We start from the raw sequence: 922,746 nt of genomic DNA, 5'->3' as shown, positions 1-922,746 counted from the left end.
CCCGGCAGCGCGCGAAGCCGGACGCCGGCGCGCCGCCGCCGGATGGGGCCGCCGCGCCCCCGCGGCGCGCGAAGCCGGACGCCGGCGCACCGTAGCGCCGCGCTGCGGCGAGGCGGTTCCGTGTCCCGCCTGACGAGCGCGGCGCCTCCGCGCGTGATCCAGCGCGCCGCGACCGAACGGGGCGCCGCGCGCTGTCCAGAACTCCTGTACGCTGATCGTTGCATTCCGACGGGACCGGCGCTCGGCCCCTCCCGCCGCGGGTGCGCTGGGTGGGGGCACATCGCATGCAGCTTGTCGGGATCTCCGCCTCCGTGGTCGTCGCGACGCTCCTCGTGGTCGTCCTCTGGGCGCTCCGCCGGCGGCTCCGCGACCGCGAGCGCGAGCTCGAGCGGAGGGCGCAGGAGCTCGCGGTGAGCCGCGCCGCGGAGCAGCGGCTCTGCGAGGAGCTCGTCGAGGCGCGCCGCGCCGAGGAGGAGGCGCGGCGGGCGAAGGCCGAGGCGGAGGCGGCGAGCCGGGCGAAGAGCGCGTTCCTCGCCAACATGAGCCACGAGCTGAGGACGCCGCTCAACTCGGTCCTCGGCTTCGCCCAGCTCATGGAGCGCGACCGCTCGCTCGGCGACAGGCACCGCGAGAACCTCGCGGTCATCTGCAAGAGCGGCGAGCACCTGCTCGGCCTCGTCAACGACATCCTCGAGATGGCCAAGATCGAGGCCGGCCGCATGACGCTCGCCGAGGTCGACTTCGACCTCCACGAGATGCTCTCGGGCCTCTCGGAGATGTTCGCGGTCGAGGCCCAGAAGCGGGGGCTCACGCTCGGCGTGGAGCGGGAGCAGGACGTGCCGCAGCACGTGCACGGCGACGAGGGGAAGCTGCGGCAGGTGCTGATCAACCTGCTCGGCAACGCGCTGAAGTTCACGCCGAGGGGCTCGGTGACGTTGCGCGTGTGGGCGCGCCGCGCGACCGGCGTGCGTGAGGGCGGCGTGCGTGAGGGCGGCGCGCACGACGGCGCGGCGGGGGGGCGGGCGCGGCTGTCGTTCGAGGTGACGGACACCGGCCGGGGCATGGCCGACGACGAGCTCGCGGAGCTGTTCGAGGCGTTCGCGCAGACAGCGAGCGGGCGGAGGTCGCGCGAGGGCACGGGCCTCGGCCTGCACATCAGCCGGCGCATCGTGCGGATGATGGGGGGCGACATCCACGTGGAGAGCCAGCCCGGCCGCGGGACGACGCTCCGCTTCGACGTGCGCCTGACGCTGGTCGACCCGGCGGGCGCGCGCCCCGGCGCGGCGCCGCGGTCGCTGCGGGTCGTGGGCCTCTCGCCGGGCCAGCCGAGGTACCGCGTGCTCGTGGTCGACGACCGGTGGGACGTGCGCCACTGCCTGGTCAAGCTGCTCGACTCGGTGGGCGTCGAGGTGCGCAGCGCGACCAACGGGCTCGGCGCCGTGGCGCAGTGGGAGACGTGGGCGCCGCACCTCGTCCTGCTCGACCTGCGCATGCCGCTGCTCGACGGCTACGAGGCGGCGAGCCGGATCAAGTCGAGCCCGCGGGGGCGCGAGACGGTCGTCGTCGCGATGACGGCGAGCGCGTTCGAGCAGAATCGTGCGCTCGCGCTGCAATCCGGGTGCGACGATTTCGTGAGCAAGCCGCTCCGCGACGCGGACATCTTCGGCCTGCTGACGAAGCACCTCGGGGCCCGCTTCGACCAGGAGAGCCGCGCGCGCGAGGTCGACGCGGCGGGCTGGCCGGCGCCGGCGCGCGGCGTCGACCCGGCGCGGGGCGTCGACCTCGCGCGCGCGGCGGCCGAGCTGCCCCCGTCGCTGCGCAAGGACCTCCGGCGGGCGGCGACGCGGCTCGACGCGAAGGCGGTTCAGGCGGCGATCGAGCGGTTCCGGCCGGAGGACGCGGAGCTCGCGGGGGCGGTCGCCGAGCTCGCGCGGGGGTATCGCTTCGACAGCATCTTGGCGCTATCGAGCGCAGACGAGGAGGAGCCGTCATGACGGACAGCGATGCAAAGCGGGCGCCCCGCGCGCCGAACGCCGGGGCGCGGCCGGAGCGCCCGCGGGAAGAGCCCGCGAACATCCTGATCGTGGACGACATGCCGGCGAACCTGTCGCTGCTCACCTCGATGCTGACGGCGCAGGGCTACGAGGTGCGGGCGGCGATCAGCGGCGCGATGGCGCTGATGTCGGCGGCGGCGGTGCCGCCGGACCTCATCCTGCTCGACGTGAACATGCCCCACATGGACGGCTACGAGGTGTGCCGCCGGCTGAAGGCGGACCCGCGGACCGCGGACGTGCCGGTCATCTTCCTGAGCGCGATGACGGGCATCGGCGACAAGGTGGCGGCGTTCGAGGCGGGCGGCGTCGATTACGTGACGAAGCCGTTCGAGCTGCGCGAGGTGCTGGCGCGGGTGGGGACGCAGCTCCTCTTGCACCGGCAGCGCCGGGAGCTCGAGCGGCAGCGCAAGGAGCTCGAGGAGCGCTACGCGCAGGTCCGCCAGATGCAGGCGGCGCTGCGCGGCTACCTGTCCGACCGGGCGTGGGAGAGCATCGAGGAGAGCGTGTCGTCGAACAGGCCGAGTCCGCCGGCGCGCGAGGTGCTGACGGTGCTTGTCAGCGACGTCGAGGAGTTCGTGCGGCTCTCGGAGCAGGAAGATCCGGGGCCGCTGCTCGCGGATCTCAGCCTGTACATGGCCACGGTGGCGCAGGTCGTCTACGACCACCAGGGCGAGGTCGACAAGTACGTGGGCGACGGGATGCTCGCGTTCTTCCGGAGCGCGCCGGACGCGCTCGCGGCGGCGCAGCGGATCCAGCGGGCCATCGCGGACTTCAACGAACAGCAGCGCGCGCACGGGCGGCCCGCCTTCCCGACGCGGCTCGGGCTCGCGACAGGGCCCGTCCTCCTGGCGAGCATCGGATCGAGCGGCAGGCGGGAGTTCACGATCATCGGCGATCGTGTGAACACCGCGTTTCGGATCCAGGCGCAGGCCGGGGCCGGCGGCCTGCTGATGGATGAGGCGACGTTCACCGCGGCCGGGAGCCCGGCAGGCGCGGTGCCCGCGATGGTGCGGATCCGGGGCAAGCAGGGAGAGGAGAGGCTCTATGCGATGTCGCCCGGCGCGCCCCAGGGCGGCGCGGAGCGCGGCGGCGCGGGCGAGGCCTGAGGAGGAGAGGCGCGCTCCCGGCGGCGCGAAAGGCGGCTCTCCAGGGCAGTCGCCGAGGGTGCCTTCAAGGGTAATCAAGGGTAATAGACAGCACCGAACCCGCAGGGGGCATGGGAGTTCGAGCCCGTGGACCGGGTGATCCGGTCAAGCATTCGTTCTTGAACCGCGCCATGCCCTCGTGCATAGTCGCCGCGGAGGACAGAACGAACATGAAGCTTCGATATTGCATTAGCTTGATGGGCCTGCTCGCGAGCGCTGGAATGGGCGCGGCCGCGTGCTCGGATGACGACGGCGGCGGCGCGACGGCGACATCGACGTCGACCGGCTCGGGCGGCGGCAGCACCACCGGCACGGGCGGCGGCAGCACCACCGGCAGCGGCACGGGCGGCGGCAGCACCACGGGCACGGGCGGCGGCGGCGCGGGCGGCGGCGGCGACACGGCGTGTGCCGATGGCGCGCTGATCTGCGACGACTTCGAGTCGTACGAGGGCCAGGGCGCGCCCGGCGGCAAGTGGAAGGTCTACGAGGCCATGGAGGGCTCCGCCGTCACCGTCGACACGACGAAGGCGTTCAGCGGCACCAAGTCCATCAAGGTGACCACGCCCGAGAGCTCGGGAGACAACAACTACAAGTCCGCCATGATCCAGTTCGCGGACCCGGCTGCCCTGCCGGTCGAGGGCAACGTCATCCACGGACGCATGATGTTCTTCCTCGAGTCCGCGCCTGCGACGGACGTGCACTGGACCATCATCGACGGCTCGGGCACCGTTCCGGGCAAGGATTTCGAGGGGATGCCCTACACGGCCGTCTACCGCTACGGCGGCCAGCATCCGATCGATGGCGGCAGCCAGCTCATGGCGAACTACGATACGCCCGGGCAGTGGACCAGTCCGCCGACCGGGCCGGCGACGGACTGCTGGCACCACGCCGAGGGCAAGGTGGTCCCGGTCGGCAAGTGGACGTGCGTCGAGTTCAGCTTCGACGGGCCGAAGAACGAGATGCGCTTCTGGATGGACGGCACGGAGATCACCGAGCTCAAGATGTCCGGGACCGGCCAGGGCTGCGCCAACAACATCGAGAACTACGAGTGGACCGCGCCGACCTTCTCCAGCATCGGCTTCGGCTGGGAGTCCTACCAGAGCGACGAGCCCCGCACGATGTGGATCGATGACGTGGTCGTCGGCACCGCGCAGATCGGCTGCCCGGCCCAGCAGTGAGCCTGCCGCGGGGCGCGGAGCCAGACTCCGCGCCTCGCTCCCCCGGCGGCGAGGTCGGGACCCTTCACGACAGCTCATCGGCGGCGCTCGTGCCGCCGTGACCGGGGCCCCCCCGGTGGCTCGCCCTCGCCCTGGGGGGAGCTCGCGGCATCCCGCCGCGGAGCCGGTCGCCGGGCTCCGCCGAGAGCATCGATGAGCGCGCGTGGCTTCAGGAAATTCCTTCACGCCCCCGGTGCATCACCGTATCTCGTCTGCCTTATCTCATCTCCCTATCGGCCGCGCCGGTGACGTCACCTGACGATTGTCGAGCTCGCCGATTGATCGCAAGCCGGGTCCGCTCTACGAGACGGCGCAGGTCCAACGCTTCACGAACCTGGAGGTCTTGCTGTGATGAAACCGGCCCACTCTCTCTCGCTGCTCGCCTCGTTCGCCCTCGCCGTCGCCGCGTGCGGCGGGTCCCCCGAGCCGGCTCCTGCGGTCCCCGACGTCCCCGCCCAGCCGGCGCAGCCGGCGCCGGAGACGCCCGCCGCGCCCGCCGCGCCCGCGGAGCCCGCGCCCGAGGCCGCGGCCACCCCCGAGGGCGGCAGCTCGGCGCCCGCGGCCGCGGCGCCGGTGACGGTCGAGGTGCCCATCGAGGCGCGGACCAAATCAAAGCTCAAGGGCTCGGCGACGTTCGCCGAGGTCGACGGCGGCGTGAAGGTCACCGTCAACGTCTCGGGGGCCCCCAAGGGCAAGATCGCCGTGCACGTGCACGAGACGGGCGATTGCAGCGCGCCGGACGCGAAGAGCGCGGGCGCGCACTACAACCCCGACAACCACCAGCACGGCCTCCCCGACGCCTCGGCCCACCACCTCGGGGATCTCGGCAACATCGAGGTCAAGGCCGACGGCACCGGCACCCACGAGATCGTCGCGAAGGGCGCGAGCCTCAAGCAGGGCGCTCCGAACTCCTTCCTCGGCCGCGCCATCATCGTCCACGAGAAGCAGGACGACGGCAGCCAGCCCGCCGGCAACGCCGGAGGCCGCATCGGTTGCGGCGTCATCGGCCAGAGCAAGTGACGCAGCCCGCCGCTTCGGGCGGATGAGACGTCGAGTCCGCCTCATCCGCCCCCGGAGGGCGCCTCTCCCCTACCCGCAGGAGTCGCGCGCTCCGCAGCACGGGAGTCGCCCTCCGCCGCGACACGGAATCGCCGTCTCTCGAAGCACGGCCGAGGCGTCCCCTCGAACTCTGCCGAGGCGTCCCCTCGAACTCTGCCGAGGCGTCCCCTCGAACTCTGCCCAGGCATCCCCTCGAATTCTTCGAAAGATTTACAGGGAGGCGGGGAGGCGGGGAGGCGGGGAGACGAGAGAGAGAAAAATCTTCAAATACTCCCCGCCTCCCTGTTCAATTTCTCTGCTGAGAAGGGCTGCAAATCAGGGGATTCCGCAGGAAGCACGGGAGTCGCCCTCCGCCGCGTCATCGCGGAGCAGCGCTGGCCGAGATCGCCTGTCGCAGCGTCATCGCGGAGCAGCGCTGACCGAGATCGCCTGCCGCCGCGCGGAGGAACCGGGAGCCGGGACGCTCCTGCTCGCGGGGAGCTTCGGCGCGGGCGCGGAGCGCGCAGGGGTGCCGTGCTCGACGCGCCGGGCCTGATCCCGAGGCTCCTCGCGCTGGGTGCCCGCCGCCGGCCCCGACGACGACGACGCGGAGGGGGCCGCGGCCGCCGGGGAGGCCTGACCAGGGGGATCGACGACGCCCGCCGCGGTCACGGGTGCGTCCTCCGGGGATGGCCCGGAGGCGCGAGCCCCGGACCATCGCTCCGAGGGCTCGGCTCTCTCCGGCGGCTCCGATTGCCCCGCACGCCGCTCGCCGCTCACGAGCACCACGGCCACGAACGCCGCGGTCAGCGCCGCCGCCCCGAAGCCCGCCCTCGAGGGCGAGACCAGCCGCCCGAGCCGCGCCGACAGGGCGCCGCGCGGACGCCAGTCGACGAGCTCCATGTCCGCGGGGGCCGCCTCGACGCGCCACCTGCCCAGGGCCGCGGCAGGCTCGCTCGCCGCCGCAGCGCCGACCGGCGCCGCCGCGCCCGGGCCGCCGGCCCCCCTGGCGGTCTCGTCCGCCCCCGTGGCGGCCTCGCTCGGCACCCCGGCGCCGGCGGCCGCGTCGCGCGCCCTTCCCGGCGCGGCGGCCGCCTCGCCCGGCGCCCCTGCCGCAACCGCCGCCCTCGGCACCTCGGGCAGCGCGACGACAGGGAGCGGGTCCGCCCGGTGCAGCGCGATCACGACACCCGCCGTCGAGGGACCGGAGGCCGGCGGGATCGAGCCGCCGTCCGCCGCGTCCGCGCCGTCCGGGAGGACGCGCGCGCTGGCCGGCGCGTGGCCGGGCCCCTCGCGGAGGACGCGCTGGATGCGCTCGATCAGCGGCTCGGCAGCCGGCGGCGCGAACGGGCGGAGCGCCAGCACCAGCTCGGCCACGTCGGGCCAGCGTCGGTCGCGGTCGCGCTCGAGGCAACGCAGGATGATCGGATCGATCTCCGGGGTGAGCCCGCGCCGGACCTCCGACGGCGGCGGCGGGACGAACTTGCCCCCGAGCACGAGCGAGACGGTCTCGACCGAACGCGCATGCATGGGATAGCGGCCCGTGAGCAGGACGTAGAGCAGCGAGCCGATCGCCCAGATGTCCGCGCGCGCGTCGACGTCGCGCTGGCCGCGCATCTGCTCGGGCGGCATGTAGTGCGGGGTCCCGAGCATCTGGCCCGTGCTCGTCTGCGTCTCCCCGAACTCCGCCGATGCCGCGCCCGACACCGCGACCTTCGAGACGCCGAAATCGAGCACCTTGATGCACGGCGAGCCGTCGCGCGCGCGCGTCAAGAAGAGGTTGGCCGGCTTCACGTCGCGGTGCACGAGGCCGAGGGCGTGGGCCTCCGCGAGCGCGTCGCAGGCCTGGATCACGTAGAGCGTCGCCTCCTCGACGGGCAACGGGCCCCGCTTCTTGCGGATGACCCGGAGATCGCGGCCGGCGAGGAACTCCATGACCAGGAAGGGAAGGCCGCCCTCGATCCGGCCGACCTCGTGCACCTTGACCGCGTGCTCGCTCCTGAGCCGCGCCGCGATCCGCGCCTCCCGGAGGAAACGCGCGCACATCTCCGGATCGGCGGCCGTGGACGGCAACAGCAGCTTGATGGCCCGGAGCTCGCCGAGATCCACGTGCGTCGCGGCGACCACCGCGCCCATCGCGCCCCTGGCGAGCAGCCGGTTCACGCGGTACTTGCCCGCGATCAGGGTTCCGACCTCCAGCCCTTGGATCTCTTCCAGGCCGCGCATGTTCGAGACCTCCGACCGAGAGCGCCGCGCCGCGTTCTCCAGCATACCGTAGGCCCCCTGCGCGCGCGGCGCCCGCGGAGGCGCTCGCGTCGAATTCAGCGGCGTCGAAGAGCAACACCACCTAGGTCGCGCGACCGCGCGACCGCGCGACCGCTGGCCGCGCGCCGCGGGCGTTCGCTGCTCCATCAGGAGCTCGCCAGGAGCTCGTCCACCGCGCGCGGCGCTCGCCTCGATAGCGACGGAGCGGAGCCGCCACCGCTCGCTCAGCCGCCGTCCTGCACCCCGCCCGGCCTCTTGATCGCGACGGTCCGCCGCGCACCGGCCGACTCGACCGTGAGCTCGACCGCGCCGCTCTTCCGGGTGCTCTGCAGCCAATAACGCAACGCGTCAAAGTTGGCGAGCGGCCTGCCGTCGACGGCGACCACCACGTCGCCGACGCGCACGCCCGCGGACGCCGCGGGGCCGGCGTCCTCCACGGCGACCACGACGGCGTCTCCGCTCGTCTTCAGCTCGCCTTCGAGCAGCGGGAAGATGGGCGCCGCGGTGAGCCCGAGCGCGCTCACCGTCCTCCGGTAGCTCTGCACGGCGGCGTCGAAGCTGTCCTTGCGCATGCGGTAGCGCGCGACCGCCACGACGGCGCCGTCACGCTCCTGGAAGCGCGCGTCGACGCGCTCGGGGGTCGCGAACGCGCCGACCTGCTTCAGGTAGCGGTTCGCCTCGGCCTCCGCCATGCCGGCGCGCCGCTCGCCGCCGCCACGCGCCTGGAGGAAGGCGTACGCCTCCGACCCCGCGAGCGCCGGCGCCACGTGGCTCGCGAGCCGGGAGATCGCGTCGGCGCGCGCGACCGACAGCGCCGCCTCCCGGCTCTCGCCGGTGCCCTCGCCGACCACGAAGACCGCGTCGCCCTCGACGGTGAACGGGCGCTGCATCCAGGGGGGCCTCTCCTCGGCCGGCAGCGCCGCGCGCCCCGCGCTCGCCGCGGAAGCCGCTCCTGCGCTCGCCGCGGAAGCCGCTCTTGCGCTCGCCGCGGAAGCCGCTCCTGCGCTCGCCGCGGAAGCCGCTCCTGCGCTCGCCGCGGGGCGCGGGCGACCCCAGCCCCGGATCGCGAAGGCCACGCTGAGGAGCAACAGCGCCGCCGACACCCCGACCGCCGCGAATGCCCAGCGCGCGCCGGGGCCGTTCGCCGCGGACGCCTGCGCGGCCGAGCCCCGGGTCCGCGAGCGCGTCGACGGCGCCCCCCGCGCCGACGACACCGCCGGCGACGACGCCACCCCCGACGCCGACGGCGCTCCCGGCGCCGACGGCGCTCCCGACGCCGCCTCGGGGCGCCTCGCCGACGCCGCCGCCGCGCCCGCCTCCGCGGCGGGGCGCATCGCCGCCGCGGCCTCCCCGGCCGGGGCGCGCGGCGGCTCCGGGGCGGCGGCGAGCCGCTTCAGCACCGGAAGGAGCGACGCGAACGAGAGCGGCGCGTTGCACCGCTTGCACGGCATGTACGGCTCCCGGCCCTCGAGCGCGGCCTGGGCAGCCTCCTTCACGTCGAGCAGCGTCTGCCTCGGCGCGTTGCACCGCGCGCAGACGCCGTCCACGAGCGCCGTGACCACCGCCGCCCGCAGCGGGGGCCTCGCCGAGGCGAGGTGATCGAGCAGCGCGACAGGACAGCCCTCGATCCGGATCGACGTCACCTCGTCGCCCAGCGCGCGGAGCGACAGCTCGAGCGCCCTCACCCCCTCGGGCGTCGCCCCCGCCGCGCCCGCGAGATCGAGCACCAGGTCGCCCTCGATCCCGTCGAGCGCGCGCTTCCACCGGACCTGCGCGTCGAGGTTGCAACGCACGCGGATGCGCGTCCCGCGCTCGTCCACCGTCTTCTCGATCGCCTCGTGCGCGCCGGCGTCGAGCCGCGCGATCTCGTCGAGCGCCACCCGCACGTCGTGCGGGAGCTGGATCCCCGCGTGGCTGACCGCGAACGCGAAGTAGCTCTCGGCGTCGTCGTCGAACACCGCCGCCCCGCCGCAGCGCGGGCAAGGGCTCGCGGGCGGCTCGTGCGTCCTGACCACGCGCGCGTCCCGATCGCAGTCGAACAGCCGATCGAAGGCGTGGCCGCAGCGCTCGCACCGGTACGGGCCGTAGAAGGACACGACGCGCCCGTCGCCGAAGAACCGGCGGATCATGCTGACCTGGTTCACGAGCGGCTCGGTGCAGCGGGCGACGTAGATCTCGGACGCGTTCAGCGAGACCTCGGCCAGCATCGCCATCCACTCGCGCACGCCGAACGACGTGACCCGCTGCACCCCGCCGAGATCGAACAGCACGCGGCCGGTGATGCCCCGCGCGACCGCGAGCCCCTGGAGCTCCTCGGTCATCCGCCCCGACATCGAGACGATCAAGAGGTCGCCCAGCCTGCGCCGGGTCACCGTGAGCGCGCGGGGCGCGTGCCCGTGCGCGCCCTCGGGCTCCACCTCGACGAGGGTGTCCGGCGACGACGACAGCGACGGGTGCCGCCTGGAGCGCGGCGGCGGCGGGTCGGCGTCGCGCGCCGCCTCGATCCGCGACGCAGAGGAGAAGAGCGGCGCCGACCGCTTCGTCGCCGCCCCGCCGGGGCGCTCGGTCGCGCGGAGGCTCGACGGCGAGGCGGCGGCGTCGAGCTCGCCCGCGAAGGAGTCGTCGTTCTGCATCGACGCCTGCTTCTCGACGATGTGCGACAGGAGCTCCGACTCCGAGGCGAGCGCGCCCCGCCAGGCCTCCACCCGCTGGCCGAACAGCTCCGACATGAACGACGACAGCGCGAGCGCCGAGGTCGCCAGCCGCTGCTCCCGCGCGAAGGCCTCGAGGTCGATCTGCAGATCCCGCGCCGTCGCGTACCGCTTCTCCCGGTCGCGCTCGAGGCACCGGAGCACGATGCGCTCCAGCTCCGGCGGGTAGTCGGTGCTCACCTGGCTCGGCGGCATCACCGGGTCCTCGACGATCGCCCGCATCAGCTCGAACTCGGTGGCGCCGCGCCGGAACAGCCGGCTGCCCGTCGACATCTCGTAGAGCAGGATGCCCACCGAGTAGATGTCGCTCCGGCGATCGAGCTTCTCGCTCGTGCACTGCTCGGGCGACATGTACGGGACCTTGCCCTTGAGCGCGCCGTCGCGCGTCTCGTTGACCCGGTTCGCCGCCTTCGCGATCCCGAAGTCGAGGATCTTCACGGCCCCGTCGTAGGTGACGAACACGTTGTGCGGGGACACGTCGCGGTGGACGATGTCGAGCGGCTTGCCGTCGAAGCCGACCTTCTCGTGGGCGTAGTGCAGCCCGGCCGCGACGCCGGCCGCGATCGTGATCGCGTGCTCGACAGGCATCCGCCGGTTCGCCGTCCTGAGCGACTTCTTGATCGTCCGGAGATCCTCGCCGTGGAGGTACTCCATGGCGATCACCGGGACGCCGTCGACCTCCTCGATGTCGTACATCTGGACCAGGTTGGGGTGGTCCAGGGTCGCGGCGATGCGCGCCTCGTCGAGGAACATCCGCACGAACTCGGGGCTGTCGGCGAGGTGCGGGAGGATCTGCTTGACCACGCAGATCTTCCGCACGCCCGAGATGCCCGCGACGGAGGCGACCCAGATCTCGGCCATCCCGCCCATGCCGATCTTCTTGAGCAGGCGGTACCTGCCGAGCGTCGTGGGGCGGCGCGACGCGGCGCTCATCGGGCCGGCGGCGTGGCGCTCGCTCATGCGCCCGCCTCCGCCGCGCGGGCCGGCAGCGTCACTCGTCCGGGAGCACGGCTGGCGGTCATGGTGCTCATCGAGGGTCGGCGACCTGGGACTTCGCGAAGCGCACGCTGCGGCGCGCGCCGCGCGACTCGATCTGGAGCGATACCGTACCACCGGGCGCGGTGCGCGCCCACGCGTCCGCCGTGGCCTTCCCGAAGGCCTCCACGGACTGGACAGCGCGATCGTCGACCGAGAGGACGATGTCCCCCGCGGCGATCTCCGGATCCGCGCCGCGCCGGGGGCGCTCCACCGCGACGACGACGAGGTCGCCGGCGGTGCGGACGCCCGCCGCGAGCCGGGGGAAGAGGCGCGCCACGGTGAGCCCCTGGAACGTGGCCGTCCGGCGGTAGCTCTCCGCGGCCGCCTCGAAGCTCGGCCGGGGCAGCTTGTAGCGCGCGAAGGCGACGACGCCGCCGCCCTCCCGCCGGACGATGGCGTCGACGCGCTCGGGCGTCGCGAACGATCCGACCTGGGCGAGGTAGCGCCCGGCGATGCGCTCGGCGACCTCGGCGCGCTGCGCCGGGGGGGTCTCGTCCGGCGGCTGCGCCGCCAGGAGCTCGGCGACGGGAGCGCTGGAGAGCTCGCCGGCGAGGCCGGACGCGAGGCGCTCGATCGCGCTGTTGCGCGCCGCGGCGAGCGCCTCCGCCTCGCTGGCCGCGGGGCCGCCGTGACCGACGGCGAGGACGCTGTCGCCCTCGATGACGAACGGCCGCTCCACCCACGGGGGCGGGAGGTCGTCGATCGACGACCAGCCCGAGGGCGCCCGGCCGCTCGCGGGCGGCGCCGGCGCGCGCGCTGGCGTCGCGGAGGACGCGGGCGGCGGGGCGGCGGGCGCGGGGGACGCGGCGGCTCGCGCGGCCTCGGCGCCGGCGGGCGGCGCGGCGGGGCTCCGGCCGCCGCGAAAGGACGCGAAGAGGACGGCCACGAGCGCGACCGCCGCGAGCAGCGCGAGGAACGCCGCGCTCGCGCCCGCGCCGGCGGGCTGCTGCGACGGCGCGGGCGCGGCCGGCGGCTGCGGCGCGGGCGCGGCCGGCGGCTGCGGCGCCGGCGACGAGCTCGCCTGCGGGGGGGCGGGCGGCGGGGCCGAGGGCGGGCGCGCGGCGTGGGCGCCGAGCAGGTAGAGCAGCGAGCGGGAGCCGTCGAAGGCGAGCGGCGCGTTGCAGCGCTTGCACGTGGCGCTCGGGTCGTGGCCGCTGCGGAGCAGGTCGGCCTGCCGGTCGACCTCGACGAGCGCGGCCCGGATCGCGCCGCACGACGCGCAGCGGCCCTCGACGACCGCGGACTCGACGCGCGCGAGCTGCGGCCAGGTGGGGCTCGCCATGCGCTCGGCGAGCAGCCGGGGACAGCCCTCGATGCGGACCGCCTCGACCGCGCCGTCGAGCTTGCGGAGCGCCGCCTCGAAGCGCGCCGCGCCGTCGGAGGTGACGCCGGGGACGCTGCTCAGGTCGAAGACGACCTGGCCCTCGAGGCCGTCGATGATGCGGCTCCAGCGGAGCGAGGCGGTCATCCTGCTCCCGACCTTGAGCCGCGTGACGCGCCCCTCGACCGACTTCTCCACCGCGTCGCCGCCGACAGGGTCGTCGCCCTTCTCGAGCTCGAGCAGGATCGACCGCACCTCCGGCGAGATCGCGCCGGCGCCGTGCTGCGTGACGAACCCGAAGTAGGTGGGCGCGTCGTCGTCGAAGGCGCCGGCGCCGCCGCAGCGAGGGCACACGGCGTCGGGCGGCTTGCCCTCGGCGAGCGAGGCGGCGTCGTGGGCGCAGTCGACGAGCCGCTCGAACTGGGCGCCGCACGACTCGCAGCAGTAGGGCGCGTAGAACGAGACGACCTGCCCGCTGCCGGCGAACCGCCGGATCATGCTGATCTGGTGGATGACCGGCTCGGAGCAGCGCGCGAGGTAGAGGGCGCGGAGCCGGGGCTGGGCCGCCTGGATCATCTGGAGCCACTCGCGGACGCCGAACGAGGTGATGCGCTCGACGCCGGCGAGGTCGAGCAGGACCTTGCCGTCGAGCTCCCGGGCGAGCGCCGCGCCCTTGAACGACTCGGTCATGCGCCCGGCGAGCCGGACGACGAGGACGTCGCCGACCTTGCGCCGGTCGAAGACGAGGCTGTCGTGGCGGCCGGCGGCGCCGGCGGGCGGGACGCTCCGCGTCGGCGCGGCGCGCTGCGCCGGGAAGGGCGGCGACGACGACGACCGGTCCACGGCGGTGGGCAGGCGCCCCGAGGAGACAGGCCCCGAGGCGGGCCCGGAGAGCAGGGGGCGCGACGCGCGGTGGCCGTTCGCCGGCACCCGGATGGTGGGCCGCGCCTCGTCACCGTCGTGCGCGGTGCGCGGCGTCGGCGCGGCGCGTTCGGCGCGACCGGCGCCGTCGAGCCTCGGCAGCGTCGTGAGCGACTCGGAGAGGACGGTGAGGGTCATCGTCTGGTTGTGCAGGTCGCAGTGGCCGGTCGCGTAGGGCGAGATCTCGCCGTACGAGTAGAACCCCGTCACGCGCGTGCCCTTCGGCAGCACGTCCAGCACCGCCTCCACCTCCTCCTCGGCCCGGTCCCCCAGCACGATCCGCCGGCCCACGCAGCTGATCGCGATCGCCAGCGCGCTGTCGCCCGCCGCACGCCCCGCCTCGCTCGCCGAGCGCGCCGCCTGCTCCGCGCCCCCGATCAGCCGCTCGAAGTCCGCCTTCATCAGCTGCACGAGCTGACCTTCCGGCACGTCCCCCGCGAACGTCATCGACTGCGCCTCGTGGTCGACCGCAAGCACCGTACGCACCAGCGCCTTCTCGTCCTGCGCCGTCGCCCGCAGCGCCAGCGGGAACAACAGCGCCGACGCAGGCAGCTCCGCCGCCTTGTCCCCGAGGTACTCCTTGTACAGCGACAGCGCCGGCCGACCGTCGAGCTCGTACAAGACGTTCCCCGACGAGCGCGTGATCACACGCTCCGGACCGAACTTGTCCCAGCCCCCCTTCGAGCCGTGCTGGATCACCACGTGCTCGCCGTACAGCCCCACGGCCGCCACCACCCCGCTGCGCACCGTGTCCCCGAGGCACACCCACGTCCGCTGGAACCGCGTCCCATCCCCCGACAGCCCGCCCGCCACCACCACCGACTCGGGCAGCACCGAGTTCAGCCCGCGCACGAGCTGGCTGCCGTTCACCCCGAGACCCTCCGACAGCACCAGCACGCCGCGAAGCCCCCGCCGCTCCAGCTTCCGCGCCAGCGCCTGCCCTGCTGCGAACGAGTCCGACGCGCTCGACACCTCCACCTGCGCCGTCGCCAGCGTCGTGCGCTCGAACCGCGCAACCGCCACCGTCAGCGTCCCGTCGCACACCGACGTGCCCGCGATCTCCCCCGCGCTCGAGCACCCCACCATGTGCGATCTCGGGTACGCACGCCGCAGCTCACGGATCGCGCCGGGGTCGTCCAGGAACTCCGGCGCACCGAACGCCAGCACCAGCGTCCGGTCGCTGTCGAGCGCGGGCAGCACCCGCACCGACCACCGGCCCGTCTCGCGCGAGAAGGAGAACGTCTCGAGCCGCATCCCGATCGACGCGCTCGACGCGGGAGACAGCGGGTCGAAGCTGGTGTCGGACGCGATCTCGAGCTCCTCGAACTCGGCCATGCCGCCCGCAGGCTGCGCGACGACGCGCGCGGCCACCTCCGGCGGCCGCTTCGCGGCGCGCGGCCGCCGCTCGCGCGGGCCATCGCCCCGCGCGAGCAGCGTGAGCGACTCGGAGAGGACGGTGAGGGTCATCGTCTGGTTGTGCAGGTCGCAGTGGCCGGTCGCGTAGGGCGAGATCTCGCCGTACGAGTAGAACCCCGTCACGCGCGTGCCCTTCGGCAGCACGTCCAGCACCGCCTCCACCTCCTCCTCGGCCCGGTCCCCCAGCACGATCCGCCGACCCACGCAGCTGATCGCGATCGCCAGCGCGCTGTCGCCCGCCGCCCTCCCCGCCTCGCTCGCCGAGCGCGCCGCCTGCTCCGCGCCCCCGATCAGCCGCTCGAAGTCCGCCTTCATCAGCTGCACGAGCTGACCCTCCGGCACGTCCCCCGCGAACGTCATCGACTGCGCCTCGTGGTCGACCGCAAGCACCGTCCGCACCAGCGCCTTCTCGTCCTGCGCCGTCGCCCGCAGCGCCAGCGGGAACAACAGCGCCGACGCAGGCAGCTCCGCCGCCTTGTCCCCGAGGTACTCCTTGTACAGCGACAGCGCCGGCCGACCGTCGAGCTCGTACAAGACGTTCCCCGACGAGCGCGTGATCACACGCTCCGGACCGAACTTGTCCCAGCCCCCCTTCGAGCCGTGCTGGATCACCACGTGCTCGCCGTACAGCCCCACGGCCGCCACCACCCCGCTGCGCACCGTGTCCCCGAGGCACACCCACGTCCGCTGGAACCGCGTCCCGTCCCCCGACAGCCCGCCCGCCACCACCACCGACTCGGGCAGCACCGAGTTCAGCCCGCGCACGAGCTGGCTGCCGTTCACCCCGAGACCCTCCGACAGCACCAGCACGCCGCGAAGCCCCCGCCGCTCCAGCTTCCGCGCCAGCGCCTGCCCTGCTGCGAACGAGTCCGACGCGCTCGACACCTCCACCTGCGCCGTCGCCAGCGTCGTGCGCTCGAACCGCGCAACCGCCACCGTCAGCGTCCCGTCGCACACCGACGTGCCCGCGATCTCCCCCGCGCTCGAGCACCCCACCATGTGCGACCGCGGGTACGCCCGCCGCAGCTCACGGATCGCGCCGGGGTCGTCCAGGAACTCCGGCGCGCCGAACGCCAGCACCAGCGTCCGGTCGCTGTCGAGCACGGGCAGCACCCGCACCGACCACTTCCTGGTCTCCCGGTCGTAGTGGAACGTCTCGAGGATCATGGGGGCTCCTCGCCCCCAGGCTACAGCACGCGGGCGACGACGAGGGTCATGTCGTCGTCGATCGATCGCTCGCCGCGGAACCTGGACACCGCCGCGACGATCGCGTCCCGCGCCTCCTCGGGCGCGGAGCTGGCCACGCTGTGGAAGAGCGCCCGCAGCCGCCGCTCGCTGAACTGCTCGCTCGCCTCGTTCTCACACTCGGTGACGCCGTCGGTGAACCAGAGGAGGGCGTCGCCACCCTCGAGGGTGAAGGTGCTCGACGTGAACTCGGCCGAGCTCGCTGCCCCGAGCGGCGCGCCCTCCGAGGTGAGCTGGCGGACGGCGCTGTTCCTCACCAGGTAGGGGAACGGGTGGCCGGCGTTCGCGATGGTCAGCGAGCGGGCCCCGGGATCGAAGATGCACACGGCGCACGTCATCAGGTACTTCTGCTGCCCGGCCTCGAAGATCGAGCAGTTCATGACCCGGAGGATCTGCGCGGCGCTGAGCTCCTCGCCCCCGAACGTGCGCGCGATGTCGCAGGCGGCCTTCGCCGCCCCCGTGATGATGGCGGACGAGATGCCGTGCCCGGTCACGTCGCCGATGACCGTGAGCAGCCTGCCGTCCGGCAGGTCGTGGAAGGTCCACCAGTCGCCGCCGCACTCCGCCGCGGGCTGGAAGTGGCTCGCGAGCCGCAGGGAGCGGCGCTCGATGACGTCGTCGCTCGGCACGAGCATCTGCTGGACGGCGCGCGCGACCTCGAGCTGCTTCTTCAGCGAGGCGCGCTCCGCGGTGTCGTAGAGCAGCTGCACGAGCCGGTCGCCGAGCCCGACGAGCTGGACGCGGACCTCGTGGATCGCCTCGTCCGAGCCGCTCGCCCCGGCGCCGCCCTGGGCCGCGCTGCCCAGCGAGAGCAGCTCGGCGAGCTTCGCCGCGAAGCGCCGCTTGGCCGTCGAGATGGTCGAGGTGACCTCGATCGGCATCGACGGCTCGACCTGCGAGCTGGCGGCGTCGTGGAAGAGGGTGAGCGCGTCGCCGATCGCCACGACGACGCTGCGCAGGCGGTCGCGCTCGGCGAGGAGCTGGCGGTGGAGCGCGCCCATCTCGTTCGTGGAGAGGTCGAGCGAGCGCGTGAGGAGGCTCCGGTCGTCGGCGACGTGGCGGTAGTGCTCGCTGATCCGCGCGACGACCTTGTGCCAGGTCTCCCGGTCGGGCGGCTCGCTGAGGTCCTCGAGCCCGAGGCGCCGGAGCTGCCGGGCGAGGAGCGGATCGATCTCAGCCACGGCGGCCTCCCCGGACGGGCCGCGCGGCGCGCGCGTGCGTGACCGCGGGCCCGCGCGTCGGCGCGCTGCCGCGCGTCGGCGCGCTGCCGCGCGTCGGCGCGCCCCCGCGCGTCACCACGCGCTCCGCTCCAGCGTCTCCATCGCGGGCGTGGAGCGCTCGAAGTAGTGGATCGACGCGGGCAGCGAGCGGAACTCGCGCGGGTTCACGTCGAGGTCCCAGAACGACGTGACCGTTGTCGAGGCGGCGGGCGAGACGTCGACGACGAGCACCGCGCCGGCCGCGTAGATCTTGAGCATGCCGAGGCCGGCGCCGCCGCGCGAGGTGTCGAGCACGGGGGTGCGGGCAGAGTCCGCGCCGCGCGCGCTCAGGCCGCGGGTGATGCCCTCGAAGACGTGGTGCCGCCGGAGGGCGCCGAACGGGTCGTGGGCCTGGAGCGCGATGTGCGCGCCGTCGGCGCCGAGCCGCAGCGTGGGGATCTCGCTCTCCTCGAGCACGATGTCGCTCCGCCGGTCGTGCGTGTAGCGCGGGCGCCCGCCGGCATCGACGGGCGCGTCGTACATGGCGTTCATGAGCAGCTCGTGCGCGAGCGCGGCGAGCCGCTCGGCGACGCGCGCGGGGGCGCCGGCGCGCTCGGCCCAGTGCGCGACCTCGGCGACGGTGCGGTCGCGGTCCTCGCTCGTGCGGGGGCGCCACTTCACGATGGTAGCGCCCCAGGCGAGCAGGTCGGAGAGGCGCGGCGGGGGCGCGAGCGGCTTGAGGATGCGCCGGACCGCGAGCGCGATCTCCCACGGCCGCGGCATGGAGGCGAAGCTCGGCCAGCCGACGATGCTGGAGAGCCGCGGCTCCCGGAGGGCAGCCTCGAGGACCGCGTCGGTGTTGCCCGAGGTCCACACGAGCAGGTGCATGCTCGGATAGCGCTCGGCCGCCCACTCGAGCGCGAGGTCGAGGTCGGCGGCGTCGCAGCCGAGCAAGAGGGGCCGGTCGGACAGCCGCGCGCGCAGCTCGCCCGGATCGCTGGCGACGGGGACGCTCTGCATGCCGGCGGCGGCGGACATGACGCGGGCGATGCGCTGGCCGACGACGCGGTTCCGCTCGAGCACGGCGATCGTCGCTTTCGGGGCTGAATCGCTCAAGGGGTCACCGCGGGAGGGGCGCCCCGCCAGGGAGCGGGGCGCGGAGGATTACACCACGGTTCGCGGGCGGGAGGCGGCGGGAAGCGGGCCCGGGGGCGGAGCGGAGGCGGGGCACAGCAGCGGACCGCTGGGGCGCGAGCCCCGGGAACGGCGAACCAGGGACGAACTTGGGCTTCTTCCCTGATGCCGTCGAGCGAGCGGCGGAAAGTAGAACGATTTCAGATATTTTCCGTTCATCGTTGACCGGGCCCTCTTTCGATGTGGCCCGCCCGGCGCTCCTCGGCCACCACCGCGTCCACCTCGGGGAGGGCGGCCTCGTCGCCGAAGGCCAGCGCCCCTTCGGACGGCGCGGAGGCGAGGGAGACCGCGTCGCTCGTCGAGCTCGCAGCCGGCTCCTCGGACTCCTCGGACGCGCGACCGCTTCCTCCGACCGAACCGCCCTTGCCGGCCAGCTCAGGGATCGCCTCGTCCAGGGGGGCGAAGTCGCCTAGAGCGAGCTCCGCGACCTTGCGCGCGGCGCGCTTGTAGTTGTGGCTCTGGTCGCTCGAGCTATGCCCGGTGCGATCAGAGATCCACGTCTCCGTGCGGCCGTTCGCGAGCTTGACAGTGATGAAGGTCGCACGGGTGTCATGCAAGCGGATGTTCAGCCTCGCATCCGTTGTCTCGAACAGCTCTGGCCGATCGACTCCGGCGCGACGGAGTCGGGGAGACCGAGAGGAAGCCAACAGTCGACATGGCAGCCCCGCCCGCGCTTACCGCCATCGCCGAGAAAACACCAGAGTCGCTGGCGGGGGGACGATTGATCCGTGCGTCATCCACACCCTCTGCGAAGGAGAGTGCCAGTTCGCTGCCGAAGTCGAAGGAGCCGATATGTCGCCTCGGGCCACCTTGGGGGCCGAGCTTGCCAGCACCCTGACCTGCGCCGTCGCCCTCGGGGACGACATGGCAGCCCGGGTCGCTCACGAGGCGATCGGTCGGCTGCTCGGGTTGCCGGTGGCGCGAGCGAGCTCGGGCCTGTGGTCAAGCCCGCCGCTCGCGTCGACTCGCTGCCGGAACCTCGCCGCTGGCCGGCGCCCGCAGGCTCCGCTGAGGTCTCCCACGCTCGGTGTGTGCGTGCCGCAGCGCCCCTGAGGCGCTCCGCGAAAGCAGGGACATCGGCGATCGGACCCAACTGGACTTCTTGTCCTCCCCGCGGTAAGGCTGCGTAAAGGATGCTGGGGGGTGTAGCCGGATGCATGAGATGGAGAGGAACACCCGGACGCGATCGAACTTCTGCTCCTTTCTCGTCGTCGCCGCCACCCTCGCTGCGGGGGCAGGATGCTCCGCTCCCAACCGGCGTTTCTCGGACAGCGGCGCGGGTGGCGGAACGGGCGGCGGTCCGATCGACGCGCAGAACGGCGGAGGCGCCGGCGGGAGCGGCGGGGGCGCGTCCGGCGGGGGGGACGGCGAGGGCGGCGGGGGCGCGTCCGGCGGGGGGGGCGGGGGCGCGTCCGGCGGGGGGGGCGGTGGTGATCCTGGATGCCGGATCCCGCCGGACAGCCCCACGCTCGCCGACGCCATCATGGTGGCTGCGGGGGACAGCCATACGTGCGCCATCCGGCAGGACGGCGCTCTCTACTGCTGGGGGGACAACTCGTTCGGCCAGCTAGGTGTTCCGCAGGCGATGGCGATCTCCTCGAGCACGCCGGTGAGAGTGCTTTTCCCCGCGTCGCTCGGCACGGCGGCGATCACACAGATCGCGTTGACCGAGCGGACGACCTTCGCGATCGACAGCCAGCTCCGACTCTGGGCCTGGGGAAACAATGAGACCGGGCTCCTCGCGAACGGCGCCAAGGACTCGATGGCCCATGACGCCCCGGCGATCGTCAATGACGGTACGGCCCCGTTGCTCGTGCGCAAGATCGCGCCCGAGTGGTACTCGGCGTGCGCGCTCACCTCGACCAGCAGCATCTACTGCTGGGGATCCAACCTGTTCTCGAGCCTCGGGCCGGATGCGAGCGGTGAGGAGAGCCTCGTCCCGGTGAAAGCGTTCACCTTCACCGCGACGGCCAGTCCGAGGGCCATCCTCGCGCGGGGCATCGGCTCGATAGGTAGCTGCTTCTCGACTGGGGCCGCGGAGGACGGGCTGCGTTGCTGGGGCGCGATCGGCGGCGGTTATCTCCTCACGAACACCCCGGCCAGCTCCGAGGGCGGCGTGAACTACAGCGCGCACATGCCGCTCATCGAGGCGGGAGCGACGCTGCCCTTCTCCGAGGTCTCCTACGGCACGAACTTCGGCTGCGCGCGCGACGACGTGGGAGGCCTCTTCTGCTGGGGGACGAACAACAGCTCAGGCCAGCACGGCGCCGAGGCTCCCCCGGCTGGGACGGCGGCTGCGATCCCGGGTGGCTGGGGTCCGATGTCCACCGGCTACGTATTCGTCTGCGCGATCGACGACCAGAGGCGGCTCCGCTGCCGTGGCAGCAACGAGCAAGGGCAGCTCGGTCGCAGCACGCCGATGATGGGCGATAATGCGCGAATGGAACCCGTCGTGCTGGGCGACGGCACCGCGCTCGCCCAGGTCGTCGCGGTGAGCGCCGGCTTCTTCCACACGTGCGCGATTGTCGAGGGGGCGTGCGGCCCCACGGGCCCTGGCCAGGTCCTGTGCTGGGGCAAAGGCACCCTGGGGCAGCTTGGCGACGGCGTTGGGAAGAGCTCCGCGGTCCCCGTCGAGGTGAAGGCGCCCTGAGCGCTCTCTCGGACACAGGCCGCGTCGCGCCCTGAACGGCCGATGATCCGTCATCGGCGTCGTGCCCTGCGCGCGCCGGGGGCACAGGGAATGACGCTCTCACCGGAACGGCCACGGCTCGCCGACGCTCCGCGAGGCGATGCGGTAGTCGCCGGGCTCCCCCCACACCGCCGCCTCCCTGTCGGGCGCGGTGGGCCCCATCGCGAACGTGAACGACAGGACAGGCCGCTGCCCCGCGCGCGGCCGCCGCTGAGGCCCCGACCAGCGCACCTCCAGGTTCGTGGCGAGCGCCGCCTCCAGGGCGGCGACGGCCTCGTCGGTGTCGGTGGTCGTGACCCGGGTCCCAACGAAGAAGCCGGGGGTGTTCTGCTCCACGATGTGGAGGTGATCGCGCAACCACGCGGCCCCGTGCGCTCCCGACGCCGGGGCGAACGGCGGCGCGTAGAAGACCTCGGCGACCGCGGCGCCGACCAGGCCGGCGACGCTGATGTGATGCCACTGCAGGCGCTCCGGCTCGGGCGGCCATGGTTCCGTTTCCAGCTCGATGGCGAGCGCCTCGAGGTACTGCGCCGGCCCGTCGAACGCCGGCGCCACGCCCACCGCCTCGGTGTCGACCAGGTACACGTTGCCACCGTCGCCGATCCAGACCGAGGGGTACCCCTCTGCCACCACCGGCAGCAGCACCTCTCCCCCCGCGCGTGGCAGCTTCTCCGGCCCGAGCGGTCGCCCGCCTTCGAGCGCCTTCAGCGAGGCGAACACGCCGAGCCGCTTGTCCGGCGGGAGCGGCGTGCCCCCAGCGAGGCCCTCGAGCTCGAGCGCGCCCTCGTAAACGGGCAGCCCGCGCGCTTCCAGCAGAGCCCGCAGCGCGTCGGGCGACGTGGTGTGCGCCGGGTCGCGGCGGAGGTCGAGCTCCTGGAAGACCTCGACAGCGTGCCGGCTCAGCCGCCGGCGCGCGCTGTCGGCGAGCCGGATCGGACGGTCACTACCACTGCGTGCCTTGCTCATCTCCGTCGCTCCCTGCGGCGCTGCTGCCGCATTCCCTGTGCCCACCGCGGGTCGGGCGGCGTGCTGCGAAGCGAGTCTGTCCCGGTCTCGCTGCTGGCGCCTAGCTGCACCACGCGCTCCCGCGGCGCGCCCCAGCGGTCGCGCAGGTTCTGCAGGAGCTGCGAACAGTTCGGGCACGGCGCCCGCGCCGTCCCGTCGGGGTGCTGCGCCTGTATCGAGGTGATGTCGCGCAGGCAGCGCTGTATCCGCCGGCGATCGCGCGGGTTGTTCGGATCGAGCGGACGGCCGTTGTTGTTCTGGCGCTCCCAGTTGCGGATGTATTCGCTCAGCGCGCCGGGTTCCGCGCAGGTCTCCGGACTCCGTCGCTCGGCCGGATAGAAGGGCTCGCCGCGGAGGTCGACCGGCGGCGGCATCGCCGCGGCGACCACCGGGTGTAGCGCCGGGTCGCTGCTCCGGCCGGCGGCACTGGCACCGCGGCCCCTGACGCCGTGCCCCGAGACGGTGCACAGCACCGGCGTGAGCCCCTCCGGATCGACGACGCGGAAGGGCTGCCCTCGGGCGTACTCGAATGCGTTCAGTCCGCCGGCGATCCCCAGCGGATCGGGGCTCAGATATAGGCCGACAGCAGCGTCGTAGAAGCGGTAGCGGTTGTATGCGAGCCCGGTCTCGTCGTCGTGGTACTGGCCGGGGTAGCGCCAGGGGGTCGGGGCCGGCGCGAAAGGCGGGGTATCGAGCGCGCCCCACACGCGGAGCCGGAGGCGCGCGAGCACCTCGCCCGTGTCCGAGAGCAGCAGCGAGGGCGCGCCGCCTGCGCCGAGCACATAGTGCACCCACCGGCTGACCTCCGGCTCGCCCCCCGGCACCCGCTCCTGGTGCGCGAGCGGGCCCTCGCCCTGCTCGCCCCAGAGATAGTCGCGCACGCGGATAACGCGCCGCTGCCCTGCAACGACCTCTTCTGTGATTTCCTGGAGCAGGTCGTCCCCGCTCCAGACGAAGTGGGTCTCGAGCAAGGCCCCGTCCGCGCGGCTCACGCGCTTGAGCAGGCGGCGCGCAGACGCGTCATAGACGTTCTCGGCCCGGGTCCCGTCCGGCAGCACCACCGCGGCGAGCAGCCCACGGCCGCTCCACGCGTACCTGACGCGCTCACCCGTGGTCCTGTCGACGCGCGCCGTGCGGCGCGCCTCCGCGTCGTGCTCGTACGAGATGTCGCCACGCGAGAGCAGCACCCCGCCCGGGCCGTAGCGGCGGGCCGGCGCGTCGTCCCCTGCCTCCTGCAGGCGTCCGCCGCCGCCGTGCGAGAACCGCTCGGCCGGGGCGTGCGTCGACAGCTGCGCGAGGATGCGCCCCGCCGCATCGTGCTCGAAGCGCGTTCGCTCGCCGCCCGTCGCGACATGCTCCACCAGGTCACCTCCCGGCGAGTGCGCGAAGCCTTCGGCGTACGTTGTGCCCGGCGGCAGCGGGCCCACCCAGTCTGGCTCTGACCCGCGCGCATTCGACTGCCCGAGCACGCGGCGCTCCACCAGCGCGCCGACGCCATCGTAGCGACAGAGTACGCGGCCACCGCCCGGGAGCTCGCGCAGGATCTCCCGCCTGAAGGTGTCGTAGGTGCGCTCGATGGCAGCGCCGGAGGTCACAACGCGCCGGGCGCAGCCCGTTCGATCGCGCTCGTAGCGCGCCTCGTGCCCTGTCGAGGTCCGGAGCGCCGTGCGACGCCCGGCAGCGTCGTACGCGCTCTCGATCACGACCCTGAGGCCCGCGCAGACCTGCACCTCGCGCACGAGGTTGCCGCGCTGATCGTACGTGAACTCGCAGCAGGTGGCCTCGGTCTCCGCGCGGGTCAGGCGGCCCACCGGGTCGTATTCGAATGCGTCAAAGGTGTCGTCGGCGTACCCGCGCCGGACCACCCTACCGCACGGGTCGCGCTCGATCTCGGTCGTGTGCGCGGCCGCGTCCCGGATGTGCTGGACGCGGCCCGCCGCGTCCAGCCGGTAGCGGAGCTCGCGCCCATCGAAGAAACGCTCGGCCACGATCCGTCCCGCCGCATCGCGCTCGATGCGGTGCACCTCCCCGCGCTCATTCTCCACCTCGACGAGCTGGCACTCCCGGTCATACCGGAAGCGCGTGGTCTCGCCGTTCGGCTTACGGAGCTCGTGAACGAGGTTGTACCCGCCCCACGCGAGCTCGTACGCCCCGTCTGGCCCGCGGTAGCGCGTGATCCGCCCGTCCTCGTCGCGCTCGATCGCCACCTCGGCGCCGCCCGGGAAGCGCAGCCCCCAGAGGGCGCCGCGCTCGTCGTAGTGGAAGCTGGTCCTGTGCCCCTCCTCATCGGTGACGGCGAGCACCCGGCCCATATCGTCGTACTCCATGCGGCGCGGCTTGCCGTGCGGCTCCACGAGCTCGATGAGGTTCCCTTCGGCGTCATGGCGGAAGAGGGTGACGCCCCCATCGGGCAGGACGGCGCTCATACGCAATCCCCGCTCGTCGTAGGTGAAGCGCAGGAGCTCGCCGAGCGCGTCTCGGACGCCGAGCAGGTTCGCGGCGCCATCGTAGCTGTAATGGCACGCAGCGCCGAGCGCGTCGGTGGCCTCCACCACGTTCCCCTGCGGATCGTGGCGATGCTCGATGCGCGCGCCCGTCGGATCGACGATCGAGACAATCCGGCCCGCCGCGTCCCGCTCGTAGAGCGTGCGCGTGCCGGTCGGGTCGCTGTATGCGACGAGATCGCCGCGTGCGTCGTACGCGGCGCCCTCGACCCACAAGCCGGCAGCGAGGTCGATCTTGCCGAAGGCGTTGCTATCGAATCGCCGCGCCTGCCGGGAGTCGTACACCAGGGTGAAGCTGTCGGCGTACTCCAGGCGGCAGTGGAGCATGCCCCGCGCCGGCGTCTGCCCGTCGGCGAGGACCGTCGGGCTCCCTTCGGCCATGGCCGGGTCGCGTTCGCCGGGGTGTGCGCACCAGGTCTCGGTGCAGCGGCCCTTCTCGTCATAGCGGTAGAAGACGCGCAGCCCAGACGGGGAGGTTTGCTCGACAAGGCGATGCTCGTCGTAGGCGTAGCGGACGCTCCGGCCGGCGGCATCCGTGGCCGCGACGAGGTCGCCTTGGCCGTCGTAGGCGTAGGTCCGGCAGCGCACAGTGCGCCCTCTCGCTGTGACGAGCTCGAACGCCTCGATCCTTCCGTCCCGGCAGCGGCGGACGTGCACGGTGCGGCCGGCGCTGTCGCGCAGCGATTCGAGCAGATCGCCCTGGTAATCGAGGTCGATCCGGTTGCCGGCCCGGTCGATGATCGCGGCGAGCCGGTGGCGCTCGCGGGACGCGGCGAAAGGGTCGAAGAGGTAAACGAGGCCGTCGTCGCCGGTGATCAGGAATCCGCTCTCGTCGCGGCGAAGGCGGCCGCCGCTGTTGAGCGCGACCTCGTCGCCCGGCGGCGGGATATCGTGGAGAGACGCGGCGCCGCTCGGCGCGTAAACGACCATGGTGCGCCGCCGGAGCGCGATCTCCCATGCGAGCGAGTGGGTCCATCCCGCGCCCAGCCCGACGTCGCGCTCGCGGGCAAAGGACGAGTAGCTGCGGCGCAACTCGAAGACCATGGGCCCTGTCAGCACGAGGTCCGTCTGCGGGAGCGTGTAGACCCGCCCCGTCACCGGGTCGACCGGGTCGCCGGCATGCGTGCCGCCGTTGCCCCCATGTGCCGGGTTCATGCAGCCGCCGCCGCTGCCTGGCCCGCACCCGTTCGCGCCTGGCCCCCCGCCGTTGGCGCCGTTGCCGCCGTTGTTTCCGCCGGCGCCCTGGCCCGCGCCGCTGCCGCTGCCGCCTCGTCCATTGCCGCCCCCGCCGGCGCCGCCGCCGCCCAGGATGAAGACGCCTGGATTCATACCAGGGATGGCGGGAATGTTCGGGACCGGAGCGGTGCGCGCCATGGCGGGAGAGTATCGCTTGAAGCGTCCGTGGCGCACCAGCGGCAGCCCCCTCTCGGGCAGGTGCGCCGCGGCCTCGCAAATCGGCCGCCCTGCGGGTCGAGGAGGTGGTGGAGCAGCCGGCGGAGAATGTCCGAGGGCCGGTGAGGGCCGGGGCCGAGATGGGCTCGTCCGCTTCCCCCATGGATGCCGGCAGCACCTCCAGCACCTCCGGAAGCACCTCGACCTCGCCGCCCCCCGGCCGGCAGCCGGCGGGCTCTCTGGACCGAAAGACGCGGAGAGCGGGCGCGGCGCGCGGGAAGGCGCCCGTCACGAGCTCAGCGCGAGACCGCTCGCACCGCGCGCACCGCGTCCACGAAGCCGAAGCCCGAGTCGAAGTCGAAGCCGAGGGCCCCGGGCACCCTCTGGGGACCGATGTCGCCCCCGAAGTTGCGCAGCCGCACGTCGTCCGCCGTGCGCCTCAGCGCCCCGTAGATCTCGAGCGGCGAGAGCTGCTCCGAGCTGAACCTGCGGGCGATGTCGCGCGCACGTTGGTCGATCATCAAGGCGGCGACGGCCGCGACGTGCGGCGCGGACGCCGAGGTGCCGAAGAAGTTCGGGAACCCGTCCGGCTCGCCGGTGCCCGGGATCCGCATCGCGAGGTCGGCGATGAAGAACGTCGTGTTGCCGCCGTCCGGCCCCGTCACGCCTGGCTTCAGCCGCAGGTGCGGAAACGAAAGGCGCTCGCCGCGATCACCGAACAGGACGGGCGTCCCGCCCGCCGACGAGAAGAAGTTCAGGCACGCTGGCCGACACGCTAGATCGAGCGGGCTGCCCCACTCCTCCGTCTGGAACCACGCCGCCGCGCCGACCGCCTCGGCGCCAGCGGCGTTCGGGTGGCCGAAGATCGTGGAACTCCGCGTGTCGAACTCCTCGACGCTGAAGGTGCCCGCCCTCTCGAGCCACACGTATTTCACGAGCCCCGGCGCCGGGCCTGCCACCAGCTCCAGGCCGAGCTGGAGATCAAGATCCTCGACAGAGCCGTTGACGATCGCCGCGAGCTCGACCGCGTCGCCGCCGATGTTGTTGGCGACGCCCGCCATCTGACAGACCTCTTGCAGATCATCGAGGGTGCACTGTTCCAGGGGCTCGCCGTTCGTGTCATGGAAGATCAGATCCATGTCGCTCCGCGATCCGCGCACGCCGTTCGCCGAGAGCGAAGGCTGATCCCAGTTGAGCGCCACCACGGTGAACGAGCCGGCGCTCACCGAGACGCGCTGCAGATCGTTGACGCCAGGGCCCGGCTGGAAGTCGTGGCGCCGCCCGCCGAGCAGACCGCGCCGTCGAGAGTCGCGAAACTCCGACTGATACGACTGACGCTCCTGGTTACCCGCGGACGAGAAGTACGCCACGCCCTCCTTGACCACCTCGTCCACCGCGTCGGCGACGATCCCGTCCTCGAACATGGGCTCGGCGGGATAGATGATATCGTCGACGATGACGTCCGCGCCGTCGCGCGCGAGCGCGACGATCCCCTCGGCGAAGTCCTCCACGCTGACGAACGCGGTGTAGAAAGACAGGCTCGCTCCCGGCGCGACGTCGTGGATGATCTGCATCATGGCGCGCCCTTCATCGATGCACTCTGGGTCCGGACGATCGTGCAGATCCTTCAGGACGCGGATATTCAATGGCAGGTCGCCGCTCGCGATGTCTTCCTCGGCGACGGTGAACCTCTCCCCGGGCACGAGCGGCCCTGGCGCGCAGTCGAAGCTGTCCGACAGCACGCCGACGCGGACCCCGCGGCCATCGACCCCGAACCGCGCGCGCGCGACGTCGCTGCGCAGCGAGCGGTCGCCTTGCGTCGTGACCAGACCCGCGTTCGATATCGCCACGGTAGGCTGCATGGAAATCAGGCCGCGCGTCGTCGCGATGTCGTCGAGGCGCGAGATCGGCACGCGGCCCGACACGGCGCGGCCGTGGACCTCCGCGTTCAGCATGCCCTTCGCGGTGAGCTCGGCCGCGAGCGCCGCGCCGTCGTCGCCGCGGGCGCTGACATCGACGTAGCCGCGCTGCACGCGGAGCATCGGGAACTTGCGATCCAGCGCGTCCTCACCTGGATGCGGGTGCGCCGCCATGGCTCGTTGTAGCGCGAGCAGATGGGGCCCCAGCTTCGCGCCCGGTCCCGACGTCACGTCGAGCTTGAGTTGCCTCAACGCGTGCAGGGCCTGCCGCGACTCCATCGTTTCATCGTCCTCGACGAGCTCATTCACGCATCCTGCCAGCGCCATGGACAGAGCCCATGCAGAGACCCCCCGAAGCGTCATCCTCCGCCCCCTTGACCGGCGCGACACGCGAGGCGCGCAGCGACACCAGCCCTCCCTCAGAGACTCATGTTCGCCCAGGGCATCCCGGCTCCATTTGCCACAGCAACGGACTCACGGGTGCTCCTCGAGGCGGCCCATCATCCCACCTCTTGCTCTCCGCGCAACGAACATCCTAGAGTGTCAGGGCAACGTGGCCGGCGCGGATTCCGCTGATCCTCGGCGCGGTCGTCGAGGGCGCGAACATCAGGGCATGCGCGCGCCTTGAACACATGACGTCCGGAGCGATACGCAGCTCGGCCAGCCGACGATGCTGGAGAGCCGCGGCTCGTCGAGGGCGGCGTGGAGGACCGCGCCCGTGTTGCCCGAGATCCACCCGAGCAGGTGCGCGCTCGGGTGCGCTCGGCCGCCCCTCGAGCGCAAGGTCGAGGTCGGCCGCGTCGCAGCCGGGGTTGCCTGTCCTGCCGAGGTCACCCTGCGGCGATCCCTGCGCTGACCTTGCGGAATACATCAACGTAGACAAAGCGTCCGAGGTGCTCCGCCGCTCACCGCGGGCGGAGTCGATCCCATCGAATGGACGTGACCTCTCCGAAGTACGATCGCGGCGCCGCGCGGCGCGGGATAGAGCCGCAGTTCCGCCTGCTCGCCGAGAGCATCCCCCAGCTGGTATGGGCCGCCTGCTGCGACGGCTCGTTCGAGTACGTCAACCGCCGCTTCCGCGAGTACACCGGCCTCTCCGCCGAGCAGGCGAGGCGCCTCGGGCTGGCCGCCGTCCTCCACCCGGAGGACGCGACGCGCTACGCCGCGGCGTGGCGGGCGGCCGTCGCGGGGGGCGCGGCGCTCGAGCTGGAGGTCCGGCTGCGGCGGCATGATGGCGTCTACCGCCGGTTCCTCGGTCGCGCCGAGCCCAGCGAGGACGCCGGCGGCCGCGGAGAGCGCTGGATAGGCACGGCCACCGAGATCGAGGAGCGGAGGCGACGGGAAGGAGCGCCGCGCCGGCCGATCCGGCGCAGGCGGCTGGTCCTGGAGACGGCGCGCCACATCACCGTCCGCAGGCGCGCCGAGGAGGGCCTGCGCCAGAGCGAGGCGCGCCTGCGGCTGGCCCTCACGGGCGGCCAGCTCGGCGTCTGGGAATGGGAGCCGGCGAGCGGCCGCCTCTTCTGGTCGAGCGAGGCGCTCGAGTGCGCGGGCCTCAGCGCGGCGCAATTCGGCGGCACCCAGGACGATTTCGCGCGCCTCGTGCACCCGGACGACAGGGAGGCGGTCTGGGCGCAGATCGAGGGCGCGCTGCGCGGCGAGGCGGACTACTCCGGCGAGTTCCGCATTTTCCACGCCGACGGGCAGGTGCGCTGGGTCCACTCCCGCGCGATGGTGCTGCGGGCTCGCGACGGGCGGCCGCTCCGGATGGTGGGCGTGGTCGGGGACATCACCGCCCGCAAGCTCGCCGAGGTGGCGCTCCGGGAGAGCGAGGTGCGCTTCCGCAACATGGCCGATCAAGCGCCCGTGATGATCTGGGCCACGGGCCCCGACGGGCGCGCCACGTACGGGAACCGGCTGTGGTCGGAGTTCTCGGGCCAGGCCGAGGCGACCGCCGTCGGCCTCGGCTGGCTCGAGGCGCTGCACCCCGACGATCGTCTGGCGACCCTGCAGACGTTCCAGCGGGCCGAGGCGCGGCGCGAGTCCTTCCGGCTGGATTACCGCCTGCGCCGGCACGACGGCGCGTACCGCTGGTGCATCGCCTCGGGCACCCCCCGGCTCGGGCCGGACGGAGAGTTCCTCGGCTACGTCGGCTCGGTCATCGACATCACCGAGCGCAAGGAGGCGGAGCTCCTGCTGCAGCAGAGCGAGGAGCGATTCCGCCGCGCCGTGATGGCGACCCCGTTCCCCGTCATGATCCACGCCGACGACGGCCAGGTCGTCTGCGTCAACCGCGCGTGGACGGACATCGCCGGCTACGCTTCCGGGGACATCCCCACCGTCGAGGCGTGGGTCGGCAGGGCGCACGGGGCGCAGAAGGACGAGATCCTCTCCAGGATCCAGGCCCTGTACGCGCTGGAGGTGCCCTTCAACGCCGAGCTCGAGGCCGCCATCACCACGGCGACCGGCGAGCGGCGCACGTGGCTGTTCCGCGGGGCGCCGCTCGGGAAGGACGCGGCGGGCAGGCGGCTCGCCGTCAGCATCGCCCACGACATCACCGAGAGGAAGCGGGCCGACGACGCGCTCCGGGAGAGCGAGGCGAAGTTCCGGACGCTGGCCGACGCCATGCCGCAGATCGTCTGGACGTCTCGCCCCGACGGCACCACCGAGTACTACAACCGCAAGTGGTACGAGTTCACCGCGGTGCGGGAGGGCGAGGCGACCTCCGAGAGCTGGATCTCCTTCCTCCACGAGGACGATCGCGGGCGGTGCCAGGACGCGTGGCGCCGCGCCGTCGTGACCGGCGAGCCCCTGGAGATCGAGTACCGCTTCTTCAGCCCTGCTGCGCGCGAGCACCGCTGGTTCCTCGGCCGCGCGCTGCCGGTCCGCGGGCCGTCGGGCGATATCGTGCAGTGGTATGGCACCGCCACCGACATCCACGATCAGAAGTGCGCGGAGGCCGCGCTGAAGGAGGCGGATCGGCGCAAGGACGAGTTCCTGGCGATGCTCGCCCACGAGCTGCGCAACCCGCTCGGGCCCCTCCGCAACGCCGCCGAGATCCTCCGGCGGTCCGGGCTGCAGCAGCCGTGGGCGGCGCAGGCGTGCGGCGTGCTCGAGCGGCAGGTCGTGCACATGGCCCGGCTGGTGGACGACCTGCTCGACGTCTCGCGCGTCGCCCGCGGCAGGATCACGCTGCGCAAGGAGCGCTGCGATTTGACAGAGCTGCTCCGACAGACCGCCGAGGACTACCGCAGCACGCTCGAGGCGAGCGGCCTCGGGCTCGCGCTGGAGATCCCGGACGAGCCGCTGTGGGTCCACGCCGACCCGACCCGCCTGTCGCAGGCCATCAGCAACGTGCTGCACAACGCGAACAAGTTCACCGACGCCGGCGGCCGGGTGACGGTCTCGCTGTCGGTGGAGCCGGAGGGCTTCGCCGAGATCCGCGTCCGCGACACGGGCATCGGCATGGATGCGGCGATGCTGGCCCGCGCCTTCGACCTGTTCACCCAGGCCGACCGCAGCCTCGACCGCAGCCGGGGCGGGCTCGGGCTGGGCCTCTCGCTGGTGAGGGGCCTCGTCGAGCTGCACGGCGGCGCCGTCTCGGCCGAGAGCGAGGGCATCGGCCACGGGACGGCGGTGGTCGTCCGCCTCCCGCTGGAGCGCAGCGTCGCGCCGCCGGCCCCGCGCCCGGCGCCGACGTCGGACGTCGCCGCGCGGCCGCTGCGCATCCTGGTCATCGAGGACAACGAGGACGCCGCGTCGATGCTGCAGGCGCTGCTCACCATGGAGGGCTATCGGGTCGAGGTGGCCCTGTCCGGGCCCGCCGGCGTCGATGCGGCGCGCTCGTTCCTGCCGGAGGTGATCCTCTGCGACATCGGCCTCCCCGGCGGGATGGATGGGTACGGGGTGGCGCGGGCCCTGAAGGGCGGCGCGGGCGCCTCCCCCTCGCTGCTCATCGCGCTGACCGGCTACGGCCGGGAGGAAGATCGCCGCCGGGCCCAGGAAGCCGGCTTCGACATGCACTTCACCAAGCCGATCGAGCCGAGCTCTCTGGAGAGCCTCCTCGCTTCCATCGCGGCGCGGGGGTGAGGCTCCGGCGGGCGCGGCCTGCGCGCGGGCGGGCCGCTCCTGCTCGCGCTCGCCCCGGCCCGGCGATCCGGTGTTTGTATGTCATCTTGCATTTTTATTCGTAAGTGACATGTTAGTAATGAATGGTCCGCCCGCGTAGCACCACCGACGAGGAGATCCTCGAGGAGGCCCGCGCCTGCTTCCTCGAGCACGGGGCCGGCGTGTCGACGACCGCGATCGCGGCGCGGATCGGCATCTCGCACGGGGTGCTGTTCCAGCGCTTCGGCACCAAGGAGCAGCTCCTGCGCGCCGCGCTGCTCCCCCCGGCGGAGCCGCCGTGGATCGCGCGGGCGCGATCCGGCCCCGACGACCGCCCGGCGCGGGCCCAGCTCCTCGAGCTCGCGGAGGAGATCTCGGTGCACCTCGAGCGCATCGTGCCGTGCATCGCGGTGCTCCGCTCGGCCGGGTTCACCCTCGATACCGCCTACGAGCGACGGGAAGACTTCCCGCCCGTGCGCGCGCGCAGCGAGCTCGCGGCGTGGTTCGCGCGCGCGGCCGCGCGGGGCGTCGTGCGCCCGGTCCCGCCCGAGCACGCGGCCGACCTCTTCCTCGGCGCGCTGCAGTTCCGCCCGTTCCACCAGCACATCGCGCGCGACGGGTTCACCCAGGCCGAGGGCCGCCCCTACCTCGAGTTCGTGGTCGACGTGCTCTGCCGGACGCTCGATCCGGCCGGAGACCCGCGATGACGGCCGCGCACGGGTTCGACCGAGCCTCGAACGGCGAGGCGCCATGCAACGTTCGACAGGTGAACAACGCCAGAGGAGCGCCGAGGACACATGACGAAACCGATCGAATCCAGCAGCGGCTCACCCGATTCACCCGATCTCCCGGACGCGCCCGCGACGTCCGGCGGTGTGCCCGGGCCCTTCACCTTCCTCATGACCACCCCGAACGAGACGGGGCACCTGCTCCGCATCCTCGAGCTCGCGCGGGGGCTGACGGCGCGCGGCCATCGGGTGCTCGTGCACACGCAGGCCTCGGCGGAGGCCACGGTCAGGGCGGCGGGCGCCGAGCTCGTGCCCTATGCCCGTCACCACAACATCATCATGCGGCTCCGCGATCGCCCGGTGGAGGGCGCGCTGCGGTGGGTCCCGACCATCCCCCGCAACCTGATCCGGTTCCGCGAGGCCCTGATCGAGAGCAGCGTGGAGCTCGCCGAGGAGCTCACGCCCATCCTCCGGCGCGAGGGCGTGGACTGCCTCGTCCATGACACCTTCGGCTTCGGCGCGGGCTACGCGGCCGAGCGCGCCGGCATCCCCTGGGCGAGCGCGGGGAACGCCGCGACCGTGCTCGACGCGGCGGGGCTACCGCTGCTCGCGCGGTCGCTCCAGCTCCCACGGCTCGTCGCCGACCGCCCCGCGCTCCTCCACGCCCTCGCCGACAGGCTCCTGCCGCTCTCGCGGGCGCGGGCGACGCTCGGCCTGCCGCCGCGACGCCCGGGGGGCTCGGCGGAGTTCGTGCGCGCCGCGACGTCGCCGGAGCTCCACGTCGTGATGGCCCACCGCGGCTTCGTCCCCGACGTCGCGCTCCAGGAGCGGCAGCTCTTCGCCGGCCCCGTCTCGTTCAACACGCCCGGCGGGCACGGCCCCGAGGCGTCGCGCCCCGCCGCCCCCGTGGAGGTGCAGCCCGACACGGTGCTCGTGAGCACCACGACCACGGGCAAGGACGGCGGCCTGCTCCGGCGCGTGCTCCTGGCGGTCGCGCCGATGGGGATCCCCATCCTCGCCACGGCCGCCAGCGCGGAGGACGTGCCCACCGGCCTCGGAGAACACGTCCGCATCGAGCGGTATCTGCCCCACGAGGAGGTGTTCCCCAGGGTGACGGCGGTGATCACGCACGGCGGCTGGGGGACCATCGGGCGCGCGCTGGAGCACGGGGTCCCGATGCTGATCATCCCGCTCTTCGGCGACCAGCCCATCAACGCCGCGCAGGCGGAGCGCGGAGGGTTCGCCTATCGCCTGCCCCTCGCCGAGGCGACGCCGGAGGCGATCCGGGCGCGGCTCCGGGCGCTGCTCGCGGACGGGGCCTTGCGCGAGCGCGCGCAGGCCGCCGCCGCGGAGATACGACAGCTCAAGTCCGGCGCGGTCGCCCCGAGGGCGCTCGAGCGGCTGGCCGCCCGCTCCCCCCACCGCGAGCGGGCGCGCCATGCGCCGCCGCCGCCGGCGGCCCAGGCGCTGGAGCAAGGGTGACGCGACGCCACGGACCGCCCGGCGCGGCGCACGGGGCGGCGCGGTGACGGCGCCCTCGCCCGCGGGCGCGACCAGCTCGACCGGCCTTCAGCGGGTTCAGGGCGCTGTCGGGTCGTTGACGCGTCCTTCGAAGAGGATCGCCCCCGTCGGGACATCTCGGATGAAGAAGAAGAACGGGCGGTCCAGGACGATCGCCGCAGGCTCGGGGGGGTCGACCGCGCCCCCGCTCCCGGAGACGGCGAGGACGACCGCGGTCGCCGCTGCCGCCTCGGTACCGGCCTCGTCCACGTCGATGACCGCCTTGTGAATGACGTCCTGGATCTGGATCCCTCCGCCGCCGAGGATGCCCGAGAAGTCGGCGGCCGGACCGAAGGCGACCTCCATGCCGAGCCCCTCGAGCGCTTTCTTGAGCGAGGCGGACGATTCGAACGAGAACTTCGGCATCGTGATGTCGACCGACCGGTACTCCATCGAGGCGATGAGCCCCTCGAGCGCTTCGCCGTCGAGCGACGCCTCGAATGCTTCCGCGGTTCCCGCGGTGGGCATCACGAGGAACATCGAGACGGAGGCCTCGTGATAAGGGATCTCCACCGCTTCCCAGCCGTCGCTGGCGCCGTGGCGCGTCACCTGCCTGCCGTGCATCATCTGGGCGGTGACGCTCGTGTCGTCGCCGCGCTGGAACGTCCCGGGCTGCGTCGCGTCCTCCTCGAACGGCGTGCTCCACGCAGCTTCGAAGGAGATCGCATTGACGAGCACGAGCCGCGATTCCTGGGTCAACGCGCCCTTGAGGAGCTCCGGGATCTTGCCGTCGGTCTGATCGCTCACCCACGCATTGATGAGGCCCTCGGCCTCCGGCGGTCTGTCGAAGTCCGCGAGCCGCACGGGCGCACCGTAGTTCTCGCCGAGCACCTTCAGGAACGACGGCTCGATCGCGAGACCGACGTGCGACCAGAGCGCGTTGGCGGTGTGGAGCCGGAACCCGACGCCCGTCGCCTCACCGGGCTCTCTGGCCCGCGTCTTCAGCTCGAGGTCCAGGTGGTTGAACGCCGCATGCAGCCGCGCCTGGGGAAGCTCGAACCGCATCGCCTCGGCCATCGCCTGCTCCGTCGTGCTCCGCGCGCCCGCGTAGGCCATCGCGAGCGCTGTCGAGACGCTGAAGGGCGAGTAGATGACGTTGTTCGTCGCGCCGTCGAGCGCGCGGCCGAGATCGAGCGCGAAGCTCGTGTTGTTGCGCGAGAGCGACGCCTGATCCTCCTGTGGGACGTCCGGCGCCGTGATCCGCGCCGTGTCCGAGGCCAGCACGCAGCCAGGCTTCACCTCGAAGCACTCGACGGGGTCGGGGCGCGAGCCGCCTGCTCCTCCCGCTCCGCCTTGACCTCCCGCCCCGCCTTGACCGGAACCTCCCCCTCCCGCATTCCCGTCCGGGCTCGGGCCACACGCCACGAGAGCCGACACAATCATTGCCGCCAGACCAGTTGTTGTTCTCATGAATCCGGGCCTGAGCAGCCTGTATGCCAGCGCGCTCTGGCGCGGAAACCGCGAGGTTGCTCGACGTGTGTGCCATACAGAGCCAGAGGCACACCTCCATGAAGTGCGCCACGATGGCTGGGCCGCACTGCAATTTGGCTTTATTCGAGGCGCACAGGGCATCGAGCCGGGTTGTGCCATTCTGACCGAGGTCGCTCAGGAGCTCCGGCGAGCGCGCTGGAGCGATACGGCGCGGCGCTATCGCGGAGCTCGGGCCGGCGCCGCGCCGCGGCCCGGGAGGGTCAGGGCGCAGCCGATCGTCAGGAGCAGCGCCGCGCAGAAGACCGTGATGGCCGTTGTGTGCTCGCGCAGGACGGCCTCGCGGTCGCGGGTCTCGGTGAGGACGAGGCCGAGCACGGTGAGGCCGGCGATGCCGCCGAGGTAGCGCATCGTCGAGGTGATGCCCGCGGCCATGCCGCTCCTGTCGCGCGGGACGTCGCTCATGGCGGCGGCCTGGGACGGCGCGGACGTGAGGCCGAGGCCCGCGCCGAGCACGAGGAGCGCCGGGACCGCGTCGGTGATGACGGCGAGCGGCCGCGCCGCGAGCAGGACCATGCCGCCGAGGGCGAGCGAGCAGCCGATCAGGGCGACAGCGCGCGCCCCGAAGCGCTCGGAGGCGCGGCCCGCGAGCGGCGAGGCGACGACCATCATCGCCATCATCGCGACGAGCGTGTTGCCGACGTCCCGCGGGCCCACGTCGGACAGCCGCGCCGCGACCTGCGGCAGCTCGAACAGGACCGAGTACATCGCGAAGTTCTGGAGCGCGATGATCAGGCTGCCGCCCACGAAGGTGCGCCGCCGGAACAGCGAGAAGTCGATGACGGGGTCCGCGGCGCGCCGCTCCCAGAGGACGAACGGCACGAGGCTCAGCGCGCCGATCGCGGCCGCCCAGCGGAGGTGGGCGTTCTCGAGGCCGAGCACGAGGCCCATCAGCGAGGCGCCCAGCAGCGCCGAGCCGAGGAGGTCGAAGCGCGCCCGCGGCGCGGCGGGCGCTGCGACGGCGACCGGAGGCGCCGCGGCTGCGGCGGCCGCAGCCGGCGGCGCGCCCGCGGGAGGCGCGGGCGCCGGGGCCGCCGGCGGCGCCGTGCGCGCGAGCGCGGCCGAGAGGAGCAGGACCGGGACGTTCGCGAGGAAGATCGACGTCCACCCGAAGTGTCCGACGAGCAGCGCCCCGACCTTCGGGCCCGTGCCCGCCGCGATGCCCATCATCGCCCCGAACGCGCCGAACGCGCGCCCGCGCACCTCCGGCGGCAGCTCCGTGCGGAGCATGGCCGTCGCGCTCGGGGCGAGGATCGCCGCGCCAGCGGCCATCACGACGCGCGACGCCGTGAGCACCGGGAGCACCGGCCACACGTAGGCGAGCGCGGCGCCGATCGCGAAGACGAGCTGGCCGAGCGCGAGCGCGCGCCGGTGGCCGAGCCGGTCGCCGAGCTTCCCCCCGGGGCTCTGCAGGACGATGTTCGTGAGCAGGTAGCTCGTCACGAGCCCCTGGCGGAGCTCGCCCGAGCCTTCCTGGAGGTCGCGCGCCATCTCGGGCAGCGCCACCGCCACCATCGTCGAGTTGAGCGGCGCGAGCGACGCGGAGAGCACGATGGCGGCGAGCAGCCGCACCGGCACCCGGGACGAGGCCTCAGCCACGCGTGATCGCCCGCCTCTGGAGCAGGTACAGGCGGTCGCCCGCGAACGCCCACTCGATGTCCTGCGTGCCGCCGAACGCCGCCTCGCACGCCGCGGCCAGCGCCTCCAGCGCGGCGAGCCTGGTGTCGTCGAGGCACAGCGCCGCGGCCCGCTCCGGCTCGACCTCGACCTCCCGCGTGCCGCCCTCCTCGGCCCACACGACGGCGATGTCCTTGTCGCCCGCGCGCCGCTCGAGGACGCGCCCGCCGCGGGCCATGCGGTAGCCGTCCGGGGTCACGAGGCCCGCGACCACCGCCTCGCCGAGGCCCCACGTCGCCTCGACGACGCGCTCGTCGGCGCCCGTCGTCGGGTTCCGCGTGAACAGCACCCCGGCGCAGTCGGCCTGCACGAGCCGCTGCACGACGATCCCCATGCGCGGCTCCGTCGGGAGCCCGAGCCGCCGCCGGTAGGCCATCGCGGCCTCGGTGCGCGCCGAGCGGTGCACCCTGTGGACGGCCTCGATCAGGCCCTCGCGGCCCCGCACGTTGAGCTCCGTCGCGTGCTGCCCCGCGAAGCTCGCCGCGGCGCCGTCCTCGCCGACGCCGGACGACCGCACCGCCGCCGGCCCGTCGAGCGCGCGGAACGCCTCGACGAGCCGGTCCACGGCCGCGCCCTCCCCGGCGACGACGCGCTCGACGAACGCCGCCGACAGCGCCCAGCCCGGCGGCACCGGCAGGCCGCTCCGGTGCGCGCGCCCGAGCTGCGCCGCCTTGCCCCCGAACTCCCCCTCGCCGAGCGCCTCGTGCAGGCCCGCGATCACAGCGCCGCCTCGCGCGCGCCGCGCTCGGGCGCGGGCGCGGGCGCCAGGATCGTCACCTCGCCGGCCGCCCCGTCGACGCGGACGCGCGCCCCGTCCGGGATCGTCACCGTCGCCTCCCGCGTGCCGACGATGCCGGGGATGCCGTACTCGCGCGCGACGATCGCCGCGTGGCAGAGCTGGCCGCCGCGGTCGGTCACGATCGCGCCGAGCAGCGGGAGCACGACGTTGAACGACGCCGACGTCGCGCGCGTCACGAGCACGTCGCCCTGCTGGAGCCGCCCGAAGTCGTCCGGGCCGGTCACGACGCGCGCCGTGCCCTCGTAGATGCCGTCGTTGATGGAGAGGCCGCGGACGGTCGTCTCGGTGTTCCGGGCCTCGGACTCCTTGAACACGCTCTGCATGAGCGCCTCGACGGCCTGCGACGCGCGGCGCGCGGGGGCCGGGAAGACGTCGAGCGGCGGCGGCGGGCCGGGGGGCGCGTTCAGCCACGGGGGAGCGTCCGCGAGGGTCGCTGTCGCTCGCCAGCGCGCGCGCCCGGCGATCTCCGCAGCGGACGGCGCGCCCCGGCCGCGCAGCAGGCCGATCATCTCCTCGAGCGCGAGGTCGGCCGCGTGCTCGGGGTCATCGACCTTGCCGGCGGCGGCGAGGCGGCGCCCCGCCTCGAGGACGGCGCGGCGCCCGAGCCCGGTGCCCCAGCTGTCCGTGTAGAGCGCGCGCTCGTCCCGGAGCCGGCTCACGTGGCGCGCCTCGCGGAGCAGCTCGTCGAACCGCGCGCGGTGGGCCGCGGGCACGCGCTCGCGCAGCGCCTTCTCCTTCGCGTCGCGCGCGGCGAGCGCCCGGTCGCCGCGGTCGCCCTCGACCGCCGCGCGGATCGCCCGGACGAGCGTGTCGGGCAGCTCGCCGCCGGTCTTGTCGGACACGTCGTAGCCCACCGTTCGAAAGCGCACGAGGTCGAGGTAAGCGCGCGTCGCCGGGCCGACGTCGCCCTCCGTGGCCGCGAGCGCGTCGAGCGCCGCCTGCGGGTCGCCCCGCCGGGCGAGCGCCTCGCGGCCCGCCTCGCTCGCGCGCAGGGCCCTGGCGAGGACCCCGAGCTCCTCGGTCGCGACGCCCTTCGAGAGCGGCGTGGTCCCCTGCAGGAGCGCGAGCGCCTCGCCGGGGCTCGCGCCGGTCCATTCCTTGACGTGCGCGAGGTAGTCGCCGATCGGCAGGGCGGCGGCGAAGTTGTAGCGGTGGTGCAGGAAGACCATGTCTTCCATGTGCGCGTGGGCGCGCCGCAGGTGCGCGATGAGCGCCTCGGTGTCGAGCGCGGCGGGGTCGATCGCCTGGACGGCGAGGTTCTTCTCGGTGGCGCGCGGCCGGTCGACGCGATCCCACCGGTCGAGGTCCTCGCGCCACAGCTTCCCCTCGAACACGCGGCGGCTCTGCCGGATGCGCGCGCGCATCCCCGGGTGAAGGCGCAGGAGGAGCCACAGCAAGGGCCTCGGCGGCGGCCCGCTCGCGCCTTCCGGCGCGCCGTGGATCACGGGCTGCGCGTACATGAAGCCGTTGACGACCGCCGGCTTGAGGTGGCTCATCAGCAGGCCGTAGCGCGCCGAGCCCTCGGCGAACCCCCGCGGCATCCCGCGCGTCAACGGTTCGGCGGCGAACCGGGTGACGGGCCGCGTGAAGTGCGCCCTGTCGATCTCCCAGGGGCCCGGGCCGGGGGCCTCGAATTTGACGCCGGTGAAGCTCGGATCTCTCTTCATGGCTGGACCACCTCGACCGACGCGCCCCGCCCGCGCGAGCCGCCGTCTCGTCCCGGGGACGACGGCGACAACGCGATGACGTTGCGGTCACGAATTCATGTCGACAGCCGAGGGTAGGGGTCGCGATCCCGACGGTCCAGTGCTCCGACGGCCGCGGAGGAGGCGGTTCACGTGCGGATTCGCGCGTGGGCGCGTGTGCGATGAGCGCTCAGGTCGGCCCGAGCTCGCGGAGCAGGGCGCTCACCGCGTCGCTCGAGCCGTCGAGCATCCTGTCGCGGAGCGCCGCGGCCTCGGGCGCGTAGAGGTCGAGCAGGAGATGGACCAGCGACCCACGCTGACGCGTCAGCGCGGGACCAGGCGCATCGCTGGCGCGCCAGCGACGCGCCAGACCTCCGGATCGGCGCGCTCCTGGATGGAAGACCGACCATCACCGCGCTGCCACGCCGAGCCCAGCGGCTGGCCCGCCCGTTGCTGAAGCCGGGGCAAGCACCGACGTGAGCCCGATGCTCGGCCTCGATCGTCGGCGCCACGTGAGCCGATCGCCGGCGCCCCTCTGCATCGAGACCGGGCGCCGCGCCGGTCCTCGACCGGACGGCGCACGCTCGAACGTCGATGCCTCATCCATCCAAAGGACGAAACATCATGCGCATTTCCACCGTCAACTGGTCACGCTTCTCGTCTGTGTCTCTGATGCTCGCCGGCGCGCTCGCGCTCGGCGGTTGTGTGGCCTCCGCAGAAGGCTCTGACGCCGAGACGCCCGGCGACGAGGCCGACATCGGGTCCACCGAACAGGCACTCTTCTGGGGATGGACCCACTACACGTCGGAAGAGTTCGCGCCGATCCTCTGCGACAGCGGGAGCCTCCTGGCCGCTGTCCAGTGCAAGGGGGACTACTGCGACAACATCCGCGCTTACTGCGAGCCCGCGGGCGGGAACATCGGTCACACGTACGCGACGGATTACTTCTCCGAGGAGGGGACCGACTTCCGGTACTGCAACTACGGCTACTGGGTCACCGGGATCACGTGCCGAGGCGACTACTGCAACGACATCTCCCTCCAGTGCTCCCAGATCAGCAACTTCTCCCAGACCAACTGCTACTGGACCGGATGGGTGTCCGAGGAGGGCGGCGGAACCCTCTCGTTCGGCAGTGGTTACTTCATGGCCGGCGCCCAGTGCGACGGCGACTATTGCGACAGCAAGCGCTTCTACGTCTGCCAGGCGGGATAGCGCCCCCTTCCCGCCTCGCCTCCTGAGGCATCCCCTCGAATTCTTTGGAGAATTCACAGGGAGGCGGGGAGAACAATCTTCAAATACTCCCCGCCTCCCCGCCTCCCTGTTCAATCTCTCTGCTGAAAAGGGCTTCGAACAAGGGGATTCCTTGGCCTCGCCTCCCCTCCTCCGCCACGCCCCCCCCCCGGAGGACACACAGCCTCTCGTCTTCTTCTCCCCTCTGTGCCCTCTGTGCCTCTGTGGTTCCATCTCTCATGAAACCAGGGATGGCCCGTGGGCTGCTACGCTGGCGCGAGCCGGCAGCGCCGCGCTCCCGCCCGCGGGCGCGCCGCGTCACCCGACGAGCTCCCCATGGATCTCCACCTCTTCCTCGCCCACGCCGACGACCACGCGCCCGTCCTCGACGATGGCCTGCCGCAGCGCGCCGCCGAGGAGGCCCCCGAGCCGGCCCTCACGCTGCGCGGGAGCAAGCGCCTCGCGCGCCCCGAGGGGCCGCCGGACGCGCTGCCGGAGCAGCGCTGGGGCATCGTCGCGCCGAAGGGCCCGATCGGGGATCGGCTGCTCCGGTGCGTCGCGCCGCTCCGGGCCAGGCGCGAGGAGGAGCAGCGCGCCGAGGCCGTCATCTACCGCGTCGATCCCGGCATGGGCCCCGGCGCCGTGACCTCGTGGATCCAGGGCGAGTACTGGGACGCCGTCGGCCGCCGCGTCGAGGACCTCCCGCGCTACGCGCTCGTGCTCGGCGGGCCCGAGCTCGTGTCGTGGGAGCTCCAGCAGCTCCTCGGCGCCGACTCGTTCGTCGGCCGCCTCGCCTTCGAGGACGACCGCGGCTACGAGGCCTATGTCGACAAGGTGCTCCGCTGGGAGCGAGCGCCGCCCGTCGAGGGCGCGCGGGCGCTGTTCCACGCGGTGCGCGACGGCTCGCGCGCGACCTCCCTCGGCGGCGACCACCTGATGCGGCCCAGCGTGGAGACCGCCCGCAAGCACGCGCTGCGCGGCCTGTTCCGCGCGGCCGAGATCGTCGAGATCGGCGGCGACGACCAGCCCGGCGCCGGCGGCGACGCGCTCGCGCGCGCCGGCGCGGCGCTGCGCGAGGCCGAGCGGAGCCGCGCCGGCGTCCTGTTCTCGCTGAGCCACGGGGCCGGCGCGCCGCGGGCGGGCTGGAGCTCGCCCGCAGAGCAGCGCGCCCGCCAGGGGGCGATGGTGCTCGGCGAGTCCGGGGAGCTCCTCACGGCGAGCGACGTCGCGGGCCGCCCCTTCCTGCCCGGCGGCGCCTGGCTCTTCTTCGCGTGCTTCGGCGCCGGCACGCCCGCAGAGAGCGCGTACTACCCGTGGCTCGACAGGCTCCACCGGCTCGGCCGGTCGAACGCCGCGGAGCGCGTCCTCAGGGCGCTGCCGAAGGCGGGCGAGCCGCCCTTCGCCGCCGCGCTGCCGCAGGCCGCGCTCGCGAACCCCGACGGCCCGCTCGGCGTCATCGGGCACGTGGACCTCGCGTGGACGTGGAGCTTCCTCGCCGACACCCCGGGCGGGGCCCGCGCCGAGGGCGGCGGCGCCAGCGGGCGCCCCGAGCGCTTCCAGGGCCTGCTCCGGGCGCTCGTGAACGGCCACCGGCTCGGCGTGGCCCACCACCAGCTCGCCAGCTTCTTCCGGACGATCAGCACCGAGCTCGCCACGCTCTACGACGAGAGCGCGCGGCTCGGGCTCGCTGTCGACACCGAGGCCGAGGACGAGCCCCGGCGCGCGCGGCGGGCGAGCCTGTGGATGCAGCGGCAGGATCTCTGCGCCTACGTGCTCCTCGGCGACCCGGCGGCGCGGCTGCCGCTCGCCGAGCGCCCGCCCGGCATGGCGCCGCGCGGGCCCCGCCCGGGCGAGGCGTCGCCCGCCGCGGCGCTCGGCTTCACGCCGGAGCCGGCCCCGGACGCGCGGCGCGGCTTCGCCGCCGCGCGCGACCCCGCGCGCAGGGCCGAGGCGGCGCTCGCGGCGCTGCGAGGCGCCGAGGACGCGCGCGCGATCGCCGCGCGCCACGGCGTGAGCGAGGCGGAGCTGCGGCGATGGGTCGAGGTGTTCGTCGAGGCAGGGCGCGCCGCGGTGGCGAAGCTCGACTGACCGCAGCTCAGGGGCTCGCGACGGGCGGGGGAGGCGGGCGGCCCTGGGCGCGCTCGCACGCGGCGTGGCGCCGCCGGGCCTCCGCGAGGGGCTCGTCGAGGTACGCCCTGCGCAGCGCCGGAGGGAGGCAGTCGGACGTCGCCGCCCGCAAGCGCTCCTGCAGGACGGGCACCGAGATGCCCCGCCAGACGCGCACGGTGCCGTCGTGCGACGCGGTGACGATGCGCTCGCCGTCCGGGCTCCACGCCGCCGAGGTGAGGCGATCGGTGTGCCCCTCGAGCACGACCGGCTCGCCGGCGCCGTCCGCGCGCCACACCCGCGCGGCGCCGTCCTCGGACGCCGTGACGACGCGGCTGCCGTCGGGGTCCCACGCGACCGCCGTCACGGCCAGCCCGTGCCCCTCGAGGACCACCGGCTCGCCGGCGCCGTCCGCGCGCCACACCCGCGCGGTCCAGCCCGACGCGGTGACGAGGCGCTGGCCATCCGGGCTGAAGGCGGGCGGCGCGGCGCTCGCGGCGCCCTCCCCGAGGACAGCGAGGGGCTCGCCGGGGCCGTCGGCGCGAAAGAGACGCGCCTCGGCCCCGGACGACGCCGTGACGACGCGGCGGCCGTCGGGGCTCCACGCGGCCGCGGTCAGGCCCGGGAGCGCGCCCCGGTTGAGCTGGATCGGCTCCCCGGCGCCGTCCGCGCGGAAGACCCGCACGAGCCCGTCGTCGGACGCCGTCACCACGCGGCCGCCGTCAGGGCTGAACGCGGCCGAGGCGACGCGCCCCGCGTGCCCCCGGAGCGCGACCGCCTCCCCGGCGCCGTCCGCGCGCCACACCCGCGCGATCCCGTCGCTCGACGCGGTGACGAGGCGCTGGCCGTCCGGGCTCCACGCCGCGGCGGTGATCCCGCCGCCCTCGATCGAGACGGGCGCGCCGGCGCCGTCGGCGCGGAAGACCCGCGCGATCCCCGCGGACACCGCGACGAGGCGCTGGCCATCCGGGCTGAACGACGCCGACGTCACGAGCGGGCTCCTGTACTCGCTGAAGACGGTCGGATCGTCCGCGTGCTCGGGGCTCCAGAGCCGCACGGCCCCGTCGCGCGACGCGGTGACGATCCGCCGCCCGTCGGGGCTCCACGCGGCGGAGACCACCGGAGCGTCGTGCCCCCGGAGCACGAGCGGCTCGCCCGCACCGCCGTCGCGCCACACGCGCGCGGTCCCGTCCTGGGACGCGGTGACGAGGCGCTGGCCATCGGGGCTCCACGCGACGGCGCCGATCTCGCGGCCGTGCCCCTTGAGCACGAGCGGCTCCCCCGCGCCGTCGGCGCGCCGCACCTCGACGGTGCCGTCCCACAGCGCGTACGCGACGCGCCGGCCGTCGGGGCTGAAGACCCCCGCGGCGACGCTCCCCGCGTGCCCCTCGAGCACGAGCGGCGCCGCGGCGGCGTCGAGGCTCCAGATCCGCGCGGTCCGGTCGCGGGCCGTGGTGAGGAGGCCGCGGCCATCCGGGGCGAGCGCAGACGACTGGAGCGCGGGCTCGTGCCCGGGGGCGCCCCTCAGCTTGAGGACGAGCGGCTCGCCGGCGCCGCCGTCGCCCCACACGTCGGCCGCGCCGTCGTGGGACACGGCGACGATCCGGCGGCCGTCCGGGCTCCACGCGACGTTGTCGATCTGGTCGACGCCGAGCGCCGCGTCGGCCTTGAAGGCGAGCACCGCGGGCTCGCCGGCGCCGTCGGCGGCCCACACGCGCACCGTCAGGTCGTCCGCCGCGGTGGCGAGCCGGCGGCCGTCGGGGCTCCACGCGGCGGCGCGGACCCGCTTCGTGTGCCCCTTCAGCGCGAGCGGCTCGCCCGCGCCGCCGTCGCGCCACACGCGCACCGCCCCGTCCAGCGACCCGGCGGCGAGCCGGCCGCCGTCGGGGCTCCACGCGGCGCAGGTGATCGCGCCCCCGCCGAGGGGCGCGGGCGCGCCGCCGCCGTCGGCCCGGACGACGTGCGCGGCGCCGCCGCGGCGCACGAGCAGCCGCTGGCCGTCGGGGCTGAAGGCCGCCGCCACGTCGAGCGCGGCGGGGGCGCCCTCCGGCGGCCACAGCGTCACGAGCGGCATCGGCGAGGCCAGCGCCTCGCGCGCGACCTCGGCCCAGCCCCGGACCTCGTCGGGACGCTCTACCTCGAGCAGCAGCCGGCTCGCCGGCGCGCCCTGGCCGCGCGCGATGTGCTCCCGGGCGCCCGCGAGGAGCGAGGCGACGCGCGCGCGCCCGGCGGCCGCCTCCGCCGCGCGCCGCTGGACGAGCATGAGCACCGCGAGCACCCCGATCGCCGCTGCGGCCGAGAGCCCCGCGATCGCCCCGAGCCGCGCGAGGCGCGCGTAGCGCTCCTCGCGCTGCCGCTGCGCCTCGGCCTCGCGCGCCCGCCGCTCGGCGAGCGCCTCGCTCCGCGCGATGAGCTCGCGCGCGGCGCCGCCGAGGTCGTCGGGGTACCGCTTCACGAGCTCGCGCGCGTGGCCGAGCCGGTCGCCCTCGAGCACGAGGTCGGGGAACCCGGCGGCCTCCTCCACCCAGCGGTCGATCTGCTGGAGCTCCGCGAGCATCGTCCGGTCCTCGCTCACCCAGGCCCGCAGCCGGCCCCAGGCGCGGAGGAGCTGCTCGTGGGCGACCTCGACGCTGGGCGCCCGCCCTTCGTCGCCCTCGCTCAGCACGACGAGCCGCTCGCGCGCCAGCGCCTCCAGCACCTCGTCGAACACCGCCGCCTCGGCCGGCGGGCCGCGCCGCAGCTTGCCGAGGGGCGCGCGCCGGCGCCGGTCGAGGGCGCCGCCGTCGTCGGCCGTGACGAGCTGCACGAGCAGGCGGCGGGCCGCGCACCGCCGGACGTCGTCGAACCGCGCGAGCAGCGCGTCCGCCTGCCGCTCCAGCGCGCCGAAGGCGCCGCCGAGCGCGTGGTACGCGTCCCAGGTGAGCGCGCCCCCGCGGCGCCGCTGCCACATCTGGTCGAGCGCGTACTCGAGCAGCGGCAGCGCGCCGGGCTCGGCGCCCGCGTCCCGGAGCATCTGCTCGACCAGGCCCTCCTCGAGCGCGAGCCCCGCCAGCGCCGCCGGCCGCGCGATGATCTGCCGGAGGGCGTCGGCCTTCATCGCGCGGACGAAGACCCGGTGGGCCTCGTCGTACGCGACGTCCTCGAGGGTGAGGCCGCGGTCGTCCAGCGCGATCTCCGCGCAGCGGGCCAGGAAGTCGACGCGCAGCGTGACGATCACCGCCACGCCGCCGCCGGGCTCGCCGGAGAGCCGCCAGAGCTCGCGGGCGAACGCCTCCCGCGCGCGCCGGTCGGCGACGCTCGTGAAGAGCTCCTCGATCTGGTCCACCACGAGGAGCAGCGGCGCGCCCTCGGGCCGCCGCGCGAGCGCGGCGGAGAGCGCCGCGCCCCAGTCCGCCGCCGGGCGCATCACGGCGACGCTCCACGGGCGATCGCGCGCGCCGCGCGACAGGAGCGCGGGGACGACGCCGGCGAGCACCAGCGACGACTTGCCCGTGCCCGACGCGCCGGTGACGATCAGGAACCTGTGTCTCCCCGGCTCGGGCGCGTCGACGTGCGACAGGAGGTCGGCGAGCGCCTCCGCGACCTCGCGGTCGCGGCCGCAGAAGTAGCGCGCGTGCTGCGCGTGGAACGCGAGCAGGCCGCGGTAGGGCCGGGCGACGATCGGCCGGTGGTCCGGCCCGTCGGCGGCGCGGGCGAAGAGCTGGAGCGACGCCCAGCCGAGCCGGCGGTCCCGCAGCGCCGCGCGCGCTGTCAGGAACGCCTGCTCGAGCGACGCGCCCTCGGCGAGGAGCCCGCGGTAGAGCGGCTCGGCGAGCGCGACGGACGCCTCGAACGACAGCGGGTAGCGCGAGGCGACGACCGCGGGGACGCCGGCCCGGTGCAGCTCCTGCGCGACGCTGCCGAGGCGGTTGCCGAGCGCGCCGGGGTCGCCGCTGCGGCAGACGCAGAGCACCACGAGCCGCAGCGCGCCCGCGTGCTCGGCGAGCGCGTCGGCGAGGGCGCGGGCGTCGATCACGTCGGCGCCCGCGCCGCCCTCGCCGTCGAGCGCGAGCCCGTACGCCTCGGCGGCCGCGGCGACGCGGGCGCCGTGGCAGAGCAGGTGGAGCACCGCGACCGGGCGCGCGCGCAGGGCCGCCTGGAGGCGCGTGAGCGACGCGTGGGGCAGCACGTCGCGGGCCTCGTCGAAGGGGTGGTGGCCGGCGCGGCAGGCGTCGCGGATCGCGGCGAGGTGGGCCGCGGCGGGCACCTCGTCGCCGGGCGCGGACCAGGCGAAGAGGACGCGGCCGCCCTCGGGCGGGGGATCGGGCGCGGGCGCGGCCGTGGTGGTGGCGGGCCACTCGTAGCGGATCAGGCAGCCGGGCAGGCTGCCGAGCGGCCGGCCCGTGGACCGGAGCGGGACGAGCTCCCAGGGCAGCGCGTGCAGCTCGGCGGCGCCGAGGCGCAGCGTGAGGTGCACCGGCTGGCCGGCCGCGAGCGCGCGCTCGATCTCGGCCTCGTCGTGGTCCCAGCCGAGCGGGTCGAGGAACGCGCGGAGCACCTCGCCGAGCCAGGCGGCCACGGTCGGATCGGGCTGGTCCGCCTCGTGGAGGGCGGCGAGGTGACGCAGCACCTCGTCGCTCCAGGGGAACTGCGCGTCCCTGGCGGCGCCCGTGTCGAGGCGGCGCAGGTACGCCTCCGCCCGCAGGGAGAACGCGAAGGGACGGGCGGCGTGGGCCGCCCGCGCGAGCTCGAGGACCACGTCGCGGGGCGCCGGGGGCATGCCGTCGACGCGCTGGGTTGCACCGGTCATGCGAGCCCTCCCTGCCGTGCTGCGGTGCGCCCGAGGATAGGGCGCGGCCGGGCGCACCGGAAGCGGCGCGACGACGCCTCGGCGCTACTGGCAGTAGCCGCCGGGATAGCCGCAGTAGCCCTGGATGCAGCTCCCGGTCACGCCGCCCGGCGTGGGGATCGGCGACGACCAGTCCTTGCAGCACGGCAGGCCGACGACGCCGCAGCCGTAGCAACCGTAGTTGTACTCGACGAGGCCGGACTGGCAGCGCTGGCCGCTCGAGCACGCGAACTGGTTGTGGCCGCCGCAGGTGGTCGGCGGAGGCGTCGGCGCGCCGCCGCTGGTGCGCGGCTTCCAGCGCACGGCGAGGCCGACGCGGTGATTGGCGCCGGCGCCGTCGATGGTCGCGCGGCGGTACTTGCCGCCCTCGCCGAAATAGGTGCGGATCTTGCGGTTGTCGATCCACGTGTCGACCTTGCGGTCCCAGCACGTCTCCAGGTTGAGGAAGCCGCACGGCCGGCTGCGCTCGACGATGAAGCGGGCGTCGGACCACGCGTCGAACGCCTGGTTGAAGCCGGCGGCCTTCCACCAGTTCGTCCAGCGCTTCTTCGTCACGTGGACCCAGCCGGCGTTCGCGGCGCAGTAGCGCTCGTCGCCGTCGTTGCAGTAGTTGTTGAAGAACCACTGCTTGTCGCCTTCCCAGTCCCAGAGGATATCGGCCTCGCTGGCCACGGCCGACTCGGCCTCGCCGGCCGGCGGCAGCGGGCCGTCGCCGTCGAACGAGATCGCGTCGTCGCCCGCGGGCGGCGGCAGGTCGTCGGACGTGGGGACGCGCGCGGCGGCGCGCGCATCGGCGTCGACGAGCGCGGCCGGCACGGCCTGCTCCGGGGCCAGGTAGCGATACAGCCCCTCCATCGTGACGTCCGGAGCATCGTAGTCGGCGAGCTTGCGATTCGCGCTGTCGAGGTCCGCGTGCAGCTCCTCGTGCACCTCGCGCGCGCCGTCGTCGGTCTCGACGAACTCGACCTTGTGGGTGGCGCTCAGCCTCAGCGTCGCGAGGCTGGTATCCGGCCTCGCCTTGACCACGATCTCCTGCTCGGCGCTCTCGACGGAGCCCTCCGCGCCGACCTTGCCGCGCTCGCCTCCCCCGCAGGCCGCGAGCAGCAGCCCTGCCGTCACCGCGGCGAGCCGCTGCGCTCTTTCGCTCTTCGCTCGCTGCCTCACGACGCTGCGCTGCTGCCTGTTCACCACGACCTCCCCCATCCTCTCGTCGTTGCTCATCAGCATGGTCTTGTGTTCCTCTGCCGTCGCGATTCGCTGCCGGCGGCGGGTCACATAGCGAGCAACATGCCAGTCCCGCCGGACCCGTGAATCGCTCGGCGCGTTTGCTGGCGACGGGACCTCACCCGGGATTCCCCGGCTCGCGGCGGCGGCCGAGGCTCCGCCGCTCCGATGCTCGCGTGTCGATCGCCGCGTCCCCGAGCGACGACCTCAACCTGGGTCGGCTCCCCGGTCGTCGGGCTGGCGCGTCAGCCGCAGGCTGACGCATCAACGGCCGGCTGACGCGCCAGCGCGCCGGCGCGTCAGCCGCAGGCTGACGCAGGCTGATGCATCAACGGCCGGCTGACGCGCCAGCACGCCGGCGCGACAGGCCCCGTGCCGACGAGGGCGCACCCCGCGGCGCGCGGCCCGCGGGTTGCCCTCCGCGGGCGTGTGGCGTGGAACTCCCTCGCTCAGCCGGCGCCGTGCTCGCTCGCGCCTCGGATCGCTTCCTCGACCGACAGCACGTCCATCCGCTGCGACCAGCGCTCGCGCGGGATCCCCGCCGCGAGCCGATCCACCTGGTCGCGCAGGAGCGCGCGGGCCTCCGCGGACGTCCGCCCGAGGAGCCCCAGCGCCTGGAGGCCGATCCCCGGCACCGGGCACTGGAGCGCCCGCTCCGCCAGCGCGCGCGCCTCGCCGTCGCCCGGCGCCGCCCCGCTGGCGAGCGCGAGGCACCGCGCGAGCAGCGCGCCCCACGGCCGATCCAGCTCCCGCCACGCGCGCGCCGACCGCTGCGAGAGCTCCGCGGCGACGCGGGCGGACCCGGCCGAGAACGCGACGGCGGCCTCGTTCAGGCACACGAGCGCCTCCACCTCGTCGACGCCCAGCCGGCCCACGGCCTCGCAGAGCTCCAGGTCCGGCGCGCCCGCCTCGCCCCGCCGGTGGCGCGCCGCGCGGACCAGCCACTCGGCGCGCGCCTCGAACGCCGCGTGCCGGCAGCGGGACGCGAGATCGCGCGCGGCCTCCGCCCGCGCCTCCGCCTCGCGGTGGCGGAACGCCTCGAGCAGCGCCGCGGCGGAGTTCAGCGTGGCCGCGATGCGGCCCGTCAGCCACGGATCCAGCGCCGCCGCCTCGGCGTGGAGCGCCGCCGCCTCGTCGAACCTGCCCTGCAGGTACCGCAGGCGCGCCCTGCCCTCGGCGAGGCAGAGCCGCGAGAGCGGCTCGCTCGCCCGCGACGCCCACGCCTGGATGTCGTCGATCACCTCCTCCAGCAGCGACGGCGCCGCGCGCGCGGCGGCCGCGACGATCCGCACCCGCTGCCGCCAGCGCTCGAGCGCGGGGGGATCGAGCGCCTGGATGCCGTCCGCGAGCTCCAGCGCCCGGAACGCGCTCGCGCCGCGCGCCGCGATGCCCCCCCGCACCAGCGCGTCGAGGCGCGCGACCGCCGCGCGCGGCGCCCGGGCGCGCGTCAGCTCGTACAGCGCGCGATCCAGCGCGTGCGGCGTCCCCTCCGCGAACGCCACCTCCACCCACGCCCCGAGCAGCTCGACCTCCTCCTCGAGGAGCGGCTGCGGGCCGTGCTGGCGCGCCGCCCGCAGCCCTTCGGCGAGCGCCCCCACCGCAGCCCCGAGGTGCCCCTCGGCGGCGCGGCGCCGCGCGAGCGCCGCCGCCTCGCGCGCGCCCTCCCGCGCCTCGTCCGCCGCGAGCAGGTGGAAGAGGCGCCCCTCCTGCGCGGGCGCGAGCGCCTCGGCCACGGCGCGGTGGGCCGCGGTGCGGCGCGCCGGCGCCCACGCGACGTCCAGCTGCCCGCGCAGCGCCACGCGCCCGCCGTGCAGGCGCCGCGCCGCCCCGCGCGCGAGGAGCGCCTCGCACGCCCCCTCCACGCGCCAGAGCGGCTGCCCCATCACCCGCGCGAGCTGCGCGAGCTCCAGGTGGTGGCCCGCGAGCGCGAGCCAGCCGCAGAGCTCCTCCAGGTGGGGCTCCCCGAGGTGCGCCGGGGGCGACGCGCTCGCGGGCGCCGCGCCCACGAGGTCCGTCCCCAGCCGGTCGAGCGCGTCGCGATCGACCGCGAGCTTGCCGCCGTCCCAGCGGGCCAGGCCGAGCCGCGTCCACAGCGTCACCTCCGCGTCGACGCGCGCCGGCAGCCCCTCGGTCCGCTCCCACAGCGCGCGCGCGCCGTCCTCGCGCAGGTGCAGCAGCCGGTCCGGGCCCGCGAAGAGCGGGAGCAGCGCCGCCATCTCGAGCGGATCGAGGCGCGCGACGTCCTCGGGACCCGCGCCCTCGGGCGCCGCCGGGAGCGCCCGGACGACGGTCCCCCGGCCCGCGCGGCAGCGGTCGAGGATGGCGGCGGACCAGGGATCGATCGAGGGCGCGTCGTCCGCGAGCACGACGGCGCCCCCTGCGAGCACGGCGCGGAGCTGCCCCTCGGCCCAGGCGATCACCTCGGCGAGCCGCAGCCCCGCCTGGTCCTCCCGCGCGCTCACGAACGGCTGCAGGCTGGCGAGCGGCGTCCGCGCCGGCCTCGTCCACAGCACCGTCCGCCCCTGCCGCTCGAGCGCCGCGGCCGCCTCGGCGAGGCAGCGCGAGCGCCCCGAGCCGGCCGCGCCGACCACGTCGAGGGAGCGCCCGGCGCGCGCGGCCGCGATCACGGCCGCCACGGGCCCGTCGCCGCCGAGCCGCGGCAGCGACGGCGCGGCGCGGCTGGCCGCGGGCTCGCCGCGGAGCGCCGCGAGCACCTCGACCGCCGACCGGAAGCGGTCCTCGCTGCGCGTCGCGAGCAGCCGGTCGATGACCTGCGCCACGGCGTCGGGCAGCTCGGGGTCGAGCTCGCGCGCGGGCGGCGCCGGCGTCGCGAGCCGGGCGCGCAGGAGCGCCTGGACATCCTCCGCCTCGTGCGGCGCGCGCCCGACGAGCGCCTCGTGGAGCATCACGCCGACGGCGTAGAGGTCGGTGCGCGCGTCGACGGCGCGGCCGAGGATCTGCTCGGGCGCGAGGTAGAGCGGCGTGCCGAGGATCTGGCCGGCCCGGGTCAGCCGGTCGCCGCCGGGGTCGCCCCAGCGCGAGACGCCGAAGTCGAGCACGGTCGGGCGCGCGTCCGCGCCCACGAGGATGTTCTCGGGCTTGAGGTCGCGGTGGACGATCCCCGCCGCGTGGACGCGCGCCAGCACCTCCAGCAGGGCGAGCGTCGCGCCGGCGATCGCCTCCCACGCGAAGCGCCGCAGGGCGCCGTCGCGCCGCGCCGTGCAGCCGGGGAAGGGGCGCCCCTCCACGCGCTCCATCACCAGGAACGGCCGGCCGTCCTCGATGCCGTCGTCGAGCAGCCGGACCACGCCGGGCACGCGGAGCATGCGCAGCGTCGTGATCTCGCGCCGGACGCGCGCGAGGCCCGCGCCGCCCGCGGCGCGCATCCATTTCAGCGCCACCTCGCCGCCGACCACGGTGTCCTCGGCGGCCCAGACCTCGCCGTGCGCGCCCGCGCCGAGCCGCCCGACAAGCCGGTAGCGATCGGCGACGAGCCGCCCGGGCTGCGCCTCGCAGCCGGTCTCCTCCGGCGCCTGCGCCGGCTCCGAGGCGCGCGCGGTCGACCGGTGTCCGAACCGCCGCGCATCGAGCGCGGCCGGCGCGGCCCGCCCGGGCGCCCCCGCGTCGGCCGGCGCCGTGGACGCACCCGCGTCGGCCGGCGCCGTGGACGCACCCGCGTCGGCCGGCGCCGTGACGTCGGCGGTCGACCCCGCGGACGGCGGCTCCGGGCAGCCGCCCTCGCGAGGCGCCCCGCCGCGCGGCTCAGGGGGCGGCCGGCGCCCGATCCCCACGGTAGTTGGTGCAGCCCGTGATCATGAAGGCGCTGCCCGGTCCCCAGGCGCCGTTAACGACGTCGACGAACTGCTGGAGCGACGCCGCCTCCTTGGTCCCCACGGCGATCCCGAGCGGCGTGCCACTCCCGCCGGGGAGCATGTCCGCGGGCAACGACCAGTACTCGACGCTTCCCGGATCGCGCACGCCGCCGATCGAGAACGCGAGCCCGCGGAACGCCCCCTGGATCACGTCGATCACCCTCGCCCCCGTCGGATCGAGCTGGAAGTCGTCCTCGTTGCCGCCGAAGAACTTCGCCTTCGGCAGCTGCGACGCCGGCGGGATCTTGGTCCACGACACGCCGTCGTGGACCTCGCCGTGGCGGTACACGCTCGCGTGCGCCCAGACGTAGATCGAGCCGGGCTTCCAGAGCGCCGGCACCTGGGCTTGCCACTGGGCGAGCGACAAGGAGGCCATCGCGGCCGGAGGCGGCTTGATGTCGAAGGCGTTCTGCGGATCGCCGTGGAGCAGCCAGCGCTGCTGCTGCCCTCCGTTGACCGGCACCGTGTAGGCGAAGCCGAGCTGCTTGCCCGTCGCCCGAGCGACGATCTCCACCGCGCCGATCTTCAGCTGTCCCGACGTGATCATGTCTCTCTCCTTGTTCGTGTACCGCATCAGGGCGGCGGACGACGCATGAACCGACCGCGCCGCCGCCCGCTGTCGCGCGGCGACGGCTGTCGACGGAATGCGCGCCGCGCCCGTCGCGCGTGTCCGTGGTCCTCGACCAACCGCAACCAACCGAAAGCAACGCGCGCGCCACCGGCGCCGGCGCGTCGCCTTGCGCCGCCCTCGCCGCGCGGCATACGATCGCGGCGCATGGCGCGCGGGAGCTCGCAACGCGATGGGCATCCGCCGTCCTCGTCGAGCGCGGCGGACGTCGCGCGCGCGACCCTCGAGGGGAGGGACACCTCGCTCAGCCGATCGGGCGACGAGGTCGCGGCGCTCACGGTCCTCTACCACCCGCGCCTCGAACGGATCGGCGATCGCGCCGTGCTCTCGCGCCTCGTCGAGGACGGCGAGGTCCTCCTGTCGCGCGAGGCGCCCGACTTCGCGCCGCCGGGCGGGGCGCCGGGCGCGCCGCTCGGCGACGAGCACCTGAGCCGGCGGCCGCTGCGCCTCTCGCCCGGCCCGGGCGGAGGGCTCCGGCTGGACCTCGGCGACAGCAGCACGGCGGTCAGCCTCCAGGGCGAGCGCCTGAGCGGCGCGCGCTCGTTCTCCGCGACCGAGCTCCAGCAGGGGGTCGTCCTGGAGCTCGGCCGGCGCGTCGTGCTGCTGCTCCACCTCGTCGCGTCGCTCCAGCGCGTCCTCGGCCCTTCGACGGGCGCGGACGCGGGCGAGCCGCGGGAGATCACCGGCGAGAGCGACGGTGTCCGGCGGATGCTCTGGGAGATCCGCAGCGTCGCGGATCTGGAGCTGCCGGTGCTGCTGCGGGGCGAGACCGGCAGCGGCAAGGAGCTCGTGGCGAGGGCGCTGCATCGCTCCAGCCGGCGGCGCGATCGGCCGTTCGTGGCGGTCAACCTGGGCGCGATCTCCCCGTCGCTCGCCGTGGCCGAGCTGTTCGGCGCGGAGCGGGGCGCCTTCACGGGATCGGTGAAGCGCCAGCCCGGCTACTTCGAGCAGGCGCGCGGCGGCACGCTCTTCCTCGACGAGATCGGCGAGGCGCCGGTCGAGCTCCAGGTCGCGCTGCTGCGGGCGCTCGAGACGGGCGAGGTGCAGCCGGTCGGCGCGCAGGAGATCCGCAAGGCCGACGTGCGCGTCGTCGCCGCGACCGACGCGGATCTCGAGGCGAAGGTGTCGTCGGGCGCCTTCCGCGCGCCGCTGCTCAATCGCCTGAGCGCCTACGAGATCTGGATCCCGCCGCTGCGCGAGCGCCGCGACGATTTCGGCCGGCTCTTCGCGCGCTTCCTCCGCGAGGAGCTCGCGGAGGTGGGCGAGGAGCGGCGGCTCGCGCCGCCGGAGGGCGGCGGCAGGGCGTGGCTGCCCGCGTCCGTGGTGGCCCGCCTGGCGGCGTACGACTGGCCCGGCAACGTGCGCCAGCTCCGCAACGTCGTGCGCCAGCTCGTGGTGGGCAACCGCGGCCGCGACCGGGCCGAGATCACGCCCGCTGTCGAGCGGCTGCTCGCGCGCGCGGTGACGCCGCTCTCCCCTCCCCCGTCGCCCGCGGCTGCGGGCGTGCCTCCGCCGCCGCACGCCGCGGCGGGCGCGCCGGTGATCCCCGGCGCGCCGCCCCCTCACGCGACCGCGCCGCCCCCTCACGCGGCCGCGCCGCCCCCTCACGCGGCCGCGCCGCCGGTCGAGGCGCCCGCGGAGCCGCCCCCGCCGCCCCTGCTCGAGGCGCGCGCGGCGACGGCGGCGGCCCGCTCGGGCCGGCGCCGCCCCGCCGACGTGACCGAGCAGGAGCTCGGCGATGCGCTGCGCGCGAGCCGCTTCGATCTCGCGGCGGCCGCCGAGCGGCTCGGCGTGTCGAGGGCGTCGATGTACCTGCTGATCGAGCGTCACCCCCGGTTCCGGACCGCCGGCGACCTCACGCCGGAGGAGATCGCGCGCAGCCACGGCGAGTGCGGCGGCGACGTCGCGCGCATGGCCGAGCGGCTCGAGGTCTCGGAGCGCGCGCTGCTCCGCCGCGTGCGCGAGCTCGGCCTCGGGTGACCCTCGTCTCCACCCGCGCCGGCGTCGCGGCCCCGCTCAAATATGTGAACGCTCACACGATCATCCGCCTCGCTGGCCGAGCGGCGCCCCGCGCTCATCGTGCGCTCGCAGAGGCCCTGCTTCTTTCTCCGGCTCAAGGATATCCGCGGGCCGATCGATTGAAGTTGACACCCAAATTGTGAACGTTCACAATACTACCCCGTATCCTTTTGCTTCGCTCCGGACCCCATCGGCTCGTCCGGAAGTCGTCTGAGCCACGCGGGAGGCGCATCGCAAGCCGCCCGAGCGGCCGTGTTCAACTGCTCCGGCCCCCAACCGATCAGGTGACTATGCGTTCCTCACGAAAATTGACGCCGACGGCCTGTTGCCGGGGCGCGCTCCTCCTGGCCGGGCTCCTCGCGAGCCCTTCGGCGCTGGCCGATTACCCCGTCGCCTCGCACCGCTACCTCGCCGACCCGGCCTCGCTCGTGCACGACGGGCGCGTCTATCTCTACGGCTCGAACGACGACGACAACGTCAAGGCGGACGGCTCGGACGACGGCTACAAGATGGCCTCGTTCGTGGCCATCTCGAGCAGCGACATGAAGAACTGGACCGACCACGGGGAAGTGATCCGCGTGCCCCGCGACGCCTCCTGGGCGGCCAACACGTGGGCCCCCTCGCTCGTGGAGCGCAACGGCAACATCTACATGTACTTCGCCAACAACGGATCAGGCATCGGCGTCGCCAAGAGCGACAGCCCGACCGGACCGTTCAGAGACGCGAAGGGCAGCGCCCTGATCACCTCGAGCACCCCCGGCGCCTCGGGCCAGAACATCTGGCTCTTCGATCCGGGGGTCTTCATCGATGACGACGGCCAGGCGTACCTCTACTTCGGCGGCAACGGCGAGCAGAACGCGCGCGTCATCAAGCTGAACAACGACATGGTGAGCGTCTCGGGCTCGGCCTCCGCGATCACGGTCCCGTACTTCTTCGAGGCATCCTGGATGCACAAGCGGAACGGCGTTTACTATCTGTCGTACTCGACGAACCCCGCGAACGGCATGCGGATCGACTACCTCACGAGCTCGAGCCCCACCTCCGGCTTCACCCACCGCGGCACGGTGGGGCCCCAGCCGCCGAAGAACAACAACAACAACAACCACGCGGCAATCTTCGAGTTCGGCGGCTCCTGGTACCACGCCTACCACAATCGCTCCGTCGCCAACGACGCCGGCGAGCCCCCGGGCTATCGCCGGAACCTCGGGATCGAGTCGTTCACCTACAAGGAGGACGGGTCGATCGTGCCAGTGACCTACACGACCGACGGGCTCAAGCAGGTCAAGAACCTCGACCCCTACGTGCGCGTCGAAGCCGAGACCTTCAACGCGCAACGCGGCATCGAGACCGAGCCCTGCGAGGAGGGGGGGATGAACCTCTCCAACATCGAGGACGGAGACTGGGTGCGTCTCCGCGGGGTCGACTTCGGCGAAGGGGCGGAGAGCTTCAGCGCGCGCATCGCGAGCGCCGGGCAGGGGGGCAGCATCGAGCTCCACCTGGAGACACCCGACGGCACGCTCGTGGGGACCTGCGCGGTCGCGGCGACGGGCGACTGGCAGACGTGGGCCGATACGTCGTGTGCGGTCGACGGCGCCACCGGCGTGCACGACCTGTACCTGGTCTTCACCGGCGGCGATTCGTACCTCTTCAACGTGAACTCCTGGCAGTTCTCGCCCGTCGGCGGCGAGGGAGCCGGCGGGGGCAGCACGGCTGCAAGCACGAGCAGCGGTGTCGGCGGCAGCGGCGGTGGGGCCACGGTCGCCGGATCCGGCGGAGGGGCCACGGTCGGTACGGGTGGGGCTCCCCCAGGCCCCATGTCCTCCGCGCAGGCGTCGTCGGGGGGGACCTCCGACGGAGAATCGGGCGACGAGGCCGGTTGTGCCTGTCGCGCGTCGAGCCGCGCGCCGTCCGGGAATGCCCTTGTGCTGACAGCGTTGCTCGCGGCGTCCCTCGGGCTCCGGCGGCGCGGCCGAAGGTCCGTGGCCCCGGACTGACGCGCTTGGATCAGCGCCGCCCGCGGGGTCGTCACCGCGGGCCGGGCTCGCCGCCCCGCTCCGCGAGCCCCTTCTCGAGCACCGCGAGCCCCTTCACGGCGCGCGGGAACCCCGCATAGACGGCGGCCGCGAGGGCCACCGCCGCGGGCCGACGCCAGGCCGCCTCGAAGCGGCCTGGCGCGCCGCGTGAGCGCGCGCGCGTCAGCGGCATCGCTCCACCTGGGCGCCGCCGAAGATGAGCTGCTGGGCCATGGGGCGCCCCATGAACCTGCTCGGGAAGATCGGGCTCGGCGCGCTGGCCTCGTCCAGCCGTGCCCGCTGGTCCTCGGTGAGCGTCAGCGCCAGGGCGCCGAGGTTCTCCTCGGCCTGGGCCAGCGTGCGTGCGCCCATGATCGGCGCGACGACGGCGGGGTTCAGAAGCGTCCAGGCCAGGGCAACCTGCGAGGGGGTGCCTCCGGTCTCCTCGGCGACCGCGCGGACCACCTCGACGATGTTCAGCGCGTGCTCCGTCATGTTGCCAGACGAGGCGATGACCCCTTTCCGCGAGGCCGAGACGCTGGCCTCGCTCGCCTGCGACAGATCCGCCCGGCTGTACTTGCCGGTCAGGATGCCGCCGCCGAGCGGCGACCACGGCAGGACGCCGAGGCCGAGCGCCTCCGCCATCGGGATGAGCTCGTGCTCCACCGTTCGCTCGACCAGGCTGTACTCGATCTGGAGCGCCACGAACGGCGACCAGCCGCGCAGATCGGCGAGCGTCTGCATCTGCGCGACCCGCCACGCGGGCGTGTTGCAGATGCCGACATAGAGCACCTTCCCCGCGCGAACCAGGTCGTCAAGGCCGCGCATCACCTCGTCGGGCGTGGTGGTGAAGTCCCAGCCGTGGAGATAGAAGAGCTCGATCCTGTCGGTGTCGAGCTGCCTGAGGCTCGCCTCGACCGAGCGGACCATGTTCATCCGGTGGTTGCCGCCGGAGTTCGGATCGCCGGGATCGCGCGCCATGGTGAACTTGGTCGCGACGACGATCCGCTCGCGCCTGCCCTTGAGGAGCCCGCCCAGGATCCGCTCGGCGGCGCCGTTGGTGTAGTTGACCGCTGTGTCGACGAAGTTGCCGCCGCGGTCGACGTAGGTATCGAAGATCCGCCGCGCCTCGGCGTCGTCGGCGCCCCAGCCCCAGTCGGAGCCGAACGTCATGGTGCCGAGCGAGAGGCGCGACACGCGCAGGCCGGACCGGCCCAGCAGGCGATAGTGATCGAGCGCGTTGGAGATGGTCATGGCAAAGACTCCGATGGTTCGATGAGCGTGTGCGCCCCCTCGGGCGCGCCCAGGGTGAGCCGACGATTCCCACGCCGGCCCGCTTCCCCGTCAGCATGGTGGACGAGCGGGGGATACCGGTAGAATGGATCGCCGAGATGCTTGCACGATCCTCCACGAGGGGTCAGATCGCCCTTGTCCCGTGGCGACACCGGTGAGACAGAACGGTATGGCAAGGCTGGAGGAGCTCTCGGCGCTCATCGCGCGCCACACGGCCGCTGACGGGATGCACGCTTGCAAGCTCCCCCGGGTGACGCTCATCCGCTCGTCCCGCCCGACGATGCCGATGCCGGCCCTGTACACACCGTCGCTGTGCCTGGTGACGCAAGGGCGCAAGCAGGCAGTCCTGGGGGGTCGCCTCTACGACTACGACGCGGCCAGGTACCTCGTGGTCTCCGTGGACCTCCCGGTGGTGGGATCCGTGATCGAAGCGAGCGTGAGAGCGCCCTATCTCTGCCTCCAGCTCCACCTCGACATGGGCGTGCTCGGGGAGCTCGTGCTGGAGCGATTTCCCCTGGACCGCGCTGCCCCTCCCCCGGCGGGCCTCGGCATCCACGAGGTGACGCCGGCGCTCGTGGACGCCTGCACGCGGCTCGTGGCGCTGCTCGACGCCCCCGAGGACATCGCCGCGCTGGGCCCCCTCGTCGAGCGAGAGATCCTGTACCGGCTGGTGACCGGCCCGGCGGGGGAGATGATGCGGCACATCGCCAGGAGCGGCGGTGGTCTGGCGCGCGTGTCCCGCGTGATCAGCTGGATCAAGGCCCACTATGCCGAGCCGTTCACGATCGAGACGCTCGCCTCCCACGCAGGGATGAGCGAGTCCTCGCTGCACGCCCACTTCAAGTCGGCGACGATGATGAGCCCGCTCCAGTACCGGGCGCAGCTCCGGCTCCAGGAGGCGCGCCGCCTGATGGTCGCCGAGGGCGTCGAGGCGGCCCAGGCTGGCTTTCGCGTGGGCTACGACAGCCCATCGCAGTTCAGCCGCGAGTACCGGCGGCTCTTCGGCGCGCCCCCGGCGATGGATGCGTCGCGGCTCAGGGCCTCGGGCGGCGAGGCGGGCGAGCTCGCAGGGGCGAGAAGGACGATGTGAGGCTCTGGCGGCGGAGCTCCTTCCGCGCTGCCCCGCGACGGAGGGCGCGCGTGTCGCGAGATCGGAGCATCGGAGTCGTGGGCGCACCTCGCTGCGCGCGCCCCTGACGAGGACGGCGCGGGAGCTGGCACAGCTCGGCGCACGCGCGCCGCACAACGCCACGCATGCAAGCATTCGAATTTATTGATGTTTCTTCGCTGCGCCACGCACCGTCAGGGGTGGCATGCGGCATGCTGACGAAGCCGGCATGACGACGACTTCATCCCGCGCTCTCCCTACGCATCGATCGCTCCAGGCGCGCGTGGGGGTTGGCCTGCTGTCGCTCGCCATCAGCGCCGGCTGCTCGGATGGCCCGAACAACAACCCGCCCCCGCCGACCACCGGGTGCGCGTTCCCGGTTCCAGCGGACGGCGCGCCCGCGGCGCGCGGCGACCTTCGCATCAACGAGGTGATGACGGGCAACGACGGCGCCTGGGTCGATGAGATCGGCGAGACGGATGACTTCATCGAGCTGATCAACATGGGAGATCGCCCGCTCGATCTCGGGCAGTACCACGTGGGTGAGAAGGCCGGCGAGGCGACGCGGCTGCCGAGCCTGACGCTCGGACCGGGGAGGACGGTGCTGCTCTGGGCAGACGACACGCCCGAGCAGGGCCCGCTGCACCTGCCGTTCAAGCTCTCGAACTCGGGCGCGCGCGTGCTGCTCTGGTCGGCGTCGTGCGAGCTCGCCGACAGGATCGATGTGCCGGAGCTGCCGCGCTCCGAGAGCTACGCGCGCCTGCCCGACGGCACGGGCGAGCCGTCGATCTGCCGCTACGCCACGCCCGAGCGCCAGAACGGCGACACGTGCGATCCGCCGGAGCCGCCGAACCTCGACGACGGCATCCGATTCACGCCCTTCCCGTGGCCCGAGACCTTCCCGGCCGTCGCCGGGCCGCTGGTCATCTCCGAGCTCGCCCTGCGACCGGCAGGGTTCGTCGAGGTGCTGAACGCGAGCGACCAGGCCGTGAAGCTCGACGGCTTCGCGCTGCGGCTCTCGGCGCTCTCTCCGGGAGAGGCGCTGCCCGCCGCAGACACGGGCGCGCTGCTCGCGTGGCCGGAGCCGTCCGCCACGCTCGCGCCCGGAGAGCGCGTGAGCGTCCCGGTGAGCGCGGGCGACACGGCCGATCTCGAGGCCTCGCCGCATTTCGAGGGCGTGGCGACGCTGTGGCAAGCAGGCCAGCCGGCGCCGAGCGATCGCGTCGACTTCATGGCATGGCCCGAAGGCGCCTCGCTCTCGCGCGTGCCCGACGCCACCGGGGCGCCGCGCTTCTGCGAGGCGCCGAGCCCCGACACCGCGAACGACGGTTGCGTCCAGCTGGCCGGGCGCGCGCTCCCGGGCGGACGCGCGCGCCGGCTGGAGACGGCCGGCGACTTCGCCGAGCTGGCCAAGGGGGGCACCGAGGTCGGCGAGGCCGGCGTCAAGTTCGTCGTCGACATGGCGGCGAACGACACAGTGCACCTGCTGGGGACGCGCGAGTGGGCGCTCCACTACACCTTCATCCGCGAGCAGATAGAGAGGCAGCCGCACCTCGATCGTTGCGACCCCGAGCAAGACGCGGAGTTCGACGTCGGCTGGGGGCTGTTCAGCCAGTCCGAGTACTTCCGCGTCGAGGGCCGCCGGTATCTCCTCGGCACGCTGGTGGAGCACACCAACGGCACGAAGACGGTCGAGTTCTCTCCCGGCGACCAGATCATCGGCGCGCAGATGCGGCGCGCGTTCTTCGCGGCGATGCGGGCGGTGCCCGACCCGCAGGCGTGGTCGATCCGGCCCACCGCGGCGCGCCAGATCGCCGAGCTGCGCGCGATCGAGGGGACCGCGCCGATGGTCGGGCCGAACGCGCCGTACAAGGGGCTCACGTACCAGCCGCTCAACCCGGCCGAGGGCTTCGGCACGCTGATGTTCGTCCCTGCGCGCGACCTGGAGACGGCCGAGCTAGGACCGAACGTGATCGTGGTGACGGACGACGTGCCGAACGAGACGGCGTTCATGGGCGGCCTCATCACCGAGGCCTTCCAGACGCCGCTGGCGCACGTGAACGTGCTCGCGCGCGGCCGGGGGACGCCGAACATGGCCTTGCGGGGCGCGCGCGACAACGAGCGCCTGAAGGGCCTGTTCGGCAAGCTGGTGCGGCTCGAGGTGCGCGCGTCCGACTTCGACATCCGCGAGGCCACCGCGCAGGAGGCGGACGCTTACTGGGAGGCGCGCAAGCCCACCGGCGAGCGGCTGGCGCCGGCGCTCGACCTCTCCGTGCGCGGGATCGTCTCGCTCGACGCCGCCGCGTATGCGCAGAGCGACAGCATCGGATCCAAGGCAGCAGGCATGGCCGAGCTGTACCGGGTGAACACCGTGGGGCAGTATTGCCCGCCCGATCTGATGCCGCTGTTCGTGCCGCCGGCGGCGTTCGCGGTCCCGTTCTCGCACTACATGGATCATTTCCAGGCGAGCGGCGCGGCGGCTCTCCTGGCCGAGCTCGAGCAAGATCCCGAGTTCCGCGCCGATCCGCACGCGCACGCCGAGGGGCTGGCAGCGGTGCGCGCGCGGATGATGGCGCACCCGGTGGGCCCCGAGATCCTGGGGGAGATCACGAGGGCCATCCAGGAGCGGTTCGGCGGCGAGCGCGTGCGCCTGCGCAGCAGCAGCAACACCGAGGATCTGGCCACCTTCAACGGCGCGGGCCTGCACACGTCGACCAGCGGCGAGCTCGACGCGACGTCGAGCTCGATCGAGGACGCGCTGCGCACGGTGTGGTCGAGCCTCTGGAACACGCGCGCTTACGACGAGCGCGAGTTCGGTCACGTCGAGCAGGCGCGGGCGGCCATGGCGGTGCTGGTGCACCAGGCCTGGCAATCGGAGCGCGCGCAGGGCGTGGCCATCAGCCGCAACGCGCTCGACGCGATCCGCGACAGCCAGTACTACATCAACGCGCAGATCGGGGAAGCGTCGGTCACCAACCCGGCGCCCGGCGTGACCAGCGACGAGATCGTGTACACGCCGCCGCCCCGCACGATCAAGGCGGACTACCACGCGCGCTCGAGCCTGTCGCGCGGGCGCGAGGTGCTGTCGTTCCCCGAGATCCAGCGGCTCGGCTGCGTGCTCGAGGCCGTGCACGCGCACTACCGGCCGCTGGTGGACCCGGGCGGGGAGAACCGTCTGTATGCGATGCAGATCGAATGGAAGCTGATCGGCCCGCAGCGCCGGCTGCTGGTGAAGCAGGCGCGCCCCTACAGCTTCGGCGCGCTCGAGGCGCCCGGCGACTGCCGGGAGTTCTAGGGCTTCTACGCGGCCGCGCTCCTGCGGCGGGCTGCGCCGTTACCCCCTTCGGCGAGCTTCGCTTCGTGCTTCGCGATCCACTTGCGGAGCCGTTCAGAGAGCGGTGACCGTCCGTTCTCGTAGTTGGCGACCGAGCTGCGCGCGAGGCCGAGCTTTCCGCCGAGCTCGGCCTGCGAGAGCCCGAGCTTCTCGCGAAGCACCTTCAGCGACATCGAGTCCGTCGCCGGTTGCTCGCGCGCCGGCGCGCTCGCAGGGCGAGGCGGCACGACCTCGATCGAACGCACCTTCCGCTGGGCGCGCTCGGCCTCCGCCGGCGGCACCTCGGCGCGGGCGGCTTCCGGCGCGACTCGGGCGGCTTCCGGCGCGGTGCGGGCGGCTTCCGGCGCAGCGCGGCGCGCCACCGTCGCTCGGACGCTCGTCGCGCTCGCCGCGAGCCCCCCGCCGCAGAACGGGCAGAAGTCGAAAGGGAGGAGCTTGCCCGAGTCAGTGCGGAACTCGATGCCCTGGATCGAAGCCGGGAGGCCTTGCGCGCGGCGCTCCTCGCTCGACCACCCGTAAACCAGCGTGAGCCCGGGGCCGTCGTGATTGACCGGCAAACCGGCCTGACTCATCCGGAGGCAGACCGTCCTGCCGTCGCGTGTGCACTGTCGTCCGATGATGGGCATTGTCATCTCCTCTCTTCGAAGGGGCGCGAGCGCAGGCCTAGCCGGTCCAACTTTTGCGCAGTACTGTTCACCTGTCAAGGTGGAGCTGTACTGAGTGCGTCAGGCGACGCCTGGGCGAGGGCGAGAGGGCCATGGGCCATGCGCAGGCTCGAGGGGTCGAGCGCGGCGCGGGCGCGCCTCGGCCGCGAGCCGGGCGCGCGTCGCCAGCCCGAGCTCCGGGGTGAGGGGGGCGGTCGCGGGGGCGCCGTCCGCGCGGCGCCCGGCGCTCACTCCTTCGATAGATACGCGACCATGAAGCACATCTCCTGATTCGTCCCCTCTCCCCAGGGCACGTCCTGCGGCGGGAGCTGGAACTGCCCCTCACTCTCGGCCGCGTTGTCCCAGGTGCACTCGGCGACGAAGCGATCTCCCGTCCCCCAGCGCAGCGGCTCGTCGAACATGTACAGCGCCTGGTGGTGGAACTCGAACTCTCCGCGCGCCGCGCACTCCTCCTCGCCGCCGTCGCGCTCGACCCACGCCCGGTAGGAGCGGCCGAGCAGGTGCATGTGCGGCAACAGGCCGTAGACGAGCTGCGGCGGGCCGTCGTTCGGCGTGCTGCTCCGCTCGGTGTGGCCCTCGGCGCCGGCGGGGATGGTGAAGGGCACCGGGCCGAACACATCCATGTAGACCTCGGCGCGGGGCGGCTCGCGCGAGAGCTGCAGTCGATACCCCGATCGATCGCGGCTGCTCGTGCCCCCGCGCCCGAAATAATGCATCTGCAGGACGAGCTGCTCGCCAGGCTCGACGCGGACCCCGGCGCCCTCCGGGAGCCGCGTCACCCCGACGCCGGGCGCCCAGCTGTGGAGGAGCTGCCAGTCGAGCTCGATGACCGGATCGCGGCACGGAAAAGCGCGCGTCCCCGGCGGCACGCCGTATCCGATGCCCGCGTCGCCCGCGAGATCCCGATACACGGCCATGTGGTGCACCACCGCGGGATCGCCGACCACCGCCTCGAACGCCGTGATCCAGGCCGGCTCCGTGAAGGGGTTGTCGATGATCGCGCAGAAATACTCGTTGCCGTCGTCGTCGAGCGTCACGTCGTGCGCCTCGGGCATTTCGAGCGTGGCGTCGGGGACCTCGATGGTGTCCGTCGCGCGCTGCGGCGGGGGCGCGTCGGCCGGATCGCCGAGCGGCGCGCCGTCGCGCGCCCATGCCTCGAAGCGAGATCGCTCGTCGACGGTGAGGCTCATCCGCTCCGCGCCCTCGTAGCTGCGGCAGGTCGGGTCGAGCACCGGAGGCGGCATGTCCCCCGCGCTCACCCGAAGGGCCATGAGCGCGGCCAGCCGCTGCGCCGTCGCCGCGTCCGTCAGCGCCACCCGGCCGACGCCCGCGCCGTCGTGGCACGACGCGCACGAGCGCTCCACGAGCGGCTGGATGTCCCGATACCACGTCACCTTCGATCCCGACGGCGAAGGCGCTTCCCCATCGCCCCCACACCCCATCCCCCCCACGACCCCGAGCGCGAGCACCGCCGCGCTCCGCGCTCCGCGCACGGCCTTGCACCACGTCATCCCACACCTCCTCGCTTCACGGCCGACCCAGGAGCCGCGTCTCTCCGGCGAACTCCGTTCAATCAACCGTTTCAAACGAACGTTTAAACCGCGCGCGAGGACGTGTCAAGGACGGGCCGACGACCGCGCGGGGCGCGCAGCTTTCCGACGGAGCGGAAGCGTCGGTGCAGGAGCGAGCCAGTCGTCGAGGTGGCGCCGTGTCGGCGACGGTCATCGTCTGGCGGTTCAAGGGGTCGAGCCTGTGCCGATCTCGGCCAGCAGCTGCGCTGCCTGTCGATGCGTGATGTCGTCACCGAGGCCGACACCCTGAGGGGCTCTTGCTCTACGCTCCTCCCCGATGCCCAGCGACGCTCCTGTCGATCTCTACTCGCTCGCCTTCACCTCCTGCGTCGACCCGCTGCTCTTGCTCGATGACAGCGGCCGGATCCTGGCGCTGAACCCCGCCGCCGAGCGCCTCTTCTCCAGTCCCGGGGCGACGGCGCGCGGAAGGAGCATCGATGAGGCCCTGCGGCCCGAACTGCCCCTCGGCGCGCTCCTCGAGCAGGTGCTCCGCGATCGCGCCCCGCGCGCCCTGCCGCCCGACTTCGCGCTGCACCTCGCGGACGAGCGCGTCGTCCTCGCGGAGGGGCACCTCAGCCCGCTCGTCGATCCTGCGGGCGCGTGCGCCGCCGTGCTCCTCGCGCTGCGCGACGTGACCGAGCGGCGCCGGGCCGAGCAGGCGGCGCGCGATCAAGGAGCGCGCCTGCACGCGGCCCTCGAGGCGCTCGACGTCGGCTTCGTCATCTACGACGCCGAGGAGCGGCTCTGCTTCTTCAACACAGCGTACCGATCGCTCTACCCCGAATGCGCCGCCGCCATCCAGATAGGCAATACGTTCGAAGACGTCGTCCGCGAGGGCTGCCGGAACGGGATCCACCTCCACAGCGGCCTCAGCGAGGAGGAGTGGGTCGCCGGTCGAATCGCGGACCATCGCCGCTCCGGGGATGTCTACATGCGGCGGTTCGGGGACCGCTGGATCACCCTCAAGAGCTGCCGCCTCGCCGACGGCAGCTTCGTCGGCCTGCGGATCGACACCACCGAGCTCAAGGAGGTAGAGCTCGCCCTCGAGCGCGAGCGGCAGTTCATCCGCCTCGTGCTCGACACCATCCCGATCATCGTCACGGTCAAGGACCGGGACGGCAAGATGAAGCTCGTCAGCAAGGGCTACGCCGAGCTGTACAACACCACGCCGGAGGGTGCGGTGGGCAAGACCCTCGCCGATATGCCGCCCTCCCACGCCGAGCTCTCCACCATCGGCGAGATGGACCGGGAGGTGCTCGCGCGCATGCAGCGGGTCTCGAGGGTTCAACCCGTCGCGCGCCCGGACGGCGAGGTGCGGTGGATGTCCATCATCAAGGTGCCCCTCGTCGAGCAGGACGGCACGGCGCACATCCTCGCCATCGGCACGGACATCACGGCGCAGCGGGAGCACGAGGAGGACATGGCCGCCACCATCGCCGAGCTCGAGCGGCAGAAGGAGGCCATCGCCGATCAGCTCGCGGTCATCCAGCGCCAGCAGGCGCTCATCCGCGCCCTGTCCACGCCCATCCTCCAGGTCGCCGAGGGCGTGCTCGCCGTGCCCTTCATCGGCGCGCTCGACGACGCGCGCGCGACCGACGTCACCAGCAAGCTCCTCGACGAGGTCGTGCGCACGGGCGCTCGCTTCGCCATCATCGACGTCACCGGCATCGAGAGCGTCGACGCCGCGACGGCCGACCACCTCGTCCGCATCGTCCGCGCGATCCGCCTGCTCGGCGCGAGCGGCGTCCTCACCGGCATCGGGCCCGCCGTCGCCCAGTCCATGTGCGGCCTCGGGGTCGACCTCTCCGGCGTCACCACGCACGGCAACCTCCGCGCCGGCATCGAGGTCTGCCTCCGCGCGCTACGCGAGCGGCGCTGAGCGGCTCACAGCACGCGCACCGGCTGGTCGGCGCGGAACGCGGCGATGTCCTCGAGCGCCTCGCGGTAGAAGATGCGGTACGTCTCTTCGGTGACGTAGCCGAGGTGCGGGGTGAGCACGGTGTTGGGCAGGCGGCGCAAGGGGTGCTCCGCGGGCAGCGGCTCGGTGTCGAAGACGTCGAGCGCCGCGCCCGCGAGCCGGCCGCTCGTGAGCGCCTCGATCAGCGCGCGCTCGTCGACGATCGGGCCGCGTGAGGTGTTCACGAGCAGCGCGCCGGGCTTGAGCAGGTTGAGCTCGCGCGCGCCGAGCAGCCCGCGCGTCCTCTCGGAGAGCACGAGGTGGATGCTGACCACGTCGGCGCCCGCCAGGAGCTCGTCGAGCGGGAGGAGCGTCGCGCCGTGCTCGGCGGCGCGCTCGGGCGTGAGGTTCTGGCTGTACGCGGTCACGCGCATGCCGAACGCGAGCGCGACGCGGGCGACCTGCGCGCCGAGGCGGCCAAGGCCGAGCAGCCCGAGCGTCTTGCCGGACAGGCCGAGTCCCAGGCTCGTCTGCCATTCGCCGGCGCGCACCGCGCGATCTTCGCGCGGGATGTTCCGCGCCAGCGCGAGCAGCAGCCCCCAGGTGAGCTCGGCCGTGGGATAGGGCAGACCCCCGGTGCCGGACACGACCACGCCGAGCTCGCGCGCCGCGGCCACGTCGATGGCGGCATTGCGCGCGCCCGTGGTGACCAGCAAGCGCAGCCTGGGCAGCTCGGCGAGCACCGCGCGCGGGAAAGGCGTCCGCTCGCGCATCGCCACGACGGCATCGAACGGCGCCAGCCGTTGCACGAGCGCTCGCGCGTCGGCGACGTGATCGTGAAAGAACTCGACCTCGACGCCAGGGCCCAGCGTGTCCCACGCCGCGAGCGAGCGCGCCACGCGCTGATAGTCGTCGAGCACGGCCACGCGAAACGAGGCGGGCGGAGCACTGGAAGGCATCTTGTCTGGTAACCTTGCATTTTAACGGACGGCTGTCCACTATAACGGACATGGCTCCCTCGCCTCCCGTCCGGCCCAGCCTGCTCCGCGCCGCGTGGCCCGCTGTCTTCCTGTTCGCCCTGCTGGTCTTGTGCGGCGCGGCCGGCTGCTCGCGCGCCGACACGTCGCGTGGCTCCAGCGCCGGACCGGAGAGCGAGTTCGAGACGCTCGAGCTCCGCTATCAGGGCAACAACGGCACGGTGTCGCCGATCGAGCTCGCGGAAGACCTCGGCTACCTCGCGCCGATCCGCCTGAATTTCGTCGGCAGCACGGTGAGCGGCCCGCAGAGCGTGCAGGCCGTGGTCACCGGGGATACCGACTTTGGCGGCGCCTTCAACGGCGCGGTCATCAAGCTGATCGCGGCCAAGGCGCCCATCGTCGCCGTCGTGGGCTATTACGGTGTCGACGAGCAGCGCCAGAGCGGCTTCTACGTGCTGAACGACAGCCCGCTGCGCGCCGCGCGCGATCTGCTGGACAGGTCGATCTCCATGAACACGCTCGGCGCCCACAGCGAGTTCATGGTCAAGGAGTTCCTGTCGCGGAGCCAGATCACGCCGGAGGAGACCCGGCGCGTCACGCTGCTCGTCGTTCCACCCGTGAACGGCGAGCAGCTGCTCCGCGAGAAGCAGGTCGACGTGGCGTCGCTCGGCGATATCTACCGCGATCGCGCGCTCGAGCGCGGCGGCATCCGTCCGCTGTTCTCGGACTACGAGCTCTACGGCAAGTTCACCGCCGGCAGCTACGTGATGAAGACCAGCTTCATCAATGAGAACCCGAAGACCGCCCGGCGCTTCGTCGAGGCGACCGCGAAGGCGATCGAGTGGGCCCGGAGCACCCCGCGCGAGACGGTGGTGGAGCGCTGCATCGCGCTGATGAAGAAGCGCGGCCGGAACGAGGAGGACGCGGCCATCAAGTTCTGGCGCAGCTACGGCGTCGCCGGCAAGGGCGGCTTGATCGCGGAGCGCGACTTTCAGATCTGGATCGACTGGATGGTCAAGAGCGGCGAGCTCAAGCCGGGCGAGATCGCCCTGAACCGCGTTTACACGAACGAGTTCAACCCCTACGCCAGCGAGCCAGCCGCGAACTAGAGAGCGCCGAAGCGGCGCGCCTCCAGGCGTCCCCCGATTCGCTGCATCCCACGTCGATGCTCCTGCTCACGATCGTGGCGTGGAGCGCTGGACGAAGGCGTCGATCAAGCGCCGCGCGATGCTGACCCTGGGTGGGAGGTCGGGGAGCTGGTCGCGCGAGAACCAGTCGGCTTCGACGATCTCGTGGCCGTCCGGCGTGAGCGTGCCGCCGTCGTAGGTGGCCGAGAAGCCGATCATCAACGAGCGACCGAACGGCCACGGCTGGCTGTCGAAATACTTCAGATCGCGGATCTGAACGCCGACCTCCTCGCGGACCTCGCGCGCGGCCGCCTGTTCGAGCGACTCGCCGATCTCCACGAAGCCGGCCACCGCGCTGAAACGCCCCGGCGGGAAGCGCGCGCTGCGCGCCAGGAGCACGCGGTCCTCGCGCTCCACCAGCACGATGACGGCGGGCGCGATCCGCGGGTGCACGCGGAGCCCACAGCTCGGGCAGCGCCGCGTCTGCTCACCGGCGCTGGGCTCGCGGCCGTCCGGAACCAAGACGCCCGGCTCGGTGGTTGCCCCGCAGCGCCCGCAGTAGCGGTGCGTCTCGGCGAACTCGACGCCGGCGAGCGCGCACCCCACGATGTGCAGCGTGGGCTCGGGCAGCTCGGAGAACAGGGAGCGGACCGACGCGAACGCGAGCTCGGCCGGAAGCGCGACGTCGGGTCGAGCGCGCGCCGCGTACCAGCCGCGATCGTCGAACCTGCCGAGGAACACGGGCGAATCGGCGAACGCCGGGAGGGTGTCGCGCCGGCCGAGGAACAGCCCGCCGGCGCGTTCCACCACCACGTCCAGATCGCGCACGATCACCACGAGCTCGTCGTTGGCCGTCATAGCGAAGCGCCAGTGTACGAGCTTCGCCGAGCGCCGCCAGCGCCTGGCAGGTGTAGCGGGGGTCGCCCTTGGTGGAATAGATGATGCGCACCAGGCCTTGATCGCGCTGGGCGAGGAGGTCCTCAACAGCGCGAAGCGCTTGCCCTCGCGGTCGTCCGCTGTGTTCGGCGCTCTATTGCCTCGGTGGCAGCTGATCGGGGAGGCGCTGGTTGCAGGCGCACATGTATGCTTCTACCGGGTTCCTCTGGTCCGCCAGGTGCTGCGGGCGATCTCCGATGTCCGGGGTGGGCACTGCCAGTCCGTTGAACCCGAACTTGTCGCTCCACGTCCCATCCCCGTCCTGGCGATAGACGTGGTACGAGAAGGGATTGGCGTACATGTAGATCTTGGTCCGGTTGTCGGGGCACGGCTCTGTCAGCGAGGACGGGATGAGCCCGTCGCCCGCGGCATATTGCTCGAACCAGTAAGCCTGCTCTCTGGTCGGCCGAAGACCCATCGTGTAACCCGGGTCTTGACCGACCCCGCTCTCCGGATACTTGTTCTGCGCGTAGTAGTAGCAGTTGGACTGGACCGCGGTCCCGTCGCTATACGTCCATTTCTCCGGTTCATAGACGGTGGGCTCGCAGGTGTGCTCGGCGCAGGAGCGGCCGCACACGGGCTCCACGAGGTCGACGCATGTGTCGTCCCATTCGGTCGTGCAGCACGAGCCTCGTAGCTCACACACGGCGCTGACGCAGCTGTCCACCGAGCTGTCGAGCGCGGTCCCCGGGTTGCAGAGTCCATGGGTCCCAGCCTTCTTGCGCGCGACGACCGCGTACGCCGTCGTCGAGCCCGCGCTCGCGACGAACTGGTCGCGCGAGGTGACGGACACGCTGCGGCCGTCCTCGCCTGGCTGGATGGAGACGAGCGTTCGGCTTCGCTGGTCGTCCGCGTACTCGATCGACGCGCCCATCCCGATGAGCGCCCATCCCGGCTCGATCTGCAGGGAGCTGGTGCCGTATCCATGGGCCGCGTCTCCGGGGCTCCCCTGGATGGTCTTGATCTCGAGGCCGCCGAAGCCTTCGATGACCTGGTCCTTGATCTGGAGGATCCAGGCGGACGTCGTGCCCGCGGCGGGGATGGCGTAGTCGGTCGAAGCGGCCGTCCACTCGTGGAGGCCCGCCGGGTGGCTGGCGGTCAGGTAGCGCGCGGCGCCGCCGGTCACCGACGCATCCGGAGCGGTCTCGGCGCCGCCGCCGATCGTCACCCAGCCGTCGTCGCCCTGAGCCGCGGCGACGTCCGTGGGGAGCTGAACGGACTTCCGCTGGATCGAGTCCTGGAGATCCTTGGTCCTCACGCCGTCCAGGCGGACTCCGATGGCGTACACCGTCAAGTGGTGCGGATTGGGCGCTGCGCGCGCGCTCGACGAGGCGCGCCATGTCCGGGCGTCGACCGGGCGGCTCTCACGCAAGAACGCGGCGCTGCCGGTGCTGCTGTCCGTCGTGGCACCGCCGCCGACCAGCGCGTACTCCGGGTCGACCACGCACTCGACGCCCACGTGGACGTCGGACGACGCGACCGTCGTGCACTCCTTGATCTGGACGTGCACCGGAGCTGCAGAGTCGTCCCTGCGCGAGACCACGGTGACCTGTTCGCTCGATAGCGCCGACTGCGCTTGCGCGGTCAGGTCTCCGACAAGCGGTGCGTTGTTCGCGTCGTCGAGGACGCAGCCGGCCACGCCGGCCAGGATGATGCTGGAAGGCACTCCTATCGCAAGACACACCAAGGAACGTCTACTCATGATTTCACCATGCCTCTGTCGTGCGCGACACGGACGCGCGGCGAGCCCTCGTCTCAGGCAGCGTCCGAGCCCCCGTTCACGCGATGACCTCGATCCTTCAAGAACGACGAATCGCGGATCCAGCACTCGCCGTGCCACGGCTCGACGCGGACGGGGCTCGATGATCGTCGCCGCAGGTCGTGGCGCGACACGGCCCCGTCGATGCCTGGCCAGGGCGCGGGCGTGCGGCGCCCAGGGCAATGTTTGCCGCGCCCCGGCCCCTCAGCGCTGGCAAACTTTGCCAGCGCGGCAAGTCTTGCCATAGGCATGCCGGTCCCGCGGGCGGGCTCGCAGGACCCCCGCGGGCAGTCCATGCGAATGACGCGGGGCAGGCTTCGCGTCCTTGCCGCGAAGCGCGTCCGCCTCGGCGCGCACGGCGCCGGGAGGATCTGCCCGCACCGCGAATGCAGCGAGGGTAAGGACAGCCATGATGGCTCCGAAGACGACGAGCCCCATGAAGACCGCTATGCCAGCGTGGAGCGCCACGGTGGCCGCCACCCAGATCCGCCGCGTGCGCCGCGGCCAGATCATGAGAGGGTAGCCGCATTCGATGAGCAGCACCGTCCAGCCTGCGCCCACCGCGAGCCATGGAGTGTGGGCCAGCCAGGTGAAGTCGTATTGGCGATAATCGGGCATGTTGAGCGTCCGCCAGATGGCGTCGCCGTTCCACCATTGCTCGCCGAGCGCCTTTCCCAGCCCGCTCATGAGGTAGACGACGCAGAGGTGTATCTGCACCACGCGCAGGGAGAGCCGCGCCGCGCTCGTGGGCCCGGCGGGCGCGCGGCCGAGCCGCCGATCGAGCGACAGCGCCGCGCCCGCCGGCATCCACATCAGGTAAAACAGGAAGATGTTGGCGAACTGGTCTACGCCGTAGTTCGTGCTGTCCGCCGTCATCATCAGCATCAGGTGGGAGAGCCAGGCGCCTGCCGCGGCCAGCCTCGTGTGCCATCCCACGAGCAGCGCGACGAGGGCGAGCACGTACAAGGCGCCCACGGCGACGAGGACGGGCGCCTCTCCGATCCCGAGCGGGGCGAGGCGGTCTATCAGCCAGCTGAGCCGGACCGGCCCCGGTCTCCCGAGCGCGTCGAGGAGCGGTCCCTGCAGGATCCCCGACCGCCCATAGAGCTCGAACAGCGCAGGAGCGACCATCCCCGCCTGGACGAGGAGAACCGAGGCGATCCCGATCCGGAGCGCGGCGAGCGGCGCCGCGGACGCAGGAGCGAAGGCGAAGCGCTCGACGGCCGCCCACGCCCGCGCAAGGCCACGCTCGTTCGCGGCCCGGGGCGCAGCCATAGGCCGCGCGTTCACGGCCCCCTCCCGTCGCTCTGCTGCGCGCGCATGAGCCTCGCGTGATGCACGAACTTCGCTCGATAATTCAGCTCCCATCCTGCGACCTTCCCCTCGCGGTGCTCCGCCATGGAGGGGAGATCGAGCGTATCGAGCTGGACGACGACGCTGTCGGCGTCTGGATGCCTGGCGAGCACCTTGCCGGCCCAGGAAGCCACGAGCGACCGCCTCACCGCCTCATCCTCCTCCAGCCGGAACATCCCGATGATGTTCCTGACCCGGATATCTGCTTCACGGCTCACCCCCGTCTCCAGCACATCGGTGACGGTCTCCCCGTTTGCGTGGTTCAACTGAAAGCTCGCCGAGAGCGACGTTCCGACCCCCGGCGCGAAGAAGGAGTACCCGCTGTCGGCTCCGGAGAGCAGGCCGTAATACTTCACCGCCCGGCGCGCCCAGCCCCCGTCTCCGATGTGCACCTGCAGAGCGCCCAGACAGACCACCACGAGGTGCGCCGCCGCGGCGGCGAGCAGAAGGATGGCGCGTCTTCGGCCCATGGCTGTCCCGTTCATCCAGCTTCCCCCCAGGGTGCCCGCGACGCCGGCACCTCTCCCAGGCAGACGACCCTTGCTGCCGGCACGGCGCCGCTGGGGCCGAGGTGCGCTCGACCTGCCAGCGGCACCATGAACCGTCAGGCCATCAGCGCTGACCCGCCGTCAGGCTCACGACAGGAGTCGGGAGCCCTGCCGGCGTAGAAGCGTCGGCGCTGAAACCCCAGTAGCCGTGGTAGCCATGGTGGCCGTGATGCCCGTGGTGGCCGTGATGCCCGTGGTGGCCGTGGTGGCCGTGGTGGCCGTGATGCCCGTGATGGCCGTGATGGCCGTGATACCCGTGATAGCTGGACCAGCTTGCGCTCGCGTCCGCCGAGCTGGATGCACTCGTCTCCTCGACGAGCGTGAGGTCCTGAATCGGCGTCGTGCTCGCCGCACGAGCGAGCGGAGCGACAGCGACCGTCGCAGTGGCCATCAGAGCGCCAATCAATCTCAACTGGCTCATATTCATTCCTTCCCCCTCACCCGAGCATGCTGACTGCTGCTTTCCGGGTGATGCTCGGCGACCATGCACGCTGCGCGCCGGGGGTGAGTCCCAGGCATGAGTCGCCGGCAGATCCAGCTGCGCGAGGGCGAAGAGGGGCAAGACACGGCGAGACGGCCGGGCTCGCTCGGCGGATCCGGCGTCGCGCCGCCGACAGGCGGCTGCGCGAGTGCGCCAGGACTTGCTCGAATGCGCAACGGGGACTGGTGCTGCTGAGCCCACCGGGCCGGTGGGCCTCGACGCCGCCGCCATGGCCGGACAGCCCGCCTGCCGGGAAGTGCAGCCGGGGCGGGCTCGACTACCGGCCCGAGCCTGGGCCCCGGCTTTCCGAGGGGCTGCGAGCCGCCGTCACTCGGCGCCGCCCGAGCGGTTCACGACGAGCGTTCCGGTCTGGAGGTAGCGCTCGTAGACGACTCGCAGCTCCGCGTCGTTGAGCCCCCGCTCGTCGCTGCCGATGAGGTAGACCCCCCGCGCCGGGTCGCGGTAGACGTTCGCCTGGAACTCCTCCCAGCTCAACTCGGTGTCTTCGCCGGGCGCGGATCCGTCAGCCTCGGAGGACGAGGTGGGCTCCGTACCGCCGCAACCGACCAGCATGAGCGCCACCACGGGCGCGCAGAGGAGGACAGACAGCGAGCGCCCGATGCGGCTCCTGGACAGACGCCCTAACGACGATCCTTGATTCATGGGAACACCTTTCGCGGTCAGGTCACACGTTGATCGCAACCAGAGAACCTCGCCGACGGCGTTCCGGAAGCCAGCGCCGCTGGCATCTTGCATGATGACACAGGAATCGAGGAGAATGGAAGTCCCATGCGGGAGCGACAGCGCGGATCGGCCGCCGCCGGACGTGGCGAGGTCAGCTCGCGTGCGCGACGGCGCGGATCTCGATCAGCTGATGTGGGAACGCCAGACCCGAAACGCCGATGAGGGTGCCCGCCGGACGATGTTGCCCCACATACTCCTTGAACAGAGCGACGCATCGCTCGAAATGCTCGCTCGGGTTCGTGAGATAAATCACCATCTCGGCGATGTGGGCCCTCGTGACGTTGAATCCCGCCAGCACCCGATCGAGGTTCTCCAGCGTCTTCCTGGCCTGTGCCTCGAAGTCGCCCTCACCGACGAACGCGCCCTGCATGTCGTGGGAGAATTGCCCCGAGATGTAGATGGTGCCGTTGACGCTGTAACCCTGGGTGACGCCGAAGCCCTCTTCCCATGGAACGCCGTGGTTGTAGGTGGTGGCCTTCTGTGTCATGTTAGTTTCCTTACCGCCTGTGGTTCCCCGCCGCGACATGGGCGAGGCGTCGAGGACTGTAGCGAGCCGATTGGCGAACGGATGTCACCACAGACGCGAAGGACTTTCTGAGCCCTCCAGGCGCCCTGCTCGGCCGGGCGCCGGAGCAGGTGGAGCTGCACCATGCTGCGCGCGAACCTGAACGAGATCCTCGTCTTCATGGCCGTCGTCGATGAAGGGAGCTTCGTCGCCGGGGGGCAGGCGATGGGCCTGACCAGGTCGGCGGCGGGCAAGGCCGTGAATCGCCTGGAGGACAGGCTGGGCGTCCGCCTCCTGAACCGCACGACGAGGGCGCTGAGCCTCACCGATGAAGGTCGGGTGTTCTACGATCGAGGTTTGCAGATCCTCGCGGCGGTCGACGACGCGGAGGCGAGCGTGGCGGGGCGCTCCGGCACGCCGCGGGGGCTCCTGCGGCTCACGGTCCCCGATGCCTTCGGGCGGCTCGTGGTTCTGCCGCTGCTGCGGAAGTATCTCGAGGCCTGGCCCGACATCCAGGTGGAGGTGAGCTTCACCGACCGCCTGGCCGATATCGTCGAGGAGGGCTTCGATCTGGCGGTGCGGATCGGAGAAGCGCCCCCGGACACGCGGCTGGTGTCGCGATTGGTCGCCAGGTACAGGGCCGTGCTCTGCGCCGCGCCGTCCTACATCGCCGCGCGTGGAGAGCCGCGGAGCCTCGATGATCTCGCGGGCCACGACTGCTTGATCTTCAGCAGCCGCAATCGACGGCAGAGCTGGCGCTTCGTCGGCGACGATGGAGCGTGGGTCAAGGCGCAGGGCCCGGGCCGCCTGCGGCTCGATAGCGGAGAGGCCATCCGGGACGCCGCCGTCGCAGGGCTCGGCGTCGCGTTTCTCCCGGACTTTCTCGTCGCCAAGGACCTGGCCGCCGGACGCCTCCAGCAGGTGCTGCCCGACGTCGAGGCAGAGGACGTGAAGATCGTGACGATCTACCCGACCCGACGTCTCCTGGAACCCCGCGTCAGGCGCTTCATCGATCTCATGGTCGAAGAGCTCGGGAGCTGAGCTGCCGGCGCCGAGGCATCATTCGATCGAGGTCGTCGGTCGGTCGCAGCACGGACCGACGTCGCCCGCACCAACGAGGAGGCCATGGCATTTTCACTACAACGGATAATTCGTCCGTCACAATAGACACGGCGCAGGGCGGACCGGCGGCGCCCTCACGAGGCCGGCGTTCGACCGAAGCGCCGCCGATAGTCCTCCGGCGTGACGTGCAGCGTGCGCTGGAACGCGCGCCGCATTCGCTCGTCGGTGCCGAAGCCGCAGTCGCGCGCGAGCTGCTTCATGGACGCCCGGCCCCCCTCGAGGCAGGAGCGCGCCTGCTCCAGCCTCGCCGCCTCGACGAATTTCGCGGGGGTCATCTGCATGGCCCGGGTGAACGTCCGCGCGAAGTTGCGGGGGCTCATCCCGGCCTTCGCGGCCAGCGCCTCGACGCGCAGATCGGCGTCGAGGTGCCGGAGGGCCCAGTCGATCACGTCCTGCAGCGGCCCCGCGGCGACGGTCTGCGCGAGGAGCGGGCGGCTGAACTGGGACTGTCCGCCCGGGCGCTTGAGGAACACAACGAGGTCTCTCGCCACCTTGAGCGCCACGTCGTACCCGAGATCCTCTTCCACGAGCGAGAGCGCGAGATCGATGCTCGCGGTGATGCCCGCAGACGTGTAGATCTTCCCGGACCGCACGAAGATCGCGTCGGCGTCGACATCGACGCCGGGATACGCGCACGCGAGCGCGGCCGCCGTGCGCCAGTGCGTGGCCGCTCGGTGCCCCGTGAGCAGCCCGGCGGCGGCGAGGATGAAGGCGCCGGTGCAGACAGCGCCCATGCGCCGGACCTTCGGCGTCATCGCGCGCAGCCAGCCGAGCAGCCGGGCGTCACGGGTCGCTTCACGGGTCTCGCCCCCCGCGACAAGCACCGTGTCGACGCCCAGGGCGAGGTCCGCGAGCGCCCTGGAGGCGACGATCTGCGTCCCGGAGGCCGTCCGGATCACGCCGCCCGATACGGAGGCGATCTCGACGGCATAGGCCGGGGGAGCTCCGGGGCGCTGCGCCCTGGCCACCTCCGAGGCCAGGGCGAATACGTCGACGGGCGCCACCACGTCGATGGCGCCCGCGCCGTCATAGCCCACGAGCACGACCCTGCGCGTCGCCGCGCGGCGGCTCGCGCTCGGCGTGGCGCGGGGAGCGATCATCGACGATCGGGGCCGGTTCACGCGAAGACGGTACCCGTCGCGCACCTGTCCGGCAAGACGACGTACCTGCATTTCCGGCCAAGCGCCCGGCTTGAAACACGCAGGAATGAAGAGATTCGAACCACAGAGGCACAGAGGGCACAGAGGTTTTTTTGTTGTTCCTCTGTGCCCTCTGTGCCCTCTGTGCCTCTGTGGTTCGTTTTCTCAGGGCTGCCTCATCGTGGGTGTCCTAGGGAGTGTTGAGCTCGACGACGTTGCCGTCGGCGTCGACCGAGAGCTCGAACTCCACGCCGCCGATCACGATGTTCGCCTCGTAGGAGAGCTGCCCGTCGTGCAGCTCCTCGTCCAGCTCCACGATCGAGCCGCCCTGGGCTGCGCGGACGAGCGCCCGGTAAGCCCCCGGCGGGAGCATGTCCATCGTGATGTCCCGCTCGATCAGCGTGCCGCGCGCGTCGATCCTCAAGGCGTAGGTCCGCGCGGTGTTCCGGATGTCGGCCTCGTAGACGACCTCCCCGAGATCCTCCTCGATCTCCATGCGTACCTCCAGGATCGCCGCGCCGGCTGCCTCGCCCTCGATCGCCCGGCGCGCGGGCTCCGCGACCCAGGACAGGGGCACGACCCAGGCCTCGATCTCGCGGGCGAGCACGTTGCCCTGGTCGTCGAGCTCCACCTCGACATAGGTGTCGGCCAGGCGCAGATCGATCTCGTACGTCGCGACGCCAGCGTCGATGTTCTCCTCCACCTGCAGGATCTTGACCCCTTTCCCGAGGCGCATGAGCGCCGCGCCGACGGACGCAGGGAGCTCTTCGACAGCGATGATCCGCTCGATATCGTCCACCGCGCCCGCCTTCGAATCCCTCTGCTCCCTGGCCAGCGCGGAGCCGTGATCGTCGGACGTCGCGCACGGAGACGCGACCGAGACCGCGCACGGAATACAGACCAGGACGACGGACAGCGACGCACCCAGGACGGCCATACGTGGTTTCATTGGACCCCCTCCACCCACATGTCGGATGCAGTCTGACACAAGGAGCCGAGGTAGGCGCGGCTTCCTTTCAGCGTGCTCGCGCGAGGTTGCCGGCGATGAGCGTCTGTGCCGGACGCTGCCCGCGAATTTCGTCGGGCGTGTTGTCCCGTCGCTCGGCCGCGCTGGACCCGGAAAGTCGACCGTTCATGAGGACGTGGCGAGCTGCCCGCGGGAGCTCCGGGCGTCGCCGGGCGATCACGGCGACGCTCGCGCGCTCCGCGGGCCATTTGACAAGCAGCCCCCCAGATAAAATATACTCGCCCCATCAAAGAAGGGAGTTCCATGTCCTGGCCAGAACCCGTCAGCCTGCGCGGGAGCCACGCTGCGCTCGAGCCGCTGGCGCACGCTCACCATGATGAGCTCGTCGATGCCGTGCGCGATGGTGAGCTGTGGAGTCTTTGGTACACCTCCATCCCTCGGCCTGAAGGAATGCGCGACGAGATCGAGCGTCGGCTGTCCCTCCAGCGCTCGGGCTCGATGCTGCCCTTCGTCGTCGTCGACGCGCGAAGCGGACGCGCGGCCGGCATGACCACGTACATGAACATCGACGCACGCAATCGGCGCGTGGAGATCGGCTCGACGTGGTACCGCAAGAGCGTACAGCGCACCGCGCTCAACACCGAGTGCAAGCTGCTGCTGTTGCAGCACGCGTTCGAGACGCTGGAGTGCATCGCGGTGGAGCTCCGGACGCATTTCTTCAACCAGCAGAGCCGGCGCGCCATCGAGCGCCTGGGCGCGAAGCTCGATGGCGTCCTGCGCAACCACGTTCGCGCGTCCGACGGCACGCTGCGCGACACGTGCGTGTACAGCATCATCGCGTCGGAGTGGCCCACGGTGCGCAGCCACCTCACGCATCAGCTCTCGAGGACGCGCGAGCCGACGCCCGCGCGTTGACGCGTCGGCGTCGTGGGACGCCGCGCGCCCCACCGAGGTGGGTTGTCACCTGATCCCGCCGACGAGACAGCGCTTCAGCGCCCGGCGTCCCGGCGCCGGCGGCGGGTCGTCAGCAGCGCGAGGCCCATGGCGACGGCCGCAGCGATCGAGCTCCTCGGCGTCGCATGGGCGACGGGGACATGGGCGCATCCGCCGGAGTCAGACGCCGGAGCTGGGCCCGCGCCGGGGTCGGCGCTGCCGCCCGTGCCGCCTGGGGTGCTGCCGCCCGTCGCGCCGCCCGTCGCGCCGCCCGTCGCGCCGCCGCTGGCGCTCCCGCTGTCGCCCGCTGCGCCGCCGCTTCCCGCAGCAGGTCCGGCGCTGCCGGCGCTCTGATCACCCCCGGCGCCGCCGCCCGAGCCGCCCGAGCCGCCCGCGCCGCCGCTGCCGCCAGGCTCCGAACAGTCGGTCTCTGGATCGGCACCACCGGCCTCGTCGAGACCCAAGAACGCGAGGATGGCATCGCTCTCGTACGGCATGGAGTGCGCGCCGTCTCTCCCTGACCAGGCCTCGAACACCGTGTGGCCACACTCGTTCTTCCAGAACTGGCGCTCATAGCGGGTCCCGTTGGCGGCGGTCGTGCTGTCGGTCGACGTCGGGGTCTCGCTCAGACCGAGGACGTTCGTCCATTCCTTGATCGCCTCTGCCTGGTTCTTGTAATTGATGGTCGCATCCGCGGTGCCGTGGAAGATCTGGAGGCGCGGGCGGTGTCCCGTATAGCCAGGGTACATCGCGCGGACCTGGTCTCCCCATTCCTGCGCCGTCTTGCTCGTCCTGCCCCCCGCGCAGTTGCCGCTCCACTGATTGCTCGCGTCGAAGCCGTCCGCCCAGCACCCGGCCGGCACCCCCGCCCTCGCCGCGCCAGCCCTGAAGATGTCGGGGTACACCGCCAGCAGGGCTTGCGTCATCATCGCGCCGGATGAGCCGCCCACCGCGTAGACGCGCTCCGGGTCGCCGTTGTACTTCGTGAGCGTGTACTTGACCATCTGGGCGATGGCCTGCGTGTCGCCGCCGCCGTCGTGGGTCAGGGACTTCGTTGTGCCCACGTCCCAGCAGTTCCGGCCGGTGGCCTCCGGAAGGATGATGATGAATCCGTTCTGGTCGGCCCCCGCGCGGATGCCCGAGATGCTGTTGAAGAACGAGCTCACCGGCGTGCTGCACGAGTGGCTGGCCACCACGATGGGAGGCTTCTCCGCCAGCCGGTCCGGGACGTAGATGTTCATGTTGACGTAGTCCGGGACGCCGCTCGCCCCCCACGTCGCCCGGTTCACCGCCACCACGGACGCCGCGTGCACCGGCGTGGCCGCGAGCAGTCCCAACGAGATCGACGCGACCACGAGGACGCGATCCTGAAATCGACGCATGTCCGAGTACCTCTTGAGCTGGCGTCGCCGACCGTGGCGCGCGCTTGTCGCGATGGATCCTAATCGACAGAGGAACTCTGGCGCAAGCCACTTCGAGTTCTATCAATCTGGGAAAATTTCAGCGAATGGCACCATGGCGCGCCACGCCGTCCGAGCGACGTTGAGAAGCAGCCATGCTTCTGACACGAGCTCTCTCCACGTGAGCCAATTTGGATGGGATTGAATGTCGCTGCCCATCAGGAACGAAGAGGGCGCTCGCGACGACCCGAGGCGTCCCTCAAATTCTCAGAAGAATTCACAGGGAGGCGGGGAGACGGGGAGGATTTGAATGGTTTCCTCCCCGTCTCCCCGCCTCCCGGTTCAATTTCTCCTCTGAAAATGACCGCAACAAGGGAATCCTTGGCACGACGACCGAACGACGCGCCGAGGCTCGCCCCGCGGGTCCTCTCGCTCCATGCGACCGAGCACAACTGTCGTGCCCCGCGGCGGCAACCGGCCAGGCGGCATCATCTTCAGGGAGCCCGTTCCGAGCTCATCCGCGGCATCATCTCCGGAGTACGCCACCGATCAGGCCGCCATGGTTGGCAAGTTCTCGACGCAGCGAATCGGGGGCACAGCTTTTCGACATGCTAGGCTCAGCTTTGCTGTACAAAGACCTTGCCGGTGGAGCCTGCTGGTGTGTTGTGTGGATGCTCACCACGGGTGCGCTGATGGCCGCGGATGGCCGCGGATGACCGGATGCCCGATGGCGACGACAAGAGATGCAGGCGCGCACGCGGCAGATACCATTCTGAAAAGTTCTGGTGTAGGTAGACGCCCGGCGCCATGACAAGGTGCCAGCGCGTGAAGAAGGCGCTCCGCAGGAGCGACGGCGTTCGTCGCCTCGTTCGGGTCGGAGCAGCGGTACCGGTATTGTCAGGAGAAATGTCGATGAAGATTCTCAGCTTCGCAGCGATTCTGGTCACGGTGTGCGCGGCGGCGGCGTGTTCGGACGACGGCGGCTCGGGCGGTGACGGCGGGGCGGGCGGCGGGGGCGGCGCGTCCGGCTCCACCACCTCCACCACCTCCTCGGGGTCGGGCTCGAGCGTCACGACGGGCACGGGCGGCAGCGGCGAGGGCGGCAGCGGCGAGGGCGGCGGCGGCGAGGGCGGCGGCGGCCTCGACTGCACCGATCAGTGCTTCGAGGACAACCAGCAGGGAGGCCTGGAGTTCCTCCAGTTCACCCTCGACGCCTGCGGCTGTGCGGAGGGCGCCACGTGTGCCAGCACCTGCGATACGACGGATGAGGCGACCGACGTCTGCGGCGACGATGGATCCGGCGACCTCCTGTCCATCCAGGGGAACGCAGAGTGCGTGGAGTGCCTCGAGGGGCTCGCGGACGAGGACGCATGCATCAAGACGGTCGAGGACGCGTGCACCGCGAGCGAGGGGTGCAACGCCTTCGCCGAGTGCGTCGCCGCCTGCCCGTGAGGCCATAGGGCGATCTCGCCCCCGGCTGCGCCGCTCCCGCGCAGCCTCGATTCATCGACATCCCTGAACGACAGCGCGCGAGGCCGGCGACGGCCCCGGCCCGCGCGCCGCGCGACGCCCTCCCGACGATGCGCCCTTGTCGGTGCCGCTGGCACGGCATTTTCTTGATCGCTGCCTTGCCTCGATCCGTGCGTCGTTGCCGGGATCCTCCCGCGCGCGGCCCTGGCACTCTCTGGCACAGGAGCGAACCCAATGACATCCCTCCGATCCTCCTGGTCTCATCGCGGCCCCGTGGTCTCGGTCGCGCTCGCGCTCGCCCTCTCTGGCGCGCTCGGGGGTTGCGGGATCATCATCGAGAGGACCTGCGAGTACGACGGCGTCGACCACAGGCCCGGCGACACGTTTCCTGACGATGACGGGTGCAATAGCTGCACCTGCACGGAGGACGGGAGCGTCGCCTGCACCGATATGTCGTGCGTCTCCGGCTGCACGTTCGACGGGGTCACCCACGCGCCGGGCGAGAAGTTCCCCGCCGGTTGCAACACCTGCGAGTGCCAGGAAGACGGGAGCCTCCTCTGCACCTTGGTATGGTGCTCCGACGGCTGCACCCACGACGGGATCGACTACGCGCCCGGTGAGTCGTTCCCCGCGTCCGACGGGTGCAACACCTGCACGTGCGGCGAGGATGGCAGCGTCGCGTGTACGGAGGAGGGCTGTCCGGACGGCTGCACCTACGGCGGTGTGGCGTACCGGCAGGGCGACAGCTTCCGCTCCCTCGACGGCTGCAATACGTGCACCTGCAGCCCTGGAGGGGACGTGGCGTGCACCGAGCGCTATTGCGGCTGCGACCCGTCGCTCGAGTGGTGGCGCCAGTACGTGAGCACGAGCCTGGAGGAGTGCGCGGTCATCGACTTCGCCTGCACCGGAGGCCTGACCTCCGTCTCCAACGAGTGCGGCTGCGGCTGCGAGCAGGACCCGAGCTGCCCGCCGTCGTTCGACTGCAAGCCGCCTCAGGCCTGCGATCTGGACGAGCTCCAGCGGCGCTGCCCGTACTCCACGATCGAGCGCTGAGCGGAGGCGCCGCGCTCGTCCCGCGAGGACCCGCCGGCGCGTGGAGCCAGCCGCGCCGCGCGCCCGGCGCGGGGCAGGAAATGCAGGTGCCTTGTCCCTCTCCTTTCCCGCGCCGGGTGCATGGTGACGAGCGTCGCACGCGCAGCGCGCGCCCCCGCGCGTCCTCGCGTGAGACCGGAAAGGACTCCACCATGAGCGTTCACGACGATGCCTCGTTCACCTTGCCGATGAGCCTTCCCATGGAGCGCAGGCTCCAGGTGGCGCTCTTCGTCTGCCCAGGCTTCTTCTTGCCCGACAACATCGGCCTGCAGACGGTGTTCGGGGTGCTGCCCAACGTGGATCTGCACCTCGTGTGGAAGAACAGGGACGAGATCACGGGCGCCCCGCGCTTCACGACGCGGGCCACCACCGCCTTCCGCGACTGCCCGAAGGCGCTCGACATCCTGCATGTGCCGGCGATTCCCCCGCACGTCATGGAGGATGAAGAGTCGCTCGCGTTCCTCGCCGAGGCCGGCAGCCGCGCGGCGTGGTTGTCCGGCGTCTGCGCGGGCGCGCTGATGCTGGGCGCCGCGGGCCTGCTCAAGGGCTACCGGGCCACCACGAACTTTCACCTGCACGACCAGCTCGCCTGTTACGGCGCGATCCCCACCCGAGGGAACGTGGTGGAAGACCGCAACCGGCTCACCTCGGGGCCGGTCTCCGGCGGCTTCGATCTCGCGCTGCGCCTGGTCGGGCGCCTGTACGGGGACGCGATCGCCAGGGAGTGCGAGCTGGAGATGGAGTATGCGCCGGAGCCGCCCTACGGGACGGGCAGCCCCGAGCTCGCCGGGCCAGAGCTGACGGCGAGGTCGATGCAGCGGATGGCGCCGCTGATCGAGGCGACGCGCCAGGTGGGCCTCCGCGCTTCCCGGCGGCTGGGGATCGCCTGAGCCGCGCGTCCATCCACGCGCGCCCACGGCCTGCCGGGCCGTGATGCGCCGGGACGCTCTCCCGCCGGAGCTGGCCATCGGCCAGCCCGAGCGGGAGAGGATCGACTAGGGCGCGCCCGCGTGCGTCAGCGTCTCCCAGCCGATGTGGTTACCGACCCGCGTCTCGGTCCTCGTCATCGCTCTGACGCGCGTGATGAGCTCCTCGGTCTTCGGCATGCTGATACCGCGCCGGCCGTGGAACTCGTTGTACCCGATCTCCCAGCCCATGGCCGCCGAGTAGCCGCCGGCGTTCCTGGAGAAGCTGTTGCACGGCCAGTTCCGCGCCGGCACCCAGCCGGTGGGCGTCACCGCCAGGTTCACTCGATTGCGCGTGTTGTCGAGGTATTGCAGCATGTAATCGGCGTTCAGCTCGAGCGCCTCCCGCAGACGGTTCTCGTGATGCTGCGGGTCGTCGCGGTAGGCGCTGCGAGCGTCGCCTTGAATGCGGAGGGTCTCTGCCATGTTCGCGAGCGAGCCCATGCCCATCTGCATGTGCCCGAGGTCGCGGCAGGTCTCCTGCTCCAGGCCAGCGATGTAGCGCGTCGGGCTGGTCCAGAGCTTCGCGAGCTCGCCCTTCGCGTCGTTGGTCGAGCGCGGCCGGCCCTGGTACATCGGATAGAGCGGCTGGGGGCCGTCGCTCGGCATGTAGATCATGGCCTTGCTCGAGTGCTGCAGCTGGCCCACGACGTACTCGTACTTGTCGAGATCGTTCGTGAAGATCGCGATGTCGAGCGCCGTCTCGTTCATGACGGCGGTCACGTTTCCGCCGCCCGTCCAGCCATCCTTCACCAGGTCCCAGTAGACGGTCGTGAAGTGGCCCTCTTGCAACGCCGTGTCTTCGGCCGTCCAGCCGCTGTACGTATAACGCAAGATCTCCGCGGCCCGCAGGAACTTGGTGCCTGCCCAGCCCGCGGTGAGTTGACCATTGGCGTAGACCTGATGGTTGTTGCTCGGAAAGCGGGGCTGATCGAACAGGATGGCGGTCAGCGTACGCGCCCAGGCGCCGAGGATCCTCCTTGCGTTCTCGGCGTACTGAGCGTCCCCGCTGTAGTACCAGAGCAGCGCCTGCGTGTAGGCGGCGTTCGAGTCATCGATGATGCTGCCGCAGCCTGCTTGCTCGTAGCCCTGCGCGATGGCTTCGTCCGCCGTCGAAGGCGTGGAGCACTTGACGACCGGCACCGGTCTGGCTACGTAGCCCCGATCTCCGGGGTTCGAGTCTCTCGCCGTCTGGTACTCCTTGCTCCAGGGCTCTTGACCGCTGCCGATCTTCGCCTTGACGAAGTCCAGCTGCCCCCTGCTGACCAGGATGCCAGGATGCACGAAGGCGCTGGCCGCCGCCGCGCTGGCGGTGATCTGAAACTCCGTCACGCTGGCGTAGTCGTTCAGGTTGTTGCCGTCGACCGTGAGACGGACGTACCGCGCGTCGACGGCCTGGAACGCGATCGGCTGGAGCGCGGTGTTGGGCAGGCTCTTCCCCGACACGAGCGGCAAGAATTCTTTACCGTCCTTGGATGTCGAGAGCGCATAGTCGTAGATGCGCCCATCGACTCCCCCGTTGTGCCAGGCCAGAGAGATGCCGCAGATGCTCTGCGTCGCGCCCAGGTCTGCCGTCACGTAGGCGCCCTTGCCGCGGCCCGACCAGCGGGTGGCCAGGCTGCCATCCGCGGCGTTCCCTGCCGGATTCTCGGCCTGCGCGACGCTGGCGGTGAGGCTCGCCGGCGCGAGGCGTACCGTGCAGCTCGACGCCGCGAGCGACGATGGCTGCTGGTCGCTGACCTGATCGCTGCCTGTCACGGAGCTATCGCCAGCGCCTGTGTCGGCACCGCCAACGCAGCCGGTGAGAACAGCTGCCAGGGCAGCGCACATTGTGAGAGCGGCAGCACGTAGGCTCAAAGCAGCCTCCTTCAGGCGGATCACCGCACCAGCCCTGAGGCGCCAGTGTGCGCGATGATGCCACCAAGCAAGTTAGAAGTACCGAAAGCGATGAGTTAAGCTCTCCTCCGGGAATGTCAAGCCGACGCGGCGCGGCCTGCCCCGGGTTGACAGAGCATCGCGTTGGTCGCGTTCAGGGGCGCGGACGTCGCGGGTGAGGGCGTTTGTGCAGCGGAAGGGATACGGCTCGATCAGAGCTTGCGGCACATCCACACGCTGGGGATCTCGACGTCGAACCCCGCCTTCCGGTAGGCGCGTCGCGCCGGCGCGTGGCTCGGATCGCCGCCGGTCGCGACGGTGGCGACCTTCATCCCGGACTGCCTCATGCGCGCCAGCGCGAACTCGTACATCGTCGTTCCGCCCGACAGGAGACTGGCCCGGGATCCGGAGAGAGATTTCAACGCAAAGGCGCAAAGGCGCAAGACAGAACAATGGTCATGCATTGTTGCGCCTTTGCGCTCTTGGCGGCTTTGCGTCGAAATCTCTCTCCTCTCTCGAGGCAGATCCCTGGCAGGACTTCTGCTTGCGGAGCTAGGGCGCCGCGTTCGCCGCGCCCGGGGTCGGCGCGGTGACGGCGCCGTCGCCGGTCAGGTCGGGCAGCCTGCCCCACGCCTGCCCGTCCGCGGCCGCCTCGATCGGATACTCCAGCTCGGTGAGCACCTGGCCGCTCGGGGAGATGAGGAAGACCGTCTCGCCCCTGGAGGCGCTCACCTTCCAGGTCGCGTAGAAGCAGCTACTCGGGCCGTCGGTCAGGCACGTGGTGTGGGGCCCCGCGCCAGCCTCTGCCGCCTGGTCGCCGAGGACGACCAGGTACGCCCCCTCGTCGAGCGCGGTGCCCTCGGGGAACCTGAGCGCGTCCGCCGTGTTGCACAGGCCGTTCTCGTCGGAGTCGCAGAGGCGGAACCCGCTGAGATCGGCCGCCCCCGGGCCCGGGTTGCCGAGCTCGATCCAGTCGCTTCCCTTGGCCGAGATCTCGTTGATCACGACGGTCGTCGTCACGTCGCCGCCCGCGCCCGTTCCCCCTGACCCGCTGCCGCCGGAGCCGCTCGATCCCTGGGACCCGCTGCTCGCGCCCGTGCCGGGCGCGCCGCTGGCCCCCGGATCGTCGCTCGAACCGCAGCCCACCGCGCAGAGCGCAGCAGCAAAGACCATGGCGAATCGAAGATGTGCCATCACGATGTTCTCCTTGGCGCGCAGCACACGGCGGTCCCGGGCGCGCGTCAATGGGCACGTTTCGGCGCATCGCGCCCGCTCGCAGGCTCCGGGGCGCTCCGGAGGGTGTGGGCGTCGGTCTCACTTCCAGTTGACGGTGGCCCACCCGTGGGCAGGAACACTGAACTCGAGCTTCTTGTCGCCCACGCCGAGGATGGTCGTCTTCGCTGAATTGCCGGCATTGTACAGAATCGTGACGATGGTGCCGTCAGGATTCTTGAAGGCGAGCGCGTCACCGCCGTTCGTGCCGACGCGCATCGCGCCAGGATCGACGTACTGGGAGACGTGGCGAAAGACGTGGTAAACGGGGGTCACGTTCAGCGTCTTGCTCGCCGTGTCCACGGTGAGGAGCGCGTTCTGGGGCCACGGCCGCTGCGAGTCCAGGTTCTTCCCCGCCGTGTCCAGCACCATGTTCCAGGCGCTGTACGAGGTCACCCCTGCCTTGATCCAGTCGCGGATGAGCGTCCAGCTCTCCTCGGCATAGGCGTGATCGTTCGGCGGCCTGTCGGGGTTGAAGGCCGGCAGGCCCGCAGGGTTCCAGGGGTAGTTGCCGCACTTGTGCTCCGTTTGCAGGATCGGCAAGTTGCGCGATTTCAGGCCGGACACGCTGCCCAGCATGTTCCACTGGAGCCCGAAGCCCTTGACGTACCTCATCGCGGTCGAGTCGCCGGTCACGGCGCTGAGGATCGCCACGTCCGCGGCGGCCCCGTCGTTGGACATCGTGCCGAGGTAGATCTGCGCCGTGAGCCCCCGCTCGTCGAACGTCGGCCCGAGGTAGGTGCCGATGAACCTGGCCATGAGGGCCCCCGTCCACAGGCAGCTCGGGTACCTCGTCTCGTAGTTCGGCTCGTTCTGAGGGTGAATCGCCTCGATGGTGATGCCCTCCTCGGCGTACGCTTCCACGAACTTCGCGAAGTACAGGGCATACGCCTCCAGGATGCCGGCGTCGTCCTTCATGCGGCCGCCATCCATGGCGCCGCTGCTCTTCATCCAGGTGGGGGGCGTCCAGGGGCTGGCCCAGAGGTGGAGGTCGGGCCTCACGGAGAGCGCCGCCTTGATGTAGGGGATCAACTTCTCCTTGTCCCGATCGATGGAGAAGCTCGTCATCGTGAGATCGTTCGGCGTCTCATTGAGCGTATAACGGTCCATCGCGTAGTCGCTGGCCCCGATGGGGATGCGCCCGTACACGAACGCTGCCCCCTCCGCTGCGTCGAAGAGCAGCCTGATGGCCCGCGACCGCTCCGCGTCGCTGAGCATCGAGAGCACGTGCCATCCCACCTCGTTGAAGCTGCCGCCGAAGCCGTCCCAGCGCTGGTACGTCGTCGCGGCGTCGACCGTCACGTCGGCATTGCCGCTCGTCACCTCGGTCGGCGCCCCCATCATCCAGTAGTCGTTCGGACCGGAGACGACCAGCGCGGGCTCGACCACCGGGGTTCCGCCGCCCGTCGACGATCCGCCGGCGCCGCCGTCTCCCGTCGGATCGCCGCCGGCACCGCCGACACCGCCTGAACCCACGGGACCGCTCGTGCCTGTTGCGGCCGAGCCCGTGGAGACGCTCGAGCCCGTCGAGCCGGACGCCCCCGATCCGCCAGAGCCCTCGGGCTCTGGCGCGCTGGGCGAAGAACCGCAGCCCACGAAGCAAAACGCGAGCAAAACGCCGGTGGCCGAGCCTCGTGCCCTGTTCATCGCAAAAATCCTCGATCGTGGGGTGTGAAAGACCCGTGGCGGCGCCCGGAGCAGCCGTCGGAAAGGAGTCGCCCTATATGCCCGCGAGTCCCCTCGCTGATCGGAGCAGAGCGACGTTTTCTGTGGGTGTCCGCCCGCCGTGCCCAGGCCACGCGACGTGACGGTGGCATCCCCCACGCGGGTGGCGCATCCCGCCGAGGGCAGCCAGGAGGTCGGGAGCCGCCGCGCGGCTTCGAACGTCGTGGTGTGTGACCACGCACATCGGGGAAACGACGCGTCCGGTGCGATCGTGCGAAGGACGACCGAGGTTGCCGGCATCCACCGGTGACCGTCAGCTCGCCCATGCAAGCCAGTCTGCTGAGGCGGCTCGCGTCTCGCGCGCAGGGAGTACTTCATGAAGAATCTTTATCTTGCCACGGCGAAATTGTTCTGTGTCACCACCATGGCCCTCGCCGCCTCGGCGTGCGGCGGCGACGAGGGTCACGACTCCGAGCCGGAGCTCGACATCGAGCGCTCGGGGGTGGAGGCGCCGCTCCAGGAAAGCGACGGGAGCGCGGCCTGCCCGCTGCTCGACGGCCCACACTCGTTCAACGAGCTCAAAGGCTCGCTCGAGAATCTGCCGGTCGACTGCGTTCCGAGCTGGACCGAGGAGCAGCTCAGCACGGGGTTCGCGAGCATCCGCGACACACGGGTGCCGGAGCTCATCGTGGCGGAGCAACCCGGCTTCTTGCGGAGGATTCCCTGGCTCGAGCCCGAGAACGGCTGCGAGGAGCGGGCCCCGGCGGCGACCTACTTCCTCCACCAGTGGGGGTATCCGACGCCCTGGTATGCCCGGGTCCAGTCCAGGGTGAACACGGGATTGACGCTGGTGACCGAGAACGAGCCAGACGGAGAGGTGTCGTGGAGCCACCACGTCGCCCCCGTGGTGCGGGTCGGCGGGCAGCTCATGATCCTCGACCCCGCCATCGAGCCGACGGGACCCCTCCCGATCGCGGCGTGGCTCTCTCGGTTCGTCGCCAGCGAGGTCGACATGGCGGTGTGCCGCGACCGCGCCGACGAGAACGGGTGCATCGACGCGGTGCCCGCGACGCCGGCGCTGCCCAACATGATCCACAGTCAAGGGCTGCGCGGGAAGCTGATCAGCGAATGGCGCGTCCAGGAGCTCCTCGGACGCGATCCGTACCGCTCCCTCGGCGACTGCCCGCCGTGGGCCGCTTGCCCCCCCGAGCCCGCGGCCGATCCGAGCCTGCCGCCCACCATTGCGCGGTTCGCGTCGGATCGGACCGACTCGCCCGTCTGGTATCCCATCTACGTCATCGGAGACAACTTCGTCGAGGGCTTGACGACCGTGCGTATCACCGGGCCAGGTGTCGACGAGCTCGCTCCCATCTCGGCGATCAACAAGCGCAGGATCCTGATCGAAACGCTGTATCCGGCCGGCGACTATCAGGTGACGGCGTCGAACGGCGCGCATGCCAGCCAGACCGTGTCCCTGACCATCGAATGAACCGGGTGGCCTGGCACGCGCGCCGGCGCCCGGCGTGCGTGCGGCTTTCGGCCCGGAGCGGTTCCTCCCACCAGGGAGTGACCACGCCCCGGGAGCGCCTCGCCATCCGCACTGGTTGACGAGGGCGAGCGGGTAAGCCAGGTTGCTCGGATCCTGAGCATGAGGACCGAGGGACCCGAGCCGGTGTGCATGGGGGCGGCTTTCGACGAGGCGGACGCCGCGCAGCACCTCGAGCGCGAGGCCGCCGACAGCCTCGACGCCGCGCTCGCCCTGGCGAACTCGCTGCACACGCCGGGGCAGCGCGAGCGCTACCGAGGTCTGCTCGAGCGCGCGATCGAGCAGGCGGACGGCGCGCTGGCCGCCGCCGAGCAGGAGCGCGCCGCGCTGCAGGGACATGAGCTCGCCGCTGGAAGAGAGCGAATCCTCGCGACGAGGACGGGAGCCCATTCGACCCTGGCGAGGGCGCACGCGGCGCGAGCAGATGACGCGCTTCACGGAGCGGGCCAGCTCTCGTTGAGCGCGCAGCGCGCACCGACGCGCGAGGCGTGCGACGACGGCTGGCGGCGCGCGGAGGCGATCGTGACCGGCGCAGAGGCCTCGGCCCGCGCGGCGGCGATCAGCGCCACAGAGCTCGAGGGCGGCTCGCCGCGGTCAAGGGTCGCTCGCGCGGCGCGCGCGTCAGCGGACAAGGCCGAGGTCGCCGCTCGCGCGGCGCGCAGGATCATCGAGGAGCGAAACCACGCGTACACGTTCCACACGGACAACGGCTTCTCGTTCGGCGAGGGGTGGTACGTCGCCGCGGCCGCCGTCCTCGCGGGCGAGGCCATCCAGATCGAGCCAGGCAACGCCGGAACACCGCAAGCCGAGGCGTTTCTCCGCGATGCAGGCGTGAGCGAGCGCCTTCAGGCGTACCGCTCGCGCCCGCGCGCGGTGAAGCAGACGACGGAGATCGTCGCGCGCGCCTTCAAGGCCGATCCGTCCTCCGCCCAGCGGAGGCTCCGCGCGGCGTTCCTCGGGGACGAGCCGATTCCGGAGTCGGTGACCGGCTGGGTGAATCGCAGGCTCGTGGAGGCGCCGGCGGGAAGGTCATCCCGGAAGAAGGTGCTGCTCTGGATCCGCGAGGGGAGCCACCACCCGCACCGGAACACGACGCTCGCCGAGCTCCTGGAGCTGACGGACCTCGTTCAGCGCACGGAGCTCGTGCCCGTGTTGACGGGCGACGCCTTTCGAGGCGGACAGGTCCCCGAGGGCGCGGTCGACATGACCCTCTTCTGGAAGGACCCCACCTTCCGGCAGCTCGACATGCGCCGGGCACAGCTGCAGTTCTTCGAAACCCTGAGGCGAGCGCACGGGCTCGTCGGCCAGCTCGGCGTCACGACCGCAGGCATGGATGGCCCCGCGCTGATGGGGCTCCCCACGATGTACCTCACCGATGCGTCGAACGTGCGCATGCGCGCGTGGGTCGGCGCGGTGCCGGGATACCAGGAAGTCGTGCGCGAGGGTGGTTATCTCGAGCGCGTCCGCCGTGTGTTGTCCGAGTGGGCGGCCGCTTCGTAGGCGGGCCTCTCGCGAGCGCAGCAGAGAACCCATCATGCTTCGCACGATTGCGGCGAAGGCCCTCCTGGCGAGCGGACATCCACCGAGCAGCAGGCACATCGGCTGAGGGGCCGCGTCGCGTCGACGCCGCCGACGCGACCGTCCTGCCCAGGAGCCATCATGTTTCTTCGTTATCTATCCAGATCCCCGTTCATCGCGGCGGTCGTGGGCCTCGCGGCGTCGGCCTCTCTGGCCGCATGCGGCGACGCGAGCGCGCCCGGCGAGCTCTCCGGCGGCGACGCCGAGGAGCTCGCCGCGGAGGACGCGCAGGCGCTGTCGGCGCCGCTGGACATCGATGCGCAGCGCTCGCTGATCCTCACGAAGGCCACGGACCCGCTGGTCATGGCCCGCTTCCCGCTCAAGCGCGTCCTCGATCAGCTCATCATGAGGGCGGGGACCGGGGATCAACAGACCGCCCTCGATCTCTACAGGCGCTGGTGGGACTTCTACAACCATTCCGAGGGGGCTCAGTTCCCCGACGTCAGCCATTGCGACGACCAGACCGACGGCGACGGTTTCTCCACGTTCAACGGCTATCGGATCTCGTGCCCCCGGAGGGAGGGGCGCCTCGCCACGAGCGATCCGTTCGACCCGAGCTCGCCGGACTTCATGGAGCCGCTCGCCGTCGTGAACCGCTTCGATCTCGCGCCGCAAGACGGCGCGCACTGCGGCGAGTACCGGATCGTCTACGGCAAGAAGTCGGCCGGGCAGGCCGACCGCAACCTGATCATCCTCGAGGGCCAGCTCCCGAACCCCCACCCCGAATGCGGCGTCGCCGCATGCCTCCCTGTCGCCGAGCTCTGGGCGCGCCTGCCGACCCTGGACGCCGCCCAGCGCGCCCAGGAGCTCGAGGCGTTCTTCACCGTCGGCCTGCCCGACGCCGGCTTCGGTCCGGTGCTCCACCCGGACAACTACGCCGACGCGGTCCACGGCCCCGCGGGCCGGCCCGGCACGGGCCAGATCCGCACCAACCAGTTCATGGGCAACCCCGACCGTCCCACGCAAGTCCAGGCCGGCCAGGACTGGCAGCTCCACGAGTTCAAGCTCGCGAAGGCCTCCGGACCCGACGGCGAGCCGCGGCTCCACATCAAGCCGGTCCCGGTGAAGGAGAACCCCTTCGCCGACCTGTTCGGCGTGAACTTCGACCCGAACGACCCCCGCGGGGCGTCGTTCATGGACGACTTCATGGAGTCGGTGGACAAGCTGACGACGTTCAGCTCCGATATCAACGACATCCAGCTCAAGGGCTCGACGCAGGACCTCTACAACGCGGGCGAGAGCATCGTTCGAAGCGACAACGACTACGCCCTCCAGCTGGAGCCGCCGGTGAATTTCCCGTGGAACTTCGAGCTGCGCGACCGGCTCGAGGCCGAGCTCGTGCGCCTCGGGAAGGACACCACCTTCTCGCCCCTGGACGTGGCCGCGCGCGCCACGACCCAGTCGTGCGCCGGGTGCCATCAGCTGAGCGACGGCGCCTCGCTCGGCAACGGGGTGACGTGGCCCAGGAAGGAGCCCGAGAAGCCCGTGGATGAGCAGGAGTTCCGGTTCGTCCATGTCAGGGAGGACGGGGCGCTCTCGCAGGCGCTCACCCATTCGTTCCTCCCGCACCGCGACGGCGTCCTCAAGGCGTTCCTCGCGGCGCACGCGGACGGGGACACGTGCTCTCCGGCGGCGGCAGCGGCCGCGTTCGCGGGCGACGAGCCGGTCCCCACGCTCGGCGGCGCGACGACGCACTGATCCCCCGCCTCACGAAGCGCCTGCGCCTCTTCCGCGCAGGCGCCTCGCTCGCCCCGGGACGTGGCGCGGCCGGGCAGCCGCGCCACGTCCCTGGGCTGCCGAGGCTCAGTGAACGCGCCCGATGCCGCGGCGGATGAACGCCGAGCGGCCCGTGGCCGCGGCGGCACGCGCCGCGGTCGGGGGGCTCGCGAAGGCCGCGGCGGGCTCGCAGACAAGCGCCTTCAGATCCAGGTTCCGGCGCGCGAGATCGTTCAGGTTGCGCACCTGGCCGCTCACGATATCGGTGATATCGATGCCGGTCATGAACCCGGACAGCGTCCCCTCGATCCCGGGCGGCCTCACGTTCACGTGCAGGAACGGCGTCCCGGTCTCGCCCCCGCCGTGGCACCCGTTGCAGGTGTTGAGCGAGAACTTGTGCCGCGCCTCGTTGTCGAGGATGCCCGGAGCCGTCCACGCCGAGAGGTTGTTGATCGACGAGCCGGCGAGGAACGGAGCGCCCTGGAACACCTCCGGCACCGTGTGCCGCTCCGCGATGAGTTCGGCCGCGTTCTGGTTCACGAAGTCCGCGAGCCTGGCCGACCCGTCGAAGCCGAGGTCCGGCGTCAGCTTCACGGGCTCCGGGCGCAGGAAGCCCGTATCCGCCGAGAGGACGAACTCGCGCAGCTCCCACGGGTCCGTCAGCGCGATCTCGTTCGTGCGGAGCTGCGCCAGGGCGCTCCCGTTCGGCTTGCCGGGCGCGGCGTCCCGGCCCGCGAAGCGCGTGGTGAGCGCCTGGAGCGCGGCGTTGTACTGCTCGGACGGGAAAGGCAGGCTGCCGAGGGCGTGCCACGCGTTCGCCCAGTCGAGCACGTCGGCCTCGGTCGACGCAGGGAGCTTGTACTCCAGGATCAGGGTGAACTGCTGCGCGAAGCCCTGGCTGAAGACGCCGAACACGAACCTGCCCTCGCCGGCGTGACCTTCGGCCAGGTTCCGCACGTCGATGCGGTTGACGATGCCGAGCAGCATCAGCGGCGCCTGCCGGAGGTCGAGCGACCCGTCAGGGCTCCTCGGCCACTCGTCGAACAGGACCTGTTGAATGTTCGGGCGCGCCGGCACCGTGAAGCCGTTCACGACCTGATCGGTCAGCCAGGTGCTGAAGAGCTGCTCGACCAACGCCGGCGCGTCGGCCGGCGTGGGCGCCATGTCCTCCATGAGCCGCGCGAACGTCCACGCGCCCGTCCGGGGATCGCCGGCCGGCCCATTGAACGTCGTGCGAATCGGATCTTCGACCACGCTGAGGTCCTTCACGAAGATCTCGCGGCCCGTCCGGACGAAGCAGCCCGCCGGCTCGGCCAGCTCGTAGAGGAGGTCTCCCGACGCGACGAAGAAGTTATCGGGCGAGTCGGGGTTGATCACGGAGTACGGGATCCGATGGACGCCGGGGTCCACGGCCAGGGTGCCGGTCAAGGTGACGGGGAACGTCGCCGTGGTCCCGGGCCCGACGCCATGGATGGACGAGGGATCCTGGGAGAATCTGATCCCCGGCCGGCTGGTGATATTGAGGCCGTAATCCCGGGCGCTGCACTCGGCTGTATCGTTGTTGGTCACCGCGACCTGGTACGTCACAGGCGTGCCCGAGGCGACGGGGCCGCTGCTCTCCGGCGTGACGACGACCGTGGTGGGGTGCCTGAGGCAGGTGAGCTGGGCGATATCGGCGGCGGTCAGCGGGCTGGCGGAGAGCCAGACCTGGTCGATGAGGCCCGTGAAGCGCTGCCGCTGCGGGTTGTTGCCGACATGGATGGGCGCGTTGATGTCGCGGATCGCCCCCGCCGCGCTGGCCTGGCCGACCTGCTGGCCGTTGAGGAAGAGCCGCACGAGCGTGCCGTCGTGGATGCCCGCGACGTGCGTCCACACGTTGGCCTGGATCGGGGCGCGGGCGGTGACCGTCCGCCCGTTGTTCAGGGTGACGGAGAACCTCGCCTCGTTGCTCTGGACGACGAGCGAGAAGCTCGATCCGCTGTTGTTCCGCTCCTGCACGATGGTCCGCGCCGTCGACCCCGACACCGAGGTGGGGTTGACCCACGCGGCGACCGCGAGGTTCTGCCCGAACGTGAAGCGGGGATCGTCGTTGATCGTGACCGTGTCGTTGTTGTTGTCGAAGGCGATACCGAGGCCGCTGATGCCCTGCGCGCAGGCCGCGCCGGCCGAGCGGGTGGCGGTCGGGCCACCCGTCGCCTCGAACAGATCTGTCGTCGATCCGTCGCAATCGTCGAACTTCCAGAAGCCGACCGCCGGCGCGCTCGCCGCCAGCAGGGCGGCCGGGCCGGCTCCGCTGTCATCACCGGCGGCAGCGTCGATCGGCTCGGCGGCCTCGCCGAGCGAGGGCTCCGCATCACCGAGTGAGCCTTCACCGGCGCCCTGGCTTCCGCACGCGGCGGCGCCCAGGGCGAGGAGGGCGAGGACCGCAGCCGAGCTGGCTCTGGTCGCGAGGGGATGGGCGAAGCCGAAGGAGAGATTCCGCATTGACGTTCTCGTTGGGTGAGAGTTGACCGCACGAGCGCCGGCCGCGCGCTGCGCGCGCCGCGCGCGGTGACGCGAGCAGGTGTCCGTCTGACGCGATCGGTCTGTCCGGGTCTGGGCGCTCGTGCGAAGGGCGCGCGCAATACCGGCCGCGGCCGCGCTGACATCGAGCGCTTCCACCTGGCAGCTCATGCTCCAGGCGACCGACGACGGTTGATTCCTTAGCGACCCGAGATGCTCAGTTCAATACTCCAGCACCACTGAAGCAAGAACCTGACATTGTTAAGGAATCTTAACAGATCGCCAGTCCGGCGGGCCGACGTCTAATCACGGATCGGCGCCCTTCCAGCTCATCGTCATCATGTCGCGCATGCAATCAATTCATCTTGCCTGTCGCGCTCTATCGCGCCCGCGGCGCGACGCGCGCGAACGCGTCGGGATAGAGGCCCACCTCGGCCTCGCTGCGCGTCTCCAGCGTCTCGGGATCGAGCCGGAGCACCTTGCCCGGCGTCACCGTCTGGTCGCCCTCGCAGACGAGGAACAGCCCGTGCTCCTCGTCGAGCGCCGCGAGGTGCGGCCGCAGACACTCCCCGCTGAGGTTCCGGGAGATGGCGTCGCTGTCGTCCGCGGTCATGCCGATGCGCGCGATCGTGTCGGGCACCTGGGTCGGCACGTAGAGGGCGCTCCCGTCAGCGGACCACGCGCCGACGTAGGGCGCGCCGATCGTGAGGATCGTCCTGGACTCGTCGAACGTCTCCGACGCGACATCGAAGATGCGCACGTCCCTGCGCTCCGTGTTGCTCACCGCGATCGTCTTCTGATCGGGCGACATCGCGACGGCGTAGGGCCCGTAGCCCGACGCGTGATCGCCGGGCGACAGGGGCGGCCCGACGGGGACGAGCTTCACCTCGGCGCCCGGGTCCGTCAGGTCGACGATCGCGAGGGCGTCCTCGCCAAAACAGGCGACGTAGGCCCGGGCGCCGTCGGGCCGCGAGAGGGCGATCCCGTGCGCGGCCTTGCAGACAGGGATGAGCGTCGGCTCGGGCGAGCCATGAGGCGAGACAGAATCGGGATCCACGACGGCGAGCGACGAGCGCGCCGCCTCGGGGTCCTCCGCGTTATCGAGCGCGCGCCTGAGATCGAAATGAGAGACGACCACGCGCGCGCCGTCCTCCGAGATCGCGATGTCGCCCGGGTTGGCCTCGACGCGCACCTGCCCGAGGATGCGCAGGTCGTCGAGCGCGAGCTTCTGGACATAGCCGGCCACCGCGCTCCCGCCGTGCACCGCGTGCGGGCCGCTCGCTCCGTCGATGGAAGGGTACGACAGCGCGATGTAGAGCGCGCCGCCCGCGGCGTCCACGGCCACGCGGCGAGGCCCATCGATCGTCACGGGATCGCGGCCCACGGGGCGGACGCCGAAGCGCTCCCCTGTCTCGAGCGCGATGAGGGAGATCGTATCGGAGAGGCTATCGGTCACCACGCCCATGCCGCCGTCCGGAATCGCGATCTCCGGACGCCGGTCCGGATAGGCGTCGCCCTCGTAAGCACCATAGCGGGTTTCGATGATGGAATCGGGGTCGCTGCAGCTCGCCAGCGTCGCCGCCGCGAGCGCGCAACCCAGGAGCCGCGCGATGACCATGGATGACCTCGAGACGAGCGCCGCCAGCCCGGACACGCCGCATCCTACCAGCCGTCGGCGCCAGCCGTGGCTCGCCTCGACGCCGGATCGATCCTACCGCGCCGATGAACATTTCCTGTCATGGCCGCCCGGGCGGAGGCTGCGCGTGAACAGCCGGCGTGGATGGCCGCAAGGCGGTCAGCGCTGCCTGGTAGACGATCTGGAAGCGGGCCTGATCGGGCGCGAGCTCGGCGGCGCGCTTCAGCGGCTCGAGCGCCTGCGCTCGGTGGCCTTGCCGGACCAGGGCGAGGCCGAGCGCGTGGAGCAGCTCGGCCTGATCGGGAAGGCGGGTGATGCCGCGCCGGAGCAGCGCGACGCCGTCCGCGTCGCGGCCGAGCCCGCGATAGAGGTCGGCGAGGTTCACGTAGGTGGGGACGTACCCGGGCTCGACGCGAAGCGCGGCGAGGTAGGCCTGCTCGGCGTCGCGCGGCTTGCCCGTGCGGGTGAAGACGAGGCCCAGGTTGTTCTGGGCTTCGGCGCGATCGGCGTGGAGGGTTTGCGTGGCGATGTACTCGCGCAACGCGCCGTCCAGGTCCTGCGCGGCGCGCTCGGACAAGGCGCCGAGGTCGACGCCCGCGAGCACGCGCGCGGCCTCGACGCGCACGCCGCGCACGGGATCGACGAGGAGCGGCGCGGCGACGGGCGCGGTGCGACGGGGATCGTGGCTCTCCAGCGCGCCGAGCGCGGCGCGCCGGAGCAGCGGGTCGGGGTCGGCGAGCGCGGCGCGGAGGACGGCGAGCGTCGCGGCCGTCGGGGCGGCGCGCAGCGAGGCGAGCGCGGTGGCGCGCGCGATGGCGGGGATGTCGCGGTCGGCCGCGAGCTGCTGGAGCTCGGCGGCGACGGCCGGGTCGCCGGGCGCGGTACGCGCGCGAGCGAGGACCTCGGCGTACGCCTGGTAGCCCTGCGCGGGGCGGCCGAGCCAGGCCTGCACGGCGTCGGCGGCCCAGCGCGCGGGCTTCTGCGCGTGGCAGTCGGTGCACGCGTCCGGGATCCCGAGGCGGACCGAGAGATCCGGCCGAGGCACGCGGAAGCCGTGATCGTGACGGACGTCGACGCCCATGTACGTGCGCGCCGGCATGTGGCAGTCGACGCAGCGCGGAGCGGCGGGCGTGGCGGCAGCGTTGGCGACGTGGTGGTGATGCGCGGGGACATCGAAGCGCGCCGGATCATGGCAGGACGCGCACACGCCGTTGCCCTCGGCGCGAAGGCGGCCGGCGTGCGGCTCGTGGCAGTCGCTGCACGTCACGCCGGCGTGCGCCATCTTGCTCTGCTGGAACGAGCCGTAGGTGAAGACTTCGTCGCTCATCACGCCGTCGGGCGTGTAGAGGGGCGCGGTCAGCAGCTCGAGCGCGGCGCTGTCGAGCAGCGGGGCGCCGTGCCGGAGCGGCTGCGAGAGGGTCTCGCGGCGGCTGTGGCAGAACGCGCACGTGGCGCTCTCGGTGCCGCTCGAGGGGCTCTTGGCGCGCCGCGCGGTGCCGCTCGGCAGCCGTGTCCACGTGGCGCTCTGACGCTCGTCGAAGCGCACGTCGAGGCCCTTCGAGGGGTCCGGCGTCCGGGCCTCGGTCCAATCGAGGTGGCGCGCGCCGCCGCCGTGGCAGCCTTCGCACCCGACGCTGAGCTCGGACCAGGTGGTGGTGAAGCGGTCCGCGGCCGCGTCGTACCCTTTCGTGACATGCGTCGAGTGGCACTCGGCGCACATGTGGTTCCAGTTCTGGCTGGCGCCGGTCCAGTGCAGCACGTCGCCGGCGCGCACGCTGTCGCGCTCGTGCAGGTGGTACCAGCGCTGCCCGCCGCGCGCTCGCGGGCGCGCGTCCCACGCGAACGGCAGCGCCTGCAGGCGTCCGCCCGGCCCGGCAACGAGGTATTGCTGGAGCGGGTCGACGCCGAAGGTGTACAGCACCTCGTAGCGGTGCAGCTGGCCATCGGGGCCGTCCGTGGTGACCCAGTATCTGCCGTCCTGGCGATCGAAGCGGTGGACCTGTCCGGCGTACTGCAGGCGCGCCCCCTCGAAATCCCCGAGCACGGTGGCGGCGCTCGCGTGCTGCATCGCCCGGGCGTGCTGCGAGCCCTTCCAGGCGGCGTGCTCTTCGGCGTGGCACGGCGCGCAGCGGTCGCTGCCGACGAAGCCGGACGCCGCACGCGCCGGCGACGACCCCGACGGGCTCACCGGCGCTGCGGCAGCCGGCGGAGCCTCCGCGGCGTCGCCGTGCGCCGCCCCGGGCTTCGTCCCCGGAGCGCTCGCCGTGGAGGCGTCGGCCGGCGTGAGGGAGGATGCGCCGGTGGACGCGCGCCAGACCGTGAGCCCGGCGAGCGCCAGGATCAGGACGGCGAGGGGCCACCAGCGAGCGATTCGGGGACTGGCCATGGGCGGAGGCGAGGCGAGCGCCGCCGCGAGACGCGGGTCGTGCAGAGACGCCCGCGGCTCGCGCGCGGCACGGCGCGCGGTGACTCGGTTACTTGGTTACTTGGTTACTCGGTTACTCGGTTACTCGGTGAGGATGACCCTGCGGTCGGTGGCGTATTGCGCCCACGCGGCGGCGAGCTCGGCCGCCACCTCCGGATGAGCCGCGGACACGTCGTTGATCTCGCCGCGGTCGGTGGCCAGGTCGTACAGCGTCCAGGCGCGCGGCGTCGGGCCATAGGGCGCGCTGAGCCACAGCAGCTTCCAGTTGTCGCGGATCACGTAGCGGTGGTTGCCGTGCTCCCAGATCAACGTCTCACCGGGCGCGCGCACGCCGGTCGCCCGATCCTCGAGCACCGGCAGGATCGAGCGCCCGCTGATCGGCTCGACCGCCCTGCCCTTGTAGGTGCTCCCCGGGGTGGGCACGCCGGCCAGCTCGAGCACGGTCGGCAGGAAATCGATCACGTGCGTGGTCCCGTCGAACTGCGGCCTGGCGTGGTGCTGCCCCGGAAGGCGGGCGATGGCCGGAACGGCGACGCCGCCTTCGGTCGTGTAGCTCTTCCACAGCCGGAACGGCGTGGCGCTCACCTCGGCCCAGCGGGGTCCGACGCCGATGTACGAGCCCGGTCGACCCAGGTTCTCGAGCGTGTTCACCACCGGCCCGGAGCGGCTCGGGTCACTGGCGGCGAAGCCCTCGCGATTGCCACCTTCCGCGCCGTTGTCGGACTGGAAGAAGATGAAGGTGTTCTCGTACTCGCCGACCCGCTTGAGGTACTGGATCAACCTGCCGATGTTGGCGTCGAGGTTCTCGACCATGGCGGCGTAGATCTCCATGCGCCGCGCCTCGTAGATCCTCTCCTCGGGCGTGAGCTGTTCCCAGGTCTTCGGGTTGCTGCCGTCGCTCGGCAAGCGGGGATTGGGCGTGAACGACGCGGGGATGATGCCGCGGCTCTTGAGCCGCGCGAGGCGCTGCTCGCGGATGGCGTCGTAGCCCGCGTCGTAGCGGCCGCGGTACCTGTCGATGTACGCGGGCGGCGCCTGGAGCGGCCAGTGCGGCGTGGTGTACGTCGCGAAGGCGAAGAACGGCTTGCCGTCGGCGCGGTTGCTCTCGATGTACTGGATGAGCTTGTCCGTGTAGAACTCGGTCGCGTAGAAGTCGCGCGGCGGCTGCGTGTGCACGCCGTCCTCGCGATAGAGCTGCGTCTGCGCGGCCGTCGGCGGGTCGGCGTACTCGTTGAAGAACGCCGCCACGCCGCCGAGAAGGACGTACGATCTCTCGAAGCCGCGCGCCGGCGGGCTCTGATCCTCCGCGTCGCCGAGGTGCCACTTGCCGGCGATGTACGTGTGGTAGCCCGCGTCCTTCAGGAGCTCGGCGACGGACAGCGCGTTGTCGGTCAGGTGGCCCTCGTAGCCGGGCTGCCCTGCTTGCGCGCCAGTGCCACCGCCCATCCGGCCCAGCCCGACGGCGTGGCTGTCGGTGCCGGAGACCAGCATCGCGCGGGTCGGCGCGCAGAGCGATCCGGAGCGGTGCCCGGTGAGGATGCGGCCTTCGGCGGCGAGCGTATCGAGGTTCGGGGTGCTGATCTCGCCGCCGAACGCGCCGAGGTCCGAGAAGCCCAGGTCGTCGGCCACGATCGTGACGATGTTGGGCAGCTCGGCGTCCGCGCCGCCCCCACCCGCGCCGCCCGAGCCCACTGCGCCGCCAGCGCCGCCCGAGCCCGCTGCACCGGCGCCGCCTTCGCCCGCTGCACCTCCGGCGCCGCCAGCGCCGCCCGACCCCGCTGCGCCGGCGCCGCCTTCGCCCGCTGCACCGCCGGCGCCGCCAGCGCCGCCCGACCCCGCTGCGCCGGCGCCGCCTTCGCCCTCTGCACCTCCGGCGCCGCCAGCGCCGCCCGTGGCGCTGCCGGTGCCGCCGGTGGCACCGCCCGAGCCGACGGTCGAGCTGCCGGCCTGACCGGCGCTGCCGCCGCTGCCCGCGTCGTCGTCGCTCCCGCAGCCGATCGGGCCGAGCAGCGTGGCGAGCAACCAGGGCCCGCTCGCGAGCGCCGAACCAATCCATCGATGACGTTCGAAGAACCGCTTCATACCTGTCTGTCTCCTGTGGGCGTGATCGAAGCGCCGCATGACGGAGTCGAACGTCGTCGGAAGCGAGTACCCGCCGTGTTCCTGGAGGGACACCTCGGTTCGCGCGCTGGCAGACGTCTGCCGGGCGCGCCACGAGAAGGGCGGACTCTGAAGGGGATGAGCCGCCTGGCTCGGCCGTCACGACGAACGGCAGCGCGGCGCGCCGTCGCGGACGCGGGTGCGCTGCCTCGCTGTTCTCCTCGCCGCAGCTCACGCCGCGGCGCATGCAGCTAACTACAGCAAGACCGGCGAGCGCTCATTCGACGGCGCGCACCTCGGGTCCCCGGGTGAAACCCGAGCGTCCGCGTGGCGGCGGGGGAAAGAGACATGCATCCGCTATAACGGAAACCATGGCGTTATACAAGATGAATCTTCGCGCCGCGGAGCGGCGCCAGCCGCGCGTCACCGTGCCCCCTCGGTCGAGACGCTTGGATCCACGCGCGCGGTGCTGGTGCGTGGCGAGGGGGCGGCGCCTCCGCTCAGCGCTCGATCGTGGAGTACGGGCAGCGCCGCTGGAGCTCGTCCAGATCGCAGGCCTGAGGCGGCTTGCAGTCGAACGACGGCGGGCAGCTCGGGTCCTGCTCGCAGCCGCAGCCGCACTCGTTGGAGACGGAGGTCAGGACTCCGGTGCAAGCGAAGTCGATGGCCGCGCACTCCTCCGGGCTGGTGCTCACGTACTGGCGCCACCACTCGCGCGACGGGTCGCAGCCGCAATAGCGCTCGGTGCACGCCACGCCCCCTCCAGGGGTGCAGGTGCAGGTGTTGCAGCCGTCGAGGGAGCTGAAGGAGTCGCCCGGCTCGTACGCCACACCGCCGTAGGTGCAGCCGTTCCCGCAGCCCTCCTCCGTACACGCGACGCTGCCATCGGCGCCGCACGTGCAGGTGTTGCAGCCATCGAGGGCCGGGAAGCTGTCGCCCGGCCTGTACTCCACGCCTTCGTACGAGCAGCCCTCCGGGCAAGCGATGGCCGTGCACACGATGCTGCCATCCGCAGCGCACGCGCAGCCGTTGCAGCCGTCGCCCGAGGGGACCGGCTCCCCCGGGGCGTAAAGGATGCCATCTTGCTCGCAGCCGCCACACGCCATCTCGGTGCAGCCGACATCGCCTGAGCCCGAGGGATCGCAGGTGCAGGTGTTGCACCTGTCGATCGCGGGGAACGACTCGCCGGGCATGTAAGGGAACCCGTCGTAGGTGCAGGCGCCGGCGCACGCCATCTCCGTGCAGGCGACGGTCCCGTCGCTCGAGCACTCGCAGGTATTGCACCCGTCCCCGGCAGGGAACGACGCGCCCGGCGCGTGGGTGACCCCCTTCCACATGCAGTCCTGGGTGCACGCTATCAGGGTGCAGGCGACGTCCCCGTCCTCCGTGCAGGAGCAGCCGTTGCACCCGTCCCTGTCAGGAAACGTATCGCCGGGTCTGTACTCGACGCCGTCGTACTCGCACGTCCTCTCGCCGATGAGCCCGCAGCCCGCGAGCGCGCCAGAAAGGGCGATCGCGAGCGAGATCACGGGGACGCGATGAAACCAGGATGATCGGAGGGCTGTCATTGGGTTCGCTCCTGTGCCAGAGAGTGCCAGGGCCACGCGCGGGAGGATCCCGGCGCGGGCGCGCGGCTGGAGGCAGGACAGCGCTCAAGAAAATGCCGTGCCAGCCGGTGCTCCGGCCGGGCACCGGCGGGCTCGCCGCGCTTCGCGGAGGCAGGTCCGGAGATCGCGGGGCGCAGCGCGCGCGGGTGGTGTCAGGCGGGGGGCTTCCAGTCGGCGTAGTAGCGCTGCCGCATGCGCTCGCAGTAGGCGACCAGGTTCGGCTGGGCCTCGGCGTGCCGCTTCACCGGCGAGTCGGCGGGGAAGCGGAGGATGCTGACGAGAAACGCGTACACGGCGGCGTCCACCGAGCTCGGCTCGGCCCCGAGCAGGAAGGGCTGGTCGCCGAGCAGGGCGGCGAGCGCGGTGAGGTCCGCCTTGCCCATCTCGTACACTTCCTCGCGGCTGTGGAGCCCGGTGCCCTGCGTGCGGAGCGCGCGCGTCACGCTCCTGCGGATGAGCTCAGCGAGCGGGCCGCCGATGACCGGGGGCAGGAGCGACACGAAGATGGGGCGATAGGCGGCCCAGGCGTCGTTCTCGACCCAGCGCGCGTACACCAGCACCCAGTAGAACGCCTCGTCGAGCATGCGCCGGATCACGTGGCCGCGCGCGCGCGCCTCGGCCGTCAGGTGGGCGTCGAGCCGGTCGCCGTGGACGCGCTGCAGGTGCTCGATGATGAGCTGCGAGTCGCCCATCTTGCGGCCGTCGATCTCGACGTAGGGGATCTTTCCCTTCGGCGCGCCGCGCGCCTCCATGGCGCGCACCTCGTACGGGAGGCCGGCCATGCGCAGCCATGTCTCGAGCTTGACGCAGAACGGGCTGATGTTCGGGATGCCCCACGCCGGGGGGCCCTGGTAGAGGGTGATCATGGCGGTCCTTCGCGTTCCTGTGGGCCACGCGGCCCACCGGGCGCGGCAGCGTACACGAGCGCTCGGCGAGGAACGAGCCGGCAGCGCGCCGTGACCGGGCGACCCCCTTGAAACCCCTGGACACTGAACCGTTTAAGTGCTTTCCTGGCTGCACTTCCCTCGCACCTCGGACCATGACGTAGGGGTAGTTTGCGCGCGGCTTGCGCGACCGGGTGCGCGGCTTCTTGGTTTCTTGTCGATCCGCGGAACGAATGCGTTCTCTCCTCGCCGTGCGTCCCTCCCAGGCCTGGCCAGGCAGGGGGTGATCGGCGCGCCGTTCGCCATGCGACGCGGCGTGCGAGGGCGCTTGTCGCCCTGCACGAGGAGAAGGCGTCGCCGCGAGATCACGCACGACCAGGGCCGTACGTCGCCAGATGCGGTCAGGAGAGAGCTAGAGGGAGATCACGATGCGCGTTCTTCATGGGTCGGTGGCTGGTTGGGCCGGAGCAGCCCTCGTGGCGTTGGGCCTCTTCGTGGGATGCGGGGACGACTCGGACGGCCAGCAGGGCTCGGGACAGGAGACGACTGGATCGGGCGGGGACGCGTCGGGCACGGGCGGGGGCGGCACCGGAGCCACGTCCGGCACCGGCGGCGCCACCTCGGGCAGCGGCGCCACGACGGGCACCGGCGCCACGACAGGCACCGGCGCCACGACAGGCACCGGCGCCACGACGAGCACCAGCGCCACCTCGGGCACCGGCGCCGGGGGCGGCGAGCCGTCGACGGGGTTCTCGGTGCGCGGCCGCTTCCTCCACGACCGCTGCGGAGAGAAGGTGCTGCTCCGGGGCGTCAACGAGATGGTCGTCTGGCTGGCGTCAGGAAAGGACGGCCTGCCGGAGTTCGCGGAGATCGCGAAGACCGGCGCCAACGCGGTGCGGATCGTCTGGCTCGCCACCGAGTCCGCGGCGGGCCTCGATCAGGCCATCACGAACGCGCTCGCGCAGAAGCTCATCCCGATCGTCGAGCTGCACGACGCCACGGGGAAGTGGGATCTCCTGCCGACCCTGGTCGACTACTGGACGAAGGCGGACGTCGTCGCCGTGATCAAGAAGCACGAGCAGAACCTGCTCGTGAACATCGGCAACGAGGTCGGGGACCAGGTGGACGACGCGGCGTGGGAGGCGGGCTACAAGCAGGCCATCACCCGGATGCGCGAGGCCGGCATCACGGTTCCGCTCGTGATCGACGCCTCGAAATGGGGGCAGAACATCGACCAGCTCCAGGCCGTCGGGCCCGCGCTCGTCGCGCACGATCCCAATATCCTGCTCAGCGTGCACATGTGGTGGACGGACGGGAGCGGGGCCACGATCACGAGAGAGCTGGAAGAGTCCGTGGCGCTGGACCTGCCTTTGATGGTCGGCGAGTTCGCGCAGCACGCCGTGTACGAGTGCGGCAAGCACCCGTTCGATTACAAGACCCTCCTCGCCAAGAGCGTCGAGCACGAGGTGGGGTGGCTCGCCTGGTCGTGGGGCGCGGTCAAGAACAGCGATTGTCAGAACGACGGACCGTTCGACATGACGACCGACGGGACCTTCGCCGGACTCACCGGCTGGGGCCGCGAGGTCGCGGTGACCGACCCGAACAGCATCCAGAACACCTCGGTGCGCCCGCACTCCATCGAGACGGGATCGTGCAGGTAGCGCGACGGCGCGGACGAGCGGCGCTCCGGGGTGTGCAGCGCGCGCTCGCCTGACGAGCGCGCGCTGCACACCCTCGCGGATCCCGCGTCGGGCAAACCTCGCCGATCCGGGACTTCCAGATCGGTGGGGATCGTGCGTGGAGCTCAAGCTCGCTCGCACCGGCCCGTAGCGCCTCGGCTGGTCCCCGCGGGGAACTCCGGGCTCACCACGCTGCGCTATGGGCTCAAATCCTGCTACAATCCCGGCATGTCGTCCAGGAACGCCGTGCTGGCCGAGGCCCTGCAACTTCCGCCGGAGGAGCGAGCAGACGTCGCGAAGCGCTTGATCGATAGCCTCGACGGACCTGCGGACGAGGACGTCGAGGCTGCCTGGCTCGCCGAGGTGGAGCGACGTCTGCAGGACGTGGACCGCGGCACGGCGACGGTGAAGCCCTGGGACGAGGTTCGGGAGCGGCTCGCCAGGCGTCTCCGCGCGAACCGCAAATGAGGGTCGTCGTTCTCGACGAGGCAGATGCCGAGCTTACCGCCGCCGCGGAATGGTATGAGCAGGAGCGAGAGAGCCTCGGTGACGATCTGCTGGCCGAGGCCAATCGCGTACTGAATGCAATCGCGGCGAGCCCGACCACATGGCCTCTCGTTTCGCGCAGCCAGATCGTTCGCCGGTTCCTGTTCACACGGTTCCCATACGCGGCCTACTTCGTCATCCGCGACGAGCATGTCCTCGTGCTGGCATTTGGCCACACGAGTCGAAGGCCTGGCTACTGGCGGGACCGACTGAAATAGCCAGGCGACCGGGACGCACTGGCAGGTTCCAGCATGGGGATGTTCGACTGGTACACGCCGGAGCCGCCGCTCGCTTGCCCCAGGTGTCGAACGACGCTCGACGGCTGGCAAGGAAAGGACGGTCCCTGCGGCCTCTTCGAGTGGGTACAGGGGATGCCTTCGCCGCCGCGACAACACGTGGATGAGGAGTGCGCCTTGTCGACGGCCGACCGCGAGCGCTGGCGGCTGCCCGAGCGCTTCAAGATTTATACCGAGTGCGCGCAGTGCCGCGCCTGGGTCGAAGCCGAGGGCTCGTGCGAGGGCGAGGTGTGGAGCCGCGTCGAGCTCGTCGACCCTCTCGAGAGTTAGGCCGAGTGCGTTGCTGGCTAGCCCGCGCGCTCGATCTCGCTAATCGAGCGTCGCTTCATGAACGCGACCGGCGAGAGACCCGCGAGCTCGCGGAACTCCCGGACCAGGTGCGGCTGATCGCAGTACCCGCTCGCGAGGGCGACCTCCGACCACGAACCGCGGGCGACCTGCACGTTCGAGACGGCGCGCTGGAAGCGGGTGATGCGCGCGTACTGCTTCGGCGAGACGCCGACGGTCGCCACGAAGGCGCGTCGCAGGTTCCGCGGGCTGACGTGGAGCGCGCGCGCCGTCTCTTCCACGGTCATCCCCCCGAGCGAGAGCTTCCGGACCGCGGCGCGCGCGACGGCCGCCGATGCGGGCTCGAACACGTCGGGGCCGAGCACGCGGTCCTCGAGGACGCGTTCGATCGCCTCCAGGCGAGCTCGCGTGGGGTCCGGCGTGACGCCGGCTCCGACCGCCATCAGCTGCTCGAGCAGGGCGTCGGCGCGTCGGCCCCAGAGATCGCGCGCCGGGACGATGCGATTGGCGAGCTCGTCCATCGGCACACCGAAGAAGGGGTACGCGCCGCCGGGTCGAAACACCACCTGCACCGCGAGCAGGAAGCGCGGCACGCGCTTGTACACGGCCCGCGTGTGAGGCCCGAGGACGACGATGTCGCCGCGGTGCGCATCGAGGAGGCGAAAGACAAGCGTCGTCGTGCCGTCGGGCAGCAGGTCGATGCTCGTGACCGGCGGCGTGACGGCGCGAACGGCGACGATGAAATTGCGGAGCACACGCGACGCCGGCGCGCCGACCTCCAGGTGCGGGGCGCGCCGCGCGACGACCTGTTCGCTCGATCCCGGCACGACGCCATCGTGCCCCCGCCGCTGGCCGCCATCAACCCGCCCGGCCCCGTCTCGGCCGTTTCCTCCAAGATTGCACGCCGGCACGGGCGCACGGTGCGGTCCAGCACGGGCCCTTCGCCCCGAACCCCCAGGAGAACCGCGATGAACCTCGACCACTACGTCACCCTCGGCCGCTCCGGGCTGCGCGTCAGCCCCCTGTGCCTCGGCGCCATGACCTTCGGCGAAGACCTCGGCTTCGGATCCAGCGTAAAGGACTCCGAGGCGATCCTCGATCGCTTCCTCTCGCGCGGCGGCAACTTCATCGACACCGCCAACGCCTACACCAGGGGCCACTCCGAGAAGATCATCGGCGACCACCTCGGCCGCCACCCGAGCAAGCGCGACCGGGCGGTGATCGCCACCAAGTTCACCGCCAACCTCTACCCCGGCGACCCCAACGGCGGCGGCGCCGGGAGGAAGGCCATCTTCGCGCAGTGCGAGCAGTCGCTGCGCCGCTTGCAGACTGACTACATCGACCTCTACTGGATGCACATCTGGGACAAGAACACGCCCATCGAGGAGACCGTGGGAGCCCTCCACGACCTGGTGGCGGCCGGCAAGGTCCGCTACGTCGGCGTCTCCGACACGCCGGCGTGGAAGGTGGCGCAGGCGCACGGTCTGGCGGGCTTCCGCGGGTGGGCGCAGTTCATCGCGCTGCAGATCGAACACTCGCTCCTCGAGCGCACGGTGGAGGGGGAGCTCATCCCCATGGCGCGCGAGCTGGGCCTCGGCGTCACGCCCTGGTCGCCCCTCAAGAGCGGCGTGCTCTCCGGCAAGTACACGCGGGAGAACGACGGCAAACACAAGACGGATCGCGGTCCGTTCGTGCTCTCGGCGCTCAACGACAAGGCGTACGCCATCGTCGACAAGCTCGTCGAGATCGCCAGGGATCTCGAGACCACGCCGGCGCGCGTGGCGCTCGCCTGGGTGGTGGCCCGGCCGGGCGTCACCTCCACCATCATCGGCGCGCGCACGCTGGCGCAGCTCGACGACAACCTCGCCTCCCTGGAGGTCACGCTCGCGCCTGATCAGGTGGCCGCGCTCGACGCGCTCTCGGCGCCGACGCTCAACTTCCCCGCCGGCTTCCTGCGCATGGCCGGCGCGTTCATGAACGGCGGCACGACGATCAACGGCGAGAGCGCGCCGGCGTGGCCGATGGCGCCGAAGAACGACAGCGAGCGGTACTGAGCACGCAGGGTCACCGAGCAGGACGAGGGCGGCCGCTGCGGGCCTTCGCGGGCCGTCTGCGCTTCAGCGCCTGCGGCGGCGCGCGAAGGCGGCGCCCAGGGCCACGAGGGCCGCGAGGCCGCGCCCGCCGCTCTCCGCGGGTCTGCCGGCGGCGCGGCAGCCGCCGCCCGGCTCTTCGCCGCCGCCGGTGCCGCTCCCGCTACCCACGCCGCCCGGCTCTTCGCCGCCGCCGGTGCCGCTCCCGCTACCCACGCCGTCCTCACCCCCCGTGCCGCCGGTGCCGCTCGCGCCCCCCATGCCGCCCTGACCGCCGGTGCCGCTCACGCCACCCACACCGCCGGTGCCGCCGGTGCCGCTCGCGCCACCCATGCCGCCCTCACCGCCGGTGCCGCCCGCGCCGCCGACTCCGCCCGCGCCGCCGCTTCCGCCGCCGCCCTCCGGAGTGATACCGCCCTCGTAGATCTCCGCCCTTCCATGCGCCTCGGGGTCGCCGTCGCCGGACGAACACCCTGCCAGCAGCCCCCCGAAGACCAGGACGCGGTTGCCCTCGAGCAGCACGGACCACGGAGCGTCGCGTAGCCTGCTCATGCTCGGCACCGTCGACCAGCCGTTCGTCACGGGGTTGTACACCGCGGCGCTGCGGAGGGTGCACTCGCTGCCGCCCGTCCATTCCCTGCCGCCCGCGATGAGCACCATGCCGTTCCCGAGCAGCGTGGCCGTGTGACGCCGGCGCGCGACGTCCAGGGGCCCGGTCACGGTCCAGTCGTTCGTCGCCGGATCGTAGACCTGCGCGTGCGGGACGTGCGGCGCGCCCGTGACCAGCACCCGACCGTCGCCGAGCAGCACCGCCGTGAAATCGGCGGGCGGCATCAGCAGCGCCTGCGTCGGCGTCCAGGTATTCGTGGCCGGGTCATACCGATCGGCGCCGTCGCCGCTCACCACGAGCACGCTGCCGTCGAGCAGCACCGTCGCCCTGTGCCCGGCATGCGCGAAGGTCAGCGTCCCGGCCGGGGAGAACGCCCCCGTGGCCGGGTCGTAAAGCTCCGCCGTCGCCGGGCTGCCCGCGCCGCCGCTCACGAGCACCCTCCCGTCGTGCAAGAGGACCGCCGAATGCCGCGAGCGCGCGACGCCGAGCGAGCCCGTCACAGCCCAGGATCTCGTCGCCGGATCGTAGAGCTCGGCGACCGCCGTCCCGCCGCCCACGACGAGGACACGATCGTCCGGGAGCCGCAAGAGAGCGGCGCTCGCGTCGTGGTGCGCGGCCATGGCGCCGGTGAGCGTCCACGTGTCGCCCGCCGGATCGTAGGCCTCGGCCGTCGACGGAGAATCGCCGCCGACGACGAGGATCTCGCCGGTCGAGACCCGGATCGACGCCGGCTTGCGGCGCACGCGCGAGAGCGGCGCGACGTCGCTCCAGGCGTTCGTCGCCGGATCGTAGAGGTTCGCGGACAGGGTATCGCTCCAGTCGTTGTCGTACCCGCCGGCCACGAGCACGCGGCCGTCGGCGAGCTCGGCCCACGAGCCGTCGTGCCGCGGCACGGGCATGATCCCGGCCGGCGTCCACGCGGAAGCGCAGCCGACAGGCTCATCGCCGACGCAAGCGCCCGCCTGGCAGACGCCGTTCGCCGTGCAGCCGTCGGCGCTGCCGCACACGGCGCCGCTCAGCGGCGTGCAGGTGCCGTTCGCCGACGCGCCCGCGGCCGCCGCGCACGCGTCGCACGCGCCCGCGTCACACGCGGTGTCGCAGCAGACACCGTCGACGCAGAAGCCGCTCGCGCACTCGCCCGCGAAGAGGCAAGAGGCGCCCTGGGACGCGAAGGTGAGCCGCTCGACGCTCGCGCTCCCGCCGCCGGCCACGAGCACCCGCCCGTCCGCGAGCGCCGTGGCGGTGTGGCCGCTCCGGTCCGTGTTCAGGTACCTGCCGAGCGACCACCTCCCGCTCGCCGGATCGTAGACCTCCGTGGGCGCCCCGCCGCCGGCGACAAGCACCCGGCCATCGGCGAGCGGCGTGGCCGTGTGCCTGTAGTGGGTGACGTTCATCGGCGTCGCGGTCGACCAGGTGTTGCTCGCCGGGTCGTAGAGCGCCGCGCTGCGGTTCGTGGAGGTGAACCCCTCGCCGCCGTAATCGGTGTAGCCGCCGGCGACGAGCACCTTGCCATTCTCGAGGAGCGTCGCTGTGTGCCCTTCGCGGTTCTGGACCGAGCCCGCGGCGGTCCACGTGCCCGTGGCCGGATCGTAGCGCTCCGCGCTGCCGATGGGGTCGCTCGAGGAGCCCACCCCGGCCACCACGAGGACGTCGCCGTCCGGCAAGAGCGCGGCCGCGTGGGAGGAGCGCGCCTGCGCCATCGACCCCGTGGCGGTCCACGAGTCCGCGGCGGGATCGTAGATCTCGCTCGAACTCATCACCCACTCGTCGAGCTCGCCGGCGGCCACGAGGATGCGGCCATCGGGCAGGAGCGTCGCTGTGTGGCGCTCGCGCGGCCAGAGGAGCGGCGCGGCGAGCGTCCATGTGTCCGTGGCGGGGTCGTAGATCTCGACGGCCTCTGTCACACCGCCGGCCACGACGACCCTGCCGTCCGGAAGGAGCGTCGCTGTATGGCCCGTGTGCGGCGTGCTCATCGGCGCGACGAGCGTCCATGCATTCGTGGCCGGGTCGTACACCTCGGCCGTCGCGCTCGCACCGCCGGCCACGAGGACCTTCCCGTCGAGCAAGCGTGTCGCCGTGTGCCTGCTCCGGGCGACGTTCATCGGCGGCGCCACGTCCCAGCGCGGCGCCGTGAGCGCGGCGGCAGCCGCCCCGATGCCGTGCTCCTGTGCACGATGTCGTGGGGCATCGTCGCCATGGCATCCGAGCACCGCGGCGAGCGGGGCGACGAGCAGGACGGGGGCGAGGCGGCGCAAGAATGAGGCGGAACGCACGCTCGACGATAGCGGCCTCGGCGACTTGGCTGTCAAGACAAAGCGACCGCCGCCGCGGAGAGGAAACCGTGGAGTTTCCGTCCGTATTTAGCCCCGCGGGAACGGCGCCTGGCGAGCCAACTCGGGCCCATCCGGTCCCGGCGCCTTCACCCCGCACGGGGGCTCCCGCGGGCCGCGACACCGCTATGGTCTTGCGTCGATGATGCCGAGGAAGTCGCTGTAGGCGTCCACCTTGTCCGCCGTGACCACGTCGAGGCCAAGGTTGAACCGGCTGCCGTCGACCATCCGCTGCGCAAGGACTTCCCTGGTCGCCTGGAGGCCGATGTTCTTGATGGCGTGGAGGATGTAGGGCACGAAATAGCCCTGGTAATACTGTCGCTGGATGTGCGTGGCCTTGATGCGCCCCTGGCGCATGTAATCGACCGTCCTCGGATGGAAGTCGAAGGTGACGACGGGGAGGTCCGGCTTGCCCGCGGCCTCCGCGGCCATGGCGCACCGGAAGGCGATGTCGAACAGGCCGATCAGTCCCACGGCGGGCGGGTCCGCGGTCTCGATCTGCGACTTCATCCATGCCACGTCCTCGGCCTCGCCCTCCTCGCTCCAGGTGGCCTGACGCACCACGGTCGTGTACCCGGCTGCCTCGAACACCTGCCGGGCCCCCTGCGTTCGATTCACTCCGTCGACCCACGTCGGGTCGGCGTTGCCGTGGATCACCACGGTGCCCGGCGGCGGTGGCAGCAGGGCGAGCAGGGCCTGCCCTGCTTTCACTCCGGCAGGCTCGCTGAGGGTCCCGACGTAGATCGAGCGCTTCGATGCCACGAGATCGCTGTCGAGCGTCACCACGGGGACCCCCTTCGCGACGGCGACATCGAGCGCGGCGACGTTGGCGTCGCCGAACGGCGTGATGCCGATGGCCTCGGCGCCATCCATCAACGCCTGTTCGATTTGCAGGTTCTGGAGCTCCATGTCTCTCGCCTGATCGCCCGGCGGCTCGGGGGACCCGATCACGTTGCCCGTGGCGTCGAGCTCTCCCATGGCCCGGATCGCCCCCTTGGCGATCGGCTCGAAGAAGCCGTTGACGGACTTCAGCAGCACCGCCATCTGCATCGGCTCGCCAGGCTTCTTGTTGATCTCGGCGACCAGGTCGTCGAGCGTCTCCTCGAGCTCCACCGGGGTGAACTCGTTCTCGGCAGGCGGCCTTCGTGTGATGGGTGAGGCGCTCCCGTCCAAGGTGTCGCCCGATCCGCACCCCGCCGTCATCAGCGCAACCCCGGAGGCCGCCAGCCAGCGTCGTCCAATCCTCGTCATGAGGCCTGCTTGCTGCACATGATTCGTCTGCGATGAGCGCACCACACGCCGGTTCGATCTGTCAAGAGGGCAAGAGACAGATACGAGGACCACAACAGCCGCTCACGCGATGGGTGAGATACAGAATACAACGCGAGACATCTCGGGACATGGCGTATGTTTCGCGGGCGTCATCGAACGTCACGGACCGTGGTAGGGGCTGCGCCCCCTCTGCCCCCACACGGCCCTCCCCCGGGCACATGGCCCCTCCCGGGGTGGCGCCCGAGTCCGATCGTCACGCCCGAGGCCGCCTCGATCCGGTGTCTACGCCGGCTGCCCGCCCAGCCGCGTCACCGCCCTCGCTCCCGCCTCGATCCCGCGCCGCAGGCACTCCGCCTCGCCCGCGCCCTCGATCTCCGCGGCGATGAACCCGGCCGCGAACGCGTCGCCGGCGCCGGTCGTGTCCACCACCTCCACCCGCGGCGCCGGCGCGTCGAGACGCACGCCCTGCCGGCCGCCCACCGCCGCGCCCCGTGCGCCGCGCTTGATGATCACCCGCTCGAAGCAGGCCCCCAGCGCGACCATCTGCCCGGTGAGGTCACCGGCGCCCGAGAGCGCCTCCGCCTCGTCGGCATTGGCGAACAGCGTCGACATCCCTCGTGTCCACTCGAGGAAAGCCCCGACCCCCACCTCCCGCAGGAAGCCCACCGACGCGGCGTCCATGGCGATCGGGACGCGGCGCCTCCGCGCCTCCTCGGCGAGCCACAGCACGGCCCGCCGAGGCCCCTCGGCAAACAGCGAATACCCCGAGACGAGCACCAGCCGCGTCTCGTCGAGGAGCCCCACCGGCATGTCCGAAGGCTCGAGCGCGAGGTTCGCCCCCCGGTCGGTGAGGAAGCTCCGCTCCCCGTCGGCGTCGACGAGGATGACCAGCACGCCCGACGCCTCCTGCGGGTCGGCCACGAGGATCGGGTCGACATGGAAGCCCCTGAAATAGGCCTCGAGATGCGGCTTGTCCTTCGCCCCCACCCGGGCGACGAACGACACCCTCGTTCCCATCGAACCAAGCCACACCGCCTGGTTCGCCCCCGAACCTCCCGGCCGGCTCTCGATCCTGGCGCGCCGGTCCGAGCCGCGCACCAGCGGGCCCTCGGGACGGACGATCACGTCCGTCATCACGTCGCCGACCACGAGCACGCGGCCGGCCTCGCTCATGCCTTCGCCTGCGACCCTGCCCCGAGCTTGCTCATCGCCACCGCGATCTCCGCCGCCACCGCCGCGTTGTTCTCGACCAGCGCGATGTTGGCGATGAGGCTCTTGCCCCCGGTGAGCGCGACGATGCGCTTCAAGAGGAACGGCGTCAGGTCCTTGCGGCTCACGCCCTCTGCCTCCGCGCCCTTGATCGCCTCCTCGATCCACACCTCCATCGCCCCGGCGTCCAGGGCATGGCTCTCGGGAATGGGATTGGCCACCAGGATCCCGCCCATGCCGAGCTCGAACTGCAATGCGATCACCCTGGCCGCTTCCTCGGCGCTCTCGATCCTGTGGTCCACCTTCTGCCCGCTCTGCCGCGCCCAGAAGGCCGGGAAATCGTCGGTCTTGTAGCCCAGGACCGGCACGCCGCTCGTCTCGAGCGTCTCCAGCGTCTTCGGGATGTCGAGGATCGACTTGGCCCCCGCGCAGACCACCGCCACCTGCGTCTGACGCAGCTCCTCCAGGTCGGCAGAGATGTCGAAGGTCGTCTCGGCCCCGCGATGCACGCCGCCGATGCCGCCCGTGGCGAACACCTGGATACCGGCCCAGGACGCCGCCATCATCGTGGTCGCCACCGTCGTTCCGGCCATCGCGCCCGAGACCAGGAGCGCCGCCACGTCGCGCCGCGAGGCCTTCGCCGCCTTACCGCCCGCCCTCGCCAGCCGCTCGAGATCGTCCGCCGTCACGCCCACCTTGAGCTTGCCGTCCATGATCGCGATCGTCGCCGGCACGGCCCCGTTGCGGCGGATCACCGCCTCCACGCGCCGCGCCATCTCGAGGTTCTGCGGAGGAGGCATGCCGTGCGTGATGATGGTCGACTCCAGCGCCACCACCGGCAGGCCGTCGACGAGCGCTTTCCTGACCTCGGGCGAGATGGAGAGATGGTCCTTGACCGACACGCGGAGATCCTTCGGCTGTGAGGGTGTTGGGCCCCAAGGAATCCAAACGCTCCGGAGGCGTCAAGCCCCGCCGTGGGACCTGCCCTGGGTCGACAGAGCGTGTCCTGTTCGACCCGGCCGCGAGGGCGGGCGCGCCCGGCGCGCCGCCCCCGCGGCCGGCCTGGGTCAGACCGCCGGCGGCTCGGTCTGGCGTTGCCACGCGCGGTGCATGGCGATCGCCTTGATGAACGCCGGGGCCGCCTGGGCCACCGCGTCGTCGGGCAGGACGAGCAGGCCCGGGTCGGCCTCCGCGCCGGCCGCGGCGGCCTTGACGCCCGCCGCCGCGGCGAGCGACGCGGCCGACGCCGGCACGAGCAGCGGCTTGCAGTGGCGGTACTGGAGCTGGACGAACTCGACCGCGAGCCCGTCGAGCGCCAGCGCCGCCGCGCCCGCGCCGGGCGGCAGCACCGCCGCGTCGAAGAGGACGCTCGGGGCCGCCTCGATCGTGACCTCGACCGGCAGCTCGTCGCCCTCGACCGTGCGCACCACGCCGAGGCGCGCGCCGACGTAGCGGGGCACCGCGCCCGCCAGCAGCAGCGCGTCGTAGAGGGCGCTCGACGCCGCGCCGCTCACGCCGTCGGCGACGAGGATCGCGACGCGGCGGCCGAGGATGCGGCCGTCGCCGGGGCGGGCGAACAGCGACAGGGCCGGCGACACAGCGACCTCGGGGTTCTTGACGGGCGGCACCACCATCGAGAGCGGCTCGGGCAGCGGCATGCCGAGGTCGGCCGCGACGCGCGCGGCCAGCCCCTCGTCGACGTTCCGCAGCATCGCGACCATGCGCTCGCGGATGGCCTGGGTCTGCACGCGCGTCAGCTCGAAGCGGAAGGCGCGCGCGATGTGGTGGCGCTCGATGGGCGTCTGGCTCGCCCAGAAGAGGCGCGCCTGCGTGTAGTGGTCGGCGAACTTCTCGGGCTTCGCCCGCAGCTTGGTCGGCTCGGTCACGGCCTGCTGCGCGAGCAGCCGCTCGGCGACCGAGGCGAAGCCGCGCGCGCCGGCCTGGAAGGGGCAGCCGCCGGCGAGCGAGTTGGGCTCGTAGTTCACGCGGCCGCGGTTGATCGCCTGGCGGTGGAACCCGTCGCGCTGGTTGTTGTGCACCTCGGCGACCGGCGCGTTGATCGGGATCTCGTGGAAGTTGGGCCCGCCGAGGCGCGAGAGCTGCGTGTCGAGGTACGAGAAGTTGCGCCCCTGCAGCAGCGGGTCGTTCGTGAAGTCGATGCCGGGGACGATGTGCTGCGTGCAGAACGCGACCTGCTCGGTCTCGGCGAAGAAGTTGTCGGGGTTGCGGTTCAGGACGAGCCGGCCGACGGTGCGCAGGGGCGCGAGCTCCTCCGGCACGATCTTGGTCGCGTCGAGCACGTCGAAGCTCCACCGCTCGGCCTCGGCCTCCGTGAACGTCTGGATCTGCAAGAGGTACTCGGGGAACGCGCCGCCCTCGATGGCCTCCCAGAGGTCGCGGCGGTGGAAGTCGGGGTCGGCGCCCGAGATCTTCACCGCCTCGTCCCAGTCGAGCGAGTGCGTGCCGAGCACGGGAGTCCAGTGGAACTTCACGAGCGTCGCCTCGCCGGCCGCGTTGACGAGCCGGAAGGTGTGCACGCCGAAGCCCTGCATCGTGCGGAAGCTGCGCGGGATCGCCCGGTCGCTCATCTGCCACATGATGTGGTGCATCGACTCGGGCATGAGCGAGATGAAGTCCCAGAAGGTGTCGTGCGCGCTCGAGGCCTGCGGCATCTGGTGGTGCGGCTCGGGCTTGACGGCGTGCACCACGTCGGGGAACTTCATCGGGTCCTGGATGAAGAAGACAGGCATGTTGTTGCCGACAAGGTCCCAGTTGCCCTCCTCGGTGTAGAACTTCACGGCGAAGCCGCGCGTGTCGCGCACCGTGTCGGCGCTGCCGCGCTCCCCCGCCACGGTCGAGAAGCGCACGAAGACCGGTGTCCGCTTGCCGACCTTCGCGAAGGGCGCGGCCTTCGTGAGCGAGGTGATGTCCTCGGTGCACTCGAAGTAGCCGTGCGCGCCAGAGCCGCGCGCGTGCACGACGCGCTCGGGGATGCGCTCGTGATCGAAGTGCGTGATCTTCTCGCGCAGGATGAAGTCTTCGAGCAGCGTCGGTCCGCGCAGCCCCGCGCGCAGCGAGTTCTGGTTGTCCCCGACGGGCACGCCCTGATTCGTCGTCAGCGCCCGACCGAGCGAGTCGACCCGGTGCTTCTGCAGCGGCCCCTGGTTCGGGTTCTCGCCCGGCGCCGCCTTGCCGCCGTTCTTCTCGGACTCGTTGCTCTCGGTGATCGTGCTGGCGGTCGCGTCGAGGTTCTCGGGCTTGGCTGTGGCACCTTGCGGCGGCTGTGGCACTTTGCCGCGCAGCGCATACTCGGCCGGCTTGTTCACATTTTCGGGGATGGCGGCGACGAGCGCCTCGGTGGCGTCGACCTTCGCGTCGAGGCGGTCGGCGGCCGCGAGGTTGCGCACCCCGTCGTCTTCGCTGCTCGTCCCGCTGCCGAGCGCGGTCGCCGCGCGCTCGAGGAGGCTGCGCTTCGGCCGCGCCGCCCGCGGCTTCGCCGACGGGCCGCCCATCGATTGCTTCGCGCTGCCAGCGCCCTTATCGCTCGGCTCTTTGGACGACGGATTCACGGGGTTTTTGCGATCGGTCATGTGATGGCCTCCGGGAGGGGAGCCGGGCTTTCAGCAAGGAGCGCACCAACGCTCGAGCTTCAGGCAGGCGTCCGGCCGACCGACGCGCGCGCCCAGGCCCGTTGCGGCGCCCCGGCCGGCTCGCCGCGGCCTCGTAGGGCGTCGCCGTACCGCCCGGTGCAACGAGGGGCGGGCGGCCGGCCGGGGACGTGGGCTAACGTGATCGCCATGAACCTCGCCGGCATTGCCCATATCCAGCTATCGGTCACCGATTTCCCGCGCAGCCGCGCGTTCTACCGCGCGCTGTGCGAGCACTTCGAGATGCAGTGCCAGTACGACGATCCCGGCGGCGAGGGCGAGCGGCCCTCGCTCTATTACATCGGCGGCAAGACCGGCCTGCTGATTCGCCCCGTGAACCCGGAGTACGTTGGCACCCGATTCCACCAGTACAAGCCCGGCCTGCACCACCTGTGCTTCCGCGCCCGCAGCCGCGAGGACATCGACGCATTCCACGCGTTCTTCGAGGGCACGCTGGCCGCGCTCGGCGGCAAGCTCGTGCACGCGCCGGAGGAGGGCTCGTGGGCGGCCGGCTACTACTCGATCTTGTTCGAGGATCCGGACGGCATCCGGCTCGAGATCAACCACGTCCCCGGCAAGGGCAACCTGGCCGAGGACGTCAAGCTCCCGCTGTCCGCGCGCTTCACGGGGGGCGTGCCCGAGCAAGCGTGACGCCGTCGGCCCAGTCGGGTCCTCGGTGAAACAGCGGCTCGGTTCGGGAGTGGGTGGCGCGGTGGTCCGAGCGGCGAAGCAGCTCAATCCGGCCGCTCGTGCGCCGGGCGCCCACGGCGCGAGCGCCGCGGAGTCGACATGGTATCGAGATCGGGAGGGATCTGGTGATGTCACGATCGCGGGAGCATGAGGCGGAGGGCGCGGTGTCCGGCTGGCGCCGTCCGCCCGCGCCGCTCGCGTGGCCGGGGTGCCTCGGGGCGGCGCGCGGGCTCGGCAGCTCGAGCATCGCCGGCGGCCCCGACCTCCCACCGGAGCGCCGGGCGGGGCCAGCGCGTCGCGGCGCGTCGTCCCCGTGAATCTCCCCATGGAGATGCACGCGCCGTCCCCGTACACGATCACCGGCGCCCTCCACGAGGGCGGACGGACCCGCCTGCTCCGCGCGGTCCGCAGCGCCGATGGCCGCCCGGTGATCTTGAAGGTCATCGACCCGAGGAGCGGCCGCTCGCAGGACATCGAGCGCCTGCAACACGAGTACACGATAGGCAAGATGGTGAGCCACGAGGCCATCGTCACACCGATCGCCCTGGAGACGTTCGAGGGGCTGCCGGCGCTCGTCATGGAGGATTTCGGCGGCGAGTCGCTCGCTCAGCTCATCGACGGGCCGATGAGCGTCGGCCGGTTCCTGGAGCTCGCTGTCCGTACCGTGGCCTGCGTGGCGGAGCTCCACCAGCGGGACATCATCCACAGGGATCTCAAGCCCCAGAACATCCTCGTCAACACGACCACGGGCGAGGTGAAGCTCGCCGACCTCGGCCTCGCCTCCCGCGTCTCGCGCGACCAGCCGGCGGCAGGGCCTCCCCGGCTCATCGAGGGCTCCTTGCCGTACCTGTCTCCCGAGCAGACGGGGCGGATGAACCGGGCGATCGACAGCCGGGCAGACCTCTATGCGCTCGGCGTCACGTTCTACCAGATGCTCACCGGGCGCCTGCCCTTCGAGGCGCGGGATCCGCTCGAGTGGGTGCACTGCCACGTCGCTCTCGCCCCGCCGCCGCCCTCCGCGGTCGTCCCGGAGCTGCCCGAGGTGCTCTCGGCGATCGTCCTGAAGCTCCTCGCCAAGATGGCGGAGGATCGCTACCAGACCGCCCGCGGCCTCAAGCACGACCTCGAGCGGTGCCTCTCGCAGCACCGAGATCACGGCAGCATCGAGCCGTTCTCTCTCGGCGAGCGCGACATCTCCGGCCGCGTCCAGCTCCCGCAGAAGCTCTACGGCCGCGAGCGCGAGATGACCGACTTGCTGCGCGCGTTCGAGCGCGTGGGGGACACGGGAGCCACCGAGCTCGTCCTGGTCTCGGGCTATTCCGGCAGCGGAAAGTCGGCGCTCGTTCACGAGCTCTGCAAGCGGGTCGTCCGGGAACGAGCCCTGTTCCTCTCCGGGAAGTTCGATCGATACAAGCGCGAGATCCCCTATTTCACGCTCGTCCAGGCCTTCCGGGAGGCCGTGCGCGACATCCTCGCCGAGCCGGAGGACCGGATCGCGGCCTGGAGGCAGCGGCTGCTCGACGCGGTCGGGACCAACGCGCAGCTCATCGTGAATGTCATCCCGCAGGTCGAGCTCGTCATCGGCCGACAAGCGCCCGTCCCCGAGCTCCCGCTGGCCGAGGCGCAGCACCGCTTCTGCGTCGTGTTCCGGAGCTTCATCGGGGTATTCGCGCGGAAGGAGCACCCCCTCGCGCTCTTCCTCGACGATCTCCAGTGGAGCGACCCGGCGAGCCTCGGGCTCCTTCACGATCTGGTGACCCACCCCGAGGTGGGCCACCTCCTCGTCGTCGGCGCGTACCGCGACAACGAGGTGACCCCCTCGCACCCGCTCGCGGCGGCGCTCGACCAGGCGCGTGAGGACGGCGCGCGCGTCTCCGACGTCGTGCTCGGCCCGCTCTCCCGGGAGCACCTGGCCGCGCTCGTCAGCGACGCGTTCCGCTGCCGCCGCGAGGACGCCGCGCACCTCGCGGAGCTCGTCCACGACAGGACGGCCGGAAACCCCTTCTTCGCGATCCAGTTCCTCACCGCGCTGCGCGAGGAGCGGCTCATCGAGTTCGACGAGCGCGCCGAGGTCTTCCGGTGGGACGTGGCGAAGATCCGCGACAAGGGCTTCACGGACAACGTGATCGACCTGATGGTCGGCAAGCTCGCGCGGCTCCCCCCTGGCACCCAGGAGGCGATGAAGCACCTCGCCTGTCTCGGCAGCACAGCCGACGTCGCCCTCCTCGCGCTGGTCCGCGGCTGCTCGGTGGAGGAGACGCACGCGGACCTCGGGGAGGCCGTCCGCGCGGGGCTGGTCCTGCGCAAGGACGCGTCGTACAGGTTCCTGCACGATCGGGTCCAGGAGGCCGCCTATTCGCTCATGCCCGAGGGCGAGCGGGCGGCGAGGCACCTCGGGATCGGCCGGCTGCTCGCGTCGCGCGCGGCGCCGGAGGAGGTGGAAGAGAAGATCTTCGAGATCGTCAATCAGCTCGATCGCGGCGCTCCGCTGATCGCGTCGCCGGAGGAGCGCGAGCGGGTGGCGGAGCTCAACCTCGTCGCGGCCAAGCGCGCCAAGGGGTCGACGGCCTGCGCTTCGGCGCTGAGGTACCTCGCCGCCGGCAGGGCGCTTCTCCCGGAGGACTGCTGGGAGCGGCGGTACGAGCTCACGTTCCAGCTCGAGCTCCACCGGGCCGAGTGCGAGTACCTCACCGGCGACCTCTCGGCGGCCGAGGAGCGCCTCTCGGCGCTCTCGCGCCGCGCCGGGAGCCTCGTCGATCTGGCCGCCGTCACGTGCGTGCGGCTCGGCCTCTACACGACCATGGACCGCAGCGACCGCGGCGTCGACGTGGGCCTCGAGTACCTCCGCCGCGTCGGCATCACGTGGTCGCCGCACCCCACGGACGAGGAGGTACGGAAGGAGTACGCGCGGGTCTCGGAGCTGCTCGCCGGCCGCGCGGTCGAGGACCTCATCGGCTCACCCCAGATGGCCAATCCGGCGTGCCGCGCGACCCTCGAGGTCCTGACCCACGCCCAGTCGCCGGCGCTGTTCACCGACGCCAACCTGAATTGCCTCGTCGTGATGCGCATGACGAACCTCAGCCTCGAGCACGGCAACTGCGACGCATCGTGCCTGGCCTACACCTGGTTCGGCATGCTCCTCGGGCCGCGCTTCGGCGATTACCGCATGGCCTACCGGTTCGCCCGGCTCGGCCTCGACCTCCTGGAGCGCCGCGGCGCGCTGCGGTTCAGATCCCGCGTCTACCTGGGCTTCGGGCACCGGGTCAACCCGTGGGTGAGGCACATGCGCACCGGCGTCGAGCTCCTGCGACGGGGCTTCGAGGCGGGGCAGGAGACCGGCGACCTCACGTATGCTTCGTACAACAAGAACTGCCTGGTCACGATCCTCCTCGCCGCGGGAGAGCCCCTCGGCGAGGTGCAGCGAGAGGCCGAGAGCGCGCTCGACTTCGTGCAGCGGGCGCGGTTCGGCCTCGCGGTCGACATCATCACCGCGCAGCTCCGGCTCATCCGGGCCCTCCGGGGCCTCTTGCCCGATTTCCCCTCGTTCAACGACGCGGACTTCGACGAGCGCCGGTTCGAGCAGCGCCTGGAGGGCGATCCGCGCCTCGCGATCGCCGCCTGCTGGTACTGGATACGCAAGCTGCAAGCGCGCTTCCACGCGGACGACGTCGAGGCCGCGCTCGAGGCCGCGGAGAAGGCGCGGCCGCTGCTCTGGACGTCGGGCTCGTTCTTCGAGCTGGCCGAGTATCATTTCTATGGTGCGCTCGCGCGGGCGGCGCGCTGCCGCGCGGCGGATACCGGCGAGCGGCGCCGGCACCTCGACGCCCTCGCCGCCCACCAGAGGCAGATCGACACCTGGGCGGAGAGCTGCCCCGAGAATTTCGGCAACCGGTCGGCGCTGATCGGCGCCGAGCTCGCGCGCCTCCGCGGCGAATGGGACAGCGCGGCCCAGCTCTACGAGCAAGCCATCCGCTCCGCCCGCGCGAACCACTTCGTCCACAACGAGGCGCTGGCCTGCGAGCTCGCGTCGGGGTTCTACCGGGAGCGAGGGTTCGCGCTGATCGCCGATACGTACCTCCGCGAGGCCCGCGCCGGCTATGTCCGCTGGGGGGCGGACGGCAAGGCCCAGCGCATCGATCAGCAGCACCCGCACCTCTGGGACGCGAGGCCGATCGCCCCGACGGCCTCCTTCGAGGCGCGGTCCGAGCAGCTCGACCAGCTCTCGGTGATCAAGGCGTCGCAGACCATCTCGCGCGAGATCGTCCTCGACGAGCTCCTGCGGACGCTGCTCACGGTGGTCCTCGAGCAGGGCGGCGCGCAGCGAGCTTGCCTCGTCCTGCATCAGGACGAGCGCCTCTCCATCGAAGCCGAGGCCATCCTCGAGGAGAGCGGGGAAGTGACGACCGTGCTCCCGCGCGCGACGGAGGACGCGTCGCGGCGCGTCCCCCTGTCGCTCGTTCGCTACGTGCACCGGACGAAGGAGTGCGTCGTCCTGACCCACGCCGCGGCCGACGCGGGCAAGTTCTCCGGCGACGAGTACTTCGCGCGGCGCGAGCCCCGATCGCTCCTCTGCATGCCTATCCTGAGGCAGGCGGAGGTGGCGGGCCTGCTCTACCTCGAGAACGACCTCCTCGCCGGCGCGTTCCCGCCGGAGCGGCTCGCTGCCCTGTCGCTCCTCGCCGCGCAGGCGGCGATCTCCCTGGAAAACGCGCGGCTGCTCGCCAGGGAGCAGGCCGCGCGGACCGAGGCCGAGGCGGCGGAGCGGCGCGCGGCCTTCGTGGCCGCGGCCGGGGAGATCCTCTCCGGATCGCTCGATATCGGCGAGACGCTGTCGCGCGTCGCGCGGCTCTCGGTGCAGTCGCTCTGCGACTGGTGCATCATCGACGTCATCGAAGGGGAGCACCTCCAGCGAAGCCTCTGCGCGCACAGGGTCCCCTCGAAGCAACCGTTGCTCGAGCAGCTACCGCGGCGGTATCCCCCTGGCCGGAGCTCGTCTCACCCGGCGTCCAGGGTGCTGCGGAGCGGTAAGCCGCTCCTGGTCCCCTTGTATTCCGAGGAAGACTTCCGGAAATACTGCGAGGACGACGAGCACGCGAGGATCCTCCGCGAGCTCGGGACACACAGCTTCATCTCCGTGCCGCTCATGACGCGGGGACGGCCGCTCGGGGCGCTGAGCGTCGTCTCGTCCGCGCCGGAGCGCCGCTACGCGGAGGCCGACCTGGAGCTCGTCCAGCAGGTGGCGCACAGGGCCGCGCTCGCGATCGACAATGCGCGGCTGTACCTGGCCGCCCAGGAGGCCATCCGCCTGCGGGACGAGTTCCTCACCGTGGCGACGCACGAGCTCAACACGCCGATGACGTCGCTCACGCTCACGCTCGAGGCGATGGATCGGAGCCTCCAGTCGGGTCGGCCCTGCGACCCGCAGGCGATGGGCAGGCAGGTCGAGCGCGCGCTGCGGCAGGCCGCGCGCCTGGCCCGCCTGAGCAACGAGCTCCTCGAGGTCTCGCGGATCGACACCGACCGGGTCTCGCTCGACGTCGCGGAGGTCGACCTCGGCGCGGTCGTCCGCGACGTTGTCGCGCGGTTCGAGCTGGATCTGGCGCGCGCCGGGTGCGCTGTCTCGCTGCGTAACGGCGGCCGGATCGTGGGCTGCTGGGACCGCTCGCGCCTCGACCAGATCGTCACGAACCTGCTCACGAATGCGATCAAGTTCGGCGCGGGCAAGCCCATCGAGATCGTCCTCGGCGAGGAGGGCGGGACGGCGCGGCTCTCGGTGAGGGATCACGGCATCGGCATCGACCCGGCGCGCCAGGGGCGGATCTTCGACCGCTTCGAGCGCGCCGTGTCCGACCGGCACTACGGCGGGCTGGGGCTCGGCCTGTACATCAGCCGCCAGCTCGCGCAGGCGCACGGCGGCTCGATCCGCGTCCAGAGCGCGCTCGGCGCCGGCGCCACGTTCACGGTCGAGCTCCCCGGCGCCGGGCCGCCGGCGTCGCAGCGCGCGCCGGTCTGCTCGAGCGATCTGGCATGATCGCGCGCCTCGACGCATGATCGCGCGCCTCCCGCCCCGGGGGTCTATCCCCTGATCACATCGGCCGGCCACCGCTCGCGCGGACGATCTCGCCGGTGACCGCGGTGTTCGCCGCCGAGCACAGGAAGACGATGGTGGGCGCGACCTCCTCGGCCCGCAAGAGCCGCCCCACCGGATACGCCTTCCCGCGCTGCGCCGCGAACTCCGGTGATATCCGCGCGCTCAGTTTATCGGTCAGGGTCAATCCCGGGACCACCACGTTGGCCAGGATCCCGTGCGGCCCGAGCTCGCGCGCGAGCACCGCGGTGAGCCCGTGGAGCGCCGATTTGGCGGCGGCGTACGGACCGGAGCCCACCACCCCGTCGAGCGCCGCGCCCGAGGAGAGGTTGACGATACGGCCCCAGCCGCGGGCGCGCATGGAGGGCACCGCGGCCTGGATGGCGGCGAAGGCGCCGTCGACGTTGTCGTGGATCGTGCCCTGCCACTCTTCGAGCGGGATGTCCTCGAAGCGCGGCGCTTCCCAGGGCAGGCGCTCGCTCCAGCGGACCGCGTTGTTGACGAGCACATCGAGCTGCCCGAAGCGCGCCAGGGCGGCCGCGACGGCCGCCTTGACCGACTCGAGCGACCCGAGGTCGAGCTCCAGCGCGAGCGCCTCGCCGCCTCGACGCTCGATCTCCTGGACGACCTCTCGGGCCTTCTCACGCTCGCTCCGGTAGGTGAGCGCCACGCGGGCCCCCTCGGCCGCGAGCTGCAACGCCACCTCCTTGCCGATCCCCTGCGAGCCACCTGTCACCAGCGCGGCCCTCTTCTTCAGCCCCAGCTCCATGCGACACCTCGCTTTCGCCGGGTAAGGTAAACCAACTGGAAGAATCTTCCACAACAATTTGGAAGAACCCTCCAACAAGGCAGGCTGGTCAGCGGCGCGGGGCTGCGGTAGGGGAGAGGGCATGGCCGTGGCTCGACAGAGCGGCGTGGCCCGCCGGGAGGCGCTGCTGGACGCGGCGCTCCGCTGCTTCGAGCAGCGTGGCCTCTTGCGCACTGGCATCGAGGACGTCCGCAAGGAGGCGGGCGCGAGCCCTTCGAGCGTGTACCACCTCTTCGAGGACTTCCCGGCGCTGGTGGCGGCGCTGCTCGAGCGGACCTTCGAGCGGCTGGCGGGGGCCATGACCGCGCGCGTGCTCGCCGCCAGGACGCCGCGCTCGGCGGTGCGGGCGCTCGTGGAGGCGCACCTGACCTGGGTGTTCGACCACGAGGCCGAGGCGCGCTTCATGTACCAGGCGCTCGCGCTGGAGCTCGACGGGCATCACCGCGCGGCGCTCCGGGACACCAAGACGCGGCTCAAGGCGGAGATGACGGCGCACCTCGCGGAGCTCGGCGTCTTCTCCGGGGCGCGCTCGTCCGAGGTGACGCTCGACGTCGTGCTGCTCGGCCCGGCGCACCAGGCCTGCCGCGCCTACCTCTCGGCGTCCGGCGTCGTGGACCCCGCGTGGATGAGGGCGACCCTGCCCGACCTCGCGTGCGCAGCGCTGGCCAGGGTCGAGCCTGCGGGCCGGGCGGCACGGACGGGCAAGGGCGCGGACGCCGTGGAGCCGCTTCAGAAGACCGGCGGGAGAAGGAAGAGCAAACCGGCTCGCGGATGAGTGGGTGAATCGCGGCGCCTGTGCCGAGCGGACATCCGGGGCTCCGGTCGCGTTCGCCCTCCGCCCCCAGACCCATTGAGCGAGAGGTCGGGCCAGCCCGCCGCGGGGCGGGCCAGACCGCTGGCGATCCGCTACGCGAGCGCAATCCCACCGAGCTTGGCCATCCTCATCGCTCCCACCATGAAGAAAGCGTGCGCGTGATTCGCTGGCGAGCGCTCCCCGCTCGATGCTCCAATGGGCGGTATGTCGATCATCCAGCCCAGGTTCGATCAGCCGGTCGTCGTCCGAGGTTCCGATGCTGAAGTCGTCGGCGCCCCGACCGCGAGGGTCCAGCTCCTCGCGGACAGCAGCGCGACGGGCGGAGCCCTCTCCACCGTACGTGTGACGCTCGCGAAGGACGCGGACGGCGCGCGGCCGCACCGCCACAACGGCTCGGCCGAGATGTTCTACGTGCTCGACGGCGCCGTGCAGGTCCTCTCGGGGAGCGACATCGTGACGGCGGAGCGAGGCGACCTCCTCGTCGTCCCGCCCCAGGTCGCCCACGCGTTCGCGGCCGCGCGCGGCAAGAGCGCAGAGCTCTTGATCGTCATCACCCCAGGGGTCGAGCGCTTCGAGTACTTCCGCAAGCTCACGCGCATCGCGTACGGCCAGGAGCCGCCCGACACCTTGCGCGACGTGCAGGAGCTCTACGACACGTACTTCCTGCGCAGCCCCGAATGGGAGGCGGCGCGCCAATGAACAGGTCTCCCGTCAAACCGATCAACGCTCGTGGATGAACAGCGAGTACATCCCGCACCGGGCGCAGTGGATCTCATCATTCGACGTGGCGTCGCCGTTCTGGCTACACCACCACGAGTACCAGAGCTGGAGATTCCCTTCGGTGTTCCCACGCGCCCCGCACGCGAGGTGACCCTCGCGACGGTCGCCCAGCTCATCGGCGCGCATCGCGCGGGCCCGGCCTCGGACGGCGGCGGTACGCGCCGGGCGGGACGCCGGCCCAGCCCTTGAACACGCGGTTGAACGCCTCGTCGGACCCGTAGCCCACCTTCGCCGCGATGTCCTTGATGCTCAGGCCCCCCTCCTCGAGCAGCCTCGCGGCGTGGCGCATTCGCCACGCTGTCACGTGCGCGAGCGGCGGCTCGCCCACCTGACGGCGGAACTCGGCGGCGAACGCCGAGCGCGACATCCCGGCGCGCCCGGCGAGCGCGTCGACCGTCCACGGCGCGCCAGGATCCGCGTGGATCGCGGCGAGCGCGCGCGCGATCGAGGGGTGCCCGAGCCCCCTCAGCCACCCGGCGCCGGCGACGCCTCGCGCGATGGAGGCGCGCAGCGCGTGGATGAAGACGAGCTCGGCGAGCCGCGTGAGCGCGGCCCCCGAGCCCGGCTGAGGCGCCGCGACCTCGCTGGCCAGCGCGCCCAGGACGCCGAGGAGCCCGGGGCCCGCGGTCTCGGCGGGGAGGTGCAGGAAGCCCGGCAGCGCCGACCCCAGGAGGGCGCGTCCGGCCTCGTCGACCGCGAGCGACCCGCAGACCAGCGTCGTGCGAGGCCCCGAGCCGCCCCACCGGAGCGGACCAGGGCCATCGCCGGCGGCGCGGCGGAGCTCGTCGAACGAGACCACCGCGCTCCTCGGGCTGTCCCGCAGCGCGTGCGCGCGCCCCGCCGCCACGAGGACCACGTCGCCGCTCGCGATCGCGACCTGAGCCCGCGGCGCGTCGAGCAGCGCGAGGTGCGCCGCGCCCCGGACGACCACGTAGCAGACGAGCTCCGGGATCCCCGGCGTCTGCACGCCCCAGGGCGCCCCGAGCTCGCCCGCGCCGAAGACGCTCCCGCGCAGGCGGACCGCCTCGAGGACGCCGCTCAGCGGATCGGCGGCGCTCTCCCGGGACGATCCATCAACCATCATGGATTGGATATCACTGAACGTCCGCGTTCACCACGGTATCTATCAACAACCCTGGTGAGGAGAGGACCGATGAAGGAGCGGAGCGTGGAGGCGGCGAGCTTTGTCTTCGTGGGTGGGTCGGCTGGCATCGGGCTCGCGACGGCCACGGCGGTGGCGCGCCGCGGCGCCTCCGTGCTGCTCGTGGGGCGCGACCGCGCGCGAGGCGAGGAGGCCACGCGTGCCCTCCGGGAGGCGGGGGCGAGGGAGGCCGCCTGGGTGCAGGCCGACGTGTCCTCGGTCGCCGGGGTGGCGCAGGCAGCCGAACAGATCCGGGCCTCCCGGCGCGTGATCCACGGGCTCGTGCACAGCGCGATGACCGTGCGCTTCCAGCGAGCCACCACGGCCGACGGCTTCGACCTCGCGTTCGGCCTGCAGTACCTCGCCCGGTACGCGCTGAACCGCGCGCTGGTCGGGGAGCTCGCGGCCTCGGGCGACGGCCGGATCGTGCACGTCGGCGGCAAGGCGCCCTCGGGCCTTGTGCCCGATCTGGAGGATCTTCAGTTCGATCGGCGGAGGTGGTCGCTGCTCCGAGCGCTCATGTCCTCGCAGGTGCTGGGGTATCTCCACGTGCAGGAGGCGGCGAAGCGGTGGAATGGCCTGCCGGTGACGGCGAGCATCGCCTGCGTCGGGATGACGAAGACGCAGAATGCGATGAGCGGTCCGTGGTGGGTGCGAGCGATCTACAGCGTCGCCGGGGTGGCGCCGGAGCGGTCCGCGGAGAACGTCGTCCGATTGCTCACCGCGGCCGACACGAGCGACGCGCACGGCGCGGTCCTGTTCGATCCGAAGCGCTTCACCCCCACCCCGCTCTCGTACGATGCCGCCCTGGCGAGCCGCACGTGGGAGCTCTCGGAGGGGCTGGTCCGGGAGCGAGGGCTCTCGCTCGCGCCGGGCTGACTCAGGTGAGCGGCAGGGCGCCCCCCGTGTTCAGGATCTCGTGGCCGAAGCTCGTGACGTCCTCGAAGCCCATGTAGTGGAAGCAGCTCACGAGCATGTCGGCAAACGAGCGATCGCCGTCGAAGTCGATCATGCGCCCGCGCCGGAAGTAGTCGTGCGCCTTGCCCGCGAGGACGACCAGGGTGTCGTGGATGCTGTGGGTGTCGCCCTGCCCGAGCTCGTTCCAGTGCACGACGAGCGTGTGATCCCAGAGGGTGCCGTCGCCGTCGCTCGTGTTCTTCAAGATCTCGTAGAGCTTGGTGTTCTGCTCCCAGAGGTGCCTGTGGATCTTGCGCACGTCGGCGAACGCGGCGTCATCGCTGTTGTGGGAGATGTCGTGGTGACCCTCGCTGAGGCCCAGGTTCGAGTAGACGCGGCCGCTGGTGTTGCCGCTCCAGTTGAAGTTCACCACGCGCGTGAGATCGCAGGCGAACGCCAGGGCGCTGATCTTGAAGAACAGCTCGCCCATGATCATGTGGTTGTCGTCGTCATAGGGGTCGAGCCGCTCGCCGAGCGGGGTCTGCACGCACGCGGCCGCGCCGTTGCCGGTCTGGAGCGCGCGCTCGATGTCGCGCATCGAGTCGAGGTGCTGCTGGATCTTGGCGCGGTCCTCGGCGCCGAGCCTGGTGAGGAGCGAATTGCCCTCTTCGCGCACCAGATCGATGGCCGACTGCCTCTTCGCCAGGCGCCTCAGCACCTCTTTCTGCGCGGCCGCGTCGTCGGGCGTGAAGGAGAAGATGCGGGCGTAGGCCGCGTACGGGTCGGTCTCCGCCGGGATCGGGTTCTGCTCGCCCACGGGCCCCGCGTGAGCGTGCGTGTTCCAGATGTCGTTCCACTTGGTGCCGACCCGGTACACGAGGTGCCGGTGCGCGACGCGCTCGTTGCCTTCCAGCACCCGACCGCCGATCGCGTAGTCGGCGCTCGGCCCCTCCACGTATCCGATGGTGCTCTCGGTGCCGCCGATCGGGAACGACCCGGTGCCGGACCTCCACGGCGCGAGCGAGCTGCCGCCCTGCTGGTGGTTGTCGGCCCGCTCGGACTCCGGCAGATCGTAGAAGCGCTTGTGCAGGTTGTTGAGGAAGAGGAGATCCTCGCGGTAGGGCTCGAGCGGGGCGAGGAACTCGCCGAGCTGAAAGCTCGTCTCACCGCCGGCGCTGAAGCGCCTCGCCGTCTGGTCGCCGTTCGCCTGGAACACGAACATGAGGCGGCGCGGGGCGGGCGGCGCCTCCTGGGCTCGCGCGCGGCTCGGGCGCATGGCGTCGAGGAACGGGAGCGCGAGCGCAACTCCGGATGCGCCACGCAGGAAAGTACGGCGGCTCAGGGGTTTCATGGGTCCTCCGGGGTGATCACGGGCGGTAGCGGAAGGCGTCGGTCTGCGTGAGCGCGACAACGAGCTCGGACAGGCTGTAGCCGCTCTCCTTGAACGCGAGCGACAGCGCCGCCATCGAGCAGCGATCGGCGTCGGTCTTGTCGCGGCCGTAGAAGAAGCGGAAGTTCTGCAGCACGTAGCAGGCGCGCGCCTCCTCGCTCTGCGCGAGGCGCTGGCCCAGCTCGGCGGCGTTCGCCACGGGGCCGTCGAGGTCGAACGTGTGCGCGATGTTGCTCGAGGTGACGACCGGCCTGCCCTCCTCGTCCGTCGTGCGGGAGCGGCCCACGGCGTCGAACGACTCGAACACCACGCCGAGGGGGTCCATCAGGTTGTGGCACCCCGCGCAGCTCGGATCGGTGCGGTGGAGCTCGAGGCGCTCGCGCTGCGAGAGCCCGTCTCCCAGGCCCTCGAGATCGAGCTCCACGTCGTTGGGGGGCGCGGGCACGAGCTTGCACAGGAGATCGGTGCGCACCTTGAGGCCGCGCCGGACGATCGAGGTGCGCGTCGCCTTGTCGCGCGTGAGCAGCATGCCCTGGGTCAGCACGCCCGAGCGACCGGGCATGTCGACCCTGACGAAGTCGTCGCCGCTCACGCCGCCCACTCCATAGTGCTTCGCGAGGGCGCCGTTCACGAAGCTGTAATCGGCGGTGAAGAGCTCGTCGAGCGAGCCGCTCGGGTCCGCGAACAGGCTCTTCACGAACGTGCGCGTCTCCTCGTGGAGCAGGGCGGGCAGCCCGGACACGACGCCCGGATACACCGCAGGATCGCGGCTCATGCTGCTCAGGATGTCGGTGTCGAGCCACTGGTTGAAGTACTCGAACAGGCGGTCGGCCCGCGGATCGGCCAGCATGCGCCGCGCCTGGGCCTCGATCTGCTCCGGCGTGCGCAGCTCGTCGGCCGCCGCCGCGCGGGTGAGCTCCTCGTCCGGCTGCGACTGCCAGACCAGGTACGAGAGCCGCGAGGCCATCTCGTACGGCGTGGGCTCGTTGACGCCCTCCGCGCCCGCCCGGCCGACCTCGACGCGGTAGAGCACGTTCGGCGACTGCAGCATGCTGAAGACGACCCACTCGATGCCTTCGTTGAAGGTGGCCCCGTCCGAGCCCGCGGTGAAGCGCTCCTCGTAGCTCTGGACCTCGGCGTCGGTGAGCGGCCGCCGGTACGCCCTGGCGCCGAAGGTGCGGATGAAGTCGCGCGCGCACTCGAGCTCACCGAGCGCCGCCGGATCGCAGGAGACCAGGCCCGGCGCGCGCGCCGCGACGGCGGCGATCTGCTCCGCGGCGTCGAGGTACTTCTGCGCGACGAGCGAGCCGACGCTCAGGAAGCTCGCGTTGTTGCGGAAGCCGAGCGACTCGGGCTCGCTCGGGAACGTGGCGACCACCGTGTCGATGGTGGAGGCCACGCCCGAGACGCCGGAGAAGAGATCCTTCAGCGTGTTCGTATACTCGTGGTTGCTGAGGCGGCGGAGCGGCGCCGCGCCAGGCTGCGGCGTCTGGCAGAACGGCGAGGCCAGCACGTCTTCCGGGATCTGGCCGCTCGCAGGCCCGCCCCCGCCGCCCTCCCAGGGGTCCTCCGTGCCGGCCCCCGTGGACTGGCCAGGTCCGCCGATCTGGCCGTTGCAACCCGCGGCGAGCGCGAGCAAGAGCGGCGCCGCGACCCTGAGCTTCTTGCCGGGGAGCTCGAGGCGCCAACGATCCGTGTGCTGCTCGGGGTTCATCGTCTCCTCCACGCCGCGCCCGACGAAAGGCACGAGTTGGTGCGAGCGCCGACCACACAGGTCGACACCGACACGGGCTCACGATGCTGCGACTCAACAGCGCCGAAAAGAAACCATATCAGGATCCGCCCGAACAGCCACACATCATGAATCGATCGCAATCACTTTTGTGCTCCAACGACTCACGTGCTGATCCAAATTATCCACTCTCGCCGCGCTTTTTGAATCTCGGCGGTAGCGCAGCGGGGAAGGGCGATCTGCCAGATCACCCGTGCGGTGAACGGCGAGGACGCGGGCGATCGCGGAGATCACCCCCGGGGCGCTCGCGAGCGCCGCCCGCGGTCAGGCGATGCGCGCTGAACGGCGCTTCGCGCCCTCGGCGCGGAGTCTTCCTGTCGTCAGCTCGTGAAGGACGCCCGCCAGCGACGAATACGTGGACAGATCGCCGAGGTCCACGTCCACGAGGCTCCTGGCGATCTCGGGGCGCACGCCGACGAGGATGAGGCGCGCGCCGAGCAGGGCGACCGCGCGGCTCGTCTGGCCCAGCGCGTGGGCGACCTCGGCGTCCACGGCCGGCACGCCGGTGATGTCGAGCAGCACGAAGCGCGCCGCATGCCGGCCCACGCCTTCGGTCACGGCCGTGAGCACCTGGAGGGCGCGGCCCCTGTCGATCGCGCCGACCAGCGGCACGAGCAGCACGCCGGGCAGGAGCGGGATGAGCGGACAACCGAGCTCGCGCACCGTCTCGGAGAGGGCGCGCTCGATGGCATAGGCGTCCTGCAGCTCCGTGTGCTTCGCCGAGAGCGACTGGACGAGCTCGTTGCGCTCGAGGGCCGCGGCGAGCAGCGACGCCCAGACCCCGACCGTGCCCTCGTCCCGGGTCAGCTCGCGGAGGGTCGGCCCGATGAGCGCCAGGATGCCCCAGTCGCGCCGGGCGGTGCGGATCGGCAGGAGGAGCATCATGTGCGCGCCGCTCGCGGCCGAGGGCGGCAGCAACTCCGCAGGTGGGAACGCCTCCACCCGATGGCGGCCGCCGATCGCGGGCGTCGCGCTGCCATGGCGGCTGTAGGTGCCGGCGACGACGAGCGTGGTCGCGTCCTCCCGGAGCGCAAAGCAGCCCCAGATCGCGCTGGTCTTCGCGAGCCATGAGAGCGAGAGGGACTCCTGGTGGGAGCCGCTGAGCAGCGCGAGGCCCACCTCATAATTGGACCTCACGAGGAGCCCGACCTGCGCCAGGGAGTCCGTCTCCACATGGAGCCGGGACCGGGCGATCGCGAGGCGCGCGCTGTCCAGGAACGCTTCGACCCGCTGCGCGGACGCCGCATCTCCGCCCCGCCGCGCATGGGCCCGGCGGAGCAGGCGGACGAGCGCCATCAAGGTGCCCAGGTCGGGCGCGATGCCGACGGCCTGCTGGTAAGCGTGCTCCAGCTCCTTCGCCGGAGGGGGCGCGGTGCCCTCGATCGCCGCGGAGTACCCGGCGAGCACCAGGGCGACCCCTGGCCATACCGCGGCTGGCGACAGCCCGGGCGCGAGGGGCTGGGGCGCGAGGAGCAGCTCGACCAGCCGCCGGTCCAGGTCGCCGCCGGTGTCCTCCCCGAGCGCCGCGTCCTGGTCGAGCATGCTCTGGATCACGTCGCACCCGCACGAGGTCCGCTGGATCAAGGTGTTCTGCGTGAGCACGAGCTCGGGCAGGGAGGTCTCGCCGGCGAGCATCGAGAGGATGAGATCGCACGCGGCGCTCCCCATCATCTCGAACCGCTGGCGCACGGTGGTCAGCGGCGGGTCGGCGGCTTGCGCGTCCGGCACATCGTCGAACCCGACGATCGCCATGTCCTCGGGGATGCGCATGCCCGCCTCCTTCAACAAAGGCATCATCCCGAGCGCGTTCTTGTCCGTCCCGAAGACCGCCGCCGTGCACGCATGCCGCTGCGCGAGGAGCTGCGGAGCGGCGCTCTCGCCTCCTGGATACCAGCTGTCGCTGGTCCGGATGACCAGATCGGGATCGAGGGGTATCCCCGCCTCGGCGAGCGTGTCCCGGTACGCTTCAAAGCGCTCGCGCACGTCGGACTCCCCGAAGTAGCCGACGAACGCGATGCGCCGGTGCCCGTGCTCGATCAGATGGAGCACGGCGCTCCGGATCCCGCTGCGGTTGTCGGGAATCACGGACGGGCAATTGCCCTCGTGGGCATCGGTGCCGACGACGACGAGCGGGACCCGCGCGGCGGCGAGCTGCTCGATGCCGTCCACCGCGATCACCAGGATCCAGCCATCCACCTGGTCTCTCGCGAGCGAGGGGGCCTGGAGCGAGGCGGGGGTGCCGCGCATCACGAGCGTCCGACAACCGTGCTGCTGCGCTGTCTCGTGGATGCCCTTCAGGACCGGGTTCCAGAACGAGCCGTCGAGATAGGGGGTGATAACGCCCACGGTATACGGACGGGGCGTGCTATGGCCACCTGCCTCGCGGTGGGCTGGCTCCGCACGGCGGCTCGCATTGCGTACCGAGCCGCCGGCCTCTTCTCCCGTGGCCGGTTGTCCGGCCCGGCCGGCTTCCTGTACAGAGCCGCCCGCCTCGCCGCCCCGCGGCTCCGGCGACTCGACTTCCCTGCCCCGGCTGCTCCGAACCATATCACCCGGCTCTCCCTGCGCCCCGTCCCTCGGCTGCGCGACCTTGTCGACGTGTACCACGATCTGGACGGGTTCTCCTCGGCGCAATGGGCGCGTACCCCGCCGGGGACCTGGCCCACGGCGCGAGGTGCACGGCCTGACGTCCGGGTTTGATTGCATTGGATCGCACAGATTGACGGACGTTGCGCTGCAGCCACATCACGATGAATTGCAGGTCACGGCGACTCGTGGTTCACCGCGCTCGCCTCGTCGGCGCGCATCGACGACGCGAACATCGTGGTCAGGCTGAGCGGCACCGACACGAGCTGAACGCCGACGGCGAGCCTGCGGTCGCCCGCTGCCCCGGGCGGCGCACCTCCAGCGGGAGCCACCGCGGTGACGACTAGACGACCGGTCTACTGGATGCTACCGTGGCGATGTCATGAACGCGACCGCCGCCGCCACCCCCGACGTCCGCCGGCACATCCTCGAGGTCGCCCATCCGCTGCTGCTCCGGAAGGGCTTCACCGCGGTCGGCCTGGCCGAGGTGCTGGCGGCCGCGCAGGTGCCGAAGGGCTCGTTCTATCACTACTTCGGCTCCAAGGAGTCGTTCGGCGAGGCGGTGATCGAGGCCTATTTCGCCGGCTACCTCGCCCGCATGGACGCGCTCCTGGCGCAGCCGGGCACGGCCGCGCAGCGGCTGATCGGCTACTTCCGCGACTGGCTCGACTCGCAGACCGGCGACGAGGCGCAGAGCCGTTGCCTCGTGGTCAAGCTCGGCGCCGAGGTCAGCGATCTGTCCGAGAGCATGCGCGCGGCGCTGGAGCGCGGCGCCCGCGCCATCATCGAGCGCCTGGCCCGCTGCATCGAGTCGGGCAGGGCGGACGCCTCGCTGCCGGCCGTGCTCGACGCGCAGGCGGTCGCGGTGGCGCTCTACCAGAGCTGGCTCGGCGCCAGCCTGCTGGCCAAGATCACCCGCGACCGCGCGCCGCTGGACACGGCCATGGCCGGCACGCGGCTGCTGCTCGGTCTCGCCCAGCCCCTTTGAGGAGGGACGCGCATGCGGTCCCGCCGTTTCTTGCGTCCCTCTTCTAGACGACCGGTCTACTCAACGCCTACCCCAGGAGCAAGCCCATGCCTCAACGCGAAGCTGTCAATCGCCGCGTCGTCCTCGCCGCGCGTCCTCGCGGCCTGCCGACGCCGCAGGACTTCCGTCTCGACGAAGCCGCCGTCCCGACGCCGGGCGAAGGACAGGTGCTGCTGCGCACGCTGTACCTCTCGCTCGATCCATACATGCGCCAGGTGATGGACGAGATCCCGCCGGCCTATGCGCCGTCGGTGCGGCTGGGCGAGCCCATGGTGGGCGGCACGGTCCACCGCGTCGTCGCCTCCAGGCATCCGCGGTTCCGCGCCGGCGACCTGGTGCTCGGCAACGCAGGCTGGCAGGACCACGCGCTCTCGGACGGTCACGATCTCGTCCAGCTCGGCGAGATGGCGCGGCCGTCGCTGGCGCTCGGCGTGCTCGGCATGCCCGGGTTCACCGCCCACGTCGGCCTGCTCGACATCGGCCGGCCCGAGCCGGGCGAGACCGTGGTCGTGGCCGCGGCGACCGGCGCGGTCGGCGCGGTGGTCGGGCAGATCGCCAAGATCAAGGGCGCGCGCGTGGTCGGCATCGCCGGCGGCGCCGACAAGCGCCGTTACGCGGTCGAGGAGCTCGGCTTCGACGTCTGCCTCGACCGCCGCGATCCGCAGCTCGCCGAGCGCCTCGCTGCCGCCTGTCCGGACGGCGTCGACGTCTATTTCGAGAACGTCGGCGGCGCGGTGTTCGACGCGGTGCTGCCGCTGCTCAACCTCGGCGCGCGCGTGCCGGTGGTCGGGCTGATCGCCCATTACAACGACGAGGCGCCGCCGCCCGGCCCGAACCGGCTGCCGCTGCTGATGACGGCCGTGCTGCAGAAGCGCATTCGCATGCAGGGGCTGGTCATCCTCGACCATTACGGCGATCGCTTCGACGCCTTCCGCCGCGACATGGACGCGTGGGTCACCGACGGCCGGGTGAAGCTGCGCGAGGACGTGGTCGACGGGCTGGAGAACGCGCCGGCGGCGCTCATCGGCCTGCTCGAGGGGCGCAACTTCGGCAAGCTCGTGGTGCGCGTCGGCGACGGTTGAGCGCGCGGCGCCGACGCAGAGGGGTCCTGTTCGCGGTCGGAGTAGACAGACCATGAGACCCTCCGGGCGCATCGGCGTGCACGCCATCGACGGCGAGGCGCTCGAGATGTCGGCCGTCCGCAAGAAGGGCTTCCTCGGATCCGCCAGCCGGTCAAAGCCGTCGCTCAAGGTGAGCTTCGATGAATACGTCGATGGGCGCAGGCACGCGGGCCTCGCGGGGCTCACGCTCAACAACGCCCGCCAGGATCCCTCGCTCATCAAGACGTGCCTCGCGTTCAAGGTGTTCCGCGACGCAGGCTTGCCCGCCTCGCGGTGCAACTTCGCGCACGTGACCGTCAACGGGAACGACCTCGGCATCTACGCCCACGTGGAGCCGGTGGGCAAGCGCCTCATCGAGCGCCATTTCACGGACGACAGCGGCAACCTCTACGAGGGGCAGATCAGCGACTTCCGCGAGGGCTGGACCGCCACGTACGAGAAGAAGACCAACGAGGACGATCCCGACCGGAGCGATCTCGACGCCGTCACGGCCGCGCTCCTGGCGAGCGACGCGGAGCTCGACGCGAAGCTCGGCGAGGTCCTCGATATCGCCGCGTTCAGGAGGTACTGGGCCACCGAGACGCTGATCGCGGCGTGGGACGGCTATGCGGGCAACGTGAACCCCCGCCCCCCGCCGAGGGCTGTCTGACGCCGGTGGCGACGATGACCGGTACGTTCTCGACGACGCGGGGATCGCTCGCCGAGATGGACCCCTTTGCCACGGGGACGGGGACGTTCACCACGACGCTCACCGCGGGTGAACCGCAATCGAGCGACGCCATGGGCGTCGCGTCAGGCTATGAGGGCACCATGGAGGGTGGGGCTGATGCCGCCGTGAGCGGGCAAGCCCAGGTCTTGGTCGTCGGGAGCTTCCCCGACGGGAAGGTGCGCGCTCTCTCGGACGTGCGGCTCCAGTGGGACCCGGACCACGATCCATCGAGCGCGCCGGTCGCGCGGAGGGCGATCCAGCTCGGGTTGCGCGGCGCGATGCTGCGGCGGTTCGCCGACGAGTGGACGGTGGGCGTGGAGGACATCTCAAAGCTCGTCGCGGAGCAGAGGGAGGTGCTGCGCGGGCGGGGAGCTCGAGAGCTCGTGATCCCGCGGGAAGAGGTGTATTGGCCGGCGGACGCAGACGGGGCGAGGCGGGTCGGGATAGAGCGCTGGGTGGTTCACGAGGCCATCGACCCGCTGCTCGGCCTCGATCCAGCAGCGGGGGGGACGAGCAGGCTCGCGCCAGTAGCAAAGCCTGCCGCCGCCGGGGGTGGCCTTCGCGGCCCCGGATCCATCACGGGTTTCTGATCCGTGAGAAGGCTGGAGCGCTCATCGGTCCCGGGGGACCGCGGCGCTGCTCTTGCGCAGGATCAGCTCGGCCTCGACGATGACGCGCGAGCAGGAGCGGCGGCCGCTCTCGATCTGCCCGAGCAGCAGGTGGAGGCACCTCCGCCCCAGCTCGGAGAAATCCTGGCGGACGGTGGTGAGCGGAGGCGTGAAGTAGGCCGCCTCCGGGATGTCGTCGAAGCCGACGATGCTGATGTCTCGCGGCACCGCGCGTCCGATCTCGTGGAGGTAGCGGAGCACGCCCAGCGCCATCTGGTCGTTGGCCACGAACAAGGCGGTGACGCCGGGCGTGCGCGCCAGCTGCGGGGCAAACTCGTAGCCCGAGCGTGCGCTCCAGTCGCCGCGCAGGACAGGCGGCGGCTCGACGCCCGCGGCCTCCAGCGTCGAACGCCAGCCGTCGATGCGCTGCTCGGCCTCGAGCGAGTCGATCGAGCCGGCGATGTGCCACACCGTCCGGTGACCCAGGTCGAGGAGATGGCGCGTCGCGGCCGCCGCGCCGCCGTGCTGGTCGACGGCGACCACCGGGACCGAATCGTCCGGCCCACCCTCGACGGCGACCACCGGCACGTCGGAGGTGACGTGGCGGAGCGCGTCCACCGCCGACCGCAGCGGGGCGATGACCATGATGCCGTCGACGCGCTGATCGCACAGCCCCTTCACCGCATCCACCACCGGCGCGCGGCTCAGCGATTTCAGGCTGACGACGCTGACGCCGTACCCGGCGTCGTGCGCCGCCGTCTCGAGCCCGTGGAGCGTCGACGCCGGGCCGTAGTGCGTCGTGTTGAAGCTGACCACGCCGAGCGTCCGCGAGCGCCCCGTGACGAGCGCCTGCGCCACGGAGCTCGGGCGGTAGTCGAGCTGGCGGATCGCGTCGAGCACGCGCTCCCGCGTGTCCCGATGCACGTGGGGGTTGTCGTGCAGGACCCGCGAGACCGTCTGGTACGAGACGCCGGCGAGCTTGGCCACGTCGACCATGACCGCGGCCCGGCGCCCGCCTCTCTTGATGCGCCGCTCGGGAGGAGAGTTGCCGTCCATCGGGGCCCAGCTTAGTCGGGCGCGGGGGGAATGGTATCGACATCCACCACGACCGCGCCCCGGCGCCCGCCGAGCCGGACACGATCAGCCCCCGCACCCGTCGGCGACCCAACTCGCACCTGCCTTTCGCGCGCGCCGCTGCGCCACGACCGCGCCCAGCTCATGACCATGCTTCGACCCCGCTGCTCTCCCGGAGCTTCGTCAGGTGTCGCCAGACAGCTGGTCTCGTAGGTGAGCTTGTCGATGAACCGCTTCACGGTGGCGGCGGACAGGTCACCCGTGCCGTGGGCCTGGCCGCCCATGGCGTCGTTCATGTTGAGCGTGTTGCCCAGGCTGGTGAATCGGGTCGATCGCGCCGGCGCCGTCGTGCCACGCGACCTTCCGGCCGGCGTGCTGGCCGTCGGCAACCCCGCTCGAGTGATCCGCTCGCTCGACAGCGCCGAGGCGAGGGCGGCGGCGGTGCAGGGCCACACGCGAGGGTGACGGAGGCGCGATGCGCCCCTGGAGGGCGAGGCCCGCCGCGGTGGAGGACACCGGAGATCACGCGTTCGGTCGTCGGCCGTCGCCGATGTAGAGCGGCTCGTCGTCGGGCCGAAGCTCGATCTGCGGCGGCGACGCGCGATCGCCGTCCCGCTCGCCGTTCGCGTCGAGCCGGCGCGATACGGCGGCGGTGCCCGCGACGAGCACGGGCTGCCCCACCTCGACGACCGTCTCCCGATAGCGAACCGTGCCGTGGAAGCCGGCGAAGAACGACGCGCGCTCGTGGCCGTAGCGCTCGCGAGCACGCCCTGCGCAGGCGCTCTCGCTCGGCGCGCCGCAGCGCCCATCGAAGCCCGGCCCCGCCGAGTCCGAGCGTCAGCGCGACACCCAGCGCGGAGAGGAGCAGGGCTTCCATGAGGGCATGATCGCTCACATCGACTCGCCCGGCCAGGGCGACGCCCGTTCGCGCGAGGCGGCCGACGGGCGCCGCGCCGGGGTATAGTCGCCGCCCATGCTCGATCGCGAACAGGTGTTGCGCCAGACGCGGGCCCGGCTGCACCCGGAGCGCATCGCCCGGCGGGAGGACGCGCTCGCGCGAGGCGCCCAAGTCGACAGGAGTCCCGCCTTTTTGAGGCTCTGTCAGCTGAGCAGGATGGCGATCAAGAGCGCGACGCTGAGCGAGAGCGATACGACGATGGACGCGATGAACCACGGCCGCATCGCCGACGAGGTCCACCTGGACGCGAGCGATGTCGCGCTCGTCTGGTGCCCCGGAGCACCGGGGTGCATGGTAACGGTCGGCTCGATCTGCCTCGGCGCGCCCTCCATCGCCGCAACGGCCCCGTCGATGGCCGCGATCACGTTGGTAGCCGTCGGATAGCGTTGCATTGGGTCTCGCTGGACGAGCCGCATCACGATCGCCTCCACGTCGGGGCGGATACCTGATCCCGGAGCACGCTGGCGGATCGGGGGCGCATCCTCGAGGAGCCGCTGCCGGAAGGAAGATTGGCCGTCGCTCGCGTCGAACGGGCTTCTCCCGGCCAGCATTTCGTACAAGATGATGCCAAGCGCATAAAGATCTGCGCGAACATCGACGGCGTCCATGCCGCGCACGGCCTCCGGCGCGAGATAACTGAGCGTGCCGAGAACCTGGTCGGCTGCGGTGAGGTCCTGGCCTTTGCGCGCGGCCTCGCGGCTCTCGGTGGACAGGAGCTCCACGTTCACCTTGGCGAGGCCGAAATCGATGAGCTTCACCTGATCACGGGCGCCGAGAAGGATGTTCTGCGGCTTCACATCGCGGTGCACGATCCCCTTCGCGTGCACCGCCTCCAGAGCAGACGCGATCTGCCTCGCGATGTGGAGCGCGCGTCGCGCGGGGAGCGGTGCCGAGGCGATCACGTCCTGGAGCGGGGTGCCCTCGACATACTCCAGGACGAGAAAATGCGACCGATCCGCGAGCTGACCGAAGTCGTTTGCCGAGACCACGTTCGGATGCTGGATGTGCGCCCCCGCGATCGCCTCGCGCTCGAACCGCGCCACGATCTGGGGGAGGTTCCGGGCGCTCGGCTGGAGGACCTTGATCGCGACCTGCTTGCGGAGGTGCACCTGCTCGCCGCGGTACACGGCTCCCATGCCGCCCTGCCCGATGAGCTCGTGGACGCGGTACCGCTCCGAGATCAAGCTCCCGATCAGCGCTGGCGCTTTGTCGTCCGAGCGCACCAACGTGGGTGCGTCGTCCGACCACGCCCGTGCCGCCGTCTCGATTTCTTCCACAAGCGCCGAGCTTGAGAGCTCAACGACGGATACGTCGCGTTGTTTCCCGAGCATCGGCACCGTGACGTCGTCGGTGATTGAGCGCCCCTTGGGTGCGATTATCCCTGACATGCCGAGGAGTGTACACGCACAAAGGTGCTGAGAGCGGAGGAACCGCGCCGCCGTCCGAGCGGACGTCATGCTCGATCCACCCACGGAACGGAAAATCCGTGCAATTCCGCGATGGCCGTGGATCTGGCCCCGCACACCGACATCGTCCTACAAGGAGGACCGCAGCGCATCGAGCCGTAGCTCGCTGGTCGCCGCCCGCATCGCCGGAACCTCCAGCCCCGAAGGCGCGATGAAGACATCGAGGGCGGGCGATCGGGGAGCTGGGCGGCGGCGTGCTCTTCGGCATGCCGACGCGGCGCGAGGCAAGGCCGCCCCTTATCAAGCTATTCCCATTGAAACTCGGAGGGGTGGTAGGCTTTGAGGCCGTCAATCGGAATGGGCCCCTCGGGAGTGCCGCCGCACACTTTGACACCCTCATCATCCGTGCGCACTGGATAGGCTTTCTTCAATTTCGACGTGACGCAAAATGGATATTTGCCATCTTTGAGGAGAAGGCGATACTTGCCATCTGGGACGGACCGGCGCGTCGATGAGGGCTCAGCGGTCGAGGATGGCGTGCTGGTACTGGAGGATGGCGTGCTGGTACTGGAGGATGGCGTGCTGGTACTGGAAGACGTGGCCATCGTGCGAGAGCGACCGCTCGCCTTGCCCTCTTGAGATGTCTCGTCTTCCGCGCTCTCACGAGTGTCTTCGGCGGAGTCTTGTGAACGAACAACGAAGAAGACAGCGGCGAGGCAAACAGCGAGAGCAAAAGAGCCAATCACTGCAACCATCAAGAATGGCGAATTCGAGCCCACTTGCGGGCTGTTTGCAGCAGATCGAGGCGGCACGGATACGACCATGGGTGCCTGCATCGCTCGGCCGGGAGCAGGAGCGGCCATCGTCGGATCATCGACGCTGATCGCAGACGACACGTCGGCTCGGATCGACACTGGGGCGGGCGCGTGAGGGGTAGCATTGGGGCCCAGAACTCGCTCGATGTCTTCACGCATGGCGCGCGCCGATGGATAGCGGCGCGATAGATCGAAGGCGAGCGCACGATCGACGATGGCGCAAACCTCTGGGCTGACAGAGGGGGCAACGGTGCGCAGGGCCGGCGCAGGCTGCGTCGCCATCTTGATGAGGAGCTCGCTCTCCGTGGATCCCTCGTGCACACGGCGGTTTGCCAGGATTCGAAACATCGTCGCGCCAACGGCGAAGATGTCGGCCCGCCCATCGATCTGGCCACCAGCGATCTGTTCGGGCGACATGTAAGGGATAGTCCCGAGCATCGCGCCGATGCGTGTACGAACATTGGAGCCGCCCTGCTTCATTCGAGCAATCCCGAAATCGAGGACCTTGACGCCGCCTGATGAGGTCAAGAACAGATTATCGGGCTTGATGTCTCGATGAACTATGCCGAGCCCGTGCGCGACATCGAGCACTTCGAGCACGATCGAGACGATGCGGAGCAGCTCGCGCTCCTCGATGCCGCCGGAGGCGTGAGCGCGCTTGCCGAGCGATTCACCATCGAGCAACTCCATCACCAAGAACGGCGATCCATCCTCGCTCGTATCAATGTCGATGACATTGACGGCTGCGGGGTGACCGAGCTGGTTTACTGCGAGCGCCTCTTGCTCGAACCTGGCTCGAAGCTCCTTGGAGAGCGCGATTTCCGGATGGAGGATCTTGATTGCACAGCGCCGGCCGATCCTGTGTGTCGCCTCGTAAACCGCAGCCATCCCGCCGACGCCGATGAGCGAATCGATGCGCCATTTGCCCCGGAGGACGGTCCCGATTCGTGCTGTACAGTGTGCTAGCTGGGGATCATCACTCATCGATGTTCAGGCTCCAATGTATACCGGATGCGCGGATAGGCAAAACATCCCCGCTGAGCCGGGCGGGGGCTCGACGATACCATGAGACGTCGTGCACCGGCAACGGAACTTGAAGTGAACGCCATTCCCTCCCACTTCTTGCCCTTCCCCTTCCACGTGCCCTTACCCGCGGCGAGTAGCCCCGTCTTCGGATCGTGGATGAGCGGCATCGTGCCGCCCACGGCGCCGGCCTTGACGGGCTTTCGTGTAGGGGGAAGGCCGGATGCTCCGGTGGCGAACTTGCGCTCGCGATGGTACAGCGTGAGGTAGACTACATTACACGGTCGAGCGAGCTCGTTGCTTCTGTTGCCGCGCCTCGACGATCAGCCGCGTCCGGACGGGGCCGCAGCGCTCGCGAAAGGTGTCGACGTGGTCGGCGGCGTCCGCGGGCGGCTCGGCGTCCGCGAGGTCGAAGCGCACGGGGCCGCTCGGGCGGACGAGCGCCTGGCCCGTGCCGCAGGGCTTCCATGAGGGCATGATCGCTCACATCGACTCGCCCGGCCAGGGCGACGCCCGTTCGCGCGAGGCGGCCGACGGGAGCCGCGCCGGGGTATAGTCGCCGCCCATGCTCGATCGCGAACAGGTATTGCGCCAGACGCGGGCCCGGCTGCACCCGGAGCGCATCGCCCGGCGGGAGGGCACGTCCTCGACCGCCGGAAGCTCGGCATCCTGCCGGGCGACAGCTCGTACTCGCTGTCGCTCCACGGCCTCGAGCTCGGCGTCATCGGCCTCAACTCGGCCTTCCTGCAGCTCGCCGGCGGCGACTACCACGAGCGCCTCGCCGTGGACCCGCGCCAGCTCCACGTCGTCTGCGACGAGTACGCCCCCGACTGGTTGCAGCGCCACCACATCAACCTGCTGCTCACCCACCACCCGCCCGAGTGGCTCCACCCGCAGGCACGCCAGGAGTTCCGCCAGGAGGTCGACCCGGCCGGTCGCTTCGCTGCCCACTTCTTCGGCCACATGCACGAGGGCACCGCCACCTCGACCGCCCACGGCGGCGGCCACGCGCGTCACGCCCTGCAAGGCGCCTCCCTCTTCGGTCTCGAGGAGCACGACGGCCCCGGCGGCCGCGGCGTGACCCGCCTCCATGGCTTCAGCGCCGGCCGCTTCGAGCTGCTCCCCGGCGCCGCACAGGCCCGCGTCCGCGTCTTTCCCCGGCGCATGTTCACGAGCGCCGGCGGGCGGAAGATCGACCGTGACGTCACCGCCTACCACCTCGATGAGCGCGGCTCGTTCGCCTACGAGATCCCGACCGCCCGCCGCACATGACGCCCTTCACGCTGGGGCCGCCGGGCACGGGCGGCGAAAGATCACGAGGGCGCAGGCAGATGTGGAGGCTTACAGCGCACCGAAGGTCCGCGACCCCTGCGGCGCCTCACGACGTCTCCCCCGGCGCCACGCGACCAGGCCGAGGCCGAGCAGCGCGGCGAACTGCCAACGCTCCGACGAAACACGGCTGAGACTGCAGGAACAACCCGAGCTGCCCTGGTCCGCGGTGTCACCATCCGCGCCCCCCGATCCACCGGAGCTGCCCTCGGACGCGCCGCCAGTCGTTCCGCTGCCGATCGTTCCGCCGCCAGTCGTTCCGCCGCCAGTCGTTCCGCCGCCGGTCGTTCCGCTGCCAGTCGTTCCGCCGCTCTGCGAAGACGAGACGGTATCGCACAGCTTGCCAGTTCCAGGAGGGGGCGAGCATCCGCCGGCGTCTGGGATGTTTTCACCCGTCGTCCCGGTGAGACGGAAGTAGATCCCGTACCTATCCGCGTATCGCTGATAGTGCGGCGTGAACGTCAACGTGCTGTTGGAGTCTGTGTTCCGCAGCGTGAACTCCACCGTACCCGGGGTTTGAACCAGGTTGTTCTCGATGTCGGCGATCCACTCGTTGATCGTGATACCGCTGTTGATGCCGATGGTGTCCTTGATGACAACACCAGGTGGAATGGTAGCCTTCTCAGATGCCCACTGGGGCTCCGACAGCATCCTCTCCGTCCCGAGACCGGCGCTCAAGACGACCGGTCCGTAGACGAACGCCACCGCATTGGGGTTGTCGGGGAGTCTCGACACCTTCACCTCCATCGGCAGCGTGAGCTCCACCTTGTCTCCGGGCTTCCAGGTGCGACCTACCGTGAGATAGCCGTTCGCTTCCGTTGCGTCGCATGCCTCACCGTTGACCGTGATCGTCACGGGCTGACACCGAGCGACCCAGGATGGCTTTCTGAAGTTGATCGTGACCGCGTCGGCCGGTGCAGCGGTAATCTCGAAAACCGCCTTGTCGGAAAGAGGAATATTGGAGGTCTGCTTCAACGACAGGCCGCGCTCGGCCCAGGCCAACGTCGAGCTGAGGAACATGTTGACGTACAGATCCGTGTCGTCATGAAAGTACAAGCTGTCATTGAGCTTGGTATAGTTCTCCATACCAGTCCCGTTGCAGCACCAGAAAGTGTCCTCCGGCTTGCCGAACACCTTGAAATAGCCCGTTCCCATCGGCTTGAAGTAGGTCGTCATCCCGTTCGTCGGATTGACGGCAGACATGATTTCGTTGATATGAGTCTGCTCGTAGTAGTCGGCATACTTGACGTCCCCCGTGGCTTTGAAGAGCGCCCTCGAGAGCTTCAACATGTTGTACGAGTTGCACGTCTCGTTGTTCACGTTGTCCCGTTGCGCGTCCAGCTGCCTGGGTTCGTGGAAATGCTCGAGCTGGCTATTCCCACCGGTGACATAGGTGTGATCCCTCAGCACGATGGTCCAGAACTTTTCCGCCGCGGTGTAGTAGAAGCTCTCCGTCTGGCCCAGCGTCCGATAGCGGTTCATGGCGCCGATGAACTTGGGGATCTGCGTATTGGCGTGCTTGCCTGGCAGGACGTTGTTGCCTTGAGAAATGGGAGTGAAGAGCGAGTCCTCGTCGAAAGTGTGGGCTGCCGCCAGGTGATTGGCGTTGTTCGTCAGCCTGTACAGATCGTACAGGCAGTCGTTCATGCCGCCGTACTCGACGCCCAGGACCTTCCTTCGAAGGTCCGCATTCCAGGTCGAGCTGCGATTGTAGGTCCAGTCCCCCAACCTGCTCGCGATCTCGAGGGCCGTCGCGTTCCCTTCGAACTCGTAGACGTCGATGAGGCCTGCGATGATCTTGTGCATCGTGTACCACGGCGCCCAGCTGGAGCCGGTGGCCTTCCCCTCGACGACGTCGAAATGAGTCTCCGGCGACGCGAACAGGTATCCTCTGGGATTCGCGTCTTGAAATGACTTCAATTGACCGATCGTGTAGTCGATCTTCTGCGCGATGGCGGCGCTCTGCTCCGCGTCGGAGCTCTTGAGTTGCTTGTACGCTCGCGCCATGGCGGACAGGTAGTGTCCTATCGTGTGCCCGCGCAAGAGGCTCCAGCCACCCTCCCACCCGCCGTAGAGGTTGAGGCCCGGCGAATTCCCAGGGTCCTTTCCTTGCGACACCGCCTTGAAGCCCGCCAGAAGCCGGTTGGGGTCGAGGCTCATGATGTACGCGATCTCTTTCGAAGAGACGTTCTGGTAGTAGGCGTCGGTCACGCTCACCTCGTCCAGCTCGAACTCCTGCAGCTTCTCGACGGAGTCGGCGGCGGACGCCGCCCCTGGAGTGAGGGTTCCAATCAGAAGCGAAACAGTCAACGCGGCCGCGCCCGAGAGCGAGCGCCGGAACTGCAGTATTCTCTTGCTCATGATAGATCCTTTCAGATCTCGAATGCGTTGTATCCAGGTGCCCCGTCATCGCGCCGAACGAGACAGACACCGCGAGGCCGAGACAGGACGCCAGCAGCGGGTGGCAACCACCGGCTACCAGCGTGCCCACGAGGACCGTCGTGCGCGCGACGACGGAGCCGACCAAGATGTCGATACCCCCGACAGGATGACGAAGGTCATGCCCACGCGCAGAGGCCGTGGGCTGAGAGCAGCGTCTCCATCACCGTTTTTCGCTTGGTGCGCGCGAAGTCACCGCTCTGGCTCGCGATGATCTTCATGTCCGGATCTTTCGCGATGGCCTCGGCGAAGCCGGTCTTGCGCATCACCGCACGTCCGCCGCCGGCGCGCCCACGAGCTCGATGATGCGCGCGTTGCCGTTCGTCTGCTTTGCGAGCCACTCCTCACGGGATCGGCCGGCGGCGACGGACTCGGTGCCCAGGATGGCCAGGGACGTCCCTCGTGACACGTGGTTTTGAGGGTTCATGCTCCTCGACACAGGTTACGCCCGCCCCGACGGCCGTGATCCGGCCACGTCGCCAGCACCTCCGCATCTTTGAAGGAATCGTCCCCGGTGAACAGAGCTCGAGATCTCACGACAGCCGCCGAACAAGCGCGGTATGCCGTGTTCTCGGGTGGAGCCCCCTCGGCCCGATACCAATCCCCATCGTTCAGCGATCGCTTGCGCGACGACCGAGCGAGCAGAGTTGGTGCAAAAATCGATCAGACGACGAAGGCCTCGGTACGCGTGGCGGCCCGAGCAATGCGCAGCAACAAAGGCACTCCTGGGCGGAATGTGAACGATCACATGGCCACCGTCAATTCCAATCGACAGGTCCGTAAGTACCTCGATCCCGAGGGATCACGAGGCTGGCGGGCTCCTCCGCAGCGCCGCGGCAAGAGGGGCGCCTTGCCACGATCACCGCCGGCCCGATCGACGAACTCGAAGCCGATCAGCGCGTCGGCCGCTAGCCCATGACGCGTCGCGTGGCGACCGCATCGCCACGCGACGCATCGCGCCGTCGCGCGCCGGTGGTGGCGGCGCTGCAGCGCCTGTGTGACCGCTGCCCGATACCCGCCCCTCTTGACGCGACGCGCCGGGAGGAGACCTGTCTGCCATCGGGCGCGAGGGCGGTCGCCGGCGGCCGCTTCGATTTGACATTTTATTTGTGAACGTTCACATTTGGTCTCCGGGGCCGCTTCGGCGCTGCCCGGGACCAGGGTCGTCCTGCTGAGGAAGGAGCAGCGGCAGAGGCCCGGCCGCGCCCGTTTTTACGTCTTCCTCCTCGGGCAATCGAACATGGCCGGGGACTCCAAGGCCTCGAACGCGGACAAGACCGAGAATCCCCGCAGCGAGGTCGCCGTCCGATGCCAGACGACGCCCATCAAGCAGGCGTGACGCCGCGGGCAGCGCCGGCGAGGATGGGGAGCCCGGCGCACCAGTCGAGCACCTCGGAGAACCGGCGAGCGACAAGGACGCCGAAGAGCGGATCGCGCGCGAGCTTGGCCTGGCTAGTCGCCGGGCTCGACAGCCCGCAGAGGAAGCGCGCCGCCTGGCGGGGGTGACCCAGGGCGCCCCCGTGCGCCGCGCGCAGCGCCGTGAACGCGGCGACGTCGAGCCCCGCCGGCATCGGCGGCGCGCGGGGCGGCTCCGGCAGCCTCAGGGCGAGCCGGGTGCGGCAGAAGGTGCAACGCCCGCACGCGGCGTCGAGGCGCTCGCCGAAGTACTCGGCGAGCGCGGCGGCGTGACAGCGCTCCGCGGTGAACAGCTCGATCACCTGCCGCACGCGCGCGATCTCCGCGTCCTCGCGCCTCGCGAACCGCGCGAGGAGCTCGCCGACGAGGGCCGGCGCGTCGTCGGGCGGCGCGACGCGCACGAAGCGGTGCCGCAGGTCCGACGCCTTGAGCTCCGCGAGCCCCTGCCGCTCCAGGTACTCGAGCGCGCGCACCACCCGCTCGCGCGGCTGGTCCAGCGCGGCGGCGGCGGCGGCCGGATCGATCGCATACAGGACTCGCCCCCTCTTCGCATGGCCGAACAGCGCCTCGAGGAACCGCGCCGGCTCGCCCTTCACCGTCGCGACGACCTCCTCGAGCTTGCGGTGGAGCCGCACCTCGTAGCCGGCGTAGAACGGCGTGAGCTGTCGGACCGCGCCCATCAGCTCGAGGTAGGTCAGCGCGGTGCGGAGCACGAGCGGCCGGACGTCGTGGCGCGCCGACAGCGCGTGCAGGCCGAGCTCCACCTGGGGCGCGTCGAGCACGGCGCCGACCACCCCGTGGAGCGCCTCCGCGGTCGGCGTATCGCCATAGGCGAAGTTCTCGAGGACCGGCAGATCGTCGCCGCACACGAAGAGCTCGACCGCCGAGGGCGCCTGATCCCTGCCCGCGCGGCCGATCTCCTGGCTATAACTCTCGATGCTCTTCGGGAGATTGTAATGGTCGACATAACGCACGTCGGCCTTGTCGATCCCCATCCCGAACGCAATGGTGGCGACCACGACGCCGCGGTCGCTCTGCATCCACTCGTCCTGCACGCGCGCGCGCTCCGCCGCGTCCATTCCGGCGTGGTAGGCGCGCGCCGGCAGCCCCGCCGAGGCGATCTGCTGGGCCACGTGCTCGGCGGTCTTCTGGAGCGTGACGTAGACGATGGTGGAGCCGGGCGGCCGGGATCTCAGGCGCTCGATCAGGATCCGGTCGCGCGCGGGCGCGCTCACCGCCGTCGCGCGGATCTCGAGGTTCGGCCGGTAGAAGCCGGTGACGACCGCGTGCTCCTCGCGGATGCCGAACGTGGCGCAGACGTCGCGCACGACCCCGGGCGTCGCGGTGGCCGTCAGCGCGAGCACGCGCGGCACGCCGAGCGCCCGGGCGGTGTCCGCGAGCCTCAAGTAGTCGGGGCGGAAGTTGTGCCCCCACTCCGAGATGCAGTGGGCCTCGTCCACCGCGAACAGGGCGATCTTGAGCTCTTTCAGCAGCGCCATGAAGCGCTCGCTCACGAACCGCTCGGGGGCGACATAGAGCAGCTTCGTCTTGCCCGAGCGCAGGTCCCTGTGCGCCTCCGCCGCGTCGTCGGCTGACAGCGACGAGTCGAGCCGGACCGCGGCGATGCCGCGCGCCGTGAGGAAATCGATCTGATCCTTCATCAGCGCGATCAGCGGAGAGATGACGATCGTGACCCCGTCGAGGAGCAGCGCGGGGAGCTGGTAGCAGAGCGATTTCCCGCCGCCTGTCGGGAAGACAGCGAGCGCGCTGTGGCCCGAGAGCAGGGCATCCATGACCGCGCGCTGGCCTGGGCGGAGATCGCGGAACCCGAACCGCGCCTCGAGCACGTCGAGCAGGTCCGGGCGGGGGAGCGTCGGCTGGTCCAAGGGGCGCATCCTACACATCCTTCGCGCCGCGGGGGCCTGCCCCGCTTCCGTGGACACCGCCGGAGGCACCACGGGCAGGGATGGGGCGGACAAAGAGGAGCGCGCCCGAGCCCGGTCGGCGGCGGGCGGATGACCTGATCGGCGATCGGTGTAGACTGCGAGGCCGGAGCTGGGCGATGGGCGGCAAGCTGTTCAACCTACCGAGGATGCCCCGGGGCGAGTACCTGGCGCTCGAGGCCGAGGTGCGGCGCTACCTCGACGTCAAGCTGCCGGGGCAGTACCGCATCCCGCGCTACTACGGCGACAAGCCGGACTTCGGGGACATGGATGTGATCGTCGCGTCGCGGCCGGACTGGGGCGAGGTGCGCGCCGAGATCGCGCGCGACCTCGGGGTCACGCAGACAAAGGCCGTGGGGCACGTGTTCTCGACGGTGTACCGCGGCCTGCAGACCGATTTCTTCCCGGTGCCGGAGCGCTACCTCGAGAGCGCGTACAGCTTCATGTGCTTCAACGACGTGGGGAACTTCATCGGGCGGATCTGCCGGCGCTTCGACCTGAAGTACGGGGAGCGCGGGCTCGCCTACGTGTACCGGCGCGAGGGGGGCAATTACCGGGCAGACCTGGAGGTGACCCGCGATTTCGAGCGGATCTGCGGCTTCCTCGGGCTGGATCACGGGGCGTGGCAGGCGGGGTTCGCGTCGCTGCCGGCGGTGTTCGACTGGGTGATCGCGAGCCCCTATTTCTCGGTGGCGCCCTACCTCGATGAGGGCGAGAGCCCGCTGCGGGAGCGCGCCGGCGTGCGGTCGACCGTGGCGCGGTTCATCGAGCACCTGAGCGCCCGGGGGATCGACAAGCGGCCCACCCTGGGCGACCGGCGGTCGTACCTGCCCATGATCCTCGCCGCGTTCCCGGAGGCCGATCTCGGCGGGCAGATCGAGCGCGAGCGCGCGGCCGAGGCGCGGCGGGCGCAGATCGACGCGAAGTTCAGCGGCAAGCGGGTGATGCGGCTCGTGCCGGGGCTGGAGGGGAAGGCCCTCGGCGAGCTCATCACGCGGTTCAAGGGATCGTTCGACGACTTCGAGGGATGGCTGCTGGCGACGCCGGAGGAGGAGATCGACCGGCGCATCACCGAGCTCGCCGCGCTCCTCGATGCGGAGCTGCGTCCTCCCGGCTCCTGAGAAAACACGAGTTGAAAGGCCCGCCGTGGCGCAAGGCGCTGCCGTGGTTCGCGGCGGACGTCAGCGCCGTGGCGTGGAAATCGGCCGGTTTAGCCGCCTCATGCCCCGAGAAAGGCCGCCAGCTCGTCGGGTGTTCCCATGGGAAAGGCTTCCTTCAAATGGTCGAGGAAGGCGGATACACGAGCGTTCAGCAGCCGCCGGGACGGATAGAGCGTCCACAGGGCGATGTCCGGGCCGTCCACATCGCCCCAATGCACCAGAGCTCCAGCGGCCAGATCGTGACTTACAAGGGAAATGGGGAGGCGTCCGGCGCCGACGCCCGCTCGGACAGCATCGCGGACCATGACGAGCGACGACAGGCGCAGGACGGGATCCACCGCGATGCGTGTTCTTCCCGCCGGCGCCGCGACATCCCAGGCCGCAGTCCGGTCGCCTGCCCCCCGCACGACAGCCGGAACAGCGAGATTGCCCGCCGGTCGAGCGAGGCCCGGGCTCGCGACGACCACCAGCCGATCGCGCAGCAAGATCCGCCCGACGAGGCTTTCATCCGGATCCGGATTGACCCGGATCACCAGATCATAACCTTCCTCGACCATGTCGACCTTCCGGTCTTCCGTCGTGACCTCGAGCCGGACCTCCGGGTGTTTCAGCGCGAACCCGGCCGCAAGCTTGCCCATCGCGATCTGCGAGAAGAGCAAAGGCGCGCTGATTCGCAGCTTGCCTCGCGGCCGGCCCCCACCCGAGGCGATCGCCGCCGCGGTCTCGTCGAGCTCGGTGAGCAATGCCCCCGTTCGCTCGAAGAGCGCCCGTCCTTCCTCGGTGAGCTTCAGTGTGCGCCCCCCGCGCTCGAAGAGACGCAGGTCGAGGGCGGCCTCCAGCTCCGCGACCCGGCGGGACAGGGTCGCTTTCGGGCGCCCCGCGGCGCGTGCGGCTCGCCCGAAGCCCCCGTGCCGGGCGACGAGGCTGAAATCAGCGAGGGCGAGCAGATCCATGCGTTCCACCAGTGAGACGGTCTGTCTCAAGTTAACGTCTATCGGCACGCATGTGAACCACTAGTTTACCGGGTGTCTTCTGACCCGAACCGGAGCGATCCCCATGACCATCCTCGTTACTGGCGCCACCGGCACAGTCGGCCGCCAGGTCGTCGAACAGCTCGCGAAGCGCGGCGCCGACGTGCGCGCTCTCGTCCGCGATCCCGCCAGAGCCAACTTCCCGGCGGGCGTCGCCGTCGCGCAGGGCGACCTGCTCGACGTCGACTCGCTGCGGCGCGGCTTCTCGGGCGTCTCCACGCTCTTCCTGCTCAACGCCGTGGTGCCTGACGAATTCACCCAGGCCCTGATCGCGCTCAACCTCGCCCGCGAGGCCGGCGTCGAGCGGATCGTCTACCTGTCGGTGATCCACAGCGACCTCTACGTGAATGTGCCGCACTTCGCGGGCAAGTTCGCCGTCGAGCGCATGATCGAGCAGATGGGCTTGAACGCCACCATCCTGCGTCCAGCGTACTTCATGAACAACGATCTCACGATCAAGGACGTGGTGACCGGATACGGCGTCTACCCGATGCCGATCGGCGGCAAGGGGCTCGCCATGATCGACGCGCGCGACATCGGCGAGATCGCGGCGATCGAGCTGATCCGCCGCGAGCGGGCCGCCGCCCCGCTTCCCCTCGACCGGATCAACCTCGTCGGTCCCGACACGCTGACCGGCGCGGACATCGCGGCCATCTGGACGGAGGTCCTGGGGCGCCCGATCACCTATCCTGGCGATGACACCGCCGGGTTCGAGAAGAACCTCCGGCAGTTCATGCCGAGCTGGATGGCGTTCGACATGCGCCTGATGAGCGAGCGCTTCCTCACCGAGGGCATGCTCCCCGAGGCCGGCGATGTGGCACGTCTCACCGCGCTCCTGGGGCGCCCCCTGCGCTCCTACCGCGACTTCGCCGCCGAGATCGCGACCTCGGCCTGACGGCCGAGCGACCCTCAACCCGCACGACAGGGAACATCCTCATGATCTATTCGACCGCCACCGTCCCCGTGAACCCGGAAGGCGAGACCGAGCTGACCCGCGCGCAGGCGTGGGAGGGCCTGGTCCTCAAGGCCCGCGACGCCCGCCTGTTCCTCCCGCCCGGCCTCTGCACCCGTTGTGACGTGGTCGAGGAGAGCGCTTCTCACATCGTGCGTGAAGCCACGATCGCTGGCGACGACGTGCGCGAGATCATCACGTTCGAGCCGCAGAGCAAGGTCACCTTCTTCCAGGCCACCGGTCCCCGCGAGGGCGCGATCATCAACGAGCTGTTCGAGGACGCCGACGGCACGCTCCAGCTCCGCTTCTACTGCTACCTCGGCCTGCGCGGCAAAGAGCCGAACGGCCCCGAGGAGCAGGCCGAGCAGGCGTGGATGAACGGCGAGAAGGGCTACAAGGGCGCCTTGCTGTCGACGCTGAAGCGCACCCGCGAGCTGCTCGCGGAGGGCCGGCTCTGACAAGCCCCGGCGCCCTCCTGCGCGGCCTGGACCCCCTCAGTCGATACCCTCCTTCATCACGTCGTCATGGATGTGGCTCGCGAGGTGCTCGATCAGCGCCCGGACCCCAGGCGGTAAGCCGCGGCGCGAGGTGAACACGAGGTGGACGATGCCCTCGGTCACGTACCACTCGGGGAAGACGCGGACGAGCTTACCAGCCCTCAAGCCCGCCGCAGCAATGTGATCGGGCAACAACGCCACGCCGAGCCCCGCGATGGCCGCCTCTCGCAGGGCGGCGAAATCGCCGCACGAGAGGCGCGGCGCGTGATGCACGACATGCGTTTGCCCATCGGGCCCGACGAGCTCCCACACATCATCGCCGGCGTGCTCGCTCGGGCTGAGGGTCGGTACGGAGGCGAGCGCGGCGATCTCCGGCGCGCCGCCCAGGCGACGCGCGAGGGCAGGGCTCGCGACGAGGATCCGGCGGCTCTTCGCGAGCGTCTTCCGGGTGAGCGTGGCGTCGGTGTCGAGCTTCGTGCGCACCCGAAGCGCGATGTCGATTCGCTCCTCGATCAAGTCGACGCGCCGGTTGGTGGGGATGACCTGCAGGGCGACACGCGGGTAGCGCTCCATGAACGAGGGCAGGATGGGCCCGACCAGCTCCATCATGCCCGTGGGGCAGCTCAGTCGGACGAGCCCCTGTGGCTCGCCTTGCGCCTCGGCGACGACAGCCTGCGCCAGCGCCACCTCGCTCATGACGGATCGGCAGCGCTCATAGAACGCCTGGCCCACCTCGGTGACGCTGAAGCGGCGGGACGAGCGCTCGATGAGGCGAACGCCGAGGCGCGCCTCGAGCTGCGCTATCCGCCGGCTGAGCTTCGATTTCGGCTGCCGCAGCGCGCGCCCCGCCTTCGCGAACCCGCCGTTCGCCACGACCTCGGCGAAGAAGAAGAAGTCGTTCAGATCCTGCATCGGTGATCTCTTCGTTCTACTGGCGGAACGCAGCGTGCCACGATCGACGGCTGACCGCCCCCCCGCTTCGGCGCTAACTCCAGGGGGCCGGCGACGTTGAGCGCCGCGATCGAGGGACGGACACCATGAGCAACAAACTCCAGGGGAAGGTAGCGATCGTCACAGGCGGCACCACGGGGATCGGCCTCGCGACGGCGAAGCGGTTCGCGGCGGAGGGCGCGCGCGTCTTCATCACCGGGCGGCGGCAGGCGGAGCTCGACGCGGCCGTGAAGGAGATCGGCGAGAGGGCCACCGGCGTCCGGAGCGACGTCTCCAACCTCGCCGATCTCGATCGTCTCTTCGAGGTGGTGAAGCAGCAAGGCGCCCCCATCGACGTCCTGTTCGCCAACGCCGGCGGCGGTGAGCTCGCCCCGCTCGGCGCGATCACCGAGGAGCATTTCGACAGGACCTTCGCCACCAACGTCAAGGGGATGCTGTTCACGGTCCAGAAGGCGCTGCCGCTGCTGCGCGACGGGGCGTCGATCCTCCTCACCGGCTCGACGGCGGCCTCCACCGGGAGCCCCGCGTTCAGCGTCTACAGCGCGACCAAGGCCGCGGTGCGGAGCTTCGCGCGCACCTGGGCGCTCGACCTGAAGGACCGCGGCATCCGCGTCAACGTGATCAGCCCGGGGCCGATCGACACCCCAGGGCTGCACGGGCTCGGCGCGACCGAGGAGCAGGCGCAGCAGATCAAGGCGAATTTCGTCGCCAGCATCCCCCTCGGGCGGATCGGCTTGCCGGACGAGGTGGCCAAGGCCGCCGTCTTCCTCGCCTCCGATGACAGCAGCTTCACCAACGGAACCGAGCTCTTCGTCGACGGCGGCGCGGCGCAGGTCTGAGCGCTCGGCGCCTGGTTCATGCCGGCGCGCCACGCCCAGAAGTGAGACGCTGCGGTTCCCTGAACAGGGCGGCCGAGGGGCATGAGTGGCGGCCGCTCGACTCTCCTGCTCCCTCGAGCGCGAGCAGATGCTCTCACGCCGCGCGCTTCGAGCCCACGCGGCCGAGGTGCGTGTCGCCGAACGCCGTCCCGTACTTGAGCCCATAGCCCAGCATCCGATCGAAGCCGATGTGCCCGACCCAGATCGCCGCGCCGAGCAGCAGCGCCGGCGAGCCGAGCGCGACCGACGCGGCCGCGAGCAGCGCCGGAGCCAGATGGCTGTGCCCCGCGTTGTAGGCCACCGCGCCCACGCGCGGACCCGCAAGGTAGCCGAGCATCGACAGGTCGGGCAGGAGGAACAGCGCCGCGAACCATCCCCAGCTCCCGCCCAGGTGCCCGTAGGCGAGCAGCGCGGCTCCGAGCACGAGCGCGCCCTCGAGGCGCAGGAGCGCGCGCGGCATGCCCTTGGCCCCGCCCGTCGAGACCTCGCAGGTGGGCTGCGGCGCGGGGCGGCGGGTAGAGGGAGCAAGGTCGAGCGCAGGGAGCGTCGCGGCGGTGGTCATGGTCGTTCTCCTCGTCGTGCGTACCGGCGCGGATGCCGGCGACGTGGAGAGCATGGCCGCTGCGGGTGCTCATGAACATTGTACAAATGCGTCCATCCGCTCATCATCTTTTGATGAGCCCAGCCGAGCCCTCGTGGGACCTCTACGGTGCCTTCCTTGCCGTCATGCGCACCGGCAGCCTCTCCGCCGCCGCCCGCGCCCTCGACGTCGCGCAGCCCACCGTGCGCCGCCAGATCGAGCAGCTCGAGTCGCAGCTCGGCGTCGTGCTCTTCACCCGCGCGCCGAACGGCCTGGTGCCGACCGAGCTCGCGCTTGCCACGCTGCCCTACGCCGAGTCGATCGCCGCGAGCGCGCGCGCCCTCGTGCGCGCCGTGTCGAGCCCCGCCGACGCCGAGCGCGGCACCGTGCGCGTCACGTGCAGCGAGGTCGTTGGCGCCGAGGTGCTTCCCCCGATGCTCGCCGCGCTCCGCGTTGCTCATCCGCGCCTTCAGATCGAGCTCGTCGCCACGAATCGCACCGAGGATCTCCTGCGCCGCGACGCCGACGTCGCCGTGCGCATGGCGGAGCCGACGCAGGCCGGCCTGGTGAGGCGCTGCGCCGGGCGCGTCGAGCTCGGCCTCTTCGCCACCGAGGCGTACCTCGCCGCGCACGCTGCCCCGACGTCGCTCGCGGGGCTCGTGCCGGGGCACGCCCTCATCGGCGCCGACGGCTCCCGCGCCATCATCGACGCGCTCGCCGCCGCCGGGCTCGCCACCACGCCGCGCGATTATGCGTTCCGCAGCGACAGCGACATCGCGAAGCTCGCCGCGGTGCGGGCCGGCCTCGGCATCGGGGTGTGCCAGCTCCCGCTCAGCCGGCGGCCGGTGCCGCTCGTGCGCGTGCTGCCCGCGCTCGCCTTCCACCTGGACGTCTGGGTCGTCATGCACGAGGATCTGCGCGCCGTCCGCCGCGTCCGCCTCGTCTTCGAACACCTCGTCGCGCAGCTCGGTATCTATGCGACCCAGGCACGCGAGACACGGCCGGCGGCGGCGAAGGCCCGGCCGCCGGGCACGCGGCGAAGGCCCAGCTCGGCTTGATCCGAGGGCAAGATCACCGAACACTGGGGCGCTCGGCGGATCGTCACGGCCCCGTCACGAGACCCCAGATGTGGATCTGTACGACCGGACCATTCTCCTCGTCGTATACCACCACACTGCCCCGCTACCGTGGTCCGTGGCGAGCGCGACGCGGAACGAGTCCGGCGCAGCTGTGCACCCACGATCCCCCGGGCCCCACCTTGATGTCCTCGATCCGATCGTTGGGGACGCATGGTGCCGTCGGCAGGACGAGGTCGTTCGCGTCCGAGCCGTTGAGGGACGTGCCCACGTAGGGACATACGTCGCACACGAACTCGCGAATCGATCCTCTGAGCACGTAGAGCAGCTTGCTCCGCCGTCGCTCCCCCTCCCGCAAGCGTCAGGTTGCTTTCGGGGCCAAGATGTGGCCCCGCTCAAGAAACGCTCTCCGCACGCTGGTCATCCAGGAAGCGACGATCTCGTCCGACCCGTTCCACTCGTCCTCCTTGAGAAGCTGCTGGATGCGGGCGTCGCGCCGAATATCTGACGCCCAGCGCTCGAGACTACGGATCGATGCTGATGCCGCGAGTATACTGGCCAGCATCTTGGCTCTGCGGCCGAGCATGCCATCCGGCCCCGTCGCGCTGTGACGCTCTGCGGGCGTCAGGCCAGCGGGGACGAGCACCGGACACTGCTCGTCGACTCTGACCCGCGCTTTCTCCGGGAAGCTCGGATCGGCGAACACAGCGGTGACGATGAGCTGCGGAGTGACCCAGCTCCCCGAATCGATCGCGCACCACAGCAAATTGCGGTCCAACGTCTCGCTCCGGTCCAGCAGGAGCGCGATTGCTCCAACGAGGTGCGGGCGCCAGTTCGCATCGCGGAACAGAGCGGCGACCCAGCGGGCGGGGTCGCCCGCGGAGAGCGCACGCTCAACGCGATCGATGACGATCTGGGCCCCCGGGGTGTGGAGGTGAAGCAGTTCGAGGTATCCGGGGACATCCAGCTCCCCCTTCTCGAACACCACCGCGAATGGACCGAATTCAGTCAGTGCCATGTCAATCCTGACGTCGCAATCCGCTGTGCTGCGCGACATGGCTTCGCGTTTTCGCACGCAGGCTGCGAGCCGTGGTGCCTTGAGCTCCGATCCCACCCCCTCGTGCCGCCCCCACGCATCGCCGGCGCCGCCGGCCAGGGCATCGGACGCATCAGGAGAGCACTTCGGTGGCCGTCTTCGCCCCGAGGACGTTCTCGATCCAGCGGTCGAGGGTCGCGACGTCCGTGCATGCCTGGATGCGCGCGCTCTCGTCCTCGGTGAGCGCGATCCCTGCGCGCGCAAGCAGCCGCAGCAGCGTGTCCCTCTTGCCCTCGAGCTTGCCCTCACGCATGCCCTCGAGCTTGCCCTCACGCACACCCTCGAGCTTGCCCTCACGCATGCCCTCGAGCTTGCCGCGATCGATGAGCTTCTGCACGAACGGGGGAAAGGTCGCCTCGCCTTCGATCTGCCGTTCCATGACCAATGCCTCCAGAGCCTGCCTCATCGGCTCACGCAACCCGTTCCAGATGAGCTGAAAATAGACCATCGCGTGCGCCTGGTCGAGCCGGCCGAGGGCAGCGAGCGCCGCCTCGACCACGGTGAGGCCGCTCGGCCCGTTGCCGTGCGCTACCGCCGAGAGCACGGCGAGCTCCGTCTCCTTCTCCGCGTCGGCCGGGTCGGCGATCTCGGGGACGACCGCCGGACCGAGCACCAGCGGCTCCACGTTGCCGCGGCCCAGGCCGAGGTCGATGCTCTCCGCGGCCCAGGCAGCCACGCCGGCGTCCGGCGCGACCACCAGGACGATCGTGCCGCAGCGCTTCCTGGCGCGCACGACCGCGACGTACGCCGGCCACGAGAACTTCTTGTCCGGATCCACGTCGCGCTGCACCTCGATGACGATCGCCAGCACCAGCGCGTCGCGCGAGTCTCGAAGCTCGAGCACCAGATCGGCGCGGAACTCCACCGGGATGAGCTGGTCGAGCGACGACTCGACCACCGCGACCGCCGCGTGCGGCGGCACCTCGACGTGGAGGAGCGTCGCGAGCAAGCGGGGCGCGAGCTCCGGGTGCTCGCGGAACGAATCTGCGGTGCCGAACCGTCGCGATCCGTCGCTTTACCCGGGATTTGGGGGGCACCAGGTCACCGATCGCACCCGTTCAGAAGGCATGGCCCCAACCCGGGCCCAGCCGCCGAGTCTGGCGCCGGACGAGCTCGCGATGATCGAGACGTCGCCTCGGGCCGCCGTGGTCGCCTCGCTCGCCGGCACCCTGAGCCGCGCCGTCGCGCTCGGGGACGACGCGGCGGCCCAGGTCATTCACGAGGCCATCGGTCGGCTGCTCGGGCTGCCGGAAGTACGCGAGGGGAGAGCAAAATGCGGCCGATAGTCGGGCCGAACGCCCGCCCTGGTCGCCCAGTAAGTCCGGCAACTGCTCGACGGGCCGCCTGAACGCGGGAGGGCTGGTCGAGCAAGCAGCGGAGGAGGGCCAACCTCCCGCCCGCCGGCCCGACACAACCGCCGCCGACACACATCTGCCGGAGACGCTCCTCGCCGAGAGCCGACTGCTGCGCTCTGGCCAGGTGCGGCGTGCCCGTGCGCGATCGCGACGACGTGCTCCAGGCGTGCCTCATCGGCGCCGTCGTGGCCCTGCGCGACGACGTGCTCCAGGCGTGCCTCATCGGCGCCGTCGTGGCCCTGCGCGACGACGTGCTCCAGGCGTGCCTCATCGGCGCCGTCGTGGCCCTGCGCGAGGGCAGGTGCGGACGCCAGAGCGAGACCAGAAAGGCCGAACGACGGCGACCGTCAAGTGCAATGCCATGTTAGCCCCGTGCATCATCCATTTCGCATTTGGTCGACCACAATTGCCGGGTCATCTCTGCCCAGAACGATAGGAGGTCGTGCGCCAAGACCATCGTTTCACCGACGACCAGAACGTTGATGTGGCTGGTCTCAGCTAGGTGGTGGTTGGCGTCCTTGTCTTCGGGGAAACGAAACGCTTCGCCCCTCGCGTCGAGCTCGACGAAGTCCTTCAGAATTTTTTCGAAAGTGGGCACGGTCTCGCTCGACGAGAAGGCCTCGTCGCGCTCCAAAAGCGGCCGGACAAGTCTCCAGTTGTCCAGGAGCTTGTGGGTCAACTTCGGCGACGGCTCTTCGTCCCAGAGCGGTGGCAAGCGAGTGGCCAGGTACTTGATTCCCAATTCCAACGCGTGCCGGTAGGTGAAGACGAGCGGATACACCAGAAGATCGATGTAGAGCGTGTCGGCGATGATGCTCTGCACGAGCCGGTGCCCAGCACGGAAGTATCCCTGCGCATAATCGTCGAGATCGTACGGACCACCGTTCGACCCAACGCATGCGTTGAGGTGAGCGTACTCGCCCGGGCGGAAGAGGTCGTTGTGCTTGCGATTTCGAGCCCACTCGAACTTGTTGGACCACTGTTCATCCGCTGATTTCATGCATTCCCATTGACGCGGCAAGCTGGCCAATCCGAAAGACTAACGACCTGTGGCTGTGCCGCGGGTGGGTACGCGCAGCGCACCCACCTGTCGGTCACCAGCCCCTTGTTGGGCGGTCCGGGGTGGTCTTGCGGTCGCCGCCTCGTGCCCTCGCGCGACGGTCTCCACCTATATTATATTCAGCAGGCTCTTGCCTCGCTCCAGACTCGCTCCAGCAGGTCACTGATGAACACTGAGGCTCGCGCGTATATGCCGTTTGCCTCGGACTCTCTCGGTCCCGCGAAATTCAAGCGAAACTCGTTGATGGGAAATGCTTCGATCTGATTCGTGAGCCAGTGAAGAGCAGTCGCGAGTGAGTTTTCGCCATCCAAGCCGACCACGTGACACGGTCGCATGAAAATGAGGTCGGCGCAGATTTTCGTAAACAGCGTCCCTTCGGAGAATTCGAAGCGGTCGTTCAAGCGCGCGGCATCGACGATAATCAACGTGGCGTTACTGTCGCGAACGTTCCATGCAGTCCGTTGTTCGGCGGCTTGAGCTGGCGTTTGATGGAGATTGACGTATTTCTCGGTGAGCCCTGACGGATGTGGAAAATCCTCGGCACGGCCACCGAGCGGGCACCAGCCGGAATACGGAATTCTGTGTGCGATCGCCACATCCAACGCGGCTCGATCGACCCCAGTCTGTCCTCCGCTGACGATTGAAATTCGAGGCAAGGTGGGCTCCTTTCCTTCGGAACACTGCTGCTACTTCTTCGTGCCGGGATCAGTAATAAAGTACTCGCCAGAAGACTCGTGACGAGCGGCGCCACTGGCGCCACCCTCACCACTGGCGCGGTCTGCGTACAATTTCGAAATCTTTCCCGCAATAAATTTGCCTGGATTCTCATACGATGACGATCTGCCATCGAAGAATGAGCTAATGTCGAACCATACGTCCTTCTCTCGTCCACCTGACAGCCTGATCCGAATGGCATCAAAGAAAATTCGCTTCTTGGCATTGTTATCAACAGTCAGCTCGCGCGACACGAGCGTCTGCGTGACCATTGTACTGTCTGGATAGTTGTGACGGATCCATGCGTGCTCAGCTGCCACTCCAACCGGATGGGTATGCGCATGGACCTTAACCACATCAAGCATGAGACTCCTCATCATTTCGGTATATGTAGCAGTCTCTTCGCGCACCCTGAACTCAAATGGGTGGTTGTTCCCTGCCCAAATTGGCGACGTGTCTGTAGAAAATTGTACCATTGGTGGTTCGCGATTTGCAGCAGCTGCACTCGTCGGCTGCGTGGTCTCCGCTTCATCCCCGCTTACCATGCGCCCCAGCACCGCTCGCGTATACGCCGCGGCCACGACTGCTGCGTACATGTGCCAATCGTCGTTCTTGTTCTTGTCGCAATAGTCGCAGATGCCCCGCACCACCAGGTACCCTACCCCGTGCTCCCACGTCGCGTCCGCAATCCCGGACCCCTCCATCTCCACGGCCTTCGCGCCATGTTGCGTGCGCAGCCGATCCCGCCAGACCGGCTCCTTCAGCAGCACGTTCCCGGACGCGATCGGTCCCTTGAAGATGCGCGGCTGCCCGTCGGTGCGCTTCCTGTCCACCGGGTGCTCCACCCGCTCGAAAGGCTTCTGCGAGGCCAGCAGAACGTCCCGCGCCGCCTCCGGCCGGGCCGCCCCTTCGAGGTGCTTCGCACGCTCCACGTGCCCCTCCCAGGGCCTTGCTCCCGCCAGCGCGTCCGACTCCAGCAACCGCACTGCCTCCAGGAGCCGAGCATGTGGCGGCCGGGGCGAGGCGCGCACCTCCGTGACCCTGCGCGTCTTCTTCACGAAGTCGTACTGGATCACCCCCCGCTCACCCGAGACCACCACGTCGCCGAGCCGCACATGGTCGTCGGCGTGGCTGGGGCTCGGTACCCCGCCGGCGATCCCCGTCATAAGGATCGCCTCGACCTCGGGAAAGTGCGTCAGCAGCAACGTGCCGCGGGCCGCGGCGACGTTGTTGCCCATGCCAGCGAGCGCGAGGGCGACGACGTGGCATCCGCCGCCGTGCGCGGGTAGTACTCCGAGGTCGTAGACGAGCCCGGCGCCCTGGCCCGCGAATGACCAATGGTACGTGCGCTCGAACATCGCGAGCATCGCGGCGCGCTCCTCTGGCAGCGCGGTCACGATGCCCACCCTCACGCGCTTCGCCAGCGCCTCCGCCTGCTCCCGCTCCTCGCCGACCGTCATCGCGGCCGGAGGATACTCGCCCCAACCGCGGCTGGGAAGCATGCTCGCCCGTCACGCCGACGAAGACACCGTCTTTCCCCTTCCGCGTCCACGTGGGCTCAGGGGAGGCGTGCGTTCGGATGACGCCCGGCACGGCGCGCTGCCGCGCTGCCCACGGGGGCGTGTTCGTGTCGGTGGAGCCATCCCGCATGCCCACTTCGGCACGACCTCCGCCCGCCCAACGTGACCGCAATCAGCCGCGGGGCGCGCTGCCGCGCTTCGCGCGGCAGCGCGCCCCGCCGGCTGCATTGCGCAGTTGGGCGGCAGGTTGTCGCGCGTCGGAAGCCGCTCGGACTTTAAGGACACCGTCACCCAAATCGGTCGTCCGCGGAAACCGGCTCGGTCCCAAACAGTCTCTCCTCAGGCGACACAAAATAGTCATTGGTAAATGCAACAATCTCGATCCTGTCGTCATAGATGAGGTGAAGGTGGTTGAGATAGTTCAGCGAGCGAGGAAACACTCGCCAGTTGACCGGCTCCCCCTGAAACTTGAGGACCTCACCCGAGTTCAAGAGCACGATCACTCGATCATCGAATTCAAGAACGCTCCCGAAAGGAGCGACCCTGACCGCGACAAAGTCATCAAGGTCAAAGTCCTCCCGCACACGTCTTCTTTCCAAACGCTCGAAGGATGCATGTCCGTTGGAAGAGTTCCGTACCGCCTCGACCTCGCCAGATCGATATCGATAGATTTTGTCTTTTGCCCCCCACTGGATAGCGGCAGGCGAGTCGTCCGCATCAGAAGTCCCGAACAGTTCCTCGTCGGTAACCAGGCGCTCAAAGCGACGAACATATCGACGGCTACGATTCGGACCGTGCCCCCGCTCTTCACGCACTTTCCCGAAGGCTGCCACGAAGAGGGAATGCGACTGGTCGGAGCACACGATGCTTGCATAAGACCACTCGCATGTGTTACATGACCTTGCCGCGATCGAGCGAAGACCTCCACGACGCTCCTCCGAGAGGTCTAACTCGAGTAGGCCATCACTGCCCGCCGCAAAAGCGACCGTCGAATACTTGGTTGCAATATCCAGAGCGGGAGCGTCGGCAAGGCGTTGCCGTGCGCGTTGACGCGAGCGCTCGGAATTTCCGATCAACTGGTAGACACCCGAGCGTGCACCAACATAGAGGGAACCATAGTAATAGTCGGAATCGTTATGAGGAAATGGCAGCGGATTGTCTGAGCGATGCCCGATGTGCGTTCCGTCGAAAATCCAAGTCGCCGAGGCACGCTGGAGACGGCGAAACTTGTCAAGAACAATCGGCTTAACTTCGCGATCCTGAATCAGTCGACGCATGTCAGTACTGTAGAACCGATCGCTTCCGAGAAGCGCCGCTTCGGCGACCAGTTGGAGTTCCTCCTCCAGCGGTAGGGACGTCACGAACTGATTCCAGTTCAACCGAGTGATCGTGCCGTCAAGCCCGAAAAGCACGAGCGTGCCAGAATAGATTTGCGAATCCCAGTATTTGCCATGCAGGACAACGCGGACGGGCGGGAGAGTTTCGCTCACAGGCGACATGGCTGCTGCCTCCCAATCTTACGGATCTTTGCAGCCGAAAGCAGGTCCGCGCCAAGCCACATATTCAGGACGTCTTCGTGTGGAATGTCTTGCACGTTCTTTTCGGGATCCGCCGGATAACCGTGCCAAACGACTGGCGAGTTATTAACGACAAACTTGGCCACAAACAGGCGGCGGCTCCGATCGACGGCTACTCCCAGGTAGTCAATCACGTCGTTCGAAAAATGGAGCCCCCATCCTACTGCACCAAGGAGCCAGCCGTATTCGTATGATGCGCCGAAGCACTGTTGCTCTTCGGTTGGCGTAATCGTCCACTGCGAGCCTTGTGAACTATTGTTGCGATGCTTGGGGTTTACTACGTATGGCGGCGGTGGCACAGGACGCTCCTTCTCTCGAAGCCGACACTACCTAGGTGCGACTCTACGGGAAGCTCGTTCGAGCGGATCACAAGATCACGCCGCTGTCAACGCCGATGCTGAGGCGTGCGCCGGTTCGCCCCGTCTCGCCGCCGGCCCGGACCAGGAAGGCCGCCCAACGTCGCAATCAGTTGCGTCGCAGGACCTAGCGGCCGATTATAGCATATAGGCGGCGAGGCGCGGCGACAATCTCCGTATTCCCGCGAATACGGCCGCGACGCTCTGCGGCATATCTGCGTATTCCCGTGAATAGTCAGCGACTTCCACGACCTATCTGCGCATCTCCGAAGATAGGCCGCCGCTGCGGAGACCCGGCAGGGGCGTGGCATCGGCAACCCCGCGGATCCTGCTACCTCAAGGACTCGATGCGCCTTCAGGACGGGCCCCCCCGCCCGTTTGCTGTCCGTTCCGCAGACCAGCCCGCCGGCCGCATCATCTGGCTTGCCATCCGGGGGACGACCCGCTCGAGATCATGCAGCGCGCCGGTTACGCCGGGTGTCCAGGCGACGCAGGGCTACATCCGCGAGGCCGAGGGGACCACGCGGGACTTGGCGACGTCTTCCCGCCGGTGCCGCTCTCGCTCTGGGAGGGCGGTGTCTCGTCTGGGAGTCGTCCGCACGGCGCGCAAGCGCGCGAAATCATGGTGAAGGCGCGGGGAATCGAACCCGATGCAAGACGCGCCGGACGCCGGAGCTGCGAAGATCGCCCTCGGCGCTGGGTCCGGGGCTCCGCGGGTCAGGATGCGAGATCTGGGCCGAGCCGGCGACCTATGCGTTCCCGCAGTCAACGGAACGGGCGGCCTTCAGCCCAGCCGCTCCCGCTCCCAGCGCACCTGGTCCGCGATGGCGGCGTCCGCGGTACGCACGCCCTCGACGAAGAGCTCTGCGTGGGCGGGGTTGTCCAGGTTGAGGCCGAGCCGGAGCAGCAGGGTGCGGTCGCGCTGCGGGACGGAACAGAGGATCTCGGCAGCTGAGCAGGGATAGCGAGCGGGACGCACGCTGCGAGTGTACCAGAGGAGCGGTCGGATGGTGCGACCGAGCGGCTGGCTCTCGCATGAGCCGCGAACTTGGTGCGGCCGGCGTCGGGGCGAACATCGATCTCCACCCGGTGCCCTTCCTCAGGCACCGACGTCGCTGTGAAGGCGACCCCGACGGCGGGCTCACCGCTGCCTCCGCCACCGGTGCCGCCCGGGCTGCGGCCGTGCCGTGGTGCCGCGGAGGGCTGGTGCCGCGGAGGGCCAGAGCCGCCGTGTGGTGCACGGAGCTCGGCGGGCGCGCTGAGGGGTCGCAAAGGTGAGAGATGCTGCGCGTGATGCCCGAGGATGCGCCTTCTCGGGCGTCAGCGGCTCCGCAGGGTAGCCGAGCCTACTGTTTGAGGCGCTTCGACCTGGAGGAGGTGATCCGCGACGCGGTCCACCCGACCGAGCTCACGTTGCCAGCGAATCGACGCCGCCGTCTGCCTGGTTGAGTACGCGGGGGGCGGGGCTGCGGAGATCAAGGGCACGCCGGGCGCTCCGCGGGAGCGGCTGCGGCCACACATGATGGACTCACGCGAGCTCGGGATCGCGCCGGCGTCGCGCTGCTTGGCGCCGAAGCAGACGGCGGTTGCGGGGTCGAGGTAGGCGCCGGCGCGCGCGGAGCCGTCGCCAGCGTCGGGGTTCATCCGGATGACCTCGCGCGCGAAGTCGGCACGGCGCGCATCGGCCAGCTGGCGCCCGTTCTGGGCGGCGTATATGCCGCTCGAGCAGACAGGCCGCAGGATCGAGATCCGCGACCGCTCCGCGCGCGCGGGTCGAGGTGGACGCCGACGAGATCGGGGCCGTGGATGTCCGTGTGCTCAAGCGCGTCGGGCCAGGTCGTCACTCGTTGCGAGCGCTGGCGCCCAAGCCGCGCGTGGTCGCGGCACTGCAGAATCGTGAGGCACGCGGCCCGCCCTTGTCGCGCGGGCGACGATGGTCGAAGACCCGCGGCTGCGCAGCGGCGTGGTCGAGCTCTTGATCCCTCAGTTCTCCCGCTCCGCTCGCCGGCGTATGGCGCGGTGTAATCGAGGTGATGGCGCTCCTGGGCGATCTGCAACGCATGCGCGAGGTGATCGGCTTAGGCGCGGCTCAGCAGCTCGACGACCCCGAGAGGCCGCCGGGGCAACGGTACACCTGGACCGCGCGAAGCGCGGCCCGGCGCCCCGCAGCATACCCGCAGACGTTGGACCGCAACCAGACGCGTCCCGTCTCCGTTTCACTTGGCCGGAGGCGAATCCTCAACCTGCTGGCTGGATTTCTGATACACATATCCGATCGCGGCAGCGAGCGTTGTTCTCCACGTTGTGCAGCGCAATCTACAACAACACACTTCGGAGCGAACGAGCTTGTGACAACTCTCTTCCGGTACCCCCACGAGGTAGTTCTCGACTTTGTGCGCGCATGGGAGCGTTCGACGCGGGGCGTTGCTGTTCCGACTGAGGGCATGTTGCGGAACTTGCTCGAGACCCTCTACCACGCTTCCTTGGCGACCGACGAAGGACGTCCAGTACGCCTCGCGGTTTGCTTCAGCCGTCCACAGTTGCGACCTACGGAGCTTTCGTTTGTTCGACGGCGACAATTCGATGTCGCAGAGCTTGCGCGCCTCGCGCCCATCCTGCATGAACGAGATGTAGCGGTGGGCATCGCCCAGTATGCTGGCCAATGGGAGATCTGGGGGATCGACTTTGCTGCGTGCTTTGGTCCGGTATTCCGATCGAGTGAGCCAGGGTCAATTGCCTTCTATAGCGACGGTAAACCCGTCCTTCAGTTCGTTCGTGGTCAATTTCTGGAAGCCGCGGTTAACATTGAATCTATAGGCCAAATGTTCGAGTCGGCGGTGGAGAACTTAATTGGCGATGTGGACCTGGGGAAGTACCATGGTGTCATAGATCCCAAGTTTTACTACGCGGAACCCATGTATGATCTGCTGACGAGGCTGGCGGCCGGCGGGCATGGGGCCGCACTCATTGTCGTTCCTGGTCCGACGGATGCTTCTGAGCATGCGCCATGGTGCGACCTTGTGAATATTAAGTACCCGCTCGTCCACCATAGTCTTTGGCCCTGGCTGAGGATGTCCACGAGAGAGCTCACGGTGCTGAGCCCAAGTATCGAAGTCGCCGACGCGAGACGAGTCGTCAAGGCATGGCCGGCGCACGTCTCTTCCCTCGCAGAGGTGGATGGCGCTCTCTTGATGGATGACCACTATGGTCTAATTGGCTTCGGCGTCGAGATTGTTGCGCGTTCTGAGGTCACTCAAGTTCGGCTAGCAGATGGTAGAAAAGCCCAGATTGACGGCTACGGCACGCGACACAGGTCAGCGATCCGTCTCTGTGATGCCTACCCCGGAGCTGTTTCCTTTGTTTGCTCGCAGGATGGTGGCGTGAAGGCGATCCGGCGCGTCGGTCGCGATGTGGAACTCACGGTATGAATCCGGGCACACGCGCATTCGGCCCTTCACCGCCACACGCGGGCGGCGAGGCTGTCGCTGGTCCTCCCTCGCTTCCGCGGACACCCCCGATGGCACCAGGAGGCAGGGATGGGACGGAGAAAGAGGAGGGAGTTCACGCCCGAGTTCAAGGCGGAGGCGGTACGGCTGGCGAAGGCAGGCGACCGGAGCATCGGCCAGGTAGCGAAGGACCTCGACCTGACCGAGACGGCGCTGCGCGACTGGATCAAGCGCGCAGACATCGACGCGAGCCACGGTCCGCCGGGAGCGCTGACGACGCCGGAGCGTGAGGAACTGCAGCGGCTGCGCCGCGATGTGAAGCGCTGGAGATGGAGCGCGACATCTTAAAAAAACGCGGCGGCCTTCTTGGCGAAGGAGAGCGAGTGAGGTTTGAGTTCATCGACGCGGAGAAGGCGCACTACCCGGTGCTGGTGCTGTGCGCGGTGTTGCAGGTCACGCGCAGCGGCTATTACGCATGGGCCAGTCGCTCGGTGTCCGCGCGGGCCAACGCCGATGCCCAGCTCAGCGCCCAGATTCGGGCCGTGCACAACAAGAGCCGGGGCAGATACGGCAGCCCGCGCATCCACGCCGAACTGCGGGCTCGCGGCATCCGTGTCGGAAAAAAGCGGGTCGCACGGCTGATGCGCGCGGAGCGGCTAGCGGCACGCAGCAAGCGGCGCTTCCGCCGCACCACCAACTCGCGACACAACGGCCCGATCGCGCCGAACGTGATCGCGCGGCAGTTCGAGGCCCAAGCCCCCAACCAGGACTGGGTGACCGACGTGACATACATCCCCACCGGCGAAGGCTGGCTGTACCTGGCCGTGTTTTCGCGCCGCGTGGTCGGCTGGTCCGCGAGCTCGACCAACGATCGCGCCCTGGCGCTCGCCGCGCTGACGCCCGCCTTGAGAGCGCGCCGTCCAGCGCCTGGGCTGGTGCACCACTCGGACCGCGGTGGCCCCTACGCCAGCGACGACTACCGCGGGGTGCTCGGGGCGCATGGGCTCATCGCGAGCATGAGCCGCGCCGGCGACTGCTGGGACAACGCCGTGGCCGAGAGCTTCTTTGCGACGCTGAATGCGGAGCTGGTCGAGCACGAGCGCTACCCGACGCGAGCGACGCCGTCGCCGCGATCGGCGACTACATTGAGAACTTGTAAAACCTGAAACGACGGCATTCACGGCTCGCCTACATGAGCCCGATCGAGTTCGAATTGAAGACCTACGTGACCGCGTCCGCGGCATAGTGAAGCTGTCCGCGGAAGCGGGGGAGGACCACTCTCGCTTGACGCGCTGGCGGTGCCTGCTCCGATAGGCGACACCTTGGTGCCCCCTTTGAGCCTAATAAGAGCGCCAATCAGTTGCTCTGCCTCATGGTCGTCCAACTCGCGCCGGAAGTGCACGGCCAGGCCTTCGACGCTCATTAGACCGTCACTCCGTACGTGGATATTTCTCTGGCTTCCCGAAGCCTAATCGCGTCACGTAGCGCATCGATGGCCTTTGCACGTCGCTTGTAGAGCGTCGAGAGAGGGAGCCCTGCGTCTTCGGCTATCTTGGCCATAGAGACTCCGTTCAGATCGTGCGCTACGAGCACAAAGCGCAGCTCCGGATCGAGCTCATTCACTGCGTCGATGGTGCTGCTCCTGATGCCGTCGCACTCCATCACAGCGGCAGCGTCCGGCGCTGGATCGAGCACTTCGATCAAATCGACCAACTCTTCCGTGCGGTGCTGCGCCCGCTCGTGGTAGTGCGAGGCAACGTGTACGGTGATCGCGTTCAACCAGCGTTCCGGCCTGCCGCGCTTCGGATCGAACCTGGGCCAGCTCTCCCAGGCGTTGAGCCAGACTTGACCTGCGACGTCGCCACGATGGCACAGCGGGACCCCCAGCCTCCCCAGCCAGCGCAGCACGGCACGAACCAGCGTCGGGGAAAACAGGCGCGCGTGCGCGGCAACGCAGTCGTCTTCGCACTCGTTTTCATTCGGCGGACGACACATGGATTCACCCCCCCCGGGTAATCTCCCGTCCTATGATGATGGCTCGCCAGCGCACGTGGGCGGCACCGGTCAGCGGTCTTCCCCGCAGATGGTCCGCTACCAAACGGAGGCGTCAGCTGTAGCTGTTCAGCGGCCGGATTGGTGCCATCCTCGCCAGCATGCTCCTGAGGGCGAGCAGCGTCGGAGCCTCCTTCAAGCGGAGCGCTCTTCGCAGTTGCTTTCTTCCACGCTGCAAGCGATTCTGGATTGTGTTGGGATTCTGGGCATGCTCGGCCGCTATTTCCGCAGCAGTGTACCCCAAAGCGGAATCCGCCACGGCGTCTCGCAGAGGCGGCTCGATCCGTTCCAAACCGCGGAGGCTGAGCCGCGCCTCCACCTGTTCGGATGGCGGCGGCATGTAGCCATCCATCGCCGGATGCGTGTACGATGCGCGGCCTTTTTCCCACTGGTGCTGGTGTTCCCTGTAGTGCGTTGTGTGGTGCCATGTGACCACGAACAGCCAGCGCCTCACCGCCGTCTTTACCGGCAGGCACTCGCTCGCATGGAACCCGCCTGCCTCGACGGTTCGCCAAGCAGAGAGAAGAATCTCCTGCATTACGTCCGAACGGTCGCACTCTGGAACGTTGAGTCGGCGCAGGTTGTCCCTGATCATGGAACTGTTTCGCACGATGTCTTCGAATGGAACGCGTGTCCCCGATCGCATGCCCATTTCCTCTGAACGCGAGGGGCAGCCGCGCTCACCCATGGCTCCCTACTCCTGGAAGTGTCGTGTTCAGCGACGAGCGCTCGACGTCCTCGCAATCCGATCCGCGTACCGGGCTGGACCCTCCTTCGTCGCGCCGTAGCGGGAAGCTCGTCAGCGTGGCCGCGCGACGGGCGAGCTCGGCGCCCGGCTCGGCGCGAGCAGGCAGCGGCGACCGCAGCCGCGGCTGTGGAGGCGGCGGGAGCTTCGCCCGCGGGCTCCTGGCCGCAAGCTCGGGAGACGTGACCACGAGCGGAGGAACGTCGAGCGCGCGAGGAGGTATCGTGGGCGGAGTCGGCGGCACCGGGCTCGGCGCCGGTAACGACGCTGGACGCGCCGAGCTCTCGCGCTTGGTGACGGGCTCGCCGAGCTGGATCACCACGGCCTCCTCTGCGTCCGACCGGTAGTCGTCGTGCAACCGCCACAGGCGCTCCCAGTACCGCGCCGGCGCGCCCGTGAAGGCTTCCAGCTGCCGCGCGAGGCCGGGCGTTATCGACAGGTCGCTCCGCAGCAGCCGCTCCACCTCCCTCGGCTCGAGCCCCGTGCTCTCGGCCAGTTTTCTCTTCCACGAAGGGATCGTCGCGCAGAACGATTCGAGGACCCTGCCTGGCCAGGGGACCGGGCGCGTGCGGGCGTCTGTCAGCTCTGCGAGCGCGGCGTCGACATGACAATCCAGAAGGCGCCGGTATCGGTCCCGCTCCTCCGCTGCCTGCTCCTTCGCATCGGTGAGGGCCGACGTCTCGTCATCATGCGCGTGCTCGCGTGCCTCGCGAAGCCCGCGTTCGCGTCCCAGCGCTTCACGCGCCGTGATCGCGAAACCGATTGCGACGCAGGATATCATCGCGAGCCCGAGCGGCGAGACGAGCCACATCGCAGTCAGCATGTCCTCCATGAGTATCTCCTCCTTGACGTGAGCATTCCTGTCCGACGCAAGGCGGATCTCGGCCTTGTGCCGCCCGATGACAGCACCGTCCTCCCCGCTTGCGTAGCTGTCGCTGGACAGCCGACGGGTCAGCGAATTTGTATCAGGAGCGCTTCACGCTCCGCAGCGAGCGGCCCTTGCGGGAACTCCCGTGCATGCGTCTCGAGCAATCGTCGCGCCTCGGCATCTGCGACTGCGCTATGGACCTCGATGGCCCTTCGGGCCTCGTCGATGAGGCCCTGCTCGCGCTCGGTGACGGCTGGGACCACGGCGCGGACGGGGAGCGAGGTACGACGAACCGGCGCGCCTGACGGAGCAGGCACTCGTGCGCCTCGGTCCTGCGCCTGCTGCGCGGTATCCTGCGCGGCCGTCGCGGCCGCCGCGCGCATCGGGAGTTGGGCCGGTGGCTGCGCGATCTCCTCCTCGGCCGGTGCGGGCGCAGGAGCGCGCTCCACCGCCGCCCGCAACCACGACTCCGGGCTGAACGAGTCCGGCAACGTCGCGATGACGGCGCCGGTCAGCACGACGACCGCCCCCTGCACCAGGATCTTGATGCCCAGGCGGCCGAGCTTGATCAGCCACCCCTCGCGGTCGCGCAGATCGAAGGCGAACGGGACGCATGGAGCGTCGTCCCATCCGCGCGAGCGTTGCCGCGCCTTCCAGCGCTCTACGGCCGCGGCGAGGTCCTCGAGCGCTCGGCGGTATTGTGTCCTCACCGTCTTCGGGTTGAGCCCCAGCTCGGAGGCGATCTCGACGAGCGGCACCTCCTCGATCCCGTGCTTGATCAAGACGTCGCGGTACTTGGGGTCGACCTGGTTGATCAGGTAGCGGATGAGCTCTTCCCGCTGCTGCCTGCGGAGCATCTCTTCCGGAGTCGGGCACTCCGCCCGAAAGTCGTGGTCGTCGAACGAGGTCAGGACCTCCCCCCGACGGCGTTCGTTCCGGACGTGGTTCCGCGCCTGGTTCAGGACGATGGTGGCACCGTAGGACGCTCGGGCCTCCCCGAGCTCGACCCGCAGATCCGCTTCGAGTCCACGCAGCAAGGCGTCCTGCGCGAGGTCCTCCGCGTGTCGCGCAGGGACCCCGCAACGCCGCGCGAGGCGCCGGAAGAACTCGAAGGCGGTAGGGGTGCTGCCTGGCTCGCCCATCACCGGTAGAACACCTGAACCGTCTGCAGGGCTTCAAGAAAATGCAGGGCGGCTCCAGGGCCGGTCGGAGAAAGTGCGACATGTGGGTCCGCGCTACGCGGCAGCACGAGCAGCGATGGCCGCATTCCCTGTTCGGGCGGAGTTTTTCTCCTCCGATCGGCCCGGTCATGCCAGTTTCAGCGCCGTTGACGCGCCACGGCTGGCGTAAGTACTGTCTCTGCGTGCGTTTCGTTGCGCAATCGCTCTGGATATGCCTGACGCTCGGCGTCGCGATCGGCACTACGCATCCGGTTCGTGCGGAGGAACGCAATCCGGTCCCCGCACGAAATGACGGCTCGATCGTAAAGGACCATCTTCGCCACGCCCGACGAGCTCGGGCATCGGGAAAGTGGACCGAGGCACACGCCGCCTACAAGGCGGCTTTCGAGGCGATCGACGCGACATCTGTTACAGAGAGAGAATCCGCTGAGGTCGCTGGAGAGCTGGGCCTCTGCGAGCTCAAGTTACGCAAGTTCCGTGACGCAGCGGAGCACCTGGCTTGGAGCCTTGAGCGGCGCAAGGCCCTTTCTCCTGACCAGCAAAAAGGATTCGCGGACGGACTGGCCAAGGCCGTTCAGTTCGTCGCGACGCTCTATCTGTCGGTAGATCCGCCGGATGCCGAGGTGCTCGTCGACGGCAAGCCCATCGGTCGACCCAGGCGGACCTACACCCTGTTCTTCGAGCCTGGCAAGCACATGGTGCGGGCCCGAGCACCGGGCCGTGAGGAAGGATCCCAGACGCTGGACGCGCAGGCGGCGACGGAGCCGACCATGACGATACAGTTGCCGCGCGCGGCCGTGAGCAGCGCCAAGGAGGGCGCACCCGCAGCACCGAAAACCGCGAGCGCACCGCCCGCTCTGCGCCCGCCCGGTCCCGGGCAGCCGGCATCGTGGCCGACGACGCTGCGAATCGCCGGGATCGCCGTCACGACGGCCACCTTGTCCGCGGGCAGCCTGCTCATGATCCGGGCCACCAGTCTTGACGGCGATCTGAGCGAACGGCGCGACGGGCTCAACGGCGGTGCGACGGCGAGCGGGTCCAGGTGCTGGCAAGCAGCGGACCGCCCGGCGTGCGCTGACCTGCTCCGCCTCCGAGACGAGCGCAACCTGTCCGCGGGCGTGGGCACGGCCATGCTCATTGCCGGCGGTGTGATCGGGGCAGCGACCGCCGCCTCGTTCTTCACGGACTTCTCCTTCCTGGGGCTCACGCCGGCTGAGGATCGGATCCACGCCTCGCCCGTGGCGACCGGGCGAGAGATCGGCGTGATGGTCGAGGGGCTGTGGTGAGGACATCGGGGGCCGAGCCGATGCGTTCGAAGGAAGGCCGGCGCGTGGCGACATCCGTCGTCGCCGTCGCGATCTTCATGTGCGGCGCGAGCATGCTCACGGGGTGCCCGTACTCCGACCCTTGCTGGGAGGTCGAGGCGTGCGAACCCGATCCGGTGCCTCCGCCCGGTCCGTGCGAGGGAGAGCCCGGCACGGCGCCGGCGCTGGATGAGTGCGGGGTGTTCGTCAGCCCGTTGTCGGGTGATGACAGGAGCCCTGGCACGAAGGACGCGCCGGTGAAGACCTTGCAACACGCGATCGGGCTCGCCGCGCACGGGCGAAGCCGCGGCGAGGAGCCGACCCGGCGCGTGTACGCGTGCGGCGGGGCGTTCAAGGAGACGATCACGCTGCCGTCGGGGGTCGAGCTCTGGGGTGGCCGTCGGTGCGACGGCGGGGATTGGTCGTACGAGGGGTCATTCGGCGGGCCGGATCACCCGACGACCATCGCTCCGCCGAGAGGGATCCCGCTGCGGGTGATCGCGGGAGAAGAAGAGGCCGCGACGTCAACGGTCTTCGGCATGCGCGTCGTGGCGGCGGACGCATCGGCGCCTGATGGCAAGTCGTCGATCGCGGTGATTCTGAGCACGGGAGCCAGGGCGATGCTGCAGGACAGCGAGATCGTCGCGGGCGACGGCAAGGACGGGGAGCCGGGCGAGGACGCGGACACCGAGCGGGCGAAGGACGGTGTCGTAGGGAACAACGGCGCGAACGCGTGTACTGCAGACGCCGCCGTGGGCGCCCTGCCGGTGGTCACCGTGTGCGACGACGGCATCGAGTCGACGGGCGGTTACGGCGGCGACGGCGGACTCGACGCCGGCGGCGATGGCGCACCGGGACAGCCGGCGCTCGCGGAGCATCCCGAGCGCGACAGCGACGCGGGGCTCGGTGCGGATCAAACGCGATGCGAGGACGGGGGCGATGGCGCAGACGGCGCAGACGGTGGCCGTGCGGATGGCGCTTTGGGTCCAGGCTTCCTCAGCGACGACGGATGGCGCGGTGTCCGTGGTGAGGACGGGACGAAGGGCGGCGTCGGCTACGGCGGCGGCGGCGGTGGCGGCAGCAAGTCGCGCGGGGAAATGTTCGCGTGCCCCGCACGTCTCCCCCAGAGTGGTGCGGCCGGCGGCTCGGGGGGAAGCGGGGGCTGCGGCGGCAAGGGAGGTAAGGGCGGCGGCTATGGCGGCGCGAGCATCGGTATCATAGCGCTGGAGGGCGCTGCCCTGACCGTCGCCAATACCAACGTGTTGACCGGCAAGGGCGGCCAGGGCGGGGTCGGCGGCACGGGCCAACCAGGCGGCGCTGGGCAGCCCGGCGCCCACGGGGGCTTGGGTTATGGTCATAACGGTATGTGGGACGCGTGCAAGGGCGGCAGGGGAGGCAACGGCGGTCGCGGCGGCGACGCCGGCGGCGGGCTGGGCGGCGCGTCCGTCGGCATCGCCTACGTGGTGCCCAACTTCGCCATTCGACCCGGGACCACCATGGTTATCGGGGACCCCGGTACTGGCGGCCCCGCCGGGAACGCCGGCACGGAGGACGAGGTGGGCAAAGGGGAAAACGGCCCACAAGGTCAACTGGTCGCCTTCCCCGCGGCAGGCGAGCCGAGCCATTGAATCGCGCCGCGCGACACGCGGCCATCGAGGGATGCCCATGAACCTGAATTCCGCGATCCTCCTCGTCGTTGCTCTGCCGCTCGCCTCGGCCGGCTGCGGGACTGCACCGGGGGTGGACGACCCGAACGGTGTGCCGCCGTGCGACGGACCCTCGGCGTGTGGAGGCGATCCGGTCCCCGAGTCCGTCTGCCTGGAGCAGCTCGCGAAGGATCAGCTGGTCGACGGCTGCGGCGTCTTCGTCAACCATCCGTTTTTCGGCGGTGACGACGCGAACCCCGGCACGAAGGACAGGCCGGTCCAGTCCCTCCAGCGCGGCATCGAGCTTGCGCGCACCGGGCGCGGTCGCGTGTTCGTCGCGAGCGACGGCTACGAGGAGTCCATCACGCTCCCCTCCGGGGTGGATATCTACGGAGGCTTCAATGTCGTCGATTGGAAACCGCTGAGGGAGACTCCACGCCCGTCGCAGGGCATGAGCAAAGTCCTTCCCTCGGTCGGGCAGATCGCGCTGATCGTCGAGCCGGCCCGCGCCGGCGACACGGGGGCGGCGGACGGGGTCTCGATCATCGATCACATGTCCCTCCGCAGCCAAATGCATGTCGGGATCATCGTTCGATCGGGCACCGCGGTGGAGATCGTCGGAAGCTGGATCGAAGCCGACTACGGATTGGGGGGCCACGATGGGGACAAATGGCAGAGCCGGGCAGCGTCGGGGCCGGACGGGCAGTATGGGGGAGACGCGTGCTCCGCAGCGACGGTCCCGGGTGGGGCTCGGGCGGTGAACTCCTGCGAGGGAGGGATCCCGAGCGTCGGTGGCAAGGGGGGCGACGGGCTCGCCGACGGCGCCGGAGATGGGGAGGACGGCGAGCCCGTACCCGAGCCGAACCCACACATCGAGGGGGATGGAGGACCTGGCGACCGGGCAGACGGTGGTTGTTACAGCGGCACCACCGGGAAAAGCGGCATGTGGGGCGCCGCCGGCGCACCGGGCAAGGGCCGCGGGCGGCTCGATGAGACCGGATGGTACGGCGATTGGGCCGGCGACGGCGCCCGGGGGATGCCGGGCCAAGGCGGCGGCGGTGGCGGCGGGCGTCGCGGTGGGCTCGCGGTGTGCGGCGTGGCCACGAAGGGCGGCGCCGGCGGCGGCTCCGGAGGCGCGGGCGGTTGCGGGGGGCGGGGCGGCCGAGGGGGCGGGAACGCCCAGCCGAGCATCGGCATCCTGGCGCTCCACGCGAAGGTGACGGTGCGCGACAGCTTCATCATCAGCAACGACGGGGGCCAAGGCGGCGACGGCGGGGAGCCGGAGGAAGGCGGCAAAGCCGGCCGAGGCGCTCCAGGAGGGGCCTTGGGGGACGGCATGTGGTCCTGCCACGGTGGCAGCGGCGGCCCCGGAGGCGACGGCGGCTACGGCGGCCCCGGGCGCGGCGGCGACTCGATCGGCATCGCCTACCTCGATGAGGACCAGCTCACGCTGGAGGGGGTCACCTTCGAGATCGGGCTGCCGGGCCCAGGCGGAACGAGCTGGGATTGGTCTGGCGAGGAGATCACGGGGGAGGACGGCATCGCTGTCGAGACGCTGCGCTTCCCTGAGTAGGGTCGACGGGGAGGCTCTGTGAACCGGTACCGATAGCGCGTTAGCGGCGACGCGCCCGGGCCCACGCGACAGCGCACGTGAGCCTGATGTCAGCAAGGTGGACGGTCGCGCCGAGCTCCAGGAATCTCACGCCAGGCCGCGGCGCCGAGCCCATGGCTTTCAAGCGGCGCACGTCGACGAGAGCCTGCTGAGCGCGTTCCCGCGCAGCGTCATTCCAGAGGAGCGGCGGCGGCGAGTCTACTGGAACGGCGCGCTCGCGCGCGCGGAGGTGAGCTCCAGCTACAAGCCGGCGCGCAAGCTATGGCGTCGCGAGCGACAAGGCCACTACATGCCCAGCACGGTCGGCGTGCGAGTCGCCGGCGAAGCGGGCAAGCCGGACACCTACGTGCCGCTCGATCGCCTGCTAGGTTGCGACATCCTCGAAGAACAGGGCGCGCCAGACGCAGCCAGCCGGGCTCATGTCACGAGCCCGTCCTGAAACGTGATGCTGCCGAGCACGAACGTCTGCTCGGTGTACCGCCTGTCACTCGTTCCAGTTCTTCCACTCGTCCCAATTCTTGGACTGAGTCTGCCACACGCCCGTGTTGTTGTAGTCGCCACCGTCTTTGAGGAACGCGTCCTTGCGGGAGTTCTCCCCGCCGAGGTGCCAACGCATCCACGCAACGTTCGCTCCGGCGCCGTCCCAAGGCCCCGAGCCGTGACCACCGCCCTTCATCTTGCCGAGCCAGACTGGCCCCTTGTTGCCGGCGTTGTTGAAGTCACCCTCGGCGTTGGGCGCCTCTTGACCCGTTTCACCGTAGATGATGCCGACAGGGATCTTGAGATTGACGAGGGCGTTGTGCTCGAAGGAGCCGCTGTTGTCGAGCAACGCGGTGGAGACGCGCTCATCGGTTTGAGCAGCCGCTTCCGACGACAGCCCGCCCATCGAGTGCCCGAACACACCAACGCGGTCGAGGATCAAGCGGCCGTACATGGGGCTGTTCTCATCGGCGTCCTGAGCCTCCAGCCAATCGATCGCCGCCGACATGAGCACGGCGTCGCCCGTCGACTCTCGAATACCGACGAGGACGAAGCCGTGCGAGGCCATGCGCGTCAGCAGCTGTAGGTAGTCGCGAGGAGGGGTACCTCCGCCCGGACCCCAAATGGCCACCGGGTGCTTCTTGTTGGGCTCGGTGGTGAGCGTCGTCGGCCTGACGAGAATGTGGCCACCGCCGCTGAACGAGAGGTCCTGAACCGTCGTCTCGAGCGGTCCGTTAGCGTTCACATTGTCACCCGCCAGCACCACTTCGGGCCGATTGACCTGGCCGCCGCTACCGCCCGCGCCCGAGTCGCTGCCTCCGGAGCTCGTGCCGGTGCCTGCGGACCCCGCAGTGGTACCACCCGAGCTGTTGCCAGCGGCCTCGCCCGTGCCGCCCGCTCCGGCGGGGTCAGCGCCGCCGCCAGAGCTGGTATCGGTTCCGCCCAAGCCCGCGGCACCCGAGCTCGAACCGCTCGCCCCTGGGCTGTAGCCGTCGCCGGGAGCGGACTCGCTCGAGCAAGCAAGAACTAGAATGAGAACAGAAGGAGCTAGTTGCCTCATGGGATACCTCCGAGCTCCGAGCGCGCTTTCTTGACGACGGCCCTCAGGCCAACCTGCTACCGGAGCGGAAAAATCCGAACGACTCGCTGCTGTGCGGCGGCTGCGATGTGAACGCACACATGACCCGATTCCGCTACGAAGTCCACCTATTCCGCTGCCGCGCGATTGTTCAAACCGCGCTAAACTCGAGGACTTCGGCCGGACGGCTCTAGCGCCCGACGGCGGGAGTATCGTCACCTCGTGAGCCTGACCGAGCCGACGCCGGCTGGGAAGCGGACCCCTGTGCGGCAGGCGAAGAAACCTCGCCAAGCCTTGTCTTTGCCTGACGATTTGCCAATCTGCTGCAGACGCCCGCCCGAAGCGAGGAAGGGCGCACGTCAGCAGCATTGGCGGTGGGCATCGCTTCAGTTCGGGACCGGCACGAACTCCGTGCATGCATCCCGGATCGCCGTGAGGGCGTTCGCGAGGCCGTCCTCGAGGCGTCCTTCGCACAGGTCCCAGAAGAAGCCGCGCTCGTCGGCGGTGAACGTGTCTGCGATCGCCTGCAGGGTGTTGGCCTGCTCCGCGCTCCCGTAGGCCCCCTCGCAGGCGCTCCGCCCGCCGATGCCGAGGAACACGACGTTCCTGGCGTCACCCTTCGCCGCGACGATCCGATCGTGCAGCGCTTGCGGCGGCTGCGACGGCACGGGCTGCTCGTCCTCGTCGGTGATCGCCACCACCACCAGCAAGGCGTCCTGGCGGAGGAAGCCCGCGTTGTCGCCGGTCGAGAACGGCGCCTCCAGCGAGGCGGCGATCGCGGACGCCGGCTGTTCGTCGTCGTCCTCGCCGCTGCACTGGGCGTCGCCCGAGTAGATATCTGCGGCGCACCCGAACTCGCCCGTGATGTTGGAGCTCGAGCTATCCATCCACGGCTCTCCGCTCTGGAACGAGCAGTCTTCGGTGGAGGCGCCGCGTGTATGGAAATTCGCGGGAAGGGGGCAGGCGTCCAGCACGGCCGCGCGGAAGTCCGTGAGGCCCTCGATGTCGAGCAGCGCCTGCGCGAAGGCCGGGAACACGATTTCACTCAGCGACTCCTTCTCTTCGTGCATGCTCCTGGAGTTGTCGACCGCGAACACGACATCGATGTGCTCGCACCCCGTGCTGCCCTCGCCGTGGCTTCCTGTCCCGCCGTTCGCTCCGCCGACGTCGGCGCCGAGGATGCCGCCTCCCTGCCCACCGAAGGTATCCCCGCCCTGCCCCGAGGCTCCCCCGCCGGTGAATCCGCCGCCCGAGGCGCCAGGCAAGCCGATGTCCTGGCCGGTCCCCGAGTCCCCGCCGCACCCGGCGAGACCCATCATCCCTGCGCAGAGCGCCGCGCACCATGCTCTGAGATCCATGCTGTACTCCTTCTCCTTCGGGCACCGTGCCAATCCCGTTCGTAGCACGGCTCGATAAGCATCGATTCTCGAATACTCATGACAGAACGCGCGGCGCACCGGCTCCGGCGGCTCGCAAGGCCTGCCAGGTCGGCGGGCGCGCACCGAACTGCGCAGCGCTGGGGTGGGGGGAAAGCTGCGTGACCCCGCGCTCACTTGAGCTGTTGCTGTAGCTCCGGGAGGCGCTTTTGCCACCAGGCGCTCAGGGTGGAAACCGCGTCGGCGGCGCCGTCGGCGAGGGCGGGGTCGGCGTCGATGGCCGCAGCGGCGACGCTGAGGACGCGGTCGAGCTCGGCCTCCACGAAGGACGCTGTGATCTTCTCGTCGAGGATTTGCTGGACGATGGCGAGGTAGTCCGCCTCCCAGTGGCTGAAGAACGCATCGGTGAAGGCGGTGGTGCCGCCGGGCACGCTGTCGTTGATGATGTCCACCGAAGCCGACATGGTGGTGTCGAGATCCCAGGGTATGTAGGTGCGCTTCCCGTCGATGGAATCGTAATGGTAGTAGTTGTTGTCCTTGTAGAGCAGGCCGTCCGTGTTGCCGATGATGGCGTTGACGGCGCCCAGGCGATGCATCTGCGGGATGTCGGCGCGCGTCGGTAGCAGCTCGGCCAGCGTGGCGTCGTCAGGGCTGGCACAGCCGCCCTTCTGCAGGAAGCAGTACCAGGCCTCGTGCGGATTCTCGACGCCGTCGTTTTCGTGCGTCTTCAAGCCGTCGCCGTCGCCGCCGGACTTCTTGTAGAGCCAGCCGCCGTTTTCGCCCAGCCGATCCTGAAGGAAACGTTTGTCGACCTGTTCGACATGCACGTACACCATCGCCGGGCCGCCGTTGATGCTGATCTTGGCCAGCGCGCTGCGGCTGGCCATGACGCCCGCTGCGCGCATGAAGCGCCAGCCGAGATACTCCGCGATCACGTCGCGCGGCGTGGCATCGTCCTGATTGGAGCCGGAGCTCGTGCCGTTGTCGAACCCCAGCTTCTTCAAGCCGTGGAAGGATTGTCCGGCGACCATCGAATCCAGCTCGACCTTGAGGCCCACCTTCGTGGCGCCTCCCGAGCGCTTGCGCTCGATGGCGACTTGCATGGGCGCACCGCCGTTGCAGCTGAATTCCCCGGGGAGGGAGAGCGAGAACGTGGTGTCGGCGAGGATGGCGGCGTAATCGTCGGGCGCCATCGTGATGGCGTACTCCAGCACCTGATCGGGGTTGAACACGCCGGAGCAGCCGGTGTCCGTGTCCAGCGAGGATGTGCCGCCGCCACCGACGCCCGTGCCGCCACCGACGCCCGTGCCGGCGCCGTCGCCCGTACCGGCGCCGTCGCCCGTGCCGGCGCCGTCGCCCGTGCCGGCGCCGTCGCCGCCGCTGCCGGCACCGCTGTCGCCGCCGCCACCGATGCTCGTGCCGGCACCGCTGCCGCCGCTGTCGGCATCACTGCCGCTGCTGCCGCAACCGACCATGGCGAGGCTCGACGCCGCCATCATGATGAAGCCAAGGAATCGATCCATTCCATATCTCCTTCGAATACACTTCCCGATGTTGCTGTGGCGGGCGTCGGTCATCGTCACACCGCGGATGCTGCTGGTGCATGGCTGGGGAGGGGCGGCGCGTCCCGGTCGACCCCAAGGGACCGCCTCCGCCCCGGGACGGCTCACAGGAGCGAACCGAGACCATCCGTGAGCCGTCTCGGACCTCTGCCGGTCCTTTGTTTGACGGAGAGCTGTGCCCACCCGCATCGAAGCCGCCCCGCAGCGCCGCGCCGCGGCCCGGGGCGGCCGCTCGTCGCGAATGAGGTGGGAGTGTGAAGCGCGGCGTCGAGGCGCTGATGGCGGGGTCCAAGGAGGCTGTAACGATGTCGGACAGAAGCCATCGCAAACCGTCGGATGAGGATCCAGCGTGGCGTAGACAACATTACACAGCCGAGTGAGCTCATGTGCGGGGCATCAGTCCAGGTCTCTTGATCGTGGCCTTGGGCGTACCTGTACAATTCGCGTGGAGGGCGATAGCGAGGGGTGGGCGCTACGCGAATTTTTGAGCGTCATTGGGATCATCCGTGGGCATCAGATACTCGATTGGCATCGCTACACATTCCAGTCTGCCCGTGCTAGCGACTGTTCTGCCGATGCCTGGATTGAACCGGGTCGGCGTTGATAAACTTGAGAGGAAAGTAGCCATGATCATCAAAGAGACGATCCAAGGAATGCTGGACGGCTTGCCGGCCCCCATTCCGAGCTTGCTTAACCATGACCAAGCGGCGCTCGTGCAGAGCTGCCTGATCTCGCTCAAGGACTTGGCCCAGCAACGGCGTTGGAGAATGATAATGAGACTGACGTCGGCGACCACGACCGCTGGCCACAGGACCATGCTGGAGTACATCGAATCCAGCGATGACCTTGACTGCATGGCCTCCGCGGCACATGATCTGCAGGTGTACAAGGACGCGCTCATGATCGGCTGATCGCTCGCCGCGAGCCGCCCCTCCGTCGCCACACGAGGATGCTCAATCCGAGCAGCGTCATGGCTTCGCACGGGGATTCGAGCTCGTCCCGGCTCGGCGAAACCGCCAATGTGCCGGCGGATGCGCGGGGAGCGACGACGCCGCGAATCGGTTGCCGTCGGGCGCCGCGATCGACGGGCCCCCGCCGCCCATCAGCGGCGGCACGCTGCTGATCGCGCAGGGCCGTGCTCTAGCTCCAAGCGGCAGCATGTGGAGCGCACCCGCCGGGGACCGGCGGCAAAGAAACGAGGGCTGTCATGAGGTGCCGTGCACAGGTGCTGTTTCAGGTGGGCGCGTGGGCGTGGGTCCGCCCTCGCCGCGCTCCCTGCTGTCGTGGCGCTCACTCGCTCGCCTTGCGGACGCGGGCGAGCTCCTCGAGGATCGAGAACCCCTCCACGCGAAAGGCGGCGCAGGCCGGATCGGTGACCGGACGAGCCACGTCCCCCACCACGCATCGAAACTCGTCGCAGGCGCCGCCCGTGCACGCGAAACGACCGTCTCTTGCCTGCGCGAAGGCGCCGTCGTCGGGCGTGCCCAGGGTGACCACCAGGGTGCCATCGGGGGCGAAGACATCGATCGTGTCGTGATCGCGCCCGAACATGAAAAAGCGACCCTCGGGATCGGCGCCGAAGTCCGGGTACCACCCCAGGGCGGCGAAGGAGTCGTAGCGCGGTGAGGCGCCGCCTTCGGGGATGGTCACCATGGTGACGGAGGCCCGCTTGGTCAGCGGCAGCTTTCCCTCGATCCAGAACCGGCGCTCTTTCTCCACCCAGCCCATGGGCAAGTCCAGGGGGGCCGCCGTATCCCAGTCCGGCGCTGGGAAGCTTCGCAGGATCTTTCCCGTGGAGAGCTCGATCTCGTCGAAGGAATTGTTGTACCTGATGCTCTGCAGGCCCAGGTGCATCGTGAAGGCCGTCTTGCGATCGCTCGACATCACCAGCCCGCGGTAGTCCGTCTCGCCCTTGTCGCTGCAGCGGCCCGGCGGCTCGGCGCCGCGCCCGCAGCTCCGCAGGAGCATTTGGCCCGTCCGCGCGTCGATCCACTGCAGCCCCGCCTTCCCGCCGGCGATCAGGACCCGCGGGCGCCCCGCGTCCTCGAACGAGACGAAGTCAGGCGTGAACTGTGAGACGGCGGAGATCCGTTGCCAGGTGATTCCCTTGTCCGGCTGGCGCTTGCCCAGCACGAGGCGGTACTTGCTACCGTCGAGCCCCTCGTAGTGAAACCCCAGGATGGCATCTTCTCGGTGGCTCAGGACATAGGGCGGCGCCGGTGGCGTCGAATCGAGCACGAAGCCGGTCTCCTCCAGACGAAAGAGGCGCTTGTCCGCTTGCGCATACAGATCCGAGCCCGATCCGGAGAGCAGCACGCGCTCTCTCTCCATGCCGGGCGGCGCGGGCAGCGGCCCGGGGAGACCCACGCGGTCGACATCCAGGACGTGCGCCCTGGGCAGCTCGTCCCACTCCAGGCCGCGCTGGGTCAAAGAGCTCCAGACGATCCGGCGTCCCCCGCCGAGCCACCTGAACCCGCTATGCCGCAGGCTCCGGCTGTTCAGGTGCGCCTCCGCTTCCTTCGAATCCTGCTGCAACTGGCAGGCGCTCGCGTGCTTGATCAGGTTGAAACGGCCGTAGAGGGAGGCGTTTTTCTCGAGGGAGCTCTGCTCGTCGATCAGGATCGTGGGCCTCTCCTCCGAGCCGCCCTCTGCGAAGCGAGCGCACGACGCATTCACCCACCCGGCGCGGCGCCCCCGGTCATCGAAGATCAGGAAATAGGGAGAGCTGTTCGAATGGGCAGCGACGAGGGCGAAGCGCCGCCCTGCCGACACCTGTTGAAATTCACCTCTCCACGAGAATGAGAAGTCGGTATACGAGAGCGTCTCCGTGGGCCCGAGCGCTCCCGTGCGCTCGTCGAGCGCGGCGACGTAGCATCGGGTGTCCCAGGAGGGAGCGCCCACCTTGATGCAGCGGGTCGCGTACAGGCCGTGTGGCCCCAGCACCACCACATCGCTGTCCCCATAGGTACCGATCATCGGCAGGGCCGGGAGCGTGCGCGACCAGCGCCGGGTGCGCGTGGCCAGGTTCCACCGCTCCACGACCTGGGTGTACGGAGGGTGCTCGATGCGCCCTTCCCAGGTGGAGGTGGCGACCGAGAAGATCGCAATGGCGTCGGCGCCGTCGGGGGTGAGAACGATGCTCCGCGGGAGGAGGTTGTTGATGGGGAGCGAGGCGATGGCCGAAAAGCGCCCTTGATCGGCGGACTCCGCCGACTCCTGGCGGCCGAAGAGGGTCAGGTAGTTTTCGTCGCTCCACCACACCTTCCGCTCCGGCAACGCCAGCAGGAATACTACGGTCCCCCTCGGTTGAAACACGACGCTCACCGGGGGCGCGGCCGGTGGGGCCGGAGCGGTCACGGGAGCGCTGGGCCTCGCCGGCGGGCGGACGCTGCTGCAGCCGATGGCAAGAGCGCCGGCGAAGAGGCCAACCCACGGCCGAGCGCCGCGAGCAAGAGAGGATCTCATGCGACTCTAAACCATGGGGCCGCCGCGCCGGTCAAGCGTGCCCCCCAGCCTGATCCCTGCTGAAACGCGGCCCGTCGCCGACCGGCACGGGTACCTGGCGGCGAGCAGCGACCCGAACGCGAACACCGCGAGCCCGAGGCCGCCGACGAGGCAGAGCAGCCACAGCAGACCGGAGCGGCCGCTCATCGCGCTGAAACAGTGGTTGGTTCGAGTAGAACCGGGCTCCGATTGGCTTGACCTATCGATTCCCACCGGGATGCTCGAGGCCGCATATGGGGTTTCGTACCCTCTCGATGCGCAGACGGATCCCTGGCTCGTGCGAATGCAGCGTCTCCTCGCGACGATTGGTGCGCGCATCTTCGAGGTGGAGCCCTTCCAGCCAGGTCTCCTGAGGGAAGGCGTGCTTCGCGACGCCCTGACCCGCGGGCGCTCTTCAATCCGCGCCTCCATCGCTGGAGCGATCACGTCACGTGGAGCGTCGAGCCACCAGGGTAGAGGGCGTGACGCCGGCGGGTAGAGCAACGGTCATCGCGCTGAGCAAGGTCCGGCCAACCTCCAGCATGAGGTACCGCAACGGCGCAGCACACGGCCCTCGCGCTCGAGAACGAGCGGCACCGACCGCGAACCACGCACTGGCGTGCCGTCCGGCCGAGCCGGCTCACGTCATGAAACGCATGACACGCTAATGGTTCCGTGCGGACAGCGAGGCGTCCGCCGGGGCCTCGGGCGGGTCGCGCGGGGCGCTCGACGCGCCCGCCGCGGCCTCGTTGCGGGCGGGCTGGTCCCGATCGGCCGCTTGCGGCTCGGCCCCTCGCGGCGGCGCCTGCGCGTCGCCCGCCGGCGGCGCCACCCCGGGCTCCGCGCCGCGGGACGACCACGTCTCGCCCCGGCCGACGAAGCGCTCGACCGCGCCGTGGCGCACGGCGACCCGCCCCTCCACCACCGAGACGCGGGTCTCTGCAGGCTCGCCCGCCGGGCCGACCAGCCGCTCGACCGAGAAGCGCGTGCCGTGGACCGTGATGGTGGTGTCCGGGGTGCGGACCGACAGCGTCATGCCCGCCGCGAGCGGCGGCACCGCGACCGAGACCCGGCCGCGCTCCAGGGCGACGACGTCGTCGGAGCGGTCCTGCCCTGCGCCCGTCGACGTGAACCTCACGCGGGTCGAAGGCCCGACCTCGATCGTCGCGCCCGTCGCCAGCGACGCGCTCGCCGTCGCCTGCTCGCCGGTCCGCAGCTCGTCCTCGCTCGCGAGCGGCACCAAGGCGAGCGACGGCGGCGAGCGCGTCGCGCCGCCGGAGGCAATCTCGACCGAGCCCTGGAGGGCGGTCACCCGCGCGGCCGCGGGGGCCGGAGGGCGCGCCCGAAGCACGACAACCTCGCTGAGGACGACCGCGGCCAGCACCGCGGCGAGCGCGGTCGCGGGGCCTCGGAGAGGCGGCCGTCGGGCGGCGCGGGCACCCCGCTCCGCGGCCTCGGCGGCGCGCTGATCGATGCGGGAGGCGACGCGCCGCTGGAGGTGCATCTCCTGCGCCCAGGACAGGGGCGGCACCGGCTGCGCCAGCAGCGCCTGCAGGAGCGCCGCCACCTCGAGTGTCGGGGCCGTGCTCGCCGCGGCGGGGTGAACGCCGCCGTGCTTCATCGCAGCTCCTGCGGTCGAGCGGCGTCGGGAGGATCTCCTCGTCGGTAGCCGGCGCGGGTTGTTCGGCGCCGGGGGCGGAGAGGAGCCGGAGCCGGGGGCTCGCTGGTCGAGGCACGCTCGACGGTGTCCATGCACCCTCCTGTAGCCGGTCGGCCTGAAACCAGGCCGGCCGGCGTGTCATTCGGGCGCTTCTTCGTCGAGCGCCGCGAAGCCACCCGCGGAGGAAGGTCTTCCTGGCGTTCAGCGCTCGCTTCCACCAAGCAAAGCGGCCACGGCTGCCCGAAGACGCGTGATCTCGCCTTGGAGCACCTCGTTTTCCCGCCGCAGGCGCGCCTCCGCCTCCCGTGAACGCGAGAGCTCGGATCTCTGCGCCTGAAGGACGTGGAGCAAATGGCGCCTCTCGACGAGCTGCGGGCGGTTGAGGTGCAGTCGCTGGATGTGAAACCAGCCACGAGGCGTGAGCCCGATCAGCCGACCGTGGACCGTCTCCTCGACGTGCGCGCCGAGATCGTCACGCTGAGGGCGAAGGAGCCGCAAGCTCTCAGGTGCATCGTGTGCGGGCGCATAGTCGCCCTTGAACCGGTTGCATGCGGTGCAAGCGTAGACGAGGTTCTCGATGTCATCGGACCCACCCGCTGCCAGCGGGTGGAAGTGATCAATCTCCAGCTCGCCCCCCACGGACGTTTCGGAAACGCCGCAGTAACCACATTGGCCACCGAAGGCGACCCGGACGATGGCGCGCGCTTCCGTCGAAACGGCCATTCACGCAGCGTGCAGCGGGCCGCCGGCGATGCGGGCAAATCCGTCGAGGATGGAGGCGCGGCGCCGGTCGAACTCCTCGAGGAACCTGCGCGTGTCGGCCACGAGGGCCTGTTGCTGGGCCATGAGCTGGGCGAGCTGTTCGTTCTCGCTCTCGACCCGAGCCAGCTCGGCCGCCACGTCTTCGGCCTCGGCACGCAGCCGAGCCATTTCCGGGGCAAGCAGCGCCGCCTCCTCCGCCTCGATCCGCGCCATGAGCGCCGCTAGCTCCGCCTGCTCGGGTTCCGTCAGCGTGCCGGAGAGCTCCTTGCCACGGAGACGGTCGAGCTTGCTCTGGTCATCCTTGGTCCAGCTCATGACAGCCACCCTAGCCATACCAGGCTGGGAGCACCGGGGCAACGGCCGGCCTCTCCTACCTTGTATGAGAGCATCGTCAAAGCCCTGAAGCTGCCCGTCGCAGAGCGCGCACGTCTCGCAGAGACGCTTCTGGCAAGCCTGGATGGGCGGGAGGCTGCTCATCCAGCCGTGAATCCGCCCGCCTCCGGGAGCGGGCCGCGGGCCATGGGCAGGGCGCGGCGACCCGAAGGCTCCTCCTCCATACCGCTCGAGGTGCCCTTCAGCTCCGCGAAGTAGCGCTTGCGGAAGATCAGCGTGGGGGCGTCGGTGCGGACCGAGCGCTCCTCGCCAGCCGGGGGGATCTCGACCGGGAAAGAGGACTCGACGATGGCGCGATCCTCGCCGGCGATGCGCGCGTTCATGCGGTGGAAGAAGAAGTCGAAGAGAGGGCTCGTCAGGAAATCGCGGGCCATCGTCATGAGCATGCGGGTGCGCTGACCATCGATGGGGACGCAGGCGACGAGCATCATCAGGCGCTTGTTCGGGATCGGGATGTGCAGGTTCATCTGGTTGGGCCAGCGGAAATCGAGCGAGCCGGCCTCGGGCTTGCCGTCGATGCGAACGTGGGTGCGCGCGCCCCAGGGGCGCTCTTCCCATGCGATGTCCATTCGCGCGTTGCTGCGGCCTGCCATGCTCTTGCCGATGGTCCTGCGGTGGACGAAGGGCAGGTGGGGCCAGTCGAGCATGTTCTCCATGGCGCGGGTCCAGTGGGTGGCCCACTCGATCTGGAAGCCGGAGATGCGGACGCCCGGACTCAAGAGCGCCTCGTGCGCTTCGGGCTCGGTCGCGGGACGGTCGACCGGCGCGGTGTAGACCCAGATCTGGCCGGCGAGCTCGCGCGCCGGGAAGGCGACGCCGCGGAGGGTCGAGAGCTTCGCGTCGGGGTTCCACGGGACGTGGCAGACCTGGCCGGATGCCTCGATCTGCCAGCCGTGGAAGGGGCACTCGAGGCACCCGTCCTTCACGCGGCCGAGCGAGAGGGCGACGCCGCGGTGAGGGCAGCGGTCGAGGAGCGCCGACGGCTTGCCCTCCCTGTCGCGCAGGAGGACGAGCGGGGTGCCGGCCACCCGCACGGCGAGGGGCCGGTCCGCACGGAGGTCGGCCGCCAGCGCAACCGGGGTCCAGACGTTCGCGAAGTCCTCGAACATGGGGCACCTCGTTTATTATCACGACTATGATATTATATTTTTCGAAGTCAAGCGGGCAGAATGGAGGGCGATGGGCAGGCGGGCCGGGGCGCGGAACCAGGACTACGAGGCGACGCGGGAGGTGATCGCGCGCAAGGTGCTCGGGGCGGTGGTGCGGCGCGGGGCGCAGGCGAGCCTGCACGAGCTCGCGCGCGAGGCGGAGGTCTCGATCCCGACGATCAAGCACTACTTCGGCGATCGATCGGGCGCGGTGGCCGAGGCGCTGCGGACGGTGCGCACGAGCGCGGCGCAGTACATCGCGACGGTGGCGGAGCCCGGCGAGCTCGGCCTGCGGGAGTCGCTGATCGGGCTCGGGTCGAGCCTCGCGGCGGCGTGGGTGCCGACGGGGGTCGGGCAGCTCTTCTCGTCCGGGATGGCGGCGGGGCTCTTCGACGCGGTCGCCGGCCCCGGCTACCTGGACGGGGTGCTCGAGCCGACGGTGCGCGCGATGGAGGAGCGCCTGCGCGTGCACGCGCGCCGCGGCGAGGCGCGCCTCGATCCCGAGGACGAGCTCTCGGTGCGCACGGCCGCGCTCGCGTTCCTGTCGCCGCTCCTCGTGGCGCTCATCCACCAGCACGGGCTCTCGGGCACCACCTGCCGGCCGCTGCCGATGCAGCCGTTCCTCGAGAAGCTGGTGGACGGCTTCGTGGCGGCCTACGGGCAGAGCGAGGGGCGGCCTCAGGCCTCGACTCTCGATAAATCGAAGTTCGATCGTCGACGGAAACAATGACGAAACCCAGCCTCGTCTACATTCCACGGCACGTCGTGAGAGCTCGATCGCTCCGGCACACGCCGATGCGATCCGTTCGCGCTGCCGCCCAGGCCGCGCCGGTCAGCGCGGCGCGGCCTGCAGGGGCGGGCGCGCCAAGATCGAGTCCTCTCGCCGGTCACGTCTTCACGGAGGAATGCGAAGCTTATGTCCTATCTGGCGCCGACAGAATTTGTCACCAAGATGGTCGACGCGGGCGAGTCCAAGGTCCTCATGTCGACCCGGGACACGTTGATCCGAGCCTACATGGCCGGCGCGCTGCTCGCGCTCGCGGCCGTCTTCGCGGTGATGGTCACCCAGCAGACGGGCTACCCGATCATCGGCGCGATGCTGTTCCCGGTCGGCTTCTGCATGCTGTACCTGCTGGGCTTCGATCTGCTCACGGGTGTGTTCGTGCTGTCGCCGCTGGCGCTGATCGATCGCCGCAAGGGCGTCACCCTGGGCGGCGTCCTGCGCAACTGGGGCCTTGTCTTCGCGGGCAACTTCGCCGGCGCCGTCACCGTCGCCGTGATGATGGCGATCGTCTTCACCTTCGGCTTCTCCACGGAGCCGAACGCCATCGGCAAGGCCATCTCCGGCATCGGCGAGGCGCGCACGCTCGGCTACAAGGAGTATGGCGCCGCCGGCATGCTGACGCTCTTCGTGCGCGGCGTGCTCTGCAACTGGATGGTCTCGACCGGCGTGGTCGGCGCGATGATCTCCAACACCGTCGGCGGCAAGGTGACGGCGATGTGGATGCCCATCATGCTGTTCTTCGCGATGACGTTCGAGCACTCCGTGGTGAACATGTTCCTGTTCCCCTCGGCCATGCTCATGGGCGGCAACTTCTCGGTCATGGACTACATCGTGTGGAACGAGATCCCGACCGTCGTCGGCAACATGCTCGGCGGCATCACCTTCACGGGCCTCACCCTGTACGCCACCCACCTCAAGACCGCCCCCAAGCTCGTCCCCGCCGCCAGGGAGCGCGAGCTCCCCGCCAAGCCGCTCCGCGCCACCACCACCTCCGCCGCCTGACGCGCCCGCAAGTAAGCGGCACGCCCCGTCAGCAGCCCGTGCTCAGCGGGACCGTGAGCGTCTCGCTGTAGGCGTCGGGCGAGCCGCCCTGGAACACCACCACCTGCGTGGTGGCCGCCCCGGTGAACGCGCTGGTCGGCACCTCCCAGACAACCACATCGTCCGTCGTCGAGAGCAGCGGCGAGACCCCGCTCACCAGGACCCACGCCCAGCCGGGCCCTGTGTGCCGGTAAAGCCAGCCGTTCTCGATCATGTAATCGACACCGGCGGGCTGCCCCGGCGGGAGGTCGTACCCGGTGGACGTGTCGTTGTCGCTGTTGATGAACACGCGACGATAAGCGAACGGATCCACGTACGTGGCCTGGTATCTCGCCACCGAGTCGCTCAGGCACGAGGACGGGCTCAGGATCGGCGCCGCGGCCGCCGCAGGCGTGGCCACGGACAGCGGGCAGCTGAGGTCGCTCGCGTTGCCCGCCGCGTCCCAGGCCTTGACCTGGAATGTGTAGCTCGTGGACGGCAGCAGGCCGGCCACCGTCATCTCGTTGTCGTACGTCGTCCCGATCGAGACACCGTCCTGGAACACCTCATAGCCGGCCGTCGCGACGTCATCCCAGGGGTTGTTCCAGGTCACTGTCACGCGCGCCGTCGAGGTGCCTGACGCGGCCGTCGCGTCGAGGCCGTCCGGCGGATCGGGCGCCAGGGTGTCGTCGACGCCGGCCGCCTCGACCAGCTCGGCGTCCCAGTACGGCGGGAGGGTATCCCAGGGAACGCCGACCACGGCGCCGGCAGCGTCGACGACGATCCGGTCGTCGGTGGCGTACACGAAGCCGGCGTTCTGCTGCTTGCTGCGGGCGACGACCGCGGCCATCGCCGCCTCGTCCGGCACGTCGTAGATGAGGTGCCAGAACTTGTCGGGGCTCGTGCTCTCGAGCTGCCACCCAGCCGTCGGGAAGTCGTCGCGCATGTACGCGGCGTAGCTGCCCTCGAACGTGACGATGGTGTCGGCGATATCCTCGTAACACGACGCCACCGGGATGCCGGGATTGAGGATGAGGTACGCCCCGGGGTAGTTGTTGCTGATGTAGTCGCTGACGGCCGCGTACAGGTCCACGTAGAGGTCCGGGGCGCCCTCGGTGCCGCACGCAGCGACGACCTGGTCCAGGAAGATGCCGTCGACGCCGTACGCGCCGTAGAGCGCGTACCAGTCGTCGATGTCCTGCTGGATCTGCGCCGTCCAGTCGGCGACCGAGCTGCCGCCGCCGCCCGGGCCGTCCGGCCTGGTGGCGTGCGGCGCCACCGGCGGGAAGCCGAAGCCGTAATAGCCGCTGTCCACGTACACGAGGGCCAGGGCGCCCGCGTCGTGGATCTCTTCGATCGCCGCGGCCCATGCCTGGTTGAACGGCGCCTCTGGCTTCGACGCGCTCCCGTTGATGACGACGATGTCGCTCGTCGGGACATTCTGCGCGAGCCGCGCGAACATCTCGGCTCCACCTGCGGTGTCCGGCCCCCAGTAGGCCGGTATCGCCGTGCGCTGGTGAGTCGCCTCGTTCGGCGCGGCCGCTGCTGGCGCCGGCGCCAGCAGCGCCGCTCCGGCGAGCCCGGCCACGGCCGCGCCCAGGGGCGTCCTGTACTTCCAGGTCATATCAACCCTCTCGAATAGAAGAAAGCGGACGGAGGATCATCACAGAGCTCCCGGAGCTTCGCCAGGGAGTGATCCAGCGATACGTATGCCTGGAGGCTAACGGCGAAACCCGCTGGGTCAAGCGCTCGACGAGGGAGACCCTTGCTCGCGCCGCGATCGCGAGCGGCCGAGAGCCGTGTTTTCGCCCGAGAAGAGGGCGCCCGCAGGTTGTATTTTGAAATAGTGTAAAGCCGCGATCAGGGACGAGCAGGAGCGACCCCTCCGGCCAATCGAGCACGAGACGTTCAGCCGTCGGCGATCGCGAGCCCGTCGCGCTCCGGGCATCGCGTCGACGGCATGTGGGGCAGGATGGTACTGGACCGCCGGAAGGGCGCTTGGACGCGCTCCCCTCCTACCCTCTACCTTCTATCCGCGACAGCGTTCGGCGCGCGCTCGAGGGCCGACCGGCGCTAAGGTCGCGATCATGACGTCCACCGTGACCCGCAACACTGGCTCTACCATCAAGTACGTCGTCATCATGGCGGTGCTCGCCGGCCTCTCGGTCCTCTGTTTCTACGCGATGATCGACCGCTCCGGTCTGCTGTGGCTGCTCTGCCTCGCCGGCGGCCTCGGGTTCGCGGTGTTCGCGTTCGGGGCGCTCCTTGTCGCGAGGGACCAGGCCGGCACCGCGACGTGCCCGCGCTGCCAGGCGACGCTCGCGGAGATCGAGCTCAACCACACCGAAGACCCGGCGTTCTGCGACAAGTGCCAGGCCGCGTACCTCGTCGACAAGCGCGTCCTCACCTTGCTCGCCGACGACTACGTCCACCCGAAGCCGGGCTTTCCGGCGCCGGTGACGAGCGAGGCGATCAACTGGCCGCAAGGCTGCTGCGTGTGTGCGAGGCCGGCGACTCGCGGCATCGAGGCGAAGGCGCACGACGGCCAGACCGGGACCAACGTGGCCGTCGCCGCGGCCGGGCTCGCGCTCGGGGGCATCGCGGTGCGCACCGGCGGCGGCACGAGCTACACGCTGCGCATCCCGCACTGCGCCGAGCACGACGACGGCGCGACGCTCGAGATCAAGAGCGGCAACGAGCCGCCGCTGCAGATCCTCTTTCGCTCGTACGCCTACCAGCGCCGCTTCCTTCAGCTGAACCCGAAGCCGACGAAGGCCGCGTAGATCCGCTTCAGCCCTTCACCTTCGCGCACGTACGCCCGAGCGGCTGGGCCCGTGGCCGCCGGCCGGGCGCGGCCGGGCCCGCTACATCACCGCTCCCGGGGGGTGGCCGCCTTGCGCGCTGCGACGATCCGGTAGGACAGGCGGCCGAGCGCATACTCGAGCCCGCGCTCGAGGCTGCCGCGCGTCGTGATGCGGCCGAGGTCGACGTCGAGCCCGACCAGGGTCTGCGCCGCGGCGGGCCCCATGCCGACGAGCACGCTCTCGCAGCCGAGCAATGCCGCGGCTTGCACGGTGCGCAGCAGGGCCTCGGCGGCCATGGTGTCGATGAGCGGGACGCCCGTCACGTCGATGATCACGAAGCGCGCGGAGGCGGCGCTTATCGCGGCGAGGACGCTCTCGGTGACCTGCGCGGCCCGCTCCTGGTTCAGCGCGCCGACGAGCGGCAGGAGCAAGACGCCCTGCCAGATGCGCACGACCGGCACCGCGAGCTTTTCGAGCAGCGAGCGCTGCGCCTCGATGATCCCGAGCTGCGCGCGATTCTCCGCCTCGAGCCGCTCGGCCGCGACGAGCTTGCCCTTCATGTTCGTGATGTCCGTGATGACGCCGCAGAGCCCGACCACCTGCCCGGCGTCGTCGCGCATCGGGTACTTGCGTGTCCACATCGTCCGCTCGACGCGGTCGCCGCCGGTGACCACCTCCTGGTTCTCGTCGGGCTCGCCCGTGTTCACGACGAGATCGTCGTGCTCCCAGAAGACATCGACCTGCTCGGCGGGCCAGAACCCCCTGTCGTCCTTGCCGACGAGCGCCTCCCGCGGGTGCCCGATGAGCTTGCAATACCCCTCGTTGACGGCGAGCCAGCGATGCTCCCGGTTCTTGACAAAGATGGGATCGGGCAGGGTGTCAATGATGCGCTGGAGCAGCTCGACGCGGTGCCAGGTGAAGGGATCGACGGGGAGACTGGTCATTGCAACTCGCATACCCACACAGAAAACTTATGCTCCGATCGTATCAAGGAACGCCCTCCGGCTCAAGGGCAGCTCCAGCCGCCAGGCAACTTCGGCTTCGCGCTCACCGGGCTCGTCAGGGCGCTGACGCCGAGCGGGTCTCGCGCGCGGACCACGTGGGTGATAGGCCCTACGTTATTGCGCGGCGTCGTCGGCGTGACCCTCCATCACGATTGCGGTCGCCACCGTCCCGGTGACGTCGTTGCAGCCCTCGGCCGAGCAGCCACATCGAACGCCCGTGAGCGACGCGCCGGCCATGAACACGTCCGGGGACACACGCAGATATCTGGAGCGCCAGCTTCCGAGATCCCCTACGACCCGTGGCGCCGATAGGCGAGGAGGCAACGCGCCAAGGCGCGCGGGAACCTTTGCCCCCACTCGGCAGTGTCGGGCGCGACGCGGTGAAGCGGACGTTCGCGCGGCTCTGGAAACTTCTGTCCGATGCGGCAACCCGGCGACGAGCCCTCCTTCCAGCGGTTCGCCTCGCTTGATCAAGACGAGCATGCTCTGGCATGCTCCAACCATGATGGTTCTCGTTCCGTCTCGTTGGTCGCTGGGTCCCCTCGCCGCTTGCCTGGCTGCCGCGGCCTTCACGGGCTGTGCCGACTCCGGGGAGGCGAAGGACGCAAGCGGGAGCGGCGGCTCGATCGCAGGATCGACCGGCGAGAGCGGAAGCGGTGGTCAACCGGGCGTCGGGGGCGCGGGCGCTGCCCCCGCCACCGGAAGCGTCACGGGGAGCGGCAGCGCGAGCAGCGGCGGTGGGTCCCCTGACGAGGGCGGAGCGACGGGTGGAGGTGGCTCGACCGGCGACGGCGGCGGGGGCGGGGGCGCGGGCGGCGCCGCGAACACCTGCCCGCCAGCGACACCCCTGACCGGAGGCAGGGAGTATTGCTCGAACAGCCGAGGCAATGCGGGCAACGGTTACGGGTATGAGCTCTGGGCGGAAGGAAGCGGGTCGGGCTGCATGACGGTGCACGGCGTCGGCGCCACCTTCAGCGCGGAGTGGAACAACGTCGAGGATTTCCTTGCGCGCGTCGGGCTCGACTTCAACCAGACCCGGAAGCACGCCCAGATTGGCACCTTCTCGGCGGAGTTCGCGCATACCAAGACGGAGGAGGGCGGCGGCTTGACGTACATCGGCATCTACGGCTGGACCGTCAACCCGCTGCGCGAGTTCTACATCCTCGACGACTGGGGGAGCGCAAAGCCGGGAGGTTTCTCTTCCGACGGGACGCCGCGCGACGAGGTGGGCACGCTCACCGCCGACGGCGAGACCTATGACGTGTGGAAGAAAACCCGCGTGAACAAGCCGGCCATCACGGGTCCGAGTGAGACGTTCGATCAGTATTTCAGCATCCGGCGGACAGCTCGCACGTGCGGCACCATCTCCGTCTCCGAACACTTCACCAAGTGGGAAGGGCTCGGCCTCAGCCTGGGGAACCTGCACGAGGTCAAGCTGTTGATCGAGGCGCAGTCCAACAGCGGGACAATCAAGTTCACGACGGCGAACGTCGTCGTGAAGTGAGCGAAGGCGCGCAGGCACCTCCAGCTCGGAATGGCCAGAGCGAGCCTGCGCCCATGCCGTGATGGCCTCTGGCCTCGCGCGCGCGAGGGGTGATTCCATATCTCTCGGACCAGCGCATCGCCGCGAAGCAGCGCAGGAGTCCGGCCACGCACATCCTCGATCGCTTCCTCGCCGGCGACCGGGCCGCAGGTTCTCGCGTTTCCTGCTCCTCCAGCCGATGCGAGCACCGGCGCCGTGCGAATGCCGCCGAGAGCTTGACCCAAGGAATCCCCTTATTTCGTGGCGCTTTTCAGCAGAGAAATTGAACAGGGAGGCGGGGAGACGGGGAGAATTTGAAGATTCTCCTCCCCGCCTCCCCGCCTCCCTGTGAATTTTTCAGGGTGTTTGAGGGGGGGGTGCCTCGAGAGCTTGACGGCGTGTCGGCCAGCTCAAGAAGTGATCAGATGGTCGCGCGCGCTCGATCCAGCGCGCATGACCGCGATTCCCCCCCGGAGAGCAGACAGCGGGAGCGAGGGAGAGCAGTCCATCATGAGAAATAAAACGCTCGTTGCCGGTCTATTTGCGGTCGCTGGCGGGGTGTTCCTTCTCGGTACGGCCATGGCGTTCGACGTCGGCGCCGGTCCGATCTGGAACAACGCCGATGCGCAGAGCAAATGCCCGGCGGTCTGTGGCAGCCTGAGGTGGAACGGTCAGTGGACGACCACCGTGCCCGGCCAGATGTCGGTCTGCGGCACCGTCCAGGGGCTGGACGTTCCGGTCGGGCCCATCTGGAACAACGACGACGCACAGACGAAGTGTCCAGAACAGCTCCGCCGCGTGACCTGGAGCGGCCAGTGGACGACCACCGTGCCCGGCCGCATGTCGGTCTGCGGCTGCAACCCGCCGCCCCCGGCGAACTGACCGCGATCGCGCGCCAGGCCGCCGAGCAGGGCGTGGAGCGTCCGGAGGCCCCTCGACATCGACGCCGGCCGCCGCGACCCTCGCCACGAGCGCCCGGCCGGGGGCGTTGCCACCACGAGCCCGACGCGGAGGCCGCTCCGCGCGAGCGCGACCGCGGCGTTCACCGCGCCGCCGCCCGGCCGGAACCGCAGCGAGGTCCCGCCAGGAGGCGCGAGATCCCAGAGGGCCTCCCCGGCGCAGATGACGTTCAAGGTGGACACCCCCGGCGCCATGACCCGCGACGCCGTGGCCTGCCTTGCGCTCGCGAACGTGGATGCCATGGGCCCCATCGTACACCCCTTCTTCGGGGGCGAGCTGCTCACGGGCCGGGAGCGCGCCCCGCAGCCCCGCAAACGACGTCCACGATCGACGTGGCATCGACGCGCATGGGCGGCTCAACCCGCAGGCTGCTCCAGGCGGTGCAGGTGGTGCTCCTCGCCGTTCAAGGTCAGCACCGCCATGAACCCGCCGCGCGCGAGCTCCTTCGCGAGCTTGAACTCGTGCGTTCCCGGGGTGACGGAGGTGTCGACGACGCGCGCGACCTCCGGCTCCAGGGCGGAGCCGGGGTAGCTGTAGATGTCGAGTCGCAGCGTACAGGCGCGCTCGATCGTCGCGCGCGCGACGAACGCCTCATCGCCCTCCGTCACCGAGAAGGCGCTCCCGAGCTCTCCGTCGACGGAAGATCTCCTGAGCGCCCAGGCGATCTGCTGGCCCGCGATCGGGGCGTAGACGTCCAGCACCATCACCTCCTTGTTCTGCTCCTTGAAGCGCGCGTGGAGGCGCTTCCGGGTGGCGGCGTCCACGCCGCCGCCGAGCGTGATGAGGTCGAAGTCGCCGGCGTGGAACTCCGCGTCCGGCGACGCGCTCACCGTGCCGACCGCCGCGTGCCCCTGCTGGTTCAGCGCTGCCACGCTCCGCTCGAGGATATCCGCCCTCCTGCCGATGACCAGGATCCTCTTCGCTCTCGATGCCATGCTCTCTCCTCTCCTCGGTGATTCACCGCCCTCGCCTCGCCGGTGAGGGGGCGTCCGCAGAGCAAGGTGCAGCAGCGCCTCCCGTCCGCTGGATTTCACGCCAATCTATTGGAAGAATTCTGCTCGTTTGGGGAGTCTCGTCATGGGTCGATGAGCAGGCGCCTGGCGATGGCCTCGTCCACGGCGTAGGGCGTCTCGCGCGGCAACAACTTCGCCGCGCTGTCCGCGTGGCCTGCCTGGATCTGCTGGTACATTTTCCGGACCAGGGGGGTTCGATCCTCGATGGCGACGACCCAGCTCTCCGCGTACTCGCGGATGAGATCGCGGCCGATGCCGACCTGGATGCTGTAGCAAGGCAGCGGGCCACCTCGGAGGTTGCGCTCGGTGTCCCACTGGATGTGCACCCTGGCCTCGGCGAAAGCCTTGCTCCACTCGTCCGGCGAGCGAAACACCGCCGCTTCCGGCGAGGTGAGGACGGCGAGGGAGAGCGCCCGCTCCCAGCCTGTACGCCGGATGCGGACGGCGAGGATCCGCTCCTGCCCCGCCTTTCGCCCCCAGTTGCTGCGGTGCATGAGCCAGAGGAACGACGGCTTGATCCACGTCATCCGGCCGAACGAGAACGGGGCGACGAAGCGCTGAGCAGCGAGCGCGGGCTCGGCGATCGCCGGCGCGTAGGCCTGGTACATGACAATGGTCTCCGCGTCGTGGTCCGCGCGGATCTCGTGAAGCTTCGGCATGAGGTCCACCCTTCGCGATCGCTGTGGTCCGACGGGGAGACTACCGGAGTCGACCGCCCGCGCGTCCCGCGAACCGATCCCGGCGGCGAGGCGGCCGCTCAGCCTGGGAGGGAACGCCCTCGGCGCTCCCTGGTCCGCAGCGCGTGATCGATGCCGCCGCGCAGCGTGGCCTCTGTCACCAGGCCCTGCAGCTCCACGCCGAGGTCGACGAGCGTCCGCGCGATGGCGGGCTGGATGCCCGTGAGCACGACCCTCGCCCCGAGCAGCCTCACGGCGCGAGCGGCTTGCAGGAGCACCCCCGCCACATGGGCGTCGACCGATCTCACCCCCGTGATGTCGATGATGGCGATCGCCGCCTGGTGCGCACCGACAGCGGCGAGCAACGCCTCGATGATCCGGCTCGCCCGCTCGGGATCGAGCGTGCCGATGAGCGGCATGACGATCACCCCGTCGGCGATCGGCAAGAGCGGCGTCGCGAGCTCCCGGATCGTCGCCTGTTGCGCCTCGATGACCGCAAGCTGCGCCTCCTGGCGTTCGGCCTCCGCCCGCTTGATGGCCGTGATGTCGATGGCCGCCCCCCCGACCGTCCCGTCCGGGATGCCAGGACCCCGGACGGGAAACTTGACCGAATGGAACTGCTTCATCCCTTCTGTAGGGTGAGGGACGCTCTCCTCGAACGACGTCGCAACACCGGTATTCCTCACCTCGTCGTCGGCGGCCCTCACCTGCGCGACGACGTCCTCCGGGAGCATGTCGAGGTCCCGCAGGCCAGCGCAGCCGTGCGGCGCGATCCCCATGAACCGCTCGAACTGAGCGTTCGCCAGGACATACCTGCTGTCGGCGTCCTTGGCGAACATCATGGCAGGCATGTGCTCGAGGAACGCCTGGAACAGCGCCTCGCTCTTCTGCAGCTCCACCTCACGGCGCCTCTGCTCGGTGACATCCTCCGCCGAGACGAGGACCTGATGCGCCGCCCCGTCCTCGCCGCGCGTGACGACCACGCAGCGCAGGGCAAGGACGCGCTCGGCGCCTCCGGCGCACCGCGCGCGCAGCGCGAGCTCGAGGGGCTCGCCGTCCTGAGACGCCCCGAGCTGCTCCGCGTGAACCGCTGAAGCGTCGAGGTCCTCGGGGTGGACGCGAGACACAAGGGTCTCCCAGGCGCGCTCCGGAGTCTCCTTGTCGCCGAACCCGAGCGCGCGGACGAATGCGCGGTTGCAGGCGACGATCCGCCTGTCCCTGACGTCGAGGACACAGAGGATATTCGGCGCCACGTCAAATATCCGCTCGACCAGCGCGCCCTCCAGCCCTTTTGCCCGCGCGGCCGTCGAGCCGCTCGAGGCAGGCGAGTCCTTCATGTGCCTGTTCCCTCCTCGTCCACATCTAGCCGATTTTTCCTCCTCCGTGGCACGAGGATCCGGTGCCGCACGGCGGGTCGGGCGGGCGTGCGAGCCCGTGGTCGGCATCGCGCGGCGCGTCGCCCCCACGGGGTCGTGAATCGCTACCGCGCCGCCGCGCCGTCGACCACCGCCGGCACGGACGCGCGCATCGCCTCGATGAAGCGACGCAGCCGGGCCGGGTAGAAGCGGGCATGGGGATAGACCAGGTGGAGCGGCAGCGGATCGGCCTGCCACGACGGCGCGAGGTGCAGCAGCCGCCCCTGCGCCAGGTCGTCGGCGACCAGCCAGGAGGAGGCCACGCACACGCCAAGGCCCATCAGCGCGGCGCTGCGCAGGGCATACAGGCTGTCGGTGCTCATGCGCGGGCGGATCGCGAGCTCGATCCGTTCACCATCCGATGAACGGGTCAGCGTGATCGTGTCACGGTAGTAGGTGCGGAGCGCGAGCCAGGGCATGCCGGCCAGGTCCGAGGGATGGGCCGGCAGCGCGGCCCGGCCCAGCACCGAGGGCGCGGCGGCCACGATGCGCGGCACCTCCGTCAGGCGGATCGCCACCACCGCCGGATCGGCCACGGCGCCGACAAGGAGCGCGCAGTCGATGCCGTCGGCGATGAAGTTCGGCGGCCCGTCGTGCAGCAGCCACTCGACCGAGACACGCGGGTAGCGACGCAGGTAGTCGGCCAGCGGCTCGACGAGCTGGTGCTGGCCGAAGGCGTGCGGCACGACAACGCGCAGCGTGCCGTCGGGCTGGTCGCGGTCGCCTCGCATGTCCGAATCGAACGCCTCCAGGTTGGCCAGCAGCGCCTTGGCCCGCTCGAAGCAGCGTTCGCCGTCCTCGGTCAGCTTCATCGTGTGCGTGGAGCGCTGCAGCAACGGCAGGCCCAGCGAGCGCTCCAGCGCCTGCAGGCGGCGGCTCACGGTGGGCTGCGTCGTCCCCAGCAGGGTGGCCGCGGCCGACAGGCTACCGGCCTCGACGATCCTCACGAAGGTCTGCAGCAAGGCGATGCGGTCCAGCGACGAGGAGGAGGGCGGCGCCGGCGTTGTCATACGCCAACCGTATAACCGTCGTACGTCCCACGCTACTACAGCGCTGGAACGACGCGCCTCAACCTGGCTGCACCATGCACGCCATTCCGTTGACGCATACACCCTCCGCGACCCAGCCGCCGCCCGCCGCGTCCGCGCCGCCCCTGCCCGCCGCCCTGGTGCTGCTGCTGGCCACCGGCGCGGGCCTGGCCGTGGCCTCGCTCTACACCAGCCAGCCCATGCTCGGCGTGATGGGGGGCGACCTCGGCGCGTCCGACCGCGCGCTCGGGCTCGTGCCCACGCTGACCCAGCTGGGCTATGCGCTGGGCATCCTGCTGCTCGCGCCGCTGGGCGACCGCTACGACCGGCGACGCATCATCCTGGCCAAGGCTGCCGTCCTGGCGGCCGCGATGCTGCTCGGCGGCGCCGCCCGCGGGATCGGGACGCTGCTGATCGCCAGCCTGGTCACCGGCCTCTCCGCGACCCTGGCGCAGGACATCGTGCCCGCCGCCGCGACGCTGGCCCCCGAGGCGCACCGCGGCAAGGTGGTCGGCACCGTGATGACCGGCCTGCTGCTGGGCATCCTGCTGTCCCGCGTGGTGAGCGGCTTCGTCGCGGAGCACCTCGGCTGGCGCGCGGTGTTCGTCGCGGCCGCGGGCAGCATCGCCCTGCTCGGCGCGGCGATGTGGCGCCGCCTGCCGCGCTTCAGGCCGACCACGGAGCTCAGCTACGCCGCGCTGCTCGGCTCGCTGGCCGCGCTGTGGAAGCGCCACGGCGCCCTGCGCCGCGCGACGCTCGCCCAGGGGCTGCTGTCGGTGGGGTTCAGCGCGTTCTGGTCGACCCTCGCCGTGATGCTGCACGGCGCGCCGTTCCACCTCGGCAGCTCGGCGGCGGGCGCCTTCGGCCTGGCAGGAGCGGCCGGCGCCGTGGCGGCGCCCCTGGCCGGCCGCATCGCCGACCGCCACGGGCCCGAACGGGTGACGCGCATGGGCGCCGGACTCGCGGTCATGGCCTTCGCCTCCATGGCGCTGTCGCCCTGGCTGTCGGCGAGCGGACGGCTGTGGCTGCTCGGCGCCAGCGCCGTCGCCTTCGACCTCGGCATCCAGGCCGCGCTGGTGGCGCACCAGACCCTCGTCTACGGCATCGAGCCCGGCGCGCGCAGCCGCCTCAACGCCGTGCTCTTCGTCGGCATGTTCGTCGGCATGGCCCTCGGCGCCGCGCTGGGCAGCGTGCTCTTCGCCCAGTGGGGCTGGATGGCGGTGACGGCGCTCGCCGCGTCGACGTCGGCCGGCGCGCTCCTCGTCCGACGCTGGCGGGCGACAGGCCCGTCTCCGCGCGCGTGACCGCCCGCGTCCGCCGTGAGCCAGCGGCCATGGGGTCGATCAGGGACCGACAAGATAGTTCGAAGGATCGATCCCCGTCACGGCATCAAGAGAACCGAACAGAAGCTCTCGTCGCCATGCAGCCGATGTCGGGCGCGCGGCGTCGTCGCTCCTCGTCGCGTCTGGCGCTGCACCCAGCGCGGGCCCCCTGCCCCGTCCGGTCTTGTTCGGCGCCCCAGTTCGACGGAGTTTACCATGAAAGTTCAGCTTGTTCTTGCTTCGGCGATCCTCCTTTCGGCGTGCGCGGGAGAGGTGGACGACACCTCCACCGATCTGATGGACGGCAATCCCGCCGCCATCATCGGGGGCACCGTCGACGAGGGCGATCCGGCGGTGGCGTACCTGCAGGTGGCCCAACCAGCAGAAGATGGCTTCACCGAGTTCTCCACCTGCACCGCTTCGCTCATCGCTCCGAAGGTGCTTCTGATGGCGGCCCACTGCGTGGAGCCCTGGCTGGTGGAGAACGCGACCATCACGGCCTTCTTCGGCACGGACGTTTTCACCGGGGAAGGCACCTGGGTGAACGTGACAGAGGTGCACGCCGAGCCCCGGTACACGAGCTCGAATATCCGCGCGGGGTATGACATCGCCGTGGGCATCCTCGAGGAGCCCGTCTCCATCGCGCCGCTGCCCTACAACCGCACGCCGATGACCGCGGCCGACGTCGGCGAGCCGGTCCGGCTGATCGGCTTCGGCCGCGATGAGGACTGGGCGGACGGCATCAAGCGCCATGTGTCCACCACCCTCAACACCGTCACCCCGACGCTGCTCGGCCTCGGCGACGCGACCCACCACACGTGCACGGGAGACTCGGGCGGGCCTGCGCTGATGAACGTGAACGGCGTTCCCACCATCGTCGGCGTCACATCGTTCAGCACGACGGGCGACTTCACCATCTGCACGGACGGCTGGGATGCACGGGTCGACCTCTCCGTCGACTTCATCGACCAGTTCGTCAACGCGAACTAGCAGCGTTCCCCCAGCTTCTGGAGATGTCTTGCGGCGCGATCCCGTCCTTCGAGGAGGCAGCGGCGTGGACGCGCCCGCCGCTCAGAGCCCGGTCTCGGCCTGGATGCGCCCGCTCTTCACCGCGGCCGCCAGCGCCTGGTGGTCGCGCTCCGTCTGATCGGCGTAGGCGATCGCGAACGCGGCGATCGCCTCGTCGAAGGCGTCCGATTTCCCGAGGTAGGCCGCCATCGCGATCCGATCGCCCGAGCGCGCGTGAGCGCGTGCGAGGGTCCAACCGCAGAGACGGCCGTACGTCGCCAAGACGACCCGATCCAGCGCGGCGATGTCCACCGAGTACTTCCAGTCGCGCAGCTGGCGCACGTAGAAGTCGCGCTCGACCCCGTCGAGGCCCTCCACCCGCTGCCAGCCGAGAAAGATATCGCTCGCAGCCTGCATCAGCCGCTGGCCGGCCACCACGCGCTGGCCGCTGTTGCGGTACTCGCTCTTTCCGAGGAACGGCTCGAGGACCGACGCTTGCGCCTCCTTCGCCTGCAGGAAGAGCGGGTCCTGGTCGTCGCGCCCGAGAAGCAGGATGATCCAGGCGCGCGAGCCGACGCTCCCGACCCCGACCACCTTGTGGGCCATGTCCGCGAAGTCGTACCCCTCCAGCAGGTGCCGCCGATCGGTCTGGAGGGTGCGGCGGTAACCGCGCAGGATCTCGCGCACCTGCTGCTCGATCTGCTCGCGGGCCAGCCCCTTCAAGAACTCATCCATCGGGACGATCAGAGGAGGATCGCTGATGATCCGCCGCCGGCCGCCGACCTCGCGGGTCAGCATCTCGTAGGCCTGAATGCTGTCCTTCGTCCGAGCCTTCGCGACGTTGCGCTCGGTGACGCGCAGGCGCTTGCGACCCACCGACGAGCGGAACCGGTCGAAGATCTGCTCGACGTCGAGGCTCGCGTACCAGACGTCGAGGTCGCGGAGCGCCGCGAAGCTCCGCATCGCCTCGCGGTACTCGCGGACCGTCGTCAGGACGAAGTCGGCGCGCGCCGACTTCGAGAAGCCGTTGTCGCGCCCGGCCAGCTCCATGCTGGCGGCCAGCCGCTTCACGTCCCAGTCCCACGGTCCTGGGAGCGTCTCGTCGAAGTCGTTGATGTCGAACATCAGGCGCCGCTCGGCGGATCCGAACACCCCGAAGTTCGAGAGGTGTGCGTCGCCGCAGAGCTGCACCCTCAGGCCCGAGCGCGTCGTGACGGCCAGATCGGAGGCCATCACGCACGCGGCGCCCCGGTAGAACGAGAACGGGGAGACCAGCATCCGGCCGTAGCGGATCGGCACGAGCTCGGGCACGCGGGTCGTCGCTTGCTCCTCCAGCAGCGCGATCGGATCGCGCCGATCGGGCGGCGCCTTCCAGGTCGCGTGGGCAGCGCGCGGGATCTCCGCGCGCTCCGCCTTGCCGCGCGCCGCGCGCTCCTCGACGGAGAGGCGCGGGGTCGCCCGCTCCCCCGTGACCGTCGATGTTCCGTCTACGGTGGTCATCTCCATCCCTCCCTCGGCGCTCATCAATCCAGGCCGGGCTGGGCGCGCCGTTCCGATTGTCGCCGGTCCGCCCGACGCACGGGCGACGCTCAATCCCCGATCATGCGACGCAGATCGATCATCGCCTGCTGGCTCACCGTCAGAGCCCCTTCCTGCGGGCGGTCGAGGTCGGCGGTCAACATCAGGACGATCGAGAGGCTCATGACCACCGTCGCGATCGTGGGGGACCGGCGCGATCTGACCAGGCCGGCGTGATAACCGACGGCCGCCAGGTTCAGGATCGCGACCGTGAAGAGCGCCGCCCACATGACCCCTGGAATACCGCCCCGAACGGCGACCTTCACGCGCATTGCGTGGAGCTCGATCGTCCTGTTCAGCGACTCGATGAAGAGCGCCACGACGTTCGAGATGGGCTGGTCTCGCCCGGCGGCCTCCGCTTCTTTCCATAGCTCCCGGTGCAGCTCCTCCGCGCGCCGCAACGCCTCCTCGACGTTGCCGAGCCTCACCACCGCCAGACGCGACTCCACGTAGTCACGGAGCAACTCGCGGACCTTCGCGCCGCGGTCGCCGGGGAGCAGGCCGGCGCGCAGGTAGGTCGTCTCGATGGCGTTGGCCTCGTCGATGACCATCTGTTTCCTGGCCTCGAAGCGGGTCGCCGCGAGGCCGAACGTGAAGGCCAGGACGAGCGCCAGCAAGCCCATCGTGGTCGTGACCAGCGCGAGCACGTGGGCCCCGTGCTCCTGCTCGGAGCGACGCAGCCGATACGCTCCCAGCCGGTAGCCCCCCTCGAAGGCGAGCAGCAGGACCACGATGGTGACCCCCAGGAGCAACCAGAGCGGAAATCGATCGAGCGGTCCAGCCACGGGCATCGGCGCACCTCGCATCAATCACGGCGCTCCGCCGTCGTGATAACGGAGCATGTTGTCGCGGCGCCGACGTGGGCGGTCGCTTTCAGTACGACTGCCCTGCTGGCGCTGGCTTCCTGGTCGCGATCCAGGACGGGATGTCAACCAAGCCATCCTCGATCCGTCAAGCCCTTTCAGCGCGAAGAACCGAAAGGTCTCGGCGCGCTCCGTTCATGGGCCAGCCACGGGTCTCCGCCCGCGCCGCCGTCCCCGCGCATGGCGCCTCTCGGCGCGCAGGCCCGATGTCACCGATGGCTCACACGTCGGCGTACTGGACGCATCCGCCGGGACCGTCCTGAGCGGCGCTTCGCGCTGTCTTCCGGAGATTGCCGATCTTTGCTGATTGACGCCTCTTCCGGACCATATCAATCCTCACCGCGATCCGAGACGCAGCGGCAACGGAGCTGTCCGGCCCGGGCATCGGGAGCTGCTGTCCTCGACATCCCGAGGGGAAGGGAGCCTCATGAAGCGCATATTCCAGATGCGGCCCGCGCTCGCGGTCGCCGCTGTTTCCTTGATGCTTTTCGCCGTCCAGAGCCGCGCGAACACGGGCGTCGGCGCCGGGCGCTGGACCGTCTTTGGCAGAGATCTCGCCAACACGCACAACGCGGACGACGAGCGCGAACTCGGCCCGGCGAACGTCGCGTCGCTCTCCGTCCGATGGAGCTTCACGACGAGCGGCAGCGTCTCGGCGACACCCGCCGTCGATCACCACGCGGTCTATTTCCCGGACTGGGGCGGCAGCCTGTACAAGCTCGACGCCGAGACAGGGCTCCCGCTCTGGACGCGCACGATCCCCGGCCTCACGGGCACGGCGGACGCCATCTCGCGCACGAGCCCGGCGCTCCACGGCCACATGCTGTATCTCGGCACGCAGGCCGGGGCGTACCTGCTCGCCGTCGATCACCGCACCGGCGATCTGCTCTGGAAGACGCAGGTCGATCCGCACCCCGCGGCCATCGTCACGCAGTCTCCCGTCGTGCACGGAGGCCGCGTGTACGTGGGCGTGTCCTCGCGCGAGGAGCTCTTCGCGGTGGACGACGGATACCCGTGCTGCACGTTCCGCGGCAGCGTTGCCGCGCTCGACGCGGTGACAGGAGAGCTCCTGTGGCAGACCTACCTCGTCCCGGCCGGCTACAGCGGCGGCGCGGTGTGGGCCGGCGCGCCCGCCATCGACGTCGGCCGGCGCGCGCTCTACGTGACGACCGGAAACAACTACTCCGTGCCGCCGTCCGTCGCGGGGTGCGCCGAGACCGCCGGCGACGATCCCCTCGCCGCCGAGGCGTGCCTCGCGCCAGACGACCATATCGACGCCATCGTCGCGCTCGACCTCGACACCGGCGCGACGAAGTGGGCGCGCCGGCTGCAAGGCTTCGACGCCTGGACGGGGGCGTGCTTCTACGGATACGACTGGTGTCCTTCCCCGATGGGGCCGGATTACGACTTTGGCACGGGCGCCGCGCTGTTCACGGCCGGCACCGGGGCGCACCGCCGCGCGCTGGTCGGCGCCGGCCAGAAGAGCGGAATCTTCTGGGCGCTCGACAGGGACGACGGGAGCGTGGTGTGGAGCACGCTGGTGGGCCCCGGCGGGATCCTGGGCGGGATCATGTGGGGCGTCGCCCTGGACGAGAGCAGGATCTATGTGCCGGTTGGCAACAGCGATCAGACCGCTCACACGTTGCACCCGTCGGGCGAGATCATCACGTGGGGGTCGTGGAGCGCGCTCGACCCCGCCACGGGCGAACTCCTGTGGCAGACGGCGGATCCCACGGCGGGCGCGCAGGACAGGGGGCCGCTGACGGTCGCGAACGGGGTGGTGTACGCCGGCTCGATGAGCGGCGACGTACACGCGCTGAGCGCCGCGACGGGCGCCGTCCTGTGGAGCCACCCGGCCGACGGCTCCGTCAACGCGGGGCCGGCGGTGTCGCGCGGTACCGTGTACTGGGGAAGCGGATACCAGAGCTTCGGCGTCGGCACGCCGGGGCACACGCTCTTCGCGTTCGGCCTGCCGTAGTCCGACCGGCCCCCGGCCGAGCCGACCCGGGCCGCCGGGGGGATCGGCTCACCTCGCCTCGCGCGGCGCGGTGACCCTCGCCCACACCGCGAGGATCATGGCCTGTTCCATCGTGCTCGGCGGGGGATGGCCCCTCGGGGGCTCGGCCGGCAGGGGCACGGGGGGCTTTCCCCGGCGCCACGGCGCGTCGTGGCGCGCCGAGGCCGCGGCCGCGGGGCCGCGGCGCGCGACCTCGTAATCGACTGCGGCGACGGCCTCCTCGAGGGTGGAGAAGCGCTCGACAAGCTTGCCGTCCAGCAGGACGTGCCACCGCTTCCCGCGACCCCCGCGGGCGAGGACGACGACCTCGGTGAGCGCTCCAGGCTTCCTCTCGAAATGGAGCGAGAGGCCGAAGCGGCCGAGAGAGGCCCACGCATTGCGCGAGATGGCGAGCACCTCGGGGTCGACGCGCAGGCTCAGGGGATCGAAGTGCGCGGCGCGCTCCTGGATCTCGCGCAGCGTGATGCGGCCCGCCTCGACCTCGAACCCGGGGTAGTCGAAGGCCACCTGCCGGTAAAAGCGGCTCGCCTCCGCGGCGTCCCTGCCCTCGAGATCGAGGTCGCGGGGCATACCGAAGAGCGAGGGGAGCGTGCAGAGCTGGAGCGAGGAGAGATCGACGAAATCGAGGATGAGGCAATCCTTCTTGCCTGGATGGAGGCGGGTGCCGCGCCCGACGCACTGGGCATAGAGCCCTTCCGAGCGCGTGGGGCGGGCCATCGCGACGCAGGAGACGCCAGGGTCGTCGAAACCTTCGGTGAGGACAGCGACGTTGGTGAGGACCTGGACGCGCTCTTCCCGGAAATCGGCGAGGATCCGGCCGCGGAGGTCGGAAGGCATGTCGCCGTGGACATAGGCGGCGCGGACGCCGAGGTGGTTGAGCGCCTTCGAGAGGTTCCTTGCGTGCGCGACCGTGACGCAGAAGGCGATGGTGCGGCGGTCGCGGGCGAGCTCTTGAATGGATCGGGCGACGAGCGCGTTGCGCTCCTCGAGGTCGACGGCCTCCTCGAGCTCGTCGGTGGCGAAGTCGAGGCCGCCGGCGTCGAGGCGGGAGAGGTCGGTGGCGGTGGCGACGCGGTAGCCGGTGAGGGGCGCGAGATAGCCGTCCGCGATCATCTCGGGGAGGGTGCGGCTGTAGACGATCGCCTCGAAGACGTCGTCGAGGCCTTTGCCGTCGCCACGGGCGGTCGTGGCGGTGAACCCGAGGAGGGTGCCGGTCCACGCGGGGTCGAAGGCGCCGAGCTGGCGGAGGACGCGGCGGTTGTCCTCGGCGGGGGCGTGGTGGCACTCGTCGTAGATCACGAGGCCGATATCGCGGCCGCTCATGACCTGCTCCAGCCGCTTCTCGTGGAGGGAGCGGATGGAACAGACGATGACGCGCGCGTCCGACGAGGCGCGGAGCTCGCCCTGCTCGACGGCGACGGCGGCCTGTCCGGCGAGGGCGCGCTCGATCTTGTCCTTGGCCTGGAAGAGGAGCTCTTCGCGGTGGGCGAGGACGAGGACCTGCCGCCTGGCGAGGCGGGCGAGATGGGAGAAGATGACCGTCTTGCCAGCACCGGTGGGGAGGCACACGACCATGCGCCGGACGCCGCGCCTGCGGGCCGCGAGGACGGCGTCGACGGCGGCGCGCTGGTAAGGGCGCAGGGCGGGCGCGCCGGGGCCCATGGGCGCTGAGGCTGTCGTGGGGCTGGTCATGAGCTCTCGTGCTGGCGGCGCGCCAGCATAGCCCGGGGCCCCTGTCCGCGCTGCTCGCGGCGCAGGTCCGCTCCGTGCCGGCGCTGAAGGCTGTCTTCAGCCTCCGTTCGCGTAGTCGGGGAGCTCGATCTTGTCGGCCGGCGAGGAGCCGAGCCGGCCCTGGAGCCGCCGCGCCAGGGGGCTGGACGCGAGCCGGACGACCCTGTGGAGGACCGAAATGCCGCGCCTCGACCTCGGATACGCGATCCAGGGGACGCCTGGTGGGAGCTTCTGGGCCATGTCGACGAGGGGGCGCAGGAGCTTCTCGTAGGCCGCGAAGGCGTCTCGAGGGTCGGCGTGCCGCGAGAGCTCTCCCGCGAGCACGTAAGCGCCGACGAGCGCGAGGCTCGCGCCCATTCCGCTGAGCGGCGACGGACAGTACGCAGCGTCCCCCACGAGCGCGGCGCGGCCGCGTGACCAGCGAGGCGCCATGACCTGGCTGATCGACTCGAAATAGGCGTCCTCGGCGTCAGCCAGCCCGGCGATCACCCGCGGCGCTTCCCAGCCAGCGTCGGCGAAGACGCTCGCGATGAGCGCCTTTTGCTCGGCGACGCTCGATCTCTCGTGGCCTCGCGGGGGCGACAGGAACCACAGCGACGCCCGGGTGGTACCCACGTTGTCTGGACGCAGGAGTATCGCGCGCCTGCCGGGCGCGTTGTACCAGCGAGCCCAGGCGCCGTCGGACGCGCCGCGGGGGATCGTGAAGTAGCCGCCGTAGAGGCCGAACTGGCGGATCCTGGGCTCATCGCCGACGATGAGCGTACGGGTCCGCGAGCGGATGCCGTCGGCGGCGACCACGAGATCGACATCGCGCTCGGCGCCGTGCTCGAAGGAGACCGTCACCCGGTCGCCGTGGTCTCGGAGGCCCGTGATCTGGTCCCCGAAGATATACTCCGTCGTGTCACGCGTGCGGTCGTGGAGGATCCTGGCGAGGTCACCGCGCAGGATCTCGAGCTCCGCGGTAAACCCGCCGGCGTCGGCGTTCTCCGCGGGGAACTCGGCCTGGGTCGCGCCGTGCTCGTCGACGAAGCGGAGCCCCTGCTCGCCCGTCGTGGCGGCCCGGATGTCGTCCTCGATCCCCATGCGGCGCGCGACCTTCCGCGCCGCGCCCCGGACGTCGATGTTCTGCCCGCCGAGCCGGAGCGCGCCGGCGCGCTCCACGACGACGGGTCGGAATCCGTAGCGCGCAAGCCAGAAGGCGAGCGCGGGGCCGGCGATGCTCGCCCCCGAGATCAAAACAGTCCGATGTCCCACGGATGATCAGCTCCTGTCTCTCACGCTCCGCGCGGAGCGTCGGCTAACGTACGTCGACGTCCGCGGCCGTGCCGCCTTTCCCGGATCAGCGCTCCCCGGACAAACCCGTAAGGACCAGCCTGACGAAAGGATCCTCCCGTGATCCGGAGGTGGTCGACCGCGAGCGCGCGGGGAGCACGCAGCGGATGGCCGCCTCGGGCCGTCGCCGGAGCTGGGGAGAGCGCTCATCGAAGCACATGAATCAACTACATGATTTTTTACATTACTTCACGCGATCATCTCCGAATTTGCATTCATGAAGCAGCCCGACGTTCAAACGCTTCATCACCAACCTGGGTACTATCCATGCACAACTTCCAGAGCAGATGGGATATGAGGGTGGCCGCTGCAGCGCTGGCGCTGCTGCCGGCGTGCAGCGGCGGCTCGACGGAGCCGATCAGCACATCGCAGGCCGCGCTCCAGGGCGCGAACGGGATCAGCGCCGATCTCGTGATCGACTCGCAGTGGGGTCAGGGTTACTGCGCGAGCATCACCGTGAGCAACCAGCACCCGACCGCCACGACGGGGACGTGGAGCGTCGAGCTCAACGCCGGCCCAGGCACCATCTTCTCGTCCTGGAACGGCACGTTCAGCGGGACCACGGGTCAGATCTCGGTCACTCCGCAAGGCGGCAACGGGGTGATCCCGCCGTCGGGAAGCGCCCAGCTCGGCTTCTGCGCCAGCATCCCGAGCCCGGGGATCCAGCCCGTCCTGCTGTCGGTGAGCAGCGACCTGCCGCCGATGGGCGGCGGCGTGGCGATCGCGGAGTACAAGTTCCCGGCGGCGGTCGACGCGATGGTCAGCCCTGATTACGCGACCGAGCTCTGGGCGTCCTTCTACCGCCCGGCGAGCCTCGAGGCCGGCCGGCAGTATCCGCTGCTCGTGTTCCTGCACGGGAACCACCCGACATGCGGCACGGGCGAGAATCCGCGCAGGGACAACAACAACCAGTATGCCACGACGGGCACGTGCCCGGAGGACTACGTCGTCGTCCCCAACCACCGCGGCTACGACTACATGGCCGTGGACCTCGCCGCGCGCGGCTACTTCGTGGTGTCCATCAACGCGAACCGGGGTATCCATGCCGCGCCGAGCACGCCCGCCGACGAGTTCGCCATCGGGCCGCGCGGGCGCCTGCTGCTCCGCCACCTGGAGCGGCTGAGCCGCTGGGACAGCGGGACCGAGCCGACGCCCTCGGAGCTCGGCGTCGACCTGGTCGATCGCATCGACTTCGACCAGGTGGGCTTGATGGGTCACTCGCGCGGCGGCGAGGCCGTGCGGTTCGCCTACAACGAGTACCGCCGGAGCGGCAGCCCCTGGCCTGCGCTGATCGAGAGCCCGGTGAGCATCCGCGGGATCTTCGAGATCGGCCCGACCGACAAGGGCCAGAACGGCCAGTTCCTCAACGCTGACCAGACGGCCTGGAACGTGATCCTGCCGGCCTGCGACTGGGACCTGAGCGATCTGCCCGGGCTGCGCCCGTTCGATCGCATGATGAGCATCCCCGAGCCGGCGCCCTTCTTCAAGTCCTTCTATCATGTGTGGGGCGCCAATCACAATTACTACAACAGCGAGTGGCAGCTCGCGGACGGGAACAGCGGCGGTGTCACGGGCTGCATCGACCACGAGGAGCTCTTCGACCCTGCGGAGTACGGCTCGCCGGCGCAGCGCGAGACGGGTCGCTTCGCGGCCGTCGAGTTCTTCACCGCCAACGTTGGCGCGGACCGCGACGAGGCCGCGAACGCCTTGTTCGACCCTGCCTTCCCCTTCCCGAACGTGCCGTACCGCGTCCGCCGCGGCTATCATCCGGGCGGCGACTCCACCTACAGCCTGCTGCTCGAGGATTTCATCAATCCGACCGGCACGAGCTCCTACGGCCTGCCGATCACCACCGGGGGCACGATCTCGGTGGACCACATCAACGTGAACGGACACGATCCTTCGCACAAGGCGGCGTGGATCCACGACGTGGTCGCGGGCAGCTCGACGTTCTTCCAGTCGAACTGGTCCCCCGTCGGCACGGGCTTCGATCTCACGGAGTACGACTATCTCGATCTTCGCGCCGACCGCGGCTGGACCTCCGACGCGACGTTCGAGGCATCGTTCCAGGTGGAGCTCGTGAACGCCGACGATAGCCGATCGAGCGCCGTCGCCATCGACGACTTCCTGGCGCTCGGTCAGACGCCGCGCGGCGCCACCACGCTGCCGACCGCGCGCATTCCGCTGTCCTTGTTCAGCGGCGCCACGCTCTCGTCGGTGCGCGGGGTTCGCCTGACCTTCCCCACCCCGTTCGACGGGATCAGCCTGTACGTGGCGAACATCCGCGCCACCCGCGCCACCACCGAGGCCCCGGCGGCGCTGGCTCGGCTCGCCCCCGTCGCGTCGAGCGCGACGCCGCCGAGCGCCACCCCGCGCGCGGCCGGCGCGGCCCTCCCCGCGCCGCGGCGGATCACCGCCGGCAACGCCATCCAGAGCGTGAAGAGCAGCGGCCCTGACGCTGTCGAGATCACGCTCACCACCGGCGAGTTCTTCGACCTCCGCGCCACGAACCTGGTGCTCACCGTCGGGGGCGAGCGGAGCACCCGGGCGCGCCATCCGAACGGTGATCTCCACACCGTTCAGTTCCTGCTCCCGCGCGCCGCCTTCGACCGCCTCGCCGCGCAGGAGCCGGTGACGGTCGACTACGGCGCAGGCTCCTCCGTGGTCTGGGACTTCGGTCGCCTCGACAAGACGGCGCTCGCTCGGTGAGCCGACGACGGCGACCTGTCACCTCGACCACTGGGAGAACAGGTAGTCGTAGAACTGCTGGAGATCCACCTGGTCGAGCGCCCGCACCGGGCGCCCGCCGGGCACGACCCTCGTGCGGCCTTGCGAGGGGCCCTCGGTGACGATCTCCGTCTCCCAGGCGCGAAGGGTGAATATCTCCGGCCTGCCGAGGTACGATGTCGTCAGCACGTCCCACGCGAAGTAGTCCTGGTGGCCGGCGAGCGCGTAGCAGGTGCCCGCGAGGTCGGAGAGGGGATAGCGGCGCTGTCGGCACAGGCGGCGGATGAACGCCTGGGTGATCGGGACGAGGTTCGTGATGTCCAGCGGACACAGGGTGATCGGGACGGAGGTCTGCCAGATGCGGTCGGCGGCGATCGGATCCCAGTAGACGTTCCACTCGGCGGAGCCGTCCTGCCCGCTCTCGAGGGCCCTCTCCACGTTGCCGCGCACGTTCAGCGCGCCGCCCATCCAGATGATCTCGCGGATGTTCCCCTCGACGCGAGGATCGATGTCGAGCGCCGCGGCGACCGTGGTGAGCGGCCCGGTCACGAGGAGCGTCACGGGCTCGGGGGCGGCGCGCAGGGCGCTCGCCATGAAGGCTTGCCCGCTCTCGGGGACACGCCGGGTGAGGATCTCCTCGCGCTCGTTCAGGACGGGAAAGTTGTCGACGCAGAAGGCGTCTCGCCGGAACGTGGGCGGAAAGGGGTTGAGCCCGCGGACGGTGCTCTCGGCGACGGGAACGTCGTGGCGGACCACCAGATCGAGGATCTTGCGCGTCGCGCTGACGGCGGGCTGGATGTAGCAATCGGCCGGGGTGACGACGACGCCGAGGACATCGACGTGGTCCATCGTCATCAGGAGGAGCATCGCGAGGTAGTCGTCGATGCCGCCGTCGTGATCCATGAGGACGGGCGTTCGAGTCATGAACAGCTCCTTGCGAGCGCGGAGGGTGGGTGCCGCGTACCAGGGATCCCGCCGGGGATCTGCCTGGCGGCGAGGAGGAGAATGTCAACGCAACGACGCGAGGCTGCAAGGCGTCGTGCGTTCCACGTCGTCAACGTGCCGAGGACGGAGCGGGGCCGAGCGCGGCTCGGGCGCTCCCCCGCAGCTCGCGGGGAGCGCAGCCGAACCATCGCTGGCACGCGTGGCTCAACGCGGTCGCGTCCGAGAAGCCGAGCTGGAGCGCGACGTCGGTCACGCTGACCGTCGCCCTCTGGAGCAAGCTGCCGGCGCGCTCGCGGCGCACGTCGTCGACGAGGCGCCGGAAGCTCGTCCCCTCGGCTTCGAGGTGCCGGCGCAAGGTCCGCTCCGTCGTGCCGAGCGCGCGGGCCACGCGCGGGAGCGACGGGATACCGCCGTCGGCGCTCGACAGCTCGCGCACGATCGCGTGCCGGACGGCGTCCTCGCGCGACCGCGGAGCGAGCTGGTCCGAGAGCGCCTCCGCAGACCTGCACAGGTACTCCCAGAGCGTCCGGTTCGCAGAGGGAGGCACCGCGTCGAGGATCTCGCGACGGAAGGAGAGCCCGTCGTGCGGAGCGTCGAAGCTCACCGGGCAATCGAAGAACGCGCCGTGCCCTGCCCGGCGGGGCGGCGCGGGATGGCGGAAGGTCACCTCGATGGGCGTGAGATCGGCGCCTGCGATCCGCCGCAGGCTCCCGAGGCCCTGCGCGACGGCCGTCTCGTTGGACAACCGGTGCCCGAGGGTGAGAGGCCGCACGCGGTACCACCGGAGGTGGACGCGTCGCCCGGTCTCCGTCACCTCCCAGCGACCCGAGTCGGTGAGCAGCGCGCCGTGGCGAGCGACGGTGTCGAGCGCATCGCGCACCGACGGCGCTGTCAGCATCGCGAAGCCGAGCACGTGCAGGTCCTCGATGGCCGCCGCTTGCGCGACCCGGAGCGGCAACGAGGGGTCGTCGAGCGTCCGCCCCAGGTACGTCCACAGGTCGATGAGGTGATCGAACTCGATGCGTCGCCCCGGATCCTCGGCGAGCGCCTGCGGCAGGCGCGCCGCGCGGCGGATGGCGTCCGGCCGCACGCCGTCCCGCAGCGCATGGTCGACGACACGCTGGACCACCTTCGCCACGACGGTCGGTTGAGGTCGTACCCTGCGCGCGGCGCCAGCATGCAGCATGCCAGAGACGCCAGCATGCAGCATGCCAGAGACGGGGGCTCCTCGTGCATGGCGCGCGGCGCGGCGGCAGGCTTCGCGGGCGCGTCGGGCATGGCGCTGCGATCAGGGCGTGCGCCGTTCGTGCGGGCTCAGGGGCTCGTGAAGCCCAGGATCCCGTGCCCCGCCACGACGTGGACGGTGTTCCGGGGCGCTGGCGCGGGGTTCGTGGCGCTCGCCACGCCCTCGCGCATGAACGCCGTCCGGATGCGCGTGATCGGCGACGCCCGATGCGCGTCGCGGATCAGCTTCATCGCCTCGGCCGGCACCGTGACCGAGCCGTCTCCTCCGAGCGCGATGCACTGGATCTCGACCTGCTTGTCGGCGGGAGGCGGCATCGCGAACAGCGACGCTCCCTCGACGCTGCCGTCGGTGGTGGTGATGCGCACGAGCGTGCCCTGCGCGGCCCCGCAGCTTCCGCCTTCCCCGCCGCAGCTCAGGGTCATCGACGTGCCGTCGAGCGGCACCGCGCCGAGGATGGACTGCGACGCGTCGTCGAGCTGGAACTCACCCCCTGCCGCGATGGGTCCCACATCGGGGAATTCGAAGGCCATCACGCCGCCGGGCTCGATGCCGACGACGACCTCATCGCCGCTCGCGATGGGATCGCTCGGGTTGCCCGGGACGGGCCCGGCGCCGGCGAGCACGACGTGATCGGCAACGAACGCTTCCTCGGTCGCGCGCGGGTTGACCACCACCGCGGCCTCGCTCGACTCGACGGCCACGATGGGGAACGCGCCGTTGTTCTCGCCCATCGCTGCGCCGCCCACGCGCAGGTATCGACCCACGTCGGCCGCGGAGAACATCGCGCCGCCGATCACGTACGCTGCGGTGCCCATCGATCCGGGGGTCACGCTCGTCTCGCCCCTCCCGCTGTGCACCGGGCAGGCGTAGCCGTTGCCCTGGAAGCGGCAATCGATCGAGCCGCCCGCGAGCCCTGAAATCGTGACGACGCCCTGATCGGTGAGCGGCGGCGGCGCATCGTCTTGCACGTCGTGCACCCATCCCTTGCACCCGACGAGCTGGCCCGGCATCTCCTCGTAGCTCGGGGGCTTCGCTGCGGTGAACAAGACCTGCACCGTGAGGCCGTGACCCGCCTCGGGCGCCCCGAGGATGGAGACATCCTGGATGGAGACGATGCCGCTGTGGGTCGGGGCGGGGCTGCCGCCTGCGCCGCCGTCTCCCCCCGAGCCTCCGGTGCCGCCCGACGCGCCGCTGCCGCTCGAGGCGCCGCTGCCGCCCGAGCCTGCGCTGGCCGGCGTGCCGCCGCTCCCGTCGTCGCCGTCGTCGGTCGGGTTTGCGCAGCATCCCGCGAAGGCGAAGGCCGCGGCGATGACCACGGCGGTGCGGCGGCGTTTCGGGCTCTGCGAGGGTCGCGTTCGATCGATCATGAGTGACCTCCAAGCATCGTGATGAAGCGCGTCGACCGCTACCGGGTGGACGCGTGCAAGGAGGTAATCGTGCCGCCGCGGATACGCCTGCTCGCGCCGGCCACGAACGTGGTCGAAGCGGCCGCACCGCGCGCCGACGTTCGGCGCGTCGCTGAAGCGCTCCCCGGCGGCCTCCCGGATCCGTGAACGGTCTGATACGCCGCCTGCGTCGGCCAACACGCACCTCGGCGCGGCGCACACCATTCCAGCCTGGTTCCTTGTTGTGCTGGTCAGTTATCCGGGAGGATGAAAGATTTCCAGGGACATGCGAGCCCGCGTGCTTTTCATGTTAAATCTTGTCAACAACGGCCGAAGGCCGGGAATGCATGATTCGCCTCCGGCGCTTGGTGCCTCCGCAGTACCTGCCCAAGGGTGGGCAGGAGGAGGAGACCCCATGCACTTGCTCGATAACGTTCAGAAACTCCGTCGTTTCACTCCGTCCCGCTCCCTGGGCTTGCGCGCCCTGGTGGGCGTCGGCCTCCTCGCGGGGGCAGGCCTGCTGCTCCCCGAGGTGGCCTCGGCGCAGGAGGAGGACTCCAATCCGTGCCCGTTCGACGGCGTCCTCTGCCTCTTCGAGGAGGAGGGTTACGGCGGGGAGATCTTCAACGTCCGTGCGCTGAACCCGCAGGTGGGCACGTGCGTCAACCTTCCGGAGCACGGCTGGGAGGGGAGGGCACACTCTGCCTACAACACGAACGGCGCCGCCGCCGCGATCTTCACGAACGAGAACTGCATCGGCTACCCGTACCCCGTCTTCGGGGAGAGCGGTTTGAGCCCGCTGCCGTTCGTCCCCAAGAGCGTCTACGTCTTCTGACGCGATGACCGAGCGGAAGGCGATGGGCATCGCGGCCATCGCCTGCCGCGCCCGGGGGGCGGTGCGCGGGCTGCTTGACGCGCACGATGTCGCGCGTCGCCTGCCCGTCGAACACCTCGATCCAGGTCGCGCGGATGCGCGCCGGGTCAGCAAGCGCTATACCAGGAGCAGGCGCGCTGCCAGGTGCAGGCGCCGGCCCCCGGGTCGCCGGGTGGCACCGCAATTGCTCCTGTGAACCCCATGGAGATGAACGTGCCTGTCCTCGATCACCCGTCCCCCGGAGCCACCGCGCATGCCCCGCAGCGCAGCAGGCTCGCCGTGCTGGCCGCGCTCGTCGCGATCGCGCTCCTCGGCGCGACCGGGTGCGCGGCCGAAGTCCACACCAGGGCCGCCGCGCCTGCGACCGTCACGTACGAGGAGGTCACGGTGTACGAGGAGCCGGTTGTTCACGTCGCGGCGGCGCCGGTCCAGATCGAGACCTACCCGCGCGTGTACTACCGCGGGACCTACGTCTACTACGTCGATGGCCGCTGGTACTATCCGTCGCGCCGCGGCTGGGTCTACTACCGCGACGAGCCGCGCGCGCTGGTCCACTACCGCGTCGACTTCGACCGGCACCGACCCCATCACCACCACCATGCCCACGTGCAGCGCGGCCACGCGCACCACGACCACGTGCAGCGCGGCCGCGTGCACCACGACCACGTGCAGCGCGGCCGCGTGCACCGCGCGCCCGCGGCCCGGCCGGCGACCCCGGCTCGGCCTGCGGTCACGGTCCGGGCGGGGGCGACGGTGAAGGCGGGCGCGACGGTCAGGGCGGGGGCGGCGGCGAGGCCGGCGACCCCGGCCAGGCCGACGAAGAAGCCTCGTGCGGAGCGCCGGCGGCACCACGTCGAGGAGAGGCGCCACGAGCGCTGACCACGGCCTGCCATCCGCCCCGGGTCGGTAACAACCCCGGGGCAAACTCCTCCAAGCTCGACGTGTAATTGAGATGCATGAGGACCGCCCACGCGGCCTCTTGCATCCGCAGGGGCGGAGCTTCGGTCCGGCCGCTTCGGCCTGAACGGATGATCCGTTGGAGGGGCGTCCTCGCCTCGCCTCCCGTTCCAGCATGTATATCAGAACTCGGGCGTTGATACGCTGAAAAAACGCGTCCGCAATGGCATCGTCGCCTCCGTCATCCACGCAATGCGCGTGCTGGAAGGGAGAAAAACGATGCGGGTATTGCTGACGGGAGTGGGGACGCGCGGTGACGTGCAACCCGTGGTGGCCCTGGCCGCCGAGATGCGGCGTCGGGGGCACGACGTGAGGCTGTGCGTCCCGCCGAACTTCATCGACTGGGTGGGCGGCCTGGGCTTCACGGCGACCCCGATCGGAATCGCGATGCGTCAGCCGAGCGGGGCCGCCGCCGCGCAGGCCTCCGCACCGACGCCGGAGCAGATCCGCGCGCTGGTCGCGCACCTCGTGAGAGACCAGTTCGACGCGACAGCGTCGGCCGCCGAGGGATGCGACGTGATCGTGGCCGGCGGAGCGCACCAGTACGCCGCACGGTCCGTCGCGGAACGGCTGGGCATCCCGTCCGTGGTCGCCGTGTACGCGCCGGTGGCCCTGCCGTCACCGGATCATGCGCCCGACGGGGAGCCCGGCGGCGACCCGGAGTCCAACCTCCGACGCTGGCAGGACGGATCGCGGAGCTGGAACGAGCGCCTCCTCGAGCGGCTCAACGACAACCGGGAGCGGCTGGGCCTGGGTCCGCTGAGCGATGTCCTCGGCCACGTCCTGGGCGAGGCTCCGTGGCTCGCGGCGGACGCGGTCCTCGGGCCGCCGCCGGCGACACAGGGCCTGCGGGTCACGCAGACGGGAGCCTGGCTCCTCCCCGACCCGACGCCGCTCGCACCCGAGCTGGAAGCGTTCCTCGCCGCCGGCGAGCCGCCCGTCTACGTCGGCTTCGGCAGCATGCCTGCGGACCCGCAGACCGGCCGCACCGTCATCGAGGCCGCGCGGGCGGCGGGGCGCCGCGTCGTCCTGTCGCAGGGGTGGGCCGAGCTCGGTCGGGTCGACGACGCCCCCGATTGCATCGCGATCGGCGACGTCAACCACCAGGCGCTGTTCCCGAGGGTCGCCGCGGTGGTGCACCACGGCGGGGCGGGGACGACCACGACCGCGGCGCGCGCGGGCGTCCCGCAGGTGATCGTCCCGATGTTCTCCGATCAGCCCTACTGGGCCTCGCGCGTCCGGGCGCTCGGGATCGGGACGTCCGTGGCGCGTGGAGCGCTGAGCGCGGAGTCCCTCCTGGCTGCGCTGAGGGGCGCCCTCGATCACGGGGTCGCAGCTCGCGCGGCCGCGATCGCCGGCGCCGTGGCGGTGGATGGCGCGGCCGTCGCCGCCGGCCTCATCGAGCGGGCCTCCGCGTGAACCTCGGTTGCCGAGCGTCGCCGGAATCGTCTCGATGAACCAGCGGGGTCAGGGGCCCTCCGCCGCGCGCGGAGGGGGATCGGCGCCGAAGCTCATGCTCCAGAGGTGCTCCCCGCGGCGCAGGAGGCGTTCACGCCGTTGCAGTCCTCATCCGCCGACGTGTGGCAGTCGTCCGGGGTCGGGAGCACTTCACCGATGCAGGGCCCGTAAGCAGTCCCATGAGCGTCGCAGATCTTCGTGCCTGTCTTGCAGGTTCCGACGCCCGCGGTTCCGGGGGGCCCCGTATAACACGACGCAACGTTGCCGGGGACACACACGCAGCCGGCGCCCTCCTCGTTGGCCTGACCATCGCAGTCTTCGTCCGCCGGATCGGTGCAGGTCTCAGGCGCTGGAGTGACCTCACCGAGGCAGGGGCCGAGCTCCGAGCCGTCGGCGCTGCAGGTCGCGACGCCCCGCCTGCAGATCCCGACGTCGGCGGTGGTCGGCGGCCCCGTGTAACACGGGACTTGAGCCCCAGGCTCGCACACGGAGCTTCCCCCTCCGTCGCCTCCCCCGTCTCCGGCGCCACCGCCTCCCCCATCTCCGGCGCCCCGGCTTCCCCCATCTCCGGCGCCCCCGCTTCCCCCGTCTCCTGCGCCCCCGCTCCCCCCGTCTCCCGCGCCCCCGCCGGATCCCGTCGTGGCGCCGTTTTCGCCGGCTCCGCTCGCGGCGCCGGCGCCTCCCCCGCTCCCGCTGGGGGCACCGCCTGCGGCGCCGTGACCGCCGCCGCCCTCGCCGTTGTCACAGGCGGCGGACAGGCAGCTCACCAGCCAGAGCAATGCGACCCTGGCCACTGGACGATACATGTGCATCCGGATTCCTCCCCGGCCGACGGCCTCCTGGGGACCGACGCTCGAACGTTTGCCGCCTGGATGCGGCCCGCCGCGCCCCGTTCACCGCGCCTTGCAGGACCTACCAGGGTACCCCTGCGTCAGGCTCGATCGTGCTGCGGCGTCATTCCCCGGTTTCGCACGCGACGGCGATGGGGGCGAGATCGACGAAGGTGTCACCGTCGATCGTCCACTCCTGCACGAAGTGATGCTGGCTCGCCCCGTAGCTGTCGAATTCGTATTCGGCGGCCGCCCCGACGTACCGGAGAGGGATCCCCGCGCGGAGCTTGGTCATCGCCGTCTCCAGATCCCGCCACGAGGCCGCTTCGTTGTCGGGGCTGCTCAGCTCGCGGAGGATCGCTTGCAGCTCGTGTCCCGAGGCAGGGATCGTCCCGCTCGTCGCCTGGGCGTACACGAGACCCATCGCGATGAGGACGACGCCGTCGTAGTAGAAGTGCGCCGCGGGCCGCGGGGCCTCGCCGTTCCACCGGCCGGAGAACTGCTCGATGAAGGCGGCGGCGTTGCCGGCCGTGCAGTCGACCGTCCCCTGGGCTTCGTCCACGGGCTGGCACTCGCTCCGCAGGCTGAGCGAGGGCGAGACCCCGTGGTGTCCGTCGAGAGAGCCCGCCGGGATCCTGGCCAGGAGCGGGTCGGCACGCAACGCAGGACCGAGAAGCCAGGTGCCCCCGCTTCCGGAGTCGGCCCATTCGGTCACGATGGCCGCGGCGGCGGCGGGATCCGTGCTCAAGAGCGTGCGGCCGGGGTTCGGTGCCAGGGCGGACGCTATCTGCTCTGTGTACGTCGGTTCGTCGGACGTGAACGTCACCGACGGGAGAATCCTGCCCCCGAGCGCCGCGAAGCGGGTCATGAACTCGCTGCTGATGCTGGCGTGGTAGTCTTTCCTGTCCGCGAGGCTGTTCACGGTCTCGATGTCCTCGCGGACTGCGATCTTCGCCAGCGCGCAGCCGAAGGCGGACGTCGAGGGGGCGAGCCGCAACCAGCCTCCCCTCGCCTCGGTGCGCGCCACAGAGGGCGCGGCTTGACCCGGGAGCATGTGGAACACATCGAGCGACCTCACATCGGGCGCGATCTCGCGGGCGAGCTCGTTCTCCTCGGGGCCTACCAGGTAGGCGACCTGATCGGTGTAAAGCAGCTCGAGCAGCTGCTCGCGCCCACGCTCCGAGCTCGAGTGGCTGTCTCGTCCCACGATGTGGAGCGGCCTCCCGTCGATCCCGCCCGCAGCGTTCACGTGCTCGACCGCGAGCGACATCGCCTGACCGAGGTTGCGGCCGACGTCCGCCCCGCTACCGGAGAGGGGCAGGAGGCTGCCCAGGACAACCGCATTCTCGGGAGGCTCGGGCGCTGTCTCCTCGGGTTGATCGGGCGCTGCCGGCGAGCATGACGCCGAGAACAGGGACGCGAGCCCCACGAGCAGCCCGGCTTGCACATCGCGCGTGCGCCATCTGCCACGAGCGAACCACGCGCCGGCGAGACGGGAGCAGCGCAGAGCGGCAGGCGTTCTCGGATCGGTGTTCAAGATACATGATACGGCACCACATCGAGGACCGGACTGTCAAGGCGAGAAACGTCTTGGCGTTGATGGAGGCTCACGCCGGTCCGACGTGCAATCCAAGGTACGGAGACCTCGATCTCTGTGCGTGAATCACGGGTTTGATACCAGGAGGTGAGCACGAGCGCGCGGTGGAGGTACGCTCGAGCACGGAGATGATGAACGCACCGCGTCGAGCGAGCAGCGCGCGCCCTGCCGCCGCGCCGCTGCGCCTCTTCACCGCGCCGACGTCTCGCTCTCTCCGTCGTCGAAGAACTCCATCCCTTCGTAGGGCTGCTCACGGCAAGAGGCGAGGCGCGTCCGGAGGTCGCCGACGTGAATCTCGAGCTTGTGGCCGTCCGGGTCTTCGAAATACAGCGACGCCCCTTCGGAGCGGTTCTCTTTCCAGATCCGGGCTCCGCTCAGGCGAATGGCCTCTCCGAGGGAGGCGAAGCCCTGTGCATCGACCGAGAACGCGAGGTGCGCGTCGTCGACCTGCCGAGCAGCGCGCGCGTCCAGCTCCAGGCAGAGCCAGAGCGTCCCCAGCTCGAGATACGCGCCCCTCTGCCACTGCGCTCGCCGCCTTCCGCCGAGCACCTGGACATAGAAATGCACAGCGCGGTCGAGGTCTCGAACCGCGAGGGTCACGTGGTTGACGCCGCCGATCGCCATGGATCGGCAGCATAGGCGATAACGGGCTCGCGCGGGTGTGCCTGCTGGACGACGAGGGCGACGGCGACGGGAGCGGCTCCCTTCGACGGGGCGCCGCGTTCGACCGAGCGGGACCCTCCGGATGCCCGTGAACCTCGGGGCGTGGTGACGCCTCCTCAGCGGGTGTCCACGATCGCCTCCACCCTCATCGAACCGGCGATCTGCCGCGTGGTGGCGTTGATGCGATTGAAGCAGTTGACCAGCGCGATGTGCAGGATCAGCGCCGCGAGCGCCGGCTCGTCGTAGTGCTTCGCGGCCTCGTCCCAGACGTCGTCGGGCACCGGATCCGCGCGATCGCTGAGCCTCGTCGCGGCCTCGGCGAGCGCCAGCGCGGCGCGCTCCGCGTCGGTGAAATAGGGCGCCTCGCGCCAGGCCGCCACGGCGAACAGGCGCTCGTCGCTCTCGCCCGCCTTCCTGAGCTCGCGCGCGCCGATGTCGACGCAGAAGCCGCACCCGTTGATCTGGCTCGTCCGCAGGTGGACGAGCTCGAGCGTCCGCGCCGGCACGCCGCTCTTCTTCACCGCGCCGAGCAGGGCTTGGATGGGCTGTATGACGCCGGGGATGAGCATCGCGGGGTTCTTCATCCGTGCTTTCAGCATGGTCGTGATCCTCTCGAGGGTAGGGGTGTGCTCGCCAACCGTGACGGGGCGCTGAACGTCCGTTCGCGTCGTCACATCGGCTACGGTTCGTTCGTCACAGCCATGACGAAGCGCGACGAAGGAGTGTGACCGATGGATGAAAATTGTTGGCTGGCGGAGCGGTTCGAGGCCCACCGGGCCCACCTGCGGGCGGTGGCGTACCGGATGCTCGGCTCCGTGGGCGAGGCGGAGGACGCCGTGCAGGAGTCCTGGCTCCACCTGAGCCGCGCCGACACGAGCGGCGTCGAGAACCTGGGCGGGTGGCTGACGACGGTCGTGGCGCGGGTGTGCCTCGACATGCTGCGCTCGCGCAAGGCGCGGCGCGAGGAGCCGATGGCCGCGCCCGACGCCGCCGCGGACCGCGAGGCCGGGACCGACCCCGAGCGCGAGGCGGTGCTGGCCGACTCCATCGGCGTCGCGCTGCTCGTGGTGCTCGACACGCTGACCCCCGCCGAGCGGCTCGCGTTCGTGCTGCACGACCTGTTCGCGGTCCCCTTCGAGGAGATCGCCGCCATCGTGGGCCGCTCCCCGGCCGCGGCGAGGCAGCTCGCGAGCCGCGCCCGCCGCCGCGTGCAGGGAGCGCCCCCGTCTCCGGACGCCGACGTCGGCCGCCAGCGCGAGGTCGTCGACGCCTTCCTCGCGGCGATGCGCGGCGGCGACTTCGACGCGCTCGTGGCGATCCTCGATCCGGACGTCGTGATCCGCACCGACGCCACGGCCGCGCCCCCGGCCGGGACCGAGGTTCGCGGCGCGCGCGCCTGGGCCAAGCAGGCGATCTCCGGCGCGCGCGGCGCCAGGTTCGCCCGCCCTGCCCTCGTGGACGGCACGGTGGGCGTCGTCGTGGCCCCGAACGGGCGGCTCTTCCGGGTGCTCCGCTTCACGCTCGAGCAGGGCAAGATCGCCCGGATCGACGTCATGGGCGACCCCGAGCAGCTCCGCGATCTCGACCTGTCGGTCCTCGACGACGGACCGCCCCCGGAACCCTGGACACGCGCTGTATGAAGCGGTGAAGCGCGCTCCTCGGAGGCGCGCTCACCCGCAACCGGCTCCTGCTCGGCGCGCCCGCGCTCCTCGCGAGGGCTGGTGTTTCATCATCTCAAGAAGAGATGGTAGGCCGCATTCTTCGTCTCTTCGATGAATGGATAACCGAGGTCGGTGAGAAAACGGTCGAACTCGTCGTATTCCGGCTCCGGGACCTGCAAGGCGGCGAGGACTCGCCCGAACGCGGCGCCGTGGTTGCGGTAGTGGAACAGGCTGATGTTCCAGCGCCCGCCGATGTGCGTGAGGAATTGCATCAGCGCCCCGGGGCGCTCCGGGAACTCGAAACGCAGGAGCCGCTCGTTCGCTGTCGGGGCGCGCCCGCCGACCATGTAGCGCACGTGCAACTTGGCCATCTCGTCCATGCTGAGGTCGATGACCGGCAGCCTGGCGTCGTGGAGGCGCTCCAGAATGTCGTCGCGCTGCTTGCGCCCGTGGGACAGGCCCACGCCGACGAAGATCTGCGCCTCGTCCGCACGCCCAAAACGATAATTGAACTCCGTGATGTTCACGCGCCCGATAAGCTGGCAGAACTCGCGGAACGCGCCCGGTCGCTCCGGAATGGTGACCGCGAACAGCGCCTCGCGCTGTTCGCCGAGCTCTGCCCGCTCGACCACGTGCCGCAGGCGGTCGAAGTTCATGTTCGCGCCGCTGAGGATCGCCACCAGCGTCTTTCCGCCCAGGCCCTCGCGTTCGACGTACGCTTTGAGGCCCGCGACCGCCAGCGCGCCTGACGGCTCGGCGATCGAGCGCGTGTCGTCGAAGATATCCTTGATGGCGGCACAGATGGCGTCGGTGTCCACCACGATCACGTCATCCACGCACCGCTGGGCGATGCGAAACGGCTCCTCGCCCACCTGACGGACCGCCACGCCGTCGGCGAACAGCCCGACCTGACTCAGCCGTACGCGCTCGCCCGCGTCGAGCGCCGCGCGCAGACACGCGGCGTCGTCCGGCTCCACGCCGATGAGCTTGATCTCGGGGTACAGATGCTTGATATACGCGCCGATACCGGCGATCAGCCCGCCGCCGCCCACCGGCACGAAGATGGCGTCCAGCGATCCGCGATGCTGGCGCATGATCTCCAGGGCGATGGTGCCCTGACCCGCGATCACGTCCGGGTCGTCGTACGGGTGCACGAAGGTCAGCCCCTCGCTCGCTTCGAGCGTCTTGGCGTGGGCGTAGGCTTCGTCGTAAGAATCCCCGATCAGCTCGATCTCCGCGCCGAGCGCGCGCACGGCGTCGACCTTGATCCGGGGAGTCGTGGTCGGCATCACGATGCAGGCGCGGATGCCGAGCCGCTGGGCGGCGAGGGCCACCCCCTGCGCGTGGTTGCCCGCCGAGGCGGCGATCACGCCGCGCGCCTTCTCGGCCGCGCTCAGCGAGGAGATCTTGTTGTAGGCGCCGCGCAGCTTGAAGGAGAAGACGGGCTGCAGGTCCTCACGCTTGATCAGCACGCGGTTGCCCAGGCGCGCGGAGAGCCGCGGCGCATCCTCCAGGGGGCTTTCCTGGGCCACGTCGTAGACGCGGGCGCGCAGGATTCGCTCGAGATAACCGTTTGGGGCCATTTGGGCGGCGAAAGCTACGGTCCCCGGCGCGCATCGTCAACTCGTTCGTGGAACGCCCTTCAGGGCATCTCTCCGGCGACCGCGCGCTCTGCTCATTCGGGCGCTGCGGCCTGGAGGCCGTGGATGTCGGCCCTTGATCCATGTCGCGCTTCCTGCGGCCGAGCCGCGCCCGCGCGCGTCGCACGAGGATGACCCACCTCCGACCATCCAGCAGCGCTCTATTGATTCCTGGCTCTCGCCTCGATAACACAGGTACGAGCATGAGGAAGCGATCTGCGCGGTGGTCCTGGGTGGCGCTGTGCCTGGCGGGCGTCGGGTGCACGACGGTCGTCGGGCTGGACAAGCCCTATCATCCGGTAGCGGAGCACGGCGGCAGCGGTGGCGCCGGCGGCGGCAGCGGTGGGGGCAGCGCCGATGGCGGCGGCTCCGAGGGTGGCGGCGGCGGCGTGGAAACCGGCCCTCGATGCGCCGGGCTGCCTCTGACGTGCGGGCCGGCGGAAGACGAGAGCTGCTGCGCGAGCGAGCTGGTGACCGGCGGCACCTTCAACCGGAGCAACGACCCGGCTTTCCCGGCCACGGTGAGCGACTTCGTGCTGGATCGGTTCGAGGTCACGCTGGGGCGGTTCCGCGCGTTCGTTGACGCGTATCCCGGGAGCCGGCCCGCAGTGAACGCGGGCGCTCACCCGAAGATCGCGGGCAGCGGGTGGTACGCGGCGTGGGACGACCAGCTGCCGAAGGACAGGGCGCAGCTCCTGGAAGGGCTGCGCTGCGACTCGGAGGGCTCGGCGTGGGTGTGGACGGATGAGCCCGGCGCGAACGAGCGCCTGGCGATGAACTGCGTGAGCTGGTACCTGTCATTTGCGTTCTGCGCGTGGGATGGCGGCCGCCTGCCGACCGACGCGGAGCTGGGTTACGCGGCGGCCGGCGGCGCCGAGCAGCGCCCGTATCCGTGGTCCACCTCGCCGGACGATGTGGCCATCGATCCGGACCACGCTGTGTATGCCTGCAATGGCAGCGATGTCGCGGGGTGCGTGATCGAGGACGTCCTTCCGGTCGGATCGAGGTCACCGCAAGGGGACGGGCTGTTCAAGCAAGCGGATCTGGCAGGGGGCGTGTGGGAGTGGACGCTGGACTGGCGCGCGGACTATGGGCCCGACTGCGTGGACTGCGCCGTCACGACCGGCGGCACGGATCGGGTGATGCGCGGCGGCGGCTGGCGCAGCGTCCCGGAGGCGCTGCTCCTCTCCACCCTCGACCAGCGGGTTCCGACGACCCGCGCGGCCGGCATCGGGCTCCGGTGCGCGCGGGATCCGTGAGCGACGTCTTCTACCTTCACGGCGTTCACCAGCTGCCTTCTTCGCGCCGCGCCGAGGAGTGCCTGCGATTTGCGGGGCGGGGGCCCGCCGGCTCGGGGCGCAGATAACCGACGACGAGCGAGCACAGCTCCGACACGAAGGCATCGCCCTGGAGGTACTCGGGGCGCTCGGTCGTCACGGCATACGCAAGCGCGTTGACAGAGTGGACAAGGATGAACACGGCCATGTCGAGGTCGCGCGGGCGGATGTCCGTCGCGCGAGGCGCGAGGAAGGCGCGCACCGCACGGAAGAGCTTCACCTCGTGGGAGTCCACGTAGCCGAGCTGGCGCATGCGCGGCAAGAGCTCGTGCAGCGCCTGGTGCAGCCGGGGATCGGCCGCCTTGTCCGCGAGCACGTCGCCGATGAGCGCCCCGAGCGCAACGCGCAGGGGCGCGCCCGCGAGCTCCGCCACCCGGGCCTCGAACCTCGCGAGCGACCGCGCGCGGTGGTGATCCATGACCGCCATCACCAGCCCCTCCTTGCTCGAGAAGTACTGGTACAGCGAGCCGACGCTGACCCCCGCCTCCTGCGCGATGCGGTTGGTGCTGGCGGCCTCGTAGCCATCCTTGACGAGAACGCGAGCGGTCGCCGTGAGGAGGGCGTCGTAGGTCACCTGGGACCGCGTCTGCCGGGGCTTTCTCCGGCGGGAAAGCGATGCACTCGTCGGCATGAAGGCTCCTTGCGGAAATGTGAGCACAAGGCGAGTTGAGAACGTGAGCGCGAGCTCACATTCTTAGCACATGCGAACTCCTTCCCCGCCGCGTGAACCCCGTTTCTCTTCGCCTCGCGCCGCCCGGGCCTCGGGCCCGTTCCCCTACCGGGGCCGCCGCGCGCTCGTCACCGGCGCCTCCTCGGGCATCGGCGAGTCGTTTGCCCGCGAGCTCGCCGCGCGCGGCATGGACCTCGTCCTCGTGGCGCGCTCCGAGGGCAAGCTCCGCGCGCTCGCCTCGGAGCTGGCGAAGCGCCACGGCGTCGGGGTCGAGGTGGTGGGCCTGGACCTCAGCCGGGACGGGGCGGCGCACGCGCTCCACGCGCAGTGCGAGGAGAAGGGCCTGCGCGTGGACCTGCTCGTCAACAACGCCGCGTTTGGCACGCACGGGCCGTTCCACGAGGCCCCTTTCGCCAGGCAGCACGAGCAGGTCACGCTCAACGTCACCGCCGTGGTGGACCTGAGCCGCCTGTTCCTTCCGGGCATGGTCGAGCGCGGCGAGGGAGGGATCATCAACGTGGCCTCGATCGCCGCTTACCAGCCCTTGCCGTACATGGCGATCTACGGAGCGACCAAGGCCTTCGTGCTCTCCTTCACGGAGGCGCTGTGGGCGGAGAACCGCGAGCGCGGGGTGCGCGTCCTCGCCCTGTGCCCGGGCCCGGTGGAGACGGGATTCTTCGACGTGGTGGGCACACGCGAGGTGGCAGTCGGGCCGATGGCCACGCCGGAGCAGGTGGTCCTCGCGGGCCTGCGCGGCCTGGAGAAGGGGAGCCCCTCGCTGATCGTGGGCTTGCGGAACTGGGTGCAGTCCAATCTGCCGCGCTTGTTCCCGCGCGAGCTCGCGTTGCGCGTCACCTCGGGGATCTTGAAGCCGCGCGCCCCGGTAGTCCCAGGCCTGCACCGCGCATAACCCTCGAGCCACGTCCTCGGGCCGCTCGCGCAGGCGCCCCACGAGGCGCTCATTGTGGAGCCGCTGGCGGGTGATATCGAGGTTGTCCACGGTACGCAGGCAGAGTACCCGCCGGCGCGAAGAAGGGAACCGCCCCGAGCGAGGTCGGCGGTGCTACGGTGCCCCCACCATGCGGCCGCGCGCCCCGCCCTCCATCACGCGTCGAACGCTCCTGCGCAGCGCCGCCGCGGGCGCGTTCGGGCTCGGGGCCGCCGACGGCTTCCTCATCGAGCCCCGCTGGCTGGAGATCACCCGCCACGACATCCACGTCGCCGGCCTCCCGCGCTCGCTCGATGGCTTCACCATCGCTCAGCTCACCGACGTTCACCTCACGTCGATCGGCGGTCTGCACGAGTCCCTCTTCGCCGCGGTGCAGAAGGTCGCTCCGCAGCTCGTCGTCCTGACCGGCGACGTCATCGACGCAGAGGCCTCGCTGGGCGCGCTCACGGACCTCTGCAAGGGCCTGGAGGGCTCCGGGCGGATGGTCCTCGCGACGCTCGGCAACTGGGAGCACTGGGGCAACGTCCCGGTCGAGCGGCTCCACGACGCCTATACGCGCGGCGGCGCGAGGCTGCTCGGCAACGAGCACACCCGACTGCCGGAGGGCGTCGTCGTGGCCGCGACCGACGATTTCTGCAGCGGCCATCACGACGTCGTCCCGGCGCTCCGGCACCTCCCGCAGGGCCCCGCGCGCCTCTTTCTGACGCACGCGCCCGGTCTCCTCGACGAGGTGCCGCCCGGCGCGCCTCGCTTCGACCTCGCCCTCAGCGGCCATACCCACGGCGGCCAGGTGCGCCCGCTCGGCTTCTCGGTCGCGGTGCCGCCCGGCTCGGGGCGCTTCGTCGCCGGCCTTTACGAGACGCGCGTGGGCCCCGCCTACGTGAGCCGTGGCATCGGCACCAGCGTCGTCCCGGCGCGCTTCCTTTGCCGGCCGGAGCTGCCGGTCTTCCGCCTCGTGCAGGGCTGAGGAGCGCCGGAGTGCCCCTCCCGCTCCCACCCGCGGCAGGAAAGGAGTTCGTGGGGCCGCGCCGGCCTGGGACGATCCGCAGGGGGTGAGCCGGTGCGAGCCGTCGCTGGGCGGCCCCGCCGCTACTGGCTCGCGCCGATCTTGTCGAGGAAGGCGTAGTATTCGTCGACCTTGTCTCCCGGGACCACGTCCACGCCGATGTTCACCCGGCTCGGGTCGCCCATCATGAGGGGAGAGAGGATCTGCCTGGTCGCGTCGAGCCCGATGATCTTGATGCCGTAGATGATGTAGGGAGCGATGTAGCCCTCGTAGTACTGCCGCTGGGTGTGGGTGGCCTTGATGCGCCCCTCACGCATGAACTCGACCGTCTTCGGGTCGAAGTCGAACGCGACGACGGGGAGATCCGGCCTGCCCACGAGCTCGGTGAGCATCGCGCACCTGTACGAGATGTTGAACAGGCCGAGCATGCCCACGACGGGCGGGTTTGCGGTCTGGAACGGGTATTTCATCCAGTCGAGATCAAACTGGTCATCGTAGGTGAACATGGCTTGAGACACCAGGACCTTGTAACCGGCGCTCTCGAGCACCTGCTGGGCCTCCGCCGTCCGTTCGAGCCCGTCGGCCCACCCCTCGACGACCTGGCCGTGGATCATCACCGTGCCTGGCGGCGGGGGCAGATGCTCGAGCAGGGTATTGGCCGCCGTGGCTCCGGCAGCCCGGTTGAGGGTCCCGACATAGAGCGAGCGCTTGTCGAGCGCCACGTCCGTATCGAGCGTCACCACGTGGACCCCGCTCGCGACGGCCTCCTCGATGGCCTCTTTCTGGGCGTCGCCGAAGGGCGCGACGCCGATCCCTTCGGCGCCGCTCGCCACCATATCCTTGATTTGCTCGGTCTGGATGGCCTGCGATTCACCGTCGCCGGCCGACTCTCCAGAGGGCGCGAACACGTTCCCCGTGACCCCGAGCTCACCCATCGCCCGATTGGCACCCGTGGCGACCGGCGCAAAGAAGCCGGTCATGGTCTTCAGCAGGATCGCCATGTGCATCGGCTCGATCGGGTTCTCGTTCATCTCGGCGACGAGGTTGTCGATCGTGGCCTCGAGCTCCACCGGAGTGAACTCGTTCGCCGGAGTCGGCGCGCGTGTGAGGAGCGCGACCTTCTCGCCTTCGCCGACGCTCTCGCTCGATCCGCACGCCGCCGTCATCAGCGTGAGCCCGCAGAACGCCATCCGACATCGCCCCATCACCCTCATGACGCCCTCCTCGCCCGTCGCTCGCTCATGGCGCACAACGGTCCACGGCTGATCATTTGAGATACGACGCCGCGGATCGAGCCGTCAACAAGCATCGGATCAATTCATCGGATCTGTAAGGGAGGGCGCTGATCCACGATGTGGACGTGGGAGCGCCGGAATCAACCGGCATGGGGCTGGGTGTGCGAGAGCCCCACACCGGGGCAGAGCGGGTCGACAGACCGCGTGGATCCGACCTACGAGGGCTGGCCGGTCGGCATGATCGTGACCTGCTGGAGGTTGACCCGCTTCGGCAGGCTCACGGTGAACGCGATGGCCTCGGCCACGTCCTCGGGGGTGAGCCACTCCATCTGCGACTTCGACCCCTCGAGCCAGTCGCGCGCGCCGTGGAAGTCGACGTGGCTCTGCAGCTCCGTGCCGACGATGCCTGGCTCGATGGCCGTCACGCGCACCCCCTTGGAGCCCAGCTCGGCGCGGAGGTGGATCGACAGATGGCTCACGAACGCCTTCGTCCCGCTGTACACCGCGAAGGCCGGGAAGATGTTCTTGCCGGCGATCGACGAGATGTTCACGAGATCCGCCGGCCCCGGGCCGGAGCCGGCCTGCACGAGCGCGGATGTGAACGCGCCGATGACGTTCATGAGGCCCGTGATGTTGAGGTCGATCTGCTGCTGCCACTGCTCGACACGCCTGGCCTCGATCGGGTTCGGCAGCATGACGCCGGCGTTGTTCACGACGATATCCACGCGCCCGAGCTTCTCGATGACCTCGGAGGCGACGCGCTCGACGGCCCCTCGATCGGTCACGTCGACCTGCCATGCGGCGGCCTCGCCGCCGGCCTCCCGGATGGCGCCGCTGAGCGCATCGAGCTTCTCCTTCCGGCGGGCGAGCAACGCCACGCGCGCGCCGCGGGCGGCGAGCGCCTTCGCTGTCGCTTCACCGATGCCGCTCGACGCTCCTGTGATGACGGCGACGCGCCCCGCGAGCGCGCCCTGGGCCTGCTGAACCATGTCTCACTCCTCTCGATAGGCCGTGCCTGCCTGCGCGGCCAGTTGACGCGACCATAGATAGCCGCGACGCCTGGAAGCGGAAGACACGGAACTATCGAAGGCATGCTCGATCCTATGAGCGAGGCGACAAACCCATGGCGCCGTCTCGATCAGGGGGCGTAGGATAGGCGTATGTCGAGCGCGACTCGATCGAGCAACTCGCTGGCCGCTGGCATCGCCGCGCTGGCGCGCCGTGAGGGTTGCAACAGCACGCGTCATTCAGGCGTCGTCGTCTACCGCGTGACCGTCGCGGAGCCGCCCACGCCCACCCTCTATCCTTCCAGCTTGATCCTCGTCGGCGCCGGAGAGAAGCAGGCGATCCTGGGCGACAAGACGTTCGCGTACAACGCCGGCCACTACCTCGTGGTCACCTCGCCGCTGCCGATGCTCTGCAAGACCATCGCGTCGGTCGATGAGCCCGTGCTCACCATGGTGGTCGAGATCGAGCTCGCCCTCCTGCGCGAGCTGCTCCTCGAGCTGAACGCGCCGCCGGCGCCCCAGGCGGCGCGCTCGACGCGCAGCGTGTTTCGCGCGCCGCTCCCGCGCGACCTCGAGGACGCCGGGGCCCGCTTGCTCGCTTGCCTGACGGATGAGCGACGTACGAGAGTGCTCGCGCGGCAGACCCTTCGCGAGATGCTCTTTCTCGTGCTCGAGGGCCCGTATGGCGATCCGCTCCGGGCGCTCGCGGAGGGCCCGGTGAGCCAGCTCGCCCACGTCCTCCGCCACATGAATACGAGATTCGCAGAGCGAATGAGCGTCGGCGAGCTCGCGCAACTGGCGCACATGAGCGTCCCGACGTTCCATCAACACTTCAAGACGATGACCGGTTCCTCGCCGCTGCAGTACACGAAGGCGCTCCGCTTGACGCGCGCACGCCAGATGCTCCACGCGGGGAGCCTGGTGAAGGCCGTCGCGCACGACGTGGGCTACGAGAGCGAGTCGCAGTTCAGCCGGGAATACCGTCGGTTCTTCGGCTGGCCGCCGTCGGCGGACTCGCACGTGGCGCCGCGCGCACGCCCGTGACGAGCCGCGTCGGCCAGCGAAGCCGGACACCGCGGCGCTTCGCTCAGATGTCGCCGCCGGCCTCGCCCCCGAGGCGCTTCGCGGCTTCCTCCCAGGTCGCCTCCCGCTCGCTCCCCTCCCACGAGATCACGTTGCTCGTCCCGCGGCTGATGGAGGAAGCATGGCCCATGGCTCTGGCATGCGCCGGGCTGCCGACGAACGCGTACATGTCCTGTTCGCTCTCCCAGACGGTGAGCGTACGGACCGCCGCGCACGAGGAAGAGCTCGTGGCCGCCACCGCGACGAAGCCCTTCATCGTGGACAGGCTTTCCATGACAGGACCGGAGAGCTCTATCATCTTCTGCGCCATCTCGGGCTTCATGGCGAGGTAGGTCGTCGAGACGAGGTAGCTTCCCGGCTTCAACGCGCCGGTGCCGGCGTCGACGCCGGGGCCCGCGAGCTCGAGGCCGCCCTCGCGGTCCGGCTCGAGCTCCGCCTTGGAGCACCCGTCGAACGACGCGCCCGGCGGCGCGCCTCCATCGCCGTTCGGTCCGCCCGCGGTCCCATCGCCCGCGGAGGACGCTCCGTCGTCAGCGCAGCCGCCCGCCGCCATGGCGGCGAGCATCCCCAGACCGACAGCGACGCGCTTCAACAACAATCCATTCATCATGTGAGCTCTCCTCTCCTCATCATCTCGTCGTGACGTCACAAGGGCTGTACGACAGCGAAATACAGGCCGTCGAACGAGCGCCCGAGCCGCTTCGATGCGAATCGCTCCGCGAAGCCCATGGCGATGACCCGCACCTCGTCGGCCCGGGAGCGCGCGCCTCGCGACGACGACAGGGTGACCACCCAGCGGCGCTCCCCTTCCGCCCTCTCGACCTCCAGGTACGTGTACGACCCGGCGTCGAGCCGCTGCACGACGCGCCCCTCGAAGCGCGCTCCCTCTCCGGCCGGCAGCAAGAAGGCCGACAGGGGCCCGAGCGGGCCCGCATCGGCGCCCTCGGGAGCCGGGAGCCAGCCCGCGCTGGCGCACAGCCCGACCGCGCCGGCGCCGAGGAGCGCGAGGGACACCACCGTCACTGCTGCGAGGCGCGTCCGCCGGCGCCCGACCTGTCTCGTCGCGATCATCGCTCTCTCCCTTGCTTGCGCGCCATCGGCACGCCGCGATCTCACCCTGCCTCCCGCGAGCGGCCCCGGCTCGCGCCGGCCGACGAGGGCACGCCAGCGCGCGACCGGCGGCACCAGCGCGCGAGCGGATGGCGCGGATCGCGGCCGGCGCGCAGCGCCTCGCGCCCGCGCGCCGCTCGTCACGCGGCGGGCGCGCGGCGCTGCCGCTCGTCGCGAGGCGCCGCCGCTCGTCGCGCGCAGACGACCGTTCGTCGCGTTCATCTCTCGGCGCGGCGGCCGTCTGCTATCCTGTCGACATCGTGGCCGCCGCCCGCAGTGAGACCAGGCCGTCGCGACCCGTCCTCATCCCGCGCGCAGCGATGTGGTTCGGCGCGGTCGCGCCGCCCTTCATCACCCTGCTGCTCGACGATGACGCGATGGACGTGCTCCGATGGGATCACCCCGGCGGGCGCTGGGCGGCCGCGCTGCGCGGTCTGGCTGCGATCACGCTGTACACCAACGTGATGGTGCTCGCGCATGCGGCTGCCTACAACGCCGGTCTGGCACGATTGCCTCTCCAGAGGCTCGCCCGCGCCGTCCGGTTCGCCGTCTATGGCCTGACCACTGCCGTCGTCGTGACCGCGGGCACGCTGCTGTCCATCCCGGTGTTGCGCGTGGTGTCACCGGGCATGGTGAAGGACCCGCTCGGCCTGGTCGTGAAGGGCATCCTCATCACCGTTCTGTGGCTCGGCGCGATCTACATGTACGCGCAGTTCATGGCCCGCATCCGGACGGAGAAGCTGCTGGCGCACCGGGAGCAGCTCGCCGCGCTCGATGCCCGCGTGCGGCTGCTCCAGGTGCGAACGAACCCTCATTTCCTGTACAACAGCCTGAACAGCGTCATGAGCCTCATCGCCACCGACCCCGAGCTCGCCGAGGAGACTCTGGGGCGGCTCGCCAAGCTCTTTCGCTACTCGCTCGAGGGCTCGGAGCGGCACGTCGTTCCGCTCGGCGACGAGATCGCCAACGTGACCGACTACCTCGAGGTCGAGACGATCCGCTTCCGGGAGCGGCTCCGGGTTGCGATCCTCGTGGATCCGGCGCTCCACTCCATCAAGGTGCCGCCGATGCTGCTCCAGCCGCTTGTCGAGAACGCCGTCAAGCACGGCGCCAGCCGCCGCGTGGAGGGCGGCACGGTGACCCTCCGCGCCGAGCTCGCCGGCGACGATCTGCTGCTCTACGTGCTCGACGACGGCCCAGGCCCGGACGGCTCGAGTCACCGTGGCACCGGCACCAGCCTGATCGATCTGCGGGAACGGCTGCGGCTCCTCTATGGAGACGAAGGGCGCCTGTTCGCGGGGGTCGGTCCAGAGGGAGGGTTCATGGCCCGGCTGCGCTTGCCGGCGCGGTGGAACCGATGACCGTGCGCGTGCTCGTGGTCGACGACGAAGCGCTCGCGCGCGCGCGGCTCGTGCGCATGCTCGCCCGCGTCGAGGACGTCGAGGTGGTCGGAGAGGCGGCGACGGGCGCGCACGCGCTCGAGCGCACGCGCGAGCTCCAGCCCGATCTGCTCCTGCTCGACGTGGACATGCCGGGGCTGGACGGGTTCGGCGTTGCCGAGGCGGTCGGCATGCCGCTCGTGGTCTTCACCACGGCGCACGCTCAATACGCGGCGCTCGCCTTCGAGGCCGATGCGGTGGACTACCTGCTCAAGCCGGTGGTGCAGGAGCGCCTCGAGCGGGCCCTGGAGAAGGTCAGGCAACGCCTGCTCGCGCGGTCGGTCATGGCCACCTCGGCGCGTCCACCTGAGCCACCGGCTCCGGCGCCTGGAGAGCGCGCCGCCGAGTCGGCCGCCGGGGTGAGCGCGGCCGCGCTCCTGACGGTTCACGACGGGGGCAAGGTCCGCTTCTTCGATCCGCTCCTCGTCACGCGGTTTCGCGCCGAGGACAAGTACACGGCTTTCCTCTTCGACGGCGAAGAGCACCTGTTGCGGGAGAGCCTGAGCACGCTGGAGGAGCGCCTCGCGCCCTTCGGCTTCGTCCGCGTGCACCGGGCCGAGCTCGTTCGTGCGAGCGCCGTGCGGGCGCTGACGCCGGACGCTGGTGGCGCGCTGCTCCACCTCTCCGATGGTCAGACCGTCTCGGTGAGCCGTCGCTCCTTGCCAGCGCTGAAGCAGCTGCTCGGGCTGCGGTAGCGCCGCGGTTCACTCGCACAGCGGCGGGTAGTCCGCGGACCCTTCCGCCAGGGCTCTCCGCCATGGCGGGCTGAGGCATCCCCTCGACTTCTTCAGAAAATTCACAGGGAGACGGGGAGGAGAATCTTCAAGATACTCCCCGTCTCCCCGCCTCCCTGTTCAATATCTCCCCTGAAAAGGGTCGCTATAGGAGGGCTCCCTCAGCACGGCGGGAGGGATCTCGGCAGGTTCAGAACTCGAGGTCGAGGACGTACTGGACCGAGTCGCCCAGCTTGAGCCTGTCGTTCGGATCGGGGGAGACGTCATCCGGCTGACCATGGTCGTGGAAGACGACCACGTACGACTCCCCCTCGGGGAGGGGATAGGTCGTCGCGCGATCGGCGCAACGCGCCGGCACCGAGGCGGTCCACCTGGGCGCCACGTCGGGCTCGTTCTCCACCGGGGGGCCGTTGGGATCGACATAGGGTCCCACGCAGAGCACCGGCTGCAGGGTGCTCCCGCCAACCGTCCTGACGGAGACCGCCCTCGCCCCCGTCGTCGCCTTGCTGATGCGATAGACGTCCTTCTCGCCGCGCCCGAGGTAGCCCGTGACGCCGCTCTGCGTCAGCCAGAAGTCCGGTCCGGACTCGTACGCGGCCTGCAGCGACAGGACGTCGTCCGCGCCGACGTCGTCCGTGGGGCCCAGCGGGTCCCAGGTGACGGTGTTCGTCGTCGTGCCGCGAGGCTTGTACCCCGAGAGCACGAACACCGCCTTGCCGTACTGCGCCTGCGGCGCGATCCCCTCCGAGTAGCGCTCCCAGAGGAACTGATACGGGACGCTGCCGGAGCCGTCGGGGTTCGTGGCGTCGAAGACGTACCAGGGACCTGTGTCGCTGTCCGGGGCCGAGCTGCTGTTCGACTGCTTGCCGCCGTGGTGGGGCACGGTGGGGATGTACGCCTCCGTGAAGAAGTGGTTCCCCCAGCCGCCGAGGTTGCCGTCGCTGGACACGACCCGGGAGAGGACACCCGCGCTGCGGGCGATGGCCGCCAGGACCGGAGCGTAGTCGTAGCACTGGACGCCCCCGATGCCGTCCTCCCAGCTGAGCTGCGAGTTGGGCTTTCCGTACTGGAGCGACTCGGCCGGATCCAGTCCATCGCTCAGGAAGATGGACGACACATCGCCCAGGTTGGTCGGCTGGCTGTACCGGTAACGCTGCGTGACGAGCCGGTACAGTCGGCGCATGGTCTCGAACTCGCTCGTGGTCCCCTGCGCCGCCGCCACCGCGTGATCCAGGAACGAGAACTTCGACTCGTCCGTGGTCCGGCGGAACGCCCCGGTGAGCTTCGTGTGCACTTCGTACGGCGGCGACCACTCGTAGAGCACCGTGAAGTGGTCGCGGATGTTGTCCTGATCGGCGCCGTACGCGCCGTGCACGTTGACGCCGTCCTCGTCCTCGTCGTAGCCGTACGTCTCGAGCTCTGCCTTGGAGATGGCGCCGCTGGCGACGAGCGGATAGGGGTTGTGGATCGCGTAGAACACGACGTCCTGACCGATCCGGGCGCCCGAGGGGGCGAACGCGCGCACGAAGTAGCGTCCGACGGGCGCGTCGCCCGGCACGGTGATCCGCCAGTGCTCGCGGTTCCGGCTGGAGAGCGCGCCGTTCACGAAGATCCCTCCCCTGTAGTCGCCCTCGGCGGGCAGAGACTTCGTCCAGGGGACCTCCGCGCCCGTGGCGTCCGAGATGATGCGCAGCGTCGCGTTCTGGGTCCCGTTCAGGCTCGAGTCCTCGACGGCCACCGAGAACGTCGTGCCGCGGCGGACGGGCGGCGGGCGGACCCCGTTCGTGACCGTGGCGCCCTGCGCGAAGGCCACGCCCTCGCTCCAGGCGTCGTAGTCGCCCGTGCGCATCGCGCCCTGGTAGAGGAACTGGACCCGGTCCCAGCTCGTCTTGGCCCCGGTCGGCGCGAAGCTCTTCTCGCTGACGCCGAACCAGAACTTGGCAGGATTGTAGTTGCTGGCGCTGAGCGAGAACTCGAGCGTGTGCTCCGCGACGTTGAGTTGCCCCAGCGGGAAGTTGTAACGGCCCTGATCGAACCCGCGGCGATAGAGCAGGTTGCCGTTCAGCTTCACGTTGTCGGCGTAGGCGGACTGGCTGGGATCGGCGTTCCGGTAGGCGCCCCCCTTGAGGAACACCGGGGACGCCGAGCCGTCCACGGCGACCCTGGCCTTGACCTGCACGGCGGCGCTCGCGGGGTCGACCCAGCCGATCTTCAGGGAGCTCCCGGAGACGTCGGTCGCCTTGAAGCTCAGGGTGCGGCCCGCGTTCGGGGCGACGTAGCTGAACTCGAAGCGGTACCAGCCCTGGCGTGAGCTGGAGAGCTCGTACGTCTGCTGGCCGCTGGTGTTCCACAGCGTCTGTTCGGTCTGGTCCGCCGCTCCAGGGCGCGAGGTGACCTTCACCGACTCGAACCTGTGGTTCCAGTCCACCTGCCCCGTCGACGTCTTCGCGGCGACCTCGAACCGGATCCGCTCTCCGTTCGTATCGGGCTGATAGACGTGAACGATCTCGGTGAAGGTCCCCGAGCCGGAGAGCGTCTGCTCGACGGACTTCAGGTAGACCCTGCCAGGGACCTCGAGGGCCCGGAGGGGCGCAAGGGTCTTCTGGAGAGCCTCATCGGAGATGTTGGGGATGCTCGCGAGCTCCTGAGCGGAGGTCTCGACCGGGGCCTCGAGCGCGAGCTCGTCGTCGGCGCATCCGACGATCGGGCCGAGGGCGCCGAGGAACAAGAGGGCCAGAGCGTCGCCGTGACGGGCGGCGCGCCGGGCGTGACGAGACGTGACCTGCGTCGACGAGATGCTGGTGTCGATCATGATGCCTTCCTCGGAGACGCTGGGCCCCGCGCGTTCGGGCGGGCGTACGGCGTGATATGCCCATCGCGGCGAGCCGGCTCGCCCGCGGGCGCGCGGTGCCCAGCATGGAGTCGATCCGACGGAGTTCTGGGGCATTGTAAACACATTTTCCAAATCGGAAACTGCATGTCCGTCATGCATCCTCTGCATGCCATCGCCGTCGCCCCGCGCGGGCGTGAACGCCGCGGCGCAGGCGTGCGGTCCGCCGCGCCGGCGCGCGCCACGGCGCGAGCGCGGCGTCCGCCGGGACGCTCCGGCGCGTCGCGCGGCCAACGAGCGGCGCCGGGCAGGCGCGACGATCCCGGCCGAGGGGCCATGCGTTCCCAGGCAGCGCGGCGCGTCGTTGCGCGTCGTACAACGGAGTAGTGCCTTGTCGGGAGCGGGACCGGGCGTTAGAGCACATCGAAGATGAACTCGAACGGCCCTGATGATCCAGCCCGCTCGGGCGGTCAGGAGCTGAGCTTCCGGGAGAACCACGGCGCGGAGCGCCTCCTCTGCGCCGTGCAGGAGCTATGGCGCGCGCGCGATCTCCAGAGCATCCTGCAATTCACGGCCCGAGCCGCCCGGGAGCTCACCGGCGCCGACGGCGCGTCCTTCGTCCTCCGCGACGGTGAGCTCTGCCATTATGCCCAGGAAGATGCGATCTCCTCGCTCTGGCAAGGCAGACGGTTCCCGATGTCGAGCTGCGTCAGCGGGTGGGTGATGCAGCATCGATCACCGGCGGTCATCGACGACATCGCGCTCGATCCCCGGGTCCCCCTCGACGTCTACAGGCCGACGTTCGTGCGGAGCATGGCGATGGTGCCGATCCACGCCCGCGTGCCCCTCGGGGCGCTCGGGATCTACTGGCGCTCTGCGCGCGTGATCGCGACGCAGGAGCTGACGATGCTGCAGGCGCTCGCCGACGGCGCCGCGCTGGCGATGGAAAACATCTTGCTCCGCGAGGGTGCGGACAGAGCCGCGGCGCGGATGAGCGAGCTCGAGGCGGCGACGCGCGACCTCGCGGAGCAGTGTCAGGCGCTCGCGGACGGCCAGCGGCAGAACGACGCGCTGAACGAGCTCCTCGCGCACGACCTCCGGAGCCCCGCCGCGGGCATCATGCTGGTCGCCAGGAGCCGGCTGCGCGATCCGGACATCCCGGAGCGGGAACAGCACCGCTGGAGCAAGGTGCTCTGCTCGGCCGAGCTCATCCAGCGCACAGCGATGAACCTGCTCGACACCTCGAGCCGCCAGATGGGGGCGCTCGTCCCTCGGCTGGAGGAGATCGATCTCGCGGCGTTGTTCCGGGAGATGGCCGGGATCCTGGAGCCGCACGCGGCCTCGCGCGAACAGCGCATCGAGGTCCGCCCGGGCGCGCCCGGCGGCTGCCGCGTCCGGGCCGACGGCGACCTCCTGCGCCGGGTGCTGCAGAACCTCCTCGACAACGCCCTCCGCCATGGCCCCGCGCGCAGCGCGGTGCGCGTGGAGGCGCGGCGGCTCGACGCGCGCTGGGTGGAGGTCGCCGTGCGCGACGAGGGCCCCGGGATCCCTGTCCATCTGCGCGACCACATCTTCGACAGGTACGCCCGGCTCGACGGGCGGAGCTCCTGTCTCTCCGCCGGCCGAGGCCTGGGGCTGACGTTCTGCAAGCTGGCCGTCGAGGCGCACGGCGGCACGATCGAGGTGAGGGACAACGAGGGCGGGGGGAGCTGCTTCTGCGTGCTGCTGCCGGCGTGACGGCCTGTAGCCCCGCGCGGCGCGTGGCGGATTGTCCGTCACGTCCGGCGGCCGGGAGCCGCGCGCGAATGAAGAGGCCGCAGGCTCGCAAGGAGGGCGTCCCTGGCCCCCGGAGCGGCCCGTGATGGTAGGCCTGGACCATGCACGAGGCGAGCGTGAGCCAGGTGGTCGCCGAGCTGCGCGCGCTCGGCGTGAGGCCGGGCGGCGTCCTCCTCGTCCACACGTCGTTCAGGGCGGCGCGGCCGATCGAGGGCGGGCCGCTCGGGCTGATCCGCGCCCTGCGCGCGGCGATCGGGGACGACGGCACGCTCGTGATGCCGACGATGACCGACGGACAGAGCGTGTTCGATCCCCGGTCCACGCCGACCGCCGGCATGGGGATCACCGCCGAGACGTTCTGGCGTCAGCCCGGCGTGCTGCGCAGCGGCCATCCGGGCGGCTCGTTCGCCGCCGCCGGCCCCCACGCCGCGCGCATCTGCGCGCCGCAGCCGCTGTCACCCCCGCACGGGCCGGACAGCCCCCCGGGCCGCGTCCACGCGCTCGGAGGCCAGGTGCTGCTGCTCGGCGTCACGCACGCCGAGAACACGACGCTGCACGTCGCGGAGGCCATCGCGCACGTCCCCTACGCGGTCGCGCACCCGTGCGTGATCGAGGTCGACGGCGCGGCCCGGACCGAGATGATCCACGAGACGGACCACTGCTGCCGTCGCTTCGGGCTCGCCGATGGCTGGCTGCGCGCGCGGGGGCTGCAGCGAGAAGGCAGGGTGGGCAACGCCCACGCGCGCGTGTGCGCTTCACGCGATCTCGTCGCGGTGGCGGTCGAGCACCTCGCGAGGAGCCCGCTGGCGTTCCTCTGCCCGCCCGACGAGGGCTGCGAAGAGTGCGACGTGGCGCGCGCCAGCGTGCCGGCGGGCCGCGTCCGCGGAGATGTTGAATCAAGCGGGGGGTAGAGCCGTCAGCGCGAGGATGCCTTGATGACGGCGAGAGCAGACGTGTACTCAGCCATCGCCCTGGCGATGGTTGCGGCTTGCTGCTCGAGTGCCGCTGCAAGGTGGAGGGACTCGCGCTTCCGGCAGAGCGCTTCGCGGGCGAGGACATCGTCCCCCGCTCGGACCGCGAGCTTCGCATTTCGCTCCCATTCCGCCGCGTTCGCGGCCTGATGCGCGGCCTCTCGCGCCAGCGCCGCGCCGTACCTCTCGAGTGCTTCCAGCCGGCGTTGGACTTCCTCGAATCCACGGGCTCTCTCTTCCCCGGCGCTCGGCCGGGAATACAAGCGGCGTCGCAGCCTCGCAAAGGCGCGCGCGAGCCAATGAGGTGCCGCCTCCCGTGCCCGCGCGCGCTCGAGCTGGGCAATGCCACGTGCGATGTCATCGATGCGCTTCAGATCGCGTTCGATGCGGCCGGCGAGCTCAGCGAGCTTCTCGTGCTGCGATTCCATCCCGATTGTCCCGTCTGCCTCACGACGACGTGGGCTCCACCCGCCGTACGCTCGGCTCACCCGCGAGCTGAGCTTCGCGTCGCGTGGAAAGATGACGATTCACTTGCGCGCGACCCGACGAAGCTCCCGTAGACGAGCCCGCAGGTCGGTCCAGTGTCGTCCTTCTCATGGGATCTCCTCCCTTCGATATCTCGCCGGCGCGACCGGCGTATCACAACGCCGCGCGGAGGGGGTAGCGTCGAGCCCGGGCGCGGCGCGCGGCGACGGCGGAGGCGCGCGCTGCTCACGGCCATCCCGACCTCTGCTCGGGCCGACGCGGCTCCGGCGAGCGGAGCCTCCCATGGCCTGCGGCGGCATGGCCAGCGCTCGAGGTGCGCCCGGACGGATCGACGGCCGCGGCGATGCGCTGCGCTGATTGAGCAAGCGCTTGCGCATCCTGCGCGGCGCTGCGCACCCCCACTCGCCACCATCGCCGCGGAGAGAGACCGCCGGCGCCGCGGTATGCGGCATTTCGCGCGGCAAGACGGCGTGAGGCGCCGTGGACACCGCCCCGAGACGAACCCCGGAGCGCGGTGGAACGGGGCATGCAACTACCCGGCGCACAACGACCTGAACTCGTTTGCGCTCGGCGCTCCCGACGCTCCGCGCCCGCGACCCCTTCCCAGGAGCGGGCGGCGTGCGTCGCGCGCCGCACACGCCGAGAGGCGAGACCGGCGTCGAGGACGCACGCACGCCGCGCCTTTCACGCCGATATCCATCGTTTGACATGCAGAGCCCCGCCATCGCGGGTCTTCAACCATCCCCCGTTCTCTCCGGCCCCAGCGCCGGAAGAGGTGAATCGACATGAGCCTTCGCGTTAACCGTGTTTCCCCGATCCCCCACCCCCCGTTCCCCTCCTGCAGCCCGCCGGTGCGCCGCTTCACGTCGCTCGCGGCGCTCCTCGTCGCGGCCGGCGTGTCGTGCGCCCCGCCCCACGACGCGGGCGATCCCAACGCCCCCGACCCGAGCGACGCCGTCGCGTCGCAGGCGGCCGACGCCGACGGCCTCGGCGGCACCGGCCGGGCGCGGTCGGCCCTCGTGACGACCGCCGCGGTCCTCCCCGCGGCGGAGCTCGATCGGGTCGCGTACGCGGCCGCCGCCGCGAAGGTCAACGACCCCAGGCTCGACCTCCTCGCCGACGCGACGAGCCGGCTCGCGGCGCGCCACCCGGGGCTGACGGCGGCGGAGTACCAGGGCGCCATCGCGGAGATGTGGACGCGCATCGAGGCGAGCCAGCCGAACGCGCTGCACGACCTGAGCGGCCAGGAGATGCGCTTCATCAACCGGACGCTCGCGCGCATGGTGCCCGGCCTCGGCAGCGGCGCGGCCGCGGACGCGCTGCGCGACGCCGCGCGGAGCTACCTGTCCGCCCTGCGCAGCGATCTCGACGAGATCCGCAAGGTGTCGCCCCTCGACTCGCTCCACGACCAGCACGGCGCGGCCCAGCAGTTCCGCGAGGCGTGCTGGGAGCGCCTCCACGCCGCGGCGCGGGCGAGCGGCGCCCTGGCCGCCGCCGTCGACGGCGGCGTCCTCCAGGCGCGCCTCGCCGTGAGCACCAGCGACACGGCCAGCCACATCCTCGGCGTCCACCCGGTCGAGCCGCTGCGGAGCTTCGTGCTCGCCAACGTCCAGGCGGACGGCAGCCTCTCCGCCAGCCAGAGCGCGGTGGACACCCTCATCGAGGCGGCCGGCAGCGCGGCGCTCGCGCAGACAAGGGCCTACGCCGACAGCCTGTTCGCCCTCGACGCCGCCGAGCAGGAGTTCCTGAGCTCCAGGTCCACCGTCGTCGCGGCGAGCGCCGGCGCGCCCGCGCTCGTCGCCGCCGCGAGCGGCGCGAGCGACGCGGAGGCCAAGCTGAAGAAGGCCATCGAGGACGCCACGAAGAAGCAAAAGCAGCTCGCCGACAAGCTCGACAGCGTGAAGTCGGGCGCGACAGGCGCCCTGCGGGTCGCCGCCAAGCTGGCGTCGCTCTCGAACGACCCCGGCTTCGCGGACGACATCGAGATCCTGAGCAAGACGACCTCGATCCTCCTCGACACCTTCTCCAAGCACTCGAAGGGCGCGCTCGAGACGGCGTCGAAGCTCGCCGGCATCCTGAAGCTGGGCGATACGGGCTTCAAGGTCCTCGGCGCCGCCGTGTTCACCGGCGACCTTGTCGGGGCGGTGTTCCAGATCATCTCGCTGTTCAACAGGGACGACAAGCCGTCGATCAACCAGAAGATCCTGCAGAACCTGCGCGACATCCGCGAGCTCGTCGGCGACGTCCGCACCGAGATGCACGCGCGCTTCGATCGACTCGACCAGAAGCTCAACGACATCCACGACGCGGTGATGGAGCAGTTCGAGCACGTCAACTTCGAGCTCGGCGAGCTCGAGGTGGACCTCGAGGAGGTGCAGCTCGCCCTGTACACCGTGCAGGCCGACCTCAACCGGCTGGATCGCAACATGTATGCGTTCCTCGACGCGGCGGAGCGGCAGCCGCTCGTGGAGGGCATCGCCGGCTTCCTGAATTACGAGCAGCGTACAGGGCTCGAGATGGCGTACAGCCCGACCTTCCTCGACGGCGAGAACCGCTTCTACACCTGGAGCTATTTCACCTCGAAGGACGCCATCCAGGCGGGGCCGACCAGCCGGAGCTTCGACGACGCGCAGATCGCGACCGAGCTCGGCAACTACCCGCTCGCGACCAACATCAATTACCTGAGCGAGCTCTCTGCCGTCCGGTTCGGGCTCTCGAAGCTGTCGACGGAGCGGCTGGCGAACCCGCTCACCTGGATGACGGCGGCGGAGAGCTATGCGCAGCTCGGCGAGGAGTGGCCCGAGCACGCGGGCGAGGTCAACCCGGCCCGGCTGGACCGCGTCATCGACGCGGGCGAGGACCTGGCGGCGGGCCTCGACCGGATCGCCTCACCCGCGCTGATGCGGCGGCTGTCGGAGCACTACCGCGGCAAGGTGACCGCGCTGAGCGACGCCATCTCGCAGTTCGAGGCGACGTTCGAGGGCGCCCCGAGCCGCAAGCTCCACGGCGTCGACCTGTGGAGCGGCGCCGACCAGATCCCGGCCGCGCACGACCTCAAGGGGAGGCAGCCGCTGCGGTCGTGCCGGAACAAGGCCTTCAGCGGCGGCCGGGAGTCGTTCGAGCTCGATCTCGGCCCCTTCGCCGCCGACTATGCGCCGCTCGCGCCGCTCATGATCGCGGACAACCTCGGCGGGCTCTCCGACCTGAAGCCGTGCATTCACGCGGCGTGGACCTGGGAGAAGGCGACGGAGCTCCCCTGGGGGTGGAACTGGACCTTCCGGCTCGATTTCGCGGTCCGGGTGACCTACGGCGCGACGACGGTCCATGACATCTGGTTCACGACGAACACGCGGCAGACGCGGCTCATCCGGACCTACGACCCGCCGTTCGACCCCGACACCTTCTGGTCGCCCGAGGGCCGGCTCACCGAGGCGGTCTGGAACGAGCGCGCGCTGTCGTGGCGCCAGCTCCTGGCCACCTCGGCCCTCCTGAACCAGGCGCGCGCCGCGGTGCACGGCAAGCTGGACGACCTGCAGCGGCAGTTCTACGGGCAGGTGGCGACAAAGCTCGGGCAGCTCGGCGATCCGATCCAGGTCGCCGGCAGCCAGCTCACCGGCTCGAAGGCGCTCTGGGAGTCGTACGTGGCCCTCGGATTCCCGCTCTCCCTCGAGCAGAACGACACGCTGCGCGCGCTCCTCTACGGCGGCGAGTCGCTGCTCACGGGCGCCGGCGGCGACGCTGGCGCCATGAACAGCGTCCGCGACATCTACCTCGCCATGAGCGGGTCCGACGATCTCCCGGAGGACAACCTCCTTCCGGCGGTCGTGTCGCTCTCGCAGGAGCGCTCGGATCGGCTGCTGACCACGGTGAACGACATCAACGCGGAGATCCGCGCGGCCGAGGAGCTCGAGGGCAGCGCGCTCGTCCAGGGGACGCTCACCCGCCTGTACCTGCTCAAGGCACAGACGCCGGACGGCTGAGCGGACACGGCGCGCCGCTGTCGGGCTGCATCGCGCGCGTCGACGTCGAGCGCACGAGATTCCCACGCTCGGAGGAGGCGACGCTGTCCGCCGCGGCGCGCCCTGCTTGACCCCCGGCACGGCCGCGCCGACAGTCGAGCGATGCTCCGCCACGTCCTGTTCGCCGCATCGGCGCTCCTGCTCGGCGCCTGCGGGCCGTCGCGAGCGCCGTCGCATGCCGCGGCGCCCCGCCCCACGGCGTCCGCCACCGCGGCGCCGGGCACCGCAGCGCCGGCTACCGCGGCGCCGGCGGCGACCGTGGCCGCCGCGCAGATCACCGTGCGCGTGGAGACGGGCCACGTCCTCCCCGAGGTGCGCCGCGCCCTCGACAAGGAGGCCGCGCGCGCGGGGGCTCCGGGGGAATGCGTGCTCGCCTGGGGAGCGGTGCCGCCCGCCGGGCCATCGACGTGGACCGCGCGCGTCGCGTGGCCCGGCGGCTCGCTGGACGGTCAGGTGCGGTGCGGCGCGGACGTCGATGTGATGTTCATCGGCGAGCGCATGCGGGACGCAGGCATGTTCGCCTTCCGTCGCGGCGTGCTGCACGCCGCCCATCCCTCGGATCCGGAAGACTCGAGGCCGATCGAGCGCGTCCCGACGTGCGCGGCCCCGCCCTCGAATCAGACGCTCGCGATGGTCGTGTCGACAGACGAGGCGGATCGCGATCAGCCGGCTGTGCCCGCGCTCGAGGCGATGCGTGACCTGCGCTGCGTCGTCGCGGCCGCGATCTGGCCGTTCCGGTGAGCGCGACATCTCTCCCTGGGTCGGCTCGCGCCCTCATCGCGCGCCGTTCACGCCACAGGCAGCCTGCGGTGACCTGACCCGGGCCAGCGCTGGCGCCTCCGCACGCCGCTGCTGCGGCCCGTCTAGGCCGGCGGCGCGCCGCGGCCGCGGATCAGCGGCAGGTAGACCTCGTCGACGATCTCGACGAGCACGCCGTCGGGCACGTTCGGCGCGCCGCGGGTGATGAACTCGTTGCGCAGCAGGACGACGGCCACCGTCGCGACGCGGGGGTGCAGGGCCTCCGGCGCCACCTCGCCGCGCGCGACGGCGCGGCCGAGGATCGTCAGCCACAGCGCGCTGCCGCCGTCGTTCGACGCCTCCTGGACCTGCCTCAGCAGCTCGGGATCGTCGCCGATCCCCGCCAGGAGGCCGCGGAGCACGTCCCCCAGCGGCGAGGACCACTGCCGGTTCGCCCCCCGCAGCAGCTCGAGCACGTCGGCGCGCAGCGAACCGGTGTCGGGCAACGCCACGCTGCTGGCGGCGAACTCCCGGTAGGCGGCGACCGCGAGCGCCGCCCGGCTCGGCCACCGGCGGTAAATCGCGTTCTTGTTCGTCCCCGCGCGCTTCGCGACCCCATCCATGGTCAGCCCGGGGAAGCCGACCTCGGCGAGCTCCTCGGCCGCTGCGCGCAAGATCGCCTGCTCCAGGACCACGCCACGCCGCCGCTCGGCCACCACGCCGTTACCCGCCTCCGAAAAAACGTGATTTAGATTACGTTGCGCACGCGCCGAAGCGATTTAAGGTACGATCAGTACCTTAACCGGAGCGCCACCGACCATGCGAGCCCACGGCATTTGCTACGACACCGGCTTTCTCAACAAGGGCAACAGCACCCACGAGCCGTTCGACCCTGACCGCGTGCGGCGGGACATGCGGGTCATCCGCGACGATCTGCGCTGCACGGCGGTCCGCATCACCGGCGGCGCCCTGGACCGGCTGACGATCGCCGCCACCCACGCCGCGGCGGCGGGCCTGGAGACGTGGATCTGCCCGTTCACCACCGACCTGACCGGCGACGAGCTGCTCGCGCTGCTGGCCGCGTGCGCCGACCACGGCGAGCGGCTCCGCCGCGAGGGGACCGAGGTCGTGATCGTCACCGGCTCGGAGCTCAGCCTGATGAACAAGGGCTTCCTGCCCGGCGAGACGTTCGTCGACCGGAGCAAGGTGCTCGCCGAGCCGGGGCCTCGGCTCCGCGAGCTGCTCGCCGCGATCCCGGCCCGCATGAACGAGCTCCTCGCCCGCGCCGTCGCGGTGGTCCGCGCGCGGTTCGGCGGCAAGATCAGCTACGCCTCGCTCCCGTTCGAGGGCGTCGACTGGGCGCCGTTCGACATCATCAGCACGGACACCGGCTACCGGTACGCGCAGATCGCCGGCCGGTTCCCCGAGCTCATCCGCGCCTTCGTCGCCCAGGGCAAGGCCCAGGGAAAGCCCGTCGCGATCACCGAGTTCGGCTGCGCGACGTACAAGGGCGCGGCCGACGCCGGCCCGCGCGGCGGCGACATCGTCGTGTGGGACGAGGCGACCGCCACGCCGCTCGGGCTGAACGGCGAGTACGCGCGCGACGAGGCCGAGCAGGCGACGACCCTGCGCGAGCTGCTCGAGATCTTCGAGGCCGAGGGCGTCGACGCCGCGTTCGTGCACGTCTTCGCTACCTACGCCCTGCCGCACGACCCGGACGACCCGCGCAAGGACCTCGACCTGGCCAGCACCGGCGTCGTGCGGGTGCTCGAGGACGGCACCTGGGAGCCCAAGCAGGCGTTCTCGATGCTCGCCGACCACCACGGACGGCGGAGATGCGCTTGACGCGGGCGGCCGTCCTGGCGTCCCGTGGGCTCACCAGCGCGGAGCGCGGGTCCGGCGCCCTGCTCGCGCTGTCGCAGGAGGTCACATGATCAGACGGATCTGGCACGGCTGGACGAGCCCCGAGAACGCAGACACCTACGAGGCCCTGCTCAAGACGGAGATCTTCCCGGGGATCCTCGCGAAGCAGGTGCAAGGCTTCGAGCGCATCGAGCTGCTCCGGCGCCCGCTCGGGGAAGAGGTCGAGTTCATCACCATCATGTGGTTCGACTCGATCGAGGCGGTGAAGGCGTTCGCCGGCGAGGATCACGAGACCGCGTACGTGCCAGCGAGGGCGCGCGATGTCCTCGCGCGTTACGATGCCCGATCGCAGCACTACGAGGTCCGCGAGGTCCGGGAGAGCGCGAGCCTCGCCGGGTAACCCTCGGAATGAGAGAGCTCGTGCGCGAAGCGTCGAAGCCTGGTTCTCGCTTTCACGCCCGGCCTCACCGGCATCCAAGGAAGGTGCATGGATAACCCTCACAGCTCGCCGTCGTGCACGCCCTGGCGTCGCAAGAGGGCGCCCCGCTGGTCGGGCGCGTGCTGGTGGGCAGCGAGCACCAGGCGCAGCTTGTCGTCGGCAGTCTTCGGCTGTCCGCTGGGCACCGGTCGCTCCAGCGCGTTCGTGTTGGTGGCCATCGCTGCACGACGGGTCTCGCGCAGCCACTTCGACGGATGGGCCGCGGGACGCCGGCCTGCTTGGCCAGTTGCGTGGCGGTCAGGGCGCCCGGCCGCACCATCCGCTGGACCATCTCTTCTCGAAATGCCTCCGCATACGGCGGTCTCGATCGGCTCCTCCGACGTCGCCCTGGTCACGATCTCCTCGACGCCTCGGGCCAGACTGCCGGCCTGAGGAGGCGACAAACCACCTGACGTGAAGGGCCGGCGCCGCCTGAGCGGTGTACAGTCCTTTGCGCGCAACGCGTGGCGTCTCCGCGCAAGATCTGGAAGGAACCGGCCGAACGCGAGGCGGACACCTCGCTTCGGAGCGGGACCTCTCCGCGGCATGGCGGTTGCTGAAGTAGCTGCTGAAGGAGCTGCTGAAGGACACGACGCGAACCGCGCCGATGCCGTATCGGGATGCGAATCGCCGAGCGGCCCCTGGGTGCGTCCCGGCAGGGGCGGGCACCCGGGGACGCGAAGGGGGACGAGCTCCTTGGCGGCTTTCCCCGCGGCGTCAGTGGAAACGCTCTGGGAGTCGAATCATGTGCGGAATCCTCGCCTATCATGGCGACCACGTTGCAGAAGCAGCGGTCGAGCTCTTGCGCCCTTTCGCACGCATGAGCCACCGCGGTCCCGACCATTCGAGCTGGGAGACCGTCGGACCGAAGGCTCTCTTCGGCTTTCACCGGCTCGCCGTCCGGGGGCTCGGCCCCGCAGGCAATCAACCGCTCTGGTCGAGCGACGGAGGGGCCGCGATCGTGTGCAACGGGGAGGTCTACAACGACGCTGCGCTGCGCGCGGAGCTCGGGCATTACCCCTGGCGCTCGCGCTCGGACTGCGAGGTCATCCTGCCGCTCGTCCGCAGGCACGGCCTGCGCGGCGCCTGCGAGCGGCTGGACGCGGAGTTCGCCTTCGCCTATTTCGACGGCGCCTCGGGGAACGTGTTCGCGGCGCGCGACCCGATCGGGATCCGGCCGCTGTTCTATGGTCATTGCCGGCGCGGCGGCGGCATCGTCTTCGCCTCCGAGGCGAAGGCGCTCCACGACGTTTGCGGCCAGGTCCGCGTCTTTCCGCCCGGGCATTGCTACGACGGGGAGACGTTCGTCCAGTACCGCGACCCGAGCGCGGTCGCCCGGGTCGTCGCCGATGACGAGGGCACGATCGCCGAGACGCTGGAGCGCCGCCTCGTCGAGGGGGTGCGAAAACGCCTCGCTTCCGACGCGAAGATCGGCTTTCTGCTGAGCGGCGGCCTCGACTCCAGCCTGGTATGCGCCATCGCCTCGCGCCTCCAGGCCGAGCCGATCGAGACCTTCGCCATCGGCATGGCCAGGGATGCGATCGACGTGAAATACGCGCGGCTCGCGGCCAGGCACATCGGCGCCCGGCACCACGACGTCTACGTGACCGAGCAGCAGGCGCTCGACGCGATCCGGGACGTCATCTACCACCTGGAGACGTGGGACATCACCACCGTCCGCGCCTCGGTGGGCATGTACCTCGTCTGCAAGTACATCCGCGAGCACACGGATATCAAGGTACTGCTCACCGGCGAGGTCAGCGACGAGCTGTTCGGCTACAAATACACCGACTACGCTCCGTCGGCCGCGGCTTTCCAGGAGGAGGCCGCCAAGCGCGTCCGGGAGCTGCACTGCTATGACGTCCTGCGCGCGGACCGGTGCATCAGCGCCCACGCCATGGAGGCGCGGGTACCGTTCGGGGACATCGATTTCGCGAGCTACGTCATGGCCCTCGATCCGTCGGGGAAGCTGAACAGGACCGGGATGGGCAAGCGCCTCCTGCGGCAAGCGTTCGCGGGGAAGGGCTACCTGCCCGACGAGATCCTCTACCGAGAGAAGGCGGCCTTCTCGGACGCGGTAGGGCACAGCATGGTCGACGCGATCAAGGCGTTCTCCGAGCTCCGCTACACGGAGGCGGATCTCGCGGTCGCCCAGGTGGAATACCGCTACGCGGCGCCGTTCACCAAGGAGTCACTCCTTTACCGGGAGATCTTCGAGGGCTTCTTCCCGGGCCGCGCGGAGCTCGTCCCTGCTTACTGGATGCCGAACAGGGACTGGGAGAACTGCGACGTGTCCGATCCGAGCGCGCGCGCTCTGCCGAACTACGGCGCGAGCGGCGCGTGATGCGGGCGCGCTGCGATCGTCGCCGCCGGGCCAGGAGGCCCGCGCGGAGGGGCGCGGTCTGCCCGCTGCGACGGGCCAGCACCAAAAAAAAGGATTCACCATGATGTTCGTTCAATCGTACGATGCACCTGTCACGAGCAATCAAGTGCCCGCGCGGAGGGGCCGGGAGGAAGCGCTCTGCGGCCTCCTCGCGTACCTGTCCCCGCAGCACATCGACGGCGCCGCGCGGTGCGCGGCCAGGCTGCACGCGCGCCTGCCGGACAAGCAAACGCTTCACCGAAGCCAGGTGCTGGTCGCCTACGGCGGGGGCAAGGACAGCACGTACACCATCGCCTTCGTCCGGCTGATGCAGCTCCTCCTGCACCGTGCTCACGGCGATACGTTCCGGCTCCGGGTCGCGACCAACCGCCACGCGGGGATGCCTCGAGCCGTCATGGAGAATATCGGGCGCGCCTACCGCGCCCTGAGGATGCTGGACGATCCGCTCTGCGAGCCATTGCTCATCGACGGAAACGAGGTCAAGCCCTTTCGAGAGGGCGAGCCGCTGCCACCTTGGCTGGTCCAGCGGAACCGGGACGACATCCTGATGACCGGTCATCGCACCTCCGCGAACGGGAGGCCGACCTTCTGCAACGCGTGCAATTTCAGCATGGTGAATGCCTTCGGCCTCGCCGCCGCTCACGAGGGAGGGGTCGACGTCATCGTGACGGGCGACGCGCGGCGGGAGCAGCGCGCCTATTACGTCTGGGTCCGGCGCCTCGCGCAAAAGCTCGGGATCGACGGCATGGAGGGCAAGGGGACCTTCGGCGGGTTCCTGGAGACGATGCGGAGCATCTCGGCCATGTATTTCCGCGATATTCACGGCGAGCAGGCCACGAGCGCGGTCGAGCAGCGTCTCGTCGCGTCGGAGCTCCGGAAGGAGCTGCACTTCTTCTCCATCTACGGAGATACCGATTACGCGTCGGGGGCTCACTGGGACCTGCTCGCCGGGCACCTCGGCTTCACGTTCGACGACATCGCGTTCAGCTTCAGCGAGTCGGACTGCGCCAACCCAGGGATCATGGCCCACCTGCGGGGCCTCCGGTGCGAGCGGGACCACGGGCGCAGCTATGCGGAGGGCATCGACGAGTACGTCCGGTTCGCCGTGGGGCTGATGCGCCAGAAGGACTTCCCCGAGGCGCTGGTCAACATGATGCTCGCCCGGTACGAAGGGAGGGCCGGGGTCATGCGCATGCGGTCCCGCATGAACGACGTGGCGCGCGAGCTGTACGGGCTCGAGGAGGAGCAGCTCGTTTGCATGGTGTACTCGCCCTTCGCGGGGCGAGGCGAGCGCTTGCAGCCTTATCTGGAGCGCGAGCACCCGCGCCTCGCGCACCTCGGCGACTCCATCCACGCGCTCCTGCGGGGCGACCCGCGCGTGGAGGGACGGGAATCGACGCGCGTTTTCCTCGAAAGGACGAGCGGGCTCACCGTGCCTCAGCTCCAGGTCGTCTATGCCGCCCCGCGGCATGATCTCGTGCCGGGGAGCGCTGACGGGCACCTCATCGCCCATATCCTCGCGCGGGATCCGCACAAGCAGGTCATCCAGACACGGCACGCCAAGGGCGGCCCCACCGTGGACGAGATCATCTCGGGCAGGTGAATGACGATGAGACGTGCAGAGCCTGCCTTCGTCCAGCTCGGCGCCACGCGCGACGGGCTGGATCCCTACCTCGACACAGACGAGGCGCGCGCGCATCCGCGGGTCTGCCTCGCCGCGCGCCTCGGAGCCTGACCATGTGCCGGTTGATCCTCGCCCACGGTCGTTTTTCCACCGTCGCCCTGCTCGACGCCGCGATCGCGATGAGCACGGGGCGCACAGCCGAGCACGAGGGGCCGACACGGCACCACCCCAACGGCTGGGGCGCGGTGTTTCGGGATCCGCGCGCACCGCATGGCCTCGCCGTTCACCGGGATGTGCGGCCCATCGAGCACAGCGTCGGTGAATCGATCGTGCCGCGGGTCGACACCGATTTCCTGGTGGTCCATGTCCGGCACGCGACGCTGGCCAGGAATCAGGGGATCGGATGCACGCATCCCATCGCGCGGCATGGCGCGCGAGGCCCCTTCTATTTCCTGCACAACGGGTTCATGCCGACGGTGTACCAGCGGCTCGGGCGCGAGCGCTCCGAGTTCGACTCGGCCGAGTACCTCGACTACCTCCTCCCGGAAGGCGAGGAGGCGCTGGACGTCGACGCGGCGGCGGCCAGGCTGCGCGACATCCCGCACGGCGGGACCTCGGCCAACGCGATCCTGGTGAGTCCGCGCCGCGCCCACGTGATCCACTGGACGCCGGAGGATACGCCGTACCCGCGCTATTTCGCCATGCATCGCCTCGCCCTGCGGGACTGCACCGTGATCGCGTCGGAGATCATCCCCGCGCTCGCGCCGCGCGAGCGGTGGGAGCCCCTCCCGCCGCGAGAGATCGTGCAAATCGAGATTCACAGGGGGTAAGCCCGAGATGAACGATATGAGTGATTGGGATTGTGTTACCTGCTCCGTCGAGCACCGCGCGCTGGGTCCGGAGATGCTCCGCGCGCTGGTACGGAACGAGTGCGCCGTTCTCGTGCTGCGGGACCTCATGTCCCCCGCGCTCGTCGAGGAGACCCGGCGCCTCGTGCGCGCCCATTACGAGAGGGCGCTCGCCACCCGGTACGCGAACGGCACGTTGACGACCATCGGCCCGTACCTGGCCAAGCACCTCGCGCAGCCGGACCGCTACTTCGAGGACGCGCGCGTGACGGACGAGGTCTTCTCGGGCGCAGGGCGCGATCCACGTCTGCTCGCGCGTGAGGGGCTACGAACGTTCCTCGGGCTCCGGAGCTGCACGGTCGCGCGCGAGGCGGACGGGCGCATGTACGCCGATTCGGTCGTGCGTATTCATGCGGACGGCGTGCGAAACCCGCTGCACAACGACAACATCATGCGCGACGCCGCCGACACGAGCCTCGTCGTCCGCGGGCTGCGACACCAGTTGAGCTGCATCGTCTGCATCCAGGAGTGCGACGAGGGAGGCGAGCTGATTCATTACCGCAAGGCGTGGGACCTGGACGACGAGGCGTACAAGATCAAGGATGGACTCGGCTACGAGCGGGGCGTGGTCCACGGCGTGGCCCGCCAGGTCTTCAAGCCGCGGACGGGCGACGTGTACCTGATCAACCCCACCAATTACCACGAGATCGAGCGGGTCCGTGGCCGCGACCGCGTCACGATGGGCTTCTTCCTCGGATTCCTGGCGGACGGCCTCCTGGACGCCATCGTCTGGAGCTGACATGAAGCCGCGCGACGTCCTGCTCGGTGTGTTCACCGCACTCCTCTGGGGTTTCAACTTCGTCGTGATCAAGCTGGGGCTCGCGACGTTCCCGCCGCTCCTGTTCTCGGCGCTCCGGTTCCTCGTGGCGGCCGTTCCGGCGGTGTTCTTCGTCGGGCGGAAGGGCATCCCGTGGCGCGTCATCGTCCAGGTGGGGCTCGTGCTGGGCGTCGTCAAATACTCGCTGCTCTACCTCGGCGTGAAGGTCGGGATGCCGGCCGGGCTGTCCTCGCTGGCCATTCAGGCGCAGGTGCCGTTCACCATCCTGCTTTCGTCCGTCGTGCTCCACGACTCGCCCTCGCGCATGCAAAGGCGCGGCGTGGCCATCGCGCTGGGCGGGATCGTCCTTCTGGCCTCCACGCATGAGGGAAACGTCGATCCGGTGGGGTTGGCTCTCGTCCTTGCAGCGGCGGTCGCCTGGGCCGTCACCAACGTCCTCTTGAAGGGCGCCGGCGGGGTCGACCCGTTCCGACTCATGATATGGATGAGCCTGGTTCCGCCGCTGCCGCTGCTCGTGCTCTCGTATCTCTTCGAGGACGGGCAGGTGAACGCTGTGTCCCACATGGGCGCGGCAGGGCTCGGCGCGGTGCTCTACACGGGGCTCGTCGCCACCGTCCTGGCCTTCGGCGTCTGGGGGCGCTTGCTCCGGCGATATTCGGCGAACCTCATCTCGCCCTTCGGGCTGCTCGTGCCCGTGTTCGGCATGGCCTTCTCGACCCTCTTGCTGCACGAGCGATTGAGCGGCGCCGGAATCCTGGCGGCGGCCCTGATCTTCCTGGGGCTTCTCACCGTCGTCCTCGGCCCTCGTATCGAGCGCAAGCTCGCGTCGCCGGCCATCGACCCGACCAAGGTGCGCACATGATCGCAGACGTCCACCAGCGACTGATTGCCCTGTTCGAGGGGAGCGGCGCCGCTTTCCGCGTGGTCGAGCATCCGGCCGAGGGCCGGACCGAGGTCGTCACGCAGATGCGCGGCAATCGCCTCGGCCAGGCGGCCAAGGCCATGGTGGTCATGGTGAAGCTGGGCAAGAAGGATCGGCGCTACCTGCTCTGCGTGGTGCCCGGGGATTGCCGCATCGATCTGGCTGTCGTGAAGGGTCTCGGCGGCGGCACGCACGCGATGTTCGCGCCGCCCGCCGTGGCCGAGCAGCTCACGGGCTGCGTCATGGGCGCCGTCCCGCCCGTCTCGTTCGACGCCGAGCTGGCCCTCGTCGTGGACCCGAGGCTCCTGGAGAACGCGGAGCTCGTCTTCAACGCCGGGCGCCTCGACCGCTCGATCTTCATCGAGCGGGACGCGTACGTGGCCGCCGCCAGGCCTACGCTCGCGGCCATCGCGGTTTTGTAGCGACCGGCCATCGCCGCGCGCGGGCCGATGTCTCCGGGCAAAGGCAGCCGGAGGTGGTCGTGGTGTGGGAGCGGTGACGTCCCCCGCGCTTCGGCGCGTCAGCGCGTGACGGCGCCGAGATCCACGACCGCCTGGTCGTTCATGATCACGAAGGGCCGCTCCTCGAACGTCAGGCCGCCCTTGCCGTCGTGGTCGACGATCTGCAGCTTGCCCATGCCGTAGCCCATCGGCCCGCGCGCATAGTAGTGCGCCTGCAGGGTGTACCGGCGGGCCCGCTGCTCGCGCGGCGCGCGGATGGTGAAGCACTCGGGCCCGTAGCCGGTGGTGACGTCGGCGTAGAGGCGCCCGCCGCTCGGCAGCGTCGGCTCTCCGTAGTAGGCGTGGCCGCCGCGGTCGTCCCGGATGTGGAAGTCCACGTCGTTGGCGTCGGTCTCCCAGCTCAGCACGAAGCGGAGCGAGGGCGCCCCCTCGAGCTTCGCGCCGGCCTTCGCGAGCCGGGCCAGGACGTCGGCCCGGCGCGCGGGCTCGGCCTTGATCCACGCCGCGGCGACGAGGCCGAGGTCCTCGCGCAGGACGGTCTCCACGCCGGCGAAGCGCCCCGGCGGGTAGCGGCGCGCGAGGCCCGCCGCGAGCGCGTCGAAGGCGGCGGCGGGCTCGCCCCGCTTGAGGCGCGCGAACGCGAGCTGGCGGTGGCTGGAGGGGTGGTCGGGGCGCTGCTCGCGCGCCTTCTCGTAGGTGTCGACCGCCAGATCGAGGCCCGCGCCGGCCGCGAGGCGCTCGAGGCGCGCGCCGGCGAAGCGACGGAGGTCCGCGCGCGCCGGGAACAGGTCGATGATCGAGCCGTACGCGCGGGCGGCGCCCGGCGCGTCGCCCGTGGCCTCGAGCGCCTCGCCGAGCGCGACGAGCGCGAGCACGTCGCCGGGGGCGTCGGCGCGCCAGCCAGAGGCCTCGCGCGCGGCGGCCTGCGCGTCGCCCCGGGCGAGGGTGTCCTGGATCTGCTTGAAGCGGCCGGTGTACGGCTCGACCGGCGCCGGCTCCGGCGGCGGCGCGGCGGCGGCGCCGCCGGCGGGCCCGGCCGCGGCGCTCGGCGGCGCGAAGTGGAGCGGGTACACGACATCGACGCTGCCGCCCTCGGGCGCGGGGAAGCTCAGCGCGGGGAAGGCGCGGACAACGCAGGAAACCACGGCCGCGTCGGGCAGATCGAAGCTGCCGTGGCGCGCGTTCACGACAGCACCGCTCGGGTCGATGGTGAAGTGCACGGTGACACGGCCCTGCAAGAGGGGATACCGCCCGAGCCCCTCCTCGTAGCAGAGGCGGAAGCGGCCGAAGCTCTGGCGGACGATGCGCTGGACGACCTCCGGCGGAAGGCGGCCGCTCACCTGCGTGGCGCCCATGCGGATCGAGGCCGCCGCGCCCCTGTGGTGGCCGCCGAGGCGGCCGTGGCCGCTGCCGAAGCCCTGGCCGCTGCCCGCGTCCGGCGTGGCGCTCGGCGCCGGCGCGGCGCTCGCCCCAGGCGCGGAGGCCGCGCTGCCGTGGCCGATGGTCCCGATCGAGCCGAGGCCGATGCCCTCGCCGCGGCCGCCGCCGCCCTCGCCGACGCCCGAGAGCCCGAGCCCGCCCGCGCTGAGCCGCGTGACCGTGGTGCCCGCGCCGGCAGGCGGCTCCGGCGGCGCAGGCGGCGGCCGCAGGGCCGCGCCCGCGCCGGCCGACGCTCCGTCGCCCGCACCCGCCGGGCCGCCGTCGCCCCGGGTGACGGGCGGCCTCGCCTCCCGCAGCTTCTCTGCCGGCGGCCGCGAGCGCTTCTGCACGGCCACGCGGCCGCCGTCCACGGTGAGGATGTCGGAGAGGCCGCGCCGGGCGATGTCGAAGCGCGCGTAGTCGCCCTCGGTCTCCAGCACGAGCAGCGCGGTGTACGGGCTCAGCACCCGGTGCGTGATCGACAGGTCGACGATCTGCCGGCGGAGGGCGTCCTGCTCGGCGCCCGGGGCCTCCCGGGCGAGGAGGCCGTCGATCTTCGCCCGCGCCCAGGCGCGCTCGAGCAGCGGGCGCTCCACGCCGCGCAGATCGGGCGCGGCGGTGCGGCCATCGACCGTGATCCGGACCGGCAGCTCGGCCGGCACCTCGGCGTAGACGAGCGCCTCGTCGCCGGGCTGCATCCCGTGCAGCGCGCGCGGCCAGACCCAGCGCGCGCCCTCGACGCTCACCGCGATCCCCGAGCGGGTGGCCGACGCGAGGCGCCGCTCGACCTCGGCGGCGCCGCGCGCGCCGTCGATCACCGCGCCGTCGCGCGGCAGGCCCGCCGTGACGAGCTGCCGCAGCGCGGCCTCGTCGCGGATGCCGCCGAGCGCGACGGCGTCGAGCCGCTCGACCCCCGCGTCCCGCAGCGCCGCCGCGGCGCCGCGCAGCGCGCCGGGCGCGACCTCGCCCGCGGTGGCGATGCCGTCCGAGAGGAGCACCACGCGCCGCTGCCCGCGGGCGCGCGCGCGCTCGCCGGCCCAGCGGAGGGCGCGCCCGAGATCCGAGGCGCCGAGCGCCTGCCGCTCGCGGATGCGCCGGATCTCCGCGTCGCCGAACGCCGAGGCCGCGCCGTCGAACACGGGGGCGACGGTCTGGTCGTAGCAGGCGACGGTGAGCGGCGCGCCCGGCCCGCCCGCGCGCGCGACCGCCTGCGCGACGGCCGCGAGCGCCCCGAGCTGCTCCTCGATCCCGAGCGCGCGCGAGGCGCTCGTGTCCACGAGGATCACCGCCGAGGCGAGCGGATCGGGCCGGGCATCCACGGGCGCGGCCACACGGGCGAGCACGAGCTCGCCGCTGCGCAGGCCGCCCCGCGCCGCCGTCGCCCCGAGCCGCGCGGGATCCACCACGAAGTCGGCGTCGGGCGCGGCGTCCCTCCGGTGGAGCGCGAGGAAGGGCGCGGCGGCGCCCGCGACGGTGGCCTCGAGGTCGAGGCGGCTCACCGCGGGCAGGCCGCGCAGGGGGACGGCGAAGGGCGCGTCCGGGCCGAGCTCCTGGGAGTACGCGACGACGATCTCCTTCACGCCGCGCGCCGGGATGGGGAACACGCGCGCGCTCACCTGGTTGCCCGCGGCCTGCTCGAGCAGCGCCGGGTCCTGCTTGCGGTGGAGGAAGTCCTCGTACGCCGCGCGCGCGCGCTCGCGCTCGACGACCTCGCCCTCCTGCCAGCGATCGCCGATCCTCATGGCGAGGCGGCCGACGCTCGCGCGGGGCGGCAGGGTGACGCTGAAGGTGCCCTCGAGCACGCGGTCCTCGGGGTTCTCGAAGGTGAGGCGCAGCTCGGTGAACGCGAGCGGCGCCTCGATCACCGCGCGGCCGGTGAGCGCGACGAGGCGCAGCCCCGTGCCGTCCGCGGCGGTGAGCCGGATCGGCGCCTCGGCGCGGCGCGCTGCGAGCGCCGGCTCTGCGGGCGGGGCGGGCAGCGCGGCGGGCATCGGCGCGCCCGGGGGCGAGCCGGGGGCGGTGGGCGGCAGCGGGCTGTCGGCGCAGCTCGAGAGCGCGGGGACCAAGGCGGCGAGCGCGGCGAGCGCGGCGCGGAGGAGGGCTCTTCGCACGGGGGGCTCCGGTCGTGGTGCGGCGGGGCGAGCCTGAACGACGCAGGCCCGCCGGCGCTGGGGTTGGTCGATCGACACCCGATCGGGCGGGAGGTTCCCGCGGCGAGGTGCGGTGTCGCTGGCGCTCAGGGAGGGAGCCTCTCCAGGAAGCGCGTGACGTGCTGAGCGATCGCGACGGCCTGCTCCTCGACGGCGAAGTGTCCCGCGTCCAGCAGGTGGAGCTCTGCTCGGGGGACATCGCGGAGGTACGCGGTCGCGCCCGCGCGGATGAAGTCCGCGTCGTTGCGCCCCCAGACGATGAGGGTCGGCGGCTGGCGGGAGCGCAAGAACGCCTGCCATGACGGATAGGCGTCGATGTTCGTCTGGTAGTCCTGGAGGAGCTGGACCTGGATCTCGCGGTCCTCGGGGGTGGCGAGGAACGCGAGGTCGTGGGTCCAGGTGTCCGGGCTCAGCCGCTCCCGCCGGTCGCCGGGCACATCCCGGAGGTATTGCTGTTCCCTGATCGCCGCGGCGCTGACGATCTCGGCGACCGCAGCGGCGCCCTCCCGGGATCTGTCCTCGTGGGCGCGCCGGAGGAACGCCCGCAGCGCCTCGGGCAGACCGTCGAGGTACGCGTTGCCGTTCTGCACGACGAGCCCGCGCAGCCGCTCGGGATGGGCCATGGCGACGCGGAACCCGACCGGGGCGCCGAAGTCCTGCATGTAGAGCACGTACCGCGTGAGCCCGAGCGCCTCGGTGAACCCGGTGATGTGGTCCGCGAGCAGGTCGAACGTGTACGTGACCTCGTGAGGGCTCGGGTGATCGCTGTAGCCCGACCCCAGGTTGTCCGGCGCCACGACGCGGTAGCGGCCTGAAAGGAGAGGGATCAGCTCTCTGTAGCTGTGGGACGACGACGGATAGCCGTGGAGCAGGAGCAACACGGGGCGATCGCGGCGCCCCGCCTCGCGGTAGAAGATCCGACGCCCGCGGACATCGACGGAGCGGTAAGACGTCTTCTCCGGCCAGACAGCGTCGGGCACCGCGGCTCGCCCCGCTGTCGACACGCCGCGATCGCCGCTCGGCGCGGGCGGCCTGCCGGCGCAGCCCGCGGCGAGGGCGACGAAAGCCAGGATGGCCAGCGCCGCGCCCGCCTCATTCCTTCGTCTCATGATAACCTCCGTATTCCTTGTTTGACGGTTATACGGCAGACATGCTAACCAGTCAATACCAAGATCGATGGTTACAACCACGTCGCGCTTCCTCTGGCTCGGCAATCACCGGGCGCTCGATTTCCTCAACACCGAGCATGTGCAGCGCGGCGACCGCGTGGACTTGCTCCCCGACCTGCGCGCGCTCGTCGCCTGGTCCGAGGAGGCGGGCTTCCTCGAGGGGGCGACCGCGGGCTGCGTCCTCGATCGCTGGGAGGGGTCGAGGGAGGCCGAGTGCGCTCTCGACCGAGCGCGGCAGCTCCGGAGCGCGCTGCGCGCGCTGATCGAGCGGCCGCGCGCGCAGAAGGCGCAAGGCCAGGGCGCCATCGATGTGATCAACAGGGCCCTCCGGCTCGATGCGGGGTACACCGAGGTCGTGCGCGCGGGCGCCGGGTTCACGCGGCGCGTTCACATGCAGATCGATGCGCCGGACCAGCTCCTCCGCCCCATCGCCGAGGCTGCCGCCAGCCTTCTCTGCGACGTGGACCCGGCGCTCGTGAAGCGCTGCGCGAACCCCGACTGCGTCCTCTACTTCCACGACGGTTCGAGGAACCACGCGCGGCGCTGGTGCAGCATGGATCTGTGCGGCAACCGAATGAAGGTGGCCGCCCATTACCTCCGTAACCGGAGTGGCTAGGACAAGCCCCGCGCCGCGGGCACACACGAGTCAAAGGAGGCCAGCCGTGTCAAGGAACGATCAAAGAGACGATCCGCAGGAGATCCGCAGGCCGATCGCCGTCGAGAGCGTCCCCTGGGAAGAGTGGTCGGAGGGCTCGCGCTTCGGCAGCCGATTCCGGCACCTGACCAGGGCGGTCATGGGCAAAGGCCATCATGTCGGCGTGCTGATTGAAGAGCTCTTGCCGGGAAAGCAATCCTCTCCCGCGCACTACCACCTGCTGGAGGAAGAGCACATCCTCATTCTGGAGGGTCGCGCCACGCTGCGGCTCGCCGAGGAGACGATCGAGATGTCGGCCGGGGACTATGTCTGCTTCCCGGCGCGCCAGAAGGCCGGCCACTGCCTCGTCAACACGAGCGACGCGCCGTGCCGCTTCCTCGTGATCGGCGAGAAGAAGCCGGATGATGTCTGCGTCTACACCGACTCGAACAAGATCCTCGTGGGCTCGGTCGACGAGGTCTATGACAAAACGCAGGTCAGAGACTACTGGCACGGCGAAGAGACCGGCGGAGATCCCACGCCCTCTCCGTCGTCCTCCTCGTGAGGCTCGCCGCGGCCCTCCGCGGTCACGAGGCGGGGACCTTGGCCGAGCCCCGGCGAGGTGATACCAGAATCTAGAAGCCCATGGACGGTCGGCCACAGCCCGAAAATCCGGCGCGCACGGCGCTGCTGATCATCGACATGCAGAACGACTTCCTCGCGGAGGGGGGCGCGTTCTCGAAGCGGCACTGCGACCCGCACCAGCTCGCGCAGAGCGTGGCCTGGCTGGTGCGCGCCGCGCGCGCGCAGGGGCGTGTCGTGGTGTGGGTGACATCGGCCTACGGCGAGATCGACGCCTCCCCGGACGCGCTCCGCGGACAGACGCACACAGGCAGCGCGTGCTGCGCGCGCGGCACGTGGGGCGCCGAGCCGTTCCCCGCGCTCGCCCCAGTGCGCGCCGAGCGCGCCGCAGGGACGGCGGAATGGGACGTCGAGAAGCGGTGGTATTCGGCCTTCCGCGACACCGATCTGCACGCTCGCCTCGAGGAGGCGGGCGTGACCGCCGTGGTCCTGTGCGGCGTCGCGACCAACGTGTGTGTCCTCGCCGCGGCCCGCGACGCGCGCCGGCTCGGCTATGACGTCGAGGTCCTCGAGGACGCGACCGCGGCGAGCACCGCGGGCAAGCACGCCGCGGCGCTGCGCGAGATCGAGGGCCTGGGCGCCCGGCGCCGCCGCTGGGCCGACCTGCTCGCCGACGGATCCGGGCCGGTGCGCGTCGACGGCATCGGCGCGGGCGGCACATCGCTGTGGTGCGGCGCCCTCGACGAGAGCGTCGCCGAGGGCGCCGGAGCCTTCGAGTCGGTCGAGCGCGAGGTGGCGTGGACAACGATGCGCCACCGCGGCGGGGAGGTGCCGCGCCTCGTCGCGATCCAGGGCGAGCGCGCGCCCGACGGCGCGGTGCCGCTCTATCGCCACCCGGCCGACGAGCAGCCCGAGCTCCGCGACTTCACCCCCGCCGTCGACCGCATTCGCAAGGAGGTCGAGCGCCGCGTCGGGCATCCGCTGAATCACTGCCTGCTTCAGCTCTACCGCACCGGGCGCGACTGGATCAGCGAGCACTCCGACAAGACGCTCGACCTCGTGCGCCCCTCCTTCATCGTGAACGTCTCGCTCGGACGACAGCGCACCATGGTGCTCCGGCCCAAGCGTCCCGCGGACGGGGACGCTGTCCAGAAGGTCCCTTTACCGCACGGCTCGCTGCTCGTCATGGACCTGGAGACGAACCGCCGGCTCTATCACGCCGTCCGACAGGAGGGCGACGGGGACGGCGGGAGCGACGGCCGCGCATCGCGGATCTCGCTCACCTTCCGGCACATCGGCACGTTCCACGATCCGGCCACCGGGGCTGTCTGGGGCGCCGGCGCGCCCGCCGCGGGCCGCGCCGAGGCCGAGGCGCGCGCCCGGGCCCGGTCCGCGCTCCCCGGGCCGTCGCGCGACGAGGCAGAGCGCGACGAGGCAGAGCGGATGTTGCAGCTCTTCCGCGCCGAGAACATCGACCCCACCTTCGACGCCGCCGCCTACCGGCCGGGCTTCGAGGTGCTCAATTTCCGCACGCTGCAGGGCCCCGGAGGCGACCGATGAGCGCCGCGCGCGCTGTGTACTTCGTGAACGGCTCGATCTCGAGCTGGCGCGTGCTGATCGCCGCGCGCGAGAAGGGCCTCGCCTTCGAGCCGCGCCGGCTGCGCGTGATGCGCGAGCCCCGCGAGACGCGCACCCCGGAGTTCCTGGCCCTCAACCCGCGCGGCCAGGCCCCGGTGCTCGTGGAGCCCGACGGCACCGCCATGAACGAGTCGCTGGCGATCCTCACGTACCTGGAGATGCGGTATCCCGACCCGCCGCTCCTCCCGCCGCTCGCCGAGCCCGGCGCGCTCGCCCTCGCGCTCGCCCTCGCGCAGGAGTCCGAGGCCACGGCGTGCGTCTACGACCCGCTGGAGAGCCTGTTCGAGGCCGGCGCAGGGCCTCTGTCGCCGGACCGGCGGGCGGCGGTCCTCGGCGCCCTCTCGGGCGTGGAGCGCGAGCTCGCGCTCTGGGAGGCGCGCGCGCAGAAGGCACGGTTCATCGCCTCGGACGCCTTCACGCTCGCCGACTGCTCGTTCTACCCCGTGCTCGCCTACATGCAGCGGCGCGGGCTGTCGCTCGCCGGCCACCCCGCGCTCGACGCCTACGAGCGCCGCGTGCGCAGCCGCCCCTCGGCCGTCGCCTCGTACCCCGAGGGCTGGTCCCACGGCCAGGCGCGCCCCGATCTCTTCGCCCAGGCGCGGGCGCTCGCCGCGCCGACCGACGGCGAGCGCCTCGGGTGAGGCCGAGCGCGTCCGACGACGCGACACTCACGGGCTGAGCTCGTCGACAGCGCACCGCAGGGCGCCGGACCGATCGCACGCAACCGGAGAGCCGTGTACCATGAGCGGCCGTGATCCTTGATCAGCTCGAGATTCGCGTCGATTCCGCGCACTACATCCGCTGGCCTGGAGGTGGCGGCTTCCAGCCGATCGAGCTGCGGGTCAACGGGCGCGGGCTCATCGACCTGGTGCGCGAGGTGGAGTTACCCCATGCCCAGAGCGAGTACGACCGCCGGATCGCCGCAGGCGAGACCGCAGAGGAGCTCGGTCCGAGGGGCGCATTGGCCGGCAGCTACCTCTATCTATCAGGCTGCGACGTCTTCCTCCCGTCGAGGAACCTGCTTGGCGAGCCGTACCGGCACGGTTTTGGCACGGAGCCGGATGATCCCCGGAACCGGAAGTCGCTCCTGCTCCAATGCACGTGCGGGATCACGGATTGCTGGTTCTTGCTCGCCACGATCACAGTGACCGAGGATACCGTCGCCTGGTCGGACTTTTGTCAGTTCCACCGGAACGGGAGTTACGACGTGCGACCGTCCGTGTTCGACCGTCGCCAGTACGAGGCGCAGCTCGCCAAGACGTGAAAGGCGCTGCCGCTGACCGTGCATGCGATGCGCCTGGGGCGTTCAGATCAACTCGGAACCGAACGCGGGCATCTGGGAGGTCCGCAGGTAATTGAGCGGTGAGTGATCCCCCCAGGACACATGTGTACGTATCAGCCTGAGGAATGGAACGCGTGGCAATTGCTTCTGAGCCATCGTCACGACGCCGACCGCCACGCTCCCCAATGCGGTGCGGACCGGCCTTACGCCGCGGCGCCTGTACATCCAGCCGGTATCGCTGGATGCGTACTCCTTGCCGATGTGCGTGAACTTGCCGGTGGTCCAGGGAGGTAAGCGCGGGACGATATCACTGCCGTAGATATGTCGGAAGAGCCTGGAGTCGAGCTTCGGCCTGAAGTACGCCCTGAAACCCGCGTCGCCAACCATGGGCTGTCCATAGGTGTAGATACTGCGCAGCTTCTTGCGAAGAGGCTTGAGCTCAGGGTCGACCTGAATGAGCGCCGCGGCGAGGACGGCGAGCGCGCCGCCGAGGCTATGCCCGGTGATGTAAAGCGCCTCCAGCCCTCGCCATCGATCGTTCGTGGACTGCGAAAAACTGGTGCCCGGGGTCTCCGCCGCATCCCCGCACTCGCCGCCCGGCTCATCCCCACCACGGTGGCGCCAGGTCCCCTCGTCACGCTCCCGAGCTGCGGCCGCCGGCGAGGATGTGGCATCGCAGATGGACTGACCTTGGAGCGCTCTATCCAGCAGCAGTCCGAGCATGGGCCAGATCGTCAGGAGGCCGCGAAGAAACCCACCATGCACTCTCCCCATGGCCAGGAAAGGGTCAGGATGCACGCTCACGTCGGCCAGCCAGTTGACGACGTTCTGCAGCCCGGTACCACGAAAACACAGGATCGCGACCCTGCGGTCTTCACTCTGGATGACATGAGCGGTCGTGTCCACGAACAGAGCTGGATTCCTGTTGACGATACCGACGATCTCAAGCCTCGGCATCAAACCGCGGCAGTGCATCACCCGGGCCAGCGTGTCGACATCAGAGTATGCCCACGCCGATGCGGTGCAGAGAACGTTGGCGATGTGGTGGTCATGCTGGGTGGGATCCAGCGCCAGCATGCGATCCGTGCTCACCTCTCCCAGGGGCGCCCCCCAGGATCCAATGCCGCAGATATCTTCGCTGTAAATGCGCTTCACCCCACGTATGAGCTCGCCGGTCACCGGCATGCCCGGGTTTTCCGCGCGCGTGATCACTCGGACACATTCGATGTCCATCGTCAACCTCCCGCCGGTCGCGGCTCACCGCGAACGCACCTGGCAGCGCCGCGACCGACGGCCGGGGTCCTCGCGCCGCGCTGCCCGCCTTCGTGAGGATTGCACAGGAGCTGGAGATCCCGGCCCGGCAAGCAGCAGCCCAACGTCAGGCTCACAGGAGCTCACTCCCCGGAACCACCGTTCGAGACATGCGCAGATACCTTATTGGCGAGTTGTTTCGTAAGAACCGCCGCGGCAACGGATCTCGCTGAACTTTTGGAGCCCATGGATTCATCTGATTGAGAAACTTCAAAAAAGGATACTCGTCCAGGATTCGAGGCGCCGTGTAGACACCGACACTCGCACCGAGATTCCATCCGCGGACCATCATTTCGACCACGAATCTGAACGACAACGACAGCGTGGCCGAGGATGTCCAGCCCGCCTCGGACGGGACGAGCATCTGTCCGAGGTGGACGTAGAAATGTTTGAATTGGCGCACCGTGCGCCGTATCCTCCAGAACTCCCCCGTCCAGGCAAGAGGCATGTAGATGACATTGTCGTCGAGGCTAACATGACGGAAGAGCTTGGACCCGAACCTCGGTTGGAACGTGTTGGCAAAATCCGTGTCGCCTACCTTGGGCTGCCCGTACGTGTAGATGCCGCGCAGCGTCTTCCTCACCGATTGAAGTGATGGGGTCATATCGATCAGCGCCGCCGCGATAACGGCGAGGGCTCCGCCGATGCCATGGCCGGTGATGTACAGTGCTTCCAGCTTGTCACCGCCCTCGTCCGTGGGCGGCGGGGAGGACCGGCTCGAGCCGTCGTTCATCATGGTCTCACCAGCAATTTGCCCTGGCGCTCGGTCATGCCGTGAGTCCTCCTCGACACAGTTGCGCGCTCTGGCCCTCGCCCGCATGGCAGCATCGCAGATCGACCGCCCCTTGCACGCATACTTGAGCAGCATCTCGATGGTCGGCCACAGCGCCAGGAGGCTGCGGCTGAACCCGCCGTGCACGCGACCGGCTGACAGGAGCGGCTCCAGCGAATCCGGTTCGACCAGCGCATCGATGGCGTTCTTCATCTCCGTTCCACGGAAGCACAAGATCGCCAATCGCCGGTTTTTGCTCTGGACGAGGTACGCGGTCGTGCGCTCGAACATCGCAGGATTCTTATCGGTAACGCCGACCGTCTCGCTTCCACGCATGAATCCACGACAATGCATCACCCTCGCAAAGGTGTCGATATCGGAGTATGCCCAGGCCGACGCAACGCACAGGACGTTGGCGAGGTAGCGATCGTGCTCTCCCTCGTCCGTATCCAGGAACCGGTCATACCCCATCTTCTCTCGTATGGCGCCCCAGGGACCGCGGCCACAGATGTCGTCATCGCGCCTATCTATCCTGGTTCCGTCCTGGCCTGCGATGTCTGCGCTCGGCTCTTCTGCATCATCAACCATGCGAACGCCCTCGATGATCATGCTTCGCCCCCCGGCGTCATATCGCACGCCCCCGCTGTCGTGGATGAAAGCGGCACGTCCGCGAACATGCCACCAGTTTCTGCGTCCGCTCCGGCCAAGACAGGCACTCTCCGTGCCCCGGCCAGCGTTCCTGCACGGTACCACCGGCTCTCCACGGTGCAATTCGTACGGAGGACGGATGTGGCGGCGATCGGCTGATGGCGGCGCGCCCCGCGGTCCAAGGTGGCTCTGCGGCCGTGGAGTGACGAGAGCCCTCTCTCCGGAGCCGGGCGTCTCGGTGCGCCTGGGGCGTTCAGATCAGCTCGGAACCGTACGCGGGCATCTGGGAGGTCCGCAGATGATTGAGCGGTGAGTGGTCTCCCCAGGAGACACGTGTACGTGTCAGCCTGAGGAATGGAGGCGCGATGCGGCGTCTGCCGAGTACCCGGGCGGCCGCGAACCACCCGCCCACCTGCTCCCACAGGTGCAGCCGCGACGCGGGTGCTCGCGCTCCGCGGCGCCAGCGCGCTGCCGGAGATCGTGGAGCACCGCCGGACGGCGTTCCTGTCTCGATGTTCCGGGGCGCGGTGACTGGATGTGTTCGGCCGCTCGGGTTCGCGCGGAGGAAGCAGCGCTCGCGGGCGTGGGCGTGTGGGCGACCCGATGAGGCGCCCTCGAGCTTTTTCCGGACGGCGATGTGGACATCCGTTCCATGAGGCGTACCCTCGTCCGGAAGATCGTGGAAAGCAAAACCAAGAATATAAAAACACGCACGCAGATCGCAGCCATGGCCGCCAGGGCCTTCGGTGGCACGGCGCTCGCAGATGGCGAGGACGCTGTGCGTGAGCTGAAAGACGGCTGGTTCAATGCGGCCTACAAGATCCGGCTCGCCGATGGCCGCGAGGTCGTCCTCAAGATCGCGCCGCCAAGAGATGCCGAGGTCATGCTGTACGAGAAGAACATCATGGCCACCGAGGTCGCCGCGATGCGCCTGGTCCGGCGAAACCCGGCCATCCCCGTGCCACAGATCTACCATTTCGACGACGCCCACGACCTGTGCGACTCGGACTACTTCTTCATGGAGAAGATCGCCGCGGACAACCTCGAGCACGTGAGAGCGAGCCTCCCCCCCGAAGCGCAGGCGTCCATCGACCTGCATATCGGCGAGATCATTCGGGAGATCAACAGCTTCACGGGCACCTATTTCGGTTACGAGGGGAACCCGGCCCTGCGCGCGAACACCTGGAGAGAGGCGTTCACCAGGATCATGGAGTCGGTGCTGGAAGACGGCGTCCGAAAAGGCGTGGTGTACGACCACGGCTACGACGAGATCCGCGCCGCCGTCCTCAGGCACGCCCCCGCGCTGGAAGAGGTCACCACACCCTGCCTGGTCCACTGGGACGTCTGGGACCCCAATGTCTTCGTCAAGGAAGGCAGGGTCGCCGGCATCATCGACTTCGAGAGGGTGCTCTGGGCCGATCCCTTGATGGAGGCCCAGTTCAGGCCGCTCTCCTCCGAGGGCATCACCAGCAGCATGCGCGGCTATGGCAAGACCTCCTTCACCCCTGAAGAAGAACGGAGGTGCCGCCTGTACTCGCTGCACCTCGCCCTGGTCATGCACACAGAATGCTATTACCGCAATTACGACACCGACTCCATCTACAACCTCTCCAGGCAGTGGATAAACGAACACATGGGCTGGCTGAAAGCAACCTGACCCCTCATGGGCGGCAACTCCAGGGTTGATCGTCTGGGGACCGAGAGGGTCGGGAAGCTTCTGCTGGAGATGTCTTCCCAGACCACGATCTCGCTGCTGGTCTATGCCATCTACAGCCTCACGGACATCTACTTTCTCTCCGTGGGCATCAACTCGCTGGCCGCCGCCGGGGCCTCGATCGTCTCGCCGGTCCTGATCGCCCTGGGCGCCGTCGCCACGACCGTCGGCGCCGGCGGCGCCTCGATGGTCTCCAGGGCGCTCGGCGAGCAGAACGTGGAGAAGGCCTCCCGGACGGTGGCGAACACCTTCCTGATCTTCTGGGCGGCGGCGATCGTCATCACGGTCCTGGGCTCGGTCTTCATCGAGCCGATCGTCTATCTGCTCGGGGCCACCGACAGCATCGCCCCCTACGCCATCGAGTACGGGCGGATCATCTTCCTCGGCGCCATCGCCGGCACCGGCTACTCGGCCATCGTCAGGGCGGATGGTAACGCCAGGTACTCGACCGCGATGTGGATCATCCCCATCGGCGTCAACATCGTCCTGTGCTGGCTATTCATCATCATCTTGCAGATGGGCGCCTCGGGAGCCGCCCTGGCCACGGTCTGTTGCCAGGCCACCTCGGCCGGCATGAGCGTCCACTTCTTCTTTTTCAGAAAGAACCGCTCCTATCGCATCAAGGCGTCGTATTTCAAGCCGGACTGGCCCATCATCATCGAGGTGCTGACGATCGGGGCCCCGTCGCTCATCAAGAGCGCCAGCGTCAGCCTGATCGCCATCGTCACCAACAACCTGCTCAGGCTGATCGGCGGCGACGGCGCCCTGAGCGTGTTCGCGATCGTGAGCCGGCTCTACGCCGGGCTGATCGCGCCGCAGACCGGCATCGTGCAGGGGATGCAGCCGCTCGTGGGGTACAACTTCGGCCAGAAGAAGCTCGAGCGGGTACGGGAGGCCATCCGGCTCTCCCTTGGCGCCGCCGTCGTCTATGGATCGCTCGTCTGCGGCATCTGCCTGTTGATGCCGGCTGCGCTGATCGCCCTGCTCTCCAGGGAGAGCGCGATCATCGCTGAAGGGCAGACCGCCTTGCGGCTGCTGGCGCTCTCCTACCCGCTGACCGGCGTGGCCATGGTCACGGCGGCCTCGTTTCAGTCGATCGGCCGGGCCCGGGAGGCGCTGCTGCTCACCCTCGGGGGCATCCTCCTGGTCAAGCTGCCGGTGCTCCTGCTGGCCTCCCGCCTGTTCTCCCTGACCGGTATCTGGGCCTCCGAGGCGATCTCGGAGCTGATTCTTTGCATTGTCTCCCTTGTGATGCTGAAGAATGCGCGCGCTCGCACCGATCACGGCATGGTCAGAGCGCCTGGCGCCGGCTGAGCCTGCCTCCGGGGACCGGACCCGGGCGTCTCGGCCCTACCGGCGGCTCACCGGCGCCCGACGACCTCACGCAGCTCGTCGAGCGACGCCCGGAGCGCGACGTCGCTCACGGCAATACCCGTCGCCGCAGGCAAGATCTCGGCGAACATAAGCCCCGCCTCCTCGATGTCGCACACCCTGTGTGGGAATCGCTGGCGGGCGACGAGCGAGAGCCCTGTCACGACGCTGCGCACGGCCGCCGCGCGGAACCCCGATCCTTCGAGGACGACGGCAGAGCACCGGATGAACGCGCTCGCCTCCGCGAGGAACCTCGCGAGCGCCCTGCGCGCGGCTGCCTGTGGCAACGGGGCCTCGCCCTCGACGATGGTGAGCAGCCCTATGCCGCGCGGGTGTTGCTTTGCGAACTCCGCGCACGCCTCGCTCACGCGGCGCACGTCGTCCTCGGCCGTTTCCTGGAGCCAGATGGTGCAGAAGATCTGGCGCCAGCTGGCGAGGACGTAGTTCGGCTGTCTCGCGATCAGGCGCCAGGGCTCGAGAGACGAGCTCGTGCTGGAGCCGGAGGTGGGTGCTTCCATGTCCATGGTCTCGTCCCCGATCCCATCCTGCGAGCCGATGCGCGCGAGCCGTTCGTGCGCGGCGTCCTCGGCGTCCAGCGTCGCGAGCTTCTCCGCCCTGGTGGCGCGGGTCGCCTCGCTGACGGGGACCAGGAGCTCCTCTCGCAGGCCGAAGCCGCCGGGCAGCAGCGGTCGAATCGCGTCGAGCATCGCCGCCGCGCTGGCGAATCTCTCGGAGGGGTCGAGCCGGAGCGCGCCGTGCACCACGGCCGCCGCCTCCGGCTCCACCCAGGGGGCGAGCGCCTGGACCGAGATCGGCGCCTGCGAGCAGACTGCGATGATGAGATCGCCGAAGCCGGTGAGGTGCTCGTGCGGGAGCTTCCCCGCGAGGGCGCGGTAGAGCACCATGCCGAGCGACCAGAGGTCGGCACGGTAGTCGATGTCGGCGCGGCCTCGAGCCTGCTCCGGTGCCATGTAGAGCGGTGAGCCGAGGACCCCTCCGGAACGGCTGAGGCCCGTTGTCGAGCCGACCTGATCCGGCTCCGGCTTGATCTTGGCGATCCCGAGATCGAGGATCTTGACGATGATCTCGCCCTCCCCGCGCCGCGCGAGGAAGAGGTTGGCCGGCTTGATGTCCCGGTGGACGATGCGCGCCTGGTGGGCCTTCTGCAGGCCGCGGCAGACCTGCGCCGCGATGCGGAGGGCGGTGTCGGGCTCGAGGCTCCCGACCCTGTCGAGCAGGAGCTGGAGGTCTTCTCCTTGCAGGAGCTCCATCACGATGTAGGGCGCGTCCGTCTCCGGCTCCGTCCCTGCATCGAGCACCCGGACCATGTGATCGGTGTCGATCGCGCTCATGGCCTTCGCCTCGCGGTGGAAGCGCGCCAGGCTGCTCTTGAAGGGGAACTGGAGGGCTCCGTCCATGCATTTCAGCGCGACGTGCTCGCCGGTCTTGACGTGCTCGGCCTCGTAGACCGCGCCCATGCCGCCCCGCCCGAGCAAGCGGATGACCCGATATTTCCCGTCGTAGAGCTGACCGATCAAAGCATGGATATCGTAGAGGACGCCGGCGTGCGGAGGCAACCGCCCCAGATCCGTCTACATTTTCCTTCGTGCTTCAGCCGTGCTCCGTGGCCGCGCCCGGCTCGGCGTAGGCGGCCCGCCACGCGTCCCGGAGCTGCCGGAGGATGCTCGGGTACACGATGAAGCGGCGGAACGGCTCGATCAGCGCCATGTACGCGGACGTCCACCGGGATACCGGCTTGACGTAAACAGCCCAGTAGAGGCGCTGCCCCTCGGCCGTCGGCCTGATCGCCATGCAGGAGAACGCGTGGACGGTCGCGTTGACGATCTCGCTGACGGCCTCGCCCGGAAGCACGTACAGCACGCGGAACGGCCCCTCGCGCGTGCCGGGCTGCACGGACGACCGACTCGCCACCTCGGGCGGAACCTGGTGCACGTAGGACTCGGCGGGCAGGCCCTCCTCCACGGGATCCCAGCCAAAGAGCTTGCCGAGCGCGCCGCGGAGCCAGAACAGCGCGCGCACCGGCGCGCTCGAGGAGCCGCTCCCCGGGAGGCGCATGAGCGCGCGGACATCCTCGATCGTCCGCGCCGCGCCGCCGCCGGGCAGGTCGAGCACGGACACATCGTTCAGCGGCACGCCGCGGAGGACCTGATGCACCGCGAGGTCGAGCTCGGTGAACTCCTGGGGCGAGATACGCATGGAAGCCTCCGTTGAGCGGCGCCTCGCGCCGCCGGTCATCACCAGGCGGCGTCACCCGGCGGCGCCGCGGTGGTGACGGAGCGAAGCCTAGGGTCGGGGTGCACGCGAATCCAGGGCCGCGCCGCCCAGCGCGGCGGCCTCGGCCCCATGAAGAACCCGGCTATCCGCCGTTCGTGCTGGCGGCGGCCCTGAGAATGGCGTCCCAGCTCCGGCCGCCGTTCGGTCTCGGATCGATGGTGACGCCGAGCGACTCGACGGTGGCTCCTTGATTCCGTCGCCCGAGCGACGCGAACCTCCTCGCGACGCGCCACGTCCGCTCGATCCAGCGCAACGGGCCGGAGGTCGCGCGGGCCATCCTCTCCCTGGCCTGACTCGGGTTGCGCCGAGGCCGCGCCTCCGTCGACAGCTGCGGCTGCGCTTGCGTCGATGACGCGCCGACCTCGGTCGTGCGATCCATCGCAGCGTCCGGCCTGTTCATGGGCCAGTTCGTGGATTCGGTGCCGTGCTTGAGCTCGAAGACCGCGTGCTGGATGTAGTTCTGGAGCCACCGCTTCAGGAAGGAGCCCACTTTGCTGGACCCGCGGGGCGCTTGCCTGGGCTTGCTCAAGGTCTGGCGCCGCGCCACCGCCGAGGAGCCCGCCGGCGAGCTCGTCGCGAGGCCCGACTCGTCGATGAAGCTCAGGGGATCGTGCGCCGCGTAGGCGTACACGTGGCACTCGAGCAAGCGCGTCACGCAGAGCTCGGGCTCCACGAGCACATACGGGTCCGGCGTCGCGAAGCTCGCGAGCGACGGGACGTACTCGCGCGCCCCCATGTGCACGAGCCCCGTGTCGGGATCGCGCAGCTGCCCCGTGAACCCGAGCACCATCTCGGTGCTGTGGAGCCCGGGCGACCTGTCCTCGACGCCCTGGGCGAGCGTGCCGAACGGCGTCGGATCGGCCGAGAGGACCGCCTCGCCGCGCTCGTCGACCACGCGCCGCACCACCCCGAGCTGGTCGTCGACGAGCCCGAAGACGCGGGCCTCGTTGACGAGGAGCGCGACGCGCCGATCCCCGAGACGCACGAGGCTCTGGCGCTCCACCCCGTCGTCGCGCGTGGTCCGCGTGGGATACACGACGAGCGACACGGGGACCTCGCGGCCCGCCTCGCGACGGAGCGCGCGCCTGGAGATGCGCTCGCCGAACGCGTCGTACCCGTAAACGATGGCCCCGCCGTCGATCTCGACGCGCCGGAGCCGCCCCCAGGGGTCGTACGCGGCGCGGCGGAGCGGCCCGAAGGAGACGAGCCGCCCGAGCTCGTCCAGCTCGCCGTGGCCCCCGTCCGGCAGCGGCAGCACGTCGCGCCCTGCCTCACCGACGAAGGGGCGCGCCTCCGTCCCCTCGCCGAACGCGTCGACCTGGCCGGACGGCGTGTACGCGTACGCGTGGGCGACGCCCGACGCAGCCGCCCCGAGGAGCTCGCCGCGCGCGCTGTACGTGTACGAGACGACGCGGGGAGCCTGGCCGCCGATGTCGCCCGCGCCGAGGGCGGCATCCCGCGCCGCGACGATGCGCCCGTCCGCGCGGCGGTCGAAGGTCACGTCCTGCAGGGCCCCACGATCGCACGGAGCCGGGCCGTCGCCCGCGCACGCGCGGAGATGGGCGAGGTGCCCGGTGCTCGGGTCATGGTCGATGTGACGATGGAGGCGGGCGGGCGGGACGCGGTAGCCCGCGAGCTCGCCGCGGGCGTCATAGGCGATGTCCGCGAGGAGCGCGACGGCCGCGCGCCCGCCGGCCGACCACGCGACCGACGAGGGGGCGCCGCCCGGCGTTCGCGCGAGCTCGAGCGTGTTGCCGAACGGATCGCGGTACGAGGCGAGCGTGCCGTCGAGGCCGTACGAGAGCCGCTCGTCATAGTCGCGGCGCGCGTCGTCGGCCTCGAGGGTCGTGCGCCGGCCCGTGACGCGGCCGTCGCGACCGTACTCGAACGCCGTGTCCAGGCGGTGCCCGGCCACATGATCGATGACCGTCGCGCCGACGAGGCGCCCCACGAGCGCGGGCTCGTGCGGTTCGCCGTCGCGCCCGTCGTAGGCGAGCGTGATCTCGTCCCAGCCCTCCGGGCGCGAGGAGGACGACGCGAACAGGGTGCTCGTGCGGTCGAGCGCGTCGTAGGTCGCCTCGACGCTCTCCGAGGCCGTGAACCCGCGATCCCAGGTGCGCTGCTCGATCACGCGCCCGCGCGCGTCGCGGATCCACATCCGCGTGATGCCGCCCGGCAGCGACGTCATCGCGATGTCGCCCGCCGAGTCATGGGCCACGCGGCGCGGCGCCGCGGCCCCCGCGAGCGCGATAGCGCGCAGGCCCCCGCGCTCGTCCCGCTCGTAGCGATGCACCTGCCCGAGCTCGTCGACGATCGCGTGGACCTCGTCCCCGTCGCGCGCGATCGTCAGGCGCGTCTCGACGCCAGCTCCCCTTCCTGCGCCCAGGTCCCTCTCGACGCGCTGGCCCCAGGGCTCGTGGGCGATGCGCGTCACGAGGCCCGCCGCGTCGGTGCTGGCCACGACGCGCCCGAGCCCGTCGACCACGGTGCTCGTCCCGCGCGCCGCGCCCTCGGGCGGCGAGGGAAAGCGCCCCTCGTCGAAGGCCGCGCCGATGCCCACGTCGCTGGAATACGGGAGCGCTTCGAAGACGCGGTCGCCGCGGCGCCCGTGGCGGGCGAACGAGGCGATGCGCGCGCCCCCCTCCTCGTGCGCCACCGCCTCGCCGAGGAGGAGGCCGTCGGCGCGGAAGGCGACGAGGCGCTCGACGAGCGCGCCGTCGGCATCCGCCGCGCGCCGCTCCGTGAGGCGAAGGAGCGCGGGGCCCTGGGCGCGCGCATCCCGGTACGCAACCCGGACCTCCGCGCCGCTGGAGCGCGCCACGCGTACAGGGCGATGGAGGCCGTCGCGCTCGGTGAGCTCGACATCGCCCTGCGGCGTCCGGACATGCGTGGGCAAGAAGCTCCGCGCCGGGACGACCGACTCGGCCTTCGGCGCGAGCGCCGTCAGCGGGCAGCCCGCCGCGCCGTAGCAGTACTGCGTGGCGTGGCCGAGGGCGTTCAGCGTCTCGAGCAGGAAGATGCCAGTCGGATCATAGATGTTCGTGCTCAGGAGCCCGAGCGCGTCCGAGGTCTCCACCACATTGCCGAAGACGTCGTACCGGGCGACCTGCACGCGCGCGCGCGGCGCCTCCAGCGGGGCACGCACCGCCGCGGGCAACGCGGCGAGCGCCTCTGCGTCGATGAAAATGGGCTGGGTCACGCGCACCGGCAGCGGAACGTCGGGCCCGTAGTCATACGATGTCTTCTCCAGCACCCGCCCCGACAGCGCCGCAAGCAGCGACCGCTCCCGCACCGCCGTGAGCACGCCGCGCGCCTCCCAGCCCGGGTCGTACGTCAAGGTGCTCACGTAGCTCCGCGCCGGCAGCTCCGTCCCGCTCGGCCCGGCGATCGCGGGCGCCGACTCCTCCTGGCGGACGAGCCGGTTGTAGACCGTGTCGTACGCGAAGGTCCGCGTCACGGTCGACGCCTCCGCGCACGGCGCCGTGGCGCACGCGGACGAGCAGCCCTTCCCGCTGCACTGCGTGTCGCGGGCGCTCGTCTGCCGCAAGAATGCCGGCGTCTTCGGCCCGGGCGCCGGCGGCACCAGGGCCCACGTCTCCTCGTGTACGGCGAGCAAGGCCTCCACCTCGTAGGGCTCCTCATTCCAGGTCTCCGCCGTCTGCGACGCGCCCTCGATGCCGCTCGGCCACGCGCCCGCGCCCGCCGCGATCCGCGCCGCCTGCGCGCCCGAGAGCCGCGGGTGGAACGACTCCTCGGTGCGCAGCCTGCCGGCGAAGAACCGCCTCACCGGCGCGGCCGCCGACGATACGTGATAAGCGCGGCGGCGAACGACGCTCGCCGCGCTGTCGTCGCCCAACTCGAGCTCCTCGCTCTGCCCGAAGCCCGCGAAGTCGCGCTCTCGCTCGTTGAAGTACGGCGCGTGGTACTGAAGCTCCCCCACCCGCGGCGGCTCCGCCCCCGCCGCCGTCATGTGCCGCTTCACCACCGTCACCGGATACGGTAGCGCCCGCGCCCGCGCGTCGTCCGGGCCGAAGCGCCGCGCATCACGGATCATCTCGTCCGTGCTCGTCGCGTACTGCACTGCGTGCTTCAGACCCGGGCCCTCCTCCGCCTCGGACAGGAGGTCAGGGCCGATCAGGTTCTTCACCCCGTCTCGGTTGAAGTCGATGATCTTGATCCGGCCTCCGCCCGCGTTCGGCTCGTAGACGAGGATCTCCTCCGCGCCGTCGGCGTCGATGTCCAGGACCCGGGTATTCCACTTGTTGTCCGGGTCGACCGACACCCCTTCGTCGAGCGGTATACGCCGCTCGGCGGCGAAGCCCTTCTCCCCCTGTCCGAGCCACACGCCGAGCTCGTTGGCCGCCGCCGTCACGTTGACAAGGTCCATGTCCCCGTCCCCGTTGACGTCGATCAGCCACATCGCATTGACGTTCTGGCTCGCCGCGATCCCTGGCACCGACACGAACCGGCCCTGCGCGCACACAGAATCGTTCGCGCTCGGGTTCCCGAACAAGAGCGCTCCCGTCGCGAGCTTCGCCACGGACGACGAGCCTGCCGGGTACGCAGCCACCTTGCCCTGGTTCTCGTAGACGCAGATGCCCTTCTCTCCGGCGCCGCTCGACCGGATCACCGCAAAGTCGGTCAGTCCGTCGCCGTTCGCGTCCAGGAACCGATACGCCGGGCTGTCGAGCTCCGTCCCCGCCCCCTGCCGGAACGGGAAGGTCAACCCAACGAGCGGCTTGAACGACAGCGCGCTGGCGCCCGGCTCCGTCACGTTGATGAACGCCGTCCACGTGCTGTCCGTCGACCCCGCCACCGTCGTCAAGAGATCCGCCTTGCCGTCGGCGTTCAGGTCCACCGCCTGCGTCCGGCCGCGCGCGAACCGGGACAGCTCCACGCCCACCATCGTCGAGCTCGACGCCGCCGCAAACGGCCGCTTCCGGTCCGCACGGCCCGCATGGTGAAAGAGCTCCGTCTGGGTCCCTGACGTCACCGCCTGCACGAGGTCCGTTCGACCGTCGCCGTCGAAGTCGCCCGGGAGAAACACGCTCGTGGACTGCGCGGCCGCGTCGAACCGGGGCACGTCGCTCCGCGACACCCCGCCTGTGGTCCGCTCCACCGTCAGCGGCGCGCCTGCGCTGAACAGGCTCGCCTCCGCGAGATCACCGCTGTTGTACGACGGCACGCTCGTCCCCTCGCGCGCCGAATACCGCACGATGTCCGCGAGACCATCCGAGTTGATGTCCATCAGCTCCGATCCGCCGCTCGGACCGAAGCCGGAGACGTCCGGCACGTCCATGTCATAGACAAGCTCGTGGCCGGCGAGGTCGTCGGCCCCCCACGCCGTGTACCGGAACCGGATCAGCGGCTCGGCCGGCGTCGACTCGTTGAAGGGCGCCTGGCTGCGCCCAAACCGATATACCCCCAGCAGCTTGCTCTCGCTGCTCAGCGAGGCCGCCACGCGCTGCCGCTCGGGCTCGAAGTCTTCGCTCGCCAGCGCCTGACAATCCGGGTGCGTCACGAGCCCCGGGCCGCCCTCGCCGTGCACCGCGTGCACGAAGCACCACGTGTACATCGGCTCGCCGTCGAAGCTCGCCACGAGCTTCGTGTAGAGCTGCCCCGGCCCCTGCGGATAGCCCATCAGATGGCTCACCCGCCCTTCGCTCCGCGGCACCGACTCCAGCGTGTACGCCGAGCGCCCCCCGGCGAACCGCACGCTCCTGAGATACGAGCGATCTCCCGCCTTCGAGTACTCGTACGACACCGCGTCGCCGGTCGGCCCGATGGCGTACACCAGCGGCCAGCGCGTCGGGGAGAAGCTCGATGAGCCCGCCACCCCCTCCGCGACGGTGGCCTCCTCGCTGTAGATCTCCCGCCGGCCGTCCGGGTACACCACCTCGAAGCCGGTGAACGCCACGCTCTCCAGCGCGCCCGACGCGTCGCGCATCGCCACGGTCCCGCCCTGCGGATACCGATAGAGCCGAACGGCCGACTCCGAGGCGTCGAGCCGGTACTCGACCCTCGTCTTGCCGCTCACCGTCTCCTTCTTCACCCAGACCAGACGCTCGGCGCCCAGCGACAGGCGGGCCGTCACATCCTGCGTGTCCGCCAGGCGAGCACGGTACGGCACGCCCCAGTCCGTCGTCATCTGGATTGACGGCACGCTCAGGCTGAAGCCCACGCCGAACCCTTCCGAGAGGTCGACGGGCGCCTGCCCATACGACAGCGCCACCCCCGCATCGGAGGATACGCGCGTCGGCAGCTCCGGAAACGACAGGCTCACCGAGAGCTCACCGCGATCCGGCGAGACCGTCACCTCGAGCCCAGGCTGCGGCGCAAGCGCCGACAAATCCCTGGGCGACGCGCCCGCTGACGACGCCGCACGCGAGAGCTCCTCTTCGGAGCTCGTGACGTCGTCCCCGGGAACATCTTCCCCGCATGCGGCCAGCGCGAAGGCGAGCCCGAAAGACCACAAGGTTCTTCGCTTCATCGTGCGTCATCCGTCGAGGTATGCCCCCGCACGCGCTCGGCGTGAGGGGCGGGAAAGCACGAGGCGGGCTCGAGTCATCGGACTCACCCACGCGGACATTCGCCTCCGAGTGACCCGATCCGCCGTCGTGCTCATGCTGGCATCACCGCTCGCAATCAGGACTCGCGAGCGGCATTGACGTCGCCAGTGCCAGTACACTGGCCCCCGTCATACGAACCGCGCGACGCGGCGTGCCGGACCCAGGGCCGGGGGAGCCCCTCGGCCCCCCTGGCGACACGACCCCGGCACGCGACGCGCTCACTCGAACGGATTGGTCGAGTCGACGTCCGGCTCGGGGAGACGCTGCGCAAACGCGTAGGACAGATAACCTCGGATATTGGGATCGATACCCGCTATGGCTCGAGACAGCGCATCAAATTGATTTATCTCTCGCTGAAATATCTCAACCTCTGCGTGCTGCGCTTGAACGTGCCCGCCCAACGTGAACGTGTTCGACAGACGATTCCTGAAATTGCTATTGTCTCGAATTTCGCGCCTGAGTAGCGTGGCCGGACGATCGCCGAGCCCGAAACCGGTCAGCGTGTCGAGCAATTGATTAACCTGCCTCACGGCCTGGGCATAGTTCCCGTCCTGCGCCAGAGGCGCCAGCTCCGCATCGAGCCTCTCTCGTTCGTGGGAGCTCCACCCGGACGATGACTCGTTCGAGCGCCGGCTGCTTGAACCATGACCCCCCGAGCGATTGTTCGAGCTGCTCGAATGGTGGTTGGAACGCGACGAGCTCGAGCCGTGGTGACCCGACGACGACGAGCTCTTCTTGTTGCTGCTGCTGTTATTGCCCATGAGACCCGCTTCGTCGGTGAAGTTGACCGGATCGTGCCCCACGTACGTGTACGGATGGCACTCCATCAGGCGGTCCACGCAGAACTCCGGCCGCATGAGCGCGTACGGATCCGGCGTCGCGAAGCTCGCCAGCGTCGAGACATACTCGCGCGCGCCCATGTGCACGAGCCCCGTGTCAGGGTCACGCAGCTGCCCGGTGAAGCCAAGGACGATCTCCGTGCTGGCGAGGCCCGCGGACGCGTCCCCGACGCCCCCCGCCAGCGTCCCGAACGGCGTCGGGTCGACCGAGAAGACCACCTCGCCGCGCTCGTCGATCACGCGCCGCACGGCCCCGAGCTGATCGTCCACGAGCGCGAGCACGCGCGCCTCGTTGACGATGAGCGCGACGCGCCGCTTGTCGAGGCGCACGAGGCTCTGGCGCTCCACGCCGTCGTCGCTGGTCGTCTGCGTGGGATAGACGACCAGCGACTCCGGGACCTCGCGCTCTCCCTCGCGGCGGAGCGAGCGCTTCGAGACCCGATCGCCGGCGACTTCATAGCCGTAAACGATGGCCTTGCCGTCGACCTCGACGCGCCGGAGGCGCCCCCAGGGGTCGTACTCGGCGTGGCGGAACGGCCCGAACGCGACGAGGCGCCCGAACTCATCCACTTCGCCAGCGCTTCCCTCCGGAAGCGGCAGCCCGCCGCCCGCGGCTTCGACGCCGAACGGGCGCGCCTCCGCCCCCTCGCCCAGGGCGGCGACCTGGCCGGCCGGCGTGTACTTGTAGCTGTGGGTCACGCCTGCCACGACAGCCCCGGTCAGCTCGCCTCGGGCGCTGTACTCATACGACGCGACACCCGACGCCTCTCGCGCGGCGATGATGCGCCCGTCCGCGCGACGATCGTAGGTGACGTCCTGGAAGGCTCCGCCCGCGCACGACGCGTCGCCCGCGCACGCCTTGAGCTGCACGAGCTCCCCCGTGCTCGCGTCATAGGCGAGCTGCCGGTGAAGCTGCGTTTGCGGGATACGGTAGCTCGCGAGATCGCCGCGCGCGTTGTACGTGATGTCCGCGAGGAGCGGAGCGGCCGCGCGCCCGCCAGCGGACCACGCGATCGACGAAGGAGCCCCCGAGGGCGTGCGCGTGAAGGTGAAATCACTGCCGAACGGATCGCGGTAGGAGGCAAGCGTCCCGTCGAGGTCGTACGTGAACCGCTCTTCATACTCGCGGCGAGCGTCCTCGGCCTCGAACGTCACCCGCCGGCCCGTGACCCGACCATCGCGGTCGTACGCGAAGGCCTCATGCACGCGGTGCCCGCCCACGCGGTCCAGGATCGTCGCCTCACCGAGGCGCCCGATGAGCTCGGGGCGCTCCTCATCCCCGTCGCGACCGTCGTAGGTGAGCTCGATCTCGTCCCAGCCGTCCGGGCGCGACGACGACGACGTGAAGATGGAGATCGGGCGGTCGAGCGCGTCATGGGTCGTCGCGACGCTCTCCGAGGCCCGGAACGCCCGGTCCCAGGTGCGCTGATCGGTCACGCGCCCGCGCGCGTCACGGATCCACAGCCGCGTGAGGCCACCGGGGAGCGATGTCATCACAACGCTGCCCGTCGAGTCGTAGGCCACGCGGCGCGGCGCCTCGGAGCCCGCGAGCGCGATGGCGCGCAGACGCCCGCTCTCGTCCCGCTCGTGACGATGCACCTGCCCGAGCTCGTCGACGATCGCGTAGATCTCGTTGTCGCGCGCGACCTCGCGCCGCGTCTCGCGGCCCGCTCCCTGCCCTGCGCCGAGGTCCCGCTCGATCATCCGGCCCCAGGGTTCGATGGTGACGCGCGTCACCAGGCCCGTCGCGTCCGTGCGGATCGTCCGGCGCCCGAGCCCGTTATAGACCGAGGTCTCCCCGCGCGCCGCGCCCTGCGGCGAAGGGAAGCGCCCCGCATCGAACGCCTCGCCAACGGACATGTCGCTGGAGTACGGGAGCGCGTCGAAGATCGGATCGCCGCGGCGCCCGTGGCGGGTGAACGAGACGACGCGCGCGCCCCCCGCCTCGTGCGCCACCGCCTCGCCGGAGGCGAGGCCATCAGCGCGGAAGGCGGCCAGGCGCTCGACGCGGGTGCGCCCCGCCGCCGCGCGGTCCACGACGATGTGAACCAGCGCGGGGGATTGCGCGCCTGCGTCGCGGTAAGCATAGCGGCTCTCTGCGCCGCTGGAGTTCGCCACGCGCACGAGACGATGGCGGGCGTCGACCTCGCTCAGCACCACGTCGCCCTGCGGCGTCCGGAGGTGCGTGGGCCACATGCTCCGCGCCGGGACGACGCCCTCGGCCGCCGGGGCGAGCGCCGTCAGCGCGCAGCCCGTCGTGCCGTAGCAGTACTGCGTCGCGTGACCGAGCGCGTTCCGCGTCTCGACCACGAAGACGCCGGTCGGCTCATAGATGCTCGTGCCCAGGAGCCCCTGCGCATCCGAGCTCTCCACCACGTTGCCGAACACGTCGTAGCGGAACGCCTTCACCTCCGTGCGCGGCGCCTCCAGCGGAGCCCGCACCGCCGCGGGCAATGCGGCGAGCGCCTCCGGCTCGATGAGGACGGGCCGGGTCGCGCGGACCGGCAGTGGAAGGTCGGATCCATATTCGTAGGACGTCCTGTCCAGCACCCGCCCCGACGACCCCGAGAGCCGCGATACCTCCCGCCGCGCCGTGAGCACGCCGCGCGCCTCCCAGCCCGGGTCGTACGTGAACGTGTTCACGTGGCGCCGCGCCGGCACCTGCGTCCCGCTCGGCCCGGCGACCGCGGACGCCGACTCCTCCTGGCGGACGAGCCGGTTGTAGGTCGTGTCGTACGCGAAGGTCTGCGTCACGGTCGCCGCCTCCGCGCATGGCGCCGTGACGCACGCGGGCGGGCAGCCCGCGTCGCCGCAATGCGCGTCCCGGATGCTCGCCTGCTGCAGGAACGCCGGCGTCTTCGGCCCGGGCGCCGCCGGCACAAGGGTCCATTTCTCCTCGTGCACCGTGAGCAGCGCCTCGACCTCGTACGGCTCCTCGCTCCAGGTCTCCGCCGTCTGCGACGCCCCCTCGATGCCGCTCGGCCACGCGCCCGCGCCCGCCGCGATCCGCGCCGCCTGCGCGCCCGAGAGCCGCGGGTGGAACGACTCCTCGGTGCGCAGCTTGCCGGCGAAGAACCGCCTCACCGGCGCGGCCGCCGACGATACGTGATAAGCGCGGCGGCGAACGACGCTCGCCGAGCTGTCGTCTCCAGCGTCGAGCTCCTCGCTCTGCCCGAAGCCCGCGAAGTCGCGCTCTCGCTCGTTGAAGTACGGCGCGTGGTACTGAAGCTCGCGCGCCCGCGGCGCCTCGGCCCCCACCGCGGTCAGGTGCCGCTTCACGACCGTCACCGGATACGGAAGCGCCCGCACCCGCGCGTCGCCCCGGCCGAAGCGGCGCACGTCGCGGATCATCTCATCCGTGCTCGTCGCGTACTGCACCGCGTGCCTGAGCCCCGGGCCCTCCTCCGCCTCCGACAAGAGGTCAGGGCCGATCAGGTTCTTCACCCCATCTCGGTTGAAGTCGATGACCTTGATCCGGCCTCCGCCCGCGTTCGGCTCGTAGACGAGGATCTCCTCCGCGCCGTCGGCGTCGATGTCCAGGACCCGGGTGTTCCACTTGTTCTCCGGATCGACGGAAACCCCTTCGTCCAGCGGCATCCGCCGCTCGGCGGCGAAGCCCTTCTCCCCCTGTCCGAGCCAGACGCCGAGCTCGTTGGCCGCCGCCGTCACGTTGACCAGGTCCATGTCCCCGTCGCCGTTGACGTCGATCAGCCACATCGCGTTGATGTTCTGGCTCGCCGCGAGCCCGGGCACCGACACGAACCGGCCCTGCGCGCACACGGTATCGTTCGCGCTCGCGTCCCCGAACAGGAGCGCTCCCGCCTGGAGCTTCGCCACGGACGTCGAGCCTGAGGAATACGCCGTCACCTTGCCCTGGTTCTCGTAGACGCAGATGCCCTTCTCTCCGGCTCCGCTCGACCGGATCACCGCAAAGTCGGTCAGCCCGTCGCCGTTCGCGTCCAGGAAGCGATATGCCGGGTTGTCGAGCTCCGTCCCCGCGCCCTGACGGTACGGGAAGGTCATCCCCACCAGCGGCTTGAACGACAGCGCGCTGGCCCCCGGCTGCGTCACGTTGATGAACGCCGTCCACGTGCTGTCCGTCGACCCCGCCACCGTCGTCAAGAGATCCGCCTTGCCGTCGGCGTTCAGGTCCACCGCCTGCGTCCGGCCGCGCGCGAACCGAGGCAGCTCGACATCCACCACCGTCGAGCTCGACGCCGCCGCAAACGGCCGCGTCCGGTCCGCGCGGCCCGCGTAGTGCGCGAGCTCCGTTCGCGTCCCCGACGCGGTCGCCTGTACGAGGTCCGTTCGACCGTCGCCATCGAAGTCGCCCGAGAGAAACACGCTCGTCGCCTGCGCCGCCGCGTCGAACCGCGGAACGTCGCTCCGCGACACTCCGCCGATGGTCCGCTCCACCGTGAGCGGCGTGCCGCTGGGCGCGAACAGGCTCGCCTCCGCGAGATCGCCGCCGTTGTACGACGGCACGCTCGTCCCCTCGCGCGCCGAATACCGCACGATGTCCGCGAGGCCGTCCGAGTTGATGTCCATCAGCTCCGAGCCGCCGCTCGGACCGAAGCCGGAGACGTCCGGCACGTCCATGTCATAGACCAGCTCGTGGCCGGACAGGTCGTCGGCTCCCCACGCCGTGTACCGGAACCGGATCAGCGGCTCGGCCGGCGTCGACCGGTCGAACGGCGGTTGACTTCGTCCGAACCGAACCACGCCGAGCAGCTTGCTCTCGCTGCTGAGCGCCGCCGCCACGCGCTGCCGGTCCGGCTCGAATTCCTCGCTCGCCAGCGCCTGACAATCCGGGTGCGTCACGATCTCCGGGCCCCGCTCGCCGCGCACCGCGTGCACGAAGCACCATGTGTACATCGGCTCGCCGTCGAAGCTCGCCACGAGCTTCGTGTAGAGCTGCCCCGGCCCCTGCGGGTAGCCCATCCGATGGCTCACTCGCCCTTCGCTCCGCGGCACCGACTCCAGCGTGTACACCGAGCGTCCCCCGGCGAACCGCACGCTCCTGAGATACGAGCGCTCGCCCGCCTTCGTGTACTCGTACGACACCGCGTCGCCCGTCGGCGAGATCGCGTGCACGAGCGGCCACCGCGTCGGGAAGAACCCCGACGCCACCGGCACCCCCTCCGCGACGCTCGCGTCCTCGCTGTAGATCTCCCGTCGGCCGTCCGGATACACCACCTCGAACCCGGTGAACGCCACGCTCTCCAGCGCGCCCGACGCGCCGCGCATCGCCACGGTCCCGCCCTGCGGATACCGATAGAGCCGAACGGTCGTCTCCGCGGCGTCGAGCCGGTATTCGATCCTCGTCTTGCCGCTCACCGTCTCCTTCTTCACCCAGACCAGACGCTCGGCGCCCAGCGACAGGCGGGCCGTCACGTCCTGCGTGTCCGCCTCGCGGGCCCGATACGGCACCCCCAGGTCCGTCGTCATCTCGATCGAGGGCACGCTCAGGCTGAACCCCACGCCGAACCCTTCCGAGAGGTCGGTGGCCACCGAGCCATACGACAACGCTACACCCACCTGGGACGACGCGCGCGACGGCAAGGTGGGAAACGGCAGGGTCGTCGAGAGCTCACCGCGATCCGGGGAGACCGCGACGCCGAGCACCGGCCGCGCTCCCAGCGCGGATAGATCGCTGGGCGATGGGACCGTCGACGACGCCTGGCTCGAGAGCTCCTCCCCGGAGCTCGTCACGTCGTCCTCTGGAATGTTACCTCCGCACGCGATCAGCACGAAAGCTAATCCGCCAGACCATAGACTTCTTCGCTTCATTGCTCGTTCACTCCTTCTGATGAGTCAATCGCCAAGACCGTCTCGACGAGCGCGCGCGCGGCCCCTTCCGCGCCGATGCGCCCGTCTGCAAACTCCACCCAGAGCGGCGCGAGGGCCGCCTCCATGGCGCGCACGCTCGCCCAGGCCGCCGAGACCGCCGGCGCGCGCAGCGCGCGCTCCTGCTCCATCTGCGCGGGCGCCGGCGCCTCCACGGCGCCATCGGCCGCGCCCGGCGGCTCCGCGAGCGGCAGCTTCCCGAGCGCCGCGAAGACGCGCTTCTGCCCCTCGCCGCGGAGGTAGGCGACAACGCCGTCCGCGGCGCTCGCCTCGCGATCCTTCAGCGCCGGCGCGCGCTCCACGCCGTACGTGCGCCCCACGCTCCTGAGCGGCGGCCCCCCGCGCGAGAGCGACGGCAGCGGCGCCAGCCCGAGGCGCTCGCCGAGCGCGCGCCGGAGCTCGGGGATCCGCCACTCGCCGAGGACCGCGAACGGGACCTGCCCCTCCGCGAGCAGGCGCGCCGCGCAGTCCGACGTGCACGCGTGAGGCGAAAGGCCGTACGTGAAGCGCAGATCGCCGAGGAGCGAGAAGACCTCCTTCGCGGTCGCCTTCGCCTCTCGCGTCGGCGCAGCGGGCCAGAAGACGTCCGAGAAGAACGGGAGGAGAGGATGCGTCTCCTCGGGGAGCGCGAGGCCATACCCCACGTCCCCCTTCGCCTTCAGCGCGAGCGCCTGCGTCACGAGATCCGGAAAGCTCGCCGGCGGCTCGGCGACGCGGCTGCGGTCATACGCGAGCACCGCGTAGTCCGCGGCGAAGAGCGGCGCGACCTTGTCCGCCTCCGCCGGCTCGAAGGGGCGCAGGACGAGGTGCGCGCCCCGGGCCCCCGAGAGGCCCTCCTCGGCCGCGCGGGGCCTGTAGGTCACGCGCACGCGCACGCCCGGCTGCGCCTTCAGGTAAGGCTTCAAGAGCTCCTCGACCCGCGCCCCGAAGTCGGCGCTCACCGACTGCGCGAGCTCGAGATCGACCCCCCGGTCCACCTCGGCGCGGCGCAGCACGACGTACGCGAGCGACAGCGCAAGACACACGATCCCCACCGCCGCGGCCGCGGCGCCGATTCTCTCTCTCTTGGTCATGGTCCTTCTCGCCTTATTCGCCCGTGGGGTCCCACAGCGTCGCTGACTCGACGGTGCAGGCACCCTGCCGCAGGCCATAGGTGATCTCGTCGAACTCCGGCCTGTCGAAGATGATCTTCGCCGTCCCTCCCGACAGCCGTGAGGGGCAGCGGAGCACGTGTCCGAAGTTGACGACCGTGGAGCTCACGAAGTTGAGCTGGCCCCTGCCCGCCACCGAGAGCATGACCGACTCGCGATCGAAGTAGCCGGGAGCGCTCGTGAACGTGCTGTCGACCGCGAGGAGCCCGTCCTCGGTCCACGTCGGGCGGTCATCGTTCCACGACACCGCCATCGGGCCTGACACGCGCATCCCGACGACGAACGCCTGCACGTCGGCGCTGAGCGTCAGCGCGCGGAAGTTGGCGACCGAGCCCCCGATCCACGCCCCCCGGAGATCCACGAGGTCGTCCGCCGTGAGCCCGGGCTGGGCGAGCGACTCGATGCTATGGCCCCCGGCGACCGGCCACGAGACGATGGACACGCGCGCCCGGTCGGCCGACACCCCTTCGGTGAAGGCGCGCACGGTCGAGCTGTGGAGCGCGAGCGTGCCTCCCGAGAACACGATGCCTTTGTAGAACACCGGCGCTGTGTCGCCGCCGATGACCACGTCGCGGACCCGCAGGACGAGCCCTCGCGCAGCGCTGCCCGCCGCCTGCACGCCCACGCGCGCCAGCGGCGCCGGCGGGCCCGCGGTGCTCCCCGTGGGGGCGCGCGACACGAGCCGGAGGTGCTCGAGATCGACCGTCATATCCCCCTGCACCAGGAGGGCCGGCTGCGCGTCGGTGCACGCGGTGCTCGTGCCGAAGCCGCAGGTCGGTTGCGCCACGGTGATGGTCGAGCCCTCCGGCTCGCCGATCATGCGCACCTTGCGCATCCTCGCGGGGAGCGTCGCCGCGTCCAGGGTGAACGGCGGCCGGCTCACCGCGGCGCGCTTGCCCACGCGGACCTCCAGGGCCTCGGCGTCCACCGCGCAGTTCCGCGTCAGGGTGGCGACGGTCGTCGTCGACAGGTCCGTGCCCTCGCGGAGCGTGACCGAGCACGTGCGGTCCGGCACGAGGCACGGAAGCGAGACCAGAGGCGGCGCCGCGGCCTCGCTCTTGCCGGCGTTGTAGGCCGCGATGAGCCGCGTCAGCCACGTCCCGCCGCCGTCGGGGCCCGAGGAGAGGCCGAAGCGGCGCTCCCACGTCTCGCCCGCTGTGCAGAGGGGCAGATCCAGGACGACGCCGCCGAGCGGCGCGCGCCGGCTCGTCGTCCCGTTGAGCTCGAGGCGGTCCGTATAGCTCCTCCGCTCCGCGTCCAGGCACCCGCCGGTGCTCGGATCGAGCGCGCCGCTCTCGCACTCGAGGTAGCCGTCCCTCAGGACCTTGTGCGCCGGGATCCAGCCCGCCGCGCCGCACCGCGACACGCACACGTCGAAGAACGGCATGTCGTGCTGGATCTCTTCGTCTTCCGGGACGACGTTCGTCGACTCCCACGAGCTCGGCACGGCAAGGAGCTTCCTGAGGTCGCTGAGCGCCCTGGCGCGCCCCTCGTCGGTGAGATCGTTGTAAGGCTGCCCGTCGAGCGACTCGACGAAGAACGACGTATCCCCCTTCTTCACGAGCACCATCCACCGGAACTCCACGCTCGGCAACCAGGCCGAGTGGACCTCCCAGCCGTCGTAGGGCTCTGTCGCGCGCTCGTTCGCGCACGAGAGCTGGATCGGCGTGGCGCCCGGCTCGGGCGTCCAGCCGGGGCTCCCCAGGGGAGGGGCCGGCGCGCGCCGCGCGCGCTCGGCGATCCCGAGGTGCTTCATCAGCCCGCCGCAGCGGTTGGGGATGACGAGATAGCGCCCGGGCCCGGCCTCGTGGGGCTCGCCATCCAGCCGGTACTCGAGGCGCGACAGGCCCTGCGTCCTCGGCTCTGCATAGACGTTCGCGTCCGCGGCGATCCGGTCCGGACACGCGATCATCGGCGCCGTCGCGTCGATGACGACGTCGGTCCTCTCGGCGATCGCGCTCCGCCTCACGCCGAAGAGCTCGCGCACGGCGCGCTCGTCGAGGCACCCCTCCAGGCGGAGCAGGATCGTCGTCCCGTCCTCCTGCGGCAGCTCGGCGGCATACCGCATCTCCGAGCCCGCCGCGCCGAGCGCGCGGTAGCGGAACAGCGTCGGCCTGGCGGCGGCCGCCAGGGCGTGCTCGCTCGCCGTCACCAGCTCGCCCGCATCTCCGCACGCGCTCGCAAGGACCGGCGCGAGCGCCCACAACCACCTTCGCGTCATCATCTTGGCCTCGCCGCGTCCAGTCACGGGTGGAACTCGCTCATGCAGGTATCGACCGCCCTCGCGGTCATCGCCGTGTTGGACACGTACGACGCCGGGAGCCCCACGCCGCTGCACAGCGCGGCGGCCGTCTGCGCGCCGGAGACGACGGTCCCGGCGACGTCCGCCGCGCAGAGCGCGTTCACGTCCTTCACCGGGCGGCCGGTGGTCGCGTCGATCTGGTTGCACGCGTTCGTGAAGAACGTCCGGTTGCGATTCCGGATCTCGCAGAAGTAGATGCTGCACTGCCGCTTCATCGTGTCGTTCTCCACCGTGCTCCGGTCGGCGAGGAGCGCCATGTCGCGCTTCACGAGATCGAGCTTCTGCAGGAGGGTCATCTCGTTCGGGACCGCCGGCAGCTCGGCGCGCGCGAGCGTGTCGCGGAGCCCCTCATGGCTCCTCTGCAGCTCGACGCGGACGTCCCTGCCCTGGTACTCGTAGAGACCGCCGACCCAGCGATCGACGAAGTCGAGGATCGTCTGGCTCCGCAGCACCGCGCGCTCGTACCCCTCGTGAAGGCGCGTCACGGCCGTGGGGAGCGGCCCCGAGCAGAGCCCCGTCGTCTCGCTCCCCGGGAGGCAGAACATCGACGCCAGTCCCTGGTAGGAGCTGACGAGGAGGTCTTTCTTCTGCACGAGGCCGCCGAGCAGCGCCGCCGAGTCCCGGAGCGAGCTGTCGGCCATCTCGATCTTGCGGGCCAGCATCGCCTTGAGCGGCGGAACCGCCCTGTCGCCGGGCGGGGCGTCCTCCGTCGCGGCGCCGAAATAATCCGCGAGGATGTCGCTGGAGACGACCTCGGCCGCCGCGTCGATGGCCGCCGGCGAGGGCGACGACACGACGCCGCACGTGGCGTCGTACCCCCCGTGCAGGTAGTCCGCATAGCATTGCGCCATGCTCTCCGCGTGCCCCGTCAGGCTGAAGTCCGGGGTGTCGTAGCTCATCTCGAGCCCCTCCCACCGCACGCGCGTGAAGCTCGCCTTGGCCATGCCCCGGTGCATGCAGAACGCCTCGCGGGGAGCGAGCTTCGTGGTGAGCTCGCCCTGATACCGCTCGTCGAGCTGCGCGAGCTTGCGGCAGTGGAGCAGCCCCTCGAACAGCGCCGCCGCGTTCCTCTGCGACGGGAGCAGGCCCACGGTCGCGGCCTTCTCGAGCTCGTGGAGGCCGTGGTCGACGTCGCCGTCAGGACGGTGCGCCTCGCACACCCCGTTCAGGAAATGCACCGGCGCGCGCGGCCCCACCTTGACCTTCGGACGCCCATCCACCGTATCGATGGGATAACCCTGCCGCGGGAGCGCGTCCCACTGCGACGGATCGCATCGACCGGACCAGATCTGCGCCCGGAGGTGCGTCTTCCGCTCCTGGAGGTCGCACGACGCGAGGTCGCGCGAGCACTCGTCGCCCACCTGGGCCGCCGCCATCTTCATCCCCGGGACCGTCGCGAACACCCCCGCGACGATCAGCGGGATGTAGGACGCCCAATCCTGTCGAACCATCGCAAGACTCCTTCTGTCTTCGAAACTAGAGCTTCAGATCGCCGGCCCGCGCGCGGACGTCAGCGCACCGGCTTGCGCACGAAGATGAACCCGAGCTTCAATGACGGAGCCCCCTGGCTCAGGCAGCGCACCAGGTTCTCGTCGGCGGTGATCTCGTACGTCCCCACGAGCGGATGCCCCACGAACGGATACGCGTTCTGGATCAGGCCGTCGGTCAGGCGCCGCTCGAGCCCCTCTGCGGTGTACGGGCCGCGGCGGAAGCGGAGGTACTCGTCGTTCATGAGATCCATGTCCGAGCCCCCGTACACCGGGATCAGCGCCGTGACAGGCCGCTTGACCGTGAGGCTCGGCACGATCTCGCTGCTGTCCTTCGACACGCGCGAGAAGACGGTCCCGAACCCGAGGTGGGTCATCTGCATCTGCTGAGAGCGGCACGACGAGCTCGAGACGCCGGCCATCACGTGCACGAGGCGCATCGGCTCGCTCTCGTTCATCGTCATCTCGTCCCAGAGGACGAAGTTGCCGAGGTTCCGGCTATCCGCCTGCGAGACGGCGGAGGGCGAGATCTCGAAGCGCGCGCGTCCGTTCTCGAGGAGCTCGGACATGAGCCCGCTCGTCTTCTCCACCGTGAACTCGGCCACGCTGCCGGCCATCGTCTCGGTGCTCCAGGCGAGCGACGAAGGCCGGCAGACCTCGCTCGTACCGACCGTCCCGCAGTCGCTCAGGAACGAATCCAGCTCGGCCGCCGTCCCGATGAACGTCCTGTCGGCAGACAGGCGCCCGACGTCGCCGGCGAAGTCGCTCAGCACGTTGTAGCGGTTCCGGTACAGGTTGTAGGTGAAGTTGACGTTCTCGACGACACGGCGCTTGGCCTCGAGGAACTCGCTCGCTCCCCGCGTGAGCTCCGCCTGCATGTCCTCGAAGTCCCAGAAGAGGACCTCGGCGGCGTCGTTCACCGGCGCCATCTCGACCAGCCCCATGATGCGCGTGCGGCTCGCCAGCACCGCGTCGCGCATCTCCCGCTCGATGGCCAGGAGCTCGTGCTCGAGGTCCCTGGCCTCTTCCACCATCCGGATCTGCCGGCGGAGGTCCTCGATCTGGGTGAAGGTCGCCGCCCTCTCGTCCTCGATGACCGACGCGAGGAACGCCATCTGCCCCTCCGAGATGTTGATGGTGTTCTGCCGGATCTTCTCCCGGATGTCGTTCAGCACCTCGCGCTTCGCGTCGTAGTGCCCCTCGAGATCGTGCACCTTCCCCTGGTAATCGCTGATCCGGCTGATCTGCGCCTCGATCGACGACCTCATGGCGAGGAGGTTCTGCTTGTCCTGCTGGATCTTGCTCGCCTCGATGTCGAGCTCTCCGAGCACGAGGGTGAGCCGCTGGATCTCGATCTGCGCCTGCTCGCGCACGTTCTCCTGCTCGTCGATGTCGAAGTCGACGAGCGCCGACTCGTCCGACTTGGTCTGGAGATCGGCCACGAGCGCCGCGCGGTCGGCCCGCAGCTTCGCGACCGTCGCCGCGATCTCCCCCCGGTCGAGCCGGCACTGGATCGCGTGGATCTTCTCCTCCCCGGAGATCTCCACGACCTCCTTGTCGAGCTCCGCGAGCTGGACCGAGATCTCGGCGAGCGCCCGCTTCTTCGTCCACTCCTCGATGAGCTTGTGGATGTCGAGGGCGTTGATCTCCCTCCTGAGCTCCTCGACCCGAACGTTGAGCTCGTGCCTCTCCTGCGCGATCATCTGCTCGAACTGCAGCTCTCCGAACTGCCACTCGTAGACGTTCGCGGCCGTGTCGGCCGCGACCTTCGCCGCCGCCGCCGCCGCCTCGACGAAGCGGAACGTCTTGACGGGGAATATACCCATGATGCCGGTGTCGCCGTCCGGGATGGCCGCGAGGACGCCCGCCGTGGCCGCGAGCGCGATCGCGGTCCCCTTCAGCGCGTCGAGGCCGTTCTGCTCGGCCATCGCGCGGTCGAGCGCCCGCATGCGATCGTTGATCTGATCGATCGTCGTCTGCCACATGGCGCGCTGGTGATCGAAGATCCTGAGGTTCTGATTGTAGAGCTCCTCCGCGACCCGCTTCAGGTTCTCGTCCTTCGTGGAGCAGGTCGTGCCAGAGCCGTCGATGCACGCCCTGATCTTGTCGATCTCCTCCTTGGTCTTGGTGGAGAGCTCCTTCCGCGCCAAGCAGATCTCATCCATGAGCTCCGGCTTCGGCGTCTCGACGGGCGGCGGAGTCGCGCACGAGGCCCCGGAGATCGGGTCGGTGAACCCTTGCGCCGCCCCGCTGTAGAACGCGAGCTCGGCGTCGATCGAGCAGATCTGGTGCACGACGGGGACGCGCATCGATTGAAACACCGTCTCCTGCGAGGTCCGGAGCCGGCTCGTGATGATCTCGGAGCCCTCGATGCGCTTCTGCTCGAGCGCGATCTGCCGCCCGATCTGCGCCTTGCGGCTGCCGACGAGCTCGAGCTCCTTGTCGTCGGACGCGATACGATTCGAGATCTCATCGATCTGCAGCTCGAGGCCGTCGCGCTGCATCTCGAAGTTGAAGGCGGCGAGCGTCATGTCGATGTTGAACTGGATCTCGGCGATCTGCTCGCGCACGGCGTCCTGGTCGAGCGCGAGCAGGTCCTGCTCGCGCTGGCCCCGGAGGAGCACGATCTGATTCTCCAGCTCCTTCGTCTCGCGCTTCAAGGCCAGCTCGAGCACGCGGATCCTCTGCTCGAGCTCGAACGTCGAGATGCCGCTCTGGAGCGCGCTCAGCTTCTGCTGCACGTCGTTCTTGAGCTGCTCGGCCATGTCCTGGATCTGCGCCATCTTGTACACCTCGAGCTCGATGGCCCGAGAGTGCTTCATGTTGGCCATGTCGAACTTCTGGTTCTGGAGGTCGGTGTATTTCCGTGCCCAGACATCGAGCATGTTCTGGAGGTTCAGGTCCTGCTGCTCGATCGCCGCCTCCTGCATCCGGAGCTGCTGGCCGAGCCGCTCCACGCTGACGAGCGGAAAATCCTCGGGATCGATGTTGATGTACAGATAGCCTTTGCGGACCGAGTCGAGGCGGAGCGTCACGTCCTTCTCGATCGTGGCGAGCGTCGCGAGCTCGGCCGTGAAGAGCTCCCGATCGGGGAGCGAGCCCTTGGCCTCGAGGACAAGCCAGAACGCCTGATCGTAGTACGTGGCCGCCTTGTAGTGCTCGCTCCCCTTGTCCCCGTCCGCCGCGGCCGCGCCGCCGAGCGCCTCGCCGACCAGGTAGCTCATGTGGTCGAGCCGCGCGACGGACGCCTCGCGGTACCAGACGTCGCCGGCCGCCACGAGCAGCTTCGCCTTGAGCCCCTGGAGCTGCGCCATCGCCTTGAGGTACCGGTTGAAGGCGATGTTCTTCTGCTCCTCGCCCGTCCCCGAGCTCGCCTGCCGCGGGAGGCGCGCGATCCCTTGCTCCACGATCTCGAGCCCCCTCGTGGCCTGCGCCAGGAGCTCTGCGGGGCTCGTCAGCGTGTCGCCGGGCGCCGTGGCCCCCTTCGCGTTGAGGAGCGGCAGCCCCGTGGCGCGGAAGCGATAGACGTTCGCGCGCTGGTAAAAGCACTCGGCGTCGCACACGCGCGCCGTCATGGACTCGGGGCACGTCCCCCGCTCGCCCACGAGCGCCTCGAGCTCGCCGAAGCTGTCCTCGAGGAGCGCCATGTTCGCGCGGTACTGCGCGATCTTGAGCTCCGAGACGAGGCGGCCCACCTCCGCGCGGATCGCGATCTCGTTCGAAGGGATGCACTCGATCTCCTGCGCGCGGGCAGGCGAAGGCAGCAGGAAGAGACCAAGGGCAAATGAAGACAGCAGCCGTTTCATGGATTGCTCCAGCAAGCTTTGCCGTGGAACTAAAGGCTATTGATGTAACCGATGTACGCCTTCGAGAGCCCCGAGACCCTCTCGACGAAGGCCACCCGGGCCGGATCGCTCGCGCCCGCCGCGTCCTTGAGCGCGCCGTACGCGCGCGCCGCCTCGGTCAGACAGGCATCGACGCGTCCGGCGTACTCCGCGAAGTTCTCCGGCGTGAGCGCGTCGGGGATCGTCGCGCACACGCCCAGCTTCTCCTGGGTCGCCCAGTCGAGCCCGGGCGTCCGCGCGATCTCGCGGAGGGTCTCCGCCACGGCGCCGAGGAGCGCCGCGTGACGCTCGAGCGTGGCGCGCGCCGCCGCCACGTCGGCGTTGACCCCGGCGGCGCTGGCGTTGCTCCGGATGCGGTCGATCTCGCCGCGCTTCGCGCGGAGGCGCGAGAGGAGCGGCTGCCCCGTGGCGGGCGCCCGCTCGAGGCCGAGCGTGTCCCGCTCCACGAACTCGTAGAGCGTCGCCGTGTCCTCGACGGTCTTCTTGAGCAGGAAGATCTCGCGCGTCGGGAGCTCCACGGCCGAATCCCGGAGGGCCGCCGCGTACTGCCGCTCTTTCTCGGCGAGGCTCTGCGACGTCGCGTCGATCTCCGCCTCCACGCGCGAGCGTATCCGCTGGTCGATGCCGGCGCGGAGCATCGATTCGACCTCGGTTTTGCGCACCGCCTTGCGCATCGCGCAGAGGTTCGCCGGGATCTGCTCGGCGAAGGGCCCGTTATAGAATGTCCGGGCCTCCTCGAGGAGGTTCTCCCAGCCGGCGCGGACCGGCACGGGGAGGCCGAAGTCGGCGCCGAACCCGACGTACCGCGCGTGCTCGGTCGCGCGCTGGTACGACAGGCACTTCTCCTCGCGCGACTGCCCTTCGAGGTACGCGAGGCTATGGGCCACGAAGAGCTCCAGGTGCGCGGTGTTCGCCATCTGCAGGACCTCGTCGCTCCGGCCCGCCGGGGCGCCTTCGGGCTCGCGGTAGCTCCGGAGCGCCCCGAGGAGGAGCTCGTGGAGCGCGACGCGGCGGTGGAGCTCGCGCGCCGTGGCCGGCTCGACGCCGGCGATGGGCAGGAGACGCACGGTCGTCACGGCTCCAGTGACGTCCTCTATCGGAAGGACATCTTCCTCGATGAGGCCGCCGCCCGAGTTGCCGCCGCCCGACGCCGCCGGGCGCATCTCGCTCGAGGCGAAGGACAGGAGCGCCGTGTCGAGCGGCCGCCCTCCGGTCGCCCGGCGAAACGCCTCGTCCACGTCGACGAACGACGGCACCTCGATCGCGGGGCCGCTCGGCGTCGGGAGCGAGGCCGCGTGGGAAGCGAGCGACGCGAGCGACGCGATGGGCACGATGGCCAGGGCGACACGCCAAGAGCGCTTCTTCACGGCGTCCTCCTGCAGTACCAGGCCGGCCTCGACGCGTTGCAGTACCTCGCCATCCCTTCCTGCCAGAGCGTCTCGACGTGCGCGGCCGTCCGCGCGAGCTCGTTCCGGTTCGGCTTCGAGAGGGCGTCGTCCAGCGCGGCCCTGCCAGCGCGCTCGGGCGCCTCCATGGCTGTCCAGAAGTTCGTGCCCAGGATCAGCGATGTCGAGAGATCCCTCAGCTCGATCACCGTTCGCTCCTTGCGGCTCACGTAGTCATCCATCGACATGCCGCCGATCGCGGCGAGGATCTCCGCCTCGATGACCGCGATCTCTCCGCGCTTCTCCGGCAACAGGAGATCCGTGAAGCGGGTCGCCTTGGCGCCGATCGTGCCGAGGATCTGCGACTTCCACGTCGCGTCGTACACGAAGCTGGGGAACGACTCGTCACCTCCGACGGGCTGCGCTGCGGCCTTCACCGCATCGGCCCCGAAGAGGCCGTTGATGCGGTCGCGGATCCCGAAGAGGTATTGCCGCCCCACGTCGATCTCGGCCAGGTTGAGGCCGTAGCGCGTCTCCACGCTCGACGCCGTCGCCACGAACGCCTTCATCTGGTCGCCGAGCTGCGTCATCTTCTCGCCGAAGCGGTCGCGGAGCGCGTCTGGCCCCGACGTCGCGTAGAAGAGCCCCCGCAGGCGCTCCACCGCGTACCGCCGGCCGTAGCGCTCCAGGCTGGCCGGCGTGTGCGACGACTCCTCGCACCCCTTCACCGTGTCGAGGGCCGCCATCATCTTGGTGGCGTGGTACGTGTACTTCATGTCGTCGGACGTGCCGAACGAGTGCTGCTCGCGGTAGAGCCCCTGCTGCTCGGTCAGGAACGCCTCGAGGAGCGCGCTGGCGCGGACCGCGGCGTGGCAGCGGAGGCTGTCCGCGCCCGTCCGGTTCGACAGCCCGAAGTAGGCCGTCCCGAGGAAGTAACGCTCTTGCGGCGTGAGCCCGAGGCTCTCCACCTCGATGAGGTCGACGATCTCCTGGTAGCTCCCGCGCGCGGCGAGCGTCTCGTAACAGAGGCGCTTGTTCTGCGTGAACGCAGGCCCTTCCGACGCCGCCGCCCTGCACGCGGGGGGCGGCGCCACGTCCGCGTGCGCGGCGCCGGCCGCGCCGACGACGCAGGCGGCGCTGGCGACGATGCTCAGATAACGGATCTTCATGGTGTCACTCCCGTCGGCGCGGCCGCTCAGCGCCCCTTGCGGCAGGCCGCGGTATTCGGCGAGGAACTGCCGTATTGCTCTATGACGCAGATGATGGAGAGGTAGTTCCCGGGGATATGGCTGCCTCGGAGCAACTCCCCGATGTAGTCCCTCCAGGCGGCGCTCCCCACGCACGGTTTGCCGGCCCTGTGGCAGGCGCGATCGGTCACGTTCTCGATCTCGTAGAAGCAGCCGTTCGCCTTGTCAGAGCACCTCTTGAGGTAGCTCGCGTGCTCCGCTTCGAGCGAGCGTTGCGTGTAGTTCTTGTCCTTGTTCGCGGGGGTGTAGAACTCGCCGGTCCACCACGCGACCCCCTCGGGCGCGGGGCACGGGCCGACCTCCACGGGCGTCTGCCAGCACCCGTAGGCCCAATCGTAGCTCGCCAGGAGCTCGTCGCGCGACGCGGGCGTCGCGTTCGTCACGCGCTCGTTCATCCACCTGTAGAGGCCATACCGGCCCGCCTGCTCGATGTTCGCGTTGATCTCGTTCGTGAAGTACGTCCGCTCCTCGTCGAAGACACGCCCGCCGTCCAGGTTCGTGCGGCGCGGGTTGCTCCTCTTGCCGTTTCCGACGGCGCGACCGAGGATGTCGTTGAGCGGGTCGGCGAGCCCGAGGTAGACGGCGTAGGCGCGCGACATCATCGTATTGGCCTCGGCCTCGCTCGTGTCGCCCGTTTTGCTGTACTCCGCATAGGCCGCCATCGTGTCCTGGAGCTCGCGGTCGTTCGGCTCCCGCCCGAACACCCAGAAGAACAGCTGCGCCATCCTGGCGCGCCCGGGGCCCCAGCACCCGACCTCCAGCATCCGCGTCGTGCTGGCCGGAGCGTTCGGATCGACGAAGAGGTACGGCACGGCCGCCCTCGGCACCGACATCGCCGACGGCGCCCCTTCGGCGAAGAAATTCGCGGCCGTCGGGCACGTGAAGCGAACCAGCGATTTGCCGCCGTCGAGCTGGAAATAGCGCGCCGAGGGCGACTGATCGGCGGTCTGGAAGACCTTCACGCTCCTGTCGCACGCGAGGTGCGGCTGCCGGTCGGGATCGGAGGCGGTGAAGCGCGGATCGCTCGTCGAGAGCTCCTCCAACGTCGCGGCGGGGTCGAAGCCGAAGGCCCGCTTCATCATGTCGGCGTTCGAGCCGCAGTCGATCGCGTAGCCCTTCCCGCCGGCGATCAGGTAGGGCGTCACGCGCGTCCTGATCCCGGTGAAGGGGTAACGAACCAGGTAGAGCTCCGCCTCGGCGGTGTAGCTCTTCTCGCCCGGCTGCTGCGGGAGATCGCGGCGGGCCCGCGGGAGCGCTCGCCCGGTGCTCGAGTGGCAGTTGATCTCCCGCTCGGCGATCTCCTGCGCCTTCCAGCCATCGAGGACGGCGCGGTTGATGGGGATGCTCACCTGCTCGAGGTTGCTGACGTCCGCCTTCGTCCACGAGAGCGCCGAGAGCAGGTTGCTGCAGCCGACGCTGTAGATCGTGCCGGGGTCGTCGCGGAGCCGGAGGTAGTACTCGGCCTCCCCCTTGCCCAGATCGGCGTCGACGCGCCGGTAGACCTGGAAAATTTGCTCGCGCGTGACGCTGGGATCGGCGTCGCAGCGCAGCGTATGGATGGGGATTGGCCCGCCCGCGTCGCGCTCGAGCTGCATCTGCATCGCATCGAACGAGTCGTAGAAATCGGCCTGGTTGAGGTCGAGGGTCCGCGGGTACCCGAAGCCCTCCAGGAGCGGCCCGTAGTTGGAGCCGCAGCCGATCTGGAACACCACGTTCGGCTTGTTGTCCTTGAAGCTCACGACGACCGGCACCTCGCGCGGCAGGTCGTCCACGAGGTCCGGATTGTCGTAAACGAGGACCTCGGTCACGTTCGCGGCGATGCCCACCGGCGCTGACGTGTCCGCCAACGCCTCGTTCGACTCCGGCTGCACATCGCTGGCGCAGCCAGACACCCAGCCCAGCGCCCAGCACGTCAGCAGCACGCCCCCTCGGCCCAGCAACCTGTGTGTTCTGTGGTGGATCGTTCCTGTCATGTTCATCCCCGTCCGCGCATCGAGGGCGCGCCCGCGCGGCGCAGAATCGATCGATCCGCGCGCTTGCCATGAGCACCAGCGGGCGGGCTCTTCGCGACGACGCCCGCTTGCTCGCTCCATGAATGCGGCCGGGCACGGGGTCCTTCACGAAATCGTCGCCGGCCGCCGCCCTGCGGCGCGCGGAGCCGGACACGGGCCTGTCCCCCTCCTCCGCCGCCCGAGCATCAAGGAGGAGCGGCGGGACCATGAGTCCAGTGATGCCGGACAAAAGCATCTAACCCGCGCAGCGGCGACCCGGCTCCCGGGCTCCTCCCGCTGTCCCCTCACACGGCAACGCGTAGCTGCCCAGGCGGACGGCAACGAGCTCGGTGTCCGCTCCAGGGGCGAAGCCATTCGCCCTCCACCTCGCCGCCTACGGCGGCGCCCGCTTCCGCTGCGGACGATCTCAGCAGCGCGGCCGCCCTCCCGCCGTCGCTGCGCCGCAGGGTGGAGCCGAGCAAAGGCGCCATCCGAAAATCGTCCACATCGAAAGACACTTCCACATCGACTTCAGCACCGCGCCTCTTTCCAATGACGCGTCATCTCGAGTGCCCCGCCGACCGCCGACAGCGGAACGATACCCGCAATCGGATGCGTAGTTGCGCAAGGGGCCCGCCGCGCGGTTGTGTTCTATCCGTATCAGCTCATCGATTGATACGACTCCGACGCGCGTCTCCGCGCTCCGGGCGGAGCCCGCAAGCAGCAGCTCCCTCCGCAAAATAGCGGAGATCTGCGCCTCTCACGACGGTGCCCCCCGGCAGGGCAGCTCCGGACCGCTCGGCGCGCTCCCCAGAGGCCTCGAGATCGGCGGATGGCACAAGCCCTGCTTTGCAGGTGGCCGGCTGTCGCTGAGCATCGAGAGAGGCGCGAAGTCTTGCGTCGCTCCGGCCGGACGGCCTTTTCACCGCGCGAGAGAGGTCACCCTGCCGGTCCGAGGCGGTGAACAGCCGAGCGCCCCGGGAAGGATCGGCGCGCGGAGATTGTCGAGCAAATCACGTGAACCGTGGCATCACCCTCGGTGATGCACCCCTTGGGAGGTTTGTATGAAGAGCTATCGTTTCGTTGGATTGGCGTGCATCCTGCTGGGCGCCTTCGGGTGCGGCGCAGCAGAGCGGCCGGGCGATCGGGAGGTGATGGACGGCGCGCGGCTGGCCCTGCACGACACGACCGCGGTGTTTGCGTACGTCGACATGATGTCGTACGAGCTCAAGTTCTACGAGCCCAGCCTCGACATGGAGGCGAGCGTGGATCTGCGCGCGTTGCCGGGGTACGGCAGCGGTGTTCCGCTGCACGCGTACATCACCGAAGGCGGCCACAAGGTGTACGTGGGGTTCAACGGCGACGCGAACAGCCCTACCGGCCTGGCGGTGATTCGCGTCAATGACATCTTCTGGCACGAGCACGCCGCCGACGTGGAGCTCATCACGAAGCTCATCGTCGACGACCCGGCTCACCCGAACGAGTTTCCCGCGGTCGCGCAGGTCGACGCGCGGCAACCCTTCCAGCCCTGGACGGCGCAGCCGTTCACGCAGCTGCACGGGCCCGCTGAGCTGTTCGGCAAGCAGCGCTTGTTCTGGACCGTCCTCACCGACGATCGCGTGATCACCGTGGACACGAGCAACGACACCCTGCTGCCGACGCAGGAGCTCGGCGACGCCAGCCGCGCGCTCCACGGCATCAGCTTCAACGCCGCGGAGACGCGCGGGCTCGGCGCCGGTTACTTCTACGACAGGGGGTACTTGCCTGTCTTCCGTGTACAGGCCGACGGGACGCTCGCGAGCGATGGTGAGATCTGGCTGGGCACCCCCAAGTCTCACGCCGCCTTCGTGCACAACGTCGAGTGGGTGACGAACCGTTACGCGTTCGTGGGCACCATGCAGTTCGCTCGCACGTCCCTCACCCCGAGCCGCACGGAGATCCTGGGGCCGAGCGTCTGGTTCGTCGACACCAAGGTGAGGGTCGCCAAGCGCATCATCAAGCCGACCACGGACGTGAATGGGGCGGGCATCTTCCGCTCGGCCTCCTGGGTGGAGGTCGTCGGTGACAAGCTGTTCGTGGGAGAAGAGGACTCGCTCGACGACTCGTTCGGAGACGACGGCTACGTGTCGGTCTTCGACGTCAAGGATCCGTGGCGTCCTCGCTTCATCAAGCGGCTCAGGCCGGGGGTGGAGCTGCCCGCCGACTTCGCGGTGGGACACGCGCTGGCCCCGACGCCCGACGGCAAGAGCGTGATCCTGGAGAGCTACCCGTCTGGCTACGTGCTCCGCATCGGCACGGAGAGCCTGCAGGTAGAGCACGTCATCCACCACGAGACCATGCATTCGATGCCTCACGGCGGCTCGATCGTCGCCACGGAGGAAGGTCACGAATCGGCGGTCCTCGAGGCTTCCGCGTTCGGGCTCGACGAGTAGCGATCAACGCAGCGCAGGCGGGCGCGAGCGCTCGTGCCCGCCTGCGCTCCCTTGCAGCAAGGCACCAGAGGATATCTGTCATGCACCAGGCAAACGCCACGTTGGCACCCTATAGAAAGCCTCTCTCCGGGTGGGATGCCGCGAGCTGGATCCGCAGCAAGCCGATCCGCAGCGCCAGCTGCGAGGGCCTCGCGTTCCCGCCCGAGCTGGTCCCGCTGTCGCGCCATCCGCGCTTCGTCGACGACCGCGCATCGATGGAAAGGCTGCTCGCGTACCGTCTGCTCACTCACCTCCAGTTCACGACGATGCTGGAGCTCGAGCACGTGAACGCGGTGTGCTCCAGGCTCGCGCGCGACTGCTACGCGCTCGAGCTGAGCCGCGAGCAGAAGAACGATGCGCTCCGCATCTACTGCGACGAGGGCGCCCACGCGCTCTTCGTCGAGCTGCTCAGCGTCACGATCGAGAACCGTCATGGCGTCGAGCGCGCCGCGCTGCCGCAGCCTCGCTTCCACGCCGTGCTCGAGCGGATCTTCGAGCGGCACGGCGGCGAGGTCGCCCCGGAGCTCCTGCACCTGTTCTTCGTGTCCGTCTCCGAGACCCTGGTCAGCAAGATCCTCCGCGAGATCCCGCGCCACCCAGCGGTCGCGCCGCTGGTCCGCGAGGTGATCGGCGACCATGCTCAGGACGAAGGGACGCACAGCGTCTACTTTCACTGGCTCTTTCCCCGAGCGTGGAGCCGCCTCGATCGGCCGAAACAGGAGCTCGTCGGGCGGATCTTGCCCAGGTTCCTGGACGCCTTCCTGGCCCCCGACCTGGGCTGCGATGCGCGCGTCCTCGAGGCGCTCTCGTTCGACGAGCCGACGCGGGAGGAGATGCTCGAGGAGACCTATCAGCCCGGGCCCGTGCGGGGCGCCGTGCGGTCCGCCGCTCAGCCGACGCTGCGCATGTTCGAGGCGGCTGGTGTGTTCGAGACGGCAGCCGCCGCAGACGCCTTCGCCGAGTACGACCTTTACCTGGAGAATGCCCAGTGAAAACCGCAGTGGTGATCCGCCACGTCCATTTCGAGCACCTCGGCGCGCTCGAGCCGGCGCTGCGCGAGGCAGGCTATGGTGTCCGGTACCTCGAGGCGCCGACCGCGACCTTCGAGCTGCAGTCGCTGCCCGATTTGCTGGTCGTCCTCGGCGGCCCCATCTCGGTCAACGATACAGAAGATTACCCCTTCCTGGCGCGCGAGCTATCGCTCGTGCAGCGCCAGCTCGAGCAGAAGCTGCCCCTGCTCGGGATCTGCCTGGGAGCGCAGCTGATCGCGCGTGCTCTCGGAGCTCGGGTTTTCCCGATGCGGGGCAAGGAGGTGGGGTGGTCGCCGCTCGAGTTGACCGAGGCGGGAGCGCGCCACCCGATCCGGCACCTGGCAGCGCCGGGCCTCGATGTCCTGCACTGGCACGGCGAGACGTTCGACCTGCCCGCAGGCGCGGCGCGCCTCGCCAGCACGCCGCTCTGCGAGAACCAGGCGTTCAGCGTGGGCGACCACGCGCTCGGCCTGCAGTTTCACCCGGAGGTCACGGCCGAGCAGCTCGAGAGCTGGTTCGTGGGCCACGTCTGCGAGCTGGCCAGCATCCCCGTCCAGGTCACCCGGCTACGCGGCCAGGGCGAGTCGAGGGCCAAGCGTCTGGAAGAGCCGCTGCGCCGCTTCCTCAACGAATGGCTGGGGGCTTCGCAGGAACCACGGGCAAGCGGCGCTTCGGATCTCCGGCCGCCGTCATGAAGTTCGCCCGGTTCTCGGCCTGGAGCTCGGCGCTGCCGGGCGCGTGATCGGCACATTGCGCGCGCAGCTCGGGGTCGCCGATCGCCGCGTCCAGCAGCTGGCAGTGGTGGGCCTTGGGCTCGCCCGGATGTGCGTTCGCGCGGAAGTTCGTGCAGCTCACGCACATCTGGGCGACGGGGATGTACCCGCGCCCCTGGAGCGACGAGATGATGGTGAGCACGCCGCGCAGCATGGCGGTCTGATCCTCGTCGGAGAGCTCGTCCACCGCATCCAGCAGGAACGACGGCCATTGAGCGACCGCCAGCGCCTCACCCTCGCCTTGCTTCGTGAGGGAGATCTTGATGGCTCGCCCGTCGCTCAATGCCTGCGTCTTCTTGACCAGCCCCTTGGCCACCAGGGCGCGCACGGTCTCACTGGCGGTGGCGGGCGTCACGCTGAGCGCCTCGGCGATGTCCAGGAGGCGCAGCCCTTCACCCCTGTGGGTGCGCAGCGTCGTGAGCACCTGTCCCTGCGTCGGGGTGAGGCCTCGAGCGAACGCTTCGCTCCAGGCCTGCGCTCGCAGCGCGGATCCGAGTCGTTCGAGCCCGGCGATCAACTGGCTGTTCAGGCCCGCACTGGCGGGTTTGCTGCGGCTGGTCAACGTCGCTTCATAGTCGACCAGTTCGACGTTTAGTCAAGCGGCCGAGCTTCGCGCGCGCGGCCTGGCCGCAGCGTGAGTATACAAATGTAGGTTCATGTGCCACGCACACTCACCTAGACCGAATGGTTCGGCGCAGCGACGCAGAGAGCCCGGAGGGCGCGTCGCGTGATCGATCCGGTCGTCTGAATCGGCAATCCCACGTGATTGCTCGTAATTTCGAGCGAGCATGGACCACCTGATTTTATTGTTGACTTTGTTCGTTCCGTGAATCTAATTAGGAGTACTGAGCATCGCCTCAGCGAAGGAGAGAGTCATGAGCAAGGCAGTTTTCTTTCATGCAGGGTGCCCGGTCTGCGTGTCCGCCGAACAGAATCTGGCCAACGCCATCGATCCGAAGCGCTATCAGATCGAGAGCGTTCACCTCGGCGAGGACAAGTCGCGGATCGAGGAGGCGCGCGCGGCGGGCGTGAAGTCCGTTCCTGCGCTCGTGCTCGATGGCTCGGCGTACCACATCAATTTCGGGGCGGCCCTCAGCGACCTCGGCTGAGGACGACCCGGCCGGCGGGGGCGATCCTCGCCCCCGCCGGTCCTCCCCTTTTCAATGCTGGGAGTCCGTCATGTCGATCACGTCGACCTCTGCCGTTCCGGATGCTCAGGCGCCGATCTCGCGTCGGGTCGCCGTCCGACAGAAACGCTGGCGTTGCATCATCTGCGGCTTCGTCTACGACGAGAGGCTCGGCTTGCCTCACGAAGGCATCGCGCCAGGCACGGCGTGGGCTGATATCCCCGAGTCCTGGACCTGCCCGGATTGCGGAGTCCGCAAGGTGGACTTCTCGATGGTGGCGCTGCCGGAGTCCGACTGATGTCGCCGGCCGCCCCTGAGGGTGTGGTGATCGTCGGCGCAGGTCTCGCCGGCTATTCGGCGGCGCGCGCGCTCCGCGCGCTGGCTCCGGAGCTGTCCATCACGATCGTCACCGCGGATGACGGCGACTTTTATAGCAAGCCCGCGCTGTCGGTCTCGGCCAGCCAGCGTGCCGGAGCGCCGGACCTGGTCTCGCGCAGCGCCGAGCAGATGAGGAAAGAGCTGGGTTGTCGCCTCATCACCCGCACGCGGGTGCACAGCCTGGATTGCAGCAAGCGCGTCCTCGTCGCCGGGGACGAGGCCGTCCCGTATTCGAAGCTGGTGCTGGCGGTCGGAGCCGTGCCGTGGCTGCCGCCGGTGCCCGGGCTGTCGAGCAGCTCGCGCGTGCTGAGCGTCAACCACCTGGACGACTACCGCCGGCTCATTCAGCGGCTCTCCCGGAGCACGCGTGTCGCGATCCTGGGCGCCGGCTTCGTCGGGTGCGAGCTCGCCAACGATCTACAGCGGGGCGGGCACGCCGTGACGTTGATCGACCGCGCGCCGGAGCCGCTGCCGAACCTGGTGTCGCCGCAGCTCGGGAAGCGGCTCCGCGCGAAGCTGGCAGAGGCGGGGATCGTCTGCCGCTTCGGCGTGTCTCCCCTCGGCGTCGAGCCGCTCGGCGACGGCGTGCGGGTCGAGCTCGACGGTGAGCGTCCGCTCGAGGCCGACCTGGTGATCTGCGCCACCGGTCTGCGCGCCTGCGAGCTCGCGGAGAGCGCCGGGCTGAGGACGCAACGGGGCGTGGTCGTCGACCGCTCTCTCCGCACGAGCGACGAGCATGTGTACGCGCTGGGCGACTGCGCCAGCCTCGCGCCCTACAACCTTCAATTCGTCGCGCCGATCGCGCACGCCGCCGCCGCGCTTGCGCGTTCGCTGCTCGGCGCGAGCGCCTCGCTGACGCTTCCGCCGCTGGCGATCAGCGTCAAGACGCCGTGCTTCCCTGTCGTCAGCTCGGCCGGTCCGCGTGAGGCTGGGTTCACGTGGGAGGTCTCGGCGGACGCCGAGGGCACGACGGAGCTGGCCTTCGACGCGGCCGGAGCGCTGCGGGCTTTCGCGCTGGGGGGCAGTCACGTCAAGGCCCGCAGCCAGTATCTCAGCAGGTTGCCGCCGCTCCTGGGGGCGACGGCCTCGGAGGGAACGTCATGACGCGATTGGCCGAATGGAGCGTGAGCCGTTGGTTCAACAGCCGTGCCGAGGTCGGCGCGTCCAGCGCGGCCACGGCCGGCGCCGCGCAGGGGAGCTGCGCTGTCGGCGGCGACTGCCGTCCGACCGTCGGCGCGTGATCTCCCATGTCGCACGTCTACCCGCTCCACGGGCTCCTCGTCGGCAAGAAGGTCCCGCTAGCCCCTTCGGGACACCTCAGCGCGATCGCGAAATCGCTCGTCGTCGAGCCGCTTCGATTGAGCGAGCGAGGGCTGGAGGGGGACGAACAGGGCGACATGGCGCGCCACGGCGGCGTGGAGAAGGCGCTGCACCACGTTCCGCTGGAGCACTACGGCTGGTGGGAGCAGCGGCTCGGCCTTCCTGCCAGGAGCCTCGCGGTGGGAGCGTTCGGCGAGAACCTCTCCACGCGCGGCCTCGACGAGAGCAGCGTGTGCGTCGGTGACACATGGGCGCTCGGCAGCGCGGTGATCCAGGTCTCGCAGGGGCGCCAGCCCTGCTGGAAGCTGAACCTCCGCTTCTCTCGGGCCGACATGGCTCTCTTGCTGCAAGAGAGCGGGAGGAGCGGCTGGTACTACCGAGTGCTTCGGCCTGGCGTCGTCGCGCCGCAGGATGGGCTCGCGCTCTTGCACCGCCCGCAGCCGAGCTGGCCCATCGCGAGGCTCTTGCGGGCCCTGCACCGCGACGGGCTGAACCATGCAGAGCTCGAGCGCATGGAGGCGCTCCCGGAGCTTGCGCCCTCATGGCGCGCCATCGCTCGTCGCCGCCTGGATCTTCGCGCGATCGAGGACTTCGCTCCGCGCTTGACGACGCCGAGCGGGCGCTAGTTCCGCCCGCCAGAAGTCCGGCCAGGGATCCGGAGGGAGATTTCAACGCAAAGACGCAAAGGCGCAAAGGCGCAAGAAGAAGCAATTACAGTCGATTTTTGCTTTTTTTGCGTCTTTGCGCTCTTGGCGCCTTTGCGTTGAAATCTCTCTCCTCTCTCGAGGCAGATCCCTGGCAGGATTTCTGCCCCGCGGAACTAGTTCCCCGCGCTCTCTTCCTTCTTCACCGGCGGCAGCGTCGGCATCCCCGGCCGCGGCCGATATCCCGGCTTCCGGTACGACAGGATCGGGATCGCCTCGTTCTTGTACGGCGCGTCCTCCCCCGGCCTGGGGCACTGGTCCCGCACCCAGTAGACGTCGAACGCGAGGATCTCGTCCTCCGGCCGCCCGGTGCGCTCAGGGTACCTGAGCAGGTACTCCTGGAGCCCGGGCCTGCGAAACGCCTTGTTCCGGTCGAGCCGGATCCTGTTGAAGTAGTCCTGCCGGATCTGCCCGAGCCCGAGCCCCCGCGCGTCGGACAGATCGAGATCCGGCGGCTGCCCCGTGAACGGGTCCACGTGGCGCCCGTCGATGGTGATCGCGTCGACGGTGATCGACCCGTCCTCGGTGATCGGGTTCGGGGCGAACATCCCCCACCCCTGGAGGAGGCGCGGATAGACGATCGTCGCCTGTACGAACTTCGGCTGGGTGTGCTTGAAGATCGCGGGCACGCTCTTGTTCTCGTTGATCGCCTGGCTCACCGCGCACAGCCCGAGGTACGCGACCAGCGCCTCCCGCGCGATCACCCGCCCGCGGGCGAGCTTCTCCGAGAGCGGCGACGGGCTCTCCGCCGCCCCCGCCCGCGCGCGCGCCCGCCGCGTCAGCCCGAAGAACCGGGCGATCGCGTCGCGCCGCCGCGACGCGAACCCGATCAGCGCGCCGGGCGCGCCGAGGGTCGCCGCCCAGAAGAGCGGCCGCGCGAAGCGGCCCCCCGGCAGCGCCTGCAGGATCTCGCGCAGCGCCTCGGCGCCCTGGAACACCCGGCCCTCCGCCGGATCGCGCACCACGAAGAGCTCCGGCCGCGGCTCCCCGCCCCCGGCCTCGTCCGCCGCGCCGGCCGCCTCCGCGCGCGCCTCCTCGAACCGGAGCAGATCGAGGCCGTCGAGCCGGACGAGGAAGCGCATGAGGGCGAACGCGAGCGGCGAGCTGCCGTCATAGACGACGACCCTGGGCGCCGCGCGGCGGCGGTACCACTGCTCGAGCGCGTCCCAGTGCTGCGCCGTCGGGAGCAGGAACGACCAGCCGATCATGAACCACGAGAAGGGGCCGAGGCGCATCATCACCCCGAACGAGCCGTGCAGGGCCCACATCCCGCCCATGGCGAGCGCGCGCGTGAAGCGGCGGCCATAGGGCGAGAGGATCCACGGCACGAGCATCGCCTCGAGCGCGAGCACTCCCCAGGTCATCCCCTTCTTCGCCCAGAAAGGGATGTACTCCCGCGCGACGACCGCCAGCCCCGTCACCATGCGGTCGAGGTGCAGCACGTAGTGCACCGTGTCGCCGCGGCGCCAGATCTGGCCTGATTTGTTGACGACGTTGAAATAATAGATGGTCGCCAGGTTCACGATCGCGAGGAGCACGATCCCAGAGACGTACGGGTCCGTCGCCCACGCGGGGCGGCTCCGGTCCGCGAGGTCGGCGGCCGTCCGCTCCTTTCGCTCGCGGTACGAGCGGATCAGGGCGTCCACGGAGAAGCGCCTGCCGGTCGGCATGAACATCGCCCAGCAGGTGATGAGGTTCACGACGACATAGCCGCCGTTCTCGATCATGACGATCCGGTTGTCCCTGCTCGTCACGAGGACGAAGGAGAGGATCGAGAACAGCCGCGTGTGCCAGCCGATGAAGAAGCAGAAGAAGCAGAAGAGGGAGAGCGCGAACGCGACGTGGACCTCTCCGATCGACGAGAACGCGTGATAGAGGCTGAAGTTGAATCCGCTGCTCGGGTGGAAGAGGTGATAGTGGTTGGTGAGCACCCCGTCGTTGCTGTAGATCCAGCTCGCCTCGGCCCAGTGACGCAGGCAGTCGCCCACGAGGAGAGCGCCGAGCACGAGCCGGAACAGCCCGAGCGTGCGGACGTCGATCGTGCAGTAATGATCCCGGATCCAGCGCCCCAGGCGCCGTGAGCGGCTCTCGGCCGGCGGCTTCGGGGCTGCGGCCTTGGCCGGCGCCGGCGCGCTCTCCTCCGGCGCGTCCTCCCCGCCCGGCGCGCTCTCCTCGGGCGCGCCGTCTCCGCGCGACGCGCCCTCTTCCGGCGCGCCGGCAGCCGCGGCGCTCGGGTCCTCGTCAGCCGCACGCATGCGAGCGCCTCAGTTCGGTTTGTTCGGTCGGAGGAGGCCTGGCGAGAGGGGCGGGACGCGGTCGCCGAGCCTCCCCGCGCCGCCGCGCGAGTGCGAGAACAGCTTCTCCCGCTCGACGCCGCTCGGCGCGGGCTCGCCCGGCGCGGGGATCGGCGCGGAGACCCAGTACGCGTCGAAGCCCGAGAGCGACATCTCGCGCCCCCCCTCCTCCGCGAGCGGCCCGCCCTTCGCGAGGTAGTCGCGGAACGCCCGCTGGAAGTCGATCCACTCCGGCCGCCGGATGCGGTCGAGGTAGTCGGACCAGAGCTGGCCGAGCCTCGTCCCGGGCTGCCCCGCGGGCTGGAGCCGGGGCTCCTCCCCGGTCAGCGGATCGATCGGCTGCGACGCGCGGTTCTGGCCGTCGATCACCAGGATCTCGTTGCTCCGCGGCGGCTCGGGCGCCATCACGTCCCACCGCGCCAGCATGCGCGGCCACGACGCGACGCCCGCGAGCACCGCCCCCTGCGGGATGGCGCCCGCCCCGGGCAGCGGGTTCTGCTTCGCCGTCTGCGCGAGCATCGCGGCGAGCACCACGAGCACCGCCGCCTCCCGCAGCGACCCGAGCGCGAGCCGCGCCGCGCGCACCGCGGGCGCGGGCCGGTCCGGCGCGGCCCCCTCGTCGTCGCCGTCCGCGTGGCTCTCGTCGAACAGCGGGATCCCGCACGCCTGCTTGCCGAGCAGCGTGCTGATGTGGTGCCGGCGGGTCGCGACCACCTCGTAGAGCATGTCGAGCACGTGCGAGATCCCGGGCAGCTTGAGCGGCAACGCCAGCCAGCCGAACGGCAGCGCCAGCAGCCCCTCGGTCACCGCGCCGCCCTGCCGGTAGACGCGCCCGTTCCTGTCGATCGCCAGCACCGTCCGCTCGACCAGCTCCGCCGTGACCTCCTTCGGCATCGGCACGCGCTCCGTCGCGCCGGTCTGGTTGCGCACGTAGAGCTCGTCGAGCGCGCCGTTGCCCTGGAAGGCCACGTGCCCGCGCAGGTCGAGCCGCTTGATCAGCCGGCACAGCGTGAGACAGAGCCCGCAGTCGGCGTCGTACACGAGCGTCCGCGCCCGCCGCTCGTTCCACGAGCGCTCGTACACGTCCCACAGCTCGCCCGGCAGCACGAGCGGCGCCGCCGCGGCGAGCGCCCAGCCGAACAGCCCGAAATCAAAGAAGATCCCGATGACGAGGCCGTGCACCACCATCAGCGCGGCGGCGAGCCCGCGCGTCCAGCGGAAGAGCGCGGGCACGAAGAGGAGCGCCGGGATCGCGAGCTGCATCGCCCAGGTCCCGTACGTGAGCCCGCGCAGCGTGCCGAGCGGCAGGGCGTCGCGGAGCCACGCGCCCGCGTCGCTCGCCCAGCGATCGACGTGGAGCGCATAGTAGAACGCCGACCCGTCGCGCCACGCCGCGCCGCGCTGCTGGAGCGCCGTGCACAGGTAGATGAGCGCGAGCTGCAGCAGCACGGCCAGCGCGGCGAGCGAGGCCGGCGACCAGCCGGGCAGGCGCTCGGCCGCGATCTCGGACTCCGCGGCCCTCGACCTGTCGTTCAGCTCGGTGTCGCGCTTCTCGTCCCGGAGCGCCAGCGAGGCGCGCAGGCTGTCGATCGAGAGGCGGCTCCCGCACGGCAGGAAGGCGGTGAACGCGAGGATCGCGATCGCCGCGTAGTTGCCGGCGTTCTCGAGCAGGATGTTCCTCGACGTCAGGCTCACGAGCACCAGCAGCGCGAGGACGTGGAACACGCGCGTCCGGTAGCCGACGACGAACAGGGCGTAGACGAGCAGCGCCAGCGCGAAGGCGAAGTGGGCCTCTCCCACCGTCGAGACGGCGTGGAACAGGCTGAAGACCTGCTGCTTGCCGCGGAGGTTGAAGAGGTGGTTGTGGTTCGGGAGGACGCCCTCGTTCGAGTAGAAGTCCCGCACCCATCGCCACCGCGCGAAGAGGTCGGCGATGAGGACGAGCCCGAAGGTGATACGAAAAAGCCCGAGCGAACGGGCGTCGATCCGCAAGAAGTGATCGCGAAGTGATTTCACGGAGAGTCCTCGACCCGGAATCCGTAGTCCGATGCGTGCTCGAGCGCGGGGACGCTCGGCTGGCGCAGGAGCAGGGAGCGCACTGTCCAGAGATCGCCGAACACGCGGTAGCGCAGCGCGGTCTGGTCGAGGTAATCGACGCCCGCGGAGCCGCCGGTGCCGGTGCGGCGGCCGATCACCCGCTCGACCATCCGCGCGTGGCGCTGCCGCCAGATGAGCATGGCCTGCTCCATCTCCAGGATGCGGTCGAGCACCTCGCGCGGCCACGCGAGCCTGGGCAGCTCGCGGTAGCTCTCGATGAACACGATCGCCGCGCGGATCGCCCGGCGCTTCTCGCGCGTGGCCGCGTCGGCGTCGGGGTCGTCCTCGGCGAGCAGGAACGCCTCGGCGTTCGCGTTGTCCGCCTCGTAGCGCGCGCGGAGCCGCTCGACGTCCGCCGGGGTGAGCGCCTTGTCGATGGCGATCTGCACCCGGCGCTCGTTCTCCTCGCGCATCGAGCGCATGTAGTTGCGCAGGAAGCGCAGGACGGCGCCCGGATCGCTCGAGCCGTCGATCGGCGTCCGCGAGAGCCACTCGTAGAGGTAGTGCTTGAGGCTCGGCCCGCTCGCGAGCCGCGCCTCGAGCCGCCGCGTCGCCGACGACGGCGCGCCGTCCGCTGTCTTGAGCGCCTCCTTGTAGCTCCCCTCGCGGCCGAGCGGGATCCGCACCGCGTCGTCGAGGCCGAGGAGGACCTCGATCTCGCGCAGCTGCGCCGACTGGAAGCCGCTCGCGGGGATCAGGCGATCCCGAAAATCCAGGTAATCACGGGTGGTTAGCGTCTCCATCACCCGGAAGTGCTGGATCGCCTGCTCGAAGATGGTGACGACCCGCCGGAACGAGCGCGCGGCCGAGGCGAGCTTCTGATCGGGCACCGGGTTCTGGCGGAAGAGCTCCCGCGCCGAGGTGAGCTCGCGGAGGATGAGCTTGAACCAGAGCTCGTAGATCTGGTGGACGACGATGAACAGGGCCTCGTCGTTGCCGACCTTCTGCTCGTCGTCGTCGAATCCGCCCTGGAGCGCGAGCAGCTCCTCGACGTGGATGTAATCCCAGTAGTTCATGTCGTTGACGATCGCGGGACCTCTGCCCGGGGGTGGCCCGCGCCGCTTGCCTGCTGCGAGCGCTGCGCCGGCTCCCGCGAGCAGCGCGGGGAGTCTACTTCCCGCCCCCCCGGAAACGGAAGCGCGCCGGCGCCGTTCGCAAGGAAAGCGCGCCCGGTCCGGAAAGCGGTTTCATTCGACCGGCGCGCCTTCCAGAGCCCGCGGCGCGCGAAGGGCAGCGCGGGGCGCGCCGCACCGCGGAACGCGCGCGCACGGCGGAACGCGCGCGCACGACGGAACGCGCGCTCACGGCGGGCTCGCCGCGCCGGGCGGCGGCTCGACCGGCGTGCGCCGCACGCCGTCGGGGCCCATGTCGAAGGGCGGCGCGTAGCTCTTGAGCTCGGCCTTCTCGTGGCTCGCGCCGCTTTCGGCCTCGATCGCCACAACGCCGACGTCGGGGCAGAACGTCGACACGTAGCGCGCGGGCGTGTCGCCGAGGCGCTCCTCCACGGTCTGCACGCACCCCGTGAACCGGCCCGCGGGCACCTCGACGGCGGCGTCGACGGCGGTGATGCGGGCGCGGCCGCCGTGCTCACCGGTCCACGTCGTGCCGGGCGCGATCGGCTCCTTCAGCACGAAGACGCCCGTGTCGCTGCGGAGCACGCCCTCGCCCGTGAACTCGAAGCGCTTCACGCCCGAGGGGAACCTGAGCTCCCCCCGGCGCGCGTCGGCGCGGTGCACGCGCGCGACGAGCATGCCCTCCCCGCCGCCTTCGCTCAGGGTCACGTAGTGGTAGACGCGCCCGTCGACGAGCGGGAAGTAACGCTCGGCCTGCGTGCCCGAGGAGGCGCCCTCCTGACCGTCGGGCGCCGCGTTCCACGCCGTGGGCTGCGCCGCGCCGGGGGCGCTGCCGCAGCCGAGCAGCGCGAGCGCAAGCGCGGCGAGCGGCCGCGCGAGGGAGCCGCGCGCGGCGGGGCGGCCCGGGGCACGCTGGACGTCGGTGCTCACCGCGCTGCCTCCTCGGTCGTCGCGGGCGGGGTCGTCACGGAGACACGTGGCTGTGGGACCAGTAATAGAACGACAGGAACGCGAGCAGCGCCACGGCGGCGACGAGCAGGGCGACGGCGAGCGGGTCGGGCTCGATCCGGCGCAGCAGCGCCCGCGCGGCGCGGCGGTCCTCGTCGCGCTCGGCCTCCCTGGCGAGCCGCCCCGCGCCGGCCCGGACGAGCGCGTAGTCGCCGCGCTCGAACGCCTGCTCGAGCCGCACGAGCTCGGGATCGCGCGGCAGCCCCGGCGCGCCGTCGCCCGGGACCGACGCGGCCTCCCCCTCGCGCCGCTTCGCGCGCTTCTTCGTGCGGCGCGGCGCCTCGGCGTCTCCCTGCGCCCTGTCCGTCACGTGCAGCTCCCGGTGGTGAAGAAGGCCATGGCGCGAACCCCTGCGGCGGATCCTCGAGACGGCGCAGGCTACCTCGATCCAGGGCCCACGTGCCCCCAAAAAGCCCCGGGAAACCCGGGATCGGCGGCGCGCCGGGGCGCCGGCCTACGGCAGCCGGTCCCGCTGCAGGTCGACCTCGGCCGGCTCGGGGCGGTCTCGCCAGGGCACGGCCGCCTCGCCCTCGCCGCTCACCACGCAGCGGAGCGCCTCGCAGGCGGCCCGGTAGTACGCCTTGCGGCCGCAGCCCACGGCCTTGAACTGGCCGCCGATCTGCTCCTCGACGCGGACGTCCTTGTCCGGGCAGTCGAGATCGGAGGTCGCGCGCGACCGGACCATCGGCATCGCGTTCGACGGCACGTTGGCGATGCTGCACGCCGGCGAGAGCGCGCCGGCGACGAGGGCGGCCAGGGGTACGAGGGCGGCGAGAGGAGGTGGGCGCACGGCGTGAGCGTAGTGCACGGATCCGCTCGAAAGCGCGAGAAACGCACCGGCGGTGGAGCCGAGGGGAGCCTGTGCGGCAGAGCACGCCGCCCCGACCCTGGCCCCGCCGCCGCGCCTCCCCGCGCGTCGCTGCCCTGCCGGCGCCGGCTCAGAACTGGAAGTACACGAACGGCACGGCGGTCGCGCTCGCCGCCTCGTGGAGCCCGACGGCGACGAGGAACAGCAGCGCGCCCTGCATCGGCGCCGGCGCCGCGATGAACGCGGCGCGGGCGCGCTCGTAGAGGCGCTCCGGCACGTAGTGGGACAGGAGCGCGACCCCGAGGAGCGCGACGAGCACGGGCGGGAGGTTCGGGTGGAACGTCGTCAGCGTGCCGATCTGCCGCAGGATGAGCACGGCCTGCGAGAAGGTCGGCACGCGGAAGAAGATCCACGCGAAGCAGACGTAGTGGAACGTCAGCAGCACGCAGAGCGCGTGGAGGGGGAACCGTAGAAGAGAGGGGGAGGCCGACGCGCGCGCCGCCGCCTCGCCCTCGGCGCCCGAGCGGCGGCGCCTGACCGCGCGCTGGAAGGCGCGCGTCACGGCGAGGCCGAGGCCGTGGAGGAAGCCCCAGAAGACGAAGTTCCACGACGCCCCGTGCCAGAGGCCGCCGAGCAGCATCGTGATCATCAGGTTGCGGTACGTCGCCAGCTCGGAGCCGCGGTTGCCGCCGAGCGGGATGTACAGGTAGTCGCGGAGCCAGGTGGACAGCGAGATGTGCCAGCGGCGCCAGAAGTCGGCGAGGTTCCGGGCCTTGTACGGCGCGTCGAAGTTCTTCGGGAACCGCACGCCGAGCAGGAGCGCCGAGCCGATCGCGATGTCGGTGTAGCCCGAGAAGTCGCAGTAGATCTGCGCGGCGTAGCCGTAGACGCCCGCGAGCACCTCCAGGGCCGAGTAGTTCTCCGGGCGCTCGAAGACGCGGTCGACGAGGTTGAGCGCGAGCTGATCGGAGAGGACGACCTTCTTCACGAGGCCGATCGCGACGAGGAACATCCCCTCGCCGCCCTGCTCGCGGGTGAGGCTCGGGGCGCGCTCGAACTGCGGGAGCAGGTCGCGCGGGCGGACGATGGGGCCGGCGACGAGGTGCGGGAAGAAGGCGACGAAGAGCAGGTAGCGGAGGTAGCTCTTGTGGGGCCGCAGCTCGCCCCGGTAGACGTCGATGACGTAGCTCATCGACTCGAACGTGAAGAACGAGATGCCGACCGGCGGCAGCAGCACCCGGAACGCGGTGCCCACGGTCGTCGGCTCGCCCGTGAGCAGGGCGCGGAGCGCCGCGGCGTTCTCGATCGCGAAGTTCCAGTACTTGAAGAACCCCAGGAACCCGAGGTTCAGCGCCACGGTGGCGATGAGCATCGCGCGCCGCGCCCGCGGCCTCGCCTCGCGGGCGATCGCGCGCGCGAGCAGGAAGTCGACGGTGGACGAGGCGAAGATGAGCGGCAGGTAGCGCCAGTCCCAGGCCGCGTAGAACCCGTAGCTCACGAGCAGCAGGAACACGAGGCGCGCGCGGATGCCGGCGAACCGCGCGAGCGCCCACGATCCGACGAAGACGGCGGCGAAGAACTCGGCGTAGCGAAGGGTGTTGAAGAGCACGACCGGTCGGAGCCCGGGCCAGGCTGCCGCGAGGGGCGCGGCGCGCCGCAGGGCCGGGCGCTGGGGCGCCGTGGGACCGCGGATCCGTGGGACCGCGGCGCCGCGGGGCGTTGATACGGTGGACGGGCCCCCCGGGGCGGCGGGCGCCACCCGGGCGGTGGGCGCCCTCTACCACGGCGCGCGCCGCGCGGTGGCGCTTGCGGCGCGGCGCCCTGTTGAACAGCGCCCGGCGTCGTGCCAAGGATGGAATCTGATGCTGGGTCGCCTGATCCTCGGGATTGTGAAGGGGCTCATCGTGGGGGGCTTGCTGGGGTTCGGGCTGGCGAAGCTCGGCTACGGGGCGCCCATCGCGATCGTCGCCTACCTGGCCGCGGCGCTCGCCGGGGTGCTGGTCGGGCTCATCGCGGGAAAGCCCATCTGGGCGAAGGACGCGAAGATCGAGGCGGGCATGAAGGCCTTCGTCGGGGCGCTGCTCGGCGTCGGCCTGATGTACGCCGCGCGCCGGTGGCTGACCGTGCCGGTGCCGGTGCCGCTCGGCGAGCTCGGCGGCGCGAACCTGTCGCTCGGCGAGGCCACGGGGACCGCCGGGACGTTCGGCGGCCTCGCGATCACGTCGCTCGCCGCGGTGGCCGCCCTGCTGGGCGGCTTCTACGAGGCCGACAACGACCCGTCGGACGAGGCGACGCCGGGCGCGAAGCCGGAAGCGAAGGCCGCGGCGGGGGGCAACAAGCGCATCGCCGCCTCGCCCGCGGCCGACGATCTCGAGGACGACCTCGAGATCGAGCCCGAGAAGAAGCGCTCCAAGAAGTAGCCCGTGCCGGTCGCGCGGGCGCTCCTCTACGTGGCATCGGCCGGCGCGCTCGCGCTGGTCGCGCGCTCGCTGCTCGTCGCGCCGGTGCCCTTCGGCGTGGCCGGCGCGGCGATCGTCGGGTACGTCACGCTCGTCCTCTGCGGGGTCTTCTTCCTCGGGCTCGGCATGTTCGTGGACGTGGTGAAGCGCGGCCCGCCCGGCGCGCGCGGCGTCGCGCTGACGTTCGACGACGGGCCGAGCCCGGAGCACACGCCGCGCGTGCTCGCGCTCCTCGACGAGGCGGGCGTGAAGGCGACGTTCTTCGTCATCGGCCGCAAGGCCGAGGCGCACCCCGAGCTCGTCCGCGAGATCGCGGCGCGGGGCCACGCGATCGGGCTGCACAGCCACGAGCACGACCGGCTGTTCTCGCTCCGGTCGGCCCGCCGCGTCGAGCGCGACCTCCGGCGCAACCTCGACGTCATCGAGCGGATCACCGGCGACCGCCCTGCCCTGTTCAGGCCGCCTGTCGGCCACACCAGCCCGCGCATCGGCCGCGTGGTCGACGCGCTCGACCTCGACGTAATCGGCTGGTCGGCGCGGGGGTTCGACGGGCTGGCCGGGGCGAGCCCCGAGCGGGTGGCGGCCCGGATCATCCCGGGGCTCCGCGATGGGGCCATCGTGCTGCTCCACGATGCGGCCGAGCGCGACGACCACGCGCCCGCTGGGGTGGCGGCGCTCCCGCGCGTCCTCGCGGCGATGAGCCAGCGCAACCTGGTCGGGGTGCGCGTCGACGCGTGGCTCGACGAAGGCGCGCGGGACGACGCCCTGGCCTAGACCATTTCTCTCAGGTGGCGCTACGCTCCGTCCGATGGCTGCGCCGGTGAGTCTGACGATGTTCGCGCATATCGCAGCGAGGCCGGAGGACGAGCTCGACCTCGCCGAGGCGGCGCTCCTCATCGACGACGCCGCGTACCCGGGCCTCGACATCCCGCATTACCTCGGCGTGCTCGACCGCCTCGGCGGCGAGGCGCGCCGCGCGATCGAGCGGCCGCAGCGCGCGCCCGAGGCGACGCCGGGCAGCGGCCCGATCGAGGCGCTGCTGCGCTGGTTCTACGGCGACCTCGGGTTCCACGGGAACACGGGGGACTACTACGACCCGAAGAACAGCTACCTGCACGAGGTGCTCGATCGCCGGACGGGCATCCCCATCACGCTGGCGGTGGTGCTCCTCGAGGTGTGCTGGCGGGCCGGCATGGACGCGCAGGGCGTGTCGTTCCCGGGTCATTTCCTGGTGAGGACGCCGGTCCGCGGCGGCGTGCTGCTCATCGATCCGTTCGAAGGCCGCCTGCTCGGCCGGGACGATCTGCGCGCGCTGCACACCCGCGCCACCGGGGCCACGCGCGATCCGGACCCGCGGCTGCTGGTGCCGGCGCAGAAGCGGCAGATCCTGGTGCGCATGCTGAACAACCTGCGCTCGATCTACTCGAGCCGCTCGGACGCGGCGAAGCTGCGCAGCGTGCTCGAGCGGATGCAGGTGCTCGCGCCGACCGACGAGCTGCGCAAGGAGCTCGACCAGCTCGGCGGCGAGCGTCCGTGGCCGTCGTCGGGTCGCGTGGTGAACTGACGCTGGGCTGACGTGGGCTGACGGCGGCTCGCGCTCTGCGCGCGATCGGATGCCCTCGTGGAGCATGGGTGAACCCGCCGCGACCTCGCCGACGTTCGAGGAGCTCTCCCAGCGTATCCGCGCCTTGCCCGAGCGCCTGACCGAGCGTGGCGTGTGCGACGTGCCGCTCATGGTACGTTGCACGACGTGGGCGCGGTGACCATCGACGGCAGCGACGGGGACCTCGATCGGTTCGCGGAGCGCGTCCTGAACGGGTCCACGGCGGTGGAAGCGCTGAGCCCCGTCGAGCGTCAGATGCGCTGGGACATCCTGGACCGCTCGGGGTTCACCCGGTCCACCGCGCTGCGCTCGGGCATCGGGCTGACCGTCACGAAGCTCCGATGGGAGCGCTCGTGGTCCATGGCGTTCGATCATGGGATCTCGCGGCTCAAGTTCGTCGTGGCGCGAGGACCCGGGCCTCTCCTCGTGACCAGCGAGGGGGGACGCCATCACCTCCAGGGTGGCTCCTTTCACGTCAGCCAGATCAAGCGGCCGGTGCGCCTGCAGTTCGATTTCGACGAACGCGGGGCCGCCAGGGATCACGAGCAGCTATCGCTCGAGATCGATCGCGCGCGGCTGAGCGAGCTGCTCGGTACGCAGGTCTTGCCCGCCGCGGTGGAGCGCGTGCTGTCCAGTCCGCGCGCCTATCCGAGCGACGCCCACCCCGTCGCGCCGGCGTTGTTCCGGCTGATCGACGAGATCGTTCATTGCGATGCCCGGGGCCCCTCGCGCCAGCTCTACCTCGAAGCGAAGGGGCTCGAGGTGCTGGCCGTGATGGTGGACGGCCTCGAGGAGGGCGAGCGCGCGGCGTCGTCGGCGCTCTCGGCGCACGACGTCGACCGCCTGGAGCGGGCCCGCCAGATCGTGCTCGGCCGCATCGACGACCCGCCGCGCTTGCCCGATCTGGCCCGCCTGGCGGGGCTGAACGAGGCCAAGCTCAAGGCCGGGTTCCGCGCGCTCTTCGGGGACACCGTGTACGGGTACCTTCGCCACCGGCGTCTGGACGAGGCCTACCGCCTCCTGCAGCAGCGACGCTACAGCGTGAGCGAGGTGGCCGCGCGGGTGGGCTACGCCAACCCGAGCAAGTTCGCCGCCGCGTTCCGGGAGCGGTTCGGCATCCCTCCTTCGCACGTCAGCTAGTTCCACGCACCAGGAGTCCGGCCACCGATCCGTGGAGAGATTTCAACGCCAAGGCGCAACGGCGCAACGGCGCAAAAGAGACCGGAACCCGCGGTACCAGAGCTGCCCGGGGGTCCGTCGCGTGCGATCCCGCCGGTCGCGTCGCATCGAGCCCGCCGTCCCGGAGCCGAGAGGCTCCGTCCTGGAGCGGCCGCATGCGCCAGCCGGCGTTACAGCAGGGAGAAATGGCGCACCGGCGCGGCGCACGGCGGCTCCACCGCGGCGCCCCGTGCCCGGCCGCGCCCCTCGACCGAGAGACTACCCCATGAAAGCTGTCGTGTTCACCGCGTACGGTCCCCCCGAGGTCCTCCGACTCGCGGAGGTGGACAAGCCTGTTCCCGGGAATCGTGAGGTACTCGTCCGCATCCGCGCGACCACCGTGAGCGCCGAAGATCCGAAGATGAGGGCATTCAAGCATCCGCCCTTGCTGTGGCTTCCCATCGGATTGCTCTTCGGGTTTCGACGACCAAGAAAGACGATCCTGGGCATGGAGTTCGCGGGAGAGGTCGAGGCCGTGGGCAGAGACGTCACCCGCTATCGCGCTGGCGATCCCGTCTTTGGGTATACCGGGACGGGCCTCGGGGCCCACGCCGAGTACAGGTGCCTCCCCGAGGATGCGATCATGGCCGCCAGGCCGGGCAACATGAGCTGCGAACAGGCGGCCTGCATCCCCAACGGGGCTTTGACCGCCCTCGTGTATCTGAGGAACATGGCGAGGCTGAGGCCTCAGGAGGACGTGCTCGTCTATGGCGCTTCGGGGGCGGTCGGCACGGCGGCCGTACAGCTCGCCAAGGTCCTTGGCGCTCGGGTCACCGGGGTCTGCAGCGGGCGAAACGTGGCCCTGGTCGAGTCGCTGGGCGCCGACGAGGTCATCGATTACACGAAGGAGGATTTCACGAGGAGCGGCCGGACCTACGACATCGTCTTCGATACGATCGGCAAGACGTCCCTGGCCCGGGTCGAGGGCTCCCTTCGTCCCGGGGGCCGTTATCTGGTGACCGTGTTCGGGGTCAGGGAGCTTCTGCAGATGCTCTGGACGTGGTCGAGGGGAGGCAAGCGCATCGTCGGCGGAGCCTCCAACTTCCACTGGACGCGCGACGACCTCGCCTACCTTCGAGACCTCGTCGAGCTCGGAAAGCTGACCGCGGTGATCGATCGATCCTATCCGCTGGCCGACGCCGCCGAGGCGCATCGGTACGTGGAGAACGGTCACAAGCGGGGGAACGTCGTGCTCACGATGGCTGGCGGATGAACGAGGGGTGACGCCGGCAGCCTCACCACGAACCGCGCCCCGCCCCCGTCCCCCCGATCGACCCCGATCGAGCCGCCCGCCGCCTCGACGAGCCCCCGGCACACCGCGAGCCCGAGCCCCGTCCCCTCGCCGACCTCCTTGGTCGTGATGAACGGCTCGAACAGCGTCTCGCGGACCGCCTCCGCGATCCCCGGCCCGTTGTCCTCGACCTCGATCCGCGCGCCCCCGTCCGCGCCCCGCGACGCGCGCACCCACACGCGCCCGCCGGCGCGCGGCACCGCGTCGGCCGCGTTCAGGAGCAGGTTCAGCAGCACCTGCACCAGCCGCCCGTGCGACAGCGGCACGGGCGGCACGTCGGGCGCGATGTCCCGCGCGAGCTCGACGCCGCGGAACTCCTTCTGCGGCGCCACCAGCGACAGCACGTCCTCGAGCGCGTCCGCCACGGAGCCGGAGGGCGCGTCCCCCGCGCCCCCCGGGTCACCCGCGCCGGGCGCCGCCGGCCGCGCGAAGTCGAGCAGGTCGCGCAGGATCTTGTGGATGCGCTCCGTCTCCCGCTTCATCCGCTCGACGAAGTCGCGCTCCTCCGCCGGCGTGAGGCCCCCCGCGAGCAGCAGCTCCTGGAGGCCGAGGATCGCCGCGATCGGGTTGCCGATCTCGTGCGCCAGCCCCGCCGCGAGCCGCCCCACCGACGCGAGCCGCTCCGAGCGGACCAGCCGCTCCTGCGCGCTCTTCAGGTCCGCCGCGTAGCGCTCGACCTCCGCGATCTTCGCCCGCAGCGACTCCTCGTCGGCGCGGAGGCGGCTCGTCATGTGCGCGAGGCTCGCCCCGAGCTCGGCGAGCTCCCGCGCGCCCGCCTGCGGCGCCTCGAGGTCGCGCGCGCCGCCGGCCACGCGCCCCGCGGCCCGCGACAGCGCGTCGATCGGCCGCACCACGAGGCGCGTCATCGCGATGTACGCGAACACGAGCAGCCCGAGCGCCACCACCCCCGTGTAGAGCGCGACGATCCGGACGAGCGGCGCGGCGGGCACGGTCGACGGGTCCGTCGGCACCAGCACCGCGACCGAGCCCGCCGGCGCCGCGCCCGCGGCCTCGCGCCCGCCGCCCGCGCGCGTGCCCCCCTCGCGCGCGTGCTCCGGCACGACCACCAGGATCGCGCCCCCCCGCGCCGTGCGCACCGCCCGCAGCACCTCCGCGCCCGCCTCCACCGCGGCCGGCAGCGCGGCCGCGATCTCCGGCTCCCCGGCGCGGTCCGCGAGCGCGCCCGCCGCGTCGTAGACCCCGATCGCCGACGCCCCGTCCGGCCCGAGCTGCGCCTCGAGCAGCTGCGACAGCTCCGGCGCGGACCGGCTCGCCCGCGCCGCGGCGACGTGCCCGGCGATGGCCCGGCCGATCGCGCGGGCGCTCGACGCGCGCACCCCGCCCATCGTGGCCTGCGTGAGGCTCGCGACCGCGAAGAAGAGCGGCACGAACGCCAGCACGAGCAGCGCGCCGAGCGCGAGCAAGAGCTGAAGCCGGATTCCGAGCCGCACGGTGTCGTTGCCCCTCCGCGCCATCCTCGCCCAGGTCGCGCCCGATCGCACCGGCGGGCGCGACGCGCGCTCGCGCTCAGCCATCGTGCCGCCGGGCGCCGGGTAGGCCCGGGGGCGCGCCGCGGTGAACATGCTAGCCTGGCACGTGGGTTGTCCGGCGGGTGACCTCCAGGGCCGATTGATCGACGCGCATCGGGAGCCGTCGGACGCAGGCCGGCAGAGCCTGGCCCCCTCCGAGGACGAGCGGGGCGCGCCGGCGGTTCCGGAGGATGAGGGCGCGCGGGCGCTCCTCGGCGCGGTGGACGCGCTGCTCTGGGAGATGCGGGGCGACGCGCTCGAGCTGTCGTCGGTGCGCGCGCCGGCGAGGGAGCTGTTCGGGCACGCCGCGGAGCGCTGGGCGGCGGACGACGGGCTGTTCTGGAGGCAGCAGCACCCGGAGGACTGGCCGCGGCTGCTCGCGCTCGTGCGCAAGGTCCTCGCGGAAGGGGCGACCGAGCGGATCGAGCACCGCTTCCTCGCCGCGGATGGCCGCTCGGTGTGGCTGAGCAGCGAGCTCGCGCGCCGCAGGGACCACGCTGGCGGGGCGCCCGTGGTCCGCGGCGTCTCCACGGACGTGACGCGGGCGAGGGTCGCCGAGGACGCGCTCCGCGAGGCAGAGGAGCGGACGCAGGCGCTGCTCGAGTCGACCGAGCAGGGCATCTACGGCCTCGATCGCGCGGGGCGGTGCACGTTCGCCAACCCGGCCTGCGTGCGGCTGCTCGGCTACCGGGACGAGGCGGAGCTCGTCGGGCGCACCATGCACCAGCTCGTCCACCACACGCACCCGAGCGGCGCGCCGCTGCCCGAGTCCGAGTGCCGGATCTGCCGCACGCTCCGGAGCGGCGAGCCCGCGCACCTCGACGGCGGGCTGCTCTTCCGCGCGGACAGGACGCGCCTCGCCGTCGAGTACTGGTCCCGCCCCATCCGCCGGCAAGGTGAGGTCGTCGGCGCCGTCGTCACGTTCGTCGACATCACCGAGCGCAAGCGGAGCGAAGAGCTCCTCGCGGTGCAGGCGCTCATGAGCGCGCTCCGGGCGGAGGTGAGCGCGGCGCTGGCCCGCTCCGGGACGATGCTGGAGCTCTTGCAGGGCTGCGCCGAGGCGATCCGGGGGCACCTCGACGCCGCGTTCGCGCGCATCTGGCTGCTCGACGACCTCCATCAGGTGCTCGAGCTCCACGCCAGCGCGGGGATGTACACGCACCTGGACGGGCCTCACAGCCGCGTCCCCGTCGGCAGCTACAAGATCGGCCGCATCGCGAAGGAGCGCCGGCCGCACCTGACGAACGACGTCCTGAACGATCTGCAGGTGAGCGAGAAGGCGTGGGCGCGGCGCGAGGGCATGGTGTCCTTCGCCGGATACCCCCTGCTCGTCGAGGACCGGCTCATCGGCGTCGTCGCGATGTTCGCGCGGAGGCCCCTGCACGAGCACGTGCTCGACGCGCTGGGGACGATCGCCGACACGGTCGCGCAGGGGATCGAGCGCAAGCGCGCCGAGGACGCGCTCCAGCGGAGCGAGGGCAGGCGCGCGGCCGAGCACGCGGTGCTGCGGCGCCTCGTCGGGCAGAGCGGCGACGGGATCGTCATGGTGGACGAGCGCGGCGTCATCCGCCTGATGAACCCGGAGGCCGAGCGGCAGCTCGGGCCGGCCGCGGAGCGCACGATCGACGAGTGGGCCAGCACGGCGGGCTTCTTCACGCCGGAGGGCGCCCCGATGCCGGCCGAGCAGACGCCGCTCCACCGCGCCCTGCACGGGGAGAAGGTGGAGAGCGCCCGCTGGCAGGTCCGGCGTCCGGACGGCTCGCTGCGCGTCCTGTCGGCGAGCGCCTCGCCCCTGCGCCGCGCGGACGGCGCGCCCGCCGGCGCGGTGATGAACACGCGCGACGAGACCGAGCGGCTCCGGCTGGAGCAGGAGCGCGAGCGGCTGCTCCGCAGCCTCCAGGAGGCGGTCCAGGTGCGCGACGAGTTCCTCTCCATCGCGTCGCACGAGCTCAAGACGCCGCTCACGGCGCTCGTGCTGCAGGTGGATAGCCTGCGCCGGGCGATCCGGCGCGGGCAGGCCCCCCAGGGCGTGCCGCGGCTCGACGCCAAGCTCTCGACCATCCACCGGAGCGTCTTCCGGCTGAGCGATCTCGTGAACGATCTGCTCGACGTCTCGCGGATCTCCGCGCAGGGCCTGTCGCTGCACGTCGAGGACTTCGACCTCGTCGCGCTGCTCCGCGAGGGCGTCGAGCGGTTCCAGGAAGCGCAGGCGCAGGGCTCGCCGATCCGGCTGCTCGGGAGCCCGGAGGTCCTCGTGCGCTGGGATCGCTCCCGCATGGAGCAGGTGATCACGAACCTCCTGTCGAACGCCGTGAAGTACGGCGCCGGCGCCCCGATCGACGTGCGCGTCGAGGCCGACGCGGAGCGGGTCCGGTTCGCCGTGCAGGACCGCGGCATCGGCATCGCGCCCGGCGACCAGGCGCGCATCTTCGAGCGGTTCCAGCGCGCGGCGTCGGTGATGCACTACGGCGGGTTCGGCCTGGGCCTCTGGATCGTGCGGCTCATCGTGGAGCAGCACGGCGGCGCCGTGCGGGTGGAGAGCGCGCCCGGGAGCGGCGCGACCTTCTCGGTCGATCTGCCCCGCGTCGTCGCTGGATCCTGCGCCCCGGCGGAGGGCGAGCCGCCGCGAGGGCCCGCGCCGCCGGGGTAGGCCGATCCCGGTGGCGCCGCGACGCGCGCCGCGGCGTCACGGGCTCGCCGTCAGCGTGCTGTGCTTGCGGCTGTAGCCGAAGTAGACCGCGAGCCCGAGGAGGAGCCAGGCCGCGAGGCGCAGCCAGTTCTCGGTGGGCAGCGAGAACATGAGGAGGAGGCAGATCGCGATCCCGAGGATCGGGGTGAGCGGATAGAGCGGCACCCGGAACGGGCGCGGCGCGTCCGGCGCCGTCCGGCGCATGACCAGGACCGCGGCGCAGACGAACAGGAACGCAAGGAGCGTCCCGATGTTGACGAGCTCTGCCAGGATGCGCAGCGGGAGGAGCGCCGAGAGGGCGGCGACCACGAACCCGGTGAGGAAGGTGGACTTCCAGGGCGTCCTGAACACCGGGTGCACCGATCCGAAGAAGCCCCTCGGCAGGAGCCCGTCGCGGGCGATGGCGAGCAGCACGCGCGGCTGGCTGAGCATGAGCACGAGCAGCACGGAGGTGATCCCGGCGATCGCCCCGAGAGAGATGATGAACTGGGCCCACGGGAGGCCGACGCGCGCGAAGGCGTCGGAGACCGGCGCGTCGATGCTCAGCTCGGTGTAGGGCACCATGCCCGTCAGGACCGCCGCGACGGCGACGTAGAGGACGGTGCAGATGACGAGCGAGGCCACGATGCCGATGGGCAGATCGCGCTGCGGGCGCCTCGCCTCCTCGGCGTGGTTGGAGACCGCATCGAACCCGATGTACGCGAAGAAGATGGTCGCGGCGCCGGCGAGCATCCCGAGCGGCTCTCCCCCCTTGCCGACCTCGCCGTAGATCGTGTGACCGAAGAAGCTGAGCCCCCCATACCCGAACGGCGCGAACGGCCGCCAGTTGTCCGGGTCGACGTGAAACGCGCCGACGACGAGGACGAAGAGCACGACAGCGAGCTTGAGCACGACCATCGCGGCGTTGAACGCCGCGCTCTCGCGGATCCCCTTGAGCAGGATCATCGTGACCGCGGTCGTCACGAGGACGGCGGGGAGATCGAAGATCGCCCCCGTGGACACGAGCTCGCCGAGCGCTGGATCGTAGTCGAACGGCGCGCTCCTGAGCTGTCTTGGCAGCTGTACCCCGAAGATCCCGATGAAATCCTGGAAGTAGTGGGACCACCCGTGCGCGACGGCGGCGGCGCCGACGGCGTACTCGAGGACGAGATCCCACCCGATGATCCACGCTGGCAGCTCGCCGAGCGTCGCGTACGCGTAGGTGTACGCCGAGCCCGCGACCGGCACCATCGCCGCGAACTCCGCGTAACAGAGGGCCGCGAACACGCAGGCGAGCCCCGCGACCACGAAGGACAGCATCAGCGAGGGACCGGCCTTGTCGTGCGCGGCCTGGCCGGTGAGCACGAAGATGCCTGTCCCGACGATGGCGCCGATCCCGAGGCTCGTGAGCTGCAGCGGCCCGAGGGCGCGCCGGAGGCGGTGCTCCCCCTCCAGCTCCTTTTTCAGCACGGACAGCGGTTTGCGGACGAGCAGCCGGCTCCCCATGGTCGTTGGTGTGCTGGCTCTGCGGCCCGGCCCCGGGCACGTCAAGCCAGCGGCGGCCGGAGGCGCCGCCGGGCGTCCGGGCGGGGCAGGATCAGCTCGCCCGTGCCTCGGCCGCGACGGCTGCCTCGTGCGCCGCGGCGAGCTCTGCGTCCTTCGCCGCGATCCGCGCGAACGACGGCCGACTGCACACCCGCGCGACGTAGGCCTTCACCTCCGGCAGCTCGGGCACGAGCTTGAACTTCAGCATCCAGTCGAGCGCCCCGCCCCAGAGGACGTCGGCCGCGGAGAGCCGGTCGCCGAGCAGATACGGCCCCTTCCGGAGCGCCTCCGCCACCACGCCGAACATCGCATCGAAGTCTCCGTACGGCGACGTCGAGGGGGGAGCCGGGTCGCGCTTCATCGCCCGATCGACGACGGCCGGCTCGAAGCACGACCCGTAGTACGCGATCCACCGGAGATACGGCCCACGCCGCGGATCCCCGATCGCCGGGGCCAGGCCCGCCTCCGGGAACAGATCGGCGAGGTAGATGACGATCGCGACCTGCTCGGTGACGAGCGCGCCGTCGTGCAGAATCGCGGGCACCTTCCCGAGCGGGTTCACGGCGAGGTAAGGGGACTTGCGTTGCTCCCCGGCCTTCATGTTGAGGACGCGCAGCTCGTACGGCGCGCCCAGCTCCTCGAGCAGGACGCGCGTGCCCATCGAGCGCGAGTTCGGTGAATGGAACAAGACGAGGTTGCCCCGCGGGGGCGTGGTCGAATCAGCCATGTTGCTGCCTCCGGGGACCGACGCTAAAGCCACGGCCAGGCGTGGTATTGTAAAAGAGCGCCACGCGCGATCATGAGCCCGAGCATCACCCCGGAGGACCCTACCCGCGGCATCCTGAACCCCGCCGCGGGCCTCCAGCGCTTCGAGCTGCGCCGCCACGCGCCCGCGCCCGACCTGGCCAGCCTCGTCGACTGGCACTGGGTCGTCCGCTGGTCGCTCGCCGCGCCGTTCGAGCAGGAGATCCTGCCGCACCCCTGCGTCAACCTGGCCATCGAGGCGCCGGGCTCGGCGCTGCACGGTATCGGGACCCGGCGCGAGGTCGCCCGGCTCGAGGGGACGGGGCGCGTCGTCGCGACGAAGTTCAAGCCGGGCGGCTTCTTCCCCTTCTCGCCGCTCCCCATGCGCCGGCTGGTCGACAGCGTCGTCCCCCTCGTCGAGATCTTCGGCAGCGTGGCCGAGCCGCTCGAGCGCGCCGTGCTCGAGCAGCCGGACGACGCCACCGCGATCCGCGCCGTCGAGGAAGCCCTGCGCACGCGCAAGGGCCCGGAGGACGCCGGGCTCGACGAGGCCATGGCGCTCGCCTCCCGCGCGCAGGGCGATCGCGACATGCACCGCGCCGAGCATCTCGCCCGGGTCGCGAGCGTCTCGGTCCGCACGCTGCACCGCGCGTTCGAGCGGTACATCGGCGTCGGGCCCAAGTGGATCATCCGGCGGTCACGCGTGCAGGAGGCCGCGGAGCGCGTGGCCTCGGGCGCGCCCGTCGCGTGGGCGGCGCTCGCGCAGGAGCTCGGGTATCACGATCAGGCGCACCTGATCCGCGACTTCAAGGCTCAGGTCGGCTTCACGCCCGCTGCCTACGCGGAGCGGTGCGCGGCGGCGCGGTCGAGATGAGGTGGGGGAGCCGCGGTCAGCGGCGGGGCGAATAGCGGTCAGCGGCGGGGCGAATAGCGGTCAGCGGCGGGGCGAATAGCGGTCAGCGGCGGGGCGCCGCGATCAGCGGCGGGTGGAGCAGGCGCCGGCGAGCCCGTAGGCGACGACGTTCGGGGCGTAGATCTGGGTCAGGTTCGCCTCCACCTCGGTGCCACTGCCGCCCTGGAGGTAGTGATCGAGGGGGATCGTCGAATAGACGACCGCGCCCGCGCCGTACGGATAGCACATCGTCACGAGCTCCTCGGGGCTGGTCCGGCTCAGGATCCGGGCGCTCCCACCGGGGAGCGTGCCCGAGACGACGAACCCGTGGCTCGACGAGCTGCCATTGTCGAGCGAGGCGTTGTTGATGACGCCGCCGGGGCCGTTCGTGACGAGCGTCGTGGGGTCGACGATCTCGATGTTGCGGTCGTCCGCGAAGTCGCGAAGGATCGTGAAGTCGCTCCCGCCCGGCAGGATGGTGTTCGCGGTATCGACGAAGCGGTCATGGATGATGAGGACGAGCCCGGAGGCGACCGCCTCCTCGATCGCGCCGAGCTGGCCGAGGTACTCGCTGCCGAAGGACGCGTTGTCCGGGTTCTGCACGAAGAGCACATCGAGCGCGGTGAGCTCCCTGGCCGACAGATCAAAGACGTTCACGGGGGTGCCGCCCGCCGTGACGATGGGCCGCTCCTGGGTCGGGTTTCCCTGGGAGAACGCCATGTCGTAGTAACCGACGTTGCCCTCCTGGACGACGGGGCCGCAGCTGTACGTCACGGTGACGCGCGCGAACGAGCCGCCGAGCGACCCGCTCTGGCTCAGCCCTTCGCAGCTGTCGGCGGGGATCGTGACGGTGTTCACGCCGCCCGGAATGTAGCTGCCGGTGCCCACGCCCTGGAGCGAGACGAGGCCGCTCGGCGATTCGCACTCGCACAGGCCGACCGTGTCGAAGCTCCCGATCGGCGCGCCGTTCAGCCACGCAGTCCTGTTGCCCCCGGAGCAGGTGATGCCCGTCTCGAACTCGACGTCGACCCGGGCCACGGAGAGCCCAGCGCCGGCGTCGGTCCACTGGAACCCGTACGGCTCGCCGTTGCAGCCGTTGTACCGGTCCTCGCCCGTGAAGTCGCAGCTGTCGTTCTGGTTGACGAGGAGGCTCGCGTCGATGTCGTAGGCCCTCGCGCAGCCGCCGTCGGGGAGCGCCGTGAAGCCGTCGGGACACGCGCAGGCGCCGCACTCCTCGGCCGACACGTGGACCGGGAAGATCAGGGAGCTCGCGGCGGCGTACACGTCCGAGACCACGACCTGCAGCTGGTAGTCGCCCGGCGTGTCGGTCGAGAAGTCAGCCACGGCGTCGGTGGCGTTGAGGACGGGTGCGGCGCCGGGAGGGGCCGAGAGGACGGCCCAGGAATAGGTGACTGGGTCGCCGTCGGGATCCTCCGCGGCGACCGCGATCGTGGCCGTCTCGCACTGCGTGATGAACTTGCTCGGCGTGATGTCGAGGTCATTGAGCCTCGGCGGATCGTTCAGCGCGACGATCACGTCGAGCCCGCCGTTCGCGGCTGCGCCGCACTGCGACACGAGGAGGACCTCCGTCGTCACGGCCGAGAAGACGGAGGCCGTCCCCTCGGTGGGAGCGCACTCGCGCGACGGCCCCTCGGCGCCGAGCGGCGACACGCAGACGCGGTAGTCGCCGGGCGGCAGCACGAACAGCCCGTCAGCGCCGGCGTGGTTCGCCGCGCCGGCGGGCACGACGCTCCCGGGGAGCGCCTCTTCTTCGAGCGAGCTGGTGGTCTCCGCGATGGCCGCGTCGCTGCAGGACGCGTAGAGGTCGACGACCTTGAAGTGGACCGCCGTGACGTCGTGCCGCTCGCCTCCGACGGTGAGCGCCGCCCGGATGGACCCGTTGTCCTCCGAGTCGCTCGTCACAGGCCCTTCGTCGCCCGCGGTGCACGCGGAGACCGCAATCGTCAGTGCAATGACCATCGATCCACAGGCGCCCGCCTGTGCATTGAACCGCTGTGCCATGTTCTTTTCCTTGTTTGAGTGACCGTCGCTGCCATCAATTCACGCACCACAGCCCCCGTCTCGATGACGGCGGACTGGCGGTCTCGTCACGGCCGGACGGCTGGGCGGCAGTAACGAGAGACACGCAAGACACAGGAGCCGAAACAGAGCCCCGCTCTCGAGTCCTGAACCCGATCGCGGCCAGCAAAACGCACTACGATGACGAGAGGCGAACCCACGCGTCCGTCCACCACCCCCGCGCAGCCATCGGATAGACCGGGGCTTCTCGAGCGCAAAAACACCGCGCAGACGAGAGCGCTCCCCCGAAGCTCGGCAGGGGATCACCGGTGAGCACAGGAGTGGCGACTCCGTGGCTCACATGGATCCTACCCCCTTGCCAGAAACCATTCTAATACAATCGCGTAACGCAAGCAACCCTATTCCATGAGCTACAACTGTCCATCGGTCGTCGTCACGATGCCGTGATCGGGGTATCCATGCGAGTGCCCGAGATGGACGCCAGCAACGACGTCGAAGGCGCCGTGACGCCGCCCCAGAGCGCGGTTCAAGGCCGAGCTCCGTCGCATGCGCCTCGTCGCGGACGAGCCATGAATACCACGTACCAAGCGCTGCCCACCGGGCTTGAGTCGGAGCAGCACATATCCCACGACCACAGCACCCCGGCAGGTCGCGCAGAGAAGGAGCCCGCCACCAGCGCGGCGAAGATGGCTCGAGGATGTGTCCGCTGCATGCGGGTTCCGATACGTGCCCTTGCCGTTCGCAGGGCGGAGCGATCGTGAACCAGACCAGAATCGACTTGCTCTCGTCAAGACAAATTGAGACGCGATCATCGCGTCGTTTATGCACCCAATGACGCACTCAATGACGCACCGAATGACGCACCGAACAACGCATTGAATGATGGATCGGACGACACACCGGCGCGCCGCGGTTGGCGACCGTCCTGAGCGCATGGGAGGACGACCGCTTTCACGAGGCGCGCAGTGCGCGGGGCGGCGGGGCTTGAGCCGGCCGGCGTGCTGCCCTTGCACGAGTCGCGCCTGGAGCTCGGAGGCGATGAAGGCACGACGGGGAGGCGCTCCCGTGTCCATCTGGCGGAGGCGAGCGCGGCGAGCGGCGAAGTCTCTCTTCGCCACCATCTCCCCCGGCCGAGCGGGGCTCCCGCGCGACCTGGCCGCGCCGCCCTCTCGCCGCAGACGCTGAAGACCTCGAAAGAGGCACGTCAGGCCACAGCGGAGCGTGGCGCGGCTCAGCCTCGACTGGAACCCATCGAGACGATTGATCTTTCCGTCGCTCGCCCGCCGCTACCGGGCAAGCGCCCCGGGTGGATGACGGGGTGAGCCGGCGGTCGTCTCGGGGGTCCGGCGGTGACGACCGAACGCACCCACTCGGGCGTCATGAACTTCATGGTCGGCCGGCCAGCCGGCCAGTTGGCCGGCCAACTGGCCAGGTTGGCCGGCGACCGGCGACCCGCCCCAGGTGGCCGGCGACCGGCGAGCCAGCCCCAGTCCGGTCACGATGCCGGCGAGCTGAACGCCAGAGTTTGCGCTCTCCGAGATCCACAGTCGCTCGTTCGCCAGAGGAATCCTTCGAGCCGCTCTTGCCGCGCCATCATCTCCGGAGCTCGGCCACGAGGACGAGCCGCCCGTCCTCGTGGCGGGCGCATACCTGGTAGCCGGGGTCGGCCCCGGGGCCTCGATCGAGCGCGCTCGCGATCACGCCGAGCAGGTTCGGCCATGTGCCGGCGGCGGCGATCACGTAGGCAGACCAGCCTGCCTCCCTGAACGCGTTGACCACCTTCTTCGGGTCGTCGAAGCCCCTCCCCGGATCGCCGAACGCCGCGCGGAGCGCGGGCAAGAGCTCCCTGGTCGTCGCATCGCCGACAGCGCATCGCTCGGCGGCGAACGCCCGCTCGACGCCGGCGCGCGAGGCGTCCGTCAGGGCCCACGACCCGACGAGGCGGCTCCGCTTGCCCTGCACCGTGAGCCCGAGGGTGCCGTCGCTGGCGAGCCTGCGCGCCGGCGCCGCGAGCCAGAGGTTCTGCCGGGACTCGGCGAGGCCCAGGGCAGCGATCGCCGGCATCACCTTCGGGTCGACGGAGTGAGAGAGCGCTCTCGCGATCTTGCCGTAGCCGTCCGTCGCGCCCAGCTCGCCCATCCGGTCGGGGTCGAGGCACACCGACACTGCGGGGCTCGCGTCGAACCTGGAGCACCGGCCCTCCGGACCCCCGCGCTCTCCGCTGAACGCGACGAGCTCCTTCAGGGCGGCCGGATCGGCGCCGGCCCCGAAGAGCGGCATCACGATGTCGAGCCGGAGATGATCCGTGCCGTCCGCGTGGACCGCGACGGCGGCGAGCCCTCCCTGCGCCACGCCGAGCGGCGCACGGGCGCCGAAGCCGGCGCAGCGCGCGGCGCCCGGACACGCGTCCAGCGGGGCGTCGCCCGTCAGCACACCGATCGCGGGCGCCAGGGCGCGCCGCGGGTCCGCCCCGCTCGCGAGCGGGACGACGAGCCGCAGCCGCGTCGCGTCCTGCGCGTGCCCGCGAATGACCTTCGCGAGCGCGTCGCCCGAGGCCCCCTTGGCCATCGCGTCGACGACCGCGCGCGCGCTCTTCTCGGGCGCGGGCACCACGGCGCCCAGGATCGGCCTGCGCGGATCGACGCCGGCCTTCGCGAGCGTCACGTCCAGCGGGTCCTGGCTGCCGAGCGCGCGGTTCGCCTCGACCAGGAGCTCGGCGAGCTCGGGCAGAACCTGGACGGCAGCGTCGAGGTCGCCGCTGCGAAGCGCGAAGTAAAGCGCGGCGTCCGGCGGGAGGCTCGCGATCTGCTCGGCCGACGCGGGCGGCAGCTCGGGTCGAGCGGCCCCGGGTGCAGCCGGGTCGCCCGCCGCCGCTCGCGCCGGCGCTGCTGCAGAGGTGCTCGGCCGCGCCGGCGCCGCGGCGGCGCTCGGCGAGCTCGCGCCGGTCGAGCCGGGTGGTGCGGCGCAGGCCGCGAGCCCCGCGCCGAGCGCGATGGCTGCGCCGCGGAGGACGATGGGGAGGAGCTCTCGGAGGGGCATGAGCGGGCTCCATGCCCGCGCCGTGGCCGCGCCACAAGCCACGCGCCCTCGCTCGCGCCGTGATCCGAGGCGATAGGGAAGGAGGCGTCGACTTGGTCGATGCGCTCGACCGCAGCGCCGGGCGCTGCGGCTGTCATCGAGCGCGACGGGGCCGGTCTAGGCCGGGTTCACGGCGATCTGCATCTGGGCGACCACGACGTCGCCCTCCATCCATGCCTTGGCACGAAGGCCGCTGTTGCCCCGCTCGTCGGCCTTGATGGCGCCCTGGTACGCCATCGCCAGGTTGCCCGTGGTGCGCGCCTTGTACGGCTCGTACTTGGTATGAACGGAATCGGTGAAGGCGGGATCGAAGTAGAACTGCGTCGTGAAGATGTGGGCTCCACCGCTGTAGTTCACGCGCCCCATCGACATCGACCCCTTCTTGAAGCAGACGAAGTGGATGTGAACGTCGCGGCCGTTGTACCAGCCGGGGAAGATGCTCCGGAACGAGACGACGCCGTCCGCGTTCGTGGTTTGCACGCCGCGACAGAAACGCTCGCTGGTGTCCAGGTCGTTCTGGCTCGGCCTGCCCGCGTACGGCGAGTCGGGCTTCTGTTCATTGGCAGTGCCCCTGGCCCCGAAACCGCTGTAGAACCCCTGCCCGTCCGTGTGCCAGATGTAGACGTCCACGTCGGCCAGGCCCACGCCCGTGCCATTGCAGTCGGGCTTGCTCAGGTCGAGCACGCGCAGGTGGAGCTGCATCTCCACGCCTTCCGGCGCGCTTTCATTGTAGCGACCACGAATGTCCTGTCGGAACAGCGAGACGTCGTCGTTCTTCTCGAGCTCGTGAATGAAGAACGGACCCTGACCGGCGCCGTCCGTCTTGTTGAACGCCATGCACATCGGCACGGCATCGAACGGCGGCGCAATGAGGTCGCCGCCGTTGCCACCACCTCCCCCGCCTCCCTCGCCCGGGTCGGTGCCTCCCGTGCCTGAGCCACCCGAGCCTGCCGTGGTGCCAGGTCCCGCGCCGCCCGAGCCGGAGGCCGATGAGGTGGCGGGCTCGGGTCCCCCGCCTCCCGTGCCCGAGCCCGTGGTCCCGCTGGCCCCGGAGCTCGCAGTGCTTCCGCTGCCGTCGGGGTTCGGCTCCGATTCTCCGCCATCTCCGCACGACACGGTGATGGCGATCGCCCCCAGCCCCAGGAGGGCCTGCCGCCGGTCAACGCCCCTGCTCGACGGGTCCTGCGTCTCGGTATCTCGTTCCTTGCTCATAAGCAGCTCTCCTCAGGTGGCCGATGACCTGTCCGTCCGGCCTGACAAGGCGCCGAACAGGCAGCATCTTCCCAAGAACGGCGGCATTAAAGCATGACGGCGTGGAGCGCGGAAGATGAGACCCGAGCCGATCCCATCTTCCCGCCCTCATGTAGTTATCCTCCGCTGTTTCACGCGGTTCGGCGCGTCATGAGTCCAGGGAGATGGGGGTCTCCGGTCGAGGCCGCCGTCGCGTGGCGCAGCGCCCGCCTCGCGGCGCAATGCATCAGACCGGTGACACCCCGCGCCGCCCGAGGAGCTCGAGCGTCCGCGGATCGGGCTCGGCGCCGCAATACTTGTCGAGCGCCGCGCGGAACGTCTCGTTGTCGGGAGCCACGCAGGAAAACAGGGTCATCGACGAGCAGAACTTCACGTCATCGGGGCTGTCGAAGATATCGTACAGCGAACACCCCTCGATCTGGTTCACGATGCGAGCGCACTCGAGCAACCTCGGGCCGAGCGTCGGGTGATGCAGATAGGCTTCGGCTTCCGCCTTCGAAGCGATGCCATACCTTCGCGCCATGGCGCTGTGGCCCAGGCCCTGCAGCTGCGGGAAGATGAACCACATCCAGTGGCTGGTCTTGTGCCCTCGGCGCAGCTCGGCCAGGACGCGGTCATAGACCGGCGCCTGCGCGTCCACGAATCGTTGCAAGTCGTACGGATCCGACATGGGCCCTCCTCGGGCGCCAGATTAGCATTTCACCTTGGCGGAGCGGTTGGACCAGCGACGACCGCCAGCGCACGGCCGTGCTCACCAGATCGGATAACGCATCTTCCATCGCGCCGACCGGCCCGTGAACGAGGCGCGCCACCTCCTCCCTTCCGGCGGTCGGCTTGCGCGCGCGCCGGCGTCGTCATGCCGCCTCCGCACGTCCCCGAGCCGGCGGCGCACCTCCGGCGACACGCGCCTGCAGAGACCCCCCGCGCCCCCGCTCTCGCCCGTCCCCCCACCTGCCGGTCGCCCTGCGGCAGAGAACTGGGCCCGGAGGATCGACCTCTGGTACCGGCATGCGAGCCCATGGCCAACCTGGTGCTCGCCGTGCTCACCGCCCGCCGTATCGCGCGCAATGCGGCGCCGCTCGCCTGCGCGCTGGCACTCGCGGGGCTCGTCGTCCTCGACGCGGCCGAGCGCCTCCCGCCGGTCGCGGCCGCGGCGGCGCTGGCCGTGCTGGTCGGGGTGCTCGTCCAGCGAGCGCGGCGGCGCGCCGCCGCCATCGAGGCGAGCGCGCTGCTCGACCTCGAGGTCGGCGCCCTGCTGGTCGTCGCGACGTTCGCCGCGGTCCTCCGCCTCGACGGCTCGCTCGACGGCGACGCCCACGCCGCCCTCTACGTCGTCATCGCCCTCGTGAGCGCCTTCGCCCGCCCCGGCGCGTCGCTCCTCGTCGCGCTGGCCTCCGCCGCCCTCGAGATCGCCGTGCGCTCCGTGGCCGCGCGCGGGGCGCCGAGCTTGCTGGACGCCGCGCGCGCCGCCGCGCCGCACATCGGCTTCATGGCCGTGTTCTCGGTGCTGAACGCCGCCGTCCTCCGCGCCGAGATCGGCCGCGTCAGGAAGGCCTCGCGCACCCACCTCCAGGCCGAGATCGACCGGCTCCGCGACGACGCGCGCAGCTACCGCCTGCTCTCCGCCCCGGCCCAGGCGCGCGGCGTCGCCCAGAAGGGCGACGACGAGCGGCTCGCCCGCTCCGGCGTCGAGGAGATCCACCAGTCGGTGCTCTTCGCGCTCCGCCTGCTGCGCGAGTCGCTGGAGCTCTACACCGCGATGCTCCTCTGGCAAAACGACACCGGCACGCACCTGCGCATCAGCGAGCTCGCGAGCGACGCCCCGAACCTCTCCGAGGGCCCGTTCCTCTCGGGCGACGGCGTCTTCGGCGCCGCGCTCACGCAGCGCGCGCCGGTCGTCATCGGGGGCCTCAAGCCCGGCTACAAGCTCCCCTACTACGTCGGCCCCTCCCCGGTGCGCGCCGTCTGCGCGCTGCCGGTGCTCGAGCACGGCCAGCTCCGCGGCGTGCTCGTCGTCGATCGCGTCGAGGACCGCCCGTTCTCGCCCCGGGAGCTCGAGCTCATCGACGAGGCGTGCCGCTACGCCGTCCGCGCCATCCAGAACGAGCGCGTCTTCGTCCAGCTCGAGCGCGCCAAGGTCGAGCAGGGCAAGCTCTACCGCGCCGCCGAGGCGCTCGGCGCCGCCACCACGGAGGCCGGCGTCATCGAGGCAGGCGTCACCAGCGCCCGCGAGATCACGTCCGTTGATTTCGCGGCCGTCACGCTCTACGACGAGGCGCAGAAGGTCCACGAGATCCGCGCCGTGAGCGGCGACGGCGGCGCCGAGCTGACCGGCCAGCGGTTCCGGCACAACGCCGGGCTCGTCTCGATGGTGCTGCAGAACCGGCACCCGCTCCCGTACCGCGGCGAGTACGACGAGAAGCGGCAGGTCGTCTTCACCCGCCGGGTCGCGCCGCCGTCGATGCCGTCGATCATCGTGCTCCCGCTGGTCGTGCACGACCGCCCGCTCGGCACGCTGGTGCTCGGCTCGCGCCGGCGCGCGGCGTTCAACGACTCGGTTCGCAGCACGCTCGAGGTGCTCGCCAGCCACATGGCCGTGTCGCTCTCGAACGCGCGCATGATGCGGCGCCTCGAGGAGCTCGCGACGATGGACGGGCTGACGGGCCTCCTGAACAAGCGCGCGATGCTCGAGGTGGCCGACCAGAAGATCACGGCGGCGCGCCGGTTCTCGCGGCGGCTGTCGGTGCTGGTGACCGACATCGACCACTTCAAGAAGGTGAACGACACGTACGGCCACGACGTGGGCGACGTGATCATCAAGGGGCTCGGCGACGTCCTGCGGCGGGCGAAGCGGACGACCGACGCTGTCGCGCGCTTCGGCGGCGAGGAGTTCGTCGTGATCTGCGAGGAGACCGACGCGCGCGGCGCGATGCTGCTCGCCGAGCGCGTGCGCGAGGAGCTCGCCCGGACGACGTTCCACGCGGCCGGGAGCAACGGCCCGGTGCAGTGCGAGGTGACGTGCTCGATCGGCATCGCGACGTACCCCGAGGCCGGCAGCACGTGGGAGGAGCTCTTCAAGGCCGCGGACGAGTCGCTCTACGTCTCGAAGCGGTCGGGCCGGAACCGCTCCACGGCGTGGTCGCCGTCGATGCGGTCCAGCAGCTCGCACCCGCCCGCGGCGGAGGCGCCGGCGCCGGCGAAGGCAGGCTCGGAGCCGCCTGCGCCGGCGAGGGCCGCGGCGGAGGCGGGCGCCCCGGCGAGGACGGCGGCCGCGAGGACCGCGGCGGAGCCGGGGGCGGCGGCGAGGGCGACGGCGAGGACGGCGGCCGAGGCGGGCGCGGCGGCGAGGGCCGCGGCGGCGAGGACCGCGGCGGCGGCGCCCGCGCCGCAGCGCAGGGCGCCCGTGGGCAGCGGCGCCCCGGCGCTTGCGGGGCCGGACAGCGCGCCGGCGGCCGGGAGGCGCGGGGCGGCCTCGGGGCCGCCGCCGGCGAAGGCGCCCGGCGCGCCCGGCGAGGCCGAGCCCCGGAGCAAGCCGCGGCGTCCGTCGGAGGTCGATCCCTCGAGCAAGCCGAAGACCGCGGCCTGAGCGCCCGCGCGCCGCTTGCGGCGCCGGCGCGGCGGGAACATAAGCCTGTTCGAGCCAAGGAGGAGCGATGAGCTCGGACCCCGATCGCGACGACCCCAGGGAGGATCTCAAGCAGGGGCTGAGCCTGCTCTGGCGCGCGGCGCGCAAGACGGCCGGGGACCTGCGCAGGGACCTCGACCGCACAAGCGTGGGCAGGGCGGTCGACGACGCCGGGCGCGAGCTCGTGCGGGCGGCGACGAACGTGGTCGGCCGGCTCGGCGCCGAGCTGAGCAAGCGTCCGCCGGCGCCGCCGCGGGACGAGCGTCCCCAGGAGGGCGCGGAGCCCGAGGTCCCGCCGACGCGGCCCGCCGGGCCGACGCCGGACGATCCTGGGTTCCGCATCGCGGTCGACCCGGAGGACAAGGGCGACAAGCCCCGCTGAGCGGCGGCGGCGCGGCGCCGGTCACGGATGGCAAGCCGCCGCTGAGCGGCGGCAGCGCGGCGCCGGTCACGGATGGCAAGCCGCCGCTGAGCGGCGGCAGCGCGGCGCCGATCACGGCGCGGTCGCCGCGGCCTTACCGCCCTGGGGTTCACCCCCTACCGCCGCCCCATCGGCGCGCCCTGCCGCCCCGCCAGCAGCCCCTGCCGTCCCGCCGGCGCGCGCAGCCGCCCCGCCGGCGACCTTCGCGGCGGTGAGCCCGTCGGCCTGCACCACGCACGCCTGGACCGGCCGGCCGAGCGACGCGCGCCCGATCACGGCGCCGCCCTGCGCGTCGAGGAACGTGATCCCGCCGCGCGCGTCGCACAGCGCGAAGCCGCCGGTGTACGCCGCGCCGCCGAGGAAGTCGGCCTCGCCGGCGTGGGCCCACGCGAGCGCGCCCGTGCGCGCGTGGATGCCGACAGCGGCCCGGTAGTACGTCGCCACGAAGCGATTCGCGTGGAAGCCGGGCCGGCCGGAGGCGCGCGGGCGCGCGTAGAGCCGCGCCTTGTCCCCGGCCGAGGCGGTCGCCGCGAGCACCTCGGTCCCCGGGGTCATCCACACGGGCGCTCCGGGCAGCTCGCGCGCCGGCAGCGTCGCGGTCGAGGCGCGCCCGGCCGAGCCGAGGCCGATCGTCTCGTCGAGCCGCGTCGCCGCGCCGCCGCCGCCGAAGAAGACCGCGCCGCCGAGCAGGAAGGCGCGGCTCACCTCGTGGCGCAGCGCCGCCCGCGCCACCTCGCCGCCGGTCTGCAGGTCGAAGACCGTGACGTACTGCCCCTGCCACGGCAGGAACGCGTGGCGCCCCACGACCGCGGGCACGCCGATGGCGGCGTCGTCCTCGATCTGGCGCTGCACCATCCCGTCGTGGCCGATGGCGAGCACCACGCTCGTGGTGCCCGTGGTCGACACGAGCGACACCACGGTGGTCTCGCCGTCGTCGCCCGCGCCGCGGAGCCTCCCGCCGGCGTTCCGCTGCCAGAGCAGCCGGCCGGTGCGCGCGTCGAGGGCGAACAGCTCGCCCTCGCCGAGCCCCACGACGACGCTCCCCGCGACGGCCGGGCGCGCATCGAGCGGGTGCGCGAAGGTCCACGCCGGGCCGCCGTCGAGCGGCACGCCCACCAGCCGGTGCGGCCCTGGGCCCGCGACGACCCCGACCGCCACGTCCGCGCCGACCGGAATGGGCCTGCCCGCGAACCGCTGCTGGAAGGCCGCGATGCCGGCGCCGCCGTCGTCCTTCCAGGCCGGGTCGAACGCCTCGCCCTGCGTCTGCCCGCCGCCGCAGGCGCCCGCGAGGGCCGCGAGCGCGGCGCCCGTCGCGAGGAGCAGCGCGCGGGCGTGGGCGGCGGCGCGGGGCGGGCGCGGGGGTCGCATGCGAGGAGTCCGGCGGCGGTCGTAGCGCGGCTCCTCCTGGCCGGCCAAGCGGGCGTCGGAGAGAGACAGCCGGCCGGCGCCGGCGACTCGGGGAACGGTCGCGCGGGGAGCGGCGGTGCGCGGCGTCGCAGGACGGCGCGAGCCGCCGTGCAATGACGGAGGGTGCCGCACAAGCTGGAGTGGTATGCTGACGCGAGCCAGGGCACGGGCGATCGATACGAGATCAATCGCGACCCTCTGGATCTGACAGGGATGCGATGAACGCCCGCGGATCCTGCACATACCTCCAGGCCTTGGACATCTTCAATGCATGCAACACCGCCGGCAGTGTGGGCTCGTGCAGCTGCTTCATCTCGTCGACCAGGAGAACTCGAGCCCGCCGGAGCCCGTCAAGCAATCGCGCCAGCTCTGCTCTCTGCACGCTCCGCAAGTCGACACGAAGGAGGACCTCGACGACACGGCCTCCCTCTCGAATCATTGTCAGGCAAGTTGCATCGTCGTGTCCCCAGATGTCCACCTCGGGCGACCAGCTTGGGCTCCTTCCCAGGATATCGCTCGCCGCCCGTTCGATCGCGTCATCCGGTTGAGCGTGCGCCCAGAGGTCGCCACTCGCGATTTTCTCGAGCAAGGCTCCGGCATCTTTGCCGAGCTCCGTGGAGGGCACAAGAACAAACGAGCACTGCCAGATAGCCATATTTCCTCAACCGACGAGCATGCATCACCGAGCTGCCTGGATGACGACTCCGGCCCACTTCCTATGACGCCTCGGAACAAACCCAGCTTTCCAGATCAACACCGTCGCCATCAGCGAATGGCGCGTCGAACGTTACCGCGCCGCTCACCGTCATCCCGACTGACCCTCAGCTCGGCTTTCTCGTTCTGAGCAAACGTCGCACGGCAGGTGTCCTGGGCTCAACTTGCCCAAATCATTCGGCCCGAGTTGCCACGAAGAGCCGCAAAAGATCGTACTCCCGCAGCGAGCTGCGGAGCTTCCGTGGAGGCCAAATCTTTCCTTTCGCGCTAGCTGTCCTGCGCTTGGGAACTCAATTTTGACACCCGCGGCTCCGACCGAACGGTAGACCTGTGCTCCCCTTGTGGCCAAGGCTTCCGCCTCCACGGCAACCTTCCGCGCGGCGACCTTGGCGAGCGTCTTGACCCCAACCTTCGCCAGCGTCACAACCGTGCCCCCAAGGCCCACCAGATCGATTCAACACAAGCCGGTTGTCCTCGTCCCAGCCCAGGGTGCGCTGCAGGTTCCTCCGGAATCTTCACTCCTTCACCCGGCGCCCCGTGATGTTCCGAAGGACTGCCGCTACGACACGCGAATTTGAAGTCAAAGCATACGCAGCACAAGCGTCGAGGCGCGAACCACGATCTGCAGCGTGATTGAAGGATGGCCAACAACGCCAAATTCGATCTGCAGTCCATCAAGCCTGCCTTGATTATTGATCATTGCCCACGCCCATAGAATGGGGTGCCCGATTGCCGATGTCCACTCAGCAGAAGCCGACACCTTACGAACGCACCCATCCGAAAGAGAAACAGGAAAATCTTCGGAAACACAGATAGAATCATCCGTTCCTTCTGCATACACAAATAGAATATTCTCAGAGAACGCGAGACACACGCCGACGCATTGCCCGCCAAGCTCTTCATCTATATACAACTCGACCATAGTCAACGATTCACCTTCGTCGACAACTGGCCGTATCGCAGCAAGCACGCTCATTTTTTTGTTCTCATTTACTGGCCGTGATTCTTACCGCCGAGCCGAACGGCATCATTCAACAATTTTATTGCTTTGACGGCTGACCCATCTCCTTGGGCTGCAGCGTTCTCGAGTTCGCCGATTGTCCTGTCTGCCAGATCTCCAGCTTTTCTCACCACCCCTCCTCCGCCTCCTCGCGCCAGGATTCCTTCGCGGAGCGTCTTGTCCTTCATTTGGCGAAGCGCGGGGTCCTGAAGCACTTTCCGGCCGCCACCTGTCAGCCTCACTCCATCATTTGCCCCATCGCGCGCTCCGTCGCCTCTGCCTCCAGGCGTCCTCGGCTCTCCCGGTGGCTGCGCCTCAGGAGGCGCAGGGGGCTTCGGTGGCTCCTTCGCCCCACCACCTCCCGCTTCCGATGGCGGAGGTGTTCCAGGCGTCGCAGGCACCGGTAAGTCTGCCGGCACGTCGCAGCTAGGCCCGATCGCGGACTCATCGGGATCAGCAGTGGCGATGGTGTCGGACGACGCTGAACCGGCGGTCCCGCCTGAAATCCAAGAAAGCCAAGGCAGACGCGCTCCCGGAGCAGGCTGCGGTGATCTGAGAGCGCCTCCCGCGCGCCTCTATCGCTCCGCCACGCGCCTCTATCGCTCCCGCGTCCATCCCTATCGCTCCCGCGTCCATCCCTATCGCTCCCGCGCCCATCCCTATCGCTCCCGCGCCCATCCCTATCGCTCCCGCGCCCGCCCTTGCGCTAGAAGGCCCCGTGCACTTCACCATCTCTCACGACCTCGACGCGCCCCTCGACGCCGTCGAGCTCGCCGTGCTCTCGCCCGAGCTCGGGCCACGGCTGGCCACCAGGGTGGCCTCGCTCGAGAGCGTCGTGACCGTCGAGCACGCGCTCCGCGATGGCGAGCTCCTCCGCGTCCTGCGCTTCCAGGCGAGCGCGCCGCTGCCGATCTTCGCGAGCTATCCCGTCGCGAAGGACGCCATGTCCTGGGAGGAGCGCTCGACCTACCGGCTCTCCGATCACGCGGCCACGTGGCAGGTCAGCCCGAAGGAGCAGTGGCGCAGCTACTTCCGCTCCGCGGGCACCTACCGGCTCGAGCGCCTGCCCGAGGGCCGCACCCGCCGCCGCGTCCAGGGCGACATCGAGATCCGGCTGCGCCTGCTCGGCCCCCTCGTCGAGCGCCTCGCCCTCGCCGAGGTCCAGCGGACGTACGACGCCGAAGCAGATACGCTCCGGGAGCTCGTCAGCGCATGAACGACCTACTCCACCCCGCCCACGCCGCCCGCCGTGCCCCCTTCGCCCGCGCCGCCGCAGCCCTCCTCGGCCTGTGCGCGCTCGCCGGCGCGACCGCCGCGCGCGCCGCGCCGACCGACGGGCCCTCGCAGCCGGTCCCCGACCCGGGCAAGGCCGTCGCCAGCAGCGACGATACCTCCGCGATCGCGGTGAACCCCGCAAACCTCTCCTTCCTCCCAGGCACCGAGCTCCGGTGGACCTGGGTCTCCACAGGCTCGACCTCGCCGCTGCCCGCCCGCGGCCACTCGATCGCGCTCGGCGTACCGCTCTGGTTCGTGTCGACCGGCCTGCGCTTCGACTTCCTCGACCCGCCCGACGCCGCCGCCGCGCCGCTCGACAGCCCGTCGCGCTGGATCCGCTGGGGCCTCGCGCTCGACACCGGCCCCGGCTTCGCGTTCGGGACGACCCTCGGCTGGGGCAGCTCCGACGCGCCGGCGCTCGACGGCTACTTCTCGCTCACCAGCGGCGTCACCCTCCGGCCCACCACCTGGCTCTCGCTCTCCGCCGTCGCCCGCGACTGGAACCGCCCCGAGAGCCGCCTGCGCCAGGCCCTCGAGCGCAGCTACGACTTCGGCGTCGCCGTGCGCCCCGTCGACGGCAGGCGCGCGCTCGAGATCGGCCTCGAGACCGCCTACGTCGAGGACAGCGACCCCGACGAGAGCGGCGCCTGGGTGCCGCGGGCGACCCTCGGCCTGCGCGTGCCCTATGTGGGCACGCTCCGCGGCGACCTCACGCTGCGCGACCTCGCGGCGGACGGGGGCCCCAGGATCGCCGCCATGGCCGGCCTCGACGTCAACGTCGACGAGCTGCAGCTCTCGGCCGGCGGCGTCTTCGGCGACGCCGTCACGAAGAACGGCACCGGCTACTACGTCGGCGCCGCGCTCCGCAGCTTCTCCGAGCCGGGCGTCCGGCTGCCGGCCCGCGTCGTCCGGGTCCGCCTCGACTCGACCCCGGGCGTCCGCAGGCACACGCGCTTCCTGCAGCAGCTCTGGCGCCTCGCCGAGGACCCGGAGGTCTCCGGGGTCGCGCTCGTGCTCCGCGCGGAGCCGGCCAGCTCGCTCGCCCACGCCGAGGAGGTCAGCGACGCGATCCGCAACCTGAAGCGCCACGGCAAGAAGGTCCTCTGCCACCTCGAGGACGCCGGCGGGCGCTCGCTGCACGTGTGCTCGCACGCCGACGCCATCGCCATGAACCCCGCGGGCGGGCTGCGCTTCTCCGGCATCTCGTCGAGCTACTTCTACTTCGGCGGGCTCCTGAAGAAGCTCGGCGTCCAGGCGGACATCGTCCGCATCGGCGCGCACAAGCTCGCCGCCGAGCAGTTCGCGCGCGAGAACAGCACCCAGGTCGGCAAAGACGACCACCAGGAGCTGCTCGATCAGTTCAACGACGCCTTCGTCGGCGAGGTGAGCGCCGGGCGCCGCATCCCCGTCGACGAGCTCGAGCGGCGGCTCGCGCGCGGCCCGTTCCTCGCGCAGGAGGCGCGGCAGCTCGGCCTCGTCGACATGCTCGCGTACGACGACGAGATCGGCCGCGTCATCGACGAGGTGATGGGGCGCCCGTCGCGCGTCGTCGACGACAATCCGGGCGACGAGGCGCCGGAGCGCTGGGGCTACTCGCCCAAGATCGCCCTCGTCTACCTCGACGGCGACATGATCGACGGCGAGAGCCGGTCGATCCCGTTCCTCGGCGTCAAGCTCGCCGGCTCGTACACGGTCGCGGGCGCGCTGCGCCGCGCGCGCGAGGACAGCACCGTCCGCGCCGTCGTGCTCCGCGTCGAGACCGGCGGCGGCTCGACGCTCGCGGCGGACGTCATCCTCCGCGAGGCGATCCTCACCGCGCGCGTGAAGCCGCTCATCGTCTCGATGGGCTCGTCGGCGGCGAGCGGCGGCTACTACGCGTCCGTCGCCGGCGGCCAGATCTTCGCGAACCGCTCCACGGTCACCGGATCGATCGGCATCTTCTACGGCAAGGTCGACGTCACCGGCCTGCTCCAGAAGCTCGGCGTCAGCATCGAGACGTTCCGGACGACGCCCCGCGCCGACGCCGAGTCGCTCTACCGGCCGTTCACCGACGACGAGCGCGAGCAGCTCGGCGTCAAGGTGAAGCAGCTCTACGACCGCTTCATCGCCCGCGTCGTCGAGGGCCGGCACATGCGGGCCGAGGAGGTCGACGCCCTCGCGCGCGGCCGCGTGTGGACCGGCGCCCAGGCCCTGGAGCGCCGGCTCGTCGACCGCCTCGGCGGCCTCCGCGAGGCGCTCGAGGAGGCGCGCAGGCTCGGCCGGCTCCCCGACGACGCGCCGGTCCTGGCGCTCCCCGAGGAGGACACCTCGCTCCTCGGCTACGCCCTCAGCCTGGTCGGCTTCTCGGCGCAGGCGCAGGGGGAGCTCGCGAAGGCGACGATCCCGCCCGTGATGCTCGACGCCGCGCGCGCCCTCACGCCGTTCCTCGTGTTCGGCGCGGAGCGGCCGCTCGCGCGCAGCGAGTTCGCCGGCGAGATATCGTTCGGCGTGCCCCTCACGGCCCGCGAGGACGAGCCCTCGGCGCCCTCCGCGCGCGAGGAGCGCTGAGCCCGTGCGCCCGATCGAGGCCGCGGCGGCGCCGCCCGACGCCCCCGCCGCGGCGCCGCCGCCGCTCGACGCCCCCGCCGCGGCGCCGCCGCTCGACGCCCCCGCCGCGGCGCCGCCGCTCGACGCCCCCGCCGCGAAGCCGCCGCTGCTCGACGCCCGCGCCGCGCGCATCGCCGTGGACGACGTCGTCGCGATCGACGCGCTCACCGTGGCGTCGCGCGGCGACCGCGTGCTCTGCGCCGGCGACACCGGCGCGCTCTTCGCGGCGCTCTCGGGCGTCCCGTTCTCGGCCGTCCGCCGGCACCCGCCGGGCGCCGCGGCGGACGACGCCGCGGACGCGGCCCCCGGCGAGGCGCGCGTCGTCGCCGGGCGCCTCGCGGTCGCCGGCCGCGACGTCGCGCGCTCCGCGCACCGCGCCGCGAGCGGGGCGGCGCCGCTCGATCCGCCGCTGCCGCTCGCCTGGACCGTGGACGCGTACGTCGCCTGGGGCGCGCGGCTCGCGGGGGCCTCGCCGCGCGCGGCCGCCGACATGGCGCGCGCCGCGCTGGCCCGGGTGGGCCTCGCGGCCGCCGGCAAGCGCGCCCTCCAGACGCTCGCGCTGCCCGAGCGCCGCGCGCTCGTCGTCGCCCAGGCGATCGCGACCGCGCCCGCCGTGCTGATCGCCGAGGATCCGCTCGCCGGCCTCGACGACGGCGCCGCCGGCTTCGTCCTCGCCGCGCTCGCGGGCGCCACCGAGGGCCGCGGCGCGCTGCTCACGACGGCGCGCCTCGACGTCGAGGGCCCGCGGGGCGTCCTCGCGCGCGGCGCCACCGACGTGCTCCTGCTCACGGGCGGCGAGCTCGCCTTCTCGGGCACGCTCGCGGAGGTCGCCGCCGGCGGCCGCGCCTACGCCCTGACCGTGCGCAGCAACGCCGAGCTGCTCCGCGAGGAGCTCGGCGCCCGGGGCATCGCCCTGCGCGGCGGGCCGGCGCGCTTCACCGCCGCGCTGCCCGAGGGCGCGACCACCCGCGACATCGTCCTGGCCGCGACGCGCTGCCGCGCCGCGATCGTCGAGCTCATCCCCCTCTTCTGAGGGCCGCCGCGCCGCCTCCGCGCCCGCGCGCCGCTCCCGCACCGCGCGCCGCTCCCGCACCGCGCGCCGCTCCCGCACCGCGCGCCGCTCCGGTGCCGCGCGCCGCACGCCGCCCCCGCGCCGCACGCCGCTCCCGCGCCGCACGCCGCTCCCGCGCCGCGCGCCGCCCCCGCGCCGCCCTCGCCACTGTTCGCCACCCGCCGGGCGCCGTAGTACCGTGCGCGCGATGTCATCCGAACCCGCCGCGAACAAGCCGTCCGCCGCTCAGGTCACCCCGGGCGGCCCGCCCTCCGGAGGCCGACTCGCCGTGCTCACCGCGTTCGCGGTGGGCGCCTCCTGGATCCCGGTGCCGGTGCTCCCCGATCGGATGCTGCTGCGCATCCGCGGCGCCATCGCGCAGGACACGGTCGCCCGCCACGGCCTCAGCCTCACCACCGACGCGCGCACCCTCCTCGCCCAGCCCGGCGCGGAGCAGACCCCGATCCGCAAGGCCGCGCAGCTCGTCACGAAGGAGGTCCTCCGGCGGCTCAACCCGGCCCTGGCGCTCGCCGCCGCCGCGCGGGGCCTGGAGGTCTACGCCCTCGGCCACCTCCTGAACCGCTACATCACGCGCTTCCGCCGGACCAGCGCCGTGCGCATCCACGCCGACGAGGCGCGCTGGATCCGCGACGCCGTCGACCGCGCCGTGCGGCGCTCGCTCTCCCCCTCGCTCCGCCCGGACGTCACCGTCCTGCCGAGCGGCGCCGAGGACCTGCGCGACGAGTTCACGCGCTGGATCGACGCCTTCCTGCTCGCGGGCGCCGCCGTCCCCGAGTACATCGAGCGCCGCCTCGACGCGGCCTTCGACGAGATCGCCGCCGCCGGCCTCCCCCATGATTGACCCCGAGGAACGCACCGCCACGAAGGACACGGCCGACGGCCGCGACGCCGCGCCCGACGCCGACGCCGACGTCGACGCGCAGAGCGCGCGCGCCGCGCTCAAGCGCTGCCGCCGGATCATCGTGAAGATCGGATCGAAGAGCCTCTCCGGCGACGCCTGGGACCGGCTCGCCGCCGAGGTCGCCGCGCTCCGCGGCCGCTCCGGCCGGAGCCTCGTCATCGTGTCGAGCGGCGCCATCGCCCTCGGCGTGGCGAAGCTCGGGCTCAAGGCGCGCCCGAAGGACATGGCGTGGCTCCAGGCCGCGGCCGCGGCCGGCCAGAGCGTGCTGATGCAGCGCTACGAAGAGGCCTTCGGCAAGGTCGGCCTGCTCGTCGCGCAGGTCCTCCTCACGCACGCCGACCTCGCCGACCGCACCCGCACCAACAACGCGAGGAACGCCCTCGCCGCGCTGCTCGAGGCCGGCGCCATCCCGATCATCAACGAGAACGACGCCGTGGCGGTCGAGGAGATCAAGTTCGGCGACAACGACCAGCTCGCGGCGATGGTGACCCCGCTCTGCGAGGCCGACCTCCTGATCCTCCTCTCGGACGTCGAGGGCCTGCTCGACGGCGACGGGCGCCGCGTGCCGTTCGTGCGCAGCGTCGCCCGCGAGGCGCGGCACCTCGCCGGCGGGTCGACCTCCGGCGTCGGCACGGGGGGCATGGCCAGCAAGGTGGAGGCCGCGCGCCGCGCCACGCTCGCGGGCTCGCACGTGGTCATCGGCGCCGCGCGCGAGCCGGGCATCATCACGCGCATCGTCTCGGGCGAGGACGTCGGCACCCTCTTCGCGGCCGTCCCGCAGCGGCTCAGCGCGCGCAAGCACTGGATCGCGTACACGCTCCGCCCGCGCGGCGCGATCCTCGTCGACCGCGGCGCCGCCGAGGCGATCGGCTCGAAGAACCGCAGCATCCTCGCGGTCGGCGTCCTCGGCGTGCGCGGCACCTTCCTCCCCGGCGACGCCGTGGCCGTCTTCGACCCCGACGGCGCCGAGATCGCCCGCGGCCTCGCGCGCATGTCCGCCGGCGACGCGGCGCGAATCGCGCGGAAGAAGCGCGACGACGACGCCGGCGACGACGTCGTCGTCCACCGCGACGACCTCGTCGTGCTCCCGAGCGAGTAGCCCCCCGCCTGCACGCGCCCTGGGTGACCTCGCCCCCGGCCTCCCTGTAGGTGCGCCGACCACCCGTTTGCGCGCCTGCCCGACGATCGCGGGAACCTCCGCGCCGACCGGCTGTCGTTCCCTCCTGTCGGCTCTGACAGCTTCCGGGAGGACGGGTGATGCGCTTCGGGTTGTTCGTCGCCAACGGCTTGGTGCTCGCTGGGGTCGCGTGGACTGTCGGGCTCGGACCGAGCGTGAAGGCCTCGCGGCTGCTGCCGCCGCCCGCCGCGGCCGGGCTCGGCGAGCTCGCCGAGCTCGAGGCCCGCTACGCCGAGCGCCGGACGCCGGAGAGCGTCACCGCGCTCGCCGTGGCCTACCTGGAGCGCGATCAGCCCGGGCTCGCCTCCTCCGCCCTCGACGCCGCGCCCCGCGAGGTCCGCGCGCTCCCGGAATCAGCGCACCTCGCCGCGCGCGCGCTGCTCCGCCGCGGCCGCGTCCGCGACGCGCTCGCCGCGGCCGAGCAGGCCTCGGCGGCCTGCGCGACCGGCGCCTGCCCCGCGTGGCTCGAGGCGAAGTCCGCGCGCCAGCGCGCCTTCCTCGAGCAGCTCGTCGCCGCCGGCGTCGAGGACCCGCAGGTCGAGCCGGCGGCCGCGCGCGCCGCCTACGAGCGCAGCGCGGGCGAGGTGCGCGTCGTCGCGATGCGGTGAGCGGAGACGATGGATGCGGCGGAATCGTGCGGGGCACGCGGAGCACGCGCGGCACGTGAAGCGTTCTGCCCTGGGCCAATCTATCTGGTCTGGATGGACAGGGTGGCAGTCCGCCGGGAGCCCTCCGTGACGACGGAGCGGCGCGACCTCGAGGCCTCGGCGGGCGTGACGATCGTCGAGGTCATATCCAAGCTTGGAAAACCTGTCGTTGTCGAATGACGGTTACCGCCTTCTGTCGTAGCCTTGGGACTTGCTCGGCGCGTCCGCACCGGGGGCGCTGTCCGATAGAACAACCGGTTGCGCTTGGGAGGGTCTCCCTCAGGTGGAACAGCCGCAAGCTCGCACGCGGGGCGTCCTCGCGACCGCATTGAGAGGGTTTTACCGATGCGGCGCCGCGGCGGTGACCGCGCTCGCGCTCGCCGCCGGCGCGGGCTGCGCGCCGCCGATCACGAACGCCGGGCTGCCGATCCCCGCGGCGAAGCCGGGCCAGGAGGAGCGCGCTGTCCAGTTCCGGCCGCCGTTCGAGCTGGCGACGAACGAGGACGCCATCGTCCGCATCGTCACCGACGTGACGTGCACGGGGACGCTCATCACCGAGGACCTGGTGCTCACCGCGCACCACTGCGTCGCGGCGCGCGACGAGAGCGGCAGGACGCTGCGCCGCGATCAGGAGCCCGAGGCGATCACGATCGAGCTCGGGGGCGACCACCTGCCCTGGGGCGACGCCGCGGTGCGCGCGGTGGTGTCGCCGGACTGCGGGTACACCTCGGGCGAGGGCGACATCGCGATCCTCGTGCTGTCGCGCCGGCTGATCGGGATCCCGACCCTCATGCCGCGCCTCGAGGCCGAGCCGGAGTCGAAGGAGACGGTGACGCCGTACGGCTTCGGCCGCTGCGCGCTCTCGCGCGATCCGGTCCACCTCGTGCCGCGGCCGGGCGGCACGATCGACAGGCTGAGCCCGGGGCACTTCGTCGCGACCGCCTCGATCTGCCCGGGCGACTCGGGGGGCCCGGCGCGCAGCGACCGGGGAGGCGACGTCGTCGGCGTGATCTCGTCGAGCGTGATGGACGGCGACGAGCGCACGACCGGCACCTCGTACTTCACCCGCCTCGACATCTGGCCCGAGCTCTTCTCCGCGGCCCGCGAGATCGCGGCGGGCGCGAGCCCGAGCGAGCTGCCGCCGTACCGGAGCTGCCTGCAGTGACGGCGCCGCGGCGTCCGGGCGGCGCCCTTCCCCGCCGCCCCCGGCCGCCGCTGCGCTAGGCTGCGGGGTCGCATGCGGAAGCTGCTCAACGGCCTGCTCTGGATCCTCGGAACCCTGCTCTTGCTCGGCGTCGTGCTCCGCGCGCTGGTCCTCGACGTCTGGACGGTGCCGGACGACCCGATGCTCGGCGCCTCGATCGCGCCGAGCCTCGCCGCGGGCGACACGGTCGTCGTGCTGACGCGCGGCACGCCCGGCTTCGGCGAGCTGGTCCGGTGCCCGGACCCCGAGACCCCCGGCGGCCACATCGTCGGCCGCATCGCGGGCGTGCCGGGCGACACGGTCGAGGTCGATCACAGCAACCTGGTCGTGAACGGGCACCGCTACGACGCCGAGGTCGCGTGCACCGAGCCCAAGCTGAGCATCATCGACCCGGCCACGGGCAACGAGGTCCAGCTCTCGTGCGACATGGTGATGATGGGCCCGGGCCTCCACCTCCGGGCGACCGGGCGCAAGCCCCCGCTCGAGCGCCGCCACCGCGTCGAGGTGCGGCCCGACACGGTCTTCCTGCTGAGCGACAACCGGAGCTACCACGACGACTCGCGCGATTTCGGCCTGCAGCCGCGCGCCGCGTGCAACCAGCGGATCGTGTTCCGCCTCTGGGGCGCCGGGGGCTGGGCCGACGACCAGCGCCGCTTCACCTTCGTGCGCTGATCGCTTGACCCCTCCGCTCTTCGACGTCTAGAACCGTGGTTCTCTCCACCCGGGTCGGGAATCCAGCGCGAGTTTCGGGCCGGGTCCTCCGTCCGGGCTAGCCCATCGGTCGGAGGTCCGCTGCGGCGGCCTTCCACTGGCGCGGGTCGGGGAACCGCGATCCCGCGGTCCCCCAATGCACCGAGGCGACGTTTGCACACCGAGCAGCACGAGATTGGCATCGTCTGTGGCCAGTGCGATCTGTGGAGCCCGATGGGCACCGCGCGTTGCCCTGAGTGCGCGAACGACCTGGCCCTGTTCACGCCGCGCCGGGCGAGCTCTCCGGGGACGCCGGCGCGGCGCTCCCCGACGCCCGCGGCCGGCAGCAGCGCGGGCATCAGGGCGGAGGCTCGGCTCGACCCGACGAGCTCGCGCGGCCCGGCGCGAAGCCCCAAGACCACCTCGTCCAAGAGCGAATTTGCCGAACTCTCCCAGGAGGAGCTGATGGAGCAAGCCCGTAACTACGTCTGCCGTTCCTGCTCGAGCGGTGTCCCCTCGGGCCACAAGTTCTGCGGAAGGTGCGGGACCGCGGTCCCGCCCGAGATCCTGAGCGCGCAGACGCTGTTCTTCGGGGACATGCAGAACCCGGCGAAGGCGAAGCTGATCCTCATCCGCGGCGAGGGCATGGACGGCCTCTCCTTCCACCTGAAGGCCGAGCAGCACATCGTCGGCCGCAACGGGCAGCTCGTCTTCCCGGACGATCCGTTCGTGTCGCCGAAGCACGCGAACTTCTTCTACCGCGACGGCAAGCTGGTGGTGCGCGACGAGGGCTCGCTGAACGGCGTCTACATCCGCGTGCGCGGCACGATCGACATCACGCCGGGCGACACCTTCCTCGCCGGCGAGCAGCTCTTCCGGCTCGATCCGACGCCGCGCGCCTCCGACGGCCAGGATCCGGACGGCACCTTCTTCTACTCCTCGCCGAAGCACCCGAGCCCGTTCCGCCTGACGCAGGTGCTCCAGGGCGGCGCGGTCGGCATGACCGTCTGCGCGCGCGGCAGCTCGCTGCAGATCGGGCGCGAGGGCGGCGACCTGAACTTCCCCGTCGACCTGTACATGTCGGGCTCGCACTGCCGCCTCGAGGAGCACAACGGCAAGTTCACGCTCACCGATCTCAACAGCCGCAACGGCACCTACGTGCGCATCAAGAGCGAGCGCGAGCTCGCCCACGGCGACTACCTCTTCATCGGCCGCAAGCTCCTGCGCGTCGAGCTCAACACCAACTAGCGCTTTCGCCCGGCGCGGCCGCTGAGGCGGCTGATCGCGTCGCCTGCGGCCCAGGCGACGCGGGCGGCGGCGTTCAGGGAGCGGACCACCGCCTCGGGCACCTGCGAGATCAGCCGCTCGAGATCGACGGGGCCGTCGATCGACGGCAGGAGCTGCTCCATGAGCTCGGCGAACAGGTCGTACTTGCGCGACAGGTCGTCGAGCCGCGCGCGCATCGCGTCGGCCTCGGGGCCCTGCGCGTCGCCGAGCAGCGAGAGCGCGCGCCGCGCGAGCGTGCGCTTGTCCTGCACCACGCGGCGCAGGCGGCCGAGGTAGGCGCCGACGATCACGTCGGGGTACTTGCCGCGCAGCGCGAACGAGTCGTGCCGCGCGCCCGACTCCCGCCGGCGCTCGATGATCCCGGCCGCCTCGAGCCCGCGCAGGTTCGCGAAGATGTTGCTCTTGGAGCGGCCGAGCTCCTGGCTGAGCTCATCCATCGAGCGCGGTACGTCCGCCAGGTAGAGCGCCGCGACGACCTGCCCGCCCAGCCGGGTGATCCCGGGGAACGAGGCGGCGATCTCGGCGCCCACCCCCTCGAGCAGCGCCTGCCGCGCGGCCGCGACGCGCTCGTCCGAGGAGCGGCCGTCGCCCCCTTCTCCCGCTCCGGGCGGCTGCGGCGGCTGCGCTGTCGGCGACGTCGGCCTGCGGGCGGTCATGATGGGTGACTCACATAACGATCTTTCGCGAGAGCGCCAAGCAGCGAGCGCGCCGCGCGCGCCCGGTCCCGGGCGCCTCCGCGCCGGGCGTCCCCGCGCCGGGCGTCCCCGCGCCGGGCGTCCCCGCGCCGGCGTCCGCTCAGGAGTCGTCGGTGCAGAGGCCGGCGAAGCCGCCGCGCGGCTGCCCCTTGAAGATGTCGACAGGGCACCCGCCCCAGCGCGACACCATCTCACCCACGTCGATCGCCAGGCTGCTCGACCAGTCCCGCGCCCCGTCGAAGCGGGCCCGGATGATCCCGTTCGGGTCGATGATCCACGTCTCCGGGTAGAGCTGCGTGCCGTACTTGTCCAGCACGACCTTGGACTCGGGGTCGAAGAGGACCGGGAACGGCGGATCCCCGTTCAAGGCCACCTTGAGCGCGTCCCGCACGTCGTCGGGCCCCTCGTCGGTCGAGATCGTGAGGACGACGAAGTCCTTCCGCGACTGGGCGATCCGACCGAGCTCCGCGAGCGCCGGCATCTCCTGCAGGCACGGAGCGCAGGTCTTCGTCCAGAAGTTCAAGAACACCGTCTTGCCCCGGAACGACGAGAGCCGGACCGGCTTGCCGTTCATGTCCGGCAGCTCGAAGTCCGGCGCGAGACGGTTGCGGCCGGCGTAAGCAGGGCGCAGCGCGCACATGGCCTTGCAGGCCGTGGAGCGCTGGTCGTTCTGCGCCGCGTGCACGAAGCCGTAGACGGCGACGGCCGCGACGAGGATGAAGAGGATCTGTGCGGTCGTCGTCCACTTCACGGGGATGGCCATAGCCTAGCGCGGCGCCGGACGAAAGCGCGCGGAAGCGCCCTGACGCCGTCCCGGGTTATTCCGGGCTGGAGAGCAGCCGCTCGAGCCGCTGCTCGTCCACGCGGTACTTCATGATCTTCCGCCCCTCCAGCTCGACGACGGGGACCTCCCAGTCGTACAGCGCCCGCTTCTCCGGGCCGGCCTCGCGGTCCAGGTCGACGACGGCGAGCTCGAACGGGAGCCGCGCGCGGACGCGCTCGAGCGCGGCGTGGGCGTCCTCGCAGAGGTGGCAGCGCTCGCGCGTGAAGAGGGTCAGCTTCTTCATCGGATTCGTCTCGGATCCTCGCGGGCGACTACCCCGATCACCCGGCCGCGAGGAGCGGCAGGCTCTGGCGGCGCGGCGGCTCCGGCCGCTTGATCTTCTCGAACGCGCGCTCGTAGTCGCGGAACGAGCCGCCCGCGTGCACGGCCTGCATCACCGCGCGGCCCTCGGCCTCGCCCCCGGCGGCGAGCACCGCCTCGACCCACGCCCAGCGCGCGCTCGTGGCCCGCACGTCGGCGCGGCCGCGCAGCCCGCGGCGGAGCCGGTCGAGGCGCTTGTTCACGACGTCGATGCCCGCGAAGCGCGCGCCGTGCAGCGGCGTGTTGCGCTTCGGGCAAAACGGCGCGATCCCGAGCGCGACCGGCACGATGCGGGAGAGCTCCGTGACGAACGACACGCACTCGTCGACGTCCTCGTCGGTCTCGCCGGGGACGCCGACCATGAGGTACAGCTTGAGCCGGTTCATGCCGTGCTGCCGCGCGAGCTCGGCCGCCCGCTGGAGGTGCCGGGGCCGCGCGCGCCGCTCGAGCGTCTCGCGGACGCGCTCGCTCGTGCCGTCCATCGCCGTCGTGAGCGTCTTGTAGCCCGCGAGCCGCAGCGCGCCGACGAACTCGTCGGTCAGCCGGTCCGGCCGGAGGCTGCTCAGCCCGACCTCGCACCCCCGCTCGGCGAGCGTGCGGACCACCTCGACGATCTTCGGGTGGTCGCTGACCGCGGCGCCGACAAGGCCGACGCGCCGCGCGTCCTCGGGGATGAGCTCGAGGAGGCGCTCCTTCGGGACGATGCGCATGCCGCCGTTGGTCGAGCGGCGCATCACGCAGTAGGTACACCCGCGCGAGCAGCCCCGCTCCGCCTCGATGAGGAACATGTTCGAGAGCTCGGTCTCCTCGGCGCGGATCGGCGACCACGCGGGCAGCAGCGCGCTGTCGCACTGGGCGACCGGGGGCATCTCGGCGCCGTGGCGCGCGGGCACGAAGACGTGGGGGACGCGCGCCAGCTCGTCGAGCGCGGCCTCGCGCGAGGGGGCGTCCCGCAGCAGGCGCAGCACCTCGACGGCCAGCGTGTCGGCCTCGCCCATGAGGATCGCGTCGGCGAACACCGCGAGCGGCAGCGGGTTGGAGAAGGTGAGCGGACCGCCCGCGAGGACGAACGGGTGGCGGCCGTCGCGCTCCTCCCGGAGGGCGGGCAGCCCCGCGAGCTCGAGCAGGCGGACGACGCCGGCGAGCTCGAGCTCGTAGGCCACGGAGAGCGCGATGACCGGAAAGTCGGAGAGGGGGCGGAGCCCCTCGTACGTGACCGGAGCGCCCTCGGCGCCCTGACCCTCGTCGTCCGGCAGGAAGGCGCGCTCGCACGCCATCCCGGGCTCGGCCTGGATCATCTTGTAGATCTGGAGGAAGCCGAGCGAGCTCATGCCAGCCCGGTACGGGGACGGGTAAGACAGCGCGACGCGGAAGGGCGCCTGCTTGTCGATACGACCGATCTCGCTCGCGAGCCGGCGGCGGATCGTGGTCGTCATCGCGCTACGAGACATCGACGGAGCGTCCCTCAGGGGACGTCCAGGCGCAAGGACACGGGGCGGACGGGCGGCGTCCGGAGCGCGGGTTTCTGCCGGTTCCTTCCGCCTCACCGCCTCCGGCTCACCTCCCCGGGCCGGAGGTCCCGCCGGCCGCGCCGGGCCGGTCGGGGGCCGGGCTCGGCGGCTGGCCGGGGCGGGACCAGAGGACGCGCTCGCCGTCGGTCTCCCAGATCAGGGCGCCGCCGCGGTCCATCCGCGCGATCGCGACGCCGCGGGCCGAGAGCCGGGAGAGGACCTCGGGGCTCGGGTGCCCGAAGCGGTTGCGGACGCCGCAGGACACGGCGGCGACCGAGGGGTCGACGGCCGCGAGGAGCGCCGCGCCGGTCGACGTCCTGCTGCCGTGATGGCCGACCTTGAGCAGGTCGGCGCGGAGCGCGGCGCCGTACCGCGCGACGAGCGCGTCCTCGGCCTCGTGCTCCGCGTCGCCCACGAGCAGCGCGGAGCGCGCCCCGTAGGAGATGCGCAGGACGAACGAGTTGTCGTTGGCGCCCCGGTCCGGGTGGAGCTCGGGGCACGGCGCGAGCACCTCGATCGTCGCCCCCGAGAGCACCCGCGGCCTGCCGCACAGCGAGGCGGGCCGCACGACGGGCACGCCGCGCCGGCGCAGGTCGGACAGCAGCCTCGCGTAGACCGGGCCGGCGCCCTCGGCCTCGCCCTGGCCAGTGTCCCAGAGCTCGCCGACCTCGACGCCCGCGACGACGGCGGGGAGGCCGCCGAAGTGATCCGGGTGCGGGTGCGAGAGGACGACCGCGTCGAGGCGCGCGCGGCGGCGCGATCGCAAGAGCGGCCGGATCACGCGCGCCCCCGGATCGACCGGGCTGCCCACGAAGCCGCCGGCGTCCACGAGCATCGCGCCGCCCTCGGGGAGGTCGATCAGGATCGCATCGCCCTGCCCCACGTCGAGGACGCTGACGCGCAGCGCGCCGCGGGGCGCCCCGGCGCGCACGGCGACCCCCTCGAGCAGCAGCCACGCGGCGGCGCCGGCGGCGAGCGCCGCGAGGCGCCTGGCGCGGCGCTCCGCGGCCCACGCGAGCGCGATCGCGGCGGCGAGCGCGGCGAGCTGGGCGGGCGACGGCTCCGGCAGGCGCAGCACCACGCCGGTGTCCGCCGAGGCGCGGGCGACGGCGCGCACGGCGAGCAGCGCGCCGGAGCCGACGAGCGCGCACCCGCGCTCGACGGGCGGCCACCACGAGAGCGCCGCGTGCGCGAGGCAGAACGGGAGCGCCGCCAGCTCGCCGATCGGCGCGGCGACCACGTTCGCGGCCACGCCGAGCAGCGGGAACGTCTCGCTGTTCAGGAGCAGCAGCGGCGCGCACCCGAACATGGCGGCGAGCGTTGTCGCGAGCGGCGCGAGGAGCTTGCGCGCGAGCGCGCGCGGCGACGAGGCGGGCAGCGCGTGGTCCGCGCGGTCGCCGGGGTCGCCGCCGTCCGCGCGGTCGTCGGCGCCGCCGGGCGAGCGATCGCGGGGGACGAGCAGCGCGGCGAGCGGCCGCTGCAGCCAGAGCAGCCCGGCGGTCGCGGCGGCCGAGAGGCCGAACGAGAGATCGCACGCGACCAGCGGATCGACCGCCGCGGCGCCCGCGAGCGACAGGGCGAAGTTGCGGACGCCGACCGATCGGAGGCCGAGGAGCCGGGCGCTCATCGCGCAGGTGAGCATCGCGGCGGCGCGCATCGCCGAGCCGCCGCCGCCGGCGAAGTCGGCGTAGAGCCACGCGGCCGGCACGCACAGGGCCGCGGTGATGCGGCCCGCGTCCCACCGCGCCGCGATCGGGTCGACGCGGACGAGGATCGCCCGGAGCGCCGCCGCGAAGCCCGCCACCGCGAGGATGAGGTGCGTCCCCGAGACCGCGAGCAGGTGCGCGAGGCCGCTCTCGCGGAAGGCGTCCTGGTCCTCGGGCGCGAGGTCGGTCTCGCCGAGCACGAGCGCGCGCCCGAGCGCGGTCGCCTCGGGGTGGAACGTGGCCTCGATGCGGCCGCGCACGAAGGCCCGCGCGCGATCGACGGCCGCGCCGATCGATCGACCCTCCGAGATCCGCCGCGCGTCGACGATCGTGCCGCTCGCGACGATCCCGCTCCGCGCGACAGCGGCGGTCGCGTCGCGGAGGCCCTCGTTCCGGAACAGGTGGATCGGCGCGAGGTCGACGAGCACCTCGAGCCGGTCGCCCCGCGCGAGGTCGCGCGGCGCGCCGTAGAGGCGCGCCCGGAGCGGGTGCGCCAGCGCTCGCCCGCCGCAGGTCCCGCCGGCGATCTCCACGTCGATGCGCGCGTCCGGCGCCTCGCCGTCCGCTCGCTGCGCCGCCTCGTCTGCCGCGTGCGCCGCCTCGTCTGCCGCATGCGCCGCCCCGCCCGGGGCGTGCGCGGCCCCGTCCGTCCGCCGCGTCGCCCCGTCCGCTCGCTGCGCCGCTCCGATCGCGACCGGCGAGCCGACGACGGCGCAGGTCACCTCGCAGCGGGCCGGCGGCTGCAGCAGCGCGGCAGCGCCTTCGTAGACGCCGCCCGCGTCGTCGAGCAGCGCGCGAGCGCGGAGCCCGCCGGCGACGAGCGCCGCCGCGGCGGCGGCGAGCGCGACGGGGCCGGCCCTGCGGCGGAGCGCCGCCGCGGCGAGCGCCGCCGCGAGCGCGGTGGGCAGCGGAGAGAGGGCGAGCGGCGCGCCCGCGGCGAGCGCGAGCCCGAAGAGCAGGACGGGATCGATCACGGCCGCGCCGCCCCGCAACACCCGGGCCGCGCACGTTTCCACGGCTTTTCGTCGCGGCGCCGGTCGCCCTGGCCCTGGCGCCGCCATGGCGGAGCTGGGCAACGTCCGTTACGCGAGTACCCTGCAAGAGCTCTCGGGCAGTCAATTTATGTGGTGCATGCAACGAGCCGAGTCGTTCATCGCGCGCGGCGCGCGTGCATGACCGCACATTCCCCTCTAGACTCTTTCGCTCGATGCGACGCCTCGGAGCTCGTCGCACCTACATTGCAGTACTTGGAGGCTCTCGATGTCGTATTGCTCGCCCAGAGTCATCTTGATTCTTGCCCTGGGACTCACTGCAACAGCGTGCAGCTCGGCCCTGGAGCCGCCTGATGAGACCGGTGAGACGCGAGATGCCATCCAGGACGGTTACCTGGACAACGGCGACAGGGCCGTCGTGGGCATCTACAACGCCGAGATCGGCGCCATCTGCACGGGGAGCCTGATCGCGCCGAACGTGGTGCTGACAGCCCGGCATTGCGTGTCGGACATGGCCAATGAGACGGACGGCCAGATCACCTGCCGCTCCACGAAGTTCACGGACACGCACCTCGCCCGGAAGATCTACGTCACGACCGACGCGGAGATCGGCGAGTCCTCATATTTCTACGGCGGCAGCGAGATCGTCCTGCTCCCCGGCGACGACGTCGACAGCTTCTGCGGCAACGACCAGGCGATCCTGATCCTCGACGAGCTGATCCCGGAGAGCGACGCCGCGCCGCTCGTGCCGCGCGTCGACGTGCCCCTGAAGCAGGGCGAGGAGTACTACGCGGTCGGCTTCGGCGCGACGAACGACAGGAGCACCGGCGCGGGCCTGCGGCGTCGCCGCGACAACCTCTTCATCGATTGCGTGGCCGACGGCTGCCCGGCGTCCGTGGTGAAGTCCACGGAGTGGGTCGGGGACACCGGCATCTGCGAGGGGGACTCGGGCGGGCCCAGCCTCGATCTGATGCACCGCGTGATCGGCGTGACCTCGCGCGGCGCCGAGGGCTGCGAGTACCCGATCTACGGCTATGTGTACGGCTGGGCGGAATGGATTAAGGAGACGACCGTGCGCGCCGCGAGCCTTGGAGGGTACGAGCCGCCCGTCTGGGCGACCGGCTTCCCCACCGACCCCGTCTACTCGGCCGAGATCGGCGGCGCCTGCGAGCAGGCGGAGCAGTGCGCGACGAACGCGTGCCTCGACGGCTACTGCACCCGCCCCTGCACCGAGACGGCGACCTGCCCGAGCGGGTACGGGTGCGACGCGGAGCTCGGCTTCTGCGCGAAGCGCCCCGAGCCGCCCCCGTCCGAGGACGGCGAAGGCGAGGACGACGTCGTCAAGGACGGGGACGCCGACGGGTCGAGCGGCTCCTGCAGCATCGGCAACCCGCGGCCCGATCCGACGAAGCCCGTCCCCTGGCTGCTCGGCGCGGCGGGCCTGGGCGCCGTCGCGGGCCTGCGGCGTCGGCGGCGCGACCGGGACCGGCTTGGCTGAAGGTCGTCGCCCCTCCACGCCGTGCGTCGCGCCGGACGCGGAAGCGCCGGGCGCCGCGCTCGTGCCTTTCGCCCTCGGCCGCGCGCTCCCGAGGCGGGCCGCGCTCACGGCGCTCGCCGCGGTCGCGCTCGCGGCGTGCGGGCGCCGCGCCCCGGCCGCCGCCGGCGGGGCGCGCGTCGTCTCGCTGTCGCCGAGCACGACGGAGGCGGTCTGCGCGATCGGGGCCGGCGTGGCGCTCGTCGGCCGCTCCCGCCACTGCGACCACCCGCCCGAGGTGCTCCGCCTGCCCAGCGTCGGCGGCTACGCCGACCCGAGCATCGAGGCGATCGTCGCGCTCTCGCCGACCCTCGTGGCCGGCGCCCGCGGGCCCGCCGGGCCGGCGCTGGAGGAGGCGCTGCGCGGCCAGGGGATCGCGACCTTCTTCCCCGAGACCGAGTCGCTCGCGCAGATCGAGGACATGCTCGCGGAGCTCGGGCGGCGGCTCGACGCGGCCCCCGGCGCGGAGCAGGCGATCGGCCGGATCCGCGCGCGCCGCGCCGCGGTCGAGCAGGCCGTGAAGGGCGCGCCGCGCGTCCGGGTCGCCCTGCTGTTCGACACCTCGCCCATCTTCGCCGCGGGCCCCGGCAGCTTCGCCGATGAGCTCATCCGGCTCGCCGGCGGCGAGAACGCGATCGCCCGCGGCGGCCCCTACCCGTCGATCAGCGTCGAGCACCTGCTCGCGCTCGACCCCGACGTGCTGCTCGACGGCACGGCCGGCGACGCCGAGACGCACGAGGGCTCCTCGCGGCTGGCGCAGCTCAGGGACGCGCCCGGCTGGCGCTCGCTGCGCGCGGTGCGCGAGGGGCGCCTGCGCCCGCTCCATACCGACGTCGCGCTGCGCCCCGGGCCGCGCATCGGCGACGGGCTCGCCGCCGTCGCGCGGGCGCTCCACGGCGACGCGCTGGCGCTCTCGGACGCGGCGGCCGTTCCCCTCTCCCCCGGCGGCGGCGCGGGCCTCGTGCGCCCGCCGGCCTCGAGGGCGCCGTGACCCGCGTGCGCGCGGACGCGCTGCTCGTCGCCCGCAAGCTCGTCGGCTCGCGGACCGAGGCGCAGGCGCTGATCATGGCCGGCAAGGTCACCTCCGGGCCGCGCCGCATCGACAAGCCGGGGACGCTGCTCCCGGAGGACGCGGAGCTCCACGTCGCCGCGGGCCCCCGGTTCGTCTCGCGGGGCGGCGACAAGCTCGAGCACGCGCTCGCGGCCTTCGAGGCGCACGGCCTCGACGTGGCGGGGAAGACGTGCGTCGACGTGGGCGCCTCGACCGGCGGCTTCACCGACTGCCTGCTCCAGCGCGGCGCGGCGCGGGTCTTCGCGGTCGACGTCGGCTACGGCCAGCTCGCCAGCAAGCTGCGCGCCGATCCGCGCGTCGTGGTCCGCGACCGGGTCAACGCCCGCGAGCTCCAGCGGGAGGACTTCGACGCCCCGATCGACCTCGTCGTCGTCGACGCGTCGTTCATCAGCATCGCGCGGCTCATCGACGCGATCGCCCGCCTGCTCCGCCCGTCGGGCGACCTCGTCGCGCTGGTCAAGCCGCAGTTCGAGGCGGGCCGCGAGGCCGCCGCCCGCGGCCGCGGCGTCATCCGGGACGAGTCGACCCGCCTCGCGGCGATCGCGGAGGCGCGCCAGGCCATCGAGGCCGCGGGCTTCTCGGTCGTCGGTGAGGTCGACAGCGCCGTGCGCGGCCCGAAGGGGAACGTCGAGCACTTCGTCCACGCGCGGCGCGCCGGCTAGCGCGCTCTCCGCGCCGCGCGCGTCAGCCTCTCTCCGCGGCGCGGACCCGCGTCCCGCTGCGCAGCGCGCCGTGACGCGCGCGCGGCCCCGTGCGGCCCCACGCGGATCGACGGCGGGCTCGGCCGGCGGAATCCGTGGAGAATCGCACACTTAAGGCCATCCTCGTGGAGCGCGCCGCGGCCCGACAGGGCTGACGTGCCGCGTGGACAATGGTAGACGCGACGAGTACACGCGCTCTCGGCCATGGGTTGAGCGCGCGGCCATGGCCACCGGCGGGCGACCCACACGCGGCGCGGCCCGGCGACAGGGAGGACGACGACATGCTCGGACGACGGGGTTTGGTGAGGATGATCGCCGGGGCGCTCGCGCTGAGCGCGATGACGCTCGGCTGCGGCAAGAAGAGCGAGGGCTCGGGCGGCGACCCGGCGAAGCACGCGAAGGACGACCCCGAGTGGAAGGTCGGCGCCTACTTCAGCCTGTCGGGCGAGGAGACGGCGTTCGGCGTCGACTCCAAGGAGGGTATCGACCTCGCCATCGACGAGATCAACAAGGCCGGCGGGGTCAAGGGCAAGCCGATCAACGTCCTCTATGAGGACAACAAGTCGAAGCCGGAGGAGGCGACCAACAAGGTCCTCCAGCTCATCGATCGGGACCACGTGCTCGCGCTCCTCGGCGAGGTCGCCTCGTCCCGGTCGCGCGCCGGCGGCATCGTCGCCAACAAGAAGAAGGTGCCGATGATCTCGCCGGCGTCCACGAACCCGGACGTGACGAAGGTCGGCCCGTTCGTGTTCCGCGCCTGCTTCACGGACGACGTGCAGGGCCAGATGGGCGCGCAGTTCATCGTGAACACGCTGGGCAAGAAGAAGGTCGGGCTCTTCTTCGCCTCCGACGACCTCTACTCGTCCGGCCTCGCCAACGAGTTCCGCGCCGAGGTGAAGCGCCTTGGCGGAGAGATCGTGATGGAGAAGAGCTTCCTCAAGAAGGAGACCAACTTCACGACGTACATCAACGAGCTCAAGTCGGCGAACCCCGAGATGATCTACGCGCCGATCTACTACACCTCGATGGGCCCCATCGCGCGGCAGGCCAAGGCCGCGGGCGTGCCGGGCAACATCTTCGTCGGCAGCGACGGGTGGGACGCGAACGAGCTATTGCGCGACGCCGCCGAGGAGCTCGACGGCGCGTACTTCACGAACCACTATGCGCCCGACGTCCCCTGGCCCAACTCGCAGGCGTTCGTGAAGAAGTACACGGAGCGGTACAAGCGCACGCCGTCGAGCATGGCTGCTCAGGGCTACGACGCGGCCAAGCTGCTCGCCGACGCGATGGGCCGCGCCAAGGAGATGACGCCGGAAGGCATCCGGCAGGCCATCCAGGACACCAAGGGTTTCCAGGGCGCGACGGGGGTCATCACCATCGATGAGAACCGCAACGCCGACAAGCCGGTGGTGATCGTCCAGATCAAGGACAAGCAGTTCAAGTATTACGCGACGGTCAACGAGAAGCCCGCGAAGCAGTAGTCGTCGCGCCCGCGCGCCCGCTCGGGCGCGGCGGACGCGCGGTGAAGAGGTCTCCATGGAGAAGATCGTGAATGCCCTGATCACGGGGCTCGCCCAGGGGTCGATGATCGCCCTCGTCGCCCTCGGCTACACGATGGTTTACGGCATCCTCAAGCTCATCAACTTCGCTCATAGCGAGGTGTTCATGATGGGCGCGTTCGCCGGGCTCTTCGGGATAACGGCGCTCGGCGCCCAGGACGCGCCGCTCGTCGCGGGCGTGGGCGGCACCCTCTGCGCGATGGCCTTCGCGGGCGTCCTCGGGGTGCTCGTCGAGAGGGTGGCTTACGCGCCGCTGCGCTCCCGGGGCCGGGGCCTCGCGAACACCCGGATCACGCCGCTCGTGACGGCGCTCGGGATGAGCGTGCTCCTCCAGAACCTGGCGCAGCTCCTCTTCACCGCCCGCTACCGCGCCTATCCGCAGCTCCTGCCGATCGAGCACACGCGCAAGGTGATCTTCGTCTCGTCGATCCTGGTGATGATCGGGCTGGAGCTCCTGGTGCGGCGCACCTGGACGGGCAAGGCGATGCGCGCGCTCAGCGTGAACATCGAGGCCGCGCGGCTGATGGGCATCCGCACGGGCCGCATCATCGCGCTCACCTTCCTCACGGGCTCGATGCTCGCGGCGGTGGGCGCGGTGCTCTACTGCCTCGACCAGTCGCAGGTGTACCCCACGATGGGCGTGGTGATCGGCAACCGCGCCTTCGTGGCGGCGGTCATCGGCGGCATCGGCAACATCACGGGCGCGATGCTCGGGGGCATGCTGATCGGGATCATCGGCGAGATGACGAAGCTCACGCCGTACTCCGGCCTGCAGGACGTCCTCGTGTTCGCGGTGCTGATCGGGGTGCTCCTCGTCAAGCCGACGGGCCTGCTCGGCACGACGGGGACCGAGAAGGTGTAGCGCCGGCCGAACGTCGGCCGACGCGCCGGCCGACGCGCCGGCGGCGCCTGCGGTATGCTCGGCGCATGCGACGCCTCGCTCTCGTCGTGCCGCTCTCGCTCCTGGCGGCGTGCGCCGCGACGCCCCCGGCCAACTGGGCTCGCGGCGGCGCGCTGCTCGACATCCCCCGCGCCCGCTGGGTCTACGCCGACGTGGCGATCGACGTCATGCCGGACGGCAAGGTCCTCCTGAACGGCGATCACCAGCTCAACGTGGACCGCGGCGGGCGGGTGTTCGGCCTGGAGGCCGAACCGGTGGCCTTGTTGGAACAGGACGGCCGGGTCACCGGCCCGAACGACGACGCGATGGGCACGATCGGCGTGCTGCACGCCTCGCTGCCCGGCGAGGCGAACGCCTGGCTCACGGTCGCCCAGAGCGGCGCGGTGATCCGCTACGCCGACGACGGCGAGCGCCAGCCGTTCGGCGTCTGGATGGGGTGCGACGTGACGCCGCGCGCGCACCAGACATGCACGCTGCTCACGCACGTGCTCGGGATGCGCTTCCGGAAGCTGGAGCGGCAGACCACGACGGAGCCGGTCCGGCTGGGGTTCGGGAGCGGCTTCGGCTTCGGCATGGGGGGGCCGTTTCCGTATCCGTAGTATCGGGATCGGCGGTGACGACCCGTCATCGGGCTTCGCGTGGAGAGCGCTTGCGCAGGAGCCGCTGCGCGCACGGCTGACGAGCCTCGCCGCTTCCTCGTGCGGCACAACGACGCCTGGTGAGCCTAGCGTGGTTTTGACCGCCGCCTTTTCTTCGCGCCGCCCCGGCCTGTCGGTGCCCGCTGTGCCACCTCCCCGGCACCGTGGACGCGCTCCAAGGCGCCGGAGAGCTCCGAAAGCAGGTCGTTGCGATCGAGCGCCTCCTCGAGCATGCGCAGCGTGCTCCGGGCGAGATCGAGCTTCAGATCTCTGCGAGCTGCGATGATCGCGACCACATCCTCGATGTCCTTTGGCCGTCCGGCGAGGATCTTCATCACGATCAAATCCTCGGCACAGGCGACGGGAACCTGGATGCCGTCGAGGTCGTGCAGTTGTGCGCGTTGCAGGAACAGCTCTTCGAGCCCCGGTCCAGCGAGGACCACATCCGCGGCGATCCCCGTCGCGAGGTGAAGCACGGGGAGCACTCGTGTCCGATGCGTGAACGCGATGTCCTCGACGCGCATCTGGAAACCGGCCGCCGTGAGCCCCCTGACCAGCACCTCAGGATCCTTGCCCTGGAGGTCCACGGTGACATCGACGTCCGCAGTGAGCCGCGCAGCCCCATGGAGCAGCGCCGCTTGCGCCCCGAAAAGGTACCACCCGGCGCCGAGCCGAGAGAACACATCCGCGAGCGCCCCAAGGAGCTCAACGAACGGCGAACGCACGTGCCGCTCGTTCAAGCAGACGCTTCAACTCGATATGATGCGCCAGATCCTCGGCGCGCTCCCGCTCCGTGGGGAAATCCGGGCGCACGCGTCGCGCGTGGTCGTACAGCGCATGGCCGGCCTGGAGCGTCGCCCGGAAGCCCTGCTCGCGGTACGTGCGACCCCAGTGGTCGAGCTTGCGCTGCTCAACCTCTGCTCGACTCCGCTCGGCGAACGCTCGGATATGCGCGGGATCCATCCAGAGCCCAGTATACCTTGAACGCCTGCCCGGGGCTCCCTCGTCGCCCATGGGGCCGCGCGTGCGCCATCGAGACCGTCCCGGGCGCCCGGCGCCGGTCCATTGACGCGCAACCGGTGCCTACTTCAGCAGCCACCCGAACAGCATGCGCTTCGTCGTGTCGCGGGCGACCTGCGCGAGCGAGTCGACGAGGGGGATCTCCTTCGGGCACACCTCGACGCAGTTCTGTGACTTGCCGCAATCGGTGATACCCCCCTCGCCCATCACCGACTCGAGGCGCTCGTTCTCGTGCATCGCCCCGGAAGGGTGCATGTTGTAGAGCCGCACCAGGTTGATCGCGAAGGCGCCGACGAACTTCGTCCCGTCGTTGTATTGCGGGCACGCCTCGACGCAGCAGCCGCACGTCATGCAGCGGGAGAGCGGATATCGCTCCTCCTGACGCTCCGGCGACTCGCGCGGACCGGGGCCGAGCTCGTGCGTGCCGTCGATGTCGATCCACGCGCGCACGCGCTTCATGTCCTCGAACATCCGGCTCCGGTCGACGAGCAGGTCGCGCACCAGCGGGAACTTGGACATCGGCTCCAGCGTGATCACCTCGCCCTTCGGCGCGATCTGGTCGATCAGCGCCGAGCAGGCCTGACGGACCCGGCCGTTGATCACCATCGTGCACGAGCCGCACACCTCCTCCAGACAGACCGCCTCCCAGACGACCGGAGCCACCTCCTTGCCGTCCACGGTCCGCGGATCCTTCTGGATCTGCTGGAGCGCGCTGATCACGTTCATCTGCGGCAGGTAGGGGACCTTGAACTCCTCCCAGCGCCGCGACTCCGGTCGATCCGCGGTGTCCTGCCGCCGCACGCGCAGGTGCACCAGCCGGCCCTCGCCCCGCGCCTGCGCCTGCGTCGGCGCCGCCGCCCCGTTCGCCTTGTCTTCGCTCGCCTTGGCCATGCTACACGCTCTTCTGCGACAGCTTGCCAGTCGCCTGCGCGCTCGCCGCGCCCGCCTGCTCGTACTTGCGCTCCCGCGGCGCCACCAGCGACGTGTCCACGGCGTCGGTCACGTGGACCGACTGGCCGGCGCACACGTAGTCGAACTCGCGGACGAACCTCACGGCGCCCTTCTCCTCGTGCCGCGCCAGCGTCGTGCGCTGCCACTCGGCGTCGTTCCGCACCGGGAACTCCGGCTTGTAATGCGCCCCGCGCGACTCGTCGCGGCGCCTCGCGCCCTCGGCGATCACCCGCGCGAGCACCAGCATGTTCTCGAAATGCCGCACGAACTGCGCCCCCTGGTTCACCCGCGGGGCCGTGTCCGTGCACCGGATCCGGCCGGCCCGCTCCTCGAGCTCGCCGAGCTTCTCGAGCACCCGGTCGAGCGTCGCGTTGTCGCGCTCGATCGTGCAGTCGCGCAGCATCATGTCGCCGAGCTCCTGGTGCAGCCGATAGGCGTTCTCCGGCTGCTTCGCGTCCTGGTTCTGCGTCAGGATGCGCTGGTAATCGGCCTCGGCGCGCTTCTCGGCCTTGTCGAAGATCGAGCGCGGCAAGTCCAGGGCGCTCCGCCGGATGCTCTTCTGATAGCTCGCCACCGCAGGGCCGCACACGAGGCCGCCATAGATGCACGAGAGCAGCGAGTTGGCGCCGAGCCGGTTCGCACCGTGGTACTGATAGTCCACCTCGCCGACCGCGTAGAGGCCCGGGATGCTCGTCGCGTGGTTGCGCGGCGACCCGGCCTTGAGCGAGCCCCGCGCGTCCGCCTCGTAGTCGACCCACAGGCCGCCCATCGAGTAATGGACCGCCGGGAACACCTTCATCGGGTTCCGGTACGGGTCGGTGCCGGCGAACTTCTCGTAGATCTCGAGGATGCCCGCGAGCTTCGCCCGGAGGAACTTCTCGTCCTTGTGCGTGAGATCGAGGTAGACCTCGTTCTCGTTCCTGCCCGTCGCGGCATTCCAGATGCCGCGCCCCTCGTGGAAGCACGTCTTGAAGATCGCGCGCGCCGCGATGTCCCGGGGGACGAGGTTGCCGTAGCCGGGGTACATCCGCTCGAGCAGGTAGTCGCGCTCCTTCTCGGGGATGTCCCGCGGGCTCCGCGCGTCGGTCCTGTCCTTCGGCACCCAGACGCGGCCGCCCTCGCCGCGCGCGCTCTCCGAGATGAGCCGCAGCTTGTCGGCGCCCGGGATCGCCGTCGGGTGCACCTGGATGAACTCGCCGTTCGCGTACACCGCGCCCTGCTGGTAGACCGCCGACGCCGCCGTCCCGGTGCAGATGACGCTCAGCGTGGAGCGGCCGAACACGATGCCGCAGCCGCCGGTCGCGAGCACGACCGCGTCGCCGGTAAAGGCGCGGATCTGCATCGATTTCAGGTCCTGCGCGACGCAGCCGACGCACGTGCCGGAGTCGTCGAGGATCGCCCCGAGGAAGTCCCAGAACTCGTGCTTCCGGACCATCTTCTCGCCCGGGATCGACACGCCGTGCTCATCGGTCACGTCGGCGAGCTCGTACCGGCGCACCTGCTCGTCGAGCGCGTAGAGGAGCTGCTGGCCCGTCGTCGCGCCGGCGAACGCGGTGCGGTGGTACAGCGTGCCGCCGAAGCGGCGGAAATCGAGCAGGCCCTCGGGCGTCCGGTTGAACGGCACGCCCATGCGATCGAGCATGTACACGATGCCCGGCGCGGCCTCCGCCATCCCCTTGACCGGCGGCTGGTTCGCGAGGAAGTCGCCGCCGTAGGCCGTCTCCTCGAGGTGCACCTGGGGGCTGTCGCCCTCGCCCTTCGTGTTGACCGAGGCGTTGATGCCGCCCTGCGCGCACACCGAGTGCGAGCGCTTCACCGGCACGAGCGAGATGAGGTCGACCGGGACCTTCGCCTCGCACAGCTTGATCACCGTCATCAGGCCGGCGAGGCCGCCACCGACGACGACAACGCGCCGAACCTTCCCCCCTTCGCTCCTCGTCGTGCTCTTCGCGGCCATGTTCGATTCCAGTGCTCCCGCGCCGCTCCCACCCGGGCGCGGCCGCTACGATGATCAGTGCGTGGCCGGGGCCGCCGGCTCGCGCGGGTCGTTCGCCGCGCCGGCGCCGCGCGCGGCGGTCGGAGACGCGATGTCCGCGCAGGTGCGGGCGCCGTCGGCGGCCGGGCTCGGGGTGCCGGGGAACGGCGCGCCGGTCGCGAAGTACACCACGGTGTTGGCGCCGAGCACGAAGACGAGGAGGCCGACGAGGCCGAAGACCACCGCGGCCGTCCGCTGCGCCCGGCGCGACACGGTGACGCCCCACGAGAAGCAGAAGCCCCAGAGGCCGTTGGCGAAGTGGAACACGCTCGCCGCGATGCCGAAGATGTAGACCAGCGCCATCACCGGCACGCCGCCCATCGTCGACGACATGCTGGCGCACAGCCGCGGGTAGAACTCCTCGGGCGCCATCCGGCCCAGCCACTTCTGCGCCCAGTACTGCCAGAGGTGGAGCGCGATGAACGCGAAGGCGAGCAGCCCCGTGACCCGCTGCATCGTGTACATCCAGTTGCGCGAGTACGCGTAGCGGCCCACGTTCGGCCTGCCCTCGAGCGCCAGCTTGACGCCGTAGAGGGCGTGGAACGCGAGGGGCAGCACGACGAGCCCGATCTCGAGCACCGGCAGGTACGGCATGTGCGAGATCTCCGCGACCGCCGCGTCGAACCGCTCCTGCCCCTGGAGCGCCTTCGCGTTCGTCCAGAAATGAAACAGCAGGAAACCGCCCACAGGGAGGGCGCCGGTGAGAGAATGCAGCTTGCGCAGGAGAAAGGACCGGCGGCTCTCGGAAGAGAGCGATCTCGCGGGGGTTGCCTCGGACACGCTGACCTCGATGGAAGGCGGGCGGGGCGGGTGTATGGGATGGCCCGGGTGACGTCAAGGTGAACCCAGTCAACACTTTCGGCCGAATTTCCGCGGCCTTCAGCGCGGCCGCCGCCCTCCTCGCGCTCGGCGCCGCCACGGCGGGCGCGGGCTGCGGCGGGACGGGCGGCGGCGCGGCGGTGAGCCAGACCCTCAGCCGCTCGCCCGCGGCCCAGGCGGAGCTGCACCGCATCCTCACGCGGTTCGCGAGCGGCGCGCGCGCCGAGCGCATCGCGCTCGAGCCGGAGCTCGTCGCCTTCCGGGAGCGCTACCCGGACGACGACCTCATCCGCGTCGCGGACGCCCACCTCGCCTGGATCGCGCTGGAGCAGGGGGACGTCCGCCGCGCCGAGGCGCTCTCGGCGGAGATCGAGGCGCGGGGGCGGGGCGCGACGGGCGCGACGGAGGACATCGCGCGCGTGCTCCGCGGCGCGGCGCTCCGGCGCGCCGGCAAGCCGAAGCCCGCGTTCGGGGTGCTGCGCCCGCTGGTGAGCAAGGTGATCGACGCGTACGTGCGCTCGCTCCTCAACGAGGAGGTCACCTCCGCCGCGATGGAGGCGGGCGCGTGGACGCAGGCGCTCGAGCTGATGGGCGTGTGGCTGCGCGAGGCGGGCGACGACGAGCGCGCCGCGGTCCGGGCGCAGATCGGGGTGCTGCTGCGCAAGGTCCCGATCGAGCACCTCGTGAGCGCGCTGCGCGCCGGGCAGGCGGCGGGCGACGTCGTGGATCCGGAGGTCGACCTGCGCTCGCTGGTCGCCGAGCGCCTCGCGATCGTCGCCCGCGAGCGCCGGGACGTCGCGCTCGCGAAGGAGCTGCTCGACCGGGCGGGCCCGCTGCTCGGCCGCCAGGGCGACGCGGTCTTCGAGATCGCGGCCGGCGCGGGGACCGCCCGCGTCGAGCCGCCCACGGTCGGCCTGCTGCTCTCGACGCGCACGCCCGAGTCGCGGCGCCGCAGCGTCGAGGTCGCCGCGGGCGTGGCGCACGGGCTCGGGCTGCTGAGGCCTGGGTCGGACGCGCGGCTCGTGAGCCGCGACGTCGGCGGGGAGGGCGGCGTCGAGGAGGCGCTGAGCAGCCTCACCGCCGAGGGCGCCGCGGTGCTCATCGCCGGCTCCAACCGGGAGCAGGCGACGGCGGCGGCGAAGTTCGCGCGGACGCACGAGATCCCGGTGCTGCTCGTCCACCCGCCGGAGCCGGCGGCGCTCGACGGCGCGTTCGTCTTCGTGGTGGGCGAGGAGCCCGCGAGGAGCGTCGAGGTGCTCGCGGCGGCCCTCGCCGAGCGGGGCGCGAAGCCGGTGGCGGTCGTTGGCGCCGGCGACGCCGACGGCGGCGTCGCGCTCGCGCTGCCCTGCGACGGGACCTTCGACCCGCGCGCGCTCCGGCCCCTGGGCATCCGGGGGCTCATCCTGGCCGGCGACGCGCCCTGCGCGGAGCAGGCGATCCGCGCCGCCCCGCGCGCGGTGACGATCGCGCTCGGCTTCGAGGCGGCCAGCGCGCCGCCGCCGGGGTCGCTCGTCGCGACGGCCGGGCCCTTCCCGTTCGCCGCGGCGCCCGCCGGCGCGCCGCGCCCGCCCGCCGCGGGCGCTCCGGACGCGCCGGGCGCGGCGACCGCGCTCGGCGCGTGGCTCGCCACCCACCCGGCGCCGCCGAGCTTCTGGGCGGCGCTCGGGCGCGACGCCGGCGTCCTCGCCTGGGCCGGCGTGCAGAAGCTGCCGAAGACGGGCACGGAGGACCCGGCCGAGGTGAAGGCGCGGCGCCTCGCGGCGGCGAGCTCCCTGAGCGGCGCGCGGGCCGAGCTGTGGACGACGTCGGCGACCGGCTTCGGCGGAAAGCGCGTGCTCCCCAGGGAAGTCGGGTACCGCGAGATCGGGAAAGCGCGATGAGCGAAGCGAGCCGCCTGGCGGGCGCGCTCCTCCGCGCGCAACCCGCGCACCGAGAAGGGCGCCGAGCGGCGCGCCGAGAAGCGCGCGAAGAGCACGTTGGCGCGTCGTCCTGGGGCTGCTCCGGCCTCCCGGGGCGCGTAGCATGGCGCCCCATGATCCGCCGAGCCCTCTCCTGTGCCGCCGCCGCCGCGCTCACCGCGCTCGCCCCGGCCGCGCTCGCCGACCGCGTGGCGGTGCTCCCCGCGCGCGGCGGCACCGACGCGGCCGCCCGGAGCGCCGCGGAGGCCGAGGTCGCGCGCGGGCTCGCCGCCCTCGGCCACACCCCGGTGCCCGACGGCGCGATCGCGGCCGCGCTCAAGGGCGTCGCCGACGGCGTCGCCGACACCGCGGACGAGCTCCGCGCCGTCGGCGCGCAGACCGGCGCGGACTGGGTCCTCACCGGCACCGTCGAGCCCGCGGTCACGACCACCCGCGTCGAGCTCACCGCGTACCTCGCCTCGACGGGCCGGGTCGAGTCGGTCGCGCGGGAGGTCGACAAGGACCAGGCGACCCGGCAGACGCAGGAGATGCTGGCCGTGCTCCTCCGCCCCGAGGGCATCGGCATCGGCGAGCTCCCCTGGGAGCGCGCCGCGCGCCCCCCGTCGGCGGGCGCGCCGCCTCCGTCGGAGGGCGGCACGGTGGTGCTGCCCCCCGTGCCCCCGGCGCCGGCCGCCCCGCCGGCCAACGAGGTGCTGATGGCCTACCCCCTCGGGCCGGAGCGCGTCTGGCCCGCGTACTCGGGCGGGCGCCGGTTCGCCGTCTCCGCGGCGCTCGGGGCCGCCGTCGCGGCGGCGCGCCTGCCGGGCGCGAGCGGCAGCGCGGCCTCGCTGGTCGGGACGGCGCGCGTCGCCTACGCGCTCGGCGACCGCGGGTTCGAGCTGTTCGCGGGCGGCGGCGGCAACCTGGTCGGGCCGTTCGCCGGCTGGATCGAGGGCGGCGCGCGCCTGATGCTGACGCCCGGCCTCACGCCGCACGAGGGCGCGTGGCGCGCGTTCCCGCTGCACGTCGGCCCGGCGCTCCACCTCGGCGCGTTCTTCAGGTCGGGCGCCGGCGTCGTCGGGCCCGGCGGCGCGACGTACCGCGGCGATATCGAGGTCCACCCGGTGCTCGGCGCCTCGATCGACGTCGCGCTCGCGCTGGGCCCCTCGGTACAGCTCGAGGCCCAGCTCGGCAACCTCCGGTGGGTCCCCACGGGGGACGGCTCCCTGTTCCTTGTCGGCGCGACGCTCGGCGCCGGGGCCCGGTTCTGACGCATGCGCATCGAGCTCCCGAGCCGCCGCAGCACCATCCGCCTCGCCCGCGCGCTCGCCGGCCTGCTCGCGGGCGGCGACCTCGTGGTCCTCGCCGGCGACCTGGGCGCTGGCAAGACGTTCTTCGCCCGCGCCCTCTGCCGGGCGCTCGGCGTGCCGCCGGCGCTCCCGATCACCAGCCCCACCTTCACGCTGGTCCACGAGCACGAGGGCCGCGTCCCGATCGCGCACGCCGACGCCTACCGCCTCGGCGGCGCGTCCTTTGCGGACGGCGCGCGCGACGCGCGCGGCGCCGCGACCGAAGAGCTCGCCCAGCTCGGCCTGCGGGAGCGCCGCGGCGAGGGGGCGCTCGTCGTGGTGGAGTGGGGCGAGCCGTTCGTGGAGGCGCTCGGCGGCGACGCGCTCCTCATCGACCTCGCCGCGCCTGCGGACCCTGCCGCGCCCGGCCGCGCCGCCGAGATCCGGGCGACGGGCGAGCGCAGCCGCACGGTGCTGGCGGCGCTCGAGGGCGATCTTGCGGGCCGGGCAGGTCTTCGCGCGCCTCTGCCCGTGCGCGGCGGCGTTGCGTGATACAAGAGCGGCATCGTGACCGGAGGCGCTGAGCCCAGCCGCAGCGAGCTGCTCGACAAGTTGCTGGGGCCGATCCTCGGGTTCTTCGACAACATCGGCAACATCGTCACGCTCACCTTCCAGACGATCGTCTGGCTCGTGCGCCCCCCGTTCCGCCCTGCGCAGTTCCTGGCGGCGATGGACTTCATGGGCGCGCAGTCGATCTTCATCGTCGGCCTGACGGGCATCTTCAGCGGCATGGTCGTGACGCTGCAGACGTCCTATGCGTTGCGCGCGTTCAGCGCCGAGGGTCGGGTCGGCGGGCTCGTCGCGGTCTCGCTGGCGCGCGAGCTCGCGCCGGTGTTCTCGGCGATCATGGTCACCGCGCGCGCCGGCAGCGCGATGGCCGCGGAGCTCGGCAACATGCGCGTCACCGAGCAGATCGACGCGATCGCGACGATGGGCGTGAGCCCGGTGCAGTACCTGCTTTCGCCCCGGCTCTTCGCCGCGACGGTGATGCTGCCGCTCCTTTGCATCCTCTACACGAGCGTCGGCATGTGCGGCTCGTACCTCGTCGCCGTGCTCTGGCTCGGCGGCGACGCTGGCGCGTTTTTCCAGAGCGTCCGCGACTTCGCCCTCCCCAGCGACATCTCGATGGGGCTCATCAAGGCGTGTGTCTTCGGCTTCATCGTCTCGGCGGTCTCGTGCCGCCACGGCTTCTTCGCCTCCGGCGGCGCGCGCGGCGTCGGCGTCGCGACGACGCGCGCCGTCGTCGAGAGCTGCGTCACCGTGCTCGTCACGAACTACATCCTGACGCAGCTCCTGCTCGACATGTGAGCCGGCGACATGTGACCCGCGACGGCGGCCCGCGGGCTTCCTGATCCACAGCCGTCGGCCCCGGAGCGGCACCCCTCGCCTTCTCGGTGTCGGATCCCCTCCGAGGACGGCTCCGAGAGAGCGGATGCCCATCCCCGGCCCGTGCTCGGCGCTCCGCGCCTGCGCGCGGTCCGCCCCTCCCAAATCGCGCGCTCCGCGCGCTCAGGGAGGGGTGCGCCATCGGGGACCTGCGGCCGGCGTGTGAGGTTCGGAGATGGTAAAGCGTGCACGGTGCGATAGCCCCGGTGAAGAGGAGCTCACTTCCAGAGTTCCCACCATCGCTTGGTGTCTGCCCCGCTTCGATCCGACTCCGCGAAGATGACAGGGGGAACTCGCTCGACCTCGCGCCCCTCCTCGAAGACCAGCTTCTCCTCGTCCATGCGGTAAACCTGGAATACGTTGTACGACTCCCCCGACGCGAATTCGGCCACGACTTGAATGGCGTCAACATCCTCCGATGCGCCTTGGGGGCGAACCCGCACATCTCGATAAACAGCAGCCGCTCTGATCTGCTTTGCAGATGCCTTCTGCTTCAGCGCCATGATGAGCAGGTTCGAACCTTGGGTGCCGCCCTGCGCTGCCACCCCGATGTCATACTTCCCGTTCGGCTGGACTGCGATGAACCCGGGAAGGAACGATCCCTGTTGCAGCAGCGCGTGCCTGGCCACGTCGAGCGAGCGCTCGACGAGCCGCTGAATCTCGAATCGCTTCGCGTGAGGGTCTTTGCTCATGGATCGCGTCTCCTGTCTCCAATGACGGGTCCACCTGCCCGCGAGGCCCAATGAGCCGCGAGCGAGACCGACACACCGTTACATCATGACGTGATGCCCGGCAAGGAGAGGCCGGACGGACGACGGCGGCGGACACAGGCTCTGAGCCGGGCGAGCATCCCATCGCTTTCACTTACGGCATAATGCCGAGGACGAAGAGCGCATCCGCCCAGAGCGGCCAGAGTGTGCGGTACGGGTGGGTCGTCAGCACCGCGCCGCCGCTCGGCAGGCGTCGCACGTGAAAGGGGGCGTGGCGCTTGATGAACTGGACGTGCTTGCGCGAGGCAACGTCCGCTTGGTAGGTGGCGGCTCCCTCCTTCGTCGCTGCGATGGTCTCGCGGGCGGTCGACTCGACGCTGCGCCAATCGTCGTCGGGCACTGCAGAGGCTTCGAGCGCGTCGAGGAGTAGGCTCGGATGCGTATCCAGCGCCTTGAGGACGGTTTCGCGCGTGAGCTCGGCGTCACCCTCGATGGGGGCGCGTGCTCCGCGACGAACAGCATCGACGCGCGTAGGTCGCGTGTCTCTCGACGCCGCCGCGGCCCAGTCCATCCGCGTATGCTGGCGCAAAAGATCGACGTCGCCTGCAATGCCGACGCATGCCCCATGCGGAGCGGCGTCGATGCGCGCGCGCAGCAACTCGAGTGACATCCCCGCGGTGAGCGCTGTCTTGTCACCCTCGTGCAGGTGGACCCATGAGAGGGCGAGGTCGCGCGCAACCGACGCGGCGTCCGCGTGGTAGGTCGCACATGTCTCGACGGGGGCGCCCCAATGCCCAACGTCCACGCACGCGCCGGTCTTCACGTGTCCATGAGCTTCCGGGGCGCAGAGGCGGATCAGGAGATCCTCGATGTCCTGCTGGACTTGAATTGACGAGATCACCGCCTCGGTCTCCACATCGCGCATCGTGCCGCCGGGGGCGATTTCGAGACTCGACGAGAGCAGATCCCTCCGGTCGAAAGGCGACCCGCGCACCGGGCCGGAGGGATGCCGGCGCTCGTACTCCTCACCGAAGCACTCGATGCCGAAGCAGGGCCAGCGTCCGGATCTCAGCTGCGCCCCGAAGTCTACGGAGACGTGCGTACCCGGAGCAAAGGCGGCACGTATCACTGTAACGACCTCGTCGATGAGAATCGAGCGGCGCCATATCTCCGTGGGAGTATCGAGCGAGGTGACGGCGACATCGCAGCGCGCCTTCGGATGTACAAGGGCGCCCAAGGCCGCCTCGAACGCGTCGATCCTGGTCGCCTCGTCACACCACGCATAGAACCAAGGGCCTGAATCGCTCATAGCTGGATGACCATGACCAAATTCTTGAAGCCCTTGATGGTGATGCGCTCGCCCGTGCTTACTCTGACCAAGTAGCCGTTTACTATCTCCAGATCCTCATTGTTGAGCGGCGCGCCCTTGGGCATGATGAGCTCGACCCTCTGAACGTCTCCAGCGAGTCCCTTATTCTTGAGAGCCTCCATCCCGTTCGTCAACTGCTTGAGCGCCTTGTTGACGTCGACGCTCCCGTTCTCAATCGATTTCACCTCGCTGAGGGCGAGAGCGTTCCCCCTAGTGACCGACAAGAAGTCGGGAGCTTTGGCAAGGTCGGTGCCGGGGGGCGACTCTGTCGGGATGCGCAGCACGTCGCGCACGCCGTCGTCGCCGACGCCGATCAGCGCCCGCCCGTCGTCCAGCATGAACTTGGACGCCTTCTTTTCGAATGCGTCGAGCGGCTTGCTCGTGACCGCTCCACGCAGCGTTTTGTACCATGTGCGCCGATTCCCGCGCAGCGCGGCCATGACGGGGTCTTCGATCTCCTCGATCTTCCTGGCGACCCGGATCGCCCCCGCCCGCAGCCCGCCGGCAACGGCGACTCCGTGCCAGACGTGCCCGACCGCCCCGAGCCCGAACCCCACCCCCGAGAAGATCCGCTCCTCGGTGCTCAGCTCCTGCCCCGACGGCAGGCAGAACGCCTTGCCCGTCACCGCCTCGCACAGGTCGAGCGCCGGCCCCACCACCGGCACGAACCCCACCCCGATGCGCGTCGTCGCGTGCACCAGCGTCTGCATCACCCCCGCGTACGCCTCGACGCCTTCGCCGACCGTCGACATCGCCCCCGCGAACGCGCTGATCGTCTGGTAGAGCTGCGTCTGCTCCAGGTCGAGCGCCTCCCCCGTCCACTGGTTCAGGCTGTCCTTCATCTGGTCGGCGAGCGCGTCGAACCGCGGCTTCAGCAGCGTGTCCACCACCGCCCGCAGGTCCGCCGGCACCGGCGAGTCCACGAACCAGTCCGACGCATCCATGTACCGCCGCACCACACCGGCGATCCGGTTCTGCGCCTTCAGGAACGCGTTCGTCTCCGCAAGCGACACCCCCGTCCGGTCGCGCAGCGCGATCTCCAGCGCCGCGCTGTTCTCTCGCCACGCCCGCACGTTCGCCACAAAATCCGCCCGCGCGACCACGACCCCGCCGCTCACCGCTGCTTCCAGCGCCGCGATCACCGCGTCCGCGTACGCCGCGTACGGGTCCCGCCCCTCCTCGAATGCGCCGTCCGCCTCCGCGATGTCCGGCACCTCCACCCACGGCACCTCGCTCTCCCCGAGCGCGTAGCTCCACGGGTCGTCCGGATCCCACCCCTCGGCGCGGGCGTCCTGCGTCGCGAGGTCCGCCACCTCGTCCGCCTGCGCGCCGAACTCGTCGACCAGCCGCGCGAGCTCGCTCTCCAGCTCGCTGACGCTCTTCTTCAGGTCGTCGACGAGCTGCTGCATCGCTGCCCGCGTCTCCGCGTCGACAACGTCCTTGTACCGGTCCAGGATCGCGTCGAGGTCGGTCCGCGAGATCTCCTCCAGCGGCCGGCTCACCAGGTCGTGCAGGTCCGTGTCGAGCTGCCGCAAGAGGTCCATCCGCGCCCGGAGGTCGGCGACCCTGGCGGCGTCGCGGAGGAGCTCCGTCATCAGCCGGGCGATCCTGACCTCCAGCTCCGCGATGGCGCGCGCGAGGTCCGGGTTGATCTCCGCGAGGCTCAGGTCGACCGCGGTGTTGCCCTCGAAGCCGGCCCCGTCGCGGCGGATGTTGAAGAGCGGCTTGTTCAGCCCGAGCGGCTCCGAGACGAGGTGCACCACGTCGCGCGCGTGAGTACACCAGTTGCCGCCGTTGACGGTGTGGACCCGGAAGTGGAAGTCGTTGCTGCCCATGCGGAGCAGCACCGAATCGAACTCCGCCTCGAACGTGTTGCTCTGGGAACCATCGGCTTCGATCTGCAGCGCGTCCGGAACCGAGTACGTGGGCAGCGGCGTCTGGTTCACCTCGAAGAAGGCGTCGCCCTCCCTGTCCAGCTCGGCAATCCCACACGAGCCGACGTCCTGGTGGCCGCTCCAGAGAAGGGTGTACGGCGTGCCGGCCCGCGCGAACGACGGCGTCACCACCGCCGCCACGGTGACCAGCGCGACGATCTTCTGCAGCGCCGCGGCGCGAAAGCCACGCCGCGCCATCTCCTTCGAGCCCCTCATGTCCCCTCCGCGCCGCGCACGGCGGCGTCATACGCGATCGCGGCGCCCTTCACGTCGCCCGCGTCGAGCCGCGCCTGCGCCGCGTCGAGCGCCGCCGCGGCCATCCCCTTCTCCCGCAGCGCCGAAAGACCCGCCGCGATCTTCCGCGGCAGCTCCGTCCTGAGCTCCGCCTCCGCGGCGTCGAACCGCGCTCGCAGCTCCGCGCACCCGGCCTCGCGCCATGACGCCCCTGCCGCCTCGCAGAGCGGCCGCATCTGCACAAGCGCCAGGAGCTCCCCGTACCGCGCTGCCAACAGCGGCAGCCCGAGCTTCTCGCTCACCGGCGGCGCCGCCGACAGCGCCGCCGCCCGCGCGCGCGCCACCTCGCGGAACCTCTCCGACGCCCGCTCGCTCCGCGACCGCGCGATCGCCTCGCGCGCGCCCTCATCGCCCTGCAGCACGCGGAGCGCCTGCCGGCGCAGCGCGATGCCGCCGAGCAGCGCCGTCGCGGTCGCGTCGCTCCGCGCGACGCGCCGCTGCGCATAGCCAAGCATCGCGCCCAGCGAGCGCAGCGCCCCCGACGTCATGTCCGGCACCACCGCGCCGTGCGTCGCCAGCACCTCCCTGTGCGGCGCCAGCGCCTCCGCGAACGAGACCGCGAGCGCCTGGAGCTCGGCCGACAGCGTCATGATCTCCGCCGCGAGCTCGCTCGGCGCCCGGCTCGCCTCGCGCGCCGCGGCGAGCACGGCCTGCTCCGCGCCGTCGAGGCCCTCGACGCCCGACCGCGACGCCTCCGCCGAGAGCGCCGCATACGCCGCCGTCTCCGCCGCCTCGGTCGCGCGGTAGTCCGCGAACCGCGCCGCGGCGGCCGCGTACCTGGACACGAGCGGCGCGGCGTCGCGCCGGGCCTCGTCGAAGACCGCCTGCACGGCCGCCATCGCCTGCTTGTCCGCGGCGAGCGCGGCCGCGAGCGGCTCCTCCTGGGCGCTCGCCTTGTCGATCATCGCCCGCGTGAAGCTGTCGGCCGCGCGGACCGGCTCCTCGTCGACGATCTCCTGCTGATGACGCCTGTGCGTCAGGAGCAGCCCGAGGAGCTCGCCGTGCAGGGTCGCCCGGAGCGACTCGGCGTGCTTCTCCTCGTCGCGCACGTACGCCACGACCCGATCGAGGTTGTCGAACCAGGCCCCGAGCTCCGCCTCGCTCGCGACGAACGCGTCGGACGCGCTGAACGGCGGCAACGCCCACATCTGGATCGGCTGCTCGCCGTCCGCCTCGGCCTCGTTCCACGCGCTGCCGGGGCCCTCGCTCGCGTCCACGCAGTGCTCGACAACGCTGGTGTTCGATTGCGCGCAGAACCTGCCTGGCGCGTGTTCCTCGCGCGGCCACAAGCACCCTGTGGCCATCGCGCCCAGCGCCAGGGCGGTCGCGGCCGCCACAAGGGGCGTCCCCGGTCGCCGCGTTCTCCTTCTCATGAGCATTACCTCCACCCCGCGATTCTTCTCGCCCGCGGACGCTCGCCCGCTCATTGCCCAGGTGCAAGGGTCCACACGGGAGCGGTAGGACATTGCTTGGCCGAAGAACACGCCCCCGAGTTTCCCGTCGCTCCGTCCTTGGTGAAGAGGCACCGGGGGCCACGGCACGCGAGCATGGGAACGCGCACGCGCACGCGGACAACGAGACGGAAGACGGGAGGCGGGAGGCGGGAGGCGGGAGGCGGGAGGCGGAAGACGGGAGACGGGTGGCCCGATGGCAGCCCCGAACATGGGACTCACGCTGGTCGAGGCAGCAAAAACCCGACGGTAGCTCAGGCGAGAAAGCCCTTTTCAACCGCGCCGACATCCATTGTACCTTCCCTCCTCATTGCCGCCGTCCGGCTTTGCCGGCCGGCAGGGAGGAAACCAGCCATGGAGTATTCAGACCGGGTCCTCGAGGCCACGCCGGAGCGCGCCACAAAGCTCCTGATGGGGATAGGCGCAGTCGCCGCGCTTCGCACGTTGATGGCCGGAGCGGGCATGACCGACGACGATATCGTGGAGGGCCGCGCGCTCCTCCTCGACGTCCTCGCCGCCCCGCGCAGGACCGCCGGCGCGCCGGCCGATACCGACGACGCCAGGGCGCAGCGCGCCGCGACAGGGGAGCTCGACCAGTGGGACGAGCCCAACTACGCCCGTCATGGCGCCGCGCTCCGCCGGCGCTTCCCCGACGTGCACGATTACGTGTTCAAGGACCTCTCGCCCTCCACCGGCACCGCCGCGGTCCGCGGAGTGGCCACCTTCCTCGCGCGGCTCGACGCCCTCGAGAATGGCACCGATCCGGACCGCGCCGCGACGAAGCAGGTCGACAAGAAGGCCGTCGCATTCCTCGCCACCCGCGGCCTCGACAAGGCAGAGCGCAGGCGCCTCAAGGGCCTCGTCGACGTGGCGCTCGGGCCGACATCGCCTCTGCCCGAGACAACCGATGTCCCCGAAGCCGCGCGGCGGCACGAGGCGCTCGTCAAGCTGCGCGGCTGGTTCGACGAGTGGGCGACAACGGCCCGCGCCGTCGTCAAGCAGCGCAGCTACCTCATCCGCCTCGGCCTCGCGAGCCGCAAGGCGCCCCAGCGCAAGCCCGCGACAGCGCCGGCCACGCCAGGCAAGCCCGCCGCCACGCCGCCCCAGCCGGCAGCGCCGATCGAAGAGACCGCCGGCGCCGACTTCGAGTAACCCGACACATAAGTCCTGGCTTCCCGGCGCTCCGGGAGGCTTCCCGCGCGCGCCCGAGACCTTCGCGCGCGGCCCGGAAGCTTCCCGCGCGCTCCGGAAGCTTCCCGCGCGCCCCGGGGCATGAGATTTCGCGTAGTTAGCGGCGTCCCCGGCGCCCCCGGCGCCTTCCGGCGCGGGCCGGGGGACGTATTTCCCGGGAAATTCGACCCTCCGGCCCGCGCGCGAAGCCTCAGGAGCGCGCGCGAAGCTTCAGGACCTCGCGCGAAGCCTCAGGACCTCGGGCGCGAAGCTTCCCGCGCCGCGGGAAGCCCTCCCCCGCGCGCGGGAAGCCTTCGTACCGGCGACGCCCCCCTTCGCGCGTGACGGGATGCCCCCGGCACGCGCCCCGCCCTCACCGCCACGAGCTCGGCGGCTCCGGCTCGCGCAGCGCGATCAGCGCCGGCGAGAGCTGCACCGGGTAGCGCGCCGGGGCGCGCAGGTGCGCGACAGCGTGCGGGAGCAGCTCGCGCGCCGCGACCGAGCGCTCGCGACCGACGCCCGGCGGCTCCGGCGACTCGAGGGCGTGGCCGCCGCGCATCACCGCGCGCGCCAGCGGCGCGAGCCGCGCGACCCCGAGCGCCCGCGGCGTCAGCATCCGCTCGTGCGCGAGGTGGATCACGTCGACGACCGCGCGCCCGGCCTCGTCGTGGTAGCGCGCCACCATCTTGCGCCCCGCGATCACGTCGCCGCGCCCGCTCGCGCCCTGCCGGAGCGACCACGCGCCCGACTCCTCGAGCGCCACGAGCTCGTAGCGCGCCGCGGGCAGCCCCTCCGAGAGCTCCGCGAGCCCCGAGGCGACCCAGCCGCCGGCGGTCGTGCCCACGCGCCGCGCCTCGAGGAGCAGCGCCTCCTCGTCGTGACCCCCGAGGTCGATCACCCGGTCGGCGTACCAGGGCCAGCTCCCCTCGAGCGGCGACGGCGGCGGCGCGAGCTCGCCGAGGTCGATCCCCGCCTCGCCGCGGAACGGGATGCCGAGCGCCGCGGCCGCGAGCGCGCTCGTCGTCGCCGCCGCGCCGCCCACGTGCATCGCGCGCGCGAGCGCCAGCGCCTCGTCGGCGAACGGCACGCGCGCCGACGACCCGTCGACGACGGCGCCGCCGTCCGAGGCGATGAGGAGCCGCGCCACCCGCGTCGCCGCGGCCGTGCCCCGGCGGAGCGCCGGCACGAGCAGCGCGCCCACGAGGAGCGCCTCGACGAACGGCCCCTCCACCGAGACGACCGGCGTGCCCGGGAACGCGATCGTCCCGTCGGGCATCGCGTCGATGTCGACCGAGAGCACCGCGCCGGCGAGCCGCTCCACCAGCGCGTCGCTCAGGCCGCACGCCGCGCGCGCCGCGAAGACCTCCCCCGGGTCGAGCCGCCCGCCGTCCAGCGCGAGCGCCTCGAGCGCCGCCTCGACGCCGGCGACCACGAGGAACCCCGTGTGCGGCGGCGCCGCCGTGAACCCGAGCTCGAAGCTCGCGCGCCGATCGGCGACCCCCGCGTGGAGGAGGCGATCGGCGTCGAGCAGCGCACGTCCGTCGCAGAGCAGCGGGCTCGCTCGCACCATCGCCGCCGGCATCGGCCCGCTCAGAGGCGCTCGGCCAGCGTCCGCGTGCCGGCGACCGTCGAGGCCTCGTCGAAGAGGAACGGCAGGATCACGGTCGGCAGGTCGAGCTCGCGGCGCAGGCGCGCCAGGCTCTCGTGCTGCACCGACTCGCGCATCGAGCGCCGCGCGCCCGCCACGACGGCGCTCTCGACGGTGTGCGCGGCGCGCAGCGGCGCCTCGATGTCGAGGCGCCCCGGATCCACGAGCAGCGCCCGGCGCTCCTCGGGCGAGAACAGCGGCGGCAGCACGCCGTTGATGATCAGCCGGTGGACCGGCAGGCCGAGCTCGCCCCGGACCTCCGCGACGAGCTCGACGGTCTCGGTCGCCGGCATCTCCTCCGGGAGGGTCACGACGACGACCCCGCTCCGCGCCGGGTCCCGGAACATCGCCCACGCCGCCTCGGCGTCCCGGCGCAGGATGCCCGGCGGCGCCACGTCGAGGATCACCTTGGGCACGCGCAGCATGTCCACCCCGTGCCCCGTCGCGGGCGCGTCGAGCAGCACCACGTCGAAGCGGTTCGACCCGTCCGCGAGCAGCTCGGTCGTGTGGAACCAGGCCTTGCCGAGCATCGCCCACTCGTAGAGCCCGGGCACCGCGCGGAAGAAGGTGCGCGTGTACTTGTTGTCGAAGACGAGATCGGCCGCGGCGCGCACCTTGAGGACCATCTCGCCGTACTCACGGAGCGCCTTGTCGGGCGAGATGTTCACCGCCCACACCCGCTCGGCCACGTGGGTGACCTCCTGGCCGATCGGCTTCGTGCCGAGGATGGCCGAGAGCCGCTCCTTCGTGTTGCACATCGCGACGAGGACGCGCTTGCCGCGGGCGGCGAACGCGAGGGCGAGCGCGCCGGAGATCGTCGTCTTCCCGACGCCTCCCTTGCCGGTCACGAACAGGAAGCGCCGGCGCTCGAGCTCCGGGAGCTCCTGGCCGGGTCCGCCGGCTTGCGAGGCTTGGTGGGCGCTGGTCATTCCGCGAAAGCGGAGTTAGGCGCAAGCTCCGGCGAACGCAACCCGGATCAAGGAAACGGGCTCTGCTATGCATCCCGTATGCGCATCACCGAGCGACACCTCGAACCGCTGAACCGACGCTTCCAGGGCGCGTCGCCCACCGAGCTCCTCCGCTTCGTCCGCGAGTCCTTCGGCCCCCGCGCGGCCATCCTGAGCAGCATGCAGCGGGCCGGGACCGCGCTCTGCCACGTCGCCGACCGCGCCGGCCTCTCCTTCGACGTTGTCTTCGTCGACACCGGCGTGCTCCACGCCGAGACGCTCGCCACGCGCGACGAGCTCGCGCGGACCCACCCGAACCTGCGCGTCGTCACGCTCTCGCCCGAGCGCAGCTTCATGCAGCAGACGCGCGACGAGGGGCTGCTCTACCTCTCGAAGGAGGGCCAGGAGCGGTGCTGCGAGCTCCGCAAGTCCGTCCCGCTGCACGCCATCCGCGGCCGCTACGACGCGCTCGTCGCGGCGCTGCGGCGCGGCGAGGGCGGCGCCCGCGCGAAGGTCGCGCCGTTCGGCCTCGACCCCGCGAACAACGCCATCCGCGTCCACCCCTTCGCGTCGCTCAGCGGCGAGGAGCTCGACGCCTACTTCGCGGCACATCCGGACGCCGTCGAGAACCCCCTGCACGCGATGGGCTTCCGCACCATCGGCTGCTTCCCCTGCACGACCCCGGTGCTGCCCGACGAGCCGGAGCGCGCCGGGCGCTGGCGCCACCTGGCGAGCGTCGAGTACTGCGGGATCAACCCGGTCGACCGGGGCGACACCGACGGCGGCGTGGAGCTCGACGACCGCTACGAGCGCCTCTTCGCGGCGTGACGATTCGCCTGCGAATCCCGGTTCGCGCCAGCTCGATCTTGACTCAAAGGGCATGAAGGGAGATTTGCCCCACATGCCGGCGAGCTACTTCGACGTAGACGGCACCCTGGTCACGACCAACCTCGTGCACCCGACGGTGTTCTACATGCTGAACCAGCCAACGCCGATGCACAGCCTCGCGAAGCTCGGCCGCGCCCTCGTCAAGGCGCCGTGGATGGCGATGGCGGAGCTGCAGGATCGGCGCCTCTTCAACGAGCTGCTCTTCAGCTCCTTCGCGGGCGTCTCCGAGGACCGCCTGGTGGCCCTCGCCGAGGAGGCGTTCGCGAAGGTGCTCAAGCCGGCCATCTACGGCAAGGCGCGGGACCTCGTGAAGTGCAGCCTCGACAAGGGGCACGACGTCGTCCTCATCTCCGGCGCGCTGGATTTCCTGATGCAGATCCTCGCCGAGCACCTCGGCGCCACGGGCATCATCGCGAACCGGCTCGAGGTGAAGGACGGGTTCGCGACGGGCAAGCTCCTGCGCCCCGTCGTGGCCGGCCCCGAGAAGGCGCGCCTCATCCGCGAGCACGCCCACGCGCACGGGCACAACCTCGACGAGTGCTTCGCCTACTCGGACAGCTACTCGGACGTCCCGATGCTCTCGGTCGTCGGCTACCCGGCGGCGGTGAACCCGGACCGCAAGCTCAAGCTGCTCGCGCAGGCCTACCACTGGCCGATCCTCGATCTCGCCGCATGACCCTGGCCTCTGCCGGACGACGGCGGGGAGCCACGCCACAGCCCAACTCGTCGCACCACCTGCTCTGAAAGCCCCATGAGCCATCCTTGCGTCGTCACGCTAGACAGCCGCAGCGCCCCCCGGGTGCTCTTCTCAGGCGACCAGCTCGTCGAGGTCGACCTGCCCACCGGCTCGCGGGTGATCTACCCGAAGCCGCCGCTCGAGCCGCTGAAGGACGTCGACGCCGCGATCCGCTACGCGATCAACCACCCGCACAACTCGGAGCCGCTCTACGCGAAGCTCCGCCCGGGGATGAAGGTCACGATCGCGGTGGACGACATCTCGCTGCCGCTGCCGCCGATGCGGCGCCCTGACATCCGCGAGCGCGTCCTCACCATCGTGCTCGACCTGCTCTCCGACTACGGCGTCGACGACGTCGAGATCATCATCGCGACGAGCGTCCACCGGCGGATGAAGGACTGGGAGGTCCGCCACATCGTCGGCGACAGGATCTTCAACGCCTACTGGCCGAAGAAGCTCTACAACCACGACGCCGAGAACCTCGCCAACATGAAGTACATCGGCACGACCGACGTCGGCGAGGAGGTCGAGCTGAACAAGCGCGCGGTCGACAGCGACCTCGTGATCTACGTGAACCTGAACCTCGTGCCGATGGACGGCGGGCACAAGTCGGTCTCGGTCGGCCTGTGCGGGTACAGGAGCCTGCGCGCGCACCACAACCCGCGGGTGATGCGCGACTGCTACTCGTACATGGACCCGAAGAGCTCCGCGCTGCACACGAGCGTCGAGCGGATGGGCCGGCTGGCCAACAAGAAGCTCAACGTCTTCACGATCGAGACGACGATCAACAACCGCATGTTCGATCGCCCGCTCGAGTTCCTCGCGAAGAACGAGGACGACCTGAGCGCGGGCGAGAAGAGCGCGCTGCGCGCCCTCCGCTTCACGCTGTCGAAGGTGCCGCAGCCCGCGCGCCAGGCGATCTTCCAGCGCGTCCCCTCGCCGTACGGGGTGACCGGGGTGTTCGCCGGCGAGACCGAGGCCGTCCACGAGCACACGCTGAAGCGCAGCTTCGACCAGTACCTCGTCCCGGTCACGGGCCAGGCCGACATCCTGGTCACGGGCATCCCGTACATCAGCCCCTACAACGTGAACTCGTTCCTGAACCCGCTGCTCGTGCAGGTGATGGCGAACGGCTACATGTTCAACCTCTACCGGGGCGCGCCGATGCTCAAGAAGGGGGGGACGATGATCATCCTCCACCCCTGCACCGATCTGTTCGACAACGAGCACCACGCCCCGTACATCGAGTTCGTGCACCGGCTGCTGCCCGAGACGCGCGACGCGATGGAGCTGCACAAGCGGTACGAGAAGAAGTTCTCGGAGAACCCGGCGTACATCGAGATGTACCGCTTCGGGCACGCGTACCACCCGACCCACCCGTTCTTCATGTGGTACTGGGGCGAGGCGGGCCGGCAGCACATCGGCCGGATGATCGTGGTCGGCGCCGACAACGAGTACATCCCGCAGCTCCTCGGCTGGGAGACGGCGCGCACGATGGACGAGGCGCTCCGGATGGCGAAGCAGTCGGCCCCGCCGACGCCGGAGATCATGGCCCTGCACTCGCCGCCGATCTTCATGGCCGACATGACGGCGTAGCGGGCGGGCGGCCCGCGGGAGGGGACACCCATGCGGCTGCACCTCATCGACGGCACCTACGAGCTCTTCCGCGCGCACTTCTCCAAGCGGCCCGACCACCGCGCGCCGGGGGGCTGGGACGCGAAGGCGACGGTGGGGGTCGTCGCCTCGCTGCTCGCGCTGCTGCACCACCCGGACGAGGAGGTCACGCACCTCGCGGTCGCGTTCGACAACCCGATCCGCTCGTTCCGGAACGATCTGTTCGCCGGCTACAAGAGCGACGAGGGCATGGATCCGGCGCTGCGCGGGCAGTTCGATCCGGTCGAGGAGGCGGTGCGCGCGCTCGGGGTCGTCGTCTGGTCGATGGACGCGTTCGAGGCGGACGACGCGCTCGCGACGGCGGCGGCGCGGTTCCGGGGCGAGGTCGAGCAGGTGCGCATCCTCAGCCCGGACAAGGACTTCGGGCAGTGCCTCGCGGGCGAGCGCGTCGTGCAGGTCGACCGCCGGAAGGAGCGCGTCGTCGACGAGGCCGCGCTGCGCGCCGCGCGCGGCGTGGCCCCGGCGAGCATCCCGGACTACCTCGCGCTGACCGGCGACGACGCCGACGGCATCCCGGGGCTGGCGGGCATCGGCGACCGGACGGCGGCCGCGCTGCTCGGCGCCTACGGGCACCTCGAGCAGATCCCGGACGACCCGTCCGCGTGGACGGTGCCGGTGCGCGGCGCCGACAGGATCGCGCGCGCGCTTTCCGAGCAGCGCGAGGAGGCGCTGCTCTACCGGACGCTGGCGACGCTCCGCACCGACGTGCCGCTCGCCGAGCGCCTCGACGACCTGCGCTTCCGCGGCGTGCCGCGCGGCCGTTTCGAGGCGTGGTGCGACGCGCTCGGCGCGCGCGCGCTGAAGGCGCGGCCGACGCGCTGGGCCCCGGAGGGGTGAGCCGCACGCGAGGCGCGCGGCCGGGGGCCTTCGTGAAGGCTATTTCTTTTCCGGCGCCCTGAGCTCGGCGAGCACGCGCTCGCGCAGGAGCGGCACCGGCGGCGACCCGTGCGAGAGGAGCGCGTCGTGGAAGCGGCGCAGCGAGAACGCGGCGCCCAGCGTCGCCTTCGCCTCCTCGCGGAGCTTCAGGATCTGGAGCTTGCCGAGCGTGTAGGCGAAGTAGCCGGGGTCGAACGTGGCGCGCACCGCCTGCTGCCGCGCCGTCGCGCGGTCCTGGAAGCAGTCGTCGACGAAGCGGCGCTCCGCCGCCTCGAGGCTCATGCCCTCGGCGTGCACCCCGAGCGACACGACCACCCTGCAGTTGCGCAGCAGCGCGTCCGCGAGCTGGCCGAGCCGGCTCTGGGGGTCCTCCTTGCCGAACCCCTGCTCGATCATCATCTGCTCGGCGTAGTGGGCCCAGCCCTCGACGAACGAGTAGCTGCCGAACATCTTCTGCACGTCCGTCGGCGCGCGGTTCTCCCACAGGTGCTGGGCGAAGTGCCCCGGGTAGACCTCGTGCACGGTCGTCGAGAGCAGCGTCCCGCGCAGCATCACGTACTCCTCCTGCTCCTTGCGGGGCCAGGAGGGGTTGGGCTTCGTGATGTAGTAGAACGACACGAGCCCCTGCCGCTCGAACGGCCCCGGCGCGTCGAGGAAGGCGGAGTTCCAGCGCATGTACGGCGGCGTCTCCTTCACGACCGCCCGCTCGTCGGACGGGAGGCTCATGATCTCCCTGTCGACGATGAACCTGCGCGACGCGTCCATCACCCGCGTCGCCTCGGCGAGCAGCTGCTCCGCCTTCGGCCGGGAGGTCTTCACCTTGCTCGCGAGCGCCTGGTAGGCCGCCTTGTTCGCCGCGAGGTCGTCCTCGCCCATCTTCTTGAGCTCGGCGAGCGGGATCGAGAGCCCCTCCTGCGCGAGCAGGAGCTTTTTGTACCGCGCCTCCCCGAGCACGTGGCTCCCGTCGCCCTTCGGCAGCTCGACGGTGGCCAGGTGCTCGGCGAGCTTGTCGGCCGCGGCGGCGAGCGCGGCGTTCGTCTCCTGGAACTCCGCCTGGAACGCGGCGTCGCCGACGCCCTGGAGCAGCTTGACGACGTCGCCGCGCAGGTACTCGGCGTAGCCGCGGAAGATCTTCACGGCGACCTCGATCACCGGCCTCGGCATCGGGCTCGCGAGGTTCTCGAGAACGCGCGGCACCTGGGCCAGCGCCGCCTTCTCGTGCTCCAGCAGGCGCCGCGCGCGCTCGGGCAGCGGCGCGTAATCGCGGTCGAGGTACTGGTTCACGCCGAACAGCTCGTCGTAGAACTGCGGCCTCCGGCGCCAGTCCTCGATGTCCCTGCCGTTGAAGAGCTTGAGGTCGATCTGCTGGAGGAGGATCTCGCGGTCGAGCGCCTCGTCCGGGGAGAGCGCCGCGGGGTCGACGGCGGCGAGGGCCGCGCGGCCCTGCTCGAGGCGCGCGAGCCGCCGCTCGATCGCCGCGGCGGAGTAGTCGGCGACCTTGCCGTCGTGCTCGTGGAGCCCGCGCGAGCGCGCGAACGACGGATCGTCCGCGACCCACGCGCGCACGATCCGGTCGCGCAGCGCGGCGAACGGCTCCCGCGGCGCCTCCGCGGGCGCGAGGCTCGACGCGACGGCCGCGGGCGGCGGGGCCGCGGCCGCGGGCGGCGGTGGCGCCGGGGCGCTCCCGCTGCAGGCGGCGAGCGCCGCGAGCGGCGTGAGCGCCGCGAGGAGGCGCGGGAGCGAGCGGCAGAGGCGGCGGAGTGAGGGGCGACGGGCGGCGGCCATGGCGGGCCGGAGCCTCTCAGAGCGCCCTGTGCAGATCAACGGCCTCGGCCAGCACCTCGGGTCAGCGATCCTGCCAGGGCCCTGCCTCGCGAGCGGCGAGAGAATTCAACGCAAAGACGCCAAGGCGCAAAGACGCAAAAATGCCTGAATTTATTATCTTCTTTGCGCCTTTGCGCCTTTGCGCCTTTGCGCCTTGGCGTTGAATTCTCTCTCTGGATCCCTGGTGCGCGAAGCTAATCGCGGAGCGCGCGATCGATGATCGCGTCGACGTGCGAGAGCGCGTGATCGAGGTCGAAGCACCGCGCGATCTCGTCCGGGGTGAGCAGCGCCGCGACGTCCGCGTCGGCCGCGAGGTTGTCGCGGAAGCGGCCCTCGCCCGCGATGGCGCGCATCGCGCAGCGCTGCACCAGCTCGTAGGCCGCCTGGCGCGGCCTGCCCTTCTGGACGAGCGACAGCAGCACCGCCTCGCTGAAGAAGAGCTCGCCCGTGCGGTCGAGGTTCTGCCGCAGCCGCTCGGGGTAGACGACCAGCCCGTCGACGAGCCCCGCGGCGCGGTCGAGCATGAAGCCGAGCGTCGAGGTCGCGTCGGGCGCGATCATCCGCTCGACCGACGAGTGCGAGATGTCGCGCTCGTGCCAGAGCGGCACGTTCTCGAGCGCGGGGATCACGGCGGCGCGCACGATGCGCGCGAGGCCGCACAGGTTCTCGCTGAGGATCGGGTTGCGCTTGTGGGGCATCGCGCTCGAGCCCTTCTGGCCCACGGAGAAGCGCTCCTCCGCCTCGCCGACCTCGGTGCGCTGCCAGTGCCGCACGTTGGTCGCGAGCCGCTCGATGCCCGCGGCGATGAGCGAGAGCGCGGCGAAGAACTCGGCGTGGCGATCGCGCGCGACGATCTGCGTCGAGACCGTCTCGGGGCGCAGGCCGAGGGCGGTGAGCGCGCGCTCCTCGATGCGCGGCGACAGGTGCGCGTACGTCCCGACCGCGCCGGCGATCTTGCCGACGGCGATCGCCTGGCGGGCGGCGGAGAGGCGCGCCCTGCCGCGCTTCATCTCGGCGAGGTGGCCCGCGAGCGCCAGGCCGAACGTGATCGGCTCGGCGGCGATGCCGTGGCTCCGGCCGATCATCGGGGTGCGCCGGTGCTCGTCCGCGCGCCGCGCGAGCGCGTCGCAGAGCTTGTCGAGCCGCGTCGAGAGCATGTCGGCCGCGCGGACGAGCAGCATCGCGAGGCTCGTGTCGAGCACGTCGCTCGAGGTCATCCCGCGGTGCAGCCACCGCGCCCCCTCGCCCGCCAGCTCCTCGACGTGGGTGAGGAAGGCGATGACGTCGTGCTTGACCGTGCGCTCGATCGCCTCGATCCGCGCCGCGTCGAGCGAGAGCTGCTTCCCCCGGATCCCCTCCGCGATGCCGGCGGGCACGAGCCCCTCGGCCTCCATCGCCTCGCAGGCGGCGAGCTCCACCTCTAGCCATGTCTTGAACCGGGTGGCGGGCGACCAGAGCTCTTCGAATTCGGGCGGGGTGTAGCGGGGGATCATGGGCGGGACGCTGCGAAGGTCTGGAGGGTGCGTCAAGGCTGGAGTGGCCCGGGGCGGCCCCGGGCGGCTCGCGCTGTTCGCCTGCGCGCGCCGCGCGGCGTGCGCGGCGGCGGCTTGCGGGCGTGCGGCGCGTTGCGAACGTTGCGCCCGATGCCGACCGAAGCAACGGCGCCCGCGCGCGCCGATCAGGGCGGGGCGCTCGCCCGGCCGCCGCACGCGGCGGGCGCCGCCGCGGGAGGGGGGATGCCCGACGAGACGAGCGAGACGACCGAGCGGGTCCCCGCCACCGAGCCGGCTCCAGCGACGGAGCGGGTCCCCGCGGTCGAGCCGGCTCCCGCGCGGGAGCGCGCTCCCGCGGGCGAGCGCGCGCCCGTGGTCGAGCCGGCTCCCGTGAGCGAGCGCGCCCGTGGGAAGGAGCCCGCCCCGGCGAGCGAGGCGGCCCGCTCGAGCCTGCGCGGCGGGCGCCGGGTGAAGTCGTACATCGTGGTGGTCGCGATGGACCTGTCCGAGCCGGGCGGGCGGGCCTGGCGCTTCGCGTTCGAGCTGGCGGCGCTCCGGGGCGAGACGGAGATCCACGCGGTGGTCGTCGGCCCGCGGCAGGTCGCCCCCGCGGTGCGCGACGTGACGACGCCCGGCGCGTCGTCGCCGCCCTCGCTCCGGGTGCTCCAGCACCGCTTCGCGGACGGCCAGCCGCGGCTCATGGCGATGCACTTCCGCACCGGCCGGCCCGACCGGGCCATCGTCTCGCTCGCCCGCGAGCTCAGCGCCGATCTCATCGTCGTGGCCACGCACCCGCAGTCGCCCTTCCAGCGGCTCTTCGGCGGCTCCACCGCCGACCGGATCGCGCGGAACGCGCCGTGCCCGGTCGTGGTCGTGCGCCCCAAGGAGGACGACGACGCCGACGCGGCCGAGTACGATCCCCGGCTGCGATGACGCCGCCCGCGCGGCCTACGGCGCGCTCGACGCCTCCGGCGCGCCGGCCTGCGCCGCCGCGGCGGGCTTCCCGGGCGCGCTGACGCCCTCCGCCGTCCCCCCCTCGCGCGTGTCGGCGTAGCCCCACGCCACGCCGGCGGCGTCGACGAGGAGGTTGTTCGCGTCGCCGATCGGCATCGGATCCAGCGCGACGGCGTGCCCGCGCCGCGCGAGGTCGTCGAGGGCGGCCTGCGGCGGGGGCGTCAGCCGCTCGACGCGCACCCGGTCCGGCATCCACTGGTGGTGGACGCGCGCGTGCCGGACCGCCTCGTCGATCGTCATCCCGTGGTCGATCAGGTTGCGGAGGACCTGCGCGACGGTGTTCGGGATCGTGTCGCCGCCGGGAGAGCCGAGGACGAGCGCGACCTTGTCGTCGCGGCTCACGAGGGTCGGCGTCATCGAGCTCGCCATGCGCTTGCCCGGCGCGACCGCGTTGATGCCCGTCTCCGAGAACGCGCCCATCGCGTTGCCGAGCAGGATGCCCGTGCCGGGGATCACGATCTTCGACCCGAAGCTCGCCGACTGCGTGGTCGTGCACGAGACCGCGTTGCCCTGCGCGTCGATCACCGAGAAGTGCGTCGTCTCCGGGGACTCCGGCGCGACAGCGCCCGCGACCGGCGCGATGTCGCCCGCCGGCGTGGCGCGCTCCCGATCGATGGCCGGCGCGCGGCGCATCAGGTAGCCGCCGTCGAGCAGCCTCGCGAGGAGCTGCGACGTCTCCGGCCCGACGAAATCCGGGTCCGCGCTCACCTGGCGCCGATCGGCGTACGCCCGCTTCGCCGCCTCGACGAACAAGTGCAGCGACAGCCCGGAGTCGACCGGGGCCTCGTGCGCCTTGACGCGCTCGAGCGTGAGCAGGATCTCCGCCAGCGCGACGCCGCCCATCGACGGGGGCGGCATCGTGTCGACGGTGAAGCCGCGGTAGGAGAACCGCAGCGGCGCGCGCCACTTCGCCTGGTAGGCGCGCAGGTCGCTCTCGGCGATGTGCCCGCCGCGCTCGCGCATCGCGGCGGCGATCTTCCTGGCGATCGCGCCCTCGTAGAAGGCGCGCGGCCCCTCCGCGGCGAGCGTCTCCAGGGTGCGGGCGAGATCGAGCTGGCGCACCAGCTCGCCCTGCGCGAGCGGCGCCTTGCCGCGCCCCCAGATCGCGCTCGCGGCCCGATCGGCCCGCAGCCGGGGCCACGACCAGCGCAGCGTGAGCGCCTGCCGCGCGCCGAGGCGGTGCCCCTTGCGCGCGAGGTCGATCGCCGGGGCGAGGAGCTCGGCGAACGGCCGGCTGCCGAACCGCTCGTGCGCGAGGGCGAGGCCGGCGACCGAGCCCGGGACGCCGGCGGACGCGTAGCCGTACGCGCCGGCGCGCACCATCGCCATGTTCGACGCGGTGGTCACCGACGCGGGCGCGGCCTCGCGGAAGTCGACGGCCTGCGTCTCGCCGTTCGCGAGGCGGATCATCATGAAGCCGCCGCCGCCGATGTTGCCCGCGCTCGGGTGGGTCACCGCCAGCGCGAACGCCACCGCGACCGCGGCGTCGACCGCGTTGCCGCCGCGCCGCAGCACGTCCGCGCCCGCGCGCGTCGCGTGCTCCTCGACCGAGGTCACGAGCCCGGCATCCCCGCGCACCGCGCGCGCGCCGCCGGAGGCGAGCGCGATCGGCGGCTCCGGCGGCAGCGGCTCCGGCGGCGCGGCGGCCTTCGCGGGCGGCGACGCCGCCGCGCTCGCGGCCATGGGCGCGGCCGCCGCGCTGGAGAGCGCCGGCGCGCCGGCGATCGCGGGGGCTGCTACGGGCGGGGCGGGCGGCGTGCGCGCCTCGCAGCCGGCGAGCAACGCGAGGGCGAGCGCCCAGCGCGGCCTCGAACGACGATGCAGGGTCATCAGGGTGGTCGCGAATCTACTACGGCGCCGGCCCAGGCCAGACGGCGCCGCCACGGTGCCGGAAAACACCAGGCCGGGCCGCGCGAGGCGACCCGGCCCGGGGATCGTTCACGAAGCGCCGCGCGCGCGTCAGGCGCGCCGGCCGCGGCTCAGGACCGCTTGCGGCGGCGCGCGGCGGCCACGCCCACGCCGGCGACGAGCGCCGCGAGCCCGGTGCCCGTGAACGGCGCGGTCGACCCCGGCGCAGCCGAGCAGGAGACGCTGGCCTCGGCCTCGGCGTGAGCCTCGACCTCGATGTTCTGCGAGAGCAGCCAGTTCTTGCACTCCTCCATGGTCCCGGCGATATCGACGTACTGCCCGTCGCAGAACAGCGCGCCATCCGGCGTCGAGCACTGCACCTCGCACCCGCCCCGGAGATCGGTGGTGCAGGTGGCGTTGCAATCGATGTTCGCCTCGACGTTGCACTGCCCCTCGCAGCTCGCCTCGCACTTCGCCTCGCACGAGGCGCTCGGCGGGGTCCCCTGGCAGCTCACGTCGCACTCGGCGTCGCAGTCCGCCGAGCACGCCGCCTCGCAGTCCGCCTGCGCCCCGCCGCCGTTGGCCTGGGCCGAGCAGTTGGCGCTGCAGTCCGCCTTGCAGCTCGCCGAGCAGCTCCCTTCGCAGCTCAGGCTGCCTGGGTCGACGTCGCAATCTGCCTGGCAATCCGCTTCGCAGCTCCCCGTACACGACGCCGAGGCGCTGCCAGTGCACCGCGCGTCGCACTCCGCCGTGAACTGGACCGGCTCACAGTACCCCTCGCAGCCGCCCGAGGTGCGGATCTCGCACCGTCCAGCCGCCGCGGCCTGGAGGGATCCACAGGGATTTCCCTGAGCTGATGCGGAAGAAGCAACGAGAACGGGGACAGCAAACGTAAAGGCACTCACAAAAAGCTGAGCAATGGTCCGTCGCATTCGAATTCTCCTGGGTTTAGGTGCGCGGGGTCCGCGTGTGGTCACTGCGGCTGTTGCAATCGGACGACCAGCGCCACCCTTTGAAGCATTTTGCGAAAAAAAAGTCTCTGCGGCCGTGCCCGCTTCATCACGGCGTGTAGCTGTGTTCACGGCGCGATGATGCGACATGCCACACTGCGCGCATGTCCGGCCAGGTAATACACGTACGGCCATCTGCCGCGCGGTGATCAGCGGCTCACAGTGTCGGCGATCCGCCCTTTTCCGTGGCGCGCCACCACACCCTTTCGCGCTCTGCCCGGGGTCGGCTGGCTGAGGAAGTCGCCGCCGACCGCCCAGAAGGCCCCCTCCCCGTCGGCCCAGACGGCGTGGAGGTCGGCGTACGGCTCTTCCGTGAACTCGTCGATCCAGGCCCCGTCGACGAGTCGCTGCTTGAGGCCACCATAGCCGACGATCGCGACCTCGCCCGGCCGTCCGCAGGCGACGCCATTGACGTCGTTGGTGAGCTCGACGTCGATCCGACGCCACGCCTCGCCGTCCGAGCGGAGAACGTCTCTGCCGCCGACCGCGTACACCTCTTCACGGCTGCAGCCGGCGGCGGTGAAGAGGGTCCCCTGCGCGATCGGCGGATCGGATTGCAGCTCCCAGGTCGAGCCCGCGCGGTGCCAGATCACGCCGAACTCACCGACGGCATAGAGGTCCTCCGAGGACTCTCCCCACACCTTGTAGAGCGCGCGGCCCGTCTCCTGGGGCAGCGCCTCTCTGGACCAGGCGCTGCCGTCCCAGTGAAGGACGATGTCCTTCTCCGCGTCCTCGCCGACGCCGGGCGTGCCGCCGACCGCCCAGGCGTCGTCGGGTGCGAACGCGATGACGCCCCACAGGGTAGCCTCCGTCCCGGTGTCGTGCTCGCGGAAGGCATTTCCGTCCCAGTGCGCGGCGCGGCCGCGCTCGCCGACCATCCACACGTCGTTCGGCCCCGAGCCCGCCACCCACCAGAACGTCTCCTCCCCGCCGGCCGGGAGCTCGCGCCACGTCGCCCCGTCGTGGTGCAGCACGAGCGACTCGAGGCCCGTATTGCCGAGCGGCCCCCCCACGGCGAACACGTCGTCGGGCCCCGTCCCCCAGATCGACAGCACCGCCCGGTCGAGGTCGTCCTCGTCGAGCAGCACGCGCCACGCGGGCGGCCCCTCGTCGGGCGGCGTCACAGGATCGTCGGGGCAGCCGGCGAGGACGATCGCGCCGAGCGCCATGGCGGCAATCCGCGCCATCGGAGCCATCAGAGCGATTGACGCAGCCGGAGCCATGGTGGCAGTCGACTTCATCGCCCCGAGCGGAGCAGCCGCATGCAAGCAGGTGCGCATGGGATAGAAGACCAGGCTGGGGAGCTCCTGTCGAGGCGCGCGCCGGGCGACCGGCGCCGCGCGCGCCTGCGCGGGAGGCTCAGTTGCAGAACACGTCGTCCTGCTTCGGATAGTAGTAGACGAAGATGTTGCAGTGCTCGTTCTTCTCGACGATCGGACCGAACGTGTAGCAGCAATCGAGCTGCTCCTCGGGCGTCAGGTTCTTCGTCACGTCGTACTCGTCGAGGCCGCTGCAGCCCACCGACGGATCCGGCGGCTGCCACTCGTAGGTGCAGCCGTACCAGACGCCGCCGTTCTTCGGGAGCTCCAGGTCGAGCTGCGGCGAGGTGAGCATCGGCGGGTCGTCCCACGCCGTCGATGTATAGAAGCGCTCCGACTCCGCGGGCGTGCCGATCGAGGTGCCGTCCCACGCGTACATGTCGAACTTCGTGCCCCGGCTGTGGAAATGGCCGTTGGCGCCGATGATCCTCACGGGAGAGGGGCTGTTGATCTGGCACGAGCCCTCGAACGTGGGCCGCGGGTTCGACTGGCAGACACGGATGGACTGCTTGGTCGCGAAGACGGTGCCCATCTCGGCCGTCACCTCCTCCGTCGGCAGCGACCAGAAGTTCACCCGGACGCGGCCGACGGCCTCGGGGGTCTTCTGCGACGACGCATTCACGTAGTGCGTCTGCAGCATGAGCCACTCGTCGGGCTGGAGGACGTTCGCGACCCCGTCGGGGAACGTCCAGTCGAGCTGGCCGTCCTGCTGCGAGTTCGCGATGAGCGGCCAGTCAGCCCAGTTGGGGCTCTTGAAGCACTCGCCAACGCCGTTCTGGTTCTTCTGGATGAGCCCGCCTTCGGGCCCGAGCCCCTTGATCGTCCGCACGCGGAAGATGTTCATGTGATGCGAGCCGTCGCGCTGCGCGATCTGCACGCGGTGGAGGTTCACGGGCGCGTCCGGGTCCATCCCGTTCGTCGCGGCGAGGTCGCGGACCTTGAAGAAGTAGCAGTCCTGCTGCTCGATCCCCGGCGGCACCACGATGTCCTCCGTCTCTATCTGGAAGCCATCGCCCTCCGGCGGTCGGGCGAGCAGCGACTGATCGACCCCCGGGCCTGGTACCGGATCCGGGCGCTCGTCAATGCAACCGACGAGGCCCAGCGAAAGCGGAAGCGCACCGAACATCAGCCATCGAGAAGCCATGGGTCCCTCCAGCAATGCAGCAGCGATGATGGAGATATACACGGTTTTGCAATTTCGGGACCATCATGTCAGGAAGACGGCAGCCTTCCGTCGCGGCCGGGGCGTCTTGGCCGAACGGGGGCAGAAACTGCTAGGATGTGGGAGAGGTTCAACGATGGCGGCGACCAAGAAATGCGGTCCACACACGGAGATTGCGGCGAATGACGCGACGCGCGTCACCCGGTGCGCGTGCGGTACCGTTCACGTGACGCTCCTCGGCCCCGGCGTGACACTGCGCATGCCCGCGGAAGCGTTCCGCGGCGTCGCCGCCGGGCTCAAGGCGGCGGCCGAGCGGCTCGACGACGACGCCCGTTTCGGGACGACCTCCATCAATTAGCTTGCGCGCCTGCCGCGGTGCGGCCTACCAGTTGCTTCGCCGCTGAGCTTCTCTCTCCCTCCGGATGGCGGCGGCTCGAACGAGGGCGCCTGGCGTGTACGACGACGACGCGGAGCACTGGGTCGGCAGGACGTTCGCTGGAATCTGGCGGATCGAGCGCGTGCTCGGCACCGGCGGCATGGGGAGCGTGCTGCTCGGGCGCGCCGGGGACGGATCGCAGGTCGCGCTGAAGGTGCTGCACCCGGAGCTCAACGCGATCGCCGAGGTGCGGAAGCGCTTCCTGCGAGAGGGGTTCATCGGCAACTCGCTCGGCGGGGCGGACGCGGTGCCCGGCGTGGTCCGCGTGCTCGGCTCCGGCGAGTCGCCCGAGGGCCTCGCGTACCTGACGATGGAGGTGCTCCAGGGCGAGACGCTCTTCGATCGGATGGCGCGCGCCGGGACGATGCCGCCGGGCGAGGTGCTCGCGCTCGCGGATCAGGTGCTCGAGACGCTCGCGATCGCGCACGCGCGCGGCGTCGTGCACCGCGATCTCAAGCCCGAGAACATCCACCTCGGCAACGACGGGCGCGTGCGCATGCTCGACTTCGGCATCGCGCGCGTCGTCGACGGGCTCACGGGCCTGCCCGAGAAGACGGCGACGAAGACCGGCATGATCATGGGCACGGCGACATACATGGCGCCGGAGCAGGCGACGGGGCTCATCCACGACATCGACGGGCGCACCGATCTGTTCGGGCTCGGTGCAACGATGTTCCGGCTGCTCTCGGGCCGGCAGGTGCACGGCGACGTCACGGAGGCCATGGAGGTCATCGCCGCCGCGACCGAGCCGGCGCCGCCGCTCGCCTCGGTGGCGCCCGGGATCCCGCCGGCCGTCGCGGCCGTTGTCGATCGCTCGCTCGCGTTCATCAAGTTCCACCGCTACCCGGACGCCGAGACGATGCGGGCGGACGTACGCGCGGTGCGCGCAGGCACCCTGCCGCCCTATGCGCAGGCCGTCCTCGACGGGAGGATCCGCGCCGGCCAGCCGCTGTCGCAGCCGGCGCCGCCGATGCAACCGTCGATGCAGCCGCCGCCGGCCGCTGTGTCGCCGAGCGCGCGCCCGCAGCCGACGGTGACGGAGCCTCCTGCGGTCGCCGGCGCGTCGATGGGCCGGCCGGAGCGCACGCTCGACGACAGCCTGGCGGCGCCCTCCGCGCCCGGCGCGACGCGCGTGCAGCTGTCGACGGGCAAGCTGGTGCTGCTCGTCGGCGGCGCCTCGCTCGCCACGGGCGTGATCGTGGCGCTGGCCGTCGTTCTGCTGCTCGTGAACTGCTGACGTTCGATGGCGCCGCCGCGCTCGATCGCGGCCGCCGAGCGGCGCGCGACGGCGTCGCGTGAGCTGCCGACGGGGCCGCGGGGGCCCCGTCGGTCAGGCGCGCCGTCGAAGGCGTGCAGCGGTGCTGGTGGGCTGCCGACGGGGCCGCGCGGGCCCCGTCGCGGTCAGGCGCGATCGTCGAGCGGCGTGTAGTCGGTCGCGTTCTCGCCGGTGTAGATCTGCCGCGGGCGGCCGATCTTGCCGTTCGGGTCGTCGTTCATCTCCTTCCAGTGGGCGATCCAGCCGGGGAGACGACCGAGCGCGAACATGACGGTGAACATGTTCGTGGGGAAGCCGAGCGCGCGGTAGATGATGCCGCTGTAGAAGTCGACGTTCGGGTAGAGCTTGCGCTCGACGAAGTACGGATCCTTCAGCGCGGTCTCCTCGAGCCGCTGCGCGATGTCGAGGAGCGGATCCTTGATGCCGAGCTTCGACAGGATCTTGTCGGCGGCCGCCTTGATGAGCACCGCGCGCGGGTCGTAGTTCTTGTAGACGCGGTGGCCGAAGCCCATCAGGCGGAAGCCCGAGGTCTTGTCCTTCGCGAGCTTGACGAACTTCGAGACGTCGCCGCCGTCGGCGCGGATCGCCTCGAGCATCGTCACGACCTCCTGGTTGGCGCCGCCGTGCAGCGGGCCCCACAGCGCGCAGATGCCCGCGGCGATCGAGGCGAAGAGGTTCGTCTTCGCGCTCCCGACGAGGCGCACCGTGGAGGTCGAGCAGTTCTGCTCGTGGTCGGCGTGCAGGATGAGGAGCAGGTTGAGGACCTTCACGATGTCCTCGTCGATCTCGTACGGCTCCGCCGGGACCGAGAACATCATGTTCAGGAAGTTCGCGCAGTACGAGAGCGAGTTGTGCGGGTAGACGAACGGCTGGCCGATCGACTTCTTGTACGAGAACGCGGCGATCGTGCGCACCTTCGAGAGCAGCCGCGCGATGGTGATGTCGAGGAGATCGGTGTTCTTCACGTCGATCGCCTCGGGGTAGTAGCTCGACAGAGAGAGCACCATCGCGGACAGGATCGCCATCGGGTGCGCCGTCGACGGGTAGCCGTCGAAGAAGCGCTTCATGTCCTCGTGGATGAGCGAGTGCCGGGTGAGCAGCGTGGAGAACCGGGACAGCTCGCTCTTGTTCGGCAGCTTGCCGTAGATCAGGAGGTACGAGGTCTCCACGAAGGTCGACTTCTCGCCGAGCTGCTCGATCGGGATGCCGCGGTAGCGGAGGATGCCCTTCTCCCCATCGAGGAACGTGATGGAGCTCGTGGTCGAGGCCGTGTTGACGAACGCCGGGTCAATGCACACGTACCCGGTCTTCGAGCGTAGGGATGCGACATCGATCGCCTTCTCCCCTTCGGTGCCCGTGATCACCGGCAGCTCGATCGTCTGCTCCGTACCGTTCTTGTTCAGCGTTAACTTCGCGGTCTCCTGCACGCCTCCTCCTTCCGCCGCAGCGCGGCGTAAGCTATCACGAGCTGAGGGAAGATTGCTTCCCCAAGAATTCGAGGTGATGCGTTTGAGCGAGCCGGTCGTGCGGGGGGAGCTGTCCCACCACCAGGAGGCGCTTCGGCTGGCGGCCGAGGTGCGCCGGGTCCACGGGCGTTACGCAGACGAGGTCGTCGCTCGATATCGCCTCTGCCCGTTCATGCGCGACGCTGCAACCGGTTTCGGACGCTTCTACGTCCTGCTCGACCGGGAGCCCGTCCTCGAGACGGCGCTGGCGGCCGTCGAGGAGGCGGAGTCCGCCGTCGTGCACCTGGTTTTCCCGTGCATCCAGGCTCCGTCGCCCCAGTTCGAGCGGTTCGCGTCGCGCCTCGGCGAGCAGCTCCGGCGGGTCCGCAGCCCCGCGCCGGTCCTGGCCGCGTTCCACCCCGAGATGGCCGGGGACGAGACGAGCTCTCACCGGCTCGTCGGTCTCCTCCGGCACGCGCCGGACCCGTTCATTCAAACGATTCCAGAGGGGTTGAACCATTCGGGGACTGTCCTCGCGGGGGCGGGCGTCGAGCCCGTCGCCGATCCGGCCGAGGACAATTACCGGCGCCTTCAAGGGGCCGGGATCGCCGAGGTCAAGGCCAAGCTGGCGGAGATCATGGCAGATCGCGACGCGAGCTACGCGCCCTCGCTCGCCCGACTCGGTCTGAGCCGCCCCGGCCCGCGCTTCGCACCCGTCCCCTCGCGGTAGCGACCGCGCGACGAACCAGGGTCCCTCGGGCCGGGCCGTTCGACACGAAACCTCCCGGAAACAACGATGCTCGCGGCGACATGGCGCTAGCGCTCGGGCGAGCGGCGAGACGACGGGCTCGCTCCGCCGGATCCGGCCCTGGCCTCGCGCTCCGCCATCAGCGGCATCAGGTACGGAAAGCCGACCGTCATCGTGTCGAGGTTGGGATCGATCTGGGCGGCCAGCCAGAACAGCAGCACACAGGCGCGCTCGACGTAGAACCAGTCCTCGGGGTACTCGAAGGAGCGCATCAGCTCCTGGAGCTCGCCGCGCTCCAGCTCGGGGTCGGCCAGCTTCTCTAGCTGCTCGGGGCGGGCGCGCATCAGCGCCGCCGGCGTGCGATCCCGGATCTTGAGCAGCTTCGCGAAATAGCTCTTCACCGTCCGCTCGAGGAGCGCGTCGTTGCCCCCGGGCGCGACGAAGCCCATCCGCCGGAAGCCGCGCACGACCGCCGCGTCGTCCTCCGCGAAGATGCCCTTCAGGATGTCGAGCAGCCCGTCGATGAGCTCGTCCCTGGCCTCGCAGATCGCGCCGAAATCGAGGACGACGAGGCGAAAGCCGCCGCCCTCCTCCGCGCTCCGCGGGGCGACGAGGAAGTTCCCCGGGTGCGGATCGGCGTGGAAGAAGCGATCCGCGAAGAGCATCTTGTAGAACGCCTGCACGAGCCGGAGCGCCACGTCCGACGGCTCGACGCCCGCGCTCCTCAGCGCGTCGAGGCGGGTGATCTTGATGCCCTCCATGAAGGTCATCGTGAGCACGTCGCGCGTCGTGAGCTCGTGGACGACCTCGGGGAACGCGACGCCCGCGTCGCCCTCGAAGTTCTGCGCCATCCGCTCCATGCACGCGGCCTCGTGCAGGTAGTCGGTCTCGCGGCGGAGCAGGTCGACCAGCGACTCGTGCACCCGCTCGATGTGCCCGACCGGGACGAACCGCTTGTAGACGAGGATCGCGAGGCGCAGGACGCGCAGGTCGACGGCGATGATCCCGCGGATGCCCGGGTAGAGGAACTTCACGGCGACCTTGCGGCCGTCGCGGAGGCGCGCGACGTGGACCTGCCCGAGCGACGCGGCCGCGAGCGGCGCGCGCTCGATCGAGGCGAACAGCTCGCTCGCCGAGCGGCCGAAGCTCGCGCGCAGCGCGGCCTCGAGATCGCTGAAGGGGTGGGGCGGCACCTGGTCCTGGAGCTGCTCGAGCTCCTTGCCGTAGGCCTTCGGCAGGAAGCCGCCCATGATCGACAGCACCTGGCCGAGCTTGATGAAGACGCCCCGCAGCTTGAGCATCACGCGCAGCAGGCGCCGGGCGTTCTTCTGATCGACGCGGGCGCGGCGCTCGACGAGCCAGCCGGGCAGCTCCTGCGCGGCGGCGCCGCGCCCGAGGCGCCTCGCGAACACCCGCCCGAGCCCTAGCTGGATCAGGTAGCTCGTCAGGATGACCGAGAACGCAAACAGCGCGCGGAGGAGTCGGACGGCGAGCGTCATGTGCGGCAAAGCAGCCGCACCATGCTACCGCAGGGGCCGCGCAGGGCCAGCCATGCTCGCTCTCCAGGGGTGAATCCGCCCCGGAGAGGGGGCCGCCGCGGGCCTTCGCCGCGCCCAGGAGCCCTCCGGCGCGCCGGACGGGCTCAGGACAGCGAGTCCTTGATCGCCTTGATGGGGCGAGCGCGGACCGACTTGCTGGCCGGCTTGGCCGCGAACGTCATCGGCTGCTTGGTGAACGGGTTGATCCCCTCGCGCGCCTTGGTGGCCGGCTTCTTGACGACACGGAACTTCGCGAAGCCGGGCATCGTGAAGATGCCGTTCTTCTTGAGCTCCTTGTACGCGATGTCGGTCAGCGCCTCGAGGATCGCCTTCACCTGCTTGCGCGACACCTCGTTCTCGTTGGCCTCGACGACCGCGTTGATCAGCGCGCTCTTGCTGAGCGACGTGCTCTTCTTCCCTTCAGATTTCTTTCCCGCCATGTTCATTCCTCCTGAGGTTTGTGCCCTCTTGCGCGCCAAAGGAAACACAACGGCCGCCACAGATCCAGTGTCGAATCGTCGATCCGAGCGACAAAAGAAGGGGTTTCACGCCCCGGTAGGCGCGTCGCTCCGCCGGAACGACGGCCGGGGGGCCCCTCCGCGAGCCCCCCAAACCCCTGGAAAACGGCCGAAATCGACCGATTTTCAGGCCTCACGCGCCCGCCTCGAGGGCGGGCCGTACGCCGGGAGGTCGGGGTAGGAAATCGCCCGATCCCCTTCCGTTGAAGGCGATCCCGGCCGCGCGGGGCCCTCCTCGGGCCGAGCCTCCTCGGCCGACGCCCCTCCATCGCGGCCGCCCCCGCGCGCGATCGCTCCGCGAAGGCCGCGCGGATCGAGGCCCACGCGCGCGACGCGCCTCGCCTCGGCGCCCGCGCGACGGGCGAGCGTCGCCGTCCGCGCGCCGCGCAGCGGTGGCTAGCGGCGGCTGACCGCCGAGCCCGCGCCCCACTTCCGCTTGGCGGAGAGGCCCAGGATCGTGAGCGATTGAGGCGCCTGCGTGAACTCCATCACGTCGCCGAAGCCGACGCTCACCGCGTGGATCGGCCCGTCGAAGAAGAGCTTCGCGTCGTGCGTCTTGCTCCGCACGACCAGCGAGGAGCCCGGCGGGATCAGCGCGTGGCGGAAGCGGTACTCCTCGCCGTGCGGGGTGTAGGGCTCGCGCACCACGAGCTGGAGGCGCTTCGAGGTGAGGGGCAGGACGCGCCCGCCGGCGGAGCGCTGCGCGGCCGTGGAGCCGGCCGCCGGGCCGATCCAGAAGCCGCTCGACTTCTGCTCCTCCTCGGCGCGGCCGAGGCGGATGACGTAACGCGACGTGGCCGCGGGCGAGATGTGACAGAAGAGCGCGTCGTTCAGCACGCGCGCGGAGGCGATCTTGTCGTTCACCGTGACCTGCATGCGGGTGAGCACGGTGCGGCGGAGCGAGCCGCGCAGCGCCTTCGCGATCGCGTCGGCCGCGTCGGCGCTCGTCGCGCCGCAGAAGAAGCCGACCGAGTGGCCCGGCGCGCTGTTGATGCCGAGGATGGGGACGTCGCCGACGTTGTGGGACGCGCTGAGGAGCGTCCCGTCGCCGCCGACCGTGATCACGAGGTCGAGATCGGCCGTGTCGAAGCAATCCGAGGTGCCGGCGGTGACGTCGACCTGCACGCCGAGGTCGTCGAGGGCCGCCGTGACCGCGCGCACGGTCTGCTCGTGCGCCTCGTGCGACGCCTTGAGCCGCGCGATGGCGGCGTCGCCGGTCTCGATGAGCCGCGTGATGCGCGGGTCCTTCCGCTCCTCGCGGTAAATCCTCCAGGCAGAGCGCTTCACGACGAGCGCGACGCGGGGCGGCCGCCGCTGCGCGGGCGCGAGGGGTTGTTCCGGCATCAGAGCTCCGCGAGGCGCCGGAGCGCCACCTCGGTCTTCCCGTCCTCGATCACGCCGCGCCGGGTGAGCTCGATCGCCTCGTCGAGCGGGATGGCCGCGATCACGGCGAGCCGCTCGAGCGGGGACCCGTCCTCGGTCGGCGTCCCCTGGCGCGCGGGGTCGACCTCGACGTGGAAGTAGAAGTGCCGCTCGCCGACCATGCCCGGCGACGGGAACGTCGGGGGGCCGAGCGGCTCGAGCGCCGACGGGCTCATGTCGAAGCCGACCTCCTCGAGCAGCTCGCGCGCGGCCGAGCGCTTGAGGCCCTCGGGGCTCCGCTCGTCGAGCTCGACGAGCCCGGCGGGCAGCTCCCACAGCGCGCCGAGCGTCGGCGCTTCCGGGAAGGGGCACACCTCGGGCGCGCGCGTCGCGGCCGGCGGCCGGAGCGCCGAGCGGAGGTAGACGTGACGGCGGCCGTCCGCGCCGCGGTAGTGCGGCGCGATCACCACGGCGTCGAGGCGCGAGCGATCGACGCTGTCGTAGGTGAACGGGTCGCTCAGCGTGCCGTCCGGGAACTCGACGCGGAACACCTGGCGTCGCACGTTGAGGAAACCTGGACCGTCCAGCGAGGGGATCGTCTGGACCAGCTTGAGCGCGAGCTTCGGGAAGGGAGGTAGCGGCATGCGTCGAGGCGCGAAGCATAGCGCCAAACGGGCGCGGCACGGAGGCGCCCGGAGCGCTTCAGCCAAGCAGGCCGCGCGCCCGCGCGATCGCCTCGATCTCCGGGCGGCGCCGCTCGAGCTCCGGGACGTCCTTGACCGGGAGGAAGCGGGAGGCGAGCCCCTCGCGCGGCACGCGCAGGAACCGGGGCTCCAGCGCCGCCGTGATCTCGCCGAGGAGGCGCTCGAACTGGATGGCCTTGCGGTCCCCGATCTTCTTCTCGACCTCGACGTAGGTCCACTCCATCGCGAGCGCGTCGAGGGCGGCGGCGCTGACAAGGAACGTGTTCGTGTTGAAGACCGGCACGGCGCCCGGATCGAAGCCGTGGGGGAGGCGGAACTCCTCGGTGATGATGCGCTTGCCGTTCCACCGGACGGGCCCGCCGCCCCGATCCGCGCCCACCTTGTCGACGACCTCGACCGTGAGGGGGTCGCCGTGGTCGAGGTGCCACCCGAGGATGGCCGGGTCGACGGTGGCGCCGAGGTTGTCGAGGTTGGCGATCCAGACGGTCTTGCCGCCGCGCTCCAGGAAGCGGGCGAGCAGGCCGCTCCGGCGGAGCGCGTCGGGCAGGTCGCCGTGACCGGTGGCGTAGACGCTCGGCTCGCCCTGCTCGTCGAGGAACAGCGCCCCCTCGGGGGTCAGGCGGAGCGAGACGTTCTGCTCGAAGGTGGCGCACCGCGCGCCGTCGAGGCGCGGGCCGAGGGCGTCGCGGATCGGCCGCTCGGTGGCCTCGCTGGTCATGAGCCAGAGCGGCACGTGGGCGCCCGGGCGGCTCGCCAGCGCCTCGAGGTGCGCGTTCTCGCCCAGCCGGAGGTCGAGGAAGGTCCGGCCGGGGAGCGCCTCCACGAGCGCCTTGACCACGCTGCCCATCCGGGTCGCCATGCCGCCGGCGAGCACGCAGAGGGCGACCTCGCCCGCCGAGAGCGCCGCGAGCCCGCGCTCGCGATGGCGCCCGTGCTCGGCCGTGCCCTCGACCGGCGCCGCCGCGATGTCGTCGGGGGCGGGGGGCTCGACGCGGCCGGGCAGCCGGTTGCGCGCGTCCCGCTCCACGCCGAGGGTCGCCGCCCACCGCGCCAGGCGGGGCGCCTCGAACCCCCGGTCGTGCAGGCGCTTCAGGAGAGGAGCAGGGAGCGCGGAGATCTGCTGTGCGAGGGACACGAAGATCCAAGAGCACGGGCAGAACGGCCCGGCAATACGGCACGTGGCCTCACGCGCGCGGGGGCGCTCCGCGAGGCGCGCGGTCAGCGGAGCACGAGGACCCAGACGTCGTAGAGCGCGTGGGTCCAGACCGCCGGCGCGAAGCCGCGGAAGACGTAGATCCCCGTGAGCACGAGCCCGCACACCATCCGGAACACGAAGGAGGGGAGGTTCCAGGGGTCGCCCAGCGGGCCGACGTAGTGCCAGCCGGAGAAGACGGCGGCGGACACGATGGCCCACCCGACCAGCAGCACCACCCCCTGGGCTCCCCGGCCGAAGACGAGCTTGATCGCGAGCGCGCCGAGGCCGTAGAGGCCGGCCCGGAAGGCGATCTCCTCGTAGAAGCCCGCGCCGAGCGACATCACGACGCCGGTGAAGATGTCGTTCGACGCCACGGGCGGGCCGAGCCGGAGGGAGCCGACCACATAGGAGCCGGCGAAGCGCATCAGGATGGCGTAGAGCGCGCCCTCGGTGGCGAGAAGCGCGAAGCGCCGCTTCTGGAGGGCATGGCCCCGGCCGAGGACGGAGAGGACGATCACGAACACGGCGCCGATGGCGACCGTGAGGCCCGCGTACATCGGCAGGCTGTGCTTGGCGAGCGCCCGGAGCTCGGCGGTGACCGGATCCGCCGCGTTGCGGATGGGGAGGAAGGCGACGCCGAGGTGGTAGAGGACGAAGATCGGCATCGTCAGCGCCAGATCCGTCAGCGCGTCGCTCTTCGAGGTGGGCTTGTCGCCGGCAGGCGCTGCCCCCGGCCGGGCGAGCTCCGGGCCGGCGCCGGGCATCAGGACGGCCTCAGCCGATACACGATCACCAGCACCTCGGCGGACCACATGACGAGGTTCAGCACGAAGGGGGTGTCCCGGAGGATCTCCTGGGTGGGGCTCTCGGCCTTGGCGCTGCCCGCCACGAGCTGGAGGAACCGGATCACCCCGAAGAGCGGGTGGATCGTCGTGAGCCAGAGGTAGGGGTTCTGGAAGAAGCGCTGCGTGTCGTGATCGAGCGTGTACGCCAGGTACGTGGCGATGGTGGCGACGCCGGTGACGGCGAGCGCCGCCGTGAGGGCGCCCGGCGTGTAGGCGTCCAGCGCCGCGCGCTGCTTCGAGGCGTTCACCGAGGCGAGCTCGTGGCGCCGCTTGCCGAAGCCGAGGAAGAGCGCGAGCAGGGCGGTGCAGGCGATCATGAAGCCGGAGAGCGGCGTCCTCGTGGCGAAGCCGCCGGCGAGCACGCGCAGCACGAAGAAGACCGCGATACAGCCGACGTCGAGGTACGCGATCTTCTTGAGCCGGAAGGAGTAGGCGACGTTGAGGACGTAGTAGCTGGCGGCGACGACCGCGAAGAGGGGCGGGCCGAGCAGGCTGGCGCCGAGCGCGATGACCGCCAGGCCGACCGCCATCGCCTTGGCGACCGGGATCGGCACGCGACCGGACGCGATCGGCCGGTACCGCTTGACCGGGTGGACCCGGTCGGCCTCCGCATCGACGATGTCGTTGAGGACGTAGACCGCGCCCGCGAGCAGGCAGAAGATCGCGAACGCCCCGACCGCGCTCATGATGATCGAGGGGTGGGTCAGGTGCTTGGCGAACACCACCGGGGCGAGGACGAAGAGGTTCTTCACCCACTGGTGGGGGCGCATCGCGCGGATCATCCCGCGCACGCGCCAGAGCAGCGTCCCCTTCGGGGAGTCGGGCAGGATGGGCGGCTGCGCGATCAGGCTGCCCGAGGGGGGCCCGCTCTCCGGCGGTCGGGAGCTCGGCACGCCGCCGCTCCGCGGAGGCGACGATGTAGGTTTGCCGGCAGGGGCGGAGCTCAGCGAGACGATCGGGCCGGCCTGCTCGGCAGGCGCGGGTACGTCCTGCGCGGCTGCGTCCGGGCGAGCATCGGCGCCGGGCGCCTCCTCGGAAGAGGGAAAGCCTGCGGCGCTGTGGCGAAAAAGGGGACCCGAGGCGGTCACGGCGGGCGGAGCATACTCGGGAGCACCGTCCCCGGCCATTCCGCGGCAGGCAAAAGCGCCGGGCGCGCGGGCACCCGAAAGCGGGCGGCGGGACGGCGCAACCACGGACGACGAGCCCGCAGAGAAGGTGACGCAGCGTACGCCGCGCCGGACCGCGCCACGGGGTCTGGGGTCGAGGTCGCGAATCCGCGTTCGCACTGGCCGGCCCGGCTCGTGGAACGCAAAATGCGCATCCCCGCAGGTTGGCCGTGACCTCGTGCTACCATCGCCCGTGATGACATCAGCGCTCTCGGTCGCGCGTGAAGCTTCGCCCCTGCTTTTGAAGCTTCGCTCTGCCGTGGAGCAGGCCCTCGAAGGCAAGCCAGAGGCGGTCGAGCTGGCGCTCATCGCGCTGCTCGCCCGGGGCCACGTCCTCATCGAGGACGTGCCGGGCGTCGGCAAGACGACGCTGGCCCGGGCGCTGGCGAAGGCCGTGGGGGGCGAGCTCCGTCGCGTTCAGTTCACCAGCGATCTGCTGCCGAGCGACGTCCTCGGGGTGAGCGTGTTCGACCAGCGGCTCGGGCAGTTCGTCTTCCGCCAGGGGCCGATCTTCGCGAACGTCCTGCTCGCCGACGAGATCAACCGGGCCAGCCCGCGGACGCAGTCGGCGCTGCTCGAGGCGATGAACGAGGGGCAGGTGTCGATCGAGGGGACGGCGACGCCGCTGCCGGAGCCGTTCTTCGTGCTCGCGACCCAGAACCCCCAGGATTTCGCCGGCACATTTCCGCTGCCGGAGTCGCAGCTCGACCGGTTCATGGTCCGGATCCGGATCGGGTACCCGCCGCCGCAGGTGGAAATGCGCCTGCTGCTCCAGGGCGGGGAGCCGGATCGCGCGCGGAACGTGCCGCAGATCATCGATCCCGCCCAGCTCGTCGCGCTCCAGCGCGAGGTCGACCGCGTCGAGCTCGACTCGTCGCTCGCGACCTACCTGCAGGCGGTGCTGGCGGCGACGCGATCGAGCCCGACCCTCTCGCTGGGCGCGTCGCCGCGCGCCGGCATGAACCTGGCGCGCGCGGCCCGGGGGCGCGCGGTGCTCCATGGGCGTTCGTACTGTATCGCGGACGACATCCACGACCTCGCGGTCGCCGTGCTGGCGCACCGCGTCCGGCTCTCGGCCCACGCGGAGGGCTACATGCCGACCCGCGACGAGTGCGAGGCGGCCGTGCGCGACCTCGTGGCGCGGGTGCCGGTCCCGCTCTGAACGGCAGGCCGATGGGCGCAGAGGACCGGGAGCGGGGATCTCTCAGCGGCAGCTCCCGCGGGGCCGAGCGCGCCGATGCCGCGTCGCGCAGCGCCGTCCGGCCGAGCCGGCCGCGGCGCGAGCGACCCCCGATCGAGCAGCGCCCGCTCCTGCCGCCGCGCGGGGACAAGACGCCGTCGTGGGCGAGGTTCCTGCTCGCCCTGAGGCCGCCCCGGAAGCTCAAGTTCACCCGGGAGGGGAAGTACTACCTCGGCATCACGCTGGGCGTCGGCTTCGCGGCGATCAACACAGGCAACAACCTCCTCTACCTGCTGCTCGGGATGCTGCTGTCGCTGATCGTCGTCTCCGGCGTGATGAGCGACCTGTCGCTGCGGCACCTCACCGTGACCCGTCGGCTCCCGGCCCGCGCCCAGGTGGGCCGGGCGCACCTCGTCGAGATCGAGGTCTACAACCACAAGAAGCGCGTGCCGTCGTACGCGATCGAGGTCGAGGACCTGCGCGCGGGCCAGCCGGCCGACAAGCGCTGCTTCTTCCTGAAGATCAGCCCGTCGAGCGCGCAGGTGGCCGCCTACCGGCGGACGCCGGCGAAGCGCGGCCGCGACCGGCACACAGGGTTCCGCATCGCGACCCGCTTCCCGTTCGGGCTGTTCGAGAAGTCGCGCGAGGTCGAGGCCGAGGGCGATCTCATCATCTACCCCGCGGTCGACCCGGTCCGGCTCCCCGTCGAGGACGCCGGGCGGCGCGAGGGCGGCGCGAGCCTCAGCGGGCGCGGGGGCGGCGACGAGACCTTCGGGCTGCGGCCGATGCGCGAGGGGGACGATCCGCGCGACATCTACTGGAGGAAGAGCACGATGCGCGACCAGATGGTGCTGCGCGAGCGGACCCGCGAGACGCGGCCCGACGTGCAGATCGTCGTCGACGCGGTGCGCCCCGCCGGCGAGGGCGACGGGTTCGCGCAGCTCTTCGAGCGCAGGATCCGGGAGGCGGCCTCGCGCGCCGTCGCCCACATCAAGCGCGGCGACGCGGTGGTCGTCGCGACGACGCTGGGCGAGCGGGTGCGCGGCGACCGCAACATCGGCTCCGACGCGATCCTCAGGTTCCTCGCGCTGCTCGAGGCGGTGGACGAGGCCCGCGTGGCGGAGGCGAAGGCCGAGCGCGCCGCCCGGGCGTCCGTGCGCCAGGCGTCGAGCCCGGGCCCGACCAGCGGCGAGCGCCGCACCAGCACGCCGAGGACCGCATCATGAGATTCGGGGTGGTGCATCGGATCATGACCGACGCGCTCGCGGCGCTCGGCGTCATCGCGCTCGTCGCGAGCGGGCAGTTCAACCGGTACGTGAGCTGGGCCATCCTCATCGGCCTCGCGCTCGCGCTCGCGGTCGGCGTGCGCGAGTCGTGGCAGCGGCACCCGGCGCTGCGCTACCTCGACACCGGCGTCCTGCTGGCCGTCATCGCCGTCCAGGTGGTGCGCATCGTCTTCACCGACGCGAGCGTGCTCGACGTGCTCGTCGAGTTCGCCGCCGCGCTGCAGATCATCCGGCTCGCGACGCGCAAGGGGGCGGCGCACGACCAGCAGGTCATCGTGCTCGCGCTGCTGCACCTCATCGCCGGGACGGTCCTCGGCGGCGGCCTCGGCTACGGGCTGTGCTTCCTCGGCGTGCTCGTCGTCGCGCCGGGCGCGCTCGTGCTCAGCCACCTGCGCCGCGAGGTCGAGGGCAACTACCGGCAGGGGGCGCGCGACCGGACGGGGCTGCCCGTCGACGTGCCGCGCATCCTGCGCTCGCGGCGCGTCGTGGGGCGCTCGTTCCTGGCCGTCACCTGCCTGCTCTCGATCCCGATCTTCGTCTTCACCGCGGCCCTGTTCGTCATCTTCCCGCGCGTCGGCCTCTCGCTGCTGCTGCTGAACCGCGGCCACACGGGGCGGATGATCGGCTTCTCGGGCAAGGTCGACCTCGGCGCCGTCGGCGTGCTGCGCAGCGACCCGAAGCTGGCGATGCGGGTCGAGATCCCCGATCTGCCCGAGCCGCCGCCGCCGCGCCTCACCATGCACCTGCGCGGGACGGCGCTCGACGCGTACGACGGCCGCACCTGGACCCAGAGCGAGAGCTTCAAGCGCCCGACCGAGAGCGACGCGGGGCTCGTGCCGATCGAGCGGTACCCGGACCCGGCGATCGATCCGGTGATGCGGATCGACCTGGAGCCGATCGATCCGCCGGTGATCTTCCTCCCGCCGAACGCGACGGGGCTCCGGTTCAAGCACCGCGGGCAGCTCGGGCTCGAGGCGAACACGCTGGCCCACCGCGGGCCGGAGGGGGAGTTCAGGTACCAGCCGCTGGACGACCGCGGGCTGGTCTACGACGTCTTCCTGTCGCGGAAGCGGTCGCCGACGTTCCAGCGGCTCTCGGCGGCCGACCGGCGGCGCTACCTGGACCTCCCGAAGGATCTGCCGTCGCGCGTCGTCGATCTCGCGCGGGTGTGGACGATCGGCGTCGATCGCCCGGCCGACAAGGCGCGGGCCATCCAGGAGCGCCTGCGCACGGAGTACCGGTACGACCTCGCGTCGCCCTCGGGGGCGGACCCGCACCCGCTCGACCACTTCCTGTTCGAGTCGAAGCGCGGGCACTGCGAGTTCTACTCGACGGCGATGGCGATCCTGCTGCGCGCGGTGGACGTCCCGACGCGCAACGTCACCGGCTTCGTCGGCGGCACGTACAACCGCTTCGGCCGGTTCTATGCGGTGCGCCAGGGCGACGCCCACTCGTGGGTCGAGGTCTACCTCGACGGCGAGGGGTGGATGACGTTCGACCCGACGCCGCCGGCGGACGCGGCGCCGAAGAGCGAGCTCGTCGGCGTCTGGGCGTACCTCCGCGATTTCATCGAGGCGACGAGCCAGCGCTGGGACAGGCACATCGTCGGCTACGACCTGAACCAGCAGGTGAGCCTGCTCCAGACGCTCACGTCGCGCTACCGGCGGTCCGGATCGAGCGGCGACGTCGCGCTGTCGCGCCCGTGGACCCTCGCGGCGGCGGCCGTCGCGCTCGCGCTGGGCGGCGGCCTGCTCTACTGGCGCTTCCGCCGCGCGCGCCGCGGGCGCGAGGAGGGCCGCGCGGACGGCGGGCGGACGCCGAGCGCGATCCTGGCGACGGCGCTGTACGAGAGCCTGGAGTCCGCCATGCTCGCGCAGGGCGTGCCGCGCCCGCCCAGCATGCCGCCGCTGCGCCACGCCGAGGCGCTGGAGCTCGCGGCGCACCCGCTCGGGCGCGAGATCCTGACGCTCACGCAGGTCTACCTGCGCGCCCGCTTCGGCGGGGCGAAGCTCACCGAGGACGACAGCCGCGACTTCGAGCGGCGGGTCAAGGCGCTGCGCTCGGCCGACCTCCGGGCGCTCGCGGCGGGCGAGATCGGGCTCCACGCCTCGCCGTGAGCGCGATCCGGCCGCCGGAGGGCGCGGATCTCAGCGGCGCCGGACGGGTCGCCGCGCGATGAACGCCTGACGGATGCCGGTGACGGCGCGGCGGCTCGGGCCGCCGGAGACGAACGGATCCTGCGCGGCGAGCTCGCCCAGGCGGTCCACGAACGACTGCGCCACGACGCGCTCGCCGAGGAGGCTGACGATGTTCGACTGGCCCCGCATCGTCGACGCGAGGACCGCCGCCGTCGACGTGTCCGGCACCGCGGCGGCCGACAGCGACTCCAGCACGCGCCGGATCGGCGCGATCGACTGCGCCGTCGCCAGCTTGCGATCGGAGGCGCCGAGCGGCTGCGGCGCGTACTCGAGCCAGATGCCGGCGACGTTCAGGTGGCCGAGGAGCCGCTTCGACCAGCGCGGGTCGAGCTCCACGTAGAGGGGCCGGACGTCGGCCAGCGTGGAGAGCGCGAACTCGCTGGGCTCGCCCGCGAGCGCGAAATCGCGCAGGAGCGGCATGAGCTTGCGCTCCTCGGCGAGCAGGCTCGCCGCGACGTGGCCGCGGTCGAGCAGCGGGATCGGGATCACGAGGACGTCGGGCCGCTCGCCGCGCGTGATCCGCGCCGCCCAGACCCGCCACGCGATCGCCGGGGACCGCACGAGGAGCGCGGATCTCGGGTCGAGGCTGCCGTAGGCCTCGTCCGTCCAGACCTCGGCCGCGGTCTGCTCGCTCCGATCGGCGGCGAAGCCGGCCTCCTCGCTCGTGAGCGCGACCAGCGTGAGCTGGAAGACGACGAGCAGCACCGCGCCGCTGCGCGAGAACGGCACGCGCGTGTCGAGCAGCGCCCGCACCGCGGCGTGCGCGCCGAGCGCCGAGCCGACGGCGATCGCCGCGACCGCGAGCGAGCGCAGCGGGGTGAGCGGATCCGCGGAGAGCACGCCGGCCGCCCGCGCGGGCAGGAGGGTGTCGAGCGCGAGCAGCGCGAGGAAGGGCGCGACGAGCCACCGCGCGCGCGGGCGCAGGAGCGCGAGCCCGAGCCCGGCGGCGGCGATGAGCAGCGAGACGACCCCGATCTCGCGGCTCCACGCGGCGAGCGCGGTGGTGCGCGCGCTCGCGACGTCGAGCGCGGCGAGGCTGCCGGCCGTGAGCGCGCGGCCGATGTCGGCCCACGCGCGCGGGGCGAGCGGCCGCAGCGCGAGCGGCGCGAGCAGGAGCGCGGCCGTGAGCGCGCCCGCGCCGGCCGCGGCGGCCAGGATGCGCCGGGGCGGTCCGGCGGCCGGGACGCCGGCGGAGCGGTCGCCGAGGCCGCGGCGGGCGAGGAACATCGCGTACGACGCCGCCAGCGCGGCGAGGCCGGCGGGGGGGCTCTCGGCGAACGTGGCCCCGAGGAGCGCGCCGAGCCCGATCCACGCGCGCCCCGCGTGCCGCGCCTGCTCGGCGCAGATCGACGCGAGCGCGAGGGTCACGAGCGCGCAGCAGGTCGCGAGCATGGCGCCGCCGCCGACCGTCGCCTCCCGCTGCCACGTCGGCGACAGCGCCGCCGTGAGGACGGCGATCGCCGCGAGCACCGAGGCGAGCCGCGGGCTGCCGGCGCCCGGCGCGGCCGTCGTGGAGCCCGGCGCGCCCGGCGCGGAGCCCGCCGTCGCGGCGAGCGGCGCTGCCGCTTCGCCGCGGAGCCGCCGCCAGAGCGCGAGCCCGGGCAGGGGCGCCGGGCGCTCCGCCTCCAGGAGGAGCCGGCGGACCATCTCGTAGAGCAGGCGCGACGCGAGCGCGAGCGCGAGCGCCGAGCCGAGGGCGGTGCGGAAGGTGCGCGGGCCGAGCGGGAGCAGGCTCAGCGCCTGCGAGAGCGCCGTCGAGAGGCCGCCGCCCACCCCGACCGCGACGAGGCCGAGGTCCCGGACGGCGGTGAGATCCTCGCGCCACTGCCCCGAGGAGGCGGCGCGGGCCAGCGAGAGCCCGAAGGGCAGCGCGGCCGACAGGAAGGCGAGCGACCGATCGAGCCAGCAGCGTTTCTCTCCGGAGCTCACCCGGCGGCCATGCCAGATCGGCCGCGGGAGGGCCAAGTTCCGGCGCGTCGACCCGAGCGAGCCGCGGCGCGGCGGCGCGCAGGCCGACGCGCACGCGCGACCATGCGCATACGAAGAGGCGGGCAACGGCGACCTGGGTTAGAGTCGCCCCTCCCACGGAAACTCGGAGGTCGGCTCGTGTCCCGTTTCATCGATGAGCTCAAGAGGACGCACCGCTGCGGCGATCTGCGCACGGCGGACATCGGCAAGGAGGTCATCCTCTTCGGCTGGGTGGCGCATCGCCGCGATTTCGGCGGCTGCGTGTTCATCGACCTGCGCGATCGCGAAGGGATCACGCAGGTCGTCTTCGACGCCGGCTACGACGCGGGGTCGGTGAAGCGCGCGCCGGCCCTCGAGGGGTCGGGCGAGCCCTACTCGACGCCCGAGCAGCTCGCCGCGTCGCTGAAGCTCGCCGAGACGGTGCGCCGCGAGTGGGTCATCGGCATCCGCGGCGTCGTCGTGCACCGGGGCGAGCAGAACGTGAACCCGAAGCTCGCGACCGGCGAGGTCGAGGTGCGCGTGGCCGAGGCCGTGGCGTTCAACCGCGCCGACAACCCTCCGTTCTCCATCGAGGACGACATCCGCACCGACGAGGAGATCCGCCTCCAGTACCGGTACCTGGACCTGCGCCGGACGCCGCTCCAGCGGGCGCTGCGCATGCGCCACGAGGTCAACCGGGCGACGCGGAACTACCTGTCGGACCAGGGGTGCCTCGAGCTCGAGACGCCGTTCCTCGTGAAGTACACGCCGGGCGGCGCGCGCAACTTCCTCGTCCCGTCGCGCATCTCGTCCGGCAAGTTCTACGCGCTCGCCGAGAGCCCGCAGCTCTACAAGCAGCTCTTCATGGTCGCGGGCTTCGACCGGTACTTCCAGATCGTGAAGTGCTTCCGGGACGAGGATCTGCGCATCGACCGGCAGCCGGAGTTCACCCAGATCGACGTCGAGCTGTCGTTCGTGAACCAGGACGACGTCTTCCGGCTGATCGAGGGGCTCGTCTTCGCGGTGTTCAAGGCCGCCGTCGGCAAGGACCTCACGGAGCTCTACCCGACGGGCCGCTTCCCGCAGATGCCGTTCGCCGAGTCGATGGCCCGCTTCGGCAACGACAAGCCCGACCTCCGCTTCGGGATCGAGCACACCGACCTCACGGAGCTCATCATCGAGCACAACGGCGGCGGGGTGCCGTTCTGGGTGGAGCTCGCGGAGAAGTACCGGTCGGGCAAGCTGCGCCGCGACCTGCCGGCGGAGATCGTGAAGGGGCTCGTGATCCCGGCGAGCGCCAACCTGTCCCGCCAGCAGACCGAGGAGCTCGAGCGCGGGCTCCGCGACGTGAAGGGCTTCCGGGGGCTCGCGCGCGCCAAGCTCGCCGAGGACGGCTCGTGGACGCAGTCGCCCCTCACGAAGTCGATCACGCCGGAGCTCCGGCAGAAGCTGAACGAGGCGCTCGGCGCCAAGCCGGGCGACATCCTCTGCTTCCAGTTCGGCAAGGCCGCCGTCGTGCACACCGTGATGGCGAAGCTCCGCGTCGACATCGCCAAGAAGATCGGGCTCATCCCGGAGTACGGGCATGGAGACCAGTGGCGGTTCCTCTGGGTGACGAACCCACCCCTGTTCGAGCACGACGAGGACACGGGGCGCTGGGCGGCCGCGCACCACGCGTTCACGAGGCCGATCGACGAGCACGTGCCGCTCCTCGAGAGCGATCCGGGGCGCGTCGAGTGTTACCGTTACGACCTCGTGCTGAACGGGTTCGAGGTCGGCGGCGGCTCGATCCGGCTGCACGACCCCGACGTGCAGGCGCGCGTCTTCAAGACGCTGGGCATCGACGAGGGCGACGCGCGCGACAAGTTCGGCTTCCTCCTGGACGCGCTCCGGAGCGGCGCGCCGCCGCACGGCGGCATCGCGCTCGGCATGGATCGGCTCTCGATGCTGCTCAGCGGCGCGCCGACGCTGAGGGACGTCATCCCGTTCCCGAAGACCAACCAGGGCACGGACCAGATGACCGGCGCGCCCGTGGTCGTCGACGCCGCGCAGCTCGCCGAGGTGCACGTGAAGGCGGTCACCGCAGACGCGCGACCGGGCGCGACCGGCGCCGGCAGCGCCGGCGCTTGATGCCGGCGCCGGCGCCGGTCCGAGGAGCGCGAGCGATCTCCGGCGGCGGCGGGGCGTGCGAGACGTGCGAGACGTGGACCGACGGCGCGCCGCCGCGCCCCGCGCTCTGCCCGGCCGCGCGCGGCCGCGCCCCTCGGCCTTTATGTTTGCAGGCCGCGCACTTCTGATAGGGTAGGACCTGCAATCATCGCCATGGCCTCCCCGGCGCGCGTCCTCGTTGTCGATGACAGCCCGACCATCTTGAAGGTCGTCAGCGCGATCCTGGCGCGCAACGGGTTCGAGCCGACCGTGGCGCGCGACGGGCTCGCCGGGATCGAGCTGATCAAGAAGGGGCCGAAGTACGACGTCGTCCTCCTCGACTTCGTGATGCCGAGGATGAACGGCTACGCCTTCTGCCGGGAGCTCCGGTCGAACCCGTCACACCGCAACGTCCCCGTGGTCCTGATGAGCGCCAAGGGCGACAAGATCCGGGGCCAGTTCGTCCAGCAGACCGGCGCCGTCGACGCGATCACGAAGCCGTTCGACGCGCGCGCGCTGGTCGCGGTGATCGAGGGCGCGCTCTCGAAGGCGGCGGAGGGGCGCGCGCGGCCCGTGCCCGAGGGCGCGAAGATGCCGGACGAGGACACGATCGCCGAGAGCGTTCGGCCGAGCCTCCTCGCCCGGAACATGCGCCAGCGCGCCGGGGTCGACCTCGCCCAGCAGCTCGCGACGGTGATGACCCCCGCGATCATGAGCCTCTCGCCCGAGGCGCGGACGAACGAGGCGGCCGTGATGCAGGCGGTCGCCCGCGTGATGACGAGCGAGGTGGTCTCGAAGCTGACCCTGTCGCTCCGCGACATCGACGCGCCGCCGGAGGCGAAGGAGGTGATGAGCGGCGACGTCTCCGCGATCCCGCTCGCCGAGATCCTCCAGCTCCTCCAGATGCAGCGGCAGACGGGCGTGCTCCGGGTGACGACGAACCGGTCGTCGGTCACGATCTCGATCCGGCAGGGGCTCATCGATCTCGTGCAGGCGCGCAACTCGTCGGACGAGTTCAAGCTCGGGCGCTACTTCATCGAGCGCGGCGTGGTGACGCGCGAGCGGCTCGAGGCGCTGCTCCGCGAGAAGATGCCGAACACCCTGCTCGGCCAGGTGCTCGTGGAGGCGGGCGTCGCGACGAACGACGACCTCGTCGCCGTGCTGGAGCGCCAGTCGAGCGAGCTGATCTACGAGGTGCTGCGCTGGCCTTACGGGCGCTTCTCGTTCACGCGCGAGCCGTTCCGCCCCGAGGTGGAGCAAGCGCGCCTCGGCCTCGCCGTGTCCGCGCTGGTGCTCGAGGGGTTCCGGCGCGTCGACGAGTGGCGGCTCATGGAGGGGACGATCAACTTCGACCAGGTGGTGGTCGTCGACCAGGTCGCGCTCGACGGCGTGGGCTGGGGCAAGCTGACGCGCATCGAGGAGCTCGTGCTCGGGGCGGTCAACGGCTCGCGCACCGTGAACGAGGTGATCAAGGAGAGCGCGGTCGGCTCGTTCGACGCGATCAAGACGATCTACCAGTTCCTGCAGTCGCGCGTGCTGAGGACCAGGGCGGCCTGAGCGCCGCGGCATCGGGACGGTGCGCCGCTGCGCCAGGGCCGGCGCGTCGCGCCGCGGCGGCAGGAGCGGGATGTCGCGCGTCGCCCGCGCGCAGGTGGGGCGGCGCCGCCGCCGGGCTGCGCGCTCGCGGCATGGCGCGCGCGGGTCGCAGCGCCGCGCGCAGGCGCGATGCGCGCCGCCCGCGTGGTCGTGTCGTCTGTGCGCCGCGTTCAGGCCGCCGCACGGTGCGGCGTCGCGCTGAGCGCTGTACTTGCGGAGAGGGCGGGATTCGAACCCGCGGATCAGTTTCCCGATCGCACGCTTAGCAAGCGTGTGCCTTCAGCCACTCGGCCACCTCTCCTGGTCTCCAGGAGGGTCCACCCGACCCATGCCCAGGGCTGGGCCAGCGCGGACCTCGAAGCGTAACGATAGAAAGAGCGTCGACTCGACGACACGCGCCGCGGCCGTCGAGGGAGCGGCAACATACCAAAGAGCCTGCCGCCGTGCACAAAAGAATCGTCGGTGACGCGCCGGCGGCGGCGGAAATCATCCGAGGGCGGAAGCGGCGGGCCGACGAGAAGCAGACCGGCAGGCTCTACCGCACGCCGTTCGGGTCGGCCGCGGCGGCGCAGGGGGCCTCCGTGGCGGCGGCGCCACCCCTGATGTGCGGGTCTCACTGCGGGACCGCGTAGGCCAAGGCGAACAGCACGGCGCTGAGCGCCGCGCACATCCCCCACGCGCGCGCCGCGCTGCGGGCCAGGAACGCGACGCACATCGCCGCGACCCACAGCGGAACCACGAGCGAGAAGCCGAGGGCGCCCCGCGCGCCCTCGGAGAGCGGGGCGAACCGCGCAAGGCACACGCTCGACAGGACGGCGACCGGCAAGGTCCCGACCAGCGCCGCGACGACGCGCAGCGGGGCCTCGAGGCGGGCGAGCCGGGGACCAGCACCTCGGATCAGAAATCCTGCCAGGGCTCCGCCTCGCGAGCGGAGAGAGAGCTCAACGCAAAGGCGCAAAGGCGCAAAGGCGCAAAACACAAGTAAATTCGAGCATTTTTGCGTTCTTTGCGCCTTTGCGCCTTTGCGTTGAAATCTCTCTCCGGATCCCCGGCAGGGCTCGTGGTGCGTGGACCTAGCCATGGCGCGCTCCGAGGAGCGAGAGCGCGGCGATCGCCGGCGGACACAGGGCGGCGAGGCCCCAGACGGCGCGCGGCCAGATCGGCGCGAGCACGACGAAGAGGCTGGCCGCGACCAGCAGCGCCGCGAGGGCGGCGAGGAACGCCGCCGCGCCCGCCTCGGCCCGGCCCCAGAGCGCGACCGACAGCGAGAAGAAGCCGACGGCCAGGACCCGGGCCGCGACGGGCCACGCGCGCCTGCCGCGCACCCGCGACGCGACGCCGAACGGGATGCGCTCGGGCCGCGCCGCGTGCAGAAGGGCGAACGCGAAATACGCCGCCAGGATCGACGCGGTCTCAACCATGAGAGGCCGTCTGGCGCCTGGCCATGAGCCCCGCCCCGCCGTGCGCCAGCGGCGCCGGCGCCTCGCCCGCCAGCGGCGCCGGCGCCTCGCCCTGCGCCACCTGCGGCGGCGCCGCGTGTCGCCGGGCTGCCCGGCGGAGCGCCCAGGCCGAGGCGCAGAGCGCCGCGGCCGTCACCAGGAGCGCGACGTCGACGGCGACCACGGCGCCGAGCTTCTGACCCGCGCCGAAGAGCCCCGCGCCGGACCAGCGCGCCGCGAGCGCGGGGACGGGCAGCAGCAAGAGCCCCGCGAGCCCGATCTGCCGCCACCAGAGGCTCGCGCCGTCGCGCGCGGCGAGCGCCCACGCGACCGAGAGCCCGAGCGCCGCGAGGAACGTGAGCTCCTCGGCCGCCACGCGGCCGGGCCAGTCGAGAGGCAGCGCCCGGCTCGCCAGGAAGAGCGCCGCGATCGCCACGAGCGTCCCCGCGCCGAAGCCGACGGTGAGCCGCGCGAGGACGCGGTTGCCGAGGCCCTCGCGCCGCGCCTCGCGCCGAGCGAGCCAGATCCAGTTGCCGGTGAGGATCGTGGCGCACGTGCCCAGGGCGAGCGCGAGGAACAGGACGCGGAGGACGACGCCGCCGAACTCGGCGAAGTGGAGGCCGTAGATCCAGCGGAGCGCGCCGCTGCGCGCGCCCGCCGCGCCCGGCGCGTCGACGGAGACGACAGCGCCGTCCGTCGCCCGCAGGCGCACGAAGGCGCGCCCGAACAGGGCCCCCTCGACAGGGCCCTGGATATCGACGGTCGCGCTGTCGAGGCCTGGATGCCGGACGCGGATCGTCTCGGGCGCGAGCCCGGGCACCGCCGCCCTCGCGCGCGCCGTGAGCGCGTCCAGCGCGAGGCCGCGCGCAGGCGCCCCGCGCGCCGGCTCCTCTGCGTACGACGCCCCCCAGGCCGCCAGGTCCGCCCGCGCGGCGTCACCCCCGAACACGGGGCCCGTGAACGCCGGCACGAGCACCCCCAGGAACACGATGAACGCGCCGGTGTAGGCGTACATGGCCTGAAACGGCAGGCCCATCACGCCGAGCACCTTGTGCATGTCCGACCAGAGGACACGCCGCTTCTTGTCCGGCCGGAACTGATGAAACTGCCGGACGATGTCCTTCAGGTGAATGAGCACGCCGGTCGCCAGCGCGAGCAGGAGCGCGACGCACAGGAGGCCGGCCACGTAGTACAGCCACACCCCGGTCGCCTCGTGCCAGAGGTAGTGCAGCTCGAAGAGGAAGCGGGAGAGGCCCTCGCGCTGGGGCACGAGCCCCTCGTGGATCCACGACGAGACCTCCTCGCCCGCCGCGTAGTACTGGATGCGCGCGACGCCCAGATCACCCGGCGGCAGGCGGAGCCAGAGCTGCTCGGGCGCCTCGCCGGCGGCCGCGAGCCCCTGATCGAGCGTGGCCTGGAGCCCCACCCGCTCGACGGGCGAGCGCTGCTGGGCCACGGGCTCCTCCCACACCGCGAGCTGGTCCCGGAAGAGCGCGATCCCCCCCGTCAGGAACATCACGTGGAGCAGGAGCCCGCCGATCACGCCGGTCCAGGCGTGCACGTCCCAGAAGGTCGTGAAGGCATGCCGGGAGAGCTTCTTGGCCATCGACGTTCACCTGTCTCCTCGCGCGGAGCGCCGCGCGCCTTCAGCGCACCTTCGCCACCCCGTGCAGGAAGCCCGGCACCGTCAGCCCGCGCTTCGGACCGCCCTCGGCCGTGAGCTCGATCAGCGTGCTCTCGGCGTAGTCATCCGTCGTCTCGGTCCCGAAGACCCGGCCGTCGACCTGGAACCAGAGGACGTCCGACGTCATGGGGCTCAGCGCGTCGATCGGCGCCGCTTCGCCCGTGGCGGTGTCCCAGCGCCACCACTGCCACACCTTCTGGCTCGTGAGATCCCAGGTCACGCTGTTGGCTTCGACCGTGGCGGCGCGCTCGTCGAACACCCGGAGAAAGATGGCGTCGCCGCCGCCCGGGATGGGCTCGCCCGCGAGCGCGCCGTCGGTCAGCTCGGCCAGGGCCTGGAGGTAGTCCTTGTCGAAGGCGTCCGCGTCCTTCTGCACGCGCAGCGCGCACGGCTCGGTCGGCAGCCGCTCGAGCAGATGGGCCGCCCCCGCGAGCGCCGAGCTCACGAAGTACGCGTCCCCCGAGGCCGTCTCGATGGGCTGCGTGATGCCGCCGCAGCGCTCGTCGACCTCGACCCGCACGAGCGTGTCCGTCGTGGTGTCGATCACGACGAGCCCCGTCTCCTCGAGGATCGTGTCGTTCTGATCCCAGTCAAACCAACCGACCGAGAAGAGGAGGCTGTCGCCGCGCAGGATCGACCCGTAGCTGTACAGCGCCCGATAGCCCTGGCGGGCGGTCTCCGGCAGCTCGATCCGCCCCTCGACCTCCATCGTCGTGGGGTTCAAGATGATGAGCTGTTCGTTGTCGCGGTCCGGATAATACGCCTTCGTCGGAGAGACGAAGTACAGCGTGGGCCAGAGCTCCTGCACGCCGAGGGGCTGCAGGCTGACGCTCGTCCCCTTCGCGAGCGCGCCTCGGCCGTCGAGCGTGTAGCGCGCGATCGTCGGCGCATCGCCGCGGCCGATGGCGAGCCATCCGAGGTCCTCGAAGCCGTACAGCTTGGCCGAGCCCGGGACCTCGAGCGCCTGGGAGAGGTCGACCTCGGTGCCTTGATCGAGCGACGGGACCACGTGGAAATACGCTGTCGTCGAGGTGTCGTCCCAGATCCGTGTCCCCACCACGAACGCTGGCCCGCTCACGCCGTCGCCGCCGCCACCACCGCCGCTCGGGTTCGGCTCTCCGCTGCCGCTGCCGTTCGGGTTCGGCGGATCGTCCCCGCACCCCCCGCTCCCGAGCGCCACCGTCAAGAGCCCGAGCGCGCCGAGCGCGGCGCTCGCGCGCCTGGATGCCAGCATGTTGTTCCAGATCGTTCTCATGGGTTCTCCTGGCTCTCCCATCACATCTCCAGCATCGCCTTGGAAAAGAGAGCCCGTCCGGGCCGCTGGACACCGTAGAAATCGAAGGCGCGCTCGTCGGTGAGGTTGTGGGCCTCCACGGTGAAGCTCAGGGTGCGCGGCGCGAGGCGCGCGATGTAGGTGAGCGCGAGCGAGTGCAGGAGCTGCGCGCGCACGCGCTCCTTGTCCTCGCGCCGCCCGTTGCTCTCCCAGCCGAGGAAGAAGCCGTGCACGTAACGCGTGTTCCAGGTGAGCGAGAGCTCGTCGCGCGGCGCGGCGACCTCGCGGAGCTGCACGCGCGCCGACCCGTTGGCGAAGAGCCACGGCCGGTTCGGCATCCGCTGCCCCACCTGAGGAGCGAAGGTCCCCTCCCTGGACGTGTTGCGGAAGTCCTCGTACGTGAGGTTGCCGTCGAGGGCGACGTGCTCGCCAGGCGACGTCCAGCGAGCGGAGGCCTCGACCCCCATCGCCCGCGCCGAGAAGACGTTATCGTACCTGGATATCTGCCCGTTGCCGAACAGCACGATGAGGTCCTCGGCCTCGCGGAGATAGCCGTTCGCCTCGATCCGCCACGCGCCCGCCGCGGTGTCGCGGGCGTCCACCGTGACACCGACGTTGCCGTTGTGGCTCGTCTCGGGCGAGAGCTCGAGGTTGCCGCGGATCAGCGCCCCGTCGCCGAACACCTCGTCGGGGCGCGGGAGCCGCCTCGCCCACTCGTAGGAAGCCTTGGCATAGAGCCACCCGTTGAAGCGGTAACGCAGGCCGTCGCCGACGCCGAAGCGATGGGTGTCGCGATCCCGCCGGATGAAGCGATCGGCGAGCCCCTGGAGGGGCTCCTCCGAGCGCACGAGCTGCACGTACTGCTTCGCGAAGAGGAGGTTCTCCAGGCGGTCGTCGAACAGGTTGAGCTGGTGCTCGACGCCGTGGACCCAGGTGACGAGATCGCGGTCGGTCGTGAGCGGGTCGCGGCCCTCGGGGTTCGCCTGCCTGCGCTCGTCTCCCGTGCGCGTGACGAACATCGGAGAGACGGAGATCTGCAGCGCGTGCTCGGGGTGGGGCCGGTAGCGGAGGTTCAACCGTCCATAGCCGCTGTGCTCCCAGAACACCTGGTCCCGCGGCCTGATGTCATCCTCTCCCGGCTTGCCTGGCTCGCAGCGTTCATACCAGTCGTAGGTGCACTCGCTGACATCGAGGAAGGTGGCGCGCCCGTACGCGTAACCGGCGATCGCGTCGAGGGCGACGCCGCGGCCGAGCGGCTGCTCGTACCGGAGCGAGACGCCCGTCGTGGCCTCGCCGCTCGTGACCTCGCCGTAAGGCACCTTCATGACGCCGAGCTTGTGCTGGTGCTCCTTGTCATACGCCGTCAGAAAGGCGCGCAGGAGCAGCCGCCGCGCCCAGGGCCGGTTCACGAAGCCGAGCTCGACGCCGCCGCCCGCCGCGCGGTAGGCGTCGTGGAACCGGTAGACGCGGGCGGGGTGCTCGACGTACTTGTCGTCCGGCACCTCGACGTCCACCGCATAGTCGTTCTTCGCGTAGTCGAAGAAGCCGTTCACGCGGGTGAAGAAGCCGCTCGGCTCGTGCAGGTGCCGCGCCGTGAGCGCGAGCCGGTGGGTGTCGAAGGAGCCGACCTCGTACGACGCCGCGCCGTGGGTGCCGCGGACGTCGCGATCGGTGACCAGGTTGACGGCCCCGCCCAGCGCGTCGGCGCCGAGGCGCACCGGGACCACGCCGCGGTAGATCTCGACGCGCTCGACCAGGTTCACGGGCACGTTGGAGATGCCGAACGGGTACCCCGCGAACTCGAGCGGCACGCCGTCGAGGAAGAAGCGGATCTGATCGTCGGCGAGGCCGTTCAGCGAGAAGCGCGTCCACGATCCGAGCCCCGCGCTCCGCCGCACGCCGACGCCCTCGGTGCGGGCGAGCACCTCGCCCATGTCGGCGGTCCGCCGCTGCGCCTCCTCGGTCTCGATGACCTTGATCGCCTGCGCGGATTGCCGGAGCCGCTCGGCCTCGGCGCCGCGCACGGTCACCGCGATCGGCGCGGCGCCGGTCGCGGGGCCGGGCCCCTGGGCAGGCTGCGGCACCGCCTCGGCCGCGCGCCCGGGCTCTGCCAGGTGCGCGGACGCTGCGACGCGCGCGGCAGCGACCACGGCCTGATCGCGCGCCGCGGAGGCAGGCGCGGGCGGGGGCTCCTCGGGGAGCCGGAACTCGTAGCCGTACAGGATGCGTGACGCGACGGGCGCGCCGCCCCGGCGCGCCGGCGTGAAGCGGAACCGGAGCGCCGCCGCCCGGGCCGCCTCGTCGAAGCCGTCGCCCGCGGGGCTCGCGATCTCGACCTCGGTCACGCGCCCCGTTGCGTCGATGAGCAGCTTCAGCACGACGTCGCCCTCCCGCCGCGCCGCTCGCGCCTCCGGCGGGTACTCGGCCTCGACGCGCTCGACGAGCCGCGGCGGCTCGATCCGCGCGTCCCCCGCCCCGGGCGGAGAAGGCGCGCCTTCCGGCGGGACGGCAGGCGCCGCCGCGGCAGCAGCAGGCGCGCTCGCGCCACGGTCGCCCTCCGCGCGCCCGCGAGCGCCAAGCGCGCCGCCGTCCTGAGCGTGCGCCGGCGCCTGCACGCCGGGCAGCAGGAACCCCAGCGCGCCCGCAAGCAGGCCCCGAAGCGCGAGAGGGCGTCGCGTCACCGCATCAGCCCTCGGCCTGGAGCGCGCCTCGACGCGCGAGGAGTCGGGAAAAACGGGCGGGCGTCCATGTCCGGATGACTCCGGTACCCGAACTGAAAACCCAAATCAATTTCATCTTCACATCCCGGAACCGGCGTTCAGGTCGATTTTTTCTCTTGACGCGACTCTGACCTGTGATCCATACAACCGCCTCTGCGAACTTGATCATCATTTTCATTTTCAACAAGTGGCCGTAGCGAACGCGGCGGCGCGGAGGGCACCAGCGGCCTCGCGTCTCGACGCATTGCGTCATGAACACGGACCGTGGGGCCTGGCGAGCGGGCCGCGTCCGCCGACGGGCCTTCGTTTTCGACCTGAGGCTGAGGTGGCGATGGAGTCGAACCGATCAGATGCGCGCGCGATCAGCGACAGCGGCGCGGCCGAGCCCGCGACGCTGGTCGCGCTGCTCCGCCGCCGCGCGGAGCAGCGCCCGTCCGCGCACGCCTACACCTTCCTGCTCGACGGGGAGACGGACGCGCGCTCGGTGACCTACGGCGAGCTGGATCGGCGGGCGCGCGCGCTCGCCGCGGAGCTCCAGCCCGGCGCGCGGGCCGGAGAGCGCGCGCTGCTCCTGGTGCCGCCGGGGCTCGACTTCATCGCGGCGTTCTTCGGCTGCCTCTACGCGGGGCTCGTCGCGGTGCCCGTCCCGCTGCCGCAGCGCAAGAGCGGGATGCTCCGCGTGCTGGCCATCGTGCGCGACTGCCGGCCGAGCGTCGTGCTCACCACCGAGGCGCTCCTGGGCGCGGTGGCGATGCTCCGCGACGATCCCGGCCTCGCCGAGCTGAGCCACCTGCGCTTCATGGCCGTCGACACGATCCAGGACGGCCAGGGAGACGCGTGGCGAGCGCCGCGCGTGACGGCCGAGACCGTGGCGTTCCTCCAGTACACCTCGGGCTCGACCGGGACGCCCAAGGGCGTGGTGCTCACGCACGGCAACCTGCTGCGCAACGAGCTCGTGATCCAGCGCGCGTTCGCGCACACCGAGGAGAGCGTGATCGTCGGGTGGCTGCCGCCGCACCACGACATGGGGCTCATCGGCAACATCCTGCAGCCGCTCTACGTGGGCGTGCCGTGCGTCCAGCTCTCGCCCGAGCAGTTCCTCATGAAGCCGCGGCGCTGGCTGGACGCGATCTCGCGCTACCGGGCGACGACGAGCGGCGGGCCGAACTTCGCCTACGAGCTGTGCATCCGCAAGATCCCCCCGGAGCAGCGGGAAGGGCTCGACCTCAGCGCATGGCGGGTGGCCTTCAACGGGGCCGAGCCGATCCGGGCGGCGACGCTCGACCGCTTCGCCGAGGCGTTCGCGCCGGCGGGGTTCCGGCGCGACGCGTTCTATCCCTGCTACGGCCTGGCCGAGGCGACGCTGCTCGTGACCGGAGGCGCGGCCGACGCGCCGCCGATCGTGCGCGCCGCCGACCGGGCCGCGCTGGCAGAGGGGCGCGCCGCGTTCGATCCGCGCGATCCAGAGGCCGGCGTCTCGCTCGTGGGCTGCGGGGGATCGCCGGCCGGCGACGCGGTGCGGATCGTCGATCCCGAGACGCTCCGGGCCTGCGAGGACGAGCGCGTCGGGGAGATCTGGGTGGCCGGCGCGAGCGTGGCCCAGGGCTACTGGGAGCGGCCGGAGGACACGGCAGCGACGTTCGAGGCGCGGCTGTCGACGGGAGAGGGGCCGTTCCTACGGACCGGCGATCTCGGGTTCTTCTCGCGCGGCGAGCTGTACGTGACGGGCCGGCTCAAGGACCTGATCATCGTCCGCGGGCGCAACATCTACCCGCAGGACATCGAGCTCACCGCGGAGGAGAGCCACCCGGGCCTCCGCGCCGGCGGCGGCGCGGCGTTCTCGGTGGATGTCGACGGCGAGGAGCGCGTCGTCGTCGTCCAGGAGCTCGGTCGGCGCGCGCCGGCGTCGACGGATCCGGCGGAGCTCGGCGCGGCGATCGAGCGCGCCGTGGCCGACCGGCACGAGATCGCGGTCCACGCGGTCGTGCTCATCAAGCCGGGCAGCCTGCCGCGGACCACGAGCGGCAAGGTGCAGCGGAGGGCGTGCCGCGCGCGGTTCCTGGACGGGTCGCTGGGCGCGGTGTGGCAGTCGACGAGCATCGACAACGCGGCGCGCGCGGGCGCCCGGGCCGAGATCGTGGAGCCGCCGCGGACGGCGCTGGAGAGCACGCTGGCGGGCATCTGGGCCGAGGTGCTGGGGCGCGCGCCGATCGGCCGGGACGAGGAGTTCCTGAGCCTGGGCGGCGATTCGCTGCGGGCCATGCAGGTGAGCGGCCGGGTGAGCGAGGCCCTCGGCATCGACGTGGGGCCGGCGCAGCTCTTCGAGTCGACGACGGTCGCGGCGCTCGCGGCCTGGATCGAGGCGAAGCAGGCCGGCGCGCCCGCGGGCGGCGCGGCGGCCGGGGTCGCGCCGATGACGCCGATGACGCGGCCGGAGCGATTGCCGCTGTCCTTGGTCCAGGAGCGGCTGTGGTTCCTCGAACAGCTCGTCGCCGGGGCCCCGGTCTACCACATCTCCGTGGCCGTGCGGCTCTCCGGGGCGCTCGACAGGAGCGCTCTCGAGCAGGCCGTGACGGCGATCTCGGCGCGCCACGAAGGCCTCCGCACCAGCTTTCCCTCGGTCGCGGGGCAGCCGATCCAGCGGATCGCGCCGCCAGCGCAGGTCAGGCTGCCGCTCCACGATCTGCTCGACCTTCCTGCGGAGGACCGAGCGCCCGCGCTGCGGGAGCGCCTTCGCGAGGAGGCGCAGCGCGCGTTCGATCTCGCAGCGGCGCCGCCCGTGCGCTGGATGCTCCTCCGCGTGAGCGAGCGTGAACACGTGCTCTCGTTCACCTGCCATCACCTCATCACCGACGGCTGGTCGCAGCACGTGATCTTGCGCGAGCTCGCGCTGTTCTATGGCGCGTTCGCCGCGGGGCGCTCCCCTGCCCTCGCGCCGCTGCCGCTCCAGTACGCCGATCACGCGCTCTCGCAGCGCGCTCAGGCCGAGACAGAGGGGCAGCGGAAGGAGCTGGCCTACTGGCGCGAGCGGCTCGCGCGCGCCGTGCCGCCGCTGGAGCTCCCGACCGACCGGCAGAGGCCCCACGTCCAGACCTACGCCGGCGCGCGCGAGGAGCTCGAGCTCCCTCCGGATCTGCTGGAGAGGCTGGCCGCGCTCGGGCGGCAAGAGGGAGCCACGCTGTTCACGGCGGTGGCGACCGGGTTGTTCGCCCTCCTGCACCGCTATTCGGGGCAGACCGATCTGTGCGTCGGGACGCCCGTCGCGGCGCGGTCGCGGGTGGCGTTCGAGGGCGTCTTCGGATGTTTCCTCAACACGCTCGCGCTGCGCGTCGACGTGTCCGGGAACCCCTCGGTCAAGGAGCTCCTCGCGCGCGTCCGCTCGGCGGTGACGGAGGCGCAGGCGCACCAGGGCGTGCCGTTCGAGCGCGTGCTGCAGGAGCTGCCGCTCTCCCGCGACCTCAGCCGCTCGCCGGTGTTCCAGGTCATGCTCTCCATGCAGCCGTCGCAGGCGCCCGCGCCGGAGATACCGGACCTCGAGTTCACCGTCTCGCAGGTGGATACGGGGACGGCCCAGTTCGACCTCGCGATCGACCTCGTTCCTCACAGCCAGGGTGTGCGGACGGTCTGGGAGTACAACACGGACCTGTTCGAGGCCGCGACCATCCGCCGGCTCTCGGAGCACCTGCTCCTGGTCCTGGAAGGGATGGTGGCCGCCCGCCCGCAGACCCGCCTCGGCGAGCTCCCGTTGCTGGCCGAGAGCGAGCGGCTCCTTTCGCTGGGGGAGTCGGAGCGCGTCGGCGTGCCGCCGATGTGCGTGCACGAGCTCTTCGAGGCGCAGGTCGCCCGTCAGCCCGAGGCGGTGGCCCTGATCCACGAGGAGGAACGGCTCACCTATGCGATGGTCGACGAGCGGGCGCGCCGGCTCTCGCGCCGCCTCGTTCGGCTCGGCGTCGGCCCGGAGACGCGGGTGGGTATCTGCCTCGATCGCTCGGCGGAGCTCGTGGTCGCCGTGCTGGCCGTGCTCAAGGCCTCCGGCGCCTACGTGCCGCTCGACCCCACGCACCCGGCGGACCGGATCGCCTTCATGCTCGCGGACGCCTCCCCCGCGGTCCTCATCACGCGAACGGAGCTGAGCGGGCGCCTGCCCGCGACGCAAACCGTGCTCTGCCTCGATCGCGAGGGAGACTGGGCCGCGGATACCGACTCGACAGCTCCCGACGCGCCACGGCCGACAGGGAACCTCGACCACCTCGCGTACATCATCTACACGTCAGGCTCGACGGGCCGGCCGAAGGGCGTGATGGTGACGCACCGGACGCTCGCGAGCACCTTCGCGGCATGGCAGCGGCTCTACCAGCTGCCGGCGGCGGATCTGCGCGTGCTCCAGATCGCGAATCCCGCGTTCGACGTCTGGACAGCCGACTGGGTGCGCGCGCTGTGCGCGGGCGGCACGCTCGTGATCGCGTCCACCGACGTGTTCCTCGACCCCGCGGCGCTCTCGGCGGTGATACGCCGCGAGCAGGTGACCCTGGTCGACGTGGTCCCCGCGGTGATCAAGCCGCTCATGGCGCACTGGGATCGCGAAGGGCAGGGCGTCGAGTGCCTTCGATTGCTCATCGTGGGGTCGGATGCGTGGTCGGTGCGGGATTACCGGGAGCTCTGCCGGCGGTGCGCCCCCCATACCCGCCTCCTGAGCTGCTATGGCGTCACCGAGGCGACGATCGATAACGCCTGGTTCGAGGGCGGCGTGGAGGTGGAGCCGTCTCCCGAGCGGAGCGTCCCGCTGGGCCGCCCCACCGCCAATACGCGGCTCTACGTGCTGGATCGATACGGCCAGCGGCTGCCGGTCGGCGTCCCCGGGGAGCTGGCGATCGGGGGATCGGGCGTGGCGCGCGGGTACCTGGGGCAGCCGGGCCTGACCGCCGAGCGGTTCGTCCCCGACCCGTGGAGCGGCGAGCCGGGCGCCCGGCTGTACCGCACAGGCGATCGCGCGCGCTGGCTCCCGGACGGGACGCTGGAGTTCCTCGGGCGCGTCGATCATCAGATCAAGCTGCGCGGGCTCCGCATCGATACCGCCGAGATCGAGGGGTGCTTGCGGATGCATCCGGACCTCCGAGATGCGGTGGTCGTCCTCGGGGAAGGTCCGGGCGGTGACAGGCGGCTCCTGGCCTACCTGGTCTCGGCGCGAGAGCCCGCCCCCGAGAGCGCCGCGATAAAGCAGTTCCTTCGCTCGCACCTCCCCGAGGCGATGATCCCGTCCGCCTTCACGTGGCTCGACGCTCTGCCGCTCTCGCCGAACGGCAAGGTGGACCGGCGCGCGCTGCCCGCGCCGACGGAGCGGCCCGAGGCGGCGATGAGCGCCGCCGCGCCGCCTCGATCCCCGCTCGAGCTCGCGATCGCGGAGGCCTGGCAGGAAGTCCTCCCGACCTCGCAGGTGGGCATCCACGACAACTTCTTCGACCTCGGCGGGCATTCGCTCCTGCTCGCGCAGGTCCGAGCCCGCCTGCGCGAGAGGCTGAATCGCGAGATCCCGATGATGGAGCTGTTTCAGCACCCCACCGTCGCCTCGCTGGCGGCGGCCTTGAGCCGCGATCCCGGCGCTCCGCTCGCGCGAAAGGCGGACGAGGGCGCGCAGGATCCCGCGCGGGCGCGGGCCGCTCAGCAGCGGCGCGGAGAGATGTTCGCGCGGCGGCGCGGCAGCCAGGAGAACAAGCGATGAGCACTGTGAGCAGCGAAGAGCCCCGTCCGGGCCTGGACATCGCGATCATCGGGATGGCCGGCCGGTTCCCGGGCGCGCGCGACGTGGAGGCGTTCTGGCGCAACCTCTCCGCCGGCGTCGAGTCGATCTCCGTCCTGAGCGACGACGAGCTGTTGAAGGAGGGCGTCGACCCGGCGCTGCTCGCGCGGCCAGACTACGTACGGACCCGCGCGGTGCTCGACGATATCGATCGTTTCGACGCCGAGTTCTTCGGGTTCACGCCGCTCGAAGCCGCCGCGCTCGACCCGCAACACCGGCTCTTCCTGGAGTGCGCCTGGGAGGCCTTCGAGAACGCTGGATACGATCCCGAGCGCGCGGGCGGCACCGTCGGGGTCTACGCCGGATCGAGCCTGAACGGGTACCTGGAGCACGTGCTCCCGCGCGGTACGCGCCTGGAGTCGGCGGCCGACATGGCGGCGTTCCTCGCGATCGACAAGGACTTCCTGACCACCCGCGTCTCCTACAAGCTGAACCTCGAGGGGCCCAGCATCGCCGTGCAGACGGCCTGCTCGACCTCGCTCGTGGCCGCGCACCTCGCCTGCCAGGCGCTCCTCAACGGCGAGTGCGATCTGGCCCTCGCGGGCGGCGTCTCGATCAGCGTTCCACAGAAGGCCGGTTATCTGTACCAGGAAGGCGCGATCGCCTCGCCCGACGGCCACTGCCGGGCGTTCGACGCAGAGGCCCGAGGCACGGTCGCCGGCAGCGGCGTCGGCGTCGTCCTCTTGAAGCGGCTCGAGGACGCCCTGGCCGATCGGGACGCGATCGTCGCGGTCATCAAGGGCTCGGCGGTGAACAACGACGGTCGCGCCAAGATCGGTTACACCGCGCCGCGCATCGACGGTCAGGCCAGCGTGATCCGGGCCGCCCACAGGGCTGCCGGGGTCGACGCGGGCTCGATCACCTACGTGGAGGCGCACGGCACGGGCACGCCCCTCGGCGATCCCATCGAGATCGCCGCCCTGACGCGGGCGTTCCGTGAGAGCAGCGACAAGAAGGGGTTCTGCGCGATCGGCTCGGTGAAGACCAACATCGGGCACCTGGACGCGGCCGCGGGCGTCGCGGGGCTCATCAAGGCGGCGCTCTGCCTCTCGCGCGGCCGCATCCCGCCCAGCTTGCACTTCCGCGAGCCCAACCGGGCGATCGACTTCGCCGCGAGCCCCTTCTACGTGGCCACCGAGCTCGCGGAGTGGGCGCCCTCCGCCGCGCCCCGCCGCGCCGGCGTGAGCTCCTTCGGCCTGGGCGGCACCAACGCCCACGTCGTGCTCGAGGAGGCGCCGCCGCCGCTGCCGGCCGGAGAGCGGGCCTCGCAGGGCGAGGTGCTCGTGCTGTCGGCCCGGTCGCGCGGCGGGCTCGACGCGCTGACGGACGCCCTCGCGACGCGCCTCGAGACGGACGCCGATCTCGATCTGGCCGACGTCGCGTTCACGCTGCAGCTCGGCCGCCGCGCGTTCGCGTACCGCCGCTCGGTCGTGTGCCGCACGCGGGAGGAGGCCGCGCGCGCGCTCCGGGATCGCAGCGCTTCGCGGAGCTCGGGCGAGCCGGTGGCCGGAGCGCGGTCGGTCGCGTTCCTGTTCCCCGGCCAAGGCAGCCAGCACATCGACATGGGCCGCGCGCTGTACGAGGCCGAGCCCACGTTCCGGGCCGAGGTGGACCGCTGCGCCGACGCGCTCGCGCCGCACCTCGGCGCCGACGTCCGGACGCTGCTCTTCCCCGCGCCCGCGGATCGGGAGGCGGCCGCGGCGCGCCTCGATCGCACGTCGATCACGCAGCCGGCCCTCTTCGTCGTCCAGTACGCCCTCGCCCGCCTCTGGATGTCCTGGGGCCTGACCCCCGACGCGATGATCGGGCACAGCGTGGGCGAGCTCGTGGCCGCCTGCGTGGCCGGGTGCCTGTCGCTCGAGGATGCGCTGGCGCTGGTCGCGGCGCGCGGGCGGCTGATGGAAGCGACGCCGGACGGCGCGATGCTCGCCGTGTTCGCGCCGGAAGACGAGGTCGCGGGGTGGCTCGGCGACGAGGTCGCGCTGGCCGCGACCAACTCGTCGCGCCAGTGCGTGCTGTCTGGATCGCGAGCGGCCATCGAGCGGGTGGAGCGCGAGGTCGCGGCGCGAGGGATCGAGGCCCGCCGCCTGCGCACGTCGCGCGCCTTCCACTCCCCGCTGATGGATGCGGCGCTGGCCGGCTTCCGCGAGGCGGTGGCCAGGGTGACGCTCCGGGCGCCGCGCATCCCGTGGATCTCGAACGTCACCGGGACCTGGATCACCGCGGCCGAGGCCCAGGACCCCGGCTACTGGGTCCGGCACCTCCGGAGCACGGTCCGGTTCGCGGACGGCGTGAAGACGCTGGCGGCGCAGCCGGAGCGGATCCTCCTGGAGGTCGGGCCGGGACAGACGCTCACCGCGCTGTGCCGGGAGCTCGCCGCGGGATCGCTCGCGCTCCCGTCGCTGTCCGCGGCCCGCGATCCCGGAGGCGCGGGAGCGCCGCTGCTCGACGCGGTCGGGCAGCTCTGGGTGGCCGGCGCGCCCGTGGACTGGAGCGGCGTGCAAGCCGGGCGACAGCGCCGGCGGGTCGCGCTGCCGGCGACCCCGTTCGAGCGGAAGCGGCACTGGATAGAGCGCCGCGGCGCCGCGGCCGCGCCGGAGCGGGCCGAGCCCGAGGTGGAGCGGGCGAGCACCGCGGCGGATCTCGACGGGTTCTTCTACATCCCGTCCTGGAAGCGCTCCCCGCTCCAGCCGGTCGCGCACCGGACCGACGACGCGCGCTGGCTCGTGTTCGCGGACGAGGAGGCGATCGGCCGCCGGATCCTGGCGCGGATCGAGGGCGCGGGCGGGCGGGTCACCCGGGTCAGGAGCGGTCGCCGCTTCGAGCGCGTGGCGGAGCGCGAGTTCACGCTCCGCCCGGATCACGCCGAGGACTACGCCGCGCTGGCCCGGGAGCTCGGCGCCGGCGCAGGGCAGCCCGAGCGGATCGTGCACGCGTTCGGGCTCGGCCGCGCGGCCGAGGCGAAGCTCGACCCCGGCACGTTCCAGGAGGCGCAGCGCCGGGGCTCGACGAGCCTGCTGTGGCTCGCGCGGATGCTGGCGGGGCAGCCGGGAGGGTGCCGCCTCGTCGCGCTCGCCAGCGGCCTGCACGACCTGACCGGGCGCGAGGCGCTGCGCCCCGAGCACGCGCCGCTGCTCGGGGTGTGCCGGAGCATCGCGCTGGAGTACCCGCGCGTGCGCTGCCGCGTGCTCGACCTCGAGGCCGACGGCCCGGACACGGAGGCAGAGCGGCTCGTCGAGCGGATCCTCGATGAGGTGCGGTCCGAGGCCGACGAGCCCGTCGTCGCGTACCGCGGGCTCCACCGCTGGGTGCCCGCCGTCGAGCCGGTCGCGCTGAAGGCGGCGGACGGCTCGCCGTCGCTCCTGCGAGAGCGGGGCGTCTACCTCATCACCGGCGGGCTGGGAGGCGTCGGGCTGCAGGTGGCGGACTACCTCGCGCGCACGGCGCGCGCGCGGTTGATCCTCACCGGCCGCTCGGCGCCGAGCGAGGAGCAGCGCCGGCAGCTCGTGGCGCTCGAGCAGGCCGGCGCCGAGGTGCTGACGGTGCGCGCCGACGTCGCCGATGCCGCGGCGATGCGCGCCGCGGTGGGCGAGGCGCTTGCGCGGTTCGGCGCCTTGCACGGCGTGATCCACGCCGCCGGGGTCGCGACCGGAGGGCTCATCGAGCGGCTGACGGCGGATGCGCTCTCCGCGGAGCTCGCCGCCAAGGCGCTCGGCGCGCTGGTGGTGGACGAGATCGCCCGCGAGCACCGGGCCGACTTCGTCCTGCTCTGCTCCTCGGTCACCGCGCTGAGCGGCGGCCTCGCGCGGGCCGGGTACGCGGCCGCCAACGCGTTCCTCGACGCCCTCGCGCACGCCTCCGCGCGCCGGGGAGGACCGTACACCGTGTCCGTGAACCTCGACCGCTGGCGCGACGTGGGCATGGCGGCCCGCGCCGAGGCGCGCCTCCTGGCCCTCGGGATCGAGGGGGTGATCCTCGGCGGCATGAGCCCGGCGCAGGGGCAAGAGGTCGTTCACCGCGTCCTGAGCCAGGCGGCGCTGCCGCAGGTGGTCGTCTCGGTCCGCCCGCTCCGCGGCCTGCCCAGGGACGACGAGGGCGCCGCCCTGGCCCGGCGGTTCGGCATCGGCGAGACCCCGGCCTGCGGCGGCGACGGCGCGCGCCGGGGCTCGGAGGCCCCGATCGCCGCGCCAGGCGAGCGCCTCTCCCCCGAGGCGGTGACGGCGCAGGTGGCGGCGATCTGGGCCCGGGCGTTCGGCATCGAGCACCTCGATCCGCAGAAGGACTTCTTCACGCTCGGCGGAGAGTCGCTGCTCGCCCTGCAGATCCTCAACCGCATCCGGGACACGTTCGCGGTGGAGCTGTCGCTCCGCGAGTTCTTCGAGCGGCCGACCCAGGCGGCGCTCGCGGAGCGCGTCCTCATGGCGCGAGGACAGCAGCCCGCGGGTCCGGAGCCGGCGCTGATCGCGCTGCCCCGGAAGGCGCGGCAGCTCCCCGGCGCGGAGGGCTCGCAAGCGCAGGCGCGCCCGGAGGGCGGGCGCGGCGAGCAGGGCGGGCGCGGCGAGCAGGGCGTCGCGAAGGGAGAGGGAGAATGAGCGCCCTCGGCTTCCTGCTGCGCCACGCCTCCCGGCTCCTCTCGCTCGCGATCGCGGCCGGCGTCGTCAGCGGGCTCGCGGGCGCCGGCCTGATCGCGCTCGTCCAGCAGGCGCTCTCGGCGGACGGCCGCCCCACCGCGCGGCTCGCATGGGCCTTCGTGGGGCTCGGCCTCCTCGGCGTGCTGACCAGGGTCGTCTCCCAGGTGGTCCTGACCCGGCTGGGACAGGCCATGATCGCCGATCTGCGCATGCAGCTCAGCCGGCGCATCCTGGGCGCTCCGCTGCGCCAGATCGAGCAGCTCGGCGCCCACCGGCTGCTGGCGGCGCTGAACGACGATCCGGCCGTGATCACGCAGGCCTACGTCTACCTGCCGCTCCTGTGCGTCAACGGCGCCACCGTCGTCGGTTGCCTCGTGTACATCGGGTGGATCTCGTGGCCGGCGCTCCTCGTCGTGCTGGGCGCGATGGCGGTCGGGGCCGCGCTCTTCCAGGCGCACGAGCGCCGCGCGCTCCGCTCGTTCACGCGCGCCCGCGAGACGAGCGACGCCCTGTTCCAGCACTTCCGCGCGCTGACCGGGGGAATCAAGGAGCTCAAGATGCACCGCGACCGCGGGCAGGCGTTCCTGTCGCACGCGGGCCGCAGCGTCACGGCCTACCAGCGCGATCACGTGGCGGGCACGACCGAGTACGCCATCGCGCTGGGCTGGGGCGCGCTGCTCTTCCACGCGGTCCTCGGGCTCACGCTGTTCGCCCTGCCGGCCTGGACGGGGCTGACGACCACGGCCGCGGCCGGCGTGACGCTGGCGATGCTCTACCTGATGGCGCCGTTCGCGGAGAGCATCGAGTTTCTGCCGTTGATCGGCCGGGCCGGCGTCGCGCTCGCGAAGGTGAATGATCTCGGGCTCGCCCTGGCGCCCGGCGCCGAGACGCCGAGCGCCGGAGCGCAGCCGACGACGCCGCTGGGCGCGCGGCGCGCCGATGGACTCGATGACGCGCGCGCGTGGACCCGCCTCGAGCTGGTCGGCGTCACGCACCGTTATTACCGGGAGCAGGAAGACGGGAGCTTCCGTCTCGGGCCCATCGACCTGAGCTTCCAGCCCGGAGAGCTCGTGTTCCTCGTGGGCGGCAACGGGAGCGGCAAGACGACGCTGGCGCTCCTGCTGCTCGGGCTCCATGCGCCGGAGTCCGGCGAGATCCGGCTCGACGGCGTGCCTATCGACGATGGGAACCGGGAACAGTATCGACAGCTCTTCTCGGTCGTCTTCGCGGATTACCACCTCTTCGAGCACCTGCTCGGGCTCCCCGATACCGACCTGGACGAGCGCGCCCGGCGCTACCTCGCGCGGCTGCGGCTCGATCATCGCGTGCGCGTCGAGGCGGGCGCCTTCCGCACGAGCGGGCTGTCCCAGGGACAGCGCAAGCGCCTCGCCCTGGTCACCGCCTGCCTCGAGGACCGGCCGTTCTACGTCTTCGACGAGTGGGCGTCCGACCAGGACCCCGAGTTCCGGAGGGTCTTTTATACCGAGCTCCTGCCCGAGCTCCGCGCGATGGGCAAGACGGTGCTCGTCATCACGCACGATGATCAGTACTTCGCGCTCGCGGACCGCTGCCTGCGCCTCGACTTCGGCGTCCTGGAGCAACGCGCATGAACCGATCTGCGCGCTCATTCCTCGCCTCGGCGCTCGTCTCGCTCGCGGCCGCCGGCTGCGCCCCGGGCGCGCTCCGGTCGCCGTCGCCGCGGACCGACGGCGCGACGACCCTGGCTGGCCTGGATCAGGCGGTGACGGTGACGTCGGACCGCCTCGGGATCCCCACGATCCACGCCGCCTCGCGGCAGGACGCCATCCGGGCGCTCGGGTACCTGACGGCGCGCGACCGGCTGTTCCAGATGGATCTGCTCCGCCGGAGCAGCGGCGGACGGCTCGCCGAGATCCTCGGGCGCGAGCTCCTGGAAGCCGATACCCAGCAGCGGCGCTACGGCGTCGAGCGCGCCGCGAAGGCGATCCTCGCGCGCCTGCCGCAGGGGCAGCGCGCCGCGCTCGACGCGTACGCCGAGGGGGTCAACGCCTATCTCCGGAGCGCGGAGGCGCTGCCGCTGGAGTTCCGCGAGCTCGGCTACAGGCCCGAGCCGTGGCGGCCGGAGGACAGCGTCCTGATCGAGCTGAGCATGTTCCAGGCCCTCGGCGGGAGCGAGGACGTGGAGCGGTCCCGCACGGTCCTCTCCCACAGCCTGCCGCCGAACGTGACCGCCTTCCTGTTCGAGGGCACCGACCCTTACACGAAGGCGCTGCTCGGCGCGCAGGCGGCCGCGTCCCCGCCGCTGCCACGAGAGGAGCTGCGAGCGCTCGTCTCGCGGGGCCGCGGCGCGCGCACCGCGGTGCTCAGCGCCGCCGCCGGCGAGGCGCCGCCCGGCTCGAACGGCTGGGCGGTGGCCGGCTCCCGCACCCGCGACGGGCGCGCCATCCTCGCGAACGACATGCACCTCGATCTCGGGGTGCCCAACGTCTGGTATCGCGCGGAGCTCCGTTATGGCGACACCGAGCTCGCTGGTGTCGTGCTGCCCGGGATGCCCGTCCTGGTCGTGGGGACGAACGGCCATGTCGCCTGGGGGCTGACCAACCTCGACGCCGATGTGATGGATCTCGTGCAGATCGAGGTCAATCCCGAGCGCCCGGACGAGTACCGGACGCCGTCCGGGTGGAGGCGGTTCGACGTCGCGCAGGAGGCGATCAAGGTCCGCGGCGAGCCCGACGTCGCCGCCCCGGTCCGCGCCACGATCTGGGGCCCTGTCGCGTCGCGGCCGCTGCTCGGGCGACAGGTCGCCGTCCGCTGGACAGCGCTCGATCCCGAGGCGGTCGACTTCGGGTTGCTGGAGATGGACCGCGTCCGGAGCCTCGAGGAGGCCGCTCGGGCGCTGAACGCCGCCGGCGGGCCGCCGTGCAATGCCCTGCTGGCGGATCGCAGCGGCCGCGTCGCGTGGACGATCACCGGGCGCATCCCGCGGCGCCGCGGCTTCGACGGCGCCCTCAGCCTGCCGTGGGCGGACGGGCGCGCGGGCTGGGACGGCTTCGTGCCTCCTCCGCAGCTGCCGCGCGTGGTCGATCCGCCGTCGGGGTTCGTCGTCAACGCCAACCACCGCATGCCGCTCGGTGAGGGCGCGCCGGCGCTCGGTGGGGAGTACGCGAACGGCTACCGCGCCTACCGCATCACCGAGCGCCTGCGCGCCGCGCGCCCGGTCACCGAGGCGGACATGTTCCAGCTGCAGCTCGATACGCGGACCGAGTTCTTCGACTTCTACCGCGACCTCGCGCTGCGCGTGCTCACCGAGGCGGCCGTGTCGCCGCGGCCGGCGCTCGCGGAGGCGCGGGCGGCGCTCGAGGCGTGGGACGGGCGCGCGGAGGCGTCCGGCATCGGCCTTCCCTTGCTCACGCGCTTCCGGCGCGTCCTGGCCGACGAGGTGTTCGCCGCCTGGCTGGACACGTCCCGCGCCGCGGACCCGACCCTCGAGCTCTCGCTGACCGACATCGATACGCCGCTGCAGCGCGCGCTGAGCGAGCGGTCGCCCGATCTCGTGCCGGCGCCGGAGGGCGGCTGGGACGCGTTCGTCCTCTCCGCGCTGGAGAAGGCCGCGGCGGAGGTGAAGCGACAGCACGGCGGGCGGCCGCTCGATCGGCTCGCGTGGGGCGCGGTGAGCCAGGTGAAGATCGCGCACCCGCTCGGCGTGACGCCGGAGCTCGGCGCGCTCCTCAACATGCCTGTCGAGCCGCTCCCCGGGTGCGGCTTCTGTGTGCGCCTCGCGGCCGGCACGCTCGGCGCCAGCGAGCGGCTCGTCGTCTCGCCGGGGCGCGAATCGGACGGCATCCTGCACATGCCAGGCGGGCAGTCCGGCGACCCGAGCTCACCGCACTACCGCGATCAGCAGCGCGCCTGGGTCGACGGCCGCCCGCTGCCCTTCTCGGCAGGTCCGGCCGAAAGCACGCTCACGCTCTCGCCCGATCGGGCGGAGCGCCGCGCGCCGCGCGGGGATCAGCCGGCGCGCCCTTGATACCGCTCATCCCATCTCGAACGGAGGAAGACATGGCGAACGAGGAACAGGAAGACAGCACCATTTACAAAGTCGTCGTGAACCACGAGGAGCAGTATTCGATCTGGCCCGAGTACCGGGAGAACCCGCTCGGATGGCGGGACGCTGGCAAATCCGGCACCAGGGCGGAGTGCCTCGAGCACATCAAGGAGATCTGGACCGATATGCGGCCGCTGAGCCTGCGCAAGCAGATGGCGGCGCAGGGGGGCCGGTCGTCGTGACGGAGCTCGGCGCCGTGTCGCCCGCGGGGGCGCGAGGCGAGGCGGATGGGCTCGCGCGGTCCAGCTTCCCCGGCGCCGCACTGCCGCTCGTCGTGAGCCCGCTCCGGCGCGGCGACGTCGGCGACGTCGCCGCGTCTGCGGCGGCCATCCGGGCGTGCGCGGAGGCGGAGCTGACCTCGCGCGGAGCGGTGCTGTTCCGCGGGTTCCCGGTCCGCGGGGTCGCCGACTTCGAGGCCTTCGTCAAGCTCGTCACGCCGGATCTGCTGGATTACACGTTCGGGTCGACGCCGCGATCTCATCTGCAGAGTCGCATCTACACGTCGACGGAGTACCCGGCACACCAGCACATCCCGCTGCACAACGAGCAGTCGTACACGCGCGAGTGGCCCCTGAAGATCTGGTTCCACTGCGCGGAGGCCGCGCCCGAGGGGGGCAGCACGCCGCTCGCGGACAGCCGCGAGGTGCTCCGGCGCATCCCTGCCCGGATCCGCGAGCGGTTCACGGCCAAGAAGGTGATGTACGTCCGCAACTATGGCGGCGGGCTCGACGTGCCCTGGCAGAAGGTCTTCGGCACGACCGACCGGGGCGAGGTCGAGCGCATCTGCCGCCAGCGCGGGATAACGTGCGAGTGGAAGGCCGACGGCGAGCTGCGCACACGCGAGGTGTGCCAGGCGGTGGCCATGCACCCGCGCACCGGCGATGAGGTGTGGTTCAACCAGGCTCACCTCTTCCACGTGTCCAGCCTGGAGCCCTCGGTGCGAGAGGCGCTCCTCGCGGTCTTCTCCGAGGACCAGCTGCCCCGCAACGCGTTCTACGGCGACGGCTCGCCCATCGAGGGCGCGGTCCTGGACGAGATCCGCGACGTCCACAGGCAGCTCGCCGTGGAGTTCCCCTGGCGGGAAGGGGACGTGTTGCTCGTCGACAACATGCGAGTCGCCCACGGGCGAGCGCCCTTCCGGGGCCCGCGCAAGGTCCTTGTCGCGATGGCCGAGCCCTACCGGGCCGAGGCCCTCTGAGGTTCTTTCATGAGCGATGACGTCTTCGTTTTCCCGATGAGCTTCGCGCAGGAGCGGCTCTGGTTCCTGGCCCAGCTCGATCCCGACAGCGCGTCGTACAACCTCGCCGCCGCCGTGCGGCTCACCGGATCGCTCGACGCCGGCCTGGTGGATCGGTGCGTGGCGGAGATCGTGCGCCGTCACGAGGTCCTGCGCACGACGTTCGACGTCATCGACGGCCAGCCGTCGCAGGTGATCCGGCCGGAGGGCGCGGCGAGGGTGCCGCGCGTGGACCTCACCGGGCTCCCCGAGCCGCAGCGCGACGCGGAGGGCCGGCGCCTGATCGAGCGCGAGGCGCGGCGCCCGTTCGACCTCGCGAGCGGACCGCTGCTCCGGCTCCTGCTCCTCAGGATGAGGGAGGACGAGCACGTCCTGGTCTGGGTCGTCCATCACATCGTCTTCGACGGGTGGTCCACGGGCCTGGTCCTGCAGGAGTTCGCCGCGCTGTACGCGGCGTTCGCGGGGGGCCGGCCCTCCCCGCTGCCGGAGCTGCCGCTGCAGTACGCGGACTTCGCCCACTGGCAGCGCCAGCGCCTGGAGTCGGGCGCGCTGCGATCCCAGCTCGCCTACTGGACCCGGCGGCTGGCCGGCCAGGAAGCGCTGCTGGAGCTGCCGACCGATCGGCCCCGGCCGGCGATCCAGCGCTACCGCGGGGCGCGGCACTTCTTCCGGCTGCCCGCCGCGCTCGTCGACGCGCTGCGCGCGCTGGCGCGGCGGGAGGAGACGACGCTCTACGCGGTGCTGGTGGCGGGGTTCAAGGCCCTCCTCGCGCGCATCACGGGGGCGCTCGACCTCAGCGTGGGCACGCCGGTGACCAACCGGAGCCGGGCCGAGCTGGAAGGGCTCGTGGGCTGCTTCGCCAACACCGTCGTGCTGCGCACCGATCTCCGCGGCGATCCGCGGTTCGTGACGCTGCTCTCGCGCGTGAACGAGGCCGTGCGGGAGGCGCAGGCGCACCAGGAGGCGCCGTTCGATCAGGTCGTGGAGGCCCTGCGCCCGGCGCGGGACCTGAGCCACGCGCCGCTCTGCCAGGTGCTCTTCGCGCTCCAGCCCGCGCTCCGGGGGGCCCCCGAGATCCCGGGGTTCGGGGTGCGCCTCCTCGACCTGGACGCGGGCGGCGCCCAGCTCGATCTGTCCCTGGAGATGGCCGTCGACGAAGGCGGCATCGCCGGGGCGGTCGAGTACGACACGGACCTCTTCGATCAAGGCACGATCGAGCGCCTGACCGCGCACCTCGAGCGATTGCTCGCGGGCGCCGCGGCGGCCCCGGAGGCGCGCCTGTCCGAGCTGCCCCTGCTCGCGCCGGAAGACCAACGGCGCGTGCTCGGCTGGGGCATGGCCGCGGCGCCGGACCGCGCGCCGCGCGCCGTACACAGGGGCTTCGAGGCGCGGGCGGCGCTCGCGCCCTCGGCCCTGGCCGTCGTCCAGGAGGGGCGGTCGATCACGTACGGAGAGCTCGATCGGCGAGCGAACCAGCTCGCGCAGCGCCTGCAGCGGCTCGGCGTGGGGCCCGAGGTCCGCGTGGGCATCTGCCTGCCGCGCTCGATCGAGATGGTCGCCGCCGTGCTCGGCGTGCTCAAGGCCGGTGGGGCCTACATCCCGATCGATCCCTCGACGCCGCGGGAGCGGATCGCCGCGATGATCGCGGACGCCGGCATCCGCGCGGTGGTGACCGGGGAGGGCGCGGTGGAGGGCGTTGTCGAGCGCCGCGATCTCGCGCTGATCCGCCTCGATCCCGGCTGGGCTTGCGTGGACGGCGAGCCGGAGGTGCCGCCTGCGCGGGAGCCGGCGCCGGAGCAGGCCGCGTACATCCTGTACACGTCCGGATCGACGGGCGTACCCAAGGGCGTCGTCGTCCCGCACCGGGCGATCGCGGGCTTCGTCGACACCGCGGCGGGGCTCTACGAGATCGCGCCGTCGGACCGGGTGCTGCAGTTCGCGTCGCTGAGCTTCGACGCCAGCGCCGAGGAGATCTTCCCCTGCCTCACGCGGGGCGCCGCGCTGGTGCTGCGCACCGAGGAGATGCTGGCGTCCGTCGCGTCGTTCCTCGAGGCGTGCGCGGCGTGGGGCGTGACGGTGCTGGACCTGCCGACCATGTACTGGCACCGCGTGGCCGCGGAGGTCGCGCGCGACGGGGGCCTGGCGCTGCCGCCCGGCCTCCGGCTGGTCATCGTCGGCGGCGAGGCGGCCCTGCCCGAGCGCGTGAGCGCCTGGCGGGCGTCGGTGCCGACCCGCGTGCGCCTGGTCAACACCTACGGGCCGACCGAGGCCACGGTGGTCGCGACCGCCTGCGACCTGACGGCGGCAGGCGCCGATGCTGACGCCGCGGGGCGTGAGACGGCCGTCCCCATCGGCCGGCCCATCGCGGGCGCGCGGGCCTACGTGCTGGATGTCGCGGGGCTGCCGGCGCCGGTGGGCGTCGTGGGCGAGCTGTACCTCGGAGGCCAGGGGCTCGCGCGCGGCTACTGGGCGCGACCCGGGTTGACCGCGGAGCGCTTCGTGCCCGACCCGTTCTCGGAGCGGCCGGGCGAGCGGATGTACCGGACCGGCGACCGGGCGCGGTGGCGAGCGGATGGACAGCTCGAGTTCGCGGGGCGCGTGGACCACCAGGTGAAGCTCCGCGGCTTCCGGATCGAGCTCGGCGAGATCGAGGCGCGGCTCGCCGAGCAGCCCGGCGTGCGTGGGGTGGTCGTGGTCGTGCGGGAGGATCGGCAGGAGGATCGCCGGCTGGTCGCCTACGTCGCCGCCGGAGAGGGCGTGGCCCCGGAGCAGCTCCGGCGGGCGCTGAGGGAGCAGGTGCCCGACTACATGGTGCCGTCGGCCTTCGTCCTGCTGGACGAGCTGCCGCGCACGCCGCACGGCAAGATCGACCGGCGCGCGCTGCCAGCGCCCGCCGTGGAGGGCGCCGGCGACGCCGCGACCCCGCGGACGCAGGCCGAGGCGGCCCTCGCGGGGATCTGGGCGGAGCTCCTCGGCCGGGCCGCGGTCGGCGTCCGCGAGAACTTCTTCGAGCTGGGCGGCGACTCGATCCTGGCGCTCCAGGTGGTGGCGCGCGCGCGCGCGGCGGGCCTGTCGCTCGCGCCGCGGCAGATCTTCCAGCACCAGACCGTCGCCGAGCTGGCCGCGGTGGCCGAGGCGGCGTCCGCCACGGACGCGGCCGCGGAGCCGCTCGACGGCGACGTGCCGCTCACGCCCATCCAGCGCTGGTTCTTCGAACACCTCGGGGACGAGCCGCACCACTGGAACCAGTCCGTGCTGCTGGAGCTGCGAGCGCCTTTGGCGCCGGAGGCGCTCGAGGCCGCGGTCGCGGCGGTCGCGGAGCACCACGAGGCGCTGCGGCTGCGGTTCACGCGCGACGGCGGCGCGTGGCGGCAGCGCCACGGGCGCGCGGCGGGCGCGGCGGTCGCGCGGGTGGACCTCTCCGCGGTCCAGGATGCGGAGCAGGCGGCGGCGCTCTCGCGCGCGGCAGGGCAGTGGCAAGCGCGGCTCCACCTGACCGAGGGGCCGCTCCTCTGCGCGGTGCTCTTCGACCTGGGTGCTGCGCGCGGCGGCCGGCTGCTGCTCGCCGCCCATCACCTCGTCGTGGACGCGGTCTCGTGGCGGATCCTGCTCGAGGATCTCCAGACGGCGTACCAGCAGCGGGCGGCCGGCGAGGAGATCCGGCTCCCCGAGAGGACGACCGGCTTCGCGTCCTGGGCCCGGCGCCTGCGGGCGCACGCCCAGTCCGACGAGGTGGCGCGGCAGGCGGACGCGTGGATCGCCGCCGCGCGGCCGACGGCGCCGCTCACGACAGACGACCCGGACGGCGCCGGGCTCGAGGGCGACACGGTCCGCCGCACGGATCGCCTGGACGAGGGCGAGACCCGCGCGCTGCTCGCGGCGACGTCCGCGTACCGGACACGCGTCGACGAGCTGCTGCTCACCGCCCTCGGCGGAGCGCTCGCGCGGTGGACGGGGGACGCCGCGGTGCTCGTCGACGTGGAAGGCCACGGGCGCGACGCGCTCGGCGACGTGGACGTCTCTCGAACGGTGGGGTGGTTCACGAGCCTCTACCCCGTGCGGCTGGAGGTTCAGCCCGACGCCGCGTGCGATCAGGCGCTCAAGGCGGTGAAGGAGCAGCTCCGCGGCGCGTCGCGCCGCGGGGCCACCTACGGCCTGCTCCGCTACCTGAGCGAGGACGCGCGCGGCGCGCAGCTCTCGGGGCAGCCAGCGCCCGCGGTGAGCTTCAACTACCTCGGGCAGTGGGACGATCGGCTCGCGGCGAGCCCGCTCTTCGCCCTCGCCGAGGACGACCTCGTCGGGGCAGAGCGCGATCCGTGGGCGCCGCGGGGCTACGAGCTGGAGGTCGACGCCGCCGTCGTGGGCGGGCGCCTCCGGGTCACGTGGAGCTACAGCGGCGCTCGCCATCGGCCGGAGACGATCCAGCGGCTGAGCGAGGACTTCGCGGCGCGGCTGCGCGCCCTGGTCGCCCGCTGCCTCGAGCCCGACGCGGGAGGGTGCACGCCGTCGGACTTCCCCCTGGCTCGGCTCGATCAGCCCACGCTCGACCGCCTGCTCGGGCCGGGCCGCGACGTGGAGGACGTGATGCCGCTCAGCGCGCTCCAGCAGGGGTTGCTGTTCCACAGCCTGTGGGAGCCCGGCACCGGCGTCTACGTCGAGCAGGTGACCTGCCGGCTCCTCGGCGCGCTCGACGCCGACGCCTTCCGTCGGGCCTGGGAGGCCGTGGCGCAGCACCACGGCGTCCTGCGCACGACCTTCGTCTGGCAGGGGGCCGACGAGCCGCTCCAGGTCGTGCGGCGCGCGGGCGCGGCGGCGGCGGTGGAGATCGAGGTCGAGGACTGGCGCGGCGGGGACGCGGAGGAGGCGGATGAGCACCGCGCGCGGGTGGCCGCTCGCCTCGAGTCGGACCGCGCGCGGGGCTTCGATCTGGCCCGGGGTCCGCTGATGCGCCTGTCGCTCCTGCGCGTGGAGGACGACGTCCACCTCGTGCTCTGGAGCCATCACCACCTCCTCCTCGACGGGTGGTCTGCGGCCCTGGTGCTGCAGGACGCCTTCTCCGCCTACGACGCCCTGCGCGCCGGCCGCGCGGTCGCGTTGCCGGCCCGCAGGCGTTACCGCGAGTACATCGCCTGGCTGCGCGAGCGGGACGCGGGCGCCGAGGAGCCGTTCTGGCGGGGCGCGCTGGCGGGGTTCGGCGCGGCGACGCCGCTGCCGCTGGAGCGGGCGGCGCCGGCGCCGGCCGACGCGGCGAGCGGACAGGGGACGAGGACCGTCTCGCTGCCGGAGCCGGTCACGGCGCGCCTCTCGCGCTTCGCGCAGCAGCACCACGTGACGGCGAGCACGCTCGTCCAGGCCGCCTGGGCGCTGCTGCTCAGCCGGACCGCGCGGACCGACGACGTGCTCTTCGGCGTCACGGTGGCCGGGCGGTCGGCGCCGCTGGCCGGGATCGAGTCCATGGTGGGGCTCTTCATCAACACGCTGCCGCTGCGCGTGGCCGTGCCGCCGGCCGCCACCGTCGCAGACTGGCTGCGCGATCTCCTGCGCACGACGACCGAGCTGGGCCAGCACGAGCACACGCCGCTCGCGCAGGCGCGGGCCTTCAGCGTGGTCCCGGCGGGACAGCCGCTGTTCGAGAGCCTCCTGGTCTTCGAGAACTATCCGACCGACCCCCGCGCGCAGCAAGGGTTGCCCGGGCTCGGCGTCCGCGACGTCGCGTTCGCGGACCAGACCAACTACCCGCTCACCCTGACCATCCTGCCGGGGCAAAGGCTGGAGCTGCGCCTCGCGTACGACCGGCGGCGCTTCGACGAGGAAGGCGCCTCCCGCCTGCTCGGCCTCGTGGAGGGGACGCTCCGGCAGATCATCGGCCGCCCCGAGGCCCGGGTCGGCGACCTGTCGCTCCTCGGTGATCTGGAGTCCCGACGCGTGGTGGCCGGGTGGAATGCGACGGAGCGCGCGTATCCGGGAGACCTGCGCGTGCACGAGCTCTTCGAGGCGCAGGCCGAGCGGACGCCGGACGCCGTGGCGGTGATCTTCGACGAGAAGCAGCTGAGCTATCGAGCGCTGAACGAGCGTGCCAATCAGGTGGCGCACGCGCTCAGGAAGCGCGGCGTGGGGCCGGACGGGCTCGTGGCCATCGCGGCGGAGCGCTCCGTCGAGATGGTCGTCGGGCTGCTCGGCATCCTGAAGGCGGGCGGGGCGTACGTGCCGATCGACCCGGAGTATCCGGCCGATCGCATCGCCTTCATGCTCGAGGACGCGGGGGCGCCGGTGCTCCTGAGCCAGTGGCCCGTCGCGTCGCGCCTGCCCGCCCACCGCGCCGAGGTGCTGTGCCTGGACGCCGATCGCGCCGAGATCGACAGGGAGCCGACAGGCAACCTCGCTGTGCCGGTGTCGCCGGACAACCTCGCTTACACCATCTACACCTCGGGCTCGACCGGGCGGCCCAAGGGCGCCGGCAACAGCCACCGCGGCCTGCTCAACCGGCTGCAGTGGATGCAGGAGCGCTACGGGCTCACCGCGCGAGACCGGGTGCTCCAGAAGACGCCCTTCAGCTTCGATGTCTCGGTCTGGGAGTTCTTCTGGCCGTTGATGACCGGCGCCGGCCTCGTCGTCGCCAGGCCCGGCGATCACCGCGACGGTGAGCGGCTGGTGGAGCTGATCACACGGCACGACGTGACCACGCTGCACTTCGTCCCGCCCATGCTCCAGGCGTTCCTGGAGGCGCCCGGGGCGTCGTCGTGCCTCTCGCTGCGGCGGGTGATCTGCAGCGGCGAGGCGCTGCCTTCAGAGCTCGCGCGGCGGTTCTTCGAGCGGCTGGACGCCGAGCTCCACAACCTCTATGGCCCGACCGAGGCATCCATCGATGTGACCTCCTGGGCGTGCCGGCGAGAGGACGCCTCGGCCTCGGTGCCCATCGGGCACCCGATCGCCAATACGCAGATCTACCTGCTCGATCGCCACGGCCAGCCGGTGCCGGCGGGCGTCGCCGGGGAGCTCCACATCGGCGGCGTCGGGCTCGCGCGCGGCTATCACGAGCGGCCCGCGCTGACCGCCGAGCGCTTCGTGCCCGATCCGTTCGGGTCCGCGCCCGGCGGACGGCTGTACCGGACAGGGGATCTCGCGCGCCACAGGCCCGACGGAGCCATCGAGTTCCTCGGCCGCCTCGATCATCAGGTGAAGATCCGCGGCCTGCGCGTGGAGCTCGGCGAGATCGAGGCGCGCCTGCTCCAGCACCCCGGCGTCGGCGAGGCCGTCGTGGTCGCGCGCGACGAGGCCCACGGCGGCAAGCGCCTCGTCGCCTATGTCGCCGGCCGCGACGGGTCGGCGCCCGAGCCGGAGGCGCTGCGCGCGTGGGTGGGCGAGGCGCTCCCGGCGTACATGGTGCCTTCGCCGATCGCCCTGCTGGAGCGACTGCCGCTCTCCCCGAACGGCAAGGTCGACCGCCGCGCCCTGCCAGCGCCCGAGGCGGCGGCGGTCGGCCATCGCCCCTACGTCGCGCCCCGGACCGAGGCGGAGCGGATCCTCGCGGAGGTCTGGGCGGAGGTGCTGCACCGCCCGCAGATCGGCGTCGAGGACAACTTCTTCGAGCTGGGCGGCGATTCGATCGTCACGTTGCAGGTCATCGCGCGCGCCGCCCGGCGGGGGCTGCGCCTCTCGCCCAAGCTGCTGTTCGAGCACCCGACCGTGGCCGCGGCCGCGGCGCAGCTGACCGTGGAGGCCGCGCCGATCGAGGCGCCGCCCGCGCCGCCGCCCGCCCCCGAGCCCCCTGATGCCGGCCTCTCCGCGGAAGAGTGGAGCGATCTCCTGGACGAGCTCCAGAGGTGAACCGTGTCTACCAAGCCTGATCCGTCTGCCAACATCGAAAGCGTCTATCCCCTCTCGCCCATGCAGGAGGGGATGCTGTTCCACACGCTCCTCCGCCCGTCCTCGGGCGTCTACCTCATGCAGAACCGCTATCGCATCGAGGGCGATCTGCAGCTCGACGCGTTCGAGCGGGGCTGGCGAGAGGTGGTGGCGCGGCACGCGATCCTGCGCACCTCCTTCGTCTGGAGGAGCCAGAAGCGCCCGCTCCAGGTCGTCCACAAGACCGTGGAGCTGCCGTTCGAGCTGCTCGATGTCCGGGGCCTCACCGGGGAAGCCCAGGAGGCGCGCATCTCCAGGGAGCTCCGCGACGAGCTCGACCGAGGGCTCGACTTCGGCAAGGCGCCGGTGATGCGCATCCGCCTGATCCGGCTGGGCGACAGGACGTACGAGCTCGTTCACAGCTTCCATCACATCCTCCTCGACGAGTGGTGCACCTCGCTCCTGGTGATGGACTTCCTCGCTCACTACGAGGCGCTGGTCCGGGGCGACGCGTCGCGCCCTCCGCCCGCGCGCCCCTACCGCGATTACATCGACTGGCTCGGGCGGCGGGACGCCCAGGCCGCAGAGGCGTTCTGGCGGGGCGCCCTCGAGGGCTTCGGGGCCCCGACGCCGCTCGGGGTCGAGGAGCGCTCCGAAGGCGCGGCGGCCGCGGATCATGGCGAGATCGACGACGTCACGGTCCGGCTCGGCGCGGCGCCCTCGGCCGCGCTGCGCGCGCTCGTCCAGCGCCATCGCCTCACGCTCAACACGATCGTACAAGGCGCCTGGGCCCTGCTGCTCAGCCATTACAGCGGCGAGCCCGAGGTGCTCTTCGGCGTCACCGTCGCCGGGCGTCCACCGGAGCTGCCAGGGGTCGAGTCCATCCTGGGGCTCTTCATCAACACGCTGCCGCTGCGCGTGCCGGTCCCCGCGGACAAGCCGCTCTTGCCGTGGCTCGCCGCGCTGCTCGATCAGAACCTCGGGCTGCGGCAGCACGAGCACACGCCGCTCGTGGACATCCAGCGCTGGAGCGAGATCGAGCGCGGACAGCCGCTGTTCCAGAGCCTCTTCGTGTTCGAGAACGCGCCGGTCGACCCCGCGCTCCGCGAGGGGCGGATCGTCTTCCGGGTCGAGGACGTCCGCGACCGCGTCCACACGAACTACCCGCTCACCATCATGTCGTGGCCCGACGCCGAGCTGCCCCTCAAGCTCTCCTATGACCGGTCGCGCGTCCGGCCCGAGCTCGCCGCGCGGCTGCTCGGGCACCTCCGCGCGCTCCTCGAGGGCATGGCCGCGCGCCCCGACGCGCGCCTCGGCGAGCTGCCGCTCCTCACGCCGGCCGAGCGAGAGCAGGCGCTCGTCGCGTGGAACACGACGCCCCCGGCCCCGGAGGATCTCTCGTCCTACGCCGCGCGCTTCCACGCCCAGGTCGCGCGGACCCCCGAGGCCGTCGCCGTGTCCTGCGCGGATCGGCGGCTGACCTACGCCGCGCTGAACCGCGACGCCAACCGCGCGGCGCACGCGCTCCGCGCGCGCGGGATCAGCCCCGAGGAGCGGGTGGCGCTGCTCGACGACCGGGGCATCCCGCTGCTCACCATGATCCTCGCCGTGTTCAAGGCCGGCGGGGCGTACGTGCCGATCGATCCCGCCTACCCGGCCGAGCGCGTGGCGCAGATCCTCGCGTCGAGCGAGCCCCGCGTCGTCATGACGCGCGAGCGGCACCGCGGGGCTTTGGAAAGAGCCGTTGCTTTGCTGCCCGAGGCGCGCCGGCCGGCGATCGCGACCATCGAGCGCGCGCTCGACAAGGCCATTTCCGACGAGAACCCGGAGGAGCGCGGCGGGCCGGGGCACCTCGCCTACGTCATCTACACGAGCGGCTCCACCGGGGTGCCCAAGGGCGCGATGGTCGAGCGGCGCGGGATGCTCAACAACATGCTGAGCAAGATCCCGCGGCTCGGCCTCGCGGCGGGCGACGTCATCGCCCAGACGGCCTCGCCGTGCTTCGACATCTCGGTCTGGCAGTTCCTCACCGCCCTGCTCTTCGGCGGCACGGTCGACATCGTGCCCGACGAGATCACGCGCGATCCGGCCCGCCTGCTCGAGCACGTCGAGCGCCGGGGGATCGCGGTCGCCGAGCTCGTCCCCGCCGTGCTCCAGGGCATGCTGGACGCGGCCCTGGAGCACCCCGCGCCGGCGCCCACGCTCGCGCGGCTGCGCTGGATCCTGCCGACCGGCGAGGCGCTCCCCGCGGCGCTCGCCCGGGCGTGGCTCGACCGCTACCCGGCGGTGCCCCTCATGAACGCCTACGGGCCCGCGGAGTGCTCGGACGACGTGGCGCTGCACGCGATCACCGCGCCGCCCGCGGCGCACGAGGCGCAGGTCCCGATCGGGCGGCCGGTGGACGGCTTCAGGCTCTACGTGCTGGACCACCTGCTCGTCCCGTCGCCGGTCGGCGTGACCGGCGAGCTCTACGTGGGCGGCATCGGCGTCGGGCGCGGCTACCTGGGCGAGCCGGGCCGCACCGCCGCCGCGTTCCTCCCCGACCCGTTCAGCCAGGCGCCGGGGCGCCGGCTCTACCGGACCGGGGATCTCGGTCGCTACCGCGACGACGGCACGATCGAGTTCGTCGGCCGGCGGGACCACCAGGTCAAGCTGCGGGGCTACCGCATCGAGCTCGGCGAGATCGATGCGCGGCTCGCCGAGCACCCCGCCGTGCGGGAGGCCGCGGTGCTCGTGCGCGAGGACCGGCCGGGGGCGCGGCGGCTCGTCGCCTACGCGGCCGCCCCGGAGCCGGCGCCTGCAGCGGAGGCGCTGCGCGCGTGGCTCGCGGAGCGCCTGCCCGAGTACATGGTGCCGCAGGCCTTCGTGTTCCTGCCGGCGCTGCCCCGCACGGCGAACGGCAAGGTGGACCGGCGCGAGCTGCCCGCCCCCGAGACCGGCGACGCGCGCAGCCACGTCGCGCCGCGCACCGCGACCGAGGAGCTGCTCGCCGGGATCTGGGCCGAGGTGCTGGGCGTCGAGCGGGTGTCCGTGGAGGACTCGTTCTTCGACCTCGGCGGCCACTCGCTGCTGCTGACGCAGGTCCTGTCGCGCGTGCGCCGCGTGCTCGACGTCGAGCTCCCGCTCCGCGCGCTCTTCGAGACGCCGACGGTGGCCGCCCAGGCGCGCGCCGCCCTGGAGGCGCGGCGCGGCCCGCTGGCCCCGCCGGCGCCGCCGCTCCTCGCCGGGCCGCGGAGCGGCCCGCAGCCGCTGTCGTTCGCGCAGGAGCGGCTGTGGTTCCTCGCGCAGCTCGAGGAGACCGCGGCGTCGTACAACATCCCGGCGGCGGTGCGCCTGCTCGGGCCGCTCGACGTGGCCCGCCTCGAGCGCAGCTTCGCCGCGGTGGTCCGCCGCCACGAGTCCCTGCGCGCCACGTTCGAGGAGCGCGACGGCCGGGCGGTCGCGATCATCCACGACGAGCAGCCGGTGGCGCTCTCGATCGTGGACCTCGGCGCCGCGCCCGAGGAGGCGCGCGAGGCCGAGGCGCTACGCCGGCTCGAGGAGCAGGCCAGCCGGCCGTTCGACCTCCGCCGCGGGCCGCTGCTCCGGCTCTCGCTCCTGCGGCTCGGCGAGCGCGAGCACCTCCTGCTCGTCGTCCTCCACCACATCGTGTCGGACGGGTGGTCGATGAACGTCCTCGTCCGCGAGGTGGCGGAGCTCTACGCCGCCGACGCGGAGGGGCGCGCCGCGGCGCTCCCGTCGCTCCCGATCCAGTACGGCGACTACGCCGGCTGGCAGCGCGCGTGGCTCACGGGGGCGGCGCTCGACAGGCAGCTCGCGCACTTCCGGCAGCGGCTCTCCGCGGAGCCGCCGGTCCTGCGGCTGCCCACCGACAAGCCGCGCCCCGCCGCGCGGTCGTACCGGGGCGCCCGCCACGACTTCGAGCTCCCGCGCGAGCTCTCCGCCGCGCTCGGCGCGCTCGCCCGCGGCCAGGGCGTCACCACGTACATGCTGCTCCTCACCGCGTTCGAGGCGCTTGTCGCGCGGCGGAGCGGCCAGACGGACCTGTGCATCGGGACGCCGATCGCGGGCCGCACGCGCGTCGAGGTCGAGGGGCTCATCGGGCTCTTCGTCAACACGCTCGTGCTGCGGGCCGACCTCGCGGGGGATCCGCGCTTCACGGACCTGCTCTCGCGGACGCGGGAAGAGGTGCTGGCCGCGCAGGCGCACCAGGACCTGCCGTTCGAGCAGCTCGTGAAGGCGCTCCGGCCGGCGCGGGATCTCGGGAGCACGCCGCTGTTCCAGGTGATGTTCTCGCTCCAGGAGGCCTCGCGGCGCGCGCTCCCGCTCGCCGACCTGGAGCTCCGACCCGTCGAGGTGGATCCGGGCACCGCCCAGTTCGACCTCTCGCTCCACATGGCGACCGGGCCGGAGGGGCTGAGCGGCTCGTTCGAGTACAGCACGGAGCTCTTCGAGGAGCGCACGATCCGCCGCATGGCGGACGACCTCCGCGCCCTGCTGGAGGCGATCGTGGCGCGGCCGACCGCGCGGCTCGGCGAGCTGCCGCTGCCCGAGGCGCCGGCCCCGGCGCCGCCCGAGCCGCCCGAGGCGGCGGCGCCGGCCATCGCGGCGGCGCCGGCCGACGCGGCCATCGCGGCGGCGCCGCCGATCGGCGCGGGAGGAGCGCCCCTGGACGCCGCGCAGGACGCCGCCGCGGACACGGACGTCGAGGCGGAGCTCGCGCAGATCTGGGGCGCGGTGCTGGGCCGCGAGCGCGTCGGCCGCGACGACAACTTCTTCGAGCTGGGCGGCGACTCGATCCTGAGCCTGCAGGTCGTGTCCCGCGCGAAGCAGGCGGGCCTCCGCCTGACGGCGCGCCAGATGTTCCAGCACCAGACCCTCGCGGAGCTCGCGGCCGCCGCGAGCGTCGCCTCGGCCGCGGCGCCGGCCGGGGAGGAGCCGGCGACGGGCGATGTCCCCCTGATCCCGATCCAGCGGCGGTTCTTCGCGCGCGATCTGCCGAACCCCCATCACTGGAACCAGGCGCTCTTGCTCACGGTCGCCGAGCCCCTCGACTGGCCGGCCCTGCAGGCGGCGGCGCAGGCGCTCCTCGGCCACCACGACGCCCTGCGGCTGCGCTACGTGCCGGAGGGAGGCGGCTTTCGCCAGACGCACGCGCCCGGCGAGCCCGAGGCGGTGGCGCACCGGGCAGACCTCTCCAGGGTGCCCGAGGCCGACCTGCCGCGGGCGATCGAGGCGCACGCGTCCCGGTGGCAGGCGAGCCTCGACCTGACGGCCGGGCCGGTGCTCCGCGTGGTCGGCTTCGACCTCGGCGCCGGCCGGCCGGGGCGGCTCTTGCTGGCCGCGCACCACCTCGTCGTCGACGGCGTGTCGTGGCGGATCCTCCTCGACGATCTCCAGGCCGCCTACGATCAGGCCCGCCGCGGGGCGCCGGTGCAGCTGCCCGACAGGACCACCTCGTTCAAGCGGTGGGCGGAGCGCCTCGAGGCCGCGGCGCAGGGCGCCGCCTTCCAGGAAGAAGCGGCCTTCTGGCTCGGGCTTCCCTGGGACCGGGCGGCGCCGCTGCCGGTCGACACGCCGGCGGGAGATCGCGCGGAGACGGCCATGGCCACGGTCAAGGCGGGCCTGAGCGGGGCCGAGACGCGGTCGCTGCTCGAGGACGTGTCGGACGCGTACCGGACGCGCGTCGACGAGGTCTTGCTGGCCGGGCTGGCCCTCGCGCTCGCGCGGTGGACCGGACAGAGCGTGGCGGCGATCGAGGTCGAAGGCCACGGGCGCGAGGCGCTCGACGGCGAGGACCTGGACCTGTCGCGCACCGTCGGCTGGTTCACGAGCGCCTACCCGGTGCTGCTCGAGGTCGCGAAGGACGCGGCGCCGGGCGACGTGCTCAAGGCGGTGAAGGAGCAGCTCCGCCGCGTCCCGCGGCGCGGCCTCCCCTACGGCGCGGTGCGGGAGCTGGGCACGGGGGCGATCGCCGACCGGCTGCGCCGCCTGCCGACGCCGGGCGTCGCGTTCAACTACCTGGGCCAGTGGGATCAGGTGGTCGGCGCCGGCGCGCGGTTCTCCCTGGCCACGGAGTCGCCCGGCGCCGAGCACGACCCGCGCAGCCCGCTCCCCTACGAGATCGAGATCGACGCGGCCGTGTACGACGGTCGGCTCGAAGCGACCTTCCGTTACAGCGCCGCGCGGTACCGGCAGGAGACGGTCGCGGCGGTCAGCGCGCTGTGGCGCGACGCGCTGAGAGAGCTGATCGCGCACTGCCTGTCTCCCGAGGCCGGCGGCTACACGCCGTCCGACTTCACCGACGTCGCGCTCGCGCCGGACGAGCTGGACTCCATCCTGGGAGCCTTGGACTGAGGCCATGACGAACAAGAAAAAAGACGTTGAGTCGATTCATTACCTCTCCCCGCTCCAGCAGGGATTGCTCTTTCATGCGGTCTCGGACCGGTCCGCCGACCCGTACTTCGTCCAGACGGCCTTCCTGCTGGAGGGGCGGCTCGATCTGGACGCCTTCGAGCGCGCCTGGCAGGCGCTCGCGGAGCGGCACCCCATCCTGCGCACCGCCTTCGTCTGGGAGGGCGTCGCGAAGCCCGTGCAGGTCGTCCGACCGCGGGTGACGATCCCGGTGGCGCGCCACGACCTCCGCGGGCTCGCGGCCGGCGCGCGCGAGGAGGCCCTGTCCGCGATCATGGCCGCGGACCGGCGCGCCGGCTTCGACCTGCTGAGAGCCCCCCTCATGCGGCTCACGGTGGTCCAGGCCGAGGACGATGCCTTTTATTTCATCAACAGCCATCACCACCTCTTGCTGGACGGGTGGAGCTTCGCCCTCCTGCTGAGAGAGGCGCTGCTCGTCTATCGAGCGCTCGCGCGGGGCACGACGCCCGAGCTGCCGCGGCCGCGCCCGTACCGGGAGTACCTGAGCTGGGTGCAGGCCCAGGACGAAGGCGCGGCCGAGCGGTTCTTCCGCGACGCGCTGGCCGGGTTCCGGGCGCCCACGCCGCTCCCGATGGAGGCCGTCCCGGCGGCGGGCGCGGCGGGCGGCGACGCGTTCCCCTGCGCCGAGCAGGCGCTGCGCTTCTCGCGGGCCGAGACGGAGGCGCTCGCGGCCTGCGCGCGCCGCCTGCGCATCACGCTGAACACCCTCGTGCAGGGCGCGTGGGCCCTCCTGCTCTCCCGGCACAGCGGAGAGCCCGATGTGGTCTTCGGCGCCACGGTCTCGGGCCGCCCCCCGGAGCTCCCCGGCGCCGAGGCGATCGTCGGCGTGCTGATCAACACGCTGCCGGTGCGGGTCCGCGTGGACGAGCACGAGCCGCTCGCCGCCTGGCTCTCGCGGCTGCAGGACAGGAACAGCGAGCTGCGCCAGCACGAGTGGACCCCTCTTTCCAACGTCCAGCGCTGGAGCGAGGTGCCGGGCGGGCGGTCGCTCTTCGACACCATCGTGGTGTTCGACAGCTACCCCGAGGAGGAGGTGCCCGACGCGCACTCCGACGTTCGCGACGTGCGCGTCAGCGCCCTCCCCCGCCCCGGCGGCGGGCGCGTCGGCGACGCCCTGCTCACCGACGGGCGCAACAACTACCCGGTGTCGCTCATCGTCGAGCCGTCGCGCGAGCTCGGGCTCATCCTCTCGTACGAGCGCCGCCGCCTCACGCACGAGGCCGCGGCCAGCCTGCTCGGCCAGTGCCGCGCGCTGCTCGAGGCGATGGCGGCGCGGCCGCGCGCCCGCCTGGCCGAGCTGCCCCTCGTGGGCGCGGCCGAGCGGCGGCGCCTGCTCACCGACCTGAACGCGACGGCCACGGCCTCCGCGCCGTCGGCCTGCGTCCACGAGCTCTTCGAGGCGCACGCCGCCGCGCGGCCCGACGCGCTCGCGGTCGTCTGCGAGGAGACGGCGCTCACCTACGGGGAGCTCGACCGGAGGACGAACCAGCTCGCGCGGAGGCTGCGGGCGCTCGGCGTGAGGCCCGAGGACCGGGTCGTCCTGTGCATCGAGCGCTCGGCGGAGATGGTCGTCGCGCTGCTCGGCGCGCTCAAGGCCGGCGCCGCGTACGTGCCCGTCGATCCGAAGTTCCCGCGCGAGCGGCTCCGCGCGGTGGTCGAGGACAGCGGCGCGCGCGCCGTGATCACGCAGGAGCGATGGGGCGGCGCGTTCGACGGGCCGGGGCCGGCGCTGCTCTTCCTCGACCGCGACGCCGGCGCCCTCGCGGCCGAGCCCGACGCGCCGCTGCTTGGACAAACGGCCCGGAGCGACAACCTCGCCTACCTCATCTACACCTCGGGCTCGACAGGGCGCCCGAAGGGCGTGGCCGTCGAGCACCGCCACCTCGTGAACTACGTGCACGGCGTGCTCGCGCGGCTGCCCCTCGCCGAGGGCGGCGGCATGGCGCTCGTCTCGACCGTGGCCGCGGACCTCGGACACACGTCGCTCTTCGGCGCGCTCTGCTCGGGCCGCACGCTGCACGTCCTGTCCGAGGCGCGGATCTTCGATCCCGACGCGACCGCCGAGTACATGAGCCGCCACGGGGTCGACGCGCTCAAGATCGTCCCCAGCCACCTCGGCGCGCTCCTCGAGGCGGCGCAGCCCGAGCGCGTGCTGCCGACGCGCTGCCTCGTGGTCGGCGGAGAGGCCTCGAGCTGGGAGCTCATCGAGCGGATCCGGACGCTCGCGCCGGGCTGCACCGTGGTGAACCACTACGGCCCCACCGAGACGACCGTTGGCTCGCTCACATGGCAGATCGACCCTGCGGGCGACCGCTCCGGGGCGACCGTACCCATCGGTCGGCCGCTCCCCAACACCCAGGCGTATGTCCTTGGTGCAAATTTCGAGGCGGTACCGGTGGGTGTACCCGGGGAGCTCTACCTGGGCGGGGCCGGCGTGACGCGCGGCTACCACGCTCGCCCCGAGCTGACGGCGGAGCGGTTCGTCCCGGATCCGTTCGGGGGCGTCCCCGGGGGTCGGCTGTACCGCACCGGGGATCGGGCGCGCGTCCTTGCGAACGGCGCGATCGAGTTTCTCGGGCGCACCGACCACCAGGTCAAGCTGCGCGGCCACCGCGTCGAGCTGGGCGAGATCGAGGCCCTCCTGCGCGAGCAACCCGAGGTGCAGCAGGCCGTCGTCGTGGCGCGGGACCACGACGGGACGAAGCGCCTCGTGGCCTACGTGGTGGGCCGGGAAGCGGCGGCCGTCGACGCGGCCGCGCTGCTCGCGCGGCTCGCGCAGCGCTTGCCGGACTACATGGTGCCCAGCGCGATCGTGCCGCTGCAGGCGCTGCCGCTGACCGCGAACGGCAAGCTCGACCGCACGGCGCTGCCGGATCCCGACGCGGCCCGTGCGCCGCGCAGCGGCGGGTACGTCGCGCCGCGCACCGACGTGGAGGCGACGCTCGCCCGGATCTGGGCCGACGTCCTGCGCCGCGGGCCGGTGGGCGTCCACGACGACTTCTTCGCGATGGGCGGCGACTCCATCATGAGCCTGCAGATCATCGCCCGCGCCAACCGGGAAGGGCTGCGCCTCTCGCCCAAGCAGATGTTCGCGCACCGGACGATCGCCGCACTCGCGGGCGATGTGGCCGATGCGCCGGCCGCGCAGGAGCCGCCGACCCCGCCGCCGCCCGCGATCGAGCCCTTCCAGCTCGCCCGACTCGATCGGGCGCAGCTCGACGCCCTGCTGCAGGCCGACGACGGCATCGAGGACGTGCTCCCCGCGTCCCCGGTGCAGCAGGGCATGCTCTTCCACTCGCTCCTCACGCCGGAGGCGAGCCCGTACTTCAACCAGATCGTCTGCACGTTCGCGCGGGGCCTGGACGTCGAGGCGTTCGCGCGGACCTTCGAGGTCCTGAGCGCGCGCCACGCGATCTTGCGGACAGGCTTCCTCACCGGCGTCGCGGAGCCCCACCAGGTCGTGCGGCGGGCCGTGCGCCTGCCGCTCGAGGTCCTCGACTGGCGGGCGCTCTCGGGCGCCGAGCAGGAAGCGGCGCTCGAGCGCTATCTCCGGGACGATCGCCTGCGGGGCTTCCGGTTCGAGGAGCCGCCGCTCATGCGGGTGGCGGCGATGCGCCTCTCGGAGCGCGTCGACCAGGTCGTCTGGAGCGTTCACCACGCGCTGCTCGACGGCTGGTGTCAGGGGCTCGTCCTCAAGGAGTGGCTGACGCTCTACGAGGAGGCGCGGCGCGGCGCGCTCGGCGAGCGCGAAGCGGCGCCCCCCTACCGGAGCTACATCGCGTGGCTCGCGCGGCAGGACATGGCGGCCGCCGAGGCCTTCTTCCGGGCTCACCTGAAGGGGCTGACAGCGCCGACCCGGCTGCCGGAGCGCACCGAGGCCCCGCAGGCGCAGGGCCTCGCCGGCTTCCGCGAGCACCGGGCGCTGCTCTCGCCGGACGCGACGAGGGCGCTCCAGGGGTTCGCGCGGGCGCAGGGCGTCACGCTCAACACCGTCGTGCAGGCCGCGTGGGCGCTGCTCCTCGCCCGCTATAGCGGCGAGTCGGACGTGCTCTTCGGCATCACCGTGGCCGGCCGCCCCGCCGATCTGCCGGACGCCGGCTCCATCATGGGCGCGTTCATCAACTCGCTCCCCCTGCGCCTGCGCGTCCCCCCGGCCTCGCGGCTCGCGGACTGGCTGCAGCAGATCCAGGCGCTCAACCTGGAGCTGCGGCAGTACGAGTACAGCCCGCTGGTGCAGGTGCAGCGATGGAGCGAGGTGGAGCCGGGCACGCCGCTCTTCGACTCGCTCCTCGTGTTTCAGAACTACCCCGTGGACCAGGCCGTCGACGAGCACCGGCGGGCCCTCGGGATCGAGGTGAGCACGGCGGAGGCCTGGACGAGCTACCCGCTCACGGTCTACGTGGTCCCCGGCAGCGAGCTCGCGCTGACGCTCTCGTTTGACGCGCAGCGCCTCGATGAGGGCACCGTCGCCCGCATGGCGGCCGCGATGTGCGCGCTGCTCGAGCGCATGGCGGGCCAGCCCGAGGCGCGGCTCGGGGGGCTCGCGCCCCTCGGCGATCCGGAGCAGGAGCGGCTCGCCGCGGAGCAGGGCTCGACCCGGAGGGACTATCGATCGCAGCCCTGCCTGCCCGAGATGCTCGCGGCGCAGGCGGCGCGGACGCCCGACGCCGTCGCGGTGACGTGCGGGCGAGAGCGCCTGACCTACGGAGAGCTGAACGCCCGCGCCAACCGGCTCGCGCACGCCCTGCGGCGGCGCGGGGTCGGCTCGGAGACGCTGGTGGGGCTCTGCGTCGAGCGCTCGCTGGAGATGATGGTCGGCTTGCTGGGCATCCTGAAGTCGGGCGGCGCCTACGTCCCGCTGGATCCCGCTTATCCGCGCGAGCGGCTCCGCGCCATGCTGGAGGACTCGCGGCTGCCGCTGCTCCTCACGCAGGAGAGCCTGCTGCACGCCTTGCCCGACACAGGCGCGCGCGCGCTCTGCCTGGATCGGGACTGGCCCTCGATCGCCGGTGAGCCCGATCGGGCGCCGACGCCGCTCCACCACGAGGAGAGCCTGGCCTACGTCATCTACACGTCCGGGTCCACGGGCCGGCCCAAGGGCGTCATGGTCCGCCACGGGGGCGTGACGAACTTCCTGCTCTCCATGCAGGAGCACCTCTCGCCCCCGCGGGACGTCGCGGTGCTCGCGACAACGTCCATCTCCTTCGATATCGCCGTGCTGGAGCTGTTCCTGCCGCTGCTCACGGGCGGGCGGGTGGAGCTCGCCCGCCGCGAGGACGCGGCCGACGGCGAGCGCCTGGCAGCGCTGCTCCGCGCGTCCGGCGCGACGCTGGTGCAGGCGACGCCGACGGGCTGGAAGATGCTGCTGGAGAACGGTCGGCCCCGGCTCGACGGCCTGGCCGTGTTGTGCGGCGGCGAGGCCTTCCCGCGGGAGCTGGCGCGCAAATTCCTCGAGGCGGGCGTGGCTCCCTGGAACCTCTACGGGCCGACCGAGACCACCGTCTGGTCGAGCATCCACCGCGTGACAGTGGACGGGCCGATCCCGCTGGGGACCCCGATCGCCAACACAGAGCTCCACGTGCTCGATCGGCAGCTCTACCCGGCGCCCCTCGGCGTGGCCGGCGAGCTGTGCATCGGAGGCGCGGGCCTCGCGCGCGGCTACCTCGATCATCCCGATCTGACGGCCGATCGCTTCATCCCGGATCCGTTCAGCCAGGAGCCGGGCCGCCGTCTCTACAGGACCGGCGACATGGCGCGCTTCCGGCGCGACGGCACCCTCGAATTCCTCGGGCGGCGCGACCACCAGATCAAGATCCGCGGCTTCCGGATCGAGCTGGGCGAGATCGAGGCGCAGCTGCGGGCCTGCCCGGACGTGCGCGACGCGGTCGTCGTGGCCCGCGAGGGCGAGGGGACGCCGCGCCTCGCCGCGTACGTCATCCCGGAGCGGGGCGCCGCGCTCACCGCGGATGGGCTGCGCGCGGCGCTGAAGGAGCGGCTGCCCGACCACATGGTGCCGTCGGCCTACGTGTGGCTCGACGAGCTGCCGCTGACCCCGAACGGCAAGGTGAACCGGAAGGCCCTGCCTGCGCCCGGGCTCGTCGCGCGCGAGCAGCATGCGCGGCCCCGCACCGCGACGGAGGAGATCGTGGCGGCGATCTGGGCCGAGGTGCTCGGCCTCGAGGCCGTCGGCGTGCACGAGAGCTTCTTCGAGCTCGGAGGGCACTCGCTCCTGGCCACCCGCGCGATCTCCCACATCCGCGGCTCGTTCCAGGTGGAGCTGCCGCTCCGCTCGCTCTTCGATCACCCGACCGTGGCGCAGCTCGCCGGCGCCGTGGACGACGCCGCCAAGCAGCAGCGCGGCGCGGTGCTGCCGCCGATCACCAGGCAGCCGAGGGACGGCGGGCTCCCGCTCTCGTTCGCGCAGCAGCGCCTGTGGTTCTTGGCCCAGCTCGAGCCCGACAGCGCCGGGTACAACATGACCGCGGCCGTGCGCGTCGAGGGGGAGCTCGACGTCGCGCTGCTCCGGGAGAGCCTCATCGCGCTCGTCCAGCGCCACGAGTCGCTGCGGACCACGTTCGGCGTGGCCTCCGGCGAGCCGGTGCAGGTGATCGCCCCCGAGGGCGCGCCGGAGTTCGAGGTCGTGGACCTGTCGAAGGCGCCCACAGAGGAGCACGGCGCGCAGATCCAGCGCCTGGCCGCGGACCGCGCGGAGCGGCCGTTCGACCTCGCTCGCGGGCCGCTCCTGCGGGTGACGGCGATCAAGCTCCGCGACGACGAGCTCGTGCTGGTCGTCGTCGTCCACCACATCGTGGCGGACGGCTGGACCATGAACGTGCTGGTCGCGGACCTGGCCGAGCTCTACGCCGCGGCGAGGGCCGGGCGGCCGTCGGCGCTGAAGCCGCTGCCGGTCCAGTACGCGGACTTCGCCGTCTGGCAGCGGCAGTGGATCCAGGGCGCGACCCGCGAGGCGCTGCTCGGCGCGTGGCGCGAGCGGCTCTCCGGGCCCCCGCCCGCGCTCGATCTGCGCCCGGATCACCCGCGGTCCGCCTCGTCGACCTACCGCGGCGGGCGCCACACGATCGCGGTGGACCGCGCGCTCGCCGAGGCGCTGCGCGCGCTGGGCCGGCGCGAGGGCGCCACGCTCTTCATGACGCTGCTCGCGGCGTTCAAGGTCGTGCTGCTCGGTCGCACGGGCCAGAGCGACGTCCTCGTCGGCACCGACGTCGCGGGCAGGAGCCGCGCCGAGACCGAGGGGCTGATCGGGTTCTTCGTCAACCTGCTCGTCCTGCGCACGGATCTCGGCGGTTTGCCCACGTTCCGCGAGCTCCTCCAGCGGGTCCGCGAGGTCACGCTCGACGCGTACGCGCACCAGGATCTGCCGTTCGAGCAGGTCGTCGACGCCGTGCGGCCCGCGCGCGAGCCCGGCCGCCACCCGCTGGTGCAGACCCTGTTCGTGCTGCAGAACGTGCCGGCGTCCGAGATCTCGCTGCCCGGGGTGCGCTTCAGCGCCGTGGATCTCGACCGGGAGGTGTCGCGGTTCGACCTCGGCGTGTTCGTCGAGGAGGACGACGAGGGGCTCACGTGCGCGTGGAAGTACCGCGCCGATCTGTTCGAGCCGCCGACCATCGCGGCGATGGCGGCCCATTTCATGGCCGTGCTGCGGGCCATCGTGGACGACCCCGACCGCCGCGTGACGGCGCTCGCGGCGCTCACGGCAGCGACGAGGAAGGAACGCACCATGGAAGGACGCGCGCGCGACGAGGGCCGGCTCCGGAGCCTCAAGCGCATCACCCCCCGCAAGGTGGACGTGGGTCCCCGCGCGCTTGTCGCGACGGGCACGCTGGGCGACGGGCCGCTGCCGCTGGTCGTGAGGCCGGCGGTCGACGACGTGGACCTCGCCGCATGGGCCCGCGAGGAGCGGGCGTTCGTCGAGGCGCAGCTCCTGCGGCACGGGGCCGTCCTGTTCCGCGGCTTCGCGGTCCAGTCGGTCGCGGAGTTCGAGCAGGTCGCGAAGGCCGTCTGCGGCGAGCTGTTCGGCGAGTACGGCGATCTGCCGCGGGAGAAGGCCGGGCAGAACATCTACGGCTCGACGCCCTACCCCGCCGACAAGGCCATCCTGTTCCACAACGAGAGCTCGCACCTCCCGCGCTGGCCGCTCAAGCAGTGGTTCTTCTGCGTGCAGGCCGCGCCGGAGGGCGGCGCGACGCCGATCGTGGACTGCAGGAGGCTCTGCGAGGCGCTCGCGCCCGACGTCCGCGAGCGCTTCCGGCGGTCGGGGCTGCTCTACGTGCGGAACTTCACGCCGGGCTTCGACGTGGGCTGGCAGGACTTCTTCCACACCACGGATCCCGCGGTCGTGGAGGAGCGCTGCCGCGCGGGCGGCATGCGGTGCGAGTGGCTCGCGGGCGGCCGGCTGCGGATCAGCCAGCGCGGACCGGCCGTGCTCTCGCACCCGAAGACGGGAGAGCAGGTGTTCTTCAACCAGATCCAGCTCCACCACCCGGCGTACCTGGAGGCGCCGGTGCGCGAGTCGCTCCTGGCCATGGTCGGCGAGGAGTGGCTGCCCCGCAACGTCACCTACGGCGACGGCGCGCCGATCGAGGTCGAGACGACCCGCGCGCTCGGCGAGGCCTACGAGCGCTGCGCCGTGCGGTTCCCGTGGCAGGAGGGCGACATCATCCTGCTCGACAACATGCTCGTGGCCCATGGCCGCGATCCGTTCTCGGGCCCGCGGAAGATCGTGGTCGCCATGGGCGAGATGATGACGGCCGAGCAGGCGATGCAGGCGTCGCAGGCGTCGGACGGCGCGGTGGCGTCATGACGACGCAGGCCGCCGAGCTCGGGCCGAGCGTCGAGGGCGTGCGCCTGTCGCCGCAGCAGCGGCGCCTGTGGGCGCTCCACCGGGGCGGAACCACGGTGTTCGCGCGCGCGCTGATGCGCCTGGAGGGAGACCTCGACGCCGCGCGGCTGGCCTTCGCCCTCGACCAGGTCGTCGCGCGCCACGAGATCCTCAGGACGACGTTCCACCAGGATCCGCGCCTCAAGTTCCCGCTGCAGGCCGCCGGCGGGGCGGCACCCGCGTGGCACCGAGTGGATCTGGGCGGCCGCGCGGCCGGCGACCAGCAGGCGCACGTCGAGGCGCTCTGGCGCGAGGCCGCGCGGCTCAGGGTCGACCTCGAGCGCGGGCCGCTGCTCCACGTGTGGCTCGTGCGCCGCGCCGAGCGGCTGCACGACCTCCTCGTCGCCGCGCCCGCGCTCTCGGCCGACGCGTGGACGCTCGACCTCCTGTTCGGCGAGCTGGCCGAGGCCTACGCCGCCGCCGGCGATCGGCGGGAGATCGCGGCGGAGCCGGTGCAGTACGCCCAGTTCGCCGAGTGGCAGAACGATCTCGTCAGCTCGGCGGAGAGCGCCCCGGCCCCCTCGGAGATGCCCGTGGTCCTCCCGTTCGAGGGCGCCGCCGACGAGGGCGGCGCTCCCGGCGAGGTCGTCGAGATCGAGGTCGACGCGGCGCTGCTCGACCGGCTGGAGTCGCTCGCCCGCGGCGAGGGGGCCTCGCTCTCGTCGGCGCTGCTCGCGGCCTTCCAGGTCCACCTCGCGCGCCTCACCGGCGCGCGGGAGCTCGTCGTCGCCGTGGCCTCGGCCGTGCGGAGGCTCGAGGACGTCCAGGAGGTCATGGGCCCGGTGGCCAAGTGGCTCCCGGTGCCGTGCCGCGTGGACGAGGCGCAGCGATTCGCCGAGCTGGTGCGCCGGGCGCAGGCCGGCGTCGAGGAGGCGACCGAGGACGAGGAGCACTGGAACCCCGACCTGCCCGCGGACGGCGGGGGGCCCGGAAACGCCGTCGGCTTCGAGTTCTCCTCGCTCCCCGAGCCAAGGGTGGCGGGCGGCCTCGCATGGCACGTCGAGCGCCGGTGCACGGGCGCGGGCGGCCTCAAGCTCGCGCTCTCGGCGCAGCGCGGGCGAGGCCGCGTGCGCCTCTCGCTCTGGCACGACGCGCGCCGCTGCGGGGCGGAGGGCGTCCTGGCGATGGCCGAGCAGTACCGGGCGCTGCTCGGCAGCGCGGCCGAGGCCTGGTCGGCGCCGGCCGCGCGCCTCGGCCTGCTCGGCCCCGCGGAGCGGGCGCGGCGGCTCTCGGCGGGCCGGGGGGCGGGCGGGGCGTTGAACGACGCCGCGCCGCCGCGGTGCCTGCACGAGGCATTCGAGGAGCACGCGGCGCGGCAGCCCGACGCGCTGGCCGTGGTCGCGGGCGACCGGCGGCTGACCTACGGCGAGCTGAACCGGCAAGCCAACAAGCTGGCCCACCACCTCCGCCGGCGCGGCGTCGGCGGCGGCAGCCCCGTCGGCCTCTGCGGCGAGCGATCCGTGGACATGATCGCGGGCCTCATCGGCATCCTGAAGGCCGGGGGCGCCTACGTGCCGCTCGACCCGCACGCCCCGGTCCAGCGGCTCGCCCAGCAGATCCGGCGCGCGGGCTTCTCCGTCCTGCTCACGAACGCGCCCGTCCGGGCCCGGCTGCCCGACCTGTCGGAGACCGATTGCGCCGTCCTCTCCCTGGACGACGCGGCGCTGCTCGACGGCGAGCCCGAAGGCGACCTGGCCGTGCCGGTGCTGCTCGACGATCTCGCGTCCGTCGTCTTCACGTCGGGCTCGACCGGCGAGCCCAAGGGCGTCGGCGTCACGCACCGGGGCGTCGCCAGCTATGCCCGCTCGGTGTGCGAGGCGCTCGGCATCATCGAGGCCGGGCTGCACTTCGCGACCGTCTCGACGCTGAGCGCGGATCTCGGCAACACGAGCATCTTCGGCGCGCTCGCCTCGGGCGGGTGCCTCCACGTGATCGGCTACGAGACGGCGACCGACGGCCGGCTCTTCTCGGAGTACCACCGGCGCTGGCCGATCGACGTGCTGAAGATCGTGCCCTCGCACCTGAGCGCGCTGCTCGACACGGGCGAGGGCTCGGCGGTGCTGCCGCGGCGGCTCCTGGTGCTCGGCGGAGAGGCGCTGCCGTTCTCCCTCGTCGATCGGATCGCGGCGCTCTCGGGCGGCTGCGCCGTGGCGAACCACTACGGGCCGACCGAGACGACGGTGGGCGCGCTGGTGTTGCCGCTGCGCGATCTGCGCGACCGGCGCGGGTGCGCCTCGGTGCCGATCGGCCGCCCGCTCGCCAGCGCAGAGGCGTACGTGCTCGACGAGCGCCTGGAGCCGGCGCCGGCGGGCACGGTGGGCGAGCTGTACCTGGGCGGCGCCGGCCTGTCGCGCGGGTACCTGGGCCAGCCGGATCTGACCGCGGAGCGGTTCGTGCCGCACCCGTTCGGCGTGGGCGCGCGCCTCTACCGGACGGGCGATCGGGCGCGGTACCGGCCCGACGGCGCCATCGAGTTCATGGGCCGGCGCGATCACCAGGTGAAGATCCGTGGCTTCCGCGTGGAGCTCGGAGAGATCGAGGCGCGGGTCCGGGAGCACCCCGCGGTCGGGCAGGCGGTCGTCGTCGCACGGGAGGACGGCGCGGGCGGGCGCGCGATCGTCGCGTACGTCGTCCCCCGGGAACGAGCGCTCGACGAGGCCGCGCTGCGCGCGTTCCTCAAGGACCGGCTCCCCGAGTACATGCACCCGGGCGACCTCGTGCTGCTGCACGCGCTGCCGCTGACCGCGAACGGGAAGGTGGATCGCAAGGCGTTGCCCAGCCCTGCCGCGCGCCGGCGGCGCGAGTACGTCGCGCCGCGGACGCCGGTCGAGGAGGCGCTCGCGGCGATCTGGGCCGACGTCCTGGGGCGCCCGCAGGTGGGCGTCGAGGACGACTTCTTCGACCTCGGCGGGCACTCGCTGATGGCGATCCCGCTGATGCACCGGATCCAGCAGGCGCTCGGCGGCTCGCTGTCATTGATGGCGATCTTCGAGGCGCCGACCGTGGCGGGGCTGGCCCGTCTCCTCGACGCCGGGCGTCCTGCGTCGAGCGTCGTCGAGCTCCGCGCGGGCGGATCGCGCCCGCCGCTCTTCTGCGTGGACCCCACGGGCCAGCACGTCGCCGCGTACCAGGGCCTCGCCGACGCGCTCGGCGAGGGCCGGCCCGTGCTCGGGCTCGAGCTGGGCCCGGCGCTGGCGCGCGAGGCCGGCGCCGGTTCGATCCGACGGATCGCCGAGCACCTGTCGCGCGAGATCCGGGAGCGGCAGGCGCGCGGGCCGTATTGGCTCCTCGGGTGGTCTCTGGGCGGCGTGCTGGCGCTCGCGATCGCTCGGGCGCTGGAGGAGCAGGGCGAGCCGGTCGCGTTCCTCGGCATCCTGGACACGCAGCCGCGCACGCGCGTCTACGCGGCGGGGGGCGAGCCGGACGCGGTGGAGGAGCTCGCGGAGTACCTCTCCTCGGACCGCAGGGCGGCGCTGCTCGCGCTCTCGCCGGCGGAGCTCGACGGCTTGCGCGAGCGGCTGCGGGGCCTCCGCGAGCTCGATCGCGTGAACGAGGCGGTGCGGTGGGCGCAGGCCCACGGCCTCTTGCCGGGCGACGTGCCGCCCGCGGCCTTCCACCACCGGTACGCGCTGCTCCGGGACGCGGCGCTGTTCCTGAACGATCTGCCGCCGCGGAGCCTCTGTGCGCCCGTCCACGTGTGGTGGAGCGCCGAGACGATCGAGCACCACGGCGGCCCGCCCGTGGACTGGCAGCAGTACACGGCGGGAGCCGTGCGCACGGCGATGGTCTCCGGCGATCACGTCGCCGCGGTGCAGGGGGCCGAGTCGCACGTGCGCATACGCGAGACCCTCGAGGTCCTGGACCCCGCGCAGCGCGCCCTGGAGCGCCCGGAATCGAACAACCCTTCTGACTAGGGAGTACCCCCATGCGTCTGTCTGCAGCTTCCAGTTCGCCTGTGTCGGACCATGTGCCGGCAGCCTCCAGATCACCCCTTCACGCGGGCCTCGCCGCTGAGCTGGGCGACCGCCACCGGCAGCGCACGCTGTACGAGCTGGGCGATCACCCCTTGCTCGAGCGGCAGCGGCAGCGCGAGTCGAACGCCCGCTCGTATCCACGTCGCCTGCCGCTGGCGCTGTCCCGGGCGCAGGGCGTCTATGTGGAGGACGTCGAGGGTCGCGTGTTCCTCGACTGCCTGGCCGGCGCCGGCACGCTGGCGCTCGGGCACAACCACCCGGCGGTCACCGATGCCCTGATGCGGACGCTGCACTCCGGCTTACCGCTGCACACGCTCGATATCACGACGCCGGTGAAGGACCGCTTCATGCAGGATGTGCTCGGCACGCTGCCGGCGACCTTCGCCCGCCACGCGCGCATCCAGTTCTGCGGCCCGACCGGCGCCGACGCCGTGGAAGCCGCGCTGAAGCTGGTCAGGCTCGCGACCGGGCGCAGCACCGTGCTCGCCTTCCAGGGTGCCTATCACGGCATGACGCAGGGCGCGCTCACGCTGATGGGCAACCTCGGGCCGAAGGCGGCGCTCGGCGGCAATCTGAGCGGAGTCCAGTTCCTGCCGTACCCATATTCGTACCGTTGCCCGTTCGGGCTCGGCGGCGACGCCGGCGTCGCGGCCTCGCTCGCGTACATGGATAACCTGCTGTCCGACCCGGAGAGCGGCGTGCCGAGGCCCGCTGCCATCATCGTCGAGCCGGTGCAGGGCGAGGGGGGCATGATCCCGGCGCCGGTGGCGTGGCTCCAGGGGCTGCGCGGGCTGGCGACGCGCCACGAGGTCCCGCTGATCCTCGACGAGGTGCAGACGGGCTTTGGCCGCACGGGGCGCATGTTCGCGTTCGAGCACGCCGGCATCGAGCCGGACGTGGTGGTGCTGTCGAAGGCGGTGGGCGGCGGGCTGCCGATGTCGCTGGTGGTGTATCACGAGCGGTTCGACACCTGGCGTCCCGGCGCGCACGCGGGCACGTTCCGCGGCAATCAGCTCGCGATGGCGGCGGGCTCGGCCACGCTGGCGGTCCTCCGCGCCGAGCGCCTGGACGTGGCGGCCGCGGAGCTCGGCGCGCGGCTCCAGCAGCAGCTCGCCGCCTACGCCGAGCGGTTCGCGTGCATCGGCGAGGTGCGCGGGCGCGGCCTGATGCTCGGCGTCGAGCTCGTGGACGCCGCGGCCGTGCCCGACGCGGTCGGGGCGCGCCCGGCCCACCCCGCGCTCGCCGCGCGCGTGCAGCGCGAGTGCCTGCGCCGGGGGCTCATCGTGGAGCTCGGCGGGCGCCACGGCTGCGTGGTGCGGTTCCTGCCGCCGCTCACCATCACGGCGGCGCAGGTCGACGAGGTGGCGAGGATCTTCGGTCAGGCGCTCGCGGCGGCCTCCGCGTAGCCGAGGGCTCGCTCCGCCGCTGCTTCGTGCAGAGTTGCGGGAAGAAGCAGCCCGTGCTGGCGCCGCCGGCGTCGGATGTCCCGACCTCGACGTTTCCCGCGCAGAAATCGGCCGTCCCGACCCGGTACTACCCGCCGCTCCCGCGCAGGAGCGCGCCCCGCACGGCGCGCAGGCCCTCGGGCAAGCTCGCATAACGCGGAATGGCATACCGCTCGCACACCACATCCACGTTGCCTTTCCGCCAGAACCCCTCTGGACAGACGACTTGCATCTTCCCGGAGCGCCCGAACAGGCCGAGCTCGAGCAAGCTGATCGGCGACCGTGATCCGGCCGCGAAGTACATCAGGATGACGTCGGCCTCTTCGAGCCCGCGGAGCTCCCACTCGACCTGCTCCACGAAGCCCGGATTGTCGAGGCTCTGCGCCCAGTCGGGCTCCCAGCGCTCGCGGCGCGGATTGAGGATCACGACGTCGAGATCGGCGAGTTCCTGCGCGACGCTCGCCTGCCAGGGCTCGGCCTGACCGTTGTCGATGGTCCCGGCAAGGAAGAGCTTTGGACCTCTCGATCCGTCGAACGGCCGTGGCGCTAGCACCTCGATCATGGGGAAATCCTCGCTGGTGAGAACACGTTCACCTCGCCCCCCGACCCTCCCCCCCGACCCTCGCTCCGTCACCCGCCCGCCCCGCGCAGCCCCGCCTCCGTGACCGCCCGCTCCACCCGGTCGGGCGACCACGCGCCGGCGTGCCGCGTGAACAGCGTCCTCCCCTTGAACGCGCGCCCCGCGAGCTCCGCGGGCATGTCGGGCCAGCGCGCCACGAAGCTCCCCTTCTCTGCCCCCTTGCGCGCGGCGACCCACGAGGGGGCCCCGCCCTCGTTCGTGAACCAGTCGATCACGCGGTCCACGTCCTGGGCCGCCTCCAGCCGCCCGATGAGCTTCGTGCTCGTGTTGCCGAAGACGTTGTAATCCACCGAGCGGGGGCTCTGGGTGCAGAGCAGGCAGCCCACGCCGTACTTCCTGCCCTGCGTGAAGAGCCGTATCAGCGGCTGCTTGGCGGGCGGCTTGCCGCCGCCGGCAGGGATCCAGTCGCGCGCCTCGTCGATGTAGAAGAGCAGGTTCACCCCGCCGCCGGTGCTCGCGTCGACCGTGGTGATCATCCAGCGGTAGAGCTCCGTCGCGAGCGCCGCGAGGAAGAAGTGCTTCTCGTCATCGTTGCTGAGCGCGTTCAGGTAAACGATGTTGAGCGGGACGCGCCCGGGCCTCGACGGCCGCAGCAGCTCGGTGAAGTCGAGGCGCGTCCCCCCGGTGAACAGCCGCGCCGACGGGCCCTGCACGAACGTGTTGAGCCGGCGCGCGAGCCGCTCGCGCTCGGACTTGCGGATCAGGCTGTCCACCTCGTCGATGCCGAGGTCCTCCGGGGCGCTGACGGCGGCCACGATGTCCCGGAGCCGCACCGGCGCCGCGCGCGGCAGGTGCCGCAGCACCTGGTAGAGGAACGTGCGCTGCGACTCCTCCTCGCCGCCGCACGCGCACAGGCTGACGAGGTTCGCCGCCACGGCCACGAGCAGGCCCTCCTCCTCCTCGGCGCGCAGCGCGGGGTTCGCGATGTGCGAGAGCTCGCTCGCGCTCGGGAGCCGCAGCGGGTCGAGGCAGAGCCGCAGGCCGTGCGAGGAGCCGGGCGTGAGGATGCGCGGCTCCATGCGCTCCTGGAGCTCCTCCCACGCGCGGCGCAGCGCCGGCGGCACGTCGTCGCGCGGGCGCGCCTCCATCATCTGGACGAGATCGCCCTGGGGATCGATCGCCAGCACGGGGACGCCGGCGCGCAGCGCCTCCTCGGCGATGATCTTGGCCATCCACGTCTTGCCGCTGCCCGCGGCCCCGACGACCGAGACGTGCGTCCGCAGCACCGCGGGATCCAGGCAGACCGGCGCGCCGCCGTCGTCGAAGCCGAGGAGCATGCCGGTGACGCCCGCGGTCCGGGCCTCCGGCGGCCGCGCGCCCGGCGGCGCCTCGGACCCGCGGCCCGGCGGCGCCTCGGGCCCGCGGCCCGACGGTGCCTCCGCGGGCGCCTTCTTCCCGCGGCCCGGCGCCGGCTCCGGGCGCTCGGCCGGCTTCACGACCGCCAGGGCCGCTTCGAGCTCGGGATCGTCGTCCACCATCGGCGCGTCGGCTGTCGTCTCGCCGGCCGCCGGCGCGCGGGCAGCGGCTGGCGCGCTCTCGTCCAGGCCGTCGCCGCGGGTGGCCTCGAGCGCCGTCCAGCGCCGATCCCACGAGCCCCTGTCCTTGTGGCCGAGCGCTGCGACGCAGGCCCCGGAGCGCTCGTGCTTGCAGCCATCGCAGTACGTGCGGTCGCCCGGCGGCGGCAGCCCCCCGGCGCCCAGCGCGTGGTCGGACCACGCCACCATGCTGGCGATGAGCTCGTACACCTTGGCGCGCTTCGCCTCGACCTCCTCCCAGCGCGCCTCCCGAACGCTCCGCGTCGGGTGGAGATAGAACACCGCCACGTCCGGCCTCGTGCCGTGCTGGTGGTGGTGCATCAGCGCGTAGGTGAAGACCTGGAACAGATCGCTGTTGGGAGAGGTCGCCGGCGTGAGCTTGTAGTCCACGATGCGGTGCTTCCCGAGCCGCGGATCGAAGTACACGTAGTCGATCGCCCCGGTCACGTGGACGTGGACGTCGTCCCCGACGTGGAACGTCACGTCGACCCGCTTGCGCGAGTCGGCGAAGAGCTGGTCCCTGAGCTCCGCGGCGGGCAGGCCGGCCGCCCTGGCGTGCACAGCGAGGCGCGCGAGCTCCTCCATGTAGAGCTGCACTGCAGAAATGAAGCCCAGCCGCAGCGGCACGGGGCGCGCCGCGAGCGCGTCGAGGTCGAGGCACGCGCCGTTGAACCAGCGCATCAGCGCCCGCTGGAGGCCCTCGGCGTCGCGGGCGCCCTCGAGCGCGCCGAGCACCTCGTCCGAGCTCCGCGCGGCGGCGTTGAAGCGCTCCACCGCGGTGTGGAACAGCGCGCCGCAGCCGGGCGCCTCGCCGCCCTTGCGCCAGATGCGGCTCACGACCTTCCGCCCGTCCTGCCGCTCGGCCGTGGCGCGCGTGTCGAACCAGTGGAGCCTCGGGCACGTCGCCGCGACGCGGAGCTGGGTCACGTTGACGTGGACGAGCCTCATTTCTTGCCCCGGAGCTGGACGAAGAGGTCGTCGTCCGTCGCCGTCGCGTGCACGTGGCCCTCGTCGTGGAGCGCCTGCGCCGTCTTCTTGATGTGCGACCAGGCCTCCGGGAAGCGCCTGTCCGACAGCTTCTTCCGGGACGCGAAGATCTGCGCGAGCTCCTTCGCCATCAGGCCGAGGCGCCACGATAGCTCGGCCATGATGTGCTCCCGCGTCTGCTGCGGATCCCACGGCTCGGGCGCCACCGAGTCCGTGCCGCCCTTCACGATCTCCTCGGTGAGCAGCTCGCGCAGCAGCGGGTGCGCGAGCAGCAGGCTCTGGCGCTGGAAGGACGCCATCACCTCGGCCTCGGTCACCTTGCGGTACTGCCCGCGCGGGTGCTCGATCTCGAGGTCCTGGCTCCTCGCGGCGCCGAGCAGCCCCACCAGCGAGTCGAGCTCCGCGTGCCCGGCGAAGTCGAGGTGGAGGTGGAGGAAGCGCTGCCGGCCCAGCTTGCAGAGCGCGTCGTACGCGGCCTTGCCGGCGCCGCCGAGCCGCAGCGGCCGGCGCTCCTCGTCGGTGACGAGGATGCGCTTGTCCGTGTGCTTCGTGTCGTCGGCCATGCGCTGGAGCGGCGTCCGCGCGCCGTGCCCGCTCGGCGCGCAGAGGAACGTCACGCCCGTGGTCACGGTCACCCCGTCGGCGCGCTTCTCCCTGGCCAGCAGGTGATACGCCGGGGCCTTGCCCCGCTTCTTCGCGGTGAGGTGCTCGATGCTCACGAGCGTCGAGGCGTTCTGGCCGGCGCACCTCGCGAGCAGGTGGTGCGTGAGGCTCGCGAGGTTGTCCTCGTCGGGCGGCAGCGACGCCTGCTGTAGCCGGCGGCGCATCTTGCCTTCCTCGAGCTTCTTCTTCACCTCGGCGTCGATGACGTCCTCGAGCTTCGCTGTCGGCGCCGGCGCTCGGCCGCCGTCGGGGCCGGGGCCGGGCCACTCCTTGAGCCAGCGCTTGCCGCCGACGGCGGCGAGCCGGTCCTGCTGCGCCTCCCAGCGGTCGCGCGCCCAGAGGATCGCGTCCCGCGGCCTTAGCTCCTCCACGCCGTCGAGGCGCTGCTCGAGCCACGCGCTGCCGAGCGGGAACAGCCGATCGCGCTTGCGCGCGGCGATGACCTCCTCGATCTCCTTCTCCTCGAAGCCGGAGAGCGCGGCGTCGAGCCGCCCCTCGAGGATGGCGCGGGCTTCCTCGGGCGAGATCATGTGCAGCTCGAGGATCCGCTCGGCGATCCGGTCCCACGCGGCCGCCGGGATCACCTCGCCGGTGCGCAGCGAGAGCATGGACTGCTTCACCCCGGAGACGATCACGACGAGGTGCTTCGCCCGGTCGAGCAGCGCGTGCGCGTACGACATGAGCGCGCGCACGGCGTCCCGATCGAGGTTGTCGACCTGGTCGAGGCAGAGCACGAGCGGGAGCTCGGCGAGGGCGCACAGGTGCGCGAGGACGTGGAGGACGCGCTCCACCGCGGCGTCGTCCGGGAGGGCGAGGCCGTCGTCTGCGGCGCCGGCGGCCTGGTCGAGCAGGCGCGCGCCGTCGAGCAGGCGCGCCTCGTCGGGCCCGAGCGTCTCGCCGGAGAGCCAGAGCACCGCCGCGTGCGCGCGCCGCTCGGCGGCGGCGTCGCCGAGGCTCCCGTGCGACGTCCCGGTGAGGAACGCGTTGAGCACGGGGATGACAGCGTTCTGCGGGTCGATCCTGGCGCCGAGCCGGGCCAGCGCCTCCTTGCGCGCCTCGATTTCCCTGGGCCCCATCATCATCTTGCGGCCCTTGAGCGCGCCCGACCTGATGAGGGCTCGGTTGAGGATGGTGTAGAGGCGCGACTGCGTGTAGTCGCTCCCGCGGTGCCCCGCGAGGTCGCTGACGGTCGCGTTGAGCACGTACCGGAGCATCCGCTCGGGCGAGGCGAGGATGTTGTGCAGGTAGACGACCGTGGCCTTGTCTTCCCCGGCCCACTGGAACAGCCGCGCGAGCAGGTGGCTCTTGCCGACGCCGGGCGCGCCGATGAGCAGCGCGCCGATGCTGATCGGCTCCTTCGCGGCGTCCTGCACGACGCGCGTGAGCTTGCCGAAGGCGTTCTTGTGGATCGACTCGACCGTGGCCTCGCCGCTCCCGACGTCGGTGATGCGGTGGCTGCGGAACGGGTTGGTGCCCCGGACGGCCGCGAGGAAGCGCTCGAATGTGGGCTCCTCGCTGCTCATGCGCTCGCTGGTCATGCGTCGTGCCTCCGGGCGACGTAGACGAGCAGGTTGCCGGCTTCGAGAATGCCGGCCTCGCGCTCGGCGTCGGCCATCTGGTGGTGGCGGCCGTCGGAGGGGTCGAGCGAGTAGCGGCGCTGGCGCCGGAGGGCGGCGAGCTCGGCGTCGAAGGCGGCGCGCGGGACGTCGGGAAGGGCCGCGCGGAGGGCGCGGAGGGTGACGTAGTTGAGGCCGCCGGCGTCGCGGTCGAGGGCGGTGAAGGCGGCGTCGAAGCGGGCGGCGAAGGGGGCGGCGGGGGCGCCGTTGGAGGGGGCCTCGCGGAGGGCGTCGGTGGGCGCCTTGCCGGCGCCGGCGGAGGCCGCGGGGTGGGCGCCGTTGGAGGCCGTGAGGCGCGGAGCGGCGTCGGGCGCGGAGGCGGACGTGGCCGCGGCGGGGAGCGCGGGCGTGGCGGCGGCCGGGAGGACGGCGTCGGCGAGGAAGAAGAACAGCGGTTTCTTTCCGGTCACGGCGCCGACGGTCCGGGGAAGCCGGCGCTCGGCGATGCGCTGCTCGAGCGCCGCCTCGAACGCGCGGCCCAGGGCAGGCAGGAGGCCCTTGGGGAGCTGCGCCAGATCGACAGCGGGGGCGTCGGGCGTGCGCGCCGACTGGAGCTGCAGCTCCAGGAGCCGATCGGACTGCGCGACGGCCTCCAGGTCGTCCGCGAGCAGCACGAGCGTTGTAGCGGGCCCTGGCTTCTTCTTGCCTCCCGCGGCGCGGGAGAGCAGCACGCGTCCTTCCGCGTCCCTGGCGCTCAGCGCCTTGAGGATCACCGCGGGCGTGTCACCGGTCAGCTCCGCGAGCCGATCGAGCGTCGGCGGGTACGACGCGCCGCCGAGCTGCTTCTGCGACTCGAGGACGCCGAGGAGCCTCGGCACCGGCGAGGGCGGCGGAACCTTCTTGCGCGCCGGAGCCTTCTGCCTCGCGGGAGCCTTCTCCTTCGGCGCGGCGGACTTGCGGGGCGCGGAAGCCTTCTTCGGCTCCTCGGCGCTGCTCTTCCTGGCTCGCGTCGTCTTCGTGGTCGTCGCCCGCGCGCGCGGGCTCGATGCGGCGTTCTTGTTCGTGACCCACCTCCCGAGCGTCCGAGATTACCCATGCGTCCTGTCCTGGGAAGAGGCTCCGTCCATCGCCCCATCGCAAAGGTCGAGGGTCTCGCGTATGACTGGCGCCGGACGATCAGATCGGGTGTAAGGCCCTGGCGCACTCCGCGGCCGAAGCGGGCTCGTGCGGAGAACGGTCACGGCTCTGGAGCGATGCGGGGTTCTCCCGTCGCTCGGCCGGGGCGCGACCGTTATCCGCAGCGCGCCCCGCGATGGCTCACCGTGCCTCCCGCTCGGCCGCTCAGCCCTCGCCCGGGAGTCAGCCCTGGCTCGCGCTCTGGTGTTGGTGCAGAAGCTCTGTCCAAGGGTCGCGGGGTTGGAGGGAGACATCTGCAGCGCGGAGATGGGGATCCGTCGACCACGTGCATGCGTATCCGTTCTGTAGACCCCATCCTCGCGAGGTGCAGGCCGTCGCCGGCGCGAGCCGGCCGAGCGGTGCGCGCGGCATCGGACCGGTGATCGCCTCAGGGCTGCGCGCGGTCGCGGGGCCGGTGCTCGGGGACCGCTCGGACGCAGCGCTGCCCGGCGTGGACGTCGCCATGGCCGGGCCGACGTCCACGAGCGCCGCATGGCAGCACTCGCCGACGTACCAGAGGGCGAGCTCGTAGCGATAGCCGTCGAAGACCAGCGCGCCGGAGCTGTCGAGCGTGGCGGAGCGCAGGACGGCCCACGTGTTGCGCCTGAACAAGAGCGGCCCCACGCCGAGCGGCATGGGCTCGACCTCAGCGAAGGGGCCGCCAGCGTGTGCGCGTGCTCGCTCAACAATGGCCCGGCGTACGGGGATAGGCTCTAACGTCCACTCGGCAGGACCTCGCCGGATCTCTCAGCCTGCCGGAGGTAGGGTGCTCATCTGGGAGCACTTCACGTAATTGAGAGGGGAATGATCCGTCCATGAGAGAATAAAAAGTCTCGTAAACGGGAGGTTTTTTGCCACGAACGAGAGCGCCGGGGGGACCCATCTCGTGAACGAAAAGACCTTGAGTGCGAAGTGGGAAAGACCGAGAACGTTTGCCGCGATCGCGGTGTAGGTCTGGGTGATGGGCTTTCCTCGCACCCACCCATCGGGCGCGCTGTGGTACACGTTTCCGAAGTGTTGGAATTTCCCCATCGAACGCGACGGCATGTGCGGTACGATATCGTTCTCGTAGACATGCATGAACGTGATGTCCGCGAGGTTGCGCGGGCACTGGTCCACGAAGATGGCGTCGCCGACCGCCGGTGCGCCGAACGTGTATAAACCGCAGAACCTTTTCCGGAACTCGTCGGAGTATGTCCCATCGGTGCGATCGGTCCAGAGTACCATCGTCATAAGGGCGGCCATGGCGCCTCCGAGGCTATGCCCGGTGACGAAGACCGCATCGAGGTGAGGCGACCCGGTGATGTTGAGTTTGTCGCGAATCTCATTTCCAAGCCACAATACGTTTCGTAGAAAACCTCCGTGAACGTGACCATAGTCCCCGAACTGCATCGTTTCGACGCTCGCGTTGACCATCCAGTCGAGAGCCTTCTGCCAGGATGTCCCCCGGAAGATGAGGACGCCGATCCTCTTGACTTCGTCTTCAAATATGACGTCGAATTTGACGATGTATGCGTGCGCATTTACGACGAGCGCATCGTTGGTCAGGCGAATTGCGGTGCATTTGCTGGTGACTCGGGAAGGATCGAACATCCGCTTCAGTACGAGCTCAAAATCGTCCAACTCAGCATACGACCACGCTGAAAGCTGCGCGAGTAAGTACGATGCGTCGGCAAAATGTTCTAACCTGCGGGGCTTGTCCGGCGACCCGGCATCGCCGAGTATTAGCGCAAGCGACTTGACTAGATCGGTGAACGCCGCCGGCCTTTGTATCGATTGCAGAGCCATACGCGCCGCTCCTCATGGTTTCCAAATTTTGCCGACCTATCGGATCCTCTCCCGTGGGATGAGGTAGGCGATGTGGGCTCAAGCCCCACCCACGCGATCTCGTGGTGCTCCGAATGACCGGCTGCAAGGCGGGCGAGGTCTTCGAGGACCCCCCAACGGCTGCGGTCGATGGTCATCGCCAGCCGGATTCCTGTCGGAAAGTGGCACGAACACCTCGGAGATCCGACGATCGCCGACGCCGTGCTCGACCGCGTCGTCCACAACGCGCATCGCATCACGCTGAAGGGCCCCTCGCGCCGCAAGGGCAACGAGACCACCGCCCTCGACGCCCACCACGGCGTGCGCGCCGTCCGCATGCTGTCGCGCGGCGGGCTCATCGGCACCGTCGTCCACCAGACCGACGTGCTGCGCGCCGCCCTCGAGATGGCCGCCACGTCGTTCGTGCGCTGCCACAACCATCCGAGCGGCGACCCCACACCCCACCGACGAGGACGTCGACCTGACCGACGCCGTCGAGCACGCCGCGCACCTCATCGGCATTCCCCTCGTCGATCACGTCATCGTCACACCCTCAGGGCGCTTCTCCTCCGTGTTCCACCGCTGAGGCCGGCCCGCCTGACGCCGGGCCCGCACGACGCCGGCCAGGTCGGAAGATGGTGAAGCGACGCGCATCCTCCCCGCAGATGGACGGCGCGGTCGACGGGCCCCCGGCTACCGAAGCTGAGGACGCCACGGAAGCATGTGCTCGCCACCCACACCTCAGCCCGGCGTCCGCTCCGTTCCGCCAGCTCGAGAATGCGAGCCATGCTTGCCACTCTGCCATCGAGCCAGCCTTCGCAACCGGCTTGACCCCTTGCAGCACCCGGCCATCATGGCGCCATGGCGCGCACGGCACCTGTCCCGAACATCCCCGCCATCCCCGGAATGAACCCGGGAGTCTTCATCCTCGGCGGCGGCGGTGGTGGCGGGGGCTCCGACGGCGCCGGAGGCCGCGGCGGCAAGGGCAGACAGGGCGCGGGAGGGAGCAACGGCGGAAAGAGCGCCTCCGGCGGCGGCAAGGGAGCGCTCGATCCGCAGCGTTATCCGCTATGCGGCACCAAATCCCATCCCGTCGACGTCGCCACCGGCCGCGCCTTCACTCATCCGAGCGTGATCGTCGAGCTGCCAGGCCCCTTGCCCCTGCGGCTCACGCGCTCCTACAGCTCCACGGCATGCGAGCGCGACGTCGGCCTCGGCTGGGGCTGGGCGCATGCTCTCGGGTGGCATATCGAAGAGCGCCGCCGCACGCTCGTCGTCAACCCCATGACGGACCACAATTTTCACACGTTGTGTCGATTCGATTCGCCGGTTGGATACGCCAACGGCGAACCGACCCGCTGGCTGAGAGCAGAGTACGCATCTGGAAGCATCCACGGGCACCCGCGGCCTCTATCGGAGGTCCGCAAATTCATCCCCGACGCCGAACCATGAGAGCTTTCCGAATCGCCCCCCTCCAGTCGTTACGCATCCCGACCGGGTGGAGTATCGTGGTCAACAACCTGTGCGAGATCGACCCGCCGCAACTCGAGGCGCGGGACGATCCACGGTGGGAGTACCTCGAAGAGGATCTGCTGGCACTGAGGCATGAGCTGCTCGGCGCCACGCTGGACGCAGGCTGGTATCCGTCGATGGATCCCGACGGCGCCTTCAAGGCGGAGCTCTTGGTGGGCGATGATTGGCAGTCGCCGCTCTCCACCCTGGAGACGCGCAGCCTCCCCGAGCTTGCTGCTTGGATCGAGGCGCGGCTTCAGGACACACACGCGATTGAGGTGGAGGTGGCTCGCAGGCGCAAACTCGAATCGAAGGGTGGCTCGCGGCAATAGCGCCGCCTCTTCGCCCGCTCCCTCACCCGCCGTCGGAGGTGGCCGCGATGAGCCGCGCCGCGCAGGGCGCCTCCGCGACGGGAGGATCCCTTGTTGAACGCGATCTCCGTGTATCTGGGGGGCGGTAGGCGCACGCTGATACGCGACGGGGCCACGCGGTACACCAGCACGGGAGGATGGTGTTTATTCTCATCCAGCCGCTGGCGCCGGTGTCCCTCGAACACCGTCAAGATCCGGATGTCCTCATCAGCGGCGCGGTAGATGATTCGATAGGACCGCAGGAATACGTCCCCCCCCGGCTCCCGCCTGCCGCGAGGCACGCCTGCCGCAAGGCAAGGCATCACGCTTCCCCGATCCCGACCACCGCTGCCATGACCCGGCCCGCCAGGTCGCGGCGAACAGTCCGCAGCTGTCGTAGGCGAGCTCCACACGAAGGCCGGGGGAGGATCCGAGCGTGACGCTCGAGGACCGTGATGTCAGGCCCGCCCGCCCAGCGCCCCGGCGGCCGCGCCGAGGAGCGCGCCGGCCGCGATCGGCAGGCCGTGCGCGAAGGTGACGTGGAGGAGGTCGTCGTACGCGCAATGCGCCTGGATGCCGATCACCGCCCCGAGCGCGCACAGGGCGCCGATCGCGGCGCCGCGCCATGCCGGAGCCGAGAGGAACGAGCGGCGCAGCACGAACGCCGCCAGCGCGAGCGGCAGCAGCGCCATGCCGAGGCCGATCGCGCTGCACCGGAGGTGCGACCTCGGGGACAGCGGTCCGTCGGCGAGGCCCGACGTCGCGACGGCCGCGGCAAGGAACCCGACCGGCACCGCGGCGACGAGCGCCTGGAGCGCCCTCACGCCGGCCGGCAGACCCCGGTCACGCGGCGCCAGCGCGAGCCGCAGGCCGAGGCCGGAGAGCAACGCCCAGAGGGCGAGCGGGATCGCGACGCGGGGCGCGCCGAGATCGGCGCGGAACCCCGCGATCCAGGTCAGGAGCAGGACCCAGGTGAGCCCCGCGAGCACCGCGCTCACGACGCGGCGCTCGCGCGCGGGCCGCGTGAGCGACGGCTCGGCCGGCGCCGCCATCACGGGCGGCGGGCGGTCGGCGAGGTGGCCCGCGGGATCGGGGATGTCCTCGAGCCCTTCCAGCAAATCGCGCTCATCCGCCATCGGCACCTCCCCGGACGCGTCCCGGAGCCCCCTTCCCGGCCTCGGGCCGCCGCTTGATCTCTTCGAGCTCGGCCCGCAGCGCCTCGTAGGCGCGGAACGCGCGGAGCTTCACCGCGGTCGGGGTCGCGCCCAGGATGGCCGCGGCGTCCTGAACGCTCAGCCCCTCGTAGCGGAGCAGGATGAACGCCTCGCGTTGCGCCGCCGGGAGGCTCGCGAGCACCCGCTCGACGGCCCGCGCTGTCTGCGAGGCCATCGCGAGGGCCTCGGCGTCAGCGCCGCGCGTGTCCGGCGGCTCGGCGCCCGGGTCGCTCGGGAGGCGCTCGGCGCTGCGGTGCCGCTCGGCGCGCGTGTGATCGAGGTAGACGTTGCGCGCGATGGCGTAGGCCCACGGGGTGACGGCGCCGCCGCGGGCGAAGGTCGAGCGGGCGCGGTGCATCCGCAGGAACGTCTCCTGCGTCAGATCGCCCGCGAGCGTCGTGGAGCTGCACATGCGGGTGAGGTACGCGAGCAGGCGCGCGTGGAGGGCGCGATGCACCTCGGGGAAGGCGCGGGCGTCGCCGCACGCGTACCGATCCATCGCGGTGTTCAGAGCGAGCTCGTCCATCGTGAGCCAGCGGCATCACCCGACCCTGGCTCGCCGGTCCATCTCAGACCCGCCACGGCGCCGCAACGGCTCATCGCGCGGCGAGGCGCGGCGCGGGCGCCCTCACCTCGCGACGTCCTTCGCGGGGGCCGCGGCGCTGGCCGGCGCCATGGCCCCCGCGGTCGCGGTGAACTCCAGGGACACCATCGCCTCCTTGGCGACCTTGGGCGACAGCACCTCCAGCGTCTTCTGGGCGAGCTTGCCGAACGCCTCGCGCGGGCGGACGTCGTGCTCGGCGAGCCCGACGGCGAACGGCTTCACGGTCTTCACGGCGACGGCGGCGGGCCTGTCGCCCTCGTACCTGAACGTGGCCACGAGCTCGACGGTCTTCGGGGTCTGCCGCTGGTGGAGGAGGAGATCGCCGGACGCCGTGACGGTGATGCTCCGCTCCGGGCCGGACAGCTTCGAGAGGTCCTTCTCGCCGGAGGTCGAGATCGACTTGATCGCGAACTGGGCCTTTGCGTTCTTCTCGCGGACGTCCGGCGGCGTGTCGGTCGAGATCTCGAGCCACGTGCGCGCGTGCTCGTTCTGGAGATCGCTCTTCTTCTCCTCGCCCGGCTTGCCGTCGTCGCCCACGCCGGTCTGGAGCAGCTCGAGGGGGGAGATATCGACCGTGATCAGGCCCGTCGTCCTCGTGATGTCGGAGGGATCGACCTGCAAGGTCCCCTCGGCGGAGCCCTCGATCCGCCCGCGGATCTTCTCCTTCGGCGCGTCCATCATGAGCTCGACCTTGCTCCCCGCCCTGTCGATCGCGAAGGTCGCCGCGGCGGGCGCCTTCGCCTCCGGCGCCTTGAGCTCGGTCGCGGCGGGCGCGAGGGGCGCCTTCTCTTCCTGGCACGCAGCCGCGCTCGCGCCCGCGATCGCGAGCACCGCGAGGAGCAGGGTCCTTGTCGAGATCGTCTTCAAGCTCGCCTCCTGGATTGCTGTGGTCGAGGCGCGCCGCCCGTGGCCGCCGCGATGACTCCGTCGAGTTGAGCAGGAAGGAGGGACGGCGGGGAGCCGGAAGAGCGGCGCCCATCGGTACAGACCCGCATTGGCACGAGGAGGGCGCCCGACGCGATCGGCCCACGCGCCCGAGGCGACTACCGGCCGCGCTAGAAATTTCCTCCCGAGCGCGATCGTGCAGGCGCGTGTGAGGGCCGCGAAACCGACCTGCTCCCAGCGCGTAGCACCATCGAACGACGCGCCACGGGCCATCGCGGGCCGAGGCGGGCGCCATGCGGGCGCCCGCGGCCGCTCCGGTCTCCGGGGCGCGTCGGAGGAACGATCGCTGCCACGCGGCTCGCCGCGGCGGGGGCGATCCATATCGCGTCATCTCATTCACCCCTTCTGGAGAAACGTCATGAAGATTCGGAGTCGCGCGCTGTCGGCCCTGCCCCTCGTCCTCACCCTCGCCGCTGCGTGCAGCGATGGCGGAGGCGGCGATACCGCCGGCGCCGGCGGCATGGGCGGGGGAGGCGCCGGCGGGTCCGCTGGCGGGGATGCGGCCGCGAGCTTCGATGTGACCATCGAGAACGTGACGCCCGCGCGGGATTACCGGGTGGCCGGCGTGTTCAACACGCCCGTGGGCGAGAGCATGCCCGGGCCGCTCTTCCCCGGGAAGAGCTTCGAGTTCCGCGTCGGCGCGCTGCCGGGCGACAGGCTGTCGTTCACGACGATGTTCGGGCAATCGAATGATCTGTTCTACGCGCCCGATGGCGCCGGGATCGCGCTGCACGACGAGGCGGGCAACCCGGTGAGCGGGGACGTGACCGACCAGGTCGCGCTGTGGGACGCGGGCAGCGAGGCCAACGAGGAGCCGGGCGCAGGGCCGAACCAGGCGCCCCGGCAGGGCGCCGCGAACACGGGCGCTGCGGACCCGGACAACACGGTGCGGCTGGTGAAGGATGGCTATACCTACCCCGCTGTCGAGGAGGTCATCCAGGTGACGGTGACCCCGGAGCCGGGCAACGAGTTCACGATCCGGATCACCAACATGTCGGAGGTCGGGACGCTGATGCCCGAGGGCGGGGAGCCGGCCGCCGTGCCGCTGTCGCCGGGGCTCTTCGTGGTGCACACGACGGACGACCCGCTGTTCGTGGTCGGGCAGGCGTACCCCGGCAACGGGCTGGAGGCGCAGGCCGAGGACGGCAACCCGATGATGCTGCACGAGGGGGCCATGCCGCGCGCGGGGCTGACCTCGCCGGCGGCGCCGGGCATCGCGGTGGTGCATGGGGCCGTAGCGCCCCTGTTCAGGTCGGGCGAGGCGGACCGGGGCGAGGGCCTCGAGATGCTGGCCGAGGACGGGAACCCGGCCACGCTCGCGGCGTCGCTCGAGGCCGAGGTCGGGGGCGAGCGCGGGATCTCGTCGGTTCTGGTCTACAACACGCCCGTGGGCGCCTCGATGCCGGGGCCGCTGCTGCCCGGCGCGAAGTTCAGCTTCACGGTGACCGCGCGGCCCGGCGAGCGGCTGACCTTCGCGTCGATGCTGGGGCAATCGAACGATCTGTTCTTCGCGCCGAGCGCGGAGGGGATCGCGCTGTTCGACGCGAGCGGCGAGCCGGTGAGCGGCGATGTCTCCGACCAGGTCTCGATCTGGGACGCGGGCACCGAGGTCAACCAGTGGCCCGGCGTGGGCCCCGACCAGGCGCCGCGCCAGGCAGGGCCGCAGATGGGCGCCGACGATCCCACGGACCAGGTGCGCCCCGTCGATGACGGCTATCTGTATCCTGCGGCGAACCAGATGCTGAAGGTGACCATCACCCCGGCGCGGTAGCGGCAGCGCGAGCGACGGCAAAACCATCGCATCACGACGATTGACGCTCACACCGGCGGCAGGGCGCACATACCCCGCCGTCCTGATGCCTGGCTCCGGTCCGGCATGGCGCTCATTGCCTCCGGACCACCGGGATGCCGCGCAATCAGCAACGATTTCCGCACGACTCACAGCACCTGCAGGCAAGTGCTTGCTAAGCAATGAGGCATTACGGACATGACTCGTTGCTGGTGACATCTTTTCGCGGATCATTCAATTCGTATCCCCCTATCGATCTGCGGTGGACACGCTGCGATGATGGATTAGAGTCGCACGCCGATGCACAACAGCTCTGACCAGTTCGCGAAGAACTTGTTGCGCGACGGGCTGAGCCTCGTCTCGGCGGCGCAGACCGAGGTCGAGGTGCTGGCGGCGACCCAGAAGATCGATGTCTTCAGCGTGCCTGATCCAGCGCGGGACGCCGAGCGCGCCAGCATGGGCCTGCTCGGCGAGCTCTCGGCGGAGCCGAGCCTGTTCGAGCCGTTCCACGGCACGCCGAGCCTCCGGCAGGTCCGGCGATGCCTGCGCAAGCAGCTCACGTGGCACCACGAGCTCGAACGCCGCGCCCGCGCTGCAGCCGGCTCCGCTGCACCAGACGACGACGCCGACGCGCCGCAGCAGCCGGCGGTGGACTTCCCTGCGCTGGTCGTCATCGGCCGGGGGCGTCCGGAGACGGTGCTCGACGCCTACCGGTGCGAGCCGGTGCAACCAGGCGTCTACCACGCCGTCCCGGGCCTGGTGATGCGTGTCATCGTGCTCGCCGAGCTGCCCCGGACGCGCGCGACGCTGCTGCTCCGGCTGCTCGGCTCACGCCGCGTCCTGCGCGAGGCGCTGGCCGATCTGGCCGCACTGCCCGACGACGCCTGGGAGAAGAGCGTCGCCAAGCCGCTGCTGGTACACTTCCGGCTCGGAACCAACGAGCCGACGACCGACAAGGAGGACGACGTGAGCGCAGAGATCCGGGCGTGGTTCGAGGAGTACGAGAAGAACCTTCGGGCCGAGGCGCGAACGGAGGGGCGCGCCGAGGAGGCGGCGCGGGCCGTGCTGACCGCGCTTCGAATTCGCGGCATCGCCGTGCCGGACGCCGCGCGGGAGCGCATCCTGGCCGAGAAGGACCCGGAGACGCTGGAACGGTGGCTCGAGCGGGCCGTCGTCGCCGCGTCGCTCGCCGAGGTGCTCGACGGCTTGAGCTGAGCGACGCTGGCAACGACGGGCGGCGGTAGGGTCCACCCAGCCTCGTCGACGCCAGCGCAAGCCGCAAAGGTCGGGCCCATGGCGAGGGTCGCGCGCTCACGTCCGGCATGACGCGCTAGAGTCCGCGCCCGATGAAGGACACCCTCACCGCCGCCGCGGCGCGGCGCATCGCGCTGGCGGCGCAAGGCTTCGGTGGACCGCGGCCGGGACCCGACACGACGCGACGCCAGCTGACGGGGCTGATCGAGCGGCTCGGGGTCGTGCAGCTCGACTCCGTGAACGTGGTCTCGCGTACCCACTACCTGCCGGCCTTCTCGCGGCTGGGCGCCTATCCGCGCCCGATGCTCGAGGAGCTGGCCTGGGCCCGCAAGCGGCCGCTGTTCGAGTACTGGGCCCACGAGGCCTCGCTGCTGCCGCTCAGCATGCAGCCCCTGCTGCGCTGGCGGATGGCCGACGCCCGCGAGGGGGTCGGCGTGTGGAAGGGCGTCGCCCGCTTCCTGCGCGAGCACCGGCCGGTGGTCGACCGCGCCCTGGAGCAGATCCGCGAGCGGGGTCCCCTCGCCGCTTCCGAGCTGGAGAGCAGCAAGAAGGGCCAGGGCGGCTGGTGGGGCTGGAGCGACGCGAAGCGCGCCGCAGAGTGCCTGTTCTGGACCGGCGAGCTGACCACCGCCACCCGGCGCGGCGCCTTCGAGCGGGTCTACGGCCTGCCGGACAAGGTGCTGCCCGGCGCCGTCCTCGAGGCGCCGACGCCGGCGCGCGAGGACGCCCAGCGCGCGCTGCTCCGCATCGCCGCCCGGGCCATGGGGATCGCCACCGAGCGCGACCTGCGCGACTACTTCCGCATGGGCGTGGCCGAGACCAGGGCCCGGGTGAGCGAGCTGGTGGAAGCCGGGGAGCTGCTGCCGGTGAGCGTGAAGGGCTGGCGCGAGGCCGCCTTCCTCGATCCTGCCGCGCGCCGGCCGCGCCGGGTCGAGGGCGACGCGCTGCTCTCGCCGTTCGACAACGTGATCTGGTTCCGCGAGCGGACGGAGCGGATGTTCGGCGTGCGGGTGCGGCTGGAGATCTACACCCCTGCGCCGAAGCGCACCCACGGCTACTACGTCCTGCCCTTCCTGCAGGGCGAGGCGATCACCGCCCGCGTCGACCTGAAGGCCGACCGCAAGGCCGGCGTGCTGCTCGTCCAGGCCAGCCACGCCGAACCCTGGGCAGACGACGAGACGCCGGCGCGGCTGGCGGCGGAGCTCGAGCGAATGGCGGGCTGGCTCGGCCTGGAGGCGGTGCGGGTCGAGCCAAAGGGGGATCTGGCCGCGAGCCTTGCAGGCGCCCTATGATTTACGCTGCCTGACGACGCCTGGGAGAAGAGCGTCGCCAGGCCGCCGCTGGCGCCGGCCTCACGCGCTCTTCTTGAGCTTGTGCAAGATGATGGTGTTGCCTTCGGTGTCTTGCATGACCGCCATGCGGCACACCGGCGATTGCACGTCGTCGGCCATGAACGTCACGCCTTCGCCCTTGAGCCGCGCGACGAGCGCATCCAGGTCTTCGACCTCGAACGCGATGCTCGCGCCGCCCGGCTCGGCGGCCGATTTCGGATCGGGATGATTGAACAGCGCCAGGCAGCCGCCGCCCGGCAGGTCATATTCGGTCCACACGCCGTTGCTCGAGTGGCTGCCGACGCGCAGGCCGAGCGTGCCTTCGTAAAATGCGCGAGCGCGCTGCGTGTCCTTCACCGGAAACATCGTGAACGCCACCTTCTTCAGCATGCAGACCTCCAGTGCGTCGCGGACCGGCAGCGTACCCACAGCCAGGCCACCGCATCCAAGCCGCAGAATATTTCAGATGGTAACTCGACAGAGATCCCGGGCGCGGCCCTCGTGACGTCCGCACGATGGAGGGGTCAGGCCACATTCTTGACCATGCCCGCGAACCGCTCGAGGCGAGTGACGACAGGGACCGTGATGTCTGGAGCGCGACGCTTGCCATCCTCGTTGAACCAGACCGCCTGGACGCCGAACGATCGAGGCGCCATACAGTCGTGCTCGAGAGAGTCGCCGATCATGGCGATATGGTGCAACGGAAACCCGAGCCGAGCTGCGACCGCCTGCCAGAACTCTGGCTGGTTCTTCTTGTATCCCAGCTCCGTGTAGCAAAAGATCTCGCGGAAGAACCTCCCGAATCCGACCCGCCCGAGCGCGGCCTCGATCATCGGCTTGCGAGAGACGCTCGCGTTGGTGGCGATGCACAAGGGCACATGCCCCTCCAGCGAAGTCAAGCACTCCGCTGCACCAGGGATCGCTCGCACGGTCGGCCACAAGCTCATCGGCAGGTCGTCGGGGCCATCCTCCGACATGAGCGTGCCGCCCCAATCGAAGCAGACCGCGCGGACGTCAGACAGTCGATCCATGCGGGCTGACGTGACGTTCACCATCCGGCGCCGCAGCCGGCCGTCTGTCGACCGGCCGGCCTTGCTCCCCGCTCGAGCACGCGACGAGCTGCACGCCCGGCTCGACGCCGTGGCGCGGCGACACGTCGGGGCCCACCCGCTCGAGGCGGCCACCGACATCCAGGCGATTCAGACGCTGCTCGGCCACGGGCGCGTAGCGTACCTGGCGGCCACCCCGTCCTGTCAAGACGACCAGCGCGGCAGCGTCGGGCTCGACGCCGGACGGAGGCGCGAGCGGGCCCTCGTCAGAAACGGCGGGCCTGCCACCGGCGCGTGATGCCCTCCGGTCGGCGTCAGCCGCCCGGAGGAGCGCCCGTCAGTTCTTGACGAACCCGTTGAAGAGCCCGATGCACATCTCGTCGAGCGAGCTCTCGCCGAGGACGATATCCCTCGGCGCGTTGAGGTTCTCCTCGAGGAGCGCCCTCTTCACGAACGGGTTGTCCATCGTGTTGTCGTAGCGGCAACGCAACGTCATGACATCGCCGGACTTCAGGACGGGCAGCTCCTCGATCGGCGCGTCGATGGTGTACGTCTGCTGCCAGTTGAAGTCCCACCTCGGCGTCTGGACCACGCACTCCTCGGCCGGATCGGCGCCCTGCGGGCTCGGGCGCTCGACGTCGACCTTCATGTCGGTCCCGACATAGTGCATGTGCGTCATCGCGCTGTAGAGCCGGATCCCGTCCACCAGCGATTCTCCCATGAACTCCTCGGGGAGCGTGACCTTCATGACCTCGGTGTGGTCCTTGGCCCCCGCCGGGACGAAGAACTCGACCCCTTCCCTGTCGTTGGGCCCCGGCTGGAGCCCTTCGCCGTTCGGCCATTGCGAGGGGAAGTTGCCGAACGCCACGAAGACGACCCTGTACTCCGGCGGCTCCGGGAGGAGCCGGAGCTGGATCTTGGTCGCGTCGGGCTCGGCCATCGCGCCCGCCGGGTGGTAATGGACCTGCATCACCAGCCTCGACCCCGCGGGGACGAGGAAGCCGGCGTTCGGAGGGAACTCGGTCGGTCGCCCGCCCGGCACCCACACGCCGAGGACCTGGGTGTCCTGGACGCCGGAGCTGCCAAAACACTCGTAGCCGCCGTCGGCGTCGGCCAGGGCGTCGCTCTCCGCGTGCGGGTCGGTGAAGACCACCACGTGGTGGACGACCTTCGAGTTCCCCGGGACCACGTTCATGCCGTTCACGAACGTGTCCTGCGTGAGCTTCGGATCCATGACGAAGCAGCGGAACTGGTCCTCGTCGCCGCCCGTCACGTACGGCTTCGCGGGCTCGATCGTGGCGCTGACGCCCTCGAGGCCATGGAGCCCCGACGGGTCGATCGCGGCGGGCGCGTCCGCGGGGTCGCCCTCGGGGGCGCCGGCTTCGTGCCAGGCCTCGAGGGTCGCGAGCTCCGCGTCGGAGAGCCTGCTGTCGTCCTTCCAGCCGAAGCGCGGCGTGCACTCGTCCGTCTCGATGGCGCCCCAGGGCGGCATCGTCCGGTCCTGTGTCACCGCCGCGATCCGGCTCGAGACCTGCTTCGCGTCGGCGTACTCGGTCAGGCTGAAAGGCGCGATCTCGCCGGGCGAGTGGCAGCCCTGGCAGCGCTTCTGCAGGATCGGCGCCACGTCCTTGTGGAACGTCGGGCCCGCGGTCGGGCCTTCCACCGGAGGATTCGTGCCCTCCGGCTCGCTGCTGCAGCCCATGACGGGGATGAGCGAGGCGAGAACGATGGTCCAAGCCCTGTTGATCATGGTCATTATCTCCTCTTCTTCCACGCTCCCACGCGTGCTGAAGACCCGAAGGAACACGGTCGCTGGGCGAGGGGTGTGCGCGCCATGTCCTTGCGGCTCATCGCCGCGGCGCGATCCGGAATGAGCTCTCGCGGATCCGGCGTCAACAAGGGAGGCCTTGATCGGCCCGTACGGTACTGCCTGGCCTTCCGCCGGCCCCGCGCCATGAGCGACGCGGCTCGCACCCCAGCCGCCACGCTCGTCGACGTTGCTACCGCGCCAGAGGCCGCGCCCGTCACCCTGGGGCTCGGCATCCTTGGCGCGGCCTCGCGCCTGCTCGTCCTGCACCGCGGTCCGGTGTCCGCCGGGTCTGCGCGACGCCGTACCAGGTCGGCCACCGCTGCTGGTGCGGATATTTCCTTACAGACGGCAACGCCATCGCATCACGGTAGTTGATGCACGCGAGAGGCGGAGCGCACGCACCCCCAGGCCGTCGCGTTGCCTGCCCCCCACCTGGCATGGCGCCCATTTCCCGGACCGCCGAAAACATCATGCGACTGACAACGATCTCCACACGACTTGCTCTGCCTGTCGGTAAGCGATTGCTGTCAATGACGCATTACGGACATGAATCGTTGCTCGTGACGCTTTTCGCGGACGATACAATTCGTCTCCGCGCACCAATCCGCGGTGGACACGCTGCGATGATGGATTAGAGTCGCACGCCGATGCACAACAGCTCTGACCAGTTCGCGAAGAGCTTGCTGCGCGACGGGCTGAGCCTCGTCTCGGCGGCGCAGACCGAGGTCGAGGTGCTGGCGGCGACCCAGAAGATCGATGTCTTCAGCGTGCCTGATCCAGCTCGGGACGCCGAGCGCGCCAGGATGGGCCTCCTCGGCGAGCTCTCGGCAGAGCCCAGCCTGTTCGAGCCGTTCCACGGCACACCGAGCCTCCGTCAGGTCCGGCGATGCCTGCGCAAGCAGCTCACATGGCACCACGAGCTCGAACGCCGCGCCCGCGCCGCAGCCGGCTCCGCTGCACCAGACGACGACGCCGACGCGCCGCAGCAGCCGGCGGTGGACTTCCCTGCGCTGGTCGTCATCGGCCGGGGGCGTCCTGAGACGGTGCTCGACGCCTACCGCTGCGAGCCGATGCAACCAGGCGTCTACCACGCCGTGCCGGGCCTGGTGATGCGTGTCATCGTGCTCGCCGAGCTGCCCCGGACGCGCGCGACGCTGCTGCTCCGGCTGCTCGGCTCTGGCCGCGTCCTGCGCGAGGCGCTGGCCGACCTGGCCGCGCTGCCCGACGACGCCTGGGAGAAGAGCGTCGCCAAGCCGCTGCTGGTACACTTCCGGCTCGGAGCCAACGAGCCGACGACCGACAAGGAGGACGAGGTGAGCGCAGAGATCCGGGCGTGGTTCGAGGAGTACGAGAAGAACCTTCGGGCCGAGGCGCGAACGGAGGGCCGCCGGGAAGGCCTCAACGAAGGCCGCAAGGAAGGCCGCACCGAGGGGCGCGCCGAGGAGGCGGCGCGGGCCGTGCTGACCGCGCTCCGGGTTCGCGGCATCGCCGTGCCGGATACCTCCCGGGAGCGCATCCTGGCCGAGAAGGATCCGGAGACGCTGGAACGGTGGCATGAGCGGGCCGTCGTCGCCGCATCGCTCGCCGAGGTGCTCGACGGGCTGAGCTGAGTCCTACCGGCCAGCAACCGGCTGCCCGGCTCGCCACGCCGGCGCAGCAGAGCGAGCTCGCGCTCCACGACGCCCAGCGGCTGCTCGCCGCCCGCGAGCTCGGCCGGCGCGTCCACGCCGCGCGCCCCCGCCACCTCGTATCGGCCCGGAACTCCACCGCACCCCAAGGCGATCCCCCAGATCGCCCGGGGGTGATCTGCCGGATCGCCCAGGCGCGCGCGCTCGACCCCGCTCCCGCCATGATTCGACCTCGGTCCTTGTCGCGAGTGAATTTGTTCACCCTCACGGACGGGCACGGACGCTGCAAGTCGCAGCCACACGAGCGAAGCACTCAGGTCGCCGTGGAAACGAGAGGAGGACGCATGGATCGGAGAGAGGGTTGCACAGCGCTGCTGACCGTGGCTTGCCTCGGCGCTGTCGCGGGGTGCATCACCGCGGCCGACGCGCCGGAAGGCGCGGAGGACACGACGAGCCAGGGGTACGCCGAGGTGTCCTACGGACCCGGTCCGGGGTGGAACCTCGCGTGGTCGGACGAGTTCGACGGATCGAGCCTGAACACGGCCAACTGGAACGTGCTCACGAGCAACTACGATCCGGTCACCAACAACTGCAACTTCGGCACCGGAGAGCTCGAGTATCCGCGCGCCGCGAACGTCGCCGTCCGCGATGGCAAGCTGATCATCTCCGCGCAGCGCACGAGCGACAACCCGGCCGCGCCCCAGTGTACCGGGTACGGCGGGCGCTCCTTCTATTCGGGGCGTATCCACACGAAGGGCAAGGTCGAGCGACGGTACGGCAAGATCGCCGCGAGCATCAAGGTGCCCTCCGGCTACGGGATGTGGCCGGCGTTCTGGACCCTGGGCGCCAACATCGACTCCGGCGCCAACGCGTGGCCTCGCTCGGGCGAGATCGACATCCTCGAATGGAGATCCACCGAGCCCACCTGGATGCAGTCCGCCGCCCACTGGTGGAACGGCGGAGAGGCGCACTGGGGGACCGGAGCGAACCGGGGATCGAGCCTCGCCGATTCCTTCCACGTCTACGAGGTCGAGTGGTCGTCGAGCAGCATGATCTTCAGGCTCGACGGCAACGTCGTGGCCAACAACACGTACTACCACGGCGAGACGGAGTTCCAGCAGAACCACTACATCCTCTTGAACCTCGCCATCGGAGGCAACTGGTACGGCAACCCGAGCCCCGCGAGCATCGATCTGCCGTCGGGTACCACGAAGACCATGGAGGTCGAGTGGGTGCGCTGGTACCAGCAGGGCGGCGGCTCGAGCGGCATCTCCCTCACCAACCCGAGCTTCGAGTCCGGGTTGACCGGCTGGACCAACTGGAGCCCGAACGGCACCGGGGCAGCGAGCTTCAGCGAGACGTACAACGGCGCACAATCCGGCGCTTACCACCTCACCCACTGGACCAACGGAGCTCCGTTCGAGGTGTGGACGTACCAGACGCGCTCGGGGCTCGCGACGGGCGACTACAAGGTCCGAGCGTGGGTGAAGAAGGGCGGCGGCTACGACTTCAGCCGGCTCCAGGCCAAGACGTGCGGCTCGTGCTCGCCCACCTACACGACGATCGGGACCCATGGAAGCTGGACGCAGATCGAGACGCCGGCCATCCATGTCACGGGCGGCTATCTGGAGTTCGGCTTCCACACGAAGGCCACCTCCGGTAACCCCGCCAGCTTCATCCACATGGACAGCGTCGAGCTGATCCGCCTCTGACGCCGCTGGGGGCACCTCCACCGCGGAGAATACGAACAACAGAGGCACAGAGGGCACAGAGGTTTTTTGTTGTTCCTCTATGCCCTCTGCGCCTCTGTGGTTCAAATTACTTCATTCCTGGGTGTTTCAAGCGGATCGGCGCTCTAGAGGTGCCGGGTCTCGGCCGGCGGTCTCCCCCAGTCGTTCGCTCGACCATCGGCGTATCGAACGGGAGCCTCGACGAGCTCGCGAGGATCGACGTCATCGAGCGCCCCGAGCTGGACAGCGACGTAATCGCCCCCGATCTCCGCGACATGGCCGCGGCCGAACGAGCGCACGCCGCAGTGCTTGCAGAACAGGTGATGACCGACCTTGTGGTTGAACTGATAGTCGCTCAGGTCCTGCTCACCCGAGAGCAGACGAAACGCGTCCGGGCGGATGATCGCATTCCAGTTCCTCGTCTTCGTGCAGATGGAACAGTTGCACTTGTTCGTGCCCAGGCTCAGATCGATGTCCGCCTCGAATCGAACCGCGCCGCAGTGGCAGCTTCCTCGATAGGTCTTCAGCATGGGACGGGCCTCCACAGGTGGTCGTGTGACAGTTCACGGCTTGCAGCAACCGCCTCGACGAGCGGCAGGAATCCCCGGCCGCCGAGGGCGTCGCGGAGATAAGCCTGCTCGTCTCCCCGATGCAAGCCGGCGCTTCGGGCCGATGCGCGCGTCGGGAGGCGACGCGCGCCCTGCGGACCGCGCTCCGGGTTGACGCTCGGCGGATCGCCGGCCCGGGGCGACCACGTGGTACGCTGTGGCATACGCCGCGCCCCCGCGGGCCCAGCCGCGCCGGCGCGAGCGCCTCGCGAGCTCAGCCGCGGGGCGATCGCGCCCGCCGAGCGGCCCAGGAACCGCGCCGCGGCGCACACGGCCCCCGAGGCGCCGTCCCGCCTTCGTCAGGGCTGCATGATTGGGCCGCCACCGGAGCGACTCCGCACCTCATAAAGGGATGGCCAGCGCGACCGGCCGGGTCACAATGTCCCCATCACAGGAGGCAGACGTGAAGCTTCAGAGGGTGCTCGTCCTGTTCAGCATGGGACTCGTTTCGGCCTGCTCGGGCGCGGATTCAGAGAATCCAGCGGCCCCTCCGGCGCTGACCTGCCAGGCCTCACCGGAATGCGCGGCCGCGCCCGAGACGCCGCTGTGCGACCAGGCGATCGGCGAATGCGTCGCGCTCCCGGCCGGACACCCCATCGGCGTGAAGGACGGCAGCCCGTCCTCGGTCACGCTCGTGCCGGTGTTCGAACCGGACAGAATGCGTGAGCCGACGGATCTCGACTTCAACCCGGAGCGGCCGGACGAGCTCTGGGTGGTGAACCGCAAGGACGACAGCGTGACCATCATCTCGAAGCCGGGCGCGCCGGACAGCCAGGCGGTCCGCCTCCGCGACCCCGCCGCCTCGCACTTCATGGACCGGCCGCCGGCGATCGAGTTTGGCCACGCGGGCACGTTCGGCGTCTGCGGGGACAGCGACAACGGCGGCAACTACTTCATGGGTCCGACGCTCTTCTCCTCGGACCTCGCCATCTTCGCGGAGGAGACGCCCGACGGCCTCGGGTCGCACCTCGACATGCTCCACTCCAGCCCCTTCTGCAAGGGCCTCGCGCACGAGCACGGCAACGTGTACTGGGTCTTCAACGGATACGACCTCTCGATCGACAGGTACAATTTCGCCGTCGACCACGGCCCCGGGAACGACGACCACGCCGACGGGGAGATCTACCGCTATGTGCCGGGCGAGGTGCTCGGCATCGACGAGGCGCCGAGCCACATCTTCTACCGCGCCGAGGACCGCCACCTCTACATCGCCGATACCGGTCACAAGCGGCTGCTGAAGCTCGATACAGCGAGCGGCACGCCCGGGAGCGGCTTCGACGGGAGCGAGCCCGTCGTGGCGCGCCAGCACATCGACGGGGCCACGCTGACCGAGCTCGTCCCCCCGGGGACGCTCGAGACGCCGAGCGGGATCGAGGTCCACGACGGCATCGTCTACGTCACGGATCACGCGACGAGCCGGTTCCACGCCTTCGACCTGGAGGGGCGGCCCGTCCGCACCCTGGATACAGGGCTGCCCGCGGGCTCGCTCGCCGGGTTCACCTTCGGGCCGGACGGCAAGATCTACCTCGTCGACCTGCTGTCGAGCCGGGTCTACCGGATCGATCCCATCCTGTGAGGCGGACCGGCGGCGACGGCGCAACCCGGGTGCGCCATCGTTCCTGACCGGATCAGAAACAGGATGTGAGCCTCCTCTGTGCGTGGATACACCGGCCAAGGATGGCCTCGATGGCTCGTCCTCCCCTCCCCTGCCGGCCACAAGGAGCTGTCAATTTCCGTCCGTTCCGTGATACGAGGAGCAAGCAGCGAGAGGAGAATGTCTTCTCCTACAGCGCCGTCCTCTCACCGTGTGCGCGCCTGCGCGCTCCACGCCGGTCGGGTATGCCATCGGACGGGGGGACGGTCGCCGGAGGTACCGGGACCGTGAACATCCATGCAAGAGCGAGAAACTCTGCATCCTGGGCTCGTCCTCATCGCAGATGACAGCTCGGACAACCTGGAGGTGCTCTCGAGCGCGCTCATCTGCGACGGGCTGGAGGTCGCCGTCGCGAGCGACGGCGAGGAGGCCGTCGAGCTGGCCAGCCGGGCGCAGCCAGACCTCATCTTGCTCGACGCGCTGATGCCTGGCCTCAGCGGGTTCGAGGCGTGCCGGCAGATCAAGGCCAATCCGGCGACGCAGAGCATCCCTGTCATCTTCATGACGGCGCTCGCGGAAGCGAAGTTCAGGATCCGCGGCTTCCGCGTGGGCGCGGTGGACTACGTGACCAAGCCGTTCGAGGAGACCGAGCTGCTCGCGCGGGTTCACACCCAGATCTCGCTCCGGCGCGCGACGCGGGCCCTCGAGGAAAAGAACAGCCAGCTCTCGGAGGAGATCCGGGAGCGCGGCAGGGCCGAGGAGGCGCTGGCCGAGGCCGTGCGGCAGCTGCGCGACGCGAACGCGCAGCTCTCGGAGCAGCTCCTGGAGCGCGAGCGCGCCGAGGCGGCGAGGGCGGCGCTGCAGGAGCAGATCATCGCGGTGCAGCGGGAGAGGCTCCTCGAGCTCTCCGCGCCGCTCATCCCGATCGTCGACGGCGTCCTCGTCATGCCGCTCGTCGGCACGGTGGACGCCGAGCGCGCGAGCCAGGCGATCGAGACAGCGCTGTCCGAGGCGGCCAGGCGCGGGGCGGATCACCTCATCATCGACATCACCGGGGTCAAGGCGGTCGACGCCACCGTCGCGTGCATGCTGCTGCGCGCGGCGAGGGGGCTCTCGCTGCTCGGCACGCGGGCGATCGTCACCGGCGTCCGCGCCGAGGTGGCGCAGACGCTCGTGGGGCTCGACCTGCACCTCGACGGCATCGTGACGAAGGCCACCCTGCAGTCGGGCGTGGAGCACGCGCTGCGGACGCGCGGCCGCAGACAGCGCTGAAGCGAGCTTCGAGGAGCGGGCGGAGCGGCAGCTCGCCCGGCACCTCCGCGGGGACCGAGAGAGGGGGAGGACGCAGGATGGAGCTGAGAGACTACGCGGTGGGGGAGGTGATGCACGTGGGGAGCGAGACGCGGGTGTGCCGCGCGGTCCATCGCCCCTCGGGCGACAGGGTGGTGCTCAAGCTCCCGGCGACGGCCGCGCCGAGCTCCCGCGTGGCGGGGCGCATGATCCATGAGCACCGCATCCTGACGCAGCTCGGGGCGGTGTCGGGGATCGCGCGGGCGCGGGAGCTCCTGCAGCAGGGCGGCGCGGTCGGGCTGGTGCTCGAGGACCCCGGGCTCCAGTCGCTGGATCGCGTGCTGGCCGAGCGCGGGCGCCTGCCGGTCGAGGCCGGGCTGAGGGTGGGCGCGCTCCTCGCGCGGGCGCTCGAGGCGGTGCACGCGGCGGGCGTCACGCACAAGGACATCAAGCCGCAGAACGTGCTCGTCGACGCGGCGTACACGCAGGTCAAGCTGCTCGACTTCGGCATCGCCTCGTCGCTGCCGCTGGAGGCGACGGCGGCGAGCGTCCCCGAGGGCATCGAGGGGACGCTGGCGTACGTGTCGCCGGAGCAGACGGGCCGCACCGCGCGCGCGATCGACGCGCGCACCGATCTCTACTCGCTCGGCGTGACGCTCTTCGAGGCGCTGTCCGGGCGGCTGCCGTTCACCGAGCGCGACCCGCTCGCCCTGGTGCACGCCCACCTGGCCAAGGAGCCGCCTGCCCTCGACGAGGTCGCCCCGGACCTGCCCCCCGGCATCGCGGCGATCATCGCCCGGCTCCTGGCGAAGGACGTGGACCGGCGCTACCAGACGGCCCGGGGGACGGCGGAGGACCTGGAGCGAGCGCTCCGCGCGTGGCGCGAGCGCGGCACGGTCGAGCGCTTCCCGCTCGGGGACAAGGATTTCTCGCGCAGGCTCCGGCTGCCGGACGTCCTCGTCGGGCGAGAGCACGAGCGCGAGCGGCTGGGCGCCGCCTTCGCCCGCGCCGCGGAGGGCGCGGTGGAGCTCGTGCTCATCGGCGGCCCGTCCGGCATCGGCAAGACGGCGCTGGTGCGCACCGTCTACCGCGACATCGCGCGGGCCGGGCGCGGGCTCCTCATCTCGGGCAAGCACGACCAGCTCGCGCGGTCGACGCCCTACGCGGCCATGGCGCAGGCGTTCGGGGCGCTCATGCAGCAGTGGCTGGCGAGCCCGAAGCCGGTGCTCCGGGCGTGGCAGGCGCGGATCAAGGCCGAGGTCGGCGACAACGCGCGGCTCATCGCCGACGTGGTGCCGGAGCTCGATCGGGTCATGGGCAAGCTCGCGCCGGTGCCGCCGGTGCAGGGCGATCAGGTGCTCGCCCGCCAGCGGCTGACCTGGCTGAACTTCGTGCGGGCGGTCGCGACGCCGAACGCGCCGCTCGTGATGTTCCTCGACGACATGCAGTGGGCCGACAGCGCCACGCTGGAGATCCTGAGGACGCTGCTCACGGACGCGGAGCGGAGAGATCTCCTGCTGATCGCGGCGTACCGCGACAACGAGGCGCCCCCCGAGCACCCGCTGTGGAAGCTCGTGGCGTCGGTGGGCGAGAGCGGGGCGAAGGTGACAAGGATGTCGGTGGGGCCCTTGTCCGAAGAGCACGCGCGAGCGTGGGTCGGGCGCGCGCTGAGCGGCGAGGCGGCGCGCGTCACGCCGCTGTCGCGGACGCTGTGGCAGAAGACGCGTGGAAACCCGTTCTTCATGGAGCAGCTCCTGCTCTCCTGGCACCGGCAGGGCAAGGTGGTCAGAGACCCGGACAGCGGCGCGTGGCGCTGGGACCAGAAGGAGCTGGAGCAGGCGCAGGTCACCGACAACGTCGTTGCCCTCCTGACGGACAAGGTGCTCGAGATGCCCGACGCGACCCAGCAGCTCCTGGGGCTCGCCGCGTGCGCGGGGCACACGTTCCACCTCCACGACCTGGAGCGGCTCAGCGGGTGGGATCGCGCCCGGGTGACCGGGGCGCTGTGGCCCGCCATGCAGGAAGAGCTGGTGGTGCCGACCGACGGAGCCTACCGGTCGGCGCAGGCGCTGGGGCAGACCGGCGGCGGGACCGTGGAGGGCGCGCTGGACGCCGAATACCGCTTCTTGCACGACCGCGTGCAACAGGCGGGCTACGAGCGGATCGCGCCGGAGCAGCGCGCCCTCGCGCACCTGGAGATCGGCCGGCGCCTCTGGGCCGAGCGCCGGACCCAGGGCGGCACACCGCAGCAGCTGCTGGAGCTCGTGCGGCACCTGAACCTGGGCTCGGCGGGGATCGACGCCGCGGAGGAGCGGGAGGCGCTGGCGCGGCTGAACCTCGAGGCCGCGCGCGCCGCGAAGGCGGCGAGCTCGCACCGGCTCATGGCGAGCCTCGCGGAGACGGCGCAGGCGCTGCTGGACGTGGACGCGGGCGTGGACGACGGCGCGCGGCGCGAGGACCCGGAGCTGGCCGCGCAGCTCGCGCTGGAGCGGCTCGAGGCGGCCTTTCTGCTGCGCGAGTTCGACGACGTCGAGGCGCGGTCCGCGCGGCTGCTCGCGACGCCGCTGCCGGCGCTCGCCAGGCTCTCGGCGCAGGAGCTCCGCGTCCGGAGCTGCCAGGCAGCGGGCCAGTTCGCGCGCGGGGTGGAGCTGGGGCTCGCGGTGCTCGCGGAGCACGACATCGTGTTTCCGGCCACGGACGAGGAGCGCCGCGCCGCGCTCCTCGAGGAGTCCGCCGCGCTGGATCGATGGTTCGAGGACGACCCGGGCGCGTTCGACCGGATGCCCCCCGACCCTTCCGTGGAGCACGTGCTCGTCGACGCGCTGACGATGCACCTGATGGTGTGCGCGGCGATCGGCGGCCAGCCGCTGCTGTCCACGCTCGTGATCACCCGCGCCGTCCAGCGGGTGCGGCGACACGGCGTGCTCACGCCGGTTTCCCCCTTCATCATCGCCTGCTTCGCCAACGTGTGGTCGCTCACCACGGGGATGTACCGCCGGTCGGCGTGCTGGGTCGGCCCCGGCGTGCGCGCGGCCGAGCGCGTGGCGTCACCGTTCCTGGCAGAGTGCCTGTCGTTCCTGGGGCAGTACACGGTCTATTCCCGCCCCGCGGACGAGATGGGCCCCATCTTCGAGCGGACCTGCGCGACGGGCCTGAAGATCGGCTCGTTCCAGGGGACGAGCTGGGGGCTGGAAGGTGACCTGTTCTATCACCGGGTGTGGCGCGGCCAGCCGCTCGGCGAGCTGGAGGCGCACCGGGCGGCCCGCTGGGGGCTGATGCAGCGCGCGGGGACGGCGCTCGGACACCACTTCTTCGAGGCGATCGCCTCGTGGTGCGGCCGCCTGATGACCACGGGCGAGGCGGAGATGGTCCTGCCCGAGGAGCCGTTCGCGCGCGGGTCGCGCTCGCTCCTGGCCGACGGAGACGGGATGGCGGCCGAGCTGGCGCGCATCCTCGAAGCGCACCTGTTCCTCGTCGTCGGCGCGTATCCGATGGCGCTCTCGCGGGCCCGGGAGGCCGAGCAGCACCGCGTGTCGATCTTCGGCTTTCCCCCGGTGACCGACGTGCCGCTCTGGCTCGCGCTCGCGGCCGCGAGGTGCTGGCGGCAGGACGCGGGCGCGGAGGAGCAGGCCAGGCTGCGCGAGCACCTCGAGCACGGCCTCGAGCGCCTCTCGTACTTCGCCGAGGGGTGCCCGGAGAACTTCCTGCACAAGCTGCGCCTCCTCGAGGCCGAGGCCGCCCGCGTGCAGGGCAAGACCGACGAGGCCATGGCCAGGTACGACGAGGCCATCGCGCTGGCGCGCGGGCAGCGGTTCCTGCACATCGAGGCGCTCGCGGCGCAGCTCTGCGCCGAGTTCCACCTCGAGGCGGGCAGGAGCCGCATCGCGGCGCTGTACCTGCGCGAGGCCAGGGACGCCTATGCCCGCTGGGACGCGCACGCCGTCGTGGCCCACCTGGAGGCGAGGTGGCCCGCCCTGCTCGGCGCGCCTGCCCAGCCCGCGGCGCCCGCGACGCCCGCGACGACGGAGCGCCGCCCCGCGATGAGCCTCACGACGCTCACCACCACGAACGCCACCGGCAACGCGCAGCTCGACGTGAACACCGCGGTGCGCGCGGCGCGGGCGCTGTCGAGCGAGCTCGACCCGGAGCGGGTCGTCGGCCGGCTGATGGAGCTCGTGCTGGAGAGCGCGGGGGCGCAGCGCGGCGTCCTGCTGCTGGTCGAGGGAGAAGAGCTCTCGGTCGTGGCGCGGCTCTCGGTGGAGGGAGGCCGGATCGAGACCGGCCTGTCCGAGCCGCTGTCGCAGAGCGCCGAGGTGGCGAGGGCGGTCGCGCACTACGTGGAGCGCACGGGCGAGCCGGTCGTGGTGGACGACGCCAGGGCCGACGCGCGCTTCGCGGCCGATCCGTACCTGGCCTCGCACGGCGTCCTCTCGCTCCTGGCGATCCCCCTGTCGCACCGGGGGCGCCTGCTCGGCGTGCTCTACCTCGAGCACCGCGAGGCGCCCGGGGCGTTCCACGAGAAGCGGGTGGAGCTGCTGTCGGTGCTCGCCTCGCAGGCCGCGATCGCCGTGGAGAACGCCCTCCTCTATCGAGATCTGGAGGCCAAGATCAAGGAGCGCACCGCCGAGCTCCACGTCGCCAAGGAGGCGGCCGAGCGGGCCAACCAGGCCAAGAGCGACTTCCTCTCCAGCATGAGCCACGAGCTGCGAACGCCGCTCAACGGGATCATGGGGTATTCGCAGATCCTCGTGCGATCGCCCGAGCTCCCGCCGAGGGGGCGGGAAGTGCTGCACCTCATCCAGAAATCGAGCGACCACCTGCTCGCGCTCATCAATGACGTGCTGGACCTGGCCAAGATCGAGGCGGGCAAGATCGAGCCGGTCCTGAGGGAGTTCCAGTTCCCTCCCTTCGTGAAGACGGTGGTCGACCTGTGCCGGGTGCGCGCCCAGGAGAAGGGGATCGCGCTCACCCACGCGCTGCGCGGCGCCGCGCTGAAGGCCGTCCACGCCGACGAGAAGCGGCTGACGCAGGTGCTCTTGAACCTCCTCGGCAACGCCATCAAGTTCACCGAGCGGGGCGGCGTCTCCCTCGACGTCGAGGTGCTGGAGGAGCGCGTCCCTGCGGGGCGGATGGTGCGCTTCCGTGTCGAGGACACCGGCCCTGGGATCGCGCCGGAGCACCTGTCGCGGATCTTCGAGCCGTTCGAGCAGGTGGGAGACCAGCGCGCGAAGGCCGAGGGCACGGGGCTCGGGCTCGCCATCACGAAGAAGCTCGTGGAGCAGATGGGCGGAGCGATCCAGGTGCAGAGCCAGATCGGTGTGGGCAGCGTCTTCACCGTGACGCTCCCGCTCGCCGAGGCGCGATCGTCGGCGAGCCCGATCGTCGACGATGGGTGGGAGGCGATCGTCGGCTATCGAGGCGAGCGCCGCGCGATCCTCGTCGTGGACGACAACGCCGACAACCGCGCCGTGGTGCGCGAGCTGCTGGCCCCCCTCGGCTTCGATCTCCGCGAGGCGGACGGCGGAGAGGCGGCGCTGCGCGTGGCCGCCCAGCACCCGCCGGCGCTCATCCTGATGGACCTGGCCATGCCGGGCATGGATGGCCACGAGGCCACGCGCCGCCTCCGGCAGATGCCCGAGCTCGGGCGGGTCGTCATCGTGGCCTCGTCGGCGAGCAACTCCGAGGCCGAGCGGCGGGAGAGCGCCCGTTCCGGGTGTGATGACTTCCTGCCCAAGCCCATCAAGGCGAGCGCGCTCCTGGACAGGATATCGGGCCTGCTCGGCGTCGAGTGGCTCCGCCGCGAGGAGGCGCCCGTTCGGGGCGCGCCGGCGGAGGGGCCCGCGGGCGCCGGGCAGCTCGTGCGGCCTCCGGCCGAGGAGCTGGCCCTCCTGTCGGACCTCGCGGACAAGGGGCTCGTCCGCAAGGTCCTGGAGGAGGCGGAGCGGATAAGGCAGCTCGACCCGCGGCTCGGCCCCTGGGTCGACGAGCTCGTGGCGCTCGCGCGCGGCTACCAGACGCGGAAGCTGCGGGAGTTCGTCCGCCCGTCCCTCGTCAGCGGGGCCGTCGCTGGCGCGCGCGTGGAGGGGCGATGAGGGACGACGGCGCGCGGAGGAGCTCGGCGAAGCGCGCGAGCGGAAAGCGCGCGGCCGCGTCGGCCCGGTAGACGGCCGTCCACCGCTCGGGGAGGCCGTCGCGGGTGAAGCGGCGCGCGACGACCTCGCCGCGCGCGACGCTCGGCGCGACGGCCCAGCGGGAGACGAGCCCGACGCCGAGGCCGGCCTTGACCAGGTCCACGAGCGCGTCGGTGAGCGGCACGCTCGTGGCGAGCGGCATCGGCGCGCGCTCGCTGGCGATGAGCTCGCGGAGGCGCTCGACGTCGCTCCGCGGGGCGTCGTGGGTGAGGAGCTTCTCGCGGCCGAGCTCGACCACGGTGACGTACGGGCGCGCGGCGAGCGGGTGCGAGGGCGGGACGATGACCGTCCACTCGTCGTCGAAGAGCGGCTCGACGACGAGCGCGCGATCGCGCACCGGCGAGCTCACGACGGCGAGCTCGATCTCGCCGCGGAGGAGCGCGGCGACCGGCTCGCGCCGCGCCTCGAGCGCGATGCGGACGTCGACGTCGGGGTGGTCCTTCGCGAGCGCCGAGAGCACCGGCGGGAGCCAGTGGTAGGTGGTGAAGCACTCGACGGCGATGCGGAAGACCTCGCGCCTGCGCGACCCGGCGTGCTGCAGGTCCCGCTCGACGCGCGCCAGGTCGGCGAGCATCGCGCGCGCGGCGTCGAGCAGCCGCGCGCCGGCCGGGGTGAGCTTGAGCTGGCGCCGGACGCGCGTGAAGAGCGCGACACCGAGGCGACCTTCGAGCTCGGCGAGCTGGTGGCTCACGGCCGACTGCGTGAGGTGGAGGCGCGCCGCGGCGCGCGTGGGGCCGCCCTCTTCGGCGATCGCGCGGACGAGGCGGAGGTGGCGGATCTCGAGCATCTGGGACATGAGCTGCCCTCATGAAGTCATGGGAAACATGAGTTTCTCACATGCCGAGACGACGTTCATAGTGGCTTCATGAACATGACGACCTTCCGCCCCCAGCAAGATCAGCCGTTCGAGACCGTCGCGCCCGGCGTCCACTTCAGCTTCCTGCGCCGCCACGGCGGCGGCGGCGGGATGACGGTGCTCGTTCGTATGGAGAAGGGTGCGCGCGCGCGGCGCCACGACCACCCCGGCGGCGAGGAGACGTACCTCGTCTCGGGGAAGCTCCGGGTCGGCGAGCGCGTGCTCTCGCCGGGCGACTACCTCTGGACGGCACCGGGCGAGAGTCATGACGGGTATGCAGAGGAGGAGAGCGTGTTCTTCGTCGTCCTCCCGGGGGGCCTCGATGTCACCGAAGCGCGCTGAGAGAGAGAGAGAGAGACGGGTGCCTGGCCACGGACAGCCAGACGTCTGGTGATGTCCGGAACCACATCGGCACCACCCGCATTCCGGACACTCGCGCGGGCATCCCGTACACCCCGTTCTACTGAAGCGATGATGAGAGAGACGCCCGGCGGTAGCCCCAAGATGGGCTACCGCCGGGCGCCGGATGCGATGCCGTTGGCTCAGTCTCGGTATCGCCGCTGTGCGCCGACCCAGGCGTCCGAGAGCTCGCTGCTGCCGCCAATCGGGACAGAGTCCTCGTCGTCCTCGTCCCAGACCTTAGGCACCCGATTTGACGGGATGCCGAGACCTTCCGCGATCTGCCTCGCCGTGGCTTCGCTCAGCATCCCCCTGTTGGCCTTCCGGTGCTGCTGGCACCGGCTGTAGAAGCGGTCGATAGCGTCGCCCATGGTTGTTCCTTCGTGGGTCATGTTTGAATCTCCGTGGGTCATTGTTGTCGGCTAGCGCCTGGGAACGCTTCCCCACGCAGCTGGGCCCTGTTGACCAGCGATCGGTCCTGAGGTACGCAACGGCAGTTCGGGTCCAGTCGAACGTACCGAGGCCACCTCGGACAAAAGGGCGGATCGTGGGGCGAGTCCCTGCGGTTCGCCTTTCCTTTCCCGCTCTCATTTGGAGCGATGGCCTATCGCCTCACCCATCTGAGCGGGATTGTCCAGTCAAATGTGAACCCGTTTTTACCACGCGATTTGAGGGAGGACCGTGGGCCAAGTCGGCATGCGCCAGCTGTCAAGGCCGCCGTCTGGCGGGACCGTCAATTTTCGGCGGCTGGCCCGTCCTCGTCCTGCCGACCGATCCGGCGCATGAGCCACCCGTGCAGCGCGGCCTCTTCATCGAGCCGTACTCGCACGCTGCGAGGCCACAACGGGCTCCGCGCGCGCGGCCCTCGCTCGCGACCTACCGCACGGAAACGCCACCAACCAGGCTGTAAACACGCACACGGGCTATAACATCGACTGTCCGACCGGACCCACCAAGAGCGATCGTAAGCGCTGCATGAAGCGCCGTCGGCCCCAACCTCGCTCAGCTGTTGCAGAATCGGGGCGATGGAACCGGCTCGGTCAGCTCGTCGCGCGCTGCTCTTCCGCGGGAAGCGGAGGCGGGACGGTGATCGGCCCGAGGTCGAGGTTCAGCTCGTCGGCGACGAGCCGGGCGCGGGTGCGCGCCCAGTACCTGGGGGCGAGATCGAGGTAGCGCTCTCGCGACCAGTAGGGCATCACGCGGAGGACGTCGGCCCGGTAGGCTTCGGGGTCGAGACCGTGGAGCTTGCAGCTCGCCACGAGCGAGAAGAGGTTGGCCGCGGCCGAGGCGTGGTCGTCGCTGCCGAAAAAAGCCAGGACTTTCTCGCGACAGCGACGACCCGATCATTCTGCCCATGTCGACCTGCGCTGCGTGGTGCACTACCGGTGGCACCCGGCCTATGGCGAGCAGGTTCAGGTGGCCTACCGCCGCGATCGAGGCGCTTGGAAAACAGGCAAAGCCCCCTGCCATCGAAGGAGAGGATCATGATGCTGGTCCGCCGCTTGCCGATGAACGCGAACAGCGCTCAGCAGAGCGGCTCATACCCCACACGCTCGCGAAGCAGCCCCGAGAGCCGCTCGAAGCCGTAGCGCATGTCCACCGGCTCCAGCGCCACGAATACCTGCACGCCGGCCGAGACCATCGCGCGCCTCCGCCGAGGGCGCGGACCACGTCGGCCAGCAGCGCGGCGTCGAACCCTGCGGCGACGCGCAGCCGCGCGCCGCCGACCTCGACAACGAGCTCCGGAGCGCTGCTCGTCACGGCGGGCGCCTTCGGTACCAGCCGCAGAAAGCGCGGCCGCTCGATCCGAGACAGCCGGCTCGACCAGCCGTGCAGCGTCGAGGCCGCGAATCCGCGGCCCCGAGCGAACTACTCCGCCGTTTCACCACTCTCCCGTCATGCCCGAACGCGCTCGGACCACATCACTTCGGTCGCCTTCGTGCTTGTCATGCTCGCCATCATGAACTGGACAGCGCGGCCGGGGTGAGACGTCGCTTCGCGCAGCGCTTACAGTTGCTTGCTGACCGGAATACCAAAGAGAAACTCTGCAAGCATTGTTACAACGCACTCAATGCGAACCCGTGCCCGAAGTGTCACCAACCTGCGTCATCAAAGCATAATCTCAACGACTCAATCGTTGTTGCAGCTACCGAGCAAACGGACGACGTAGATATTCTGTACTGCTACGATAGTGGCGTGAGCGGCTTTGCCAAGCACATGGACGCCGGCAAGTGTAAACTGAGAGATCCCCCTCACCCGATTGGTCCGCTGTTCGAGAAGCGAACCTAGGGGTCCAACCTGATCGATGTCGAGGTGCGGCTGTAGTAGCTAGAGCGGGGAGCGCGTCCGAGGGATACGGGCTTATCCGTACGATTCGGCTCACTGCGATGCTATCTTCGGCCGGTCGGCTCCGTTCGTGCCCCACGGACCTGCTCCCCGCTCTAGCAGACACGACAGATCAATCGCCGAACAGGATTAACTACACCATCCTGTACGGCTCCGGTAGAGGCGGCGGCTCTGACTCGGGTTTCGCCGTTTATGCGGCGAGTCTCCTCCCACGCGAGCAGTGCTCAATTCTAAGCAGCCGGTCCGGAACGACCTTGACCCCGGAGCCTCTGGCGAAGCGACGCCCGGACTCGGTCGCCGCGTTAGCCTGAGTTGCGCACACCAGACGCATGGGTACGCCTAAAGCGGACGACGCTAATTTCTTGACGTAGAACGCGCGTCAGGTTGACGCTCTGTGGCCATGGTGGACAACAAGGTCGAGGGCATGCGGGCGGCGATAGTTGCGGTTGCGTTGGTGGTCTCCGCGGCAACAGGCTGCGCGCAGATCCTCGGCGTGGATTGGGACGACTACAATAGTGATGGGAGACGCGCCCATGCCTGTGATGATCGCATCAGGAACGGCGACGAGACAAGTGTGGACTGTGGCGGGAGTTGCTCGCCTTGCAAGGTGGGGAATCCATGTGTTGTTGGCTCGGACTGCTACACCGGGAACTGTGTAGATGGCGTTTGTTGCAACGACGCGTGCGACGCGGCCTGTGATTCTTGCGCGGCGGAGCACAAGCAGTCGAGCGACGGTGACGGCATGTGTGGCCCATCCAGGGCCGGCGGCGCCTGCGGCGAGCAGATCTGCACCGACGGCGTCCAGATGGGACTTGGTGTCTGCGACGGGACAGGCGTGACTTGCAACCCAGGCGAGCCGAAGTCCTGTGAGGCGTTCGTCTGCGATTCGGAGAGCACGACGTGCATCACCGAGTGCGCGAAGGACGCGGATTGTGTGCAGTGCCACACCTGCAAGACGGACACGAAGAAGTGCGAGCCGGCCGCGCCCGGCACGCCGGGGCTACGCTGCGGGCGGCTCCAAGCGTGTGACGCCGCAAGCGAATGTAAGTCCGCCAACGGACAGACGTGCGTGGCACCGGAGGACTGCGGGAGCGGCAACTGCGTTGACGGCGTCTGCTGCGATGTCGGTTGTGATTTGGCCTGCCAGGCATGCAACCTCGATGGCTGGGTGGGCACGTGCGCAAATGTAACCCCCGGCGACTACGACGGGGCGGACTGCAGCGGCGCTAACGTTTGCGACGGCGATGGCGCTTGTAAGCTGGCGCCTACCGAGGATTGTACCCTCGACGAGCAGTGCGCGAGCGGCAACTGCCTCAACTCTCCTGGTGGCGCGTTCGTCTGCTCCGATTTCCCGGAGCCATGAGTCCCCGAGGTCGAGTGGAGCCAAGTATCGCCGCTAGCCTGGTAGGCAACGGGAGATGCCGATGCACTCCCAGACACCATCGCCCGATGGCGGGTAGCGTCGAGAAGACGTCGGTCGTTAAGGCCTGCCTCGCTCGGTTGGTCGAAATTGACCACTACTAGACGTCTGGCCACGCCCAGCCAGACGTCTGGCCACGATGTCGACGGCCGTGAACCCCTGCAGTCGATCGGTCGCGCAAAGGACCTTCTATCACCCGAGTTGGGCGCGGCGATTCCCCCTCGAACGCCTCGGTTCGTTTTGCTTTACCTGCCCTGCCCCCTGCCCCCTGCCCCGTGCCGCCGCGCTCACCGCGGCTGGGGCATCCGCTGCAGGTGGGGCACGCCGGCGACGGAGCCGGCCAGCACGCGGGCGTGCCGCCGCACCTCGGCGGCGCCGAGCGGCCCTCCGTGGCCCAGGTAGAAGGTCTGCACCCCCTCGTCGACCAGCCGCTCCAGCTCGACGCCGACGGCGCGCGGGTCCAGCTCGAAGGGGGGCCGGATCGCGTGGCCCATGCGCGCCAGCCCGCCCAGCATCAGCCCCGAGGCCACCAGATCGCCGACCAGCGCCTCGCGCGACTCGAGGACGACCGAGAGCGACCCCCGGGTGTGTCCCGGCGTGTGGCGCACGCGACCCGCGACCCCGTAGGGCGCCAGGTCGAGCGTCTCGTTGCCGGCCAGCACGAGATCGGGCGCGACGGGGGCGTAGCGCTCGTGCACGAGAGGGGCCCGGACGAACACGCGGCCGAACCACCCGGTCGGGCAGAAGGTCATCGGGGCACGCCCGTTGAGGTGCTCGACCTCGGCCTCGTGGGCGACGACGAGCGCTCCGGACCGCTCGCGCAGCGCGGCGGCGCCCCCGGCGTGGTCGACGTGGGCGTGAGTGACCACGATCAACTTCAGGTCGGACCAGCCGCGGCCCGCGCGGGTCAGCGCCTCACCCACCCTGGGCGCCGCGCCCGGCACGCCGGCGTCGATCAGCACGCACCCCGCGGCGCCGACGAGCAGGTGGGCGTTGAGCATGCGAAAGGGTAGAATGGGCACGCGAATGATCTGGACGTCAGACATGATGTTCCTCCGGGGCCGAAAGCCTGGTCCCAGCGTGGGGCGCCGCGGCGGGCAGCGCCTGGCCCGATTCGACGCGGCGGATGGTCCACGATGGAACTGACCCACGTGGCGGCGCCCCCGGACTCGATGCTCGAGCGCGCGGTGCGGGCCGGCCCGGGCGAGCTGCTCTGGCTCGGCGACGCGCCGTTCGAGGTCCGCTGCGAGCCCCAGCACGCCACGGGGCTGCTCAAGATCGTCGCCGTGGCCGAGGGCGAGGGGGTGGTCGCGCAGGGGGGCCGCCGGGCAATCCTGCGCGAGGGGACGTTCGCCTGGATCCAGTCGGACGCCCCCTTCGAGCTCTCGATGAGCCGGGGGCGGCGGCTGCTGCTGCGGCTGCCGCTCTCGGTGGTGCAGCAGCGGCACCCGGGGGTCGACCTCCGGACGGCCGTCGGGCGCGGCGAAGAGCACGCAGGCGAGCGGGTCGTGGCGGGGCTCCTGCGCCAGATCCTGCGCGAGAGCGCGTCGCTGTCGGAGCGCGACTGCGTGGCGGCCGTCGGCGTGGTGCTCGAGGCGATCGGGATGTGCGGCCGCGCGCCCGAGCTTCCGCGGGCCCGGGTCGAGCGGGCGCTGGCCGAGATCGAGCTGCGCCTCGGCGACCCGGCGCTCCAGCCGGCGGACATCGCGCGGGCGCAGGGGGTGAGCCGCCGCTATCTCGACGGCGTGATGGCAGAGCAGCTCGGCAGCTCGCTGGCCGCGCACATCCGGCGACGTCGCCTCGAGCGGGCGGCGAGCGAGCTCTCGACCCGCCCGGACGACACGGTGTTCGAGATCGCCGCGCGCTGGGGTTTCCGCGACACGAGCCACTTCACGCGCCTGTTCCGGGGCCACTTCGCCACGACGCCGGCGGCCTACCGGCGGGCAGCGCTCGACGGTCTCTCCATCGATTGATCATCTAGAGCCTCGGCAAGGCGGACCGCGCGAGCTCGAGGATCTTGCCGCGCACGAACCGGCACGCCTCGTCGTCGTCGGTGCCTGAAGGCCACAGGAGCTCTGTCGGCGTGCCCTCGATCTCGAACGGCAGCGGGCGCGTGGCGAGGTGGCTCCGGGTCTCGCGAATGTTCGCCGCGACGAGGGCGGGGACGGTGGCGACAAGGGAGCTGCCGTCGAGCAGCGCGCCGAGCATCGCGAACGACGAGACCGAGCAGCGGACGTTGCGCGGGCGCTGCACCACGTCCTCGACGATGCCGCGCAGGTCGCCGTTGTAACTGACGATCACGTGCTCGAGCGCAAAGTACTCGTCCGCGGTCGGCTTGCGCCGGAGGCGCGTGTGGCGCGGATCGAACAGGCACACGAAGCCACTACAGAACAGCGGCTGTCGGCGCACGGTCACGGGGAGCTCATCGGCGACGGTGACGGCGGCGTCGAGGCCGCTCGCGAGCGCCGCCGCGACCGTGCGGAACTGCACCGGCACGGCGATCACGCGCATCCGCGGCGCCTCGCGCGCGAGGGCGCGGAGCAGCGCGGGCAGGAGCCAGAGCTCGCACGTATCCGACAGACCGATGCGCAGCGTGCGCTCGCTGGTCGCCGGGCTCCAGTGCGGCTCGCTGAGCGCGGCGTCGACGATCGCCTGGAGGTGGGGCGAGAGCGCCGCGTGCAGCCGCGCGCCCCGCCCGGTGAGCGCGAGCCCTCGCCCCCGCCGCACGAACAGCGGAGCGCCGATGGTCGTTGTCAGCCGGCGCAGCGCCGCGCTGACCGCCGGCTGGGTCAGGTACAGCCGGCTGGCCGCCGCGGTGACGCTGCCCGTGTCTGCGACCACCACGAACACGCGCAGGAGGTTGAGGTCGAGGTCTCTCCCATAACCGGCGTTCATGTGACGTATGTACCCTATTCCTTGGTGGGGTGGGATGCGCGGGGGCATGGTCGCTTTGCGAGGAGATCACCATGCGCGACAAGACAACTCCCTCCGTGCCTGATCCTGGAGCGCCATCCAGGGAGACCGCCGATGAGCCGAGCGCCGGCGCCAGGCTGCTGGCGGCCTCCCTCCTCACGCGACGTCAGTTCACCGCGGGCTCGATCGCGGCGACGACGGCCGCGGCCAGCGGGCTGTCGCTGCACGGGATCGGCTGCGGCCCCGCCGACAGCCCGGTGACGAACGCGGACGCGACCCTCGGGTTCATCGTCAACGGCGCGAGGGTCGAGGTCGGCATCGACCTGCGATCGTCTCTCCTCGATGTGCTCCGCGAGCAGCTCCAGTTGACCGGCGCCAAGAAGGGCTGCGACCACGGCCAGTGCGGCGCGTGCACCGTGCACCTCGACGGCCGTCGCGTCGCGTCCTGCCTCACCGCCGCCGTGCAGGCCGACGGCCGGGAGATCACGACGATCGAGGGGCTGTCGACGAGCGACGGGCGGCTGCACCCGATGCAGCAGGCCTTCATCGATCACGATGCATTGCAGTGCGGGTATTGCACGCCCGGCCAGATCATGGCGGCGGTGGCCTGCGTCCGCGAGGGCAACGCCGGGTCCGCGGAGCAGATACGCGAGTACATGAGCGGCAACCTGTGCCGGTGCGGCGCCTACACGGCCATCGTCGCCGCGATCCAGCAAGCGGCGCCCGAGATCGAGGGGACCTGAGCCATGCGAAGCTTCACGTACGCGCGCCCCGCGACGCCGGCCGAGGCCGTCGAGGCCATGGCCGACTTCGGCCCCGGAGCCCGGTTCCTGGCGGGAGGGACCACGCTCTACGATCTCATGAAGCTCGGCGTGGAGGCCCCCCTCCGGATCATCGACGTCACCCACCTCGACGCGCTCGCGCAATTCGACACCTCCGGTCCGGACGAGCTGGTCTTCGGGGCGATGGCGCGGATGAGCGATGTGGCCGCAGATCGCCGGCTGCGGGAGGACTACCCCGCGCTGTCGGAGGCGCTGTGGAAGGCCGCCTCGCAGCAGCTCCGCAACATGGCCCGGCTGGGTGCAAACCTGCTTCAGCGGACCCGCTGCGCCTATTTCCGCGGAGGCGAGGCGTTCCCCTGCAACAAGCGGGCGCCCGGCAGCGGGTGCGCGGCGCGGGACGGCGTGGATCGCGGCAACGCGCTCTTCGGCGCGAGCGACGCGTGCGCCGCTGTGTATCCGGGGGACTGGGGCGTGGCCCTGGCGGCGTTCGACGCGGTGGTAGACACGCTGAGCCCGCGGGGCGAGCGCTCGATTCCCCTCCTGGAGCTGCACCGGGAGCCGGGCGAGACGCCGGACGCCGAGACGAACCTGGCCGCTGACGAGCTGATCGTCCGCGTCCGCGTCCCGAGGTCCCAGGCGGGCCGGGCGTCGACCTATCACAAGATACGCGACCGCGAGTCCTACGCGTTCGCGCTCGCGTCGGCGGCCGTCGCCGTCCGGCTCAGCGGCGGCGTGATCGAGGAAGCGCGGGTCGCCCTCGGCGGCGTCGCGACCCGGCCCTGGCGGTCGCGGGAGGCCGAGGGCGCGTTGCTCGGCCAGCCCCTCACCGTGGAAGTCGCAGAGCGCGCTGGCCAGGCGGCGTTCGCGGCCGCGAGGCCAGGCACCCACAACGCGTTCAAGGTCGAGCTCGGGGCGCGGACGGTCACGGACGCCTTGATGATCGCACGAGAGAGGGCAGGAGAGCCATGAGCAACCCGGATATCCCCAGGGTCGACGCGCGCGAGAAGGTCCGCGGCGCGACCCAGTATGCCGCCGACCATGTCGTCCCGGGGCTCGCCCACGCGATGCTCGCGGTGGCGACGATCGGCCGCGGTCGCCTCGTGAGCATCGATGTGCACGACGCCCGCGCCGTCTCCGGCGTTCGGCTGGTCCTGACCCACAGCGACACGGCAGGCATGAAGTCGCCCGGGTATGTGCTCGGCGGCGGCTACGGCGTCCAGAGCCTGCTGCCGATGCTGCAGTCCGCGATCGCCTACCGCGGCCAGCCGATCGCGATCGTGGTGGCCGACACCCTCGAGGCGGCCAGAGAGGGCGCGGCGCTCGTCCGCGCCACGTACGAGCAGGAGGCCCCCAGCGTGCGGCTCGACGCGGAAGGCGCGGAGATCCTCGCGCAGGCCGACTCCCCGCTTCCGAAGCCGGCCTTCGCGGATCGGGTCGCCGGCGACGCGGACGGGGCGCTGTCGGCGGCCGCGGTGCGCGTGGACACGACGTTTGATGGTCCTCCCCAGCACCAGAACCCGATGGAGCTCCTGGCCACCGTGGCGGAGTGGTCCGGCGGGACGCTCACGGTCCGCGAATCGACGCAGAACGCCGAGGCGCTCAGGCACGGGTTGGCCCAGGTGTTCGGCCTGTCGCCGGCCAGGGTCAGGGTGCTCTCGCCCACGGCGGGCGGGGGTTTCGGCCAGAAGAACTCGTTGCAGTCCCATACAGCGCTTGTCGCGCTGGCCGCGCGCGAGCTCGGCCGACCGGTCAAGCTGGTGGTGCCCAGGGCGCAGGTCTTCAATGGCGCCAGCTTCCGCCCTGCCAGCCGCCATACGGTGAGTCTGGGGGCCGACGCGTCGGGGACCCTGGTGGCCGCCGTGCACGAGGTCGATCACCAGACCTCGCGTCACGACCTCTTCCCGGCGATCTACGCGGATCTGACCGCGCGCCTCTACGGCATCCCGAACTTCCGTGGCCGCGAGCGCCTGGTCCGCAACGACATCCAGACGCCGGGCTTCGCGCGCGCCCCCTTCGAGCACATCGCCGCGTGCGCGTTCGAGACAGCGGTCGACGAGCTGGCGTACGCGCTCGGGCGCGACCCTGTCGCGCTCCGCGTCGCCAACGACGCGTCGGCGGACCCGCTGACCGGACTACCTTTCTCGTCCCGGCACGTCGTGGCGTGCCTGGAGCGGGGCGCCGAGAGGTTTGGCTGGGAGCGGCGAACGCCGGAGCCGGGCTCGATGCGCCTGGACGACGGCACGCTCGTCGGGTGGGGCGTCGCGATCGGGGCGTACAAGGCGGCGACCGCGCCGGCCGTCGCGATGCTGCGCCTGACCGACGCGGGCGAGATCTTCGTGAGCGTCGGCGGACACGAGATGGGCCAGGGCATCCGCACGGCCATCGCGGCCACGGTGGCGATGGAGCTCGGCGTCCCGGCCGAGGCGGTGAACGTGCTTGTCGGGAGCACGGGTGTCGTGCCCCAGCACCTCACCGCGGGCTCCTGGGGGGCCGCCACGACCCTGCCCGCGGTGCGCCAGGCGGCCTTGAACCTGCTGCAAGAGCTGCAGCGGCTCGCGGGGAACGGGCCCGCCAACCGCACGTTCCAGCAGATCCTGCGCGACGCCGGCGAGCCGCACGTCGACGTCGAGGCGCGCCACCGCGCGCCCGGCCAGCCCGAAGCGATCTTCGACCGCGTCGCCCTGGGGCACGTCTCGGCCGTCGGCCCGGCCTACCCCGAGTTCGTCTCGATGAGCTACTGCGCCCAGTTCGTCGAGGTGCATATCGAGCCGCGCACCCGGCGGATCCGCGTGCCGCGCGTGGTGAGCGTGGTCGACTGTGGCCGGGTCATCAGCCCCCGCACCGCGCGCAGCCAGATCCTCGGCGGCGTGGTCTGGGGGATCGGCGCGGCGCTGCGCGAGGTGAGCGAGGTGGATCCTCGGTACGGCGGGTTCCTCAACGCCGATCTCGCGGAGTACGTGATACCGGTCAACGCGGACATCGGGTCGATCGAGGCGGAGTTCATCGACGAGCCGGATCCGGTCATCAACAGCTTGGGCGTCAAGGGTCTCGGCGAGGTGGTGATGGTCGGCGTGGCGCCCGCGATCGTGAATGCCATCCATCACGCGACCGGGCGCCGCATCCGCCATTTGCCGGTCCGGATCGAGGACGTGCTGTGACGCGAGGAGGGGACCGGTGAACGAAGCACGTGCGGTGATCTCGCTGTGGTCCGAGGCCGTCCGCGACCGAAAGGACGCGGTGCTGGCGACGGTGGTGAGCGTGGAGGGGTCGGCGTATCGACGGCCCGGCGCGCGCATGCTGCTCGTCGAGGACGGGCGCCGCGTGGGCTCGGTGAGCGGCGGCTGCCTGGAAGGCGAGGTGGCGCGCAAGGCGTGGTGGTTGACCCGCACCGGCAGCCCCGCCCTCGCCCGGTACAGCACGCGCGAGGAGGAAGACGGTGAGCGCCCCTATGACCTCGGCTGCGAGGGGGTCGTTCACGTGCTGCTCGAGCGATTGCGCCACGAAGAGGAGCCGGTCGAGCCGATCCGCTTCCTGGCGTCGTGCTTGGCGCAGCGGCGCGCGGGGGTGCTCGCGACCGTGATCGGCTCGGTCGACCCCTCGCGGGCTCGCGTCGGCGACCGCGTGACCCTCGACGCGGACGGCCGCGCCGGCGGCCGGCTGCCGGACGCCGCGCTGGCGCGGAGCATCGCCGCGCGCGCCGCGAGCACGCTGCAGCGCGGCGCCTCCGAGCAGGTCGCGTTCGGGGGCGCCCACGCGCGGGTCGACGTCTTCCTCGAGGTGATACGCCCGCCGCGCTCGCTCGTGGTGTTCGGCGGCGGCCACGACGCGGTCCCGCTCGTGCGCCTCGCCAGGGAGCTCGGGTGGCACGTGACCGTGGCGGACGCCCGGGCCGACCGCGCCCGCCGGGACCGCTTCCCCGCCGCCGACGAGGTCGTGGTGACGGACCGCGCGTCCCCGCTCGCCAGCCTCGCCATCCCGCCCGGAGCGGCCTGCGTGCTCATGACCCACAGCGTGGAGCAGGACCGGGCGCTCCTGCGGGCGCTCTCCACGGTGCCCGTCGCCTACCTCGGCCTGCTGGGGCCGCGCCGCCGCACGCAGCGCCTGCTGGCCGAGAGCGGCAATCCCACGTTCGCGTGCGCCGGCGGCCTGCACAGCCCGATCGGCCTCGATCTCGGGGGCGACACGCCGGAGGAGATCGCGCTCGCCATCCTCGCGGAGGCGCAAGCGTGCCTGTCTCGCCGCGAGGGCGGCAGCCTGCGCGACCGCCCTGGAGGCTCGATCCACAAGCCCACCGAGCGCGCCGGCGAGCTGCTGGCGGCGGGGGCCGCCCGGTGAGCCGACACGGCCCCTTCACCGCGCGCGCTCGCCCTCGGCGAGGCGGCGCAGCGCCTCGTCGATCCCGTCCAGGCCCGAGAGGTCGAGCCCGAACTCCCCCTCGAGCGCGCCGCGCAGCGCGTCCGCGCTCGCGAGCGTGCGCTGCTCGACAGCTCCGTCGCGGTGCCGGACCGTGAGCTCGCGGTCGAACAGCGTGATGCGACCGGTCGCTGTCGGTCTCGCCACGACAAGGCTCCGCACGAAGAGCGACTCGGGGTGCGTCGAGACCCACCAGTTGAACAGGTTGTAATCGGCGGCGAGCTGCTCGGTCCCATCGAACCAGTACAGCGCGCGCCAGGCCTCACCCGACTTCACCTCGAGCACCTGACCGCCATTCTCACCGCGCAACCGGAAGGTCTCGAGCGGGGTCTCCTGCTCGACGTCGTGCACCAGCCTGAGCGGCGCGACCGGCGCGATCACCCCGAACCCGACGTCCGCGAGATAAGGCCCCTCCGCCAGCTCCACGCGGAGCAGCATGTGGCTGCGCGGCCTGGTCTCGCCCTCGGGCACGCCCCACCGCACGCGCGCCGCGAGCCCGCGCACCTCGAACCCGAGCGCGTGCAGCGCGCGCGCGAGCAGCCCGTTCTGCTCGTAGCAGTACCCGCCGCGGCGGCCGTGCACGAGCTTGCGCTCGAGCGCCGCAGGGGAGAGGTCGACGCGCCGCCCCGACCACGGGTCGAGGTTCTCGAACGCGATCGCACGCGGATGCAGGGCGTGGATGGCGCGCAGCGTATCGAGCGTCGGCGCGCGCGGGCCGTCGTATCCGATGCGCGCGAGATAGGCGTCGAGCGCGGTCATGCCGCCTCCTTTCGAGCCGGGCGAGCCCGAAGGCTCCCGGAACCACCGATCCCTCGGGGCAAGGGTTGATTGTCCATGCGATCATCCTGCTACATGAACGATCGACCCGGTAGTGGGGTCTATTTGGACGCATCGTCCACCAGGTGGTACGATGATCGGTCGGATGGACGAATGGAACGACCTCGCGCTATTCGCGCGCATCGCGGAGCACGGCGGGCTGTCGGCGGCGGGGCGCGCGCTCGGGGTGCCCAAGTCCAGCCTGAGCCGGCGTCTCCAGCTCCTCGAGGAACGGCTGGGGGTGCGGCTCGTCCAGCGCACCTCGCGCAAGTTCATCATCACCGCCGTGGGCGAAGAGGTGCTCGAGCACGCGCGCGCGATGCGCGTCGCCGCGGACGCCGTCGAGAGCGTGGCGCGCGATCGCGTCGCGGAGCCCAGCGGGATGATCCGGATCACCTGCTCGATCGGCATGAGCAAGCACCTCGTCGCGCCGCTCTTGCCGCGCTTCATGGCGCGTCATCCGAAGGTCGACGTGTTCCTCCACGCGACCAATCGCTTCGTGGATCTGGTCGAGGAGCGCTTCGACCTCGCGCTCCGCGGCTATGGCGGCCCGCTGCCGGACACCGGGCTGGTGCAGCGGCTGCTCTCGCCGACGCCCTGGGTGCTCATGGCCGCGCCGCGCTACCTCGATGCGCGCGGCGTGCCCGCGACGCCGGACGAGCTCCGCACCCATACAGGGCTGTTGCTCGGGGGCCCGAGCTCGCGCGCGGTCTGGAGGTTGCATTCTCGCGAGGCGACCGAGGAGATCCCGTTCGTGCCGCGCCTGCGCACCGACGATTCCGTGACGTTCCTGGGCGCGGCCGTGGCGGGCCTCGGCGTCGCCGCGCTGCCCGAGTACGCGTGCGGTGACGAGCGCGCGCGCGGGGAGCTGCGGCGCCTGCTGCCCGGGTGGCAGGTCGGCGATCACCGCGTGACGATGCTGGTGCCGTCGCGCCGTGGGCAGCTCCCGGCGGTGCGCGCGCTCGCGGACTTCCTTGCGGCCGAGGTGCCGCGGCTCGTGAGGCGCGGCACCTCTCGCGGCGGCTCGAGCGTCAATCGCTCCCGCGCACGAGCCCGGGCCCGATCTCCTGCTGGCGAGCGCGGAGAGGAGAGGTAAGCGCTCACGGATCCTCCGGTGCCGAGGATGTGTGAGACAGGGCTCCTCTCGAGATCTGGCCGAGCGCGGGGGCGCCATCGTCGGCACCGAGCTCTGCCAGGACGGGATCAGCGGGAGACGAGATCGTTCATCCAGGGCACGTCGCCGGGCGTCGCACTCTTGATCTCGCCGGCCCACTCCTCGTCGGTCATGCGCTCGAAGTTCCCGGTGATCGTCTCGGAGTACGACGAGGCGAGCCCCACGAACGCGCGCGGCGCGCCGCCGCACGGATCGGCCGTCACGACCATGAGCCGCGGCAGGCCGGTGCCCACGTGCAACACGCGACCGACCGGCGCGCCGCCGGCGTCCGTCGGCTGGGTGTGCACGTCGGCGATCGTCGGATCCTGCGTCACGCTCTTGAGCGGGTCGAAGAAGAGCTGCGCGTACCACCCGCTGGAGCCGAACGGAACGCCGCAACCCCGCTGGACCTTGACGGCCTGGTTGATGAAATCGAGGTGTTCCTGCGTGAGGGGCAGGCCGGCACGCTGGTTCGCGGCCATCTCGCCGAGCGTCCGCGCGACGTCGCGGAGCTGCGAGAAGTACGCCGGCAGGCGCTGGTCGAGCAGCGGCTCGAGCGGCACCGCGTTCAGCAGCTCGAGCGTGCCGACGATCTCGCCGCCGTGCTCGGCCAGCTCGGCGATGCGCGCGAAGAACTCCGGGTACGGGTCGACGTACGCGTCCGGGAACTCGCACGTGGCCCCGCCCGTGTACGACTGCTTGGCGTAAAGCAGGGTGTCGTGGCGGAGCTCGGCCCAGGAGGCGAGCTGGGTGTTCAGGAGGCGCCGGCCCCACGCCTCGGTCTTCGTCACGCCGGGCAGCTCCCCGCCGTCGCCGAGCGCCCGCGCCGGTGAGAGCTCCCGCAGCGCGCCGAGCCAGCGATTGTAAAGGTTCTTTCCCCAGAAGTCCCCGGGGTGCGCGTCGACGAGCACGCGCATCATGTGCAGATCGGGCGCGTAGTCGAACTGCCTGAGCTCCGGCGCGAGCAGCTGGCCCGCCTGGTCGTTGCCGAGCGCGGCGAAGGCCACGTCGAGCGGGCTCGGCATCATGCGCTTGACCGCGCCGCCCTTCACCCGGTCGTAAACAACGTTCGAGAACACGTGCGCGTCGACGACGTACCGCTGGCCGAGCAGCGCGAAGCTCGACGAGAGGGGGAGCGTGCCCTTGTCGAGCCCGTTGATCATGATGTGGCTCGAGATCCGCTGCGTCCCGTGGCCCTTCTCGACAACGACCTTGGCGATCTGCTCGTCGGGGACGCCGGCGAGCCCGGCGGCGTCCCCGAGGCCGAGGTCCTCGAGCAGGGCGTCGAGCTCGGGCAACGTCATATAGTCGCTCTCGCCGACGAAGGCCTGGATCGCGTCGTCGATGCGCTTGTAGCGGTCGAGGGTCTTCGCCTCGGCGAGCGCGCGCAGCACGTACGCGCCCTCGAGCTGCCGCCTGTCGAAGCGCTGGGTGCCGTCCGGCTGGGTCTCGAGGAAGCGGAAGTCGACGCGGCCGAGCCACATCATGCTGCGGAAGTAGCGCGCGAGCAGGGGGCGCACGGGGTCGGCGTAGTGGCCGCGCGGCTCGAACTGCGAGAAGTCCATGAGCCGGTCGGCGCCGAAGAGGCGCACCTCGCCCATGCCCTGGTGGGCCTCGGCGCCCGCGACGAGCTCGTCGATCGTGGCGGCGTCAGCGCCCGCGACGGGGGCGACCGGCGCGCCGTCGAGCAGCGCGAGCGCGACGGCCGTGAAGAGGTCCGCGTCGGCGCGCGCCTCGGCGCCGAACTCTCCTCCAGCGCCCGCGGCGAGCCGCGCGCGCATCTCCTTCAGCATCGTCCCGAGCTCGGGCGCGAGCGAGGCGTACTCCAGGGCCGTCAGGATCGACTCGTACGAGCGGTGGACCGCGTACAGGATCGAGTCCGCGGACACGTAGAGCGGCAGATCGAGCGCGTAGATGCTCTCGTAGCCGTAGACGAACGTCGGAAAGGACTTCTTGCTCGAGATGACGAATCCGTTCTCGGAGAGCTTCGCGAGCTCGTCGTCGTCGAGCGCGAGCGCGGTGCTCTGGAGGAGCGACATGCCCTCGGCGTCCGCCGGCGCGTAGGAAAGGCCCGACGCGAAGGAGACGGGGTGCTCCGCGGCGAAGCCGTCGGCGGTCATGCCCGCCGAGGCCTCCCGCTCGGCGAGCAGCGCGTCGAGCTCCGCCTGCTGCTCGGGCCCCAGCGGCTGATCCGGCAGCGCGTCGATCGGCGGGTCGATCGGCGGATCGATCGGCGGATCGCCCGGCTTGTCGATCGGCTTATCCGTCGGCTGATCCGGTGGGCGCTGGGCGCCGTCGACGCCGGGCATGGGCCGGCTCACCTCGCCCGAGCAGCCGGCGGCGAGGGCGACCAGGATCGGTACGACGTGAAGGCGAAGAAGCATGCTGCGCATCGTGTTTCCTCTTCCAGGGTGCGCCCCAGCGCCCGGGGCACGGCGGCCCCGCCGAGAGCGAGGAAGGTGCTGTGGGCGAGGGATACGGGCCGCGCTCGTGTGACACGATAACACAGCACCGCTCCGGCCACGCAGCGCTCAATGGACCGTCTCGACCACGGCGCGCGATCATGAGGCTGGCCGCCATCGATATGCCCGAGCAATAGAATTACGCTGAAGCCGCGGGGGGCCGATTGGAGTTCAAACCGGCAATACGGCCGCTCCGTTCAGCAGCTCCTCGCCTTGATTCCGTGCGGCAAGGTGAACGCGACGTGCAAGGCGGAATTCCTGCGCGCGGCGGTCAAGCGGCGCGCTCACGCCTGACCTCGATGTTCGCATCACGTTTTCCCTGGAGCTCCGCCGTGCTCACCCCGGTGAGGCGGCGGGGTCTCGTGACGCTTCCGGGTGAACGGCGGCGCCCTCTGCCCGCTTCAGGCCGAGGCGCGAGAGCCGGGCCGGCGCGTCCCCGGGCGCGGGGTGCCGGATCGTCCCTCGCGGCTCGAGCGGCGGCGCGGCGGGCTCGTTGCCGGTGACCTGCTTCAGGCCGTAGAAGCCGTTCATCGTCGCCGACAGCATCATGGCGCCGCGGCTCAACGACCGCGCGCCGCGCGCGAGGCGCTCGAGCACCGCCGCGGGGCCGAAGGCGCGATTCCACATCTGCCGGTGCGCGGCGAGGAGCTGCTCGGGGGACATGCGCGCCGGCCGGAAGGCGACCCCGTAGCCGCTGTAATGGGGCCAGTCGCGCTCTTCGAGGATACGCCCGTCTCGCCGGTGCTCGTCGTACAGCGGCGTGCCCCGGAACGGCGTGAGGATGCTCAGGAACGGGACGTCGACGCCGATCTCGTTCAGCCGATCGGCCGTGGAGGCGATGACCTCCGGCGTCTGATCGTCGAAGCCCGAGATGAAGCCTGCCATCACGCAGATCCCACGATCGTGCAGCTTGCGGATGGCCTCGCGGTACTCGCGCACGCGGTTCTGGCGCTTGTCGACGCTCTTCAGATCGGCCTCGTCGAGGCTCTCGATGCCGAGGAAGATGCCGATACAGCCGGACCGCTCCATCGCGTCGAGGAGCTCCCGGTCCTTGACGATATCGATGGAGGCCTGCGTGAGCCACCAGCGGTCGAGCCCGGCGAGCTCGCGCAGGAGCTCCTTGGCCCAGCGGCGCTGGACGAGCAGGTTGTCGTCCCAGAACCAGGCGACCTTCTCCTGCCAGAAGCGGGGGAAATGCGTGGTGGCGATGTCGCGGATCACCTCGTCGACGGGGCGCACGCGGAAGCCGGGGTTGAGGTCGGGCACCGTGCAGAAGCTGCAGGTGAACGGGCAGCCGCGCGTCGCCTGGAGCACGCGGGGGACGAGGAAGCGGTTCTCGAGCAGATCGTAACGAGGGGTCGGCAGCCCGGCGAGCGAGGCCGGTTCGCCGTGATAGACGCGTCGCTGCGTGCCCCGCGCGAGATCGCGCAGGACTTCGGGCCAGACCGCCTCGGCCTCCCCGGTGACCACCACGTCCACGTGCTGGAGCGCCTCCTCGATCCAGTACGAGACGTGCGGCCCGCCGGCGACGACGCGCACGCCGAGGGCGCGGTAGCGATCGGCGAGCGTGTAGGCGCGGCGCGCGAAGCCGGAGAAGAACGAGAGCGCGACGACGTCCGGCGCGGCGTCGACGGGGACGGGGCGCACCTGCTCGTGAAAGAGCTCGACCTCGTGCTCCGGCGGGGTGATCGCCGCGAGGTGGATCCCGGTGACCGGCGGGACAAAGTGGAAGCGGTGTCCCCTGCGGTAGCGGGGGACGTAACTCACGACGATCCTCACCTTCATGGGCGCCTCCTCGGGAGCATGCGCCTCATCGGACCGGACTTGCGGTGACGACAGGGATCCGCGGACGGGCGGAGATCCGATGAGGCGTGCTCAGACTAACGGAAGGCGGCGCGGGGCGATTCCAGAAGCGGGAGGAGCTACCGTGGAGCGACGGTGGTGGGCTCGTGCGGGAGTCGAGGAAGCGAGCGTAGCGGAGACCGGAGGTTCGCCATCGTGGTAGGTTCCTGGCGACACTCGAGCACCATGAGGATGGAGGGCGAGCTCTCGATGCGCGTAGGTAAGATGAATCCGTCCGGCGTCCATGAGACTCCCGGCTATCACCACGTCACGATCGTCGAGGCGGGCCGGCTGGCCTTCCTCGCCGGCCAGTGCCCACTCGACCTCGCGGGCAACCTGGTCGGCGCGGGCGACCACCTCGCGCAGACCGACCAGGTGGCGGCGAACGCCCTGACCGTCCTGGCCGCGGTCGGGGCGCAGCCCGCCGACGTGGTGCGCTCGGTGATCTACGTTGTCAGCGACGACCACCAGGTGCTGGACGCGGTGTGGCGGCGACTGAACGCCTCGGCGCTCGGCCCGGCCTTCGGTTCGGCCAGCACCCTGCTCGGAGTCGCCTCGCTCGGCTTCGCCGGTCAGCTCGTCGAGCTGGACCTGACCGCCGCCCTGCCCGGTTGATCCAGCGGCGCCCCGCAACTCCGCAGGACCCTGGCGTCCGGCGACGAGACGTCGTGACGCCCGCGCTCCGGATGGGATGAGCCTCAGCGCGAAAGCGCGCGGGCGAGGAGCTCGCGCACCCGGCGCGGAGGGCGCCCCAGGAGCTGCTCCAGCGCAGGATCGACGCGCGCGAACTCCCCCTTTCGGCTGGCGACGAACATGCCCAGGGTCAGCTCCTGGATGCGCTCCGGCACGCCCCGCGCGGCGAGGCTCGCGCGGTACGCGTCGTCAGGCACGGTGACGCGCTTGATCGCGCGGCCCGTGAGGTCGGACGCGATCGCCGCCAGGTCGGCGAGATCGAGCGCCTCCGAGCCGGTGAGGGCCGGCGTCGGCCCCTCGAAGCGGGTCGCCGCCGAGGCGAGGACGATCGCGTCGGCCTCGGCGAGGTCCTCGCGCGCCGTCCACGAGACCTTGCCGTCCTCGGGCGCGACGAGCTCTCCGCTCGCGAGCGCGCGGCGCACGAGCTCGACCGCGGTCGCGGCGTAGAAGCCGTGGCGTAGCGACGTGAACGGCATCCCCGCGGCCTCGAGCAAGGGCTCGGTCGCCGCGTGGTCGTGCATCGGCGGGAACGCCGACGTCGCGCTCACGCCCATGTGGCTTGTGTAGAAGACCCGCCGGGCGCCGGCCTCGCGGGCGGCCGCGAGCGCCGCGCGGTGCTGGGCGATGGGATCGCCGCCGGACCCGCGGGCGTTCGACGACACGATCAGCACCCGCGACGCGCCCTCGAACGCGCCGCGGAGGCTCGCGGCGTCGTCGAAGTCGCCGCGCCGCACGCGCACCCCGCGCGAGGCGAGGTCCTCGGCCTTCCTCGGATCGCGCACGCTGACCCCGATCTGGCCCGCGCCGACGCGCTCGAGCAGGCGCTCCACGATGCCCTGGCCAAGCTGGCCCGTCGCTCCGGTGACGATGATCATGAGACCTCTTCCCTGGTCGCGGGCCGCCGCATCGCGGCCCTGTTATCGATGATACCAGCATCACGTTAGCACTGATTCTACCCGCTAACAAGAATCTGCTATCGGCGCTAACAACGCCGCGGTAGGCAGGGACATGGGTCGGCCGCTGCCCCCCGTCGCCGACGAGGTCGGCGGCCACGACGTCGTGCGCGCGCGGATCATCGCGGCGGGCGCCGAGCTCCTCGCCGAGGGCGGCCGCGACGCGCTGACGACGCGCGCCGTCGCCGCCGCCGCGGGCGTGCAGGCGCCCACGATCTACCGGCTCTTCGGCGACAAGCGGGGCCTGCTCGACGCCGTGGCCGAGCACGGCCTCGCGAGGTACATCGCGCAGAAGAAGGCGCACGTGCCGCTCGCCGATCCGCTCGAGGATCTGCGGGCGGGCTGGGACTTCAACGTCGCGTTCGGCCTCGCGCACCCCGCGATCTTCGCGCTCATGAACGGCGATCCGCGCCCGGGTCACCGCTCGCCGGTCGTCGCCTCGGGCCTCGCGATCCTCGAGCGACGGATCCAGCGGCTGGCCCAGGCCGGGCGCTTGCGGGTCCCCGAGGAGCGCGCCGTGAACCTGGTGCGCGCCTCGGGGGTCGGGACGGTCCTTGTCCTGCTCGGCATGCCGGAGGACCGCCGCGATCTCGGCCTCTCGGTTGCCGCGCGCGAGAGCGTCATCGCGGCGATCACGACCGCCGCGCCGGTCACGGGTCGTCCGGGCGCCGCGGAGGCGGCGATCGCGCTGCGGGCCTCGCTCGACGACGCCGCGGTCCTCACCCCGGGCGAGCGACACCTCCTCACCGAGCTCCTCGATCGCCTCGCGCGCTCGCGCGCCTGAGCTACGGGACCCAGCCGGGCAGCGCGGCGGCCTGCTTCACCCACCTCGCCATATGCGCCTCGTGATGCCCAACGGCCGCGGGAGATCCGCGAGCCCCGGCAGGCGCTCGTCAGCCCCGGCCGCCTGTCAGGCGCGCTGACCGCTAATACTGCGACCCATCTTTGTGCTGGAACTGCCACTTGCCGTCAGCCCCCATGACGGCCTTCAGGTCATCGTCCGGGTACGACCCGGAATCGCCCGGCAGGCGATCTCCGACCTCGAGGTACACGACATCCTCCGTCGACCGGTTCACCAGATGATGCCCGTCGGGCTCTCCCCCCTTGAACCCCATGCACATGCCGGGGTGGAGCGTCGTTTCTCCTGCATCGGTGATGAGCGTGGGGTGGCCCGAGAGAATGTAGATGAACTCATCCTGGACCGAGTGCCAGTGACGCAGGGCTGACGCTGCGCCGGGCTTCAACGTCGTGCGGTTCACGCCGAAGTTCTTGAGCCCGAAGACGTCGCCCAGCACCTGCTTCTGCCGGCCGGCGACGCGTGAGGCGAACGGCTCCGGGTAGTTCGACGGTTTGGCGCGGGGCGGAACATCCGAAGCGATCACTGGACCTGGCTTGGTCACCTGTCTTCTCCTTCGTTCTCGAGAGCCTCGGCGGTCTCGTCGGCGGCTGCGCGCAGGAGCGAGGGTCGACTGGCTCCGACGTCGTGCTCGCCAGGCCTGGAGACGGCGTGCACCTTCGTGCTTGCTCTCCGTCCCGCTCCTGTGGGAAGCCCTGTCGTTGACCGCGCCATTGTGCCACGTCGAAGGTGGGATCGGAACCTGGTCTGCTGCTGCGGCCGTTCACGCCCGCTTCCGCGCTCCGCCCGACGACCGGAAGACGTGGGGAGGCCCACGGGGCTGGCTGCGCTGCTGCCACGCCGCGTCCCAGGCGACGGCCACGCGGCCGTTGTCGTAGACTTCGGGACGTGTCCAGCGGCTCGCTCCTGGTGACCGATCGCGTCGAACGGCCTCCGGGCTCCCACACGCGCTCGCCGGCGCCCGGGGATGGCGTGGAGCCCGCGTGAGGGACAGGGGGCACGCGTGAGCCAGGACCCCGAGCTGCTGCGGCGCCTGCTGCGCGCGAAGGACCGGATGGACGCCGCCTCACACGAGGAGTGGCCCGTCCGGCGGCTGGCGCGCGTGAGCGGCGTCTCCGAAGCCCACTTCGCGCGGTCCTTCAAGGAGGCCTTCGGCGTCCCGCCGCATCGGTACCTGCTCACGCGGCGCATCGAGCGGGCCACGGCGCTGCTCCGCGACACCGACCTGTCCATCACGGAGATCGCGTTTCAGACGGGGTGGAAGAGCCTGGGCACGTTCGGGCGCACCTTTCGCGACGTCACCGGGGAGAGCCCGGGCGTGATCCGGGCCCGCGAGAGGGCCGCTCCGCACGACCTGGAGAGCGTGCCCGCCTGCTTCCTGCGCGCCGCCCACCGGCCGGATCTCACGATCGCAGTTTCGGAGAAGCGACGGCAGGAGGCGGATGGTACCAAGGGATCCGACGAAACGGAGGTTTCATGAGCCAGGGTGTCGAGGTGGTCGGTCTGTACGTTCGAGATCAGGATGAAGCGCTCGCGTTCTACGTCGAGAAGCTCGGATTCCGCGTCCACACCGACGCGCGGGCCGGCGACTACCGCTGGCTCACCGTGCAGCACCCGGACCAGCCGTCCTTCCAGCTCGGCCTCTTCGCGCCGGGGCCGCCGACGCTCGACGCGGGGACCGCGCAGACGCTGCGCGAGATCGTGGCGAAGGGCGCGATGCCGCCGCTCGTGCTGATGGTCGACGACTGCCGCGCCGCCTACGACCGGATGCGCGCCCGAGGCGTGGAGTTCACGCAGGAGCCCGTGGAGCGCTTCGGCACCGTGGACGCCGGCTTCCGGGATCCTTCGGGCAACGGGTGGAAGATGATCCAGTCGCGCCGCTGAGCGAGGTCGCGGCTACGCGCGCAGACCACTCCCGCAGCAGGTCACTTCCCCGGTCATTCCGGGCTTGTCTTCAGAGGAGATCCCCTTGAACTGGAACCAATGGGTTCGGCAGGTCCATCGCTGGTTGTCCATCGTCTTCACGGCGGCCGTCATCGTCAACATCGCCGCCATGGGACAGGAGAAGACGCCCGTCTGGGTGGGCCTCCTGGCGCTTTTCCCGCTCGTCATACTCCTGTTCAGCGGTCTGTACCTGTTCGTGCTGCCGTATGCCACGAAACGCCGCAGCGGGCGACACACCGCTTGAACGGGCGGCCGGGCGCGCGACCAAGGGCCACGTCGCCCACCCACGAACGGCGAGGCCGGCTCCCCGTGCTGGTCTGACGAACGGTCAGGATCACCACCGGCCTGTACCATTCGATCCGCCGTGGCGCTTCGCGCCGCCGGCCGCACTTGTTGGGTGGCTACGTTTCAGACCCAGTTGTCGATTCGCAATCCGTCGACCCGGCTAAAATGCTTGGTGTTGTTCGTCACGAGGGTCAGGTCGAGCGCGAGCGCATGCGCCGCGATCAGGGCATCGAACTCACCGATCGGCGTGCCCTGGCGGACGAGAGCTGCGGCAACCGTACCGAACCGCGCCGCCGCTGCCTCGTCGAACGAGACAACCGTCACACCTGCGGCGAACGCGTCGATGATGGCGTGCAACTTGCGAGAGCTGCGACGATCAGCACCATATCGCAGCTCCGCGAGCGTGATCACGCTCATGCAAATTTCCGAAGGCTTGTGCTCGAGCAGCCGCGTAGAAACACCGCCGAGACCGCGGAGGGCGAAGCTGACGGTGTCAGTGTCGAGCATGTATCGGAGCATCACGCGAACGGATCCTCGATGTCGTCGACGGAACCCTGCTCGGGTCGGTCGATCTCGTCCGACCACGCCCCCAGGCAGGCGCGGAAGCTCGCAGGCCATTCGTCCAGCGGCTCCAGGATCACGCGGCGCCCTTCACGTCGTATGAGCACCTCACCCTCGGGGAACCGATACTCCTTGGGAAGCCTAACCGCCTGACTTCCTCCGTTCTGAAAAATTTTTGCCCGGATCGCTCCCATGGCCTCAAAGTATATACATGCGTATATACATGTCAAGCGGGTCTGGTGAGGATGCCCCGCACCCGGCGGATGTCGCGGCCACCTGCCCGCGCCTGCCTCGCGCCGGTATTGAGCTCGCTCGCTCGTCGGTCCGTCTGGCGGTCCGTCCAACGACGGCGTGACCCGCGACGCGAAGCGTCGTCGGGTTCATTCGAGATTTCGGCAGCCCAGCGCGCGTCAACGCTCTGCCACGAACCGCCAGGTCACATCGCCGCTCTCGTGCCGTGTTTCAAGCTCTCTCACTCCAAGGAGCGGCAGCGTCCTGGTCCAGAACCGGATCGCCCGAGCGTTGTCATGGATGGCACTGAGGTGCCACCGCCCTGGATACCGATGGAGCAGCAACTGGAGCGCTTGACGGCCCGCGCCGGTGCCACGGCTCCCGTGGATCAAGAAGAACTCCGCGATGCAGAGATCGACGTCGTCCGGCATGTACCTGAACGGTCGCAGGCCAACACACACGAACCCGATCGGTCGGTTGTCGCTCGTGATGACGTGCGTCCGCTGGAACGGCTGCATCGGGTCCTGCTCCGACCGCGAAGCTCGCAGGTTGCCGGGCGGCGTCACGCTGGAGACCCAATCGTCGACGATGTCCGGTTGCCATCGACCGGCATCGTCCAGAACATAGAAGTTCGAATCGAATCCGGAGAGCTCGTGGACGTACATCGGCCAGACGTTCCGGAAGAACTCACGCGCTTCCCGCGTGCGCCATGCGTCAATGATGGAGATGTTCATCCCTTCCTCGTTATGTGGCGACGACCCCAGCCTGCCGGGCGGTCTGCGGGTCTCACCGTTCCTCACCGAGACGGCCCCGGAGGTACGCTGAGCGCGAGCCGTCCCATCCGCAGCGTGAGCAGCGGTGCTCGACGAACGCGTGAACGCACTCCGGGTACCCGTACAGGTGGTGAGCACACTCGGCGCAAAGGCCGGCCATCTGCGACGAATCGGGGAAGTAGGTGCTGCCGCATTCGTCGCAGAGAGCGCAGGCGCTCGTGTCAGCGGCGCGCACGGCGAGCCCTCATGCGCTGCCTGATGCCTTCCTTGAGATCCTCGAAGCTTCGCGGCTGGGGTTCCGGCGAGAACAGCGCCCGGTGAAGGTCCTCGAAGCTGTGCCGACCAACGCGCCGCACGGTGATTCGATCACCTTCGGCATCCCATTCCAGGATGGATCCCGGAACCAGGTCGAGGCGCTTGCGCACCTCGGCGGGAACCGAGATCTGCCCGTGAGCCGTAATCCTGGACTGCGCGAGCTTCATGCTGGCACAGTACCACGGCAGTGATTCCCGAGCAGCACCGGTCGCTCGGCCCGTCGAGGAGCCCGGCCGAGGATCACCTCGAATGCGACGGAGAACATTCGACAGGGTGCGGCGCCGCGCACGGCCGCGCACGGCCGCGCACGCCGCTCCGGCGGCTGTGCCTGCGTGAGCCACCCTCATGACATGAACGTCCCGCCGCGCCGCGCGCAGGCGCCCTCGATATAACGGTGGCACGTTCGTTGTACCGAGCAGTTAACCATGAGGTTTCAACGAACCGGTCGATGGACCTGTCTGGCGCTCGCGCTGCTGAGCGCAGGGACCCTCGCCGCTTGCGGCGACGACCCCGGGGGAGGCTCCGGGGGCGCAGGGGCCGCGGGCGGCGGCGGCGCCACCGGCGGAGCTGGCGGTACGGGCGGCGAAGGCGGGGGAAGCGGGGGCGAAGGTGGTGGGAACGGGGGCGCAGGAGGAGGCGTCGGCTTCACGTGGCCCGTCGACACCTATCCGATCGAGATCACCCCGTCCAAAGACTGGAAGAACCAGATCAGCCTCTCCGACGACCCCTTCGTGTCCACCGCCAGCGAAGACGCGCCGCGCTGGGTGAAGTTCACCGTCCTGATGCACGACCCCACCAGGGTCTATTACCAGGATAGCAACAAGTACCAGTTCCACGGCGAGTTCGCCACGGCGCGCCTCGACCCGTTCTTCGGGATGACCCAGGCCGAGTACGACCAGGTCTCGCTCCACGAGGAGGGACAGCAGGCGATCCTCGGCGCCGTGCTCTTCCCGCCGTCGTCGGTGAGCGCGGCAGAGTACGGCATCCAGCTCGTCCGGCAGGACGCCTACCACCCCGAGATGGCGCGCATCGTCCTCGAGCTCGTGAAGGCCAGCGTGGTCGAGGCGGACGGCGCGCAGCCCTTCTATTTCCCGACGCACGAGCAGGCCGCGTCGGCCGCGGAGAACAGCGACCTCTTCGCGGAGAGCGGCTTTCCCGTGAGCTCGGTCGAGCGGTGGCTGAAGGGCGACGCGTGCTATGCGGCGGGCTGGGCCGTGGGCCGGCTCCGCTACGTGTCCCCGGACGCGATCGACGCCGCCTACGCGAGCGGCGAGCTCCGGGCCGAGGATATCCTCCTCACGGACTCGGTGCCCGCAGAGGTGCCCCATGTGGCAGGCATCGTCTCGCTGTCTCCCTCCACCCCGAACGCGCACACCGCGATCCTCGCCACCTCGTTCGGCATCCCGTTCGTGTACATCGGCGATCCGGAGCGGGCCGAGCAGGCCAAGGCCCTCGACGGCAAGGAGATCGCGCTGCGCGCCTCGCCGAACTGGCGCGGATGCCAGGTCGTGCTCCTCGACGCCGAGGGGAAGATCGCGCCGGCGGACAGGGAGCAGCTCCTCTCGCTGAAGCGGCCCGGCGACCTCGCGCTGAAGCCCAAGGAGCCCCTCGGCGCGTATTCCGGGTCGACCGAGGATCTCGGCCCCGCGGACATCGTCCACTTCGGGGGCAAGGCGGCGAACTACGGGCTCTTGCGGGACGCGATCCCGGAGGCCTCCGACACGGCGATCGCGCTGTCGTTCGACCTCTGGGACGACTTCCTCGATCAGGCCATGCCCGGCGGCAGCACCCTGCGCGCCGAGATCGCGGCGCGGCTCGGCGGCTACACCTATCCGCCCGACATGGCGGCGCTCAGGTCCGATCTCGCGGCGATCCGGGCGCGGATCACCAGGGATGCGACGTTCTCCGCCGGTCAGCGGCAGGCGGTCGAGGCGGCGCTCGCCGATTTCTCGCCCACGCGGAAGATCCGTTTCCGGAGCTCGACGAACGTGGAGGACAGCGCCGCCTTCACGGGCGCAGGCCTGTATGACAGCTACAGCGGCTGCCTGGCGGACGACCAGGACGCCGACGAGGTGGGGCCGAGCCGCTGCGACCCGGGCGAGGACGAGGAGCGGGGCGTCTTTCGCGCGATGCGCAAGGTGTACGCGAGCTTCTACAACGACAACGCCTTCCTCGCGCGGCTCCTCTACGGCGTGAACGAGGACGATGTCGGGATGGGCCTCCTGGTCCACCACTCCTATCCTGACGAGGACGAGATGGCGAACGGCGTCGCGACGCTCTCGCGAGGCGGCGCGCCCTTGCGGGACATCAAGCTGGTGACGCAGCTCGGGGCGACGTCGGTCACCAACCCGGAGGGGGACGCGCTGCCGGAGGTCGTGACCGTGAGCGACTATGGTGACCAGGTCTACGTCCATCGCACGTCCGGCTCGACGCTCGTCCCGCTCGGCGGCCACGTCATGCAATGGGAGGACGACTACCGCGCGCTCGCCGCCCTGCTCGGCCGGGTCGACGAGAGGTTCCGCGAGGTGTACCCGGACAAAACGTCGTACCTGCTCGATTACGAGTTCAAGAAGATGAAGCCCGGTGAGCTCGTCGTGAAGCAGGTGCGCGAGGTCGCGCTGCCGGCGAAGACCCCGACGCTCACGCCGTTCCTGCTCGACGAGCCGCAGGAGGTCTGCACGTCCCAGGCCGAGTACGGCGACGTGTTCGCGAACCACCGGCTCAAGGTGCGCGCGAGCCTCTCGACGAAAAATGCGTTCCTCACGCCGGAGGCCCTCGCGAGCACGCTCTTCGAGGACGCGACCCTCGCCTACCCGTCCGGGGGATCGGTGGCGACGCTCTCGGGCAGCCCGGCGGCGTGGCCGGCCGCGTCGCACACCTATGCCGACGAGGTGGCCACGGACTCGTTCGTGGTCGGCGACGGGCCGTCGGAGATCACCTACAGACTCTCCGCCTCGCCCGTGCCCTCGCTGCTGCCGCCGTCCGTGGGCCCGCTGCTCACGCTCCGCGACCTCCCGCTGATGTTCTCTGCGGACCACGCGACGCCCGTGCCGGCGCTCGACTTCGACGGCACCCCGACCACCGTGTCGTCGGAGACGGTATGGCTCACGCCCTGCCCTGCGGACGGCCCGCCCCCGGAGGGCGCGCTGCTCCAGGAGCGCTCGTTCTCGTCGGACTCCGGCGTCACGGTGGCGACGTCCTTCTACTGGCCGCCACGCCCCAGAGACGGCCTCGTGGTCATTTACACAGCGCCGCTCGAGAGGTGGGTGGAGACGCGCATCGAGGGGCTGACGAGCAGCCCGATCGTGCTGAAGGGCTACCACGCGCAGACGTACCGCCCGCAGCACCACAACGCCGAGGAGGACTTCGTCTTCGAACCCCGCCTCGAGCCCGGCCTGGATCCGGCGCTCGTCGCCGAGCTGGAGGCGAAGGACATCCGGTTGATCTACATCCGGATGTCCCCCGACACCGCGTCATCCATGTGGACCCTCGACGCGGCCGGCGTGTTCCACCCGGTGGATTGAGCCCGATCCAGGCGCCCCCCGCGAATTCGAAGCCGTGCGCCCCTGGGCTTCCTCGACGCGACCAGCATCGGCCGACGCTGCGCCGGGAAGCCGCGGCGGGCCGGGCGCTCAGCGCTCCAGGAGCTCGGCCACGGCGTCGAGCACCCGCCGGTCCGAGAGCATCCAGCGGTGCAGCGCGACCGGCACGGCGCGCGTCGTGCGGGCGCCGGGGAGCTCGCTGGAACGGGCGGGGACGATCATCACGTCGAAAGGCGTGTAGAGCACGTGCACCTCGACCGGACCCCAGGGATCCGGATCCGCGGCGAGGTCGCGCAGGAGGGGGCTGTCCGGGCGCATCTGCCGCACGCCCTCGTGGGGGAGCCACAGGGCGTTGAGCGTGCCGCGGTGCGGGCCCGAGATGGAGACGAAGCGCCGGACGCGCGCGCGGCCGCGGCCGCGCTGGATGTAATAGCGCGTCACCAGGGCGCCCATGCTGAAGCCGACCACGTCCACCGCGCCGCCGGGCGCCCCGGCGAGCGCGGCCTCCACGGCGGCGTCGACCTGGCCGGCGAGCCGCTCGATGGACGCGCGACCGTCATTGGGGACCAGATCGAAGGCGCGGGCGCGGTCGACGCCGCGGGCCGCGAGCCCGGCGCGCAGGCAGTCGATGCGCGCCGCCGAATCCCAGATGCCGTGCACCAGCAGGATGGGCGGCTTGCTCACGGCGTCGAAGCATAAGGCGCGGGCGGGCGCCATCAAGGGGGATAGCTGGCCCGCCCTACCGCTGTCGCGGGCCGCTCCCCGTACAGCCCGCGAGCGTCCCGCACAACGCCCCGATGCACAGGCCGATGAAGCGGATGATTCGATGCTCGATCATGGGTGTCGCTCCAGAGGGAGATTCAAGGCATCGGGATGACGAACGTGGTGATGGAAAAGGCCGGGACCGTGACCACCAGGCGATAGTCCTCGATCGCCATGTCGGGGAGCCGCTCGAGGTCCTCGGTGCGCGAGGTGCGGTGCGCCTCCGCCGCGGGGCCGACCGTGGGGAGACGGGTGAGATCGAGCGTGTAGCCGCGGCTCGCGTCGCGGTCGCCGTTGCGGACAACGAGCGTGAGAGAGCCCCCGTCGGCGCTGACCGCCGCCACCATGTCCTCGCTGTCGACCTCGACGAAGGTCGCGCCGGGCCGGATATAGCGGCTGAAGCCGGCGTGCATGTAAAAGCGCTTGATGGGCGTGTGGGACTGCTCCCTGTCGTTCAGCGTGAAGCTCGCCCAGCTGCGCGACGGATCGCCCGACTGCCAGTCCACCCACGCCTCCGGCTTCAGGTCACGCAGATCCCGGATGATGCGCTCCGCCATGAACAGCGCCGCGTCCGTGTCGTCGCTCAGGTTCTGTCCGAGCGGCCCCGACTCCGATTGCCACAGCCGCTTGCCGAGCGCGGTCGCGAGCTGCCGGAGCTCCTTGCGCTGGCTGCCCGCGTACGAGTGGACGTTGATCTGCTGGAAGGCGGCGAGCGTCTCCGCGCCGAACGCGTTGAGGTTCCGGACGGCATCATCCATGCTGTTCTCGTCCGACGCGCTGACCGCCGTGTCGACGAGGCCCTTGCTGGCGAGCTGCTCGGCCACCTCCTGGATGATCTTCTCCTGGCTCGCCCGGTCGAAGTGGCAACCTTCCTGGGAGCCGTTCGATTTCCACCAGTTCGCCTGAGGTTCGTTCAGCGGCTCCAGCGTGCGGAAGGTGATCGCGTGCTCGTCCCTGTAATGACGCACGACCTCCGTGAGGTAGTGGGCGAAGTCGTCGTAATGGTCGGCCTTGAGGTTGTCTCCACCGTTCCCGCTGCCCGAGGCGCAGCCGCTGTTCGTCATCCAGTACGGGGGAGAGTTGGAGAACGCCTCGAAGATCAGGTCCTTCCCGCGCGCTGCGATGCGCAGGAGGATGGCGCGCTGATTGCCGTCGTTCTCCCACGTGAAGGTCCCGTCGGCGCCCTGGAACCCCGGCATCTCGCGATGCTTCTCCATGTGCTCGTGCGACGGGTTCTCCCCTCCACCGATGTTGTAGCGGAAGATGTTGTAGCCGAGGCCGCTCACCGGATCGACCACCGCGTCGACCACGGCATTGCGCCTGGCTTCGTCCCATCCGCCCACGTGATGGGCCCACCAGCACAGGCTCGTGCCCCAGCCCTCGAACGACTGGTGGAGCACGTCCGTGTCGATCCTGACGAGATCCGTGCCCGGAGCGGCGGTCACCGTGGGGCGCGGCTCGCTCGGGGAGCCCCCGGTCCCGCCCGACGCGCCGCCGCTCGCGCCCGACGCGCCGCCGCTCGGCGATCCGCCGCCCGAGCCCGCGGTCGCGCTGCCTCCCGCGCTGCCCCCGCTTCCCCCCTGGCCGCCGCTACCCGCTGCCGCGGCGTCCACGGAAGGCCCCGGATCGCTCGGGGAGCACGACACGCCCACGGCGAGCGCAGCGAGCGACGCGACGAGGGCTCGAATGCTCAGGCAGGTGCGTGCGGCTTCGGGGGGTGCTGTCTGGCGCATGACGACGTCATGCTACCTCAGGGACGCACGCGCGGGATCCCTCGAATTCCTCGGAAAAATTACAGGGAGGCGGGGAGGGAAATCTTCAATATCCTCCCCGCCTCCCTGTTCAATTTCCCCGACGAAACGAGCTGCACAACCAGGGAACTCCTCGGCTCCTGACGACGAGGGCGCCGCAGGGCCCGCTCAGCGCGCCGGCGACCGGGACCTGTCTTTTTTTATCCTCTCGATGATCCGATCCGCGTTATTCTTGTCCTGCCTCAGCAATCGAATCTCCTCTTCCGACAGCGAGACTTCGGTGATGTACATGGCCGATGAGCCGTTCAGGATGATGGCTTTCACCTCATCACCCCGAGATTCGATGCAATAGTCCCAGGGCTTCTCCGCAATCACGCTCATGTGCTCGACCTGATGAAGACCAGCTCCTGTATAGCTCCCCCCTGCAGCTCGCTCCACCACGGCTTCGCGCGATCCAGGGCGGCCCGGTGAGGATCAGCCGCCGCTCGCAGGTGCCGCCGTTCGCGGTCATGGAGGTGCTCGCCGCCGCCAACGCGCGGCGCGCGGCGGGGGAGCCGGTCATCAGCCTGTGCGCGGGCCAGCCGGGCTCGGGGGCGCCCGCCGTCGTGCGCGAGCGGGCGGCCGCGCTCCTGGCGGGCGGCGACCTCGGGTACACCGAGGCGCTCGGCATCCCGGCGCTGCGCCTCGCGCTCGCGGAGCACTACGGCCGCTGGTACGGCGTGGACCTCGACCCGTCGCGCATCGCCCTCACCACCGGGTCGTCGGGCGGGTTCCTGCTCGCCTTCCTCACGGCGTTCGAGACGGGCGACCGCGTGGCGCTCGCTCGCCCGGGCTACCCGGCGTACCGGAACATCCTCCGCTCCCTCGGGGTGGAGGCGGTCGAGCTGCCGTGCGGCCCGGAGAGCCGCTTCCAGCCGACCACGTCGCAGCTCAGGGCCGCGCACGACCGCGGAAAGCTCGACGGCCTCATCCTGGCGAGCCCGGCGAACCCGACCGGCACGATGATCGACGCCGCGGAGCTCGACGCGATCGCGCGCTGGTGCGCGGCGCACGACGTCCGGCTGGTGAGCGACGAGATCTACCACGGCCTCACGTACGGCGCGTGGGCCGGGCGCCAGGCGACGGCCGCGCGCCACGCCGACGCGGGCGCCATCGTCGTCTCGAGCTTCTCGAAGTACTGGGCCATGACGGGCTGGCGCCTGGGGTGGCTCGTGCTGCCGCCGGAGCTCGTCCCGCCGGTCGACGCGCTGGCGGGGAACCTCGCGCTGTGCCCGCCCGCCCTGGCGCAGCACGCGGCCCTCGCGGCCCTGACGCCGGAGGCGTACGCCGAGGCGGACCGGCTGGTGGAGGGCTACGCGGCCGCGCGCGACCTGCTGCTGCGCCGGCTCCCCGAGCTCGGCTGGGTGGTCGCCCCGCCCGACGGCGCCTTCTACCTCTATGCCGACGTCGGTACCGACGACTCGGTCGCGTGGTGCGAGCGGCTGCTCGCCGACACGGGCGTTGCGCTCACGCCGGGCACGGACTTCGACGGCATCGGCGGCGCGCGCTACGTCCGGCTGTCCTTCGCGGCCCCGGTCGAGCAGGTCGACGAGGCGGTGACGCGGATCGTCGCCTGGCAGCGCGCGCGGTGACGCGGATCGTCGCCTGGCAGCGCGGGCGGTGACGCGGTTCGTCGTCTGGCAGCGCGCGCGGTAACCGACGAGCGGTCACCTCCGCTGCCTCCCATGCGGGCGCGTCAGCCGACGTCGACCCCGCGCCCGGGCGCGCCGCGGACACGGCGGGTGCGGCACCTCCAGCATGTAAACTTGCAATGACACGGTCACCGCCGGCAGGCGCGGGAGCCCGCAGACCGACGTCGCGGACGCCGCGTTCCCCTGACGCGAGCCCCCGTTTCGCCCGGGGCGGCGCCGGAAACGGCGGCGCCGCGATTTCCACTTGATCCGCCGTCATGGACGGAAGAGTGAGCCGGCGCTCGCTCCGGCCGGGGGCGGGCGAGAGGACCATCACCCGTGGATGCATTGTCGTATCAGTCGCTCGTGACGGGCGCCGTCGCGCTCATGGTCGCACGTACCTTCTACGTGCGTGTCAAGAAGGCCCCTGAAGGCAACGAGACGATGGCGCGCATCGCGCGCTACGTCCGCGAGGGGGCGATGGCCTTCCTCGCGCGCGAGTACAAGGTGCTCGCCGTCTACGCCGTCGTCGTCTTCGCGCTCCTCGCCGCGACGCTCGGCCTCCTCGCCGCGGGCGCCTTCGCCGCCGGCGCGTTCCTGTCGCTCGTCGCCGGCTTCTTCGGCATGAAGGCCGCGACCTACGCCAACGTCCGCACGGCCGAGGCGGCTCGCGCGCACGGCAAGGCGACCGCGCTCGTCACGGCGCTCGACGGCGGCGCCGTCATGGGCCTCTGCGTCGCGGGGCTCGGCCTCATCGGCCTCGGCGGCATCTACGCCCTGTTCCGCAACCACGAGCACCTCGCGACGATCGTCCACTCGTTCGCCGTCGGGGCGAGCTCGATCGCGCTCTTCGCCCGCATCGGCGGCGGCATCTACACGAAGGCCGCCGACGTCGGCGCCGACATCGTCGGCAAGGTCGAGGCGAACATCCCCGAGGACGACCCGCGCAACCCGGGCGTCATCGCCGACAACGTCGGCGACAATGTCGGCGACATCGCGGGCATGGGCGCCGACATCTACGAGAGCTACGTGGCCGCGGTCGTCGCCGCGATCGCGCTCGGCCTCACGCTGCCGATCGCCAAGCTCCAGCAGCTCGCTCCCTCGATGGGCGAGCAGGAGCTCCGCGCGATGGCCGTGTCGCTGCCGCTGCTCCTCGCGACGATCGGCCTCGCGGTCTCGGTCGTCGGCATCTTCATCACGCGGGCGCTCAAGAACCTGCCGCCGGCCCGGGTGCTGCGCCTCGCGCTCATCGTCCCGCCGTTCCTCGTCGTGTTCGCGGCGGCCGGCGTCCTCCCGGGGCTCGGCTTCAGCTCCGGCGCCGTCGTCACCCTCGCGGCCGGCGCGGCGGGCGGCGCCATCGTCGGCCTCGTGACCGACTACTACACGTCGATGGGCCCCATCCACAAGGTGGCCCAGAGCTCGCTCACCGGCCCCGGCACCAACGTCATCCGCGGCATCGCGGTCGGCCTCGAGAGCGTCGCGATCCCCCTCATGACCCTCGTCGCCGTGGGCTGGATCTCGAACCACTACCTCGGCCTCTACGGCATCGCGCTCGCCGCGGTCGGCATGCTCGCGGGCACCGCGATCGTCATGACCGTCGACGCGTACGGCCCGATCGCCGACAACGGCGGCGGCATCTCCGAGATGGCCGGCCTCGGCAAGGAGGTCCGCGAGATCACCGACGAGCTCGACGCGGTCGGCAACACCACCGCGGCCGTCGGCAAGGGCTTCGCGATCGGCTCGGCGGTGCTCACCGTCGTCGCGCTGTTCGCCGCCTTCAACATGGAGGTCGACGCGGTCCGCCGCGCGAAGGGCCTGCCGGAGCTCGTGCTCTACCTGACGGACGCCAAGGTCCTCATGGGGCTCCTCTTCGGCGCCCTGCTCCCCTGCCTCGTCGGCGCGCTCACGATGACCGCCGTCGGCCGCGCGGCCGGCGCGATCGTCGAGGAGATCCGCCGTCAGTTCCGCGAGATCCCCGGCCTGCTCGAGGGCAAGCCGGGCGTCGACCCGCAGCCGAAGGTCATCGTCGACATCGCCACGTCGGCCGCCATCCGCGAGATGATCGCGCCCGGCGCCATCGCGGTGCTCGCGCCGGTCGTCGTCGGCTTCGCGGCCGGCCCCGAGGTGCTCGCGGGCACGCTGGCCGGCGCGCTCGTCGTCGGCGCGGTGCTCTCGCTGATGATGGCGAACGGCGGCGGCGCCTGGGACAACGCCAAGAAGCACATCGAGAAGGGCGGCCTCGACGGCCACGCGAAGGGCTCCGACGCCCACAAGGCCGCCGTCGTCGGCGACACCGTCGGCGACCCCTTCAAGGACACGTCGGGCCCCGGCATCTCGATCCTCATCAAGGTGATGGGCGTCGTGTCGCTCCTCATCGCCCCGCTCATCGCCTGAGCCAACGCGTCGTCGCGACGACCGAGAACGCGGCCCTCACCGGCCGCGTTCTCGTTTTGTGGGCCCCGCGCGCGACGACGGCGCGGGGCGGCGCCGGCCGCCGCTCGGTCTTCGCTGGCGCCGATCAGGGGTCGACGGCATCCATGACGGCCTGCCATTCCGCGGAGAACGAGCCGTCCGTGCGCTTGATCTCGGACCCGGTGTCCCACAGGACGGGGACGATGCCGCGCGACCGGGCCGCCTCCACCACCGACCGCATCCACAGCGTCCGCGACGCCGGCTCACGGGGGTAGTTCTCGCCCAGCGTGACGGCGAACTCGCCGAGGATGACCGGGATGCTCCGCTGGGCGCTGAACGCGCCGAGCTTGTCGAAGAGGCTCTTCAGCTCCGCCTTCTCGGGCTCCGTGCCCCACGTCGTCTTGGGCGAGCCCCAGCTCTCGACCGTGTCGAGGCCGCAGAAGGTGTAGGGCGTGTAGTAGTGGATCGAGAGGAACAGGCTCTTCGTGCCGGCCGGATCGGTCGGCACCTTGAACTCGCTCACGCAGGTCCTGTCGATGTCCGTCACGAAGCCGGAGATGAGCAGCGCGCGGCTCGCGTTGTAGCCGCCCTGCTCGCGCACGGTGGTGACGAAGAGCTGGTTCATCTCGTTGAGGGCGGCGTAGTCCGGCGTCCCCCCGTCGCGAACGCCGTTGACCCAGTAGTTCCCCTCCTCGTTCATCCCCTCGAGGATCAGCTGGTGACCGACGCCGCTGAAGGCGGTGGCGATCTGGGTCCAGTAGGACGCGAACCTGGCTTTGACGTCGTCGGTGGCCTTGTACTCGTCGGCGTTGCCCTCGTTGTAGATCCAGCCCCCGTCCCAGTGGATGTTCACGATCGAGTACATGCCGGCGGCCTCGATCCAGCCCACCACCTCCTTGACCCGGGCCATCTTGGCGGCGTCGATCGTGCCGCTTTCGGCGTAGGTGTCCCAGGCGACGGGCACGCGCACCGTCTTGATGCCATGGCTGGCCATGCCGTTGATGAACGCCTGCGTGATCAGCGGCTGGCCCCAGCCCGTCTCCCACGCGGTGGTGTTCTCCAGCGTGTTGCCGATGTTGGCTCCGATGCCCATGTCGGCGACCATGGCCGCGGCGTCCGCCGGCGTCGCGGCTCCGCCGGCCCCGCCGGAGCCCCCGGCGTCACCCGCGCCGGAGCCGCCCGTGCCGGCGTCACCCGCGCCGGCGCCGCCCGTCCCGGCGTCGCCCGCGCCGGCGCCGCCCGTCCCGGCGTCACCCGTGCCGGCGCCGCCCGTCCCGGCGCCGCCGGAGGTCGCGCCTCCGCCGCTGCCTCCGGCGTTCCCGCTCGGGTTGCTCTCCGAGGAGCACCCCAGTGCGACGAGCACCAACAGGGGTGCCGTGAGGTTGAGCCACGATGTGGACGCAGAGCGGCAGGCTTGAAGAGAAGGCATGAATGTCACGGTATCCCAGCCCGCCGCGCGCTCCAAGCTCGAACGATCTCCGCCGTGAGCGGCCCCCGCTGCCTCGCTTGAAGCCTGGCGCGGTCAGGGCGGTATCGGCAGCGCGCCGGGGTTCACCCTTGACAGTCCACGCACGCTGAGGCGATCACAGGCGAGAGGAGATAGATCATGTCGCACAAAGAGGCCGTGTCCATCCTTGGTCTGGGTCAGATGGGCGCCGCGCTGGCGCGCGCCTACATCAACGCCGGTCATCGGGTGACCGTGTGGAACCGGACCCACAGCAAGGCAGAGCCGTTTCAGGGCCAGGCGAAGGTGGCGGCGACGCCCGAGCAGGCATGCAGCGAGAGCGATGTGACGATCATCTCGCTGCTCGACTACGAAGCGAGCGACCAGGTCCTCCGCGCTCCCCTCGTGGCCGAGGCCGCGAAGGGCCGGACGCTGGTACAGCTGACCAGCGGCACGCCCAACGATGCTCGCAGCGGGGCGGCATGGGCGTCGGGCGCCGGGATCAACTACCTGGATGGATGCATCCTGGCTTACCCGAGCTACATCGGTGGTGAGCATACGCCGGTGTTCTACTCGGGTCCCAGGGAGCTCTACGATCGCCACGAGGCGACGCTGCGCGTCATCGGCGGGGCCACCTCCCACGTCGGCGAGCCGATCGGGGCCGCGGCGACGCTCGACTGCGCTCTCCTGGAGAGCTTCTACGGCGCCACGCTGTCGTTCCTGCACGGGGCGGCGATCTGCGCGTCGGAGAAGTTCCCGCTCGACGCGTACTTCGCCAGGTTTCAGGCGATCATGCCGCTCATCTCGGTCACCGCCGACATGTGCAACAAGATGCTGGCCACAGGCGATTTCAAGGGGACCGACTGCACGCTGGACATCCACGCCGGCGCCCTCGCGCACATCGTTCGTCTCAGCCACGAGAACAACGTCGACCCGCGCATCCCGGAGCTCATCCAGTCCTACTTCAAGCGGGCATTGCAGCTCGGCCACGGCGCCGACGAGATGGCCGCCGTGTTCAACGCCATCCAGGATCAGGCCCGCCGCTGACGAGCGGTGGAGGGTCCGCTCCTCCGCCCCGGTGAGCCGGGCGATCGAAGGTGGCGGTCACAGCCAACCGCAGCCGCCGTCGAAGTCGAAGGGGGGCGTGGGCTCCGTGGACGACTGCGATTCACGACAGGCATTCTCGATGTTCTGTCGCAACGTCAACATCAGGTTGTTGTCGTCCTGGATGTCGGAGTCCGCGTACCTGCCGAGCCACGCCCCGACCGACGGCCTCATCATCTCGATGACCCCGAGAGAGCGCCGGCAGTCGCCCGCCTGGTAGAAGTCGAGCGCGCCGCGCAGCGCCAGGTACATGTTCAGCATCATGTACGGCTTGCCCGAGCCGCCGTCGGAGATGTTCCACCACATCGAGTCGGGGTTCTGCCCGGGAGGCAGCGCGTTGAGCAGCGTTGTGTCGACCTTCTGCGCGGCGCCGTCCTTCGCCGAGGTCCAGCCCGCCTTCACCTGGAAGGCCGCCTCGTCCGGCCCGATGTCGTCGCCGAGGGACGGGTCGGCGAGGAGCTCCACGAACAGGCCCCCACCGCCGCCGCGGCGGCTGCCGCCCACGTCGGTCGCGCCGTCGCGCTGGCCGATGAACAGCGCCGGCATCTCCAGGTCCGCCCCCGTTGTGTCAGCGGTCGCCCGCTTCGTCCCGTAGATGCGCCCCACCTTGTAGCCGGCGGACGGGGTCACCTCCAGGCTGAAGTCCGTTGCCAGCGGGAAGAGCGTTGTCTTTCCCTCCTCCGAGAGCAGACCGCCGAGGTCGCCCGCGCTCAGCGCGTAGGCGTACGTGCCCGCGCCCATCGAGCCCAGCGCCGACGGGATCCTCACGAGGAAGCGCTCGCCCACGCCGATCACGCCGAACGCCGTGCCGTTCTCCACCAGCGCCTCGCCGAGACCGAGGATGTGGTCGGGGTCCGTGATACCGCTGGTCGCGTGCCCGCTCGTGAGCAGGAGGACGCGGTGCGCGCCCTCGAAGCCGGCTGCGTCGCCCTCCTCGAACGCCCTCTCGGCGGCGGCGATCCCCTCGTAGAGGGCGACGAGCTCGCCGGCGCCGCCGACGAGGCGCTCGTCCGCGATGAGGCTCGTGAGCTCCGCCGACCCCGGCGCTGCGAGGAAGGCGCGGCGCACGGCCTTCTCGCCGTAGCGGATGACGCTGACGCGGTCCTCGGGACGGAGGCTGGCGAGCAGCCCTCGCATTCCCACGTCCAGCGCGGCCTCGTCGATGGCGGCGAAGCTGCTGCTCTCGACGGCGATCGCCAGGTGGACCGGCGGCCGCTCCAGGGTCGAGGGGTCGACCCCGGTGTTCATCGCGACGAAGGCCATGGTCCAGTTCCCCCCGTTGAAGCGCGGCGCCACCGCGAGGAACGGGTGAATGCAGACGTCCTTGCCGCAGTCGGCGTCGGGCAGGTCGATCGCGTGCTCGGCGAAGAACCCGACCGGATCCAGGGTGTCGAGCGAGGGAACCTCCCCCGCGTTCACGATCGCGCGGAACTGCGAGATGTCCTGCGCCCCGCCCTGGGCCACGTTGACCGAGCCTGTGGGGACGAAGCTGCCGTCGCCGCCGCTGCTCTGGGTGGAGCAACCGGCGGCGGCGGCGCAGAGACCTAGTGAGACCAGCTTCCTCTTCGACGACATGTGGGTTCTCCTCATTCGTAAGCGATCAACAGGTCCGCGGACGCGCTGGGTGTCTGGTAGCCCGCGTCGCACGCGTCACGTCCGGCGAGCACGCGCTCGGCGCGGCCCACCCGCACGCGGAAGTTCGGCCCTTCGAGGGCGTCTCCAGGGCCCAGCAGGGTCCTCTTGCCGCCGACCTGCACAGCGACCGCCGCGTCGGTGACGTAGGCGCCGCAGCCCAGCCGGTCGCCCTCGCACCCGGACGCCTCGATCGAGGCGGTGAGGACCGCGAGCTGTAGATCGACGACGTTGCGATAGACGTCGAGCCGCTTCTCCGAGTCGAAGGCGGAGATCTCGACGTGGTCGCCGCGGCTGTCGATGCCCTGGCGCCATTGCACCTTTTCGCCCACCGAGAACGGGAAGTCTTCGATCGCGATGCACAGATAGTGGGTCTGAGCGGGGTAGCTCGGGTCCGGCTCGCCGCCGCCCGCGCCGCCGGTGCCCGTTCCACCTTCGCCGCCGGTGCCGCCGGTGCCGCCGGCAGCCGCGCCGCCCGCGCCCGTTCCACCTTCGCCGCCGGTGCCGCCGACAGCCTCGCCGCCTGCCCCGCCGCCATCGGCCACGCCAGCACCTGCGCCGCCTGCGCCCATGCCGCCTGCGCCCGTGCCCACGCCGCCTGGGCCGCCCGAGCCACCGCCGTCGTCGATCGACGGATAGCTCATGGTCAATTCGATGCAGCCGTCCGACAGAGCGTCGATGTTCGTGATCTCGCCGATCGCCAGCAGATTCGGCCAGGGGGCGGCCCACTGGAAGGACGATTGCGGCGCGCCAGCACACACCGAGGGCCCGACGTTCGTCTGCAGATCGCCCTTCTTCACCTGTCCGGACACCACCACGGTGTCCGGCTCCAGCACGACGCGGCCCGCCGCCGCCTCCGTGTCGCCCCAGAAATCGCGGTTGTCTTTCACGTTCTGCGGGATCTCGATGCTTGGCAGGTTGGACCACCATACCATCACGGGCCGCATCCCATCCGTCTCGAGCAGCGCCACGTCGCAAGGCCCGTCCGAGGTCGGCACCGTCTCCTCGAAGTCGCCTGCGGCGCTGCGGGCCACAGCGCGGTTGAGCGGGAGCGTGTCCTGCGGGTCCAGCCGGTACGTGATCCCGAGGTTGAACGCGCTCGGCCCGAACATGCGTGTCGGATCGCCGGAGGTGACGGCAGAGCAATCGAGCGACGCGTCCACCCAGCGCACGCGGACGTCCACGACCCCGGGCGTAGCATTGACGAGATAGGCGTCCGTGAAATAGCCGTCGGGTCGTGGGGTGCCGGTCGCGACGCAGGCGACGGCCGACGCCCCCAGGATCGCGCGCTCGAGCGCCCAGGCTGCGCGCGAGCCTTCATCGGCGCGCCGGGACGAGTGCTGCCGGCTGGAAGCAGCGCGCGCCGAGAGGCGCCACGCCGGGACGAGGACGACGAGCGCGGCCAGGTCCGTCGGATCTTGCCAGAGTTGCCACTCGATCCCCGCGAGGCCCACGAGCCCCACGAGGAGCTGCGCGGCAGCGGCCGAGAGCTTGATCGCCGCGAACGGCGCGACGACCGCCGCAAACGCCAGCGCTCGCGCGCGCGCCGAGCGCGCGTTCACGAGCGCCGCCGCGAGGACGGGGGCGACCACGAGGCCGGCGAGGTCGCTGAGCTTGCCAGTGATGGCGCCTGGCAAGAGCCCGGCGCCTTTCAGGAGGTGGTCGTTGACCACGAGGAGCGCCAGGGCGCCAAGGAAGAGGGGGTGGCGGAGGACCGCGATTCGCGATGGCCCAGATCGCTGCGACCGTGACACCGACGTCAGAGCATCCGCGGGGCCCCCGGCGTTTCGCCGCGATGAGTTCAGCATCGCGGCGAGCCTGTAGCAGCGCGCGTGCCACTCGCCGCAGGCGCCGGAGCGGCGCGCCATCGCGTCGCGGCCGGCCAGTGCCCCCGCCCCTGATGCCCTGGCACGGCTGTCGCTGAGGCGGCGAGCGATGCTGCACCAAGGCTGCTCGAAGAACCGGTGTCGCGAGGCGGCGGACACGCGTTGCTCGCCGGAGGCGCATGGCTCGCCGGACACGGCTGGCCCGGCGGATACGCCTTGTTCGCCGAGGTTGCTCGGGACCCGGCGTGCTACAGCCGCCCCTCGCCCTCGCGCCTCTGCGAGCCGGCGTCTCTCCTACCCGGCTCGTCCCGGCCTTCTTCGGAGCTCTGCGCGCGCGATGCGATCCTGCCTGGTACTGACCGCCTTCTCTTTCGTCGCCTCCCTCTCCGGGTGTGGCCCTGTCGACAGTGAGCCGTCGATCCCGGCGGAAGCCAGCGGTTGTCCCACGCAGTTCGGCGAGGACCTCACCGAGAGCCGCGCCATCGACATCGGCGACGCGTCGTCCGGGACGTTCGTGCCCTACGCCGATGGCGCCAGCGCGCGCCTGATCCTCGGCAATCAGGGCTCGATGATGATTACGCCCTGGGTCCAGGTGGAGGCTCTGCCCGGCGACGCGGAGGAGACGTGCCATGTGGTACGCCTCGCGAACGAGTTCGAGGGCCCGCTCGCCGACGATCCCGACGGGCTCGCGTCCGCGCAGTTCAACGTCCAGTTCATCAAGGCCGGTTCTTTCCTTGTCTCGGACGGAGCGCTCTACCAACCTTTCGCGTGGGACCGCGAGACCCTCGAAGGTCAGAAGCTGGACCTCACGGTGACCGTGCGCGGCGATGGATACGAGGGCACGAAGAGGGTGAGTATCGTGCTGGAGTAGCGCCGGAGCGCCGTGGTGCCCCGGCCAGAGCGGACTCTCGGTCCGACGCGCGCACGCCGCGCGGCCCGTCGCCGCGCTCTCAGCGAGCAGGCGCCATGGCCAGGACGATCTTGCCGCGCGGGCGGGGGCGGGTGCCGTCGAGCATCTCATGCGCGCCGCGGACCTCGGCGAGCGGCAGCACGGCGCCGATGTCGACCGAGAGCCCGCCCGCGTCGAGCAGGGCGGCGATGCGGTCGAGGTGGGTTGTCGTGACGTCCACGAGGAAGAAGCTTGCCCGCACGCCGCGACGGGCGGCCTCCTCCTGATCGGGGGTCGACACCGCCGAGACCAGGATGCCACGTTGCTTGAGCACGGCGAAGGACCGCGCCTGGGTGTCGCCACCGACGAGGTCGATGACGACATCGACGTCCTTCGCGGCATCCTCGAAGCGCTCGCTCCGGTAGTCCACGACGACGTCCGCGCCGAGGCTGCGGACGAAGTCGCGATCCCTGGCCGAGGCCGTCGCGATCACCCGGGCGCGGGCCCGGCGCGCGAGCTGCACCGCGTACGCGCCGACGCTGCCGGCCGCGCCGTGCACCAGCACGGTCTGTCCGGCTTCGAGCTGGGCGTGATCGAACAGCGCCTGCCACGCCGTGACCGCGATGACCGGCACGGAGGCGGCCTGCACGTCGTCGAGCCGGAGAGGCTTGCGCCTCACCCTGCACGCCTGCGCCACGGCATGGTCCGCGTGGGCGCCGGTGAAGCGCCTGTTGGTGACGCCAAAGACCGCTGCGCCCGGCGCGAGGCCAGTCACCTCGGGGCCGACCGCCGCCACGGTACCAGCGAGATCCGAGCCGAGCGTCAGCGGCAACGGCTGGGGTAGCACGCTCTTGCCGGCACGAATCCAGGCGTCCCACGGTCCGACCCCGGCCGCCGCGACGCGGACCAGCACCTCGCCCGGGCCGGGCAGCGAGACCGGCACCTTGTCGATGGTGATGACCTCGGGGCCGCCGAACCGGTGGACTCGGGCGGCGTCGGTCGAGCTGGGGAGCATCGCCGTGAACATGGTGTGGATCTTGTGCGCGTCGAGGGAGCGCGGCGGCGGAAGGACATCGACGACCGTCGCGGCACAGGCCGCCGTCGTCAGCTTCAGCGTGGTGGTCTGGTCGATCCTCACCCAGGCCGAGCAGCGCGACCGCCGCGCCGAGCCTACGAGGGGAGGTGAAACGCGTCATGACTCTTCTCCTTTGGACGGGACGCGCGGTGGAGCTCCGCGGGTCGCCCGCCGCGCGCTGCACCTTGCGTTGGCCCGTCCGAGGTCGCGACCTGGATCGTGATCCAGCTTTCTGAGGTCCAGGCTATCGTGGTAACGTGAAGGTCCGCCGGCGACCTGCTCCAGCGAGCCCGCCGTTGCCTGGAACAGGGAGGTTGCTCGGATGACACGCAGGGTTCACCTTCGGATCCTTCTCATCGCTTCTTTCTCTCTCTTGCTCTCGTTCGCCGGGAGCCGCCCGGGAGCCGCCCAGTCGAGCTTGCCCTACTGGACCGAGATTCCGCAGGGCGGCGCCGTCCCCGACGCCATCTGGGACGGCGCGAGCGCCTATCACGAGGGCCTCTTCTATATCTTCGGCGGGTTGAACGGGACCTACCCGGATGACGAGCCCGTGGCCGCTTTCAGCGCCTTCGACGTCGACACGCTGACCTGGTACGACCTCGGCCAGTACCCGGGCGGGCCGTCTGCCAGGGCCGAGTCGATGATGTGGTGCGTCGCGGAGGACGACGCGCTGATCGTCTCCGGCGGGAGAGGTCCTTTCCGGCGCGGGCTCGACCTCACGCACCAGGACACGTTCCGGTTCGATCCGGCGCACGGGTGGACGCAGATCGCGCAGAGCGCGGCCGAGATCGGGCGCGCCAACCGCTCCACGGAGGCGGTCGCCGTGCGCAAGAAGGGGAAGCACAAGACCGTCGCGTACGCCTTCTCGGGCTCTTCGTCGACGCTGCCGGCCTTCATCAACCGCCCTGACGGCCTCCAGCACGACCTGGTCCGCTACAAGAACGGCTGGAAGCAGGTCGCGACCGGCTCGCCCGCCCCGCGCGCTCGAGCCCATCATCCGCTCGTGTACGCCGAGGGCTGGAACGCCCTCCTCGTCTACGGCGGATACACGAATGACGTCGTGAACGGGACCGGCCTGTTCACGCCGGAGAACTACCTCGGCGACCTCTGGATGTTCGACGTCGACACGGAGACCTGGGATCAGCTCGTCTTCGACGAGGCAGGCGGACCGGGCCACCGCGACAACGCGAAGCTGATCGCCGATGAGCACAACGACCGCATCTGGCTCTTCGGGGGCAGCCAGTTCGACGGTGCCACCCTGTCCGATCTCTGGTACTTCGATCTCCACACAGGGACCTGGACGCGCGTGGACACCGCGATGACGGGGCCGGCGCCGGCGCCGAGGTTCGGCCAGTTCTACTTCACTCGCAAGACCGCCACGGCCTACGAGTTCTACATCTTCGGGGGAGCGACCGCGGAGTTCGCGCCGGTGCTGCTCAACGACATGTGGAGATTGACGATCCCCCTCGGCTGCAGCGGCTGATCGCGAGCGATCCAGGTGGGCTCACGCCTGGACGATCCGCGCTGGAAGGACGTCAGGGGGCTCCACGCAGAAGAATGCGGCCGTGGCGACCCCGCGGCCGTCGGGCCTCCGCGGCGGCGGCCTATCTTCGGAGATGCGCAGATAGGTCGCGGAAGTCGCTGCCTATTCACGGGAATACTCAGATATGCCGCGGAGCGTCGCGACCTATTCGCGGGAATACGCAGATATGCCGCGGCGCTTCGCCGCCTACATGCTATAACCCGCCGCTAGGCCCTGCGACGCAACTGATTGCGACGTTCGGCGGACCACGGTTACGCACACGGAGACCTAAAGATATGGCCACGACAGCCGGACGCGGACTCCGACGGGCGGCCGCTCTCGCCTGGCTCGCTGTCGCCGCGGTCGCCGGACTTGGCTGCCGCGACCGAGAACGGCCTGTCGCAGAAGACGCAGCGCCAACACCGGCCCAAACTGCAGAAGCTGCGGATGGCCGGCAGCCCACCGGCAGCCCACCAAGTGCGGATCCGCGCATCCCGGCGTGCCGCCGCGCCTTCCGAGAGGAGGAGCCTTTGCTCCTCCCTCACTCCTTCGCCGAGTTCACGCTGTGCGACGTGCTCGTAGCGATTTTTCCGGACTTTGACACATCGGTTGAGCGTTCGGCGGCAGCAGGAGGTGCTGTACGTGTCGATCGCGTTCGGCAGTGGGTCACTTCGGCGCGGACGCTACTGGTAGTTGCGCACTACATTGGCGAAGATGCGGACGCGGAGTTCGTCTGCGGAGGTTGCCGGGTGAACCCGCGGCTCGCCGTGCTAGAGCGTTCGGGAACTGCGCTTACGTTGGTAGCGCGGGGCACAGTGCCAGGCTGGGATCCCGACGGTTTGCTTTATGGGCGTACCGAGTTCGATTCCCGTTCGTACTCTTTTCAAGGTGACGAAACTCTGCTTGGGATGCGAACGCCGTGGTCCTACGGCATGATGGGCGGGACGACGCGCTTGAGCCTTTTTCGTCTTGAGGGCACTCAGCTGTCACTCGTCTTCGACGATAGGCTCGAGTGGGTGGCGTCCGGCATGGGTCTCGAGGACGATGACGTTGTCAGTGTAGCAGTGTCGCAGCAAAGGCGCGCGTCCGGCCCCGACGACATCGTGCTCACGGTCCATCAGGCCCGGTGCCGCTGGGAGGAGGACAAGCGGGTTTGCGGTCCCAAGAAGCTGGCCGCACAGCAGCGGTGGCGGTTCGACTCTAAGCAGTATCGGCAGATCAGTGGGAAGCCAATGCCGATGCCCCAGCTCTTTCGTACTCGTTGGGGCTGGTGAGAGATCCCGCTCGTGCCGCGCCAAGCCGCCCAACGGCGGCATGCTGCCGACGGGCGCTCCGCGCCCGCGGCAGATGCCGCAGGCGTTAGGCGCCGTGGACGAGTGGGTCACAACTTGTCGCAGGGTATCACCACATACCACGGGCTGCTGCCGGACCTCTGAATGAACAACTTTCGGAGAGGAACGCGTGACCTACCTTATTGATGACACCATCCAGCGCGAGATCGCGGAACACATCGATCAGGCAGTCGCGGAAGTCCTCTCCGAGATTCCAAACCACGGCAGCGAAGAGGGAGTGACTCCGGTCCTCGGTCATGCTCTGATGCGGCAGTCCTTTCGTTCCAAGACAGTCAGCGTCGAGTTCAATTACCGCCAGCTCAACAAGCAGACAGAGGAACCGTACGCCGGCGCGGACGGCGGGGTCCTTGTTCGAGTGACGAACGCAGACGGTGCGACCAAGAAGGCAGCACTGTTTCAGGCGAAACTATTGAAGGGTGACGGTCCGGTTCGCCAGCTCACGATGAGGACGCAGGACGCGCAGCGCTTGAAGAGCCAGGCCCGAGATATGCTTGGGCACACCGAAGAAGCTGTCGCTATCTTTTATACGGAGCGCCAGATCTATGTTGTCGACGCTGAGCACTATCGGACGTCGACGGTTCAAGACGCGCGGACACCACTCTCCCCAAAACAGCGATTGGTAACACTGGTGTAGAGCGTCAGTAAAAAGTTACTGTCGCTTGACAAGCGGGGGCGATCGGGGTTCACGCCCTTCAGAAATCCCGAAGAATGCGACGGTTGAGCACCGTGAAATCGACCCGACGGATCGCGACGGTTCGGCACCACAAGATCGTTGCCAAGTTCATCCCTCATCCCGCGCCCCCCTCAGGTCGCCTCATCCCCCCCGCCGCATCCCGTCCGAGCGCAGCCCTCACCCCGCCTGCCGGAACCGCCGCAGCCGCAGCGAGCTGACCAGCACCGACACGCTCGACAGGCTCATCGCCGCGCTCGCGAGGACCGGCGACAGCAACCAGCCCGTCACCGGATAGAGCGCCCCGGCAGCGATCGGAATGCCGATCACGTTGTAGATGAACGCCCAGAACAGGTTCTGCCGGATGGTCCGCAGCGTCGCGCGCGCGAGCCCGAGCGCCGCCGGCAGCGCCCCGACGCCGCCGCGGAGCAGCGCCACGTCGGCCGCGGCGACCGCGATGTCGGTGCCGCTCGCGACCGCGATCCCCACGTGCGCGCCGGCGAGGGCGGGCGCGTCGTTGATGCCGTCGCCAACCATCGCGACGACGCGGCCGCGCTCGCGCTCCTCGCGCACGATGCGCGCCTTGTCCTCGGGGCGCACCTCGGCGAACACCTCGTCGATCCCGAGCTGCCGCGCCACGGCGCGCGCGGTCGCCTCGCGGTCGCCGGTCACCATCGCGACGCGCACGCCGAGCCCGTGCAGCGCCGCGACGGCCTCCCTGGCCTCGGGGGTCGGCAGGTCGGCCACCGCGACAAGGCCGGCGAGCTGGCCGTCGACGGCGACGAACGACGGCGTGTTCCCCTGCCCGGCGAGCCCCTGGGCGAGCTCCTCGAGCGGCGCGGCGTCGATCCCGCGCTCGGCAAGGTACCGGGCCGTGCCGATGCGCACCTCGCGCCCCTCGACGCGGGCGACAACGCCGCGGCCAGCGTCGGCGCGGAAGTCCTCGGGCGCGGCGAGCGGGACGCCGCCGGCGCGCGCGCGCGCGCCCTCGACAAGCGCCTTCGCGACGGGGTGCTCGCTGCCGAGCTCCGCCGACCCGACCAGGCGCAGGAGCTCGTCCTCCGAGGCCTCCCCGAGCGCCTTCACCGCCGCGAGCTGCGGGCGGCCCGCGGTGAGCGTGCCCGTCTTGTCGACGAGGACGGTATCGACGCGGCTCGCGGCCTCGAGCGCCGCGCCGCCCTTCACCAGCACGCCGAGCTCGGCGCCGCGGCCGGTGCCCACGGCCACGGCGGCGGGCGTCGCGAGGCCCAGGGCGCAGGGGCAGGCGATCACCAGGACGGCGACGAACCGCTCGACCGCGGCGGCGAGCCCCGCCGCGCTCGGATCCACCGCGACCCACGCGACGAACGCGAGCGCGGCGATGCCGAGGACCACCGGGACGAAGACGCCGCTCACCGTGTCGGCGAGGCGCGCGATCGGCGCCTTCGAGCCCTGCGCCTGCTCGACGGCCTCGACGATGCGGGCGAGCGCGGTGTCGGCGCCGGTCTTCGTGATCCGCACGGTGAGCTGCCCGCTCTGGTTGAGCGTGCCGCCGAACACGGCCGCTCCGGCGCCCTTGTCGACGGGGAGGCTCTCGCCCGTGAGCATCGACTCGTCGACCGCCGAGGCGCCGGCGACGACCTCGCCGTCGCTCGGCATCCGCTCTCCCGGGCGGACGCGGACGAGATCGCCGGGCGAGAGGGCGGCGGCCGGGATCTCCTCTTCGAGGTCGCCTTCGAGATCGCCTTCGAGGTCGCCGCGCAACCGCCGCGCCGTCCTGGGCTGGAGCGCGACGAGCCCGCGCACGGCGTCGGTGAGCCGCTTGCGGGCGCGGGTCTCCAGGAGCTTGCCGAGCAGGACGAAGCTGATGATGGCCCCGGCGGCCTCGAAGTAGACGTGCGGCCGCACGCCGTGCTCGGCGTGGGGGAAGAGCTGCGGCGCCACGACGGCGACCGCGGAGTAGACCCACGCGGCGCCCGTCCCGAGGGCGACGAGCGTGTTCATGTCGGCCGCCCGGTGCCGGAGCGCGGCCCAGGCGAGCCGGAAGAAGCGGCGGCCGGGGCCGAAGACCACGGCGGTCGCGAGGGCGAGCTGGACGAAACGGCCGATCGTGCCGTCCGCGCCCGGGATGCGGCCGTGCGACATGCCGAGCACGAGCAGCGGGACCGACAGGGCGAGCGAGACGCCGAAGTCCCGCCAGAGGGCGCGCCGCTCGCCGTCGAGGCTCTCCTCGGCGGCGGCCGCCCGGTCGGCAGGGGCGACGGCAGCGCCCCCGAGCGCGGCGCTGCCCTCCGGGACGCTGTAGCCCGCGCGCTCGACGGCGGCGACGAGGCCCGTCGTGGACGCGGCGGCCGGGTCGAACATGATTGTGGCCGAGCGGGTCACAAGGTTGACCTTCGCGTCGCGGACGCCGCCTGTCGCGAGCAGCGCGCGCTCGACGCGCCGGACGCAGGCGGCGCAGGTCATGCCCTCGATGGGCAGATCGATACGGCGGACGGCGCCCTCGTCGGTGTCCCGGGGGGCTGCAATGGAGACGGATGCGGTCGACATGATCACCTCGTTGTCGACCGGTGCAGACGCAGGGCCCCCCGGCGGATTACGGCGAGATCGCTGAAGACCACCTCGGACTCACGCGAAACCAGGAGCTCACCTGGCCGGGGGCTGCAGCGCCCCCGGCGGCTGCCGGGCTGCAGCGCCCCCGGCCGCTGTAATGCCGGTCCGGTGGCTGCGTCTGCTCCGAGGGCCGGCTTCCGGAGACGGCGTACCGGCCATCGAGGCGCGCGTCGGCGCGCTCCCTCCGACCCTCCAGACCCAGGGGACCCCATGAACCAGCTCGATCCCGACAAGGCACGCACCGCCGTCACGTACTCCGCCGCCGCGGATCACTTCGACGCCCCGCCGCTCGCCTTCTGGGCCCGCATCGGGAAGCGCACCGTCGAGCGCGCCCGCCTCGAGCCCGGCCACCGCGTCCTCGACGTCTGCTCCGGCACCGGCGCGTCCGCCATCCCCGCCGCGCGCGCCGTCGGGCCCACCGGCTCCGTGCTCGCCGTGGATCTCGCCGATGCCTTGCTCGACCGCGGGCGCGCCAAGGCCCGCGCCCTGGGGCTCACGAACCTCGACTTCCGCTGCGCCGACGTCGAGGCCCTCGACCTGCCGCCCGGGAGCTTCGACGCCGTCGTCTGCGTCTTCGGCATCTTCTTCATGCCGGACATGCCCGCCGCCGTGCGCAGGCTCTGGCGATGGCTGAAGCCCGGCGGCACGCTCGCCATCACCACCTGGGGAAAGGACGTGCTCGAGCCCGGCAACACCGCCTTCTGGGCCGCGATCCAGGCCCACCGCCCCGATGTCTACAAGACCTTCCGGCCGTGGGAGCGCATCGACACCCCGGACGCCCTCCGCTCCATGCTCGCAGAGGCCGGCGTCGCGGACTGCGCCATCGAGGCCGAGCACTCCAGTCAGCCCCTCACCTCGCCGGACGACTGGTGGGTCATCGCCCTCGGGTCGGGCTATCGCGGCACCATCGACAAGCTCGATCCCGGCGCGCAGGAGGCCGTCCAGCGCGACACGCTCGCCCCGCTCCGCGCGCGCAACGCGCTCAGCGCCGAGACCAACGCGCTATATGCGATCGCCAGGAAGCCTCCCGGGCGCGACGCGGAGCGCTGAGGGGCGCGCCTCCGCCCCGGCGGCCTCGGGGCGGCTCAGCGCATCGGGCGCAACCCCGCCAGCGTGACCGCGACGAGCCGGCGGACGGCGGCCTTGGACGGCAGGCCGCCGGCTGCGGTCAGGGCGTGGAGGCAGTACCGCGCGAGCTCGTCCGGCGCGATGTCGTCCCGGAAGGCGCCGGCCCCCGCGCCGTCCGCGATCAGGTCGCGGATGAAGCCGCGGAGGTGCTGCTGCGCGCGGGCGACGTGCTCCCCGCGGTGCAAGAGCGCCGAGAGCTCGGTGGTGGGGTGCTCGTGGGCGATGAGCGCGAACGCCTCGAGCACGGCCTCGAGCCGCGCGCCCGGGTCACCCGCCCGGTCCCGGACGGCCGCGAGGTGCTCGAGGTGGCCGGCGATCTGCCGCTCGTGCCAGGCCACCAGGATCGCCTCGACGTCGGCGAAGTACTTGTACAGCGTCGCGCGCCCGATGCGGGTCGCCTCGGCGATCTGCGACATCGTCACCGACGAAAGCCCGTGCTTGGCGACCAGCGCCGCGGTGGTGTTCAGGATCGCGTCGTGCACCGCGCGGCGGTGCGCCTCGATCGTCTCGGTCCACAGCTTCGGCACCCCCGAAGTGTACACGACGACGTGGTCGAATACACAGTGATTTGACAGATACAAACTGTATCGATAAAGTCGACCCCGTGCCCCTGGAAGGAGACCACGGATGACGATGACACCCCCGCTCCGGAAGCTCGCGCTCACCGCGCATGTCGCGTCCTCGGTCGGCTGGCTCGGCTCGGTCGCGGCCTTCCTCGCGCTCGCGATCGCCGGTGTGACCCGCGGGGATGCTCCGACGGTGCGCGGAGCCTATGTCGCGATGGATCTGATCACATGGTCCGTCATCGTCCCGCTCAGCCTCGCCTCGCTGGTCACCGGGCTCATCCAATCGCTGGGCACGCCGTGGGGCCTGCTCCGGCACTACTGGGTCGCGTTCAAGCTCCTGCTGACCGTCGTCGCCACGGGCGTCCTGCTGCTGCACACGCGGCCGATCCAGGTCGTGGCGAGCGCCGCGGCCGAGGCGGCGCTCGCCGGCGGCGATCTTCGCCGGCTGCGGATCCAGCTCGTGGCCGACGCGGCTGCCGCCCTGGCTGTGTTGCTCGTGGCCACGGCGCTCTCGGTGTACAAGCCGCGGGGCGTGACCCCTCATGGGCGGCGTGAGGTTCAGAGGCCGCGGGCGGCGCTCGCGCCGTAGCCCTCACCCGGCGCCGTGCCGGCGAGGTCGGCCCGGCCGCCGCCCGCGCTCCCCGGAGCCCGCGCCAGCCGCTCGGCCGAGGCACGGCCGAACTTCAGGAACACCGCCGGCGTGACCACGATGTCGAGCAGCGTCGACGACAGCAGCCCGCCGAGGATCACCACCGCCACCGGCTGCAGGATCTCCTTGCCCGGCTCCCCCCTCGACAGCGCGATCGGCACGAGCGCCAGCGCGGCCGTGAGCGCCGTCATCAGCACCGGCACGAGGCGCTCCAGCGAGCCGCGGACGATCATCGCCTCGCCGAACGACTCCCCCTCTTCCTTCATGAGGTGGATGTAGTGCGAGATCATCATGATCCCGTTGCGCGCGGCGATGCCGCAGAGCGTGATGAACCCGACGAGGGTCGCGACCGACAGCACCCCGCCTGTCAGGATCACGGCAACCACCGAGCCGACCAGCGCGAGCGGGATGTTCAGGAGGATCTGCAGCGCCACCGTCCATGAGCGGAACTGCGAATAAAGGACGACGAGCATCCCGGCGAGGCTCGCGATCGAGAGCAGCCCGATGAGCCGCGACGCCGACCGCTGGCTCTCGAACTGCCCTCCGTACGTCGCGTAGTAGCCCGACGGCTTCGGGATCGCGTCCACGGCGCGCTGGATGTTGCTCACGACCTGCTCCAGATCGCGCCCGGCCACGTTCGCCGAGACCACGATGCGCCGCTGCGTGTCGTCGCGGCTGATCTGGTTCGGCCCCATGCTCTCCGTCACGTCGGCGAGCTGGGAGAGCGGGACCTTCGCGCCGCTCGGCGTGTCGACGAGCGTGCGCCGCAGGGCGTCGATGTCCTCGCGGAGCTCCGGCGGGTACCGCAAGACCACATCGATGGTCCGCTGGCCCTCCAGGATCTGCGTGACCGTTCCGCCCGCGAGCGCGAGCTCGAGCAGCTCGGAGAGCTGGCCCGCGTTGACGCCGAGCTGCGCCGCGCGCTCCCGGTTCACCTGGATGGCGATCTGCGGGATCAGCACCTGCTGCTCGACCTGCAGGTCCTTCACCCCCTCGATGCCCTGCATCGCGCCCTGCGCCGCCTTCCCGAGGCGCCGCAGCTCGCCGAGATCCTCACCGAAGATCTTCACCGCGACCTGCGCGCGGACGCCCGAGAGCAGGTGGTCGAGCCGGTGCGAGATCGGCTGACCCACGTTGACCGCCACGCCCGGGATCTTGTCGAGCTGGCCGCGGATGTCGCCGAGGATCTCCTCGCGCGCCCGGCCGGACGCCCCGAGGTCGACGTCGATCTCCGAGTAGTGGACCCCCTCCGCGTGCTCGTCGAGCTCGGCCCTGCCCGTCCGCCGCCCTGTCGAGACGACCTCGGGGACCTCGTGGATCAGCTCCTCGGCCAGGGTGCCGAGGCGGCTCGACTCCGCGAGCGACGTGCCCGGCCTGGCGATGACGTTGACCGTGAGCGTCCCCTCGTTGAACGGCGGGAGGAACTCGCCCCCGAGGAACGGCACCGCCGCCGCCGCGGCGAGGACCAGCGCGCCCGCGGCCGCCATGACCGCCCCGGGGTGACGCAGCGCCACCCCGAGCACGCGCCGGTCCGCGGCCTTGAGCTTTCGAACGAGCCAGCCGTCCTCGTGGCTCATCCGCTTCATGGACGGCAAGAGATACGAGCAGAGCGCTGGAGTGACCGTCAGGGATACAACCAGCGACGCAAGGATCGACACGATGTAGGCGATCCCGAGCGGGGCGAAGAGCCGCCCCTCGATGCCGCTCATGGCGAACAGGGGGACGAACACCAGGACCACGAGGATCGTCGCGAAGACGATGGAGCTGCGGACCTCGCTCGACGCGTCGCGGATGACGTCGATCGCCGGCCGCGGGGACGCGAGCGCCCGGTTCTCGCGCAGGCGCCGGAAGACGTTCTCCACGTCGACGATGGCGTCGTCGACGAGCTCGCCGATCGCCACGGCGAGCCCGCCCAGCGTCATCGTGTTGACCGACAGGTCGAACGCCCGGAACACGAGCGCGCTCACGATGAGCGAGAGCGGGATGGCGGTCAGCGTGATCGCGGTCGTCCGGAAGTTGAGGAGGAACAGGAACAGGACGATCGCGACGAGGATCGCGCCGTCGCGCAGCGCCTCGACCACGTTGTGGACCGCGCTCTCGATGAAGGTCGCCTGCCGGAACAGGCGCGGGTTGACGGTGACGCCCGCGGGCATCGACCGCTGCAGCTCGGCCACGGCCCTGTCGATGCTCGCGGTGAGCGCGACGGTGTCGGCGCCCGGCTGCTTCTGCACCGAGAGGATCACGGCGGGCCTGCCGTCGATCGACCCGTCGCCGCGCTTCACGCGCGCGGCCTCCTGCACCGTCGCGACCTGCGCCAGGGTCACCGGCGTCCCGCTCCGCACGGCGATCACGGTGGCGGCGATGTCCGCCTCGGTCCGGGCGCGGCCGAGCGTGCGCACGAGGAACTCCAGGCCCCGCCGGTCGACGTACCCGCCGGTCGCGTTGGCGTTCGCGCCCGCGAGGGCGCGCGAGATCTCCTCGAGCGACACCGCGGCCGCCGCGAGCCTGGCCGGATCGACGGTGACCTGGATCTGCCGGACCTCGCCGCCGATCGGGATCACCTGCGCGACCCCCGGGATCGTGAGCAGCCTCGGCCGGATCACCCAGTCGGCCTGGGTCCGGAGCGTCATGGGCGAGACCCCCTCGCCCTGCACGCCGATCAGCAGGATCTCCCCCATGATGGAGGCGACCGGCCCCATCTGCGGCGTGGTGCCCTCCGGGAGCTGCTCCGTCACCGTGGCGAGGCGCTCGGCCACGAGCTGCCGGTCGCGGTAGATGTCCGTGGACCAGTCGAACTCGACGTACACGACGCTCAGGCCGACGCCCGAGGTGGAGCGCACGCGCTCGACGCCGGGGGCGCCGTTCATCACCCGCTCGAGGGGCACCGTGACGAGCGTCTCCACCTCCTCGGGCGCGAGGCCGGGGGCCTCGGTCATGAGGGTGACCGTCGGGCGGTTCAGGTCGGGAAAGACGTCGATCGGCAGCTTCAGGAGCGAGTACGTCCCGTAGACGAGCACCAGCGCCGCCGCGGCGACGACGAAGAGGCGGTTCCTGAGCGAGAAGCGGATCAGGGCGTCGAACATCGTCGCTGCTAGCCCCCGGCGGCGAGGAGGACGGCCATCGCGCCGTCGATGACGACGCGCTCTCCGGCGGCCACGCCCCCCGTGATCCCGACCGCGCCGGCCGACTTCGGCCCGACCGCGGCCGCGCGCAGCTCGAACGTCTCGGGGCCGGTCTTCACGACGATCGTGGGCGTGCCGCTGCGGTCGAGCAGCGCCGACGCCGGGACGACGACGCTCTCGACGGGGGCGCTCCCCGCCAGGCTGATGTGGACGAGCGCGCCGACCCGCGCGCGCCGGTCCTCGTTGTCGAACTCGAAGAGCGCCTGGACGGTGCGGGTCGCCGGGTCGACAAGCGACGCGACGGCGAGGCGCCGGGCCTCGAAGCGCGCCGCGGGATCCGTGACGAGCGCCACCTCGGCGCGATCGCCCGCGAGGCGCGCCGCGTCCGCCTCCGGGATGCGCACGTCGACCCAGAGCGCCGCGAGATCGACGATGCGCCAGAGCTCGGTCCCCTCCGCGACCTGGGCGCCCGGGCTCACCCGGCCGGAGACCACCGTCCCGTCGATCGTCGCGCTGAGCCGCTGCGCGCCCGCCCCGCCCGCGAGCACCCCGACGTCCGCGCGGGCGCGCGCGACCTCGGCCCGGACGACCTCCACCTCGGCCTCGGCGGCCTCGACGTCCTTTACCGCGACGATCCCGACGAGCGCGCGCCGCCGCGCGAGCTCACGCTCGGCCAGGGCGAGCCGCGCCTCGGCCGCGGCGACCCGGGAGGCGGCGTCGCTGCGCGACAGCCCGAGCTGCGCGCTCTCCGCGCCGCCCAGGCTCGGCCGGAGCGTCCCGAGGAGCTGGCCCTTCTTCACCTCGTCGCCGAGCCGGAGGAACCCGCCCTCGGGCGGGAAGAGGCGGCCGGACGTCGGCGCCACGACGGCGAGCTCGCCCGCGGGCCGCGCGACAACCGTGCCGATCTGCCCGAGGCTCGCGGCGAGCGCGCCGCGGCGCGCGCGCTCGGTGCGCAACCCGAGGAGGAACTGCGTCTCGATCGGCACGCGGGCCACGTTCGGGTCCGCCGCGGCGCTGGCCGCGGGCCTCGCGGGCGCGCCGTGGTCCTCGCCGCCGTGCGCGCCGGCGCGCTCCTCGAGGCCCGTGACCGCGACGGCCGAGGCGACGGCGAGCGCGGTGACGGCGAGGGGTCGGGCGCGGCTCACGAGGCCACCTGCGGGAGCGCGGAGCGGTCCTCGGGGGGCCGGGTGGGCGCGGGCGGCTTCCGCCGCGAGCGCCGCCCGAGCGCATACCCGATCCCGCCGCTGAGCACGGCCAGCGCCCCCGCCGCGACCGCCAGACCGCCGAGCGGCATCTCCCGCTCCGGCGTCATCCCGGGCGGCGGCGCCGCGGGCGCGACGGCGCCGAAGCGGAGGTCCCCGACGAGCACGAGGTCGAAGTCGCCCCCGGCCTCGACCGAGACGACGCCGTTGGCCGTCGCTCCTTCCGGGGCCGCGGGGAGCGCGAGGTCATAGACGCCGGCGGCCGCCGTCTTCCCCGCGTCCGCGGCGAAGGTCAGCCCCCCCTTCAGCTCGATCCGCACGCGCGCGTCCGCGACCGGCGCGGTGGAGTCGGCCCGGGCGACGTAGACGCGCGCGGGCAGCGGCCCCTCCGCCTTCCTCGCCGGGTACTTGATCACCACCGAGAACATCGCGGTCTCCCCGGACACGACGTGCTCTGTCGCCGTGCTCGCGGCGCTCGGCGCGGCGGGCGCGGCGTGGTCCTCGCCGCCGTGCGCGCCGGCGCGCGGGGCCGCCGCGAGGATCGCGAGCGCCGCGGCCCAGGCGAGGTGACTCCTGTGCGTCATCAGTGCCCGTGCCCGTCGTGCCCGTGCCCGTCGTGTCCCGTGTGGCCGTCGTGCCCCGCCGCGTTGCCCTCGAGGTGGAACGCGAAGCGGATCGACGTCGCGGCCCCGCCGGCCGGCGTGATGCGGAGCACCCCGTCCACGTGGTCCTGCTTGAGCGGGTCGATCTTGCCCCGCAGGACGTCGGCCTTCGCGTCGTAGGCGAGCTCGACCTCCTTCGACCCCGCGACGACGGGGCGCAGGCTCGCGGTGACGCCCTTCGCGGAGCGAGGCTTCTCGGCCGCGTCCAGCATCCAGACCGTGATGTCGCCGGTCTTCTCGAGCTTCACCTCGACGTGGCCGTCCGCGAGCGACTGGACGACGCCGCCGTGGGGCGAGCCGTGGGCGTGCTCTCCGGCCGGGTGCGCGGCCGGCGCGTCGACGAGGGACGCCGTCCCCCCGGCCGGCACCGTGAGCGTCATCTTCATCGGCGCGCCGCGGACCTTCAGATCCCACGTGTAATCCGCCTTGTCCGGCGCCGGGCCCTTCGCCGAGAGCGAGCCCTTCGCCTCGTTCGGGGCGAGCGTCAGGGTCTGCTTCTGGCCCTTGCCCTTCGGCTCGATCGTGATGGTGCCGGTGACGTCCTTCGGCGGGATCGGCATCCGGACCGCGTCGCTCGCGTAAAGGTCGATGGCGCCGTCGGCCCCGACAACGACCTCGACGTGGTTGTCGCCCTCCATCGTGACCAGGCCCCCGTGGCGCGGGTCGTGATCCGCGTGGGGGCGCGTGCCCGCCGTGCTCGCGGCGTGGTCGTGGGCCGCGGCGTGGTCGTGGGCCTGCGGCGCGGGCGCCGGCGCCGCCGCCGGGGCCTGCGTCGGCGCGGCCGCGGCGTGGTCGTGGCGAGGCGCCTCCTTGGTGGAGCAGGCCACAAGCGGGATCGAGACGAGCAGAGAGAGAAGGAGTTGGCGCATCGTGCTTTCCTGGAACCGAGGTTCTTGCCCTGGAGAGCAGGGTCCCGAGCAACGAGCGCGCCAGGCTGCCGCGCGCGCGGATCCCGGGGTTCTGCGCGGCGCCTGGTCCTCGCGGTGACCTCGGGGGTCACGCTCGTGTGACCGCCTCGGTCACAAGTCGCCCCTCCCCCGGGTCGAGGATCACGACGCCCGCGCCTGTTCGGCGGCTCGCCGGCCCCTTTGCGGCCCCGGTACGCGGCTTGCGAGGATGCCCCCGTCCATGGCTCCGCCTCCCGCCCCGCAGCGCCTTTATCGGCTCCGCCGCCGGCTGCTCCTGGTCATCAGCCTCCTCGTCGCCCTGGTCGTCGCGAGCGGCATCGCCACGGTGCTCACGGGGCTCGCGTCCCGCCGCGCCATCCTGGAGGCGCACGGCCTCGAGGTGGCCTCGCGCCAGGCGGCGCTGCTCAGCGTCACCGCGCGCGAGCAGTACATTCACGAGGCGCACACGATCATCCTGCGCGACCGCTCGCACGTCGAGCACCACGACGCCTGGGTGAGCGAGCTCGGCGCGAAGCTCGCCGAGCTGCGGCCCGGCCTCGACGCCGAGGCGGCCACGAAGCTCGACGACATCGGCGAGGCGAGCCGCGAGCTCAGCCACCTCTTCTCCACGGCGATCCTGCCCGCGATCGATCGGCAGGACTGGCACGAGGTCCACCACGCGCACGACCGCGCCAACGCGCTCGTCGACCGGATGACGGAGCACGCCGACACCCTGGCGCGCCACTTCGACGAGCGGGCCCTCAGCGCCGAGCGCCGGGCCGAGCGGTTCATCCAGTTCGCGCTGATCCTCGCGACGGCCGTGTGCGCCCTCGCCGCGGCGCTCGCGCTGATCGCCGGGCGCAAGCTCTGGAGCTCCTTCTCCACCCCGCTCTCCTCGCTCGAGCGCGTCGCCGAGCGCGTCACCGCGGGCGATCGCAGCGCCCGCGTCGAGCCGGTCGCGGCCGTGGAGCTCGCGGCGGTCGCCGACGCGTTCAACCGCATGCTGGACGCGCTGTCGCGCACCGAGGCCGACCTGGTCGCCTCGGAGCGGCTGGCGGCGATCGGCCGCGTCGCCTCGGGCGTGGCGCACGAGATCAACAACCCCATCGCCGTGATCCGCGGCTACGTGAAGACGATGGCCAAGGAGGCGGAGAAGCCCGAGCTCCGCGAGGAGCTCTCGATCCTCGACGAGGAGGCGGCGGCCTGCCAGCGGATCGCGGAGGAGCTGCTCATGTACGCGCGCTCGCCGGTCCTGTCGCCGCGCCCCGTGCAGGCCGAGGAGCTGCTCCGGGACGCGGCCTCGCACTGCGACGGCGGGCCGGGGCGGCGCGACCAGCTCCTGCTCGTGGACGCCGAGCCGGCGTTCATCACGGTGGATCCGCTCCGGATCCGGCAGGTCATCGTCAACCTCGTGACCAACGCGCGCGAGGCGACCAGCGCGATGTCGGGAGGTGACGAGATCGTCGTGCGCGGAAGGCAGCAGGACGACGGCTATCGGATCGAGATCCTCGACCGGGGCGCCGGCATCCCCGAGGAGGCGCGCGAGCGCCTCTTCGAGCCGTTCTTCACGACCCGCCGCGACGGCACCGGCCTCGGACTCGCGGTCTGCTATGGTCTCGTGACCGCGCACGGCGGGAGCATCCGGGCGGAGCCCAGGCCGGGGGGCGGGTCCCGGTTCGTGATCGATTTGCCGGGCGTCCTCATCGAAGGAGCAAGGGAGAGCCAGGAGCGCGCATGAAGCCGACAGTGCTCGTCGTGGACGACAAGGCGAACATGCTGGCGCTCCTGTCCAAGGTGCTCGGCAAGAGCGCCCGGGTGCTGACGGCGCGGGGCGTGCGGACGGCGCTCCAGGTGCTTGAGACCGAGCCGGTCACAACGGTCGTCTGCGATCTGCGCATGAACGACGGGGACGGGCTCGAGGTGCTCCGCGCTGTGCGCGCGCGCTGGCCCGGGGTGCCGTTCATCCTGATGACCGCGTATGCGTCGGTCCCGACCGCCGTCCAGGCGATGCGCGAGGGCGCCTATGACTACGTGACGAAGCCGTTCGATCCGGACGAGCTGCGCGCGCTGGTCGAGCGGGCCATGGCGCAGGCCGCGGTGCTGCAGGGCGAGCACGACGCGCCGGAAGCGCAGGGCTTCGCGGGCATGACGGGGCGCTCGCCCGCGATGCGGGCGCTCTACCAGCTCATCGAGCGCGTGGCGCCGACGGACGCGACAGTGCTCATCCTGGGCGAGACGGGCACCGGGAAAGAGCTCGTGGCGCGCGCCATCCATGAGCACTCGTCCCGCGCCTCGCACCGCCCCATCGCGGTGAACTGCGCGGCTATCCCCCGCTCGCTCATCGAGAGCGAGCTCTTCGGCCACGCGCGCGGCTCGTTCACGGGCGCGGCCGCCGATCGCGCCGGGCTCTTCGAGGAGGCGCACGCGAGCACCCTGTTCCTCGACGAGATCGGCGAGCTCCGGCCGACGGTGCAGGCGAAGCTCACGCGCGTGCTCGAGGAGCGGGCGGTGCGGCGGATCGGCGAGTCGCGCGAGCGCAAGGTCGACGTGCGGCTCATCAGCGCGACGCACCGCGACCTCCGGGCCCTGGTCAAGGCGGGCGCCTTCCGCGAGGACCTCTGGTTCCGGCTCAACGTGTGCGTTGTCGAGCTGCCCCCGCTGCGCGAGCGACAGGAGGACATCCCGCTCCTGGCGCAGCGGTTCCTCGCCGAGCGGGCGCCGCAGTCGCGCTCGTCCGCGGCCGGGTTCTCGGCGGCGGCGATGAACGCGCTCCAGGTGTACCGGTGGCCTGGCAACGTGCGCGAGCTGAAGAGCGCCGTCGAGCGGGCGCTCGTCATCGAGACGACGCGCGAGATCCGCCTCGAGTCGCTGCCGTCCGAGGTGCAGGGGGCGAGCCCGCTGCGGCTGACGAGCTCGAGCGACGTGGACCTCGCCCAGCTCTCGTACCGCGAGGCGGTCGACGCCTCGCGCGAGGAGATGAACCGGCGCTACCTCGAGGCCGTGATGCGCCGCTTCCGCGGCGACGTGCTGAAGGCCGCGGCGCACGCCGGCGTCGAGCGGGAGAGCTTCTACCGCCTCCTCCGCCGCTGCGGCCTGTCCGCCGACGACTTCCGCGAGGAGCGGCGAAGCACGGACGGATCGAAGAACTGAGCGGGCATTCACCGCCGGGCGCGGCGAGCGTCGCGAGCGTCGAAAGATCCGTCCGCGCGTCACGGGGCGGCCCGCTGGTGCCTAGAGGCATACGGCGGCGTCCCGCGCCCCATCGCCGTTGTGACCAGACAGGTTACATTCGGGGTATACCAGGGACCAACGAGGATACTCAGCCATGACCTTCTCTCGACTCATCTGCCTCGCCGTCTTGGGCCTCACCGTCGCCGCCTGCGGAGACTCGGAGCCGGGAGGCTCCCCTGGCGGTGGCGCGGGAGGGAGCGGCGAGGGCGGCAGCGCCGAAGCCAGCGGCGGGGGCGGCGGCGCGGAAGCCGGCGGCGGGGGCGGCGGCGGGACCGCGGCGGCGGCGCCCGAGGCGCCGGTGCTCGCGTTCGTGATGCCGATGACGGGCGTTCTCCACGTCGAGTGGACGCCCCAGGAGGGCTGCGATGCGTTCGAAGGCGAGCGCAAGGACCCGATGGACGACTACGCCGTCGCCTTCACCGTCGCGGGCACGAAGAAGGCCTACATGGATCCCGAGGCGACCGAGGACATGGAGTACACGTACCGGCTTCGCTGCAAGGTCGGCGAGGTCTACTCGGCGTACTCGAACGAGATGTCCGGCAACCCCACGGACGAAGAGTAGGCCATGAGCGCGCGTTCACGGGTCCTCCTCGGCGTGGTCTCGCTGGCGCTGCTCTCGAGCGGGTGCGCGGCCGATCGGGCCGAGGAGCCGCCCGCCCCCGACGCCTGGGGCGAGCCCGCCGCCGCGCCCGACAGCAACCCTGACCCCAGGATCGTCGAGGTCGAGCTCGAGGCCAGGGAGGCAGAGAAGAGCTTTCTCGAGGGCAAGACCACCACGGTCCTGGCCTACAACGGCGCGGTCCCCGGACCGCTGATCGAGGCGAACGTCGGCGACACGCTGATCGTCCACCTCAAGAACGGCTTGCCGGAGGAGACGACGATCCACTGGCACGGCATCCGGCTGCCCAACGCGATGGACGGCGCGCCGGCCGTGCAGGAGCCGATCGCGCCCGGAGGCACCTTCACCTACCAGTTCACGCTGCGGGACGCGGGATTCTACTGGTTTCACCCGCACGTGATGGAGGAGGAGCAGATCCGGAGGGGCCTCTTCGGCGTGATCCGGGTGCGCGGCGAGGGCGAGCCGCAGGCCGACGTCGAGAAGATCGTCGTGCTGAGCGACGCGCTGCTCAAGGAAGACGGGAGCTTCGACGACGACATCGACGACGAGCTCATCATGATGGGCCGTGAGGGCAACGTCGTGCTCGTCAACGGCAAGGTGATGCCCGCGCTCGACGTGCAGCCGGGCGCGCTCACGCGGCTCCGGATCGTCAACGTGGCGAACGGCCGGTTCTTCCACCTCGCGCTCCCCGGTCACACCTTCCGGGTCATCGGCACCGACGGCGGGCTGATCCCGAGGCCGTATGACGTCGAGAAGCTCCTTGTCGCGCCTGGCGAGCGCTACGATGCCCTGCTGATCGCCCGGGGCGCGCCGGGGACGGAGCTCACGCTGACGAACGAGCCCTACGAGCGCGGGCACCACACCGGCCAGGCCGATCCGGTGCCGCTCGCCACGGTGCGCATCGGCGAGGGGCCCGCGCTCTCCGGTCGCGCGCTGCCGGACGCGGGCCCTGCCATCGAGCGGCTGCCCGGGGGGGCGGCGGACACGACGATCACGTTCGACGAGGCGTACGTCGAGCGAGAGCTCAAGTTCCTTGTCGACGGCAAGACCCACCCGGATGTGCCGCCGATCCACGTGGAGCGCGGCGCGACGCGCGTCTTCGATCTGAAGAACGACGCAGAGATGGACCACCCGTTCCATCTCCACGGCTTCTTCTTCCAGGTCCTGGCCCGGGACGGCGTCGCCGTGGCCGACGAGGCGCTCGCCAACAAGGACACGCTGATCCTGCCCCAGCGGTCGACGACCACGGTCGTGGCGCGCTTCGACGAGCCCGGCCACTGGATGTATCACTGCCACATCCTCGAGCACGCCGAGCGAGGGATGATGGGCGAGATCATCGTCAGCCACTGAGCTCGGCTGCCGGTGTCAGGCGCCCGGCGCAGCCCGGGGTGTAAGAAGTGTGAGCGCTGGTCGTCGGCGGACAGGGAGCCGAACCATGAACCATGATCACCACCACGCGCATGGCCACCGTCACCCCGCCGGCCTGGAGCGGACGAAGAAGGACCCGGTCTGCGGGATGACCGTCTCGCCTGAGACGGCGAAGGGGCGTCACGAGCACGGCGGTGAGACGTACTTCTTCTGTAGCGAGCGCTGCCTCGCGAGGTTCCAGGCGGAGCCGGACAAGTACGCGCCCGCCCGACCGACCACCGAGGGGGCGAAGCCCCCGGCGAAGCCGGTCGAGCCGGTCCAGCCGACGACGAGCGCCGAGTACGTCTGCCCGATGCACCCCGAGGTCGTCCGCGCGGAGCCGGGCTCCTGCCCGATCTGCGGGATGGCCCTCGAGCCGCGCACGGTGACGCTCGAGGACGCGCAGAGCCCGGAGCTCGCGGACATGTCCCGGCGCTTCTGGGTGAGCGTCCCGCTGAGCCTCGTTGTCCTCGTGCTGGGGATGTCCGAGATGATCCCGGGCCAGCCGGTGCAACACCTCCTCGGCCGCTGGCTGCTCTGGATCGAGCTCGCCCTCGCGACGCCCGTGGTGCTCTGGTGCGGCGCCCCGTTCTTCGAGCGCGGCTGGGCCTCGATCAAGAGCCGACACCTCAACATGTTCACCCTGATCGCCATCGGCACGGGCGCCGCGTACGCGTACAGCGTCGTGGCGACGCTGGCGCCGGGGCTCCTCCCCCACGCGCTGCGCCACGGCGGCGTGGTCCCTGTCTATTTCGAGGCGGCCAGCGTCATCGTCTCGCTCGTGCTGCTCGGTCAGGTCCTCGAGCTCCGCGCGCGCAGCCGGACGAGCAGCGCGCTCAAGGCGCTCCTCGGCCTCGCCCCGAAGACGGCAAGGCGCGTCGGCGAGGACGGCCGCGAAGAGGACGTCCCTCTCGAGCTCGTGCAGCCAGGCGACCGGCTGCGCGTGCGGCCAGGGGAGAAGGTGCCTGTCGACGGCGAGGTCCTCGAGGGGAGCAGCTCAATCGACGAGTCGATGGTCACGGGAGAGCCCATCCCAGTGGAGAAGACGCCCGGCGCCCGCGTCGTCGGCGGCACCGTCAACGGCACGGGCGGCTTCGTGATGCGGGCCGATCGGGTCGGGCGCGACACCCTGCTCGCCCGGATCGTCCAGATGGTGGGCGAAGCCCAGCGCAGCCGCGCTCCCATCCAGCGCCTCGCGGACGCCGTCGCGGCGTACTTCGTGCCCGCCGTGATCGCGATCGCGGCGCTCACGTTCGTTGTCTGGCTGCTCGTCGGGCCGGAGCCGCGGTTCTCGCACGCGCTCGTCAACGCGGTGGCGGTGCTCATCATCGCGTGCCCGTGCGCGCTCGGCCTCGCCACCCCGATCTCGATCATGGTCGGGACGGGGCGCGGCGCGACGGCCGGGATCCTGATCAAGAACGCGGAGGCGCTCGAGACGTTCGAGAAGGTCGACACCCTCGTCGTCGACAAGACAGGCACCCTCACCGAGGGCAAGCCGAAGCTCGCCTCCGTGGCGACGCTGGGCGACCTCCCGGCGAACGAGATCCTCAGGCTCGCGGCGAGCGTGGAGCGCGGCAGCGAGCACCCGCTCGCGAGCGCGATCGTCGGCGGGGCGCTCGAGCGCGGGCTCGAGCTCCTGCCCGCGGAGGGCTTCCGGTCGATCACGGGCAAGGGCGTGGTGGGCACGATGGCCGGACGTTCGGTCGCGCTCGGCAACCTCAAGCTGTTCGAGGAGCTCGGCATATCACCGGACGATCTCCCGCGGCGCGCCGAGGAGCGCCGACAGGAAGGCCAGACGGCGATGCTCGTGGCCGTGGACGGCAAGGCCGCGGGCATCGTCGGCGTGGCCGACCCCGTGCGCGCCTCGACCGCCGAGGCCGTGCGCCTCCTCCGCGAGGAGGGCATCCGCCTGATCATGCTCACCGGCGACAGCCGCACGACGGCGGAGGCGGTCGCCAGGAAGCTCGGCATCGAGGAGGTCGAGGCCGAGGTGCTGCCCGACCAGAAGGCCGCTGTCGTGAAGCGCCTCCAGGCCGAAGGCCGCATCGTGGCGATGACGGGCGACGGCATCAACGACGCGCCCGCGCTCGCCCAGGCGCACGTCGGGGTCGCCATGGGCACCGGGACCGACGTCGCCATCGAGAGCGCCGGGATCACGCTGGTGCGCGGCGATCTCCGCGGGCTCCTGCGGGCCCGGCGGCTCAGCCGGGCGACGATGCGCAACATCCGGCAGAACCTCTTCTTCGCGTTCGTCTACAACGCGCTCGGCGTGCCGGTCGCGGCGGGCGTCCTCTATCCCTTCCTCGGGCTGCTCCTCAGCCCCATGATCGCCAGCGCCGCGATGAGCCTGAGCTCGGTGTCGGTCATCGGCAATGCCCTCCGGCTGCGCCGGATCGAGCTCTGATCGAACCGCCGGCGGCGCGAACAGGTCAGCGTCGGAACGGCAGGGCCAGCACCCGCCAGAACTGCTGCGACGACGGATAGCCCGCGGAGCTGTCGACGCCCAGGCGGCGCGGGGCCGCGTCCGGCCGGTACACGAACGTCCCGAAGACCAGATCCCACAGCGGAAGTACGGTCCCGAAGTTCCGGGCCTCGTCGACGTCGGCGCTGTGATGATACCGGTGCAGCTCGGTGCCGATGAACACGTAGTTGAGGAATCCGGCGCGGATGTCGACGTTGAAATGCGACATCATCGTCTGCAGATCGATGAGCAATATCGCCGCGAAGACGGCCTCCGGCGACAGCCCCAGGAACAGCAGGGTCGACTGGATCAGCACCGCCGAGATGAGCGCGTTGAGGGGGTGAAACACGCCGTGCATCACCACGTACACGCGATCCGGAAGGTGATGCGCCAGGTGGATCTTCCACAAGAAGCGCCCCAGGGCTCCGCTGCCTTCGTGGCTGAGGCGATGGAACCAGTACTGCAGCAGCTCGAAGACCACGAGGAAGACGCCCACGCTGAGGAGCACGGGGGCGCTGGCGAGCGGGCCTTGATGCCGCTCGCTGAGCCACAGGGCCAGGCTGCCAAAGCCGGTCCGCACCACGGCGATGGTGGCGCCCGAGGCCAGCAGGTACTTGAGGTCGCGCCAGAAGCTCTGGCGGGTCATGCCCCAGTCCGGCGACAGCGGCAGCAGGCGCTCGACGGTGATGAGCAAGACGATCAGGCCGAAGAGGTAGCCCCACAGGGTGCGCCTCAGGTCCCAGCCCTGCGTCACGGCGGCGTGGATGATGTACAACGTCACCGCCAGCAGCAGCGGGTACAGCAGGCGGCTCGTCAACCAGATCAGCGTTCCTCGCATGCGATGGAAGCTACGGTCGGGCGCCTCTTCCACCCAGCGACACGGACCGCGGATTGAACGTTAATGAACAAGAGCGCGAAAAAGTCCGGAAACGAGGACAGGGACAGTGGCGGCGACAGGACGCGGACCGCCGGCAAGGTCGCGGATCGGCGCGTGCAGGATCGGCGCGTGCAGAAGACCCGGAAGCTGCTCTCGGACGCCCTGGCCTCGCTGATCCTGGAGAAGGGCTATGACGAGGTGTCCATCCAGGACATCATCGATCGAGCCAACGTCGGGCGGTCCACGTTCTACTCGCATTACGAGAACAAGGAGCAGCTGCTGCTGTTCGGACACGAGCACCTGCGGGCGCTGGTCCTGCGGGACGCGGGACGTCCGCTCGACTTCCTGCCGTTTTACCGCCACCTCGCCGAGATGCACGAGCTGGTGAGCAAGCTCCTGTCCGCGGAGAAGAGCGAGCGGGTGCTGACGCGCTCCCTGGAGGACATCCTGCAGGGCAGCATCTGCCGCCTGTACGCTCCGCGGCTGGCGCCGGAGGAGGGGGCCCTGTTCATGCTCCGCTCCGAGGCGGCGGCGGCGGCGCTGGTGCGGCTGATGACGAGCTGGGTCCACAGGGGAATGCCGTGCTCACCGGAGCGGATGGCGGAGGAGAGCACGGCGCTGCTGCAGCGGGTCCTCGCGGACGAGCGGGCCGCGGCGAGCTGACGGACGCGGGACGAGTGAGGCGCAACCGATTCTCAGGTTGGCATCTCGAGGTCGACCCGGTTACCAGGCGCGAGCTCGAACCCCGCGGGGCTCCGGCACTCCATAGAATCCGGCGTCGGCCGAGCAAGCCCGCCCAGGAGCTCGGCCTCACCCTCCGGGAACCCAGAGAGCTGTTGAAGCTGCGCGGCGTCGGGCCTCTCAGCGCCCTGTAATGTCCGGCGACCGGCGACGTCTCCACGTACGAGATGGGGCAGCGAGCGACTCGATAAAAGAACAACGATGTCGACTGTCCCCCAGGGGATGCTCGCCCTGAGCTCGCAACCTCCATGGGGTTGCCTACACAACCGGACTGACGAAGGAGTGATGACCATGTGCAGCGGTGCATGCAATTGCGATCATGGAACGGAAATGAACGTCCAGAGCGGCGGCCAGCGAGTTCAGGCGCTCCTCGACGCCGTCGAGGGTCAGGCCGGGGCGCAGCCCGACGCCCCTCCGGTCGAGGCGGGGTTGCATGTGGACTGGCGCCTCAGGGGAGAATGGTTTGACATCTGCAGCTGCTCGTTGCCCTGCCCCTGCACGTTCGCGCAGACCCCCACGCACGGGGATTGCCTCTTCACGCTGGTCTGGCAGATCCACGAGGGCCACCACGCGGACGTCGACCTCTCGGGGCTCGCGGTCGTCAGCATCGGCGAGTTCAAGGGGAACATGTGGGTCGGCGACCCGAACGCCACGATGAAGCTGATGTTCTACATCGACGCCAAGGCCGACTCCGACCAGCGGCGCGCGCTGGAACGCATCTTCATGGGCAAGGAGGGCGGCTGGCCCGGCAAGTTCGGCGCCCTGATCAGCGAGGTGCGCAGCGTCGAGTACGCGCCCATCATGTTCGAGGCCGCCGCCGACCTGGCGCACTGGAGGGCCGAGATCCCGGGGCGGGTCAAGGTGGGGGCGCGAGCGCTCACCGGACCGACCGCGGACCCTGGCCGCCGGGTGCAGCTCATCAATGCTCCCGGCGCCGAGGTCGGCCCCGGCCAGGTGGCCACCTGGGGCGTGGTCGAGGACGACCTCGCCGTCGGATTCGACTTCTCCCACCCCTACAAGGGCGGTTCCAGCAAGCACTTCCCCTTCGACTGGCGTCCGGAGTGACGCCTGGGAGCGTCGCGTGGAGCGGCGCTCCACTGGAGCCGGCGCGGCCGGAAATCCCCGGGCAGAGCGGCAGCGGCTGGCGACCGTGCTGGTCGCATCCGGGGAGGTGCTGTCGTCGTTCGGCGGCTTCCTCGGCGCGGTCGTGGGCGCGGCGGTCTTCCTCCGTCGTCACCGCGCCCGGCTCGGGGGCCGCGCGTGGCGCTACGTGGACGCCATCGCCCATGCCCACCCGTTCGGCTGGACCGTGGGTCGGTTCGGCTGTTTCCTGGCCTACGATCATCCCGGCAAGGTCACGACCTTCTTCCTCGGCCAGCAGTCCACGGATGGGTTGATCCGGCGCAACCTCCCGTCCCGGTGACTCGTACGGCCACCATGCCGTGACCACACCGGCCACAACTCAGGGGCACCGAGCCGCGCTTCGATAGACGTGAACCGACGCTGCATTAGGATCGTCTGTGACCATGAAAGTCATAACGAGGCGGCCGCTTCGCTCCGCCGCCGGGGCGATCGAACCTGGCACGGGGGTTCTTCGTCCTCCCGGTGGCCTTGGAGCCATGGCACGGCGCTTGCGCGGTCATGGGTCGTTGCCTCGGATTGACCATGGGCAAGGAGCTCACCATGTCCATCCCTCCATCTATTCACGGTTTCATCCTCCTGTTGTCCGCCGCCTCGGTCCTCGCGGTGGCGGGCTGCATCGCCGACCCGTCGTCCGATGCGGGCGAGCCCGTCGGTGATAGTCACCAGAGCTTCGATGAATGGAAGGCCAGCCTCCCGCGCGATCCGAACGACGGCGCTTATCTCGTCGACGGCGACATCGGCGTTCACGACGACGCGACCCTGAAGGAGCTCTCCGCCGAGCGCGGGCAACCGGGGGCGCTCATCGTCAACAGGCGCGCCGACGGGAGCGATGACCGCTGGAGCGACGAGCAGAAGATGAACCTGACGTATTGCGTCTCTCCGCGCTTCGGCGACGATCACGACGCGGTGGTCGCCGCGACGCTGTCGGCCGGGTCCACCTGGGCGGGCGCCGCCGCCGTGCGCTTCGTCTACCAGCCCGACGAGGACGAGGCCTGCGAGTCCGAGGAGCCCCTCGTGCTGTTCGAGGTGGTCCCCGCCAACGGCACCACGTACAACGGGCGAGCTTTCCTTCCGAGCATGGTCGCGCGGGGGTATCACCAGGTCTTCATCGATCTGGAGAACATCGCTCGGGCCCGCTCGAAGACCCTGACCGGGGTCCTCCGGCACGAGCTCGGGCACGTCCTCGGCTTCCGGCACGAGCACGCCCGGCCGGAGGGCAACGGCGCCTGCCCCGAGCGCCCCGCCTGGCGGGCGCTCACGCCTTATGATCCGGCGTCCGTGATGCACTACAACGCGGCGAGCCGGTGCCAGGGCACCAACGCGGGCGACTACGTGCTGACCTCGCTCGACGAGGCAGGGGCGGCGGAGCTGTATGGCGAGCCTGGATGAGCTCCTCCGCGATGGGCCCCTGCCGCTCCGGGCAGCGGATCAGTGGTTGTCAGGGATACCTGAACACGCCTTCTGTAACCGGTGCAGTTACTCCGTGAGTATACGGGCGCGCGAGCAAAGGCGCCACACCTGCGGCGTCTTGACCGGTCGAGGACGCTCTCCGCGGGCGATGCGCTGGCCGATGGGACGCCGTGCCCGAGGGGACAGCGGCGGCACCGCGTTCGCATGGGCGGTCTGGTCCCCTGACACTGGAGGATACCATGGTTCCGAGTCCGCATTCACGACCGATCTCTACCGATGGGCGGCGCGCCACGCCCCGTGAGCGCCGCGCTCCTTCGTTGCGTCCGCTGCGCCGAGGCGAGGTCGATGGGCGAGGGCACAGCTCACGTCCAGGCCGTCTGCTCGCCGCCCTCGTCCTCGCGGGGGCCTCTGTGCTCGTGAGCGCGTGCAGCAAGTCGTCCCCGGACGCTCACGACGGCCACACGGCGGGCGGCGGAGAGACGGCCTCGGCGCCGTTCGACCGGCAGTTCATCGACATGATGACGCCTCACCACGAGGGCGCCGTGATGATGGCCATGACCGCCCAGGAGCGGGCCGAGCACGCCGAGCTCAGGGCGATGGCCGACGAGATCATCTCGGCCCAGAACGAGGAGATCAGCCAGCTCAAGAGCTGGCGCGAGCAGTGGTACGGGAGCGCAGAGACGCCGCCCATGGACGAGATGCCCATGCTCGAGGGCGTAGAGCACGGCGCGATGATGGACATGGCGAGGCAGAACGAGGAGCTGAAGACGGCGGAGCCGTTCGACAAGGCCTTCATCGACGCCATGATCCCGCACCACGAGATGGCGATCGACGCCGCCGAGGTGGCCCTGCAGAAGGCCGAGCACGCCGAGATCAAGACGCTCGCCTCCGGCATCATCGAGGCGCAGCAGCGGGAGATCGAGCAGATGCAGGCGTGGCGAGCGGCGTGGTACCCGGAGGAGTAGCGGCCGCGCCGGCAGGCCGAGCGACCGGCGCCGGCGTCGCCCTCGACAGCGCGGGGGCGACGTCGAGCCGGGGCGAGCCTCGACGAGGAGGAGCAGGTACGGCCACATCCGGCGGGGCGGCGTGACCGAGACGGTCACATCCGCCCGCTGAGGCCGGGGGCGACGGCCGGGCGAGGCGCGCGGTTGGCGCGGGTCGCGCAACCGCTGCGCCGGCCCCGGCGGGCGTCACCGGCGGCGAGCGCCAGCGACCGGACGGCACACCGCGTGCTCTGGCCGGGGGCATGAAGTCGCGACTGTTCGCCGCCGTGCTCGCGCTGGCGTCGCTCGGCGGCGCGCAGTCCGCGCAGGATGAGGAGCCCGGGCTCGACGCCATCGTCGCCGACGTGCTCGCCCGGAACCCCTCGCTGCGCGCGGGCGCGCTGCGGCGGCGCGCGTTCCAGGACGAGGCCGCGGCGGCCGGCGCGTGGCCCGATCCCGCGGCCAGCGTGATGGTCGATCGCCTCCCGATGGGCGCGGAGATGCCCATGATCCGGTACGAGCTCTCGCAGATGGTCCCCTGGCCCGGGAAGCTCGAGCTGATGCGCCGGGCGGTGGAGCAGCAGGAGAGCAACGCGGCCGCGGAGCTCGCGGTCCGCCGGCTCGACCTGCGCCTCGAGGCGAAGCGCGCGTATTTCATGCTGCTGCGGAGCGCGAAGCGCCGCGAGGTCACCCGCGCCGGACGCGGCCTCGCGGTCCAGATCGCCGGCGCGGCGGTCGGGCGTTACGCCGCGGGCCAGGCCGGTCACCACGACGTGGCGCGCGCGCAGGTGGAGGTCGCGGCGATCGACGTGGAGCTCGTCGACCTGGAAGGCGAGCGCGCCGCCATGGTGGCCATGCTGAACGCGCTCAGGGACCGGCCCGTCGACACGCCGATCGCCGATCCGACCGGCGCGATCTCCCCGATGCCCTCGGCCGGGCTCGCGGCGCTCGTCGGCCGGGCCGGCGCGGCGCGGCCCGAGCTCGCGGGGATGGCGGCGATGCGGGCCGAGGCGCAGGCGATGGCGGATATGGCGCGCAAGGAGCCGTACCCGGACCTCATGACGGGCGTGTGGCTCAACCAGAACATCGGCGCCGCGCCGTCGTTCGGCGCGATGATCGGCGGCACGATCCCGATCTTCGGCGCCGCCAAGCAGGGGCACCTCGCCCGCGCCTTCGACGCGCGCGCGGACGGCGCCGCGGAGGACCGGGCGGCGATGCGCGCGATGATCGCGTCCGAGGTCGCCGGCGCCTGGCACCGGGCGCAGGCCGCGGCCCGGCAGATGGAGCTCCTGCGCGCGGTGGCGCTGCCGAAGGCGCGCGAGAGCTTCGAGGCCGCGATCGCGGGCTACGGCACGGCGGCGGCGGACCTGGTCGCCGTGCTCGACGCGCGGCGCGCCCTGCAAAGCGCGGAGCTCGCCGTGGCCGAGGCCGTGGTGCGCCGCGAGATCGCCCTCGCAGAGCTCGAGCGGGCCGTGGGTGGGCCGCTCGGTGGAGATGGACAATGAAGCGGACCCGTTCGATCGCGCTCGCCGCCGCGGTGGCGCTGCTCGGCTGCAAGGCCCCCTCGCCCGCGACCGACGACGGGCACGCCGCGCACGCGGCCCCGACCGCCGCGCCGGCGCCGGTCGATCCCCACGCCGGTCACGGGGCGCAGCGGGCCGAGCCCGCCGCCGGCGACCCGCACGCCGGCCACCGGGCGCCCGCGGCCCAGCCAGCCGCTGGCGACCCCCACGCCGGCCACCGGGCGCCCGCGGCCCCGCCAGCCGCCGGCGACCCCCACGCCGGTCACGGGGCGCCCGCGGCCCAGCACGCCGCCGCTCGCGCCGGGGAAGGCTCCGCGACGCCGATGAGCCCGGCGGGCTACGCCCCGGTCTCGCTGGACCCGGCGCGCCTCGGCGGCCTGGCGCTCAGCACGGCCGTGGTCGAGTCGCGGGAGCTCAAGCGGCCGCTCCGCACCGTGGGCGTCGTCGCGCTGGACGAGACGCGATCGGCGCACGTGCACGCCAAGGTCCGCGGCTTCGTCGAGCGGGTCGCCGTCGACTTCGTCGGCCGCAAGGTCTCCGCGGGGCAGGCGCTCTGCTCGCTGTACAGCCAGGAGGTCTTCGCGGCGGAGCTGGAGTTCGTGGCGCTGCTCGAGCGCGCCGCGGGAGGGCCGATGCCCGCGGGAGAGTTCGGGGCGGCCGAGCGGCGCGCCCAGGAGCAGCTCCTCGCCGCCGCGCGCCGGCGCCTCGCGCTCTGGGACGTTCCGAAGGCGGAGATCGCGCGGCTGGAGGCGACCCGGCAGCCGCAGCGCACCTTCGCCCTCACCGCGCCGCGCGCCGGCGTGGTCGTGGCGAAGCAGGCCGTGGACGGCATGTTCGTCGAGCCCTCGCTGGAGCTCTACACCATCTCGGACCTGTCCCGCGTCTGGGTGCTGGCCGACGTGTACGAGCGCGACGTGCCCCACGTCCGCGCCGGGGATCACGCGCACCTCCACGTCGAAGGGCGCGAGGGCGCGCTCCACGCGCCCGTCGCGTTCGTCCCGCCGACCGTGGACGAGGCCACCCGCACGATGAAGATCCGGTTCGAGCTCGACAACGCCGACGGCTCGCTCCGGCCCGGCGCGTTCGTCTCCGTGACCATGGATCTGGCGCTCGGCGAGGGGCTCTCGGTCCCGGAGAGCGCGGTGATCCGGACCGGCACGCGCGCCGTCGCCTTCGTTGTCCAGGGTGACAGGGCCGAGCCGCGCGAGGTGAAGCTCGGCCCGCTCGTCGGCGATCGCTACCGGATCGACGCGGGCCTCTCCGCGGGAGAGCGGGTCGCGACAGGGGCGCAGTTCCTCCTCGACTCCGAGAGCCGGCTCCAGGCCTCCAGCGCGCCGAAGGGCGGCCATGTCCACTGAGCCGCCGCGCCGCGACGACGCGCCGGCGGCGCCGCTCGGCGTCATCGCGCGCCTGATCGACTTCTCCGCCCGCAAGCGGCTCTTCATCTTCCTCATCGCCGCGGCGCTCACCGCCCTCGGGCTGTTCAGCGCGCGGCGCTCCCAGCTCGACGCGCTGCCGGATCTCTCGGACACCCAGGTCATCGTGGCGACCGAGTGGATGGGCCGCAGCCCGACGCTCATCGAGGATCAGGTCACCTATCCCGTCGTCACGTCGTTCCTGGGCGCGCCCAGCGTGAAGACCGTCCGCGGCTTCACGATGTTCGGGATGAGCTTCGTCTATGTCGTCTTCAAGGACGGGACGGACATCTACTGGGCGCGATCGCGCGTCGTCGAGCAGCTCGCCAAGGTGAAGGACAGCCTGCCCGAGGGCGTCACGCCGCAGATCGGCCCGGACGCGACAAGCGTGGGATGGGTCTATCAATATGCCCTCGTCGACGAGAGCGGGGAGCACAACCTCCAGGAGCTGCGCTCGTTCCAGGACTGGCACCTTCGCTACTGGCTCCAGGGGCTGGAGGGCGTCGCCGAGGTCGCGAGCGTGGGCGGCTTCGAGAAGGAGTACCAGATCCAGGTCGACCCGGCGCGGATGAAGGCGCGGGGCGTGTCCGTGGGGCAGGTCGCCGCGGCCGTCCGCGGGGCCAACACCGAGGTGGGCGGGCGCGTGATCGAGATGGCCCAGCACGAGTACGTGCTCCGCGGCCGGGGCTACGTGCGCGGCAGGGAGGATCTCGAGGACGCGGTGGTCGCGACCGACGCGCGCGGCACGCCGATCCGCGTCCGCGACGTCGCCGACGTCACCGTGGGCGGCAACCTCCGCCGCGGCGTGGCCGAGCTCGACGGCCGCGGCGAGGTCGTGGGCGGCATCGTGGTGATGCGCCACGGCGAGAACGCGCTCGACGTCATCGAGCGGGTGAAGCGCAAGATCGAGGAGGTGAAGGGCTCCCTGCCGCCCGGCGTGGAGGTCGTGCCGGTCTACGACCGGAGCGAGCTCATCGTCGGCTCGGTGAAGACGCTCTCGACCAACCTGGTCCAGATCCTGGGCGTGGTCATCCTTGTCATCTTCGTCTTCCTCTTCCACCTGCGCTCCGCGCTGGTGGCCGCCATCGCGCTCCCGGTCGCGACGGCCGCGACGTTCATCGCTTTCTATGCGCTGGATCTCTCGATCAACATCATGTCGCTCGCCGGGATCATCCTGGCGCTGGGCGACATGGTCGACTCCGCCTGTGTGCTGGTCGAGAACGCGCACCGGAAGATCGAGGCGGCGGAGCGCGAAGGGCGCGAGATCCCGCGCGCGGAGATCGTCATCGGCGCCGCGCGCGAGCTCGGGCCCTCGATGTTCGGGGCGCTGCTCGTGCTCACCATCGCGTTCTTGCCCGTCTTCACCCTCGAGGGCGAGGAGGGCCGGCTCTTCCGGCCGCTCGCCCTGGCCAAGACCTTCTCGATGGCGTTCGCGTCGCTGTTCGCTGTCACGCTGGTGCCCGCGCTGATGGTGACGTTCCTGAGGGGCCGGATCACGCCGGAGGCGCAGAATCCGATCAACCGCCTCTGCATCGCGGCCTATCGCCCCGTGCTGCGGGCGTGCCTGCGCCGCCGCGGCCTCGTCATCGCGGCCGCCATCGGGCTGATGGGGGCCACGGTGTACCCGATGTCGCGCCTGGGCTCGGAGTTCATGCCGCCGCTCGACGAGGGCGACCTGCTGTTCATGCCCGTCACGGTGCCGGGCATCCCCATCGCCGAGGCCCGGCGCCTCCTGGCCTGGCAGGACGCGCAGATCCGGAGCGTGCCCGAGGTCGAGCGCGTGTTCGGCAAGGCGGGGCGCGCCGAGACCGCGCTCGACCCGGCCCCGCTCTCGATGTTCGAGACCGTCGTCCGGCTGAAGCCGAGGAGCGCGTGGCGGCCGGGGATGACGCGGGAGAAGCTCGTGGCCGAGCTCGAGCAGAAGACGGCGACCCCCGGCGTGCAGGGCGCGTGGACCATGCCGATCAAGGCGCGGATCGACATGCTCGCGACCGGGATCCGGACGCCGATCGGGCTCAAGGTCTTCGGGCCGGATCTCGAGGTGATCAGCAAGATCGACGACGACCTGGAGCGCGCGCTCAGGGACGTGCCCGGGACGCGGAGCGTCTATGCGGAGCGCGAGCTCGGCGGCTTCTTCCTCGACATCACGCCCGACCGGCAGGCCATCGCCCGGTACGGCCTCAGCGTGCGCGACGTGCTCGACGTGGTGGAGAGCACGATCGGCGGCATGGATGTCGACACCACCTTCGAGGGGCGCGAGCGCTACCGGGTGAGCGTGCGTTATCCGCGCGAGCTCCGGGACAACATCGAGGCGCTGCGCGACGTGCCGGTCCCTGTCGCCCCGCTGTCGCCGCGCCCGCTGCCGGTCGGGAGCGCCCCGGCGGCGATGGGCGGCGCGACGTCCGCGGCCTTCGGCGGGGGCATGGCCGCGAGCGGCATGGGCGGCGATCCGATGGGAGGCGCCCCCTCCCCGGCCGAGATCGCGCGCCTCGCCGGCGGCGGCGGCGGCGCGATGGGCGGCGGCGCGATGGGCGGGAGCGCCGCCATGGCGAGAGGCCCCGCCGAGGGGCCGGCGCGCGCGGCGTTCGTCCCGCTCGGGCAGCTCGCCAGGATCGAGACGGTCATGGGGCCGCCGATGATCAAGAGCGAGATGGGCTCGCTCACGGGCTGGATCTACATCGACACCTCGACGAGCGACGTCGGCGGCTACGTGGAGGCGGCGAAGGTGGCCGTCGCGCGCGAGGTCGAGCTGCCCCCGGGCTATTACCTCAAGTGGACGGGGCAATACGAGCTGCTCGAGCGCGTGCGCGAGCGACTCGCGTACATCCTGCCGCTCACGCTCGGCATCGTGTTCGTGATTCTTTATCTGAACTTCGGCGGAGCGGCGCAGACGCTCCTCGTGATCACCGGGGTGCCGTTCGCCGCGGTGGGCGCGATCTGGACGCTCCACGCCGCCGGCTTCAACACCTCGATCGCCGTGTGGGTCGGGATGATCGCGCTCCTCGGCGTCGCCGCCGAGACAGCGAGCGTCATGATCGTGTATCTCGACGAGGCGTGGGCCAGGGGGCGTGAAGCCGGCACGCTGGCGAGCGTCGACGACCTCATCCAGGCCTCGCTCGAGGCGGGCGCGAAGCGCGTGCGGCCGCTCCTGATGACGGTGCTCACCAACGTGTTCGGCCTGCTCCCGGTGCTGCTCGACGACGGCGTCGGGTCCGACGTGGCCAAGCGCATCGCCGCGCCCATGTGGGGAGGGCTGGTCTCGCTCACGCTGCTGACGTTGCTGGTGATCCCCGCGATGTACGTTGTGTGGAGGAGCCCTCAGCTCCGCGGGGCCGCGCGCGCGGCGCCGCCGGCTGTCGCTCCGGGGGCGGCGGCGGAGCACGCCGCGCAGGGCTGACGGCGCCGCGCGGCGGCGCGGCGGCTGGCTCAGGGCACGCTGTGGTGTCCCGCGCCGGCCGCCCCGCCCGGCCGCATCTGCGCGACCTGCTGGCACGCGGCGGCGCAGTGGCGGCAGGCGTCGGCGCAGGCCTTCATCTGCGCGTCGCCCGCGAACCTCTCACAGCTCCGGGCGCAGCGCTCGCAGATGTCCGCGCACGCGGCCGTGACCTGGTTGTGCTGCGGCGAGGCGCGCAGCAGCATCGTCCCGGTCGTCTCGCAGATCTCGGCGCAATCCTGCAGGAGCTGCATGTGGGAAGGCTCCACGTGGGGGCCTCCCATCTGGAGACAGTGCTGGATCGACTGGACGCAGATCGACTGGCAATTCTGGGCCTCGGTGGCGGTGTCCTGGAAAGCCTTGCTCAGGGTCGTCCCCTTGTGCGCCATATGTTCCTCCCTGATTTCAATGACACTTCTCGGTTTTCTTCGAGCTCATGTCCTGCATGCTCGCCTGACATGACGCCGGCCGGCGAGTCGACAGGTTTGCCGAGTTCACCAGGTTCGTCATGTCGGAGCGCTCCGTAACCGCGGCTCGGACGAAGGACGAACGAGCTCCGATGTCGCGGATGCGTTCGCGCCATACCGCCCACCGGTGCGTCTGCGGTGCTCGCCGAGCGCCCGGGCGAGATCGGATGCGGGTCGTCATGAACCAGGAGACGAACGCCGGGGCGCTTGTGACCTGCACGGTCACATCGACGCGCCTGCTGGAACCGGCGGAGCCGGTGTCACGGGGAGCGCGCTGGAGCGCATCGCACGGACCGCGGCGCAGGCGGCCTCTGCGGGGCGGGCACAGCGCGCGCGGCCGGACGGACGCGGCCGCATCGGCGGGGTGTAATGAAGCGGGACGGCTGCGTCTTCGGGGGTGAGCGGCCAGCGGGTCGCCGGAAGGAAGACACCATGAAAGAGACCATCCTCCACGTCGACGGGATGAGCTGCCCGTCCTGCATTCGCCACATCGACAGCGCGCTCCGCGCCCTCGACGGCATCGCCAACGTCGAGGTGCGCCTGCGCGAGGGCACCGTCGTCGTGCGGCACGACCCGGCGAGCGCGCCCGTGGACGCGCTCGCCGAGGCCGTGCGCGGGGCCGGCTACGACGTGCGCCCCCGCGCCGCCTGAGGGCGCGCGGCGCCCGGGCGCTCGTGGCCCGGGATCTGCGGAATTGCCCAGGACGTCGGGGAGGCCGGACGGAGATCGGGCATGCAGGGAACGACGGTATAACGTGTATATCCTGGAGCTCTGATGAGCTCTGCTCCTCCGGATCCTCCCACGTTTTCCAGCCCTGAGCCGTTACCACCGTGAGACGTGAGCGCTAGGATGAGCTCATCCTGTATGCCCGTTCACGCGATTCGAATCGAAGAGCGCCTCTGGTCGAGCGCGTCGCCGCTCCGAAAGCAGGAGTGGCGCACGATCACGACCGACATGGTCTCCGACGAGCCGCCCTGGCCCTCGCGCGAGCCGTGCACCCTGATCGCCGGCTACGACGACAGACACCTCCACTTCGTCTTCACCGGGACCTCCAGCTCGGATGACGCCCTCGCCGTCGCGCGGGCGGACATCGCGCCGCTCGTGAGCGAGTACGCGGACCTCATCAGGAAGCTCTCCGGGGGCGATCTCCACGCCGCGCACATCGAGGCCCTCGATATGGCCAAGCGCGTCGTCCACGACGCGGGCGCAAGGCGGATCGGCGCGCTCCTCCCCGACCTGAGCCCGAGCTTCGCGACGCGCCGCCGCTTCTTCTCGCTCGTCGTCTCGCTCACCGTCGACACGACGCGGCTCGGCCCGCTCCCACCGCATCTGCACGACTCGAGGCGCGCGCGGTAGACCGCCGAGCAGCGCGAACGCGCACGATCTCGAGAGCGGCACGACCGTCGTGCTCGCGCTCGGCCAGCACTTCGCCTGGCGCATCGTCGCCCCGGAAGGCCAGGACGTGTTCTGGACCAACGGCGGTGATTACCGCTTCGAAGGCCAGATCGCGGCGTACCGCGCTCCCTGAGCGCGACGCACGCGGCCGGCGCCTCACGACTCCCGCCGTGCGCGGGAGCGGGCGCGCCGATCTCGCCGGGACGTGACGGGCCGCGCGGCGGTGCGGCGGCGCGGCCGCGCGAGAGGACGGATGAAGGCCTCGGCGCCCGATGTATCCTGCGGCCATGAGCGCCACGCCCCGCCAGAGCCTGATCCGCCGGATCACAGAGACGCGAGCCCCCGCGGCGGCCGTGTTGATCCGCATCGCCGTGGGCAGCGTCTTTCTGTCCGAGGGGATCCAGAAGTTCCTCTTCCCGGCCGAGATCGGCGCCGGCCGCTTCGCGAAGATCGGCCTCCCCTCGCCGGAGATCCTCGGCCCCTTCGTCGGCGCCGTCGAGATCGCCTGCGGGTCGCTCGTCCTCCTCGGCCTCGCGACGCGCCTCGCCGCCGTGCCGCTCATCACCATCATGCTGGTCGCGATCGCGTCGACGAAGGTCCCCATCCTCGTGAAGCGCGGGTTCTGGGCGATGGCGCACGAGTCGCGCACGGACTGGGCGATGCTGCTCGGGGCGCTGTTCCTGCTGATCGTCGGCGCGGGCCCCCTCTCGCTCGACGCGCGGCTCGCCCGGCGGGGCGCCTCGCGGCCCCCCCGGTAGGACCCCGGCCGCGCCGCACAGCCGCGCGCGGCCCCGTCACGATCACCCCCGGCGGGCGCGCGTCGCCCCGCGCCCGGCCCGCGCCGCCCGGGCGCGCCTCACTCGCCGCCCGCCGGCGCGCTGGCCTCCGGCCGGCCGAGCAGCGCGTCCAGCTCGGCCTCGCCGCGGTCCTCCGCCGCCTTGCTCCGGCGGCGGCGCAGCCACTCGGCCGCGTCGTCGAAGAGCGAGTAGGCCACCGGCACCGCGAGCAGCGTGAGGACGAGCGAGAGCGACTGCCCGCCGAGCACGATCGCCCCCGTCGTCCGGTTCTGGCCCGAGCCGACGCCGTGCGAGAGCACGAGCGGGATCATGCCGGCGACGAAGGCGATCGTCGTCATCAGGATCGGCCGGAGCCGGTCCTTGTTCGCCTGGAGGATCGCCTGGAGCCGCGGCATGCCCTCGGCCCGCAGGTGGTTCGTGTGATCGATCTGGAGGATCGCGTTCTTCTTCACCACGCCGAAGAGGACGAGGAGGCCGAGCCCCGAGAACAGGTTCAGCGACTGGCCGAACAGCTTCAGCGAGATCAGCGCGAACGGGACCGTGAGCGGCAGCGAGAGCAGGATCGTCACCGGGTGCAGCCACGACTCGAACTGCGCCGCGAGGATCAGGTACATGAACACGAACGCGAGGCCGATGACGACGACGAAGCTCGTCGCCGTGCTCGCCGTGTTCTTCGAGCTCCCCACCGCCTGCGTGGAGTAGCCCGCCGGCATCCGCTGCTCGGCGATGATCCTGTCGAGCGCCGCCTGCACCGCCGTGTCGCCGACGCCGGGGGCGGAGTTCGCGCTGATCGTGATCTGCCGGCGCCGGCCGAGGCGGCCGATCGAGGAAGGCCCGCTGTCGGGCTCCATCGCGACGACGCTGTGGAGCGGGACGGCGCCGTACTTGGACGACGGCACGGTGAGGAACGAGAGGCTCTCCGCGTCGGCGCGGTACCTCGCGTCGGCGCGCATGCGGACGTCGTACTGCTCGCCCGCCTCCGAGTACGTCGAGACCTTGAGCCCGCCGACGAAGAGCTGGAGCGCGCCGGCCACGTCGGCCACCTGGACGCCGAGATCCGCGGCGCGGTCGCGATCGATCGTCGCGCGGAGCTCGGGCTTGCCGACGACCAGGCTGTTGTCGACGTCCACGGCGCCGGGGACCTTCCGGAGCTCCTCGGTGATGCGCGCCGCGTACTCCGCCAGGCGGTCGAGATCCGGGCCCTGGAGCGCCACCTGGATCCGCCCCGTCGACTGGCCGCCGGACGAGATCGCCTGCACCTCGCCGGCCGTGACGCGCAGCTCGGGCGGCAGCTTCGCGAGGACCTCCTCGCGCGCCTTCTGCATGATCTGGAGCTGCCCGAGCGCGCGCTGCTCCGGGTCGACGAGCATCACGTAGATCTTGGCGACGTTCGAGGCCTGCTGCTCCCCCTCGCCCACCGTCATCAGCGTGCTGGTGACGCCCGGGAGCCGGCGCACGTCGTCTGCGATCCGCTCGGCGATGAGGCGGGTCGAGGTGAGGCTCGTGCCCTCGGGCGCGCGCATCGTGATCTCGAACTGCGCCTGGTCGTCCTCCGGGAGGAAGCCGGCGGGCAGCGTTTTGGCGACGGGGAGGCACGAGCCGAGCGCGGCCGCGGAGGCGACGACGACCACCCAGCGGCGCCGCATCACCCACGCGAGCGCGGCCATGTAGGCGCGCTCGACCGGCCGGTAGAAGACGTCGACGGCGCGCTCGAGGACCGAGGGCGCCGCGCGCTCGCCGTGGCGCCGGTGCCCCGAGAGCCACCGCGCGGCGAGCGAGGGGGTGAGGGAGAAGCTGACGATCAGCGAGACGCCGATGGCGAAGGCCATCGTGAGGCCGAAGCTCTTGAGGAAGCGCCCCACCATGCCGGGCATGAACGCGACAGGGATGAAGACCGCCATGAGCGAGAGCGTCGTCGCGAGCACCGCCATGCCGATCTCCCGGGTCGCCAGGACGGCGGCCGGGAACGGCTTCATCCCCTTCTCGTCGATGTAACGGACGATGTTCTCGAGCACGACGATGGCGTCGTCGATCACGATGCCGACGGCGAGCGCCAGCGCGAGGAGCGTGAGGAAGTTGAGCGTGAAGCCGGCGAGCCACATCACCGCGAACGTGCCGACGACCGAGATCGGGATCGCGAGCGCGGCGATGAGCGTGCTGCGGGCGTTGCCGAGGAAGAGGAGCACCACCACGGCGGCGAGGAGGGCGCCGAGCACGAGGTGCTCCTTCACGGCGGCGATGCCCGTGCGGATGACCCGCGAACCGTCGCGCACGACCTCGATCTTCGTCCCCTCGGGCAGCGAGCGCTGCACCTCGGCGAGGCGCGACCTCACCTCGTCGACGACGGCGACGGTGTTCTGGCCCGACTGCTTGACGACCGAGAGGAGGACGGTGCGCCGGCGGTCGAGCTGGGCCCACGTCTTCTCCTCCGCGCGATCGTCCTCGACGCGGGCGACGTCCGAGAGGCGCACGGCGCGCCCGTCCTTCTCCCGCAGCACGACGCGGCCGAGGGCCTCGGGCGAGTCGACGCGCCCCATCACGCGCAGCGTGAGGTCCTCGGGGCCGGTCTCGACGCTGCCGCCCGGGGTCATCAGGTTCTGCGCCGCGATCGCGCGCTGGACCTCGGCCGCGGTGATCCCCTGCGCCCGCAGGGCGATCGGGTCGAGCCAGACGTTGAGCTGCCGGCTCTGCGCGCCGATCAGGGTGACCTGGCCGACGCCGGAGATGCCCTCGATCTGCCGGCGCACCTGCTTGTCGGCGATCTCGCTGAGGTCGCGGATCGGCAGGTCCGACTCGACGGACACGAGCAGGACCGGGGCCGCGCCGAGGTCGATCCGGCTCACGATCGGCGGGTCGATGCCCTTGGGCAGGCTGGGCAGGACGGCGTTGATCTTGTCGCGCACCTCCTGGGCGGCGACGTCGGCGTCCTTCTCGAGCTCGAAGCCGACGACGACCTGGCTGACGCCCTGGGTCGACGTCGAGCGGAGCTCCTCGATGCCGCTGATGGTGTTCACGGCGCCCTCGATCCGGTCGGAGATCTCGGCCTCGACCTCCTCGGGCGCGGCGCCGTCGAGGCGCGTCGTGACGACGACGTACGGGACGTCGATGTCGGGGAACTGGTCGAGGCCGAGCCGGGTGTACCCGGCCGCGCCGACGACCACGATGATCAGCATGAGGACCGACGCGAAGACCGGCCTCTTGACGCAGACGCGAGCGAGCCACTGCATGACGACCTCACTCCACGGCTTGGCCGTTCTGGAGCGCCTCGGACGGTTGGATCACGATCGCCTCGCCGGCGCGGACGCCGCGGAGGACGGCCACGGCGTCGCCCTTCTCCGCGCCGAGCTGCACGACGCGCTCCTCGAGCCGGCGATCGACGACGGCGAACAGGTGCGCGCGCCCGTCCCGCGGGACGACGGCGGACCTCGGCACGACAAGGCTGGGGGCCTCGCCGGTCGCGAGCGCGATGGAGGCGAACATGCCCGGCCGCAGCGCGCCGTCCGGGTCCTGCACCTCGGCCTCGGCGACGAGGTCGCGCGTTGTCTCGCGGACCGCCCCGCCGATCCAGCGCACCGTGCCCGCGAACGACCGCCCGGGGTACGCCGGCACCGTGAAGGTCAGCGCGCCGCCGGGCCTGACGGCCGCGAGGTTCGCCTCCGGCACGCTGAACGAGAGGCGCAGCGCGCCCTTGGAGACGAGCGCGACGACCCGTGAGTCGTGGCGGACGTACTCGCCGACGTCGACGAAGCGCTCGGTGATCGTGCCGTCGAACGGCGCGCGGATCTGGCCGTCGCCGACGCTCTGCGAGGCGGCGCGGGCGCGAGCGGCGGCGGCCGCGACCGAGAGCGGGGCGCTCCGGCACTGGTCGGCGATCCGGTCGTGCTCGGCCCGGGAGATCGCGCCGCTCTCGAGCAGCGCCCTGGTGCGATCGCACTCGCGCCGCGCCGTCTCTTCCTGGGCGCGGGTCAGCGCGGCGTTCGCCTGCGCCTCGGCGGCGGTGAGCGCCGCGGCGCGGACGTCGAGGCGCGCGAGCAGGTCGCCCTTCTTCACCTCCGCGCCGCGCTCGACGAAGGTCTCGAGCACGCGGCCGGCCGCGTTGGCGGCCAGGTCGGTCTGCTGATCCCCGCGCAGCGTGCCGGTGAGCGCGAGGCTGCGCGGCATGGGCGCCTCGCGCGCCGGCGCCGTCTCGACGCGGACGGGCGGCGCGGCCGCCTCGGTCGCGCCCGGGGCGTCGGAGGCGCTGGCCTTTGTCGCGCAGCCCGACGGGGCGGCGGCGAGCGCGGCGAGGAGGAGGAGGCTTCCGGCGCGGCTGGACGTCGTGGTGGTGCTCAAGGGTCCCTCGGGGCGGTGTCGGTCACGGGCGCGCGGGCTCGCCCGCGGGGCGCGCCCGCGCCTGGGCCATCGCAACCGATAGTTGCAATCGGATATAACACGGCCGAGGACGATCGCAACGATCGGTTGCGGTGATCGCAACAAAGAGGTGCGATAAGCGACCCCGTCGCGAGATTGCGCTGGCGTGTGCGGCGTGACCGAACTTCAATGACGGCCGATGCAGGCGACGGCGAAGCGGACGGCGAAGCGGGGCTCCGCGAAGAAGCGCGCGCTCGTGCGGGGCGAGCCGGTCGTGCGCGGCATCCTGGCCGCGACGCTGGAGGAGCTCGCGAGCGCGGGCTACCGCGCGCTGCGGATCGAGGACGTGGCGACGCGCGCGGGGGTCAACAAGACCACCGTCTACCGGCGCTGGCCGACGAAGGAGGACCTGGTGCGCGCCGCGCTGCTGTCGATCACGGACGAGAAGATCATCCCGCCGGACACGGGCTCTCTCCGCGGGGATCTCCTGGCGTTCGGGCGCGCGATCGTCGAGATCCAGACGTCGCCGGTGGGGCAGAGCCTCTTTCACGTGTTCCTCGCGGAGGGACCCGACTCGGAGCTGATGGCCATCGCGCGCTCGCTGCGGGCCGTCCAGGAGGCCGGGGTGCGGGCCCTCGTCGAGAGCGCCGTCGCGCGCGGCGAGCTCGCGCCGGGCGCCGATCCGATGCTCCCGTGCGAGCTCCTCGCCGCCTACCTCCAGCACAAGATGATCGCGGATCGCGCGAGCGTCGACGACGCCCAGCTCGCCCGCGTCGTCGACGCGATCCTCCTCGGGGTGCTGCGCCCGGAGCGGCGGGGCGCGATCTGAGCCGCCGCGGCGCGGGGCCGCGCGCGCGGGCGGCTCAGACGGCGACGCTCCTCCAGCGGCCGCGCGCGTAGGCGACGGCGAGGAGCGCGCTGCGGCAGATCCAGTCGGCGGTGCTGCCCATCCAGACGCCGACGAGCCCGTGGCCGAGGGTCACCGCGAACAGCCAGGTCCCCCCGAGCCGCACGAGGAGCGAGGAGACGAGCGTCACGGCGAGCACGGTCCGGGTGTCGCCGGCGCCGCGGAGCCCCATGCCCATGACGGTCGCGAACGCCATGAACGGCTGCGCCACGGCGGCCACGGGGAGCGCCCGGGCGCCGAGGGCGAGGAGCTCGGGGTCGCTCGAGAACGCGCGCAGGAGCGGGCGCGGGGCGAGCGCGAACAGGGCGCCGAAGGCGGAGAGGGCGAGGATCGCCATGAGGGCCGCGATGAGCGCGACCCGCGCGGCGTCGCGGGGGCTGCGCGCGCCGAGGCGCTGCGCCATGAGCGACCCGGCGGCGATGCCGAACCCCTCGGCGGAGAGGAAGCAGACCGACTCGATGGCGATGAGGGCCTGGTTGGCGGCCATGGCCGTGGCGCCGAGCAGCCCGATGATGGCGACGAAGCCCATGTAGCCGGCGTGGTAGGCCGAGCGCTCGGCGAAGGCGGGCGCGGCGACGCGCAGGACGCGCGCGAGCGCGGCGGCGTTGGCCTGGCGGGGGGTGAGCGGGTCGGGGGCGGCGGAGGCGGCCAGCGGGGCGGCGGAGGGCGCCGGCGGGGCCGCGGAGGGCGCCGGCGGGGCCCGGAGGGGCAGCGGGCCCGAGCGGGACAGCAGCGCCGCGGTGAGCAGCAGCGCCTCGGTCGCCATGGTGCACGCCACGCCGACGGCCGCGCCGCGCACGCCGAGCGCGGGCAGCCCGAGGTGGCCGAAGATCAGGACGGCGCTATCCGTGAGGCGGTCGCGGCGCTGCCCCTATGGCGGCGCCGCAGGATCAGCGCGCGCCCGTCACGGCCTCACGGCGGCATCGCACGCGGACCGTGAGGACCGCCGCGCATCGCGGCGGCGGCGGCACAGCCGGCCCAGCGCGGCGGCAGCGCCGAGCAGGACGGAGACAGGCGCGGCGTCGCGCTCGCCGGAACCGCCGACGACGCTGCAGGAGCACGACGGGGCCTGCGGCGCGTCGATGGGCGGGACGCACTCGCCGGCGAGGTTGCACACGTTGCCGTCGACGCAGTCGCTCACCGACGTGCACGGCCTCGCGCAGGCCTTCCCGCCCGGCGGGCAGGCGTACGGGGCGCAGCCCTCGTCGCCGTCGCCGACGACCAGGAGCGTCCTGTCGCCGTCGCAGCTCGGCCCTACCTCCTCGAGGTCGGCGCACACACCGTCGAGGCAGACGAAGTCCTCGATGCAGTCGGCGCTGGAGTCGCACGACGTCTCGCAGGAGCTCTCGTCCTTGCACCGGAACCCGCCGTTCTCGCCGCCGCAGCGCTCGACCTCGGCGTCCTGCTCCTGGCCGTTCCCATCACAGAAGAAGCGCGTGAGCATCGCGGGGCCGACATCGCAGTTCCCGTCCGGGCAGGTGCACGTGGAGGTCCTCGCGCTCGCGCCCTCCACAGGGAACATGCACAGGGCGTCGGTGGCGCCGCCGCAGTAGCCGGCGCACGCGCCCTCGCCGGGGCAAGCCTCGCGGCGGAAGGAGCCTCCGGTGTTGGGGTGCGGGGCCTCGCGCTGCTCGTCCGTGCCGACGGGCGTGCACCGGCCGACGTTGTTCACCACGTCGCAGGCCTGACACGGGCCGTCACACCGGTAATCGCAGCAGAAGCCGTCGACGCAGTTGCCCGAGACGCACTGGCGATCGCGGGTGCACTCGGCGCCGTTGGCGAGCCGATCGAGGCACAGGCCCGACCCGGGCCGAGCGCCGCCCTCACCACCGCCGGCGGAAGCGGCCGAGCCGCCGCCGCCAGCTCCGCCCGAGCCGGCGTCGGCGCTTGTCGAGCCGCCGCCGGATCCGGCCAGGCCGCCGCCACTTCCGGCCAGGTCCCCGCCAGTCCCGGCCGCACCGCCGCCGCCGGCCGCACCGCCGCCGCCGCCACTCGCGGCCGCGCCGCCGCTCGCGTCGCCGGTCCCGGTGGACACGCCGCCAGCGCCGGCCGTGCCGCCGCCGCCCGCGCCACCACCCCCCGCGCCAGCCGTCGCGCCGCCCGCGCCGTCGGACCGAGAGCAGGCGTCCGGATCGCCCACGCCGACCTCGCACCAGCCGCTCTCGTCGCAGTCGCAGTCGTCCAGGCACTCGAAGACGCACCTGTCGTCCTCGCCGCAGCGCCCCGGCTTGCAGTCCCTCGTGGACGCGTGCGCCACCGCGCGTCCCAGGCCGTCGCAGCGGTTGTGCACCTCGATCTGCTGGACGCAGACGATCGGGAGCTCCGTGTCCAGCCTGGCGGGACCGCAGGCGCCGTCGCTCCCCGTCCCCTTGCCCGCCGCCGTGCACGAGAAGCACTCCTGGTCGCACGCCTCGTTGCAGCAGACGTGCTCCCGATCGGAGCAGTGCCCCGAGGCGCATTCCTGGTCGCCCGCGCAGGCATCCCCGTTCGGCTTCACGAGGAGCTGGGCGCTCGCCAGCACTGCGCTCGACGCGCCGAGGCCCCCCGCGACGAGCACCGCCCGCCCCGCGTCGATGTCGTTGCCCGCGTTGACCAGGACCGCCGTGTGCTCCCGCCGGGCGTCCTGGGCAGCGGAGCCGCCCGCGAGGGCGAGTCGGCTGAAGAGCCTGGCCGCCGGATCGTAGGTCTCGGCGGTGGAGAGCGCGGTCGTGCCGTCGTAGCCGCCAGCGACGAGGATGTTGCCGCTGGGCAGGAGGCTCGCTGTGTGATGGGCGCGCACGTCGTGCAGGGAGATCGGCGTGCGCTGGACCTCGAAGCCTCGCCTCGTCGGGTCCGTCACGCCGTCGTGGTAGATGTCGATGGTGCCGACGTAGGCGCCCGCCGTGACCCGCGTGGTGCCGCCGATGAGGACCACCTCGCCCGAGTCCTGCGATGTGGCCTCATGGCCGATCAGCGCCACCGCGCGATCGATCAGCGTCGCCGTGTGGAAGCCGCGGAGGGAGCTCATCTGCGCCGACATGGACCTCCCGGGCGGGGACACCGCGGAGATCGCCTGGAAGGTGCGCGTGCCCTCGTCGAAGATCTCGGCCGAGCCGAGCGCGGCGCCCGAGAGGACGAAGCCGCCTGCGACCAGCACGTTCCCGGACCTCAGTCGGACGGCCGTGTGGGCATGGCGCGACGTCGCCATGCCGCCGACGGCCACGAGCGCGCTCGTGACGGGCGCGCCGCCGCCCGGTCCGAAGGAGCTGAAGGTGTAGAGCGACGCGGTGCTCGTGGGCTGGTTGAGCGGATCTGCGAGGCCGCCCGCCAGCAGGACCGCGCCCGGGTCGAGGAGGGTGGCCGTATGGTTGAACCGGGCCAGCGATGACTCCGAGTCCCTCACGAACTGGCCTGTGGCCGGGTTGTAGACCTCGATGGCCGCGATCGGCGTACCGCTGGCGCGGTTGCTGCTGCCGCCCACGACGACGACGGCCGGCGGCGGGGACGCCGGGGCCGGGGACGGCGGCGGGAGCTGCGTGAGCGCCGTGGCGGTGTGGGCGCCGCGCGCCACGTCCATGGCGTCGGTGCTCGCGAAGGTGCGGTCGAGCGGGAAGTACAGCTCGGCCGTCGCCAGCGCCGCGCCGGAGGCGTTGAAGCCGCCGGCGATGAGCACCGGGCTCGCCGGGTTGGTCGGGTCGATCACGGTGGCGGTGTGCCGCGTGCGCGGCTCGATCATCTGGTTCTTCGTCGAGATCCACTGCGGATCGACGAGCGCCGGATACGCGACGCCGGCGGGCTGCCACGCGACGACCACGGTGCACGCCGGCGCGCCGGGCGGCGTGACGGGCCGGCCCCACGGGGCGCGGGGGCTCGCGTCGAACGCGCAGCCCTCGACCGAGAGCGAGGCCGGGACGCGCGCGCCCGTCGCGTCGACGACGTAGGGGGGCGCGACGCGCAGCCGGGGTGAGCCGGCGGCGTCGAGGAACTCGAGCGTTCGCTCCACGAGGCGGAGGCCTGAAACGGCCGTGACGTCGACGCGGTAACGGAGCTCCTTGTGCTCGGGCTCCTCGTCGAAAACGACGAAGTCCTCGGTGCCATTCGGGAGGACGCGGTGCAGGACGTCGCGGGCACGACCGCCCTCGGCCCGGAGCGCGCCCGTGTAGAGGACCAGGTCGCCATCGACGGCAGCGGGCACGTCGGCGGCGCTGGCGAGGGAGAAGCTGATCGAGACGGTAGAGGCGCTGTCGGCGAGGCGCACGGGGCCGGCGGCGCGCGGGGGGAGCTCGACGGACGCCGCGGCGTCCGGCGCGGCGGCGCGCAGCGCGCCGGCCGCTGTCGGCGCGAGGGCCACGGCGGCGCGGGGGCCGAAGGCGCCGGCGAAGCGCGCGCGGATCGCGGCGATGCGGGCGCGCGCGGCGGGCAGCGCCGCCTGAGGCGACGCGGCGCCGGGCGGGGGAGAGCGGCGCGGGGCGCTCTCGTCGGAACAGCCGAGCGCCTGGGGGAGGACGGCGCACGCCGAGAGCAGCACAGCCGTTCGCAGCCTGGAGCCGAGTCGCAGCACGCGGTGGTCTTGCAAGGGGGGCGTTCCGTGGTCGGCGCGGCGCGCGCGACGTGAGGGGGTCGACTCGAGCCATCCTAACAGAAGGCGGCCGGCGGCCGAACAGGGGGTGGCGCCGAGGAAAAACGTCCCAGGCCGAGGGGGAACCCGGATACGCTCACGGGGGGCGCTGTCGTGTACGGCGCGATCTGTCTGGAGGAGCCGCGATGAGTTTCCCCGCTTCGCCTTCGATGCCCCGGCAACACGCGCACGCCGGCGCCCTGAGACGCGGCCTCTTGCCGCTGCTCGCCGGCCTGCTCGCGCTCGTGGCGCTCGCGCCGACGCCGGCGCGGGCGGCGTTGTGGGACACCGACAACGACCAGGTCGCGAACGGCGTCGACAACTGCCCTGGGGTCAGCAACCCGGGCCAGTACGACGGCGACGGGGATGGACTCGGCGACGCCTGCGACGACAACGACGACAACGACGACACCCCGGACGACGCCGATCTCGACGACGACAACGACGGGATCGAGGACGCCACCGACAGGTGTCCGACGATAGCGACGCCCATGGGGGCGATGCCGAACTTCGACGGCGACGGCGACGGCGTGCCCGACGTCTGCGACAACTGCCCAGCGGACCGGAACGAGGACCAGCTCGACAGCAACAGCGACGGGGAAGGGAACATCTGCTCGCCCGACAACGACGGCGACGGGATCAATGACACTCCGGACAACTGCAACGACGTCGCCAACCCCGGTCAGGCCAATGCCGATGGCGACCAGTTCGGCGACGCCTGCGACAATTGCCCCACCGCGTACAACAACGACCAGCGGGACAGCGACAACGACGGCATCGGCAACGCCTGCGACAACTGCGCAAACATTCACAACACCGATCAAACCAACGTAGACCGAGACGCCTTCGGCGACGCCTGCGACAACTGCCCTGGCAGCCCCAACACCGCCCAGACGGACACGGACAGAGATGGCGTCGGCGACGCCTGCGACAACTGCCCGAGCCGCGCGAACCAGAGCCAGAGCAACGGAGACGGGGATACGGTAGGCGACGCCTGCGACAACTGCCCCGGCACCTCGAACAGCGGCCAAGAGGACGCAGACGGCGACACCTTCGGCGACGCCTGCGACAACTGCCCGAGCCGCGCGAACGATCAGGAGAACGCGGACGGCGACGGCTTCGGCAACGTGTGCGACAACTGTCCTTACATCGCCACGCTGACCCAGGTCGACACCGACGGCGACGGCGTCGGCGACGCGTGCGACACCTGCCCGCTCCTCATCACCGGCACTCAGGCTGACGGCGACGGCGATGGTGTCGGCAATGCATGCGACAATTGCCCCGAAGCCTCCAATTCAACCCAGGTGGATGGCGACGGCGACGGCTTCGGAAACGCGTGCGACAACTGCGCCAGCATCGCCAACGCAGGCCAGGCCGACGACGACGGCGATGGAGTCGGCAACGTCTGCGACAATTGCCCGGCGCTGCAGAACGCGCCCGTCGCCGGCGGCGTTCAGGCCGACCGCGATCTGGATGGGATAGGCGACGCCTGCGACAATTGCCCGGCGGTCGCCAACGCGAGCCAGATCAACACCGACGCGGCGACAGGTGATCTGGACGGGGACGACTGCGACGACGACGACGACGACGACCGCGTGCCCGACGTCAACGACAACTGCCCGCTCGTCTCGAATACGAACCAGAGGAACACGGACCGGACTTTCCCTGGCGGCGATGACAGGGGCGACGCGTGCGACAACGACGACGATGCGGACGGCGTGCCTGACGCGACCGACAATTGCCCGCTCACGCCGAATCCGGATCAGACGAACACGGACGAGCACCTGACCGACGGCGACGGCTTCGGCGACGCGTGCGACGATGACGACGACGCCGACCGCGTGCCCGACGTCAACGACAACTGCGTCACGACGCCGAACCCTGCCCAGGCCAACACCGATCTCAGCCTCCCCGGCGGCGACGTCCTCGGCGACGACTGCGACGAGGACGACGACGCGGACGGCGCGCTCGACGGGGTCGACAACTGCCCCTTCGCGCCGAACAGCACCCAGATCAACACCGACGAGGGCCTCCCCGGCGGCGACGGCGACGGCGACGCGTGCGACAACGACGACGACGCGGACGGGGTGCCGGACGGCTCTGACAACTGCATCACCACCCCGAACCCCGACCAGGCGAACAACACAAAGAACGGGCCTGACGATCCGTACGGCGACCTCTGCGACGAGGACGACGACCAGGATCGCGTCCTCGACGTGGACGACAACTGCTCGTACGACGTCAACACCAACCAGCTCGATACGGACCGCGACGGCGACGGCGACGTATGTGATGGCGACGACGACGACGACGGCCTCACCGACGCCGAGGAGGCGGCGCTCGGGACCGACCCGACCAGCGTCGACTCCGATGGCGACACCATCGGCGACATCGAGGAGGTGGCGAACCGCGGCAACCCTGCCGATCCTGCCAACAACACCGACGGGGACGCGGCCATCGACGCGGTGGACCCGGACAGCGACAACGACGGGCTGCTCGACGCCGAGGAGGCCGGAGATGCATTGCTGAGCACGCCTGCATTCGACACCGACGACGCGGACGACATCCCGAACTACCGGGACACCGACTCGGACGACGACGGCGTGCTCGACGGCGACGACAACTGCCCGCTCCTCGCGAACGCGCCGCCGAACCCGGGCGAACCGCAGACCGACACCGACGGCGACGGCAAGGGCGACGTCTGCGACGGCGACTCGGACAACGATGGCGTGCTCGACGGCGACGACAACTGCGCGCTCCTGCCGAACGCCGGACAGGAGGACGCCGACGGCGACGGCGACGGCGACGTGTGCGATCCGGACGCCGATCCGGACGGCGACGGGGTGATCAACGCGGACGACAACTGCGACTTCGACGCGAACCCGCCGTCAGCGCCGGGCGAGCCGCAGGCCGACCTCGACGGCGACGGCGACGGCGACGCCTGCGATGACGACACCGACGGCGACGACATCCCGGACGCCCGCGACAACTGCCGGATGATCGTGAATGCCGGGCAGGAAGACGCCGACAGCGACGGCCACGGGGACGCCTGCGACAACTGCCCGCGCCTGGCGAACGCCGGGCAGGAAGACGAGAACGGCGACGACCTCGGCGATGCCTGCGATCCCGACGGCGACGGGGTGACGACCGATATGGACAACTGCCCGAGCGTGGCGAACGCCGGGCAGGAAGACACCGACGAGGACGGTCTCGGTGACGCCTGTGATGAGATCGCGCCGACCGGCGGCGGCGGGATGGGCGGCGAGGGAGGCCAGGGCGGCGCGGGCGGCGCCGGTGGCGAGGCCGAGGCGACCACGACGACCAGCGGCGGCGGGACGGCGTCAGGGTTCCAGGGCGGCTGCGACTGCCGCGCGGGGCGCGCGCCGGCGTCCCGGGAGGCGTGGGGCCTGCTGCTGGTCCTCTCCGCCGTGCTCCGGCGGTTCGGGCGACGGCGCCCGCCGCGGGCGGCCTGACCCGTACGGCAGCGGTTGCGCCATGGCGATCACCCGAGGCACATGTCCGGCGAGCGCGACGGCTTCTCCTCGAAGGAGCCGTCCGGTTCGTCGACCTTTTCACGTAGCTTCAAGGAGGACCCTCATGCAGGCATCTCGGTGGATCGCGGTGTGGATGGCGGTGGGCGCACTCGGCATCACCGGCACGGGCGCGGGGTGTGGCGGTGACGAGTCAGGGGACGAGCCGCCCGCGAGCTCGGCGTCGACCACCAGCACAGGCGAGGGCAGCACGGGGACGGGCGGCCACGGAGGCTCGGGGACAGGCGGCCACGGAGGCACAGGAACGGGCGGCGACGGAGGCTCGGGAACAGGCGGCGACGGAGGCTCGGGAACAGGCGGCGACGGAGGCTCGGGGACAGGTGGCGACGGAGGCTCGGGGACGGGCGGCGACGGCGGCTCAATGGGCCAGAGCTTCAATCTCACCCTGCGTGGTGCCGGGTACGCCCCCGCCTACGACGTCGGAACCGACGTCTACGTGGAGGTCATCGCCGTGGGCGAGACCGTGGCGACCCTGAGCGCATCGGACACGATCGATGATGAGGGGGCGTTCTCGGTGATGGGGCAGGTGCCCGGCGGCAAAGCCTACAAGATGCACTGGTACGTGGATCTCGTGGCCGACGGAGAGTGCAAAGAAGCCGAGGATCACGTCTGGACGCAGGACGTCCCCACCGTGACCGCGGATATCACGCGCAGCGTCGCCCCCAACACGGACTTCGGCACCTGCCCATAGGGCATCGCGCAAGGTCATCGCATGGGCCCAGGGAGGAAACCCGGATATTGCCCCCCGCCGCACGCCCCCGCTATCGTGGCCCCTTGATGAGGTCGTCCTCCATCGCAGCGGCAGCGTCCGCGTCCTTCCTGCTGACGCTCGCCAGCGCTTCGAGGGGTCAATCGACCGGCGGCTTCGCGCTCGACCGATTCGAGCCGGCGCCCGCCGGCGACGTGTTCTTCGGCGTCCCCTCCCCCGCCGCGCCCGGCCAGCTCACGCCGCGCGTCCACGCGATGTTCGATTACTCCCATCGGCCGGTCCGCACCGCGCCCCCCGAGGGCGCCGTCGATCTGCGCGAGGTCGCCATCGTCTCCTCGCAGGCGTTCCTGCGCCTCGACGCCTCGCTGGCGCTCTGGGACCGCGTGCTGCTCTCCGTCGGCGCGCCGCTCGCCGTCGTGCAGGGCGGCGACGATCCCGGCTTCTCTGACGCGCAGTTCACCGAGCTGAACGCGCCCGTCGTCGGCGATCTCCGCCTCGGCGCCCGGGTCCGGTTGCTCGGGCAGGACGCGGGGCCCATCCAGCTCGGGATCGGCAGTTACCTTTTCCTGCCCACCGGGTCACCGGCGCAGTACACCGGCGATTCATCCGCCCGCGGCAATTTCCACGCGAGCCTCGGCGGCCGCGTCGGCGCGCCGCTCGCGTTCCTCTGGAATGCGAGCGGCGGCGTCGAGGTCGGCGGCGGCGCGAACAGCCCGCCGCTGTTCACGTTCGGCGGCGCCGCGGGGCTCCTCCTCGCCGGGGATCTGCTCCAGCTCGGCGCCGAGCTGTACGGCGCGGCGCCGCTCGGAAACGATCTCCAGCTCTCGAGCACACCGCCCACCCGAGCGGACGCCGGCGTGAACGCCGAGCTGCTCTTCGGTGCCAAGCTGCGCGTCCTCGGCGGCCTCACCTTCGGCGCAGCGGCCGGGCCGGGCCTCTTCGACGCTGTCGGCACGCCGAACGTCCGCGCCGTCGGCATGATCGGCTGGGCGCCGCTCCCGCAGCCCGCGCCCCCCGAGCGCGCGCCGGCCGCCGCCGCGGCGGGCGACAAGGACGACGACGGCATCAACGACGACATCGACGCCTGCCCCGACGTGAAGGGCGAGCCGTCGCCCGATCCCGCGAGGGACGGCTGCCCTCCGGCGGATCGCGACGGCGACACGGTGCTCGACGTCGACGACGCGTGCCCGACCACGCCGGGCGTCCGGCGCGCCGACGCGACGAAGAGCGGCTGCCCGGACGACGCGGACGAGGACGGCTTCCACGACGGGATCGACGCCTGCCCGACGGTGGCCGGCGCCGCGAGCGACGACCCGAAGAAGGTCGGTTGCCCCGGCGACACGGACGGCGACGGCATCGCCGACGCCTCCGACGCCTGTCCAGCGGCCAAGGGGCCCGCCAACCGCGATCCGAAGCAGAACGGCTGCCCCGACGATCCGGACGGCGACGGCGTGCGCGGCGCCGCGGACGCCTGCCCGAGGGAGCGCGGGCTGCCCGACCAGGATCCGAGGCAGAACGGCTGCCCGAAGTTCGTGCGGGTGCACGCCGACGAGATCACCACCTCGAAGCCGGTGCAGTTCATCCCGTATGGCAAGACGCGCACGCAGACGGTCGACCCCATCTCCGACGAGGTCCTCTACGAGGTGCGCGACGCCATCCTGCAGAACCCGGACATCGAGCTCGTCGAGGTGCAAGGGCACACGGACGACAACGGGACCGAGGAGTTCAATCTGACCTTGTCCCAGGAGCGCGCCGATGCCGTCCTCTCGTGGCTCGTGGCCGCCGGCGTGCCGCGGGAGAAGCTCGTGGCCAAGGGGTACGGGTTCGAGCAGCCGCTCGGGGACAACCGCGTCAAGACAGGGCGCCAGAAGAACCGGCGCGTCCAGTTCATGATCATCAAGCGCAAAGGGCAGCAGCCCTAGCGTTCAGAAGTCGTAACGGAGGCTCACGCCGGGCGCGACCATGAACACGAGGTCGCCCATCACGGGCTCGGGCCGGTAGGTGCCGATCCCGTCGGTCGACGCCGGGATCTCGATCGTCGGATCCCACCTCGGCGGCTCGGGGGCGATGAGCACCAGCAGCTTGGCCCCGGCCGAAACCTCGAAATGCTCGGCGAAGCGGGCGCCGATCCGCACCTCGGGATCCAGATAGAGGTACGTGGCCGACGAGAACGATGCGGCCGGCGCGGCGAGGATCACGCTGCCGTCCCGCGCCGTGAAATCGCCGCTGCGCTCGTCGCGGACCTGACCGAGCAACACCCCGGCGCCGAGGCGGAACTGCAGGGGGAAGCGCTGCTCCACGTGGTAGCCGATGGTCGCGCCGACGAGCACGCCGCTCAGCCGCAGATCGTCGTCCGCGTGGCCTCGATCCGGCTCGGCCACGCCCACCGGGTAGAGCTCGGCGTCGCGGCCCTCGACGCCCTGGAACGCCATCAGGCCTCCGACCTCGACGCCGAAGCCGAGCCCCGAGCCGAGCTCGTAGGCGCCGTGGAGGAAGGCGGCGCCGCCGAGCCCGGGCGAGCTCGAGCAGCCCCCGGAGCAACCCGCGACATCGCCCCCGAGCGTCGGCACGAGCAGGAACGAGGCGCTCGCGTCGAGCGCGATCTTCGGCGGCTTGCGCCAGATCGGCGCCTCCTCGTCGCGCTCGAGCTGCAGCGTGAGCACCTCGCGCTCCCCGCGGTCGAGCGTCACGGTCCGCGACCCGGTGACGAACCCGTCGGCCTTCACCTCGACGCGGTGCTGGCCTTCCTTCAGCCGGCCGAGCCACACGCCGTTGCCGACGTTGACCGAGTTGATCCACACGCTCGCGCCGGGCGGCGTGGGGTTGACGCGCAGCGAGGCGTCGAGCTCCTCGGCGAGCAGCGACAGCGTGGTGAGCTCCTGGGGCCGCACGGGCGCGGCGGTCGGCTGGGAGCCGAGCTTCCCCTCCCCGCGCAGCGTCACCATGTGGTTGCCGACCGACAGCGCGCCGAGCCAGGGCGTGCGCCCGACGACGACGTTGTCGACGAGCACGTCGACCGTCTTGCCGGTGCGCTCGACGACGCGCAGCCTGCCGGATCGCGTGAGCCTGCGGAGCCTGGCCTGCACCGGGACCGTCTGGCCGCCGGCGACGTCGACGCGCCGCTCGAACGACTCGAATCCCTCCTTGAACACGCGGATCACGTGCGGCCCTGCGGGCACGCGGATCGGCTTGAAGGGCGGATACTGGCCGCGGTCCTCGCCGCTCACGACGATGGACGCGCCGGGCTCGGCGCCGGTGATGTCGATCGTCCCGACGCGCGCCCTGAGCTCGGCGATGTCGCGCTGGACGGCCGTGCGCTCGGCGGCCGACGCGTTGAAATCGCGGAGGAACGCCTCGAACATGTCGAGCGCCTCGTCGTAACGGTGCAGCTCCCGCAGCGCGATCGCCGCGTTCCTCGTCGCGGCGCGCGTCGGGAACAGCTTGCGCGACAGCATGAACTCCGCGAGCGCTGGCCCGAGCGCTCCCTGACCGAGGAGCGCGATCCCCTTCTCGAAGTGCTGGAGCGCCTCCTGGCGGACGGCCTCGGACACCGGGACCTCGTCTCCCAGCGAGCGGGGCGCCGCCGGGTCCTGCGCCGGCGCGGCCTCGCCGGAGCCCGCCGGGGCCGGCGCTGCCTCGCCCGGCGGGGGCGCGGGCGGAGCGCCGGGCTGCGCGCCGGCGGTCAGCGGCGCGAGCGCGGTCACGAGCCCCGCCGCCATCGCCGTCACGGAGGACGCGCGTCGGCGGGGCGCGCCCCTCGAGCCCGGGAGATCGGCTGTCTCGGATCCCTGCGTCGACCTGCTGCGCCCGGCCGACGGCCGCTCAAGCTCGCCCATCACGTTCGTCTGTCCCGCCCTGCTCCAAGGAGGCTCACTGCTTGAATTCGTCGGTGTCGCGCGTGAACCCCGGAGGGACCGCGGGGCGCGTCGTGCTCGGCGGCGGCGCGGCGCTCGCCTTCGTCGTCGGCGCGGGCCCGGGTCGTCCATGCACGGTAGGGAGCTCGACCTTCGCCGGGTACGCCCCGCCCTCCGTGATCGCGATCTCGGTGGTCACCTGGGCCGAGCCCTTGAACACGCGGACCTTGTACGTGCTGCCGAGTCGCCCGTTGATCTCGAGCACGCCGTCGCTGGTGGTCGTGCGCTCGCCCTCGAGCTCGACGAGCGCGTCTTCTGGCCAGATCACGACGCGCACGCGCCGCTTCGGGGCCTCCTCGGGCGGCGCGGTGGCGCTGGGCGGCGCCTCCACGACCGCGACCGGCGGTGGCGGCGTGACCTGGCTGGCCGGGATGACGGGCGCCGGCGCCGTGATCTGCGGCGCCTCGGCGGCCTCGGGTGTCGCGGAGAAGCGCCGCGCCGCCATCACCCCGAGCCCCACCACGGCGCCGAGCGCAGCGACGCCGGCGACGAGCGCGACGCCCTTGGCGGACCGGCCGAGCCGCGCGGCGCTGCCCGAGCGCGACGCCGTGAGCCCGCCCTCGGTGCCTGACGGCACGGCGGGATACGCCCCGCTGCGCAGCGCCGAGCCGTCGGAGGCCGGGTACCCGCCGCTCGCGTTCGCGTTCGGCGCGGCCGGGTGCCCGCCGCTCGCGTTCGCGTTCGGCGCGGCCGGGTACCCGCCGCTCGGCAGCCCCAGGGCGCTGACGGCCGGGTACCCGCCGCTCGCGTTCGCGGGGGGTATCGACGGCGACACGTGCGGGTTGCTCTGCCGCACCTCGGGGGCGCTTGCGCCGAGGCGCGGGGCCACATGGTGGCGGTGGGCCTCGGTCAGGGGGACGAGCATGTCCTCCTGGATGGCCCACCCGTAAGGCAGCATGGGCCGGAGCGTGGCGAGCATGTCCTGCGCGCTCTGGAACCGGCGCGCCGGGTCTTGCTGGAGGCAGCGGTGCACGACGGCCGCGATCTCGGCCGGGACCCAGGGCGCGTGGTCCTGGAGCGGCGGTACGGGCCCGGAGCAGATGGAGAGGATGAGCTGCCCGAGCGCCTTGATGTCGTGGAAGGGCGTGCGCCCGGAGAGCGCCTGATAGAGGACGGCGCCGAGCGACCAGATGTCGGTGCGGTGGTCGATCTCGCGCTGCCCGACGGCCTGCTCCGGCGACATGTAGAGCGGCGAGCCCACGAGGCTGCCGGTCTTGGTGAGATCGGCCCCCTCGGTGTCGTTCGCCTGGTCCATCTTGACCTTGGCGATCCCGAAATCGAGCAGCTTGATGATGATCTCGCCCGCGTCGCGCCGCGCGAGGAACAGGTTGTGCGGCTTGATGTCGCGGTGGACCACGCCCGCGTCGTGCGCCTTCTGCAGCCCGAGGCAGCAGTGCACCGCGATGCGCAGGGCGACGTGCGGCGCGAGCGGGCCGGTGCGGAGCAGCAGGTGCTGGAGGTCCTCGCCGGAGAGGTACTCCATCGCGAGGAACGGCAGCTTGGTCTCGCGATCGACCCCGGCGTCGAGCACCTGGGTGATGTGCTGCGTGTCGATGGCTCCGGCGGCGCGCGCCTCGCGCTGGAACCGCTGAACGATCCTCGGATCGCGCGTCAGGTCGAGCGAGCTGATCACCTTGATGGCGCAGCGCCGGCCCGTCGCGGTGTGCTCGGCTTCATACACCGAGCCCATCGCTCCCTCCCCGAGGAGCTTGGCTATCCGGTACTTGCCGTCGATGACCGCGCCGATCACAAGGCTACGATCGACTGTAGGCGGTTCCTCTGGGGAGCGCAACGCTCACCCGCGGCGCGGTGCGTCGCGGGACATGGATGCGACCGGCGCGACCGGCGCGACCGGAGCCACCGGATTTCCAGTGCGGCCACCTCGATGGCTGGCCGGCGACGCGTCGCTCCGTCGCTCACTTCCCGCGGAGGGTCTTCATCGCGCCTGCCCAGGCGATGAGCTGGTCGAGCATGTTGCCAACAGACTTCTCGTGGCGAGGATTGGGCTTGAACACGCTGAAGTTCTCGAAGTCGTCAAACAGGGAGAGCATGACCTGCGCGCGGACGTCCGCGATCTGAAGCTCGGCCATCACGAGCCGGAGTTGCTCGACGGCGCGGGCGCCTCCCGCGCTGCCGTAGCTCACGAATGAAGCGGCCTTGTTGTTCCATTCCTTGTACAGGTAATCGAGCGCGTTCTTGAGCGCGCCCGAGGTGCCGTGGTTGTACTCCGGCGTGACGAACACGAAGGCGTCGAAAGGGTCGATCTTCGCCGCCCACGCCTTGGTGTGAGGCTTTGTGTACTGTCCCATGGCCGGCGACACCGGCTCGTCGAGCAGCGGCAGGTCGAAGTCCTTGATATCGACGAGCTCGTATTCGGCGCCACCCTTCTTCGTCGCCACGCCATGGACCCACTTCGCGACGGCCTCACCGTTCCGTCCCGGCCGCGTGCTCCCCAGAATGATCGCCACCTTCAGCATGTCTGCGCTCCAGTCGATGGCCCCTCTTCGATCGGGCGAACGGGCGGCAGGATGCAACTTCCCATGACATCCCGGTGGTAGGAGGAGCCGTTCGAGGTTGTTACGAGCTGCGTTTCAGGCGCGTTTTCATCCCGCACCGTCCATGCGTCAAGTGGGCCCAGCCGGAGCGTTGAGGCCGTCAGGCGACGTCGGCGAGCTCGACCGCGTCACGGCGCGTGAGGCGATGAGGCCGTGGCCCTGGCTCTGCGGGCGAGGGTCACATACCGGATGATCAGGCTGATCGCGGACCAGAGCGCGAGCACCGCGAGCGGCCAGGCGAGCAGACGAGGAAAGTACAGGGCGATCGCCGCGCTGCCGAGGAGCCAGAGCGCTCCGCCGAGGAGGATCCCGCCCTCGGCCGCGCCGAGGACGCGGCGGTTCGTGATCGCCGCGCCCACGGTGTTCGCGAGGCGCAAGGCGCCCGCCGCGGAGCGCCCGGTCCCGGCCGCCTGCGGGGGGCGCGGTCTGCCGGGGAGGGCGCGGCGTCGCGCGCGGAGGACGATCTCGGTCGCGCCGCGGAGGTCTTCCTCGAACTGCGCCTGCATGCGCCCGGCGAACTCCTCGTCCTCGATCGCCACGTCGATCTCGCAGTTCTCGAGCCAGCTTACGATGTTGAGGTTGCTCGATCCCACGCGCGCCCAGCGACCGTCGGCCACCGCGGTCTTCGCGTGGAGCATCGATCCATTCCACTCGTAGACGCGGACGCCGGCCTCGAGCAGCGGGCGATAGCCGGCCCGCGACAGCGCACCGATGGCCGGAACATCGCTCGTGCCGGGGACGAGCAGGCGCACGTCGACTCCATCGCGCGCCGCCGCCTCGAGCGCCTGGACGTACGGCGCGATGCCGACGAAGTACGCGTCCGTCAACCAGAGGGATCGCTGCGCCAGCGCCGCGATCATCTGATCGAGCCGGTAGAGCCCGGTGGTGCTCGGCAGCTTCGCCACGACGCGCAGGTCCACGTGGCCCACCGCTGCGGGAACGTCGGTGAGGACGGGCAGGTCGGCGGGCAGGCTGTCGCCGAGGCTCGCCCAGTTGTCGGCGAAGGCGACGGCGAGCGCGTGCACCGCCGGCCCCCGCACGGCGATGCCGGTGTCGCGCCACGGCGACACGCGGCGCGCTGGATTGCCGAGCCATTTGCCGCTGACGCAGATGCCGGAGACGAAGCCGACCTCGGCGTCGACGACGAGCAGCTTGCGATGATCGCGCGTTACCCAGCCGAACGGGCTGGTGAAGCCGAACGGATTGTAGGTGCGGACCTCTCCGCCCGCCGCGCGCAGCTTGCTCCAGAAGCGGTCCGTCGACGAGCCCAGGCACCCGAACCAGTCGCGAACCACGCTGACGTGGACGCCCGCCGCGGCGCGCTCGCTGAGCGCCTCGCGGAACTCGCGCCCCAGCGCGTCGTCGTCGAAGATGTAGTTCTCGAACAGGATCGAGGTGCGCGCCGCCCGTATCGCGGCCAGCCAGGCGTCGAAGTTGGCTCGGCCGTCAATCAAGAGATCGACCGCGTTGCCGGCGATGAGCGGCGCGCCGGCGACGCGGCTGAAGGTCTGCTGAGCGAGGGGGCGCAGCGGTGCGTTCGTCGGGGCGATGCGTGCGGGGGCGCGGGCGGCGGCCATGGGATGCTCTAGGTGCCAGAATTTTCGGGTCCCGTCGCGCACGTGCACCTCGTCCGGTCAGGAGGAAACGAGCGATGAGCTCCGCAGCGCCCTTGGTAGCCTCTGGGACGACGCGCGCGCCGACGGAGGCGACTGCCGACCGCCCCGATGCCAACCGCATCGCCCTGCGCGCGCTGCGATCTCTCCTCGACGCCGCCGCGCCAATGGATCTCACCGTCGAGGGAGCGCCCGTCCACGTTGCGGTCGAACGCCTCCCCTCGGCGCCGTGGCCAGCGCGAGGGCTGGAGGGGCTCGACCAGGCCGCGGACGGGCCCTTGCCACGCGCCGTGCGCCTGCGGTGCACCTGGCCGGGCGGCAGCACCGAGCTGCTCTTCAGCGTGGCCTGGTGGCAGACGAAAGGCGCTTACCGGCACCTCGTGGGCATCAAGATCAACGTCGTGTCGACCAACCGCGAGATCGTGTGGACCACGGTGGCGCTCCGGCTGCGCGATCGGCTGGATGGCGAGGTCGTCCCCGTTCCGGTCGCGTGCTGGACGTGGCGACGACGGGACGAGGATGCCGAGGAGAAGTTCCGCCAGAGGAGCATGCCCTTGAAGCTCGCCGTCGAGCGCGCGGGATTGCCCCTCGTAACGCCCTGGAACATGGAAGCCTTCTCCATCCGCTTGCCCGACGGAGAGGTCCTCCCCTCGCCCGAGGAGGGCTTCCGACGGCTCGCGCACCTCGCCCTGCTCAAGCTGCCCTTCTTCCTTCGCGGCCACGGAGCGTCAGGGGGACGGCGACGCGCTGACGGATCTCGGCCGCCAGATCCTCGCTGATCACCCGGCAGAGGAAGCCCAGATCCGGAGTCGGCTGGACGAGCTGCTCGCCGATCGCAGCATCCTCGGCGACAGCGTCGTGACCGGAGGCGACATGGACGAAGACCTGGTGCCGTCACCGGCGTCTTCCCGGAAAAGGTCCTCGTCAGCGCCTACACAAACGACAGCGGCAAAGTCGTCGTCGTCGCCATCAACGAGACAACCTCCGCCCAGACCGTTCCCCTCGCCTTCGCAGGCGGCACCGCGCCAAGCGCGATGGTCCCCTTCGTGACGCCGCTTCGAAGAACTGGGCCGAAGGAACTCCCGTCACCGTAACGGACGCCACGCTCCCGATGGCCCTCGAAGCCATGAGCGTGACGACGTTCGTGAGTCAGTGAAGCCTAGCCAGATCGGCCCCGTCGCTCAGGGGCCCTCCATCAGGGCGTTCTGCTCTGCTTGCACGCGGCCATCGGTGCAGAACTTGCAGTTGTCGCCGTAGAAGAAGTTCCTGTTCGCTGTGTCATCCATCAGATGAACGCGGAACCAGGCCGCGGCCGACGACAGGGACACGCCATTTGCGCCCTGATAGACCCAGCTACCGTGATCCGCGTTGAGCTCGTTGAGGAAAAACGCGGGCTGATCGGTGACCGTCTTGAAGACATCGTGGACCCTGCTGCATTGCACCGTGGAGTCCTTCCCCCCGCAGAAGAAGAACATGGGGGTATGCACTCCCTCGAGGGCACTGGTGCCGCAAATCGTGCCGAGGGCCGAGAAACGGGGATCGGAGGCCGTCTTGCAAGTCGACATGCCCCCATAGGAATGGCCAAGCTGGCCGATCTTCGTGGTGTCGAGGGCGTGATAGTACGGGCTGCTCGCATCCTCGGCTTGTTCCAAGATCCAATCGAGGCCCGCGGTCGTGGGAAGAGGATCGCCTTCGGCGGTCGCGGTGCTGAGAGAAGCCACCACGACGAAACCGTGGGACGCGAGATGGTTGACGATCGGTCCGTATTGTCCGCACCACTGATTGTTGCCGGCGTTGACGACGCATTTCGGCGGTTTCTGCTCCGGATTGTCCCGGTAGCCATTGGCCCAGATCAGGATCGGATGGCAGTGGCCGCTGGTTGCGATATTGCTCGGGCGGTACACGTTGAAGCGCTGTTGCTCGTCCCCATAGATCGGATCGGGAACGACGCCGGCGAGGGGGCCGACGTTCTTGTCTGCGGTGACCGAGAAGGGGCCCGTCTTGGTAGGATCGGCCGTGGGGAACGGGTCGCCGACGCAACTACCGGTCGTGCCGCCGCTACCGGTCGTGCCGCCGCTGCCGGTCGTGCCGCCGCTGCCCGATGGCCCGCCCGAAGCCGCGCCACCCGTGGCCCCACTCGAGCCGCCCGACGCCGAGCCGCCAGCCCCACCACTGGATGCGCCGCCGCTTTCGGCCGTTCCCCCAGAGCCCGTCGCACCACCGGAGGCCGTGCCCCCGCTGCCCGTCCCACCGCTGTCCGTGCCAACCGCGCCCCCGCTCGCGGCAGCGTCCCCATTCGATCCGTTACCACACGCCGCGGTGGAAACGCACACGCCCAAAGCCAGTAGCCAACGCCTCATGGTGACTCTGTCCTCGCCCAGCCGCTCAGCGTCGTCAAGCGCTTTGGCGGATGGGACAAGCAAACGCGTTCCGCAAAGTCACAATTCTCGGAGCCGTTCCTGGCTCGTGCAGTCCGACTGTACGAGCTTATCGACAGAACGGGCCTTATGCGATCAGACAGGCCTTCCACTCGTGAAACGCCTGCGATTACCGCGACGTCGCACCAAGCGGAAGGCATCCTACCGTATAGCTGTACACTACTGGCACCAAGCGGAAGGCATCCTACCGTATAGCTGTACACTACTGAGCTCGTCCAAACGGCCGCCGTCCACGCGACATGGTGGAGGTCGCGCGACATGGCGTGTCGCGCCGGACGATGATCGGCTCAATGAGGCCGATTTCCCGGATGGACTCGATGATCGACGTGATGCCGCCGCGCTGGCGCATTCACCCCTCGGGAACAACCACGTCATGGGAACAACCACGTCTTCGGTGGGCACCAGCCGGACCTCGCCGGACAGGGTTCGGTTGCCCTTTTGACAAGGGGGCAGATCCGATCTGCCTCGCGCTCCATCTCGATCACGTTTTCGTCCGAAACCCGCGCACCCCTGAGCCCTCCGTCCAAGTTGGACGGATCGTTCTCCTCAAAGCGCTCTCACTTCGCAAAGCGGTGGTCTCGCACGCCCGCCACAACGTCGCCGTGGTGCCCTGCCCGTTAGCGATGGCCGGCGCCAAGCCTCTCGCTAGGCGCTGGGCTGGATGTGCGTGCTCCGGCAGTAGCAGCGAGGTCGCCAAAGTTCGGGGAGACCCGTGCCCCAAGCACGACGCATCCGGTCGATGCGTCACCAGGCCCACGGGCTCTCGAGAGAGCTCGTCGCAGGGCGACCGTGAATCCGGGCCGCCCGCATCGTGAGCCGACTCACACAGCTAGGCCCGGAATCAGGGACCTGCCGTGCCAGAAATTTGCCAGAACCTGCGTCCAGACCTGTCCACGCCTGTCTGCTCCCGTCCACATCCCGGACCGCGCGAACTACTCGACATCCTTGCAGAAACCAGCGGAGGAGAAGGGATTCGAACCCCTGGTTGAGTTGCCCCAACGGCGGTTTTCAAAACCGCTGCCTTCGACCGCTCGGCCACTCCTCCAAATGCCCTAAACTGCTCCCTTTTGTGCCCTTTCCGGCCACCCCTGTCAACGGACGATCAACATCCCCGCCCCCGGTCGACGCCCCTCCTGCGCAGGTCCGCGATCTCCCTGGCCCGCAGACCCGCGTCCGCCGCGACGATGGGCGCAGCCGCGCCGCCGGGCTGGCGCACCGACGAGCACGGCTCGCTCTCCTCGGGGCGATTGGGGGAGAGCGCGGACAGGGCCGCGCAAACGTCGTCTTCGACGCGAGGCACGCAGGTTGCACGCTCTCATGACGTATCGCGAGGGCCGGCGGCGCCGCAGCCCGGGCGGGCCGGGCGCACGAAGGCGCGGCGAGCGCAAGCTTCGAGGGGGCGACGTCATGAGGCAGGCCACGACGCGTGGGGCGATCCTCGGCGGGCGAGATGACCGCGGGCGTCACGGTCTTCCCGGCGCAGGTGCGCTTCGCGCTGCCGTTCTCGCGCTCTCGCTCCCGGAAGGGTGGACGGCGCTGGGGAAGGCGCGAGCGCGCTCGTGACAGGACCGCGCGGACAGCGTCGATCGCCTGGCGCTCGGCGAGCTGATCTCCGCGGCGGGCGGCGTGATCGTCGCCCCCATGACTCACGTCCGCACGCCGTGGAAGCGATACCAGCACGAGCCGGTCGATCAGCGCGCGCAGCCCGATCACCGGCACCATGCGCAGGACAACGGATGCATTGACCCATGAACGGCATTCCCGCCGAGAGAGAGCGGGTCACGGCGGTGTGTGGAGACGTCGCCGGGGATCAAGGAGGATGGCGCGGCGCCCGGTGAGAAGCGGGAGACGCGGGACATCGCCCCCGCGCCCCGCGCCCGGACGAGCGGCGTGAGACACTTCTCGACGGCCGAGCGGGCGTTACGCTTCCTTCATGAGGCTCGGCGCACGGCTCACCACGCACGCATTCTCGGCTGGCGCCGCTGGCATCAGCTTCATCGTCCAGCCTCTCCCGGCCTCGGACCAGCTGTTCGTCATTCCGATCCAGTACATGCTCGCGGCGTCGCTCGCGAAGGAGCGAGGCGCGCCCCTCGCGAAGGCGGCGTGGTCTCAGATCCACCAGATCATCTGGGGCGGCGGCGCCCTTCGCCTCATGCTCGGCTTGACCCTGGGGCTGCTCCCGCTGGCCGGCGCGGTCACGAACGCGCTCACGGCGCTCGTCACGACCGAGTACCTCGGGCACTACGTGGATAGAGCCCTCGACACCCCGGACGACCCGCCTCCTGCCCTGTCGATCCAGGACATCCTGGACGCCATCACCTCTCGCTTCACCCCGCGAGCGCGGTAGGCAAGCGGTACCCGGGTCGAGCTCACCCTGGGTCGAGCTCACCTTGCGGCTCCTGGCGCCGAAAGACGAGATCCGCGGGAGCGATCCCCCGTCACCACCAGAGTCGCCAGCGCTTGCGGCGGGAGCGTATCGCCGCCGCCGCCACGGCCCCCACGACGGCGATCAGAGCGGCCGCCGCGATGGCGACGTGCCGGGCCGTGCGCTCTGCCCCGCCCTCGACGGCGCCCCACCTCGCCCTGGCCGCGACCATGTCGCGCGCGAGCCGCTCCTTGCTGTGCTCGATCTGATCGGCAGGCCCCGCGGGCGCCGCGGAACCCGCGCCGGCGCTGAGGTGAGCTCGCTCGCTGAGGGGACGGGCGACCCTCTCCGTGTCGAACCGGATTGCGCTGGAGCGTTCCATGTGGCCCGCGCTGCAACCGCTGTTCCCCACCAGCGCATCGGCGCGCTCGCCGGCGCCCGCGCCCGGGATGCGCTGCGGCATCCGCGATCTCACCCCGGCCTGGCGGCTCCCCGGACGCACCGGCGCGCAGGGGCTGCACATCGCGCCGCGTCCGGCCGGCCGACCCCGAGCGAGCCGTCCGCGCCACGATACCGATGGGCCCGCAGTCGATGGACCGGGCGTTGCAGCCCTCGATCCCAACGAGCTGTGCAGTCGTCGCGGCTCAGAGCCTGCCCATGCGGACCTCCGGAAGAACGGCGCTGATCGCGCTCCTCGGCATCTCGCTCCCGACCGACGCCGCGGCGAGGGCGACGGCGCCTTCCGGCGCGGCGCCTGGGTCCTCGTCCTCGGGGAGCTGGTCCCACGGTTCCAAGGACTTCTTCGGCGCCGCGTACGAGAGCTACGACGCGGACCTGACGTATTCGGCGCGCTCCGACACGGCCCCGATCAGCAGGGTGTGGTTCACCGGGGCGAGCGGCATCCTGACCGAGGTCTACTGGCCGACGAACGACACCCCGCAGACGCGGGATAGCCAGCTCCTGGTCACGGGCGGCCGCGGAGGCCTCTTCGAGGAGCGGCGCGACGCGCGGCGGAGCGTCTCGTGGATCGAGGAGGGCGTGCCGGCCTTCCGGGTGATCACGGACGATCCGGGCGGCAGGTTCAGGATCGAGAAGACGATCTTCGCCGATCCCGATCGCGATGTGGTCCTGCAGCGGCTGAAGATCACCCGGAACGTCGGAGGGCTCAGGTTCTTCGTGCTTCATAACCCCGGCGTGGGGAACACGCCGCTCGGCGACAGCGCCATGGCCAGCACCGGAGATGCGCCGGGGGCCGGGCTGTTCGCCTGGCAAGGCCCCTTTGCCCAGGCTTTCGTGGCCTCCGTCGCATTCCGCGACGCCACGGCCGGCTTCTCCGGGATGGCGAGCGACGGCTATCGGGACCTGCAGAAGCACCGCACGCTGACGACGCATTACCGCGAGGCGAGGGACGGCGATGTCGCGCTCACCGGGGAGCTCGACCTCCCGCTCGCGCCCGGGACCGACGAGCTCACGCTGGCGCTCGGGTTCGGACGCGACATCGGCGAGGCCTACCGCGCCGCCCAGGCGTCGCTCCGCGACGACCCCGGCGCCCTCCTCGACAGGTATTGCGCCGAGTGGCGCGCCTATCAGGCGTCCCTCCGCCCGCTCGGGAGCGCCTCGCCCGAGCTCGCGCGCCTTTACCGCAGCTCCGTGGCGGTCATGAAGTCGCTGGAGGACAGGACGCACGCAGGGGCCTTCATCGCGTCGCCCTCCGTGCCCTGGGGCGACGTCAGGGTCGACCGGGCGAGCGCGATCTCGCCGAGGGCGTCGGACAGGATCACGGGCGGCTACCACCTCGTGTGGCCGCGCGACCTCGTCCAGATGGCGCTCGCGCTGCTCGCCGCCGGCGATACGCGCTCACCCCTGGCGGCAATGCGCTTCATGAAGAGCGTCCAGCTCTCCGCTTCCGACGGAACATGGGATTTCGGCTCGCTCCATGTCTCGAAGGAAGGCTCGTTTTACCAGAACACCTGGTCCGACGGAGAGCCGTACTGGAGAGGCCTGGAGCTCGATCAGGTCGCGCAGCCGATCGACCTCTGTTACCACGTGCACAAGGAGCAGATCGTCGCGCCCGACGCGTGCTGGGATCTCGTGCGCCGCACCGCCGACTTTCTCGTGGCGTTCGGCCCCTGGACCCCGCTCGACCGATGGGAGGAGGTCTCGGGCATCTCGCCGTCGACCGTGGCCTTCCTCTGCGCCGGGCTGGTCCACGCGGCGGAGATCGCCGGCACGATGGGGGACCGCGATCGCCAGGCCCGGTACAGGGAGACCGCCGAGCGCTGGGCCAGGCAGGTCGACGACTGGACGTTCACGACCCGGGGGAGCATCGGCAACGGGCGGTACTACGAGCGCGTCGACGGGGCCGGCGGCCCGGACGCCCCGAGGGACCCGAACGACGATCGAGGCTACGTCGTGCAAGGGCGCTTCTGGCGGGAGCGCGACGTCGTCGACTGCGGCTTCCTCCGGCTCGCCGTGCTCGGCGTGCGCCCGGCGCTCGCGGCGAACATGGCCGATTCGGTGGCGGCGTGCGACGCCGCGCTGCGGGTCGACGTCCCGGGGTTCGGCCCGGGGTTCCACCGCTATGTCGGCGACAGGTATGGCTTCGATCCGCGCACGGGGGAGCGGACACGAGGCATGTTATGGCCGACGCTGACGGGCGAGAGGGCCCAGTACGAGCTCGCGAGGGCGCTCGAGGAGTCCAGCTCGCCCGCGACGGCGCGGAAGAGGATGCGGCCGTACCTCGACGCGATGGCGCGCTTCGCGACCGCGTCCCGGATGCTGCCGGAGCAGGTCTTCGATCGTGGGCCCCGCGCCGGCCAGCCGACCGGCGCGGCGGCGCCCCTCGGGTGGGCTCACGCCGAGTTCGTCACGACCCTGCGCGAGCACGACGACGCGAGGCTCTTCCGCCTGCCGAGCCGCCCTCGATCCGGTCGCAGCGCGCCATAGCGACGCGCCCGAGCAGGCCGGCCGCCGCGAGCGCCGCCGCGGCCGCGCCCGCCGCCGGGAGCCACCGCGCGCGCCGTGCCCGCCGCCGCTCGGTCGCGAGCCACCGGCCGGCCGCCCAGAGGAGCGCCGCGCCGGCCGGCGCCGCGGCGAGCGCCGCCGCCTTCGCGGGCGGCAGCACGTAGACCTCCTCGGGCGCCGGCAGGTACGCACGCTCGGGGTAGTCGCCCGCCGGCCCCTCGGGGCCGTGCAGCGTCGCCATGCGCACGACCTCGGCCAGGTGCAGCGCCCGCCGGTCGGTGGTCTGCTGGATCTGCTCGCGGCAGCTGAAACCGTCGGCCACGACGAGCGCGTCCTTCGGCGCCGACCGGACCGCGGGCAGCAGCACGCGCTCGCCGCACTGGATCGAGACCTCGTACTTGTCGCCCTCCTCGAAGCCGAAGGCGCCCGCCATGCCGCAGCAGCCCGAGTCGAGGATCCCGGCGTCGAGGCCCATGCCGCGCAGCACGTCGCGCTCGCCGTCCATCCCCAGGATCGCCTTGTGGTGGCAGTGGCCGTGCACCACGGCGCGCCGGTCGAGCCGCGGCAGCTCGCGCCCGCGCGGACCGAGCAAGGGCCGGCCCGGATCGCCGTCCGGCGCCCCCTTCAGGAAGTCGCCGAACATCTGCGTCAGCTCCCGCAGCTTCGACGCCACCGGGTCGTCGGGGAACAGCCCGCGCAGCTCGTCGCGGAAGACCGAGACGCAGCTCGGCTCGAGGCCCACCACCGGCACGCCGCGCTCGATCGGGTCGCGCAGCGCGCTCATCACCTCGCGGAGCAGGCGCCTCGCCGCCTTCAGGAAGCCGAAGTCGTAGAGCGGCCGGCCGCAGCAGAGCTGCTGCTCCGGGACGATCACCTCGTAGCCCGCCCACTCGAGCACCTCGGTCGCGGCGATCGCCGTGCCCGGGAAGAAGTGGTCGTTGAACGTGTCCGGCCAGAGCAGGACCTGCGGCGCGCCGGCGTTGCGCCGCGGCCGGCCCTGGAACCACTGCCGGAACGACTGCCTGGCGAACGGCGGGATGCTCCGCTCGGGCGCGATGCCGGCGATCCGCTTGGCGATCGCGGCGAGCGCCGGCGTCTGCGTCACGAGGTTGGCGAGCCCGGGCACGCGCTGCCCGAGGCGCGCCCACCAGGTGATGAGCCCCATCGTATAGGCGGCGCGCGGCCTGAGCCGCCCCGCGTAGTAGTGCGACAGGAACTCCGCCTTGTAGGTGGCCATGTCGACGTGGACCGGGCACTCGCCCTTGCACCCCTTGCAGGCCAGGCACAGGTCGAGCGACTCCTTCACCGCGTCGTCGCGGAAGCCCCGGAGCTCGCTCCCCTCCAGCATCTCGAAGAGCAGGCGCGCCCGCCCGCGCGTCGCGTGCTCCTCCTCGTGCGTCACCATGTAGCTCGGGCACATCGTGCCGCCGCCCTGGCGCCGGCACTTGCCGACGCCCACGCAGCGCAGGGCCGCGCGCGTGAAGTCGCCGTCGTCGTCCGGGAAGCGGAAGTGCGTCTCCACGGCCGCGGAGCGGAAGCCGGCGCCGAGGCGCAGGTTCTCGTCGACGCGGTACGGGTCGACGACCTTGCCGGGGTTCATGCGCCCATCGGGGTCCCAGGCGGCCTTGAACTGGCGGAACGCCTCGATGAGCTCCTCGCCGTACATCTTCGGCAGGAACTGCGCGCGCGCCTGGCCGTCGCCGTGCTCCCCGGAAAACGAGCCGCCGTAGCGGACCACGAGGTCCGTCGCCTCGTCGAGGAAGCGCTTCCAGTTGCGGATGCCCTCGGCCGTCACCACGTCGAAGTCCACGCGGCAGTGCACGCACGCCTGCCCGAAGTGACCGTAGAGCGCGGGGTGGTAGCCGTGGCGATCGAACAGCGCGCGCAGGTCGCGGAGGTAACCGCCCAGGTTGTCCGGATGCACGGCCGAGTCCTCCCAGCCGGGCCACGTGTCGGGCTCGCCCGGGACGCGCGAGGTCGCGCCGAGCCCTGATCGGCGCACCTCCCAGAGCGCCAGCTCCTGCTCGGGGTCGTCGTACAGCTTCATCGACGGCGGGTTCGGCCCGCGCGCGAGGGCATCCATGGCGGCGCGCGCCCGCGCGTCGGACTCCTCCGGCGTGTCGCCCCCGAACTCGACCAGGAGGAAGCCGCGGCCGTCCGGGAGGTAGCGCAGGTAGCGCTCGTTCAACCCCTTCTTGTGCATGTCCTCGATGAGCCGGTGGTCGATCCCCTCGAGCGCGATCGGCCCGGCGCGCAGCACCTCGGGCACGTGATCGCCCGCGGAGAACACGTCCGGGTAGCCCAGCACGACGAGCGACCGGAACCTGGGCCAGTCGACGAGGCGCAGCGTGGCCTCGAGCACCGTGACGCACGTGCACTCGGTGCCGACCAGGGCGCGCGCCACGTGGAAGCCGTTCTCCGGCAGCAGCTCGTCGAGGTTGTAGCCCGACACGCGGCGCGGGATGCGCGGGTAGCGGGCGCGGATGAGATCCGCGTACCGGTCGCGGATGGCGCGCAGCGCGGCGTAGATGCGCCCCCGCCGCCCGCCCTCGGCGACGATGGCGTCGAGCTCGTCCTCGCTCGTCGGCCCCACGCGCAGCCGCAGGCCGTCGTAGGTCAGCACCTCGAGCTCGTGCACGTTGTCGACGGTGCGCCCGCCGAGGACCGAGTGCACGCCGCAGGAGTTGTTGCCGATCATCCCGCCGAGCGTGCAGTACTCGTGGGTCGAGGGGTCGGGCGCGAACGTCAGGTCGAGCTCGTTCGCGGCGTTGCGCAGCGTGTCGAGCACCGTGCCCGGCAGGACCCGGGCGCGCTTGTTCGCGCGGTCGAGCTCCAGGACGCCGCGCATGTACTTGGAGAAGTCGAGCACGACCGCCACGTTGCACGTCTGCCCGGCGAGGCTCGTGCCGCCCCCGCGCGCGAGGATGGGCGCGCCGTGGCGGCGGCACGCGGCCACGGCGGCGATCACGTCCTGCTTGTGGCGCGGCACGACGACGCCGATGGGGAGCTGCCGGTAGTTCGACCCGTCGGTCGCGTAAAGCGCGCGGTCGCCCGCGGTGAAGCGGACCTCCCCCTCGATGGAGCGCGACAGCTCGGCGGCGAGCGCCTCCACCTCGGGCCCGGCCGCGGCGGCGAGCCGCACGCGTTGCTCGCCCGGCAAGCGGATGACGCCGCGATCGATCTCGCGCTGCACGGGCTCGGAGGGCGCGCCCTCCGCCGCGGATGTCCCTGTCTCCTGCTCGACGTACTGCATGATTTCCCCCTCACACCGCGGACTCACACCGCGAAGCGCTCGGCGTCCGCGCGCCGGAGCGAGAGGCCCATCCCGGGGCGCGAGAGGTCCGGGGTGAGCGCGCCGCCCGCGGGCGCCGCCGCGCCGTCGAAGAGCATCCGCTCGATGCGGACGTGGTCGTGGAAGAACTCGAGGTGCGCGAGCCGCTGCACCGCGCACGCGGGGTGCAGGTGCAGCGACGGCGCGCAGTGGCCCGACAGGTCGAGCGAGCGCGCCTCGCACAGCGCCGCGGCGGCGAGGAAGCCGGTGATCCCGCAGCGGCTCGCGTCCGCCTGCAGGACGTCGACGGCGCCGGCGTCGAGCATGCGGCGGAAATAGACGAGATCGTAGCCGTACTCGCCCGCCGCGACGTCCATGCCGGCGGGCGCCCTGTCGCGCACGAGGCGCAGCCCGTCGAGGTCGTCCGAGGTGACGGGCTCCTCGAACCAGCGGACGCCCTCGCCGGCGAACCTCTCGGCGAAGGCGAGCGCCTGCTTGCGCGCGTAGGCCCCGTTCGCGTCGACGAACAGCGCGGCTTCCGGGCCGATCGCGCGCCGCGCCGCGCGGACGCGCGCGAGGTCCATCCCGGGGTCGCGCCCCACCTTCATCTTCACGCGCGGGATGCCCGCGGCCACCCAGCCGCCGAGCTGCTCCGCGAGCTCGGCCTCCGTGTACGAGGTGAACCCGCCGCTGCCGTAGATGGGGACGCGGTCGCGCGCCGCGCCGAGCAGCACCGCGAGCGGCACCCCGAGCAGGCGGGCCTTCAGGTCCCACAGCGCCGCGTCGACCGCCGCGACCGCCGTCTGGGTGATGCCGGGCCGGCCGAGGTTGCGGATGCTCCGCACCATGGCGGCCCACGCGCCCGGGACCGCCATCGCGTCGCGCCCGCGCACGACGCCGGCGAGCTTGTCGGCCACGAGCCGCGCCGCCGCGACGTCGGCGTACGTGTAGCCGAGCCCGCGCTCGCTGCCGGCCGACGCGTGCACGACGACCAGCGTCGTCTCGCGCCACTCGAGCGTGCCGTCCGACTCCGGCCGGTCGGTCGGGATGATGTACGCGGCCACCTCGATCCGATCGACCGGGACCGCTGCGCGCTGCATCGGCTCGGCCATCATCAACCCCGGTGCGGGATCCAGCTCTCGATCATGTCCCGGTACGCCTGGCGGATGATCCCGCGCCCTCCCGGGTCCCCCCGGAGCAGCGCCGTCGTGAGCATCCTCGCCTGCTTCACCGTGATGTGCGGCGGCAGCGGCGGGACCTCCGGGTCGGTGACCGCCTCGACCACCACCGGCCGGTCGACCCGGAAGGCCTCGTCCCAGGTGCGCGCGACCTGGTCCGGGCGGTCGATCCGCACGCCCGAGAGCCCGAGCGCCTCGGCGTAGGCCGCGTACGGGAAGTCCGGCAACGTCTGGGACGCCTCGAGCTTGGGGTCGCCGTTCATCACGCGGAGCTCCCAGGTGACCTGGTTGAGGTCGCGGTTGTTGAGCACCAGCACGACGAGGCGCGGGTCCTTCCACTCGCGCCAGTACTTCGCCACGGTGACGAGCACGTTGATGCCGTTCATCTGCATCGCGCCGTCGCCGACCAGCGCGACGACCGGGCGGTCGGGGTAGGCGAACTTGGCCGCGACCGCGTACGGCATCCCGGGGCCCATCGTCGCCAGCGTCCCCGAGAGCGAGGCCATCATGCCCTCGCGGATCTTGATGTCGCGCGCGTACCAGTTCGCCGACGAGCCGGAGTCGGCGGTCAGGATGCACCGGTCGGGCAGCCGCGGCGACAGCTCCCAGTAGACCCGCTGCGGGTTCAGCGGATTGGCGTCGTTCATCGCCCGCGCCTCGAGCACCTTCCACCAGTCGGCGACGCTCTCCTCGATCCTGCGCCGCCACGAGCGGTCGGTCTTGAGCTTGAGGTAGGGGATGAGCGCCCGCAGCGTCTCGGCGCTGTCGCCGATCAGGTTGACCTCCATCGGGTAGCGCAGGCCGAGCATGCGGCCGTCGATGTCGATCTGGACGCCGCGCGCCTGGCCCTCCTCCGGCAGGAACTCCGGGTAGGGGAAGTTCGAGCCGACCATGAAGAGCGTGTCGCAGGTCATCATCATGTCCCAGCTCGGCTTGGTGCCGAGCAGGCCGATCGCGCCGGTGACCCAGGGCACGTCGTCGGGGAGCGCCGCCTTGCCGAGCAGCGCCTTGGCCACGCCGCACCCGAGGATCTCGGCGACGCGCGCGACCTCGGGCGCGGCGCCGAGGGCGCCCTGGCCGATGAGCATCGCGACCCGCTTGCCGGCGTTGAGCGCGTCGGCCGCATGCCTCAGATCCTGCTCCTTCGGCACCACGCGCGGCGAGCAGTAGCCGAGGCCGCTGTGCACGGTGCCGTGCTTGTGCGGGGGCTCCTCGACGGCGTCCATCTCCTGGACGTCCTTCGGGACGATCACGCACGTGACCGTGCGCTCGGCCCGCGCGATGCGCATCGCGCGGTCGATGAGGTGCCGGATCTGCGCGGGAGAAGACGCCATCTGCACGTACTCGTGCGCGACGTCCTTGAAGAGCGTGACGAGATCGACCTCCTGCTGATAGTGCCCGCCGAGCGCGGCGCGGTCCTGCTGGCCGACGATGGCCACGACCGGCTGGTGGTCCAGCTTCGCGTCGTAGAGCCCGTTCAGGAGGTGGATCGCGCCGGGCCCCGAGGTCGCCAGGCACACGCCGACCTGGCCGGTGAACTTCGCGTGGGCGCACGCCATGAACGCGCCCATCTCCTCGTGCCGCACCTGGATGAACCGGAGGTCCGGAACGCGGTGAAACGCGCCCACGATGCCGTTGATGCCGTCGCCCGGATAGGCGTAGACGCGCCGGACGCCCCACGCGACGAGGCGCCTCAGCAGGAACTCGCCGACGGTCTGGGCCATGAGTCTCCCTCCCCGCGAGCTCGAACGTGAGCCCGACCCGGCGAGGCGTGCGACATCCGTGCCGCCTCGCCGCGCCGCGCGCTGCGTGCGCGGTACGTGCCACGGTTGCGCGTGCGAGCGGCCGCTGCGCGCGCGGGCGCGGGTGATGCATTCCGGGGCGCGCCGGGCGCGCGCGCGCCGGCAGGTCGAGCGGCGCGAGCGGCTACAGCCCGATCATGTCTCGATGGCTCACCGCCCCGCCGCAGGCCCCCGAGGCGGCCGGGCGAGAGGCATGACCTGCTACTTGCGGCTCGCCCCCACCCCGCCCTTCATCACCTCCGCCAGCCACGCCTTCGCGCCGGCGCACGTCCCCACCGCGCTCACCTCCCCGCCCCCGCGCCGCTCGTACGGCCCCGCGACGATCGCCACGTCGCTCCCGCGCGCCGTCCACGCGATCGGCCCGAGCCCCGCGCGCCGCTGGCACGCTTTCCCGAAGCGGCGCTCGATCACCTTCCCCGCCTCCGCCGCGTCGACCGCGCTGTCGAACCGCAGCCGCCACGCCAGCGCGAACTCCCTCCGCGTCGGGTCCTGCGCGTCGTCCCGCCGCGCCACCGCGAACCTGTCACCGCCCCACCCCGCCGCGGCCCCGATGGCCGCGTCGCGGTGCGCGTACGCCGCGAACGCGATGCGCAGCGCCTGCTCGCCCATCACGTCGTCGAACACGACGCGGAACCCTGGGCCGAGCGCGGCGGCCGTCGGGACCGCGACCTCCACGGCGGGCTCGCGCGCCGCGAGCTTCTCCGGGTGCAGCAGCTGCTCGGTGGTCTCCGGCAGCGCGCGCCACACCGCGTCCACGGAGGCCCAGCCGCCGTCCCGGCGCAGCGCCTGGACGAACTCGAAGCCGTCCGTGTACGGCGCGCCCAGCGACTCCTGCAGCACGAGCGGCGTGTCGCCCACGGACGACAGCGCCGTCGACATCGCCACGAGCTTCCGGAGCATCGACCCGTCGACCTGGAACGCCGAGCCGACCAGCACGTCGAACATCGCGCTCATCGCCTCGCCCTCGACGAGCGCGTGCGAGGCCGCCAGCCGGTCGCTGTCGCCGGCCTTGAACTCGAGCAGCTTCCCCAGCGAGAAGCTCTGGTCCTGCAGCGCGTGGACGAGCTCGTGCGCCAGCGTCTCCTCGGCCTCGCTCTCGCTGAGATCGTCGACCAGGTACATCGTCTGGTCGTCCGGCTCGTAGAAGCCCGCGATGCGGCCCTCGAGCAGGCGGTACATCCCGGCGGTGAAGTCGTAGTCGGCCGGGATGAGCTCGAGCGCCGCGAGCACCTCGCGCTGGTGGTCGAGCACGCCCTCGGGGATCTCTCGCTCCACGTGCGCGCGGACCCGCTCGAGGATCTCGCCGCGGGCGAGCACGCGGCTCCGCACCTCGCGGAGCACCGGCAGCCCGCGCGCCTTCGCGACGAGCGCGAGCACCCGCGCGACCTCTTCCTTGGTCAGGCGAGCCTCTTCCTCGTCGATCTCGCCCTCCACCGGACCTGCGCCCTCCGCCGGAGGGCGCGCCGCCGGCGCCGCGGGGCGCGCCGCGGCCTGCGCCCGCGCCGGCGCCGCGGGCGCGCTCGTCGGCGTGCAGCCGGCCAGCGCGCCCGTCCCGACGAGCGCGGCCCCGACCACCGCGGCGACCGCCGCCGCGCGCCCCGCGCTCGCTCCTCCGCGTTCACCCATCACCCCGCCGCGCTCGCTCACGACGGCGCCCCGGCGGGCGCGCGGATCGCGCGGATCGCCTCCGCGTACCGCGCCACGCGCGCGTCGAACGGCAGCTCCTCCCCCGGCTTCACCGTGCCGAACACGGCCGCGCCGGCGACGAGCGCCCTCGCGCCGGCGGCGATCACCTGCCCGGACGTCGACGGCGCGATCCCGCCGTCGACCTCGAGCGTGATGTCCAGGCCCGCCTCATCGATCGTCTGGCGCAGGCTCCGCAGCTTGGTGAGCGCCCCCGGGATGAACCGCTGCCCGCCGAACCCCGGGTTGACGCTCATCACGAGCACCAGATCGAGATCCGGCAGGACGTGCCGGATCGACTCCTCCGACGTGTGCGGGTTCAGCACGACGCCGGGCCGCGCGCCCGCGTCCCTGATCTGCTGCAGCGTCCGGTGCAGGTGCGGCGACGCCTCGACGTGGACCGAGATCCGATCGGCGCCGGCGGCCGCGAACTCGGCGACGTAGCGCTCCGGCTCCACGATCATCAGGTGCACGTCGAGCGGAAGACGCGTCGCGGCACGGACCGCGCGAACGATGAGGGGGCCGATCGTGATATTCGGTACAAAACGGCCATCCATCACGTCGACGTGGATCCAGTCGGCGCCGGCGGCCTCGGCGGCGCGCACGTCCTCGGCGAGGCGGCCGAAGTCAGCGGACAAAATCGACGGAGCGACGATGATTCCTTCGTGACGCACATGCTAGCGCTAGCAGGCGTGACGCGCGGCGGCTAGCGAGGCAGCCACGAGCGCGCTTACGGGGAGGCCGTCGCGGCTGCTAGGCTGCGGTGGTCTGCGCGAGGCGCTCGTGTCCTGTGCGCCGCCGCAGCAGATCCGAGGCACGATCCCGAACCGCTCGAGTGAGGTGATGCATGGAGACACGGCCGCTGACGAAGCCCGACTACGACCGGATCGTGGGCGAGATCGATCGGTGGTGGGCGGGCCCGACCAGCGCCCTCGCGCACCCCATCTTCTTCTACGAGCTCGGCCGTCTCGCCCGCGTCGTCGAGGATCACGGCCTGCTTGTCGGCTTCCTCCTCGGCTTCAAGTGCCCTGACGCGGCGGTCGGCTACGTGCACCTCGTGGGCATTCACCCCGACTACCGCCGTCGCGGGGTCGGTCGGATGCTCTATGCGGCGTTCGAGGAGGACTGCCGCCGCGAGGCGTGCCGGCAGCTCAAGGCGATCACGACCCTTGGCAACGAGGGCTCGGTGCGCTTCCACGCGGCGGTCGGCTGGTCGGCGGCCGAGGTCGAGGACTACGCCGGACCTGGGCGTCCGCGGATCGTGTTCACCAAGGATCTCTAGGGGTGATCGCACGCGGCGCGATCAGCGGTGCGACGGCCACGGCGCGGTCGCGGTGCGCGCGCCGATCGCCCGATCACGCTGTGCGCGCGCCGCGCGCGTCGGGTCGCGCGGCGCGGGTCGGACATCGGGCGGGGCGCCGCGCGCATCTCACGAGGGCGAGCGTTGACGTCCTCGTGTCGCGGCGTACGCTCTCGGCGGGAACCATCGGCTCGAGGCCGCGAGGTGGAGCGATGCGAGAAGGCGAGCATGTTGGCGCGGTGTTGGTGGGCGGCGTCGGGTCGCCGTCAGGCGGCGTGGGATCGGCCGACGGGACGGTCGCCGCGGGCGCCCTCGGAGCATCCCAGTGAGCCGGAGACCTGAGCTGGTCGCGCAGCTCCGCGAGATCGGCCTGTTCGGCGGCCTGGGCGACCACGTCCTCGAGGGCCTCGCCGACACGCTGGAGCTGGTCGAGCTGCAGCCCGGGGCGGTCGCCTTCCGCGAGGGCGACAGCGGCCGCGAGATGTTCGTGCTGCTCGCGGGCGAGATGGAGGTGCTCAAGCGCTCCAAGCGCGACGTCGAGGCCCGGGTCGCGGTCCTGGGGCCGAGCGACTGGTTCGGCGAGATGTCGATCCTCGACGTCATGCCCCGCTCGGCGACGGTCCGAGCCATCGCCCCGTCGCGCCTGATGCGCGTCACCGCGCACGACCTCGACGCGCTCTACCGGCGCGATCTCAAGTCGTACACCCTCCTCGTGCTGAACATCGCGCGCGAGATGTCGCGCCGTCTCCGCGTGGCGGACAGCCTGCTCGCCGAGCTCGTCGCCAACATGCTCGACGAGTACACGCGGCCGCGGCGCCCGGGGATCTGAGCCGGCGCGAGCGCCAGGGTGCTCAGCGCACCCGTCGCGTCACCCGCCGCCTTCTCCGATCACACCACCGGCACCACCGCCGGCGCCGCCCGCACCGCCGGCGCCGCCCGCACCGCCGGCGCCGCCAGCGCCTCCCTCGCCGCCGGCACCGCCCTCGCCGCCGGCGCCGCCCTCGCCACCGGCACCGCCCTCGCCGTTGTCACCTGCGCCGCCAGCGCCGCCCTCGCCCCCCGGGCTGGTCTCGCCGGAGGTGCCCGTGCTGCCGGCTCCCGTGGAGGTGGCGCCGGTCGGGCCCGCCTCGCTGCCGAGGCCGGGGTCGTCTCCGTCGGTGCCGCCAGCGGCATCTCCACCGCCTGCCCCGGTCGCGCCGACGCTCCCCTCGCAATCGACGCAGCCGATATCCGTGATCGGAGGCTCGGGCTGTGGGTTGAAGCCACAGCCCGCGAGCACCATCCCGAATCCAAGGACGACAAGCTTACGCATAAGCCCTCTCCTCATAGCACCCTGCGCATTTCCTGCCGCTGCGCAGCGCTCTCGTCCGCCGGGAGGGCGGCGTCCAGCGCGATCATTCTCTGCCCTGGCTCGCCTTACCATGCGCCGCGATCGGCGCCGACGTCAGGGTCGCCCGGCGTGCCTGCTCAGCCGCAGACCACGCCGCCGGCGCCTCCCCCGCCGCACGGCTCGCCGTCCCCGCCACCCGCGCCGCCGGCACCACCCTCGCCGCCGGCACCACCCTCGCCGCCGGCACCACCCTCGCCGCCGGCGCCGCCCTCGCCGCTGGCGCCGGCCTCGCCGCCTTGCCCTCCCGCGCCCGTCCCGCCGCTGCCCGTGGCATCGCCCCCGGTGCTGTTGCCCCCGGAACCGGAGCTGCTCGATCCGACCGGACCGCCGCCCCCGGCGCCCGTCGCGGCGCCCGCACCCGTCGAGCTAGCGCCCCCTGTGCCGGTCACCGCCGGCGGCGTCGGGTCGTTGTCCCCACCGTCCCGGAACGGCGGTTCAGGTTGCGGGTTGAACGTGCATCCAACCGCGAGCAGCAGGGTCAGGCTAAGGAACAGCAGGCTTCGCATGGCAGGTGCGTGCAACCTCGCAATCCACATGCCACGCGATACCACACGAAAATCTCCGGAAGCAGCGCGATCCCCCCGCTGCCGAGGGGGCCCTCAGGCACACTCTGGCACGCCGGCCGGGCGGATGGATCCGACACCCCGCGCTGGCCTCGGGTCGCGAGCGCGCTGCCGGGTCCGCTGCAGGGAATGCACTTGCGTGTCCACGGCGGCCGCCCGCGGTATCGTGCGCCGTGATGTCGGAAGACCTGGGGAACATCGCGTCGCGGCTCGAAGAGGTGCGGCGCCGGATCGCCAGCGCCGCGGCGCGGGCGGGGCGCAGGCCGGAGGACGTCCGGCTCATCGCCGTGTCCAAGGAGAAGCCCGCCGAGGCGATCCGCGCCGCCTACGCCGCCGGGCAGCGCGATTTCGGCGAGAGCTACGCGCAGGAGCTCGTCGAGAAGGCCGAGGCGCTCGCCGACCTGGACGGGATCGTGTGGCACGCCATCGGCCGGCTCCAGCGCAACAAGGCGAAGCTCGTCGCGCGGGTCGCGCAGGTCGTGCACGCGGTCGACCGCGACGAGCTCGCCGTCGAGCTCGACCGGCGCGCGGCCGCGACCAACCGCACGCTCGACGTGCTGCTCGAGGTCAATGTCGGCGGCGAGGCCTCGAAGGGCGGCTGCACGCCCGCCGAGCTCGCGTCGCTCCTCGGCGCGGTGGCCCGGTGCGCGCACCTCCGCCCGGTCGGCCTGATGACCATCGCCCCCTTCCTCGAGGACCCGACCGACGTCCTCCCGTTCTTCGCGCAGCTCCGCGCCCTGCGCGACGCGCACGGCGGCCAGGGGGCGCTGCCCGAGCTCTCGATGGGCATGTCGCACGATTTCGAGGCCGCCATCGCCGAGGGCGCGACCCTCGTCCGCGTCGGCACCGCGATCTTCGGGGCTCGCGGGTGAGGTCCGCCGCGTCGCGCCTCGGCTCGGCCATCGCCGCCGCGACGGCCGCGGCGTGCGCGCTCCTCGCGCTCGGCTGCGGGCCGGGCGCGATGCCTGCGTCCGTGCGCCACCCGCTCGTGGGCAGCGCCGCGCCGGAGTTCCGCGCGGAGTCGACGGCGGCGCTCACCGTCGGCGTGCCCGGCACGCGCAGGACGCGGGTCACCGTGATCGACTTCTGGGCGTCCTGGTGCGCGTCGTGCAGCCGGACGATGCCGGCGCTCGACCGGCTGTGGCGCGACCGCAAGGCGGACGGGGTGGCCGTCATCGGCGTGAACGTCGACGACTCGGAGGCCGCCGCGGAGGCGGCCGCCCACGAGCTCGGCGCGACGTTCCCCATCGTCGCGGACCTCGATCAGCGGCTCACCGGGACCTACGGCGTCGCGCAGGTCCCCCTGACGTTCGTCGTCGACGGCGCGGGCACGGTGCGCTGGGTCGGGCGCGATCCGGAGGGCGCGCGCCGCGCCGTGGACGTCCTGCTCTCGGAACGGTCCTCTGACGCGCGCGCGCGGTCGGTCTTCGAATGAGCGCGGCGCGCGGCGGCGGCGGAGCGCGGCGGCGGCCCGCGGGCGACGAGCCGACCCTCTTCGACGCCGCCCGGCAGCGCGATCCCGAGCTCAGGGCCGCGGTGCCCCTCGCCGAGCGCATGCGCCCCCGCACGCTCGCGGATATGATCGGCCAGGGCCACCTCCTCGGCGAGGGCAAGCTGCTCGCGCGCGCGATCGCGGCCGACCGCATCCCCTCCATGATCCTGTGGGGCCCCCCGGGCGCCGGGAAGACAACGCTCGCGCGCGTCGTCGCGCACACGACGAACGCCCGCTTCGTCCCCTTCAACGCCGTGCTCGGCGGCGTGCCGGAGCTCCGCGAGATCCTCGCCCAGGCGCGCGCCGCGCGCTCGTACGAGGGCAAGCGGACGATCCTGTTCGTCGACGAGATCCACCGCTTCAACAAGGCCCAGCAGGACGCGTTCCTCCCGCACGTCGAGGACGGCACCATCACGCTGATCGGCGCGACCACCGAGAACCCGTCGTTCGCCGTGAACGCGCCGCTGCTCTCCCGGTGCAAGGTCTTCCGGCTCCAGGGCCTCGACGCCCCGGAGCTCGTCGAGCTCCTGCGCCGCGCGCTCGAGTCGCCCACGGGGCTCGCCGGCGCGGTGACCGCCGACGACGACGCGCTCTCGGCGATCGCCGCGCTCGCGCAGGGCGACGCGCGCAGGGCGCTCACCACGCTCGAGATCGCCGCGGACGAGGCGGCGCGCGCGGGCGCCGCCACGATCACGCGCGAGCTCATCGCCGGCGCGAGCGAGCACAAGACGCTGCTCTACGACAAGGCCGGCGAGGAGCACTACAACGTCATCAGCGCCTTCATCAAGTCGATGCGCGGCTCCGATCCCGACGCCGCCGTCTACTGGCTGATGCGCATGATCGAGTCGGGCGACGACCCGCTCTTCTTGCTGCGCCGGATGATGATCTTCGCCTCCGAGGACATCGGCAACGCCGACCCACGCGCCCTGGAGGTCGCGGTCGCGGCGGACGCCGCGTTCCGGCGCATGGGGATGCCGGAGGGGCTCTACCCGCTCACGCAGGCGGCGCTGTACCTCGCCACGGCCCCGAAATCGAACGCGTGCAAGGCGGCGTGGCAGACGGCGCAGGCCGCCGTGCGCGAGCACGGCGCGCTCCCGGTCCCGCTCACGCTGCGCAACGCCGTCACCCGGCTGATGCGCGACGAGGGCTACGGCGAGGGGTACCGCTACGCGCACGACGAGCCGGGCGGCGTCGCTGTCGGCGAGACCTACCTGCCCGAGCCGCTCGCCGGCAGCCGGTTCTATGAGCCGACCGATCGCGGCTACGAGCGGACCATCGGCGAGCGCCTCCGCCGCATCCGCGGCGAGGGCGGGGGAGAGGGCGGCTGAGGGGGCGAGGGCGGCCGAGGCGCAGCGCCCGGCTTCACCCGGCGCGGCCCGCGCGGCCGCCCTCGCGCCGTCAGTCCTCGCCGCCGCCCGCGCCGGCGAGCGCCTGCTGGAGCTCGCTCAGCGCGTGCTGATCTCCCTTGCTGCGCGCCGCGCCGATGCCGTCGCTCAGCCAGGCGCGCCCCTCGTCGGCGCGGCCTGCCTTCACCAGCATCGTCCCGCACATCAGGTACATCGGCACGTAGCTCGGGTCCATCGCCCGCAGCGCGTTGAACGTCGCGAGCGCCTCGTCGTGCCGGTCCAGCCCCGCGTACTCCAGCGCCAGCGCGTACCAGTGGAACGGATCCTTCGACCCGCCCTGGGTCATCTTCTCGAGCATCAAGAGCCGCTTGCTCACGTCGCCTCCACAACGCCGATGTACGGCAGGTTCCGGTAACGCTCGGCCCAGTCGAGCCCGTAGCCCACGACGAACTTGTCCTCGATCGTGAAGCCCAGGTAGTCGATGGGCACCTCGACCCGCGCGCGCGCCGGCTTGTGCAGGAGCGCGCAGACCTTCACGCTGCTCGGCATCCTCGTGCGGAAGAGCTGGAGCAGGTGCGAGATCGTGAGGCCCGTATCGACGATGTCCTCGACGAGGAGGATGTCCTCGCCCTCGATCGGGCGGGTGAGGTCCTGCGTGATCTGGACGACGCCCGTCGAGTCGGTGCCCTCGCCGTAGCTGCGCACGCCGAGGAACTCGATGCGCACCGGGAGGTCGATGTGCCGCGCGATGTCGGCGGTGAACACGAAGCTCCCCTTGAGCACGGAGACGAGCACGAGCCGCCGCTCCGCGTAGTCCCTTGTGATCTGCGCGCCGAGCTCGCGCACGCGGGCGCCGATCTGCTCGGCGGACAGGAGCGTCCGGACGTTCGCCATGGCGGCCGCGCTAACACCGCGGCGCGCCCGCGGCCAGCGCCGACGCGGCTCCCTCGCCGTGGGCGCTGCGCCCCCCGGGTCGAGCGGCCGCTCCGTCGCCGCCCGGGCCGGAACTGGGCTAGTCTCCGCGCCCCCGTCATGCCGCCCCTTCCGCCCGACGCACCGCCGCACCTCACCTCGCGCATGCCGCTGGCCGTCCGCTTCTGCGAGACGGATCTGATGGGCATCGTCCACCACTCCAACTACGTCGTGTACCTGGAGGCGGGCCGCATCGACTGGCTGCAGCGCCGCGGGATCTCCTACGAGGAGATGGTGCGGCGCGACCTTCACCTCGCGGTAGCGGAGCTGCGGCTCAAGTACCGGCTGCCCGCGCGGTTCGGGGACACCCTCGTGGTCGAGACGACCTGCCGCGAGATCCAGCGGGTCACCGCGCGCTTCAGCTACCGTATCCTCCGGGGCGAGGACGTGATCTGCGACGGCGACATCCTCCTCGCGTGCCTCGGCTCGAGCCTCACGCTGACGAGGATCCCGGACGACATCGCCCAGCTCCTGTCGAGCCCCGAGGTCGCGGCCGCCGGTTAGTTCCCTCGGGGCTCCGCCCCGAACCCCGACCGCGGCCGTGCCCGCTCAGCCGCCGTCCGCCGCGTCCTCCTCGGCCGCGCTGCGCACGAGGCGCGCCGGCATCTCGATCGTCTGCGGCGGCTCGATGCTCTCGCCGAGGAACGTGCGCCACTGGACGACGTAGAGCCCGCGCTGGGGGCCGCTGACGTAGCGCTCGCTCATCGGGGGCACCGCGACCGCGGGGATGCCGTCGACGAGCAGGTAGAGCAGCGCGTCGGTCTGGTTCACCGCGACGAAGCCCTCGCCGGGCGCGCCGGGGTCGACGCTCGCCGGCAGCGGGAGCGGCTCCGTCCGGATCGCCGCGAGCTCGTCGCGCGACAGGAAGACGCCGCCCTGCGCCGACGGCAGCCCCGAGGCCGCGTACGCGGCGCTCGGGGGTGGCATCAGCAAGTCGGTCGAGACAAGGTCGCTGCGCCGGGCGACCGACGTGACCTCGAAGCCGACGCCGCCGCCGCCCTGCCACGCGTAGCTCGCGTGGAGCGGCACCTCGCCGGCCACGCACTCGGGCGACTTCGGATCGACGCCGAGGATCTCCAGCAGCGCCCGGCAGAGCAGGGGACCGCCCTCGCCCGCCTCGGGCATCTTGCCGAGCTCCAGGTACAGCGTGCCGAGGCTCGCGTGCATCTCGACCTTGCGGACGTCGATCTCGCGCCGCTTGCCCTCGCCGACCGGGCGCGCCGAGCCCGTCGACAGCGGCGTCACGTCGATGCGGCGCTCGCCGAGCAGCGTGCGGAGCGCTCCCGGCGGCAGGACCCGGTACTGGGTCAAGCCCGGCCACAGCAGGACCTCGCCGTGGACGTCGTGGCGGGCGCGCAGCTCCGAGCCGGAGGGCAGCGGCAGCGCCCGCGACGTGAACTGGACGCGCATGCGGCCCGCCTCCGCGAGATCGATCTTCCACGTCAGGCCGGTGACCGCCTGCGCCGCCTCGAGCCCGGCGGCGGCCACCTGGGGCGCCTTGGGCGGCTGCGGCACGTCGCGCCAGCGGAAGGCCGCCTCGAGCGTGACGCCGGGGAGCTCGCGGGGCGAGAGCGTGTCCTCGGGCAGCGGCGTCGCCGGCGGCAGCGGGAGCGGCGAATGCTGGCTCGCCTCGGACATGATGGGCCGGCCGTAATCGTCGGACACGAGCTTCGCGCTCGCCTCGGCGGCCGACGCGTCGAGCAGGTCCGGTGTCTCGCTCGCGAGCGGCGCGGGGAGGATCCTCGCGTTCGGGCTCGCGCCCGCCTCCACGGGGTCGACCGGCGGGTGGCGCGACGGCTCGCACCCGGCGCCGGCGGCGAGCAGCAGCCCTGCGGCCGCGACGCGCGCGCGGATCACGGCGCCCGCTCGAAGGTGTGGATCACCTTCACCCGCGGATCGAGCGGCGGCGGGTCGGGCGCGTACTGCGTGTCGAGGAAGACCGCGGTGCAGCGGGGGTGGCACTCCACCATCAGGTTGCAGTTCGCCGCCTCGTTGTCGAACGCCGCGATGACCCGCCCGAGCCGGGAGAGCTCCGGGGCGACGCTCCGCTTGAACTCGGTGTCGGGCATCTCGAACCGCGGCTTCACGACGAGCTCGGTGCCGATGACCCCGATCGGGAAGCCGAGATCGCGCAGGCTCGCGAACGATCCGAGCGCCATGTTCGGGAGGTCGCGCCCGGTGAGGTACACGAGGGTCGCCCCCGCCGCGTGGCACGCCCGCGCGTACTGGCTCGCGCCCGGCACCTCGACGTCGTGCCGGATGTGCGGATCGTTGAAGAAGCGGGCCTTCCAGAACTCGAACGCGTGCAGGTGGAGCGCCTCGTCGTCGACGCCGAGCCGGCGCAGGTTGTCCTGGAACCCGTACACGATGCCGTCGGGCGCCGCGCGCTCGAGGAGGGCGGCGGCGTGCGGGTGCTTGCGTCGCCATTCCTCGGCGAGCTCGTGGAGGATCGCGACCACCCGCGGCCGGTTGTCCATGAGGGTGCCGTCGAGATCGAAGACGATCACGGGCGGCCCCGCCGACCGGTCGCCCGCGCGCTCGACGATGGAGTTCAGGAGCCGCGTCCGCTCGAGGGGGACGAGGCGCTTCTCGTGGAACAGCGTGCTCAAGGTGGTCGCGCCGTGAAGGAGCGCGCCCGCCGCGCGCTCATCGGGCGGAACCCTAGCGCGAACTCGCCCTCCTCAGAAGCCGCGGCGGCCAACTCCGTCGACCAGCCCGATCGGGTCGGCAAGTGTGCCGAAATATCCTACATTGTTGGCCCAAACGTTCCGTTCTTCTTAGGATTTTCCACATCCGGGACCCCTCGACGTCCCGAAGGAAGGCCCATGCAGAACCGCATCAAGACCGCTCTGGCCCTGGCGATGGCGCTGACCGCTGTGGCGGGCTGCTCGAAGACCCCTCGCGATCGCCTGCAGGGGCGCTGGTATGGCGAGTCCATCGAGAACGCCCCGGTGGAGCAGCTCACGAAGGCGACCGGGTGGGTGAAGGGGACCGCGATCGAGTTCAACGGCAGCAAGGTCACGGTGACGGTGCCGGCGGAGACGCCGCGCAGCGGGACCTTCAAGGTGACCAAGGCGGAGGGCGATCAGGTGACCGTCGCGTTCCTCCGGCCCGAGGGCGGGCTCGATCAGGCGGAGTTCCGCTTCGCCACGGATCACTCGCTGCGCTGGGAGCTCGGCGACGGCCGCGCGATCGTGATGGCCAAGGCGAAGAACTGACGTCGGCCGGCGCGCGCCCGCGCGCCCGCGCGACGCCCGCGCCGCCGCCGGGCGCCTCGGCCGCCTACCGCCGCACCTTCTCCCGCCGCACCCGCGTGAGCCACCGCGCCTCGCCGCGCTCGCCGTCGCGCGCGAGCAGCACCACGACGTCCTCCGAGAGCGGCCCCGTGAGCCGCCGCCGCGCCTCCTCGAGGGAGCGCACCTCGACCCCGTTCACGGACAGCAGCCGATCGCCGGGCTCGATGCCCGCCTCCTCCGCCTCGCTCCCCGGCGGCACCGACACCACGGTCACGGTCCGGCGCTCCTCGCCGAGCGTCACCGCCAGGCTCCCCGCGCCCTTCGGGTCCTGCCGCGCGCCGTCCCCCGGCAGCGCGATCCTGACCCGATCGGTCGTCCTGCCGGCCCGCACCTGCACCGGCTGCGACTCGGCGCGCCCGAGGTCCGCGCTGTACGCCTCGATCACCGCCGTCCCCTCGGGCAGCCCGCCGAGCTGGAACCGCCCGTCCCTGTCGGTGGTCACGACGCCCGGCGGCAGCGGGCCGAGCGGCAGGTATGTCGGCACCCGGTCGCGCGCCACGCGGGCCCCCGCGACCGGATCGCCGCGCTGATCGACGACCTCGCCGGCGACCTCTCCCGCCTCGAACAGATCGATGCGCCCGAGATCCGTCGGGCGATCCGGATCGCCGGCGATCACGACCCGCAGCGTCGCCGGCGCGAACCCGTCGCGGCTCACCGTGACGCGGAACCGGCCCGGCGCGAGGTCTCCGAGCGTGAAGGCGCCCTCCGCGTCGCTCGTGGCGCGGCGCGGTCCGGTCGGCGAGAACAGCGTGATCCGCGCGCCCTCGAGCCGCTCCCGCCCGCCGCGCCCGGTCACGGTGCCCGTCGCCTTCAGGGCGCCGCTCATCTCGAGCCGCAGCTCCTTCGGCGCGGCGTCGACCTGCTCGACGCGCGGCGCCCTGCCGGAGCGCACGAGGCTGATCCGCAGCGGCAGCCCGGCGGCGTCGGCCAGCAGCGCGTCGCCGCCGTCGTCCGTGAAGAGCGTCTTGCGGAGCGGGACCGCGACGTCGAGCGAGAGGACGCGCACCTCCACGCGGTCGAGCGGGTAGCCGCGATCGTCGGTCACGCGGATGGCGACCGCCTCGCGCGCCTTCGGGAGGACGACCTCGATCTCCTTGCGGTCGCGCTCCGGGACCTCGACGACGAGGCGCGCCACGACGTCCCCGGGCGACTCGGGCCGCGACACCGAGACGAGCACCTCGTCGGGGACCGCCGCGAAGGCGAATGTGCCGTCGTCCGCGGAGTACGTCACCCGCTCGAGCGAGCCGGTCGTCGCGGCCAGCTCGACGCGCGCGCCGGCGACCGGCTTGCGGTCCTCCTCGAGGACGCGGCCCTCGAGCAGGCCGCCCTGGCGCATCACCACGCGCACGTGGGCCTCGCCGCCCGGCGGCAGCGTCACGACCTCGCTGAGCGTCTCGACGTACTCCGGGTGCCGCACGATGGCGTGGACGCGCCCCGGGGTGACCGGCTCGGCCCGGAAGGTGCCGTCGGCGCGCGTCACCCACGGGTCGCCCGACCGCACCGACGCGGCCGGGATGAACACGTCCCCCCGCGGCAGGTCGGGGATCGGCCCCGGCATCACCCCGAGCTCGCCCGCCGGGATCAGCGGCGCCGGGCCGGGCAGGGCGCGCTCGAACTGCTCGTCCCTGAACGCGGTCATCGCGGTGGTCTCGTCGATGGGCATCCCCTCGGCGTCCGCGCCGACGACCTCGATCGTCGCGCCCGGCACCGGGTAGCCGCGGTCGTCGACGACCTCGCCCACGATCGCGCCGCCGCGGAGCAGCGGGATGCGGGCCTCGGTCGCGCCCGCGTCGACCTCCACGGCGTTGCGCGGCACGAACCCGGCCGCCAGGGCGGACGCGCTCGCGTACCCCGGCGCGATCGGCCCGAGCGTCACCGAGCCGTCGTCGCCCGTGCGGCCGTGCAGCGGGAACGCCGACAGGCCGTGCTCGACGAGCACGACGTTCGCGCCCTTCACGGGCGGCGCGCCCTCGCCGTCGCCGTCGGTGACGAGGAGCCGCACGTGGCGGCCGGGCCCGAGGACGAGCTTCACCTCCTTGCCCTCGCCGCGCCGCACGGGCACGGCGAGCGCCGTCGCGCTCACGGCGCCGCCGCGCCGCGCCTTCAGGTCGTACACCCCGTCGCGGAGCCCGGAGATCCGCGCGGCGCCGGTCGCGTCCGTTGTCGTGCTGCGCGCCGGCCAGAGGCCGGTGCCGGCGGCGAGCACGGTCGCGCCGTCGGCGGGCTGCCCCTCGGCGTCCACCACCCGCACGGTGAGGGCGCCGAGCCGGTCCATGCGCAGCCGGAGCGGCACCGGCCCGGGCACGATGCCCGTCCGCACCGTGTCCTCGAACCCCGCGGCCGACGCGCGCACGACGTAGGGCGTCGCGCCGAGCCGATCGAACCGGGCGCGGCCGCCGCCTTCGGTCGTCGCCACGAAGGGGAGGGGATCGGCGGTCGCGACCGCGACCTCCGCGCCGTCGATCGGGCGCTCCGCGTCGTCGACGACAAGCACCTCGAGCACCTTCGCGGGCCGCAGCACGAGGTCCACGGCGCGCGGCCCCGGCTCGAGCGCGAGGCGCGTCGAGGCGCGCGCCCGCTCCGCGCCGTACGCCATGACCCACGCCTCGCCGGACGGCAGCCCGGCGAAGCGCGCCTCGCCCGCCGCGTCGGTCCTCTGCTCGCCGGCGAAGTAGGCGCGGTCCTCGCGCACCGCGAAGACGCGCACGGTGGCGTCCTGGAGCGGGCGCCCCTGCTCGTCGCGCACGGTCGCGGTGAGCCCGGCCGCGCGCCCCTCCACCGACGCGGGCACCGGCGGCGCCGGGATCGGCGCCTGCGGTAGGTACCGCGGGCCGAGATCGCGCAGCGTCGTCGCGGCGAAGAAGCACACGAGCGCCGCGATCGCGGCCAGGACGGTATCGAGCCGCGACCGGCGCCCGGGCCGGTCGGCTTCCGCTGCGGGTTGCTTGTCCTGCTCGGCCACGGCCTGGATCTCTACTCCGGATCCGCAGAAACGCCGAACGTCCCGGGGCCGTTCCCGCGGCGGGCCAGGCCGGGGACGAGGCCGCGCCGGGTCAGGCCTGACGGCCGCGGTGCTGCTCGATCACGGCCTGGATCTCCTCCTCGCCGAGGATGTGATCCGTGGCCTTGGCCCTGGCCAGGATGGCGTCGACGAGCTCCTTCGAGGGCTCGATCTTCCGCTGCCTGAGCCAGTAGTTCACGTTGGAGGCGCCGGACATGTAGCCCACGCAGATCTCCTGCTTCCGCCCGAACATCCCGGCGGGGACGCCCGAGTAGATCCGGTCGGCCATCCAGGCGTCGCCCTTCGACTCGGCCTTGATGATGGCCGCCGCGTGCACGCCGGTCGCCGTGCGGAACGCGTCCCGTCCGACCAGGGGATAATTGATGGGCACCTCCCAGCCGACCGCCTGCGCCGCGGTCGTGCAGTACTCGAGCAGGTGGGTGAGGTCCTGGTGCTCGAGGAGGCCGAGGAGCTTCATGTTGAGCAGGATGAGCTCCATGGCGGCGTTGCCGACCCGCTCGCCGATGCCGAGGGCGGTGCCGTGCACCCGGTCCGCGCCGAACTGGAGCGCCCAGATCGCGTTCTCGAGCGCGAGCCCGCGGTCGTTGTGGCCGTGCCAGTCGATGCCGACCGACGCCCCGGCGCCCGCGACGATGGCCCGCGTGAAGTTGATGACGTTGCGCACCCCATCGGGCGTCGCGTGCCCGACGGTATCGCACAGGCACAGCCGGGACGCGCCGTGGTCGATCGCGACCTTGAACAGCGTCGCCAGCACCTCGGGGCGCGATCGCGTCGTGTCTTCCGTGACATAGGCCACCGGCAGCCCGGCCTTCACGCCCGCGTCGATCGCGGCGGCGCTGCGCTGCGCGATGAGGTCGACGTCCCACGCCTCCGCGAGCTGCCGGATCGGGCTGGATCCAATGAAGGCGTAGATCTCGACCGGGATCCCCGCGCGCTGGGAGATCTCGATCATGGGGGTGATGTCCGAGACGACCGTGCGGCCTGCGCAGGCGATGCGGAGCGGCAGGTTGTTGTCCGCGACCTCCTTGCACATCCGGAGCACGTCCTCGAACGCCCGCTGCGAGCTGCCGGGCAGGCCGACATCGGCGACGTGGATACCGATCTTGGCCATCAGGTGGAGCAGCTTGAGCTTGCTCTCGATGTTCGGATCGGCGACGGACGGGTTCTGCAGACCGTCGCGCAGGGTCTCGTCGAAGAACCCGATGTCCTTCGGGATGACCCGCCCGACGCGGCCGACCTCGTTCCAGTCGTAGATGAGATCGGTCGGGCGGGTACCGGCGGGATCGATCGCCATGCTCCGAGTATAGTGCGCCGCGGTCAACGCCGAGCCTGAAACGAGCTTCTCCGGGGAGCTCGACATGACGCACAGCGCTGGCGAGAAGGGCGAATCGTAACGGCGACGACGTCGCAATGCGCTCTCCGTCACCCTGCACGCAGGCGCGGCGCGCGGGCTGCGGTGCGTGCGCGCCGCGTGCAGTTCCGTCAGAAAAAGCGCCGGGGCCCGGACGGAGCGGACACGCGTGCGCCAGCGCGCGGCTGGCGACCGCGGCGAACGCTCGTTTGCGCGCCGCGGTGCGCTGGCCCTGCGCGCCTGGCAAGCCTAAGCTTGGCCCCACAACGATGTGGCAATCCCTTCCTGAGTTCGGGACCGGCGTCCTCTACGCCATTCTGGTCACCGCGGCGTACACGTTCGCGGTGGGGCTCGCGTCGGCGCGCGGGCGGCCGCGGCTGCTCCAGGCGGCGCGGCTCGGCGCGTACGGCACGATCGCGCTCGTCGGTCTCGCCGTGCTCGTGCTGGCGTACGCCTTCGTCAGCCACGATTTCCGCATCGCCTACGTGGCCCAGTACAGCGACAGGTCCATGACCACGCCGTACCTCATCGCGGCGCTCTGGGGCGGGCAGGACGGCTCGCTGCTCTGGTGGATGTTCCTGACCGCGCTGTTCTCGGGAGGCTGCGTCTACTGGCTCCGGCGCAAGTACCTGGAGCTCCAGCCCTACGTCATCGCGACGCTGATGAGCATCATGATGTTCTTCGCGATCCTGATGGTGTTCTCGACGAACCCGTTCCAGACGAGCGTCGCCGGCGCGCCCGTGGACGGCAACGGGCTGAACTACCAGCTCCGCAACTTCTACATGATCATCCACCCGCCGAGCCTGTACGTCGGGTTCACGAGCTCGGCGGTGCCGTTCGCGTTCGCCATCGCCGCGCTCGCCACGGGCCGCCTCGACAGCGAGTGGATCATCGCCACGCGCAAGTGGATGCTCTTCAGCTGGCTGTTCCTGTCGATCGGCAACGTGCTCGGGATGCTCTGGGCCTACGAGGAGCTCGGCTGGGGCGGTCCGTGGGCGTGGGACCCGGTCGAGAACGCGGCGTTCCTGCCGTGGCTCACGGCGAGCGCGTACGTGCACTCGACGATGATCCAGGAGCGGCGCGGCATGCTGAAGGTGTGGAACGTCTCGCTGATCTGCATGACGTTCTTCCTGACGATCTTCGGCACGTTCCTCACGCGCTCCGGCCTCATCGCGAGCGTCCACTCCTTCGCGCGCTCGGGCATCGGCATCTTCTTCCTCTACTTCATGGGCGTGATCTTCGCGACGTGCGCGTCGCTCATCATCTACCGCCTGCCGCGCCTGCGCGGCGACGACCAGTTCGAGGCCGCGCTCGCCCGCCAGGCGAAGCCGCCGTTCAACAGCTGGGGCTTCACCAGCTTGCTGGTGTTCCTGGTGATCATCTCGGTCCCGGTCGTCCACATCACGGCGAGCTTCCTGAGCCAGGACCCGGACGCGGCCACGCTGTGGTTCGTCACGTGGCTCGGGCTCCCCGCGGCGCTCGCGGTGACGGGGCTCCTCCTCTACCGCCTGCGGAGCCTCCGCAGCGACGGGCACTTCGAGTCGCTGCTGTCGCGCGAGGCCGCGTTCCTCTTCAACAACTGGGGCCTCTTCAGCATCATGATCTTCATCGCGGTCGCGACGGTGTGGCCGCGCATCAGCGAGTGGCTGCTCGATCAGAAGTCGACGCTCGGGCCGACGTTCTACAACATGTGGCTCCCGCCGGTCGCGCTGGTGGTCTTCCTGCTCATGGGCGTCGCGCCGCTGCTCGGGTGGCGGAAGACGTCGCCGGAGCTCTTCCGGAAGAGCTTCCGCTGGCCGGTGCTGGCCACGGTGGTCGCGGCGACGCTCCACCTCACGCTCGGGAAGAAGGTGGGCTTCGCCCCGTTCGTCGCCGTCGACCCGATCTACCCCGGCCAGCTCGGCGACGGGCTCGCCAAGCTCGCGTCGACCTACCCCTTCTTCACGGTGGCGTTCGCCGCCTTCAACGTCGCCGTGGTCATCCAGGAGTTCGCCCGCGGCATCGCCGCGCGGCAGAAGCGCGGGGGCGAGTCGTTCTTCGCCTCGTTCTACAACCTGGTCGCGAGGTCGCGGCGCCGCTACGGCGGCTACATCGTGCACGTCGGCATCGCCGTGATGTTCCTCGGGTTCGCCGGCCGCGCGTGGGGCGTCGACAAGGAGATCAGCCTCCACCCGGGCGAGTCGGTGGAGATCGAGGAGTATCGCCTCGTCTACGCCGGCCCGCGCATGGAGGTCGACAGCGAGAAGCGGATGGTCTTCGCCGACCTCGACGTCGAGCGGCACGGCGCGCCGGTCGGCCGGATCAGCCCGGCGAAGTTCATCTACAAGGCGACCCCCGAGGCGCCGTCGACCGAGGTCGCCCGGCACATCACGCTCAAGAACGACCTCTACGTGATCATCGGCATGGCGAACCCCCAGACGAAGGTCGCCTCGTTCCAGCTGCACGTGAACAACCTGATCTCGTTCATGTGGTTCGGCGCCGGGATCCTCGTCCTCGGGGCGCTCATCGCGATGTGGCCCGACATCGCGCTCGAGGAGGCCGGGGCGTTCGGCTATGTACGAGCGGCAGGGTCGGTCACGGCCTCCGTCGTGTTCGCCTTCCTGCTCGCCGGCGGTCCGTCGCAGGCCTACGGACACCCGATCCAGGAAGGGTTCGGTCGCCCGACCCTTGTCGCGCCCGGCGGCGCCGGCGTCGAGGGCCATGCCCCGGCGGCCGGCGAGACCGTTCATGCCGGGCAGGCGCCCGCGATCGATGCCATCCTCCCGACCGCTGCCCAGCCGGCGCAGCCAGCCTTCGAATGAGCCGCACCCGAAAACTCATCCACGGCATTACCCTCCTCGTCGCGGGCGTCATCGCCCTCGTCGTCATGCTGCGCTCGCCGGAGTTCGCCCACGGCCAGCAGCTCGGCGAGGGGATGGTGCGCACGGGCACCGTCGGCATCCAGAACGACACCGAGCGCCAGCTCTTCTGGAGCCTGATCTGCACGTGCGGCTGCCCGCGCGAGACCCTCGGGACGTGCACCTGCGGCACCGCGCATGAGCGCCGGGACGCGCTCCGCGTCGCGCTCGCGGAGGGGCGCACGATCGAGCAGATCCAGGCCGCCTACGCCGAGCTCTATGGCGCTGAGGCGCTGGCGGTGCCGCCGAACAAGGGGAGCCAGCGCCTGCTCTACCTGTTCCCGCTGACCGCCATCGTGCTCGGCGCCGGCCTCGTCATCGTGACGCTCCGCCGCTGGAAGCGGCGCAGCGACGAGGTGGGCGCCGCCGCGGCGCAGCGCTCCCCGAAGGCTGCTGGCCCCGCCGCGCGCGACGATTACGACGACAAGCTCGACGACGAGCTCAAGAGCCTCGACCGCGAATGAGCGCCGAAAACCCTGCCAAGAGCGCCGCCTCGGCCGCGGTCCACGAGACCGTGAGCCGCGGCTCTGACTCGCCGCTGGAGCGGCAGATCGTGCATTACGCCCGCTTCGGGGTGCCGCTCGCGGCGCTCGTGGGCGCCGGGGTCGCGGGGCTCGTCGCGGGGCCGCCCGCGGCGATCCTCGTGCTCGCGGGCGGCGCCCTCGTCGCGGTCATCGCCATCTTCTGGGCGAGCCTCCGCGTGCTGCTCGGGGAGACGCCGCTGAGCGGCGCCGACGCGTACGCGATCGGCGCGCCGCGCACGGAAGAGGAGCAGAAGCAGGCCGTGCTGCGGGCGCTCAAGGATCTGGAGTTCGAGCGCGGCGTCGGGAAGATCAGCGAGGAGGACTACGCCGAGCTGGTCGCGAAGTACCGCGCCGAGGCGAAGCGGCTGCTCCGCTTGCTGGACGCCGACGCGCAGCCGCGGCGCGAGCAGGTCGCCGCGCTCGTCGCGAGGCACCTCCGGCGCGCCGGCCTCCAGGACGACGGCGGCGCGCCCGAGGCGCCGGAGCAGGACGAGGACGCCGCCGCGAGCGAGGCGGACGGCGCCGCCGCGGAGCCGAAGCCGGCGAAGCGGAAGCGCGTCAAGGCCGGGCGGTCGGAGCAGCCGGAGCGCGACCAGGAGCCGGCGTCCGGCGCGGAGCGCGACCAGGAGCCGGCGTCCGGCGCGGAGCGCGACGACGCCGTGGCGACGGACGACAGCGGGGCGACGCGCACGACCGTGTGCGCCGTCTGCGCCACGCTGAACGACGAAGACGCTGTGTTTTGCAAGAAGTGCGGGACGAGGTGCGCGCTCGACGCGCCTCTCTCGGAGCAGGCCGCGACCGACGAGGCCGCGGTCGCTGGTGACCAGAACGAGAGCAGGAGGGCGCCGTGATGCGCTGGACCAGGTGCACCGCGCTGGCGGCGATCGCCTCGCTGGGCGTGACCGCCACGGAGGCCACGCAGGCGCAGCCGGCCGCTCCGGCGCAGACCGCAGCGGCGACGGCCGCTCCGGCGCAACCCGCCGCCCCCGGGTCGGCCGCGGCTCCGGCGCAGCCCCGAGCGGCGACGGCCGCTCCGGCGCAGCCCGCAGCCGGCGGGCACGGCACGAACGCGGCGAAGCCGGGCGCGACCACGCCATCCGGCGGGGCCGCTGCCGGCGCCGCGAGCCCCGCTGCGGCCCCGCCGGCTGGCGCGGCCGACGCGGGCGCGCCCGACGCCGCCGGCGCGCTGCCGCCGGGCCACCCTGAGGTGGGGCAGGAGCTGCCGTCCGGCCATCCGCCGGTAGGAGGCTCTGCCGCGGGAGGGGCCGCATCGCGGCGCGCTTCGGAGCAGCTGACAGGCCTGTTCGACGCGCCCGAAGACGCGGTCCAGGACGACACGGGGCTTCCGCCCGGCGTCGTGGTGCTCACGATCGAGGACGCGGACGGGAAGCCCGTCCCTCGCATCACGGTCGACATCGACGTCCTTCAGAGCTCGGTGACGAAGGGCGACTCGCGCGAGCGCGTGACGAGGGAGACGGACGACGCGGGCGTCGTCCGCCTCGAGAACCTCACGATCGGCGCCGGCACGAGCTACGGCATCTCGGTCACGCGCGAGGGCGCCACGTTCTCGCTGCCGCATTTCGGGATCGGCGCCGAGGCCGGAAAGCGCGCCGTGCTCCACGTCTACGAGGCCACGCCGGACGTGAACAACCTGCTCGTCGGGACGCAGGGCATCATCTACCTCCAGCTCCGGCAGGACTCGATCTCGGTCGAGCAGCTCTTCCAGGTCTACAACCTCGGCCGCGTCGCCTGGCTGCCCAACGAGACGTTCGCCCTGCCGCCCGACTACAAGGCGTTCAGCAAGACCGACACCATGGACGACATGCGCGTCGAGGAGGCCAAGGGCACCGGCGTGGCGCTGCGCGGCACGGTGAGCCCTGGCCGGCACGAAGGGCAATTCCGCTGGCAGGTCCCGTTCAACCGGGAGGAGCGCCAGACGATCCGCCTCGAGCTGCCGCCGCGCATGGCCCAGCTCCGGATCATGGCCGAGGCGTCGAAATCGATGACGCTGAACGTCGCTGGCTTCCCGGCGGCGCAGCGCACCCAGAACCGGGACGGCAAGAAGATCCTGATCACGGAAAAGCAGAGCTCCCGCGTCGAAGGCGGGCTGAGGACCGTCGAGATCACGCTCGCCGGGCTGCCGACGCCGGGCTGGGGCCGGTGGATCGCGCTGTTCCTGGCCGGCGCCACCGTGATCGGCGGGGCCGCGGTGAACCTGATCCGACGTCGCGACGACGACCGCGGGGCCGACGACGAGGAGCGGCGGGAGCTGCTCGAGGCGCGGGACGCGTTGCTCGACGAGTTCGTCGAGCTCGAGCGCGCCCGGAAGCGGGGCGACGTCGGTCCGAAGACCTACGAGCGCGTCCGGGGGGCGCTCCTCGACGCGCTCGCGCGCATCGTCGCCATGATCGAGGCGAAGCCGGCGCGCGGGAAGGCCGCTGGCTCCCGCAAGGCAGCCGGCGCCTCGCTCAAGGCGAACGCCGACGCGCCGCCGCCCCCCTGAGGTGGGCGCAGCACCGATCCTCGGATCGATGCCTGTCTGGAAGCTCGCCCTCTCCGCGGCCGCAGCCCTCCTGATGATCGCCGGAATCGCCGTGCTCGCCGGCCAGCGCGGCGGTCCGCCGGCGCGCTGCGCGCCGGGGATGGTCGCGCTCGGCCCGCGATGTTGCGGTGACGGCCAGCGCCTCGAGGCTGGCCGCTGCGCCGGCGTCCCGAGCCGCTGCGGCGCCGGCCTCACGCTCACCCCCGGCGGGTGCGTCGCGCCGAGCGCGCGCGTGCGCATCGCCGCCGGGACGCTGCGCCTCGGGCCGAGCGACTGGGAGGCGCAGGGCATCGTCGACGCGCACACGCGCGAGGTGTTCGTCCCGGCGTTCTCGCTCGACGCGTTCGAGGTCACCGAGCAGCGTTACGCCACCTGCGTGGACGCCGGCGCGTGCGTCCCGCTGCCGCTGCGCGGCGAGCCGGGCCTGCCCGTGACGGGGATCACCGTGGAAGAAGCCGCCCGGTTCTGCGCCTTCGCGGGCGGGGCGCTCCCCTCGCGGGATCAGCTCGCCTTCGCCGCGGCGGGGCCCTCGAGCCGGCGGTACCCGTGGGGAGACACCGGCGCGGTCTGCCGGCGCGTCGCCTTCGGCTTGCGAGCGGGCCCGTGCGGATGGGACGCGACCGGCCCGGAGCTCGCCGGTGCGCGCCCCGACGGCGCCGCCGTCCACGCGGCCGGGCACCTGTTCGACCTGGCGGGCAACGTCGCCGAGTGGGCGGCCCCCGACCGGCCGGGAGCGGAGATCTCGGGAACTCACGGCGGATCGTGGGCCGACGGCGCCGCGGCGGCGCTCCGCACCTGGAACCGTCGGCTCCTCCCGGTGTCCACCCGAGCGCCGGATATCGGCTTCCGGTGCGCCTACGACCCTTGAGCCGGCAGCGCGCGGCGGGGCTCGGGTGGGGCGGGGGAGGGGACGCGACCCCACCGCAAAACACTCCGGAAACGCGCTCCGTCTGCTCCGGATTGGGTTACAGTCGTCCGTCCCAATGACTGTCGCGCTTCTCTCGATCGGGACCGAGCTCACCCGCGGCGAGATCATCAACACCAACGCGACCTGGCTCGCTGCTGAGCTCACCGCAGCGGGCTTCACGGTCAGCGAGTCCGTCACGGTCGACGACGACGTCGATCGCATCGCCGCCGCGGTCCGCCAGCTCGCGGGCGCTCACCGGCTGGTGATCGCCACCGGCGGCCTTGGCCCCACGACGGATGACCTCACGGTGCAGGCCGCCGCGCGCGCCACGGGCACCGACCTCGTGCGCGACGAGAGCACGCTCCTCGCGATCCGCCGCCGCGTCGAGAGCCGCGGCAAGACGATGAACGCCGGCCACGAGAAGCAGGCGGACGTCCCGGCCGGGTCGGAGATCCTTCCGAACTCGTCCGGCACCGCGCCCGGGTTCGGGGTCCAGCTCGGGGAGTCGACGGCCTTCTTCCTCCCGGGGGTGCCGCGCGAGATGAAGAGCATGTTCGCGGATCAGGTCCTGCCGCGCGTGCGCCCGGCCGCGCCGAACAACACCTTCCAGGTGCGTCTCCGCACCTACGGTCTCCCCGAGTCCGCGCTGGGCGAGCTCCTGAAGGGCGTCGAGGAGGCCTATCCCGGCGTCACGCTCGGTTACCGCGTGCATTACCCGGAGGTCGACGTGAAGGTCCACGCCCGCGCCGCCACGCAGTCGATGGCGCACGAGCTGGCCTTGAGGGCGACGGCCGACGTCCGCGAGCGGCTCGGCACGGCCGTGTACGGGGAAGGGGACGACGCCTTCCCGGAGATGGTCGGGCGCTCCGTGCGCGCTCGTGGCTGGCGGCTCGCCGTATCGGAGTCGTGCACTGGCGGGTTGATCTCTCACCTGCTCACCAGCTACCCGGCGAGCGACTACCTGGTCGGCGCCGCGGTCACCTACGCGAACAGCGCCAAGACCCGGCTCCTCGGCGTCGCCGAGGACACCCTGCGCGGCCACGGCGCGGTGTCCGCCGAGGTCGCCGCCGAGATGGCGCAGGGGGTTCGCCGCCTCTGCGAGGTCGACGTCGCCATCTCCGTCACGGGGATCGCCGGCCCGACGGGCGGCACGGCGACCAAGCCGGTCGGCCTTTGCTACTGGGCCGTCTCGCACCCCGGCGGCCTCGTCGTGCGCGATCGCGTCTTCTCGGGCGATCGCGAGGAGGTCCAGCTCGGCGCTGCCTACGCCGTCCTGGACCTCCTCCGCCGCATCGCCGGCAACCTCCCCGAGCGCTGACGCGGGCGCGGGCGCGGGCCGACCCGCGTCAGTTCGGCGCCGAGCGCGTGAACGTCAGCGCCTCTCCCCCGCGGTCGATCTGCACCGTGTCTCCCTGCTTGAACTCGCCGCCGAGGATCCGCTTCGCGAGCTCGTCCTCGATGCTCCGCTGAATGGCGCGCTTCAGCGGCCTGGCGCCGTACTGCGGATCCCACCCCTGCTCGATGAGGTAGCCCTTCGCCTCGGGCGAGATGGTGAACAGCAGCCCGCGCCGATCCAGTCGCTTTCGCAGCAGATCGAGCTGGATATCGACGATCTTCTCCATCTGCTCGCGCCCGAGCCGCCGGAACACGATGAGATCGTCGAGCCGATTCAAGAACTCCGGGCGGAAGTGCTTCCGCACCTCCTCGACGACGGCCCTCCTCACGAGCTCGGCCTTCTCGTCCGCCGGCAGGTTGGCGCGCTCCTCGATCGCCGCGGCCGCCGGCGTCCCGAGGTTCGATGTCAGGATGATGATCGTGTTCTTGAAATCGACCGTGTGCCCCTGCCCGTCGGTCAGGCGTCCATCGTCGAGCACCTGGAGCAGCGTATTCCAGATGTCCGGGTGGGCCTTCTCGATCTCATCGAACAGCACCACGCTGTACGGCCGCCGCCGCACCGGCTCCGTGAGCTGGCCGCCCTCCTCGTAGCCGACGTACCCGGGCGGCGCGCCGATCAGGCGGGCCACCGCGTGGCGCTCCCCGTACTCGCTCATATCGAGCCGCACCATGGCCCGCTCGTCGTCGAAGAGGATCTCGGCGAGCGCGCGCGCGAGCTCGGTCTTGCCGACGCCGGTCGGCCCGAGGAACAGGAACGATCCGATCGGCCGCCGCTCGTCGCCGAGGCCTGCGCGTGAGCGCCGGATGGCGTTCGACACCGCGCGGAGCGCGTCCTCCTGCCCGACCACGCGCCGTCGCAGCTCCTCCTCGAGGCGCAGGAGCTTCTGCATCTCGCTCTCGAGCATCTTGGACACGGGGATCCCGGTCCACTTCGACACGACCGCCGCGATGTCCTCGTCGGTGACCTCTTCCTTCAGGTAGCTCTGCTTCGTCTGCACCTGCGCGAGGGTGGCGCGGATCGACTCGAGCTTCTTCTCGATCTCCGGGATCCTACCGTAATGGATCTCCGCCGCGCGCCCGAGATCGCCGGCGCGCTTCAGGCGCTCTTCCTCGAGCTTGAGCTCCTCGATCTGCGGCTTGAGCTGCCGCAGCTCGGAGATGAGCTCCTTCTCGCGCATCCACTGCGCCCGCATCGCGTCGCGCTGCCCCTGGAGCTCGGCGATCTCGCGCCGCACCTCGTCGAGGCGCGCCTTGCTCGCCTTGTCGCTCTCGCGCTTGAGCGCCTGCTCTTCCATCTGCAGCTTGAGCAGGTCGCGCTCGACCTGATCGATCGGCGTGGGCAGGCTGTCGATCTCCATGCGGATCTTCGACGCCGCCTCATCGACGAGATCGATCGCCTTGTCGGGCAGGAACCGCTCGGTGATGTACCGGTTCGACAGCACCGCTGACGCCACGAGCGCCGCGTCCTGGATGCGGATCCCGTGGTGGACCTCGTACTTCTCCTTGAGGCCCCGGAGGATGGCGATGGTGTCCTCGACGCTCGGCTGCGACACGAGCACCTGCTGGAACCGCCGCTCCAGCGCCGCGTCCTTCTCGATGCGCTTGCGGTACTCGTCCAGCGTGGTCGCGCCGATGCACCGCAGCTCGCCGCGCGCCAGCGCGGGCTTCAGCATGTTGGCCGCGTCCATCGCGCCCTCGGCCGCGCCCGCGCCCACGAGGGTGTGGAGCTCGTCGATGAACAGGATGATGCGCCCGTTCGAGCCCTCGATCTCCTTGAGGACGGCCTTGAGCCGGTCCTCGAACTCGCCGCGGAACTTCGAGCCTGCGACCATGGCGGCGAGGTCGAGCGCCGCGATCGTCTTGTCCTTGAGCGACTCGGGCACATCGCCCGCGACGATCCGGTGGGCGATGCCCTCGACGATGGCTGTCTTGCCGACGCCGGGCTCGCCGATGAGCACCGGGTTGTTCTTGGTGCGGCGCGAGAGCACCTGGATCACGCGCCGGATCTCCTCGTCTCGGCCGATCACCGGATCGATCTTGCCCTGTCGAGCGAGCTTCGTGAGATCGCGCGTGTACTTCTCGAGCGCCTGGAACTTCCCCTCCGGGTCCCGATCGGTCACGCGCTGGTTCCCGCGCACGGCCGCGAGCGAGGCGAGGAGCTTGTCGTACGAGAGCCCCGCTCGTTCGAAGATCGACTGGATGTCCTTGTCGACCTTCGTCGCGGCGAGCAGGACATGCTCTGTCGAGATGTAGTCGTCCTTGAGCGACTTCGCCTCATCCTCGGCCTTTTGCAGGACCGCGAGCGCGCGCCGCGACAGGTTCGGCTCGGCGCCGCCGCTCACGCGAGGATAGGTATCGATCTTCGCCTCGAGGAGGCGCACCAACCCCGCCGGGTCGGCGCCTGCTTTCTGCACCAGGGGAGCGCCGACGCCGCCGTCCTGGCCGACGATCGCCCGCACGAGGTGCTCGGGATAGAGTTCGGGGTTGCCCCGGCGGCTGCCGGAGTCGACAGCCTCTCGTATGGCCTCTTGGGCCTTCGTCGTCATTCGGTCGATTCTCATGGCACCCCGAAGCTAAGGCGCGTGCCCGCGCTAGCAAGGGCCCGGCCAGGCAAGGGGCTTGCCAGAGACGCCGAACGGACGCTGAAGAGATGCCGACCGAACTCGACGGCTGATCGATGCAGCCTGGACGCCGCGTCAACCCCCCCACCGCGCATCGCGTGCGAGGCGCGGTGGACGGACCCGCGAGCGCGGCGCTCGGTTGGACGCGCGCGGCGCGCGCCGCCGCGCGCCGCGAGCGCAGGTCAGATGTCGAGGTTCTTCACGTTGAGCGCGTTCTGCTCGATGAAGTTGCGCCGCGGCTCGACCTGATCCCCCATGAGGATCGTGAAGAGCTCGTCCGTCTTCACCGCATCATCGATACGGACCTGGAGGAGGGTCCGCGCGTCCGGGTTCATCGTCGTTTCCCAGAGCTCGTCGGCGTTCATCTCGCCGAGGCCCTTGTAACGGCTGATCGCGATACCCTTCTTGCCCCGCTCTTCGATGAAGTCGACGAGCGCCTCGCCGTTCTCGATCGTCTCCTCGCCGCTCGACGTGCGCGCCCGGTACGGCGGCGCGCCGATGGATCGGAGATCCTGCTCGATCGACCAGGCCTCCTGGTACTCCGGCGAGTTCACGAGATCCCAGTCGATGACGCTCCTGCGCGCGCTGGCGCCGGGCCGCGGCACGACCTCGATGCGGCTCGTCCCGTGCTCGGTGTCCCGGGGCGTCGCCAGCGTGAGCGGGAACAGGTCCGGATACCGCTGCTTCAGGTACGCCCGGAGCTCGTCGGCGGCCGCCGCGACCTTCTTCGTCTCGCGCAGATCGTCGCGACCGAGCCCGCTCGACCGCAGCACCGCCGCCACGATCCGCGCGTCACAGCGCTTGTCGATGTTGGACAGCACCGCGCGGAAGCGCTTCAGCCGCTGCGCGAGCCGGTAGAGCGGCTGCCCCGCGATGCCCGGCCCGCCGCCGACGGCGACGATCTCGAGCCCGTCCACGGCGTTGCCCACGAGGAACTCGTCCAGCGCGGCCTGGTCCTTGAGGTACAGGTCCCGCTTGCCCTTGCGCACGCGGTAGAGCGGCGGCTGCGCGATGAACAGATACCCCTTCTCCATGATCTCCGGCATCTGCCGGAAGAAGAAGGTCAGGAGCAGCGTCCGGATGTGGGACCCGTCGACGTCGGCGTCCGTCATCAGGATGATCTTGTGGTAGCGGAGCTTGTCGATCTCGAACCCGCCCGCGTCGTTGATCCCGCAGCCGAGGGCGGTGATCAGCGTGCCGACCTCGGCGGAGCTCAGCATCCGGTCGAGCCGCGCCCGCTCGACGTTCAGGATCTTCCCCTTGAGCGGCAGGATCGCCTGGAAGTGCCGGTCGCGCCCCATCTTGGCGCTGCCGCCGGCGCTCTCGCCCTCGACGATGTAGATCTCGCTCTTCTCCGGGTCCTTGGACTGGCAGTCCGCGAGCTTGCCCGAGAGCGACGTCACGTCGAGCGAGCCCTTGCGGATCACCTCGCGCGCCTTGCGGGCCGCCTCGCGCGCCTTGGCCGCGACGACCGCCTTCTCGATGATCTTCTTCGCGCTCTGCGGGTTCTCCTCGAAGTACTGCCCGAGCTTGTCGCTGACGACCGCCTCGACGATGCCCTTGACCTCGCTGGAGACGAGCTTCGATTTCGTCTGCGAGTCGAACGACGGGTCCGGGTGCTTGATGCTGAGCACGCACGTCAGGCCCTCGCGCGCGTCCTCGCCCTGGAGGCCCTGCTTCAGCTCCTTGAAGAGGTTGTGCGCGCTCCCGTAGTTGTTGATCGTCTTCGTGAGCGCGGCGCGGAGACCGGTGAGGTGCGTGCCGCCGTCCTTGTTGTGGACGTTGTTCGTGTAACAGAAGATCGCCTCGGTGTACGAGCCGTTCCACTGCAGCGCGACCTCCACGCCGACAGGCGGCGCCGCGCTGCCGCGGCCGTTCGCGCCCTCGCCCGACGCGCCGATCTCGTGCTGCGTGACGAAGCTGATCACGTCGTCGTGAATCGGCTCCTTGGTCTTGTTGAGGAGCGCGACGAACTCCGAGATGCCCCCCTTGTACTCGTACGCTTCCGCCCTCCCGTCCGGGCGCTGGTCGTCGAGGTGGATGACGAGCCCGGCGTTCAGGAAGGCGAGCTCGCGCAGGCGGCTCGCGAGGACGTCGAAGCTGAACTCGACCGTGCTGAAGATGACCGGATCGGGCTTGAAGGTGAGCTTCGTCCCCGTCTTGTCCGTCACCCCGATCGCCTTGAGCGGCGCCTTCGGCACGCCCCGGCCGTACTCCTGGAACCAGAGCTTCCCCTCGCGCTTGATCTCGAGCTTCAGCCACTCGGAGACGGCGTTCACGGCGCTCACGCCGACGCCGTGCAGGCCCGCAGAGACCTTGTAGCTGGAGTTGTCGAACTTGCCGCCGGCGTGGAGGACGGTCATGACGACCTCCGCGGCGCTCACGCCCTTCGCGTGCATCCCGACCGGGATCCCGCGGCCGTTGTCCTCGATGGAGACCGAGCCGTCGAAGTGGACGGTGATCCTGATCTCCGTGCAGGCGCCGGCGAGGTGCTCGTCGACGGCGTTGTCCACGGCCTCCCAGACGAGGTGATGCAGCCCCGATCCGTCGTGCACATCGCCGATGTACATGCCGGGGCGCTTTCGCACCGCTTCAAGGCCTTCGAGCGCCGTGATGCTATGGGCGTCGTACGACGGCTTGGTCAGGTCGGTCGGCTGGCTCAGGGTGGGTTCCGTCATCTCGGTCCTGGTGGCGCGCCCGCCGCCTCTCACCGGGGGGCGCAGAGCGGCGGAGGCCGCTCGGATTGCCGGAGTTCTTGCAGTGGGAGGGGCCGGCTCGATGGCAGCTCGTCGGGTGGGACCCGGGGCCGCGGCCGCGGCGCCGGATCGCGTCAGAGGCCGCGAGCGATCATGCGCGGATCGCTCGTCGAGGCCCCGTAAAGACTGCGGAAATGTAGCTGAAATCAGGGGCTCGGGCAAGCGTTTCGCCGGGTCCGGAGGCCTTGTAACACCGTATTTTCAGCGCCTCGCGCGGGCGCGTCCGGAGCATTCCAACTCGCGCCCTGAGGGGGGTGGATCAACGCCTCTGGCCGGGGTCGCGGTGCCCTGTCGGCGCCCGCTCCGCCGACGCGCATCACCCCCGCGTGCCCGCCGCGCCCGCTAGCTGAGCGCGCCGCCCTCGACGTGGAAATCGCGGCGTTCCGAGGAAGGCACCCCCGGCGTGACGATGAGATCGCGCCGCGTCGTCGTCAGGAACACCTGTCCGCGCGCCATCCCTAGAAACAGGAACAGCGCGGCCGTGCGGTCGGGGTCGAGCTCGCTGGATACATCGTCGAGCAACAGAATGGGTTCTACGCCCCGGACGGATGCAATGGCGGCGGTCTCGGCCGCCTTGAGCGACAGCGTGAGGGCTCTGTGCTGACCCTGGGAGGCGACAACGCGGGCAGGGTGCCCGTCGAGCTCGAGCAGCAGGTCGTCGCGGTGCGGACCGAACCCGGCGCTCGGCCGGTGGGCGTCCCGGCGCCGCTGCTCGCGCAGCGCCTCTCGCGCCTGCTCGGCGTCCCCGGAGCCGCCCGGCGCGTACCGCGCGGCCAGCCTCAGGTCCGGCGCCGCGATGCGGGCGAAGGCGTGCGTGAGCTCCGGCGCGAGCGCCTGGACGGCGGCCTCGCGGGCGCGGGTGAGCGCCGCCCCGTGCAGGGCGCAGAGCTCCTCGAACGCGTCGAGCTCCGAGCTCGCCTGCGCCGCCGCGCCCGCGCCGCGGTGGAGCAGCTCGTGCCGCGCGCGCAGCGCCTGCGCGTAGCGGGCCCGGTGGTCGGCGCTCTGCGGGTCCATGAACAGCGCCAGCCGATCGAGCAGCGTGCGCCGCGCGCTCGCGGGCCCGGTCGACAGCGCGAGCTCCTCCGCGTGGAAGGCGACGACGGGCGATCGCGTCGCGAAGCTCGCGAGGCTCGGCGGCCGGTTCCCGTCGATCTTCACGACGCACCGCTTGTTCTCCACGGCGGCGGTCTGCTCGCGGGCGAGCGGCACCAGCGCGTCCCGGCGCTCGACGAACCGCGCCCGCGCGCTCGCGACCGAGGCCCCGTGGCGCACGAGCTCCGCGGCCTTGTGCGTGCGAAAGCTCCTGGAGGTCGCGGCGAAGTAGATCGCCTCGAGCAGGCTCGTCTTGCCCTGCCCGTTGTTGCCGGCGATCACGTTGAGGCGCGGCGCCGGCTCGATGTCCACGCGCCCGAGGTTGCGGAACTCGCGGATGTGGAGCCGCTCGAGGAGCAAGCTCGGGGTTCGTCCCGGGAGCTCGTCGTGGGGCGCGCTCAAATCCGCATCGGCATGATGACGGCGACGTAGCTCTGCTGGTTCGACTCGCTGCCGGGCCGGAGCACGGCGGGATCGAGCTCGCCGGAGATGCCGAGGACGACCTCCTCGTCGTCGATGGCCGCGAGCACGTCGAGGAAGTACTTGGCGTTGAAGCCGATCGTGACCTCGGGCCCGCCGTAGTCGACCGACAGCTCGTCGAACCCGGCGCCGGTGTCCGGGCTCTCGCTGGTGATGCGGAGCGTCCCGGGCGCGATCGACAGCTTCACGCCGCCGGTGCGGTCGTTCGCGGCGAGCGCGATGGCCTTGAGCGCCTCGGCGAACTGCACGCGGGGCGCGCGGACCGAGCGCTCGGTGACGGACGGGATGACCTGCTGGTAGGGCGGGAACTGCGCGTCGACGAGCTTCACCGAGAACTGCATCCCGGCGATGTTGAAGAACGCGTTCGGGCCGCTCTGGGTGATGGCGACCATCGGCGTCTCCTTCTCGGCGCGCGCCTCCTCGGCGAGCCGGCGGAGCTCCGTGATCGCCTTGAGCGGGATGAGCATGGTCGCGGTGGCGGAGCTGCCGGAGACGGTCGCCTCCATCTTGGACAGGCGGTGGCCGTCGGTGGTCACCATCCGGACGCGATCGCCGGCCCACTCGAACAGGGCGCTGTTGACGTGTGCGCGCGTCTCGTCGGTGGAGATCGAGAAGTGGGTCCGGGTGATCAGGAGCGCGAGCTGCTCGACGGGCAGCTCCAGCGAGGGCGCGTCGTGGGCCGGGGCGGGGAGCTGCGGGAACTCCGAGCCGGGGAGCCCGGGGAGCGTGTAGCGCCGGGGCGATCCGACCGCCTTGAGCGACGTGTGCGCGCCCTCGGTGGTGGTGATCTGGACCGGGCCGTCGGGCATCGCTTTCACGCGCTCGAGCAGGTCCCTGGCCGGGACGGCGACCGAGCCGCCGGTCTTGATGTCCGCCTGCGTCTGGCCAGTGACCCCGAGGTACAGGTCGGTCGCGGCGACGCGGACGGCGTTGCCGTCGGCGGCGAGCAGGACGTTGGCGAGCGCCGGCATGGCGCTTTTCTTGTCCGCCACGCCTTGGCAGCGCGCGACGAGGCGAAGCAGATCTTTCTTGGGGATCACAAGGTCCATGGCCGACTCCGGAGCGCACCCTTTAGCAGGGTTATCGCCCGGGTGTGGGCGCGAAATGACCGCTCCGATGACCTTGCGCGACGCCTCTTCTTTCCATGAAATAGATAGATAAAGACAACGTCTTCGTCGTAGGCGCTGTGGAGGGCGGGGATAACTCGGAATGAGCAACGATTCCCATGGGTTAGAAGCGGACGCCCTGGGGTAAATGGACCGTCCTCAGGGGTAGGAGGAAAGGGGACAGCCGGAGGGAGGCTCGTCTCCCCCGCTTTGTCCCCAGGGTTCTCGAAGGGGTTATCCCCAAGATCCCCCGGGAGGAATGCGGGAATGTAGAGCGAGCACAGCGATCGCGCCCTGGCCCACGTGCGCTGTGCGGTTCCGGCCGGCACCCGGATGGAGTATTGCAGAATGTACGGACTTGAGTTCGGTGCGGTGCATCCACTGCGGTAACCACCACGACGTGGCGGCGGTCGTGTGTCCGGCGACCGGGCTCGTCATCGATCCGAGCGGAGCTCCATCGTGGCGTGGACGAGCGCGGGCTGGCGCCGCGGTTGTGGACGCCGTGCCCCGACCGGCCGCGCTGCTGCCCGGGTCGGCGTCCCCCTCCCGGAGGGACGTTCCCGCCGCGATGCCCCGCCTGGCGACCCGCAGCGGCACGCGCCCTGAGCCGGGCGCCGGGGTGTCGCGATCGCCGTCCCCCTCCGGCGCGGACCTGGGGATGGCCGCGTGGTCCAGGGGTGACGGCGCGGGCGCGACCTCGCTCGGCCGCTCGCTGCTCGGCCACGTGATCGGTGACAAGTACGGGGTCACCGCGATCATCGGGGAGGGCGGCATGGGCGCCGTCTACGAGGCCGAGCACCTCCAGATCGGCCGGCTGGTCGCTGTCAAGGTGATGCATGCGCGGGAGACGCAGCAGCGCGAGGCCATATCGAGGTTGGAGCACGAGGCGCGCGTCGCGGGGCGCATCGGCCACCCGAACATCTGTGAGGTGTACGACATCGGGCGACTCCCTGACGGCAGCCCCTACCTCGTGATGGAGCGCCTGCACGGCGAGACGCTGGCGCAGCGGATCGAGCGCTGCGGTGTGGTGCCGCCGGGAGAGCTCATCGACATCATGCTTCAGGTCCTCTCGGCCCTGGTGACCGCGCATGAGCGGGGGATCGTCCACCGCGACCTGAAGCCGGAGAACATCTTCCTCTCGGAGCGCGCCGGGATGCTGCCGGTCGCCAAGCTGCTGGATTTCGGCATATCCCAGGCCTCTGGCGTGGACGGGGCGGTGATGGATCTGACCCGCACCGGCATGGTGATGGGCACGCCGTACTACATGGCGCCCGAGCAGGCCCGGGGCGACGTGGAGCTTGACCATCGGCTCGACCTGTGGGCTGTCGGCGTGATCCTGTACGAAGCGCTGACCGGCCAGCGTCCATTCGTCGCGCGCAACTACAATGCGTTGCTCGTCCAGATCCTCACCCTCTGGCACCGCCCGGTGACGGAGCTCGACCCGTCGATTTCGCCTGCCTTGTCGAGGCTCGTGGATCGTGCCCTGGCGAAGGCGCGGGAAGAGCGGTTCCAGAGTGCCCGCGAGTTCCAGGAGGCGCTGCGGCGGTTCAGGAGCCAGGCGCCGGCGCCGCAGCGGCGCCGGCCGGAGCGCCTCTCGGTGCAGAACATCGTCGAGGAGCGGAACGACGACGGGACCATGATGTTTGCTCGGGTCGCCGGCGACAGGGGTGCTGGCGATCCTGGACAGATCCTCGTCGCGAGCGGTCGCGTGCCGCCGGAGCCAGCGAGGCAAGGATCTCGGCCGTCGGAGCCGGCGAAGCAGGGAGCTCGGACGTCGGCGGGCAAGGGGGTCCAGCTACGCCACAGCGTGTGGTCGTCGCGGGCTCTCGAGGCCGCGACCGGCGGGGTCCCGGGGCGCCGGCGGAGCGAACCGGCGCCGGAGCTGGCGGGCGGCCAGGCACGGGACGATGAGACCGAGGACCGGCCGACGATCCCGTCGCTGCCTCCGCTCGCGCGGGGTGACGATCTGTCCGACGACACGGAGGCGACCATCGTGGATCCCACGCCGTTCCCGGAGGACATGACCACGCTCATGCGGGGTGAAGACTGGGCGCGAGACGGGGACCAGAGCTGAACCGGACGTGAGCGGAGGAGCGAGGTGAGCGCTGTGGGGACGGTCGAGCGCGTTGTGGCGCGGGGCATCGTGAAGACGTACGGGACGACGGCGGCGCTGCGCGGAGTGAACGCGACGATCGAGGCGGGGCAGTTGACGCTCATCGAGGGCGCGAACGGGTCCGGCAAGTCGACCTTGCTCGGGATCCTCGGCACGGTGGTTCGTCCCACCTCGGGCACGATCGTCTACGAGCCGTTCGGCGAGGACGCCGGGCTGGCCCGCGGCAGCATCGGCTGGCTCTCGCACGAGTCGCTGGCGTATCCGGATCTCTCGGGCCGGCAGAATGTGGAGCTGGCGGCCCGCTTCCACGGACTCGATGCTCACGAGGCGTGGCGCTATGCGGAGGAGCGCTTCGAGCTGGGGAGCTTCGCGACGAGGCCGCTCCGCACGTGCTCGCGCGGCCAGCGACAGCGCATCGCGCTGGCGCGAGCGCTGGTGCACGATCCGTCGCTGGTGCTTCTGGACGAGCCCACGACCGGCCTGGATCGCTCCGGGGTGGCGCGGCTCCTCACCGTGGTCGAGGCGGAGGTGGCACGAGGTGCGGCCGTGGTTGTCGTCTCGCATGAGCCGGAAGTGTTCCGGGGTCGAGCCGCTGCCCGTCTGATGCTCGAGCGGGGGCGCGTCGTCCCCGCGGCGTCCTGAGGCCCGACCTGGGAGGAGCGGGCAGCTCCGGAATGGATGAGCGGAGAGCGGGCTCTTTCCGCCGGGCGCCGCGTTTCTTCCCCGCACGAGCTGCTGCCTTTCGGACGCTCGAGCGGGGTCGCATCGTCTTCGAGGCGCACCGGAGCGAGCTGCGCTGCGGCGACGGGAGCCGGTGCCCTGGGCTCTTCTTGGCGCTTTTGGCGTCCTCGGCGGTTCGTTTCGGGGCTGCGTCATCGTCGGTGTTCGAGTGCCTCGAAATGCCCTTGAACGGGCCCGTGTACATCGTGCCGATCGTCGCATCGCCGGGTGAGCTGCGGAGCATGAGCGACTCGGCCCAGGCGGCGTTCACGACACCGTTCGTCACCGCCTGCTCGGCGACATCGGTCTGCTGGGGCGCGAGACCTGCGGCCGCGGCGCCGCGGTAACGCCCGCGAAGGGAAGGAGGGCCGAGGCGACAAGGGCGCCAGACCCGGGGGTCACCGAGGGTCCGAGGCGACAAGGGCACCAGACCGGGGGGGCCACCGAGGGTCCGAGGCGAGAAGGGCAACCGTGAAGCGGCTTGGGGCAGCCGTGAAGTGGTTCATCGCGACCGTGAAGCGGCTTGGGGCAGCCGTGGAGCGGTTCATCGCGACCGTGAAGCGGTTCGTCGCGACCGTGAAGCGGATCGCGGCATCACGGCCGGCTTGGCCCTCAGCGTCGCTTCGCGCACGCCGGGGCAGGCGATGCGGCCCTGCGTGCTCCCCGCGCACGCCTCGCAGACAGGCGCATCGGACCGTCGCAGGCCGCCGGCTTCGCCATCGCCGCGCTGCACGCCTCGAACGTGAGCCGGTCCAGGCTCGACGCGTCGCGAGGCCGGGGGTGCGGGGGCCCTGGAACCGGGCGTTTTGACGCGGTTCATCCCGCTCGGTGCTCTGGCCTGGCGAGCAACATCAGGCGCGAGCAGGCCGGGACCAGCGAGCGGGCGGACGTGCAGCAGGCGACCTCGTGGAAGATGCCGCGCTGGTCGAGTTCAGCCATCACGAGCGCATCCGCGGCAAGGGCGCATGCGAGGTCTGCGTTCGTCAGTCGAGGTCAACACTGGGGTCGCGCCCAGAGCGAGCCGCTGCTGCTGGTACCGCCGCGGTCGCATCCTCGTCGACTCCTCATGAGCTCAGCGGGAAGACCCGGATAGTTTCACGTGAAACAGGGAGCGTCGGCCTGGCCGTCTTCGAGTTGTCCCCCGGCCGCTTCGTGCTCGAGCCCGCGTCCGCTGCTTGCGCAGCGCATCCTGGACCAGCCCATCGCGCGTCCGTCGAGAGCTCCCCGAGACTGCCGACAGCTCTCCGGTCGCCCGCCGGACGGGTGTCGTCCCGACGGCCGACGGCATCGAGGAACGCGCCAGGTACCGCGCTTCGCCCCTCGCGAGACCTCCGAGACCGGCTCTCAGAGTCCGAGGCGCGCCAGGGCGAGCTGCGCTGAGGCGAGCGAAGCCGGCGCCGTGGGAGCAGCGCGCGGCATCACCACGGTGTTCGACGTGATGCCGAGCGACTCGAGCTCCCCAGCATTGGTGCCGGTCGACGCATCGACGGCCGCGGGCGGATTCAGCACCACCAGCGCCGGTGGCAGGCCGGGGGCGAGCGCACGCAGCACCAGAAGACAGGAGGCGACCTCGTGGAGGATGCCGAGTCGGTCGAGACCCACCAGCACGAGCGCATCCGGGGCGAGCGCGCGCACGAGATCGGCGTTCGCGAGGCCAGGTCCGAGCGGGGACAGGAGCGCCCCGGCGCTCTCGACGATCACCACGGGAGCCGGTTGCCTGGCGACCCACGCGGTCGCGACGTCCAGCGAGATGGCGACCCCACACCGGCGCGCGGCCAGGTGAGGGGAGACGGGCTCGGCGAAGCGGTAAGGCGCGGCTTCCGGTTCGATCGAGCTGACGAGGGCGAGCTGATCAGCATCGGTCGTCGATGCGCCGTCCACGCCCGACTCGATGGGCTTCAGGCCGGAGACCTGGGCGCCGCGCGCTGCCAGCGCCGCGACAAGGGCGACCGAGACATGCGTCTTGCCCACGCCGGTCCCCGTGCCCACCACCGCGACCCGGAACTGCCCTGTTTCACGTGAAACAGCACGGCCCCTCACCGCATCGCCTCACGGAACCCAGCGAGGGCGCGCTCGACATCCGTTTCGGAGAGGGACGCGCTCGACGTGATGCGGAGGCGCGACGTGCCTGCCGGAACCGTCGGCGGGCGGATCGCCTGGACCAGGATGCCCTGCCGCGCGAGCCGCTGCGACATCTCGACCGCAACGCCGGGCGACTCTAGGACCCAGGGGAGGATCGGACCCGAGGACCCCGGCAGCAGCCGGGCTCCCAGCTCTCGCAGGCCAGAACGGAGCCGGTCGGTGACCATCACGAGGCGCGCCCGACCTGCGTCGTCCGCAGCGGCGCGGCGCACGCGATCGACGGTGGCGAGCGCCACCATGGGGCTGATGCCGGTGGAAAACACGAAGCTCCTGGCGCGATTCCACAGGTAGGTCCGCAGCGTCGAGGACCCCGCCACGAACGCGCCGTGAAGACCAAGGGACTTCCCGAGCGTGCCAACGAGGACGTCCGGGCGAACGCCCTCCTCGGCGCACAGGCCAGTGCCGCTGGGACCGTAGACGCCAAGGGCGTGCGCCTCGTCCACGATCAGGGCGGCGTCATGACGGTCGCAGAGCTCCCGAAGGCCGCGGAGATCCGGCGTATCCCCATCCATGCTGAAGAGCGACTCCGTCACGACCCACCGGCGACGAGCGCCCCCGGCGCGGGCGAGGGCGGCCTCGAACGACGGCAGATCGCCGTGGCGTACCACCTCGACCGCCGCCCTCGACAGACGGCAACCGTCGATGATCGACGCGTGGTTCAGCGCGTCCGAAACGATGACATCCCCGGGCCTGGCCAGCGCGGCCAGGGTACCCACGTTGGCCGCGTACCCCGACGAGAACAGGAGTGCCGCCTCCGCTCCGAGCCAGGCAGCCAGCTCGCGCTCGGCGACCAGATGGGCCTCCTGCGTCCCGCTCACCAGCCGCGATGCCCCGGCGCCGCTCGCCGCCTCGTCCGCCGATGAGCACGGGAGACCGGCATACCCGAGGTAATCGTTGGAGCACAGCACCAGCATTCCGGCGGGAGCCGCGGCGACCGGCGGGGTGCGCAGCAGCCCAGCGCGGTCCAGCTCGGAGAGCTCGTCCTGGAGGTGGCGAAGGGCGCTCATGCCCTCGGGGCCTGGGCTGGGGATACGAACAACGTCGTCCACGGGGGCAGGCATGGCATCTCCAGTCGGCAGCAAGGCGGGTCAGCGGGGGGTCGCCCAGGACCGGCGGCGACTCCAGCTCAGGGCGTGCTGTCGCTCGCTTCGCCGGACGACGATGTCTCGGCGCCGGCGCCGAGCACCGCGTCCACCCGCTGGAGGATACGTCCAAACGCGTCCCGCGCCCGTCCGGCGATCACAGACGCCCGGGTTCGCTCCTGCTCCAGATCGTGCGCGAGCGCGATGGCCGCCAGCAACATCGCTTGAGGCGTGACAGCGCGGCCGGCGGGTACGACGGTGGCGAGCTTCTGGTCGACGACAGCAGCGAGCCGCTGGAGCTCCTCATCGCTCGCGGAGGTCACCACGCGGTAGGTCTGACCACCTACCCGTAGCTGTACTGTGCGGCGCGCCATGGCCCCCGGACGCTACCATGAACCCCACGCGACGCGCAGGGCGGGCTGCACCGCACGAACGCGCGACGCGCCGTGATGCACCTCGACCGCAGGCCCGGAAAGCTCGTGTCCAGTGCATCAACGGCGGTTTGAAGCGCGCTCTCCAGCAGCGCCCTGTAGCATCGCACCACCATGGCCACGGCGGTTCGCCCAGCACTCTCGGTTGCCGCGCTCCTGGGGATCGTCCTTACGCACGGCACAGCCCGCGCCGAACCCCAGGCGAGCGTCGGTGTCACCCTGGGCGCCGCCGGCGCCGGCCTGGATCGGCACCTCTGGGACACCACCCTCTTCCACGCCGGCTTGAGGGGAGACGTCCTGTTCGGCCGCGCCGCCAACGACGAGTTCGGCGTGGGGCCCTATGCCGAGGTGCTCACCCACGCCTTCGACGAGATCCAGCTCGGCGCCGGCATCTCCGCGCTCGCCCCGGTTCTCGACCTGTTTCCGCTGGTCGTCTCGACGGGGCTGTACGGCCGATGGAGCGGGGATGCCGAGGGCGCGGAGCCGGGCGTCGCCGCGGCGCTCTTCTGGGGCGGACGCAGCTACAACTTCCACTCCAGTTACTCGGTGAGCGCAGGGCTGCTCGCCCAGATGCGGATCGGGCTCGGCGCCTCGAAGGAGACCTCGGTCGTCCTCGCGGCCCAGCTCGACGTCGCGCTGCTGGGCCTCCCGTTCGTCTATGCGATCAACGCCATCAGGGGGCCGTCACCCGAAGCGGCGCCGGTGCGCCGAGCTGAACCGGCGCCGTGACGGCGCCCCGTTCGAGCCCCCTTCGGACGCCTCAGAGCCCGAAGCCCGCGATGTGCTCGGCGCAGGTCTGGCCCAGGTTACGGCAGTCCTCGACGCCCCGGCTGCCGGCGCAGGTCTCCTCGAGCTCCTCGAGGTCCTCACACTCCTCGATCGAGGCGCCCTCGCAGCACTCCGGAGGGATGGTGTCGACACACCGGCTGCAGTTGAAGCACACCTTGACGGGGTAGGACCACTCGGGGGTCTCGACCTCCTGGCCGCCCAGCGTCCTGCCCCGGATGACGATCGTCGCCAGCACCTCGACGTCGCGCCGGAGCTCCGCCGCCTGGACGCGCAGGTCGTCCATCGTGGCGCCGTCGATGAGAAGGACCTCGGTGCAGTTGTAGCCGGCGTTGCTGGACGTGCCGGGGTCGACCACGCCGCTGATCGGGACCACGTACCCCTCGTTCACCGGGTTCCCCTCCATGTCGGAGAGACGGACCTCGGCCTCGTAGAGCTCGACGCGCGAGGTCTCGGTGCGGAGCACATCCGAGTCGCCGCGCTGCACGATCTGGTTGCCGACGAGGAGGAACGCGCTGTGGCTGCCCACATAGGCGGAGTCGATCGCGTCATGGAACCAGGCCGGCTCGCTCGGGCTGCAGCCCACGAAGCATTCCCCCGTCCTCTCCATGGCCAAGCGCTGGCGGATGAACAGGCTGCTCTCGTTGTCCGCGCAGGCGGACGCGAGCAGGCCACCCGACGCCGTGAGCAGCGCGAGCGCACACAACCTCGTCAAGAGGCCGGGCGATGCGTTCACGGACCCTTCTCCTTCATCAGTCATGGCAAACGCCTCCACCGCGGAAATGAGCATCAGCGGCGAACATTGAAAACCGCTGGCGCGAGTCGCCCCGCCCGTCGCGGCTGCGCGAGCCGGCCCACGACCCGGTGATAAAGAGTAGCGGGTCCGCCCGCCGGGCGGCAAATTCGCGGTGTCCGCCCGGCGAGCGGCGTCACAGCGCCTCGCGGGAATCACGCGTGAGCTCCCAGATACGCTACGATGCCGGCGGCGAGATGAGCAAACCCGAGGAGAGCGGCGCCGCCCACGACTGGAGTCGCCTCGCGATCACCGTGCGCGGCGACGACGTCCGCATCTCGGTCCAGGTGCGCCCGAGGTCGTCGCGCTCGGCCATCGTCGGGGTGCGCGAGGGCGCGCTCGACGTGGCGCTGGCCGCGCCGCCCGTCGATGGCGCCGCCAACGCGGAGCTCGTCAAGCTGCTCGCGCGCGCGCTCGACGTGCGCCAGAGCGATGTCCAGATCGCCCTCGGCGCGAGCGGCAGGAGCAAGGTCGTCGCCGTCCGCGGGCTCAACGAGACCGAGGCGCGAGAGCGGCTCGCCGGGGCGAAGCGATGAAGGAACACGTCGTCCATTTCGAGAAGTGGGAAGGCCTTGGCAACGACTTCATCCTCGTCGAGGCGGTCCCGATGACCGCCGAGGCGGCGCGGCGCCTCTGCGATCGCCGGTTCGGCGTCGGCGCCGACGGCGTGCTGGTCATCGACCGCGAGCGGCCGCGCATGCAGGTCTGGAACGCCGACGGGAGCCGCCCCGAGATGTGCGGCAACGGCATCCGCTGCGTCGCGGCCTACCTCGTCTCCCGGGGGACCCCCCAGAAGGCGCTCTCCATCGCGACCGACGCCGGCGACAAGCGCTGCGAGGTCACCCGGGTCGGCGACCGCTTCGACGTGCTCGTCGGCATGGGACGCGCCCGCATGGGCGAGCCGCTCGTCGTCGCAGCGCTCGGCGCGGAGCACCGGTTCGCGACCGTGGACGTCGGCAACCCGCACGCGGTGACGTTCGATCCCACCACGGAGGACACGATCGACGAGCTCGGGCCGATCGTCGCGACGACGCCTGCAGGGGGCATCAACGTCGAGTTCTGCCGCGTTCGACCGGCCGAGCAGGGCGAGGCGGCGTGCATCGACGTCACCGTCTGGGAGCGCGGGGTCGGCCGCACGCTGGCGTGCGGCACCGGCGCCTGCGCCGTGGCCGCGGCGGCCTGCGCGCAGGGGCGAGCGCCTTACGGAGCGCCCCTCCGCGTGGTGCTGCCGGGCGGCGCGCTGCGCATCACCGTCGCCGCCGGGTCGCTGGAGCTGCTCATGCAGGGCCCGGCGCGTCGGGCGTTCTCGGGCGAGGTGGTGATCGCGTGACCGCCTCGGTCGAGGGGGTCTGGAGTCCGAGCCGGGCGCCGGTGCACGATATCTCGCTCAAGGTGCTCGCCGTCATCGCCGACGAGCCGACGCACACGCTGTTCTCGCGGGTCATCACGTCGGACGAGCTGATGCTCGCCAGCGACCTCGCGGAGGGGATCGCGCTGGCCGAGGCCGCCGCGCCGGACGTCGCGTTCATCGACGTCGGGCTCGGGGACGGGGCCGGGCTCGCCATGGTCCACCACCTGAAGGCGCTCGCGCCCGACGCGACGGTGTTCGCGCTGGCGACGAGGGGCGAGCTAGAGGCAGGGGCGCACGCCGTCGCGCTCGGCGGCGCCGGGCTCTTCCTGCTGCCGCTCGGCGGCGACGAGGTGCTGAACGCGGTCGGCTCGGTGCGGCTGCGCTTCGCCGAGCGGGCGCTCCGGATCCAGCTCGAGCAGGAGTCGGCGCGCAGCGCCCGGGCGGCCGGGTGGATCGCCCGCGTCGCGGAGCTCGCCGACGCGCGGGACCGCAACGCCGCGGCCCAGCAGGTCGCCGAGGTGTTCGTCGAGGCGACCGGCGCGGCGGCGGCGGCCGTGTACCTGACCGTGGGGGAGCGATCCAGCGAGCTGACCCGCGCCGCCATGACCGGGCCGCTCGACCGCGCGCCCGCCTACGGGACGGAGGCCGACATCCTCGACTTCGCCCGGCGCGAGCAGCTCGTGGTCGTCCCGCTCGCCCTCCGCAAGATGACCGCAGGGCACCTCCTGCTGCAGAAGGAGCCTGGCCGCAGCTCCGCGTTCCCGTCGGTCAGGCGCCCGGACAGCAGCAGCGCCTCGGCGTCGCGGCGCGCCCCGCTCCTCGACGGCCTCGTCAAGCTGCTCGCCACGCAGGCGACGACGGCGCTCGCCCTGCTCGGCGAGCGCGAGCGCTCCACCGGCGGCGCCGCGATGAAGGACCCGGCGACGAGCGCCTACTCGTTCGCCTACTACGTCGACGTCGCCGGCCGCGAGATCGACAAGGCGCGGCGGTACGGCCGCCGGTTCACCATCGCGACGATCGTGATCGAGCCCGACGCGGCCGCGGCCCCCGAGCGCCCCGGCGATCTCGCGTTCTGGAGGACCACGCCGCCGCCCCCGCCGAGCACGCTCAACCCCGGTCAGGTCGCCGAGCACCTGCTCCGCGCCGTGCGCGACACCGACATCCTGGCCCGCGTCGACGAGAACGAGTTCCACCTCCTCATGCCCGAGACGGCCGGGCTGGAGGCTCACGCCTGCCACCGCCGGATGCTCGCCCGCGTGGCCGGCAGCGAGAAGCGCGCGGGGTACCTGCCGAAGGGGCTGCTCGTCGGCCTCGCCACCTTCCCGCACGACGGGCAGAGCCTCGCGCAGCTCCTCCGCATCGCCCGCCAGCGCGCCGACGCCACCAGGTCGTCGATCGTCCACCGCATCTCCCAGGATCGGCGGAGCATCGGCGAGATCTTCAGCCTGCTCGTGCGCGAAGCCCCGACCGCCGACGGGCCGTTCGCGATCTCGGCGCCCCGCGCGCTCGACCTGTCGGTGTCCGACGCGGCGCTGCTCGCGACGTCGGTGGTCAGGAACGCGCTCCGCGGCGGCGCCGTGTTCATCCTGGTCGCGCACCACGACGGGCTCAGCCTCGGGGCGCAGGTGCGGACGCTCCTCGGCGCGCCGCGCGAGGACGTGGTGGTGCACGCCCTCGATCTCCGGTCGTCGCCGGGCTGCGACGACATGGAGGCGCTCTGCGTCCTGGCAGAGCACGGCGCGTATGCCCTGGTCGGTCGAAACCAGGGCGGGTTCGTGAGGGGTATTCACGCGGCTGATCCGCTGCTAGCGGACTTTCTCGCCGAGCGGCTCGGTCGCGCCGTCGGGCTGCGGGTCTTCGGCTGATCGGAGGCGTGGGTCCAGTGTCTCGCAGGGTGCTGCTGGTTGATTCGGACGTGGACGCGCTCGGCGCGCTCGCGTCGGCGCTGCGGGCGCGCGGGCTCACCGTGGCGAACGCGAACGGCGCCTTCGAGGCCGTGGAGCAGGCGTTCAAGCGGCGACCGGACGTCGTGCTCGCCGCCAGGGCGATCGACGAGGACAGCGCGCTCGCGGACGCGTTCGCCGCCGTCCCCGACCTCGCCGACACGCCGATCCTGTTCCTCGTCGACGGCGCGGAGGGCGAGCTCGGCCCCGACGACGTGCTGCGCGGGGACGTCGATCACATCGTCTCGCGCATCACCGAGGCCTCGCCGCGCGGCTCCAAGCCGACGGTGCTCCAGGAGACCCGCGGCGACCTGGAGCAGGTGCCGCTCGTCGACCTGCTCCAGCTCCTCGCGATGAACCGGCGGAGCGGCGTCCTCGGGATCACCACGCCGGCCGGCGCAGGCGAGCTGCGGCTCTCGGCAGGGGAGGTGATCGACGCCGTCTACCGTCGCCTCGAAGGGGAGAAGGCGCTGTACCGGCTGCTCGGCGAGCGCGACGGGCAGTTCGCGTTCTCGCCCGGCGAGCCGACGAGCGTGCGCCGCATCATCGCGCCGACGTCGCGCCTCCTCATGGAGGCGCTCCGCCAGGTCGACGAGGTCCAGCGCCGGCGGAGCGAGCTCGCGCCGGCCGGCGAGGCCTACCTGGTGACCGAGCCGTCCAGCGACGAGCTCGACCTGTCCCCGCTCCAGGGCCACGAGGCGTTCGGCCCGGCGGGCGGCGACGTCGCCGCGGCGGACGACGCCGGCGCCCCGACGTCGGTGCCCGACGTGACAGCCGCGCTGCTGCCCACCGGCGCGGCCAGGGGATCGATGCCGCCGCCGCCGACGCTCCGGGCGGCGGAGCCAGCCGCGAGCATGCTCGCGGTGACGCGCCACCCGACGACGCCGCCCCCCGCGTCCCTCGGGGAGCCGGCGGAGCGCGCGCTCGTGGCCGAGAAGATCACGGCGCTGCTCCAGATGCCGCACAGCCTCGATGAGCTGCTCGACGAGATCGGCGCGCCGGATCTCCTGATCCTCGAGGTCCTGATCGAGCTCACGGTGGCCGGGAAGGTCCGCCGCATCTCGCTCGCCGACCTGACGACGCCGTTCGCGCCGCCGGAGCACTTCCCGGTGCTCCGGTCGCTGGTGACGCGCCTGGCCCGGCCGGGCTTCGCGCCGCCCCCGCACGTCGTCGTCGCCGGCAGCGCGCGCCGCATGGCGACGCTCTCCCACGCGGTCCGCCGCATCGCGGACGCCGTCGTCCCGGCCGAGCCCCCGCCGCGCGCGCCGCTGCCGAGGCCGCTCGGGGTGATCCGGCTCGGCGACGGCGTCGAGCTCGCCCTGGTCGGCCTCCCGACGGACGAGGGCTTCGCCCCCACCTGGCCGCTCGCCCTGCACGGCGCGGCCGCGGTCGTCCGGCTCGGCGACGCCGGGAAGGAAGCGCTGGCGGCGCACTGCGAGGCGCTGGAGCTCCTGCTGATCGACGCGGAGGCGATGATGGGTCCGCTCGATCTCGCGTCGCCCGGACAGATCACGCTGCTGGTGCGCGCTGCGCTCGAGGCCGCCGCGGGCGTGTGACCCGCCGTCGCGTGCGCCCAGATTGGAGCGAATTTTCCGGGTTTCTCGCACGAAAACCGGCGTTCTCGACCGCCGCTTGCAGCGTTGCAGCGGCAGCTTTCTGCTATCGTCGGCACGCCTCGCCTCGAGCAGTCCGGCGAGGAGAGGAGCGCGCGTCGTGCTGATCGGAGTCCCCAAGGAGATCAAGACACGTGAGTACCGCGTCGGCATGACGCCGGCGGGCGTCCGGGCCCTGGTCGGGCACGGGCACAAGGTCCTCGTGGAGTCCGGCGCCGGCGAAGGCAGCGGGATCTCCGACGAGGCCTACGGGCGCGCGGGCGCCCTCATCGTCCGGTCGGCCGCGGAAGCGTGGAGCGCCGACATGGTCGTGAAGGTGAAGGAGCCGCTGCCCTCCGAGTACGGGCACTTCCGCCAGGGGCTCCTCCTCTATACCTACCTGCACCTGGCCGCCGAGCCCGATCTCACCAAGGAGCTCGCCAGGCGCGGCGTGACCGGCATCGCGTACGAGACGATCCAGCACGAGGACGGCTCGCTGCCGCTGCTCCGGCCGATGAGCGAGGTGGCCGGCAGGATGGCGGTGCAGGTCGGCGCGTCGTGCCTCGAGAAGGAGCGCGGCGGCAAGGGCGTGCTCCTCGGCGGCGTGCCCGGGACGCGGCGCGGCCGCGTGGCGATCCTCGGCGGCGGCGTGGTCGGGCGGAACGCGGCGACCATCGCGGTCGGGATGGGCGCGCAGGTCACCGTGCTCGACGTCCGCGCCGAGACGATGAGCTACCTCGAGGACGTGTTCGGGGGCGCGATCGAGACGCTCTACTCCAACGCGGAGAACATCGAGACGATGTGCGAGCGCGCGGATCTCGTGATCGGCGCGGTGCTCGTGCCGGGCGCCAAGGCGCCGCTGCTCGTGACCGAGGAGCTGATCCGCCGCATGGAGAAGGGGACGGTCGTGGTCGACGTCGCCGTGGACCAGGGGGGCTGCATCGCGACGTGCCGGCCGACGACCCACGACCACCCGACCTACGAGGTGCACGGGGTCGTGCACTACTGCGTCACCAACATGCCCGGCGCGGTCTCGCACACGAGCACGTGGGCGCTCACGAACACGACGATCGGCTACGCGGTGGCGATCGCCAACCAGGGCATCGTCGCCGCGGCGAAGGCCGACCGGGCGGTGGCCCTCGGCATCAACACCCACGGCGGGCACGTGACCTACGGCCCCGTCGCGGCGGCCCACCGGCTGGAGTACGTGCCGGTAGAGCGCGCGCTCGGCTGAGCCCGGAGCGCGACGACGTGGCAGCCGGAAAAAGGAAGAAGATCGCGATCATCGGCGGCGACGGGATCGGTCCGTCCGTCACCGCGGAGGCGAAGCTCCTGCTCGAGCTCTACCAGACGCGAGCAGGGCTGCCGATCGATCTCTGGGAGCTCGACCTCGGCGCGGACCGGTACCTGCGCGACGGGACGACGTTCCCGAACCAGATCCAGGTGGCGATCCAGCGCGAGTGCTCGGCGGTGCTCCTCGGCGCGCTGGGCGATCCGCGGGTGCCGAACCTCGAGCACGCGCGCGACATCCTGTTCGGGATGCGCTTCGGTTACGACCTCTACGCCAACGTGAGGCCGGTCCGGGTGCTGTCGGACCGGCTCGTCCCGCTCAAGGGCCGGACGGCGAAGGACATCGACTTCGTGGTCTTCCGCGAGAACACCGAGGGCATCTACGTCGGGGTCGGCGGGCAGTTCAAGCGGGGCACGGCCGACGAGGTCGCGATCAACGAGGACATCAACACGAGGAAGGGCGTCGAGCGGATCATCCGCGCGGCGTTCGACTACGCGCGCGCGAACGGGCGGACGCGGGTCACGATGGCCGACAAGTCGAACGCGATGCGGCACGCGCACGAGCTGTGGCTGCGCGTCTTCCACGAGGTGCGGGCGCAGTACCCGGAGATCCAGTCGAACCACGTCTACGTGGACGCGCTGTGCCTGTACCTGATCCAGGATCCGTCGCAGTTCCAGGTGATCGTGACGAACAACCTGTTCGGCGACATCGTGACCGACCTCGGGGCGGCGCTGCAGGGCGGGCTCGGCATGGCCGCGAGCGCGAACGTGCACGCGTCCGATCCGGCGCGGGTCGCGCTGTTCGAGCCGGTGCACGGGTCGGCGCCGCCGCTCACCGGCAAGGACGTGGCGAACCCGTTCGCGGCGATGCTCACGGCGGGGCTGCTGCTCGCCCACCTCGGGTGGCCCGAGGAAGAGCGGCGCATCGAGCGCTGGGTCTCGCAGGCGCTCGATCAGGGGATGTGCACGGTCGACGTTGGCGGCACGCTCGGGACGCGGGCTGCGGGGGCATGGGTCCGGGAGCAGATCGCCGCGGAGCTGGGGCCGGGGCCGGGGTGACCGACCGAGGTTGAGGTGACCGACCGAGGTTGAGGTGACCGACCGAGGTTGAGGTGACCGACCGAGGTCGAGGCCGACCGAGGTTGAGGTGACCGACCGAGGTTGAGGTGACCGACCGAGGTTGAGGTGACCCGGGGTGGGCGCCGTGGGCGGGGGACCGATCGCCGAGAAGTTCGGGTGTCCGATCCTCCTGTGATACGGGACCGCCAATGGGCGTAGGATCGAGGGCGGTGGAGCACGCGGGACCGCGTAGCAATGCAGCGGGCGACGCTCGGCACGAGCGGCTGGGCGGGGCGCGGGCCGAGTTCGTGGCGAACCTGGGTCGCCACGTGGCCGAGCTCCGCGCGATGGTCCGGCGGATCGAGGCAGACGACGATGCGCCGCGGCTCGTCGCGGAGCTGAAGCGGCGCCTGCACTCCCTCGGCGCCGGGGCGCGCCTCCTGCGCTTCGTTCGGGTGTCCGAGCGGCTCGCCGAAGGGGAGTCGCAGCTCGTCGCCGCCAACGGGGCGCGGCTGACCAGCGAGGCAGCAGCGGCGCTGCGGAAGGTGCTCGAAGAGCTGCCCGCCCTCGCCTGGGGGCAGTCGGCGGTCGGCGAGCAGGCGCCGGCCCCGCGCGAGCAGGCGCCGGCCCCGCGCGAGCAGGCGTCCGCGAGCCAGCCGGTCGCCCGGAGCACCCGCGCCCGGCAGGACGCCGCGGAGCCAGGCGGCGCGAAGACCCAGGGCACGACCTGGATCGCAGGCGTGAGCAACGGGCGCGCGCTCGCGCCCGAGCCGCTCACGATCGACGAGGACGAGGAGGCGAGCCCGCGCTCGTCCGGCCTGCGCAGCGCCGAGCCGGCGGCTCCCGCCGAGGCGCCGGCGACCGCGGCGCTCGAGGCGCCGATCACGGCGCTCGTCGTGGGCGGCGCGCCGCTCGCCGAGGCGCTCGATCCCGGCGACGCCGACGCGGGGCCGTCGTTCGAGGTGGAGCGGACCGACGAGGTGGACACGGCCATCGACCTCGCGCGCGCGTTCGCGCCGGACGTGGTCCTGCTCGACGCGGACCTGCCGGGAGCGCGCGGGCTCGCGGAGGCGCTCGCCGGCGATCCGCTGACGGAGCTGGTCCCGGTGGTCGCCGTCGGCCGCTTCGCGCGGCCGGAGGACGCGGCCCCCTACGTGGCGCTCGGCGCCGCGCGCGCGCTCGCGAAGCCGGTGTCGCCCGACGCGCTGCGCCGCGCCGCCGCAGAGGCCGCCGCGGCCTGCGTGCGCTCCGACGACTCGCGCGCCGCGCGCGGGCCGCTCGGGCCGGTGAGCCTCGACGAGCTCGGCGCGCGCCTCGCGGAGGAGCTGCGCCGGGGCCTCTGCGACGCCGCGGAGCCGAGGAGCCGCGGGGCGCACGTGGATCTGGGCGACGGGGCCGAGGTGCTCGCGGCGCTCTGGGGCGCTGTGGCGCGCATCCGCGACCTCGTGACGATCCGCTCGCAGGGCGGCGTGCGGTTCTCGCCGAACGGGCCGGAGGGCGCGCTGCCGCTCGCGCCGTGGATGAGCGCGCCGAGCGCCGCCGAGGGCGAGCGCCCGCGGCAGCACAGCGAGGTCCGCGCGAAGGCACCGGCGCGCGGCGCCGGCGCGTCCGCCGCGGCGCCCGGCGTCACGGCGCTCGGCGCGATGGACATCGTGGTCGCGGACGACGATCCGGCGGTGACGTGGTTCCTCGCCGGCGTGCTCCGGGCCGCGGGGGCGACCGTGCACGAGGCGCACGACGGCGCGCGGGCGCTCGACCTCGCGTACCAGACGACCCCCGACCTGGTCGTGAGCGACGTGCTCATGCCGCGCCTCGACGGCTTCGCGCTCTGCCGCGCCCTCAAGCGCGACGTGGCGCTGCGCGACGTGCCGGTCATCCTGCTGTCCTGGAAGGAGGACCTGCTCCAGCGGCTCCGCGACCTCGGCGCCCAGGCCGACGGCTACCTCCGCAAGGAGGCGAGCGCCGCGGCGTTCGTGCAGCGGGTGCACGAGGTCCTGCGGGGCCGGAGGCGCGTGGCCGAGCGCATCGCGACGGGCGGCGAGGTGCGCGGGCGCCTCGACGGCATGACCACGCGGACGCTGCTGTCGCTCTCCTGCGCGCACCGGCCCGACGCGCTGGTGTCGGTGCGCGACGCCGCGTTCCTGTACGAGGTGCTGATCAAGGACGGCCGCCCCGCGGGGGCGACGCGGACGGCGCAGGACGGGACGTTCCACCGCGGCCCCTCGGTGCTCGCGGCGCTGCTCGGCGTCGGCTCCGGCCGCTTCGCCGTGGCGCCGGCGCCGGAGAGCGAGCTCGCGGCGCCGCCGCGACCCGGGTTCGAGGGGACGCTCGCCGAGCAGCTCGTGCCCTCGATCGCCGCGGCCCGGGCTGCCCAGCGGCTGCTCCACGGGCCGCCGTTGATGCAGGTCGAGCGCGTCATCCTGGATCTGGAGGGGATGGGCGCGACCGCGGACGCGACGCCCGAGCCGGCGCGGTCGCTCCTGCGGGCGCTCGCGCGGGGGGTCTCGCCGCGGTCGGTCATCACCGCGGGCGAGTTCGCCGCGAGCCTGGTCGAGGACGTGCTGAACGACGTCGCGGCGCGCGGCGGCGTGCGGCGCGTGATCGGCCGCGACGGGGACGACCTGCTCGCCCCCGCCGTGACGTACGAGGAGGAGACGCTCCGCGGCGCGCGGCGCGCGCCGGAGCGGGCTGCTCCGGCGATCGCGCTGCCGCCGGAGCTCGGCGGGGATGCGGCGGTCGTGTCGTCGCGCGCGCCCTTCGAGCTCGCCGACGACCAGGTCACGGTGGTGCCCGGGTCGGTGGCGCCGATCTCGGCGATGCCGGCGCCCGGCTCGGCGGCGCCCATCTCGGTGGCGCCCGGGTCGGCGGCGCCGATCTCCGTGATGTCCGCGCCCGGGTCGGCGGCGCCGATCTCCATGATGTCCGCGCCCGGGTCGGCGGCGCCGATCTCCGTGATGTCCGCGCCCGGGTCGGCAGTGTCCATCCCCGTGGTGTCGGTCGATGGGGAAGACGAGACGCTCGCGCTCGAGAGCGCGCGCAAGGCCGAGGCGAAGCCGCTGGCCAGCGCCCGTGTCCCGCGGGAGTTCGCGGAGCTCCAGGGCGATGTGCTGAGCGCGCGGGCGACGTGGACCACGCCGGCCGAGGCCGCGGCCCTGGCGAGCGTGACGCCGGCGGTGCCAGGCGTCGCGCCGGCGCCGCGCCGGCCGGGAGCCACGCTGCCGGCGCTGGAGTACCCGAAGCCCGAGCGGCTGGTGACGCTGGGCTCGCTCCAGCCGCCGCCCGTCGTCGAGGCGCCGCCTCCGGCGCCCGCGGCGCTCAAGGCGCCCGCCCCGCCCGCTGCGCGGGTCGCAGCGCCCGCGCCGGCGCCCGCGATCGACGAGTCGCCCACGCCACGCCGGGTGCGCCGGCCGTCCGCCTATGTGCCCACCCAGCTCCCGCCGGCCCGCGACAACCGCATGACCATGTGGGTCCTCTTCGCGGTGGCGGCGTTCGTCTTCGCGGTGGGCGCGCGGCTGTCGCGCGATCACGAGCTGCAGGGCGCCCCGCCCGTCGCCCCCCCGCCAGGCCCGCCCGCCGCCGAGCCCGCTGCGGACGTCGCGCCCGGCGCCGCTGTCACGCCGGCCGTCGCCGTCGCGCCGGGCGCCGCCGCCGTACCGGCCGTCGACGCCGCGCCGACCGGGGTTGCCGCCGGGCCTGTCGGCGAGACCACGGCCAACCCCGTCCTCCCCGACGACTTGCCGCTCACCGCCGAGCACAAGGTCCCCGAGGGGCACGGCATGCTCGAGGTGACCGCCGGATCGGGCGACACGCTCTTCGTGGACGGGCGGAAGGTGGGCACCGGCAGCGTCAAGCTCCCGCTCGCCCCGAAGGCCGGCGTCTACGAGATCCGGGCGAAGCTCCGCGACGAGGAGCGCGTGCGCTTCGCGCTCGTCAAGGCCGGCCGCCTCACCCGGCTCCGCATCGCGCCGCCGTGGCGCCGCTGACCCTCGCCCGACGCGCCGCGCAGGCGGCCGGACTGCCCGCGCCCCCCTGCGCGTCCAGCCACGGGCAGGGAACGCCGCTCGTGATAGAGCACGCCCCGTGCGCGCCCGCGTGACCCGAACTCCCCACCCCTCTCCCGCGCTCGCGCTCCTCTCCGCCGCGGCCGCGCTCCTGTCCGGCTGCACCGGGTGCGAGTCGTCCACCCGCGACCTCCCGGCCGGCGCCGTCGTGGCGTCGGCGACCCCCGCGGCGGCGCCGCTGCCCCCGGCGCGCGACCTCGTGCACCTCGTCGACGAGCTGCCGATCTGCGACCTCGAGCACCGAGGCCTGCTGTTCGATACCGGCGCGGGCGCGCTCCTGGGCCGCTTCGCCTGGCAGGGGAGCGCGCCCACCGGCATCCACGCCGTCGAGCACGCCGGCTCCACCTGGGCGCGCATCTCGGAGCGGCAGATCAAGCTCACGTTCGTCCTGCCGTCCGCGAGCCCCATCTTCGTGTCCGCCCGCGCGGTCGGGCTCGCCTCCCGGTACGCCACCGTTTCCCTGGACGACCAGGTCCTCGGGACGCTGCGCTTCCAGCGCGACCAGATCCGCATCGCCTCGACCTCGATCACCTCGCTCCCCGCCGACCCCGGCCTGCACACGCTCACCGTGCGGTTCTCCGGACGGCTGCGCGAGGGGGAGTCGTTCGCCGACGTCGACTGGATCCGCGTCGGCATCCCCGACGAGGACCCGTCCACCTACGGCCCCCCGACCCTGCGCGACGTCGTCGCGCCCGCCGCCGCGCTGTCGGGCGTCCCGCACCGATCGATCGCGCTGCGCGCCCCGGGCGCCGTCCGCTGCGCCTTCCGTCCCTCCAGGGCGAGCCGCCTCCGCACCGCCGTCGGCGTGCTGGGCTCCGGCGAAGGGGACGCCGAGATCCGCGTCCTGCGCGACGGCCAGGAGCCCATGGTGCTCCACCGCGTCCACGTCGAGGGCGGCGACAAGGCAACCTGGACCGACGTCGAGCTGCCGCTCGCGCCGTTCGCGGGCTCGCTCATCTCCCTCGAGCTCCGCGCCGCCGCCGCGACCCGCGGCGCGCGCGTCCTCTTCGGCGACCCCGTCCTCGCCGGATCGCCGGAGCCGCCGCCGTCCGTGCCCCCGGCGCGCGCCGTGGTGATCGTCGCCCTGAACGGGGTCGAGCGGCCCGATCTGCCCCCCTGGAGCGCTCGCCCGGAGCCGAGCCTCGCGACGCTCTCCGACCTCGCCACGTCCGCCACGACGTTCGACCACCACCGGGCGCCGAGCACGGTCGTGTCCTCCGTGATCGCGTCGCTGCTCACCGGCTTGCCGCCGTCGGCGCACACCGTCACCGACACCGGGGCCCGCCTCCCCGCCCGCACGACCACCATCGGCGCCATCGCGAGCGACAGCAGCGTCCGGACGGGGTTCTTCACCGGCGTCCCCACCACCTTCCGGGCGTTCGGCTTCGGGCCCGGCTGGTCCCGCGTCCTCGAGCACCCGCCGACGAGCGGCGAGCCCGCGACCACCCCGATCGACGCCGCCGCCGCCTGGATCAGCGAGACCGTCCGCCAGGACTCCGCGAACCGCCTGCTCGCGTTCGTCCACGCGCGCGGCGGCCACCCGCCCTGGGAGGTCAGCCCGAAGGAGCTGAACGCCCTCAAGCCCGCCGACTACGCCGGCCCGATCGAGCCGCGACGCGCCGGCCAGGTGCTGGCCAGGCTGCGGAACCGGCGCCGCGATGTCCTCAGCCCCGACGACCGGGACCGCATCCGCGACCTCTTCACCATCGCGCTCGCCGGCCAGGACCGCGCCCTCGGCAACCTCATCGGAACCCTCAAGACCGCCGGCCTGTGGGACGAGACCCTCTTCATCGTGACCGGCGACCTCGCCAGCGGCCGCTCCGACGGCACGCTCTACGCCGAGGGCCTGGACCTCCAGGAGCCGGTCCTGGCGCTCCCGCTTTATGTCCACTTTCCCGGTGACCTTTTCGCCGGCCAGCGCGTCTCTGCCCCGACCGAGATCATCGACATCGCGCGCACCGCGATCGCCTCCCTCGGCCTCTCGTTCGCCCGCAAACCGCTCGGGAAGGATCTGGCGGCCGTCGCCTCGGGCCTCGAGGGCGTCGAGCGCGAGCCCCAGATCGCCGCGCTCGGCGATCGTTACTCCACGCGTTGGGGCAACCTCGTGCTTTCGGGGCGACTCGGCGTTCCCCCCTTTCTCTGCGACCTCGACGTGGACCCGACCTGCGCCTTCAACCGCCGCGACGTGATGCCGCTCGCCACCATGGCCCTCTTCCGGCGCACCGTCACGTTCGACCTGTCCGTGCGCGCGCCCGTGGCGCAGCGGGAACCCGCCACGATCGACGCGGAGACGGCGGCCGTGCTCAACGTCTGGGGCGCGCAATGAGGGCCCGGGACGCGCAATGAGGCCCGGGCGACGCGCGCCCGCGGCCGACGCCCAGCGCTCGCGGAGCAGAGCCCGCTGACGGCGCCCGGCGGCGCGCCGGCGCAAGCGAGGGCGTCCGCGACATCGCGCAGGCCGCGCGAGAGCGCGATCCCGCGACGTCATGATGCCCCGCTGCGAGGCATCGTGCCCCGCTCCGCGCGCGTCGCGCGACGTACGCCCGCGCGCCGAGCGGCGTAAGCCCCGCGTCGAGCGACGTACGCCCGCGCCCGCGCGTGCGCGTGATGCGCTCGCCCCGCGCGCGCCGGCGTGCGCGTGATGCGCGCGCTCCGCGCGCGCCGGGCGGCTGGCATGCTTCGCGCAAACGCCGAGACCCGCACAGGGCAAAGCGCCTCGACGGCGCTTCATCTTTCCGTGAGAGGAGTCCCCGCATGAAGGCGACCGACCTATTGAAGGAGCAGCACCAGGAAGTCGACGAGCTCTTCGAGCGCATGTCGCAGGCCAGCGGCAACGAGATCAACGCGCTGCGCGACGAGCTGGTGGCGAACCTCGTGGGCCACACGGCCATCGAGGAGGAGATCTTCTACCCCGAGTCCCGGGCGGCGCTCGGCGCCTCCCCCCTGATCCCGACCTCGTACGAGGAGCACTCCCTCGTCGACATCATGTTGCAGAAATTGCTCAGCACCGACCCGGGTGACGAAAGCTTTCACGCCAGGCTGAAGGTGCTCAAGGAGCTCGTGCAGCACCACGTCCAGGAGGAGGAGCAGGAGCTCTTCCCCCAGCTCGAGAGCGCCATGGGCGCCGAGCGCCTCGAGGAGCTCGGCGACCGCCTGGAGTCGCGCTTCGTCCAGGTGCGCGAGAGCAACGTCAAGGCGCTCCTGAGCCAGAACGTCGCGAAGAGCATGCCCGCCACCACCAGCCGCCGCGGCCGGGCGGCGAAGCCGGCGGCCCGCAAGGCCGCGGCGGCCAAGCGTCCGCCCGCGAAGCGCGCGTCGACGCAGCGCGCCGAGCCGGCGCGGGGCGCCCAGAAGGGCCGCCGCGGCGCCGCGGCCGCGTCCACGACCGGGCGGAAGAAGGCAGCCGAGACGGCGCCGGCGAAGTCCGGCCGGGCCGCGCCCGCGCGCAAGCCGAGCCGGCCGGCGAAGACGACCCGCACGGGCCGCAAGGGCGGTCGCTCGAGCAGCGCCTCCGCGCGTTGACGCCGGCGCTCGTCAGCGCACGTCAGCGGCGCGAGGTCCGTCCGGAGGGGACGGCGGGCCCCGCGCCATCCAGATCGAACAGCGGAAGCGTGCCGCCGGCCTTCGGGGCGGCGGTCTTCGGGGCAGCGGCCTTCGGGGCAGGAGCCCTGGGCGCGGCGGCCTCCGCCGCGACCTCCTCCAGCAGGGCAGGGTCGTCGTGGCCGACCGAGTTGACCCGCGGCGAGACGGGGCGCGCGGCGAGCGTGCCGGGACGCGCCGGCCGGAGCAGCACCTCGGCCCGGTCCGCGTCCGCGCCGTCGGCGACGCCGAGCCAGAGGTCCACGTCCCCGGGGTCCAGGAGGACCGGCATGCGGTCGTGGACCGGCGCGACGTCGGCGCTCGCCTCGGTGGTCAGGATCGTGAAGCGGACGTCGACGTCCCCCGTGTCGGGGTCCTTCGCCGGCTGACACAGCCCCGCCATGCGGAGCAGGCCGCCGCCCGCGGGGTGGAACCACGTCGGACGCCGCGCGCCCTTCGGCCCGGTCCACTCGTAGAAGCCGTCCGCCGGCACGACGCAGCGGCGCGCCGCGAACGCCTCCCGGAACGTCGGCTTCGTCCGCGCGCCGTCGGCCCGCGCGTTCGCGAGGAGCGTCTGCCCCGCGCTCCCCCTGGCGAAGCGCCCCACGAAGCCCCAGGTCGCGGGCACGAGCGCGCGGCGGCCGTCCTGCGCGCGCAGCACGGGGTGGACGGTCGAAGGGGCGATGTTGTAGCGGGGCCGGTAGCGGGCGGCCGCTTTCGGGTCGGCGTCGATCGCGCGGGCGGGGCCGGCGCCCGCGCCGAGGGACGCCTCGAGCATCGCTACCAGGGCGGCAAAGTCCGGAACGGCGAGGGTAAAGCGCGCGCACATAACACTAGATTAGCGCCTTCGGCGCGCCTACAAGGGCGCTCCGGACGTTGGAGGAGGCCGCATGGTGGACAGCTTTGGCACGAAGAGCACGCTGACGATTCAAGCCGATACATACACCTACTACAAGCTCACCTCGCTGGCGCAGGGCGGCGCTTCGCTCGACAAGCTCCCGTTCTCGCTCCGCATCCTCCTGGAGAACCTCCTCCGCCACGAGGACGGCCGGGTCGTGCGCAAGGACCACGTGGAAGCCGTCCTCAACTGGGACCCGAAGGCCCGCCCGTCGCAGGAGATCGCCTTCCACCCCGCGCGCGTGCTGCTCCAGGACTTCACGGGCGTCCCGGCCGTCGTCGACCTGGCGGCCATGCGCGAGGCGCTCGCGAAGCTCGGCGGCGACTCGCTCAAGATCAACCCGCTCCAGCCCGTCGACCTCGTGATCGACCACTCGGTCCAGGTCGATCGGTTCGCGTCCTCGACGGCCTTGAAGGTGAACGCGGCGCTCGAGTTCGAGCGGAACGAGGAGCGCTATGCCTTCCTCCGCTGGGGAGCGCAGGCGTTCACGAACTTCCGCGTGGTGCCGCCCGACCAGGGCATCTGCCACCAGATCAACCTGGAGTACCTCGCCGGCGCCGTCATGCGGCAGGGCACGCTGGTCTACCCGGACACGCTCGTCGGGACCGACTCGCACACCACGATGATCAACGGGCTCGGGGTCGTCGGCTGGGGCGTCGGCGGCATCGAGGCCGAGGCGGCGATGCTCGGCCAGCCGCTCTCGATGCTCATCCCCGAGGTCGTGGGCTTCAAGCTCCATGGCACCCTGCCCGAGGGCGCCACCGCGACCGATCTCGTCCTCACGGTCACCCAGATGCTGCGGCAGAAGAAGGTGGTCGGGAAGTTCGTGGAGTTCTACGGCCCCGGCCTGAGCGCGCTCTCGCTCCCGGACCGCGCCACGATCGCCAACATGGCGCCCGAGTACGGCGCCACCATCGGCTTCTTCCCGGTCGACGACGAGACGATCGCTTACCTGCGCTTCACCGGCCGGCCCGCCCCGCTCGTCGCGCTCGTCGAGGCCTACTACAAGGAGCAGGGGCTGTTCCGCACGGACAACACCCCGGACCCCGTCTTCAGCGACACGCTCTCGCTCGACCTCGGCGAGGTCGAGCCGTCGATCGCCGGCCCGAAGCGGCCGCAGGACCGCGTCCGCCTGCGCGACGCGAAGCGCGCCTACCGCGCCTCGCTCCAGGGCATGCTCGAGAAGGAGTTCACCGCCGCCGACCCGGCCGCGGTGAAGGCGTTCCTCGACGAGGAGACCGGCACCACCGCGGCGCGCGCCCCCGCGCTGGAGAAGGTCATGCGCCCGGCGGACGTCACCGAGGGCGACACGCGGTACACCCTGCGCCACGGCTCGGTCGTGATCGCCGCGATCACGTCCTGCACGAACACGTCGAACCCGGCGGTCATGCTCGGCGCGGGCCTCCTCGCCAAGAAGGCGGTCGAGCGCGGGCTCACGGTGAAGCCGTGGGTGAAGACGTCGCTCGCCCCCGGGTCCAAGGTCGTCTCCGACTACCTGCGCCAGGCCGGGCTCCTGCCGTACCTCGAGGCGCTCGGCTTCCACCTGGTCGGCTACGGATGCACGACGTGCATCGGCAACTCCGGGCCGCTGCCGGACGTGATCGGCGACACGGTGCGCCACAACGACCTCGTCGTGGCGAGCGTCCTGTCGGGCAACCGCAACTTCGAGGGCCGCATCAACCAGCACGTGCGGATGAACTTCCTCGCCTCGCCGCCGCTCGTCGTCGCCTACGCGCTGCGCGGCGACGTCGACGCCGACCTCTTCAAGGAGCCGATCGGCGCGGACCGCAACGGCGAGCCGGTGTACCTCAAGGACATCTGGCCGAGCTCGGCCGAGGTCAACGAGGCCATCCGGACGGCGGTGCGGCCCGAGCAGTTCCAGGCGCAGTACGAGAACGTCTTCGCCGGCGACGAGGAGTGGCAGAAGCTGTCGGTCCCCGGCGGCCAGACGTTCGTGTGGGACGAGGCCTCGACGTACGTGCGCAGGCCGCCGTTCTTCGAGGGGCTGTCGAAGGACCCGGCGCCGCTCAGCGACATCCGGGGCGCGCGCGTGCTCGCGCTGCTCGGGGACTCGGTGACGACCGACCACATCTCCCCGGCCGGCAACATCGCCAAGAACAGCCCCGCCGCGAAGTACCTGGTCGAGCACGGCGTCGCGCCCGCCGACTTCAACTCGTACGGCGCCCGCCGCGGCAACCACGAGGTGATGATGCGCGGGACGTTCGCGAACATCCGCCTGAAGAACCTCCTGCGCCCTGGCGAGGAGGGCGGCATCACGGTGCACCTGCCCGACGGCGAGAAGACGACGATCTACGACGCGGCCATGCGGTACAAGTCGGAGAGCGTGCCGCTGCTCGTGATCGCGGGCGCCGAGTACGGCACCGGGTCGTCGCGCGACTGGGCGGCCAAGGGGACGAAGCTGCTCGGCGTGCGCGCGGTCATCGCGAAGAGCTTCGAGCGCATCCACCGGTCGAACCTGGTCGGCATGGGCGTGCTCCCGCTCGAGTTCGCGCCGGGCGAGGACGCGTCCACGCTCGGGCTCACCGGCCGCGAGGTGTTCGAGATCGGCGGCATCTCGGACAACCTCACGCCGGGCAAGAAGCTGAACGTCGTCGCGACCGGCGAGGGCGGGAAGACGACGACGTTCACCGTCACCGCGCGCATCGATACGCCGAACGAGGTCGACTACTACCAGCACGGCGGCATCCTCCAGTTCGTGCTGCGCAGCCTGGGCGCCTCGGCCTAGCCTCGCTCGACGCCCCGCTCCCCGCGCGCTGGAGTGCAAGCTCGGCGGGGAGCGGACCCCTCCGTAATCAGGGCGCGCCGCGTCGCGGCTGCTGACGCCCGTGCGCGCTTCGGCTAAACCCTGGCGCATGCTCGATCCCCGCCACGTCGCAGATCACCTCGAAGAGGTGCGCGCGGCGCTCGCTCGTCGCTCGCCCGCCGCCGCCGCCACCCTCGGAGACGACTTCGCCTCCACGGTCAGCGCGCGGAGGTCGCGGATCCAGGAGCTCGAGGGGTGGCAGGCGCAGCGCAACGCGGCGAACGACGCGATGGCGCGCCTCGACAAGAAATCGCCCGAGTTCGCGCAGAAGCGCGACGAGCTGAAGGCCCTGTCCGCGAGGATCAAGGAGGCCGAGCAGGTCGTCTCCGAGCTGGAGAAGCGCATGACCGAGCTGCTCTCCGGCGTCCCGAACCTGCCGGATCCCTCGGTGCCCGACGGCGCGGGCGACCAGGACAACGTGGTCCTCAGGACGTGGGGCGACAAGCCGAGCTTCTCGTTCACGCCGAAGAACCACTGGGACATCGGCACGGCCCTCGGCATCCTCGACTTCGAGCGCGCGGCGAAGCTCTCGGGCGCGCGGTTCACGGTCCTGATGGGCGCCGCCGCCCGCCTCGAGCGGGCGCTCATCTCGTTCATGCTGGACCTGCACACGCGCGAGCAGGGCTACCTCGAGGTGCTGCCGCCGTTCCTGGTGAAGGACTCGGCGCTGTTCGGCACGGGCCAGCTCCCCAAGTTCGCCGAGGACCTGTTCAAGACGCAGAAGAGCGACCCCGACAGGGCCTACGACCTCTACCTCATCCCGACGGCCGAGGTCCCGGTGACGAACCTCCACGCCGACGAGATCCTCGACGGCGCGTCGCTGCCGATCGCGTACACGGCGTACACGCCGTGCTTCCGCAGCGAGGCGGGCAGCCACGGGCGCGACGTGCGGGGGCTCATCCGGCAGCACCAGTTCGACAAGGTCGAGCTCGTGCGGTTCTCAGCGCCCGAGGACTCGGCGCGCCAGCACGAGCTGCTCACCGCGCACGCGGAGGAGGTCCTGAAGCGCCTCGGCCTGCACTACCGCGTCTCCGCGCTCTGCACCGGCGATCTCGGCTTCGGCTCGCAGAAGACCTACGACCTCGAGGTGTGGCTGCCGGGCCAGGGGGTCTACCGCGAGATCTCGAGCTGCTCGAACTTCGGCGACTTTCAGGCGCGGCGCGCGCAGATCCGCTACCGGCCGGAGCCGAAGGCGAAGCCGCGGCTGGTCCACACGATGAACGGGTCGGCGCTCGCGGTCGGGCGGACGGTCATCGCGATCCTCGAGCAGTACCAGCAGGCGGACGGGACGGTGGTCGTCCCCGAGCCGCTCCGGGCGTTCATGGGCTGCGAGGTCCTCCGCGGCAGGTAGCATCATGGCAGCGGACGAGGAGGCCAGGCGCGAGCTTCCGGAGGCGAGGAGCGCGCGCGACGCGGGAGGAGAGGGCGAGCGCCGGTCGCAGCTCCCCGAGCCGAGGAGCTCGCGTGAAGGAGGGGAGGGCGAGCGCCGGTCGCAGCTGCCCGAGCCGAGGAGCTCGCGCGAGGGAGGGCACGGTGAACGCCGGTCGCAGCTCCCGGGGCCGAGGAGCTCGCGCGACGGAGGGGACGGCGAGCGCCGCTCGCACGCGCCGCCGGTCCACGCGCCGAGCCACGCGGAGACGTCCATGGCGCTCGCGCGCCGGCGGCTGCTCGAGCTCTGCAAGCGGCACAAGGACGAGCTGATCGACGACTGGATCGAGAACGTGCTGGCGCTGCCGCCGGAGCGGGGCCGGTACACCGATCGGCCCGTAGGCGAGGTGACGGAGAACGTCCGCTCCTGGCTCGCCGCGTTCACCAGGATCCTCGAGGACGGCAGCGCCGAGCTGCTCGACCAGTTCATCACGCACCTCGTCGAGCAGCGCTACGCGACCGGCTACTCGATCAGCGGCCCGCTCATCGCCGCCTCCGAGTTCCGCACCGCGGTCGCGGGCGTGCTCGACACGACGCACGACGAGGGCGTCACGGACGGCTCGTCGTCGATCGACGTGCTCCGCGCCGTCGACGCGCTGCTGCTCCAGTTCGAGCACCGCTTCGCCGAGGCGTACGCCCAGCGCTCGCTGTTCGCCTCCGAGGAGCGCTACCGCGAGATCGTCGAGCTCTCGTCGGACGTCCTCGCGACGATCGATCAGGAGGGCATGCTGACGCGGCTGAACGTGCGGTTCGAGGTGCTCTTCGGGCACTCGCGGCAGGCCTGGATCGGCCGGCCGATCACCGCGCTGGCCGTCGCGGCGGACGTGCCGGTCCTGCGCGCGCTCGTGATGAGCGCGTCCCGGGCCGAGGCGCCGCGGGAGGCCACCGTCCGCTGCGCGACGCGCGCCGGCCTGACCAAGGTCATGACGGTCCGGATCACGCGGCTCTACGGCGAGGACGCCTCGCTCGCGCTGATGCGCGACGTCACCGAGGAGGTCGCGCGCCGCGCGCAGATCCTCCACAGCGAGAAGCTCGCCTCGATCGGCCAGGTCGCCGCGAGCGTCGCGCACGAGCTCAACAACCCCATGGCCTGGGTGATGGCGAACCTCGAGCAGATCCGGAGCGGGGCGCACAAGCTCGTCTCCGCGGCGCGCCCCGTCGCCTCGGGCTCCTACGAGGACCTGCTCCGCGCCATCGACCTCATCGACCGGTCCTGCCACGAGGCGCTCGCGGGCGTCGAGCGGATGCGGGACATCGTGACGGACCTCAACCTCTTCTCGAGCAGCAGCGAGCGCAAGCCCGAGCGGGTCGACCTCGTCGACGTGATCGAGCTCGCGCTGCGCATGACCGGCCCGCAGCTCAGCCAGCTCTGCCGCATCGAGCGCCGGTACGGCGAGATGCCCCCGCTCGTCGGCTACCCGGGCAAGCTCTCGCAGGTGTTCGTGAACCTGTTCATCAACGCGGCGCAGGCGATGCCGAACCGCCCGCGCGACGAGAACATGGTGCGCGTGACGACGCGCTTCGACGCCGGGGTCCACCACGTCGAGGTGGAGGACAACGCGCGCGGCATGACCCCCGAGGTCGTCGAGCGGATCTTCGACCCGTTCTTCACGACGAAGGAAGAGAGCGCCCGCCCGGGGATCGGGCTCTGGGTGTCGCGCAACATCGTCGAGGAGCAGCACGGCACGATGACGGTGTCGAGCCAGCCCGGCGTCGGAACCGTCTTCACGATCCGCCTGACGGGGCTCGACCCCGCGGATCTGCCCGCGCTGCGGCCGCCGCCCGAGCCGCCGCGCCCCTCGTCGCGCGGGACGATCCTCTTCGTCGACGACGAGCCGATGCTCCTCAACGCGTTCGCGCGCGCGTTCGAGGAGCGGCACGAGGTGCTCGTGGCGAAGAGCGGCCACGAGGCGCTCGACCTCCTGCGGGACCGCGGCGGCCAGATCGACGCGATCGTCTGCGACCTGCTGATGCCGCAGATGAGCGGGATGGCCCTGTACGACGAGATCGGCGAGCGGTTCCCGCAGCTCCAGCCGAAGATGGCCTTCATGTCCGGCGGCGCCTTCACGCCGAGCGCGCGCGAGTTCGTCGAGCGGGTGGACAACCCGAAGATCGCCAAGCCGATCTCGCTCGACGACCTGGAGCGGGTCATCGCCGACCTCCTCAGCGGCGGGCAGAAGCGGGGCGCCAGGTGACGGACGCGGGGGCGCTCCGCGAGCGGGCGAACCACGCGCGCTACCGGCCGGGGCAGCGCGAGGGCTTCTACGAGAGCTTCTTCCAGCGCGCGAACCACCCGACCCGCCCGCTCGCGTTCTGGATCCGGTACACGCTCTTCAGCCCGGCCGGTCGGCCCGAGGCCGCCGAGGGCGAGCTCTGGGCCGTCTACTTCGACGGCGAGTCGGGGCGCCACGCGGTCGCCAAGCGCGAGGTCCCGTTCGCCGGGCGTTGCTCGTTCGCCCGCGACGCTTTCTCGGTCGACGTCGACGCCGCCCGCCTGCGCCCCGGCAAGCTCGCCGGCGCGGTCGGCGAGGGGGAGGACGCCATCGCCTGGGACCTCGCGTACGAGGGCGGCGGGGAGCCGCTCCTGCTGCTGCCGGGGGCGCTCTACGACGCCCCGCTGCCGAAGGCGAAGGCGCTGGTCGGCGCGCCGCTCTGCGCCTACAGCGGCGTCCTCCGCGTCTCCGGGCGCGACGTGGACGTGTCGGGCTGGGTGGGCAGCCAGAACCACAACTGGGGGACGAAGCACACGGACCTGTACGCCTGGGGGCAGGTCGCGGGCTTCGACAGCCACCCGGACAGCTTCCTGGAGGTCGCGACGGCGCGCCTGAAGGTCGGGCCGCTCTGGACGCCGAGCATGACGCCGCTGGTCCTGCGCCACCGGGGCGAGGAGATCGCGCTGAGCTCCCTGGTCCGGGCCGTCCGCGCCGAGGCCTCGTTCGATTACTTCACCTGGCGCTTCCGGACGGAGACCGCCGCGCTGAGCGTCGAAGGGCAGATCTCCGCGCAGCCGGGCGACTTCGTCGGCCTCGCCTACAGGAACCCGCCCGGCGGCGTGAAGCACTGCCTCAACACGAAGATCGCGGCCTGCACCCTCACGCTGCGGCGGAAGCGCCTGGGCCGCGAGGTCGAGGTCGAGACCCTGACGACGGCGCGGCGCGCGGCGTTCGAGATCCTCACGGACGACCGCGGCCACGGCGTGACGATCCGCGCCTGATCCGCACCGGACGCAGCGGACGAGACCGCCTGGAACGAGCAGTAAAGCGGCCTTCCTCGGTCTCTGGTACATGCGTCCCAGAGCGGCGGTCACCCGCACAGGAGACGGGCCCAGATCGGCGTTTTCGGCGCGCAGGCGCACTCTCGTGCGCCGAGCACCGAAAACGTCGAGATGGGCCCGTATCCGAAGCGGGTGGCCGCCGCTCGAGAAAGGCGGATGCCATGAGCCTCAAGCACCCCCGGACCATCCTCGTTGCCCTGGACAGCTCTCCCAGGGCGCCTCTCATCCTCGCGGAGGGCGTGGACCTCGCGCAGAAGCTCGGCGGCCGCCTCGTGCTCGTCCGCGGCATCGGCCTGCACCACAGCCTGCCGGCCGAGGCGCTGAACGAGTCCCCGACCCGCGTCCCCGAGATCCTGGAGCGGAGCGACCGCGAGGAGCTCGAGCAGCTCGCGCGCGGCGTGCCGCCCGAGCTCCTCGCGAAGATCGTGGTCCACGTCGGCGTCGCCTGGGAGGTCATCTGCCGGACGGCCGATGAGGAGAACGCCGATCTCATCGTGATCGGGTCGCACGGGTACTCCGGCATCGACAAGGTGCTCGGGACGACCGCGGCGAAGGTCGTGAACCACACGAGCCGGTCGGTGCTCGTGGTGCGCGACAAGCCGTCGGACTGACGAGGATCGCCGCCGTCAGGGGAGCTTGGCGATGAGCTCGTCCCCGAGCTGCGGCTGGTCGATCTTGCCGAACCAGATCCGCCAGGTGGCCTTCATGAAGTCGAGGCCGCCGACCGTCGCGGTCCTGCCGCCCGGGACCGTGACCGTGGTCGTCTTCGCGCGCGCGTCGTACTCGATGGTGACCTCCGATCCCGCCTTCAGGTCACCCTCGAACGCCGCCACGAACCTCCCGATCTTCACCGTGTCGGTATAGTCGTTCATCGCATAGGCGTCTCTCAGCGCCTTGACGATGCTCGCGCGGTCGACGTCGCGCAGCATCGTCCAGACGAACTTCTTCCCTGTATCCATGTCGATGACAGCCTGTCTGGACCTCGTTTGCGGGAGCTGGTCCATGTAATGGCTGATCCGGTAGACCTCGATCCTGGCCACACCGACCGTCCTCACGCGGACTCCGGTGCCCGTGAGCGTGTAGCCCGGTAAAGCGAAGAGGCTCGCGACGGCCAGGAAGATCGCCGCGAACGCGGCGAGAAACGCTGGAGATTTGCTTCGAGCGAGTTTCATCGGATCGACCTCCTCCTGTATCGCCGGCTTCTGCGGCGCACCGCGCCCGGGCGCCGCGCGCCGGGGATCACCCGTCCACGGTCAGCCTTCGGCCTTCAGCCTTCGGCCTTCGGCCCTCAGCGTTCGCAAGACCTGGACCACGGACGGAGGGACGTGGGGAGTCGCCGTTCTTGCGAGATCGCGAGTTGTGCCCTGGAGTCAGGCAGGGACGACCCACGGACGTGTGCTCGGAGGGGGCTCTGGACGTGAGGCGGTGGCGCGCCGCCGGGCGAGGGCCGGCGGCGGGGCGAGGGCGCCGTCAGATCTTTTTCCAGACCGGTCCGTAGAAGCCGCGCGCTGCGGGGGCCGAGAGAATGCGGCGGAGGACGCGAGGTCCTCCGGTGGCCGCGTCATGGCTCGCGGCGGAAGGAGCTCCTCGATGCGGACGATGCTCGCTGGATTGCTGATGGGATGGGCGGCGCTGGGCTGCGCGGCGGGCGCGGCGGCGCCGCCGGGCACGGGCGCCGCGGCCGCGCCGGCGGCGCCGGGCGCCGGGGCGCTGGAAGGGCGCGCGGCGGCGGCCGGCGCGGATCGGGGCGTCTGGATCGGCGCCGCGGGCGCGAGCGACTTCATGCTGCCGGGGACGCGCGAGACGCAGCTCGGCGTGTGGGTCGACGTCCCGGCGGCCCGCGCGTCGTCGACGCGGGCGCCGGCCGCGGTCGCGCTCCTCGTGGACGCCTCCGGCTCGATGCAGGGCGCGAAGATGGAGCACGCCCGCGCGGCGGCGCAGGCGTTCGTCGACGGGCTGCCGGACGGCGACGTGGTGTCGCTCGCGTCGTTCGCCGACGCGGCGCAGGAGCGCGTGGCGCCCACCGTGCTCGGCCCCGCCACGCGGCCGGCGGTGGCGCGCGCCATCGCCGCGATCGCCCCCGACGGCAGCACCAACCTCTTCGACGGCCTCCGGCTCGCGGAGAGGCACGCGGTGATGGCGCCGTCCACGCACGCGGTCCGGCGCGTGGTGCTCATCTCGGACGGCCAGGCGAACGTCGGGCCCTCCTCGCCGGACGTCCTCGGCGCGCTCGCCCAGCGCGGCGCTGCCCGCGGGATGCAGATCACCTCGCTCGGGGTCGGGGCCGACTACGACGAGCGCACGCTCAACGCGCTCGCCGTCGGCTCCAGCGGCCGGCTGTACCACCTCACCGAGGCGCGCCAGATGTCCTCCGTGCTCGAGCGCGAGCTCGCCCTGCTCCAGACGACGGCGGCGACGGGGGCGTTCGTCGAGATCGTCCCGGCGCCCGGCGTGGAGCTGATCGACGTGCCCAACGAGCGCATCGACAGGTCCGGCGACGCGATCCGGGTGCTCCTCGGCACGATGTTCGGCGGGCAGCGCCGCGAGATGCTCGTGCGGGCGCGCGTCACCGCGCCGGCCGCCGGCTCGCACCCGCTCGCGAGCGTGCGGCTCCACTTCCGCGACCCCGAGAACGGCAACGTCCCCCGCGTGCAGGAGGTGGTGGCTCGCTACGATGTGACGAGCGACCCGGCCGTGGTCGCCGCGCACCCGAACGAGAAGACCCAGACCCTCGCGGCCGTGATCGAGACGGGCATGGCGCAGCTCGACGCCGCCCAGGACGTGAACTCGGGCAACTTCGGCGCGGCCGAGGCGAAGCTCGCCGCGGCCGAGGAGCGGCTGCGGCAGCAGGCGGCGCGCGCCCTGTCGGCCCCGGAGAAGGAGCGCGCCGCCCACGCGGCCGCGGCCGTGGCGAGCGCGCGGAAGACGGCGCGCGCCGCCGCGGCGGCCCCGCCCGCGGCGCGGCGCATGGAGGCGCTCCAGATGAACAGCGCTTCTCCGGTCTGGTCGGGTCGTTGAGCTGATCCGCGAAGCGCCGACAGCGCATCTGCTCCGGCAAGCGCCGATAACGCATCTGCCCCGGCAAGCGCCGACAGCGCATCTGCTCCGGCCAAGCACCGACAGCGCATCTGCCAGTCCATGATGGACCGACGAGGCGTCCATCATGGACAGGTTGACCCGACCCTCTGGAGCTCGAGCAACCTGGCCATGGTTGATCAATGAATCAACGTGGACTGACATGTCCAACGTGGATCAACATTGGTGCCGCTCGGGTGTCCCTCGACACGGAGCGGGCCCCGCGCGACATTGCTCCGGTCGCTCCGACATCTCGCCACGCCTGCCACGCCCGCCTCCCGACCCCCACCATGAGCCCGAACGCCTTCCCCGACCCGCGCGCCGGCGCCGCGCGCGCGCTCTGGCCGCTCGACCCGGCGGTCACCTTCCTGAACCACGGCTCGTTCGGCGCCTGCCCGCGCGCGGTGCTCGAGGCGCAGCAGCGCTACCGCGACCAGGTGGAGCGCCAGCCGGTCCGCTTCTTCCTCCGCGAGCTCGAGCCGCTGCTCGACGCGGCCCGGGGGGAGCTCGCCTCCTTCGTGGGCGCCGACCCGGAGGACCTCGTGTTCGTGGGAAACGCGACCGCCGGGGTGAACACGGTGCTGCGGTCGCTCCCGCTCGGGGCGGACGACGAGATCTGCGTCACCGATCACGGGTACAACGCCTGCCGCAACGCGGCCGAGGCCGCCGCGGCCCGCGCCGGGGCGCGGGTCGTTGTCGCGGCGGTGCCGTTCCCCATCGAGGCGCCCGAGCAGGTGATCGAGGCGGTGCTCGCGGCCGTCGGGCCCCGGACGCGGCTCGTCCTCGTCGATCACGTGACCAGCACGACAGGGCTCGTGTTCCCCGTCGCCGCGCTGGCCGCCGAGCTCGCGGGGCGCGGCGTCGACCTGCTCGTCGACGGGGCGCACGCGCCCGGCATGGTGCCGCTCGACCTCCGCGCCCTCGGGGCCGCCTATTACACAGGCAACTGCCACAAGTGGCTGTGCGCGCCGAAGGGCGCGGGGTTCCTCCACGTGCGGCGGGACAGGCAGGGCGCGATCCGCCCGCTCGTCATCAGCCACGGCGCCAACTCGCCGCGCGCCGACCGGTCGCGCTTCCTGCTCGAGTTCGACTGGACGGGCACGTCCGATCCCAGCGCGGCCCTCTGCGTCGCGGACGCGCTTCGCTTCCTCGGCGCGCTCCTGCCCGGCGGCTGGCCCGCGCTCCGGGCGCACAACCGGGCGACGGCGCTGGCCGCGCGCGACCTCCTGTGCGAGGCGCTCGGCTGCCGGCCGCCGGCCCCCGACGCGATGATCGGCGCGCTCGCGACGGTGCCGCTCCCCGACGCGCCGTCGTCGCCGCCGCGCCTCGATCCGCTCCAGGACGCGCTCCTCGAGCGCTGGGGCATCGAGGTGCCGGTGTTCGCGTGGCCCGCGTCGCCCCGGCGGTGGCTCCGGATCTCGGGCCAGATCTACAACGAGCGGTCGGACTACGAGCGGCTCGCGGCGGCGCTCGCGGCGCTGCTGTAGCGCCTTGGCGCCGCGCGCGGCGGGGCCTGCCGGGCTGACCGCCTCCGCGCGACGCGTCGCTCGCGGGCGCCGATCGCGCCGCGCGGCCAGCGCCCGCGGGAGCAGGCGGCTCGACGAGCGGCCAGCCGGGCGGGAGCAGAGCGCGCGCGCCTCCCGAGCAGATAGGATGCGCGTCCCAAGGAGACCCGATGCCACGTCGAATCCTGGTCTTGTCCTCGCTTGCCTGCCTGGCCGCATCGACCCTCGCCGCGTCGCCGTCCGTCGCGCAGCCCGTGACGCCTCGCCCGGCGGCGAGCCCTGCTCCCGCCGCGTCCTCGTCGGCAGGAACGCCGCCCGCCCCCCCTGCTCCGGCGGCGACGGCTCCGGCGCCCGGCGCGCCGCAGCCGCCGGCGATCGCGCCCCCCGTCCCGCCGGACGCGGGCGCGCCCGCGCCAGGAGCGCCGTACGGGCCAGGAGGACCGCCGCCGGCCGGAGCGCCGCCCGGGCCGGCAGGAGCGCCGCCTGCCGGGGCCGCGTTGCCTGCCGAGGGCGCACCGCCTGCCGGGGCCGCGTCGCCTGCCGAGGGCGCACGGCCTGCTGACGCCGCCGCGCCGTCCGCCGAGGCCGCGCCGCCCGCCGGTCCCCCGCCCCCTGCTGCATCGCGGGGCGCGTCCGACGCAGGCCGTGGGCGCCCCGCGTCCGATCCCTGGGTGGCCCTCCCGGACGACGCGCTCGGGCCCCCGCCGCCGCCCGTGCCCGCGCCGGGCGAGGGGACGCTCAACCGGGCGAACATCCCGCTCGGCCGGCGCGGCGCGATCGGCGTGGAGACGTCGTCGTTCACCGGCGGCGACAGCGACGTCTCCGGGCTCGCGATCGCCCTCTTCGCCCGCATGCCGTTCTCCGGGCACACCTTCCTCGACGTCCGCGTCCCGTTCGGGCTCGCGATCGACGAGGGCACCGACGCCGTGCTCGGCAACGTCACGCTCGGCGCCCACCACATCGTCCGCGCCGGCCAGAGGCTCTGGCTCACGGTGGGCGGCGCCGTCGGGCTGGCGACGCTCTCCGGGCAGACCCACGACCACGCCAGCTACGAGCCGGTCGGCGCGAGCCGGGCCTACTGGGACCTCCACGAGTTCTTCCCGAGCATCCTGCCGATCCACGCGCGTCTCGGGGCCGAGGCCCATTTCGGCCCGGTGATCGCGCGCGCCCAGCTCGAGCCCGCGCTCTACATCCCGCTCGGCCGCAACGAGGAGTACGAGGTCGCAATCCAGCACGCCGTCGAGCTCCAGCTCGGCCACGGGATCGGCGGCGGCCTGCGCGTGCAGGGCATGGCGCTGCCCACGTTCGACAACGTCGACGTCCGGCACGCCGTCGCGCGCAACGTCTACGTCCTCGCCCTCGAGCCGTTCCTCACGATGGAGCGCAGGCTCACGTTCATCCGGACGGGGCTGCTGCTGCCCTTCGACGAGGAGCTCGGCCCGCCGCTCGACCACACCTGGGGCTTCCGGTTCAGCGCGGGTATCCACGTCGACTGAGGCCCCGGCGGCCGGTTCAGCGCGGGTGAGCCCGACGGCGCTCGCGTCTGCAGCGGGCTCGCCCGCCGCGACCGAGCCTGCCGCCGAGCCCGCTGCGGTCCGCCGCGGCGGCTGGCCCGAGCGGCGCTAGGCGCCCCGGGCGCGGCTCGCCTCGCCGATCGCGTGGGTGATGTGCCCTTCGAGCTCGCCAGCAGGCAGCTGCTCGGACTCCACGACGACGAGGCGTGCGCCCGCGTCCTCCGCGAGGAGCTCGAATGTCCGCGGCGCGCGGTCGTGCAGGTGGCTCGGCAAGACGATCGCCAGCGGGCGGAGGCGAACAGCCACCGCCCACGCCGAGGCCGCCTCGCAGGAGCGGACAAGGAAGCGTGCCCGCGCTGCAACCCTGCGGCAACGAGCCAGAAAACTGGGGCTGCAGTCGAGCGCCAGCACGATGGGAATCCGGATCAACTGACTGCTACTGCTACTAGGCGGCTCCGACATAGAAAGATGCTACTCCAGCGAAGCGCGATTGCGCGTCCTCTTATTCCGCATAACCGATACAGAGCTTTCCCGAAATAGAAAACAACAAGCTCGCCAGCTCATGTAAGCAGTCACGCGTTGGTTTGGTGTATTGGGCAACGTTCTGTGAACACAGGATGTTTGAAATCAACGCTGCGAGGAGGGGAACCAGCGCACTACAGCCCACGAGGGGCAGCGCGCAAATTCTCCGAGAAACAAGGCCTCCTCGGCGCAGCAGGGGCGCGTAGGACCGTGACGGATCGCGCCTCGATGAAATGATTTGCCATGGACGGAGACCAGCCCTGCCCGGTGAGGTCAGCGTCTCGCGGAGATCCGGCGTCCGGTACGCGCGCACGGAGGCGCGCCGCGCGCGAGGGACCGACGGTCGGGACGTAGGGTGTGAGGCCGGCGTCGACGAGAGCGTCACACACGATGGCTCCATTTCACGCATGAACCCGGCGAGAACGCCGCGGCGGCGCGATGGCATCTCCAGCCCGTCGACGCTGGCGTACCGCAAGGGAGTTGGCGCGCACACGGAAAGGAGATCGTGTGTCATCGCGACGAGCGGGGGCGCGGCGGTCACGCCGCCGCGTTCCGGAGCCTCCCTCCGGTCACAGCGACCCTCCCGCGCCGAGCGCCCGGAGGTCGCGACCGCCCGGGCAGCGCGCAGGAGATGCTGTTTCTCACCAACCACCCTGCGCACGGAGATCTCATCGGTGGTGGTGAGCGGGTCATGTGCCTCACAGATGCTCATGCGCGCGACCACCTCGTCCCCCTCCCGGATGTTTCCGGCAGGTTGCGCGCCTCGCGGACCGCCGCGATACCGGTCCCCGGCGGGCTCGCCGCCTCGTGCCGGGATCGAAGCCGTCTCCCAGACCGGCGGCTGCAGGGCAGGGGCACCGGGAGAGGCCGAGAGAGATGGCGGTGTCGAGCTGGCAGCCGCAATAAGGAGCCAACTATATCATGTGTTCGCCCGGTGAGAACAGGGCGAGCCGGGGGAAGATGCGAAAGGCGCCGGCCGCCGATGGGACGATCTCGCCGGCAGGGAGACGTCCATCCTGTAGTGTAGCTGGAATTTTACAGTGCTGCCCGGACGAAGGGAGGTATCCCCCTCGGGCGCGGCATAGGCGACCTCTTCCTGCGATAGCGTGGTTCAAGCCCAGCGAGGCGGCGCGCGGTCGGCGGGTGCGCTGACCCCGAAGATCCTGCCCCTCCAGATTAAAGAGCTCTCACGTGACGTGTTGGTTAGGAAGGACACTAAACTTTCTCTTCAACTCACCGTCATCTCTCCTGCGACGGTGATGGTGCCCGCCAGCCAGGCGTCGCTGCGGCGGTGGCGCCGTGGCGCGTCGTGGCCCGCGCGACGTCCGGGGGGTCGACCGGGGAGGCCGTCACCGGGAGCCGAGGGCGCGGGGTGGGTAAGGCGGCTTGCCTCCGCCCGGGCGCGGCGGCTCGCGGACGGGCCGCTCGCCGGGAGGACGCTGGGGCGCTCGTGGTATATGCCGGCCCCATGGCGCAGGTGCACGGCGGCAGGCTCGTCTCGAAGGCCCTCGCGAGACACGGGGTGACGCACCTCTTCACCCTCTGCGGCGGGCACATCCAGGCGATCTACGACGGGTGCCTGGACGACGGCATCCGCGTCGTCGACGTGCGACACGAGCAGACAGCCGGACACGCCGCCGACGGGTACGCGCGGGTGACCGGAAGGCCGGGGGTGTGCGCCGTCACCGCGGGGCCGGGTGTCACCGACGTGGTGACCGCGGTCGCCAACGCGCAGCGCGCCGGGATCCCGATGGTGGTGATCGGCGGCGCCGGGCCGCGGGCCCTCGCCGACATGGGCTCGCTCCAGGACATGAACCACGTCGAGCTGATGCGGCCCATCTCGAAGTGGAGCGCCGCCGTCCCGTCGACCGATCGCATCCAGGAGTACGTGGACTCGGCCTTCCGCGTCGCCCAGGCGAACGTGCCGGGCCCGGTGTTCCTCGAGATGCCGCTCGACCTGCTGATGGGCTACGCGGGCGACGACGCGCCGGCCACCGCGCCCATGGCCCCGCCCCGGCCCGGGGGAGACCCGGCCGACATCGCGCGCGCGGCGGCGATGCTGCGGGAAGCGGAGCGGCCGATGTTCATCGTCGGCAGCCAGCTCCGCTGGTCGCCGCGGCGGGACGCGCTGCGCCGCTTCGCCGACGCGGTGAAGGCGCCCTTCTACCTGAACGGCATGGCCCGCGGCGCGCTGCCCCACGCGCACCCGGGGCTGATGAGCCGCTCGCGCCGCTTCGCGCTGTCGCAGGCCGACCTCTGCGTCGTGCTCGGGACGCCCTTCGACTTCCGCCTCGAGTACGGCCGCGCGATCAGCCCGGCCGCGAAGGTCGTCCAGATCGATCTCGACGGCGGCGAGCTCGGCAGAAACCGCCGCGTCGACCTCGGGATCCACGCGGACAGCGGCGTGGCGCTGGAGCAGCTGCTCGCGGAGGTGCCCGGCAAGGCGACCGACGCGTGGCTCGCGGCCGTGCGCGAGGCCGAGGAGCGGTCGCGCGCGAAGATGCTCGCCGAGATCGAGAGCGACAGCGATCCGCCGAACCCGCTGCGCGTCTGCGCGGAGATCGGCAAGCGGCTCGGCAAGGACGACATCGTGATCGGCGACGGCGGGGACTTCGTGGCCACGGCCGCGAACGTGCTGAAGCTCGAGTGGCCGCAGCTCTGGATGGACCCGGGCCCGCTCGGGACACTCGGGGTCGGGCCGGGCTACGCGATGGCGGCCAAGCTCGCGCGGCCCGAGGCCAACGTGGTGCTCGTGTACGGAGACGGCTCGTTCGGGTTCCACGCGCTCGAGTTCGAGGCGATGGCGCGGCAGGGCATCCCCGTCGTGAGCGTGATCGGGAACGACGCGGCGTGGACGCAGATCCGGCGGGGGCAGGTGGAGCTCTACGGCGAGGGCCGCGCGCCCGCGACGTCGCTCGACTTCACCCGGTACGACCGCGTGGTCGAGGCGCTCGGCGGCTTCGGGGCCTGCGTGGAGCGGCTGGAGGAGCTCGGGCCCGCGCTGGACGAGGCGTTCCGGTGCGGGAGGCCCGCGTGCGTCAACGTGAAGATCGCGAAGAGCGACTTCCGCAAGGGGGCGATCAGCGTCTGACCCCGTGGAGCTCCGGTTCATCTCCCCCGACCTGCAGAGCCTCGACGAGCTCGACTCCGAGGTGCTCGCGTGCGCCCCCTTCAGCGACGCGCTGCCCGCCCACGGCGTGGCCGGCCTCTGCGACTGGCGCCTCGGCGGCCGGATCTCGGACCTCCGGCGGCAGGGCCTGATCACCTGCGAGCTCGGCGAGGTCGTCATGATCCCGTGCAAGCCGCGCATGGCGTTCGACAAGCTCGTCCTGTTCGGCGCCGGCCGGCGCGACGCGTTCGACGAGGCGGTCTTCCGCGAGGTCGTGCGCCGGATGCTCGCGACCATGGGCGGGCTCTGCACGCGCGTCGCCGTGGTGGAGCTCCCGGGCCGGCACGACGGGCTCATCCCCGCCGAGCAGGCGGCCGACGCGCTCCTCGACTGCGCGGGCCGGGAGCGCGGCGACAACGTGTGGACCCTGGTGGAGCGCGCCGAGGGCAGGCAGCAGATCACGCAGCACATGATCGAGCAGCGCCGCAGGGTGCGGCGGGCGCTGTAGCCTCCGTCAGCCAGGCTGCTTCGGCAGGTCGACGGTGAAGGCCGCGCCCTCGCCGGGGCGGCTCTCGACCTGGATCGTCGCCCCGAGCGCGTCGGCGATCTGCCGCACGATCCACAGGCCCATGCCGAAGCCGCTGTAGTTCTCGCTGGAGACGGCGCGCTCAAAGCGCTCGAAGATGCGGGCCTGCTGGTCCGGGGCGATGCCGATGCCGCGATCGCGCACGGTCAGGCGGGCGCGGTCCCCGAGGTCGGCGAGCTCGACGTCGATCGGCTTGCCGGCGCCGTACTTGATCGCGTTCGAGAGGAGGTTCGTGACGATCTGGTCGAGCCGGAGGCGATCCCACCGGCCGTGGAGCGACGCGGGGATCGACAGGTTGACCGGGCAGCCCGCGGCGGCGAGCTCCTCGCGGAAGCGCTCCAGCACCTCGTTCAGCGTGGCCGCGAGGTCGACGTCCTCGAGCTCGAGCTGCAGGCGCCCCGCGGAGATGCGCGAGATGTCGAGCAGGTTCGTGATGAGCCGGGCGAGCCGCTCGACCTGGCGCTTGATCATCTCCAGCCGCGGCGTCGCGCGCTCGGGGGTGAGGCCGCCGCGCTTTCCGGCGCGCAGGAGGCCGTCGACCTGGAGCTGCATGGGCGTGAGCGGCGTGCGGAGCTCGTGCGAGGCGATCGTGAGGAAGTCGTCGCGCGCGCGCACCGCGAGCTGCGCCTCCCGGTAAAGACGGGCGTTGTCGACGGCCAGCGCCGCGCGCCGCGCGAGATCCTGCGCGAGGTCGAGATCGACGGCGTCGTAGCGCCGGTGCGTGGACGCGAACGAGAGCGTGCCCAGCGTCCGGCCGCGCGCGGTCAGCGGGACGGTGAGGTGCGAGGCCAGGGAGAGCGAGCGCAGCGCCTCGTAGTGCGCCTGATCGAAGGAGATCGCCCGGACGAACGAGTCGGTCACCCTCGGGATGAGCTCCGGCTGCGCCGTGCGGAGGACCTTGCCGATGCCGCGCGCGGCCGAGTCGGCCGTGATCTTGCCGAGGAGCTCGGTCGCCGCCGCCATGGACGGGTCCGCGTGGGCGGTCACCTGCCGCTCGATCGCGCCGGACTCGTCCTGGAGGAGCAGCACGCAGATCGACGCGAAATCAGGGAGCGCGACGCGGACCACGCGGCGCAGCGTCTCCTCGAAGTCGAGCGACTCGCCGAGGATCTGCCCGGCCGAGACGAGGATGCGCTGCGCCTCGTGGACCCGGCGGCGCTCGGTGGCGTCCCGGGTGACCTTCGCGAAGCCGCGCAGGCGCCCGGCCTCGTCGAAGAGGACGCTGATGACCTCGTTGGCCCAGTAGCGCATGCCGTCCTTGCGGACGCGGTAGCCCTCCTGAACGGAGCGGCCGGTCTCCACCGTGGCGTCGAGCTCCGCGCCGGGCCTGCCGAGCTCGACGTCCTCCGACGGGTAGAGGACCGAGCAGTGGCGGCCGATGATCTCGTCGGCGCGGTACCCGTTGATGCGCTCGGCGCCCGGGTTCCAGCTCGCGATGCGGCCCGCGGGGTCGAGCATGAAGATGGCGTAGTCCTGGACGCCCTCCACGAGCAGGCGGAACCGCTCCTCGCTCTGCTTGAGGCGCCGATCGGCGCGCGCCTCGGCCGCCTCCATCTCCCGGCGCAGGAGGAGCTCGCGCATCCTGCGGTTCTCGTCTTCGTAGTGCTTGCGGCGGAGCTGGGCGCGCACGCGGGCCTTGAGCACCGTGAACTCGCCCGACTTCGTGACGAAGTCGTCGGCGCCGGCCGAGAGGGCGTCGAGGATCGCCTTGTGGTCGTCGCGGCCGGTGAGCATCAGGAGCGGGATCGGACGCCACGCGGCGTTGGCCTTGATGCGGAGACACGTGGCCGGACCCGAGAGGCCCGGCATCACCATGTCGAGCACGATGCCGTCGACGCGCGCCGACGTGAGCCGCGCGAGCGCCTCTTCCCCGGAATGGGCGAGCACCGGGACGTAGCCCTCCTCGCGCATGGCCGCCGCGACCTGGTGCAGGTACGTGGGGCTGTCGTCCACGACCAGGATGCGCGGAGGCGCGGTGTCTGATGGACGGTTCACGGGAGCCCCCCGCGCGGGCTCCGGTGAGCGAGGACTGCCGCCCTGAGGGGGCGCGTGGGCCTGGCCAGATCGGTACAGCACTCGCCGATAACCCTCCGTGGCGCCCCCGCGCTCATTGGCCACCCGTGCAGGTTGGCATGCGTTCTCCCCCGGCCGACGCGAAAAGCCTACCTGGCCCGTTGCACTTTGCGTACAGCATCCTTTGTCGAACAGACGCCGCCCGCCCGCAACGTTGCGCTCCCCACCGTCCACCGGAATCCCAGCAGGCGCACGCCGGGTGCGGTCCGTTGGCCCGAACCGCCCCGAACGGGAGTCAGGAGGATCCCAGATGCCAGATCAGGGAAATGATGATTGACAGGGAGCATGTGGGCACCGTTCACGCTCGATTCGAGCGCTGGGCCGGAGCGCTGTCGCGCACGGGCGGCGCGCCTGCCTCGGCGACGAGGACGTGAGTGCGCGCAGCGCGGAGCTCAGTGCCTGTCTGGAGAGCTGCTGAGCGTCAATAGAGCGGCGAACCGGAAGACCGGCGGCAGCCGTGGACAGCGCGGAAGGCGCGAGTCGATCACCCCTCGTCGATGAGCTCGATCATGGTGGCGCGCGCCGGCCCGCCGGCGGGGATCCAGCGGCAGAGCTCGTCGACGCCGACATCGTCGACCACCCGGCGGAGCTCCGCGCGCGCGGCGGCGAGGTCGCCCTGCGCGGCGAGCGCGTGCGCCCGGGTGATGCGGTAGCGCTGGCGCACCTCGGGCGGCTCGTCGCGCTCGCCGTCGCGGCGGCCGACAAGGGAGAGCGCCCCCTCGGGGTCGCCCGCGCGCACGAGCACCGCGGCGCGCGCCCCGCGCACGAGCGGCCGCACCGACGGCGGCGCGCGACCCTCGTCCAGGTCGTCGAGGAGCCGCCGGGCCGCGTCGATGTCGCCGGCGCAGAGCTGCCACTGGGCGAGGTTGCTCAGGAGGAGCAGCCGCACCTGCGGAGGTATCCAGTCCCGCGGGACGTCGCGCAGCGAGGCGGCCGCCGCCTTGTAGTTCCCCTCCCACGCGAGCGACTGGCCGACGACGTGCGCGGCGTAGGCGTAGATGACGCGGGGATCGCCGGGGTGGGTCGGCGGCGCAGCGGCGGGATCCGCGGCGGGGCGCGCGGGCGGCGGTCCGGCGCGCGGGGCCTGGGCCGGCCGCGGGGGCGCGGGGAGGCGGGGCGCGCGCGGGATCACCCGGCGGGCTCCTCGGGCGGCCCGGCGGCGCGCGCGACCTGGTCGGGGCGGACCGCGGCCGGGTCGAAGCGCTGGGCGGCGGCCAGCATCTTGTTGAGCGTGGGCTCGAACGGCGCGTCCGGAGATCGCTGGAAGCGGAGCGGGTTGATGCGGGCGACGACGAACGCCTTCAGGTAGGGGCTCTCGAAGCCGCGCGCCCGGAGGCCGTCGACGGCCTGCGCGACAGCGTCGTCGAGCGCGAGCAGGAGGTCGGCGCGCGCGCTGCGGGTCTCGAGCGCCTCCGGGAGCGGCTCGTCGAGGAAGCGATCGATGTGCCGGAGGACCGACTGGTAGGCGCCGCCCGAGAAGCGCGGGCGCCGCTCGTAGCAGAGGCCGAGCGTGAGCAGGCTCGGCTCCTCGAACTCGAGGCGGAACTCCTGCTCCGGCCGCGGATCGAGCTCCGCGAGGGAGCGCGCCATCCGCGTCACCTCGAGCGCCTTCTCGCGGACGTTGTGCGCCTTCTCGGTGTTGAGGGCGAGGATGCGGTAGGCGATCCGCTCGTCCGGCAGCACGAGCGCGACGGCGCTCTTCGCGCCGAGGCGCGTGAGCGCGGCGCGCCGGTGGTTGCCGTTCGGCGTCCAGTACCGGCCCTCGCCGGGCGCGGCCGGCGGGGCCCGGCCCGGCCCGGACGAGAGCGGGGCCCGCACCGCGATGATGGGGTCGAGGAAGCAGTCGAGCTTGTCGATGACCTCGCCGAGGCGCGCGACGTGCGCCTCCGAGAGGTCGCGCTGGAACGGCGTGGGCTCCACCCGGTCGAGCGGCAGGCCGGCGAGGATCGCCCACGCGCCGCCGACCGGCTCGCGGTAGATCGCGAGCACGCTGCCGCCGTCGCTCTGGATCGCGTCGCCGAGGGCGGCGACCTCCCGCGGGGGCGCGCCGGCGGCGAGCTCGACGGCGGCGAGGCCGCGCGTGCCAGCGGCCGGCGCGGCCTTCTTCCGCCGCGCCCGGGGGGCAGGCGCGGCCTTCGGCTCCTTCGGCGCCCGTGCTTTGGCTGTGCGCTTCGCGGCCATCGATCGTCCTTGGCGACCCCGGAGCATGCTCCGGGGATCGACCTTCCTCGGCGACCCCGGAGCATGCTCCGGGGATCGACCCTCCTCAGCGACCCCTGAGCATGCTCCGAGGATCCGCGCCCGTCCCCCCTCTCATCGTGTCGGCGATCGCCTGGTAAAAGCGATCGAGCCGCTGGTCCGCCGCGTGGAATACGGTCCCTTCCGGATACCTGCCGTCCGCGTCCGCGACGCCCGCCGGGACGCCGGTGATGATCTCGATGCCCTCTTCCACCGAGCTCACCTCGAAGACGTGGAAGCGGCCGGCCTCGATCGCGGTGACCACATCGCCCCGCAGCATGAGCGCGTCGCGGTTGGCGCTCGGGATCAGCACCCCCTGCTCGCCCGTCAGGCCCTTGGCGGCGCACAGGTCGAAGAAGGCCTCGATCTTCTCGTTGATGCCGCCCACGGGCTGGATGCTCCCCTGCTGATCGATGCTGCCCGTCGCGGCGAGCTCCTGCCGGATCGGGACGCCGGAGAGCGCCGACAGGAGGGCGTAGAGCTCGCTGGAGGAGGCGCTGTCGCCCTCGATGGGCTCGTAGGTCTGCTCGAAGACGAGCGAGGCGCCGAACGAGAGCGGGCGGCGCTGGGCGAAGCGGGCGGCGAGGAAGCCCGTGAGGACGAGCACGCCCTTGCTGTGGAGCGGGCCGGACATCTCGACCTCGCGCGCGATGTTCACCGGGCCCTCGAGGCCCGGGTAGACGACCGCCGTCACCCGGCAGGGGCGGCCGAACGTCTGAGGGCCGTCGGACAGGACCGAGATCGCGTTGACCTGCCCGACGTGGCGGCCGGTCACGTCGATGCGGATCGTCCCGTCGGAGAGCATCTCGTGGACGTGGTCGCGGAAATGGCTGCCGCGGCGGCGCGCCGACTCGAGCGCCTCGTTGACCTCGGCGCCGTCGACGACCTTGCGGCCGCGGCGCTGGGCGCGGTAGCCGGCCTCGGTCGCGACCTCGGCGATGAGCCCGACCTGGGCGCTCACCTTGGTCTGGCTCTCGGCGAGGCGCCCGCCGTGGAAGAGGAGCGCGGTCACGCCGTCGGCCGTGATCGGCGGCAGGCCGCGATCGTGCGCGAAGCCGGCGAGGAACGCCGGGTACGTGAGGAACGCCTGATCGAGCGAGATCGTCGTCTCGAAGCGCGCCTGCACCTTGAAGAGCTGCGAGAACTCCGGATCGGCGTCGTGCAGGTCCTGGTAGAGCTGCGGGTTCGTGACGAGGACGACCTTCACGTCGATCGGGATCGGCGGGAAGAGCAGCTCCTCGGCGGTGCCGCGGAAGTACGACGGGTTGTGCTCGGGCACGATGAACTTGCCAGCGAGCAGGCAGGCCTTGAGCTGCTCGTAGAGCGCCTCGTTCTTGAGGAGCGCGCCCGCGGGCAGGATGAGGAAGCCGCCGGCCGCCTCGTGCAGCGCGCCCGCGACGGCGAAGCCGGGCTCCGGGGGGAAGCCGGAGTCGGGCGGCGCGTGCGTGCGGCCGAACAGGGCGCTCAGCGTGGGGTAGGGGACCTCGACGACGGGGGCGCCGGAGTCGGGCGTGTGCTCGGTGAGCAGCGTCGGGACGACGACGCCGCGCGGGAGCGTGGCGCCGCCCTCCTCGCCGCGCGCCTCGTCGACGAGCAGGCGGAACTCCTTCGAGACGACGGTCTCGACGTCCGCGAGGAAGGCGCTGATGTCGTCGCGCCCCTCGAAGCGCGCGAGGACGGGCTGGAAGCAGCCCTTCACGCCGTCGCTGAGGAGCTGCTTCACGACGCTGCGCAGCTCGACGTCGGCCTCGTCCTGCACCGTGGCGAGCCGCATCTCGAACTCCTCGATGGACCCGGCGACGGCGAGCAGGGCCTCGCCGTCCGGCGCGCTCGAGGAGTCTTCGAGCGAGGTGATCTGCACCTCGTCCTCGCCGCGGACGAGGTCGAGGCCGAGCTCGCGCGCGGCGGCCTTGAGCTGCTCCTCGAGCCGCCGCTCCTCGGCGTTGACGCGGCGCTGGATCTTGCCGCGCGCCTGCTTGAAGCGCTCGCCCTCGGTGGCGCCTCGCAGCGCGTCGACGAGCTTCTCGTGGAGCTCCTCCATCGCCTCGACGAAGGGGCGTCCCTCGCCCGGGGGGAGCGAGAGGACCGTCGGCTCGCTCGGGCGGTGGGGGTTCGGCAGGAGGAGGATGTCGTCGGGCGTGGGGCGGCTCGCGGCGATGCGCTTCGCGACGGCGCGCGCGCAGAACGTGCGGCCCGTGCCCGGCGCGCCGACGACGACGACGTGAAAGCGGGGCTGGCGGATGTCGAGGCCGAAGGCGAGCGCGGCGAGGGCGCGCTCCTGCGAGCCGATGCCCGCGGACAGCGGGGCGACCTCGTCCGTCGTGGAGAAGCGGAAGCTCTCGGGCTCGACGATCTTGCGGCACTCGCTGGCGGGCAGCTTCCGGGCGACCATATGGCGGCGCACGATAGCGCCTTTCGCCGCCCGTTGGCGTGGAGCGCGCCGGGCACCGCGCCGCGGCGCCGATCCGCGCCGGCGAGCGCGGTCTACCGCCGCAGGACCATGACCGGGCACGGGGCGCCGCAGAGCACGTCCCGGAAGACGCCGCCGTGCCGGTCGGCGACCTGGCCGTGCCAGACCAGCACCACGAGATCGCTCGCCAGCTCGCCGGCGAGGCGCAGGATCTCCGCCGCCGGCGCGCCCTTGCCGAGGAAGAACCGCGTGGAGACGTCGTGGGGGCAGTGGCCGATCGCGCTCAGGAACCGGCCCAGGAACTCCTCGGTGAACGCCGGCCACTCGTGCTGGGGCTGGTCGACGTAGAGGGGCGCCACCATCGCGCCCGGCTCGGAGGGCGCCGGCGTCGAGACGGGCGGCGCGTCCTCCGCGTCGTCGCGCGGCGAGGCGCCGCCGACCATCACGATGTCGAGCTCGGCGCCGAGGGTGCGGGCGAGCTCCCCGACGGGGGTGATCGCGGCGGCCGTGCTGGGGGTGCCGTCGAGCGGCAGCAGGATGCGCCGGAGCCGGGTCGCCGGCCGGTGCGCGGGGCCGATCACGACGACGCCGCACGCGGCGGCCTCGAGGGCGCGCGCGGCGAGGCAGCCGACGCCGAGGGGGTTGTCCGTGAGCTCCTCCGGCTCGGAGGCCACGACGACGAAGGCGGCGTCGCGGCGCTCCGTCGCGGAGGCGAGCGCGCCGGGGAGATCGTCGCTCGCGTCGACGTGCAGCACCACGCCGTGCAGCGCCTCCGGGTCGACCCCGAGGTGGGCGGGCACGTCGATCGGCTCGATCGGCTCCGAGGACACGACGAGCCCGTGCAGCGGCGCTCGCAGCGCGCCGGCGATGAGCCGCCCGAGCTCGACGGCGCCGAGGTGGACGCGGCGCCCGTGGAGGGCGACGAGCACGTTCCTGTTCCGCACGCCGCTCATCGGCGAGGGCTCGTCGTCCTCGTGCGCCGGATGGGGCGGCTCGAGCTCGGAGACCGATCCGGACAGCGCTCCCCGTCCGCCGGGAGACCCGTTGCGCGCGGCGCTCACCATGTCGTCACCTCCTCCCAGGGGTGGAACCGTCCGCCGGCCCGCCGCGCCACGTAGCGGCGGCCCGGCTCGGCCACCAGGGCGCAGGCGGGCGCGCCCGCGTCGAGCGCGCAGATCGTCAGGGGCGCGCTGCCCTCGAGCGCGACCTCCACCGCGCCGTCTTCCACGTGGATCTCGAGCGCGCGGCCCCGCCAGGAGATCGGGATCTTGAGGTGCCGCCACCCTGGCAAGAGGTGCGGCTCGATCCCGATCGCCTCGTCGTCGGTCGGGGGAAGCGGCGCGCGCCCCGGCCCGTCCGGGCGCTCGCTGCGCGGCACGCGCGTGATGCCGGCGACGCCGAACGCGACGGCCTGCCAGAGGCTGCCCATCGCGGCGATGTGGACGCCGCCCGCGGCGTTGCCCATCGTGTTGCCGAGGTCGATCTCGGCGGTCTGGTCGAAGTAGCGCTCGGCGAGGGCGTGGAGGTCGAGCCGGGCGGCGACGAGCGCGTGGGCGCCCGGGCTCAGCGAGCTGCCGTGCGCGGTGCGCGGCTCGTAGTAGAGGAAGTTGTCGCGCCGCGCGCGCGCGGGCACCGCGCTCCAGAGGAGCGCGACGAGCTGCACGACGTCGGCCTGCTTCACGACCTGGCAGCCCTGCGTCCGCTCGCGCCCGAGCAGCGCGTCGATCGGCGCGCTGCGCACGGCGTGGTCGGCGATCGAGAACGGCGCGAGGCGGAAGTAGCCCGCGAACTGCTCGATGAGGCCCGTCTCCGGATCGATCCCGAGGGCGATGCGGTCCGCGACGTCGCACCAGCGGTCGGCCTCCTCGGGGCGGAGGTCGAGCCGCGCGAGCACGTCGCCCCGCGCCTCGCCGCGCCGGACCGTCGCCGCGGCGGCGCGGAGGTTGTACCGCGCCATCCAGTTCGTGAAGGCGTTGTCGTCCACGCCCTCGTGGTACTCGTCCGGCCCGATCACCCGCCGGATGTGGGCGCGGCCGTCCGGCCCGAGCTCGACGCGGCTCGCCCAGAAGCGCGCCGTCTCGATCAGGACCTCGGCGCCCTCGCCGCGCGCGAAGTCGAGGTCGCCGGTCGCGCGGCCGTAGGCGTGCGCCGCGTAGGCGACGTCGGCGCTGATGTGGTGCTCCTGCTCGCCGGAGAGCACCCGGGTCACCTCGCCGAACGGCGTGATCACGAGCGGCGGCGTCGTCTCGTCGCCCGTGTCCGCCGACTCCCACGCGTAGAGCGCGCCCTCGTAGCCGAGCGCCCGCGCCTTGCGGCGCGCGCCCGGCAGCGTGCGGTGCCGGTACAGGAGGAGCGCGCGCGCGGCCTCGGGGTAGCAGTGCGCGTAGAAGGGGACGAGGAAGATGTCGGTGTCCCAGAAGACGTGGCCGCGGTACGCCTCGCCGCTGAGCCCGCGCGCGCCGACGGAGCAGCGCGGATCCTCGGGGTTCGCGGAGCCGATGAGGTGGTACAGGGCGAAGCGGAGCGCCCGCTCGATCTTCGGGGCGCCGTCGATCTCGACGTCCGCGCGGCGCCAGCGCTCCGCCCACGCCCTTGCGTGCTCGCCGAGCAGGTCGTCCATGGTGCGGGCCGAGAGCTCCGCCTGGAGCGCCTCCCCCGCCTGGCGCGGCGCGGGGGTGTCGCGCGAGGTGTGCAGCGTCGTCGTGCGGAAGAGGCGGCGCCGCTCGGCGACGCGGACGCTCACCTCGCAGCGCTCGGCGATCGAGCGCGCGTCGGACGTGCGCGCGCACCGCGCGCCCTCCGCGGCCTCGGGCGGGGGCGCGCCCTCCGCGGCCTCGGGCGGGGGCGCGCCCTCCGCGGCCTGATCCGGGAGCACCCGCAGGTGCGACGTCATCGCGGTGACGAGCCCGCCGTGCGTGCGCCCGACGAGGATCAGGCTCCGCGCGCTCGCGTCCGCCGCGAAGCGCTTCCAGTGCGCCGCGCCGCTCGCGCTCTTCACGTCGCCGCTCAGGATCGCGTCGACGCGGATCGTCCCGGTGAAGTTCAGCGGGGCGACGCTGACCGCCTCCATCAGGACGTGGCGGTCCGCGAGCGAGGCGGCGTGGAGCGTGTGCAGGCGCGCGAGGTGTCCTCCCTCGCCGCACCGCAGGCAGTCGCGCAGCAGCACGCCGCGCCGCATGTCGAGCTCGCGCCGGTGGTGGAGCACGCCGCTCGTCTCCGCGGAGAACGGCTCGCCCTCGATGACGACGCTGAGCCGGCCCCAGTCGGGGGCGATGACGAGCTCCGGGACGCGGCTCACGTCGGCCGAGGGCTCGAACGCGCCCGCGATGAACGTCGCCGGCCGCGACACGCTCGATCCCTCCGCGAGCGACGCGCGCGACCCGAGGTAGCCGTTGGCGATCGCGAGCAGCGACTCGATCTCGTGCTCGCGCGCGACGTCGAACCCCGGCTCGTCGATGACCCACGCGGCGTCGCGCGGCGCCGCGTGGGGGCCGAGCTCCAGGTCGAGCTCGCGCTGGAGCGCGAGGATGTCGCAGAGCCGCTGCGCGCTGGCGGCCGCGTGGACCGCGCCCGCGAGCTCCGGCGCGTCGCGGAGCCCGCCCGCGTACGCCGCCGGCGCGCCGCCGCCCGGGTCGGCCGAGATCGCGAGCCGATCGCGCGGCTCGATGCGGAGCGGCGCGACGACGCGCGCGAGCAGCTCCGCGAGCGCGGAGCGGCCGTCCGGCGCCGCGCGGGCGACGAGCGGGACCGCGTCGCCGCGGCGATCGAAGCCGTGGAGCTCCGCCGCCCCGAGCGCGCCGACGAAGAGCCGCCTGCGCCCCTCGGCTCGCCCGCGGCGCCCGAGCCGCCGCGCGAGGTCGGGCACGGCCTCGGCGGCGGCGAGGACGGCGACGCGCGCGCCCATCGCGAGCAGCGCGTCGATCAGCGGCGCGGCGCGGTCGCCCGCCTGCGCGACGAGCCCCCCGTCGATCGCGACGAAGCGGAAGCGGTGGTGCAGCTCGGCGGGCAGCCTGATCGCGGCCGGCGCGCTCGCGGCGGCGGGGCTGCTCGACCCGCCTCGCATCAGGAAAGGCGCGGTGTCTGGCATGGGCGCGCTGTCTGGGAGCGACGACATCCTCGGCTTCCCCCCTTCCTCAGCTTCCGCCCATCCTGGGCTTCCGCCCGGGCGGTTTACGCGAGGACCGTGCCGCCGCGCCTGTGCAGGTCGGGATCAGCGCGGGCGGCGGCGCGCTCGCGATGCACGGCGCGCTCGTGCTGCACGACGCGGATCAGCGCACGGCGCGGATCAGCCGGTCGAGCACCACGAGGAGCCTGTCGACGTCGAACGGCTTCGCGAGCACGCCGGCCACGGGACCTCGGATGCTGGGCTCGCTCACGCCGGAGAGCAGGAGGACGGGCACGTCGACGCCCGCGGCGGCGAGCGCCGTCAGGAACTCCTCGCCGGTCATCTCGGGCATCACATAGTCGAGCAGCACCGCCCGGGGCCTGGCCCCGCGGGCGAGGCGGTCGAGCGCCTCCTGCGGGCGCGTGAATCCCTGGACGCGGTACCCTTCATCGGAGAGCAGGTCGATCAGCGAGTCGACCAGCGCCGGATCGTCATCGACGACGAAGATCTCCGCGCCCCCGAGCGGGGAGGCGCCGGTCAGGCTCGGGGAAAAGCCCGGCGAGCTCATCCAACTTCCCTCGATCGCGGGCCTTTTCGGCGCATCAAGCGTGCGAAGGATACCAGACGGCCGCCGTGGCGGCATCGGTGGAGGCTCGCGCGGAGGCGGAGCGAAGCGTCATACCTCCCACGCCGCAGATCTCCACCGAGCCCCGAAACTCGCTCAGGACGGAGTTTTCCTTATCAATTGGGCTTGCCGCCGCGCCGCTGCTTGCAGATCGTTGAGCACCTGATACCCCTGTAAGGTTCCTCCCAGGACGACCTGAGCAGCTTGACTTGTACTGCTCATGGGTATCGAATTGTGGTCCGAAGGACATCCCAATCCCCCTGTGGTCATCATGGCGGAAACCCCTGCTAGCAAGCTGCACATCTACCTCATCGACGATCATCCGGTCGTTCGCGAAGGCTTCGCTCGAGCGCTCTCGGATGAGCCCGACATGGTCGTCGTGGGCCAGGCTGGGACGGCGGCCGATGCCTTGCGCGAGACGGCGAGCTGCAAGCCCGACGTCGTGCTCGTCGATCTCAACATCCCCGACCGGGACGGCATCGAGCTCCTCGGAGCCCTGAGAGCGCAGCTACCGCAGGCGAAGCTCCTCGTGCTGAGCGGCTATGACGACGAGTTCCGCGTCGCCGAGGCGCTGCGCGCGGGCGCGCAGGGCTACCTCGTGAAGACGTCGAAGCTCGAGGAGGTCATCGAGGGCATCCGTCGAATCGCGACGGGCGGCGCGCCGCTGTCCTCGAGCATCGCGGGCGCCGTCGTGCGCGCGATGCGCAAGCCGGCGAGCGAGGGCTCTGGCGGCCTCGACGCGCTGACGCCGCGCGAGCGTCAGGTCCTGCGGCTGCTCGCGGCCGGCGTGTCGACGCGCGAGACGGCCGCGCGGCTCACGATCAGCCCGAAGACGGTGGAGACCCACCGCGTGCGTATCTACGCGAAGCTCGGGTGCAAGAGCGCGGTCGAGCTGACCCGCATCGCGGTGCGAACCGGGCTGATCGAGGCGTAATCCGGCCCCGATCGCGCGCGAGGCGCTGCCCTCTCATTTCCCGGGAGCGGGGCGCCTCGACTTCTTCTTCTTCGGCTGCGATCGCTCCGGCGTCGTCTCCGGCGACGGACGCGCGCTCGATCGTCCCTTCGCCTCTGCGAGCAGGCGATCGACGCGCACGCCGTCGATGGTGAGCCCATCGATCGTGCAGCCGACGATCTCGACGTCACGCAGGTCCGATCCTTCGATGCGGGCCCCGCGCAGGCTCACGTCGGACCAGCGGGTCGACGCGGCGTCGGCGTCGTCGATGCGGGCGCGGGCGAGCGACGTGTCGTCGATCGACGCGCCGGCGAGGGTCGCGTTGTGGAGGCGGGCGCCGCGCAGGTCGACGTCATCGAGCTCGGCCTCGGTGAGCGCGACGTTGTGGAGACGGGCGCCGCGCAGGTCGACGTCATCGAAGCCGGCCTCGGCGAGCGTGACGTTGTGGAGGCGGGCGCCGCGCAGGTCGACGTCATCGAAGTCGGCCCGGGCGAGGGCGACGTTGTGGAAGCGGGCGCCGCGCAGGTCGGCGTCATCGAAGTCGGCCCCGGCGAGCGTCGCGCCGTGGAAGCGCTCGGGCTTCGCCGGCCGGGTGACCTGGTCCTCCGCGGTGTCGGCGCGCGACGGCGTGATCGGGGGCTTCTTGGCCATGGGTCCATGCTAGCGCTAGGCGCAGGTCGCGCGCTCGCGCGGCCCGGAGAGCCATGAACGCACACGACGGCTTCGTGCCCCACCACGCCCTCGTCTCCGCGCCCTCGACGCCGCCCACCCGCTGGATGCTCGTGCTGCACGGCATCTTCGGCTCGGGCGCCAACTGGCGCACCTTCGTCCGGCGCCTCGTCGAGGCGCAGACCGCCGGCGCTGCGGCGCGGCCGTGGGGCTTCATCCTGGTCGACCTGCGAGCCCACGGCATGTCGCAGGGCCCGCCCGCGCCGCACACCATCGCGGCGGCGGCCGACGACCTGCTCCGGCTCGGCGACCGCCTCGGCCTCGACGTTCGCGGCGTCATGGGCCACTCGTTCGGCGGCAAGGTCGCGCTCGCGTACCTCGAGCGCCGTCCCGAGGGGCTCGAGCGCGGCTTCATCCTCGACGCCGATCCGAGCGCCAGCTCCGCCGGCGAGAGCGGCTCGGAGAGCCCCGGCGTCCTCGATCTGCTCCGCGCGATCCCGCAGCCGATCGCGTCGCGCGAGGCGTTCCTGGAGGCGGTGCAGGCCGCCGGCTTCAGCCGCGGCATCGCGGAGTGGCTGGCGATGAACGTCCGCCGCGAGGGCGACGGCTTCCGCATCCGCCTCGACCTGGACGCCCTGAACGCGCTGCTCACCGACTACTTCGCCCGCGATCTCTGGCACGTCCTGGAGGACCCGCCGGTGTCGACCGGCGCCGGCGCCGAGGAGCGACACGTCCACGTGGTGCTCGGCGGCAGGTCGGCGTCGATCTCGCCAGCGTCGCGCGCCCGCTTCGAGGCGCTCGCGGCGCGCGCGCCCTGGGTCTCGGTCCACGTGCTGAAGGCCGCCGGGCACTGGCTGCACGTCGACGACCCGGAGGGCCTCTTCGAGGTGATCCGGTCCGCCCTGTAGGGGAATCTCCGGCAGGGGGCGCGCGGCCGCGATCCAGGCTTTTCGCCCTGGGCTCCCTCCACTATCGGTGAGCGGACCTATGCGCATCGCGTCCTGGAACGTGAACTCCATCCGCACGCGGCTCGAGCAGCTCACGAGCTGGCTGGTCCGCGCCGCGCCCGATGTCGTCTGCCTGCAGGAGACCAAGGTCGAGGACGGGAGCTTCCCCGAGGCCGCGCTCTCCGAGGTGGGCTATCGCTCGATCGTCTTCGGCCAGAAGACCTACAACGGCGTCGCGATCGCCGCGCGCTTCGGCCTCTCGATCGACGACGTGAAGAAGGGCCTCGACGGCGACGAGGAGGACGTCGCCCGGCGCATGCTGGCGGCCACGGTCGAGGGGGTCCGGATCATCAACGTCTACGTGCCGAACGGCCAGGCGGTGGGCACGCCGGCCTTCGCGTACAAGCTCGCGTGGCTCGGGCGGCTGCGGAGCGAGCTCGAGGCGCGCTACAGCCCCGATCAACAGCTCCTGATCTGCGGCGACTTCAACGTCGCGCCCGAGCCGATCGACGTCGCCGAGCCGAAGAAGTGGGAAGGGCAGGTGCTCTTCCATCCGGACGAGCGGGCCGCGCTGGGGCGCCTGATGGAGTGGGGGCTCGTGGACGCGTTTCGCGCCTGCCACCCGGGCAAGGCCGCCTATAGCTGGTGGGACTACCGGATGGGCGCGTTCCGGCGGAACAAGGGCCTCCGCATCGACCTCGCGCTGGTGACGCGCCCGCTCGCGGCGCGCTGCACGGACGTCGCGATCGACACGCGCCCGCGGGAGCTCCAGCGCCCGTCGGATCACGCGCCGGTCGTGGTGGAGCTCGCGGACGGCGCGGCGCCGCCCGGGGCCGCGCCGGCGGCCTGAGCGCGGCCGGACCTCAGCGGGGGGCGTCTGCCTGCGCGGCCGCGCCCGCCGCGGGCGAGCTGGCCGGGGTCGCCGGCGCGGCCGCGTCCTCCGCGTAGACGTCCTCCGAAGACGCGAGCGCCGCGGCGCCGCGCGCCTTCTTCGGCTCGCCTGTGGCGCACCCGGGTCGGGCCACCGACTCCTCGACGCAGGCGCCGCGCATCGACGCGGGGCACGCCACGCGGATGTGGAAGTGATCGTTGTGCAGGTCGGCGTCCCTGGGGCTCATCATCGCGGCCGCGGCCCGGGCTCGCATCTCCGCCGGCACGCGCTTCTTCGCGGCGTAGGCGAGCAGCCGCGCCCTCAGCGCGTCGGTCACGAACAGGTACTTGACCCCGGCCTGCCGGTCCTGGAGCAGCGCCTCGACGAGCGCCCAGTTGCGCATGTCGTCGAACCGCGCCCCGGGGAGGCCGATGGCGTTGCCCCTGTCGTCGAACGCCACGAACCGCTCCGTGCGCAGCGTCTTGCCCTTCGAGTTCACGACGTAGAAGCCGACGTCGGCGTCGCGCCCCGTCTGGTGGGAGTTGTGCCCGTCGAGCGCGCCGCCCGCTCTGGCCGAGAGATCTCCGACGAGCAGCGCGGAGTCGCCGTGCTTCTTGGCGACCTGGAAGGCGGCGCGCCGGAGGGCCTTCACGAGCACGGGCAGCCCCCAGGTCCTGGCGCCCTCGCGCACCTTGAGGTGCCGCGACGACCGGAGCCGCACGGCGCCCGTCAGCCGCCCCCGGTTGGGAGCGCCCTTCGACAGGAGCCTGGGCTCGTCGGCCTCGGCGGCGGTGCCGCCGCGCTTCGCGCGGAAGGCCTCGTCCCGCTTCGCGGCGCGCTTCTTGGCCGCGCGCTCCGGGGCCTTCGCGCCCTCGCGCCGCGCCGCCCGCGCTTCGCTCTCGGCGCCGGCCGAGCTCCGCGCCGCGCGGCGCTTGCCGTGCGCGCTCTTGCCGGCGGCCGGCTGCTGCTCCGCCCCGACCGGCTCCGCGCTCGCCGGGGCGCCGACGGCCGGCGCTGCGACCGAGAGCGCGAGCAGGAGCGCGGCGACCGGGCCGCGCGAGGCGAAGAGGCGGCGAGAGAGCGGACGAAGCAGCGGCATGGCGGGGCGGACCCTACCCTGCGGCACCGCGCGCAGAGAAATTCTTTCGCAATCCGGCCACCGGCCAGGCGCGGCCGCCAGGCACGGCCGCAGGTACCGCGCGGAAGGGGCGCCCGGCCCGCGGCGCGGGTGGCGGCGGGTGACGGCGCGCGACGCCGGCGATGCCGTGCGGGCGGTCCTGAAACGCGTCCGTCCGAGCTCAACGGAGGGGGGCGGCCTGAGAATTGCGCGCCGTATGTCTTCAACGCCTTGACACAACCGGTCCCGTGCGGTTAGAAGCGTTCCGCGTGCCCCGCCGAGGGGACCGCAGGAGCGCCCGTAGCTCAGCTGGATAGAGCGTCGGACTTCGAATCCGAAAGTCGCCTGTTCGAATCAGGCCGGGCGTGCCGGGCTCAACGGGCGACTCAAGCGATCCGGCGAGACTCCGGGGATCTGTTCCAGATTCGGTTGATTGACAATCCATCCGGGCCATTAGCTCAATTGGTAGAGCAGTGGACTCTTAATCCATTGGCTGAAGGTTCAAGTCCTTCATGGCCCACCAAGGATACGCTGAGGATCTCGCGATCCTCATCGAGACCGAGCTGCTCCGCCCGACGATTCGTGGACGGATCGTCGAGCGGACTGACCAGCTCGGTCGGTAATCTGGCGTGACACGTCGCCCGGCCAGGACTCTGCGGGCCTCCCGCACGGAGCTCCCGGCTCCGCCGCGGATCGTCGCTCTCGGTCCGTGCAGGCGATCGTGCTGATCAGCGCGTTCTTCGCCTGATGCGCGTCGAGCCGGGCGTGCTGCGCACCGGCTGGATCGGGAAGCACGCGACCGGGCCTGTGGTGCCGGCGCGTCCGGCGCGTCGAGGCCGCCCCGCGCCTGATCCCGATGGTGACATCACGACGTCAACCGAGGCCGCGGCAGGCCGGAGTGCAGGCCGCGCGTCGTGCATGTCCTCGTGGCACCGCCACCCGATGATCCATATCCCACCCCGGCACGATGCTTGCCGGAACACGACGACGTGACCGAGCAGCCGCGGTGCCGCCCAGCCCGGATTCGATGCCCGAGAGCGGCGGCGGGGCCGCCGTGAAGCAGGATGGCGATCGAGGTGGCGATATGAAGCTGGTGGACACGGGACGACGGGTCGGCTGCCGGATAGGGCTCACGCTCGGCCTTCTCGCGAGCGCGGCGCTCGCCGGCTGCGGCGGCCCGAGCGCGCAAACCGTTCATGGCACGCAGCTCGCGCCCGGCGCCGACGCGCGCATCACCGCCGATATCGACGCCGACGCCGCGACCACACGGCTGGCGGTCGACGTCGTTCACCTCCCGCCGCCCGCGCGGATCGAGGCTGGCAGAGAGCGCTTCGTCGTCTGGCAGCGCCCGGGCTCCGAGACCCCGTGGCGACGGGTCGGAGTGCTCGACTACGATCCCGACAGGCGAAACGGCGCGCTGGTCGAGACGACCGTGCCGCATGCCAGCTTCGAGCTGCTCATCACCGCCGAGACGCAGAGCAGCCCCCCATCCCCGTCGTCTGCCGCCGTCATCGGTCCGACGTCGGTCGGGTAGCGGCGCGCTCGCGTGGTTTCTCGGTCTCATGCGAGCTCCCACGGCACAGCAAGGCGATGGACGCGGTGAGGAGCACGTCTCCACCGCGCGGATCGCCCTCATCGCGTCCGTCGCCGCGCTGGGCGGCTTCCTGTTCGGCTTCGACACCGCCGTGATCAACGGCGCTGTCGGCGCGCTGGAGAGGATGTTCGCCGCGCAGGCGGTCACGGTGGGCCTGTCCGTGTCCTCCGCGCTGCTCGGCGCGGCCGCCGGCGCGGTGTTCGCAGGCAGGCTGGCCGACCGCCACGGCCGGACGCGCACGATGCTCGTGACGTCCCTGCTCTTCGTCGTCAGCGCGGCGGGCTCGGGGGCGGCGGTCTCGCCCTGGGACTTCAGCGCGTGGAGGGTGCTCGGCGGCGTGGCCATCGGCGCGGCGAGCGTCGTCGCTCCAGCGTACATCGCGGAGATCGCGCCGGCTCACCTCCGCGGCCGCCTCGGATCGCTCCAGCAGCTCGCGATCGTCGTCGGCATCTTCGTCGCCCTGCTCAGCGATTACGCCATCGCGACGTCCGCGGGCTCGGCGGCGAGCCCGTTCTGGCTCGGAGCCCGCGCCTGGCGATGGATGTTCTGGAGCGCCATCCCGCCGGCGCTCCTCTACGGGCTCGGCGCGCTGCTGATCCCCGAGTCTCCGCGCCACCTCGCGGCGAGGGGGCGCGTGACCGAGGCGCTCGTCGTGCTCCGCGGCGTCGTCGGCGCGGCCGCCGAGGCGAAGCTCGCCGACATCCAGAGGACGCTCTCGTCCGAGCGACGGCCGAGGCTCGCGGACCTGCGGGGTCGCTCCGGGCTGCTCCGCATCGTCTGGATCGGCATCGGCCTCTCGGTGTTTCAGCAGCTCGTGGGCATCAACGTCATCTTCTATTACTCGAGCGTCCTCTGGCAGGCGGTCGGGTTCTCCGAGCGAAGCTCCCTCGCCATCACGGTCATCACCGGCGTCACGAACATCGCGACCACCTTCGTCGCCATCGCGACCGTCGACCGCCTCGGGCGCAGGCCGCTGCTCATCGCGGGTTCCATCGGCATGGCGCTGACGCTCGGCACCATGGCGGCCGTGTTCGGCGCCGCGGGCGAGGACGCCGCGGGCAACCCCGTCCTGAGGGGCGCTGCCGGCCCCGTCGCGCTGCTCGCGGCCAACCTCTATGTCTTCTGCTTCGGGGCGTCCTGGGGCCCGGTGACCTGGGTGCTGCTCGGCGAGATGTTCGAGAACCGCATCCGCGCCCTCGCCCTCTCGATCGCGGCCGCCGCGCAATGGCTGGCGAACTTCCTCGTGAGCGCGACCTTCCCCCTGCTCAAGGTGGCCGGCCTGGGCATCGCCTATGGGCTCTACGCCGCCGCGGCGGCGGCCTCGCTGGTGTTCGTCGTCGCCTTCATCCCCGAGACGAAGGGCAAGGAGCTCGAGGAGATGTGATCCCGGGAGCTCTCGCTCCTCAGGGACGCTCCAGGACCATCCGCACGCCGAGCGCCACGAGGACCACGCCGGAGAGCGCCTCGAGCGTCCGGCGCGCGCGACCGCCGGTCATGGCGGCCTGGAGCCGGCCGAGGAGCAAGACGAGCGCCAGGTACCAGGCGGTGTCCACGGCGACCCACACCAGCGAGAGGACGAGCAGCGCCGACATCATCGGCGCACCGGTCGGCACGAACTGCGGCAGGAACGAGGCCGCGAACACGGCCGCCTTGGGGTTCGCCAGGATGGTGAGCAGGCCGATGCGGAAGGCGCTCCAGCCGCCGGCAGCGGGTTCCTGGGCCGCCGACCCCGCGTCGCCGTTGCCGGCGCGACGCCGCCCGAGGATGGACTGAACGCCGAGCACGATGAGGACGGCCGCGCCGGCGAGGCGGAGCGCGTGGTAGGCGACCTCGGAGGCCTCGACGAGCGCAGAGGCCCCGAGCGCCGCGACGAGGGCCCAGAAGAGGAGCCCCACCTCGTTCGCGGCGATGGTCGCGAGCGCGGAGCGGGGCCCGCCGCGCAGGGCCTGCCGCACGATGACGGCGGTGCTCGGCCCCGGGATCATGGCCAGCACCAGCGCGGCGCCGCAGAAGGCAAGGAGGGTCGAGGTCACGAGGACCCTTGTTTAGCCGCTGAACGCTCCGCCGGCCAGGCCCGGCCGCGTTGCCCTCGGGGCCGGAGAGTCGAGCGGGCGAGTCCGCCCTCCAGGCTCCCGTTCGCCGGAGCGCCCTGGCCACCGGCCTTCGCCGCCCGACGCGGCGGCGAGCGAGCGTTAAAATCGCAATTGTGTTGCAATTGATTTTTGATTGCCATAGTGTGGCACGCTCGCGCTGCGGACGCGCGCCGAGAGAGGCCTCTTTGTGACTACAAAGCTCCCTGTGACCGTGCTGTCCGGCTTTCTGGGCGCCGGCAAGACCACGCTGCTCAACCACGTCCTCGCGAACCGCGACGCGCTGCGCGTCGCCGTGATCGTCAACGACATGAGCGAGGTCAACGTCGACGCGGCGCTCGTCCGGGGTGGGGGCGCGGCGCTCCGCCGCGTCGAGGAGAAGCTCGTCGAGATGTCGAACGGGTGCATCTGCTGCACCCTCCGGGAAGACCTGCTGGTCGAGGTGGCCCGCCTGGCCGGGGAGGGGCGATTCGACTACCTGCTCATCGAGTCGACGGGCATCTCGGAGCCGCTCCCCGTGGCCGAGACGTTCACCTTCGCCGACCCAGCGACGGGCAAGAGCCTCTCGGAGCTCGCCCGGCTCGACACGCTCGTCACCGTGGTCGACGCGCAGCGGTTCCTCGCGGACTGGACGAGCGCCGACGAGCTCCGGGCGCGCCGGGCCGCGCTGGACGACGACGACGAGCGCACGGTCGCCGATCTGCTCGTCGAGCAGGTCGAGTTCGCGAACGTGCTCGTGCTCAACAAGACGGATCTCGTCGGCGAGGACGAGGTCGAGCGGCTCACCGCGATGCTCCAGCACCTGAACCCCGGCGCCCGGGTGATCAGGGCCTGTCGCGGCCAGGTCGATCCGCGCGAGATCCTCGGCACGGGGCTCTTCGATTTCGAAGAGGCGGCGCGCTCGCCCGGCTGGATGAGGGAGCTGCGCGGCGAGCACGTGCCCGAGACCGAGGAGTACGGGATCGAGAGCTTCGTCTACCGCGCAGACCGCCCGATGCACCCGGAGCGGCTCTGGGCCTTCCTCCACGGCGCGACCGCGTGGGATGGAGTGCTCCGCTCCAAGGGGTTCTTCTGGCTCGCGACCCGCATGGACACCACCGGCGCCTGGTCGCAGGCGGGCGGCGCGGCGTCGTTCGAGGCGGCGGGACGCTGGTACGCGGCCCTGCCCGAGGAGCAGTGGCCGGAGGACGAGGAGGAGCGCGGCGCGCTCGACGCCGCGTGGCATCCGACCTGGGGCGACCGGCGGCAGGAGATCGTCTTCATCGGCGTCGACATGGCCCGAGACGAGCTCACGCGCGGCCTCGACGCCTGCTTGCTGACCCAGGACGAGATGGCCGCGGGGCCCTCCGGCTGGAGCCGACTCGACGACCCTTTCCCGGCGTGGGAGCAGGCAGAAGAGGTGGAGAGCGAGGCCGAGACCGAGCAGCCACTCAGCCCTGCGTGAGGCCGGCGTGAGGCCCGCCGCAGCACGACGGGCCCACCCTCCGTGTCGCGCCTACTTGCCGCCCGCCTTCGATATCTTCCCTTCCGTGAAGACCACGTGTTTGCGGGCGATCGGATCGTATTTCTTCATCTGCATTTTCTCCGCCATCGTCCGCTTGTTCTTCGTCGTGTGATAGCAGTAACCAGTTCCAGCAGACGAGACGAGCTTGATGATATCGCGCACGAGGTGCTCTCCTTGTCGGCGCGCGTCGACGCTTGCCGACGCTTGATGTCAGGCCGTGCTCCGCGCAGCGGAGCGCCGTGCGGGCCGGACACCGCACCATTACATCGGCGTGGCCGTTCATGCAACTTGATTGCATCAACGGCGCGCCCTGTGGCATCATGGCCCGTGAGGTTTCGTCGCGGCATGGCGGCTCAGGCCGCGGCGCACACGGAGACGAACACGATATGATGACGACAACGAACGCTGAGGATCCCGGAGATCTCGCATCTCCGCGCGCGGAGCCGGGCAGCTCGACGCGCATCGTGACGGAGCTCGCCGATCTGGCCGAGCTCGCGTCACCCGAGGTGAGCGTGTGCGTGCTGCGGCGACGCATCGACGCCGACGTCGAGGGCTTCGTCCGCGAGCGGCTCCTGCCGCAGCCGCTCTCCGAGGCGCTGCTCGTCGATCCCGCCGCGCCCGACCTCGCGGCGCTGGCCGCGGGAGCGCCCCCTTCGCCCGGCCGTGACGCCTTCCTTCACGACGTGCGCGGGCTGAGTTCGCTCTTCGCGGATCTCACCGGCTGCCCGCGGGTCGGCGTGCGGCTCGCGCGGCTCACGACGCCCATGTGTCCCCGTCTCCACGCGGACATGGTCACCGTCCGCCTGGTGACGACCTATGTCGGGCCCGGGACGGAGTGGGCCGAGCACGCGGCCGTCCGCCGGGACCGGCTCGGACACCGCGCGAACGGCGTCCCCGACGAGCGCTCGGGCGTGCTGCGCGCCGGCGCGCGCCTCCGCCGGATGGCGCCGTTCGACGTCGGGCTGCTCAAGGGCGAGGCCTGGCCAGGCAACCGGGACCGCGGCGCAGTCCACCGGTCGCCGCCCGGGACCTCGCCGCGCGTCGTCCTGACGCTCGACGCCCTGGCCTGAACGCTACGCCATCACCTGCACGTCGCCGTGATGGTCGCAGTGCCCGCTGTGCGGGTGGTGCAGGTGGCCGTCGACGAGGAAGTCCACGTGGTCTCCGTGGGGGACGGCGGGGTGCCCGCAGCCCTGTCCGTGCTTGTGCTTCACGTCATGTCCCGAGCACGCGTGGCTCGGGGTGCACTGCGCGGGATTCGCGTCGTCCACCGAGAGGACGTGCTCGTCAAAATGGCCCTCATGCTCATGATGCAAGTGGCCATCATGCAGGTAGTCGACGTGGTCGCCGTGGCGGATCGCCTGGTGTCCGCACGTCTTGCCGTGGTCGTGCGCATGATCCTCGTGCGTCGCGTGGTTCTTCATCCTGATCTCCTTGGTCGAGCGGGAGGGAACGCACTGCTCTGGAAGAGCAGAGGCTGCCTGCCTCAGCCTCCGAGGCCCCGATCCCTCGGCTGCCATTCACGAGGACGCGGGCCTCAGGTGAGTTAACCTACCGCAGGGCACGCGCGCGTCATTCAATTTCTCGGGCAGCGATCGGCGCCGCCAGAGCTCGTCTCCCGGCCAGCGTGCCGCTCGACTCCGTGCGGTCGCGCGCCGAGGGCGCGCAACTCACCACCCATTCAAGGGATTCCCGTTCTCCCGTACCGGTGACTCGCTGAAGCCGGCCCGCTCGGCCCCACGCTCCTCGGGGACATTCGCTTTCGTGAACAACTGGCCCGCTTCGGCCCCGAGCGGATCCCGGAGCGCGTCGTGCACGCGCGGATCCGACGCTCACGGACATCCCCGCGTGACGCCGGTCGGCGCCGCGTGACGCGACGGCGGTGTCGGTGAATGGCGGCGGATGTCGGCAGGTTCCGCCGAACGTCGCCGCGCCCATGGGACGCCGACGGGCCTGCGTGACGCCCACGGGCGCTGCGCGACGCGGCCGGCGGGCACCGCGCGCCGCAGGCGGGCGCGGCCGATCCGTCTCCCTCGGACCCGCATCTCGTCCTAGACTCGCCGTCGATGGTCGAGCTAGCCAGGCACGCCGACCCGGACCAGGCGCGGCAGGCACCCCCGGAGAGACCCACCCGACGCTGCCCCGCGTGCGGGGTCCGGTACCCGCTCGACTTCCTCGTCTGCCCGATCGACGCGACGGCGCTGGAGCTCCAGGGCGTCACCGCGACCGACCCGATGGTCGGCGAGCTGCTCGCGGGCAGCTTCTGCATCACCGGCGTGATCGGCGCGGGCGGCATGGGCCGCGTCTACGTCGCCGAGCACATCCGCCTGCCGAAGCGCTTCGCCGTCAAGGTGCCCCACGAGCACTTCGCCAGCCACCGGGAGGCGATGGCGCGCTTCGAGCGCGAGGCCCAGACGATCGCGCGCGTCGGCAACGAGCACGTGATCGACGTCGTGGACGTCGTGCGCCTCAAGGACGGCCGCCCGTGCATGGTGACCGAGCTGCTCAAGGGCGAGGACCTCGGCAGCCTCCTCGACCAGGTCGGCAAGCTGCCGCTCCCGACCGCCATCACCATCTCGCGCCAGGTGTGCCGAGGCCTGGCCGCGGCCCACGCGACCGGCGTCGTCCACCGCGACCTCAAGCCGTCGAACCTGTTCCTCGTGCGGCGCGAGGGCGGCAGCATCCACGTGAAGATCCTCGATTTCGGTGTCGCCAAGGTGCTCGACGGCGCCGACCTCACCCGCACGGGCTCGGTGGTCGGCACGCCGCAGTACATGGCGCCGGAGCAGGCGCGCGGCTCCGCCGAGGTCGACTCGCGCGCGGACATCTACGCGGTGGGCGCGGTGCTGTACCGCATGCTGACGGGCGATCGGCCGTTCCCCGACGAGGAGCCGACCCGGGTCATGATCCGCCTGCTCACCGAGGATCCGCGGCGCCCGCGCGACATCGACAGGACCATCCCGGAAGGGCTCGAGGCGCTCATCCAGCGCGCCATGGCCCGCGCGCGCGAGGACCGGCCGCCGTCCGCCCAGGAGCTCGATCGCCTGCTCGCGGACTTCGACATGCAGGACCCGCTCAACCCTGCGCGCGCGCTCGCGCTGCCCACGGCGGTGACCGAGGGCGCGCCGAACGACGAGGTGGCCACCGTCGTCATCCCCAACGCCCAGGGGCAGACCGCGGACGACGTGACGCGCAGGGCGCGGCGCGCGCGGCCGGTCGCGGTGCTGTTGTCGATCGCGGTGAGCCTCGCGGCGGGCGCGGCCGTCTTCACCAGCGCCGCGATGGTCCTGCGGATGATCTACGGCATCACCGAGCGGCGGGCGCTCGACGAGACCGAGCTCCTCATCGCCGGGGCGGCCGCGGGGGCGCTCTCGCTCTTCGCCTTCATCGGCACGATCCGGGTGCTCGTCGGCCGCTGGCGGAGCGCGCCGGCCATGGAGCGCCTCGGCAAGGGCCTGCTGGCCACGCTGGTGTGGCTGTTCATCTCGTGCGGCGTGCTCGCGCTCTGCGCCGCCGCCTACAACGCGTTCGCGCTGCCGATCCCCGCGGCGTGGCTCGCACCGAACGACTGGCTCGGCTGGATCAACGTGGGCGTCGTGGGGCTGCCGACCCTGATCGCGCTGGTGGCGCTCATCGTGGCGCTGCGGCGGGTGACGCGCGTTTCCTAGCCCGGCCCCCGTGGAGGGGGCTCGTCGCGCGGGGCAGCGACGGGCTGAACTCGCGTGGGACGTCGTGTGCCCGTCGTGCTGCGCACGCCGGACACACGACGTCATTTGCGCTCAGACAACAGCCCGTCGCCACCCCGCGCGACGAGCCCCCTCCACGGGGGCCTACGGTGGGGGTGGATTGGGCGAAATCCGCTCATCCCGCGAGCCCGTCAGTATTTTCTCATGCATTCGACAGCTTGTAAATAGGTGGTTGAATCGGCGAGAACTCCGGGCCCGCGAAGCACCCATGAGGAGGCGAGAGCATGTCCGCACGATTCAGGCCTGAGATGTATGCCGTCGATTTCGGTACCTCCAACTCGCTGCTCTCGGCGGCCAGCGCGGAGGCGACCTGCCCGCCCATCCCGCTCGACGGCGCGGCGGCAGACCCGACCGTCCTCCGGAGCCTGCTCTTCTTCGGGCAACAGCGGTTCTCGTGCGGCGCAGCGGCGATCACCGATTTCGTCGCGAACGGGATGCAAGGGCGCTTCATCCGCTCGATCAAGAAATACCTCCCGGACCGGAGCTTCTCCGGCACCCAGATCGGGCACCGGGTCGTGACCATCGAGGACCTGATCGGCCGGTTCCTCAAGGAGATGCGCGATCAGGCGAACCGATATTTCGAGGCGGACGTCGCGCGCGTCGTGCTGGGCAGGCCGGCGAAGTTCTCGACCGACCCGGCGGACGATCGGCTGGCCGAGGAGCGGCTCGAGCGGGCGGCGCGCATCGCCGGGTTTCGCGAGATCTTCTTTTGCCCCGAGCCGGTCGCCGCCGCGCACGATTTCCAGCTGGAGCTCGACCGCGGGGGCGTCGTCCTCGTGGCCGATTTCGGGGGCGGGACGTCCGATTACACGATCGTGCGGATGCGCCGGGAAGGGTTCGCGCCGTCCGACGTGCTCTCGCTCGGCGGCGTGTCGATCGCCGGGGACGCGCTCGACGGGAGCCTCATGCGGCACAAGATCGCGCGCCACTTCGGCGCAGAGGTCACCTACCGCGTCCCGCTCGGCTCGAACCTGCTGACCATGCCCCGGCCCATCGCCGAGAAGCTCTGCTCGCCGGCCGACATGACCGTGCTCCAGCACCGCGACGTGCTCGCCTTCCTCCGCGACGTGAAGGCGTGGTCCCTCGGGCCCGAGGACCGACAGCGCATGGATAACCTGCTCTGCCTCGTCGAGGACTCGCTCGCCTTCCGGGTGTTCGAGGAGATCGAGCGCAGCAAGTGCGCGCTGTCCGGCGAGGCAGCGACGGAGTTCCGCTTCGACTACCCGTCAATGCACATCCGCGAGCCCATCGCGCGGGAGGACTTCGAGACCGCGAGCGAGCGGCAGGTCGACGCCATCCTCCGCGCCCTCGACCACACCGTGCAGGACGCGGGGATGTCGTTCGACGACGTCGACGTCGTGTGCTGCACCGGCGGCACCGCCAGGGTGCCGGCCCTCCGGCGCGCGATCGAGCGCCGCTTCGGCCCGGGCAAGGTGAGGCAGCTCCGGAGCTTCCACTCGGTCGTGCAGGGGCTCGCCGAGCGCGCGCGCAGCATCGCCGCCGCGTCCGCCTGATCGGCCGCCGTCGGCGCCCGGGGCCGAGCGCGCGCCGTCGGCGCCCGGGGAGGGCACGGCCGCGGCCGCCGCCGCCCCGCCGCCGCCGCCGAGCCACCGGGGATCGCCCTCGACGATCCACGGGTACGCCTCGTGGAGCGCGCGCTCCATCCGACCGCCGTAGGTGTGGCCCGCGCCCTCGGCGTGGAGGACGCGCGCGGTCAAGCCGCCGCGCTCGAGCACCGCCTGTGTCTCGCGCGCCTTGGCCGCGCAGTCGGCCCGGCCGCACGCGAGCAGCACCCGCGCCCCCCCGGCGCCGCGAAAGCGCCGGGCGGTGCCCAGCGTCCACTCGCCGAAGCCGCCATAACCACCCTCGATCAGCGCCGCGCGCGCGAAGCGCGCGGGGTGCCCGGGCAAGAGCAGCGCGCCCATGATCGCCCCCTGCGAGAACCCCGCATAGACGGGCTCGCGGAGATCCACCCGATCCCCGAAGCGCCGCGACAGGGCCGAGACGGCCGCGGCGACCTCGCGGCTCAGCGCGCGATGATCCGGGTAGTAGAAGATCCCGTCCGGCACCCGCGCGTCGATGGGCTTGCCGCGCGGGCAGAGGATGAACCCGGCGCCCCGCACCATCGCGCGCCAGACGTCGCAGTGCCACTCGGGCCGATCGCCGGCGCCGTGCGCCACCACGATCACGGGCCGCGGCCCGTCGCCGCTCGGCGGCACGACCACCGCGGGCCCGAAGCCGGGGACCTCGAGGTCGACGAACGCTCCCTGCTCGGCCGGCGCTGGCGGCGGAGGCGCGGGCGCGGGGCGATCCTCCGGCGCGTCCAGCGACGCGTCGCTGCGGCCCACCGGCGCGGCGAGCGGCGCGGGCGCGCACCCACCGGCGCCGATCGCGAGCGCGACCCCGAGGAGGAGCGCCCCTCGCGGGCCGCAGATCGGCAGTGCTCGTCGGCTCGTCACGCTCATCGCGACTCGGAACCTGAACACCAGGAGCGCGAGAATCAAGAAGCGGAGCAGAGGCCCTATCCTGAAATACAGGGAGAACCTTCGCGAGCGCGAGCGCTCGTGGGAGCTTGATGGAGGGGAAGGGGGATGTTCCCCCCACCCGTCGTGCCGAGCGCCACGCTGGCGCCAGGCAGCGCCTAGGCCGCCACGAGCACGATGCGGCTCACCTCGGGGGGCGCGCCGATGCGCGCGGGCGGGCCGGCAGTGCCGAAGCCGCGGTTGATGTAGAGATGCGCGCTGCCGCGCTGGTAGAGCCCGGCGACGTAGCCGTGAGGGAGCACCACGTCGGCGGGCCGGACGACCAGGTTGACCTGGCCGCCGTGCGTATGGCCGCTGATCTGCAAGGCCACCTCGCCGGCCGCCTCCGGGAAGAACACGGGGTTGTGACAGAGCAGCACGCGCGGCAGGTCGCGCGGCACATCGGCGAGCGCCCGGCCGAGGTCGGGGCCGCCGGCGGGCACCCGACGCCGCGCCCACACGTCGTCGACGCCGAGCAGCGCGAACGCGCCGCCGGCCCCCCCGATGACGCGCCCCCGGTTCTGCAGCACGTGGGCGCCGCCGCGCTCGAGCGCGTCGAGCGTCGCGTCGATGCCGGCGAAATGGTCGTGGTTGCCGGGGATCGCCGCGACCCCCTCGCGGGCCAGCGGGCCGAGCCGCCGCGTGAGCCGCCCGAGGTGCTCGGCGTACCTCGGATCGAAATCGATGAGATCGCCCGTCATCACGATCAGATCGCCGCGCGCCTTGCGCACGAGATCCTCGGCGGCGCGCATCTCGGGCTCACCCACGAACAGCCCGAGGTGGATGTCCGAGAGCTGCACGATCGAGAAGCCGTCCAGGCTGCGCGGCAGCCCCGGTATCGGAATGGCGATCTCCTCGATGACGTAGTCGTGCCGCCCGACCAGCGCGCCGTACACCGCGCTGCCGCCGCCGATGAGGAACGCCGAGCCCGCGGCCCCATTCGCGAGAAACGCGCGGCGGGGGAGCGCGGGCGGCGCGCTCGGCGGCGCGCTCGGCGGCGCAGCGGGCCGGGCGGTCGGCGCGAGGGGCTCGGCCGGCGCGAGGGGCTCGGCCGGCGCGACGGGCTCTCCCGCGGCGCCGCCCTCCGCGCGTGCCGCTGCGTCCGCGGGGCGGCCGGCCAGGTCGGCGGCGCGCGGGGCCGCGGTGGCGCGCGCGAGCGCGGCGCGCCCGAGCCGCGCGATCAGCCGCCCGAGATCGACGACGGCGAGCAGGACCGCGGAGATCAGGACGGCGAGCGAGATGGTGCTGCCCCCGAGCCCCATCGCGCGGAGCACGCCGTCGGGCAGCGCGCCGCGCCCGAGCCGCGAGAGGGTCATGGCGATGAGCCCGGCCGCGAGCAGAAAGGAGAGCGCGCGCCGGGCGCGAGGCCCCAGGCCGAGCAGCCGGGAGGCGCGCCGGTGCACGTACACGCCCATGGGGCCGACGACGAGGAGGATGATCACCGAGATGATGAGAAAACGCATGGCGGGCTCTGCGGAGGGCGAGGGGACCGAAGCGTAACCGATCCGGCACGCCCGGCCAGAAGCCGCTCCAGAGCGGCCCGAGCGATGCATTCGATGCGCGCCTCGTCGCCGCTGGACGCGGCCGGCGCGCTCACCCCGTGTCACATCATGAGCGCTGACCGGGCCGCGAGGCCACGAGGACAGGACGTGAGCGAGCGTCTCTCCCACGCCGAGCACGTCGTGACGCACCCCATGGCGCCACGCGTCGCACGGCGCTTCGCCGCGACACCTGCGCCCAGCTCGTCGGGCTCTCGTCGGCGCGCCGACGCGCGCAATGGGTGAGCTCACCACCACGGAGAGGGTTGGAAATAAACCCGAAACGATTCTGGTGGTTTGCCACGTCACCGAGCGTCGGGCCGCGCTGTCCAGTCGTGATGATCACGCGCTGCGTTGAGCGATCACGAGGCAGCGCGCGCGATGCGCGTCGGCGCGTTCTCCACAGGAGGAGCATCCCTGCGGCGCCGTGGTTTGACGCGCCCGTGACGCGCGCGTGAAGCGAGATGTGGACGGACGTGTTTTATTCGCCGTGAAAAAATAACCGCACGGCAGATGATGAAGCCACGGTGAGATCGCGCAGTCGTCGTTTGTTCTTGCTCCAGCGAAACCGTTGGTCTAGATTCGGCGCGCTAATCTTGACGTGCTGAGTTTGCCTGGTTCCTTTGGCGAAGTAGATGAAAGGCTTAGTATGCTGAGAAGGAATTCGCATCTGGGGTTGAGCAACTGGTGTGCGGTCCTCATCGCCGCATCTCTCGCGGCGTGCTCGGGTGCAGGCGAGAACGGGGGGGACGAGGGAGCGGGCGGCGCGAGCGGCCCGGGGGGCACCGGCGCGGGCGCGCCGACGGGCGGCACCGGCACGGGCACCCCGACGGGCGGCACCGGCACGGTCGACCCGACGGGCGGCACCGGCACCGGCACGGGCACCCCGACGGGCGGCACCGGCACGGGCACCCCGACGGGCAGCACCGGCGCGGGCACGGGCTCCTGCCCCGGGGGCGTCAACATCGCGACCACGGGCAACCCGTTCGACGGCGCGGAGCTGTTCGTGGACCCGGAGTACGTCGCGAAGGTCCAGTCGTCGATCGACATGACGACGGACGCGGCCCTCATCGAGAAGATGAAGAAGGTCCAGTCGATCCCGACCGCGTTCTGGCTCGACAGGATCGCGGCGGTCGACCGCCTCGCGGGGCACCTCGACAAGGCGATCGAGCTCCAGAACCAGCTCTGCAAGCCGGTCGTGCCGGTCATCGTCGTGTACGACCTGCCGAACCGCGACTGCTTCGCCGAGGCGTCGAACGGCGAGCTCCGGCTCGAGAACGGTGGAGCCGCGCGGTACAAGGCCGAGTTCATCGACAAGATCGCCGAGATCTTCGCCGCCCGGCCGAGCCTGCGCATCGTCACGGTCATCGAGCCCGACTCGCTCCCGAACCTCGCGACGAACATGGGCCAGAAGGACTGCTCCGAGGAGACGGCGGCTGGCTACAAGGACGGCGTCGCGTACGCGCTCAAGAAGCTCAACATGTCGAACGTCCATCACTACATCGACGCCGCCCACTCGGGGTGGCTCGGATGGCCGGACAACCAGGAGAAGGGCGCCGCGATCTTCAAGGAGGTCCTCGACCTCGCCGGCAATCCGCCCAACGTCCGCGGCTTCGCGACCAACGTCGCCAACTACACCCAGCTCAAGTACGCCGACGGCGCGGAGAGCTACGATCAGCAGTTCAACCCCTGCTTCGGCGAGTACGACTACGTCAACCAGTTCGGCCAGGCGCTGGGCGCCGTGGGCCTCGGCGACAAGCACTTCATCATCGACACGAGCCGCAACGGCCGGGGCAACATCCGGGCGGACTGGGGCTACTGGTGCAACAACATCGGCGCCGGCATGGGCGAGCGGCCCAGGGCGAACCCGGGCGGCGCGACGCGCCTCGACGCCTTCTACTGGGTCAAGCCGCCGGGTGACTCCGACGGCACCGCGGACAAGAGCGCGGAGCGCTACGACCTGTTCTGCGGCTACGAGGACGCGGATCAGCGCGCGCCGGAGGCGGGTTACTGGTTCCACGAGTACTTCGTGGAGTGCGTGAAGAACGCCAACCCGCCGCTCTGATCGGCGTCGGCGGCTGTCCCAGGCCGTGACGAGCGCGCTCCGTCGAGCGCGCGCCGGCGGCCGGGGCAGGCGAGGAGCGTAAAAAAAGGGGTCTACCCGCCCGCGGGCCGCGCGGCCGGCTGGAGGGTAGACCCCTTGGGAAAACGCTCCTCGCCTGTCCCGGCCGCCGCGCTGTTTTTGTCGACCTCACCCGCGTGGAAGGCCCGCCGCCGGCGGGCGGACGCCGGGCCGCGGCGCCGCGGTAACGGGCCGCCGCGCCGCGGCGAGCCGTGGCATGGTGGTGCCCGGTGCACGACTCCATCACGCTCGATCAGCTCCGCACGTTCATCGCGGTCGCCGACGAGGGGAGCTTCTCGGCGGCGGCCAGGAAGCTCCGCCGCGTCCAGTCGGCCGTGAGCCACGCGATGGCCAACCTGGAGGGCCAGCTCGGGGTCGTGCTCTGGGACCGATCGACGAGGATCCCGGCGCTCACGGAGCACGGCCGCGTCCTGCTCGACGCCGCGCGGCGGGTGTGCGCCGACGCGGACGCGCTCAGCAGCGCGGCGCAGCGGCTCGCCGGCGGCCTCGACCCGCTCGTCTCGCTGTGCGTCGACGCGGTGTTCCCGCTGTCCGCGCTGGTCGATCTCTGCGTCGAGTTCGCGCGCGTCTACCCGACCGTGGAGCTCGTCGTCCACACCGAGAGCATGGCCGCCGTCGCCGACAGGGTCCTCGACGGGACGTGCCAGCTCGGCGTCGTCGGGCCGGCCGCGGCGGCCCAGGGGCTCGAGCGCCGGCACCTCACGTCGGTGCGCATGGTGCCTGTCGCCGCCAGGTCCCACCCGCTCGCCGCCGCCCAGCAGGGCGCCGCGCGCCTCGCGACCGAGCAGCTCCGCGAGCACGTGCAGATCGTGCTGAGCGAGCGCGGCGCGGCGCGCTCGCCGGAGCAGGCCGTCCTGTCCCCCCGCACGTGGCGCGTCGTGGATCTCCAGACCAAGCGAGAGCTCCTGTGCGCCGGGCTCGGCTGGGGAAACCTGCCAGAGCACATGATCCGCGACGACCTCGGGACGGGGCGCCTGGTGCGCCTGCGGCCGGACGCGTGGGGCGACGACGAGCACCTCCTGGCGCTCGCCGTTGTCCACCGGCCGGGGCTCGTGATGGGCCCCGCGGGGCAATGGGTGCTGAGGCGCCTCGTCGAGCTCTGCTGCCAGCACGTGGGGTGCCCGGAAGCGCCGCGGTGACAGGGCGCTCGAGCGAGCGCTCGTCTGCCGTGGGCCTCGGCTGTTCTGATCAGAGCGAGAGCCGCGAGAAGAGCTCGTTCACGCGGATCGCGGCCGCGACGCTCCCCGTGTCATGCGCGTAGTCCATCGCCGCGAACAGGTGTGTCTGCTCGAGGTCGAGCCGCTCCGGAGCGCGCTCGAGGAGCGCCACGTAATGCTCGAAGAAGCGCCGTTGATCGAACTGCGTGCGCTTCAGCACGGCGTGGCGCACCGTCGCGTGCAGCGCGAAGCGGCCCGCGAACGGCTCCTGCACCAGCCGGAAGCGGCGCAGCGAGGCGAGCGCGTCGCCGGCGCTCCGCCCCGCCCGGGCGAGCTCGGCGAGCGACGCCTCGTCGATGTGGTCGCCGTTCGAGTGCGCCAGCACCGCGAGCATCCGGCGCGCCGCCGGCGTGAGCCCGCGGAAGGCCCACGCGACGAGCAGGCCGACCTCGGGGAGGTCGTCCTCGTGATCGATGACCTGCACGCGGTCGACGCCGCCCGCCACGAGCCAGCCGCGGAGCTCGTCGACGTCGGCGGCGCCGCTCGTGACGATCGCGTCGGCGAGCTCCAGGGAGACGGGGTTCCAGCGGAGCAGGCGCGTCAGCGATGCGACCGCGGGGAAGGGGCTCTGCCCCGAGGTCACGAGCGGCGCGATGACCGGGAAGATCGAGACGCCGGCGACGAGGCAGCGGCGCGCCGTGATGACCCAGGTCACCGCCTCGTCGCGCAGGTCGTCGAGCAGCTCGGCGACGGCGCGGTCGTGCTCGTGGTTGTCGAGCACGATGAGCATCTCCCCGAGCGCCCGCAGGCGGCGCCGCAGCGCCGGCAGCGAGGGCGACGGCCCTGCCCCGAACCGGAGCGACAGCATGCCGAGCAACGTGCGCGCGTCCCAGGCGCCGACCCGGAACCAGTGGATCCCGCCGGGGAGCTCGCGCGCGAGCTTGTGCCCGAGCGCGCACGCGAGCGTCGACTTGCCGCTGCCGCCCGTGCCGACGAGCGCGATGCGCGTCGGGCGCGACGCGCGCAGGGCGGCCGTGAGCGTCGCGAGCTCGCGGCGCCGGCCGCGCAGCGAGGGGGGCGGGGGAGGGAACACATACGGCGAGGCGGTCATCCCCGCGCGAGCCTAGCAAAAGGCGCGGGGGACGGCGCCTCTTCGCCTTCGTCGCCGCCTCGTCGGGGTCACATGGGCGGGGGCGGCGCGCGCAGGAGCAGCTCGATCGCGCGGGAGATCGGCTCCGGCGACATCGAGGTGAGGCGGAGCCGGCGGAGCTCCTGCCCCTGCCGGCTCAGGAACACCGCCGGCACGCCGCGGATCCCGAGGCGCCCTGCCTCGGCCTGCGCCTCCGCGAGCTGCCGCGCGACCTCGGCGCCGTCGCGCTGGGCCATCGCCTGCGCCGCGTCCACGCCCGGCAGCTCGGCGGCGACGCGCAGCAGGAGATCGTCCGTGATCGCCGGTCGCTCGCGCGCCTGGATCCGGAAGAAGTGGTCGACGAAGTCCCAGAGCCGGTCCTGCATCCCGACCGCCGCGGCCATGCGCGCGGCCTGCACGGAGCCTGGGCCGAGGAACGTGAGGTTCCGGAACACGAGCTTCACCTGTCCGGTCCTCACGTGGCGCTCGAGGATCGCGGGCAGCACCTCGAGCGCATAATCCCGGCAATGCGAGCAGCGGAGATCGGAGAACTCGACCAGCGTGATGGGCGCGCTCGGATCCCCGAGGACGATGCCGTCCTGGGGAATGCCGGAATAGAGGCCGACACCCGCGCTGACCGCGCCGGTGGCCTCCGGTTCGGGCTCCTCGCCGGCGCCCTGGCAGGCCGAGATCCCGAGCAGGAGCGCGGCGAGCAGGGCGCCGCGGCGCGGCGCGGAGCGAGGGTGTGAATTGCGCGGATGGGCGAGTGCGTATCGTTCGATCAGCTCAGGCTTCATCCCGGGACACACGGCACGATCCATACCCCCTCACGGGCGCGCCGGAGACCCGCTCACGAGCATTCAGGTAAACGGCGCTGCGCGAGGATCTCCGGGCGAGCAAGGACTCCTGTCCAGCGCGCCGGCGGCGTCGAGCGGCGAGATCGCCGGGGTCGAGCGCGCAGAGATCCGAGATGCCCTGTTCTTCTCCCGGCGTCGCCGCGCGGCGGCGGTCCGCGCTGCCCGGCGCCCGCCCGTCGCTCGTGGCGGCCCGCGGCCGGGCCCCCGCCGCGGCCGCGCGCGACCCGGCGACGGGGCGCTTGCCTGCGCCCCGTTCCTTCCGCAATGCTCGCGCGGCCCCGCGTGTCCTCGGAATCCCCTCAGCTCAGCGCCGCCCCGCGCCGCGACCGTGAACGGGTCGGCGCCTTCGCTCCGCCCGACGGCGCGGGGGAGGTCGCCGCGCCGCCCGGCGGCGCAAGGGAGGCAGGCGCGCCGCGCGGCGAGGCCGGGCCGCCCGCCGACGGCGTGGCCAGGCAGCTCCGCGAGCAGGCGCAGCGCGCGCTGGGCGAGCTCCTCCGCGGCCTCCAGGCAGCCGATCTGCAGGGCCCGGACGTCGCGCGCGGCGGCACCGCTGCGGGGCGGCGGCACCTCCATGCCGGGCTCGTCGCCGCGCTGATGCGGATCATCTTCCTCCTCTACGCGGAGTCGCGCGGGCTGCTGGCCGGCGCGCCCGGCGACGGCGCGCCGGTCGCGCGGCTGTTCGAGGAGCTCGAGGAGCACCTGCGGTGCGGCGGCGACCTCGAGCGCCGCCACGGCGCGTGGGCGCGCGTCGCGGCGCTCTTCCGCGCCCTCGCCGACCGCGGCCCGCGGGGCGCGCGCGGCGGCCTCTGCGACCCGGACGCGTTCCCCTTCCTGGAGAGCGCGCCCTGGCTCAGCGACGGCGTGCTCCGCCGCGCGCTCTCGGCGCTGCTCGTCCACGACGGCGCGAGGGTCCGCTACGGCGATCTCGAGGTCGAGCACATCGGCACGCTCTACGAAGGCGTGATCGCGCTCGATCTCGAGATCGCCGACGGCGAGTCGATGGCGCTCCTGCCGTCCCACGTGGTCGTCGACCTGGAGGCGCTGCTCGCCCTCCCCGGCGGCGAGCGGCGCGCGCGGCTCGAGGAGGCGGCGGACCTGAAGCTCGGCGCGCGCCACGCCGCCGCCGTCGCCGCGGCCGGCACCGTGGCCGATCTGGCGCAGGCGCTCGCGCGTCGCGCGTCCCCGCGGCAGCCGGGCCGGATCGCGCGCGGCATGCTCTACCTTCAGCCGGGGCAGGTCAGACGACGCGCTGGTTCTTATTATACACCGCGTGACATCACGTGTCACGTCGTGCAACGTACATTCACGCCGCTGCTCCAGGCGGCGGGGCGGCCGCTGGCGCCCGCCGACATCCTCGCGCTCGCCGTGTGCGACCCCGCGATGGGATCCGGCGCGTTCCTGGTGGAGGCGTGCCGCCAGCTCGCCGCGCACCTGGCCGCGGCCTGGCAGCGCGCCGGCGAGGGGCCGTACCTCGCGCCCGGGGAGCCGCCGCTCCGCCGCGCCATGGCGCTCGTGGCGGCGCGCTGCCTGTACGGCGTCGACCTCGACCCGCTCGCGGTCGACCTCGCCAGGCTCTCGCTCTGGCTCGTCGTGGCGCAGGCGGACGTGCCGCTGAGCTTTCTCGACGGCAAGCTCCGCTGCGGCGACAGCCTCATCGGCGCCTCGCGCGCGGAGATCGGCGCCTTCCCGGTCGACGCCTGGTCGCGCGGCGGCGCCGCGGACGTCGCCGTGGAGCGGCGAGCGCGGCGGGCGCTGACGCGGCGGGCGCCCGCGCGGGCGGAGCACGCGCCGACCGGCGCGCCCGGCGACGCGGCGGAGCGCGCCACGGTCGCGGATCAGGCGGAGCGCGCCGCGGTCGCGGATCAGGCGGCGCTCGACGCCTGGATGGCCCTGTGGTTCTGGCCCCTGGAGGGCGATCCAGCGGCCGCGGCGCCGACCGCGGAGACGTTCGACCGCCACATGGCCGCGGCGCGCGAGCCGGCCGACCCGCGCGCCGCGCTCTCGCGCCGCATCGCCGAGGAGCGCCGGTTCCTGCACTGGGAGCTCGCGTTCCCCGGGGTCTTCGATCGCCCGGAGCCGGGCTTCGACGCCGTGATCGGCAACCCGCCCTGGGTCGCGTACGTCGGCCGCGCCGCGCAGCCGATCGCGCCCGAGGTCTTCAACCTCCACCTCCGCAGGAACCCGGCCTTTCACGGCTACCGCTCGCTGCACGGCCTGTTCGTGCGCCGGGCGGCGTCGCTGCTCCGGCCGGGCGGCCGGCTCGGCCTCGTCATCCCGACGTCCGTCTCGGATCTCGACGGCTACCGCCCGACGCGGCGCGCGCACGACGCCCTCTGCGCCGTGGACCCGGACCTCCCGAGCTTCGGCAGCGACGCCTTCGAGGGCGTGTTCCAGCCGTGCATGGGCCTCCTCTCGACCCGCGTCGGCCGCGTCGGCCCCGCGTCCCCCCGGGCGGCGGCCGGCGCCCCGTGGCCCCTCGCGCGCTCGGACCTCGACGTCGTGGCCAGCCGGCTCCTCGATCGGCTGAGCGCGCTCGCCCCGCTCCCCGCCGCCCTGTTCGGGGAGCGCGGCTTCCAGACCACGGCCGAGGATGCCGAGCGCATCCGGCGCGCGGACGTCCCCGTGCCGCCGTACACCTGCCCCATCCGGGAGGGCTCCGACGTGGGCGAGCTCATCGCGCGCGCGCCGCGCCACCACGTCGACCGCGCCGCCGTGAAGGGCCGCTTCCGCAAGGACGACGACTGGAGGGCGGTGCGGCTGCTCATCCGGCAGACCGCCCGGTACCCGATCGCCGCGCTGAGCGACGGCCTCCCGTTCCGCAACTCGATCCTCGCCGGCTTCTGCGACGCCACCTGGAGCGAGTATGCGCTGCTCTGCTACCTCAACTCCTCGCCTGTCCGGTGGTGGCACTACACCCGACACCGGGACGCGCGCGAGGGCATGCCGCAGGTGAAGATCGCGCACCTGCGCGCGATCCCCGCGCCCCCGCCGGGCCGGGCCGATCTGATCGCCGCGCTGGACGCGCTCGGGCGGGAGCTCGGCCCGGCGAACGCGGGTCTGCCCGGCGAGGCCCGGCGTCACCTGGACACCGTGGTGGCGACCATGCTGGAGATGACCGAGGAGGAGCGTCGCTGCGTGGCGGCCTGGGCGGCGGCGACGCCGCTCCCGCGGCCGGACGGCTGAGCGCTGGCCAGCGGCCCCCGGCGGAGCGCTCTGCCCTGCTGGGCGCGCCGTCCGCGCCGCGTCAGAACCCGCCGTCGAAGCCGGGCGCGTCCTTCGCGCTGTCCTTCGCGCTGTCCTTCAGGTTGAACAGCGCGCTGCGGAGATCATCGAGGTCGAACGGCTTCTCGAACACCGCCGAGGCGCCCAGGCTGCGCGCGGCCGCGTGAAGGTGGGGGTCGCCGAACGCGGTGATCAGGATGACCGGCGGCCGGCGCCGCAGCTCGGACAGGCCCTCCAGGATCTCCATCCCCGAGAAGCAGGGCAGCTGGATATCGCTGACGATCGCGTCGATCGGCTCCGGCGGTTCCTGCCCACCGAGCCAGGGCGCCACCTTGTCGAGCAGCTCGAGGCCGTTGCGCGCCTCCGAGACCTCGAACCCGTCGCGCCGGAGCGCGAGGGCGAGCGTGGCTCGCATATCGTCGTCGTCCTCCGCGAGGAGGATACGCTGACCTTTGCCGAACAAGCCGCAAGGCGGGACCAAGGGCTTGTCGCCAATCCAGCTTTCCGTCAGGTTCATGGCCGCTTCTCCTTAACTACAGGCCCGCCAACACCGCGCCCTCGGACCGTCCACCGCGGTCCTCGGCGATCGAACCCGCAGGATTTGCAGCGCCCGTGCCACCCTGTCCTCCCTGTGCAGTGGAGCGGGCTCGACGAGAATGTTGCGCTCGCGGGACCGTGGTGTCCGCGGCGTAGCGCGCGCCGGCAGGAGTCCCCTTCCGCCTCGTAGGGGCAATTTGTCGCGCGGAGGGGCAGATCACGCGCACGCGTGGGGCACTTCCGTCTCCCGGCCTCGCGGGGTCGCGCCTCACGGCCCGCGCGCAGATCGCCTCCCGCGCAGGGCCGTTCCACTCCGAGCGGGAGCCGCGTGCCTCGAGGGCGGCGGCGCAACGGCGTCCGTGGCGTCATGGCCGAAGAGGTCGGTGACCTTGGAACAGCCGGAACGGCCGCGGAGGTCGGGGCGAGCGAGCAGCTATGCAGCTGCCTCTCTTGACGAGATCGCTCGGCGAGGAGCGGCGGAGAGGGAAGGGGTGAGGAGGGCAGAGGGGGACGGGCCAGCGCCGCGCGCTCGGAGCGATAGCTCGGGGCGGCGCTGGCCCGGGGGGCGTTTATCGCTCAGCGGCAACCACGGTCGTGGTCGCGCTCGTCATCGCAGTCCAGGTCATCGCGGTGCGGCGCGCAGAGGCGCCCGTTGTTGTACTTGTCGAGCTTCTCGGCGAGGGGCTCGCCGGTCCCCCACGGCGAGTTCTTGCCGCTCTCCTTCACGTTGCTGCCGAGCGGGTACTTCTTCAGCCACGCGTCGGCTTGGGCGATGGTGTCCTCGATGCAGCTCGACTGGTTGCCGATACCAACGTTGAGCTTGGCGACGATGAGGTGCTTCGCGATGATGTACGTGACGTCGCCCTTGGTCGGGCGGCTGATGATGTCGAGGAGCTGGGACTTCGTGTAGGTCTTGTTGCCGATGGTCAGCTTCGAGACCTTCCACGCGCTCTCGTGGTTCTTCCAGTAACCGGGGCTGCCGGTGCCGGGGGACGCGCACCGGCAGGAGCCGCAGTCGGCCGCGCAGCTAGAGCAGTTCTCGAAGCCCGCCTTGCAGACCCCGTCGCCGCAGACCGGCGGGCAAGCGCCGCAGTCGGCCGCGCAGTTCGAACAGGTCTCACCGGCCTCGCAGACGCCGCTGCCACAGACCGGCGGGCAGATCCCGCAGTCGCTCGGGCACTCGAGGCAGTTCTCGCCGGCCTCGCAGGTGTTGTTGCCGCAGACCGCGGGGCAAGCGCCGCAGTCGCCGGCGCAGTTCGAGCAGTCCTCGCCGTTCTCGCAGGTGTTGTTGCCGCAGACCGCGGGGCAAGTGCCGCAGTCGTCCGAGCAGGTGCCGCAGTCCTCGCCGGCCTCGCAGGTGCCGTTGCCGCAGACCGGCGGGCAGGTGCCGCAGTCGGCGCTGCAGCTCCCGCAGTCCTCGCCGGCCTCGCAGGTGCCGTTGCCGCACACGGCCGGACAGACGTCGCAGTCGGCACTGCAGCTCCCGCAGTCCTCGCCCACCTCGCAGGTGCCGTTGCCGCAGACTGGCGGGCAGGTGCCGCAGTCGACAGCGCAGGTGGAGCAGCTCTCGTCGCCGCCGCAGACGCCGTTGCCGCAGGAGAGCTGGTAACCGAAGTCCGCGTCGAGCAGGTCCTGGGCCCAGCCGAGCGAGACGTTGCCCGTGTTGTCGAGCCCGCCGTCGGGATCGGCCGTCGGCTCCTGTCCGGCGAGCGGACCGCTCTCCATGAAGTTGTCGGCGGTGATGACCACCGAGTAGGCGCCCGCGGGGAGGGTGTCGAAGAGGTAGAAGCCGGGCTGGCCGGTGTAGGGGCTGTTGGCCGTGACCGTGAAGTCGACGAGCTGGCCCCCCTGGAACAGCTCGACCTGGACGCCGTTGACGCCGAGCTCGCCGGTCTCCGGCTCGTAGAGCCCGTCGGCGTCGCTGTCGAGCCACACCGTGTCGCCGATCGACGAGTACGTCACATAGCCGAAGTCGGCGTCCGTCACGTGCTCGCCCGCGTCGATGGACACGGCGAGCGGCTCGTCATCGGTGGTGAGGAGGTGCCCGAGCGGGAGCGTCGCGTCATCGACGCTGACGACGTAACAGCCCGCCTCGAGCTCGCTGAAGCGGTAGGCGCCGTTCGCGTCGGTCACGGTCGTCCTGGGGTCGCCGGAGTCCGCGGAGCCATCGCAGTTCGCGTCGTTGAAGAGGTCGACGACGACGTTGGAGATGCCGAGCTCGGAGGCGTCCTCGATGCCGTCCGCGTTCGCGTCGAACCACACCTTGTCGCCGATCGAGCCCTTCGGGGCCGTGTAACAGACCTCGAGGAGCGGGCGGTACGAGAGGTCGGTGTGGGCGCTGCCTTTGTAAGACGTCTTTCCGGTGGTGCCCTCCTCGAGGAGGACGCCGTAGCTCGGTGAAACCCCGCTCACCCACTCTTGTACGAGCCCGGTGAGATCGACGCTGCTCCACCCGGTAACGTTGGGCACGAACGAGGTGAACGCGGCGGGCTCGATGGCGCCGAGGTTGTTCCAGGTGACCAGGTTCTCGGCCCAGGGGGCGAGCACCTGGTGCACGTACACGGTCTGGGCCGTGCTGGTGTAGGTCAGGGCGTAGAACTTGGCGGACGTGACGAGAGAGCCGGCAGGGATGGGGCTCAGATCGAAGCGGAACAGGGCGCGCTTCTCGCCGACCGTGCTGGAGTACCCCGTGTTCACCTCGTGGGGCGACGGGACGTGGTAGCTCGGAGCAAGGCTCCAGATCTCGGCGTTGAAGATGTCGCCCAGGGTGCCCCGCTTGATGACGGTGCACGTCGGCGAAGGCGCGGTGGTGTTGGCGAAGCTCGTGGCGGTGATGAACAGGGTGGCGAGCGCGGCGGATGAGGCGATTGCGAACTGCTTCATTGGTAGCTCCTTGAGGTCCTCACGGGTGAACCACTGCTGGAGCGTCATCCGAATAGCAGGCACCATGACACACGGGTCAGGCGAGGTCGGTTTCGCGGGCTCCGGTCGGGCTGCGCCCCGCGGGGCTGATCAGGATCAGATCAGGTACGCGGGCGCCTTGGCTCGGATCGGAGAGCGGATGCGCAAAGAGACAGTGTTTAACTTAGCCACTCGGTGTCGAAAGTGTCCAGATCTTTCTGGCAGCGATACGCGAAAAAATCATCGCTGGCGGCGACTTGCACAGTGACGCTTTTGGCCTGTGCGGTGACGCTTTTGGGCACCCCCATGCCCAGCCCGCGCTCGTCAGCCCGCATCCACACTCCGTGTGTTGGAGCGCAGGGACAAGGGCGGCCCGCGGCGTCAATCGACGCTGTCGACGCTGTCGACGCGCGCGACGCGTGCGGCAGCGCACTGGCGCGTTCCGCACCCCTCTCCGCCCCTCTGCAGGGCTCGAGGGACGAACAGGATCGGATCAGGCACGCGGGGTCTCCGAGCGGGATTTGATGCAGAGTGCGCACAGGACCATTTTTCAAGATACCGAGTTTCCGCTTCGCCTGTCTAGATCCTTTTTGGGGCGCGCGTGCTTTTGTGCGGTGCCACGTCGTGCCACGTCTCCCCATGCCGACGCGTGATCCCTCCTCTCGTCGTTGTCGTCCTCGTCCTTGTCGGCTTCGTCGCCGTCGTGCCGGTCTGTCCCGAGAGGCGCGAGCGCGACCGACACCGCGGGCGGGCGCTGCCGGGTGCCGTCCGCGGGCGGGCGCTGCTAGGGTTCCGCCGTGGGACGCCCGCTGCTCGCCTCGCCGGCCCTGCTCCTCGCGCTCCTCGCCTCGTCGCTCGTCGCTGCCCCGCGCACCGGCGCCGCGCAGGACCTGCCCACGCTGAGCGGGTCGTGGACGGCGAGCCCGCTCACCGAGCAGTGGTCGGTCGCCGCGTGGGGCGAGGCGTGCGGGCCGAGGCCGCGACCGCAGGGCGCGCCGGGGGGCGCCGTGCAGATCCAGCAGCAGGGCTCGGAGCTCTCGATCTCGGGCGCCGGCCGGCCGTGGAGCACCGCCGAGTGCTGGGAGCAGATGCCCGGGCTCGCGCGGAGCAAGCACTCGGCGTCCGGCAACGCGCGCTCCTGGCAGACGCGCTGCACGACGCCCCCCAACGACCCCCGCCGCGCCGTCGTCACCACGACCACCCAGGCGACCGACACCAGCATCCAGATGGTCGAGACGGGGCAGTACCAGTTCATCATCCAGGACACGACCTGCAACGCCTCCGTGACGAGGACGCGGACGTACACGCTCGTCCGGCGCGCGGGCGACGCGCCGCCCGCGGCGAGCGCGCCGGCCACCGCGAGCGCGCCGCCGGCCGCCGCGAGCGCGCCGCCCGCCGCCTCCGTGAAGAAGCCCGCGGCGTCGCGCACCTGCGACGCCCCCGGCGAGCCGGCGCGCCTCGAGGTCACGCCGTCGCGCAAGCTCATGCGCCCGGGCGAGCGCTTCCAGTTCCGCGCGCTCGTCATGGATGCGGAGGGGTGCGCGCTCCCGACGCGGCCCACGTGGTCGATCGCGCCCGGGCCGGTCGCGTCCGCGGCGACGGTCGACGCGACCGGCGCGCTCTCGATCGGCGCCGACGCGGACGAGGGGAAGCTCGGCCTCGTCGCGTCCGTGGCCGGCAAGGGCGTGACCGTCTCGATCGAGGTGACGAGCCCCGATCGGTACGAGGCGCTCCTCGCGACGAGCGGGCTCAATGAGGCGGGCGAGAGCGACGAGGCCGCCTCCGTGACGATCGCGACCGGCACCATCGGCGGGCGCACCACCGCGGGGGAGGACCTGGGGCGCCAGCGCAAGAACCTGTTCGTCGCGATCGTGGGCGGCGTCGCCGCTTGCCTCGGGTTCGCGGGCCTGATCCTGTTGCGCCGGGGCCGCCGGCGGGCAGGGGGCGACCTGGAGGGCCCGGCATCGACGGGCAGCGCCTTCGGGGAGCGCGGCGCCGGGGCGGAGGAGGCGCCGGCGTCCGCCGGGGCCCCGCTCGCCGAGGCGCCGGTCCAGCCGGCGCCGCCGCCGCGCGGCAAGATCTGCCCGACGTGCGGCGAGCGTTATCCAGCTGAGGCGATGTTCTGCGGTAAAGACGGCACGCAGCTCGTCCTCGTCAACTGAGGCGCACCGCTCGGCGGCGATCGCGCGCAGCATCGAAGCGCGCTGCGTCATCCCGCCGCGCCGCGCCGGAAGCGCGTTGCGAGATGACGCGATGCCGGCGGTCCCGTCCCCGGTTCACAAAAAAAGTCGCCGCCTTGATCGGCCTCGCGGCATCCCGCTATCCTGCCATCAACACGACCGGGACGCGTGTACGTGCGCGTGTGTGGTCGTTGAACCCATGCCCGCAAGCCGGAACGGGAAGGGCGACAGTCGCATGAAGATTACGTGTGAGTCTTGCCAGGCGAAGTACACGATTGCCGACGAGAAAGTCGTCGGCAAGACGGTCAAGATCAAATGCAAGAAGTGCAACCACGCGATGGTCGTCACCGGCGCGAATGACCCTTCCGCGGCGGCAGCCGCGTCGCAGGACGCGACCGTGGGGCAGCAGGGCGATCTCTCGGACGACGCCGAGTCGAAGCCCGACGCGGGCGGTGCGGCCTCGCCCGACGCGTGGACCGTCAACGTCGCCGAGGGCGACGAGCGCACCATGACGACGGCCGAGCTCGTGGAGGCGTACGCCCGCGGAGCGCTCAGCAACGACACGTACGTCTGGAAAGAGGGCATGGGTGACTGGCTGCCGATCGCCAGCGTTCCCGAGCTCCGGCAGCAGTTCGCGCCGCAGGCGGATGCGGCGCCGGCAGAGGCCGCGGTCGCTGCGGCTGCGGCGACGCCCGCGGCGACGGCGGTGCCTGCGCCCGCGGCGGTGCCCGCGGCGACGGCGGTGCCTGCGCCCGCGGCGGTGCCTGCGCCCGCGGCGGTGCCTGCGCCCGCGGCGGTGCCTGCGCCCGCGGCGGTGCCTGCGCCCGCGGCGGTGCCTGCGCCTGCGGCGGTGCCCGTGGCTCCGGCCCCGGCCGGGCTCAAGTTCGGGCCCGAGGGCACCGTGGTCATGAAGGACCAGCGGCGCGGGCTGAACCAGCCGGGCGCCGCAGCCGCGCTCTCTGCCCCTGCGGCGGCGTCGCCCGCCGCACCGGCGCCTGCGGCGGCCGCCGCACCGGCGCCTGCGGCGGCCGCCACGGTGGCATCCGCGCCGGCTCCGGACGCCGCGGCCCCGGCGGCCACCCCGGCCCCGGCGGCCGCGCGCCGCGCAGGTCGGGCGGCCGCTGTCGATGTCTTCAGCGCGGCCGAGCGCGCCGCGGAGCCGGCTGCGGCGCCCGCGCCGCAACCCGGCGCCGACCGCCAGGTGGGTGAGCGCAACGAGAACTCGGTCCTCTTCTCGCTCTCGGCGCTCACCGCGACCGAGAACGCCGCGGCCAAGCAGGCGCCGGAGGAGGCCCCGTCGGGCCGGCGTCCCTCGACCCGCCCCGCGAAGAACAACGGGCGAGCCGGCTATGACGACCTGCTGAACCTCGGCGGCGGCGCCATCGCCTCCGCGCCGCTGCTCGCGCCGCCGCCGCTGCTCGCGCCGGTGACGGACTCGCGGCCGCCCCCGTCGATGTCGGGATCGGCGAAGTCGTCCGTCCCGCCGGCGCCGCTCTCGTCGCTCCCGTCGCTCTCCCCGTTCACGGCGCCGGAGGCGCCCGCAAAGCGGAGCCGCACGGGCCTGATCGCCGCCGCGGCCGTCGCGGTCGCGCTGATCGGCGGCGTCGCCTTCTTCTTCATGCAGTCGCCGAAGGAGGAGACGGTCACGCCGGAGCAGACGAACACAGCGCCCGTCGAGGCGACGCCCCCGGTGGAGACGACGACCCCGCCGCCGGCGCCCACGCCCTCCGAGACGGCGGCGGCCGACACGCCTCCCCCGGCGGAGACGGCGGCGCCCGCCGCTTCGGAGGAGACCGCTGCCGCCGCGGCGACGCCGGCCCCGGCGCAGGCCTCGCCCGCGGCCGAGAAGCCGGCGGCGGCGGAGCGGGACAAGCCTGCCGCGGCGGCGCCCGCCGCGGCGAAGCCGGCGTCGAAGCCCGCCGCGGAGGCGGCTCCGTCGGGCGGCGGCGAGTTCAACCGCGGCGCCGCGAGCTCGGCGCTCGGCGCCGCCGCTGGATCCGCCAAGAGCTGCAAGAAGGCCGGCGGCCCGACCGGGACCGGCAAGGTCAGGGTCACCTTCGCGCCGAGCGGCAACGTCACGTCGGCCGAGGTCCAGGGCGCGCCGTTCGCCGGCACGAGCGTCGGCGGCTGCGTCGCCAGGGTGTTCCGCGGCGCGCGGGTGCCCGCTTTCGGCGGCGCGCCGGTCGCGGTCAGCAAGTCCTTCACCATCAACTGAGCGCAGGCGCGCCGCCCGGCCGTCGCCCGGCGCTTGCGCCCCTCGAGGGGACGCGGGCGCGCTGGCGCTCGGGCGCGCTCACGACCGCCGCCAGCGCCACCCGCCCGTCCTGTCGAAGCGCTACGCTCTGCGCCGCCGGCAGAGCAGACCCGCCAGCGCGAGCCCGGCGAGCCACCCGGCGCCGCCATCCCGGCCTCGCGGGCTCGTCGCGCAGGCGCCGACCATGCCGCTCCCGGCAGCGTAGAAGCCCTCCGGCTCCAGCGCGACCTCGGTCGGCGGCGCGCCGGGGGCGTCGCCGTTGCCGTCGGTCGGGTCGTCGCTGACCGGCGCGCCCATCGCGCCGCCGGCCGCGATCTTCGCCTGGTTCTTGATGACGTCCGGCGCCTCCACGTCGACCGTGACCTCGAAGCGCACGGTCACGCTCCCGTCCACAGGGATGCCCCCGCCCCGCGCGCCGTCCGCCCCTTCGCCGAGCCGGAACGTGACGGTCCGCGTCTGCGGATCGTACTCGCCGAGGTCGTCGCCCGCCCTGTCCGTCTGCGGCCCGGCGCTCGGCCCGTCGACGATCTCCAGCGAGCCGGGGACGAACGTCACGCCGGCGGGCAGCGCGTCGGTCAGCACCACGTCGACCGCGTCGTCGTTGCCGGTGTTCGTCGCCGTGATGCGGTATTCGATCGTGTCGCCGCGGTAGGTCGGCAGCCCGCCGAGATCCTTCGCCACCTTGCTCGACTTGCTGAAGTCGGGGCCGAAGTTGGAGATCGACGTCACCCACCCCCCGAGGAAAAAGAGCTCCTGGCTGCTCGTGGCGACCAGGGTGGCCCGATCGTTCCCCGGCTTGAGCTTGGCGCTGACATCGACGATATCGATGTCGACGCCCGACATGCTCTGAGGCGTCCCCGCGATCCTCGGGAGATCGCCCTCGATCGACACCGGCTTTCCGAGCGTCGATCGGGTGCTGTTGAAGAAGTTGTCCGCGGGGTTCAGCTCGTTGCTCAGCGCCTCGGCCGCGTCGGGCTTCCCCGGGTTCTGCGGGTTGAAGAACACGCTGTCGCCCGAGTTCGTGTTGTCGCCCTCGAACGCGATGATGCCGAGCTTGGCGGTGAAGCCGGCGTCGGGCACCTTGAAGCCCGAGAGCTCGACCTGCTGCGAGTTCCCCTCCGAGACCCGATCGAGCCCGTCGAACAGCGCGAGGTTGCGCATCGGCGACTTCGGCGCCTCGTAGAACACCACCATCCACCACGCCACGAACACCACGTCGTCGTCGCTGTTCCTGACGTCGACAACATCCACGCCGCCCACCCGGTAGGCGCCCGCGCCGCTCTCCTTCACGATCGCCGTGATGTCGGCGACCGACTGGTAGTTGTGCGACTCGTTGGGCTTGCCCTGGTTGATCACCGTCTCGACCGAGTCGATCGACGTGACCTTGCCGTCGAAGCCGCCCTCGTGGTGGAGCTCGACCTCGGTGTCTGCGCCGGCCGTGTTGCGCGCCGCCCAGTAGAGGTACGCGTGCGTCACCGTCGCTCCCTCGGGGAGCTCCAGCACCGCGGTGGTGCGCGCCGTCTCCGGGGTGATATCGAGGTTCGCCTCCGCCTTGCCGTCCTCGGGCGAGTCGGAGCGCCAGAGGAGATCAGGCCCCGACTCGACCGTCGACGCGCCGCAGTCGCCGACCGTGCCCTCCGCGGGCCGCGGCGTCGACGAGCGGCACTCCTGCCCGATCGAGCTCCCGATGAGGGCGAAGTCGCCCTGCTGATCGACCTGCACCCGGAGCTTGGGCTCGGCCGTCGCGCTGGCGGTCGTGAGGCCCATCAGCGTGAGTAGCGCGAGACCGGTGACGCTCAACTGCTTTCTCATCGATCTTCTCCGGTTTCGACCTGCGGCTTGTACGCGGCCTTCTTGATGATGTTGAACTGGACTCGCCTGTTCCTCTGGCGCCCCGCTTCCGTCTTGTTGTCGTCGATGGGCTGGTCCCGGCCATAGCCCTGCGCCGTGAGCCTCGTCGAGTCGATGTCGCGCCGCACGAGCGCCGCCATGACCGAGTTGGCGCGGTTCTGCGACAGGGTCCGGTTGTGCTCGTCGGTGCCGCGGTCGTCCGTGTGACCCTGGATCTCGATGAGGACGATCTCCGGGTGCTCCTTCAGCACCTGGGCGACCTCGTCGAGCAGCGGATCGCTCACCGGCTTGATGGTGGCCTTGTCCGTGTCGAACTGCACCTGCTGGAGGATGACGACGTTCTTCTCGGTCACCCGCACCGCCTTCGGGCAGCCGTGCTTCTCGGGATCCGGATCCGCGAAGCCCTTCTCCCTCGGGCAGGCGTCCTGGTCGTCGCGGAACGTGTCGCCGTCCGTGTCGCGCGGGCAGCCGTTCTTCGCCGGGTCCTTCGAGCGGAACCCCTTGACGTCGGGGCACGCGTCCTCGCCGTCGGGCACGCCGTCCTCGTCCCGGTCCGCCGGGCACCCGTTCTTGCGCGGGTCGTCGCTCCGGACGCCGGCCACGAGCGGGCACGCGTCCTCGCCGTCGGGGATGCCGTCCTTGTCCCGGTCGAGCGGCGGCGGGCAGCCGTGCTTGCGGGGGTCGTCGCTGGCGACGCCGGCCACGAACGGGCACGCGTCGTCGGCGTCGGCGATGCCGTCCCTGTCCCGATCCGGCGGCGGCGGGCAGCCGTGCTTGCGCGGGTCGTCGCTGCGCACGCCGGGCACCTTCGGGCAGGCGTCTTCCGGGTCGCCGATGCCGTCCCCGTCCTGGTCCGTGGGCTGCTCCGGCGTGAAGGCGGCCATCGCGACGACGCGCAGGTCGGGCGTGCCGATCCCCGAGGTGAGCCCCGGCCCGACGCCGATGCCCGCCTCCATGAAGGGGAGGAATCGATACCTCGCGTCGAGGAGGAGCTCCGCGTTCAAGGTGCGACCGTTGATGTCCTCGAGCACCATCGCGGTGGTGAGCTCCGGCCCCACCTGGAGCCGGCCGTCGGCGGCGAGGATGCCGACGCCGCCGCCGAGGGTGAGCATCGTCCCCTGCGCCACGCCGCCGAACGACTGCGAGCGCCGCAGCTCGGTGCCCAGCGCGGTCGACCACACGAGCCGCTCCATGCGGCCGCCGACGGCGACGTAGGGCATCGCGCGGACGCTGCCGTCGCTCACGAACCCGTCGTCCGCGCCGGTGGGCAGCCAGAGGTACGCGCCCAGGGCGACCTGGAGCGGGTCGTGGTACGCGCCGAAGAGCTGCACGCGCGCGCCGAACCGCAGGTCGCCGATGTCCGCGCCGCTCGGGGAGGTGAACTGCTGGCCGCCGCCGTTCGGGCTCTCTCCCGACTGGACCGCGGTGACCGGCGCGTCGAGGCTGACGCTCACCCTGTTCCAGAGCGGCAGCGACGCGTTGAGCCGGAACGTGAGCTGATCGCTGACGACCGCGCCGATCTCCGCGTCATCGCGCTCGCGCCGCAGGACGAGCGGATTGCTCGCATAGTCGGCCATCAGCATCACGTGCGGCGTCAGGTGGCCCGCGGCGAACGGGGAGGGCACGCTGAACATGCGGTCCCCGGCGGGCGCCGGGACGAAGCGGCTCAGGGCCATGCCTTCGGGCTTGACGGGCGCGTCCTGCGCCCGCGCGGGCGCAGGCGTGACGGCGAGAGCGGCCAGCGCGGCGGCCAGCGAGAGGAAAGAGCAAGGTCTCATGAGGTGGCACCCTGCGTCGGCGGGTTTCGCATGACGATATAAGACGCTGTCGCGGATGAGTATACAGGTCGGCAACTGCGGAGTCTTGGGCAACGAGCGACGCCGGCCGCATCTTCGTAGGACCTGCGCGCACCTCCCCGGACCATCTGAACGAACGACGGGCTATCGAGCGCGCGATCCGAGGGCGCAGCCCCCCGCCGGGCCGCCCGGGTGCTCTCGGCTCGGCCCGCCCCGGCGCCGCGGTGAGCCGCGGGCGGGCCGAGCCGCGAGCACCCGGGCGGCGGGCTTGCTGGGCGAGGCCGGTCGCCATCGCGCCTGCGTTCTCGACGACGAGCGGCTATGGTGGGCCGGACACGCGATGGGCATCCTCCTCAAGCGCGCGCTCGACCAGGCGGCGGTCTGGCACCGGGCACAGAAGCGCAAGTATCCGAACGCCGACGTCCCCTACATCAGCCACCTCGCCGGCGTGGCGGTGCTGCTCGCCCGTCACGGCTTCGACGACGAGGTGGTCGCGGCCGGCGCCCTGCACGACGCCATGGAGGACCAGGGCGTCACGTTCGACGAGCTGCTCGAGCACTTCGGCGAGCGCGTCGCCACGCTCGTCCGCCACGTGACCGAGCAGGACAGGTCGCTGCCCTGGGAGGACCGCAAGCGGCTCTATCTCGAGGCGTTCCCGAAGAAGCCCTGGGACGCGCAGGCGATCACGCTGGCGGACAAGATAGACAACTTCCAGTCGATCATCGTCTGCTCGCGCGAGCACGGCGACCCGTGGTCGATGTTCAAGCGCGGCAGGGAGATCCAGGTCGCCAGGTTCGAGGAGCTGCGCGCGATGTCCCGCGCGCTGCCGCCGCATCCGTTGCGCGACGAGTACGAGGCCGTGCTCGACGAGCTCCTGTCGACGGGCTGAGCGCCGGCCCCGCGCGACGGAGCGCCGGCCGCTGCGCGCCGCGGCCGCAGCGGAGGTGGAGAGGGAGCCATCCTGCCTCGGTGGTGACGTAAGTGGCCGATATTAAACGATATTTTTGATATCTGGCGCGCCGCCGCGCGCTCCGGAGCTCCCGGAGGCGCCGGCCGCCTCCGGCAGGGAGCGGGGGATCGATCGGGGGAAGCGGAACACCTCGCGCGGGTCGTACCTGGCCTTGATGGCCGCGAGCCGCGCGAGGTTCGCGCCGTAATAGGCTGTCGGCCAGTCCTCGAGCTCCGCGTCGATGTAGTTGATGTAGGCGCCTCGCGTGTGGGGCAGCATCGCGCGGCGGACCCGCCCGACCCAGGCGACGTTCTCCTTCTCTTCCGCGGCTGCATTCCAGTAGGCCTGGTATTGCAGGCTCCACAGCGCGCGCCGGTGCGGGAACGCCGTCGCGTCGGGCGCGATCCGGCCGACGGCGCCTCCATACGCGTCGAGCTGGACAAGGCACCTCGCGCTCGGCGCGCGCGAGAGCTCGGCGGTGAGCGCCGCGATGGCCTCGGCGCCGAAGCGCTCGTACGCATAGGCCGACGCGTTCTTGAAGCTCGCCTGCGCCTGGCGCTGGTGCACGGTCCATCGGTCGGGATCGCCGCCGATCCCGCCGAGCTGGCCGACCGCGTTGAGATGAGGCACGGTCTCGATCGACACGCTGGTGGGCACGGCTGCCCGCGCCGAGAGGAGCGGCTGGATCGTTCGATAGAGATCCTCGCCTGTCCCGAGCATCTGGCCCACACACGAGATCTCGCCGGAGGACCTGGCCGTGAGCTTGAGGATGCACGTCAGTCGCTCGTCGGTGAACGGGGCGAACGCCTGCCACGCCTCGAGCACGCTCGGAAGCTCGCCCCAGGGCCAGGAGATCCTGAAGATCGAGACCTCGGAGACAGGGTGCGTCTTGAACGTGAACGACGTGACGACACCGAAGTTGCCGCCCCCGCCGCCCTGGCAGGCCCACAGCAGATCCTGGTGTTCGCGCTCATCGGCCCGGATCACCTCGCCGTCCGCGGTGACCATCTCGACGGCGAGCAGGCTGTCGCACGTGAGGCCGAGCGCGCGGGAGAGGAGGCCGAACCCGCCGCCGAGCGTGAGCCCCGCGATGCCGACCGTGGGGCACGAGCCCGCAGGGAGGGTGACGCCGACCTGCCCGAGCGCGTCGTAGACGGTGATCAGGTCGGCGCCGGCGCCGACGACGGCGACGCCGCGCTCGCGGTCGACGCGGACGCCGCGGAGGTCGCTCACATCGATGACGAGCCCCGCGTCGACGACGGAGAACCCCTCGTAACAGTGCCTGCCGCTCCTCGCCCGGAACTCCTTGTCTCGCGCGGTCGCCCACCGGACGGCGTTCGCGACATCCTGCGCGTCCTGGCAGAACACGATGGCAGAAGGACGACGCGAGAAGCGCGCGTTGTACACCTCGCGCGCGTCGTCGTACCCGGAGTCCCCGGGAAGGACGACACGACCGGTGAGCCGCGGCTCCGCCCTCATGACAGGAGCCTCGCCCACGGGCAGCCGCCGGCCACGCGGCGCGCCGTTCGCGCGCCCCGCACGATGAACGACGCGAGATCTGCCCGGCATGCGCCGGAACCTGCGCCCCCCGCCGGACGCGTCAAGCCGGGCCGGCGGGCGGGTCGTGACCGCCCTCGCCGGGAGGGAGCTCGCATGAAGGCGGGGAGAGCATTGCTATCCTGTCTTCTCGTCTTCTCGTCTTCTCGTCTTCTCGTCTTCTCGTCTTCTCGTGTCGTCGTCTCTCCGTCTCGCCTTCTTCCCGCCCTCCTGCTCGATTCCAGCCACCACCGGCGATCGCCCCGCTCGTTGTGAGCACGATGAGCACCCTCGCGCCCGTCCTGGACGCGGTGTGGTCGCGCGGCTCCCCGGCGAGCGCGACATTCCGGGGCGGCCTGCGCGCGGTGAGCCGCTCTCCCCGGCGCATCTCCTCGGCACATGCGATGCACCTCCGTGGAGAGAGCTCCTCCAAGGAGGGACCGATGACGCTCCTGTCTCCGCGCCACCATGGGTTCATCGATTACGCGGCCGTCGTCCTGCTCGCCCTCGCGCCGCTCGCGCTCCGCTTCGGGCCGGTGCCGACGTTGGTCTGCTATGTCACCGCCCTGGCGCACCTCGCCGTGACGCTGCTGTCCGATCACCCGCTCGGCGCCGCGCGGAAGATCCCGTTTGCGGTGCACGGAGCGGTCGAGTTCTCCTTCGGCGTCGGGCTCCTCGCATCGCCCTGGCTGTTCGGGTTCTCCGACGAGGTCCCGGCCCGCGCCTTCTTCGTTGTCGCCGGGATCGGGCTCCTGCTCGTCGTCCTCGCGACGCGGTACACGGCCGGCGTGATCTCCCGGCCGGAGCCCTACGACCGCTACGATCGCTGAGCCGCGCGGGCGGCGCTCAGCAGGCCGCCACCGCGGCCTGCGCCTCGCGCATCACCTCGGACCAGGACGGATCCGGGCGCGACACCTCCAGCGCGATCGACAGCGGATCCTCGTCGGCCTCGATGGCGAGGCGCGCGGCGGCGGAGCCGGTGAGCAGATCGAAGGCCGGGATCGTGTCGACGTACTCGTAACGCTCGGTGCGGAAGCGGAACTGCTCGGGCTGCTGCCGGCGCGCGAACGCGGTGAGCGCGACGTACGTCGCCACCGGGCGGAAGGTGCGCGGGTCGGTGACGTGGATCTGCACGCCGCCGCAGATCTTGCCCGCGTGCTTCTGGAACGTGGGCCGGAAGGTGAGCGGCCGCGCGACGAAGCCGAGCAGCCCCGTGGACGCGAGCCGCGCGGCGAGATCGCGGCCGTCGAGCCAGGGGGCGCCGACGATCTCGAACGGCCGCGTCGTGCCGCGGCCCTCCGACAGGTTCGTCCCCTCCAGCAGGCAGCCGCCCGGGTAGACGAGCGCGGTGTCCGCCGTCGGCATGTTGGGCGAGGGGAGGACGAACGGCCGATCCCACTCGGCCGCGAGCCCCTCGCGGCGGTGGTCCGCGACGGCCACGACCTGCAGCCCGCACGCGACGTCGCCGAGCGGGATGCCCTCGCGCCGCGCGAAGAGCGCGACCAGCTCGCCCACCGTGAGCGAGTGGCGGATGGGCACGGGCTCGAGGCCGACGAACGAGAGGAACCCCGGCGCCTGCGTCGCGCCCTCGACGCTCTCCGTCGCGCCGCCGATCGGGTTCGGCCGGTCGAGCAGCACGACGTGCACGCCCGCCGCGTGGGCCGCGCGCAGCGCGAGCAGCGCCGTCCAGACGAACGTGTAGTAGCGCGCGCCGACGTCGGCGAGATCGATGAGGAGCAGGTCGATCTCCGCGAGATCTGCCGCGGAAGGCGAGAGATCCTCGAAGCGGTCGCCGTACAGGCTGACGATGCGCGCGCCCGAGCGCGCGTCGACGTCGCTCGTCACCGCCGCCATGTCCTGCGCCTCGCCGCCGTAGCCGTGCTCCGGCCCGAAGAAGAGGCGCGGGCGCACCCCGAGCTCCTCGAGGACGAAGGCGATGTGGGTGAGCTCGCGATCGACGCTCGCCGGGTGCGCGAGGACGCCCAGGCGAGCCGACCGGATGCGCTTGAGCTGCGGGAGATCGGGGAGGCGATCGAGACCGACGTGCACGGTACCGTGACTACCAAGGCGAGCGCGGGCAGTCCATTCGTCCGCGTCGGATTTTCCGGGGACGGCCGCGCGGGGCGGGTCAGCGCGTGAGCGCCGCGTAGAACGCCGCGCCGCGGCGCTGGACCCGGACGAGGAGCTCGCCGTCGCGCGCGGCCTCCTCGACCTCGGCGGCTGTCGGCGCGCGGTTCCGGTCTGCCTCCAGAATGACGTCGCCCGGCCGGAGGCCGGCGCGCTCGGCGGGCGAGTCGCTCGCGACGGCGACGACGCGCGCGATCGAGCCGCCCTCGCGGCCCGGGCCGCGCGGGGCGGGCGCGTCGCGCAGCGTGAGGCCGAGGCCCGGGTGCCGGGCGGGCGCGCGCTGCACCGGGAGCGCCGGCGGCGGCGGCTCGCTCCGCGGGGCGAGCGTGACGCGGGCCTGGTACCGCTGGCCGCCGCGCACGACCTCGAGCGCCAGCGTCTCGCCGACGTTGTGGTTGAAGAGCTCGCGGATGACGTCCTGCGCGTCGCGCACGGGCCGGGCCGCGACGGACGTGATCACGTCGCCCGGCTGGAGATTCGAGCTGGCCGCGGGGCCGCCCGGCGTGACGGCGTTGACGAGCGCGCCGGCCCGAGGCGGGCTCTGCATCGCCGCCGCGAGCTGGGGCGTGAGGTCCTGCAGCCCGACGCCGATGAAGGCGCGCTCGACGCGGCCGCTCCGGAGGAGCTGCTCCGCCACGCGGCGGGCCATGTTCGCCGGCACGGCCAGGCCGATGCCCTGCCCGCGGCTCACCACCATGGTGTTGATGCCGAGCACGCGGCCGTCGAGGTCGACGAGCGGGCCGCCCGAGTTGCCGGGGTTGATGCTCGCGTCGGTCTGGAGGTAGTCCTCCACGTCGTTCACGCCGACGCCGCCGCGCCCCTTGGCGCTGAGCACGCCGGTGGTGACCGTGTGGCCCAGGCCGAACGGGGAGCCGATCGCGACGACCCAGGCGCCGACCCGCGCGGCGTCGCTGTCGCCGAACGTCGCGACGGGGAGGTCCTTCGCGTCGACGCGGATCACGGCGAGATCGGTCGCGGGGTCGCGGCCCGCGACGCGGCCGGCGAACATGCGGCCGTCGCGGAGCCGGACGGTGATCGCGCGGGCGCCGTCGATGACGTGGTTGTTCGTGAGGATGCCGCCGTCCGGGGAGAAGATGACCCCCGAGCCGAGCCCGCGGCGCTGGCCGCCGTCGCGGAACCAGCGCAGCGGCGAGGAGACGTCCTCGCCGACGGTGACCTCGATCTGGACGACGGCGGGGCCGACCTTGTCGGCGACGTCGGCGAAGGCCTCGCCGAGGCGACGCAGGTCGGCGGCGCCGGCGGCCGCGGCGCCGCTGGACGCGGCGGCGCGGGTCGGCGGCGCGGGGGGCGCCTTCGCGGCGGGCGACGGGGGCGCCTTCGGGGCGGGCAAGGCTGTCGCCTTCGTGGCGGGCGCCGGGTCCGCGGCCGGCTGGGCGCCCGCGAGCGACGAGAGCGAGAGGGCAGGGACGAGCAGGGCGAGGGATACAGCGAGCCGACGCGAGTTCATGCTTCCTCCAGCGCGTGGGAGAGATCCTGTCCGCGGTCCGCGGCGCGGTGCCCGGCAGCGAGGCGACAGGTAAGACGGGAAGCGCGCGCGAACGCAACCTCCTGGCGCGCGGAAACCGCGCGGGTCACCGAGCGGGCAGAAGGTGCGCGCCCGCGCCAGGGCCAGCTTCGGGCGGAAGCGACGCGCCCGCGTCGGCGCCGGACGGGGGCACGAGCGACGCGCCCGCGTCGGCGCCGGACGGGGGCACGAGCGACGCGTCCGCCTCCGGCTCGGCCCACGCGGGCGAGGCCTCGTCCGCCGGAGCTCCCGTCGAGGGCCCGGCCGGCCACGCGTCCTGGCCGTCGTCGCGCAGGTGGATCTGCTCCAGGTAGAGCCCGTCCGGCGGCGCCGTGATCCCGGCGTCGCGCCGGTCCCGCGACGCGAGCGCGCGCGCGATCGCGCCGGGCTCCAGGTGCCCGCGCGCCACGTCCATCAGGGTGCCGACCAGGATGCGCACCATGTTGTGCAGGAACGCGTTCCCGTCGACGTCGATCCGGACGAGGCGCGGATCCGCAGGATCGAGCGACAGCTCGACGCCGTACAGTGTACGGATCGTGGTCGTCCGCTCGTCCGCGCTCGTCCGGAACGCGGCGAAGTCGTGCGTGCCGGTCGCGGTGGCGGCCTCGGCGCGCGCCCGCGCGATCGCCTCGTCCGTGAGGCCCTCGACGCGCCAGGCGCGCCGGCTGAGGAACGGATCGCGGACCAGATCCCGGAGGATCAGGTAGCGGTAGCGCTTGCGGAGGCTCTCGAAGCGCGGCGAGAACCCGACGCGCACGACGGCGGCGCGCCGGATCACGATCTCGTCCGGCAGGTGGCGCGCCGTCGCGAGGACCCAGCCGCGCGTGGGCAGCGGCGCCGCCGTGTCGAAGGCGACGCGCTGGTCGCGCGCGTGGACGCCCGCATCGGTGCGGCTCGCGCCGCGGATCTCGCGGATGGCCGGGTCGATGGCGCGCAGCGCGCCGAGCAGCTCCCCCGCGACCGTGCGCTGGTCGCGCTGGCGGGCGTAGCCGGCGAACGGGCGCCCATCGTAGGCGACCGAGAGCAGGATCCCCCGGCTGGACGCGGCGACTAGCCTCGGCACGGCACGATGGGCGCGCGGCCTAGCCGCTGCTCCCCCCGGCGCCGCCCGCGCCCCCGGCAGCTCCGGCGCCGCCCGCGCCACCGGCAGCCCCGGCGCCGCCGTTGCCCCCGTCGCCGCCCGCGCCGCCGCTGCCGCCCGTGCCGCTCGCCGACGTCGTGCTGCTCGCCGACGTCGTGCTGGCCGAGGAGGTGAGGGGCGCATAGCCCCTGACGCACTCCTGGTTGACGAGGCCCTCCGCGTTCTTGCAGCACTCCTCGGGGGCCGCCGCGGCGCCGTTCACCAGGCAGTACGGGAACTGGTGGCAGCCGTCCGGATCCTTCACGATCCCCTGCTCGGGATCGATGTTGTCGTTGCAGACCGGCGTGGTGCCTTCTTCCGCGCGGCACGCGGCGCTCTGCAGCGCGAGCGGCGCGAGCGCGAGGAGGAGCAGGCTGGCCATCCGGAGGGGGAGCGTACGCATCGGCTGCTTCCTATTGCTTGATGGTGAAGTTGATCGGAACGTTCACCACGACGCATCCGCTCTGCGGCGGAGGCAGTGATTTGCCGCGGAAACGTCCCAGGACGCAAGACGCAATCTCGCCCGATCCCACCGTGTCGTTGAGGATCGAGGCGCTGCACACCGCGCCTGTCGAGGCGACCTGCACGCTCACCGTCAGCTTGCCGGAGACCTCCGAGGTGCGCAGCGCGCGGTTATAACAACCCTGCGCCGAGCGAGCGAGCCCGAGGACGGCGGAGTCGAGCGCGGCCGAGCTCGCGCCGTCGCCGCACTTGCCGGAGCAGGGCGACTTGCCCGTCGTGGCCGGGCCCTGGCCCGACGCGACCTTGCCGGCGTCCGCGCCGGCGTCCTCGACCTCGTCGACGGGCGGCGGCGGCGGCGGCGCGAACAGCGGCGGAGGATCCGCCGGCTTGCTCGCGACGGGCACGGCCGCGGTGGGCGCCGGGGTCGGCGCGTCCGGCTCCGGGCTCATCTTCCAGTAGAGCAGGCCGGCCATGAGCGCGGCGAGGACGACCATGCCTGCGATGTAGAGACCTGAGTTGCCGGATTTTCCGGGGATCTGCTGAGATGACGGGGGCATCGATGCGGACACGTGAGAAGTCCTCCCGGAGAGGCGCGCGAGGCCCGTCCGTTTCGGCGGGGCCTTCGGGCGCCGGAGCCGAGACGCACGTGCGTCCGGCGGGGGGCGAGTCTACAAGGGCCGACCGGGAAGCGCGTCAGGAAACTGGATGCGCCGGGGATGAACACGGCGGGGCCGCGCGGGCGGCTCAGCGCGCGTAGAACGACACCGCGGTGTCCCCGTAGGTGCGGACGGCGGCGCAGGTGAGCCCGGCGATCTCCGGGGAGGGGTCGCGCCGCGCGTGCTCGAGGACGAGGCGCCCGGCCGGCGCGAGCAGGTCGAGCGGCCCGGCGAGGCGCGCGGCCGCGGCGGCGGCTCTGGCCAGGGCGGCGTAGGGCGGGTCGAGCAGGGCGAGGTCGAAGGGGCCCTCGTCGCGGAGCAGCTCGAGCGCGCGTTCGACCGGGAGGGGGACGACCCGCGCTGCCTCCCCGAGGCCGAGCGCGGCGAGGTTCTCGCGGAGCGTGGCGAGCGCGGGCCGGCCGTTCTCCACGAAGACCGCGCGGCGCGCCCCGCGCGAGAGCGCCTCGATGCCGAGCGCGCCGGTGCCGGCGTAGAGGTCGCAGACGAGCGCGCCGGTCACGTCGCCGAGCGAGGAGAAGAGCGCCTCGCGCACGCGGTCCGCGGTCGGCCGCGTGCCCTCGCCGCGCGGCGCGGCGAGCCGCCGCCCGCCGAGGCGGCCGGCGATCACCCGCATGGTCGTCGCCCGCTCGCCGCGGGCCGCGCGGCGCGGCTCACCAGCGGTACGTCAGGTCGAGGGCGCCCGCGCCGAGGCCGACGCTGGGCTGCACGGTCCAGCCGGTGCGCTCCCCCGCCCGGCCGTCGCTTGTCACGAGCAGGTAGGCGCCGAGGCCCGCGGAGATCACCGCCAGCGGGTAGAAGACGTACTGGAGCGCCATGAACGTGTCCGCCCGCTCGCAGAGCTTGACGCCGGCGTCTGCCGTCCGGCCCTCGCTGCCGGCCAGGCCCCGGACGGACTCGCGCTGGTCGGGGGCGCAGACGTCCTTGACCTCGGTGCCGAACAGGTTCCGGTAGGCGTCGTAGCGCGCGTCGCCCTGGATGCTCGCGACCTGGACCGAGCTGATGACGCCCACGGTCCCGAACACCGCCCCTGCGCCGAGGCCGATGAACCCGCCCACGCGCTTCCAGTTGGTCTGCGAGGCGTCGGCGGGCATCTGGCTGAGCGCGATGTCCGTGGTGGCGATGGGCCGGACGAGGACCGACGCCTCGGAGTCGAGGAAGCCGGTCGACTTCACGAGCACCTTGTGGGGCCCGGCCGTCACCGTGAACACCCCCTCGCCGTTCTGCACCTTGCCGACCGGCTTGCCGTCGATGAGCACGCTCGCCTCCGCGGCGCCCGTCCTCACGCGGAGCGACCCCTGCGGCGGCCCGCCGGTCAGCGTCGCGAGCGCGTCGGCCGCGATCTTGCGGAGCGGCTCGTCGTTGGCCTCGGTGAGGTTGGCGCTGTACTTCACCGGCACGCTCGCGGACGGCTTTCCGCGGGTCCAGAGGTGCACGTCGCCCTCGACGTTGGCGTCGCTCTTGCGGAGCACGCCCCAGAGGTAGCGGTCGCTCTTGATGTGATCGGCGATGCGGGTCTCACAGGCCGCGTCGGGCCGATCCTCGCACTGCAGGGACAGCGTCAGCACCTCGAGCGAGAAATCCCCCTCGCCGACCGACCACCCCGCGCTGTTCTTGATGGCGTACCGCAGCGCCCTGGTCAGCGCCTCCGCCTGGTCGTAGGCATCGTCGGTCCGGACGGCGATGACGGTGATCGGCAGGGCGGCGGGCGACGGCTCCGCCGCCCGCGCGGCGTCGGCTGGGGCGAGGCAGGAGAGGGCCACCAGGGCCGCAAGACCGGTTCTCTGTGCACGCGTCATCATGCCGTCCTGGGCTCCACGCGCCAAAGTTACCTGGCCGACGGCCGGGAACGCAATGTGTGAGCCGTGAGCCGCAGCCGTGAGGCGCGCGCCGCGCGAGCCGCGCGCGCGGCGTTTTTCGTTTCACCCACGATTGCGCCGTGTCAGAGCATCCTCGCTTGGCGCCGCCGGCCCGCGCCGCAGCGTGGATGGCCGAGCGCTCAACCGCTGGTCCATGAAGCTCCCCCGACACATCTTTCGCGAGTACGACATCCGCGGCGACGCCGAGCGCGACCTCAGCAGCGAGCTCGCCCGCGAGCTCGGCGCTGCCTTCGCCCTGCTCCTCCGCCGCGAGCTCGCCGATGGGGCGCACGCCGGCGCGCCCCGGCCGCGCGTCGCGGTCTGCCGGGACGGCCGCCGCTCGAGCGACCGGCTGTTCGCCGCCCTCACGGACGGCCTGCTCGCGGCCGGCGCCGACGTGATCTCGGCCGGCGTCGGGCCGACGCCGCAGCTCTACTTCGCCGCGCACCACCTCCAGACCGACGGCGCGATCATGATCACGGCCAGCCACAACCCGGCGCCGGACAACGGGTTCAAGCTGATGCGCGGCAAGGCCTCGTTCTTCGGCAAGGACATCCAGGCGCTCGCCGACCTCATCGAGGAGGGCGCCGCCGGAGGCGGCCGCGGCGCGCCGGCGGCGAGGGGCGCGCTCACCGAGGTCGACCTCGCGGCCGACTACATCGCGGCGGTGCGCGCCGCGTCGCGCCTGTCGGGCACCGACGTCCGCTTCGTGATCGACGCCGGCAACGGCGCGGCCGGCCCGCTCGGCGTCCGCACGCTCGAGGCGCTCGGCTTCGCGCCGGACGCGCTCTTCTGCGACATCGACGGGCTCTTCCCGAACCACCACCCGGACCCGACCGTGCCCGAGAACCTCGAGGCGCTCCGCGCCCGCGTGCTCGCGACCGGCGCCTCGCTCGGCGTCGCGTGGGACGGCGACGGCGACCGGATCGGCGTCGTCGACGAGCGCGGCGAGGTGCTCTGGGGGGACAAGCTGCTGATCCTGTTCGCGCGGTCGCTCCTCGCCGAGCGCCCCGGCGCGGCGGTGCTCGGGGAGGTGAAGTGCTCCGAGACCCTCTACGCGGACATTGCCTCGCGCGGCGGGCGCCCCATCCTCTGGAAGACGGGCCATTCGCTCATCAAGACCAAGATGAAAGAGGAGGGCGCCTTGCTCGCCGGTGAGATGAGCGGGCACATGTTCTTCGCCGATCGGTGGTTCGGGTTCGACGACGCCGTCTACGCGACCGTCCGCCTGCTCGAGATCGTGGGCCGCGCGCGGCGGCCGCTCGGCGAGCTGCTCGCGGACGTCCCGGAGACCTTCGCCACCCCCGAGATCCGGGTCGACTGCCCCGACGCCGTGAAGTTCGAGGTCGTCCGCCGCGTGACCGAGCACTTCCGCCGCGCCCGTCCGGTCGTGGACATCGACGGCGCGCGCATCGACTTCGGCGGCGGGGCGTGGGGGCTCTGCCGCGCCTCGAACACCGGTCCGATCCTCGTGCTGCGGTTCGAGGCCCGGTCGGTCGCGGACCGCGACGCGGCCCGCGCCGAGGTGGAGGCCGTCGTCTCCGACGCAGTCCGCGCGTCCCTCGCCGCCCCTCTGCCGTGAACAAGCCCGACGTCGAGCCGCAGAACGAAGCCTGGACGATCCGCCGCGTGATCACGTGGGCCTCGGGCGACCTGAAGAAGCGCGGCGCGTCCTCGGCGCGCCTCGACGCCGAGCTCCTGCTCGGCAAGGTGCTGGGCCTCGACCGCGTCGGGCTGCTGATCGACGCCGAGCGGCCGCTCGACAAGGCCGAGCTCGCCGCCTACCGGGAGCTGCACCAGCGCCGCCGCGCCGGCGAGCCGGTCGCGTACCTGCTCGGTGTGCGGGAGTTCTACGGCCGCCCGTTCCGCGTCGATCCGCGCGTGCTCATCCCGCGCCCCGACACCGAGATCCTCGTGGAGGTCGGCCTCGCCCGGACGCGGCGCGTCGCGCTCTCCGCGCGCGTGCTCGATCTGTGCACCGGGTCCGGCTGCGTCGCGGTGAGCCTCGCGTGCGAGCGGCCCACCGGCCGCGTGCTCGGCGTCGACCTCTCGGACGCCGCGCTCGCGGTCGCCCGCGAGAACGCGCTGCGGCTCGGCGCGGTCAACGCGGGGTTCCTGCGCTCGGATCTCTTCGCCGGCGTGCCGCCGGGCCTCCGCTTCGACCTGATCACCGCGAACCCGCCGTACATCCCGGACGAGGACGTGGGCGCGCTGCAGATCGACATCCGCGGCTACGAGCCGCACCTCGCGCTCGCGGGCGGCGCCGACGGGCTCGACGTCACGCGCCGGATCGTCGCCGAGGCCCCGGCCTGGCTGGCCCCTGGCGGCGTGCTGGCGATGGAGGTCGAGGCCGGCAAGGCGGCCGCGGTCGCCGGGCTCTTCGCCGCGGCGGGGTTCGCCGAGGTCGCGAGGAACCTCGACTACGGCGGGCACGAGCGGGTCGTCTCCGGCGTCCTGCCCTGATCGCCCGCGGCGCGCGGCGTGCGCAGAGGTCGTCCGGGGGCCGCGCAGCGCGCGCGCGCCTTCGCGAGGATGGGGCTGGCGTGCCGTATGCACCGCGTGGCGCGGTCGGCGGCGGGGGCTCCGCGGCGATCCGGGTGCGCCGGAGGTTGCCTGCTCCGCTGCCCGAGCGCGTTCCCTGAGGCGGAGAGGTGTTCCATGAGGCAGGTGGATCCCAGGCCCGAGAGCTCGACGGCGGACCTCGTGAAGGAGGCGATCGTCGAGGCCCGTGAGCTGATCGAGGTCGAGGTCGCGCTGGCGCGCGACGAGATCAACCAGGAGATCGCGCGGGCGAAGACGTCGGGCGTCGCGCTCGGCGCGGCGGCCGCGGCGGCGCTGCTCGGCGTCGCGCTGGTGCTCGTCGCGATCGCGCTGGCGATCGCGCCGGCGCCGCTCCCGGCGCTCGTGATCGGGCTCGGGCTCATCGCCGTGGCCGTGGCGGTGGGGCTCGTCGGCTACGGGCGCGCGCCGAAGAGGCCGCTGGAGCGGACGCGGGGCCGCCTCGGGTCGGACGTGCGGCTGGTCCGGGAGCACATCGTATGAGGGGGCTGAACGGCCAGCGCGAGGAGTTCGAGCGGAAGGCGGACGAGCTGCGCGATCGGCTGCTGCACACGATCGAGGCGATCGATCAGCGGCGCCACGCGATCCTCGACGTGAAGACCCAGGTGCGCCGGCACGGCGCCGGGGTGGTCACGGGGGGGCTCATGCTCGTGCTGATGGGGGGCGCGGCGGTGATCTCGGTGATCCAGGAGGCGCGCGCGCACGACGCGCGGCTGCGGCGGGAGCGCGTGCGGGCGCTCGTCCGCTTCTGGCGGCACCCCGACTGGGTGGCGCCGCGGGGGAAGCCGAGCGTGCCGCGCGAGATCGGGAGGAAGATCCTGGTGGGCGCGGTGTCCTTCCTGGCGATACAGCTCATCCGCCGCGGCATCCGGCTCACGATGGCGACGCCGCGGCGAGAGGTCTTGCCGCGGAGGCGGGTGCCGGAGCTGCAGGCCTGAGGGCGGCTTGCCGAGATGCCCGGCCCCCGGAGAGGGTGTTCTCCGCGCGGGGTGGGGGCCCCGCCGAACTCGCCTTCGACATGAGTCATCCGGCAAGCCGGATGACTCATGTCGAAGGCTCAGACATCGGCCCATCCCCCACCCCGCGCGGAGAACACCCTCTCCGGGGGCCTACGGTGGATTGGGGGGCACGTGGCTCAGGGGGCGGTGTAAAGGGCGGTGCGCCAGCCGAGGTAGAACCCTGGCTGGCGTACGGACGTGCTCCAGGTGTAATCGGCGTAGAGCCAGGGGCCCATCGACACCTTCCAGAGGCGGAACCCCTCGTAGAACAGGCCGCCTCCGATGCGGGCGGGGAGGGCGCCGTCGATGGCGTCGGTGTCGGCGGCGTCCGCGGTCGTGTAGGCCACGCCGGTGCCGGCGTCGAGGATGACGCCCACGTCCGTCCAGCGCTCCCCGAGCGAGAAGAGCGGGAAGATCTCGGTGTGGAACATGAAGCCGCCGGCCAGGATGGAGTGGTCCGCGGCAGCCAGGGCGTGCCCGCCAACCCCGGCGCCGAACGTCAGCCAGTCCGCGAGCACGCCGCCGAGCCAGACGTAGCCTCCCCCGCCGAGGCCGACGCCTGTCTCTGTGTAGTGACGCTGGAATCCTATCTTCTGGACGTCATTCGGGTAGCCGGCGGCGGTCCCGAGCGCGAGGCCGCCGGAGATCCCCGCCGCGAAGCCGCCGCGCCGCGTCGCTCGCCTCGGCGAGAACAGCGGATCGATCGCGGGCGCCTCGACGGCAGGCTGCGGGGCCGCGGCGGCGGGGTCGTCCGCTGCGGCCACCGGCGGCGGCTGCGCGTCGGTGGGGGCGGCGGGCGCGGCCGGCGCGGTCTGCTGCGCGGCCGCGGTGGACTGGAGCAGGCAGATGCCGAGGAGCGCCGGCAGCGCGGTCGCACGTCCAGGGGGGAGGGGCGTCGCCATGGGCTTCCTTCCTATACGATGGCCGGGGCACCCCGCATCGCAATCCGGCGGTCTCTCGTCGGCGCGCCCGGTCCTCGCCGCGCGCGTCGGCCTTGCACGATGAGCGGTCCGGGTTGGCGGCGCAGGCCGCGAGAGGAGGCGTCTGTCTCATGAGGCAGCTCGTCAGCGGGCAGCCGGGGCACAGCGCACCCGGATGCGCACCACGGCGTCCTTCCGCTCTGCAACAAGCACGAACGGCGGATCCACATCGCCGGCGCTGGATTCGATCGCTGCGATCATCTCGAGCACGAAGATCGGGGAGATGCGCCCCGGCTTCAGGTGGATGATGCCAACAAACGGCTCGCCGCCGTGATAAGCCAGCATCCCGAAGTCCCCATCATGGGTCAGGACGACTCGGCCCTGACGATGTGCGTGGCGGAGCAAGTCGACATCGTCTCTGCCGCCCATCCTTCATCGAGCACCGAGCGCACGTCCTTGCCGCGTGCGAGGAGCGCGCGGACGACATCTCGATGGATGTTCTCGTCCGCGAGGAGCGGATAGTCGAGCGGCTTCACGCGGGGATCTTCACGTCCCAGACGACCTCGTTCTTCAGCGAGCGCGCGGCATACCGCAGCGCCGCCGAGAGTCCTTCCCACGTGATCTGCGGGTGAGCCTCCAGGATCTGCTCGGGCGTCGCGCCGCTCGCCAGGAGCTCCAGGATGAACTCCACGCTGATGCGGGTGCCCTTGATGCAGGGCTTGCCCCCGAGCAAGCCCGGGCGTGCGACGATCCAGTCTTCCATGGGCTCTCCTCCTGCCGCCATCCAGTCTGCCGGATGATAGCAGCGCGAGCGTCGGGTCTGCACCCGCGCGTGGGCGCTCGTTCGCCCTGCCTGCACGCCGGCGCCGCGCTGCGCGGGCGGGCGCGGTGCGGAGCGCCGCGCCGGGGAGAGCTGGGCCCGGCCTCCACGTGCTGAGCGGAGACGCGCGCGCCTCCTCCGCGCGGAGCAGGCCCGCGAGCCCAGGTGCGCGGGCAACGCGGGGCGCGCTATGCTGCTCGTCCCATGAAGGCTTCTCCCGGCCTGCTCCTCGCGGCGTTTCTCGCTGGCGCCTGTGGAGGTGCCGACGCACACCGAACGGGTCCCACCATGACTGCAAGCTCCTCGTTGCCCCCCGGCGCGGCCAGCGCTGCGCCCGTCCCCGCTCCCCCTGGCCACCCCGCGTACCCGCCCACCCGCACCGTTCCGGTGAAATACACCCTGCATGGGGTCGAGATCACCGATCCGTACCGCTGGCTCGAGGACGGCGACTCGCCGGAAGTGAAGGAGTGGATGAAGTCTCAGGACGCGTTCACGCGCGCCGAGCTCTCCCGGCTCCCCGAGCGGGACGCGATCGCGTCACGGCTCAAGCAGCTCTTCTACATCGACGCGGTCTCCGCGCCGCGCCACCGGCGTGGCCGGTACTTCCTGAGCCGGAGGCACGCGACGAAGGAGAAGTCGATCGTCTACTGGAAGGAAGGGAAGGGCGGCGAGGAGCGCGCGCTGCTCGACCCGAACCGCTGGTCCGACGACGGCAGCGTCTCGCTGGGCGGCTGGGAGGTGTCGTGGGACGGCAAGAACGTCGCCTACAAGGTCCAGAAGAACAACTCCGATGAGGCGACCCTCCATGTGATGGATGTCGCGTCCGGCAAGCGCTCCGACGTGGACGTCATCGAAGGGGGCAAGTACGCGTACGCGTCATGGACGCCCTCGGGCGACGGCTTTTACTACGTCTGGCTCCCCACCGACCCGTCGATCCCGGTGGCCGACAGGCCCGGCTACGCGGAGGTGCGCTTCCACCGGCTCGGCCAGGATCCGAAGCACGATCGCGTGGTCCGCGGCAAGACGGGCGACCCGAAGACGTTCCTCAACGCGTCCCTCTCCAAGGACGGCCGCTTCCTCGTGCTCACGGTGTCCCACGGGTGGACCTCGACAGACGTCTACTTCCGCGATCTCCGCAAACCGGGCGGGCAAACGGTGGACAAGACGCTCGCCGTCGGGCGCGACGCTCATTATACCGTCGAGGTCTACAAGGACCGGTTCTACGTCCATACCGACGAGGGCGCGCCGCATTACCGCCTCTTCGAGGTCGACCCGGACAGGCCGGAGCGCGCCGCGTGGAAGGAGATCGTCCCGGAGCGCCCCGACGCCACGCTGGACAGCGTCTCCGTCGTGGGGGGGCACCTCGCGCTGAGCTATCTCAAGGACGCCTCGAGCCGGGTCGAGGTGCGCTCGCTCGACGGCAAGCTGGTCCGCGAGGTCCCGCTGCCCGGCATCGGCACCGTGGGCGGCCCGTCCGGGCTGCCCGACGAGGACGAGGCGTATTTCTCGTTCGAGTCCTTCACCTCGCCTCAGGAGATCTACGCGACCTCCATCAAGACCGGTGAGACGGCGCTCTATGCGCGCATCGACGTGCCAGTCGACCCGTCGCCCTTCACCGTCGAGCAGACGTTCTTCCCGTCCAAGGACGGCACGAAGATCTCGATGTTCATCGTCCGTCGCAAGGACATGAAGAAGGACGGTAACTCCCGCGCGCTCCTCTATGGTTACGGAGGGTTCCAGATCTCGCAGACCCCCTCGTTCACGGCGTCGATGTACCCCTGGCTGGAGCGGGGCGGCGTGTACGCCGTGGCGAACCTGCGCGGCGGCGGCGAGTACGGCGAGGCGTGGCACCGGGACGGGATGCTGCTCAAGAAGCAGAACGTCTTCGACGACTTCATCGCCGCCGCGGAGCACCTGGTCCGCGAGGGGTACACGCGGCCCGAGCGGCTCGTCATCCAGGGCGGCTCGAACGGCGGGCTGCTCGTCGGCGCCGCGCTCACGCAAAGGCCCGAGCTGTTCGGGGCCGTCGTCTGCGGCGTCCCCCTGCTCGACATGGTGCGATATCACCTGTTCGGCTCCGGCAAGACGTGGATCAGCGAATATGGGTCCGCCGACGATCCGGAGCAGTTCAAGGCGCTGTACGCCTACTCGCCCTATCACCACGTCAGGCCGGGGACGAAGTACCCGGCCGTCCTCCTGCTGTCGGCCGACAGCGACGATCGGGTCGATCCCCTGCACGCGCGCAAGTTCGCCGCCGCCCTCCAGGCGTCGAGCGCGGGCGGCCCGGTCCTGCTCCGCATCGAGCGCAACGCCGGGCACGGGGGCGCGGATCTCATCAAGGCGGCCGTCGAGAAGGGCGCCGACCAGATCTCCTTCGCGCTGTCGGCCACGAGCGCGTCGGCCACGAGCGCGAAGGCGCCCGCAATCCGGTAAGGCGCGGGGCGCGGGGCGCGGGCGGCGCGACGGACAGGCTTGCGGCTCAGCGCCGCGACGGGTAACAACGCGCCGCTGTGCGAATGCTTCACCCCGGAGCCGGGTCCTCGCGGCGCGGGCCTTTGACCTCGCGCCCCCTCGCGACCGCCGTCTCGGCGCTCGCGGAGGAGCCGCGCGCGCCGCTCGCGGAGCTCTCCGACCCCGCGGCGGTCCTGGCCGGGCTCATGGACCTGCACGGGAGCGTCTCGCTCGCGCGCGAGCTCTCGCTGCTCGACCGCGCCGCCCCGTCCCCGGCGCCGCCGCCGGCGGAGGGCGCGCGCGCCGAGGTCCGGGCGCTCGCCGCCGATCGCCTCGGCGAGCTCGCCGAGGCGCTCGACCACGTGTTCGCCGCGCCGTTTCACCGGCGGAACAAGCTGCCCGACGCCGGGGCGGTGCTCGCGACGCTGGAGCAGACCGGGGTGCTGCCCGCGCGCTCGCGCGCCGGGCGCGCGCTCGCGTACGCGGCGGGCCAGCTCTGGGAGCCGTTCGGCGAGCTCGCCGGCCGCGCCCTCGGGCGCGTCCGGCTCGAGACGCGCGCGCTGCGCGAGGAGCTCGCGCCGTCGCTGCGGGCCCTCGGCCCGGGCGCGGCGCGGCTCGAGCGGCTCGACGCGGCGATCTCCGCCGCGACCCAGAAGCGGCGCGAGCGCGCGCTCGCCGAGCTCGTCCCCGGCCTCGCGCGCGCCTTCGCGCGCGGCCTCCGCGGGGCGGTGGCCGCGCTGCCGGAGGAGGCCGGCCTCGAGGAGATCGCGGGCTGGTTCGGGCAGGAACAGTGGCTCGGGCGGGAGCTCCAGCGCATGGAGCTCGTGGTGCAGGCGGCGCTCGCGCACGAGGCGGGCCGGCTGCTCGCGCTGGTCGACGGGGCCGCGGCGGCGGGCGAGCCCGCGTAGCCCGCGGGGGGCTTGACGATGCGGCTCGCGACGGCGCGGCAGTGGACGACGCGGCTCCTGGTGCTCCTCGCCGGGGGGGGCGGCCTCGCGCTCGTGGGGCGGGCGGCGCTCGTCTACCGCGGGACGGATCCGCTCGCGTACCGCCTGGTGCAGCTCATCGCGCTGGGGCTCGCGCTCGGCACGCTCGAGCTGTTCGTGCGCGCGGGGCGGGCCGCGCGGCTCGGGCGCGAGATCGCCGCGCTGCCGCGGCCGGCGACGCGGGCGGCGATCGAGCAGAGCAGCGCGCCGCTCCGGCCGCTGCTCGAGGCGCGGATCGCCGGGGTGGCGTCGCCCATGGCCGGCGCGTCGTTCGCGTCGTACCTCGTCGGCCTGCTCGTGACGCTCGGGCTGCTCGGCACGTTCCTCGGCCTGTTCGAGACGCTGCGGGGGGCGCGCGAGGCGCTGACCCTGAGCGGTGATGTGGATGCGCTGCGGGAGAGCCTGGCCGCGCCGATGCAGGGCCTGTCGCGCGCGTTCGGCACCTCGGCGGCTGGTGTCGCGGCGTCGGCGATGCTCGGGCTCGCCGCCGTGCTCGTGCGCCGGGCGGAGGCCGGGGCCGCGGCCGCGCTCCAGGCCTACGCGGCGGGTCCGCTCGCGGCGCTCACGGTGGCGGGCCGGCAGCTCGCCGCGCTGGAGGCGCTCGCGCGGCAGGGCGACGCGCTGCCCGCGGCGGCGGCGTCGCTGCGTGAGGCCACGACCCGCCTCGAGCGCCTCGAGGAGCGGCTCCTCTCCGTCCAGGTCGAGGGCGCGCGCCAGACCGCCGCCTCGTTCGCGGAGGCCGCGGCCGGGATCCGCGGCGACATCGCGGCGGGCCTCCGGCAGACGGCCGACGTGGCGGCCGGCGTGGTGAGGCCGATCCTAGCGGAGGCGGTGGAGCGCGCCGGCGCGACCGCGGGCGAGGCGCTGCAGGCGGTCGAGCGGCGCCTCGACGACGAGGCGCGCGCGCGGCGGGAGGCGGACGTCGCGTCGGCGGCGCGGCTGGAGGGCCAGGCGGAGCGGCTCGCGGCGGTGGTGGGGGAGGCGATCGAGCGGCTGGAGCGGGCGCAGGCGGCGCGGCTGGCCGAGGCGGCGGAGCGGCAAGCGGAGCTGGACGCGGCGCGCGCGGCGCACCTGACGGCGCTGGGGGAGGCGCTGGCGGCGCCGCTGACGGAGGCGGCGCGGGCGGCGCAGGCGGCGCCGGAGGCGGCGTCGCGGCTGATCGCGGAGGCGTCGGAGCGGCTGTCGGCGCGTGCGGAGGCGGACGCGGCGCGGGACGCGCGGCTGGACGCGCTGCTGGAGAAGCTGTCGGAGGCGACGGCGGGGATGTCCGGGAGCGCGCGGGAGCAGGCGGAGCGGGTGGCGGCGCTGGCGGAGCAGGTGGCGCAGGGCGCGGCGGAGCGGGACGCGCGGGCGGAGGCGCGCGTGGCGGCGCTTGGGGAGGCGGCGAGGGCGCTGCTGGCAGAGCAGGCGGCGCGGCTCGCGGCGTTCGAGGAGCGGCTGGACGGGGCGCGGCGGGAGGCGGCCGAGGGGCTGGCGGAGCGGCTCAGCGCGCACGCGCGCGGCCTCGGCGAGAGCCTGGAGCGGCTCGAGGGGGGCGTGGCGTCGCGGCTGGAGCGGATGGAGGGGGGCGTGGCATCGCGGCTGGAGCGGATGGAGGAGGGCGCAGCGAAGCGGTTCGAGCGGCTGGATCGGGAGGCTGTCGCGCGGCGGCAGGCGCTCGAGACCGAGTCGGCGGCGCGGCTGGAGGGCCAGGCGGAGCGGCTTGCGGCGGTGGTGGGGGAGGCGATCGAGCGGCTGGAGAGTGCGCAGGCGGCGCGGCTGGCCGAGGCGGCGGAGCGGCAGGCGGAGCTGGACGCGGCGCGTGCGGCGCACCTGACGGCGCTGGGGGAGGCGCTGGCGGCGCCGCTGACGGAGGCGGCGCGTGCGGCGCAGGCGGCGCCGGAGGCGGCGTCGCGGCTGATCGCGGAGGCGTCGGAGCGGCTGTCGGCGCGGGCAGAGGCGGACGCGGCGCGGGACGCGCGGCTGGACGCGCTGCTGGAGAAGCTGTCGGAGGCGACGGCGGGGATGTCCGGGAGCGCGCGGGAGCAGGCGGAGCGGGTAGCGGCGCTGGCGGAGCAGGTGGCGCAGGGCGCGGCGGAGCGGGACGCGCGGGCGGAGGCGCGCGTGGCGGCGCTTGGGGAGGCGGCGAGGGCGCTGCTGGCAGAGCAGGCGGCGCGGCTCGCGGCGTTCGAGGAGCGGCTGGACGGGGCGCGGCGGGAGGCGGCCGAGGGGCTGGCCGAGCGGCTCAGCGCGCACGCGCGCGGCCTCGGCGAGAGCCTGGAGCGGCTCGAGGGGGGCGTGGCGTCGCGGCTGGAGCGGATGGAGGGGGGCGTGGCGTCGCGGCTGGAGCGGATGGAGGAGGGCGCGGCGAAGCGGCTCGAGCGGCTGGATCGGGAAGCGGTCGCGCGGCGGCAGGCGCTCGAGACCGAGTCGGCGGTGCGGCTGGAGGGCCAGGCGGAGCGGCTTGCGGCGGTGGTGGGGGAGGCGATCGAGCGGCTGGAGAGTGCGCAGGCGGCGCGGCTGGCCGAGGCGGCGGAGCGGCAGGCGGAGCTGGACGCGGCGCGTGCGGCGCACCTGACGGCGCTGGGGGAGGCGCTGGCGGCGCCGCTGACGGAGGCGGCGCGTGCGGCGCAGGCGGCGCCGGAGGCGGCGTCGCGGCTGATCGCGGAGGCGTCGGAGCGGCTGTCGGCGCGGGCAGAGGCGGACGCGGCGCGGGACGCGCGGCTGGACGCGCTGCTGGAGAAGCTGTCGGAGGCGACGGCGGGGGTGTCCGGGAGCGCGCGGGAGCAGGCGGAGCGGGTGGCGGCGCTGGCGGAGCAGGTGGCGCAGGGCGCGGCGGAGCGGGACGCGCGGGCGGAGGCGCGCGTGGCGGCGCTGGGGGAGGCGGCGAGGGCGCTGCTGGCGGAGCAGGCGGCGCGGCTCGCGGCGTTCGAGGAGCGGCTGGACGGGGCGCGGCGGGAGGCGGCCGAGGGGCTGGCCGAGCGGCTCAGCGCGCACGCGCGCGGCCTCGGCGAGAGCCTCGACGCGACGGCGGCGGTGGTGCGTGAGGCCTCGGAGCTCGTGCGGGCCGGCGGCGCCGAGATGACGGCGGTGGCCGAGATGTTCACCGTCGCGGTCGACCGTTACCGCGACGCCAGCGATCGCTGGTTGAACAGCCTGGGCGCGATCGAGGACGCGATCGAGCGCCGCGAGCACGGGGAGGCGGCGGACCTGCTCGGCGCCTACCTCGACCAGACCCGCGAGGTGTTCGACCATTCGTTGCAGTTCCAGCGCGAGCTCTTCTCCGAGCTGCGGGCGCTGAGGACCAGGACGAGCTGATGCGCCGCCCCGCGCTGCCGCCTTCTCCCGGCTCCTCGTGCCCGCAGGTCGTCAGGTCCACGGCCTGCGGGGAGAGCTCATCGATGGTCCTGGTGCCCGCCGTGAGAGCTCGCCGATGTCCCTGATGCCCGCCGAGGACGACGCGCCCGAGCAGGCGGCGGTCTGGCCGGTCTTCGGCGACCTGATGGCCTGTCTCTTCGGGCTCTTCGTGCTCTTCTTCGTCTGGGCCATCTCGTTCCAGGTCGACCTGACCCGCGATCTCGCCGTCGAGCGCGCCACCCGAGCCGCGGAGCGCGCGCGCCTGGAGTCGCTCGAGCGCGCCCTGGCCGGACCGCTCGCCGAGGGGAGGATCACGCTGACCGAGGGGCGCATCGGGATCCGCGGCAGCATCCTGTTCGAGCTCAACTCCGCCGACCTCCAGCCGGAGGGCGTGGCGCTGCTGCGCGCCCTGGCGGACCCGCTCAAGGCCTACCTCGAGCATCATGACGAGCTCATCATGGTGAGCGGGTTCACGGACGACCGCCCGCTCACGAGCTCTTCCCGTGGGTATGCCGACAACTGGGAGCTCTCGGCGCAGCGCGCGCTCACGGTGACGCGCGCGCTCGCCGCGGCCGGCGTCCCCGACAAGGCGCTGTTCGCGGCCGGCTTCGGCGAGCGGCACCCGGTGGCGTCCAACGATACGAGCGAGAACCGAGCGAAGAACCGCCGCGTCGAGATCTCGCCCATCCCGCGGCGGGGCGCGCCCTGATGCCGTCGACGCTGGATTTGTCGCCGCTGGTTGTCGACCCGGAGGAGCGCCAGCGGCGTCCAGCTCAACCTCGGTCGGGGCGCCCGCCGCAACCTCGGTCGGCGGCCGTGGACCCCCAACCCGGGTCGGTTGCAGCCGCCGCTCAACCCGGGTCGGGGCGCCCGCCTCAACCTGGGTCGGCGGCCCCGGGCCCCCAACCTGGGTCGGTTGTGGCCGCTCAACCACGGTCGGGACGCCCGCCGCAACCTGGGTCGGCGGCCGCGGACCCCCAACCTGGGTCGGCCGCGGACCTCCGAACCGGGTCATCCGCTACCCCCCATCCCGGGTCGTCCATCGCTACAAAACCCGGGTCGCTTCCTCGCACCGTAGACCCCGGATCGTCCACCGCCCCCCACCCCGGGTCATCTTCTACCCCCCACTCCGCCCACTCCCCCCACCCGCTCCCCGCCCGCCTCGCCGCCCTCCAGGCAGCTGGCGCCCATCGCTTCGACCCGGCCAGCTACCGCCTCATCGAGGCGCTCCTCGAGCGCGCCGGCTCCCTCGACGGCGGCGCCCGCGCGCGCCTCGCTGCCCGCGCCGCCGACCGGCTCGCGGCGCTCGAGGCCTCCTTCCACCGCGCGCGCGCCGACGCCGAGGCCCAGCTCCGCGCCCTCGCCGACGCCGGCATCCCCGACGACGGCTCGCTCGCCGCCGCCCTCGCCCTCGGCGACCTCCCCGCCGTCGGGCGGGCCGCTCGCCGCCGCCTGCGCGCGCTCGCCCAGGGCCGGCAGAAGACCGCCGTCCCCTCGCTCGCGCGCCTGCGCGGCGAGATCGCGGCGCGCGACGTGCGCCTCCCCGAGCCGCTCGCGCGCGACCTCGCGCGGCTCCCGTGCGACGGCGACGTCGTCGAGCGCCGGGTCAAGCGGCAAGCCCAGGCGCTCAGCAACGCGCTCTCCACCGCGCTCTTCCACGAGTCGCTCGTGAGCGCCCGCGCCACGCTCGCGGTCGCGCGCGCGGCCGACAACGTCCCCGAGGACGCCGGCCCCTACAACGCCCAGGTGCTCGCCGCCCGCGCGCTCTGCGCCGCCGAGCGCCTCTCCGAGCCCTACCTCCGCGCGCTCGTCGCCAGCCTCCAGGACCTCGGCGCCCTGGCCGCCGCGCTCGAGCCGCCGCCGGAAAAGCCCACCCGGAAGAAGGCCGCCCCGCGGAGCACGCGCGACGCCCGGAACACCGGAGACGCCGGCGCCCGCCGCCAGCCCGCCCGAAAAAAAGAATCCCTTTTTCGCGGATCGCGTTAGGTAAGTAGTCCCCATGCCTCGCTCGCCAGGCCGACGCCTCGCCGCCCTCGCGCTGTCCGTGCTCGCCGCCGCCTGCTCCTCCCCCCCCAAGGTGCAGAGCGGGCCGGCGACGCCGCCGCTCAAGCAGTGCGGCACCGAGGTCGTCCGGCGCGGCGACGGCTACAACGGCGCGGCGCGCGAGTGCATCTGGCAGGCGTACAGGAACCGCGAGCCGTCCGAGTTCACGACGACCCGGTACACCATCGAGGGCGACCCCGTCACCTACCACCTCGAGGTCACGGCCACGGGCGTCGTGGTCGTCGTGGACAGCAAGGACCGCTACGCCATGCAGGGCGTCTTCCGCCACGCCTGCCGCAACCTCGAGCGCATCACGCAGGAGGGCACCGAGGACCGCTTCGGCTTCGCGCTGAGCGCCTGCTCCGGCGGCGGCGCCGAGCGGCTCGCGGTCCCGTGACGGGCCCGCGGCGCGCCGGGGCGTTCCGGTCGGTCCAGCGGCCCACCGGCCCCGCCGCAGGCCCCTGCGCGGCCACGGCCCAGGCGGACGGCGGAAGCGGCGGAAACGAAGCGGCACCCCGCGCGCTGCGCGCGCAGCAGGCGCTGCACAGGGGCCGCCCGACCTCCGCGTGGACGGCCGCGACCAGGCGCGGCCCGAGGCCTGATCTGGTGGACGCGACCGATCCTTGGCGCGTAGGCTCACCAGGCCACCGGAGCGGGCAGCACGATGACCAGACGGACCGTCCTGTACTGCACGATCGGGCCGAGCCAGGCGCCGGAAGGGCGCGGATGACGCACGATGAGCGCCCGTCGTCCGGCAGTTCGGCAGAGCGTGCCCGCGAGCAAGCTGGGGGGAAGCGCCGTGCAGCCTCACCTCGTCTTTGAAGCCGCCGGGATCAGCCACCCCGGCATGGTCCGGGACACGAACGAGGACAGCTTCGCGATCCTCGAGTCGCGGGGGCTGTTCCTCGTGGCCGACGGCATGGGCGGGCGCGCCGCCGGGGAGGTCGCGTCGCGGATGGCGATCGACACCGTGCGCGACTTCTTCAACGATCCGGAGTCCACCTGGCCTGTCGCCGTCAGCGTCGGCCCGGCCACGGTCCGCGGCTCCGAGGCCCGCTACGTCGATCAGGGCCTGCCGCTGCTCGTCGCGGGCATCCAGCTCGCGAACGGCCGCATCTTCTCCGCGGCGCGGCGCGACCGGGAGAAGCGCGGGATGGGCACCACGTTCGCCGCCGCGCTCGCGCGCGACGGCTTCGTCGCCATCGCGCACGTGGGCGACAGCCGCGTATACCGCCTCCGCGATCAGCGCCTCGAGCAGCTCACCCGCGATCACTCGCTGGTCAACGAGTGCATCCGCCTCGGCCACCTCCTGCCCGAGCAGGCCAGCTCGTTCCCGCTCCAGCACGTGATCACCCGCGCCCTCGGCACCGACGAGGCCGTCGAGGTGGAGACGCGGATCGACGCCATCGAGGCCGGCGACGTCATGCTCCTCTGCTCGGACGGCCTGTCCGGCGTGGTGCCGGCGCAAGATATCGCAAGTATCCTGGGAGAGCGCGTCGACCTCGGCGAGATCACCGCGCGGCTCGTCAAGCGCGCCAACGAGAACGGCGGCCCCGATAACGTCACCTGCGTTGTCGTGCGCTGGCGCGCCTCTCCCGACGGCCAGCCCAGGCGCTGAGCCGCGCATCGCACGGGCGGTGTGCGTGCGCGCATTGCGCGCGGCTTGTCCCCTTTTCCATGAAACGTCAACTGCCGGAGAGCGCGCCACCATGTTAATGCCGGTCGGGAATCCCGATGGGCGCGCGAACGAACGGATCGGCACAGCCGCAGTTGACGAACTCCACGACATCCACCCCCCGGAGCGCGGCGGCGACCAGCGCGGGGAAGCTCCGCGGCGCGCGGCGCGCGGAGCCGGCCGCGCCGGCGCTCGATCCGGCGGAGCACCGGGCGCCGCTCAAGCTCCTCGAGGCGGCGCGCGAGCCTGATTTCATCGAGGTGCTCGGCTCGCGCGAGCACAACCTCCACATCGATCGGCTCGAGGTGCCGAAGCGCAAGCTCGTCGTGTTCACGGGGGTGAGCGGCTCGGGCAAATCGAGCCTCGCGTTCGACACGCTCTACGCCGAGGGGCAGCGGCGATACGTCGAGACGCTGAGCTCCTACGCCCGCCAGTTCCTCGGTCAGCTCGAGCGCCCGCAGGTCGAGCACCTGCGCGGGCTGTCGCCGACGATTGCCATCGAGCAGAAGAGCGCGTCGAGCAATCCGCGCTCCACGGTCGGCACGATCACGGAGGTCTACGATTACCTGCGCGTGCTCTATGCGCGCGCCGGCGAGCAGCATTGCCATCTCTGCGGCAAGCCGGTGAAGGCGCAGAGCTCGGAGCAGATCGTCGACGAGCTCCTCGCGATGCCCGAGGGGACGAAGTTCGTGCTGCTCGCGCCGCTCGTGACGCACCGGAAGGGGGAGTTCAAGGACCTCTTCGAGGAGCTCCGGGGCCGCGGCTTCGTGCGGGTCGAGATCGACGGGGCGCAGCACCGGCTCGACGAGGCGCCGCGGCTCGACAAGAAGCTCAAGCACACCATCGCGCTCGTCGTGGACCGGCTGGTCGTGCGCGCGGACGAGCGCCAGCGCATCACCGAGGGCGTCGAGCTCGCGCTCCAGGAGGGCCGCGGCGAGCTCCGGGTCGAGCTCCAGGCCGACGACGGGGCCGCCGCGCGCAAGCGCCGCCCGGCGGCCCCGCTGCTGTTCAGCGCCGCGCGCTCCTGCTGCGGCCAGAGCTTCCCCGAGCTCTCGCCGCAGAGCTTCTCGTTCAACAGCCCGCTCGGCATGTGCGGCGCCTGCAACGGCCTCGGCACCCGCCTCGAGATCGACCCCGACCTCGTGATCCCGGACCCGTCGCTGTCGATCCGCGAGGGCGCCATCGCCCCCTGGGCGACGGCCATGGCGCGCGGCGAGGGCTGGACGTTCCGCATCATCGACGCCGTGGCCAAGGCGTGCTCGGTCGACCTCGACGCGCCCTGGCGCAAGCTCGGGGCGAAGAAGCAGGAGATGGTGCTCCATGGCCTCTCGGGCAAGCGCATCGCGGTGACGTGGGGCAAGGAGGGGACCGAGACGCACGGCACCTGGGGCATGCGCTTCGAGGGCGTGATCCCCAGCCTGATGCGCCGGTTCCAGCAGTCGTCGTCCGAGTCGGCGCGGGAGGCCTACCGCAAGTTCATGAGCGAGCGCGCGTGCGACGCGTGCGGCGCCCGGCGCATGCGCCCGGAGTCGCTCGCCGTGCGCGTCGCCGACAAGGGGATCGCCGACGTCACCGCGATGACGGTGCGGGACGCATTCGATCATTTCTCCCGGCTGGAGCTCCCGGGCAACCGGCAGAAGATCACGGAGGGGGTGCGGCGGGAGATCACGAGCCGGCTCAGCTTCCTCCTGAACGTGGGCCTCGATTACCTGACGCTCGATCGCTCCGGCCCGACGCTGAGCGGCGGCGAGGCGCAGCGCATCCGGCTGGCGAGCCAGCTCGGCAGCGAGCTCTCCGGGGTGATGTACGTGCTCGACGAGCCGAGCATCGGCCTGCACCAGCGGGACAACCAGCGCCTCATCGAGACGCTGCGGCGCCTCCGGGACCTGGGCAACACGGTGCTCGTGGTCGAGCACGACGAGGAGACGATCCGGGCCGCCGATTACGTGGTGGATTTCGGCCCCGGCGCGGGGCACCTCGGCGGCCGGGTGATGGCCGCGGGGACGCCCGAGGAGGTCGAGCGCCACCCCGACAGCCTGACCGGCGCGTACCTGTCCGGGCGCGCGCGCATCGAGGTGCCCGCGGCGCGGCGCGCGCCGCGCGGGTGGCTGGAGATCCTGGGCGCGGCCGAGCACAACCTGCGGAACATCGATGTCCGGTTCCCGCTCGGGGTGCTGCTCGCGGTGACCGGGGTGAGCGGCGCCGGCAAGAGCTCGCTCGTGAACGGCATCCTCCTCCCGGCGCTCGGCCGGGCGCTCCACAACAGCACCGAGCCGGTCGGCGCGCACCGCGCGATCAAGGGGCTCAAGGCGCTCGACAAGGTGATCGCGATCGACCAGAAGCCGATCGGCCGCACGCCGCGCTCGAACCCGGGGACGTACACGAAGGCGTTCGACCAGATCCGCGAGATCTTCGCCGAGCTGCCGGAGTCGCGCGCGCGCGGCTATGGCCCGGGGCGGTTCAGCTTCAACGTGAAGGGCGGGCGCTGCGAGGCGTGCAGCGGCGACGGCATGGTGAAGGTCGAGATGCACTTCCTCGCCGACGTCTACGTCCCTTGCGACGTGTGCGCCGGCAAGCGGTACAGCGCGCAGACGCTCGCGGTGCGGTACAAGGGCAAGAGCATCGCCGACATCCTCGACACGAGCATCGAGGACTGCCGGCAGCTCTTCGAGCACCACGTCGCCCTCCGGCGCGTCCTCGACACGCTGGTCGAGGTCGGCCTCGGGTACATGAAGATCGGCCAGAGCGCGCCGACGATGAGCGGCGGCGAGGCGCAGCGCGTGAAGCTGAGCCGTGAGCTCGGCAAGAGCCAGACGGGGCGCACGCTCTACGTGCTCGACGAGCCGACGACGGGCCTGCATTTCGAGGACATCCGCAAGCTCCTCGGCGTGCTCCACCGGCTGGTCGAGGCGGGCAACACCGTGGTGGTCATCGAGCACAGCCTCGATGTCATCAAGTGCGCCGACTGGGTGATCGACCTCGGCCCCGAGGGCGGCGCCGGCGGCGGCCGCGTCATCGCCGAGGGGACGCCGGAGGACGTCGCGAAGGTGCCGGCCTCGTACACCGGGCAGTTCCTTGGCCCGCTGCTGGGCGCCGGCTAGCGCTCCCCGCGCCTCCCGGCGCAGCGCTGCGATGTAATGATCAATTCATTAAATCCGACGATCCTGCCTGTCCATTGATTACAGAAATGGCGCCAGGGGCGGATTTGTTCGGCATGCTTGCCTCGCGGCACAAAAGCGCGTAGCCGGGATCGATGGACACCAGCGTGTCCTCGAGTGCGAAAGCACCCCACCAGCTGCTTCAGCAAACCACTCTGATTTCCCAAGCGAGCCGGGCTGTCGCACACGCCCCTGTGCTCGAAGTCCGTCGACGGGAGGGCCCATGCAGATCTCGAAGCACTCTCTGTTTCTCGGCCTAGGACTGTGGCTGGGCGCCGTCTCCGCGGTCGCTTGCTCCGCCAGCGGTACATCGGCGCCTGCGTCCTCCAGATCGGGATCCTCCGGTCCTGGGAGCACGAGCGGCGCTGGCGGCGCCGGCGCCGCCGGCGGCTCGGGCGACGGCGGCTCGACGGCGACGGGCGGGAGCCCAGACGATCTCGGCAGCGGCGCCACCACCACCGGGGTCGGCGGCGGCGGCGATGTCCTGGTGCCGGCGGAGGATCCGAAGACGTGCGCGGAGGCCGCCGCGAACAAGTCCTATGTCGGCTGCGACTTCTGGCCCACGGTCACCGCCAATGTCGTCTGGTCGATCTTCGACTATGCGGTCGTCGTCGCGAACGCGGGAGACGAGGTCGCCGAGGTCGAGGTGACGCGCGCCGGCGAGGCCGTCGCGCAGGCCGAGATCCCGGCCAACAGCCTCTCCAAGATCTATCTCCCCTGGGTCCCCGAGCTGAAGGGACCCGACGCGAATGCGTGCGCCTCCGGCCGGTCGATCGACCGGTCGGTCCGCGTGGACGGCGGCGCGTACCACCTCGTCTCGACCAGGCCGGTGACCGTCTATCAGTTCAACGCGCTCGAGTACAAGGGCGCGGGGGGCCCCGCCGGCAAGGACTGGGCCTCCTGCCCGGGCAACGAGGTGTGCAATGGCAGCACCGCTGGCTGCTTCTCGTTCACCAACGACGCCTCGCTGCTCCTGCCGAGCACGGCGATGACAGGCAATTACCGCATCACCGGCCAGCAGGGCTGGTCCCAGGTCTCGATGGGCGGATACATGGTCATCACCGGCACCAAGGACGGCACCAGCGTCACGGTGAGCGTGGCCCAGGACGGCGCGGTGGTCGCCGGGGGCGGCATCCCCGCGACGCGCGGCGGCGGGCGCTTCACGGTCGAGCTCGACGAGGGCGACGTCGTCGAGGTCCTCGGCGACCCGGCCGCGGACCTCAGCGGCAGCCTCGTCACCGCCACGAACCCCGTCCAGGTGCTGACGGGCATGCCGTGCGTGCAGTCGCCGATCGGCCGCGACGCGTGCGACCACATCGAGGAGTCCGTGTTCCCCGCCGAGACGCTGGGCAAGCGTTACTTCGTCACGGTCCCGACGTCGCCGGGCGGCAAGGTCGTCGGGCACATCGTGCGTCTTTACGGCAATGTCGACGGCACGGCGCTCACCTATCCGTCCGGCCGGCCGGACGGCGCGCCGACCAGGATCAACGCCGGCCAGGTCGTCGACCTCAGCATGGTGCGGAGGGACTTCGAGGTCGTGGGAGATCACGAGTTCGCGGTCAGCTCGTTCATGCTGGGCGCCGAGGCCGTCGAGAGCTCCACCGGCCAGGCCAACGAGAAGGGCGACCCGTCGCAGAGCCACCCCACGGCCGTCGAGCAATACCGCACCAAGTACGTCTTCCTCGCGCCGAGCGACTACGACGAGAGCTACGTCGACATCATCCAGCCGATGGACGCCTCGGTCACGCTCGACGGCGCCGCCGTCGACGCCGCGCCGACCCCGATCGGCAACGGCTCGGGCTTCGGCGTCGCGCGCGTCAAGCTCGGCCCGGGCAACGGCGGCGCGCACGTGCTGATCGCCTCGGCGCCCGTCGGCGTCCAGGTGATCGGCTACGGCTCCTACACGAGCTATCAGTACCCGGGCGGCCTCAACCTCCTCACCATCGCGCCGCCGCCGCCCCCGCCCCGTTGACCGCGCCGGCAGGGCGTCACCGCCGCCGCTGGATTGTCTTTCCCCGTCGCATGACCTAGCACCACCGCATGGCGGCCAAGCAGCGCGTCACGGCCCGGGGCGCGGCGCTCTTCGTCGTCCTGGCCAGCCTCGCCTTCGCCACGAGCGGCCCTCTCGCCCGGTACGCGCGCCCGGTCCATCCGCTCTTCATCGCCTTTGGCAGGGTCGCCCTCGCCGCCGCGGCGCTCTCGCTCGTCGACCTGCGCGGGATCGCCCGCTCGGCCGCCGCCCTCTCGCTGCGCCAGCGCGCCGCCGTCCTGGCCGCGGGCCTCCTGCTCGCCGTCCACTTCGCGCTCTTCCTCTGGGGGCTCGACCGCACCTCCCTCGCCGCGGCGCTCTCGCTCATCTCGCTCGAGCCGCTCGCCGTCGTGCTCTGCGCGTGGGTGTTCTTCCGCGTCCGCCCCACGCGCTCCGAGCAGGCCGGCGTGCTCCTCGCCACCGCCGGCGCCGCCCTGGTCGCGCGCGCGGCCGGCTCCGGCGATCACCGGCTCTCGGGCGACCTCATGGTCGTCGGCGCCACCCTCCTGTACGGCCTCTACGTCTCCTTCGCCCGCGCCCTCCGGGACGCCTTGCCGGCGCGGAGCTACGCCGCGCTCGTCTACGCGAGCGCCGCCGTCTTCCTCGCGGCGGCGCTCCCCGCCGCGCCCGGCGCGCTCGAGGGCGTCTCCCCGCCGCCCGCCCACGCCGCCGTCGTCATCGTCGCGCTCGCGCTCGTCCCCACGCTGGTCGGCCACACCGCGGTGCAGGCCGCGGCGCGGCGCATGTCCCCGGCGATCGTCGCGCTCGTGTCCCCCGGCGAGACGCTGGGCGGGATCGTCATCGGCGCCCTGTGGCTCGACGCCGTCCCGACGGCCACCGAGGTCGCCGGCGCCGCGATCATCCTCGTCGGCGCCACCGTCGCCATCCTGGGGTCGAGCTCGCCCGCGGCCCAGGGCGCCGGTTGACGCGCTCTTCCAGGCGCCGCCCGCGCCGGTCGGACTGGATGTCCGGATCGCGACACCCGGGTCGCGATGGAAGCATGCCTGTGCAGCGAGGGATCCGAGCGCTCATGATCTCCGGCAGGACGGAAGTCGTCGGCGCGCGCCGCTTCGGTCGAACTCCGCACCACGATGATGGGGAATCGCAGGAGAACCGCCCTCGCGCGCTTGACTGCCGATGATTCGAAGCGACGCTCTCCGCCATGTACGGTGGGCTGTTTCGAAACATCCTGTTTCCGCTCTACGAGACCCGGTTGAGGGGCAGGGACACCCTCAGAGCCCTGGAGGAGCTCGAGCGCTCCCAGTGGCGCTCGGAAGCAGAGATCCGCGATCTCGGCTTCCGGCGGATGCTCGCGGCGCTCCATTTCGCCGAGCAGAACGTCCCCTTCTACAGGGCCCGGTTCGCGGAGCACGGCGTGCGCGTCGCCTCGGTGAAATCGCCGGAGGACCTCCTGCGGATCCCGGTCCTCACGCGGGCCGATCTCCGCGCCCACGGGCGCGATCTCCTCGCCGAGGGCTTCGTCGGGCGGCTCTACGCGAGCGGCACGGGGGGCTCCACGGGAGAGCCGGTGCAGTTCCGGTTCGACCACCGCACGTACGAGCGCCGCATCGCGGCGGCCATGCGGTCCGACCGGTGGGCGGGCGCCCGGCTCGGCGACAGGGAGCTCCACCTGTGGAGCACCCAGCTGCTCCCCGAGACCCTCGCGAAGAAGGCGAAGCGCTCCCTGCACGAGGCCATCCTCCGCAAGAAGATGATCTCCGCCTTCGATATGTCGGAGCGGCGGCTCGCCGCGCTGCTCGACGAGATCGCGCGGTACCGTCCCCAGCTCATCGTCGGGTACGCGGGCGCCCTCTACCAGGCGGCGCGCTACGCGCTCGCGGAGGGGCGCGCGCTCCCCGCGCCGCGCGGGGTCGTCACCAGCGCGGAGCGGCTCTTCGCGCACCAGCGCGAGGCGATCGAGCGCGCCTTCGGCGCCCCGGTGTTCGACCGGTACGGGTGCCGCGAGCTCATGCTCATCGCCGCCGAGTGCGAGCGGCACGCCGGCAAGCACATCAACATGGAGGGCGTGTACGTCGAGCTGCTCCGCGACGGGCGGCACGCGCTCCCGGGCGAGGCGGGGGAGGTCGTCGTGACGGACCTCGTCTGCCGATCGATGCCGCTCATCCGCTACAAGAACCAGGACGTCGCGATCGCCGCCGGCGCGGCGTGCGGGTGCGGCCGCGGCCTGCCGATGCTCGCCTCGGTGGAGGGGCGCGTCCTCGACCTGCTCGTCGGCCCCGACGGCGAGCTGCTCGCGGGCGAGTTCTTCCCCCACCTCATCAAGGACCATCCCACGATCGCCCGCTACCAGGTCCACCAGGACCGGCGCCGCGCGATCACGGTGAGGCTCGTGCCCGGCGAGGGCTTCCAGCCCGAGACCGCGCGGCTCATCGAGCGCACCGTCCGGCAGCACCTGGGCGAGCGCGCCGAGGTCTGCGTCCAGCTCGTCGATGACATCCCCCTCACGAGCGGCGGCAAGCACCGCGTCACCCTCTCGGAGGTCCCCATCGAGCTGAGCCGGCGCTCCGCGGCGTGACCTGACCCCCCGCCGCCGCGGCGCGCGCGCGCCGCCGGCCGTCCTGCCCGCGCACCTCGGCGCCGGGAGCGCGGGGCGCGCGCGTACAGCGATCTTTCTACAGACCTGCTGGAGTCGCCTGGCGGCTGGCGCGCCGCGGCCCGCTCGCGGCGCGCCGCCCGGCTCTCCAGGGCCCGAAGCGCTGGCGGAGCCGCGCGGTCCGGGGTATTGGGCAGAGCAGTACGATGTCCGACGTGCAGAGACCGCTTCCGCCGAAAAAGGACGTCGCGCTGGCCCTCCTCGAGCGAGAGCCGAGCGTGTTCATCCACCTCGACCCGCGCCGGCCCGGTGTCTTCGTTCCCAAGTGGTTCACGGGGCAGCCGCAGCTCATCCTGCAGGTCGGGATGAACATGGCGATCCCCATCCCCGACCTCAAGGTCGACGACGAGGGGATCAGCTGCACGCTCTCGTTCAACCGCGCGCCGTTCCTGTGCCGCCTGCCGTGGCACGCGATCTGGGCGCTCGTGAGCGAGGACCAGCGCGGCATGGTGTGGCCCGAGGACATCCCGGCCGATCTCGCCGCGCAGAAGCAGCAGCGGCCCCAGGCGGGCCCGCCGCAGAAGCCCGGCAAGCGCCCGCGCCCCCGGCTCGCCGCCGTCGCGACCCCCAGCGACGACGAGCGCAGCGCCGAGGCGTCGGGCGAGGCGCGCGACCGCGGGCGCCGCCCCGAGGTGGAGCCGGTGGAGACCGGCGAGCGCCGCAGCGCCGGCGAGGCTCCGGCGCGCGACGCCGGCGCGCCCGTGAGGCCGCTCGCGCCGGTGCCCGCCCCGGCCCTCGCGCCGGTGCGGCCCGCCGCGGAGGAAGGCGAAGACGACGAATCCGGGAGCTCCGGTGAGGCGGATCCCAGGCAGCGCCCCGGATCGGGCAAGCCAAAGCGCGAGCTGCCCCCCTATTTGCGCGTCATCAAATAAAGCTACCGCTTGACGGTACGGCTCGGCCCAATCAACTGTGGCCCGGCCATGCCTCGACCGTTGCAGCGCGTCCTCCAGGCGCTCGGGCTCCTCGGCGTCGTCGTCGCCTTGGAGTTCGGCTTCGAGACCCTCTTGCCGGACGCCGCATGGCGGCAGCTCGCCCTGTTCGCGATGGTCAACGTCATCGCGGCGCTCTCGCTCAACGTCATCAACGGCATGGCGGGCCAGTTCTCGATCGGCCACGCCGGCTTCGTCGGCATCGGCGCGTACACCGGCGCGATCGTCGCCGGCAACCTGCACCAGCAGCTCGGCGGCGGCGATCCGCTGTTCGGCAACTCGTTCCTCGTGATGCCCGCCGCGCTGCTCGCGTCCGGGCTCGTCGCGGCGCTCTTCGGCCTCATCGTCGGCCTGCCGAGCCTCCGATTGCGCGGCGACTACCTCGCCATCGTGACCCTCGGGTTCGCCGAGATCTTCCGCCTCACGATCGCCACGGCGACCACCGGCGTCGCCGACCAGGGGACGGTCGGCAGGCTGCTCGGCGCGCTCGGCGGCCCGATCGGCTACGCCGGCCCCGACGACACCGGCATCCCGCAGTACGCCGGACCGTTCTGGATCTTCGGCGCCGTCGTGGTCGCGACCGTCATCGCGTGGCGGCTCAAGTTCTCCGGCTGGGGCCGCGCCCTGCGCGCGCTCCGCGAGGACGAGATCGCCTCCGCCGCGGTGGGCGTCGACCCCACCCGCTACAAGGTCACGTCCTTCGTCATCGCCGCCGCCGGCGGCGGCGTCGCCGGCGCGCTGCTCTCCTCGATGCGCGACGGCAACCCCACGGTCCAGCCCGACCAGTTCACGTTCAACTACTCGTTCGACGCCATCACGATGGTGATCCTCGGCGGCTCGGGCAGCGTCACCGGGTCGATCGTGGGCGGCGTGCTCGTGACCTTCACGGTGAAGCTCATCGAGCAGCTCCAGGGCCTCGACAGCGTGCTCGCGCTGAAGGCCGCCTACCCCGCGCTCGACCTGAACGCGCTCCGGATGGTGCTCTACGCCGCCATCCTCATCGGGCTGATGATCCTCCGCCCCGAGGGGCTCTTCGGCGAGCGCGAGCTCTTCGACCGGCGCTGGGCGCGCAAGAAGCGCCCCCCCGTGGGCCCGGCCGAGCCCGTGCCCGCCACGACGGGCGCCGAGGCCGCCGCCGAGCGCGCTGGCGGCGCGCCCCCTGCGGAGGAGCGGCCCGGCACCGCCCTCGAGCGCGAGGTCAAGCCGACCGGGAGGGAGTTCGAGTGAACCTCGATCTGAAGCATGTCACGAAGCGGTTCGGCGGCCTGCGGGCCGTCGGCGACGTCTCCTTCTCCGTGCCCGAGCGCTCGATCTTCGGGCTCATCGGCCCGAACGGCGCCGGCAAGACGACGGTGTTCAACCTGATCACCGGCGTCTACAAGCACGACGAGGGCTCGATCCACTTCGGCGGCACCGACCTCGCGCCGCTCAAGCCGAGCCAGATCGCCCGGCTCGGCGTCGCCCGCACGTTCCAGAACATCCGCCTCTTCGGCCAGCTCACGGTGCTCGAGAACGTGCTCGTCGCCTGCGAGAACCTGCGCCGCTCGACGCTCGCCTCCGCCCTGCTCCGCTCGCCGTTCTTCTACAAGGACGAGCAGGAGATGACCGAGCGCGCGCTCTCGCTGCTCTCCGTGTTCAAGCTCGAGGACATGGCGGACGAGATCTCGACGTCGCTCTCGTACGGCAACCAGCGCCGCCTCGAGATCGCCCGGGCGATGATGCTCAAGCCGAAGCTCTTGCTGCTCGACGAGCCGGCGGCGGGCATGAACTACGGCGAGGCCGAGGGGCTCAAGCAGCAGATCCGCTGGCTGCGCGACACGTTCGAGATCACGGTCGTGCTGGTCGAGCACAACATGCAGGTGGTGATGGGGGTGTGCGAGGAGATCCACGTCCTCGATCACGGCGAGACCATCTCGCACGGCGCCCCGGAGGCCGTGCGCAAGGACCCGAAGGTCCTCGCCGCCTACCTCGGCGAGGAGGTCGAAGGCGAGGCGGCCGAGGCCCGCCCCGCGGCCTCCGCGGCGGCGCAGGAGCCCGCATGAAGACGACGCACCCGACGCGGCAGCCCCCCTCGGTGGCCCCCGGCGAGCCCCTGCTCGTCGTCGAGGATCTCGCGGTCAGCTACGGCGGCATCAAGGCGCTGAAGGGCGTCAGCCTCGAGGTGCGGCGCGGCGAGATCGTCGCGATGATCGGCGCCAACGGCGCCGGCAAGACGACCACGCTGAAGACGGTCGTCCGCCTCCTGCCGATCGCCGCCGGCCGCATCCGCTACGACGGCAGGGATCTCGCGTCCGTGACGGCCGAGGAGCTCGTCGCGTCCGGCGTCTCGCTCGTCCCGGAGGGGCGCGCGATCTTCTCGAACCTGACCGTCCGCGAGAACCTCGAGCTCGGCGCGTGGTGCCACAAGCACGGCCCCACCATGGCCGAGACCCTCGACGACGTGGTGAAGCTCTTCCCCCGCCTCGGCGAGCGCATGCACCAGCAGGGCGGCACCCTCTCCGGCGGCGAGCAGCAGATGCTCGCGATCGGCCGCGCCATGATGGCGCGCCCCGCCATGCTGCTCCTCGACGAGCCCTCGCTCGGCATCGCCCCGCGGCTCGTCGCCGACATCTTCGAGTCGATCGCCACGATCGCGGCGTCAGGGACGACCGTACTCCTCGTTGAGCAGAACACCCGACTCGCCCTCAAGTACTCCACCCGAGCCTACGTGCTCCGTACAGGGCAGATCGCCATGAGCGGCGACTCGAAGGATCTCGCGGCGAACGAGGAGATCCGAGCAGCCTACCTCGGCGGCTGAAACCGCGCTGAGCCCGGGTACATCCGGCGCGGACCGCGGGCAAGTCACGGAAGAGACAGGCGGAAAGCGCTGGTGTTTCAAGCGCGTATCAACGCGTCGCGTGATGCGATGAGGCGCGTTTGACATCGCGCTTTGCCTCCGATGGAGTATGGTTTCCGTGCGCCAGGCGATGAAGATCTGGTCTTAACCATCGCGGTCCGTGGTGGCCGCCGACGGGGGATACCCATGGAGATCGAGAGCACGACCCGCGTTCTGGTGATCGACGACGACGCCAGCAACTCCCAGCCGCTCGTCCACTTCCTCTCGTCCCGGGACTACACGGTGGAGACGTGCTGCGGGCTCGGCCATGCGCGTGACGTGCTTGCCCGGTGGCGTCCTCACGTGATGGTGCTCGTGCCGCGGGACGAGGCGGAGGTGCACAGCGAGATGGAGGAGCTCCGCCGCATGTCCCCGCGCGTGCCCGTCGTCGTGCTCACGCTCGCGGCCGGCCCGCAGATGATGCTCGACATGGAGGCGTTCGCGCCCACGGTGCCCGCGTGCCCGTCGCGCGGCCTCGCGTACATCGAGTCGGCGGTCGCGGACGCGTCGGCCATGGGCTGAGCGGCCGCCCGCGCCCCGGCGTGGGCGCGCCCCGGCGCAGGGAGCGCGGGGGCGCGCCCACGCCGGGCGCCGGCGCCGCCGGTCCGGGCTGGCCCCTCACGTGGTCACGCGGGCGGGGCGATCCCGTCCGGCAGCCCGTCGAAGAACTCCTCCACCACGGACGCGATCCAGGCGCGCACCGGCTCTGTCGCGCAGAGGCTCCGCACGACGGGCCAGAGCGCGGCCGCGAGCGCGTCGAAGTCGAGCGCGGGCCTGATCCCGAAGCGCCCCAGCACCTCGCCGAGCGGCTCGTTCGCGTGCGCGGCCACGAACGCCGCGGTCGCCTCGTGGAGCCGCTGCCGCACGGGCCGGTCCCGGAGCACCTGGGCGGCGACGTCGGCCCCGAGCTCCTCGGCGAGCGCCGAGCTCTTCGCGTCGAGCTGACCGATGAGCTCGCTGACTTGCTGTTCCAGCACCCACGTCGCGACGTGCTTGCGCAGGCCGACGAACTCGGGCGTGTCGCCCTTCGCGACGACGATGTCCTGCACCTGGCGCATCGCCGTGCGCGAGAAGCCCTGCAGGAACCGGCGGATCTCCGGCTCGAGCCGCCGCTCGAACTCGCCCCGCATCGTGCCCATGGTCTTGCCGACCCCGCCGAGGCCGAACGGGGCGACCCGCTTGAGCAGCGCGGGCAGGCCCCACTCGGCGAAGAACGGGTTCACCTTCTCGGAGAACTCCTTCAGCGCGTCGTAGAGGACGTCGCGCATCACCGCGTCGAGCGCCGCGCTCTCCAGCACCTCGCGCACGAGCCGCTCCGGGACGAGCTTCGGCTGCTCCAGGATGCGGTCGATCTTGGCGCGCGCCCCCTCCGGCATGAGCTCCTTCGCCCGCCGCCGCTCGGCCCTCGCCGCCTCGATCAGCGCCGCGAGCGCCGCGGCCGCCGCGGGCCGGACCGCCCGCCGGAGCGACTCCTCCGCCGCCAGCGCGTCGAGCGCGCGCGCGATCGCCGCGGCGTCCGCGAGCGCGCCGAGGGGCGTCGCGAGCAGCGCCGCGAAGCCGGCGGGCAGCCGCTCCCGGAAGTCCCGCGCGGCCTCCTCGGAGACGAGCCGCGCCTCGAGGAACGCGATCTGTCGAGCCTTCAGTTCATTAAGTAGCGCGCGACTCATCCGGGAACGGATAGCCCCGGCCTCCCGCCGGCGCCAGGCGCAGATGACCCCGGTCCTCGGTCCGTACCGGGTGCGCATGATCCCTGGACAGGCCTCAAAAATCTCGCGGGACTGTGGAACACTGTGAATCCGAGCGTCAGGTGAACCCTGTAGTTATGTAACCAGACACCAGAGACTCCCTTACGAAAAGCACCTTACTTTGGCGACCGGTATCGGGAGATCACCTTACCCGGTGTGTCGCTTGCGCACGCGCTTTGGCGCGGCAACCCGCGGCGAACGCCGCGCCGACGGGCGGAGAGGGATTGTCGGTGATTGTCATTTTCCCGGGGGGAGGACTCGGCCCCGGAGTCAACTTTCCAGGACTCGTGACAGAGAGTTGCAACGAATTACAAGTGCATGACAACTTCGGATCCGGCGGATGGTACGCGTTCGTCACCCGCCAGCATTTGCAGGCGTGGAGACCGGCGCTCTCGCCCGGGCCCACGGCTGGAAGGCACCCGCTGGCGGAAGGTGCTCCCGATGCTCTCCATGCTGCTCTGTGTGCTCTACTTCGGCGTGCTGCTCGGCCTCAGCGCCTACGGCCTGCACCGACTGCACCTCGTGGTCCTCTGCCGGTTCAACCGCGCGAAGATCGCCCGCGCGCAGGAGGTCGCTGCCCTGACCGATCGCGACCTCCCGCCGGTGACGATCCAGCTCCCGCTGTTCAACGAGTCGACGGTCGCGGCGCGGCTGCTCGATGCGGTCGCGCGGATGGATTACCCGCGCGACAAGCTCGAGATCCAGGTGCTCGACGACTCGACGGACGAGACGCAGGGCCTCGTCCGGGCGCACGTCGAGCGGCTGCGCGCCCAGGGTATCGACGCGGTGTACCTGCACCGCACGGACCGGGTCGGCTACAAGGCGGGCGCGCTCGACGCGGGCCTCAAGGTCGCGAAGGGCGAGCTCGTCGCGATCTTCGACGCCGACTTCATCCCGCAGCCGGGCTTCGTCCGCTCGATCGTCGGCCACTTCGAGGATCCCACGGTCGGCATGGTCCAGACGCGGTGGGGCCACCTGAACCGCGACGTCTCCATCCTGACGCAGGTGCAGGCCCTGATGCTCGACGGCCACCACCTGGTCGAGAACCGCGCGCGCTTCGGCGCCGGCCTGCTGTTCAACTTCTCCGGCACCGGCGGGATGTGGCGCAAGGACGCGATCCTCGAGGCCGGCGGCTGGCAGCACGACACGCTGACCGAGGACCTCGACCTGTCGTACCGGGCGCAGCTCGCGGGCTACCGCTTCATCTACCGCGAGGATGTCGTCTCGCCGGCGGAGCTCCCGGAGGACATCTCGGCGCTGCGCGCGCAGCAGTACCGCTGGGCCAAGGGCACGGTGCAGACCGCGCGCAAGCTCATGGCGACGGTGCTCAGCGCGAAGCTCTCGGTCGGACAGCGGATCGAGGCGTTCTTCCACCTCACCCCGCACTTCGCCTACCCGCTCCTCGTGCTCCTGAGCGTGCTCCTCTTGCCGGCGCTCGTCCTGTTCCCCGCCGCCGACACGCTGACGATGGTCGCCATCGACCTGCCGCTCTGCACGGCGACCACGGGCTCGCTCGCGGCGTTCTACATGCAGGCCGAGACGGCGCAGGGCCGCTCGCGGTGGGGCGCGGTCGTGCGCCTGCCGATGTTGATCGCGCTCGGTACGGGGCTCGCGCCGCACCTCTCGAAGGCCGTGATCGAGGGGCTCCGCAGCATGGCCGGCGAGTTCGTGCGGACGCCCAAGCAGGGCGACAACAAGGGCCGGTACCGGGTGCGCACCGACCTGCCGCTTACGGAGGCGATGCTCGCCGTGCTCTCGTGCGGCGCGGTGGTCGCGTCGGTCCAGACGGGGCACTACTTCGCCACGCCGTTCGCGGTGCTGTTCGCGATCGGCTACCTCTACGTCGCGTTCATGGTCGCCCAGGAGCAGTTCGCGCGCCGTCGCGACGCGACCTCGAGCGCGCCGGCCGTCTGGAGCGACGCGCCGTCGAGCGACGCGGCCGTGGTCGGCGCCTGGTCGAGGCAGGCGTCGAAAGAGCGGCCCCTCGGCGACCTCGCTGCCTGAGCGGCACCCCCGCCACGGCGCGAGCGCGTCCAGCGCCCGCGCCCTCCCGCCCCCCCACACCAGCATCCTGCCGCCGGGCCTCCTGGCCGCCGACGCCGCGGCGGGCGGCGGGCGGCGCCGGTCTCGACGTCCCCCAGGCCTGCTTCGAGCTCCGCTGATCCGCTGGAACTGTGCATGAAGTGCGCCCACCGCTATCGGGCGGAGCCTGCGTGACCCCCCTAGACCTCCCCGACGCAGGCTGGCATCCTGCCCCAAGCCGGTCGGAGGACCGTACGCGGCTTCCTGAACGGTCTTCAGGGGTTGCGGCGCGTCCCCCGCTCTGCAAGGGCGTTGGGGGTGTCATGACGAAAGCCGAAATCGTTCAGGCGGTCTACTCCCGCCTTGGCGGGTTCTCGAAGAAGGAGTCCGCCGATCTGGTGGACCTCGTGTTCGAGACCATGAAGGAAACCCTGGGTCGCGGGGAGAAGATCAAGATCTCCGGATTCGGTAACTTCGTGCTGCGCGACAAGCGCCAGCGGCAGGGCCGTAACCCCCAGACCGGCGATCCGATCCTGATCACGGAGCGGCGGGTCCTGAACTTCAAGGCGAGCCAGATCCTGAAGCAGGCCCTCAACCCGCGCGAGACGGCCTCGGCGGCCGAGGAGTAGACCGCTTGGCGGTGCGCCAGCAGCTTCCGGCGAAGCTGTACTACCGGATCGGCGAGGTGGCCGGCATCGTGGGGGTCGAGCCGCACGTGCTCCGGTACTGGGAGACGGAGTTCCGCTCCATCCGCCCGCAGAAGTCGGCGAAGGGGCAGCGGGTCTACAGCCGGCGCGACGTCGAGACGCTCCTCAAGGTGAAGGAGCTCCTCTACTCGCACCGCTTCACGATCGCGGGGGCGCGGCGCAAGCTGCGCGAGGGCGGCATCGAGCCGCCGCCCCCCGACGCGGGCGCGAGCAGCGAGGAGGTGCAGCGCATGCGCGCGGCGCTGGTCGAGATCCGCAGCGAGCTGCTCGCGTTGATGGATGAGCTCGATCGCGCCTGAGGTGCACGGCGTCGCGCCGGGCGTCGCGCTGCGGCTCTCGCTGCCCGCCGGGGCGCTCGACACGCCGGCGGAGGCGCTGCCCGCGATCGACGTGTCGGCGATCGCGGGCGCGAAGGTGACGCTCCGCCGAGGCGTCGACGCGGACGGGCTGTCGCTGCGCGCGGTCTGCGCGACGGCCCCGTCGCGGCAGTGGGTCACGGGGCTGGAGGAGCTCGTGCTCGACCGGGCCACGGGGCTCGTGCGCGGGGCGCTCGGGGTGGCGATCGACCGGTGGGAGGCGGGGCAGATCCGCGCGGACTCGCGCCGGTTCGAGCAGGCGTTCGAGGGGGCGGGCAAGGCGGGCGAGCGAGCGATGGCGTTCCGCGGGCGGCACGTGCTCGGCTTCGCCGGGAGCGAGCGCGACGTGGCGCTCTGCAGCGTGGTCTGCCTGGAGCCGGCGCAGGCGGCGGGGGCGCGCTGCGGCGAGCTGCTCGGGGCGACCGGGGTCGAGGGCGCGCTCGTGGAGGCGCCGGAGCCGGGGGCGCTCGTGCGGGCGATCTTCGTCGCTGCCGAGCACCCCGCGGCCGCGGCTGCGGCGATGGGGGTGCTCGCGGGGGCGGGCGTGGCTGTCCTGCTGGCGCGGCGGCCTCGGCCGAGGCCTCTGTGAGCGCTGCGGGGTGACGAGCTGCCCGCCGCGACCCGAGGGGCAGGGGCTCCTCGGGCCTACCATCTCCGCGAGCAAGGAGAACGGCGCGGACCCGAGGAGAGCTACTGTCTCGGTGAGATCGACGAGAAGGAGAGTCGTCTCAGGGGAATGCCCGCGCCTGACGCAGCGGAGCGATCAGAACGGGATGTCGTCGTCGTTGCCGCCGCCGTAGCCGCCGCCGAAGTCGTCCGCAGGGGGGCCGGGATCCTGCGCCGCCGGGGCCGGGCGGCCGCCGCCGCCGCCACCGCGGTTGTTGTAACCGCCGCCGGCCGGACGCCCGCCACCGCCACCACCACCGTAACCGCCGCCACCACCGCCGCCGCCACCGTAACCGCCGCCACCACCGCCGCCGTAACCGCCGCCGCCGCCGGGGTCGGCGCCGAACGCGCCCGCATCATCGCCGACCGCGCCGCGGCCGCGGCCGCCGCCCGTCAGCAGGACGTTGTTGGCGATCACCTCGGTCTTGTAGCGCTTGTTGCCGTCCCGATCGTCGTAGCTCGACGTGCGGAGCGAACCCTCGACGAAGATCGAGGAGCCTTTGCTGAGGATCTTGCCCAGGGCTTCGGCGCGCTTGCCCCAGATCACGACATTGTGCCAGTCCGTCCGTTCTTTCCGGACCTTGTCGCGATCGAGGTACGATTCGGTCGTGGCGAGCCGCAGGTTCAAGACGGCCTGCCCTCCCTGGGTGAACCGGAGCTCGGGGTCGGCGCCCAGGTTGCCGAGCAGCATCACGCGATTCAAGCCTTCGGCCATCTTGACTCCTTCCCTAGGAGGGGCTCAGCGCGACTCGCGCCGAGCGGAAGACGCCTGTTTCACTCCCCCATGGGGGCCGACGCGTCAAGGGTCGCGGCGCGCCGGGAAGCACGTGGCGCGCCCCGCGCGGCGTCGGCGGCGCCGCCTCGGCGCCGGCGCGCGGCGCCGCACGAGGCGGCTCACCCGCCGGCGCCGGCCGCCGCGAGGAGATCGGACAGGAAGATGCGGGCGATCGTGAAGTAGAGCAGGATCCCGAGGACGTCCACGAGGCTCGCGATGAACGGCGTGGAGCTGGTCGCCGGATCGAGGCCGAGGCGCCGGAGCAGGAGGGGGAGCATCGCGCCCACGGTGCAGCCCATGAGGACGATCGCCATCAGCGTCACGCCGATCGTCAGGACGAAGCCGGTGCCGTCGCCCCAGAGCCAGACGCGGAGCATGCCGATGACCGAGAGGATGAGGCCGAGCACGACGGCCTGGCCGAGCTCGCGGACGAGGACGCTCGCCCAGTCGCCGACGCGCAGGTCGCCGACGGCGAGGCCGCGGATGATGAGCGACGACGACTGCGAGCCGGAGTTGCCGCCGGTCGAGATGAGCAGCGGGACGTAGTAGGCGAGCGTCGCGACGGCCTCGAGGTCGTGCTCGAAGCGACGGAGCACCTCGCCGGTCATGAACTCGCCGACGAACAGCACGGCGAGCCAGGGGGCGCGCTTCTGGATGAACGTCCAGAAGCTCGTCTTGAAGTAGCTGTCCTCGATGGGGCCGACGGCGCCGAGCCGCTGCACGTCCTCGGTCTGCTCCTGGGTGAGGACGTCCATCACGTCGTCGACGGTGATGACGCCGAGCAGCTTCCGGTCCGCGGAGAGCACGGGCAGCGCGCTGAAGTCGTACTTCGCCATCGTTCGCGCGACCTCTTCCTGGTCGGTCTCGGGGCTGACGGTGAAGACGTTCTCGGTCATCACGTTCGAGAGCCTCTCGGACGGCGAGGCGAGCAGGAGATCGCGCAGCGAGACGACGCCGATGAGGTGCCCCCGCTCGGAGACGACGTACACGTAGTAGATGGTCTCGGCGTCCTCGCCGACGGCGCGGATCCGCTCGATCACGTCGGCGACCGTGAGGTTGATGTTCACCGACACGTAGTCGGTGGTCATGAGCCCGCCGGCGCTGTCCTCGGGCCACTTGGCGAGCTCCTCGACCTCGGCGGCGGCCTCGGGGTCGACCTTCTCCAGGGTGGAGAGCAGCGTGTCGCTGACCTGATCCGGGAGCGCCTCGATGAGATCGGTGCGGTCGTCGGCCGCCATCTCGGAGACGATCGGGGCGATGCTCTCGACGCCCATCTTCTCGACGAGCGCTTCCTGGATCTCGCCGTCGAGGCGCTCGAAGATCGGCGCGGCCTCCTCGGCCTTGAGGGCCATGAGGACCTTGGCCGCCTCGGCGTCGTCCAGCAGGCCGATGAGGTCGGCCAGGTCCTCGTCGTGGATTTCCTCCAGCAATTCGGAGAGCTGCGCTGGATCCTCGGCGAGGAGCTGCCGTACCTCCGGGACCATGGCGAGGGCGACGCGCAACATGCTGGTCGGGCACTGACCACAACTCGGCCCTGCTGGGAAGCGTCATTCCCCCCCGCCGACGCCGGTCGCTTGAGCAAGCCGGCGGCCCCCGGCCGCCGCCCTGTGATCGAGGTTGAGGTCGCGATCGAGGCGCCGACCGACCCAGGTTGAGATCGCGAAGCCCGACCCGGGTTGAGGTCGCGAAGCCCGCGAAGCCCGACCCGGGTTGAGGTCGCGAAGTTCGCGAAGCCCGACCCGGGTTGAGGTCGCGAAGCCCGCGAAGCCCGACCCGGGTTGAGGTCGCGAAGCCCGCGAAGCCCGACCCGGGTTGAGGTCGCGAAGCCCGCGAAGCCCGACCCGGGTTGAGGTCGCGGCGGCCGACCCGGGTTGAGGTCGCGGCAACCGACCCAGGTTGAGGTCACGAGGCCCGACCCAGGTTGAGATCGCCTTGGTTGTCCTACCAACATCTCGTGTCGAGGCGCCGCCTACTGAGTTGTCTACAGCGCAATCCAGTTGACGGCGCCGCCCGGCTCGGCGAGGACGACCGCCGCGGCGCCGCGGCGGCACCCACCTTGCTTGAGCGCCCTCGGGTCTACCCGGGCGGGCTCGAGCGGGCGGCCAGGTCGAATTGACAGCGTTCCGCTCGGGTCCCTAGCATCGGGCTCCGTCGAGCCGCGGATCGCCTGCGGAAGTCGGTCATGGCCCGCGAATGGCGGGTCTTTCTGTGGCTTGACCGCCGCGCAAACCGGATCGGTGGTCGAAAGGAAAGTCGAATGATGACGCGGATTGAGCGTGAGAGGAGGCGCCCATGGACGGGCGCGGTGAGGTTCGCCCTGGCGGGCCTCCTGATCGCCGGCACAGGCACCGCCTTCGGATGCCTGAGCCGCCCCATCGCGAGGAACAATCCCCGCACGACGGCCACGATCGTCGAGCGGCTCACGCAGAGCTCGGTCGACAAGATCGACCTCCTGCTGGCCATCGACAACTCGGGCTCGATGGCCGACAAGCAGGACATCCTCGCCTTCGCGATCCCTGACCTCGTCGAGGGACTCGTCAACCCGCGCTGCATCCCCGCGTCGGGCATGGGCGACGCCCAGACGGTCAACTCGCCGAACGCCGACTGCCCGACGGGCTACAAGCGCGAGTTCGAGCCGGTCAAGGACATCCATATCGGCATCATCAGCTCGAGCCTCGGCGGCCACGGCTCGGGCGCCTGCCCGTCGACCACGAGCCCCTCGAACGTGGACATGGCGCACCTCCTCGCGCGCACCAACGAGAGCTCCGCGACCAACGACATCCCGACCTACCTCGACAAGGGCTTCCTGGCCTGGGACCCCGATCAGAAGCTCGCCGGCGAGCCCGAGGTGCCGGACCCGGAGGACGGCGAGGCCGACATCAACACGGACTCGGGTAACGACCTCAACGACACCTCGCTGGTCGGACAGCTCACCGCGATGGTGAAGGGTACGGGGCAGGCCGGCTGTGGCTTCGAGGCGCAGCTCGAGAGCGTCTACCGCTTCCTCGTCGACCCGGAGCCCTACGCGAGCATCGAGCTCCAGGGCGACATCGCGGTGCCGACCGGCCTGGATGCGGCCGTCCTGCAGCAGCGCGCCGAGTTCCTCCGGCCGAGCTCCCTCCTCGCGATCATCATGCTCAGCGACGAGAACGACTGCTCGATCCGCGAGGAGGGCCGCAACTACCTCGTGGCCGAGACCCGGAACGGCTTCCGCCTGTGGCGGCCGCGCCCCGAGTGCGCAACCAACCCGGGCGACAAGTGCTGCCGGTCGTGCAGCCAGAACCAGGACGGCTGCCCCGCCGCCGCGGAGTGCACGGGCGACGACGGCTTCCCCGCCCGCCTGAGCGCGGCGGAGGATCCCGTCAACTCCCGCTGCTGGGATCAGAAGCGCCGGTTCGGCTTCGACTTCCTCTACCCGATCGAGCGCTACCGGCGCGCCTTCACCGAGGCGCAGATCGAGAACCGCAAGGGCGAGCTGGTCCCGAACCCGATCTTCAGCGATGCGAACCCGGACGACGACGACAACAACATCCGCGACCCGGCGCTCGTCTTCTTCGCCGGCATCGTCGGCGTGCCGTGGCAGGACATCGCGCGCGTGAACGAGGCGGGCGAGCCCGACCTCCTGCGCGGCCTCAACCAGGACGGCGAGCCCGTCGGCGGGTTCAAGAACGCCGACGAGCTCAGCGCCCCGCTGCTCGGCGGCGCGTTCAGCAGCACCTGGGAGCTCATCCTCGGCGATCCCGCGAACTACGAGCGGCCGAAGGATCCGTTCATGATCGAGTCGACGGCGCCGCGCTCGGGCGTGAACCCGATCACCAACGATGCGATCGTCCCGCCGACGGAGGCGGGCTGGAACGGCATCAACGGCCGCGAGTACACGATCCCGACGGGGAGCACGGGCGACCTCCAGTACGCGTGCGTCTTCGACCTCATCGACTCGAAGACCTGCGAGGGCAACTCCCAGAGCTGCGACTGCAGGGAGGTGGGCGGTCAGCCGAACGACAACCCGCTGTGCGAGCCGGAAGCCGGCAACGACGAGGCCGACCCGCAGCCCAGGACGACGACGCAGATCAAGGCGAAGGCCTACCCGGGCCTGCGCGAGCTGCAGCTCATCCGGGAGCTCGGACCCCAGGGCATCGTCGGCTCGGTGTGCCCGAGGCAGCTCACGAACGACAACGCGGCCGACTACGGCTACCGGCCGGCGATCGGCGCCATCATCGATCGGCTGAAGACGGTGCTCGGCGGCCAGTGCCTGCCCCGCACCCTGACGCCCGAGCCCGGGGATCCCGCAACGAATCCGACTGCCGGCCAGGTTCAGTGCTTGATCCTCGAGGCGCGCAACACGCAGGGCGCGTGCGACTGCGAGGACACGCCGGCACGCGCCAACGTCACCGAGGACCACAAGGCGGCGATGGACAAGGTGCTCGCCGATCCGATCGCGCAGGCCGCCGGCTGGGACTGCGTGTGCGAGATCGAGCAGCTCGCGGGCGCCGAGGCGAACGCGTGCAGGAACGACCCGAGCGACAACGTCAGGGTCGACGGCAACGAGGTCAACGGGTGGTGCTACATCGATCCGTCGATCCGCGTCGGCAACCCGGAGATCGTCGCGACCTGCCCGCCCACCGAGCAGCGCATCATCCGGTTCACGAACAAGGGCGAGGCCCAGCAAGGGGCCACGCTGTTCATCACCTGCTCCGGCGAGTAGCCGGCGGCTGATATCGCCCGGCGCGCGGGGCCCGATCGCGAGATCGCGCCCCGCGGCGCTTTTTGTGGCCCTGAAGCCGGCCGCGCGGGCTGCCCGGCGGCGCTCTGGCCGGTCCCGGCGGGTTTTGTGCTAGAACCGGGCCCGGTCGTGGCCGCACGCAAGAAGATTCTCATCATCGAGGACGAGCCCCACATCGTGCTGGGGCTGACGGACGCCCTCGAGTTCGAGGGCTTCTCGGTGGCGTCGGCCTCGAAGGGGAAGGACGGCGTGCTGCTCGCGCGGCAGGAGAAGCCGGACGCGATCCTCCTCGACCTCATGCTCCCCGACACGAACGGCTTCAAGGTCTGCGAGGACCTGCGGCGCTGGGACGCGTTCGTGCCGATCATCATGCTGACGGCGCGCGGCCAGGAGATCGACAAGATCCGCGGCCTCGACGCCGGCGCCGACGACTACGTGACCAAGCCGTTCAGCGTGGGCGAGCTCATCGCCCGCCTGCGCGCCCTCTTCCGCCGCGCCGCCCGGCCCGCCGAGGCGCCCGTCGAGGTGTTCACGATCGGCAACGCGCAGGTCAACATGACCGCCCACACGGTCTCGCGGGGCTCGCGGTCGGACCAGCTCTCGTTCTACGAGGTCGAGCTCCTGCGCCTCCTGCACGAGCGCCTGGGCCAGCCGGTCTCGCGCGAGGAGATCCTCCAGAAGATCTGGGGCATCGAGGCCGGGCCGTCGAACCGCACGGTCGACAACTTCATCGTCAAGCTGCGCAAGAAGATCGAGCGCTCGCCCGACAAGCCGGAGCACATCCTCACGGTCTACGGCTTCGGCTACAAGCTCGCTCCCTGACGGAGCGGCAGCACGTTGCGCAGGTCGCACGGCACCGTCACCGCGGCGTCGGTGATGCGCTTCGGGTCGAGATCCGAGAGGCGCGCGCCCTCGCGGAGCTGCCGGGCCTCGAGGTGCAGCCGGACGAGGCCCTGGCTGCCTGTCTCGCCCGCATACCCGACGATGTCGCCCGCGTCGAGGCGCGCGCCCGCCACGACGCCCGGGCCAGGGCGATCGAGGTGCCCGTGGAGCAGGATGTACCGGCGCACCCGGTCGCCCTCGCGCACGTCGTGCGCCGTGGCGACCGTGATCCCGGACAGCTCGCCGACGAAGACGACCTCCGCCTTCCCCTCCTGGCCGTCGAGCCTCAGCGCCGCCACCCGATCGCCCCGCGCCGCGGCGATCTCGACCCCGCCCGTCCACGACGGCGGCTCGGGCCGCGCGGCGCCGACCGCGGCCACGGGGCCCGCCGGCGGCGGCGCGCCTGCCTGCGCCGCGGTGCCCTCGACGAGCAGGAACGCCGGCGGCTGATCCGGCGCGCCGATCGGGAAGGCGTACGCGCCGGCGCTCGCTGGACGCTCCGGGCGGCGGGGGATGTGCTCGTAGGCCTGGCTGCGCGCGCCCGCCCCGGCAGGGCGCGCCCCGCCGGGGCCGTAGAGCGCCGCCGCGCCGCCCTCGACGAGCGGCGCGCCCGGAGCGGGCAGCGGGATGCACGCGGCGCCCTCCGGCACGGTGCGGGGACCGCAAAGCGCCCCCGCGCCCGCGGCGCCGCGCGCCGCCGCCGCCGGCGGCACGACCGCGGGCGGCGGCGGCGCCGGGTCGTCGAGGCCGCCGAGCGCAAGGACGAGGGCGGACGCCGCGGCGCCGCGCACGAGCGGGGAAGGGGAGAGCGCCGCCCTCGTCGGGCGGGCCTGCGGTGAGCCGGACGCGCGCATGCCATGAACGGTCTACCGCATCGGGCGCGGCTGGCGAGCGCAGCGCAGCGGCGCCGCGGTCGACCGCGCCGCGCGCGCGCTCGACCGCGCCGAGCCCGCGCGCGGCGGCGTCGGCCTGGCGGCGCGCGGCGGCGTCGGCCTGGCGGCGCGCGGCGGCGTCGGCCTGGCGGCGCGCGCGTGTCGGCCTGGCGGCGCGCGTGGCCGCGCCCGCCGTGGACGGGAGAGGGACGCGAAGAAATGGAGAGGAATTCGCGGGGAAGAGGCCCCTGCTGCCTGCCGGCTTGCGGAGGCGACGCGCTGTTGATAGCTCCTCTTCGTGCAAAATCGCCAAGCCATCGAGACGACCCTGAACAAGCTGTTCGACGCGGAGCGCACGGCTCGCCGGCTCCACGACGACCTCGCGGCCATGCCCGGCGATGCGCTGCTCGACGTCCTCACCGACGCGATCGCGAGCGCGGCGCGCGAGGAGGACGAGGACGAGGCGGCGCTCCGGCTGGTCCGCGTCGCGTCGCTGCTCGGCGAGCACGAGGGCCCGCGCGCGCTCGACGCGCTCATCGACGTGCTCGCCTCGGAGCACCCCGAGGCGCGGCAGGCCGCGGGCGAGGAGATCGAGTCGCTCGCCTACGACCGGTTCAAGGAGGTCGCCCAGGCGATCGAGCGGGCGCTGAAGCGGCTGCCGGTCGGGTCCTCGGCGCTCCCGGAGCTGCCGTACCTCATCGCCGAGGTGCCGGAGCCGGGCGTGCCGAAGCTGCTCGGCCAGTTCCTGAGCCACAAGGATCCGGACGCGGTGGCGGCGGCGATCGAGACGCTGGTCGAGATCGGCGACCCCGCGCACGCGCCGCTGATCCAGCCGCTGCTCGGCGACACGCGCACGGTCGAGCTGGCGGACGACGGCGGCGGCGATGAGGCGACGTCGGAGGTCACGATCGGCGAGCTCGCCGAAGAGGCGCTCGGCCTCCTCGCGCCTTACGACGACGAGGAGGGGGACGGGGCCGCCTGATGAACGGCCCGCCGCTGAGCGCGGCGGACGCCGTGTTGTTCGAGCACGCGGTCGTCCCGCGCTACATCTCGTTCTTCGCCTCGCTGGCGGTGAACATGCTGCTGCCCTCCGAGGCAGCGCGGATCGTCCATTTCGGCTGCAGGAGCGGCTTCCCCGATCCGATCGTGGCCGACAAGCTGCCCGGCGCGGCCCTCGTGGGCGTCGACGGCTCCGCCGCGGCGCTCGATCTCGCGCGCGCCAAGGCGGCGCTGTTCTCCGGGATGAACGCGAGCTACGTGCTCGCCGACACCCTGCCGACGCCGCTGCCGAGCGAGAGCTTCTCCCACGCGTTCACGCTGCACCCGGTCTGCCGACCGAGCGAGCGGGCGCAGCTCCTCGCCGAGCTGCGCCGGGTCCTGGTCCCGGGCGGCCAGGCGCTCATCGCGCTGCCGCTGCGCGGCTCGTTCCCGGAGGTCGCCGACATCGCGCGGGAGTGCGCGCTCAAGCAGGACCTCTCCGAGCTCGGCGCGGCGGTCGACGCGGCCGCCGTCAGCCGCCCGACGATCGAGACGATCGCCGAGGAGCTCGAGGGCGCGGGGTTCGACGAGGTCGAGGTCGACGTCCAGCTCATCGCGGTGTCGTTCGACAGCGGGCGCGAGTTCCTCGAGGACCCCATCTCCCGATTGATGGTGATCCCCGAGACGACGGCGATGCTCGACGTGGAGCCGCAGATCATCGACTCGATGCTCAAGTACCTGCACCACGCGGTGTCGAAGTACTGGTCCGAGGGGGTGTTCGAGCTGACCGTGAACGTCGGGTGCGCGAGCGCCCGGCGCCCGCTCGGCTGACGTCGGGGCGCGCGGGGGCGGGCGAGCGTCGGCGCTGGTCGCGCGTGCGGCCAGCGTCAGCGCTCGTGCCCGCCGCCGCGGAGGCCGAGCTCGTCGAGCCCGGCGAGCGCCGCGAGCGAGACCGGGTGGTACGGGGGCCGCGGCGTGATCGGCTTCTGCACGTCGCCCCCGCGCTCCTCGATGAGGCGCGCGCAGAGCGCGAGGCACCACTTGCCCTGGCACCAGCCGGTGCCGAAGCCCGTGTAGCGCTTGACCGACTCGATGTCCTTGTAGCCGCGGTCCATCGCGGCCTCGAGCTCGTGCAAGGTGACGTCCTCGCAGCGGCAGACCAGCGTCTTCATCGCGCTAGTCGCCCTCGTACTCGCAGCGGGCGTCGCAGGTCTCGAAGATGGTGACCCGGTTGAGCGACGGCAGCGACGGCGCGAGGCGGCTCCAGATCCACCGGGCGAGCACCTCGCTGGTCGGGTTCTCCAGCCCGGGGACCTCGTTCAGGTAGTTGTGATCGAGCAGGTCGTGGAGGGGCGCCCAGGCCTCGTAGAGGTGGCCGTAGTCGATGAACCACCCCGTCTCCTCGTTCACGGGGCCGCGGATCGCGACCTCGACCTTGAAGCTGTGGCCGTGGAGGCGCGCGCACTTGTGCCCCTGCGGCACCTTGGGGAGGCGGTGGGCGGCCTCGAAGCGGAACTCATGCACGAGACGGACGTTCATTGGAGCAGCGGTCATGGGGCGGGCGCCGTGAGGCGTCAACGCCCGGAGGCCTCATCCGGGGCTCTCGTCCGGAGCCCCCGTGCGGGACCTCACGCGGCGCGGGCGGCGTGTAGCCAGCGGGCGCGGCGTGGAACGAACGCGGTCGCGCGCCGGACGGGGTTCCCTCGAGGAGCTCGAGCGGCTATACCCCCGGCCATGCCGCAGAAGCCCGCAGTGAGAGCCAAGAAGAAGCGTCGCGACACCAAGCGCCTGGCGAACTGGCGCGCCAAGAAGGAGCTGCAGAACGCCCAGGGGACGCCGCCGGCCGACCCGACCGCCGCGCAGCCCAGCAGCTAGGCCGCGAGCACCGGCCGAGGCCGGTGCTCAGCTCGCAGGCTCGTCTTCGCCGTCGTCGTCCGGTTCCGACCCCGGCTCCACCGACGGCCGCTCCTTGCGCCGCGCCGCGCGGACCGTCGCGACCTCGGCACGGGACGGGTTGATCACCAGGAAGCCGTGGTCCGCGTCGAGGAGCGCGACGTCGCCCGGCGACGCCCAGCGGAACGCGCCCGCCACGTCCACGATCGAGGGCACGCCGAGGAGCTGGAGGAGCACGAGCGAGCGCGGCCCGGACCGATCGCTGAGCGCGACGCCCACCGGGTTGGCCCGGGCGGAGATCAGGAGATCGAAGACCGTGAGCTGGTCTCCGACGAGGACCGCCTTCGACGGGAGCTGGGCCCGTGCGTCGGGGGTCGCCAGCATCAGGATCGCGTCGCAGAGGTCCTCGATGTCGCGGGCGCGGTCCTGCAGGAACGGGTCGCCGACGATGCCGTTGGCGGCCCGCGCCACCTCGCGGGCGACCGTGCCGAGCGCCTGCGCGACGCTGCGCCCGCCGGCCGCGAGCTCGAAGGCGCGCGCGCGCAGGCGCCCGTCTCCGATCATCAGGAGGTACGCCGAGAGGAACGCCGCGTCCTGGGCGATCCCTCGCTCCGCCGCGCGGGCGTGCAGGTCGACGAGCGCCTTCTCCGCGGTGTCGAAGGCGAACCGCAGGAGCTTCGGATCGCCGCGGCCCTGCTGCGAGCCGAGGGACGAGCTGGCCGGACGCCGCAGGGCCGCGATCGCGCCGAGCGCGCGCCCCGGGACGACGGGCAGCCCCGGCAGCGTGACCTTGCGCGTGCCCCCGCCGGTGCGCCGCCGCCGCTCGCGCAGCTCGTCGAGCACCTGCGCGTGGCGCGCGCCGGCCGCGATCGGCGCCGTGAGGGCCATGACGAGCTCGACGTCGCGCGCGGTGAAGGCGCGATCGCCCGCCCGCTGCACGACCAGGGCGCCGAGCGGGCGGCCGCTGCCCAGGATGGGGGCAGCGAGGAAGACCGGGAACCGCTCCTCGCGGAGCTCGGGGAACGCCCGGTAGCGCTCGTGCTCCGTCGCCTGGACGACCGAGATCGGGCGCAGGCACTCGACCGCCATGCCGGTGATGCCCTGCCCGACCGGAAGCCGCACCGTGCCCCGCGCCTCGCGCGGGAAGCCCACGTTGCCGCGCAGCACCAGCTCGTCCCCGTCGCCCTCGAGGAGGTACAGCGAGGCCACGTCGGCGCCGAGGATCGCGGCGATCCGCTGCGGCGCCTCGTCGAGGAGGAGCGACAGCGGCATCGGCTTCGCGACGAAGGCCAGGTACTCCAGGACGAGATCCAGGCGCTCCTCGCGGCGCACCTGGATCCTGGCGGAGGCGACCGAGGGCGGCGCGCCCTCGTCCTCGGCGTCTGCCCCGTCGGTCGAGCTGCCGGACGGCTCGCTCGGCGCGGACGCGTCCCGGTCGGCCTCGAGCCCGCCCGACGCGCCGTCCAGCGGCCTGTCCCGTGAGCCCTCCACGCCGAGCGGCGGCGCGGGCGGGCTCGCGATCGCCTCGAGCTCCGCGGGCGTGTGGGTCGCCTTCGGATCGGTGCGCGACGACATACGATGATCGCTATCACACACCGTCGCTCGAGCGCACCTCGCACGCGCGAGCGCCCTGGCGGCTCGGCGCGCCGGCCGCGTGTGTGGCAGCGCGATCCGCGCGCTCCGGCGCGCCCTCGGCGCGGGCCGGCGATCCAGTTGAGGCCGTCAGCGCGCCCGCAGGTCGACGGGGCCGTCGAGGGGCGGGCGCTGCATCCGTCCCAGCGCCGAGACCCGGGCGCGCGGGGCCGCCGCGGACGCCGCGCGCGCGAGCTCTCCGCCGCCGCCCGCGCCGATGGCGGTGATCGCGCCGCGGATCGGCGCGAGCAGCGCCGGCGCCGCCGCCGCGCTGCTCGCCGCCACGTGGACGACGCGCGCCGCGGGCGGCAGCAGCAGCGATCGCGGCGCCGCGTCGAGGCCGACCCCGTGCCCCTCGCCTTCCCAGAACGAGCCCACCGCCTCGAGCGTCGCCCGGTACATGGCGATCTCGGCGCGCGCGGCGCCGTCGATCGGCCCGCGCGGGACGCGCGCCCCCGCCCGCCCGAGCGCCTCGTGCAGGGCGCGCGCGAGCGCCTCCGCGCGCTCGGCCGGCCCCTCCACCAGCACGAAGCGCGGCGACAGGCAGCCGCGCTGATCGAACGGCACGACGTCGTCCGCGATATCCCGCGCCGCCTCGGCGATGTCCGCGGCGGGGCCGACCACGGCGAGCCCGAGGCCGGCGCCGTGCCCGCGCACGAGCACGCCCCGGCCGGCCCGGGCCCGCAGCGCCGCCACGGTCTCGTCCGAGCCGTAGATGTGCAGCTCGGCGCGCGGTTCCTCGCCGGCGGCGCCCTCGTCGGCGTCCTCGAGCGCGAGATCGCCGACCAGCGCGACGGCGCCGCCGGCGCGGGCGAACGCCTCGTCGGCCTGCAGCGCGCGCACGAGGAGCTCCGCGACGACGGGATCGCGGCGGGACGGGCGCACGAGGACGTCCGGCGCCGTCGCCGCCGCGACGGCGATGGCCCGCAGCGGCGCCGTGCACACGTTGGCGGCCAGGATCACCTGGCAGCGGCGCGCGCGCCCCGCGGTCGCCACGAGGGCGTCGAGCTCGCCGCCGCTCGGCGCGACCTCGAGGTGGCGCTCGAGCGCGAGCTCCACGCCCTCGGGGGAGAGGCCGCTCGTCGAGGGCAACCGCCGGCGCGCCTCCTCGCCCAGCGGATCGCGCGGGTCCGCGATCCGCGCCGCCGCGGCGACCGCGCGCTCGACCCGGGTGCGCCGCGCCGCGCCGGCGTCCATCACGGGCCGCCGCCGAGCATCTGGTCGAGCGCGATCGAGCAGCCCCGCGGCGGCGCCCCGGCCGCGCGGCCGAGGAGCTCGACGCCCTCCTCGGTGACGCGCACGCGGTCGGCGGTCTGGATGGCGACGGCCGAGTCGACGTTCGCGAGATCGACGATCCGCGCGAGCCCGATCTCGCCGGCCGGCAGCGGCGCGAGCGTCTCGGGGTCCACCGCGGTGACGCGCGTCCAGGGCGGCGCGTGGTAGAGCCCCGGCGCGGCGCGCGCCGCGACCGCGGGGCCGCCGAGCGCCGCCGCGAGCGTGCCCTCGTAGAGCTGGCTGGAGAGCTCCGTCATGCCGTACTCGCCCACGACGTGCGCGGGCGGCACCCCCAGCGCCCGCGCGATCGCGGCCCGCAGCTCGTCCGCGGGCACCTCGCGCGAGCGGCCCTTGTAGCCGCCGGTCTGCATGACCCGGCTCCCCGCGGGCAGCAGCGTCGCGCCGCCGGGCAGCGGCGCCTCGAGCAGGTGCACGAACGCGAACGAGGTGCCGAGCACGATGGCCGGTTCGCCCGCGGCGCGCGCCTCGCCGCACGCGCGGGCGAAGCCGTCGGCGTCGAGCTCGCCGCCGCGCACGTGCCACGTCGCCGGCCCCGAGAGGCGCGCCGCGAAGCGATCGATCATGAAGCCGAGCGACGAGTCCGGCGCCTCGTCGAGCGGCGGCGCGAGGACGATGGCCCGGAGCCGCGCGCCGTCGGGCCACAGCAGGCGCTCGCCCCAGGCGAGCGCGGCGAGCTCGTACGTCGCGGTCGTGCGGAACGGGTGCTCGCCGCGGGACGCCGCGCCGAGGGAGGTCCCGCTCGTGCGGAAGACGCGCTCGTCCGCCGCCGGCGGGTGGGCCGCGACGCGCGCGAACCGGAAGACGTCGCACGGCACCGCGGGGATCTGGTCGGCGCGCTCGATCGCGGCGACGTCCGCGCCGCGCGCCCTGAAGAGGCGGGCGACCGGCGCGCAGCGCGCGGCCTGGTGCCGGGCGAGCGCGCTCGCGAGCGCGTCGAAGGTCTCCGGGAGCGCCGCGCCGCCCGGGAGGAGCGACGCCTCGATGAACGCCCGCGCGCGGCGGTGCAGCGCCTCGCTCTGGTCGAGTGATTCCACGGGGACGGGGATAGCACGCGCCGCCGCGCGCGCGTGCTCCGCCGCGAGCGGCGCGCGGGCCAGGCCGCGCGGCGCGCGCGGCGTTCGACCTAGCCCGCGAGCACGCGGGCGAGCGCGCCGGCCGCCGCCGACAGCAGCGCCTCGGGGATGGTGAGCGCCGGCGTCAGCGTCAGCGTCTCGCCGCGCACCCCGCCCGTGAGGATCAGGTAGCCCTCGGCCAGCATCCCGCGCATGGCCCGGAGCCCCAGCTCGGCGCTCTCGAGCTCGACCCCGACCATGAGCCCGGCGCCCCGCACGTCGACGACACCCGGCGCCCGCGCGAGCGCCTCCCGGAGCGCCTGCTGGAAGCGCGCGCCGACGTCCCGCGAGCGCGCGGCGAGCTGGCCTGCGGAGAGGGCGTCGAGCGTCGCGAGCGCGGCGCTCGACGCGAGCGGCGATCCGGAGTGCGTCGAGGTGTGCACCACCTCGGCCTCGCGCGCCCACGCCCGCATGATCGGCTCGGGCGCCACGCACGCGGAGATCGGCAGCCCGCCGCCGAGCCCCTTGCCGAAGCAAACGATGTCCACGGGCGCGCCGATCTCGCCCGTGCGCGTCATGGCCCCCGACCGACCGAGGCCGGTCCAGATCTCGTCCGCGATCACGAGCGCCCCGCGCCGGCGCGCCGCCTCGCAGACCGCGCGCAGGAACCCGTCCGGCGGCACGACGCAGCCGCCCCGCCCGAGGATCGGCTCGAGGAGCACCGCGCCCGCCTCGCCGCCGCGCAGCGCCGCCTCGATCGCGTCGAGCGAGCGCGCGGCGCTCGCCTGGTCGCGCGGGTACGGCGCGAACGTCACGCGCGGGTTGAGCTGCTCGGCGAACGGCGCCCGGTAGCTCTCGCGCAGCCCGCACGCCGCGAGCGGCGCGTACCCGAGGCCGTGGTAGGCGCCCTCGAACGCGACGAGGCCCGGCCGCCCGGTCGCGAGCGCCGCCGTCTTGATGGCCGCCGTGATTGCGTCGCTGCCGCTCTGGCCGAGCAGCGCCATGGGCGAGGGCCCGGGGTGCAGCGCCGCGAGGCGCTCCAGCAGCGCGATCTTCACGTCGGCCGAGTACACGTCGCCCAGCGCGAGCGTCAGCCGCGCCATCTGCGCCTCCGTCGCGCGCCGCACCGGCTCCGCCGCGTGGCCGAGCAGCAGCGCGCCGAAGCCCGCGCACAGGTCGACGTAGCGGTTGCCGTCGACGTCGCAGACGTTCGCGCCGCGCCCGTGCGACAGCACGATCGGCAGCATGTCGGCGCCGCTCTTCTGCGCCCGCGCCTCGCGCCGCCGGCCGAACGCGGGGCACTCGACGCGCTCGAGCCGCTCGAGGGCGCTCCGCGACAGGGGGCCAGGCGGCGGCACCCGCACCTCGGGCAGCTCGCCGCCGTCGCCCGTACCCAGCGCCGCCGAGCGCGGCAGCTCGCTGTTCGGCATCGTCGTTCCTCCGCCGGACCCTTAGCGCAACCGAGGCCCAGAGCTCAGGCGCACACCCGGTTTCTTCCGCTGTTCTTCGCGTGGTAGAGGCGCTCGTCGGCGCGCTTGATGAGGTCGTTCGCGGTGCGATCGCCCTCCTGGAGCAGCGCCACGCCGACGCTGATCGTCACGCGGATGCTGTCGGCCTGGAAGACGAAGAGGTGCTCCGCGACCTTCTGTCGCAGGGTCTCTCCGAGCGCCGCGGCGCCCTCGATGGACGTCTCGGGCAGGATGATCGCGAACTCCTCGCCGCCATACCGCGCAAACACCTCATCGCGGCGGATGCGGCTCTGCACGATGCGCGCGACCTCCTTCAGCACGAAGTCGCCGGCCAGGTGGCCGTGGACGTCGTTGATGCGCTTGAAGTGGTCGATGTCGAACAGGAGGATCGCGAGGTCGCGCTCGTGGCGGCGCCCGCGGATGATCTCGCGCTCGAGCGCCTCGTAGAGGTAGCGCTTGTTGTGGATCTGCGTGAGACCATCGATGATGGTCATCCGGTAGATCTCTTCGTGGTATTGCGCCTCGACGTCGGCGCCGGACAGGAACTTGAAGATCGTGGGGCCGATCTTCACCCGGTCTCCGTTCTTCAGCACCACCTCGCGGGAGATCTGCTCATCGTTGCAGTACGTCCCGTTGGTGCTCCCGTCGTCGACGACCATCCAGGCGCTCGGCCGCTGCTCGAAATGGGCGTGGCGTCGTGACACCGAGTCGCCGTCGAGCACGATGTGGTTGTCGGCGCCGCGGCCGACCCGCGTCGGGTTGTGCTCCAGCACGAACCGCTTGCCGAGCAGCGTGGGCTCCTTCGTGTAGATCACGACCAGGCAGTCGGTCGTGTTCTTGCTGCCACCGCCCGGTGGGGGCTGGACCACCTGCGTTACACGAGTCTTTTCGTCGAAGTCGCTCACGCGCGCTCAGCCCAACCCGTCGTGCGACCTAGCTTCGACACGTCTCGAGCTCCTCCGGAGACGGAACCTACCCGGGCGCGGCGCTTCGGTCGCGATCCGACGGCTCGATATGCCTTAGCTCGCCCGAGATCAAAGCGTAGTGACATGTCCCGACTCCCGTCAAGACGCCCATCCGGGCGGCGCTGTCTTCGGTGCTTCCTCCGCCCTCCTGACCTGACAGCGGCGTACGTCGCCCTCTGCGGTCCGTCGCACCCTTCCACGTTCTCGGCTTGTTCCCCGCACGCCGTTCGCCCCCTGCCGCTCACTCCGCACCACATCCCTGTGCTCGCTCACGTGCATTGTGGGGCATTGTGCGTGTCCATCGCAGTTGACACGCTGCCCGTCTCCTCGTGTACAGCCCGCGCTCTCGACGATGCGGCTCTCTCTATGCGTTTCCCGGGCGCGCCGCCACCCGTCCGGCGAGCAGTTGGGCCTGCAGGGCAGAGAATGGTTCGCTGGAGCACGATGTGTCTGTTCGGTCGGCATGTCCGCTGCGGGACGAGGCTGCGCGAGTTCTGCCTCAAAACCTGGGTGCATCACAACGCTGAACTGACAGCTGCGCACGCCGTCGCTGCGCGCCGCGCGCGGGTCTGCTGCTGAGGAGCGCCGGTTGGTTGACTTGGCATACGGGGTGCGTAGGATAGACCTGCGTCGCGGCGGAGACCTTCCCCCCCCAGGTCCGTCGCGACGTTTTTCATTTCCGGCCGCCCGTTCCCGTCTCCAGACCGGCATGGCCGCGTGCTTCCTCCTGGGATGATCCTCGGAGCACAACGTTTCACGCCCTCTGAGGGTTAGCCACGCTCCGTCTTTGCTGGAACCGTCCGTCCCGAGGCTGTATCGAATGTTCGAGCTCAGCCGAGACGCGCGAGGTGACCAGAGGCGGCAGAGGCGGCAAAGCCAGCAGAGACTGCGGCGGCGAGGGGCGCGACAGATGTGACGCCGGGTCAGCGGCGAAGAGGCCTCGAGAAACCGAGCTCGACCGCAACGAGCGTGTTGACGGCCGGTGCCCGGGTCGGCGCGAGCGGTCGGGAGCGAGCGCGAGAGCCCGGAGCGGGGCTCGGTCACGCGCGCGGCGCGCGGGAGGAGAGCGACGCGCGCGCCGCGCGGGAGGGAGGCGCTGCGCGCGAAGGGAGCGTCGCGCGCAGCTCGCCGCCGTCGAACACCCAGAGCTCACCGGGCTGCCCCGGGGTCCAGGTCTCGTTCGCGGTGAGCGGGGCGGTCGCGACGACCGCGACGCGATCCTTCGGGGTCGTCACGGTGGAGAAGTCGACGCGGACGTCGTCGTCGACGAGCGCCGCGACGCCGAACGGGGCCTTGCGCACGATGTAACAGAGCCGGGTCGCGCAGCGGGCGAAGAGGTGGCGGCCGTCGCCGAGCAGGAAGTTGAACGTCCCATCCTGGCCGAGCTCGCCGCCGAGCGCCGCGATCGCCTCCCAGAGCTCGCTGGTGCGGCGCGGATAGCCGGGGAACGCGCTGCGGAGGCCCTCCAGCAGGTAACAGAAGGCGTGCTCGCTGTCGGTCGTGCCGATGGGGTTGAAGCGGCCCAGCGCGCGGCGCCGCACGCGGGGCAGCGTGCCGTTGTGCGCGAAGACCCAGTGCCGGCCCCAGAGCTCCCGCACGAACGGGTGCGTGTTGGCGAGCAGGACGTCGCCGCGGGTGCGGCGCCGGATGTGGCCGATCGCGAGCAGCGTCTTGATCGGGGTCTCGCTGAGGAACCGCGCCAGCGGGCTCTCCGCGGCGGGGCTCGGATCGAGGAAGACGCGCGCGGCGCGCCCCTCGAAGAACGCGAGACCCCAGCCGTCGGCGTGCGGGCCGGTGCGGCCGCCCCGGTGCCGCAGGCCGTTGAACGAAAAGACGACGTCCGTCGGGACGTTGCACTCCATGCCGAGGAGCTCGCACATGCTCGCGGCTGCACGATACCACCGCAGGAGGGGACTGAGACCGGCGAGTCGATGCGCCGGAGAGGTCTGCGACCGTCTGAGCGAGCGACACGTCGATGGGCCGGCTCGCCCCGGTCTGGCCGCGCGCTCCTGGACGGCCGCGCGGCGCTCGGGGCGCCGCGTCAGCGGTTCGCGTCGGACTGCAAGGACGAGCGCGGGATGGAGTGGACGAGGTCGATGACCGCCTTCACCGTGTCGACCGGCGTCTCGGGGATGATGCCGTGGCCGAGGTTGAAGATGTGCCCCGCGCGCCCGCCGGCCTCGGTGAGCACCGCCCGCGCCCGGCGCTCGGCGACCTCCCGGGGCGCGCAGAGCAGCAGCGGGTCGAGGTTGCCCTGCACGGCGCGATCATGGCCGATGCGCTGCCAGGCCTTGTCGAGCGGCGTGCGCCAGTCGACGCCGATCACCGTGCCGCCGGCGTCGCGCTGGGCCTCGAGCAGCGCCCCGGTGTTCGTGCCGAAGTGGATGACCGGGACCCCGGTCGCCTCGAGGTCCCGGAGGATGTACCGCACGTGCGGCTGCACGTGCTCGCGGTAGTCGTCGATCGAGAGCGAGCCGACCCACGAGTCGAAGAGCTGCACCGCCTGCGCGCCCGCGGCGACCTGCGCGCGGAGGAGGCGGCGGACGACCTCGGAGATCTTGCCCATCAGCGCCGACCACGCCTCGGGATCGCTCCACATGATCTGCTTCGTGAGCCGGTAGTCGCTCGATTTGCCGCCCTCGACGAGGTAGCTCGCGATGGTGAACGGCGCGCCGGCGAAGCCGATGAGCGGCGTCTTGCCGTCGAGCTCCTTGCGGATGAGCCGCACGGCGTCGAGCACGTAGCCGAGGCCCTCCTCGGGCTCGAACACGCGCAGCCGCTCGATGCCCGCCCGGTCGCGCACGGGCTCGTGGATGACCGGGCCCTCGCCCTTCGCGAACTCGAACGGCGCGCCCATCGGCTCGAGCGGCAGCAGGATGTCGGCGAAGAGGATCGCCGCGTCCATGCCGAGCCGCAGCGGCTGGAGCGTCACCTCGAGCGCGAGCTCGGGCGTCTTGCAGATATCGAGGAGCGTGTGCTTCTTCCGGAGCTCCCGGTACTCGGCCATGTACCGGCCGGCCTGGCGCATGAACCACACGGGCGTGACATCGGTCGGCTCACGCCGGCAGGCGCGCAGGAAGCGATCGTGCATGGCTGGCTCCAGGATGGGTCGAGGGACGTCCTCGGGGCGTTCCTTCATGTCCGTTCAGCCATCCCCCGGCAATCAGTTTCTGGACGCTTCTCCGCGCCACGGGGAGCGCGGCGGTCGGCCTCCGCGGCGCGCGGCGCGAAGGGGGGACCCAAGCGCCGGCTCGGTCGCCGTGTAGACTGGGGACATGGCGCGTCCTTCCAGACCTCCCGGCTTTGACATGACGTACAGGCCCGAGAAGCGCATCGCGTTCGGGCCGCCGCTGAAGGAGCGCATCCCGGCGCTGCTTTACTTCGCCTTCGCCATCGCCGTGACGGCGGTGATCCTCTATGGCCAGAACGCCCCGTCGAGCTCTCGGATCTTCCAGTACGTGGTCGAGGGGGACCGGCACCGGCTCGTGTCGTCGAGCGTCTGCGCCATCATCCTGTGCGTGAGCGCGCTCGCGGCGGTGCTGCGCGAGCAGATGCGCGGCGTTGTCGTGCACCCGGACGGGATCGAGCTGCGCGAGCTGCTCGGGTTCGGGCTGCCGCGCGTGCGGCGCTTCGCCTGGTCGCAGATCGACAGGATGTCGGTGCCCCCCGCGCGGGCGGGCGCCGGCGGCGCGGGGGCGGACAGGGAGGAGGGCAAGCTGTCGGGCAACATCCGGCTGGATCTCTGGGACGGGTCGCGCACGTGGCTGCCGGACGTGGGCGACAAGATCGCGCTGTCGGTGGTGCTGGAGCGCGTGGCCCTGGCGCGGGCGATCCCGATCGAGGGGGGGACCGGGCTGATGGACGACCTCGGGAACCCGCTGCAGGACGACGGCTGAGCCGGCTCAGGCCGCTGTCGCGCCGGCCTTGCGCTGCGCGAACTCCTCGCGCACGGCCTTCCGCAGCTCGGGATCGAGCAGGAGATCCGCGCACGTCATCGCCATCGCCTTGGCGGCGATCAGCATCGAGTCCTGACCGGCGGGGCTCGCGGCGCGCGCGGCGAACGCATGCTGGTGGCAGGTCGTCTCGCCCTTGCCGCAGATCGCGATCCACGGGTGGATGGCGGGGAGCGCGTGGGAGACGTCGCCCATGTCGGTCGAGCCGGTGCCGACGGCGGGGTCCATCTCCATGGGAGAGCGGCCGAGGGCGCGCAGGTGCTCGCCGAAGCGGCGCGCCATCTTCCGGTTGTTGACCATGTTCTTGTAGCCGCCCTGGTCGACGAGCGTGAGCTCGACGCCGCTCGCCATGGCCGCGCCGCGGGCGCAGCGCTCGACGATGGCGCGCACGCGGGCGAGCTCCTCGGTGTCGAGGGCGCGGACCGAGAACTCGGCGACCGCGAGCTCAGGGATGATGTTGACCGCCTGGCCGCCGTTCTTGATGAACCCGTGCACCCGGACGCCGTCGCGGAAGTGGACGCGCTGGCCGTCGATGAGGCGGAAGGTGTCGAGGCAGGCGGTGAGCGCGCTGTTTCCGTCCCACGGCGCGAGCGCGGCGTGCGACGGCTTGCCGCGGAACTGGAGCTCGAGCCAGGTGCTGGCCAGCGTGTCGTGGGCGAGCAGGTCGCGGTCGAACGGGTGGAACATCATCGCGGCGTCGACGCCCTCGAACGCGCCGGCCTCGAGCAGCCTGATCTTGCCGCCGCCGCCCTCCTCGGCGGGCGTCCCGACGAGGTCGATGGTGCCGGCCACGGCGTCCTTCTGCCGCGCGAGGGCGAGGAAGGCGCCGAGCGCCCCGGCCGCGATGAGGTTGTGCCCGCAGGCGTGGCCGATCTCCGGGAGCGCGTCGTACTCGGCGAGGATGGCGAGGTGCGGGCCCTCGCCCTGGCCGATGCGCGCGCGCAGCGAGGTGGGCATGCCGCCGAGCCCGCGCTCGACCTGGACGCCGTGCTTCTCGACGGCCTCGGCGATCCACGCCGCGGCCTTGTGCTCCGCGAACCGGAGCTCGGGGTTCGCGTGGATGCGCCCGGCGATGTCGCGGAGCTCGGGGGAGAGGTCGTCGATGTCGCGCTGGATGCGGCTCGGGTCGAGGCTCATGGCGGGGCGATACTACTCTGGATCTGCGCGCTGCGCCTGGGCCATGGTGGCGCTCACGGAGTCAGGATCCTCGAATGCACCGACCGCGCTGTCCCTCGCGCTTCTTCGTCTGCTCCCTCTGCCTCGGGGCGACGCTCGCGCTCGCCGCGTGCGACGTGCCGGCGTGCGCGCGTGCGCGTGCGCGTCAGGAGAGCGCGCCGGCTGCGTCGACCGACGCCGGTCTGCCTGAGCCGTCCCAGGCGGCGCAGGCGCAGGCAGCGCCCGCCCGTGTCGTGGTCGAGGCGAGGGCGATGGGCACGAGCCTGGTCCTCGCCGCCTACACGAGCGACGTGATGGATGAGGCGGCGATCAGGGGCCGGCTGGAGACGGCGATCGCCGAGATCCGCAGGCTCGAGGGGCTGATGACGACGTGGCGGCCGGAGAGCGAGCTGTCGCGGGTCAACGCGGCGGCCGGCAAGGGCGCGGTGGAGGTGAGCCCGGAGTCGCTCGCCGTGATCGAGAAGAGCCTCTGGATCAGCGAGCGATCCGGGGGGGTCTTCGACATCACGTTCGAGGCGATGCACGGGCTCTGGAAGTTCGACGAGGACATCGACGACAACGTGCCGCCGAGGGAGGAGGTCGAGAGGGCGCGCGCGCTCATCGATTACCGGCAGATCGCGATCGACCGCGCGCGGCGCACGGTGATGCTCGCGAGGCCGGGGATGCGGCTGAGCCTCGGCGGGATCGCGAAGGGGTACGCCGTCGACGCGGCGGCGCGGGTGCTGCGGGCGGAGGGGCTGACGTCGTTCTTCGTGCAGGCGGGCGGCGACCTGTACATCGCGGGGAAGAAGCCGGACGGCTCGCGGTGGCGGGCGGGGGTGCGGGATCCGCGCGGCAAGGACGCGAACGACTACTTCGCGATGATCGAGGTGGAGGACCACGCCTTCTCGACGGCGGGCGACTACGAGCGGAGCTTCATCAAGGACGGCAGGCGCTACCACCACATCCTCGATCCGCGGACCGGGTTCCCGGCGACCGAGAGCCGGAGCGTGACCATCTGGGCGAGGGACGCGCTGACGGCGGACGCCATCGATGACGCGGTGTTCATCCTGGGAGCGGAGAAGGGGCTCGCGCTGGTCGAGGAGATCGAGGACTGCGGGGCGGTGATCGTCGACCGGAACAACAAGGTGTGGGTGTCGAAGCGGCTGGAGGGGAAGGTCGAGGTGCTCCGGCAGCCGACGGAGGGGCTGTAGAGGGCGCCGGCGCCGGGGGGGCAGGCGCAGGGCGACTCGCCGCGATGCGCGGCGCTTCAGCCCGCGAAGAGCTCGTCCAGCGTCCCGGCGACCAGGATCCGCTCGGCCCACACCGCGAGCCGCTCGCCGGACGCAGCAAGGACTTGCTCCCGTGCCGCCTCGGGCACCTCCCCGAACCGCGCCCGGAGCTGGCGCAGCAGCATGGCGCGCTGGCCCTCGTCGAGCGCCGCCTGGCGCTCGCGGGCCTTGATGGCCTCGATCTCCGGGTTGCCCTTGCGCTCCAGCGCGCGGACGACCTCGCGCTCCGCCGCCGCCCCGTCGAGCAACGCGCGGACAGGGACCGGACGGACGAGGCACGGATCCTCGATCGTCGCGTCGGGCGCGAGCGGGACGAACCGCCCCTCGGCCACGGACCACTCGGCGACCTCGTCGCGCTTCACGAAGAGGGCGAAGACGCGGCGCACGCCACGGGCGACGAGATCCTCGGCCTTCTCGCGCACGTCCCGCATCGATTGCTCGTTGACGATCTCGAACGAGAGCTCCTCCAGGTAGCGGCGCCCCGTCGCCGGGTCGGTGCCCGCCTTGCGGATGGAGAGGTCGGTGGCGAAATCCGAGCCGCCGGCGACCCGGGTGATGAGATCGGCCGCCCCGACGTAGCCGGGCTGGAGGTGCGGCGCGATCAGGAAATCCAGCCGCACCTGCTGCTCGGCGTGCGGCTCGAGCGACGGCGCCGCCACGACCTTGCGCCCGCGGATCACCTCGTCGCGCGTCACCTCGGGCCTCACGAGGTGCTCGTCCACGGGCGGGAAATGCGCGCGCCGCGAATCCGAAGGCGGGAGCCTCGCCGCCGCGCCGCCCCGGGCGGCCGGAGCGAGCAGGAGCGTGGCGCCGGTCGGCTTGGGATCCATGAGGGGTGAGACTAGCACGACGGCCGTGTCACGGCGGTTCGGTGGCCCCCAGCGCGCTTCGCAGGGCCTCTCCGGAGGGGAGCAGCTTCGCCCGCCGCTGGCGGCCCTCACCGCCTCTCGCAGCCCTCACCGCCCCTTGTACACCGGCTTCCGCTTCTCCGCGAACGCGCGCAGCGCCTCCAGGCGATCCTCGCTGCGCAGCGTCTCGTCGTAATGCACCCGCTCGATCTCCAGGCCGAGCTCCAGCGGCACGTCGTAGCCGTCCTCGATCGCGCGGAGCGCCGCGGCCTGCGCGATCGGCGCGCCGGCCGCGATCGGCTCGATCCACGCGATGGCGTCGTCGACCACCGGCGTCCCCTCGGGCGACACCCGGTTCACGAGGCCCCAGGCGAGCGCCTCGGTCGCCGTGAGCCTCCGGCCGAGCAGGATCATTTCCTTCGCCCGCGCCTCGCCGACCACCCGCGGCAGCCGCTGCGTGCCGCCGGCGCCCGGGATGATGCCGAGCGACGTCTCCGGGAGCGCGAGCTCGGCGTGCGGCGCCGCCACCCGCAGATCGCAGATCAGCGCGAGCTCCAGGCCCCCGCCGAAGGCGACCCCGTTGATCGCCGCGACCACCGGCTTCGGGCTCCGCGCGAGCACGCCGAGCTCGGTCCGGTACAGGCCGACCTGACGGCGGACGTCGTCCGGGCTCATGCCCTGACGCTCCTTCAGGTCGGCGCCGGCGCAGAACGCCTTGTCCCCGGCGCCCGTGATCACGATCGCCCGCACCTCGGGGTCGTCCGCGAGCTCGCGGCCGAGGCGCCCGAACGCGAGCAGCGCGTCGCGGGAGAGCGCGTTGCGGCGATCCGCGCGATCGATGGTGAGCACCGCGACCGCGCCGCGGCGGTCGAGCTTCACGGGAGGGGCCTCCGACATGACGGTTCCCTAGCCGACCGCGGCGGCGCGGCAAAGGGGCGCGCTCACCTCGCGTCGGTCGCCTTCTTGGCCTTGCTCCCCGCCGCCTCGAGCTTGCCCAGCCGCGCCCGGATCTCCGCGTTGTCGCGGCGCACCGCCTCGAGCTCGTCCCGCAGCCGGTCGAGCTCGCGCTTGCCCGCCCCGCCGAGATCGCGGAGCACCTCGCGGATCCGCCGCCGCACCCGGCCGTCGAGATCGCGGTCGAGCTGCCGCTGCAGCGCGCCGCGCGACCGGCCGTCACCGAGATCGCCCAGCGCGCGCGCGACGTCGACCCGGAGGTACGGGTCCGGCTGATCGAGCAGCTCCTCGAGGAGCTCGCGCGTCCGCCGATCGCTGGAGAGCTTCGGCAACGCCACGATCGCCGCCCGGCGCCCCCGCGTCGGGATGCCGTAGCGCGTGCGCGCCGTCAGGTGCGGCACGGCGCGCTCGTCGCGCAGGTTCGCCAGCCCGTCGATCACGCCGCAGCGGACGACCTCGCCCCACGAGGGGCGGTCGAGCAGATCGATCAGCGTGTCGAACCCGGCGCTCTGCCGCGTGGCCCCGAGCGCCCGCGCCGCCTCGGCCTGCACCAGGTAGCTCGCGTCGCGCAGGGCCAGCCTGGAGAGGGCCTCCGCGGCCTTCGCCGACCTGAAGTTGCCGAGCGCGGCCGCGACCGCGCGGCGCACCTTCGGGTGCTCCACGCCCACGCTCCCCTCGAGCAGCGCGAACGCCGCGCTCGACTGGAGCGCGCCGAGCGCGCCCGCGGCCGCGGCGCGCACCGCCCAGAACTCGTTCGCGTCGGCGAGCGCCTGCCCGAGCGCCCGCGCCGTCGGCGGGTCGTCGCGCCGCGAGAGCGGCTTCGCGGCGAGCAGGCGGCCGCGCGCCGTCGGCGCCTGCGCGAGCTGCGCCCGCAGCAGATCGGCGGGCGCGTCGACCTTGACCTCGCCCAGGATCCTGAAGTCCGGATCCACCACCACGAAGCGAGGGCGCCGCGGGAGCGGGATGACGAAGGTGTGCGCCTGCTGATCCACGCGCCGCACCTCGCGGCGCACGCTCGAGCCCTTGCCCTCCGTGAAGCCGAAATCGAGCACCAGGTCGAACGCGAACACCGGCGGCGTCGAGGCCTCGGGCTGGAGCGCGTGCTCCCGGCTCGGGTGCTGCCCGGGCGCCTGCGTCTGCTTCACGGTCACCGTGCACTGGTCGCCCTCGAGCTCGATCTTCACGTCGAGCTCGGGGTGGCCGGCGCGGAAGACCCACTGCTCGAAGAAGCGCTCCAGCGACTTGCCGCTCACGTCCTCGAGCGCGCGGGCGAGATCCCGCGTCTCCGCGACCCCGCGCGCGTGGCGCGTGAGGTAGGTGTTCACCCCGCGCCAGAAGAGCTCGTCCCCGAGCTCCCGGCGGAGCAGGTGGAGCACGAGGCCGCCCTTCTCGTAGAGGTGCCGATCGAAGACGTCGAGCGGCGCGTCGTAGTCCTGACAGACGATCGGCCGCCGGTAACGCCCGCGCGCCTCGCCGAGGTAGGAGTCGAGATCGGCCTTGAGGCTGTGATCGTACTCGTCGGCGCCGAGGTGGTGCTCGCGATAGACGTGCTCCATGAACGTCGCGAAGCCCTCGTTGAGCCAGCCGTGCGACCAGTCACGGCAGGTCACGAGATCGCCGAACCACTGGTGCGCGAGCTCGTGGGCGATGAGATCGTCCGACGAGATGTCGAGCGCCGCCCGGTCGTCGAGCAGGATGTGCTCGTACATCGTGGTGGCGGTCGTGTTCTCCATCCCGCCGAAGATGAAGTCGCTCACCACCACCTGCGCGTAGCGGCGGAAAGGGTATTTGACGCCGAGCTTCTCGCTGAAGTGACGGATCATGTCCGGCGTGCGCGCGAACGTGCGGCGGCCGTCCTCCTCGCGCCCCTTCGGCACGAAGTACGCGAGCGGGACGTCGAGCGCCGCGTCGTCGATGCGCGCGAACTCGCCCGCCACCAGCGTGAACAGGTAGCTCGGGTGAGGCTCGTCGAGCCGGTAATGGTAGACGCCCGCCTTCTGCGACTTCGCGTCGCTCTCGAGCTCGCCGTTCGAAAGGCAGTACCAGCCCGGCGGCACCTCGGCGCGGAGCTCGGTGGTCTGCTTGATGTGCGGCTTGTCGATGCACGGGAAGATGTGGCGCGCGTCCTCGTCCTGGCACTGCGTCCAGACCTGGCGCGGGCGGTCGGGGACGTGCTCGTCGGGCTGGAGGAAGTAGAGCCCCCGCCGCGGCGTCGCGCGGTACCGGACCAGGATCGACGCCTCGGCCGCGTCGAGCGGCACGGCCACGCGGAGCGTCTCGCCGTCGTACGTGTGCTCGGCCGGCTGGAACGCGCCGCCCGCCGCCTTGCCGCCGCCGCGCCGGGGCTTCGCGGCGCGCGCGGCGCCGGCGCCGGCGCTGATCTCGACCGCCTCCAGGTCGAAGCCGATCGCGTCGAGCGCGATCTCGCGCGCCCCGGGGTCGACGCGGACCGCCTCGAGCCGCGCGGTGCCGCGGATCGAGCGCTCCGCGACGTCGAGCGCGAGATCGAGGGCGATGTGCCGGATCGTGAAGGGGCGGGCGCGCTCGTAGACGCGCTTCGTCCCGGCGAGCGTGAAGGGACGCGAGGCCAGCGCGAACTCGGACGACGACAGGACGGAGCCGCAGGCGCAGCGCGAATGAAGCCGGTACTCTAGGGACATCGCGGCCGAGTTTCCCCGCGCGACGCCCGGCCCTGCAAGGGAGAACTGGCGCGCTCTGGCGGGCGGCCGGGCGGCTCAGCCCGTCTTGAGGCCGTCGAGGACCTCCAGCGCGAGCTCGTACTTGCCGAGCGGCGGCATCAGGTACGCCCCCTGGACCCGCTCGCGCACCGAGAAGAGCATCTCGCGGGCGATCTTCACCCCCTCCTTGCGCGCCTCGGGGCCGGCCGGCACCTTGCGCATGCGCTCGCGGATCTCGTCCGGGATCTGCATGCCAGGCACCTCGTTGTGGAGGAACTCGGCGTTCTTGTAGCTGACCAGCGGCAGCACGCCGACGAGGACCGGCATGCCCAGGTGCTCGATGCGCTTCAGCACCTTCTCGAGCAGATCCTGGTGGAAGACGGGCTGCGTCATGATGATGTCGGCCCCGGCGGCGCGCTTGCGCTCCAGGCGCGCGATCTCCTTGTCGAGGTCCGGGGCGCCCGGCTCGAGCCCGGTGGCGAGCAGGAACGACGTCTTGCCGCCCGGGATCGGCTTGCCGGCCGGGTCGAGGCCGCGGTTCATCGTGCTCGCCATGTGGAGCAGCCCGATCGAGTCGAGGTCGTAGACGGCGGTCGCCTCCGGGTAGTCGCCGACCTTCGGCGGATCGCCCGTGATGACGACGAGGTTCTGGATGCCGATCGCGTGGGCGCCGAGCAGGTGCGCCATCTGGCCGATGAGGTTCCGGTCGCGGCCGCAGACGTGCAAGATCGGCTCGATGCCGTAGCGCTGGAGCAGGAGCGCGCAGAAGGCGAGGTTCGTCATGCGCGCGGTGGCGCGCGGGCCGTCGGCGACGTTCACGACGTCGACGCCGCTGTCGATCAGCATCTTCGCCGCGCTGAGCGCGCTGTCGGGGTTGAGGCCGGGGGCCGGGTTCACCTCGACGGAGACGACGAACTTGCCGGCGGCGATCTTCGCCGCGAGGGGGCTGCGCTCGCCGAGCGGCGTGGGCTCGCTCCCGGTGGGCGCGTCCATCGCGATGTGCGGGCGCGCGGCGACCTCGGGGGCGGCGCCGCCCCGGAGCATGCGCGCCGACTTGGCCATCCACTTGACGTGCTCCGGGGTGGTGCCGCAGCAGCCGCCGATCATCGCGGCGCCCGCCTGGATCATCCGGCGGGCGAAGACGTCGAAGTACTCGGGCGTCGCCATGTAGAGCAGGCGGCCGTCGACGGTGCGGGGCAGGCCCGCGTTCGGCTGCACGCAGAGCGGGAGCCCGGCGGTCGCCATCCGCTCGGCCATCGCGAGCGAGAGCTGCGGGCCGTCGCCGCAGTTGACCCCGAGCAGGTCGACGCCCCAGTCGCGCAGCGTGCGGGCCACGCGCTCCGGCTCGCTGCCGTCGGCCACGACGCCGCTCGTGTCGAACGTCATCGACGCGAGGACGGGCAGCCCCGGCGCCGCCTTGCGCGCCGCCTCGATGGCGAGCTTGATCTCGTCAAGATGGCGAAATGTTTCGAGAACCAGGACATCGACGCCGCCCTCGGCGAGCGCGCCCGCCTGCTCGGCGAAGGTCTGGGCCGCGGCGGCGAGGTCGTCGCGGGTGGCCACGCCGGGCACGAGGCCGGTCGGGCCGATCGAGCCGGCGACGTACGCGTCGCCGCCCGCGATCTCGCGCGCGATGCGCGCGCCCGCGAGGTTGAAGTTGCGCACCTCGTTGACGAGCCCGTAGCGCTCGAGGCGGAACCGGTTCGCGCCGAAGGTGTTCGTCTCGATGATGTTCGCGCCCGCCGCGACGTAGTCGGCGTGGACCTTCTTCACGAGGTCGGGCCGCGTGACGTTGAGCTGCTCGAAGTTCTGGGTGACGAACACCCCGCGTTCGTAGAGCAGCGAGCCCATCGCGCCGTCGAACACGAGGATCGAGCGCTGGAGCGCCTCGAGGAGAGGGGCTTCTGGTCTCGTGCGGGACATGGGGCGCATCGTAGGGGCGCGCCGGCTTCTCAGGAAGGGGGGGCGCGACGCGGTTGACGGCGCGGTCAGGATCTCGGTAGGCAGATCTCGAGATGAGCACGCCCCGATGGCTCCGCGCATTCGCCCTGGCGGCCTCCGCCGCTGCCTCGTTCCTCGCCGCCCCCGAGGCGCGTGCCTGGCATCCGCCGGTGCACCGGTCGGACGCGGGCGTGGACCTCTACATGTGGAGCGCTCGCTACTACGGCACGTCGCTCGCCACGGTGCCGTTCGTGCAGTTCGAGCCGACGCCCGACCTGTTCATCAACCTGCAGTTCCCTGTCGCGCTCTCGATCGACAGCCGCCGCGGCGGCGTCGACCTCAGGAGCGAGTCGCGCGCGGGCCTCGGCAACCCCACGTTCGCGCTCTACTACTCGGACATCGACGGCAAGCTCACGTGGTACGCGGGCGGCCGCATCTCGCTGCCGCTCAACGCCGTCGATGACGTCGACTGGCGCTGGGCCACCGCGTCCGCCGGGTGGGCGATGGCCCTGTACGACGCGCACCTCTGGGCGACGGACACGCTGCCGATCGGCGGGTTCGGCGGCATCGAGTACCGGTTCGGGCGCCCGTTCGTGCTCAGGGCGGGCGGCGATCTCACGTTCATGCCCCCGCTGAGCGACCGGGTGCGCAACATCGGATACCTGGGCTCGAACGATCTCGACGTCGTGTTCCAGACGAAGGTCGAGCCCGAGTTCCAGAGCCGCGCCGGCTTCGGCGGCGGCGTCTCGCTGAGGATGGTGTGGGTCCCGACGGCGCCGGACGTCGTCGACGACGCGCAGGTCTCGCTGATGCCGTACTTCGTGTACGACAGCCAGAAGACCTTCTTCATGCGGGCCGGCCTGCTCCTCGCGCTGGACGAGCCGGCGGGGCCGGCCTTCGACAGGGGGCAGGTCGCGTCGCTCTACCTGCAGTTCGGCGGTCACCTCTAGGCCCCGGCCCGGCGCCTCGGGCGCGAGCGCCACGCGCGGAGGCCAGCGCCGGGGCGCCGCCCTCGCACGCATGGAGGCTCGAACATGACCCGTCGCCGCGCCATCGCCTGGGGCGCCGCCGCCGTCGCCGTGGTGGCCCTCTTGCTCTTCCTGATCAAGCTCAACCAGTTTCCGCCGGACACGACGCCCGAGGGCGCGTATCTCCGCATCGCCTACAACATCGGCGCGAGCGATCCGCGCGCGTGCTTCCCGTACCTCGAGGACCGGGCGCAGCACGCAGCCTACACGGTCCGGGACTACCGGCGGAAGGCGTTCGAGCGGATCGAGGCGAGCTATCCGGAGCCGGAGCGCACGCGCTTGCTCGAGCAGTACCGGGCGCACGCGATGGCCGAGGACGGGGCGGACGTGTGGGTCGACCTTGCAGCGAAGCAGGGCTTCATCACGCGGCTCCGGCGCGACCTGTCCGGCATCGGGAAGGTGGAGGTGACGGGCGAGCGCGCGACGGTCGAGACGGCGCGCGGGACGCGGTATCCGTTCCGCCGGAGGGATAACGGGATCTGGGGGCTGACGCTGTTCACGGCGGAGCTCGTGGCGGAGGCCGAGCGGGCCGCGAGAGACTGGGATGTCGTGGAGAAGGCGGCGCTCGATTACGAGCGGGGGCGGTGAGGGGGACGCGAGTACCGGGTCGTCGGGCTCATCTCTGGCTCATGAGAGTTTGAACCACAGAGGCACAGAGGGCACAGAGGAAGAGAAGAGATAGAGAGATAAAGAGATAGAGAGGCCAAGATTTATTCTCTTCCTCTGTGCCCTCTGTGCCCTCTGTGCCCTCTGTGGTTCGAATTCTTCCGAACACGAAACAGAGACGAAGCTCCGGACGCAGCCCTGACGCGGGCTGCTGTCCTATCTGGTCAGAACACGGCGGTGCTCGGACGAGCAGAAGATTTGCCCCGAGACTCCCCTTCTCGGCGACTCACGCTCTCGCGACCCGCGAGAGCGCCTCATCCGTCGAGAGCAGAACCTGCTCCCACTCGTCCAGCGCGTTCGGCCAGTGCGGCGAGAAGCGCAGCACGCCGTCAGGGATCGCGCAGGCGATGCCGAGGTGCGTGAGCTCGCGGTGGAGCTCCACCACCGAGGCGCCGCCCGGCGGCCTCACCCCGAGCGCGCACCCCCGCATGGCCGGGTCCTCCGCGCGCAGGCTCTCCCAGCCGCGCTCACGGAGCGCCTCCTCGAGCGGATCCAGGAAGCGATTCGCGTGCTCGTGGATCCGCTCGACCCCGATCTGCAGGATCAGATCCACCGCCGCCTCGAGCCCGGCGTAGCCCGCCGCGTTGAGGTTGCCCCCCTCCACGAAGTCGGCCCGCTGCCGGATCGGCCGGTCGTACCGGAGGTGCCCCGGACCCTGCAGCAGGAAGCTCACGCCGTCCTCGTGGCTCAGCCAGCCCGCCACCGCGGGCCGCAGCGCCGGCAGGCGCTCGCGGCGGATGTACAGGAAACCCGTGCCCTCCAGCCCCATCAGCCACTTGTGGCCGCCGCACGCCAGGTAGTCGATCCTCGCCGCCTCGACGTCCACCGGCGTCGCGCCGACCGCCTGGACGCCATCGACGCAGAGCTCCGCCCCGTGCGCGCGGCAGAGCGCGCCGATCGCGGCGAGCGGCATCCGGAGGCCCGTCTGGAACTGCACCGCGCTCACCGCGACGAGCCGCGCGCCCCGCCGGAGCTCGTCCTCGAGCCGGGCGAGGCCCGCGCCGCTGCCGTCGGCGAAGCCGCCGAGCGGCAGGAACACGACCTCGAGATCGAAGAGCGCGGCCGCGCGCTGCCACGGGGTGACGTTGGCCGGGAACTCCCCCTCGAACAGGATCACCCGGTCGCGCGGACGCCAGGGGTAGCAGAGGGCGATGTCGCTCAGCCCCCGCGTCGTGCTCTGCACCAGCGCGACGTCCTCGGCCGCGGCCCCGATCAGCCGGCCGAGCTTCTCGCGCAGCCGCGCGCGCTGCGCGAACCACGCCGGGAACGCGGCCGCCCCCCGCGCGGCGTAGTCGTCGAGCAGCGCGATCATCGCGAGGCGCACCGGCCGCGACGGGGGCGAGATCCCCGCGTGGTTCACGTAGACGAGCGGCGCGAGGTGCGGGAACAGGCCGCGGTCGCCGAGCTTCGCGGCGAAGGTCCGGTCCTTATCGGGTTCGGCGGTGTGTCGCATCGGCTGGCTTCCCACGGCGCTCGCCGCGGACCTTGGCGAGGTAGCGCGGCGGCGCCCCCTTGCCGGCCGCAGGCGGCACGAGGCAGTGCGGCTTCGTGCCGATGAGATCACCGCGGCCCGCCTTGATCAAGGCCTCCCGCGCCTCGTCGTGGTGCGCCGGATCCCAGTAGAGCAAGAGCGCCTTCTGGAGCTTCTTCTCCCGCAGATCCTTCGCCGTGTAGACCGGCTCGCGCGTGAGCGGGTCGATCCCCGTGTGGTACATGCACGCGGCCATCGACATCGGCGTCGGGATGAAATCCTGCACCTGGCGCGGCCGCATGCCGTTCTTCTTCAGGTACACGGCGAGGTCGACCATGTCCCGGAGCGTCGAGCCCGGGTGCCCCGAGATGAAGTAGGGCACGAGGAACTGGTTCTTGCCGGCCTCCTCGCTCGCGCACCGGAACTGCTCGGCGAAGCGCTCGTAGCTCTCGATGCCCGGCTTCTTCATCTTGTCGAGCACGTCCTTCTTGTTGTGCTCGGGGGCGACCGACAGCTGGCCGCCCGTGTGGTGCGCGGCGAGCTCCTCGATGAACTCGGGCGACCGCTCGGCGAGGTCGTAGCGCACGCCGGAGGCGATGAAGACCTTCTTGATCCCCTGCTCCTCGCGCACCGCCTTCATCAGCTTGAGCAGCGGGCCGTGGTCGGTGTTCAGGTTCTCGCAGACCTCCGGGAAGACGCACGAGAGCCGCCGGCACGCGTTCTCGATCGCCTCTTCCTTGCACCGCATCTGGTACATGTTCGCCGTCGGCCCGCCGAGGTCGCTGAGCACGCCGCGGAAGCCGTCCATGCGCCGGAGCGCCCGCACCTCGCGCAGGATGCTGTCGGCCGAGCGCGACTGGATGACCCGGCCCTCGTGCTCGGTGATCGAGCAGAAGGTGCAGCCGCCGAAGCAGCCGCGCATCGTGACGACCGAGTGCTTCACCGTCTCGTAGGCGGGGATCGGCGCGTCGTACGACCAGTGCGGCACCCGCGTGAACGGCAGGTCGTAGAGCGCGTCCATCTGGGAGGTCTCCAGCGGGAACGCGGGCGGGTTGAAGTAGACCGCCTCGGCGCCGTGCGCCTGGAGGAGCGGGCGCGCGTTGCCGGGGTTCGTCTCGAACTGGAAGGCGCGCGACATCTCGGCGAAGGCGCGCCTGTCCGCGGCGACCTCCTCGTAGCTCGGGAGGATCACCGGCTTGCCGTCGGCGACGTAGCGCGAGCCCTCGATCTGCTCCCACTCGCCCTTGCGCAGGGGGAAGGCCGTCCCCCGGACGTCGCGGATCGAGCGGACGGGCTCGCCCCGGCGGAGGCGGTCGGCGACCTCCCAGACGGCCTTCTCGCCCATGCCGAAGATGAGCAGGTCGGCCTTGGCGTCGAGCAGGACCGAGCGGCGGACCTGGTCGGACCAGTAGTCGTAGTGGGCGATGCGCCGGAGCGACGCCTCGATGCCGCCGAGGACGATGGGGACGCCGGGGAACGCCTGCCGGCAGAGGTTCGAGTAGACGATCGAGGCCCGGTTGGGGCGGAGGCCCACCTGCCCGCCCGGCGAGTACTGGTCCTCGCTGCGGACCTTCTTCTGGGCGGTGAGCTTGTTGAGCATCGAGTCGAGGTTGCCGGCGGTGACCCCGACCATGAGCCGGGGCACCCCCATCCGGAGCAGGTCGCTCGTGTCCTGGTAGCGGGGCTGGGAGATGATTCCGACACGGAACCCGCGCCCCTCGAGGAAGCGGCCGATGATGGCGGCGCCGAAGGCGGGGTGGTCGACGTAGGCGTCGCCGTTGACGAGCAGGATGTCGAGCGCGTCCCACCCCCGCGCGCGCATCTCCTCCCGGGTCGTCGGCAGGAACGCGGTGAGGTCGCGGGCGGCGGCGCCGGCGCTGCGGCGGAGCTGGAGGAGGGGCACGGCGCCGTCACCCTACGGGCCGGGGGGGCGGTCGGCAAGGGGGCGGCCCGGGCGGGCCCCGGGCGGGCCCCGGGCGGGCCCCGGGCGGGCCCCGGGCGGGCCCCGGGCGGCGCCCGCGGGCGCGAGCGCGCGGTCGCGGGCGGGCCGGGGGCCCGGAGGCGCCGTCGAGCTCGGTGAGGCCGGCGGCGAGCGCCGGAAAGAGCGCGGTCGAGGCCGGCGTGGGGCGGGCGGACCGGGGTGCATCACACGCGTTTTCGCGGCGGAAATGCGCAAGTTACTCGACACCCGACGACCTGGTCACGGCTTCTGGTGACCGGGTATCGAATCCAGGGCGCGACATGAGGGCTGGCGAGGCGCGGGCGAGTCGCGCGCCGGTCACAAAAAAACTGCGACAAAAACCGGTGTTTCTGGCGAGAGGAGGCGGGTTCCCAAATGACTCGGAATGACGGCTCGTAAAAATTATATGTGGAATCTCGATCAGATAACGCCGTCCGCGAGAAACATCGCAGCTTCGCTGTGGTGCACGAGGTGGGCGCTCCCTTCCTCCGGAGGATGCTCCGCGGGTATGGAGTCGCACCGCACGATCGCGAGGACGTGCTGCACGACATCCTCCTCGTCGCCTACCGCCGCCTGGAGAGCTTCAATGCGAGCCGCCTGCTCCGCGCCGCGCTGGGGGTGCGCGACGACGAGGAGGAGGACGCCGCCGACGAGTTCGTGCCGCTGAGCACGGTGCTCCCCTACCTCGCCGGGCTGCGGGCGCGGCGGGCGTGGGACCCCGTGTACCGGTGGCTCTTCGGGATCGCGTGGCGGCAGCTCACACACTACCGCGAGCGGGCCTTCCGGCGCCGCGAGGTCCCGGTGGGCCTGCAGAGCAGCGCGATCTTCGCCGACGTCGACCGGCGCCCCCGCCTGGAGCAGCAGGTGGAAGCGACGGAGCGGGCCGAGGTGATCGACGCGCTGCTCGCCGGCCTGCCCCCCGAGCGGCGCGTGATGCTGGTGATGCACGACATGCTCGACATCCCGGTCGTGGAGATCGCCCGCGAGCTGGAGATCAACGAGAACACGGCCCAGAACCGGCTCAGGCTGGGCCGGGAGGACTTCCGGGCGGCGGTGAAGCGGCTCGACGCGGAGCAACGCAGCGCGCTGCGCCCCGGCGACAGGCCGTTCGCGGCGGAGGCGACGACGCGGCGCCGGCCGGCGCCCCGCCGGCGGGGGGCGGAGGGGTGAGCGACACGACGACTTCTGGCGTCATGACGGAGCCGGAGACGCCGCTGTGATCGGCTCGGGTCAAGGCTGCATCGGCGGTATCTGGCTGATCTCCGTGGGGGCGTGCGGCTCGACGCCGATGAGCGGGCGCCGCTCCTCGGGGATCATCCAGAGGATCTGCTCGAGCATCACCCGCGGGTTCGAGAGGCAGGGGCAGCCAGCCCACTGCTCCTGGGCGACGTTGCCGTACAGGACCACGCCGACATGCGACGAACGGTCGGCGTCGACGTCCGGGTCGGGGTCGACGAAGCCGAACCTCCGTCGTACGAGCTCGAGGTCGGCCGGCCTCCCCGTCAGGAAGAGCCAGCCAGGGCCGACGTCGTGGGCCTCGGCGTACGCGCGCAGCGCCTCGGGCGTGTCCTCCACCGGCTTGAGCGTGAACGAGTACATGAACACGTCCCGTCCGACGGCGTCGCCGAGCTCACGCTGGACCTTGCGCAGGTTGGCCGTGGTGCCAGGGCAGGTGCCCTCGCACCGCGTATACATGAAATTGATGACGACCGCCTTGTCCTTCAGGAGGTCGTCGTAGAGGCGGACCTCTCTGCCTTCGTGGGTGCGCAGCGGCACGTTCGGGAAGTAACTCGCGCCGAACCCCCCGCGGGTAGGCGCGAAGCGGGCGGTGGTCCGCGGCTTCGACAGAACCCCCTCGCTCGCCAGGACGTACGTCGCGGGGGCGATCGCGCAGAGCGCATAAAGCCCCCACCGCAAGAGCCGAGTCGACATGAGCATGGTGGTGCCCTCTCTCTCCGTCAGGGGGGGACGACGTCCCAGCGGAGCATCATGGCGTGGTCTTCGTGAACCGTGTTGTGGCAGTGCATCGGGTAGCGCCCGACGAAGTCGCGAAAGCGCATGAAGAGCTGCACCTCGCTCCCGTTGGCGCGGCCGATCTCGATGACGTCCTTGCGCCCGGCGAGCCGCGCGGGCGGCGGCTCGCCGTCGATGCTGAGGATCCGGAACTCCTCGAGGTGGATGTGCACCGGGTGCGACCAGCCGCCCGAGTCGTTGCGCAGGATCCAGATCTCGGCCGTGTTCCGGCGCGGGCTCGCCCTGACCACGTTGACGTCGAAGAACCGGTCGTTGATGGCCCACGCGCCGCGCCGGCGTTCGAACTCCCACACGCGCACCGCGGCCGCCTCGGCGACGTTGATCGCGGGCAGCGGCCGGAGCACCTCGGGCACGCGGCTCGGGTCCGGCGCGTCTCGATCGACGTCGAAGCGCAGGACGGCGTTGCCCCGCCCGGCACGCAAGATGTCCCCCGTCGGCCCGCGGCCGTCGTCCTGCTCCAGGCGGTTCTCGAGGATGATCCTGTCGCCGATGTTCGTGTCGCTGAAGTCGACGATCACGTCCACGCGCTCGGCGACCGCGACGCGCACGCTCCTCGATGTGACAGGGCTGGGCAGGAGGTTGCCGTCGCTCGAGATGATCGTGAAGGGGAGCCTGTTGCTGAGGAAGAACTCGTAGAAGCGCGATGGCCCAGCGTTGAGGATGCGAAAGCGGTACTTGCGCCGCGCCACCTTGAAGAACGGCTGAATCCTGCCGTTGACGGTGAACTTGTCGCCGAGGATGCCGTCGAGGTTGAACAGGTCGAAGAAGAGCTGGCCGTCCTCGTCGAAGACACGGTCCGCGATCATGAGCGGCACGTCGAACTCGCCGCTCGGCAGGCGCAGCGCCCGCGGGTTCCTGTCCTGCTCGTCGCCCGAGTCGAGCTCGTCGAAGACGAGATAGAAGCCGGCGAGGCCGCGGTAAACGTTCTGCGACGTGAAGTCGACCCGGTGATCGTGGTACCAGAGCGTGCCGAGCGCCTCGCGCGGATCGCCGAGCGGCGCGAACTCGGGCGTGTCGAAGCCGGCAAATGCGTTGACGTAGTGGTGATCCTTGAACAGGCCCGTCGGGTAGAAGTCGGTCGGGAAGCCGTCGCTCTCGGTCGCCGTGTGCATGTTGTGCAGGTGGGTCGTGAGCTCGGGCCGGCCGAACCCTCGGTGGGCGGCGACCGTCGGCAGCCGGTTGCGGAAACGCACGATGATCGGCTCGCCGTAGCGCGCCATGATCGTCCTCCCCGGCACCGTTCCGCCCCAGCCCCAGGCCGTGCTCGCCGGCAGGTCGGGGTGGAAGCGGTGCTGGAGCTCCCTGGCGTCCAGCTCGTAGGTCCTCCGGGGCCGGAACCGGCTCCAGAACTGGTGAGCCGCCCGCGGCGCTTCGCCCGCCACCCGGAGCTCTCCCGGCGCAGGCGTCAAGGCGACCGGCTGCGCCACGGGCGGGATGAGCAGCGGCTGCACGAACGGCTCGGTGGGCGGGCTACTCGACGCGCTCAGGGCGGCGCGCGCGCTCAGCCCGCTCTTGGTGACAAGAAAGCCGCTCCCCGCGATGAGCCCCATCTTGATGAGGTCGCGCCGTGTGAGGCCGGCCTGGATGATCTCCTGGCGGTTGTTCCGGGAAATGACGGCGAGCTTGCTCGGTCTGAACTTGAGCAGATGCACTGCGTACCTCCTGCGGGGACGACGACGTCCCCGCCGCCGGTTCAGGGCGCTCCGGAGACCGATCTCAGGAAGGTGTCGAGCGACACTGGCCGTCCGGCAGCACGGCTGTTGGCCCGGACGGTCCAGGTGCGCGCCAGGCGCTCCACGATGAGGCAGGTCCAGGTGCGCCTCATCGTGGAGCGACCGCACGGAGCGAGTCGAACGCCTCGCTCCGTGCCCGCGAGTCTACGTCGGGAAAACGGTTAGTAAACGCCGAAAAGTCGATTTCCTGTTGTGCCGCTCCGGCCGAACTGGCGCCTGCCTCGCCGCGCCGTCCACGCGGGGATCCGTCGGATCATTCGTTCGCGCGGCTGTGTGGCGCGTGCACACGCGCTCGCGTGCGCGTCGCTCCTCGTGAAGTCCAAGGCATCCTTCGTCTGCGTCTCCGCCGCGAGCGGCGTGTTTCATCGGACTCTCCTGTACACCATGTGCCACGCGAGCATGCGTGTGAACGCATGAGCGCGAGTTCGACGCAAACTCTCCGTGCGGCACTCGGCTTGCCAGCAGCCTCTCCCCGGCTCGCACAGGACACCGCGAGCAGAGGCGCACGCGCGGCGCACCGCGACGAGCGCCCTGCGCGCCACGCGGCGGGCTACATGGGGAGGAGACATCGATGTCAAAGATCGCCAGCCACACAGGGTCTGGCCGCGGGCGCGCCGCCTCGACGCGCCCAGCGTCACGCAGGCGGCGCGCCGCCGTTCGCGGTGCACGTGCGGAGAAGCGATGGCTCACGGTGCTCGTGCTCGCCGGGCTCATCTCGATCGCCGGCAGCCTCGCGGTCGCGCGGACGGCCAGAGCCCAGGCTCCGGTCGGAGCGGGTTTCAACCTCGACGCCGGCGACCTGCGGTTCATCTTCCGGCAGATCGAGATCGCCCAGGCGCACGCGGCCGGGGGAGAGCTGCTGGGGCCCGGGCCGAACCAGGTCAACGAGCCGCGGCTGCCGTTCGGCCTGCGGACGGTCGACGGGTCGTTCAACCATCTCCTGCCCGATCAGACGAGGTTCGGCGCCGCGGATCAGCGCTTCCCGCGCATGACGACGCCGAGCTTCCGCGCCGCGGAGGCCGGGACGTCGTACGCCCAGAGGACGGGACAGGTCGTCGACTCCGGGCCGCGCGTGATCAGCAACCTCATCGTCGATCAGACGGACGGCAACCCGGCCGCGCGCGCGGCCGCCGGTCCGGACGCCGAGCCCGACCCGTCCGGCACGCTGTTCATTGCCAACGTGGCGCCCGACGCCGGCCTGTCCGCGCCGTTCAACACGATCTTCCCCTTCTTCGGCCAGTTCTTCGATCACGGCCTCGACCTCCTGGCGAAGGGCTCCGAGACGGTCTTCGTGCCGCTACAGCCGGACGACCCGCTGTTCGTACCGGGCAGCCCGACCAACTTCATGATCCTGAACCGAGGCACGAACGATCCCGGTCCAGACGGCATCCTGGGCGACGACCCCGCGACCCCAGGCGTGGACGAGGGGGCTGACGACCTGCAGGAAGGGCGAAACAAGACGACGCCGTTCGTCGACCAGAACCAGACCTATACCTCGCACCCGTCTCACCAGGTGTTCCTGCGCGAGTACGAGATGATCGACGGCAGACCGGTGGCGACCGGCAGGGTGCTGGACGGCGCCGGCGGCCACATCGGCAACTGGGGCGAGGTCAAGCAGCAGGCCGCCGCGATGCTCGGGATCGAGCTCGTCGACACGGACGCGCTCGACGTGCCGCTGCTGGCGACCGACCCTTACGGCCGCTTCCTGCGCGGGCCGAACGGCTTCCCGCTGCTCGTCATGGCGGACGGCGTGACGATGGTGGAGGGCGATCCGTCGGCTCCCCTCTCCACCGCGGGCTCGAGCAAGACCGGCCACCAGTTCCTCGACGACATCGCGCGCGCGGCCGATCCCACGAGCCCCGGGTACGACGCCGCGCTCCTCGACGCGCACTTCGTCACCGGCGACGGACGCGGCAACGAGAACATCGCGCTGACCGCCGTACACACCGTGTTCCACTCGGAGCACAACCGGCTGCGCGACGAGATCGATCGGCTGATCAACGGCCCTGGCAGCCTGCTCACCCCGGCGGAGATCACGGCGTGGAACGCCACGGATCCGGCGTCCGGCTGGGATTACCGCGAGCGGCTGTTCCAGGCGGCGCGGTTCGTCACCGAGATGGAGTACCAGCACCTCGTCTTCGAGGAGTTCGCGCGCAAGGTGCAGCCGCTGATCAACGTGTTCATCGTGGATGGCATCAACTTCCAGAGCGACATCAACCCGGCCATCGTGGCCGAGTTCGCGCACGCGGTGTATCGCTTCGGTCACTCGATGCTGACCGAGACGGTGTCCCGCACCGTCATCAACCCCGACGGGACGGCGACGGACCACGACATCCCGCTCCTCGACGCGTTCCTCAACCCCCTGGCGTTCACGAACGTCGGCGGCCAGGTGCTGACCGCCCGCGAGGCGGCCGGGATCATCTTCCAGGGCGGGACGCGTCAGGTCGCGAACGAGATCGATGAGTTCAAGACAGAGGCCCTGCGCAATCGCCTCCTCGGGCTGCCGCTCGATCTGGCCGCGATCAACCTGGCGCGCGGCCGGAGCGAGGGCATCCCGCCGCTGAACGAGGTGCGCCGCCAGCTCTACGAGGCCAGCGCCAACTCGAGCTTGCTCCCCTACGCGAGCTGGAAGGACTTCGAGCTCGGGCTCAGGCACCGGGAGTCGGTGATCAACTTCATCGCCGCGTATGGCGAGCACCCGACGCTCGCAGCGGCGACCACGCTGGCCGACAAGCGCGCCGCGGCGGAGGCCCTCACCGCCGATGCGGGCTTCATGTTCGGCGACGCCGGGGAGACCGGCGTCGAGAACATCGACCTCTGGGTCGGCGGCCTCGCCGAGAAGCAGGCCCCGTTCGGCGGCCTGCTGGGCTCCACGTTCAATTTCGTGTTCGAGACGCAGCTGGAGAACCTGCAGAACTCCGACCGGTTCTACTACCTGGAGCGCCTCGACGGGCTGAACCTCCTCGTGCAGCTCGAAGGCAACTCGTTCGCGGAGCTGATCTCGCGCAACACGACGGCGGCAGGCATGCCGGCCGACGTCTTCGCGCGGCCGGACTTCGTGCTCAACGTGCCGCGCATCGCCGGGCCGGGCGGCTCGATCGAGGACGACCCGTCGACGCCGGACGACGAGTCGGCGATGCCGGATCTCCTCCGGATGCCCGACGGGACGTTCCGATATACCGGGACGGCTCACGTCATCTGGAACGGCGGGGACGACACGGATGACAGCATTCGATCCAGCGAAGGCGACGACACCCTCCGCGGCGACGGCGGCGACGACCGCCTGGAAGGCGGCGACGGCAACGATCAGTGCATCGGCGGCCTCGGCGACGACATCATCACGGACACGTTCGGGGACGATGTCCTCAAGGGCGGCGACGGCAACGACGCCATCAGCTCGGGACCGGGCTTCGACCTGAACCAGGGCGGGCGCGGGAAGGACTACATCGTCGCCGGTTCCGACGGCACGGAGACCTTCGGTGGCCCCGGCGACGACTTCATCTTCGCCGGTGACGCGGAGGATACGGTGTTCGGTGACGACGGCGACGACTGGATCGAGGGCGGCCCGCAGCTCGACCTGCTGCAGGGCGACGCGGGCAACCAGTTCCAGGACGATCCCAACGGTGGGCACGATGTCATCATCGGCGGCCTCGGAGACGACGACTACGACTCCGAGGGGGGCGACGACATCATGGTCAACGACTCGATGGGGACCGAGCGAAGCGAAGGCATGCTCGGCTTCGACTGGAGCACGTACCGAGGAGACCCGCTGCCGGTGGACGCCGACATGGCGATCCCCGTCTTCGCGGGGCCGACCCTCGACGAGCTCCGTGACCGGTTCGACCGCGTCGAGGGCCTGTCGGGATGGAGCAACGACGACATCCTGCGCGGCGACAGCCGCGTCGCGGCCGACATGGTCCAGCACGAGCTGACCGAGGAGGGGAGCGCGCGGATCGCCGGGCTGCGGACCGTGCTCGGCGGCGCGACCACGTTCACGGGCGGCAACATCCTCCTTGGCGGCGCGGGCAGCGACCTCCTCGAAGGCCGCGGCGGCGACGACATCCTCGATGGTGACGCGTGGCTGAACGTGCAGATCGAAGGGCCGGACGTCGAGAACGGCGGCACGAAGCGGGTCGACAGCATGCTCGCGTTCCGGGCAGACGTGTTCGCGGGCAGGGTCAACCCGGGTGATCTCCATATCCGCCGCACGATCGAGCTGGCGGACGCCAGCGCGGAGGACGTGGACACGGCGGTGTTCTCGGGCCCTCAATCCGAATACGTCATCTCCACGAACCCGGACGGCAGCTTGACGGTGAGCCACCAGGACGGCGCGGGCGTCGACGGCACGGACACCGTGCGAAACATCGAGCTGCTCGCGTTCGCGGACGGGACCATCGAGACCGAGAGCGCCCGCCTGGTATCGGTTCCCAGCGTCGTCGGTCAGACGCAGGAGGAGGCGGCGGCGGCGATCGAGAGCGGAAGGCTGCTGGTGGGCGACGTGACGTTCGAGAGCAGCGACACGGTCGCGGCGGGCAGCGTCGTCCGCCAGACGCCGGCCCCGGGCGAGACCGCGGCGCCGGGCACCCCGGTGGATCTGGTCGTCTCGCGCGGCGCCGCCGGGCCGGTGCTCGCCGGGACGTTCGTCGGGAGCACCCTCTGGGGTGGCGCCGTGACCAGCCCGTCCATCACGCCCGGCGCGGACACGCTGCTCGTCGCGTACGTGGCGGCGGGGGGCCCGAGGGGCGCGGGCGCGACCATCACCGGCGTCACGAACACGGGCGCACCCCTGACCTGGACGAAGGCAGCCGGATGGAGCGGCCGGCTCGGGACGGCGGAGATCTGGTGGGCCCACACGACGGCCGCACACGCTCGGATGACGGTCACGGCGACCCTGAGCAGACGCCAGCCCGCCTCGCTGGTCGTCATGGCGTTCACCAACGCCGACCCATCGCTTGTCGAGGAGATCCTCGCCGGCGGCGCGCACGCCCCGCCGACCCGCCTCCGGTAACGCCCGCCGCAGGCGTACCTGGCGCCCCCACCCCTATTCGTACTGCACCGACTCCGCCGCGTTGCTCCGCCCCGCGCTCCGCGCCGGATAGAACGACGCCCCGAGCGCCACCGCCGTCGCCCCCAGCGCCGTGAGCAGCCCGTACTCCGGCGGGATGCTGAACTCGACCTCGAAGGTCGACACCGTGCGCAGCGCCCCGAGCGCCGCGGACCCCAGCGGGACGCCGAGCAGCACGGCCAGCACGCCGCCCAGCGCGCCCACCAGCGCGCCCTCCATCAGCACCATCCGCCGGACCTGCCCGGCCGTCATCCCGAGCACCCGCTGCAGCGCGAGCTCCCGCCGCCGCGCGTGCAGCGCCAGCACCATCTGGTTCGCCACGCCGATCGCCGCGAGCACCGTGGTGAAGCCGAGGATCATGTCGAAGATCACGAAATCGCGCCCGGTCGCCTTCCGCCGGATCGCCTCGATCTCGACCCCCGTCTGCATCCGGACGTCCCGCGCCTGCGGCACGCCGGCGAGCAGCTCGCCCCACGGCGGCGTCTCGGATCCGCCCCGCGCCGCCGCGGCGCCCGTCTCCGGATCGGCGACCGCCACCGTGTGGCCGATCGCGGTCGCGTACGGCGAGATGATCGGGAAGTCCGCCGCCTCGATGACCGCATAGGTCCGCAGGTTGCGGTAAGCCCCGGGCGCGTGCACGTAGCCGAGATCGTCGGTCACGCCGACGACCTCGAAGCGGCGCACGCCGGCGCGCCCGCCCACCTCGAGCTGATCGCCGGGGCCCACGTCGTAGCGGCGGGCCATCATCGTGGAGACGATCGCCTTGCCAGGGCCGAAGCGGCGGCTCAGCGCGATCGACTCGGGTCGGCCCGTGGCCTCGGCGAGCGCGCGGAGCTCGTCGGCCGGGGCGGCATAGACGACGTTCGGCCACGGCGTGCGGCCCGAGAAGCGCGCGGCGACCAGGCGCGGCGGCAGGGCCGGCAGCATGCGCTCGGCGTGGCCGAGCGGCTCGTCCGGGTAGAAGAACGTGTAGGGCGCGAGCGCGCGGCCGGCCCACGCGGAGACCTCCTGCTTGAGCGCCGCGGTGGCGATGTGCAGCGCGAGCAGCAGGGCGAAGACCATCATCACGCCGCCGACGCTCCAGGCGAGCTCGTGCCCGCTGTGCTGCACGCGGCGCTGGAGCAGGAGGCGCTCGGCCGCCCAGCGGCGCGGCGCGAGGCGCACGGCGACCGCGCCGAGGCGGGCGACGAGGTCGGGGACGAAGACGATCGCCGCGAGGAACGCCGCGCAGACGAGCCCCGCCTCGAGGACGAAGAAGGCGAACAGCGGGACCGACTCCTGGAAGAAGGGGCGGAGCAGGCCGTAGACGAGCACCATGAACGGCAACGCGAGCAGCGTGACGCCCCGCATGCGGCGCCGCTGCTCGGCCCCGCCCTCGAGGAAGCGCGGGCGCAGGGCGCGGGCGATGTCGACGCGGAGCGCCTCGCGCACCGGGCGGAGCACGCCGAGCAGCGCGGTGAGGGCGCCGGTCCCGCAGACGAGCAGCATCGCGCTCCACGGCAGGCGGATGGCGTGGAGCGGGATGCGCGCGCGGCCGGTCGTCGTGATGCCCGCCTTCGCGGCCAGGTACGCGAGCGGGATCGACGCGAGCAGGCCGAGCGCCGCGCCGCCGACGCCGAGCACGAGCGCCTCGAGGACGAAGACCGCCGCGACCTGCGGGGGCAGCGCGCCGGCGCTGCGCAGGAGCGCGATCTCGCGGCGCCGGCGCTCGACGGCGACGTTGAAGGTGAAGAAGACGATGAGCGCGCCGACGAGGAACGCGGAGAGCGAGCCGAGGCGGATCGCGGACCGCATGATCTCGTAGTCCTCGTGCGTCTCCTCCTGGGCGTCGGCCTCGGAGGTGGGCTGGCCGTCAGGGCGGAGGCCCCGCAAGGTGACGGTCTGCTCGGTGAAGACGGGGAGGTCGGGGTTGGTGACGAAGCTCTTCGCCTCGACGGCGCGCGTGCCGACGTCGAGGATGAGGACGACGTTGACCGTCGCCGCGCCGAGGGCGACGCCGAGCAGGGCGGCCATCGCGCCGAAGCGGTCGGCGCGCAGGTTGCGCAGGGCGAGCATCCGGACGAGCGGCTGGAAGAGGGCGCGGAGGAGGAGCATTCAGATCCCGAGCTCCTTCAGGCGGTCGTGGACGGCGGCCGACGTGACCGCGGGGCCCGCGAGGTCGGCGTCGTGCAGGAGCAGGCCGTCGCGCATGAAGACGACGCGGTGGGCGCGGGCGGCGTCCTCGGCGTTGTGCGTGACGAGGAGCATCGCGCTGCCCGCCTCCTGCAGGGCGTCGGCGAGCAGCGCCATGATACGGCGGCCGGTCGCGACGTTGACGTTGCCGGTCGGCTCGTCGGCGAGCACGAGCGCGGGGCGGCGGACGAGGGCGCGGGCGATGGAGATGAGCTGCATCTCGCCGCCGGACATCTGCGAGGGCAGGTGCTCGGCGCGGGCGCGCATGCCGACCCGATCGAGCATGCGGGAGGCGGCGTCGTGGTCCGGCGCGGCGCCGTCGATGAGGTACGGCAGCACGATGTTCTCGTAGCCGGTGAGCGTCGGGACGAGGTTGAAGAACTGGTAGACGATGCCGATGCGGCGGCGGCGCAGGAGCGTGCGGCCGTGCTCGTCGAGGGCGGCCATGTCCTCGCCGAGCACGCGCACCTCGCCGCGGTCGGGGGACTCGAGGCCCGCGACGCACGAGAGCAGCGTGCTCTTGCCGACGCCGGAAGGGCCCATGATCGCGCACATCTCGCCGGCGTGGATGTCGAGGTCGACGCCGCGGAGCACCTCGATCGGCGTGGCGCCGAGCGCGTGCGCCTTGTGGAGGTTGCGGACGCGGAGGACGGGCTCGTCGGAGGTCGCGGGGGCGACGCGCACCCCGCCAGCAGGGGAGACCATCCGGCTACTCTAATCTCACCTTCTGGCGCCGCGTAAGCTCCGGCGGTCGGGAGCAATGTCCCGCGGTTCCGTCGCCGTGCGAGCGCCTACGCCTCGATCTCGAGCGCGCCCGCGAGCGCCGGTCCTCGGCTCACGGGCGCCAGGAACGCGCGCACGTGCTCGATGACCATCTTGATCTTGGGGATCTCCGAGAGCATCTCCGGGACGCTGAGCCGCACCGGCCGCTCCTGCCCGACGATGTCGGGGAGGACGGGGACGAGCGCGTCCGGGCCCACGCCCGGATCGGGCAGGAGCGCGTCGGGGATCAGGCCGATTCCCAGGCCGGAGAGGCAACAGTGGCGGATGAAGTGGATGTCCGTCGCGATGAGGGACGGCTCGACCGTGAAGGACGCGCCCCGCCACGTCCGCCAGATGCGCGCGTCCTCGCCGGGGGCCTGCCACGCGAACAGCTCGTGGTGCTTCAGGTCGTCGATCGACTGAGGTGTGCCGCGCCATTCCAGGTACGCGCGGCCGGCGACCAGCCACTCGCGGGCGCGCAGGACGACGTGCGATAGCCAGTGCCCCCGCGGCGCGTCCTCGCCGAAGTGGACGGCGATGTCGAACTCCGTCAGGGCCTCGCCCAGCGGGTCATTGCTGAAGCGGCAATGAAAGTGGAGCCTCGGATACGCGCGGCGCACGGCGGCGAAGAGCGGCGTGAGCACGTGCGGCGGCAAGCCCACGGGCAGGACGACCCGCAGCGTGCCCGAGGGCGCGTCGCCGATCTCGCGGATCGAGGCCAGCAGCGCGGCGGCCTCCTGCATCATGCCGCGCCCCCTGCCGGCGAGCACCTGTCCGGCCTCGGTCGGCAGGACGCCGTGCCGCACGCTCTCGAGCAGCGGGACGCCGGCGCGCGCCTCCAGCGCCGCGACCTGGCGCCGGAGCGTCGTGCGCGACGTGCCGAGCGCGCGCGCGGCGCCCAGGTACGAGCCTGCCTCGACGACAGCGAGGAAGGCGCGCAGCTCTTCGAGATCCATACACCCTGCCACTGTCCGGATTCTAACCAGGGGTGACCGTCTTCGGCCATCGCGCTCGGGCGCGGCTCGATAGCGTGGCTCCTGGAGGAGAAAGGCCGATGGTACGAGACGCTTCGCCTGCGCTCGCGCGCGCAGGATCGCTCGGTGCGCTGGTCCTGTTGACGGCGGTGATCGCGGGCTGCGGGGGAGGGGAAGAGGCCGGCGCGACGCCGGAGACGACGACGATATACGAGGATCCCCCCGAGCTGCAGCCGGGGGAAGACGGGGCGTTCGAGCTGCGCTTCGGCCCGAGCGCTGTCGAGATCGGCGGGCGGCGGTTCTGCCTCCGCGCCTACAACGGCATGACGAGCGGGCCCACGATCCGCGTCCCCCGGGGCGAGGATCGCCGGGTCCACGTGACCCTCCACAACGAGTTCACGCGGAGCGACTTCCGCGAGATCGCGAGCATGATGGGGCACGGGGCGAGGTCGTGTCACGACTTCAACCTGACGAACCTCCACGGGCACGGGCTGCACGTGCAGCCGAACTTCGCGACCGACGATCCGGCGGACCCGTGCGAGGGCGACGGCTGCGCCCCGGGAGGACGGTACTTCGGGGATCACGTGCTCCACGAGGTGGGGCCGGGGGAGAGCGCCCGGTACCGCTGGGACCTCGACGAGGACGGGATCCATCACGAGGGGACCGACTGGTACCACCCGCACATCCACGGCTCGACGGCCATCCAGGTCATGGACGGCGCCGCCGGGGCGCTCATCATCGAGGGGGCGCTCGACGAGCTTCCCGGCATCGCCAGGGCCAGAGAGCGGGTCATGGTCATGACGCAGGTGCCCATCGATCACGAGAACACGGTGCCGTTGAGCGAGGGAGAGGAGTGCACCGAGGACAACCTGTCGGTGACCGACTTCCTCGCTGTCGAGACGCTCCGGGCCACGCTGATCAACGGCAAGCTCAGGCCGCGGATCGTGACGCCGCCCGGGCAGGTGGAGCGCTGGCGCATGGTGTACGCCGGCAGCCCGGACGAGATGGGGATGAAGCTGCACGTCGCGAAGGACGCGGCGTGCTCCGACTTCGACAAGGCGCCCATCGAGACGACCCAGATCGCGCGCGACGGCGTGACGCTGCCGCAGTTCTACCGGAGCGACACGGTGTGGGTGTCACCGGGGTACCGCGCCGACGTGATGGTGAAGATGCCGGAGCAGGAGCAGACGCTCTGCCTTGTCGGGCGCCGGCCGAACGATCTCCTGGGGAGCGTCATCGCGATCGTCGACGTGAGCAGGAGCGCGGGTGAGCCGACCGAGGTGAACCTGCCCAGCGAGGCGGACGTGGCCGCGCTCGCGCCGCCGACCTCGTGGACCGGGATGGTCGACGGGCAGGAGACCGAGGTGAGCTGCGATTCGGTCAAGACCGTGCATCAGAAGGTGGTGCTGCTGGTGCCCACGCCGGGGTCACAGCCGCCCGATCTCGGCTCGGACGTGGCGCTCATGTCGTGCGATCCCGAGCCCACCCGCACGAGATCGATCCGGACGCGCCGGTGTGCCTCTGTCCGGATCCGAACATCAGCTGTCGCAAGTTCGACGACCGGCGGCTCCGGGGCTACCGGAGCGACCGTGTCATGACGGCGGGCAGCGCGGAGCGGTGGGAGATCCGCGCGTTCGACGGCCACCCGTTCCACATCCACATCAACCCTTTCCTTGTGTGCCCCAACAAATCGAACAAGGAGCCCAACTTCCCCCACTGGCGGGACACGATGTGGGTCCAGCTCGAGGACGGGCCGCGCGACGTGCTCATGAATCCGCGGAAGTTCACGGGGCAGTTCGTGCTGCACTGCCACAAGCTGAACCACGAGGACGAGGGGATGATGGAGCTCGTGGAGATCTGCGATCCGGGCGATGAAGAGTGCCTGTGTCTGGGGACGGACGCGGACGGCGCGTGCATCTCGCAGGCGGGGTGCAAGCCGGACGATCTCCAGTGCCAGTTCGCGAAGGCGGCGACGGACGCGTACCCGGCGCCGCCGGCGCCGGATCTCGAGTTGTGCGGGCCGTGATCTCCCGGCGCTGGAACCCTGCTCAGAAACCGACCTTGAGGTGCCCGCCCACGGTCGTGAGCAGCAGCGTATACTCCCCGTTGCCGAGGTCGTAGTCCGACGCGGTCACCGTCCGCGGCAAGATGCCCTGTACGCGGACGTCGGCCGAGAGCGACACGCGATCGCTCACCGTGTAGACGCCGCCGACGTCGCCGATCAGCCGGTGATTGTCGGGCGACGCCACGTCGATCGTGCTGTCCGGCGAGGCGGGCGACTGATACCCGACCGACGCTGTCGCGAGCAGCGCCTCGCTCAGCTTGTACTTGGCGCCGGCCTCCACCCACACGGTATCATTCCACTTGCGCGGCAACGTCACGGCCACGCGGTCGCCGATCCCGAGCTTCGGCTGGGCGAGGTCCGGTGAGGAGGCCTCGACGACGAACGCCTCGATGTCCGAATAGAGCACGTACGACAGGAGGCCATCGATGCTGAGCTTGTCGTTCACGCGGTAGCCGACGCCCGCGGTGAGGCGCTTCGGGAGCGTGAACGAGAGCTCCGCGTCGCCCTCGACCAGGGGCTTGTACCGCAGGCCCTGCTCGGCCAGGTCCTGCGTGAAGAACGGGTGGTTCATGTCGATGGCGAACTTGCCCTTGTACCGCATCGCGGCGCTGTGCTGGTACGTGAGGCCGAAGCGGAGATCCTTGTTCGGGTTGAAGGCGAGCCCGACGTGGAACGAGGCGCCGTGCGATATCGCCTGCTTGAGCGAGATGGGGCGCGCCAGGACGTCGAGCTCGCGCAGCTCGGACGGCGTGGTCGGGCCGAAGTCGTTGTCCTGCTTGAGGTAGGCGAGGCCGTCGCGGAACTCCTTCATGCTGGCGAAGTCCTGCACCTTCGACAGCTCCGCGATGCCGCCGACGTACGAGACGCCGGCGCCGAGCGAGAGCTGCTCGGTCAGCTTGAGCCCGGCGGCCAGCGTGAGCGAGGTCGAGACGATGAACGCCTGCTGGAGCTGCCAGCGCTGCGGGCCGTCCGGGAAGCTGAGCGCCGCGGCGTAGGGGACGTACAGGCCGACGCCCAAGGTGAGGCGGTTCGGGATCGTCGGGAAGGCGAAGAAGGCGTTGCCTGTCGGCGCGATCGGCGTGGTCGCGACCTCCTCGGCAGGGCCGGTCCTGGTGGCGTCGACGTTCGCTGGATCGAGCGGGAGCTTGAACTGCAGGGTGTCCGGCGTCTGGTACGTGCCGCGCCGCTCGCGCGTGTAGGTCGCGCGGCCGACGATGAGCCCCGCGCCGAGCAGGAGCTCCGGCCGCTCGACCCCGGCGAGCTCGGCCGGGTTCCAGAACACGGCGGCGGCGTCGGCCGTCGTGGGGCCCGAGAGGCCGCTCGTCACCCACGGCGCGTCGATGCCCGAGGCGCGCGCGTCGCCCGCCGTCCAGCAGACGAGGCCTGTCGCGAGCGCGAGCGCGGCGAGCTCACGTCCTCTCGGTCGACACGCACGGGCACGGGCACGGGGCCGCGGGGCGGGCAGGGCTCCTGACATGAGAAGGGTCCTCACAGGGGGTGATCCGGCTAGTTCAGCCGGGTGAGGGTGAGCGAGAGGCGATGGGCGCTCGGCTTGTCGCCGATCCTGATCTCGTAGCGGCGCCCCTCGTCGTCCTCGAAGTACAGCGCGTCTCCCGGCGCGACCTCCACCTTCTCGTGGAGCGCGTCGCCGTCGATCTCCTCGGTCGTCGACACCTTCTTCGTGAGCTCGGGGTCGGCGAAGAAGCCCGGATGCGCGTACGCGTACTCGCGCACGCGCGCGCCCTCGGCGTCCTTGCGGATGTCGTCGGGCGCGACGAAGTAGAGGTAATCCCGCTGGCCGGCGACGCCGCTCTCGGTGCTCGGCTGGTACAGGTAGAAGTCCGCGTCGCCGGCGGAGTTGTCGTTGAGCTCGATCGCCATGTCCTTGAGGACCGCGGGATCGCTCGAGAGGTTCTCCTTGATGCTCGCGACGAGATCGTCGGTCTTCACGCCGACCGGGACGTCGCGGAGGGTCACCTCGATGTCGGCCTCCCCCTCGGCGAGGCCGCCGTCGTGGAGCCGCGCCTGGGCCACCTCGAGGAGGATGTCCCAGAAATACGACGCCGGCGGCGGCGGCTCCTCGAGGACGACGCTCTCATCGACGCTGATCTCGGTCCAGGCGGCGCCGTCGACGCAGACCTTCACGGGCTGGTAGTCGCTCGTGGAGGTGCCCTGGGGCCCGTAGCTGGAGCAGTGGTCCTCGAGCTGCGCTGCCCTGAGCTCGCCGGCGCGCGCCAGGATGTGCTCGAACTCCCAGAGCGGCTGTTCCCACACGGGCGAGTCGCCGCGCGGCGCGGGCTCCTTGTTCGTGCCGCCGGGCAGGTGCATCGGGCTCTCGGGGATGGCGAGGGTCAGCTCGCCGATGCTGAGATTCCTCGACAGGTTGTCCAGCACGAGCCAGTCCGGCTCGCTGAAGTCGAAGAGGGTGTCTATCTGGCCGGGCGTGCTGTTGACGCTCGCGACGTCGGCCGCCGTCGCGTCGACGCCCTTGTACGGAAGGGCGTTGACGTCGACCTTGACCGTCATCGTGAAGTCGTCGAGCGCCGCCTTCACCCCCGAGGCAGCCTTGATGAAGCCGGGGTGCTTCGCGCCGTCCGGGTCGTCCGGATCGAGCGGCGCCGGGCCGAACTGCCCGGCGAGGCCGGCGAAGTCGGTGACGACGTCGTGCAGGGTGACGGGGATGGAGTGGGGCGCGACCGGGTACACGCCGTCCGGGTGCTCGTCGGTCGGCGGCCCTCGCCGCGTCTTCGTGTTCGGGTGCGTGCTGACGAGGTTTTCCAGGACGGCCTGCGCGGTGAGCTCGACGGGGATGATCCGCTCGTTGCCGGCCGCGCCCACGAGGTCGGAGAGGATCTTCGAGGTCGGGATCCCGACGGCGTTGCCGACGCCGAGCAGGCCCTCGAGGCTCGTGCCGCGGAGGTCGGCGTTCTCCGGCGTCATGTTGAGGAGGCCGACGAGGTTCTGCGCCGCCGGAGGGAGCGCGGCGATCTCCGCGGGGGGCATGTACATGACCTTGAGCAGCGCGTTCTCGATGAGCGTCGAGATGTCGAGATCGAGCAGCCAGATCCCCTCGAGCGTGGGCCGCGGGAGCGCCCTGAGCTCCTCGAGCGTGAGCGTCTTGGCGAAGCCCCGCGCGTCGAACCGCAGGAACTCGAGCGTGAGGGTGCGGCTCTCGTTCACGCCGAGCGCCGCCGGGGGCGGCGGCTGCTCCACCGTGACGGCGTCGACGCAGGCGGGCAGCGCAGAGCAGAGCGCGGCGGCGGCCAGGAGGCCGAGCCGGGAGAGCCGGCGGCCGGCGGGGGCGGCGGGGCGGGTACGGTCTCGCGCGTCCATGATCAGAGCCTCTTCACGTCGGCGGTGATCTCCACCGGATCGCTTGTGTCAGGCACGTGGAAGCGGACCTCGTAGACGGCGGCCTCGTCGTCCTGCATGTACAGCGTGGTGTCGCCCGGCGGCAGCCGGTATTTCTCGTGCGTCGTGTCGGCGAGGCCGTCGAGGTCCGTCTTCGAGACCTTGCTCCCCTCGTCGAGATCGGGGCTCGTGAAGAACCCGGGCTTGTCGTAGGTGTACGCGCGCGGGGCGTCCGCGCCTTGATCCGGGGGCCGGAGATCGCCCTCGGCGACGAAATACAGGTAGGGAGCGCCGCCCGGCTCGCTGCGGCTGTAGAAGAAGTCGAGCACGTCGTTGTTGACCCAGTACCGGCCCAGGATGATCTCGGCGATCTGCTTGGCCTGGCCCTGCAGCGTCTCGCGGAGCCCGGCGATGACCTGCTCGCCGGTGAGGCCGATGCTGACGCCCTGGAGCGCGAAGACCGGCTGGGCGTCGCCCTCCATGATGTCCGGCATGCCCTCGCCGGTCGGGTCGTGGATGGCCGCCTGCCCGACCTCGGTGAGCAGCTCCCAGAGGAACTGCGGCGCGGGGACCTTCGGCGGCGTACTGCCGATGTTGGCGCTGAAGACGGACCAACCGGGTGGGTCGCCGTCCTGACCGATGTTCACGCCTACCTGGCACCCGTCGAGCTGGAAGTAACACCCCACGAAGGGCACGCGTTCGCCGTACGTGAGGTAGGCCGCGGTGCCCACGATGCTCTCGAGCAGGAACGGAGGGACGGTCCACACGGTATCCGTGCCGACCGACATGTCGGGATGATTGGCCTTGCAGGCAGGCGTCTCGATGCACGCTGGCACGCGGCTGGGCAGCTCGCGCAGCTCGATTCGCATGTCCACGGTCGGGTTCTGCGCGATGCCGGTGATCTGGAGCTTCTCCTCATCGTTGAAGTCGAACCGGAGAGGCGCATCGCCCTCGCGAAGGAACATGTCGCCGCCCCCCCTCGACAGATCGAGCCCGGAGACCCTGCGCAGGCCGGACTCGGCGACGACGCGCATCGAGAAGTCGGGCTGGATCACGTCGCTCTTCGTCGTGAACGACTCATCGTCACGGCGGAGCACGCCGGGATGAGCGCCGGCCGGGCCGAGCTTCTCGTCGAGCGACTCGAGGTCGTGCATGGCCTCGTAGAGTGTGATTGGCATCCTCACGCCCCCCGGATCGGAGATGGCCGGATGCGTGGCGAGCAGTTGCTGCTGAAGCGCGAGGATGAGCTTGTCGATCGGCACGAACGGCGCCGTCCGGTTGGTGCGCGTGGCCGTCGGAGCCGGCTGGACCGCCAGATCGAGGGTGATGCTGTCGGCGAGGACGTCGGCGAAATCGAACTGGAAGGTGTCGGGGTTCTGCTTGAAGATCCGCTGCAAGCCTTCGAGAGACGTCCCGGTCACATTGGCATTGGCGGGCGTCATGCTGAGCAAGCGGACCAGCGCGAACTCCGGCGAGGTCTGCCACGGCTCCGGGAATGTCCTGCCGAGATCGGTGAGCATGCAGTTGTGCTGAGGATCCGTGCGGTCATCCCGCCACGAGGGCCCGCACGCGTCCTGGATCTTCTCGAGCGCGCTCCGGAGCAGCCCGGTCGTGTCGACGTCGAGGACGGTGATCTGCTTCGCGCCGTCCTCGCCGAAGACCTGCAGCGCCTTCTGCCTGTCGAGCTGGAGCACGACCGCCGGCGTCTCGGCGTCGTCGATGCGCATGCGGAACCGGTTCGGCTCCTCGATGACGGGGCTGCCGCCGGCGCCGTCCTCGCCGCCGCCCCCGCCGCCGGCGGCCCCGCTGCCGCCCCCACCGCCGCCGTCGCCGCACGCGGCGAGCGTGGCGAGCGCGGCGAGGAGCAGGAGGGGAACACGGCCGCGGCGCGAGGCGCCGCGCCGGGAGGAGAGTGCGAGCGGGGAGTGCGTCATGCGAGGGCTCCTCATCGAGGGACCTTCTCGAGATCCACGGGAAGAGACGCCCGATGCTACCGAACTTCGACGCGCGGGCGCGACAAAGAGTGCGCGCCGCGACGCCGCGGAGCGCTCGATCCCGCGCCGCCGTCAAAGAAGGCCAGGACAATTGTCGGTGAAGCCAGGTGTCCTGGCGTGTTTTCCGTCGCCGGTGCGCGAAGCGCGCTAGACGTCCTCGCGATCGCTCCGGGCGTCCGTTGCTGTCGCGGACGGCTCGTGCGGCGCGGCCGCCTGCGCGTCGACGACGGCCGCGGAAGGCGCGTGCGGGGCGGCCGCCTGGGTGTCGGCTGGCGCTGCGGACGGCTCGTGCGGCGCGGCCGCGGGCGGCGGCCGGGTGGACGGCGCGGCCGCGGGCGGCGGCCGGGTGGACGGCGCGCCCGCGGACGGCGGCGCGCCCGCGAGCTCGCGCGTCCGGTCGAACAGCGCGCGCAGCAGCGAGAGGCTCGGCTTGCGCTGGCGCGCCGCGATCGCGAGCACCTCCTCGCGGACCGCGGCGTTGATGGGCGTGGCGATGTCGAGCGCCGCGCCGCGCGTGACGACCTCGCCGTTCAGGAAGTCGACGGCGGGCGGGCGGCCGCGCTCGATGGCCGCGAGCATCGACGAGCGCATGCGGCGGTAGCGCGCGCCGACCGCGAGGATCAGCGCGTGCTTCGCGAAGAGCCCGGGCGAGCCCACGGCGGAGCGCTCGGCGTCCGTGAGCGCGACCCAGTCGAGGTCGAGCGTCCCCGCCACCTTCTCGAGGCGCACGCCGGCCGCGCGCGAGACCTGGACGGTCTCGGTCATGACCTCCAGCGCGAGGCGGCGGACGAAGCGATGCCGGAGGAGCGCGCCGAGGCGGTCGCCCCCGACGGTGCCGAGCGACGAGATGGCGCAGTTGATGGCGAGCTTCGACCAGCGCGCGCCGGCGAGGTTGTCCGTCACGGTCGTCGGGCCGATCGCCTCGAGGATGCGCGCGAGCTCGTGGAGGCGCGGGTCGCTCGCGCCGTCGAGCCGGCCGAGGACGAAGCCGCCGCTCGAGGTGCGGTCGTACACGCCGGGCTCCACCATGGAGGCGCCCCACGCGATGACGCCGCCGAAGGTGCGCTCCGGGCCCGCGATGCGGGCGACGCGCTCCTCGCAGAGGCCGTTCTGGAGGCAGATCATCGCGCCCGTCGGGGCGAGGTGCGCGACCACGCTGCGCGCCGCCTCCTCGACCTGCGGCGGCTGCGTGGCGAGCAGGACGTAGTCGAACGGCCGGGTGTCCGGGCCGAGCTCGCGCACCGCGCGGCCGCGCACCGTGCCGGGGCTCGCCTCGCCGCGCACCCGGAAGCCGACGGCGTTGATGGCGTCTGCGATGATCGGGTTCGTCGTGAACGCGGTGACGTCGTGCCCCTGCTCGACCAGGTGCGCGGCGATGATGCCGCCGATCCCGCCGCACCCGACGACCAGCAGCCGCGGGGCCGATGCGCCGCGCGCCCCGGAGGAGCTCGGGGCAGCCTCGCCCGCTGAAGAATCGATGAAGCTCATGCGAGATCCCTTACCACCGCTACGGCGCGGGCTCGACGGGCTCGAGGGGCGCGCCAGCACGGGGCAGGGGGGTCGGACACAACGATCGGGGAGATGGCGCCGCCGAGCGTGATGACGGGGCGCGTCGAACCGCGCCACCGCTGCCGGCGCTCGCGCTGGTGATGTCCCGCCGACCGGCGTACATACTACGCCATGTCGACGGAGCGATCAGCGCCCGGCCTGCGGCTCACGAGGCTGGACGTCCGTAACTTTCGCGGCATCGACGAGATCAGCCTCGATCTGCGCGACGCGCGGGGGACGGCGCTCGACCTCATCGTGCTCGCAGGGGCCAACGGCTCTGGCAAGACGGCGCTGATGGAAGCGATCCTCCTGCTGCTGCACCGGCCGGACCTGCTGCCGCGGGATGCCGCGCCCCTCCGAGAGCAGATCCGTTTCGGGGCCGAGGCCCTGGAGCTCCGGGGAGAGTTTCGCTTCCCGGACCGCAACGATGCCGTGGACTTCTATACCGTGCTGCGCGTCGACCACGATACACCTGCCCGGTCGGGAAACTTTCTCAGCGCTCGCGGCCTCGAGCCGCAGGAGACCCTCCCGGGCTACGGCTGGAGCGAGCATGCTCGGCTCGACGTGAACGTGGAGTACTTCTCCGCCCGGCGTGAGCCCGAGGCGCTCGGCGAGGTGGTCAGTCCGGGCGCCGCGCGCTCGGACGTCGAGGCGCACCGGCTACGCGAGCTGAAGAGGCGCTTGATCAGCGCCTACTACCGCGATCTGCGCGCTCAGGCGAGGCGCGGCAAGCCTGTCACAGAACCGCCCGCCAACGGGGGCGCGCGAGCCGCACCGGGCGATGGCCCCTTCGCCCGCTTGCAGCGCCTGTGGGAGCGCTTCAACGGTGCCGGGCAGACGCTCGACGTGATCCCGGTGAGCAACGATCCCGGCTCGGGCGACGAGGTGATACTCCGGGACGACCGTCCCGTCCCCGAGGACGTGACCAGCATCGAGATGGCGCGCCGGCTCGCCTCGGTCCGCCCCGATATTCCGCGCATGGTGCCGCTGGATCGCCTGAGCTCCGGCCAGGTGGCCTTGTTCGCGTTCGCCGGCCCGCTCGTCTTCCGGGACGCGCCGACGGACGTGCTGCTGATCGATGAGCCCGAGCAGCACCTGCACGTCCAGTGGCAGCGCCTGCTGCTACCCGCCTTGCGCGAGCTCTCCCCGACGACGCAGATCATCGTCGCGACGCACTCGGAGGCCATCTTGGACTCGGCTTTGAGCTTCGAGCGCTTCATCCTCGTCGAGGACGAGGATCCGCGGGCGCAGCTCGATGACGGCGGGGACGATGACGACATGCCCGCGGCGGTACCGCCCTCATGAAGACCACGCTGCGCGACCTGTATCGGGGTCCGCTCACCGTCTGGGTCGAGGATCCGGTCACGCACGCTGTCCTCACAGATGTGTGGAGTGATCCGCAGATCAACGTGCTCGTCGGCAATGGCAAACCGGGCGTGACGCATATGGTCACCTCGAGCCCGCGCGGGCCGCATGTCTACGGGGTGGTGGACCGTGACTTCGACGATGACAACATATCTGGCTGGGCCTCGCCGGGCTGCCGTGTTCTCCGGCTTCCGGCGCACGAGATCGAGAACCTGCTCCTCGACTTCGACATCCTGGCTGCGCTTTCCGGCAGCGAGTCAGCCGCTCGTATCTTGAAGGTCGCTCATGATCATGCGCAGAAGATGCATTTCTGGATGGTCTGCTGCCGCGTGCTCTGGAATATGCAGCGAGACCTGGGCAAAGGCTTCCCCGAGCGTCCCAGAGACCCCACGGGGATGCAGAGCCTCGAAGAGGTGAAGCGACACCTCGATACGAGCGACTACTGGTCTGAGCACGGCGCTGCGTGGCAGCGCTGGAGCCATGGCGGCGTGCGCTCCCAGATGCTCGAGGCCGCTCGCAGCGACTTCCAGAACCACCTCGATGGCGACGAGTGGATCCGCTCGTTCTCGGGTAAGGAGATATTCCGCTTCCTCCGGTCGAAGGTCCCCGGTCTCGATCGCACCCCGGCGCGACCTCCGCAGCCGAAATCATCCGACCGAGACCTGAACCTGGCCAAGGAGGTCGCTCGCAAGATGCGGGAGCTAGGCAGTATCCCCCCTGCGTTCGTCGAGCTTCGGCAGGTGCTGCGGAACAAGGCGGGCCTCGCCTGAGGACATTTCTGGACGGATGCCGTGGCGGCGCGTTGCGCGACCAGAACGCATCGTGGTCGACGGCGAGCCGGCTCGTCCGCAACCACAATGCGTTCTGGTGCGGTCCGACGGAAGTCCTCGGAAGCTCAAGAACTTTTCGAACGACGTGAGGTGGTTCACGGGAGTGCGTGCGCTCAGCTCACGCCGGGTCGGCGAGGAACCCCTCGCCGTCGAGCTTCTCGAGGGTGTCACCGGGGCGCTTCAGCGCGAGGCGCAGCGCCGCGCCCCGGCGCTCCGCGGCAGCGGCGCGCGGTGAGATCGCGGCGCCACCGGCTCGGCCAACCGGTCCTCCTTCCGCGCCGCCTCCACCCGCCGCGCCCTCAGTCGGCCGGCGCCAGCACCTCGATCGCCTTCGGCTCCATCGTCACCGTGATCGGCAGCCGCCCGAGCGGCTCGCCGTCGACGTCGAGCAGGAACGCGTCCTCGACGTCGCGGTTCAGGAGCGTGAGCTCGATGCGATCGCACTGGAAGTGGCGGACGTCCGGGTGGCGGATGTGCGCGCCCGTGTACATGCCGGTCGACACGGCGGCGAAGCGGACGTGGGGCGCGCCGCCCAGGTCGATGACGTCGAACACGCCGTCGTCGGCCCGCGCCATCGGCGCGACCTGCATGCCGGCGCCGAAGAAGCGGCCGTTGCAGATCGCCACCGTGCGCGTCGCGAGCTCCTCCTCGCGCCGCTCGCCGCGCAGCGTCGCCACGCAGCGCACCCGGCCGACGCGGCTGCGGACGAGGCCCCGGAGCGAGGCCATCGTGTACGCCAGCGAGTTGCCGAGCACCCTCGTCGTCTCGCTGACGATCTGATCCACGAGGCCGCTCATCCCCGCGGAGAGCACGTTGACGAAGAACGCCTCGGCCTGCCGCCCGTCGTGCGTCTCGTACGAGAAGCGGCCCACGTCCATCGGGCGCGCGCTGCCGCTCGCGATCGCCGTGCAGTACCGGTCGAGCCGGTGGCTCAGCTTCAGCGTCCTGCAGAGATCGCCGCCGGTCCCCGCGCCGATGATCCCGAGCCGGGTGCCTGTCGCCCCCCGGTCCCGCGCCTGCATCAGGCCGTTCACCACCTCGTTCACGCTGCCGTCGCCGCCCACCGCGACGACCGTCTCGCGCCCGCCGAGCGCCGCCTCGCGCGCGAGGTCCACCGCGTGCCGCGGACGCTCGGTGTGCACGACGTCGAACTCGCCGAGGACGCGCCGGATGGGCGTCTGCATCCCGTCGAAGAGCTTGCCCGTCTTTCCGCCGCTGGAGCGGGGATTCACGATGAGGAGGGGGCGCATGCGGGCTCCGATGCTAGATGCCGCAGGCCGCCCAGGGCGAGGTGTTTTTGTGGCGCTGCCCGCGCCGCCGCCGTCAACGCCGCCCGGCGCGCCGATCCGCGCCGCCGCCCTCGGTCACGGCTGCTTCGTGCAACCGCAGCCGCAGTCGTCGCTGAAGTAGCTCCACCCCGGCTCGCACACGAAGCGGATCCGCGCGCACGCGTCCTGGCTCTGCCCGACGTACTTCATGAGCGGCCCGTCGACGCAGCCCGGCGCGCCGCCCGTGCCCGGCGCGCCGCCGGCCCCGGTCGGCTCGCCGGCGCCTCCTGCGTCCTCCTGGCGCTGCACGTCCACCGCCTCCGCGCCCTTGCCGGTGTCGATCGGCGGAGGCGCCATGGGCGCGCCGCTCTGGGAGCCCTGGCAGCCCGCGGCGAGCGAGCCGCACAGCACGAGCAGCGATGTGGACAGGGTGAGTCTGTGCGGCATGGAGGCGTCCTCGCGATCAGGTTCAACGGAGCTCCGGGGACAGGCAGCGTCGGCTACGCCCTCCCGCCATGGAGCCCCGAGTGGTTCGAGCGGATCGGGTGGGGCAGCGCGATTTCGCCGCCCGCGCTCTTCTCGCCGCCGCCGCCGCCGCGCGCAGGGCGCGGGGCGCCGGCCGGGAGCGCGGCGCCCTCGATCTGCTCCTTCTCGGTCTTCGGCACATCCGCGCCGGTGTCGTCGGCGTCCTTGGCGCCGGTGCGCTTCCCGTCGGGCGAGCGGTGCTCGATGATGGCGTTGATCTCGGCCCCGAGGAGCACCGCCATCGAGGAGATCCACATCCAGAGGAGCAGGATGATGACGCCGCCCAGCGCGCCGTAGCTCACCTCGTAGCTGCCGAAGCGGCCGACGTAGAACGAGAATCCCAGGGACGCGATGGCCCAGATCACGACCGCCACGATCGAGCCGGGGGTGATGAACCTGAACTTCTGCTCGACGTCGGGGAGCACGTAATAGAGCGTCGCCAGGACGCCCATCACGATGAACGCCGAGACAGGCACGCGCAGCCAGAGGATCAGCGTCCCCAGCGGGCCGAGGTGCTCGGCGATGGCCGGCGTGGCGACCGCGAGCGCCGAGGCGATCGTCAGCAGGACGGCGCCGCCGAGGGTGACCAGGAGGGCGATCCCGCGGCGCTTGAGGAACGACCGGCTGTCCTCGACGCCGTAGGCCGAGTTGAGCGCGTCCATCAGCGCGATGACGCCGCCCGAGGCGGCCCAGACCGCGCCGAGCGCGCCGACGGTCAGGAGCGCCGGGCTCTGGCCCTCGGTCAGCGCGTGGAGCCGCTCGCCGAGGATGTTCGCCACCGCCGGCGGGGCGACCCGGTAGAGCTCGCCGACCATCCGCGCCGCTTCCACCGGATCGATGACCAGGCCGGCGAGGGCGATCGCGAAGAGCAGGAAAGGGAATATCGCGAGGACGCCGAAGAAGGTCAGCGCAGCAGCGACGGTGTCGACCTTGTCCTTGACCCATTCCTGCTTGATGTCGTTCAGAAAGTCCTTCCAGGGGATCTCTTTTCCGGGCAGGTGCATAGCGGACCTTCACTGCAGGGGCGCGCGCGGCGCGGGGATGTACTTCCTGGGCGGCTCAAGCCGGGGCGGCTGCCCGTCACCGGTCACCCGCAAACCAGCAACGCGGATGCCAGGCCGAGCGCGGCGGCAGCTCGACCCACGCGGTGACGATCTCCCGCCTCGCAGCCCGTCCGGGCGCTGCGCGGCTCCGCCCGCCGGCGTGGCGCGAATTGCCCCACGCGGCACAAAGGCCACATCGAGGCGCGGGCGGACGCAAGCCACCTTTCCTCGGCGCGCCGCGTCCGCTCCGGCGGCTCGTTGCAGGCGCCCTCCCGCGCGCGGTCGCGACGCTCAGGCGGGCGATCGCGGCCTGGTAGCCGAGGCGGGCGCGCCCGGAACGGACGCTGCGCGCCGGCCGCTGCGCGGCGCGAGGGCGTGGGCGATTCCGCTCTGGAGGGTGCTGCGGGTGGTGATGCCGGTGAGGTCGACGCCGAGGTCGACGAGGGTCTGCGCGGTGTCGGGGCCGATGCCGGTGAGGACGAGCTGGGCGCCGAGCAGGCGCGCGGCGCGGGCGATGCGGAGCAGGGCGTCGGCGGACTCTGCGTCGACGTCCTTGACGCCCGTGACGTCGAGGATGGCGGTGTGGAACTGGTGCAGGACGTCGGGGGCGCTGTTCACGAGCGCCTGGAAGTCGCGCAGCTCGGCCTGGGCATACGCCAGTCGCCGCTGCGCCGTGATGTCATGCGCGACCCAGAGCACCGTGTCGTCCGTGAACGGCTTGCAATAGGCCTGACACCACACGTCGTCCTGGCCGAAGCGGACAGGGTACTCCAGGCTCGCGATCGTCCGTGTGGCGAGCGACTCCCGGATGGTCCCGATGCAGCGCTCGATGTAGTCCTCGCGGACCACCGCGGCCATCGATATGGCCTGACACCCGCTCTCCACCCTCCCGGAGCGGCTGAGGAGCGTCGCGAACGTCTCCTGGACGACCCCGTCGCGGTTGATGAGGGCGATGAACGCCCGGCTCACCGAGCAGAGCGCTTCCAGCTTCGCCTCGGCTGCTTCGAGCTCGGCCACCCGCCGGCGCAGCGCTGCATTCTCGCGTTCGATCGCACTCGAGCCCTGTTCGTCGCTCATCGTCGCCGAACGCTATACCATCTTGATTCCACCGTCAGCCACGCCGGCCCGCGCTGCGCCCCGGGCGACGCCGCGTCAGCAGCGCGCGCCGAGGGGACTTACCTGCGTGACGCGAGCTAGCTCATCGCCTTGCCGATGAACTCGTGCAACGCCGGATCCACCCCGGGCCGGTTCCTCATCGACGGCTCCTCCTGGTACATCCGGTTCAACGAGCTCTCGATCCCGGGGTTCTTCCCCGTGAACGCGTCGATGAGCTCCCGCATGCGCCGCACGATCTGCTGCACCGGCTCGCTCTTCGGATCGGAGCCCTTCTGCATCTCCGCCCGCATGTCATCGTAGATCGTCTTCCACGCGTTCTCTGCCTCGCGCATCTTCTCCGGGCCGAGCGCGTCCGCGCGCTGCTTGAGCTCCGCGAGCTGCTCTGGGGTATAGTACTTCTCGATCATGGTCATCACCTCGACGGTTTGAAGGAGCTGCTCCACAGAGACGTCCTCCCCCGCCCGCAGGACGTGGGCCAGGCCCTCGAGCCGCGCGCAGAGCTTCTGCTCCAGCGCGATCTGGTCGCGCAGCCGCGACAGGTGCAGCTCGATGGTCTGGAGCGGAGAGAAACCCTCCTTGTCCAGACACCCGCTGATCTGCTCCAGGCTGAAGCCGAGCTCTCGCAGCGACTTGATCTGCTGGAGCCGGGCGACGTCGCCTGCCGAATACATCCGGTGCCCCGACGCGGTGCGATGCGACGGAGACAGCAGCCCGACCTCCTCGTAATAGTGGAGCGTGCGTACGGAGAGGCCGGTCTGCCTGGCGAGATCGCCGACTTTCAACGGTGCTGAACGCATGGTGCTTCCCCTGGTTCCAGGGCGGGGGAGGACGTCCATGCCCCGGAGGCTAGGTCCTCACGTAGCGTGAGGATCAAGGCCCCGCCTCCACTTTTTTTCTCTGCTCTCGCGCGCCCCGTCACGCCCCGTCGCCAGCGGCGGGCGCCGCCACGACGCTCGCGCGGAGGAGCACGCCGGCGAGCGCCGCCGCTGCCGCCGCAGCCCAGAACGGCGCGCCCATGCCGACCTGCGCGTAAAGCTGGGTGGCGACGAGCGGCACGATCACACAGGCCAGCTCCTGGAGCGCCTGATGGCCGCCCTGCGCCTGCCCCTGCGCGGCCGGCCCCGCGGCCCGCGACAGGAGGGCGGAGAAGGACGCGGCGAGCAGCCCCTCGCCGCCCGCGAACGCCACGATGGCCGCGACGAACGCCGGCGCCGAGGCGTGGCAGGCGACGACCGCCATCGTCGCGAGGGCGAGGACGACGAGGACAAGGCCCAGCCCGAGGACGCGCGCATCCCCGAGGACCCTGGCCAGGCGCTCCAGCAAGATCCCCTGTACGCACACGTCCGTGACGCCGACCGCGATGACGGCGAAGCTCACCGCGTCGGCGCCCCACCCGAGCCGGTCCTTGGCGAGCAGCGCGAACGTCGCCTGAAGGGAGACGACGGCCGCCGTGACGAGCACGCCGACGGTCAGGAGCGGGCGGAGGTGGCTCAGGCGGAGCAGCCCTGAGAGCTGCGAGAGCGGGTTGAGCTTTCTCCACGACATCGCCCGGGCCCGGCGCGCGGGGTCGAGGCTCTCCTCGAGGAACAGATAGCTCCCTGCGGCGTTCAGCGCGGTGAGGAGGGCCGCCAGGAAGAACGGCGCCTTCAGGCCGAGCTTCAAGGCGACACCGCCGAGCGCGGGGCCGGCGATCAGCCCCGCCCCGAACATCGCGCCGATCCGACCGAAATACCGGGCGCGCTGCTCGGCAGGCGTCGTGTCGCCCAGGTACGCGAACACAGTGCCCACGTTGCCCGCCGTGAGGCCGTCGATCGCGCGCCCGAGGAGCAGGAGCGGAAGGGCTTCGGCGAAGCCGAACAGCGCGTACCCGGCCGCCGAGCCCACCAGGCTGAGCAGGAGCACCGGGCGGCGCCCGACCGCGTCGCTCAGCGCCCCGAGCGCCGGCGCGGAGAGGAAGGCGCAGAGCGAGTAGGACGCGCTCAGCAGGCCGACCGCCGAGGCCACGTGGGCAGGTTCGCCGTCGAACCGCGCGGCCAGGAAGGGAGTCACCGGGGCGACAAGCCCGGTGCCGGCCGCGCTCAGGAAGGCCGTGGCCTGGAGGAACAAGAGCGCCCCGGGGCGTACGCCCGCGCCGGGACGGCGCTGGACGGCGCTCGTCATGCGGAGAACGTGACGACCGCCGCGCCGCCTCGATTGAACAAACGCGACGCGGCGCGCGCTCCCGGGCCGATCAGGTCAAGCGCGCGCGCCGCCGGCTCGGGGGGCGCCCCGCGCGCCGTCGCCGCGCGCCGAGAGGCGCCGCACCTCGTCGGCGTACCTGCCGGGGCTCATGCCCGCGAAGGCGCGGAACTCCCGGGTGAAGTGCGCCTGATCCGCGTAGCCGAGCTCGAAGGCGAGCGCGGTGAGGCGCGCGCCCGGGTCGAGCTCGAGGCGCTCGGTGGCCCGGGAGAAGCGGATGAGCCGCGCGAGCGCCTTGGGGGACATCCCGGCAGATCGCTTGAACTGCCGCTCGAGCTGCCGGACCGACAGCCCGAGCCGCCCGGCGAGCGCGCCGACGCGCGCGCCCCCGTGGCTCGCGTGGAGCGCGACGCCCGCCGCCTCCACCGGGCCGGCGGGCCGGCGGGCCACGCGGCGCCGCGCGAGCAGCCACCCCTCGATCAGCCCGAGCGCCGCGCCGCTCTCGCCCGCCTCGAGGAGCGGGCCGACCCGCGCGGAGAGCGCGCGCAGGCCCGGGCCCACCATCGTGCCGTAGCCGCGCAGATCGGCCTCGTCCTCGAGAAACGAGGCCGCGTGCCACGGATGAAAGCGGACGCCGAGCACGCGCGACAGGCCGCGAGACACCATCCGGGCAGGCTCGTCCCGCACGCCGATCACGAAGACCGGCGGCAAGGGGCGCAGGCGGCCATCGCGCCCCTCGATGCGCGCGTCGCCGCAGTGGAACACGAGATCGATGCTGGCCTCGGGCAGGAGGCGATGCTCCTCCGTGCTCGCCGTGTGGCGCTCCTCGTAGGAAGAGCAGCTCTGCACCGCGCCGCGCAAGAGGGGGTGGGGCGCATGCTCGCGGTAGCGCACGTCCTCTGACGCCATCGGGTCCTGCGACTCTGAAAGACGCGCGCGCCGAGCGCAAGCGCCGCGCCGGTCCCTGAAGGGCGCCGGCCCTCTGGCCATCCACGCGCGCTCCGATCCCTCGGCGCGGCGTCGCCGCCGGGTCACCGCATCCGCAGCGTGTACCTCTCGACCGACCTGTACTGAGGCGGCCACTCCATCTCGAACCCCTGCTCCGCGGCGGCGTGCCGCGTCCAGTACGGGTCGTAGAGGTGCGCCCGCGCGAGCGCGCACAGGTCCGCCCTGCCGGCCGCGATGATGCTGTTCACGTCCGCGTAGCTCTGGATGTTGCCCACCGCGATCGTCGGCACCTTCGCCTCGAGCCGCACGAGCTCGGAGAGCGGCGTCTGGAACAGCCTCCCGTACTCGGGCTTGCTCACCGGGTCCGTCTGCCCCGCCGAGACATGGATGATGTCGGCGCCGTGCTCCCGGAGCATCACCGAGAGCGCGACGAGATCGTCCGTCGTGAGCCCGCCCGGCGCCCAGTCGGTCGCGGAGATGCGCACGCTCATCGGCTTCTCCTTGGGCCACGCGGCCCGCACCGCGTCGAACACCTCGAGCGGGTAGCGCATCCGGCGCTCGATCGGGCCGCCGTAGGCGTCCGTGCGCCGGTTCGTGAGCGGCGAGATGAAGCTCGAGAGCAGGTACCCGTGCGCGCAGTGCAGCTCGATCAGGTCGAACCCGGCCTCGTCCGCGCGCCTCGCCGCCTGCACGAAATCCTCGGTCACCTGGTCCATGTCCCCGCGATCCATCGCCTTCGGGACCTGGCTCTCGGCGAGGTACGGCACCGCGGACGCGCTGAGCAGCGGCCAGGCGCCGGCCTCGAGCGGCTCGTCCATCCCCTCCCACATCCGCTTCGTCGCGCCCTTGCGCCCCGCGTGCGCGAGCTGAACGCCCATCCGGGCCCGGGAGTGCGCGTGGACGAAATCGACGACGCGCCGCCAGCGCCCGGCGTGGTCGGGCCGGTAGAGCCCCGCGCAGCCGGGCGTGATGCGCGCCTCGGCGCTCACGTCGGTCATCTCGGTGATCACGAGCCCCGCCCCGCCGAGCGCCCGGCTCCCGAGGTGCACGAGGTGCCAGTCGTCGATCCGCCCGTCGTCCGCGGAGTACTGGCACATCGGCGACACAACGACGCGGTTCTCGAGCACGAGCGACCGCAGCCGGAACGGCGTGAACATCGGCGGCGGCGGGCCGCCGCGCGCGTCGCCCGCGTCGACGACGCGCGCCCCCGACTGCTCCTCGGCCTTGCTCGCGACGTGCGCGTCGACCTCGCGCACGAACGCCGGATCGCGCGCCTTCAGCCCCTCGTGCGTCACCCGCAGGCTGCGCGTCAGCAGGCTGAACATGAACTCCACGGGGTCGAGCGCCATGTAGCGCTCGGTGTTCTCGAACCACTGGAGGCTCACCTGCGCCGCCCGCTGGAACGCGGCCACCTTGGGCTTGCGCTCCGCCTCGTAGGCCGCGAGCGCCTCGGGCACGCGCGCGTGCCGCCCCAGGCTCTCGACGAGCGCCATCGCGTCCTCGAGCGCGAGCTTCGTCCCCGAGCCGATCGAGAAGTGCGCCGTGTGCGCGGCGTCCCCGAGCAGCACCACGTTGCCCGCGCTCCAGCGCTCGTTGTGCACCGTGGGGAAGCTCCGCCACACGCTCCGGTTCTTCAGCAGCCGGTGCCCCCGGAGCTTGTCGGCGAAGAGCTCCTCGAAGTACGCGATCGTCCCGTCCTCGCCCGCCTGCTCGAGGCCCGCCCGCCGGAAGGTCTCCTCCCGGCACTCGACGATGAACGTCGAGCGATCCGGCTCGTAGCGGTACGCGTGCACCCGGAAGAGCCCGTGGCGGTTCTCCTCGAAGTAGAAGGTGAACGCGTCGAACGGGAACGTCGTGCCGAGCCACACGAAGCGGTTCGGCCGGACGTCGATGCGCGGCTGGAACCTGTCGGCGAAGCGCTCGCGGATCCGGCTGTTCACCCCGTCGGCCGCGACGACGAGGTCGCTCCCGGACACGATCTCGTCCGGGTCGAGGACCTCCTCCTCGAAGCGCAGGACGACGCCGAGCTCCCGCGCCCGCCCCTGCAGGATCTCGAGCAGCCTCCGGCGCGACAGGCCGCTGAAGCCGTGCCCCTTCGAGACGAGGACGCGCCCGCGGAAGTGCGCGTGGAGCTCGTCCCAGTGGGCGAGGCTGCCCCGGATCGCGTCGTAGGTCGGGCGGTCGGCGCCCTCGAGGTTGTCGAGCGTCGCGTCCGAGAACACGACGCCGAAGCCGAACGTGTCGTCGGGCCGGTTCCGCTCCACCACGACGACCTCGCGCCGCGGGTCGCGCTGCTTCGCGAGCAGCGCGAGGTAGAGGCCCGCCGGCCCGCCGCCCACGCATGTGATCCTCACCGCCCTGCTCCCCTGCTGCCGCGCCTGCGCCCGCGCCTGCGCCCGCGCCGGAGCCTACACGAGAACGTCGGGTGCAGCGCCGCCCGCGCGGATTATAACGGTGGCATGAGCGACGAGCGGAACTTCCCTGACTGGCAAGAGCTGTATCGAAGCACCCCGGCGGAGAGCATGCCCTGGTACCACGCGCGCCTGGATCCCGACCTCGAGCGGGCGCTCGAGCAGCGGCAGATCGCGCGGGGACGGGCGCTCGACCTCGGCACGGGCCCGGCCACGCAGGCGTTCGCGCTGGCCGAGCGCGGGTTCGACGTCACCGGCACCGATCTCTCCCACGCCGCCATCGAGCAGGCGGCGGCGCAGGCGGCGCAGGCGGCGCGGCGAGGAGCCTCCGCGCGCTTCCTGCAGGACGACATCCTGGACAGCAAGCTCGACGACCGCTTCGACGTCGTCTTCGACCGCGGCTGCTTCCACTGCCTCCCGCCGGCGCGCAGGGCCGATTACGTCCGCACGCTGAAGCGGCTCGTCGCGCCCGGAGGGCACCTGTTTCTCAAGTGCTTCAGCGTGCTGGAGCCGTACGACCAGGGGCCGTACCGGTTCACGCCCGAGGCGCTGCGCGAGATCTTCGGGGCGGACTTCGAGGTCCTCTCCGCCGAGGAGACCGTCTACCACGGCCCCATGGAGCCGCCCCCGCGCGCGCTGTTCGCCGTGCTGAAGCCGCGGTGAGCGCGGCGCTCCGGAGCGCCCGCGGCGTTCGCGGTATAGTCGTGCCGTGACGCACGAGGCTTCCCTTGACCAGGCGCCGGCGGGCGGGATCGTCCTCCGCTGGCTCATCGGCTTGCGCTGGGCGCTGTTCGCCGTGCTCGCGGCGACGCTCGTCCTCGACGAGGCGCTGTTCGGCTACCACGTCCGGTACGCGATCGCCGTCCCCATCCTGGCGCTGGCCGCCGGGCTCAACGTCGTCCTCGCGCGGCGGCTGAGGTCCGAGCAGGGGGCGCAGAGCGCGCTCGTCGCCGGCGTCGTGGCGCTCGACCTCGTCGCGATCGCCGGCGTCCTCGCCGCGTCGGGCGGCGCGGGCAACCCGTTCAGCGCGCTCTTCTTCGTGCACGTCGCGCTCGCCGCGGCGCTCTTGCCGGCGCGGACGACCTTCGCGCTCGCGGCGCTCGCGGCCTGCCTGTTCGCGGCGCTCTTCGCGCTCCCCTCCGGCGCGTGCTGCCCGAGCCACCCCGAGCACGGCGCCTTCTCGGCCCACCTCTACGGGATGCTCCTCGCCTTCGTGCTGAGCTCGGCGCTCGTCGCCCACGTGCTCCTCAAGGTCCGCCGCGCGCTCGACGAGAGCGCCGCCGAGAACGCGGCGCTGCGCCGGCGCGCGGAGGAGGCCTCGCGGTTCCAGGCGCTCGGCGCGCTCGCGGCCGGCACCGCCCACGAGCTCGGCACCCCGCTCGGGACGATCGCGGTGCTCGCCGAGGAGAGCCTCCACGACGCCGCGTCGAGCGACGCCGCGCGGCGCCGCGCCCGCACGATCGCGGAGCAGGTCGAGCGCTGCCGCGTGGTCATCGCGCGCATGCGGGCGGACGTCCGGGCGGACGGGCTGCGCGCCGGCGTCGACGTCGGCCAGGCGACGCGGCGCGGCGTGGCGGCGTGGCAGGCGGCGCACCCCGGGGTCGCGGTCGAGGTGCGCGGCGACCTCGCGCCGCGCCGCACGGTGCCGCTCGACGCGGCCGACATCGAGGCGGCGCTGTTCGCCCTGCTCGACAACGCGCTCGAGGCGCTCGGGCCGAGCCCGGCGGCCGCGGGGCCGATCGTTGTCACGGTCGGGGACGAGGGCGGCGCGCCGGTGATCAGCGTCGAGGACGGCGGGGTGGGCGTCCCGCAGGGCCTCGAGGGGCGGCTCGGCGAGCCGTTCGTGACGACCAAGGCGCCCGGCGAGGGGATGGGCCTCGGGCTCTACCTCGTGCGGACGCTCATCGAGCAGGTCGGAGGGCGCCTCACGGTGTCGTCGAGGCAGGGTCCGGACGCAGGCACCGCGCGCGGCACGCGGGTCGCCCTGCGCCTCGCGCCGGTGGACTCATGAGCGCGGAGCCCGCTTCCGAGCCGACGCTGCTCATCGTCGACGACGACGCGACCTTCCGGTCCGCGCTCGGCCAGGCGCTCGGCCGGAACGGCTTCGCCGTGTTCCTCGCCGGCAGCGCGGAGGAGGCCACGGCGATGGCGCGCGAGCACGTGTTCGAGTACGCGCTCGTCGACGTCCGGATGCCCGGGCAGAGCGGGATCGAGCTCGTCGGGACGCTGCGGGGCATGGATGACGGCATCCGCATCGTGGTGTTCACCGGCTACGGCACGATCGCGAACGCGGTGGCGGCGATCCGCGCGGGGGCCGTGGATTACCTGACCAAGCCGGTCGACGCGGCCCAGTGCGCGCGGTCGCTGCTCGGCTTCGCCCCGGCCTCGGGCGGCGACGAGGGCCTGCCGTCGCTCGAGCGGGTCGAGTGGGAGTACCTCCAGCGCGTGCTCGCGGACTGCGAGGGGAACATCTCCGAGGCCGCGCGCAAGCTCCGGATGCACCGCCGCTCGCTCCAGCGGAAGCTCTCGCGGCTGCCGCCGCGCTCGTGAGCAATTTAATATTCCAGATTTGCCGGGGGGCGGTTCCTATCGGCCGGGCGGGCGCTATGGAGAGGTGATGCCCTACAAGCCCATCGAGTCCTACGGCATCATCGGCGATATGCACTCCGTCGCGCTGGTCGGGATGGATGGCTCGATCGACTGGTGCTGCCTCCCCCACTTCGACTCGCCGAGCGTGTTCGCGGCCATCCTCGACGACAAACAGGGGGGCAGCTTCGAGCTCGCCGCGGCGCACAGCGCGTCGCGCAAGCAGATGTACCTGCCGGACACCAACGTGCTCCTCACGCGGTTCCTCGACGCGGAGGGCGTCGGCGAGGTCTGCGACTTCATGCCGATCCACCGGGACACGTACGGCGCCTACCGCCGCGGCATGCACCAGATCGTCCGCGTCGCGCGCGCCGTCCGCGGGGCGGTGCGCTTCCGGCTCTCCTGCCGCCCCGCGATCGACTTTGCCCGCCGTCCCCACCGCGTCCTCCTCGACGACCCGCGCGGCGCCGTCTTCGACTCCGATGGCCTCGACCTCGCCCTGATCAGCCCGATCCCCCTGCTCCCCGACGGCGCCGGCGGGGTGACCGCGGACTTCGTCCTGCAGGAGGGCGAGTCGGCCACGTTCTCGCTGCGCCAGGTCGAGGACTGGACCGCGAACGCCGACCTGCTCTCGACCCCGATCGACGGCGACGAGGCCCTCCGGCGCACGGTCACCTTCTGGCGGCAGTGGGTCGGCAAGTCGCGCTACAAGGGGCGCTGGCGCGAGATGGTCGACCGGTCGGCGCTCGTCCTCAAGCTGCTCACGTTCGAGCCGACCGGCGCGATCGTCGCCGCGGCGACCACCAGCCTGCCCGAGGAGATCGGCGGCGTCCGCAACTGGGACTACCGCTACGTCTGGGTGCGCGACGCCGCGTTCACCCTCTACGCGTTCCTCCGGCTCGGCTACACCGAGGAGGCCGCGCGGTTCATGGAATGGCTGATGGCCCGCGTCTCCGAGGAGGACGGCCCCACCGGCCCGCTCCAGCTCATGTACGGAATCGACGGCCGCCACGAATTGCCCGAGGTCGCGCTGACCCACCTCGACGGCTACCGCGGGTCGCGGCCGGTCCGGATCGGGAACGGCGCGACAGAGCAGCTCCAGCTCGACATCTACGGCGAGCTCATCGACTCGGTGTACCTGTTCGACAAGTATGGATCTCCCATCTCCTACGATTTCTGGCGCGAGCACCGGCGCATGGCCTACTGGGTCTGCGAGCACTGGGACAAGGAGGACGAGAGCATCTGGGAGGTGCGGGGCGGGAAGCGGCAGTTCGTCTACTCCAAGCTCCAGTGCTGGGTCGCGCTCGACCGCACCTTGCGGCTCGCGGACAAGCGCTCGCTGCCGCTCGACCGGCAGCGCGTCGCCCGCGCGCGCGACGAGGTCTACGAGACGATCATGACCCGCGGCTGGGACGCGGAGCGGCGGACGTTCGTGCAGTCGTTCGGCTCGGCGGCGCTCGACGCGAGCAACCTGCTCATGTCGCTCATGCGCTTCATCTCCCCCACCGATCCGCGCATGGTCGGCACGATCGATCGCACGCTCGCCGAGCTCGCGAGCGACACGCTCGTCCACCGCTACGAGCTCGGCAAGGGCGCCGGCGACGGCCTCGACGGCAAGGAGGGCACGTTCAGCATCTGCAGCTTCTGGCTCGTCGAGGCCCAGGCGCGCGCTGGCCGCCTCGACGACGCGCGGTTCCTCTTCGAGAAGATGCTCACGTACGCCAACCACCTCGGCCTGTACTCCGAGCAGATCGGGGCGAGCGGAGAGCTGCTCGGCAACTTCCCCCAGGCGTTCACCCACCTCGGGCTGGTGAGCGCGGCGTTCTACCTGGATCGCGCGCTCGGTCAGGGCGGCTGACGATGGAGTGCTGGCGGGTGGAGTGACGGCGGGTGGATGGAGGGCGGGGGGGGATTGACGGCGGGTGGATGGAGGGCTCGCGCGATCCCCACCGGCGTCGGTGGGGCGGCTTCCGCGCGAGCGGAGGAGGGGAGAGGGGAGCCGCCGGCAGCCCGGGATATCCAACCCCGGGCTACCGGCGCTCGGGAGCCCATCGAAGAGGAGGGCCGGAGCGGCGCCGTGGGATCCTGGGACGCGGAGCCTGTGGCGCCGTCCGGCGCGGTGCGGTCAGATCAAGCTCACCAGAAGCCGCCGCCGAAGCCGCCGAAGCCGCCGAAGCCGCACGGGCTGAAGCAGGGGTTGATGAACGTCGGGACGAGGCTGGTGATCGACGTCGTGACCGCCGTCAGACCGCAGCCGAAGCCGCCGCCGAAGCCGCCGAAGCCGCCGAAGCAGCGCGCGCCGTCACGCTGGCTGGCGTCCTGCCCCACGAGGCCCGTCTGCCCGACGCCGACCTGGCTGATGCCGGCCGTCTGGCCCGTCTGCGCCCAGCCGAGCTGCCCCTTCGAGGCGATCTGCGCCTGCGAGCCGATCTGCGCCTGCGAGCCGATCTGCGCCGGCCCGACCTGCGCCTGCGAGGGGCCCATCTGCCCGACGGCGGACTGGCCGATCTGCGCCGGGCCTTGCTGCCCGTACTCGCCCTTCGTCGGGTAGCCCTTGGTCGGGAGACCCTTGGTCGGGAGGCTGCCCTTGCTCGGGAACGAGGCCTTGCTGGGGCCGAGCTCGCCCTTGCTGGGGCCGAGCTCGCCCTTGCTGGGCAGCATCTGGCCGACCTTCGAGGGCAGACCCTTGCTCGGGGGCAGGCCGAGCTTGCTGGGCCCCATCTGGCCGACCTGGGCCTGCGACTGAGCCGCGTACCCGCCGCGCTCGGCCTCTTCCAGCGCCGCCGCCGTGGAGTCGACGCTCTCCTCGTCGAGCTCCATCGCGTCCGTGTCGACCTCCTCGTCCGCGCTCGCCGCGCACCCGGCCCCGAGCGCCAGCACCATCGCGAGACCCATCATCTTGCCGTGAATCGAGATCATTGGTCCTCCCCGGTGTCCATGCCTGGCCTTGCGGCCCCGAACACCTTGGCTCACCCATGAGCAGGGTGTGTGCCTCGCTCTGCTGTGCAGGTGCTGCCGCTCCGAGCCCGCGTGGATTCGCGCGATGCGTCCGCGAAATAGGCGCTCCTCGGATCTGCGCGCCCTTGGGACTTCTCCGCGATTCGAGCAAATTGGACCCTGGTGACGCGCGTCGCGCGCGCGCCTCGACGCGTGTTTTCGCGCCGGATCGGCGGCTCATCATCCTCGCCGCGCCCCTGCGCGCGGCAAAAAACGATACGAGACATGGCCCACGCGCTCTCTGCCGCGCGGAGCTCCCGCCGCGGCGCGGTCCTGCGCTGCGGCGGTGGCGAGCGCAGGTGTTCTCAAAATGTGGAGCTCTCCTCCGCGGGCAGAAAAACGCGGGCCGCGCGCAGGGCCGACGCAATCGACCGCGCCGTCCCGGGGAGACGACCGCGCTGCGCCCTGCCTGCTCAGCGCCGTACGGGTCGTCACGTTTGTGCATCCGCGCGCTCGCAGGAGCGGAATGCTCGCTTCGGGCCGGAATGCTCCGCCGTGGCCGTGATCGAACCCTCCACGACATAACCGCTCCGGGCCGTGTCGCCGCCATGTCGCGACGTTACGCACCGTTCATGCGTGCTCGCATCCGGCTGGGTCGCGTGTCCGCAGCTTTCCGCGTTGGGCGCAGCGAGGACGTAAAATAACAGGATCACAGGACCCCTGGAGAGGCGAAGACGCGGCGAGTCGGGGCGCGAAGAGGCGTTTGCCGCCCGGCGCTCGGATCTCCTGTCGAGCGCATCGGGCATCGATCTCCAGCGGCCTTCCGGGCTCCAGCGGCCTTCCGGGGGCTCCAGCGGGGCAACTCGGTAGTAATGAAGTTTTACGCTGAGATTGCAGCCATTACCCGCGGGGTGGGACTGAGCTAGATTTCGTGCTGCGCTCCTCGAGCTCCTCCCTGGAGACGAAGCCCGTTGCCCCGGCGGCACCGCGCCGGCTTCCGCGGTGGACCCGGGAGGCAGCGAGGGCACGGAGGAGAAAGAACGAGCGTCTCTGTGTCCTCTGCGCCTCTCGGGCCCGTCTCATGAATCAGGGGCGAGCCGGGAAGCGCGGTACCAACGCGAGGTCTTCACATGAGTTCGAAACGTTCCTTGGTGATACTGGGCTTCTTGGCTTGCGGATGGATGGCCTGCTCGTCGTCGGACGGGGAGGAAGGCACGGGCGGCGCGGCGGCGTCCGGGGGCGGCGACCCCGGCGTCACCAGCGCCGGCAGTGGGACGACGAGCGGCGCCGGGGCCGGCAGCGCGAGCAGCGCCTCGGCCGGCAGCGCGAGCAGCTCCTCGGCCGGCAGCGCGAGCAGCACCTCGGCCAGCAGCACCGGGGCGAGCAGCGCGAGCAGCACCTCGGCCAGCGGCGCGAGCAGCACCTCGGCCAGCAGCACGACGGGCGCGGGGGGCAGCGACCCGGGCACCGGGTCGGATTCTCCGGCGTGCGCCGGGCTCAACAACGGCTCGGGAACGACCATCCCGTGCGCGACAACGGCCGACGGCAAGGCGGTGTGCTTCGCGTCGACCACGCCGACGACGCTCACGTACGAGGGGGGCGGGGAGGTCACCGGCGTCGTCCAGGTCACGGGCAAGGGCTTCACCGAGGAGGCGTGCGTCCTGCTCGACACGGGCGCGGTGCACTGCGGCCGTCACACCACGATCTCCAGGACGCCCACCGTCGCCGCGGGCGCGACGATGGTCTCCGGCGGCCTCAACCACGCGTGCGCGATCGTCGGCAGCGCCGTCAAGTGCTGGGGCGGGGACGTCCCCGCGGACGTGACGTTCAGCGGCGAAGCGCCCGTCCAGGTCGCTTGTTACTACCATGGCTGCTGCGCGGTGACCGACGCCGCGAAGCTGGTTTGTTGGGGGGAGAACAACGGCGGAATGCACGGCATCGGCACCTCGTCAGGCACGGGCGGCCCCGTCTCGCCCACGACCGTTCCGGGCAGGGCGCTCTACGTAGGTCCAGGTCAGGATCACATGTGTGCGGTCTTCGAGGGTGGCAAGGTCCAGTGCTGGGGTCAGGACTGGAACAAGCAGCTCGGCGGCCTCGGCGCCTCGTCCGACCCGGGCGTCACCCTGGTCGAATCGGGGGCGATCGCCGTGGTCGGCGGGCAATTCCACACCTGCGTGCTCCTGGCGACGGGGCAGGTCCAGTGCTCGAGCGGCGGGCAGTCCGAGGGCGCAGGGCTCGACATGGGCCGGCTCACGCCCGTCGCGGGCATCTCGACCGCCGTCGCGCTCTCGGCGGGGAAGCACTATAGCTGCGCCCGGCTCGCGGACGCCTCGGTGCAGTGCTGGGGCGCGATCAGCCACAGCGCCACCCCGGCGACGATCAACGGCCTGAGGACGCGCGACTGCGACTGACGGGCGCAGACCCCCACGCGCGGCCGGCCCCGCGGACCTGCGACGCGCCGCGGCGCGCGCATCGCAGGCGGGCGGATCGCCCCCGATGCGACGCGCAGCGCCGCCGCGCGTCGCTCCTCCGGGAACGGACGGGGGCGCAGCGGTGTCATTCCCCCTTGCGCAGGACGTTCAGTAAATGGTCCAGTGGATGACGTCGGAGACGGGGAGGGAGCATCCGAGTTGTTGGCTGTCGCACGGTGCTTGTCGTGTCGACGGCGGATTGTCTCGTGCTGTCCGGGACACCGGCTCGACGCGGTACCCGGCGCTGGCCGATCGGCGCCGGTGGGGCTCCGGATCGAGCCTTCCCGGCGGAGGATTGCATCGTCGGCGCGCGCCGGGGGCGGGCGCTGGAGCAGAGCGGGAACATGCTTGAAGGGCGCATCACGGCCGTCGCAACGTATCTTCCTGAGCGCGTCGTCACGAACCAGGAGCTCGTCACGAGCTACGGTCTCCCTTGCTCCGCCGACTGGCTCCAGCGGGCGACGGGGGTCCTGGAGCGGCGCTTCGCCGGCGCGGCGGAGACCACGCTGTCGATGGCCGCTGCGGTGCTGCGGCAGCTCATCGAGGCGGGGCGGCTCCGTGACCCGTTCGTCGACGTCCTCATCATGACCAGCGGCGACGGCGTGCGGGGCGACGGCGGCGCGGCGGCGTTCGCCGCGTGCATGGCCGGCCTCTCGCCCGAGCTGGTGCTCGACCTCTCGTCCGCGCAGGGCGGCCTCGCCGCGGCGCTCCACGTGGCGAACCGGCACCTCGACAGGGGCTTCCGGCGCGCGCTCGTCGTCGCGAGCGAGGTGCGGTCGTCGCGCCTGCGCGCGGGGCAGCCGTGGGCCGGCCACGACCTCGAGGCGGTCCTCGGCGACGGCGCCGTGGGCGTGCTGCTCGAGCGGGGCGACGGCGTCGTGCCCGACGCGCGCGGCGCGGCGCTGCTCGGGTCCCGCGCGGCGGCGCCGCTGCTCGGGTCCCGCGTGGCGGCGCCGCTGCTCGCCGCGCCTCACGCGAGCCGCGAATAGACCTCCTCCTCGAACAGCGCCTTCACCTCGTCCGTGGGGGCCTCGGCCACGAAGTCCTCGTGATCCTCCGCCGCCGGCACGCGGTATCCGCCCCTCCAGGGCGCGACCGCGTTGAGCCACGCCATGTGCTGGGTGAGCCCCGGCCGGAACGACGGGTGCCCGAGCTTGCAGAGCGGCCCGCGCGCCAGGTTCGTCGCGTCGAACACCCAGATCTCGGCCCTGTGCGCCGTCGCGACGAGCGCGACCACGTACCCGTCGGTGTCCGCCCCGCTGCCGCCGCGCCGCGGCACGAACTGCAGCGAGCTGATCCAGCACCCCACGGCGCGGCGCGGGAGCTCGTGGCGATCCTCGATGCGCATCGCGCGGTGGTTGAACCGGAACAGGCTGTCGGGGTGCCCGCCCTCGGCGCGCATCTGCCGGAGCGCGGCCAGGGGGAGCGACCGGTGCGGGTGCGCCGCGTAGAGCCGGTCGATGAACTCGGTCGAGAGCTCGTCCCAGACCCCGACGCCGCGCCAGTAGACGTTCTCGAGGCGATCGGGCGGCATCCACGACGCGCCTGTCTCCCGGTACGCGTAGAGCCCGACGCCGAGCGCCCGCGCCGGGTCGGCGAACACCGTTTGATCCACGACGCGCTCGGCGGCCGCGTCGAGCGTGTACCGGCCGATCCGGTGCACGTCCGCCTGCCCGGGCGGGGACATCCCGCGGAGCCGCGGCGGCGCCGGGGCCTTGCTGGCCGCGTGCCGGTCGAAGGACCGCAGCCACTCCCCGTGATCGGTCGCGCAGCTGTGCGCCGCGTGCACGGTGATGCGGTCCCCAGCGTCCTCGTAATCGACGAGGAAATGGAGCGTCTCCAGGGGGACGACGACCCTCTTCACGACGGCCTGCCCGCCGCCTGGCCGCAGCGCGTCCCGCCGGACCAGGTAGAACGTCGTGCTCGGCTCCTGGGGCATGGTGAGCAGCGCCCGGAGGAGGCGCTCGACGCCGGGGCTCTCCGGCGCGCTCTGGCTGACCACGCTCTCCAGGCCGATCTTGGGCGCCGTGTCCGCGAGCACGACCCAGCGCCGCGTCAGCCCGAGCTGGTGCACGCTCTGCTCGATCCGCACCGGCCGCACCGCCGCGCCGCCCGGCGCCGGCAGGACGAGCTGGTGCCGCTCCGGCTCGTTGTTGCCGTCCCACCGCAGCAGGAACACGAAATCGCCCCCGGCCTCGGCGAGCGGGGTGCCGCCGAGGCGCGCCGCCTGCCGCGCCAGGAGGTCGCCCGGGCCCGGCGGCGCGCCCGGGCGCAGGCGCGCGGGCAGGAGATCGAGCGCGCGCTTCGCGAACAGATCGAGCCGCTCCGCGCTCGGCCGGAGCATCTGCTTCTCGATCATCGACGCGGCCGCCGACGCGAGCCGGTCCCAGGAGCGCGGGAGCGCGCCGAGCTCGTCCAGCCACGGGAGCGACGCGAGGAAGCGGGGGAGGAGCGAGCGGCCGTGGTTGACGGTGAAGAGCTCGCCCCGCGCGGCGTCGAAGCACGGGTGCGCGGTCGCCAGCGTCACCGGAAACGGGTGATCGACGGGCACCGCCGGGTACCACGTGCTGTTGCGTCCGACCGGCGTGACGAGCTCCAGCGTCGCCGGGTCGATTTCATAGGGTCTGCCGGCGTCGCCGGTGACGAGGAGGCGCGCCGGCGCGCGCGGCGCGTGCATGGGAACGAGCGCGTGGTTGAGGTGGTTGCGCAGGCCGAGGTGGGGTGAGAAGCGGAGCAGCCCGGCGTCGCGGAAGCCGAGCGCCTCGAAGCGCGTGCCGGGCCGCGAGGCCGCGTCCGCGTGGTAGCAGGGGGTGCGCGCGAGCCGCGACGTCAGCCGGACCGGGCCGCCCGTGTCGAAGTCGAGCCGGTAGATCATCCCATTGCCGTTCAGGATCGGCGCGCTGTCCGCCCCGGGCAGGCCGCTATCGATCGAGCCCGCCGGCCCGATCGCGAATACATGGCCCGTGAGGTCCCTCGGCACGCCGCTCGAGAGCGATGATTCGAGCACGGTGAGCTCGACGCCCGTGAGCTCTTCCGCGCTCGCTGCCATCAATGCATCGGGGACCCGCTGGCGCATGGGCGACCTCGGTCACACCACGCTACGCCAATTCGCGCGCCGCGGGGAGCGCACCGCGCTGCGCTGGGCGATTTCGAGCGACGATTCCCGCCTGGGACGGAAACATGAGTGAACGCGAACGTCACGGCGTGGGAGCAGAAGCGTCACCGCACGGCGAGCGCTGGAATCGAGTCGGCGCGGCGCTCGCCGCCGATTTCGTGTCCATTCCACCTCGGCTTCCACCTCCGCCTGGGTGCGCTTGCGCATTGCGGGGCAGATTGGCGCGAATGGTCCTGTTTTCCATGCGCCGGCGCGCCCTCGGCGGCTTGCGAAGGCGCTTGTCGGCCCCATCTGTGCGAGTGCACCAGGAGGCACATGCTCGACCACGGGTTGACTGTCCTGAGGATCCGGGGAATCCCGATCAAGCTGCACATCACGTTGCTGATATTCCTGCCGTACGTCGCGTATGTGGCGGCGTCGCAGTTCTCGCTGATCGCGTCGTCGCTCGAGATCCCGCTCGAGTCGCTGCGGCTGCCGCCGCTCGCCTGGGGAGCGATCCTGGCGGTGGGGCTGTTCGTCGCGGTCCTGGCGCATGAGCTGGCGCACTCGTTCGTCGCGCTCAGGAATGGAGTCCGGGTGCGCTCGATCACGCTGATGATGCTGGGCGGCGTCTCGCTGATGGAGCGCGACGATCCCGAGCACGAGGCGTGGATGGCGTTCGCGGGGCCGCTGATGAGCTTTGGCATCGCGCTCGGCAGCTACGGCGCCTATCGCCTGCTCCCTGGGCCGGCGGAGGTCCGCGCGGCGCTCCTGGCGTTCGCGCTCACGAACGCGATCATCGGCGCGTTCAACCTGCTCCCCGCGTTCCCGATGGATGGCGGCCGGGTGCTGCGCGGGCTGCTCCGCCGCCGCCTCGGGCCGGTCCGCGCGACGCGCGTCGCCACCGCGGTCGGCAGGGGCATGGCGGTGGTCTTCGGGCTGTTCGGCCTGCTCTCGTGGAACTTCATCCTCGTGCTGATCGCCGTGTTCGTCTACATGGGCGCCTCGTCCGAGCAGGCGCGCTCCAGCACGCGCGAGCTGCTCCGCGGCGTCCCTGTCGCGCGGTTCATGACCGATCGGCTCGGCGACGCCTATGCGGACGAGAGCCCTCGCGCGGTGGCCGAGCGGCTGCTGCGCGACAACCTGGTCGGCGCGCGGGTGATCGACGAGCCCGCGGGCGGCGAGGGGCGCCGGGAGATCGGCGTCGTCACGGTCTGGGACCTCGCGCGCCAGCTCGGGCGCGGCGTCGCCCCGGCGACGGTGGGCGCGGTGATGCCCGTCGACGTGCCCAGGGCGCGCGCCGACGACGACGCGTCCCGCTCGATCGACGTGCTGGCGAGCGGCGAGGCGAGCGCGGTCGCGGTGCTCGACGGGGGAGAGCACGTGATCGGGCTGGTGACGACGGCGGAGATCCAGCGCGCGCTCGCGCTCGCCGGCGCGCTCGGCGCGCCGCGCGCGGGCGGCTGAGCGCTCCGTCACCGGAGATCCCGAGTCGCGCCGCCCCGCGCTGGCACTCGCATTGCTGAGCTGCCCGGCGAGGAGCACGAATGTGAACCATGACATGAAGCGTGACGTGAAGCGTGACGTGAAGCGTGACGTGAAAGTGAGCAACACGGTGACTTCGCTCGTGCGAAGACGGCCCACGTCTCTCTCCGTGACGAGGTCCGTGCTCACGGCGGCTGCGCTCGGGCTCGGCGCCTCGCTGCTCACGGGGTGCCTCGCGACGGTCGGGACGGAGGGCTATGTCGTGTCCGGCTATCCGGCGGTGCGCGCGCAGGCCGTTCCGGTGGAGATCGCGGCCTATCCGCGCGTCTATTTCCGCGGGACCTACGCGTACCTGGTCGACGGCCAGTGGTATTACCCGACGAACCGGGGCTGGGTGATCTTCGAGGAGGAGCCGGTGGAGCTCAGGCGCTACCGGCAGACATACCAGGCGTCGCCGCGGTACGTGCCGGAGCGCGAGCTGAGCTATCCGCGCGAGCGGGGGCGCCGTTTCTACACGCCGCATGGACGGTGAGGCAGCAGCGAAAGGACGGGTTCGAGGATGAATCAGGAGAAGAGCGTCTTTCCCCTCTGCGGTCTCGCTTTATCGGGCTTCCTGGCTGCGGGCTGCATCGTCGACGTGCGCGACGAGTTCCGCCCCCGGCCAGCCGTCGGGAGCCTCACCGTCGAGTGGACGGTGAACCGCCGGAGCGACCCGCGGGCCTGCGACCGTTACGGCGGCCGCCGGGGCGCCGATTTCGAGCTGATCGTCTACCGGGGCAGCCGCGAGGTGGCGCGGGAGTACGCGAGCTGCGAGGACTTCCGCATCACGGTGGATCTCCCGCCCGACGAGTACAGGGCCATTGCCACGCTCGTGGAGCGTGGCGACGAGCGCCCTGTCACCACGACGCTGCCGCTCGAGGACCTCCGCATCGTGCGGGGCGCTCAGCTCAACATCGACGTCGACTTCCCGTCGACATCGTTCCTTTGAATGACGATCCGCTCGTCTCTGATGCCGCGAAGACGGTAGGCCCCCGGAGAGGGTGTTCGTCGCGCGGGGTGGGGGATGGGCCGATGTCTGAGCCTGAGACATGAGTCATCCGGCAAGGCCGGATGGCTCATGTCTCAGGCGAGTTCGGCGGGGCCCCCACCCCGCGCGACGAACACCCTCTCCGGGGGCCGGTCAGCTCGGCGCTACCCCGATCGAGGAATGGTGAGCCGCACCCGCGTCTCGCCCCGCGGCCCGTCCTCGATGGTGAGCCCGTAGTTCGTGTGGGCCGCGATCGCGTGCGCCGCGATGAGCGGCACCGCCGGAGGCCGCCCCTGCGCGACCGCCTCGAAGTCGCGGCTCAGCACCACGCTCCGCGCCGCGGCAGGGAGCGCCGGGCCCGCGTCGTCGAAGGTGATCTCGACCCCGCTCGGGTTGTCGACGAGCGTGACCACCACCTCGCTGCCCGGCGGCGACGCGCTGATGGCGTGGTCGAGCAGCGCGTGCAGCAGCACCGTCAGCGCGCCCTGCGGCACCACCTCCTGCGTCGCCTCCGGCGACTCGAGCACCACGCGCACGTCGTGGCGGGCGGCGCGCGCGACGTCGTCCTTCACGACGTCGCGCAGCAGGTCGGCCACGTCGCAGTGGCGCGGGAACTCGTGGAGCGGGCACGCGCCCAACCTCGCGAGATCACTCACGGTTTCCGACGCCGCGGTCACGTGGCGCCCGACCGACGAGGCCGTCTCGCCCACGTCGCCGCCGTGGCTCCGGAGCGGCGCGATGTCGCGGCCGATCGCCGACAGGATGCCGCGGAGCTGCGTCCCGAGCACGCGCGCCGCGGCGACGAGCACGGCGAGGCTGTCGCCGCTCGGCGGCAGGTGCGACACCGGATCGCTGCCGAGCCGCGACACGACGCCCGCCAGCGACCCGCGCTCGCGCTCGCCCTCGACCCGCGAGAACACCGCGGCGAGCTCGCGCGCGTAGGCCTCGCCCTGCGCCTGCGCCGCGGCCAGCTCCTTCTTGAGGCTCTCGACCTCGAGGCGCTGCTGGTCGACCTCCGCGGGCAGCGTCAGCGTCTGCATCAGGCCGTCGAGCTCGAGCCGGCCGCCATAGCGGAGCGCCATCCGCGACAGCCACACCCGCTCCGTCTCGAAGTTCACGGGCGTCTCCGGGCCGAGGTTGACGCGGACGCTCACCTCCTCGCCGACGCGGCGGATGCTCACCTCGGGCGCGCCGGCCTGGCTGGTCGGATCGCCGCCCTGGGCGATGAGCACCTGGAGCATCCGCCGGAGCTCGGTCTCGTCGCCGAACACGGTGGTGCCCTCGCCCATCTCGATCTGCACGCGCGCCTCGGGCGCGACCTCCCAGAGCAGCGCCGTGAGGTCGACGCGGCCGCGCCGCCCGCGCGCCATGGGCCGGCCGTGGAGCGACGCGAGCATGCTCACCGCCTCGTCGAGCCGGTTGAGCGTGCTCTCGACGCCGCCCGCGCCGTCGTCCTGCGACGGCAGCGGCGGCGGCGTGGCCTCGGTCGCGATCATCCCCACGCCTTGGCGGAGCTTCTGGGCGGCGCTGCGCGCCTCCTGCGCCAGCAGCCACGTCAGCTCGGGTCGGGTCAATCTGTCGCTGGTCACCCTGTTGTCCCTCTGTCCGCCGCGCTCCGCGGATTCGCGCGCCATGATGCCAGACGTGGCGGTGCCCTGCTACGCTCATTGCCGCTCACCTCGCTCGATGCCGATCCCCTCGACCTCCTCTGCCTCTTCTTCCTCCTCGATGCGTATCGCGCTTCTCGGCGCCGTCTGGTGCGCGGCCGCGACGGCGGCCCTGACGGGCGCTGCCTGCAGCTCGAGCGCCCCGAGCCCCTTCCCGTCGACCGGCGGAGCGGGCGGGGCCGGAGGCGAGGGCGGCGCCGGCGGTGAAGGGGGCGAGCTGGCTCCCGCGGACCCGACGCTCGGCGGCCCGTGCGTCGACGACGATCAGTGCGAGGACGGATTTCCCTGCACCTTCGACGCGTGCGACACCGCCGCAGGGCGGTGCCGCTTCACGCCGGACGACAGCGCGTGTCAGAACGACGTCTACTGCGACGGGGTCGAGCGCTGCAACCCGCAGCTCGGCTGCGTGCGCGGCGAGCCGATCGGGTGCAGCGACGGGAGCTCGTGCACGATCGACGCGTGTGACGAGCGGACGAGGACGTGCTCGAGCGCGCCGCGCGACGCCGATCTCGACGGCGATCCCGACGCGCACTGCGGCGGGGGCGACTGCGACGACGCCGATCCGGCGACGTCCTCGTCGCAGCCCGAGGTCTGCGGGAACGAGCGCGACGACGACTGCGACGGCGATACGGACGAGGACGGCTGCGTGTCCCCGGAGCACGACACCTGCGCCGACGCGCTCGAGATCTCCGTGCCGGGCACGTACGCGATGAATACGGCGGGCGCGGGCTTCCACTACGCCAGCGCGTGCGGCTTGCCCCGCCCGGCGAGCACGCGCGACGTCGTGGCCGCGGTGCTCTTGCCGCCGGGGCCGCCGGTCGACGTGCAGGTGACGGCGCGGACCGAGGGCACGGACGTCGCGGTGACGCTCGCGGGCCAGTGCGGCGACGCCGCCACGGAGCTCGCGTGCGGCCGCCCGTTCGCGACGGCGGAGGGCGGCAAGCTCGCGAAGCTCCGCGCCCGCGGCCTCGGCGACCCGGAGCGGACGACGGCGCTGCCGGTCTACGTGACGACCGCGGAGGGCGCGCCGGTGCTCGTCGACGTCGCGTTCCTCCCGCCCTCGCCGGCGCCCGAGAACGAGACGTGCGGCACGGCGGCGCCGCTCGCGCCGGGCGAGCCGGTGCTGGCGACGATCCTCGACGCCGCCCGGGACCTCGGGGGCGCGTGCGAGACCGAGCTCGGGGAGCTCGTCTACGCGTTCGAGCTCACCGAGCCCCGGGACGTCGACCTCTACGCGGTCTCGACCGACGGCGACGGCGCGCCCTCGCTCTCGCTGCGGACCGCCGCGTGCGCGCTGCCGGAGGACGAGCTCACCTGCCAGACCGCCGTGGCGCCGCACCTCTTCCGGCGCGCGCTGCCCGCGGGGAGCTACGCGGTCGCGGTCTCCGCGACGGCGCCGACGTCGGCGCTCGTGACGCTGGAGCTCTCGCCGCCGACCGAGCCGCCGCCCGACGAGGGCTGCGCGTCGGAGGCGGCGCTCGAGCCGAACCGGACGGCCGTCGTGTCGCTTGTCGGCCACCAGGACGACGTGGATCTCGGCTGCGGCCCGGCCGCGGTCGACGCCGTGTACGCGCTCGATCTGCCGGTCGCGTCCGACGTGCTCCTCGTCGAGGAGCTGTCGTCCGGCGACGCCGGCGCGATCGCCCTGTCCGCGCCGGCGTGCGGCGGCCCGGGCGACCGGCTCGCGTGCGGCGAGGGCGACGTCTCCCCGCTCCGCAGCGCGCGGCGCGGGCTCGCGGCGGGCTCGTACCGCGTCGTGGCGGAGTCGCAGCTCGGCCAGCCGGTGAGCGTGACGGCGTTCGTGCGGCCCGCGGCGCCGCCCACGCTGGTCCCGTTCTCCGACGCGTGCGAGGGCGCCCTGGAGATCCCCGAGTCCGGCGGCTTCTTCCAGGGCAACACGACCAACGCCGCCGCCGACTTCGACGCGGGCTGCGACAGCGCCGGCATCGAGGATCGCGGCGCGCGGGACCAGCTCCTGAAGCTCACGCTCACCGCGCGCCGGCGCGTCGTGCTCGACATGGCCGGGTCGAGCTACGAGACGCTGCTCTCGGTCCGCCGCGGCCCGACCTGCCCCGGCACCGAAATGCCGCTTTCCTGCACGATCGGTGTGGGCCCCCAGCGGAGCTTCCTCGATCTCGCGCTCGATCCGGGCGTCTATTACCTCCAGATCGACGGGCACGCGATGGCGCACGGCCTGTGGTTCCTCGACGTGCGGGTCGTGGCGCCCGGCGACGCGGCCGACCCGTGACCCCCGGCCCTTTGCAAGCTCCCCCTGTCCCTTGCTAACGTCGCCCTGATGTTCGGCCGGATCTCCGCGATCGCGCTCAACACCTACCGGGAGTCGCTCCGGGCGCGCATCCTGATCGGCCTCGCGGGGGTCGCGTTCGCGGTCGCCTTCTACGCGATCATCGTCGGCGCCTACACGCTCCGCAACGCGCCGCGCGTCGTCAGCGATCTCGGCGTCGCGTCGCTGTCGGTGTTCAGCATCGCGGTCGCGGTCATCATCGGCGCGACGTCGCTCTACCGGGAGCTCGAGCAGAAGACGATCTTCCCGATCCTCGCCCGCCCGGTGCGGCGGGGCGAGTACCTCGTCGGCAAGTACCTCGGCACGCTGCTCACGCTCGCGGTGTTCATCCTGGCGGACGCGGGGCTCGTGCTGCAGATCAGCGCCGTGCTGGCCGGCCGTCCTGCGGCGCTCGTGGCGGGCGCCGGGGCCGCCTCGCTCGCGGTGCTCGGCGTCGCGGCGTGGCGCTCCCCCGCGGCGCGCACGTACGGGTTCATCCCGTGGTCGGTGGTCTTCCTCGCGCTCGGCGTGCTCTTCTCGGCCGCCGCCCCCACGGAGCGGCGCGTCGTGCTCGCCGGCAGCGCGCTCGTGTTCCTCGAGGTGGGCATCGTCGCGGCGATCGCCACGCTGTTCTCGTCGTTCTCGACGCCGTTCCTGTCGTCGCTGCTCACGCTGGGCCTCTTCCTTGTCGGGCGCAACGCCGACTCGCTCGCGCGGCTGCCGGTGAAGTACTTCGGCCCCCAGATCAGCGCCGCGGGGCGCGCGCTGTCCCGGGTCGTGCCGAACCTGCAGATCTACGTGCCGCCCCGCCCGCTGCTCGCGGGCGAGGTCGCCGACGCGAACCTCCTCGTGTACCTCGGCTGGGCGGCGGTCACGTGCGCCGGCTGGGCGCTCGGCCTCCTCGCTGTCGCGACGTTCGTCTTCAAGAAGCGCGACTTTCTGTGAAGCTCTCGGTCGTGCTCGGCGTCCTGCGCGGCCTCGCGCTCGTCGGTTTCCTCCTCGGCGCGGCGTCCGTGCGCGTGGTGGTCGCGGGCGAGCGGGAGATCGCCGAGAGCACGGAGGCCCTGCGCGCCGGCGATCCGCACGCCGCGGCGCTCCATGCCCGGCGCGCGGCGGGCTGGTATGCGCCCGGCGCCCCGCACGTCCGGGTGGCCTACGAGCGGCTGATCGCGCTCGCGACGGCGGCGGAGGGCCTCGGCCAGGCCGACCTCGCGCTCTTCGCCTGGCGCGGGGTGCGCACGGCCGCGCTGGAGACGCGGTGGCTCACGACGCCGCACGCCGAGGACCTGGAGCAGGCCAACGCCGCGATCGCCCGGCTCTCGGCGGCGGCGCCTCGCCCGCCGGGGACCCGGACCGAGCCTGCTGCCGCGGTGGCGCGGGAGCACCTCGAGGCGCTCGCGCGCGACGACGCGCCGCGGGTCGGCTGGGTGGCGGCGCTCGTCGCGGCGTTCGTGGCGTGGGTGGCCGGGGCGATCTGGGTGGTGCGGCGCGCGGTCACGGTGACGGGCCAGTGGGTCTGGCCGCGGGCCGCCCCGGGGCTCGCGATCTGCGCGGCCGGCGTCGCGGTGTGGCTGCTGGCGATCTGGCAGGCCTGACGCCGGGCGAGGCGGGCGGAGCCGGCGGGTCGGGGCGAAACGGGGCGACGGGGCAAAATGGGGCGGAGCGAGGCGGGCCGTCAGGGCCGCCACGCCGGGAATCCGCCGGATGGGACGACTGCTGATCGTGGCACGCGGCATTGCAATGCTGCGGAGCGCGACACATCGATCTCCGGGAGCGGCGTTTGCGGCGCCCTGTTCCGCGGTTTCCGCCGGTTCCACGGGTTCGTGGGAGCGGCGCGCGCGGCGTTCCGCTTCGTGGAGCGGTGTTTGCAGCGCTCCATTTCAGGGTTCCGAGGAGGTAACGAAGTTCATGAAGAATCAGATCAAGACGATCCTGTTGCTCGGCGTGATGTCGGCAATCCTGGTGTCCATCGGTGGGGCGCTCGGGCCGGGGTACCTCGTCTTGTTCGGCGTGCTCGCGCTCGCGATGAATCTGGGCGCCTATTTCATGTCGGATCGCATCGTGCTCGCGATGCACCGGGCCGCCGAGGTCTCGCCGGACGAGGCGCCGGGCCTGCACCGGATGGTGGAGGAGCTCTCGCGTCGCGCGGAGATCCCGAAGCCGCGCGTCTACGTCATTCCGGACGCGCAGCCGAACGCCTTTGCCACCGGGCGCAACCCGGAGCACGGCGTGGTCGCGGTGACCGAGGGCATCCTGCAGCTCCTGAGCGAGCGCGAGCTGCGCGGCGTGCTGGCGCACGAGATCGCGCACATCAAGAACCGCGACATCCTGGTGTCGACCATCGCCGCGGCGTTCGCCTCGGGCATCACGTCGATCGCCCACGCGGTGAGCTTCGCGGGGCTGTTCGGCGGTGGGCAGTCCGACGAGGAGGAGGGCGGGGGGCTGCTCGGGGGCCTGGCCCTCGCGATCGTCGCCCCGATCGCGGCCACGCTCGTGCAGCTCGGCATCTCGCGCTCGCGCGAGTACCTGGCGGACGAGGTGGGGGCGAGGCTGTGCGGCGATCCGGAGGCGCTCGCCAGCGCGCTCTCCCGGCTGGAGCGCGGGGTCGAGCTCGTGCCCTCCGAGGCCGCGCGCCCGGCGACGGCGAGCCTGTTCATCGTGAGCCCGCTCGCCGGGGCGAGCTCCCTGCTGAAGTGGTTCTCGACGCACCCGACGACCGAGGAGCGCGTGAGCCGGCTCCTGTCGATGGCCGCGAGCGGCAGCGGCGCGGCCAACGGCTGGGCGAGGTCGATGGCGTGACGGCGGGCGCGTCGAGGTCGAGAGGGCAGGGCGCGGAGGAGCGCGGCGATACCGGCGGCGTGAAGGCAGGGCGGAGGAGCGGGGGAGCTCAGGAGGCCACACCGAGCAGCCGGTCCCGGTGGAGCGCATAGGCTCGCCGCCACGCCTCCCCCGCCGTGGCCTCCGCCGCGATCCGCGCTCGCCAGTGCTCATCCGCCTGCGCTCGCGTCGCCTCGGTGAGCCCGTAACGCGCGAGGATCTCGGGCGTTTTGCCAGGAGTGAGCGCGATCTCGGCGCACATCGACGCGTGTTGCTCCAGCGACAGCACCGCAGCGCTGGTCGTGCTGGCTGGCCAGGACGTGATCGCCCGTGGCGCCCCGCGGAGGTCCCCGGAGAACGCCGATCCGGCGGTGGCCGGCGCAGCACGCGCCGCGCCGCTCTCCGAGGCGGGCCTCGATGGAGCCGGCGGTGGCCCGGGGCGCGTGTCGGCCGGGGGCACGCTTGCAGGCGCTGCGTTGAAGGGCAGCGGATTGCGCTGGCCGACCACCGAGGCCACGGCGGTCGAGAGGTCGGCGGTGTCGCCCCCGGGCGGGAACGCCGGTCGCGCCAGGGGTGTCTCCGCTCGCGCGCTGTCTGCGAAGGACGCGGCGCGGGCGATGACCTCGCCCGGTCCTGGGAGCGCGCGGGGGGCGAACGGGAGCGCCGATGCGCGCGACGCTGTCGGCGATGCCTCGACCGTCTCCCGCAGGCTCGTGAAGTGCCGCATTCCCGCCGGGACCACTGCCAGCGCCGGGACCGCTTGTGGCGAGGCCATGGGAGCCGTCGCTGTGGGCAAAGGGCCGAGCGACGCGAGCGTGGGCTGCTCGCGCTTGAGGCGCGCCTCGGCGGCGGCGAATGCCTGACAGAAGCGGTTCGAGAGCGCCTCGCCGCCATCGGCGCTCTCCTCGGCGAGCGCATCGGTCCACCCACACACCGCCGCATCCCAGTCCGCGTCCGCGATCTGCAGGCGGGCGAGGACCTCCGCCCTGGCCGACCGCGGGAAGCGGCGCAGGTGTGCGGAGATCTCGCCGTATCGCTCGATCGTCAGACGGCCATGCGTCGACTCGGACAGATCGGCCGGCGTCGTTCCGGGCGGCTGCGATGCATCCCTCGCCATCTTCCTGGTTCCTCCGGCGCGCGCCGTCCCGCTGCGCGTGCCCGTTCCGCTCGACCCGTCAGCTATTGAGGTTCACGACCGCGCCCTTGATGGTCACGGTCCCGTCCCCGGTGACGTTGACCGTGCCGCCGGAGACGTTGATCGTTCCGCCCTTGATCGAGATCGAGCTGCCCCCGTTGATCAGGACCGTCGCTGCGCCGTTGACCTCGACGAGCGCGGCGCCGGCTCGGAGCTTCGGACCTCCCTTGATGTCGATCCAGGGTGCGTCCACGTTGATGTTCCCTTCCCCGGTGATCTCGACGACCGGCGCGCCCAGCGACAGATGGGATCCGGCCGTGATGGTGCTGTTGTCGCCTGCGCCGAGCGACATGTTGCCTCCGGCCGATCCCGTGAACACCGTGCCGGCCGAGAGCGTCATCTCGGCGCCTGAGCGGACGGCGACCGTGGTCCCGGCGCTCTGCGAGATCGCTCCCGCGCTCGTCGACTGCGAGCCGGCGACCTGCGTGCTCTGGTCGCCGCCGACCTGGGTCGCGTCATCGACGCCGACGGTCCTGCTCGCGTTGCGCGTGACCTCCGTCGTGAGATCGCGCGCCGCGCGCAGGTGGATCTCCTCCTCGCCCTGGGCGTCCTCGAACGACAGCAGGTTGTAGTTGCCGTTGAACGGGCTCGTGAAGCTCTTGATCGCGCTGTAGGTAGGCCGCTTCGTCGCGTTTTCCGGCGAGAGGTTGACCCCGTTGTAGACGCGCCCGGTGACCAGCGGCCGATCGGGGTCGCCGTCGAGGAAGTCGACGACCACCTCGTCGCCCACGCGCGGATGCCAGATGGCGCCGTGCCCGCGGCCGCCGGCGAACATCTGGCTCACGCGCACCCAGCACGAGGTCGCCTCGCTCTCATGACGGCCGACGTCGATGTCCCAGTGGAAGCGCACACGCACGCAGCCGATGGCCGAGGGCCCGCCGACGTTGATCTCGGCCCCCTGATCGGACGGCTCCGCGGTGACGATCGCGGTCTGGCTGCCGTGGATCCGCGGCCGCGGCGTGGTGCGGGCCGGGACGAAGTGTGATGGCGTTTCTTCACCGCTCCGGCCGCACCGGATGGCCTCGAAGCGGCATCTGTAGGGCTCCTGCCCGGCGGGAGCCGCGAAGTAGCCCGGCTCGTGCGCCAGGTGCTCGATCGTGGTGACGAGGTAGGACCCGTTCCACTTCGATGTGGGGTGCTCGAGCGTGAACAGCGTCGCTGCACCGAGCAGCCGGCACGCCCCGCTCGCCGCTGCCCACGCTCGGTCGGCGTCGAGGCGCTGGGTTCGCTGCTCCGCGAGGCGCTCTCCTGTCTCCTTCGACTCCTCGTAGCGGCCGGGGTGCTCGTACACCGCGGCGTCCGTGGCGCCGGCCGGCGCGGACGCGAGCAGATCGAGCTTCGGTTTGCGCCAGTTGTAGTCGTTGAGCACGACCGACGTCGGCCGGACGCGGCTCCCCATCCGGACGTCGCCCACCTCCCGCCCGAGGATGCCGGGGCCGAGCGGCCGTGCTGGATCGAGGCGCGAGCGGCCGCCGTCGTTGTCGGTGAGCACGAGCACACACTCACCCTTCGTGTGCTCGAAATGGTACGAGATGCCCTCCTCTTCCAGGAGGCGAGACACGAAGTCGAAGTCGCTCTCCTGGTACTGCACGCAGTACGGTCGTGCCGTCACGTCGGCGATCCTGCCCATGTCGATGACGCGCCACGCGAAGGTCGCCTTCGCCGGCCTGAACGCGCTCTCGTCGCCGTCGTCCTCGGCTGGCTGGTCGGAGGAGGCGACGAGCCCGGCGCCCCACGAGGTGCGGGTGAGCACCTGCTCGACGATCTGTTGGATCGTCTTCTCGAGATAAATGATGCTCTTTTTCAGCATCGTCGCGCGCCAGAACGGCGGCGCGAGCGTGACGCGGTAGCGGGTGCCCAGCTGGACCTCCCCCAGCTCCTCGGCGGCCGAGATCTGCCCGTGGATGAGCCGGAAAGGGGGGTTGTCCTTCGTCGCGATCCGCAGCGAGGCGGGCTTTCCCACGAGGTCCGTCACATCGACGTCCGGCGTGTGGCGCGGGCGCACGAGATCGATCTCGAACGCATACAGCCCGCTGATCGACTCGCGACCGCGGAACTCCAGCACCTGGAGGTGGTGCCACGGACCGTCGTCGGAGCGGTTCGCCCCTTCCCATGCGAAGGTGAAGTCGCTGGCCATGCTGGTCGTTCTCCCTGCGGTTACGGCATCAGTTCAGGTGGATGTTCTCGCCTTGCACGACCACGTCGTCGGTCGCGTTCACCCGCACCTCGCCTTGCCGGGCGACGAGATCGATGCTCCTGGCGCTGATGCGCAGGGCGCCTTTCAGCTCGAGGTCGACCTCTTCGGTCATGAGGCGGATCACGGGCCCGGTCTCGGAGGCGAACACCTCGACGAGCGGCTCGCCGTCGGCGGTGGTGACGCGCAGCGCCTCGTCGTTGTGGAGCGCGAGGCGCGCGGCCTCGGCGCGCGAGGGCTCGGGCCGCAGGGCGAAGCCGTCGACGACGCCGGTCACGACGGGCTCGGGCCAGTTCGACGGCAGCGCGACGAGCACGCGGTCGTGCGGGCGCACGGCGAGGCCGTGGAGCGACGGCAGCCAGCGCTCCTGCGGGCCGCGCGGCGTCGCCCAGCGGACGAGGAGGCGGCCGATCAACGTCGGGTGCCGCGCGTCGACGCACTCGCCGACGATCACCTCGCCGGGGCGCAGGCCCGCGAGCGGCTCGGGCGGCGCCTCGTCGGGGCGCGCGGGGGCGGCGTCGACGAGCTCGTCGACGGGGGAGCGCTCTTCGCAGAGCACGGCGGATCCGGGGTCGGAGATGCGCTGCATGGTCACACTGCCTCTCAGGCCGCTCCCGGGCGTGGGGCGCCGTGGGGGTGGGCCGATGATGTGTCCAGGGGCTCCGCGCTCAGTACTCTTCCCGTGCTCTTGGCCAGATACAGCCGGTACAGCAGCTTGGGTACCACGGCGCGAAAGGGCGACTCTAGCACAGGAATTTTATACCCACCAACAAGAAGGGAACGATAGTACTTGTCAGAGTCGCTGATCGCCATCCTCTCCATCACGTTCGCCGGAACGTACCGTTCCACGACGCCCTCCACGGCTTCCACACGTCGTGTGAAGACGTCGCGACGGAGCCGGAGGCAGATGAGAGCGGCGAGGAGCATAGGTGCGCCCAACAGTAAGCGGGAAGAGCCATCGCTGAGGACGATCGGCGCCGTGACCCCGAGCCCGAGCGAGCTGATGAACATGAAGGGAACCACAGCCGAGGCGAGTCGCCGCCGCACCTGGCGCGGGGACATGATGCCTCGACGGTTGTATCCGAGATCCTCCGCCTTGAATGCGAGCGCTTGCGCGAGGGCGCGGAACAGCTCGGCGCGATCACCGATGTGCGGCGCAGCGGGGAACGGCTGCGCAAGCGCGGCGCCGAGGCCCGGGCCAGAGTCATTGTAGAGCCCGACTTCCTTGGGATTGGCGAGCGAGACGGACCAGACGCCTCCCGGGACGACCGTTGATTCGGCGGCGACGACGACCCGGGAGCGCGGGAGGACGTAGATGCGGTAGGGCCCAGGAGGGAGCGGCGCCCACCTGGCATGGACGGCGGACGATCCGTCCATCGGCTCGAGGACGTAGTTGTCAACGAAGAAGCGCGTACTCCAGACCACGCGCCCGGCATATGCCACCACATTGGCGTCGGTGATATCGCTGCGGAGTGCGGCGCAGCGCTGCGCCCCGCGCACGAGGATCCATACCAGCCCGAGACTGCACGCCAGGAGAAATCCCCCACCGATCAGCGCGGCCTTCATGTCCGGGGCTCCGTGCCCCGACTCCGACGCCATGGCCATGATAGCCACGACGAGAGTCGTGAGGGTGAGGAGCAAGCCGAGCCACACCGCTCCCGTGTTGAACCGCACCGGCGCCGCGTTCGCGAGCACAGCTCGCTGTGCTGAGGAGAGGTGCCCCGTCCGGTTCCGCGTGAGGTCCTCGGCGAGCGAAGGCGTGGCGGCTCCGTGGCTCACGTTCGCTCCTGCCGACCGCTCGTCGAGCTCGTTCGATCGCGCAGCGTGGGCGGAGCCTCGTAGTGGATGGGTCGATCGCCGTCGACCGTCACCGCGATAGGGATGTACTTGTGGATGCCCGGCACGAACGTGCGCGGTAGACCCACCGTGGCGCCGTAGACGAGAGAGACGCGCTCCACAGCAGGCTCGACAAGGATCGTGTGGGTGCGAGGCACGACGGGCACGCGGCGACCCTCGAGCGTGAACTCGATCGACGGCGCACGGGGCAATGTGAACTCGATCGAGGGTCGCTCGGCGTGCATGCCCTCGATGTGAACCACCTCGTCGCCGCGCACCGAGTCGAGCACGAAGCCCGGCGGAGCCTCCTGAAAGAAGCGCGGCGACAGCCCCGGCGCGCGCGCCGCGCGGTACCCTGCCGGGAGCACGCCTAGCCGCACCTCGGGCAACTGCTCGTCATCCGGCGCAGGAAACCACGGTTCAACCGAGGATCCGAACCCAAGGTGACGCGGAAACGCGAGCGGAGGCACGAAGTCGAAACACGCAGGAAGCGGCTGCCGGTACCAGAGCGCTGGATCCCTGGTGACGAGCCGTTCGGCCGTGAGCCGGTCACGTGGATCCTCGAGGTTCGGCAGCTCGGCGCCGTGGAGCGGGGCGAGCTCAACGAGGTAGCCTTTGCCCAGCGGGTTCCGCGGGTAGGTGCCAGGGTGGTCGATACCCGTCGACGCCATCGCCAGCTGTGTCAACGACACCTCCCCCTGGAGCTCAACGCGCGGGTCGGTGCCGCCGTAAGCGAGCTCCCAGATCACGGGCATGACGGTGAACGGCTCCGGATCATCGACGACCGGCCTGCCTCCCGCGGTCCATCTGATCTCTCGCCGGCCGAAGATCGCGATGCGCTTCGACGCCGCTCCGATGGAGGCTTCGACGAGCATTTGCGTTGTCGGCCGGCCACCGGGCGCGTACGCGGCGCCACGGACAACGAAGTCGGTCGCCGCCTTGCCCGGCCAGAAATCGACTCCAGCAGGGAGTCGCGGAGCGAGCGTCTCGTCACGAGGATCGTTGAGAAGAGGCAGCGGCGGTGCAAGCTCGCAGCTCCTCCCCGCGGTCGTGAACGTCTTTTTAACCAGCACGTACGCTGTCGGGCGCACACCCTCCCAGGGGCCGAGCTCGAGGACGGCGTCATAGGTATCGCGTACGGGGGTACGTTCGGCGGTCACAGCGGAGGACCCCAGGTGTTGGACCCGGCGGTGTCAGCAGCACCAGACGGGCCAGCACTGCTGCCATTCTTCTCCGGAAGCGGCGTGGATCCACCAGGATACTTGCGAGTCTTCACTGTGACTCTGTTGTCCCTGTTCTCGACGACCGTGACGGTCGTGCTGCCATCGGGATTGGCCATCGTCGTCGTTCGTTGGTCGCCGCTCTGGCCCTTTACCAACCTTTCGGTCTTACTCGACCACCCCTGGCCATCGGGGGTTCCGGGATTGTAGTCAATCTGCTTCGACTCTGATCCGAATGGCGTCGCCTCTTCTTTCTTGAGCGTCCACTTCGTACGCTGCTCTTCGGAGGCGCCGGGGTGGTGCTCGCCCGCGGCAGCTCCCTTGATGCTGAGGCCAGGAGCCGCCCCCCCGGCGCTGAGCTGGCCCTTGAACCCCTCCTTGGTCGCGTCGCCGCCAGCGTCCCAGGTATACTCGCCAGAAGCACCGATGCTCGCGGCGTGACTCTTGTACTTGTCCTCGACCTTCTTCTCAATGCTGATGGAGATCTTCTGAGGATTGTTGATGGTATCCGTGGACAGCGCAGAGGCGACGATTTTGATCTCGATTCCATCAGGAATCTTCACCTTCGTGTCCACGCGGATCGGATAGCCTGGATCAATCGCGTGCTGGACGGCGCTCGCGACCCCGCTCGCGGCGGCCCCAGCGAAGCCCTTGGCGAGCTCCTGCCAAGGACTTAGCTTCACGTCAGGCAACCTGAAGAAGTAATAATCAATGGCCATCGTGGCGAGCGTCAAGAGGAGCCCGCCGAGCAGGTCGACTCCGGACATGCCTACATGCACGTTCACGCACATGTTGGTGAACGTGAGCGTCGTGGGCCAAGAGACCGGATCGCCGCACGCGAGCAGCGGGAGCGGCGGCCACAGGCCCGTGCACGCCGTCGTCTTGCCGTTCATCCGGACGGAGAAGCAGGTCATGGTCACGGCGCGCTTCGACTTGAAGAGCTGGAGCGGGAAGAGGGAGTTCAGCGGCGGAATCGTGATCTGCGGGATGACAGGTCCGCAGTCGTGCAGATCGAGCATCACGTTCTTGCCGTTGACGAAGACGGTGGTCGTCTTCTGGACCTTCCCCGCGCTCTCGCCCGGCGGCCACGCGTGCGGGATCGGGATCTCGATCGCCGCGTTGATCGTCGGCGGCGGCGCGGGCGGGATCGCCAGGAACAGGTGGCTCGAGGAGCCCGCGCTGAAATCGTTCGACCGGGTGACGGGGACCGGGACGCGCATCGCTCATCCTCCTCGGCCGGGCGGCTCGTACCAGCCGCCCCGCTCGACGCGCAGGCGCATCGAGCGCTCCGCGCTGGGGTATTCGTAGGTGAAGGCGTGTCGGAACACGAGGTAGAAGCGCCTCTCCTCGGGGAGCAGGACGAGCGCGTGGGGCTGCAGCTCGCGCGTTCCGGTGCGGAGCCCGGAGATGTAATCGACGAAGACCCGCACCGCTGGGAGGGCGAAGGTGAGCGGCTCCGGCCCCGGCGTCAGGCCCGTCAGGGTCACCTGGCTCCTCGCCGCTGGCAGCGCGATGACCCATTGCGGATGCGCCCGGTGATAGGCCCCGTCGCCGAACTCGGGCAGCGCCGGCCCGGCTGCGGGAGGCGGTGGCGTCACGGTGCGCGCCGCCTGGATGCCGGAGTCCACCGGCACTGCGCCCCAGTACACGGGATCGGGCGCGTCCTCCGGAAGGCTGATCCTGGCCACGGGATCCTCGATGTTGGGCAGCCGCCGGACCTCGTCGTACCGCGGGTAGCCCGGCGGCGGCTTCAGCATCTCCGCGAGCGACGCCACGGCCGGCGCGGGATCGAAGCCGCGGCCGCCGCGGTTGCGGGCGTCCGTGGCCTCGACGAACGCCTCGCGGTCGACCTCGACCTCCACGCTTCCCCCGAAGGCGCGCTCGTGGGTCAGGGGCATCCGCGTGAAGGGCACCGGCGCGCCGATCCGCGGGCGGTCGCCGCCCTCCCAGACGCGATCGCCGGAGATGAGCAGCTCGCGCCGCTCGCCGCCGACCGTGAGCGACACGGTCATCCGCTCGACCGGCCTGCCATGGGGCGCGTGCGCCGCGCCGAGCAGGACGACCTCGAAGGCGTCGTCGCGCCTCGGCAGGTCGTCGCGCGGCACGATGCCGAGATCCGTCGCGCGATCTTCGTCGAGGAGCGGCCAGGGATCCTGCGTATCGAGCTCCGTCCCCCTCGGCCCGATACGGAACGTCGCCTTCGCCACCACCATGCCGATGCGGTGGGTCGCGCCGAAGAGGCGCGCCGTCATCAGCTTGGCAGGGACGGCCGTGGCGTTGACCAGGTGCATGACAGGACCGGCGAGCAAACCGGAACGCGACGCACGGTGTCAAGCGGTCCGCGAGCGGGATTTCTGCTGTCGCCGCCACGGGGCGAGGTGCAGCTTCGTCGCTCGACGTGCGGCGGGAATACCGTCGCCCGAGCCACGTCTCACGGGCCGAGCACGCGGTCCCGTGGGGGGCTCGGCTCGCTGGCCGCGACCCCGGTCTCGTACCGCATCGCGTTATCTCGAGAGGCAGGATCCATGAACAAGCTCGTTCGCATCACCTCGGCGCTCGCCGCGCTCGTCGCCCTCGGCGCCACCGCTGCCCCGGCTGCGGCTGCGGCCAAGGAGACCCCGGCGGCAGCCGCGAAGGCGCCGCATCACGGCCGTGGCAAGGACCGGCCCCAGTTCCCGCAGGACGCCGCCAGCTTCAGCAAGCGGGTCGACGCGAAGATCGCGAAGCAGCGCGCGAAGGTGGAAGCGAAGATGCAGAAGGGTGGCGTCCCCGACGCGCGCCGCGCCGAGATCCGGAAGGCGCTCGACGACGCCCAGGCCAAGGTGCGCGCGGCGGTCGACAGGGCCGCCAAGGACGGCGTGATCACCCAGGAGGAGGCGAAGCAGGTCCGCAAGCTCGCGCGCGAGGCGCGCAAGGCGATCGCGGAGCAGCTCGGGCTCGGGAAGAAGCACGAGAAGAAGGCGAAGCGCGAGAAGGTGAAGGGGCGTCGGATCGTGGTTCCGGTCACCTAGACGACAAACGGGTTGAAACCGCTCGAAAGAGCAGAAATTCGAACCGCCAAGCCGCCAAGGACACCAAGATCTTGTTCTCTGGTCTGCTGGCGCGCGAGAAATGCGGCCGCGGCGCCGCGGTGACGCCCGCGAAGGGAGGACCACTGGGAGGCCGAGGCGACAAGGGCGCCAGACCGGGGGGCCACCGGGGGTTCGAGGCGACAAGGGCACCAGACCGGGGGGCCACCGGGGGTCCGAGGCGAGAAGGGCAGCCGCGAAGCGGTTCATCGCGACCGCGAAGCGGTTCATCGCGGCCGCGAAGCGGTTCATCGCGGCCGCGAAGCGGTTCATCGCGACCGCGAAGCGGTTCATCGCGACCGCGAAGCGGTTCGGGGCATCACCGCCGGCTTGACCCTCTGCGTCGCTTCGCGCACGCCGGGCATGCGGCGCCGGCGCCGGCTTCCTGGCCGCTCCTCAGTGCAGCTTGTTCTTGGCCTCGGCGAGCTCCTCGTTGATCCGGTTCACGAACGCGTCGAGGGTCATCGGGCCCTTGCCCGCCTTGGCCGCGGCTTGAACGGCGTCCGTCGTGATCGCGGCGAGGCGTTCGACGTAAGCGAGCTCGGCTTCGAGCTTCTCGTAGTCGCCGCCGGCGAAGTACCCGCTGTCGTCCTTGACCTCGAGATCGGGCGCATAGCGCTCCTTCACGTAACGCAGGATGGTGCACACGGCGACGTGCACCTTGGGACCGGCGAACTGCGTCTTGGTCCAGTTGTAGCGGCTCCCCTGCTTGAAGAACTCGACTCCTGGCGCCTCCGGCAGGGCGGGGACGGCGATGCGCGGCCCGCCGCTGCCTGGCGCGTTTTGTGAGCTCCGGGCCAGATTGCGGGTGAGCGCCGCGGACTCGGCCAGCGCTTGACGCATCATGTCCGCCATCTCCGTGTTGCTGAGGAGGGCATGATAGTAGTGGTTGATGAAGGTGCCTTCCTCATCGAAATGGAAGTGCAGCGGCTCGCATTCGCGATGGGGGTAGAGCGTGATCCCCTCGAGACCGGAGCAGGTGACGCGCTTCTCCGCGACGAGCTCTTTCATGGTCTTGCTGAGCCAGCCGGCGGACTCGGCCTTCGCAGCGAGATCGCCGACGAGCTCCGGGACGAGGGCCGGGTCACGGAGCTTGCCGCTGTACGCGATGGAGATGCCCATGGTGCCTCCTGGTCAATCCCCTTTACTCCACCGGGGCTGTCGCGGCCAGCGCGCTCCCGCGCGCGACCTCGCACAGCGGTGACCCTCGCGGGCCGGCGATCGCGACGCCCGTCCCGCTTACGTGCTGTAACGCTTGTTCATCACGCCTCTCCGGAGAGAACCGCCAGGAGGCCGCCGGCCCCGACCTCCACGAAAGCTTGTTTCCTCGGCTGATCGAGGCGTCCGCCCGCCGAATCCTCGGCAGGCCACAGGGCACCTCACGGGTCGGCTGGCGCGGTGTCCAAGGCGACCAGCGCCTCGAACGTGGTCATTGCCGGAGCGTTGCCGAAATTGTCACCGATTGCGTCACGTCCGTAGACACGAGTACGTGACCGACGGAATTCCGCGGCCCGATTCCAGCCTCTCCGAGACCCGCTCTCTCCCGTGGTCCGCCCCCGATCCCACATTCACGGTAGGCCCCCGGAGAGGGTGTTCTCCGCGCGGGGTGGGGGAGGGGCCGATGTCTGAGCCTTCGACATGAGTCATCCGGCTTGCCGGATGATTCATGTCGAAGGCGAGTTCGGCGGGGCCCCCACCCCGCGCGGAGAACACCCTCTCCGGGGGCCGGGCGCCTCGGCAAGGCCCCCCACCGCGAGAACCCCGGCAACGCGATACCAGCGCGCCCGCCCCCCGGGCCGGCGTCGCGCCCGTCCCGTCAGGACGCCGCGCGCGGCGCCTCGCCGAGGAGCTCGAGCCTCGCCAGGCTCGCGCAGGTCTCGGAGATCGCGCGCATCAGCCGCAGGCGGTTGTCCCGCACGGCCGCGTCGTCCGTCATCACGAACACGTCGATGAAGTACTGGTGGAGAAGCGGCGCGAAATCCGCCACCGCCCTGAACGCAGCGTCGTACGCGCCGCTCTTCACGTCCGACGCGATCTGCTCTCGCAGCTTGAGGTACCCCGCGAAGAGCGCTGTCTCGCTCGCGTGCACCTCCTGCCCGAACGGCGCGACCGGCTCGCCCGGAGGCGCCTTGTCCGCGATGTTCGTCGCCCGCTTGAACACCTCGCCGACCCGCGCGCGCACGTCGGGGCTGAGCGCGTCGATCGCGCGCACGCGCGCCCGGAGGTCGAGCGGGCGGTCCGCGGCCACGCGCAGGCACGCGAGGACCGCGTCCTGCGGGAGCCGGTCCGACAAGAGGCCCCGCAGCCTCTCGGCGAAGAACTCGCCGAGGCGCGCCGTGAGCTCCTCGCGCGAGGCGCTGAGCTCCACGCCCGCGTAGCCGTCGTACGCGGCGCTGAACGCGGCGCCGAGGCGCAGATCGAGCTCGCGATCCAGCAGCGTGCGCAGCACGCCGAGGCAGGCGCGGCGCAGGCCGTACGGGTCGGCGGTGCTCGTGGGGATGAGCCCGATCGAGAAGCAGCCGACGAGCGTGTCCAGGCGGTCGGCGATCGCGACCAGCGCGCCAGCGTGCGTCGGCGCGGTCGCGTCCGCGGCGCCCCTGGGCAGGTAGTGATCGCGGATCACGTCGGCGACGTCGGGGCTGACCCCCTGGGCCAGCGCGTAGGCGCGGCCCATCTCCCCCTGGAGCTCGGGGAACTCGCCCACCATCAGCGCGACGAGATCGCTCTTCGCGAGGTGCGCCCCCGACGCGGCCGCCATCAGCGTCGGCTCGGGCAGCATCAGGAGCAGGCCGAGCTCGCGGGCGAGCCGCTCGACGCGCTCGGCCTTGGCGAGCACGCTGCCGAGCCGCTTCTGGAACACGATGCCGCCGAGCTTCTCGCGGCGGTTCGCGAGCGGGATCTTGACGTCCTCCCGGTAGAAGAACTGCGCGTCCGACAGGCGCGCGCGCATCGTCTTGTCGTTGCCGCGCTGGATCGTCTCGGGCGCCTCCGCGGTGTTCACGACCGCCAGGTACCTCGGGAGCAGCGCGCCCGTCTTCGCGTCGCGCACGCCGAAGTAGCGCTGGTGCCCGCGCGCGACCTCGAGGATCACCCGCTCCGGCAGCTCGAGGAACCGCTCCTCGAAGCTGCCGACGATGACGTGCGGCTCCTCCACGAGGGAGAGGTTCTCGCCGATCAGGAAGTCGTCCTCGATCAGCGCCCCGCCGGCGTCGCGGGCCGCGGCGAGCAGGCGCTCGCGCATGAGGCGCGCGCGCTCCTCGGTGTCGACGATCACGTGCGCCGCGCGCATCGCCTCGACGTAGTCCTTCGCCGCGCCGATCGCGATCTCGCCCGGCGCGAGGAAGCGGTGGCCGCGGCTCGCGCGGCCGCTGCGCACGCCGGCGATCTCGACGGGGATGACGTCGCCGCCGGAGAGCGCGACCAGCCACTGGATGGGGCGGCCGAAGGCGAACTCGCCCGTCCCCCAGCGCATCGACTTCCGGAAGGGGATGGCCGCGACGAGCGCCGCGAGGACCTCCGGCAGGAGCTCGGTCGCGGGCTTGCCGGCCTCGCGCCGGGTGCCGGCGAGGTACTCGCCCTTGGGCCCCTCGACGCGGCGCAGATCGGACACGGCGCAGCCGAGCTTCTGCGCGAACGCCTCGGCCGCCTTCGTGGGCGCGCCGTCCTTGAAGGCCGCCTTGACGGGCGGGCCGGTGACCTCCTCCTCGAGGTCCGGCTGGCGCGCCGCGACCGCGGAGACGAGCAGCGCGAGCCGCCGCGGGGTGCCGAGCGCGCGCATCGCGCCGTGGCGGAGCCTGAGCTCCGCGAGGCGCTTCGTGGCGAGTTCCGGGAGCGCGCGGAGCGCGGCCTCGACAAACGACGAGGGGAGCTCCTCGACGCCGATTTCGAGCAGGAGATCGCTCGCTTCGTTGGACATGGGACCGCGGACGCTACCCCAGAACCGCCCGTCCGGCGAGGCGGTCGATCGATCCACGCTGGGCCACGCTGGGCTACCTCGAGCTGCGGCTCGCCGCGCCACCGCCGCGCCGCTCCCCACGCCGGGCCGCGCCGGACCGAGCGCCCGGCCGCGCGGCTCAGCGGCGTGGCGCCGCGTCCTGGAGGGCGCGCGCGAGCACCTTCTTGAGGGCGCGAGCCTCTCCTCCGTTCGGGTTGTTCTTGCGCCCGTAGTGGCTCGCCGCGCCGACGCGCACGATGCACTGGACCGTCCGCGTGTACCGCCGGGCTGCCTTCGCGACCGCCCGATCGTCCGGCGCGGACGCCGACGAGACGGCCGCGCCGAGGTCGTTCAGCGCCGCGTCGAGCGGCGGGCAGCCCTCCGGCGTGCCGGGCAGCTCGAGGGGGGGCGGGGCGCGGCAGCAACGGGCGCGCAGGGCGGCGAGGGCCGCCATGTCGTACCAGCGGAGCACGCCCCATTCCTTCGTCGCGTCCGAGATCCCCGTGGGCCCGGCGGCCTGGGCGAGGTGGCTCTTCAGCGCGGCGACGCCCTTCATCGGGTCGACCTCGGCGCAGACGAACGCCATCTGCCCCGCGGTCGCGGCGTCGACGCTCTTGCCGGGGAAGAGCGGGGTCATGCACGCGGCGAACTCCGCCGAGGCCGCTTCTGTCGCCGCTGCGCTCGCCGCGCCGGCGTCCACCGGCTCAGGCGCTGCCGCGGCGGCGTCTTGCGTGGCCGCGGAGGCCGCGTCGTGCGCCGCCGCGGAAGCGGCCGGCGGCGCGCCTGGCTCCGCGGGGGTGGCGCAGGCGGCGGGCGCGGCAGGCAGCGCCGGGACGGGCGGCGGGGACGTCGCGGCATCGCGGTGGCGCAGCCAGAGCCAGGCCGCCGCGGCGGCGCCGGCGAGGACCACGACACAGAGGACCAGCGCCGCGATCCGGCGGGCGCCGGACGGCCTCCCGCGGCGCGGGCGCGGCCTCGGCGCCGCGGCCGGGGCGCGCGGCGCATGGGGACCGGGCGCGCGGATGTGCGCGACGCCGCTGCTGGGCGCGAGCGCGAACGGCTGCGAGGGCGTCGGCGGCACCTCGTCGCCCGCGAACAGCGGCACACCGACAGCGCGCAGCGGTGGCGGGCTCTCCGGCTCGTCGTCATCATCGTCCGCGGCGGAAAACAACAGTGCGGGCGAGATGGACGGCGGTTCCGCTGCGGGCCAGACGGCCGGCGGCTCAACCTGCGCCGGCGAGCCTGCCGGTGCGGGCGGGCTGCTGGAGGCACCTGCCGGCGAGGCGCCGGCGAGCTCCGATGGTCCGGGAGGCGAGGCCGGGGGCGCGTTCACGGGGCGATCCGGCGCCTCGGGCACCGGGGTGGTCGGCGTGCCCGCCGTCCGTCGAAGGCCCAGCGCCGCGAGCCCGTGGAGCGGGAGCGGCGTCCGGCGCGCCGTGGAGCCCCCGCCGTGTGGCGGCAGCGAGCTCGTGTGCCCACGAGGCGGCGGGCTCCAGCGAGGCGGCTGCGACCCGCCGGAGCTCTCTGCCGGCGGGGCGCTCCTGCGCGGCGGCTGCGAGCCGCCGGAGCTCTCTCCCGGCGGGGCGCTCCTTCGCGGCGGCTGCGAGCCGCCGGGGCTCTCTCCGGGCGGGGCGCTCCTTCGCGGCGGCTGGGAGCCGCCGGGGCTCTCGCCGGGCGGGGCGCTCCTTCGCGGCGGCTGCGAGCCTCCGGAGCTCTCTCTCGGCGGGGCGCTCCTGCGCGGCGGCGGCTGCGAGCTCGACGCGCCCCGCAGGCCGCTGCTCGAGGGGCGCGGCGCCGGCACGGTCCTCGGCGACTCCGCGAGCGGGTGCTCGTCGAGCGGCGGCAGCTCCTCCAGGCCGTCGCCTGGCCGCGCCGCCTCCAGCGCGCGGCGGAGCGCGGCGACCTCGACGATCCGCTGCCTGGCGTCGCGCGCGAGCGCCTGCTCCAGGACGCGCCACAGCGCGTCGCCCTCCTCGCCCGCCGGCGTCACCCGCGGCGCGGCGCCGGCGCCCTGCAGACGGCGCACCTCCCTGTCGCTCTCGGCCGGGAAGGGGAGCTTCCCCGAGAGCGCCACGTACAGGGTCACCGCGAGCGCCCAGGTGTCATCCCCGCGGGACGGCCCCTCGCCGGCGGCCCGCTCCGGCGAGCGGTAGCCCACGAACGCCGGCGTCGCGAGCGGATCCGAGAGCCATCCGCTCGACGCGCACGGCTCGCCCTCCATGACGACGCACGCGGCCGACAGCCGGCCGTGCACGGTCCCGCGCCCGTGCAGGCGCTCGACGCGCTTCGCCAGGCGGATCACCCAGCCCACCGCGTCCCGGGCCGGCAAGGGTCCCGCGCGTGCGATCCGCGCAGCGAGCGTCTCCATACGAGCGGGGCAGCCTAGTGCGGCGCCACGCCGCGGACCACATTGTGGCGCCCCGCGCGACCCGCCGGAGCGCGGGTCGCCGCCCCGTCATCTCGCCGTCGCGCCGCCTCCTCGTCCGGCTGCCCGGCGGCGTCGCCGTCAGCCCTCGATCACGTCCGCCATCGTGTAGCGGCCCGGCGGCTTGCCGTGCAGGTGCCACGCCGCGCGCAGCGCCCCGCGCGCGAAGAGATCCCGGCTCGTGGCGCGGTGCGTGAGCTCCAGGCGCTCGCCGGGGCCGAGCAGGTGGACGGTGTGGTCGCCGATGACGTCTCCGCCGCGCACGGCGAAGATCCCGAGCTCGTTCGCCTTGCGGGGGCCGACGTTGCCCTCCCGGCCGTGCACGTCCGAGAGCGCCGCCGCCGCCTCCTCGCCGGCCTCGCCGCGGGCCGCGCGCACGGCGTCCGCGAGCCGCACGGCCGTGCCGCTCGGGGCGTCCACCTTGGCGCGGTGGTGCACCTCGACGATCTCGACGTCGTAGCCGGGCCCGAGCCGCCGCGCCGCGCTCGCCGCGATCTCCGCGAGCACGTGGATGCCGATGCTCGTGTTCGGCGACCAGAGCACGGGCACGTGCCGCGCCGCCTCGTCGAGCAGCCGCTCGCACGTGGCGTCGAGGCGCGTCGTGCCGCTGACCACCGCGACCTTGGCCCGCATCGCGAGGTGCAGGAGCCGCGGGAGCGCCTCCGGCCGCGAGAAGTCGATGACCACGTCCGCGCCGAGCAGCCCGGCGCTGACGTCGTCGCTCATCGCGACGCCGATGGTGCCCGTCCCCGCCAGCTCGCCGACGTCGCGGCCGATGCGCGACGAGCCGCGCGACACGATCGCGCCCACGACCTGCGCGCGCTCGTTCGCGGCGAGCCGGACGATCGCCTGCCCCATCTTCCCGCTCGCGCCGTGGATCGCGACCTTCAGCGAGTGGGCCTCCTCGGTCGCGGCGGCCCCCAGCAGCACGCCCATCGGTACGCCTCGATGATCGCCGTTCGATTTCACGTCGCCTCGCGCCTCGCCTCGAGCCGCCGCACCGCCTCGGCGATCTGCTGCCTGGTCGCGTCGCCGGCCGGCGCCAGCGGCAGCCGCACGGCGGGGCTCATGCGGCCCAGCGCGGCGAGCGCGGCCTTCGCCGGCGCGGGGTTCGGCTCGACGAACATGAGCCCGTGCAGCTCGAGCAGCGCGAGGTGCGCCGCCCGCGCGCCCGCGAGGTCGCCGGCCAGGAACCGCCGGGTCACCGCGCTCGTCTCGCGCGGCAGCACGTTCGACGTGACGCTGATGACGCCCTTCGCGCCGAGCGCCATCGTCGCGACCGTCAGCGAGTCGTCGCCGCACAGCACGGTGAGCCGGTCGCCGAGGCGCCGCACGAGCTCCTGGCAGCGGAGCACATTGCCCGTGGCGTCCTTGATGGCGACGACGTTCGGCGCGGCCGCGCAGATGCGCTCGGTCGCCTCGGCGGACAGGTCGACCCCGGTCCGGCCCGGGATGTTGTAGAGCACGATGGGCGCCGAGATCGCCTTCGCGATGGCCAGCGTGTGCTCGCGGAGCCCGTCCTGCGACGGCTTGCTGTAGTACGGCATCACGATCATCACGCCCTCGGCGCCCGCCGAGATCGCGGCGCGCGAGGCCTCGATCGTCTTCTTCGTCGAGAACGAGCCCGTCCCCGCGATCACCGGCACGCGCCCGCGCGCCGCCTCGACGACGCGCCGGATGACCGCTGTCGTCTCCGATTCGCTCAGGGTCGGCGACTCGCCCGTGGTGCCGCACGGCACGAGCCCGCTGACGCCCCCCGCGATCTGCGCCTCGACCAGCGCGTCCAGCGCCTGGAAGTCGACGGCCTCGCCGTCGGGCGTGAACGGCGTGACCAGGGCGGTGAGGGTTCCCGACAAGGGGAGCTGCGTCATGAAGGGACCATGATCGCCACCCGGGGTGCGCGTCAACAGGAGAGGACAGGTTCACCACGACCTCCGCGCACTCCGCGGGTTCCCGCCGCGCCGCGCGCCGCGCCGCGCCGCGCGCGCCGCGCTGGTCGGGCGCGGCCGCGCGGCGCCTCGGGCGCGGCCGCGCGGCGCCGGACGGGCGGCGCGCGCCGCGTGGTCGCGCGCGGCGCGGCGGGAACCCGCGCCGGTCGGGCGCGGCCATGCACGCCCTGCGGCGCGGGTCGGCGGACGCGCCGCGGGGCTGACGGATCGCGCCCCGGACGCCTCGAGGAAGGCCGGCATTCTGCTAGCCTGCTTGGTGTGGCACCTCGCTCGTCAGGGCCGTATACCCGCGCGCGTCAGGTCCCGGAGAAGCCCCCCGCCATGGATCTCGCCCAGTACATCAAGAGCATCTCCAGCGCGGCCACTACCATCCTGGAAGGGATGGCGGTCACGTTCTCCCATCTGTTCCGGGAGCCCATCACCGTCCAGTATCCCGACAAGACGGACCGCCCTGTCAGCGAGATGCTCCCCCCGCGCTACCGCGGCTTCCTCGAGGTGCAGATGGACATCTGCACCGGGTGCAAGCGCTGCGAGCGCGCGTGCCCCATCGAGTGCATCGCGATCGACCTGGAGAAGGACCCGGCGACGAAGAAGCAGGCGATGAGCCGCTTCGACATCGACATGGGCAAGTGCATGTACTGCGGCCTCTGCGTCGAGGCGTGCAAGACCGAGTCGACCGGCGCGATCCGCCACACCCGCGAGTTCGAGGGCGCGGCGCCGACGCTCGATCACCTCACCTTCCGCTTCATCCCCGAGGGGCTGGTGCCGCTGTACAAGGCGCCGAAGGACCTCGGCGAGGTGCCAGTCGGCGAGTACGGGCCCCATGCCCGCGAGGCCCGCGAGCGCGCCATGCGCGACAACCCCGCCGCGCTGGAGGAGCTGCGCGCCATCTGGCGCAAGGAGCGCGGCAAGTAGAAGGGCGCCGAGGGCGGGGCCGAGGACGCCGGCGCCGCGGGCGCGTGAGCCGGGGCGTCGCGCTTGATGGCTTGATGGGCGGTGAGCCGCGATCTAACGTCGCGGGCCTCACCACATGCCCCCCCTGAGCACACTCGCCTTCCTGGGGCTCGCCGCGCTGACGCTCGGCTCCGCCGGGCTCGTGGCGTTCTCCAGGAACATCATCCACTCGGCGCTGGCCCTGCTCGGCACGTTCCTCGGCGTCGCCGGGCTGTACGTCACGCTGTCGGCCGATTTCCTCGCGGCCACGCAGGTGCTCGTCTACGTCGGCGGCACGCTCATCCTCATCCTGTTCGCCGTGATGCTCACGAGCCGCATCCAGGAAATGAAGATCTCGAACCCGCGCGGCGGGCTCGCCGTGGCCTTCGTCCTGGTCACGGCGGTGCTCCTCGTGCTCGGCAGGGTGGCGACCCGGACCCCCTGGCCCGCCGAGGCCCGGCCGGCGATGCCGTCCACGGCCAAGCTCGGACACGCGTTCCTCGGCGAGTACCTGCTCCCGTTCGAGCTCGGCTCCATCGTCCTGCTCGCCGCCATGATCGGCGCTGTCGTCCTTGCGCGCCGCGCCGTCAAGCGCGCCTGGGAACGGGAGTAGGCGATGGAGATCGGGCTCATCCATTACCTCACGGTGGCCGCCGTGCTCTTCGGTCTCGGGCTGTTCACGGTGATGACCCGGAAGAACGCGGTGGGCATCCTCCTCGGCGTCGAGCTCATCCTCAACGCGGCCGCGCTCAACTTCGTCGCGTTCGAGCACTTCGTCGCGGGCGGCGTGGCCGGCCAGGTATTCACGGTCTTCATCATCGTCCTCGCCGCGAGCGAGGCGGCGATCGCGCTGGCCATCGTGCTCCAGGTCTATCGCAGCCACCGCAGCATCATGGCCGACCAGCTCACGTCGCTGAAGCACTGACGCGAGCGCGGCCATCCGTGCGGAAGCGTGGGATGGGCGACGCGGCGCGCGCCGCGCGCGGCGAAGAAGCGGACGACGCCGCGCGACGATGGTCGGCGGGCGATCGCGATCGACGACGCGGCGAGCGCGACGCCCGGACCGGCGCGTCGCGCGCCCTGGGGACCGCGTGTGCTGGGCTGCGCTGTCGTGGGGGAACGGGCTTGACGTGCGCGCAATCTGCCTGTTCCGGTGGAGCTCAATCCCACCGACAAGCAGGAAAAACCTGACCTTGCTAAGCCCCTGCGGGCGACCCACGTTCGAAGCATGCAGAACCTATCCAAGTCGGAGCTGGTGGGGTTCGTGGAGCTCGAGGTCGGCTCGCTTGCTGTGCAGGTGCCGATCCGCGCTGCAGCGGCGGCGACGGAGCTCCCCCTCGCCTCGTTCGAGGCCGAAGGGGACAATTGCGCCATCCTCGTGCGCGGCGACACGTCCTCCAAGGCGGTCGAGGTCGCGCTGCGTCAGGCGGCGCAGGAGGCGGTCAAGCACCTCTCGAAGAAGCTGCTGAACTAGCGCGGAGCGATCGTCCGCGGTCCCGGCGCGCGGGGCTGCGGGCCGTCGCCTCCGACGCACGGCGCCCCGGCGCCGGAGCTCCGCGGAGGAGCGACGCGGACATGTGCAGGCGGGCCGCGATGTGATCCGAGGTGAATCCCTCGACGCACATCGTGCTACGCTGCGCCGCGACATCCCCCGTGAAGCTCATCATCCAGATCCCTTGCTTGAACGAGCGCGAGACGCTCGCGCAGACATTCTCCGACCTGCCGAGGTCGATCGACGGCGTGGACGAGATCGAGGTCCTGATCATCGACGACGGCAGCACGGACGGGACGAGCGAGCTGGCCGAGCAGCTCGGGATCCACCACATCGTCCGCTTCGCCATGAACCGCGGCCTCGCCGCCGGCTTCATGGCCGGCGTCGACGCGTGCCTGCGGCTCGGCGCCGACATCATCGTGAACACCGACGCCGACAACCAGTATCGCGGCGCGGAGATCCCGAGGCTCGTCGCTCCGATCCTCGAGGGCCGCGCCGACCTGGTGATCGGCGACCGGCAGACGGACAGGATCGAGCACTTCTCGCCGCTCAAGAAGGTCTTGCAGCGGTGGGGCTCGCGGCTCATCCGACGCCTGTCGGCCACCGACGTCGCCGACTCGCCGAGCGGCTTCCGCGCGGTGAGCCGGAAGGCCGCGCTGCAGCTCTTCGTGCACAACCGCTTCACCTACACGCTGGAGACCGTGATCCAGGCAGGCCGCCGCGGCCTCGCCGTGCAGAACGTGAAGATCACGACCAACCCGAAGACGCGCGAGTCGCGGCTCTTCCGGTCGATCCCCGACTACCTGCGGCGCGCCGGTCCGGTGATGTTCCGGGCCTATGCGATGTACCGCCCCGTGCAGCTCGTGGGCTGGGTCGCGGCGATCTTGCTCGTGTTCGGCCTCGCGCTCGGCGTCCGGTTTCTCTATTTCTACCTCCAGAACCCGGATTACAGCGGTTATATCCAGTCGCTGATCGTCGCCACCGGCGCCGTCGTCGTGGCGTGCATCCTGGTGGCCGTGGCGCTGCTCGCCGAGCTCATCGCGGCGAACCGCCGCCTCGTCGAGGAGGTGCTGATGCGCGTGCGCCGGATCGAGACCGAGCTCGCGCAGCGGGCGCCGGCCCTCAGGCCGGAGGGCATCCACACGACGGGCGCGAAGCCGTGGCGCAACCAGCAGGTGCACAAGGCGCGGGCGAGCGCGGGGTGATGGTCATGTCGGGGAACATCGTCGGCAATCATTACGACAAGTACGGCACGAAGAACCCTGTCGCCCGGATGCTGATGGGCGGGTTCCTCGGCGCCGTCACGGACCTCTACCGCCGCGTCGCGCCGCGCTCCGTGCTGGAGGTCGGGTGCGGAGAAGGCCGGCTGGCCCACCACATCGTGACGAGCGCGCCGCGGCCCGAGCGGTTCGTGGCCACCGACGTCTCGCTGGAGCGCGTCGCGCCCGACGTGGACCCGCTCATCCAGTTCCGGGAGGCGTCGGTCTACGAGCTACCGTTCGAGGATCGCGAGTTCGACCTCGTCGTGTGCTGCGAGGTGCTCGAGCACCTGGAGGACCCGGCGCGCGCGCTGCGCGAGCTGCGGCGCGTGGCCGGCCGCTGGGTGATCGCGAGCACGCCGCGCGAGCCGCTGTGGCGCGCGCTGAACGTGCTGCGCGGCCGGTACCTCGCCGATCTCGGCAACACGCCGGGCCACATCCAGCACTTCGGCCGCCGCGATCTCGTGGCGCTCGTGGGGAGCGAGCTCGCCGTCCGCGAGGTGAAGAGCCCGGTCCCCTGGACGGTGCTGCTCGCCGAGCAGCGACCGTAGCCCTGCTGGGCCCGGGCGCTCAGCCGCCCGGGTCCTCCATGTCGTCGTCCTGCGAGGGATCTGCCGGGTCCGAAGGCTCCGGCGCTGACGGCGCGTCGGCCGGCTCGGGCGCGGACGGCGCGTCCGCCGGCGGCGGCGCCTCTGCCGGGGCGGGGCTGCGCTTGTCCCGCAGGTACACCGTGTAGTTCTTGAAGCGCTCCGCCGAGAAGAACGCGCTGTCCAGCTTCAGCGCCCGGCCGCGCCGCGCCGCGTCCTTTCCGACCACCACCGCCTCCGCGGCCTCGACGAGCGCGGCCTGCGCCCCGCTGTCCCTGGGCCACGCCTGGGCGGGCTTGGGCCCCTCGCCCTTGGGCGGCTGGAGCTTGGGGAGGATGTGGAGCGCCTCGACCGGATAGAGCCCGTCCTCGTAGCCCGGCGCGCCGAGCGCCAGCACCTCGTAGGGCAGCTCGTCGGGCGGCGGCGGCTCCTCCGGCATGGTCACGAGCTGGAGGCTGCCGAAGCGGCGCTTCTCGGTGGCGTGGCGGTGAACGAGCTCGTTGAACAGCACGGCCGCCTGGAGCGTGTCCGGCGGGCGCTGGTTCGGCGGGTACAGGATGTGGGTGATACCGACGCTCCGGTAATGCTCGTAGAGCTCGCGCGGCCCTCGCACGGGCTCGTAGAAGATGAGCGACTGCCAGGCCTGGATATCGAAGACGATGTCGCGCTCGATGCCGAGCGTCGTGCGGTAGTTGCGCGCGAGGATGCGCGCGTCCGGCGGGGTCGCCTGGGTGATCGCGCGATGGTTCTCGCGGAACTTGAACCGCTGCGCGTCGCTCCATTTCTTCTCGTACGTGGAGCGGATCAGCGAGAGCGCGCGCTCCAGCCGGTCGGGACCGGAGTAGAAGGGCACGTCGCCGCTCCACACGATCTGGAACACCACGAGCGGCACGAGGCCGAGCCGCGCGACCGTCCCGAGCTGCCAGGTGCGGACGAGCATCGCGGCCGTGGCGGCGATCGGCACCGCGAGCAGGCCCTGCAGGTAACGGTCCGCGGTGTACGTGTTGCCCCACACCCAGATGCCGGCGAACGCCGCCCAGGCCGCGAGCGCCGTCCGGCGCCGGCCCCGGATGACCAGCAAGGTCGGCAGGAGCAGCGTGAAGAGCGAGCCCATCGACGGGACGTAGCGAGTGAACGAGTAGTGCGGGGAGAACGAGAACGAGAAGAAGTTCCCGACCGCGATGAGCTGCCGCTCCAGCCCCTTCCCCTTCGGCAGATAAGGCTTGTTGGGGTACGCCTTCTCCATGAACTCCGCGGAGCGCGCGTGTTGCGGGTACGACCGCGTGAACACGCGCTGCGCCATCGGATAAACGGGGTTGTTGTAATAGATGGTGTTCTTGACGAAATGCGGCGCGGCCGTGCCGAGCGCCACGCCCGAGGCGATGAGCCCCGCGACGAGGACGCGGCGCGGGGAGAGGAGCGGCCGCCGGCGCTTCTTCGCGGCGCGGAAGGCCGCGCGACCGAGCAGGTACGCGGCGCGGGGCACGACGATCGCCGCCGCCATGCCGAGGTGGTAGACGGCCTGGTACTTCACCAGCATCGCGCCCCCGAGGGACGCGCCGAGCAGGACGGCATACCGCCTGTCGAAGCGCTCGGCGAAGCGCATCGACGCGAGCAGGACGGGCGCCGCGAAGAAGCCCAGGAAATGGTCCGCCGAGCCGCCGGGGTTCTGGTCGTGGACGAACAGCGACGGGAACAGGAAGAACGCCGCCCAGAGGCCGGGGACGCGCTCGCCTTGCAGCAGGTACCGCGCCAGCGCCGCGACGCCGACCACCTTCCACGCGACGAACACGAGCTCCAGGTGGAGCGCCATCATCCACCGCTGCTCCACGATCATCCCGGGGACGCTGAAGCCCCAGGCGTAGAGCATGCTCGCAAAATGGGGGAAGGCGCGGTTCACGTCCCCGTAGAACGGCACGATGCGGCCGGCGCGCGCGTAGTCCTGCCCGATCGGCAGGTGATACCAGGTCGCGTCGAAGCCGATGGACTCCGGGGTCAGCGACATCAGGTAGAGGAGGACGAAGCCCACGGCGCCGACGCCCGTCGCCGCGAGCCACAGCCAGCGCATTGCCCCTCTCGGCGTGATCGAGGCGTCGAGATCTCCCTTCAACCGCGACAGCCAGCGCGGCAGTTCGAGGAGCCCGCCCGCGAGGAGCGCCGCCGGCAGCGCGAGACCGAACCAGGGCCGGATCCAGCCGACAGCGCCGGCGAGGTACATGCCGAACACGAAGGCGATGGTGCCGAGCGCCATGCCGAACAGGCCCTCTTCGACCGGCGGCAGGTGCGCGAGGCGGAGCGCCCGGCGCAGCAGAGCGAGGCCGATACCGAGGCTGGAGAGCAGGAACAGCAGCGAATAACCCCAGAGCGGCGCGAGCCGCCACAGGAGCCAGTGCTGCACCGGGATGTGCTTGTGGACCGCGAACGCGTAGTAGGCGAGCCCCGCGATGCACGCGACGGCCGCGAAGGCGCCGCGCAGGAGCCTCGGCCGGGGTGAGTCGGAGGTCAGGGCGGCGCGCAGGCGAGCCAGGGGCGAGTCGGGGGTGAGGGCAGCACGCAAGCGAGCCAGCATGGCGGGCGCGCATCCTAGTACCGGGTGTCAGAAATCCAGGCAGGTTTTATGGCCGAAGCACCGCGGCGACGCGCGCGGTGCAACGGGCTGGTTTCGCGCGTCAGCAATCCCGCCAGCGGATGGCTGAGGCGTGAAACCAGCGGCGGCCGCGAAGCGGACGCCGGGGTTCGGGGCGGAGCCGAGAGAACTAGTGCGGTCGGGATTCCGCCCCGCGCCGCCCGCTGAGCAGGCGCGCTGCGAGCCAGCCGCCCACGTCGACGGCGAGCGAGGTGGCGCGCGAGATCACCGCGGCGCCCAGCGCGGCGGCGGGACCCACGGCCGGGGCGAGGCCCACGGAGAGCAGCGCCTCGCGCACGCCGATGCCGCCCGGCGTGGCCAGCGCGAGGAAGCCGACGATCGGCGCGAGCACGAAGAGGCCTGAGCCGCCGAGCGCCGCGCCCGGCGTCGCGCCGACGGCGAGCGCCGCGCAGGCGCCGTGCGCGGCCCAGGTCAGCCAGTACGCCGCGTGGGCGAGCGGCAGCCGCGCCGGCATGAGCGGCCCGCGCCCCTCGGCCGCGAGGAGCTTGCGCACGCGCGCGGGCGCGCGGGCCCGATCCACGGTCATGAGCGCGACGAGCACCACGCCCACGGCGAGGAGCAACGGCAGGCTCCACCGCCCGATGAGCGCGCTCACGCCCGCGACCTGCTCGCCGCCCGCCGCGAGCAGGCCGAGCCCCACGATGGCGCCGACCGCGACGAAGCTGATCAGCTCGACGGCGAAGGACGACCCCACCACCGCGCTGGTCGTGCCGATGCGCGGCGCGCCGAGCATGCGGATCAGCGGCACGCCGACCTTGCCGGGGATGTACCTCGCCGCCTGCGACTCGATGTGCAGGGCGATCGCCGGCCAGCGGGGGATGGGCCGGCCGGTCAGCTCCTCGAGGAGCCAGGCCCACGCGAGCCCGAGCACGACCGCGCCGAGCGCGAGGGGCAGCACCGACAGGGCCACGAACGCCGGGCGGACCTCGATGGGCTCGCCGCTCTCCCACCGGCGCGCGAGATCCCGCCCGGCGAGCGCGATGAACAGCGCCGCGGCGACCAGCATGACCGGGCGCAGCGCGGCGCGCACCCTGGCGAGCGGGCCCCCGATCCCTTGCGGCGGGCCGGGGGCGCCGGGCGCCGGCTCGGGCGGAGCGGCCGGGATCCTCGAGGGGGCGGGCGGGGCGTCTGGGGGCGGTGCGGCTGGGAGATCGACGAGCGGCGCGGGCCTGTCCTTCACGTCGGCCGGCGCCTCGCCACGCAGAAGACCGACAGCCCGAAGCGAGGCCGGTAACCGCGCGCGATGAGGTCGACCTCGGCGCCGAGGACGGCCTCGAGCGCGGTGGAGGCGAGGCCCGACTTCGGCGAGGGCTGCTTCATGCTGCCCTTGCCCGGGCGCAGCTTGCGCGCGGCGCTCCAGACGGCGCGCGAGCCGACCGCGGCGGGAAAGAGGAGCTGGTTGAAGTACGCGCAGGCCTCCACCTGGAAGTCGGCCGGCAGCGCGGCGCGGAAGCTGCCCGCGGTGTACCGGCGAAAGTGCTGGAGTGCGCGGTCGTGATCGCTGAACAGCCACGGATACGCCGGCACCGTGGCGACGAAGATCCCGCCGGGGCTCAGGTGATCGTGGATCCACCGGAGCGCGGCGCCGTCATCCTCGATGTGCTCGATGACGTCGAGCGCGCAGATCACGTCATAGCGCCGGTCGAGCTCGAACGGGAGCGGCGCGCTGTAGAGCGTCCTCGCCGCGCCGGCCCTCGCGATGGCCTCCTGTCCGAGGGGGCTCACCTCGTTCGCGTCGACGGCGCCGAACTCCGCGAGGACGCTCAGGTTCTGGCCGACCCCGGCGCCGACCTCCAGCAGCTCGAGCGGCCGCCGCGAGGGGGCGAACCCGCGCACCAGATGGGCCAGCAGCCGAGCTCTCCCCTTCCTCAACCAGTCGCCGGATTCCTCGGAGTACTGCTGGTATGCCGTCGTTTCCATCCGCTCTTTTATTCTGCGTGCGTCGGTGCTTCGGGGGGAAGCGGCTCGCTCGGGGGAGGCAGATCCGGGGGTGAGGTCGGCTCTGCCTCGGCCGGCTCCGGGACCGGGTCCGGGATCTCGATCGTCAGGTCATCCACCTTGGTGGCCGGCTGCTTCCGCGGCCTCTTCGGCGGTGGCGGCGGCGGCGTGCGCCGCTTGCGCGGCGCGGTCGACGTCGCGGTCGCGGCGGCGCTCGCCGAAGGCTGCGCGGCCGGCGCCGCCGACGCGGCCGGCGCCGTGTCGCTGGGCGGAGGCGCAGGCTCCTGCGGAGGCGCCGGCTCGGTCGCGACGGCCGGCGGCGCGGGCTCGACCTCGGCCGCCGGCGCGCCCAGCGGCGGGAGCCGCAAGCGAACGACCTGCCAGACCGCGACGCCGGCGAGGACCACCAGCGCGAGCGCTCCCCAGCGGGCGAGCCGGCGCCGGCGCGAGCCGGGGTCGAACTCCGGGAGCTCGCCCTCGTGCGCCATCCCGTTCACGGTGGAGCCCCTCATCCAGTGCTCCGGCGTCTGGCCGGCGCGGGCGGTGCGCTCCTGCGGGACCGGAGCGTGCTCCGGCGGGACCGGCGCACGCGCGATCGGCGGCTCGAGGGGCTGCGGCGCGCGCAGCGCGGCGGGAGGCGTGGCGCTCAGGGCCGCGACCGCCCCGACGGCGGCTGGCTCGACGCCGTCGCGACGCTCTTCGGGCAGCGCCTGGCCCGGCGGCGCGCCGCGCACGCTCGGCGCCTCGGTCGGATCGCCCGCATGCAGCGCGGGCGCCTGCGGCGGAGGCGGCGCTGCGGCCGCCGACGCTGCCGGCACGACGAGCGCGAACGCCTCGCCGCTCTGGGGCGCCGCGTCCGCGGGCTCCGCCGTGTCCGTGGCGGCCTGCGGCGCGAGCGCCGCGGGCTCCGGGGAGGCGAGCGCCGTGGCGGCCTGCGGCGCGAGCGCCGCGGGCTCCGGGGAGGCGAGCGCCGTGGCGGCCTGCGGCGCGAGCGCCGCGGGCGCGGGCGGCTCCACCCAGGGCTCGTCCACGTCGGTGTCGATCGCGTCCTCTTCGAAATCCTCGATGTCGACGTCGACGAGCGAGGGCGCGCTGTCGGCCGGCGGCCGGGGTGCTCCGCTGCGCGGAAGCGGCGTCGATCCTTGCGGGACCTCGTGGCTGCCTTCCGCGGTCGCGGGTCGCGCGCCGCTCGGTGGCGCCTTCGCGGAGAGCGGCGGCGCGTCGCCCGGCAGCGCGGTTGCGGGCCGCGCGCCGCTCGGTGGCGCGTCGCCCGGTGGCGCGGTCGCGGGTCGCGCGCCGCTCGGCGGCGCGGTCGCGGGTCGCGCGCCGCTCGGCGGCGCCTTCGCGGAGAGCGGCGGCGCGTCGCCCGGCTGCGCGTCGCTCGGGGGCGCGGTGAGCGGTGCCCGCGCGGAGGGCGGCGGCGTCCGGGCGAGCGGCGCCCCCGTGGAGATCGGCGTCGCCGTCTGCGAGGCGGCATCGCCGCGCCGCGGTGGCAGCGGGGGCCGCTCGCCGCGCCGCGAGGACAGCGGCGGGGCCTCGCCGAGCGGGGGCCGCTCGGCAAGCGGGGACGAGGTGGGCGGCTGCTCGCCGCGCTGCGCCTGCACCGCAGGTCGCTCGGTGAGCCGCGGCGGCGCTGCAGGTCGCTCCGTGGGCCGCGGCGGCGCCGGGGGCCTGTCGGTGAGCCGCGGCGGCGCCGGCGGCCGTTCGCCGAGCCGGGACGACAGCGGCGCGCGCTCGCTGAGCGGTGAGCGCTCGCCGAGCGCGGGCGGCGCCGGGGGCCTGTCGGTGAGCCGCGGCGGCGCCGGGGGCCTGTCGGTGAGCCGCGGCGGCGCCGGCGGCCGCTCGCTGGGCCGCGCGGGGATCTTGGCGCTCGGCAGCGTCGACAGCGGAGCAGCGGCCGCGGACCGATCGCCCGGCCGTCGATCGGACGATCCTGCCGCGTCGTCGCCGCCAGGGTCGGCCATCCGCGGCAGCGGCGGCGCCTTCGGGATCGTCGAGCCCGTCGCCGGCCGCGGCGGGGCCGCGGGCGGGCGCGTCGGCGCGGACCGAGGCGGCAGCGGCGGCGGCCGCGGCGAGCTCAGGCTGGCCGGGGCCTCGGTCGCCAGGTCGGCGATGCGGGCGAGCGCCTCCGCCAGATCGCGCGCGCTGCTGAAGCGCCCCTCCGGATCGCGATCGCACGCGCGGGCGAACCACGCGTCGAACGTCGGCGGCAGCTCCGGGTTCACCCGCGAGGGGACCGGGATCTCGCCGACCGAGATCTTGATCAGCAGGTCGCCGACGCCCTCGCTGTCGAACGGGAGCTCGCCCGTCACGCACTGGTAGACGATCACGCCGAGCGCCCAGAGGTCGGCGCGGTAGTCGACCTCCCGGAGCCCCTTCACCTGCTCCGGGCTCATGTAGTGCGGCGTGCCCATGAGCGTGCCGACCGTGGTGCGCTGGGCGGCGCGCTTGCCGTGGCCCACCTTGGCGATGCCGAAGTCGAGGATCTTGACGACCTCGTCGTCCTCGTTCGCGCAGAGGAAGAAATTCTCAGGCTTGAGGTCGCGGTGCACGATGCCGGCCCCGTGCGCGCGGGTGAGCGCGCGCGCGACCTGCGTCACGATCCTCGACGTCTCCTGGAGCGAGAGGCGGCGCCGGCGCGCGAGCCGCTCGAAGAGGTCCTCGCCCTCCAGCAGCTCCATCACGATGAACGGCTGCTCGCCCTCGATGCCGTGGTCGAGGATCTGCACGACGTGCGCGCTGCGGAGCTGCGCCGCCGCCGTGGCCTCGCGGCGGAACCGCTCGCGCGCGTCCTCCTGCTTCGCCAGGTCGGGATCGATGAGCTTGACGGCGACGTGCGTGCTGAGGGCCAGGTGCTCGGCGACCCACACCGAGGCTTGCGCGCCCTGCCCCACGGGTCGGATGAGGCGGTAGCGCTCGCTCAGCACCTGACCTGCTGCGATAGACACGGCGGCAAAAGCCTACGTCGAGGGGAACATCCGTGTCGAGTTCCTGCGCACCGTCTCAGATCTCCTGACGAGCCGTTTCCTTCATCAGCGCGCGCCACTCGTCATCGGTGAGCTCTGGATAAATGTAGTCGCCCTCGAAATTTGTATGGTGCAGGAGCAGCCTCGCGACGTGCGCGATGACCCCGGCGACGTCGCTGCCCTGCGCGGCGCGCGCGAGCGCCTCGGTCGCGTCGCGCACCGCGGCGTGCTGCTTCAGCGCGACCTGGACCTCCTCGGCGAGCCCGCGCGCCTGGAAATGCGGGAAGATCGCGGCCTCTTCGTAGCGCATGTGCCGCTCCATGGGCCCGCGGAGGAAGGCGAGCAGGCTCTCGCGTTCAGCGCTCGCCTCGTCCGCGGAGCGCTGCGCCATCGCGAGGAGCTTCCTCGCCATGTCGCGAGCGAGCTCCTCCTCCTGGAAGAGGTCGCTCACCATCCGGTCCAGTTCCATGACGCGCCGACCCTCGTAGTTCAGATCCCGCGGAGGGTCGAGCGCGTCCCGACGCGATCGGGCAACCCGCGGCCGTCCGGCTCAGTCGCGCGCGGCCTCCCGGGACCGGACGATGGCGGCGAGCCTGCCGACCACGCCGTTGGCGACCATCGTGAGGACCTGCTTCTCCAGCGCCTCTCGCTCGCTCGGCCTGCCGCCGAACGAGATGCGCGAGCGGGCGGTGGGGCCGCCGACGACGCGGCCGACCACGGTGCAGCTCACGCGGTGGACGTCGCCCCGCGTGGACGAGGTGAACTCGACGACGCGGGCGCTGAGCACGACCGATTTCGCCTTGCCGAAGTCCGCCTTCTTCGCGGCGCTCGCGAGCAGGCCGCGCAGCGCGCGCGCCCGCCGGGCCTGCCCCTCGCCCGCGGGGACGTCGACGCTCTTCCAGTCGACCTTGGTCTCGCGGGCGGAGGCCATCGCTGGCAAGGCCATGAGCGTGGTCAGGGCCATCACCGCCAAGAACACCCATCGTGACGCGTGCCGCATGCGACCCACGCTAGTGGGCCGCGCGCTGGCCGGCCAAGTTCGCGCACGGCGCGGCGATCGCCGGAACGCGCGCGCGCGGCGGCCGCGTCCGTGCGATCCGGCGCGGCGATCGCCGCGCTCGCGCCGCGATCGGGCTCGCGCTATGCCGTGGCCTGGAAGCGAGGATCGATGGAGCGGAGCTCGCCGGGGGAAGATCGACGCGGTCGACGAGGGCGGCGCGATCGGCTGGATCAACACGATCGACGAGCGGGGCGCGCGCGCGCCCGCGCGGCGCGTCGCGGCGCATGGATCGCGGCGCTGCTCGCCGTCGCGGTCGCGCCCGCCGCGGGCAACGCGCAGGCGCCGCGCCCGGGCGGCGCGCCGGCGGACGCGAGCGCGCCGGCGGACGCGAGCGCGCCGGCGGCGGACAAGGCGCAGGCGCCGCGCCCCGGCAGGATCGTGGCGCCGCGCCTGCCGGCGCCGGGCGGCGCGCCGGCGCCGCGCCCGGGCGGCGCGAAGGTGGAGGCGCGCGCGCCCGCGGTGGGCGGCGCGCAGGCGGCCGAGAAGCGCGCGCCGATCGCGACGGCGCCGCGGTGGACCGCCGCGACGCCCGACGAGATGCTCGGCGCCGCGCTGGCCCGCGCGCGGCGGGGCGGCGACGACGCGATCGCGGGGCTCGTGATCGCGGCGGCGCTGTCCGACCGCGCGGCGCAGGGCCGCGCGCGCGAGGGCCTCGCGCAGATCGCCGCGTCGTCGTCGCCGCTCGCCGACGAGGCGCGCTGGCTCGCGGCCTCGCTCGCCCCCGAGCCCCCGGCCGCGACGTGGCCCGGCGCGCGCGCCGTCTCGTACGACGCGCCGCCGGATCCCTCGGGGCTCGTGAAGGCGTTCGCCGTCCTCGGGCCGTTCCAGGACAGCTCGGGCGGCGGGCTCGCGCGCCGCGAGGGGCCCGAGGCCGAAGGCCAGCGCTTCTCGGACATGAGCGCCCGCTACGCGTGGGGCGTGTACGACGTCGCGTGGCGCCGGGCGCTGCCCGCCGCGTCGACGGCGCGCGGCGTGCCGCTCGACCTCTACATCCACCCGCGCGCCGAGAGCTGCACGTACCTCGCCTCCCGCGTCACCGTGCCCGCCGCGCTCGATCGCAAGCCGCTCGTCGCGCACGTCGCCGCGACCGGCGCCGTGCGGCTCCTGTGGGACGGCGTCGACGTCGCCGCGAGCGACGCGGAGCACGAGCGCCTCGTGCTCGACCGCATCGCCGCGCGCGTCGAGGCGCCCGCGGGCGATCACCTGCTCGCGCTCAAGGTGTGCACCGGCGCGATCGGCGACGAGGGGCGCGTGCGCGTGCGCTTCACCGACGAGCAGCGCCGGGCCGTCGCGCTCGCGACCTCGTCGGACCTCACGCCGCTCACGCTGCCCCCGGCCGCGCCCTCGGCCGTGACCCCGGCCAGGACGGCGCTCGACCGGGCGCTCGACGCGGGCGCGTCGCAGGCCCTCGATCAGACGCTCACGGCCGTCGTGGCGCGCACGCTCGGGGGCGCGGACGACCAGCGGTCTCCCCGCGCGCCCGGGCTGCTCGACCGCCTGACGCGCGCGGCGGGCGTCTCCGCGGACGCGATCGCCATGGCGGGGTGGGTCTCCCCGTTCGGCGCGAACCGCAGCGGCTGGCTCGAGGCCGCGCGCGCCCGCGGCCTCGCCGACAAGGACCGGGCCACCGCCTCGTTCGCGCAGCGCCGGCTCGTCGCCGCCCACCTCGCCTCGGACCGCGTCGACTGGGCGGCCTCCGCGCTGCGCGAGGATCCGCTGCGCTCGGCGCGCGATCCCGAGGCGCGCGTCCTCAGGGCGCTCGTGAAGAAGAAGCTCGCGGCCTCGGGGCTCACGCGGGCGGCGCTCGACGATCTGCTCGCGATCGAGCGAGAGCAGAAGGACCGCACCCCGGTGGTCGTGTGGCAGGAGATCGCGGCCGCGGCCCGGTTCGACCCGGCGCTCGAGCTGCGGGCCGCGCGCCGGCTCGCGGAGATCTCGCCCGAGTCGCGGGGCGCGGGCTACGTGCGCGCGTTCGAGCACGAGGGCGGCGCCGCGCTGGAGGTGGCCGCCGCCGGGGCGCTCGCGCAGCAGACGTCGGCCGAGGACGTCATCCTCATCGGCCGCGCGCTCCACGACGCGGGCCGCGCCGCGTGGGCGCGCGAGGTGCTGGCCTACGCCGCGCACGTCGCGCCGAACCAGCCCGCCGCGTTCCAGGCGCTCGCCGCCGCCCGGCAGGGCGCCGGCGCCGCGCCCTGGCCAGCCCTCTCGACCGCCGCGCTCGCGCGGGCGCGCGACCTCACGCCCGGCGACCCGTTCCTCAAGGCCGAGCTCGCGCTCCGCATGGGCGAGGGCTCGGCCGGCGCGCCGGGCCGGCGGCGCATGCGCGACGAGCAGCACCTCGTCGCGCCCGACGTCTTCCTCGCGCGGGCGCGGAAGGACCCGGCGAAGAAGGGGGAGATCGCCGACCGCCAGCTCCACTGGGTGCGCGTGGTGACGTACCACCCGGACAAGCGCGTCTCGCAGCTCATGCACTACGCGCGCGAGATCGTGATCGAGCCGCGGACCGATCAGGATCTCTACGAGCGCGACATCCCCGCCGAGGCGGCGGACACCGAGCTGCTCTTCGCGCGCGTGCACCGCAAGGACGGGACCGTGGCGCAGCCGGACGAGCAGGGCGCGGGCGGGCAGAGGCCGTTCGTGCGCTGGCCCAAGCTCAAGACGGGCGACGTGGTGGAGGTCGCGGTGCGCGCGTGGACCCCGGGCCCGGTCGGCCGCCGGGGCGACGCGCCGTTCTACTTCATCGATTACGTCGGCTCGACCGACACGCGGCCGATCCTCTACAACGAGGTCGTCGTCGACTCGCCGAAGAGCGATCCCTTGGCGATCGACGTGCTCAACGGCAAGGCGGAGCGGGTGCTCACGTCGGAGAAGGACGGCCGCCAGGTGACGCGGTTCATCTGGGACGACCCGCCCGAGGTGCCCGAGGAGCCGCTCGCGCCGCACCTGTCGGAGGTGCTGCCGGTCGTCGTGGGCTCCACGTTCCACGGCTGGCATGACTTCCGGGAGTGGTACCGGGGCGCTGTCGCGGGCTTCATGGAGCCCGACGACCAGGTCCGCCGGCTCGCCGCCGAGCTCACGAAGGGCAAGACGACGCGCGAGGAGAAGCTGCGGGCGCTCTTCGACTTCGTGGCGGACGACATCCGTTACGTGAACTTCGTCTCGGGCGAGTGGTGGCTGCCGAACCGGCCGCAGGAGCTCCTGGCGCGGCGGCAGGGCGACTGCGACGACAAGGCGATGCTGCTGATCACGCTGCTCAAGTCGATCGGCATCGAGGCGACGGAGGTGCTCGTGCAGACGCGCTACACGAGCCAGCCGTCGCTGCTCCGGAGCGAGGTCGCGGCGATCCCGGTGTTCGATCACGGCATCGCGTACCTGCCGGGCGCGGGCGGCGCGCCGGGCATGTGGCTCGACGCGACGAGCCCGCAGAGCCGGCTCGGTCCGCTGCCGGCGATGGATGCGCGCACGCTGGCGCTGTTCGTCGACGAGGGGCCGCCGAAGATCGTGGAGACGCCGGCGAGCTCGCCGGCCGATCACGGCGTCGACGCCGAGTGGACGATCGCGCTGCAGCCGTCGGGCGCGGGCGACCTCACCGCGAAGGAGCGGCACATCGGCGACGCGGCGTTCGAGCTCCGGTCGAACCTGGCCGAGGCCGACGCGCGCGCGCAGTGGGTCGAGCAGTACCTCGCGTACGGCTGGTTCCCGACCGTGGACGTGAAGCCGAAGGTGGCGTTCCAGGCCGATCTCCCGCACGGCGCGGCGTCGCTCGCGTACGAGGCGCGCTCCGAGGGGCTCGCCCGCCGCGAGGGCGCGGAGCTCTCGGTGCCGCTCTCGGGCACGTCCACGATGACGTCGCAGCTCGCGCCGCTCGTGAAGCGCACGCTGCCGGTGGTCCTGCCGCCGAGCCTCGCGCCGCGGCACCATCACCGGACGATCACGATCGTCGCCCCCGCGGGGTACGCGTTCGCCGAGCTGCCGCCCGGCGGCGACGAGAACGGCGGCGAGTTCGGCCGCGCGACGCTCTCGTTCGCGAGGGTGCCGGGCAGGAACGCCGTGGTGGTGAAGGAGCGCGTGGTCCTCGATCGCTCGACCATCCCCGTGGCCCAGTACGCCGCCTGGCGAAGCTGGCTGCAGCGCGTCGACGGCCTCCAGCACCGGATGGTGCGGCTCGTGCCCGTCGCGCCGGCGAACAAGCAGGCGCCGTAAGAGCACCGCTGTCTGGAGGTGTCCTCGGGCGGCTCGGCCGGGTCGGTTTCCCTGCCCCGAGGCCGCCCGTCGGCGCCCGTTGGTACCGTTCTGGCTAGCCGCGCTGCAACGCATCCACGCGCCAGCGCTACCCAGGGGAGGGATCTCGCCATGCCGCTAGAACAGTACCGACGCCCGCGCATGATCGTTCTGAGCCCGCGCTCGACCGCTTACGACGCGGTGAGGGCGATGGTCGACAACCACGTCGGCGCGATCCTGGTCCACGATGGCCAGCGGATCGCCGGCATCGTGACCGACCGCGACGTCGCGCTCGAGATCGTGGCGGGCGACCTCGACGCGCGCAGCACCATGCTGCGCGACATCATGTCGGACGAGGTCGCGACGCTCGAGATCGACGCGTCGATCGACGACGCCGTGCGCATCATGCGCGATCAGGCGTGTCGACGCGTGCCGCTGACCGAGCAAGGGCGGCCCGTCGGCCTCGTGACCCTGGACGACCTGCTCGCCGACGGCGCCGTCGACGCCGAGGCCGCCGGCTCCGTCGTGCGCGCGCAGCTCGAGGTCGCCGCCCGGTTCAAGCCGGGAGGCGCGCTGCACCCGGAGGGGATCGCCCGCCCCGAGCGCTCGCGCGGCCCCGTGCGCGCCCTCACCCGGCGCAAGGCGCGCGCGGACAGCGCCTATGGCCGGCTGCTCCACGCCGTGGAGCGCCACAGCGGCCTCCAGCAGCGCGACCGCGCGGAGCTCGCGCTCCAGATCGTCCTCGGCAACCTCTGCCGCAGGGTGACCCCGCAGGAGGCGCGGCACCTCATCGCGCAGCTCCCCTCCAAGCTCCACCCGTCGCTCGATCCGTTCCTCGACGGGCCCGACAAGCGCATCACGACGGCGACCATCGAGGACGACGTCGCCCGCGAGCTGCGCATGGACCGCGAGGCCGCCGGCTTCGTGCTGCAGGCGATCTGCGAGGCGGTCGCAGACAGCGTGTCCGCCGGGGAGATCGAGGGGTTCCGCGGTCAGCTCCCGCTCGACATGAAGGACCTGTTCCCGCCGACCCCGCTGCGCCGGGCGGTCTGATCCGCGGCGGCGCCTCAGGGGGCCGTCGCGGACGCGGGCGCCGCGAGCAGCTTGCGGACCGTGCCGAGGAGCTTGTCGGCCGTGAACGGCTTCTTGAGGACGGCGTGCACCCGGTCGCCGAGCTTCTGGAGCAGCTCCTGGCGCTGCTCGACCGCGCTCATGATGACGATCGGCATGCCGTCGAGCCGCTGCTCGTCCTTCACCGCCCTGACCAGGTCGAACCCGCTCATGATGGGCATCATCAGGTCCACGAGGGCGAGGTCCGGGCGGGCCTCTCGCAGGTAGTCGAGCGCCTGCTTGCCGTCGGAGCACGTCACGACAGAGTACCCCTCGTCCTCGAGCAGCCCCTCGATGCACGCGAGGAGGTCCGACTCGTCATCTACCACGAGCACCGTTGTCACAGCTCCCCTTCTTTCTCCTGGAATCCGGCGAGGTGCCGCGCCTGCCCCGAGAGGATCTGCTCCGCCGAGCCGAACGAGCTCGCCACCTCGATGCCGCGCTCGGAGATGACGAACTCGCGGATCGACCTGTCATAGGCGCTCTCTCGCATCTTCATGATCGAGAGGAGCCGGTGGATCTGCGACCTGAGCTCGACGTAGCGGAGCAGGACGACGGTCTCGACCACGTTCCCGAGCTCCGGGTTCGGCATCCTGATGAGCGGCGTGAACAGATCGAGCTCCTCGGTCACCACCGTGGTCACGTCGAGCATCCTGAGCTGGTTGGTGAAGGCCGAGAGGAACCGCGGCATCCGGTCCGGGTAGACGGACGCCGCCCGGAAGCCCTCGATACCGTCGATGAACAGCCGTCGTCGCGGCTTCGGGTCCTGGCGGAGCAGCTCGATGAGCTGCTCCGCGAGCGAGTCCATCATGTGCTCCAGCGGCGGCTGCCAGATGAGCCGGATCGTGCCCTTGTCGATGTGCGTATCGAGGTCGATCCCCACCATCCGGGCCTTCTCGCGGAGCCGCGGCGGAGGCTCGTAGAAGCCGAAGTAGATCCCCTCCTCGCCGCGCCTCGCTCCCTCGACCAGGAACGAGAGCCCGAGGAGCGTCTTGCCGGTGCCGGGCGCGCCCAGGAGGGCCGCCGACGATCCTGACGGCAATCCGCCCTCGATCATCGCGTCGAAGCTCTCGATCCCGAAGCCCATCCGCTCTCGCTCCTCGGTCGCGCTGGCGCGCGGGCTGTCGAACTGGATCTCGGTGCGAGGGTGGATGACCATCCCGGACGTGTCGATCTCGACCTCGTGCTTCCCGCGCAGGTAATCGCTGCCGCGGAACTTGTGGACCGTGAGCTCCCGGACGGCCCTCGGCCCGATGAGCTGATCGGTGAGCTCGATGATGCCGTCGACGAGCGCGTTCTCGGCGTGCGACCGCTCTCGCATGCTCGAGAGGAGGAACGTCGTGCAGTCGCTGAACGTCGAGAGCCCCTGGATCTCGTGCACGAACTCCCGGTAAGCGAGCGCGGTGGGCGCGCGCTGCTCGACGCTCTCGAGCCCGTCGATCACGAGCACGTCGGTGCCGCGGCGCTCGCGCAGCGTGCGGCGCAGGAGATCGAGCAGCCCGTCGAGCCCTTGATCGCGGAGCGCCGGGTAACCGCTGATGTAATACATGCGGTCCGGGATCATGCTCGGGTCGAAGAACTTCATGCCGCTCAGGTGGCGGATCATCTTGCTGTGCGACTCGACGAGGAGCGTCACGTAGACGCACCGCGCGCTCGCGCTCCTCCGCACGTGCTCGAAGCAGAGCTGGTTGCCGAAGATCGTCTTCCCGCTCCCGGGCGGGCCCATCAGGGCGTACGTCCCGTTCCGGAGGAAGCCGCCCTTCAGGATGTAGTCGAGCCTCGGAATGCTCGTCTGCAGCCGGGGGACGGCCGCGCTGGAGCCGCCGCCCTCTGCGCCTTCCGCGGAGGACCCCTGTGTGCCTGTCTGGTCTTCTCGTTCTCGCGTCATGCCTGTTCCGCTGATGCTGCTGCTGTCGACTGCTCCACGGGCAGGCGCACGACGAACGCCGCCCCGCCGCTGTCGGGCGACTCGATCGCGATGCTGCCGCCGTGCGCCTGGACGATCTCCCGCACGATGTAGAGGCCGAGCCCGAGGCTCTGTGACTTGTAGGTGGACGCGATCCGCTGGAAGGGCTGGAAGACCCGGTCGCGGTCGTCCGCGGCGATGCCGGGCCCGTGGTCGCGGACCGTGAGCCTGGCGGTCGCCCCCTCGCGCGCGACGGAGACCTCGATCGGGCTGCCTCCGCCGTACTTCAGCGCGTTCGTGAGGAGGTTCTGGACGACCTGCTCGATGCGCGCGCCGTCCCAGAGGCCGTGGATCGGCTCGCCGGCCACGACGCGGACCGGCGTCCCGGCCGCGCGGGCGTGCTCGGCGACCGCCTCCGTCGCGTCGCGCACGATCTGGAGCAGATCCTTCGGCTCCAGATCGAGCTCGAGCCGGCGGGCGCGGATCCGCGTCACGTCGAGGAGGTTCTGGACCAGGCTGGTCAGGCGGTCGACCTGGCGCTGCGACATGTCGACGAGGCGATCGAGCTCGGAGGGCGCCTCGTCCGACGGGACGCGCAGCTTGACCCGGTGGATCGTGAGGAGCAGGGCGTTGAGGGGCGATCTGAGCTCGTGCGCCGCGATGGACAGGAACTCGTCGCGCGCGGCGAGCGCGGCGCGCGTGTCGTCCGTCCACCGCTGGAAGGCGGTCACGTCGACGAAGGTCAGCGCGGCGAGCTTGTGATCGAGGTCGACGGGGTCGCACCGGACGATGAGCGCGACGTCACCGTCGCCGGTCTTCCAGTGCGTCATCAGGGGGCCGAACGCCTCGCCCCGCAGGGCGCGGGACCGGGGCCGCTCGTGCGGCGCGATCGGCGCTCCGTCGGCGTCCGTGACGTGCGGGGTCTGCCCGTCCAGGTCCTCGTAGGCGAAGAAGACCTCGCGCGCCGACGCGTTGGCGAAGACCACCCGGCCACGCCGCTCGATGTCCAGCAACACGAGTCCCACCTGAATCGAGCCCACGGTCGGTGCATCGGTGGATAGAGACGGTCTCACCAGGCTTGCTCCCTCGCTGCTGCGAAGTCCCTCTGGCAGGCTCATCCTGCAAGCGGCGGACCGCGCTGCGACGCCGGCGGCACCGTCGCCGTCGCCGGACGCGGCTGTGGCGTAACGCCATCACGCGGGGCAACTTGGCGCGTGCGGGGGTGGTGACGGGACCACCCTGGGAGCTGGATTGGCGTGCTGATATCGCCGCGCCACCGCCTCTCGGCGGCCGCGAGCTCCGCGCTCGGGTTACGGCTGCGGCCAGACCACGCCGCGCGCGCGCAGGTCCGCGACCGTGTCCGCGAGCGTCTCGACAGGGTCGCGGGGCGTCCACCCGAGCTCGCGCCGGGCCTTCGTCGAGTCGAGGTACCAGAAGTGCTGCGCCATCTCCGCCGACACCGGGTCGACCGGCAGATCGAACGGGAGCCGCTTGCGCGCCCGCTCGATGAGGTGCGCGCCCGCCTTCGCGAGCGCGATGCTCCGGGGCAGCCGCAGGGCGGGGGCGGGGACGCCGGAGACGCGCGAGAGGCGGTGGAAGAAGACGTCCAGGCTCATGTTCGCGGCGCCGAGCAGGTAGCGCTCGCCCGGGCGGCCCTTCTCCATGGCCAGCGCCATGCCCTGCGCCGCGTCGCGGGCGTCGACGAAGGACAGGCCGCCCGCGGGGATGAACGGCAGCCGGCGCTCGAGGAAGCTCACGACGTCCCCTGTCGACGCGCCGTGGACGTCCCCCGGCCCGAGCAGGATGCTCGGGTTGACGGCGACGACCTCGAAGCCCGGCCCGCTGCGATCGAAGGCCGCGCGCTCGGCGTACAGCTTCGAGCGGTAGTAGGGCCAGCCGGCGATCACGTCGATCGGCGGCGGCGCCGTCTCGTCGCGGACGTCGCTCGGCTCCCGGCTCACGGCGACGACGCCGCTCGTGCTCGCGATCACCGCGCGCCTCACCCCCGCGTCGCGGCAGGCGTCGAGGGTGATCTTGGTCCCCTCGACGTGGGTCCGGTAGAGCGCCTCGGCGTCCTCGCGGCGCCGCGACACGCGCCCGGCGCAGTGGAAGAGCCCCTCGCAGCCCTCGGCGGCGGAGCGGACCGACGCCGCGTCGAGGATGTCGCCGCGGCGGAGCGCCACGCCCTGCTCGACGAGCGCGGGCGCCTCCGACCGGCAGAGCGCCACGACGTCGTGGCCCGCCCCGCGGAGGGCCGTGACGAGGTGCGCGCCAAGGAAACCGGTCGCGCCGGTGACGAGGTAGCGGCTCATGCGAGGTCGAAAACCTTCTGGAAGGTCTGGAGGAGGGAGATGTCGTTCGATTTCACGAGGCCCGTCATGAACTCCATCGGGCTCGGCGTGTAGGCCTCGCGGACGATCTTGGTGAAGATCTCCGGCGTCGTCTTGAGGACGCAGTCGGCTTGCTGGCTCGGCTTGCCGATCCGCGCCTCGCAGCCGGCCGGGTCGATCCGCAGTGTCCACTTCGCCTCCTCCTCCGCGCCGAGCGTGACGTAGTACGTGATCGGCTGGGCGACCCGCCCGGCCACGTACTTCGCCTCGAGCTCGCGGAACAGGAGCGTGAGCGGGTGCTCCTTCGTGGTGGCCGCCTGGTCGATGCTCTCGACCCGGCGCAGGTCGAGCGCGCCGCCCTCCCGCAGCTTGATCACGGCGAGCTGCGTGAGCTCCGCGACCTTGCGGCAGGCCACCGCGTACTTCATCCCGGCGGTGAGCCGCTTGAGGTCGGCGATCTCGAGCGGCGGCCCGATGCGCGCGACGAGATCGCGGCGGATCGGGACGCTGCGCCCCTTGGGGAGCGCCTCGAAGGTGCCGCCCAGGTAGAGGGGCAGGATGTCGACGTTGTGCGTGAGCGCGAGGTGCCCGATCGCCGGCTTGAACTCGAGGATGCTGCCGTCGGGGCTGCGCGTGCCCTCGGGGAAGAGCAGCACGGTCCGCCCCCGGTCCAGGATCTCGCCGGTCTGGCGCAGCGCCGTGCGCAGGCCGCCC

Annotated in this window: 682 protein-coding genes, 4 tRNA genes and 4 pseudogenes (2 of these 690 cut by a window edge); 335 read left to right on the top strand and 355 right to left on the bottom strand. The window is 71.8% G+C overall.

What is annotated here, in order from left to right; genetic code table 11:
* From WME96_RS44570 to WME96_RS44550, 5 genes are all read left to right on the top strand, one after another.
* Positions 1-95, top strand: the 3' end of a protein-coding gene (locus tag WME96_RS44570) for a hypothetical protein (protein WP_437287619.1). 1,099 nt of this gene lie to the left of the window's left edge; the window shows 95 of its 1,194 coding nt (coding positions 1,100-1,194); the start codon falls outside the window, past its left edge; its stop codon occupies positions 93-95.
* Between the two features lie 189 nt (positions 96-284).
* Positions 285-1,994, top strand: coding sequence for an ATP-binding protein (locus WME96_RS44565; protein ID WP_437287618.1), 1,710 nt, complete (start codon positions 285-287; stop codon positions 1,992-1,994).
* A complete protein-coding gene (locus tag WME96_RS44560; RefSeq protein WP_433931710.1) occupies positions 1,991-3,160 on the top strand; it encodes a response regulator in 1,170 nt (389 codons plus the stop codon). Before WME96_RS44565 ends, WME96_RS44560 begins: the two co-directional genes overlap by 4 nt.
* A 209-nt stretch (positions 3,161-3,369) precedes the next feature.
* The gene (locus tag WME96_RS44555; protein WP_437287617.1) at positions 3,370-4,377 is read left to right on the top strand and encodes a hypothetical protein; all 1,008 of its coding nucleotides are present in this window, start codon (positions 3,370-3,372) and stop codon (positions 4,375-4,377) included.
* A 390-nt stretch (positions 4,378-4,767) separates the two neighbouring features.
* Positions 4,768-5,436, top strand: coding sequence for a superoxide dismutase family protein (locus WME96_RS44550; RefSeq protein ID WP_437287616.1), 669 nt, complete (start codon positions 4,768-4,770; stop codon positions 5,434-5,436).
* 438 nt (positions 5,437-5,874) lie between these two features.
* Here WME96_RS44550 and WME96_RS44545 read toward each other — a convergent pair whose 3' ends face one another.
* From WME96_RS44545 to WME96_RS44520, 6 genes are all read right to left on the bottom strand, one after another.
* On the bottom strand, positions 5,875-7,680 hold the full coding sequence (locus WME96_RS44545) for a serine/threonine-protein kinase (protein WP_437287615.1): 1,806 nt from the start codon (positions 7,678-7,680) through the stop codon (positions 5,875-5,877).
* A 263-nt stretch (positions 7,681-7,943) separates the two neighbouring features.
* Positions 7,944-11,390, bottom strand: coding sequence for a protein kinase domain-containing protein (locus WME96_RS44540; RefSeq protein ID WP_437287614.1), 3,447 nt, complete (start codon positions 11,388-11,390; stop codon positions 7,944-7,946).
* Between the two features lie 67 nt (positions 11,391-11,457).
* Entirely contained in the window at positions 11,458-16,293 is a 4,836-nt protein-coding gene (locus WME96_RS44535) for an FIST N-terminal domain-containing protein (protein WP_437287613.1), read from the bottom strand.
* A 20-nt stretch (positions 16,294-16,313) separates the two neighbouring features.
* A complete protein-coding gene (locus tag WME96_RS44530) occupies positions 16,314-17,552 on the bottom strand; it encodes a PP2C family protein-serine/threonine phosphatase (RefSeq protein WP_437287612.1) in 1,239 nt (412 codons plus the stop codon).
* Between the two features lie 111 nt (positions 17,553-17,663).
* Entirely contained in the window at positions 17,664-18,686 is a 1,023-nt protein-coding gene (locus tag WME96_RS44525; RefSeq protein ID WP_437287611.1) for a hypothetical protein, read from the bottom strand.
* Positions 18,687-18,919: 233 nt separating this feature from the next.
* Positions 18,920-19,321: a hypothetical protein gene (locus tag WME96_RS44520; protein ID WP_437287610.1), complete on the bottom strand. Its 402-nt coding sequence runs from the start codon at positions 19,319-19,321 to the stop codon at positions 18,920-18,922.
* 605 nt (positions 19,322-19,926) lie between these two features.
* Here WME96_RS44520 and WME96_RS44515 point away from each other — a divergent pair.
* Positions 19,927-21,414, top strand: coding sequence for an RCC1 domain-containing protein (locus WME96_RS44515; protein ID WP_437287609.1), 1,488 nt, complete (start codon positions 19,927-19,929; stop codon positions 21,412-21,414).
* A gap of 99 nt (positions 21,415-21,513) precedes the next feature.
* Here WME96_RS44515 and WME96_RS44510 read toward each other — a convergent pair whose 3' ends face one another.
* The 3 genes from WME96_RS44510 to WME96_RS44500 form a co-directional block, all read right to left on the bottom strand.
* Complete coding sequence (locus WME96_RS44510; protein WP_437287608.1) at positions 21,514-22,419, bottom strand: hypothetical protein; 906 nt, start codon at positions 22,417-22,419, stop codon at positions 21,514-21,516.
* Positions 22,416-26,336, bottom strand: a complete 3,921-nt coding sequence (locus WME96_RS44505) for an RHS repeat-associated core domain-containing protein (protein ID WP_437287607.1) — start codon at positions 26,334-26,336, stop codon at positions 22,416-22,418. Before WME96_RS44505 ends, WME96_RS44510 begins: the two co-directional genes overlap by 4 nt.
* A gap of 314 nt (positions 26,337-26,650) precedes the next feature.
* Positions 26,651-28,582 carry a S8 family peptidase gene (locus tag WME96_RS44500; RefSeq protein WP_437287606.1) on the bottom strand — a complete coding sequence of 644 codons (1,932 nt, stop codon included), beginning with the start codon at positions 28,580-28,582 and terminating at the stop codon, positions 26,651-26,653.
* Between the two features lie 630 nt (positions 28,583-29,212).
* On the opposite strand from WME96_RS44500, the gene WME96_RS44495 reads away from it, so the two are divergent.
* The 3 genes from WME96_RS44495 (at position 29,213) to WME96_RS44485 (ending at position 34,587) form a co-directional block, all read left to right on the top strand.
* Positions 29,213-32,359, top strand: coding sequence for a PAS domain S-box protein (locus WME96_RS44495; RefSeq protein ID WP_437287605.1), 3,147 nt, complete (start codon positions 29,213-29,215; stop codon positions 32,357-32,359).
* Positions 32,360-32,481: 122 nt separating this feature from the next.
* Positions 32,482-33,084 (top strand): TetR/AcrR family transcriptional regulator, encoded by a 603-nt coding sequence (locus WME96_RS44490; protein ID WP_437287604.1) that lies wholly within the window; start codon positions 32,482-32,484, stop codon positions 33,082-33,084.
* Positions 33,085-33,174: 90 nt separating this feature from the next.
* Entirely contained in the window at positions 33,175-34,587 is a 1,413-nt protein-coding gene (locus WME96_RS44485) for a glycosyltransferase (protein WP_437287603.1), read from the top strand.
* Between the two features lie 96 nt (positions 34,588-34,683).
* On the opposite strand, the gene WME96_RS44480 is transcribed toward WME96_RS44485, so the two are convergent.
* The 4 genes from WME96_RS44480 to WME96_RS44465 form a co-directional block, all read right to left on the bottom strand.
* Positions 34,684-35,904, bottom strand: coding sequence for a serpin family protein (locus WME96_RS44480; protein WP_437287602.1), 1,221 nt, complete (start codon positions 35,902-35,904; stop codon positions 34,684-34,686).
* A gap of 408 nt (positions 35,905-36,312) precedes the next feature.
* On the bottom strand, positions 36,313-37,752 hold the full coding sequence (locus WME96_RS44475; RefSeq protein ID WP_437287601.1) for an MFS transporter: 1,440 nt from the start codon (positions 37,750-37,752) through the stop codon (positions 36,313-36,315).
* Entirely contained in the window at positions 37,745-38,551 is an 807-nt protein-coding gene (locus tag WME96_RS44470) for a PEP/pyruvate-binding domain-containing protein (RefSeq protein ID WP_437287600.1), read from the bottom strand. Before WME96_RS44470 ends, WME96_RS44475 begins: the two co-directional genes overlap by 8 nt.
* The gene (locus WME96_RS44465) at positions 38,548-40,296 is read right to left on the bottom strand and encodes a PEP-utilizing enzyme (RefSeq protein ID WP_437287599.1); all 1,749 of its coding nucleotides are present in this window, start codon (positions 40,294-40,296) and stop codon (positions 38,548-38,550) included. The genes WME96_RS44470 and WME96_RS44465 overlap by 4 nt, the downstream gene beginning before the upstream one ends.
* 642 nt (positions 40,297-40,938) lie before the next feature.
* Between WME96_RS44465 and WME96_RS44460 the strand changes: the two genes are divergently transcribed.
* Both WME96_RS44460 and WME96_RS44455 read left to right on the top strand, forming a co-directional pair.
* Positions 40,939-41,526, top strand: a complete 588-nt coding sequence (locus tag WME96_RS44460; RefSeq protein ID WP_437287598.1) for a hypothetical protein — start codon at positions 40,939-40,941, stop codon at positions 41,524-41,526.
* Positions 41,527-41,880: 354 nt separating this feature from the next.
* Entirely contained in the window at positions 41,881-43,632 is a 1,752-nt protein-coding gene (locus WME96_RS44455) for a hypothetical protein (RefSeq protein ID WP_437287597.1), read from the top strand.
* Positions 43,633-43,639: 7 nt separating this feature from the next.
* Here the strand turns inward: WME96_RS44455 and WME96_RS44450 are convergent, their stop codons facing one another.
* The 4 genes from WME96_RS44450 to WME96_RS44435 all read right to left on the bottom strand — a co-directional run bounded on the left by WME96_RS44450 (position 43,640) and on the right by WME96_RS44435 (position 54,121).
* Entirely contained in the window at positions 43,640-48,439 is a 4,800-nt protein-coding gene (locus WME96_RS44450; protein WP_437287596.1) for an nSTAND1 domain-containing NTPase, read from the bottom strand.
* 84 nt (positions 48,440-48,523) lie between these two features.
* Positions 48,524-49,699 (bottom strand): hypothetical protein, encoded by a 1,176-nt coding sequence (locus WME96_RS44445; protein WP_437287595.1) that lies wholly within the window; start codon positions 49,697-49,699, stop codon positions 48,524-48,526.
* Positions 49,700-50,151: 452 nt separating this feature from the next.
* Positions 50,152-53,493 carry a protein kinase domain-containing protein gene (locus tag WME96_RS44440; RefSeq protein ID WP_437287594.1) on the bottom strand — a complete coding sequence of 1,114 codons (3,342 nt, stop codon included), beginning with the start codon at positions 53,491-53,493 and terminating at the stop codon, positions 50,152-50,154.
* On the bottom strand, positions 53,465-54,121 hold the full coding sequence (locus tag WME96_RS44435) for a hypothetical protein (protein ID WP_437287593.1): 657 nt from the start codon (positions 54,119-54,121) through the stop codon (positions 53,465-53,467). The genes WME96_RS44440 and WME96_RS44435 overlap by 29 nt, the downstream gene beginning before the upstream one ends.
* A gap of 228 nt (positions 54,122-54,349) precedes the next feature.
* On the opposite strand from WME96_RS44435, the gene WME96_RS44430 reads away from it, so the two are divergent.
* Together WME96_RS44430 and WME96_RS44425 are read left to right on the top strand one after the other, a co-directional pair.
* Positions 54,350-56,182 carry a sigma 54-interacting transcriptional regulator gene (locus WME96_RS44430; RefSeq protein ID WP_437287592.1) on the top strand — a complete coding sequence of 611 codons (1,833 nt, stop codon included), beginning with the start codon at positions 54,350-54,352 and terminating at the stop codon, positions 56,180-56,182.
* Positions 56,183-56,511: 329 nt separating this feature from the next.
* Positions 56,512-58,215: a glycoside hydrolase family 43 protein gene (locus WME96_RS44425; RefSeq protein WP_437287591.1), complete on the top strand. Its 1,704-nt coding sequence runs from the start codon at positions 56,512-56,514 to the stop codon at positions 58,213-58,215.
* A gap of 31 nt (positions 58,216-58,246) precedes the next feature.
* Here WME96_RS44425 and WME96_RS44420 read toward each other — a convergent pair whose 3' ends face one another.
* Both WME96_RS44420 and WME96_RS44415 read right to left on the bottom strand, forming a co-directional pair.
* Positions 58,247-58,426: a hypothetical protein gene (locus WME96_RS44420; RefSeq protein ID WP_437287590.1), complete on the bottom strand. Its 180-nt coding sequence runs from the start codon at positions 58,424-58,426 to the stop codon at positions 58,247-58,249.
* Positions 58,417-59,487, bottom strand: coding sequence for an aldo/keto reductase (locus WME96_RS44415; protein ID WP_437287589.1), 1,071 nt, complete (start codon positions 59,485-59,487; stop codon positions 58,417-58,419). Before WME96_RS44415 ends, WME96_RS44420 begins: the two co-directional genes overlap by 10 nt.
* Positions 59,488-59,695: 208 nt before the next feature.
* Between WME96_RS44415 and WME96_RS44410 the strand changes: the two genes are divergently transcribed.
* The gene (locus WME96_RS44410; protein ID WP_437287588.1) at positions 59,696-60,616 is read left to right on the top strand and encodes an AraC family transcriptional regulator; all 921 of its coding nucleotides are present in this window, start codon (positions 59,696-59,698) and stop codon (positions 60,614-60,616) included.
* 247 nt (positions 60,617-60,863) lie between these two features.
* On the top strand, positions 60,864-63,929 hold the full coding sequence (locus tag WME96_RS44405; RefSeq protein WP_437287587.1) for a PEP/pyruvate-binding domain-containing protein: 3,066 nt from the start codon (positions 60,864-60,866) through the stop codon (positions 63,927-63,929).
* 5 nt (positions 63,930-63,934) lie between these two features.
* Here WME96_RS44405 and WME96_RS44400 read toward each other — a convergent pair whose 3' ends face one another.
* Together WME96_RS44400 and WME96_RS44395 are read right to left on the bottom strand one after the other, a co-directional pair.
* Positions 63,935-64,594, bottom strand: a complete 660-nt coding sequence (locus WME96_RS44400; protein WP_437287586.1) for a helix-turn-helix domain-containing protein — start codon at positions 64,592-64,594, stop codon at positions 63,935-63,937.
* Positions 64,595-64,860: 266 nt separating this feature from the next.
* The gene (locus WME96_RS44395) at positions 64,861-66,144 is read right to left on the bottom strand and encodes a hypothetical protein (RefSeq protein WP_437287585.1); all 1,284 of its coding nucleotides are present in this window, start codon (positions 66,142-66,144) and stop codon (positions 64,861-64,863) included.
* Between the two features lie 337 nt (positions 66,145-66,481).
* Here WME96_RS44395 and WME96_RS44390 point away from each other — a divergent pair, with 337 nt between their 5' ends.
* Positions 66,482-68,083: a PAS domain-containing protein gene (locus WME96_RS44390; RefSeq protein WP_437287584.1), complete on the top strand. Its 1,602-nt coding sequence runs from the start codon at positions 66,482-66,484 to the stop codon at positions 68,081-68,083.
* 5 nt (positions 68,084-68,088) lie between these two features.
* On the opposite strand, the gene WME96_RS44385 is transcribed toward WME96_RS44390, so the two are convergent.
* Positions 68,089-69,060, bottom strand: coding sequence for a D-2-hydroxyacid dehydrogenase family protein (locus tag WME96_RS44385; protein WP_437287583.1), 972 nt, complete (start codon positions 69,058-69,060; stop codon positions 68,089-68,091).
* A 50-nt stretch (positions 69,061-69,110) separates the two neighbouring features.
* Between WME96_RS44385 and WME96_RS44380 the strand changes: the two genes are divergently transcribed.
* The gene (locus WME96_RS44380) at positions 69,111-70,187 is read left to right on the top strand and encodes an ABC transporter substrate-binding protein (RefSeq protein WP_437287582.1); all 1,077 of its coding nucleotides are present in this window, start codon (positions 69,111-69,113) and stop codon (positions 70,185-70,187) included.
* A 66-nt stretch (positions 70,188-70,253) separates the two neighbouring features.
* Here the strand turns inward: WME96_RS44380 and nudC are convergent, their stop codons facing one another.
* The 7 genes from nudC to WME96_RS44345 form a co-directional block, all read right to left on the bottom strand.
* Entirely contained in the window at positions 70,254-71,063 is an 810-nt protein-coding gene (nudC, locus tag WME96_RS44375) for an NAD(+) diphosphatase (protein WP_437287581.1), read from the bottom strand.
* Positions 71,064-71,235: 172 nt separating this feature from the next.
* Positions 71,236-72,807 carry a hypothetical protein gene (locus WME96_RS44370; protein ID WP_437287580.1) on the bottom strand — a complete coding sequence of 524 codons (1,572 nt, stop codon included), beginning with the start codon at positions 72,805-72,807 and terminating at the stop codon, positions 71,236-71,238.
* 297 nt (positions 72,808-73,104) lie between these two features.
* Entirely contained in the window at positions 73,105-74,175 is a 1,071-nt protein-coding gene (locus WME96_RS44365; RefSeq protein ID WP_437287579.1) for an HTTM domain-containing protein, read from the bottom strand.
* A gap of 11 nt (positions 74,176-74,186) precedes the next feature.
* Positions 74,187-74,723, bottom strand: coding sequence for a hypothetical protein (locus tag WME96_RS44360; protein ID WP_437287578.1), 537 nt, complete (start codon positions 74,721-74,723; stop codon positions 74,187-74,189).
* A gap of 142 nt (positions 74,724-74,865) precedes the next feature.
* Positions 74,866-75,228, bottom strand: coding sequence for a hypothetical protein (locus tag WME96_RS44355; RefSeq protein WP_437287577.1), 363 nt, complete (start codon positions 75,226-75,228; stop codon positions 74,866-74,868).
* Positions 75,229-75,609: 381 nt separating this feature from the next.
* Positions 75,610-75,855, bottom strand: a complete 246-nt coding sequence (locus WME96_RS44350) for a hypothetical protein (RefSeq protein ID WP_437287576.1) — start codon at positions 75,853-75,855, stop codon at positions 75,610-75,612.
* Positions 75,856-76,117: 262 nt separating this feature from the next.
* Positions 76,118-76,513: a RidA family protein gene (locus WME96_RS44345; RefSeq protein ID WP_437287575.1), complete on the bottom strand. Its 396-nt coding sequence runs from the start codon at positions 76,511-76,513 to the stop codon at positions 76,118-76,120.
* Positions 76,514-76,675: 162 nt separating this feature from the next.
* Here WME96_RS44345 and WME96_RS44340 point away from each other — a divergent pair, with 162 nt between their 5' ends.
* Complete coding sequence (locus WME96_RS44340; protein WP_437287574.1) at positions 76,676-77,572, top strand: LysR family transcriptional regulator; 897 nt, start codon at positions 76,676-76,678, stop codon at positions 77,570-77,572.
* 155 nt (positions 77,573-77,727) lie between these two features.
* On the opposite strand, the gene WME96_RS44335 is transcribed toward WME96_RS44340, so the two are convergent.
* Together WME96_RS44335 and WME96_RS44330 are read right to left on the bottom strand one after the other, a co-directional pair.
* Complete coding sequence (locus WME96_RS44335; RefSeq protein ID WP_437292424.1) at positions 77,728-78,753, bottom strand: GlxA family transcriptional regulator; 1,026 nt, start codon at positions 78,751-78,753, stop codon at positions 77,728-77,730.
* 229 nt (positions 78,754-78,982) lie between these two features.
* Positions 78,983-79,729 carry a PepSY domain-containing protein gene (locus WME96_RS44330; RefSeq protein ID WP_437287573.1) on the bottom strand — a complete coding sequence of 249 codons (747 nt, stop codon included), beginning with the start codon at positions 79,727-79,729 and terminating at the stop codon, positions 78,983-78,985.
* A gap of 333 nt (positions 79,730-80,062) precedes the next feature.
* Between WME96_RS44330 and WME96_RS44325 the strand changes: the two genes are divergently transcribed.
* Positions 80,063-80,674, top strand: coding sequence for a GNAT family N-acetyltransferase (locus WME96_RS44325; protein WP_437287572.1), 612 nt, complete (start codon positions 80,063-80,065; stop codon positions 80,672-80,674).
* A 74-nt stretch (positions 80,675-80,748) separates the two neighbouring features.
* Here WME96_RS44325 and WME96_RS44320 read toward each other — a convergent pair whose 3' ends face one another.
* Positions 80,749-82,074 (bottom strand): extracellular catalytic domain type 1 short-chain-length polyhydroxyalkanoate depolymerase, encoded by a 1,326-nt coding sequence (locus tag WME96_RS44320; protein ID WP_437287571.1) that lies wholly within the window; start codon positions 82,072-82,074, stop codon positions 80,749-80,751.
* A gap of 930 nt (positions 82,075-83,004) precedes the next feature.
* Between WME96_RS44320 and WME96_RS44315 the strand changes: the two genes are divergently transcribed.
* Entirely contained in the window at positions 83,005-83,544 is a 540-nt protein-coding gene (locus WME96_RS44315) for a hypothetical protein (protein WP_437287570.1), read from the top strand.
* Positions 83,545-83,822: 278 nt separating this feature from the next.
* On the opposite strand, the gene WME96_RS44310 is transcribed toward WME96_RS44315, so the two are convergent.
* Entirely contained in the window at positions 83,823-84,086 is a 264-nt protein-coding gene (locus WME96_RS44310) for a hypothetical protein (RefSeq protein ID WP_437287569.1), read from the bottom strand.
* A gap of 40 nt (positions 84,087-84,126) precedes the next feature.
* On the opposite strand from WME96_RS44310, the gene WME96_RS44305 reads away from it, so the two are divergent.
* Together WME96_RS44305 and WME96_RS44300 are read left to right on the top strand one after the other, a co-directional pair.
* The gene (locus WME96_RS44305; protein ID WP_437287568.1) at positions 84,127-84,615 is read left to right on the top strand and encodes a hypothetical protein; all 489 of its coding nucleotides are present in this window, start codon (positions 84,127-84,129) and stop codon (positions 84,613-84,615) included.
* Positions 84,616-84,806: 191 nt separating this feature from the next.
* Positions 84,807-85,544: a DJ-1/PfpI family protein gene (locus WME96_RS44300; RefSeq protein WP_437287567.1), complete on the top strand. Its 738-nt coding sequence runs from the start codon at positions 84,807-84,809 to the stop codon at positions 85,542-85,544.
* A 105-nt stretch (positions 85,545-85,649) separates the two neighbouring features.
* Here the strand turns inward: WME96_RS44300 and WME96_RS44295 are convergent, their stop codons facing one another.
* The 4 genes from WME96_RS44295 to WME96_RS44280 form a co-directional block, all read right to left on the bottom strand.
* Positions 85,650-87,500: a discoidin domain-containing protein gene (locus WME96_RS44295; protein ID WP_437287566.1), complete on the bottom strand. Its 1,851-nt coding sequence runs from the start codon at positions 87,498-87,500 to the stop codon at positions 85,650-85,652.
* A 206-nt stretch (positions 87,501-87,706) separates the two neighbouring features.
* On the bottom strand, positions 87,707-87,865 hold the full coding sequence (locus tag WME96_RS44290; protein ID WP_437287565.1) for a hypothetical protein: 159 nt from the start codon (positions 87,863-87,865) through the stop codon (positions 87,707-87,709).
* A 181-nt stretch (positions 87,866-88,046) separates the two neighbouring features.
* Positions 88,047-88,688, bottom strand: a complete 642-nt coding sequence (locus WME96_RS44285; RefSeq protein ID WP_437287564.1) for a lamin tail domain-containing protein — start codon at positions 88,686-88,688, stop codon at positions 88,047-88,049.
* A 120-nt stretch (positions 88,689-88,808) separates the two neighbouring features.
* The gene (locus tag WME96_RS44280) at positions 88,809-90,242 is read right to left on the bottom strand and encodes a glycoside hydrolase family 30 protein (protein ID WP_437287563.1); all 1,434 of its coding nucleotides are present in this window, start codon (positions 90,240-90,242) and stop codon (positions 88,809-88,811) included.
* 31 nt (positions 90,243-90,273) lie between these two features.
* Between WME96_RS44280 and WME96_RS44275 the strand changes: the two genes are divergently transcribed.
* From WME96_RS44275 to WME96_RS44260, 4 genes are all read left to right on the top strand, one after another.
* On the top strand, positions 90,274-90,441 hold the full coding sequence (locus WME96_RS44275; protein WP_437287562.1) for a hypothetical protein: 168 nt from the start codon (positions 90,274-90,276) through the stop codon (positions 90,439-90,441).
* Between the two features lie 366 nt (positions 90,442-90,807).
* Positions 90,808-91,920 (top strand): protein-glutamine glutaminase family protein, encoded by a 1,113-nt coding sequence (locus WME96_RS44270; protein WP_437287561.1) that lies wholly within the window; start codon positions 90,808-90,810, stop codon positions 91,918-91,920.
* 159 nt (positions 91,921-92,079) lie between these two features.
* Positions 92,080-93,477 (top strand): hypothetical protein, encoded by a 1,398-nt coding sequence (locus tag WME96_RS44265; RefSeq protein ID WP_437287560.1) that lies wholly within the window; start codon positions 92,080-92,082, stop codon positions 93,475-93,477.
* Positions 93,478-93,636: 159 nt separating this feature from the next.
* Positions 93,637-95,253, top strand: a complete 1,617-nt coding sequence (locus WME96_RS44260; protein WP_437287559.1) for a hypothetical protein — start codon at positions 93,637-93,639, stop codon at positions 95,251-95,253.
* A 105-nt stretch (positions 95,254-95,358) separates the two neighbouring features.
* On the opposite strand, the gene WME96_RS44255 is transcribed toward WME96_RS44260, so the two are convergent.
* The 6 genes from WME96_RS44255 to WME96_RS44230 all read right to left on the bottom strand — a co-directional run bounded on the left by WME96_RS44255 (position 95,359) and on the right by WME96_RS44230 (position 106,407).
* Positions 95,359-97,755, bottom strand: a complete 2,397-nt coding sequence (locus WME96_RS44255; protein WP_437287558.1) for a LamG-like jellyroll fold domain-containing protein — start codon at positions 97,753-97,755, stop codon at positions 95,359-95,361.
* A 397-nt stretch (positions 97,756-98,152) separates the two neighbouring features.
* Complete coding sequence (locus WME96_RS44250; RefSeq protein ID WP_437287557.1) at positions 98,153-99,427, bottom strand: YncE family protein; 1,275 nt, start codon at positions 99,425-99,427, stop codon at positions 98,153-98,155.
* An 82-nt stretch (positions 99,428-99,509) separates the two neighbouring features.
* The gene (locus WME96_RS44245; protein ID WP_437287556.1) at positions 99,510-101,795 is read right to left on the bottom strand and encodes a multiheme c-type cytochrome; all 2,286 of its coding nucleotides are present in this window, start codon (positions 101,793-101,795) and stop codon (positions 99,510-99,512) included.
* Positions 101,796-101,915: 120 nt separating this feature from the next.
* Positions 101,916-103,916, bottom strand: coding sequence for an arylsulfatase (locus tag WME96_RS44240; protein ID WP_437287555.1), 2,001 nt, complete (start codon positions 103,914-103,916; stop codon positions 101,916-101,918).
* Positions 103,917-104,434: 518 nt separating this feature from the next.
* On the bottom strand, positions 104,435-105,502 hold the full coding sequence (locus WME96_RS44235) for a hypothetical protein (protein WP_437287554.1): 1,068 nt from the start codon (positions 105,500-105,502) through the stop codon (positions 104,435-104,437).
* 191 nt (positions 105,503-105,693) lie between these two features.
* Positions 105,694-106,407: a glutathione S-transferase family protein gene (locus WME96_RS44230; RefSeq protein ID WP_437287553.1), complete on the bottom strand. Its 714-nt coding sequence runs from the start codon at positions 106,405-106,407 to the stop codon at positions 105,694-105,696.
* 446 nt (positions 106,408-106,853) lie between these two features.
* On the opposite strand from WME96_RS44230, the gene WME96_RS44225 reads away from it, so the two are divergent.
* The 4 genes from WME96_RS44225 to WME96_RS44210 all read left to right on the top strand — a co-directional run bounded on the left by WME96_RS44225 (position 106,854) and on the right by WME96_RS44210 (position 109,216).
* Positions 106,854-108,086: a cellulase family glycosylhydrolase gene (locus WME96_RS44225; protein WP_437287552.1), complete on the top strand. Its 1,233-nt coding sequence runs from the start codon at positions 106,854-106,856 to the stop codon at positions 108,084-108,086.
* Positions 108,087-108,350: 264 nt separating this feature from the next.
* The gene (locus WME96_RS44220; protein ID WP_437287551.1) at positions 108,351-108,572 is read left to right on the top strand and encodes an addiction module protein; all 222 of its coding nucleotides are present in this window, start codon (positions 108,351-108,353) and stop codon (positions 108,570-108,572) included.
* Positions 108,569-108,868 carry a type II toxin-antitoxin system RelE/ParE family toxin gene (locus tag WME96_RS44215; RefSeq protein WP_437287550.1) on the top strand — a complete coding sequence of 100 codons (300 nt, stop codon included), beginning with the start codon at positions 108,569-108,571 and terminating at the stop codon, positions 108,866-108,868. Before WME96_RS44220 ends, WME96_RS44215 begins: the two co-directional genes overlap by 4 nt.
* Positions 108,869-109,063: 195 nt before the next feature.
* Positions 109,064-109,216, top strand: coding sequence for a hypothetical protein (locus WME96_RS44210; protein ID WP_437287549.1), 153 nt, complete (start codon positions 109,064-109,066; stop codon positions 109,214-109,216).
* A gap of 17 nt (positions 109,217-109,233) precedes the next feature.
* On the opposite strand, the gene WME96_RS44205 is transcribed toward WME96_RS44210, so the two are convergent.
* A complete protein-coding gene (locus WME96_RS44205; protein WP_437287548.1) occupies positions 109,234-110,061 on the bottom strand; it encodes a helix-turn-helix domain-containing protein in 828 nt (275 codons plus the stop codon).
* Positions 110,062-110,202: 141 nt separating this feature from the next.
* Here WME96_RS44205 and WME96_RS44200 point away from each other — a divergent pair, with 141 nt between their 5' ends.
* Positions 110,203-111,288: an aldo/keto reductase gene (locus WME96_RS44200; RefSeq protein WP_437287547.1), complete on the top strand. Its 1,086-nt coding sequence runs from the start codon at positions 110,203-110,205 to the stop codon at positions 111,286-111,288.
* Positions 111,289-111,351: 63 nt separating this feature from the next.
* Here the strand turns inward: WME96_RS44200 and WME96_RS44195 are convergent, their stop codons facing one another.
* The 5 genes from WME96_RS44195 to WME96_RS44175 all read right to left on the bottom strand — a co-directional run bounded on the left by WME96_RS44195 (position 111,352) and on the right by WME96_RS44175 (position 120,335).
* Complete coding sequence (locus WME96_RS44195) at positions 111,352-114,207, bottom strand: Kelch repeat-containing protein (protein ID WP_437287546.1); 2,856 nt, start codon at positions 114,205-114,207, stop codon at positions 111,352-111,354.
* Between the two features lie 183 nt (positions 114,208-114,390).
* Positions 114,391-115,515, bottom strand: a complete 1,125-nt coding sequence (locus tag WME96_RS44190) for a substrate-binding domain-containing protein (RefSeq protein ID WP_437287545.1) — start codon at positions 115,513-115,515, stop codon at positions 114,391-114,393.
* Positions 115,516-115,818: 303 nt separating this feature from the next.
* Positions 115,819-116,709 carry a carbohydrate kinase family protein gene (locus WME96_RS44185; protein ID WP_437287544.1) on the bottom strand — a complete coding sequence of 297 codons (891 nt, stop codon included), beginning with the start codon at positions 116,707-116,709 and terminating at the stop codon, positions 115,819-115,821.
* Positions 116,706-117,647, bottom strand: coding sequence for a pseudouridine-5'-phosphate glycosidase (locus tag WME96_RS44180; protein WP_437287543.1), 942 nt, complete (start codon positions 117,645-117,647; stop codon positions 116,706-116,708). Before WME96_RS44180 ends, WME96_RS44185 begins: the two co-directional genes overlap by 4 nt.
* Positions 117,648-117,812: 165 nt before the next feature.
* Positions 117,813-120,335 (bottom strand): catalase, encoded by a 2,523-nt coding sequence (locus WME96_RS44175; RefSeq protein ID WP_437287542.1) that lies wholly within the window; start codon positions 120,333-120,335, stop codon positions 117,813-117,815.
* A gap of 207 nt (positions 120,336-120,542) precedes the next feature.
* Here WME96_RS44175 and WME96_RS44170 point away from each other — a divergent pair, with 207 nt between their 5' ends.
* Together WME96_RS44170 and WME96_RS44165 are read left to right on the top strand one after the other, a co-directional pair.
* Positions 120,543-121,043, top strand: a complete 501-nt coding sequence (locus WME96_RS44170; RefSeq protein ID WP_437287541.1) for a VOC family protein — start codon at positions 120,543-120,545, stop codon at positions 121,041-121,043.
* Between the two features lie 364 nt (positions 121,044-121,407).
* Positions 121,408-127,113 (top strand): AAA family ATPase, encoded by a 5,706-nt coding sequence (locus WME96_RS44165; protein WP_437287540.1) that lies wholly within the window; start codon positions 121,408-121,410, stop codon positions 127,111-127,113.
* 55 nt (positions 127,114-127,168) lie between these two features.
* Here the strand turns inward: WME96_RS44165 and WME96_RS44160 are convergent, their stop codons facing one another.
* Positions 127,169-127,939, bottom strand: coding sequence for an SDR family NAD(P)-dependent oxidoreductase (locus WME96_RS44160; protein ID WP_437287539.1), 771 nt, complete (start codon positions 127,937-127,939; stop codon positions 127,169-127,171).
* 121 nt (positions 127,940-128,060) lie between these two features.
* Between WME96_RS44160 and WME96_RS44155 the strand changes: the two genes are divergently transcribed.
* The gene (locus WME96_RS44155) at positions 128,061-128,753 is read left to right on the top strand and encodes a TetR/AcrR family transcriptional regulator (protein ID WP_437287538.1); all 693 of its coding nucleotides are present in this window, start codon (positions 128,061-128,063) and stop codon (positions 128,751-128,753) included.
* A gap of 243 nt (positions 128,754-128,996) precedes the next feature.
* Positions 128,997-129,491 (top strand): cupin domain-containing protein, encoded by a 495-nt coding sequence (locus WME96_RS44150; protein ID WP_437287537.1) that lies wholly within the window; start codon positions 128,997-128,999, stop codon positions 129,489-129,491.
* Positions 129,492-129,684: 193 nt separating this feature from the next.
* Here WME96_RS44150 and WME96_RS44145 read toward each other — a convergent pair whose 3' ends face one another.
* Positions 129,685-130,656 carry an AraC family transcriptional regulator gene (locus WME96_RS44145; protein ID WP_437287536.1) on the bottom strand — a complete coding sequence of 324 codons (972 nt, stop codon included), beginning with the start codon at positions 130,654-130,656 and terminating at the stop codon, positions 129,685-129,687.
* A 69-nt stretch (positions 130,657-130,725) separates the two neighbouring features.
* Here WME96_RS44145 and WME96_RS44140 point away from each other — a divergent pair, with 69 nt between their 5' ends.
* Positions 130,726-131,592 carry an SDR family NAD(P)-dependent oxidoreductase gene (locus WME96_RS44140; RefSeq protein WP_437287535.1) on the top strand — a complete coding sequence of 289 codons (867 nt, stop codon included), beginning with the start codon at positions 130,726-130,728 and terminating at the stop codon, positions 131,590-131,592.
* A 1-nt stretch (position 131,593) separates the two neighbouring features.
* Here the strand turns inward: WME96_RS44140 and WME96_RS44135 are convergent, their stop codons facing one another.
* The 4 genes from WME96_RS44135 to WME96_RS44120 all read right to left on the bottom strand — a co-directional run bounded on the left by WME96_RS44135 (position 131,594) and on the right by WME96_RS44120 (position 137,710).
* A complete protein-coding gene (locus tag WME96_RS44135; protein WP_437287534.1) occupies positions 131,594-132,961 on the bottom strand; it encodes a DUF1552 domain-containing protein in 1,368 nt (455 codons plus the stop codon).
* 16 nt (positions 132,962-132,977) lie between these two features.
* Positions 132,978-134,714 (bottom strand): DUF1592 domain-containing protein, encoded by a 1,737-nt coding sequence (locus tag WME96_RS44130; RefSeq protein WP_437287533.1) that lies wholly within the window; start codon positions 134,712-134,714, stop codon positions 132,978-132,980.
* 342 nt (positions 134,715-135,056) lie between these two features.
* Positions 135,057-137,138: a substrate-binding domain-containing protein gene (locus WME96_RS44125; protein ID WP_437287532.1), complete on the bottom strand. Its 2,082-nt coding sequence runs from the start codon at positions 137,136-137,138 to the stop codon at positions 135,057-135,059.
* 416 nt (positions 137,139-137,554) lie between these two features.
* On the bottom strand, positions 137,555-137,710 hold the full coding sequence (locus WME96_RS44120) for a hypothetical protein (protein ID WP_437287531.1): 156 nt from the start codon (positions 137,708-137,710) through the stop codon (positions 137,555-137,557).
* Between the two features lie 50 nt (positions 137,711-137,760).
* Between WME96_RS44120 and WME96_RS44115 the strand changes: the two genes are divergently transcribed.
* The 4 genes from WME96_RS44115 (at position 137,761) to WME96_RS44100 (ending at position 140,825) form a co-directional block, all read left to right on the top strand.
* Positions 137,761-138,366 (top strand): TetR/AcrR family transcriptional regulator, encoded by a 606-nt coding sequence (locus WME96_RS44115; RefSeq protein WP_437287530.1) that lies wholly within the window; start codon positions 137,761-137,763, stop codon positions 138,364-138,366.
* Positions 138,367-138,452: 86 nt separating this feature from the next.
* On the top strand, positions 138,453-139,487 hold the full coding sequence (locus WME96_RS44110) for an NADP-dependent oxidoreductase (RefSeq protein ID WP_437287529.1): 1,035 nt from the start codon (positions 138,453-138,455) through the stop codon (positions 139,485-139,487).
* A gap of 52 nt (positions 139,488-139,539) precedes the next feature.
* A complete protein-coding gene (locus tag WME96_RS44105; RefSeq protein WP_437287528.1) occupies positions 139,540-140,175 on the top strand; it encodes a CotH kinase family protein in 636 nt (211 codons plus the stop codon).
* A 14-nt stretch (positions 140,176-140,189) separates the two neighbouring features.
* Positions 140,190-140,825 (top strand): DUF4291 family protein, encoded by a 636-nt coding sequence (locus WME96_RS44100; protein WP_437287527.1) that lies wholly within the window; start codon positions 140,190-140,192, stop codon positions 140,823-140,825.
* Positions 140,826-140,846: 21 nt separating this feature from the next.
* Here the strand turns inward: WME96_RS44100 and WME96_RS44095 are convergent, their stop codons facing one another.
* Positions 140,847-141,899, bottom strand: a complete 1,053-nt coding sequence (locus WME96_RS44095; protein WP_437287526.1) for a LacI family DNA-binding transcriptional regulator — start codon at positions 141,897-141,899, stop codon at positions 140,847-140,849.
* A 339-nt stretch (positions 141,900-142,238) separates the two neighbouring features.
* Here WME96_RS44095 and WME96_RS44090 point away from each other — a divergent pair.
* Positions 142,239-142,382: pseudogene (locus WME96_RS44090) on the top strand (sugar O-acetyltransferase); the annotation flags it as partial.
* A gap of 57 nt (positions 142,383-142,439) precedes the next feature.
* Here the strand turns inward: WME96_RS44090 and WME96_RS44085 are convergent.
* From WME96_RS44085 to WME96_RS44070, 4 genes are all read right to left on the bottom strand, one after another.
* Positions 142,440-142,598 carry a hypothetical protein gene (locus tag WME96_RS44085; RefSeq protein ID WP_437287525.1) on the bottom strand — a complete coding sequence of 53 codons (159 nt, stop codon included), beginning with the start codon at positions 142,596-142,598 and terminating at the stop codon, positions 142,440-142,442.
* A 420-nt stretch (positions 142,599-143,018) separates the two neighbouring features.
* Complete coding sequence (locus tag WME96_RS44080) at positions 143,019-144,206, bottom strand: serine/threonine-protein kinase (protein ID WP_437292423.1); 1,188 nt, start codon at positions 144,204-144,206, stop codon at positions 143,019-143,021.
* Between the two features lie 380 nt (positions 144,207-144,586).
* The gene (locus WME96_RS44075) at positions 144,587-146,080 is read right to left on the bottom strand and encodes a serine/threonine protein kinase (protein WP_437287524.1); all 1,494 of its coding nucleotides are present in this window, start codon (positions 146,078-146,080) and stop codon (positions 144,587-144,589) included.
* 315 nt (positions 146,081-146,395) lie between these two features.
* Complete coding sequence (locus WME96_RS44070; protein WP_437287523.1) at positions 146,396-146,596, bottom strand: hypothetical protein; 201 nt, start codon at positions 146,594-146,596, stop codon at positions 146,396-146,398.
* A gap of 306 nt (positions 146,597-146,902) precedes the next feature.
* On the opposite strand from WME96_RS44070, the gene WME96_RS44065 reads away from it, so the two are divergent.
* Positions 146,903-147,391, top strand: a complete 489-nt coding sequence (locus tag WME96_RS44065; protein WP_437287522.1) for a hypothetical protein — start codon at positions 146,903-146,905, stop codon at positions 147,389-147,391.
* Between the two features lie 69 nt (positions 147,392-147,460).
* Here WME96_RS44065 and WME96_RS44060 read toward each other — a convergent pair whose 3' ends face one another.
* From WME96_RS44060 to WME96_RS44050, 3 genes are all read right to left on the bottom strand, one after another.
* The gene (locus tag WME96_RS44060) at positions 147,461-149,809 is read right to left on the bottom strand and encodes a beta-L-arabinofuranosidase domain-containing protein (protein WP_437287521.1); all 2,349 of its coding nucleotides are present in this window, start codon (positions 149,807-149,809) and stop codon (positions 147,461-147,463) included.
* Between the two features lie 197 nt (positions 149,810-150,006).
* Complete coding sequence (locus WME96_RS44055; protein WP_437287520.1) at positions 150,007-150,153, bottom strand: hypothetical protein; 147 nt, start codon at positions 150,151-150,153, stop codon at positions 150,007-150,009.
* Positions 150,153-150,314: a hypothetical protein gene (locus WME96_RS44050; protein ID WP_437287519.1), complete on the bottom strand. Its 162-nt coding sequence runs from the start codon at positions 150,312-150,314 to the stop codon at positions 150,153-150,155. Before WME96_RS44050 ends, WME96_RS44055 begins: the two co-directional genes overlap by 1 nt.
* A 696-nt stretch (positions 150,315-151,010) precedes the next feature.
* Between WME96_RS44050 and WME96_RS44045 the strand changes: the two genes are divergently transcribed.
* Complete coding sequence (locus WME96_RS44045; protein ID WP_437287518.1) at positions 151,011-151,226, top strand: hypothetical protein; 216 nt, start codon at positions 151,011-151,013, stop codon at positions 151,224-151,226.
* Here the strand turns inward: WME96_RS44045 and WME96_RS44040 are convergent.
* Positions 151,213-153,189 carry a RecQ family ATP-dependent DNA helicase gene (locus WME96_RS44040; RefSeq protein ID WP_437287517.1) on the bottom strand — a complete coding sequence of 659 codons (1,977 nt, stop codon included), beginning with the start codon at positions 153,187-153,189 and terminating at the stop codon, positions 151,213-151,215. The two genes, WME96_RS44045 and WME96_RS44040, sit on opposite strands and share 14 nt — an antisense overlap.
* Positions 153,190-153,365: 176 nt before the next feature.
* On the opposite strand from WME96_RS44040, the gene WME96_RS44035 reads away from it, so the two are divergent.
* On the top strand, positions 153,366-154,367 hold the full coding sequence (locus WME96_RS44035; protein ID WP_437287516.1) for a hypothetical protein: 1,002 nt from the start codon (positions 153,366-153,368) through the stop codon (positions 154,365-154,367).
* 98 nt (positions 154,368-154,465) lie between these two features.
* On the opposite strand, the gene WME96_RS44030 is transcribed toward WME96_RS44035, so the two are convergent.
* Entirely contained in the window at positions 154,466-155,359 is an 894-nt protein-coding gene (locus WME96_RS44030) for a LysR family transcriptional regulator (RefSeq protein ID WP_437287515.1), read from the bottom strand.
* A gap of 103 nt (positions 155,360-155,462) precedes the next feature.
* Here WME96_RS44030 and WME96_RS44025 point away from each other — a divergent pair, with 103 nt between their 5' ends.
* Both WME96_RS44025 and WME96_RS44020 read left to right on the top strand, forming a co-directional pair.
* Positions 155,463-156,332, top strand: coding sequence for an SDR family oxidoreductase (locus tag WME96_RS44025; protein ID WP_437287514.1), 870 nt, complete (start codon positions 155,463-155,465; stop codon positions 156,330-156,332).
* 41 nt (positions 156,333-156,373) lie between these two features.
* Positions 156,374-156,847, top strand: coding sequence for an SRPBCC family protein (locus WME96_RS44020; protein ID WP_437287513.1), 474 nt, complete (start codon positions 156,374-156,376; stop codon positions 156,845-156,847).
* 36 nt (positions 156,848-156,883) lie between these two features.
* Here the strand turns inward: WME96_RS44020 and WME96_RS44015 are convergent, their stop codons facing one another.
* Positions 156,884-157,798, bottom strand: coding sequence for a LysR substrate-binding domain-containing protein (locus WME96_RS44015; protein ID WP_437287512.1), 915 nt, complete (start codon positions 157,796-157,798; stop codon positions 156,884-156,886).
* 125 nt (positions 157,799-157,923) lie between these two features.
* On the opposite strand from WME96_RS44015, the gene WME96_RS44010 reads away from it, so the two are divergent.
* Positions 157,924-158,676 (top strand): glucose 1-dehydrogenase, encoded by a 753-nt coding sequence (locus WME96_RS44010; protein WP_437287511.1) that lies wholly within the window; start codon positions 157,924-157,926, stop codon positions 158,674-158,676.
* A 133-nt stretch (positions 158,677-158,809) separates the two neighbouring features.
* Here WME96_RS44010 and WME96_RS44005 read toward each other — a convergent pair whose 3' ends face one another.
* Positions 158,810-159,277 carry a DUF4260 domain-containing protein gene (locus WME96_RS44005; protein ID WP_437287510.1) on the bottom strand — a complete coding sequence of 156 codons (468 nt, stop codon included), beginning with the start codon at positions 159,275-159,277 and terminating at the stop codon, positions 158,810-158,812.
* A gap of 113 nt (positions 159,278-159,390) precedes the next feature.
* Between WME96_RS44005 and WME96_RS44000 the strand changes: the two genes are divergently transcribed.
* Positions 159,391-160,353, top strand: coding sequence for a LysR family transcriptional regulator (locus tag WME96_RS44000; protein ID WP_437287509.1), 963 nt, complete (start codon positions 159,391-159,393; stop codon positions 160,351-160,353).
* A 379-nt stretch (positions 160,354-160,732) separates the two neighbouring features.
* On the opposite strand, the gene WME96_RS43995 is transcribed toward WME96_RS44000, so the two are convergent.
* Both WME96_RS43995 and WME96_RS43990 read right to left on the bottom strand, forming a co-directional pair.
* Positions 160,733-161,389, bottom strand: a complete 657-nt coding sequence (locus WME96_RS43995; protein ID WP_437287508.1) for a hypothetical protein — start codon at positions 161,387-161,389, stop codon at positions 160,733-160,735.
* A gap of 151 nt (positions 161,390-161,540) precedes the next feature.
* Positions 161,541-162,416: a hypothetical protein gene (locus tag WME96_RS43990; RefSeq protein WP_437287507.1), complete on the bottom strand. Its 876-nt coding sequence runs from the start codon at positions 162,414-162,416 to the stop codon at positions 161,541-161,543.
* Between the two features lie 169 nt (positions 162,417-162,585).
* Here WME96_RS43990 and WME96_RS43985 point away from each other — a divergent pair, with 169 nt between their 5' ends.
* The gene (locus tag WME96_RS43985) at positions 162,586-162,753 is read left to right on the top strand and encodes a hypothetical protein (protein ID WP_437287506.1); all 168 of its coding nucleotides are present in this window, start codon (positions 162,586-162,588) and stop codon (positions 162,751-162,753) included.
* Between the two features lie 200 nt (positions 162,754-162,953).
* Positions 162,954-163,190 carry a hypothetical protein gene (locus tag WME96_RS43980; protein WP_437287505.1) on the top strand — a complete coding sequence of 79 codons (237 nt, stop codon included), beginning with the start codon at positions 162,954-162,956 and terminating at the stop codon, positions 163,188-163,190.
* Here the strand turns inward: WME96_RS43980 and WME96_RS43975 are convergent.
* The 5 genes from WME96_RS43975 to WME96_RS43955 all read right to left on the bottom strand — a co-directional run bounded on the left by WME96_RS43975 (position 163,187) and on the right by WME96_RS43955 (position 169,028).
* Complete coding sequence (locus tag WME96_RS43975) at positions 163,187-163,822, bottom strand: hypothetical protein (protein WP_437287504.1); 636 nt, start codon at positions 163,820-163,822, stop codon at positions 163,187-163,189. The two genes, WME96_RS43980 and WME96_RS43975, sit on opposite strands and share 4 nt — an antisense overlap.
* Positions 163,823-164,001: 179 nt before the next feature.
* Positions 164,002-164,538, bottom strand: a complete 537-nt coding sequence (locus WME96_RS43970; protein WP_437287503.1) for a YpsA SLOG family protein — start codon at positions 164,536-164,538, stop codon at positions 164,002-164,004.
* Between the two features lie 30 nt (positions 164,539-164,568).
* Positions 164,569-166,056, bottom strand: coding sequence for a phosphorylase family protein (locus WME96_RS43965; protein WP_437287502.1), 1,488 nt, complete (start codon positions 166,054-166,056; stop codon positions 164,569-164,571).
* Positions 166,057-166,403: 347 nt separating this feature from the next.
* On the bottom strand, positions 166,404-167,615 hold the full coding sequence (locus WME96_RS43960; RefSeq protein WP_437287501.1) for a hypothetical protein: 1,212 nt from the start codon (positions 167,613-167,615) through the stop codon (positions 166,404-166,406).
* Between the two features lie 1,218 nt (positions 167,616-168,833).
* The gene (locus tag WME96_RS43955) at positions 168,834-169,028 is read right to left on the bottom strand and encodes a hypothetical protein (protein WP_437287500.1); all 195 of its coding nucleotides are present in this window, start codon (positions 169,026-169,028) and stop codon (positions 168,834-168,836) included.
* A gap of 1,054 nt (positions 169,029-170,082) precedes the next feature.
* Between WME96_RS43955 and WME96_RS43950 the strand changes: the two genes are divergently transcribed.
* Both WME96_RS43950 and WME96_RS43945 read left to right on the top strand, forming a co-directional pair.
* Positions 170,083-171,477: a putative sensor domain DACNV-containing protein gene (locus WME96_RS43950; RefSeq protein WP_437287499.1), complete on the top strand. Its 1,395-nt coding sequence runs from the start codon at positions 170,083-170,085 to the stop codon at positions 171,475-171,477.
* 108 nt (positions 171,478-171,585) lie between these two features.
* Positions 171,586-172,741: pseudogene (locus WME96_RS43945) on the top strand (IS3 family transposase).
* A gap of 176 nt (positions 172,742-172,917) precedes the next feature.
* On the opposite strand, the gene WME96_RS43940 reads toward WME96_RS43945, so the two are convergent.
* From WME96_RS43940 to WME96_RS43925, 4 genes are all read right to left on the bottom strand, one after another.
* On the bottom strand, positions 172,918-173,490 hold the full coding sequence (locus WME96_RS43940; RefSeq protein WP_437287498.1) for a sigma-70 family RNA polymerase sigma factor: 573 nt from the start codon (positions 173,488-173,490) through the stop codon (positions 172,918-172,920).
* A gap of 112 nt (positions 173,491-173,602) precedes the next feature.
* Positions 173,603-174,142: an RNA polymerase sigma factor gene (locus WME96_RS43935; RefSeq protein WP_437287497.1), complete on the bottom strand. Its 540-nt coding sequence runs from the start codon at positions 174,140-174,142 to the stop codon at positions 173,603-173,605.
* Positions 174,143-174,227: 85 nt separating this feature from the next.
* On the bottom strand, positions 174,228-175,124 hold the full coding sequence (locus WME96_RS43930) for a helix-turn-helix transcriptional regulator (protein WP_437287496.1): 897 nt from the start codon (positions 175,122-175,124) through the stop codon (positions 174,228-174,230).
* Between the two features lie 119 nt (positions 175,125-175,243).
* Positions 175,244-176,302, bottom strand: a complete 1,059-nt coding sequence (locus tag WME96_RS43925; protein ID WP_437287495.1) for an RNA polymerase sigma factor — start codon at positions 176,300-176,302, stop codon at positions 175,244-175,246.
* Positions 176,303-176,523: 221 nt separating this feature from the next.
* Here WME96_RS43925 and WME96_RS43920 point away from each other — a divergent pair, with 221 nt between their 5' ends.
* The 4 genes from WME96_RS43920 (at position 176,524) to WME96_RS43905 (ending at position 181,342) form a co-directional block, all read left to right on the top strand.
* The gene (locus WME96_RS43920; RefSeq protein WP_437287494.1) at positions 176,524-177,627 is read left to right on the top strand and encodes a hypothetical protein; all 1,104 of its coding nucleotides are present in this window, start codon (positions 176,524-176,526) and stop codon (positions 177,625-177,627) included.
* 20 nt (positions 177,628-177,647) lie between these two features.
* Positions 177,648-179,273, top strand: coding sequence for a hypothetical protein (locus WME96_RS43915; RefSeq protein WP_437287493.1), 1,626 nt, complete (start codon positions 177,648-177,650; stop codon positions 179,271-179,273).
* 37 nt (positions 179,274-179,310) lie between these two features.
* Entirely contained in the window at positions 179,311-180,864 is a 1,554-nt protein-coding gene (locus tag WME96_RS43910; protein WP_437287492.1) for a hypothetical protein, read from the top strand.
* Between the two features lie 97 nt (positions 180,865-180,961).
* Positions 180,962-181,342 carry a hypothetical protein gene (locus WME96_RS43905; RefSeq protein ID WP_437287491.1) on the top strand — a complete coding sequence of 127 codons (381 nt, stop codon included), beginning with the start codon at positions 180,962-180,964 and terminating at the stop codon, positions 181,340-181,342.
* A 45-nt stretch (positions 181,343-181,387) separates the two neighbouring features.
* Here WME96_RS43905 and WME96_RS43900 read toward each other — a convergent pair whose 3' ends face one another.
* From WME96_RS43900 to WME96_RS43890, 3 genes are all read right to left on the bottom strand, one after another.
* The gene (locus WME96_RS43900) at positions 181,388-182,329 is read right to left on the bottom strand and encodes a poly(ethylene terephthalate) hydrolase family protein (RefSeq protein ID WP_433934254.1); all 942 of its coding nucleotides are present in this window, start codon (positions 182,327-182,329) and stop codon (positions 181,388-181,390) included.
* A 518-nt stretch (positions 182,330-182,847) separates the two neighbouring features.
* Positions 182,848-183,819, bottom strand: a complete 972-nt coding sequence (locus tag WME96_RS43895) for a hypothetical protein (protein ID WP_437287490.1) — start codon at positions 183,817-183,819, stop codon at positions 182,848-182,850.
* Positions 183,820-184,010: 191 nt separating this feature from the next.
* Entirely contained in the window at positions 184,011-185,360 is a 1,350-nt protein-coding gene (locus WME96_RS43890) for a CotH kinase family protein (RefSeq protein ID WP_437287489.1), read from the bottom strand.
* 665 nt (positions 185,361-186,025) lie between these two features.
* On the opposite strand from WME96_RS43890, the gene WME96_RS43885 reads away from it, so the two are divergent.
* Entirely contained in the window at positions 186,026-186,310 is a 285-nt protein-coding gene (locus tag WME96_RS43885) for a hypothetical protein (RefSeq protein ID WP_437287488.1), read from the top strand.
* A gap of 379 nt (positions 186,311-186,689) precedes the next feature.
* Here the strand turns inward: WME96_RS43885 and WME96_RS43880 are convergent, their stop codons facing one another.
* From WME96_RS43880 to WME96_RS43860, 5 genes are all read right to left on the bottom strand, one after another.
* Entirely contained in the window at positions 186,690-188,723 is a 2,034-nt protein-coding gene (locus WME96_RS43880) for a hypothetical protein (RefSeq protein ID WP_437287487.1), read from the bottom strand.
* Between the two features lie 823 nt (positions 188,724-189,546).
* On the bottom strand, positions 189,547-190,503 hold the full coding sequence (locus WME96_RS43875; protein WP_437287486.1) for a FecR domain-containing protein: 957 nt from the start codon (positions 190,501-190,503) through the stop codon (positions 189,547-189,549).
* A gap of 240 nt (positions 190,504-190,743) precedes the next feature.
* Complete coding sequence (locus tag WME96_RS43870) at positions 190,744-191,265, bottom strand: HNH endonuclease (RefSeq protein WP_437287485.1); 522 nt, start codon at positions 191,263-191,265, stop codon at positions 190,744-190,746.
* Complete coding sequence (locus WME96_RS43865; protein WP_437287484.1) at positions 191,266-191,619, bottom strand: hypothetical protein; 354 nt, start codon at positions 191,617-191,619, stop codon at positions 191,266-191,268.
* A 158-nt stretch (positions 191,620-191,777) separates the two neighbouring features.
* Complete coding sequence (locus tag WME96_RS43860; RefSeq protein ID WP_437287483.1) at positions 191,778-192,806, bottom strand: Rieske 2Fe-2S domain-containing protein; 1,029 nt, start codon at positions 192,804-192,806, stop codon at positions 191,778-191,780.
* Between the two features lie 70 nt (positions 192,807-192,876).
* Between WME96_RS43860 and WME96_RS43855 the strand changes: the two genes are divergently transcribed.
* Positions 192,877-193,575, top strand: coding sequence for a hypothetical protein (locus WME96_RS43855; RefSeq protein ID WP_437287482.1), 699 nt, complete (start codon positions 192,877-192,879; stop codon positions 193,573-193,575).
* Positions 193,576-193,761: 186 nt separating this feature from the next.
* Positions 193,762-194,631, top strand: coding sequence for a formate/nitrite transporter family protein (locus WME96_RS43850; protein WP_437287481.1), 870 nt, complete (start codon positions 193,762-193,764; stop codon positions 194,629-194,631).
* A 28-nt stretch (positions 194,632-194,659) separates the two neighbouring features.
* Here the strand turns inward: WME96_RS43850 and WME96_RS43845 are convergent, their stop codons facing one another.
* Positions 194,660-196,273 (bottom strand): spherulation-specific family 4 protein, encoded by a 1,614-nt coding sequence (locus tag WME96_RS43845; protein WP_437287480.1) that lies wholly within the window; start codon positions 196,271-196,273, stop codon positions 194,660-194,662.
* Between the two features lie 463 nt (positions 196,274-196,736).
* Here WME96_RS43845 and WME96_RS43840 point away from each other — a divergent pair, with 463 nt between their 5' ends.
* Positions 196,737-197,432 (top strand): hypothetical protein, encoded by a 696-nt coding sequence (locus WME96_RS43840; RefSeq protein WP_437287479.1) that lies wholly within the window; start codon positions 196,737-196,739, stop codon positions 197,430-197,432.
* Between the two features lie 86 nt (positions 197,433-197,518).
* Here the strand turns inward: WME96_RS43840 and WME96_RS43835 are convergent, their stop codons facing one another.
* Positions 197,519-198,397 (bottom strand): PAS domain-containing protein, encoded by an 879-nt coding sequence (locus tag WME96_RS43835; protein ID WP_437287478.1) that lies wholly within the window; start codon positions 198,395-198,397, stop codon positions 197,519-197,521.
* Between the two features lie 295 nt (positions 198,398-198,692).
* Here WME96_RS43835 and WME96_RS43830 point away from each other — a divergent pair, with 295 nt between their 5' ends.
* Positions 198,693-199,961, top strand: a complete 1,269-nt coding sequence (locus tag WME96_RS43830) for a glycoside hydrolase family 11 protein (protein WP_437292422.1) — start codon at positions 198,693-198,695, stop codon at positions 199,959-199,961.
* 471 nt (positions 199,962-200,432) lie between these two features.
* On the top strand, positions 200,433-200,861 hold the full coding sequence (locus WME96_RS43825) for a mannan-binding protein (RefSeq protein WP_437287477.1): 429 nt from the start codon (positions 200,433-200,435) through the stop codon (positions 200,859-200,861).
* Positions 200,862-201,295: 434 nt separating this feature from the next.
* Here the strand turns inward: WME96_RS43825 and WME96_RS43820 are convergent, their stop codons facing one another.
* The 4 genes from WME96_RS43820 to WME96_RS43805 all read right to left on the bottom strand — a co-directional run bounded on the left by WME96_RS43820 (position 201,296) and on the right by WME96_RS43805 (position 205,054).
* Positions 201,296-201,874, bottom strand: a complete 579-nt coding sequence (locus tag WME96_RS43820) for a hypothetical protein (RefSeq protein ID WP_437287476.1) — start codon at positions 201,872-201,874, stop codon at positions 201,296-201,298.
* A 140-nt stretch (positions 201,875-202,014) separates the two neighbouring features.
* Positions 202,015-202,611 carry a DUF4291 domain-containing protein gene (locus tag WME96_RS43815; protein ID WP_437287475.1) on the bottom strand — a complete coding sequence of 199 codons (597 nt, stop codon included), beginning with the start codon at positions 202,609-202,611 and terminating at the stop codon, positions 202,015-202,017.
* A gap of 98 nt (positions 202,612-202,709) precedes the next feature.
* A complete protein-coding gene (locus WME96_RS43810) occupies positions 202,710-204,074 on the bottom strand; it encodes a PAS domain-containing protein (protein ID WP_437287474.1) in 1,365 nt (454 codons plus the stop codon).
* 35 nt (positions 204,075-204,109) lie between these two features.
* Positions 204,110-205,054, bottom strand: coding sequence for a LysR family transcriptional regulator (locus WME96_RS43805; RefSeq protein ID WP_437287473.1), 945 nt, complete (start codon positions 205,052-205,054; stop codon positions 204,110-204,112).
* A gap of 74 nt (positions 205,055-205,128) precedes the next feature.
* On the opposite strand from WME96_RS43805, the gene WME96_RS43800 reads away from it, so the two are divergent.
* A complete protein-coding gene (locus WME96_RS43800) occupies positions 205,129-206,376 on the top strand; it encodes an MFS transporter (protein ID WP_437292421.1) in 1,248 nt (415 codons plus the stop codon).
* A 291-nt stretch (positions 206,377-206,667) separates the two neighbouring features.
* Entirely contained in the window at positions 206,668-207,384 is a 717-nt protein-coding gene (locus WME96_RS43795) for a S1 family peptidase (protein WP_437287472.1), read from the top strand.
* A gap of 81 nt (positions 207,385-207,465) precedes the next feature.
* Here the strand turns inward: WME96_RS43795 and WME96_RS43790 are convergent, their stop codons facing one another.
* A complete protein-coding gene (locus tag WME96_RS43790; RefSeq protein WP_437292420.1) occupies positions 207,466-208,908 on the bottom strand; it encodes a DUF2252 domain-containing protein in 1,443 nt (480 codons plus the stop codon).
* Positions 208,909-208,991: 83 nt separating this feature from the next.
* The gene (locus tag WME96_RS43785) at positions 208,992-209,771 is read right to left on the bottom strand and encodes a hypothetical protein (RefSeq protein ID WP_437287471.1); all 780 of its coding nucleotides are present in this window, start codon (positions 209,769-209,771) and stop codon (positions 208,992-208,994) included.
* Between the two features lie 499 nt (positions 209,772-210,270).
* Between WME96_RS43785 and WME96_RS43780 the strand changes: the two genes are divergently transcribed.
* Positions 210,271-211,821 (top strand): outer membrane protein assembly factor BamB family protein, encoded by a 1,551-nt coding sequence (locus tag WME96_RS43780; RefSeq protein WP_437287470.1) that lies wholly within the window; start codon positions 210,271-210,273, stop codon positions 211,819-211,821.
* Between the two features lie 48 nt (positions 211,822-211,869).
* Here WME96_RS43780 and WME96_RS43775 read toward each other — a convergent pair whose 3' ends face one another.
* Both WME96_RS43775 and WME96_RS43770 read right to left on the bottom strand, forming a co-directional pair.
* On the bottom strand, positions 211,870-213,552 hold the full coding sequence (locus tag WME96_RS43775; RefSeq protein ID WP_437287469.1) for a DEAD/DEAH box helicase: 1,683 nt from the start codon (positions 213,550-213,552) through the stop codon (positions 211,870-211,872).
* Between the two features lie 96 nt (positions 213,553-213,648).
* Positions 213,649-214,845, bottom strand: coding sequence for an FAD-dependent monooxygenase (locus WME96_RS43770; protein ID WP_437287468.1), 1,197 nt, complete (start codon positions 214,843-214,845; stop codon positions 213,649-213,651).
* Positions 214,846-215,217: 372 nt separating this feature from the next.
* Between WME96_RS43770 and WME96_RS43765 the strand changes: the two genes are divergently transcribed.
* Complete coding sequence (locus WME96_RS43765; RefSeq protein ID WP_437287467.1) at positions 215,218-217,632, top strand: cellulose binding domain-containing protein; 2,415 nt, start codon at positions 215,218-215,220, stop codon at positions 217,630-217,632.
* 18 nt (positions 217,633-217,650) lie between these two features.
* Here the strand turns inward: WME96_RS43765 and WME96_RS43760 are convergent, their stop codons facing one another.
* The 3 genes from WME96_RS43760 to WME96_RS43750 all read right to left on the bottom strand — a co-directional run bounded on the left by WME96_RS43760 (position 217,651) and on the right by WME96_RS43750 (position 221,208).
* Complete coding sequence (locus WME96_RS43760) at positions 217,651-218,574, bottom strand: nucleoside hydrolase (protein WP_437287466.1); 924 nt, start codon at positions 218,572-218,574, stop codon at positions 217,651-217,653.
* A gap of 130 nt (positions 218,575-218,704) precedes the next feature.
* The gene (locus WME96_RS43755; RefSeq protein ID WP_437287465.1) at positions 218,705-219,733 is read right to left on the bottom strand and encodes an AraC family transcriptional regulator; all 1,029 of its coding nucleotides are present in this window, start codon (positions 219,731-219,733) and stop codon (positions 218,705-218,707) included.
* A 176-nt stretch (positions 219,734-219,909) separates the two neighbouring features.
* On the bottom strand, positions 219,910-221,208 hold the full coding sequence (locus tag WME96_RS43750) for a hypothetical protein (RefSeq protein ID WP_437287464.1): 1,299 nt from the start codon (positions 221,206-221,208) through the stop codon (positions 219,910-219,912).
* Between the two features lie 21 nt (positions 221,209-221,229).
* Between WME96_RS43750 and WME96_RS43745 the strand changes: the two genes are divergently transcribed.
* The 4 genes from WME96_RS43745 to WME96_RS43730 all read left to right on the top strand — a co-directional run bounded on the left by WME96_RS43745 (position 221,230) and on the right by WME96_RS43730 (position 224,476).
* Positions 221,230-221,394 (top strand): hypothetical protein, encoded by a 165-nt coding sequence (locus WME96_RS43745; protein WP_437287463.1) that lies wholly within the window; start codon positions 221,230-221,232, stop codon positions 221,392-221,394.
* 247 nt (positions 221,395-221,641) lie between these two features.
* The gene (locus WME96_RS43740; RefSeq protein WP_437287462.1) at positions 221,642-222,061 is read left to right on the top strand and encodes a peptidase inhibitor family I36 protein; all 420 of its coding nucleotides are present in this window, start codon (positions 221,642-221,644) and stop codon (positions 222,059-222,061) included.
* Positions 222,062-222,313: 252 nt separating this feature from the next.
* Complete coding sequence (locus tag WME96_RS43735; RefSeq protein ID WP_437287461.1) at positions 222,314-222,979, top strand: hypothetical protein; 666 nt, start codon at positions 222,314-222,316, stop codon at positions 222,977-222,979.
* Positions 222,980-223,276: 297 nt separating this feature from the next.
* Positions 223,277-224,476: a glycosyltransferase gene (locus WME96_RS43730; protein ID WP_437287460.1), complete on the top strand. Its 1,200-nt coding sequence runs from the start codon at positions 223,277-223,279 to the stop codon at positions 224,474-224,476.
* Between the two features lie 993 nt (positions 224,477-225,469).
* On the opposite strand, the gene WME96_RS43725 is transcribed toward WME96_RS43730, so the two are convergent.
* The 3 genes from WME96_RS43725 to WME96_RS43715 all read right to left on the bottom strand — a co-directional run bounded on the left by WME96_RS43725 (position 225,470) and on the right by WME96_RS43715 (position 228,201).
* The gene (locus WME96_RS43725; RefSeq protein ID WP_437287459.1) at positions 225,470-226,792 is read right to left on the bottom strand and encodes an ABC transporter substrate-binding protein; all 1,323 of its coding nucleotides are present in this window, start codon (positions 226,790-226,792) and stop codon (positions 225,470-225,472) included.
* 339 nt (positions 226,793-227,131) lie between these two features.
* Positions 227,132-227,566, bottom strand: coding sequence for a fosfomycin resistance glutathione transferase (locus WME96_RS43720; protein WP_437287458.1), 435 nt, complete (start codon positions 227,564-227,566; stop codon positions 227,132-227,134).
* Between the two features lie 155 nt (positions 227,567-227,721).
* A complete protein-coding gene (locus tag WME96_RS43715; protein WP_437292419.1) occupies positions 227,722-228,201 on the bottom strand; it encodes a carboxymuconolactone decarboxylase family protein in 480 nt (159 codons plus the stop codon).
* 135 nt (positions 228,202-228,336) lie between these two features.
* On the opposite strand from WME96_RS43715, the gene WME96_RS43710 reads away from it, so the two are divergent.
* Positions 228,337-229,245, top strand: coding sequence for a sigma-70 family RNA polymerase sigma factor (locus WME96_RS43710; protein ID WP_437287457.1), 909 nt, complete (start codon positions 228,337-228,339; stop codon positions 229,243-229,245).
* Positions 229,246-229,334: 89 nt separating this feature from the next.
* Here the strand turns inward: WME96_RS43710 and ilvA are convergent, their stop codons facing one another.
* A complete protein-coding gene (gene ilvA, locus WME96_RS43705) occupies positions 229,335-230,849 on the bottom strand; it encodes a threonine ammonia-lyase, biosynthetic (protein WP_437287456.1) in 1,515 nt (504 codons plus the stop codon).
* 260 nt (positions 230,850-231,109) lie between these two features.
* Here ilvA and WME96_RS43700 point away from each other — a divergent pair, with 260 nt between their 5' ends.
* Positions 231,110-232,165, top strand: a complete 1,056-nt coding sequence (locus WME96_RS43700; protein ID WP_437287455.1) for a formylglycine-generating enzyme family protein — start codon at positions 231,110-231,112, stop codon at positions 232,163-232,165.
* A gap of 25 nt (positions 232,166-232,190) precedes the next feature.
* On the opposite strand, the gene WME96_RS43695 is transcribed toward WME96_RS43700, so the two are convergent.
* On the bottom strand, positions 232,191-232,817 hold the full coding sequence (locus tag WME96_RS43695; RefSeq protein ID WP_437287454.1) for a TetR/AcrR family transcriptional regulator: 627 nt from the start codon (positions 232,815-232,817) through the stop codon (positions 232,191-232,193).
* A 127-nt stretch (positions 232,818-232,944) separates the two neighbouring features.
* Here WME96_RS43695 and WME96_RS43690 point away from each other — a divergent pair, with 127 nt between their 5' ends.
* Together WME96_RS43690 and WME96_RS43685 are read left to right on the top strand one after the other, a co-directional pair.
* A complete protein-coding gene (locus WME96_RS43690) occupies positions 232,945-233,823 on the top strand; it encodes an SDR family NAD(P)-dependent oxidoreductase (RefSeq protein ID WP_437287453.1) in 879 nt (292 codons plus the stop codon).
* A 169-nt stretch (positions 233,824-233,992) separates the two neighbouring features.
* Complete coding sequence (locus WME96_RS43685) at positions 233,993-234,829, top strand: metallophosphoesterase (RefSeq protein ID WP_437287452.1); 837 nt, start codon at positions 233,993-233,995, stop codon at positions 234,827-234,829.
* 122 nt (positions 234,830-234,951) lie between these two features.
* On the opposite strand, the gene WME96_RS43680 is transcribed toward WME96_RS43685, so the two are convergent.
* Positions 234,952-236,082, bottom strand: a complete 1,131-nt coding sequence (locus WME96_RS43680) for a sugar ABC transporter substrate-binding protein (RefSeq protein WP_437287451.1) — start codon at positions 236,080-236,082, stop codon at positions 234,952-234,954.
* A 236-nt stretch (positions 236,083-236,318) separates the two neighbouring features.
* Positions 236,319-237,092, bottom strand: a complete 774-nt coding sequence (locus WME96_RS43675) for an SDR family oxidoreductase (RefSeq protein ID WP_437287450.1) — start codon at positions 237,090-237,092, stop codon at positions 236,319-236,321.
* Positions 237,093-237,263: 171 nt separating this feature from the next.
* Between WME96_RS43675 and WME96_RS43670 the strand changes: the two genes are divergently transcribed.
* Positions 237,264-238,154 (top strand): AraC family transcriptional regulator N-terminal domain-containing protein, encoded by an 891-nt coding sequence (locus tag WME96_RS43670; RefSeq protein ID WP_437287449.1) that lies wholly within the window; start codon positions 237,264-237,266, stop codon positions 238,152-238,154.
* A gap of 43 nt (positions 238,155-238,197) precedes the next feature.
* Here WME96_RS43670 and WME96_RS43665 read toward each other — a convergent pair whose 3' ends face one another.
* Together WME96_RS43665 and WME96_RS43660 are read right to left on the bottom strand one after the other, a co-directional pair.
* Entirely contained in the window at positions 238,198-238,803 is a 606-nt protein-coding gene (locus WME96_RS43665; protein ID WP_437287448.1) for an antibiotic biosynthesis monooxygenase family protein, read from the bottom strand.
* Between the two features lie 35 nt (positions 238,804-238,838).
* Positions 238,839-239,264, bottom strand: coding sequence for a hypothetical protein (locus tag WME96_RS43660; protein WP_437287447.1), 426 nt, complete (start codon positions 239,262-239,264; stop codon positions 238,839-238,841).
* Positions 239,265-239,563: 299 nt separating this feature from the next.
* On the opposite strand from WME96_RS43660, the gene WME96_RS43655 reads away from it, so the two are divergent.
* A complete protein-coding gene (locus WME96_RS43655; protein ID WP_437287446.1) occupies positions 239,564-240,664 on the top strand; it encodes a sensor histidine kinase in 1,101 nt (366 codons plus the stop codon).
* A complete protein-coding gene (locus tag WME96_RS43650; protein ID WP_437292418.1) occupies positions 240,661-241,437 on the top strand; it encodes a LytR/AlgR family response regulator transcription factor in 777 nt (258 codons plus the stop codon). The genes WME96_RS43655 and WME96_RS43650 overlap by 4 nt, the downstream gene beginning before the upstream one ends.
* Before the next feature lie 229 nt (positions 241,438-241,666).
* On the opposite strand, the gene WME96_RS43645 is transcribed toward WME96_RS43650, so the two are convergent.
* Positions 241,667-243,325: a transglutaminase-like domain-containing protein gene (locus WME96_RS43645; protein ID WP_437292417.1), complete on the bottom strand. Its 1,659-nt coding sequence runs from the start codon at positions 243,323-243,325 to the stop codon at positions 241,667-241,669.
* A 1,410-nt stretch (positions 243,326-244,735) separates the two neighbouring features.
* Here WME96_RS43645 and WME96_RS43640 point away from each other — a divergent pair.
* Entirely contained in the window at positions 244,736-246,043 is a 1,308-nt protein-coding gene (locus WME96_RS43640; RefSeq protein ID WP_437287445.1) for a sensor histidine kinase, read from the top strand.
* A 140-nt stretch (positions 246,044-246,183) separates the two neighbouring features.
* Positions 246,184-246,993, top strand: coding sequence for an AAC(3) family N-acetyltransferase (locus tag WME96_RS43635; RefSeq protein WP_437287444.1), 810 nt, complete (start codon positions 246,184-246,186; stop codon positions 246,991-246,993).
* Positions 246,994-246,998: 5 nt separating this feature from the next.
* Here the strand turns inward: WME96_RS43635 and WME96_RS43630 are convergent, their stop codons facing one another.
* Entirely contained in the window at positions 246,999-247,481 is a 483-nt protein-coding gene (locus WME96_RS43630) for a hypothetical protein (RefSeq protein ID WP_437287443.1), read from the bottom strand.
* 843 nt (positions 247,482-248,324) lie between these two features.
* Between WME96_RS43630 and WME96_RS43625 the strand changes: the two genes are divergently transcribed.
* Both WME96_RS43625 and WME96_RS43620 read left to right on the top strand, forming a co-directional pair.
* Positions 248,325-251,519, top strand: coding sequence for a hypothetical protein (locus WME96_RS43625; RefSeq protein ID WP_437287442.1), 3,195 nt, complete (start codon positions 248,325-248,327; stop codon positions 251,517-251,519).
* A 141-nt stretch (positions 251,520-251,660) separates the two neighbouring features.
* Positions 251,661-252,299, top strand: coding sequence for a hypothetical protein (locus tag WME96_RS43620; RefSeq protein ID WP_437287441.1), 639 nt, complete (start codon positions 251,661-251,663; stop codon positions 252,297-252,299).
* Between the two features lie 122 nt (positions 252,300-252,421).
* Here the strand turns inward: WME96_RS43620 and WME96_RS43615 are convergent, their stop codons facing one another.
* A complete protein-coding gene (locus WME96_RS43615) occupies positions 252,422-253,015 on the bottom strand; it encodes a TetR/AcrR family transcriptional regulator (protein ID WP_437287440.1) in 594 nt (197 codons plus the stop codon).
* Positions 253,016-253,115: 100 nt separating this feature from the next.
* Here WME96_RS43615 and WME96_RS43610 point away from each other — a divergent pair, with 100 nt between their 5' ends.
* Together WME96_RS43610 and WME96_RS43605 are read left to right on the top strand one after the other, a co-directional pair.
* Positions 253,116-254,141 carry a hypothetical protein gene (locus tag WME96_RS43610; RefSeq protein WP_437287439.1) on the top strand — a complete coding sequence of 342 codons (1,026 nt, stop codon included), beginning with the start codon at positions 253,116-253,118 and terminating at the stop codon, positions 254,139-254,141.
* A gap of 85 nt (positions 254,142-254,226) precedes the next feature.
* Positions 254,227-254,559 (top strand): antibiotic biosynthesis monooxygenase family protein, encoded by a 333-nt coding sequence (locus tag WME96_RS43605; RefSeq protein ID WP_437287438.1) that lies wholly within the window; start codon positions 254,227-254,229, stop codon positions 254,557-254,559.
* A 98-nt stretch (positions 254,560-254,657) separates the two neighbouring features.
* On the opposite strand, the gene WME96_RS43600 is transcribed toward WME96_RS43605, so the two are convergent.
* Positions 254,658-254,816, bottom strand: a complete 159-nt coding sequence (locus tag WME96_RS43600; RefSeq protein WP_437287437.1) for a hypothetical protein — start codon at positions 254,814-254,816, stop codon at positions 254,658-254,660.
* Positions 254,817-255,382: 566 nt separating this feature from the next.
* Between WME96_RS43600 and asnB the strand changes: the two genes are divergently transcribed.
* From asnB to WME96_RS43565, 7 genes are all read left to right on the top strand, one after another.
* Complete coding sequence (gene asnB / locus WME96_RS43595; protein ID WP_437287436.1) at positions 255,383-256,981, top strand: asparagine synthase B; 1,599 nt, start codon at positions 255,383-255,385, stop codon at positions 256,979-256,981.
* A 100-nt stretch (positions 256,982-257,081) separates the two neighbouring features.
* The gene (locus WME96_RS43590) at positions 257,082-258,623 is read left to right on the top strand and encodes a PqqD family protein (protein ID WP_437287435.1); all 1,542 of its coding nucleotides are present in this window, start codon (positions 257,082-257,084) and stop codon (positions 258,621-258,623) included.
* Positions 258,624-258,629: 6 nt separating this feature from the next.
* Positions 258,630-258,755: a hypothetical protein gene (locus tag WME96_RS43585; protein WP_437287434.1), complete on the top strand. Its 126-nt coding sequence runs from the start codon at positions 258,630-258,632 to the stop codon at positions 258,753-258,755.
* Positions 258,756-258,757: 2 nt separating this feature from the next.
* Complete coding sequence (locus WME96_RS43580; RefSeq protein WP_437287433.1) at positions 258,758-259,474, top strand: class II glutamine amidotransferase; 717 nt, start codon at positions 258,758-258,760, stop codon at positions 259,472-259,474.
* Positions 259,475-259,490: 16 nt separating this feature from the next.
* Complete coding sequence (locus tag WME96_RS43575; RefSeq protein WP_437287432.1) at positions 259,491-260,291, top strand: 2OG-Fe(II)-dependent halogenase WelO5 family protein; 801 nt, start codon at positions 259,491-259,493, stop codon at positions 260,289-260,291.
* Between the two features lies 1 nt (position 260,292).
* On the top strand, positions 260,293-261,192 hold the full coding sequence (locus tag WME96_RS43570) for an EamA family transporter (RefSeq protein WP_437287431.1): 900 nt from the start codon (positions 260,293-260,295) through the stop codon (positions 261,190-261,192).
* Positions 261,189-261,674 (top strand): YbaK/EbsC family protein, encoded by a 486-nt coding sequence (locus tag WME96_RS43565; RefSeq protein ID WP_437287430.1) that lies wholly within the window; start codon positions 261,189-261,191, stop codon positions 261,672-261,674. The genes WME96_RS43570 and WME96_RS43565 overlap by 4 nt, the downstream gene beginning before the upstream one ends.
* A 98-nt stretch (positions 261,675-261,772) precedes the next feature.
* Here the strand turns inward: WME96_RS43565 and WME96_RS43560 are convergent, their stop codons facing one another.
* Both WME96_RS43560 and WME96_RS43555 read right to left on the bottom strand, forming a co-directional pair.
* Positions 261,773-265,243, bottom strand: a complete 3,471-nt coding sequence (locus WME96_RS43560) for an AgmX/PglI C-terminal domain-containing protein (protein ID WP_437287429.1) — start codon at positions 265,241-265,243, stop codon at positions 261,773-261,775.
* 125 nt (positions 265,244-265,368) lie between these two features.
* On the bottom strand, positions 265,369-266,391 hold the full coding sequence (locus WME96_RS43555; RefSeq protein ID WP_437287428.1) for an alpha/beta fold hydrolase: 1,023 nt from the start codon (positions 266,389-266,391) through the stop codon (positions 265,369-265,371).
* A gap of 67 nt (positions 266,392-266,458) precedes the next feature.
* On the opposite strand from WME96_RS43555, the gene WME96_RS43550 reads away from it, so the two are divergent.
* The 5 genes from WME96_RS43550 to WME96_RS43530 all read left to right on the top strand — a co-directional run bounded on the left by WME96_RS43550 (position 266,459) and on the right by WME96_RS43530 (position 270,569).
* Positions 266,459-267,067 (top strand): CGNR zinc finger domain-containing protein, encoded by a 609-nt coding sequence (locus tag WME96_RS43550; RefSeq protein ID WP_437287427.1) that lies wholly within the window; start codon positions 266,459-266,461, stop codon positions 267,065-267,067.
* A 46-nt stretch (positions 267,068-267,113) separates the two neighbouring features.
* A complete protein-coding gene (locus WME96_RS43545; RefSeq protein WP_437287426.1) occupies positions 267,114-267,650 on the top strand; it encodes a cupin domain-containing protein in 537 nt (178 codons plus the stop codon).
* 80 nt (positions 267,651-267,730) lie between these two features.
* Positions 267,731-269,227 (top strand): isochorismatase family protein, encoded by a 1,497-nt coding sequence (locus tag WME96_RS43540; protein ID WP_437287425.1) that lies wholly within the window; start codon positions 267,731-267,733, stop codon positions 269,225-269,227.
* Positions 269,224-269,946 (top strand): glutathione S-transferase family protein, encoded by a 723-nt coding sequence (locus WME96_RS43535; RefSeq protein WP_437287424.1) that lies wholly within the window; start codon positions 269,224-269,226, stop codon positions 269,944-269,946. Before WME96_RS43540 ends, WME96_RS43535 begins: the two co-directional genes overlap by 4 nt.
* Before the next feature lie 110 nt (positions 269,947-270,056).
* Positions 270,057-270,569, top strand: a complete 513-nt coding sequence (locus WME96_RS43530) for a hypothetical protein (protein WP_437287423.1) — start codon at positions 270,057-270,059, stop codon at positions 270,567-270,569.
* 42 nt (positions 270,570-270,611) lie between these two features.
* Here WME96_RS43530 and WME96_RS43525 read toward each other — a convergent pair whose 3' ends face one another.
* Both WME96_RS43525 and WME96_RS43520 read right to left on the bottom strand, forming a co-directional pair.
* Positions 270,612-271,820 (bottom strand): lipase family protein, encoded by a 1,209-nt coding sequence (locus WME96_RS43525; RefSeq protein WP_437287422.1) that lies wholly within the window; start codon positions 271,818-271,820, stop codon positions 270,612-270,614.
* Between the two features lie 151 nt (positions 271,821-271,971).
* Positions 271,972-273,279 carry a lipase family protein gene (locus WME96_RS43520; protein WP_437287421.1) on the bottom strand — a complete coding sequence of 436 codons (1,308 nt, stop codon included), beginning with the start codon at positions 273,277-273,279 and terminating at the stop codon, positions 271,972-271,974.
* Between the two features lie 691 nt (positions 273,280-273,970).
* Between WME96_RS43520 and WME96_RS43515 the strand changes: the two genes are divergently transcribed.
* Both WME96_RS43515 and WME96_RS43510 read left to right on the top strand, forming a co-directional pair.
* Positions 273,971-274,975 carry a phosphotransferase family protein gene (locus WME96_RS43515; RefSeq protein ID WP_437287420.1) on the top strand — a complete coding sequence of 335 codons (1,005 nt, stop codon included), beginning with the start codon at positions 273,971-273,973 and terminating at the stop codon, positions 274,973-274,975.
* Between the two features lie 69 nt (positions 274,976-275,044).
* Positions 275,045-276,346: an MATE family efflux transporter gene (locus tag WME96_RS43510; protein WP_437287419.1), complete on the top strand. Its 1,302-nt coding sequence runs from the start codon at positions 275,045-275,047 to the stop codon at positions 276,344-276,346.
* A 47-nt stretch (positions 276,347-276,393) separates the two neighbouring features.
* On the opposite strand, the gene WME96_RS43505 is transcribed toward WME96_RS43510, so the two are convergent.
* From WME96_RS43505 to WME96_RS43455, 11 genes are all read right to left on the bottom strand, one after another.
* The gene (locus WME96_RS43505) at positions 276,394-277,980 is read right to left on the bottom strand and encodes a serine/threonine-protein kinase (RefSeq protein ID WP_437287418.1); all 1,587 of its coding nucleotides are present in this window, start codon (positions 277,978-277,980) and stop codon (positions 276,394-276,396) included.
* 34 nt (positions 277,981-278,014) lie between these two features.
* Complete coding sequence (locus WME96_RS43500; protein WP_437287417.1) at positions 278,015-278,620, bottom strand: DUF2867 domain-containing protein; 606 nt, start codon at positions 278,618-278,620, stop codon at positions 278,015-278,017.
* Positions 278,621-278,780: 160 nt separating this feature from the next.
* Positions 278,781-285,188: a toxin TcdB middle/N-terminal domain-containing protein gene (locus tag WME96_RS43495; RefSeq protein ID WP_437287416.1), complete on the bottom strand. Its 6,408-nt coding sequence runs from the start codon at positions 285,186-285,188 to the stop codon at positions 278,781-278,783.
* A 297-nt stretch (positions 285,189-285,485) separates the two neighbouring features.
* On the bottom strand, positions 285,486-291,857 hold the full coding sequence (locus WME96_RS43490) for a toxin TcdB middle/N-terminal domain-containing protein (protein WP_437287415.1): 6,372 nt from the start codon (positions 291,855-291,857) through the stop codon (positions 285,486-285,488).
* Positions 291,858-291,892: 35 nt separating this feature from the next.
* On the bottom strand, positions 291,893-293,026 hold the full coding sequence (locus tag WME96_RS43485) for a hypothetical protein (RefSeq protein ID WP_437287414.1): 1,134 nt from the start codon (positions 293,024-293,026) through the stop codon (positions 291,893-291,895).
* A gap of 13 nt (positions 293,027-293,039) precedes the next feature.
* Positions 293,040-295,328: a hypothetical protein gene (locus WME96_RS43480; RefSeq protein WP_437287413.1), complete on the bottom strand. Its 2,289-nt coding sequence runs from the start codon at positions 295,326-295,328 to the stop codon at positions 293,040-293,042.
* Between the two features lie 20 nt (positions 295,329-295,348).
* Positions 295,349-296,857, bottom strand: coding sequence for a hypothetical protein (locus tag WME96_RS43475; RefSeq protein ID WP_437287412.1), 1,509 nt, complete (start codon positions 296,855-296,857; stop codon positions 295,349-295,351).
* A gap of 59 nt (positions 296,858-296,916) precedes the next feature.
* Positions 296,917-300,699 carry a hypothetical protein gene (locus WME96_RS43470; protein ID WP_437287411.1) on the bottom strand — a complete coding sequence of 1,261 codons (3,783 nt, stop codon included), beginning with the start codon at positions 300,697-300,699 and terminating at the stop codon, positions 296,917-296,919.
* Between the two features lie 29 nt (positions 300,700-300,728).
* Positions 300,729-302,105, bottom strand: coding sequence for a hypothetical protein (locus WME96_RS43465; RefSeq protein ID WP_437287410.1), 1,377 nt, complete (start codon positions 302,103-302,105; stop codon positions 300,729-300,731).
* Complete coding sequence (locus WME96_RS43460) at positions 302,102-303,292, bottom strand: hypothetical protein (protein ID WP_437287409.1); 1,191 nt, start codon at positions 303,290-303,292, stop codon at positions 302,102-302,104. Before WME96_RS43460 ends, WME96_RS43465 begins: the two co-directional genes overlap by 4 nt.
* A 26-nt stretch (positions 303,293-303,318) precedes the next feature.
* Positions 303,319-305,343, bottom strand: a complete 2,025-nt coding sequence (locus WME96_RS43455) for a hypothetical protein (protein WP_437287408.1) — start codon at positions 305,341-305,343, stop codon at positions 303,319-303,321.
* A 1,082-nt stretch (positions 305,344-306,425) separates the two neighbouring features.
* Here WME96_RS43455 and WME96_RS43450 point away from each other — a divergent pair.
* From WME96_RS43450 to WME96_RS43440, 3 genes are all read left to right on the top strand, one after another.
* A complete protein-coding gene (locus tag WME96_RS43450; protein WP_437287407.1) occupies positions 306,426-307,793 on the top strand; it encodes a hypothetical protein in 1,368 nt (455 codons plus the stop codon).
* Between the two features lie 80 nt (positions 307,794-307,873).
* Entirely contained in the window at positions 307,874-308,824 is a 951-nt protein-coding gene (locus tag WME96_RS43445; RefSeq protein WP_437287406.1) for a diiron oxygenase, read from the top strand.
* A complete protein-coding gene (locus WME96_RS43440) occupies positions 308,821-309,558 on the top strand; it encodes a glutamine amidotransferase (protein WP_437287405.1) in 738 nt (245 codons plus the stop codon). Before WME96_RS43445 ends, WME96_RS43440 begins: the two co-directional genes overlap by 4 nt.
* Here the strand turns inward: WME96_RS43440 and WME96_RS43435 are convergent.
* Complete coding sequence (locus tag WME96_RS43435) at positions 309,488-310,198, bottom strand: MarR family winged helix-turn-helix transcriptional regulator (RefSeq protein WP_437287404.1); 711 nt, start codon at positions 310,196-310,198, stop codon at positions 309,488-309,490. The genes WME96_RS43440 and WME96_RS43435 overlap by 71 nt on opposite strands.
* A gap of 313 nt (positions 310,199-310,511) precedes the next feature.
* Between WME96_RS43435 and WME96_RS43430 the strand changes: the two genes are divergently transcribed.
* The 5 genes from WME96_RS43430 (at position 310,512) to WME96_RS43410 (ending at position 313,087) form a co-directional block, all read left to right on the top strand.
* Positions 310,512-310,745, top strand: coding sequence for a thioredoxin family protein (locus WME96_RS43430; RefSeq protein ID WP_437287403.1), 234 nt, complete (start codon positions 310,512-310,514; stop codon positions 310,743-310,745).
* 115 nt (positions 310,746-310,860) lie between these two features.
* Positions 310,861-311,061, top strand: a complete 201-nt coding sequence (locus WME96_RS43425) for a rubredoxin (RefSeq protein ID WP_437292416.1) — start codon at positions 310,861-310,863, stop codon at positions 311,059-311,061.
* Positions 311,061-312,245, top strand: a complete 1,185-nt coding sequence (locus WME96_RS43420; RefSeq protein WP_437287402.1) for an FAD-dependent oxidoreductase — start codon at positions 311,061-311,063, stop codon at positions 312,243-312,245. The genes WME96_RS43425 and WME96_RS43420 overlap by 1 nt, the downstream gene beginning before the upstream one ends.
* Positions 312,242-312,382: a hypothetical protein gene (locus WME96_RS43415; protein WP_437287401.1), complete on the top strand. Its 141-nt coding sequence runs from the start codon at positions 312,242-312,244 to the stop codon at positions 312,380-312,382. Before WME96_RS43420 ends, WME96_RS43415 begins: the two co-directional genes overlap by 4 nt.
* Positions 312,383-312,388: 6 nt before the next feature.
* Complete coding sequence (locus WME96_RS43410) at positions 312,389-313,087, top strand: MOSC domain-containing protein (protein WP_437287400.1); 699 nt, start codon at positions 312,389-312,391, stop codon at positions 313,085-313,087.
* A 194-nt stretch (positions 313,088-313,281) separates the two neighbouring features.
* Here WME96_RS43410 and WME96_RS43405 read toward each other — a convergent pair whose 3' ends face one another.
* The 7 genes from WME96_RS43405 to WME96_RS43375 all read right to left on the bottom strand — a co-directional run bounded on the left by WME96_RS43405 (position 313,282) and on the right by WME96_RS43375 (position 322,054).
* The gene (locus tag WME96_RS43405; protein ID WP_437287399.1) at positions 313,282-315,420 is read right to left on the bottom strand and encodes a hypothetical protein; all 2,139 of its coding nucleotides are present in this window, start codon (positions 315,418-315,420) and stop codon (positions 313,282-313,284) included.
* 9 nt (positions 315,421-315,429) lie between these two features.
* Positions 315,430-317,475: a DCC1-like thiol-disulfide oxidoreductase family protein gene (locus WME96_RS43400; protein WP_437287398.1), complete on the bottom strand. Its 2,046-nt coding sequence runs from the start codon at positions 317,473-317,475 to the stop codon at positions 315,430-315,432.
* Complete coding sequence (locus WME96_RS43395; RefSeq protein ID WP_437287397.1) at positions 317,472-318,572, bottom strand: tryptophan 2,3-dioxygenase family protein; 1,101 nt, start codon at positions 318,570-318,572, stop codon at positions 317,472-317,474. Before WME96_RS43395 ends, WME96_RS43400 begins: the two co-directional genes overlap by 4 nt.
* 285 nt (positions 318,573-318,857) lie before the next feature.
* The gene (locus WME96_RS43390) at positions 318,858-319,559 is read right to left on the bottom strand and encodes a hypothetical protein (protein WP_437287396.1); all 702 of its coding nucleotides are present in this window, start codon (positions 319,557-319,559) and stop codon (positions 318,858-318,860) included.
* A 34-nt stretch (positions 319,560-319,593) separates the two neighbouring features.
* Positions 319,594-319,947 (bottom strand): hypothetical protein, encoded by a 354-nt coding sequence (locus WME96_RS43385; RefSeq protein WP_437287395.1) that lies wholly within the window; start codon positions 319,945-319,947, stop codon positions 319,594-319,596.
* Positions 319,948-320,091: 144 nt separating this feature from the next.
* Positions 320,092-320,427, bottom strand: a complete 336-nt coding sequence (locus WME96_RS43380) for a hypothetical protein (RefSeq protein WP_437287394.1) — start codon at positions 320,425-320,427, stop codon at positions 320,092-320,094.
* A 148-nt stretch (positions 320,428-320,575) separates the two neighbouring features.
* The gene (locus WME96_RS43375) at positions 320,576-322,054 is read right to left on the bottom strand and encodes an MBOAT family O-acyltransferase (RefSeq protein ID WP_437287393.1); all 1,479 of its coding nucleotides are present in this window, start codon (positions 322,052-322,054) and stop codon (positions 320,576-320,578) included.
* 253 nt (positions 322,055-322,307) lie between these two features.
* On the opposite strand from WME96_RS43375, the gene WME96_RS43370 reads away from it, so the two are divergent.
* The 6 genes from WME96_RS43370 (at position 322,308) to WME96_RS43345 (ending at position 326,938) form a co-directional block, all read left to right on the top strand.
* Positions 322,308-322,865, top strand: coding sequence for a hypothetical protein (locus tag WME96_RS43370; RefSeq protein WP_437287392.1), 558 nt, complete (start codon positions 322,308-322,310; stop codon positions 322,863-322,865).
* Positions 322,866-322,868: 3 nt separating this feature from the next.
* Positions 322,869-323,678, top strand: coding sequence for a polysaccharide deacetylase family protein (locus tag WME96_RS43365; protein WP_437287391.1), 810 nt, complete (start codon positions 322,869-322,871; stop codon positions 323,676-323,678).
* Between the two features lie 58 nt (positions 323,679-323,736).
* A complete protein-coding gene (locus WME96_RS43360) occupies positions 323,737-324,468 on the top strand; it encodes a SirB1 family protein (protein ID WP_433931379.1) in 732 nt (243 codons plus the stop codon).
* Between the two features lie 64 nt (positions 324,469-324,532).
* On the top strand, positions 324,533-324,667 hold the full coding sequence (locus WME96_RS43355) for a hypothetical protein (protein ID WP_437287390.1): 135 nt from the start codon (positions 324,533-324,535) through the stop codon (positions 324,665-324,667).
* Positions 324,655-325,647, top strand: a complete 993-nt coding sequence (locus WME96_RS43350; protein WP_437287389.1) for a helix-turn-helix transcriptional regulator — start codon at positions 324,655-324,657, stop codon at positions 325,645-325,647. Before WME96_RS43355 ends, WME96_RS43350 begins: the two co-directional genes overlap by 13 nt.
* A gap of 304 nt (positions 325,648-325,951) precedes the next feature.
* Positions 325,952-326,938, top strand: coding sequence for an NAD(P)-dependent alcohol dehydrogenase (locus WME96_RS43345; protein ID WP_437287388.1), 987 nt, complete (start codon positions 325,952-325,954; stop codon positions 326,936-326,938).
* Here the strand turns inward: WME96_RS43345 and WME96_RS43340 are convergent.
* Entirely contained in the window at positions 326,896-328,551 is a 1,656-nt protein-coding gene (locus tag WME96_RS43340) for an ATP-binding protein (RefSeq protein WP_437287387.1), read from the bottom strand. The two genes, WME96_RS43345 and WME96_RS43340, sit on opposite strands and share 43 nt — an antisense overlap.
* A 94-nt stretch (positions 328,552-328,645) precedes the next feature.
* Between WME96_RS43340 and WME96_RS43335 the strand changes: the two genes are divergently transcribed.
* Positions 328,646-331,195, top strand: coding sequence for a PAS domain S-box protein (locus WME96_RS43335; RefSeq protein WP_437287386.1), 2,550 nt, complete (start codon positions 328,646-328,648; stop codon positions 331,193-331,195).
* 36 nt (positions 331,196-331,231) lie between these two features.
* Here WME96_RS43335 and WME96_RS43330 read toward each other — a convergent pair whose 3' ends face one another.
* Positions 331,232-332,719, bottom strand: coding sequence for an amino acid permease (locus WME96_RS43330; RefSeq protein WP_437287385.1), 1,488 nt, complete (start codon positions 332,717-332,719; stop codon positions 331,232-331,234).
* A 91-nt stretch (positions 332,720-332,810) separates the two neighbouring features.
* A complete protein-coding gene (locus WME96_RS43325) occupies positions 332,811-333,485 on the bottom strand; it encodes a glutathione S-transferase family protein (RefSeq protein WP_437287384.1) in 675 nt (224 codons plus the stop codon).
* Positions 333,486-333,557: 72 nt separating this feature from the next.
* Between WME96_RS43325 and WME96_RS43320 the strand changes: the two genes are divergently transcribed.
* The gene (locus tag WME96_RS43320; RefSeq protein WP_437287383.1) at positions 333,558-334,376 is read left to right on the top strand and encodes an AraC family transcriptional regulator; all 819 of its coding nucleotides are present in this window, start codon (positions 333,558-333,560) and stop codon (positions 334,374-334,376) included.
* A gap of 102 nt (positions 334,377-334,478) precedes the next feature.
* Here WME96_RS43320 and WME96_RS43315 read toward each other — a convergent pair whose 3' ends face one another.
* The 4 genes from WME96_RS43315 to WME96_RS43300 form a co-directional block, all read right to left on the bottom strand.
* Positions 334,479-336,317 (bottom strand): hypothetical protein, encoded by a 1,839-nt coding sequence (locus WME96_RS43315; protein ID WP_437287382.1) that lies wholly within the window; start codon positions 336,315-336,317, stop codon positions 334,479-334,481.
* A gap of 1,710 nt (positions 336,318-338,027) precedes the next feature.
* On the bottom strand, positions 338,028-339,473 hold the full coding sequence (locus WME96_RS43310; protein WP_437287381.1) for a hypothetical protein: 1,446 nt from the start codon (positions 339,471-339,473) through the stop codon (positions 338,028-338,030).
* A 156-nt stretch (positions 339,474-339,629) separates the two neighbouring features.
* Complete coding sequence (locus WME96_RS43305; protein WP_437287380.1) at positions 339,630-340,724, bottom strand: hypothetical protein; 1,095 nt, start codon at positions 340,722-340,724, stop codon at positions 339,630-339,632.
* A gap of 265 nt (positions 340,725-340,989) precedes the next feature.
* Positions 340,990-341,433: a DUF1810 domain-containing protein gene (locus tag WME96_RS43300; protein WP_437287379.1), complete on the bottom strand. Its 444-nt coding sequence runs from the start codon at positions 341,431-341,433 to the stop codon at positions 340,990-340,992.
* Between the two features lie 348 nt (positions 341,434-341,781).
* Between WME96_RS43300 and WME96_RS43295 the strand changes: the two genes are divergently transcribed.
* Complete coding sequence (locus WME96_RS43295; RefSeq protein WP_437287378.1) at positions 341,782-344,349, top strand: sensor domain-containing diguanylate cyclase; 2,568 nt, start codon at positions 341,782-341,784, stop codon at positions 344,347-344,349.
* Positions 344,350-344,416: 67 nt separating this feature from the next.
* A complete protein-coding gene (locus WME96_RS43290; protein WP_437287377.1) occupies positions 344,417-344,770 on the top strand; it encodes a hypothetical protein in 354 nt (117 codons plus the stop codon).
* Between the two features lie 111 nt (positions 344,771-344,881).
* Here WME96_RS43290 and WME96_RS43285 read toward each other — a convergent pair whose 3' ends face one another.
* From WME96_RS43285 to WME96_RS43275, 3 genes are all read right to left on the bottom strand, one after another.
* Positions 344,882-346,177 carry an outer membrane protein assembly factor BamB family protein gene (locus tag WME96_RS43285; protein ID WP_437287376.1) on the bottom strand — a complete coding sequence of 432 codons (1,296 nt, stop codon included), beginning with the start codon at positions 346,175-346,177 and terminating at the stop codon, positions 344,882-344,884.
* A gap of 223 nt (positions 346,178-346,400) precedes the next feature.
* Positions 346,401-346,871, bottom strand: coding sequence for a hypothetical protein (locus WME96_RS43280; protein ID WP_437287375.1), 471 nt, complete (start codon positions 346,869-346,871; stop codon positions 346,401-346,403).
* 639 nt (positions 346,872-347,510) lie between these two features.
* Positions 347,511-347,906, bottom strand: a complete 396-nt coding sequence (locus WME96_RS43275) for a DUF6334 family protein (protein ID WP_437287374.1) — start codon at positions 347,904-347,906, stop codon at positions 347,511-347,513.
* Between the two features lie 742 nt (positions 347,907-348,648).
* Between WME96_RS43275 and WME96_RS43270 the strand changes: the two genes are divergently transcribed.
* From WME96_RS43270 to WME96_RS43225, 10 genes are all read left to right on the top strand, one after another.
* Positions 348,649-349,146, top strand: a complete 498-nt coding sequence (locus tag WME96_RS43270) for a DUF2505 domain-containing protein (protein ID WP_437287373.1) — start codon at positions 348,649-348,651, stop codon at positions 349,144-349,146.
* A complete protein-coding gene (gene sppA, locus WME96_RS43265) occupies positions 349,143-351,752 on the top strand; it encodes a signal peptide peptidase SppA (protein WP_437287372.1) in 2,610 nt (869 codons plus the stop codon). The genes WME96_RS43270 and sppA overlap by 4 nt, the downstream gene beginning before the upstream one ends.
* A gap of 4 nt (positions 351,753-351,756) precedes the next feature.
* On the top strand, positions 351,757-352,824 hold the full coding sequence (locus WME96_RS43260) for an ABC transporter ATP-binding protein (protein WP_437287371.1): 1,068 nt from the start codon (positions 351,757-351,759) through the stop codon (positions 352,822-352,824).
* Positions 352,825-353,050: 226 nt separating this feature from the next.
* Positions 353,051-353,704 (top strand): hypothetical protein, encoded by a 654-nt coding sequence (locus tag WME96_RS43255; protein WP_437287370.1) that lies wholly within the window; start codon positions 353,051-353,053, stop codon positions 353,702-353,704.
* A complete protein-coding gene (proB, locus tag WME96_RS43250; protein WP_437287369.1) occupies positions 353,697-354,863 on the top strand; it encodes a glutamate 5-kinase in 1,167 nt (388 codons plus the stop codon). The genes WME96_RS43255 and proB overlap by 8 nt, the downstream gene beginning before the upstream one ends.
* 158 nt (positions 354,864-355,021) lie before the next feature.
* Positions 355,022-355,549 (top strand): hypothetical protein, encoded by a 528-nt coding sequence (locus tag WME96_RS43245; protein ID WP_437287368.1) that lies wholly within the window; start codon positions 355,022-355,024, stop codon positions 355,547-355,549.
* A 93-nt stretch (positions 355,550-355,642) separates the two neighbouring features.
* Entirely contained in the window at positions 355,643-355,768 is a 126-nt protein-coding gene (locus tag WME96_RS43240; protein WP_437287367.1) for a hypothetical protein, read from the top strand.
* Positions 355,769-355,916: 148 nt separating this feature from the next.
* A complete protein-coding gene (locus WME96_RS43235) occupies positions 355,917-356,753 on the top strand; it encodes a trypsin-like serine peptidase (RefSeq protein ID WP_437287366.1) in 837 nt (278 codons plus the stop codon).
* A gap of 72 nt (positions 356,754-356,825) precedes the next feature.
* Positions 356,826-357,464 (top strand): signal peptidase I, encoded by a 639-nt coding sequence (lepB, locus tag WME96_RS43230; protein WP_437287365.1) that lies wholly within the window; start codon positions 356,826-356,828, stop codon positions 357,462-357,464.
* Between the two features lie 483 nt (positions 357,465-357,947).
* The gene (locus WME96_RS43225; protein WP_155798338.1) at positions 357,948-358,730 is read left to right on the top strand and encodes an FHA domain-containing protein; all 783 of its coding nucleotides are present in this window, start codon (positions 357,948-357,950) and stop codon (positions 358,728-358,730) included.
* On the opposite strand, the gene WME96_RS43220 is transcribed toward WME96_RS43225, so the two are convergent.
* The 5 genes from WME96_RS43220 to WME96_RS43200 form a co-directional block, all read right to left on the bottom strand.
* Positions 358,727-359,425, bottom strand: coding sequence for a GbsR/MarR family transcriptional regulator (locus tag WME96_RS43220; protein ID WP_437287364.1), 699 nt, complete (start codon positions 359,423-359,425; stop codon positions 358,727-358,729). The two genes, WME96_RS43225 and WME96_RS43220, sit on opposite strands and share 4 nt — an antisense overlap.
* A 139-nt stretch (positions 359,426-359,564) precedes the next feature.
* A complete protein-coding gene (locus WME96_RS43215; RefSeq protein WP_233561965.1) occupies positions 359,565-360,215 on the bottom strand; it encodes a TlpA family protein disulfide reductase in 651 nt (216 codons plus the stop codon).
* Positions 360,216-360,282: 67 nt separating this feature from the next.
* Positions 360,283-360,531 (bottom strand): glutaredoxin family protein, encoded by a 249-nt coding sequence (locus WME96_RS43210; protein ID WP_061613901.1) that lies wholly within the window; start codon positions 360,529-360,531, stop codon positions 360,283-360,285.
* A 37-nt stretch (positions 360,532-360,568) separates the two neighbouring features.
* Positions 360,569-362,044: a B12-binding domain-containing radical SAM protein gene (locus WME96_RS43205; RefSeq protein WP_433931324.1), complete on the bottom strand. Its 1,476-nt coding sequence runs from the start codon at positions 362,042-362,044 to the stop codon at positions 360,569-360,571.
* Between the two features lie 121 nt (positions 362,045-362,165).
* The gene (locus tag WME96_RS43200) at positions 362,166-364,841 is read right to left on the bottom strand and encodes a DNA internalization-related competence protein ComEC/Rec2 (RefSeq protein WP_437287363.1); all 2,676 of its coding nucleotides are present in this window, start codon (positions 364,839-364,841) and stop codon (positions 362,166-362,168) included.
* A 271-nt stretch (positions 364,842-365,112) separates the two neighbouring features.
* Here WME96_RS43200 and WME96_RS43195 point away from each other — a divergent pair, with 271 nt between their 5' ends.
* From WME96_RS43195 to WME96_RS43170, 6 genes are all read left to right on the top strand, one after another.
* Entirely contained in the window at positions 365,113-366,315 is a 1,203-nt protein-coding gene (locus WME96_RS43195; RefSeq protein WP_437287362.1) for a trypsin-like serine peptidase, read from the top strand.
* On the top strand, positions 366,308-367,342 hold the full coding sequence (locus WME96_RS43190) for an ABC transporter substrate-binding protein (RefSeq protein ID WP_437287361.1): 1,035 nt from the start codon (positions 366,308-366,310) through the stop codon (positions 367,340-367,342). Before WME96_RS43195 ends, WME96_RS43190 begins: the two co-directional genes overlap by 8 nt.
* Positions 367,339-368,085: a TlyA family RNA methyltransferase gene (locus WME96_RS43185; protein ID WP_437287360.1), complete on the top strand. Its 747-nt coding sequence runs from the start codon at positions 367,339-367,341 to the stop codon at positions 368,083-368,085. The genes WME96_RS43190 and WME96_RS43185 overlap by 4 nt, the downstream gene beginning before the upstream one ends.
* Before the next feature lie 320 nt (positions 368,086-368,405).
* Positions 368,406-369,605: an ABC transporter substrate-binding protein gene (locus tag WME96_RS43180; protein WP_433931315.1), complete on the top strand. Its 1,200-nt coding sequence runs from the start codon at positions 368,406-368,408 to the stop codon at positions 369,603-369,605.
* 55 nt (positions 369,606-369,660) lie between these two features.
* Positions 369,661-370,545 (top strand): branched-chain amino acid ABC transporter permease, encoded by an 885-nt coding sequence (locus tag WME96_RS43175; RefSeq protein ID WP_433931313.1) that lies wholly within the window; start codon positions 369,661-369,663, stop codon positions 370,543-370,545.
* A 65-nt stretch (positions 370,546-370,610) separates the two neighbouring features.
* On the top strand, positions 370,611-371,183 hold the full coding sequence (locus tag WME96_RS43170) for a hypothetical protein (RefSeq protein ID WP_437287359.1): 573 nt from the start codon (positions 370,611-370,613) through the stop codon (positions 371,181-371,183).
* Between the two features lie 125 nt (positions 371,184-371,308).
* Here the strand turns inward: WME96_RS43170 and WME96_RS43165 are convergent, their stop codons facing one another.
* The 5 genes from WME96_RS43165 to WME96_RS43145 form a co-directional block, all read right to left on the bottom strand.
* The gene (locus WME96_RS43165; RefSeq protein ID WP_437287358.1) at positions 371,309-371,947 is read right to left on the bottom strand and encodes a DUF6036 family nucleotidyltransferase; all 639 of its coding nucleotides are present in this window, start codon (positions 371,945-371,947) and stop codon (positions 371,309-371,311) included.
* Complete coding sequence (locus WME96_RS43160) at positions 371,928-372,185, bottom strand: hypothetical protein (RefSeq protein WP_437287357.1); 258 nt, start codon at positions 372,183-372,185, stop codon at positions 371,928-371,930. The genes WME96_RS43165 and WME96_RS43160 overlap by 20 nt, the downstream gene beginning before the upstream one ends.
* 120 nt (positions 372,186-372,305) lie before the next feature.
* A complete protein-coding gene (sdhB, locus tag WME96_RS43155; protein WP_437287356.1) occupies positions 372,306-373,133 on the bottom strand; it encodes a succinate dehydrogenase iron-sulfur subunit in 828 nt (275 codons plus the stop codon).
* Position 373,134: 1 nt separating this feature from the next.
* Complete coding sequence (sdhA, locus tag WME96_RS43150) at positions 373,135-375,150, bottom strand: succinate dehydrogenase flavoprotein subunit (protein WP_437287355.1); 2,016 nt, start codon at positions 375,148-375,150, stop codon at positions 373,135-373,137.
* A 54-nt stretch (positions 375,151-375,204) separates the two neighbouring features.
* Complete coding sequence (locus tag WME96_RS43145) at positions 375,205-376,008, bottom strand: succinate dehydrogenase cytochrome b558 subunit (protein WP_437287354.1); 804 nt, start codon at positions 376,006-376,008, stop codon at positions 375,205-375,207.
* A gap of 59 nt (positions 376,009-376,067) precedes the next feature.
* On the opposite strand from WME96_RS43145, the gene WME96_RS43140 reads away from it, so the two are divergent.
* From WME96_RS43140 to WME96_RS43125, 4 genes are all read left to right on the top strand, one after another.
* Positions 376,068-377,927, top strand: a complete 1,860-nt coding sequence (locus WME96_RS43140; RefSeq protein ID WP_437287353.1) for a hypothetical protein — start codon at positions 376,068-376,070, stop codon at positions 377,925-377,927.
* A gap of 152 nt (positions 377,928-378,079) precedes the next feature.
* The gene (locus tag WME96_RS43135; protein WP_437287352.1) at positions 378,080-379,216 is read left to right on the top strand and encodes a hypothetical protein; all 1,137 of its coding nucleotides are present in this window, start codon (positions 378,080-378,082) and stop codon (positions 379,214-379,216) included.
* Between the two features lie 3 nt (positions 379,217-379,219).
* Entirely contained in the window at positions 379,220-379,786 is a 567-nt protein-coding gene (tsaE, locus tag WME96_RS43130; protein WP_437287351.1) for a tRNA (adenosine(37)-N6)-threonylcarbamoyltransferase complex ATPase subunit type 1 TsaE, read from the top strand.
* 15 nt (positions 379,787-379,801) lie between these two features.
* A complete protein-coding gene (locus WME96_RS43125) occupies positions 379,802-380,602 on the top strand; it encodes an MlaE family ABC transporter permease (RefSeq protein ID WP_437287350.1) in 801 nt (266 codons plus the stop codon).
* Positions 380,603-380,898: 296 nt separating this feature from the next.
* On the opposite strand, the gene WME96_RS43120 is transcribed toward WME96_RS43125, so the two are convergent.
* From WME96_RS43120 to WME96_RS43105, 4 genes are all read right to left on the bottom strand, one after another.
* Positions 380,899-381,372, bottom strand: a complete 474-nt coding sequence (locus tag WME96_RS43120) for a hypothetical protein (protein ID WP_437287349.1) — start codon at positions 381,370-381,372, stop codon at positions 380,899-380,901.
* Between the two features lie 172 nt (positions 381,373-381,544).
* Positions 381,545-382,699: a hypothetical protein gene (locus WME96_RS43115; RefSeq protein ID WP_437287348.1), complete on the bottom strand. Its 1,155-nt coding sequence runs from the start codon at positions 382,697-382,699 to the stop codon at positions 381,545-381,547.
* Positions 382,696-384,909 carry a hypothetical protein gene (locus WME96_RS43110; protein ID WP_437287347.1) on the bottom strand — a complete coding sequence of 738 codons (2,214 nt, stop codon included), beginning with the start codon at positions 384,907-384,909 and terminating at the stop codon, positions 382,696-382,698. Before WME96_RS43110 ends, WME96_RS43115 begins: the two co-directional genes overlap by 4 nt.
* Entirely contained in the window at positions 384,906-386,204 is a 1,299-nt protein-coding gene (locus tag WME96_RS43105) for a hypothetical protein (RefSeq protein ID WP_437287346.1), read from the bottom strand. The genes WME96_RS43110 and WME96_RS43105 overlap by 4 nt, the downstream gene beginning before the upstream one ends.
* A gap of 588 nt (positions 386,205-386,792) precedes the next feature.
* On the opposite strand from WME96_RS43105, the gene WME96_RS43100 reads away from it, so the two are divergent.
* Positions 386,793-387,590 (top strand): hypothetical protein, encoded by a 798-nt coding sequence (locus WME96_RS43100; RefSeq protein ID WP_437287345.1) that lies wholly within the window; start codon positions 386,793-386,795, stop codon positions 387,588-387,590.
* Positions 387,591-387,981: 391 nt separating this feature from the next.
* On the opposite strand, the gene WME96_RS43095 is transcribed toward WME96_RS43100, so the two are convergent.
* Together WME96_RS43095 and WME96_RS43090 are read right to left on the bottom strand one after the other, a co-directional pair.
* Positions 387,982-389,178, bottom strand: a complete 1,197-nt coding sequence (locus WME96_RS43095; RefSeq protein WP_437287344.1) for a hypothetical protein — start codon at positions 389,176-389,178, stop codon at positions 387,982-387,984.
* 20 nt (positions 389,179-389,198) lie between these two features.
* A complete protein-coding gene (locus tag WME96_RS43090) occupies positions 389,199-390,185 on the bottom strand; it encodes an ArsA family ATPase (RefSeq protein WP_437287343.1) in 987 nt (328 codons plus the stop codon).
* A 78-nt stretch (positions 390,186-390,263) separates the two neighbouring features.
* On the opposite strand from WME96_RS43090, the gene WME96_RS43085 reads away from it, so the two are divergent.
* From WME96_RS43085 to WME96_RS43070, 4 genes are all read left to right on the top strand, one after another.
* On the top strand, positions 390,264-391,031 hold the full coding sequence (locus WME96_RS43085) for a phosphoadenylyl-sulfate reductase (RefSeq protein WP_437287342.1): 768 nt from the start codon (positions 390,264-390,266) through the stop codon (positions 391,029-391,031).
* A gap of 52 nt (positions 391,032-391,083) precedes the next feature.
* Positions 391,084-391,767: an HAD family hydrolase gene (locus WME96_RS43080; RefSeq protein WP_437287341.1), complete on the top strand. Its 684-nt coding sequence runs from the start codon at positions 391,084-391,086 to the stop codon at positions 391,765-391,767.
* Between the two features lie 75 nt (positions 391,768-391,842).
* Positions 391,843-393,423, top strand: a complete 1,581-nt coding sequence (locus WME96_RS43075) for a lactate racemase domain-containing protein (RefSeq protein WP_437287340.1) — start codon at positions 391,843-391,845, stop codon at positions 393,421-393,423.
* 30 nt (positions 393,424-393,453) lie between these two features.
* On the top strand, positions 393,454-394,338 hold the full coding sequence (locus WME96_RS43070; protein ID WP_437287339.1) for a 5'-3' exonuclease: 885 nt from the start codon (positions 393,454-393,456) through the stop codon (positions 394,336-394,338).
* Positions 394,339-394,377: 39 nt separating this feature from the next.
* Here the strand turns inward: WME96_RS43070 and WME96_RS43065 are convergent, their stop codons facing one another.
* Positions 394,378-396,162, bottom strand: coding sequence for a DUF885 domain-containing protein (locus WME96_RS43065; RefSeq protein WP_437287338.1), 1,785 nt, complete (start codon positions 396,160-396,162; stop codon positions 394,378-394,380).
* Between the two features lie 233 nt (positions 396,163-396,395).
* A complete protein-coding gene (gene purB / locus WME96_RS43060; protein WP_437287337.1) occupies positions 396,396-397,694 on the bottom strand; it encodes an adenylosuccinate lyase in 1,299 nt (432 codons plus the stop codon).
* A 150-nt stretch (positions 397,695-397,844) separates the two neighbouring features.
* On the opposite strand from purB, the gene WME96_RS43055 reads away from it, so the two are divergent.
* Positions 397,845-398,627 (top strand): universal stress protein, encoded by a 783-nt coding sequence (locus tag WME96_RS43055; RefSeq protein WP_437287336.1) that lies wholly within the window; start codon positions 397,845-397,847, stop codon positions 398,625-398,627.
* A gap of 15 nt (positions 398,628-398,642) precedes the next feature.
* On the opposite strand, the gene ggt is transcribed toward WME96_RS43055, so the two are convergent.
* The 4 genes from ggt to WME96_RS43035 all read right to left on the bottom strand — a co-directional run bounded on the left by ggt (position 398,643) and on the right by WME96_RS43035 (position 404,029).
* Positions 398,643-400,538: a gamma-glutamyltransferase gene (ggt, locus tag WME96_RS43050; protein WP_437287335.1), complete on the bottom strand. Its 1,896-nt coding sequence runs from the start codon at positions 400,536-400,538 to the stop codon at positions 398,643-398,645.
* A 149-nt stretch (positions 400,539-400,687) separates the two neighbouring features.
* A complete protein-coding gene (locus WME96_RS43045; protein ID WP_437287334.1) occupies positions 400,688-401,461 on the bottom strand; it encodes an MYXO-CTERM sorting domain-containing protein in 774 nt (257 codons plus the stop codon).
* A 254-nt stretch (positions 401,462-401,715) separates the two neighbouring features.
* The gene (locus tag WME96_RS43040; protein ID WP_437287333.1) at positions 401,716-402,753 is read right to left on the bottom strand and encodes a WD40/YVTN/BNR-like repeat-containing protein; all 1,038 of its coding nucleotides are present in this window, start codon (positions 402,751-402,753) and stop codon (positions 401,716-401,718) included.
* Between the two features lie 172 nt (positions 402,754-402,925).
* Positions 402,926-404,029, bottom strand: coding sequence for a hypothetical protein (locus tag WME96_RS43035; protein WP_437287332.1), 1,104 nt, complete (start codon positions 404,027-404,029; stop codon positions 402,926-402,928).
* Positions 404,030-404,183: 154 nt separating this feature from the next.
* On the opposite strand from WME96_RS43035, the gene WME96_RS43030 reads away from it, so the two are divergent.
* Together WME96_RS43030 and WME96_RS43025 are read left to right on the top strand one after the other, a co-directional pair.
* Positions 404,184-404,405 (top strand): hypothetical protein, encoded by a 222-nt coding sequence (locus WME96_RS43030; protein WP_437287331.1) that lies wholly within the window; start codon positions 404,184-404,186, stop codon positions 404,403-404,405.
* Between the two features lie 94 nt (positions 404,406-404,499).
* A complete protein-coding gene (locus WME96_RS43025) occupies positions 404,500-405,720 on the top strand; it encodes a serine/threonine-protein kinase (protein ID WP_437287330.1) in 1,221 nt (406 codons plus the stop codon).
* A 164-nt stretch (positions 405,721-405,884) separates the two neighbouring features.
* On the opposite strand, the gene WME96_RS43020 is transcribed toward WME96_RS43025, so the two are convergent.
* The gene (locus tag WME96_RS43020) at positions 405,885-407,162 is read right to left on the bottom strand and encodes a citrate synthase (protein WP_437292415.1); all 1,278 of its coding nucleotides are present in this window, start codon (positions 407,160-407,162) and stop codon (positions 405,885-405,887) included.
* Between the two features lie 100 nt (positions 407,163-407,262).
* On the opposite strand from WME96_RS43020, the gene WME96_RS43015 reads away from it, so the two are divergent.
* The gene (locus tag WME96_RS43015) at positions 407,263-407,934 is read left to right on the top strand and encodes a hypothetical protein (RefSeq protein ID WP_437287329.1); all 672 of its coding nucleotides are present in this window, start codon (positions 407,263-407,265) and stop codon (positions 407,932-407,934) included.
* Positions 407,935-408,020: 86 nt separating this feature from the next.
* Here WME96_RS43015 and WME96_RS43010 read toward each other — a convergent pair whose 3' ends face one another.
* The 7 genes from WME96_RS43010 to WME96_RS42980 form a co-directional block, all read right to left on the bottom strand.
* Entirely contained in the window at positions 408,021-409,451 is a 1,431-nt protein-coding gene (locus WME96_RS43010; RefSeq protein WP_437287328.1) for an ABC1 kinase family protein, read from the bottom strand.
* A 143-nt stretch (positions 409,452-409,594) separates the two neighbouring features.
* Positions 409,595-409,930 carry an HU family DNA-binding protein gene (locus WME96_RS43005; RefSeq protein WP_437287327.1) on the bottom strand — a complete coding sequence of 112 codons (336 nt, stop codon included), beginning with the start codon at positions 409,928-409,930 and terminating at the stop codon, positions 409,595-409,597.
* A gap of 474 nt (positions 409,931-410,404) precedes the next feature.
* Positions 410,405-411,352: an NAD(+)/NADH kinase gene (locus tag WME96_RS43000; protein WP_437287326.1), complete on the bottom strand. Its 948-nt coding sequence runs from the start codon at positions 411,350-411,352 to the stop codon at positions 410,405-410,407.
* The gene (locus tag WME96_RS42995; RefSeq protein WP_433931263.1) at positions 411,352-412,014 is read right to left on the bottom strand and encodes an NUDIX hydrolase; all 663 of its coding nucleotides are present in this window, start codon (positions 412,012-412,014) and stop codon (positions 411,352-411,354) included. Before WME96_RS42995 ends, WME96_RS43000 begins: the two co-directional genes overlap by 1 nt.
* Positions 412,015-412,072: 58 nt before the next feature.
* The gene (locus WME96_RS42990; RefSeq protein ID WP_437287325.1) at positions 412,073-413,209 is read right to left on the bottom strand and encodes a UTP--glucose-1-phosphate uridylyltransferase; all 1,137 of its coding nucleotides are present in this window, start codon (positions 413,207-413,209) and stop codon (positions 412,073-412,075) included.
* Positions 413,210-413,292: 83 nt separating this feature from the next.
* Complete coding sequence (locus tag WME96_RS42985) at positions 413,293-414,033, bottom strand: CPBP family intramembrane glutamic endopeptidase (RefSeq protein ID WP_437287324.1); 741 nt, start codon at positions 414,031-414,033, stop codon at positions 413,293-413,295.
* Positions 414,033-415,007 carry a decaprenyl-phosphate phosphoribosyltransferase gene (locus tag WME96_RS42980; RefSeq protein ID WP_437287323.1) on the bottom strand — a complete coding sequence of 325 codons (975 nt, stop codon included), beginning with the start codon at positions 415,005-415,007 and terminating at the stop codon, positions 414,033-414,035. Before WME96_RS42980 ends, WME96_RS42985 begins: the two co-directional genes overlap by 1 nt.
* A gap of 469 nt (positions 415,008-415,476) precedes the next feature.
* Here WME96_RS42980 and WME96_RS42975 point away from each other — a divergent pair, with 469 nt between their 5' ends.
* Genes WME96_RS42975 through WME96_RS42965 form a run of 3 tightly spaced genes read left to right on the top strand, consistent with a single transcriptional unit; the run spans position 415,477 to position 419,863 of the window.
* Positions 415,477-416,442, top strand: coding sequence for an AAA family ATPase (locus tag WME96_RS42975; RefSeq protein WP_433931256.1), 966 nt, complete (start codon positions 415,477-415,479; stop codon positions 416,440-416,442).
* Between the two features lie 11 nt (positions 416,443-416,453).
* Entirely contained in the window at positions 416,454-417,686 is a 1,233-nt protein-coding gene (locus WME96_RS42970) for a DUF58 domain-containing protein (protein WP_437287322.1), read from the top strand.
* On the top strand, positions 417,683-419,863 hold the full coding sequence (locus tag WME96_RS42965) for a transglutaminase TgpA family protein (RefSeq protein ID WP_437287321.1): 2,181 nt from the start codon (positions 417,683-417,685) through the stop codon (positions 419,861-419,863). The genes WME96_RS42970 and WME96_RS42965 overlap by 4 nt, the downstream gene beginning before the upstream one ends.
* A 30-nt stretch (positions 419,864-419,893) precedes the next feature.
* Here the strand turns inward: WME96_RS42965 and WME96_RS42960 are convergent, their stop codons facing one another.
* Entirely contained in the window at positions 419,894-421,873 is a 1,980-nt protein-coding gene (locus tag WME96_RS42960; protein WP_437287320.1) for a hypothetical protein, read from the bottom strand.
* Between the two features lie 177 nt (positions 421,874-422,050).
* On the opposite strand from WME96_RS42960, the gene aspS reads away from it, so the two are divergent.
* Together aspS and WME96_RS42950 are read left to right on the top strand one after the other, a co-directional pair.
* The gene (aspS, locus tag WME96_RS42955) at positions 422,051-424,021 is read left to right on the top strand and encodes an aspartate--tRNA ligase (protein WP_437287319.1); all 1,971 of its coding nucleotides are present in this window, start codon (positions 422,051-422,053) and stop codon (positions 424,019-424,021) included.
* 192 nt (positions 424,022-424,213) lie between these two features.
* Positions 424,214-425,596: a DUF4388 domain-containing protein gene (locus WME96_RS42950; RefSeq protein WP_437287318.1), complete on the top strand. Its 1,383-nt coding sequence runs from the start codon at positions 424,214-424,216 to the stop codon at positions 425,594-425,596.
* Positions 425,597-425,849: 253 nt separating this feature from the next.
* On the opposite strand, the gene WME96_RS42945 is transcribed toward WME96_RS42950, so the two are convergent.
* The 6 genes from WME96_RS42945 to mxcH form a co-directional block, all read right to left on the bottom strand.
* A tRNA-Ser gene (locus WME96_RS42945) sits at positions 425,850-425,936 on the bottom strand.
* A 312-nt stretch (positions 425,937-426,248) separates the two neighbouring features.
* A complete protein-coding gene (locus tag WME96_RS42940) occupies positions 426,249-426,461 on the bottom strand; it encodes a hypothetical protein (protein WP_437287317.1) in 213 nt (70 codons plus the stop codon).
* Positions 426,462-426,708: 247 nt separating this feature from the next.
* Complete coding sequence (locus WME96_RS42935; protein WP_437287316.1) at positions 426,709-427,056, bottom strand: hypothetical protein; 348 nt, start codon at positions 427,054-427,056, stop codon at positions 426,709-426,711.
* Positions 427,049-428,680, bottom strand: a complete 1,632-nt coding sequence (locus WME96_RS42930) for a PepSY-associated TM helix domain-containing protein (protein ID WP_437287315.1) — start codon at positions 428,678-428,680, stop codon at positions 427,049-427,051. The genes WME96_RS42935 and WME96_RS42930 overlap by 8 nt, the downstream gene beginning before the upstream one ends.
* Positions 428,681-428,720: 40 nt before the next feature.
* Complete coding sequence (locus WME96_RS42925; RefSeq protein WP_437287314.1) at positions 428,721-430,013, bottom strand: hypothetical protein; 1,293 nt, start codon at positions 430,011-430,013, stop codon at positions 428,721-428,723.
* 20 nt (positions 430,014-430,033) lie between these two features.
* Positions 430,034-432,712 (bottom strand): TonB-dependent siderophore myxochelin receptor MxcH, encoded by a 2,679-nt coding sequence (gene mxcH / locus WME96_RS42920; RefSeq protein ID WP_437287313.1) that lies wholly within the window; start codon positions 432,710-432,712, stop codon positions 430,034-430,036.
* A 370-nt stretch (positions 432,713-433,082) separates the two neighbouring features.
* Here mxcH and WME96_RS42915 point away from each other — a divergent pair, with 370 nt between their 5' ends.
* Genes WME96_RS42915 through WME96_RS42865 form a run of 11 tightly spaced genes read left to right on the top strand, consistent with a single transcriptional unit; the run spans position 433,083 to position 477,059 of the window.
* Complete coding sequence (locus WME96_RS42915; protein WP_437287312.1) at positions 433,083-438,470, top strand: amino acid adenylation domain-containing protein; 5,388 nt, start codon at positions 433,083-433,085, stop codon at positions 438,468-438,470.
* Positions 438,467-443,140, top strand: a complete 4,674-nt coding sequence (locus tag WME96_RS42910; protein ID WP_437287311.1) for a type I polyketide synthase — start codon at positions 438,467-438,469, stop codon at positions 443,138-443,140. Before WME96_RS42915 ends, WME96_RS42910 begins: the two co-directional genes overlap by 4 nt.
* Positions 443,137-444,789: a cyclic peptide export ABC transporter gene (locus WME96_RS42905; protein ID WP_437287310.1), complete on the top strand. Its 1,653-nt coding sequence runs from the start codon at positions 443,137-443,139 to the stop codon at positions 444,787-444,789. The genes WME96_RS42910 and WME96_RS42905 overlap by 4 nt, the downstream gene beginning before the upstream one ends.
* Positions 444,786-447,185, top strand: coding sequence for a penicillin acylase family protein (locus tag WME96_RS42900; protein ID WP_437287309.1), 2,400 nt, complete (start codon positions 444,786-444,788; stop codon positions 447,183-447,185). The genes WME96_RS42905 and WME96_RS42900 overlap by 4 nt, the downstream gene beginning before the upstream one ends.
* 32 nt (positions 447,186-447,217) lie before the next feature.
* On the top strand, positions 447,218-447,445 hold the full coding sequence (locus WME96_RS42895) for an MbtH family protein (protein ID WP_437287308.1): 228 nt from the start codon (positions 447,218-447,220) through the stop codon (positions 447,443-447,445).
* Positions 447,442-448,461 (top strand): TauD/TfdA family dioxygenase, encoded by a 1,020-nt coding sequence (locus tag WME96_RS42890; RefSeq protein WP_437287307.1) that lies wholly within the window; start codon positions 447,442-447,444, stop codon positions 448,459-448,461. Before WME96_RS42895 ends, WME96_RS42890 begins: the two co-directional genes overlap by 4 nt.
* 9 nt (positions 448,462-448,470) lie before the next feature.
* A complete protein-coding gene (locus WME96_RS42885; RefSeq protein WP_437287306.1) occupies positions 448,471-456,327 on the top strand; it encodes an amino acid adenylation domain-containing protein in 7,857 nt (2,618 codons plus the stop codon).
* Between the two features lie 3 nt (positions 456,328-456,330).
* Positions 456,331-462,702 carry an amino acid adenylation domain-containing protein gene (locus WME96_RS42880; protein ID WP_437287305.1) on the top strand — a complete coding sequence of 2,124 codons (6,372 nt, stop codon included), beginning with the start codon at positions 456,331-456,333 and terminating at the stop codon, positions 462,700-462,702.
* A 4-nt stretch (positions 462,703-462,706) separates the two neighbouring features.
* A complete protein-coding gene (locus WME96_RS42875) occupies positions 462,707-471,601 on the top strand; it encodes an amino acid adenylation domain-containing protein (RefSeq protein WP_437287304.1) in 8,895 nt (2,964 codons plus the stop codon).
* A complete protein-coding gene (locus tag WME96_RS42870) occupies positions 471,598-475,593 on the top strand; it encodes a non-ribosomal peptide synthetase (protein ID WP_437287303.1) in 3,996 nt (1,331 codons plus the stop codon). The genes WME96_RS42875 and WME96_RS42870 overlap by 4 nt, the downstream gene beginning before the upstream one ends.
* Before the next feature lie 11 nt (positions 475,594-475,604).
* The gene (locus WME96_RS42865) at positions 475,605-477,059 is read left to right on the top strand and encodes a diaminobutyrate--2-oxoglutarate transaminase (protein WP_437287302.1); all 1,455 of its coding nucleotides are present in this window, start codon (positions 475,605-475,607) and stop codon (positions 477,057-477,059) included.
* A 127-nt stretch (positions 477,060-477,186) separates the two neighbouring features.
* Here WME96_RS42865 and WME96_RS42860 read toward each other — a convergent pair whose 3' ends face one another.
* The 4 genes from WME96_RS42860 to WME96_RS42845 form a co-directional block, all read right to left on the bottom strand.
* Positions 477,187-477,660 (bottom strand): nucleoside 2-deoxyribosyltransferase domain-containing protein, encoded by a 474-nt coding sequence (locus tag WME96_RS42860; RefSeq protein ID WP_437287301.1) that lies wholly within the window; start codon positions 477,658-477,660, stop codon positions 477,187-477,189.
* Between the two features lie 68 nt (positions 477,661-477,728).
* Positions 477,729-480,221 carry a helicase HerA-like domain-containing protein gene (locus tag WME96_RS42855; RefSeq protein WP_437287300.1) on the bottom strand — a complete coding sequence of 831 codons (2,493 nt, stop codon included), beginning with the start codon at positions 480,219-480,221 and terminating at the stop codon, positions 477,729-477,731.
* On the bottom strand, positions 480,218-482,461 hold the full coding sequence (locus tag WME96_RS42850) for an ATP-binding protein (protein ID WP_437287299.1): 2,244 nt from the start codon (positions 482,459-482,461) through the stop codon (positions 480,218-480,220). Before WME96_RS42850 ends, WME96_RS42855 begins: the two co-directional genes overlap by 4 nt.
* Positions 482,458-483,357: a hypothetical protein gene (locus WME96_RS42845; protein WP_437287298.1), complete on the bottom strand. Its 900-nt coding sequence runs from the start codon at positions 483,355-483,357 to the stop codon at positions 482,458-482,460. Before WME96_RS42845 ends, WME96_RS42850 begins: the two co-directional genes overlap by 4 nt.
* Positions 483,358-483,980: 623 nt before the next feature.
* Here WME96_RS42845 and WME96_RS42840 point away from each other — a divergent pair.
* The gene (locus tag WME96_RS42840; protein WP_437287297.1) at positions 483,981-484,187 is read left to right on the top strand and encodes a hypothetical protein; all 207 of its coding nucleotides are present in this window, start codon (positions 483,981-483,983) and stop codon (positions 484,185-484,187) included.
* A gap of 215 nt (positions 484,188-484,402) precedes the next feature.
* Here WME96_RS42840 and WME96_RS42835 read toward each other — a convergent pair whose 3' ends face one another.
* A complete protein-coding gene (locus tag WME96_RS42835) occupies positions 484,403-485,443 on the bottom strand; it encodes a lipase family protein (RefSeq protein WP_437287296.1) in 1,041 nt (346 codons plus the stop codon).
* Positions 485,444-485,611: 168 nt separating this feature from the next.
* On the opposite strand from WME96_RS42835, the gene WME96_RS42830 reads away from it, so the two are divergent.
* The 3 genes from WME96_RS42830 (at position 485,612) to WME96_RS42820 (ending at position 487,305) form a co-directional block, all read left to right on the top strand.
* On the top strand, positions 485,612-486,103 hold the full coding sequence (locus tag WME96_RS42830) for a JAB domain-containing protein (RefSeq protein ID WP_437287295.1): 492 nt from the start codon (positions 485,612-485,614) through the stop codon (positions 486,101-486,103).
* Positions 486,104-486,322: 219 nt separating this feature from the next.
* Entirely contained in the window at positions 486,323-486,913 is a 591-nt protein-coding gene (locus WME96_RS42825) for a DUF6531 domain-containing protein (RefSeq protein WP_437287294.1), read from the top strand.
* A gap of 56 nt (positions 486,914-486,969) precedes the next feature.
* Positions 486,970-487,305 carry a hypothetical protein gene (locus tag WME96_RS42820; protein WP_437287293.1) on the top strand — a complete coding sequence of 112 codons (336 nt, stop codon included), beginning with the start codon at positions 486,970-486,972 and terminating at the stop codon, positions 487,303-487,305.
* A gap of 476 nt (positions 487,306-487,781) precedes the next feature.
* On the opposite strand, the gene WME96_RS42815 is transcribed toward WME96_RS42820, so the two are convergent.
* The 3 genes from WME96_RS42815 to WME96_RS42805 all read right to left on the bottom strand — a co-directional run bounded on the left by WME96_RS42815 (position 487,782) and on the right by WME96_RS42805 (position 490,008).
* On the bottom strand, positions 487,782-488,441 hold the full coding sequence (locus WME96_RS42815; protein ID WP_437287292.1) for an NrsF family protein: 660 nt from the start codon (positions 488,439-488,441) through the stop codon (positions 487,782-487,784).
* 7 nt (positions 488,442-488,448) lie between these two features.
* Complete coding sequence (locus tag WME96_RS42810; RefSeq protein WP_437287291.1) at positions 488,449-489,063, bottom strand: RNA polymerase sigma factor; 615 nt, start codon at positions 489,061-489,063, stop codon at positions 488,449-488,451.
* Positions 489,064-489,165: 102 nt separating this feature from the next.
* Entirely contained in the window at positions 489,166-490,008 is an 843-nt protein-coding gene (locus WME96_RS42805) for a hypothetical protein (RefSeq protein ID WP_437287290.1), read from the bottom strand.
* 436 nt (positions 490,009-490,444) lie between these two features.
* Here WME96_RS42805 and WME96_RS42800 point away from each other — a divergent pair, with 436 nt between their 5' ends.
* The 3 genes from WME96_RS42800 to WME96_RS42790 all read left to right on the top strand — a co-directional run bounded on the left by WME96_RS42800 (position 490,445) and on the right by WME96_RS42790 (position 494,421).
* The gene (locus WME96_RS42800) at positions 490,445-491,857 is read left to right on the top strand and encodes a spondin domain-containing protein (protein WP_437287289.1); all 1,413 of its coding nucleotides are present in this window, start codon (positions 490,445-490,447) and stop codon (positions 491,855-491,857) included.
* Between the two features lie 318 nt (positions 491,858-492,175).
* Positions 492,176-493,090, top strand: a complete 915-nt coding sequence (locus WME96_RS42795) for a hypothetical protein (RefSeq protein WP_437287288.1) — start codon at positions 492,176-492,178, stop codon at positions 493,088-493,090.
* 131 nt (positions 493,091-493,221) lie between these two features.
* Entirely contained in the window at positions 493,222-494,421 is a 1,200-nt protein-coding gene (locus WME96_RS42790) for a winged helix-turn-helix domain-containing protein (protein WP_437287287.1), read from the top strand.
* Between the two features lie 60 nt (positions 494,422-494,481).
* Here the strand turns inward: WME96_RS42790 and WME96_RS42785 are convergent, their stop codons facing one another.
* Both WME96_RS42785 and WME96_RS42780 read right to left on the bottom strand, forming a co-directional pair.
* Positions 494,482-494,850, bottom strand: a complete 369-nt coding sequence (locus WME96_RS42785; protein WP_437287286.1) for a VOC family protein — start codon at positions 494,848-494,850, stop codon at positions 494,482-494,484.
* A 134-nt stretch (positions 494,851-494,984) separates the two neighbouring features.
* Positions 494,985-495,491 carry an HAD family hydrolase gene (locus tag WME96_RS42780; protein ID WP_437287285.1) on the bottom strand — a complete coding sequence of 169 codons (507 nt, stop codon included), beginning with the start codon at positions 495,489-495,491 and terminating at the stop codon, positions 494,985-494,987.
* A 10-nt stretch (positions 495,492-495,501) separates the two neighbouring features.
* Between WME96_RS42780 and WME96_RS42775 the strand changes: the two genes are divergently transcribed.
* Positions 495,502-495,807, top strand: a complete 306-nt coding sequence (locus tag WME96_RS42775; protein WP_437287284.1) for a hypothetical protein — start codon at positions 495,502-495,504, stop codon at positions 495,805-495,807.
* A 39-nt stretch (positions 495,808-495,846) separates the two neighbouring features.
* Here WME96_RS42775 and WME96_RS42770 read toward each other — a convergent pair whose 3' ends face one another.
* A complete protein-coding gene (locus WME96_RS42770; protein ID WP_437287283.1) occupies positions 495,847-497,259 on the bottom strand; it encodes a hypothetical protein in 1,413 nt (470 codons plus the stop codon).
* 707 nt (positions 497,260-497,966) lie between these two features.
* Here WME96_RS42770 and WME96_RS42765 point away from each other — a divergent pair.
* Both WME96_RS42765 and WME96_RS42760 read left to right on the top strand, forming a co-directional pair.
* On the top strand, positions 497,967-498,929 hold the full coding sequence (locus WME96_RS42765) for a hypothetical protein (protein WP_437287282.1): 963 nt from the start codon (positions 497,967-497,969) through the stop codon (positions 498,927-498,929).
* 362 nt (positions 498,930-499,291) lie between these two features.
* Complete coding sequence (locus tag WME96_RS42760; RefSeq protein ID WP_437287281.1) at positions 499,292-500,659, top strand: glycoside hydrolase family 16 protein; 1,368 nt, start codon at positions 499,292-499,294, stop codon at positions 500,657-500,659.
* Between the two features lie 143 nt (positions 500,660-500,802).
* Here WME96_RS42760 and WME96_RS42755 read toward each other — a convergent pair whose 3' ends face one another.
* A complete protein-coding gene (locus WME96_RS42755; RefSeq protein ID WP_437287280.1) occupies positions 500,803-501,207 on the bottom strand; it encodes a GFA family protein in 405 nt (134 codons plus the stop codon).
* Positions 501,208-501,688: 481 nt separating this feature from the next.
* On the opposite strand from WME96_RS42755, the gene WME96_RS42750 reads away from it, so the two are divergent.
* The 3 genes from WME96_RS42750 (at position 501,689) to WME96_RS42740 (ending at position 510,261) form a co-directional block, all read left to right on the top strand.
* Positions 501,689-502,861 (top strand): hypothetical protein, encoded by a 1,173-nt coding sequence (locus tag WME96_RS42750; protein ID WP_437287279.1) that lies wholly within the window; start codon positions 501,689-501,691, stop codon positions 502,859-502,861.
* 315 nt (positions 502,862-503,176) lie between these two features.
* On the top strand, positions 503,177-504,151 hold the full coding sequence (locus tag WME96_RS42745) for a response regulator (RefSeq protein WP_437287278.1): 975 nt from the start codon (positions 503,177-503,179) through the stop codon (positions 504,149-504,151).
* A 77-nt stretch (positions 504,152-504,228) separates the two neighbouring features.
* Entirely contained in the window at positions 504,229-510,261 is a 6,033-nt protein-coding gene (locus WME96_RS42740; protein ID WP_437287277.1) for an AAA family ATPase, read from the top strand.
* Here WME96_RS42740 and WME96_RS42735 read toward each other — a convergent pair.
* Positions 510,221-511,156 (bottom strand): LysR family transcriptional regulator, encoded by a 936-nt coding sequence (locus WME96_RS42735; protein ID WP_437287276.1) that lies wholly within the window; start codon positions 511,154-511,156, stop codon positions 510,221-510,223. The two genes, WME96_RS42740 and WME96_RS42735, sit on opposite strands and share 41 nt — an antisense overlap.
* Before the next feature lie 69 nt (positions 511,157-511,225).
* On the opposite strand from WME96_RS42735, the gene WME96_RS42730 reads away from it, so the two are divergent.
* Positions 511,226-511,558 (top strand): cupin domain-containing protein, encoded by a 333-nt coding sequence (locus WME96_RS42730; RefSeq protein ID WP_437287275.1) that lies wholly within the window; start codon positions 511,226-511,228, stop codon positions 511,556-511,558.
* A gap of 200 nt (positions 511,559-511,758) precedes the next feature.
* Here WME96_RS42730 and WME96_RS42725 read toward each other — a convergent pair whose 3' ends face one another.
* The 4 genes from WME96_RS42725 to WME96_RS42710 all read right to left on the bottom strand — a co-directional run bounded on the left by WME96_RS42725 (position 511,759) and on the right by WME96_RS42710 (position 516,427).
* Positions 511,759-511,986, bottom strand: coding sequence for a hypothetical protein (locus WME96_RS42725; RefSeq protein ID WP_437287274.1), 228 nt, complete (start codon positions 511,984-511,986; stop codon positions 511,759-511,761).
* A 669-nt stretch (positions 511,987-512,655) separates the two neighbouring features.
* Entirely contained in the window at positions 512,656-512,874 is a 219-nt protein-coding gene (locus tag WME96_RS42720; RefSeq protein ID WP_437287273.1) for a transposase domain-containing protein, read from the bottom strand.
* Entirely contained in the window at positions 512,811-513,125 is a 315-nt protein-coding gene (locus tag WME96_RS42715) for a hypothetical protein (RefSeq protein WP_437292414.1), read from the bottom strand. Before WME96_RS42715 ends, WME96_RS42720 begins: the two co-directional genes overlap by 64 nt.
* Before the next feature lie 2,543 nt (positions 513,126-515,668).
* On the bottom strand, positions 515,669-516,427 hold the full coding sequence (locus tag WME96_RS42710) for an MBL fold metallo-hydrolase (RefSeq protein WP_437287272.1): 759 nt from the start codon (positions 516,425-516,427) through the stop codon (positions 515,669-515,671).
* Positions 516,428-516,517: 90 nt separating this feature from the next.
* Here WME96_RS42710 and WME96_RS42705 point away from each other — a divergent pair, with 90 nt between their 5' ends.
* Positions 516,518-517,354 carry a helix-turn-helix transcriptional regulator gene (locus WME96_RS42705; RefSeq protein WP_437287271.1) on the top strand — a complete coding sequence of 279 codons (837 nt, stop codon included), beginning with the start codon at positions 516,518-516,520 and terminating at the stop codon, positions 517,352-517,354.
* Positions 517,355-517,358: 4 nt separating this feature from the next.
* Here WME96_RS42705 and WME96_RS42700 read toward each other — a convergent pair whose 3' ends face one another.
* The gene (locus tag WME96_RS42700) at positions 517,359-518,276 is read right to left on the bottom strand and encodes a LysR family transcriptional regulator (RefSeq protein ID WP_437287270.1); all 918 of its coding nucleotides are present in this window, start codon (positions 518,274-518,276) and stop codon (positions 517,359-517,361) included.
* Between the two features lie 71 nt (positions 518,277-518,347).
* Here WME96_RS42700 and WME96_RS42695 point away from each other — a divergent pair, with 71 nt between their 5' ends.
* The 4 genes from WME96_RS42695 to WME96_RS42680 are packed head-to-tail and all read left to right on the top strand — an operon-like array spanning position 518,348 to position 523,411.
* Entirely contained in the window at positions 518,348-519,037 is a 690-nt protein-coding gene (locus tag WME96_RS42695; protein WP_437287269.1) for a (2Fe-2S)-binding protein, read from the top strand.
* A gap of 3 nt (positions 519,038-519,040) precedes the next feature.
* Entirely contained in the window at positions 519,041-520,045 is a 1,005-nt protein-coding gene (locus WME96_RS42690) for an FAD binding domain-containing protein (RefSeq protein WP_437287268.1), read from the top strand.
* Positions 520,042-522,234 (top strand): xanthine dehydrogenase family protein molybdopterin-binding subunit, encoded by a 2,193-nt coding sequence (locus tag WME96_RS42685; RefSeq protein WP_437287267.1) that lies wholly within the window; start codon positions 520,042-520,044, stop codon positions 522,232-522,234. Before WME96_RS42690 ends, WME96_RS42685 begins: the two co-directional genes overlap by 4 nt.
* Before the next feature lie 16 nt (positions 522,235-522,250).
* On the top strand, positions 522,251-523,411 hold the full coding sequence (locus WME96_RS42680; protein ID WP_437287266.1) for an XdhC family protein: 1,161 nt from the start codon (positions 522,251-522,253) through the stop codon (positions 523,409-523,411).
* Positions 523,412-523,426: 15 nt separating this feature from the next.
* On the opposite strand, the gene WME96_RS42675 is transcribed toward WME96_RS42680, so the two are convergent.
* Positions 523,427-524,248, bottom strand: a complete 822-nt coding sequence (locus tag WME96_RS42675; RefSeq protein ID WP_437287265.1) for an arylamine N-acetyltransferase family protein — start codon at positions 524,246-524,248, stop codon at positions 523,427-523,429.
* A 163-nt stretch (positions 524,249-524,411) separates the two neighbouring features.
* On the opposite strand from WME96_RS42675, the gene WME96_RS42670 reads away from it, so the two are divergent.
* Positions 524,412-525,401, top strand: coding sequence for a LysR substrate-binding domain-containing protein (locus WME96_RS42670; protein ID WP_437287264.1), 990 nt, complete (start codon positions 524,412-524,414; stop codon positions 525,399-525,401).
* Positions 525,402-525,508: 107 nt separating this feature from the next.
* Here WME96_RS42670 and WME96_RS42665 read toward each other — a convergent pair whose 3' ends face one another.
* Positions 525,509-527,851, bottom strand: a complete 2,343-nt coding sequence (locus WME96_RS42665; protein WP_437287263.1) for a DUF3160 domain-containing protein — start codon at positions 527,849-527,851, stop codon at positions 525,509-525,511.
* A gap of 405 nt (positions 527,852-528,256) precedes the next feature.
* Positions 528,257-529,705, bottom strand: coding sequence for a B12-binding domain-containing radical SAM protein (locus WME96_RS42660; protein WP_437287262.1), 1,449 nt, complete (start codon positions 529,703-529,705; stop codon positions 528,257-528,259).
* A 267-nt stretch (positions 529,706-529,972) separates the two neighbouring features.
* On the opposite strand from WME96_RS42660, the gene WME96_RS42655 reads away from it, so the two are divergent.
* Positions 529,973-530,377: a RidA family protein gene (locus WME96_RS42655; RefSeq protein WP_437292413.1), complete on the top strand. Its 405-nt coding sequence runs from the start codon at positions 529,973-529,975 to the stop codon at positions 530,375-530,377.
* Between the two features lie 83 nt (positions 530,378-530,460).
* Here the strand turns inward: WME96_RS42655 and WME96_RS42650 are convergent, their stop codons facing one another.
* Positions 530,461-531,330, bottom strand: a complete 870-nt coding sequence (locus tag WME96_RS42650) for an NmrA family NAD(P)-binding protein (RefSeq protein WP_437287261.1) — start codon at positions 531,328-531,330, stop codon at positions 530,461-530,463.
* A 133-nt stretch (positions 531,331-531,463) separates the two neighbouring features.
* Here WME96_RS42650 and WME96_RS42645 point away from each other — a divergent pair, with 133 nt between their 5' ends.
* On the top strand, positions 531,464-532,192 hold the full coding sequence (locus WME96_RS42645) for a TetR/AcrR family transcriptional regulator (protein ID WP_437287260.1): 729 nt from the start codon (positions 531,464-531,466) through the stop codon (positions 532,190-532,192).
* A 142-nt stretch (positions 532,193-532,334) separates the two neighbouring features.
* Here WME96_RS42645 and WME96_RS42640 read toward each other — a convergent pair whose 3' ends face one another.
* Positions 532,335-532,808 (bottom strand): cupin domain-containing protein, encoded by a 474-nt coding sequence (locus WME96_RS42640; RefSeq protein ID WP_437287259.1) that lies wholly within the window; start codon positions 532,806-532,808, stop codon positions 532,335-532,337.
* A gap of 423 nt (positions 532,809-533,231) precedes the next feature.
* Between WME96_RS42640 and WME96_RS42635 the strand changes: the two genes are divergently transcribed.
* The 3 genes from WME96_RS42635 to WME96_RS42625 all read left to right on the top strand — a co-directional run bounded on the left by WME96_RS42635 (position 533,232) and on the right by WME96_RS42625 (position 534,452).
* Entirely contained in the window at positions 533,232-533,744 is a 513-nt protein-coding gene (locus WME96_RS42635) for a helix-turn-helix domain-containing protein (RefSeq protein ID WP_437287258.1), read from the top strand.
* The gene (locus tag WME96_RS42630) at positions 533,741-534,148 is read left to right on the top strand and encodes a VOC family protein (protein WP_437287257.1); all 408 of its coding nucleotides are present in this window, start codon (positions 533,741-533,743) and stop codon (positions 534,146-534,148) included. The genes WME96_RS42635 and WME96_RS42630 overlap by 4 nt, the downstream gene beginning before the upstream one ends.
* Positions 534,149-534,233: 85 nt before the next feature.
* Positions 534,234-534,452: a hypothetical protein gene (locus tag WME96_RS42625; protein ID WP_437287256.1), complete on the top strand. Its 219-nt coding sequence runs from the start codon at positions 534,234-534,236 to the stop codon at positions 534,450-534,452.
* Between the two features lie 164 nt (positions 534,453-534,616).
* Here the strand turns inward: WME96_RS42625 and WME96_RS42620 are convergent, their stop codons facing one another.
* The 4 genes from WME96_RS42620 to WME96_RS42605 form a co-directional block, all read right to left on the bottom strand.
* Complete coding sequence (locus WME96_RS42620; RefSeq protein WP_437287255.1) at positions 534,617-535,000, bottom strand: PIN domain-containing protein; 384 nt, start codon at positions 534,998-535,000, stop codon at positions 534,617-534,619.
* 11 nt (positions 535,001-535,011) lie between these two features.
* A complete protein-coding gene (locus WME96_RS42615; RefSeq protein ID WP_437287254.1) occupies positions 535,012-535,248 on the bottom strand; it encodes an antitoxin in 237 nt (78 codons plus the stop codon).
* Between the two features lie 216 nt (positions 535,249-535,464).
* Entirely contained in the window at positions 535,465-536,019 is a 555-nt protein-coding gene (locus tag WME96_RS42610; RefSeq protein WP_437287253.1) for a GNAT family N-acetyltransferase, read from the bottom strand.
* A gap of 260 nt (positions 536,020-536,279) precedes the next feature.
* Positions 536,280-536,540, bottom strand: a complete 261-nt coding sequence (locus tag WME96_RS42605; RefSeq protein ID WP_437287252.1) for an AbrB/MazE/SpoVT family DNA-binding domain-containing protein — start codon at positions 536,538-536,540, stop codon at positions 536,280-536,282.
* 258 nt (positions 536,541-536,798) lie between these two features.
* Between WME96_RS42605 and WME96_RS42600 the strand changes: the two genes are divergently transcribed.
* Complete coding sequence (locus WME96_RS42600) at positions 536,799-539,897, top strand: PEP/pyruvate-binding domain-containing protein (RefSeq protein ID WP_437287251.1); 3,099 nt, start codon at positions 536,799-536,801, stop codon at positions 539,895-539,897.
* Between the two features lie 108 nt (positions 539,898-540,005).
* Here the strand turns inward: WME96_RS42600 and WME96_RS42595 are convergent, their stop codons facing one another.
* The 3 genes from WME96_RS42595 to WME96_RS42585 form a co-directional block, all read right to left on the bottom strand.
* On the bottom strand, positions 540,006-540,599 hold the full coding sequence (locus tag WME96_RS42595; protein ID WP_433931107.1) for a lipase family alpha/beta hydrolase: 594 nt from the start codon (positions 540,597-540,599) through the stop codon (positions 540,006-540,008).
* 176 nt (positions 540,600-540,775) lie between these two features.
* Entirely contained in the window at positions 540,776-542,410 is a 1,635-nt protein-coding gene (locus WME96_RS42590; RefSeq protein ID WP_437287250.1) for a glycoside hydrolase family 30 protein, read from the bottom strand.
* A gap of 186 nt (positions 542,411-542,596) precedes the next feature.
* On the bottom strand, positions 542,597-542,809 hold the full coding sequence (locus WME96_RS42585) for a hypothetical protein (RefSeq protein ID WP_437287249.1): 213 nt from the start codon (positions 542,807-542,809) through the stop codon (positions 542,597-542,599).
* 86 nt (positions 542,810-542,895) lie between these two features.
* Here WME96_RS42585 and WME96_RS42580 point away from each other — a divergent pair, with 86 nt between their 5' ends.
* Complete coding sequence (locus tag WME96_RS42580) at positions 542,896-544,059, top strand: pyridoxal phosphate-dependent aminotransferase (RefSeq protein ID WP_437287248.1); 1,164 nt, start codon at positions 542,896-542,898, stop codon at positions 544,057-544,059.
* A 378-nt stretch (positions 544,060-544,437) separates the two neighbouring features.
* A complete protein-coding gene (locus WME96_RS42575; RefSeq protein ID WP_437287247.1) occupies positions 544,438-546,492 on the top strand; it encodes a sodium-translocating pyrophosphatase in 2,055 nt (684 codons plus the stop codon).
* A gap of 124 nt (positions 546,493-546,616) precedes the next feature.
* Here the strand turns inward: WME96_RS42575 and WME96_RS42570 are convergent, their stop codons facing one another.
* A complete protein-coding gene (locus tag WME96_RS42570; protein WP_437292412.1) occupies positions 546,617-547,873 on the bottom strand; it encodes a glycoside hydrolase family 5 protein in 1,257 nt (418 codons plus the stop codon).
* Positions 547,874-548,116: 243 nt separating this feature from the next.
* Between WME96_RS42570 and WME96_RS42565 the strand changes: the two genes are divergently transcribed.
* Entirely contained in the window at positions 548,117-549,001 is an 885-nt protein-coding gene (locus WME96_RS42565; RefSeq protein ID WP_437287246.1) for an NAD(P)-dependent oxidoreductase, read from the top strand.
* Positions 549,002-549,058: 57 nt separating this feature from the next.
* Here WME96_RS42565 and WME96_RS42560 read toward each other — a convergent pair whose 3' ends face one another.
* On the bottom strand, positions 549,059-550,522 hold the full coding sequence (locus WME96_RS42560; RefSeq protein ID WP_437287245.1) for a hypothetical protein: 1,464 nt from the start codon (positions 550,520-550,522) through the stop codon (positions 549,059-549,061).
* Between the two features lie 122 nt (positions 550,523-550,644).
* Positions 550,645-552,363, bottom strand: a complete 1,719-nt coding sequence (locus WME96_RS42555) for a hypothetical protein (RefSeq protein WP_437287244.1) — start codon at positions 552,361-552,363, stop codon at positions 550,645-550,647.
* Positions 552,364-552,853: 490 nt separating this feature from the next.
* Here WME96_RS42555 and WME96_RS42550 point away from each other — a divergent pair, with 490 nt between their 5' ends.
* On the top strand, positions 552,854-553,387 hold the full coding sequence (locus WME96_RS42550) for a hypothetical protein (RefSeq protein ID WP_437287243.1): 534 nt from the start codon (positions 552,854-552,856) through the stop codon (positions 553,385-553,387).
* Between the two features lie 79 nt (positions 553,388-553,466).
* Here WME96_RS42550 and WME96_RS42545 read toward each other — a convergent pair whose 3' ends face one another.
* The gene (locus WME96_RS42545; protein WP_437292411.1) at positions 553,467-554,432 is read right to left on the bottom strand and encodes an NADP-dependent oxidoreductase; all 966 of its coding nucleotides are present in this window, start codon (positions 554,430-554,432) and stop codon (positions 553,467-553,469) included.
* Positions 554,433-554,802: 370 nt separating this feature from the next.
* Here WME96_RS42545 and WME96_RS42540 point away from each other — a divergent pair, with 370 nt between their 5' ends.
* The 3 genes from WME96_RS42540 to WME96_RS42530 all read left to right on the top strand — a co-directional run bounded on the left by WME96_RS42540 (position 554,803) and on the right by WME96_RS42530 (position 557,988).
* Positions 554,803-555,963: a Kelch repeat-containing protein gene (locus WME96_RS42540; protein WP_437287242.1), complete on the top strand. Its 1,161-nt coding sequence runs from the start codon at positions 554,803-554,805 to the stop codon at positions 555,961-555,963.
* A gap of 569 nt (positions 555,964-556,532) precedes the next feature.
* Positions 556,533-557,276, top strand: coding sequence for a hypothetical protein (locus tag WME96_RS42535; protein ID WP_437287241.1), 744 nt, complete (start codon positions 556,533-556,535; stop codon positions 557,274-557,276).
* Between the two features lie 187 nt (positions 557,277-557,463).
* Complete coding sequence (locus WME96_RS42530; RefSeq protein WP_437287240.1) at positions 557,464-557,988, top strand: hypothetical protein; 525 nt, start codon at positions 557,464-557,466, stop codon at positions 557,986-557,988.
* Between the two features lie 216 nt (positions 557,989-558,204).
* Here the strand turns inward: WME96_RS42530 and WME96_RS42525 are convergent, their stop codons facing one another.
* On the bottom strand, positions 558,205-560,553 hold the full coding sequence (locus tag WME96_RS42525; RefSeq protein WP_437287239.1) for a heavy metal translocating P-type ATPase: 2,349 nt from the start codon (positions 560,551-560,553) through the stop codon (positions 558,205-558,207).
* 273 nt (positions 560,554-560,826) lie between these two features.
* On the opposite strand from WME96_RS42525, the gene WME96_RS42520 reads away from it, so the two are divergent.
* Complete coding sequence (locus WME96_RS42520; protein ID WP_437287238.1) at positions 560,827-561,666, top strand: class I SAM-dependent methyltransferase; 840 nt, start codon at positions 560,827-560,829, stop codon at positions 561,664-561,666.
* 35 nt (positions 561,667-561,701) lie between these two features.
* Here the strand turns inward: WME96_RS42520 and WME96_RS42515 are convergent, their stop codons facing one another.
* Positions 561,702-562,271: a TetR/AcrR family transcriptional regulator gene (locus tag WME96_RS42515; RefSeq protein WP_437287237.1), complete on the bottom strand. Its 570-nt coding sequence runs from the start codon at positions 562,269-562,271 to the stop codon at positions 561,702-561,704.
* A gap of 100 nt (positions 562,272-562,371) precedes the next feature.
* Between WME96_RS42515 and WME96_RS42510 the strand changes: the two genes are divergently transcribed.
* Positions 562,372-562,899 (top strand): hypothetical protein, encoded by a 528-nt coding sequence (locus WME96_RS42510; protein WP_437287236.1) that lies wholly within the window; start codon positions 562,372-562,374, stop codon positions 562,897-562,899.
* On the opposite strand, the gene WME96_RS42505 is transcribed toward WME96_RS42510, so the two are convergent.
* Genes WME96_RS42505 through WME96_RS42490 form a run of 4 tightly spaced genes read right to left on the bottom strand, consistent with a single transcriptional unit; the run spans position 562,869 to position 568,814 of the window.
* Positions 562,869-566,042 carry an efflux RND transporter permease subunit gene (locus tag WME96_RS42505; RefSeq protein ID WP_437287235.1) on the bottom strand — a complete coding sequence of 1,058 codons (3,174 nt, stop codon included), beginning with the start codon at positions 566,040-566,042 and terminating at the stop codon, positions 562,869-562,871. The genes WME96_RS42510 and WME96_RS42505 overlap by 31 nt on opposite strands.
* Before the next feature lie 8 nt (positions 566,043-566,050).
* Positions 566,051-567,226 carry an efflux RND transporter periplasmic adaptor subunit gene (locus WME96_RS42500; protein WP_437287234.1) on the bottom strand — a complete coding sequence of 392 codons (1,176 nt, stop codon included), beginning with the start codon at positions 567,224-567,226 and terminating at the stop codon, positions 566,051-566,053.
* Positions 567,223-567,867: a hypothetical protein gene (locus WME96_RS42495; protein ID WP_437287233.1), complete on the bottom strand. Its 645-nt coding sequence runs from the start codon at positions 567,865-567,867 to the stop codon at positions 567,223-567,225. The genes WME96_RS42500 and WME96_RS42495 overlap by 4 nt, the downstream gene beginning before the upstream one ends.
* Entirely contained in the window at positions 567,867-568,814 is a 948-nt protein-coding gene (locus WME96_RS42490; RefSeq protein WP_437287232.1) for a hypothetical protein, read from the bottom strand. Before WME96_RS42490 ends, WME96_RS42495 begins: the two co-directional genes overlap by 1 nt.
* A 259-nt stretch (positions 568,815-569,073) precedes the next feature.
* Between WME96_RS42490 and WME96_RS42485 the strand changes: the two genes are divergently transcribed.
* The 5 genes from WME96_RS42485 (at position 569,074) to WME96_RS42465 (ending at position 576,493) form a co-directional block, all read left to right on the top strand.
* Entirely contained in the window at positions 569,074-570,570 is a 1,497-nt protein-coding gene (locus WME96_RS42485) for a sensor histidine kinase (protein WP_437287231.1), read from the top strand.
* Positions 570,567-571,982, top strand: a complete 1,416-nt coding sequence (locus tag WME96_RS42480; RefSeq protein ID WP_437287230.1) for a sigma-54-dependent transcriptional regulator — start codon at positions 570,567-570,569, stop codon at positions 571,980-571,982. The genes WME96_RS42485 and WME96_RS42480 overlap by 4 nt, the downstream gene beginning before the upstream one ends.
* Positions 571,983-572,157: 175 nt before the next feature.
* A complete protein-coding gene (locus WME96_RS42475; protein WP_437287229.1) occupies positions 572,158-572,625 on the top strand; it encodes a hypothetical protein in 468 nt (155 codons plus the stop codon).
* A 3-nt stretch (positions 572,626-572,628) separates the two neighbouring features.
* Positions 572,629-574,032 (top strand): multicopper oxidase family protein, encoded by a 1,404-nt coding sequence (locus WME96_RS42470; RefSeq protein ID WP_437287228.1) that lies wholly within the window; start codon positions 572,629-572,631, stop codon positions 574,030-574,032.
* Positions 574,033-574,117: 85 nt separating this feature from the next.
* On the top strand, positions 574,118-576,493 hold the full coding sequence (locus tag WME96_RS42465; RefSeq protein WP_437287227.1) for a heavy metal translocating P-type ATPase: 2,376 nt from the start codon (positions 574,118-574,120) through the stop codon (positions 576,491-576,493).
* Positions 576,494-576,518: 25 nt separating this feature from the next.
* Here WME96_RS42465 and WME96_RS42460 read toward each other — a convergent pair whose 3' ends face one another.
* Positions 576,519-577,421: a sterol desaturase family protein gene (locus WME96_RS42460; RefSeq protein ID WP_437287226.1), complete on the bottom strand. Its 903-nt coding sequence runs from the start codon at positions 577,419-577,421 to the stop codon at positions 576,519-576,521.
* Between the two features lie 135 nt (positions 577,422-577,556).
* On the opposite strand from WME96_RS42460, the gene WME96_RS42455 reads away from it, so the two are divergent.
* The 8 genes from WME96_RS42455 (at position 577,557) to WME96_RS42420 (ending at position 588,039) form a co-directional block, all read left to right on the top strand.
* The gene (locus WME96_RS42455) at positions 577,557-578,090 is read left to right on the top strand and encodes a TetR/AcrR family transcriptional regulator (protein ID WP_437287225.1); all 534 of its coding nucleotides are present in this window, start codon (positions 577,557-577,559) and stop codon (positions 578,088-578,090) included.
* Between the two features lie 408 nt (positions 578,091-578,498).
* Positions 578,499-579,233 carry a DUF1326 domain-containing protein gene (locus WME96_RS42450; RefSeq protein WP_437287224.1) on the top strand — a complete coding sequence of 245 codons (735 nt, stop codon included), beginning with the start codon at positions 578,499-578,501 and terminating at the stop codon, positions 579,231-579,233.
* A gap of 85 nt (positions 579,234-579,318) precedes the next feature.
* Entirely contained in the window at positions 579,319-579,591 is a 273-nt protein-coding gene (locus WME96_RS42445) for a prolipoprotein diacylglyceryl transferase family protein (RefSeq protein WP_437287223.1), read from the top strand.
* A 260-nt stretch (positions 579,592-579,851) separates the two neighbouring features.
* Positions 579,852-580,700: a hypothetical protein gene (locus tag WME96_RS42440; RefSeq protein WP_437287222.1), complete on the top strand. Its 849-nt coding sequence runs from the start codon at positions 579,852-579,854 to the stop codon at positions 580,698-580,700.
* A gap of 437 nt (positions 580,701-581,137) precedes the next feature.
* Positions 581,138-581,686 (top strand): DUF305 domain-containing protein, encoded by a 549-nt coding sequence (locus WME96_RS42435; RefSeq protein WP_437287221.1) that lies wholly within the window; start codon positions 581,138-581,140, stop codon positions 581,684-581,686.
* Between the two features lie 281 nt (positions 581,687-581,967).
* A complete protein-coding gene (locus WME96_RS42430; RefSeq protein ID WP_437287220.1) occupies positions 581,968-583,209 on the top strand; it encodes a TolC family protein in 1,242 nt (413 codons plus the stop codon).
* Positions 583,206-584,585, top strand: coding sequence for an efflux RND transporter periplasmic adaptor subunit (locus WME96_RS42425; RefSeq protein WP_437287219.1), 1,380 nt, complete (start codon positions 583,206-583,208; stop codon positions 584,583-584,585). Before WME96_RS42430 ends, WME96_RS42425 begins: the two co-directional genes overlap by 4 nt.
* The gene (locus WME96_RS42420) at positions 584,575-588,039 is read left to right on the top strand and encodes an efflux RND transporter permease subunit (protein ID WP_437287218.1); all 3,465 of its coding nucleotides are present in this window, start codon (positions 584,575-584,577) and stop codon (positions 588,037-588,039) included. The genes WME96_RS42425 and WME96_RS42420 overlap by 11 nt, the downstream gene beginning before the upstream one ends.
* A gap of 29 nt (positions 588,040-588,068) precedes the next feature.
* Here the strand turns inward: WME96_RS42420 and WME96_RS42415 are convergent, their stop codons facing one another.
* Positions 588,069-588,464 carry a four-helix bundle copper-binding protein gene (locus WME96_RS42415; RefSeq protein ID WP_437287217.1) on the bottom strand — a complete coding sequence of 132 codons (396 nt, stop codon included), beginning with the start codon at positions 588,462-588,464 and terminating at the stop codon, positions 588,069-588,071.
* A gap of 510 nt (positions 588,465-588,974) precedes the next feature.
* Between WME96_RS42415 and WME96_RS42410 the strand changes: the two genes are divergently transcribed.
* The 4 genes from WME96_RS42410 (at position 588,975) to WME96_RS42395 (ending at position 590,695) form a co-directional block, all read left to right on the top strand.
* Positions 588,975-589,193: a heavy-metal-associated domain-containing protein gene (locus WME96_RS42410; protein ID WP_437287216.1), complete on the top strand. Its 219-nt coding sequence runs from the start codon at positions 588,975-588,977 to the stop codon at positions 589,191-589,193.
* Between the two features lie 213 nt (positions 589,194-589,406).
* A complete protein-coding gene (locus WME96_RS42405) occupies positions 589,407-589,898 on the top strand; it encodes a UPF0262 family protein (RefSeq protein WP_437287215.1) in 492 nt (163 codons plus the stop codon).
* A gap of 49 nt (positions 589,899-589,947) precedes the next feature.
* On the top strand, positions 589,948-590,070 hold the full coding sequence (locus tag WME96_RS42400; RefSeq protein WP_437287214.1) for a hypothetical protein: 123 nt from the start codon (positions 589,948-589,950) through the stop codon (positions 590,068-590,070).
* Positions 590,071-590,224: 154 nt separating this feature from the next.
* Positions 590,225-590,695, top strand: a complete 471-nt coding sequence (locus WME96_RS42395; protein WP_437287213.1) for a DoxX family protein — start codon at positions 590,225-590,227, stop codon at positions 590,693-590,695.
* Between the two features lie 98 nt (positions 590,696-590,793).
* Here the strand turns inward: WME96_RS42395 and WME96_RS42390 are convergent, their stop codons facing one another.
* Both WME96_RS42390 and WME96_RS42385 read right to left on the bottom strand, forming a co-directional pair.
* Positions 590,794-593,961 carry an efflux RND transporter permease subunit gene (locus tag WME96_RS42390; protein ID WP_437287212.1) on the bottom strand — a complete coding sequence of 1,056 codons (3,168 nt, stop codon included), beginning with the start codon at positions 593,959-593,961 and terminating at the stop codon, positions 590,794-590,796.
* 7 nt (positions 593,962-593,968) lie between these two features.
* A complete protein-coding gene (locus tag WME96_RS42385) occupies positions 593,969-595,066 on the bottom strand; it encodes an efflux RND transporter periplasmic adaptor subunit (RefSeq protein ID WP_437287211.1) in 1,098 nt (365 codons plus the stop codon).
* A gap of 217 nt (positions 595,067-595,283) precedes the next feature.
* On the opposite strand from WME96_RS42385, the gene WME96_RS42380 reads away from it, so the two are divergent.
* Complete coding sequence (locus tag WME96_RS42380; RefSeq protein ID WP_437287210.1) at positions 595,284-595,913, top strand: TetR/AcrR family transcriptional regulator; 630 nt, start codon at positions 595,284-595,286, stop codon at positions 595,911-595,913.
* Positions 595,914-595,947: 34 nt separating this feature from the next.
* Here WME96_RS42380 and WME96_RS42375 read toward each other — a convergent pair whose 3' ends face one another.
* Positions 595,948-596,757, bottom strand: coding sequence for an MATE family efflux transporter (locus WME96_RS42375; RefSeq protein ID WP_437287209.1), 810 nt, complete (start codon positions 596,755-596,757; stop codon positions 595,948-595,950).
* 138 nt (positions 596,758-596,895) lie between these two features.
* The gene (locus WME96_RS42370; RefSeq protein ID WP_437287208.1) at positions 596,896-600,546 is read right to left on the bottom strand and encodes a Kelch repeat-containing protein; all 3,651 of its coding nucleotides are present in this window, start codon (positions 600,544-600,546) and stop codon (positions 596,896-596,898) included.
* 188 nt (positions 600,547-600,734) lie between these two features.
* On the opposite strand from WME96_RS42370, the gene WME96_RS42365 reads away from it, so the two are divergent.
* The 3 genes from WME96_RS42365 to WME96_RS42355 all read left to right on the top strand — a co-directional run bounded on the left by WME96_RS42365 (position 600,735) and on the right by WME96_RS42355 (position 606,770).
* On the top strand, positions 600,735-604,061 hold the full coding sequence (locus tag WME96_RS42365; protein ID WP_437287207.1) for a thrombospondin type 3 repeat-containing protein: 3,327 nt from the start codon (positions 600,735-600,737) through the stop codon (positions 604,059-604,061).
* Between the two features lie 124 nt (positions 604,062-604,185).
* Positions 604,186-604,830: a hypothetical protein gene (locus WME96_RS42360; protein WP_437287206.1), complete on the top strand. Its 645-nt coding sequence runs from the start codon at positions 604,186-604,188 to the stop codon at positions 604,828-604,830.
* An 86-nt stretch (positions 604,831-604,916) separates the two neighbouring features.
* Positions 604,917-606,770 carry an OmpA family protein gene (locus WME96_RS42355; RefSeq protein WP_437292410.1) on the top strand — a complete coding sequence of 618 codons (1,854 nt, stop codon included), beginning with the start codon at positions 604,917-604,919 and terminating at the stop codon, positions 606,768-606,770.
* Positions 606,771-606,773: 3 nt separating this feature from the next.
* On the opposite strand, the gene WME96_RS42350 is transcribed toward WME96_RS42355, so the two are convergent.
* The 4 genes from WME96_RS42350 to WME96_RS42335 all read right to left on the bottom strand — a co-directional run bounded on the left by WME96_RS42350 (position 606,774) and on the right by WME96_RS42335 (position 612,894).
* On the bottom strand, positions 606,774-608,567 hold the full coding sequence (locus WME96_RS42350) for a PEGA domain-containing protein (protein WP_437292409.1): 1,794 nt from the start codon (positions 608,565-608,567) through the stop codon (positions 606,774-606,776).
* Between the two features lie 151 nt (positions 608,568-608,718).
* The gene (locus tag WME96_RS42345) at positions 608,719-610,512 is read right to left on the bottom strand and encodes a serine/threonine protein kinase (RefSeq protein WP_437287205.1); all 1,794 of its coding nucleotides are present in this window, start codon (positions 610,510-610,512) and stop codon (positions 608,719-608,721) included.
* Between the two features lie 166 nt (positions 610,513-610,678).
* Positions 610,679-611,239 (bottom strand): NADPH-dependent FMN reductase, encoded by a 561-nt coding sequence (locus WME96_RS42340; RefSeq protein WP_437287204.1) that lies wholly within the window; start codon positions 611,237-611,239, stop codon positions 610,679-610,681.
* A gap of 206 nt (positions 611,240-611,445) precedes the next feature.
* Positions 611,446-612,894 (bottom strand): phospholipase D-like domain-containing protein, encoded by a 1,449-nt coding sequence (locus WME96_RS42335; RefSeq protein WP_437287203.1) that lies wholly within the window; start codon positions 612,892-612,894, stop codon positions 611,446-611,448.
* Positions 612,895-612,968: 74 nt separating this feature from the next.
* On the opposite strand from WME96_RS42335, the gene WME96_RS42330 reads away from it, so the two are divergent.
* Both WME96_RS42330 and WME96_RS42325 read left to right on the top strand, forming a co-directional pair.
* Entirely contained in the window at positions 612,969-613,709 is a 741-nt protein-coding gene (locus WME96_RS42330; RefSeq protein WP_437287202.1) for a hypothetical protein, read from the top strand.
* Between the two features lie 144 nt (positions 613,710-613,853).
* Positions 613,854-614,024: pseudogene (locus tag WME96_RS42325) on the top strand (hypothetical protein); the annotation flags it as partial.
* An 87-nt stretch (positions 614,025-614,111) separates the two neighbouring features.
* Here the strand turns inward: WME96_RS42325 and WME96_RS42320 are convergent.
* The gene (locus tag WME96_RS42320; protein ID WP_437287201.1) at positions 614,112-615,290 is read right to left on the bottom strand and encodes a poly(ethylene terephthalate) hydrolase family protein; all 1,179 of its coding nucleotides are present in this window, start codon (positions 615,288-615,290) and stop codon (positions 614,112-614,114) included.
* 1,036 nt (positions 615,291-616,326) lie between these two features.
* Positions 616,327-616,413, bottom strand: a tRNA-Ser gene (locus tag WME96_RS42315).
* An 888-nt stretch (positions 616,414-617,301) separates the two neighbouring features.
* Here WME96_RS42315 and WME96_RS42310 point away from each other — a divergent pair.
* Positions 617,302-617,715, top strand: a complete 414-nt coding sequence (locus tag WME96_RS42310; RefSeq protein WP_437287200.1) for a hypothetical protein — start codon at positions 617,302-617,304, stop codon at positions 617,713-617,715.
* A gap of 91 nt (positions 617,716-617,806) precedes the next feature.
* Here WME96_RS42310 and WME96_RS42305 read toward each other — a convergent pair whose 3' ends face one another.
* Positions 617,807-618,196: a hypothetical protein gene (locus WME96_RS42305; RefSeq protein ID WP_437287199.1), complete on the bottom strand. Its 390-nt coding sequence runs from the start codon at positions 618,194-618,196 to the stop codon at positions 617,807-617,809.
* A gap of 194 nt (positions 618,197-618,390) precedes the next feature.
* Here WME96_RS42305 and WME96_RS42300 point away from each other — a divergent pair, with 194 nt between their 5' ends.
* A complete protein-coding gene (locus WME96_RS42300) occupies positions 618,391-620,679 on the top strand; it encodes a glycoside hydrolase family 15 protein (RefSeq protein WP_437287198.1) in 2,289 nt (762 codons plus the stop codon).
* Here the strand turns inward: WME96_RS42300 and WME96_RS42295 are convergent.
* The 5 genes from WME96_RS42295 to rpe form a co-directional block, all read right to left on the bottom strand.
* The gene (locus tag WME96_RS42295; RefSeq protein ID WP_437287197.1) at positions 620,600-623,950 is read right to left on the bottom strand and encodes an FAD-binding and (Fe-S)-binding domain-containing protein; all 3,351 of its coding nucleotides are present in this window, start codon (positions 623,948-623,950) and stop codon (positions 620,600-620,602) included. The two genes, WME96_RS42300 and WME96_RS42295, sit on opposite strands and share 80 nt — an antisense overlap.
* 23 nt (positions 623,951-623,973) lie before the next feature.
* Complete coding sequence (locus WME96_RS42290; protein ID WP_437287196.1) at positions 623,974-625,068, bottom strand: enolase C-terminal domain-like protein; 1,095 nt, start codon at positions 625,066-625,068, stop codon at positions 623,974-623,976.
* A gap of 14 nt (positions 625,069-625,082) precedes the next feature.
* A complete protein-coding gene (locus WME96_RS42285; RefSeq protein ID WP_437287195.1) occupies positions 625,083-626,870 on the bottom strand; it encodes a thiamine pyrophosphate-requiring protein in 1,788 nt (595 codons plus the stop codon).
* 279 nt (positions 626,871-627,149) lie between these two features.
* Positions 627,150-628,574 (bottom strand): hypothetical protein, encoded by a 1,425-nt coding sequence (locus WME96_RS42280; RefSeq protein WP_437287194.1) that lies wholly within the window; start codon positions 628,572-628,574, stop codon positions 627,150-627,152.
* A 17-nt stretch (positions 628,575-628,591) separates the two neighbouring features.
* Positions 628,592-629,305 (bottom strand): ribulose-phosphate 3-epimerase, encoded by a 714-nt coding sequence (gene rpe / locus WME96_RS42275; RefSeq protein ID WP_437287193.1) that lies wholly within the window; start codon positions 629,303-629,305, stop codon positions 628,592-628,594.
* 173 nt (positions 629,306-629,478) lie between these two features.
* On the opposite strand from rpe, the gene WME96_RS42270 reads away from it, so the two are divergent.
* Together WME96_RS42270 and WME96_RS42265 are read left to right on the top strand one after the other, a co-directional pair.
* A complete protein-coding gene (locus WME96_RS42270) occupies positions 629,479-629,913 on the top strand; it encodes a GNAT family N-acetyltransferase (RefSeq protein ID WP_061619055.1) in 435 nt (144 codons plus the stop codon).
* Between the two features lie 343 nt (positions 629,914-630,256).
* Entirely contained in the window at positions 630,257-630,760 is a 504-nt protein-coding gene (locus tag WME96_RS42265; RefSeq protein ID WP_437287192.1) for a cyclic nucleotide-binding domain-containing protein, read from the top strand.
* A gap of 39 nt (positions 630,761-630,799) precedes the next feature.
* Here WME96_RS42265 and WME96_RS42260 read toward each other — a convergent pair whose 3' ends face one another.
* Both WME96_RS42260 and WME96_RS42255 read right to left on the bottom strand, forming a co-directional pair.
* On the bottom strand, positions 630,800-631,243 hold the full coding sequence (locus tag WME96_RS42260; RefSeq protein WP_437287191.1) for a hypothetical protein: 444 nt from the start codon (positions 631,241-631,243) through the stop codon (positions 630,800-630,802).
* Between the two features lie 155 nt (positions 631,244-631,398).
* Complete coding sequence (locus WME96_RS42255; protein ID WP_437287190.1) at positions 631,399-631,827, bottom strand: hypothetical protein; 429 nt, start codon at positions 631,825-631,827, stop codon at positions 631,399-631,401.
* A 233-nt stretch (positions 631,828-632,060) separates the two neighbouring features.
* Here WME96_RS42255 and WME96_RS42250 point away from each other — a divergent pair, with 233 nt between their 5' ends.
* The 3 genes from WME96_RS42250 to WME96_RS42240 are packed head-to-tail and all read left to right on the top strand — an operon-like array spanning position 632,061 to position 634,704.
* Positions 632,061-632,756, top strand: a complete 696-nt coding sequence (locus tag WME96_RS42250) for a YggS family pyridoxal phosphate-dependent enzyme (RefSeq protein ID WP_437287189.1) — start codon at positions 632,061-632,063, stop codon at positions 632,754-632,756.
* On the top strand, positions 632,753-633,319 hold the full coding sequence (locus WME96_RS42245) for a TlpA family protein disulfide reductase (protein WP_437287188.1): 567 nt from the start codon (positions 632,753-632,755) through the stop codon (positions 633,317-633,319). The genes WME96_RS42250 and WME96_RS42245 overlap by 4 nt, the downstream gene beginning before the upstream one ends.
* The gene (locus tag WME96_RS42240) at positions 633,316-634,704 is read left to right on the top strand and encodes a replication-associated recombination protein A (protein WP_437287187.1); all 1,389 of its coding nucleotides are present in this window, start codon (positions 633,316-633,318) and stop codon (positions 634,702-634,704) included. Before WME96_RS42245 ends, WME96_RS42240 begins: the two co-directional genes overlap by 4 nt.
* A gap of 70 nt (positions 634,705-634,774) precedes the next feature.
* On the opposite strand, the gene WME96_RS42235 is transcribed toward WME96_RS42240, so the two are convergent.
* Positions 634,775-635,098 (bottom strand): tetratricopeptide repeat protein, encoded by a 324-nt coding sequence (locus WME96_RS42235; RefSeq protein WP_433930996.1) that lies wholly within the window; start codon positions 635,096-635,098, stop codon positions 634,775-634,777.
* Positions 635,095-635,616, bottom strand: a complete 522-nt coding sequence (gene hpt / locus WME96_RS42230; protein WP_061619510.1) for a hypoxanthine phosphoribosyltransferase — start codon at positions 635,614-635,616, stop codon at positions 635,095-635,097. Before hpt ends, WME96_RS42235 begins: the two co-directional genes overlap by 4 nt.
* Positions 635,617-635,754: 138 nt before the next feature.
* Here hpt and WME96_RS42225 point away from each other — a divergent pair, with 138 nt between their 5' ends.
* Positions 635,755-636,198 carry an acyl-CoA thioesterase gene (locus WME96_RS42225; RefSeq protein WP_437287186.1) on the top strand — a complete coding sequence of 148 codons (444 nt, stop codon included), beginning with the start codon at positions 635,755-635,757 and terminating at the stop codon, positions 636,196-636,198.
* A 45-nt stretch (positions 636,199-636,243) separates the two neighbouring features.
* Here the strand turns inward: WME96_RS42225 and WME96_RS42220 are convergent, their stop codons facing one another.
* Both WME96_RS42220 and WME96_RS42215 read right to left on the bottom strand, forming a co-directional pair.
* Complete coding sequence (locus tag WME96_RS42220) at positions 636,244-637,551, bottom strand: hypothetical protein (protein ID WP_437287185.1); 1,308 nt, start codon at positions 637,549-637,551, stop codon at positions 636,244-636,246.
* A complete protein-coding gene (locus WME96_RS42215) occupies positions 637,548-638,303 on the bottom strand; it encodes an HAD family hydrolase (RefSeq protein WP_437287184.1) in 756 nt (251 codons plus the stop codon). Before WME96_RS42215 ends, WME96_RS42220 begins: the two co-directional genes overlap by 4 nt.
* Positions 638,304-638,519: 216 nt before the next feature.
* On the opposite strand from WME96_RS42215, the gene WME96_RS42210 reads away from it, so the two are divergent.
* Positions 638,520-638,912 carry a hypothetical protein gene (locus WME96_RS42210; protein ID WP_433930988.1) on the top strand — a complete coding sequence of 131 codons (393 nt, stop codon included), beginning with the start codon at positions 638,520-638,522 and terminating at the stop codon, positions 638,910-638,912.
* 64 nt (positions 638,913-638,976) lie between these two features.
* Here the strand turns inward: WME96_RS42210 and WME96_RS42205 are convergent, their stop codons facing one another.
* Positions 638,977-641,952 (bottom strand): carboxypeptidase regulatory-like domain-containing protein, encoded by a 2,976-nt coding sequence (locus WME96_RS42205; protein ID WP_437287183.1) that lies wholly within the window; start codon positions 641,950-641,952, stop codon positions 638,977-638,979.
* 91 nt (positions 641,953-642,043) lie between these two features.
* Positions 642,044-643,306 carry a LeuA family protein gene (locus WME96_RS42200; RefSeq protein ID WP_437287182.1) on the bottom strand — a complete coding sequence of 421 codons (1,263 nt, stop codon included), beginning with the start codon at positions 643,304-643,306 and terminating at the stop codon, positions 642,044-642,046.
* Between the two features lie 326 nt (positions 643,307-643,632).
* Here WME96_RS42200 and WME96_RS42195 point away from each other — a divergent pair, with 326 nt between their 5' ends.
* The 6 genes from WME96_RS42195 to WME96_RS42170 all read left to right on the top strand — a co-directional run bounded on the left by WME96_RS42195 (position 643,633) and on the right by WME96_RS42170 (position 651,551).
* Positions 643,633-646,164 (top strand): heme lyase CcmF/NrfE family subunit, encoded by a 2,532-nt coding sequence (locus tag WME96_RS42195; protein WP_437287181.1) that lies wholly within the window; start codon positions 643,633-643,635, stop codon positions 646,162-646,164.
* Positions 646,161-646,724, top strand: a complete 564-nt coding sequence (locus tag WME96_RS42190) for a cytochrome c-type biogenesis protein (RefSeq protein ID WP_437287180.1) — start codon at positions 646,161-646,163, stop codon at positions 646,722-646,724. Before WME96_RS42195 ends, WME96_RS42190 begins: the two co-directional genes overlap by 4 nt.
* Entirely contained in the window at positions 646,721-647,635 is a 915-nt protein-coding gene (locus tag WME96_RS42185) for a hypothetical protein (protein ID WP_437287179.1), read from the top strand. The genes WME96_RS42190 and WME96_RS42185 overlap by 4 nt, the downstream gene beginning before the upstream one ends.
* Positions 647,632-649,287, top strand: coding sequence for a hypothetical protein (locus WME96_RS42180; protein ID WP_437287178.1), 1,656 nt, complete (start codon positions 647,632-647,634; stop codon positions 649,285-649,287). The genes WME96_RS42185 and WME96_RS42180 overlap by 4 nt, the downstream gene beginning before the upstream one ends.
* A 271-nt stretch (positions 649,288-649,558) precedes the next feature.
* Positions 649,559-650,194, top strand: coding sequence for a formylglycine-generating enzyme family protein (locus WME96_RS42175; protein WP_437287177.1), 636 nt, complete (start codon positions 649,559-649,561; stop codon positions 650,192-650,194).
* A gap of 115 nt (positions 650,195-650,309) precedes the next feature.
* Complete coding sequence (locus WME96_RS42170) at positions 650,310-651,551, top strand: CinA family nicotinamide mononucleotide deamidase-related protein (protein WP_437287176.1); 1,242 nt, start codon at positions 650,310-650,312, stop codon at positions 651,549-651,551.
* Between the two features lie 28 nt (positions 651,552-651,579).
* On the opposite strand, the gene clpB is transcribed toward WME96_RS42170, so the two are convergent.
* The 4 genes from clpB to dnaN all read right to left on the bottom strand — a co-directional run bounded on the left by clpB (position 651,580) and on the right by dnaN (position 659,626).
* On the bottom strand, positions 651,580-654,189 hold the full coding sequence (gene clpB / locus WME96_RS42165) for an ATP-dependent chaperone ClpB (protein ID WP_437287175.1): 2,610 nt from the start codon (positions 654,187-654,189) through the stop codon (positions 651,580-651,582).
* Positions 654,190-654,431: 242 nt separating this feature from the next.
* Positions 654,432-656,927 carry a DNA topoisomerase (ATP-hydrolyzing) subunit B gene (gyrB, locus tag WME96_RS42160; protein ID WP_437287174.1) on the bottom strand — a complete coding sequence of 832 codons (2,496 nt, stop codon included), beginning with the start codon at positions 656,925-656,927 and terminating at the stop codon, positions 654,432-654,434.
* 420 nt (positions 656,928-657,347) lie between these two features.
* Positions 657,348-658,499 carry a DNA replication/repair protein RecF gene (recF, locus tag WME96_RS42155; protein WP_437287173.1) on the bottom strand — a complete coding sequence of 384 codons (1,152 nt, stop codon included), beginning with the start codon at positions 658,497-658,499 and terminating at the stop codon, positions 657,348-657,350.
* Positions 658,496-659,626: a DNA polymerase III subunit beta gene (gene dnaN, locus WME96_RS42150; RefSeq protein WP_437287172.1), complete on the bottom strand. Its 1,131-nt coding sequence runs from the start codon at positions 659,624-659,626 to the stop codon at positions 658,496-658,498. The genes recF and dnaN overlap by 4 nt, the downstream gene beginning before the upstream one ends.
* A gap of 625 nt (positions 659,627-660,251) precedes the next feature.
* Between dnaN and WME96_RS42145 the strand changes: the two genes are divergently transcribed.
* A complete protein-coding gene (locus WME96_RS42145; RefSeq protein WP_437287171.1) occupies positions 660,252-661,757 on the top strand; it encodes a serine/threonine-protein kinase in 1,506 nt (501 codons plus the stop codon).
* Positions 661,758-661,781: 24 nt separating this feature from the next.
* Complete coding sequence (locus WME96_RS42140; protein WP_437287170.1) at positions 661,782-662,438, top strand: ATP-binding cassette domain-containing protein; 657 nt, start codon at positions 661,782-661,784, stop codon at positions 662,436-662,438.
* Between the two features lie 894 nt (positions 662,439-663,332).
* Here the strand turns inward: WME96_RS42140 and WME96_RS42135 are convergent.
* The 4 genes from WME96_RS42135 to zapA all read right to left on the bottom strand — a co-directional run bounded on the left by WME96_RS42135 (position 663,333) and on the right by zapA (position 666,114).
* The gene (locus WME96_RS42135; protein WP_437287169.1) at positions 663,333-663,455 is read right to left on the bottom strand and encodes a hypothetical protein; all 123 of its coding nucleotides are present in this window, start codon (positions 663,453-663,455) and stop codon (positions 663,333-663,335) included.
* A gap of 405 nt (positions 663,456-663,860) precedes the next feature.
* A complete protein-coding gene (gene bioD, locus WME96_RS42130) occupies positions 663,861-664,505 on the bottom strand; it encodes an ATP-dependent dethiobiotin synthetase BioD (RefSeq protein WP_437287168.1) in 645 nt (214 codons plus the stop codon).
* 47 nt (positions 664,506-664,552) lie between these two features.
* Positions 664,553-665,719, bottom strand: coding sequence for an aminotransferase class I/II-fold pyridoxal phosphate-dependent enzyme (locus tag WME96_RS42125; RefSeq protein ID WP_437287167.1), 1,167 nt, complete (start codon positions 665,717-665,719; stop codon positions 664,553-664,555).
* 65 nt (positions 665,720-665,784) lie between these two features.
* Complete coding sequence (gene zapA / locus WME96_RS42120; RefSeq protein ID WP_437287166.1) at positions 665,785-666,114, bottom strand: cell division protein ZapA; 330 nt, start codon at positions 666,112-666,114, stop codon at positions 665,785-665,787.
* Between the two features lie 171 nt (positions 666,115-666,285).
* Between zapA and WME96_RS42115 the strand changes: the two genes are divergently transcribed.
* Positions 666,286-666,900, top strand: a complete 615-nt coding sequence (locus WME96_RS42115; RefSeq protein WP_437287165.1) for a hypothetical protein — start codon at positions 666,286-666,288, stop codon at positions 666,898-666,900.
* A gap of 31 nt (positions 666,901-666,931) precedes the next feature.
* Here WME96_RS42115 and WME96_RS42110 read toward each other — a convergent pair whose 3' ends face one another.
* Complete coding sequence (locus WME96_RS42110) at positions 666,932-667,693, bottom strand: hypothetical protein (protein WP_437287164.1); 762 nt, start codon at positions 667,691-667,693, stop codon at positions 666,932-666,934.
* 254 nt (positions 667,694-667,947) lie between these two features.
* Between WME96_RS42110 and WME96_RS42105 the strand changes: the two genes are divergently transcribed.
* From WME96_RS42105 to WME96_RS42065, 9 genes are all read left to right on the top strand, one after another.
* Positions 667,948-668,286 carry a DUF167 domain-containing protein gene (locus WME96_RS42105; protein ID WP_437287163.1) on the top strand — a complete coding sequence of 113 codons (339 nt, stop codon included), beginning with the start codon at positions 667,948-667,950 and terminating at the stop codon, positions 668,284-668,286.
* Complete coding sequence (gene dapF, locus WME96_RS42100; RefSeq protein ID WP_437287162.1) at positions 668,283-669,080, top strand: diaminopimelate epimerase; 798 nt, start codon at positions 668,283-668,285, stop codon at positions 669,078-669,080. Before WME96_RS42105 ends, dapF begins: the two co-directional genes overlap by 4 nt.
* On the top strand, positions 669,077-670,966 hold the full coding sequence (locus WME96_RS42095; protein WP_437287161.1) for a diguanylate cyclase domain-containing protein: 1,890 nt from the start codon (positions 669,077-669,079) through the stop codon (positions 670,964-670,966). Before dapF ends, WME96_RS42095 begins: the two co-directional genes overlap by 4 nt.
* Before the next feature lie 29 nt (positions 670,967-670,995).
* Positions 670,996-672,600 (top strand): DUF4388 domain-containing protein, encoded by a 1,605-nt coding sequence (locus WME96_RS42090; RefSeq protein ID WP_437287160.1) that lies wholly within the window; start codon positions 670,996-670,998, stop codon positions 672,598-672,600.
* Positions 672,601-672,757: 157 nt separating this feature from the next.
* Positions 672,758-673,870, top strand: a complete 1,113-nt coding sequence (gene ald, locus WME96_RS42085; protein WP_437287159.1) for an alanine dehydrogenase — start codon at positions 672,758-672,760, stop codon at positions 673,868-673,870.
* 17 nt (positions 673,871-673,887) lie between these two features.
* Positions 673,888-674,985, top strand: coding sequence for an isocitrate/isopropylmalate dehydrogenase family protein (locus WME96_RS42080; RefSeq protein WP_437287158.1), 1,098 nt, complete (start codon positions 673,888-673,890; stop codon positions 674,983-674,985).
* A gap of 230 nt (positions 674,986-675,215) precedes the next feature.
* Positions 675,216-678,968, top strand: a complete 3,753-nt coding sequence (locus WME96_RS42075) for a response regulator (protein WP_437287157.1) — start codon at positions 675,216-675,218, stop codon at positions 678,966-678,968.
* A 109-nt stretch (positions 678,969-679,077) separates the two neighbouring features.
* Positions 679,078-681,372: a sulfatase-like hydrolase/transferase gene (locus tag WME96_RS42070; protein WP_437287156.1), complete on the top strand. Its 2,295-nt coding sequence runs from the start codon at positions 679,078-679,080 to the stop codon at positions 681,370-681,372.
* 428 nt (positions 681,373-681,800) lie between these two features.
* Positions 681,801-682,568, top strand: coding sequence for a hemerythrin domain-containing protein (locus WME96_RS42065; RefSeq protein ID WP_437287155.1), 768 nt, complete (start codon positions 681,801-681,803; stop codon positions 682,566-682,568).
* Between the two features lie 22 nt (positions 682,569-682,590).
* On the opposite strand, the gene WME96_RS42060 is transcribed toward WME96_RS42065, so the two are convergent.
* A complete protein-coding gene (locus tag WME96_RS42060; RefSeq protein WP_437287154.1) occupies positions 682,591-683,403 on the bottom strand; it encodes an SOS response-associated peptidase in 813 nt (270 codons plus the stop codon).
* A 112-nt stretch (positions 683,404-683,515) separates the two neighbouring features.
* Here WME96_RS42060 and acnA point away from each other — a divergent pair, with 112 nt between their 5' ends.
* From acnA to WME96_RS42035, 5 genes are all read left to right on the top strand, one after another.
* Positions 683,516-686,269 carry an aconitate hydratase AcnA gene (acnA, locus tag WME96_RS42055; protein ID WP_437287153.1) on the top strand — a complete coding sequence of 918 codons (2,754 nt, stop codon included), beginning with the start codon at positions 683,516-683,518 and terminating at the stop codon, positions 686,267-686,269.
* Positions 686,270-686,396: 127 nt separating this feature from the next.
* On the top strand, positions 686,397-687,698 hold the full coding sequence (serS, locus tag WME96_RS42050) for a serine--tRNA ligase (protein WP_437287152.1): 1,302 nt from the start codon (positions 686,397-686,399) through the stop codon (positions 687,696-687,698).
* A 4-nt stretch (positions 687,699-687,702) separates the two neighbouring features.
* A complete protein-coding gene (locus tag WME96_RS42045; protein WP_437287151.1) occupies positions 687,703-689,970 on the top strand; it encodes an ATP-binding protein in 2,268 nt (755 codons plus the stop codon).
* Positions 689,967-690,989: a hypothetical protein gene (locus WME96_RS42040; RefSeq protein WP_437287150.1), complete on the top strand. Its 1,023-nt coding sequence runs from the start codon at positions 689,967-689,969 to the stop codon at positions 690,987-690,989. Before WME96_RS42045 ends, WME96_RS42040 begins: the two co-directional genes overlap by 4 nt.
* Positions 690,990-691,210: 221 nt before the next feature.
* Positions 691,211-691,660: a universal stress protein gene (locus WME96_RS42035; protein WP_433930935.1), complete on the top strand. Its 450-nt coding sequence runs from the start codon at positions 691,211-691,213 to the stop codon at positions 691,658-691,660.
* Positions 691,661-691,675: 15 nt separating this feature from the next.
* Here the strand turns inward: WME96_RS42035 and WME96_RS42030 are convergent, their stop codons facing one another.
* The gene (locus WME96_RS42030; RefSeq protein WP_437287149.1) at positions 691,676-692,221 is read right to left on the bottom strand and encodes a chalcone isomerase family protein; all 546 of its coding nucleotides are present in this window, start codon (positions 692,219-692,221) and stop codon (positions 691,676-691,678) included.
* Positions 692,222-692,639: 418 nt separating this feature from the next.
* On the opposite strand from WME96_RS42030, the gene WME96_RS42025 reads away from it, so the two are divergent.
* The 3 genes from WME96_RS42025 to WME96_RS42015 all read left to right on the top strand — a co-directional run bounded on the left by WME96_RS42025 (position 692,640) and on the right by WME96_RS42015 (position 697,125).
* Positions 692,640-694,067: a vWA domain-containing protein gene (locus WME96_RS42025; protein WP_437287148.1), complete on the top strand. Its 1,428-nt coding sequence runs from the start codon at positions 692,640-692,642 to the stop codon at positions 694,065-694,067.
* A 347-nt stretch (positions 694,068-694,414) separates the two neighbouring features.
* Complete coding sequence (locus WME96_RS42020; RefSeq protein ID WP_437287147.1) at positions 694,415-695,611, top strand: aminotransferase class V-fold PLP-dependent enzyme; 1,197 nt, start codon at positions 694,415-694,417, stop codon at positions 695,609-695,611.
* A gap of 689 nt (positions 695,612-696,300) precedes the next feature.
* Entirely contained in the window at positions 696,301-697,125 is an 825-nt protein-coding gene (locus WME96_RS42015) for a hypothetical protein (protein WP_437287146.1), read from the top strand.
* A gap of 126 nt (positions 697,126-697,251) precedes the next feature.
* Here WME96_RS42015 and WME96_RS42010 read toward each other — a convergent pair whose 3' ends face one another.
* Positions 697,252-697,449: a hypothetical protein gene (locus WME96_RS42010; RefSeq protein ID WP_233562150.1), complete on the bottom strand. Its 198-nt coding sequence runs from the start codon at positions 697,447-697,449 to the stop codon at positions 697,252-697,254.
* Between the two features lie 1,684 nt (positions 697,450-699,133).
* Between WME96_RS42010 and WME96_RS42005 the strand changes: the two genes are divergently transcribed.
* Positions 699,134-700,756 (top strand): thiamine pyrophosphate-binding protein, encoded by a 1,623-nt coding sequence (locus WME96_RS42005; RefSeq protein WP_437287145.1) that lies wholly within the window; start codon positions 699,134-699,136, stop codon positions 700,754-700,756.
* Positions 700,757-700,760: 4 nt separating this feature from the next.
* Positions 700,761-701,282 carry a M17 family peptidase N-terminal domain-containing protein gene (locus WME96_RS42000; protein WP_433930924.1) on the top strand — a complete coding sequence of 174 codons (522 nt, stop codon included), beginning with the start codon at positions 700,761-700,763 and terminating at the stop codon, positions 701,280-701,282.
* A gap of 6 nt (positions 701,283-701,288) precedes the next feature.
* Here the strand turns inward: WME96_RS42000 and WME96_RS41995 are convergent, their stop codons facing one another.
* From WME96_RS41995 to WME96_RS41965, 7 genes are all read right to left on the bottom strand, one after another.
* Entirely contained in the window at positions 701,289-703,355 is a 2,067-nt protein-coding gene (locus WME96_RS41995; protein ID WP_437287144.1) for an ATP-binding protein, read from the bottom strand.
* Positions 703,356-703,917: 562 nt separating this feature from the next.
* Complete coding sequence (locus tag WME96_RS41990) at positions 703,918-704,565, bottom strand: hypothetical protein (RefSeq protein WP_437287143.1); 648 nt, start codon at positions 704,563-704,565, stop codon at positions 703,918-703,920.
* Positions 704,562-705,614, bottom strand: coding sequence for a chromosome partitioning protein ParB (locus WME96_RS41985; protein ID WP_437287142.1), 1,053 nt, complete (start codon positions 705,612-705,614; stop codon positions 704,562-704,564). The genes WME96_RS41990 and WME96_RS41985 overlap by 4 nt, the downstream gene beginning before the upstream one ends.
* Before the next feature lie 85 nt (positions 705,615-705,699).
* Positions 705,700-708,075, bottom strand: a complete 2,376-nt coding sequence (locus WME96_RS41980; protein ID WP_437287141.1) for an AAA family ATPase — start codon at positions 708,073-708,075, stop codon at positions 705,700-705,702.
* A gap of 80 nt (positions 708,076-708,155) precedes the next feature.
* On the bottom strand, positions 708,156-709,145 hold the full coding sequence (locus tag WME96_RS41975; RefSeq protein ID WP_437287140.1) for a universal stress protein: 990 nt from the start codon (positions 709,143-709,145) through the stop codon (positions 708,156-708,158).
* Positions 709,139-712,195, bottom strand: a complete 3,057-nt coding sequence (locus WME96_RS41970; RefSeq protein WP_437287139.1) for a glycoside hydrolase family 65 protein — start codon at positions 712,193-712,195, stop codon at positions 709,139-709,141. Before WME96_RS41970 ends, WME96_RS41975 begins: the two co-directional genes overlap by 7 nt.
* A 154-nt stretch (positions 712,196-712,349) precedes the next feature.
* Entirely contained in the window at positions 712,350-712,754 is a 405-nt protein-coding gene (locus WME96_RS41965; protein WP_437287138.1) for a response regulator, read from the bottom strand.
* A gap of 328 nt (positions 712,755-713,082) precedes the next feature.
* Here WME96_RS41965 and WME96_RS41960 point away from each other — a divergent pair, with 328 nt between their 5' ends.
* A complete protein-coding gene (locus tag WME96_RS41960) occupies positions 713,083-713,745 on the top strand; it encodes a response regulator (protein ID WP_044970202.1) in 663 nt (220 codons plus the stop codon).
* Positions 713,746-713,778: 33 nt separating this feature from the next.
* Here WME96_RS41960 and WME96_RS41955 read toward each other — a convergent pair whose 3' ends face one another.
* Entirely contained in the window at positions 713,779-714,414 is a 636-nt protein-coding gene (locus tag WME96_RS41955) for a pentapeptide repeat-containing protein (RefSeq protein ID WP_437287137.1), read from the bottom strand.
* A 53-nt stretch (positions 714,415-714,467) separates the two neighbouring features.
* Between WME96_RS41955 and WME96_RS41950 the strand changes: the two genes are divergently transcribed.
* Complete coding sequence (locus tag WME96_RS41950) at positions 714,468-715,340, top strand: alpha/beta fold hydrolase (RefSeq protein ID WP_437287136.1); 873 nt, start codon at positions 714,468-714,470, stop codon at positions 715,338-715,340.
* Between the two features lie 79 nt (positions 715,341-715,419).
* Entirely contained in the window at positions 715,420-716,229 is an 810-nt protein-coding gene (xth, locus tag WME96_RS41945; RefSeq protein ID WP_434043864.1) for an exodeoxyribonuclease III, read from the top strand.
* A 13-nt stretch (positions 716,230-716,242) separates the two neighbouring features.
* Here xth and WME96_RS41940 read toward each other — a convergent pair whose 3' ends face one another.
* Complete coding sequence (locus WME96_RS41940; protein WP_437287135.1) at positions 716,243-717,349, bottom strand: penicillin-insensitive murein endopeptidase; 1,107 nt, start codon at positions 717,347-717,349, stop codon at positions 716,243-716,245.
* A gap of 312 nt (positions 717,350-717,661) precedes the next feature.
* On the opposite strand from WME96_RS41940, the gene WME96_RS41935 reads away from it, so the two are divergent.
* The 4 genes from WME96_RS41935 to WME96_RS41920 all read left to right on the top strand — a co-directional run bounded on the left by WME96_RS41935 (position 717,662) and on the right by WME96_RS41920 (position 720,345).
* Positions 717,662-717,735: transfer RNA gene (locus WME96_RS41935), tRNA-Arg, on the top strand.
* Between the two features lie 79 nt (positions 717,736-717,814).
* Positions 717,815-717,890 (top strand) — tRNA-Lys (locus WME96_RS41930).
* Positions 717,891-718,451: 561 nt separating this feature from the next.
* On the top strand, positions 718,452-718,901 hold the full coding sequence (locus WME96_RS41925) for a hypothetical protein (RefSeq protein ID WP_437287134.1): 450 nt from the start codon (positions 718,452-718,454) through the stop codon (positions 718,899-718,901).
* Between the two features lie 28 nt (positions 718,902-718,929).
* Positions 718,930-720,345 carry a sugar porter family MFS transporter gene (locus WME96_RS41920; RefSeq protein WP_437287133.1) on the top strand — a complete coding sequence of 472 codons (1,416 nt, stop codon included), beginning with the start codon at positions 718,930-718,932 and terminating at the stop codon, positions 720,343-720,345.
* Between the two features lie 19 nt (positions 720,346-720,364).
* On the opposite strand, the gene WME96_RS41915 is transcribed toward WME96_RS41920, so the two are convergent.
* Positions 720,365-720,994, bottom strand: coding sequence for a LysE family translocator (locus tag WME96_RS41915; RefSeq protein WP_437287132.1), 630 nt, complete (start codon positions 720,992-720,994; stop codon positions 720,365-720,367).
* Between the two features lie 247 nt (positions 720,995-721,241).
* Here WME96_RS41915 and zigA point away from each other — a divergent pair, with 247 nt between their 5' ends.
* On the top strand, positions 721,242-722,495 hold the full coding sequence (gene zigA, locus WME96_RS41910) for a zinc metallochaperone GTPase ZigA (RefSeq protein ID WP_437287131.1): 1,254 nt from the start codon (positions 721,242-721,244) through the stop codon (positions 722,493-722,495).
* A 51-nt stretch (positions 722,496-722,546) separates the two neighbouring features.
* Here the strand turns inward: zigA and rpmG are convergent, their stop codons facing one another.
* Positions 722,547-722,717 carry a 50S ribosomal protein L33 gene (rpmG, locus tag WME96_RS41905; RefSeq protein WP_437287130.1) on the bottom strand — a complete coding sequence of 57 codons (171 nt, stop codon included), beginning with the start codon at positions 722,715-722,717 and terminating at the stop codon, positions 722,547-722,549.
* A gap of 224 nt (positions 722,718-722,941) precedes the next feature.
* On the opposite strand from rpmG, the gene WME96_RS41900 reads away from it, so the two are divergent.
* The gene (locus WME96_RS41900; RefSeq protein ID WP_437287129.1) at positions 722,942-723,625 is read left to right on the top strand and encodes a DUF1826 domain-containing protein; all 684 of its coding nucleotides are present in this window, start codon (positions 722,942-722,944) and stop codon (positions 723,623-723,625) included.
* A gap of 3 nt (positions 723,626-723,628) precedes the next feature.
* Here the strand turns inward: WME96_RS41900 and WME96_RS41895 are convergent, their stop codons facing one another.
* Complete coding sequence (locus WME96_RS41895; protein WP_437287128.1) at positions 723,629-723,979, bottom strand: hypothetical protein; 351 nt, start codon at positions 723,977-723,979, stop codon at positions 723,629-723,631.
* A 170-nt stretch (positions 723,980-724,149) separates the two neighbouring features.
* Between WME96_RS41895 and WME96_RS41890 the strand changes: the two are divergent.
* From WME96_RS41890 to WME96_RS41880, 3 genes and pseudogenes are all read left to right on the top strand, one after another.
* Positions 724,150-724,378 (top strand): annotated as a pseudogene (locus WME96_RS41890) (catalase); the annotation flags it as partial.
* Between the two features lie 243 nt (positions 724,379-724,621).
* Positions 724,622-726,223, top strand: a complete 1,602-nt coding sequence (locus WME96_RS41885; RefSeq protein ID WP_437287127.1) for a serine/threonine-protein kinase — start codon at positions 724,622-724,624, stop codon at positions 726,221-726,223.
* Between the two features lie 302 nt (positions 726,224-726,525).
* Positions 726,526-727,815: an Hsp70 family protein gene (locus WME96_RS41880; protein WP_437287126.1), complete on the top strand. Its 1,290-nt coding sequence runs from the start codon at positions 726,526-726,528 to the stop codon at positions 727,813-727,815.
* Between the two features lie 1,127 nt (positions 727,816-728,942).
* Here the strand turns inward: WME96_RS41880 and WME96_RS41875 are convergent.
* Entirely contained in the window at positions 728,943-730,286 is a 1,344-nt protein-coding gene (locus WME96_RS41875) for a metallophosphoesterase (RefSeq protein WP_437287125.1), read from the bottom strand.
* Between the two features lie 751 nt (positions 730,287-731,037).
* Here WME96_RS41875 and WME96_RS41870 point away from each other — a divergent pair.
* Together WME96_RS41870 and WME96_RS41865 are read left to right on the top strand one after the other, a co-directional pair.
* Complete coding sequence (locus tag WME96_RS41870) at positions 731,038-732,426, top strand: glycoside hydrolase family 6 protein (protein ID WP_437287124.1); 1,389 nt, start codon at positions 731,038-731,040, stop codon at positions 732,424-732,426.
* Between the two features lie 287 nt (positions 732,427-732,713).
* Entirely contained in the window at positions 732,714-733,643 is a 930-nt protein-coding gene (locus WME96_RS41865) for a LysR family transcriptional regulator (protein WP_437287123.1), read from the top strand.
* Positions 733,644-733,692: 49 nt separating this feature from the next.
* Here the strand turns inward: WME96_RS41865 and WME96_RS41860 are convergent, their stop codons facing one another.
* Together WME96_RS41860 and WME96_RS41855 are read right to left on the bottom strand one after the other, a co-directional pair.
* Complete coding sequence (locus tag WME96_RS41860) at positions 733,693-734,772, bottom strand: hypothetical protein (protein ID WP_437287122.1); 1,080 nt, start codon at positions 734,770-734,772, stop codon at positions 733,693-733,695.
* Between the two features lie 68 nt (positions 734,773-734,840).
* On the bottom strand, positions 734,841-735,587 hold the full coding sequence (locus WME96_RS41855; protein ID WP_437287121.1) for a DsbA family protein: 747 nt from the start codon (positions 735,585-735,587) through the stop codon (positions 734,841-734,843).
* Between the two features lie 342 nt (positions 735,588-735,929).
* Here WME96_RS41855 and WME96_RS41850 point away from each other — a divergent pair, with 342 nt between their 5' ends.
* Entirely contained in the window at positions 735,930-738,830 is a 2,901-nt protein-coding gene (locus tag WME96_RS41850; protein ID WP_437287120.1) for an Eco57I restriction-modification methylase domain-containing protein, read from the top strand.
* A 61-nt stretch (positions 738,831-738,891) separates the two neighbouring features.
* On the opposite strand, the gene WME96_RS41845 is transcribed toward WME96_RS41850, so the two are convergent.
* Both WME96_RS41845 and WME96_RS41840 read right to left on the bottom strand, forming a co-directional pair.
* Entirely contained in the window at positions 738,892-739,386 is a 495-nt protein-coding gene (locus tag WME96_RS41845) for a response regulator (protein ID WP_061606167.1), read from the bottom strand.
* A 596-nt stretch (positions 739,387-739,982) separates the two neighbouring features.
* Positions 739,983-742,289 carry an SdrD B-like domain-containing protein gene (locus WME96_RS41840; RefSeq protein ID WP_437287119.1) on the bottom strand — a complete coding sequence of 769 codons (2,307 nt, stop codon included), beginning with the start codon at positions 742,287-742,289 and terminating at the stop codon, positions 739,983-739,985.
* A gap of 815 nt (positions 742,290-743,104) precedes the next feature.
* Here WME96_RS41840 and WME96_RS41835 point away from each other — a divergent pair.
* Positions 743,105-744,469: a hypothetical protein gene (locus WME96_RS41835; RefSeq protein ID WP_437287118.1), complete on the top strand. Its 1,365-nt coding sequence runs from the start codon at positions 743,105-743,107 to the stop codon at positions 744,467-744,469.
* Between the two features lie 253 nt (positions 744,470-744,722).
* Positions 744,723-746,702: a zinc-ribbon domain-containing protein gene (locus WME96_RS41830; RefSeq protein ID WP_437287117.1), complete on the top strand. Its 1,980-nt coding sequence runs from the start codon at positions 744,723-744,725 to the stop codon at positions 746,700-746,702.
* Positions 746,703-746,822: 120 nt separating this feature from the next.
* Here WME96_RS41830 and WME96_RS41825 read toward each other — a convergent pair whose 3' ends face one another.
* On the bottom strand, positions 746,823-748,553 hold the full coding sequence (locus tag WME96_RS41825; RefSeq protein WP_437287116.1) for a DUF11 domain-containing protein: 1,731 nt from the start codon (positions 748,551-748,553) through the stop codon (positions 746,823-746,825).
* Positions 748,550-750,370, bottom strand: a complete 1,821-nt coding sequence (locus tag WME96_RS41820; RefSeq protein ID WP_437287115.1) for an OmpA family protein — start codon at positions 750,368-750,370, stop codon at positions 748,550-748,552. Before WME96_RS41820 ends, WME96_RS41825 begins: the two co-directional genes overlap by 4 nt.
* A 358-nt stretch (positions 750,371-750,728) precedes the next feature.
* Between WME96_RS41820 and WME96_RS41815 the strand changes: the two genes are divergently transcribed.
* The gene (locus WME96_RS41815; RefSeq protein WP_061619871.1) at positions 750,729-751,277 is read left to right on the top strand and encodes an HD domain-containing protein; all 549 of its coding nucleotides are present in this window, start codon (positions 750,729-750,731) and stop codon (positions 751,275-751,277) included.
* Positions 751,278-751,379: 102 nt separating this feature from the next.
* Here the strand turns inward: WME96_RS41815 and WME96_RS41810 are convergent, their stop codons facing one another.
* Positions 751,380-752,816 (bottom strand): FAD-binding oxidoreductase, encoded by a 1,437-nt coding sequence (locus tag WME96_RS41810; protein ID WP_437287114.1) that lies wholly within the window; start codon positions 752,814-752,816, stop codon positions 751,380-751,382.
* Positions 752,817-753,316: 500 nt separating this feature from the next.
* Here WME96_RS41810 and WME96_RS41805 point away from each other — a divergent pair, with 500 nt between their 5' ends.
* Entirely contained in the window at positions 753,317-753,703 is a 387-nt protein-coding gene (locus tag WME96_RS41805) for an SPW repeat domain-containing protein (RefSeq protein ID WP_437287113.1), read from the top strand.
* Between the two features lie 16 nt (positions 753,704-753,719).
* Here WME96_RS41805 and WME96_RS41800 read toward each other — a convergent pair whose 3' ends face one another.
* The 7 genes from WME96_RS41800 to WME96_RS41770 all read right to left on the bottom strand — a co-directional run bounded on the left by WME96_RS41800 (position 753,720) and on the right by WME96_RS41770 (position 760,544).
* Positions 753,720-754,922, bottom strand: coding sequence for an exo-beta-N-acetylmuramidase NamZ family protein (locus tag WME96_RS41800; RefSeq protein WP_061619869.1), 1,203 nt, complete (start codon positions 754,920-754,922; stop codon positions 753,720-753,722).
* A 79-nt stretch (positions 754,923-755,001) separates the two neighbouring features.
* Positions 755,002-756,468, bottom strand: coding sequence for a trypsin-like peptidase domain-containing protein (locus WME96_RS41795; protein ID WP_437287112.1), 1,467 nt, complete (start codon positions 756,466-756,468; stop codon positions 755,002-755,004).
* 124 nt (positions 756,469-756,592) lie between these two features.
* Entirely contained in the window at positions 756,593-757,588 is a 996-nt protein-coding gene (gene truA / locus WME96_RS41790; RefSeq protein WP_437287111.1) for a tRNA pseudouridine(38-40) synthase TruA, read from the bottom strand.
* Positions 757,589-757,607: 19 nt separating this feature from the next.
* On the bottom strand, positions 757,608-758,048 hold the full coding sequence (locus WME96_RS41785; protein WP_437287110.1) for a hypothetical protein: 441 nt from the start codon (positions 758,046-758,048) through the stop codon (positions 757,608-757,610).
* 10 nt (positions 758,049-758,058) lie between these two features.
* Entirely contained in the window at positions 758,059-758,664 is a 606-nt protein-coding gene (locus WME96_RS41780) for an AgmX/PglI C-terminal domain-containing protein (protein ID WP_437287109.1), read from the bottom strand.
* Between the two features lie 187 nt (positions 758,665-758,851).
* Complete coding sequence (gene rsmD / locus WME96_RS41775) at positions 758,852-759,397, bottom strand: 16S rRNA (guanine(966)-N(2))-methyltransferase RsmD (RefSeq protein WP_437287108.1); 546 nt, start codon at positions 759,395-759,397, stop codon at positions 758,852-758,854.
* Between the two features lie 37 nt (positions 759,398-759,434).
* Entirely contained in the window at positions 759,435-760,544 is a 1,110-nt protein-coding gene (locus WME96_RS41770; protein WP_437287107.1) for a PEGA domain-containing protein, read from the bottom strand.
* 250 nt (positions 760,545-760,794) lie between these two features.
* On the opposite strand from WME96_RS41770, the gene WME96_RS41765 reads away from it, so the two are divergent.
* From WME96_RS41765 to WME96_RS41750, 4 genes are all read left to right on the top strand, one after another.
* Entirely contained in the window at positions 760,795-762,222 is a 1,428-nt protein-coding gene (locus WME96_RS41765; RefSeq protein ID WP_437287106.1) for a phosphomannomutase/phosphoglucomutase, read from the top strand.
* Positions 762,219-763,103, top strand: a complete 885-nt coding sequence (gene prmC / locus WME96_RS41760; protein WP_437287105.1) for a peptide chain release factor N(5)-glutamine methyltransferase — start codon at positions 762,219-762,221, stop codon at positions 763,101-763,103. The genes WME96_RS41765 and prmC overlap by 4 nt, the downstream gene beginning before the upstream one ends.
* 195 nt (positions 763,104-763,298) lie before the next feature.
* On the top strand, positions 763,299-763,682 hold the full coding sequence (locus WME96_RS41755; RefSeq protein ID WP_437287104.1) for a phage holin family protein: 384 nt from the start codon (positions 763,299-763,301) through the stop codon (positions 763,680-763,682).
* Positions 763,679-764,137, top strand: a complete 459-nt coding sequence (locus WME96_RS41750; RefSeq protein ID WP_437287103.1) for a hypothetical protein — start codon at positions 763,679-763,681, stop codon at positions 764,135-764,137. Before WME96_RS41755 ends, WME96_RS41750 begins: the two co-directional genes overlap by 4 nt.
* A 197-nt stretch (positions 764,138-764,334) precedes the next feature.
* Here WME96_RS41750 and WME96_RS41745 read toward each other — a convergent pair whose 3' ends face one another.
* From WME96_RS41745 to WME96_RS41730, 4 genes are all read right to left on the bottom strand, one after another.
* Positions 764,335-765,099 carry a hypothetical protein gene (locus WME96_RS41745; protein ID WP_437287102.1) on the bottom strand — a complete coding sequence of 255 codons (765 nt, stop codon included), beginning with the start codon at positions 765,097-765,099 and terminating at the stop codon, positions 764,335-764,337.
* Between the two features lie 162 nt (positions 765,100-765,261).
* Positions 765,262-765,546 carry a DUF5615 family PIN-like protein gene (locus WME96_RS41740; RefSeq protein ID WP_437287101.1) on the bottom strand — a complete coding sequence of 95 codons (285 nt, stop codon included), beginning with the start codon at positions 765,544-765,546 and terminating at the stop codon, positions 765,262-765,264.
* On the bottom strand, positions 765,483-765,653 hold the full coding sequence (locus WME96_RS41735; RefSeq protein WP_437287100.1) for a hypothetical protein: 171 nt from the start codon (positions 765,651-765,653) through the stop codon (positions 765,483-765,485). The genes WME96_RS41740 and WME96_RS41735 overlap by 64 nt, the downstream gene beginning before the upstream one ends.
* Positions 765,650-765,880 (bottom strand): DUF433 domain-containing protein, encoded by a 231-nt coding sequence (locus tag WME96_RS41730; protein WP_437287099.1) that lies wholly within the window; start codon positions 765,878-765,880, stop codon positions 765,650-765,652. The genes WME96_RS41735 and WME96_RS41730 overlap by 4 nt, the downstream gene beginning before the upstream one ends.
* A gap of 345 nt (positions 765,881-766,225) precedes the next feature.
* Between WME96_RS41730 and WME96_RS41725 the strand changes: the two genes are divergently transcribed.
* From WME96_RS41725 to WME96_RS41650, 16 genes are all read left to right on the top strand, one after another.
* Positions 766,226-768,370: a prolyl oligopeptidase family serine peptidase gene (locus tag WME96_RS41725; RefSeq protein WP_437287098.1), complete on the top strand. Its 2,145-nt coding sequence runs from the start codon at positions 766,226-766,228 to the stop codon at positions 768,368-768,370.
* Between the two features lie 122 nt (positions 768,371-768,492).
* The gene (locus WME96_RS41720) at positions 768,493-769,296 is read left to right on the top strand and encodes a hypothetical protein (RefSeq protein WP_437287097.1); all 804 of its coding nucleotides are present in this window, start codon (positions 768,493-768,495) and stop codon (positions 769,294-769,296) included.
* A gap of 18 nt (positions 769,297-769,314) precedes the next feature.
* On the top strand, positions 769,315-772,671 hold the full coding sequence (locus WME96_RS41715) for a hypothetical protein (protein WP_437287096.1): 3,357 nt from the start codon (positions 769,315-769,317) through the stop codon (positions 772,669-772,671).
* A gap of 115 nt (positions 772,672-772,786) precedes the next feature.
* Positions 772,787-773,419: an OmpA family protein gene (locus tag WME96_RS41710; RefSeq protein WP_437287095.1), complete on the top strand. Its 633-nt coding sequence runs from the start codon at positions 772,787-772,789 to the stop codon at positions 773,417-773,419.
* A complete protein-coding gene (locus WME96_RS41705) occupies positions 773,419-774,696 on the top strand; it encodes a DUF2894 domain-containing protein (protein ID WP_437287094.1) in 1,278 nt (425 codons plus the stop codon). Before WME96_RS41710 ends, WME96_RS41705 begins: the two co-directional genes overlap by 1 nt.
* Positions 774,697-774,709: 13 nt before the next feature.
* Positions 774,710-775,150 (top strand): hypothetical protein, encoded by a 441-nt coding sequence (locus WME96_RS41700; protein ID WP_437287093.1) that lies wholly within the window; start codon positions 774,710-774,712, stop codon positions 775,148-775,150.
* Between the two features lie 402 nt (positions 775,151-775,552).
* Complete coding sequence (locus WME96_RS41695) at positions 775,553-776,371, top strand: Stp1/IreP family PP2C-type Ser/Thr phosphatase (RefSeq protein ID WP_437287092.1); 819 nt, start codon at positions 775,553-775,555, stop codon at positions 776,369-776,371.
* Between the two features lie 116 nt (positions 776,372-776,487).
* Positions 776,488-779,529 carry an excinuclease ABC subunit UvrA gene (gene uvrA / locus WME96_RS41690; protein ID WP_437287091.1) on the top strand — a complete coding sequence of 1,014 codons (3,042 nt, stop codon included), beginning with the start codon at positions 776,488-776,490 and terminating at the stop codon, positions 779,527-779,529.
* 280 nt (positions 779,530-779,809) lie between these two features.
* Entirely contained in the window at positions 779,810-781,558 is a 1,749-nt protein-coding gene (locus tag WME96_RS41685) for an IgGFc-binding protein (protein WP_437287090.1), read from the top strand.
* A 68-nt stretch (positions 781,559-781,626) separates the two neighbouring features.
* Positions 781,627-782,541, top strand: a complete 915-nt coding sequence (locus WME96_RS41680) for a DMT family transporter (RefSeq protein WP_437287089.1) — start codon at positions 781,627-781,629, stop codon at positions 782,539-782,541.
* A 236-nt stretch (positions 782,542-782,777) separates the two neighbouring features.
* Positions 782,778-784,151: a phenylacetate--CoA ligase family protein gene (locus WME96_RS41675; RefSeq protein WP_437287088.1), complete on the top strand. Its 1,374-nt coding sequence runs from the start codon at positions 782,778-782,780 to the stop codon at positions 784,149-784,151.
* 224 nt (positions 784,152-784,375) lie between these two features.
* Entirely contained in the window at positions 784,376-785,101 is a 726-nt protein-coding gene (locus WME96_RS41670; protein WP_437287087.1) for a ClpXP protease specificity-enhancing factor SspB, read from the top strand.
* Between the two features lie 48 nt (positions 785,102-785,149).
* Positions 785,150-786,385: a branched-chain amino acid ABC transporter permease gene (locus WME96_RS41665; protein WP_437287086.1), complete on the top strand. Its 1,236-nt coding sequence runs from the start codon at positions 785,150-785,152 to the stop codon at positions 786,383-786,385.
* Positions 786,382-787,200: an ABC transporter ATP-binding protein gene (locus WME96_RS41660; protein WP_437287085.1), complete on the top strand. Its 819-nt coding sequence runs from the start codon at positions 786,382-786,384 to the stop codon at positions 787,198-787,200. The genes WME96_RS41665 and WME96_RS41660 overlap by 4 nt, the downstream gene beginning before the upstream one ends.
* A complete protein-coding gene (locus WME96_RS41655; RefSeq protein WP_061611718.1) occupies positions 787,197-787,955 on the top strand; it encodes an ABC transporter ATP-binding protein in 759 nt (252 codons plus the stop codon). Before WME96_RS41660 ends, WME96_RS41655 begins: the two co-directional genes overlap by 4 nt.
* 225 nt (positions 787,956-788,180) lie before the next feature.
* The gene (locus tag WME96_RS41650; RefSeq protein WP_433930812.1) at positions 788,181-788,555 is read left to right on the top strand and encodes a response regulator; all 375 of its coding nucleotides are present in this window, start codon (positions 788,181-788,183) and stop codon (positions 788,553-788,555) included.
* Between the two features lie 104 nt (positions 788,556-788,659).
* Here the strand turns inward: WME96_RS41650 and WME96_RS41645 are convergent, their stop codons facing one another.
* The gene (locus WME96_RS41645) at positions 788,660-789,700 is read right to left on the bottom strand and encodes a hypothetical protein (protein ID WP_437287084.1); all 1,041 of its coding nucleotides are present in this window, start codon (positions 789,698-789,700) and stop codon (positions 788,660-788,662) included.
* 519 nt (positions 789,701-790,219) lie between these two features.
* On the opposite strand from WME96_RS41645, the gene WME96_RS41640 reads away from it, so the two are divergent.
* From WME96_RS41640 to WME96_RS41625, 4 genes are all read left to right on the top strand, one after another.
* The gene (locus WME96_RS41640; protein WP_437287083.1) at positions 790,220-791,782 is read left to right on the top strand and encodes a glycosyltransferase; all 1,563 of its coding nucleotides are present in this window, start codon (positions 790,220-790,222) and stop codon (positions 791,780-791,782) included.
* Between the two features lie 341 nt (positions 791,783-792,123).
* Positions 792,124-792,429 carry an integration host factor subunit alpha gene (locus WME96_RS41635; RefSeq protein WP_012241218.1) on the top strand — a complete coding sequence of 102 codons (306 nt, stop codon included), beginning with the start codon at positions 792,124-792,126 and terminating at the stop codon, positions 792,427-792,429.
* A gap of 11 nt (positions 792,430-792,440) precedes the next feature.
* The gene (locus WME96_RS41630) at positions 792,441-792,806 is read left to right on the top strand and encodes a MerR family transcriptional regulator (RefSeq protein ID WP_433930807.1); all 366 of its coding nucleotides are present in this window, start codon (positions 792,441-792,443) and stop codon (positions 792,804-792,806) included.
* Entirely contained in the window at positions 792,787-793,452 is a 666-nt protein-coding gene (locus WME96_RS41625; RefSeq protein ID WP_437287082.1) for a hypothetical protein, read from the top strand. The genes WME96_RS41630 and WME96_RS41625 overlap by 20 nt, the downstream gene beginning before the upstream one ends.
* Before the next feature lie 174 nt (positions 793,453-793,626).
* Here the strand turns inward: WME96_RS41625 and WME96_RS41620 are convergent, their stop codons facing one another.
* Positions 793,627-794,244 carry a single-stranded DNA-binding protein gene (locus WME96_RS41620; RefSeq protein ID WP_437287081.1) on the bottom strand — a complete coding sequence of 206 codons (618 nt, stop codon included), beginning with the start codon at positions 794,242-794,244 and terminating at the stop codon, positions 793,627-793,629.
* Between the two features lie 179 nt (positions 794,245-794,423).
* Positions 794,424-795,809, bottom strand: coding sequence for a magnesium transporter (mgtE, locus tag WME96_RS41615; protein WP_433930802.1), 1,386 nt, complete (start codon positions 795,807-795,809; stop codon positions 794,424-794,426).
* A gap of 800 nt (positions 795,810-796,609) precedes the next feature.
* Between mgtE and WME96_RS41610 the strand changes: the two genes are divergently transcribed.
* Both WME96_RS41610 and WME96_RS41605 read left to right on the top strand, forming a co-directional pair.
* Positions 796,610-799,009 (top strand): hypothetical protein, encoded by a 2,400-nt coding sequence (locus tag WME96_RS41610; protein WP_437287080.1) that lies wholly within the window; start codon positions 796,610-796,612, stop codon positions 799,007-799,009.
* Between the two features lie 147 nt (positions 799,010-799,156).
* Complete coding sequence (locus tag WME96_RS41605; RefSeq protein WP_061617282.1) at positions 799,157-799,849, top strand: response regulator transcription factor; 693 nt, start codon at positions 799,157-799,159, stop codon at positions 799,847-799,849.
* Here the strand turns inward: WME96_RS41605 and WME96_RS41600 are convergent.
* Positions 799,831-800,763 (bottom strand): M23 family metallopeptidase, encoded by a 933-nt coding sequence (locus WME96_RS41600; protein ID WP_437287079.1) that lies wholly within the window; start codon positions 800,761-800,763, stop codon positions 799,831-799,833. The genes WME96_RS41605 and WME96_RS41600 overlap by 19 nt on opposite strands.
* 316 nt (positions 800,764-801,079) lie before the next feature.
* Between WME96_RS41600 and WME96_RS41595 the strand changes: the two genes are divergently transcribed.
* Both WME96_RS41595 and WME96_RS41590 read left to right on the top strand, forming a co-directional pair.
* A complete protein-coding gene (locus tag WME96_RS41595; protein ID WP_433930799.1) occupies positions 801,080-801,763 on the top strand; it encodes a HEAT repeat domain-containing protein in 684 nt (227 codons plus the stop codon).
* Positions 801,763-802,590 carry a class I SAM-dependent methyltransferase gene (locus WME96_RS41590; protein ID WP_437287078.1) on the top strand — a complete coding sequence of 276 codons (828 nt, stop codon included), beginning with the start codon at positions 801,763-801,765 and terminating at the stop codon, positions 802,588-802,590. The genes WME96_RS41595 and WME96_RS41590 overlap by 1 nt, the downstream gene beginning before the upstream one ends.
* A gap of 56 nt (positions 802,591-802,646) precedes the next feature.
* Here WME96_RS41590 and WME96_RS41585 read toward each other — a convergent pair whose 3' ends face one another.
* Positions 802,647-802,931: a (2Fe-2S)-binding protein gene (locus WME96_RS41585; protein WP_061605431.1), complete on the bottom strand. Its 285-nt coding sequence runs from the start codon at positions 802,929-802,931 to the stop codon at positions 802,647-802,649.
* Between the two features lie 4 nt (positions 802,932-802,935).
* Positions 802,936-803,298, bottom strand: coding sequence for a 6-carboxytetrahydropterin synthase QueD (gene queD / locus WME96_RS41580; RefSeq protein WP_061605432.1), 363 nt, complete (start codon positions 803,296-803,298; stop codon positions 802,936-802,938).
* Between the two features lie 213 nt (positions 803,299-803,511).
* Between queD and WME96_RS41575 the strand changes: the two genes are divergently transcribed.
* Positions 803,512-803,634, top strand: a complete 123-nt coding sequence (locus tag WME96_RS41575) for a hypothetical protein (RefSeq protein WP_433930795.1) — start codon at positions 803,512-803,514, stop codon at positions 803,632-803,634.
* 27 nt (positions 803,635-803,661) lie between these two features.
* On the opposite strand, the gene WME96_RS41570 is transcribed toward WME96_RS41575, so the two are convergent.
* The 7 genes from WME96_RS41570 to hemE all read right to left on the bottom strand — a co-directional run bounded on the left by WME96_RS41570 (position 803,662) and on the right by hemE (position 813,157).
* Positions 803,662-805,227, bottom strand: coding sequence for a GAF domain-containing protein (locus WME96_RS41570; RefSeq protein ID WP_437287077.1), 1,566 nt, complete (start codon positions 805,225-805,227; stop codon positions 803,662-803,664).
* A gap of 147 nt (positions 805,228-805,374) precedes the next feature.
* Positions 805,375-806,481: an acyl-CoA reductase gene (locus WME96_RS41565; protein WP_437292408.1), complete on the bottom strand. Its 1,107-nt coding sequence runs from the start codon at positions 806,479-806,481 to the stop codon at positions 805,375-805,377.
* The gene (locus WME96_RS41560) at positions 806,481-807,614 is read right to left on the bottom strand and encodes an acyl-protein synthetase (protein WP_437287076.1); all 1,134 of its coding nucleotides are present in this window, start codon (positions 807,612-807,614) and stop codon (positions 806,481-806,483) included. Before WME96_RS41560 ends, WME96_RS41565 begins: the two co-directional genes overlap by 1 nt.
* Before the next feature lie 89 nt (positions 807,615-807,703).
* A complete protein-coding gene (locus WME96_RS41555; protein ID WP_437287075.1) occupies positions 807,704-809,062 on the bottom strand; it encodes an aspartate aminotransferase family protein in 1,359 nt (452 codons plus the stop codon).
* Positions 809,063-809,106: 44 nt separating this feature from the next.
* Positions 809,107-810,006: a GGDEF domain-containing protein gene (locus WME96_RS41550; RefSeq protein WP_020741151.1), complete on the bottom strand. Its 900-nt coding sequence runs from the start codon at positions 810,004-810,006 to the stop codon at positions 809,107-809,109.
* Positions 810,007-811,106: 1,100 nt separating this feature from the next.
* Complete coding sequence (locus WME96_RS41545) at positions 811,107-811,946, bottom strand: class II glutamine amidotransferase (RefSeq protein WP_437287074.1); 840 nt, start codon at positions 811,944-811,946, stop codon at positions 811,107-811,109.
* 161 nt (positions 811,947-812,107) lie between these two features.
* Entirely contained in the window at positions 812,108-813,157 is a 1,050-nt protein-coding gene (hemE, locus tag WME96_RS41540) for a uroporphyrinogen decarboxylase (RefSeq protein WP_437287073.1), read from the bottom strand.
* Positions 813,158-813,374: 217 nt separating this feature from the next.
* Between hemE and WME96_RS41535 the strand changes: the two genes are divergently transcribed.
* Positions 813,375-813,962, top strand: coding sequence for a hypothetical protein (locus tag WME96_RS41535; RefSeq protein WP_437287072.1), 588 nt, complete (start codon positions 813,375-813,377; stop codon positions 813,960-813,962).
* 6 nt (positions 813,963-813,968) lie between these two features.
* Here WME96_RS41535 and WME96_RS41530 read toward each other — a convergent pair whose 3' ends face one another.
* The gene (locus tag WME96_RS41530) at positions 813,969-815,156 is read right to left on the bottom strand and encodes an amidohydrolase (RefSeq protein ID WP_437287071.1); all 1,188 of its coding nucleotides are present in this window, start codon (positions 815,154-815,156) and stop codon (positions 813,969-813,971) included.
* A gap of 74 nt (positions 815,157-815,230) precedes the next feature.
* On the opposite strand from WME96_RS41530, the gene WME96_RS41525 reads away from it, so the two are divergent.
* The gene (locus WME96_RS41525; RefSeq protein WP_437287070.1) at positions 815,231-816,388 is read left to right on the top strand and encodes an FAD:protein FMN transferase; all 1,158 of its coding nucleotides are present in this window, start codon (positions 815,231-815,233) and stop codon (positions 816,386-816,388) included.
* Between the two features lie 56 nt (positions 816,389-816,444).
* Here WME96_RS41525 and WME96_RS41520 read toward each other — a convergent pair whose 3' ends face one another.
* From WME96_RS41520 to WME96_RS41505, 4 genes are all read right to left on the bottom strand, one after another.
* Entirely contained in the window at positions 816,445-817,296 is an 852-nt protein-coding gene (locus tag WME96_RS41520) for a hypothetical protein (protein ID WP_437287069.1), read from the bottom strand.
* Between the two features lie 126 nt (positions 817,297-817,422).
* Complete coding sequence (locus WME96_RS41515) at positions 817,423-818,211, bottom strand: enoyl-CoA hydratase-related protein (RefSeq protein ID WP_437287068.1); 789 nt, start codon at positions 818,209-818,211, stop codon at positions 817,423-817,425.
* A 44-nt stretch (positions 818,212-818,255) separates the two neighbouring features.
* Positions 818,256-820,928, bottom strand: coding sequence for a M1 family aminopeptidase (locus tag WME96_RS41510; RefSeq protein WP_437287067.1), 2,673 nt, complete (start codon positions 820,926-820,928; stop codon positions 818,256-818,258).
* 75 nt (positions 820,929-821,003) lie between these two features.
* Positions 821,004-822,869 (bottom strand): bifunctional homocysteine S-methyltransferase/methylenetetrahydrofolate reductase, encoded by a 1,866-nt coding sequence (locus WME96_RS41505; RefSeq protein ID WP_437287066.1) that lies wholly within the window; start codon positions 822,867-822,869, stop codon positions 821,004-821,006.
* Positions 822,870-822,961: 92 nt separating this feature from the next.
* Here WME96_RS41505 and WME96_RS41500 point away from each other — a divergent pair, with 92 nt between their 5' ends.
* Positions 822,962-823,837 carry a hypothetical protein gene (locus WME96_RS41500; RefSeq protein WP_437287065.1) on the top strand — a complete coding sequence of 292 codons (876 nt, stop codon included), beginning with the start codon at positions 822,962-822,964 and terminating at the stop codon, positions 823,835-823,837.
* A gap of 84 nt (positions 823,838-823,921) precedes the next feature.
* Positions 823,922-824,503: a hypothetical protein gene (locus WME96_RS41495; protein ID WP_437287064.1), complete on the top strand. Its 582-nt coding sequence runs from the start codon at positions 823,922-823,924 to the stop codon at positions 824,501-824,503.
* Positions 824,504-824,807: 304 nt separating this feature from the next.
* On the opposite strand, the gene WME96_RS41490 is transcribed toward WME96_RS41495, so the two are convergent.
* Both WME96_RS41490 and WME96_RS41485 read right to left on the bottom strand, forming a co-directional pair.
* Complete coding sequence (locus tag WME96_RS41490; RefSeq protein WP_437287063.1) at positions 824,808-826,034, bottom strand: aminotransferase class V-fold PLP-dependent enzyme; 1,227 nt, start codon at positions 826,032-826,034, stop codon at positions 824,808-824,810.
* Complete coding sequence (locus tag WME96_RS41485; protein WP_437287062.1) at positions 826,009-827,955, bottom strand: YgiQ family radical SAM protein; 1,947 nt, start codon at positions 827,953-827,955, stop codon at positions 826,009-826,011. Before WME96_RS41485 ends, WME96_RS41490 begins: the two co-directional genes overlap by 26 nt.
* 528 nt (positions 827,956-828,483) lie before the next feature.
* On the opposite strand from WME96_RS41485, the gene WME96_RS41480 reads away from it, so the two are divergent.
* The gene (locus WME96_RS41480; RefSeq protein WP_437287061.1) at positions 828,484-829,182 is read left to right on the top strand and encodes an RNA polymerase sigma factor; all 699 of its coding nucleotides are present in this window, start codon (positions 828,484-828,486) and stop codon (positions 829,180-829,182) included.
* 60 nt (positions 829,183-829,242) lie between these two features.
* On the opposite strand, the gene WME96_RS41475 is transcribed toward WME96_RS41480, so the two are convergent.
* Together WME96_RS41475 and WME96_RS41470 are read right to left on the bottom strand one after the other, a co-directional pair.
* A complete protein-coding gene (locus WME96_RS41475) occupies positions 829,243-829,950 on the bottom strand; it encodes an SCO family protein (protein WP_437287060.1) in 708 nt (235 codons plus the stop codon).
* A gap of 20 nt (positions 829,951-829,970) precedes the next feature.
* Complete coding sequence (locus tag WME96_RS41470) at positions 829,971-831,698, bottom strand: multicopper oxidase family protein (protein ID WP_437287059.1); 1,728 nt, start codon at positions 831,696-831,698, stop codon at positions 829,971-829,973.
* Positions 831,699-832,470: 772 nt separating this feature from the next.
* Here WME96_RS41470 and WME96_RS41465 point away from each other — a divergent pair.
* Entirely contained in the window at positions 832,471-836,787 is a 4,317-nt protein-coding gene (locus tag WME96_RS41465) for a peroxidase family protein (protein WP_437287058.1), read from the top strand.
* 33 nt (positions 836,788-836,820) lie between these two features.
* Here the strand turns inward: WME96_RS41465 and WME96_RS41460 are convergent, their stop codons facing one another.
* The 3 genes from WME96_RS41460 to WME96_RS41450 form a co-directional block, all read right to left on the bottom strand.
* The gene (locus tag WME96_RS41460) at positions 836,821-838,938 is read right to left on the bottom strand and encodes an FtsX-like permease family protein (protein ID WP_437287057.1); all 2,118 of its coding nucleotides are present in this window, start codon (positions 838,936-838,938) and stop codon (positions 836,821-836,823) included.
* The gene (locus tag WME96_RS41455) at positions 838,939-839,721 is read right to left on the bottom strand and encodes an ABC transporter ATP-binding protein (RefSeq protein WP_061605941.1); all 783 of its coding nucleotides are present in this window, start codon (positions 839,719-839,721) and stop codon (positions 838,939-838,941) included.
* 86 nt (positions 839,722-839,807) lie between these two features.
* Positions 839,808-840,734 (bottom strand): LysR family transcriptional regulator, encoded by a 927-nt coding sequence (locus WME96_RS41450; protein WP_437287056.1) that lies wholly within the window; start codon positions 840,732-840,734, stop codon positions 839,808-839,810.
* Positions 840,735-840,832: 98 nt separating this feature from the next.
* On the opposite strand from WME96_RS41450, the gene WME96_RS41445 reads away from it, so the two are divergent.
* Both WME96_RS41445 and WME96_RS41440 read left to right on the top strand, forming a co-directional pair.
* A complete protein-coding gene (locus tag WME96_RS41445) occupies positions 840,833-842,350 on the top strand; it encodes a multicopper oxidase family protein (protein ID WP_437287055.1) in 1,518 nt (505 codons plus the stop codon).
* On the top strand, positions 842,347-842,778 hold the full coding sequence (locus tag WME96_RS41440; RefSeq protein WP_437287054.1) for a multicopper oxidase domain-containing protein: 432 nt from the start codon (positions 842,347-842,349) through the stop codon (positions 842,776-842,778). The genes WME96_RS41445 and WME96_RS41440 overlap by 4 nt, the downstream gene beginning before the upstream one ends.
* A gap of 22 nt (positions 842,779-842,800) precedes the next feature.
* Here the strand turns inward: WME96_RS41440 and WME96_RS41435 are convergent, their stop codons facing one another.
* The 4 genes from WME96_RS41435 to WME96_RS41420 all read right to left on the bottom strand — a co-directional run bounded on the left by WME96_RS41435 (position 842,801) and on the right by WME96_RS41420 (position 849,650).
* Entirely contained in the window at positions 842,801-844,294 is a 1,494-nt protein-coding gene (locus WME96_RS41435) for an OmpP1/FadL family transporter (protein WP_437287053.1), read from the bottom strand.
* Between the two features lie 29 nt (positions 844,295-844,323).
* The gene (locus WME96_RS41430) at positions 844,324-846,150 is read right to left on the bottom strand and encodes an acetyltransferase (protein WP_437287052.1); all 1,827 of its coding nucleotides are present in this window, start codon (positions 846,148-846,150) and stop codon (positions 844,324-844,326) included.
* Between the two features lie 2 nt (positions 846,151-846,152).
* Complete coding sequence (locus WME96_RS41425; RefSeq protein ID WP_437287051.1) at positions 846,153-848,102, bottom strand: hypothetical protein; 1,950 nt, start codon at positions 848,100-848,102, stop codon at positions 846,153-846,155.
* Between the two features lie 207 nt (positions 848,103-848,309).
* Positions 848,310-849,650, bottom strand: a complete 1,341-nt coding sequence (locus WME96_RS41420) for a ketopantoate reductase family protein (RefSeq protein ID WP_437287050.1) — start codon at positions 849,648-849,650, stop codon at positions 848,310-848,312.
* A gap of 192 nt (positions 849,651-849,842) precedes the next feature.
* On the opposite strand from WME96_RS41420, the gene WME96_RS41415 reads away from it, so the two are divergent.
* Both WME96_RS41415 and WME96_RS41410 read left to right on the top strand, forming a co-directional pair.
* Positions 849,843-851,015 (top strand): AAA family ATPase, encoded by a 1,173-nt coding sequence (locus WME96_RS41415; protein ID WP_437287049.1) that lies wholly within the window; start codon positions 849,843-849,845, stop codon positions 851,013-851,015.
* Positions 851,012-851,845 carry a hypothetical protein gene (locus WME96_RS41410; RefSeq protein WP_437287048.1) on the top strand — a complete coding sequence of 278 codons (834 nt, stop codon included), beginning with the start codon at positions 851,012-851,014 and terminating at the stop codon, positions 851,843-851,845. Before WME96_RS41415 ends, WME96_RS41410 begins: the two co-directional genes overlap by 4 nt.
* 359 nt (positions 851,846-852,204) lie before the next feature.
* Here the strand turns inward: WME96_RS41410 and WME96_RS41405 are convergent, their stop codons facing one another.
* The 8 genes from WME96_RS41405 to WME96_RS41370 form a co-directional block, all read right to left on the bottom strand.
* Positions 852,205-853,155 carry a diacylglycerol/lipid kinase family protein gene (locus WME96_RS41405; RefSeq protein ID WP_437287047.1) on the bottom strand — a complete coding sequence of 317 codons (951 nt, stop codon included), beginning with the start codon at positions 853,153-853,155 and terminating at the stop codon, positions 852,205-852,207.
* Between the two features lie 114 nt (positions 853,156-853,269).
* Positions 853,270-853,620: a hypothetical protein gene (locus WME96_RS41400; protein WP_437287046.1), complete on the bottom strand. Its 351-nt coding sequence runs from the start codon at positions 853,618-853,620 to the stop codon at positions 853,270-853,272.
* A gap of 53 nt (positions 853,621-853,673) precedes the next feature.
* Positions 853,674-854,702, bottom strand: coding sequence for a YihY/virulence factor BrkB family protein (locus tag WME96_RS41395; RefSeq protein ID WP_437287045.1), 1,029 nt, complete (start codon positions 854,700-854,702; stop codon positions 853,674-853,676).
* A 330-nt stretch (positions 854,703-855,032) separates the two neighbouring features.
* The gene (locus tag WME96_RS41390; protein ID WP_437287044.1) at positions 855,033-855,818 is read right to left on the bottom strand and encodes an STAS domain-containing protein; all 786 of its coding nucleotides are present in this window, start codon (positions 855,816-855,818) and stop codon (positions 855,033-855,035) included.
* Positions 855,819-855,934: 116 nt separating this feature from the next.
* Positions 855,935-856,654 (bottom strand): MerR family transcriptional regulator, encoded by a 720-nt coding sequence (locus tag WME96_RS41385; RefSeq protein ID WP_437287043.1) that lies wholly within the window; start codon positions 856,652-856,654, stop codon positions 855,935-855,937.
* A 118-nt stretch (positions 856,655-856,772) separates the two neighbouring features.
* Positions 856,773-858,017 carry an MFS transporter gene (locus WME96_RS41380; RefSeq protein WP_437287042.1) on the bottom strand — a complete coding sequence of 415 codons (1,245 nt, stop codon included), beginning with the start codon at positions 858,015-858,017 and terminating at the stop codon, positions 856,773-856,775.
* A gap of 75 nt (positions 858,018-858,092) precedes the next feature.
* On the bottom strand, positions 858,093-858,944 hold the full coding sequence (locus WME96_RS41375) for a helix-turn-helix domain-containing protein (protein ID WP_437287041.1): 852 nt from the start codon (positions 858,942-858,944) through the stop codon (positions 858,093-858,095).
* A 122-nt stretch (positions 858,945-859,066) separates the two neighbouring features.
* Complete coding sequence (locus tag WME96_RS41370; RefSeq protein ID WP_437292407.1) at positions 859,067-861,322, bottom strand: bifunctional salicylyl-CoA 5-hydroxylase/oxidoreductase; 2,256 nt, start codon at positions 861,320-861,322, stop codon at positions 859,067-859,069.
* A 120-nt stretch (positions 861,323-861,442) separates the two neighbouring features.
* Between WME96_RS41370 and WME96_RS41365 the strand changes: the two genes are divergently transcribed.
* From WME96_RS41365 to WME96_RS41350, 4 genes are all read left to right on the top strand, one after another.
* Positions 861,443-862,057, top strand: a complete 615-nt coding sequence (locus tag WME96_RS41365; RefSeq protein WP_437287040.1) for a class I SAM-dependent methyltransferase — start codon at positions 861,443-861,445, stop codon at positions 862,055-862,057.
* Positions 862,058-862,103: 46 nt separating this feature from the next.
* Positions 862,104-863,405: a sensor histidine kinase gene (locus WME96_RS41360; protein WP_437287039.1), complete on the top strand. Its 1,302-nt coding sequence runs from the start codon at positions 862,104-862,106 to the stop codon at positions 863,403-863,405.
* Positions 863,402-863,944, top strand: a complete 543-nt coding sequence (locus WME96_RS41355) for a response regulator transcription factor (protein WP_437287038.1) — start codon at positions 863,402-863,404, stop codon at positions 863,942-863,944. Before WME96_RS41360 ends, WME96_RS41355 begins: the two co-directional genes overlap by 4 nt.
* A 67-nt stretch (positions 863,945-864,011) precedes the next feature.
* Positions 864,012-865,838: a glycoside hydrolase family 15 protein gene (locus WME96_RS41350; protein WP_437287037.1), complete on the top strand. Its 1,827-nt coding sequence runs from the start codon at positions 864,012-864,014 to the stop codon at positions 865,836-865,838.
* A 278-nt stretch (positions 865,839-866,116) separates the two neighbouring features.
* Here WME96_RS41350 and WME96_RS41345 read toward each other — a convergent pair whose 3' ends face one another.
* On the bottom strand, positions 866,117-866,899 hold the full coding sequence (locus WME96_RS41345; protein WP_437287036.1) for a hypothetical protein: 783 nt from the start codon (positions 866,897-866,899) through the stop codon (positions 866,117-866,119).
* A gap of 1,144 nt (positions 866,900-868,043) precedes the next feature.
* Complete coding sequence (locus tag WME96_RS41340; RefSeq protein ID WP_437287035.1) at positions 868,044-868,490, bottom strand: hypothetical protein; 447 nt, start codon at positions 868,488-868,490, stop codon at positions 868,044-868,046.
* On the opposite strand from WME96_RS41340, the gene WME96_RS41335 reads away from it, so the two are divergent.
* Positions 868,471-869,328, top strand: a complete 858-nt coding sequence (locus WME96_RS41335; RefSeq protein WP_437287034.1) for an RCC1 domain-containing protein — start codon at positions 868,471-868,473, stop codon at positions 869,326-869,328. The two genes, WME96_RS41340 and WME96_RS41335, sit on opposite strands and share 20 nt — an antisense overlap.
* Positions 869,329-869,732: 404 nt before the next feature.
* Positions 869,733-870,377 (top strand): hypothetical protein, encoded by a 645-nt coding sequence (locus tag WME96_RS41330; protein ID WP_437287033.1) that lies wholly within the window; start codon positions 869,733-869,735, stop codon positions 870,375-870,377.
* On the opposite strand, the gene WME96_RS41325 is transcribed toward WME96_RS41330, so the two are convergent.
* Positions 870,359-872,437 carry a carotenoid oxygenase family protein gene (locus WME96_RS41325; protein ID WP_437287032.1) on the bottom strand — a complete coding sequence of 693 codons (2,079 nt, stop codon included), beginning with the start codon at positions 872,435-872,437 and terminating at the stop codon, positions 870,359-870,361. The two genes, WME96_RS41330 and WME96_RS41325, sit on opposite strands and share 19 nt — an antisense overlap.
* Positions 872,438-872,818: 381 nt before the next feature.
* On the opposite strand from WME96_RS41325, the gene WME96_RS41320 reads away from it, so the two are divergent.
* From WME96_RS41320 to WME96_RS41310, 3 genes are all read left to right on the top strand, one after another.
* Positions 872,819-873,949, top strand: a complete 1,131-nt coding sequence (locus WME96_RS41320; RefSeq protein WP_437287031.1) for a site-2 protease family protein — start codon at positions 872,819-872,821, stop codon at positions 873,947-873,949.
* 187 nt (positions 873,950-874,136) lie between these two features.
* On the top strand, positions 874,137-874,499 hold the full coding sequence (locus tag WME96_RS41315; RefSeq protein WP_437287030.1) for a hypothetical protein: 363 nt from the start codon (positions 874,137-874,139) through the stop codon (positions 874,497-874,499).
* 105 nt (positions 874,500-874,604) lie between these two features.
* Positions 874,605-874,955 carry a hypothetical protein gene (locus WME96_RS41310; protein WP_437287029.1) on the top strand — a complete coding sequence of 117 codons (351 nt, stop codon included), beginning with the start codon at positions 874,605-874,607 and terminating at the stop codon, positions 874,953-874,955.
* Between the two features lie 203 nt (positions 874,956-875,158).
* Here the strand turns inward: WME96_RS41310 and WME96_RS41305 are convergent, their stop codons facing one another.
* Positions 875,159-876,583 carry a sensor histidine kinase gene (locus WME96_RS41305; RefSeq protein WP_437287028.1) on the bottom strand — a complete coding sequence of 475 codons (1,425 nt, stop codon included), beginning with the start codon at positions 876,581-876,583 and terminating at the stop codon, positions 875,159-875,161.
* Between the two features lie 139 nt (positions 876,584-876,722).
* Between WME96_RS41305 and WME96_RS41300 the strand changes: the two genes are divergently transcribed.
* The 4 genes from WME96_RS41300 (at position 876,723) to WME96_RS41285 (ending at position 881,744) form a co-directional block, all read left to right on the top strand.
* Positions 876,723-878,909, top strand: a complete 2,187-nt coding sequence (locus WME96_RS41300) for a MopE-related protein (RefSeq protein WP_437287027.1) — start codon at positions 876,723-876,725, stop codon at positions 878,907-878,909.
* Between the two features lie 48 nt (positions 878,910-878,957).
* A complete protein-coding gene (locus tag WME96_RS41295; protein ID WP_437287026.1) occupies positions 878,958-879,890 on the top strand; it encodes an ABC transporter permease in 933 nt (310 codons plus the stop codon).
* Positions 879,887-880,540 (top strand): hypothetical protein, encoded by a 654-nt coding sequence (locus WME96_RS41290; RefSeq protein ID WP_437287025.1) that lies wholly within the window; start codon positions 879,887-879,889, stop codon positions 880,538-880,540. Before WME96_RS41295 ends, WME96_RS41290 begins: the two co-directional genes overlap by 4 nt.
* Positions 880,541-880,853: 313 nt before the next feature.
* On the top strand, positions 880,854-881,744 hold the full coding sequence (locus tag WME96_RS41285) for a zinc metalloprotease HtpX (RefSeq protein WP_437287024.1): 891 nt from the start codon (positions 880,854-880,856) through the stop codon (positions 881,742-881,744).
* A gap of 88 nt (positions 881,745-881,832) precedes the next feature.
* Here the strand turns inward: WME96_RS41285 and WME96_RS41280 are convergent, their stop codons facing one another.
* The 7 genes from WME96_RS41280 to WME96_RS41250 are packed head-to-tail and all read right to left on the bottom strand — an operon-like array spanning position 881,833 to position 890,498.
* Positions 881,833-882,879: a hypothetical protein gene (locus WME96_RS41280; protein WP_437287023.1), complete on the bottom strand. Its 1,047-nt coding sequence runs from the start codon at positions 882,877-882,879 to the stop codon at positions 881,833-881,835.
* A gap of 58 nt (positions 882,880-882,937) precedes the next feature.
* Positions 882,938-885,094 (bottom strand): type VI secretion system Vgr family protein, encoded by a 2,157-nt coding sequence (locus tag WME96_RS41275; protein ID WP_437287022.1) that lies wholly within the window; start codon positions 885,092-885,094, stop codon positions 882,938-882,940.
* Between the two features lie 28 nt (positions 885,095-885,122).
* Entirely contained in the window at positions 885,123-885,740 is a 618-nt protein-coding gene (locus WME96_RS41270; RefSeq protein WP_437287021.1) for a hypothetical protein, read from the bottom strand.
* A 14-nt stretch (positions 885,741-885,754) separates the two neighbouring features.
* Positions 885,755-886,930: a hypothetical protein gene (locus WME96_RS41265; RefSeq protein WP_437287020.1), complete on the bottom strand. Its 1,176-nt coding sequence runs from the start codon at positions 886,928-886,930 to the stop codon at positions 885,755-885,757.
* Positions 886,927-888,147 carry a DUF2169 family type VI secretion system accessory protein gene (locus tag WME96_RS41260; protein ID WP_437287019.1) on the bottom strand — a complete coding sequence of 407 codons (1,221 nt, stop codon included), beginning with the start codon at positions 888,145-888,147 and terminating at the stop codon, positions 886,927-886,929. Before WME96_RS41260 ends, WME96_RS41265 begins: the two co-directional genes overlap by 4 nt.
* On the bottom strand, positions 888,144-889,427 hold the full coding sequence (locus WME96_RS41255; protein WP_437287018.1) for a hypothetical protein: 1,284 nt from the start codon (positions 889,425-889,427) through the stop codon (positions 888,144-888,146). The genes WME96_RS41260 and WME96_RS41255 overlap by 4 nt, the downstream gene beginning before the upstream one ends.
* Positions 889,428-889,430: 3 nt before the next feature.
* On the bottom strand, positions 889,431-890,498 hold the full coding sequence (locus WME96_RS41250) for a DUF2169 domain-containing protein (protein ID WP_437287017.1): 1,068 nt from the start codon (positions 890,496-890,498) through the stop codon (positions 889,431-889,433).
* Positions 890,499-890,732: 234 nt separating this feature from the next.
* On the opposite strand from WME96_RS41250, the gene WME96_RS41245 reads away from it, so the two are divergent.
* A complete protein-coding gene (locus WME96_RS41245; RefSeq protein ID WP_437287016.1) occupies positions 890,733-891,218 on the top strand; it encodes a hypothetical protein in 486 nt (161 codons plus the stop codon).
* Positions 891,219-891,671: 453 nt separating this feature from the next.
* Here the strand turns inward: WME96_RS41245 and WME96_RS41240 are convergent, their stop codons facing one another.
* The 5 genes from WME96_RS41240 to dapA all read right to left on the bottom strand — a co-directional run bounded on the left by WME96_RS41240 (position 891,672) and on the right by dapA (position 899,505).
* Positions 891,672-892,397, bottom strand: a complete 726-nt coding sequence (locus WME96_RS41240) for a hypothetical protein (protein WP_437287015.1) — start codon at positions 892,395-892,397, stop codon at positions 891,672-891,674.
* Positions 892,398-893,091: 694 nt separating this feature from the next.
* Complete coding sequence (gene glyS / locus WME96_RS41235) at positions 893,092-895,191, bottom strand: glycine--tRNA ligase subunit beta (protein ID WP_437287014.1); 2,100 nt, start codon at positions 895,189-895,191, stop codon at positions 893,092-893,094.
* Between the two features lie 157 nt (positions 895,192-895,348).
* The gene (locus WME96_RS41230) at positions 895,349-897,577 is read right to left on the bottom strand and encodes a hypothetical protein (RefSeq protein WP_437287013.1); all 2,229 of its coding nucleotides are present in this window, start codon (positions 897,575-897,577) and stop codon (positions 895,349-895,351) included.
* 138 nt (positions 897,578-897,715) lie between these two features.
* On the bottom strand, positions 897,716-898,570 hold the full coding sequence (gene dapB / locus WME96_RS41225; protein WP_437287012.1) for a 4-hydroxy-tetrahydrodipicolinate reductase: 855 nt from the start codon (positions 898,568-898,570) through the stop codon (positions 897,716-897,718).
* 29 nt (positions 898,571-898,599) lie between these two features.
* On the bottom strand, positions 898,600-899,505 hold the full coding sequence (gene dapA / locus WME96_RS41220; RefSeq protein WP_437287011.1) for a 4-hydroxy-tetrahydrodipicolinate synthase: 906 nt from the start codon (positions 899,503-899,505) through the stop codon (positions 898,600-898,602).
* 399 nt (positions 899,506-899,904) lie between these two features.
* Between dapA and WME96_RS41215 the strand changes: the two genes are divergently transcribed.
* From WME96_RS41215 to WME96_RS41190, 6 genes are all read left to right on the top strand, one after another.
* Entirely contained in the window at positions 899,905-900,498 is a 594-nt protein-coding gene (locus WME96_RS41215; RefSeq protein WP_437287010.1) for a NuoI/complex I 23 kDa subunit family protein, read from the top strand.
* Between the two features lie 115 nt (positions 900,499-900,613).
* Positions 900,614-901,129, top strand: a complete 516-nt coding sequence (locus WME96_RS41210; protein WP_061619465.1) for an NADH-quinone oxidoreductase subunit J family protein — start codon at positions 900,614-900,616, stop codon at positions 901,127-901,129.
* Positions 901,130-901,132: 3 nt separating this feature from the next.
* Positions 901,133-901,441: an NADH-quinone oxidoreductase subunit NuoK gene (gene nuoK, locus WME96_RS41205; RefSeq protein WP_061606420.1), complete on the top strand. Its 309-nt coding sequence runs from the start codon at positions 901,133-901,135 to the stop codon at positions 901,439-901,441.
* Between the two features lie 303 nt (positions 901,442-901,744).
* Entirely contained in the window at positions 901,745-901,990 is a 246-nt protein-coding gene (locus WME96_RS41200) for a hypothetical protein (protein WP_061619469.1), read from the top strand.
* 179 nt (positions 901,991-902,169) lie between these two features.
* The gene (locus WME96_RS41195) at positions 902,170-903,213 is read left to right on the top strand and encodes a glycosyltransferase family 2 protein (RefSeq protein WP_437287009.1); all 1,044 of its coding nucleotides are present in this window, start codon (positions 902,170-902,172) and stop codon (positions 903,211-903,213) included.
* Between the two features lie 5 nt (positions 903,214-903,218).
* Positions 903,219-903,818: a class I SAM-dependent methyltransferase gene (locus WME96_RS41190; RefSeq protein WP_437287008.1), complete on the top strand. Its 600-nt coding sequence runs from the start codon at positions 903,219-903,221 to the stop codon at positions 903,816-903,818.
* 19 nt (positions 903,819-903,837) lie between these two features.
* On the opposite strand, the gene WME96_RS41185 is transcribed toward WME96_RS41190, so the two are convergent.
* The 6 genes from WME96_RS41185 to WME96_RS41160 form a co-directional block, all read right to left on the bottom strand.
* Positions 903,838-906,423, bottom strand: coding sequence for a hypothetical protein (locus WME96_RS41185; protein ID WP_437287007.1), 2,586 nt, complete (start codon positions 906,421-906,423; stop codon positions 903,838-903,840).
* Between the two features lie 187 nt (positions 906,424-906,610).
* Positions 906,611-907,681 (bottom strand): lysylphosphatidylglycerol synthase domain-containing protein, encoded by a 1,071-nt coding sequence (locus WME96_RS41180; RefSeq protein WP_437287006.1) that lies wholly within the window; start codon positions 907,679-907,681, stop codon positions 906,611-906,613.
* Positions 907,678-908,421, bottom strand: a complete 744-nt coding sequence (locus WME96_RS41175; protein ID WP_437287005.1) for a class I SAM-dependent methyltransferase — start codon at positions 908,419-908,421, stop codon at positions 907,678-907,680. The genes WME96_RS41180 and WME96_RS41175 overlap by 4 nt, the downstream gene beginning before the upstream one ends.
* Before the next feature lie 8 nt (positions 908,422-908,429).
* On the bottom strand, positions 908,430-911,387 hold the full coding sequence (locus WME96_RS41170) for a protein kinase domain-containing protein (RefSeq protein WP_437287004.1): 2,958 nt from the start codon (positions 911,385-911,387) through the stop codon (positions 908,430-908,432).
* A 55-nt stretch (positions 911,388-911,442) separates the two neighbouring features.
* Complete coding sequence (locus WME96_RS41165) at positions 911,443-911,874, bottom strand: hemerythrin domain-containing protein (protein WP_437287003.1); 432 nt, start codon at positions 911,872-911,874, stop codon at positions 911,443-911,445.
* An 81-nt stretch (positions 911,875-911,955) separates the two neighbouring features.
* Entirely contained in the window at positions 911,956-912,405 is a 450-nt protein-coding gene (locus tag WME96_RS41160) for a hypothetical protein (protein ID WP_437287002.1), read from the bottom strand.
* 168 nt (positions 912,406-912,573) lie between these two features.
* On the opposite strand from WME96_RS41160, the gene WME96_RS41155 reads away from it, so the two are divergent.
* Positions 912,574-916,668, top strand: a complete 4,095-nt coding sequence (locus tag WME96_RS41155) for a transglutaminase domain-containing protein (RefSeq protein WP_437287001.1) — start codon at positions 912,574-912,576, stop codon at positions 916,666-916,668.
* A gap of 150 nt (positions 916,669-916,818) precedes the next feature.
* Complete coding sequence (locus tag WME96_RS41150) at positions 916,819-917,739, top strand: DUF2267 domain-containing protein (RefSeq protein WP_437287000.1); 921 nt, start codon at positions 916,819-916,821, stop codon at positions 917,737-917,739.
* 14 nt (positions 917,740-917,753) lie between these two features.
* Here the strand turns inward: WME96_RS41150 and WME96_RS41145 are convergent, their stop codons facing one another.
* The 5 genes from WME96_RS41145 to WME96_RS41125 form a co-directional block, all read right to left on the bottom strand.
* The gene (locus WME96_RS41145) at positions 917,754-918,140 is read right to left on the bottom strand and encodes a response regulator (protein ID WP_437286999.1); all 387 of its coding nucleotides are present in this window, start codon (positions 918,138-918,140) and stop codon (positions 917,754-917,756) included.
* Entirely contained in the window at positions 918,137-919,684 is a 1,548-nt protein-coding gene (locus WME96_RS41140; protein WP_437286998.1) for an RAD55 family ATPase, read from the bottom strand. Before WME96_RS41140 ends, WME96_RS41145 begins: the two co-directional genes overlap by 4 nt.
* Entirely contained in the window at positions 919,681-920,742 is a 1,062-nt protein-coding gene (locus tag WME96_RS41135) for a sensor histidine kinase (RefSeq protein ID WP_437286997.1), read from the bottom strand. Before WME96_RS41135 ends, WME96_RS41140 begins: the two co-directional genes overlap by 4 nt.
* 270 nt (positions 920,743-921,012) lie before the next feature.
* Positions 921,013-922,014, bottom strand: a complete 1,002-nt coding sequence (locus tag WME96_RS41130) for an NAD-dependent epimerase/dehydratase family protein (protein WP_437286996.1) — start codon at positions 922,012-922,014, stop codon at positions 921,013-921,015.
* Positions 922,011-922,746: the 3' portion of an AMP-binding protein gene (locus tag WME96_RS41125; RefSeq protein WP_437286995.1), read on the bottom strand. Its footprint extends 3,854 nt past the window's final position; the window shows 736 of its 4,590 coding nt (coding positions 3,855-4,590); its start codon lies beyond the right edge, outside the window — the gene reads right to left on this strand; the stop codon is at positions 922,011-922,013. The genes WME96_RS41130 and WME96_RS41125 overlap by 4 nt, the downstream gene beginning before the upstream one ends.

Source organism: Sorangium sp. So ce406 (genome assembly GCF_051474675.1).
Classification (GTDB): domain Bacteria; phylum Myxococcota_A; class Polyangia; order Polyangiales; family Polyangiaceae; genus Sorangium; species Sorangium cellulosum_G.
The sequence above is the reverse complement of the archived record's forward strand: the minus strand, read 5'-3'. Positions and strand labels throughout refer to the sequence as shown.

What these genes read in the sequence shown, in the direction of transcription:
- WME96_RS41270 (WP_437287021.1), bottom strand. Translation starts at nt 885,740, where the DNA reads ATGCAGCGCATCTCCGACCCCGGATCCGCCGTGCTCTGCGAAGAGCGC.
- WME96_RS44390 (WP_437287584.1), top strand. Translation starts at nt 66,482, where the DNA reads ATGCCCAGCGACGCTCCTGTCGATCTCTACTCGCTCGCCTTCACCTCC.
- WME96_RS41620 (WP_437287081.1), bottom strand. Translation starts at nt 794,244, where the DNA reads ATGGCCGAAGGCTTGAATCGCGTGATGCTGCTCGGCAACCTGGGCGCC.
- WME96_RS42740 (WP_437287277.1), top strand. Translation starts at nt 504,229, where the DNA reads ATGGAGCTGAGAGACTACGCGGTGGGGGAGGTGATGCACGTGGGGAGC.
- WME96_RS44490 (WP_437287604.1), top strand. Translation starts at nt 32,482, where the DNA reads ATGGTCCGCCCGCGTAGCACCACCGACGAGGAGATCCTCGAGGAGGCC.
- zapA (WP_437287166.1), bottom strand. Translation starts at nt 666,114, where the DNA reads ATGGCGCGCCGCACAGTACAGCTACGGGTAGGTGGTCAGACCTACCGC.
- WME96_RS44015 (WP_437287512.1), bottom strand. Translation starts at nt 157,798, where the DNA reads ATGCAGGATCTGAACGACTTCTTCTTCTTCGCCGAGGTCGTGGCGAAC.
- WME96_RS42665 (WP_437287263.1), bottom strand. Translation starts at nt 527,851, where the DNA reads ATGCGCAGCATGCTTCTTCGCCTTCACGTCGTACCGATCCTGGTCGCC.
- WME96_RS44035 (WP_437287516.1), top strand. Translation starts at nt 153,366, where the DNA reads ATGGGCGGCAAGCTGTTCAACCTACCGAGGATGCCCCGGGGCGAGTAC.
- WME96_RS44320 (WP_437287571.1), bottom strand. Translation starts at nt 82,074, where the DNA reads ATGCGTCGATTTCAGGATCGCGTCCTCGTGGTCGCGTCGATCTCGTTG.
- WME96_RS41165 (WP_437287003.1), bottom strand. Translation starts at nt 911,874, where the DNA reads ATGGAACTGGACCGGATGGTGAGCGACCTCTTCCAGGAGGAGGAGCTC.
- WME96_RS44360 (WP_437287578.1), bottom strand. Translation starts at nt 74,723, where the DNA reads ATGGGCCGAAGACGCGCCATCCTTCTGCTCGCCGCCGCGGCGGCGCAC.
- WME96_RS41175 (WP_437287005.1), bottom strand. Translation starts at nt 908,421, where the DNA reads ATGGAAACGACGGCATACCAGCAGTACTCCGAGGAATCCGGCGACTGG.
- WME96_RS43080 (WP_437287341.1), top strand. Translation starts at nt 391,084, where the DNA reads ATGAAGGGAGATTTGCCCCACATGCCGGCGAGCTACTTCGACGTAGAC.
- WME96_RS42330 (WP_437287202.1), top strand. Translation starts at nt 612,969, where the DNA reads ATGAGCTCCGCAGCGCCCTTGGTAGCCTCTGGGACGACGCGCGCGCCG.
- WME96_RS43475 (WP_437287412.1), bottom strand. Translation starts at nt 296,857, where the DNA reads ATGGTTCGACAGGATTGGGCGTCCTACATCCCGCTGATCGTCGCGGGG.
- WME96_RS41160 (WP_437287002.1), bottom strand. Translation starts at nt 912,405, where the DNA reads ATGCGGCACGCGTCACGATGGGTGTTCTTGGCGGTGATGGCCCTGACC.
- WME96_RS42365 (WP_437287207.1), top strand. Translation starts at nt 600,735, where the DNA reads ATGAGTTTCCCCGCTTCGCCTTCGATGCCCCGGCAACACGCGCACGCC.
- WME96_RS42105 (WP_437287163.1), top strand. Translation starts at nt 667,948, where the DNA reads ATGAGCAAACCCGAGGAGAGCGGCGCCGCCCACGACTGGAGTCGCCTC.
- WME96_RS42780 (WP_437287285.1), bottom strand. Translation starts at nt 495,491, where the DNA reads ATGGATCGACTGTCTGACGTCCGCGCGGTCTGCTTCGATTGGGGCGGC.
- dapA (WP_437287011.1), bottom strand. Translation starts at nt 899,505, where the DNA reads ATGACGCAGCTCCCCTTGTCGGGAACCCTCACCGCCCTGGTCACGCCG.
- WME96_RS43650 (WP_437292418.1), top strand. Translation starts at nt 240,661, where the DNA reads ATGACCGTGCGCGTGCTCGTGGTCGACGACGAAGCGCTCGCGCGCGCG.
- WME96_RS42485 (WP_437287231.1), top strand. Translation starts at nt 569,074, where the DNA reads ATGGCTCCGCCTCCCGCCCCGCAGCGCCTTTATCGGCTCCGCCGCCGG.
- WME96_RS42545 (WP_437292411.1), bottom strand. Translation starts at nt 554,432, where the DNA reads ATGTTCACGGCGATGCTCCCCAGCTCGACCGACGCCGCCCGAGTCCAC.
- WME96_RS41725 (WP_437287098.1), top strand. Translation starts at nt 766,226, where the DNA reads ATGACTGCAAGCTCCTCGTTGCCCCCCGGCGCGGCCAGCGCTGCGCCC.
- WME96_RS41715 (WP_437287096.1), top strand. Translation starts at nt 769,315, where the DNA reads ATGCGGCTCGCGACGGCGCGGCAGTGGACGACGCGGCTCCTGGTGCTC.
- WME96_RS41955 (WP_437287137.1), bottom strand. Translation starts at nt 714,414, where the DNA reads ATGGCCAAGAAGCCCCCGATCACGCCGTCGCGCGCCGACACCGCGGAG.
- WME96_RS42425 (WP_437287219.1), top strand. Translation starts at nt 583,206, where the DNA reads ATGAAGCGGACCCGTTCGATCGCGCTCGCCGCCGCGGTGGCGCTGCTC.
- WME96_RS42725 (WP_437287274.1), bottom strand. Translation starts at nt 511,986, where the DNA reads ATGGGCGACGCTATCGACCGCTTCTACAGCCGGTGCCAGCAGCACCGG.
- WME96_RS43055 (WP_437287336.1), top strand. Translation starts at nt 397,845, where the DNA reads ATGCCGACCGAAGCAACGGCGCCCGCGCGCGCCGATCAGGGCGGGGCG.
- WME96_RS44160 (WP_437287539.1), bottom strand. Translation starts at nt 127,939, where the DNA reads ATGGAGCTGGGGCTGAAGAAGAGGGCCGCGCTGGTGACAGGTGGCTCG.
- WME96_RS43345 (WP_437287388.1), top strand. Translation starts at nt 325,952, where the DNA reads ATGAAAGCTGTCGTGTTCACCGCGTACGGTCCCCCCGAGGTCCTCCGA.
- WME96_RS42705 (WP_437287271.1), top strand. Translation starts at nt 516,518, where the DNA reads ATGGAACTGACCCACGTGGCGGCGCCCCCGGACTCGATGCTCGAGCGC.
- WME96_RS41295 (WP_437287026.1), top strand. Translation starts at nt 878,958, where the DNA reads ATGTTCGGCCGGATCTCCGCGATCGCGCTCAACACCTACCGGGAGTCG.
- WME96_RS44545 (WP_437287615.1), bottom strand. Translation starts at nt 7,680, where the DNA reads ATGCGCGGCCTGGAAGAGATCCAAGGGCTGGAGGTCGGAACCCTGATC.
- WME96_RS43415 (WP_437287401.1), top strand. Translation starts at nt 312,242, where the DNA reads ATGACGCGATTGGCCGAATGGAGCGTGAGCCGTTGGTTCAACAGCCGT.
- WME96_RS41155 (WP_437287001.1), top strand. Translation starts at nt 912,574, where the DNA reads ATGGAGCGGAGCTCGCCGGGGGAAGATCGACGCGGTCGACGAGGGCGG.
- WME96_RS43830 (WP_437292422.1), top strand. Translation starts at nt 198,693, where the DNA reads ATGAACACGTCCGGGGACACACGCAGATATCTGGAGCGCCAGCTTCCG.
- WME96_RS42115 (WP_437287165.1), top strand. Translation starts at nt 666,286, where the DNA reads ATGGCCACGGCGGTTCGCCCAGCACTCTCGGTTGCCGCGCTCCTGGGG.
- WME96_RS43455 (WP_437287408.1), bottom strand. Translation starts at nt 305,343, where the DNA reads ATGACAGGAACGATCCACCACAGAACACACAGGTTGCTGGGCCGAGGG.
- WME96_RS44215 (WP_437287550.1), top strand. Translation starts at nt 108,569, where the DNA reads ATGAGGGTCGTCGTTCTCGACGAGGCAGATGCCGAGCTTACCGCCGCC.
- WME96_RS43640 (WP_437287445.1), top strand. Translation starts at nt 244,736, where the DNA reads ATGAACTCGAACGGCCCTGATGATCCAGCCCGCTCGGGCGGTCAGGAG.
- WME96_RS43885 (WP_437287488.1), top strand. Translation starts at nt 186,026, where the DNA reads ATGATCATCAAAGAGACGATCCAAGGAATGCTGGACGGCTTGCCGGCC.
- WME96_RS42305 (WP_437287199.1), bottom strand. Translation starts at nt 618,196, where the DNA reads ATGCCGCAGCGCATCCCGGGCGCGGGCGCCGGCGAGCGCGCCGATGCG.
- WME96_RS43030 (WP_437287331.1), top strand. Translation starts at nt 404,184, where the DNA reads ATGGCGGCGACCAAGAAATGCGGTCCACACACGGAGATTGCGGCGAAT.
- WME96_RS44325 (WP_437287572.1), top strand. Translation starts at nt 80,063, where the DNA reads ATGTCCTGGCCAGAACCCGTCAGCCTGCGCGGGAGCCACGCTGCGCTC.
- WME96_RS44395 (WP_437287585.1), bottom strand. Translation starts at nt 66,144, where the DNA reads ATGACGTGGTGCAAGGCCGTGCGCGGAGCGCGGAGCGCGGCGGTGCTC.
- WME96_RS41815 (WP_061619871.1), top strand. Translation starts at nt 750,729, where the DNA reads ATGGGCATCCTCCTCAAGCGCGCGCTCGACCAGGCGGCGGTCTGGCAC.
- WME96_RS41825 (WP_437287116.1), bottom strand. Translation starts at nt 748,553, where the DNA reads ATGAGAAAGCAGTTGAGCGTCACCGGTCTCGCGCTACTCACGCTGATG.
- sdhB (WP_437287356.1), bottom strand. Translation starts at nt 373,133, where the DNA reads ATGGCCAAGGCGAGCGAAGACAAGGCGAACGGGGCGGCGGCGCCGACG.
- WME96_RS43860 (WP_437287483.1), bottom strand. Translation starts at nt 192,806, where the DNA reads ATGTTCGAGGACTTCGCGAACGTCTGGACCCCGGTTGCGCTGGCGGCC.
- clpB (WP_437287175.1), bottom strand. Translation starts at nt 654,189, where the DNA reads ATGAGAATCGACCGAATGACGACGAAGGCCCAAGAGGCCATACGAGAG.
- WME96_RS43785 (WP_437287471.1), bottom strand. Translation starts at nt 209,771, where the DNA reads ATGCCCGTGGCTGGACCGCTCGATCGATTTCCGCTCTGGTTGCTCCTG.
- tsaE (WP_437287351.1), top strand. Translation starts at nt 379,220, where the DNA reads ATGCGCATCGAGCTCCCGAGCCGCCGCAGCACCATCCGCCTCGCCCGC.
- WME96_RS43305 (WP_437287380.1), bottom strand. Translation starts at nt 340,724, where the DNA reads ATGAGCAAGGAACGAGATACCGAGACGCAGGACCCGTCGAGCAGGGGC.
- WME96_RS43290 (WP_437287377.1), top strand. Translation starts at nt 344,417, where the DNA reads ATGAGCTCGGACCCCGATCGCGACGACCCCAGGGAGGATCTCAAGCAG.
- WME96_RS42910 (WP_437287311.1), top strand. Translation starts at nt 438,467, where the DNA reads ATGAGCACTGTGAGCAGCGAAGAGCCCCGTCCGGGCCTGGACATCGCG.
- WME96_RS44105 (WP_437287528.1), top strand. Translation starts at nt 139,540, where the DNA reads ATGAGACCCTCCGGGCGCATCGGCGTGCACGCCATCGACGGCGAGGCG.
- WME96_RS41780 (WP_437287109.1), bottom strand. Translation starts at nt 758,664, where the DNA reads ATGCCCCCGTCATCTCAGCAGATCCCCGGAAAATCCGGCAACTCAGGT.
- WME96_RS44200 (WP_437287547.1), top strand. Translation starts at nt 110,203, where the DNA reads ATGAACCTCGACCACTACGTCACCCTCGGCCGCTCCGGGCTGCGCGTC.
- WME96_RS42900 (WP_437287309.1), top strand. Translation starts at nt 444,786, where the DNA reads ATGAACCGATCTGCGCGCTCATTCCTCGCCTCGGCGCTCGTCTCGCTC.
- WME96_RS42320 (WP_437287201.1), bottom strand. Translation starts at nt 615,290, where the DNA reads ATGAGGCGTTGGCTACTGGCTTTGGGCGTGTGCGTTTCCACCGCGGCG.
- WME96_RS41965 (WP_437287138.1), bottom strand. Translation starts at nt 712,754, where the DNA reads ATGAGCTCGCCGGGCTTTTCCCCGAGCCTGACCGGCGCCTCCCCGCTC.
- WME96_RS43710 (WP_437287457.1), top strand. Translation starts at nt 228,337, where the DNA reads ATGGATGAAAATTGTTGGCTGGCGGAGCGGTTCGAGGCCCACCGGGCC.
- WME96_RS41505 (WP_437287066.1), bottom strand. Translation starts at nt 822,869, where the DNA reads ATGTCCCGCACGAGACCAGAAGCCCCTCTCCTCGAGGCGCTCCAGCGC.
- WME96_RS42510 (WP_437287236.1), top strand. Translation starts at nt 562,372, where the DNA reads ATGACGATGACACCCCCGCTCCGGAAGCTCGCGCTCACCGCGCATGTC.
- WME96_RS41940 (WP_437287135.1), bottom strand. Translation starts at nt 717,349, where the DNA reads ATGCCGCTGCTTCGTCCGCTCTCTCGCCGCCTCTTCGCCTCGCGCGGC.
- WME96_RS41875 (WP_437287125.1), bottom strand. Translation starts at nt 730,286, where the DNA reads ATGCGTTTTCTCATCATCTCGGTGATCATCCTCCTCGTCGTCGGCCCC.
- WME96_RS44460 (WP_437287598.1), top strand. Translation starts at nt 40,939, where the DNA reads ATGCGCATTTCCACCGTCAACTGGTCACGCTTCTCGTCTGTGTCTCTG.
- WME96_RS41400 (WP_437287046.1), bottom strand. Translation starts at nt 853,620, where the DNA reads ATGCCGCACAGACTCACCCTGTCCACATCGCTGCTCGTGCTGTGCGGC.
- WME96_RS42795 (WP_437287288.1), top strand. Translation starts at nt 492,176, where the DNA reads ATGCACAACAGCTCTGACCAGTTCGCGAAGAACTTGTTGCGCGACGGG.
- WME96_RS42030 (WP_437287149.1), bottom strand. Translation starts at nt 692,221, where the DNA reads ATGAAACTCGCTCGAAGCAAATCTCCAGCGTTTCTCGCCGCGTTCGCG.
- WME96_RS43340 (WP_437287387.1), bottom strand. Translation starts at nt 328,551, where the DNA reads ATGGCTGAGCGCGAGCGCGCGTCGCGCCCGCCGGTGCGATCGGGCGCG.
- WME96_RS44565 (WP_437287618.1), top strand. Translation starts at nt 285, where the DNA reads ATGCAGCTTGTCGGGATCTCCGCCTCCGTGGTCGTCGCGACGCTCCTC.
- WME96_RS43675 (WP_437287450.1), bottom strand. Translation starts at nt 237,092, where the DNA reads ATGGTTCAGCAGGCCCAGGGCGCGCTCGCGGGGCGCGTCGCCGTCATC.
- WME96_RS43110 (WP_437287347.1), bottom strand. Translation starts at nt 384,909, where the DNA reads ATGAGGGGCTCGAAGGAGATGGCGCGGCGTGGCTTTCGCGCCGCGGCG.
- WME96_RS42550 (WP_437287243.1), top strand. Translation starts at nt 552,854, where the DNA reads ATGCGATCCTGCCTGGTACTGACCGCCTTCTCTTTCGTCGCCTCCCTC.
- WME96_RS43745 (WP_437287463.1), top strand. Translation starts at nt 221,230, where the DNA reads ATGAAGCGCGTCGACCGCTACCGGGTGGACGCGTGCAAGGAGGTAATC.
- WME96_RS43750 (WP_437287464.1), bottom strand. Translation starts at nt 221,208, where the DNA reads ATGATCGATCGAACGCGACCCTCGCAGAGCCCGAAACGCCGCCGCACC.
- WME96_RS41245 (WP_437287016.1), top strand. Translation starts at nt 890,733, where the DNA reads ATGAACAAGCTCGTTCGCATCACCTCGGCGCTCGCCGCGCTCGTCGCC.
- WME96_RS43135 (WP_437287352.1), top strand. Translation starts at nt 378,080, where the DNA reads ATGATCCGCCGAGCCCTCTCCTGTGCCGCCGCCGCCGCGCTCACCGCG.
- WME96_RS44405 (WP_437287587.1), top strand. Translation starts at nt 60,864, where the DNA reads ATGACGACGACTTCATCCCGCGCTCTCCCTACGCATCGATCGCTCCAG.
- WME96_RS44315 (WP_437287570.1), top strand. Translation starts at nt 83,005, where the DNA reads ATGAAGATTCTCAGCTTCGCAGCGATTCTGGTCACGGTGTGCGCGGCG.
- WME96_RS42620 (WP_437287255.1), bottom strand. Translation starts at nt 535,000, where the DNA reads ATGCTCGACACTGACACCGTCAGCTTCGCCCTCCGCGGTCTCGGCGGT.
- WME96_RS42895 (WP_437287308.1), top strand. Translation starts at nt 447,218, where the DNA reads ATGGCGAACGAGGAACAGGAAGACAGCACCATTTACAAAGTCGTCGTG.
- WME96_RS43570 (WP_437287431.1), top strand. Translation starts at nt 260,293, where the DNA reads ATGAAGCCGCGCGACGTCCTGCTCGGTGTGTTCACCGCACTCCTCTGG.
- WME96_RS43825 (WP_437287477.1), top strand. Translation starts at nt 200,433, where the DNA reads ATGACCGCGATTCCCCCCCGGAGAGCAGACAGCGGGAGCGAGGGAGAG.
- WME96_RS43890 (WP_437287489.1), bottom strand. Translation starts at nt 185,360, where the DNA reads ATGGATCGATTCCTTGGCTTCATCATGATGGCGGCGTCGAGCCTCGCC.
- WME96_RS41985 (WP_437287142.1), bottom strand. Translation starts at nt 705,614, where the DNA reads ATGGCCGCGAAGCGCACAGCCAAAGCACGGGCGCCGAAGGAGCCGAAG.
- WME96_RS41885 (WP_437287127.1), top strand. Translation starts at nt 724,622, where the DNA reads ATGGTCGAGCTAGCCAGGCACGCCGACCCGGACCAGGCGCGGCAGGCA.
- WME96_RS42225 (WP_437287186.1), top strand. Translation starts at nt 635,755, where the DNA reads ATGCCGCCCCTTCCGCCCGACGCACCGCCGCACCTCACCTCGCGCATG.
- WME96_RS42405 (WP_437287215.1), top strand. Translation starts at nt 589,407, where the DNA reads ATGCCCGTTCACGCGATTCGAATCGAAGAGCGCCTCTGGTCGAGCGCG.
- WME96_RS41250 (WP_437287017.1), bottom strand. Translation starts at nt 890,498, where the DNA reads ATGCACCTGGTCAACGCCACGGCCGTCCCTGCCAAGCTGATGACGGCG.
- WME96_RS43565 (WP_437287430.1), top strand. Translation starts at nt 261,189, where the DNA reads ATGATCGCAGACGTCCACCAGCGACTGATTGCCCTGTTCGAGGGGAGC.
- WME96_RS43580 (WP_437287433.1), top strand. Translation starts at nt 258,758, where the DNA reads ATGTGCCGGTTGATCCTCGCCCACGGTCGTTTTTCCACCGTCGCCCTG.
- WME96_RS41530 (WP_437287071.1), bottom strand. Translation starts at nt 815,156, where the DNA reads ATGAGCCTCGACCCGAGCCGCATCCAGCGCGACATCGACGACCTCTCC.
- WME96_RS41140 (WP_437286998.1), bottom strand. Translation starts at nt 919,684, where the DNA reads ATGACGCGAGAACGAGAAGACCAGACAGGCACACAGGGGTCCTCCGCG.
- WME96_RS43430 (WP_437287403.1), top strand. Translation starts at nt 310,512, where the DNA reads ATGAGCAAGGCAGTTTTCTTTCATGCAGGGTGCCCGGTCTGCGTGTCC.
- WME96_RS44010 (WP_437287511.1), top strand. Translation starts at nt 157,924, where the DNA reads ATGAGCAACAAACTCCAGGGGAAGGTAGCGATCGTCACAGGCGGCACC.
- WME96_RS42615 (WP_437287254.1), bottom strand. Translation starts at nt 535,248, where the DNA reads ATGGGAGCGATCCGGGCAAAAATTTTTCAGAACGGAGGAAGTCAGGCG.
- hemE (WP_437287073.1), bottom strand. Translation starts at nt 813,157, where the DNA reads ATGCACGATCGCTTCCTGCGCGCCTGCCGGCGTGAGCCGACCGATGTC.
- WME96_RS44050 (WP_437287519.1), bottom strand. Translation starts at nt 150,314, where the DNA reads ATGAACCCTCAAAACCACGTGTCACGAGGGACGTCCCTGGCCATCCTG.
- WME96_RS43115 (WP_437287348.1), bottom strand. Translation starts at nt 382,699, where the DNA reads ATGAGCGATTCAGGCCCTTGGTTCTATGCGTGGTGTGACGAGGCGACC.
- WME96_RS44515 (WP_437287609.1), top strand. Translation starts at nt 19,927, where the DNA reads ATGGAGAGGAACACCCGGACGCGATCGAACTTCTGCTCCTTTCTCGTC.
- WME96_RS43510 (WP_437287419.1), top strand. Translation starts at nt 275,045, where the DNA reads ATGTCTTCCCAGACCACGATCTCGCTGCTGGTCTATGCCATCTACAGC.
- WME96_RS43295 (WP_437287378.1), top strand. Translation starts at nt 341,782, where the DNA reads ATGGCCAACCTGGTGCTCGCCGTGCTCACCGCCCGCCGTATCGCGCGC.
- WME96_RS43720 (WP_437287458.1), bottom strand. Translation starts at nt 227,566, where the DNA reads ATGGCGATCGGCGGCGTCAACCACGTGACCCTCGCGGTTCGAGACCTC.
- WME96_RS44335 (WP_437292424.1), bottom strand. Translation starts at nt 78,753, where the DNA reads ATGATCGCTCCCCGCGCCACGCCGAGCGCGAGCCGCCGCGCGGCGACG.
- WME96_RS42335 (WP_437287203.1), bottom strand. Translation starts at nt 612,894, where the DNA reads ATGGCCGCCGCCCGCGCCCCCGCACGCATCGCCCCGACGAACGCACCG.
- acnA (WP_437287153.1), top strand. Translation starts at nt 683,516, where the DNA reads ATGGTGGACAGCTTTGGCACGAAGAGCACGCTGACGATTCAAGCCGAT.
- WME96_RS43600 (WP_437287437.1), bottom strand. Translation starts at nt 254,816, where the DNA reads ATGGCCACCAACACGAACGCGCTGGAGCGACCGGTGCCCAGCGGACAG.
- WME96_RS44140 (WP_437287535.1), top strand. Translation starts at nt 130,726, where the DNA reads ATGAAGGAGCGGAGCGTGGAGGCGGCGAGCTTTGTCTTCGTGGGTGGG.
- WME96_RS44430 (WP_437287592.1), top strand. Translation starts at nt 54,350, where the DNA reads ATGGCGCGCGGGAGCTCGCAACGCGATGGGCATCCGCCGTCCTCGTCG.
- WME96_RS42600 (WP_437287251.1), top strand. Translation starts at nt 536,799, where the DNA reads ATGAGGTTTCAACGAACCGGTCGATGGACCTGTCTGGCGCTCGCGCTG.
- WME96_RS43240 (WP_437287367.1), top strand. Translation starts at nt 355,643, where the DNA reads ATGGACAGGGTGGCAGTCCGCCGGGAGCCCTCCGTGACGACGGAGCGG.
- WME96_RS42520 (WP_437287238.1), top strand. Translation starts at nt 560,827, where the DNA reads ATGAACCAGCTCGATCCCGACAAGGCACGCACCGCCGTCACGTACTCC.
- WME96_RS41680 (WP_437287089.1), top strand. Translation starts at nt 781,627, where the DNA reads ATGGCGGCCAAGCAGCGCGTCACGGCCCGGGGCGCGGCGCTCTTCGTC.
- WME96_RS43590 (WP_437287435.1), top strand. Translation starts at nt 257,082, where the DNA reads ATGATGTTCGTTCAATCGTACGATGCACCTGTCACGAGCAATCAAGTG.
- WME96_RS43170 (WP_437287359.1), top strand. Translation starts at nt 370,611, where the DNA reads ATGCGACGCCTCGCTCTCGTCGTGCCGCTCTCGCTCCTGGCGGCGTGC.
- WME96_RS41675 (WP_437287088.1), top strand. Translation starts at nt 782,778, where the DNA reads ATGTACGGTGGGCTGTTTCGAAACATCCTGTTTCCGCTCTACGAGACC.
- WME96_RS41960 (WP_044970202.1), top strand. Translation starts at nt 713,083, where the DNA reads ATGGCGGAAACCCCTGCTAGCAAGCTGCACATCTACCTCATCGACGAT.
- WME96_RS43275 (WP_437287374.1), bottom strand. Translation starts at nt 347,906, where the DNA reads ATGAGCGTGCTTGCTGCGATACGGCCAGTTGTCGACGAAGGTGAATCG.
- WME96_RS41510 (WP_437287067.1), bottom strand. Translation starts at nt 820,928, where the DNA reads ATGTCCCTAGAGTACCGGCTTCATTCGCGCTGCGCCTGCGGCTCCGTC.
- WME96_RS42860 (WP_437287301.1), bottom strand. Translation starts at nt 477,660, where the DNA reads ATGATCGAGGTGCTAGCGCCACGGCCGTTCGACGGATCGAGAGGTCCA.
- WME96_RS41855 (WP_437287121.1), bottom strand. Translation starts at nt 735,587, where the DNA reads ATGAAGCCTGAGCTGATCGAACGATACGCACTCGCCCATCCGCGCAAT.
- WME96_RS43210 (WP_061613901.1), bottom strand. Translation starts at nt 360,531, where the DNA reads ATGAAGAAGCTGACCCTCTTCACGCGCGAGCGCTGCCACCTCTGCGAG.
- WME96_RS43280 (WP_437287375.1), bottom strand. Translation starts at nt 346,871, where the DNA reads ATGGCTATCTGGCAGTGCTCGTTTGTTCTTGTGCCCTCCACGGAGCTC.
- WME96_RS42185 (WP_437287179.1), top strand. Translation starts at nt 646,721, where the DNA reads ATGAGCGCCGAAAACCCTGCCAAGAGCGCCGCCTCGGCCGCGGTCCAC.
- WME96_RS44020 (WP_437287513.1), top strand. Translation starts at nt 156,374, where the DNA reads ATGATCTATTCGACCGCCACCGTCCCCGTGAACCCGGAAGGCGAGACC.
- WME96_RS41150 (WP_437287000.1), top strand. Translation starts at nt 916,819, where the DNA reads ATGCCGCTAGAACAGTACCGACGCCCGCGCATGATCGTTCTGAGCCCG.
- WME96_RS43065 (WP_437287338.1), bottom strand. Translation starts at nt 396,162, where the DNA reads ATGGCCGCCGCCCGTCGCCCCTCACTCCGCCGCCTCTGCCGCTCGCTC.
- WME96_RS44025 (WP_437287514.1), top strand. Translation starts at nt 155,463, where the DNA reads ATGACCATCCTCGTTACTGGCGCCACCGGCACAGTCGGCCGCCAGGTC.
- WME96_RS41640 (WP_437287083.1), top strand. Translation starts at nt 790,220, where the DNA reads ATGCTCTCCATGCTGCTCTGTGTGCTCTACTTCGGCGTGCTGCTCGGC.
- WME96_RS43255 (WP_437287370.1), top strand. Translation starts at nt 353,051, where the DNA reads ATGTCATCCGAACCCGCCGCGAACAAGCCGTCCGCCGCTCAGGTCACC.
- WME96_RS42280 (WP_437287194.1), bottom strand. Translation starts at nt 628,574, where the DNA reads ATGGGTGAACGCGGAGGAGCGAGCGCGGGGCGCGCGGCGGCGGTCGCC.
- WME96_RS42525 (WP_437287239.1), bottom strand. Translation starts at nt 560,553, where the DNA reads ATGTCGACCGCATCCGTCTCCATTGCAGCCCCCCGGGACACCGACGAG.
- WME96_RS43685 (WP_437287452.1), top strand. Translation starts at nt 233,993, where the DNA reads ATGCGGCCGCGCGCCCCGCCCTCCATCACGCGTCGAACGCTCCTGCGC.
- WME96_RS41685 (WP_437287090.1), top strand. Translation starts at nt 779,810, where the DNA reads ATGCAGATCTCGAAGCACTCTCTGTTTCTCGGCCTAGGACTGTGGCTG.
- WME96_RS41745 (WP_437287102.1), bottom strand. Translation starts at nt 765,099, where the DNA reads ATGGCGACGCCCCTCCCCCCTGGACGTGCGACCGCGCTGCCGGCGCTC.
- WME96_RS42585 (WP_437287249.1), bottom strand. Translation starts at nt 542,809, where the DNA reads ATGAGCGTGATTGCGGAGAAGCCCTGGGACTATTGCATCGAATCTCGG.
- WME96_RS43950 (WP_437287499.1), top strand. Translation starts at nt 170,083, where the DNA reads ATGGCGCTCCTGGGCGATCTGCAACGCATGCGCGAGGTGATCGGCTTA.
- WME96_RS43810 (WP_437287474.1), bottom strand. Translation starts at nt 204,074, where the DNA reads ATGCCGACCACGGGCTCGCACGCCCGCCCGACCCGCCGTGCGGCACCG.
- WME96_RS44400 (WP_437287586.1), bottom strand. Translation starts at nt 64,594, where the DNA reads ATGCCCATCATCGGACGACAGTGCACACGCGACGGCAGGACGGTCTGC.
- WME96_RS43780 (WP_437287470.1), top strand. Translation starts at nt 210,271, where the DNA reads ATGAAGCGCATATTCCAGATGCGGCCCGCGCTCGCGGTCGCCGCTGTT.
- WME96_RS42380 (WP_437287210.1), top strand. Translation starts at nt 595,284, where the DNA reads ATGCAGGCGACGGCGAAGCGGACGGCGAAGCGGGGCTCCGCGAAGAAG.
- WME96_RS42830 (WP_437287295.1), top strand. Translation starts at nt 485,612, where the DNA reads ATGGTCATCGCCAGCCGGATTCCTGTCGGAAAGTGGCACGAACACCTC.
- WME96_RS41710 (WP_437287095.1), top strand. Translation starts at nt 772,787, where the DNA reads ATGTCCCTGATGCCCGCCGAGGACGACGCGCCCGAGCAGGCGGCGGTC.
- WME96_RS43410 (WP_437287400.1), top strand. Translation starts at nt 312,389, where the DNA reads ATGTCGCACGTCTACCCGCTCCACGGGCTCCTCGTCGGCAAGAAGGTC.
- WME96_RS44485 (WP_437287603.1), top strand. Translation starts at nt 33,175, where the DNA reads ATGACGAAACCGATCGAATCCAGCAGCGGCTCACCCGATTCACCCGAT.
- WME96_RS41190 (WP_437287008.1), top strand. Translation starts at nt 903,219, where the DNA reads ATGTCGGGGAACATCGTCGGCAATCATTACGACAAGTACGGCACGAAG.
- WME96_RS43015 (WP_437287329.1), top strand. Translation starts at nt 407,263, where the DNA reads ATGCGTTTGAGCGAGCCGGTCGTGCGGGGGGAGCTGTCCCACCACCAG.
- WME96_RS44290 (WP_437287565.1), bottom strand. Translation starts at nt 87,865, where the DNA reads ATGTACGAGTTCGCGCTGGCGCGCATGAGGCAGTCCGGGATGAAGGTC.
- WME96_RS41275 (WP_437287022.1), bottom strand. Translation starts at nt 885,094, where the DNA reads ATGGCCAGCGACTTCACCTTCGCATGGGAAGGGGCGAACCGCTCCGAC.
- WME96_RS43090 (WP_437287343.1), bottom strand. Translation starts at nt 390,185, where the DNA reads ATGACCAGCGCCCACCAAGCCTCGCAAGCCGGCGGACCCGGCCAGGAG.
- WME96_RS44465 (WP_437287599.1), bottom strand. Translation starts at nt 40,296, where the DNA reads ATGAAGAGAGATCCGAGCTTCACCGGCGTCAAATTCGAGGCCCCCGGC.
- WME96_RS41860 (WP_437287122.1), bottom strand. Translation starts at nt 734,772, where the DNA reads ATGACCGCCTCGCCGTATGTGTTCCCTCCCCCGCCCCCCTCGCTGCGC.
- WME96_RS44435 (WP_437287593.1), bottom strand. Translation starts at nt 54,121, where the DNA reads ATGATCACGTCGGGACAGCTGAAGATCGGCGCGGTGGAGATCGTCGCT.
- WME96_RS43985 (WP_437287506.1), top strand. Translation starts at nt 162,586, where the DNA reads ATGATCGAGACGTCGCCTCGGGCCGCCGTGGTCGCCTCGCTCGCCGGC.
- WME96_RS41655 (WP_061611718.1), top strand. Translation starts at nt 787,197, where the DNA reads ATGAAGACGACGCACCCGACGCGGCAGCCCCCCTCGGTGGCCCCCGGC.
- WME96_RS43325 (WP_437287384.1), bottom strand. Translation starts at nt 333,485, where the DNA reads ATGGCTGATTCGACCACGCCCCCGCGGGGCAACCTCGTCTTGTTCCAT.
- WME96_RS41255 (WP_437287018.1), bottom strand. Translation starts at nt 889,427, where the DNA reads ATGCGCGTCCCGGTCCCCGTCACCCGGTCGAACGATTTCAGCGCGGGC.
- WME96_RS41785 (WP_437287110.1), bottom strand. Translation starts at nt 758,048, where the DNA reads ATGCGTACGCTCCCCCTCCGGATGGCCAGCCTGCTCCTCCTCGCGCTC.
- WME96_RS41515 (WP_437287068.1), bottom strand. Translation starts at nt 818,211, where the DNA reads ATGTCGGAGGCCCCTCCCGTGAAGCTCGACCGCCGCGGCGCGGTCGCG.
- WME96_RS41880 (WP_437287126.1), top strand. Translation starts at nt 726,526, where the DNA reads ATGTCCGCACGATTCAGGCCTGAGATGTATGCCGTCGATTTCGGTACC.
- WME96_RS41380 (WP_437287042.1), bottom strand. Translation starts at nt 858,017, where the DNA reads ATGACGAGCGCCGTCCAGCGCCGTCCCGGCGCGGGCGTACGCCCCGGG.
- WME96_RS42420 (WP_437287218.1), top strand. Translation starts at nt 584,575, where the DNA reads ATGTCCACTGAGCCGCCGCGCCGCGACGACGCGCCGGCGGCGCCGCTC.
- WME96_RS44150 (WP_437287537.1), top strand. Translation starts at nt 128,997, where the DNA reads ATGTCGATCATCCAGCCCAGGTTCGATCAGCCGGTCGTCGTCCGAGGT.
- WME96_RS43320 (WP_437287383.1), top strand. Translation starts at nt 333,558, where the DNA reads ATGAGCCCGAGCATCACCCCGGAGGACCCTACCCGCGGCATCCTGAAC.
- WME96_RS44115 (WP_437287530.1), top strand. Translation starts at nt 137,761, where the DNA reads ATGAACGCGACCGCCGCCGCCACCCCCGACGTCCGCCGGCACATCCTC.
- WME96_RS44110 (WP_437287529.1), top strand. Translation starts at nt 138,453, where the DNA reads ATGCCTCAACGCGAAGCTGTCAATCGCCGCGTCGTCCTCGCCGCGCGT.
- WME96_RS43845 (WP_437287480.1), bottom strand. Translation starts at nt 196,273, where the DNA reads ATGACCTGGAAGTACAGGACGCCCCTGGGCGCGGCCGTGGCCGGGCTC.
- WME96_RS43095 (WP_437287344.1), bottom strand. Translation starts at nt 389,178, where the DNA reads ATGGTGCGAGCGAGCCCGCTGCTCTGCGACGGACGTGCGCTGCTCGAC.
- WME96_RS43500 (WP_437287417.1), bottom strand. Translation starts at nt 278,620, where the DNA reads ATGCGTATCTCGCCCCAGGAGTTCACCGAGCTCGACCTCGCGGTGCAT.
- WME96_RS42590 (WP_437287250.1), bottom strand. Translation starts at nt 542,410, where the DNA reads ATGCGCCAGACAGCACCCCCCGAAGCCGCACGCACCTGCCTGAGCATT.
- WME96_RS43740 (WP_437287462.1), top strand. Translation starts at nt 221,642, where the DNA reads ATGCACTTGCTCGATAACGTTCAGAAACTCCGTCGTTTCACTCCGTCC.
- WME96_RS42735 (WP_437287276.1), bottom strand. Translation starts at nt 511,156, where the DNA reads ATGTCCCAGATGCTCGAGATCCGCCACCTCCGCCTCGTCCGCGCGATC.
- WME96_RS44355 (WP_437287577.1), bottom strand. Translation starts at nt 75,228, where the DNA reads ATGAATATGAGCCAGTTGAGATTGATTGGCGCTCTGATGGCCACTGCG.
- WME96_RS41565 (WP_437292408.1), bottom strand. Translation starts at nt 806,481, where the DNA reads ATGGACGCCGGCGCGGCGCGGCGCACCCGGGTCGAGCGCGCGGTCGCC.
- WME96_RS43925 (WP_437287495.1), bottom strand. Translation starts at nt 176,302, where the DNA reads ATGGGCGAGCCAGGCAGCACCCCTACCGCCTTCGAGTTCTTCCGGCGC.
- glyS (WP_437287014.1), bottom strand. Translation starts at nt 895,191, where the DNA reads ATGTCCAACGAAGCGAGCGATCTCCTGCTCGAAATCGGCGTCGAGGAG.
- WME96_RS42440 (WP_437287222.1), top strand. Translation starts at nt 579,852, where the DNA reads ATGTCCATCCCTCCATCTATTCACGGTTTCATCCTCCTGTTGTCCGCC.
- WME96_RS42200 (WP_437287182.1), bottom strand. Translation starts at nt 643,306, where the DNA reads ATGGCGATCGATCCCGCCGGTACCCGCCCGACCGATCTCATCTACGAC.
- WME96_RS44385 (WP_437287583.1), bottom strand. Translation starts at nt 69,060, where the DNA reads ATGCCTTCCAGTGCTCCGCCCGCCTCGTTTCGCGTGGCCGTGCTCGAC.
- WME96_RS43895 (WP_437287490.1), bottom strand. Translation starts at nt 183,819, where the DNA reads ATGGATCTCAGAGCATGGTGCGCGGCGCTCTGCGCAGGGATGATGGGT.
- WME96_RS43585 (WP_437287434.1), top strand. Translation starts at nt 258,630, where the DNA reads ATGAGACGTGCAGAGCCTGCCTTCGTCCAGCTCGGCGCCACGCGCGAC.
- WME96_RS41820 (WP_437287115.1), bottom strand. Translation starts at nt 750,370, where the DNA reads ATGAGACCTTGCTCTTTCCTCTCGCTGGCCGCCGCGCTGGCCGCTCTC.
- WME96_RS42965 (WP_437287321.1), top strand. Translation starts at nt 417,683, where the DNA reads ATGAGATTCGGGGTGGTGCATCGGATCATGACCGACGCGCTCGCGGCG.
- WME96_RS44425 (WP_437287591.1), top strand. Translation starts at nt 56,512, where the DNA reads ATGCGTTCCTCACGAAAATTGACGCCGACGGCCTGTTGCCGGGGCGCG.
- WME96_RS43940 (WP_437287498.1), bottom strand. Translation starts at nt 173,490, where the DNA reads ATGTGTCGTCCGCCGAATGAAAACGAGTGCGAAGACGACTGCGTTGCC.
- WME96_RS42660 (WP_437287262.1), bottom strand. Translation starts at nt 529,705, where the DNA reads ATGAAGGTGAGGATCGTCGTGAGTTACGTCCCCCGCTACCGCAGGGGA.
- WME96_RS41495 (WP_437287064.1), top strand. Translation starts at nt 823,922, where the DNA reads ATGACCCGTCGCCGCGCCATCGCCTGGGGCGCCGCCGCCGTCGCCGTG.
- WME96_RS41895 (WP_437287128.1), bottom strand. Translation starts at nt 723,979, where the DNA reads ATGAAGAACCACGCGACGCACGAGGATCATGCGCACGACCACGGCAAG.
- WME96_RS44080 (WP_437292423.1), bottom strand. Translation starts at nt 144,206, where the DNA reads ATGCTCGGGAAACAACGCGACGTATCCGTCGTTGAGCTCTCAAGCTCG.
- WME96_RS43680 (WP_437287451.1), bottom strand. Translation starts at nt 236,082, where the DNA reads ATGAGGGTGATGGGGCGATGTCGGATGGCGTTCTGCGGGCTCACGCTG.
- WME96_RS44135 (WP_437287534.1), bottom strand. Translation starts at nt 132,961, where the DNA reads ATGAAACCCCTGAGCCGCCGTACTTTCCTGCGTGGCGCATCCGGAGTT.
- WME96_RS43800 (WP_437292421.1), top strand. Translation starts at nt 205,129, where the DNA reads ATGCACGCCATTCCGTTGACGCATACACCCTCCGCGACCCAGCCGCCG.
- WME96_RS44285 (WP_437287564.1), bottom strand. Translation starts at nt 88,688, where the DNA reads ATGGCACATCTTCGATTCGCCATGGTCTTTGCTGCTGCGCTCTGCGCG.
- WME96_RS41285 (WP_437287024.1), top strand. Translation starts at nt 880,854, where the DNA reads ATGAAGAATCAGATCAAGACGATCCTGTTGCTCGGCGTGATGTCGGCA.
- WME96_RS43085 (WP_437287342.1), top strand. Translation starts at nt 390,264, where the DNA reads ATGCGCATCACCGAGCGACACCTCGAACCGCTGAACCGACGCTTCCAG.
- WME96_RS41730 (WP_437287099.1), bottom strand. Translation starts at nt 765,880, where the DNA reads ATGGAAGACTGGATCGTCGCACGCCCGGGCTTGCTCGGGGGCAAGCCC.
- WME96_RS42760 (WP_437287281.1), top strand. Translation starts at nt 499,292, where the DNA reads ATGGATCGGAGAGAGGGTTGCACAGCGCTGCTGACCGTGGCTTGCCTC.
- WME96_RS41740 (WP_437287101.1), bottom strand. Translation starts at nt 765,546, where the DNA reads ATGGGCGGCAGAGACGATGTCGACTTGCTCCGCCACGCACATCGTCAG.
- WME96_RS44230 (WP_437287553.1), bottom strand. Translation starts at nt 106,407, where the DNA reads ATGATCACCCTCTACCAGGGCCCCCCGGCGTGGGGCATCCCGAACATC.
- WME96_RS43995 (WP_437287508.1), bottom strand. Translation starts at nt 161,389, where the DNA reads ATGGCACTGACTGAATTCGGTCCATTCGCGGTGGTGTTCGAGAAGGGG.
- WME96_RS42915 (WP_437287312.1), top strand. Translation starts at nt 433,083, where the DNA reads ATGGAGTCGAACCGATCAGATGCGCGCGCGATCAGCGACAGCGGCGCG.
- WME96_RS43975 (WP_437287504.1), bottom strand. Translation starts at nt 163,822, where the DNA reads ATGAAATCAGCGGATGAACAGTGGTCCAACAAGTTCGAGTGGGCTCGA.
- WME96_RS43175 (WP_433931313.1), top strand. Translation starts at nt 369,661, where the DNA reads ATGGAGAAGATCGTGAATGCCCTGATCACGGGGCTCGCCCAGGGGTCG.
- WME96_RS44030 (WP_437287515.1), bottom strand. Translation starts at nt 155,359, where the DNA reads ATGGATCTGCTCGCCCTCGCTGATTTCAGCCTCGTCGCCCGGCACGGG.
- WME96_RS42125 (WP_437287167.1), bottom strand. Translation starts at nt 665,719, where the DNA reads ATGCCTGCCCCCGTGGACGACGTTGTTCGTATCCCCAGCCCAGGCCCC.
- purB (WP_437287337.1), bottom strand. Translation starts at nt 397,694, where the DNA reads ATGATCCCCCGCTACACCCCGCCCGAATTCGAAGAGCTCTGGTCGCCC.
- WME96_RS41705 (WP_437287094.1), top strand. Translation starts at nt 773,419, where the DNA reads ATGCCGTCGACGCTGGATTTGTCGCCGCTGGTTGTCGACCCGGAGGAG.
- WME96_RS42635 (WP_437287258.1), top strand. Translation starts at nt 533,232, where the DNA reads ATGGCGTGGAGCCCGCGTGAGGGACAGGGGGCACGCGTGAGCCAGGAC.
- WME96_RS43575 (WP_437287432.1), top strand. Translation starts at nt 259,491, where the DNA reads ATGAGTGATTGGGATTGTGTTACCTGCTCCGTCGAGCACCGCGCGCTG.
- WME96_RS41755 (WP_437287104.1), top strand. Translation starts at nt 763,299, where the DNA reads ATGAGGCAGGTGGATCCCAGGCCCGAGAGCTCGACGGCGGACCTCGTG.
- WME96_RS41355 (WP_437287038.1), top strand. Translation starts at nt 863,402, where the DNA reads ATGAGCGCGGAGCCCGCTTCCGAGCCGACGCTGCTCATCGTCGACGAC.
- WME96_RS44560 (WP_433931710.1), top strand. Translation starts at nt 1,991, where the DNA reads ATGACGGACAGCGATGCAAAGCGGGCGCCCCGCGCGCCGAACGCCGGG.
- WME96_RS42925 (WP_437287314.1), bottom strand. Translation starts at nt 430,013, where the DNA reads ATGAGAACGATCTGGAACAACATGCTGGCATCCAGGCGCGCGAGCGCC.
- WME96_RS41390 (WP_437287044.1), bottom strand. Translation starts at nt 855,818, where the DNA reads ATGAGCGACGAACAGGGCTCGAGTGCGATCGAACGCGAGAATGCAGCG.
- WME96_RS42025 (WP_437287148.1), top strand. Translation starts at nt 692,640, where the DNA reads ATGCGGACGATGCTCGCTGGATTGCTGATGGGATGGGCGGCGCTGGGC.
- WME96_RS43835 (WP_437287478.1), bottom strand. Translation starts at nt 198,397, where the DNA reads ATGACCAGTCTCCCCGTCGATCCCTTCACCTGGCACCGCGTCGAGCTG.
- WME96_RS41475 (WP_437287060.1), bottom strand. Translation starts at nt 829,950, where the DNA reads ATGCTCATGTCGACTCGGCTCTTGCGGTGGGGGCTTTATGCGCTCTGC.
- WME96_RS44380 (WP_437287582.1), top strand. Translation starts at nt 69,111, where the DNA reads ATGGCTCCCTCGCCTCCCGTCCGGCCCAGCCTGCTCCGCGCCGCGTGG.
- WME96_RS41280 (WP_437287023.1), bottom strand. Translation starts at nt 882,879, where the DNA reads ATGGCGAGGGATGCATCGCAGCCGCCCGGAACGACGCCGGCCGATCTG.
- WME96_RS41535 (WP_437287072.1), top strand. Translation starts at nt 813,375, where the DNA reads ATGACGTACAGGCCCGAGAAGCGCATCGCGTTCGGGCCGCCGCTGAAG.
- WME96_RS41420 (WP_437287050.1), bottom strand. Translation starts at nt 849,650, where the DNA reads ATGAGCTTCATCGATTCTTCAGCGGGCGAGGCTGCCCCGAGCTCCTCC.
- dapF (WP_437287162.1), top strand. Translation starts at nt 668,283, where the DNA reads ATGAAGGAACACGTCGTCCATTTCGAGAAGTGGGAAGGCCTTGGCAAC.
- ilvA (WP_437287456.1), bottom strand. Translation starts at nt 230,849, where the DNA reads ATGGCCCCAAACGGTTATCTCGAGCGAATCCTGCGCGCCCGCGTCTAC.
- WME96_RS42765 (WP_437287282.1), top strand. Translation starts at nt 497,967, where the DNA reads ATGCACAACAGCTCTGACCAGTTCGCGAAGAGCTTGCTGCGCGACGGG.
- WME96_RS43775 (WP_437287469.1), bottom strand. Translation starts at nt 213,552, where the DNA reads ATGACCAGCCCCACGACAGCCTCAGCGCCCATGGGCCCCGGCGCGCCC.
- WME96_RS43300 (WP_437287379.1), bottom strand. Translation starts at nt 341,433, where the DNA reads ATGTCGGATCCGTACGACTTGCAACGATTCGTGGACGCGCAGGCGCCG.
- WME96_RS44190 (WP_437287545.1), bottom strand. Translation starts at nt 115,515, where the DNA reads ATGACGAGGATTGGACGACGCTGGCTGGCGGCCTCCGGGGTTGCGCTG.
- WME96_RS42060 (WP_437287154.1), bottom strand. Translation starts at nt 683,403, where the DNA reads ATGCTCGAGGCGTCCCTCGGCGCGGGCGCCGGCCCCGCCCGCGCGATC.
- WME96_RS42395 (WP_437287213.1), top strand. Translation starts at nt 590,225, where the DNA reads ATGAGCGCCACGCCCCGCCAGAGCCTGATCCGCCGGATCACAGAGACG.
- WME96_RS42730 (WP_437287275.1), top strand. Translation starts at nt 511,226, where the DNA reads ATGAACATGACGACCTTCCGCCCCCAGCAAGATCAGCCGTTCGAGACC.
- WME96_RS42195 (WP_437287181.1), top strand. Translation starts at nt 643,633, where the DNA reads ATGTGGCAATCCCTTCCTGAGTTCGGGACCGGCGTCCTCTACGCCATT.
- WME96_RS42975 (WP_433931256.1), top strand. Translation starts at nt 415,477, where the DNA reads ATGACATCAGCGCTCTCGGTCGCGCGTGAAGCTTCGCCCCTGCTTTTG.
- WME96_RS42005 (WP_437287145.1), top strand. Translation starts at nt 699,134, where the DNA reads ATGGCGCAGGTGCACGGCGGCAGGCTCGTCTCGAAGGCCCTCGCGAGA.
- WME96_RS41455 (WP_061605941.1), bottom strand. Translation starts at nt 839,721, where the DNA reads ATGGTCTCCCCTGCTGGCGGGGTGCGCGTCGCCCCCGCGACCTCCGAC.
- WME96_RS43010 (WP_437287328.1), bottom strand. Translation starts at nt 409,451, where the DNA reads ATGACGCTCGCCGTCCGACTCCTCCGCGCGCTGTTTGCGTTCTCGGTC.
- serS (WP_437287152.1), top strand. Translation starts at nt 686,397, where the DNA reads ATGCTCGATCCCCGCCACGTCGCAGATCACCTCGAAGAGGTGCGCGCG.
- WME96_RS43470 (WP_437287411.1), bottom strand. Translation starts at nt 300,699, where the DNA reads ATGAAACGGCTGCTGTCTTCATTTGCCCTTGGTCTCTTCCTGCTGCCT.
- WME96_RS42610 (WP_437287253.1), bottom strand. Translation starts at nt 536,019, where the DNA reads ATGAACATCTCCATCATTGACGCATGGCGCACGCGGGAAGCGCGTGAG.
- WME96_RS41445 (WP_437287055.1), top strand. Translation starts at nt 840,833, where the DNA reads ATGGTACGAGACGCTTCGCCTGCGCTCGCGCGCGCAGGATCGCTCGGT.
- WME96_RS43555 (WP_437287428.1), bottom strand. Translation starts at nt 266,391, where the DNA reads ATGAGACGAAGGAATGAGGCGGGCGCGGCGCTGGCCATCCTGGCTTTC.
- WME96_RS41350 (WP_437287037.1), top strand. Translation starts at nt 864,012, where the DNA reads ATGCCCTACAAGCCCATCGAGTCCTACGGCATCATCGGCGATATGCAC.
- WME96_RS43855 (WP_437287482.1), top strand. Translation starts at nt 192,877, where the DNA reads ATGGGCAGGCGGGCCGGGGCGCGGAACCAGGACTACGAGGCGACGCGG.
- WME96_RS43915 (WP_437287493.1), top strand. Translation starts at nt 177,648, where the DNA reads ATGCGTTCGAAGGAAGGCCGGCGCGTGGCGACATCCGTCGTCGCCGTC.
- WME96_RS42790 (WP_437287287.1), top strand. Translation starts at nt 493,222, where the DNA reads ATGAAGGACACCCTCACCGCCGCCGCGGCGCGGCGCATCGCGCTGGCG.
- WME96_RS44055 (WP_437287520.1), bottom strand. Translation starts at nt 150,153, where the DNA reads ATGCGCAAGACCGGCTTCGCCGAGGCCATCGCGAAAGATCCGGACATG.
- WME96_RS44260 (WP_437287559.1), top strand. Translation starts at nt 93,637, where the DNA reads ATGTTTCTTCGTTATCTATCCAGATCCCCGTTCATCGCGGCGGTCGTG.
- queD (WP_061605432.1), bottom strand. Translation starts at nt 803,298, where the DNA reads ATGAACGTCCGTCTCGTGCATGAGTTCCGCTTCGAGGCCGCCCACCGC.
- WME96_RS44235 (WP_437287554.1), bottom strand. Translation starts at nt 105,502, where the DNA reads ATGACAGCCCTCCGATCATCCTGGTTTCATCGCGTCCCCGTGATCTCG.
- WME96_RS43540 (WP_437287425.1), top strand. Translation starts at nt 267,731, where the DNA reads ATGGACGGTCGGCCACAGCCCGAAAATCCGGCGCGCACGGCGCTGCTG.
- WME96_RS42950 (WP_437287318.1), top strand. Translation starts at nt 424,214, where the DNA reads ATGGCCTCCCCGGCGCGCGTCCTCGTTGTCGATGACAGCCCGACCATC.
- WME96_RS42870 (WP_437287303.1), top strand. Translation starts at nt 471,598, where the DNA reads ATGACGACGCAGGCCGCCGAGCTCGGGCCGAGCGTCGAGGGCGTGCGC.
- WME96_RS42260 (WP_437287191.1), bottom strand. Translation starts at nt 631,243, where the DNA reads ATGCGTAAGCTTGTCGTCCTTGGATTCGGGATGGTGCTCGCGGGCTGT.
- hpt (WP_061619510.1), bottom strand. Translation starts at nt 635,616, where the DNA reads ATGGCGAACGTCCGGACGCTCCTGTCCGCCGAGCAGATCGGCGCCCGC.
- WME96_RS41130 (WP_437286996.1), bottom strand. Translation starts at nt 922,014, where the DNA reads ATGAGCCGCTACCTCGTCACCGGCGCGACCGGTTTCCTTGGCGCGCAC.
- WME96_RS43310 (WP_437287381.1), bottom strand. Translation starts at nt 339,473, where the DNA reads ATGCCCCTCCGAGAGCTCCTCCCCATCGTCCTCCGCGGCGCAGCCATC.
- WME96_RS43495 (WP_437287416.1), bottom strand. Translation starts at nt 285,188, where the DNA reads ATGAAGCGAAGAACCTTGTGGTCTTTCGGGCTCGCCTTCGCGCTGGCC.
- WME96_RS43850 (WP_437287481.1), top strand. Translation starts at nt 193,762, where the DNA reads ATGTCCTATCTGGCGCCGACAGAATTTGTCACCAAGATGGTCGACGCG.
- nuoK (WP_061606420.1), top strand. Translation starts at nt 901,133, where the DNA reads ATGGAGATCGGGCTCATCCATTACCTCACGGTGGCCGCCGTGCTCTTC.
- WME96_RS43700 (WP_437287455.1), top strand. Translation starts at nt 231,110, where the DNA reads ATGAGGAAGCGATCTGCGCGGTGGTCCTGGGTGGCGCTGTGCCTGGCG.
- WME96_RS43660 (WP_437287447.1), bottom strand. Translation starts at nt 239,264, where the DNA reads ATGATCGCGACGAGACAGGTCGGGCGCCGGCGGACGCGCCTCGCAGCA.
- WME96_RS41365 (WP_437287040.1), top strand. Translation starts at nt 861,443, where the DNA reads ATGAGCGACGAGCGGAACTTCCCTGACTGGCAAGAGCTGTATCGAAGC.
- WME96_RS43550 (WP_437287427.1), top strand. Translation starts at nt 266,459, where the DNA reads ATGGTTACAACCACGTCGCGCTTCCTCTGGCTCGGCAATCACCGGGCG.
- WME96_RS42250 (WP_437287189.1), top strand. Translation starts at nt 632,061, where the DNA reads ATGTCGGAAGACCTGGGGAACATCGCGTCGCGGCTCGAAGAGGTGCGG.
- WME96_RS42645 (WP_437287260.1), top strand. Translation starts at nt 531,464, where the DNA reads ATGGGTCGGCCGCTGCCCCCCGTCGCCGACGAGGTCGGCGGCCACGAC.
- WME96_RS42350 (WP_437292409.1), bottom strand. Translation starts at nt 608,567, where the DNA reads ATGGCGGCGGGGCTCGTGACCGCGCTCGCGCCGCTGACCGCCGGCGCG.
- WME96_RS41765 (WP_437287106.1), top strand. Translation starts at nt 760,795, where the DNA reads ATGAAGCTCCCCCGACACATCTTTCGCGAGTACGACATCCGCGGCGAC.
- WME96_RS42045 (WP_437287151.1), top strand. Translation starts at nt 687,703, where the DNA reads ATGGCAGCGGACGAGGAGGCCAGGCGCGAGCTTCCGGAGGCGAGGAGC.
- WME96_RS43480 (WP_437287413.1), bottom strand. Translation starts at nt 295,328, where the DNA reads ATGATGACGCGAAGGTGGTTGTGGGCGCTCGCGCCGGTCCTTGCGAGC.
- WME96_RS43605 (WP_437287438.1), top strand. Translation starts at nt 254,227, where the DNA reads ATGATCAGACGGATCTGGCACGGCTGGACGAGCCCCGAGAACGCAGAC.
- WME96_RS42190 (WP_437287180.1), top strand. Translation starts at nt 646,161, where the DNA reads ATGAGCCGCACCCGAAAACTCATCCACGGCATTACCCTCCTCGTCGCG.
- WME96_RS43120 (WP_437287349.1), bottom strand. Translation starts at nt 381,372, where the DNA reads ATGAGCAAAGACCCTCACGCGAAGCGATTCGAGATTCAGCGGCTCGTC.
- WME96_RS41845 (WP_061606167.1), bottom strand. Translation starts at nt 739,386, where the DNA reads ATGAACCTGACGGAAAGCTGGATTGGCGACAAGCCCTTGGTCCCGCCT.
- WME96_RS42135 (WP_437287169.1), bottom strand. Translation starts at nt 663,455, where the DNA reads ATGGCTGAACTCGACCAGCGCGGCATCTTCCACGAGGTCGCCTGCTGC.
- WME96_RS44130 (WP_437287533.1), bottom strand. Translation starts at nt 134,714, where the DNA reads ATGAACCCCGAGCAGCACACGGATCGTTGGCGCCTCGAGCTCCCCGGC.
- WME96_RS42430 (WP_437287220.1), top strand. Translation starts at nt 581,968, where the DNA reads ATGAAGTCGCGACTGTTCGCCGCCGTGCTCGCGCTGGCGTCGCTCGGC.
- WME96_RS42145 (WP_437287171.1), top strand. Translation starts at nt 660,252, where the DNA reads ATGCCCCGCCTGGCGACCCGCAGCGGCACGCGCCCTGAGCCGGGCGCC.
- WME96_RS44100 (WP_437287527.1), top strand. Translation starts at nt 140,190, where the DNA reads ATGACCGGTACGTTCTCGACGACGCGGGGATCGCTCGCCGAGATGGAC.
- WME96_RS43460 (WP_437287409.1), bottom strand. Translation starts at nt 303,292, where the DNA reads ATGAAGATCCGTTATCTGAGCATCGTCGCCAGCGCCGCCTGCGTCGTC.
- sdhA (WP_437287355.1), bottom strand. Translation starts at nt 375,150, where the DNA reads ATGGCCGCGAAGAGCACGACGAGGAGCGAAGGGGGGAAGGTTCGGCGC.
- WME96_RS43865 (WP_437287484.1), bottom strand. Translation starts at nt 191,619, where the DNA reads ATGAGCTGGACCAAGGATGACCAGAGCAAGCTCGACCGTCTCCGTGGC.
- WME96_RS42505 (WP_437287235.1), bottom strand. Translation starts at nt 566,042, where the DNA reads ATGTTCGACGCCCTGATCCGCTTCTCGCTCAGGAACCGCCTCTTCGTC.
- WME96_RS42300 (WP_437287198.1), top strand. Translation starts at nt 618,391, where the DNA reads ATGCGGACCTCCGGAAGAACGGCGCTGATCGCGCTCCTCGGCATCTCG.
- WME96_RS41525 (WP_437287070.1), top strand. Translation starts at nt 815,231, where the DNA reads ATGCACCGACCGCGCTGTCCCTCGCGCTTCTTCGTCTGCTCCCTCTGC.
- WME96_RS42670 (WP_437287264.1), top strand. Translation starts at nt 524,412, where the DNA reads ATGGACGAATGGAACGACCTCGCGCTATTCGCGCGCATCGCGGAGCAC.
- WME96_RS41345 (WP_437287036.1), bottom strand. Translation starts at nt 866,899, where the DNA reads ATGATCTCGATTCACGGCAAGATGATGGGTCTCGCGATGGTGCTGGCG.
- WME96_RS42450 (WP_437287224.1), top strand. Translation starts at nt 578,499, where the DNA reads ATGAACGTCCAGAGCGGCGGCCAGCGAGTTCAGGCGCTCCTCGACGCC.
- WME96_RS42475 (WP_437287229.1), top strand. Translation starts at nt 572,158, where the DNA reads ATGACCTTCTCTCGACTCATCTGCCTCGCCGTCTTGGGCCTCACCGTC.
- WME96_RS44455 (WP_437287597.1), top strand. Translation starts at nt 41,881, where the DNA reads ATGGATCTCCACCTCTTCCTCGCCCACGCCGACGACCACGCGCCCGTC.
- WME96_RS42785 (WP_437287286.1), bottom strand. Translation starts at nt 494,850, where the DNA reads ATGCTGAAGAAGGTGGCGTTCACGATGTTTCCGGTGAAGGACACGCAG.
- WME96_RS43355 (WP_437287390.1), top strand. Translation starts at nt 324,533, where the DNA reads ATGGGTGAACCCGCCGCGACCTCGCCGACGTTCGAGGAGCTCTCCCAG.
- nudC (WP_437287581.1), bottom strand. Translation starts at nt 71,063, where the DNA reads ATGACGGCCAACGACGAGCTCGTGGTGATCGTGCGCGATCTGGACGTG.
- WME96_RS42930 (WP_437287315.1), bottom strand. Translation starts at nt 428,680, where the DNA reads ATGGCCAAGAAGCTCTCCCGGCATGCCTTCACGACCTTCTGGGACGTG.
- WME96_RS43665 (WP_437287448.1), bottom strand. Translation starts at nt 238,803, where the DNA reads ATGATGAATGGATTGTTGTTGAAGCGCGTCGCTGTCGGTCTGGGGATG.
- WME96_RS44265 (WP_437287560.1), top strand. Translation starts at nt 92,080, where the DNA reads ATGAGGACCGAGGGACCCGAGCCGGTGTGCATGGGGGCGGCTTTCGAC.
- WME96_RS41585 (WP_061605431.1), bottom strand. Translation starts at nt 802,931, where the DNA reads ATGAAGACGCTGGTCTGCCGCTGCGAGGACGTCACCTTGCACGAGCTC.
- WME96_RS41670 (WP_437287087.1), top strand. Translation starts at nt 784,376, where the DNA reads ATGTCCGACGTGCAGAGACCGCTTCCGCCGAAAAAGGACGTCGCGCTG.
- WME96_RS42470 (WP_437287228.1), top strand. Translation starts at nt 572,629, where the DNA reads ATGAGCGCGCGTTCACGGGTCCTCCTCGGCGTGGTCTCGCTGGCGCTG.
- WME96_RS42800 (WP_437287289.1), top strand. Translation starts at nt 490,445, where the DNA reads ATGAAGATTCGGAGTCGCGCGCTGTCGGCCCTGCCCCTCGTCCTCACC.
- WME96_RS41395 (WP_437287045.1), bottom strand. Translation starts at nt 854,702, where the DNA reads ATGCACCTGCCCGGAAAAGAGATCCCCTGGAAGGACTTTCTGAACGAC.
- WME96_RS44535 (WP_437287613.1), bottom strand. Translation starts at nt 16,293, where the DNA reads ATGATCCTCGAGACGTTCCACTACGACCGGGAGACCAGGAAGTGGTCG.
- WME96_RS43160 (WP_437287357.1), bottom strand. Translation starts at nt 372,185, where the DNA reads ATGGATCCCGCGCATATCCGAGCGTTCGCCGAGCGGAGTCGAGCAGAG.
- WME96_RS42295 (WP_437287197.1), bottom strand. Translation starts at nt 623,950, where the DNA reads ATGCAGTACGTCGAGCAGGAGACAGGGACATCCGCGGCGGAGGGCGCG.
- WME96_RS44175 (WP_437287542.1), bottom strand. Translation starts at nt 120,335, where the DNA reads ATGACCGATCGCAAAAACCCCGTGAATCCGTCGTCCAAAGAGCCGAGC.
- WME96_RS41795 (WP_437287112.1), bottom strand. Translation starts at nt 756,468, where the DNA reads ATGAACTCGCGTCGGCTCGCTGTATCCCTCGCCCTGCTCGTCCCTGCC.
- dnaN (WP_437287172.1), bottom strand. Translation starts at nt 659,626, where the DNA reads ATGGACCTTGTGATCCCCAAGAAAGATCTGCTTCGCCTCGTCGCGCGC.
- WME96_RS42170 (WP_437287176.1), top strand. Translation starts at nt 650,310, where the DNA reads ATGACTGTCGCGCTTCTCTCGATCGGGACCGAGCTCACCCGCGGCGAG.
- WME96_RS43205 (WP_433931324.1), bottom strand. Translation starts at nt 362,044, where the DNA reads ATGACGACCACGATCCGCCGCCGGCTCGCGAGCGAGATCGGTCGTATC.
- WME96_RS43450 (WP_437287407.1), top strand. Translation starts at nt 306,426, where the DNA reads ATGAAGAGCTATCGTTTCGTTGGATTGGCGTGCATCCTGCTGGGCGCC.
- WME96_RS42770 (WP_437287283.1), bottom strand. Translation starts at nt 497,259, where the DNA reads ATGATCAACAGGGCTTGGACCATCGTTCTCGCCTCGCTCATCCCCGTC.
- WME96_RS41570 (WP_437287077.1), bottom strand. Translation starts at nt 805,227, where the DNA reads ATGTCGTCGCGCACCGATCCGAAGGCGACCCACACGCCCGCGGAGCTC.
- WME96_RS44070 (WP_437287523.1), bottom strand. Translation starts at nt 146,596, where the DNA reads ATGCCCTCATGGAAGCCCTGCGGCACGGGCCAGGCGCTCGTCCGCCCG.
- WME96_RS42810 (WP_437287291.1), bottom strand. Translation starts at nt 489,063, where the DNA reads ATGGACGAGCTCGCTCTGAACACCGCGATGGATCGGTACGCGTGCGGC.
- WME96_RS42465 (WP_437287227.1), top strand. Translation starts at nt 574,118, where the DNA reads ATGAACCATGATCACCACCACGCGCATGGCCACCGTCACCCCGCCGGC.
- WME96_RS43815 (WP_437287475.1), bottom strand. Translation starts at nt 202,611, where the DNA reads ATGCCGAAGCTTCACGAGATCCGCGCGGACCACGACGCGGAGACCATT.
- WME96_RS42390 (WP_437287212.1), bottom strand. Translation starts at nt 593,961, where the DNA reads ATGCAGTGGCTCGCTCGCGTCTGCGTCAAGAGGCCGGTCTTCGCGTCG.
- WME96_RS43620 (WP_437287441.1), top strand. Translation starts at nt 251,661, where the DNA reads ATGCTCCGCCACGTCCTGTTCGCCGCATCGGCGCTCCTGCTCGGCGCC.
- WME96_RS41450 (WP_437287056.1), bottom strand. Translation starts at nt 840,734, where the DNA reads ATGGATCTCGAAGAGCTGCGCGCCTTCCTCGCTGTCGTCGAGGCAGGC.
- WME96_RS43040 (WP_437287333.1), bottom strand. Translation starts at nt 402,753, where the DNA reads ATGGCGCGGATTGCCGCCATGGCGCTCGGCGCGATCGTCCTCGCCGGC.
- WME96_RS41320 (WP_437287031.1), top strand. Translation starts at nt 872,819, where the DNA reads ATGCTCGACCACGGGTTGACTGTCCTGAGGATCCGGGGAATCCCGATC.
- WME96_RS44555 (WP_437287617.1), top strand. Translation starts at nt 3,370, where the DNA reads ATGAAGCTTCGATATTGCATTAGCTTGATGGGCCTGCTCGCGAGCGCT.
- WME96_RS42855 (WP_437287300.1), bottom strand. Translation starts at nt 480,221, where the DNA reads ATGAGGCTCGTCCACGTCAACGTGACCCAGCTCCGCGTCGCGGCGACG.
- WME96_RS43610 (WP_437287439.1), top strand. Translation starts at nt 253,116, where the DNA reads ATGCGAGCCCACGGCATTTGCTACGACACCGGCTTTCTCAACAAGGGC.
- WME96_RS42650 (WP_437287261.1), bottom strand. Translation starts at nt 531,330, where the DNA reads ATGATCATCGTCACCGGAGCGACGGGCCAGCTTGGCCAGGGCATCGTG.
- WME96_RS42375 (WP_437287209.1), bottom strand. Translation starts at nt 596,757, where the DNA reads ATGGCGACCGAGGCGCTGCTGCTCACCGCGGCGCTGCTGTCCCGCTCG.
- WME96_RS43420 (WP_437287402.1), top strand. Translation starts at nt 311,061, where the DNA reads ATGTCGCCGGCCGCCCCTGAGGGTGTGGTGATCGTCGGCGCAGGTCTC.
- WME96_RS44245 (WP_437287556.1), bottom strand. Translation starts at nt 101,795, where the DNA reads ATGGCCAGTCCCCGAATCGCTCGCTGGTGGCCCCTCGCCGTCCTGATC.
- WME96_RS41425 (WP_437287051.1), bottom strand. Translation starts at nt 848,102, where the DNA reads ATGACGCACTCCCCGCTCGCACTCTCCTCCCGGCGCGGCGCCTCGCGC.
- WME96_RS44075 (WP_437287524.1), bottom strand. Translation starts at nt 146,080, where the DNA reads ATGAGTGATGATCCCCAGCTAGCACACTGTACAGCACGAATCGGGACC.
- WME96_RS44240 (WP_437287555.1), bottom strand. Translation starts at nt 103,916, where the DNA reads ATGAAGCGGTTCTTCGAACGTCATCGATGGATTGGTTCGGCGCTCGCG.
- WME96_RS42270 (WP_061619055.1), top strand. Translation starts at nt 629,479, where the DNA reads ATGGAGACACGGCCGCTGACGAAGCCCGACTACGACCGGATCGTGGGC.
- WME96_RS43875 (WP_437287486.1), bottom strand. Translation starts at nt 190,503, where the DNA reads ATGAAGCACGGCGGCGTTCACCCCGCCGCGGCGAGCACGGCCCCGACA.
- WME96_RS42970 (WP_437287322.1), top strand. Translation starts at nt 416,454, where the DNA reads ATGGGCGCAGAGGACCGGGAGCGGGGATCTCTCAGCGGCAGCTCCCGC.
- WME96_RS42755 (WP_437287280.1), bottom strand. Translation starts at nt 501,207, where the DNA reads ATGCTGAAGACCTATCGAGGAAGCTGCCACTGCGGCGCGGTTCGATTC.
- WME96_RS42850 (WP_437287299.1), bottom strand. Translation starts at nt 482,461, where the DNA reads ATGACCAGCGAGCGCATGAGCAGCGAGGAGCCCACATTCGAGCGCTTC.
- WME96_RS42655 (WP_437292413.1), top strand. Translation starts at nt 529,973, where the DNA reads ATGCGCGTAGGTAAGATGAATCCGTCCGGCGTCCATGAGACTCCCGGC.
- WME96_RS42495 (WP_437287233.1), bottom strand. Translation starts at nt 567,867, where the DNA reads ATGACGCACAGGAGTCACCTCGCCTGGGCCGCGGCGCTCGCGATCCTC.
- WME96_RS42310 (WP_437287200.1), top strand. Translation starts at nt 617,302, where the DNA reads ATGAGGCTCGGCGCACGGCTCACCACGCACGCATTCTCGGCTGGCGCC.
- WME96_RS42745 (WP_437287278.1), top strand. Translation starts at nt 503,177, where the DNA reads ATGCAAGAGCGAGAAACTCTGCATCCTGGGCTCGTCCTCATCGCAGAT.
- WME96_RS44145 (WP_437287536.1), bottom strand. Translation starts at nt 130,656, where the DNA reads ATGATGGTTGATGGATCGTCCCGGGAGAGCGCCGCCGATCCGCTGAGC.
- WME96_RS42685 (WP_437287267.1), top strand. Translation starts at nt 520,042, where the DNA reads ATGAGCAACCCGGATATCCCCAGGGTCGACGCGCGCGAGAAGGTCCGC.
- WME96_RS42355 (WP_437292410.1), top strand. Translation starts at nt 604,917, where the DNA reads ATGAGGTCGTCCTCCATCGCAGCGGCAGCGTCCGCGTCCTTCCTGCTG.
- WME96_RS42565 (WP_437287246.1), top strand. Translation starts at nt 548,117, where the DNA reads ATGTCGCACAAAGAGGCCGTGTCCATCCTTGGTCTGGGTCAGATGGGC.
- WME96_RS41600 (WP_437287079.1), bottom strand. Translation starts at nt 800,763, where the DNA reads ATGCGCGCGTCCGGCTCACCGCAGGCCCGCCCGACGAGGGCGGCGCTC.
- WME96_RS43330 (WP_437287385.1), bottom strand. Translation starts at nt 332,719, where the DNA reads ATGGGGAGCCGGCTGCTCGTCCGCAAACCGCTGTCCGTGCTGAAAAAG.
- WME96_RS41900 (WP_437287129.1), top strand. Translation starts at nt 722,942, where the DNA reads ATGATGACGACAACGAACGCTGAGGATCCCGGAGATCTCGCATCTCCG.
- WME96_RS41645 (WP_437287084.1), bottom strand. Translation starts at nt 789,700, where the DNA reads ATGAGTCGCGCGCTACTTAATGAACTGAAGGCTCGACAGATCGCGTTC.
- WME96_RS41830 (WP_437287117.1), top strand. Translation starts at nt 744,723, where the DNA reads ATGAAGATTACGTGTGAGTCTTGCCAGGCGAAGTACACGATTGCCGAC.
- WME96_RS42540 (WP_437287242.1), top strand. Translation starts at nt 554,803, where the DNA reads ATGACACGCAGGGTTCACCTTCGGATCCTTCTCATCGCTTCTTTCTCT.
- WME96_RS41230 (WP_437287013.1), bottom strand. Translation starts at nt 897,577, where the DNA reads ATGGAGACGCTCGCTGCGCGGATCGCACGCGCGGGACCCTTGCCGGCC.
- WME96_RS41375 (WP_437287041.1), bottom strand. Translation starts at nt 858,944, where the DNA reads ATGGCGTCAGAGGACGTGCGCTACCGCGAGCATGCGCCCCACCCCCTC.
- WME96_RS42020 (WP_437287147.1), top strand. Translation starts at nt 694,415, where the DNA reads ATGAGCCCGAACGCCTTCCCCGACCCGCGCGCCGGCGCCGCGCGCGCG.
- WME96_RS42255 (WP_437287190.1), bottom strand. Translation starts at nt 631,827, where the DNA reads ATGCGAAGCCTGCTGTTCCTTAGCCTGACCCTGCTGCTCGCGGTTGGA.
- WME96_RS42995 (WP_433931263.1), bottom strand. Translation starts at nt 412,014, where the DNA reads ATGCCGCTACCTCCCTTCCCGAAGCTCGCGCTCAAGCTGGTCCAGACG.
- WME96_RS41925 (WP_437287134.1), top strand. Translation starts at nt 718,452, where the DNA reads ATGAAGCTGGTGGACACGGGACGACGGGTCGGCTGCCGGATAGGGCTC.
- WME96_RS42605 (WP_437287252.1), bottom strand. Translation starts at nt 536,540, where the DNA reads ATGAAGCTCGCGCAGTCCAGGATTACGGCTCACGGGCAGATCTCGGTT.
- WME96_RS43035 (WP_437287332.1), bottom strand. Translation starts at nt 404,029, where the DNA reads ATGGCTTCTCGATGGCTGATGTTCGGTGCGCTTCCGCTTTCGCTGGGC.
- WME96_RS42700 (WP_437287270.1), bottom strand. Translation starts at nt 518,276, where the DNA reads ATGAACGCCGGTTATGGGAGAGACCTCGACCTCAACCTCCTGCGCGTG.
- WME96_RS44255 (WP_437287558.1), bottom strand. Translation starts at nt 97,755, where the DNA reads ATGCGGAATCTCTCCTTCGGCTTCGCCCATCCCCTCGCGACCAGAGCC.
- WME96_RS42415 (WP_437287217.1), bottom strand. Translation starts at nt 588,464, where the DNA reads ATGGCGCACAAGGGGACGACCCTGAGCAAGGCTTTCCAGGACACCGCC.
- WME96_RS43285 (WP_437287376.1), bottom strand. Translation starts at nt 346,177, where the DNA reads ATGCGACCCCCGCGCCCGCCCCGCGCCGCCGCCCACGCCCGCGCGCTG.
- WME96_RS41185 (WP_437287007.1), bottom strand. Translation starts at nt 906,423, where the DNA reads ATGCTGGCTCGCTTGCGTGCTGCCCTCACCCCCGACTCGCCCCTGGCT.
- WME96_RS43535 (WP_437287424.1), top strand. Translation starts at nt 269,224, where the DNA reads ATGAGCGCCGCGCGCGCTGTGTACTTCGTGAACGGCTCGATCTCGAGC.
- WME96_RS41440 (WP_437287054.1), top strand. Translation starts at nt 842,347, where the DNA reads ATGACGGCGGGCAGCGCGGAGCGGTGGGAGATCCGCGCGTTCGACGGC.
- WME96_RS44450 (WP_437287596.1), bottom strand. Translation starts at nt 48,439, where the DNA reads ATGACCGGTGCAACCCAGCGCGTCGACGGCATGCCCCCGGCGCCCCGC.
- WME96_RS44445 (WP_437287595.1), bottom strand. Translation starts at nt 49,699, where the DNA reads ATGAGCAACGACGAGAGGATGGGGGAGGTCGTGGTGAACAGGCAGCAG.
- WME96_RS43625 (WP_437287442.1), top strand. Translation starts at nt 248,325, where the DNA reads ATGAGCCTTCGCGTTAACCGTGTTTCCCCGATCCCCCACCCCCCGTTC.
- WME96_RS43965 (WP_437287502.1), bottom strand. Translation starts at nt 166,056, where the DNA reads ATGACGGTCGGCGAGGAGCGGGAGCAGGCGGAGGCGCTGGCGAAGCGC.
- WME96_RS42690 (WP_437287268.1), top strand. Translation starts at nt 519,041, where the DNA reads ATGCGAAGCTTCACGTACGCGCGCCCCGCGACGCCGGCCGAGGCCGTC.
- WME96_RS41300 (WP_437287027.1), top strand. Translation starts at nt 876,723, where the DNA reads ATGCGTATCGCGCTTCTCGGCGCCGTCTGGTGCGCGGCCGCGACGGCG.
- WME96_RS41330 (WP_437287033.1), top strand. Translation starts at nt 869,733, where the DNA reads ATGCTTGAAGGGCGCATCACGGCCGTCGCAACGTATCTTCCTGAGCGC.
- WME96_RS41410 (WP_437287048.1), top strand. Translation starts at nt 851,012, where the DNA reads ATGAAGACCACGCTGCGCGACCTGTATCGGGGTCCGCTCACCGTCTGG.
- WME96_RS41555 (WP_437287075.1), bottom strand. Translation starts at nt 809,062, where the DNA reads ATGCCGAACAGCGAGCTGCCGCGCTCGGCGGCGCTGGGTACGGGCGAC.
- WME96_RS41545 (WP_437287074.1), bottom strand. Translation starts at nt 811,946, where the DNA reads ATGTGCGAGCTCCTCGGCATGGAGTGCAACGTCCCGACGGACGTCGTC.
- gyrB (WP_437287174.1), bottom strand. Translation starts at nt 656,927, where the DNA reads ATGACGGAACCCACCCTGAGCCAGCCGACCGACCTGACCAAGCCGTCG.
- WME96_RS43245 (WP_437287368.1), top strand. Translation starts at nt 355,022, where the DNA reads ATGCGCTTCGGGTTGTTCGTCGCCAACGGCTTGGTGCTCGCTGGGGTC.
- WME96_RS44155 (WP_437287538.1), top strand. Translation starts at nt 128,061, where the DNA reads ATGGCCGTGGCTCGACAGAGCGGCGTGGCCCGCCGGGAGGCGCTGCTG.
- ggt (WP_437287335.1), bottom strand. Translation starts at nt 400,538, where the DNA reads ATGACCCTGCATCGTCGTTCGAGGCCGCGCTGGGCGCTCGCCCTCGCG.
- WME96_RS44000 (WP_437287509.1), top strand. Translation starts at nt 159,391, where the DNA reads ATGAGCCCAGCCGAGCCCTCGTGGGACCTCTACGGTGCCTTCCTTGCC.
- WME96_RS44365 (WP_437287579.1), bottom strand. Translation starts at nt 74,175, where the DNA reads ATGGCTGCGCCCCGGGCCGCGAACGAGCGTGGCCTTGCGCGGGCGTGG.
- asnB (WP_437287436.1), top strand. Translation starts at nt 255,383, where the DNA reads ATGTGCGGAATCCTCGCCTATCATGGCGACCACGTTGCAGAAGCAGCG.
- WME96_RS43395 (WP_437287397.1), bottom strand. Translation starts at nt 318,572, where the DNA reads ATGAACTACTGGGATTACATCCACGTCGAGGAGCTGCTCGCGCTCCAG.
- WME96_RS41810 (WP_437287114.1), bottom strand. Translation starts at nt 752,816, where the DNA reads ATGAGGGCGGAGCCGCGGCTCACCGGTCGTGTCGTCCTTCCCGGGGAC.
- WME96_RS43070 (WP_437287339.1), top strand. Translation starts at nt 393,454, where the DNA reads ATGCGGCTGCACCTCATCGACGGCACCTACGAGCTCTTCCGCGCGCAC.
- WME96_RS43910 (WP_437287492.1), top strand. Translation starts at nt 179,311, where the DNA reads ATGAACCTGAATTCCGCGATCCTCCTCGTCGTTGCTCTGCCGCTCGCC.
- WME96_RS43630 (WP_437287443.1), bottom strand. Translation starts at nt 247,481, where the DNA reads ATGGAATCGCAGCACGAGAAGCTCGCTGAGCTCGCCGGCCGCATCGAA.
- xth (WP_434043864.1), top strand. Translation starts at nt 715,420, where the DNA reads ATGCGCATCGCGTCCTGGAACGTGAACTCCATCCGCACGCGGCTCGAG.
- WME96_RS44270 (WP_437287561.1), top strand. Translation starts at nt 90,808, where the DNA reads ATGAAGAATCTTTATCTTGCCACGGCGAAATTGTTCTGTGTCACCACC.
- WME96_RS43220 (WP_437287364.1), bottom strand. Translation starts at nt 359,425, where the DNA reads ATGACCGCCCGCAGGCCGACGTCGCCGACAGCGCAGCCGCCGCAGCCG.
- WME96_RS42985 (WP_437287324.1), bottom strand. Translation starts at nt 414,033, where the DNA reads ATGCCCGGCGCCGGCCCGGAGCTCGCCCGGCCGGGGGCAGCGCCTGCC.
- WME96_RS43870 (WP_437287485.1), bottom strand. Translation starts at nt 191,265, where the DNA reads ATGGCCGTTTCGACGGAAGCGCGCGCCATCGTCCGGGTCGCCTTCGGT.
- WME96_RS42340 (WP_437287204.1), bottom strand. Translation starts at nt 611,239, where the DNA reads ATGCTGAAGGTGGCGATCATTCTGGGGAGCACGCGGCCGGGACGGAAC.
- WME96_RS41460 (WP_437287057.1), bottom strand. Translation starts at nt 838,938, where the DNA reads ATGCTCCTCCTCCGCGCCCTCTTCCAGCCGCTCGTCCGGATGCTCGCC.
- WME96_RS44505 (WP_437287607.1), bottom strand. Translation starts at nt 26,336, where the DNA reads ATGGCGCGCACCGCTCCGGTCCCGAACATTCCCGCCATCCCTGGTATG.
- WME96_RS42630 (WP_437287257.1), top strand. Translation starts at nt 533,741, where the DNA reads ATGAGCCAGGGTGTCGAGGTGGTCGGTCTGTACGTTCGAGATCAGGAT.
- WME96_RS44095 (WP_437287526.1), bottom strand. Translation starts at nt 141,899, where the DNA reads ATGGACGGCAACTCTCCTCCCGAGCGGCGCATCAAGAGAGGCGGGCGC.
- WME96_RS41210 (WP_061619465.1), top strand. Translation starts at nt 900,614, where the DNA reads ATGCCCCCCCTGAGCACACTCGCCTTCCTGGGGCTCGCCGCGCTGACG.
- WME96_RS44170 (WP_437287541.1), top strand. Translation starts at nt 120,543, where the DNA reads ATGAACCTCGCCGGCATTGCCCATATCCAGCTATCGGTCACCGATTTC.
- dapB (WP_437287012.1), bottom strand. Translation starts at nt 898,570, where the DNA reads ATGGGCGTGCTGCTGGGGGCCGCCGCGACCGAGGAGGCCCACTCGCTG.
- sppA (WP_437287372.1), top strand. Translation starts at nt 349,143, where the DNA reads ATGAACGACCTACTCCACCCCGCCCACGCCGCCCGCCGTGCCCCCTTC.
- WME96_RS42875 (WP_437287304.1), top strand. Translation starts at nt 462,707, where the DNA reads ATGACGAACAAGAAAAAAGACGTTGAGTCGATTCATTACCTCTCCCCG.
- WME96_RS42825 (WP_437287294.1), top strand. Translation starts at nt 486,323, where the DNA reads ATGGCGCGCACGGCACCTGTCCCGAACATCCCCGCCATCCCCGGAATG.
- WME96_RS41750 (WP_437287103.1), top strand. Translation starts at nt 763,679, where the DNA reads ATGAGGGGGCTGAACGGCCAGCGCGAGGAGTTCGAGCGGAAGGCGGAC.
- WME96_RS41415 (WP_437287049.1), top strand. Translation starts at nt 849,843, where the DNA reads ATGTCGACGGAGCGATCAGCGCCCGGCCTGCGGCTCACGAGGCTGGAC.
- WME96_RS42240 (WP_437287187.1), top strand. Translation starts at nt 633,316, where the DNA reads ATGAGCGCGGCGCGCGGCGGCGGCGGAGCGCGGCGGCGGCCCGCGGGC.
- WME96_RS41405 (WP_437287047.1), bottom strand. Translation starts at nt 853,155, where the DNA reads ATGCGCCCCCTCCTCATCGTGAATCCCCGCTCCAGCGGCGGAAAGACG.
- WME96_RS43935 (WP_437287497.1), bottom strand. Translation starts at nt 174,142, where the DNA reads ATGATCAGGGACAACCTGCGCCGACTCAACGTTCCAGAGTGCGACCGT.
- WME96_RS44340 (WP_437287574.1), top strand. Translation starts at nt 76,676, where the DNA reads ATGCTGCGCGCGAACCTGAACGAGATCCTCGTCTTCATGGCCGTCGTC.
- WME96_RS42290 (WP_437287196.1), bottom strand. Translation starts at nt 625,068, where the DNA reads ATGCAGCGCGCAGCGGTCCCGGTCGATCGGATCGAGGTGGCCGCGTAC.
- WME96_RS41490 (WP_437287063.1), bottom strand. Translation starts at nt 826,034, where the DNA reads ATGCGACACACCGCCGAACCCGATAAGGACCGGACCTTCGCCGCGAAG.
- WME96_RS41975 (WP_437287140.1), bottom strand. Translation starts at nt 709,145, where the DNA reads ATGGTGAGCGCCGCGCGCAACGGGTCTCCCGGCGGACGGGGAGCGCTG.
- WME96_RS42065 (WP_437287155.1), top strand. Translation starts at nt 681,801, where the DNA reads ATGAAGGCGACCGACCTATTGAAGGAGCAGCACCAGGAAGTCGACGAG.
- WME96_RS43520 (WP_437287421.1), bottom strand. Translation starts at nt 273,279, where the DNA reads ATGATCATCGAGGGCGTTCGCATGGTTGATGATGCAGAAGAGCCGAGC.
- WME96_RS41215 (WP_437287010.1), top strand. Translation starts at nt 899,905, where the DNA reads ATGGATCTCGCCCAGTACATCAAGAGCATCTCCAGCGCGGCCACTACC.
- WME96_RS42410 (WP_437287216.1), top strand. Translation starts at nt 588,975, where the DNA reads ATGAAAGAGACCATCCTCCACGTCGACGGGATGAGCTGCCCGTCCTGC.
- WME96_RS43485 (WP_437287414.1), bottom strand. Translation starts at nt 293,026, where the DNA reads ATGACCAAGAGAGAGAGAATCGGCGCCGCGGCCGCGGCGGTGGGGATC.
- WME96_RS43075 (WP_437287340.1), top strand. Translation starts at nt 391,843, where the DNA reads ATGAGCCATCCTTGCGTCGTCACGCTAGACAGCCGCAGCGCCCCCCGG.
- WME96_RS44185 (WP_437287544.1), bottom strand. Translation starts at nt 116,709, where the DNA reads ATGAGCGAGGCCGGCCGCGTGCTCGTGGTCGGCGACGTGATGACGGAC.
- WME96_RS43730 (WP_437287460.1), top strand. Translation starts at nt 223,277, where the DNA reads ATGCGGGTATTGCTGACGGGAGTGGGGACGCGCGGTGACGTGCAACCC.
- WME96_RS44510 (WP_437287608.1), bottom strand. Translation starts at nt 22,419, where the DNA reads ATGAGCAAGGCACGCAGTGGTAGTGACCGTCCGATCCGGCTCGCCGAC.
- WME96_RS41840 (WP_437287119.1), bottom strand. Translation starts at nt 742,289, where the DNA reads ATGAAGCAGTTCGCAATCGCCTCATCCGCCGCGCTCGCCACCCTGTTC.
- WME96_RS43515 (WP_437287420.1), top strand. Translation starts at nt 273,971, where the DNA reads ATGAGGCGTACCCTCGTCCGGAAGATCGTGGAAAGCAAAACCAAGAAT.
- WME96_RS43225 (WP_155798338.1), top strand. Translation starts at nt 357,948, where the DNA reads ATGGAGCAAGCCCGTAACTACGTCTGCCGTTCCTGCTCGAGCGGTGTC.
- WME96_RS42695 (WP_437287269.1), top strand. Translation starts at nt 518,348, where the DNA reads ATGCGCGACAAGACAACTCCCTCCGTGCCTGATCCTGGAGCGCCATCC.
- WME96_RS43840 (WP_437287479.1), top strand. Translation starts at nt 196,737, where the DNA reads ATGACGTCCACCGTGACCCGCAACACTGGCTCTACCATCAAGTACGTC.
- WME96_RS42210 (WP_433930988.1), top strand. Translation starts at nt 638,520, where the DNA reads ATGCAGAACCGCATCAAGACCGCTCTGGCCCTGGCGATGGCGCTGACC.
- WME96_RS43760 (WP_437287466.1), bottom strand. Translation starts at nt 218,574, where the DNA reads ATGACTCGAACGCCCGTCCTCATGGATCACGACGGCGGCATCGACGAC.
- WME96_RS41635 (WP_012241218.1), top strand. Translation starts at nt 792,124, where the DNA reads ATGACGAAAGCCGAAATCGTTCAGGCGGTCTACTCCCGCCTTGGCGGG.
- WME96_RS43960 (WP_437287501.1), bottom strand. Translation starts at nt 167,615, where the DNA reads ATGTCGCCTGTGAGCGAAACTCTCCCGCCCGTCCGCGTTGTCCTGCAT.
- WME96_RS41240 (WP_437287015.1), bottom strand. Translation starts at nt 892,397, where the DNA reads ATGGGCATCTCCATCGCGTACAGCGGCAAGCTCCGTGACCCGGCCCTC.
- WME96_RS44005 (WP_437287510.1), bottom strand. Translation starts at nt 159,277, where the DNA reads ATGACCACCGCCGCGACGCTCCCTGCGCTCGACCTTGCTCCCTCTACC.
- WME96_RS44415 (WP_437287589.1), bottom strand. Translation starts at nt 59,487, where the DNA reads ATGACCATCTCCAACGCGCTCGATCACTATCGCCTGCTGGGCCGGTCC.
- WME96_RS44345 (WP_437287575.1), bottom strand. Translation starts at nt 76,513, where the DNA reads ATGACACAGAAGGCCACCACCTACAACCACGGCGTTCCATGGGAAGAG.
- WME96_RS41200 (WP_061619469.1), top strand. Translation starts at nt 901,745, where the DNA reads ATGCAGAACCTATCCAAGTCGGAGCTGGTGGGGTTCGTGGAGCTCGAG.
- rsmD (WP_437287108.1), bottom strand. Translation starts at nt 759,397, where the DNA reads ATGCGGGTGATCGCCGGCCGCCTCGGCGGGCGGCGGCTCGCCGCGCCG.
- uvrA (WP_437287091.1), top strand. Translation starts at nt 776,488, where the DNA reads ATGGGCGCGCGAACGAACGGATCGGCACAGCCGCAGTTGACGAACTCC.
- WME96_RS41970 (WP_437287139.1), bottom strand. Translation starts at nt 712,195, where the DNA reads ATGTCGTCGCTCCCAGACAGCGCGCCCATGCCAGACACCGCGCCTTTC.
- WME96_RS43525 (WP_437287422.1), bottom strand. Translation starts at nt 271,820, where the DNA reads ATGGACATCGAATGTGTCCGAGTGATCACGCGCGCGGAAAACCCGGGC.
- WME96_RS41920 (WP_437287133.1), top strand. Translation starts at nt 718,930, where the DNA reads ATGCGAGCTCCCACGGCACAGCAAGGCGATGGACGCGGTGAGGAGCAC.
- lepB (WP_437287365.1), top strand. Translation starts at nt 356,826, where the DNA reads ATGCGGAAGCTGCTCAACGGCCTGCTCTGGATCCTCGGAACCCTGCTC.
- WME96_RS43405 (WP_437287399.1), bottom strand. Translation starts at nt 315,420, where the DNA reads ATGCGTGCGGCTGACGAGGACCCGAGCGCCGCGGCTGCCGGCGCGCCG.
- WME96_RS42490 (WP_437287232.1), bottom strand. Translation starts at nt 568,814, where the DNA reads ATGCGCCAACTCCTTCTCTCTCTGCTCGTCTCGATCCCGCTTGTGGCC.
- WME96_RS41665 (WP_437287086.1), top strand. Translation starts at nt 785,150, where the DNA reads ATGCCTCGACCGTTGCAGCGCGTCCTCCAGGCGCTCGGGCTCCTCGGC.
- WME96_RS42480 (WP_437287230.1), top strand. Translation starts at nt 570,567, where the DNA reads ATGAAGCCGACAGTGCTCGTCGTGGACGACAAGGCGAACATGCTGGCG.
- WME96_RS41700 (WP_437287093.1), top strand. Translation starts at nt 774,710, where the DNA reads ATGCCTCGCTCGCCAGGCCGACGCCTCGCCGCCCTCGCGCTGTCCGTG.
- WME96_RS41805 (WP_437287113.1), top strand. Translation starts at nt 753,317, where the DNA reads ATGACGCTCCTGTCTCCGCGCCACCATGGGTTCATCGATTACGCGGCC.
- WME96_RS43670 (WP_437287449.1), top strand. Translation starts at nt 237,264, where the DNA reads ATGTCGAGCGCGACTCGATCGAGCAACTCGCTGGCCGCTGGCATCGCC.
- WME96_RS43000 (WP_437287326.1), bottom strand. Translation starts at nt 411,352, where the DNA reads ATGCCGGAACAACCCCTCGCGCCCGCGCAGCGGCGGCCGCCCCGCGTC.
- WME96_RS42935 (WP_437287316.1), bottom strand. Translation starts at nt 427,056, where the DNA reads ATGGTTGAGACCGCGTCGATCCTGGCGGCGTATTTCGCGTTCGCCCTT.
- WME96_RS41590 (WP_437287078.1), top strand. Translation starts at nt 801,763, where the DNA reads ATGAACGGCCCGCCGCTGAGCGCGGCGGACGCCGTGTTGTTCGAGCAC.
- WME96_RS44060 (WP_437287521.1), bottom strand. Translation starts at nt 149,809, where the DNA reads ATGAGCAAGAGAATACTGCAGTTCCGGCGCTCGCTCTCGGGCGCGGCC.
- WME96_RS43805 (WP_437287473.1), bottom strand. Translation starts at nt 205,054, where the DNA reads ATGACAACGCCGGCGCCGCCCTCCTCCTCGTCGCTGGACCGCATCGCC.
- WME96_RS42710 (WP_437287272.1), bottom strand. Translation starts at nt 516,427, where the DNA reads ATGTCTGACGTCCAGATCATTCGCGTGCCCATTCTACCCTTTCGCATG.
- WME96_RS44540 (WP_437287614.1), bottom strand. Translation starts at nt 11,390, where the DNA reads ATGAGCGAGCGCCACGCCGCCGGCCCGATGAGCGCCGCGTCGCGCCGC.
- WME96_RS43765 (WP_437287467.1), top strand. Translation starts at nt 215,218, where the DNA reads ATGAGGGTGGCCGCTGCAGCGCTGGCGCTGCTGCCGGCGTGCAGCGGC.
- WME96_RS43635 (WP_437287444.1), top strand. Translation starts at nt 246,184, where the DNA reads ATGCACGAGGCGAGCGTGAGCCAGGTGGTCGCCGAGCTGCGCGCGCTC.
- WME96_RS41950 (WP_437287136.1), top strand. Translation starts at nt 714,468, where the DNA reads ATGAACGCACACGACGGCTTCGTGCCCCACCACGCCCTCGTCTCCGCG.
- WME96_RS42035 (WP_433930935.1), top strand. Translation starts at nt 691,211, where the DNA reads ATGAGCCTCAAGCACCCCCGGACCATCCTCGTTGCCCTGGACAGCTCT.
- WME96_RS42885 (WP_437287306.1), top strand. Translation starts at nt 448,471, where the DNA reads ATGAGCGATGACGTCTTCGTTTTCCCGATGAGCTTCGCGCAGGAGCGG.
- WME96_RS43930 (WP_437287496.1), bottom strand. Translation starts at nt 175,124, where the DNA reads ATGGAGGACATGCTGACTGCGATGTGGCTCGTCTCGCCGCTCGGGCTC.
- WME96_RS41520 (WP_437287069.1), bottom strand. Translation starts at nt 817,296, where the DNA reads ATGGATCCCAAGCCGACCGGCGCCACGCTCCTGCTCGCTCCGGCCGCC.
- WME96_RS42905 (WP_437287310.1), top strand. Translation starts at nt 443,137, where the DNA reads ATGAGCGCCCTCGGCTTCCTGCTGCGCCACGCCTCCCGGCTCCTCTCG.
- WME96_RS44550 (WP_437287616.1), top strand. Translation starts at nt 4,768, where the DNA reads ATGAAACCGGCCCACTCTCTCTCGCTGCTCGCCTCGTTCGCCCTCGCC.
- WME96_RS43360 (WP_433931379.1), top strand. Translation starts at nt 323,737, where the DNA reads ATGTTCGCGCATATCGCAGCGAGGCCGGAGGACGAGCTCGACCTCGCC.
- WME96_RS42675 (WP_437287265.1), bottom strand. Translation starts at nt 524,248, where the DNA reads ATGACCGCGCTCGACGCCTATCTCGCGCGCATCGGATACGACGGCCCG.
- WME96_RS43790 (WP_437292420.1), bottom strand. Translation starts at nt 208,908, where the DNA reads ATGGAGATGACCACCGTAGACGGAACATCGACGGTCACGGGGGAGCGG.
- mgtE (WP_433930802.1), bottom strand. Translation starts at nt 795,809, where the DNA reads ATGTTGCGCGTCGCCCTCGCCATGGTCCCGGAGGTACGGCAGCTCCTC.
- WME96_RS44165 (WP_437287540.1), top strand. Translation starts at nt 121,408, where the DNA reads ATGGAGATGCACGCGCCGTCCCCGTACACGATCACCGGCGCCCTCCAC.
- WME96_RS44350 (WP_437287576.1), bottom strand. Translation starts at nt 75,855, where the DNA reads ATGCTGGTCGGTTGCGGCGGTACGGAGCCCACCTCGTCCTCCGAGGCT.
- WME96_RS41325 (WP_437287032.1), bottom strand. Translation starts at nt 872,437, where the DNA reads ATGGCAGCGAGCGCGGAAGAGCTCACGGGCGTCGAGCTCACCGTGCTC.
- WME96_RS42835 (WP_437287296.1), bottom strand. Translation starts at nt 485,443, where the DNA reads ATGGCTCTGCAATCGATACAAAGGCCGGCGGCGTTCACCGATCTAGTC.
- WME96_RS43100 (WP_437287345.1), top strand. Translation starts at nt 386,793, where the DNA reads ATGGAGTATTCAGACCGGGTCCTCGAGGCCACGCCGGAGCGCGCCACA.
- WME96_RS43180 (WP_433931315.1), top strand. Translation starts at nt 368,406, where the DNA reads ATGCTCGGACGACGGGGTTTGGTGAGGATGATCGCCGGGGCGCTCGCG.
- WME96_RS41385 (WP_437287043.1), bottom strand. Translation starts at nt 856,654, where the DNA reads ATGCGTTCAGCACCGTTGAAAGTCGGCGATCTCGCCAGGCAGACCGGC.
- WME96_RS44225 (WP_437287552.1), top strand. Translation starts at nt 106,854, where the DNA reads ATGCGCGTTCTTCATGGGTCGGTGGCTGGTTGGGCCGGAGCAGCCCTC.
- WME96_RS43445 (WP_437287406.1), top strand. Translation starts at nt 307,874, where the DNA reads ATGCACCAGGCAAACGCCACGTTGGCACCCTATAGAAAGCCTCTCTCC.
- WME96_RS41500 (WP_437287065.1), top strand. Translation starts at nt 822,962, where the DNA reads ATGAGCACGCCCCGATGGCTCCGCGCATTCGCCCTGGCGGCCTCCGCC.
- WME96_RS42865 (WP_437287302.1), top strand. Translation starts at nt 475,605, where the DNA reads ATGCGTCTGTCTGCAGCTTCCAGTTCGCCTGTGTCGGACCATGTGCCG.
- WME96_RS43005 (WP_437287327.1), bottom strand. Translation starts at nt 409,930, where the DNA reads ATGGCGGGAAAGAAATCTGAAGGGAAGAAGAGCACGTCGCTCAGCAAG.
- WME96_RS44420 (WP_437287590.1), bottom strand. Translation starts at nt 58,426, where the DNA reads ATGCCGCTGACGCGCGCGCGCTCACGCGGCGCGCCAGGCCGCTTCGAG.
- WME96_RS41650 (WP_433930812.1), top strand. Translation starts at nt 788,181, where the DNA reads ATGGAGATCGAGAGCACGACCCGCGTTCTGGTGATCGACGACGACGCC.
- WME96_RS41625 (WP_437287082.1), top strand. Translation starts at nt 792,787, where the DNA reads ATGAGCTCGATCGCGCCTGAGGTGCACGGCGTCGCGCCGGGCGTCGCG.
- WME96_RS44410 (WP_437287588.1), top strand. Translation starts at nt 59,696, where the DNA reads ATGGCAAGGCTGGAGGAGCTCTCGGCGCTCATCGCGCGCCACACGGCC.
- proB (WP_437287369.1), top strand. Translation starts at nt 353,697, where the DNA reads ATGATTGACCCCGAGGAACGCACCGCCACGAAGGACACGGCCGACGGC.
- WME96_RS43645 (WP_437292417.1), bottom strand. Translation starts at nt 243,325, where the DNA reads ATGCGCACGGGCGACTACGACGCCTGGAGCGAGGGCGTGGCCTTCGCG.
- WME96_RS41435 (WP_437287053.1), bottom strand. Translation starts at nt 844,294, where the DNA reads ATGTCAGGAGCCCTGCCCGCCCCGCGGCCCCGTGCCCGTGCCCGTGCG.
- WME96_RS43370 (WP_437287392.1), top strand. Translation starts at nt 322,308, where the DNA reads ATGCTGGGTCGCCTGATCCTCGGGATTGTGAAGGGGCTCATCGTGGGG.
- WME96_RS44300 (WP_437287567.1), top strand. Translation starts at nt 84,807, where the DNA reads ATGAGCGTTCACGACGATGCCTCGTTCACCTTGCCGATGAGCCTTCCC.
- WME96_RS44330 (WP_437287573.1), bottom strand. Translation starts at nt 79,729, where the DNA reads ATGGCCGTCCTGGGTGCGTCGCTGTCCGTCGTCCTGGTCTGTATTCCG.
- WME96_RS43820 (WP_437287476.1), bottom strand. Translation starts at nt 201,874, where the DNA reads ATGGCATCGAGAGCGAAGAGGATCCTGGTCATCGGCAGGAGGGCGGAT.
- WME96_RS42285 (WP_437287195.1), bottom strand. Translation starts at nt 626,870, where the DNA reads ATGGCCCAGACCGTCGGCGAGTTCCTGCTGAGGCGCCTCGTCGCGTGG.
- WME96_RS43690 (WP_437287453.1), top strand. Translation starts at nt 232,945, where the DNA reads ATGCGAACTCCTTCCCCGCCGCGTGAACCCCGTTTCTCTTCGCCTCGC.
- WME96_RS41430 (WP_437287052.1), bottom strand. Translation starts at nt 846,150, where the DNA reads ATGGACGCGCGAGACCGTACCCGCCCCGCCGCCCCCGCCGGCCGCCGG.
- WME96_RS42360 (WP_437287206.1), top strand. Translation starts at nt 604,186, where the DNA reads ATGCAGGCATCTCGGTGGATCGCGGTGTGGATGGCGGTGGGCGCACTC.